At 71.6% G+C, this 922,746-nt stretch carries 770 protein-coding genes, 12 tRNA genes, 1 other RNA gene, 7 pseudogenes and 3 riboswitches (2 of these 793 running past the window's edge); of the genes and pseudogenes, 350 read left to right on the forward strand and 440 right to left on the reverse strand.

The window, feature by feature from the left end; all coding sequences use genetic code 11:
- The 6 genes from PS467_RS17725 to PS467_RS17750 all read left to right on the forward strand — a co-directional run.
- Nucleotides 1–58, forward strand: partial view of a roadblock/LC7 domain-containing protein gene (locus PS467_RS17725; protein WP_268972538.1) — the end only. It extends 344 nt beyond the left edge of the window; the window shows 58 of its 402 coding nt (coding positions 345–402); its start codon lies off the left edge, out of view; its stop codon occupies nucleotides 56–58.
- The gene (locus PS467_RS17730; RefSeq protein ID WP_268972539.1) at nucleotides 55–426 is read left to right on the forward strand and encodes a DUF742 domain-containing protein; all 372 of its coding nucleotides are present in this window, start codon (nucleotides 55–57) and stop codon (nucleotides 424–426) included. The genes PS467_RS17725 and PS467_RS17730 overlap by 4 nt, the downstream gene beginning before the upstream one ends.
- Nucleotides 401–991 (forward strand): GTP-binding protein, encoded by a 591-nt coding sequence (locus tag PS467_RS17735; protein WP_268972540.1) that lies wholly within the window; start codon nucleotides 401–403, stop codon nucleotides 989–991. The genes PS467_RS17730 and PS467_RS17735 overlap by 26 nt, the downstream gene beginning before the upstream one ends.
- A 9-nt stretch (nucleotides 992–1,000) precedes the next feature.
- Nucleotides 1,001–2,356 (forward strand): cytochrome P450, encoded by a 1,356-nt coding sequence (locus tag PS467_RS17740; RefSeq protein ID WP_311036110.1) that lies wholly within the window; start codon nucleotides 1,001–1,003, stop codon nucleotides 2,354–2,356.
- Nucleotides 2,357–2,631: 275 nt separating this feature from the next.
- Nucleotides 2,632–3,768 carry a cytochrome P450 gene (locus PS467_RS17745; RefSeq protein WP_432280598.1) on the forward strand — a complete coding sequence of 379 codons (1,137 nt, stop codon included), beginning with the start codon at nucleotides 2,632–2,634 and terminating at the stop codon, nucleotides 3,766–3,768.
- A 24-nt stretch (nucleotides 3,769–3,792) separates the two neighbouring features.
- Nucleotides 3,793–4,548: an enoyl-CoA hydratase/isomerase family protein gene (locus PS467_RS17750; RefSeq protein WP_268972542.1), complete on the forward strand. Its 756-nt coding sequence runs from the start codon at nucleotides 3,793–3,795 to the stop codon at nucleotides 4,546–4,548.
- 28 nt (nucleotides 4,549–4,576) lie between these two features.
- Here the strand turns inward: PS467_RS17750 and PS467_RS17755 are convergent, their stop codons facing one another.
- The 6 genes from PS467_RS17755 to PS467_RS17780 form a co-directional block, all read right to left on the reverse strand.
- Complete coding sequence (locus PS467_RS17755) at nucleotides 4,577–4,996, reverse strand: DUF6479 family protein (protein ID WP_268972543.1); 420 nt, start codon at nucleotides 4,994–4,996, stop codon at nucleotides 4,577–4,579.
- Nucleotides 4,997–5,065: 69 nt separating this feature from the next.
- Complete coding sequence (locus tag PS467_RS17760; RefSeq protein ID WP_311036112.1) at nucleotides 5,066–6,070, reverse strand: nucleoside triphosphate pyrophosphohydrolase; 1,005 nt, start codon at nucleotides 6,068–6,070, stop codon at nucleotides 5,066–5,068.
- A gap of 14 nt (nucleotides 6,071–6,084) precedes the next feature.
- Nucleotides 6,085–6,702, reverse strand: a complete 618-nt coding sequence (locus tag PS467_RS17765; RefSeq protein ID WP_311036113.1) for a SurA N-terminal domain-containing protein — start codon at nucleotides 6,700–6,702, stop codon at nucleotides 6,085–6,087.
- A gap of 159 nt (nucleotides 6,703–6,861) precedes the next feature.
- Nucleotides 6,862–8,430: a protein kinase domain-containing protein gene (locus tag PS467_RS17770; RefSeq protein ID WP_311036114.1), complete on the reverse strand. Its 1,569-nt coding sequence runs from the start codon at nucleotides 8,428–8,430 to the stop codon at nucleotides 6,862–6,864.
- Nucleotides 8,427–9,008 (reverse strand): hypothetical protein, encoded by a 582-nt coding sequence (locus PS467_RS17775; protein WP_311036115.1) that lies wholly within the window; start codon nucleotides 9,006–9,008, stop codon nucleotides 8,427–8,429. The genes PS467_RS17770 and PS467_RS17775 overlap by 4 nt, the downstream gene beginning before the upstream one ends.
- A gap of 156 nt (nucleotides 9,009–9,164) precedes the next feature.
- On the reverse strand, nucleotides 9,165–11,375 hold the full coding sequence (locus tag PS467_RS17780; protein ID WP_311036116.1) for an N-6 DNA methylase: 2,211 nt from the start codon (nucleotides 11,373–11,375) through the stop codon (nucleotides 9,165–9,167).
- 193 nt (nucleotides 11,376–11,568) lie between these two features.
- On the opposite strand from PS467_RS17780, the gene PS467_RS17785 reads away from it, so the two are divergent.
- Nucleotides 11,569–12,285, forward strand: coding sequence for an Rv1352/Rv1906c domain-containing protein (locus PS467_RS17785; protein WP_268972550.1), 717 nt, complete (start codon nucleotides 11,569–11,571; stop codon nucleotides 12,283–12,285).
- The gene (locus tag PS467_RS17790) at nucleotides 12,285–13,034 is read left to right on the forward strand and encodes a hypothetical protein (RefSeq protein WP_311036117.1); all 750 of its coding nucleotides are present in this window, start codon (nucleotides 12,285–12,287) and stop codon (nucleotides 13,032–13,034) included. The genes PS467_RS17785 and PS467_RS17790 overlap by 1 nt, the downstream gene beginning before the upstream one ends.
- A gap of 40 nt (nucleotides 13,035–13,074) precedes the next feature.
- On the opposite strand, the gene PS467_RS17795 is transcribed toward PS467_RS17790, so the two are convergent.
- On the reverse strand, nucleotides 13,075–13,764 hold the full coding sequence (locus PS467_RS17795) for an HNH endonuclease family protein (protein ID WP_311039889.1): 690 nt from the start codon (nucleotides 13,762–13,764) through the stop codon (nucleotides 13,075–13,077).
- Nucleotides 13,765–13,841: 77 nt separating this feature from the next.
- Between PS467_RS17795 and PS467_RS17800 the strand changes: the two genes are divergently transcribed.
- On the forward strand, nucleotides 13,842–15,305 hold the full coding sequence (locus PS467_RS17800; RefSeq protein WP_268972553.1) for a DUF2079 domain-containing protein: 1,464 nt from the start codon (nucleotides 13,842–13,844) through the stop codon (nucleotides 15,303–15,305).
- Between the two features lie 54 nt (nucleotides 15,306–15,359).
- Here PS467_RS17800 and PS467_RS17805 read toward each other — a convergent pair whose 3' ends face one another.
- The 3 genes from PS467_RS17805 to PS467_RS17815 form a co-directional block, all read right to left on the reverse strand.
- Nucleotides 15,360–16,142 carry a VOC family protein gene (locus tag PS467_RS17805; protein WP_311036118.1) on the reverse strand — a complete coding sequence of 261 codons (783 nt, stop codon included), beginning with the start codon at nucleotides 16,140–16,142 and terminating at the stop codon, nucleotides 15,360–15,362.
- A 249-nt stretch (nucleotides 16,143–16,391) separates the two neighbouring features.
- The gene (locus PS467_RS17810) at nucleotides 16,392–17,654 is read right to left on the reverse strand and encodes a L,D-transpeptidase (protein WP_268972558.1); all 1,263 of its coding nucleotides are present in this window, start codon (nucleotides 17,652–17,654) and stop codon (nucleotides 16,392–16,394) included.
- A gap of 197 nt (nucleotides 17,655–17,851) precedes the next feature.
- Nucleotides 17,852–18,187 (reverse strand): hypothetical protein, encoded by a 336-nt coding sequence (locus PS467_RS17815; protein ID WP_268972559.1) that lies wholly within the window; start codon nucleotides 18,185–18,187, stop codon nucleotides 17,852–17,854.
- A 100-nt stretch (nucleotides 18,188–18,287) separates the two neighbouring features.
- Here PS467_RS17815 and PS467_RS17820 point away from each other — a divergent pair, with 100 nt between their 5' ends.
- The gene (locus PS467_RS17820; RefSeq protein WP_311036119.1) at nucleotides 18,288–18,590 is read left to right on the forward strand and encodes a hypothetical protein; all 303 of its coding nucleotides are present in this window, start codon (nucleotides 18,288–18,290) and stop codon (nucleotides 18,588–18,590) included.
- A gap of 220 nt (nucleotides 18,591–18,810) precedes the next feature.
- Here PS467_RS17820 and hutH read toward each other — a convergent pair whose 3' ends face one another.
- The 6 genes from hutH to PS467_RS17850 form a co-directional block, all read right to left on the reverse strand.
- Entirely contained in the window at nucleotides 18,811–20,355 is a 1,545-nt protein-coding gene (gene hutH, locus PS467_RS17825; protein ID WP_311036120.1) for a histidine ammonia-lyase, read from the reverse strand.
- A 753-nt stretch (nucleotides 20,356–21,108) separates the two neighbouring features.
- Nucleotides 21,109–22,233: a GGDEF domain-containing protein gene (locus PS467_RS17830; RefSeq protein ID WP_311039890.1), complete on the reverse strand. Its 1,125-nt coding sequence runs from the start codon at nucleotides 22,231–22,233 to the stop codon at nucleotides 21,109–21,111.
- Between the two features lie 225 nt (nucleotides 22,234–22,458).
- Nucleotides 22,459–23,253, reverse strand: coding sequence for an enoyl-CoA hydratase/isomerase family protein (locus PS467_RS17835; RefSeq protein WP_311036121.1), 795 nt, complete (start codon nucleotides 23,251–23,253; stop codon nucleotides 22,459–22,461).
- Between the two features lie 147 nt (nucleotides 23,254–23,400).
- Entirely contained in the window at nucleotides 23,401–24,702 is a 1,302-nt protein-coding gene (locus PS467_RS17840; protein WP_311036122.1) for a cytochrome P450, read from the reverse strand.
- A gap of 393 nt (nucleotides 24,703–25,095) precedes the next feature.
- Entirely contained in the window at nucleotides 25,096–26,268 is a 1,173-nt protein-coding gene (locus PS467_RS17845; protein ID WP_311036123.1) for an adenylate/guanylate cyclase domain-containing protein, read from the reverse strand.
- A 146-nt stretch (nucleotides 26,269–26,414) separates the two neighbouring features.
- Nucleotides 26,415–27,302 (reverse strand): biotin--[acetyl-CoA-carboxylase] ligase, encoded by an 888-nt coding sequence (locus PS467_RS17850; RefSeq protein WP_311036124.1) that lies wholly within the window; start codon nucleotides 27,300–27,302, stop codon nucleotides 26,415–26,417.
- Between the two features lie 215 nt (nucleotides 27,303–27,517).
- On the opposite strand from PS467_RS17850, the gene PS467_RS17855 reads away from it, so the two are divergent.
- From PS467_RS17855 to PS467_RS17870, 4 genes are all read left to right on the forward strand, one after another.
- Nucleotides 27,518–29,113 carry an acyl-CoA carboxylase subunit beta gene (locus PS467_RS17855; protein ID WP_268972566.1) on the forward strand — a complete coding sequence of 532 codons (1,596 nt, stop codon included), beginning with the start codon at nucleotides 27,518–27,520 and terminating at the stop codon, nucleotides 29,111–29,113.
- Nucleotides 29,114–29,128: 15 nt separating this feature from the next.
- Nucleotides 29,129–29,335 (forward strand): acyl-CoA carboxylase epsilon subunit, encoded by a 207-nt coding sequence (locus PS467_RS17860; RefSeq protein ID WP_268972567.1) that lies wholly within the window; start codon nucleotides 29,129–29,131, stop codon nucleotides 29,333–29,335.
- Nucleotides 29,336–29,432: 97 nt separating this feature from the next.
- Nucleotides 29,433–29,564, forward strand: coding sequence for a morphogenic membrane protein MmpB (gene mmpB, locus PS467_RS17865; RefSeq protein WP_311036125.1), 132 nt, complete (start codon nucleotides 29,433–29,435; stop codon nucleotides 29,562–29,564).
- Between the two features lie 198 nt (nucleotides 29,565–29,762).
- Nucleotides 29,763–30,377, forward strand: coding sequence for a Maf family protein (locus PS467_RS17870; RefSeq protein ID WP_311036126.1), 615 nt, complete (start codon nucleotides 29,763–29,765; stop codon nucleotides 30,375–30,377).
- A gap of 13 nt (nucleotides 30,378–30,390) precedes the next feature.
- On the opposite strand, the gene PS467_RS17875 is transcribed toward PS467_RS17870, so the two are convergent.
- The gene (locus PS467_RS17875; protein WP_311036127.1) at nucleotides 30,391–30,843 is read right to left on the reverse strand and encodes a hypothetical protein; all 453 of its coding nucleotides are present in this window, start codon (nucleotides 30,841–30,843) and stop codon (nucleotides 30,391–30,393) included.
- Nucleotides 30,844–31,186: 343 nt separating this feature from the next.
- Here PS467_RS17875 and PS467_RS17880 point away from each other — a divergent pair, with 343 nt between their 5' ends.
- A complete protein-coding gene (locus PS467_RS17880; protein ID WP_311036128.1) occupies nucleotides 31,187–32,935 on the forward strand; it encodes an acetyl/propionyl/methylcrotonyl-CoA carboxylase subunit alpha in 1,749 nt (582 codons plus the stop codon).
- Between the two features lie 132 nt (nucleotides 32,936–33,067).
- Here the strand turns inward: PS467_RS17880 and PS467_RS17885 are convergent, their stop codons facing one another.
- The gene (locus tag PS467_RS17885) at nucleotides 33,068–34,246 is read right to left on the reverse strand and encodes an alpha/beta hydrolase (protein ID WP_311036129.1); all 1,179 of its coding nucleotides are present in this window, start codon (nucleotides 34,244–34,246) and stop codon (nucleotides 33,068–33,070) included.
- Nucleotides 34,247–34,393: 147 nt separating this feature from the next.
- Between PS467_RS17885 and PS467_RS17890 the strand changes: the two genes are divergently transcribed.
- Nucleotides 34,394–34,987, forward strand: a complete 594-nt coding sequence (locus PS467_RS17890) for a TetR/AcrR family transcriptional regulator (RefSeq protein ID WP_311036130.1) — start codon at nucleotides 34,394–34,396, stop codon at nucleotides 34,985–34,987.
- 21 nt (nucleotides 34,988–35,008) lie between these two features.
- On the opposite strand, the gene PS467_RS17895 is transcribed toward PS467_RS17890, so the two are convergent.
- Nucleotides 35,009–35,992: a DeoR/GlpR family DNA-binding transcription regulator gene (locus PS467_RS17895; protein WP_432280747.1), complete on the reverse strand. Its 984-nt coding sequence runs from the start codon at nucleotides 35,990–35,992 to the stop codon at nucleotides 35,009–35,011.
- A gap of 137 nt (nucleotides 35,993–36,129) precedes the next feature.
- The gene (locus tag PS467_RS17900; protein ID WP_268972574.1) at nucleotides 36,130–37,578 is read right to left on the reverse strand and encodes an NAD(P)H-quinone dehydrogenase; all 1,449 of its coding nucleotides are present in this window, start codon (nucleotides 37,576–37,578) and stop codon (nucleotides 36,130–36,132) included.
- Nucleotides 37,579–37,732: 154 nt separating this feature from the next.
- On the opposite strand from PS467_RS17900, the gene PS467_RS17905 reads away from it, so the two are divergent.
- The 3 genes from PS467_RS17905 to PS467_RS17915 all read left to right on the forward strand — a co-directional run bounded on the left by PS467_RS17905 (nucleotide 37,733) and on the right by PS467_RS17915 (nucleotide 42,588).
- A complete protein-coding gene (locus tag PS467_RS17905) occupies nucleotides 37,733–38,170 on the forward strand; it encodes a gamma-glutamylcyclotransferase family protein (RefSeq protein ID WP_030843724.1) in 438 nt (145 codons plus the stop codon).
- Between the two features lie 253 nt (nucleotides 38,171–38,423).
- On the forward strand, nucleotides 38,424–39,245 hold the full coding sequence (locus PS467_RS17910) for a purine-nucleoside phosphorylase (protein ID WP_268972575.1): 822 nt from the start codon (nucleotides 38,424–38,426) through the stop codon (nucleotides 39,243–39,245).
- A 1,636-nt stretch (nucleotides 39,246–40,881) separates the two neighbouring features.
- Nucleotides 40,882–42,588, forward strand: a complete 1,707-nt coding sequence (locus PS467_RS17915) for a phospho-sugar mutase (RefSeq protein ID WP_311036132.1) — start codon at nucleotides 40,882–40,884, stop codon at nucleotides 42,586–42,588.
- Between the two features lie 120 nt (nucleotides 42,589–42,708).
- On the opposite strand, the gene PS467_RS17920 is transcribed toward PS467_RS17915, so the two are convergent.
- A complete protein-coding gene (locus PS467_RS17920) occupies nucleotides 42,709–43,365 on the reverse strand; it encodes a PH domain-containing protein (RefSeq protein ID WP_268972577.1) in 657 nt (218 codons plus the stop codon).
- Nucleotides 43,366–43,457: 92 nt separating this feature from the next.
- Between PS467_RS17920 and deoC the strand changes: the two genes are divergently transcribed.
- The 7 genes from deoC to PS467_RS17955 all read left to right on the forward strand — a co-directional run bounded on the left by deoC (nucleotide 43,458) and on the right by PS467_RS17955 (nucleotide 51,092).
- Nucleotides 43,458–44,453: a deoxyribose-phosphate aldolase gene (gene deoC, locus PS467_RS17925; protein ID WP_311039891.1), complete on the forward strand. Its 996-nt coding sequence runs from the start codon at nucleotides 43,458–43,460 to the stop codon at nucleotides 44,451–44,453.
- Nucleotides 44,454–44,459: 6 nt separating this feature from the next.
- The gene (locus PS467_RS17930; protein ID WP_268972578.1) at nucleotides 44,460–45,944 is read left to right on the forward strand and encodes an aldehyde dehydrogenase family protein; all 1,485 of its coding nucleotides are present in this window, start codon (nucleotides 44,460–44,462) and stop codon (nucleotides 45,942–45,944) included.
- Nucleotides 45,941–46,816 (forward strand): aldehyde dehydrogenase family protein, encoded by an 876-nt coding sequence (locus PS467_RS17935; RefSeq protein WP_311036133.1) that lies wholly within the window; start codon nucleotides 45,941–45,943, stop codon nucleotides 46,814–46,816. Before PS467_RS17930 ends, PS467_RS17935 begins: the two co-directional genes overlap by 4 nt.
- Before the next feature lie 135 nt (nucleotides 46,817–46,951).
- A complete protein-coding gene (locus tag PS467_RS17940; RefSeq protein ID WP_311036134.1) occupies nucleotides 46,952–47,977 on the forward strand; it encodes an amidohydrolase family protein in 1,026 nt (341 codons plus the stop codon).
- Nucleotides 47,978–48,017: 40 nt separating this feature from the next.
- The gene (locus PS467_RS17945) at nucleotides 48,018–48,938 is read left to right on the forward strand and encodes an amidohydrolase family protein (RefSeq protein WP_311036135.1); all 921 of its coding nucleotides are present in this window, start codon (nucleotides 48,018–48,020) and stop codon (nucleotides 48,936–48,938) included.
- A gap of 95 nt (nucleotides 48,939–49,033) precedes the next feature.
- Nucleotides 49,034–50,386, forward strand: coding sequence for an MFS transporter (locus PS467_RS17950; RefSeq protein ID WP_311036136.1), 1,353 nt, complete (start codon nucleotides 49,034–49,036; stop codon nucleotides 50,384–50,386).
- A 55-nt stretch (nucleotides 50,387–50,441) separates the two neighbouring features.
- A complete protein-coding gene (locus PS467_RS17955; RefSeq protein WP_311036137.1) occupies nucleotides 50,442–51,092 on the forward strand; it encodes an ATP-binding protein in 651 nt (216 codons plus the stop codon).
- A gap of 137 nt (nucleotides 51,093–51,229) precedes the next feature.
- Here PS467_RS17955 and PS467_RS17960 read toward each other — a convergent pair whose 3' ends face one another.
- Nucleotides 51,230–52,012: a SigE family RNA polymerase sigma factor gene (locus tag PS467_RS17960; protein ID WP_268972585.1), complete on the reverse strand. Its 783-nt coding sequence runs from the start codon at nucleotides 52,010–52,012 to the stop codon at nucleotides 51,230–51,232.
- 202 nt (nucleotides 52,013–52,214) lie between these two features.
- On the opposite strand from PS467_RS17960, the gene afsQ1 reads away from it, so the two are divergent.
- The 5 genes from afsQ1 to PS467_RS17985 all read left to right on the forward strand — a co-directional run bounded on the left by afsQ1 (nucleotide 52,215) and on the right by PS467_RS17985 (nucleotide 56,146).
- Entirely contained in the window at nucleotides 52,215–52,892 is a 678-nt protein-coding gene (afsQ1, locus tag PS467_RS17965) for a two-component system response regulator AfsQ1 (RefSeq protein WP_268972586.1), read from the forward strand.
- A 178-nt stretch (nucleotides 52,893–53,070) separates the two neighbouring features.
- Nucleotides 53,071–54,579 (forward strand): ATP-binding protein, encoded by a 1,509-nt coding sequence (locus PS467_RS17970; RefSeq protein WP_311039892.1) that lies wholly within the window; start codon nucleotides 53,071–53,073, stop codon nucleotides 54,577–54,579.
- The gene (locus PS467_RS17975; RefSeq protein WP_311036138.1) at nucleotides 54,576–55,190 is read left to right on the forward strand and encodes a hypothetical protein; all 615 of its coding nucleotides are present in this window, start codon (nucleotides 54,576–54,578) and stop codon (nucleotides 55,188–55,190) included. The genes PS467_RS17970 and PS467_RS17975 overlap by 4 nt, the downstream gene beginning before the upstream one ends.
- A gap of 107 nt (nucleotides 55,191–55,297) precedes the next feature.
- Nucleotides 55,298–55,879 (forward strand): VanZ family protein, encoded by a 582-nt coding sequence (locus PS467_RS17980; RefSeq protein WP_311036139.1) that lies wholly within the window; start codon nucleotides 55,298–55,300, stop codon nucleotides 55,877–55,879.
- Between the two features lie 63 nt (nucleotides 55,880–55,942).
- On the forward strand, nucleotides 55,943–56,146 hold the full coding sequence (locus tag PS467_RS17985) for a PspC domain-containing protein (RefSeq protein WP_268972591.1): 204 nt from the start codon (nucleotides 55,943–55,945) through the stop codon (nucleotides 56,144–56,146).
- A 119-nt stretch (nucleotides 56,147–56,265) separates the two neighbouring features.
- Here the strand turns inward: PS467_RS17985 and PS467_RS17990 are convergent, their stop codons facing one another.
- Both PS467_RS17990 and PS467_RS17995 read right to left on the reverse strand, forming a co-directional pair.
- Complete coding sequence (locus PS467_RS17990) at nucleotides 56,266–56,520, reverse strand: hypothetical protein (protein WP_311036140.1); 255 nt, start codon at nucleotides 56,518–56,520, stop codon at nucleotides 56,266–56,268.
- A gap of 124 nt (nucleotides 56,521–56,644) precedes the next feature.
- A complete protein-coding gene (locus PS467_RS17995) occupies nucleotides 56,645–57,811 on the reverse strand; it encodes an adenosine deaminase (RefSeq protein ID WP_311036141.1) in 1,167 nt (388 codons plus the stop codon).
- A 115-nt stretch (nucleotides 57,812–57,926) separates the two neighbouring features.
- Here PS467_RS17995 and PS467_RS18000 point away from each other — a divergent pair, with 115 nt between their 5' ends.
- A complete protein-coding gene (locus tag PS467_RS18000) occupies nucleotides 57,927–58,691 on the forward strand; it encodes an alpha/beta hydrolase (protein ID WP_311036142.1) in 765 nt (254 codons plus the stop codon).
- Nucleotides 58,692–59,466: 775 nt separating this feature from the next.
- On the opposite strand, the gene PS467_RS18005 is transcribed toward PS467_RS18000, so the two are convergent.
- On the reverse strand, nucleotides 59,467–60,834 hold the full coding sequence (locus PS467_RS18005; protein WP_311036143.1) for an MFS transporter: 1,368 nt from the start codon (nucleotides 60,832–60,834) through the stop codon (nucleotides 59,467–59,469).
- Nucleotides 60,835–60,959: 125 nt separating this feature from the next.
- Here PS467_RS18005 and PS467_RS18010 point away from each other — a divergent pair, with 125 nt between their 5' ends.
- Nucleotides 60,960–61,880: a LysR family transcriptional regulator gene (locus PS467_RS18010; RefSeq protein ID WP_432280599.1), complete on the forward strand. Its 921-nt coding sequence runs from the start codon at nucleotides 60,960–60,962 to the stop codon at nucleotides 61,878–61,880.
- Between the two features lie 12 nt (nucleotides 61,881–61,892).
- Here PS467_RS18010 and PS467_RS18015 read toward each other — a convergent pair whose 3' ends face one another.
- From PS467_RS18015 to PS467_RS18040, 6 genes are all read right to left on the reverse strand, one after another.
- Nucleotides 61,893–63,167: a thymidine phosphorylase gene (locus PS467_RS18015; RefSeq protein ID WP_311036144.1), complete on the reverse strand. Its 1,275-nt coding sequence runs from the start codon at nucleotides 63,165–63,167 to the stop codon at nucleotides 61,893–61,895.
- 105 nt (nucleotides 63,168–63,272) lie between these two features.
- The gene (locus PS467_RS18020; RefSeq protein ID WP_311036145.1) at nucleotides 63,273–63,695 is read right to left on the reverse strand and encodes a cytidine deaminase; all 423 of its coding nucleotides are present in this window, start codon (nucleotides 63,693–63,695) and stop codon (nucleotides 63,273–63,275) included.
- Complete coding sequence (locus PS467_RS18025; protein WP_311036146.1) at nucleotides 63,692–64,987, reverse strand: ABC transporter permease; 1,296 nt, start codon at nucleotides 64,985–64,987, stop codon at nucleotides 63,692–63,694. Before PS467_RS18025 ends, PS467_RS18020 begins: the two co-directional genes overlap by 4 nt.
- Nucleotides 64,988–65,075: 88 nt before the next feature.
- A complete protein-coding gene (locus PS467_RS18030; RefSeq protein WP_311036147.1) occupies nucleotides 65,076–66,218 on the reverse strand; it encodes an ABC transporter permease in 1,143 nt (380 codons plus the stop codon).
- On the reverse strand, nucleotides 66,215–67,855 hold the full coding sequence (locus tag PS467_RS18035; protein WP_311039893.1) for an ABC transporter ATP-binding protein: 1,641 nt from the start codon (nucleotides 67,853–67,855) through the stop codon (nucleotides 66,215–66,217). The genes PS467_RS18030 and PS467_RS18035 overlap by 4 nt, the downstream gene beginning before the upstream one ends.
- Before the next feature lie 115 nt (nucleotides 67,856–67,970).
- Nucleotides 67,971–69,005, reverse strand: a complete 1,035-nt coding sequence (locus tag PS467_RS18040; protein WP_268972602.1) for a BMP family lipoprotein — start codon at nucleotides 69,003–69,005, stop codon at nucleotides 67,971–67,973.
- 180 nt (nucleotides 69,006–69,185) lie between these two features.
- Between PS467_RS18040 and PS467_RS18045 the strand changes: the two are divergent.
- Nucleotides 69,186–69,369: pseudogene (locus tag PS467_RS18045) on the forward strand (arginase family protein); the annotation flags it as partial.
- Here PS467_RS18045 and PS467_RS18050 read toward each other — a convergent pair.
- The 5 genes from PS467_RS18050 to PS467_RS18070 form a co-directional block, all read right to left on the reverse strand.
- Nucleotides 69,362–70,573 carry an amidohydrolase gene (locus PS467_RS18050; protein ID WP_311039894.1) on the reverse strand — a complete coding sequence of 404 codons (1,212 nt, stop codon included), beginning with the start codon at nucleotides 70,571–70,573 and terminating at the stop codon, nucleotides 69,362–69,364. The pseudogene PS467_RS18045 and the gene PS467_RS18050 sit on opposite strands and share 8 nt — an antisense overlap.
- Nucleotides 70,574–70,815: 242 nt before the next feature.
- Complete coding sequence (locus PS467_RS18055; RefSeq protein ID WP_311036148.1) at nucleotides 70,816–71,985, reverse strand: hypothetical protein; 1,170 nt, start codon at nucleotides 71,983–71,985, stop codon at nucleotides 70,816–70,818.
- Between the two features lie 116 nt (nucleotides 71,986–72,101).
- Nucleotides 72,102–73,034, reverse strand: a complete 933-nt coding sequence (locus tag PS467_RS18060; RefSeq protein ID WP_311036149.1) for an N-acetylneuraminate synthase family protein — start codon at nucleotides 73,032–73,034, stop codon at nucleotides 72,102–72,104.
- Nucleotides 73,035–74,234 carry a cytidylyltransferase domain-containing protein gene (locus PS467_RS18065; RefSeq protein WP_311036150.1) on the reverse strand — a complete coding sequence of 400 codons (1,200 nt, stop codon included), beginning with the start codon at nucleotides 74,232–74,234 and terminating at the stop codon, nucleotides 73,035–73,037.
- 89 nt (nucleotides 74,235–74,323) lie between these two features.
- The gene (locus PS467_RS18070; protein WP_311039895.1) at nucleotides 74,324–75,649 is read right to left on the reverse strand and encodes a DUF6716 putative glycosyltransferase; all 1,326 of its coding nucleotides are present in this window, start codon (nucleotides 75,647–75,649) and stop codon (nucleotides 74,324–74,326) included.
- Nucleotides 75,650–75,872: 223 nt separating this feature from the next.
- On the opposite strand from PS467_RS18070, the gene PS467_RS18075 reads away from it, so the two are divergent.
- The 6 genes from PS467_RS18075 to PS467_RS18100 all read left to right on the forward strand — a co-directional run bounded on the left by PS467_RS18075 (nucleotide 75,873) and on the right by PS467_RS18100 (nucleotide 81,219).
- Entirely contained in the window at nucleotides 75,873–76,850 is a 978-nt protein-coding gene (locus PS467_RS18075; RefSeq protein ID WP_268972606.1) for a glycosyltransferase family 2 protein, read from the forward strand.
- Nucleotides 76,850–78,259 carry a polysialyltransferase family glycosyltransferase gene (locus PS467_RS18080; RefSeq protein ID WP_311036151.1) on the forward strand — a complete coding sequence of 470 codons (1,410 nt, stop codon included), beginning with the start codon at nucleotides 76,850–76,852 and terminating at the stop codon, nucleotides 78,257–78,259. Before PS467_RS18075 ends, PS467_RS18080 begins: the two co-directional genes overlap by 1 nt.
- On the forward strand, nucleotides 78,256–79,458 hold the full coding sequence (locus PS467_RS18085; RefSeq protein ID WP_311036152.1) for an acyltransferase family protein: 1,203 nt from the start codon (nucleotides 78,256–78,258) through the stop codon (nucleotides 79,456–79,458). Before PS467_RS18080 ends, PS467_RS18085 begins: the two co-directional genes overlap by 4 nt.
- Before the next feature lie 223 nt (nucleotides 79,459–79,681).
- Nucleotides 79,682–79,891: a hypothetical protein gene (locus tag PS467_RS18090; RefSeq protein WP_311036153.1), complete on the forward strand. Its 210-nt coding sequence runs from the start codon at nucleotides 79,682–79,684 to the stop codon at nucleotides 79,889–79,891.
- On the forward strand, nucleotides 79,875–80,396 hold the full coding sequence (locus PS467_RS18095) for a DUF6879 family protein (RefSeq protein ID WP_311036154.1): 522 nt from the start codon (nucleotides 79,875–79,877) through the stop codon (nucleotides 80,394–80,396). The genes PS467_RS18090 and PS467_RS18095 overlap by 17 nt, the downstream gene beginning before the upstream one ends.
- Nucleotides 80,386–81,219, forward strand: a complete 834-nt coding sequence (locus PS467_RS18100; protein ID WP_311036155.1) for a helix-turn-helix domain-containing protein — start codon at nucleotides 80,386–80,388, stop codon at nucleotides 81,217–81,219. The genes PS467_RS18095 and PS467_RS18100 overlap by 11 nt, the downstream gene beginning before the upstream one ends.
- A 506-nt stretch (nucleotides 81,220–81,725) precedes the next feature.
- Here PS467_RS18100 and PS467_RS18105 read toward each other — a convergent pair.
- Nucleotides 81,726–82,328 (reverse strand): XRE family transcriptional regulator, encoded by a 603-nt coding sequence (locus tag PS467_RS18105; protein ID WP_311039896.1) that lies wholly within the window; start codon nucleotides 82,326–82,328, stop codon nucleotides 81,726–81,728.
- A 375-nt stretch (nucleotides 82,329–82,703) separates the two neighbouring features.
- On the opposite strand from PS467_RS18105, the gene PS467_RS18110 reads away from it, so the two are divergent.
- Together PS467_RS18110 and PS467_RS18115 are read left to right on the forward strand one after the other, a co-directional pair.
- On the forward strand, nucleotides 82,704–83,093 hold the full coding sequence (locus PS467_RS18110) for a hypothetical protein (RefSeq protein ID WP_432280600.1): 390 nt from the start codon (nucleotides 82,704–82,706) through the stop codon (nucleotides 83,091–83,093).
- On the forward strand, nucleotides 83,090–83,341 hold the full coding sequence (locus PS467_RS18115; RefSeq protein ID WP_311036157.1) for a hypothetical protein: 252 nt from the start codon (nucleotides 83,090–83,092) through the stop codon (nucleotides 83,339–83,341). Before PS467_RS18110 ends, PS467_RS18115 begins: the two co-directional genes overlap by 4 nt.
- Nucleotides 83,342–83,424: 83 nt before the next feature.
- Here PS467_RS18115 and PS467_RS18120 read toward each other — a convergent pair whose 3' ends face one another.
- The 3 genes from PS467_RS18120 to PS467_RS18130 form a co-directional block, all read right to left on the reverse strand.
- Entirely contained in the window at nucleotides 83,425–84,882 is a 1,458-nt protein-coding gene (locus tag PS467_RS18120; RefSeq protein ID WP_311036158.1) for a CoA transferase, read from the reverse strand.
- Nucleotides 84,883–85,130: 248 nt separating this feature from the next.
- Nucleotides 85,131–85,993 (reverse strand): IS5 family transposase gene (locus PS467_RS18125; RefSeq protein ID WP_311036159.1). Its coding sequence is split into 2 segments (ribosomal slippage): nucleotides 85,131–85,634 and nucleotides 85,637–85,993, totalling 861 coding nucleotides; the frame shifts between segments, so codons are not numbered across the junction.
- 215 nt (nucleotides 85,994–86,208) lie between these two features.
- On the reverse strand, nucleotides 86,209–86,670 hold the full coding sequence (locus PS467_RS18130; RefSeq protein WP_311036160.1) for a MarR family winged helix-turn-helix transcriptional regulator: 462 nt from the start codon (nucleotides 86,668–86,670) through the stop codon (nucleotides 86,209–86,211).
- 133 nt (nucleotides 86,671–86,803) lie between these two features.
- Here PS467_RS18130 and PS467_RS18135 point away from each other — a divergent pair, with 133 nt between their 5' ends.
- Together PS467_RS18135 and PS467_RS18140 are read left to right on the forward strand one after the other, a co-directional pair.
- The gene (locus PS467_RS18135) at nucleotides 86,804–87,343 is read left to right on the forward strand and encodes a hypothetical protein (protein ID WP_311036161.1); all 540 of its coding nucleotides are present in this window, start codon (nucleotides 86,804–86,806) and stop codon (nucleotides 87,341–87,343) included.
- Nucleotides 87,344–87,729: 386 nt separating this feature from the next.
- Nucleotides 87,730–88,299 (forward strand): MFS transporter, encoded by a 570-nt coding sequence (locus PS467_RS18140; RefSeq protein ID WP_311036162.1) that lies wholly within the window; start codon nucleotides 87,730–87,732, stop codon nucleotides 88,297–88,299.
- A gap of 205 nt (nucleotides 88,300–88,504) precedes the next feature.
- On the opposite strand, the gene PS467_RS18145 is transcribed toward PS467_RS18140, so the two are convergent.
- Complete coding sequence (locus PS467_RS18145) at nucleotides 88,505–89,533, reverse strand: alpha/beta hydrolase fold domain-containing protein (protein WP_311036163.1); 1,029 nt, start codon at nucleotides 89,531–89,533, stop codon at nucleotides 88,505–88,507.
- Nucleotides 89,534–89,858: 325 nt separating this feature from the next.
- On the opposite strand from PS467_RS18145, the gene PS467_RS18150 reads away from it, so the two are divergent.
- Complete coding sequence (locus PS467_RS18150) at nucleotides 89,859–89,987, forward strand: hypothetical protein (RefSeq protein WP_311039897.1); 129 nt, start codon at nucleotides 89,859–89,861, stop codon at nucleotides 89,985–89,987.
- Nucleotides 89,984–90,202, forward strand: a complete 219-nt coding sequence (locus PS467_RS18155) for a transposase family protein (protein WP_311036164.1) — start codon at nucleotides 89,984–89,986, stop codon at nucleotides 90,200–90,202. Before PS467_RS18150 ends, PS467_RS18155 begins: the two co-directional genes overlap by 4 nt.
- Nucleotides 90,203–90,316: 114 nt before the next feature.
- On the opposite strand, the gene PS467_RS18160 is transcribed toward PS467_RS18155, so the two are convergent.
- Nucleotides 90,317–91,198 (reverse strand): SDR family oxidoreductase, encoded by an 882-nt coding sequence (locus tag PS467_RS18160; RefSeq protein ID WP_311036165.1) that lies wholly within the window; start codon nucleotides 91,196–91,198, stop codon nucleotides 90,317–90,319.
- An 88-nt stretch (nucleotides 91,199–91,286) separates the two neighbouring features.
- Here PS467_RS18160 and PS467_RS18165 point away from each other — a divergent pair, with 88 nt between their 5' ends.
- Together PS467_RS18165 and PS467_RS18170 are read left to right on the forward strand one after the other, a co-directional pair.
- Complete coding sequence (locus tag PS467_RS18165; RefSeq protein ID WP_311036166.1) at nucleotides 91,287–91,865, forward strand: TetR/AcrR family transcriptional regulator; 579 nt, start codon at nucleotides 91,287–91,289, stop codon at nucleotides 91,863–91,865.
- A gap of 21 nt (nucleotides 91,866–91,886) precedes the next feature.
- Entirely contained in the window at nucleotides 91,887–92,150 is a 264-nt protein-coding gene (locus tag PS467_RS18170) for a hypothetical protein (RefSeq protein WP_311040114.1), read from the forward strand.
- Between the two features lie 184 nt (nucleotides 92,151–92,334).
- On the opposite strand, the gene PS467_RS18175 is transcribed toward PS467_RS18170, so the two are convergent.
- The gene (locus tag PS467_RS18175) at nucleotides 92,335–92,991 is read right to left on the reverse strand and encodes a TetR/AcrR family transcriptional regulator C-terminal domain-containing protein (RefSeq protein ID WP_311036167.1); all 657 of its coding nucleotides are present in this window, start codon (nucleotides 92,989–92,991) and stop codon (nucleotides 92,335–92,337) included.
- Between the two features lie 67 nt (nucleotides 92,992–93,058).
- Between PS467_RS18175 and PS467_RS18180 the strand changes: the two genes are divergently transcribed.
- Entirely contained in the window at nucleotides 93,059–94,615 is a 1,557-nt protein-coding gene (locus tag PS467_RS18180) for an FAD-dependent oxidoreductase (protein WP_311036168.1), read from the forward strand.
- A 652-nt stretch (nucleotides 94,616–95,267) separates the two neighbouring features.
- On the opposite strand, the gene PS467_RS18185 is transcribed toward PS467_RS18180, so the two are convergent.
- From PS467_RS18185 to PS467_RS18200, 4 genes are all read right to left on the reverse strand, one after another.
- Nucleotides 95,268–96,296 carry an L-idonate 5-dehydrogenase gene (locus tag PS467_RS18185; protein WP_311036169.1) on the reverse strand — a complete coding sequence of 343 codons (1,029 nt, stop codon included), beginning with the start codon at nucleotides 96,294–96,296 and terminating at the stop codon, nucleotides 95,268–95,270.
- Between the two features lie 49 nt (nucleotides 96,297–96,345).
- Entirely contained in the window at nucleotides 96,346–97,125 is a 780-nt protein-coding gene (locus PS467_RS18190; RefSeq protein WP_311036170.1) for an SDR family oxidoreductase, read from the reverse strand.
- A 78-nt stretch (nucleotides 97,126–97,203) separates the two neighbouring features.
- A complete protein-coding gene (locus PS467_RS18195; protein ID WP_311036171.1) occupies nucleotides 97,204–98,601 on the reverse strand; it encodes a GntT/GntP/DsdX family permease in 1,398 nt (465 codons plus the stop codon).
- 20 nt (nucleotides 98,602–98,621) lie between these two features.
- On the reverse strand, nucleotides 98,622–99,134 hold the full coding sequence (locus tag PS467_RS18200) for a gluconokinase (RefSeq protein ID WP_311036172.1): 513 nt from the start codon (nucleotides 99,132–99,134) through the stop codon (nucleotides 98,622–98,624).
- 131 nt (nucleotides 99,135–99,265) lie between these two features.
- Here PS467_RS18200 and PS467_RS18205 point away from each other — a divergent pair, with 131 nt between their 5' ends.
- On the forward strand, nucleotides 99,266–99,997 hold the full coding sequence (locus PS467_RS18205; RefSeq protein ID WP_268972623.1) for a FadR/GntR family transcriptional regulator: 732 nt from the start codon (nucleotides 99,266–99,268) through the stop codon (nucleotides 99,995–99,997).
- Nucleotides 99,998–100,088: 91 nt separating this feature from the next.
- On the opposite strand, the gene PS467_RS18210 is transcribed toward PS467_RS18205, so the two are convergent.
- On the reverse strand, nucleotides 100,089–101,129 hold the full coding sequence (locus tag PS467_RS18210) for an aldo/keto reductase (protein WP_311036173.1): 1,041 nt from the start codon (nucleotides 101,127–101,129) through the stop codon (nucleotides 100,089–100,091).
- 76 nt (nucleotides 101,130–101,205) lie between these two features.
- On the opposite strand from PS467_RS18210, the gene PS467_RS18215 reads away from it, so the two are divergent.
- The gene (locus tag PS467_RS18215; RefSeq protein WP_311036174.1) at nucleotides 101,206–101,850 is read left to right on the forward strand and encodes a TetR/AcrR family transcriptional regulator; all 645 of its coding nucleotides are present in this window, start codon (nucleotides 101,206–101,208) and stop codon (nucleotides 101,848–101,850) included.
- Between the two features lie 104 nt (nucleotides 101,851–101,954).
- On the opposite strand, the gene PS467_RS18220 is transcribed toward PS467_RS18215, so the two are convergent.
- From PS467_RS18220 to PS467_RS18235, 4 genes are all read right to left on the reverse strand, one after another.
- A complete protein-coding gene (locus PS467_RS18220; protein WP_432280601.1) occupies nucleotides 101,955–103,049 on the reverse strand; it encodes an LCP family protein in 1,095 nt (364 codons plus the stop codon).
- The gene (locus PS467_RS18225; RefSeq protein ID WP_311036176.1) at nucleotides 103,046–105,133 is read right to left on the reverse strand and encodes a bifunctional polysaccharide deacetylase/glycosyltransferase family 2 protein; all 2,088 of its coding nucleotides are present in this window, start codon (nucleotides 105,131–105,133) and stop codon (nucleotides 103,046–103,048) included. The genes PS467_RS18220 and PS467_RS18225 overlap by 4 nt, the downstream gene beginning before the upstream one ends.
- Nucleotides 105,130–105,447 (reverse strand): hypothetical protein, encoded by a 318-nt coding sequence (locus tag PS467_RS18230; RefSeq protein WP_311036177.1) that lies wholly within the window; start codon nucleotides 105,445–105,447, stop codon nucleotides 105,130–105,132. Before PS467_RS18230 ends, PS467_RS18225 begins: the two co-directional genes overlap by 4 nt.
- A 324-nt stretch (nucleotides 105,448–105,771) precedes the next feature.
- Nucleotides 105,772–107,175, reverse strand: a complete 1,404-nt coding sequence (locus PS467_RS18235) for an amidase (protein WP_311036178.1) — start codon at nucleotides 107,173–107,175, stop codon at nucleotides 105,772–105,774.
- Nucleotides 107,176–107,325: 150 nt separating this feature from the next.
- Between PS467_RS18235 and PS467_RS18240 the strand changes: the two genes are divergently transcribed.
- Together PS467_RS18240 and PS467_RS18245 are read left to right on the forward strand one after the other, a co-directional pair.
- Complete coding sequence (locus PS467_RS18240) at nucleotides 107,326–107,472, forward strand: SCO1431 family membrane protein (protein ID WP_268972627.1); 147 nt, start codon at nucleotides 107,326–107,328, stop codon at nucleotides 107,470–107,472.
- 127 nt (nucleotides 107,473–107,599) lie between these two features.
- A complete protein-coding gene (locus PS467_RS18245) occupies nucleotides 107,600–108,313 on the forward strand; it encodes a B3/B4 domain-containing protein (RefSeq protein WP_311036179.1) in 714 nt (237 codons plus the stop codon).
- Here PS467_RS18245 and PS467_RS18250 read toward each other — a convergent pair.
- Nucleotides 108,310–108,525, reverse strand: coding sequence for a hypothetical protein (locus tag PS467_RS18250; RefSeq protein WP_268972629.1), 216 nt, complete (start codon nucleotides 108,523–108,525; stop codon nucleotides 108,310–108,312). The two genes, PS467_RS18245 and PS467_RS18250, sit on opposite strands and share 4 nt — an antisense overlap.
- Before the next feature lie 714 nt (nucleotides 108,526–109,239).
- A complete protein-coding gene (locus PS467_RS18255) occupies nucleotides 109,240–110,829 on the reverse strand; it encodes an acyl-CoA mutase large subunit family protein (RefSeq protein WP_311036180.1) in 1,590 nt (529 codons plus the stop codon).
- A gap of 134 nt (nucleotides 110,830–110,963) precedes the next feature.
- On the opposite strand from PS467_RS18255, the gene PS467_RS18260 reads away from it, so the two are divergent.
- Nucleotides 110,964–111,866, forward strand: a complete 903-nt coding sequence (locus PS467_RS18260; RefSeq protein ID WP_311036181.1) for a L,D-transpeptidase family protein — start codon at nucleotides 110,964–110,966, stop codon at nucleotides 111,864–111,866.
- Between the two features lie 235 nt (nucleotides 111,867–112,101).
- Here PS467_RS18260 and PS467_RS18265 read toward each other — a convergent pair whose 3' ends face one another.
- The 4 genes from PS467_RS18265 to PS467_RS18280 form a co-directional block, all read right to left on the reverse strand.
- A complete protein-coding gene (locus PS467_RS18265) occupies nucleotides 112,102–113,283 on the reverse strand; it encodes a hypothetical protein (RefSeq protein ID WP_311036182.1) in 1,182 nt (393 codons plus the stop codon).
- Nucleotides 113,283–113,966, reverse strand: a complete 684-nt coding sequence (locus PS467_RS18270; protein ID WP_311039898.1) for an RNA polymerase sigma factor — start codon at nucleotides 113,964–113,966, stop codon at nucleotides 113,283–113,285. Before PS467_RS18270 ends, PS467_RS18265 begins: the two co-directional genes overlap by 1 nt.
- 60 nt (nucleotides 113,967–114,026) lie before the next feature.
- Nucleotides 114,027–115,040: a DUF4328 domain-containing protein gene (locus PS467_RS18275; protein ID WP_311036183.1), complete on the reverse strand. Its 1,014-nt coding sequence runs from the start codon at nucleotides 115,038–115,040 to the stop codon at nucleotides 114,027–114,029.
- Nucleotides 115,041–115,458: 418 nt separating this feature from the next.
- Entirely contained in the window at nucleotides 115,459–117,120 is a 1,662-nt protein-coding gene (locus tag PS467_RS18280; protein ID WP_311036184.1) for a beta-N-acetylhexosaminidase, read from the reverse strand.
- Between the two features lie 803 nt (nucleotides 117,121–117,923).
- Here PS467_RS18280 and PS467_RS18285 point away from each other — a divergent pair.
- The 6 genes from PS467_RS18285 to PS467_RS18310 all read left to right on the forward strand — a co-directional run bounded on the left by PS467_RS18285 (nucleotide 117,924) and on the right by PS467_RS18310 (nucleotide 123,565).
- Nucleotides 117,924–118,487, forward strand: a complete 564-nt coding sequence (locus tag PS467_RS18285) for a 2-oxo-4-hydroxy-4-carboxy-5-ureidoimidazoline decarboxylase (protein WP_311036185.1) — start codon at nucleotides 117,924–117,926, stop codon at nucleotides 118,485–118,487.
- A 156-nt stretch (nucleotides 118,488–118,643) separates the two neighbouring features.
- Complete coding sequence (sdhC, locus tag PS467_RS18290; protein ID WP_268972636.1) at nucleotides 118,644–119,024, forward strand: succinate dehydrogenase, cytochrome b556 subunit; 381 nt, start codon at nucleotides 118,644–118,646, stop codon at nucleotides 119,022–119,024.
- A 5-nt stretch (nucleotides 119,025–119,029) separates the two neighbouring features.
- Nucleotides 119,030–119,500, forward strand: coding sequence for a succinate dehydrogenase hydrophobic membrane anchor subunit (locus tag PS467_RS18295; protein WP_311036186.1), 471 nt, complete (start codon nucleotides 119,030–119,032; stop codon nucleotides 119,498–119,500).
- A 24-nt stretch (nucleotides 119,501–119,524) separates the two neighbouring features.
- The gene (sdhA, locus tag PS467_RS18300; RefSeq protein WP_268972638.1) at nucleotides 119,525–121,279 is read left to right on the forward strand and encodes a succinate dehydrogenase flavoprotein subunit; all 1,755 of its coding nucleotides are present in this window, start codon (nucleotides 119,525–119,527) and stop codon (nucleotides 121,277–121,279) included.
- Nucleotides 121,279–122,052 carry a succinate dehydrogenase iron-sulfur subunit gene (locus tag PS467_RS18305; RefSeq protein ID WP_311036187.1) on the forward strand — a complete coding sequence of 258 codons (774 nt, stop codon included), beginning with the start codon at nucleotides 121,279–121,281 and terminating at the stop codon, nucleotides 122,050–122,052. The genes sdhA and PS467_RS18305 overlap by 1 nt, the downstream gene beginning before the upstream one ends.
- A gap of 190 nt (nucleotides 122,053–122,242) precedes the next feature.
- Nucleotides 122,243–123,565: a VanZ family protein gene (locus PS467_RS18310; protein WP_311036188.1), complete on the forward strand. Its 1,323-nt coding sequence runs from the start codon at nucleotides 122,243–122,245 to the stop codon at nucleotides 123,563–123,565.
- 63 nt (nucleotides 123,566–123,628) lie between these two features.
- Here PS467_RS18310 and PS467_RS18315 read toward each other — a convergent pair whose 3' ends face one another.
- Complete coding sequence (locus PS467_RS18315) at nucleotides 123,629–124,966, reverse strand: metallophosphoesterase (protein ID WP_311039899.1); 1,338 nt, start codon at nucleotides 124,964–124,966, stop codon at nucleotides 123,629–123,631.
- A 579-nt stretch (nucleotides 124,967–125,545) separates the two neighbouring features.
- Nucleotides 125,546–125,797 carry an SCO4848 family membrane protein gene (locus PS467_RS18320; protein ID WP_268972643.1) on the reverse strand — a complete coding sequence of 84 codons (252 nt, stop codon included), beginning with the start codon at nucleotides 125,795–125,797 and terminating at the stop codon, nucleotides 125,546–125,548.
- Between the two features lie 106 nt (nucleotides 125,798–125,903).
- On the opposite strand from PS467_RS18320, the gene PS467_RS18325 reads away from it, so the two are divergent.
- On the forward strand, nucleotides 125,904–127,211 hold the full coding sequence (locus tag PS467_RS18325) for a D-alanyl-D-alanine carboxypeptidase family protein (RefSeq protein WP_311036189.1): 1,308 nt from the start codon (nucleotides 125,904–125,906) through the stop codon (nucleotides 127,209–127,211).
- A 153-nt stretch (nucleotides 127,212–127,364) separates the two neighbouring features.
- Here the strand turns inward: PS467_RS18325 and PS467_RS18330 are convergent, their stop codons facing one another.
- The 3 genes from PS467_RS18330 to trpS form a co-directional block, all read right to left on the reverse strand.
- Nucleotides 127,365–128,423: a YihY/virulence factor BrkB family protein gene (locus PS467_RS18330; protein WP_311036190.1), complete on the reverse strand. Its 1,059-nt coding sequence runs from the start codon at nucleotides 128,421–128,423 to the stop codon at nucleotides 127,365–127,367.
- A 224-nt stretch (nucleotides 128,424–128,647) separates the two neighbouring features.
- Nucleotides 128,648–129,247: a 2'-5' RNA ligase family protein gene (locus PS467_RS18335; protein WP_311036191.1), complete on the reverse strand. Its 600-nt coding sequence runs from the start codon at nucleotides 129,245–129,247 to the stop codon at nucleotides 128,648–128,650.
- 177 nt (nucleotides 129,248–129,424) lie between these two features.
- Nucleotides 129,425–130,438 (reverse strand): tryptophan--tRNA ligase, encoded by a 1,014-nt coding sequence (gene trpS / locus PS467_RS18340; RefSeq protein ID WP_268972648.1) that lies wholly within the window; start codon nucleotides 130,436–130,438, stop codon nucleotides 129,425–129,427.
- Between the two features lie 76 nt (nucleotides 130,439–130,514).
- Here trpS and PS467_RS18345 point away from each other — a divergent pair.
- Nucleotides 130,515–131,036, forward strand: a pseudogene (locus PS467_RS18345) (RNA polymerase sigma factor); the annotation flags it as partial.
- Nucleotides 131,037–131,437: 401 nt separating this feature from the next.
- Here the strand turns inward: PS467_RS18345 and glyA are convergent.
- The gene (gene glyA / locus PS467_RS18350; RefSeq protein WP_311036192.1) at nucleotides 131,438–132,709 is read right to left on the reverse strand and encodes a serine hydroxymethyltransferase; all 1,272 of its coding nucleotides are present in this window, start codon (nucleotides 132,707–132,709) and stop codon (nucleotides 131,438–131,440) included.
- Nucleotides 132,710–132,748: 39 nt separating this feature from the next.
- Nucleotides 132,749–132,846: riboswitch (ZMP/ZTP riboswitch) on the reverse strand.
- Between the two features lie 36 nt (nucleotides 132,847–132,882).
- Between glyA and rocD the strand changes: the two genes are divergently transcribed.
- A complete protein-coding gene (rocD, locus tag PS467_RS18355; RefSeq protein ID WP_311036193.1) occupies nucleotides 132,883–134,103 on the forward strand; it encodes an ornithine--oxo-acid transaminase in 1,221 nt (406 codons plus the stop codon).
- A gap of 83 nt (nucleotides 134,104–134,186) precedes the next feature.
- On the opposite strand, the gene PS467_RS18360 is transcribed toward rocD, so the two are convergent.
- From PS467_RS18360 to pdxR (PS467_RS18370), 3 genes are all read right to left on the reverse strand, one after another.
- The gene (locus PS467_RS18360) at nucleotides 134,187–135,374 is read right to left on the reverse strand and encodes a glutathionylspermidine synthase family protein (protein ID WP_311036194.1); all 1,188 of its coding nucleotides are present in this window, start codon (nucleotides 135,372–135,374) and stop codon (nucleotides 134,187–134,189) included.
- A gap of 15 nt (nucleotides 135,375–135,389) precedes the next feature.
- Nucleotides 135,390–135,752 (reverse strand): hypothetical protein, encoded by a 363-nt coding sequence (locus PS467_RS18365; protein ID WP_311036195.1) that lies wholly within the window; start codon nucleotides 135,750–135,752, stop codon nucleotides 135,390–135,392.
- Nucleotides 135,753–135,880: 128 nt separating this feature from the next.
- Entirely contained in the window at nucleotides 135,881–137,434 is a 1,554-nt protein-coding gene (gene pdxR, locus PS467_RS18370) for a MocR-like pyridoxine biosynthesis transcription factor PdxR (RefSeq protein ID WP_311036196.1), read from the reverse strand.
- 46 nt (nucleotides 137,435–137,480) lie between these two features.
- Between pdxR (PS467_RS18370) and PS467_RS18375 the strand changes: the two genes are divergently transcribed.
- The gene (locus PS467_RS18375) at nucleotides 137,481–137,963 is read left to right on the forward strand and encodes a carboxymuconolactone decarboxylase family protein (protein WP_268972655.1); all 483 of its coding nucleotides are present in this window, start codon (nucleotides 137,481–137,483) and stop codon (nucleotides 137,961–137,963) included.
- Nucleotides 137,964–138,008: 45 nt separating this feature from the next.
- Here PS467_RS18375 and PS467_RS18380 read toward each other — a convergent pair whose 3' ends face one another.
- The 10 genes from PS467_RS18380 to purN all read right to left on the reverse strand — a co-directional run bounded on the left by PS467_RS18380 (nucleotide 138,009) and on the right by purN (nucleotide 151,097).
- Nucleotides 138,009–138,995: an ABC transporter substrate-binding protein gene (locus PS467_RS18380; protein ID WP_311036197.1), complete on the reverse strand. Its 987-nt coding sequence runs from the start codon at nucleotides 138,993–138,995 to the stop codon at nucleotides 138,009–138,011.
- 1 nt (nucleotide 138,996) lies between these two features.
- Nucleotides 138,997–141,024, reverse strand: coding sequence for an ABC transporter permease (locus PS467_RS18385; protein WP_311036198.1), 2,028 nt, complete (start codon nucleotides 141,022–141,024; stop codon nucleotides 138,997–138,999).
- Nucleotides 141,025–141,070: 46 nt separating this feature from the next.
- Complete coding sequence (locus PS467_RS18390; RefSeq protein ID WP_311036199.1) at nucleotides 141,071–142,171, reverse strand: quaternary amine ABC transporter ATP-binding protein; 1,101 nt, start codon at nucleotides 142,169–142,171, stop codon at nucleotides 141,071–141,073.
- Nucleotides 142,171–143,757: a GMC family oxidoreductase gene (locus PS467_RS18395; RefSeq protein ID WP_311036200.1), complete on the reverse strand. Its 1,587-nt coding sequence runs from the start codon at nucleotides 143,755–143,757 to the stop codon at nucleotides 142,171–142,173. The genes PS467_RS18390 and PS467_RS18395 overlap by 1 nt, the downstream gene beginning before the upstream one ends.
- 206 nt (nucleotides 143,758–143,963) lie before the next feature.
- Entirely contained in the window at nucleotides 143,964–145,466 is a 1,503-nt protein-coding gene (locus PS467_RS18400) for an aldehyde dehydrogenase family protein (protein WP_311036201.1), read from the reverse strand.
- Between the two features lie 243 nt (nucleotides 145,467–145,709).
- Nucleotides 145,710–146,699: a malate dehydrogenase gene (locus PS467_RS18405; protein WP_311036202.1), complete on the reverse strand. Its 990-nt coding sequence runs from the start codon at nucleotides 146,697–146,699 to the stop codon at nucleotides 145,710–145,712.
- A gap of 583 nt (nucleotides 146,700–147,282) precedes the next feature.
- On the reverse strand, nucleotides 147,283–147,702 hold the full coding sequence (locus PS467_RS18410; protein ID WP_432280602.1) for a DUF3017 domain-containing protein: 420 nt from the start codon (nucleotides 147,700–147,702) through the stop codon (nucleotides 147,283–147,285).
- 106 nt (nucleotides 147,703–147,808) lie between these two features.
- Nucleotides 147,809–148,696, reverse strand: coding sequence for a bifunctional methylenetetrahydrofolate dehydrogenase/methenyltetrahydrofolate cyclohydrolase (locus PS467_RS18415; protein WP_268972663.1), 888 nt, complete (start codon nucleotides 148,694–148,696; stop codon nucleotides 147,809–147,811).
- A 185-nt stretch (nucleotides 148,697–148,881) separates the two neighbouring features.
- Complete coding sequence (gene purH, locus PS467_RS18420) at nucleotides 148,882–150,444, reverse strand: bifunctional phosphoribosylaminoimidazolecarboxamide formyltransferase/IMP cyclohydrolase (RefSeq protein ID WP_311036204.1); 1,563 nt, start codon at nucleotides 150,442–150,444, stop codon at nucleotides 148,882–148,884.
- A complete protein-coding gene (gene purN, locus PS467_RS18425) occupies nucleotides 150,441–151,097 on the reverse strand; it encodes a phosphoribosylglycinamide formyltransferase (protein WP_311036205.1) in 657 nt (218 codons plus the stop codon). The genes purH and purN overlap by 4 nt, the downstream gene beginning before the upstream one ends.
- A gap of 368 nt (nucleotides 151,098–151,465) precedes the next feature.
- On the opposite strand from purN, the gene PS467_RS18430 reads away from it, so the two are divergent.
- Entirely contained in the window at nucleotides 151,466–152,278 is an 813-nt protein-coding gene (locus tag PS467_RS18430; RefSeq protein WP_311036206.1) for a hypothetical protein, read from the forward strand.
- A gap of 67 nt (nucleotides 152,279–152,345) precedes the next feature.
- Here PS467_RS18430 and PS467_RS18435 read toward each other — a convergent pair whose 3' ends face one another.
- The 8 genes from PS467_RS18435 to PS467_RS18470 form a co-directional block, all read right to left on the reverse strand.
- On the reverse strand, nucleotides 152,346–154,130 hold the full coding sequence (locus PS467_RS18435; protein WP_311036207.1) for a cell division protein PerM: 1,785 nt from the start codon (nucleotides 154,128–154,130) through the stop codon (nucleotides 152,346–152,348).
- A 194-nt stretch (nucleotides 154,131–154,324) separates the two neighbouring features.
- Nucleotides 154,325–155,209 (reverse strand): succinate--CoA ligase subunit alpha, encoded by an 885-nt coding sequence (gene sucD, locus PS467_RS18440; RefSeq protein WP_268972668.1) that lies wholly within the window; start codon nucleotides 155,207–155,209, stop codon nucleotides 154,325–154,327.
- A 21-nt stretch (nucleotides 155,210–155,230) separates the two neighbouring features.
- Entirely contained in the window at nucleotides 155,231–156,403 is a 1,173-nt protein-coding gene (sucC, locus tag PS467_RS18445; protein ID WP_268972669.1) for an ADP-forming succinate--CoA ligase subunit beta, read from the reverse strand.
- 337 nt (nucleotides 156,404–156,740) lie between these two features.
- Complete coding sequence (locus tag PS467_RS18450) at nucleotides 156,741–158,084, reverse strand: hypothetical protein (RefSeq protein WP_311036208.1); 1,344 nt, start codon at nucleotides 158,082–158,084, stop codon at nucleotides 156,741–156,743.
- A gap of 98 nt (nucleotides 158,085–158,182) precedes the next feature.
- Nucleotides 158,183–159,058, reverse strand: coding sequence for a hypothetical protein (locus tag PS467_RS18455; RefSeq protein WP_311036209.1), 876 nt, complete (start codon nucleotides 159,056–159,058; stop codon nucleotides 158,183–158,185).
- A 185-nt stretch (nucleotides 159,059–159,243) separates the two neighbouring features.
- Complete coding sequence (locus PS467_RS18460; RefSeq protein ID WP_311036210.1) at nucleotides 159,244–160,563, reverse strand: VWA domain-containing protein; 1,320 nt, start codon at nucleotides 160,561–160,563, stop codon at nucleotides 159,244–159,246.
- On the reverse strand, nucleotides 160,560–163,142 hold the full coding sequence (locus tag PS467_RS18465) for a DUF5682 family protein (protein ID WP_311036211.1): 2,583 nt from the start codon (nucleotides 163,140–163,142) through the stop codon (nucleotides 160,560–160,562). The genes PS467_RS18460 and PS467_RS18465 overlap by 4 nt, the downstream gene beginning before the upstream one ends.
- The gene (locus PS467_RS18470) at nucleotides 163,139–164,284 is read right to left on the reverse strand and encodes an ATP-binding protein (protein ID WP_432280603.1); all 1,146 of its coding nucleotides are present in this window, start codon (nucleotides 164,282–164,284) and stop codon (nucleotides 163,139–163,141) included. Before PS467_RS18470 ends, PS467_RS18465 begins: the two co-directional genes overlap by 4 nt.
- 137 nt (nucleotides 164,285–164,421) lie before the next feature.
- Between PS467_RS18470 and PS467_RS18475 the strand changes: the two genes are divergently transcribed.
- Together PS467_RS18475 and PS467_RS18480 are read left to right on the forward strand one after the other, a co-directional pair.
- Nucleotides 164,422–165,885, forward strand: coding sequence for an SWIM zinc finger family protein (locus PS467_RS18475; RefSeq protein WP_311036212.1), 1,464 nt, complete (start codon nucleotides 164,422–164,424; stop codon nucleotides 165,883–165,885).
- Complete coding sequence (locus PS467_RS18480; RefSeq protein WP_311036213.1) at nucleotides 165,882–167,510, forward strand: DUF5691 domain-containing protein; 1,629 nt, start codon at nucleotides 165,882–165,884, stop codon at nucleotides 167,508–167,510. The genes PS467_RS18475 and PS467_RS18480 overlap by 4 nt, the downstream gene beginning before the upstream one ends.
- Before the next feature lie 601 nt (nucleotides 167,511–168,111).
- Here the strand turns inward: PS467_RS18480 and icmB are convergent.
- Nucleotides 168,112–168,522, reverse strand: a complete 411-nt coding sequence (gene icmB / locus PS467_RS18485) for a coenzyme B12-dependent isobutyryl CoA mutase small subunit (RefSeq protein ID WP_268972677.1) — start codon at nucleotides 168,520–168,522, stop codon at nucleotides 168,112–168,114.
- A 685-nt stretch (nucleotides 168,523–169,207) separates the two neighbouring features.
- Between icmB and PS467_RS18490 the strand changes: the two genes are divergently transcribed.
- Nucleotides 169,208–170,821 (forward strand): M23 family metallopeptidase, encoded by a 1,614-nt coding sequence (locus tag PS467_RS18490; RefSeq protein WP_432280604.1) that lies wholly within the window; start codon nucleotides 169,208–169,210, stop codon nucleotides 170,819–170,821.
- 133 nt (nucleotides 170,822–170,954) lie between these two features.
- On the opposite strand, the gene pcrA is transcribed toward PS467_RS18490, so the two are convergent.
- Nucleotides 170,955–173,429, reverse strand: a complete 2,475-nt coding sequence (gene pcrA / locus PS467_RS18495) for a DNA helicase PcrA (RefSeq protein WP_268972680.1) — start codon at nucleotides 173,427–173,429, stop codon at nucleotides 170,955–170,957.
- A gap of 173 nt (nucleotides 173,430–173,602) precedes the next feature.
- A riboswitch (cyclic di-AMP (ydaO/yuaA leader) is annotated at nucleotides 173,603–173,769 on the forward strand.
- 8 nt (nucleotides 173,770–173,777) lie between these two features.
- Between pcrA and PS467_RS18500 the strand changes: the two genes are divergently transcribed.
- Nucleotides 173,778–174,941 carry a C40 family peptidase gene (locus tag PS467_RS18500; RefSeq protein WP_311036215.1) on the forward strand — a complete coding sequence of 388 codons (1,164 nt, stop codon included), beginning with the start codon at nucleotides 173,778–173,780 and terminating at the stop codon, nucleotides 174,939–174,941.
- Between the two features lie 138 nt (nucleotides 174,942–175,079).
- On the opposite strand, the gene PS467_RS18505 is transcribed toward PS467_RS18500, so the two are convergent.
- Both PS467_RS18505 and PS467_RS18510 read right to left on the reverse strand, forming a co-directional pair.
- Nucleotides 175,080–175,730, reverse strand: a complete 651-nt coding sequence (locus tag PS467_RS18505) for a L,D-transpeptidase (RefSeq protein ID WP_268977012.1) — start codon at nucleotides 175,728–175,730, stop codon at nucleotides 175,080–175,082.
- Between the two features lie 194 nt (nucleotides 175,731–175,924).
- The gene (locus PS467_RS18510) at nucleotides 175,925–176,278 is read right to left on the reverse strand and encodes a hypothetical protein (RefSeq protein ID WP_268972682.1); all 354 of its coding nucleotides are present in this window, start codon (nucleotides 176,276–176,278) and stop codon (nucleotides 175,925–175,927) included.
- A 332-nt stretch (nucleotides 176,279–176,610) separates the two neighbouring features.
- Here PS467_RS18510 and PS467_RS18515 point away from each other — a divergent pair, with 332 nt between their 5' ends.
- Together PS467_RS18515 and PS467_RS18520 are read left to right on the forward strand one after the other, a co-directional pair.
- Nucleotides 176,611–177,645, forward strand: a complete 1,035-nt coding sequence (locus PS467_RS18515; protein WP_311036216.1) for a C40 family peptidase — start codon at nucleotides 176,611–176,613, stop codon at nucleotides 177,643–177,645.
- Between the two features lie 259 nt (nucleotides 177,646–177,904).
- Nucleotides 177,905–178,876 (forward strand): SDR family NAD(P)-dependent oxidoreductase, encoded by a 972-nt coding sequence (locus PS467_RS18520; RefSeq protein ID WP_311036217.1) that lies wholly within the window; start codon nucleotides 177,905–177,907, stop codon nucleotides 178,874–178,876.
- A 67-nt stretch (nucleotides 178,877–178,943) separates the two neighbouring features.
- On the opposite strand, the gene PS467_RS18525 is transcribed toward PS467_RS18520, so the two are convergent.
- The 3 genes from PS467_RS18525 to PS467_RS18535 form a co-directional block, all read right to left on the reverse strand.
- The gene (locus PS467_RS18525; RefSeq protein WP_311036218.1) at nucleotides 178,944–179,639 is read right to left on the reverse strand and encodes a nitroreductase; all 696 of its coding nucleotides are present in this window, start codon (nucleotides 179,637–179,639) and stop codon (nucleotides 178,944–178,946) included.
- 55 nt (nucleotides 179,640–179,694) lie between these two features.
- Nucleotides 179,695–180,312, reverse strand: a complete 618-nt coding sequence (locus PS467_RS18530) for a TetR/AcrR family transcriptional regulator (RefSeq protein WP_311036219.1) — start codon at nucleotides 180,310–180,312, stop codon at nucleotides 179,695–179,697.
- Nucleotides 180,313–180,434: 122 nt separating this feature from the next.
- Nucleotides 180,435–181,253 (reverse strand): SDR family NAD(P)-dependent oxidoreductase, encoded by an 819-nt coding sequence (locus tag PS467_RS18535; RefSeq protein ID WP_311036220.1) that lies wholly within the window; start codon nucleotides 181,251–181,253, stop codon nucleotides 180,435–180,437.
- Nucleotides 181,254–181,339: 86 nt separating this feature from the next.
- On the opposite strand from PS467_RS18535, the gene PS467_RS18540 reads away from it, so the two are divergent.
- Nucleotides 181,340–182,191 carry a helix-turn-helix transcriptional regulator gene (locus tag PS467_RS18540; RefSeq protein WP_311036221.1) on the forward strand — a complete coding sequence of 284 codons (852 nt, stop codon included), beginning with the start codon at nucleotides 181,340–181,342 and terminating at the stop codon, nucleotides 182,189–182,191.
- 76 nt (nucleotides 182,192–182,267) lie between these two features.
- Here PS467_RS18540 and PS467_RS18545 read toward each other — a convergent pair whose 3' ends face one another.
- Nucleotides 182,268–182,906, reverse strand: a complete 639-nt coding sequence (locus PS467_RS18545) for a TetR family transcriptional regulator (RefSeq protein WP_311036222.1) — start codon at nucleotides 182,904–182,906, stop codon at nucleotides 182,268–182,270.
- Between the two features lie 87 nt (nucleotides 182,907–182,993).
- On the opposite strand from PS467_RS18545, the gene PS467_RS18550 reads away from it, so the two are divergent.
- Nucleotides 182,994–184,499: an FAD-dependent monooxygenase gene (locus PS467_RS18550; RefSeq protein WP_311036223.1), complete on the forward strand. Its 1,506-nt coding sequence runs from the start codon at nucleotides 182,994–182,996 to the stop codon at nucleotides 184,497–184,499.
- A 150-nt stretch (nucleotides 184,500–184,649) separates the two neighbouring features.
- Here the strand turns inward: PS467_RS18550 and PS467_RS18555 are convergent, their stop codons facing one another.
- The 4 genes from PS467_RS18555 to PS467_RS18570 all read right to left on the reverse strand — a co-directional run bounded on the left by PS467_RS18555 (nucleotide 184,650) and on the right by PS467_RS18570 (nucleotide 188,818).
- Nucleotides 184,650–185,369: a LuxR C-terminal-related transcriptional regulator gene (locus PS467_RS18555; protein WP_432280748.1), complete on the reverse strand. Its 720-nt coding sequence runs from the start codon at nucleotides 185,367–185,369 to the stop codon at nucleotides 184,650–184,652.
- 359 nt (nucleotides 185,370–185,728) lie between these two features.
- The gene (locus tag PS467_RS18560; protein ID WP_311036224.1) at nucleotides 185,729–187,006 is read right to left on the reverse strand and encodes a PspC domain-containing protein; all 1,278 of its coding nucleotides are present in this window, start codon (nucleotides 187,004–187,006) and stop codon (nucleotides 185,729–185,731) included.
- A gap of 163 nt (nucleotides 187,007–187,169) precedes the next feature.
- On the reverse strand, nucleotides 187,170–187,409 hold the full coding sequence (locus tag PS467_RS18565) for a hypothetical protein (protein WP_311036225.1): 240 nt from the start codon (nucleotides 187,407–187,409) through the stop codon (nucleotides 187,170–187,172).
- A 113-nt stretch (nucleotides 187,410–187,522) separates the two neighbouring features.
- The gene (locus PS467_RS18570; protein WP_311036226.1) at nucleotides 187,523–188,818 is read right to left on the reverse strand and encodes a PspC domain-containing protein; all 1,296 of its coding nucleotides are present in this window, start codon (nucleotides 188,816–188,818) and stop codon (nucleotides 187,523–187,525) included.
- A 125-nt stretch (nucleotides 188,819–188,943) separates the two neighbouring features.
- On the opposite strand from PS467_RS18570, the gene PS467_RS18575 reads away from it, so the two are divergent.
- Nucleotides 188,944–190,683 (forward strand): serine/threonine-protein kinase, encoded by a 1,740-nt coding sequence (locus PS467_RS18575; RefSeq protein WP_311036227.1) that lies wholly within the window; start codon nucleotides 188,944–188,946, stop codon nucleotides 190,681–190,683.
- A gap of 82 nt (nucleotides 190,684–190,765) precedes the next feature.
- On the opposite strand, the gene PS467_RS18580 is transcribed toward PS467_RS18575, so the two are convergent.
- The 5 genes from PS467_RS18580 to guaA all read right to left on the reverse strand — a co-directional run bounded on the left by PS467_RS18580 (nucleotide 190,766) and on the right by guaA (nucleotide 196,034).
- Nucleotides 190,766–191,338, reverse strand: a complete 573-nt coding sequence (locus tag PS467_RS18580; RefSeq protein WP_311036228.1) for a DoxX family protein — start codon at nucleotides 191,336–191,338, stop codon at nucleotides 190,766–190,768.
- A gap of 103 nt (nucleotides 191,339–191,441) precedes the next feature.
- On the reverse strand, nucleotides 191,442–192,737 hold the full coding sequence (locus PS467_RS18585; protein ID WP_311036229.1) for a hypothetical protein: 1,296 nt from the start codon (nucleotides 192,735–192,737) through the stop codon (nucleotides 191,442–191,444).
- Between the two features lie 105 nt (nucleotides 192,738–192,842).
- The gene (locus PS467_RS18590) at nucleotides 192,843–193,640 is read right to left on the reverse strand and encodes a class II aldolase/adducin family protein (protein ID WP_311036230.1); all 798 of its coding nucleotides are present in this window, start codon (nucleotides 193,638–193,640) and stop codon (nucleotides 192,843–192,845) included.
- A gap of 65 nt (nucleotides 193,641–193,705) precedes the next feature.
- Nucleotides 193,706–194,308 (reverse strand): Uma2 family endonuclease, encoded by a 603-nt coding sequence (locus PS467_RS18595; RefSeq protein WP_311036231.1) that lies wholly within the window; start codon nucleotides 194,306–194,308, stop codon nucleotides 193,706–193,708.
- A 139-nt stretch (nucleotides 194,309–194,447) separates the two neighbouring features.
- Nucleotides 194,448–196,034, reverse strand: coding sequence for a glutamine-hydrolyzing GMP synthase (gene guaA / locus PS467_RS18600; protein WP_268972699.1), 1,587 nt, complete (start codon nucleotides 196,032–196,034; stop codon nucleotides 194,448–194,450).
- A 286-nt stretch (nucleotides 196,035–196,320) separates the two neighbouring features.
- Between guaA and PS467_RS18605 the strand changes: the two genes are divergently transcribed.
- Both PS467_RS18605 and PS467_RS18610 read left to right on the forward strand, forming a co-directional pair.
- Nucleotides 196,321–196,587, forward strand: a complete 267-nt coding sequence (locus tag PS467_RS18605; RefSeq protein ID WP_268972700.1) for a chorismate mutase — start codon at nucleotides 196,321–196,323, stop codon at nucleotides 196,585–196,587.
- An 801-nt stretch (nucleotides 196,588–197,388) separates the two neighbouring features.
- Complete coding sequence (locus tag PS467_RS18610) at nucleotides 197,389–198,399, forward strand: LAETG motif-containing sortase-dependent surface protein (protein WP_311036232.1); 1,011 nt, start codon at nucleotides 197,389–197,391, stop codon at nucleotides 198,397–198,399.
- A gap of 88 nt (nucleotides 198,400–198,487) precedes the next feature.
- On the opposite strand, the gene PS467_RS18615 is transcribed toward PS467_RS18610, so the two are convergent.
- The 6 genes from PS467_RS18615 to PS467_RS18640 all read right to left on the reverse strand — a co-directional run bounded on the left by PS467_RS18615 (nucleotide 198,488) and on the right by PS467_RS18640 (nucleotide 208,986).
- Nucleotides 198,488–200,350, reverse strand: coding sequence for a GMC oxidoreductase (locus tag PS467_RS18615; protein WP_432280605.1), 1,863 nt, complete (start codon nucleotides 200,348–200,350; stop codon nucleotides 198,488–198,490).
- Between the two features lie 13 nt (nucleotides 200,351–200,363).
- On the reverse strand, nucleotides 200,364–201,974 hold the full coding sequence (locus PS467_RS18620) for a succinic semialdehyde dehydrogenase (protein WP_311036234.1): 1,611 nt from the start codon (nucleotides 201,972–201,974) through the stop codon (nucleotides 200,364–200,366).
- An 89-nt stretch (nucleotides 201,975–202,063) separates the two neighbouring features.
- Complete coding sequence (locus tag PS467_RS18625; protein WP_311036235.1) at nucleotides 202,064–203,815, reverse strand: serine/threonine-protein kinase; 1,752 nt, start codon at nucleotides 203,813–203,815, stop codon at nucleotides 202,064–202,066.
- Between the two features lie 88 nt (nucleotides 203,816–203,903).
- Nucleotides 203,904–205,631, reverse strand: a complete 1,728-nt coding sequence (locus PS467_RS18630; RefSeq protein ID WP_311036236.1) for a serine/threonine-protein kinase — start codon at nucleotides 205,629–205,631, stop codon at nucleotides 203,904–203,906.
- A 482-nt stretch (nucleotides 205,632–206,113) separates the two neighbouring features.
- On the reverse strand, nucleotides 206,114–207,469 hold the full coding sequence (locus PS467_RS18635; protein WP_311036237.1) for a M64 family metallopeptidase: 1,356 nt from the start codon (nucleotides 207,467–207,469) through the stop codon (nucleotides 206,114–206,116).
- Nucleotides 207,470–207,630: 161 nt separating this feature from the next.
- The gene (locus PS467_RS18640; protein ID WP_311036238.1) at nucleotides 207,631–208,986 is read right to left on the reverse strand and encodes an alpha/beta fold hydrolase; all 1,356 of its coding nucleotides are present in this window, start codon (nucleotides 208,984–208,986) and stop codon (nucleotides 207,631–207,633) included.
- Between the two features lie 144 nt (nucleotides 208,987–209,130).
- Between PS467_RS18640 and PS467_RS18645 the strand changes: the two genes are divergently transcribed.
- The 3 genes from PS467_RS18645 (at nucleotide 209,131) to PS467_RS18655 (ending at nucleotide 213,171) form a co-directional block, all read left to right on the forward strand.
- A complete protein-coding gene (locus PS467_RS18645) occupies nucleotides 209,131–210,585 on the forward strand; it encodes a tetratricopeptide repeat protein (protein WP_311039902.1) in 1,455 nt (484 codons plus the stop codon).
- Nucleotides 210,586–211,090: 505 nt separating this feature from the next.
- Nucleotides 211,091–211,759 (forward strand): response regulator, encoded by a 669-nt coding sequence (locus PS467_RS18650; protein ID WP_268977016.1) that lies wholly within the window; start codon nucleotides 211,091–211,093, stop codon nucleotides 211,757–211,759.
- 167 nt (nucleotides 211,760–211,926) lie between these two features.
- Nucleotides 211,927–213,171 carry a sensor histidine kinase gene (locus tag PS467_RS18655; protein ID WP_311039903.1) on the forward strand — a complete coding sequence of 415 codons (1,245 nt, stop codon included), beginning with the start codon at nucleotides 211,927–211,929 and terminating at the stop codon, nucleotides 213,169–213,171.
- A 341-nt stretch (nucleotides 213,172–213,512) separates the two neighbouring features.
- Here the strand turns inward: PS467_RS18655 and PS467_RS18660 are convergent, their stop codons facing one another.
- Nucleotides 213,513–213,890, reverse strand: a complete 378-nt coding sequence (locus PS467_RS18660; protein ID WP_311039904.1) for an STAS domain-containing protein — start codon at nucleotides 213,888–213,890, stop codon at nucleotides 213,513–213,515.
- Between the two features lie 311 nt (nucleotides 213,891–214,201).
- Here PS467_RS18660 and PS467_RS18665 point away from each other — a divergent pair, with 311 nt between their 5' ends.
- Complete coding sequence (locus PS467_RS18665; RefSeq protein ID WP_311036239.1) at nucleotides 214,202–214,780, forward strand: sigma-70 family RNA polymerase sigma factor; 579 nt, start codon at nucleotides 214,202–214,204, stop codon at nucleotides 214,778–214,780.
- Nucleotides 214,777–216,324 carry a zf-HC2 domain-containing protein gene (locus PS467_RS18670; protein WP_311036240.1) on the forward strand — a complete coding sequence of 516 codons (1,548 nt, stop codon included), beginning with the start codon at nucleotides 214,777–214,779 and terminating at the stop codon, nucleotides 216,322–216,324. Before PS467_RS18665 ends, PS467_RS18670 begins: the two co-directional genes overlap by 4 nt.
- Before the next feature lie 119 nt (nucleotides 216,325–216,443).
- Here PS467_RS18670 and purU read toward each other — a convergent pair whose 3' ends face one another.
- Both purU and PS467_RS18680 read right to left on the reverse strand, forming a co-directional pair.
- Nucleotides 216,444–217,313: a formyltetrahydrofolate deformylase gene (purU, locus tag PS467_RS18675; protein WP_311036241.1), complete on the reverse strand. Its 870-nt coding sequence runs from the start codon at nucleotides 217,311–217,313 to the stop codon at nucleotides 216,444–216,446.
- Nucleotides 217,314–217,343: 30 nt separating this feature from the next.
- On the reverse strand, nucleotides 217,344–217,790 hold the full coding sequence (locus tag PS467_RS18680; RefSeq protein WP_268972711.1) for an SCO4402 family protein: 447 nt from the start codon (nucleotides 217,788–217,790) through the stop codon (nucleotides 217,344–217,346).
- A gap of 172 nt (nucleotides 217,791–217,962) precedes the next feature.
- Here PS467_RS18680 and PS467_RS18685 point away from each other — a divergent pair, with 172 nt between their 5' ends.
- Nucleotides 217,963–219,273 (forward strand): ABC transporter substrate-binding protein, encoded by a 1,311-nt coding sequence (locus tag PS467_RS18685; protein ID WP_311036242.1) that lies wholly within the window; start codon nucleotides 217,963–217,965, stop codon nucleotides 219,271–219,273.
- A 50-nt stretch (nucleotides 219,274–219,323) separates the two neighbouring features.
- Here PS467_RS18685 and PS467_RS18690 read toward each other — a convergent pair whose 3' ends face one another.
- Both PS467_RS18690 and PS467_RS18695 read right to left on the reverse strand, forming a co-directional pair.
- Nucleotides 219,324–220,739: a hypothetical protein gene (locus PS467_RS18690; RefSeq protein WP_311036243.1), complete on the reverse strand. Its 1,416-nt coding sequence runs from the start codon at nucleotides 220,737–220,739 to the stop codon at nucleotides 219,324–219,326.
- Between the two features lie 227 nt (nucleotides 220,740–220,966).
- Nucleotides 220,967–222,364: an NsdA family TPR-like regulatory protein gene (locus tag PS467_RS18695; RefSeq protein WP_311036244.1), complete on the reverse strand. Its 1,398-nt coding sequence runs from the start codon at nucleotides 222,362–222,364 to the stop codon at nucleotides 220,967–220,969.
- 398 nt (nucleotides 222,365–222,762) lie between these two features.
- Between PS467_RS18695 and PS467_RS18700 the strand changes: the two genes are divergently transcribed.
- From PS467_RS18700 to PS467_RS18710, 3 genes are all read left to right on the forward strand, one after another.
- Nucleotides 222,763–223,476, forward strand: coding sequence for a bifunctional DNA primase/polymerase (locus tag PS467_RS18700; protein ID WP_311036245.1), 714 nt, complete (start codon nucleotides 222,763–222,765; stop codon nucleotides 223,474–223,476).
- Between the two features lie 137 nt (nucleotides 223,477–223,613).
- Nucleotides 223,614–224,429, forward strand: a complete 816-nt coding sequence (locus PS467_RS18705; protein WP_268972717.1) for an ABC transporter ATP-binding protein — start codon at nucleotides 223,614–223,616, stop codon at nucleotides 224,427–224,429.
- Entirely contained in the window at nucleotides 224,426–226,147 is a 1,722-nt protein-coding gene (locus PS467_RS18710; RefSeq protein ID WP_311036246.1) for a transporter, read from the forward strand. The genes PS467_RS18705 and PS467_RS18710 overlap by 4 nt, the downstream gene beginning before the upstream one ends.
- A gap of 122 nt (nucleotides 226,148–226,269) precedes the next feature.
- On the opposite strand, the gene PS467_RS18715 is transcribed toward PS467_RS18710, so the two are convergent.
- The 4 genes from PS467_RS18715 to PS467_RS18730 all read right to left on the reverse strand — a co-directional run bounded on the left by PS467_RS18715 (nucleotide 226,270) and on the right by PS467_RS18730 (nucleotide 230,333).
- Complete coding sequence (locus tag PS467_RS18715) at nucleotides 226,270–226,614, reverse strand: SH3 domain-containing protein (RefSeq protein ID WP_311036247.1); 345 nt, start codon at nucleotides 226,612–226,614, stop codon at nucleotides 226,270–226,272.
- A gap of 137 nt (nucleotides 226,615–226,751) precedes the next feature.
- Nucleotides 226,752–227,939: a lactate 2-monooxygenase gene (locus tag PS467_RS18720; protein WP_311036248.1), complete on the reverse strand. Its 1,188-nt coding sequence runs from the start codon at nucleotides 227,937–227,939 to the stop codon at nucleotides 226,752–226,754.
- A 150-nt stretch (nucleotides 227,940–228,089) separates the two neighbouring features.
- Nucleotides 228,090–228,959 (reverse strand): alpha/beta fold hydrolase, encoded by an 870-nt coding sequence (locus tag PS467_RS18725; RefSeq protein WP_268972721.1) that lies wholly within the window; start codon nucleotides 228,957–228,959, stop codon nucleotides 228,090–228,092.
- 681 nt (nucleotides 228,960–229,640) lie between these two features.
- Complete coding sequence (locus PS467_RS18730; protein WP_268972722.1) at nucleotides 229,641–230,333, reverse strand: iron-dependent transcriptional repressor DtxR; 693 nt, start codon at nucleotides 230,331–230,333, stop codon at nucleotides 229,641–229,643.
- Between the two features lie 151 nt (nucleotides 230,334–230,484).
- On the opposite strand from PS467_RS18730, the gene PS467_RS18735 reads away from it, so the two are divergent.
- Entirely contained in the window at nucleotides 230,485–231,240 is a 756-nt protein-coding gene (locus PS467_RS18735; protein ID WP_311036249.1) for an SIS domain-containing protein, read from the forward strand.
- 89 nt (nucleotides 231,241–231,329) lie between these two features.
- Here PS467_RS18735 and PS467_RS18740 read toward each other — a convergent pair whose 3' ends face one another.
- Both PS467_RS18740 and pdxH read right to left on the reverse strand, forming a co-directional pair.
- Nucleotides 231,330–232,910: a PAS domain-containing protein gene (locus tag PS467_RS18740; protein WP_432280606.1), complete on the reverse strand. Its 1,581-nt coding sequence runs from the start codon at nucleotides 232,908–232,910 to the stop codon at nucleotides 231,330–231,332.
- 429 nt (nucleotides 232,911–233,339) lie between these two features.
- Entirely contained in the window at nucleotides 233,340–234,035 is a 696-nt protein-coding gene (gene pdxH / locus PS467_RS18745; RefSeq protein WP_268972724.1) for a pyridoxamine 5'-phosphate oxidase, read from the reverse strand.
- 374 nt (nucleotides 234,036–234,409) lie between these two features.
- Here pdxH and PS467_RS18750 point away from each other — a divergent pair, with 374 nt between their 5' ends.
- Nucleotides 234,410–235,510, forward strand: a complete 1,101-nt coding sequence (locus PS467_RS18750; RefSeq protein ID WP_311036250.1) for a citrate synthase 2 — start codon at nucleotides 234,410–234,412, stop codon at nucleotides 235,508–235,510.
- Nucleotides 235,511–235,541: 31 nt separating this feature from the next.
- Here the strand turns inward: PS467_RS18750 and PS467_RS18755 are convergent, their stop codons facing one another.
- The 9 genes from PS467_RS18755 to PS467_RS18795 all read right to left on the reverse strand — a co-directional run bounded on the left by PS467_RS18755 (nucleotide 235,542) and on the right by PS467_RS18795 (nucleotide 250,657).
- The gene (locus PS467_RS18755; protein ID WP_311036251.1) at nucleotides 235,542–236,150 is read right to left on the reverse strand and encodes a TetR/AcrR family transcriptional regulator; all 609 of its coding nucleotides are present in this window, start codon (nucleotides 236,148–236,150) and stop codon (nucleotides 235,542–235,544) included.
- Nucleotides 236,147–236,959 carry an enoyl-CoA hydratase family protein gene (locus tag PS467_RS18760; protein WP_432280749.1) on the reverse strand — a complete coding sequence of 271 codons (813 nt, stop codon included), beginning with the start codon at nucleotides 236,957–236,959 and terminating at the stop codon, nucleotides 236,147–236,149. Before PS467_RS18760 ends, PS467_RS18755 begins: the two co-directional genes overlap by 4 nt.
- A gap of 71 nt (nucleotides 236,960–237,030) precedes the next feature.
- A complete protein-coding gene (locus PS467_RS18765) occupies nucleotides 237,031–238,620 on the reverse strand; it encodes a 4-coumarate--CoA ligase family protein (RefSeq protein ID WP_311036252.1) in 1,590 nt (529 codons plus the stop codon).
- 113 nt (nucleotides 238,621–238,733) lie between these two features.
- On the reverse strand, nucleotides 238,734–239,894 hold the full coding sequence (locus PS467_RS18770; protein ID WP_311036253.1) for an acyl-CoA dehydrogenase family protein: 1,161 nt from the start codon (nucleotides 239,892–239,894) through the stop codon (nucleotides 238,734–238,736).
- 87 nt (nucleotides 239,895–239,981) lie between these two features.
- The gene (locus PS467_RS18775) at nucleotides 239,982–241,946 is read right to left on the reverse strand and encodes an acetyl/propionyl/methylcrotonyl-CoA carboxylase subunit alpha (protein ID WP_311036254.1); all 1,965 of its coding nucleotides are present in this window, start codon (nucleotides 241,944–241,946) and stop codon (nucleotides 239,982–239,984) included.
- 11 nt (nucleotides 241,947–241,957) lie between these two features.
- Nucleotides 241,958–243,556: an acyl-CoA carboxylase subunit beta gene (locus PS467_RS18780; protein WP_311036255.1), complete on the reverse strand. Its 1,599-nt coding sequence runs from the start codon at nucleotides 243,554–243,556 to the stop codon at nucleotides 241,958–241,960.
- Nucleotides 243,553–245,295: an acyclic terpene utilization AtuA family protein gene (locus PS467_RS18785; protein WP_311036256.1), complete on the reverse strand. Its 1,743-nt coding sequence runs from the start codon at nucleotides 245,293–245,295 to the stop codon at nucleotides 243,553–243,555. The genes PS467_RS18780 and PS467_RS18785 overlap by 4 nt, the downstream gene beginning before the upstream one ends.
- Complete coding sequence (locus PS467_RS18790) at nucleotides 245,292–246,221, reverse strand: TIGR03084 family metal-binding protein (protein WP_311036257.1); 930 nt, start codon at nucleotides 246,219–246,221, stop codon at nucleotides 245,292–245,294. The genes PS467_RS18785 and PS467_RS18790 overlap by 4 nt, the downstream gene beginning before the upstream one ends.
- 1,010 nt (nucleotides 246,222–247,231) lie before the next feature.
- On the reverse strand, nucleotides 247,232–250,657 hold the full coding sequence (locus tag PS467_RS18795) for an FAD-binding and (Fe-S)-binding domain-containing protein (RefSeq protein ID WP_311036258.1): 3,426 nt from the start codon (nucleotides 250,655–250,657) through the stop codon (nucleotides 247,232–247,234).
- Between the two features lie 179 nt (nucleotides 250,658–250,836).
- On the opposite strand from PS467_RS18795, the gene serC reads away from it, so the two are divergent.
- Complete coding sequence (gene serC, locus PS467_RS18800) at nucleotides 250,837–251,955, forward strand: phosphoserine transaminase (protein WP_311036259.1); 1,119 nt, start codon at nucleotides 250,837–250,839, stop codon at nucleotides 251,953–251,955.
- A gap of 128 nt (nucleotides 251,956–252,083) precedes the next feature.
- On the opposite strand, the gene PS467_RS18805 is transcribed toward serC, so the two are convergent.
- On the reverse strand, nucleotides 252,084–253,139 hold the full coding sequence (locus PS467_RS18805) for a hypothetical protein (RefSeq protein WP_311036260.1): 1,056 nt from the start codon (nucleotides 253,137–253,139) through the stop codon (nucleotides 252,084–252,086).
- Between the two features lie 256 nt (nucleotides 253,140–253,395).
- On the opposite strand from PS467_RS18805, the gene PS467_RS18810 reads away from it, so the two are divergent.
- Complete coding sequence (locus PS467_RS18810; protein ID WP_311036261.1) at nucleotides 253,396–253,947, forward strand: hypothetical protein; 552 nt, start codon at nucleotides 253,396–253,398, stop codon at nucleotides 253,945–253,947.
- Nucleotides 253,948–254,208: 261 nt separating this feature from the next.
- Nucleotides 254,209–255,204, forward strand: a complete 996-nt coding sequence (locus tag PS467_RS18815; RefSeq protein WP_311036262.1) for an aldo/keto reductase — start codon at nucleotides 254,209–254,211, stop codon at nucleotides 255,202–255,204.
- Between the two features lie 198 nt (nucleotides 255,205–255,402).
- Here the strand turns inward: PS467_RS18815 and thpR are convergent, their stop codons facing one another.
- The 4 genes from thpR to PS467_RS18835 all read right to left on the reverse strand — a co-directional run bounded on the left by thpR (nucleotide 255,403) and on the right by PS467_RS18835 (nucleotide 260,621).
- Nucleotides 255,403–255,999 (reverse strand): RNA 2',3'-cyclic phosphodiesterase, encoded by a 597-nt coding sequence (thpR, locus tag PS467_RS18820; protein ID WP_311036263.1) that lies wholly within the window; start codon nucleotides 255,997–255,999, stop codon nucleotides 255,403–255,405.
- Nucleotides 256,000–257,057: 1,058 nt separating this feature from the next.
- Nucleotides 257,058–258,464 (reverse strand): MFS transporter, encoded by a 1,407-nt coding sequence (locus tag PS467_RS18825; RefSeq protein ID WP_311036264.1) that lies wholly within the window; start codon nucleotides 258,462–258,464, stop codon nucleotides 257,058–257,060.
- A 32-nt stretch (nucleotides 258,465–258,496) separates the two neighbouring features.
- Nucleotides 258,497–258,958, reverse strand: coding sequence for a MarR family winged helix-turn-helix transcriptional regulator (locus tag PS467_RS18830; protein WP_311036265.1), 462 nt, complete (start codon nucleotides 258,956–258,958; stop codon nucleotides 258,497–258,499).
- Between the two features lie 196 nt (nucleotides 258,959–259,154).
- Nucleotides 259,155–260,621: an NCS2 family permease gene (locus tag PS467_RS18835; RefSeq protein ID WP_311036266.1), complete on the reverse strand. Its 1,467-nt coding sequence runs from the start codon at nucleotides 260,619–260,621 to the stop codon at nucleotides 259,155–259,157.
- Nucleotides 260,622–260,789: 168 nt separating this feature from the next.
- On the opposite strand from PS467_RS18835, the gene PS467_RS18840 reads away from it, so the two are divergent.
- Nucleotides 260,790–261,050 carry a DUF2530 domain-containing protein gene (locus PS467_RS18840; RefSeq protein WP_268972742.1) on the forward strand — a complete coding sequence of 87 codons (261 nt, stop codon included), beginning with the start codon at nucleotides 260,790–260,792 and terminating at the stop codon, nucleotides 261,048–261,050.
- 317 nt (nucleotides 261,051–261,367) lie between these two features.
- Nucleotides 261,368–262,186: an SAM-dependent methyltransferase gene (locus PS467_RS18845; RefSeq protein WP_311036267.1), complete on the forward strand. Its 819-nt coding sequence runs from the start codon at nucleotides 261,368–261,370 to the stop codon at nucleotides 262,184–262,186.
- Nucleotides 262,187–262,208: 22 nt separating this feature from the next.
- Here the strand turns inward: PS467_RS18845 and PS467_RS18850 are convergent, their stop codons facing one another.
- Both PS467_RS18850 and PS467_RS18855 read right to left on the reverse strand, forming a co-directional pair.
- The gene (locus PS467_RS18850; protein ID WP_311039907.1) at nucleotides 262,209–265,664 is read right to left on the reverse strand and encodes a sacsin N-terminal ATP-binding-like domain-containing protein; all 3,456 of its coding nucleotides are present in this window, start codon (nucleotides 265,662–265,664) and stop codon (nucleotides 262,209–262,211) included.
- Between the two features lie 328 nt (nucleotides 265,665–265,992).
- Nucleotides 265,993–266,898, reverse strand: coding sequence for a DUF3027 domain-containing protein (locus PS467_RS18855; RefSeq protein ID WP_311039908.1), 906 nt, complete (start codon nucleotides 266,896–266,898; stop codon nucleotides 265,993–265,995).
- 422 nt (nucleotides 266,899–267,320) lie between these two features.
- On the opposite strand from PS467_RS18855, the gene PS467_RS18860 reads away from it, so the two are divergent.
- From PS467_RS18860 to PS467_RS18875, 4 genes are all read left to right on the forward strand, one after another.
- Nucleotides 267,321–268,898: an MFS transporter gene (locus PS467_RS18860; protein WP_311036268.1), complete on the forward strand. Its 1,578-nt coding sequence runs from the start codon at nucleotides 267,321–267,323 to the stop codon at nucleotides 268,896–268,898.
- A gap of 61 nt (nucleotides 268,899–268,959) precedes the next feature.
- On the forward strand, nucleotides 268,960–269,466 hold the full coding sequence (locus tag PS467_RS18865) for a hypothetical protein (RefSeq protein WP_311036269.1): 507 nt from the start codon (nucleotides 268,960–268,962) through the stop codon (nucleotides 269,464–269,466).
- A 79-nt stretch (nucleotides 269,467–269,545) separates the two neighbouring features.
- Nucleotides 269,546–270,319 carry a futalosine hydrolase gene (locus PS467_RS18870; RefSeq protein WP_311036270.1) on the forward strand — a complete coding sequence of 258 codons (774 nt, stop codon included), beginning with the start codon at nucleotides 269,546–269,548 and terminating at the stop codon, nucleotides 270,317–270,319.
- A complete protein-coding gene (locus PS467_RS18875; RefSeq protein ID WP_311036271.1) occupies nucleotides 270,312–271,178 on the forward strand; it encodes a 1,4-dihydroxy-6-naphtoate synthase in 867 nt (288 codons plus the stop codon). The genes PS467_RS18870 and PS467_RS18875 overlap by 8 nt, the downstream gene beginning before the upstream one ends.
- 31 nt (nucleotides 271,179–271,209) lie before the next feature.
- On the opposite strand, the gene PS467_RS18880 is transcribed toward PS467_RS18875, so the two are convergent.
- Nucleotides 271,210–271,593, reverse strand: a complete 384-nt coding sequence (locus PS467_RS18880) for a cold-shock protein (RefSeq protein WP_311036272.1) — start codon at nucleotides 271,591–271,593, stop codon at nucleotides 271,210–271,212.
- A gap of 168 nt (nucleotides 271,594–271,761) precedes the next feature.
- On the opposite strand from PS467_RS18880, the gene PS467_RS18885 reads away from it, so the two are divergent.
- Nucleotides 271,762–272,079, forward strand: coding sequence for a hypothetical protein (locus PS467_RS18885; protein WP_311036273.1), 318 nt, complete (start codon nucleotides 271,762–271,764; stop codon nucleotides 272,077–272,079).
- A gap of 45 nt (nucleotides 272,080–272,124) precedes the next feature.
- Here the strand turns inward: PS467_RS18885 and PS467_RS18890 are convergent, their stop codons facing one another.
- Nucleotides 272,125–272,859 carry an HAD family hydrolase gene (locus PS467_RS18890; protein WP_311036274.1) on the reverse strand — a complete coding sequence of 245 codons (735 nt, stop codon included), beginning with the start codon at nucleotides 272,857–272,859 and terminating at the stop codon, nucleotides 272,125–272,127.
- An 87-nt stretch (nucleotides 272,860–272,946) separates the two neighbouring features.
- Nucleotides 272,947–274,197, reverse strand: a complete 1,251-nt coding sequence (locus tag PS467_RS18895; RefSeq protein WP_311036275.1) for a hypothetical protein — start codon at nucleotides 274,195–274,197, stop codon at nucleotides 272,947–272,949.
- 186 nt (nucleotides 274,198–274,383) lie between these two features.
- On the opposite strand from PS467_RS18895, the gene PS467_RS18900 reads away from it, so the two are divergent.
- Nucleotides 274,384–277,167, forward strand: a complete 2,784-nt coding sequence (locus tag PS467_RS18900; RefSeq protein WP_432280607.1) for a helicase C-terminal domain-containing protein — start codon at nucleotides 274,384–274,386, stop codon at nucleotides 277,165–277,167.
- Between the two features lie 60 nt (nucleotides 277,168–277,227).
- Here PS467_RS18900 and PS467_RS18905 read toward each other — a convergent pair whose 3' ends face one another.
- On the reverse strand, nucleotides 277,228–277,887 hold the full coding sequence (locus PS467_RS18905; protein ID WP_311036276.1) for a VanZ family protein: 660 nt from the start codon (nucleotides 277,885–277,887) through the stop codon (nucleotides 277,228–277,230).
- A 381-nt stretch (nucleotides 277,888–278,268) separates the two neighbouring features.
- Here PS467_RS18905 and PS467_RS18910 point away from each other — a divergent pair, with 381 nt between their 5' ends.
- From PS467_RS18910 to PS467_RS18920, 3 genes are all read left to right on the forward strand, one after another.
- Nucleotides 278,269–279,918 (forward strand): DNA repair helicase XPB, encoded by a 1,650-nt coding sequence (locus PS467_RS18910; RefSeq protein ID WP_311036277.1) that lies wholly within the window; start codon nucleotides 278,269–278,271, stop codon nucleotides 279,916–279,918.
- A 162-nt stretch (nucleotides 279,919–280,080) separates the two neighbouring features.
- A complete protein-coding gene (locus tag PS467_RS18915) occupies nucleotides 280,081–280,539 on the forward strand; it encodes a hypothetical protein (RefSeq protein WP_311036278.1) in 459 nt (152 codons plus the stop codon).
- A 248-nt stretch (nucleotides 280,540–280,787) separates the two neighbouring features.
- The gene (locus PS467_RS18920) at nucleotides 280,788–282,893 is read left to right on the forward strand and encodes a HelD family protein (RefSeq protein WP_432280750.1); all 2,106 of its coding nucleotides are present in this window, start codon (nucleotides 280,788–280,790) and stop codon (nucleotides 282,891–282,893) included.
- 570 nt (nucleotides 282,894–283,463) lie between these two features.
- Here the strand turns inward: PS467_RS18920 and PS467_RS18925 are convergent.
- On the reverse strand, nucleotides 283,464–284,192 hold the full coding sequence (locus PS467_RS18925; protein WP_311036280.1) for a copper homeostasis protein CutC: 729 nt from the start codon (nucleotides 284,190–284,192) through the stop codon (nucleotides 283,464–283,466).
- 56 nt (nucleotides 284,193–284,248) lie between these two features.
- Between PS467_RS18925 and PS467_RS18930 the strand changes: the two genes are divergently transcribed.
- From PS467_RS18930 to PS467_RS18945, 4 genes are all read left to right on the forward strand, one after another.
- Nucleotides 284,249–284,950, forward strand: coding sequence for an HD domain-containing protein (locus PS467_RS18930; protein WP_311036281.1), 702 nt, complete (start codon nucleotides 284,249–284,251; stop codon nucleotides 284,948–284,950).
- A gap of 114 nt (nucleotides 284,951–285,064) precedes the next feature.
- A complete protein-coding gene (locus tag PS467_RS18935; protein ID WP_311036282.1) occupies nucleotides 285,065–285,559 on the forward strand; it encodes a cupin domain-containing protein in 495 nt (164 codons plus the stop codon).
- Nucleotides 285,556–285,918 (forward strand): DoxX family protein, encoded by a 363-nt coding sequence (locus PS467_RS18940; protein WP_311036283.1) that lies wholly within the window; start codon nucleotides 285,556–285,558, stop codon nucleotides 285,916–285,918. Before PS467_RS18935 ends, PS467_RS18940 begins: the two co-directional genes overlap by 4 nt.
- A gap of 121 nt (nucleotides 285,919–286,039) precedes the next feature.
- Nucleotides 286,040–287,305 (forward strand): Cmx/CmrA family chloramphenicol efflux MFS transporter, encoded by a 1,266-nt coding sequence (locus tag PS467_RS18945; protein WP_311036284.1) that lies wholly within the window; start codon nucleotides 286,040–286,042, stop codon nucleotides 287,303–287,305.
- A 273-nt stretch (nucleotides 287,306–287,578) separates the two neighbouring features.
- On the opposite strand, the gene PS467_RS18950 is transcribed toward PS467_RS18945, so the two are convergent.
- Together PS467_RS18950 and PS467_RS18955 are read right to left on the reverse strand one after the other, a co-directional pair.
- Nucleotides 287,579–287,851 (reverse strand): DUF4031 domain-containing protein, encoded by a 273-nt coding sequence (locus PS467_RS18950; protein ID WP_268972763.1) that lies wholly within the window; start codon nucleotides 287,849–287,851, stop codon nucleotides 287,579–287,581.
- On the reverse strand, nucleotides 287,851–288,207 hold the full coding sequence (locus tag PS467_RS18955) for a DUF8819 family protein (protein ID WP_268972764.1): 357 nt from the start codon (nucleotides 288,205–288,207) through the stop codon (nucleotides 287,851–287,853). The genes PS467_RS18950 and PS467_RS18955 overlap by 1 nt, the downstream gene beginning before the upstream one ends.
- Nucleotides 288,208–288,335: 128 nt before the next feature.
- Here PS467_RS18955 and PS467_RS18960 point away from each other — a divergent pair, with 128 nt between their 5' ends.
- Together PS467_RS18960 and murQ are read left to right on the forward strand one after the other, a co-directional pair.
- Nucleotides 288,336–289,286, forward strand: a complete 951-nt coding sequence (locus PS467_RS18960; protein ID WP_311036285.1) for a MurR/RpiR family transcriptional regulator — start codon at nucleotides 288,336–288,338, stop codon at nucleotides 289,284–289,286.
- A 189-nt stretch (nucleotides 289,287–289,475) separates the two neighbouring features.
- Nucleotides 289,476–290,426 carry an N-acetylmuramic acid 6-phosphate etherase gene (murQ, locus tag PS467_RS18965; protein ID WP_311036286.1) on the forward strand — a complete coding sequence of 317 codons (951 nt, stop codon included), beginning with the start codon at nucleotides 289,476–289,478 and terminating at the stop codon, nucleotides 290,424–290,426.
- A gap of 106 nt (nucleotides 290,427–290,532) precedes the next feature.
- Here the strand turns inward: murQ and groL are convergent, their stop codons facing one another.
- The 4 genes from groL to thrC all read right to left on the reverse strand — a co-directional run bounded on the left by groL (nucleotide 290,533) and on the right by thrC (nucleotide 294,759).
- A complete protein-coding gene (gene groL, locus PS467_RS18970) occupies nucleotides 290,533–292,158 on the reverse strand; it encodes a chaperonin GroEL (protein WP_268972766.1) in 1,626 nt (541 codons plus the stop codon).
- Nucleotides 292,159–292,558: 400 nt separating this feature from the next.
- On the reverse strand, nucleotides 292,559–292,765 hold the full coding sequence (locus tag PS467_RS18975; protein ID WP_009716982.1) for a cold-shock protein: 207 nt from the start codon (nucleotides 292,763–292,765) through the stop codon (nucleotides 292,559–292,561).
- A gap of 408 nt (nucleotides 292,766–293,173) precedes the next feature.
- On the reverse strand, nucleotides 293,174–293,452 hold the full coding sequence (locus tag PS467_RS18980) for a MoaD/ThiS family protein (RefSeq protein ID WP_030828304.1): 279 nt from the start codon (nucleotides 293,450–293,452) through the stop codon (nucleotides 293,174–293,176).
- Nucleotides 293,449–294,759, reverse strand: a complete 1,311-nt coding sequence (gene thrC / locus PS467_RS18985) for a threonine synthase (protein ID WP_311036287.1) — start codon at nucleotides 294,757–294,759, stop codon at nucleotides 293,449–293,451. The genes PS467_RS18980 and thrC overlap by 4 nt, the downstream gene beginning before the upstream one ends.
- Before the next feature lie 18 nt (nucleotides 294,760–294,777).
- A riboswitch (SAM riboswitch) is annotated at nucleotides 294,778–294,940 on the reverse strand.
- 187 nt (nucleotides 294,941–295,127) lie between these two features.
- Here thrC and PS467_RS18990 point away from each other — a divergent pair.
- Both PS467_RS18990 and PS467_RS18995 read left to right on the forward strand, forming a co-directional pair.
- On the forward strand, nucleotides 295,128–296,075 hold the full coding sequence (locus PS467_RS18990; protein ID WP_268972773.1) for a glucosyl-3-phosphoglycerate synthase: 948 nt from the start codon (nucleotides 295,128–295,130) through the stop codon (nucleotides 296,073–296,075).
- Between the two features lie 148 nt (nucleotides 296,076–296,223).
- Nucleotides 296,224–297,678: an alpha,alpha-trehalose-phosphate synthase (UDP-forming) gene (locus PS467_RS18995; RefSeq protein WP_311036288.1), complete on the forward strand. Its 1,455-nt coding sequence runs from the start codon at nucleotides 296,224–296,226 to the stop codon at nucleotides 297,676–297,678.
- Between the two features lie 275 nt (nucleotides 297,679–297,953).
- Here PS467_RS18995 and otsB read toward each other — a convergent pair whose 3' ends face one another.
- The 3 genes from otsB to PS467_RS19010 form a co-directional block, all read right to left on the reverse strand.
- Complete coding sequence (gene otsB, locus PS467_RS19000; RefSeq protein ID WP_432280751.1) at nucleotides 297,954–298,805, reverse strand: trehalose-phosphatase; 852 nt, start codon at nucleotides 298,803–298,805, stop codon at nucleotides 297,954–297,956.
- 684 nt (nucleotides 298,806–299,489) lie between these two features.
- Entirely contained in the window at nucleotides 299,490–299,828 is a 339-nt protein-coding gene (locus PS467_RS42140; protein WP_432280608.1) for a DUF3263 domain-containing protein, read from the reverse strand.
- A gap of 25 nt (nucleotides 299,829–299,853) precedes the next feature.
- Nucleotides 299,854–301,131 carry an extracellular solute-binding protein gene (locus PS467_RS19010; protein ID WP_311036290.1) on the reverse strand — a complete coding sequence of 426 codons (1,278 nt, stop codon included), beginning with the start codon at nucleotides 301,129–301,131 and terminating at the stop codon, nucleotides 299,854–299,856.
- 345 nt (nucleotides 301,132–301,476) lie between these two features.
- On the opposite strand from PS467_RS19010, the gene PS467_RS19015 reads away from it, so the two are divergent.
- The 3 genes from PS467_RS19015 to PS467_RS19025 all read left to right on the forward strand — a co-directional run bounded on the left by PS467_RS19015 (nucleotide 301,477) and on the right by PS467_RS19025 (nucleotide 304,829).
- A complete protein-coding gene (locus tag PS467_RS19015) occupies nucleotides 301,477–302,409 on the forward strand; it encodes an ROK family protein (RefSeq protein ID WP_311036291.1) in 933 nt (310 codons plus the stop codon).
- Nucleotides 302,409–303,626 carry an N-acetylglucosamine-6-phosphate deacetylase gene (gene nagA, locus PS467_RS19020; protein WP_311036292.1) on the forward strand — a complete coding sequence of 406 codons (1,218 nt, stop codon included), beginning with the start codon at nucleotides 302,409–302,411 and terminating at the stop codon, nucleotides 303,624–303,626. Before PS467_RS19015 ends, nagA begins: the two co-directional genes overlap by 1 nt.
- Before the next feature lie 180 nt (nucleotides 303,627–303,806).
- On the forward strand, nucleotides 303,807–304,829 hold the full coding sequence (locus PS467_RS19025; protein WP_311036293.1) for a 1-phosphofructokinase family hexose kinase: 1,023 nt from the start codon (nucleotides 303,807–303,809) through the stop codon (nucleotides 304,827–304,829).
- Between the two features lie 48 nt (nucleotides 304,830–304,877).
- Here PS467_RS19025 and PS467_RS19030 read toward each other — a convergent pair whose 3' ends face one another.
- The 3 genes from PS467_RS19030 to cdgB all read right to left on the reverse strand — a co-directional run bounded on the left by PS467_RS19030 (nucleotide 304,878) and on the right by cdgB (nucleotide 309,840).
- Nucleotides 304,878–306,824 (reverse strand): ABC1 kinase family protein, encoded by a 1,947-nt coding sequence (locus PS467_RS19030; RefSeq protein WP_311036294.1) that lies wholly within the window; start codon nucleotides 306,822–306,824, stop codon nucleotides 304,878–304,880.
- 130 nt (nucleotides 306,825–306,954) lie between these two features.
- A complete protein-coding gene (locus PS467_RS19035) occupies nucleotides 306,955–307,938 on the reverse strand; it encodes a carbohydrate-binding protein (RefSeq protein ID WP_311036295.1) in 984 nt (327 codons plus the stop codon).
- A 210-nt stretch (nucleotides 307,939–308,148) separates the two neighbouring features.
- Complete coding sequence (cdgB, locus tag PS467_RS19040) at nucleotides 308,149–309,840, reverse strand: diguanylate cyclase CdgB (protein WP_311036296.1); 1,692 nt, start codon at nucleotides 309,838–309,840, stop codon at nucleotides 308,149–308,151.
- A 354-nt stretch (nucleotides 309,841–310,194) separates the two neighbouring features.
- Here cdgB and PS467_RS19045 point away from each other — a divergent pair, with 354 nt between their 5' ends.
- Nucleotides 310,195–310,752 (forward strand): flavin reductase family protein, encoded by a 558-nt coding sequence (locus tag PS467_RS19045; RefSeq protein WP_268972786.1) that lies wholly within the window; start codon nucleotides 310,195–310,197, stop codon nucleotides 310,750–310,752.
- Nucleotides 310,753–310,792: 40 nt separating this feature from the next.
- Here PS467_RS19045 and PS467_RS19050 read toward each other — a convergent pair whose 3' ends face one another.
- Nucleotides 310,793–311,266, reverse strand: coding sequence for a MarR family winged helix-turn-helix transcriptional regulator (locus PS467_RS19050; protein WP_311036297.1), 474 nt, complete (start codon nucleotides 311,264–311,266; stop codon nucleotides 310,793–310,795).
- 237 nt (nucleotides 311,267–311,503) lie between these two features.
- Here PS467_RS19050 and PS467_RS19055 point away from each other — a divergent pair, with 237 nt between their 5' ends.
- The 3 genes from PS467_RS19055 (at nucleotide 311,504) to PS467_RS19065 (ending at nucleotide 314,296) form a co-directional block, all read left to right on the forward strand.
- Nucleotides 311,504–312,439, forward strand: a complete 936-nt coding sequence (locus tag PS467_RS19055) for an NADP-dependent oxidoreductase (RefSeq protein WP_311036298.1) — start codon at nucleotides 311,504–311,506, stop codon at nucleotides 312,437–312,439.
- 97 nt (nucleotides 312,440–312,536) lie between these two features.
- The gene (locus PS467_RS19060) at nucleotides 312,537–313,031 is read left to right on the forward strand and encodes a flavin reductase family protein (protein ID WP_220047239.1); all 495 of its coding nucleotides are present in this window, start codon (nucleotides 312,537–312,539) and stop codon (nucleotides 313,029–313,031) included.
- 50 nt (nucleotides 313,032–313,081) lie between these two features.
- The gene (locus PS467_RS19065; RefSeq protein ID WP_311036299.1) at nucleotides 313,082–314,296 is read left to right on the forward strand and encodes an acyl-CoA dehydrogenase family protein; all 1,215 of its coding nucleotides are present in this window, start codon (nucleotides 313,082–313,084) and stop codon (nucleotides 314,294–314,296) included.
- A 26-nt stretch (nucleotides 314,297–314,322) separates the two neighbouring features.
- Here PS467_RS19065 and arfB read toward each other — a convergent pair whose 3' ends face one another.
- A complete protein-coding gene (arfB, locus tag PS467_RS19070; protein ID WP_268972794.1) occupies nucleotides 314,323–314,751 on the reverse strand; it encodes an alternative ribosome rescue aminoacyl-tRNA hydrolase ArfB in 429 nt (142 codons plus the stop codon).
- A 195-nt stretch (nucleotides 314,752–314,946) separates the two neighbouring features.
- Between arfB and PS467_RS19075 the strand changes: the two genes are divergently transcribed.
- Entirely contained in the window at nucleotides 314,947–315,522 is a 576-nt protein-coding gene (locus tag PS467_RS19075; protein WP_268972795.1) for a TerD family protein, read from the forward strand.
- An 85-nt stretch (nucleotides 315,523–315,607) separates the two neighbouring features.
- Here PS467_RS19075 and PS467_RS19080 read toward each other — a convergent pair whose 3' ends face one another.
- A complete protein-coding gene (locus PS467_RS19080; protein ID WP_311036300.1) occupies nucleotides 315,608–316,600 on the reverse strand; it encodes an aldo/keto reductase in 993 nt (330 codons plus the stop codon).
- A 352-nt stretch (nucleotides 316,601–316,952) separates the two neighbouring features.
- Nucleotides 316,953–317,549: a TetR/AcrR family transcriptional regulator gene (locus PS467_RS19085; protein ID WP_311036301.1), complete on the reverse strand. Its 597-nt coding sequence runs from the start codon at nucleotides 317,547–317,549 to the stop codon at nucleotides 316,953–316,955.
- 101 nt (nucleotides 317,550–317,650) lie between these two features.
- Between PS467_RS19085 and PS467_RS19090 the strand changes: the two genes are divergently transcribed.
- From PS467_RS19090 to PS467_RS19115, 6 genes are all read left to right on the forward strand, one after another.
- Complete coding sequence (locus PS467_RS19090; protein ID WP_311036302.1) at nucleotides 317,651–318,697, forward strand: NAD(P)-dependent alcohol dehydrogenase; 1,047 nt, start codon at nucleotides 317,651–317,653, stop codon at nucleotides 318,695–318,697.
- Between the two features lie 526 nt (nucleotides 318,698–319,223).
- Entirely contained in the window at nucleotides 319,224–320,843 is a 1,620-nt protein-coding gene (locus PS467_RS19095) for a M4 family metallopeptidase (protein WP_311036303.1), read from the forward strand.
- Nucleotides 320,844–320,960: 117 nt separating this feature from the next.
- Nucleotides 320,961–322,046, forward strand: coding sequence for an S-(hydroxymethyl)mycothiol dehydrogenase (locus PS467_RS19100; protein WP_311036304.1), 1,086 nt, complete (start codon nucleotides 320,961–320,963; stop codon nucleotides 322,044–322,046).
- Nucleotides 322,046–322,684 (forward strand): MBL fold metallo-hydrolase, encoded by a 639-nt coding sequence (locus tag PS467_RS19105; RefSeq protein WP_311036305.1) that lies wholly within the window; start codon nucleotides 322,046–322,048, stop codon nucleotides 322,682–322,684. Before PS467_RS19100 ends, PS467_RS19105 begins: the two co-directional genes overlap by 1 nt.
- 91 nt (nucleotides 322,685–322,775) lie before the next feature.
- Nucleotides 322,776–323,273 carry a hypothetical protein gene (locus PS467_RS19110; RefSeq protein WP_268972806.1) on the forward strand — a complete coding sequence of 166 codons (498 nt, stop codon included), beginning with the start codon at nucleotides 322,776–322,778 and terminating at the stop codon, nucleotides 323,271–323,273.
- A gap of 213 nt (nucleotides 323,274–323,486) precedes the next feature.
- Entirely contained in the window at nucleotides 323,487–323,798 is a 312-nt protein-coding gene (locus tag PS467_RS19115; RefSeq protein WP_268972807.1) for a hypothetical protein, read from the forward strand.
- Between the two features lie 158 nt (nucleotides 323,799–323,956).
- On the opposite strand, the gene PS467_RS19120 is transcribed toward PS467_RS19115, so the two are convergent.
- The 20 genes from PS467_RS19120 to PS467_RS19215 form a co-directional block, all read right to left on the reverse strand.
- Nucleotides 323,957–324,691, reverse strand: a complete 735-nt coding sequence (locus tag PS467_RS19120) for an IclR family transcriptional regulator (RefSeq protein WP_311036306.1) — start codon at nucleotides 324,689–324,691, stop codon at nucleotides 323,957–323,959.
- A 13-nt stretch (nucleotides 324,692–324,704) separates the two neighbouring features.
- Nucleotides 324,705–325,463, reverse strand: a complete 759-nt coding sequence (locus PS467_RS19125; protein ID WP_311036307.1) for a thioesterase II family protein — start codon at nucleotides 325,461–325,463, stop codon at nucleotides 324,705–324,707.
- A gap of 162 nt (nucleotides 325,464–325,625) precedes the next feature.
- Nucleotides 325,626–326,435 (reverse strand): helix-turn-helix transcriptional regulator, encoded by an 810-nt coding sequence (locus PS467_RS19130; RefSeq protein ID WP_311036308.1) that lies wholly within the window; start codon nucleotides 326,433–326,435, stop codon nucleotides 325,626–325,628.
- A 118-nt stretch (nucleotides 326,436–326,553) separates the two neighbouring features.
- A complete protein-coding gene (locus PS467_RS19135; protein WP_311036309.1) occupies nucleotides 326,554–327,345 on the reverse strand; it encodes a helix-turn-helix transcriptional regulator in 792 nt (263 codons plus the stop codon).
- A gap of 545 nt (nucleotides 327,346–327,890) precedes the next feature.
- Nucleotides 327,891–329,603 carry an NAD(P)-dependent oxidoreductase gene (locus PS467_RS19140; RefSeq protein ID WP_311036310.1) on the reverse strand — a complete coding sequence of 571 codons (1,713 nt, stop codon included), beginning with the start codon at nucleotides 329,601–329,603 and terminating at the stop codon, nucleotides 327,891–327,893.
- Complete coding sequence (gene sbnA / locus PS467_RS19145; protein ID WP_311036311.1) at nucleotides 329,600–330,607, reverse strand: 2,3-diaminopropionate biosynthesis protein SbnA; 1,008 nt, start codon at nucleotides 330,605–330,607, stop codon at nucleotides 329,600–329,602. Before sbnA ends, PS467_RS19140 begins: the two co-directional genes overlap by 4 nt.
- Before the next feature lie 41 nt (nucleotides 330,608–330,648).
- Entirely contained in the window at nucleotides 330,649–331,692 is a 1,044-nt protein-coding gene (sbnB, locus tag PS467_RS19150; protein ID WP_311036312.1) for a 2,3-diaminopropionate biosynthesis protein SbnB, read from the reverse strand.
- A gap of 73 nt (nucleotides 331,693–331,765) precedes the next feature.
- Nucleotides 331,766–332,794: a TauD/TfdA family dioxygenase gene (locus PS467_RS19155; protein WP_311036313.1), complete on the reverse strand. Its 1,029-nt coding sequence runs from the start codon at nucleotides 332,792–332,794 to the stop codon at nucleotides 331,766–331,768.
- 13 nt (nucleotides 332,795–332,807) lie between these two features.
- A complete protein-coding gene (locus tag PS467_RS19160) occupies nucleotides 332,808–335,210 on the reverse strand; it encodes a non-ribosomal peptide synthetase (protein WP_311036314.1) in 2,403 nt (800 codons plus the stop codon).
- Nucleotides 335,207–335,965 carry a 2-hydroxychromene-2-carboxylate isomerase gene (locus tag PS467_RS19165; RefSeq protein WP_311036315.1) on the reverse strand — a complete coding sequence of 253 codons (759 nt, stop codon included), beginning with the start codon at nucleotides 335,963–335,965 and terminating at the stop codon, nucleotides 335,207–335,209. Before PS467_RS19165 ends, PS467_RS19160 begins: the two co-directional genes overlap by 4 nt.
- Nucleotides 335,962–336,723, reverse strand: coding sequence for a 3-oxoacyl-ACP reductase FabG (gene fabG, locus PS467_RS19170; protein ID WP_311036316.1), 762 nt, complete (start codon nucleotides 336,721–336,723; stop codon nucleotides 335,962–335,964). The genes PS467_RS19165 and fabG overlap by 4 nt, the downstream gene beginning before the upstream one ends.
- Nucleotides 336,720–337,832 (reverse strand): 3-hydroxyacyl-ACP dehydratase FabZ family protein, encoded by a 1,113-nt coding sequence (locus PS467_RS19175; RefSeq protein WP_311036317.1) that lies wholly within the window; start codon nucleotides 337,830–337,832, stop codon nucleotides 336,720–336,722. Before PS467_RS19175 ends, fabG begins: the two co-directional genes overlap by 4 nt.
- A complete protein-coding gene (locus PS467_RS19180; RefSeq protein ID WP_311036318.1) occupies nucleotides 337,829–338,959 on the reverse strand; it encodes a beta-ketoacyl synthase N-terminal-like domain-containing protein in 1,131 nt (376 codons plus the stop codon). The genes PS467_RS19175 and PS467_RS19180 overlap by 4 nt, the downstream gene beginning before the upstream one ends.
- Nucleotides 338,956–339,969 carry a hypothetical protein gene (locus PS467_RS19185; protein WP_311036319.1) on the reverse strand — a complete coding sequence of 338 codons (1,014 nt, stop codon included), beginning with the start codon at nucleotides 339,967–339,969 and terminating at the stop codon, nucleotides 338,956–338,958. The genes PS467_RS19180 and PS467_RS19185 overlap by 4 nt, the downstream gene beginning before the upstream one ends.
- Before the next feature lie 40 nt (nucleotides 339,970–340,009).
- Nucleotides 340,010–340,762 carry an alpha/beta fold hydrolase gene (locus PS467_RS19190; protein WP_311036320.1) on the reverse strand — a complete coding sequence of 251 codons (753 nt, stop codon included), beginning with the start codon at nucleotides 340,760–340,762 and terminating at the stop codon, nucleotides 340,010–340,012.
- Nucleotides 340,759–341,733 carry a beta-ketoacyl synthase N-terminal-like domain-containing protein gene (locus tag PS467_RS19195; RefSeq protein ID WP_311036321.1) on the reverse strand — a complete coding sequence of 325 codons (975 nt, stop codon included), beginning with the start codon at nucleotides 341,731–341,733 and terminating at the stop codon, nucleotides 340,759–340,761. The genes PS467_RS19190 and PS467_RS19195 overlap by 4 nt, the downstream gene beginning before the upstream one ends.
- Complete coding sequence (locus PS467_RS19200; protein ID WP_311036322.1) at nucleotides 341,730–342,857, reverse strand: beta-ketoacyl synthase N-terminal-like domain-containing protein; 1,128 nt, start codon at nucleotides 342,855–342,857, stop codon at nucleotides 341,730–341,732. The genes PS467_RS19195 and PS467_RS19200 overlap by 4 nt, the downstream gene beginning before the upstream one ends.
- On the reverse strand, nucleotides 342,854–344,176 hold the full coding sequence (locus tag PS467_RS19205) for a beta-ketoacyl-[acyl-carrier-protein] synthase family protein (RefSeq protein WP_311036323.1): 1,323 nt from the start codon (nucleotides 344,174–344,176) through the stop codon (nucleotides 342,854–342,856). The genes PS467_RS19200 and PS467_RS19205 overlap by 4 nt, the downstream gene beginning before the upstream one ends.
- Nucleotides 344,177–344,212: 36 nt before the next feature.
- Complete coding sequence (locus PS467_RS19210; protein WP_268972829.1) at nucleotides 344,213–344,464, reverse strand: acyl carrier protein; 252 nt, start codon at nucleotides 344,462–344,464, stop codon at nucleotides 344,213–344,215.
- Nucleotides 344,465–344,568: 104 nt separating this feature from the next.
- On the reverse strand, nucleotides 344,569–344,787 hold the full coding sequence (locus PS467_RS19215) for an MbtH family protein (RefSeq protein ID WP_311036324.1): 219 nt from the start codon (nucleotides 344,785–344,787) through the stop codon (nucleotides 344,569–344,571).
- Nucleotides 344,788–345,147: 360 nt separating this feature from the next.
- On the opposite strand from PS467_RS19215, the gene PS467_RS19220 reads away from it, so the two are divergent.
- Nucleotides 345,148–345,897, forward strand: coding sequence for a thioesterase II family protein (locus PS467_RS19220; RefSeq protein ID WP_311036325.1), 750 nt, complete (start codon nucleotides 345,148–345,150; stop codon nucleotides 345,895–345,897).
- Between the two features lie 515 nt (nucleotides 345,898–346,412).
- Here PS467_RS19220 and PS467_RS19225 read toward each other — a convergent pair.
- Nucleotides 346,413–346,952: a hypothetical protein gene (locus PS467_RS19225; RefSeq protein WP_311036326.1), complete on the reverse strand. Its 540-nt coding sequence runs from the start codon at nucleotides 346,950–346,952 to the stop codon at nucleotides 346,413–346,415.
- Between the two features lie 245 nt (nucleotides 346,953–347,197).
- Here PS467_RS19225 and PS467_RS19230 point away from each other — a divergent pair, with 245 nt between their 5' ends.
- The gene (locus tag PS467_RS19230) at nucleotides 347,198–348,457 is read left to right on the forward strand and encodes a sensor histidine kinase (RefSeq protein WP_311036327.1); all 1,260 of its coding nucleotides are present in this window, start codon (nucleotides 347,198–347,200) and stop codon (nucleotides 348,455–348,457) included.
- Here PS467_RS19230 and PS467_RS19235 read toward each other — a convergent pair.
- Nucleotides 348,375–348,989, reverse strand: coding sequence for a hypothetical protein (locus PS467_RS19235; protein ID WP_311036328.1), 615 nt, complete (start codon nucleotides 348,987–348,989; stop codon nucleotides 348,375–348,377). The two genes, PS467_RS19230 and PS467_RS19235, sit on opposite strands and share 83 nt — an antisense overlap.
- Before the next feature lie 308 nt (nucleotides 348,990–349,297).
- Here PS467_RS19235 and PS467_RS19240 point away from each other — a divergent pair, with 308 nt between their 5' ends.
- Nucleotides 349,298–350,275 carry an ATP-binding cassette domain-containing protein gene (locus PS467_RS19240; protein ID WP_311036329.1) on the forward strand — a complete coding sequence of 326 codons (978 nt, stop codon included), beginning with the start codon at nucleotides 349,298–349,300 and terminating at the stop codon, nucleotides 350,273–350,275.
- Nucleotides 350,275–351,132, forward strand: coding sequence for an ABC transporter permease (locus PS467_RS19245; RefSeq protein WP_311036330.1), 858 nt, complete (start codon nucleotides 350,275–350,277; stop codon nucleotides 351,130–351,132). The genes PS467_RS19240 and PS467_RS19245 overlap by 1 nt, the downstream gene beginning before the upstream one ends.
- A 16-nt stretch (nucleotides 351,133–351,148) precedes the next feature.
- Here the strand turns inward: PS467_RS19245 and tgmC are convergent, their stop codons facing one another.
- The 12 genes from tgmC to PS467_RS19305 all read right to left on the reverse strand — a co-directional run bounded on the left by tgmC (nucleotide 351,149) and on the right by PS467_RS19305 (nucleotide 400,815).
- Nucleotides 351,149–352,270 (reverse strand): ATP-grasp peptide maturase system methyltransferase, encoded by a 1,122-nt coding sequence (gene tgmC, locus PS467_RS19250; RefSeq protein ID WP_311036331.1) that lies wholly within the window; start codon nucleotides 352,268–352,270, stop codon nucleotides 351,149–351,151.
- The gene (tgmB, locus tag PS467_RS19255) at nucleotides 352,263–353,222 is read right to left on the reverse strand and encodes an ATP-grasp ribosomal peptide maturase (RefSeq protein WP_311036332.1); all 960 of its coding nucleotides are present in this window, start codon (nucleotides 353,220–353,222) and stop codon (nucleotides 352,263–352,265) included. Before tgmB ends, tgmC begins: the two co-directional genes overlap by 8 nt.
- 11 nt (nucleotides 353,223–353,233) lie before the next feature.
- Entirely contained in the window at nucleotides 353,234–353,995 is a 762-nt protein-coding gene (tgmA, locus tag PS467_RS19260; protein WP_311036333.1) for a putative ATP-grasp-modified RiPP, read from the reverse strand.
- A gap of 211 nt (nucleotides 353,996–354,206) precedes the next feature.
- Nucleotides 354,207–355,412, reverse strand: a complete 1,206-nt coding sequence (locus PS467_RS19265; RefSeq protein ID WP_311036334.1) for a helix-turn-helix domain-containing protein — start codon at nucleotides 355,410–355,412, stop codon at nucleotides 354,207–354,209.
- 142 nt (nucleotides 355,413–355,554) lie between these two features.
- Nucleotides 355,555–356,619 (reverse strand): hypothetical protein, encoded by a 1,065-nt coding sequence (locus PS467_RS19270; protein WP_311036335.1) that lies wholly within the window; start codon nucleotides 356,617–356,619, stop codon nucleotides 355,555–355,557.
- A 167-nt stretch (nucleotides 356,620–356,786) separates the two neighbouring features.
- On the reverse strand, nucleotides 356,787–357,098 hold the full coding sequence (locus tag PS467_RS19275; RefSeq protein ID WP_311036336.1) for an alpha-amylase inhibitor: 312 nt from the start codon (nucleotides 357,096–357,098) through the stop codon (nucleotides 356,787–356,789).
- Nucleotides 357,099–357,207: 109 nt separating this feature from the next.
- Nucleotides 357,208–372,477, reverse strand: coding sequence for a non-ribosomal peptide synthetase (locus PS467_RS19280; protein ID WP_311036337.1), 15,270 nt, complete (start codon nucleotides 372,475–372,477; stop codon nucleotides 357,208–357,210).
- A 17-nt stretch (nucleotides 372,478–372,494) separates the two neighbouring features.
- Nucleotides 372,495–387,971, reverse strand: coding sequence for a non-ribosomal peptide synthetase (locus PS467_RS19285; protein ID WP_311036338.1), 15,477 nt, complete (start codon nucleotides 387,969–387,971; stop codon nucleotides 372,495–372,497).
- Complete coding sequence (locus PS467_RS19290; protein ID WP_311036339.1) at nucleotides 387,968–394,291, reverse strand: non-ribosomal peptide synthetase; 6,324 nt, start codon at nucleotides 394,289–394,291, stop codon at nucleotides 387,968–387,970. Before PS467_RS19290 ends, PS467_RS19285 begins: the two co-directional genes overlap by 4 nt.
- 221 nt (nucleotides 394,292–394,512) lie before the next feature.
- A complete protein-coding gene (locus PS467_RS19295; RefSeq protein ID WP_311036340.1) occupies nucleotides 394,513–395,775 on the reverse strand; it encodes a cytochrome P450 in 1,263 nt (420 codons plus the stop codon).
- A 7-nt stretch (nucleotides 395,776–395,782) separates the two neighbouring features.
- Entirely contained in the window at nucleotides 395,783–396,751 is a 969-nt protein-coding gene (locus PS467_RS19300; protein WP_311036341.1) for a TauD/TfdA family dioxygenase, read from the reverse strand.
- The gene (locus PS467_RS19305) at nucleotides 396,748–400,815 is read right to left on the reverse strand and encodes a PA14 domain-containing protein (RefSeq protein WP_311036342.1); all 4,068 of its coding nucleotides are present in this window, start codon (nucleotides 400,813–400,815) and stop codon (nucleotides 396,748–396,750) included. Before PS467_RS19305 ends, PS467_RS19300 begins: the two co-directional genes overlap by 4 nt.
- A gap of 176 nt (nucleotides 400,816–400,991) precedes the next feature.
- Between PS467_RS19305 and PS467_RS19310 the strand changes: the two genes are divergently transcribed.
- A complete protein-coding gene (locus tag PS467_RS19310) occupies nucleotides 400,992–401,642 on the forward strand; it encodes a response regulator (protein WP_311036343.1) in 651 nt (216 codons plus the stop codon).
- Between the two features lie 170 nt (nucleotides 401,643–401,812).
- On the opposite strand, the gene PS467_RS19315 is transcribed toward PS467_RS19310, so the two are convergent.
- From PS467_RS19315 to PS467_RS19325, 3 genes are all read right to left on the reverse strand, one after another.
- Nucleotides 401,813–402,070, reverse strand: coding sequence for a LysR family transcriptional regulator (locus tag PS467_RS19315; protein WP_014061570.1), 258 nt, complete (start codon nucleotides 402,068–402,070; stop codon nucleotides 401,813–401,815).
- A 269-nt stretch (nucleotides 402,071–402,339) separates the two neighbouring features.
- Nucleotides 402,340–404,889 carry an ABC transporter permease gene (locus PS467_RS19320; RefSeq protein WP_311036344.1) on the reverse strand — a complete coding sequence of 850 codons (2,550 nt, stop codon included), beginning with the start codon at nucleotides 404,887–404,889 and terminating at the stop codon, nucleotides 402,340–402,342.
- On the reverse strand, nucleotides 404,889–405,653 hold the full coding sequence (locus PS467_RS19325; RefSeq protein WP_268972853.1) for an ABC transporter ATP-binding protein: 765 nt from the start codon (nucleotides 405,651–405,653) through the stop codon (nucleotides 404,889–404,891). The genes PS467_RS19320 and PS467_RS19325 overlap by 1 nt, the downstream gene beginning before the upstream one ends.
- Before the next feature lie 221 nt (nucleotides 405,654–405,874).
- Between PS467_RS19325 and PS467_RS19330 the strand changes: the two genes are divergently transcribed.
- Entirely contained in the window at nucleotides 405,875–407,092 is a 1,218-nt protein-coding gene (locus PS467_RS19330) for a cytochrome P450 family protein (protein ID WP_311036345.1), read from the forward strand.
- Nucleotides 407,093–407,142: 50 nt separating this feature from the next.
- Nucleotides 407,143–407,487, forward strand: a complete 345-nt coding sequence (locus PS467_RS19335) for an alpha-amylase inhibitor (RefSeq protein WP_311036346.1) — start codon at nucleotides 407,143–407,145, stop codon at nucleotides 407,485–407,487.
- Between the two features lie 90 nt (nucleotides 407,488–407,577).
- On the opposite strand, the gene PS467_RS19340 is transcribed toward PS467_RS19335, so the two are convergent.
- The 7 genes from PS467_RS19340 to PS467_RS19370 form a co-directional block, all read right to left on the reverse strand.
- The gene (locus tag PS467_RS19340; RefSeq protein ID WP_268972856.1) at nucleotides 407,578–407,943 is read right to left on the reverse strand and encodes an MmcQ/YjbR family DNA-binding protein; all 366 of its coding nucleotides are present in this window, start codon (nucleotides 407,941–407,943) and stop codon (nucleotides 407,578–407,580) included.
- Nucleotides 407,944–408,032: 89 nt separating this feature from the next.
- Complete coding sequence (locus PS467_RS19345; protein WP_311036347.1) at nucleotides 408,033–409,244, reverse strand: PP2C family protein-serine/threonine phosphatase; 1,212 nt, start codon at nucleotides 409,242–409,244, stop codon at nucleotides 408,033–408,035.
- Nucleotides 409,245–409,392: 148 nt separating this feature from the next.
- Nucleotides 409,393–409,758, reverse strand: coding sequence for a DUF6234 family protein (locus PS467_RS19350; RefSeq protein WP_311036348.1), 366 nt, complete (start codon nucleotides 409,756–409,758; stop codon nucleotides 409,393–409,395).
- A gap of 75 nt (nucleotides 409,759–409,833) precedes the next feature.
- Nucleotides 409,834–410,322: a DUF4396 domain-containing protein gene (locus tag PS467_RS19355; RefSeq protein WP_432280609.1), complete on the reverse strand. Its 489-nt coding sequence runs from the start codon at nucleotides 410,320–410,322 to the stop codon at nucleotides 409,834–409,836.
- A gap of 173 nt (nucleotides 410,323–410,495) precedes the next feature.
- Nucleotides 410,496–411,155, reverse strand: a complete 660-nt coding sequence (locus PS467_RS19360; RefSeq protein WP_311039912.1) for a DUF305 domain-containing protein — start codon at nucleotides 411,153–411,155, stop codon at nucleotides 410,496–410,498.
- Between the two features lie 104 nt (nucleotides 411,156–411,259).
- The gene (locus PS467_RS19365; protein WP_311036349.1) at nucleotides 411,260–411,694 is read right to left on the reverse strand and encodes a DUF6153 family protein; all 435 of its coding nucleotides are present in this window, start codon (nucleotides 411,692–411,694) and stop codon (nucleotides 411,260–411,262) included.
- 209 nt (nucleotides 411,695–411,903) lie between these two features.
- A tRNA-Thr gene (locus PS467_RS19370) sits at nucleotides 411,904–411,976 on the reverse strand.
- Between the two features lie 178 nt (nucleotides 411,977–412,154).
- On the opposite strand from PS467_RS19370, the gene PS467_RS19375 reads away from it, so the two are divergent.
- The 3 genes from PS467_RS19375 to PS467_RS19385 all read left to right on the forward strand — a co-directional run bounded on the left by PS467_RS19375 (nucleotide 412,155) and on the right by PS467_RS19385 (nucleotide 414,960).
- Complete coding sequence (locus PS467_RS19375; RefSeq protein WP_311036350.1) at nucleotides 412,155–413,291, forward strand: ABC transporter ATP-binding protein; 1,137 nt, start codon at nucleotides 412,155–412,157, stop codon at nucleotides 413,289–413,291.
- A 309-nt stretch (nucleotides 413,292–413,600) separates the two neighbouring features.
- Nucleotides 413,601–414,020, forward strand: coding sequence for a hypothetical protein (locus tag PS467_RS19380; protein WP_311036351.1), 420 nt, complete (start codon nucleotides 413,601–413,603; stop codon nucleotides 414,018–414,020).
- A 139-nt stretch (nucleotides 414,021–414,159) separates the two neighbouring features.
- A complete protein-coding gene (locus PS467_RS19385) occupies nucleotides 414,160–414,960 on the forward strand; it encodes a nucleotidyltransferase family protein (RefSeq protein WP_311036352.1) in 801 nt (266 codons plus the stop codon).
- A 796-nt stretch (nucleotides 414,961–415,756) separates the two neighbouring features.
- Here the strand turns inward: PS467_RS19385 and PS467_RS19390 are convergent.
- The 6 genes from PS467_RS19390 to PS467_RS19415 form a co-directional block, all read right to left on the reverse strand.
- Nucleotides 415,757–417,499 carry a DoxX family protein gene (locus tag PS467_RS19390; RefSeq protein WP_311036353.1) on the reverse strand — a complete coding sequence of 581 codons (1,743 nt, stop codon included), beginning with the start codon at nucleotides 417,497–417,499 and terminating at the stop codon, nucleotides 415,757–415,759.
- A 515-nt stretch (nucleotides 417,500–418,014) separates the two neighbouring features.
- Nucleotides 418,015–418,965: a 23S rRNA (guanosine(2251)-2'-O)-methyltransferase RlmB gene (rlmB, locus tag PS467_RS19395; protein WP_311036354.1), complete on the reverse strand. Its 951-nt coding sequence runs from the start codon at nucleotides 418,963–418,965 to the stop codon at nucleotides 418,015–418,017.
- Nucleotides 418,966–419,129: 164 nt separating this feature from the next.
- A complete protein-coding gene (gene cysS, locus PS467_RS19400; RefSeq protein ID WP_268972873.1) occupies nucleotides 419,130–420,527 on the reverse strand; it encodes a cysteine--tRNA ligase in 1,398 nt (465 codons plus the stop codon).
- Nucleotides 420,528–420,679: 152 nt separating this feature from the next.
- Nucleotides 420,680–421,171: a 2-C-methyl-D-erythritol 2,4-cyclodiphosphate synthase gene (ispF, locus tag PS467_RS19405; RefSeq protein WP_311036355.1), complete on the reverse strand. Its 492-nt coding sequence runs from the start codon at nucleotides 421,169–421,171 to the stop codon at nucleotides 420,680–420,682.
- A gap of 79 nt (nucleotides 421,172–421,250) precedes the next feature.
- Complete coding sequence (ispD, locus tag PS467_RS19410) at nucleotides 421,251–422,045, reverse strand: 2-C-methyl-D-erythritol 4-phosphate cytidylyltransferase (RefSeq protein ID WP_311036356.1); 795 nt, start codon at nucleotides 422,043–422,045, stop codon at nucleotides 421,251–421,253.
- 300 nt (nucleotides 422,046–422,345) lie between these two features.
- Nucleotides 422,346–422,828, reverse strand: a complete 483-nt coding sequence (locus tag PS467_RS19415; protein WP_009716930.1) for a CarD family transcriptional regulator — start codon at nucleotides 422,826–422,828, stop codon at nucleotides 422,346–422,348.
- 670 nt (nucleotides 422,829–423,498) lie between these two features.
- On the opposite strand from PS467_RS19415, the gene PS467_RS19420 reads away from it, so the two are divergent.
- Complete coding sequence (locus PS467_RS19420; protein ID WP_311036357.1) at nucleotides 423,499–424,200, forward strand: DUF461 domain-containing protein; 702 nt, start codon at nucleotides 423,499–423,501, stop codon at nucleotides 424,198–424,200.
- A 415-nt stretch (nucleotides 424,201–424,615) separates the two neighbouring features.
- Here the strand turns inward: PS467_RS19420 and phoP are convergent, their stop codons facing one another.
- Entirely contained in the window at nucleotides 424,616–425,296 is a 681-nt protein-coding gene (phoP, locus tag PS467_RS19425; RefSeq protein WP_037960596.1) for a two-component system response regulator PhoP, read from the reverse strand.
- The gene (gene phoR / locus PS467_RS19430; protein ID WP_268972877.1) at nucleotides 425,293–426,600 is read right to left on the reverse strand and encodes a two-component system sensor histidine kinase PhoR; all 1,308 of its coding nucleotides are present in this window, start codon (nucleotides 426,598–426,600) and stop codon (nucleotides 425,293–425,295) included. The genes phoP and phoR overlap by 4 nt, the downstream gene beginning before the upstream one ends.
- A gap of 410 nt (nucleotides 426,601–427,010) precedes the next feature.
- Between phoR and phoU the strand changes: the two genes are divergently transcribed.
- The 5 genes from phoU to PS467_RS19455 all read left to right on the forward strand — a co-directional run bounded on the left by phoU (nucleotide 427,011) and on the right by PS467_RS19455 (nucleotide 434,219).
- Nucleotides 427,011–427,697 carry a phosphate signaling complex protein PhoU gene (gene phoU, locus PS467_RS19435; protein WP_311036358.1) on the forward strand — a complete coding sequence of 229 codons (687 nt, stop codon included), beginning with the start codon at nucleotides 427,011–427,013 and terminating at the stop codon, nucleotides 427,695–427,697.
- 111 nt (nucleotides 427,698–427,808) lie between these two features.
- Nucleotides 427,809–427,946, forward strand: coding sequence for a hypothetical protein (locus tag PS467_RS19440; protein ID WP_311036359.1), 138 nt, complete (start codon nucleotides 427,809–427,811; stop codon nucleotides 427,944–427,946).
- 148 nt (nucleotides 427,947–428,094) lie between these two features.
- Nucleotides 428,095–428,325 (forward strand): hypothetical protein, encoded by a 231-nt coding sequence (locus PS467_RS19445; protein WP_311036360.1) that lies wholly within the window; start codon nucleotides 428,095–428,097, stop codon nucleotides 428,323–428,325.
- Between the two features lie 592 nt (nucleotides 428,326–428,917).
- Nucleotides 428,918–433,033, forward strand: a complete 4,116-nt coding sequence (locus tag PS467_RS19450) for an nSTAND1 domain-containing NTPase (protein ID WP_311036361.1) — start codon at nucleotides 428,918–428,920, stop codon at nucleotides 433,031–433,033.
- A gap of 286 nt (nucleotides 433,034–433,319) precedes the next feature.
- The gene (locus PS467_RS19455) at nucleotides 433,320–434,219 is read left to right on the forward strand and encodes an FkbM family methyltransferase (protein ID WP_311036362.1); all 900 of its coding nucleotides are present in this window, start codon (nucleotides 433,320–433,322) and stop codon (nucleotides 434,217–434,219) included.
- A gap of 12 nt (nucleotides 434,220–434,231) precedes the next feature.
- Here PS467_RS19455 and PS467_RS19460 read toward each other — a convergent pair whose 3' ends face one another.
- From PS467_RS19460 to PS467_RS19470, 3 genes are all read right to left on the reverse strand, one after another.
- Nucleotides 434,232–434,990 carry a glycosyltransferase family 2 protein gene (locus PS467_RS19460; protein ID WP_311036363.1) on the reverse strand — a complete coding sequence of 253 codons (759 nt, stop codon included), beginning with the start codon at nucleotides 434,988–434,990 and terminating at the stop codon, nucleotides 434,232–434,234.
- Between the two features lie 2 nt (nucleotides 434,991–434,992).
- Nucleotides 434,993–435,778 (reverse strand): GntR family transcriptional regulator, encoded by a 786-nt coding sequence (locus PS467_RS19465; protein ID WP_311036364.1) that lies wholly within the window; start codon nucleotides 435,776–435,778, stop codon nucleotides 434,993–434,995.
- A gap of 147 nt (nucleotides 435,779–435,925) precedes the next feature.
- The gene (locus PS467_RS19470) at nucleotides 435,926–436,669 is read right to left on the reverse strand and encodes a TetR/AcrR family transcriptional regulator (protein WP_311036365.1); all 744 of its coding nucleotides are present in this window, start codon (nucleotides 436,667–436,669) and stop codon (nucleotides 435,926–435,928) included.
- A gap of 115 nt (nucleotides 436,670–436,784) precedes the next feature.
- Between PS467_RS19470 and PS467_RS19475 the strand changes: the two genes are divergently transcribed.
- Nucleotides 436,785–437,660 (forward strand): NAD(P)H-binding protein, encoded by an 876-nt coding sequence (locus PS467_RS19475; RefSeq protein ID WP_311036366.1) that lies wholly within the window; start codon nucleotides 436,785–436,787, stop codon nucleotides 437,658–437,660.
- Between the two features lie 552 nt (nucleotides 437,661–438,212).
- Here PS467_RS19475 and PS467_RS19480 read toward each other — a convergent pair.
- Nucleotides 438,213–438,974: a phosphoglyceromutase gene (locus PS467_RS19480; protein ID WP_268972895.1), complete on the reverse strand. Its 762-nt coding sequence runs from the start codon at nucleotides 438,972–438,974 to the stop codon at nucleotides 438,213–438,215.
- Between the two features lie 127 nt (nucleotides 438,975–439,101).
- Between PS467_RS19480 and PS467_RS19485 the strand changes: the two genes are divergently transcribed.
- Nucleotides 439,102–440,469: an MDR family MFS transporter gene (locus tag PS467_RS19485; RefSeq protein ID WP_311036367.1), complete on the forward strand. Its 1,368-nt coding sequence runs from the start codon at nucleotides 439,102–439,104 to the stop codon at nucleotides 440,467–440,469.
- Nucleotides 440,470–440,478: 9 nt separating this feature from the next.
- Here PS467_RS19485 and PS467_RS19490 read toward each other — a convergent pair whose 3' ends face one another.
- From PS467_RS19490 to PS467_RS19500, 3 genes are read right to left on the reverse strand one after another with little or no spacing between them, the layout of a single operon-like run.
- Nucleotides 440,479–442,524 (reverse strand): M48 family metalloprotease, encoded by a 2,046-nt coding sequence (locus PS467_RS19490; RefSeq protein ID WP_311036368.1) that lies wholly within the window; start codon nucleotides 442,522–442,524, stop codon nucleotides 440,479–440,481.
- A complete protein-coding gene (locus tag PS467_RS19495; protein WP_311036369.1) occupies nucleotides 442,521–443,585 on the reverse strand; it encodes an RNA polymerase sigma factor in 1,065 nt (354 codons plus the stop codon). The genes PS467_RS19490 and PS467_RS19495 overlap by 4 nt, the downstream gene beginning before the upstream one ends.
- A complete protein-coding gene (locus PS467_RS19500; RefSeq protein ID WP_311036370.1) occupies nucleotides 443,582–443,863 on the reverse strand; it encodes a hypothetical protein in 282 nt (93 codons plus the stop codon). The genes PS467_RS19495 and PS467_RS19500 overlap by 4 nt, the downstream gene beginning before the upstream one ends.
- A gap of 302 nt (nucleotides 443,864–444,165) precedes the next feature.
- Between PS467_RS19500 and PS467_RS19505 the strand changes: the two genes are divergently transcribed.
- Entirely contained in the window at nucleotides 444,166–444,855 is a 690-nt protein-coding gene (locus tag PS467_RS19505) for a DUF4232 domain-containing protein (protein ID WP_311036371.1), read from the forward strand.
- 88 nt (nucleotides 444,856–444,943) lie between these two features.
- On the opposite strand, the gene PS467_RS19510 is transcribed toward PS467_RS19505, so the two are convergent.
- Nucleotides 444,944–445,435: a type III secretion system chaperone family protein gene (locus PS467_RS19510; protein WP_311039913.1), complete on the reverse strand. Its 492-nt coding sequence runs from the start codon at nucleotides 445,433–445,435 to the stop codon at nucleotides 444,944–444,946.
- 166 nt (nucleotides 445,436–445,601) lie between these two features.
- Nucleotides 445,602–446,963, reverse strand: coding sequence for a D-inositol-3-phosphate glycosyltransferase (gene mshA / locus PS467_RS19515; RefSeq protein ID WP_268972905.1), 1,362 nt, complete (start codon nucleotides 446,961–446,963; stop codon nucleotides 445,602–445,604).
- Between the two features lie 206 nt (nucleotides 446,964–447,169).
- Here mshA and PS467_RS19520 point away from each other — a divergent pair, with 206 nt between their 5' ends.
- Complete coding sequence (locus PS467_RS19520) at nucleotides 447,170–447,982, forward strand: class I SAM-dependent methyltransferase (protein WP_311036372.1); 813 nt, start codon at nucleotides 447,170–447,172, stop codon at nucleotides 447,980–447,982.
- Nucleotides 447,983–448,067: 85 nt separating this feature from the next.
- Here the strand turns inward: PS467_RS19520 and PS467_RS19525 are convergent, their stop codons facing one another.
- The 6 genes from PS467_RS19525 to PS467_RS19555 form a co-directional block, all read right to left on the reverse strand.
- Nucleotides 448,068–448,916, reverse strand: coding sequence for a helix-turn-helix transcriptional regulator (locus tag PS467_RS19525; RefSeq protein WP_311036373.1), 849 nt, complete (start codon nucleotides 448,914–448,916; stop codon nucleotides 448,068–448,070).
- 184 nt (nucleotides 448,917–449,100) lie between these two features.
- The gene (locus PS467_RS19535) at nucleotides 449,101–449,520 is read right to left on the reverse strand and encodes an NUDIX hydrolase (protein ID WP_311036374.1); all 420 of its coding nucleotides are present in this window, start codon (nucleotides 449,518–449,520) and stop codon (nucleotides 449,101–449,103) included.
- 549 nt (nucleotides 449,521–450,069) lie between these two features.
- The gene (locus PS467_RS19540; RefSeq protein WP_311039914.1) at nucleotides 450,070–451,788 is read right to left on the reverse strand and encodes a CHAD domain-containing protein; all 1,719 of its coding nucleotides are present in this window, start codon (nucleotides 451,786–451,788) and stop codon (nucleotides 450,070–450,072) included.
- Nucleotides 451,789–451,927: 139 nt separating this feature from the next.
- Nucleotides 451,928–454,177 (reverse strand): RNA degradosome polyphosphate kinase, encoded by a 2,250-nt coding sequence (locus PS467_RS19545; RefSeq protein ID WP_268972909.1) that lies wholly within the window; start codon nucleotides 454,175–454,177, stop codon nucleotides 451,928–451,930.
- Between the two features lie 282 nt (nucleotides 454,178–454,459).
- Nucleotides 454,460–455,392 (reverse strand): mycothiol synthase, encoded by a 933-nt coding sequence (mshD, locus tag PS467_RS19550; RefSeq protein WP_311036375.1) that lies wholly within the window; start codon nucleotides 455,390–455,392, stop codon nucleotides 454,460–454,462.
- A gap of 62 nt (nucleotides 455,393–455,454) precedes the next feature.
- Nucleotides 455,455–456,522, reverse strand: a complete 1,068-nt coding sequence (locus tag PS467_RS19555; RefSeq protein WP_311036376.1) for a PDDEXK nuclease domain-containing protein — start codon at nucleotides 456,520–456,522, stop codon at nucleotides 455,455–455,457.
- Between the two features lie 216 nt (nucleotides 456,523–456,738).
- Between PS467_RS19555 and PS467_RS19560 the strand changes: the two genes are divergently transcribed.
- Nucleotides 456,739–458,586 (forward strand): bifunctional metallophosphatase/5'-nucleotidase, encoded by a 1,848-nt coding sequence (locus PS467_RS19560; protein ID WP_311036377.1) that lies wholly within the window; start codon nucleotides 456,739–456,741, stop codon nucleotides 458,584–458,586.
- Between the two features lie 59 nt (nucleotides 458,587–458,645).
- On the opposite strand, the gene PS467_RS19565 is transcribed toward PS467_RS19560, so the two are convergent.
- The 3 genes from PS467_RS19565 to PS467_RS19575 form a co-directional block, all read right to left on the reverse strand.
- On the reverse strand, nucleotides 458,646–459,827 hold the full coding sequence (locus tag PS467_RS19565) for a macrolide family glycosyltransferase (RefSeq protein ID WP_311036378.1): 1,182 nt from the start codon (nucleotides 459,825–459,827) through the stop codon (nucleotides 458,646–458,648).
- Nucleotides 459,828–460,107: 280 nt separating this feature from the next.
- The gene (locus tag PS467_RS19570) at nucleotides 460,108–460,311 is read right to left on the reverse strand and encodes a DUF397 domain-containing protein (RefSeq protein WP_311036379.1); all 204 of its coding nucleotides are present in this window, start codon (nucleotides 460,309–460,311) and stop codon (nucleotides 460,108–460,110) included.
- 12 nt (nucleotides 460,312–460,323) lie between these two features.
- Nucleotides 460,324–461,178, reverse strand: a complete 855-nt coding sequence (locus PS467_RS19575; protein ID WP_311036380.1) for a helix-turn-helix domain-containing protein — start codon at nucleotides 461,176–461,178, stop codon at nucleotides 460,324–460,326.
- 126 nt (nucleotides 461,179–461,304) lie between these two features.
- On the opposite strand from PS467_RS19575, the gene PS467_RS19580 reads away from it, so the two are divergent.
- The 4 genes from PS467_RS19580 to PS467_RS19595 all read left to right on the forward strand — a co-directional run bounded on the left by PS467_RS19580 (nucleotide 461,305) and on the right by PS467_RS19595 (nucleotide 466,373).
- Nucleotides 461,305–461,796, forward strand: a complete 492-nt coding sequence (locus PS467_RS19580) for an ATP-binding protein (protein WP_311036381.1) — start codon at nucleotides 461,305–461,307, stop codon at nucleotides 461,794–461,796.
- Between the two features lie 134 nt (nucleotides 461,797–461,930).
- Nucleotides 461,931–463,145, forward strand: coding sequence for an RNA-guided endonuclease InsQ/TnpB family protein (locus tag PS467_RS19585; protein WP_311039915.1), 1,215 nt, complete (start codon nucleotides 461,931–461,933; stop codon nucleotides 463,143–463,145).
- 84 nt (nucleotides 463,146–463,229) lie between these two features.
- Nucleotides 463,230–463,502, forward strand: coding sequence for an RpnC/YadD family protein (locus PS467_RS19590; protein ID WP_311036382.1), 273 nt, complete (start codon nucleotides 463,230–463,232; stop codon nucleotides 463,500–463,502).
- Between the two features lie 351 nt (nucleotides 463,503–463,853).
- Complete coding sequence (locus tag PS467_RS19595) at nucleotides 463,854–466,373, forward strand: NACHT domain-containing protein (protein WP_311036383.1); 2,520 nt, start codon at nucleotides 463,854–463,856, stop codon at nucleotides 466,371–466,373.
- Between the two features lie 184 nt (nucleotides 466,374–466,557).
- Here the strand turns inward: PS467_RS19595 and PS467_RS19600 are convergent, their stop codons facing one another.
- Nucleotides 466,558–469,083: an ATP-dependent Clp protease ATP-binding subunit gene (locus PS467_RS19600; RefSeq protein WP_060948350.1), complete on the reverse strand. Its 2,526-nt coding sequence runs from the start codon at nucleotides 469,081–469,083 to the stop codon at nucleotides 466,558–466,560.
- Nucleotides 469,084–469,574: 491 nt separating this feature from the next.
- Here PS467_RS19600 and PS467_RS19605 point away from each other — a divergent pair, with 491 nt between their 5' ends.
- Nucleotides 469,575–470,168: an SCO3374 family protein gene (locus tag PS467_RS19605; RefSeq protein WP_311036384.1), complete on the forward strand. Its 594-nt coding sequence runs from the start codon at nucleotides 469,575–469,577 to the stop codon at nucleotides 470,166–470,168.
- 5 nt (nucleotides 470,169–470,173) lie between these two features.
- On the opposite strand, the gene PS467_RS19610 is transcribed toward PS467_RS19605, so the two are convergent.
- The 10 genes from PS467_RS19610 to PS467_RS19655 all read right to left on the reverse strand — a co-directional run bounded on the left by PS467_RS19610 (nucleotide 470,174) and on the right by PS467_RS19655 (nucleotide 479,257).
- Nucleotides 470,174–470,509 (reverse strand): histone-like nucleoid-structuring protein Lsr2, encoded by a 336-nt coding sequence (locus tag PS467_RS19610; RefSeq protein ID WP_268972917.1) that lies wholly within the window; start codon nucleotides 470,507–470,509, stop codon nucleotides 470,174–470,176.
- 221 nt (nucleotides 470,510–470,730) lie between these two features.
- Nucleotides 470,731–471,252 (reverse strand): amino-acid N-acetyltransferase, encoded by a 522-nt coding sequence (locus PS467_RS19615; RefSeq protein WP_268972918.1) that lies wholly within the window; start codon nucleotides 471,250–471,252, stop codon nucleotides 470,731–470,733.
- A gap of 22 nt (nucleotides 471,253–471,274) precedes the next feature.
- A complete protein-coding gene (locus PS467_RS19620) occupies nucleotides 471,275–471,670 on the reverse strand; it encodes a BlaI/MecI/CopY family transcriptional regulator (protein WP_078962213.1) in 396 nt (131 codons plus the stop codon).
- A 167-nt stretch (nucleotides 471,671–471,837) separates the two neighbouring features.
- Entirely contained in the window at nucleotides 471,838–472,020 is a 183-nt protein-coding gene (locus tag PS467_RS19625) for a hypothetical protein (protein WP_311036385.1), read from the reverse strand.
- 228 nt (nucleotides 472,021–472,248) lie between these two features.
- Complete coding sequence (locus PS467_RS19630) at nucleotides 472,249–473,181, reverse strand: hypothetical protein (RefSeq protein WP_311036386.1); 933 nt, start codon at nucleotides 473,179–473,181, stop codon at nucleotides 472,249–472,251.
- Nucleotides 473,182–473,576: 395 nt separating this feature from the next.
- Nucleotides 473,577–474,374 (reverse strand): type III pantothenate kinase, encoded by a 798-nt coding sequence (locus PS467_RS19635; protein WP_268972921.1) that lies wholly within the window; start codon nucleotides 474,372–474,374, stop codon nucleotides 473,577–473,579.
- 107 nt (nucleotides 474,375–474,481) lie between these two features.
- Nucleotides 474,482–475,522 (reverse strand): carboxylating nicotinate-nucleotide diphosphorylase, encoded by a 1,041-nt coding sequence (gene nadC / locus PS467_RS19640; protein ID WP_311036387.1) that lies wholly within the window; start codon nucleotides 475,520–475,522, stop codon nucleotides 474,482–474,484.
- Nucleotides 475,519–477,357 (reverse strand): L-aspartate oxidase, encoded by a 1,839-nt coding sequence (locus PS467_RS19645; protein WP_311036388.1) that lies wholly within the window; start codon nucleotides 477,355–477,357, stop codon nucleotides 475,519–475,521. The genes nadC and PS467_RS19645 overlap by 4 nt, the downstream gene beginning before the upstream one ends.
- Nucleotides 477,354–478,325, reverse strand: coding sequence for a pantoate--beta-alanine ligase (panC, locus tag PS467_RS19650; protein WP_268972924.1), 972 nt, complete (start codon nucleotides 478,323–478,325; stop codon nucleotides 477,354–477,356). Before panC ends, PS467_RS19645 begins: the two co-directional genes overlap by 4 nt.
- Complete coding sequence (locus tag PS467_RS19655) at nucleotides 478,322–479,257, reverse strand: Rossmann-like and DUF2520 domain-containing protein (protein WP_268972925.1); 936 nt, start codon at nucleotides 479,255–479,257, stop codon at nucleotides 478,322–478,324. Before PS467_RS19655 ends, panC begins: the two co-directional genes overlap by 4 nt.
- Nucleotides 479,258–479,404: 147 nt before the next feature.
- On the opposite strand from PS467_RS19655, the gene PS467_RS19660 reads away from it, so the two are divergent.
- The 3 genes from PS467_RS19660 (at nucleotide 479,405) to PS467_RS19670 (ending at nucleotide 482,621) form a co-directional block, all read left to right on the forward strand.
- Entirely contained in the window at nucleotides 479,405–480,652 is a 1,248-nt protein-coding gene (locus PS467_RS19660; protein WP_311036389.1) for a threonine aldolase family protein, read from the forward strand.
- 430 nt (nucleotides 480,653–481,082) lie between these two features.
- Nucleotides 481,083–482,165 (forward strand): DUF5937 family protein, encoded by a 1,083-nt coding sequence (locus PS467_RS19665; protein ID WP_311036390.1) that lies wholly within the window; start codon nucleotides 481,083–481,085, stop codon nucleotides 482,163–482,165.
- 99 nt (nucleotides 482,166–482,264) lie between these two features.
- A complete protein-coding gene (locus PS467_RS19670; protein ID WP_311036391.1) occupies nucleotides 482,265–482,621 on the forward strand; it encodes an ArsR/SmtB family transcription factor in 357 nt (118 codons plus the stop codon).
- Between the two features lie 102 nt (nucleotides 482,622–482,723).
- On the opposite strand, the gene PS467_RS19675 is transcribed toward PS467_RS19670, so the two are convergent.
- Nucleotides 482,724–483,422, reverse strand: coding sequence for a response regulator transcription factor (locus tag PS467_RS19675; RefSeq protein WP_311036392.1), 699 nt, complete (start codon nucleotides 483,420–483,422; stop codon nucleotides 482,724–482,726).
- Nucleotides 483,423–483,539: 117 nt separating this feature from the next.
- Nucleotides 483,540–484,736 carry a sensor histidine kinase gene (locus tag PS467_RS19680; protein WP_311036393.1) on the reverse strand — a complete coding sequence of 399 codons (1,197 nt, stop codon included), beginning with the start codon at nucleotides 484,734–484,736 and terminating at the stop codon, nucleotides 483,540–483,542.
- 109 nt (nucleotides 484,737–484,845) lie between these two features.
- On the opposite strand from PS467_RS19680, the gene PS467_RS19685 reads away from it, so the two are divergent.
- Nucleotides 484,846–485,871, forward strand: a complete 1,026-nt coding sequence (locus PS467_RS19685) for an SAM-dependent methyltransferase (RefSeq protein WP_311036394.1) — start codon at nucleotides 484,846–484,848, stop codon at nucleotides 485,869–485,871.
- A gap of 91 nt (nucleotides 485,872–485,962) precedes the next feature.
- On the forward strand, nucleotides 485,963–487,105 hold the full coding sequence (locus PS467_RS19690) for an NADH-quinone oxidoreductase subunit D (protein WP_311036395.1): 1,143 nt from the start codon (nucleotides 485,963–485,965) through the stop codon (nucleotides 487,103–487,105).
- A 45-nt stretch (nucleotides 487,106–487,150) separates the two neighbouring features.
- On the opposite strand, the gene PS467_RS19695 is transcribed toward PS467_RS19690, so the two are convergent.
- The 4 genes from PS467_RS19695 to PS467_RS19710 form a co-directional block, all read right to left on the reverse strand.
- Entirely contained in the window at nucleotides 487,151–488,323 is a 1,173-nt protein-coding gene (locus PS467_RS19695) for a hypothetical protein (RefSeq protein WP_432280610.1), read from the reverse strand.
- 131 nt (nucleotides 488,324–488,454) lie between these two features.
- The gene (locus tag PS467_RS19700) at nucleotides 488,455–489,414 is read right to left on the reverse strand and encodes an ABC transporter substrate-binding protein (protein ID WP_311036397.1); all 960 of its coding nucleotides are present in this window, start codon (nucleotides 489,412–489,414) and stop codon (nucleotides 488,455–488,457) included.
- Nucleotides 489,415–489,502: 88 nt separating this feature from the next.
- Nucleotides 489,503–490,240 (reverse strand): ABC transporter permease, encoded by a 738-nt coding sequence (locus PS467_RS19705; RefSeq protein WP_311036398.1) that lies wholly within the window; start codon nucleotides 490,238–490,240, stop codon nucleotides 489,503–489,505.
- Nucleotides 490,240–490,923 (reverse strand): ABC transporter permease, encoded by a 684-nt coding sequence (locus PS467_RS19710; protein ID WP_268972938.1) that lies wholly within the window; start codon nucleotides 490,921–490,923, stop codon nucleotides 490,240–490,242. The genes PS467_RS19705 and PS467_RS19710 overlap by 1 nt, the downstream gene beginning before the upstream one ends.
- A gap of 140 nt (nucleotides 490,924–491,063) precedes the next feature.
- Here PS467_RS19710 and PS467_RS19715 point away from each other — a divergent pair, with 140 nt between their 5' ends.
- Nucleotides 491,064–492,221: an ABC transporter ATP-binding protein gene (locus tag PS467_RS19715; RefSeq protein WP_311036399.1), complete on the forward strand. Its 1,158-nt coding sequence runs from the start codon at nucleotides 491,064–491,066 to the stop codon at nucleotides 492,219–492,221.
- A 520-nt stretch (nucleotides 492,222–492,741) separates the two neighbouring features.
- Here PS467_RS19715 and PS467_RS19720 read toward each other — a convergent pair.
- Entirely contained in the window at nucleotides 492,742–493,872 is a 1,131-nt protein-coding gene (locus PS467_RS19720) for an alpha/beta hydrolase (RefSeq protein ID WP_311036400.1), read from the reverse strand.
- Between the two features lie 166 nt (nucleotides 493,873–494,038).
- Here PS467_RS19720 and PS467_RS19725 point away from each other — a divergent pair, with 166 nt between their 5' ends.
- The 6 genes from PS467_RS19725 (at nucleotide 494,039) to PS467_RS19750 (ending at nucleotide 499,067) form a co-directional block, all read left to right on the forward strand.
- Complete coding sequence (locus PS467_RS19725) at nucleotides 494,039–495,871, forward strand: phosphatidylglycerol lysyltransferase domain-containing protein (protein ID WP_311036401.1); 1,833 nt, start codon at nucleotides 494,039–494,041, stop codon at nucleotides 495,869–495,871.
- Between the two features lie 101 nt (nucleotides 495,872–495,972).
- Nucleotides 495,973–496,851: a dihydropteroate synthase gene (gene folP, locus PS467_RS19730; RefSeq protein WP_268972945.1), complete on the forward strand. Its 879-nt coding sequence runs from the start codon at nucleotides 495,973–495,975 to the stop codon at nucleotides 496,849–496,851.
- Nucleotides 496,848–497,333 carry a nuclear transport factor 2 family protein gene (locus PS467_RS19735; RefSeq protein ID WP_268972947.1) on the forward strand — a complete coding sequence of 162 codons (486 nt, stop codon included), beginning with the start codon at nucleotides 496,848–496,850 and terminating at the stop codon, nucleotides 497,331–497,333. Before folP ends, PS467_RS19735 begins: the two co-directional genes overlap by 4 nt.
- A 207-nt stretch (nucleotides 497,334–497,540) precedes the next feature.
- Nucleotides 497,541–497,900 (forward strand): dihydroneopterin aldolase, encoded by a 360-nt coding sequence (gene folB, locus PS467_RS19740; protein WP_432280611.1) that lies wholly within the window; start codon nucleotides 497,541–497,543, stop codon nucleotides 497,898–497,900.
- The gene (folK, locus tag PS467_RS19745; protein WP_311036402.1) at nucleotides 497,897–498,490 is read left to right on the forward strand and encodes a 2-amino-4-hydroxy-6-hydroxymethyldihydropteridine diphosphokinase; all 594 of its coding nucleotides are present in this window, start codon (nucleotides 497,897–497,899) and stop codon (nucleotides 498,488–498,490) included. The genes folB and folK overlap by 4 nt, the downstream gene beginning before the upstream one ends.
- A 79-nt stretch (nucleotides 498,491–498,569) precedes the next feature.
- Nucleotides 498,570–499,067: a DUF3180 domain-containing protein gene (locus PS467_RS19750; protein WP_268972950.1), complete on the forward strand. Its 498-nt coding sequence runs from the start codon at nucleotides 498,570–498,572 to the stop codon at nucleotides 499,065–499,067.
- Nucleotides 499,068–499,139: 72 nt separating this feature from the next.
- Here the strand turns inward: PS467_RS19750 and folE are convergent, their stop codons facing one another.
- The 6 genes from folE to dacB all read right to left on the reverse strand — a co-directional run bounded on the left by folE (nucleotide 499,140) and on the right by dacB (nucleotide 506,978).
- Entirely contained in the window at nucleotides 499,140–499,745 is a 606-nt protein-coding gene (gene folE, locus PS467_RS19755; protein ID WP_311036403.1) for a GTP cyclohydrolase I FolE, read from the reverse strand.
- A 120-nt stretch (nucleotides 499,746–499,865) separates the two neighbouring features.
- A complete protein-coding gene (gene ftsH / locus PS467_RS19760) occupies nucleotides 499,866–501,908 on the reverse strand; it encodes an ATP-dependent zinc metalloprotease FtsH (protein ID WP_268972952.1) in 2,043 nt (680 codons plus the stop codon).
- Between the two features lie 255 nt (nucleotides 501,909–502,163).
- Nucleotides 502,164–502,703, reverse strand: coding sequence for a hypoxanthine phosphoribosyltransferase (gene hpt, locus PS467_RS19765; protein WP_268977039.1), 540 nt, complete (start codon nucleotides 502,701–502,703; stop codon nucleotides 502,164–502,166).
- 61 nt (nucleotides 502,704–502,764) lie between these two features.
- Nucleotides 502,765–503,928 (reverse strand): tRNA lysidine(34) synthetase TilS, encoded by a 1,164-nt coding sequence (tilS, locus tag PS467_RS19770; protein ID WP_311036404.1) that lies wholly within the window; start codon nucleotides 503,926–503,928, stop codon nucleotides 502,765–502,767.
- Between the two features lie 192 nt (nucleotides 503,929–504,120).
- On the reverse strand, nucleotides 504,121–505,260 hold the full coding sequence (locus PS467_RS19775) for a zinc-dependent metalloprotease (protein WP_311036405.1): 1,140 nt from the start codon (nucleotides 505,258–505,260) through the stop codon (nucleotides 504,121–504,123).
- A 122-nt stretch (nucleotides 505,261–505,382) separates the two neighbouring features.
- Nucleotides 505,383–506,978 carry a D-alanyl-D-alanine carboxypeptidase/D-alanyl-D-alanine endopeptidase gene (gene dacB / locus PS467_RS19780; RefSeq protein ID WP_311036406.1) on the reverse strand — a complete coding sequence of 532 codons (1,596 nt, stop codon included), beginning with the start codon at nucleotides 506,976–506,978 and terminating at the stop codon, nucleotides 505,383–505,385.
- An 86-nt stretch (nucleotides 506,979–507,064) separates the two neighbouring features.
- Between dacB and PS467_RS19785 the strand changes: the two genes are divergently transcribed.
- Nucleotides 507,065–507,556 (forward strand): inorganic diphosphatase, encoded by a 492-nt coding sequence (locus PS467_RS19785; protein ID WP_014061662.1) that lies wholly within the window; start codon nucleotides 507,065–507,067, stop codon nucleotides 507,554–507,556.
- Nucleotides 507,557–507,745: 189 nt separating this feature from the next.
- Here PS467_RS19785 and PS467_RS19790 read toward each other — a convergent pair whose 3' ends face one another.
- A complete protein-coding gene (locus PS467_RS19790; RefSeq protein ID WP_311036407.1) occupies nucleotides 507,746–509,452 on the reverse strand; it encodes a threonine/serine exporter family protein in 1,707 nt (568 codons plus the stop codon).
- Nucleotides 509,453–509,630: 178 nt separating this feature from the next.
- Nucleotides 509,631–510,341 (reverse strand): DedA family protein, encoded by a 711-nt coding sequence (locus PS467_RS19795; protein WP_268972958.1) that lies wholly within the window; start codon nucleotides 510,339–510,341, stop codon nucleotides 509,631–509,633.
- Between the two features lie 284 nt (nucleotides 510,342–510,625).
- Between PS467_RS19795 and leuE the strand changes: the two genes are divergently transcribed.
- Together leuE and gad are read left to right on the forward strand one after the other, a co-directional pair.
- On the forward strand, nucleotides 510,626–511,300 hold the full coding sequence (gene leuE, locus PS467_RS19800) for a leucine efflux protein LeuE (protein WP_311036408.1): 675 nt from the start codon (nucleotides 510,626–510,628) through the stop codon (nucleotides 511,298–511,300).
- Between the two features lie 74 nt (nucleotides 511,301–511,374).
- Entirely contained in the window at nucleotides 511,375–512,787 is a 1,413-nt protein-coding gene (gene gad / locus PS467_RS19805; protein ID WP_311036409.1) for a glutamate decarboxylase, read from the forward strand.
- A gap of 28 nt (nucleotides 512,788–512,815) precedes the next feature.
- On the opposite strand, the gene PS467_RS19810 is transcribed toward gad, so the two are convergent.
- The 5 genes from PS467_RS19810 to PS467_RS19830 form a co-directional block, all read right to left on the reverse strand.
- Entirely contained in the window at nucleotides 512,816–514,114 is a 1,299-nt protein-coding gene (locus tag PS467_RS19810) for a hypothetical protein (RefSeq protein ID WP_311036410.1), read from the reverse strand.
- A gap of 65 nt (nucleotides 514,115–514,179) precedes the next feature.
- A complete protein-coding gene (locus PS467_RS19815; protein WP_268972962.1) occupies nucleotides 514,180–514,809 on the reverse strand; it encodes a PadR family transcriptional regulator in 630 nt (209 codons plus the stop codon).
- Nucleotides 514,810–514,951: 142 nt separating this feature from the next.
- Nucleotides 514,952–515,518 (reverse strand): DinB family protein, encoded by a 567-nt coding sequence (locus PS467_RS19820; RefSeq protein WP_311036411.1) that lies wholly within the window; start codon nucleotides 515,516–515,518, stop codon nucleotides 514,952–514,954.
- A 122-nt stretch (nucleotides 515,519–515,640) separates the two neighbouring features.
- Entirely contained in the window at nucleotides 515,641–517,098 is a 1,458-nt protein-coding gene (locus PS467_RS19825; protein ID WP_311036412.1) for an aldehyde dehydrogenase family protein, read from the reverse strand.
- Between the two features lie 196 nt (nucleotides 517,099–517,294).
- Complete coding sequence (locus tag PS467_RS19830) at nucleotides 517,295–518,158, reverse strand: Sco1979 family transcriptional regulator (RefSeq protein WP_311036413.1); 864 nt, start codon at nucleotides 518,156–518,158, stop codon at nucleotides 517,295–517,297.
- Nucleotides 518,159–518,463: 305 nt separating this feature from the next.
- Between PS467_RS19830 and PS467_RS19835 the strand changes: the two genes are divergently transcribed.
- Nucleotides 518,464–518,952 (forward strand): ATP-binding protein, encoded by a 489-nt coding sequence (locus tag PS467_RS19835; RefSeq protein WP_311036414.1) that lies wholly within the window; start codon nucleotides 518,464–518,466, stop codon nucleotides 518,950–518,952.
- 95 nt (nucleotides 518,953–519,047) lie between these two features.
- On the opposite strand, the gene PS467_RS19840 is transcribed toward PS467_RS19835, so the two are convergent.
- Nucleotides 519,048–520,199 (reverse strand): site-2 protease family protein, encoded by a 1,152-nt coding sequence (locus PS467_RS19840; protein ID WP_268972970.1) that lies wholly within the window; start codon nucleotides 520,197–520,199, stop codon nucleotides 519,048–519,050.
- A gap of 79 nt (nucleotides 520,200–520,278) precedes the next feature.
- Entirely contained in the window at nucleotides 520,279–520,512 is a 234-nt protein-coding gene (locus PS467_RS19845) for a DUF397 domain-containing protein (RefSeq protein WP_268977041.1), read from the reverse strand.
- Between the two features lie 372 nt (nucleotides 520,513–520,884).
- Between PS467_RS19845 and PS467_RS19850 the strand changes: the two genes are divergently transcribed.
- From PS467_RS19850 to PS467_RS19875, 6 genes are all read left to right on the forward strand, one after another.
- Nucleotides 520,885–522,573, forward strand: coding sequence for a bifunctional 3'-5' exonuclease/DNA polymerase (locus PS467_RS19850; RefSeq protein WP_311036415.1), 1,689 nt, complete (start codon nucleotides 520,885–520,887; stop codon nucleotides 522,571–522,573).
- A 234-nt stretch (nucleotides 522,574–522,807) separates the two neighbouring features.
- Nucleotides 522,808–523,836, forward strand: coding sequence for a rod shape-determining protein (locus PS467_RS19855; RefSeq protein ID WP_311036416.1), 1,029 nt, complete (start codon nucleotides 522,808–522,810; stop codon nucleotides 523,834–523,836).
- Nucleotides 523,837–524,036: 200 nt separating this feature from the next.
- The gene (locus tag PS467_RS19860) at nucleotides 524,037–524,633 is read left to right on the forward strand and encodes a sigma-70 family RNA polymerase sigma factor (RefSeq protein ID WP_311036417.1); all 597 of its coding nucleotides are present in this window, start codon (nucleotides 524,037–524,039) and stop codon (nucleotides 524,631–524,633) included.
- A complete protein-coding gene (locus PS467_RS19865; protein WP_311036418.1) occupies nucleotides 524,630–525,451 on the forward strand; it encodes a zf-HC2 domain-containing protein in 822 nt (273 codons plus the stop codon). Before PS467_RS19860 ends, PS467_RS19865 begins: the two co-directional genes overlap by 4 nt.
- Nucleotides 525,452–525,587: 136 nt before the next feature.
- Entirely contained in the window at nucleotides 525,588–526,133 is a 546-nt protein-coding gene (locus PS467_RS19870) for an RNA polymerase sigma factor (protein ID WP_268972977.1), read from the forward strand.
- Nucleotides 526,130–526,711 carry a zf-HC2 domain-containing protein gene (locus PS467_RS19875; protein WP_311036419.1) on the forward strand — a complete coding sequence of 194 codons (582 nt, stop codon included), beginning with the start codon at nucleotides 526,130–526,132 and terminating at the stop codon, nucleotides 526,709–526,711. The genes PS467_RS19870 and PS467_RS19875 overlap by 4 nt, the downstream gene beginning before the upstream one ends.
- A 97-nt stretch (nucleotides 526,712–526,808) precedes the next feature.
- Here the strand turns inward: PS467_RS19875 and PS467_RS42145 are convergent.
- From PS467_RS42145 to PS467_RS19900, 5 genes and pseudogenes are all read right to left on the reverse strand, one after another.
- A pseudogene (locus PS467_RS42145) lies at nucleotides 526,809–527,219 on the reverse strand (signal peptidase II); the annotation flags it as partial.
- A gap of 568 nt (nucleotides 527,220–527,787) precedes the next feature.
- Nucleotides 527,788–529,062 carry a glycoside hydrolase family 5 protein gene (locus tag PS467_RS19885; RefSeq protein ID WP_311036421.1) on the reverse strand — a complete coding sequence of 425 codons (1,275 nt, stop codon included), beginning with the start codon at nucleotides 529,060–529,062 and terminating at the stop codon, nucleotides 527,788–527,790.
- Nucleotides 529,059–529,406 (reverse strand): response regulator, encoded by a 348-nt coding sequence (locus tag PS467_RS19890; protein WP_268972981.1) that lies wholly within the window; start codon nucleotides 529,404–529,406, stop codon nucleotides 529,059–529,061. The genes PS467_RS19885 and PS467_RS19890 overlap by 4 nt, the downstream gene beginning before the upstream one ends.
- A gap of 291 nt (nucleotides 529,407–529,697) precedes the next feature.
- On the reverse strand, nucleotides 529,698–530,771 hold the full coding sequence (locus PS467_RS19895) for a glycoside hydrolase family 6 protein (RefSeq protein WP_311036422.1): 1,074 nt from the start codon (nucleotides 530,769–530,771) through the stop codon (nucleotides 529,698–529,700).
- Between the two features lie 18 nt (nucleotides 530,772–530,789).
- Entirely contained in the window at nucleotides 530,790–531,953 is a 1,164-nt protein-coding gene (locus PS467_RS19900) for a S8 family serine peptidase (RefSeq protein ID WP_311036423.1), read from the reverse strand.
- A 294-nt stretch (nucleotides 531,954–532,247) separates the two neighbouring features.
- Here PS467_RS19900 and PS467_RS19905 point away from each other — a divergent pair, with 294 nt between their 5' ends.
- The 11 genes from PS467_RS19905 (at nucleotide 532,248) to PS467_RS19955 (ending at nucleotide 545,046) form a co-directional block, all read left to right on the forward strand.
- Complete coding sequence (locus tag PS467_RS19905; protein WP_311036424.1) at nucleotides 532,248–532,748, forward strand: GtrA family protein; 501 nt, start codon at nucleotides 532,248–532,250, stop codon at nucleotides 532,746–532,748.
- A complete protein-coding gene (locus PS467_RS19910; RefSeq protein ID WP_268972986.1) occupies nucleotides 532,745–534,040 on the forward strand; it encodes a glycosyltransferase in 1,296 nt (431 codons plus the stop codon). The genes PS467_RS19905 and PS467_RS19910 overlap by 4 nt, the downstream gene beginning before the upstream one ends.
- On the forward strand, nucleotides 534,030–535,847 hold the full coding sequence (locus tag PS467_RS19915; protein WP_311036425.1) for a glycosyltransferase family 39 protein: 1,818 nt from the start codon (nucleotides 534,030–534,032) through the stop codon (nucleotides 535,845–535,847). Before PS467_RS19910 ends, PS467_RS19915 begins: the two co-directional genes overlap by 11 nt.
- 24 nt (nucleotides 535,848–535,871) lie before the next feature.
- Nucleotides 535,872–537,308: a hypothetical protein gene (locus tag PS467_RS19920; protein ID WP_311036426.1), complete on the forward strand. Its 1,437-nt coding sequence runs from the start codon at nucleotides 535,872–535,874 to the stop codon at nucleotides 537,306–537,308.
- Between the two features lie 141 nt (nucleotides 537,309–537,449).
- On the forward strand, nucleotides 537,450–537,881 hold the full coding sequence (locus PS467_RS19925) for a hypothetical protein (protein ID WP_268972989.1): 432 nt from the start codon (nucleotides 537,450–537,452) through the stop codon (nucleotides 537,879–537,881).
- Between the two features lie 2 nt (nucleotides 537,882–537,883).
- Complete coding sequence (locus PS467_RS19930; protein WP_311036427.1) at nucleotides 537,884–539,821, forward strand: PAS domain S-box protein; 1,938 nt, start codon at nucleotides 537,884–537,886, stop codon at nucleotides 539,819–539,821.
- A complete protein-coding gene (locus tag PS467_RS19935) occupies nucleotides 539,818–540,507 on the forward strand; it encodes a response regulator (protein WP_311036428.1) in 690 nt (229 codons plus the stop codon). Before PS467_RS19930 ends, PS467_RS19935 begins: the two co-directional genes overlap by 4 nt.
- 261 nt (nucleotides 540,508–540,768) lie before the next feature.
- Entirely contained in the window at nucleotides 540,769–541,461 is a 693-nt protein-coding gene (locus tag PS467_RS19940) for a phosphatase PAP2 family protein (RefSeq protein WP_311036429.1), read from the forward strand.
- Nucleotides 541,462–541,466: 5 nt separating this feature from the next.
- Nucleotides 541,467–542,156 (forward strand): response regulator, encoded by a 690-nt coding sequence (locus tag PS467_RS19945; protein ID WP_037647511.1) that lies wholly within the window; start codon nucleotides 541,467–541,469, stop codon nucleotides 542,154–542,156.
- Nucleotides 542,153–544,015 (forward strand): sensor histidine kinase, encoded by a 1,863-nt coding sequence (locus PS467_RS19950; protein WP_311036430.1) that lies wholly within the window; start codon nucleotides 542,153–542,155, stop codon nucleotides 544,013–544,015. The genes PS467_RS19945 and PS467_RS19950 overlap by 4 nt, the downstream gene beginning before the upstream one ends.
- A gap of 98 nt (nucleotides 544,016–544,113) precedes the next feature.
- Nucleotides 544,114–545,046: a polyprenyl synthetase family protein gene (locus tag PS467_RS19955; protein WP_311036431.1), complete on the forward strand. Its 933-nt coding sequence runs from the start codon at nucleotides 544,114–544,116 to the stop codon at nucleotides 545,044–545,046.
- Here the strand turns inward: PS467_RS19955 and PS467_RS19960 are convergent.
- The 3 genes from PS467_RS19960 to PS467_RS19970 are packed head-to-tail and all read right to left on the reverse strand — an operon-like array spanning nucleotide 545,021 to nucleotide 546,785.
- A complete protein-coding gene (locus PS467_RS19960) occupies nucleotides 545,021–546,214 on the reverse strand; it encodes a family 8 glycosyl hydrolase (RefSeq protein ID WP_311036432.1) in 1,194 nt (397 codons plus the stop codon). The genes PS467_RS19955 and PS467_RS19960 overlap by 26 nt on opposite strands.
- Nucleotides 546,211–546,381 carry a hypothetical protein gene (locus tag PS467_RS19965; RefSeq protein ID WP_311036433.1) on the reverse strand — a complete coding sequence of 57 codons (171 nt, stop codon included), beginning with the start codon at nucleotides 546,379–546,381 and terminating at the stop codon, nucleotides 546,211–546,213. The genes PS467_RS19960 and PS467_RS19965 overlap by 4 nt, the downstream gene beginning before the upstream one ends.
- A 47-nt stretch (nucleotides 546,382–546,428) precedes the next feature.
- Complete coding sequence (locus tag PS467_RS19970) at nucleotides 546,429–546,785, reverse strand: PRC-barrel domain-containing protein (RefSeq protein ID WP_268972996.1); 357 nt, start codon at nucleotides 546,783–546,785, stop codon at nucleotides 546,429–546,431.
- Nucleotides 546,786–546,950: 165 nt separating this feature from the next.
- On the opposite strand from PS467_RS19970, the gene PS467_RS19975 reads away from it, so the two are divergent.
- Nucleotides 546,951–547,118 carry a hydrophobic protein gene (locus tag PS467_RS19975; protein WP_268972997.1) on the forward strand — a complete coding sequence of 56 codons (168 nt, stop codon included), beginning with the start codon at nucleotides 546,951–546,953 and terminating at the stop codon, nucleotides 547,116–547,118.
- Between the two features lie 171 nt (nucleotides 547,119–547,289).
- On the opposite strand, the gene PS467_RS19980 is transcribed toward PS467_RS19975, so the two are convergent.
- Entirely contained in the window at nucleotides 547,290–548,114 is an 825-nt protein-coding gene (locus PS467_RS19980; RefSeq protein WP_311039917.1) for an RNA polymerase sigma factor SigF, read from the reverse strand.
- A 367-nt stretch (nucleotides 548,115–548,481) separates the two neighbouring features.
- Here PS467_RS19980 and PS467_RS19985 point away from each other — a divergent pair, with 367 nt between their 5' ends.
- The gene (locus PS467_RS19985) at nucleotides 548,482–549,153 is read left to right on the forward strand and encodes a DUF4232 domain-containing protein (protein ID WP_311036434.1); all 672 of its coding nucleotides are present in this window, start codon (nucleotides 548,482–548,484) and stop codon (nucleotides 549,151–549,153) included.
- A gap of 138 nt (nucleotides 549,154–549,291) precedes the next feature.
- Nucleotides 549,292–550,224 (forward strand): LysR family transcriptional regulator, encoded by a 933-nt coding sequence (locus tag PS467_RS19990; protein ID WP_311036435.1) that lies wholly within the window; start codon nucleotides 549,292–549,294, stop codon nucleotides 550,222–550,224.
- A gap of 230 nt (nucleotides 550,225–550,454) precedes the next feature.
- On the opposite strand, the gene PS467_RS19995 is transcribed toward PS467_RS19990, so the two are convergent.
- The 11 genes from PS467_RS19995 to bldG form a co-directional block, all read right to left on the reverse strand.
- Nucleotides 550,455–550,531, reverse strand: a tRNA-Thr gene (locus PS467_RS19995).
- A 95-nt stretch (nucleotides 550,532–550,626) separates the two neighbouring features.
- Nucleotides 550,627–552,171: an alpha/beta hydrolase gene (locus tag PS467_RS20000; protein ID WP_311036436.1), complete on the reverse strand. Its 1,545-nt coding sequence runs from the start codon at nucleotides 552,169–552,171 to the stop codon at nucleotides 550,627–550,629.
- A gap of 247 nt (nucleotides 552,172–552,418) precedes the next feature.
- Nucleotides 552,419–553,672 (reverse strand): DNA polymerase III subunit delta', encoded by a 1,254-nt coding sequence (locus PS467_RS20005; RefSeq protein ID WP_311036437.1) that lies wholly within the window; start codon nucleotides 553,670–553,672, stop codon nucleotides 552,419–552,421.
- A gap of 539 nt (nucleotides 553,673–554,211) precedes the next feature.
- The gene (gene tmk / locus PS467_RS20010; RefSeq protein ID WP_311036438.1) at nucleotides 554,212–557,580 is read right to left on the reverse strand and encodes a dTMP kinase; all 3,369 of its coding nucleotides are present in this window, start codon (nucleotides 557,578–557,580) and stop codon (nucleotides 554,212–554,214) included.
- A 239-nt stretch (nucleotides 557,581–557,819) separates the two neighbouring features.
- Complete coding sequence (gene topA, locus PS467_RS20015) at nucleotides 557,820–560,672, reverse strand: type I DNA topoisomerase (RefSeq protein ID WP_311036439.1); 2,853 nt, start codon at nucleotides 560,670–560,672, stop codon at nucleotides 557,820–557,822.
- A gap of 211 nt (nucleotides 560,673–560,883) precedes the next feature.
- Nucleotides 560,884–561,081 (reverse strand): hypothetical protein, encoded by a 198-nt coding sequence (locus PS467_RS20020; protein WP_268973008.1) that lies wholly within the window; start codon nucleotides 561,079–561,081, stop codon nucleotides 560,884–560,886.
- Between the two features lie 295 nt (nucleotides 561,082–561,376).
- Nucleotides 561,377–563,008 carry a DUF7059 domain-containing protein gene (locus tag PS467_RS20025; protein ID WP_311036440.1) on the reverse strand — a complete coding sequence of 544 codons (1,632 nt, stop codon included), beginning with the start codon at nucleotides 563,006–563,008 and terminating at the stop codon, nucleotides 561,377–561,379.
- 246 nt (nucleotides 563,009–563,254) lie between these two features.
- Complete coding sequence (locus tag PS467_RS20030) at nucleotides 563,255–563,827, reverse strand: small secreted protein (protein ID WP_268973010.1); 573 nt, start codon at nucleotides 563,825–563,827, stop codon at nucleotides 563,255–563,257.
- Nucleotides 563,828–564,063: 236 nt separating this feature from the next.
- Nucleotides 564,064–566,511 (reverse strand): sodium-translocating pyrophosphatase, encoded by a 2,448-nt coding sequence (locus PS467_RS20035; RefSeq protein WP_311036441.1) that lies wholly within the window; start codon nucleotides 566,509–566,511, stop codon nucleotides 564,064–564,066.
- A 774-nt stretch (nucleotides 566,512–567,285) separates the two neighbouring features.
- Nucleotides 567,286–567,714, reverse strand: coding sequence for an ATP-binding protein (locus PS467_RS20040; protein WP_311036442.1), 429 nt, complete (start codon nucleotides 567,712–567,714; stop codon nucleotides 567,286–567,288).
- 93 nt (nucleotides 567,715–567,807) lie between these two features.
- Nucleotides 567,808–568,149 carry an anti-sigma factor antagonist BldG gene (gene bldG, locus PS467_RS20045; protein ID WP_014061729.1) on the reverse strand — a complete coding sequence of 114 codons (342 nt, stop codon included), beginning with the start codon at nucleotides 568,147–568,149 and terminating at the stop codon, nucleotides 567,808–567,810.
- 54 nt (nucleotides 568,150–568,203) lie between these two features.
- Here bldG and PS467_RS20050 point away from each other — a divergent pair, with 54 nt between their 5' ends.
- Nucleotides 568,204–570,660, forward strand: coding sequence for a DEAD/DEAH box helicase (locus PS467_RS20050; protein WP_311036443.1), 2,457 nt, complete (start codon nucleotides 568,204–568,206; stop codon nucleotides 570,658–570,660).
- Nucleotides 570,661–570,783: 123 nt separating this feature from the next.
- On the opposite strand, the pseudogene PS467_RS20055 reads toward PS467_RS20050, so the two are convergent.
- From PS467_RS20055 to ssd, 7 genes and pseudogenes are all read right to left on the reverse strand, one after another.
- Nucleotides 570,784–571,098, reverse strand: a pseudogene (locus PS467_RS20055) (Rv3654c family TadE-like protein); the annotation flags it as partial.
- Entirely contained in the window at nucleotides 571,095–571,553 is a 459-nt protein-coding gene (locus PS467_RS20060) for a TadE family type IV pilus minor pilin (RefSeq protein WP_311036444.1), read from the reverse strand. The pseudogene PS467_RS20055 and the gene PS467_RS20060, both read right to left, overlap by 4 nt.
- Nucleotides 571,540–571,737, reverse strand: a complete 198-nt coding sequence (locus PS467_RS20065; RefSeq protein ID WP_030838042.1) for a DUF4244 domain-containing protein — start codon at nucleotides 571,735–571,737, stop codon at nucleotides 571,540–571,542. Before PS467_RS20065 ends, PS467_RS20060 begins: the two co-directional genes overlap by 14 nt.
- A 223-nt stretch (nucleotides 571,738–571,960) precedes the next feature.
- Nucleotides 571,961–572,779: a type II secretion system F family protein gene (locus PS467_RS20070; RefSeq protein ID WP_311036445.1), complete on the reverse strand. Its 819-nt coding sequence runs from the start codon at nucleotides 572,777–572,779 to the stop codon at nucleotides 571,961–571,963.
- Nucleotides 572,769–573,695 (reverse strand): type II secretion system F family protein, encoded by a 927-nt coding sequence (locus tag PS467_RS20075; protein ID WP_311036446.1) that lies wholly within the window; start codon nucleotides 573,693–573,695, stop codon nucleotides 572,769–572,771. The genes PS467_RS20070 and PS467_RS20075 overlap by 11 nt, the downstream gene beginning before the upstream one ends.
- Nucleotides 573,692–574,858: a TadA family conjugal transfer-associated ATPase gene (locus PS467_RS20080; RefSeq protein WP_311036447.1), complete on the reverse strand. Its 1,167-nt coding sequence runs from the start codon at nucleotides 574,856–574,858 to the stop codon at nucleotides 573,692–573,694. The genes PS467_RS20075 and PS467_RS20080 overlap by 4 nt, the downstream gene beginning before the upstream one ends.
- On the reverse strand, nucleotides 574,855–575,964 hold the full coding sequence (gene ssd / locus PS467_RS20085; RefSeq protein WP_311036448.1) for a septum site-determining protein Ssd: 1,110 nt from the start codon (nucleotides 575,962–575,964) through the stop codon (nucleotides 574,855–574,857). The genes PS467_RS20080 and ssd overlap by 4 nt, the downstream gene beginning before the upstream one ends.
- A 453-nt stretch (nucleotides 575,965–576,417) precedes the next feature.
- On the opposite strand from ssd, the gene PS467_RS20090 reads away from it, so the two are divergent.
- Complete coding sequence (locus PS467_RS20090) at nucleotides 576,418–577,254, forward strand: HAD family hydrolase (RefSeq protein WP_311036449.1); 837 nt, start codon at nucleotides 576,418–576,420, stop codon at nucleotides 577,252–577,254.
- A gap of 298 nt (nucleotides 577,255–577,552) precedes the next feature.
- Here the strand turns inward: PS467_RS20090 and PS467_RS20095 are convergent, their stop codons facing one another.
- Nucleotides 577,553–578,380, reverse strand: coding sequence for a Fic family protein (locus PS467_RS20095; RefSeq protein ID WP_311036450.1), 828 nt, complete (start codon nucleotides 578,378–578,380; stop codon nucleotides 577,553–577,555).
- Nucleotides 578,381–578,482: 102 nt separating this feature from the next.
- On the opposite strand from PS467_RS20095, the gene PS467_RS20100 reads away from it, so the two are divergent.
- Complete coding sequence (locus tag PS467_RS20100; RefSeq protein ID WP_311036451.1) at nucleotides 578,483–579,487, forward strand: ATP-binding protein; 1,005 nt, start codon at nucleotides 578,483–578,485, stop codon at nucleotides 579,485–579,487.
- Here PS467_RS20100 and PS467_RS42150 read toward each other — a convergent pair.
- Nucleotides 579,468–579,653: a hypothetical protein gene (locus PS467_RS42150; RefSeq protein WP_432280797.1), complete on the reverse strand. Its 186-nt coding sequence runs from the start codon at nucleotides 579,651–579,653 to the stop codon at nucleotides 579,468–579,470. The genes PS467_RS20100 and PS467_RS42150 overlap by 20 nt on opposite strands.
- An 825-nt stretch (nucleotides 579,654–580,478) precedes the next feature.
- Between PS467_RS42150 and PS467_RS20110 the strand changes: the two are divergent.
- The 6 genes and pseudogenes from PS467_RS20110 to PS467_RS20135 form a co-directional block, all read left to right on the forward strand.
- Nucleotides 580,479–581,438: pseudogene (locus PS467_RS20110) on the forward strand (carbonic anhydrase); the annotation flags it as partial.
- 103 nt (nucleotides 581,439–581,541) lie between these two features.
- On the forward strand, nucleotides 581,542–583,503 hold the full coding sequence (gene acs, locus PS467_RS20115) for an acetate--CoA ligase (RefSeq protein WP_311036452.1): 1,962 nt from the start codon (nucleotides 581,542–581,544) through the stop codon (nucleotides 583,501–583,503).
- A 269-nt stretch (nucleotides 583,504–583,772) separates the two neighbouring features.
- Nucleotides 583,773–585,164 (forward strand): Na+/H+ antiporter NhaA, encoded by a 1,392-nt coding sequence (gene nhaA / locus PS467_RS20120; RefSeq protein ID WP_311036453.1) that lies wholly within the window; start codon nucleotides 583,773–583,775, stop codon nucleotides 585,162–585,164.
- A 96-nt stretch (nucleotides 585,165–585,260) separates the two neighbouring features.
- Complete coding sequence (locus PS467_RS20125) at nucleotides 585,261–585,722, forward strand: phage holin family protein (protein ID WP_268973025.1); 462 nt, start codon at nucleotides 585,261–585,263, stop codon at nucleotides 585,720–585,722.
- Nucleotides 585,719–586,645: an alpha/beta fold hydrolase gene (locus tag PS467_RS20130; protein ID WP_268973026.1), complete on the forward strand. Its 927-nt coding sequence runs from the start codon at nucleotides 585,719–585,721 to the stop codon at nucleotides 586,643–586,645. The genes PS467_RS20125 and PS467_RS20130 overlap by 4 nt, the downstream gene beginning before the upstream one ends.
- 187 nt (nucleotides 586,646–586,832) lie before the next feature.
- Nucleotides 586,833–587,036 (forward strand): hypothetical protein, encoded by a 204-nt coding sequence (locus PS467_RS20135; protein ID WP_268973027.1) that lies wholly within the window; start codon nucleotides 586,833–586,835, stop codon nucleotides 587,034–587,036.
- 51 nt (nucleotides 587,037–587,087) lie between these two features.
- Here PS467_RS20135 and PS467_RS20140 read toward each other — a convergent pair whose 3' ends face one another.
- From PS467_RS20140 to nth, 3 genes are read right to left on the reverse strand one after another with little or no spacing between them, the layout of a single operon-like run.
- Nucleotides 587,088–588,287, reverse strand: a complete 1,200-nt coding sequence (locus PS467_RS20140) for a MarP family serine protease (RefSeq protein ID WP_268973028.1) — start codon at nucleotides 588,285–588,287, stop codon at nucleotides 587,088–587,090.
- Between the two features lie 12 nt (nucleotides 588,288–588,299).
- Nucleotides 588,300–588,986, reverse strand: a complete 687-nt coding sequence (locus tag PS467_RS20145) for an NUDIX hydrolase (RefSeq protein ID WP_268973029.1) — start codon at nucleotides 588,984–588,986, stop codon at nucleotides 588,300–588,302.
- Nucleotides 588,983–589,795: an endonuclease III gene (nth, locus tag PS467_RS20150; RefSeq protein WP_311036454.1), complete on the reverse strand. Its 813-nt coding sequence runs from the start codon at nucleotides 589,793–589,795 to the stop codon at nucleotides 588,983–588,985. Before nth ends, PS467_RS20145 begins: the two co-directional genes overlap by 4 nt.
- Before the next feature lie 281 nt (nucleotides 589,796–590,076).
- On the opposite strand from nth, the gene PS467_RS20155 reads away from it, so the two are divergent.
- Nucleotides 590,077–590,751 carry a Crp/Fnr family transcriptional regulator gene (locus tag PS467_RS20155; RefSeq protein WP_014061749.1) on the forward strand — a complete coding sequence of 225 codons (675 nt, stop codon included), beginning with the start codon at nucleotides 590,077–590,079 and terminating at the stop codon, nucleotides 590,749–590,751.
- A gap of 171 nt (nucleotides 590,752–590,922) precedes the next feature.
- On the opposite strand, the gene PS467_RS20160 is transcribed toward PS467_RS20155, so the two are convergent.
- The 4 genes from PS467_RS20160 to sp36 all read right to left on the reverse strand — a co-directional run bounded on the left by PS467_RS20160 (nucleotide 590,923) and on the right by sp36 (nucleotide 593,655).
- A complete protein-coding gene (locus PS467_RS20160) occupies nucleotides 590,923–591,753 on the reverse strand; it encodes an MBL fold metallo-hydrolase (RefSeq protein WP_268973033.1) in 831 nt (276 codons plus the stop codon).
- The gene (locus tag PS467_RS20165) at nucleotides 591,750–592,796 is read right to left on the reverse strand and encodes an NUDIX hydrolase (RefSeq protein ID WP_311036455.1); all 1,047 of its coding nucleotides are present in this window, start codon (nucleotides 592,794–592,796) and stop codon (nucleotides 591,750–591,752) included. The genes PS467_RS20160 and PS467_RS20165 overlap by 4 nt, the downstream gene beginning before the upstream one ends.
- A 230-nt stretch (nucleotides 592,797–593,026) precedes the next feature.
- Nucleotides 593,027–593,497, reverse strand: a complete 471-nt coding sequence (locus tag PS467_RS20170) for a RidA family protein (protein WP_268973037.1) — start codon at nucleotides 593,495–593,497, stop codon at nucleotides 593,027–593,029.
- Complete coding sequence (gene sp36, locus PS467_RS20175) at nucleotides 593,497–593,655, reverse strand: Sp36 family protein (RefSeq protein WP_017947820.1); 159 nt, start codon at nucleotides 593,653–593,655, stop codon at nucleotides 593,497–593,499. Before sp36 ends, PS467_RS20170 begins: the two co-directional genes overlap by 1 nt.
- 71 nt (nucleotides 593,656–593,726) lie before the next feature.
- Here sp36 and bagA point away from each other — a divergent pair, with 71 nt between their 5' ends.
- Both bagA and bagB read left to right on the forward strand, forming a co-directional pair.
- Complete coding sequence (bagA, locus tag PS467_RS20180) at nucleotides 593,727–594,704, forward strand: ATPase BagA (protein WP_268973040.1); 978 nt, start codon at nucleotides 593,727–593,729, stop codon at nucleotides 594,702–594,704.
- 64 nt (nucleotides 594,705–594,768) lie between these two features.
- Nucleotides 594,769–596,133: an ATPase BagB gene (gene bagB, locus PS467_RS20185; protein WP_311036456.1), complete on the forward strand. Its 1,365-nt coding sequence runs from the start codon at nucleotides 594,769–594,771 to the stop codon at nucleotides 596,131–596,133.
- Between the two features lie 359 nt (nucleotides 596,134–596,492).
- On the opposite strand, the gene PS467_RS20190 is transcribed toward bagB, so the two are convergent.
- A complete protein-coding gene (locus PS467_RS20190) occupies nucleotides 596,493–596,828 on the reverse strand; it encodes a WhiB family transcriptional regulator (RefSeq protein WP_066027259.1) in 336 nt (111 codons plus the stop codon).
- Between the two features lie 385 nt (nucleotides 596,829–597,213).
- Between PS467_RS20190 and PS467_RS20195 the strand changes: the two genes are divergently transcribed.
- A complete protein-coding gene (locus PS467_RS20195) occupies nucleotides 597,214–599,475 on the forward strand; it encodes a transglycosylase domain-containing protein (RefSeq protein ID WP_311036457.1) in 2,262 nt (753 codons plus the stop codon).
- A gap of 240 nt (nucleotides 599,476–599,715) precedes the next feature.
- Here the strand turns inward: PS467_RS20195 and PS467_RS20200 are convergent, their stop codons facing one another.
- The gene (locus PS467_RS20200; protein WP_311036458.1) at nucleotides 599,716–600,186 is read right to left on the reverse strand and encodes a GatB/YqeY domain-containing protein; all 471 of its coding nucleotides are present in this window, start codon (nucleotides 600,184–600,186) and stop codon (nucleotides 599,716–599,718) included.
- Between the two features lie 77 nt (nucleotides 600,187–600,263).
- Here PS467_RS20200 and PS467_RS20205 point away from each other — a divergent pair, with 77 nt between their 5' ends.
- The 3 genes from PS467_RS20205 (at nucleotide 600,264) to PS467_RS20215 (ending at nucleotide 603,398) form a co-directional block, all read left to right on the forward strand.
- Entirely contained in the window at nucleotides 600,264–601,193 is a 930-nt protein-coding gene (locus PS467_RS20205) for a metallophosphoesterase (protein ID WP_311036459.1), read from the forward strand.
- A 106-nt stretch (nucleotides 601,194–601,299) separates the two neighbouring features.
- Nucleotides 601,300–601,373: transfer RNA gene (locus tag PS467_RS20210), tRNA-Pro, on the forward strand.
- A 645-nt stretch (nucleotides 601,374–602,018) separates the two neighbouring features.
- A complete protein-coding gene (locus PS467_RS20215) occupies nucleotides 602,019–603,398 on the forward strand; it encodes an NsdA family TPR-like regulatory protein (RefSeq protein ID WP_498076483.1) in 1,380 nt (459 codons plus the stop codon).
- A gap of 92 nt (nucleotides 603,399–603,490) precedes the next feature.
- On the opposite strand, the gene PS467_RS20220 is transcribed toward PS467_RS20215, so the two are convergent.
- Genes PS467_RS20220 through PS467_RS20235 form a run of 4 tightly spaced genes read right to left on the reverse strand, consistent with a single transcriptional unit; the run spans nucleotide 603,491 to nucleotide 606,607 of the window.
- Nucleotides 603,491–604,132 carry a hypothetical protein gene (locus PS467_RS20220; protein ID WP_311036461.1) on the reverse strand — a complete coding sequence of 214 codons (642 nt, stop codon included), beginning with the start codon at nucleotides 604,130–604,132 and terminating at the stop codon, nucleotides 603,491–603,493.
- Nucleotides 604,133–604,148: 16 nt separating this feature from the next.
- Complete coding sequence (locus tag PS467_RS20225) at nucleotides 604,149–604,601, reverse strand: hypothetical protein (RefSeq protein ID WP_311036462.1); 453 nt, start codon at nucleotides 604,599–604,601, stop codon at nucleotides 604,149–604,151.
- Between the two features lie 32 nt (nucleotides 604,602–604,633).
- A complete protein-coding gene (locus PS467_RS20230) occupies nucleotides 604,634–606,184 on the reverse strand; it encodes a membrane-associated oxidoreductase (RefSeq protein WP_311036463.1) in 1,551 nt (516 codons plus the stop codon).
- A 9-nt stretch (nucleotides 606,185–606,193) separates the two neighbouring features.
- Entirely contained in the window at nucleotides 606,194–606,607 is a 414-nt protein-coding gene (locus PS467_RS20235) for a pyrophosphohydrolase domain-containing protein (RefSeq protein WP_268973060.1), read from the reverse strand.
- 159 nt (nucleotides 606,608–606,766) lie between these two features.
- Between PS467_RS20235 and PS467_RS20240 the strand changes: the two genes are divergently transcribed.
- Nucleotides 606,767–607,342 (forward strand): TerD family protein, encoded by a 576-nt coding sequence (locus tag PS467_RS20240; protein WP_268973061.1) that lies wholly within the window; start codon nucleotides 606,767–606,769, stop codon nucleotides 607,340–607,342.
- Nucleotides 607,343–607,872: 530 nt separating this feature from the next.
- Nucleotides 607,873–608,289 (forward strand): DnaJ family domain-containing protein, encoded by a 417-nt coding sequence (locus PS467_RS20245; RefSeq protein WP_311036464.1) that lies wholly within the window; start codon nucleotides 607,873–607,875, stop codon nucleotides 608,287–608,289.
- Nucleotides 608,290–608,393: 104 nt separating this feature from the next.
- Here PS467_RS20245 and PS467_RS20250 read toward each other — a convergent pair whose 3' ends face one another.
- Nucleotides 608,394–608,780 carry a VOC family protein gene (locus PS467_RS20250; protein WP_268973063.1) on the reverse strand — a complete coding sequence of 129 codons (387 nt, stop codon included), beginning with the start codon at nucleotides 608,778–608,780 and terminating at the stop codon, nucleotides 608,394–608,396.
- Between the two features lie 125 nt (nucleotides 608,781–608,905).
- Complete coding sequence (locus tag PS467_RS20255; RefSeq protein WP_311036465.1) at nucleotides 608,906–609,682, reverse strand: VOC family protein; 777 nt, start codon at nucleotides 609,680–609,682, stop codon at nucleotides 608,906–608,908.
- Between the two features lie 285 nt (nucleotides 609,683–609,967).
- Between PS467_RS20255 and PS467_RS20260 the strand changes: the two genes are divergently transcribed.
- On the forward strand, nucleotides 609,968–611,245 hold the full coding sequence (locus PS467_RS20260; RefSeq protein WP_311036466.1) for a cytochrome P450: 1,278 nt from the start codon (nucleotides 609,968–609,970) through the stop codon (nucleotides 611,243–611,245).
- A gap of 107 nt (nucleotides 611,246–611,352) precedes the next feature.
- Here PS467_RS20260 and PS467_RS20265 read toward each other — a convergent pair whose 3' ends face one another.
- The gene (locus tag PS467_RS20265; protein WP_268973065.1) at nucleotides 611,353–611,727 is read right to left on the reverse strand and encodes a nuclear transport factor 2 family protein; all 375 of its coding nucleotides are present in this window, start codon (nucleotides 611,725–611,727) and stop codon (nucleotides 611,353–611,355) included.
- Nucleotides 611,728–611,833: 106 nt separating this feature from the next.
- Between PS467_RS20265 and PS467_RS20270 the strand changes: the two genes are divergently transcribed.
- A complete protein-coding gene (locus PS467_RS20270; protein WP_432280612.1) occupies nucleotides 611,834–613,681 on the forward strand; it encodes a S9 family peptidase in 1,848 nt (615 codons plus the stop codon).
- Here the strand turns inward: PS467_RS20270 and PS467_RS20275 are convergent.
- From PS467_RS20275 to ffs, 10 genes are all read right to left on the reverse strand, one after another.
- On the reverse strand, nucleotides 613,587–614,483 hold the full coding sequence (locus tag PS467_RS20275; protein WP_311036467.1) for an SURF1 family protein: 897 nt from the start codon (nucleotides 614,481–614,483) through the stop codon (nucleotides 613,587–613,589). The genes PS467_RS20270 and PS467_RS20275 overlap by 95 nt on opposite strands.
- Before the next feature lie 244 nt (nucleotides 614,484–614,727).
- On the reverse strand, nucleotides 614,728–616,035 hold the full coding sequence (locus PS467_RS20280) for a hypothetical protein (protein ID WP_311036468.1): 1,308 nt from the start codon (nucleotides 616,033–616,035) through the stop codon (nucleotides 614,728–614,730).
- The gene (locus PS467_RS20285; RefSeq protein ID WP_268977043.1) at nucleotides 616,032–616,607 is read right to left on the reverse strand and encodes a SigE family RNA polymerase sigma factor; all 576 of its coding nucleotides are present in this window, start codon (nucleotides 616,605–616,607) and stop codon (nucleotides 616,032–616,034) included. Before PS467_RS20285 ends, PS467_RS20280 begins: the two co-directional genes overlap by 4 nt.
- A gap of 456 nt (nucleotides 616,608–617,063) precedes the next feature.
- Nucleotides 617,064–618,155 carry an aspartate-semialdehyde dehydrogenase gene (locus PS467_RS20290; RefSeq protein ID WP_311036469.1) on the reverse strand — a complete coding sequence of 364 codons (1,092 nt, stop codon included), beginning with the start codon at nucleotides 618,153–618,155 and terminating at the stop codon, nucleotides 617,064–617,066.
- Entirely contained in the window at nucleotides 618,152–619,432 is a 1,281-nt protein-coding gene (locus PS467_RS20295; RefSeq protein WP_030829846.1) for an aspartate kinase, read from the reverse strand. Before PS467_RS20295 ends, PS467_RS20290 begins: the two co-directional genes overlap by 4 nt.
- 324 nt (nucleotides 619,433–619,756) lie before the next feature.
- Nucleotides 619,757–620,422, reverse strand: coding sequence for a DUF5063 domain-containing protein (locus tag PS467_RS20300; RefSeq protein WP_268973071.1), 666 nt, complete (start codon nucleotides 620,420–620,422; stop codon nucleotides 619,757–619,759).
- A complete protein-coding gene (gene recR / locus PS467_RS20305; protein WP_064456056.1) occupies nucleotides 620,415–621,014 on the reverse strand; it encodes a recombination mediator RecR in 600 nt (199 codons plus the stop codon). The genes PS467_RS20300 and recR overlap by 8 nt, the downstream gene beginning before the upstream one ends.
- Before the next feature lie 153 nt (nucleotides 621,015–621,167).
- Nucleotides 621,168–621,503: a YbaB/EbfC family nucleoid-associated protein gene (locus tag PS467_RS20310; RefSeq protein ID WP_311036470.1), complete on the reverse strand. Its 336-nt coding sequence runs from the start codon at nucleotides 621,501–621,503 to the stop codon at nucleotides 621,168–621,170.
- A 241-nt stretch (nucleotides 621,504–621,744) separates the two neighbouring features.
- Nucleotides 621,745–624,330, reverse strand: a complete 2,586-nt coding sequence (locus tag PS467_RS20315) for a DNA polymerase III subunit gamma and tau (RefSeq protein WP_311036471.1) — start codon at nucleotides 624,328–624,330, stop codon at nucleotides 621,745–621,747.
- Nucleotides 624,331–624,454: 124 nt separating this feature from the next.
- Nucleotides 624,455–624,549: signal recognition particle sRNA small type (ffs, locus tag PS467_RS20320), an RNA gene on the reverse strand.
- Between the two features lie 74 nt (nucleotides 624,550–624,623).
- Here ffs and PS467_RS20325 point away from each other — a divergent pair.
- Nucleotides 624,624–624,711: transfer RNA gene (locus PS467_RS20325), tRNA-Ser, on the forward strand.
- Nucleotides 624,712–624,791: 80 nt separating this feature from the next.
- On the opposite strand, the gene PS467_RS20330 is transcribed toward PS467_RS20325, so the two are convergent.
- From PS467_RS20330 to PS467_RS20380, 11 genes and pseudogenes are all read right to left on the reverse strand, one after another.
- Nucleotides 624,792–626,030: a tyrosine-type recombinase/integrase gene (locus PS467_RS20330; protein ID WP_311036472.1), complete on the reverse strand. Its 1,239-nt coding sequence runs from the start codon at nucleotides 626,028–626,030 to the stop codon at nucleotides 624,792–624,794.
- A gap of 10 nt (nucleotides 626,031–626,040) precedes the next feature.
- The gene (locus tag PS467_RS20335) at nucleotides 626,041–626,277 is read right to left on the reverse strand and encodes an excisionase family DNA-binding protein (RefSeq protein WP_086710467.1); all 237 of its coding nucleotides are present in this window, start codon (nucleotides 626,275–626,277) and stop codon (nucleotides 626,041–626,043) included.
- Nucleotides 626,270–627,565, reverse strand: a complete 1,296-nt coding sequence (locus PS467_RS20340) for a replication initiator (RefSeq protein ID WP_311036473.1) — start codon at nucleotides 627,563–627,565, stop codon at nucleotides 626,270–626,272. Before PS467_RS20340 ends, PS467_RS20335 begins: the two co-directional genes overlap by 8 nt.
- Before the next feature lie 165 nt (nucleotides 627,566–627,730).
- Nucleotides 627,731–627,964 (reverse strand): hypothetical protein, encoded by a 234-nt coding sequence (locus PS467_RS20345; RefSeq protein ID WP_311036474.1) that lies wholly within the window; start codon nucleotides 627,962–627,964, stop codon nucleotides 627,731–627,733.
- Between the two features lie 24 nt (nucleotides 627,965–627,988).
- A pseudogene (locus PS467_RS20350) lies at nucleotides 627,989–628,182 on the reverse strand (hypothetical protein).
- Nucleotides 628,183–628,197: 15 nt separating this feature from the next.
- A complete protein-coding gene (locus tag PS467_RS20355; RefSeq protein WP_086711039.1) occupies nucleotides 628,198–628,383 on the reverse strand; it encodes a mobile element transfer protein in 186 nt (61 codons plus the stop codon).
- A gap of 11 nt (nucleotides 628,384–628,394) precedes the next feature.
- Complete coding sequence (locus PS467_RS20360) at nucleotides 628,395–629,021, reverse strand: DUF2637 domain-containing protein (RefSeq protein WP_311036475.1); 627 nt, start codon at nucleotides 629,019–629,021, stop codon at nucleotides 628,395–628,397.
- A gap of 23 nt (nucleotides 629,022–629,044) precedes the next feature.
- Nucleotides 629,045–629,254, reverse strand: coding sequence for a hypothetical protein (locus tag PS467_RS20365; RefSeq protein ID WP_311036476.1), 210 nt, complete (start codon nucleotides 629,252–629,254; stop codon nucleotides 629,045–629,047).
- Between the two features lie 81 nt (nucleotides 629,255–629,335).
- The gene (locus PS467_RS20370) at nucleotides 629,336–630,712 is read right to left on the reverse strand and encodes an FtsK/SpoIIIE domain-containing protein (protein ID WP_311036477.1); all 1,377 of its coding nucleotides are present in this window, start codon (nucleotides 630,710–630,712) and stop codon (nucleotides 629,336–629,338) included.
- A gap of 5 nt (nucleotides 630,713–630,717) precedes the next feature.
- Nucleotides 630,718–631,068, reverse strand: coding sequence for an SCO3933 family regulatory protein (locus PS467_RS20375; protein WP_311036478.1), 351 nt, complete (start codon nucleotides 631,066–631,068; stop codon nucleotides 630,718–630,720).
- A 184-nt stretch (nucleotides 631,069–631,252) separates the two neighbouring features.
- Nucleotides 631,253–632,038 (reverse strand): GntR family transcriptional regulator, encoded by a 786-nt coding sequence (locus tag PS467_RS20380; RefSeq protein ID WP_311036479.1) that lies wholly within the window; start codon nucleotides 632,036–632,038, stop codon nucleotides 631,253–631,255.
- Between the two features lie 111 nt (nucleotides 632,039–632,149).
- Here PS467_RS20380 and PS467_RS20385 point away from each other — a divergent pair, with 111 nt between their 5' ends.
- Genes PS467_RS20385 through PS467_RS20395 form a run of 3 tightly spaced genes read left to right on the forward strand, consistent with a single transcriptional unit; the run spans nucleotide 632,150 to nucleotide 633,435 of the window.
- The gene (locus tag PS467_RS20385) at nucleotides 632,150–632,557 is read left to right on the forward strand and encodes an NUDIX hydrolase (protein WP_311039919.1); all 408 of its coding nucleotides are present in this window, start codon (nucleotides 632,150–632,152) and stop codon (nucleotides 632,555–632,557) included.
- Between the two features lie 45 nt (nucleotides 632,558–632,602).
- On the forward strand, nucleotides 632,603–633,028 hold the full coding sequence (locus tag PS467_RS20390) for an ATP-binding protein (protein WP_311036480.1): 426 nt from the start codon (nucleotides 632,603–632,605) through the stop codon (nucleotides 633,026–633,028).
- Nucleotides 633,022–633,435: a hypothetical protein gene (locus PS467_RS20395; protein ID WP_311036481.1), complete on the forward strand. Its 414-nt coding sequence runs from the start codon at nucleotides 633,022–633,024 to the stop codon at nucleotides 633,433–633,435. Before PS467_RS20390 ends, PS467_RS20395 begins: the two co-directional genes overlap by 7 nt.
- Before the next feature lie 197 nt (nucleotides 633,436–633,632).
- On the opposite strand, the gene PS467_RS20400 is transcribed toward PS467_RS20395, so the two are convergent.
- The 3 genes from PS467_RS20400 to PS467_RS20410 form a co-directional block, all read right to left on the reverse strand.
- The gene (locus PS467_RS20400) at nucleotides 633,633–635,021 is read right to left on the reverse strand and encodes an IS4 family transposase (RefSeq protein WP_311039920.1); all 1,389 of its coding nucleotides are present in this window, start codon (nucleotides 635,019–635,021) and stop codon (nucleotides 633,633–633,635) included.
- A gap of 377 nt (nucleotides 635,022–635,398) precedes the next feature.
- Nucleotides 635,399–636,880, reverse strand: coding sequence for a P-loop ATPase, Sll1717 family (locus tag PS467_RS20405; RefSeq protein WP_311036482.1), 1,482 nt, complete (start codon nucleotides 636,878–636,880; stop codon nucleotides 635,399–635,401).
- Nucleotides 636,881–637,415: 535 nt separating this feature from the next.
- The gene (locus PS467_RS20410; RefSeq protein WP_311036483.1) at nucleotides 637,416–637,745 is read right to left on the reverse strand and encodes a hypothetical protein; all 330 of its coding nucleotides are present in this window, start codon (nucleotides 637,743–637,745) and stop codon (nucleotides 637,416–637,418) included.
- A gap of 536 nt (nucleotides 637,746–638,281) precedes the next feature.
- Between PS467_RS20410 and PS467_RS20415 the strand changes: the two genes are divergently transcribed.
- Entirely contained in the window at nucleotides 638,282–638,896 is a 615-nt protein-coding gene (locus PS467_RS20415; protein WP_311036484.1) for a dihydrofolate reductase family protein, read from the forward strand.
- A gap of 37 nt (nucleotides 638,897–638,933) precedes the next feature.
- On the opposite strand, the gene PS467_RS20420 is transcribed toward PS467_RS20415, so the two are convergent.
- Together PS467_RS20420 and PS467_RS20425 are read right to left on the reverse strand one after the other, a co-directional pair.
- The gene (locus tag PS467_RS20420) at nucleotides 638,934–639,860 is read right to left on the reverse strand and encodes a CPBP family intramembrane glutamic endopeptidase (protein WP_311036485.1); all 927 of its coding nucleotides are present in this window, start codon (nucleotides 639,858–639,860) and stop codon (nucleotides 638,934–638,936) included.
- A gap of 85 nt (nucleotides 639,861–639,945) precedes the next feature.
- On the reverse strand, nucleotides 639,946–640,893 hold the full coding sequence (locus tag PS467_RS20425; RefSeq protein ID WP_311036486.1) for an alpha/beta hydrolase family protein: 948 nt from the start codon (nucleotides 640,891–640,893) through the stop codon (nucleotides 639,946–639,948).
- 60 nt (nucleotides 640,894–640,953) lie between these two features.
- Here PS467_RS20425 and PS467_RS20430 point away from each other — a divergent pair, with 60 nt between their 5' ends.
- The 3 genes from PS467_RS20430 (at nucleotide 640,954) to PS467_RS20440 (ending at nucleotide 643,536) form a co-directional block, all read left to right on the forward strand.
- Nucleotides 640,954–641,541 carry a helix-turn-helix domain-containing protein gene (locus tag PS467_RS20430; protein WP_311036487.1) on the forward strand — a complete coding sequence of 196 codons (588 nt, stop codon included), beginning with the start codon at nucleotides 640,954–640,956 and terminating at the stop codon, nucleotides 641,539–641,541.
- Between the two features lie 163 nt (nucleotides 641,542–641,704).
- Entirely contained in the window at nucleotides 641,705–642,871 is a 1,167-nt protein-coding gene (locus PS467_RS20435) for a sensor histidine kinase (protein WP_311036488.1), read from the forward strand.
- The gene (locus PS467_RS20440) at nucleotides 642,859–643,536 is read left to right on the forward strand and encodes a response regulator transcription factor (RefSeq protein WP_268973081.1); all 678 of its coding nucleotides are present in this window, start codon (nucleotides 642,859–642,861) and stop codon (nucleotides 643,534–643,536) included. Before PS467_RS20435 ends, PS467_RS20440 begins: the two co-directional genes overlap by 13 nt.
- A 267-nt stretch (nucleotides 643,537–643,803) precedes the next feature.
- On the opposite strand, the gene PS467_RS20445 is transcribed toward PS467_RS20440, so the two are convergent.
- The 9 genes from PS467_RS20445 to PS467_RS20485 all read right to left on the reverse strand — a co-directional run bounded on the left by PS467_RS20445 (nucleotide 643,804) and on the right by PS467_RS20485 (nucleotide 657,145).
- Complete coding sequence (locus PS467_RS20445) at nucleotides 643,804–646,401, reverse strand: FtsX-like permease family protein (RefSeq protein WP_311036489.1); 2,598 nt, start codon at nucleotides 646,399–646,401, stop codon at nucleotides 643,804–643,806.
- Nucleotides 646,398–647,174 (reverse strand): ABC transporter ATP-binding protein, encoded by a 777-nt coding sequence (locus PS467_RS20450; RefSeq protein WP_311036490.1) that lies wholly within the window; start codon nucleotides 647,172–647,174, stop codon nucleotides 646,398–646,400. The genes PS467_RS20445 and PS467_RS20450 overlap by 4 nt, the downstream gene beginning before the upstream one ends.
- A 261-nt stretch (nucleotides 647,175–647,435) precedes the next feature.
- Complete coding sequence (locus tag PS467_RS20455) at nucleotides 647,436–648,578, reverse strand: PP2C family protein-serine/threonine phosphatase (RefSeq protein ID WP_311036491.1); 1,143 nt, start codon at nucleotides 648,576–648,578, stop codon at nucleotides 647,436–647,438.
- Nucleotides 648,579–648,696: 118 nt separating this feature from the next.
- The gene (locus PS467_RS20460) at nucleotides 648,697–649,467 is read right to left on the reverse strand and encodes an IclR family transcriptional regulator (RefSeq protein WP_311036492.1); all 771 of its coding nucleotides are present in this window, start codon (nucleotides 649,465–649,467) and stop codon (nucleotides 648,697–648,699) included.
- Nucleotides 649,468–649,612: 145 nt separating this feature from the next.
- Nucleotides 649,613–650,071 carry an SRPBCC family protein gene (locus PS467_RS20465; protein ID WP_311036493.1) on the reverse strand — a complete coding sequence of 153 codons (459 nt, stop codon included), beginning with the start codon at nucleotides 650,069–650,071 and terminating at the stop codon, nucleotides 649,613–649,615.
- Between the two features lie 123 nt (nucleotides 650,072–650,194).
- Nucleotides 650,195–651,460 (reverse strand): NAD(P)/FAD-dependent oxidoreductase, encoded by a 1,266-nt coding sequence (locus PS467_RS20470; RefSeq protein ID WP_311036494.1) that lies wholly within the window; start codon nucleotides 651,458–651,460, stop codon nucleotides 650,195–650,197.
- A gap of 174 nt (nucleotides 651,461–651,634) precedes the next feature.
- Nucleotides 651,635–653,056, reverse strand: a complete 1,422-nt coding sequence (locus PS467_RS20475; protein WP_311036495.1) for an amidase — start codon at nucleotides 653,054–653,056, stop codon at nucleotides 651,635–651,637.
- Between the two features lie 283 nt (nucleotides 653,057–653,339).
- Nucleotides 653,340–655,721 (reverse strand): family 2 encapsulin nanocompartment cargo protein terpene cyclase, encoded by a 2,382-nt coding sequence (locus PS467_RS20480; protein WP_311036496.1) that lies wholly within the window; start codon nucleotides 655,719–655,721, stop codon nucleotides 653,340–653,342.
- A 203-nt stretch (nucleotides 655,722–655,924) separates the two neighbouring features.
- Complete coding sequence (locus PS467_RS20485; RefSeq protein WP_311036497.1) at nucleotides 655,925–657,145, reverse strand: acyltransferase family protein; 1,221 nt, start codon at nucleotides 657,143–657,145, stop codon at nucleotides 655,925–655,927.
- Nucleotides 657,146–657,461: 316 nt separating this feature from the next.
- Between PS467_RS20485 and PS467_RS20490 the strand changes: the two genes are divergently transcribed.
- Entirely contained in the window at nucleotides 657,462–657,917 is a 456-nt protein-coding gene (locus tag PS467_RS20490; protein ID WP_268973091.1) for a tellurite resistance TerB family protein, read from the forward strand.
- Nucleotides 657,918–658,008: 91 nt separating this feature from the next.
- On the opposite strand, the gene PS467_RS20495 is transcribed toward PS467_RS20490, so the two are convergent.
- The gene (locus PS467_RS20495; RefSeq protein WP_311036498.1) at nucleotides 658,009–658,956 is read right to left on the reverse strand and encodes a M56 family metallopeptidase; all 948 of its coding nucleotides are present in this window, start codon (nucleotides 658,954–658,956) and stop codon (nucleotides 658,009–658,011) included.
- A gap of 3 nt (nucleotides 658,957–658,959) precedes the next feature.
- Nucleotides 658,960–659,373, reverse strand: a complete 414-nt coding sequence (locus PS467_RS20500; protein ID WP_014061822.1) for a BlaI/MecI/CopY family transcriptional regulator — start codon at nucleotides 659,371–659,373, stop codon at nucleotides 658,960–658,962.
- Nucleotides 659,374–659,721: 348 nt separating this feature from the next.
- Here PS467_RS20500 and PS467_RS20505 point away from each other — a divergent pair, with 348 nt between their 5' ends.
- On the forward strand, nucleotides 659,722–660,972 hold the full coding sequence (locus PS467_RS20505) for a cytochrome P450 (protein WP_311036499.1): 1,251 nt from the start codon (nucleotides 659,722–659,724) through the stop codon (nucleotides 660,970–660,972).
- Between the two features lie 147 nt (nucleotides 660,973–661,119).
- Here PS467_RS20505 and PS467_RS20510 read toward each other — a convergent pair whose 3' ends face one another.
- Entirely contained in the window at nucleotides 661,120–662,724 is a 1,605-nt protein-coding gene (locus PS467_RS20510; protein WP_311036500.1) for an SDR family oxidoreductase, read from the reverse strand.
- 384 nt (nucleotides 662,725–663,108) lie between these two features.
- Between PS467_RS20510 and PS467_RS20515 the strand changes: the two genes are divergently transcribed.
- Together PS467_RS20515 and PS467_RS20520 are read left to right on the forward strand one after the other, a co-directional pair.
- Complete coding sequence (locus PS467_RS20515) at nucleotides 663,109–663,408, forward strand: type II toxin-antitoxin system VapB family antitoxin (RefSeq protein ID WP_014061825.1); 300 nt, start codon at nucleotides 663,109–663,111, stop codon at nucleotides 663,406–663,408.
- Nucleotides 663,409–663,542: 134 nt separating this feature from the next.
- The gene (locus tag PS467_RS20520; RefSeq protein ID WP_311036501.1) at nucleotides 663,543–664,235 is read left to right on the forward strand and encodes a LytR C-terminal domain-containing protein; all 693 of its coding nucleotides are present in this window, start codon (nucleotides 663,543–663,545) and stop codon (nucleotides 664,233–664,235) included.
- A gap of 30 nt (nucleotides 664,236–664,265) precedes the next feature.
- Here the strand turns inward: PS467_RS20520 and upp are convergent, their stop codons facing one another.
- Nucleotides 664,266–664,901 (reverse strand): uracil phosphoribosyltransferase, encoded by a 636-nt coding sequence (upp, locus tag PS467_RS20525; protein ID WP_311036502.1) that lies wholly within the window; start codon nucleotides 664,899–664,901, stop codon nucleotides 664,266–664,268.
- Between the two features lie 212 nt (nucleotides 664,902–665,113).
- Here upp and PS467_RS20530 point away from each other — a divergent pair, with 212 nt between their 5' ends.
- The 4 genes from PS467_RS20530 (at nucleotide 665,114) to PS467_RS20545 (ending at nucleotide 666,788) form a co-directional block, all read left to right on the forward strand.
- Nucleotides 665,114–665,287 (forward strand): hypothetical protein, encoded by a 174-nt coding sequence (locus PS467_RS20530; protein ID WP_311036503.1) that lies wholly within the window; start codon nucleotides 665,114–665,116, stop codon nucleotides 665,285–665,287.
- 180 nt (nucleotides 665,288–665,467) lie between these two features.
- The gene (locus PS467_RS20535) at nucleotides 665,468–666,004 is read left to right on the forward strand and encodes a tRNA adenosine deaminase-associated protein (RefSeq protein WP_165556255.1); all 537 of its coding nucleotides are present in this window, start codon (nucleotides 665,468–665,470) and stop codon (nucleotides 666,002–666,004) included.
- A gap of 128 nt (nucleotides 666,005–666,132) precedes the next feature.
- A complete protein-coding gene (tadA, locus tag PS467_RS20540) occupies nucleotides 666,133–666,633 on the forward strand; it encodes a tRNA adenosine(34) deaminase TadA (protein ID WP_268973099.1) in 501 nt (166 codons plus the stop codon).
- A gap of 68 nt (nucleotides 666,634–666,701) precedes the next feature.
- Nucleotides 666,702–666,788, forward strand: a tRNA-Ser gene (locus PS467_RS20545).
- 64 nt (nucleotides 666,789–666,852) lie between these two features.
- Here the strand turns inward: PS467_RS20545 and PS467_RS20550 are convergent.
- Nucleotides 666,853–668,334, reverse strand: coding sequence for a DUF6777 domain-containing protein (locus tag PS467_RS20550; RefSeq protein ID WP_311036504.1), 1,482 nt, complete (start codon nucleotides 668,332–668,334; stop codon nucleotides 666,853–666,855).
- A gap of 350 nt (nucleotides 668,335–668,684) precedes the next feature.
- On the opposite strand from PS467_RS20550, the gene PS467_RS20555 reads away from it, so the two are divergent.
- Complete coding sequence (locus PS467_RS20555; protein WP_311036505.1) at nucleotides 668,685–669,569, forward strand: universal stress protein; 885 nt, start codon at nucleotides 668,685–668,687, stop codon at nucleotides 669,567–669,569.
- Between the two features lie 106 nt (nucleotides 669,570–669,675).
- Here PS467_RS20555 and PS467_RS20560 read toward each other — a convergent pair whose 3' ends face one another.
- On the reverse strand, nucleotides 669,676–670,701 hold the full coding sequence (locus PS467_RS20560; RefSeq protein WP_311036506.1) for a 6-phosphofructokinase: 1,026 nt from the start codon (nucleotides 670,699–670,701) through the stop codon (nucleotides 669,676–669,678).
- Nucleotides 670,702–670,935: 234 nt separating this feature from the next.
- On the opposite strand from PS467_RS20560, the gene PS467_RS20565 reads away from it, so the two are divergent.
- The 4 genes from PS467_RS20565 (at nucleotide 670,936) to PS467_RS20580 (ending at nucleotide 674,021) form a co-directional block, all read left to right on the forward strand.
- On the forward strand, nucleotides 670,936–671,100 hold the full coding sequence (locus tag PS467_RS20565; RefSeq protein ID WP_268973104.1) for a hypothetical protein: 165 nt from the start codon (nucleotides 670,936–670,938) through the stop codon (nucleotides 671,098–671,100).
- Between the two features lie 161 nt (nucleotides 671,101–671,261).
- On the forward strand, nucleotides 671,262–672,095 hold the full coding sequence (locus tag PS467_RS20570; protein WP_268973105.1) for an RNA polymerase sigma factor SigF: 834 nt from the start codon (nucleotides 671,262–671,264) through the stop codon (nucleotides 672,093–672,095).
- A 188-nt stretch (nucleotides 672,096–672,283) separates the two neighbouring features.
- Nucleotides 672,284–673,114: an RNA polymerase sigma factor SigF gene (locus PS467_RS20575; protein ID WP_268973106.1), complete on the forward strand. Its 831-nt coding sequence runs from the start codon at nucleotides 672,284–672,286 to the stop codon at nucleotides 673,112–673,114.
- A gap of 79 nt (nucleotides 673,115–673,193) precedes the next feature.
- Nucleotides 673,194–674,021, forward strand: a complete 828-nt coding sequence (locus PS467_RS20580; protein WP_311036507.1) for a hypothetical protein — start codon at nucleotides 673,194–673,196, stop codon at nucleotides 674,019–674,021.
- A gap of 153 nt (nucleotides 674,022–674,174) precedes the next feature.
- Here the strand turns inward: PS467_RS20580 and PS467_RS20585 are convergent, their stop codons facing one another.
- Nucleotides 674,175–674,375: a hypothetical protein gene (locus tag PS467_RS20585; protein ID WP_268973108.1), complete on the reverse strand. Its 201-nt coding sequence runs from the start codon at nucleotides 674,373–674,375 to the stop codon at nucleotides 674,175–674,177.
- Between the two features lie 203 nt (nucleotides 674,376–674,578).
- On the opposite strand from PS467_RS20585, the gene PS467_RS20590 reads away from it, so the two are divergent.
- The 3 genes from PS467_RS20590 to PS467_RS20600 all read left to right on the forward strand — a co-directional run bounded on the left by PS467_RS20590 (nucleotide 674,579) and on the right by PS467_RS20600 (nucleotide 678,729).
- Nucleotides 674,579–675,067, forward strand: a complete 489-nt coding sequence (locus PS467_RS20590) for a MarR family winged helix-turn-helix transcriptional regulator (protein WP_311036508.1) — start codon at nucleotides 674,579–674,581, stop codon at nucleotides 675,065–675,067.
- A gap of 128 nt (nucleotides 675,068–675,195) precedes the next feature.
- On the forward strand, nucleotides 675,196–677,685 hold the full coding sequence (locus PS467_RS20595; RefSeq protein ID WP_498076490.1) for an MFS transporter: 2,490 nt from the start codon (nucleotides 675,196–675,198) through the stop codon (nucleotides 677,683–677,685).
- Between the two features lie 192 nt (nucleotides 677,686–677,877).
- Nucleotides 677,878–678,729, forward strand: a complete 852-nt coding sequence (locus PS467_RS20600; protein WP_311036510.1) for a YceI family protein — start codon at nucleotides 677,878–677,880, stop codon at nucleotides 678,727–678,729.
- 299 nt (nucleotides 678,730–679,028) lie between these two features.
- Here the strand turns inward: PS467_RS20600 and PS467_RS20605 are convergent, their stop codons facing one another.
- The 6 genes from PS467_RS20605 to PS467_RS20630 all read right to left on the reverse strand — a co-directional run bounded on the left by PS467_RS20605 (nucleotide 679,029) and on the right by PS467_RS20630 (nucleotide 688,121).
- Nucleotides 679,029–679,811, reverse strand: a complete 783-nt coding sequence (locus PS467_RS20605) for a TetR/AcrR family transcriptional regulator (protein ID WP_311036511.1) — start codon at nucleotides 679,809–679,811, stop codon at nucleotides 679,029–679,031.
- A gap of 94 nt (nucleotides 679,812–679,905) precedes the next feature.
- Nucleotides 679,906–681,432 (reverse strand): MFS transporter, encoded by a 1,527-nt coding sequence (locus PS467_RS20610; RefSeq protein ID WP_311036512.1) that lies wholly within the window; start codon nucleotides 681,430–681,432, stop codon nucleotides 679,906–679,908.
- A gap of 176 nt (nucleotides 681,433–681,608) precedes the next feature.
- Entirely contained in the window at nucleotides 681,609–683,930 is a 2,322-nt protein-coding gene (locus PS467_RS20615; protein WP_311036513.1) for an ArnT family glycosyltransferase, read from the reverse strand.
- The gene (locus PS467_RS20620; RefSeq protein ID WP_311036514.1) at nucleotides 683,927–685,228 is read right to left on the reverse strand and encodes a bifunctional glycosyltransferase family 2/GtrA family protein; all 1,302 of its coding nucleotides are present in this window, start codon (nucleotides 685,226–685,228) and stop codon (nucleotides 683,927–683,929) included. The genes PS467_RS20615 and PS467_RS20620 overlap by 4 nt, the downstream gene beginning before the upstream one ends.
- 26 nt (nucleotides 685,229–685,254) lie before the next feature.
- Entirely contained in the window at nucleotides 685,255–687,189 is a 1,935-nt protein-coding gene (locus PS467_RS20625; RefSeq protein WP_311036515.1) for a sensor histidine kinase, read from the reverse strand.
- A gap of 194 nt (nucleotides 687,190–687,383) precedes the next feature.
- Nucleotides 687,384–688,121: a response regulator transcription factor gene (locus PS467_RS20630; RefSeq protein WP_311036516.1), complete on the reverse strand. Its 738-nt coding sequence runs from the start codon at nucleotides 688,119–688,121 to the stop codon at nucleotides 687,384–687,386.
- Nucleotides 688,122–688,310: 189 nt separating this feature from the next.
- Here PS467_RS20630 and PS467_RS20635 point away from each other — a divergent pair, with 189 nt between their 5' ends.
- Nucleotides 688,311–689,189 (forward strand): LLM class F420-dependent oxidoreductase, encoded by an 879-nt coding sequence (locus PS467_RS20635; RefSeq protein ID WP_311036517.1) that lies wholly within the window; start codon nucleotides 688,311–688,313, stop codon nucleotides 689,187–689,189.
- A 133-nt stretch (nucleotides 689,190–689,322) separates the two neighbouring features.
- Here PS467_RS20635 and PS467_RS20640 read toward each other — a convergent pair whose 3' ends face one another.
- On the reverse strand, nucleotides 689,323–690,189 hold the full coding sequence (locus tag PS467_RS20640; RefSeq protein ID WP_311036518.1) for an amidohydrolase family protein: 867 nt from the start codon (nucleotides 690,187–690,189) through the stop codon (nucleotides 689,323–689,325).
- 229 nt (nucleotides 690,190–690,418) lie between these two features.
- Here PS467_RS20640 and PS467_RS20645 point away from each other — a divergent pair, with 229 nt between their 5' ends.
- Nucleotides 690,419–691,045 carry a hypothetical protein gene (locus PS467_RS20645; protein WP_311036519.1) on the forward strand — a complete coding sequence of 209 codons (627 nt, stop codon included), beginning with the start codon at nucleotides 690,419–690,421 and terminating at the stop codon, nucleotides 691,043–691,045.
- Nucleotides 691,046–691,152: 107 nt separating this feature from the next.
- Here the strand turns inward: PS467_RS20645 and PS467_RS20650 are convergent.
- Nucleotides 691,153–691,226, reverse strand: a tRNA-Met gene (locus tag PS467_RS20650).
- Nucleotides 691,227–691,420: 194 nt separating this feature from the next.
- Between PS467_RS20650 and PS467_RS20655 the strand changes: the two genes are divergently transcribed.
- On the forward strand, nucleotides 691,421–692,113 hold the full coding sequence (locus PS467_RS20655; RefSeq protein ID WP_311036520.1) for a hypothetical protein: 693 nt from the start codon (nucleotides 691,421–691,423) through the stop codon (nucleotides 692,111–692,113).
- Between the two features lie 83 nt (nucleotides 692,114–692,196).
- On the opposite strand, the gene PS467_RS20660 is transcribed toward PS467_RS20655, so the two are convergent.
- The gene (locus PS467_RS20660; RefSeq protein WP_311036521.1) at nucleotides 692,197–692,781 is read right to left on the reverse strand and encodes a class I SAM-dependent methyltransferase; all 585 of its coding nucleotides are present in this window, start codon (nucleotides 692,779–692,781) and stop codon (nucleotides 692,197–692,199) included.
- Nucleotides 692,782–693,467: 686 nt separating this feature from the next.
- Between PS467_RS20660 and PS467_RS20665 the strand changes: the two genes are divergently transcribed.
- The 3 genes from PS467_RS20665 (at nucleotide 693,468) to PS467_RS20675 (ending at nucleotide 695,487) form a co-directional block, all read left to right on the forward strand.
- Nucleotides 693,468–693,806, forward strand: coding sequence for a hypothetical protein (locus tag PS467_RS20665; RefSeq protein ID WP_311036522.1), 339 nt, complete (start codon nucleotides 693,468–693,470; stop codon nucleotides 693,804–693,806).
- Nucleotides 693,803–694,597 (forward strand): Crp/Fnr family transcriptional regulator, encoded by a 795-nt coding sequence (locus tag PS467_RS20670; protein ID WP_311036523.1) that lies wholly within the window; start codon nucleotides 693,803–693,805, stop codon nucleotides 694,595–694,597. The genes PS467_RS20665 and PS467_RS20670 overlap by 4 nt, the downstream gene beginning before the upstream one ends.
- A 293-nt stretch (nucleotides 694,598–694,890) precedes the next feature.
- Nucleotides 694,891–695,487, forward strand: a complete 597-nt coding sequence (locus PS467_RS20675; protein WP_311036524.1) for a hypothetical protein — start codon at nucleotides 694,891–694,893, stop codon at nucleotides 695,485–695,487.
- 161 nt (nucleotides 695,488–695,648) lie between these two features.
- On the opposite strand, the gene PS467_RS20680 is transcribed toward PS467_RS20675, so the two are convergent.
- Nucleotides 695,649–696,248, reverse strand: coding sequence for a TetR/AcrR family transcriptional regulator (locus PS467_RS20680; protein ID WP_311036525.1), 600 nt, complete (start codon nucleotides 696,246–696,248; stop codon nucleotides 695,649–695,651).
- Between the two features lie 119 nt (nucleotides 696,249–696,367).
- Here PS467_RS20680 and PS467_RS20685 point away from each other — a divergent pair, with 119 nt between their 5' ends.
- From PS467_RS20685 to PS467_RS20695, 3 genes are all read left to right on the forward strand, one after another.
- Entirely contained in the window at nucleotides 696,368–697,117 is a 750-nt protein-coding gene (locus tag PS467_RS20685) for an SDR family NAD(P)-dependent oxidoreductase (RefSeq protein WP_311036526.1), read from the forward strand.
- A 100-nt stretch (nucleotides 697,118–697,217) separates the two neighbouring features.
- Nucleotides 697,218–697,967 carry an SDR family oxidoreductase gene (locus PS467_RS20690; protein WP_311036527.1) on the forward strand — a complete coding sequence of 250 codons (750 nt, stop codon included), beginning with the start codon at nucleotides 697,218–697,220 and terminating at the stop codon, nucleotides 697,965–697,967.
- Nucleotides 697,968–698,894: 927 nt separating this feature from the next.
- Nucleotides 698,895–699,770 (forward strand): DUF6602 domain-containing protein, encoded by an 876-nt coding sequence (locus PS467_RS20695; protein WP_159398931.1) that lies wholly within the window; start codon nucleotides 698,895–698,897, stop codon nucleotides 699,768–699,770.
- Nucleotides 699,771–700,279: 509 nt separating this feature from the next.
- On the opposite strand, the gene PS467_RS20700 is transcribed toward PS467_RS20695, so the two are convergent.
- The 3 genes from PS467_RS20700 to PS467_RS20710 all read right to left on the reverse strand — a co-directional run bounded on the left by PS467_RS20700 (nucleotide 700,280) and on the right by PS467_RS20710 (nucleotide 704,119).
- Nucleotides 700,280–701,428, reverse strand: coding sequence for an ImmA/IrrE family metallo-endopeptidase (locus PS467_RS20700; RefSeq protein WP_311036528.1), 1,149 nt, complete (start codon nucleotides 701,426–701,428; stop codon nucleotides 700,280–700,282).
- 268 nt (nucleotides 701,429–701,696) lie between these two features.
- A complete protein-coding gene (ribD, locus tag PS467_RS20705; RefSeq protein WP_311036529.1) occupies nucleotides 701,697–702,572 on the reverse strand; it encodes a bifunctional diaminohydroxyphosphoribosylaminopyrimidine deaminase/5-amino-6-(5-phosphoribosylamino)uracil reductase RibD in 876 nt (291 codons plus the stop codon).
- Nucleotides 702,572–704,119, reverse strand: a complete 1,548-nt coding sequence (locus PS467_RS20710; protein ID WP_311036530.1) for an NsdA family TPR-like regulatory protein — start codon at nucleotides 704,117–704,119, stop codon at nucleotides 702,572–702,574. The genes ribD and PS467_RS20710 overlap by 1 nt, the downstream gene beginning before the upstream one ends.
- A gap of 135 nt (nucleotides 704,120–704,254) precedes the next feature.
- On the opposite strand from PS467_RS20710, the gene PS467_RS20715 reads away from it, so the two are divergent.
- Entirely contained in the window at nucleotides 704,255–704,737 is a 483-nt protein-coding gene (locus PS467_RS20715) for an ATP-binding protein (protein ID WP_311036531.1), read from the forward strand.
- Nucleotides 704,738–706,106: 1,369 nt separating this feature from the next.
- On the opposite strand, the gene PS467_RS20720 is transcribed toward PS467_RS20715, so the two are convergent.
- Together PS467_RS20720 and PS467_RS20725 are read right to left on the reverse strand one after the other, a co-directional pair.
- A tRNA-Arg gene (locus PS467_RS20720) sits at nucleotides 706,107–706,179 on the reverse strand.
- A gap of 315 nt (nucleotides 706,180–706,494) precedes the next feature.
- Nucleotides 706,495–706,585: transfer RNA gene (locus PS467_RS20725), tRNA-Ser, on the reverse strand.
- Nucleotides 706,586–706,844: 259 nt separating this feature from the next.
- Here PS467_RS20725 and PS467_RS20730 point away from each other — a divergent pair.
- Together PS467_RS20730 and PS467_RS20735 are read left to right on the forward strand one after the other, a co-directional pair.
- Nucleotides 706,845–707,294 (forward strand): SSI family serine proteinase inhibitor, encoded by a 450-nt coding sequence (locus PS467_RS20730; RefSeq protein WP_311036532.1) that lies wholly within the window; start codon nucleotides 706,845–706,847, stop codon nucleotides 707,292–707,294.
- 212 nt (nucleotides 707,295–707,506) lie between these two features.
- Nucleotides 707,507–712,093 (forward strand): response regulator, encoded by a 4,587-nt coding sequence (locus tag PS467_RS20735; RefSeq protein ID WP_311036533.1) that lies wholly within the window; start codon nucleotides 707,507–707,509, stop codon nucleotides 712,091–712,093.
- Nucleotides 712,094–712,288: 195 nt separating this feature from the next.
- On the opposite strand, the gene PS467_RS20740 is transcribed toward PS467_RS20735, so the two are convergent.
- The 6 genes from PS467_RS20740 to PS467_RS20765 all read right to left on the reverse strand — a co-directional run bounded on the left by PS467_RS20740 (nucleotide 712,289) and on the right by PS467_RS20765 (nucleotide 718,500).
- Nucleotides 712,289–713,944, reverse strand: coding sequence for a long-chain fatty acid--CoA ligase (locus PS467_RS20740; RefSeq protein ID WP_311036534.1), 1,656 nt, complete (start codon nucleotides 713,942–713,944; stop codon nucleotides 712,289–712,291).
- A gap of 160 nt (nucleotides 713,945–714,104) precedes the next feature.
- Nucleotides 714,105–714,635 (reverse strand): SigE family RNA polymerase sigma factor, encoded by a 531-nt coding sequence (locus PS467_RS20745; protein WP_268973139.1) that lies wholly within the window; start codon nucleotides 714,633–714,635, stop codon nucleotides 714,105–714,107.
- Between the two features lie 223 nt (nucleotides 714,636–714,858).
- Complete coding sequence (locus tag PS467_RS20750; protein WP_311036535.1) at nucleotides 714,859–715,731, reverse strand: DUF1906 domain-containing protein; 873 nt, start codon at nucleotides 715,729–715,731, stop codon at nucleotides 714,859–714,861.
- Between the two features lie 53 nt (nucleotides 715,732–715,784).
- Nucleotides 715,785–716,951 carry a lipid-transfer protein gene (locus PS467_RS20755; RefSeq protein ID WP_311036536.1) on the reverse strand — a complete coding sequence of 389 codons (1,167 nt, stop codon included), beginning with the start codon at nucleotides 716,949–716,951 and terminating at the stop codon, nucleotides 715,785–715,787.
- The gene (locus tag PS467_RS20760) at nucleotides 716,948–717,415 is read right to left on the reverse strand and encodes a MaoC family dehydratase (RefSeq protein ID WP_311036537.1); all 468 of its coding nucleotides are present in this window, start codon (nucleotides 717,413–717,415) and stop codon (nucleotides 716,948–716,950) included. The genes PS467_RS20755 and PS467_RS20760 overlap by 4 nt, the downstream gene beginning before the upstream one ends.
- 107 nt (nucleotides 717,416–717,522) lie before the next feature.
- Nucleotides 717,523–718,500: a bifunctional MaoC family dehydratase N-terminal/OB-fold nucleic acid binding domain-containing protein gene (locus PS467_RS20765; protein ID WP_311036538.1), complete on the reverse strand. Its 978-nt coding sequence runs from the start codon at nucleotides 718,498–718,500 to the stop codon at nucleotides 717,523–717,525.
- 647 nt (nucleotides 718,501–719,147) lie between these two features.
- Here PS467_RS20765 and PS467_RS20770 point away from each other — a divergent pair.
- Nucleotides 719,148–720,254: a bifunctional DNA primase/polymerase gene (locus PS467_RS20770; RefSeq protein ID WP_311036539.1), complete on the forward strand. Its 1,107-nt coding sequence runs from the start codon at nucleotides 719,148–719,150 to the stop codon at nucleotides 720,252–720,254.
- 369 nt (nucleotides 720,255–720,623) lie between these two features.
- Complete coding sequence (locus PS467_RS20775) at nucleotides 720,624–721,421, forward strand: hypothetical protein (RefSeq protein WP_311036540.1); 798 nt, start codon at nucleotides 720,624–720,626, stop codon at nucleotides 721,419–721,421.
- Nucleotides 721,422–721,486: 65 nt separating this feature from the next.
- Here PS467_RS20775 and PS467_RS20780 read toward each other — a convergent pair whose 3' ends face one another.
- The gene (locus PS467_RS20780; RefSeq protein WP_268973147.1) at nucleotides 721,487–721,819 is read right to left on the reverse strand and encodes a helix-turn-helix domain-containing protein; all 333 of its coding nucleotides are present in this window, start codon (nucleotides 721,817–721,819) and stop codon (nucleotides 721,487–721,489) included.
- A 207-nt stretch (nucleotides 721,820–722,026) separates the two neighbouring features.
- Between PS467_RS20780 and PS467_RS20785 the strand changes: the two genes are divergently transcribed.
- From PS467_RS20785 to PS467_RS20795, 3 genes are all read left to right on the forward strand, one after another.
- Nucleotides 722,027–722,524 (forward strand): hypothetical protein, encoded by a 498-nt coding sequence (locus PS467_RS20785; protein ID WP_311036541.1) that lies wholly within the window; start codon nucleotides 722,027–722,029, stop codon nucleotides 722,522–722,524.
- Nucleotides 722,525–722,815: 291 nt separating this feature from the next.
- The gene (locus PS467_RS20790; RefSeq protein ID WP_311036542.1) at nucleotides 722,816–722,998 is read left to right on the forward strand and encodes a hypothetical protein; all 183 of its coding nucleotides are present in this window, start codon (nucleotides 722,816–722,818) and stop codon (nucleotides 722,996–722,998) included.
- A 30-nt stretch (nucleotides 722,999–723,028) separates the two neighbouring features.
- Nucleotides 723,029–723,742, forward strand: coding sequence for a hypothetical protein (locus tag PS467_RS20795; RefSeq protein ID WP_311036543.1), 714 nt, complete (start codon nucleotides 723,029–723,031; stop codon nucleotides 723,740–723,742).
- 211 nt (nucleotides 723,743–723,953) lie between these two features.
- Here the strand turns inward: PS467_RS20795 and PS467_RS20800 are convergent.
- Both PS467_RS20800 and PS467_RS20805 read right to left on the reverse strand, forming a co-directional pair.
- Nucleotides 723,954–724,040 (reverse strand) — tRNA-Ser (locus PS467_RS20800).
- 42 nt (nucleotides 724,041–724,082) lie between these two features.
- Nucleotides 724,083–725,675, reverse strand: a complete 1,593-nt coding sequence (locus PS467_RS20805) for a S1C family serine protease (protein WP_311036544.1) — start codon at nucleotides 725,673–725,675, stop codon at nucleotides 724,083–724,085.
- A 217-nt stretch (nucleotides 725,676–725,892) separates the two neighbouring features.
- On the opposite strand from PS467_RS20805, the gene PS467_RS20810 reads away from it, so the two are divergent.
- From PS467_RS20810 to PS467_RS20820, 3 genes are all read left to right on the forward strand, one after another.
- On the forward strand, nucleotides 725,893–726,726 hold the full coding sequence (locus PS467_RS20810) for a glycerophosphodiester phosphodiesterase (RefSeq protein ID WP_311036545.1): 834 nt from the start codon (nucleotides 725,893–725,895) through the stop codon (nucleotides 726,724–726,726).
- 53 nt (nucleotides 726,727–726,779) lie between these two features.
- On the forward strand, nucleotides 726,780–727,517 hold the full coding sequence (locus PS467_RS20815; protein WP_432280613.1) for an ATP-binding protein: 738 nt from the start codon (nucleotides 726,780–726,782) through the stop codon (nucleotides 727,515–727,517).
- A 155-nt stretch (nucleotides 727,518–727,672) separates the two neighbouring features.
- Nucleotides 727,673–728,641 carry a DUF5926 family protein gene (locus tag PS467_RS20820; RefSeq protein ID WP_311036546.1) on the forward strand — a complete coding sequence of 323 codons (969 nt, stop codon included), beginning with the start codon at nucleotides 727,673–727,675 and terminating at the stop codon, nucleotides 728,639–728,641.
- A gap of 453 nt (nucleotides 728,642–729,094) precedes the next feature.
- Here the strand turns inward: PS467_RS20820 and PS467_RS20825 are convergent, their stop codons facing one another.
- Nucleotides 729,095–729,769 (reverse strand): bifunctional DNA primase/polymerase, encoded by a 675-nt coding sequence (locus PS467_RS20825; RefSeq protein ID WP_311036547.1) that lies wholly within the window; start codon nucleotides 729,767–729,769, stop codon nucleotides 729,095–729,097.
- Between the two features lie 580 nt (nucleotides 729,770–730,349).
- Here PS467_RS20825 and PS467_RS20830 point away from each other — a divergent pair.
- Nucleotides 730,350–732,053: a GAF domain-containing SpoIIE family protein phosphatase gene (locus PS467_RS20830; protein ID WP_311036548.1), complete on the forward strand. Its 1,704-nt coding sequence runs from the start codon at nucleotides 730,350–730,352 to the stop codon at nucleotides 732,051–732,053.
- A 93-nt stretch (nucleotides 732,054–732,146) separates the two neighbouring features.
- Entirely contained in the window at nucleotides 732,147–733,643 is a 1,497-nt protein-coding gene (locus PS467_RS20835) for an aminopeptidase P family protein (protein WP_311036549.1), read from the forward strand.
- 113 nt (nucleotides 733,644–733,756) lie between these two features.
- Here the strand turns inward: PS467_RS20835 and PS467_RS20840 are convergent, their stop codons facing one another.
- Nucleotides 733,757–733,903, reverse strand: coding sequence for a hypothetical protein (locus tag PS467_RS20840; RefSeq protein WP_311036550.1), 147 nt, complete (start codon nucleotides 733,901–733,903; stop codon nucleotides 733,757–733,759).
- A 47-nt stretch (nucleotides 733,904–733,950) separates the two neighbouring features.
- On the opposite strand from PS467_RS20840, the gene pdxR (PS467_RS20845) reads away from it, so the two are divergent.
- Nucleotides 733,951–735,438 (forward strand): MocR-like pyridoxine biosynthesis transcription factor PdxR, encoded by a 1,488-nt coding sequence (pdxR, locus tag PS467_RS20845; protein WP_311036551.1) that lies wholly within the window; start codon nucleotides 733,951–733,953, stop codon nucleotides 735,436–735,438.
- Between the two features lie 54 nt (nucleotides 735,439–735,492).
- On the opposite strand, the gene PS467_RS20850 is transcribed toward pdxR (PS467_RS20845), so the two are convergent.
- Nucleotides 735,493–735,996: an ATP-binding protein gene (locus tag PS467_RS20850; protein ID WP_268973155.1), complete on the reverse strand. Its 504-nt coding sequence runs from the start codon at nucleotides 735,994–735,996 to the stop codon at nucleotides 735,493–735,495.
- A gap of 201 nt (nucleotides 735,997–736,197) precedes the next feature.
- Here PS467_RS20850 and PS467_RS20855 point away from each other — a divergent pair, with 201 nt between their 5' ends.
- From PS467_RS20855 to PS467_RS20895, 9 genes are all read left to right on the forward strand, one after another.
- A complete protein-coding gene (locus PS467_RS20855) occupies nucleotides 736,198–737,028 on the forward strand; it encodes a hypothetical protein (RefSeq protein ID WP_311036552.1) in 831 nt (276 codons plus the stop codon).
- A gap of 105 nt (nucleotides 737,029–737,133) precedes the next feature.
- The gene (locus PS467_RS20860; RefSeq protein ID WP_311036553.1) at nucleotides 737,134–737,871 is read left to right on the forward strand and encodes a YcnI family copper-binding membrane protein; all 738 of its coding nucleotides are present in this window, start codon (nucleotides 737,134–737,136) and stop codon (nucleotides 737,869–737,871) included.
- A gap of 156 nt (nucleotides 737,872–738,027) precedes the next feature.
- Nucleotides 738,028–738,690 (forward strand): SCO family protein, encoded by a 663-nt coding sequence (locus PS467_RS20865; protein ID WP_311036554.1) that lies wholly within the window; start codon nucleotides 738,028–738,030, stop codon nucleotides 738,688–738,690.
- Nucleotides 738,687–739,175, forward strand: a complete 489-nt coding sequence (locus PS467_RS20870; RefSeq protein ID WP_311036555.1) for a copper chaperone PCu(A)C — start codon at nucleotides 738,687–738,689, stop codon at nucleotides 739,173–739,175. Before PS467_RS20865 ends, PS467_RS20870 begins: the two co-directional genes overlap by 4 nt.
- A 6-nt stretch (nucleotides 739,176–739,181) precedes the next feature.
- On the forward strand, nucleotides 739,182–741,335 hold the full coding sequence (locus PS467_RS20875; RefSeq protein WP_311036556.1) for a copper resistance CopC/CopD family protein: 2,154 nt from the start codon (nucleotides 739,182–739,184) through the stop codon (nucleotides 741,333–741,335).
- On the forward strand, nucleotides 741,332–742,573 hold the full coding sequence (gene efeB, locus PS467_RS20880; protein ID WP_268973160.1) for an iron uptake transporter deferrochelatase/peroxidase subunit: 1,242 nt from the start codon (nucleotides 741,332–741,334) through the stop codon (nucleotides 742,571–742,573). The genes PS467_RS20875 and efeB overlap by 4 nt, the downstream gene beginning before the upstream one ends.
- 117 nt (nucleotides 742,574–742,690) lie before the next feature.
- Entirely contained in the window at nucleotides 742,691–743,626 is a 936-nt protein-coding gene (pheA, locus tag PS467_RS20885) for a prephenate dehydratase (protein ID WP_311036557.1), read from the forward strand.
- 578 nt (nucleotides 743,627–744,204) lie between these two features.
- Nucleotides 744,205–745,482 (forward strand): serine--tRNA ligase, encoded by a 1,278-nt coding sequence (serS, locus tag PS467_RS20890; RefSeq protein WP_311036558.1) that lies wholly within the window; start codon nucleotides 744,205–744,207, stop codon nucleotides 745,480–745,482.
- A 180-nt stretch (nucleotides 745,483–745,662) separates the two neighbouring features.
- A complete protein-coding gene (locus tag PS467_RS20895; RefSeq protein ID WP_311036559.1) occupies nucleotides 745,663–746,496 on the forward strand; it encodes an HAD family hydrolase in 834 nt (277 codons plus the stop codon).
- A gap of 156 nt (nucleotides 746,497–746,652) precedes the next feature.
- Here PS467_RS20895 and PS467_RS20900 read toward each other — a convergent pair whose 3' ends face one another.
- On the reverse strand, nucleotides 746,653–747,102 hold the full coding sequence (locus PS467_RS20900) for a phospholipase (RefSeq protein WP_268973164.1): 450 nt from the start codon (nucleotides 747,100–747,102) through the stop codon (nucleotides 746,653–746,655).
- 202 nt (nucleotides 747,103–747,304) lie between these two features.
- A complete protein-coding gene (locus tag PS467_RS20905; RefSeq protein ID WP_311036560.1) occupies nucleotides 747,305–748,309 on the reverse strand; it encodes an Lrp/AsnC family transcriptional regulator in 1,005 nt (334 codons plus the stop codon).
- A 160-nt stretch (nucleotides 748,310–748,469) separates the two neighbouring features.
- On the opposite strand from PS467_RS20905, the gene PS467_RS20910 reads away from it, so the two are divergent.
- From PS467_RS20910 to PS467_RS20930, 5 genes are all read left to right on the forward strand, one after another.
- Nucleotides 748,470–750,014, forward strand: a complete 1,545-nt coding sequence (locus PS467_RS20910; RefSeq protein ID WP_311036561.1) for an MFS transporter — start codon at nucleotides 748,470–748,472, stop codon at nucleotides 750,012–750,014.
- A gap of 346 nt (nucleotides 750,015–750,360) precedes the next feature.
- Nucleotides 750,361–751,110, forward strand: a complete 750-nt coding sequence (locus PS467_RS20915) for a hypothetical protein (RefSeq protein ID WP_311036562.1) — start codon at nucleotides 750,361–750,363, stop codon at nucleotides 751,108–751,110.
- Nucleotides 751,111–751,234: 124 nt separating this feature from the next.
- Entirely contained in the window at nucleotides 751,235–751,981 is a 747-nt protein-coding gene (locus PS467_RS20920) for a FadR/GntR family transcriptional regulator (RefSeq protein WP_311036563.1), read from the forward strand.
- A gap of 94 nt (nucleotides 751,982–752,075) precedes the next feature.
- Complete coding sequence (locus PS467_RS20925) at nucleotides 752,076–753,371, forward strand: CynX/NimT family MFS transporter (protein WP_311036564.1); 1,296 nt, start codon at nucleotides 752,076–752,078, stop codon at nucleotides 753,369–753,371.
- A 157-nt stretch (nucleotides 753,372–753,528) separates the two neighbouring features.
- Complete coding sequence (locus PS467_RS20930; protein ID WP_432280614.1) at nucleotides 753,529–753,798, forward strand: hypothetical protein; 270 nt, start codon at nucleotides 753,529–753,531, stop codon at nucleotides 753,796–753,798.
- Between the two features lie 74 nt (nucleotides 753,799–753,872).
- On the opposite strand, the gene PS467_RS20935 is transcribed toward PS467_RS20930, so the two are convergent.
- From PS467_RS20935 to PS467_RS20965, 7 genes are all read right to left on the reverse strand, one after another.
- Nucleotides 753,873–754,601: an ABC transporter permease subunit gene (locus tag PS467_RS20935; RefSeq protein ID WP_311036565.1), complete on the reverse strand. Its 729-nt coding sequence runs from the start codon at nucleotides 754,599–754,601 to the stop codon at nucleotides 753,873–753,875.
- A gap of 15 nt (nucleotides 754,602–754,616) precedes the next feature.
- Nucleotides 754,617–755,543, reverse strand: a complete 927-nt coding sequence (locus PS467_RS20940; RefSeq protein WP_268973171.1) for an ABC transporter ATP-binding protein — start codon at nucleotides 755,541–755,543, stop codon at nucleotides 754,617–754,619.
- Nucleotides 755,540–756,439 (reverse strand): ABC transporter permease, encoded by a 900-nt coding sequence (locus PS467_RS20945; RefSeq protein WP_311036566.1) that lies wholly within the window; start codon nucleotides 756,437–756,439, stop codon nucleotides 755,540–755,542. Before PS467_RS20945 ends, PS467_RS20940 begins: the two co-directional genes overlap by 4 nt.
- Entirely contained in the window at nucleotides 756,429–757,496 is a 1,068-nt protein-coding gene (locus tag PS467_RS20950; protein ID WP_311036567.1) for an ABC transporter ATP-binding protein, read from the reverse strand. The genes PS467_RS20945 and PS467_RS20950 overlap by 11 nt, the downstream gene beginning before the upstream one ends.
- Nucleotides 757,497–757,711: 215 nt before the next feature.
- Complete coding sequence (gene pspAB, locus PS467_RS20955; protein WP_311036568.1) at nucleotides 757,712–758,296, reverse strand: PspA-associated protein PspAB; 585 nt, start codon at nucleotides 758,294–758,296, stop codon at nucleotides 757,712–757,714.
- 3 nt (nucleotides 758,297–758,299) lie between these two features.
- Nucleotides 758,300–759,208, reverse strand: a complete 909-nt coding sequence (gene htpX, locus PS467_RS20960; RefSeq protein ID WP_268973176.1) for a zinc metalloprotease HtpX — start codon at nucleotides 759,206–759,208, stop codon at nucleotides 758,300–758,302.
- 89 nt (nucleotides 759,209–759,297) lie between these two features.
- Complete coding sequence (locus PS467_RS20965) at nucleotides 759,298–760,203, reverse strand: LLM class flavin-dependent oxidoreductase (RefSeq protein ID WP_268973177.1); 906 nt, start codon at nucleotides 760,201–760,203, stop codon at nucleotides 759,298–759,300.
- A 153-nt stretch (nucleotides 760,204–760,356) separates the two neighbouring features.
- Between PS467_RS20965 and PS467_RS20970 the strand changes: the two genes are divergently transcribed.
- Nucleotides 760,357–761,238 (forward strand): Cof-type HAD-IIB family hydrolase, encoded by an 882-nt coding sequence (locus PS467_RS20970; RefSeq protein ID WP_311036569.1) that lies wholly within the window; start codon nucleotides 760,357–760,359, stop codon nucleotides 761,236–761,238.
- Between the two features lie 81 nt (nucleotides 761,239–761,319).
- Here PS467_RS20970 and PS467_RS20975 read toward each other — a convergent pair whose 3' ends face one another.
- From PS467_RS20975 to hisC, 6 genes are all read right to left on the reverse strand, one after another.
- Nucleotides 761,320–762,183, reverse strand: a complete 864-nt coding sequence (locus tag PS467_RS20975; protein ID WP_311036570.1) for a hypothetical protein — start codon at nucleotides 762,181–762,183, stop codon at nucleotides 761,320–761,322.
- Nucleotides 762,184–762,724: 541 nt separating this feature from the next.
- Entirely contained in the window at nucleotides 762,725–764,416 is a 1,692-nt protein-coding gene (locus tag PS467_RS20980; protein WP_311036571.1) for a sensor histidine kinase, read from the reverse strand.
- Between the two features lie 222 nt (nucleotides 764,417–764,638).
- Nucleotides 764,639–768,436: a thiol reductant ABC exporter subunit CydD gene (gene cydD, locus PS467_RS20985; protein ID WP_311036572.1), complete on the reverse strand. Its 3,798-nt coding sequence runs from the start codon at nucleotides 768,434–768,436 to the stop codon at nucleotides 764,639–764,641.
- 25 nt (nucleotides 768,437–768,461) lie between these two features.
- A complete protein-coding gene (cydB, locus tag PS467_RS20990; protein WP_268973183.1) occupies nucleotides 768,462–769,469 on the reverse strand; it encodes a cytochrome d ubiquinol oxidase subunit II in 1,008 nt (335 codons plus the stop codon).
- Nucleotides 769,470–769,485: 16 nt separating this feature from the next.
- Nucleotides 769,486–771,129 carry a cytochrome ubiquinol oxidase subunit I gene (locus PS467_RS20995; protein ID WP_311036573.1) on the reverse strand — a complete coding sequence of 548 codons (1,644 nt, stop codon included), beginning with the start codon at nucleotides 771,127–771,129 and terminating at the stop codon, nucleotides 769,486–769,488.
- 221 nt (nucleotides 771,130–771,350) lie between these two features.
- The gene (hisC, locus tag PS467_RS21000) at nucleotides 771,351–772,430 is read right to left on the reverse strand and encodes a histidinol-phosphate transaminase (protein WP_311036574.1); all 1,080 of its coding nucleotides are present in this window, start codon (nucleotides 772,428–772,430) and stop codon (nucleotides 771,351–771,353) included.
- Nucleotides 772,431–772,835: 405 nt separating this feature from the next.
- Between hisC and PS467_RS21005 the strand changes: the two genes are divergently transcribed.
- From PS467_RS21005 to PS467_RS21020, 4 genes are all read left to right on the forward strand, one after another.
- A complete protein-coding gene (locus PS467_RS21005; RefSeq protein ID WP_268973186.1) occupies nucleotides 772,836–773,936 on the forward strand; it encodes a LacI family DNA-binding transcriptional regulator in 1,101 nt (366 codons plus the stop codon).
- Nucleotides 773,937–774,178: 242 nt separating this feature from the next.
- Nucleotides 774,179–775,378 (forward strand): metallophosphoesterase, encoded by a 1,200-nt coding sequence (locus PS467_RS21010; RefSeq protein WP_432280615.1) that lies wholly within the window; start codon nucleotides 774,179–774,181, stop codon nucleotides 775,376–775,378.
- Between the two features lie 191 nt (nucleotides 775,379–775,569).
- A complete protein-coding gene (locus PS467_RS21015; protein ID WP_311036575.1) occupies nucleotides 775,570–776,418 on the forward strand; it encodes a hypothetical protein in 849 nt (282 codons plus the stop codon).
- A gap of 118 nt (nucleotides 776,419–776,536) precedes the next feature.
- On the forward strand, nucleotides 776,537–777,409 hold the full coding sequence (locus PS467_RS21020; protein ID WP_311036576.1) for a BRO-N domain-containing protein: 873 nt from the start codon (nucleotides 776,537–776,539) through the stop codon (nucleotides 777,407–777,409).
- 222 nt (nucleotides 777,410–777,631) lie between these two features.
- Here the strand turns inward: PS467_RS21020 and thiC are convergent, their stop codons facing one another.
- Complete coding sequence (gene thiC / locus PS467_RS21025; protein ID WP_311036577.1) at nucleotides 777,632–779,401, reverse strand: phosphomethylpyrimidine synthase ThiC; 1,770 nt, start codon at nucleotides 779,399–779,401, stop codon at nucleotides 777,632–777,634.
- A 180-nt stretch (nucleotides 779,402–779,581) separates the two neighbouring features.
- Here thiC and PS467_RS21030 point away from each other — a divergent pair, with 180 nt between their 5' ends.
- Nucleotides 779,582–781,030 carry a YibE/F family protein gene (locus PS467_RS21030; RefSeq protein WP_311036578.1) on the forward strand — a complete coding sequence of 483 codons (1,449 nt, stop codon included), beginning with the start codon at nucleotides 779,582–779,584 and terminating at the stop codon, nucleotides 781,028–781,030.
- A gap of 207 nt (nucleotides 781,031–781,237) precedes the next feature.
- Here PS467_RS21030 and PS467_RS21035 read toward each other — a convergent pair whose 3' ends face one another.
- The 3 genes from PS467_RS21035 to PS467_RS21045 form a co-directional block, all read right to left on the reverse strand.
- A complete protein-coding gene (locus PS467_RS21035; protein WP_268973191.1) occupies nucleotides 781,238–781,675 on the reverse strand; it encodes an SsgA family sporulation/cell division regulator in 438 nt (145 codons plus the stop codon).
- A 606-nt stretch (nucleotides 781,676–782,281) separates the two neighbouring features.
- A complete protein-coding gene (locus tag PS467_RS21040; protein WP_030827636.1) occupies nucleotides 782,282–782,476 on the reverse strand; it encodes a DUF5326 family protein in 195 nt (64 codons plus the stop codon).
- Between the two features lie 192 nt (nucleotides 782,477–782,668).
- Nucleotides 782,669–782,986: a cupin domain-containing protein gene (locus PS467_RS21045; RefSeq protein ID WP_268973194.1), complete on the reverse strand. Its 318-nt coding sequence runs from the start codon at nucleotides 782,984–782,986 to the stop codon at nucleotides 782,669–782,671.
- A 66-nt stretch (nucleotides 782,987–783,052) separates the two neighbouring features.
- Here PS467_RS21045 and PS467_RS21050 point away from each other — a divergent pair, with 66 nt between their 5' ends.
- The 5 genes from PS467_RS21050 to PS467_RS21070 all read left to right on the forward strand — a co-directional run bounded on the left by PS467_RS21050 (nucleotide 783,053) and on the right by PS467_RS21070 (nucleotide 786,896).
- Nucleotides 783,053–783,433 carry a phage holin family protein gene (locus PS467_RS21050; protein WP_268973196.1) on the forward strand — a complete coding sequence of 127 codons (381 nt, stop codon included), beginning with the start codon at nucleotides 783,053–783,055 and terminating at the stop codon, nucleotides 783,431–783,433.
- A gap of 24 nt (nucleotides 783,434–783,457) precedes the next feature.
- On the forward strand, nucleotides 783,458–784,090 hold the full coding sequence (locus PS467_RS21055) for a low molecular weight protein-tyrosine-phosphatase (RefSeq protein ID WP_311036579.1): 633 nt from the start codon (nucleotides 783,458–783,460) through the stop codon (nucleotides 784,088–784,090).
- Nucleotides 784,087–785,214 (forward strand): cystathionine gamma-lyase, encoded by a 1,128-nt coding sequence (locus PS467_RS21060; protein WP_311036580.1) that lies wholly within the window; start codon nucleotides 784,087–784,089, stop codon nucleotides 785,212–785,214. Before PS467_RS21055 ends, PS467_RS21060 begins: the two co-directional genes overlap by 4 nt.
- A 254-nt stretch (nucleotides 785,215–785,468) precedes the next feature.
- Nucleotides 785,469–786,365: a LysR family transcriptional regulator gene (locus PS467_RS21065; RefSeq protein WP_311036581.1), complete on the forward strand. Its 897-nt coding sequence runs from the start codon at nucleotides 785,469–785,471 to the stop codon at nucleotides 786,363–786,365.
- Between the two features lie 42 nt (nucleotides 786,366–786,407).
- Entirely contained in the window at nucleotides 786,408–786,896 is a 489-nt protein-coding gene (locus PS467_RS21070; protein ID WP_311036582.1) for an NUDIX domain-containing protein, read from the forward strand.
- A 71-nt stretch (nucleotides 786,897–786,967) separates the two neighbouring features.
- On the opposite strand, the gene PS467_RS21075 is transcribed toward PS467_RS21070, so the two are convergent.
- The 4 genes and pseudogenes from PS467_RS21075 to PS467_RS21090 all read right to left on the reverse strand — a co-directional run bounded on the left by PS467_RS21075 (nucleotide 786,968) and on the right by PS467_RS21090 (nucleotide 791,373).
- Nucleotides 786,968–787,147, reverse strand: coding sequence for a hypothetical protein (locus tag PS467_RS21075; protein WP_311040115.1), 180 nt, complete (start codon nucleotides 787,145–787,147; stop codon nucleotides 786,968–786,970).
- A 657-nt stretch (nucleotides 787,148–787,804) separates the two neighbouring features.
- A pseudogene (locus PS467_RS21080) lies at nucleotides 787,805–788,617 on the reverse strand (pyridoxamine 5'-phosphate oxidase family protein); the annotation flags it as partial.
- Between the two features lie 176 nt (nucleotides 788,618–788,793).
- Nucleotides 788,794–790,383: a globin domain-containing protein gene (locus tag PS467_RS21085; protein ID WP_311036583.1), complete on the reverse strand. Its 1,590-nt coding sequence runs from the start codon at nucleotides 790,381–790,383 to the stop codon at nucleotides 788,794–788,796.
- Between the two features lie 357 nt (nucleotides 790,384–790,740).
- Nucleotides 790,741–791,373, reverse strand: a complete 633-nt coding sequence (locus PS467_RS21090) for an HAD family hydrolase (protein WP_311036584.1) — start codon at nucleotides 791,371–791,373, stop codon at nucleotides 790,741–790,743.
- A gap of 223 nt (nucleotides 791,374–791,596) precedes the next feature.
- On the opposite strand from PS467_RS21090, the gene PS467_RS21095 reads away from it, so the two are divergent.
- Nucleotides 791,597–792,073 (forward strand): MarR family winged helix-turn-helix transcriptional regulator, encoded by a 477-nt coding sequence (locus PS467_RS21095; protein WP_268973203.1) that lies wholly within the window; start codon nucleotides 791,597–791,599, stop codon nucleotides 792,071–792,073.
- A 216-nt stretch (nucleotides 792,074–792,289) separates the two neighbouring features.
- Nucleotides 792,290–792,745, forward strand: a complete 456-nt coding sequence (locus PS467_RS21100; protein WP_311036585.1) for a GNAT family N-acetyltransferase — start codon at nucleotides 792,290–792,292, stop codon at nucleotides 792,743–792,745.
- A gap of 107 nt (nucleotides 792,746–792,852) precedes the next feature.
- Here the strand turns inward: PS467_RS21100 and PS467_RS21105 are convergent, their stop codons facing one another.
- Complete coding sequence (locus PS467_RS21105; protein ID WP_311036586.1) at nucleotides 792,853–794,238, reverse strand: serine hydrolase domain-containing protein; 1,386 nt, start codon at nucleotides 794,236–794,238, stop codon at nucleotides 792,853–792,855.
- A gap of 134 nt (nucleotides 794,239–794,372) precedes the next feature.
- Here PS467_RS21105 and PS467_RS21110 point away from each other — a divergent pair, with 134 nt between their 5' ends.
- The 4 genes from PS467_RS21110 (at nucleotide 794,373) to PS467_RS21125 (ending at nucleotide 797,306) form a co-directional block, all read left to right on the forward strand.
- Entirely contained in the window at nucleotides 794,373–794,804 is a 432-nt protein-coding gene (locus tag PS467_RS21110; RefSeq protein ID WP_311036587.1) for a MerR family transcriptional regulator, read from the forward strand.
- A gap of 72 nt (nucleotides 794,805–794,876) precedes the next feature.
- Nucleotides 794,877–795,215, forward strand: coding sequence for a thioredoxin (trxA, locus tag PS467_RS21115; RefSeq protein ID WP_311036588.1), 339 nt, complete (start codon nucleotides 794,877–794,879; stop codon nucleotides 795,213–795,215).
- An 85-nt stretch (nucleotides 795,216–795,300) separates the two neighbouring features.
- Nucleotides 795,301–795,939, forward strand: coding sequence for a peptide deformylase (gene def / locus PS467_RS21120; RefSeq protein ID WP_311036589.1), 639 nt, complete (start codon nucleotides 795,301–795,303; stop codon nucleotides 795,937–795,939).
- Nucleotides 795,940–796,376: 437 nt separating this feature from the next.
- On the forward strand, nucleotides 796,377–797,306 hold the full coding sequence (locus tag PS467_RS21125) for an NADP-dependent oxidoreductase (protein ID WP_311036590.1): 930 nt from the start codon (nucleotides 796,377–796,379) through the stop codon (nucleotides 797,304–797,306).
- A 398-nt stretch (nucleotides 797,307–797,704) separates the two neighbouring features.
- Here PS467_RS21125 and PS467_RS21130 read toward each other — a convergent pair whose 3' ends face one another.
- Nucleotides 797,705–798,658 (reverse strand): aldo/keto reductase, encoded by a 954-nt coding sequence (locus PS467_RS21130; protein WP_311036591.1) that lies wholly within the window; start codon nucleotides 798,656–798,658, stop codon nucleotides 797,705–797,707.
- Nucleotides 798,659–798,805: 147 nt separating this feature from the next.
- Between PS467_RS21130 and PS467_RS21135 the strand changes: the two genes are divergently transcribed.
- Nucleotides 798,806–799,726: a helix-turn-helix transcriptional regulator gene (locus tag PS467_RS21135; protein WP_311036592.1), complete on the forward strand. Its 921-nt coding sequence runs from the start codon at nucleotides 798,806–798,808 to the stop codon at nucleotides 799,724–799,726.
- Nucleotides 799,727–799,843: 117 nt separating this feature from the next.
- On the opposite strand, the gene PS467_RS21140 is transcribed toward PS467_RS21135, so the two are convergent.
- The gene (locus PS467_RS21140) at nucleotides 799,844–800,122 is read right to left on the reverse strand and encodes a hypothetical protein (protein ID WP_311036593.1); all 279 of its coding nucleotides are present in this window, start codon (nucleotides 800,120–800,122) and stop codon (nucleotides 799,844–799,846) included.
- Nucleotides 800,123–800,394: 272 nt separating this feature from the next.
- Nucleotides 800,395–801,858, reverse strand: a complete 1,464-nt coding sequence (gene dnaB, locus PS467_RS21145) for a replicative DNA helicase (RefSeq protein ID WP_268977049.1) — start codon at nucleotides 801,856–801,858, stop codon at nucleotides 800,395–800,397.
- 478 nt (nucleotides 801,859–802,336) lie between these two features.
- Between dnaB and PS467_RS21150 the strand changes: the two genes are divergently transcribed.
- Nucleotides 802,337–803,677: an MATE family efflux transporter gene (locus PS467_RS21150; RefSeq protein ID WP_311036594.1), complete on the forward strand. Its 1,341-nt coding sequence runs from the start codon at nucleotides 802,337–802,339 to the stop codon at nucleotides 803,675–803,677.
- Nucleotides 803,678–803,844: 167 nt separating this feature from the next.
- Here the strand turns inward: PS467_RS21150 and rplI are convergent, their stop codons facing one another.
- The 4 genes from rplI to rpsF form a co-directional block, all read right to left on the reverse strand.
- Nucleotides 803,845–804,291: a 50S ribosomal protein L9 gene (gene rplI / locus PS467_RS21155; protein ID WP_268973215.1), complete on the reverse strand. Its 447-nt coding sequence runs from the start codon at nucleotides 804,289–804,291 to the stop codon at nucleotides 803,845–803,847.
- 18 nt (nucleotides 804,292–804,309) lie between these two features.
- Nucleotides 804,310–804,546 (reverse strand): 30S ribosomal protein S18, encoded by a 237-nt coding sequence (gene rpsR / locus PS467_RS21160; RefSeq protein WP_003978893.1) that lies wholly within the window; start codon nucleotides 804,544–804,546, stop codon nucleotides 804,310–804,312.
- A gap of 105 nt (nucleotides 804,547–804,651) precedes the next feature.
- Nucleotides 804,652–805,227, reverse strand: a complete 576-nt coding sequence (locus PS467_RS21165; protein WP_311036595.1) for a single-stranded DNA-binding protein — start codon at nucleotides 805,225–805,227, stop codon at nucleotides 804,652–804,654.
- Nucleotides 805,228–805,309: 82 nt separating this feature from the next.
- Complete coding sequence (gene rpsF / locus PS467_RS21170; protein ID WP_123106135.1) at nucleotides 805,310–805,600, reverse strand: 30S ribosomal protein S6; 291 nt, start codon at nucleotides 805,598–805,600, stop codon at nucleotides 805,310–805,312.
- 228 nt (nucleotides 805,601–805,828) lie between these two features.
- On the opposite strand from rpsF, the gene PS467_RS21175 reads away from it, so the two are divergent.
- The 3 genes from PS467_RS21175 (at nucleotide 805,829) to PS467_RS21185 (ending at nucleotide 808,481) form a co-directional block, all read left to right on the forward strand.
- Nucleotides 805,829–806,146: a hypothetical protein gene (locus PS467_RS21175; RefSeq protein WP_268973219.1), complete on the forward strand. Its 318-nt coding sequence runs from the start codon at nucleotides 805,829–805,831 to the stop codon at nucleotides 806,144–806,146.
- Between the two features lie 118 nt (nucleotides 806,147–806,264).
- Nucleotides 806,265–807,383: a lipid II:glycine glycyltransferase FemX gene (locus PS467_RS21180; protein ID WP_268973220.1), complete on the forward strand. Its 1,119-nt coding sequence runs from the start codon at nucleotides 806,265–806,267 to the stop codon at nucleotides 807,381–807,383.
- Between the two features lie 66 nt (nucleotides 807,384–807,449).
- Complete coding sequence (locus PS467_RS21185; protein ID WP_268973221.1) at nucleotides 807,450–808,481, forward strand: alanine racemase; 1,032 nt, start codon at nucleotides 807,450–807,452, stop codon at nucleotides 808,479–808,481.
- A gap of 37 nt (nucleotides 808,482–808,518) precedes the next feature.
- Here PS467_RS21185 and PS467_RS21190 read toward each other — a convergent pair whose 3' ends face one another.
- Together PS467_RS21190 and PS467_RS21195 are read right to left on the reverse strand one after the other, a co-directional pair.
- Complete coding sequence (locus PS467_RS21190) at nucleotides 808,519–810,009, reverse strand: glycosyltransferase family 87 protein (protein WP_311036596.1); 1,491 nt, start codon at nucleotides 810,007–810,009, stop codon at nucleotides 808,519–808,521.
- Nucleotides 810,010–810,225: 216 nt separating this feature from the next.
- A complete protein-coding gene (locus tag PS467_RS21195) occupies nucleotides 810,226–812,892 on the reverse strand; it encodes a transglycosylase domain-containing protein (RefSeq protein ID WP_311036597.1) in 2,667 nt (888 codons plus the stop codon).
- Nucleotides 812,893–813,248: 356 nt separating this feature from the next.
- On the opposite strand from PS467_RS21195, the gene PS467_RS21200 reads away from it, so the two are divergent.
- The 3 genes from PS467_RS21200 (at nucleotide 813,249) to PS467_RS21210 (ending at nucleotide 816,514) form a co-directional block, all read left to right on the forward strand.
- Nucleotides 813,249–813,959, forward strand: coding sequence for a PadR family transcriptional regulator (locus tag PS467_RS21200; protein ID WP_311036598.1), 711 nt, complete (start codon nucleotides 813,249–813,251; stop codon nucleotides 813,957–813,959).
- 49 nt (nucleotides 813,960–814,008) lie between these two features.
- A complete protein-coding gene (locus tag PS467_RS21205) occupies nucleotides 814,009–815,091 on the forward strand; it encodes an inositol-3-phosphate synthase (RefSeq protein WP_268973225.1) in 1,083 nt (360 codons plus the stop codon).
- Between the two features lie 85 nt (nucleotides 815,092–815,176).
- Nucleotides 815,177–816,514 (forward strand): MFS transporter, encoded by a 1,338-nt coding sequence (locus PS467_RS21210; protein WP_311036599.1) that lies wholly within the window; start codon nucleotides 815,177–815,179, stop codon nucleotides 816,512–816,514.
- 6 nt (nucleotides 816,515–816,520) lie between these two features.
- On the opposite strand, the gene PS467_RS21215 is transcribed toward PS467_RS21210, so the two are convergent.
- A complete protein-coding gene (locus PS467_RS21215; protein ID WP_311036600.1) occupies nucleotides 816,521–818,011 on the reverse strand; it encodes a CCA tRNA nucleotidyltransferase in 1,491 nt (496 codons plus the stop codon).
- Nucleotides 818,012–818,189: 178 nt separating this feature from the next.
- Between PS467_RS21215 and PS467_RS21220 the strand changes: the two genes are divergently transcribed.
- From PS467_RS21220 to trxA (PS467_RS21250), 7 genes are all read left to right on the forward strand, one after another.
- Complete coding sequence (locus tag PS467_RS21220; protein WP_311036601.1) at nucleotides 818,190–820,535, forward strand: DUF6049 family protein; 2,346 nt, start codon at nucleotides 818,190–818,192, stop codon at nucleotides 820,533–820,535.
- Nucleotides 820,536–820,583: 48 nt separating this feature from the next.
- Complete coding sequence (gene murJ / locus PS467_RS21225) at nucleotides 820,584–822,968, forward strand: murein biosynthesis integral membrane protein MurJ (RefSeq protein ID WP_311036602.1); 2,385 nt, start codon at nucleotides 820,584–820,586, stop codon at nucleotides 822,966–822,968.
- A gap of 110 nt (nucleotides 822,969–823,078) precedes the next feature.
- Complete coding sequence (locus tag PS467_RS21230) at nucleotides 823,079–824,812, forward strand: protein kinase family protein (protein ID WP_311036603.1); 1,734 nt, start codon at nucleotides 823,079–823,081, stop codon at nucleotides 824,810–824,812.
- 28 nt (nucleotides 824,813–824,840) lie between these two features.
- On the forward strand, nucleotides 824,841–825,530 hold the full coding sequence (gene sigM, locus PS467_RS21235; protein ID WP_268973231.1) for an RNA polymerase sigma factor SigM: 690 nt from the start codon (nucleotides 824,841–824,843) through the stop codon (nucleotides 825,528–825,530).
- Nucleotides 825,527–826,504 (forward strand): RsmA family anti-sigma factor, encoded by a 978-nt coding sequence (locus tag PS467_RS21240; protein WP_311036604.1) that lies wholly within the window; start codon nucleotides 825,527–825,529, stop codon nucleotides 826,502–826,504. Before sigM ends, PS467_RS21240 begins: the two co-directional genes overlap by 4 nt.
- A 154-nt stretch (nucleotides 826,505–826,658) precedes the next feature.
- Nucleotides 826,659–827,609, forward strand: coding sequence for a thioredoxin-disulfide reductase (trxB, locus tag PS467_RS21245; protein WP_311036605.1), 951 nt, complete (start codon nucleotides 826,659–826,661; stop codon nucleotides 827,607–827,609).
- A gap of 42 nt (nucleotides 827,610–827,651) precedes the next feature.
- A complete protein-coding gene (gene trxA / locus PS467_RS21250; RefSeq protein ID WP_268973234.1) occupies nucleotides 827,652–827,981 on the forward strand; it encodes a thioredoxin in 330 nt (109 codons plus the stop codon).
- A 75-nt stretch (nucleotides 827,982–828,056) separates the two neighbouring features.
- Here trxA (PS467_RS21250) and PS467_RS21255 read toward each other — a convergent pair whose 3' ends face one another.
- The 9 genes from PS467_RS21255 to rpmH all read right to left on the reverse strand — a co-directional run bounded on the left by PS467_RS21255 (nucleotide 828,057) and on the right by rpmH (nucleotide 834,828).
- Nucleotides 828,057–828,674 (reverse strand): GNAT family N-acetyltransferase, encoded by a 618-nt coding sequence (locus tag PS467_RS21255; protein WP_009716491.1) that lies wholly within the window; start codon nucleotides 828,672–828,674, stop codon nucleotides 828,057–828,059.
- A 324-nt stretch (nucleotides 828,675–828,998) separates the two neighbouring features.
- Nucleotides 828,999–830,141, reverse strand: coding sequence for a ParB/RepB/Spo0J family partition protein (locus tag PS467_RS21260; RefSeq protein WP_311036606.1), 1,143 nt, complete (start codon nucleotides 830,139–830,141; stop codon nucleotides 828,999–829,001).
- Nucleotides 830,138–831,223 carry a ParA family protein gene (locus PS467_RS21265; RefSeq protein ID WP_311036607.1) on the reverse strand — a complete coding sequence of 362 codons (1,086 nt, stop codon included), beginning with the start codon at nucleotides 831,221–831,223 and terminating at the stop codon, nucleotides 830,138–830,140. Before PS467_RS21265 ends, PS467_RS21260 begins: the two co-directional genes overlap by 4 nt.
- A 225-nt stretch (nucleotides 831,224–831,448) precedes the next feature.
- Nucleotides 831,449–832,162 carry a 16S rRNA (guanine(527)-N(7))-methyltransferase RsmG gene (rsmG, locus tag PS467_RS21270; RefSeq protein WP_268973238.1) on the reverse strand — a complete coding sequence of 238 codons (714 nt, stop codon included), beginning with the start codon at nucleotides 832,160–832,162 and terminating at the stop codon, nucleotides 831,449–831,451.
- A gap of 111 nt (nucleotides 832,163–832,273) precedes the next feature.
- A complete protein-coding gene (locus PS467_RS21275) occupies nucleotides 832,274–832,783 on the reverse strand; it encodes a Jag family protein (RefSeq protein ID WP_030827774.1) in 510 nt (169 codons plus the stop codon).
- A gap of 15 nt (nucleotides 832,784–832,798) precedes the next feature.
- The gene (gene yidC / locus PS467_RS21280) at nucleotides 832,799–833,965 is read right to left on the reverse strand and encodes a membrane protein insertase YidC (RefSeq protein WP_311036608.1); all 1,167 of its coding nucleotides are present in this window, start codon (nucleotides 833,963–833,965) and stop codon (nucleotides 832,799–832,801) included.
- A 3-nt stretch (nucleotides 833,966–833,968) separates the two neighbouring features.
- Complete coding sequence (gene yidD, locus PS467_RS21285) at nucleotides 833,969–834,286, reverse strand: membrane protein insertion efficiency factor YidD (RefSeq protein ID WP_014061973.1); 318 nt, start codon at nucleotides 834,284–834,286, stop codon at nucleotides 833,969–833,971.
- Nucleotides 834,283–834,666, reverse strand: coding sequence for a ribonuclease P protein component (gene rnpA, locus PS467_RS21290; protein WP_268973240.1), 384 nt, complete (start codon nucleotides 834,664–834,666; stop codon nucleotides 834,283–834,285). The genes yidD and rnpA overlap by 4 nt, the downstream gene beginning before the upstream one ends.
- 24 nt (nucleotides 834,667–834,690) lie before the next feature.
- Nucleotides 834,691–834,828, reverse strand: a complete 138-nt coding sequence (gene rpmH, locus PS467_RS21295; protein ID WP_003956500.1) for a 50S ribosomal protein L34 — start codon at nucleotides 834,826–834,828, stop codon at nucleotides 834,691–834,693.
- Between the two features lie 434 nt (nucleotides 834,829–835,262).
- On the opposite strand from rpmH, the gene dnaA reads away from it, so the two are divergent.
- The 11 genes from dnaA to PS467_RS21350 all read left to right on the forward strand — a co-directional run bounded on the left by dnaA (nucleotide 835,263) and on the right by PS467_RS21350 (nucleotide 849,594).
- Nucleotides 835,263–837,092: a chromosomal replication initiator protein DnaA gene (dnaA, locus tag PS467_RS21300; protein WP_311036609.1), complete on the forward strand. Its 1,830-nt coding sequence runs from the start codon at nucleotides 835,263–835,265 to the stop codon at nucleotides 837,090–837,092.
- Nucleotides 837,093–837,920: 828 nt separating this feature from the next.
- Nucleotides 837,921–839,051 carry a DNA polymerase III subunit beta gene (gene dnaN / locus PS467_RS21305; RefSeq protein ID WP_268973242.1) on the forward strand — a complete coding sequence of 377 codons (1,131 nt, stop codon included), beginning with the start codon at nucleotides 837,921–837,923 and terminating at the stop codon, nucleotides 839,049–839,051.
- Nucleotides 839,052–839,156: 105 nt separating this feature from the next.
- Nucleotides 839,157–840,038 carry a phosphogluconate dehydrogenase (NAD(+)-dependent, decarboxylating) gene (gene gnd / locus PS467_RS21310; RefSeq protein WP_268973243.1) on the forward strand — a complete coding sequence of 294 codons (882 nt, stop codon included), beginning with the start codon at nucleotides 839,157–839,159 and terminating at the stop codon, nucleotides 840,036–840,038.
- Nucleotides 840,039–840,093: 55 nt separating this feature from the next.
- Nucleotides 840,094–841,236 carry a DNA replication/repair protein RecF gene (recF, locus tag PS467_RS21315; protein WP_311036610.1) on the forward strand — a complete coding sequence of 381 codons (1,143 nt, stop codon included), beginning with the start codon at nucleotides 840,094–840,096 and terminating at the stop codon, nucleotides 841,234–841,236.
- Nucleotides 841,233–841,775 carry a DciA family protein gene (locus PS467_RS21320; protein ID WP_268973245.1) on the forward strand — a complete coding sequence of 181 codons (543 nt, stop codon included), beginning with the start codon at nucleotides 841,233–841,235 and terminating at the stop codon, nucleotides 841,773–841,775. Before recF ends, PS467_RS21320 begins: the two co-directional genes overlap by 4 nt.
- Nucleotides 841,776–842,083: 308 nt before the next feature.
- Nucleotides 842,084–844,117 (forward strand): DNA topoisomerase (ATP-hydrolyzing) subunit B, encoded by a 2,034-nt coding sequence (gene gyrB / locus PS467_RS21325; protein ID WP_311036611.1) that lies wholly within the window; start codon nucleotides 842,084–842,086, stop codon nucleotides 844,115–844,117.
- A 43-nt stretch (nucleotides 844,118–844,160) separates the two neighbouring features.
- On the forward strand, nucleotides 844,161–846,785 hold the full coding sequence (gene gyrA / locus PS467_RS21330) for a DNA gyrase subunit A (RefSeq protein WP_311036612.1): 2,625 nt from the start codon (nucleotides 844,161–844,163) through the stop codon (nucleotides 846,783–846,785).
- A gap of 3 nt (nucleotides 846,786–846,788) precedes the next feature.
- On the forward strand, nucleotides 846,789–847,562 hold the full coding sequence (locus PS467_RS21335; protein ID WP_268973248.1) for a DUF3566 domain-containing protein: 774 nt from the start codon (nucleotides 846,789–846,791) through the stop codon (nucleotides 847,560–847,562).
- Nucleotides 847,563–847,623: 61 nt separating this feature from the next.
- Nucleotides 847,624–847,697: transfer RNA gene (locus PS467_RS21340), tRNA-Ile, on the forward strand.
- Between the two features lie 192 nt (nucleotides 847,698–847,889).
- The gene (locus tag PS467_RS21345; protein WP_219852833.1) at nucleotides 847,890–848,024 is read left to right on the forward strand and encodes a DLW-39 family protein; all 135 of its coding nucleotides are present in this window, start codon (nucleotides 847,890–847,892) and stop codon (nucleotides 848,022–848,024) included.
- Nucleotides 848,025–848,238: 214 nt separating this feature from the next.
- Entirely contained in the window at nucleotides 848,239–849,594 is a 1,356-nt protein-coding gene (locus PS467_RS21350; protein ID WP_311036613.1) for a hypothetical protein, read from the forward strand.
- A 105-nt stretch (nucleotides 849,595–849,699) separates the two neighbouring features.
- On the opposite strand, the gene PS467_RS21355 is transcribed toward PS467_RS21350, so the two are convergent.
- On the reverse strand, nucleotides 849,700–851,403 hold the full coding sequence (locus PS467_RS21355; RefSeq protein WP_311036614.1) for a serine/threonine-protein kinase: 1,704 nt from the start codon (nucleotides 851,401–851,403) through the stop codon (nucleotides 849,700–849,702).
- A gap of 45 nt (nucleotides 851,404–851,448) precedes the next feature.
- On the reverse strand, nucleotides 851,449–851,994 hold the full coding sequence (locus tag PS467_RS21360; protein WP_037954566.1) for a helix-turn-helix domain-containing protein: 546 nt from the start codon (nucleotides 851,992–851,994) through the stop codon (nucleotides 851,449–851,451).
- Nucleotides 851,995–852,112: 118 nt separating this feature from the next.
- Between PS467_RS21360 and PS467_RS21365 the strand changes: the two genes are divergently transcribed.
- Together PS467_RS21365 and PS467_RS21370 are read left to right on the forward strand one after the other, a co-directional pair.
- Nucleotides 852,113–852,185 (forward strand) — tRNA-Ala (locus PS467_RS21365).
- 187 nt (nucleotides 852,186–852,372) lie between these two features.
- Nucleotides 852,373–853,524: a response regulator gene (locus PS467_RS21370; protein WP_311036615.1), complete on the forward strand. Its 1,152-nt coding sequence runs from the start codon at nucleotides 852,373–852,375 to the stop codon at nucleotides 853,522–853,524.
- 166 nt (nucleotides 853,525–853,690) lie between these two features.
- Here PS467_RS21370 and PS467_RS21375 read toward each other — a convergent pair whose 3' ends face one another.
- Nucleotides 853,691–854,416 (reverse strand): DUF5324 family protein, encoded by a 726-nt coding sequence (locus PS467_RS21375; protein ID WP_311036616.1) that lies wholly within the window; start codon nucleotides 854,414–854,416, stop codon nucleotides 853,691–853,693.
- A gap of 297 nt (nucleotides 854,417–854,713) precedes the next feature.
- Here PS467_RS21375 and PS467_RS21380 point away from each other — a divergent pair, with 297 nt between their 5' ends.
- On the forward strand, nucleotides 854,714–855,247 hold the full coding sequence (locus tag PS467_RS21380) for a peptidylprolyl isomerase (protein WP_268973253.1): 534 nt from the start codon (nucleotides 854,714–854,716) through the stop codon (nucleotides 855,245–855,247).
- A 95-nt stretch (nucleotides 855,248–855,342) separates the two neighbouring features.
- The gene (locus PS467_RS21385) at nucleotides 855,343–856,227 is read left to right on the forward strand and encodes a rhomboid family intramembrane serine protease (RefSeq protein ID WP_268973254.1); all 885 of its coding nucleotides are present in this window, start codon (nucleotides 855,343–855,345) and stop codon (nucleotides 856,225–856,227) included.
- 361 nt (nucleotides 856,228–856,588) lie between these two features.
- Here the strand turns inward: PS467_RS21385 and crgA are convergent, their stop codons facing one another.
- A complete protein-coding gene (gene crgA / locus PS467_RS21390) occupies nucleotides 856,589–856,846 on the reverse strand; it encodes a cell division protein CrgA (RefSeq protein ID WP_268973255.1) in 258 nt (85 codons plus the stop codon).
- 144 nt (nucleotides 856,847–856,990) lie between these two features.
- Between crgA and PS467_RS21395 the strand changes: the two genes are divergently transcribed.
- From PS467_RS21395 to PS467_RS21420, 6 genes are all read left to right on the forward strand, one after another.
- Complete coding sequence (locus PS467_RS21395; protein ID WP_268973256.1) at nucleotides 856,991–857,761, forward strand: DUF881 domain-containing protein; 771 nt, start codon at nucleotides 856,991–856,993, stop codon at nucleotides 857,759–857,761.
- Nucleotides 857,762–857,844: 83 nt separating this feature from the next.
- Nucleotides 857,845–858,546 carry a class E sortase gene (locus tag PS467_RS21400; protein WP_311036617.1) on the forward strand — a complete coding sequence of 234 codons (702 nt, stop codon included), beginning with the start codon at nucleotides 857,845–857,847 and terminating at the stop codon, nucleotides 858,544–858,546.
- A gap of 84 nt (nucleotides 858,547–858,630) precedes the next feature.
- Nucleotides 858,631–858,807, forward strand: coding sequence for a hypothetical protein (locus PS467_RS21405; protein ID WP_044572551.1), 177 nt, complete (start codon nucleotides 858,631–858,633; stop codon nucleotides 858,805–858,807).
- Nucleotides 858,804–859,454 carry an aminodeoxychorismate/anthranilate synthase component II gene (locus tag PS467_RS21410; protein WP_311036618.1) on the forward strand — a complete coding sequence of 217 codons (651 nt, stop codon included), beginning with the start codon at nucleotides 858,804–858,806 and terminating at the stop codon, nucleotides 859,452–859,454. The genes PS467_RS21405 and PS467_RS21410 overlap by 4 nt, the downstream gene beginning before the upstream one ends.
- Nucleotides 859,451–861,052: a class E sortase gene (locus PS467_RS21415; protein ID WP_311036619.1), complete on the forward strand. Its 1,602-nt coding sequence runs from the start codon at nucleotides 859,451–859,453 to the stop codon at nucleotides 861,050–861,052. The genes PS467_RS21410 and PS467_RS21415 overlap by 4 nt, the downstream gene beginning before the upstream one ends.
- A 40-nt stretch (nucleotides 861,053–861,092) precedes the next feature.
- Complete coding sequence (locus PS467_RS21420) at nucleotides 861,093–861,833, forward strand: class E sortase (RefSeq protein ID WP_311036620.1); 741 nt, start codon at nucleotides 861,093–861,095, stop codon at nucleotides 861,831–861,833.
- Between the two features lie 117 nt (nucleotides 861,834–861,950).
- Here PS467_RS21420 and pknB read toward each other — a convergent pair whose 3' ends face one another.
- The 6 genes from pknB to PS467_RS21450 form a co-directional block, all read right to left on the reverse strand.
- Nucleotides 861,951–863,972 carry a Stk1 family PASTA domain-containing Ser/Thr kinase gene (pknB, locus tag PS467_RS21425; RefSeq protein ID WP_311036621.1) on the reverse strand — a complete coding sequence of 674 codons (2,022 nt, stop codon included), beginning with the start codon at nucleotides 863,970–863,972 and terminating at the stop codon, nucleotides 861,951–861,953.
- A gap of 167 nt (nucleotides 863,973–864,139) precedes the next feature.
- Nucleotides 864,140–865,612 (reverse strand): peptidoglycan D,D-transpeptidase FtsI family protein, encoded by a 1,473-nt coding sequence (locus tag PS467_RS21430; RefSeq protein ID WP_268973263.1) that lies wholly within the window; start codon nucleotides 865,610–865,612, stop codon nucleotides 864,140–864,142.
- Nucleotides 865,609–867,021: an FtsW/RodA/SpoVE family cell cycle protein gene (locus PS467_RS21435; protein ID WP_311036622.1), complete on the reverse strand. Its 1,413-nt coding sequence runs from the start codon at nucleotides 867,019–867,021 to the stop codon at nucleotides 865,609–865,611. Before PS467_RS21435 ends, PS467_RS21430 begins: the two co-directional genes overlap by 4 nt.
- Before the next feature lie 22 nt (nucleotides 867,022–867,043).
- On the reverse strand, nucleotides 867,044–868,627 hold the full coding sequence (locus tag PS467_RS21440; RefSeq protein ID WP_268973265.1) for a PP2C family protein-serine/threonine phosphatase: 1,584 nt from the start codon (nucleotides 868,625–868,627) through the stop codon (nucleotides 867,044–867,046).
- A 75-nt stretch (nucleotides 868,628–868,702) separates the two neighbouring features.
- Nucleotides 868,703–869,218, reverse strand: coding sequence for an FHA domain-containing protein FhaB/FipA (locus PS467_RS21445; protein WP_030827859.1), 516 nt, complete (start codon nucleotides 869,216–869,218; stop codon nucleotides 868,703–868,705).
- A 10-nt stretch (nucleotides 869,219–869,228) separates the two neighbouring features.
- The gene (locus PS467_RS21450) at nucleotides 869,229–870,059 is read right to left on the reverse strand and encodes an FHA domain-containing protein (RefSeq protein ID WP_311036623.1); all 831 of its coding nucleotides are present in this window, start codon (nucleotides 870,057–870,059) and stop codon (nucleotides 869,229–869,231) included.
- Nucleotides 870,060–870,385: 326 nt separating this feature from the next.
- Between PS467_RS21450 and PS467_RS21455 the strand changes: the two genes are divergently transcribed.
- A tRNA-Leu gene (locus tag PS467_RS21455) sits at nucleotides 870,386–870,472 on the forward strand.
- A 231-nt stretch (nucleotides 870,473–870,703) separates the two neighbouring features.
- Here the strand turns inward: PS467_RS21455 and PS467_RS21460 are convergent.
- The gene (locus tag PS467_RS21460) at nucleotides 870,704–871,357 is read right to left on the reverse strand and encodes an FMN-dependent NADH-azoreductase (RefSeq protein WP_311036624.1); all 654 of its coding nucleotides are present in this window, start codon (nucleotides 871,355–871,357) and stop codon (nucleotides 870,704–870,706) included.
- 114 nt (nucleotides 871,358–871,471) lie between these two features.
- Between PS467_RS21460 and PS467_RS21465 the strand changes: the two genes are divergently transcribed.
- The 4 genes from PS467_RS21465 to PS467_RS21480 all read left to right on the forward strand — a co-directional run bounded on the left by PS467_RS21465 (nucleotide 871,472) and on the right by PS467_RS21480 (nucleotide 874,949).
- On the forward strand, nucleotides 871,472–871,846 hold the full coding sequence (locus tag PS467_RS21465) for a winged helix-turn-helix transcriptional regulator (protein WP_311036625.1): 375 nt from the start codon (nucleotides 871,472–871,474) through the stop codon (nucleotides 871,844–871,846).
- 216 nt (nucleotides 871,847–872,062) lie between these two features.
- The gene (locus PS467_RS21470) at nucleotides 872,063–873,571 is read left to right on the forward strand and encodes a DUF2252 domain-containing protein (protein WP_311036626.1); all 1,509 of its coding nucleotides are present in this window, start codon (nucleotides 872,063–872,065) and stop codon (nucleotides 873,569–873,571) included.
- A 72-nt stretch (nucleotides 873,572–873,643) separates the two neighbouring features.
- Entirely contained in the window at nucleotides 873,644–874,552 is a 909-nt protein-coding gene (locus tag PS467_RS21475) for a hypothetical protein (protein ID WP_311036627.1), read from the forward strand.
- 43 nt (nucleotides 874,553–874,595) lie between these two features.
- Nucleotides 874,596–874,949 (forward strand): rhodanese-like domain-containing protein, encoded by a 354-nt coding sequence (locus PS467_RS21480; RefSeq protein WP_268973271.1) that lies wholly within the window; start codon nucleotides 874,596–874,598, stop codon nucleotides 874,947–874,949.
- A gap of 119 nt (nucleotides 874,950–875,068) precedes the next feature.
- Here PS467_RS21480 and PS467_RS21485 read toward each other — a convergent pair whose 3' ends face one another.
- Complete coding sequence (locus tag PS467_RS21485) at nucleotides 875,069–876,217, reverse strand: acyl-CoA dehydrogenase family protein (RefSeq protein WP_311036628.1); 1,149 nt, start codon at nucleotides 876,215–876,217, stop codon at nucleotides 875,069–875,071.
- A gap of 271 nt (nucleotides 876,218–876,488) precedes the next feature.
- Between PS467_RS21485 and PS467_RS21490 the strand changes: the two genes are divergently transcribed.
- Genes PS467_RS21490 through PS467_RS21500 form a run of 3 tightly spaced genes read left to right on the forward strand, consistent with a single transcriptional unit; the run spans nucleotide 876,489 to nucleotide 879,182 of the window.
- Entirely contained in the window at nucleotides 876,489–877,187 is a 699-nt protein-coding gene (locus PS467_RS21490; RefSeq protein WP_311036629.1) for a DUF5819 family protein, read from the forward strand.
- A complete protein-coding gene (locus tag PS467_RS21495) occupies nucleotides 877,184–878,416 on the forward strand; it encodes an HTTM domain-containing protein (RefSeq protein ID WP_311036630.1) in 1,233 nt (410 codons plus the stop codon). The genes PS467_RS21490 and PS467_RS21495 overlap by 4 nt, the downstream gene beginning before the upstream one ends.
- Nucleotides 878,417–878,420: 4 nt before the next feature.
- Nucleotides 878,421–879,182: a TrmH family RNA methyltransferase gene (locus PS467_RS21500; protein ID WP_311036631.1), complete on the forward strand. Its 762-nt coding sequence runs from the start codon at nucleotides 878,421–878,423 to the stop codon at nucleotides 879,180–879,182.
- 114 nt (nucleotides 879,183–879,296) lie between these two features.
- Here PS467_RS21500 and paaN read toward each other — a convergent pair whose 3' ends face one another.
- On the reverse strand, nucleotides 879,297–881,021 hold the full coding sequence (paaN, locus tag PS467_RS21505) for a phenylacetic acid degradation protein PaaN (protein ID WP_311036632.1): 1,725 nt from the start codon (nucleotides 881,019–881,021) through the stop codon (nucleotides 879,297–879,299).
- Nucleotides 881,022–881,272: 251 nt separating this feature from the next.
- Here paaN and PS467_RS21510 point away from each other — a divergent pair, with 251 nt between their 5' ends.
- Both PS467_RS21510 and PS467_RS21515 read left to right on the forward strand, forming a co-directional pair.
- Nucleotides 881,273–881,866 (forward strand): TetR/AcrR family transcriptional regulator, encoded by a 594-nt coding sequence (locus PS467_RS21510; protein WP_268973280.1) that lies wholly within the window; start codon nucleotides 881,273–881,275, stop codon nucleotides 881,864–881,866.
- Nucleotides 881,867–882,002: 136 nt separating this feature from the next.
- Entirely contained in the window at nucleotides 882,003–882,899 is an 897-nt protein-coding gene (locus PS467_RS21515) for an IS982 family transposase (RefSeq protein WP_311034129.1), read from the forward strand.
- 20 nt (nucleotides 882,900–882,919) lie between these two features.
- Here the strand turns inward: PS467_RS21515 and PS467_RS21520 are convergent, their stop codons facing one another.
- Nucleotides 882,920–883,408, reverse strand: a complete 489-nt coding sequence (locus PS467_RS21520; protein WP_268973281.1) for an Lrp/AsnC family transcriptional regulator — start codon at nucleotides 883,406–883,408, stop codon at nucleotides 882,920–882,922.
- A 182-nt stretch (nucleotides 883,409–883,590) separates the two neighbouring features.
- On the opposite strand from PS467_RS21520, the gene pdhA (PS467_RS21525) reads away from it, so the two are divergent.
- The 9 genes from pdhA (PS467_RS21525) (at nucleotide 883,591) to PS467_RS21565 (ending at nucleotide 893,308) form a co-directional block, all read left to right on the forward strand.
- A complete protein-coding gene (pdhA, locus tag PS467_RS21525; protein ID WP_311036633.1) occupies nucleotides 883,591–884,736 on the forward strand; it encodes a pyruvate dehydrogenase (acetyl-transferring) E1 component subunit alpha in 1,146 nt (381 codons plus the stop codon).
- A complete protein-coding gene (locus PS467_RS21530; RefSeq protein WP_311036634.1) occupies nucleotides 884,733–885,785 on the forward strand; it encodes an alpha-ketoacid dehydrogenase subunit beta in 1,053 nt (350 codons plus the stop codon). Before pdhA (PS467_RS21525) ends, PS467_RS21530 begins: the two co-directional genes overlap by 4 nt.
- The gene (locus PS467_RS21535; RefSeq protein WP_311036635.1) at nucleotides 885,782–887,074 is read left to right on the forward strand and encodes a dihydrolipoamide acetyltransferase family protein; all 1,293 of its coding nucleotides are present in this window, start codon (nucleotides 885,782–885,784) and stop codon (nucleotides 887,072–887,074) included. The genes PS467_RS21530 and PS467_RS21535 overlap by 4 nt, the downstream gene beginning before the upstream one ends.
- A 29-nt stretch (nucleotides 887,075–887,103) precedes the next feature.
- A complete protein-coding gene (locus PS467_RS21540; RefSeq protein ID WP_268973285.1) occupies nucleotides 887,104–887,931 on the forward strand; it encodes an NTP transferase domain-containing protein in 828 nt (275 codons plus the stop codon).
- A 335-nt stretch (nucleotides 887,932–888,266) separates the two neighbouring features.
- Nucleotides 888,267–889,886: a molybdopterin molybdotransferase MoeA gene (locus tag PS467_RS21545; RefSeq protein ID WP_432280752.1), complete on the forward strand. Its 1,620-nt coding sequence runs from the start codon at nucleotides 888,267–888,269 to the stop codon at nucleotides 889,884–889,886.
- On the forward strand, nucleotides 889,883–890,938 hold the full coding sequence (locus tag PS467_RS21550; RefSeq protein ID WP_268973286.1) for a potassium channel family protein: 1,056 nt from the start codon (nucleotides 889,883–889,885) through the stop codon (nucleotides 890,936–890,938). Before PS467_RS21545 ends, PS467_RS21550 begins: the two co-directional genes overlap by 4 nt.
- Before the next feature lie 10 nt (nucleotides 890,939–890,948).
- Entirely contained in the window at nucleotides 890,949–891,926 is a 978-nt protein-coding gene (locus PS467_RS21555) for an NAD(P)H-quinone oxidoreductase (protein WP_268973287.1), read from the forward strand.
- A gap of 241 nt (nucleotides 891,927–892,167) precedes the next feature.
- A complete protein-coding gene (locus PS467_RS21560; protein ID WP_311036636.1) occupies nucleotides 892,168–892,674 on the forward strand; it encodes a hypothetical protein in 507 nt (168 codons plus the stop codon).
- Nucleotides 892,675–892,738: 64 nt separating this feature from the next.
- The gene (locus PS467_RS21565) at nucleotides 892,739–893,308 is read left to right on the forward strand and encodes a bacterial proteasome activator family protein (protein ID WP_311036637.1); all 570 of its coding nucleotides are present in this window, start codon (nucleotides 892,739–892,741) and stop codon (nucleotides 893,306–893,308) included.
- A gap of 117 nt (nucleotides 893,309–893,425) precedes the next feature.
- Here PS467_RS21565 and PS467_RS21570 read toward each other — a convergent pair whose 3' ends face one another.
- Nucleotides 893,426–895,084, reverse strand: a complete 1,659-nt coding sequence (locus PS467_RS21570; protein ID WP_311036638.1) for a protein kinase domain-containing protein — start codon at nucleotides 895,082–895,084, stop codon at nucleotides 893,426–893,428.
- 311 nt (nucleotides 895,085–895,395) lie between these two features.
- On the opposite strand from PS467_RS21570, the gene PS467_RS21575 reads away from it, so the two are divergent.
- Nucleotides 895,396–896,982: a protein kinase domain-containing protein gene (locus PS467_RS21575; RefSeq protein WP_311036639.1), complete on the forward strand. Its 1,587-nt coding sequence runs from the start codon at nucleotides 895,396–895,398 to the stop codon at nucleotides 896,980–896,982.
- Between the two features lie 152 nt (nucleotides 896,983–897,134).
- Here the strand turns inward: PS467_RS21575 and PS467_RS21580 are convergent, their stop codons facing one another.
- Together PS467_RS21580 and PS467_RS21585 are read right to left on the reverse strand one after the other, a co-directional pair.
- Nucleotides 897,135–898,172, reverse strand: a complete 1,038-nt coding sequence (locus PS467_RS21580; protein WP_311036640.1) for a phosphotransferase — start codon at nucleotides 898,170–898,172, stop codon at nucleotides 897,135–897,137.
- Between the two features lie 737 nt (nucleotides 898,173–898,909).
- The gene (locus PS467_RS21585) at nucleotides 898,910–899,581 is read right to left on the reverse strand and encodes a response regulator (protein WP_268973293.1); all 672 of its coding nucleotides are present in this window, start codon (nucleotides 899,579–899,581) and stop codon (nucleotides 898,910–898,912) included.
- 322 nt (nucleotides 899,582–899,903) lie between these two features.
- Here PS467_RS21585 and pdhA (PS467_RS21590) point away from each other — a divergent pair, with 322 nt between their 5' ends.
- The 5 genes from pdhA (PS467_RS21590) (at nucleotide 899,904) to PS467_RS21610 (ending at nucleotide 905,573) form a co-directional block, all read left to right on the forward strand.
- Nucleotides 899,904–901,073 carry a pyruvate dehydrogenase (acetyl-transferring) E1 component subunit alpha gene (pdhA, locus tag PS467_RS21590; RefSeq protein WP_311036641.1) on the forward strand — a complete coding sequence of 390 codons (1,170 nt, stop codon included), beginning with the start codon at nucleotides 899,904–899,906 and terminating at the stop codon, nucleotides 901,071–901,073.
- 1 nt (nucleotide 901,074) lies between these two features.
- Entirely contained in the window at nucleotides 901,075–902,055 is a 981-nt protein-coding gene (locus PS467_RS21595) for an alpha-ketoacid dehydrogenase subunit beta (protein ID WP_311036642.1), read from the forward strand.
- A gap of 22 nt (nucleotides 902,056–902,077) precedes the next feature.
- A complete protein-coding gene (locus tag PS467_RS21600; protein ID WP_311036643.1) occupies nucleotides 902,078–903,499 on the forward strand; it encodes a dihydrolipoamide acetyltransferase family protein in 1,422 nt (473 codons plus the stop codon).
- 122 nt (nucleotides 903,500–903,621) lie between these two features.
- Nucleotides 903,622–904,281 (forward strand): GntR family transcriptional regulator, encoded by a 660-nt coding sequence (locus PS467_RS21605; RefSeq protein ID WP_311036644.1) that lies wholly within the window; start codon nucleotides 903,622–903,624, stop codon nucleotides 904,279–904,281.
- A complete protein-coding gene (locus PS467_RS21610) occupies nucleotides 904,278–905,573 on the forward strand; it encodes an MFS transporter (RefSeq protein WP_268973299.1) in 1,296 nt (431 codons plus the stop codon). Before PS467_RS21605 ends, PS467_RS21610 begins: the two co-directional genes overlap by 4 nt.
- Nucleotides 905,574–905,645: 72 nt before the next feature.
- On the opposite strand, the gene PS467_RS21615 is transcribed toward PS467_RS21610, so the two are convergent.
- Nucleotides 905,646–906,470: a maleylpyruvate isomerase family mycothiol-dependent enzyme gene (locus PS467_RS21615; RefSeq protein ID WP_311036645.1), complete on the reverse strand. Its 825-nt coding sequence runs from the start codon at nucleotides 906,468–906,470 to the stop codon at nucleotides 905,646–905,648.
- A gap of 246 nt (nucleotides 906,471–906,716) precedes the next feature.
- Here PS467_RS21615 and PS467_RS21620 point away from each other — a divergent pair, with 246 nt between their 5' ends.
- Nucleotides 906,717–908,540: an NHL domain-containing thioredoxin family protein gene (locus PS467_RS21620; RefSeq protein WP_311036646.1), complete on the forward strand. Its 1,824-nt coding sequence runs from the start codon at nucleotides 906,717–906,719 to the stop codon at nucleotides 908,538–908,540.
- A 205-nt stretch (nucleotides 908,541–908,745) separates the two neighbouring features.
- Here the strand turns inward: PS467_RS21620 and PS467_RS21625 are convergent, their stop codons facing one another.
- The 3 genes from PS467_RS21625 to PS467_RS21635 form a co-directional block, all read right to left on the reverse strand.
- Nucleotides 908,746–909,435 (reverse strand): DUF4232 domain-containing protein, encoded by a 690-nt coding sequence (locus PS467_RS21625; RefSeq protein ID WP_311036647.1) that lies wholly within the window; start codon nucleotides 909,433–909,435, stop codon nucleotides 908,746–908,748.
- Between the two features lie 122 nt (nucleotides 909,436–909,557).
- Nucleotides 909,558–911,555 (reverse strand): AfsR/SARP family transcriptional regulator, encoded by a 1,998-nt coding sequence (locus PS467_RS21630; protein WP_311036648.1) that lies wholly within the window; start codon nucleotides 911,553–911,555, stop codon nucleotides 909,558–909,560.
- A gap of 1 nt (nucleotide 911,556) precedes the next feature.
- Nucleotides 911,557–912,849 (reverse strand): M18 family aminopeptidase, encoded by a 1,293-nt coding sequence (locus PS467_RS21635; RefSeq protein ID WP_311036649.1) that lies wholly within the window; start codon nucleotides 912,847–912,849, stop codon nucleotides 911,557–911,559.
- Between the two features lie 183 nt (nucleotides 912,850–913,032).
- Between PS467_RS21635 and PS467_RS21640 the strand changes: the two genes are divergently transcribed.
- Both PS467_RS21640 and PS467_RS21645 read left to right on the forward strand, forming a co-directional pair.
- Complete coding sequence (locus PS467_RS21640; RefSeq protein WP_311036650.1) at nucleotides 913,033–913,788, forward strand: TNT domain-containing protein; 756 nt, start codon at nucleotides 913,033–913,035, stop codon at nucleotides 913,786–913,788.
- A gap of 17 nt (nucleotides 913,789–913,805) precedes the next feature.
- Nucleotides 913,806–914,174 (forward strand): hypothetical protein, encoded by a 369-nt coding sequence (locus PS467_RS21645; protein ID WP_311036651.1) that lies wholly within the window; start codon nucleotides 913,806–913,808, stop codon nucleotides 914,172–914,174.
- A gap of 127 nt (nucleotides 914,175–914,301) precedes the next feature.
- On the opposite strand, the gene PS467_RS21650 is transcribed toward PS467_RS21645, so the two are convergent.
- Nucleotides 914,302–916,128 carry an acyl-CoA dehydrogenase gene (locus tag PS467_RS21650; RefSeq protein WP_268973308.1) on the reverse strand — a complete coding sequence of 609 codons (1,827 nt, stop codon included), beginning with the start codon at nucleotides 916,126–916,128 and terminating at the stop codon, nucleotides 914,302–914,304.
- Between the two features lie 136 nt (nucleotides 916,129–916,264).
- Between PS467_RS21650 and PS467_RS21655 the strand changes: the two genes are divergently transcribed.
- Nucleotides 916,265–916,762 (forward strand): SseB family protein, encoded by a 498-nt coding sequence (locus PS467_RS21655; RefSeq protein WP_268973309.1) that lies wholly within the window; start codon nucleotides 916,265–916,267, stop codon nucleotides 916,760–916,762.
- Between the two features lie 130 nt (nucleotides 916,763–916,892).
- Entirely contained in the window at nucleotides 916,893–917,864 is a 972-nt protein-coding gene (locus PS467_RS21660) for a pirin family protein (RefSeq protein ID WP_311036652.1), read from the forward strand.
- Between the two features lie 120 nt (nucleotides 917,865–917,984).
- Here PS467_RS21660 and PS467_RS21665 read toward each other — a convergent pair whose 3' ends face one another.
- Nucleotides 917,985–920,414: an SdrD B-like domain-containing protein gene (locus tag PS467_RS21665; RefSeq protein ID WP_311039925.1), complete on the reverse strand. Its 2,430-nt coding sequence runs from the start codon at nucleotides 920,412–920,414 to the stop codon at nucleotides 917,985–917,987.
- 490 nt (nucleotides 920,415–920,904) lie between these two features.
- On the opposite strand from PS467_RS21665, the gene PS467_RS21670 reads away from it, so the two are divergent.
- Nucleotides 920,905–921,600: a hypothetical protein gene (locus PS467_RS21670; protein WP_311039926.1), complete on the forward strand. Its 696-nt coding sequence runs from the start codon at nucleotides 920,905–920,907 to the stop codon at nucleotides 921,598–921,600.
- 7 nt (nucleotides 921,601–921,607) lie between these two features.
- On the opposite strand, the gene PS467_RS21675 is transcribed toward PS467_RS21670, so the two are convergent.
- A protein-coding gene (locus PS467_RS21675; protein ID WP_311036653.1) for a right-handed parallel beta-helix repeat-containing protein crosses the window boundary here: on the reverse strand, nucleotides 921,608–922,746 show its 3' portion. 211 nt of this gene lie beyond the right edge of the window; only the last 1,139 of its 1,350 coding nucleotides appear in the window; the start codon falls outside the window, past its right edge; its stop codon occupies nucleotides 921,608–921,610.

A 922,746-nucleotide genomic window follows, 5' to 3' on the forward strand; every position in this document is an offset into this window, starting at 1 on the left:
GCAGCTCGGCAAGGCGCTGACCACACCGCCTCGCGAAAACACCGGTATTCAGGCATGACAGCACCAGGCGAGCAAGAGCCCGAGTCCGCTGGATTAGTGCGACCGTACGTCATCACCAACGGTCGAGGGCTTCCGGAGAATGACCAGTTCAACCTGATCACACTGGTCACCACGTCCGAACAGAGACAACCCAGTCATCTCGACCCGGAGAAGCGCAGGCTCCTTGAGCTGTGCTCGGGTGGTTATCTCTCGGTTGCCGAGATCGCGGGTCATATGGGGCTTCCGATCGGCATCGTGAAGGTTCTGCTGTCCGACCTCTCGGCGGACGGCTACCTCGTCACCCGCGCGCCCGCGCCGCCCGCACAGCTTGTCGATGTTTCGCTCCTTCAGGAGGTGCTGGATGGGCTCCAGGCCCGTTTCGGATGACGACGTCTATCTCAACGAAGCGGTGCAGATCGCGGCCAAGATCCTGGTCGTGGGGCATTTCGCGGTGGGAAAGACGACGTTCATCGGCACCATGTCGGAGATTCCGCCGCTGCGCACCGAGGAGCGGATGACGCAGGCCGGTGCCCATGTCGACGACCTCATGGGCACCCGGGGCAAGACCACCACCACGGTGGCCATGGACTTCGGCCGTCTCACGCTGAGCGACAGACTCGTCCTGTACCTCTTCGGCACGCCCGGACAGGAGCGCTTCGTCCAGGTGTGGGAGGACATGACCCGAGGCGCCCTCGGGGCACTGATCCTCGTCGATCCCGAACGGCTCAAGGAATCCTTCCCGGTGATCGACCTGGTGGAGCACTACGGGCTTCCCTACGCGATTTCCGTCAACCACTTCGACGGTACGCCGGTCCGCCCCGACGAGGAATTGCGCGAGGCGCTCGATCTGCTGCCCGATACTCCCATCGTCACCTGTGACGCACGTGACGAGAAGTCGTCGGCCAACGCCTTGATGACGCTTGTCCGTTACCTACAGGAACGTACCCGCTAGGAGCACGTCATGACCCAATCGGACTTCCCGGCCCCGCCACCGGGTTGCCCAGCCCACCGCGGGGGTGAGCGGGTGCCGCTGCACGGGCCCGAGTTCGCGGCCGACCCGTACGCGTTCTACGCGCATCTGCGATCGTACGGGCCGATCGCGCCGGTCGAGCTGTCCCCCGGCGTGAACGCCATGCTCGTCACGGACTACTCGGCGGCCCTCCAGGTGCTCCAGAACCCGGACTCCTTCGCGAAGGACGCCCGTCGTTGGCGGGATTACAACGAGGGCAAAGTGCCGCAGAGCAGTCCGGTTGTGCCCATGCTGGGATATCGCCCGAACTGTCTGTTCACCGACGGTGCGGAGCATATGCGACTGCGCCAGGCGGTGACGGAGAGTCTGGCCGGGGTGGACCCGCACTGGCTGAGCCGCCATGTGGAGCAGGTCGCCTCCTATCTCATCGCCCAATTCAGCGCCCGCGGCACCGTGGATCTGCTGAACGACTACGCCAAGATGCTGCCGCTGCTGGTCTTCAACGAGCTTCTGGGCTGTCCGCCGGAAATCGGTGACCGACTGGTCTTCGGCACCTCCGGGATTTTCGACGGCGGGGTCGACGCGGAAAAGGCCAACGAGGAGCTGACACAGGGCCTCATCGAACTCGTCGCGCTCAAGCGGCGCCAGCCGGGCGACGACGTCACCTCCCGGCTGATGCAGCACAGCGCCAAACTGAGCGACGAGGAGATGGTTCATCAGCTCGTCATGCTCATCTCGGCGGGTACGGAACCGCAGCGGAACCTCATCGCCAACGGGCTCTACCTACTGCTGTCCGACGAGCGGTATTCGGGCGGTGGGCTGCTGGTCGAGGACGCCATCGACGACGCCCTGTGGAACCAGGCGCCGATGGCCAACTATGCCCCGCACTATCCGGTGCAGGACATGGAATTCGGCAACGCGCACCTCGACGCCGGCGATCTGGTTCTCATCAGCTTCGCGGCGGCAAATACCGATCCGAAACTCTCCTCGTCCCGCCAGGTCCTGAGCAAGCGGGCCCATCTCGCGTGGAGCGCGGGACCGCACGCCTGCCCGGCCAAGGACTCCGGTCAGCTCATCGCGGTGACGGCCATCGAGAAGCTGCTCAACCAGCTCCCCGACATCGAGCTGGCGGTGCCGGTGGACAGCCTGACCTGGCGTCCGGGCCCGTTCCACCGAGCGCTTGCCGCGCTGCCCGCCCGTTTCGCCCCGGTGCAGCCCCGGCGGACCGCCGCGGCCCCGCCCGGACCGCGGCAGACTCCTCCTTCGGTCACCCCGCAGAGCCGGTCCCACGGAAAGCCGGAGAAGAGCGGCTGGTGGAGCTCCTTCCTGTCATGGTGGAGGGTGTGACGTTGTCCACAATTCGAACTTATTTCACTGTGAATGAACGTTCAATCGCAGGGGTAGAACCAACCGCGGATTCGCGTGATCCATACATCACTCTCGGTAATACACGCGAAATAAGATAAAGCGGTCCGGGGTGTTGTGGACTTGAAGGAGTCATTGTGGGATTTGTCGCTGCCGACACCACTGTCGACCGACGTTCCGTGGTTTCACTCATGTCCCGTCTGCGCTCATCGCGAGGACAGTCGAACCCCTACTCCATCTATACGAAACTCAGGGCGATGGGAGATGTCGTACCCGCGCCCTGGGGCGGTTATCTACTTCTCTCACATGAGCTCTGCGACCATGTGCTGCGCAGTAGGAAATGGGCCACCTTCGACGCCGAATGGCGGGCGCGACAAGGTGGCGGAACCCGCTGGGACGCGCCTGCCTCAATCATGCTCAGCCAATCTCTTCAGGGACTGAATCCGCCGGTGCACACCATGCAGCGGCGGACCCTGGGGAATGTATTCGACAATGCCACCCTTGGCGCTCTGCGGGGCCCGGTCACGCGCATCGCCGAGACACTGCTGGACCGACTGGCGGAGCAGCTGCGCACCGCCAAGGAAGCAGATTTCGCTACCACGGTCGGCGAGGAAATGCCAGCGGCGACAATCAGCCACTGGCTGCGTCTCCCGGAATCCGATCACGACCTCCTCAAGGCACTGACCCACGGTCAGGGCCTCGCCCAGGAACTCCTGCCCTCCAAAAGCCAGCTCGCCCAGGCGAACGAGGCCGCCGAGGGCCTGCGCACGTACTTCACCCCGCTCATCTCGGAGCGCCGACGGACCCCCGGGGACGATGTCCTGTCCCGCTGGATCCGCGTCTGGGACGAGATCGAGCCGGACCGCGCCGTCGCCGATGAGATCCTCTTCCACCTGGTGATGTTCATCGTCATCGCCTCGTTGGAGACCACCTCGACCCTGCTCTCCAACATGGTGTGGGTGCTCGATCAGCACCCCGCGGTCCTGTCCTGGCTGCGGTCCCACCCGGAGCAGGTGCCGCGGGCCGTCGAGGAAGTGCTCCGCTACGACCCGCCGATACATCTGACCACCCGCGTCGCCACCGAGGACACCGTTCTCGGCGGCTTTCACATATCGAGGGACGAGGTGGTGCACGTGATGCTCGCGGCCGCCAACCACGACCCGGCCCACCACCCCTCCCCCGAGACGTTCGACATCCAGCGCACCGAAAGTCATCTCGCTTTCGGCGGTGGAATCCATTACTGCATCGGAGCGGCCCTGGCCCGTTTGGAGGCCACGGTTCTGCTGACGTCCCTCATCAGGCGTTTTCCAACCCTTCGGGTCAGCGTTCCGCCGGTATGGGAGCCGCGGGTCGCCTTCCGGCGGCTCACCGCGCTGTACGTGACCGAGCGCTGAAAGGCGCCGAGGGAGAGAACGAACATGGCGAGGGACTTCAAAACTCTGCACGTTTCCGGCGACGGACCGGAACTGCACGTGGAACTCAACAGTCCGGAAACCGGCAACGCCATCAGCGAGGAAATCCTCGACGATCTCCTTGCGGTGCTGGAGGAAGTACACGATCGGCCGGACATCCGCGTGGTCGTGCTCTCCGGTGCCGGGCCCGATTTCTGCCTGGGCGGAGACCGCGGGGAATTCACCGGACAGCTCGCCGAGGACCCCACCGGATCGGGTCTGCGGACCATAGGCGGCAAGGCACACAGAGTACTCGACGCGCTCGCCACCACCACCGCCGTCACCATCGCCCGGCTGCACGGACAGGTCATGGGTGCGGGTCTGGCCCTCGCCCTCTTCTGCGATCTGCGCATCGGCGCGTCCGACAGCCGTTTCCGACTGCCCGAACTCGCCCTGGGCCTGCCTGCCGCCTGGGGCGGTTCGCTGCCGCGGCTGCTGCACGAGGCGGGCGCCGCCCGGATCCGGGAACTGATTCTGACCGGGAACAGCTTCGACGCCGTCCGTGCCGAGCAGCTGTCCATCCTCCACCGGGTCGTTCCCGAGGCCGGGCTGGACGACGCGATCGCAGAGTGGTCCCGACCCGTGATACGGCGCTCCGCCACCGCCCTGCGCGCCACCAAGGCGCTGCTGAACTCCTACTCGGCCGCCTCCCGGCTCGGCGACACGACCCTGCTGGACGCCGAGTTGCTGACGGCCGTGGTCGCGGCCGGTCGTCGGCAGTAAGGGTTCCCCCGCTGATCATGCCCCGCGCTCAGCCGTTGCCGAACGAGCCGCTGCTGCCCTCGGTCCAGGTCGGCCGGCCCTCGCTGCCGCCCTTGCCGGAGTCCCTGGTCCCGGAGCCGCCCAGCTGGTACGGGAGCCGACGGCCGGCGTCCCGGTCCAGCTCATCCGGCTCGCGGTTCTGGGTGACGTAGCCGACCCGGTCCTCCTCGTCCTGGTGCCCCGGGCCATGGCCCGCCGCCCGCGCCTCGTGATCGGCCTCCTGGGCCTTCTGCCAGGCACCGGCGCGGCGCTGCGGTCGCTGCGGCGGGACCGGTTCGCGGGCCCGTAGCCGTATCCCCCACCACACGGCCCCGAAGCACAGGATGACGACCACCAGGCCGACGACGAACGGACCCGTCCCGACCAGCAGGTCCCGGGTCACGGCGAGATCCTCGGTGTACGTATCCATGACGGCCGGGTACCCGGACCCGCCCGGATATCACTCCGGCCCCGCGCACGTCACATCACGCCCCGCGCCTCACTCCGTCGCGGAGCCCTCCGCCGCCCGTATCGCGTCCCGGTAGGTGCGGGCCGCCGCGCGCAGCGCCGCCTCCGGGTCCACGCCGTCCGCCTCGGCGCGCACCGCGAGCGCCAGCAGCTCGTAGCCGATGCCCGCGCCGCCCGGCAGGGCCACGTCGAGCCCGGCCGTCCGGGCGCGGGAGGCGAGCTTGGCGGTCAGCGCGAGCGCGGGCTGACCGAGCGGCACCCCTTCGGTGACCGAGGCGCGCTGCTTCTCGACCGCCTTGGTACGCAGCCAGTGCCGCTTGACGTCCTCGGGGGTCTCCGCGGACTCGTCGCCGAAAATGTGCGGATGGCGGTGGATCAGCTTGTCCACGATGCCGCCCGCCACATCGTCGATCGAGAACGGGTGCTCGGGGTCGTCCTGGGCGATCCGGGCGTGGAAGACGACCTGGAGCAGCACATCGCCGAGCTCTTCGAGCAGCGCCTCACGGTCGCCCTCCTCGATGGCCTCGACGAGTTCGTACGCCTCCTCGATGCCGTACTTGACCAGCTCCTCGTTGGTCCGGGTGCCGCTCCACGGGCACTCGGCCCGGATCCGGTCCATGACCTGCACCAGATCGAGCAGCCGCGCGCCCGGCAGATCGTAGGAACCGGGCAGCAGCTCCAGGTCCGGCATCGCCTCCCGGCCCGAGCCGGCCAGCCGCGCCAGTCCGTCGGTCAGCTCGGACTCGCCCTCGGCGGAGGTGATCACCACGGCCGTACGGCCGCCCTCGGCCAGGCAGTAGTCGACCAGTTCGCGGGCGGCCGGGGAGCCCGGCGCCACCTCGACGCCCGCCTCCCGCAGATACGGCAGCTGCGGGTGGTCCGGATCGCCGGACAGCACCCGGTCGGCGCCGCGCAGCGCCTGCCAGGCGGCCCAGGACAGCAGCCCCGGTGCCACCCGGTGGCTGGTGGTGAGGAGGATGATGCGCCCGGTGGTGGCGGCGTCGGCGGCGGGGACGGACGAGTCGGCTGCGGTCACCCTTGCAACGTAACTTACGCCTGCTCCGGGGTGTCGCCGGAGGTGCGCAGCCAGGCCTCCTTGGCGAGGACGGCGGTGCCCTGGGTGTTGTCCCACTTTCCGTAGCGGGGGTTCACGCGGATGTCGAGGGCCTTGGAGGTGCGGGTGAACACCTCGTTGACCTTGGCGGTGCCGAGCTTGCGCAGCAGGGCGTTGCGCGTGAGGTCCATCCGGACGGCCTCGTCGATCTGGCCGGGGGCGATGCCCTGCTGGAGGTACAGGGCGCGCAGGGCGGCGGCCCCGCCGCTCTGCGCCTCGGCGGCGGCGCGGGCGCGCTGCACCTCACGGCGGGTGGGGTTGATCCCGTTGTCCTCGCCGGCCCGCTCGATCACCCGGAACTGGATCATCCGGATCAGTGTGTCCTGGCTCAGCCGGCCGCTGCCCGCGATCGTCTGAGCCGCCCTCGGGTCGTTCCGCTGCGCCTCCCGGACGTCCTTGACCTGCGCCTGGAGCTCGGACACGGTGATCCGGCCGCCGTCCAGGACGGCCGCGGCGCCCGGCCGCGGGGCGTCGCCGCACGCGGTGAGCACGGGGGCGGAGAGGAGGAGGGCGGACGCGGCGGAGACGGTGAGCGCAGTACGGCGGCGGATCATTGAGCCTCCCGGCAGAGATCGTGCGGCGCGACAAACGATCTGGCGTTGATCGATGGTATGGAGTCGGCGCGGCCTAGGCCACTGCTTGGACAACGATTCACCGCGGTCTTGGTCAGCCGCCGCCCGCCGTCCGCCGCCCGGATCGGCCCCCGGCCCGCCTCAGCCGCGCACCTGGCCCAGCCACTCCAGCGTCCGCCGGACCTCCTCGGGGAAGGGGTGGTGCGGTCCGTGCAGCCGCTCCGCGTCATGCAGGAGGCGGACGAGGGTGTCATGGGCCGCCGGGCGGTCGCCCAAGGACAGCAGCAGATGGCCGATGCGGCGGCGGACGTCCAGGGGCTGGGCGGGGTCGGCGGCGGCGTACTGCTCGAAGTAGGGCAGCAGACCGCGGTATTCATGGAGCGCGGCGGCCGATTCGCCCAGCTGCTCCAGGCACTGGGCGGCCTCGTAGCGGAACTGCAGCGACTGGCGCGGGGCCTGCGGTCCCGCCTCGGCGGCGTACTCCTCGGCCAGCCGGCGCAGTTCGGGCAAGGCGCGGCGGTACTGCCCGTCGTCCATCAGCGTCGCGGCGTACTGCCTGCGCAACGACCGTACGACGGCGGAGCGCTCGCCGTGCTCGGCGGCGGCGGCCGGGAGGACGGCCCCGAGGATGTCCACGGCCTGGGTGATCCGGCCCTGGTCGAGCAGGCGCTTGACCTCCTCCACGGCCGCGGCGAGATCCGGCCGCCCGGCCGCGTCCGCGGGACGCGGCGGCGGTACGGGGACGGCGGAGGCGAACCCGGGGCGCTCCGGGCGGTCCGGCCAGGGCGCGTGCGGGCGCGCGAAGGGGCGCGTGGGGTCCATCGGCCCGGTGGCCGGGCCGGTGCCGTGGTCCGGCCGGGGCAGCAGCGGTGCCAGCGCCCGGTAGACCTCCTGGGCATCGGCGGGCCGGGCCTGCGGGTCCTTGGCGAGCAGCCGCAGCACCAGCGTCTCCAGCGCCTCTGGCACCTCGGGGCGGATCCGCCGCACCGGGACCGGGGGCTCGTAGAGATGGCGGTGGAGGACGCCGAGGGCGGTGGAACCGGAGAAGGGCACGCTGCCGACGAGGAGTTCATGCAGCAGCACGCCCAGCGCGTACAGATCGGTGTACGGACCGACGGTGCCGCCCATGGCCTGTTCGGGCGCCATATAGGCGGGGCTGCCGATGGGCGACCCGGTGTGGGTGAGACGGGTGGTGTCGGCGTCCAGGACGGCGGCGACGCCGAGGTCGAGGACGGTCACCGCGCCATCGGGGCGGACCATCACGTTCCGCGGTTTGAGGTCGCGGTGGACGATCGGCACCGCGTGCACGGCGGAGAGCACCGCGCACAGCTGGGCGGCGACGCAGACCGCCCAGGGCCACGGGTAGGGGTCGTGCTCGGCAAGGTGGTCGGCGAGATCGGCGCCCTCGACATGGCTCATGACGAGGTAGAGGTCCTCATCGTCACTGCCCGCGTCGTGCACGGTGACCAGACCGCGGTGGTCGACCTGCGCGGTGACGCGGCACTCCCGGACGAAGCGGCGGCGCAACTCGTCCACGGCGTCCGCCCCGCCGCCGTCGGAACCGGGGCCCGCCATCCGGTCGGCGCGCAGCAGCTTGACGGCGACCCGGCGGTCCAGTCTGCGGTCGTACGCGGTCCACACCTGGCCCATACCGCCCTGGCCGAGGAGGGTGGCCAGCTCATAGCGGTCGGCGATGACGCGTCCGTTCAACGGCCCTGCTCCTTGCGGAGGTAGTCGCTCAGCTCATCGAGTTCGGCCCGGACGCGGTCGATGCGCTGGGGCCGGAGTGGCTGTTGCGGCTGTTGCGGCTGTTGCGCTTGTTGCTGCTGTTGCGGCTGAGAGTACGCCGGGGGGTGGGGCTGCCGCGGGACGAAGCCGTACGGCGGCGGTGCGGGCGCGTAACCGGGCGCCGGGAAGGGGGGCGGAGGCGGCGCGGCGACGGGCCCCCGGGCCACGCGGTGGTGCCGGATGTCGGCGATCAGATAGTGCGCGCTGACCCCGGCGGCCAGGCAGAACAGCACTGCCAGGGAAATGTACCCGAGCGTGCCCGGCTCGTCGTCCGGCCCGGTGCCGAGCTGCACCAGGGCCGCCATGACCAGCGCGCAGCTGACCCAGAACAGCACCCAGTCGAGCGGCCGGCGGCGCAGAATGGCGATCCGCAGCATCGCGGTCCAGGACAGGATGCCCAGGCTCAGCACGGTCACGGTCACCAGGACCACCCGCAGGAGGACCACCAGCGCGGTGGTGGCGGGGCGGGGCTGCGGCGGCGCGGGGAGATGGCCGTGCATTACTGCTCCTGGAAGGGCCTGATGCCAAGGCATGCGAGGGAGTGCTGACGCCGAGAGGCGACACGGGGTGCTGACGCCTTTTGAGCGTATACATGGACACGGCGGACCGAGCCCGGGTTGTACCGATCTCTGACGTGATTGGTCGTGGAATCGTGATCAATGGGGCTCGACGGTGCCGTCCGCGAGCCCGTCGTACAGTCCCCGCACCAGCTGCTCGCCCAGCCGGGCCGCGTGCCGCAGGGACTCCTCGAAGGAGGCCAGGGTGCGGTAGCGCTCCCCGTAGCGCCGCTGCTCGGCGAGGGGCAGCCGGGGCAGCCGCAGCCGCCGGACGTCGAGCCGGGTGGCGGTGGAGGCGTAGCTGCTGGCCTGCCGCTGGTTGGCGCTGCCCCGCAGATATCCGGCCAGGAACCAGGGGTCGAGCGCATCGGGGTCGGGCCGCAGCAGGCTCAGATTGCGCCCCAGCGCGGCCCCGGCGGTGGACTCGTCCACGACCCGGGCGACGGTGCCGCCGCCGATCAGCGGGACGACCACATCGCCGGGCTCGGTCAGCACGGGCTCCTCCCCCTCGGCCCCCTCTCCGGCGGAGCCGCTGGGGCCGGTCGCGGCCAGTACGTCCTGTTCGGTGAGGACGGGGAGGGAGCCGCCCGCCGCCGTCGTACCGCTCTTGAGCACGAGGGCGCCCGCGCGGGCGAGTTCGCCGACCGTGGTCATCGGCCGGCGGTCGGCGGCGGTCTGCTCGGCGCGGGGCCGGACGGGCGCGGCGGGGGTGAGCTCGGCGGTGCGGGTCAGGGTGGCGGTGAGCCGGTCCCGTACGGCGGCGAGTTCGGCGATCCCGCCGCCCGCGGCGGGCGGCGGGAGATGGCGGGCCGGGGCCAGGTCCACGTCGTCGTCGAGGAGTTCGATGACCGGCAGGACGCGGCACACTCCGGGCCGTTCGGGGGCGGCGCCCTCGCGGTCGAAGGCGTGCCAGGCGTCCAGGACGGTGGTCCGCACGGTCTGCCAGGGCAGTTTGCCGCGGCCGGACGGGGGGACGGCGGCACCTTGCGCGGCGGGACCCAGCGTGGCGGCGCCGGGCGCGGTGGGGCCCTCGGCCGGGGCCGCGACCGCCGCCGCGGCGTCGACGAGCAGGACGTGCGGGGCCGGGGGCTGTCCGGCCCCGGGGCGCCGCAGCACCCACAGGTGCAGCGGGATACCGTACGGCGGCGCCGCCCCGGCAGGCAGCGCCACGACGGCCCGCAGCGCGCCGCGCCGCAGCAGATCGGCGCGGATACGGCGGCCGGAGCGGCGGGAGGCGGCGGCGGGGGGCATCAGCAGAACGGCGGTGCCGCCGTCCCGCACATGGGCCAGGGCGTGCTGGACCCAGGCCAGCTCGGACTCGGTCCGGGCGGGGAAGCCGTACTCCCAGCGCGGGTCGTAGGCGAGTTCGTCATGGCCCCAGTTGCGCTCGTTGAACGGCGGATGGCAGACGACGGCGTCGACGGCCGTCCCCGGGAAGGCGTCGGCCCGCAGACTGTCTCCCCCGGCCACCCGCGCACGGGCGTCGGTGCCCAGCGCGAGCCGCAGCGCGGTGAGCGCGGCGAGGCCGGGGTCCCGCTCCTGTGCGTACACGCTCGCCGCCGCCCCCGCGGCCCCCAGCAGCCCCCCCGTCCCCGAAGCGGGATCGAGCACGGAACCGGCGGTGCCCGCACCGGCAGCCGGCGCGTCCGGCGCGCCGCGTCCGCCGGACGCCCCCTTCCCGCCAGGGGCCGCGGCCGCCCCTTGCCCCGGAGTGAGGCCCGCCAGTGCGGCCATCAGGGCGGCGGGGCCCGGCGGGGTGAGGGTGTACTGCCGGGGGTTGGCGTCCAGATGGCGGCCCAGCAGGAATTCGTACGCCTCGCGCGGGCCGAGTTCCGCGGCGAGCTCCGCCGCGCCGCGCAGCAGCGGCACCGTGGGGCCGAGCCCGGCCGGGTCCGGGAGGCACACCGGGTGGGTCTCGCCGAGCCGTGCGGTCAGGGCCGGGGCGAGGGCGACGGGCAGCATTTCGGCCAGCTGCTCATCGGCACCCTCGCTCAGCCGCCGCCAGACCGCGGGCCGGTCCCTGACCAGCAGGAGGACGGCTCCGACCTGGCACAGCGCGGCCGCGCCGCCCGCTGGATGCCCGGTGAGCAGCTGCCAGACGCGTTCGCGCAGCGGGACCTCGGCGAGCTTGCCCTGGGCGCGCAGCCAGCGCTCGATGTCGCCGAGCGCGAAGGTCGGGCTGGTCTCGGTGCCGCCCACCGGCTTGGGGAAGTCGGCGTGGCGGCGGCGCCAGTTGCTGACGGCGGCGCGGCCCACCCCGGCGAGCCGGGCGATGCCCGCGGCGGTCACCTCTGCTGCGTTGTCCGGCACCTGGCTGACTCCGTCCCGTGGTGCTGCTGTGGTGGCCCAGCATACCGACGATCAGTACACGCGGACCGGTTCACACCGTGAATCCTGTCTCCAACATTTCTATTGTTGACTCGGTTCACAAGCTCTGATCTTATGGGCCCATCGCACGAGGCTCACCACCGACCGCCCAGCACCCGAAAGGTGTCGATCCGCCATGTCTCAGCAGCGGAAGCAGAAGAACTGGTTCGCCCGGCACAAGGTGCTCACCGGCGCCGGTGCGCTCATCACCGTCATCGCCCTGGGCAGTGCCGTCTCGGGCGCCGGAAGCGGCGACGACAAGGGCAACGGTCCGGACACGGCCGCCTCGTCCGCCGACGGCGGCTCCGGCAAGCACGGGAAGGAGGCCAAGGAGGCGGAGCCGAAGAAGACCAAGGCCGCCTTCAGCGGCGACGGCACGCTCCAAGTCGGCACCGACGTCAGACCGGGCACCTACAGAACCACCGGCAACAGCGGCGGCATGTGCTACTGGGAGCGGGCCAAGGACTCCTCCGGGGAGCCCGACGCCATCCTCGCCAACGACAACGTCACCGGCAGCAGCTATGTGACGATCAAGGCCAGCGACAAGATCTTCACGTCACAGGGGTGCGAGGACTGGGAGGCCGTCCCCGCGACCGCCTCCGGAACCCCGAAGACCGAGATGGCCGGCGACGGCATGTACCGGATCGGCGCGGACATCGCCCCCGGCACCTACAAGTCCACCGGCAACGGCTCCGACAGCGGCTGCTACTGGGAGCGGAACAAGGACGCCCTGCACGGCATCGAATCGATCATCGCCAACGACAACGTCTCGGGGAACGCCATCGTGACCATCGGCGCCCAGGACGGCTATTTCAAGACCAACGGCTGCGAGAACTGGAAGAAGACGGGCTGATGCGCTCCATCACGATCCTGGCGGCACTGTGCGCCGCCACCGCCCTCACCGCATGCGGGACCGACCAGCGCGAGGACACCTCGGACAAGGGATCCGCCACGGCCGCGGAGACCAAGGCCGCCGAGGGCATCACCGCCCTGACCGGCCCGCAGATCATCAACAGGGCCATCAAGACCACCAAGTCGGCGACCTCCCTGACCATCGACATGGACGGCATCGTCGACGGCGACCCCGTGAAGTACCACATGTCCTCGGACAGCAAGGGCGAGTGCACCGGCAGCATGACCATCGGCGACGGCACCGTCCGCCTGATCAAGACCGGTCACACGGCCTATATGAAGTACGACGCGGCCTTCTGGCGTGCGCAGGGCGGTGCGGACGGCGAGGCCGCGGCCAAGATGATCGGCGACCGCTGGACCAAGGCCGACGCCTCGGGCGCGGACGCCAAGGACCTCACCGCCATGTGTGACTCCGACCAGCTGCTCGCCGGGTTCTCGGCCGCCGACAACATCGCGCGCAAGGGCAGGGCCGCCACCGTGGACGGCCGGTCCGCGATCACGGTCACGGAGTCGGACGGCGACGAGACCTACACCGCCTATGTCGCCACGGAGGGCAAGCCGTACCTCCTCAAGCTGGTGACCAAGGGCGGCAAGGAGCCCGGCACGCTGCGGTTCGACGACTTCGACCGGCCCGTCGAGGCGAAGGCCCCCACCGGGGACATCGTCGACCTCGACACCCTCGGCGACTGACCGGAGTCTGGCCGGTCCTCCCGCGCGCTACGGCCGCCGGCTAACGCCCGCCCGAGCGCGCGGGCAGCTTCGTCGTGGGGCAGCCGCGCAGCACCCGCCGCATCGCGTCCTTCTCGGCCGAGGTCACCCACAGCCCGTACGCCTTCTTCACCGCCACCTGATGCGCCACATAGTCACAGCGGTACGCCGTGTTGGGCGGCAGCCAGGTCGCCGCGTCGCCGTCTCCCTTACGGCGGTTGGCGGAGGCGTCCACGGCGATCAGGTTGAGCGGATCGTTGGCGAACGCCACGCGCTTGTCCCGGTCCCACTTCTGGGCGCCCTTCTGCCAGGCGTCCGACAGCGCGACCACATGGTCGATGTCCACCTTGCTGCGGCCCCGCACGAACCGCACGGAGCGGCCGGTGTACGGGTCGTCGGTGAGCGTGCCCGAGGCGACCAGGCAGTGGCCGTCGCGGAACTTCACGTCCGTCAGATCCCGCTTGAGGATGTCCTCGCGGGTCCCGCAGCCGTTGTCGTCGGTGTCCACCCAGGAGCTGCCGAACTCGTCGCGCTCATAACCGGTCTTCGGCGCACGCCCCTTGACTGTGAGAGAGGACACAGCCGACAGGGCCGATCCGGACACCGTGGCCCCGCCACCGCCCCCGCCTTTGTCCCCCTCCTGGTCACCGGCCGCGCAGCCGCCGACCGCCAGCAGCGCGGCCAGCAACGCCGCGGAACCCCGCACCGGTATGCGAACCCGTCCCCGCAACCTTCCCGCCCCCTTCGCGTATCTTTTCGCACAGACCGCCCACACGATAAGGACCCTGGATGGACACGGCCGCAACCGCTCCGCCCGGCACCGGCGCCGAGGGGGCGACCGCCGTCACCACGGGACGTACCCGGCCGCTCACCCGGGCGGCCGCGCTGCGGCACCCGAGGGCCGACCCGTACTGGCTGGCCCTCGCCCTCTTCGCCGCCTTCACGGCGCTGTCGGTCTGCCGCTACCGCCGCATGGCCACCATGTCCTGGGACCTGGGCATCTTCGAACAGGCGATACGGGCGTACGCGCACTTCCAGGCCCCCATAGCCGACCTCAAGGGCCCCGGCGCCAATATCCTCGGCGACCACTTCAGCCCCATCACGGCGCTGCTCGGACCCGTCTACCGGCTCTTCCCCGGCCCCGTCACCCTGCTGGTCGCGCAGGCGGCGCTGTTCGCCGTCTCCGCCGTCCCCGTCACCCGCGTCGCCGCCCGGCTGCTGGGGCGCGGCCGGGGGCTCGCGATCGGCATCGCCTACGGGGTGTCCTGGGGCATCCAGCGCGCCGTGGACTTCGACTTCCACGAGATCTGCTTCGCCGTCCCGCTCATCGCCTTCTCCCTGGAGGCGGTGATCCGCCGGCGCTGGTACGCGGCGATGCTGTGGGCCGTCCCGCTGGCCTTCGTCAAGGAGGACATGGGCGCCACGGTGGCCGCGATCGGCGCCGTCATCTGGCTCCGCGCCCGGCGCGACGGCGAGCGCGGGCCCCGTGTCGCCCCGCTCGCCGTCGCGCTGATGGGCTTCGGCGTCCTGGTCTCGGCGCTCGCGCTCGGCGTGGTCATCCCCGGCTTCAACGGCGCCGGTTCGTACGACTACTGGGACAAGGTCGGCAGCGGCGGCCCGCAGACCGGCACGATCCCGTTCGGCACCGCGCTGCGCACCCTGCTGTGGATCCTGCTGCCGACCACCGGTCTGCTGGCGCTGCGCTCCCCGCTGCTGCTGGCCGCCGTGCCCACCCTCGGCTGGCGCTTCGTCTCCCACGACGACCACTACTGGGGCACGGACTGGCACTACAGCGCGGTGCTGATGCCGATCGTCCTGCTGGCCCTGGTGGACGCCCTGGACCGCAGCCGGGACTCCGCCCGGCCCTGGCTCGCCTCCTACGCCCGCCAGCTGCCCGCCGCGGTGTGCGGCGCGGCCCTGGCGCTGTCGTCCGCCATGCCCCTGTACGAGCTCACCAGGAGCGCCACCTACGAGAAACCGGCGCAGGTCGGTGCGGTGGAGCGGCTGCTGGACCGGATTCCGGACGGGGCGACGGTGGAGGCCAACGTCGGGCCGATAAGCCGGCTCACCAGCCGCTGCCGGGTGCTGTGGGTCGGCGCCACCCAGGGCATACAGCCGGACTACATAGCCCTTCAGGAGCCGCCCGAGCGCACCGCGCGGCAGGTGGTGGAGTACGCCGGACAGCTCCACCCGGGCACGCGGTACACGGCCATCGGCTCCACGTCCGGCTATTTCGTCCTCAAGCGGGGCTGAGCCGGGCTCCGGGCCGGCCGGACCGGCCGCGCGCCGGACTACCGCCTGCGGTCCTCAGCGCATCGGCTTGGGGGCGATGAGGGCGAAGGACGCGCCCTGCGGATCCCGCACCACGGACATCCGGCCCGCCACCATGTCGTACGGCGGGCGCAGCACCGTGCCGCCCGCCGCGGACAGCTTGGCCGAGGACCGGTCGACGTCCCCGACGGCGAAGTAGACCAGCCAGTGCGGGGGCACCTCCGGCGGCATCCCCGCGCGCAGCGGCTGGAGCCCGCCGACCGTGCGGCCGTTGACGGACAGCGCGAAGTAGTCCTCGGCGCCCTCCATCGGGACCGACTCCAGGCCCAGCGCCTCGGCGTAGAACGCCGAGGCGGCCTCCCGGTCGGTGGTGTTGAGCTCGTTCCAGACCAGCGTGGAGACCTCGTTGACCAGGCCCGCGCCAGGGAAGGCGAGCGGCTGCCAGACGCCGAAGACGGTCCCCAGCGGGTCGGTCGCCACCAGCATCCGCCCGAGGTCCGTCACGTCCATGACCGGCAGCAGCACGGTGCCGCCGGCCCGGCTGACGGCCTCGGAGGTGGCCTGGGCGTCGGCGGAGCAGAAGTAGGTGGTCCAGACGGTCGGCGGCGGGGCCTCCTCGCCCACCGACTCCGCGGACATGACCCCGGCGACCGGCTTGCCCTTCAGGGTGCACATCACATAGCCGCCGGTCACCGGCGGACCGGCCGCCTCCTCCCAGCCGAACAGCCCGGAGTAGAAGTCCAGGGCGGCCCGCTGGTCGGGGACCATCAGATCGATCCAGCAGGGTGTTCCGGGCTGATAGGACGTGACTTCGGGCATCGGGCCGCCTCCGTATCGCCACCTCCGGCCGCACGGCGGCCGGACGGGATGCCCCCACGGCCCATTCTCCTCCGGCCCGGCGCGCACGCCACTCGGCGGGGACGGTTCACCGGATGCGGCCCGCGGCCTTTCAGGGAGGCGTGCGCCCGCCTTCCCGCGCCAAAATGCCGCTCGGGCCGGCCGAACGCGCCGGGCGGCGGCCGGCCTTCGGGGCCGACCGCCGCCCGGCGGTGGTGAGAAGAGGGTGCGTCAGGCGCCGACGGCGCTTCCGGCCACCCACTGGTCCCAGTCCATGTTCCATCCGTTGAGGCCGTTGTCCGGCTGGATGGTCTTGTCCTTGGAGTTCTTCACGACGACGACGTCGCCGATCTGGGAGTTGTTGTAGAACCAGGCGCCGTCCGTGTTGGGGTCGTTGGCCCCCTTGGTGTCCGACAGGCCCACACAGCCGTGGCTGGTGTTGACGTTGCCGAAGATGGACTTGGCGCCCCAGTAGTTGCCGTGGATGAAGGTGCCCGAGGTGGACAGCCGCATCGCGTGGGGGACGTCCTTGATGTCGTACTCGCCCTTGCCGTCGTCGTCCGTGAAACCGACCGTCGCACCGTTCATCCGGGTCTCCTTGAACTTCTCGGAGATCACCATCTGACCGTTGTAGGTCGTGTTCTCAGGGCTGCCGGCCGAGATGTTGATGGTCTTGAGCAGCTTGCCGTCGCGGACCACCTTCATCGTCTTGGCCTCGGCGTCGACCGTGGAGACCTGCGAGTGACCGATCTTGAAGGTGACGGTCTTCTCCTGGACACCCTTGACGCCGGACGACGCCTCGACGCCGTCCAGATCCAGCTTCAGGGAGACGGTCGAGTTGGGCTTCCAGTACTCCTGCGGGCGCAGGTCGAGCCGGTTGGCGCCGAACCAGTGGCCGACCACCTGCTGGCCGCTGCTGGAGGTGACCTTGATGTGCGACTCGACGTCCTTCTTGTTGGTCACCGCCTTGTCGAACCGGATGGACACCGGCATGCCCACGCCGACCGTGGAGCCGTCCTCCGGCGTGAAGTTGCCGATGAAGCTGTTGGCGGGCGAGACGGTGGTGAAGGACGAGTTCTCGGTCGCCTTACGGCCCTGGGAGTCCTCGGCGGATGCCGTGATCTTGTACTGGGTGGCCCGCTCCAGCTGGCCGTCCGGCTTCCAGGACGTCTTGTCGGCCGATATGGTCCCGGCCACGGTGTTGCCGGTCGCCGCGGACGTCATCGTGACGGAGGTGAGCTTGCCGTCGCTGACCGTGACCTTGGTGTCACTGTTGATGCCCGCGTTCGTCGCACCGGCCTTCGGCGTGATCTTGATGTGGGCGTCCGACGCGTCCTTGGCAGCCGCCTCGTCGACCTGCGACTGCGACTTGTTCCCGTCGTTCTTGGCGTCGTCGCCGCCGTCGTCGTTCCCGCCGCACGCGGCGAGGGTGAGTACGCCGCTGAGCACGGCGGCCGCGGCCACCAGTGCCTTACGGCGTTTGCCGTCCGTCATCACACGCTTCTCCATTTGACCTGGATCTTGATCCGGACCCCAGAAACCCCGAACCTGCCTGACAAGAACGCCTGTACCTTTTGGCCGGTTCCACGCACGGCGAAACTGTGCGCAAGGCCACTCAGCAAAGACACCGGACAAGCCTAAGACCCGCCGACACCCGAATCCGCACGGCTCGGTTGCCCCGGTCGTCCGGATCACTCGTCCTCATCAAGGTCGTCCAGGTCCTCGAAGGCCCCGGACCACTCGGTGGCGCGAGGATCGTAGTCGACGTGCTCGGTACTCCAGGACGCCTGGGCGAGTTCGACCCCCGGCACGTCCTCCACCAGCTCAAACGGATCGACCAGATAGGCCAGCGCCTCCGCCTCGTCCGACTCCACCATCAGGCGTGCGTGACCCCGCTCCTCCTCGGCCATGGAGGCGTCACCGTCGATGCGCTCGTCCGCCGCGCGCCGCAGCCGGTCCTGTTCGGTGATTTCCACCACGAGGTCCACACGAAGCCGGACAAACCGTGATGTCTCGGTACTCGTCATGCGACGGAGGTTAGGGGGCCGAGCGGTCTCGCTTCCTCACGACCCGCAGTTGTCACTACGATCGGGCGCACGGGGCCAATTTGCCGCAGCCTCAAGGAGGATGCCGTTGTCCGCACGCCGACCGCTGCTGACCGCCGCCGCTGCCGGTTCGCTGCTGTGCGCCCTGTGGTTCGTCCCGTCCGCCAACGCCACGCCGGAGGACCCGGGATCGTCGTCGGCGGCCGCACAGACCGCGCCCTCGTCCGGCTCCGGGCCCAGCACCGAGGCCGTGCCCGACGGGAACCTGGCCGACACCGGAAGCGTGGACGTCACCCCGTACCTCTTCGGCGGCACCGCCTTCCTGGGCCTGGGCGTCGCGATGGTGACCGCCTCCCTGCGGCGCACCCGCCCCGAGGCGTACTAGGGCGTGTTTCGAAAGTCCCGCCTGCCCCGCGACGCCTGGCACGCGCGCTCGCCGCGTTGTCGGGACCGTCCGAGTAGGCCCACTACGAGGACGACCCTCCGCCTTGCGATCACACGCACCAGACGCCGCGGGGCCCGCCCTCCGGGCGGACGGCGCTACTTTCGGAACACGCCCTAGGACCTCACGGGGCGCCCGGGGAGGCGTAGTTGGCCCCGGCCGCTCAGACCAGGTGGCCCGTCACCGACTCCACGGCCTCGATCAGCTTTCCGGATCGTACGAACGCGTCCGCCGCCGCCAGGTCCGGCGCCAGATAGCGGTCCTCCCCCGGCCCGCCGACGCCCGCCCGGCGCGCCGCCGCCAGCACCGCCCGGCTCGCGGGTGCGGGCTCCAGCCCGGTGCGCAGCTCGATGGCCCGGGTGGCGGCGACCAGTTCGACGGCCAGCACGCGGGTCAGGTTGTCCACCGCGGTGCGCAGCTTGCGCGCCGCCGACCAGCCCATCGAGACATGGTCCTCCTGCATCGCGGAGGACGGGATGGAGTCGACCGAGGCGGGCACCGCCAGCCGCTTCATCTCGCTCACCAGGGCCGCCTGGGTGTACTGGGCGATCATCAGCCCCGAGTCCACGCCCGGGTCACCCGCCAGGAAGGGCGGCAGGCCGTGGGAGCGGTTCTTGTCCAGCAGCCGGTCGGTGCGGCGTTCGGCGATCGAGGCGAGGTCGGCCGCCGCGACGGCCAGGAAGTCCAGGACATACGCCACGGGCGCGCCGTGGAAGTTGCCGTTGGACTCCACCCGACCGTCCGGCAGCACCACCGGGTTGTCCACGGCGGCGGCCAGTTCCCGGTCCGCGACCAGCCGGGCGTGGGCGAGGGTGTCCCGGCCGGCGCCCGCGACCTGGGGGGCGCACCGGACCGAGTACGCGTCCTGGACGCGCGGCGCCTCGTCCTGGTGGTGCCCGGTGAGCCCCGAACCCTCCAGCACCCGCAGCATGTTCGCGGCGCTGGCGGCCTGCCCCGGATGGGGGCGGATGGCGTGCAACTCGGGCGCGAGCACCCGGTCGGTGCCCAGCAGCGCCTCCAGCGACAGGGCGGCGGTCACATCGGCGACGGTGAACAGCCGGGCGAGATCGGCACAGGCCATGATCAGCATGCCGAGCATCCCGTCGGTGCCGTTGAGCAGCGCCAGCCCCTCCTTCTCGCGCAGCTCCACCGGCTCGATCCCGTGCTCGGCCAGCAGCTCGGCGGCCGGCCGCACCACCCCGTCGGGCCCCTCGGCCTCGCCCTCGCCCATCAGGGCCAGCGCGCAGTGGGACAGCGGCGCCAGGTCCCCGGAGCAGCCCAGTGAGCCGTACTCGTGGACCACGGGGGTGATCTGCGCGTTGAGCAGCGCGGCCATCGTCTCGATCACCACGGGCCGGACGCCGGTGCGGCCGGACGCGAGCGTCTTCAGCCGCAGGAACATCAGCGCCCGCACCACCTCGCGCTCGACCCGAGCGCCCATGCCGGCGGCGTGCGAGCGGACGATGTTGCGCTGTAGCTGGGCGCGCAGCTCAGGACTGATGTGGCGCACGGCCAGCGCGCCGAAACCGGTGGAGACGCCGTAGACGGGCTCGGGCTTGGCCGCGAGGTCGTCGATCACCTGCCGCGCCGCCGCGACGGCCGCCAGCGCCGCCGAGGAGACCTCGACCCGCGCGGCGCCGCGCGCCACGGCGATGACATCGTCGGCGGTCGTCCCGGACGTTCCCACCACCACAGAGTGCATATCCATATTCAGGAACACTAGATTCTGAATCCGCACCTGTCACCCGGCCGCCGGGAAGCGCCACGGCGACCCGTCGCGGAGAAGCGGCCACCACGGCCGGTCACCGGCGGCGGCCACCACGGCTCGCCACCCGCAGGTGGCGACCCGTCACAGGGACGCGGTCGCGGCGGCCGGTCACCCGCAGGCGACGGCCGGTCACAGGGAAGCGGCCGCCGCAGCCCGTCACCGACGGCAGCCACCACAGCCCGCCACCCAGCAGACAGCGACCTGCCACGAGGAAACGACCACCACGGCCGGTCCCGCGGAAGCGGCCGACGGAAGCGGCCACCGCAGCCCGCCACCCACAGACGGCGACCCACCACACGGATGCGGCCACCACGGCCCATCACAGGGAAGCGGTCGCGGCGGCCGGCCGCCCGCAGGCGGCCACCGGTCGCCGGGAGGCGGCCACGACGACCGGTCACAAGGAGGCGGCCACAGCGACCGGCCACGGACGGCGACCACCGCAGCCCGCCACCCGCCGGCGGCCACCGGTCACGGGGTAGACGGCCACGACGGCCGGCCACGGACGGCGACCACCGCAGCCCGCCACCCGCCGGCGGCCACCGGTCACGGGGTAGACGGCCACAGCGACCGGCCACGGACGGCGACCACCGCGGCCCGCCACCCGCCGGCGGCCACCGGTCACCAACAGACGATCAAGGCGGCCGGCCGCCGGCAGGCGGTCGCGGCGAGCGGTCACCGACAGGCGGCGGTCCGTCACCGGCGGCCGCGGAAGCGGCGGCGCTCCGGGGGGTGGGCGGGGGAGGTGTCGGCCAGCCGGATCACCGGGTCCTCGGGGCCGCCGTCCCGGCCCGCCACGACCGGCTTGGGGGAGCGGGCGGCCTTGGCGCGGTACTGGGCCGCGTCCGCCAGCCGGAAGAGGCGGCGGGCCGACGACACGGGGCCGATCGGATCGCCGGTGGAGGCGATCCCGCAGGCGACGCCCTCGCCCAGCTCCAGCTCGGCGGCCCGGCGGCACAGTTCGTCGGCCACCCGGACCACCTCGTCCGCCGGGGGGCCGACCCCCAGCAGACAGAACTCGTCGCCGCCCAGCCGGGCCACCAGCGCCCCGGGCAGCATCGCGCCGCACAGCGAGAGCAAGGAGCCGAATCGTTCCAGCAGACGGTCGCCGACCGCGTGTCCGAGGGTGTCGTTGACCCGCTTGAGGCCATTGAGGTCGCAGACCACCAGGCTCACCACCGTGCCGTCCGCGTGGTACGCCTCCAGCGCCTCGTCCAGCCGTATGTCCACCGCGCGGCGGTTGCCGAGGCCGGTCAGCGGATCGGTGAAGGCGAGCCGGCGGGCCTCCTCCAGCCGTTCGGTCTGGGCCAGCCCGGCGGCGGTCACCGAGGCCAGCACGGTGGCGAAATCGGCTTCGTCGCGGTCGAAGACGGGGCTCCCGATCGCCCGCGCCACATACAGCTCGCCCCACGCCCGCCCGTGCAGCACGATCGGGGCCACCACGCAGCTGCCGCGGCCCCGCCGCCGGAGGGCGGCCACCCTCCCCCAGCCACCGGCGGGGGGCGCCCCCTGGCGGCCGCGGTGGGGGGCCGAGCCGGGGGGGCCGCCCTCGGCGGTCTCGACCCAGGCGTGCGGCTCCCCGCCCGCGGCCCAGCGCTCGTGCAGGAACTCGGCGATCTCCGGGAAGTCGTGCACCGGATACGACTCGTCCCGCGGCTGCGGCTCCTCGCCCGCCGTCAGCTCGCCCACGTTGACCAGGACCCGCAGCCGCCCCCGCTCGCGCTCCCACAGCGAGATCGCCGCGAAACTGCCGTCGAGGGCGCGGCGGGCGGCCTCGGCCGCCGCGCCCACCGCCTCCTGCGGGGTGTGCGCGGCCGCCATCTCCTGGGCGAGCCCCACGACGGCCCGCAATCGTCCGTCGACCCCGCCGGGCCGTCCGCCGATGTCCCCGTTGTCCGTCACGACGGCCTCGCATTCCTCACGGCACGCACACTCCCGCTCTGCTCTCCAGCGTAAGAACGTCGAGGACATTCCGCTGCGGGCCGTTCACCCCGGGTATCCGGGCGGGCGGTCACCCGTGGGCCTGGCCGGGGAACCGGCCGGGCTTCACTCCCCCGGCCAGTTCGGCGGACGCTTCTCGTTGAAGGCGGCGACACCCTCGGCGCGGTCGCCGGAGAAGGCCACCGTCCGCCACGCCGCGTCCTCGACCTCCAGGCCGGCCCGCAGATCCAGCCCCTGCCCCAGCCGCAGCGCCTTCTTGGCGGCCCGCACGCCGACCGGGGAGTTGCCGGCGATCCGCCGGGCCAGCTCCAGCGCCTCGGTCCGGGCCCCGCCCTCCGCCGCCAGCAGGTCCACCAGGCCCAGTTCATGGGCCTCCCCGGCGGCCACCCGGCGCGCGGAGAAGATCAGCTCGGCGGCGCGCGCGGCACCCACCCGGCGCGGCAGCAGCTGGGTGCCGCCGCCACCCGGGATCACCCCCACCGACACCTCGGGCAGCCCCAGCACGGCGGTGGGGTCGGCGACGATCACGTCACAGGACAGGGCCAGCTCGAAGCCGCCGCCCAGCGCATAGCCGTGCACGGCGGCGATCGCGGGCATCGGCAGCTCCAGCACCCCGGTGTAGGCGGCGCGGGAGACCGGCCGGTGCCGCAGCATCTCGGCGTCGGAGAGGGAGTTGCGCTCCTTGAGGTCCGCGCCGACGCAGAAGGCCCGCTCATGGGTCGAGGTCAGCACGACGGCCCGGACGTCACGGTCCGCCGCCAGCGCCGCGCAGGCCGCCGCGATACCGCGCGCCATCTCGGAGGAGACGGCGTTCATGGCCTTCGGCCGGTCCAGCACCAGCTCGGCCACGAAGCCGTCCCGCCGGACCGCGACCCACTCCCCGTACCGCTGCTCACTCATCCCGCACCCTCCCGGTTAACGACCGTGAACGCATCGTCGGCGATCATTCCAGCTTCCCGGGGTGTCCGGAACCTCATGCCCACCCGGACGGGTCCGGGGCCACCGCCGGGCGGTGGCCCCGGGCGCGGACGGCGCCGCTCGCACGCCCTAGTGGGACCGCCGCCGCCAGTTGAACCACCCCAGCAGGGCCGACTGCTGCTTGGGCCGGCCCTCCCCCTGCTGCCCCGGGTCCGCCCCGGGCCGGAGCTCACCCGCGGCCCCCGTCCAGGCGGGAGGCGGCAGCGGAAGCGACGGGGCGGGCGGCTGCGGGGACGCCCCCTGCTCGGTCCCCATCCCCTGCGGCCCGCCCCGGCCCCCCTGCCTGCCGACGGGGGCGAACCGCACCGGCAGGGCGATCACACCCCGTACGAAGACCGCGGACAGCTGCCCCAGCTCCTCCGGCTCCCCGGCCAGCGCGAGGTCCGGGATGCGGTCCAGCAGCCTCTCCAGCGCGACGGAGGCGATCAGCCGGGCCGTACCCCGGCCGGGGCACGCGTGGGGGCCCGCGCCGAACGCCAGATGGGCCCGGTTGCCCTGCTTGTGCGGGGACCTCAGCAGGGCGTCCCGGTTGGTCGCCGCCAGGCTGATCAGCACGGCGTCACCCGCGCGCAGCCGCTTCCCGGCGAGGTTGGTGTCGTGCACCGGGAAGTAGGGCGTGGTGTTGGCCAGCGGCGGATCGGTCCACAGCACCTCGTCCAGGGCGTCCTCGACGACCATGCTGCCGCCCATGAGGTCCCCGGAGAACCGCTCGTCGGTGAGCAGCACCCGCAAGGCGTTGCCGATCAGACCGGGCACCACCCCGGTCTGCATCCCGATCAGCAGCAGAAGCTGGTCGACCAGCTCCTCGTCGGTCAGCCGCGCCGGATGGGCGATCAGCCAGGACGTGATGTCGGCGCCCGGCTCGCGCCGCTTGAGGTCGACCAGATCGCGCAGCGCCTCAGCGGCGTCCCGGTCCCCGCCGGAGGGATCCGAACCGTCGATGAACACCGCCACGCCCCGCAACAGCCGGTCCATGATCTCCTGCGGGCAGCCGAAGAGCTGACCGGTCACGAGCACCGGGACCAGCGCGCAGTACGACCCGATCAGCTCGGCCTCGCCCGCCCCGCAGAACTGGTCGATCAGCGAGTCGGCGATGCGCTCCACATAGGTCCGCAGCGCGTCGGAGTCGATCCGGCCGGTGCTGTCCTCGATGGCGCCGCGCAGCCGCCGGTGCTCCTCGCCGTCCACGAAGTCGGCCTGCGGCCGGGGCCTGAAGACCTGCGTGGCGAAGCTGGTCCCGGACAGCACGCCCTCGTTCCTGGCGCGCCAGTGGCGGGGGTCCTTGGAGAAGGTCTCGGGGCGCCGCATGATCTCCAGCGCCGCCTCGTATCCCACGCACAACATGGCCGGGACGCCATGGTCCAGCTCCACCGGTGCCAGCGGACCGTGGGCCTCGCGCAGGCGCCGGTAGACCGCGAAGGGATCTCTTCCGAACTCGGGCGCGTGAAGCGGTTCGGCACCGGCCCCCGCGTGGGCGGGACAGCCCGGCGGAGGTAAGGCGCCCGGATGCTGAGCACTCGAATCGTAAAGCTGGGTCACACGGGCTCCTGGACACCGCCGGGTCCACCCCGCGGGCGGACGCGGACGGTGCTACTTCGACGACAGGACCTGGGATCCACCGAGTGGATCTTGCGGAGGTAGGCTAGCCCAACGGGTGCCGCCGACGCGCCCACTTCAGCCATCCGGACAGCGCCACCGAAACGATCCGGACGCCGGCCCCCAACGATCAGAATCGGGCCACCGGAACGAATCCGGCCCCCCGGGTCATGCGCGACGGCTCAGCAGCCACGGCTCCACGACCCCCAGCCCACGCACCGGCCGCTGCCACATCGGCTGGAGCGCGAACCGGTACGACGGCGGCTCCTCGCCCTCCTTCTCGGCCGCCGCGGCCGCCTCGGCGGCCTCCGCCTCCGACACCGGGGCGTCCCCGGTGCGGCCCAGCTCCTCCGCGAACGCGCCGTCCACCAGGACCGCGTTCTTGGGCGCTATGGACGTCAGCCGGCTGGCCAGGTTCACCGTCGTCCCGAAGACATCGCCCATCCGCGTCGTGACGGTGCCGAACGCGATCCCGACCCGCAGCTCGGGCATCGTCTCGTCATGCGTCAGCGTCTCGATCAGGCGCAGCCCGATCTCGGCGGCGATGCCCGCGTCATCGGCCGCGTAGAGCACCTCGTCGCCCAGTGTCTTGATCAGCCGGCCGCCGTGCGCGGCCACCAGGTCGGCGGCCGTGGTCTCGAACGCCTCGACCAGCTCGCCGAGCTCCTCCTCCTCCAGCCGCCGGGTCAGCCGGGTGAAGCTCACCAGGTCCGCGAAGCCGACCGCCAGCCGCCGGTTCACCATCTCCACGTCGTCCGCGGCCTGCACCACCCGGCCGGTCGCGGCCGCGAGCTGGCGCCGGTAGACATAGACCAGGAACTCCTCCAGCTCCGGCAGCAACAGCTCGACCAGCGGATACGCGATCTCGGTACGGCTCATCCCGGTCTCCTGCGGCTCGGTGAGCCCCTCCAGGAACGAGTCCATCTGCCAGTCGGCGAGCCGGGCGGTGGTCTGGCCGGTGGACCGCGCCACCTGGATGGCCATCGGCTCGCTCAGCAGCCCGGCCTCGACCAGACCGGACAGCCGGCGCAGCGCCAGGACGTCGGCCTCGGTGAGCGCCTTGGCCTGGCCGATGTCGGCGAAGCCCATGGCCCGCCAGAAGCGGGTGGCCAGCTCGACCGAGACACCCGCGCTGCGGGCGGCCTGGAACGGGGTGTAGCGCCGCTCGGCGCCGAGGATCAGCTGCTCCAGCCGGAGCGCGATGGGGTCCGGCTCGTCCTCGGGGGCCTCCGCGGCAGCGCGCTCCCGCGCCCCGGTGTCCCGTACGGCGGCGTCCGGCGCGGTGGCGTCCAGCGCCTCGCGCCCCTCGGCCGTGCCGGAACCCGCGTCGTCGGCGGTCACCGCCCGCCCCCTGTCCGATCCCTGCGCACTGCCCTTCCGTTCCCTCTTTCCGGCCCGGTTCCGAGCTCGCCCACGGCCGCCCCGAGCTGGACCGACCGCGACCACGATACGTCAGGTGTGCCGTAGCTCACTCTGTACCGCCGGGGTCAATCCCCCCTCGGTACGGAGCGTAGGTGCACGATGTCACCGGCGGAGACCGGCTCCTGGACCCCGCCCTCGGTGGCCAGGACCAGCCGTCCGTCGCCGTCGATCGCGACCGCCTCGCCGATCCGCTCCCGGCCGCCCGGAAGCTCGGCGCGCACCTGACGCCCGAGGGTCGCGCAGCCCGCCGCGTACGTCTCCTGGAGACCGCACGGCCCGGGGTCGCCCTCGAAGCGGCACCACTCCCCGTACCACTCCGCGATCGAGCGCAGCACGGCCCGCAGCAGCGGATCGCGGTCGGTGGAGACCGCGCCGGCCAGGGCCAGCGACCCGGCGGTGGGCACGGGCAGTTCCTCCGCGCGCAGCGAGATGTTCAGCCCCATACCGATGACCACCGCGTCCCCGGCCCGCTCGGCGAGGATGCCGCCGAACTTCCGCTCCTCGCCCCCGACCGTCAGCAGCAGGTCGTTCGGCCACTTCAGCGCGGTGTCCACGCCCGCCGTCCGGCTGAGCGCCCCGGCGCCGGCGACCCCGGCGAGCAGCGGCAGCCAGCCCCAGCGCTCCGTGGGCACACCGGCCGCGCCGGGCCGTAGCAGGATGGAGAAGAAGAGCCCGGACCGGGCCGGGGCCGTCCAGGCGCGGTCGAGCCGGCCGCGCCCGGCGGTCTGCTCCTCGGCGATGAGCACCGTGCCCTCGGGGGCCCCCGCCTTGGCCTGGGCGACCAGATCCGTATTGGTCGAGCCGGTCAGCCGCACCACCTCGAGCTCGGTCCACAGCCCGCCGGGACGCACCAGCCCCCGGCGCAGCGCGGCGGCGCTCAGCGGTGGCCGCTCCAGGTCGGACCAGCGGTTGTGCGCGTCACCGGGGCTGCCCGAGGTGTCAGAAGGCGTCATGGGGGCCAGCCTAGGGTCAGGAGGTGTGGCCAACGACGCAGTGCCACCAAGCGGTGCCGCAGATACGCTACGTGCCGGTAGCCCAGCCAGCGCAACAGCCGCCAAGCAGCCCGAAGCCCCCATAACTCCCATAGGTCCCGTCTGATTACCTTTCCACCCTCCACCTGAAGAAGTCCGCCGTATCCACCCCCAGGACGAGCAGGAGCCGCATCCCGATGGCCGAGCCGGAGATCGCCCCCGAGATTCCAGACCGTCACACCACCGCGGGGAAGCTCGCGGACCTGGAGCGCCGCATCCAAGAAGCGACCCACGCCGGGTCCGCGCGCGCGGTGGAGAAGCAGCACGCCAAGGGCAAGCTGACCGCACGCGAGCGCATCGACCTCCTCCTGGACGAGGGGTCCTTCACCGAGCTCGACGAGTTCGCCCGGCACCGCTCGACCAACTTCGGCATCGAGCGGAACCGCCCGTACGGAGACGGGGTCGTCACCGGCTACGGCACGGTCGACGGCCGCCCGGTGGCCGTCTTCTCCCAGGACTTCACGGTCTTCGGCGGGGCGCTCGGGGAGGTGTTCGGCGAGAAGATCATCAAGGTCATGGACTTCGCGCTGAAGACCGGCTGCCCGGTCATCGGCATCAACGACTCCGGTGGCGCCCGCATCCAGGAGGGCGTGGTCTCCCTCGGCATGTACGGCGAGATCTTCCGCCGCAACACCCATGCCTCCGGGGTGATTCCGCAGATCAGCCTGGTCGTGGGCCCGTGCGCGGGCGGTGCGGTCTACTCCCCGGCGATCACCGACTTCACGGTGATGGTCGACCAGACCTCGCACATGTTCATCACCGGACCCGACGTGATCAAGACCGTCACCGGTGAGGACGTCGGCTTCGAGGCACTGGGCGGCGCCCGGACGCACAACACCACCTCCGGTGTCGCGCACTACATGGCCGGCGACGAGAAGGACGGCATCGAGTACGTCAAGGCACTGCTGTCCTACCTCCCGTCCAACAACCTCTCCGAGCCCCCGGCCTTCCCCGACGAGGCCGAACTGGAGGTCTCGGACGAGGACCGGGAGATGGACACGCTCATCCCGGACTCGGCGAACCAGCCGTACGACATGCACAAGGCCATCGAGCACGTCCTGGACGACAACGAGTTCCTGGAGACGCAGGCGCTCTTCGCGCCCAACATCCTCACCGGCTTCGGCCGGGTCGAGGGCCGCCCGGTGGGCATCGTGGCCAACCAGCCACTCCAGTTCGCCGGCTGTCTGGACATCGACGCCTCCGAGAAGGCCGCCCGCTTCGTGCGCACCTGCGACGCGTTCAACGTGCCCGTCCTGACCTTCGTGGACGTGCCCGGCTTCCTGCCCGGCACCGACCAGGAGTACAACGGCATCATCCGGCGCGGCGCCAAGCTGATCTTCGCCTACGCGGAGGCCACCGTCCCGCTGATCACCGTCATCACCCGCAAGGCGTTCGGCGGCGCCTACGACGTGATGGGCTCCAAGCACCTGGGCGCCGACCTCAACCTGGCCTGGCCGACCGCGCAGATCGCGGTCATGGGCGCCCAGGGCGCGGTCAACATCCTCCACCGGCGCACCATCGCCGCCGCCGACGACCCGGAGGCCACCCGCGCCGAGCTGATCGCGGACTACGAGGACACCCTGCTGAATCCGTATATCGCGGCCGAGCGGGGGTATGTGGATGCTGTGATCATGCCCTCCGAGACCCGCCGCCACATCGTCCGCGGCCTGCGGACCCTGCGGAACAAGCGCGAGGCGCTGCCCCCGAAGAAGCACGGCAACATCCCCCTCTAGCGAAGGGCTGTTTCCATGATCCGGATTGTCCGGGGCAACCCGACCCCCGAGGAGTTGGCCGCCGCACTGGCGGTGGTGCAAGCACGCGCGGCGGCCGCCACGGCCGCCGCGCAGAACGAGGACGCTCCGGAGGAGTGGTCCGATCCGGCCCGAACCGTCCCCAGCCACCGGGTGCCGCACCCGGGTCCCATGGCGTGGCGCACCACCTACTGGCCCGCCTGAGCCGGCCACCCACCGCACGACCGCCAGTGCTTCGCGCCGGGGCGCCTGAGTACCCGTACTCAGGCGCCCCGGCGCCACTGGCCTCAGGATCGACAGCATGCTGTGGTCCGAGCCGCCCGATGAGCCGCCCGAGGAACTGCGGCGGGCCGAGGCCATGCTCCGCCGGGCCCGCACCGTCCTGACCGTCTCCGTGATGCTCGCGATGTGCCTGCTCAGCATGTGGCGATGAGGCCGGGCCGGAGCAGCCGGCCTTCATCCGGGCCGAACGCCGAGACGTAACCCGGCTGCGAAGCCGGCCCCGGTGCCGGGGCGGGCCCCACGGGACGAGGGACCAAGCCGCGCCGAACCCCTGCCCCCGCCTGGGGGGCGACCGGGTTCGGGGCAGAGCCCTGAGACGCCCGCGGGGGCCCGGCTTACCCTGGTGCGCATGACTGCGCAGCGCACTCTCATCCTCGCCTCCGCCTCACCCGCCCGGCTCGGGCTGCTGAAGCAGGCCGGACTGGCGCCGGAGGTGATCGTCAGCGGGGTGGACGAGGACGCGCTCAGCGCCGAGACGCCCGCCGAGCTGGCCCGGGTCCTGGCCGAGGCCAAGGCCACCGCCGTGGCCGCACTCCCCGAGGCGGCCGGAGCCCTCGTCATCGGCTGCGACTCGGTGCTGGAGCTCGACGGTCAGGCGCTCGGCAAACCGGCGGACGCCGAGGAGGCCACCGCCCGCTGGAAGTCGATGCGCGGCCGGGCCGGGGTGCTGCGCACCGGGCACTGCGTGATCGACACGGCGGACGGCCGCCGCACCTCGGCCACCGCGTCCACCACCGTCCGCTTCGGTGAGCCGACGGACGACGAGATCGCGGCGTACGTCGCCAGCGGCGAACCGCTGCACGTGGCGGGCGCCTTCACGCTCGACGGCCGTTCGGCGCCGTTCATCGACGGCATCGAGGGCGACGCCGGAAACGTGATCGGGCTGTCCCTGCCGCTGTTCCGCCGGCTGCTGGCCGAACTGGACGTGCGGATCACCGACCTCTGGAGCGACGAGGCCCACTGACCCGAAGCGTCGCTCACGCGGGGCTCGGGGCGTCGTGGCCGCCGCCCGCCGCCTCGGCGGTGGGCTCGGCGGGCCGCTCCGGCTCGTATCCCAGCAGGCTCAGCACGATCAGCCCCAGCACCACCATCAGCCACCCGAACGCCAACCAGCCCACCAGGCCGACCGCGAACGCCCCCAACAGCCCGTGCACCACCGCACAGGTGATGAGCAGAATGCGGGCGAGCCGGCCGGGGGCCCGGTCGCGCACGGCGGTGCGCAGCAGCACCACCCCGCACACCAGCAGATAGAGGCCGAAGAGGCCGCCCGCGACCCAGGCGCCGATGGACATCGCGTCGGTGTCGAGGCCGCCCATGGACATCTGCTGACGGTCCACGACCAGGCCGAGGATCCAGTTCAGCAGCGCTATGCCGACCGCTTCGAGCATCAGCGTCACAGCCGCCACCGCGGCCACTGGTCTGCGCGCCACCGCGTCCCCCTCACTCCGTCGGTGCCGAAGCACGCTACTAACGGGTAAGCGCCGCGACAAGAGGTGCGGACGAGCAGAACACCGCGGCAAAGTTTCCGTTCCTCGTTCGTAGGGTTTCCACAAAGAATCGTGAAGCGCCGCAGCACGGCGGGCCAGAGACCTTGCCCACATCGCGGACCGTGCCGCAGGCCCGAAAACCGGGCGTACCGTGGAGCGACGGGGGATTCGGCCGCTCGCCCAAGGCGAGGTTCACACTCCGTGTGGTCAAGCTCACGCCAGGAGTCTTCTCGGCGCGAGGTGTCGCCTGTACCTAAACTCGGCTTGTTTCAAGGAGGGAGCCATCGTGCGCAAGGTGCTCATCGCCAATCGCGGCGAGATCGCTGTCCGTGTTGCCCGTGCCTGCCGGGATGCCGGGATCGCGAGCGTTGCCGTCTACGCCGATCCGGACCGGGACGCTGTGCATGTGCGCGCGGCCGACGAAGCCTACGCGCTGGGCGGTGACACCCCGGCGGCCAGCTATCTCGACCAGGCCAAGGTCCTGGCCGCGGCCGCCGAGTCCGGCGCCGACGCCGTCCACCCCGGCTATGGATTCCTCTCCGAGAACGCCGACTTCGCCCAGGCCGTCCTCGACGCCGGCCTGACCTGGATCGGCCCCCCGCCCCAGGCCATCCGCGACCTGGGCGACAAGGTCGCCGCCCGCCACATCGCCCAGCGCGCCGGCGCCCCCCTGGTCGCCGGCACCCCCGACCCGGTCAGCGGCGCCGACGAGGTCGTGGCCTTCGCCGAGCAGCACGGCCTGCCCATCGCCATCAAGGCCGCCTTCGGCGGCGGCGGACGCGGCCTGAAGGTCGCCCGCACCATGGAAGAAGTCCCCGAACTCTACGACTCCGCCGTCCGCGAGGCCGTCGCCGCCTTCGGCCGCGGCGAGTGCTTCGTCGAGCGCTACCTGGACAAGCCCCGCCACGTGGAGACCCAGTGCCTGGCCGACACCCACGGCAACGTGGTCGTGGTCTCCACCCGTGACTGCTCCCTCCAGCGCCGCCACCAAAAGCTCGTCGAGGAAGCCCCGGCCCCCTTCCTGACCGAGGACCAGAACGCCCAGCTGCGCCAGGCGTCGAAGGCCATCCTCAAGGAAGCCGGCTACGTGGGCGCCGGGACGGTGGAGTTCCTGGTCGGCAATGACGGCACGATCTCCTTCCTGGAGGTCAACACCCGGCTTCAGGTGGAACATCCGGTCACCGAGGAGGTCACCGGGATCGACCTGGTCCGGGAGATGTTCCGCATCGCCGACGGCGAGGCCCTCGGCTACGACGACCCGCCGATGCGGGGCCACTCGTTCGAGTTCCGGATCAACGGTGAGGACCCGGGCCGCAACTTCCTGCCCGCCCCCGGCACCGTGACCTCGTTCGTGCCGCCGGCCGGGCCGGGTGTGCGGCTGGACGCGGGGGTCGAGTCGGGCAGTGTGATCGGTCCGGCGTGGGACTCGCTGCTGGCCAAGCTGATCGTCACCGGTGCCACCCGTGCGCAGGCGCTTCAGCGGGCGGCTCGGGCGCTGGCGGAGTTCCAGGTCGAGGGCATGGCCACCGCCATTCCGTTCCACCGGGCGGTGGTGAAGGACCCGGCGTTCACCAGCGAGCCGTTCACGGTCCACACCCGCTGGATCGAGACCGAGTTCCACAACACGATCGCCCCGTTCACCCCGACCGGGACCGACGAGGCCGAGGAGCCCACCGCCCGCGAGACCGTCGTGGTCGAGGTCGGCGGCAAACGCCTGGAGGTGTCGCTGCCCGCCTCCCTGGGCGTGGCCACCGCCCCGGCGGGCGGCTCGAAGAAGCCCAAGCGCAAGGCGGTCAAGAAGTCGGGCTCCGCCGCCTCCGGTGACGCCCTGGCCTCTCCGATGCAGGGCACCATCGTCAAGGTCGCCGTCGCCGAGGGCGACACCGTGGCCGAGGGCGACCTCATCGTGGTCCTGGAGGCCATGAAGATGGAGCAGCCCCTCAACGCCCACCGCGCGGGCACCGTCAAGGGCCTGACCGCCGAGGTCGGCGCGTCCATCACCTCGGGCGCGGTCATCTGCGAAATCAAGGACTGAGCCTGGGACGAGGGCTGGGCTTCGAGGACTGACCTCCAGAGGAGCGCCCCGCCCCACCGCACCAGCACGGCGGGCCCCGGCCGGACGCTTCCGGCCGGGGCCCGCCGTTTGCCGTCCGGCCGCCGGGCCGGGTCAGCGGCCGCGCACCACGTCCTGGGGGAAGGTCAGCTGACCGTTCATCCACCGCAGGGCCGTGGGAAGCTCACGGCGCCAGGTGCGGAAGTTGTGGCCGCCCCGGTCCAGAATGATCGACTGCGCGCTCATCGGCGGCCGGACGGCGGCCAGGAACTCCCGGGTGGGGCCGTACCCGGACTCGCCCCGGCGGCTGGCGGCCACCAGCACCGACACCTGCGGCTGGGGCAGATGGCGCAGCCGCCACAGCAGATCGTGCCCCCGCCGTCTGCGCTCGCCCTCCGGTCCGGGGCCGAACAGGTCGCCTGTGGTGGGGTCGTTGACCACCCGGTAGTCGGGCGAGAGGGCCGCGGCCGCGCTGTAGACGCGCGGGTGACGCAGGGTCAGCTGGAGCGCGCAGGTGCCGCCCGAGGAGTAGCCCAGGATGCCCCAGGCGCTGGGGTCATGGCCGATCCGGTAGTGCCCCCGCAGCGCCTCGGGCAGGTCCTGGGCGAAGTAGGTCTCGGCCTGTGGCCCGCCGGGGACGTCCACGCATTCGGTGTCGCGCGGCGGGGCGACCGTGGGCCGCACCATCACGATCACCGCCGGCTGCAACGCGCCGGCCCGGATCAGACCGCCGGCGGTCTGGGGCAGTCGCAGATGCTGGGCCAGCAGGAAGGATCCGCCGGGGTAGCCGCTGATCGCCACGATCACGGGGAAGCGCTGCCGGGCGTACTGGCGCTGGAAGTACTGCGGCGGCAGATAGACGTACGCCGGGTTGGCCACCTGGCTGCGGCGGCCCAGGATGCGCACCGACTCGACCTTGCCGGTCCGGCCGGAGGGTCCGCTCGGCAGTCCGTGCACCGCGTCCAGCCCCTGCGGCGGGGCGGGCCGCACCAGCCCGCCCGGCACCCCGGCCGCCCCGGCGGCGCCGCCCCGCACCGGGGCGAGGGCCGCCGGTGGCGCGTCGTCCTCGCCCAGCAGTTCGCCCCAGGACCCGTAGAACTGGAAGGTGGTGTTCACCGCGAGGGCCAGGGCGGCCACCCCGGCGCACTGGGTCACGGCGAGGGAGGCCAGCCGGCCCAGCCAGGCCCGTACGCCCCGGCCCGCGAAGCGCGGCCACAGCCAGAGCGTCAGCCCCGCACAGCCCACGGCGAGGGCGATCATCACATATTCGAGTGATCGACTGGTCAGTCCCATCGTTCTTCCACTCCGGCGGACCGCAACGCACGATGCCGACGCCCCGTTTGGGGGCGATCGCGGTGTCCGCATTGCCTGGCCAGGGCGTGCCCGCGGGCACGAAATGGCATGCTTGACTCACGGGCAGGCACGGCAGGGAGGACCGCGATGGCGATCGAGACAGCCACGGCGCAGACGCCACCGCGCCCCATGCGCGCCGACGCGCGCCGCAACTACGAACGGCTGCTGGCCGAGGCGCGCACGGCCTTCCTCCAGCACGGCACCGATGCCTCGCTGGAGGACATCGCACGCCGCGCGGGCGTCGGCATCGGCACGCTCTACCGCCACTTCCCCAACCGCACCGTGCTGATGGGCGCGGTCTTCCAGGGCGAGATATGCGCCCTGCTGGAGCGGTCCCGCGAGCTGGCCAAGGCGCCGCTGCCGTGCCAGGCGCTGATCGACTGGCTGCGCGCGATCGTCGACCACGCCAGCACCTACCGCGGGCTCTCCAGGGCCCTGATGGCGTGCTCGGCGGACGAGACCTCGGAGCTGTCCCGCGGCTGCGGTCTGCCGCTGCGCGAGGCGGGCAGCGAACTGCTCGCCCGCGCCCAGCAGAGCGGTGCCGTACGGTCCGATGTCGTCATCGCCGATCTGATGCAGCTCACCAACGCGATCGCGCTGGCCGTGGAGCAGTCGCCGGACGACCCGGAGTTGGCCGACCGGCTGCTGGCGATGGCCTTCACCGGTCTCAAGGCCCGCTGACACGCCCGGGTCCCGTCCGGCCTAGCGACGGCGCGGCGCCAGATCCGCCACCCGCCCCGGCTGCTGCTCCGCCAGCGGCACCGCGCTGCGCAGCTGGGCCGAGCCGGAGCCGCCCGGCGGATGGGGGTGGTTACGGCGCGGCCCCGGCAGCGGCAGGCCCTCCTCGCCGCCGCTCCGGCCCTGGGACGGGCCGAGCCGCCCCGACTGCCGCCCCGCCGCACCGCCGCCCTCGCCCCCGCCGGCCGGGCCGGACCCCGCGCCCGGCCCGGCCACGGCGATCTGAACCCCCTGGTCCGCGAGGGCCTGGAGCTCGGTCAGTGCACGGTCGTCATGAGCGGGCGGCTCGTCGGTCACCAGCCGCGTGATCACATCGGTGGGCACCGTCTGGAACATGGTGTCGGTGCCCAGCTTCGTATGGTCGGCGAGCACGACCACCTCCGCCGCCGCCTGGACCAGCGCCCGGTCGACGCTGGCCGAGAGCATGTTGGAGGTGGACAGGCCGCGCTCGGCGGTCAGCCCGCTGCCGGACAGGAAGGCGCGCGAGACCCGCAGCCCCTGGAGGGACTGCTCGGCGCCGCTGCCGACCAGGGCGTAGTTGGAGCCGCGCAGGGTGCCGCCGGTCATCACGACCTCGACCCGGTTGGCATGCGCCAACGCCTGTGCGACCAGCAGGGAATTGGTGACCACGGTCAGCCCCGGAACCCGCGCGAGCCGGCGGGCCAGCTCCTGCGTGGTGGTTCCGGCGCCGACGACGACGGCCTCGCCCTCGTCGACGAAACCGGCCGCGAGATCGGCGATGGCCGTCTTCTCCGCGGTCGCTAGATGGGATTTCTGCGGGAAGCCGGACTCCCTGGTGAATCCGCCCGGCAGCACCGCACCGCCGTGCCGGCGGTCGAGCAGTCCTTCTGCCTCCAGCGCCCGCACATCACGCCGTACGGTCACTTCGGAGGTCTGGACGACGCGGGCGAGCTCCCGGAGCGACACCGCTCCGTTCGCGCGCACCATTTCAAGGATCAATTGGCGACGTTCTGCAGCGAACACGAAACTGACAGTAACGCCAACGACCGTCTGTTTTCAGCAGCTTGCACCAATTAGCAGAAGTTGTTCATCTGTGAGGGCACGAAGTGCTATAAGGACCGGGTCTACGACTCTTCCTGCGTCTTCCGGGTGTGCAACTGCCGGGCCACCTCGGCGATCGAACCGGACAGCGAGGGGTAGACCGTGAAGGCGTTGGCGATCTGCTCCACCGTCAGGTTGTTGTCGACCGCGAGCGACATGGGGTGGATCAGCTCGCTCGCCCGCGGGGCCACCACCACCCCGCCGACCACGATGCCGGTGCCCGGCCGGCAGAAGATCTTCACGAAGCCGTCCCGGATGCCCTGCATCTTCGCCCGCGGATTGCGCAGCAGCGGCAGCTTCACCACCCGGGCGTCGATCTTCCCGCTGTCCACATCCGCCTGGGAGTACCCGACCGTGGCGATCTCGGGGTCGGTGAAGACATTCGCGGACACCGTCTTCAGGTTCAGCGGGGCCACCGCGTCCCCCAGGAAGTGGTACATCGCGATCCGGCCCTGCATCGCCGCCACCGACGCCAGCGCCAGCACCCCGGTGCAGTCACCGGCCGCGTAGACGCCCGGCGCGCTGGTCCGGGACACCTTGTCGGTCAGGATGTGCCCCGACTCCGCGAGCTTGACCCCGGCCTCCTCCAGGCCGATGCCCGCCGTGTTCGGGATCGAGCCGACCGCCATCAGACAGTGGGTACCGGATATGACCCGCCCGTCCGAGAGCGTGACCTCCACCCGGTCCCCCACCCGCTTGGCGGCCTGCGCCCGCGACCGGGACATCACGTTCATCCCCCGGCGCCGGAAGACGTCCTCCAGCACCGCCGCCGCGTCCGGGTCCTCGCCCGGCAGCACCCGGTCCCGGCTGGAGACCAGCGTGACCTTCGACCCCAGCGCCTGGTAGGCACCCGCGAACTCCGCGCCCGTGACACCGGAACCGACCACGATCAGCTCCTTGGGGAGCTCGTCGAGGTCGTACACCTGCGTCCAGTTCAGGATCCGCTCACCGTCCGGCTGCGCGTCCGGGATCTCCCTCGGATGGGCACCGGTCGACACCAGCACCGCGTCCGCCACCAGCGTCTGCTCGGTACCGTCCGCGGCCCGCACGATCACCCGCCGCGAACCGTCCAGCGACTGCTGCGGCTCCAGCCGCCCGCGGCCGCGCATCACCCGGCCGCCGGCCCGGGTGACCGAGGCCGTGATGTCGTGCGACTGGGCGAGCGCGAGCCGCTTCACCCGGCGGTTGACCTTCCCGAGGTCCACGCCGACCACCCGGGCCGCCTGCTCCAGCGGCGGGGTATCGTCGGCGACGATGATCCCCAGCTCCTCATAGGAGGAGTCGAAGGTCGTCATGACCTCAGCGGTGGCGATCAACGTCTTCGACGGCACACAGTCGGTGAGCACCGACGCCCCGCCCAGACCGTCGCAGTCGACGACGGTCACCTCCGCGCCGAGCTGCGCGGCGACCAGCGCCGCCTCATAGCCGCCGGGTCCGCCACCAATGATCACGATCCGAGTCACATGCTCCATTGTCCCGCACCGGTGCGGCCGACTTCAGTCCGGGGTGTTCCGGGCGGCGACTTCGGGAGGTTTCGGACCACGCCCGACGTACGAAGTCGCCCCAAGCTCCCCTGAAGCTCCCACCCCGAGGGGCCCTCCGCCCCTCTCCCGTACCCTCTCACCCATGTCGCTCTACGCCGCGTACGCCGGCAACCTCGACGCGCGGCTGATGTCCCGCCGCGCACCGCACTCACCGCTGCGCGGTACGGGCTGGATCAACGGCTGGCGCCTCACCTTCGGCGGTGAGCAGATGGGGTGGGAGGGCGCCCTGGCCACCATCGTGGAGGCGCCGCGCTCCCAGGTCTTCGTCGCCCTCTACGACATCGCGCCCATGGACGAGGACTCCATGGACCGCTGGGAGGGCGTCGGCCTCGACATCTACCGCCGGATGCGGATCCGCGTCCACACCCTGGACGGCGACGAACCCGCCTGGCTCTACGTCCTCAACGGCTACGAGGGCGGCCTCCCCTCGGCCCGCTACCTCGGCGAGATCGCCGACGCCGCGGAATCGGCGGGCGCGCCGCACGACTATGTGATGGAACTGCGCAAGCGGCCCTGCTGATGGGGGCGGCCCGGGAACGGCTGAGACGACGGGCAGGGAACGGCTGAGGCGGCTGGCCGGGAACGGCTGAGACCGCTGGCCGGGAACGGCTGAGACCGCTGGCCGGGAACGGCTGGGACCGCTGGCCGGGAACGGCTGGGACCGCTGGCCGGAACCCCTGAAGCAGCGAACCGGGAACACCGAATACAACGATCCGAACACCTCGTCGCCGTTCGTCTACGCGCGTAGGCCACAACCGGCTACCCTCGTGCGCGTGAACGCATCAGTTACTTGGGACAACCAGGACGACCCGCACGCCGCGGCCGACGCCGCCGCCACCCGCCTGCGCGAGCTGACCGGCGCGGATACCCATGACGTCGCCCTGGTCCTGGGCTCCGGCTGGGTACCCGCCACCGACGCTCTCGGGACACCTGAGCACGAGTTCCCCGTCACCGAGCTGCCCGCCTTCCCGCCGCCCGCCGTCGAGGGCCACGCGGGCCGGATCCGCTCGTACCGGATCAACGACAAGCGGGCGATGGTCTTCCTCGGCCGTACGCACTACTACGAGGGCCGCGGTGTCGCCGCCGTCGCGCACGGTGTCCGCACCGCCGTCGCCGCCGGCTGCAAGACCATCGTCCTCACCAATGGCTGCGGCGGCCTCCGCGTGGGCATGCACCCCGGCCAGCCGGTACTGATCAGCGACCACATAAACCTCACGGCCACCTCCCCGATCGTGGGCGCCAACTTCGTCGACCTCACCGACCTCTACTCACCGCGACTGCGCGCCCTGTGCCGGCAGGTCGACCCGACCCTGGAGGAGGGCGTCTACGCCCAGTTCCCCGGGCCGCACTACGAGACCCCCGCCGAGATCAACATGGCCCGCACGCTGGGGGCCGACCTGGTGGGGATGTCCACCGCCCTGGAGGCGATCGCGGCGCGGGAGGCGGGCGCGGAGGTCCTCGGCATCTCCCTGGTCACCAACCTGGCGGCCGGCATGACCGGCGAACCCCTCAACCACGAGGAGGTCCTCCAGGCCGGCCGCGACTCCGCCTCCCGCATGGGCAGCCTGCTCGCCCAGGTCCTCGACCGCCTATGACCTCGCCGGCCGGGCGACCCACTCCGGGGCTGGGACTCCTGCGCGGCGGCGTCACGGCGCACTGCGCGGGTACTCACCCCTCTGCCAACTGAACAGCGCAGCGCGGGCAGGCACGGGGCCCCGGAACCGGGGTTACCCCGGGCTCGCAGCCGCTTACGGGGTGGGTGCGGGTGCGGGGCCTCCGGGGCGGGGTCCTGGACCGTATATTTACGGCGCCGACGACAGTTGAGCGTGGGGTGGGCCGGAGATTGGCGCCACAAATACACGTAAGCGTCCAGGACCCCGCCCCTCCGACCCCGCCCCCTCCCGCCGTCTCGCGGCCACCCGCCGGTGACCCCACACACCTGCCCGGCCCCGGGTACGCCCGGTGGCGCGGGTGCCGGGCGGGGGTGGGCACGTCCCCGCCCCCTCCCCTCTCGTCGGCGACCGCGCCCCGGTGGTCCCGGGCACCTGCCCGGTGGGGGCTTCGCCCGGCGGCGCGGGGTGCGCCCCCGCACCCACCCGCCTCGTCGGCAACCGCACCCCGTGGTCCCGGGCACCTGTCCGGCCCGGGTACGCCCGGCGGCGCAGGCGCTGGGGGCGCCACCCCGCACCCACCCGCCTCGTCTCCGGCCCCCGGCGGCGCAGGCGCTGGACGGGACGGGTACGGCCCCGCCCCACCCGTCCGTCGGCGACTCCCCGCCGGTGGCATCGGGCACCTGCCGGGTGGCACGGGCACTGGGCGGGGGTGGGTCCGATTGACGAGAACTCCACTCCGATGGCCCTGCCACGGGCCAGAGCCTGCGAGAGGAGGACCAGCTACCGCGTCACCGGGGCACGGCCGCTGCCGGGTCCAGTGCCACTGGCGGAGAGCCGCAGGACGGCGAGAGGGGGGCCGGACCGCACCCACTCGCGAAGCTGACGCCACCGGGCAGGCGCTCGTTGCCAACGAGACGCGGACGCCAACGAGACGCGAGAGGACAGGGACGTACCTACCCCCGCCCGGCACCCACGCCACCGAGCGGACCCGGCACCGAACGGCACCGGAGACCGCCGAAGCGCGGACGCCAACGAGACGCGAAAGGACAGGGACCTGCCCACCCCCGGCCCGACACCCACGCCGCCTGGCAGACCCGGCACCGAACGGCACCGGAGACCACCGAAGCGCGGACGCCAACGAGACGCGAAAGGACAGGGACCTGCCCACCCCCGGCCCGACACCCACGCCACCTGGCAGACCCGGCACCGAACGGCACCAGGGACCACCGAGACGCGGACGCCAACGAGACGGGAGGGAAGCGGGGACCTGCCCACCCCCGCCCGGCACCCGCGCCACCGGGCGGACCCGGCACCGGACGGCGCCGGGGACCACCGGGGTGCGGACGCCGACGAGGCGGGAGGGGGCGGGGTCGGAGGGGCGGGGTCCTGGACGCTTACGTGTATTTGTGGCGCCAATCTCCGGCCCACCCCACGCTCAACTGTCGTCGGCGCCGTAAATATACGGTCCAGGACCCCGCCCCGGAGGCCCCGCACCCGCACCCACCCACACAACCGACCGCGCCCCCGGGCAACCCCGCCCCCGGGCAACCCCGCCCCCGGGCAACCACCAAACACCCGCACCCGCACCCGAAAACGACCACCCCCCAGGAGGCCCCCCATGGCCACGGAGTCCGACCTCATCGCCCAGGCCCGCACATGGCTCGCCGAGGACCCCGACCCCGAGACCCGCGACGAGCTCAGCAAGCTGCTCCGGGCCAACGCGCTCGACGAGCTCGCCGAACGGTTCTCCGGCACGCTCCAGTTCGGCACCGCCGGTCTGCGCGGTGAGCTCGGTGCCGGACCCATGCGCATGAACCGCGCCGTCGTCATCCGCGCCGCCGCCGGTCTCGCCGCCTACCTCCGCAAGCAGCGGCAAGCGCGGCAAGCGCGGCAAGCGCAGCAGGACGGCCTCGTCGTCATCGGGTACGACGCCCGCTACAAGAGCGCCGACTTCGCCCGCGACACCGCCGCCGTCATGGTCGGTGCCGGCTTCCGCGCCGCGCTCCTGCCCCGCCCCCTCCCCACCCCCGTCCTCGCCTTCGCCATCCGCCACCTCGGTGCCGTCGCCGGTATCGAGGTCACCGCGAGCCACAACCCGCCCCGCGACAACGGCTACAAGGTCTACCTCGGCGACGGCTGCCAGATCGTCCCGCCCGCCGATGCCGACATCGCCGCCGAGATCGCCGCCATCGGCAGCCTGAACGACGTCCCCCGCCCGGACACCGGCTGGGAGACGCTGGGCGACGACGTCCTCGAGGCGTATCTGGCCCGCACCGACGCCGTCCTCACCCCGGGTTCCCCGCGCAACGCCCGCGTCGTCTACACCCCGCTGCACGGCGTGGGCCGCGAGACGCTCACCGCCGCCTTCGCCCGCGCCGGCTTCCCCGCGCCCACGGTGGTCCCCGAGCAGGCCGAGCCCGACCCGGCGTTCCCGACCGTCGCGTTCCCCAACCCGGAGGAGCCGGGCGCGATGGACCTGGCCTTCGCGACGGCCCGCAAGGCCGCTCCGGACATCATCATCGCCAACGACCCGGACGCCGACCGCTGCGCCGTCGCCGTACCGACGACCACGAATCCCACGGCCCCCACGGACGTCGCCAACTGGCGCATGCTCCGGGGGGACGAGGTCGGCGCCCTGCTCGCCACCCACCTCGTCCACAAGCGCGCCCGCGGCGCCGTCGCGACCACGATCGTCTCCTCGTCGCTGCTCTCCCGGATCGCGGCGGACGCCGAGCTTCCGTACGCCGAGACGCTGACCGGCTTCAAGTGGCTGGCCCGCGTGGACGGGCTGCGCTACGCCTACGAGGAGGCGCTCGGCTACTGCGTGGACCCGGAGGGCGTACGCGACAAGGACGGCATCACGGCCGCGCTGCTCGTCGCCGAGCTGGTGTCCGAGCTCAAGGAGCAGGGCCGTACCCTCGGTGACCTGCTGGACGACATCGCGATCGCCCACGGTCTGCACGCCACCGACCAGCTGTCGGTCCGCGTCCAGGACCTCTCCCTGATCGGCACCGCGATGAAGCGGCTGCGCGAACAGCCGCCCACCGAACTCGCGGGGCTCGCCGTGACCTCGGCGGAGGACCTGTCGCAGGGGACGGAGACGCTGCCGCCGACGGACGGCCTGCGCTATCAGCTCGCCGGCAACGGAAACGTCCGCGGCGCGCGCGTGATCGTCCGCCCCAGCGGCACCGAGCCGAAGCTGAAGTGCTACCTGGAAGCGGTCGTCGACGTCCCCTCCGCCGACGCGCTCGCCCCGGCCCGTGCCACGGCGGAGTCGGTCCTGTCCAGCCTCAAGAAGGACCTCTCGGCCGCGACCGGCATCTGAGGTCCGGTCCGGGCGAGGGCCGGTCCGACCGGAGATCGGTTCGGCCGAGGGCCGGCCCAGCCGGAAGCCGGTCCGGCCGAAGGTCGGCGCAACCGCAAGCCGGTCCGGCCGAAGGCCGGTTCAGCCGATCGCCAGCATGACCCCCAGCAGCACCGCCCCCGCCACCGTCGGCGCGATGACCTCGAACGCCCACCGCACCTCGGGCGCCCCCTGGGCGCCCTCGCGCTGGGCGTTGGTCTCGGCCATCTCGCGCAGATCGCCGATCGCCGCGTCGGAGGGGGCCCGCCGGTCCTCCTCGGCCCTGCCCGCCGCGACATGGGCGGACGTACTGCCGAAGGGGTCCTCGGAGGCCGCCCTGGCCTGCTGCCGGGCGGCCCGCTTGCGCTGACGCAGGGAGACCGGGATGGCCCACAGCTGGTACGTGGCCCCGCCCGCCAGCACCTCGCTGGTGTAGCCGGCGCGCAGGCCCTCGACCGAGGCCCAGGGCAGCGTGATGGTGCGGAACGGGTTGCGGACGAGCAGCCGGTCCTGCCCCGCGTACACCGCCGGGCGCACCGTGAAGGCGATCACCACCGGCACCGCGCACAGCAGCCCGGCCAGCGCCAGCCACGGAATCCGCCCCTCGCCCCGGATCATCGCGTCGATGCCCAGCCAGCCGCCGACCGCGAGCAGCAGCACGCCGCCCGCGATCCCGCCGGTGGAGCGGTAGACCCGGTCCGGGTACGTCTCGGGGGCGGGGGAGGCGGCGGGGGCTGCGTCGTCGTCCGGGCTCGTCATGCGCCCGATTGTGCACCACCCGCCCGGTGCACGGGATTCCGGAGCCGGGGGTGACATCCGGCTACGCGCGTAGATATGCTCATCTGGTGACCATGCCCACCACAGTTCCCGCATACGGCGAAGAGGCCGCGGAGCGACTCGCGTCGATGGCGGACGTGACCGCGAGCGACAGCGCCCTGCGCCGCTTTCTGCACGGCCTGCCGGGCGTCGACGCGGTCGGCCTCCAGGCCCGTGCCGCGACCCTCGGCACCCGCTCGATCAAGACCACGGCGAAGGCGTACGCCATCGACCTGGCGATCTCGATGATCGACCTGACGACCCTGGAGGGCGCGGACACCCCGGGCAAGGTCCGGGCCCTGTGCGCCAAGGGCCTCAACCCCGACCCCACCGACCGCACCGTCCCCCGGGTCGCGGCGATCTGCGTCTACGGCGACATGGTGGCCACCGCCAAGGAGGCCCTGGGGGGCAGCGACATCCAGGTGGCCGCCGTCGCCACGGCCTTCCCCTCCGGCCGGGCCGCGCTGCCGGTCAAGCTGGCCGACACCCGGGACGCGGTGGCCGCCGGGGCGGACGAGATCGACATGGTGATCGACCGCGGCGCCTTCCTCTCCGGCCGCTACCTCGAGGTCTTCGAGGAGATCCGGCAGGTGAAAGACGCCTGTGCCCGCGAGGACGGCACCGCCGCCCACCTCAAGGTCATCTTCGAGACCGGTGAACTCCAGACGTACGACAACGTCCGCCGCGCCTCCTGGCTGGCGATGCTCGCGGGCGCGGACTTCATCAAGACCTCCACCGGCAAGGTGGCCGTCAACGCGACCCCGCCCGTCACCCTCGTCCTGCTGGAGGCGGTGCGCGACTTCCGCGCCGCCACCGGTGTGCAGGTGGGCGTGAAGCCCGCGGGCGGCATCCGCACCAGCAAGGACGCCATCAAGTACCTGGTGATGGTCAATGAGACGCTGGGCGAGGAGTGGCTCTCCCCGCAGTGGTTCCGCTTCGGCGCCTCCAGCCTGCTCAACGATCTGCTGATGCAGCGCCAGAAGCTGAGCACCGGCCGGTACTCCGGTCCCGACTACGTGACGGTGGACTGATACGCCATGCCAGTTTTCGAGTACGCACCCGCGCCGGAGTCCCGCGCGGTCGTCGACATCGCCCCGTCCTACGGGCTGTTCATCGACGGGGAGTTCGGCGAGGCGGGCGACGGCAAGGTCTTCAAGACCCTCTCCCCCTCCTCCGAGGAGGTCCTCTCGGAGGTCGCCCAGGCAGGCGCCGAGGACGTCGACCGCGCCGTCAAGGCCGCCCGTAAGGCGTTCGCGACCTGGTCCGCGCTCCCGGGCTCGGAGCGCGCCAAGTACCTCTTCCGCATCGCGCGGATCATCCAGGAGCGCTCCCGCGAGCTGGCCGTCCTGGAGTCGCTGGACAACGGCAAGCCGATCCGCGAGTCCCGTGACGCCGATCTGCCCCTGGTCGCGGCCCACTTCTTCTACTACGCGGGCTGGGCCGACAAGCTGGCCTACGCCGGCTACGGACCCGACCCCAGGCCCCTGGGCGTGGCCGGTCAGGTCATCCCCTGGAACTTCCCGCTCCTGATGCTGGCCTGGAAGGTCGCCCCGGCGCTCGCCACCGGCAATACGGTCGTCCTCAAGCCCGCCGAGACGACGCCTTTGAGCGCCTTGTTCTTCGCGGACATCTGCCGGCAGGCCGGGCTGCCCAAGGGCGTGGTGAACATCGTCACCGGCGACGGCTCGACCGGCGCCGAGCTGGTCGCCCACCCCGGGGTCGACAAGGTGGCCTTCACCGGCTCCACGGAGGTCGGCAAGGCCATCGCCCGTTCCGTCGCCGGTACGCGGAAGAAGGTCACCCTGGAGCTCGGCGGCAAGGCCGCGAACATCGTCTTCGACGACGCCCCCATCGACCAGGCGGTCGAGGGCATCATCGGCGGCATCTTCTTCAACCAGGGCCATGTCTGCTGCGCGGGCTCCCGCCTGCTGGTCCAGGAGTCCGTCCAGGAGGAGTTGCTGGACGCGCTCAAGCGCCGGATGCGCACCCTGCGGGTGGGCGATCCGCTGGACAAGAACACCGACATCGGCGCCATCAACTCCGCCGAGCAGCTGGCCCGTATCCGTGCGCTGGCCGACGCGGGCGAGGCCGAGGGGGCCGAGCGCTGGGCGCCGGAGTGCGAACTGCCCAGCCACGGCTACTGGTTCGCGCCCACCCTCTTCACCGGCGTCACCCAGGCCCACCGGATCGCCCGTGAGGAGATCTTCGGCCCGGTGCTGTCGGTGCTGACCTTCCGTACCCCCGACGAGGCCGTGGCCAAGGCCAACAACACCCCCTACGGCCTGTCGGCGGGCATCTGGACGGAGAAGGGCTCGCGCATCCTGGCCATGGCGAACAAGCTGCGGGCCGGTGTGATCTGGTCCAACACCTTCAACAAGTTCGACCCGGCCTCCCCGTTCGGCGGTTACAAGGAGTCGGGTTACGGCCGCGAGGGCGGTCGCCACGGCCTGGAGGCATACCTCGCCGGAGCAGCCGAACCGACGAGCGAGCGCAGCGAGCGAGAAGGAGAGCGCGACCGATGAAGCAGTCTGACCGCAACGACCGGCTCTCCGTGCTCAAGACCTACAAGCTGTTCGTCGGGGGCAAGTTCCCCCGGTCCGAGAGCGGGCGGGTGTACGAGGTGACCGACACGAAGGGCCAGTGGCTGGCCAACGCCCCGCTGGCCTCCCGTAAGGACGCCCGGGACGCGGTCGTCGCCGCGCGCAAGGCGTTCGGCGGCTGGTCCGGGGCCACCGCCTACAACCGGGGCCAGATCCTCTACCGCGTCGCCGAGATGCTGGAGGGCCGCCGGGACCAGTTCATCCGCGAGGTGGCCGAGGGCGAGGGGCTGAGCAGGGCCGGGGCCACCGCCGCCGTGGACGCCGCGATCGACCGCTGGGTCTGGTACGCGGGCTGGTCCGACAAGATCGCCCAGATCGCCGGGTCGGCCAACCCCGTGGCCGGGCCGTACTTCAACCTCTCCTCCCCCGAGCCGACCGGCGTGGTCGCGCTCCTGGCGCCCCAGGAATCCTCGTTTCTCGGCCTGGTGTCGGTGATCGCCCCGGCGATCGTCACCGGGAACACGGCCGTGGTCGTCGCCGCCGAGGGCGCCCCGCTGCCCGCGCTCTCCCTCGCCGAGGTCCTGGCCACCTCCGATCTGCCCGGCGGGGTGGTGAACCTGCTCTCCGGCAGGACCGCGGAGATCGCCGTCCCGCTCGCCGCGCACCAGGACGTCAACGCGATCGACCTGGCCGGCGCGGATGCGGAGCTCGCGGTGGAGCTGGAGAAGGCCGCCGCGGAGAACCTCAAGCGCGTCCTCCGTCCACAGCCTGTGGATTGGGCGGCCGACCCCGGCACCGGCCGTCTCCTCGCCTTCCTGGAGACCAAGACCGTCTGGCATCCGATGGGCGTCTGATCGAGCCCACTCCCCGACCCTCACGGCGTCCGTGACTTCCGGACATCGCGGGGGTCTTTTTCGTCGCACATATTGTCAACAATTTCATCAACAGTTAGGTTGCGAGAGACCCCACGCCACGAAGGAAAACAGCGAATGATCATCGACTGCCATGGCCACTTCACCACCGCGCCGCCGGCGCTGGAGGCATGGCGCACCCAGCAGATCAACGGACTCACCGACCCCGCTCTCTCCCCCGCCCGCGCCGACCTCCGCATCAGCGACGACGAGCTGCGCGAGAGCATCGAGCCGAACCAGCTCCGCCTGATGGACGAACGCGGCATCGACATGACCGTCTTCTCGCCGCGCGCGTCCTTCATGGCCCACCACATCGGTGATTTCGACACCTCCGCCGAGTGGGCGGCCATCTGCAACGAGCTGTGCTACCGCGTCAGCCGGCTCTACCCGGAGCGCTTCGTCCCGGCCGCGATGCTTCCGCAGTCGCCCGGCGTCGACCCGGCCACCTGCGTGCCCGAGCTCACCCGCTGCGTGGAGGAGTACGGGGCCGTGGCGGTCAACCTCAACCCCGATCCCTCGGGCGGCCACTGGACGGCCCCGCCGCTGACCGACCGCTCGTGGTACCCCGTCTACGAGAAGCTGGTGGAGTACGACGTCCCGGCGATGGTGCATGTGAGCACCAGCGTCAACCCGGCGTTCCACACCACCGGGGCGCACTACCTCAACGCCGACACGACGGCGTTCATGCAGCTGGTGCAGGGCGACCTGTTCGCCGACTTCCCCACCCTGCGCCTGATCATCCCGCATGGCGGCGGTGCCGTTCCGTATCACTGGGGCCGGTTCCGCGGCCTGGCGATGGCGCTCGGCAAGCCGGCCCTGGAGGAGCACGTCCTGGGCAATGTGTTCTTCGACACGTGCGTCTACCACCAGCCCGGCAGCAACCTCCTCTACGAGGTCATCCCGGCCCGGAACATCCTCTTCGCCTCGGAGATGATCGGCGCCGTCCGCTCCGTCGACCCCCGTACCGGCCGGCACTTCGACGACACCCGCCGCTACGCCGAGGCCGCCGGGCTCTCCACGGAGGATCTGGCCGACATATTCGAACGTAACGCCCGCACTGTCTACCCTCGCCTGGACGCGCTGCTGAAGAAGCAGGACCGCTGATGGCCACCGCAGGGCCGCGCATCCGCCCGGAGGAGCCCTCATGAGCACCCTTTCCCCCAAGACCCCGGGCTGGCTGGACTGGTACGCCAACCCGTCCGAGCCCGCCTTCACCCTCCCGCCGGGCACCGTCGACGCCCACTGCCACGTCTTCGGTCCACAGGCCGCGTTCCCCTTCGCCCCCGAGCGCAAGTACACCCCCTGCGACGGCGGCAAGGACGATCTCTTCGCCCTCCGCGACCACCTCGGGGTCAGCCGCAATGTGATCGTCCAGGCCACCTGCCACGGGGCGGACAACAGCGCCATGGTCGACGCCGTCCAGTCGTCCGGCGGCCGGGCGCGCGGTATCGCGACCGTGCGCCCGGACATCACCGACGCCGAGCTGCGCCGGCTGGACGCGGCGGGGGTGCGCGGGGTGCGCTTCACCTTTCTGAAGCGCCTGGCCGATGCCGCGCCCCAGGACGCCCTGATGACCGTCGCCAAGAAGATCGCCCCGCTCGGCTGGCATGTCGTCCTCTACTTCGAGAGCAATGACCTGCCCGAGCTGGAACGTTTCTTCGGCTCACTGCCCACCCCCCTGGTGGTGGACCACATGGGCCGGCCGGATGTGACCCAGCCGGCCGAAGGACCGGACTTCACCCGCTTCCTGCGGTTCGTCGAGCGCAACGAGGTGTGGGTCAAGGTGACCTGCCCCGAGCGCCTGAGCGTCACCGGTCCCGCCGCGCTGAACGCGGAGCGCCACCCCTACACCGATGTCGTGCCCTTCGCCCGCCACACGGTCGAGGAGTTCCCCGACCAGGTGCTGTGGGGCACGGACTGGCCGCACCCCAACCTCACCGACCACATGCCGGACGACGGGCTGCTGGTCGACTATGTGCCCCAGGTGGCGGTCACCGCCGAGCAGCAGCGGAAGCTGCTGGTCGACAACCCCATGAGGCTCTACTGGCCCGGCGAAACCGCCTGATCCCTGCCCCTCCCCCGCTCCGCCCCCTCCCCTCCCTCAGGTGTCTCCCCGGTCTCCCCCTCCCCGTTTCCCGCCTCTCCTCACAAGGGCCGCACATGCACCATTCCAATGCGGTGAACCGGCTGAACAGACTTCCCATAGCCCGGTTTCACAAGATCACCCTGCTGGCCGTCTCCTTCGCCTACTTCTTCGAGTTCGCGGACATCAACACCTTCGCGACCACCGCCCCCCAGCTCGTGGACCTGTGGGGCATCACGGTCGACCAGGTCGCCTATGTGACCTCGCTGTCGTTCGTCGGCATGTTCATCGGCTCGGTCGTCGCGAGCACCATCGCCGACCGGTGGGGCCGCAAGAACGCGCTGATCTACACCACGCTGTGTTTCGGCGTCTTCTCCCTGGCCTCGGCCTTCTCCTGGGACATCGTCTCGATGGGCGTCTTCCGGGTGCTCACCTCGGCGGGGCTGGCCGCGATGACCGTCGTGGCGGTCATCTACGTCAATGAGGTCTATCCGGCCGCCGTACGCGGCAAGTACCAGGCGTACGCGATCGTCATCGGCATCTGCGGCACCCCCGCCACCAACCTCATCGCCAGCGCCGTCGTACCGCTCACCGACTGGTCATGGCGGCTGGTCTACCTGTGGGGCTCCCTCGGCCTCCTCTTCGTCTTCTTCACCCGGCACCTCAAGGAGTCCCCCCGCTGGCACGAGAGCAGGGGCGAGTACGGCGCGGCGGACGCGATCCTCACCGAGATCGAGGCCCAGGTCGCCCTGGAGAAGGGCCCGCTCCCCGAGGCCCCGCCGCCGGTCGACGAGGCACGGCCCGCCAAGGCGTCGCCGCGCCTGCTGCTGAAGAAGAAGTACCTCGGGCCGACCGTTCTGCTCGCGGTGGTGTGGGTGACCCAGACCATCGGCTTCTTCGGCTACTCGAGCTGGGCGCCCACCCTGCTGGCCAAGGAGGGCTTCAGCGTCGAGAAGTCGGTCTTCTACGTGGCCCTCACCACCGTGGGCGCCCCGCTCGGCTCACTGCTGGCCGCCCTGGTCACCGACCGGTTCGAGCGCAAATGGTGTCTGGTGGCCTTCGGCACGGTGATCGCGCTCTGCGGTCTGCTGTACGGACTGACCTTCAACCCGATCCTGATCGTGGTCTTCGGCTTCCTGGTGAACTTCTTCGAGCGCGGCTACACGGCCCTGGGGTACGCCTACTCCCCCGAGCTGTTCGACACCCAGAGCCGCTCGCTGGGGACGGGCGTCTCCTACGGGCTCGGCCGCCTCTCGAACGCCGCAGGACCGCTGATCATCGCGGGCCTCTACCACCGCACCGGCTATCAGAGCGTCTTCCTGTTCATCGCGGCCACCTGGATCCTGGGCGCCGTCGCCCTGGCGATCTTCGGCCCCAGGACCCGTCCGGCCCGGACGGCGGCGGCGGAACGGCCCCGAGCGGTCGTCTGACGGCGTCGTCACGTGGGGGTCACGCGGGCGTAAGGATGCGTCACACTGGTGTTCCGTGACCAGCCAACCGCCTTCCGCCCGCGTCGTCCTGCTCTCCGGCCCCTCCGGCTCGGGAAAGTCGTCGCTCGCGGCCCGCACCGGGCTGCCCGTACTCACCCTCGACGACTTCTACAAGGAGGCCGACGACCCGACGCTCCCCCAACTCGCCGGCGGCGGGGGCGCCGACTGGGACTCACCACTGTCCTGGGACGCGGACGCGGCGGTCGCGGCGATCGAGGCACTGTGCCGTACGTCACGGGCCACCGTGCCGCTGTACGACATCGCCACCAGCTCCCGCGTCGGCGAGGAGTCGCTGGACATCGGGCAGACGCCACTGCTCATCGCCGAGGGCATCTTCGCCGCCGACATCATCGGGCGGTGTGCCGACCTCGGGGTGCTCGCGGACGCGCTCTGTCTGCGCGGCCGTCCGTCCACGACCTTCCGCCGCAGGCTGTTGCGCGACCTGCGGGAGGGCCGTAAGTCGGCGCCGTATCTGGTGCGGCGCGGCTGGCGGCTGATGCGCGCGGAGCGCGGCATCGTGGCCCGGCAGACGGCGCTGGGCGCGTATGCGTGCGGCAAGGACGTGGCGATGGGCCGGATAGCGGCCGCGGCGGCGGGACCACGTATCCCGGTCCCGGGCCCCGCCGCCCAGAAGACACCCGCCTGACAACAGGTGCGAGGCCGGACAGATCCCCCCTGGACTGTCCGGCCTCGCACCTGTTTCCCCCGTGTTCCCCCGATTTTTTCCTGTTTCCCCCGTTCCCCCCTTTTCCTTTCTCTCCGCCTTCGGTCGTTCCGCCGCCGTCAGGCGACCAGCTCGCCGAAGGACTCCTCCTGGTCACGGCCGAAGCTGAGGGTCTCGTCCTCGCGCAGCCGGCGCAGCGAGCGCCAGATGCTGCTTTTGACCGTTCCGACACTGATGTTGAGTATGTCGGCGATTTCCGGGTCTGTCCGGCCCTCGTAGTAGCGCAGCACCAGCATCGTGCGCTGGAGCTCGGGCAGCCGGGCCAGGGCCTGCCACAACACGGCGCGCAGCTCGGTGCCGCGCATCGCGTCCTGGTCGCCCACCGTCTCCGGCAGCTCCTCCGTCGGGTACTCGTTGAGCTTGCGCCGACGCCACGCGCTGATGTGCAGATTGGTCATGGTGCGGCGCAGATAGCCGCCGACCGCCGCCTTGTCGCTGATCCGGTCCCAGGCCCGGTAGGTCGAGAACAGCGCGCTCTGGAGCAGGTCCTCGGCCTCGAAGCGGTCCCCGGTCAGGTGGTAGGCGGTTGCGTACAGGGAGGCGCGGCGCTCCTGGACATAGGCGGTGAACTCCGCCTCCGACGCGGTACGCCGCTCCCCCTCTGCCTCCCCGTACGAGCTCCCCCCGGGTCCCCCCGGTCCCCCGTTGTCCCCCCCGAGGCCGTGACCGGCCTCCTTGTCCCCCGTGATCGCGTCAATGGCCACCATGTAAGGAGGCCGCTGACGCCCGGCGCCGCGAGCGCACCCCCGCCCGCTCACGGCACCGGACTTCTCGTTGCCCCGACCGGCGTCGTGGAGGCGCGTGCGAACTGCGCTGGTGTGAGTGAAGTGCAGTGTGCTCATGGTCGCGCCCCCGTCGGTGGAGCCTTGATCGGTTCGCTGCTTGCCGCCCCGGGCCGGTGGTGTTCCGCCCGGTGCACAGAAGACTTTGCCGGGCCAGTTTCATGGGGGTGTCTGCCGACTGTCACAGCCTCGTCACAGGGGATCGCGCCGATGAACCCCCGACGGTCGAACTACAGGCCCCTTGTAGGCCAGAATGACCAACGTGCCTTTCCTGTTGCTGATCGAGGACGACGACGCCATCCGCACGGCCCTCGAACTCTCGCTGTCCCGCCAGGGCCACCGTGTGGCGACCGCGGCGACGGGCGAGGACGGCCTGAAGCTGCTGCGTGAGCAGCGGCCGGACCTGATCGTGCTGGATGTGATGCTGCCCGGGATCGACGGCTTCGAGGTGTGCCGCCGGATCCGCCGTACCGACCAGCTGCCGATCATCCTGCTGACCGCGCGCAGCGATGACATCGACGTCGTGGTCGGCCTGGAATCGGGTGCCGACGACTATGTGGTCAAACCCGTGCAGGGCCGGGTGCTGGACGCCCGCATCCGCGCGGTGCTGCGGCGCGGCGAGCGGGAGGCCACCGACTCCGCGGTCTTCGGCAACCTGCTGATCGACCGTGCCGCCATGACGGTCACCAAGAACGGCGAGGATCTTCAGCTCACCCCCACCGAACTGCGGCTTCTGCTGGAGCTCAGCCGCCGGCCGGGGCAGGCGCTGTCGCGGCAGCAGCTGCTGCGGCTGGTGTGGGAGCACGACTACCTCGGGGACTCCCGGCTGGTCGACGCCTGCGTACAGCGGCTGCGCGCGAAGGTGGAGGACGTGCCGTCGTCGCCGACGTTGATCCGTACGGTGCGCGGGGTGGGGTACCGGCTGGACGCGCCACAATGAGCCACGCACGTGCGGCCACCCACCCGCACCCGACCACGATGCCCACACCCCCAGCGAGCGCGCTGGGCGCATACGGGGGCGGAGAAGTACGGAGTTGAGCGCAGTGAGCGACGAGCCCGGTCGGGCCCGGGGCTGGGCCGCGGGGCTCTTGCGGTGGTTCAGCCTCAGGCTGCGGCTGATGCTGGTCTTCGGTCTGGTGGCCCTGACCGCCGCCGTGTCCGCGTCGGCCATCGCGTACTGGCTGAACCGTGACGCGGTGCTGACCCGCACCCAGGACGCGACGCTGGACGAGTTCCGCAAAGCGCTGAAGGACGACACCGACCCGCTGCCCTCCCGCCCCACCTGTACCGAATTGCGGGACGCCGCGTTGCGTATGGCGGACAACACCCAGAAGTACGAGGTGCTGCTGATCAGCCGGACCGCGGACGGCAAGAGCTGTTCCGCGGCCTCGGACAAGGATCTGTTCACGCTCGACGTGGTGCCCGCGTCGCTGCGGCACGCGGTGGACCAGAAGCGTTCGGTGGACCAGGGGAACACCTCCCCGTACCACCTGTACTGGCAGCGGATCACGCTGGACGGCACCCCGTACCTGGTCGGCGGGGCCACGGTGAACGGCGGCGGGCCGACCGGCTACCTGCTCAAGTCCCTGGACACCGAGCGCCAGGATCTGAACTCCCTGGCCTGGTCGCTGGGGATCGCCACCGCGCTCGCGCTGATCGGCGCCGCGCTGCTGGCCCAGGCCGCGGCGGCCACGGTGCTGCGGCCGGTGCAGCGGCTCGGGGAGGCGGCGCACCGGCTGGGCGAGGGACATCTCGACACCCGGTTGCAGGTCTCGGGCTCCGATGAGCTGGCCAATCTCTCCCACACCTTCAACCGGGCCGCGGAGCGGCTGCAGAAGCGGGTGGCGGAGCTGTCCGCGCGGGAGGCGTCCAGCCGGCGCTTCGTCGCGGACATGTCCCATGAGCTGCGCACCCCGCTCACCGCGATCACGGCCGTCACGGAGGTACTGGAGGAGGAGGCCGATTCACTCGACCCGATGATCGCTCCGGCCGTGCAGCTGGTGGTCAGCGAGACCCGGCGGCTGAACGACCTGGTGGAGAACCTGATGGAGGTGACCCGCTTCGACGCGGGCACGGCCCGGCTGGTGCTCGACGATGTGGACGTCGCCGACCAGGTGACGGCGTGCATCGACGCCCGTGCCTGGCTGGACGCGGTGGAGCTGGACGCGGCGCGCGGGATCGTGGCCCGGCTGGATCCCCGACGGCTGGATGTGATCCTGGCGAATCTGATCGGGAACGCGCTCAAGCACGGCGGTTCGCCGGTGCGGGTCTCGGTGCGCACGGAGGACGACGAGCTGTTGATCAAGGTCCGGGACCACGGTCCGGGCATCCCCGAGGATGTGCTGCCGCACGTCTTCGACCGCTTCTACAAGGCGAGCGCGTCCCGGCCGCGCTCGGAGGGCAGCGGGCTCGGGCTGTCGATCGCGATGGAGAACGCGCATATCCACGGCGGCGACATCAGCGCCGCGAACTCCGCGGAGGGCGGGGCCGTCTTCACGCTGCGGCTGCCGATGGACGCCTCCCGGATCGTCGCCGACGGGGCCGGGGACGAGCCCGACGGCGACGGCGACAGCGGCGCCAAGGGCGACGGCACGGCCAAGGGCCGGGGCGAGGAGGGCGGGTCATGAGCGGGCGGTGGAGCCGGTCGGCCGCTCTGCTGCTGACCGGCGCGGTCGCGCTGCTGGCGGCCGGATGCGGGATACGCGGCACCTCGGTGCCGGTGGACGCCGGGCCCGCGCCCTCGCGGGCGTCCTGCCGGACGCCCGAGTCGGAGCGGACCGCCGAGGGGGCGGGCCACGTCTCCGTACGGATCTATCTGCTGTGCTCCTCACGGATCCTGTCGGTGAGCCGGACCGCCCGGCTGGGCGACGAGAAGGCTTCGCCGAAGCCGGTGCAGGTCGCCACCGCGCTGCTGGAGCAGCTGCGGCTGCCGCCGACGGCGGCGGAGTCCGCGGCCGGGTTCTCCACCGCGGTGGAGGACTGGGTGGAGATCTCCGGTGCGGCCGAGGACGACCCGGACCGCGCGCTGCGGCTGAACCGGCCGCCGGAGGAGATCCAGTCGCTCGCACTCGCCCAGATCGTCTGTACCTTCGCGGACACCACGGTGGCCGACGAGGACGGCAAGGTGGTGCTCGGCGGACCGGACAGCCAGCGGGACCCGCTCAAGGCGTACCAGTGCACCGAGGAGATGCGCCGCAATCCCGGCACCGCGGTCAACTCCGGGGTCCTGGTGTCCTGATCCGTCACCGGTCGGCACCGTCCCGTCCCGAGTCGGCGACCAGTCGGTAACAAGGTGCTGACCAGCGGGGCGCAGGCGGAACCACGACCCCCGCACCCGGCGTCCTGATGGTCGTGCAGGGTCCTTCCGGCCGCAGGGCCGCCTTCCGCTACCGCGTCGCGGGCTTCGTCCTCCTCGTCGCACACCTGGCGTTCGTCTGCTGGCTGACCCTGCGACCGGTGAACGTCCCCTGGGTGTCCGCCGTGACCCTCGAACCGCTGGCCACCATCCGCGCCGATCTGGCGCTCAGCCCGTGGGAGGCCGTCCGCTCCATCGGGGGCGGGCTGCTGCTGCTCGCGCCGCTGGGGGTGCTGCTGCCGCTGGCGGGGGGCCGGGTGGAGGCGTATCCACTGGCCTCGTTGATCCGTACGGCCTTCACCGGGGCGATGGTGTCCCTGGGGGTGGCGCTGCTGCGCAGCGAGGTGACCGGGCAGATCATGAACGTGGACGCGGTGCTGCTGAACACCGTCGGGGTCGCGCTCGCGCATCTGCTGGTGGTCCCCGCCGTCCGGGTGCGGCTCCGCCGCCGGGCCGACCGGTGCCGGGCCGGTGCCGTCCTGCGGGACGACGACGTCCAGGCCGCGACCCCGACGATTCCCAGGGTCGGGATCGCACCGTGGAGCGACGTCTCCTCCAGCACGCGGACATAGCGTTGAGGACATCGGGAACCTGCTCTTCCCGAGCACACCCCACGACGAGGAGGAGTTCCCATCATGGCCGCACCGCTGGTCCGCCCCCGCCACGACAAGAAGATCGCCGGTGTCTGCGCCGGTCTCGCCCGGCGCTTCGGGACCACCTCCACGACGATGCGGGTGCTCTTCGTGGTCTCGTGTCTGCTGCCGGGGCCGCAGTTCCTGCTCTACCTCGCCCTGTGGGTGCTGCTTCCGGCGGAGGAGGGCTACCGCGAGGCGTGGTGACCCGGCGCGGGCGGCTGCTCGTCGACGGTCGTCCGGGGCGGCGGAACGTCCCGGCGTACGGAACGGCCGGGCCCACATCCCTTGAGGGTGTGGGCCCGGCCGGGTGTCCGAGCGGAGGCTCAGCCCAGCTTGAGGAGGTTGCTGGTCGGCAGACCGCTGAGCCCGCTCAGCAGGCTCTGAGTAGGCCGGCTCTGGGCGGCGGGGGCCGCGGGCTTGGCGGCGGGCTTGGCGGCGGGCTGCCCCGGGGCGACACTGCCCGCGGAGCCGCCGGGGACCGGCGCGCTGCCGGCCGCGGACGCGGCGCTGCCTCCGGCGATGACGGCGGCGGCACCGAGGGCAATGACACCGAGAGTCTTGAGGGTTCCCTGCTTCATCAGAAATCTGTCCTTGAGACGGGGGCTTGACCGATACGGAAACGTAGCCACGCGTTTCGGCTGCCCGCAAACACGGAAAACGTCCCCCGAGGTCCCGCCCATGTCGTTTTCCGAACTCGCTCGTTCAGCTTCCCTTGCGGGCGGAATCCCTGGTCACGGAGGATGCGGGGGCCACCTGGCGGAACAGCCATTCGGACTTCAGCTCGGCATACCCGGGCTTGATCACGTCATTGATCATGGCGAGACGTTCGCCAAAAGGAATGAAGGCCGATTTCATGGCATTGACCGTGAACCATTGCATGTCGTCCAGCGAGTAATGGAACGTTGATACAAGATGCTGGAATTCACCGCTCATGCTCGTCCCGCTCATCAGACGATTATCCGTATTCACGGTGGCCCGGAAATGGAGTCGGCGGAGCAGTCCGATGGGGTGCTCGGCGTATGACGTGGCCGCGCCGGTCTGGAGGTTGGAGGTCGGGCACAGCTCCAGCGGAATGCGCTTGTCCCGGACGTACGAGGCCAGGCGGCCGAGGGTGAGGGAGCCGTCGTCCGCGACCTCGATGTCGTCGATGATGCGGACGCCGTGACCCAGCCGGTCGGCGCCGCACCACTGGAGCGCCTGCCAGATGGACGGCAGCCCGAACGCCTCGCCCGCGTGGATCGTGAAGTGGTTGTTCTCCCGCTTCAGGTACTCGAAGGCGTCCAGGTGGCGGGTGGGCGGGTAGCCGGCCTCGGCGCCCGCGATGTCGAAGCCGACCACGCCGAGGTCGCGGTAGCGGTTGGCGAGTTCGGCGATCTCCAGTGCGCGGGCCGCGTGGCGCATCGCGGTCAGCAGCGCGCCGACGCGGATGCGGTGGCCGTTCTCCCAGGCCCGCCGCTCACCCTCGCGGAAGCCCTCGTTGACCGCCTCGACGACCTCCTCCAGGGTCAGCCCGCCCTCGAGGTGCTGTTCGGGGGCGTAGCGGACCTCGGCGTAGACGACACCGTCCGCGGCGAGGTCCTCGGCGCATTCGGCGGCCACCCGGACGAGCGCGTCGCGGGTCTGCATCACGCCGACGGTGTGGGAGAACGTCTCCAGATAGCGCTCCAGCGACCCGGAGTCCGCCGCCTCGCGGAACCACCGGCCGAGCTTGTCGGGCTCCGTCTCCGGCAGCGCCTCGTACCCCGTCTCCCTCGCGAGGTCGACGACGGTGCCGGGGCGCAGCCCGCCGTCGAGGTGGTCGTGCAGCAGCACCTTGGGGGCGCGGCGGATCTGTTCGGGGGTGGGCTCATGCGTGTGCTCGCTCGTCATCTGCGCACCATAGCCCCTACGCGCGTAGAACGTGTGGGATGAGGTGGGGGATAGATACGCAACAGTGACCCGCACGGGTAGTGGAGTACACCGGTCCTTCTGCGATCGTTCTGCCATGGCTCAGCAAGCGTTGCCCGACCGGGGCGCACGGCTGGGGCGGCCGATGGGCGCGGCCGCCGCGCGAAGGACCGTACACGGTGTGGTGCTGCTGCTCCCCGAAGGCGAACCCCACGGGACGAGACGGCCCTCCAGACTCTCGGTGGCCGCCGTGCTGCCGCTGGCCCGGCGGCTGGTCCGGGCGGGCCGGGACGAGGGGCTGACCGCCCATGTCGTCCGCTACCGGTGCCGGGGCTGGAACGGGGCCGCCGCCGATGCCGCGTCGGATGCCGCCTGGGCCGTGGAAGAGGTGGTGCGGCGCTACGGCGATGTGCCGGTCTGCCTCGCGGGCCACGGCATGGGCGGGCGCGCCGCCCTCCGCGCCGCCGGCCATCCGGCCGTCAGCTCGGTGGTGGCGCTGGCGCCGTGGCTTCCGGGACCGGATGAGGCACTCGCACCCGAGCCGGTGAAACAGCTGGTGGGGCGCCAGGTGCTGATCGCGCACGGGACGAACGACGAACGGACCGACCCCGAGCTGTCCTACCGGCTGGCGGAGCGGGCGAAGAAGGCCAACCGCGATGTGTGCCGCTTCGAGGTGCACACCGACGGGCACGGGCTGCATCAGCACCGCTCCGAGGTGCAGGCGCTGGCCGTGGACTTCCTCCTCGGCTCCCTCTTCCACGCCGGCTACTCCCGCCCGGTCGCCGACGCGCTGGCGGCTCCGCCGCCGCTGGGCCTGCGGATGCCGCTGGCGGCGGGGTTCGGGGCGAATCTGCGGCACTGAGCGCGTTCGCGTCGCGGGCGCGCCCGGGTGGAGGCGCGCCCGGCGGGGGCGTGACCGGCGGGGCGTGACCGGCGGGCCTGCTCGCCGTTGCCGGGTGCGGCGCCGTCTCGCGCCTTCGGCGCCTTTGAGCATGGGTCGGGGGGTGCCGGGCCGGGGCCTCACCGCCGGGCGCCGGGCCGGTGGGGGCGGGCGCCGGTGGCGGCTTCCGTGACCGGGGGCCGAGGCCGATACCGGACAGCGGGGGGTGGGGTACCCCTCCGGAAGTCGATTGACCCATTAGTTGCGTCAGATCAAGCGTTTTGGGGAGGGGGTACCGGGAGGGGGCGTCCCGGCTGCCCGCAGTCCGGCGGGGCCCCGGCCGCCGAGCGCGCGAGCCGCTACCGGCGCCCACACCGACGGGCCGGCGGACGGCGGCGGCGCCGCACCCCCGCCCCCCTGCCCCGCTGCTCAACTGCGCCGAAGGCGCGAGGGGGTACCGGCTGCCCGCAGTCCGGCGGGGCCCCGGCCGCCGAGCGCGGGAGCCGCCACCGGTGCCCACACCGACGGGCCCGACGGACGGCGGCGGCGCCGCACCCCCGCCCCCCCTGCCCCGCTGCTCAACTGCGCCGAAGGCGCGAGACGAAAGCCGCGCCCGTAAGACGGCCCCGGCCTCGTACGCCGCCGGCCCCAGCCCCCCTCGGTCGGCCCGGCCCGTACGGGCGAAGGGGCCGGCCCGCCGGACAGTGGCGGGACGGCCCCTTCGGGCTTCAGGAGGTCGGCTTCAGGGGGGGGCGGGCTAGGCCGGCACACCGCACAGCTCGCGCCGCGCGGCCTCCGCACGCCGCTCGGCCTTCGCCTTCCGCGTGGCGTACAGCGTGATCGCCGCCACGCCGCCGACCGCGATCAGGCCGATGGCGACCGTGCCGCCCCATCCGGCCGCGTGGAAGGCGAGCGCGCCGAGCGCGCCGCCCACGCTGCTGCCGATGTAGTACGACGCCTGATAGAGCGCCGCGGCCTGGGCGCGGCCGGTCTTGGCCGTCCGGCTCACCGCCGAGGACGCCGCCGCGTGGCCCGCGAAGAAGCCCGCGGTGATCAGCACCAGACCGGCCAGCACCGCCGCGATCGAGTTCAGCAGGGAGAGCAGCAGTCCGGCCGCCGTCGTGGTCGCCGCCACGTACAGCGCACCGCGCCGGCCGAGGCGGCCGACCAGCTTGCCGGTCCCCGCCGAGGAGACCGTGCCGACCAGGTAGATCAGGAAGATCGAGCCGACCAGGCTCTGTGAGAGGCCGAAGGGCTGGGCCACCAGGCGGTAGCCGATGACCGTGTAGACCCCGCCGAAGACCGTCATGAACAGCGCGCCGATCGCGTACAGCCGGCACATCAGCGGATCGGAGAGGTGCCCGGCGAGGGTGCGGCCCAGCGCCCGCGGGCTCACCGCGGCCGGGGTGAAGTGACGGGCCTTGGGCAGCAGCAGCCGGAAGGCCACCGCGCACAGCAGCGCCATCGCGCCGACCGCGGCCAGCGCGGCCCGCCAGTCCCAGGCGTCCGCCACCCAGCCGGTGAGGATCCGGCCGCTCATACCGCCGACGCTGTTACCGGCCACGAACAGCCCGATCGCGCCGACCAGCGCTTTCGGGTGCACCTCTTCCGACAGGTACGCCATCGCGGAGGCCGGGATACCGGCCAGCGCCGCGCCCTGGACCGCGCGCAGCGCGATCAGCCAGCCCAGGTTGGGCGCGAACGGCACCAGCAGGGCCAGCGCGACCGCGACCGTGAGCGAGGCGGTCATCATGGCGCGCCGGCCGAACCGCTCGGACAGCGCGCTCAGCGGCACGACCGTGAGCGCCAGGCCGAAGGTGGCCGCCGAGACGCTCCAGCTGGCCTGGTCCGCCTGGACCCGCAGATCGTCGGAGATCGCGGGCAGCAGCGCCTGGGTCGAGTAGAGCAGGGCGAAGGTGGCGAGTCCCGCGGTGAAGAGGGCGAGCCGCATCCGGAGGTAACCGGGGTGACCCGGGCTCATCCGCCCGGCCGCGGTGTCGGTGGCCGCGTCGGACTGGGGCTCGGACCCGGGCTCGGGCTCGGAGGGGTTCGGGTTCGTGGAGATCGAAGCGGAGGCGTCCACCCGGTGGGTTCCGGTGGACGCCTTGGTATCGGCAGGAGGCATGGTTCGACCGTACGTACCCACGGTTGATGCGTCCAATGCACGGAATGGGGATAATCAATCCACCGCAGCATGAGTAAAGGTCAGGGCCGTTCGTGTCACGCATCAGTTACGAAAACGACATTCCGGTGACAGCAGATGTCGAGGCCGAGTCCTGGGCGGCCGCCCTGACACCGCGTCTCGCCCAGTTCGCCGCCGTCGCCCGCCATGAGCATGTGACGCGGGCCGCACACGAGTTGGGGGTGCCTCAGTCGACGCTCAGCCGGGCCATGGTCCGGCTGGAGGAGGACCTGGGCGTGGTGCTCTTCGCCCGCCGGGGCCGTACGGTGGCGCTCACCCCGGCGGGACGGACGTTTCTGCGCTCGGTCGAACGGGCCCTCGCAGAGGTCGACCGCGCCGCCGAGTCCGTACGGGCCGACGCCGATCCGGCGGCGGGCCGGGTCTCGTTCGGCTTCCTGCACACGCTGGGCACCGAGACCGTGCCCGGTCTGATCCGGGCCTTCCGGGTGGACCATCCCCGGGTGCGGTTCCAACTGGTCCAGAACTACGGCGAGGCGATGATCGAGCGGATGCGCGCGGGCGGCCTCGACCTGTGCCTGACCTCCCCCGTACCGGACGCCCCCGATCTGGTCGCCCGCCGCCTGGACGAACAGCGGCTGCGGCTGGTGGTCCCCGACGACCACCGGCTGGCCGGCCGCCGCCGGGTCCGGCTCGCCGAGGCCGCCTCCGAACTCTTCGTCACCCTGGAACCGGGCTACGGGCTGCGGCGCATCACCGACGCGCTGTGCGCCGAGGCGGGGTTCACCCCGAGGATCGCCTTCGAGGGCGAGGAGGCGGAGACCCTGCGCGGCCTGGTCGCGGCCGGTCTCGGCGTGGCCCTCCTGCCGCCCCCGGCGGTCCCCCGCCCCGGAGTGGCGGAGCTGACCGTCACCGCCCCGCGCGCCGTCCGCGAGATCGGCGTCGCGTGGCTGGACGGCCACCCCGATACGCCGCCGGTGGCCGCCTTCAAGAGGTTCCTGCTGAGCCGGCGGGGGCAGCTGCTGGCCTAGGGTCTGCGAGCGTCAGGCGATGCGTTCCAGCACGATCGGGGTGGTGGACTCCGTGGCCTGGGGGGCGTAGGCGACCGCGTCGTCCAGGGCCTCGATGGCGTAGTCGAAGGTCGACGGGGTGTCGGTGTGGAGGGTCAGCAGGGGCTGGCCGGCCGTCACCCGGTCGCCCGGTTTGGCGTGGAGTTCCACGCCCGCGCCCGCCTGCACCGGGTCCTCCTTGCGGGCGCGGCCCGCGCCCAGACGCCAGGCGGCGAGGCCGATCGCGTAGGCGTCGAGGCGGGTGAGGACGCCGTCGGCGGTGGCCGTGACGACGTGGTGTTCGCGGGCGGTCGGAAGCGGGGCGTCCGGGTCGCCGCCCTGGGCGGCGATCATGCGGCGCCAGTGGTCCATCGCCGTGCCGTCGGCCAGGGCCTTGGCGGGGTCGGCGTCCGGCAGCCCCGCGGCGTCCAGCATCTCGCGGGCCAGGGCGAGGGTGAGCTCGACGACGTCGGCCGGGCCGCCGCCCGCGAGCACCTCCACCGACTCGCGGACCTCGAGGGCGTTGCCCGCCGTCAGGCCGAGCGGGGTGGACATGTCGGTGAGCAGGGCGGTGGTGCGGACGCCGTGGTCGTTGCCGAGGCCGACCATGGTCGTGGCCAGCTCGCGGGCGGAGTCGATGTCCTTCATGAAGGCGCCGGAGCCCACCTTGACGTCCAGGACCAGGGAGCCGGTGCCCTCCGCGATCTTCTTCGACATGATCGAGGACGCGATGAGCGGGATCGACTCGACCGTCCCGGTGACATCGCGCAGCGCGTACAGCTTCTTGTCGGCCGGGGCCAGTCCTTCGCCCGCCGCGCAGATGACGGAGCCCACGTCGCGCAGGACGGCCAGCATGTCCTCGTTGGACAGCCGCGCCCGCCAGCCGGGGATGGACTCCAGCTTGTCGAGGGTGCCGCCGGTGTGGCCCAGGCCCCGGCCGGAGAGCTGCGGTACGGCGGCGCCGCAGGCGGCCACGAGGGGGGCCAGCGGCAGGGTGATCTTGTCGCCGACGCCGCCGGTGGAGTGCTTGTCGGCGGTCGGGCGCGGCAGGGAGGAGAAGTCCATCCGCTCACCGGACGCGATCATCGCGGCGGTCCAGCGGGCGATCTCGGCCCGGTCCATGCCGTTGAGGAAGATCGCCATCGCGAGCGCGGACATCTGCTCGTCCGCGACCTCGCCGCGCGTATAGGCGTCGATGATCCAGTCGATCTGGGCGTCGGTCAGACGGGTGCCGTCGCGCTTGGCGCGGATGACGGAAATGGCGTCCATGGCGGCTGTACGGGGCCTTTCGTGTGGTGGGGCACGGTGGCGATCCGGCCCCGGGGGTGGAGCGGGGCCGGTCCGGGGCCGGTGCGCCCCGGACCGGGCGCGCCGTCAGCCGTGGGCGGCGGCGCGCCGCAGGTCGGCGGGGCCGAAGGCGTCGGGGAGGAGTTCGGCCAGGGGGCGGATGCCGGTGGCGGTGTCCATCCGGAGCTCCGGGCCGCCGTGTTCCCACAGCAGCTGGCGGCAGCGGCCGCAGGGCATCAGTACGGCGCCCTCGCGGTCGCAGCAGGTGAAGGCGGTGAGGCGGCCGCCGCCCGAGGCGACGAGGGAGGAGACCAGGCCGCATTCGGCGCACAGCGCGACACCGTAGGCGGCGTTCTCCACGTTGCAGCCGCTGACCGTGCGGCCGTCGTCGACGAGCGCGGCGGCGCCCACCGGGAAGCCGGAGTAGGGGGCGTAGGCCCGGGACATGGCGTCCCGGGCCTGTGCGCGCAAGGCCTCCCAGTCGGGGGCCGCGGCGGTGGACGTGCTCATGTGCCCTGTCCCTTCCGGTAGGGCTTGCTGTTCGCCTTGGGCATCCGCAGCCGCTGTGAGGCGAGCCCCATGACCAGCAGGGTCACGATGTACGGCGTGGCGCTGACCAGGTCGTTGGGCACGGTGTCGGTCAGGGCGTACCACAGCAGCAGCGCGACGGCCGCGGCGCCGGACACCGCGCCCGCGACATAACTCTTGCGGACAATCCGCCAGCCCGCCAGCACGGCGAGGCCGAGTGCGACCAGCAGCAGCAGTGCGTGGACGGTCGCCCCGCCGTTGCGCAGCTGGAGGGCGTCGGAGTAGCCGAACAGCCCGGCGCCCATGGCGAGCCCGCCCGGCCGCCAGTTGCCGAAGAGCATGGCGGCGAGGCCGATGTAGCCGCGGCCGCCGGTCTGGCCCTCGTTGTAGATGTGCGAGCGGACGAGGGCGAGGAAGACCCCGCCGAGTCCGGCGAGGGCGCCGGAGACCACCACGGCCGTGTACTTGTAGAGGTAGACGTTGACGCCGAGGGACTCGGCCGCCGTCGGGTTCTCGCCACAGGACCGCAGCCGCAGGCCGAACGAGGTCCGCCACAGGGCGAAGAAGCTGCCCGCGACCAGGAGGACGGAGACGATGGTCAGCGCCGAGATGTCGGTGACCAGGCCGCCGAGGATGCCCGCGATGTCCGAGACCAGGAACCAGTGGTGGTTCTCCAGATCCGCGAGCCAGTCGGACAGCCCGGGGACGGTGAACGTCTGGATGGGGTCGACCTGCGGGGAGTTCTTCGGGGAGCCGCCGATGTCGCCCAGCGGTTCGAACCAGCGCTTGGCCAGATAGGTGGTGGCGCCCAGGGCGAGGATGTTGATCGCCACACCGGAGATGATGTGGTCCACACCGAAGGTGACGGTGGCGACCGCGTGGACCAGACCGCCGACCGCGCCGCCGAGGACACCGGCGAGCACGCCCACCCAGGGGTTGGTCTGATAGCCCGCCCAGGCGCCGAAGAAGGTGCCGAGGATCATCATGCCCTCGAGGCCGATGTTGACCACGCCGGCCCGTTCGGACCACAGTCCGCCCAGGCCCGCGAGCCCGATGGGCACGGCCATGGAGAGCGCGGCGCCGATCTGGCCGGAGGAGGTGACGCGGTCGAAGTCCGCCTGCTGGGCGGCGTCGACGAGGGCGCGCAGCACCGACAGCGCGATCAGCGCCCCGGCGACGATCAGCAGCACCTTGCCCAGGGACATCCGGGAGGCGGGCCCGTTCCCCTTGCCCGGCGCGCTCGTGCTCTTGGTGGTGGTCACCGTGGCACTCATCGTGTTTCTCCGTTCGCTTCTCCGCCCACTCGGCACGAAGGCGCGGCTATCGTCATCACCTGCGGCCCGGAGGCCTCGTGTGCGTCGCTCACGTCACCGGCACCTCCGTCTCCGTCTTGTCCGAACCCTGGCCCTTACCGGCCTTGGCCTGGGCGGCGAGCTCCGCGCCGACCCTCTGCTGCTGGCGCTTGAGCCCGTAGCGGCGCACCAGTTCGTACGCGATGACGACACACAGGACGATCACGCCCTGCATCACACCGACGATCTCCTTGTCGTAGCCCTGGAACTCCAGGCGGTTGGCGCCGCGCTCCAGGAAGCCCCACAGCACGGCGGCCAGCGCGATGCCGACCGGGTTGTTGCGGCCGAGCAGCGCGATGGCGATACCGGTGAAGCCGATGCCCGTGGGGAAGTCGGAGGTGAACTGGTGGGTGTCGTTGAGCAGGGTCGGCATGCCGACCAGACCGGCCATCGCGCCCGAGAGCACCATGCTGGTGAACACCATGCGCCTGACGTTGACGCCGCTGGCCTGGGCGGCGGACTCGGAGCGGCCCACCGCGCGCAGGTCGAAGCCGAACCGGGTGCGGCCGAGCAGGAACCAGAAGCCGACGCCCGCGAGCGCCGCGACCACGATGAAGCCCCAGATGGGGTCGAGGTCGCCGCCCGCCGGGATGGTGAAGAAGTGGCTGGAGGACGGCAGCGGGTCGGTGGCCACGATGTTGGTCTGCTTGTCGAGGTCGGCCAGCCGCCCGTCCACCAGCAGATAGCTGATGAGGATGCCCGAGAGGGAGTTCAGCATGATGGTGCTGATCACCTCGCTGACGCCCCGGTAGACCTTCAGCAGACCGGCGATGGACGCCCACATCGCGCCGACGAGCATGCCGACCAGGATGATCAGCGGGATCTGCACCAGGCCCGGCAGCTTCAGCGCCCCGCCGACGACGGCGGCGAAGAAGGCGGCGAGCCGGTACTGGCCGTCGACGCCGATGTTGAAGAGGTTCATCCGGAAGCCGACGGCCACCGCGAGCCCCGCCAGGTAGTACGTCGTCGCCTTGTTGAGGATGTAGACCTGGCTGTCGGCCTTCACGCCGTAGTCGAACATGATGCCGAAGGCGTTGAACGGCTCCTTGCCGGTCGCCAGCAGCACCAGGGCGGTCACCACGAACGCGGCGGCGAGCGCCAGCACCGGGGCCGCGACCGCGAGCAGCACCCGCTCCTTGTCCAGCTTCTTCATCGATCCTCTCCCCCGGTCGCGGCCTCGGTCGCGGCCTCGGTCCCGGTCCCGGTTCCGCCGTCCGCAGGGTGCTCCAGATGGCCGGAGGCCGCGCCGGTCATGGCCGAGCCGAGCTCCTCCGGGGTGATGGTGGCGGGGTCGGCGTCGGCGACCAGCCGGCCGCGGTACATCACCCGCAGGGTGTCGGACAGGCCGATCAGCTCGTCCAGGTCGGCCGAGATCAGCAGCACGGCCAGGCCCTCCCGGCGCGCGGTGCGGATCTGGTCCCAGATCTGCGCCTGCGCGCCCACGTCCACCCCACGGGTGGGGTGCGCGGCGATCAGCAGCTTGGGGTGGTGGCTCATCTCCCGGCCGACGATCAGCTTCTGCTGGTTGCCGCCGGACAGCGAGGCCGCGGTGACCTCGATCCCGGGGGTGCGCACGTCGTAGTCGGCGACGATCCGCTCGGTGTCCCGGCGGGCGGCGGCCGGGTTGAGCAGCCCGCCCCTGCTGTTGGGCTCCTCGGTGACATGGCCGAGGATGCGGTTCTCCCACAGCGGCGCCTCCAGCAGCAGTCCGTGCCGGTGGCGGTCCTCGGGGATGTAGCCGATGCCGTCCTCGCGCCGCTTGCGGGTGGGCGTGTGGGAGATGTCGGCGCCGTCGAGGGTGACGGTGCCGGCGTCGGGGTCGCGCATGCCCATGATGGCCTCGACCAGTTCGGCCTGGCCGTTGCCCTCCACCCCGGCGATGCCGAGGACTTCGCCCTTGCGGATGGTGAAGCCGATGTCGTCGAGCACCGCCCGCTCCACCCCGTCCACATCGGTGGCGGTCAGCCGCAGCGCGTCCACGACGAGCATCTCGGTGTCGGTGACGGTGGATTCGCGGGTCTCGGGCGAGGGCAGTTCGCTGCCGACCATCAGCTCGGCCAGCTGCCGGGGGTTGGTCTCGGACGGCACCACGGAGGCGACCGTGGTGCCGCGGCGGATGACGGTGATGTCATCGGCCACGGACAGCACCTCGCCCAGCTTGTGCGAGATGAACAGCACCGTCAGGCCCTCGGCCTTGAGTTCGCGGAGGTTGTCGAAGAGCGCGTCCACCTCCTGCGGGACGAGGACGGCGGTCGGCTCGTCGAGGATGAGCGTACGGGCGCCCCGGTAGAGGACCTTGAGGATCTCCACGCGCTGACGGTCCGCCACGCCCAAATCCTCGACGAGGACATCGGGGCGGACGCCCAGCCCGTAGGCGTCGGATATCTCCTTGATCCGGGCGCGCGCCCGGCCGCCGATGCCGTGCAGCTTCTCCGCGCCGAGCACGACGTTCTCCAGCACGGTGAAGTTGTCGGCGAGCATGAAGTGCTGGTGCACCATGCCCACGCCGCGGGATATGGCGTCCGCCGGGGAGTGCAGTTCCACCGACTCGCCGTCGAGCGCGATGGTGCCCTCGTCCGGGCGCTGCATCCCGTAGAGGATCTTCATCAGGGTCGACTTGCCCGCGCCGTTCTCGCCCACGAGGGCGTGCACGGTGCCGCGGCGCACGGTGATGTCGATGTCGTGGTTGGCGACGACTCCGGGGAACCGCTTGGTGATTCCGCGGAGTTCTACGGCGACGTCGGTGACGGCACCGGCGGGAGCGCCCTTGGGGGGGCTGGCGGCTTTGATGGCGCACTCCTGAGGGGCGACGGGGGGTGGGGCGGGCCGGGGCCGGACCGGCCGGGGTACGCCGCGGACCCGGGCGGGCGCCCGGGGGCGCCCTGCGGGTCCGTGGCGCGCGGGGTCAGTCCTTGTAGGTGTCGTTGACCTTGATCTGACCGTCGATGATCTTCTTCTTGGCCGCCTCGATCTTCGGCTTGATGTCGTCGATGAACCCGCCGGAGTACGACAGGGAGACACCGCCGCGCTTGAGGTCGTAGGACTGGACGCCGCTCTCGGGCTTCTTGTCCTTGATGACGCTCTTGATGAAGTCGTAGACCGAGCCGTCCACGTTCTTGACCATGGAGGTCAGGATCGAGTTCTTGTACTGGGACAGGCCCTTGTCGTAGTACTGGTCGCCGTCGACGCCGATCGACCAGGTGCCCTTCTTGCCGGCGGTCGCCTCGATGGCGCCCGCGCCGGAGCCGCCGGCCGCGGAGAAGATCACGTCGACCTTGTTGGAGAGCATGCCCTCGGCGATGTCCTTGCCGCGGTCGGGCATGCCGAAGCCCTTGGCCGAACCGACCTGCACCCACTGGACGTCGAGCGACGCCTTGGGGTTGGTGTCCTTCAGGCCCTGCTGGAAGCCGCCCGCGAACTTCTTGATCAGCGCGCTGTCGGTGCCGCCGATGAAGCCCACCTTGTCGGACTTGGTCTTCAGCCCCGCGGCCACACCGGCCAGGTAGGAGCCCTCGTGCTCGGCGGCGACCAGGCTGGCCACGTTCTTGGCGTCGACGACCGAGTCGACGATGGCGAAGTCGGTGTCCTTGTACTTCTTGGCGGCCTTGGTGAGCGAGGGGGTCCACGCGTAGCCGACGCCTATGACGGGGTTGTAGCCCGCCTCGGCCAGGCTGGCCAGCTTGTCGTAGCGGTCGGCGTCGGTGTCGCCGTCCTTCGCCGTCAACTCCTTGCCCTTGACGTCGAAGTCCTTCAGGGCCTTGTCATAGCCCTGGGCGGCGGAGTCGTTGAAGGAGTGGTCGCCACGGCCGCCGACGTCATAGGCCAGACCGACGCCGGCGTCCTTGCTTCCCTCTTCCGAACTGCTGCCACACGCGGTGACGGAGAATGCGAGAGCCGCGGTGGCAATGCCCGCGACAGCTATCGTGGATACCCGGCGCACGAGGGTCCCCTCTGAATGACTCGGAGCGCCCCTTTGCGGCGCTGGCTCCGCCGCATCGTAACGCGCGTAGATGTCAGATAAAGGCCCGCTCGGCAGCCGTTATCGGATCGTCGCGAACCTCTCGTGTCCACGAGCCGTACCGGCGGTGGCGGCGGGGTGACGAGACGGCGCGCCCCGAGGGGCGCGCGCACCTTCGCCGATGTCCACGGGCGCGGCGCCGACGCGGTGGCCGACCCCGCGCGGGCGCATCGGCGACCGGCCGCTGTACGTCTCCCTCGTCATCGGCTGCCTCGACCCGGCCCACGCCCCCGGCACTCCGGGGGCGTGCGGGAAGACCTCCGCCGGCCACATCCGTCTCAGCCGAGCAGGGCGGCGGCCGTGAACAGCTCCACGCCCACCGCGATCGCGCCCTCGTCCACGTCGAAGTCGCCCGCGTGCAGGTCGCGCCGGGTGGTGTCGCCGACCTTGCGGACGCCCAGCCGGGCCATCGCACCGGGCACCCGCTCCAGGTACCAGGAGAAGTCCTCGCCGCCCAGGGACTGCTCGGTGTCCTCGACGGCCTGTGCGCCACGGCGGGCGATCATCGCGTCCCGCAGCAGCTCGGCGGAGCTCGCCTCGTTGACCACCGGCGGAACCCCGCGGATGTAGTTGATCTCCGACTTGGCGCGGTGCAGGGTGGCGATCTCGTCGACCGCCGCGTGGACCAGGTCCGGGGCCTCCCGCCAGGCGGGCAGGTCCAGGCAGCGGACCGTGGCGGACAGCTCGGCGTGCTGCGGGATCACATTGCAGGCGTGGCCGGACTCCACCCGGCCCCAGGTGACGGCCAGGCCCGAGCGGGCGTCGACCCGGCGGGCCAGCAGCGCCGGCACCTCGGTGATCACCTTGGCGGTGGCGGTCACCAGGTCGGTGGTCAGATGGGGGCGCGCGGTGTGGCCGCCCGGACCGTCCAGGGAGATCTCCAGCCGGTCGCAGGCCGAGGTGATCGGGCCGGTGCGCAGCCCGATCCGGCCGACCTCGACCTTGGGGTCGCAGTGCAGCGCCAGGATCCGGCCGACGCCGTCCAGCACGCCCGCCTCGATCGCGTCGGCGGCGCCGCCGGGCAGCACCTCCTCGGCGGGCTGGAACAGCAGCCGCACCGGACGCGCCAGCCGCCCCTCGCGGGCCAGCTCGGCCAGGACCAGACCGGCGCCGAGCACCACGGTGGTGTGCACATCGTGGCCGCAGGCGTGGGCGCGGTCGGCGACGGTCGAGCGGTAGTCCACCGTCTTGGTGTCGGGGATGGGCAGTCCGTCGATGTCCGCGCGCAGCGCCAGCAGGGGCGCTACGCCATCGCGCGGGCCGATGTCACAGATGAGGCCGGTGCCGGTGGACAGCACCCGCGGCTCGAGGCCCGCCTGCTCCAACCGCGCCTTGATGGCGGCGGTGGTGCGGAACTCGCAGTTGCCGAGCTCGGGGTGCATGTGCAAGTCGCGGCGGAAGGCGATGAGTTCGGCACGGAGCTCGTCGGGGAGCGTGCCGGGCAGGGCCGGCGCGGCGGCGGGTGTGACATCGGTCGCATCGAGGGACATCAATTGCTTCACCTGAAGAAGCGTAGAACGCCAGGTGGGCCCGCCGAATGTCGATCAACAAAAATTCAATCGGTTCGGGTACGCAAAACCACCCCAGCCGGTGCATGATCCCCCTAGTCAGGGGGTATAACAGGGCGCTCCTCGGCCGACTGCGGGTGAGAAGCGCCACACGGCCGTACGGGCGACGGGCGGTGACGGGCGGCGACGGCCTCAGGACGCGGCCGCCCCAGGACGCGACGGCCTCAGGACGCGGCGACCGGTGCCGCGGGCGGACCCGGGCTCGTCGGCGGGGCCGCGTCCCTCAGGGCGTCCCTCGGGGCCTCCGCGTCCCTCGGGGCCGGGTCCAGCCGGCGCACATCGCGGGCCGTCCCGGTGACCCCGGACAGGAAGCCCTGGGCGCGCGGGGAGGCGTTGCTGGTCAGCCAGGCGGGGTCGACATCGCAGACCGCGACCTGGACACCGGTGCCGGCGAGCGCGAGCGGCAGGGTGTGCACCACGGTCGAGGGGAAGCTCACGATCGTGTGGCCGATGGGGCCGCGCCGGGCTATCAGCTCCAGCGGCAGATCGGGCCGTACGATCTCCAGTCCCACCTCGCCCGCGACCCGGCTGAGCTTCTCGGCGCTCTCGCGGCGGTGCGCGAAGTAGCGGGTCGCGCCATGGGCGCGGGCCAGCGAGCCGACCGCCTCCAGATAGCGCTCCAGGTCCACCACACCCGTCTCGACCAGGGACGTGCCCACCAGATCGGTGCCGCCGGTGAGCCGGGGCGGGCCGAACCGGGCCCGGGTCCAGGCGAAGTCGTTGGCGGTGATCGTGACCCCGGTGGGCGGCTCGACCGGCATCGAGCTGAAGACCTCGACCCGGCGCTTGTCGTCCGGGGTGAGCCGACGGCGCGCGGTGGCGGAGACGGGCGCGAACACCACGTCGCGCGCCCCTCGGCTGCCGCGCCGGTGCCAGCGCACCAGGGGCTCCCCCTTGGCCAGCTGGGAGATGAACTCCATGGTGGCCGTGCCGTCGTCCACCACGACCAGGTCCTGGGCGCGGGTGAGGGTCAGCAGCAGCTGGACATAGCGGGAGAACGGATCGCCTATCACGATGCGCGCGGCCCGGCGCAGCGGTCCGCGCAGTCCGCCGATGGTCTTGACCGGCGCACCGGCCCCGCCGCGCGCCTCCTCCCAGCGCACGGTGAAGCCCTCGTCCCGGGCCAGCTCGGCCATCCGGCGCAGCTGGCCGCGGGTCATCGGATCGTGCGGGGAGAGCACCACCACGGTGAGGTCCTGGGACGCCGTGGGCCCCGGGCCCCCGGCGCGCTGGGCGTCGGCGTACGCCCACTCCAGCACGTTCAGCAGCTGGACCGGGCTCTCGACGAAGGCGAGCGTCGCGGGAGAGGTCGCGGGAGTGGCAGCGGAGACCATCGCACCGTCCAAAGGCAGGGCCCGGACGCGGCGGGCAGCCCCCGAGGAGTCAGGGGTGCCCGCCGCTTCCGGGCGAGGGCCGGGCTCACCGGCCGGTGGATTCACGGCAGAGTGCCTCAGACCGCGACCGGCTCGCGGTCGGCGGCCTCGGACTCGGCGACCACGCCGGCGACCCGGCGCAGCTTCTTCATCGGGCCGAGCTCGCTCTCGTAGACCTTCTTCACGCCGTCACCGAGCGACTCCTCGATGGTGCGGATGTCCCGCACCAGCCGCGTCAGACCCTGCGGCTCGACGGAGGCGGCCTGGTCCGAGCCCCACATGGCGCGGTCCAGGGTGATGTGGCGCTCCACGAAGGTGGCGCCGAGCGCGACGGCGGCCAGGGTGGTCTGGAGACCGGTCTCGTGGCCGGAGTAGCCGATCGGCACGTTCGGGTACTCGGCCTGCAGCGTGTTGATCACGCGCAGGTTGAGCTCCTCGGCCTTGGCCGGGTACGTGGACGTGGCGTGGCACAGCAGGATGTTCTCGCTGCCCAGCACCTCCACCGCGTGGCGGATCTGCTTGGGGGTGGACATGCCCGTCGACAGGATGATCGTGCGGCCGGTGGCGCGCAGGGCGCGCAGCAGCTCGTCGTCGGTCAGCGAGGCGGAGGCCACCTTGTGGGCCGGGACGTCGAACTTCTCCAGGAAGGCGACGGCCTCGGTGTCCCACGGGGAGGCGAACCAGTCGATACCGCGCTTCCGGCAGTGCTCGGAGATGGCGCGGTACTCGTCCTCGCCGAACTCCACCCGGTGGCGGTAGTCGATGTAGGTCATCCGGCCCCAGGGGGTGTCCCGCTCGATGTCCCACTGGTCGCGGGGGGTGCAGATCTCCGGGGTTCGCTTCTGGAACTTGACCGCGTCACAGCCGGCCTCGGCGGCGACGTCGATCAGCTTGAACGCGTTCTCCAGGTCGCCGTTGTGGTTGATGCCGATCTCACCGGTGACGTAGACCGGGTGGCCGGGTCCGGCGATCTTGTCACCGAGGGTGCGGAGGCGAGAGTTGGAGCTCACTTAAGACAGTTCCTTTCCGAGAATCCACGAGGCGATCTCGCGGATCGCGCCGTCCCCTCCGGGGGTGGAGGTGACCGCACGTGCGGCGCCGCGCACGACGTCGTGCGCACCTGCGACCGCCACGGGCCAGCCGACGAGGCCGAAGCACGGGAGGTCGTTGACGTCGTTGCCGACGTAGAGCACGCGCTCCGGCGCGATGCCCTGCTCCTCGCACCACTGCTTCAGTGCGAGATCTTTTCGGTCGATGCCGTGGAGCACGGGGACCTGGAGTTTGCGGGCCCGTGCGGCGACGACCGGGTTCTTTTCCGTGGACAGGATCAGCAGCGCCAGCTCAGCGCGGCGCAGGGCGGCGATCCCGAGCCCGTCGCCGCGGTGCACGGCCACGAGTTCGCGTCCTTCGGAGTCGATCAGCACCCTGTCGTCGGTCTGGGTGCCGTCGAAGTCCAGTACCACCGCGTCGATGTCCTCGCGGGTGGGGAGGGCGCCCGGCCGCTCGGCGTCGAGCAGCGGGGCGAGCGCGCGGGCGCGGGCCAGATCGTGCGGATCGTCGATCTCCAGCACCCGGGCGGGGTCGGTGCGCACCAGCTCGGTGCGGCCGAAGAAGCGGTGCCCGGCCGCACGGAAGCCGCGGGCGTCCATCGCGTAGGCGGCGCCGGTCTCCAGGAAGTCCTGGGGGCGGTCCTGGCGGCGCGGGCGGTACGCCTTGTCGTGGTTGACCCCGTCGCCGCCGTCTTCCTGCGGGTTCTCGCCCTCGCGCCAGACGAAGCCGTGGAAGGGGGCCACGGTCAGGGCGGTGTCGGCGCCCTTCTCGGCGACCGCCGCGGCCACCCCGTCGATGTCCTCGCGGATGATGAACGGGCTGGTGCACTGCACCAGGAGCACCACGTCCACGGTGGTGCCGTGCGATGCCTCGTACGCGTCCATGGCGTGGATCACCGCGGCCTCGCTGGTGGCGGTGTCGCCCGCGATGGCGGTGGGCCGCTGCACGACCACGGCGCCCGCGGCGCGCGCCGCGGCGGCTATGCCGGCGTCGTCGGTGGAGACCACCACGTCCGTCACCAGTCTGCCGGCCCGGCACTCGGTGACGGCGCGGGCGACCAGCGGTACGCCTCCGACCGGGGCGAGGTTCTTGGCGGGGACGCCCTTCGACCCGCCACGGGCGGGGATCACGGCGAGCACGCATGGGCTCGAGGCGGGCATGGCGGCTCCTTCGGGGGTTGCAGAGGTGATCGAGGCGCGCACGGCCTCTCCTTCGTTCGCGCTCACGGCCGCCTGCGGGTTCGCGTCGCTCACAGCTCCCCCATCCGCCGGATGACCGGAGCCACGCGCTGCACGCCGTGGCGGTAGGCGCCGCGGGCCGCTTCCCGCATCGTGTTGCGCACCACCCGCCGCAACGCCCCGACCTGCGCCTGGTCCTCGGCGCCGGCCCCGGGGCGGGGCGAGCCGTCCGGTGCGAAGCCGTACCGGGCGAGCCGGCCGGGCAGATAGCCGGGCGCCGTGACCGGGGTGTAGAAGGGGGCGAGCGGCGGGAGGGTTTCCGCGGCGGCCAGTTCGGCGACCCGCTCCCGTGCGGCGTCGAACCAGGTCTCGTACGGCCCGTCGGCGGCGACGCCCTGGCGGCTGAGCCACTCGGCGTTCGGCTCGGGCAGATGTCCGGCGTCCAGCTGGTCCCAGGAGGCCAGGCAGCCGGAGCCGAGGAAGTGGTGGTTGCCGAGCGCCTCCCGGACCCCGAGGTCGGTGAGGATGGCGGTCGGTATGGAGCGGTGCAGCGACTCCAGGGCGGCCGTGGAGCTGACCGTGACCAGCAGGTCCGCGGTGTCCAGGACCTCGCCCATGTTCCCGTAGGCGAGCCGGAAGTTGGCGGGCAGGTCGTCGCCGAACTTGGCGATCAGCTTCTGGTAGGGAAGCTCTTCGATGTGCGTGGTGTGCTCGCCGGGCTTGCTGCGCAGCTTGACCACGACCTCGCGGTCCGGGTGGCGGCGGGCGTGGTCCACGGCCCGGCGCAGCAGATAGGTGCGGTCGGCGCGGTTGTCCGGGACGGACGGCTGGACGGCGAAGACGACCGTGCCGCCGGTGTACTTCCGCCCCTGCCGCGCCTTCTCGTCGTAGCGGGCGCCGCCGAGGAAGGGCAGCGCGCACTCGACGACGCTGTCCGCGTCGGCGCCGACGCCCGTGTAGACATCGCGGAAACGGTCGGCGTCGTGGCGGGAGTTGGCCAGCACCACATCGGCGCCGTGGCGCAGCAGCAGACCGTCGGCCAGCTTCTCGTAGACGACGCCGACGTAGCCGGTGACGACCACGGGGCGGCGGGCGGCGCCCTGCCAGGCGTGCCGCAGTCCGTGCAGCATCGCCTGGACGGCGCCGCCGACCAGGGAGAGCACGATCACGTCGTAGCGCTCACGGTCCATCGCCCGGACGAATTCGACGCCCGTGACCTCGCGCAGCGCGTCGGCGCGCACTCCGACCTCGGTGAGCTGCCGGGCGGTCGGCGTGGCGCGGCCGCGCAGCAGGAAGCCGTCCAGGCGACGGCCCGAGGCGGCACCCGACGCGTCCGGTACGAGGCGATGCGCGGTGAGCGCGCCCCATTTCCACCGGGTGTCGGAGTCGGCGAGCACGGCTACTCGCACGGGGGGATGGGTACGTGAGGACACGTCGCAGACGCTAGGAAGCGTTGTCGATTCACGGCCCAACTCAGGCGCAACAAAGGGTTAACAGAACATCGACGGTTGGCGAATCGGCTGACCGGCGTGGCGGGTTAACCGTTCCGACGTCCTTCGTTCACCTTTACGTACACCCGTGGTCAAGACGAATGCCGACCGGAGACCTAGCGTCACCCGCGTGGTTAAGCTCTCCGTCATCGTGCCGTTCTACAACGTGCAGACATACGCCCCCGACACGCTCAGAAGTCTGCGCGCGAACGCGCGTGCGGACTTCGAATTCATTCTCGTCGACGACTGCGCCACCGACGGGACGCCGGAGATCCTGGAGCGGGCCGAACGCGATCTTCCGGGGGCCGTCTACGTACGGCACGAGAAGAACGGCGGGCTGGCCACCGCCCGGAACACTGGCCTGGACAAGGCCACCGGGGAGTACATCACCTTCCTCGACGGCGACGACTGGCTGGCGGCCGGGTACTACGAACGGCTGCTCGCGGCCATCGAGGACCTGGGGTGCGACTTCGTCCGCGTCGACCACGTCCAGTGCACCGCCCGCGCCCGCCAGATCCACCGGGTGCCGCACGGCCGGCGCGATGTCGTCATGAACCCGCGGGACGCGATCCTGCCGGCCGACCGCTCCACCTCCGTGGACTACGCCTTCGCGTGGGCGGGCATGTACCACCGCCGGCTGCTGGACGACGGACTGCTGCACTTCACCGACGGGCTGCGGACCGCCGAGGACCGGCCCTGGATCTGGCGGCTGCACCGCGAGGCGCGCAGCTTCGCCGTACTCGGCCTGCACGGAGTGTTCTACCGGCGCGGGGTCGCCTCCTCGCTCACCCAGATCGGCGATGTCCGACAGCTTGACTTCATTCGCGCATTCGACCAGGTCATCGAGGAAACCGCACGGGACCGCGACGCCGACGCCCTGCTGCCGAAGGCCGTCCGCACATATTGCGCGATCATTTCCCACCACCTGGGCAACATCGAAAGATTCGAACCACAAGTGGCCCGCAAACTCCGTTCCATGTCGGCGGCGGCGATGAAACGCATGCCCCAGGACGTATTGAAGGACGCACTGGATTCCATGGACTACGAGCGCGCCGCACGGCTGCGGCGAGTCAAGCGCCGGCCCGCCGGGGCGGAGGTGGCGGCCTGATGTCCGCCTACACGCCCCTGGCGGAGCGCAAGCGCACCCAGATCTTCCTCGCCTCGACCCTCTACGGGGCGGCGACCCTCGCGGCCGCCATCGACGCGGGCAGCGTCGGCCCGGCCGACCGCCGGCTGCTGCTGATCAGCAACAACGCCGCGACGCCGGAGACCACTCCGGCCGTCGACGAGATGCCCGGCTTCGAGCGGCTGCGCACCCGCTTCGACCGGGTGCTGTCCTGGAACGAGACCATCTCGCCGTTCCACCCCGGCGGCTGGGCCCCGCGCATGGACGACACCCCGCTGTGGGAGCGCCATCTGCGGCTGCTGTGGAACCTCGGCGACGACGAGATCGAGCTGGTCCTGGAGTCCATCCAGGTCAACCCGGCGATGGCGGTGGCCAACGTCTTCCAGGGCGCGCCCATCGACGTCTACGCGGACGGGCTGATGAGCTACGGCCCGACCCGTAACAAGCTCGACCCGCTGATCGGCACCCGCATCCGCCGGCTGCTCCACCTGGACCTGGTGCCGGGGCTGCGGCCGCTGCTGCTGACCGAGTTCGGCGTGGCACCGGAGGTGCTGCCGACCGAGGTGTTCACCAAGGTGCTCGCCGAGGTCGCGGACGCCGCCCCGCGCGGTGTCGCCTCCGCCAGTGAGCGGATCGCCGGCGGCGGCGGCCCGGCGCTGATGCTCGGTCAGTACCTGTCCGCGCTGGACATCCTCACCCCGCAGGAGGAGGAAGAGCTGCATGTGCGGATGTTGCGCGGCGCCGTGGCACTGGGCCACCGCACCGTCGTCTTCAAACCGCACCCCACCGCCCCGGCCCGCTGGTCGCGGATGCTGGAGAAGAAGGCCGCGGAGCTGGGTGCGGAACTGACCGTCATGGACACCCCGGTCCTCGCCGAGGTGCTGTACCAGCGGATGCGCCCGGCCCTGGTCATCGGCTGCTTCTCCACCGCACTGCTCACCGCCGACGTCTTCTACGGACTGCCGGTGGCCCGGATCGGCACCGAGGTGCTGCTGGAGCGGCTCACCCCGTACCAGAACAGCAACCGCATGCCGGTGACGATCGTGGACGCGCTGCTGCCCGACCTCGAGGACCACAAGGCGGTGACCGCCGCCCAGCCGGTCGACGAGCGGGCGGGCAAGCGGCTCGGCGGACTGGTCACCGCGGTCGGCTTCTGCATGCAGGCGAAGATCTACCCCGGTCTGCGGCCCGCCGCCGAGCGCTATCTGGCCACCCATCTGGACGCCCACACCTGGCGCTACTTCAAGAAGCGCCGGCTGACCGCGCTCGCCCTGCCCGGCGCGGTCCCCTCCCAACTCGCCTTCATCCCGCGCAATGAGACGGTGCGCCGGGTGGCGCGCCGGGCCCGCGCCCTGAAGCGGGCCGCGCTGAAGCGGACGGTGACCGGATGAGCGCCCCGCCCGCCCCCGACGCGGGGCCGATATCGTCCGCGGCGGCGACGGCTCCCACGCCGACGCCGCCGCGCGCCCCCGACGACGCCCTGGAGAGATCCGCCGAGCAGACCGCCAAGGCGGCCGCACGCGGCGGCGGCCATCCGGTGCGGCTGCGCGCGCTGGACGGGCTGCGCCTGCTCGCCGCGCTCATGGTGGCCGCGTACCACTACGGCGGCCGCAGCGGCGAGATCAGCCAGGCCTGGGGCACCTCGCCCCGCGAGCAGTTCCCCACCCTCTCCGGCTACTTCGCCTACGGCTGCCTCGGCGTCCAGATCTTCTTCGTCATCAGCGGCTTCGTCATCTGCATGAGCGGATGGGGACGGCCGCTGCGCTCCTTCTTCGCCTCGCGCGTCTCCCGCCTCTACCCCGCCTACTGGGTCGCGATCATCCTGGTCACCGCCGTCTTCGCGCTCCCCTGGGTCGCCTACGAGGCGGTCTCGCCCAGCGACGCGCTGGTCAACCTGACCATGCTCCAGCAGCCGCTCGGCGCGCACCGGGTGCTGGGCGTGTGCTGGACCCTGTGGGCGGAGCTGCGCTTCTACGCCCTCTTCGCACTGTTCGTGGTGCTCCCGGGCGCCAGCCGGCACCGGGTGGTGCTGTTCTGCGCCGTCTGGACCCTGGGCGCGGCGTTCGCCGAGGCGGCGAACCTGCCGCTGCTGGACGTCGTCCTGATGCCCGAGTACGCCTCGTACTTCATCGGCGGCATGGGCATCTACCTGCTCCACCGCTTCGGCCACGACGCCCTGGCCTGGGGCATCGTCGGGATCAGCTTCCTGATCGGCCAGCACTACGCGATCGGCGAACTGTGGCACCCGGCGAACGTCAACGCCTTCTCCTACCGCTCGGCCACCGCCATCATCGCCATCGTCGCCTTCGGCTACCTGGCGGTCACCCTGATCGCGCTCGGCAAGCTCAACTGGGCGAACTGGCGCTGGCTGACCCTGGCGGGCGCGCTGACCTACCCGTTCTACCTGGTCCACGAGCATCTGGGCTGGGTGGTCGTGGGAGTGCTCCACCGCAAGCTGGGCATCCCGTCCTACGCGACGTTCGCCCTGACCGTGCTGCTGATGCTGGCCCTCGCCTGGGTGCTCTACCGCTTCGTCGAACAGCGGCTCACCCCAGTGATCAAACGCTCGCTGACCACGGTCCGGCTGTAGGGCCGCCACACGCTCTCGCGGCTCCCCTCGCTGTTTCGCGGCTCGCGGCGAGGGGAGCCCTACTCGTTTCGCTGGGACAGCGCCTGATCGATGACATGGCGGGCACAGCAAGATCTTTACCCGACAACGCGAATATTGGCGATCCCGCATGGACGGCCAATGACCGCCCTCGTACCGTATGGCCAGTCGGCCCGACCAGGGTCGCGAACGAGGGGGGTTCGGCATGACACGGCAGGAACTGACCCGGCTCACCGGCAGCGGTAATGGGGAGTGCAGCCAAAACGACTGTCCCAACATCTACCGGGACGAGACTGACGGCGGGATCGTCGTGCAAGGCGACATCTACGAAGCGTTCCAGCCCCCGCCCGGTGAGGCACTGGTGAAGATCCACGAGCATGTCATGCGGGAGGCCATCCGTGCTCTTGGAGGGTGAAGCGTGGCAGGCCAAATTCCGGGACTTCCGGAGCGAGGCATGGCGGCTTGAGACTCTGCCTGCCTACAAGGTCCCACAAGAAGAGGAAGAGATCCGGGCCTATCTGGCGGGTGAACGTATCGATCCCCACGCACACTCCAACGAGTACACCGAGGATCTGAAGCGGGTACGTCGCGAAGGAAAGAGCAAGGGGCGCGTACACATCGTTACCCGCCCGCTCTCCACGTATCTCCGCTACGAGTTCATGTACTACAGGCCGCACGTATGGGCCGGCGAAGACATCAGAATCATGGACGTGACCGACCGGGAAAATCCCCTGGCCGGCGTTCAGGACTTCTGGATTTTCGACAAAAGAGAAGTCGTCCTCATGCACTACCAGGCGGACGGCACACAGATCAGCCGTGAAGTGCACGAGGGCGACGTGACGCCATACCTCGAATATCAGCGTATCGCTTTGGCCGAGTCGGTGCCCTTTGAGGAGTACGTGAAGGGTCTTGACGTTTGAGCCGGAAGAGCTGAGGCAGTCCAGAACGGACTTGGCCGACACGCTCAAGACCCTCCGCAAGCGGGCCGGGATCACACAGACCCGGCTCGCTCAGCGTTGCAATATGTCCCAGACGAAGATCAGCAATATCGAAGGAGCGAAGCTAACGCCGAGCCTTGTCGATGTAGAGCTGATTCTCCGCGCTCTGAAGGCACCGTCCGACCTCGCCTCCCAGGTGGCGGCCCTTGCTCGTACCGCAAACACCGAATGGCAAGACGTCTGGTCCCAGCGCCGCACCGGTCTGGAGAAGAAACAAAATGAACTTGCCGGGTTCGAACGTTCTTCTACAGAGTTTCGGTACTTCCTCCTGTCCATGGTGACTGGCCTGCTGGCGACCCCAGACTATGTGAGGGCAAGCCTCGCTCACATCTCAGGAGATCACAGCAAGGCGATCGCCAGGAAGCTGGAGCGGCAGTCGGTCCTGTACGACACGTCGAAGCGTTTCACGTTCATCCTGACCGAACAGGCCGTACGCTGGCCGTTCCTTCCTGCCCCTGCCATGGCTATGCAGATCGACCGACTGGCGTCGATCAGCCTGCTGCCGAACATTCGCCTCGGAGTCATCCCCTTCGACGCCCATGTCCCGGTGGGCCCGTTGAACACCTTCACCATCTATGACGCGCGAATCGCCACAGTTGAGACGCAGACGGGCGCGATGATTTTCCGGGACCGTCGGGATGTGTCGGCGTACCTGGATGAGTTCGCAGCATATGAAGGATTCGCCTTGTTCGGGGAGAAGTGCAGAGAACGGCTGTCCGAATGGGCCAACCAGTGCCGCTCATGACCTTTACCCGACTACGGAAATATCAATTGGTTCGCTCGGCATTCTTCTCTACCGTGAGCTTATGAGCTCCCGCCCCGGCGGTTGGAAACCCTGGACAGGTCGAGCAACCGGGGCGGGTGACCAAACCGCAGAGGAATCCCCTGCGGTCGCGGGCCATGTCCCCGACGGTACGGCGACATGGCCCATCGCGAAAGAGGAGGCTGGTAGATGAACGCTGCGGCCGTCGACAGGTACGAGACGCGCACGCCCGACGCGGAAGGTTGGCGCGGAGTCCCGTTCAGGCACCCGCGTGACCTGATGACCGAGCAGGCCGACGGAGGAAAGCACGACGGAGGACCAATGCCTCCGGAGGCCCCCCGCGACCCAGCCCCGCAGGGAGGCGACGGCAAGTGAACCCCTGACATTCCCATGGCTTACTGAATCGGCCCCTGTCACCTGCTTCCCCCGTGGCAGATGGCAGGGGGCCGCCTACCGGCCACACCTGCACCGACACCGCAGGGGTACCGCTATCGCGGCGCGGACGATGGAGTCCCTGGAACGGGGACACCACCGGTCCACAACTCCTCCGCGTGTTCCGCGAAGCGAGAGAACATCCCCTCGTCACCATGGCGCCGCAGATGCATCAATGGCGAATCATGGCCCACGAGCCGCGCCAGATGTGGCGTGACGAGTGCCTCGTCGTCAAAGCGGAAGACCGACAGGGAGACGTGATTCATGGCATCCGCCGACGCGGAGAACCGCGCTTCCAGTCCCTGCACCTCACCTATCTTGGCGAGTTGCTCCAGGGTCATCCTGACGCGTGTGGAGACCGTCAGGGCAACGTCCTCGATGGCTTCCCGCTGTCGGGTCACCGCCCCCTCCGGATCGCCAAGCAGGAAGCGAACTCGGCAACCGCTCTCTGCCTTCCTCCGAAGGATTTCGGGAAGAGCAGGTACCTGTGTCCAGAGGAAGTAGGACGTGAAACCGGCGAAGAACAGGTCCTCGGTCGCCCCGGCGATCAGATCAGCCCAGACCGTTGAGGGACAGGCAGACCTGTATGCGTAAATGTGGACGAGTTCCCGGTCACCGCCGGTCTTCAGCCGGTCCCTCACAGCTTTCGGCCACAGCATCTCTGCGTCAACTCCCAACACCTCAGCGGCGTCTACCCGGTTCCTGGCGTGCGGGATGAGCTCTTCGTCCGCGATCCATCGTTCAACGGTCTTGCTGGAGACACCCACCCGGATAGCGAGCTGTCTTGGTGACAGCCCAGAGGACTCGACAGCTGATCGTAAGGCTGAGTTCAAAGCTCCCCCTGGGGACGTTTGGGCGTTTTCAACGGTAGCGCCGATACGCCCCAGACGTCCTTGCCTTGGGCGGTAATACGTCCGCTTTGGGCGGTCAGTCTTTGGCTGCAAAGACCCTGCGACCGTCCTCCTGGCCCAGTCCATGGCCACCAGTCTCTGAGGAGCTGATGACGTGATCTACCTGATCCGGTGCGTACTCGAATGGGTGAAAGTAGTTTCGAACGGCGACTTCACGGGGGCGGCACAGTGACCCAGTCGAACGGCCTGCGGCTGCTGCCATGGTCCAGCCCCGAAGGCAAGCCGTGTTTCCTGGTTTCGGACGGCGATCACAGCGCGCTGAGCCGGCGGGCTGACGAAATCGAGGCCCTACAGCTCGCCATGGGCGCCGGACTCCTCTACCACGCCCGTGCGCTGTTGGGCGACCGGAAGGCGGACGCGCGAGAACTGCGTTTCCTGGCGGAGCGACTGTGTGAGGCGCTCCGTGATGTGCTGCGGGTCGCCGAGAGCAGGGGCGGGCGCCTGGCCGCCCCTGAAAGCGATGGGGGTGAGAGCCTCGGCGGCGCGCCTGAGAGCAACGAGGGCTCGGCATGACCAAGTGGGAGATCGGGCCTGTGCCGGGGCGGGGGCTGTACCGCATGGCGGATGGGGAACTCGCACTGCCGCTACAGATCAGCAGCGATGGGCGGCATCGGGCCATCGCGCAACTAGCGCTGACCCCCGCCGAGGCGGAGCAGCTGCACGCGGCCCTGTGCTACGCGCTCGGTGAGCAGCCCCCACCCACCGCCGCCCCTGAGTGCCGACAGCCGATCCGCTACCCGGGTGGCCGACAGCGGTACTGATGCCGAAACAACCGCCTTGCTCCGGCGTTGTCGTCGGCAACAGCGAGGGCCCGCTCCCAAGGAGCCCGCTGACAGCGGCCGGGTCAGAGCCAGCGCGGCTCGTCGGCGCCCAGGCGGCCTGGCGGGCGGGCCCAGTCCGGCGGACCGTCCGGGAAAACGGTCGGGGAACCGGTCGGGAGGCCGATCGGGGAGCGGGCGTAGCGCAGCTTTCCGAGGTCGGAGGTGGTCTCCGCCAGCCAGGGCGCCGGGTCGTGGGCGGGGCCGTCCGCGCGGCGCCCCAGGGGGGCGGGGGCGATGCCCCGCATCAGCCAGGACGCGGTGCCCGCGAGGGAGAGCCGCAGATGGCGTCCGCCGCCGGTCTCCTGGCGTTCGGTCAGCGCTCGCAGCACCGCCGCCGCCAGCAGATAGCCGGTGCCGTGGTCGAGCGCCTGGGCGGGCAGCGCGCCGGGCCGGCCGTCGGTACCGGCACCGGCGTCCGCCTCGATCGCGGCGATCCCGGTCGCCGCCTGGACCAGGCTGTCGAAACCGCGCCGCCCGGCCCACGGCCCGGACCAGCCCCAGGCGCACAACTGGGCGACGATCAGCCCGGGGTGGCGCTCCAGCAGGGCGTCCGGGGCGAGGCCGAAGCGGTCCAGCGCACCGGGGCGGTAGCCGGTGACCACCACATCGGCGTCGGCGAGCAGCGCGTCGACGGTACGGCGGCCCTCGGGCGCGGCGAGGTCGAGGGCGGTGGAACGCTTGCCGAAACCGGTGTCGGCGTGGGCGTCGGGGTCCTCGGGCAGCCGTGGGGAGTCCACGCGCAGGACGTCCGCGCCCAGCAGGGCCAGGGTGCGGGTGGCCACTGGTCCGGCGATGACCCGGGTCAGGTCGAGGACCCGCACCCCGCTCGCGGGCAGCACGCCGCTCGTGGGCCCGCTCGTGGGCAGTGGCGCCTCCGGGAGCGGGCGCGCGGCGCCCTCGCCGATCCGCCGGGACTCGATCAACGGCAGCCCGGCCAGCGGGATCGCGCTCTCACCGGGCCGCGCCACGGCAACGGCCAGTCCGCCCGCCGCGTAGACGGTCTCCTGGACCGCGCGGGCCGGGCGGGCCGCGAGCGCCGCCGCGAGGTCGTCCGGCCCGCTGTCGGCGGACAGGCCGAGGGCGGTGAGCAGCCGGGCTCGGTGGTGCGGGTAGTTGGCGTGGGTGCGCACCCAGCCGTCGGCCGCGCGCCAGAAGCCGGACAGCGGGGCGAAGTTGGTGGGCCTGCGGCCGTCGATCCGCAGATGCCGTTCGCTGACGAACGCCGTCGCGACGGCACCCTCGTCGACCCGTACCGCCGGAACCGCTCCGCCGGAGCGCCGCGCGCCCAGTTCGGCGGCGGCCAGCGAGCACACGCCCACGGTGGCGCGGGCCAGTTCCGCCACGGGCAGCCGGGCGGACAGTGCCCCGCTCACCGGGCGGTACGCCACCCTCTCCAGCAGCGCCGGATCACCGCCGAGGGCGGTCCAGGCGTGGGTGGTGGCCGCGTCCGGTGGTGCGTCGCTCGTGTCGCTCCTCGTCATCCGCTCATTGTGCGCCGCGGCGCACTGACGCGGCGGCGAGGGCCCCGCCCCCTCCTCCTGGTCGGGGACGGAGGGGGCGGGGCCGGTGCGAGAGGGCGGCGGGCTTACGCGGCGCCTGCCCGGCGGTAGAGGCCGAGGGCCTCGTGCCCGAGAGCGTTGGACAACGTTGTCCGACGCTTGGTCGCCGGTAGGGTGCCACGGCTGCTCCGGCCTGCCAAGACACCCGGCGCCACAACTAGGGTCCGTCTTCAAACGGATCTTGCCCAGAGCAGGAACGATGCGAGGGTGACCGCCGCTTCGTAGGAAGTGGCGGTCTTCTCGTATCTGGTGGCGATCCCGCGGAAGCCCTTGAGCCGGTTGAAGCAGCGCTCGATCATGTTGCGCCGCCGGTAGGTCTCCCGGTCGAACCCTGGCGGTCGTCCGCCGTGGCCTCCGCGTCTCAGCCGGTGCCGTCGCTGGTCGGTCTTCTCGGGGATGGTGTGCGCGATGCCGCGTCTTCGCAGGTAGGCACGGAAGCCGCGGGAGCTGTAAGCCTTGTCTGCGATGACCTGGCCGGGCTTGCACCGAGGCCGGCCCAGGCCGGTGCGGGGAACACGGATCCGTTCCAGCAGAGGGCGTGCGCAGACACTGTCGTGGCGTTGGCCGGGCGTCACCAGGATCGCGAGCGGGCGGCCCTTGCCGTCGCAGGCGAGGTGAATCTTGGTCGTCAGCCCGCCTCGGGATCGGCCGAGGGCGTGATCGTCCGGTTCGTCCTGCCGATGCCGCCCCCTTTTCGGCCGGTGGCGGCGGCGTGCTGGTGGGCGCGGACGATGGTGGAGTCGATCTGGACGAGCCAGTCGATGTCGCCGGCCGCGTCGGCGTGGGCTTGGATCTGCTGCAGGGCCCGTGTGAAGACTCCGTCGAGGGCGTAGCGGCGGAAGCGGGTGTACACGGTCTTCCACGGCCCGTAGCGTTCCGGCAAGTCACGCCAGGAGATCCCGGTGCGGATCTTGTAGACCATCCCGTTGACGACCTGCCGGTCCTCCACGCGAGGACGCCCCGTCGCAGCCCGGGGTATCAGCGGAGCGAGTAACTCCCACTCCTGATCAGTGAGTTCATGACGACGTACCACGACACCATGATCTACCACCCGGATGATCTTTGAAGACGGACCCTAGTACTCCTGTCAGAAGGTGTGCCGAGCGTGGGGGGATGCCCTGTCGGTCAAGCTCGCGACCGCGATGTCAAACCGGCCGACGCCGACGGCCATCTCGATGACCGCGGACGTGGAGCCGGCGGCGCTCGCCCAGGGCTCAGCCGAGCGACGTCGCGTGGACTTCTCTGGGACTACCGGCCGGTTGGAGGTGTGGCCGTGTCAGGGAACCGGCGCGGTGGATGGTCTACGACGAGGAGTTGATGGAGGCGGGCGAGTGCGGAGAGGAGGGTGTCTCGTTCCTTGTCGTCCACCTCGGCCAGGGCGGTGGTCAGGGCATTGTCGGCCTGTGCGGCGCGGCGCTGTTCGCTGGCGGTGCGGATGGCCTCGGTGAGGTCGACCAGGGTTTTACGGCCGTCGGCGGGGTCGGCGGCGGTGGTCACCCAGTTTCGGCCGGCCAGGGACCGCACGCTGGTGGAGACGCGGCTTTGAGCGAGGCCGGTGCGCTTGGCGATGTCGCCTACGGCACTGCCAGGGTGCAGGAAGAGGTCCTGGAGGACCAGGAACTCGCCGGGGGCGAGGTTGAGTGCGTGGGCGCCCATGCCTTCGAGGGCGATCTCTGCCAGGCGGCGGCCGAGTTGGTACAGCTCACTCATCTCCATCTCCATCTCTTCAAAATACATCTCCCAGTATCCATCTGAGCAGATACATCTTGACAGATCCATCTTTCCGAAGCATCTTGAGAGATGTAGCTGGGCGGCAAGCCCGGACCCCACGAGAGAAGGCACCATGAGCCTCAGCGACTACCTGCTCTACACCGGCGTGTTCATCGCGATCCTCGCCACGCAGCTCGGCACCCAGCGCCCGGACGCCAGACGGCTGCTGCTGCCCGTCGCGATCGTCGCGGGTGTCGGCTTCAAGTACGTCAAGGACATACCGTCCGGAAACACGCCCCATCTGATCGAGACGTCCGGTCTCGTACTCGGCCTGCTCTTCGGTCTCGCCTCGATCGCCCTGATCGAGGTCCGCCGCGACCCGGCCGACTCCCGCCTGGTCACCGTCGCGGGCTGGCCCTACGCCGCGCTGTGGACGGCCGCGATGGCACTACGCATGGGCTTCGCCTACGGCTCCACCCACTGGTTCACCCACGCCCTGGCCTCGTTCTCCATGCAGCATCACGTCCCGGCCGCCACCTACGGCACCGCGTTCGTCCTCATGGTCCTGGCGATGATCACCGTCCGCACCGCCGGCGTCCTCATCCGCGCCCGCCTCGCGGGCGCCACCATCGACTTCGGCGCCCTGGGCATCGCCCGCCGGCTCGCACGCTGAGCGCCCATGGGGTGACCGCCTTCGCGGCACGAGCAGGAGCAGGAACAGCGGCAGATGGAATGCGGCCGAATGCCCCACACTGCGAGGCGAGGCCACCGCTCATGTGACCTTCAGGATTCCCGCGGTCCGTTGTCGCCATGGTGCGCGCTGTCATGATCTACAGAACTGGGACCGGCCGCAGCAGCACGCGCGTTACGTCCCACGTGCGTGCGGTATCCACCCCGAGCTCATACAGCCGGGTTTGCACGCCTTCGACGCTCCTCCCAGGCGCGGGTCGTGCACGACGGACGACAGTAGACGCGGCGCCGCCCGGTCGGAGGCTGACGCATCGGACCGCCGCACCATCCACACGGAGCGAACTGGCCTTCGAGGTCTTCCGGAGTGCGGTGGGACTTCAGAGGGGTAGATCGTCAGTCTGCCAGGGCGACGTTCACCACGTCGGTGAGATCAAGGTCGAGCGCCCGGTAGCGGGATCGCATGACGCGGGCGATGACACCGCCGGGCGTGCGCCCTCGGCGCTGTTCAAGGGCGTGCGCCGCCAAGGCCGGGCGCTGGCGATCGCCGTCACCACCTGGGCGGCGGCCATCGCCCTCGCGGGCACTGTCCACCACTTCCTCGCGGCCGCGGCCCTGCTGGCCGCTGCCGGAGCGGCGGACCTCGTCAGCGCGGTCTACCGCGAGACGATTCTGCAGACCTACGCACCAGACGCCATGCGTGGCCGGCTGCAAGGCGTCTTCACCGTCGTCGTCGCCGGCGGTCCGCGCCTCGGAGACCTACGTGCCGGCGCCATGGCCTCCGCCACCGGTCTCGGTGTCGCGTGGACAGGCAGTTCGCTGCTCTGCATGATCGTCGTCATCGCCGGCGCACTGCTTGTCCGACCGTTCTGGCGCTGCACCGTCACCCTGGCACAGCCGCCATCCCCGCCGACGCGTCCCGAAGCCGCACACCAGCCATAGAACTGGCGCATCACGGCCGTCTCTCGATCGGTCACCCGGAGATCCAAACGAACCGTCAGAGTGATCGGCCCCACGGGGCCAGTGGTCATAGGCGGTCAGTGAACGCAAGACAGGCTGTCCAGTGCGGTCGTTGTGCCAGATCGTCGGCGGAAGTCCTGGGGGAGGGCGTACCTGCGGCTCTGGGCCGTGTCTTCGAAGCAGGGACCTAACCGTGCAATCGGCGTCGCAGGAAGGTGTGCCAGGTCTGCTCGAAGGAGGCGGTCAGCGCTGCCTTGGGGGCGAAGCGGTCCCAGGCGTGGAAGGCGCCGGCGTAGACGTGCAGGTCGACTGGCACGCCTGCGGCGATCAGCTTCCGGGCGAAGTCGACGTTCTCGTCGCGGAAGACGTCGAACTGGGCGGCGGCGACGAAGGTGGGGGGCAGGTCGGCCAGGTCGGTGGCGCGGGCCGGGGCGCAGTACGGGTGCAGGTCGGGCGCGCCGGCCCGGTCGCCGAGGACGGCGGACCAGGCGTGCAGATTCTGGTCGCGGTCGACAATGCCGAGGTCGAGGATCTCGTGGCTCGACTGGGTCTCGTTGCGGTCGTCGAGCATGGGGTAGCTCAGGGCCAGCAGACACGGCGCCGGGTAGTGACGGTCGCGGGCCATCAGGGCGATCGCGGCCGCGGGGGCGCCGCCGCCGCTCGCGCCGGCGAGGCCGATGCGGTCGGGTGCGATGCCGAGATGCGTGGCGTGCTCGCGTAGGTAGGTGTACGCCAGATATCCGTCCTCGGCGGCGCCGGGAGCCTCGGTCTCGGGGGCGAGGCGGTAGTCGACGGCGGCGAGCACGCAGTCGAGTGCCAGGGCGAGCGAGGCGTGGTAGGGCGCGTCTTCGTGCGCGCTTCCGAGCACTTGGCCGCCGGCGTGGAACCAGAGCAGTGCGGGCTTCGGACGGTCCTCGGCTTGCCGACCGGACGGACCGGATGCATCGGACGAGTCGGGCTGATCGGACGGACGGAACAGCACGATGTCGAGAAGGGACCCGTCGTCGCGCGCGATCTGCACGGTTTCGACGTTCACGCGCGGGTCGGCCAGATTCTGCGCATTGGAGTGCGCATCAGCCGGCGTTTCGGCGGCGCGCAGTCGGGCGCGCAGTGCGGGCACGTCGGAGAAGTCGAGCAGTGGCCCGTTCGCCGCCTGGATCATCGCCTCGAGTATCGGGGCGAGCTCGGGGTCGAGTGCGTAGTCGGAGACCGCCATCGTCTTTCCTTTCGTCAGAACAGATCGGGCCGGCCGCTGCCGGCGTAGATCCCGCCGTCGACCGGTCGGAGGGAGTAGCCGGGCAGGGCCCGGCGCGGGGTGAACTTCTCGACCAGGCCCTGGGGCCCGGGGTGGTCCCGGCGCTCCGGGTCGCTGGTGAGGGAGGTGTGACCGTGTTGACGCGGATCCTGTGCGGGCCGAGGTCGAAGGCGAGACCGCGGGTGAAGTCCACTACCGCGCCCCGGCCGCGTTGGACGCGGGCCGCTAGCTGTTCACCGCGGGGCGCTCGACCGGGCAGGTGGCGCGGGAGCTTCGGGTGACGGCCGTGTCGGTGGGCCGGTGGCGGCGGGCCTGGGAGACGGGCGGTCCCGATGCGCTGGTCTCCATGATGAGGATGGTCGATTCGACCATCCTCATCAGCCTGGACAACGACGTACTCGACTCGACCCCGTGATCGTCACCGGCTTCCATGCCAGCCGCGCCCACAAGCTCACCTCCGGCCAGAAGACCGCCAACCGCGTCATCGCTGTCGGGCGGGCACCGGTCGAGCACGGCTTCGCCCACCTCAAGAACTGGCGGATCCTCACCAAGCTCCGTACCGCCCCTGCCCGCGCCACCTGCCTCCTGCGTGCCCTGCTCGTCCTGACGAACCTCGAAGTCACTCGCTGACGGATCTACTCAGCAGATAGGCACCCACGACAAACTTTGAGTGTCCCGGCATTCCAGCCCTTTGCCAGTAACGCATTGAGCCGAGCACAGACGGTCCCCTGGAACCGGTGTGCGTCAGGGCTGAATGTTCTCCAGGTCCTGGAGGAGGCTGGGGTGGGTCGGGTGCCACCCGAGGGCCTCGCGGGTGTGGGTGCTGGACGCCGGCTGGTCCATGGCGAAGATCGGGCCGAACGGGCCGAAGTTCTCCTGCGGGACCTCCTCGACCGGCAGGCCCAGTCGTCGGCCGATGACCGTGGCGATGTCCCGCACCGCGTCGCCCTCGTCGGCGACGGCGTGCCAGGCCGTCCCGGCCGGTGCGGACTCGAGGGCCAGACGGAACAGGACCGCTGCGTCGAGCGCGTGCACGGCCGGCCAGCGCTGGGTGCCGTCGCCCGGGTAGCCGGCCACCCCGGTGCGGCGCGCCTGATCGGTCAACAGGCCGGCGAATCCGCCCTGGCCCTCGTTGTGGACTGTGCGCGGCATGCGGACAGCCGTGCTGCGCACCCCGCGCGAGGCGAGGTCCAGCAGTGCGTTGACCGAACGGCCCCGGCCGCCCACCGGTCCGTCGGTCGGCAGCGGATCGGCCTCGGTGGAGGCGCGTCCCGGTACCCAGGGTGTGCCGGAGACCGTGACGATCGGGCGGTCGCTTCCGATGAGTTCCTGCCCCAGCGCGGTGAGAGCGGCGCTCTCCTCGGCGATGGCCTGGGCGAGCGCGTCCGGACTGCCGTAGTCGCGTCCGAACGCCAGACTGATCACGCCGTCGCACTGCGCCGCGCCGGACCGCAGGGCGTCGAGGTCGGCCAGGTCTCCTCGCAGCACCTTGGCGCCGGCGCTCTCAAGGGTGTGCGCGGAGCCGTCCGAGCGAGCCAGCGCGAGAACGGTGTGGCCGTTGCCGAGCAGTTCGGCGACGACGGCGGAGCCGATGGTGCCGGTACCGCCGGTGACGAAGACATGCATGAGCTCTCCCAGAAAGTGATGGGACCGTTGTCCCGTCACTGACTCTACACGGTGATGGGACAAGAGTCCCATCACCTATCCTGTTCTCATGGCTAGATGGCAACCAGGAGCGGCCCAGCGGCTCGTCGTCGCGGCCGTCGACCTGTTCACCGAGCAGGGGTACGACGCCACCACGGTGACGCAGATCGCCGAGCGCGCCGGCGTCACCAAGAGCACCTTCTTCCGGCACTTCTCCGACAAGCGCGAGCTGCTGGTCGCCGGCCAGGAGACGCTCAGCAGGCTGCTCGCCGACGGCATCACCGAGGCCCCTGCGAGCGCCAGCCCGCTCCAGGCGGTGGCGGCCGGTCTCGAGCGCGCGTCAAGCGCCATGGGGCCAGCGAACCGCGAACTCGGCCCGCGCCTCAAAGCAGCCGTGGCAGCCAGCACCGAACTCCAAGAGCGCGACGCCCTCAAGAGCGTCGGTCTCGCGGCCGCCATGACAGCCGCGCTCATCGCCCGCGGCGTCCCCGAGCCGACCGCGCACCTCGCGGGCGAGCTGGGAGTCCTCGCGTTCAAGCGAGGCTACGCCCAGTGGTCCGAAAGCGATCGTGATGACACAGAAGGGCTCGCGCCACATGCACTGGCAGCCCTGGAAGACCTGCGTGCGGCAAGCGCATCGCTGGGCTGATCGATGCCGTCGATGCCGTCGATGCCGCTCGACTGGCGCCGGCCGGGCCCTGTCGGCGCCATGGGCACTGCGCCCGTCGACCGCCTCCGAGACACCTTGCTCGTCCTGACAAACCTCGGAGCCGATCGCGCCCGGCTCACCGGTATCGACTGGGTCGACGACGCCGAATTCGCCGCCAACGGCCTGGACGCGGAGTCAACCGCCGAGTTGCGCAGGTGGGCGCAGTCGTGGGCCGACGACATCACGGAGCGACTTCACGAGCTGGAAGTTGCTGACGGCATCTGAACCGCCCACCACCCCGTGGCATTTCCGTAAGAGGTCGGCCTGCTGCGTCGCCCCGCCTCTGCCCCGCTCGTGCTCCAGTGGTTCTTCTTCGGTAGTGGCAGCGGCGGGCGGTTGCCTGGTGCCTGTCTGCGCCAGGCCGACCAGTTCAGTGCGTGGGTGCCAGGATCACGTACCAGGGATCCCCCTACCGCGCGGCCTCCGGGGCCAAGGTCGCCTCGATGCCCGCCACGATGGCGCGCAGGCCCTCCTCGAAGCGCTCCTCGTAGCCCTGGAACAGGTCCGCGCTCACCGTCGCCGCCAGCGAATACCCCTCGGCGGCCATGCGTGCCTCACGCTCGGCGACCTCGTAACCGGACATCCGTTCGCCCGGCCTGGGCTCGACCGACTGCTCCTCGATGACGAAGCCGAGCGTGAAGCTGAACGCGATGAACGTGGCGCGGGCGGCGGCGCCCGGGGTGAAGCCCGCCGCGACGAAGGCGCGCAGATGGTCCTCCTGTGACGCGGCGTGGTCGGTTCCGGTGAACCGGCTGCCGCTGTAGACCTTCGCGCCGTCGCGGTAGCCGAGCAGCGTCCGGCGCAGACCGCGCTGGACCTCGATGAGCCGCTCCTGCCAGGTCAGGGCTTCGAGATCGGCATGCGACGCGACCATGCGCCGGAACATGGCGGTGCTCATCTCGTCGAGCAGCGCCTGCTTGTTCTTGAAGTGCCAGTACAGGGCGGGGGCCTGGACGTTCAGCTCCTTGGCGATGCGGCGCAGGGTGAGCCCCTCGAGACCCACGTCGTTCAGCAGCCGCAGGGCGGTGTCCACCACGAGGGTCCGGTCGAGTCGCGTCGTCGCCATCCGGCCATTCTCCCTGCTCTCGCAAGCCTCCTTGACAATTTAACGCCGTTAAGTGCACGCTCTCCCCATGGAACTTAACAACGTTAAGGACGCGGACGTGCTGATCGTCGGAGCCGGTCCGGCCGGACTCACCCTCGCCGTCGACCTGGCCCGGCGCGGGGTGCGGGCCCGGGTCGTCGAGCGCGGCGAGGGCCTGTTCCCGGGCTCGCGCGGCAAGGGCATCCAGCCCCGTAGCCGGGAGGTCTTCGACGACCTCGGCGTCGGCGAGGCGATACGGGACGCGGGCGGTCCGTACCCGCCGATGATGAAGTGGGAGGACGAGCGGCGGCTCGGCGCCTTCGAGATGATGGAGCGGATCGAGCCCGCGCCGGACCGGCCGTACCACGAGGCGTGGATGCTGCCGCAGTGGCGGACCGCGGAGATCCTGCACGCGCGGCTGACGGAGCTGGGCGGCCGCGTCGAATTCGGCACCGCGCTCACCGGCCTGGAGCAGGACGGGGACGGTGTCACGGCACACCTCGGCTACGCCGACGGCTCGGCCGGGACCGCGCGCGCCGCCTACCTCGTGGCGGCCGACGGCGGCCGCAGCACCGTCCGGAAGGCGCTCGGCATCGGCATGACCGGCGAGACGGTCGACCCGGCGCCGTCGGTGGTCGCGGACGTGGTGATCGACGGCGCGGAGCGGGGCCTGGACCGCGACCACTGGCACGTGTGGTGGCACGCGAAGGGCGGCGGCATCGCGCTGTGCCCGCTCGCCGGGACCGACCACTTCCAGGTCGTCGCCCAGTACGACGACCCGGACGCCGTTCCCGACGCCTCCCCCGATGCGGTGCGGCAGCTGATCGCCGACCGCACCGTCCTCGCCGCCTCCGATGTGCGCGAGGTGCGGTGGGCCTCGGTGTTCACCCCGCGCGCGGCGATGGCGGACCACTTCCGCGCGGGCCGGGTGTTCCTGGTCGGCGACGCCGCGCACATCCATTCCCCGGCGGGCGGCCAGGGCCTGAACACCAGCGTGCAGGACGCGTACAACCTCGGCTGGAAGCTCGGGCAGGTGCTGCGGTACGGCGCGGACCCGGCGCTGCTCGACAGCTACGAGGCCGAGCGGCTGCCGGTCGCGGCGGGGGTGCTCGGCATCAGCACCCGCATCCACCGGGCGCACCGGGCGGGCGATGCCAAGGGGGGACGGCGCGCGGAGGAGGTCCACCAGCTGGAGCTCTCCTACCGGGACGGGCCGCTCGCCGTGGACGACCGCGGCCGGCCGGGCCCGGTGGGAGCCGGCGACCGGGCCCCGGACGCGCCGTGCGCCCTGCCCGACGGGACGCCCGTCCGGCTCTTCGACGTCCTGCGCGGGCCGCAGTTCACCCTGCTGGTCCTCGGTGACGCGGAACCGCCCACGCCGGACGCCGACTTCGGCGGCCTCGCCACGGCGCTGGGCGCGGCCGGATGCCTGCGCACCGTCAGGGTCGGCGGCCCGGACCCCGACCTCCTCGACCCGGACGGCCACGTGACCACCGGCTACGGCCCCGGCCCCGCGCTCTTCCTCATCCGCCCGGACGGCCACGTCTGCTGGGCGGCGGACACCGCACGGACGGGGACGCGGAGGCGCTCCGCGCCCACCCACTGAGCGCTGTCCGTCCCCGGCCGCCCGGCCACCACGGTCCGCCGTGGGCGGGCACATCGCGGGAGCGCCGGTCCCGCCCGTATCCGCCGAGGCGCACCCCGGATGCGGGCGGGGCGGGTTGGCGCGGCTGAGCGGCGACCGCCGTGGACAGGCCCCGCGCACCCTGCCCCGGACCCGGCGCGCCCTGGCCCGGACCCGGCGCGCCCTGGCCCGGCTCCCCTGCACCCCGTGCACGCGGCGACCCGCGCACGCCCCGCCCGCCGGTGCATTCAGCCTGAAGGGCAGTTGGCCGCGACGACCGGCGCCAGGACGTAGACCACCGCACCTCGCGCGCGGGCGAGGCGGGTTGACACGGCTGACCGACGTCCGCCGTGGACCAGGCCCGGTGCACCCTCCCCCCGACCCGGCGCACCCTGGCCCGGCTCCCCTGCACCCCGTACACACGGCGACGACGCGCACGCCCCCACCCGCCCGTACGTCCAGCCCCAAAGGCACCTCGCGCGCGGGCGGACCGGGACGACGCAGCTGAGTGATGTCCGGCAAGGCGTCAGGCGGAACCCGGCGGGATCGTGAGCGAAACCCGACGGGACGGCAGGCGCAGGCCGACGGGACGTGAGGCACGGCCCGACGGGGCGTCAGGCACTGTCCGGCGGGCCTACGCGAAGTCCAGCAGGACCTTGCACGACTGGCTGCGGTCGGCGGCCTGGCCGAACGCCTCGGCCGCCTCCCGCACCGGCCGTACCGCGCTGATCAGCGCGTCGAACGACGGCTCGGCCGCCAGCAGTCGCAGCGCGTCGTCGAACTCCGCGTGGAAGCGGAACGCGCCGCGCAGGTCGATCTCCCGGGCGACCAGCAGGTTTCCGGCGAACGGGGTCTGCCCCGGCGGCAGCATGCCGAGCTGGACGACCACCCCGCCGCGCCGCACCCGGCGCAGACAGGTGTCGAGCCCGGCGGCCACACCCGATGCCTCGATCGCGATGTCCGCCTCGTCCGAGGGCCAGTTGGGGTCGTCCGGGTCGTCGGCCCGTACGCACGCCGTCGCACCGGCCGCCGCCGCGAACTCCAGGGCGCGGGGCAGCAGATCGGTGGCCGTGATGGTCGCGGCGCCCGCCGCGCGGGCCGCCGCGACGGTCAGGCAGCCGATCGGGCCGGCGCCCGTGACCAGCACATGCCGGCCCGCGAGGTCGCCTGCGCGGCGCACCGCGTGCAGCGCCACGGACAGCGGTTCGGCGAGCGCCGCCCGGCGCGGCTCCAGTCCCTCGGGCAGGGCCCGCAGCTGTACCGCCGGGACGGCGATACGGGAGGCGAAACCGCCCTGCACATGCGGGAAGCGCGCGGCGCTGCCCAGGTAGCGGGTGTCCCGGCAGACGTTGGCGCGGCCGTCGAGGCATTCGGGGCAGGCCCCGCACGGGGTGGCCGGGTGGACGGCGACCGGGGTGCCGGGCGCGGGCCCGGTCCCGCCGTCGCCGTAGGCCACGACCGTGCCGACGACCTCGTGGCCCAGCAGCATGGGCTCCCGCAGCCGGAAGTCACCCACCCCGCCGTGGCGGTGGTAGTGGAGGTCCGAGCCGCAGATCCCGCCGTAGCGGACCGCGACCACGGCCTGACCCGGCCCCGGCTCGGGCTCGGGGAGCTCATCGACCCGCAGATCGCCCTGCCCGTGGATCACACAACCCAGCACCATCCGCGCCGCCTCCTCGTCGGTTGTCCCCGCTCGTCGATTGCCCCCGCGTTCACAGGACGCTCGTCATGCCGCCGTCGACGTACAGCACCTGTCCGCTGACGAAGTCCGAGGCGGGGGACGCCAGATAGAGCAGCGCGCCGACCAGGTCCTCGGTGCGGCCCCAGCGGCCGGCCGGGGTCCGCCCGCGCACCCAGGCGCTGAACTCCTCGTCCTCGACCAGCGGCCGGGTCAGCTCGGTCTCGATGTAGCCGGGGCCGAGCCCGTTGACCTGGATGCCGTACCGGCCCCAGTCCGCGCACATGCCCTTGGTGAGCATCTTCAGCGCGCCCTTGGTCGCCGCGTACGGGGCGATCCCGGGGCGGACCACCTCGCTCTGCAACGAGCAGATGTTGACGATCTTGCCGTGGCCGCGGGTGGTCATCCGCCGGGCGGCCTCCCGGCCCACCAGGAAGGCGCTGGTGAGGTTGGTGTCCACGATCTGCTGCCAGGCGGCGTCGGTGAACTCCAGCAGCGGCGCCCGGTTCTGCATCCCGGCGTTGTTGACCAGGATGTCGAGCGGGCCCACCCGCTCCTCGACCTCGGCGATCCCGGCGGCCACGGCCGGGCCGTCGGTGACGTCGAACGCGGCGGTGTGCACCCGCGTGTCGGCGTCGCCGACCTCGGCGGCTGCCTTCGCGGCCTCCTCGAGGGCGTGCGGGTCGCGCCCGTTGAGCACCACCGTGCAGCCGGCCTCCAGCAGACCGCGCGCCAGGGCGTGGCCGATGCCCCGGCTGGAGCCGGTGACCAGCGCGGTGCGGCCCGCGATGTCGAAGAGCGGATGTGTGGCCATGGCGTGCGTATCCCTGCCTCTCGCTGCCTGTGCTTCTGCTCGCGTTGCCTCTGCTTCTGCTCGCGTTCGGGAACGGTGCTAGATCACCAGTGACAGCAGCAGGACGAAGCCGAGCGAGACGACGGAGATGACCGTCTCCATCACGGACCAGGTCCGCACCGTCTGCCCCACGCTCATCCCGAAGTACTCCTTGACCAGCCAGAACCCCGCGTCGTTGACGTGGCTGAAGAAGAGCGATCCGGCGCCGATGGCCAGCACCAGCAGCGCCACATGCGTGCTGGACATATCGGCGGCGAGCGGTGTCATCAGCCCGGCGGCGGAGATCGTGGCCACGGTCGCCGAGCCGGTGGCGAGCCGGATGGCGACCGCGATCAGCCAGGCGAGCAGCAGTGCGGAGACGTTCCAGCTCTCCGAGATGTCCATGATCATCTTGCCGACGCCGATGTCGATCAGCGTCTGCTTGAAGCCGCCGCCCGCGGCGACGATCAGCAGGATTCCGGCGATCGGCGCGAGCGAGTGCTCGACGGTGGAGGAGAGGCGGTCCCGGGTGAAGCCGGCCGCCCGGCCCAGCGTGAACATGCCCACGATCACCGCCGCCAGCAGCGCGATCAGGGGCGCGCCGATGACGTCGGCGACCCGCTGGACATGGTTGTCCGGGTTGTCCACCACGATGTCGACGAGCGCCTTGATGAGCATCAGCACGACCGGCAGCAGCACGGTGATCACGGTGGCCCCGAACCCGGGACGCCGCTCCAGCTCCTCCGACGGGCGGGTGGGGATCAGCCGGTCCGGCGGGGTGACCCGCACCCAGCGGTCGGCGACGCGGGAGAAGACCGGGCCCGCGATGATGGCGGTGGGCACGGCGATGAGGACGCCGAGCGCCAGGGTGATCCCCAGGTCGGCGTGGACCGCGTCGATCGCGGCGAGCGGACCGGGGTGCGGCGGCACCAGGCCGTGCATGACGGACAGGCCCGCGAGCGCCGGGATGCCGATCCGCATCAGCGAATAGTTGCCGCGCTTGGCGACCAGCAGCACCACCGGGATCATCAGCACCATGCCGACCTCGAAGAAGATCGGCAGTCCGATGATCCCCGCGATCAGCACCATCGCCCAGGGCATCGTCCGGTCGCTCGCCTTGGCGAGGATCGTGTCGACGATCTGGTCGGCGCCTCCGGAGTCGGCGAGCAGCTTGCCGAGGATCGCGCCGAGGGCGATCAGCACGCCCACGCCCGCGACGGTCGAGCCGAGTCCGTTGGAAAAGCTGGTGATGACCTTGTCGAGCGGGGCCCCCGCGACGGCGCCGAGCGCCAGTGAGCCGATCGTCAGCGACAGAAACGCGTGCAGCTTGGTCTTGGTGATGAGGAGGACGAGGACGGCTATGCCGACGAGGACGGCTATGCCCAGCTGTGCGTGACCGGCCGACGTGATCGGGTCGACGGTGTCCGCTGCCAGCATCTCGACGCTGAGTCTGCTCACGGGCGGGTTCCTAACGTGCGTTACTGGTGTTCGAGCCGCCGCAGCGCGTCGGCGGCCCGCTCGGTGATGATCTTTGGCTCCGGAGTGACGTCGACGGCCACGCCGCGCTCGTCCGCCTGAAGCGGTTCGAGCGTGGCGATCTGCGAATCGAGCATCTTCTCGGCGAAGAAGTGGCCCTTGCGCTCCTTCATCCGCTCGGCGATCAACGAGCGATCACCGGTCAGATGGAGGAAGACGATGCCGGGCGCGGCGGACCGCAGCCGGTCGCGGTACGTCCGCTTGAGCGCGGAGCAGCTGACCACCCCGCCCCCCTCGGCGTGGTCGTGGGCCCAGGCACCGATGGCATCCAGCCAGGGACGCCGGTCGTCGTCGTCCAGCGGGATCCCGGCCGACATCTTCTCGATGTTGGCCGGCGGGTGGAAGTCGTCCGCCTCGGCGTACGGAACGCCGAGCTCCTCCGCCAGCAGGGGGCCGACCGTGGTCTTGCCCGTGCCGGACACTCCCATGACCACGACAACCTGGGGGGCGTGCATTGTGTGAAACCTCGCTGTCTTCTTCGACCTCGGCGCCGGGCACACTCAACCCCACAGATACGACGTATTCAAGAGTCTGTGACTTAAAAGTCATACTTATTTGCCGCTGAACGGCCACGTAGGCTGAGCGCATGGACGAACAGGGGCCCGCGGGCCGTGGTCAGAGGCCCAAGGCCAGGGGGCTGCACGACCGGCTCCTGGAGTCCCTCGGCCCCGCCATCACGGCGGGCGACTACCCACCGGGCACCGTGCTGCGCACCGATGAACTGGAGCGGCGCTTCGACGTCTCCCGCACGGTGGTCCGGGAGGCGGTGCGGGTCCTGGAGTCCATGCACCTGGTGGAGTCCCGCCGCCGGGTCGGGGTGACGGTGCGCCCCACCGAGGAGTGGGACGTCTTCGACCCCCAGGTCATCCGCTGGCGCCTGGCCGGCCCCGACCGGCCCCGCCAGCTGCGCTCCCTCACCGCCCTCCGCTCCGCCATCGAACCCGCCGCCGCCGCGCTGGCCGCCGAGCACGCCACGCCGGAGCAGTGCGCCGAACTCACCGAGCACGCGCTCAACATGGTCGCCACCTCACGCGGCCAGCAGCTGCCCGCGTACCTGATCCACGACATCGCCTTCCACCACGTGATCCTGCGCGCCTCGGGCAACGAGATGTTCGCGCGCCTGGGCGATGTCGTCGCGGAGGTCCTGACCGGCCGCACCCAGCACCAGGTCATGTTCAGCGACCCCGACCCGGAGGCGGTCACCCTCCACGTCCGCGTCGCCGAAGCCGTCCGCGCGGGCGACGCGGAGGCGGCGGAGCGCTATACGAGGGAGATCACCGTGGGGGCCCTGCGCGAGCTGGACATCCTGGCCCCGTAGTCGGGTGCGGGTTTGTCCGCGCCTTCGGCACGAGACGGAACCCGCACCCAGCCCGAGCCGAGCGGCCCCAGCGCGGAGCGCCCGCCTCCGCTCAGATCACCGGCACCGGATGCGGGGCGACACGGCCGGCGTCGCCTCCCAGGCTCGCCGCGCGGGCCGCGGCCGCCGTCTCGTGGGGATTGCCCAGGGAGACGGCGCTGACCTGGGCCAGGCGGGCGTACTGGGCCTCGGTCAGAGTGAGGTCCAACGCGTCCAGATACTCGGTCAGTTGCTCACTCGTGCGGGGGCCGATGACGGGGACGTAGGCCGTGGCGGCGCGAGCCGCGTGCGCCCGCAGCCAGGCCACGGAGACCTGGGCCGCCGAGACCCCGGTCTCGGCCGCGATCGCGAGGACGGTATCCAGGACGGCGGTCTTCTGGTCACCGTCCTCGACCCGTACCCCCGCACCCTGGCGGCTCAGCCGCCCCTCCGCACCGGTGCGGTATTTGCCGGTCAGCATTCCGCCCGCCAGCGGCGCGTACAGCGCGGCACCGAGGCCGAACGCCTCCGCCATGGGCAGGAGTTCGCGGTCGGCGGTGCGCTCGGCCAGGCTGTACTCGACCTGTATGCCGACGATCGGCGCCCGGCCGCGCAGTTCGGCCATGGTGGCCGCCGACGCCACCCGCCAGGCCGGGAAGTTGGACAGCCCGCCGTGCAGGATCTTCCCGGCGCGGACCAGGTCGTCGAAGGCCGCGACGATCTCCTCGACCGGCGTGATCGTGTCGGGGATGTGCGCCCAGTACACATCGATGTAGTCCGTGCCGAGCCGCCGCAGGCTCGCCTCCAGCGAACGGATCATGTTCTTGCGGCTGTTGCCGGTCGCACTGATCCCCGTGCGATCGCCTCTCCCCGCGCTGTACTTCGTGGCCAGCACGAAGTGGTCCCGATCGGCGGCGAGCAGCTCGCCGAGCAGCGTCTCGGACGCCCCGCCCTGGTAGCGGTCGGCGCTGTCGACGAACGTGCCACCCGCCTCGGCGAAGGCGTCGAAGATCGCCCGGTACCGCTCGCGATCCGTGGTGGTGAAGTTCGCGGTGCCGAGCGCGTACTCGGATACCCGCAGGCCAGTACGCCTGCCGAAGGTGGTGTACCGCATCAGTGTGTCGCCTTCCCTGAAACTGGAATCTGATTCCGGTAACCGTACCGGAATCGGATTCCGGTACGGTGGCACCGTGGACACCACCGGCAAGGACAAGCCCCTGCGCGCACACGCCGCCCGCAACCGCGACGCCCTCATCGCGGCGGCCTGCGACGCCTTCGAGGCCGGCGAGCTGGACATCCGCATCGAGGAGATCGCCCGCCGGGCCGGGGTCGGCGTCGGCACGCTCTACCGCCACTTCGCCACCCGCGAGGCCCTGATCGAGGCCGTCTACCGGCAGCGGGTGGAGGAGCTGTGCGGCGCGGTGCCCCGCCTCCTGGACGAGCTCGCCCCGTACGACGCGCTCCGCACGTTCCTGCGGCAGCTGGTCGCGCACTCGGCGGCCAGCCAGGGCATGGCCGTCGCACTGGAGGCGGTCATGAACACCGGATCACCGGTCTTCGCGCAGACCCGGACGGACATGACCGAGGCCATCGCCACGATCATGACCGCCGCCGTCACGGCCGGGGAGATCCGCGCGGATGTCACACCGGAGACCGTCTTCCGCGCGATGGGCGGTATCTGCACCAGCCATGACCAACCCGACTGGGAGGACAGCGCCCACGCGATCGTGCGCCTCCTGCTCGACGGCCTCCGCTCCGGCGCGGCAGGAATACCGCGCCAGGCAGGAATACCGCGCCAGGCAGGGCTACCGCGCGCGGAAGGGACACCGCGCTAGGCGCCGGCCTCGGCCCATCCCCGCAGCCACCCCCGGCTCGCCGCTCGGCCAGACGTCCGGCACGGCACGTCGGCAGCGCGGACCCGGTACCGGCCGCGCCCGCTTCAGGAGCCCACCGGCTGATCGTTCCGCAGCCGCGCGAACAGCCGCTTCGCCCGCTTCTCGTCCCACTTCACCGCGCTGCCCTTGGACGTCGCGAAGTCCGTCCTGGCCACGGGGACGTTCAGTCGGCTGCCGTCACCGCTCGAGACGCCCCTCATGGCCTCGAACATCGACATCAGCGTGCGCAGGTCCATGTCTTTGTCCACGATGAGCGTGTCCAGGCCCGCGCCCACGGTCGGGAAGACCTTCCACGGGACGAGGGCCTGGCCCGGCCGCGCGGCCTGCTTCGCGAGCGCGGACAGGAACTTCTGCTGGTTCTGGCTGCGCCCGAGGTCGCCGTTGGCCTCCTGGTGGCGCTGGCGGACGAAGGCCAGCGCCTGCCTGCCGTCGAGGGTCTGGCAGCCCCGCCTCAGGTTCGCGCCCGACTTCTCGTCCTCGATGGGCTTGTCCAGGCACATCCGGACGCCGCCCACCGAGTCGACCACGTTCACGAAGCCGGCGAAGCCGATCTCCGCGTAGTGGTCGATCCGCAGCCCGGTGTTGTACTCGATGGTCCGCACCAGCAGATCGGGGCCGCCCAGCGAGAACGCGGCGTTGAGCTTGTTCTTCGACGGACCGGGACGCTTGCCGGTCATGGGGTAGGTGAACGGCGGGAGGGTCACCCAGGAGTCGCGCGGCAGGCTCATCATCGTGGTGCCGTGGGCGCCGGTGTGCAGCAGCATCATCGAGTCCGTGCGGCGGCCCTCGGCCGATCCGGTGTGCAGGCTCTTCTTGTCCTGCTGGGAGAGGCCGTCACGGCTGTCGGAGGCCACGATGAGGTAGTTGGTGCCCTCGCCTTTCGGGGGGCGGTCCTCCACCTTGCTCAGGTCGACCTCGGTGTTGAGCTTGGACCAGGCCCAGCCGTACGTGGCGGCACCCCCGATCAGGACCACGGCGAGCAGGACGACCACCGTGCGCCGCAGCCGCCGGGGCCACCGGCGGCGGGGTACGGCCTCTCCGCCGCCGTGACCGCCCTCGTCGTCGTAGCCGTCGTAGCCGTATCCGCCGTCGACGGGCCAGTGGTTGTTCGACACGGTGGTGCTCCCTCCCCCGCTCATGTGGACGACAGACTCTCGCGGCGCTCTGCCGGATCGACGGTCAGCTGGTCGCCGGCCGAACCGGAACGCTGGATGCGGTGCCAGCGCAGCCGGGTGCCGAACAGCGCGCTGACCACGGACTGGATGATCACCAGGTACATCAGCTGCCGGTAGACGAAGAGCTGCAAGGGCATCGCCCACAGCGCCGTCAGCCGCTCCTTGTCCAGCCGCAGCGCGTATCCGGCGCCGAGCAGCTGCATCACGAGGAAGACGAGCCACACCCCGATCGACTCCACGGGGTCGGCGAAGAGCACGCCGTACAGGGCGAAGACGTCCACGATGGGCGCGATCAGCGGCAGCGCGACCTGGAAGAGGAAGAGGTAGGGCAGTCCGCGGCGGGCGAAGCGTCCGGCGGGTCCGACCTCCACGACGGCGTGGCGGTGCTTCCACATGGACTGGAGCGTGCCGTAGCACCAGCGGTACCGCTGACGCCACAGCTGGCGCAGGGAGGTGGGCACCTCGGTCCAGGCGACGGCGGTCTCCTGGTAGACCACCCGCCAGCCGGCCCGCCACAGCGCCATGGTGAGGTCCGTGTCCTCGGCGAGGGTGTCCTCGCTGACCCCGCCGACGCCCATCAGCGCGTCCCGCCGGAAGGCCCCGATGGCACCGGGGACCGTCGGCATGCACTCCAGCACCTCGAACATCCGGCGGTCGAGGTTGAACCCGAAGACGTACTCCAGGTGCTGCCACCTGCCCAGCAGCCGACGGCGGTTGCCGACCTTGGTGTTGCCGCTGACGGCGCCGATGGCCGGATGGGCCAGCGGCTGGATGAGCTGGTGGATGGCGTCCGGTTCGAAGACGGTGTCGGCGTCGACCATCACCACGATGTCGTGGTGGGCGTGGGCCAGGCCGGTGTTGAGGGCGGCCGCCTTGCCGGCGTTGGGCTGCCGGACCACCCTCACCCGGGGGTCGTCGATCCGGGCGGCGAGGTCCGCGGTCCGGTCCGTGGAGCCGTCGTCGACCACGATGATCTCGAGCTGCTGATGGGTCGAGGCCAGCAGCGAGTGGATCGTCGACTCGATGCCCGCCTCCTCGTTGTACGCGGGGATGAGCACCGTCACCGGGTCGTTCACCTCCCGCAGCCAGGGCGAACCGGGCCGGAAGCGGCGGAGGCGCCGCACATGGGCCCGTGCGAAGAAGACGAGCAGCAGCAGCCGCAGCAGGGCCAGCGCGCCCGCGACGCCGAGCACCCAGGCCATGGCCCGGACGAAGGTGTGCCCGATGCCCTGGACCTGGATCAGCGCCTCGCCCTGCCAGCGGCTGACGGTCGACACCGGGGTGTTGACCGGGGGTCCGCCGAGTCCTTCGGAGACCGTGGCGAACTTCTCGATCCTCCGGTTCCCGAGGAGCTTCTTCACCTCGCTGTAGCCGGTGTCGTCCTGGCTGTACTGCCGTACGACGCCCCGCTCCGGCTTCCGGAGCGGCCGGTCGGCCGCGACCAGGAGATAGCCCTGCGCCGCGGCGCGCCGGGCGGCCGTCCACTCGCCGCCGCACAGCGTGTCGGCCTGGGTGGTGAAGGGCAGCCGCAGGAGTTTGGTGTGCACACCGGCGGTGCCCGCGAGCGCGGTCTGGGTGAGGGACAGCTCCAGCCGGGTGCGCAGGGCCGAGGCCGAGCCCAGATCGGAGCCGGTGTAGGTGAGCGAGCCGATCTCATGCCCCTCGGCGCGGATCCGCCGCACCAGCTCCGGGTGGCGGACCGCCTGCGCGCCGGAGAGGAAGAAGGAGGCGTGCGCGTGGTGCGCACGCAGCAGATCCAGCAGGCGCGGGGTCCACTCGGGGTCGGGGCCTCCGTCGAAGGTGAGGGCGACGGTGCGGGCCGGCATACCGGCCGTCTGCACCGTGCCGTCTCCGATGCGCACCACCAGCTTCCCGGTGTCGGCTGCCTTCGGTACGGGCTTCGTACAGGGCCGGCGGGTTTGTTCGGAGGCGACCTCGTGGGTCGTCCAGCCTTCGAAGACCAGAGCGGCGGCGACCGCGGAGACCACGATGATCAGCAGCAGCCAGTGGCCGCGCGGTTCGGGGCGGAGTGCGTGCCGGGGACTCACCAGGAGGCGCCTCCGGACGGCGCGGCGACGACAAGGGGCGCGGAAACCGTGTCGCCGGAGTCCGCACCGGGCCAGGGGCGAGTGGTGGGGGCGCTGCCGGTGGTGGACCGCTCGGCGGTCCTCGGCGGCTCCGTGTCGTCCTGCCACAGCACCCCGGACAGCGCCGCGACCAGAAGCAGCAGATAACCGAGGCAGGCACAGCCGACCGCCAGGGCCGCGAGGGCCAGAAGTCCGCGCCGTCCGCCGGAGGCGTTGACGAAAATCTGCCCGGTTTGTTTTCTCCGCCGTCTCTTTTCGGCCACCGTCTTCACCATGTGGCGGAAGTGTAGCGATGAGTACGCGTGCCCCCGACTTACCGGAACACCGCGCTCCCCGTTACCAGAGGTAGCCCTGACCTGGTCTTTCTTGCTCAGAAGACCGCCGGGGCCGCCCACCCGGCGGACATCTCCGACACAGGGGGCCAGATACCTTCACCGGCGCCCGTCGGCGGCGAGTTGGGGAGGCGGCGTAAATGAGACAAGGCTCACGGCGGGCACGGCGACGGTACGCACCGGCCGGCGGAGCGTGCCAGCGGCCCCGGGAACCGTTCCAGCGACCCCGGCAGCACCAGCACCGACCCGGTCCCGACCCGGTCCCGGCTAAAGCGAAGGCCAGCGCTCGTACCACCGCTGATCGGCCTCCAGCTGAGCCGCCAGCGAGATGAGCATGGGCTCACTGCCCGCCGGACCGAGGAACTGCGCGCCGAGGGGCAGCGTGCCCTCGGGGTCGGCGAACCCGGCGGGGACGTTCATCGCGGGCCAGCCCAGCACGTTCCACGGCCAGGCGTACGGGCACGCCGCGATCATCGCGCGGTCGGTCTGCCAACTCGACAGCCGGGCCATGGCCCCGATCCGCAGCGGCGGTGTGGCCGTCGTCGGGGAGAGGACGACGTCGAAGCGCTGGAAGATCGCCCCGACCTGGCGCTGCAACGACTCCTCGTGCGCCCGCGCCCACCGCAGCGCGGCGCCGCCCAACAGGCGGCCGTTGCGGGCGGCGGAGCGGGTGCGGACGTCCAGCAGGAGCGGGTCGGGGACGCGGCCGGACCATTCCATGAGCCCGGCGGTGGCGCGCGGCAGGAAGGAGAGGCCCACCAGCCCGTAGCGCGGTTCGGCCGCCACGACCTCGTGACCGAGGGCCGTCAGCCGCTCGGCGAGCCGGACGACCGAGGTCCGTACGACGGGGTCCAGTTTCTTCGGCGTACCCGTGAAGGCCGTCTTGAACGACAAGGCGATGCGCAGCCGCCCCGGATCGCGTTCCACGGCGGACAGCACATCCACCGGCTCCGGGCAGTGCAGATCCCCCTCGCAGTTGCCGCTCGCGACATGCAGCAACAGTGCCGCGTCGGCGACCGTACGGGCCAGCGGGCCCATGCAGGTGATGCCGTTGAAGGACTCCACGTCCGGCCAGGTGGAGATCCGGCCGCGCTGGGGCTTGATGCCGATGAGGTGCGTCCAGGCGGCGGGGATGCGGATCGAGCCCGCGCCGTCGGAGCCGAGCGCGGCGGGGACGAGACCGGCGGCGACGGCGGCCGCCGCGCCACCGGAGGAGCCGCCGGGGGTGTACGCCGGGTTCCAGGGGTTACGGGTGTCGCCGAAGGCGGGGCCCTCGGTGAACGGCCACTGGCCCAGCTCGGGGGTGTTGGTCTTGCCGACGATCACCGCCCCGGCCGCCCTCAGCCGCCGTACCGCCTCGCCGTCCGCCGCCTTGGCCGGGAAGTCGCCGCAGCAGCCGAAGGCGGTCGGCTCGCCCGCCACGTCCGTGTCGTCCTTGACCGCGATCGGCACCCCGAGCAGCGGCAGCCGCTCCCCCGCCGCCAGCCGCCGGTCGGCCTCGGCCGCCTCGCGCAGGGCGGCCTCGGCCCGGACGCGGCGGAACGCGTTCAGCGTGGGCTGCGTCTCGGCGATGCGCTCGAGCGCCTGCTCGACCAGTGCGCGGGAGGTCACCTCGCCGCCGGCCAGGGCGCGGACCCTCTCGCCGAGACCCTTGGGAATGACGCTGGTCACCGGGGACCTCCTCGGGTGAGTTCGGCCACTTCCCCTTTACCGCAGGTGGCTTCTCCGCGCACCCTGGGCACCGGTGATGACCTGTTTACTCAACTTTCACCACGTTCACCACTTGCATCACGATCATCGCTGAGCACAGAGGACACCCGCATGACCGACATCGCGGCGCGCCGCACGGGCCCCCACTCCCGCACCGGAGGCCCCTCCGACGACCACGACCACCTGGTGGAGCACCTGTGCGGCTGGGCCCTCGTCGTCGTCCTCGCGATGCTCACCGTCCAGCTCGGGCTGTTCTAGCGGTACGCGGTCACACCACGAACGCCGGTACGTACGCACGCCGACTGCACACGGCCGTACATCACACTGCACTCTGCCGTATGGCATATTGGACCACCTGAACGGCAGTACCGGCCCGAGGAGAGACATGACGACCGACACCGCAGGCTGGCTGGACTCCGCCGCCATCGACCCCGCGGTGCACGCCCTGCGCCCGGACTACCGCGCGCTGCTCATCACCGCCGAGGGGCTGCGCCCCGGCCCGAGCGACGAACTGAGCGAGCGGCTGCTGGCCGATGCCGAGTCGGCGGCGCGGGAGCGGTTCGGGGACGGGCCGGTGGAGGAGCATCCGCATCTGGCCGCCTGGCGGGAGGCGTTCCGCGCCTTCGGGGCGAAGCCGCAGCGCACCCGGCCCAGCGCGGAGGCGCTGCTGCGCCGGGTGTCCGCCGGACTGCCCCGGGTGGACCGGCTGACCGACATCTACAACGCGATCTCGGTCGGGCATGTGATCCCGCTGGGCGGCGAGGACCTCTCCCATTACGTGGGCGCGGCCCGGCTCGTGCGCGCCGAGGGCGACGAGACCTTCGAGACGACGGCCGGGGGCGAGCCCGTGGTGGAGCACCCGGCGCCCGGCGAGGTGGTGTGGCGGGACGACGCGGGCGTCACCTGCCGCCGCTGGAACTGGCGCCAGTGCACCCGCACCCGGCTCACCCACGACACCACCCGGGCGATGTTCGTGCTGGACGCGCTGGGCCCGATGGACGACACCGCGCTGAAGGCCGCCGGTGATCAGCTCATGGAGGCGCTGACGGACTCCAGCCCGGGGGTGACGATCGCCGCCAGGCTGCTGGGCGCCGCCTAGAACAGCGCCTGCTGCCCCGGCGTGGGCGGCTCGTCCTCCCCGAACAGCTTCGGCGGGGTGGTGAGCAGCGGCGCCATCCGCCGCGAGCCGGGGCAGGAGATCAGCTCATAGCCGGCGCGCCGCCCCGGCGGGTCGTGGCGGGCGAAGCGCCCGCCGACGACCGCGATCTCACGGGTGCAGACCGGGCAGGTGCGGCGGGGTGACGACGACATGGCTCCAGTGTCACCCACACCCCTGACAACGAGCCCGGGACGACCAGCCCCGGCGACCCTGCCCAGCCCTGGCGGTGCGCCACACCCACGGCCGCCCTCTGGCGATGCGCCACACCGCACGGCCGCTCCCTAGCGGTGCGCCACACCCACGGCCCACCCCTGGCGGTACACCACACCGCGCGGCCCGCCCCTGGCGGTACACCACACCGCACGGCCCGCCCCTGGCGATGCGCCACACCGCACGGCCCGACCCACGCGACCCGACCCCACAGACCCGCCCCTGGCGATGCGCCACACCGCACGGCCCGACCCACGCGACCCGACCCCACAGACCCGCCCCTGGCGATGCGCCACACCGCACGGCCCGCTCCTTAGCGGTGCACCACACCGCACGGCCCACCCCCTAGCGGTGCACCACACCGCACGGCCCACCCCCTCGCGGTGCACCACACCGCGCGGCCCGCTCCCTAGCGGTGCACCACACCGCGCGGCCCACCCCCTGGCGATGCGCCACACCGCACGGCCCGCCCCCTCGCGGCCCGCCCCGTGCCCCGACCCCCCACAGACCCGGCCCCACGCGGATTCACCCCGCGACCCGACCCCACACGGTCCCGCCCCACACAGCCCCGGCCCCGCGAAGCGCGGGGCCGGGGCTGTGGGCGGACTGCCCCCTCGCACCGCCCCCCTCGCACCGTCCACGCCGTCACGGCTGCCTCAGAACGCGTCCACCGGCCGGTACGTCCCCCACACCTCCCGCAGCGCGTCGCAGACCTCGCCGAGCGTGGCCCGCGCCGCGAGCGCGTCCTTCATCGGGTACAGCACATTGGCCGTACCCGGCTCGCTCTCGGCGGCCTTTCGCAGGGACGACAGCGCCGCGCCCACTGCCGACCGATCGCGTTCGGCGCGCAGCCGGGCGAGCCGGTCGCGCTGCCGGGCCTCGATCTCCGGGTCGACCCGCAGCGGCTCGTACGGCGCCTCTTCGTCCAGCCGGAAGCGGTTCACGCCGACCACCACCCGCTCGCCCGCGTCCGTCTCCTGGGCGATCCGGTAGGCGTTGCGCTCGATCTCCTCCTTCTGGAAGTTCCGCTCGATGGCGGCCACGGCACCGCCCAGGTCCTCGACCCGCCGCAGCAGGCCGACGGCCGCCTCCTCCACGGCGTCGGTGAGCGACTCGACGGCGTAGGAGCCCGCGAAGGGGTCCACGGTCGCCGTCACATCGGTCTCGTGCGCCAGCACCTGCTGGGTGCGCAGCGCCAGCCGGGCGGAGGTGTCGGTGGGCAGGGCGATGGCCTCGTCGAAGGCGTTGGTGTGCAGGGACTGGGTGCCGCCGAACACGGCGGCCAGGCCCTGCACCGCGACGCGTACGAGGTTCACCTCGGGCTGCTGGGCGGTGAGTTGGACGCCGGCGGTCTGGGTGTGGAAGCGCAGCATCTGGGACTTCGGATCGCGGGCCCGGAACTCCTCCCGCATCACCCGCGCCCAGATCCGGCGCGCGGCCCGGAACTTGGCGACCTCCTCCAGCAGCGTGGTGCGGGAGACGAAGAAGAAGGAGAGCCGGGGCGCGAAGTCGTCGACGTCCATGCCCGCCGCGACGGCCGTACGGACGTACTCGATGCCGTCGGCGAGTGTGAAGGCGATCTCCTGCGCGGGCGAGGCCCCGGCCTCGGCCATGTGGTAGCCGGAGATCGAGATGGTGTTCCATTTCGGCAGCTCGGCCTTGCAGTACTTGAAGATGTCCGCGACCAGCCGCAGCGAGGGGCCGGGCGGGAAGATGTAGGTGCCGCGGGCGATGTACTCCTTGAGGATGTCGTTCTGGATGGTGCCGGTCAGCCGACCGCCGGCCACGCCCTGCTCCTCGGCGACGAGTTGGTACAGGAGCAGCAGCAGGGCCGCGGGCGCGTTGATGGTCATGGAGGTCGAGACCCGGTCCAGCGGAATGCCCGCCAGCAGCACCCGCATGTCCTCGATCGAGTCGATGGCCACCCCGACCTTGCCGACCTCGCCGTGGGCGAGGGGGGCGTCGGAGTCGTAGCCCATCTGGGTCGGCAGGTCGAAGGCCACCGACAGTCCGGTGGTGCCGTGCTCGATCAGCTGCCGGTAGCGGGCGTTGGACTCGGCGGCGGTGCCGAACCCCGCGTACTGCCGCATCGTCCAGGGACGGCCCGTGTACATCGTGGGATGGACCCCACGGGTGAAGGGATACCCGCCCGGCTCGCCCAGCCGCTCGGCCGGGTCCCAGCCGCTGAGCGCACCGGGTCCGTACACCGGCTCGACGGGGAATCCGGACTCCGACTCGCGCGCCATGGGTCCACGCCTCCTGATGGCTGATACCGGGTCCTCTTCCGCTAGGGGGCCTCCTACACAGCATGCGTCGAGGTTCGCCCCGTGGCAGCCCCGGGAAGCATTCAGGGCAAAAGATCAGTGGAGTGGGGGGTCGGATGCACCGGACAGCGGTGGTCGGCACGGCGCTGGCCACAGCCACGGCGGCGGCACTGATCGCGGGGTGCCGGGCGGGCGAGACGACCGTGGACGGCCGGGGGCAGGAGAGACCCCGGGCACGGGCCGACACCAGCGCGTCCGCGCGGGAGACGCCCCGGCCGCGTCGCACCTTCACCCACGAACCGACGGCCGAGCCCTCGGCCAAGGCCGTGGTGCGCTCACCGCGCACCACCGAGCCCGCCCCACCACGGCGCACCGCGCCGAGGGTGGCCCCACCGGTCATCGCCTTCGGCACCACCTCGGACCGCGTGCGCGAGCTCCAGGCCCGGCTGCGCGCGCTGGGCCTCTTCCACCGCAATCCGACCGGCTACTTCGGCACCGTCACGCAGGCGTCGGTCAGCGCCTACCAGCGCGGCCACGGCCTGACGGCCACCGGCTCGGTGGACCAGCGCACCTGGGCCTCACTGCGCTCGGCGACCAAGACGCCCAGCCACGACGCGCTGTATCCGCCGACCACGCTCCCCCTGGCCAAGCCGGATCCGCGGTGCAAGACCGGCCGGGTGCTGTGCATCAGCAAGAGCAGCCGCACTCTGGCCTGGATGATCAACGGCCGGGTGGTGTCGGCGATGGACGTGCGCTTCGGCTCGGAGTACACCCCGACCCGGGAGGGGCTGTTCCAGGTCAACTTCAAGAGCCGGGACCATGTGTCGACGATCTATGACACCCCGATGCCGTATGCGATGTTCTTCAGCGGCGGCCAGGCGGTGCACTATTCGGCGGACTTCGCCGCCCGCGGCTACAGCGGCGCCTCGCACGGCTGTGTGAACGTCCGGGACAAGAAGAAGATCGCCGCACTCTTCGACCAGGTGAAGGCGGGCGACAAGGTCGTGGTCTACAAGTGAGCTACCGGTGAGCTGCCGGTGAGCCGTGCGGCGCGGCCGGCTCGACCGGCACGGGCGGGAAAGGGGCGCGGGCAGAGCCGGGGGAACGTGCTCTGCCCGCGCCGGATGCGCGGAGCCGTCGGTACGGGGGGAACCTCGGCTCCCGCGCGGCCGATGACCAGTCGGCCCGTTTCTTTCAGCGTCACCACCCGCAAAAACGTCACACCTGGCTGCTGACGCCTCTGCCCTCACCCGTTCACCCGCTGGTCGTGGGGTCGGCCGAAGCAGACGAACCCGTCGATGTCACGGGGTCCGTCGACGTCACGGAGTCACCCGGCGTCGATGGCGTGGTGCCGGAGCCGGAGCCGGAGTCGGTGCCGGTGCCGGAACCCGAGCCGGTACCGGGGTCGCTCGGCGTATCGGTGGTGTCGGGCGGAGGGGGCGGCGCCGCGGAGTCGCCGCCCCCCTCGTCATTTCCCGCGTCGTCACCGCCGTCCGAACCGGTGTCGGTGCCGTCCGAACCGGTGTCGGTGCGCGGCCCGCCCCCACTGTCCCCGGCGAGGATCTCGGTGCAGTAGCCATGGATGGCGGACGCGCCCCCGGCCGCCTTCGTCAGCTTCTTCAGCGACTTCTCGTCGAGGTCCGCGCCCGTGCCGGACTCCGACGCCAGATACCGGGTGCAGACGTCGAGGGCCCATTGCGGAACGCCGGGGCTCCCGTTCGAGGAGGGGTTCTCCGTCTTGCCGCTGTCGCCCTTGCCCTCGTTCTCGCCGCTGTTCCCCTTGTTCTCGCCCTTGTGTTGTCCCTTGTTCGCGCCGTCGTCCCCGGGGTCGGAGGAGGCCGCTCCGCCCTGGGCGCCGTTCGCGCCCACGTCGCTGGCATCGTTGTCGGACGAGCCGCTGGGGTCGGGCGTCGTACCGCCGTCCTTCGAGATCTCCGGACGGGCGGACACCCCGCCGGGTCCGGTCCCCGACATGCTCACCGAGGGGCCCGGTGTGCCGTCGCTCTGGCCGAACGGGGTCGGCAGCACACCCGCCGCCGCCGCGACCGCGAACCCGCTCAGCGCGCACCCGGCCACCGCCGCGACCATGCCCGCGCGCAGCGGGCGGCGCAGCCGCGGCTGCCGCTCCTTGAGCCGCCGGATCCGGCACAGCCGCCGGACGGTACCCATCCCGGCCACGGCCTCCGCCTCGGCGCGGGCCGCCCGGAAGGCGGCCACGGCCGCGTCCTCGCCCGGAAGCGGGGACGCGTCGGCGCGGGCCGTGGGGCGGGCCGCGTCGGCGACGGCGCTGAGCACGGCCGCCAACCGTTCCGCTTCGGCATATGACTGGTCACCCCGGCCGTCGGGGGCCACGGGCTGCCCCTCGACCGGTTCGCCGCGAAGCAACCGCTCCGCGGCACTGTCATCCAGCCAGCTGTAGCGGTGGTCTTCGGCCATCACATGTCCTTCTGCGTTGGCGCGCGTGAATCCGTCACACCAGCAGACTTCGCCACACCCGGCTTGGTTGCGCCGCCGCCGTGTGACTCACGTTGCCCCGGGATGCCGTCGAGCACCCCCGGATCGCCCCCGGGCACCGGTCCGATCAGGTCGGCGAGCCGCCGCAGGCCCCGGTGGGCCGCGGTGCGCACCGCCCCCGGCCGCTTGCCGAGCACCGCGGCCGCGCTCTTGGCGTCGAGGCCGAGGACCACCCGGAGCACCACCGCCTCGGCCTGGTCCTGCGGCAGCTGGGCGATCAGCCCGAGCGCCCGGCCGGTGCCGACGGCCGCCATCGCCTCCCCGGCCGTGTCCGCGTCGGAGGCGCGGAACTCCAGCTCCGACTCGTCGCCGCCGATGACCGGGCGGCGTCCGCGCATCCGTATGTGATCCAGTGCGCGGTTGCGGGCGATCCGGGCCGCCCAGCCCCGGAAGCGGTCGGCGTCGCCGCTGAAGCGCTGCAGGTCGCGCGCGATCTGCAACCACGCTTCGGAGGTGATGTCCTCCGCGTCTCCGTCACCGACCAGCGTGCGCACATAGCCGAGGAGGCGAGGGTGCACGGACCGGTACACGGTCCGGAAGGCGGTCTCGTCCCCCTTCTGCGCCGCGCTCACCGCGGCGGTCAGTTCCGCGTCGTCCCCCTGCACGCTCTCTTCCTGCCCCACTTGGAGAATCCGTGGTCCAGTCGATTCCGGCGTACCCGCGGGCTAGCCCTGCCCGTAGGGCGGGTACTGCTGACCGGGCTGGCCGGGCGGCGGGGTCGGCGGCATCTGGGGAGCACCATACGGGGCGGGCCCGGGTGCCGGGGCGCCGTACGGGTTCGGCGCGGACATGCCGTACGGCGCCGGGCCGGCCGGCTGCGGCGGCAGCGAGGCCCGCTGCTCCTGCATCGCGGTGATCTGCCGGACCAGCAGCAGCGCGAGGACCGCGGCGGCGACGAAGATCATGATGGCGACCATGTCGAAGGCCAGGATGGAGTGCAGGCTCTCGATGTCGCTCTTGGCCTCGGAGGGAGTAGGGGAGTAGTCATCGCTCTCGACCTTGGCCCGCAGAATGTTGTACCGGAGGCCGCTGATGGCGTTGGCGACCAGCGCGACGATCCAGGTCACCCACCAGCCGTTGAGCAGACCGCGGCTGACCGCGTGCGGCCCCTGCGGGGAGCTGGCGCGCCAGATGTCGTTGGCGATCTGCTTGGGGAACCAGAGGTTGACCACCGGGGTGAACCACGAACCGGCCGCCCAGCCGCTGCCGAAGCGGTGCTGACCGGGTGCGAAGACCTCGGCGTTCAGCCGCAGCCGGCGGAACCAGATGGCCCAGACGACGGCGATCGCGAGGGTGATCAGCGAGTAGATGATCCGCGCCGTGGTGAACATGTCATCGGCGTCGTCGAGGTCGCTCTGGCTGAAGGAGACCGACTTGCCCTCGATGGCATCGAGCATGTCCCCGAGCACGCCGAACTGGTTGGAGCGCGCCACGAACAGGAAGATCAGCGCCGGCAGCACCACACCGAAGAGCACCACGAGCGTGGTGGAAAGGCCGCGCCGCAGATCGACCCCGCCGGCCGGCATGCCCATCGGCGGGGCCGCCGGGTAGCCGCCGGGCATCGGCGGCGTCTGCGGCGGGACCGACGGCTGCTGGAGCTGCTGCTGGTAGGTTCCGCATGCGGCACAGCGCCCGTCGGGGCCGACGGCGACAGCCCGGCAGTTCCCACACGGATACATGGTCTTCGAGTCCCCCTGGGAACGTGGCCCGCTCCAGACCACGCGAGAAAATAAGCCTCTGCCCGCGCCCGGAGCGCGGACCTGCACGTTACGGGCATCCGACCGGTCACGTCCAGAGCGGAACCGGCCCCTGGACGCGGGGTGAACTCCCCGGTTTTCGTGCAAGGGGAGGTGTGACGGAATCGAAGCGTGCGACGCTGTAAGGAGTACGAGCCCTTCGCGGGCTCTCCCTGGACGACGGTCGGGGCCTCTCCTGTGGGGGGTGGCGGCCCCGACCGTCCTTTCTTTTCCCAGCCCGCCCAGCAGCCTCCGCAGACCGCTCAGCACGTGCCTCAGCCCGCCCAGCACGCCTCTCGGCCCCGCCCAGCACGTGCCCCAGCCCGCGCGGCACGCCCTCTCAGCAGGCCCGGCACGCGTCTCAGACCCCGAGCCGCTCGGCCAGCCTGGTGAAGTCGGACCAGCTCAGCGGCGGCTTCCCGGGATCCCACACCCTCTGGGCCAGCGCCGCGAGCGGCAGCCGGATGCCCTGGGCCACCTGTGTGGTGGTCTGGGCCTCGGGGTGGTCACCCCAGACGGCGAAACGGGCACCGAGCACCCTGTCCGGCCCGGTCAGGCTCTTGTCGGCGATGGGCGTGGAGCCGCGCAGGATCGCCGGGGACCACTCGTCGTAAATGCGTTCACCGGTCGGATAGGTGAAGCCGCCGGGCTCGCCGAGCACGTAGTAGAGGTACGCGTCGTTGAGGTTGACCACCTTCCGGCCCTCCTTCAGATACTCCAGCGGCTGCCGGGCGGTCTCCTTCAGCCGTCCCGTCCAGTACTCGACCTCGATGTTCTTGTCGGGTTTGACGACGCCGCCGGCGAAGAAGCCGTCGTTCCACGCCTTGGGCCGCTTGCCCAGCTGCCGCGCGAGCCGCGCCCGGTCGTTCAGCCAGCCGGTGGCCAGGTCCTGCACCCGGGCGCTGGGGCCGTACCGCTCCTTCGCGGCGGCCGCGAGCTTCGGGAACGACGCCTGGGGGTCCTTGACGGTCAGCGCGAGGTACTCATCGGCGCCCAGATGCCACCAGCGGCCGGGGAAGAGCGGGGCGTATTCGCGCATCAGCTGATCGACGATGCGGGCGGAGGCCGGATTGGAGATGTCCACGGCCCCCTGGAACGTGGTGCCGCCGGCGTTGCGCAGCTGGAGCTGCGGATGCGCCTTGATGACCGCGCCGAGGTGGCCCGGCGAGTCGATCTCCGGGATGACGGTGATGTGCAGCCGCTGCCCGAGCGCCACGATCTGCCGGACCTGGGTCTTGGTGAGGTGCTGGGCCGAAACGATCTCGGGATGGGTGCTGCTCTGGATGCGGAAACCCTGATCGTCCGAGAAGTGCAGGGCCAGCTGGTTGAGCTTGAGATCGGCCATCTGGCGCATCCGTGCCTGAATCCACTCGGCCGTGAAGAACTTCCGCGCGATGTCCAGGTTGAGGCCGCGCTGGGCGCGGGCGGGCCGGTCGTGGATCACACCCTCGGGGAGGCGGCCGCCGGAGCGCAGGGCCTGCTTCACGGTGCGGGTGCCGTAGAAGACGCCCGCCTGGCCCGGACCGGTGATCCGGGCGCGGCCCTTGTCGACGGTGAGCGTGTACGCCTCTTTGCCGCCGCTCTGTTTCGGGGCGAGCGCGAGGGAGAGGTCACCGCTGTGGGCGGTCCCGGAGGCGGTACGCAGCCCCAGCTCGGCGGCGATCAGGCGGGCCTCGTCGGCGAGCGGGCCCTGGAGGTCGACCACCACCCGGCTGCCACTGCCGGGCCGCCAGCCGGGGCCCGAGGCCGGGGTGAAGTCGCGGACGGAGGGGATGGTACGGGGCGGGGCGCCCGAGGGGGACCGCGCCGGGGAGGTGGTCGCCTGGCCGGTGGTCGTGGTGTGTGCGGAGGTGTGCTGTGTGGCGTGCGCCGAGGCGTGCGTCGGCGAGGTGCCGGTGCCGGCCGGGTGCCGGCCGGCACCCGTCTGCTGACAGCCGAGGGCTATCAGGACGAAGGTGACGGCGGCGCCGGCGATGAGGCCACGGGCGCAGGACGCCTTGGTGGCTCTGAGCGGCAATCCCATGGCTGTGTCCCTCCTTCGCCCCTCCCCGTCACAGGCGCTGTAGGCGTTTTTCCGGGGCGGCCGCCGGGCGGGTGCCCGGTGAAGGCCGCCGGGTGGTGCCCGGCGAAGCCCACCAGGCCGTTCCCGGCGAAGCCCACCGGGCGGGTTCCCAGGAAGGCCGCCGGGCGGGTGCCCGGTGAAGCCCGCCGGGCGGGTGCCCGGCCGAGCCGCCGGGCGGTCCGGGCGGCTCCCCGTGAGCGCCGCCGGATGGTCCGGGCGGCTCCCGTTGAGCGCCGCCGGGCGCGTCCCGGTGAAGCCCGCCGGGCCGTTCCCGGTGAAGCCCACCAGGCCGTTCCCGGCGAGGCCCACCGGGCGGGTGCCCGGCGAAGCCCACCGGGCGGGTGCCCGGCGAAGCCCACCGGGCGGTGCCCGGCCGAGCCGCCGGGCGGTCCGGGTGGCTCCCCGTGAGCGCCACCGGATGGTCCGGGTGGCTCCCCGTGAGCGCCGCCGGATGGTCCGGGCGGCTCTCGTTGAGCGCCGCCGGGCGCGTCCCGGTGAAGCCGTAGGCGAGGGTGTTCCCCGGCGAAAAACGCTCTGCGCCCCGAATGCCGTCCACCGCGTGCAGTAAAACGTCCCCGTTCGGGTGATATCCCGTCCCCTGCGCCACACCCGCCCCCGTAGGTCGTTAACGTGTACCGCCCACACGCCCAGCCCACGTCTCCCACGCATCCCGGGCCATCCGGTCCCGGGCGTCCGATCCCGGATCCCCGGCCCCGGGCCCCCGATCCGATGCGTGCCCCACGCGTGTCCGAGGAGTCCACTGCGTGTCCGAGGAGTCCACGCTGTCCAGGTCCAGGTCCAGGTCCCGCGCCACGGCTTCCCGCCTCGGCCGGCTCAACAACGCCCCCGCCGGCGCGGCCGAGGCCGCGTTCCTCTCCTGCTGCGGCAGCCGCCGCTGGGCCCGGCTGATCGCGGCCCACCGCCCGTACCCCGATCTGGAGGCGCTGCTGGCCGCCGGGGACGAGGCCAGCTATGACCTCACCGCCGCCGATCTGGACGAGGCGCTCGCGGACGAGTCGGTCGTCGGCCATGAGCTGCCGCCCGCGCACGGCCTGGGGGCGCTCGCCGCCCACACCGCGCTCCGGGCCGCCCACGACGCGTACGAGCATCGTTTCGGTCACGTTTTCGTCATCTGCCTGGATGATCTGCGGCCCGAGGAGCGGCTCGACCGGCTGCTCACCGGAATCCGGGACCGGCTGGGCAACGACCGGGAGAAGGAGCGAGACAACACGGCCGAGGAGCTGCGCCGCATCGCCCGCGCCAGGCTCGTCCGACTGGCCGCCAACCTGCCGCATTCGCCTGACATGCCCGGGTTTCGCATCGCGTGATCGCCCGTACGTGCTTGATTGATCACACCTGTGCCCCCAGGAGCAACCCACCGACAGCACGTCGGTACCATGGCCAGGGCCGGTGGACCGTACCCGGCCGGGCCCGACCGACCGTGAAGCCGGCAGGCCCCAATCCCGCTTCCGGAGGGTTTTTCCGTGCCGGCTGGAACGCTGTATCGCGGCCGGGAAGGCATGTGGTCCTGGGTGGCTCACCGAGTCACCGGCGTCCTCATCTTCTTCTTCCTGTTCGTACATGTGCTGGACACCTCGCTGGTCCGCGTCTCGCCCGAGGCGTACGACGACGTGGTCGCCACCTACAAGAATCCCGTCGTGAACCTGATGGAGTACGGCCTCGTGGCCGCCATCCTGTTTCACGCCCTCAACGGCCTTCGCGTCATCGCCGTCGACTTCTGGTCCAAGGGGGCGAAGTACCAGCGCCAGATGCTCTGGGCCGTCGTCGGTGTCTGGGTCGTGCTGATGGCCGGTGCCTTCTACCCGGTCCTCCAGCACTCGCTGCGCGAACTGTTCGGGAGCTGACGCACATGTCCGCCGAGACCACCACCCCCGCGAGCGACTCGGTCACCGGGTACGACGTGGATCATCCGGCCCCGGTCATCGAACCGCCGCGGGCCCGCACCCGCAAGACGCCCAGGGCGACCCGTACGAACTTCGAGATGTACGGCTGGCTGTTCATGCGCCTGTCCGGCATCCTGCTGGTCGTCCTGGTCCTGGGCCATCTGCTGATCCAGCTGGTCCTGGACGGCGGTGTCACCAAGATCGGCTTCGCCTTCGTGGCCGGCCGCTGGGCCTCGCCGTTCTGGCAGGCATGGGATCTGATCATGCTCTGGCTCGCCACGCTGCACGGCGCGAACGGCCTGCGCACGATCATCAACGACTATGCGGAGCGGAACACCACCCGTCTGTGGCTGAAGGCGCTGCTCTACACGGCGGCGACGTTCACCATCGTGCTCGGCACTCTGGTGATCTTCACCTTCGACCCGAACATCCGCTAGGCCCCGGGGCTGAGGTATCCACTCATGAAGATCCATAAGTACGACACCGTCATCGTCGGCGCCGGCGGAGCCGGAATGCGCGCGGCCATCGAGTCGACCAAGCGCAGCCGCACCGCGGTGCTCACCAAGCTCTACCCGACCCGCTCCCACACCGGCGCGGCGCAGGGCGGCATGGCCGCCGCCCTCGCCAACGTCGAGGAGGACAACTGGGAGTGGCACACCTTCGACACCATCAAGGGCGGTGACTACCTGGTCGACCAGGACGCCGCCGAGATCCTGGCGAAGGAGGCCATCGACTCCGTCCTCGACCTGGAGAAGATGGGCCTGCCGTTCAACCGCACCCCGGACGGCACCATCGACCAGCGCCGCTTCGGCGGCCACAGCCGCAACCACGGCGAGGCCCCGGTCCGCCGGTCCTGCTACGCCTCGGACCGCACCGGCCACATGATCCTCCAGACGCTGTACCAGAACTGCGTCAAGGAGGGTGTGGAGTTCTTCAACGAGTTCTACGTCCTGGACCTGCTGCTCCCCGAGATCGACGGGGTCAAGCGCACCGCCGGTGTGGTGGCCTATGAGCTGGCCACCGGTGAGCTGCACATCTTCCAGGCGAAGTCCGTCATCTTCGCCTCGGGCGGCTGCGGCAAGTTCTTCAAGGTGACCTCCAACGCGCACACCCTCACCGGTGACGGCCAGGCGGTCGCCTACCGGCGCGGGCTGCCGCTGGAGGACATGGAGTTCTTCCAGTTCCACCCGACCGGCATCTGGCGCATGGGCATCCTGCTGACGGAGGGCGCCCGCGGTGAGGGCGGCATCCTCCGCAACAAGGACGGCGAGCGCTTCATGGAGAAGTACGCGCCGGTCATGAAGGACCTCGCCTCGCGTGACGTGGTCTCCCGCTCCATCTACACGGAGATCCGCGAGGGCCGCGGCTGCGGTCCCCAGGGCGACCACGTCTACCTGGACCTGACCCACCTGCCGCCGGAGCAGCTGGACGCCAAGCTGCCCGACATCACCGAGTTCGCGCGGACGTACCTGGGCATCGAGCCGTACACGGACCCGATCCCGATCCAGCCGACCGCGCACTACACGATGGGCGGCATCCCGACCAACGTCCAGGGCGAGGTGCTGGCGGACAACGACACCGTCGTCCCCGGCCTGTACGCGGCCGGTGAGGTCGCCTGCGTCTCGGTGCACGGCGCCAACCGCCTGGGCACCAACTCGCTGCTCGACATCAACGTCTTCGGCCGCCGGGCGGGCATCGCCGCCGCGGAGTACGCCGCCAAGGCCGACTTCGTCGAGCTCCCGGAGGACCCGGCCGGGTTCGTCCGCGACCAGGTGGAGAACCTGCGCGACGCCACCGGCACCGAGCGGGTCACCGAGGTCCGCAAGGCGCTCCAGGAGACCATGGACAAGAACGTCATGGTCTTCCGCACCGAACAGACGCTCAAGGAGGCCGTCGAGGAGATCGGCCACCTGCGCGAGCGCTACAAGAACGTCAGCGTCCAGGACAAGGGCAAGCGGTTCAACACCGATCTGCTGGAAGCCATCGAGCTGGGCAACCTGCTCGACCTGGCCGAGGTCATGGCCATCTCGGCGCTGGCCCGCAAGGAGTCGCGCGGCGGCCACTACCGCGAGGACTACCCGAACCGCGACGACGTCAACTTCATGCGGCACACCATGGCGTACCGAGAGGTGGGCGCGGACGGCTCCGAGTCCATCCGCCTCGACTACAAGCCGGTCGTGCAGACCCGCTACCAGCCGATGGAGCGTAAGTACTGATGAGCACCCCCACGCTTGAGAAGTCCGACCAGGCCCCCGAGGCGGCCGACGCCACCGCCTCGCACCTGATCACCGTCACCTTCCGGATCCGGCGCTTCAACCCGGAGGTCTCGGACCAGGCGGTCTGGGAGGACTTCCAGATCGACATCGATCCCAAGGAGCGCGTCCTCGACGGTCTCCACAAGATCAAGTGGGACCTGGACGGCACCCTGACCTTCCGCCGCTCCTGCGCCCACGGCATCTGCGGGTCCGACGCCATGCGGATCAACGGCCGCAACCGGCTGGCCTGCAAGACGCTGATCAAGGACATCAACCCGGAGAAGCCCATCACGGTCGAGCCCATCAAGGGACTCGCGGTCCTCAAGGACCTGGTCGTGGACATGGAGCCGTTCTTCCAGGCGTACCGCGATGTGATGCCCTTCCTGATCACGACGGGCAACGAGCCGACGCGCGAGCGGCTCCAGTCCGCCGAGGACCGTGAGCGGTTCGACGACACCACCAAGTGCATCCTGTGCGCCGCGTGCACCTCGTCGTGCCCGGTGTTCTGGAACGACGGCCAGTACTTCGGCCCGGCGGCGATCGTCAACGCGCACCGCTTCATCTTCGACTCCCGCGACGAGGGCGGTGAGCAGCGGCTGGAGATCCTGAACGACAAGGACGGCGTCTGGCGCTGCCGTACGACCTTCAACTGCACGGAGGCGTGCCCGCGCGGCATCGAGGTCACGAAGGCCATCCAGGAGGTGAAGCGCGCGCTGATCACGCGGCGCTTCTGAGGCTTTCTACGCCTGCTTCTGCGCCACGGAGCCGAGTGGGCGAGGGCCCCGCTTCCCGGACTGTCGGACGGTCCGGGGGCGGGGCCCTCGTCGTATCCCCCCTCACCGCATCAAGAGCCATACGCAGCCATACGCAGCTATGCAGCCCACGTATACACGCGATGTATACACATGACGTATAGTCCTCCGCATGGCCACCGCCTACCTTCTGCCGATCAAGACGGCCGCCGCCCTCTTCCCGCTGCTGGCAATCGTGTTGCTGCTGCCGACGGCCGTCCTCCTGTACCGCCGTTACGGCGTGATGTCCCCGGGGCGGACGCTGTCGCTCTACGGCTTCCTCTACTACCTGCTCACGGCCTACTGCATGACGATCGTGCCGCTGCCGAAGCAGACCACCGACATGTGCGAGCGGTTCGCACTCGTGGCCCATCCGCAGTGGACGCCCGGGAACACCTTCAGCGACATCTGGAAGGAGGCGCACCACAAGATCGACCTCAACGCGCTGATCCTCCAGAACCCCGCCGTCGCCGGAGCCGTCTTCAACCTGCTGCTGCTCCTGCCGCTCGGGGTCTTCCTGCGCTACCACTTCGGGCGCTCGCTGCGCAGCACCGCCGGCATCGGTTTCGCGGTCTCGCTGTCCTTCGAGCTGACGCAGTGGACCGGGGTGTGGGGCCTCTACAACTGCCCGTACCGCCTCTTCGACGTGGACGACCTGATCATCAACACCTCGGGAGCGGTGATCGGCTGGCTGCTGGCCGGGCCGGTCGCGCGGATGCTGCCCACGCTGGAGACGCTGGACGGACGGGCGCTGGCGGCCCGTCCGGTGCCGTTCGGACGGCGGTTGACCGCACTCGTCGTCGATATGGCCGGATATGGCGTGGCGGCGGTGTTCACCGCCGCCGTGCTGGCCGCGCGGGGCGGCGCGGTTCCGTCCTGGCTGCCCGTCGCGGTCTTCGTGGTCTGGTTCGTCCTGCTGCCGCTGGCCACCGGCGCGACACCCGGGAAACGGCTGTTGCTGCTGCGACTGGTCGCGGACGACGGCGGCCCGCTGGTGGCCTGGCGGCTGACCCTGAGGGCGCTGCTGCTGGGAGCGTTGGTGATGCCGTTCCTGTCGGGGCTGTTCCTGGCCGTGCTGACCCTGCTGAACGAGCCCTGGCCCTCCGACCTGTTCACCACCGTCCACGACTCGGGTGCCCAGGGCATGGCGGCGGTCCTCAGCGCGCTCAGCCCCGCCCAACTGCTCGCCGTGACGGCCGGGTTCACGCTGACCGCGATCTGCGTCCACAAGACGCTGCGTCACCCGGACCGGCTCGCCCCGCACGACCGCGTCTCGGGCATTCGCAACGCCACGCTCCCGCACAAGCGCGCCGTACGGGCCACCGACCGGTCCGCTCCCATCGCGGTGGAGCCGGTGGAGCGGGCGGCCGACGACGCACCGGCGAGCGATCGGGAGCGTACCCCGGGCACCACCGTTCCGGCGGAGGGTCAGCGGTCGGCCACCGGCTCCGGCTGATCCGGGGCGTACGAGGCGGGCCGCGGGGGCTCGGGCGCGTGGGTGAACCGGGGACGCAAGCGCTCAGGCGCGGGGCGAGGCCAGCTCCACCACGGTGACGTCCGGCGGCGCCCCGACCCGTACCGGCGGACCCCAGGCGCCCGCGCCACGGCTCACATAGAGCTGGGTGTCGCCATACCGGTCGAGACCGGCGGCGGTGGGGTTGGCGAGCTCGGCCAGGTAGGTGCCGGGCCACAGCTGACCGCCGTGCGTGTGGCCGGACAGCTGGAGGTCGACGCCCGCCTTCACCGCGTCGTGGATCACCACCGGCTGGTGGGCGAGCAGCACGGAGGCGCGCGCGGGGTCGCGGTCGCCGAGCGCCTTGTCGAAGTCGGGGCCGTGGCCCTCGCTCTCGCCCGCCACGTCGTTCACCCCGGCGAGATCGAAGCCGGGCAGCTCGGTGCGCTCGTTCTCCAGGGGCCGCAGACCCAGCTCGCGCACATGGTCCACCCACTCGGCGGCGCCCGAGTAGTACTCGTGGTTGCCGGTGACGAAGTAGCTGCCGTACCGGGCGCTCAGTCGGCGCAACGGCTCGACGGCCGGGCCGAGGTCCGCCACGCTGCCGTCCACGAGGTCGCCGACGACGGCGATGAGGTCGGGATGGGTGCGGTTGATCGTCTCGACGACGCGCTGGGTGTGGGAGCGGCCCAGGATCGGCCCGAGGTGCATGTCGCTGACGACGGCGATCCGGAAGCCGTGCGCCCGGCGCGGCAGCTTGGCGAGCGGCACGGTGATCCGCTTCAGCCTCGGCCCGCGCAAGACGGTGTACGCCCCGTACCCGACCGTTCCGGCCGCCACGGTGGTGGCCGCGGCGGCCACGGTCCGCGCGACAAAGAGCCGCCGAGAGACAGCAAGCGCGCCACCGCCCGCACCGCCCTTGCCCGCCCCGCCCCCGCGCACCCTGTCCGCCCCCTCGCCGTCAGCCGCTCCACCCGAGCCACCCAAGCCGCCCTCAGCCACCTGGCCCACGCTCGTCGCAGCCTCAGCCGTCCCGCCCACGCCGGCCTCGGCCACGCCGGCCTCGGCCACACCGCCCCCAGCCGCACCACCCACGCTGCCCAAACTGCCCTCGACCGCCTCGCCCGCGCTCACCGCAGCCTCAGTCACACCGTCGACCCCGGCCACACCGCCCCCAGCCGCACCACCCACGCTGCCCAAACTGACCTCAGCCGCCCCACCCGCGCTCGCCGCAGCCTCAGCCGCCCCGCCCTTTACCGCCCCGCCCACGCCGCTCTCGGCCACACCGCCCCCAGCCGCACCACCCACGCTGCCCAAGCCGCCCTCAGCCGCCCCACCCGCGCTCGCCGCAGGCGTACCACCCACGCCTTCCCCGGTCGCCGCCGCGTCGCGCGTCACAGCCACAGCCGCATGCCCAGCCGCGTCCGCACCGTCGGTCACCGTCGGCATCGCGGCCCCGGTGTCGCTCGGGAGCACCGTCGGCGAGCTGCCGCACGGCATACCGCCGGGTGCCGCCGGCCCGCCCTCGCCGTGGCTCGCGGCGGCGGCCGGGCCGCCCGCGGCCGCCGCCGGGCCCCCGGTCGACCGCACATCAGCGGACTGGGCGGACTCGGCCGGCATGCGACCCACCCAAGCGCGCAGCAAAGGGCGCACCGCCTCGCCGACCAGTAGGGCGAGGGTCAGATACAGGAGCAGCGCGAGCCAGAGGTAACCCGGCCAGGCCAGTGCGCGCTGGAGCGGGAAGGACGCGCCCGCGCGGCCCGCGACCAGCGCCCCGACGCTGGTCAGCGGCAGTACGAAGGCCGCCGCCGTACCCGTACGGCGAGCCCATCCCCCGCGCGCCGTCGTATCGCGGACGAGCCGGCGCCACACGTACCAGTGGACTCCGGCCAGCAGACCGATGACGGCCACAGCGATCAGGACATAGAGCACGACCATCCCCGGTCCCCTCCCCTAGCGACTACCTGGAACGGCTACGAACGGCTACTGGGAGGCGTCATCGCGACGCAGAGCGCGCACACCGCGCAACCCGATCACCCCGATCGCCGTCCCCAAGAGAAACGAGGTGATCGCGAGCAGCAGATGCACCCAAAAGTAGGCGGTGGGATCACCGGAGTCGTCGAAGGCGAGTCCGCTGGCGTCCTTCCACAGGTTTTTGACAAAGGTGAACCAGATGACCCAGCTCCACACCCCGAAGGCGAGCAGGAACCAGGACACGGGGCGGCTGAGCTTCATGGTTCCCAGTATGGGCGGGTCCGCCGATACCTCCACGCGGGGGTCCGCCGTCAACACGTCGGCGCTGCTTTCGCCCTCTTCAGCGACGCCGGGTACGTTCAGCTCCGTGCCCACACCTTCCTGCACCAGCACTCACGTCCGAGACCACACCCGTAAGAGCGTCCGCCGCACCCCTGCCCGTCGCGCCGCCGTCCCGCTGGCCACCGCCGCTGCCCTGCTGCTGTGCGGTCCGCTCACCGTCGCCCCGGCGTACGCCGCCGACCAGCCGGGCGGCTCCACCGACGAGGTCAAGCCGCCCGCCCATATGTCCACGGTGGGCGGGAAGCGGCTCGGCCGCCCCGGCATCCAGGTGGACCTCAAGCAGGGCGCGCCCGCGCTGCCCAAGGGGCTCAGCGGGAAGTCCTGGCTGGTGGCCGACGCCGAGTCGGGCGATGTGCTCGCCTCGTACAACGCCCACTGGCAGCTGCCGCCCGCGTCCACCTTGAAGATGCTGTTCGCGGACACGGTGCTGCCCAAGCTGCCGAAGACGAAGACCCACAAGGTGGAGCTGTCCGACCTGGAGGGGATGGGTGAGGGCAGCAGCCTGGTCGGGGTCAAGGAGAACTACACCTACACGGTCCACGACCTGTGGCTCGGCGTCTTCCTGCGCTCGGGCAACGACGCGGTGCACGTGCTGTCGGCCATGAACGGCGGTGTCCCGGCGACCGTAAGGGATATGCAGGCACACGCGAAGTACCTGAACGCCCGGGACACCCATGTGGTCACACCGGACGGCTACGACGAGAAGGGCCAGGTCAGCAGCGCATACGACCTGACCCTCTTCGCCCGCTCGGGGCTCCAGAAGGCGGATTTCCGGGAGTACTGCTCGACGGCGACCGCGCAGTTCCCCGGGACGTACACGAAGGACAAGAAGGGCGAGAAGAACCGCTCGAGCTTCGGCATTCAGAACACCAACCGGCTGCTGACCGGCTACGGCGTCGAGCACTACAAGGGCATCGCCGGGGTCAAGAACGGCTACACCTCGCATGCGGGCTCCACCTTCACCGGGGTCGCACAGCGCGGGGACCGGGTGCTGCTGGTCACCGTCATGAACCCGCAGAAGGCCGAGGCGAACGAGGTCTACAAGGAGAGCGCGAAGCTCCTCGACTGGGGGTTCGAGGCGTCGGGCTCGGTGAACCCGGTGGGCACCCTCGTCCGGCCGGGCACGGCGGGCGCGAGCCACCCGTCGGCCGACGGCAAGGACAGCCACAAGGACACCCAGGCGTCCGTCTCGGCGGACAACGGAAGCTCCAACGGCCTCTGGACCGCGGCGGGCATCGCGGGCGGCTCACTGGCGCTGCTGGGCGCGGCGGCCTTCGGGGTGCACCGCCGCTGGCCGCTGCCGGAGCTGGTGCGGCGCCGCTCCCGCGACTGAGCCAACCGCCTGGTCGCCTTACGGCCGCCGCCTTACGGTTGTCGCCTCACGGCTTACGGTGGTCGCCTTATGGCCGCCGTCTCCGGTCGGTATCGCCGCCGCCTTACGGCCGCCATGGCCCCGTGTGGCACGGCCGGCCGCCACCGTCCGGTCTCACGCCGCCGCCGACGGGCCCTCCCGCCCGCCGGCGCGGGGCCCTTCGACCTTGGTCGGCCCGGACGGCCGGGCCTCGTCCGGACCGGCCTCCTCCGGCCGGTCCTCCTCCGGCCGGGCCTTCTCCGGCCGGTCCTCCTCCGGCTGCGTCTTGCCGTCAGGCTGGGCCTTGTCCGCCTCGGCCGCCCATTCGGCCTCGTGCTCGGCCTGGGCGGCGGGCGGGATGGCGGTCCACGCGGCGCAGTACAGCGTGAGTTTCGCGGTGAAGTTCATCCACAGCAGCAGGGCGATGGGCACCCCGAAGGCCCCGTACATGCTCTTCGCCGCCACGCCCTTCAGATAACTGCTGAGCAGCAGCTTGAGCAGTTCGAAGCCGATCGCGCCGATGAGCGCGGCGACCGCGACCGTACGGCGGGGCGGTTCCACCCCGGGGAGCCAGGTCAGGACGTAGCACAGCAGCAGGAAGTCGGCGCCGACGGCGACGGCGAACGCGGCGATCCGCAGCAGCCAGCCGCCGATCCCGTTCTCGGGGATGCCGATGAGCCGGACGACCCGGCCCACGGCGGTGGCGGCCAGGGTGGACACGGCGAACGAGACCAGGGCCACCCCGCCGAGTCCGACCAGGACGAAGGCGTCCTTGACCTTGCGCATCAGCGGGTTGCCCGGGTCCTCCTCCAGCTCCCATACGGCGCGCAGGCATTCGCGCAGCGAGCCCACCCAGCTGATGCCGGTGAACAGCAGCAGCGCGCCCGCCACGACTCCGATGGTGGCCGCGTTCTGGACGAGCCCGCCCAGGTCGAGCTGGCCGGAGATACCGGGGATCTGCTGGGCGATCTTCTTCTGCACCTGGGCCATCTGCGCATCGGTGAGCGTCGCCGCGCCGATCGCCGCGCCGACGGCGATGAGCGGGAAGAAGGCGAGAAAGCTGGTGAAGGTGATCGCGGCGGCGAGCCGGGTCCAGTGGACGCGGTCGAGCCGTGCGTAGGTGCGCCAGGCGTGGGTGTGCATCAGCCAGGCGACAGCGGGGCCGACGACAGGCAGCCGGGTCAACGATTCCATGATCAGCCACTACCCTTCCGCGCGTTCTCACTCCTCGGCGCACCGACGAGCGGTACGGAGACGCATATCCGGGTTCCCCGGACCGATGCTCCGCTCATCACTCTTTTCGGTGAGGGCGTGAGTACGACCTTCCGACCGCTCCGGGGAGCGGCTGGTCTTCTTCGAGCGGCTGGCCCTCTTGGGTGGGGCTGGCCCTCTTGGGTAGGGCTGGTCCGGCCGGAGGGCTAGCGGTGGGGCGCCGCCGGGCGGGTGAGTGCGGCCTGACGGGGCACCATGGGCGAGGCGCCGTCCGGCTGTTCGTCCGTCCCGAAGGGGTACTCGCGGTCCAGGCGCCAGACCCCGTCCGCCCCCTGCTCGTACAGCGCGAAGCCGTTGATCATCCAGGCGGCCTCGTACTCCTTGAGCTCGACGAACGCCCGGTCCATCGCCTCTTCGTCGATGCCGTGCGCGACCGTGACATGCGGGTGGTACGGGAACTGGAGCTCACGCGCGCACGGCCCGGACTCCATCCGGATCCGCTCCTGGAGCACCGCGCACTCCTCCGCGCCCTCGACGATCCTGACGAAGACGACCGGCGAGAGCGGCCGGAAGGTGCCGGTGCCCTCCAGCCGCATCGGGAACGGCCGCCCCTCGGCCGCGACCCGCGCCAGATGGTCCTCCACGGCGGGCAGCACCGAGGCGTCGACCTCGGTCGGCGGCAAGAGGGTGACGTGGGTGGGGATGCCGTGGGCGGCCGGGTCGCCGAAGCCCGCGCGCCGCTCCTGGAGGAAGCTGCCGTACGGCTCCGGGACCGCGATCGAAACGCCGAGCGTTACGGTCCCCACTGCGTTCTCCCTCCTGGCCCTCCCGGGCTGCTGGTTTCTGGCCGCTGCACCCGTGTCAGTGTGGCGGCTGCGCCGCCTTCGCGGCTAGGTTCCTCGGTCCTTCGGCACACGGGTCCGCGGGCCCCCTGGTCAGGGGGGCCGGACCGGTGTGTTCTGCGGTGGGCGGGGCAGTGCCGCTCAGCGCGCCGCGGGCAGGAAGCCCACCTTGTCGTAGGCGGCGGCCAGCGTCTCGGCGGCGACGGCGCGGGCCTTCTCGGCGCCCTTGGCCAGGATCCCGTCCAACGTCGCGGGGTCACCGAGGTATTCCTGGGTCCGCTCGCGGAACGGCGTGACCCACTCGACCAGCACCTCGGAGAGGTCGGTCTTGAGCGCGCCGTAGCCCTTGCCCTCGTAACGGCGCTCCAACTCCGGGATGGCGGTGCCGGTCAGGGTGGAGTAGATGGTCAGCAGATTGCTGACGCCCGGCTTCTTCTCCTCGTCGAAGCGGATCTCGGTTTCCAGGTCGGTCACCGCGCTCTTGATCTTCTTCGCCGAGACCTTGGGCTCGTCGAGGAGGCTGATGATGCCCTTCGGCGTGGAGGCCGACTTGCTCATCTTGATCGTCGGGTCCTGGAGGTCGTAGATCTTCCCCGTCTCCTTGACGATGTACGGAGCGGGGACGGTGAAGATCTCGCCGAAGCGGCCGTTGAAGCGGTCGGCCAGGTCCCGGGTGAGCTCGATGTGCTGGCGCTGGTCCTCGCCCACCGGGACGTGGTGGGCCTGGTACAGCAGGATGTCCGCGACCTGGAGGATCGGGTAGGTGAAGAGGCCGACGGTGGCCCGCTCGGCGCCGTGCTTGGCCGACTTGTCCTTGAACTGCGTCATCCGGGACGCCTCGCCGAAGCCGGTGAGACAGTTCATCACCCAACCGAGCTGCGCGTGCTCGGGCACATGGCTCTGGATGAAGAGCGTGCAGCGGTCCGGGTCCAGACCGGAGGCGAGCAGCTGCGCGGCGGCGAGCCGGCTGTTGGCGCGCAGCTCGGCCGGATCCTGCGGCACGGTGATCGCGTGCAGGTCGACCACGGTGTAGAACGCGTCGTGGGTCTCCTGTAGCGCGACGTACTGCCGAATCGCACCGAGGTAGTTGCCGAGGTGGAACGAACCTGCGGTGGGCTGGATACCGGAGAGCGCACGGGGACGATCGAGGGCCATGACACCCATTCTCTCAGGTGTGGAACCAGACTCCGTCCGCCGGTGTATGAAAGGTGTGAGGACTGGTGAAGCACAGATCATCGCGCGGGTGCGGGCCGGCGACACCGAGGCGTACGCCGAGCTGGTGCGGGCCCATGCGCCGATCGCGCACCGCACCGCCCGGCTGCTCGGGGCGGGCGCGGACGCCGAGGATGTGGTACAGGACGCCTTTGTGAAGGCGTATCTCGCGCTGGGTCGGTTCCAGAGCGAGGCGGCGTTCCGGCCCTGGCTGCTGCGGATCGTCGCCCATGAGACGAGTAACGCGGTGCGCTCGGCGCGTCGGCGGCGGACGGCGGCGGACCGGGAGGGGGCTCTGCTGTCCGGTGCCGAGCCGGTGATACCGGAATCGGCCGATCCGGCGGCCGTGGCGCTGGCGGGCGAGCGGCGGGGGCGGCTGCTGACCGCGCTGGAGGAGCTGAGCGAGCCGCAGCGGCGGGTGGTGATCTACCGCTATCTGCTGGATCTGGACGAGGCGGAGACGGCGGAGGCGCTGGGCTGGCCGCGCGGCACGGTCAAGTCGCGGCTGAGCCGCGCCCTGAGACGGCTGGAGCAACTGCTGGGGCCGTCGGAGACGGCCGACAAGACGGTCGAGGAGACGACAACAGCCCATGAGACGGAGCGGGGAGGCGCAGGAGATGGCCGAGGAAGGGCTGCCCGGCGAGCTGCGGGCACTCGGGCGGGCGCTGGAGATACCGCCATCCGGCGGACCGTCGCCGCGCGGCGTGCCACGGATGGACGACGCGTCGCGGACGGACGGCGTGCCGCGGACGGACGGCGTGCCGCCGGTAGCACCGGAGGAAGGCGTGCCGCCGGCGTACGGGGAGACACTGGTCGAGCGGGTGCTCGCCCGGATCGTGGGCCTGCCGGTGCCGGTGGCCGACGACCGGATCCCGGAGGAGCAGTGGTGGCGGCCGCTGCCCGGCCTGGAGGCCGGGCAGGGCCCCGCGGGCGGCGTCAGCGTCAGCCGGTCGGCAGACCGGGAGCCGGGTAGGCGGCCATCAGCTCGGCCACCTCGGCCCTGATCTTGAGGAGGGCGCCCTCGTCACCGCTCTTCGCGGCGGTCACCCCGCGGTCGATCCAGTCGGCCACGGCGGGCATGTGCTCGGTGGACAGACCACGCGAGGTGAGGGAGGGAGTGCCGATCCGGATCCCGGAGGGGTCGAAGGGCTTGCGCGGGTCGAACGGGACGGTGTTGTAGTTCACCACGATCCCGGCCTGGTCCAGGGCCTTGGCAGCGACCTTGCCCGGCACCTCCTTGGGCGTCAGGTCCATCAGGATCAGATGGTTGTCGGTGCCGCCGGAGACCAGATCGAAGCCGCGGGCGAGCAGCGCCTCGGCGAGCGCCTTGGCGTTGGCGACCACGGCATGCGCGTAGTCACGGAAGGCGGGCTGGGCGGCCTCGTGCAGGGCCACCGCGATGGCGGCGGTGGTCTGGTTGTGCGGACCGCCCTGGAGCCCGGGGAAGACGGCCTTGTCAATGGCCTTGGCATGGGTCTCGCGCGCCATCAGCATCGCGCCGCGCGGACCCCGGAGCGTCTTATGGGTGGTGGTGGAGATGACATCGGCGTACGGCACCGGCGAGGGGTGGGCGCCGCCCGCGATCAGACCGGCGATATGCCCGATATCGGCGACGAGCACCGCGTCCACCTCGCGAGCGATCTCCGCGAAGGCGGCGAAGTCGATCGTGCGGGGCACCGCCGTGCCACCGCAGAAGATCAGCTTGGGCCGCTCCGCGAGGGCCAGCTCGCGCACCTGGTCGAAGTCGATCGCACCGGTGTCCTGGCGCACCCCGTACTGGACACCGCGGAACCACGCGCCGGTGGCGGAGACGCCCCAGCCGTGGGTGAGATGACCGCCCATGGGCAGCGACATGCCCATCACGGTGTCACCGGGCCGGGCGAAGGCCAGATAGACGGCGAGGTTGGCGGGCGAGCCGGAGTAGGGCTGGACATTGGCGTGCTCGGCCCCGAAGACGGCCTTGGCCCGGTTGATCGCCAGGGTTTCGACCTGGTCGATGACCTGCTGGCCCTCGTAGTAGCGGCGGCCGGCGTAGCCCTCGCTGTACTTGTTCTGGAGCACCGTTCCGGAGGCTTCCAGGACGGCGGCGGAGACATAGTTCTCGCTGGGGATCAGGCGCAGGGTCTCGGCCTGTAGCAGCTCCTCGGCGCCGACGAGGGAGGCGAGTTCGGGGTCGGCGGCGAGAAGGGCGGGATGGGACAGGGGCAGGCTCATCGAGTCCTCCGGGGCGATCGGTGACGGTCCGGTCGTGTCCCGGGGTGCCCAGGCGGGCGGCACCTCGTGGCGCTGGGGCCACGCATCGCTTCCTCGTGGTCGATTCCACGCTCGGCTCGCCAGTCACGATACGCACCTCCACTCTAGCTAGTGGGACAAGAAAGGAGGACGAGATGGGACCGGGACACTCCGCCGAGCGGGCCATCGCCACCGCCGAGGCCCATGGCGCGCACAACTACCATCCGCTGCCGGTCGTCATCGCGTCCGCCGAGGGCGCCTGGATGACCGATGTCGAGGGCCGCCGGTACCTCGATCTGCTCGCCGGATACTCGGCGCTGAACTTCGGGCATCGCAACCGCCGGCTGATCGAGGCCGCCAAGGCCCAGCTGGACCGGGTCACCCTCACCTCGCGCGCCTTCCACCACGACCGCTTCGGCGCCTTCTGCTCCGAGCTGGCCGAGCTGTGCGGTATGGAGATGGTGCTGCCCATGAACACGGGGGCGGAGGCGGTGGAGACGGCGGTCAAGACGGCCCGTAAATGGGGCTACCGGATCAAGGGCGTACCGGACGGCCGGGCCAGGATCATCGCCGCCGGGAACAACTTCCACGGCCGGACCACCACCCTCATCAGCTTCTCCACCGATCCGGAGGCCCGTGCCCACCACGGCCCCTTCACCCCGGGGTTCGCGACCGTGCCGTACGGGGACCTGGCGGCGATGGAGGCGACGCTCGACGCCGCGCCCGAGGAGACGGTCGCCGTGCTGCTGGAGCCGGTCCAGGGCGAGGCGGGGGTGGTGGTGCCGCCGCCCGGCTATCTGACCGGGGTCCGGGAGCTGACCCGGGAGCGGAACGTGCTGTTCATCGCCGATGAGATCCAGTCGGGTCTCGGGCGCACCGGCACCACCTTCGCCTGTGAATACGAGGGGGTGGTCCCCGATGTCTATGTGCTGGGCAAGGCGCTGGGCGGCGGGGTGGTGCCGGTGTCGGCGGTGGTGTCCTCCCGGGAGGTGCTCGGGGTGCACCGCCCCGGGGAGCACGGCTCGACCTTCGGCGGCTCCCCGCTGGCCTGCGCGGTCGCCCTGGAGGTCATCGCCATGGTGCGGACCGGCGAATTCCAGCGGCGCTCGGCCGAGCTGGGCGAGCTGCTCCACCGGGAGCTGGGGCTGCTGCTGGGAAAGGGAGTCCAGCAGGTGCGCGGCCGGGGGCTGTGGGCGGGGGTGGACATCCATCCGTCACGGGGCACCGGGCGGCAGATCTCCGAGCGGCTCATGGACCGCGGGGTGCTGGTGAAGGACACCCACGACGCCACCATCCGGATCGCCCCGCCCCTGGTGATCAGCGAGGAGGATCTGGAGTGGGCGCTGGACCAGCTCAGGGCGGTGCTGGCCGAGTGAACGTGCACGGTTCGGTGGCTCCGTACGGCTCAGCGGAACCGTACGGCTCAGCGACCCCGAACAGCTCAGTGGCCCCGTACGGTTCAGAGAATGACGTGCGGTATGAAGCGCGCGTACTCGTCCGTCACCAGCCCCGCCGACTCGCGGATGCCGAGCCCCGCCGACTCGCCCTGGACGACCCAGGTGCCGAGCACCACCCGGTTGCCGTCGAAGTCGGGCAGCGGCGCCAGCTCCTGGTAGCAGCACGGCTCGTCCCGGAGGACCGGGTCCTCGCCCGGCGGATGCACGGTGACCCCGGCGCCCTCGCGGCCGAGCAGCGGTTTGGCCACATAGCCGGTGGTACGGGCCAGTTCCCGGGGGCCGTCGAGGTAGGCGGGCAGCAGATGGGGGTGGCCCGGGAAGAGCTCCCACAACACGGCCAGCAGCGCCTTGTTGGACAGCAGCATCTTCCAGGCCGGTTCGATCCACAGCGTGGATCCGGTGCCGCCCCCGTTGTCGAGCGTGTCCAGCACATGCGGGCCGAACCGGTCGGTGACCAGCCACTCCCACGGATAGAGCTTGAAGCAGCTCCGGATGAAGCGGAACCGCTTGTCGACGAAGCGGCCCGACAGCCGTTCCCAGCCGATGTCCTCCACGGAGATGGCCTCGGTGCTCAGCCCGGCCTGTTCGGCCGTCTCGCGGAGGTAGGCCACCGTCATCAGGTCCTCGCCCAGCTCGTCCCCGGCCGAATGCGCGAAGTACAGGGGCGAGCCCGGCGGCAGCAGCGCCGCCTGGGTGCGCCAGGCGTCGACCAGCCGTTCATGGAGGGAGTTCCACTGGTCGGCGCCCGGGAAGCGATCCTCCATCCAGAACCACTGGGCGCTGGCCGCCTCCACCAGCGAGGTGGGCGTGTCGGCGTTGTACTCCAGCAGCTTCGCCGGGCCCGTGCCGCCGTCGTAGCGCAGGTCGAACCGGCCGTAGACGCTGGGCTGTTCGGCCCGGCGGTGCCAGGACTCGGCGATCAGCCCGGCCAGCCGCGGATCGTCGATGCCGAGGTCGGCGAAGCGGCCGGTGTCGACGATATGGGCGGCCGCGGCCAGCGACATCCGGTGCAGCTCCTCGACGACCTCCTCCAGCGCCTCCACCTCGGGCAGCGAGAAGGCGTAGTAGGCGCTCTCGTCCCAGTAGGGGCGCAGCGAGCCGTCCGGGTAGCGGGTCAGCGGATAGATGACCCCCTGCTCCTCCACCGTGGACTGCCAGTCGGGGCGGGGGTCGATGGTGTGGCGCTTCATCGTGGGGCGGCCCGTTCAGCCGCCGCTGGAGCCCGAGCAGCCGAAGCCGCCGCGGTCGGCCGCCTTGCTCTTGTCGAAGGTGCCGTAGTCCGCCCAGCGGCCGCTGACGTCGGAGTCGTAGTACCACTCGCCGTCGACGCTCTTCTGGCCCCGGCTCTTCTTGCCCTTGCCAACCGAGGTGGACGAAGAGTTCTTGCAGGCGCTGGAGTCGACGACCCGGTATCCGTTCACCACGTCATAGCTGTTCCGGTCCACACAGCGCTTGTCCGGTTCCGAACCACAGGAGGTGAGCGCCGCCGCCAGCGCGCCCATGCCGCCCAGGATCACCGTGCTCGACCGCAGTCGCCGTGGGGCTTTCCGTATCTTCGGTTCTTCCATTGGTGCCTCCCCCGTCGTGTGCTGCCGCCACTTTAGGGGAGTTGTCGTGCACCTGTACGGCAGGGTCCGGACGGGCAGGGTGCAGGCGGGCAGGGTGCAGCCGGGCTGGGGTTCAGCCGGGCTGGGGTTCAGGGCAGCACCCGGCACAGCGCATCCAGGGCGCCCGTGAAGGCGTGGTCGGGCGGGGCGCCGTAGGCGAACACCAGCGCGTCCGGCTGCCCGCCCAGTCCCGGTCCGGGCCCGTCCGGCTGCTCCCCCGGTCCGGGCTCGTCCCGCTGCTCCCCCGGTCCCTCCGGCTGCTCCGGCTCGCGGTAGCGGTAGCGGGCCAGCCCCTCCAGGGCCAGCCCCTGCCAGGCCGCGCCCTGCACCACGGACCGCTCGGTGCCCGGCGGCAGTTCGAGCACCGCGTGCAGCCCCGCCGCGATGCCCGTGATCCGCACCTCCGGGGCGCGTTCGGCGAGCGCCGCCACCAGCTGATCGCGGCGGCGCCGGTAGCGCATCCGCATACCGCGCACATGGCGGTCGTACGCCCCCGAGTCGATGAACTCCGCGAGCGTCAGCTGGTCCAGCCCGCCCGACTGCCACTCCCCCGTCGCCTTGACCGCCAGGAGGTCGTCCATCAGATGGTCCGGCACCACCATCCACGCCAGCCGCAGCGCGGGCGCCAGGCTCTTGCTCGCGGTGCCCAGATAGACCACATGCTCGGGGGCGAGCCCCTGGAGCGCCCCGACCGGCTGACGGTCGTAGCGGAACTCCCCGTCGTAGTCGTCCTCCAGCACCAGCCCGCCCACCCGCGAGGCCCAGTCGACCACGGCGGCGCGCCGGTCGGGCACCAGCCGCACTCCGGTGGGGAACTGATGCGCCGGGGTGAGCAGCACGGTCCGCGCGGTCAGCCGGTCCAGCTCCGCCGTCCGCGCCCCGTGCTGGTCGACCGGCAGCGGCACAGTGCGCAGCCCGGCCCCGCGCATCACGTTCCAGTGGACGTCGAGCCCGTACGACTCCACGGCCACCTCGCGGTGGCCGGCCCGCGCCCGCACCCGGCTGAGCAGGGCCAGCCCTTGGACGAACCCCGCGCAGACCACGATCCGTTCCGGCGCGGCCCGTACGCCGCGGGCGCGCGCCAGATAGTCGGCCAGGACCCGCCGCAGCTCGGGCCGGCCCGCGGGCCGGCCGTAGCCGAAGGCGTCGTTCGGTGCGGCGGTCAGGGCGCGGCGGGCCGCGGAGAGCCAGGCGGACCGGGGGAAGGCCGAGACATCGGGCGATCCGGGCCGCAGGTCGTAGGCGGGCCGGGGGTCATAGGCGGGCCGAAGGTCGGCCACGGCGGCGGCCGGAGGGGTGCGCGGCGGCGCGGGCTCGGGCGGTACGACGCGCCGGGCGACCCGGGTGCCGGAGCCCTGCCGGGCCGTCAGCCACCCCTCGGCGACCAGTTCCCCATAGGCGTCGGCGACGGTGTTCCGGGCGATGCCGAGGTCCGCGGCGAGGGAGCGGGAGGAGGGCAGCCGGGTGCCCGGGGCGAGCCGCCCGGTGCGGACGGCGTCGCGCAGTGCGCGGATGAGCGCGGCCCGCACCCCGGTCCCGCCGCCCCGGGGCAGATCCAGATGGAGGTCCGCCCCCGGACGGGCCCCGCCGTCCGCCCGCTTCGCGACCTCGTCCGCCGGCGAAGTGGCCCATGAATCCGCCATGAAAATGGACCATACTCCTGGGCCGCCGGGCCTCTAGCGTGGCCGTATGACAACGACCGAGACCCCTCACCCACACGCTCCCCGGATGCGGTTCTTCAAGGCCGCCCCCGAGGTCTACAAGGCCATGGTCAATCTGGACGCGGCCGCCCGGAAGGGCGTGGACCCGGTGCTCGCCGAGCTGGTCAAGATACGGGCCTCGCAGCTCAACCGCTGCGCGTTCTGCATCGACCTGCACGCTGGGGAGGCCCGTGCGGCGGGTGAGTCCGAGGAGCGTCTCTACCTCCTCAACGCCTGGGAGGAGGCCGGTCACCTCTTCACCGAGAAGGAGCAGGCCGCCCTGGCCCTGACCGAGGCCGTCACCGTCCTGACCGACGGTTTCGTCCCGGACGAGGTCTACGAGCGGGCCGCCAAGCACTTCGAGGAGCCGGAGCTGGCCCAGCTGATCGCCCTGATCCTCACCATCAACGCCTGGAACCGGATCGGTGTCACCACCCGCATGATCCCCGGCTCCCACAAGCCGAGCAGGTGACGGAAAGCGGCCCCCGCCGTCGCCGACGACGGGGGCCGCTTTCCGTCACCGGGCTCGGGGCAGCCACTTCTTCCAGACGTCCGGGTGCTTCTTGACCCACTTCTCCGCGGCGTCCTGGGCCGACATCCCCTGCGAGGCGATCATCTCGGACACCTCGTTCTGGTCCTGCTTGGTCCAGTGGAACCTCTTCAGGAACTCGGCCGCCTCGCCGCCGTGCTGCGCGAAGTCCGCGTTGAGGTACTTCTGGAGCGGTGTGGTCGGGTAGGCGCAGTCGATGGAGTCGGGGTTCTCGGTGCCCTCGGCCGCGCACGCGTCCGTGTACGTCGGCAGCTTGACCTCGACCATCGGCACCTGGTTGAACAGCCACTGCGGTTCGTACCAATAGGTCAGGAACGGCTTCTTGGCCTTGGCGAACTGCTTGATCTGGGTGATCTGCGCCGCTTCCGAACCCGCGAAGACGATCTGGTAGTTCAGCTTCAGGTTCTTCACCAGCGCCTTGTCATTGGTGACATAGGACGGGGAGCCGTCCAGCAGCTGGCCCTTGCCGCCGCTCTCCGCGGTCTTGAAGGTCTTCGCGTACTTGTTGAGGTTCTTCCAGTCCAGCACGTCCGGATGGGCGTCGGCGAAGTACTTCGGCACCCACCAGCCGATATGGCCGGTGACGCCGAGCCCGCCGCCCGGCACGATCGTCTTCTTGTCCTTGACGTAGCGCTGCTCCTGGTCCGGGTGGCCCCAGTCCTCCAGGATCGCGTCCACCCGGTCCTGGCTGAGCGCGTCCCACGCCGGCACCTCGTCCACCTGGACGGTGTCGACCCGGTAGCCCAGCTCGTGCTCCAGCAGGTACTGGGCGACCGCGACATTGGACTGGGCGCCGATCCACGACTGGACCGAGAGCGTGACGCTCTTCGCGCCGCCCACATTGGCGTACGGCGAGGTCTGCTTGGTCATGTCCGCGGCGCCGCAGCCGGTCGCGGTGAACACGGCCGTGACCCCGGCCGCGGCCATCAGCAGCTGAGTGCGGGTGCGAGCCATCTCAGGCCCCCTTCCTGTCGCGGCGCGCGGTCGGCTGGGTGACCCGGTCCAGCATCAGCCCCAGACAGACGATCGCCGCACCGGCGACCAGACCGGTGGCCAGATCGCCCTGCGCCAGGCCGAACACCACGTCGTAGCCGAGCGCGCCCGAGCCGACCAGACCGCCGATGATCACCACGGCCAGCACCAGCACCACGCCCTGGTTGACGGCGAGCAGCAGCGCCGGGCGGGCCAGCGGAAGCTGGACCTGGCGCAGCTGCTGTCCCTGGGTGGCGCCGAGCGAACGCGCCGACTCCAGCGCCGCCGGATCGACGCTCCTGAGGCCCTGGGTGGTGATGCGGATGACGGCGGGCAGCGCGTAGACGATGGCCGCGGCCGCCGCCGGGGCGCGGCCGACGCCGAACAGCGCGACCACCGGGATCAGGTACACGAACTGCGGCATGGTCTGGCACACGTCCAGCACCGGCCGCAGCAGCCGCTCCAGCCGGGTGGACCGCGCGGCCGCGATGCCGATCGCGAAGCCGAGCACCAGCGTGACGAAGACGGCCGCCAGCACCTGGGAGAGGGTGTCCATGGACGGCTCCCACACCCCGAGCACGCCGATCGCGGCCATGGCGGCGGTGGCGGTCAGGGCGGTGGCCCAGGTGCCGATCAGCCAGGCCAGCGTCGCGACGATCAGCAGCACCGCGTACCACGGCAGGCCCTGGAGCCCCTCGCGCAGCGGGTCCAGGATCCACCTGACGTAGTCCGAGGCCCAGTCGGCGGTGCCGCCGACGACCGGCACACCCGTGTAGAGGTGGTCGACCATCCAGTCCTTGAACTGGTTGACGGGCTCCTCGATGGCGACGGTCCAGCCGGTCGGCCAGGTCTGCGACCCGGTCAGCCGTCCGGCCACGGTCACCACCGCGGTGAGCACCGCGACGCCCGCCCAGGCGAGCCGGCCGCGCAGCAGCCGGGGCCCGTCCTCGGCCGGCGGCTCGCCGAGGCGCTCGCCCGCCGACGCCGTGGTGCGGTCCATCACGACGGCCAGCAGCACGATCGGCAGACCGGCGGCGAGCGCCTTGCCGACGTCCACGCTGGACAGCGCCTGGTAGACGCGGTCACCGAGACCGCCGCCGCCGATCACCGACGCGATCACGGCCATGGACAGCGCCATCATGATCGCCTGGTTGACGCCCAGCAGCAGCTCCTTGCGGGCCAGCGGCAGCCGGGCCGACAGCAGCCGCTGCCGCCAGGTGGCGCCGAGCGAGGTCACCGCCTCCAGCACCCCGGCGTCCGCGCCGCGCAGGCCGAGGGCGGTGAGCCGGGCCATCGGCGGGGCCGCGTAGATCACGGTGGCCAGCACCGCGCCCGGTACGCCGATGCCGAAGATCAGCACGACGGGCAGCAGATAGGCGAACGCGGGCAGCACCTGCATGGTGTCCAGCACCGGCCGCAGCGCCCGGAACGCCCGCTCCGAGAGCCCGCCGGCCAGCCCCAGCAGCCCGCCGACCACGACGGACGCGGTGACGGCGACGGCCATCAGCGCGAGCGTCTGCATCGTCGGCACCCACATGCCCAGCAGCCCGCACACGGCGAAGGACACCACCGTCGTCACCGCGACCCGCACCCCGGCGACCCGCCAGGCCACCAGGGTCGAGGCGGCGGTGACCCCGGCCCAGCCGAGGGTGAGCAGGACGACGTAGACGGCGCGCACGCAGATGATGACCGCGTTGCTGATGTGGCCGAAGAAGTAGAGGAAGATCCAGTGGCTGTCGCGGTTGTCGATGATCCAGTCGCTGGCGTTGCCGAGCGGTCCGGACACATCGACGGTCAGCGCGTGCGGCCAGCTGCCGCTGGCCCACGTGGCGTGCGCGAGCGGTACGAGCACGGCGGCGATCACCACGAGCACCGCGAGCTTGCGCACCGCGTGGCTGCGGACGGCCGCGCTCAGCGGGGACGGGCGCGCTGCCGCCGTCCCGGTGGCGGCCGGCTCGGTGGCGGGGTCGGTGGAGCGGTCGGTGGCGGAACGCGTGGCCGTGGCACTCATCCGCGCCCCCCGGCCCCGCCCGGCGGCGCGAGGATCGAGGTGGTGCTCATGCCGCGGCCACCTCCTTGCCGTCCAGGCCCGCGACCACGCTGAGCAGGCAGGCGTGGTCGACGACGCCCAGGCAGCGGCCGCCGTCGACGACGCGCGCGGGGCCGCCGGTGCGGGCCACGGCCTCGATCGCGTCGGCGACCGTGGTGCCCGGGGCCAGCGCGGGCCCGCCGTCCTTCTCCTCGGACGTCGCGGGGCGCATCGCGCGGCGCACGGTCAGCACCTGCTCACGCGGTACGTCGCGGACGAAGTCCCGTACGTAGTCGTCGGCCGGGGAGCCGACGATCTCCTCCGGGGTGCCGAGCTGCACGATCCCGCCGTCGCGCATCAGCGCGATCCGGTCCCCGAGCCGCAGCGCCTCGCTGAGGTCATGGGTGATGAAGACCATCGTGCGGCCCTCGTCGCGGTGCAGCCGGATGACCTCTTCCTGCATATCGCGGCGGATCAGCGGGTCGAGCGCGCTGAACGGCTCGTCGAAGAGCAGCACCTCGGGGTCGACGGCGAGCGCGCGGGCCAGGCCCACCCGCTGCTGCTGACCGCCGGAGAGCTGTCCGGGGCGGCGGCGCTCGAGACCGGTGAGGCCGACCTTCTCCACCATCTCGGCGGCCCTGGCGCGGCGCTCGGTCCTGCCGACGCCCTGGATCTCCAGGCCGTAGGCGACGTTGTCGAGGACGGAGCGGTGCGGCAGCAGGCCGAAGTGCTGGAAGACCATGGCGGCGCGGTGCCGGCGCAGATCGCGCAGCCGGGCCTTGTCCATGGCCAGGACGTCCTCGCCGTCGATCTTCAGGGTGCCGGAGGTGGGCTCTATCAGCCGGGTGAGACAGCGGACGAGGGTGGACTTGCCGGAGCCGGACAGCCCCATGACCACGAACACCTCGCCCGGCTGGACGTCGAAGGACACCTCGCGCACGGCGGCGGTGCAGCCGGTGCGGGCGCGCAGCTCCGCGGCGGGCAGTTCGGCCTCGGGGGAGCCCGGGATGCGGTCGGCCTTGGGGCCGAAGACCTTCCACAGGTCGCGGACCGAGAACACCGGGGTGCGCTCGCCGCCCTCGGGGGGCCTGGGGGTGCCGGGGGTCTCGGGGGCCAGGGTCGTCGCCATCACACCTCGCCTCCCGGCGCGAGGATGGCGGCGCGCTCATCCGGCCCGCGCCGTTCCCGATCGCGATCCTCGAACAGCAGCTCAGCGCACTTCTCGCCCACCATCAGCACTCCGATCATCGGGTTCACGGCCGGCATCGTCGGGAAGACGGACGCGTCGGCGATACGGACGCCGTCCAGGCCCCGGATCCGCAGATCGGGGCCGACCACGGCGAGTTCGTCCGACGTGGCGCCCATACGGCAGGTGCCCGCCGGGTGGTACACGGTGTGCGCGACCTTGCGGGCGTACTCGCTGATCTCCTCGTCCGAGGTGATCTCCGGCCCCGGGCACACCTCGCGCTTGAGCCAGCCCGCCAGCGGTTCGGTCTTGGCGATCTCCCGCGCGAGGCGGATGCCGTCGACCAGCGTGCGGCCGTCGTAGTCGGCCTCGTCCGTGAAGTACCGGAAGTCGAGGGCGGGCTTGACGGACGGGTCGGCGCTGGTGAGGTAGAGCCGGCCGCGGCTGCGCGGCTTGGGGATGTTGGGGGTCATCGACACGCCGTGCTCGGGCTTTTCGTACCCCAGCCGCTCCGGATTGTCGGTGAACGGGATCTGGTAGAAGTGGAACATCAGGTCCGGGCCCCGGGATTCGGGGTCCCGCCGGATGAACAGGCCCGCGTCGGAGTCCATCGCGGAGTTCTCCGGGATCGGGCCGTCCGTCTCCCACACGATCACCGACTCCGGGTGGTCGAGCAGGTTCTCGCCGACGCCCGGCAGATCGTGGACGACGGGGATGCCCAGCGCCTCCAGGTCCGCCCTGGGCCCGATACCGGAGTGCAGCAGCAGCCGCGGGGTGTCCACGGCGCCCGCGCAGACCAGGACCTCGGTTCCGGCCCGGACGAGGATCTCCTCGCCGTCCTTGGTGCGGACGTGGACTCCGGTGGCCCGGCCGCTGTCGTCGAGCTCCAGCCGGTACGCCCAGGTCTCCAGCATCAGACGCAGGTTGGGCCGGTCCAGGAACGGGTGCAGATAGGCGACCGACGCCGAGGAACGCTTGTTGTTCTCCGGGTGGTACGCGAGGTCGAAGAAGCCGACGCCCTCGTGGAACGGCTTCTTGTTGAACCCCTCGACGCGCGGCACCCCGGCGGCGGCCTGGGCGGCCTCGACGAAGTCCCGCGCGATCGGGTTCCGGTCCTTCTCGTCCACCGGGACGATGTTGTTGCGCAGCCGGTGGAAGTACGGGTCCATGGACGCCGCGTCCCAGCCCTCGGCACCGGCCTCGGCCCACTCGTCCCAGTCGCCCGGCAGCGGCTTGAAGGAGATCAGGGTGTTGTGCGAGGAGCACCCCCCGAGCACCCGGGCCCGGCTGTGCCGGATATGTGAATTCCCGCGTGGCTGCTCGGTGGTGGGGTAGTCGTAGTCCAAGTCACCGCCGAGCAGCCCGAGCCAGCGGCGCAGGGTGAGCACATCGGGCCGGTCGACATCGGACGGTCCGCCCTCGATGACGGCGACCCGGATGTCCGGGTCCTCGGTGAGCCGGGAAGCGATCACCGACCCTGCGGTGCCGCCGCCGATGACGACGTAGTCGTATGCGACAGGTTCGGACATGGTGGGGTTACTCCTCGGGGTCTTACCCAGGCGGCCCGCGCCGGTGCGGCGGGCCGGGGGCTGCCGCCCCCCTGGGTGTGGGGGGTGCTGGGTGCCTCGGTGGCTACGGGCGTCAGCCGCCGCCGGCCGTCATCGGGCGCGGCCGGGTCCGGGCCCCGGGGGAGGAGTCCGGGCCCGGCCGTGTCCCGGGCGGGGCGGCGGGGGCGTCAGCCGGCGAACCAGCGCACCGGGCTCGGCCGCAGGTTCTCGTAGACGTGCTTGGTCTCGCGGTATTCGTCAAGGCCCGCGGGACCGAGCTCGCGCCCGACCCCGGACTTGCCGAAACCGCCCCATTCGGCCTGCGGGAGGTAGGGGTGGTAGTCGTTGATCCACACGGTGCCGTGCCGCAGCCGGGCGGCGACGCGCCGCGCCCGCGCGGTGTCGGCGGACCAGACGGCGCCGGCCAGTCCGTACTCCGTGTCATTGGCGAGTGTGACGGCCTCTTCCTCGGTTTGGAAGGACTCGACCGTCAATATCGGCCCGAACGTCTCCTCGCGCACCACCCGCATCTCGCGGTGGCACTGGTCGAGAACGGTCGGGAGGTAGAAGTAACCGGTGGCCGGGCGGACCTCGCTGGGCTCCGGCTGCTTGCCGCCGCAGCGCAGCAACGCGCCCTCCGCCAGGGCGGACGCCACATACGCCTCGGTCTTGTCCAGCTGCTGGGCCGAGACCAGCGGACCGCATTCGACCCCGTCCTCGGTGCCCCGGCCCAGCTTGATCTTCTCCGCGCGGCGGGCGAGTTCGGCCACGAACCGCTCCCGCGCCGACTCCTCGATGATCAGCCGGGCGCCGGCCGAGCAGACCTGGCCGCTGTGGATGAAGGCGGCGTTCAGGGCCTGGTCGACGGCGGTGTCAAAGCCCTCGGCGGTGGCGCAGGCGTCGGCGAAGACCACATTGGGGTTCTTGCCGCCGAGCTCCAGCGCGACCTTCTTGACCGTCGGCGCGGCGGCCTGGGCGACCTTGGTGCCGCTGACCAGGCCACCGGTGAAGGAGACCAGATCCACATCGGGGTGCTCGGACAGCCGGGCGCCCACCGGGTCGCCCGCGCCGGTGACCAGGTTGGCCACCCCGGCCGGCAGCCCGGCCTCGACCAGCAGCTTGACCAGATGGACGGTGGACAGCGGGGTCACTTCGCTGGGCTTGATCACGAAGGTGTTCCCGGCCACGAGCGCCGGGGCGATCTTCCAGCTGGCCTGGAGCAGCGGATAGTTCCAGGGGGTGATCATCGCGCAGACGCCGACCGGTTCATGGACCACGACGCTGTGCACATCGGGGGTGCCCGCGTCGATGACGCGCCCGGCCGACTCGCCCGCGGCCAGGTCGGCGAAGTACCGGAAGGCGTTGGTCACGTCGTCGACGTCGACCCGGCCCTCCTCCAGGGTCTTGCCGGTGTCACGGCTCTCGGTGAGCGCGATCGTCTCGCGGTCGCGCTGGAGCAGCTCGGCGACGCGGCGCAGCAGCGCCGCCCGCTCGGCCACCGGCGTCCGGGGCCAGGGTCCCTGGTCGAAGGCACGGCGGGCGGCCGCTACCGCCGCGTCGGTGTCCTCCACGCCACCCTCGGAGACGACGGCGAGGGTCTTGGCGTCCGCGGGGTCGAGAACCTCCCGCTGCGCGCCGGATGCGGCCGCCTGCCACACCCCATCCACATGAATCGTCTCGGCTGCCGCCACGTGATCCTCTGCCTTCCGGTTCCACGAGTTCTGCCACTGGCCCAAGCCAGCAACGTGGACCCCTAACCGAATGGCCGGAACCTATGCGCAATTCGCAAGGGAAAGTGGGGCGGCTCACGTGATCCGAAGGCGAAACGGCAGAAGGGTCACATTCCGGAGCGAATACCGGAATGTGAACCTTCAGATACTTCGGGTACGGCCGTGGTGCGGCGCGGGTACGGCCGTGGTGCGGCGCGCGGCGCGTCAGATGAGGCCGAGACCGCGCACGGCCTCGCGCTCGTCCTCGAGCTCCTTCACCGACGCGTCGATGCGGGTCCGCGAGAACTCGTTGATGTCCAGGCCCTGGACGATCTCGAACTTCCCGTCCTTGGCGGTGACCGGGAAGGAGGAGATCAGGCCCTGCGGCACCCCGTACGAGCCGTCGGAGACCACACCGGCGGAGGTCCAGTCGCCGGCGGCGGTGCCGTTGACCCAGGTGTGGACGTGGTCGATGGCGGCGTTCGCGGCGGAGGCGGCCGAGGAGGCGCCGCGCGCCTCGATGATCGCGGCACCGCGCTTGGCGACGGTCGGGATGAAGGTGTCGGCCAGCCACTGCTCGTCGTTGACGACCTCGGCGGCGTTCTTGCCCGCGACCTCGGCGTGGAAGACGTCCGGGTACTGGGTGGCGGAGTGGTTGCCCCAGATCGTCAGCTTCTTGATCTCGCTGACCGGGGCACCGGTCTTCTTCGAGAGCTGCGACAGGGCGCGGTTGTGGTCCAGGCGGGTCATCGCGGTGAAGCGCTCGGCCGGTACGTCCGGCGCGGCTGCCTGCGCGATGAGCGCGTTGGTGTTGGCCGGGTTGCCCACGACCAGGACCTTGATGTCGTCAGCGGCGTGATCGTTGATGGCCTTGCCCTGCGGCTTGAAGATGCCGCCGTTGGCCTCCAGCAGATCGCCGCGCTCCATGCCCTTGGTACGCGGGCGGGCGCCGACCAGCAGCGCGACGTTCGCACCGTCGAAGGCCACGTTCGGGTCGTCGGAGATGTCGATGCCCTGGAGCAGCGGGAAGGCACAGTCGTCGAGCTCCATCGCGGTGCCCTCGGCGGCCTTCAGCCCCTGCGGGATCTCCAGGAGACGCAGTTTGACCGGCACGTCCGCGCCGAGCAGCTGGCCGGAGGCGATGCGGAAGAGCAGCGCGTAGCCGATCTGGCCGGCCGCGCCGGTGACGGTGACGGTGACGGGAGTGCGGGTCATGGCGGTCTCCTGCGCTGTGTTGTCAGTCCAAGATGTCTTGGTGTCGAGATACCGGCGTCAGGCTATCCGACGGCACCTGACCCAGGTCCTCTCGGGCCATTGTGTAACCGCTCACCGCGTGTTTCCCCGGCTCACCGCGTACTCCGGGGTCGCCGCGTACTCCGGGGTCGCCGCCAGGCACTTTGGCGGCCGCCTGCCAGGAGGGGGAGTGCAGGCGGCCGCCCAGTGTCTCGCCCGTGGGGGGCTCCGGGCAGCGTCTGCCCCGATTCCCCCGGCCCATTCCCCCTGTTTCCGAATTCCCCCGGACGGGCTTCCCGTTCCCGCTCGTGCGCCGGTACGCGCTTCTGGGCGCCCGGCGCGTCGTTGCACGGCCGAGAACTCGTACCGGAACGGTCACTTCCGCGCCACAGGGCGCCGACGATGATTGATCCCGCACAGCTCACACACAACCCTGTTCACCAGGCGGTCCGTCCTTCTTCGGGGGAGAGGGCGGACCGCCGCCGGACCACATGGATCCGGCCACAACGACGGCGGCCCGTCCTCCCACGGGGGAGAGGACGGGCCGCCGTTTGGACGCCATCGGCTAGCGCACCGTGAAATGCACCACGTCATCCAGGAACGGGACGGTGACCCACGGATCCGGCTGGGCCATCAGGGACAGCAGCACGATCGCCGCGCCCAGCAGCCCATAGGTCAGCATGTCGGTGAAGCGCGACCGCACCGCGAGCATCCCCACGTCGGGCAGCGCCCACCGCAGGAAGGCACCCGCCAGCAGGGCCAGCCCGATCAGCACCGTGCCCGCGCGGAACGCGTCCAGGGCCACGATCAGCAGCCCCAGGCCCACCCCGCCCATCACCGCGAGCAGCGGCCACTGCCGGGCGGGCGCCGGAGCGGCACCGGGCGCGGCCCGGCCGCCACCCTCCGGACGCGCGGTGTCCCGGGTGATCAGCGGAAAGCGGCGGGACTTCCGGGCCGGCCGGGCGGACTCACCCGAAGGCGCCACGGAAGGGGCCTCGGAGGACGCCACCGAAGGCGCCGCTGAGGACGCCACGGAGGACGCCGACGCCGCACTGTCCGAACGCGGTTCCCCGGCCGCCGGTTCGCTCGCCTCAGCCGTCATGGCCGGCACCGGCGTCGGCGGCCGCCTTCGCGTTCCGCTCCGCGGCCTCCACCACGTTGACCAGCAGCTGGGCGCGGGTCATCGGGCCGACCCCGCCCGGGTTCGGCGAGAGCCAGGCCGCGACCTCGGCCACGCCGGGGTGCACATCGCCGGCGATCTTGCCGTGCTCGTCCCGGCTGACGCCCACGTCGAGCACCGCCGCGCCCGGCTTGACGTCCTCCGGCTTGATCAGATGCCGCACTCCGGCGGCCGCCACGATGATGTCGGCCTGCCGCAGGATGCCCGGCAGATCACGGGTGCCGGTGTGGCAGAGGGTGACGGTCGCGTTCTCGGAACGGCGGGTCAGCAGCAGCCCGATGGACCGGCCGACGGTGATGCCCCGGCCGACGACCACCACATGCGCGCCGTTGATCTCCACACCGTGGTGGCGCAGCAGCTGGATGACGCCCTGGGGCGTGCACGGCAGCGGGCCGGTCTCGTTCAGCACCAGCCGGCCGAGGTTCATCGGGTGCAGCCCGTCGGCGTCCTTGGCCGGGTCGATCAGCTCCAGCACCCGGTTGGTGTCGACGCCCTTGGGGAGCGGCAGCTGGACGATGTAGCCCGTACAGGCCGGGTCCTCGTTGAGCTCCCGCACCGCCGCCTCGATCTCCTCCTGGGTGGCGGTCTCGGGCAGATCGCGCCGGATGGAGGAGATGCCGACCTCGGCGCAGTCGCGGTGCTTGCCCGCGACGTACCACTTGCTGCCGGGGTCCTCGCCCACCAGCACCGTCCCGAGGCCGGGATGGATGCCCTTGGCCTTCAGCGCCTCCACACGGCTGACGAGATCGGACTTGATCGCGGCTGCGGTTGCCTTGCCATCGAGAATCTGGGCGGTCATGACTTCATCCTCCCGGATGCGGGGACGTCGGATCCAATCAGGGGCCGGTCGGTACCGGACCGGCGAAGGCCGCACCCCGTGGCCCGTGGTCCGGTCGGGATGCGGCCTCTTGCGCGTACGGGCCGGCGGACGCTCAGTGCGTACGCGCCGGGGGAACGCTCAGTGCGTACGCGTCAGGCGGACGCTCAGTGGAAGAAGTGCCGCGTGCCCGTGAAGTACATGGTCACGCCCGCCTTCTGGGCCGCCTCCACGACCAGCTCGTCACGGACCGAACCGCCCGGCTGCACCACGGCCTTGACGCCCGCCTCGGCCAGCACCTCGAAGCCGTCCGGGAACGGGAAGAAGGCGTCGGAGGCGGCGTACGAACCGGCGGCCCGCTCGGCGCCGGCCCGCTCCACGGCCAGCTTCGCCGAGTCCACGCGGTTGACCTGGCCCATGCCGACGCCGACCGTGGCGCCGTCCTTGGCGAGCAGGATCGCGTTGGACTTCACCGCGCGGCAGGAGCGCCAGGCGAAGGCCAGCTGGGCGAGGCCGTCGGCGTCCAGCGCCGCGCCCGTGGCGAGGGTCCAGTTGGCCGGGTCGTCGCCCTCGGCCTGGAGCCGGTCCTTGGCCTGGACCAGATCGCCGCCCTCGATCGAACGGGACTCACCGCCGGGCGCGGGCGCGTCCGAGCAGCGCAGCACGCGGATGTTCTTCTTACGGGCCAGCACCTCGACCGCGCCGTCCTCGTACGCCGGGGCGACGATCACCTCGGTGAAGATCTCGGCGACCTGCTCGGCCATGGCGACCGACACCGGGCGGTTGACGGCGATCACGCCGCCGAACGCCGACAGCGGGTCGCAGGCGTGCGCCTTACGGTGCGCCTCGGCGACATCCGCGCCGACCGCGATCCCGCACGGGTTGGCGTGCTTGATGATGGCGACACACGGCTCGCTGTGGTCGTAGGCGGCCCGGCGGGCGGCCTCGGTGTCGGTGTAGTTGTTGAACGACATCTCCTTGCCGTGCAGCTGCTCGGCCTCGGCGAGCCCCTTACCGCTGCCGTCGGAGTAGAGCGCGGCGGGCTGGTGCGGGTTCTCGCCGTAGCGCAGCACCTGCTTACGGGCGTAGGTGACGCCGATGAAGTCCGGCCAGGGACCCTCGTCGGCCGCGTAGTCCGCGGCGAACCAGTTGGCCACCGCCACGTCGTAGGCGGCGGTGTGCTGGAACGCCTCGGCCGCCAGCCGCTTGCGCCGCGCCAGGTCGAAACCGCCGTCCGCGGCGGCCTTGAGGACGTCGTCGTACCGCTCGGGGTTGACGACCACGGCCACGGACGGGTGATTCTTGGCGGCGGCGCGGACCATGGAGGGGCCGCCGATGTCGATCTGCTCGACGCACTCGTCCGGCGCGGCGCCCGAGGCGACCGTCTCGCGGAACGGGTAGAGGTTGACCACGACCAGCTCGAAGGGCTCGACGCCCAGCTCCCGGAGCTGCTCACGGTGCGAGTCGAGCCGCTGGTCGGCCAGGATGCCCGCGTGGACGCGCGGGTGCAGCGTCTTGACGCGGCCGTCGAGACACTCGGGGAAGCCGGTCAGCTCCTCGACCTTGGTGACCGGGACCCCGGCGGCGGCGATCTTCGCGGCCGTCGAGCCGGTCGAGACGAGCTGGACACCCGCCGCGTGCAGCCCGCGGGCCAGCTCCTCGAGGCCCGTCTTGTCGTAGACGCTGACCAGCGCGCGGCGAATGGGTCGCTTGGTACCTTCGGCGGTCACGGGATCCTTACCTTTCGTCCCTCTATGCGGTAGCCGTGACGGGCCAGACGCCCCACGACCTCGACGAGCAGCGAGCGCTCGACTTCCTTGATCCGCTCATGGAGAGCGGACTCGTCGTCCTCGTCCCGGACCTCGACCACGCCCTGGGCGATGATCGGGCCGGTGTCGACCCCGTCGTCGACGAAGTGGACGGTGCAGCCGGTCACCTTCACGCCGTGCGCGAGCGCGTCGCGTACGCCATGGGCACCGGGAAAGCTGGGGAGCAGCGCGGGATGGGTGTTGACGCAGCGGCCGCCGAACCGGGCGAGGAACTCCCGGCCCAGGATCTTCATGAACCCGGCCGAGACGACCAGGTCCGGCTCATGGGCGGCGGTCGCATCGGCCAGCGCCGCGTCCCACTCGGCACGGCCGGAGTAGTCCTTGACCCGGCACACGAACGTGGGGATCCCGGCGCGCTCGGCGCGCGCCAGGCCCTCGATGCCGTCGCGGTCGGCGCCGACGGCCACCACCTCGGCGCCGTAGCGGGCCACGCCCTCGGCGGCGATGGCGTCGAGCAGCGCCTGCAGATTCGTACCGGAACCGGAGACGAGTACGACGAGGCGGAGGGGGCGCCCGGGGCGGGCAGGTCGGGCGGGGGGAGGCGGGGAGGCCACGGCGGGGCTCTTTCTCGCGGGCGGTACTGCCGTTTGTGCGGTCCTACAAGGTCGCGGACGCATCAATTCCGGGGAACTCTACGAAGCCGCCGACCGTCAGCAACGATACCGGCACACCAAGCGGCCCCCAGGGGACGGGGGCGGGCACGGGAGGTAGCGTCTGGACTGCGCATCCAACTGACGCCGTGGGAACCACCGTCCCACCCGCACCGCCGAGCCGTACGGCACCGGCCGTGCATGCCCCCGGCGTGCAGGACGACGACACAAGGGGAAGACACACTCCACATGCCGGACCGACGCCGCCGCGCGGCTCATCGCCTCACTCCGACTCCCGCCTCCACCGGGGGGCGGCGATGAGGCACGCCCGCATGTCACCTACGACGCCCCTGCTCCGGGAGCAGCAGTCGTCCTCCTCGTCCTCCTCCGGCTCCGCCTCCGGCGGGCAGCACGGGGACCAGCGGCACGAGGACAATCCGTTCGCCCCGCCGCCCGAGGGCAGGCCGGACCAGCCCTGGCAGCCCCGGCAGCGGCCGGAGGACACCGGTGGGGAGAACGGCGACGGCGGCCAGGGCGGCGACCAGGAGGGCCGGCAGCCACAGCAGCCTCCGGCCTGGGGCAGCCAGTGGAGCAGTCGCCAGCCCGGCCGCCAGAGCGGCGGCTTCGGCGTCGGCCCCGGCTCCAACCGCCCCGCCGGCCCCGGCGGGTCCGGCGGCCCGCGCTGGGACCCCAACGACCCGGCCCAGCGGCGCGCCCGGTACGCGCTGCTCGGGGGCATGTGGGCGTTCTTCTTCGCGCTCTTCAGCCTGCCGCAGATCGCACTGCTGCTCGGGGCGCTGGCCCTGTACTGGGGCATCAGCGCGCTGCGGGCCAAACCGCGCCGTACGCCGCCGTCCCCGCCCGCCGCCGCGCCCCTGAACGCCCCGCCGCCGCCCCCGGGCGCCACCCCGGCACAGCTGCCCGCGCCCGGCAGCGGTCCCGCGAAGCCACAGTCGACGGCGGCGATCAGCGGTCTGGTGACGGGCGGACTCGCGCTCGCCATCGTCGCGGCGACGTTCAGCGTCCAGGTCGTCTACGACGACTACTACACGTGCGTGGACGACGCCCTCACGCAGAGCTCACGCCACGCCTGCGAAACCCTGCTCCCGGAGCAGCTCCGTCCCCTGCTGAGCACACAGGACTGACGTCCCGACCGACGTCCGGCCTGACGTCTCCCGGTCGCCGCCCAGGACAGTGGGACCGGTGGCCGCCTTACGGTTCTCGGCGGGGAGCGGCCGGTGGGGGATCGGGCGGAGGCGGTTCGGGGTTCCCTGGGCGTTCGCGGCTGAGCGGTCGGCGGCGGGGGCGGGTCGCCGCCCGTGGCGTGCCGGGCGTGCCCGCGGGGGTCGCGAGCTCGGCCATCGGGCCCACCGTGGTGTCCCGTCCTTCCGTGCCGGGGTCCGGGGCCGGCCGACGGCTGGATCTGGCCGACCCCGACCGGGGACGCAGCCACTGCCACCACGGCTCGGCCATCGCCTCGCGCACCTCGGCGGACTCCATGGGCCGCACCGTCGCACGCGCCGCCGCCTTGGCCGCCGCCGGAGCCGCTCGGGCGTCCTTGGCCCGCGTACGGGCCTCCGCCCGGGCCCTGCGATCTGCCCGACGCGCCGCCCGCGCCGCCTTCCACTCCGGCCAGTAGGCCCTGGTGGGGACGCACAGCCGGTACCAGCGCAGCACCATCGCCCCGGGCACGCCGATCACGCCCGTCCAGGCCAGCGTGATCGTGCCCGTGTGCCACCAGTTCGGGCCCAGGTCGGCGAGGACGCCGATTCCCAGGGGGCCGCCCGAGACCCCGGCCAGCAGTGCCATGGCGGCCGCGCAGCCGACCGCCGCCAGGGTGGCGAGCACCAGTGTCTCGCCCCAGCCCCAGGGGGGCCTGGGCTCGTCCTTGCCGGGCCGCCGGGCCGCCGCGACCCCGGTGAACCAGGCCACCGACACCCCGGCCGCGATCCCCGTGACCCACACCAGCGGCCCGCCGAAGCCGTCCGTGGGCAGCGCGGCGACCAGCGGGAAGTGCGGCAGCTGGGGGTAGGAGGTGATGCCCAGCGGCGCGACCACGCTGCCGCCGCCGACCGTGAATCCCGCGCCGACCCCGTACGCGGCGCCCCAGACGATGGCGTTCGGCAGCAGCGCCAGGCTGACCAGCAGCACCGCGAACCGCCCCGACCACACATCGCTGAGGTTGAGGAAGGTCACCTGGACGGCCCCGGCGTGGCTCAGCATCGACGTCGCCGTAAGGAGCGCACCGCTGCCGAGCAGGACGACGAGACCGCTGGTCCCGGCGCGCAGGGCGGCGGTCAGGCGGCGGCGTCGGCACCAGCTCCGCGCGGTCAGCGACGCGGCCGTCCGGGCGGCCCAGCCGGCGCCGGGGAGCCGGCGGAGTCGGGCGGCCACCCGTTCGGGTGGCCGGAGCGGGCACCGTCCGTCGGCCGTCCACACCCCCAGGGCCGCGATGGCCCCGGTGACGACCGGGAGATACAGCAGCGCGCTGAGCGGGGCGACGTGCAGCGGCCCGGTCGAGGCGTACACCGCGGCCGCGGTGCCGACCAGCAGATAGCCACCGGTCACCCACGCGAAGGCGAGGCGCGGATCGATCATGGAATCCTCGGCCACCCACTGTCCCCCGCTCTCCTCGGGCTGCGCCTGGTAGACGGCGTGCTGGGCGGCCCGGTAGAGCAGCCAGCACGGCGCCACGCTGAGCAGCAGCGGGGTCAGTCCGACGGGCGCGGTGTGGCCGGAGAGCGTCTCGGTGCGCACGAGGTCGGCGCCATGGCCGAGCAGCCACAGGTCGGCGGCGACGTGCAGGGCCTTGTCGGGGCTGCTCTCGGGGGACGAGGAAGTGATCCACAGCAGCAGGACGACCACGGCGAGCGTGCCGAGGCCGAGCCCCGCGGCGACCACACCGCCGAGGAACGCCTCCCTGATGGCGGAGGAGCGCCGGGCCGCGAAGTGGTCACGTGAGGACACCGACGGGCTGCGATCGGTCGTTTGCGTCACGCGACCAATGCTGCCAATAACAGTCGCTTCATCCCCACATCAAGGGTTTGGTCGCCGTGTCGCCACTAGTCCGCTTATGCGTCTTTTATTGCGGTGTGGGATGGGCGAGTGGCTTGCCGTGTTCCGCCGTCAACGCCGCGGGCCCGCACCACCGTGTGGTGGTACGGGCCCGCGGCATACGAACCGTGGCGGCGTCAGCCGGCCAGCGCGGCGCGCGCCAGGCGCGCGGTCTCGGACGGGGTCTTGCCGACCTTCACGCCCGCGGCCTCGAGGGCCTCCTTCTTCGCCTGGGCGGTGCCGGAGGAACCGGACACGATGGCGCCCGCGTGGCCCATCGTCTTGCCCTCGGGAGCGGTGAAGCCCGCCACATAGCCGACGACCGGCTTGGTGACGTTGGCCTTGATGAAGTCCGCGGCCCGCTCCTCGGCGTCGCCGCCGATCTCGCCGATCATCACGATCAGGTCGGTGTCGGGGTCGGCCTCGAAGGCGGCCAGGGCGTCGATGTGGGTGGTGCCGATGATCGGGTCACCGCCGATGCCCACGCAGGACGAGAAGCCGATGTCCCGCAGCTCGTACATCATCTGGTAGGTCAGCGTGCCGGACTTCGACACCAGACCGATGCGGCCGGGCTTGGTGATGTCGGCCGGGATGATGCCCGCGTTCGACTGACCCGGCGTGATCAGACCCGGGCAGTTCGGGCCGATGATGCGCGTCTTGTTGCCCTTCTTGCCCGCGTAGGCCCAGAAGTTGGCGGTGTCGTGGACCGCGATGCCCTCGGTGATCACGACGGCGAGCGGAATCTCGGCGTCGATCGCCTCGATGACCGCGTCCTTGGTGAACTTCTCCGGGACGAAGATGACCGTGACATCGGCACCGGTGGCGTCGATGGCCTCCTTGACGGAGCCGAAGACCGGGATCTCGGTGCCGTCGAAGTCCACGCTGGTGCCGGCCTTGCGCGGGTTCACGCCACCGACGATGTTGGTGCCCGAGGCAAGCATCCGGCGGGTGTGCTTCTGCCCCTCGGACCCGGTCATCCCCTGGACGATGACCTTGCTCTCCTTGGTGAGGAAGATAGCCATGGTTTCTGGTTCCCTCGTCCCTTACTTCGCAGCCAGCTCGGCGGCACGCTCGGCCGCGCCGTCCATGGTGTCCACCTGCGATACGAGCGGGTGGTTGGCGTCGGTGAGGATCTTGCGACCCAGCTCCGCGTTGTTGCCGTCGAGGCGCACGACCAGCGGCTTGGAGACGTCTTCGCCCTTGGACTTCAGCAGCTCCAGAGCCTGGACGATGCCGTTGGCGACGGCGTCGCAGGCGGTGATGCCACCGAAGACGTTGACGAAGACCGACTTGACGTCCGGGTCGCCGAGGATGATCTCGAGACCGTTCGCCATCACCTCGGCGGAGGCGCCACCGCCGATGTCGAGGAAGTTGGCGGGCTTCACACCGCCGCGGCTCTCACCCGCGTAGGCGACGACGTCGAGGGTCGACATGACCAGACCCGCGCCGTTGCCGATGATGCCGACCTCGCCGTCGAGCTTGACGTAGTTGAGGCCCTTGGCCTTGGCGGCAGCCTCGAGCGGGTTGGCCGCGGCCTTGTCCTCGAGCGCCTCGTGCTCCGGCTGGCGGAAGGCGGCGTTCTCGTCCAGGGAGACCTTGCCGTCCAGGGCGATGATCTTGCCGTCTTCGGTCTTGACCAGCGGGTTGACCTCGACAAGCAGGGCGTCTTCCTTGATGAAGACGGTCCACAGCTGCTGGAGGACCTCGGTCACCTGATCCGCGATCTCGGCCGGGAACTTCGCGGCCGCGACGATCTCGGCGGCCTTCTCCTTGGTCACACCGTCGATGGCGTCCACCGGGATCTTGGCGAGCGCCTCGGGGTTCTGCTCCGCGACGACCTCGATCTCCACGCCGCCCTCGACGGAGGCCATGGCGAGGAAGGTGCGGTTGGTGCGGTCCAGCAGGAAGGAGACGTAGTACTCCTCCTTGATGTCCGCGGTCTCGGCGAGCATCACCTTGTGGACCGTGTGGCCCTTGATGTCCATGCCCAGGATCTGGGTCGCCTTCTCAACGGCGTCGTCCGGGTCGGAGGCCAGCTTGACGCCGCCCGCCTTACCGCGACCGCCCGTCTTGACCTGCGCCTTGACGACCGCGCGGCCGCCCAGTCGCTCGGCCACCTCGCGCGCCGCCCCAGGCGTGTCGATGACTTCACCGGCCAGCACCGGTACACCGTGCTTGGCGAAGAGGTCCTTCGCCTGGTATTCGAACAGGTCCACGCGCGTCCGTCCCTTTTCCATGGATTTCGCGGTCGTTATCTGCGCGGGCGTGCCGCGGGGGCAGCGTGAGGACGCGATCTATAACGAGGGCGGCACACGTTCACCGGGTACGCGGCATGTCCGTCTCGCAGGTTATCTCCGCGGGACGTGCGGCCCTAAATCGCAGATCACACTGGCGCGGTGATAACGGTCACAGATCGCGACCGTTTCCATCTATCCGCCTACGCCAACCGGGCAGCCCCCTCCCCAACGAGGACTGCCCGGTTGATGACGCTTGCCTTACGGTTTCATGCTGTCTCGGCCTTCAGCCGTGACTGTCTTACGCCCGCCGGAGCGATCAGACGGTCGGGAGCGTGCCCGGAAGGGTGGGCAGCTCGGCCGGCAGCTGCGGCAGCTCGACCTGGGGCAGCTCCGCCGGAACCTGCGGGAGCTCGGCCGGCACCTGCGGCAGCTCGGCCGGAACCTGCGGCAGGTCCGCCGGGAGCTGCGGCAGGTCGGCCGGAACCTGCGGGAGGTCCGCCGGCAGGGCCGGGAGGGCCGGGATGTTGGCGACGTCGGTCAGGTCGGTGGGCAGCGCCGGGAGCAGGCTCAGCGCACCGTCCTTGACGTTCCCCACGGTGGTCTGGGCGTCCGCGACCGTGCCCGTGGCCAGGTCCTGGGCGAACGGCACGGTGGTGCCGGCCAGGTCCTGCGCGAACGGAACGGCGGTGGTCGGCACGCTCACCACGACCGGGACCAGGCGGTCCACGGTGTCCTGGGCGGCCGGGACCACGTTGGAGGCGGTGCCCAGCGTGAAGCCCTGAACGCTGCCGGTCACGACGCCGGCGTACGGGGTGGTCCGGGCCACGGCACCGTCGGCCAGCGCACCGGCGTCACCGGCGGTCTGCTGCACGACCGGGACGACCTTGACCACGATGCGGTGCGCGGCGGGCGGCAGCACGTCCGAGGCCACACCGTCGACGACCGGCTTGGCGGTGCCGATGACGGCCTGGACCTTGCCGGTCAGGTCCTCGGGGCGGATGCCGGCGCCGGAGAGGGAGGCGAGCAGGTCATTGGCCGAACCCGGGGCGGAGGGCAGCTTCGGGGTGGCGGGCAGCTCGACGGGCAGCTTGCCCGGCAGGCCCTGGACGTCCGTCAGCGAGTCGGTGGGCAGCGCGGAGGTGTCGGGCAGGGTCGGCAGCGAGCCGAGGCCCGGGAGGCTGGGCACCACGCCGGGGACCTCGCCGGTGGGCAGGTCGAGGTCGGTGGTCTTCTTGACGGTCTTCTCGACGCCCTTGACGGCCTTGTGGGCCTTCTTGACGACCTTGCCCGGCTTGGCGACGTCACCGGTGAGGCCGTCGGTGGTGTCCTCGACGGTCTTGGTGACGTCCGAGACCCGCGGCAGGTTGGCGGCGCCCGGGACGCGCTCCTTCACGGGGTCGGTGACACCGTCCACGGTGGAGGCGACGCCGTCCACGGTCTTCTTCGCGGTGTCGGTCACCTTGGAGGTGCCGGCCACGCCGCCGGTCGCGCCGTCGACCGTCTTGGTCACCGTCTTGGTGAGGCCGTCCACGGTGCTGGTGACGCCGTCGGTGGAGGGGACGGCCGGGTTCTCGGCGGCGTTGGCGGCGGCGGAGCCGAGGGCCCAGATACCGGTGGCGGCAGCGGCGACGAGGATGGAGCGGCGAAGGTTGTTGCGCATGGTGGAGGAAGTCCTTCGAAGTCAAAAGGGGTTTCGGACGGGCAGACCTGACCCGCCCCCGCGCGGCAGGTCTTCAACAGACGGGGGTGAGGTCTGCCCTAGCCGGGGAATTCGAGGACTTCGTTGAACCGCTCGCGCGTCGGCGTCGAGCTCTCCGCGCGGACCGTGCCGGGCTTCAGCCCGAACGACGCCACGCCGGACGGCGGAAGAGCGGCATGGGTGTTCCCGCCACGGGGAGCGCCGCTGTCGCCGGTGCACTGTGAAGTGGCCCCCAGCGGGGACCGCGGAAGCGGCAGCGGCGCCGGGGCGCCGCCCTCCGGACCGGTGCCGGAGACCGCCTGCACGACGGGGTCGTGCCCGGTGTGCGAGGCGGCCGCACGGTGCGTGGTGCCGACCGGGGCGTGCGTCACGGGGCCCATCGGGGCCGCGGTGGCGGGCGCCGCCTTGTGCACGGTCGCCGACTCGTCCTTGGCCGCGTGGTGCTCGGCGGCCGGACCGTGGTCCGACACGGGGACCTGGGGGCCCAGGCCGATCGCGGCACCGAGGCCAACGTCGGGCAGGCCTACCGGCAGGCTGTCGCCCGTGGCGCCGCCGACCAGGTCGCCCACCGGCTCGGTGATCTTCTGCGCTCCCCGCTCGACCGGCTCCTGGATGGGCCGCACGGTCTCCCGTACGACGTCTTCCGCCGTGTGGACGGTACGCACCACCGCGGGCGGCGCGTGCTTCTCCACCTGCTGCCGAGCGTGATCGATACGCGAGGGGTCGAGCAGCCTGGAGACGCCGGAGCGGTCGGCCGGTACGCCGTCGGCGCCGTCAGCCGAAACGCCGGTCACCCCGGTCTGATCGCTCCGCTCGGCGGCGTGAGCACTGCCGCCGAAGAGGAACGCCAGGGCCAGGAAGCCCCCGAGGAAGAGCGCCGCCAGCAGCGCCCGCCGCGCGGCCACCGTGCGCGGCAGGCGCACGGTGACAGGCATGGCGGACACAACAGACACGAAAGGGCCTTCCCTGGTGAGGGGCGTACAACGGGCACACAGTTGTGGCCGTATGACGTAGTGGGCGCACTGAACAGGACGAACTCGCCAACCGGATGGCTGGATTCATGTCCTGGGCGACGTGGATGATCCTTGCACGACCCACAGGGGTCGGCGCAAGCCCCGGATCACCGATGCATCGCCTTGTCCGGTATCGGCAGTTGGCGACGTTCGATCGCCGCCGCCATCACCTCCGGGAAGAGGTCGGGGGTGCAGGCGAAGGCGGGCGCGCCCAGCGCGGCGAGCGCCGCCGCGTGCTCGCGGTCGTAACTCGGCGCCCCCTCGTCGGACAGCGCGAGCAGCGTCACGAACTGCACCCCGGACGCCTTCATCGCGGCGACCCGCCCCAGCATCTCCTCGCGTATGCCGCCCTCGTAGAGGTCGCTGATGAGGACGACGACGGTGTCGGCGGGCCGGGTGATCCGCGACTGGCAGTAGGCCAGCGCGCGGTTGATGTCGGTACCGCCGCCGAGCTGGGTCCCGAAGAGGACGTCCACCGGGTCGTCGAGCTCCTCGGTCAGGTCCACCACCGAGGTGTCGAAGACGACCAGCCGGGTGGCGAGCGAGCGCATCGAGGCCAGCACGGCGCCGAAGACCGAGGCGTAGACCACGGACGCGGCCATCGACCCCGACTGGTCGACGCACAGCGCCACGTCCTTCTTCACGCCGCGCGCCGCCCGCCCGTATCCGATGAGCCGCTCGGGGACGACCGTACGGTGCTCGGGCAGGTAGTTCTTGAGGTTGGCCCGGATGGTGCGGTTCCAGTCGATGTCCCGGTGGCGCGGGCGGCTGATCCGGGCCGAGCGGTCGAGCGCCCCGGTGAGAGTGGCGCGGGTGCGGGTCGCCAGCCGCTTCTCCAGATCCTCGACGACCTTACGGACGACGGCCCGTGCGGTGTTCTTGGTCGTCTCCGGCATGGCCTTGTTGAGGGACAGCAGGGTGCCCACGAGATGCACGTCCGCCTCCACGGCCGCCAGCATCTCCGGCTCCAGCAACAGGGCGGACAGGCCCAGCCGGTCGATGGCGTCGCGCTGCATGACCTGGACGACGGACGTGGGGAAGTACGTGCGGATGTCCCCGAGCCAGCGGGCCACTTGGGGCGCGGAGCCGCCGAGCCCGCCGGAGCGCGCGCCGCTCGCCGCGCCCTGGGAGCCGCCGGTGCGCCCGGCGACCGCGCCGCTGCCGCCGCTTCCGCTGCCGCTGCCTCCGCTGCCGCCGGAACCGTTATTGCCCCCGGAGCCGTAGAGGGCCTCGAGCGTGCGGTCCATGGCGGCGTCGGCCGCGCTGAGCGAGCAGCCGGTGCCGTCGGCGCCCTGGCCGCCGAGCACCAGCCGCCAGCGCCGCAGCCGCTCCTGATCAGCCCGGCCATGACCGTGGTCGCGGCCGGCGTCACCGTAACTGTGGTCGCTGTGGTCGCCGTGGGCGCCGTGCGGGTCGCCGTGCGTCATCGGGCTGCCTCCCTGGTGTCGTTGCCGTGCGGGGCGGGATCGAGCCCCAGCAGCAGCCGCACCGTCGGTACGACGGCCGCCGCCCGGTCCGGATCCAGCCCGGGGCCGAATCCGGGCGCGGCGGGGGCGCCTGGTCCGGTGCGCCCGTCGGCCGCGGGTCCCCGGCGGACCAGCTCGCCCAGGGTGCGGCGCACGCCCGTGTCGTACGCGGAGAAGGTGCGCCGCAGCAGGGGCAGGACGTCGGTGAACGCCTCGGCGGGAACGGACGTCAGCCAGCGGTCGACCAGGCCGAGCAGCCGCTCGTCGTGGACGAGCAGCATTCCGCCGCCCGCCCCGCCGCCGACGAACCCCTCGATCCAGGCGGCCGCTTCGGGGGGCTGGGTGCCGGGCGAGAGCGCGAGCCCCATCAGCCGGGCCGCCTCGTCCTCGGCGAGCCGGCCGTCGTCCAGCAGCAGCCGCGCGGCGCGGCCCCGGATCAGCCCGGGAGTGGCGGGGGTGCCGTCCCGTCCGGCGAGGGAGCGCAGCATGCCCGCCCAGCGGGCCCGCAGCCCGCCGGCGGCACCGGGCTCGGCCGTGGGCGTCTCCGCCGCCCGGCTCCCGGCCCGCGGCCCCGCTTCCGCCCCTGCCCCCACTTCCGCCCCTGCCCCCGCCTCCGCTCCTGCCGCCGCCTCCGCCCCTGCCGCCGCCTCCGCGCCTGTTCCCGTGCCCGTCTCCGTCCGGGTCTCCGACAGCAGCCCGATCGCCCGGTGCACGGCCTCCATATGGCCGCGCATCTCGGCGGCGCCGTCCGCATCGAGGCCGACGCAGGCGGGTGGCAGCCCGACCAGGATCCGCTCGGCCAGCCCGACCGCGACCTCTCCGAGCGCGGCGGTGTCGGTGCCGCGCACGTCCCCGTAGCGCACCGAGCGCACCAGGGCGGGCAGGGCCTGGGCGAGATGGCCGACGTCCGCGTCGAGCGCGGCCCGGTCGGCGAGCGACCGCATCACGACGGGGAGGGCCCCGGGGAGCCCGGCGAGCAGACAGCGCTCGGCCAGCTCGGTCACCTCGGCGAGCCCCTTGGCGCTCCGGGCCTCGGTCTCCGCCTTGGCGGTGGCCGCCGACAGCAGCGTGGTGCCCCACACCCCCGCCTCGGCGACCCGCACCGACAGCTCCGGCTCCCACCGCAGCCGCCAGGTCTCCCGGAAGGTGCCGGTGCTGCCCCGGGAGACGGCCGGGGTGCCCCAGTCGACCCCGAGCAGCCGCAGCCGGTGCAGCAGACGGCTGCGCCCGGCGTCGGTCTCCTTGCGCAGATCCAGCTCCAGCTCGCGCTCCAGCGCCTCGGGCTTGAGCCGCAGCGAGCGCTGAGTACGCGTCAGGTCGCGCTGGAGCGGCGCCGCCGGGGCCGACTCGGGGACTTCGCCCAGGACATCCCCGACCACCAGCCGGTCCCGCACCAGCGCGATCGGCACGTCGGAGCCCTCGCACATCACCGCCCTGACGGCGTCGAGGGTCTCGGCGAGCCCGGCGAGCGGACGTCCGCGCATGGCGGCCAGCGTTTCGGCGAGCCTTACGGTCTCGATGACATGGGCCGAGGAGACCGCGAAGTCCTCGTCCCGCAGCAGCCCGGCGACCTTGGTGAGCCAGCGCTCAACGGGCCGGTCGGGGGCGTGGAAGAGGTGGTCGTACCAGCCCGGGGAGGTGATGCCCGCCCCGTAACCGCTGTGCCGGGCCAGCCGCCGGTGGGTCCACGGCACCCAGCTGATCTCGGTCTTGACCTTGGGCAGCCCCTTGAGCAGCTTACGGTCGGCGGTGGCGGTGGTCCGCTCCCCCAGCGCCGGTACGTGCCAGGCCCCGCAGACGACGGCGACCTCGTCCCCGAACTCCCGCCGCGCCTCGCGCAGCCGCAGCCGCATATGGGCCTCGCGCACGGTGTCGTCCTCGTGCCCGCCGTGCCCGTACTCGGCGCGCAGCGCCCCCATCGCCTCCGCCACGGCCGCGAACGCCTCCGTGCCGCCGGCGCCGCGGTGCTCGATGACGTCCTCCCACCAGCGCTCCGGGTCGTCGTATCCGGCCGCCTCGGCGAGCACGGACAGCGGATCGACGCGCAGCCGCTCGGCGGAGCCGGGGGCCGCGGCGGCCCGGTCCCCCGGGCCCGCCGGATCGGGCGAGGCGGGCGGGGCGGGCGCATCCGCCGGGGCCGCCGGCTCCACCGGGGCCGCTGGCGCCACCGGGGCCGCCGGGGCCTCCTTCGCCGACATGGCCAGCGAGTTGGCCGCCGGGAGGTCGATGAACCGTACGGGGACCTCGCGGGCCAGCGCCCACTGGATGGCCGCCCACTCCGGGGAGAACCCGGCCAACGGCCAGAACCCGGCCCGCCCCGGGTCGTCCGCGGCATGGGCGAGCAGCGCGACGGGCGGACGCATGTCCTTCTCGGCGGCGAGCCGCACGATCGCGTCCGCCTCCGGCGGCCCCTCGATCAGCACCACGCGCGGTGCGCACGCCGTGAGCGCCGCCCGCACCGCCCGCGCCGACCCGGGCCCGTGATGGCGCACCCCCAGCAGCAGCGGACCGGCGGCCCGCGCTCGCGGGGCGCCCGTCACGCGGTCACCTCTCGGCACGCGCGGTAGAAGTCCTTCCAGCCGTCGCGCTCGCGGACGACCGTCTCCAGGTACTCCTGCCAGATGACGCGGTCGGCCGCCGGGTCGCGGACGACCGCGCCCAGGATGCCCGCGGCCACGTCACCCGCCCTCAGCACACCGTCGCCGAAGTGGGCGGCGAGGGCGAGGCCGCTGGTGACGACGGAGATGGCCTCGGCCGTCGAGAGCGTGCCCGAGGGCGACTTCAGCTTCGTACGGCCGTCGCCGGTCACTCCCTCGCGCAGCTCACGGAAGACCGTGACCACGCGGCGGATCTCCTCGACGCCCTCCGGGACCTCCGGGAGCTCCAGCGAGCGGCCGATCTGGGCGACGCGGCGGGAGACGATGTCGACCTCGTCGTCCGGGGTCGCGGGCAGCGGCAGCACGACCGTGTTGAAGCGGCGGCGCAGGGCGCTGGAGAGTTCGTTGACCCCGCGGTCGCGGTCATTGGCGGTCGCGATCAGGTTGAACCCGCGGACCGCCTGGACCTCCTCCCCCAGCTCCGGGATCGGCAGCGTCTTCTCGGACAGGACGGTGATCAGCGTGTCCTGCACATCGGCCGGGATGCGCGTCAGCTCCTCCACGCGCGCGGTCATGCCGTCCGCCATCGCGCGCATCACCGGGCTCGGCACGAGCGCGTCGCGGCTCGGGCCGTGGGCGAGCAGCTGGGCGTAGTTCCACCCGTACCGGATGGCCTCCTCGGCCGTCCCGGCGGTGCCCTGGACCAGCAGCGTGGAGTCGCCGCTGACCGCCGCCGCCAGATGCTCGGACACCCAGGTCTTGGCGGTGCCGGGCACGCCCAGCAGCAGCAGGGCGCGGTCGGTGGCGAGGGTGGTGACGGCGACCTCGACGATGCGGCGCGGGCCCACGTACTTGGGGGTGATCACGGTGCCGTCGGGCAGTGTGCCGCCGAGCAGATAGGTGGCGACCGCCCAGGGCGACAGCCGCCACCGCGCGGGACGCGGACGGTCGTCGGCCGCGGCCAGCGCGCGCAGCTCGTCGGCGAAGGCGTCCTCCGCGTGTGGACGCAGGGCTTCCGCGGCTCCGGCGGCCCCCGCCGTTCCGGTGGTATCGGTGGATTCGGTTCCGGGCACAGTGACGGTCACAGCTCCCCCACGACTCGTTTCCTCGTTCCGTTTCCGGACGCGTGAACCACCCTGCACCACCCCACTGACAACCGGGCCCCGGCCGATGAACGCCCAGGTCAGGGCGATTGTCAGTGGGTGCCCGTACCGTCGCAGACATGAATCCGCAGGGGGAACGCTGGACGGCGGAGCAGGTGCTGGCCCTGGCTTCTGACGCCGCGTCGCGCACGGCGGGCGGCAAGCTCGCCACGGCCGGCTCATGGTCGGGCGCGGGGGCGCGCGGCCAAGCGGTGTGGGGGCTGTGCTCGGGCAGCGGCAGCAAGCCGTACCAGACGGTCGTCGATCTGAACGGACCCGGCTATCGGTGCAGTTGCCCGAGCCGGAAGTTCCCGTGCAAGCACGCGCTGGGCCTGCTGCTGCTGTGGGCGTCCGGCGAGGGGGGCGTGCCCGGGGGCGGTGAGCCGCCGGAATGGGCCGAGCAGTGGCTCGGCGGGCGGCGCGAGCGGGCCGGAAGAGCCGCCGCCGCGGCCCGGGAGGCGGGTGCGGGGAGCGGCGGGACGGGCGACGGGGTGGGCCGCCGCGGGACGGGCGACGGCTCGGGGAGCGGGCGGAGCGGCGGAGCGGCCGATCCGGAGGCCGCGCGCCACCGCGCCGAGCGGCGGGCCCAGCGCATCGCGGCGGGTGCCACCGAGTTGGAGCGGCGGCTGGCCGATCTGCTCCGCGACGGTCTGGCCGCCGCCGACCGCGCCGGATACGGGGCGTGGGACGAGACGGCCGCGCGGATGGTCGACGCCCAGGCTCCGGGTCTCGAGACGCGGGTGCGGGAGCTGGCCGCGATCCCCTCGTCCGGTCCGGGGTGGCCCGCCCGGCTGCTGGAGGAGTGCGCGCTGGCCCACCTCCTCACCCAGGGCTTCCTCCATCTCGACCGCCTCCCGGAGCAGCTGGCCGCCACCACGCGCACCCGGGTGGGTCTCACCACGCCGGTGGCCGAGCTGCTGGCGACCGGGGAGGCGATCCGGGACCGCTGGCTGGTCCTGGGCCGCCAGGACGGCACGGACGGCAGGCTGACCACCCGCCGCAGCTGGCTGCGGGGCGAGCGTACGCACCGGATGGCGCTGCTGCTCTCGTTCAGCGCCCCCGGCCGGCCCCTCGAGCCCGCGCTGCCCACCGGCCTGGTCCTGGACGCCGACCTCACGTACTACCCGGCGGCCCGCCCGCTGCGTGCCGCGATCGGCGCCCGCCACGAGGAGGTGCCGGAGGACCCGGCTCCCGCCGTGTCCGCGGCCCCCGAGGGGTGCGATGTCGACACCGCGCTCGCGATCTACGGGGCGGCGCTCGGGGACGATCCCTGGCTGGAGGGCTGGCCGGTCGTGCTCACCGATGTGGTGCCGGTCCCTGGCGACGCCGGATGGCAGCTGGCGGACGAGCGCAGCGGCTCGGCACTGCCCATCGATCCGCGCTGCGCGGGGCGCACCGACCTGTGGCAGCTGATGGCGATATCCGGCGGCGGCCCGGTCACCGTCTTCGGCGAGTGCGGCCATCGCGGCTTCTCGCCCATTACCACCTGGGACCCGACCCCCGTCCCGCTCATCGCGGCGGCAGCGCAGGGAGGCACCCGTTGACCAGCACGACCCCCACCGCGCCCTGGGACGACCTCGTCGCGGCCGCGCTGCTCGGCACCGAGCGGCGCACCCCGCCGGTCGCCCCGCGCCCCGGGCAGGACGCACCGTCCGCCCTGCTGGACGCCGCCGCGCTCAGCACCGTGCGGCGGCGGGCCGGGCTGCGTCCCGCGCCCGCCCGGCCGGGGCCCGGCCGGGCACCCGAGGATCCGCGGCCGGCGCTGCCCATGGCCGCCCGCAGCAGGCTGGCGATGCTGCTCGCCGACCGTTCGGCTCCGGGGCGCGGCGGCCCGCGCACCGCACCCGACCTCGCCGAACTGCTGCCGCAGTGGCTCGCGCTGGCCAACCACCACGGCTATCGGGTGCCCGACGCCCTGCTCCCGGCTCTCCTCGACGCCGCCCGCGCCCGCACCGATCTGCGGCCCGAGGCGCTGACGCTCGGCGGGCCGCGTGCGCTGTGGCTGGCCCGGCTCAACCCGGACTGGAAGTTCGCGCTGCGGGGCGCGCCGACGGGCCGGGCGCACACCCCCGTCCCGGAGCCGTCCGAATCGGCCGGGACGGCCGCCGCCCCGCCCGATGAACAGCGGCTGTGGGAGGAGGGGCTTTTCGCCGAGCGGGTGTCGCTGCTGGCGGCGGCGCGCCACCGCGACCCGGCGGCGGGGCTGGCCCTGCTGGGCGGCACCTGGTCGACCGAGCGCGCCGAGGACCGGCTGATGTTCCTGGACTCGCTGCGCGACGACCTCTGCCCGTCCGACGAGCCGTTCCTCGAACGGGCCCTGTCCGACCGCAGCCGGAACGTCCGGGCGACCGCCGCCGAACTGCTCTCCGCGCTCCCCGGCTCCGCACTCGCCGCGCGCATGGCCGAGCGGTCGCGCGGCTGTGTGTCACTGACCGCCGACGCCCGGATAACCGTCCGGCCGCCGGACGAGTGCGACAGCGGCATGCAGCGTGACGGCGTCGTGCCCAAGCCGCCCTCCGGCCGGGGGGAACGGTCCTGGTGGCTGGGCCAGTTGGTGGAGGCGACCCCGCTGGACCGCTGGAGCGAGTGGTTCGGCGGACGCGGCCCCGCCGAGATCGTGGCGCTGCCCGTCGCGGACGGCTGGCGGGCGGATCTGCACGCCGCATGGTGCCGGGCGGCGGTGCGGCAGCGCGACGCGGAGTGGTGCCGTGCGCTGCTCGGCACCCCGGCCGTCGCGCCCGCCAACACCGGGGAGGCGGCATCAGCCGCCTGGCGGGACCCCGCGAAGCTGCTGTCCGCGCTCCCCGCTCGGGAACGGGCGGAGTGGGTGGCCGAGTTCATCGCGTCCCACGGGCTGTCCGACGCCTTCCGGCTGCTGGGGGTGTGCACGGTGCCCTGGGCCGAACCGCTGGGCCGGGCCGTCGTCGACGCGCTGGACATCGCCCGGGACGCGGGCAGCTACCCGTGGAGCTTCAGCGGGGTCATGGGTCTGGCCGAGCGCTGCCTGGACCCGGCGCAAGCGGACCGGCTCGAGGTGCTGACGGCGATACCGGACGAGGCGGAGGGGGCGGCGCCGGGAGCCGGGGGCTATTGGGCAGAGGCGTTCCAGCGGCTCGTGGGAACGCTACGGCTGAGGGCGACCATGCGAGCCGAGCTCGAACCGGCCTGATCCCCGATCCGCACCGGAGTCCGGCCGCCGGATGCCCTGGGCCGGACGTGATCCGGCGTCAGGGCATCCGGGGTCCGGCCGTGCCATCGGGCGTTGGCCACGATCCGGGATCCGGTCGTGCTCAGGACCCCGGCCCTGGCTCCGGGCTCCGGCCGTCACTCCGATCCAGCCCCGGCTCCGGACAGATCCCGGCCGTCACCCGGGATCGGGCCATACCCCGGGCCCCGGCCGCGTCCAGGACCCGGCCGTCGCTCCGAACCCCGGCCCTCACCCGGAATCGGGCCCCCTACCTCGGGCCCCGGCCATAACCGGGGACCGGGCCGTGACTCCGGACAGACCACGGCCGTCACCCGGGATCGGGCCATACCCCGGGCCGCGGCCGCGTCCAGGACCCGGCCGCCCTTCATGACCCGGCCATCGCTCCGAACCCCCGCCGTCACCCGGAATCAGGCCCTACCTCGGGCCCCGGCCATAACCGGGACCCGGCCCTGGCTCCGGGCCCCGGCCGTCACCGGGGACCGGGCCTTGGCTCCGGACCCCGGCCGTGAACCGGAACCGACCGTGGCTCCGGAGCCCGGCCGTGCTCCATGGCGGGTCCGGGTCAGGCGGCCACCGGGCGGACGTTCTCGCGGACCCATTCCACGATGGCCGCCGTCGTCGCCCCCGGGGTGAAGATCTCCGCGACGCCCTGCTCCTTGAGCGGGGGAATGTCCGCCTCGGGGATGATCCCGCCGCCGAACACCTTGATGTCCTCGGCCTCGCGCTCCCGCAGCAGCTCCAGCACCTTGGCGAACAAGGTCATATGGGCACCGGACAGAATGGACAGCCCGATCGCGTCGGCGTCCTCCTGGATCGCGGTGTCGACGATCTGCTCGGGCGTCTGGTGGAGCCCGGTGTAGATGACCTCCATGCCCGCGTCGCGCAACGCCCGCGCGATCACCTTCGCCCCGCGGTCATGGCCGTCCAGCCCCGGCTTGGCCACCACCACACGGATCGGACCGGTCACACCCATCGCAGCCTCCAAGCCCTTCGAGCCTTGCGAACCGTCGCCCGCACCGACGTGAACGAACGTTATCCCCAGCATCCCCTACCCGGCAGTTTCGCGGCACTCGGCGAGGGGGAAATCACACGTGGGACACGTTCACCGAAGGCGCCGTATGCGCTTCGGGCCGGCCACACCAGGGGAGCCGCAGCGGGGACCGTCGCACCGCGCAGCGCCGCCGGCAGTCGGATGGCGCCGCGGTGCGACGGAGCGGTCCCCGTACGCAACGCCCGCACCACCCCACCACCTCACCATCGCAGTCCGCGCCCCTGTTGTCCGTACATCCACTCGTGCGTCAGATGTGCCCGGACTTCCAGGCGATAACGGAGTTGCGGCAGCCTGCCCCTGAATGCCGTGCGCGTTTCGTCGCTTTGTGCTCTTCCGCAACATCCGCAACATCCGCGTCAACGGAATCGGACATCTCGTCCTGGCGGTGCACGGCAACGACGCCAGGGGCGCCCTCTCGGTGCCCCGGGAGGGCGGGAATTGCCGAACGTCAATCGAACATCCGGCCAAGGGAGTGCGTACAGTCAGCCGAAAGACGGCCAAATACCCTTTCCCGAGATGCTCGAAAGTCACGGAAGATTGTGGCTGCCGCGTACTGCCGGGTACAGTCGCCGCTAATTCTCCTGCAGCCGAGGCGAAAGAGAAGTTGGTGGTGAACGACCGTCACCCGTCGGGGGCCTCTCCGACCGTCCCCGCTCCCGACGCCTCGTATCCGTACGAAGAGGCTTACGGTCAGCGGCAGGACACAGCGCACGGCTACGTCGGGTACGACGGCTATTCCACCGGCAGCTTCGACCACCTGGCCACGGCCTACGGTGACGGTGACCCGCTCTTCGGCACGCTTCCGGGCGCGTACGACGACGGACAGGGCGCCCACAGCGGTCAGTACGACGCCTCCCAGTGGGCCGCGGTCGACCAGCACCAGACCGGCTCGTACCAGCAGCACGACACGGGCCACTACGACACGGCCTCTTACGGCTCCGGTTACGACACCGGCGCCTACGACACCACCGCGATGTGGGCCGCCTCCGGCTATCACCTGCCGACCGGCATCCCCACCCAGCAGGACGCCGAGACCGGCGCCCAGTGGGACATCGGCGCCTGGGACGCGGGCGCCACCGGCCAGACCGAGATGCCGGGCCAGTGGGACCACGGCACGGGGTACGAGTCCGGGGTACAGACCTCGGGCGTGGACACCGGGCAGACCCAGTTCTGGGACACCTCCCTCTACGGGACCGTGGACGAGGGGCAGTACGACCACTCGGAGCTGAACCACCCGGGGCTCGACCAGGCAGGCTTCGAGCAGCACGAGCACGAGCCCAACGCCTTCGAGCAGACGGCCGTGTTCGAACAGGCCGTCATCCCCGAGCAGCCCGACGGCTTCGAGCACACCGCCGTCTTCGACCCGATCCACGAGTCCGACCAACCGTACGACCCGGCCCCCGAGGCGGAACCTGAACCCGAGGCGGCGGCCGTGCGGGAATCCGCCCCCTCCCCCCGCCGGGAGGCGAGCCGCGGTCGCCGCCGTACCCCCTCCCGACCCAAGCGCTCCGCGCTCCTCACCGTCGCCGTCCCCTCCGTCTGCGCCCTGGGCGTCACCGCCGTGGCCGCGGCCTCGGTCAGCGGCATGGGAAGCGACAAGAAAGACGAATCCACCACCCAGGCCGCGCCCGACACCGCCGCGGCCCCCGTGAAGCCCTCCGCCGCCAACAGCAAGCTGGACTCCCAGCTCGCCGAGGTCCGGGAGGGCGCCAACGACTTCCGCGACCGCGCCAGCCGCACCCAGGAGCGCATCGACCTCCAGGCGCGCCAGGCCGCCGAGAAGAAGCGCAAGGCCGAGGAGGCGGCGCGGAAGGAAGCGCTGCGCCCGAAGTTCGCGCTGCCCGTCGCCCAGCACGGCCTCAGCGCCCAGTTCGGCCAGGCCGGTATCAACTGGATGTCGGTGCACACCGGCATCGACTTCCCGGTGAGTTACGGCACGCCCGTGATGGCCGCCACCGACGGCACCGTCACGACGCAGTGGAACGACGCCTACGGCAACATGGTCGTGCTGACCAGCCCGGACGGTACGGAGACCTGGTACTGCCACCTCAGCAGCGCCAAGATCCGCTCCGGGACCGTCAAGGCCGGGGACACCATCGCCTACTCCGGGAACTCCGGTAACTCCACCGGCCCGCATCTGCACTTCGAGGTGCACCCCGGCGGCGGCTCGGCCATCGACCCGCTGCCCTGGCTGCGGAGCCACGGCCTCGACCCGACCTGATCCGACCCGGCCGGGTCCGGATCCGGCCTGTGGCGGCGGCCCCGGCCCGTGGCTCCCTCGCTGCCCACAGGCCGCTCCCTACCGGCCGTCCCGCACAGGCCGCTCCTACCGGCCGTCCCCCACAGGCCGCTCCCTACAGCTTCTCCACCGGTGCGTACCGCAGCAGCAGCCGCTTCGGCTTCTCGTCGCCGAAGTCGATCGTCGCCTCCGCGTTGTCCCCGCTGCCCTTGACCGCCACCACCGTGCCGAGCCCGAACGAGTCATGGGTGACCCGGTCACCGATGGCCAGAGCGACCACCGGACGCTCCTTGGCCCGCCGGGTGGCGAACCCGCTGCCCCCGGTGCGCGCACGCGACGACGACAGACCGGACGACAGCCCCGACGGCGGGGTCGAGGCGACGCCGCCCATGGACGCCGACGGGGTGGCGGGCCCGGTGCGCCGCCACCGCACATACTGATCCGGGATCTCCTCCAGGAAGCGGGACGGCGGGTTGTACGCGGGCTGTCCCCAGGCGCTGCGCATCGTCGACCGGGTCAGATAGAGCCGCTCGCGGGCCCGGGTGATCCCCACATAGGCCAGCCGCCGCTCCTCCTCCAGCTCCTTGGTCTGGCCGAGCGCCCGCATATGCGGGAAGACGCCGTCCTCCATGCCGCTGAGGAAGACGACCGGGAACTCCAGACCCTTCGCCGTGTGCAGCGTCATCAGCGTGATCACGCCGGAGCCCTCGGTGTCCTCGTCCGGGATCTGGTCGGAGTCGGCGACGAGCGCGACCTGCTCCAGGAAGTCCGCGAGGCTGCCGGGGTTCTCCTCGCTCCGGTCCTGCTCGAACTCCAGGGCCACGGCCGCGAGCTCCTGGAGGTTCTCGATCCGGGTCTCGTCCTGCGGATCGGTGGACGCCTGGAGCTCGGCCAGATAGCCGGTGCGCTCCAGCACCGCCTCCAGGACGGTCGCCGGGCCCGCCCCGGACTCCGCGATGGTGTGCAGCTCCTCCATGAGGGTGTTGAACCGCTTGACGGCGTTGGCCGAGCGGGCCGCCATGCCGTACGCCTCGTCCACCCGGCGCAGCGCCTGCGGGAAGGTGATCTTCTCGCGCAGCGCCAGCGCGTCGATCATGGCCTCGGCGCGCTCCCCGATACCGCGCTTGGGCACGTTCAGAATCCGGCGCAGCGGGACGGAGTCCTCGGGGTTGGCCAGCACCCGCAGGTACGCGAGGACGTCCCGGACCTCCTTGCGCTCATAGAAGCGCACGCCGCCGACGACCTTGTACGGCAGCCCGACCCGGATGAAGATCTCCTCGAAGACACGGGACTGGGCGTTGGTCCGGTAGAAGACCGCCACGTCCCCGGCCTTGGCGTCGCCCGCGTCCGTCAGCCGGTCGATCTCGTCGGCGACGAACTGGGCCTCGTCGTGCTCGGTGTCGGCCACATAGCCGACGATCTCGGCTCCGGCGCCGGCCTGTGTCCACAGGTTCTTCGGGCGGCGGTTCTCATTGCGCTCGATGACCGCGTTGGCCGCACTCAGGATGGTCTGGGTCGAGCGGTAGTTCTGCTCGAGGAGGATCGTCCGCGCGGTGGGGTAGTCCTCCTCGAACTGGAGGATGTTACGGATCGTGGCGCCCCGGAAGGCGTAGATCGACTGATCGGCGTCGCCCACCACGCACAGCTCGGCGGCGGTCGTCTCCTCGGTGTCCGTGCCCACCAGCTCGCGCACGAGGGTGTACTGGGCGTGGTTGGTGTCCTGGTACTCGTCCACCAGGACGTGCCGGAAGCGGCGGCGGTAGTGCTCGGCGACGTCCGGGAACGCCTGGAGCAGATTGACCGTGGTCATGATGATGTCGTCGAAGTCCAGCGCATTGGCCTCGCGCAGCCTCGACTGGTACATCGCGTACGCCTCAGCGAGGGTCTTCTCAAAGCCGTCCGCAGCCTGCCCGGCGAAGGTCTCCTCGTCGATCAGCTCGTTCTTCAGGTTGGAGATCTTGGCGCTGAAGGACTTCGGCGGGAACCGCTTGGGGTCGAGGTCCAGATCCCGGCAGACCAGCGACATCAGCCGCTTGGAGTCGGCGGCGTCGTAGATCGAGAACGACGAGGTGAAGCCGAGCTTCTTGGACTCTCGGCGCAGGATGCGGACGCAGGCGCTGTGGAAAGTGGACACCCACATGGCGTTGGCCCGCGGGCCGACGAGCTCCTCGACGCGCTCCTTCATCTCGCCCGCCGCCTTGTTGGTGAAGGTGATGGCGAGGATCTGGCCGGGGTGCACCCCGCGGGCACCGAGCAGATACGCGATGCGGTGGGTGAGCACCCGGGTCTTGCCGGAGCCGGCGCCCGCGACGATCAGCAGCGGAGCGCCGGTGTGCTCCACGGCGGCCTTCTGCTGCTCGTTCATCCCCTCGAGCAGGGCGGACGGGTCCACGGCGGGCCGCGGCGCGCCGTCCCGGTAGTGGGCCTCCCTGGGCACGGGCGCGTCGAAGGCGCCGCTGAAGAGGTGATGCGGCACGTCCTCAGCACCACCGTGGGCAGGGTGCGCCGAATCCTCGGGCGGCGGTGGCTCCTCCTCATGAGAGGGGGGCCCGAGGTCCGCCAGGAAGCTGTCGTCAAAGAGGCTGCTCATCGCTCCCCGAGTCTAGGCCGCCCCACTGACACCCGACGTCCGAACATCACGAAACGGTTTCGGGCAAAACGAACACCAGTCTTCACAGAAGCCCCACGCATTGGCTACCGTCCTGCGTCAGGCGGCCCGGACGATCCGTCGGCGAACCGCGTCGGCACGGGCGGCCTCCGCCGAGTCCGGCACCGCCGCGAGGCGGCCCGGAGCCGGGGACCCAGAACGCACGACCGGGGTGAATCGGCCGAGCGGTGCGGCACGCACGTGCCGCGCGCGAGGCCGTAGGGCAACCTTCCGAACCGCCCGAACCCGACAGCTAACCCGGTAGGCGGTCCACGGAAGGAGTCGCCTCCTTTGGCGTCGCACCGCAAACCGCGGACCCGCATACCCGCCCCGCGCACCGGTCACGGCCGCCGTACGGCCGTCGGGTTCACCACGGCCGCCCTCGCCTCCGTCACCCTCCTGTCCCAGTCGGCCAACGCCGCGCCCGGTGATCCCCGGCCGGCCTCCCAGTCGATCGAGAAGGTCAAGGAGAAGGTCGACACCCTCTACCACCAGGCGGAGACCGCCACCCAGCGCTACAACGCCGCGAAGGAACGCACCGACCAGCAGCGGGCCAAGGTCGACAAGCTGCTGGACTCCGTCGCCCAGCGCACCGAGAAGCTCAACGAGGCGCGACGCACACTGGGCACCTACGCCGCCGCCCAGTACCGCGACGGCGGATTGGCCCGCTCCGCCGCGACCCTGCTGTTCTCCGACGATCCGCAGGACGTCTTCGACCAGTCGCATCTGCTGGACCGGCTGACCGGTCGACAGAAGCAGGCCGTCGACAACTTCCGGACACAGCGGACGAAGACCGCCGAGGAGCGCCGTAAGGCCGGCGCGAGCCTCGCCACGCTGACCGCGGCGCAGAAGCAGCTGAAGACCCAGAAGAAGACCGTCCAGGACAAACTGACCGAGGCCCGGCGGCTGCTGGCGAATCTGACCGCCAAGGAGAAGGCACGGCTGGCGGCGATCGAGAAGAAGCAGGCGGAAGAGGCCCGCCGTAAGGCCGCCGCGCTGGCCGAGAAGCAGCGGCAGGAGGCCGCCGCCCGGAAAAAGCAGCAGGAGCAGCAGGGACAGCAGGACGGGAGCGGCGGCTCGACGGCCCCCTCGGCCCCCGCCAACAGCTCCAAGGCGGCCCAGGCCATCGCCTTCGCGAAGGCGCAGCTCGGCAAGCCGTACGTGTGGGGCGCCACCGGCCCGAGCTCCTTCGACTGCTCAGGACTGACGCAGGCGGCCTGGAAGTCCGCCGGGATCTCGCTGCCGCGCACCACCTGGGACCAGGTGAAGATCGGTACGCGCGTCTCGACGTCCCAGCTCCAGCCGGGCGATCTCGTCTTCTTCTACGACGACATCAGCCATGTCGGCCTCTACATCGGCGACGGGATGATGATCCACGCGCCGAAGCCGGGCGATGTGGTGAAGAAGGCCCCGATCACGGAGATGCCGATTTACGGGAGCGTACGGCCCGCGTAGGCCAGGCTCTCGTCGGCCAGGCTTTCGCGGGCCAGGCTTTCGCGGGTCAGGCTGAGCCAGACTTTCGCGGGGCAGGCCCTCAGAGGCCGCGGTGCCGCTGCCCGGGGCCGGGTCTCGGGCAGCGGCACCGGCATCGCCTCAGGTGCCGGGCTTGCGCCCGTAGACGTACACATCGTCGCCGTTCTTCAGCAGGCTCCAGTACTTCTTGGCGTCGGCCGCGCGCATATTGACGCAGCCGTGGGAGCCGGGCGGGGACCATACGCTGCCGGCGATGGAGTGGAACGCCTGACCGCCGTCGAAGAACTGGCTGTAGGGCATGGCGACCTTGTAGAGCGTCGACCAGTGGTTCTTGTTCCGCCAGTAGACCCTGGTCAGCCCGGTGCGGGTCTCGAAGCCGTTCCGCCCGGTCCGCACCGGAACCGGTCCGTAGACCAGCCGGGAGCCGTCCTGGATCCAGCTCAGCTGCCGGGTGAGGTCGACACAGGCGATGCGGCCCTTGTTGGTCGGGCACTTCTTCGCCGCGTTCGGTTTGTGTCCGGCCGCCTTCTGGGCGTTGATCAGCTTCATCACACCCGAGGTGATCGGGCCGGCGTAGCCGATCGTCGGGCTGATGCCGTGGTTGATCTGGAACTTCTGGATCGCGCGGCAGTCCGCCCGCGACTGCCGCCCGTCGACGGGGCGGCCCAGGAACTTCTCGGCCTGCTTCTGATACGGACCCGCGGTGCTGGTGCAGTACGACGCGGCGGCCTGCGCCGGACCGGCCACGGCGACCGCGAGCGGCACCGTCATCCCCGCCAGCCCCAGCACGATGCCCGCACGCCGGCTACGACGACCTCCGAGACTCCCGAGACCTCCGCGACCTCCGACTGACCCCCATACCCCCATGGCCACTCCTCTCGACTGCCAAGCTCTTTACTACGACAGCTCGCGAGTGCAAATGGTTGCACCGAGGTTGCGCTCAGCTCCCCCCGTACATCAGTTCGTCAGGTCCACAGAACGGCGATGAAGATGTTTGCCGTTGTCAAGGCACCCACCGCGCCGAAGGCGGCCGACTCGACCTTCTCCTCGTCGCGCTTCACGTACACCAGACCGAGGATCACGATCAGCAGCGCCAGCTTCAGGCCGATCTTGACGGTATTGACGCTGTTGTCGTCGGCCTGATTGAGCCCGACCAGCGCCACGCCGGTCACCAGCATGGTCAGCGCGCCGTGCAGCATCCCCGGGGTCATCCGGGCCTCGCCCGCGCTCATCGCCTTCATCTGCGAGAGGAAGCCACCGAGCAGCGCGCCGATGCCGACGATGTGCAGACCGACGAACAGATGAATGAGTACGTCCATAGCTCGGGAGAGTAACCGCGCGCATAACACCGGCCGGCACCCGGGTGGGCCCCTATGGGCGCTTCGGTCAGGGCCGCTCGAGACTCTCGGCCACCCCGCTCACCCTGCGATCAGTCGCCGTCACAGGAGCGACGAAAACCGTCCACTCCCGTTCATTCACCCGCATGGCCCCCACTTTCCGGCCTAGCTTCCCCTCCAGGTGGCAGTCCGCTTCCCGTCAACCGAGGGTCCCCGCCTTCATGGCGGGCTGCCACCCGCCCGTCCGTTCCCCATGAAGGTCCAGGACCCGAAACGTCCTGGAATGCCCAAGAGAGACCAGGTGAACCGCCGCAGTGGCGTCGCACAGGAAGCCCAAGCAGCGCTCGCTCACCAGCAGCACCGCCCGCGCGGCCGCGCTCCTCGCCCTCACGGGCACCGCGTCCGCCACCCTCCTCGACGGCACCGGGCACGCCGAGCACCACCTCACCCCCGCTCAGGTGAGGGCGAAGGTCGATGAGTACCGACGGGAGGCCGAGGAGGCCACCGAGAAGTACAACGGCGCGAAGGACAAGGCCGACAAGGCCCGGCGGGCGCTGGACGCGCTGCGCGACCAGGCCGCCCGCCGCACCACCCGGCTCAACGCCGCGCGCAACGCCCTCGGCGCCTTCGCCGCCGCCCAGTACCGCTCCGGGACCATCGCCCCGGCCCTCCAGCTCGCCCTGTCCTCTTCCCCCGACCAGTACCTCCAGCGCGCCTCGCTCGTCGAGCGCGCGGGGAACCGCCAGACCGCCCTGATCACCGCCGTCGGCCGTCAGGAGCGGACATTACGCCAGGTCCGCGGCGAGGCGGCCGACCGCCTCGCCGCTCTGCGCCTCTCCCAGACGGCGGCCGCCCGCCACAAGCGGACCGTCCAGGAGAAGCTCGCCGCCGCCGACCGCCTCCTCGACCGGCTGACCGACGAGCAGCGGCGGCGTCTGTCGGCGGCCCAGGAGGCCCGGGACGGCGGCAAGGCCGGGGCCGGCTCGCCCGTTCCCGCCACGGGCCGCGCCGCCCTCGCCGTCTCCTACGCGTACGCGGCCCTCGGCAAGCCGTACATCTGGGGCGCCACCGGCCCCCATGGCTATGACTGCTCGGGGCTCACGCAGGCCGCCTGGCGCGCCGCCGGTGTCTCCCTGCCCCGCACCACCTACACCCAGATCAGCGCCGGGCAGCGGGTCCAGCGTGACCAACTGGCCCCTGGCGACCTGGTCTTCTTCTACTCCGGCATCAGCCATGTCGGCATCTACATCGGCGGCGGCCGCATGATCCACGCCCCACACCCCGGAGCCCCCGTGCGGGTGGCCTCCGTGTCCGACATGCCTTTCGCGGGAGCGGCCCGCCCGGCGTAACCCGCCCCGCTCGGGGAGGCGGTGCTCGCCATGACGAGGGACTCGGCGGACGTGAGTCGATGGCGGCGATCTGTCGGCGGGTTGCGGTGGGCTGCGGCGGGTGACGGCGATCTGTCGGCGGGGCGTCGGTCACGCCCGTAAGGGTGGAGCTCACGGCCGTAAGGGTGTCGTCGCGGCCGTAAGGCTGATACGTGGCCGCGCAGGCCACATCCCGTCACCGAGCAGATGTCGTCATGAACCCCGACGCGAGGAGCCCCGTATGCCTTCCGCATCCCCGACCGAGCCATGGGACGTCCACCGGCTGCCGTCCGCCCAGGGCAAGACCTTCCTGGTGACCGGCGGCAACGCGGGGATCGGGTACTTCGTCGCCGAACAGCTCGCCGGTACGGGGGCCACCGTCGTCCTCGGCAGCCGGGACCCGGCGAAGGCGGACGCCGCCGTGGCCTCGATCCGCTCCCGGCTCCCCGATGCCCGGGTGCGTCATATCCGGCTGGACCTCGCCGCTCTCTCCTCGCTCAAAGCCTCCGTGGAAGCGCTGGGGTTGGATCGTCTGGACGCGGTCGTCCACAACGCCGGGGTGAAGTTCGACCAGCCACCCCGCCGTGAGACCGACGACGGCCATGAGGCGATGTTCGGGATCAACCACCTCGGGCACTTCGCGCTGACCCACTGGCTGATGCCCCTGCTCACCGCCGCGCCCGAGGGCCGCGTCGTCACCACGGGCAGCTTCGCGGCCAAGTCCGAGCGGCTGGACCTCGACGACCTCCAGAGCATCCGTGACTACCGGCCGGAGCGCACCTATGGGCGGTCGAAACTGGCCCAGATGCTCTTCGGTTTCGAACTCGACCGCCGGCTGAGGGCGGTCGGCAGCACGGTGCGGAGCGTGGTCACCCACCCGGGCGGCGCGCTCGACTCCCTCACCCCCTCGCGCCCGCCGATCCACGTCCGTACGACCGGCGAACGGCTGCGGGGTCTGCCCGCCGGTGTCCTCATCCAGGGCAAGGAGGCCGCCGCCTGGCCCGCCGTACGAGCGGTCCTCGACCCGTCCGTCACCGGCGGCGAGCTATGGGTCCCCCGGACCTTCGGCCTCCGCGGCGTCCCCCGGCGCGAGCCCGTCCGAGGCCATCTGGCGGATGCGGAGGTCGCGGCACACCTGTGGTCGGCGAGCCGCGACCTGACGGGGGTCGAGCCGGAGTTCGGTCCGGCACAAGGACCAGATCAGGACGCGTAGTACGAACGCTGGAGCGCAGGAGCCAACCGTGATCTGTCGATCACATGAAGTCACCGGATCGGGTGGTTCAGTCGCTGAAGCGGGTCGTTTCGCTCAACTCCGCACGCGGGATGGAGATGCCGTTCACCGGGGCGGACGGGTCCGCGTAGCCGAAGGAGACGCCGAGCAGCAGCTTGCGGTCCGCCGCGACGCCCAGAGAGCGGCGCACCGTGTCGGCATAGAAGCTGAGGAGGCCCTGCGGGCAGCTCGCGATGCCATGGGCGGTCAGGGCGAGCAGCAGGGTCTGGCCGTACATGCCGACGTCGGCCGCCATCCGCACCTCCGCGGTGGACGGCAGGAACAGCAGGGCGACGTGCGGGGCGCCGTAGAAGTCCAGGCTTTCGACGTCGTACGCGGCGCGGGCCGCCTGATCGTCGCGGCCTATGCCCAGCGCGCCGTACATCGCGGCGCCCGCCGCGCGGCGCCGCTTCTGGTGGACGTCGCCGTACATGCCGTCGTCGTAGGGGAAGTCCGGGGTCATCCGCCCGGCGGCGTGGGCGGCTCGCAGATCCGCGCTGAGCCGGTCGCGGGACGCGCCGCTGACCACCTCGATATGCCAGGGCTGGGTGTTGGAGTTGGAGGGCGCCGCGCCCGCGAGGGAGAACACGGCGCGGAGGGTCTCCTGCGGTACGGGGTCGGGGCGGAAGGCGCGGACGGCCCGGCGGCCACGGATGAGCCGCTCGGCGTTGGCGCGCAGGGTCGGGCAGGGGAGGGTGGTGGTCATGCCGCTGTTGGTTCCTTGGTCGTTGGTCGAGTGCTGAGCCATTGGGCCGTGGGGACTACGGGGCCACCGCGCCGCAGGAGCTGCCGGGGGCCGCGGGAGCGTCCGCGTCCAGGAAGGACTGGATGATCCGCTCCGCCGCCTCCTTCAGCGCGGCCGCGGAGCGCTCGGCCGAGAAGATCTGCGTGGTGACGTTGGCGCCCTCCACCAGCATCTGGAGCATGTAGGCCAGACCCTGCGGATCGCGGACCGGCAGCGGGGCGATCAGATCGGCCAGCATCTCCAGGTACTCGGCCTTCAGCCCGCCGGCCGTCCGGTGCACCGGGTGGTCGCGGTCGGGGAATTCGACGCAGGCGTTGGCCAACGGGCAGCCGCGGAAGTCCGGCTCGCTGATCCGGTCCGCGATGGCGCCTATGACGTGGCGCAGTTGGGCCAGCGGATCGCCGGGACACGCCCCGCGCGCCGCCTCCAGCCAGTCGCGCGGGGGGTCTGCCTGCGCCTTCACATAGGCGACGGCCAGATGGTCCTTGGACTCGAAGCTCCGGTAGATGCTGGGCTTCCCGACCCCGGAACGCTCGGCGATCTCGGCGACGCCGACCGCGCGGATGCCCTCTTGGTAGAAGAGATCGCACGCGACGCCCCAGACCCGCTGCCCCGCCGGTGACCGTCCTGCCATCAGGCCCACCCTTCCTGTCCGACGTACCGTTCGGTACTCACGCGTGACGCCCACCGTACCGATCGGTACGGTGGGCGTCAACCGCTACGCCACCGGGGCGTCCCCCACGGTCGGCGGACCGCTCAGGCCCGGCTGCCGCCGTCCACCCGTAGCACCGTGCCGGTCACGTAGGAGGCGCGGTCGCTGAGGAGCCACGCGGCGGCCTGGGCGATCTCGTCCGGGTCGGCGGCACGGCGCAGCGGGGCCTGCGTCGTGATCCGCTCGATGACGCCGGGGGAGCTGTCCTCCCATTCGCGGATCATCTCGGTGATCGTGGCGCCGGGCGCGATGGCGTTGACGCGGATGCCCTCCGGGCCGTACGTGACGGCGGCCGACTCGGTGAGGCTGTTGACCGCGCGCTTCATGGCGCTGTACGCCGGGAGTTCGGGGTTGCCCATGAGGCTGCCGACGCTCGAGTTGTTGACGATGGCGCCCGTTCCGGCGGTGGCGCGGATGGCCGTCACCTCGGCGGTCATGGCCAGCCAGGGGCCCCTGAGGTTGACGGCGTAGACATGGTCGAAGTCGGCCTCCGGGAACTGGTCCATCGGGCCCGGCTGATGGCTCGTCGCGCCGTTGTTGAAGGCCACGTCGAGCCGGCCGTACAGCTCCACGGCCCGGTCGACGGCGGCCCGCACGCTCGCCGCGTCGGCCAGGTCGCACACGACGTGGTCCGCGGTACCGCCGGTCGCCCGGATCTCCTCGGCGACCGCCTTGATCTGGGCCTCCGTACGGGCCGCCAGCAGCACCCGGGCGCCCTCCCGGGCGAAGAGGCGCGCCGCGGCGGCGCCGATGCCGCGCCCGGCGCCAGTGACGAAGGCGACCTTGTCGGCCAGCAGGCCGAGGCCGACCCCGGTGGCGGCGCGGGTCAGGGTCTCGGGGGTGGTGTCCGGTGTGTTGTCCATGGTCACGAGCCTGCGACCGGCCGCACAGCTCATCCAGGCACCGGCGATACCTGGTTGAGCCCCCACCGTCCGCCCACACTGAGGGCGTGGACAGACGAGAACTTGCGGCCTTCCTGCGCAGCCGGCGCGAGCGGATCACCCCCGCCGACGTGGGACTGCCCGCCGGGACGCGGCGCCGCACCCCGGGGCTGCGGCGCGAGGAGGTGGCGCAGTTGGCGTTCATCTCGACCGAGTACTACACGCGGCTGGAGCAGGCCCGCGCGCCGCGCCCGTCCCGCGAGGTGCTGGCCGGGCTGGCCCGCGCCCTGCGGCTGGCCGACGCCGAGCGGGTCCACCTCCACCATCTCGCGGGCGCCCCGCCCGGTCCGGCGGCCGGACCGTCCCGTGAGGTGCGGCCGAGCATCGCGGAGCTGCTGCGGCGGCTGCCGCACGCGGCGGCGATCGTCGTGTCCGCAAGTTACGAGGTCATCGCCTGGAACGACTTGGCCGCCGCCTTCATGGAGGACTTCTCCGCCCTCTCGCGCCGCGACCGCAACCTGGCCCGCCGCGCCTTCCTCGGGCCACACCGGGACGGGCGGCGGCTGTACGGGGTGACGGACGCGGACGCGTTCGCCCGGACCGCGGCCGAGGAGCTGCGCGCCACGGCCGCCCGCTACCCCGACGACCCGGAGGTGACCGGGCTGGTGGCCGAGCTCCGTTCGGGCAGCGAGGAGTTCGCCCGGCTGTGGGACTCCCACGACGTGTCGACCGGGCCCACCCTGTGCAAGACGTTCCACCATCCGCTCGTCGGGTCCATCACCGTCAACTGCGACTCGCTGGACATCGCCGACCGGGACCAGCGGGTCGTCATCTACACCGCCGACCCCGGTTCACCGTCCGAGGAGGCGCTGAAGCTGCTGTCGGTCATCGGCACCCAGCGCATGGATGTGCCGAGCTAGTCAGGGCCGCCTCGGCGCGGACGTCCGTGGGACGCGCGGCCGCGCCCGTGGTGTCACCTGACCGTTTGAAGGTGGGTCAGCTGACCGTCGCGAGGCCGTTCGCCAGCAGGGCGAAGGCCGCCTCCGCGTCGCGGACCGCGTCCGGGTAGCGGACATCGGCGGTCTCGCCGGACGCCAGGCGCTCGAAGTTCTCCATGGACAGCGCCCATTGGACGGCGATGACCTGGACCGAGGCCATCCGGGCGATGAGGTCCGGCGCGTCGGCGGTGTCGCGCAGGGCCTCGGTGAGGGCGCGTTCGCCGCCCGCCTTGAAGCGCTGCATGCGGTCGATCAGGGCGGGGGTCCGGAAGATCAGTTGGGTGAGCTCCCGGATCTCAGGGGTGTCGTTGAGACCGGTGATCGGATCGCGCCGGCGCAGGCCGTCGAGGAAGTGGTCGCGCAGAGCGGTCAGCGGGGTGGTGCGCGCGGGGCGGGCGCGCACCACCCGGGCGGATTCGGTCTCGTGGTCGGCCATGCGGTGCACCACGAGGTCTTCCTTGGTCGGGAAGTACGCGAACAGCGTGCGCTTGGAGACCTCGGCGGCCTCGGCGATCTGGGCCACGGAGACCTCATGGAAGCCGCGCTCGATGAAGAGGGCGATCGCGGCGTCCGAGATCGCCTCGCGGGTCCGCTGCTTCTTGCGTTCCCGCAGGCCGGGCTGGTTCTCGGTCGTCACGCGCCCACACTACCCCACAAACTGCACTTGGAATAGTTCTGCACCTGGTGTACTTATTTACCGAGTGCAGAAGTGAGGGAGGGCGAAATGGAGTCGATCGAGACCGAGGTCGTCATCGTGGGTGCCGGGCCGACCGGGCTGACGCTGGCGTACGAGCTGGCCCTGGCCGGGGTGGAGACCCTGGTGCTGGAGAAGCTGCCGGAGCGCCTCCAGCAGGTGAAGGGCGGGGCGATCCAGCCCCGTACGGCGGAAATGCTGGAGCTGCGGGGGCTGCTGGAGCCGATGCTGCGGCGGGCCATGCCGCGCGGACCGGTCGGCGGGCACTTCGCGATGCTGCCGGTGCCGCTGGACTGCCGCCCCTGGGACACCCGGTATCCGTCCCCGATCTCGCTCCCCCAGTGGGAGATCGAAGAGGTGCTGGAAGAACGGGCGACCGCCCTGGGCGCGCGGATACGGCGCGGGGCCGCCGTGACGTCGGTCGAGGCGGACACCGACGGGGTGACCGTCGCGGCGGACGACGGTCCACGGGTGCGGGCGCGGTACGTGGTGGCGTGCGACGGGGGCCACAGTGCGGTCCGTAAGAAGCTCGGAATGCCGTTCCCCGGGCGGTCCGGGACATATCTGGCGGTGCTCGCCGACGTTCGGCTGTCGTCCGTATCGGAGCTGGTGCCCCGGGAGCAGGGGCACATCAGCACCCTGACGCGGCAGGCGAACGACTACTGGGCGATGCTCGTCCCGCTCGGCGACGACCGCTACCGGCTCACCTACGGGTACTACGGCTCCGAGGACCGCCCGGAGGTCACCCGGGACACGCCCGTCGGCGACGACGAGATCGCCGCCGCGCTGCGGGCCGTGTACGGCGAGGGGACGGTGCTCGGCGGGGTGGACAACTCCTCCCGGTTCAGCGACGCCACCCGGCAGGTCGAGCGCTACCGGGCCGGCCGGGTGCTGTTCGCGGGGGACGCCGCGCACATCCATCCGCCGCTGGGCGGGCAGGGGCTGAACCTCGGTGTGCAGGACGCGTTCAACCTGGGCTGGAAGCTGGCCGCCACCCTCCATGGGCGGGCCCCGGCCGGGTTGCTGGACAGCTACCACGCCGAACGGCACCCGGTCGCGGCCGGAGTGCTGCACCACACCTCGGCTCAGCGGGTGCTGGCGGATCCGCGCCCGGACAACGAGGACGTGATGGCCCTGCGGGAGATCGTCACCGATCTGCTGCGGCTGCCGGACGCCAACCGGCACCTGGCGGGGCTGATGTCGGGGCTGGCGCTGGGGTACGAGATCCCCGGTGCCCGCCATCCGCTGGCCGGGCAGCGGGTGCCGGACACCGAGCTGGTCACCGCGTCCGGGCCCGCCCGGCTGTCGTCGCTGTTCGGCCCGGGACACGCCGTGCTGCTGGACGTGGGCGGGCTCGTCCCGGACGGCGTACGGCTGCCGGAGCGGGTCGACCTCGTACCCGCCAAGTCCACGGCCGACCTGGGCGCGGGCGCACTGCTGTTCCGCCCCGACGGCTACGTCTGCTGGGCGGCGGACGACGCCGCCGCGTGCCGCGAGGGGGTGCTGCCCGCGATCGCCGCGCATCTGGTGGCCTGACGATCCGAGCCGCCAGGTTGGCAGGCCGTCAGACCGCCAGAGGCGTCGGGCCGCCAGGCCGTCAGACCGCCCAAGCCGTCAGACCGCCAGACCGTCAGGCCGTTAAGCCGTCACGCCGCCAGACCGCCAAGCCGCCAAGCCGCCAAGCCGTCAGACCAAGCGACGGGCCGTCGCCCAGCGGGTCAGCTCATGGCGGTTGGAGAGCTGGAGCTTGCGCAACACCGCCGAGACGTGGCTCTCGACCGTCTTCACCGAGATGAACAGCTGCTTGGCGATCTCCTTGTAGGCGTAGCCGCGGGCGATCAGGCGCAGCACCTCGCGTTCCCGCTGGGTGAGCCGGTCCAGGTCCTCGTCCACGGGCGGGGCGTCGGTGGAGGCGAAGGCGTCCAGGACGAAACCGGCGAGGCGCGGCGAGAAGACCGCGTCGCCCTCGGAGACCCGGAAGATCGCGTCGACCAGGTCGGTGCCGGTGATGGTCTTGGTCACATAGCCGCGGGCGCCGCCGCGGATGACCCCGATGACGTCCTCGGCGGCGTCCGAGACGGAGAGCGCGAGGAAGCGCACCGGACGGTTCTGGTCGGCCATCAGCGAGGCGCTGCGGCGCAGCACTTCGACCCCGCCCCCGCCCGGGAGGTGCACATCGAGCAGTACGACCTCGGGGCGGGTCGCGGTGATCACGGTGACGGCCTGGTCGACATCGGCCGCCTCGCCGACCACCTCGACGCCGGTCCGGGCCGTGTCCCCGATCTCGGCCTGCACCCCGGTGCGGAACATACGGTGATCGTCGACCAGCACGACACGCACCCGGCGCGGCTCCGCGGCGTCGTCGGGCCCCGCGTCACCCGCCCCCACCGGACCGGGCGCGGGCACGCCACCTGCCGGTCCGGGCGTGCCCAGGGCGTCCCTGCCGTGCCTGTTGCCGGGCACCGAAGCACGACCGAACCCACCCGGCACAGGACTGCCACCCGCCGCCGGGGCACCGCCCGTACCGCCCGGTGCCTCCGTACCGCCCGGTGCCTCCGTACCGCCCGGTGCCTCCGTACCGCCCGGTGTCCCCGTACCGCCCGGCGCGGCCGTGCCGCCGGGCACCGAACCGCGGCCGGCCCCGCCCGGCACCCGCGAACTCCCCAGCGCGGGGGCACGCGTGCCGCCGAAGGCGGGGGTGCCGCCGGGCGCGGCGGGCGCTCCCCCGCCGCCTGGGTTACCGGCCGGCAGGCCGTCCGCGTCGGTCATGTCGTCGCCACCCTCTCCATCTCCAGCTCCACTTCCGTACCCCCGTCCGGCGCGGACCTCAGCCGGGCCGTGCCGCCGTTCCGCTGCATCCGGCCGATGATCGACTCGCGTACGCCCATCCGGTCCTCCGGCACCGCGTCCACGTCGAAGCCGGGACCGCGGTCGCGCACGGAGATGAACACCGTGGCCCCCTCGACCTCGGCGAAGACCTGGACGGCTCCGCCGTCGCCACCGTACTTGGCCGCGTTGACCATCGCCTCGCGCGCCGCCTGTATCTGTGCGCCCAGTCTCTCGTCCAGGGGGCAGTCGCCGACCACCACCACCTCGATCGGGACGCCGTGGTGGTCCTCGACCTCCGCCGCCGTCTTCCTCACCGCCTCCGCGAGGGTGTCCGGCTCCTCGGCCTCGTCCTTACCGGTGCCCTCCGGCCGGTAGAGCCACGCGCGCAGCTCCCGCTCCTGGGCGCGGGCCAGCCGGGCCACCTCGCGAGGGTCCTCCGCGTTGCGCTGGATCAGGGTGAGGGTGTGCAGGACGGAGTCGTGGACGTGGGCCGCCACCTCCGCCCGTTCCTGCGCCCGGATACGCATCAGCCGCTCTTCGGAGAGGTCCTGCGTCATCCGCACCACATACGGGCCCGCCAGCAGTGCGATACCGACCAGGACGGCCAGGGCCGCCTGTAGTACGGCCCCCAGGTGTTTGGCCGAGCCTTGGAGGACGACGATCCCGGACACCCCTGCGGCCACCAGGACGACCCCCGCGGCGGCACGGGCCAGGGGCAGCACCCGCTTGCTGCGGCTGAGTTCGACCCACTGGGCGCGGCGGGCGTTGTCCGCCTGGCGCCAGAACAGGGCGACGCCCGCGCCGATGAGGAGGAGCGGCCAGATGTAGGTGTTGGCGCGGCCGAGGTGGAAGCCCTTGATGAAGATGCCCATGCCGACGCAGAGGGCGACGAGGGCGATGATCTGGCCCCGCTCCGGCCTGCGGGCCAGGATCCGGCGGCGGCCGTCGGGGCCCACGGTGGTGAGCGGTCGGGTGGTCGTCGTCTCCACGCCGCCGACGCCGAGCGGGACGATGAACCAGAAGAGCGCGTAGACGAGCGCGCCGAACCCCTCCGCCATGAACAACGCGACGAAGACGCCCCGTACCCAGGACACCGGAAGCCCGAGGTGCCCCGCCAGCCCTCGGGCCACACCGCCGAGGAGGCGGCCTTCGGCACTGCGGTAGAGCTTGCGCGGAGGTGGCTCCGGGGTCGTGGGGGGCACGGCGGCGGTCATGGCTCGATCGTCACACGCCCGGTCGGCCACGGGCATCAGGGTCGCCCCTGATCGTTCCCCGACCCCGGCCCGAACCCGACCCGGGCCTGGGGCCCGAACCCGGTCCGGGCCCGAACCCGACCCCGGTCCCGGGCTCCTGGAAACCCGCTCGCCGGGGCGGCGTTCAGTCGTCGGGGGTCGCCCGGCGCGACCGGCGGCGGAGGACGTAGCCGAGGGTCGAGGTCATGGCCGCCGCGCACAGGCCGCACAGCAGCGCCGGGAGGGCGATCTCGGGGCGGACGTCCCACTCGCCGGCCGCGTCCATCCCGTACGCGACGGCCACACCCAGGATCACCAGGCCGGCCACCAGCTTGCCCGGCTCGAACGGATGGCGGGACCGATCAGGGGCCGGGCGGCCGCGCACACGACCGGGCGAGCGCCCGAGCGAATGGCCGCGCGCACCAAGCCCATGACCAAGTCCACGCCCGAGCCCATGACCGCGCGCATCACCGGACGAGCGGCCGAACGAACGGCGCCTCATGATCGCCTCACCTCCACGGTGCCCAGCCCGACCTCCAGCTTCAGCGAGACCGTGCCCTTGGCCTCGCCGCCGCCCACCGGGTCCAGGGTGAGCTCGCGCTCCCGGCCCGGACCGACGTCGACGTTGTCCTTGTCCTTCTTCTCACCCGGAAGCCAGATGTCGCCGAGCCCGACCTCGATGTCGAGCCGCACCCGGGCGTCACGCGGAACCGTCACCTCCAGCTTGCCCACGCCCATCTCCACCCGGCTGGCAACACTGCTGCCCGGTTCCAGGGACAGGCGGTCCAGCTTGAGCTCGGCGGCGCCGCCGCCCAGCTCATAGAGGTCGTGCACGGCGGTTTCCGAGGTCGGGGCCCAGGTGCGGCGGGCCCATTCGGGGGTCACCGACCCGGGCAGGGCCGCCGCGCACGCCAGCAGCGCGCTCGTGAGCACCGCGAGGCACACCGTGCCGGAGCCGACCCGGCCCCAGCGGGAGCCGATGACCAGGGCGAGCCCGAAGACGCCCAGCGCGCAGGCCAACCCGATCTCCAGACTGGTGCCCAGCGGCTGGGAGGACCACGCCGCCCGCGCCCCCACCGCGGCGGCGGCGACCGCCAGCAGGAAGGCCCAGCCGCCGAGCGGCGCCCCGGCCCGCACCCGGCGGGCCCGCTCCGCCTTCGCCGCCGCCTTGTCGTACGGCCCGTCGTCCGGCCCCCACAGATACGAGGCGGAGCCGAGCGGCCCGGTCGTACCGTCCTTGATGATCGGGTCGCGCCACCAGGACGGGGCGGGGCCGCCCCGCGTGGGCGGGGCCTTGGTCTCGGGCGGCGCGTCGGCGACCGCCTGGGCCGTGGCCGGGTCCACCGCGCCCACGCTCTGCGCCTGGCGGCGGTGGTGCGACCAGTAGCCCGCACCGGCCGCCGCGAGGGCGAGCATGAACGAGAAGTACATGACGCTGCCGTTGTTGAGCATCGACAGGAACAGCCCACAGCCCACCAGCGCCACCAGAACCGCCGTCAGCGCCGGGCCCTCGACCCGCCCCGAGAGGAGCTTGCGCCCCTCGTTCTCGTCCTCGCCGTGCAGCGGGACGAGCAGCCAGCAGAAGCCGTACCCGATCAGACCGAGGCCGCCCGCCACGGCCAGCACCGACAGCACCACCCGGAAGATCACCGGGTCCAGATCGCAGTACCGGCCGAGCCCTCCGCACACCCCCGAGATCACCTTCTGGTCACGGCTGCGCCGCAGCGGCGTGTGCGACAGGCGGGAACCGGACGCGGTCTCGGCCTCGTCCGCCACGGTGGGTGCATCGGTCATACGGCCATCGTGACAACACCGGCCGCACCCGCGACATCCGGCATGCCCCTAGGTCTTCCCTGAGATCTCCCCAGGGGCCACGGCGGCTATCGTGTCGCATCGAACGTGTGCGGGAGGGGAAAGCGGTGTCGGACGAAGGCCACCTGATAGCCGGACGTTACCGCCTGGTCGAGAAGATCGGCCGCGGCGGCATGGGCACGGTGTGGCGGGCCGAGGACGAACTGCTGGGCCGCCAGGTCGCGGTCAAGCAGCTCCATGTCTCTCCGCACCTCGCCGAGGACGAGTTGACGACGCTGCACGAACGCACCCGCCGCGAGGCGCGCAGCGCGGCCCGTATCACCCACCCCAATGTGGTCGTGGTCCACGACGTGGTGGACCACGGAGGACTGCCGTGCATCGTCATGGAGTACGTGCCCTCCACAACCCTCGCGGACCTGCTCAAGGACGGCGGCTCGATCTCCCCCGACGAGGCCGCCCGCATCGGCCGCGGCATGATCGCCGCCCTGCGCGCCGCGCACGCGGCCGGGGTGCTGCACCGGGACGTCAAGCCCGGCAATGTGCTGCTCGGCCCCGACGGCCGGGTCGTGCTCACGGACTTCGGCATCGCGATGGCCACCGGCACCTCGACGCTGACCAAGACCGGCGAGGTCGTCGGCTCCATCGACTACATCGCGCCCGAACGGGTCCGGGGCCGCAAGCCCGGCCCCGCGTCGGACCTGTGGGCGCTGGGGGCGACGCTCTATCAAGCGGTCGAGGGGCGGGCGCCGTTCCGCAGAGCCACCGCGATCGAGACCGGTTACGCGATCGCCGTCGATCCGCTGGACCCGCCGAAACAGGCGGGGCCGCTGGCTGCGTTGATCGAGCGTCTGCTGGCGAAGGAGCCGGAGCTGCGGCCCTCGGCGGAGGAGACCGAACGGGCGTTGCGGCTGCCCGCCTCGGAGGCCGACACCACATCGCTGCCGGCGCCGTCGCTCGACTCCACCACGCAGACGTCGCGGCTCGACTCCACCATGAACCTGTCGACGCGGCGGGAGCCCGGCACGCCCCCGGACAGGACCACGGGCACGACCGCGAACACTCCGCCGCACACCCCACCGCACGCGCCCACGGCTTCGGTCTCGTACCCCGTCATGCCGGCCGCGCCGAACACCACCCAGAACACCCCTCCGAACACCGCGCTGCCCCCACCCCCCGGCCCGGCTCCCGCTCCCCCTCCTCCGGCGCGGAAGACGAACCGTAAGGCGGTGTGGACCGCCGTGGGCGCCTCCCTGGCGGTCGTGGCCGTGGCGGGCGGCGTCTATGTGTTCGGCATGGACCACGACAGCGGTAAGGACAGCGGCGGGCAGTCCTCCGCCTCGGGCAGTCCGTCGGCCTCCCCGACCCCGGCGTACACCCCGCCGTCGGGCTATCACATCGTCACCGAGAAGAAGTTCGGCTTCTCCCTCCCCATCCCCGACGGCTGGTCCCGCCAGGAGAAGACCGACCCCGACGGCAACACGGTCGACAGCACCCAGGAGGTCCGCTACCTCGACCCCACCCGGATGGTCGGTCTGAGGATCAACGTCCTGGACTTCGCCTCCGCCGACCAAGTCCAGCACTTCGAGGAGGTCGAGACCGAGCTCAAGAAGGCTTACCCGGTCTACCAGCGGATGCGGATGCAGGAGACGAAGTTCCTGAACATGCCGGCGGCGGTGTGGGAGTTCAAGTTCCGCGGCTCGGAGCGGATGTTCCGCGCGATCGACCTCGGCTTCGGCAAGGAGGGCGGCAAGGAGTACGCGATCTACCTGAGCGCCCCGGACGCGGACTGGGACACCTACCGGCCGGTCTTCGACGAGGTCCGGGACGGCTTCCGCATCCTCGGCTGACGGAACAGGGCCCAGGCCCAGGCCACGCCCCACGTGAACGCCCTGCGCGAAGAGCCGCGCCCCACCTGAAGCGTCGCGAGAGCTACGTGAACAGCTGCGAGCCCTGTCGGCGCCGGCGCCTGGAGAGGGCGAGGTCCAGGGAGAGATACGGCGCCCCCGCCAGCACCAGCGGCAGCCACGCCATCAGATAGGCCAGGTCGTTGCCGTAGTAGTACGGGTCCGACTGCCAGCTGACCGTGAGCCACAGGCTCAGCGAGATCAGCGCGCCGCCGAAGGCGGCCAGGCGGGAGAGGAGGCCCACCAGAGTGCCGAGACCGACCGCCAGTTCGCCGTAGGCCATGGCGTAGCCGAACGCGGTGGGATCCTTGAGGGCCTGGTCGACCAGCCACGGCACGGCCGAGCTGTCCCGCGCCTGACGCATCAGCTCGCCGATCGAGCCCGCGCCCGAGTCGGCCAGGAAGGCCGAGTCGGTGAGTTTGTCGAGCCCGGCGTAGACGAAGGTGACACCGAGAAAGATACGCAGCGGCAGCAGCGCGTAACGGGCGGCCGTGGCCCGCACGCCCAGGGACTGCTGCCCGCCTATGCCGCTCACACCGTTCACACTGCCGCCACTGCCCGCCGTGCCCGACCCGGCCATACGGTCCGCATGCCTCATGACGTCCGCCTTTCCCCTCGCACCGCCGCTTCGTCACCCCATCGGCAAGCCCATACGGCAAGCCCATTCGACGAAACCATACGGAGCGACGGACCGGAACAACTCAGTCCATGACGTCGATGGGATAGCGGTTGGTCTCCGCCCCCGAGGCCGTCACGACCTGCACCTCCACCCGGCCCGGCTCCACATCCACCGGGACCGGCACCGTGAGCGCGGTGTCCGTCGGGTTGCTGAAGCCCCCGGCGACCGGCACCAGGGGCACGTGGACGTGCACCGCGCCGATGCGGACGACCATCTTGGCCAGCCGGTCCGGGTCCTGGGCGCCCGGCGGGACGAAGCCGCTGCCGCGGATCTCGATGTCGTCGCCGGTGCGGATCGGGGCGTCGCGGTCGATGCCGCCCTCCTCGGGGCGCACCCTCACGACGGACAGCACGGTCGGCCGGCCGCCCTCCGCGTACTTCCCGGCCAGGTACATCACCACGGACACGGCCGCCAACAGCGCCAGGCCCCACGGCAGATCGGGCAGCCGCCACGGCTCGCGGGCGAGACGGACGGCGGTGAAGGCCAGGGCCACGGTGTGGACGACCACGTACTGCACATCGGCGAAGCTGCCGCGGCCCGCGTCGTCGGTCAGCAGATCGGCGGCGCGCGGCCGTACGGCCCGCACCTTCTGCAACCGCTGGGCCCGCACCCGGGCCGCCACGACGAGCCGTGCCAGCACGGCGGTCGCACACGTCAACGCGGCGACCGTAAGGAGCCCGGCGGCGTGGTCGAGGGCCAGCCCGTCGGTCAGCCGCTGCCGGTCGCCGGGGGCCACGGCCAGCTCGATGCCGAGCACCAGCACCGCGAAGACCGCGATCAGCAGCCAGGCGGCCGCGACGGTGCGGGAGGTGGACAGGCGGTTGTCCTCGCCGACGAGCGGGGCGAGCGGACCGCCGGCGGCGTGGTGCAGCCGCGCGGCGAGGGTCAGCAGCGCCGCGGTGACGACGGCGGCGGCGAGCCCGGCCGTCCGCGCGACCGACCAGCCCGCGCCGATCGCCGTGGCCAGCTGTCCGATCAACAGCGCCCCGACCGCGCCCCACACCACGGACACCGTGCGCCGCCACACCCGGTCGCGCCATGCCGAGGTCTCGGCGCGGCCGCTGTCGGCGACCGAACGGGCCGCCTGGGCCAGCTCGTCCGAGACCCACTGCCGGGACGCCCCGGCCGAGTGGGCGAGCGCCTTGGGAAGGCCCTCTCCGGCCGCGAAACGCTCCCTCAGGGCCACGAACGCGGCCACGGCCCGCCGATGGCCGTCACGGGCCCCCTGAGCGCATTCACAGCCCGTGTGGCCCTTGGGGTGCCCATGGGGGCCCTGTCCTCCTGCCGTCGTGGCGTTCTCCGCCGTCTCCACCGCCACGCGGGTCGCTCCGTCGTTCACTCGTTCCGTACGGCGCCGCGAGGTCGCGCGGCACCGCCCAACTGACATGTGTTGACAGGGGATTGTGCCGCACCGCGGAAGGGGTCAGCTCAGCAGGTCCGGCTCAGCGCGGGTGATCTGGAGATACAGAGGTTGATAGTTGATCCAGGCCACAAGATCGTTTCCGAGCTGCTCACGCGTCCGCAGCGCGTCGGCGCGGTCGATGGGCACCGGTTTCCCCGACGCCTTCGCGGTCAGCTGCACCTGGGCGGCCCGCTCCATCGTGATGAACCACCACGCGGCCGCGTCCACCGAGTCCCCCACCGTCAGCAGACCGCGATTGCGCAGGATGAGGCCCTTGTGCCCGCCGAGCGCGGTGGCGATCGCGCGCCCCTCCTCCTCGTCCACGACGACCCCCGTGCTGCCCGCGTAGACCCCGTGGTCCTCGAAGAAGGCGCAGACCTCCTGGGTGATCGGCTCCAGCGGCTCACCGAGCGCGGCCAGCGCGCGGCCGTGCACCGAGCGGCTGTGCGCGACGGCCACGACGTCCGGCCGCGCCTGATGCACGGAAGAGTGAACGACGAACGCGGCCTGATTGACGTGGCAGCGACCCTCCACCACCTGGCCCGCCTGATTGACCAGGAGCAGATCGCTCACGGTGATGTGGCCGAAGGGCATGCCGAAGGGGTTCACCCAGTAGCAGTCGGTGAACTCCGGGTCCCGCACGGTGATGTGTCCCGCGACCCCTTCCTCGTACCCGAACCGTCCGAACAGGCGCAGCGCCGCGGCCAGCCGCTCCTTGCGGTGGCGACGCTCGTCCTCGGGGGAGGCGTGCTGCGGGGGCATGGTGAACCGCAGCTGATCGGTCGGTATCGGGGTGGGGGCCTGCGGCTGGTTCGTCATGGGCAGCTCCGCTCCTCTGGGGTGCTGGAGCGGAAGCTACCTCTGGGTATCGCAGGAGGCCAGGGTCAGAGCCGGCGGCGATTGATCGCGGTGAGGTCGATCTCGATGGAGAACGGGACGGTCAGGGTGAGCTTGTCGTGGTAGATGCCGGTGGGCTGGTACGCCTTCACAGCGGGATCGAGTTCGTAGACGTAGACCACGGGCAGTCCGCGGTCCTCCTCCACCCGCCAGAAATGCGGCACACCCGCACCGGCGTACTTGCGCGGCTTGACTTCGCGGTCACGCGCCTTGGAGTCCGGCGACACTACTTCGATGGCCAGCACGAGGTCCTCTGACCTGTAACAGGTGTCGCGGGGCCCGGCATCCGCCCCAGCCCGAAGGACCAGGACATCGGGTTCCAGGCGATTGATGTCGTCCAGCTTGACCGTCATCTCCCGCATGACGTCCAAGGTGTCCGGTGCCTGGTCCAGCAGGGTGAACTCGAACAGTCTCATGGCACGTGCGTGGAAAGCGGCCTGCGGACTCACGAGGACGAGACTCCCGTCGATCAGCTCCGTGTGCGGAGGAAGATTCGGAAGCCGGTCGAGGTCGTCCGCCGTCCAGCCGCCCTCCGGCGGGCGGGGCCACTCGTACTGCTCGTCCAGCCCGTACTCGTGTGCGGCGCTCATGATTGCTCCCATGGGACGGAGTCTCGCCTCTGCGCACAGAGTACCCAGCCCAAACGGCGACGCCGCCGCCCAGACGAATGAGCGACGGCGTCGGCGTTTGACGATCAGATGACCATCCGACCTGGAGGGAGCGCGGCGGTCACTCCCACTCGATCGTGCCCGGGGGCTTGCTGGTGATGTCGAGCACCACCCGGTTGACCTGGTCCACCTCGTTCGTGATGCGGGTCGAGATCCGCGACAGCACGTCGTACGGCAGCCGCGACCAGTCCGCCGTCATCGCGTCCTCCGAGGAGACCGGGCGCAGCACGATCGGGTGGCCGTAGGTGCGGCCGTCGCCCTGGACGCCGACCGAGCGGACGTCGGCGAGCAGGACCACCGGGCACTGCCAGATGTCGCGGTCGAGACCGGCGGCGGTCAGCTCCTCGCGGGCGATGGCGTCGGCCTCGCGCAGCAGGTCCAGGCGCTCCTTGGTGACCTCGCCGACGATCCGGATGCCCAGGCCCGGCCCCGGGAAGGGCTGGCGGTGGACGATCTCCTCCGGCAGGCCGAGCTCCTGGCCGACCATCCGGACCTCGTCCTTGAACAGCCGGCGCAGCGGCTCGACGAGCTTGAACTCGATGTCGTCCGGCAGCCCGCCCACGTTGTGGTGGGACTTGATGTTGGCGGTGCCGGTGCCGCCGCCGGACTCCACGACGTCGGGGTAGAGGGTGCCCTGGACCAGGAACTCCACGTCCTCCCCGGCCGCGCCCGCCTCGGCCACCAGCTCGGCCTGGGCCTGCTCGAAGACCCGGATGAACTCCCGGCCGATGATCTTCCGCTTCTCCTCGGGGTCGGACACCCCGGCGAGCGCGGTCAGGAACCGCTCCTCGGCCTCGACGACCTTCAGCTGCACACCGGTGGCGGCCACGAAGTCCTTCTCGACCTGCTCGGACTCGCCCTTGCGCATCAGGCCGTGGTCCACGTACACGCAGGTCAGCTGGTCGCCGATGGCCCGCTGGACGAGGGCGGCGGCCACGGCGGAGTCCACTCCGCCGGACAGCCCGCAGATGGCGCGCTTGGTGCCGACCTGCTCGCGGATCGCGGCCACGGACTCCTCGACCACATTGGTGGTGGTCCAGGTGGGCTCCAGGCCCGCGCCCCGGTAGAGGAAGTGCTCCAGCACCTGCTGGCCGTGGGTGGAGTGCATCACCTCGGGGTGGTGCTGTACGCCGTACAGCTTGCGCTCGTCGCATTCGAAGGCCGCGACCGGCACCAGATCGGTGGACGCGGTGACGGTGAAGCCCTCGGGCGCCTGGGAGCAGGCATCGCCGTGCGACATCCACACCTGCTGCTCCTCGGGGGTGCCCGCGAAGAGCGTCGAGCCGGGCTTGCTGACGGTGAGCTCCGTACGGCCGTACTCACGCGCCCCGGTGTTGTCCACGGTGCCGCCGAGCGTCGTGGCCATCAGCTGGAAGCCGTAGCACATGCCGAAGACCGGGATGCCCGCCTCGAAGATCGCGCGGTCGAGGGTGGGCGCGCCCTCGGCGTAGACCGACGAGGGGCCGCCGGAGAGGATGATCGCCTTCGGCTTCTTGGCGAGCATCTCGGCCACCGGCATGGTGGACGGAACGATCTCGCTGTAGACCCGGGCCTCGCGGACCCTCCGGGCGATGAGCTGGGCGTACTGCGCGCCGAAGTCGACGACCAGGACGGTGTCGGGGGCGGCAGCAGGGGACGCTGATGGCACTTCGGCGGCCTTCCGGCGGTGGTGGCGTGCGGTGGAACTGTCTGCGGCGGGACCGCAGGTTTGGACTTTCGATTCTAACGGGCTCATAATCGACGCCATGTCCACGCGCATGACCTTCGTCTTTACCTATGGCACCGGCCCGTCCGGCTGCCATGGTCGTGCTGCGTAAACACTGACAGCGACTTCCCAGGCGCCCCGGGCCGGCAAAGGCCCGGGGCGCTGTTGTCTTTCCTCCGGGACCCGGCCGGATTCCAGGGCTCCGTGACACGGACCAGGAGATACGGACATGAGCAGCGGTACGGCCCCGGAGAGCACCGAGATGATCAGCACTGCCCGGGAGCGGATCGACGCCCTCGACGGACAGATCCTCGATCTCGTCCGGGAGCGGATGGCCGTCTCGGCCGCCATCCAGGAGGCCCGGATCGCGGCGGGCGGGCGGCGGGTGCAGCTCTCCCGCGAGATGGAGATCCTCGACCGCTACCGGCAGCGGCTCGGCAAGCCCGGTACGACGCTCGCCATGACGCTGCTGGAGCTGTGCCGGGGCCGCGTCTGAGGCGGGACCGGGCCGAGGCGGGGCCAGGCCGAGGCGGAGGCCGGGCCGAAGCGGGGCCTGACCGAAGCGGGGACCGGGGCCGAGGCGGGGCCGGACCCTGCCGGACAGGCGTAGGGCCCCGGGGGCGCCCTAACGGGGCGGGCGCCTCCGGGGCCCTAGGCGGTCAGCACCGGCGTCAGGGCAGCGCCGGTGCTGAGAAGCGGCGCCGGGGGGTTGCGCCGCCGGCTTCCGGGTCCCGTATGTCTGGGGTGTCTGGACGGCGTACGCCCGCGTGGTCCGACCAATGTCGGGGGGTGTCCGGGGGCGTTCTCGCTCTCAGCATCGTGGTGGATGCCCAGCGCCGGGCGCAACTGTTTCGACCGGATACGGTCGGCCCCAGGCGTCCCCGGGACCGACCGTCCTTGAGGTGGTGACCGGGCTGCTGTCCCCTGCCGACCGGTCACCTCGCCGAAGCGAGGTCCCACGACGCGCCGCCTGAATCACCACAGGGGCCGCGTCTCATCGCTACGGCGGATATGAGCCACGCGTGGATTCTCTCCGGACCGCTCCTGGCTGGCGCGGCACCGGGCACAACGAGCCCGCTCACGGGCCGGTCACCCGCCGTACGGGTGATGACGTGCGGACCCGAGCACCCCATGCGGATTCTGTGACCATTCTGTGAGCAACCAGGAACGCAACCTTTCAGCCATCGGCGTGGTCATGTACGTGCAAACGCACGGCCATCCCGCGTCCCCACCGCGACGGCCTTCCACACGCGTATCCGCCCACCACAGCGATACGTACGGACCCAGAGAGGTCTTCATGAAGCTTCGCCGCGCCCTGGCGGCCGCCGCAGCAACGGCCGCCATAGCCCCTGCCGCGCTCCTCGCGGCGCCCGCCGCCTTCGCGGATGAGCCGACGGAGAGCCCGTCGTCGACCGCCTCCGAGACCGTCACGCCGTCCCCTGACGACCCGGCGACGGCGCCGACGGAGACCGCTCCGACCGACGAGCCCACCACCTCGGCGCCGTCCGCGACCGACACCCAGGCTCCGACCCCCACCGACGAGCCCACTGACAAGCCCACTGACAAGCCCACCGAGACCACCACCCCGACCCCCGGGCCGACCGAGGAGCCGGGCGGGGAGTGCGCGGACGACGGGGACTACAACGAGGACCCCGACCTCAGCACGACCCTGGTCGGCCTGCCGTCGAAGGTCGTGGCGGGCAGCGGCTTCCACGGCTTCACGTACCAGGTGAAGAACGACTCGGACCGCACCTACCAGCGGGTCGACTTCGGGCTCTTCGCGGGCACGGCGCACGAGTCCGCCCCCGACGGCACGGGCAGGTACCTGACCCTCCAGTACAAGGACCCCGAGTCCGGCGCCTGGAAGGCGATCTCCACCGACGAGAACGACCCGGGCTCCGGCTACATCGGCTACACCGATGTGCGTCCGCACGAGACCCTTACGGTCGATCTCCGGCTGAGCGTCGCCAAGAGCGCGCCCGAGGGCTTCGGCTACGCCATCAGCGTCGGGGTGTACGCGGACGACGAGGGCAACTGCGCCTACTCGACCGGTGAGTACTACGAGTTCGACGTGCTCAAGGCGGGTTCGAAGCCGGGCGAGGTGCCGCCGGCCGACCCGAAGCCGCAGGGCGGGAAGAAGCCGCTGCCGCACAAGCCGGAAGGCGACAAGGAGATCAGCCCGAAGGGCAGCCTGGCCGAAACCGGTTCCTCCTCCGCGCTGCCGATGATCGCCGTGATCGGCGGTGTGGCGATGGCCGCCGGCGGAGGTGCGGTCTTCGTGGTCCGTCGCCGTCGCGCCACGGTCTGACGGTCCCGGACGCCAGGGGCGGGGCGGACGCCGGCCCGCCCCTGGCGCTCACGCCGGACCGCTCGCGCCGGGCCGCTCGTAGGACTCCTCACGCGGGGGCCGGCGGGACCTTCGGCACCGGCAGCAGGGGGAGCCTCAGCGCCCCGAAGGCGTCCGCCGGTACGGCCGGACTGCGGGGCGGCACGGGCTGAAGGCGCTCGTACGGCGCCTCCGGGGACGGACGCGGGTCGGGCTCGCCCTTGTTGGGCCACAGGGACATCGCACGTTCGGCCTGGGCCGTGATGGTCAGGGACGGGTTGACGCCGAGGTTGGCCGAGACGGCGGAGCCGTCGACCACATGGATGCCCGGATGCCCGTAGAGACGGTGGTACGGGTCGATGACGCCCTCCCGCGGGGACGCCCCGATCGGGCAGCCGCCGAGGAAGTGGGCGGTCAGCGGAGTGCCGATCAGCTCGCCGACGTTGCTGCCCGCGAAACCGTTGATCGAGGCGGCGATGTGGCGGGCGGCCTCGGCGCCTTCGGGGATGTGGTCGGGGTTGGGCTCACCGTGGCCCTGGCGGGCGGTGAGCAGCCCCTTCCCCGGCCCCTTCGGCTTGCGGTACGTGGTCAGCGAGTTGTCGTGCGTCTGCATGACCAGGCCGATGATGGTCCGCTCGGACCAGCGGCGGTTGGACAGCGAGCGCACCGCCAGGGTGGGGTGCCGGAGGTTGGCGCCCAGGAAGCGCAGCCAGCGCGGGAGACGGCCGCCGTCGGGGATCTGCAGGACGGAGAGCAGCCCCATCGCGTTGGAGCCCTTGCCGTAGCGGACGGGCTCGATATGGGTGTTCTCGTTCGGGTGGATGGACGAGGTGATCGCGACCCCCCGGGTGAAGTCCGCCCGCCGCTCGCCGCCCCGGGCGCGGCGGTAGCGGCGGTCGGTGGTCTGCGCGCCCACCAGGGCCTCGGAGTTGGTGCGGGTGAGGACGCCGAGCCGGTCCGAGACGCGCGGCAGCAGCCCCTTGTCCCGCATCGTGTGCAGCAGCGTCTGGGTGCCGTAGGTACCGGCGGCGAGGACGACGTACCGGGAGCGCAGGGTCTTGGGCTTGCCCTTACGGCGGTTGTCGGTCGGCACGGTGGTGACCGTGTAGCCGCCGAGCGGATCGTCCTCCAGGGCGACGACGGTCGTCATCGGGTGGACCACGGCACCGGCCCGCTCGGCGAGGTGGAGATAGTTCTCGTTGAGGGTGTTCTTGGCGCCGTGGCGGCAGCCGGTCATGCACTCACCGCACTCCGTGCACGCCGTACGGGCCGGGCCCGCGCCGCCGAAGTACGGATCGGGGACCGTCTGGCCCGGCTCGGCCCTCACAGGGCCGGCGCCCTCCCCGCCCTCCCCGCCGACGGCGTCGTGGCCGTCCCCGAAGAAGACGCCCACGGGCGCCATGTGGAAGGTGTCCCCCACGCCCATCTTCTCGGCGGCCGCCTTGAGGTGCACATCGGACGGGGTGACGGTGTGGTTGAGGCGCGCCCCGAGCATCCGCCGCGCCTGGTCGTAGTACGGCCGCAGTTCGTCCTGCCAGTCGGTGATGTGCCCCCACTGGCGGTCCCGGAAGAACGGCTCGGGCGGTACGTAGAGCGTGTTGGCGTAGTTGAGCGAGCCGCCGCCGACCCCGGCGCCCGCCAGCACCATGACCTTGCCGAGGAGGTGGATGCGCTGGATGCCGAAGCAGCCGAGGGCCGGGGCCCAGAGGTAGTTGCGGAGGTCCCAGGAGCTTTTGGGCAGGGTGTCCCGGGTGAAGCGGCGGCCCGCCTCCAGGACGCCGACCCGGTAGCCCTTCTCGGCCAGGCGCAGGGCCGATACGGACCCCCCGAAGCCCGAGCCGACCACGATCACGTCGTAGTCGACGTCCTCGTCGTGCTCGGGCCCTTGCTCCCGGTTGTGGGCAGACTTCTCCCCTGGCACTGGTACCTCCATTGGAATGTGCTGGTCAGCGCAGGCGCAGCGCCTTGAGCGCGCGCAGGCTGCGGGTCATGAAGGCCGCGTACTTCTCGTCCGTCATGCCGAAGGCCGGGCCGAGCGGCAGCAGCCGCTGCTGGGCGACGGTCTGTGCCTCGGTGAATCTGAGGATGCCCTCGGAGCCATGGCGGCGGCCGAGTCCGGAGTCGCCCATGCCGCCCATGGGAGAGGCGGTGCTGCCGAAGGCGGCGGCGTAGCTCTCGTTGACGTTGACCGTGCCCGCGCGCAGCCGGGCGGCGAGCGCGCGTCCGCGCCGGGCGTCCTTGGTCCAGACGCTGGCGTTCAGACCGTAAGGAGTGGCGTTGACGCGCTCGACCGCCTCGTCCTCGTCGCGGAAGCGGTAGACGGAGACGACCGGGCCGAAGGTCTCCTCGGTGCACACGGCCATCGGGGACTCCACGCCGTCCAGGATCGTCGGCTCGTAGAAGTACGGGCCGATGTCGGGGCGCGGGCGGCCGCCGGCGAGCACCGTGGCGCCCTTGGAGACGGCCTCGTCCACATGGCGGGTGACGGTGTCCAGTTGGCGCTGTGAGACCAGGGAGCCCATCTCCGCGCCGTACGCGAGGGCGGTGCCGAGCCGCATGGCCTTGGTGCGGGCCACGAAGCGCTCCAGGAAGGCGTCCGCGACCGACTCGTGGACGTACAGCCGCTCCATGGAGATGCACAGCTGTCCGGCGGAGGCGAAGCTGCCGCGCACCGCGCCGTCGACCGCGCGGGCGAGGTCGGCGTCGCGCAGCACCAGCATGGCGTTCTTACCGCCGAGTTCGAGGGAGCAGCCCACCAGGCGGGCGGCGGCGGCCTGGGCCACCTCGCGGCCGGTGCGGGTGGAGCCGGTGAACGAGACGTAGTCGGCGTGCTCGACCACGGCGGGGCCGACCACCGGGCCGTCCCCGAGCACGACCTGCCACACCCCGGCCGGCAGCCCGGCCTCCACCATCAGCTCACGCGCCCACAGGGCGGACAGCGCGGTCTCGGTGTCGGGCTTCATCACGACGGCGTTGCCCGCCACGAAGGCGGGCATCGCATCGCCCACGGAGAGCTGGAGGGGGTAGTTCCAGGGCGCTATGAGGCCGACGACCCCGCGCGGCTGGCGCAGTTCGGTGACCTTGGTGAGGGTGGGCACGGCACCCAGGTGCCCCTTGGGGTGCAGATAGGCGGGCGCCTTACGGCCGTAATGGCGGGCGACCGCGGAGACGCCCTGGATCTCCTCGTGGGCGTGCAGCCGGGTCTTCCCGGTCTCCAGCTGGATGAGGTCCAGGATCTCCGGCTGGCGGCGCAGCAGCAGATCGTGGAAGCGCAGGAGGACGGCGGCGCGCCGGCGGACGGGGGTCGCGGCCCAGGCCCGCTGGGCGGCGCGGGCGTTGTCGAAGGCGGTGACGACGTCCTCGGGGGTGGCCTCGGGCAGCCCGGAGGCGAGGACCTCCCCGGTGAACGGGGTGTGGCTGACGGTGGTGCCGCTGCCGACGACGCCCCGGGTGAGCCGGGTGATCAGCTCGGGCGTGACGACGTCGGCGGCGGTGCGGGTGCCTTGGGGGGCGACCGGGTTGCCGGTGGCGCCCCGCGTGGTGTGCGAGTCCGTCATGGGGGCGAGAGTAGGCCCGCCCGGCGGCTTTGGGTACCCGGCGGTAACAACTTTCCGCCGACGGCCCCGGCCGGACCCGCCCCACGCGCTCAGAGCTTTTCGATCTTCAGATTCCGCACGATCTCCTCGTACAGCTTCTCGCCGTCCTCCAGGGCGTCACCGGCGGCGGGCATGGTGACCGTCAGATCCCAGGCGACCTTGTTCTTGTTGACGTAGAGGTGGTCGCGCTTCAGGTACCGGACCGGGTTCTTGTCACTGCTGGTGCCGTACGGCAGGTAGGTGGTGGTCACGTCCCGCGCCTCCTGCCCCTGCTGCTCGGTCTCGGCCGTCTCGCTCTTGGCGTCCTCCACGGTCGACGCGCCGCCGTCCTTGTAGAAGGCGACGATCTGGTCCGCCGCGGCGTTCACGTCCGCCGGGTCGTTCTCGCCGTCCGGTGTGGAACGCCTCAGGGACACCGTGAAGACCCCGCTGGGGTCGTAGAAGGTGACCAGCGGGTTGTCCGAGTCGCTGTCGTCCTGCACCCGCCGGTACTCGCCGGGCACGGCCAGCGAGGCGCCCACCACATCGCGCTCCTCCCGGACCGTCCAGCCCGACGGCAGGTCCGCACCGCCGAACGGCTTGGCCACCACGAGCACCAGGGCGGCGGCCACCACCAGCACCAGACCGCCCAGCCCGAGCTGCGCCTTACGGTTCTTGTGCAGGATGGGCGGTACGAACCGGTTGCCGGCGGGCGGCCGGGCACCGCCCGGCGCGTATCCGGCCGTGCCGAGCACCGTGGGCACCGGCCGCGGCTCCCGCGCCGCCGCCTCCAGGGCCTGCCGCACCTCGGGGGCCGCCGGGCGCATCGCCGGGTCCTTGCGCAGCAGCTGCATGATCAGCGTGCCGAGCGGCCCGGTGGCGCGCGCGGGGACCTGCGGTTCGGAGCCGAGCACGGCCTGGAGGGTCGCGGGGCTGTGGGAGCGGCGGAACGGCGACATGCCCTCCACCGCCGCGTACAGCACGACGCCGAGCGACCACAGGTCGGACTCCGGCCCCGGCCGCTGCCCCAGCACCCGCTCGGGCGCGACGAATTCGGGCGAGCCGACGAACCCGCCCGTCTCGGTGAGCCCCTGCTCGCCCTCGATCTGCGCGATGCCGAAGTCGGTGAGCACCACCCGGTCGCTCCGGCCGAGCAGCACGTTGTCCGGCTTCACATCGCGGTGCAGCACGCCCGCCTCATGGGCCGCCGCCAGCGCGCCGAGCACGGCGAGGCCGATACGGGCCGCCTCGCGCGGATCCAGCGTGCCCTCCATCAGCCGGTCGCCCAGCGAGTGGCCGCGCACCAGCTCCATCACGATCCAGGGGCGGCCGTCCTCGACCACCACGTCGTGGACGGTGACGACCGAGGGGTGGTCGATCCGGGCCGCGGCACGCGCCTCGCGCTCCATCCGCTGGTAGACGGTCTGCCGCTCGCGCTCGGGGAGATGGTCGGGGACACGCGGCTCCTTGACCGCCACATCGCGGTCCACGACCTGGTCGTGCGCCCGCCAGACGGTGCCCATGCCGCCGTGGCCGAGCCGGGAGACCAGCCGATAGCGGCCGCCGATGAGCCGCCCGCTGTCCGGGTCCTGCGCCCCAGCGGCGGGCGGCTGGGCGGCGGGCGGCTGGGCTCCCTGGTGCGCACCGGCGAACTGCGTCGGCTCGTACGCGTGCTGCCCCGGCCGCGCCGTCCCGGGCGCCTGGCCCGGCTGCTGGAACGCCTCGGGTGGCGGCTGGGGCGCCGGCACCGGGGCGGCCGGCGCATGCGGCGGCCGCAGGCTGTAGCTGGTGGGCTCGTTCGCCCGTCCCCCGTCGTTCGTCATGGGCTCATCATTACCCACGAGGCGGGACCGCCCGCCACCCACCAGGAGGCCACCGCGGGCGCTCGTGACAAAGCCGTTGCGACGCCGCTCAGTTCGCCGCGCCGACACCCTTGAACGTGGCGACAGCGGTGTCGAAATGCCGCTTGCCCACGGACTTTTCGTTCACCGGCGCGGAAAGCCAGACGTCATACATTTTGCCGCCCTCGTTCCAGCTGAGGTCGTAGGTCTGGCGGGAGCCCCCGTCGTCGGCCGAACCGTTCCAGATGAACGCCCAGAGGGCGGCGGGACGGCCGTTGTGCTCCGTTTCGATGACCTGGCCACTGCGGTAGCCCGGATAGTTCTGCGGCCCCTTGGCGTCCGCCTCCTGGCTCAGCCCGAGCGGGCCCTCGGGGCTCTGCTCCTGGACGTGGACCCCGATCCGGAACTCCATACCGGGCGAGTTGTAGTAGACCCGGGGCGGCTTGTACTCGCGGTCGAACCCCTCGGGCACCGAGAGCGAGAACCCGAGCGGGTCCTTGACCTGCTCATAGCCCTCGGTGGAATAGCCCTCGGAGGCCCCGGCGGACGGGCTCGCCGGGGGATCGGCGGACTTCGAGGCGGTCTGCGACGGCCGCCCGGAGGCACTCGGGCCGCGCGAGCCGTCGGAGGAGTCCGAACGTCCCTTGTCGTCGGGCGCGTCCGCCTGGTCGCTCGTCCCCGCACCGCTGTCCCCGTCCCTCAGCAGCGCCACGCCACCCACGCCCGCCCCCGCCAGCGCGACCACCGCGACGGCCACCATCAGGACGGTGCTGCCCCGGCGGGCACGCCGGGAACGGGACGGCCGGGCGGCGGCGGAGGCGGCGGCCGGGGCGGCGGCCTGAACGGGAGCGGGCGCGGGGGCAGGAGCGGGAGGCGGCACGGGTACGGACCCGGAGGCCGGGCGGGCGTCGTTGGTGACCGGCACACCGGGCTGGGTCGGGGTGTACTCCAGCGGGATCTCCGGGGTGTCCCCCACCTCCTGGAACATCCTCAGCATCCGCTCGACCTCGTCGGCGCTCAGCCGCTGCTCCGGATCGCGCTGCAACAACCCCTCGATGAGCGGCTTCAGCGCCCCGGCGGCCTCGGGTACGGCGATCTCCTCGAAGACGACGGCGTGCAGCACCGCGGCCAGGGATTCGCGGTGGAACGGGGACTCGCCGCCCAGCAGTGTGCAGAGCAGCACCCCTAGCGACCACAGGTCCGACTCCGGACCCGTGCGGCGCCCCGACATCCGCTCCGGCGCGGTGTATTCGGGCGAGCCCACGAACGAGCCGGTCTCGGTGATCGTGGTGGACCCGGTGACCTGCGCGATGCCGAAGTCCGTCAGCACCACCCGCCCGGTGCCCGACTCCACCAGCACATTGGCGGGTTTGATGTCCCGGTGCAGCACCCCGCGTGCGTGCGCCGCGCGCAACGCGCCCAGCAGCGCGGTCGCGATCCGAGCCGCCTCCCGCGCCTCGACGGGCCCGTCGGTGCCCAGCCGGTCGGCGAGCGAGCACCCGTCGACCAACTCCATGACGATCCAGGCGCAGTCGTCCTCCTCGATCACATCGTGGAGGACGATCACGTTCGGATGTTTGATCTGTGCGACGGTCCGGGCCTCGCGCAGGGTGCGCTCGCCGCGCAATCGCGAGTCCAGGCCCGCGAGCCCCTCGTCCACATGGAGTTCCTTGACCGCGACAGCACGGCCCAGGAGTTCGTCGACGGCCCGCCAGACCGTGCCCATTCCGCCGCGTCCGAGCCGTGTGACCAGCCGGTAGCGGTTGGCGATCAGATGGCCCTCTCCCCCGGTACCCATGGCCTCATCTTGCCTCACCCCGCCGAAGCCCTCGAACACCGGACCGCCGGCCCGCCCCCACGGGCGATTGAGCGTGCGCGCGGCGTACGGAAATGTAAGGCATGCCGATGTCAAGGGGCGGACCGCGGCCGCCCCTATCGTCCAGCCACACGGTATGGGTACGCACGGAGCGCCTCCCGGCGGTAACCGAGGCAGGCCGAAGAGTGCGACAGAGTCTCCGGCGCTTGGTTCTACCGGCGAGTGAGCCGAAGGGGCGCGTCGCTGTCGAAAGGGAGAGCGCGCGCAGGCCCCTGAGGAACGAAGGGGCCGAGCACGGTCGACCGTCGACAGGGGGCACCTCCCAGCGGTAGCTGGGGGAGGCACAAGCGCCCCGGAGGCGAACCGAGCCCCAAAAAAAGGGGGGGTGGGCCGCCCCGCGGCGGGGGTCCACGGGGCGGCCAGTCAAAGGGGCGCGTCAGACGGTGCGCCCGTCGGTGGTCGGGTCAGCCGGTGACCTTCCACGTGCGGGAGCCGCTCAGCAGCTTGCGCAGTGCGGGGTCCCGCACCGCGTCCGTGTCGTCCGTCGCCTTGGCGGTGACGGTGTGGCTCGCGCCGTCGGCCGGGACGCCCAGGGTGGCCGGGGTGACGCTCGCCTTACCGTTCGCGGCGGTGACCCGCGTCCCGTCCACGTACCAGGTGAGCGAGGCGCTCTGCGGGACGTCCACCTCGATACCGGCCGACCGTTTGAGGGCCGTGGCGGTGGCGTTACGGCTGCTGAGCACACTCGCGTGGCGGTAGAAGCCCGCGATCATCGCCTCGCGGCCGGGGAGGCTGAACTCCCGGCCCAGGGTGCGCATGATCGAGTTGTCGGTGGGGCGGTTGATGCCCTTGGGGTAGTAGCGGCCGCCCTCGTAGACGCCGACCGTGCCGCCGTCGGGTGAGGTCTGGCCGATCCAGCGGTACCACTTCTTCTGCTGGGCGGTCAGCTGCGCCGCGGTCAGCGTGGTGGCGTTGGCCTCGCTCGGCTCGGCGCCGGTGTAGGTGCCGTAGTCCGCGTAGAAGTACTCGTCGGCGAGCTTGCCGAGCGAGTGGCCGGTCTCGTGGACCGCGATCTGGTCGGAGTCGGCGTGGTCGGAGGAGGCGGTGGCGATGCCGTCGTAGCCGACCTTCGAGGTGAGGGTGTAGCCCGCACCGCCGTATTTGGTGGAGTTGGACAGGACGACCACCAGATCGGCCTGCGGCGCCTTGGCCGCGTACGACTCGACCTTGGCGGTGTCGACGCACAGCAGCCGCTCGATGCCGTCGCACCAGAAGTACGAGCCCAGGGCGGTGTCCTTGACGACGTCCTTGGCCGGGTCGCCGGAGACGCCGGACTGGTTGGAGACGGCGTCCACGGTCCAGACGTTGAACAGGTCCTGGTACGAGGCGTACGGCTGCACGGCCGACATCTGCGCCCACTTGGAGCGCGCGTCGGTGTGGAAGTCCTCCTGCTGGCTCGCGGTGTAGCCGTCGCCGATGAAGACGACGTCGAGCTTGTCGGCCGTCGTCCCGTTGCTGATGAGCGAGGAGACGTCGCCGTCGGCGGCGGCCTCGGCGGCGGACAGCGGGCGGGCGGCGCTGGTCAGCCGCTCGGGGGCGGCCGCCGGGATCTCGGTGTGGCGGGGGTGGCCACCCGGTCCGGTGAAGTACTCCACGTCCAGGGTGCGCTGGTCGGCGGAGGGGCCGGCCGGTCCGCCGGGGTGTGATGATCCCGGCGAGGCCGCGGCCGGTGCGGTCATGGCGACGGCCGCCGCCAAGGCGATGCCTCCGGCGACGGCCGCGGTGCGCAGGGAGATGCGGTTGCGTATGCGTCTGCGCACAGTGACTCCCCAAGTCTGCGTCATAAGCGGCCAGTTAAACAGGGTTAATGCGCCGCTCAACCTAAGGGGTCCGGAGGGTTGGGGCAATGGGTATTAGGGAAGTCGCTAGGAATTCGAACACAGCACAACCGTCTGGGCTGTCACGGGCTCGGCCCCGTCCGTCACGCGCCGTCACGCGCCAGCTCCAGCAGCCGGTCCAGCACCCGGCGGCCTCCGGCCCGTATCCCGTCGTGTTCGAACTCGTCCGTCACCCAGGTGCGCAGGCCTCCGATCGCCCGTGCGGTGGCCAGGGAGTGCGCGGTGTCCACGTACAGGTCGTCGTGGTAGATCACGGCGGCCACCGGCACGGTGTTACGGGCCAGCCGCTCGGTGTCGTACAGCGGGCCCCAGCCGGTGCGCGCGGCGAGCAGCTCGGCGGTGTGGCGCAGCGGGCGCAGCGCCGCGTGGGTGTCCAGCATCCAGGGGTGCACGGTCTCGCCCGTGAGGAGCACCGGACGGCCCTCCGCGACCGCCTGCCCGGCGTCGAAGGCGGGGAACTCGGCGCGGACCCGCTCCGCGGCCCAGTCGGTGGCCCGGCCGTCCTGGGCGTAGATGGACTCCAGCAGCAGGGCGAACAGCGGGCTGGCGGCGCGCGAGAGCACCGCCGCCACCTGCTCGCGGAAGGCGTCGCCCAGCCGCGGCCCGTCGGCGGTGGGCACGAACGCGTCCTCCAGGAGGTGGTGCAGCCGGTGCGATCCGTCGCCGGTGCCGAGCAGGAAGCCGAGCTGCTGGAGGGCGGGGACGGTGAGCCGGGTCCCGTCCGTCAGCACCTCCTCGTGGTCGGTCAGATGACGTACGAGGGCACGGACCACGCCCGCGTCCTGCGGGTAGCGGGCGTAGTGGGCGTGGGTCTTGCGGGCCATCCGCGGATAGGCGGTCCGGTAGACGGCGGCCACGTCGATGCCGGGGTCGATCGCGGGAAGCCCACCGGCGATCAGCACCGAGTCGAGCCCCTCGGGCGCGTGGGACAGATAGCTCACGGCGCAGAAGCCGCCGAAACTCTGGCCCAGCACGGTCCACGGACGGTCCCCGATGAGCTGCCGCCGGATCAGCTCGCAGTCGCGGACGATCGCGTCGGCGCGGAAGTGGGAGAGGTACTCGGCCTGTTCGGCCGGTCCGCCGCGCAGCGGCAGGGTCTGGCGGTTGGCCGGGGTGGAGCGGCCGGTGCCGCGCTGGTCGAGCAGGAGCACACGGTATTCGTCGAGCGCGCGGTCCAGCCAGCCGGAGCGGCCCACCGGGCGGTCCGCGGCGCAACCGGGCCCGCCCTGGAGGTAGAGCAGCCAGGGGAGCCGGTCACGCTGGGCGGCGGTTTTCCCGGCGGCGACGACCTCTCGTGCGTAAAGCCGGATCAGCTCCCCCTCGGGAGCCTTATGGTCGAGCGGTACGTCGAAGTGATAGTCGGTGAGGAGCAGTTCCGGCTGACGGACGGTCGTCGCGGCGCCCGGTCCGGCCGGTGCCGCTGTGCTTGCCTGCTGCATCCTTCAATCCTCACGTTAAATGGATTTAGCTCGGCGATTAAGTTACCGCCGGGAGAAGAGGGCACGGTGGCCGACAAAAGCGCCGGTGACGGACGGACGGCGGAAGCGGTGACGGCGACGGGATCGGCGACGGGGACGAGATCGGTGTCGGGGACGGCGACGGGGACGGGGTCCACCGCCGAGATAGGGCGCCGGGTGCTCAAGCTGCGCACCGAACGCGGCTTCACCCAGCGCATGCTGGCCGAACCCGCGTACACCGCCGCCTACGTCTCCACCCTGGAAGCCGGTAAGGTGCGCCCCTCCGAGGCCGCACTGCGCCATCTCGCCGAACGGCTCGGCGTCAGCTACGACGAGCTCGCCACCGGCCGCTCACCGCAGGACGCCACCCGGCTGCGGGCCGCCCTCACCGACGCCCGGCGGGCGCTGGCGACCGGCGCCGCCGAGGACGCCGCCGGGCTCTTCGAGGACGTACGCGCCGAGGCGGAACGGCTCGGGTTCGCCGAGGAGCGGGCGTCGGCCCTGCTGGGACTCGGCGACTGCGCGCTGGAAACCGGCGAACTGACGCTCGCCCGCGGCCACTTCGAGGCCGTCGAGCGGCTGCTGGCCGACGAACCGCTGCCCCGCCGGGTCCCGGCGATCCGCGGCCGGGCCGTGGCCCATCTCCTCGCGGGCGAGCTGCGCTACTCCTGCTATCTGCTGGAGAGCGCCATCGACGAGCTCAACGCCTCGGGGCTGCACGACCCGTACGCGCTGCTGCTGCTCTATACGGCCGCCATCGCGCCCTATATGGACATGGGCGCGCACGCCCGTGCCGTACGCGCCGCCGAGTTGGCGCTCGCGCTGGCCCCGAGCGTGGACGACCCGGGCCTCATCGCCCGGATGCACCGCGGAGTGGCCCGCACCCTGATCGCCGAGGGCCGGACCGCCGAGGCCGACGCCTCCCTGGCCAAGGCGCAGGAGCTGTACGAGCAGCTGCGCATCCACACCGACCTGGCGCACTGCCACTGGATGCGCGGCTATGTGCACGCCCAGGACGGCAATCTGGAGCGCGCCGAACGCGAACTGCGCACCGCCCGGGACATGCTGGCCTCCAAGCGGGCCGCGCTGTTCACCGGACAGGTCGAGGTGGAACTGGCGGACGTACTGCGCCGACGCGGCCGTGCGGCGGAGGCGGAGGCCCTGCTGCTGCCCCTGCTGACGCGCTCGTCCGTCACCGGGCCCACCACGGACGCGGCGGACGAGGTGAACGAGTCGGACCAGGCGGACGAGCCGGACGAGCCGGATGAGCCGGACGAGGCCGGGCTGACCGCGGACCGGGGCGCGGTCCACGCGGGCGGCGCGCACCGGCTGCTGGGTCTGATCGCGGACGAACGGGGTGACGTCGAGGCCGCGGAGGAGCACTACTGCGCGGCGCTGTCGCTGCTGGAACGCACCGGCGCGGCCGGTGACCTGGCCGACCTGTGCCGGCTGCTGGGCGATCTGCTGCGCCGCGAGGGCCGTCTGGAGGCCGCGATGGACGCCTACCGCACCGGCCTCGGCCACCGCGCCGCCCCCGGCACCACCACGCTGGGCCCGGCGCCCGCCGAACCGCCCATGTGAGACGACGGCATGTGCGGTGAGCCCATGTGAGGCGACGGCATATGCGGTGAGCCCATGTGAGGCGACGGCGGCCAGTCGGACGGGGGCCGATCGGCGCGCCCGGGTCACGGCGCCTGGGTCACCGTGACGTGGTGCGCCTCCGGCGCGCCTGGTCGGGGCGCACCGCGACGGGCGGTCGAGGAAAGAGGTCAGGCCGTCGCGTGTGGGGGTCGCGGCGGCCTGACCGCTGCAACGCCCCGCTGCCGGATCCGCTGACCGCGCATCGGGAGCTCTCCGGCGCGACCACGGGGCTGGGGTCTCGGGACGACCCCACGGGGTGATGCGGCTTGAGATCCACTCTGCCTGGTGGGAGCCGCTGGGGAAATCCCCCGTTGGTCTTTCGTCACCCCCGCCGACCGGCGGGGGTGTTCCCTCCCACTGACGGAGCCAAGCACTCCATTTTCAGCGGCTGATGGGGCAGGCTGTCCGGGCAATGAGCATGACAGCTGAGAAGAGGGAGCGGTCGGTGATCCGTGTTGCTGTTGTGGATGACGAGGCCCTCGTACGGTCCGGTCTGCGGCTGATCCTGGGCACGGCCCCCGACATCGAGGTGGTCGCCGAATGCTCCGGGGGCACCGCCGTGGACACGGTGCTCGGCAGCCAGGCCGATGTCGTCCTCCTCGACATCCGGATGCCGGACGCCGACGGACTCAGCGTGCTCAGACAACTGCGGGCCGCGCCCCGCTCCCCCGCCGTGGCGATGCTGACCACCTTCGACGTCCAGGAGTACCTCGCGGCCGCGCTGCGCGCCGGGGCCGCGGGCTTCCTCCTCAAGGACACCGATCCGGAACAGCTCGTGCGGGCCGTACGCACGCTCGCGGAGGGCGGCAGCGTCCTCGACCCGGCCGTCACCCGCGCCGTGATCGGCGGTTATCTCGCCGCCGAGGCGGAGGCGACGGCCGCCGAGGCCGTCGAGGCGCTCACCCCGCGTGAACGCGAGGTGCTGGCGCTGCTGGGCGAAGGGCTGGCCAATCCGCAGATCGCCGAGCGGATGGGGCTGGCGCCCAGCACCGTCAAGGACCATGTGCGGGCGGTGCTCGGCAAACTGGGCGGCCTCAACCGCGTCCAGGCGGCGATCGTCGCCGACCGCGCCGGGCTCGTCACCAGCCGGCCCCCGATAGGCGGCCCCCGATGACCGTCTCCCCGCTGCCCCCGCCGCGACGTACGTCCCCGGACGCGCCGGGCACCGCCCCGGCCTCGTCGCTCGAACGCCCCTCGGCGCCCGAACCTCCCTCGGCACTGGAACAGCCCTCGGCGCCGCTGCCCGCCCGGAGCGCCCGGCGGCGGCTGCCGCGCTGGGCCATGCGCTGGGGGTCACTGATCGTCCCCCTGCTCCTCGCGGTGGCCGACGCGCTGCTCGTCAACGGCGTCACCTTCGGACTGGAGCTGAACGTCTCGCTGGTGGCGGCGGCCGCGCTGCTGGTGCGCCGGCGGCTGCCCGTCCTGGTCTTCCTGGTCACGCTGCCGGGCATCCTCATCGGCTATGTCTGGTTCGCGCCGATGATCGCCCTCTACACGGTCGCCCAACGCCGCCCCGACCGCAGGCTGCTGGCGATCTGCGCACTGCTGCTGGCCGCCGCGCACTTCGTCCCCTGGCCGGTCTCCGACTTCGAGCCGACCGCGTACCGGGAGAACACCCTCACCCTGATCGACGCGTGCGTCACCTCGGTGGGACCCATCGCGCTGGGCCTCCTGGTCCGTACGCGGAGTGAACTCGCCGCCCGCATCGAGGATCTGACCCGCAGCCGCCGCCACGCGGACGAGCTGATCGCCGAGCAGGTGCTGTCCACCGAACGCGCCCGGCTCGCTCGCGAGATGCACGACGTGGTCGCCCATCAGGTCAGCCTCATCAGCCTCCAGGCCGGGGCGGTGCAGATCAGCGCGGAGGACGCGAAGGCGCGGGAGGGCGCACGGACGATCCGCGAGCTGTCCGTGCGGACCCTGGACGAACTCCGCCATATGGTCGGCATCCTGCGCGCGGCGGGCGGCGACCACGAGGAGCTGACCCCCCAGCCCCGGCTGGCCGACCTGCCCCGCATGATCGAACTCAGCGCGCTGGACGTCGACTACGAGACGGACGACGCGGTGCGGCGGTCGGGCCATCCGGAGGCGGTGGAACGGGCCGCCTTCCGCATCGTCCAGGAGGCGCTGACCAACGTCCGCAAGCACGCGCCGGGGGCGCGCGTGACGGTCCGGGTGAGCGAACCGGAGACCGAGAATCCGGAAACGGCGGAAGCCCCGGGAGGGCGCCAGGAAACGGCTCACGAGGCGACGGACAAGACGACCGACGAGACGACGGACAAGCCCACTGACGAGACCACTGACGAGGCTGAGGAGCCACGGGGGCTGCGGGTCGAGGTGCGCAACGGCCCGCCCGACGCCTCCGCCGTGGCCCCGGGACTGCCGGGCGGCGGACACGGTCTGGTCGGGCTGCGGGAGCGCGCCCAGTTGCTGGGGGGCACGCTGGAGGCGGGGCCCACGGAGGAGGGCGGCTTCGTCGTACGAGCCGACTTCCCCGGGACCCCGCGCGTCACGGGGCCGGTGTGAGCGGGCCGGGACCCTTCCGGCGGCGCCGGGCAGCGCGGCGCCGCCCGGCCCCGCCCGCCCCAAGCCCGCCGGCAGACTCCTGGGCGGCACGCCCCCGGACAACACGCCCCTGGCCGACATGTCCCCGAACGGCACGCCCCCAGGCAGCACACCCCTGGACGGCAGACCCCAGAACGGCACGTCCCAGCACGGCACGCCCCCGGACAACACGTCCCCAGGGCGGCATGTCCCCGAACGGCACCTCCCCAGACAGCACGCCCCTGGACGACAGACCCCAGAGCGGCACATCCCTGAGCGGCACGCCCCTGGACGGCAGGCCCCCAGGCCGCCTGGGCAGCAGGTCAGGCCGACAGCGAGTCGACCGCGTCCTCGTCGTCCCCGCCCGGCTCCGTGGCCGCGCCCAGGTCGGGGTAGACGTCGAACAGCCGGCGCACCCCCAGGGCCGCCAGCACCCGGTGGACGTGCGAACCGTGCGCGGCGCCCTGGGGCGGCAGGATCAGCCGCAGCCGACCCGAGCACGACCGCATCAGCCGACGCGCCGCGATCAGCACGCCGACCCCGCTGGAGTCGCAGAAGCGGACCTCCGACAGGTCCAGTACCAGCCAGTGGCGGCCCTCGGCGACCGCGTCGTGGACGTGCTGCCGGACTGCGGGCGAGGTCACCAGGTCCATCTCCCCCGAGACCTGGAGAACGACCCACTCCCCCCGCCGGTCCTCCATCACCTTCAACGTCACGCGCCCGAAGCCCTTCGCTCGCCGCTAACCGGAATTTGCTGTTCCCGGGCGGCTGCCCGCCCGTCCGCGCATGAAACTCCCCCAGGCATACGCCTTGAGGGACGACCCTATGCCGCGCCGAAGCGTTTCGTCTTCCCGATCCTGCGCAAAGTGAGCGGCTCAATACCATGCGCAGCCTGGTCCGCGCGCACTTTGCCTGATGGACGCGTGTTATGACAGCCACCGGCACTACATTCGATATGAACGTGGGCATAGTGCCTGGAGAACCGGTCGAACGACTCCGGAATGGGGGCCGCATGACGAATGACGCACCGCCCCGCTGGGACCGCAGGATGCAGCAGCGCCTGGCACGCGGCGAAGCGGCCGCCCTGGCCGAGTTATACGACCGATTCGCGTCACTTGTTCATAATCTGGCGTATCGGGTGCTGGAGGACGAGACGGCGGCCGACCGCGTCACCCGTGAAGTCTTCGGCTACGTCTGGGAGAACCCGGACGCCTACGACCCCCAGCAGGGCTCGTTGCGCTCCTGGGTCGCCATGCTCACCCACAGCCAGGCGGTACACCGGCTGCGCACGTCGCACAGCGCCTCGGCCGACGGGGGCACGCTCACGGCCGAGGCCATGGAGGAGCGGATCCGCGAGGCGTCCGTGGCCGCCCGCGCCGACTACATCGTCACCTCGATGCCCGCCCCGCTGCGCGCCGCCCTGGAGCTCGCCTACTTCGACCGCCGCGACTACCGCCAGGCCGCGGCCGCCCTCGGGGTGACCGAGGACGAGGCCAGGCGCCGCCTCCGGCTGGGCCTCCAGCTGCTGTCCACGGCCCACGCCCAGCCGCCCCACGCGGTCTCGCCCCCCGGCTACGGACGGGCGCTGTGACCGGGCGCGGCGGGCCGGACCCGTACGACGACGCCTTCGGCGACAGCTCCGGCCCCGGAGACGGGAGAGACGGGAGAGACGGGCCCGGACGGGGCAGCGAGCCGGATCTGCCGGCCCACCCCGCCGGGCCACCACGCATACCGCAGCCGCGGCCGGCCGCCGAGGACAGCGGCCGCTGGCCGGGCGCGCTGGACGGCGGAATCCCGACCCCGCGCCCGCCCACGGCGGACCAGGCGCCGGCGGAACGGCCACCGGAGCCGGAACCCGCACCAGAACCGGAACCGGAACCAACGACGGAATCGCGACCCGGGCCAGAACCGGGATCAGCGACGGAACCGCAGCCACCCACTTCCGCGCCCCTGCCACCGTCCACCCCACCGTCCGCCGCACCGGCCGTCCCCCTGGCCGCGCCCACGCCCTCGGCGGCCCATCCGCTCCCGCACCATCTGCTCCGGTCGCTGCTCGGGGCCTGGGCGCTGACCGCGTGCTCGCAGGAGGAGACCGCCGCCGTCGAGGCGCACCTCAACCACTGCCCCTCCTGCGCCGAGGAGGCACTGCGGCTGCGCGACGCGGTCGGACTGCTGCACACCGAGCACAGCCTGGACCTCAACCCGATGCTCCGCTCCCGAGTGCTCGCGGGCTGTCTGGGCCGCCGCCCGGCCCGGATACCCGTGCCCGACTGGGCCGGTGCGTACGACGCGGAGGCCGCCCGGCTGGACGCGCTGCTGATCGACATGGGCGAGGCGGAGTGGCGCGCGCCGGTGCGGCTCAAGTGGTTCGACGGGCGGCGGCTCACCGGCCGGGACACCACCGTCGCCGGGGTGATCGGCCATCTGATGGCCGTGGACGGCATCATCGCCGCCTCCCTCGGCCTGCCCGACCCGCTGGGCGCCGACGCCCCCGGCTCGCCCGTGGCGCGTACGGAGGCGTACTGGCACCACGAGCCGGGCGCCGCGTACGGCTCCGGCCCGCCGGGTGCGGTCCGGGAGGTGTGGCGCGAGCAGGGCCACGCCCTGGTCCGTACGGTGTCCTTCGCCGGGCGCGGGGTCGCGGATCTCGATGTGCCGTACGGGGAGTTCGCACTGCCGGTCCGCGATGCGTTCCTGGACCGGGCCTTCGCGTGCTGGGTGCACGCCGGGGACATCGCCGAGGCCATCGACTACCCCTATGAACCGCCGGCCTCCGGCCACCTCAAAGCCATGATCGACCTGTGTGCGCGGCGGCTTCCGGGCACGCTGGCCGAGCGGCGCCGGGCCGGGCTCGCGGCCCCGCCGCGGCGGCTGGTCGAGGCCGGCACCCCGGGCCGTACGCTCCATCTCCAGGTCGAGGGCACGGGCGGCGGCGACTGGTACATCGCGCTGGACTCCCCGGCGGCGACGGCCGCACCGGAGGAGGCGGTGGCCACGATCGCGCTGGACCAGGAGGCGTTCTACCTGCTGGCGTCCGGGCATGTGCCGCCGCAGGACGCGGCGGCGGGCCTGTCCGGGGACACCGAGGCGATCCGGGACGTCCTGTTCGCCACGGCATCCCTGTCCCGGCTCTGAGGGCTCCGGACTCTAACGGCTCTGGACTCGAAGGGCTCCCGGCTCCGAGGGCTCCGGGCTCCGGGCTCCGGGCTCCGGGCTCCGAGAACCAGAACGAGCACCGGATCCCGCAGACCGGGTCAGCCGAAGACGACCGTCCGGTGGCCGTTGAGCAGCACCCGGCGCTCGCTGTGCCACTTCACGGCGCGGGCCAGCGCCTGGCATTCCACATCGCGGCCGACCGCCACCAGCTGCTCCGGGGTCAGCTCATGGCCGACACGCTCGACCTCCTGCTCGATGATCGGGCCCTCGTCCAGGTCGGCGGTCACGTAGTGGGCCGTCGCGCCGATCAGCTTGACCCCGCGCGCATGCGCCTGGTGGTACGGCTTGGCGCCCTTGAAGCTCGGGAGGAAGCTGTGGTGGATGTTGATGATCCGGCCGGACAGCGCCTTGCACAGGTCGTCGGAGAGCACCTGCATGTAGCGGGCCAGCACCACCAGCTCGACGTGCTCCGCCCGCACCAGGTCCAGCAGCCGGGCCTCGGCCTCCCGCTTGGTGTCCTTCGTCACGGGGATGTGGTGGAACGGAATCCCGTAGGAGCCCACCAGCTCCTCGAAGTCCGTGTGGTTGGAGACCACCGCGGCGATCTCGACCGGCAGCGCCCCGATCCGCGACCGGAAGAGAAGGTCGTTCAGACAGTGCCCGAACTTGCTGACCATGAGCACAACGCGCATCTTCTGATCGGCGCGGTGGATCGCCCAGTCCATCTGGAAGGACTCGCCGACCGCCGCGAAGCTGGCCCGCAGATCCTCCACCTCCACCGGTGAGACGGCGCGGAAGGCCACCCGCATGAAGAAGAGTCCGGTGTCACGGTCCCCGAACTGCTGACTGTCCTCGATATTGCAGCCGGTCATGAAGAGATAGCTGGACACGGCGTGCACGATGCCCTGCTTGTCCGGGCACGACAGCGTCAGGATGTACTGATCGGGGAGGGCAGGCGACTCGCTCATGGCTCCATAGCGTCCCACACCGGACGGCGCTCAGACCGCCCGCGTCATGATCGCCAGTACTTCCAGGGTGCGTGGCGGCACATCCGGGTCCTCGCCGTCGTTGGTGGCGAGCCGCACATGGGCCTCGCGGGCCGCCCGGACGGCCTCCGGCCAGCCGTGGTGCTCGAGGTAGGCCGAGACGGGGGCGTCCGCGCCCACCTGGTGCATGATCCTCAGCACCCGCAGCACGGCCACATCGACCAGCGCCGCCTCCTGCGAGTCACGGAAGATCGTCCCGACGTATTTCTCGGCGGACCAGTTGTCCAGCCAGGTGTCCTCGACCAGCCGGTAGACGGCGTCCGTCACGTCCCCGTACCCGGGCTGGCCGGCCAGCCAGCACTCCTGCTGGAAGACGGGGTCCGAGAGCATGTGCAGCGCGGAACGCACGTTGGTGCGCCAGCGCCACCACGGCATGTCATTGACAGGCATACCCCCCATGGTGGTCGAGCGACGGCCGCGACGGGAAGACTTCTCCGAACCTTGCACAGTTACCGATCGTACGTTCTTCACACACGAGGACGTATCAGCCCCCCTCTGTTCACCTCACCGACACCCTTCCTTGTCTTGTCATAGCCGTGCCGTTACTCCCGGAGCGCAAGGCTCGCTTGTCATGACCGGACGGCGACGCCCCTCCTCCCGCCCCATCCGAGCCGCCGTCGCGGCCCTGTCCACGGCAGTCGGCGCGTCGCTGTTGACCGGCTGCGGCACGGTGCTGCCGAACGAGGCCGACGACGCGCCCATCACCGTCATGACCTGGGCTCCCCAGGGCACCAAGGCGACTAATATGCCGGGGATGCCCGCGATGGCGCAGGCATTCGCCCGCTGGGTCAACGACACAGGCGGCATCCACGGCCGCGAGCTGCACGTCGTCACCTGCAACGAGCACAACGACGCCGTCCAGGCGGCCCGCTGCGCCCAGCGGGCCCAGGAGGAGAAGGCCGTCGCGGTCGTCGGCTCGTACAGCCAGTTCGGCCGCGCCTTCATCTCCCCGCTGGAGGTGGCCGGCATCCCCTACATAGGCGGCTACGGGCTGACGCAGGAGGAGTTCGACAGCCCGTACTCGTATCCGGTCAACGGCGGCCAGGCGGCCCTGCTGGCGGGCAACGGCCGCCAGCTGGCCTCCCGCTGCGAGCACGTCGCGCTGGTGCGGCCCGACACCATCGCGGGCGACGAGCTCCCCCAGCTCCTCAGCACCGGGCTCAAGGCGGGCGGCCGCGCCGCCGCCCAGGACGTCCGCGCCCCCGAGGACGCGGGCGACTACAGCAAGCAGGCCACCAGCGCCCTGGAGCGCGTCGGCGCGGACAGCGCCCTCGGCACCGCCGCCCAGGGCGCGACGCTGGACAGTTCCTGCGTCACCGCCGCGCTCGGCAACCGCACCGGCACCTTCTTCGACTCCTTCCGCCGGGTGCAGGACGACCATCCCAAGGTGCGGATCGCCTCCATCCTCGGCAGCGTCCGCCAGTCCCTCGTCGACTCCACCGGCGGCAGCTCGAGCCCCCTGGAGGGCACCTACGCCACCGGCTGGTACCCGGCCGCGGACGACGCGCGCTGGGACCCCATGAAGAAGGTCATCAACAAGTACGCCTTCGACGACAACCGCATCGACCCGAACGACCCCGGTACCCAGACCACCTGGATCGGCTACACCGTGCTCCGCTCGGTCCTGATGTCGCTGAACGCCAACGACATCAGCGCCCGCACCGTGCGCAACGCCCTGGACGACGGCCACGCGGTCGACACCGGCGGGCTGACGCCGACCCTGCGCTGGGGCTACGACGACACGCTGCACGTACCCAACTACTCGCGGATCGTCAACGCGCACGTCACCTACCAGGTGGTACGGAACGGCCGGCTGGTGGCGGTGCGCAAGGGGTTCGTCGACATGGCCAGGACCCTGGAGAACTACCACCCGGCGGACTGAACCGGGGACGGCCTGAGCCGGGGGCGGCAGTACCGCCCCCGGCCGTCCGGTCACAGGTCGGTGGCCTCGTGGTTGGTGAGGCCGTACTGGGTGGCGATCGGGTTCCACAGCCCCGAGGCCGTCTTCTTGGCCTCGGTCGCCTCGCCGCTCGCCCGCTCGGCCGCCCCGACCCGGGGCGTACGGCGGGCCTTGCCCTTGTGGCAGCCCTTCTTGCCGCCGACCTGATCGGCCCAGGCCGCGTATTCGTTGTCGGCCCTCGCCGAGGACTTCCACGCCTTGGTCAGGGCGGCGGTCAGCTCGGTGTGGTTGGGCAGCTTGTCCACCGACAGCTTGCCCAGCCGGGTCACCAGGTCATTGCGCTGGCCCGCGGCCGTCCGCAGATCCGAGGCGGCCGTGGACAGGTCCTTACAGGACTTGATGTTGTCCACGGCCTTGATCACCGAGGCCCGGCTGTTGTTGCTGTCGGCGAGCAGCGCGTCCAGCGCCTTCGCCTGCGGCTCGGCGGGGTCGGTGGTCTTGGACGGCTCCGCGGCGCTCGGCGAGGAGCTGCTCAGCGTCGTGGCCTTCTTCTCGTCGTCGCCGCCCGTGCTGAGCGCCGCCCCCGCGGCGAGCCCGGCGATGCCGCAGCCGGCCACGACGATGCCGATGACCATGCCGCGCGACATCCGGCGCCGCCCACCGCCGCCGCCGGTGCCACCGCCGCCCCCGCCACCGGTCGGCGGCGGAACGTCACTGAACTGCGGCAGCTGCTGCGTCTCCGCGGCACCGCCGTCACGGAACAGCCCGTCGAACTCCGACGGCGGCGGCCGGTCCCCGGGGCGGCCGGGACGGATCGCGAACGGGGGGCTGCCGGGCCGCTCCGGAACCGACGGCGTGGGCGGGAGCACCGCGGTCTCCTCGGCCGCGGACTGCTGACGGTGGGCTCCCCGGTGGCCGGGACGGACGGCGCGCAACTGGGTGGTGGACTCGGCGGCCGACTCGGGCCGGTTCTCGGGCGGCAGCGGCACGCTCTTGACCGGGGCGAGCGTAGTGGTGGGGGTGTCCAGGGGCGGCGGGGCCTCACCCGGGACCGGGGGGATGACCTGAGTCGCCTCGGCGTCGGGCTGCGGCGGCAGCACCTGGGTCTCCTCGGCGGGGTTGAACGGCGGCTGGGCCGGTCTCTCCGGCGGCAGCGGCCCGCCCTGCTGCCCCGGCAGCGGCCCGCCCTGCGGCGCCTGCGGCGACCAGCCCTGCTGCTCCGGTGGCAGCGGCCCGCCGAACTCTCCCTGCGGCGCCTGCGGCGGCAGTTCCGCGGCGCCCTGCGGCCCCCAAGGCTGCCCCCATGCCTGTCCCCCGGCCGGGGCCCCCTGATGGGGCTGCGAGGGCCGGTAGTCCCCCTGAGCGGGCAGCACGACCCCCTCACGCACGGGCTGCGCGGGCGGGACCGCAGGAAACTGCGGCTCGTTCCCCTGACCGCTCTGCGTCACCGGGACTCCTTGGCTATACGGAACTACGGAATCGTCGGCTCACGCTACCGGTTCCCCGGACGGCTCGGTGCCCGGGAGAGAGCCCGAAAAGGGAGACACTGGTCACCGCGCCACAGGGCGAACCACCATGAACAAGACGTCGCGCGGCGCCGGCACGGAGGCTATGAGACGGCGGCACCACCCCACCCCCACACCACCACCCAGCGGCCCACCACCCAGCGGCCCGCTCAGCCGACCTGCACCTGCAACCGCGCCCCGAACTCCCGCACCACCGGCTCGTCCCGATACGGCTCCAACCGCTGCTGGAAGTCGTCCAGATACTCCGCGCCCCGGTTGGACCGCAGCGTGCCCAGCAGATCCACCGCCTGGGTGCCGACATGGCACGCCTGCTCCACCTCGCGCTGCTGCACATGCGCCGTGGCCAGCAGCAGCAGCCCGATCGCCCGCCGCCGGACGCGCCCCTCCGGATGCCCCTCCAGCGCCTCCTCGGCGCGCCGCCGGGCCTGTTCGGCCTGGCCGAGGTCGCGGTGGCAGTGGGCCAGCTCATCAGCCAGATACGCATGGTCGAAGTGGCGGATCCAGGTGGGGTCGTCCCCCGTGACGGAGCCCGGACCGCTCCCCACCGCCCGCTCCATCGCGTCCAGCGCGCGCCCGGCCGCGGACTGGCAGGCCCGCGCGTCCCCCATCAGGGCGTGGCCGCGCGCCTCGGCCGCGAGGAACATCGACTCGGCGCGGGGCGGCACCTGCCCGCGCGCGCCCTCCTGCGCGGCCTTCGCCAACTGGGCGATCTCCCGGGGATTTCCCAGCTGGGCGGCGAGATGGCTCATACCGGCGGCGAGCACATAGCCGCCGTAGCCCCGGTCCCCGGCGGCCTGGGCGAGCCGCAGCGCCTGGATGTAGTACCGCTGGGCGAGCCCCGACTGGCCGGTGTCGACCGCCATATAGCCGGCCAGCTCCGTCAACCGGGAGACGGCGGCGAAGAGTTCGCGCCCCACGGCCTCGGTGTACGAGCCGGCCAGCAGCCCGGAGACCACGCTGTTCAGATAGTGGACGACGACGGGGCGCACATGGCCGCTGCCGTACCGGTGGTCGAGGTCGACCAGCGCGTCCGTGGTGGCCCGCACCGCCGCGACGTCGGACCGCCCCACCCGGGCGCCCGCGCTGCGCCCGACCTGCGGGTCCGCACCGGTGATCAGCCAGTCACGGCTGGGCTCGACCAGCGCGGAGGCGGCGACCGTCGAACCGCTCAGGAAGTCGCGGCGCCCGACATCGCTCCGCCACAGCTCGCAGACCTGCTCTATCGCGCCGAGCACGGTGGGCGAGAACTGGAGACCGACCCCGGAGGCCAGGTTCTTGCCGTTGGCCATGCCGATCTCGTCGATCGTGACCGTACGGCCCAGCTTGCGGCCGAGCGCCTCGGCGATGATGCCCGGCGCCCGGCCCCGGGGCTGCTGGCCACGCAGCCAACGGGCGACCGACGTCTTGTCGTAGCGCAGGTCGAGACCGTGCTCGGCGCCGCACATGTTGACCCTGCGCGCCAACCCGGCGTTGGAGCAGCCGGCTTCCTGGATGAGCGCTTGCAGCCGTTCGTTCGGCTGCCGCGCCACAAGCGGCCTAGCGGCCATGGCGTTACCCCCAGTGACTGCTTGCGTTCTCGGCGTATCCGTCCCTGTGCTGAGTGATGCCCAGCGCATATCGCAGCTATACGGTGAATGCGGAACTTGCCCGTATTGACCGCATCGTTCGCATAACCCGCATAACTTCGTTCGCGCACGGCGCCGAGACGAGTCCGGGACCGCCCTCCCCCTGGCGTCGCGGCATGGCCGCCGGACACTCGCACGCCCGTCACGCATGGTGGCTACCCGCTTACCCAGCCGCAACCCCGCACGCGCCCCCGCCCGTGCTCCCATGCGCCCCGCCGTGCCGTCACCGCGCGTCCCGGCCCCCTGACGGCACCGCCCGTGCGGGGCCCGGCCCGTAACCCCCGTTGACGGCGGAAGTTGTCCTGAGCGTGGAAGAGACCATGGACGTGACAGGACCATCGCGGTTCCCCGCGGAACCATCGCGGTTCCCCGCCGAACCACCGCACATCCCCGCGGAACCATCGCAGATCCCCCAGCAGCGCGGGGAGCGGCTGCGCGACGCCGCGGTGCGATACGCCGAGGAGCGGCACTGGGACGTGCTCTCCGGCGCCTGGCTGGAGGCCGTGGACGGGGACGGGGTGGCGCGCTGCTCCTGCGGGACCGCCGACTGCCCGGCCCCCGGCGCGCATCCGACCGGCCGGGACTGGGTGAACCAGGCCACGGGCAGCACGGTGGTGATCCGCCGCATGTGGGCCAGGACGCCGCGCGCCGCCATCCTGCTGCCCACCGGCCGCACCTTCGACGCGCTCGACGTACCGGAGTCGGCGGGCTGCCTGGCGCTCGCGCGGATGGAGCGCCGCCGGGTCGAGCTGGGCCCGGTCACCTGCACCCCCGGGCGCCGGATGCTCTTCTTCGTCCTCCCGGGCGCCGCCGCCAAGGTCCCCGACCTGCTGCGCGATCTGGGCTGGCCGCCGAACGCGATCGACCTGACCGCGCGCGGCGAGGGCGACTACGTGGTGGCACCCCCGACCCGGGTGGGCCACCGCGGCCCCATCCAGTGGGCCCGCCGGCCCACCGCCGCCAACCGCTGGCTCCCCGACGCCCAGGAACTCGTGAGCGCCCTCGCCTACGCCTGCGGCCGCGAGCGCCGCTGAAGCGCCGGGGCCGCTGAAACGCCCGCACCGCTGAGGCGTCGGACCCCTCCCCGGCTCGGCCCCTATCGTGGAGCGACGGGCGGAGGTCGCCAAGTCCGGGCCCCCGCCGGCACATCAGAACGGAACGGGGTAAGCCGGTGCCGCAGGAGCAGCCAGCACACAACACACAGCCGTCCAGGGCCGCCGCCGTGCGGGTGAGCGGCCTGTCGAAGCGTTACGGGGAGCAGATCGCGGTCGCGGGGATCGATCTGGAGCTGCCCGCCGGGCAGTTCATCGGACTCGTCGGGCCCAACGGCGCCGGTAAGACCACCACGCTGTCGATGATCACCGGCCTGCTGCGCCCCGACTCGGGGACCGTGGAGATCGGCGGTTACGACGTCTGGCGGGACCCGGTCGAGGTCAAGGCGCGGATCGGGGTGCTGCCGGAGGGGCTCCGGATGTTCGAGCGGCTCTCCGGCCGGGAGCTGCTCACCTACATGGGGCGGCTGCGCGGGCTGCCCGGCGAGGAGGTCGACAAGCGCGCCACCCAGCTGCTGGACGTCCTGGATCTCGCGGGCTCCCAGAGCAAGCTGGTCATCGACTACTCCACCGGGATGCGGAAGAAGATCGGCCTGGCCACCGCGCTGCTCCACAACCCCGAAGTCCTCTTCCTCGACGAGCCGTTCGAGGGCGTGGACCCGGTCTCCGCCCAGACCATCCGCGGCGTCCTGGAGCGCTACACCCGCTCGGGCGCGACCGTCGTGTTCTCCAGCCATGTCATGGAGCTGGTGGAGTCGCTGTGCGACTGGGTCGCGGTGATCGCGAAAGGCCGGATCCGGGCCCACGGCCCGCTGGCCGAGGTGCGGGGCGACGCGCCCTCCCTCCAGAACGCCTTCCTGGAACTGGTGGGCGCGAACCGGCGCCTGGCGGGCCAGAGCCAGAGCCTCGACTGGCTGGGCGGCGGCGCCCGATGACGCTCACCGACCCGCTCGACGCCGGCGGTCCGCCCGGCACCAAGGGCCCGTTCGACGCCAAGGGGCCGCTCGGCGCCGCGGCGCCCGCGCCGCCCGCCGCCCCCACCGGCTCCCCCACCCCCGTCTTCGTCGCGCTGAAGCTGGCGCTGCTGCGCAACGGACTGCGCCAGTCGGCCGGCCGGCGGGCCGCGTATGTCTCCTCGATCGTGGTGACGCTGCTGTTCGCCGCGTTGCAGCTGCTCGGTCTGGTGCTGCTGCGCGGCCACGACCACGTCGACGCGCTGGTCACGGTGTTGACGGCGGTGCTCGCCCTCGGCTGGGCGGTGATGCCGCTGTTCTTCCCCGGCGGCGACGAGACCCTCGACCCGACCCGGCTGGTGATGCTGCCGCTGCGCCCGCGCTCGCTGATCACCGCGCTGCTGGTGTCCTCGCTGATCGGCATCGGCCCGCTGTTCACCGTGACCCTGGCGGCCGGTTCGGCCGTCGCCGTCGCGCACGGGGCGGCGGCCGCGGTGGCGGCGGCGGTCGCCGTGGTGCTCACCGTGTTGGTGTGCGTGGCGCTGGCCCGCGCCGTCGCAACGGCCAACACCCGCCTGCTGACCAGCCGCAAGGGCCGCGATCTGGCGCTGCTCAGCGGTCTGTTCGTGGCGATCGGCGCGCAGTTCGTGAACCTCGGGGCCCAGCAGCTCGGCGGCGAGAACGGCCTGGCCGTGCTGGAGCCGGCCGCGAAGGTGCTGCGCTGGGTGCCGCCCGCGGCGGCGGTCGACGCCGTCCAGGGCGTGAGCGACGGCGCCTACGGGGTCGCCGCCGCCCAGTTCGCCCTGACGGCGGGGGCGTTGGCGGTGCTGCTGTGCTGGTGGACGGGGAGCCTCACCCATCTGATGACCACCCCGGACGCCTCCACCCTCCAGGCGGTGGCCCCGCGCGCGCGGCGGGGCTCCGGGACGGCCGGCACCCCGGACGCCTCGGGCCCGTTCGCCCGGCTGCTGCCCGCCGGCCGCACCGGCACGGTGCTGCTGCGGACGCTGCGCTACGCCCTGCGGGACCCGAAGACCAAGTCGGCGTGGGTCACCTCGGTGGGCATCGGCCTGCTGCTGCCGGTCATCACCGCGGTCCAGGGCAATGGCTCGGTCTATACGGCGTGCTGGGCGTCGGGGCTGTTCGGCATGCAGATGTACAACCAGTTCGGACAGGACACCTCCGCCTTCTGGATGGTCGCGCAGACGATCTCCTCGCGGCGTGACGCCTATCTGGAGCTGCGGGGGCGTGCGCTGGCACTCCTGTTGGTCGCGGTGCCGTACGTGGCGTTGGCGGTCGTCGGCTCCGGCTTCTTCCTGAAGGACTGGCCGGTCGTCCCCGAGGCGCTCGGGCTGGCGCTGGCGCTGCTCGGTTCGATGCTGGCGACCGGCGCCATGACCTCCGCGCTGGCCCCGTACTCCGTCCCACAGGACAGCGGTTACAAGAACGTCGTCCCGGCACAGGTGGGGATCGCCTGGATCAGCATCTTCGGCGGCATGGCCGCGGGTGCCGTGCTGTGCGCGCCGGTGCTGGGCCTGACGGTCTGGCTGCATCTGACCGGGGCGCACGGCTGGCTGTGGGTGGTGCTGCCGCTGGGCGCGGTGTACGGCGCGGCCATCGCGGAGACCGGTCTGCGGATGGCGGCGCCACGTCTGGCGGCGCGGCTGCCGGAGATCCTGGCGGCGGTCAGCAAGGGCTGAGCCACGGGAACGGACGACGGCGGGGCCGGGGCCTGGACAGGGACTCCGGCCCCGCCGCACGGCGGTGCCACGCCGCACCGCCCGCGCCCCACTGCCCGCCCCTCACTGCCGTAACGTTCCGGCTAGTCGAGGTACTGGCTGTAGACCCAGCCTTTGGTCCCGGCCCGGATTCCCGAGGTGGTCCGCTTGAGGATCTTTCCGTAGGACCAGCTCTTCTCAAAGCCCCGGGTGCGGCAGAAGTACCGGAAGGCATCACCCCGGTAAAGCGTCCCGATAACGCGGTACCGCTTTCCCGGCCCGGTACGGAATTGCGCTCCACTGGTCGAGACCTTGAAATCGACATCCGGGGAATTGAACTGACACGCCGATGAGCCCACCGCCGACGCCGCCGGCGCCAGGGCCACCGAACCGCCCAGCATCAGCGCCGCCGAGACCACGACCATCGAGGCTTTACGTTTGATCCGCACGCAATCACCCCCGCGATCGGTTGATTCACTTGATTCACTTGATTCATTGATCCGCTTGCTTCGTTGCGCGGCGAAGAGCGTAGCACCCGGCAATCCGGAGTCTCCGGCCCCGGCACGGGGAAAATCGGAGGCAATTGTCAGCCGAGTGCCTCCGGGGTGAGCCCCGCCGCATCCGTATGGCCCGACAGCGCCAGCGTCAGCTCGAACTCGGCCAGCAGGGCGCGGATCACATGCTCCACCCCCGGCTGCCCGTCCAGCCCCAGCCCATAGGCGTACGGCCGGCCCAGCAGCACCGCGCGGGCGCCGAGGGCGAGCGCCTTGAACACGTCGTCACCGGTGCGCACCCCGCTGTCGAAAAGCACCGCCAACCGGTCGCCGACCGCCGCCACCACCCCGGGCAGCGCGTCGGCCGCCCCGATCGAACCGCCCACCTGGCGGCCGCCGTGGTTGGAGACGACGACGCCGTCCATCCCCGCCTCCTGGGCGCGGCGGGCGTCGTCGGGGTGCAGCACCCCCTTCAGCACGATCGGACCGTCCCAGTGCTCCCGCAGGAACGCCAGGTCCTGCCAGGTCTTCCCGGGGTCGCCGAACATCCGCACGAAGTGCAGCACCGCGGCGTCCCGGTCCTCGTGGACCGGCTTGGCCAGCCCGGCCTGGAACGCCGGATCGGTGAAGTAGTTGGCGGTGCCCACACCGCGCAGGAACGGCAGATACGCCTGGTCGAGATCGCGCGGCCGCCAGGCCAGCAGCGGGGTGTCGAGGGTCACCACGAGGACCGTGAAACCACATGCCCTCGCCCGGTCCAGAAAGCTCCTGGTGACCTCGCGGTCCTTGCCCCAGTACAGCTGGAACCACCGCTCACCGTCCCCCATCGCCTCCGCGACCCGCTCCATCGGCGTACTGGACGCCGAGGACAGGATGAACGGCACGCCCTGCGCCGCGGCGGCGCGGGCCGCCGCGCACTCCGCCTCTGGGTGCATGATCGACAGCACCCCGATCGGCGCGAGCGCGAGCGGCGCGGGCAGCCGGGCGCCGAACAGCTCGACCGACAGATCCCGCCGCCGTACGTCACGGAGCATCCGCGGCACGATCCGATGCCGGTCCAGCGCCGCCCGGTTGGCCCGCTCGGTGCTGCCGTTGCCCGCGCTGCCCGCGACATAGCCCACCGGTCCGGGCCCCAGCCGCGCCTCGGCCAGCTCCTCGAGCCGGGTCGGATCGGCGGGCAGCCGGGGGACGGCGCCGGTCATTCCGTTCAGATAGATCTCGTACTGAAAGGCCGCCCAGTCCCTGCCGGGTTCCGGATCCGTGACGTCGCCGCCGATCATGCGCTTCCCTTCGTCTGCCCATGCCCATGCCCGTGCCCATGACGGGTCGATTTCTCATTGCCGGAGGGGAGGAGAGGACTCGTAGGATCGACGAACCGTCGATCGTGTTCAAGAGGCGTTGCGTTCAAGGGGGCGAAGCGGGACCAGCCGCTAGACGGGCAGGACGGAGGCCAGGAAGGGCTCCACGGCGCGGCGCCAGCCGTCCGGCTGGTCGTAGTGGACGAGATGGCCGGCGTCGGCCACCTCCGCATACTGACCGCGGGGCAGCACGCGGACCATCTCCTGCGCCTCCGCACGGCCCAACTCACCGTCCGGCCCGCGCACGACCAGGGTGGGGCACTCGACCAGCGCCAGCTCCTCCCAATGGGCGTCATGGACCCAGGCCTCACGGGCCTTCAGCATCTGACGGCAGGAGAAGACGGGGCGCCAGCCGTCCGAGCGCTCGGCCATGACCTCGGCGAAGAAGTCGCCCCGGGACGGATTCGGCCGCTCCAGCGTCGGATCGTCCTCGCCGAACCACTTGCGCACATCGGCGAGGGTCGCGAACGGCACCGGCCAGGAGCGGAACCAGTCGGCCCACTCGCGCTGGGAGGCGGCGCCCAGGGCCGAGGCCCGCATATCGCTGATGACCAGCGCCCGGACCAGATCGGGCCGCCGGGCGGCGAGCTGCCAGGCGGTGAGGGCGCCCATGGCATGGCCGATCAGGGTCACCGGGGCGAGGCCGAGCTGCTCCACGGCCGCCTCGGCGTCGTCCACATAGGTGGAGCGGTCGAACGGCCCCTCGGCCGGCCGCTCGCTGCGGCCGTGGCCGCGCTGGTCCAGGGCGACCGCCCGATGGCGGGTGGCGAGCCAGCGGGCCGTCTCCGCCCAGTGGGCGGCGCGGCCCAACAGCCCATGGAGCAACAGCACTCCGGGACCCGGCGCTTCCTCGCGGCCGCTGCCCGCCTTGGGCGGATCGGTGAACTCCCAGGCGGCGAGCCGCACACCGCCGGCCCCGCTCACATCGATGCGTCGCACCATGAGGTCTGGCACCTCCAACCCTCTCTCGAACGCCCTCACAGTATCGAACTCGTATTCGAACACGCCGCTGTTGCGGCTCAACACCCCTCATTCGAGTGACCACGCCCAGGGATTGATCGTCCGCGCCACGGGGAGACAGCTAGCGGGAGGCGGACTGCTCGGGGAAGGGAGTCCGCGGGGGAGGACCCTGAGAGCTCGGGGCTCCGGGTCACCAGGGTCCCGGGTCGCACCGGCCGCGTTCGCACGGCCGGTGCGACCCGGAGCCCGGCGGGGGACATGGGGAAGCGGGGCCCCGGCACCTGACGGCACCGGGGCCCTCGCTGAAGCACACCCCCTCGACGGCACACTCCCTCGGCGCCACAGCCCCTCGGGCCCACCCGAGCCCCCTCCCCTGACGACCTGAGCGTCAGCGACAGCGTCGCACGCGTCGGCCGCGCCCGCTCGGTTTCTCTCGACTCCGGTTTCGGAAAAATCCGTCGTCGCAGGTCGTGACGGCCGAATCGACTGAACGGGGTGTATCGGTCAGCGTGTCGGCACGCGGAGCGGTGCGGAGTGTGGTCGCGAGGGGGCCCGCCGCGGGGCCCGCCGATCAGGGGGCGGGGAAGAGGGCGAGCGGGCGCTGGGGGCCAGCGGGAGGCAGGAAGGGGCGAAGAGGCAGAAAAGGCTCGTGCCCCGCTCGGGTCAGCGCTTGGCCACGAAGACGTGCGAGGCGATGTCCGCCTCCAGCTCCGCCGCCTCACCGCTGCTGCCCACCAGCACCCCGCCCGGCGACTCGGTGACGCTCACCACGGAGCCCGGCTGCACCCCGGCCCGCCGTAGCGTGTACATCACCTGGGCGTCCGCCTGGATGGGCTCGCCGATGCGGCGCACCACCACCGTCTTGCCCTCGGAGCCGGGCTCCAACTCCCGCAGGCTCACCATGGACTCGTCCAGGAACGGATCGACCTCGGCCTTCTCGCCCAGCTCCTCCAGGCCCGGAATCGGGTTTCCGTACGGCGACTCGGTCGGATGGCGGAGCAGCTCCAGGACACGCCGCTCCACCGCCTCGCTCATCACATGCTCCCAGCGGCACGCCTCGGCGTGGACCTGCTCCCACTCCAGCCCGATCACGTCGACGAGCAGGCACTCCGCGAGCCGGTGCTTGCGCATCACCCGCGTGGCCAGCCGACGGCCCTCCTCGGTCAGCTCCAGGTGCCGGTCGCCCGCGACGGTGACCAGCCCGTCGCGCTCCATCCGCGCCACCGTCTGGCTGACCGTCGGACCGCTCTGCTCGAGCCGCTCGGCGATCCGGGCGCGCATGGGGACCACGCCCTCCTCCTCGAGCTCGAGGATGGTGCGGAGATACATCTCCGTGGTGTCGATCAGTCCGGACATGCGTGCCCCTCGATGTGTCGTGCGGTGGCCCTCAACCAATTCTGACGCATCCCACCGACAACGGGGCCGAGTCGGCCCCTTCCGCCGCAAGGGGCCGGACTGCTATTGACAGCGTCATGATCGGAACACCTACATGGAAGGTCACGCGTTGATGAGCGAGTCCAAGCAGGCCGGGCAATTCTTCGACGCGGCCATCGGCCTGCTGCGGCAGGTGCGGGACGAAGAAGGCGAGCATATCGCCGCGGCGGGCACCCTGATCGCCGATACCGTCGTCTCGGGCGGCCGCCTCTTCACGTTCGGCGCCGGGCACTCCTCCCTGCCCGCCCAGGACGTCGTCTACCGCGCGGGCGGGCTCGCGCTGATGAATCTGCTGCCGGTGCCGGGGATGGTGGGCGTGGACGTCATGCCCGCCACCCTGGGCAGCGCGCTCGAACGCGTCGACGGACTCGCCACGACCGTCCTCGACAGCAGCCCGCTCGGGGCCGGGGACCTGCTGTTCGTGATCTCGCTGTCCGGGCGCAACGTCCTGCCCGTGGAGATGGCGACGAGCGCGCGGCAGCGCGGTGTCACGGTGATCGGGGTGACATCGGTCGGCTACGCGACCGGCACGACCCCGCGCAACTCCTCCGGTGGCTTCCTGAAGGACCACTGCGACCTGGTCATCGACAACAAGATCCCGGTCGGGGACGCGGAGCTCACGGCGGACGGCGTCGGCGCGCCCTTCGCGCCCGCGTCCACGGTGGTGACGAGCGCGATCATGCAGTCCGTAGTGGCGGCGGCGGTCGGGGAACTGGCCGAGCGGGGCATCGAGCCGCCCATGCTGAGGTCGGGGAACGTGGACGGCGGGCACGAGTGGAACCGCAAGGTGATGACCGAGTACCGGGACCGGATCTTCTACCAGCGGTGATACCGGCGGTGATCTCGGCAGTGATGCCGGCGGTGGTCTCGGCGGTCATCTCAGCGGTGATCGCTTGCCGGCGCACCGTTCGGTGATCTTCAGTACCGGCGTACGGCCAGGTCCACCGAGGCCGCGACCCGCGCCGCGACGTCCTCCGCGTACACCGCGTCCGTACGGTCGAAGGCCCGGCGGCCGGAGGTGCGCAGGAAGGTGACCACGCCGAGGGTGCGGCCGCGGCTGCGCAGCACCGCGCACAGCCCGTGCACCGCGCCCTCCGGCCATTTGCGGGCGGCCGCCCACTGGGCCCTCGCCGGCTCGTCCGAGCGTCTCGCGCTCGTCCGTACCGAACCGCAGCGTTCGACCGCCTGGAGTGCCGGATGGCCCTCCGCGTAGCCCAGCGGGATGCCGCCCGGGGCGACGGGCGGGCAGGGGCCGGGGGTGCCGGTGGGGGTGGCCGCCGCCCGGACCAGCCGGATCCGGTCCGCCGGGGCGCCCGGCGGCGGGTCCAGGGCCAGGTCGATCAGGGCGTGATCGGCGAACCCCGCCAGGGCGAAGTCCAGGTGGACCGAGGCCGCCTCCATCGGGTCCTCGCATTCGGCCGCCGCCCGCGTCGCCCGGTGCAGCTGGTTGCCCCTGAAGCGCAGCCGGGCGCTCTCCTGCTCCTGGCCCTTGGCCTCCGTCACGTCCTGGAAGATCCAGGCCACCCCGAGCGGCGTCGGCTCCTCGGTGAGCGGTGAGGCCAGCCGGAGGAAGCCGCTGCGCCAGCAGCGGCGCAGCGCCCCCGCGCCGTCCGTGCCCGCCGTGCCCGCCGTGTCGCGGCCTGGGACCTCGCCGCGCACCGCCTCCTCGTCGTCGAGCAGCTCGTAGCGCACCCCGGCCGGGCCCTCGGTGCCGTGCCCCGCGCCGGCGTCCCGCAGGGTCACCCACAGCTCGGTCGGCGCCAGGGGCGCGCCCTCCGCCAGGACGTGCTGGAGCGCGGCCTCCGCCTCCTCGACGCCCTGGTCCAGGAAGTCGCCCAGCGGCCGGCCGGGCGCGGCCTTACGGGCGGTGCGCAGCGCGCCCGCCGCGTTGGCGTTGACGACGGCGACCCGCAGATCCGCGTCGACCAGGACCACGTTCCACGACGCGCCCTCCAGCAGCGCCTCGCTCAGCGCGATCGACCGCTCCAGGTCGATCTGCTCGTGCGCCTCGCCGAAGGCGCAGTACACCCCGGCCGGGCGGCCGTCCGCGCCCGGCATGCGCGAGGACTGCGTGCGCACCAGGACCCGGCCGCCGTCCTTGGTCAGCAGCGCGAACTCGTGCACCCGGCGTCCCGTGGCGCTCATGGCCTCCTTAAGGCGCGCCTCGACCTCCCGCGCGTCCCCCGGGCGGGCCGCCCAGCCGCCCAGCCCCTTGCGGCCGACCGCCTCCGCCGCCGTCCAGCCGAGGATGCGCTCGGCCTCGCGGTTCCAGTGGGTCACCCTGCCGTCGGTGTCGAACGCGCACAAAGCCGCGTCCATCCCGTCGAGCAGCGCGGCGAGCAGCTCGGAGTCGAGCCGCTCCGGCCCGTCCGGGCGGTCGGACCGGCCGGACGCCGACGCCGCCGGCTCCGCCTCCGCCTCCGCCTGCCCCGGGACGCCCCGCGCGGAGCCGGCGGAACGCGCCGGACGTGCGGGTTCGGAACGTTGTGAAGCGCTCACCGGACACCCCCTGCTGGACGTGGCTGTCTGTGGTGGGGCACGTCGGACATTGAACTCGAACGTGACACGCGCCACACCGTATTCGGGGAAATCGTTGCCTCCCGGAAATTCGCTTGTGTGTGGCACGAGGGCGTTCTTAGGCTGTGCGGTACACGAGAAGGGAGGTGGTTCGGCAGATGTATGAAATCCGGACGCGTGAGGTGACTGCGGGCTAGCGGTCCGTCGTCGCGCTCAGCGCATTCGCCGGACTGGCGCACGAACGGGTGCGCAGCCGGCCAATCCCACGCAGTCACCCGACCCGCGGGTCGCCGGTACGTCCGACCGGCCCCCTTCCGCCTCAGGGCGTCAGGGGACAGACCCGCGGGTTGTCCGCGTTCTGAGGGACCTCACGGGCGCGGGACGCCTCACGGGTCGAGGACGCCGCGGCTCCTACGGGTACAGGCGCTCCACCCGCCAGCCCTCCGCACCAGGCAGCCGGACGTACCGCAGCCGGTCGTGCAGCCGGTTCTCCCGGCCCTGCCAGAACTCCACGGCCTCCGGAACCACCCGGAACCCGCCCCACTCCGGCGGCACCGGCACCTGCTCGCCCGGCGGATAGCGGTTCGCCAGCTCCTCGTACGAGCGGTCCAGCTCCGCCCGCGAGCCCACCACCGCGGACTGCGTGCTCGCCCACGCCCCCAGCTGCGAACCGTGCGGCCGGGTGCGGAAGTACGCCGCCGTCTCGTCCCGCCCGGTCCGCTGCGCGGTGCCGGTCACGATCACCTGCCGGGCGATGGGATGCCACGGGAAGAGCAGTGCCACCTGCGGGTTCTCACCCAGCTCACGACCCTTGCGGGAGCCGTAGTTGGTGTAGAAGACGAAGCCGCGCTCGTCGAAGCTCTTCATCAGCACCGTACGGGAGCTGGGGCGGCCCGCCGCGTCGGCCGTCGAGACCACCATGGCGTTCGGTTCGAAGAGCCCGCTGCCGACCGCGTCCTCGAACCACCGGGTGAACTGCCGGAACGGGTCGTCCGCGAGGTCCGCCTCGTCGAAGCCCGCCGCGCGGTAGTGCTCGCGCATGGCGGCCGGGTCGTACGTACGCGCGGAGGAAGCCGAGGGCTCCGAGTCAACGTGAGGCACGGGCATATCTTGCAACATCATCGGTCCGCCGCACCGGCGGCCCCGGAAGAGCGGTCCCCGCCGCCGGCCGGGCGCCCACACCCGTTCCGCGAAACCCTCCCGCGCACCACACGCGGTGTGCCGCTTCTCACGCTTCCCCACGGGGAGCGCACCCACCAGACTGAGTCGGACCACGCGCCTGTCCGCGCTGGGCAGGCCCCACCCTCCCGTGTCCTGGGGGTCACTCCCCGCCATGGTTGGGTGACCACCACCCGCACGGGGCACATCACCGGTGTGGCCGGTACGGACCGCGAGCCGTGTCAGGCGGCCGCGTAACCGTCCCGGCACCGCCCGCCGCCGCCCGTCGTCCGCATCATGACCGCATCATGAGGAGCCGCCTGATGTCCGACTTCGTACCCGGACTCGAAGGAGTCGTCGCGTTCGAGACGGAGATCGCCGAACCCGACAAGGAGGGCGGCGCGCTCCGCTACCGAGGCGTGGACATCGAGGACCTCGTGGGCCATGTCTCCTTCGGGAACGTCTGGGGTCTGCTGGTCGACGGCGCCTTCAACCCGGGGCTGCCGGCCGCCGAGCCGTTCCCCATCCCGGTCCACTCCGGGGACGTCCGGGTCGATGTGCAGTCCGCGCTGGCCATGCTCGCGCCCGTCTGGGGGCTCAAACCGCTGCTGGACATCGACGAGGAGCAGGCCCGTGAGGACCTGGCGCGGGCGGCCGTGATGGCCCTGTCGTACGTCGCCCAGTCGGCCCGCGGCCAGGGGAAGCCGATGGTGCCGCAACGGGAGATCGACAAGGCCGGGACCATCGTGGAGCGCTTCATGCGGCGCTGGCGCGGCGAGCCCGACCCCAAGCACGTCGCCGCCGTCGACGCGTACTGGACCTCGGCGGCCGAGCACGGGATGAACGCCTCCACCTTCACCGCCCGTGTCATCGCCTCCACCGGCGCCGATGTCGCCGCCGCGCTCTCCGGCGCGGTGGGCGCCATGTCCGGGCCGCTGCACGGCGGCGCGCCCTCCCGGGTGCTCGGCATGATCGAGGAGATCGAGCGCACCGGGGACGCCACCGCGTACGTCAAACAGGCCCTCGACCGGGGCGAGCGGCTGATGGGCTTCGGCCACCGCGTCTACCGCGCCGAGGACCCGCGGGCGCGGGTGCTGCGGCGCACCGCGCGGGAGCTGGGCGCACCGCGCTTCGAGGTCGCCGAGGCGCTGGAGCGGGCCGCCCTGGAGGAGCTGCACAACCGCCGGCCCGACCGGGTACTGGCCACGAACGTGGAGTTCTGGGCGGCCATCGTGCTGGACTTCGCCGAGGTCCCGGCGCACATGTTCACGTCGATGTTCACCTGTGCCCGCACGGCGGGCTGGAGCGCGCACATCCTGGAGCAGAAGCGGACCGGCCGGCTGGTCCGGCCGTCGGCCCGGTACGTCGGGCCCGGCGCGCGCAGCCCGCACGACATCGAGGGCTACGGGGACGCCCAGCGGTAGCTCGGGCCACCGCTCGAACGCCGGCCGCGGTTCAGGAGGGGGTTGCCAGGATGCCCTCCAGGATCTTCGACCACTGGGCCACCACCCGCTCCCGGCGGTGGCCGTCGTCCGTCAGGAGGTTGGCCAGGCCGAGGCCGCGTCCCATGTCGAGCAGGCCCTGGACGGTCTCCCGGACGCCCGGCACCGATTCGTCGGCGCCCAGCAGCTCCACCGCCATCCGATGCGTCTCACGGCCGATCTTCGCCTCCAGGGCGGTCACCCGGGCGCCCAGCTGCTCCTCGTACGAGGCCGCCACCCACAGCTGGAGGGCGGCCCGGAAGAGCGGGCCGGTGTAGAGGCTCACCAGCGCCTCGACCACCGTGCGGACGCGGCCCTCCCCGCGCGGGGCGACGAGGGCGCGCAGCTCGGCCGAGCGCTCCTCGGCGACATGCTCGACGGCGGCCGTGAAGAGGTCCTCACGGGTCGGGAAGTGGTGCTGGGCCGCGCCCCGCGACACCCCGGCCCGCTCGGCGACCACCGCGACCGTGGAACCGGCCCAGCCGTGCTCGGCGAGGCAGGACACGGCGGCCTCCAGCAGCCGTCTGCGGGTCGCGCGGCTGCGGTCCTGCTTGGGGTCGCGCAGGGCCGTACGGGGGGTCATCGGGACGCCCCCGCGTCCGGCGTCCCCGCGTCCGGCGCCGTGTCCCGTGGCGCCCAGGCCGGGTCGCGCCGTTCCAGGAACGCCGTCATGCCCTCACGGGCCTCCTCGGAGGCGAAGAGGCGGGCCGACAGCTCGGCCAGCGGTTCCGCGTCCCGATCGAAGGCGCGCAGCACATCGGCGGTCACCAGGCGCTTGGACTCGGCGAGGCCCTGCGGGGAGCCCCGGCGCAGCCCGTCCAGGACGGGCGCCAGCGCCCCGTCCGCGTCCCCCTCCGGGTCCGCGATCGTCACCAGCCCGATCCGGGCCGCCTCGGCGGCGTCGAACCGCTCGCCCGTGAGGTAGTAGCGGGCCGCCGCGCGCCGGTCCAGCCGGGGCAGCAGCGGCATCGAGATGACGGCCGGGGCGAGGCCGAGCCGCGCCTCGGTGAAGGCGAAGCTCGCGCCGCGCCCCGCCGCCGATATGTCGCACGCTCCGAGCAGTCCGAGCCCACCGGCCCGCACATGTCCGGTGACGCGTGCGACGACCGGCTTGGGCAGCTCCACGATCGTCCGCAGCAGCGCCACGAGTCCGGCCGCCCCGGACGCCGAGGGCGGTTCGCTCAGGTCCGCGCCCGCGCAGAAGGTGGTGCCGGTGTGGGTGAGCAGCACCGCCCGGACGCGGTCGTCCCGCCCGGCCGCCGCCAGTGCCTCGCGCAACTCGCCGACCAGGCGCGTCGAGAGGGCGTTGCGGTTGTGCGGCGAGTCCAGGGTGAGCGTGGTGATCCCGCGCTCGAAGGCGGCCCGTACGAGCGGAGCGGGCGCGGCGGACACCGGCGCGGCGGACACCGGCGCGCCCGCCGTGGGGCCGTCGGCCGTGGAGCCATCGGTCAGGGAGCCGTTGGTCATCGTGCGGTCGCACTCCTTTCCCTGGCGCGCAGTTCACGCCTCAGGATCTTGCCGGTGGCCGAGCGCGGCACGGAGTCCGTGAACTCCACGCGGCGCACCTTCTTGTACGGGGCCACCTGCCCGGCAACGTACGCGATCAGGTCCTCCTCCGAGATCCGGGCCCCGGGCCCGCGCACCACATACGCCTTGGGGATCTCGTTGCCGTCCCCGTCCGTCACCCCGATCACGGCGGCGTCGGCGACGGCCTCATGGGCGAGCAGCACGGCCTCCAGGTCGGCCGGGGCGACCTGATAGCCCTTGTACTTGATCAGCTCCTTCACCCGGTCCACCACATACAGCCAGCCGTCCGCGTCCACGTGCCCGACATCGCCGGTGTGCAGCCAGCCCTCCGCGTCGATCATCGCGTCGGTGTCCTCGGGGCGGCCCAGATAGCCCTTCATCACCTGGGGGCCACGGATGACGATCTCGCCGTCCTCGCCCGCGGGGAGGTCCTCCCCGGTGTCCGGGTCCACGATGCGCATCTCGGTGCTCGGAAGCAGCTTTCCGACGGTGCCCTGTGGTGGGTTCTCCGCGTCGCGCGGCACCAGGTGGCAGGCCGGTGACAGTTCCGTCATCCCGAACCCCTGGAGCAGCGGCGGTACGCCGAGCCGCCGAGCGCACGCGTCCGCGAGCCGGGCGTCCAGCGGGGCCGCCGCGCTCAGCACGTACCGCACCGACGACAGGTCATGCCGGTCCACCGCCGGATGCTTGGCGAGCGCGAGCACGATCGGCGGGGCCACATAGAGCGCCTCGGCCCGGTGCTTCTCGGCCGCCGCGAGAAACTGGTCGAGTTCGAAGCGCGGCAGCACGATCACCGTGCCGCCGTTGCGCAGCGGCGCGTTCATGAGCGCCGTAAGGCCGTAGCTGTGGAAGAACGGCAGAACGGCCAGGACCCGCTCCCCCGGTTGGTTGGGGACCAGCGTCTCCACCTGGGCGATGTTGGTGGCGACGTTGCGGTGGGTGAGCATCACGCCCTTGGGGACGCCGGTGGTCCCGGAGGAGTACGGCAGCACCGCGACGTCCTCGGCCGGGTCGATCTCCACCACCGGTTCGGGCGCGGTGCTCGTCAGCATGGAGCGCAGTGAGCGGTGGCCGCTCGCCTCGTCGCAGACGAAGATCTCCCGTATTCCGCCCGCCCGTTCGGCGGCCTGCCGGGCCACGCCCAGCAGCGCCGAGACGGTGATGACCCAGGACGCGGCCGCGTCCCTGAGCTGCTTGGCGAACTCATCCGGCGTCGCCAGCGGATGCACCGTGGTCACCGCGGCACCGGTGCGGGTCGTGCCGTAGAACGCCGGTGGGTACATGACCGAGTTGGGGCTGTGCAGCGCCACCACATCGCCCTTGCGCACCCCCGCCTCGGCGAGCGCGGCCCCGATGCGGCGGGAGGCGCGGTCCAGCGCGGCATAGCTCAGGGACACCCCGGTCACGCCGTCTATCAGGGCGGTCAGCTCGCCGAACTCCCCGGCCGCGCGGGCCAGTACGGCGTCGTGGATGGGCAGATCGACGAGCGGGACATCGGGATACTCGCTGCGCAGCACCGTGGCCATGGGCGTTCCCCTCAGCTGTGATGTACCTACCTGTCCGTTCTGCCCTACCCGCGAGATCGGTACGGCGCCTGTCTGCCCACCCGTGGAAGTCGGCCTCCTGGGGAAGTTGGCCGTCAGTACGACTTCGGCAGGCCCAGGGTCTGGTGGGAGACGAAGTTGAGGATCATCTCCCGGCTGACGGGGGCGATCCGGGCCACCCGGGCGGCCGTGATCAGCCGGGCCAACCCGTATTCGGCGGTCAGGCCGTTGCCGCCGAGGGTGTGCACGGCCTGGTCCACCGCCTTCACCGCGGCCTCCCCGGCCGCGTACTTGGCCATGTTGGCCGCCTCGCCGGCGCCCGCGTCATCGCCCGCGTCGTAGAGGTATGCCGCCTTCGCCATCATCAGCCGGGCCAGCTCCAGCTCGATATGGGCCTGGGCGAGGGGGTGGGCGATCGCCTGGTGGGCGCCGATGGGCTCCTTCCAGACCTGGCGGGTGCGGGCGTAGTCGACGGCCTTGTCGAGCGCGTAACGGCCCATGCCCAGCGCGAACGCCGCCGTCATGATGCGCTCGGGGTTGAGCCCCGCGAACAGCTGGAGCAGCCCGGCGTCCTCGTCGCCGACCAGCGCGTCGGCGGGCAGCCGTACGTCGTCCAGCACCACCTCGAACTGCTTCTCCGGGGCGGACAGTTCCATGGGGATGTGGTGGTGGGAGAAGCCGGGTGTCTCGCGCGGGACGATGAACAGGCAGGGCTTGAGCTTCCCGGTCCTGGAGTCCTCGGTGCGGCCGACGATCAGGGTCGCGTCGGCGATGTCCACACCGGAGATGAAGACCTTACGGCCGTTGAGTACCCAGCCGCCGCCCTCGTCCCGGCGGGCGACGGTGGTGATGCGGTGCGAGTTGGACCCGGCGTCGGGCTCGGTGATGCCGAACGCCATGGTGATGCTGCCGTCGGCCAGACCGGGCAGCCAGCGCTCCTTCTGCTCGGCGGTGCCGAACCGGGCGATGACGGTGCCGCAGATGGCGGGCGAGACGACCAGCATGAGCAGCGGGCAGCCCGCGGCGCCCAACTCCTCCAGGACGATGGACAGCTCGGTGATCCCGCCGCCCCCGCCGCCGTACTCCTCGGGCAGGTTGACGCCGAGATAGCCGAGCTTGCCGGCCTCGGCCCACAGGTCGAGGGGGCTGTCGCCCTCCTGGGGGCCGCCCGGGGCGTGCCCCTTGGCGAAGGACGAGACCGCGGCGCGGAGCGCCACGTGCTCCGGGGTGTCCACGGGCGTATGGGTGCTGGTCATGGACGGCTCCTCCTGGTCATGGACGGCTCCTGCCGCCGTGCGACGCGTGGTGCGGGCCGGGCGGGCTGTCGCGGTGCGCGCACGGGGTCACTCCTCCGGCGCCACGACGGCGAGCAGGGCTCCGACCTCGACCTGACGGCCGGTGGCGGCGTGCAGCGCGGTGAGCACTCCGGCAGCGGGCGCGGTGACGCGGTGCTCCATCTTCATGGCCTCCAGCCACAGCAGGGGCTGTCCGGCCGCGACCCGGTCCCCGACCGCCACCTCGGCGACCCGCACCACCGTGCCCGGCATGGGCGCCAGCAGCGAGCCCGGTTCGGTGCGGGCGGTGGGGTCGGGGAAGCGGGGCAGCGCGGTGAACGCGTGGCCGCCCTGGGGCGTGTCGACATAGCGGCGGTCCCCATAGGCCGCCACCTCGAACGTCCGCCGGACGCCGGCCACGTCGAGGACGACCCGCCCCGGGTCGGCGCTCAGCAGCCGGACGCCGGGGAAACCTTCCGCGAGCAGCCCGTCACGGGTGAGGCGGTAGCGCACCTCGTGCTCGGTGCCGTCCGGTTCGGCCCGGTAGCTCCGCAGCTGCGGCTGGGAGGGGACGTTGCGCCAGCCGCCCAGCCGCCCGGCCACGGTCGCCGGCCGCCGCGCCGCGTCGGCCAGGGCGGCGGCGAGGGCGGCGAGCGGGACCGCCCGATCGTCGTCACCGCCTCGGGGGGAATCGGCGGCGGAGGCGGAGTCCGAGGCGGTGGCCGACGCGGTGAGTTCGGGCAGATGGCGTTCGAGGAAGCCGGTGTCCATCCGGGCCGCCTCGAACTCCGGGTGGCGCAGGGCCCGCACCAGCAGCTCCCGGTTGGTCACCGGACCGTGCAGCCGGGCCCGCTCCAGCCCGTGGGCCAGCCGCCGCACGGCCTCGGCGCGGGTCGGGGCGACGGCGATGACCTTGGCCAGCATCGGGTCGTAGTGGACGCCGATCGCGTCCCCGTCGGCCGGCCCGGAGTCGACCCGCAGCCCGGCGATCTCCAGCCGGTGCATGATCCCGGTCTGCGGCTGCCAGTCGCGCGCCGGGTCCTCGGCGTACAGCCGCGCCTCGACGGCGTGCCCCCGTGGCGCCGGGGGCTCGGCGTCGAGGGCCGCCCCCTCCGCGATCCGCAGTTGCAGCGCCACCAGGTCAAGTCCGTAGATCTCCTCGGTGACCGGATGCTCCACCTGGAGGCGGGTGTTCATCTCCAGGAAGTACGCCCGTCCCGCCGCCGAGACCAGGAACTCCACCGTGCCCGCGCCCTCGTAGCCGATGGCGCGCGCCGCGTTCGCCGCCGACTCGGTCAGGGTGCGCCGCAGTTCCTCGTCCAGCCCGGGGGCCGGGGCCTCCTCGATGACCTTCTGGTGGCGGCGCTGGAGGGAGCAGTCCCGGGTGCCCAGGGTCCAGACGGTGCCGTGGGTGTCGGCGAGCACCTGGACCTCGACATGGCGGGCGCCCTCCATATAGGGCTCCACGAAGATCTCGCCGTCGCCGAAGGCGGAGGCCGCCTCGGCGCGGGCGGAGTCGAGTGCGGCGGGGAGCGCGTCCAGGTCGCGGACCACCCGCATGCCACGGCCGCCGCCGCCCGCCGCCGCCTTGACGAGCACGGGCAGATCACCGGCGGTGACCCCGGCCGGGTCGAGCGGATCGAGCAGCGGGACGCCCGCCTTGCGCATGAGCTCCTTGGCGCGGGTCTTGGAGGCCATGGCCTCCATCGCCTCGGGCGGCGGCCCCACCCACACCAGCCCCGCGTCCCTGACGGCGCGCGCGAAGTCGGCGTGCTCGGAGAGGAAGCCGTAGCCGGGGTGAACGGCGTCGGCCCCGGCGGCCAGGGCGGCCTTGACGAGGAGATCACCGCGCAGATACGTGTCCGCCGGGGCGTCGCCCGGCAGCCTTACGGCGGTGTCGGCCTCCCGCGCGTGGGGCGCGGCGGCGTCCGCGTCGGAGTGGACCGCGACGGTGGCGATGCCGAGGTCGCGGCAGGTGCGGACGATACGCCGCGCTATCTCGGCGCGGTTGGCGACCAGGAGGGAACGGATCACGGGTTCCTCACTCACATCCGGAAGACACCGAAGCCACCACGCGCCCCCTCGACCGGCGCGGTGTGCAGGGCGGACAGACACAGGCCGAGGACGGTGCGGGTGTCGCGCGGGTCGATGACGCCGTCGTCGTAGAGCCGCCCGGAGAGGAAGAGCGGCAGCGACTCGGACTCGATCTGCTGCTCCACCATGGCGCGCAGTGCGGCATCGGCCTCCTCGTCGTACGGCTGCCCCTTCGCGGCGGCGGACTGCCGGGCGACGATCGACATCACCCCGGCGAGCTGCTGCGGGCCCATGACGGCGGACTTGGCGCTGGGCCAGGCGAAGAGGAAGCGGGGGTCGTACGCGCGGCCGCACATCCCGTAGTGGCCGGCGCCGTACGAGGCGCCGATGAGCACGGACAGATGCGGTACCCGGGAGTTGGAGACGGCGTTGATCATCATGGCGCCGTGTTTGATGATCCCGCCCTGCTCGTAGTCGCGGCCGACCATGTAGCCGGTGGTGTTGTGCAGGAAGAGCAGCGGGATGTCACGCTGGTTGGCGAGCTGGATGAACTGCGCGGCCTTCTGGGACTCCTCGCTGAACAGCACCCCCTGGGCGTTGGCCAGGATCCCGACCGGATAGCCGTGCAGCGCGGCCCAGCCGGTGGCCAGGCTGCGCCCGTACAGCGGCTTGAACTCGTCGAAGTCCGAGCCGTCGACGATCCGGGCGATCACCTCGCGCGGATCGAAGGGGATCTTGAGGTCGCCGGGGACGATGCCGAGCAGTTCCTCGGCGTCGTACTTGGGCGGTTCGGCGGGTCCCGGATCGGGGTGAGCCTTGCGCCAGTTGAGCCGGGCGACGACCCTGCGGGCCTGGCGCAGCGCGTCGGGTTCGTCGGTGGCGAAGTAGTCGGCGAGGCCCGAGGTGCGGGCGTGCATCTCGGCGCCGCCCAGCGATTCGTCGTCGCTCTCCTCACCGGTGGCCATCTTCACCAGCGGCGGACCGCCCAGGAAGACCTTGGAGCGCTCCTTGACCATGATCACGTGGTCGGACATCCCGGGGATGTACGCGCCACCGGCGGTGGAGTTGCCGAAGACCACGGCGATGGTGGGGATGCCTGCAGCGGACAGCCGGGTGAGATCGCGGAAGAGCGCCCCGCCGGGGATGAAGATCTCCTTCTGGGAGGGGAGATCGGCGCCGCCGGACTCGACGAGGCTGACGACCGGGAGCCGGTTGGCGCGGGCGATCTCATGGGCGCGCAGCGACTTCTTGAGCGTCCAGGGGTTGCTGGACCCGCCCCGTACGGTCGGGTCGTTGGCGCTGATCAGACACTCCACGCCGGAGATCACCCCGATGCCGGTGACGATCGAGGCGCCGACCGGATACTCGCTGCCCCAGCCGGCCAGCGGGGACAGCTCCAGGAACGGGGTGTCCGGGTCCAGCAGCAGCTCGATCCGCTCGCGGACGAGCAGCTTGCCGCGCTTGCGGTGGCGCTGGACGTACTTCTCCCCGCCCCCGGCGAGCGCCTTGGCGTGCTCGCCCTCCAGTTCGGCGAGCTTGCCGAGCATCGCCTCCCGATGGGCCGTGTAGTCGGCGCCTGCGGGGTCGAGCGCGGACGCGAGCACGGTCACAGCAATACCTCCGGTATGTCCAGGTGGCGTGAGCGCAGCCATTCGCCGACGGCCTTGGCCTGCGGGTCGAAACGGGCCTGCTCGGCGACGCCCTCGCCGAGCAGCCCGTCCACGACGAAGTTCAGGGCGCGCAGATGGGGCAGCAAATGGCGGGTGACGGTCAGCGGGGCCGTCTCCGGGAGCAGCTCCCGCAGCCGGTCGACGGTGAGGGTGTGGGCCAGCCAGCGCCAGGCGTCCTCGCCGCGCGCCCAGACGCCGATGTTGGCGCTGCCGCCCTTGTCACCACTGCGGGCCCCGGCGACCGCGCCGAGCGGGGCGCGGCGGGTCGGCAGGCCGGGCGGGAGGGGCGGGGGCAGCGGGGGCCGGCCCACCGGGTCTTCGGGGACGGGGGCGGGGGCGTCCGGGGCCGGGGCGACGGGGACGGCTGGGGCGACGGCCGGGGGGATGGTCCGCCGGGAGCCGTCCGGCAGCACGGCGGTGTGCGGCACGGTGTCGGCCGGGAGGTACACGGCCTCGAAGACGCCGTAGGGCGAGCCCTTCCCCGGTGGGGCGGTCACATGGAAGCCGGGAACGCTCGCGAGGGCCAGTTCGACGGCCGCGCCGCTGATCGCCCGCCCCACCGCCGCCGGGTCCCGGTCACGGACCACCAGCCGCAGCAGCGCGCTCGCCTCCTCCTGCACGGCCGCGTCGGGGTGGTCGGTACGGGACAGGGTCCAGCGGACGTCGGCGGGGCGGCGCTTGCTCATCGCCCCCTCCATCTGGTCCCGTACGAGCGCCGCCTTGGCCTCGATGTCGAGGCCGGTGAGCACGAACACCACCTCGTTGCGGTGGCCGCCGAGCCGGGTCAGCCCGGCCTTGAGGGTGCCGGGCGGCGCCTCGCCCCGTACGCCGTGGACGCGCACCCGGTCCGGCCCGTCCGGGGTGAGCCGCACCGAGTCCAGCCGGGCGGTGACGTCCGGGCCGACGTAGCGGGCCCCCGCCGTCTCGTAGAGGAGCTGGGCGGTGACCGTCCCGACCGTGACGGCGCCGCCCGTCCCCGGATGCTTGGTGATCACGCTGGAGCCGTCGGGGTGGATCTCGGCGAGCGGGAAGCCGGGGCGGCGTACGTCGTGAAGCTCGGTGAAGAAGGAGTAGTTGCCGCCGGTCGCCTGGGTACCGCACTCCAGGATGTGCCCGGCGACCACGGCTCCGGCGAGCGCGTCCCAGTCGTCGGCGGCCCATCCGAAGTGCGCGGCGGCCGGGCCCGTCACCAGCGCGGCGTCCGTCACCCGCCCGGTGACCACCACCTCCGCGCCGCCGCGCAGACACTCCGCGATCCCGGCCCCGCCCAGGTAGGCGTTGGCGGTGACCACGCCCGGCCCCCAGTCACGGGCGCCGAGGAGGTCGTCCCCCTCGACATGGGCCACCCGGCAGCCGACGCCGAGCCGGTCGGCGAGGTCGCGTATCGCGTCGGCCAGCCCGGCCGGGTTGAGTCCGCCCGCGTTGGTGACGAGCCGTACGCCGCGCTCCATGGCGAGCCCCAGGGTGTCCTCGAGCTGGCGCAGAAAGGTGGTGGCATAGCCGCGCGCCGGGTCCTTGGCGCGGTCCCGGCCCAGGATGAGCATGGTCAGCTCGGCGAGATAGTCCCCGGTCAGCACGTCCAGGGGGCCGCCGGTGAGCATCTCGCGCAACGCGTCGAAGCGGTCGCCGTAGAAGCCGGAGGCGTTGCCGATGCGGAGGGGGGCGGGCGACGGGGTCACGGGGCGCCTCCGGCGCGGTGTTCGGCGGCGTCGCGTTCCGCTCCTCCCGCGACGCGGCCTGCGGAGGCGTCACCCGGGGCACTGCCGCCCGGCTCACCACCGCCCCCCTGATGGCCCGTGCCGCCCACCGCGTGCTCCGTCCGCTGCCCCGGGGCGCGGCCCTTGCCGGGCGGGCCCGCGAACGCCTGCGCGATGTCCAGCCAGCGGTCCGCGTCCGGCCCCTCGGCCCGTACGGCCAGATCGTCGCGGTGCGCCCGCTGGGTCACCAGCAGGCAGAAGTCCAGCGCGGGCCCGGTCACCCGCTGGGCCGCGTCCTCGGGGCCGTACGTCCACACCTCACCGTGCGGGCCGGTGAGTTCGACCCGGAACTCCTCGGCCGGCGGCTCCAGCCCCCGCGCCGCGTACGCGTAACCCCGCGCCCGGACCCCGATCCGGGCCACATGGCGCAGCCGGGCGGTGGGGGCCCGGCGCACGCCCAGCGCGTCGGCGACGTCCTGGCCGTGCGCCCAGGTCTCCATCAGCCGGGCCGTCGCCATCGACATCACGCTCATCGGCGGCCCGTACCACGGCAGCCGGGCGCGCGGCGGCTGCGCCGCCAGGCTGCGGAGCAGCCGCTCCCGGCCCTCCCGCCACCGGCTGAGCAGCGCCTCGGGCCCCAGGGCCACGCCGCGCTCCGCGCCCTCGTCCACGAACGCGTCCGGAGCGGCCCACGCCTTGCGCACCTCGTCGGCGAACCCCTGGGGGTCCTCGGCGGCCTGCACGGCCCGCTCGTCGGTCCAGGCGAGATGGGCGATCTGATGCGCGACGGTCCACCCGGGCGCAGGCGTCGCCGTCCGCCACGCCACGTTTCCGAGCCCGGCCACCAGGCCGTCCAACTCATCCCCCTCCGCCCGCAGATCGGCGAGCAGAGCCTCCGTCTCGGACACGCGTCGCTCCCGTCTCGTCGGGTCTGCCGTGTGTCGGCTTCTTCATTTCTTGTCGAGCGAGGGTGGCAGCGCGGCGAGAAACAATCAAGCACGCTTGCATGATTCAGCCGGTTGTAGCCGTTGTGAGGGGCGCGCGGCGCGTTGGGGTGCGGGTGGGCCGGCGCGGAGCTGAGGTGGGTCGGGCTACTGGGCTCGGTTGGGTGCGGCTTTCGTCTCGCGCCTTCGGCGCAGTTGAGCAGCGGGGCAGGGGGTGCCGGGCCGGGCCCTCACCGCCGGGCGCCGGGCCGGTGGGGGCAGCGGCCGGTGGCGGCTTCCGTGGTCGGAGGCCGAGGCCGACGCCGGACAGCGGGGGGGTGGGGGTACCTCCCGAAAACGCTTGATGAATTAGTTGCGCCAGATCAAGTGCTTTGGAGAGGGGTACCGGGAGGGGGCCGGGGGAGGCACGTACCCATCGAGCGCGGCGCCGGACCGCCGAGGCCGGGACGTACTGGGGCCGGGGCGAGCGCACGGCCGGGGCACCCGGCCAACCCATCGGCGGCTGACGGACGGCGCCTGTGGTCCAACGCCGCGTTGGCCGAAATCTTGCCCCGCCGCCCGCCGCCCGCAGTCCGGCTGGGGCCCGGCCGCCCAGCGCGGAAGCCGCCACCGGCGCCCACCTCCACGAGCCCGGCACCCGGCAGCGGCGCCACGCCCCCCACCCCCGCCGCCGCTGCTCAATGGCGCCGAAGGCGCGAGACGGCGCCGCACCCAACCGAGCCAACGACCCCGCGACAGCGTCACCCAACCACTACGCCGAACCCCCCGCCACATCCTTCGCCAAGCCGCCCGCAGTCCGGCTGGGCCCGGCCGCCCAGCGCGGAAGCCGCCACCGGCGCCCACCTCCACGAGCCCGGCACCCGGCAGCGGCGCCACGCCCCCCACCCCCGCCGCCGCTGCTCAATGGCGCCGAAGGCGCGAGACGGCGCCGCACCCAACCGAGCCAACGACCCCGCGACAGCGTCACCCAACCACTACGCCGAACCCCCCGCCACATCCTTCGCCGAGTTCTTCGCCAAGCCGTCCGCCAAAACCTCCGCCAGATGGCGCCCCTTCCGCCCCGCCAGCTGGTTCAGCTGGGTACGGCAGGAGTAGCCGTCCGCCAGCACCTCCGTGCCCATCTCCGCAGCGCGTACCGACGGCAGCAGCTGCTCCTCGGCACAGGCCACCGAGACCTCGTAGTGCCCGTCCTCGAAGCCGAAGTTGCCCGCCAGACCGCAGCAGCCGCCGCTCAACGCGCCCGTAAGGCCGGCGCGTTCCCGCAGACGGCGCTCGGCGGCGTCGCCGAGGACGGCGTGCTGGTGGCAGTGGGTCTGGCCGACGACGGGGCGGTCGATCCTCGGCGGCTGCCAGTCCGGGGCGTACCGCTCCAGCGCCTGGGCGAACGTCGACACCGACTCGGCCAGGCGTGCGGCGCGCGGGTCGGTGCCGAGGAGTTCGGGGAGGTCGGTGCGGAGGGCGGCCGTGCAGCTGGGTTCGAGGCCGACCACCGGAAGTCCGGCGTCCAGGGCCGGGGCCATGACGTCCAGCGTGCGCCGCATGACCGTGCGGGCGCGGTCGAGCTGACCGGTGGAGACCCAGGTCAGCCCGCAGCACACGGGCCTGGGCGGGACCACCACCCGCAGCCCGGCCGCCTCCAGCACGGCGACCGCCGACCGGCCGACCGACGGGGAGAGGTGGTTGGTGAAGGTGTCCGGCCACAGCACGACGGTGCGCCCCCTCCCGGCCCCCTGGCCCGGCCCCTCCTGCTCCCCCGGTCGCCCCGGTGCCGTTGGTGCCGCCGTGACGCGCCCGGCCCCGCCGGGCAGCCGCCCGGCCCGTCCCGGCCCGGACCCAGCTCCGGCCCCCGCGCCACCCACCGCCGCGCGCACCCGACCAGCCAGCCCCCGACCGGCTCCGGCTCGGGGACCGCCACCGGAGCGGGCAGGACCACCACCGGGGTTGGCGAGGCCGGCATCAGGTCCAGCGGGGCCGCCACCGAGACCGGCAGGACCACCACCAGGGTTGGCGGGACCGGCACCAGGACCAGCGGGGCCGCCACCGAGACCGGCAGGAGCGCCACCAGGGCTGGCAGGGCCGGCGTCAGGTCCGGCAGGACCACCACCGGGACCGGCGGCGCCAGCACCGGGACCAGCGGGACCGACATCAGGACCGCCGGGACCGGCACCAGGACCGCCGGGACCAGGGCCGGGGCCGGGACCAGCGGCACCGGGGCCGGGACCGCCGGCACCGGGGCCGGGACCGCCGGGGCCGGGGCCCGGTCGGGCCTCGGTCCCCGCGCCACGCGCACCCGCGCCCCGCGCCGCCGCGCGCGCCCGCTCCCGCCACCACCTCGTGAAGGGCTCACGGGCCAGCTCCGGGATGTCCCGTTCGGGGGCGAGGCCGCCCATGCGCTTGGCCAGGGCGGCGAGCGGGCTCACCCCGGACAGCGCGTTGAGCACCGGCGCCGCCCGCAGGGCGGCACCGGCCCGCAGCCACACCGGGAGCCAGCCCATCGAGTAGTGCGCGGCGGGCCGCAGCCGTCCCTCGTAGTGGTGGTGCAGGAACTCGGCCTTGTACGTGGCCATGTCGACCTCCACCGGGCAGTCGCTGCGGCAGCCCTTGCAGGACAGGCAGAGGTCGAGCGCGTCCCGTACCTCCTCCGAGCGCCAGCCGTCCTGGACGACCTCGCCCGCGAGCATCTCGTGCAGCAGCCGGGCGCGGCCGCGCGTGGAGTGCCGCTCCTCGCCGGTCACCCGGTACGACGGGCACATCACGCCCGCGCCGGACACCGACTCGTTACGGCACTTGGCGACGCCCACACAGCGCCGGACCGCCGCCGAGAAGTCGCCCTTGTCGTGCGGGTAGCCGAACGCGACGTCCACCGGGCGCCTGGGCAGGACATCGAAGCGCAGGTTCTGGTCCACGCGCTGGGGGCGGGCCAGGACGCCGGGGTTGAGGCCGCCTTCCGGGTCCCACAGGTCCTTGAACCGGGAGAAGAGGCCGACCATCTCCTCCCCGTACATGCGCGGCAGCAGCTCGGCGCGGGCCAGCCCGTCGCCGTGTTCACCGGAGAGCGAGCCGCCGTGGGCGACGACGAGATCGGCGAGGTCGGAGGAGAAGTCCCGGAAGACCCGGATCCCGGCCTCACGCATCAGGTCGAAGTCGATGCGGACGTGGATGCAGCCGTCCCCGAAGTGCCCGTACGGCGTGCCGCGCAGCCCGTGCTGGGCCATCAGGGCGCGGAAGTCACGCAGGTACGCGCCGAGCCGGGGCGGCGGCACCGCGCAGTCCTCCCAGCCGGGCCACGCCTCGCTGCCGTCCTGGTTGCGCGTGGCCGTGCCGGAGGCGTCCTCGCGCACCCGCCACAGGGCGCGCTGCCCGGCCGGGTCGGCGACGACGGAGTGGCCGGTGGTGGCCTCGGCGGCGGCGCGGGCCACCTCCTGGGCGCGGGAGAGCGCCTCCTCGCGGTTGGCGCCGCCGACCTCCACGAACAGCCACGCGCCGCCCTTGGGCAGCCCGGATGCCCCGGCGACCAGATCGGCGGCCATGCCCTCGACGGTCAGCGGACCGTAGGGCAACAGGGTGTGCGCGGCCTCGGCCGCCGCGCTCTCGTCGGGGTAGCCGAGCACGGCGAGGGCGCGGGCGCCGGGCGCCTTCACCAGCCTTACGGTCGCCTCGGTCACCACGCCGAGGGTGCCCTCGCTGCCGGTGAGGGCGCGGGCGACATCGGCGTTCTTCTCGGGCAGCAGCTCGTCCAGGGCGTAGCCGGAGATCCGCCGGGGCAGCTCGGGGAAGCCGGTGCGCAGCAGGGCCAGGTGCCGGCCGACCAGGGACCGTATGCCGTCGCGGAGCCGGGCGGGCAGGTCGTGGAGGCCCTGGGCGGCCCGCACCCGCTCCCCGCCGTAGGTGAGGACGTCCAGCTCGCGGACGTTGTCGGCGGTGGTGCCCCAGGCCACCGAGTGGGAGCCGCAGGAGTTGTTGCCGATCATGCCGCCGAGGGTGCAGCGGCTGTGGGTGGACGGGTCGGGGCCGAAGGTCAGCCCATGGGCGCCGGCCGCCGCACGGAGGTCGTCCAGGATGACGCCGGGCTGGACGACGGCGGTCCGCCGCTCGGGGTCGAGCGAGACGATGCTCCGCATGTGGCGGGTGAAGTCGAGGACGACACCGAGCCCGGTGGCCTGCCCCGCGATCGAGGTCCCGGCGCCGCGCGCCACCACCGGCACCCCGCGCTCCCGGCAGACGGCCAGCGCCGCCGCCACGTCGTCCGCGTCGCGCGGTGCGACCACTCCGGTGGGCACTCTGCGGTAGTTGGACGCGTCCATGGTCATCAGCGCCCGGCTCGCCGTATCGAAGGAGACGTCCCCGCGGACGGCCCTGCGCAGCGCCTGCTCCAGCTCGTCTGCCTCGTGGTCAGCCATGCCTCCATGGTCCACGGCGAGCGGACGGTTGAAAATGTCCAATTCCGATTCATGGCCGCCGTGTTCCGAGATCGCGGCTACACCGGGGCGATCGCCCACGTCAACACGGTGTGGACGGGTTGTCTCAGCCGCTGGACGCACGGTCGGACGGCGAGGGCCGACGGATTAGGCTTCGGTTCGTGGCTGAGATCCCGATTCCCGATGACATCAAGCCCGCCGACGGACGCTTCGGCTCGGGCCCCTCCAAGGTGCGCACCGAGGCGCTCAGTGCCCTGGCCGCCACCGGAAGCTCCCTGCTGGGCACCTCCCACCGGCAGGCCCCGGTCAAGAACCTGGTCGGCGCGGTGCGCGAAGGGGTGCGCGAACTCTTCCAGCTCCCGGAGGGGTACGAGGTCATCCTGGGCAACGGCGGCTCCACCGCCTTCTGGGACATCGCGACCCACGGTCTGATCGAGTCCAAGTCCCAGCACCTGTCCTTCGGCGAGTTCTCCTCGAAGTTCGCCAAGGCGGCGAAGCTCGCGCCGTGGCTGGCGGAGCCCACGGTGATCTCCTCCGACCCGGGCACCCACCCGGAGCCGCGGGCCGAGAGCGGCACGGACGTGTACGCCTTCACCCACAACGAGACCTCCACCGGTGTCGCCATGCCCATCCAGCGGGTGGCCGGCGCCGACGAGGGCGCGCTGGTGCTGGTGGACGCGACCTCCGGTGCGGGCGGTCTGCCGGTCGACATCGCCGAGACGGACGTCTACTACTTCGCGCCGCAGAAGTCCTTCGCGGCGGACGGCGGTCTGTGGATCGGCGTGTTCTCCCCCGCCGCGCTCGAACGCGCCGCCCGCGTCCACGCGTCCGGCCGGCACGTCCCGGAGTTCTTCTCGCTGCCGACCGCGATCGACAACTCGCTGAAGAACCAGACGTACAACACCCCGGCGCTGGCGACGCTCTTCCTGCTCAACGACCAGCTGGAGTGGATCAACGGACAGGGCGGCCTGGACTGGGCCGTGCGGCGCACCGCGACCTCCTCGCGCACGCTGTACGGGTGGGCCGAGGAGGCCAAGTTCGCCACCCCGTTCGTGGCCGACCCGGCCAAGCGGTCGCAGGTCGTCGGCACGATCGACTTCAACGAGGAGATCGACGCCGCCGCGGTCGCCAAGGCGCTGCGGGCCAACGGGATCGTGGACACCGAGCCGTACCGCAAGCTGGGCCGCAACCAGCTGCGGGTGGCGATGTTCCCGGCCGTCGACCCGGCGGACGTCCAGGCGCTGACGGCGTGCGTGGACTACGTCATCGAGCACCTCTGAGGGTGCCCGCTCACGGGTCGCCCGCTCACGGGTCGCCTGTTCATGGGTGAGCGCGAGGGGCCCGCGGCCGACCGGCCGCGGGCCCCTTCGCATGGGTGATGCGCACGGGGGATGCGCACGGGTGACGATCAGGTACGGCTCCGGCGGAAGAGCCTGCGCAGGCCGTAGAACACGACCAGCGCACCGGCGAAGGTGAGCCCGGCCTTGACCAGGTTGCCGTTCTTCTCGTCATCGGAGAGCTTGCCGTCGGGGCGGTCGGAGTACTCCCCCTTCTTCTTCTGCTCCTTCGCGGTGGCGTCCGGCAGCAGTTCCCCGCCGAGGTCCACCGGCGTCACCTTGGAGCCCGCGCCCTCGGTGCCGTACATGAGCGTGCCGCCGTCGGGGGTGAAGGTGACCGACTCACCCTGCCGCTGGAGCGGCAGTCCCGGCTCCTCCCCGAGCTTCGTCGGCTTGTCGTTCCGCCAGCGGTACTCGGCGGCCGAGAAGTAGCCGCGGAGCACCAGCCGGGTGCCGTCCGGGGAGAACGCCCCGTCCGTGACCTCCAGATCGAGGTCGGAGACCCGCCGGAAGACATTCACCCCCGAGGAGCTCAGCGTGGCCGGTCCGATGTACAGCCCGCCGTCCTCGTCGCTCTTGCTGGCGATGTAGACGCGGCCCGTCCTGGGGTGGACCATCAGCGCCTCGGCATTGCGCGGCCCGCCCTGGTACTGGACGGTGAACTGGGTCGCGGTGACGGTGGTGTCCTTCAGCTGCTTCGGCTCGGGGAACCGGTAGATCCACACGTGGGACCACTGGCCGCCCAGGTTGTCGCCGATATCGCCGACGTAGACATTGCCGTCCGGCCCTATCGAGATCGCTTCCACATCGCGGGGACTTCCTATGCCGCGCAGGGTGACCCGCGCGACCGTCTTCCCGGTCCGGCCGTCGACGGCGTAGACGTACGGCCCGTCCGAACTGTCGTTGTGCGTCCAGTAGACGCCAGGGTGGAGACGGCTCGCGGCGAGGCCACTGGACTCGGTGATCCGTGGATCCTCGATCGTGAAGGGAGACGGCGACGACGACGAGCCGGCGGCGGCCGGGGCGGCAGCGGCGGCCGGGGCGGCAGCGGCGGCCGGGGCAGCCGGGGCGGCAGCGGACACGGCCAGCAGCGCGGCGGCGCCGAGTACGAACGGAAGCGGACGCATGGGCCCAAGCCTGCCATCCCGCCGGGGGCGTCAGGTGCCGGAACCACGCCGCGGGACGCCCTCCGGCCACGCATGACCTCCGGGATAACGGGCAGATAACGTCTGCCAATTATTCGCGGGAGCGGAGAAGCCGAAATAACCCGGAGATTATTTGATCTCATCCGGGGATTATTTCGGCGAGAAATTTATCGGTCATTGACGGCATAGCGGGCGGCGGCATTGCGATACAGAAAGGCCCCCCTTACGGTCTCTGCTCATGAGCGAATACAGCCAGTCCTCCTATGCGCAGACCGCACCTCCCACGCATTCCGCAGGAGCCCCGAACGGCGGTGCCGCACCGGCCGCGCCGTCCAAGAAGATCGCGATCTTCGGGATCGTCGGCTCGGTGATCGCGCTGGTCGGCTCCCTGGTGAACTGGGTGGTCTCCGACGCCGAGGGCGCCACCGGGGGCATCAAGGGCATCGACGGCGACGGCATCATCACGCTGATCGTCGCCTTGGTCGCGGCCGTCCTGTTCATCGCCGCCATGGCCACCAAGAAGGCGGTGATCTACCTGGTCAGCGCGGTTGCGGGGCTCGCCATGGCGATCGTCGCGGGCCTCAACATCTCGGACCCCGAGCGGCTGGTCGTCCAGAAGATGACGGACGAGGAGGGGGTGTCGCAGAGCGTCGCGGAGAAGGCGGCGGAGCAGGCCGCGAAGCTGTACGACATGACCGCGGGGCCGGGGCTCTACATGGTCCTGATCGGCGCGCTGCTGGCTCTGGCCCTCGGCGTCTTCGGCTTCATGAAGGCCCGCGCCGCCCGGTAATCGCCTTCGGCGATTCAGCCGGACCCATCATGCCCGCTTTTTGACCGCACGGGGGGCCAAAAAGCGGGCCTTCGGGTTTTCTGCGGGGCGTGGGGAATTCACGGAGGGGGCGGTGAGGGATTTCCGCGGAATCCCTCGGGGAATTTTCGTCCTGATGGCCGCCGATATCCCGGGCTCGCTCCACCCGATTCCGGCCCTCGATTTCGGCCTTCGATTCCGGCCCCCTTGATTAGAGCGCACTCCAACGGCTTGGCTGACCCCATGGAGTACACACAGCTCGGACGCACAGGTCTCAAGGTCAGCCGGATCGTTCTCGGCACCATGAACTTCGGTCCGCAGACCGAGGAGGCCGACAGCCACTCGATCATGGATGCGGCGCTCGACGCCGGCATCAACTTCTTCGACACCGCCAATGTGTACGGCTGGGGCGAGAACAAGGGCCGCACCGAGGAGATCATCGGGAGCTGGTTCGCCCAGGGTGGCGGGCGGCGCGAGAAGACGGTCCTCGCGACCAAGGTGTACGCGAACATGGCCGCGGACGATGTGGCCTGGCCGAATACCGACAAGCTCTCGGCCGTCAACATCCGCCGGTCCGTGGACGCCAGCCTCAAGCGGCTCGGCACGGACTACATCGACCTCTACCAGTTCCACCACGTGGACCGCTCCACCCCGTGGGACGAGGTCTGGCAGGCCATCGACGTCCTCGTCCAGCAGGGCAAGATCATCTACGCCGGTTCCTCCAACCACGCGGGCTGGCACATCGCCCAGGCCAATGAGACCGCGTCCCGCCGCGGCTCGTACGGGCTGGTCAGCGAGCAGTGCCTGTACAACCTGGCCGAACGCCGCGCCGAGATGGAGGTCATCCCGGCCGCGCAAGAGTACGGCCTGGGCGTCATCCCCTGGTCGCCACTGCACGGCGGGCTGCTCGGCGGCGCGATCCGCAAGGAGCGTGAGGGCGGCGGCTCGCGCACCACATCCGGCCGCAGCGGCGACGCGCTGAAGAACACCAAGGTGCGCGAACAGATCCAGCGGTACGAGGACCTGCTGGACAAGCACGGTATCGAGCCCGGCGAGGCGGCCCTGGCCTGGCTGCTCACCCGGCCCGGGGTAACCGGTCCGATCGTGGGCCCGCGCACGGCCGAGCAGCTGGCGTCGGCGCTGCGCGCCGCCGAGCTGAAGCTCAGCGAGGAACTGCTGGCCGAGCTGGACGAGATCTTCCCGGGGCCGGGGCCGTCGCCCGAGGCGTTCGCCTGGTAGCGGGGAGGCTCCGCCTGGTCAGCGTGGTCGACGGGCGTGGAGGAGGCGTGGGCCGTGCGCGGCCCACGCCTCGCTTCGCTCCCGTCTCAGCCTCCTAGGGCGGCCGCCGCGGCGACGACGACGAGAATCAGCACCAGCGCGCCGCTCATGATCATGTTCCGGGTCTTGGGGTCCACACCCCGAGACTAGCCGGACCGCTCAGTGCCCCAGCGGCCAGGCCGCCACCACCTCGTAGCGCGGCTGCCGCCCGGGGACACCCGGGGCCGGTGGATGGCTGCGCACCAGGCTGAGCTCCCGCACGGTCCACTCCCGGCCGGCGAAGTCCGCGAGCCGCTCGGCGTACGGCGCGAGGCTGAGGCCGGCGGTGCCGTGGCGTGCGGAGCCGTGGCGTGCGGAGCGGGCGCGCGCGATGGTCAGATGCGGATGGTACGGGCGGGGCCGGTCCATCGGGATGCCGGCCCGCCGGCCCCCCGCGGCGGCGGAGTCGGCCAGCCCCCGCAGGGTCTCGCTGTCGCCGTCGACGCCCACCCACACCACGCGGTCGTCGAACCGGCCCCCGCGGGCGAGCCGCAGCTCGTGGGGGCGGTGCCGGTGGGCGGCGCGGGCCAGCCGGGTGTGCAGCTCGGGCAGCACCTCCTCGGCCACCTCCCCGTAGAAGGCGAGCGTGAAGTGCCAGCCCTCCCGCTCGGTCCAGCGCAACCCGTCCGCCCCCGGCAGCGCCCGGAGTGCCTCGACTCGCGCGGCCAGCTCGGCGACGACGGGGTCCGGCGGCAACACGGCGGCGAAGAGTCTCACCCGCCCAGTCTCCCTCACGGGGTGCCGCCTTCGCGGCACGGACAGCGGGGCCGGGGTTGCCGCGGGGGCGGCGTTGCCCGGGTACGGGGTTGCCGCGGGGGGCGGGGTTGCCCGGGGACGGGGGTGCCCCGGGGGGACGGGGTTGCCCCGGGGGGACGGGGTTGCCCGGGGGCGGGTGCCGGGGGCGGGGCCTCCGGTGCGGCGCCCTGGACCGCATATTTACGGCGCCGGTGCCCGGGGGCGTGGGGTGGGCCGGAGATTGGCGCCACAAATATGCGACAGCGTCCAGGACACCACCCCTCCGACCCCGCCCCCTCCCGTCTCGTCGGCGGCTACCCCTCCGGTGGCCCCGCAACGCCAGCCCGGCGGCAGGTCCGCCCGGCGGCGCCGGGGACGGGGTGGTGTGGGACCGACCCCGCCCCTTCCCGCCTCGTCGACACCTCCCCGCCGGTGGCCCCATACGCCTGCCCGGCGGCAGGTCACCGTCTCATCGGCGCCTGCCCGCCGGTGGCCCCGCACGCCAGCCCGACGGCAAGTCCGCCCGGCGGCGCGGGCACCGGGTGAGGTGGGACCGACCCCGCCCCCTCCCGTCTCGTCGGCGCCTGCCCGCCCGGTGGCCCCGCACGCCAGCCCGACGGCGCGGGGGCCGCCGCCTCACGGCTCATCGGCGCCTGCCCGCCGGTGGCCCCGGACGCCAGCCCGGCGGCAGGTCTGCCCGGCGGCGCGGGCACCGGGTGGGCCCGACCCCGCCCCCTCACGGCTCATCGGCGGCTACCCCTCCGGTGGCCCCGCACGCCAGCCCGGCGGCAAGTCCCCCCGGCGGCGCGGGGCCGCCACCTCACGGCTCATCGACGCCTGCCCGCCGGTGGCCCCGCACGCCAGCCCGGCGGCAGGCCCGTCCGGCGGCGCGGGCACCAGGTGGGGTGGGCCCGACCCCGCCCCTCACGGCTCGTCGGCGCCTGCACGCCGGTGGCCCCGGACGCCTGCCCGGCGGCAGGTCCGCCCGGCGGCGCGGGCACCGGGTGGAATAGGACCGTGGTCCCGGGTGCCTGCCGGGGTCAGGCTGTGGTGGCTAGTTGCTTGTGGTCCTCGGGGGTGCGGGGGACGAAGGCCACGCGGGGATGGCCGCGGCGGAGGTCCAGCTTCAGCCGCAGTCCGCCGGCCCGGACCAGGACCAGGCCCACCGCGACCGCGGCGGCGGCCGAGACCAGACCGCCCGCGGCGAAGCCGATGCGCGCGCCGCAGGTGTCGGTCAGCCAGCCCACCAGCGGGCCGCCGATCGGCGTACCGCCGACGAAGACCATCATGAACAGGCTCATCACCCGGCCCCGCATCGCGGGATCGGTCGCGAGCTGGACGCTGGAGTTCGCGGTCACGTTGAACGTCAGGCTGAAGATCCCGATCGGCACCATGAGCGCCGCGAAGAGCCAGAAGTACGGGGTCGCCGCCGCGACCATCTCCAGCACGCCGAACATCAGCGCGGCCCCGACCAGCAGCCGCCGCCGTGCCACCACGCGCCGGGCGGCGAGCAGTGCACCGGTCACCGAGCCGATCGCTATCAGGGTGTTGAGCAGGCCATACGTACCCGGGCCCGCGTCGAAGACATCGTCGGCGAAGGCGCTCAGCCAGATCGGGAAGTTGAAGCCGAAGGTGCCGATGAAGCCCACTAGCACGATCGGCCAGATGAGATCGGGGTTGCCGGCGACATAGCGCAGCCCCTCCCGCAGCTGCCCCTTGCCGCGCGGCGCCCGCTGGACCTTGTGCAGCTCGCTGGTGCGCATCATCAGCAGCCCGATGAGCGGGGCGCCGAAGGAGAGTCCGTTGATCAGGAAGGCCCAGCCACTGCCCACGGCGGTGATCAGCACACCGGCGACCGCCGGGCCGATCAGCCGGGCGGACTGGAAGTTCGCGGAGTTGAGGCTGACCGCGTTCCGCAGATCCTTGGGGCCGACCATTTCGTTGACGAAGACCTGGCGGGTCGGGTTGTCGACGACGGTGACCATGCCGAGCAGGAACGCGATCAGATAGACGTGCCAGACCTGCACATGGCCGCTGAGGGTGAGGGCGGCGAGGGCGAGCCCGCACAGCCCCAGCGCGGTCTGGGTGATCAGCAGCAGCCGGCGCCTGGGACAGCGGTCGGCGATGACCCCGCCGTAGAGGCCGAAGAGCAGCATGGGCAGGAACTGCAGCGCGGTGGTGATACCGACCGCGGTGGAGGAGCCGGTGAGGCTGAGGACCAGCCAGTCCTGGGCGATCCGCGACATCCAGGTGCCGGTGTTGGAGATCATGGCACCGGTCGCGAACAGCCGGTAGTTGCGGACCCTCAGGGAACGGAAGGTGCCGCCCTTGGTACGCCCCCCGGGGTCGTCACCGGTGGCGACGGCGCGGTCGGGGCCGGGTACGGATGCGGAATCTGCGGGGTTCTTCGGTGCGGGTGCGGAGTCTGCTCCGGGTCCCGTACTCAAGTGCGTTCGCCTCCTGGCTGCCTCAGTCATTGCTACATGTGCGCGAGCTTCTCCAGCACGGGCGCGGCGGCGCGCAGCGCGTCCCACTCGTCCTCGGTCAGCTGCCCGACCAGTTCGGTCAGCCAGGCGTTGCGCTTGCGTCGGCTCTCTTCGAGCATGGCCTCTACACGCTCGGTCGGCGAGACGACCTTCTGCCGCCGGTCCTCCGGGTGCGGCTCGAGTCCGACCAGTCCCTTGGCTTCCAGCAGGGCCACGATGCGGGTCATCGAGGGCGGCTGGACGTGCTCCTTACGGGCCAGCTCACCGGGGGTGGCGGAGCCGCACTGGGCCAGGGTGCCCAGGACCGCCATCTCGGTGGGACTGAGCGATTCGTCCACTCGCTGGTGCTTGAGCCGCCGCGACAGACGCATCACTCCGGACCGCAGGGCGTTCACGGCCTCCGCGTCGTCGGGGGGCGCCTCCGCCTTGTGCTGGGGGCGGGACAGATCCGGCATGGTCTTTAGCATAACTCATTACCTCGCCTAATGAAACCCTGGTGACATCCCTATTTCTATTTCACCCGAACGAGTGAGTTGACTTCGGGGAGTAACGTTCGGGTGCGCCACGTCACAGGGCCGCGCAACGCGCGTGAGCGCCCCGGACCTGAGGTGTCCGGGGCGCTCACGGGGGGGTGGGGGACGGCCGGGCGGCTCAGGAGACGCCGAGCGCCTGCTCGATCGGGTTGAGCAGGAAGTACACCAGGAAGCACAGCCCCACCACGCCCAGCAGCCACGGGATCTCCCGGGCCCGCCGGGTGGCGATGCGCAGCAGCAGGAACGCGAGCACGCCCACGCCGATCCCGTTGGTGATGCTGTACGTGAACGGCATCGAGATCATGGTCAGGAAGGCCGGGATCGCGATCGTGGAGTCGCTCCAGTCGATCTCCTTGACGTTCGCCGCCATGATCAGGAAGCCGACGACGACCAGCGCGGGGGTCGCGGCCTGCGAGGGCACCACCTTGGCGAGCGGGGTGCAGACCAGCGAGAGCAGGAAGAGGCCGCCGGTCACCACGTTCGCCAGTCCGGTGCGCGCCCCCTCCCCGACACCCGCCGTGGATTCGACGAAGCAGGTGTTGGCCGAGGCCGAGCCGAAGCCGCCGCCCGCGACCGCGACACCGTCCATCATCAGGATCCGGCCCATGCCCGGCAGCTGCCCGCGTTCGTTGGTCAGCCCGGCCTCCTCGCCGACGCCGATGATCGTGCCCATCGCGTCGAAGAAGCCGGACAGCAGCACGGTGAAGACGAAGAGACAGCCGGTGAGCAGGCCGACCTCACGGAAGCCGCCCCAGAGGTCGACTTGGCCGATGAGGCCGAAGTCCGGGGTGTCGACCACCTTCTCCGGCACCTTGGGGACGGTCAGCCCCCACTGGGCGTCCGGGATGTGCGCCAGGGAGTTGATCACGATCGCGACCACGGTCATGACCACGATGCCGATCAGGATCGCACCGCGCGTCTTGCGGACGATCAGGATGAACGTGAGCGCGAGGCCGAGCACGAACACCAGCACCGGCCAGCCCTGCAGCCGCCCGGCCACCCCCAGGCCCAGGGGGACGGTGGTGTGCGCGGAGTCGGGGTTACGGCTGATGAAGCCGGAGTCGACCAGGCCGATCAGGGCGATGAAGAGCCCGATACCGATCGCGATCGCCCGCCGCAGCCCGCCCGGGATCGCGTCCATCACCCGCTGCCGCAGGCCCGAGGCGACGAGGATCATCAGCACCAGACCCGCGAGCACCACCATGCCCATCGCGTCCGGCCAGCTCATCTTGGGCGCGAGTTGCAGCGAGACCACGGCGTTGATGCCCAGGCCCGCGGCGAGCGCGATGGGGACATTGCCGATGATCCCCATGAGCAGCGTGGTCAGGCCCGCCATCAGGGCGGTCGCGGTGACCAGCTGGCCGTTGTTGAGCTGATCCCCGAACTTGTCCGTACCGGCCCCGAGGATGATCGGGTTCAGCACGATGATGTAGGCCATCGCGAAGAACGTGGCCAGCCCGCCACGGATCTCCCGGGAGACCGAGGAGCCGCGCTGGCTGATCTTGAAGAACTTGTCGATGCCGTTGGCAGGGGGAGCCGGAGTCTGCTTGCTCGCGTCGACCGGCGCGCTGGCCGAGGGGGACATGAAGAACCTCAGTGGTGGTGAACGTCAGCGGCGGGCCTCTTGGAGGATCGAACGAGACATTCCACCCAGACCCGGAAGTATTCAGTATGAAACTATAAACGGCCGACCGCCAAACCCATCCGGTACGGTCCCGGACGGACCCGCCACCGGCCCCCTTAAGCTGTGGCCATGACGAAGTGGACCCCCAGGCACGAGGCGCCGGAGCCCCTTGAGGGCAATGTCGTGGCCACGATCACCGGCGGCACGATCGTGTGGTTCGTCCTCTTCCTCGTCCAGCTCCCCTTCTACCGCTGGTACGACGAGCACGGACACCTGTGGTGGCTGTGGACCTGCCTGGCCGGCGGCGGCCTCGGTCTGATCGGCGTCTGGTACGTGCGCGCCCGGGACGCGGCGATCCGCGGCTCGCGGAACGGGAACGAGAGCGGCTGACGCGACCGCCGTACGCGCGCACCGGATTGCCCATCGACGGCGCGGCGCCGGACCGTCGCCGTTCCCGGTGACGATCCGGCGCCCCGGCCTGGTGTGCGGGCGCGCTCCCCTCCCGGCGCGCCCGCTCACCCGTCTGCGGTGCGCGCGGAGGACGCACAGAAGATGAGGGCCCCGCCGCGGGGACGCGCGGGCGGAGCCGGATGGGACAACTGTACGATCTTCACGGCTCGTTCACAATGTTGCGGAACCCTCACGGCGCGCACTTTGTTCGGGAACTACCGCCTTATAGGCGTCAACTCACCAGTAATGTGAGGGATATGACCGGTAACCGCTTTCGTGCCGATGAAATCGACACCAGCAAGCCGCACTCGGCCCGCATGTACGACTACTTCCTGGGCGGCAAGACCCACTACGCGGTCGACACCCAGGCGGCCGAACAGGTCGAGGCCGTCTGGCCCGACGTCAAGCCGTGGACCCGCGCCAACCGGTCATTCATGCACCGCGCGACCCGCTGGCTCGCGGCCGAGGCGGGCATACGGCAGTTCCTGGACATCGGCACCGGCATCCCCACCGAGCCCAATCTCCACCAGGTGGCCCAGAAGGTCGCCCCGTCGTCCCGGGTCGTCTACGCGGACAACGACCCCATCGTGCTGGCCTACGCCCAGGCCCTGTTGCTCTCCACGCCCGAGGGCCGCACCGCGTACATCCACGCGGACGTCACCGAGCCCCAGACGATCCTGACCGCCGAAGAGCTGACCGACACCCTCGACCTGTCCCGGCCGATCGCCCTGTCGCTCAATGCGATCATGCACTTCATCGCGGATGAGCGGAAGCCGTACGACATCGTCGGACAACTGGTCGAGGCCCTGGCACCGGGCAGTTATCTGGTGCTCTCGCACGGAGCGCTCGACCCCCGCCCCGGAGTCTCGGACGCGGTGACCAACCTCTACCGCGGCAGCGGCATCCATGTGCAGGGGCGCGACCAGGAGGAGATCCTCGCGTTCTTCGACGGGCTGGAGCTGGTCGATCCGGGCGTGGTGATGCCGCACCGCTGGAAGCCCGAGACCGAGCAGGCCAGGGCCGACGCGGAGGCCCTGGACCTGTGGATCTTCGCGGGTGTGGCCCGCAAGCCCTGACCCGGCAGCGCCCGTGCGTCCGTCAGTCGAACCAGCGGGCCCGCGCCAGCTCCTCCGTACGGGTCAGATCCTCCAGCAGCGCCGCCACCTCGAACCGGCGCGACCAGTGACCGGACGCCCAGGCCAGACCGGCCGCGACACCCTCGACCGTCGAGGCGTGCAGAGTGCCGTCCACATACCGCCAGTCCAGCTCGACCTCGCCGCCCCCCTCGGCCTCGATCAGCAGCTCCTCGTGCTCGACGTACGACAGCGGGGCGCCCGGGAGGAGTTCGCGGACCGCTTCCGGCACCTCGTGCGGATCGCCCGGTGAGGTGACCCGCGCCGGATACGTCTCGCTCAGCCGCCGCACCTGGAACAGCTCCGCCAACTCCGCCGCCCGCGTGGGGCGTACGGGCAGCAGCGCACGGCCGTCCGCCTCGGCCAGCGGCATCAGGTCGGGGGCGTCCGCGACCAGCGCCTCGCCCGCGTCGACCACCACCGGCTCGCCGCTCACCACGGCCCGCACCTCGTCGGGCAGGGTGACCTGCTCGGGGTCCAGCTCGGCCAACTGGCTGTAGAGGGCGTGCAGCTGGGCGGGGGTCACCTCGCGGTCCGGGTCGGCGAGGCGGGCCAGCAGCTCGGCGGCACCGCCCGGTTCGTCCAGCAGCGCCGCGACGGAGGTCCGCACCCCCAGCGCGCGCAGCACCTGCTCGTCCTCGAACCCGGCCGCGTCCACCGACTCGTACAGCCCGGTCAGCAGCGGATCGCCGCCGGCCGCGCGCAGCCCGGCGGGGCGGCGGCCGTCCAGCACCGGATGGCCACGCAGCCACCACGCGGTGTACGAGCGCACCGTCTCGGTCGTGCCGTCCGGCAGCAGCACCCGCACCGGCGCGGTCAGCGCGTCGCGCAGCGGCGGCTGGGCGAGCATGGCGAGCGCCGTCGGCCAGGCGTCGTCGTCGACGAGGTCCAGGTCCCGTACGGCGACGATCTCGGTGGCCACCGGCGGCACCGGCGTCTCCGGCAGCCGGTCCAGCGCGTCCTCGCACCACACGTCGACGGCGTCCAGCACACCGACGTCGTCCGGTTCGGCGAAGTCGCCCTCGCGCGGTTCCAGTTCATCCGGGTCCAGCACCACATCGGTGGCCCTGACCAGGGTGAAGCCCGCCAGCACACCGACGGCGGCCAGCGGCTGCTCGCCCCAGCGCTCGGCCAGCTCGGCGTCGCACGCGGCCAGTTCGCCCTCCCGCATCACCTGCTCGAAGGCGCTGCCGGGGAAGACCAGTTCACCGGCCGGGGCCAGTTCCCCGTCCTCGTCCGGCAGTGCGAGCGCGGCCAGCCACGGCTCGTCACCGGGGGTCAGCCGGGCCTGCTGGACCAGGCCGAGAACGGTGTCGGCCAGCGTGTCGGCGTCCAGCGCCGCGCCCAGCGCCGCGCCGTCCTCCGCGAACGGGTCGTACTCGTCCTCCGCCTCCAGCGAATGCGCGACGGCGGCCCGCACCTGCGGGGTGGTCAGCACGGCGCGGGGGGTGGCCGGGGTCGCGCCGAGCTTCTCCAGGAGCGGATGGGCGGCGTCCGGATGTGCGACTTTCAGGCCGAGACGGGCGAGGGTGCGATGCGTATCGCCGACCGTGCCGGCCCCCGCCGCCCCGGTCCCGGTCTCCCCGGTCTCGATCCCCGCGGTCACGGCGGTTTCGGTGACACCGGTAGTGCCCAGGTCCCCGTCGGCCTCGCCGGGCAGCGGCAGCAGCACCTGCCGCGGCCCGATCGTCGTCCGGCCGTCCGCCAGCGGCACCGGCAGCCCGCTGAGCCGGTCCGGGTCGATCCCGCCCAGCGAGTCGTACAGCCGCCGCCACCAGGCCGGGGTGCGCTCCACGCCCGCGAGCCGGTCGATCAGCTCCCCCAGCGGCACCCGGGCCACGCCCAGCACCCGCAGCTCCGCCCGGCGCTCAAGACCCGCGGGCAGCAGCGTCGGGAACAGCTCGGCCAGCACCTCCACCGTCTCCGCGCCCGCGCCCTCGACGATCTCGGCGTCCCGGGGGCGCAGCGCGTACGGCTCGCCCTCGAAGCCGCCGCGGGCCAGCACGTCGTCGTCCCAGTCGACGGCGGCGGGAGCCGACGGGGCGGCGGCCGCGGGCGGCTCCCCCGCCGCCGGGCCGCCCTGGGCGGCGTCCGGGCCCAGCGCGTCCGGCGACCCGAGCCAGCCCACGACGCCCTCGGGGCCCGCGCCCGCCGCCGGCGCGGCGGCGCTGGGCAGGAAGGGCACCCTCGGCAGCCGCTCCAGCACCCGCCCGCGCAGCTCCCCGTCCAGCTCGCCCCGGCCCAGCTGGCCCGGGACCAGGCCGATCGTGCCGACCGACACCGGATGCCAGTCGCGCAGCAGCGTCGCGTACGCCTCGGCCGCGCGCTCCACCAGGAAGTCCGTGAGCGGCCCGGGGGCGGTGTGCCGGCGGGTGGGCTCCAGCGGGAAGGACCCGATCAGCAGCGCGGGCATGCCCAGCGGCTCATCGGTCGGCGTCGGGGCGTGGACCACCGGGGCGGTCGTGGGCCGCACCGGCGCGCCCTCCTCGTCCACCGGAACCGCCCAGGTCACCGACCACACCGGGCGCAGCCGCTCCTCCACCGGGCGGTCGGCGAGCAGCTCGGGGTCCAGCCGCCCACCGGCGCTCTCGGTGCGCCAGCGCATCGCACCGCCCGTACCCGCCGTACCGCCCGTACCGCTCCGGCCGCTGTCCTCGACGACGGTGTACGGGCCCTCCTGGCGGCGGCGCAGCGTCCGGGTGCCCTCGGCGGTCTCGACCACGACCTCGGCCAGGCCGGGCAGGGTGAGCAGCAGCGCGTCGTCGATCCCGGCCAGCAGCCGCTCCGCCACGTCCAGGGCGGCGCCGTCGCGCAGCGGCAGCACCACGACCGTGTCATAGCCGTCCGGCGCGGTCCCCTCGGCGGGCAGCGGCAGCCGCAGCAGCGGTACGTGGCCGTCGCGGCGGCGCAGCTCGTCGGCGAGGCCGGGGCTGGTCTCGGCGGTCCGCCGGGTCAGCTCCCGCGCCTCGGCCAGCGACCAGCGCACCCCGCCGGTGCGGCCCACGACCGCGGGCTCGTCGCTCACCGCGAGCACCGCCGCGAAGCCGACGCCGAACCGCCCCACGGCGCTCTCCGGCTCGTCCCGCTTGGCCGACGCCCGCAGGGTGGACAGCGACTCGACCCCGGCCGCGTCCAGCGGCATCCCGGTGTTGGCGGCGGCCAGCACGGCGGGCTCGCCGTCGGTGGCCGGCCGCAGGGTCAGCCGGAGCCGTCCGGGCACCCCGGCGCGGGCGGCGGCGTCCGCCGCGTTCTGGGCCAGCTCGACGACCAGCCGGTCGCGGTGACCGCCCAGCGCGAGGTCCTCCTCGGCGTTGGCGTCCTCCCGGAACCTGGCGGGCGACGCGGCCCAGGCGTCCAGCACGCCGCGCCGCAGCCCCGCGGTCCCGAACGGGTCCGCGTCCTCGGTCGCGCCTCGCACCATCGCCGTGCTGCTCACGTCTCGCCTCCGGAGTTCCTGGTCGGGGTCCGTCCCGCGCTAGGGCTCCACACCGCCGAGTCCCCCACGGTGCGGCTCGGCCCACCGCGCTCGCCGTTCCCTCGCGTGTCGCCCTTGCTAGCCGCGAACGTACCGCGATCCGCCGCCGAACGACGCCTCGGGCCCCACCCGACCGTCCCCACCCGACCGGATGGCCGCTACCGACGGCGGCCGAACGCGGCCCAGCAGCACGACGGCGGGACTGGCGGGGCGAAACGGACGGCGTGCGGACGGAACGACGGAACGGGCGGCACGAAGCGGGAGGCGAACCGCCTCAGCTGTGGCCCAGTTCCTCCGGCGGGGTGTCCGGTTCGACGGAGCCGCTCAGCCGGTCCGGGTGGAGGGGGAGCGGTTCCACGACGGTTTCGTCGACCACGGGCGGCGCCGGACGCGGGGGCTTGGGCATGACGGCCGCCTCGGAGTGGGCGCCGCAGCCGTACGCGAGGGAGACGACGCGGCCGTCCGCCGGGCTGAACTCATTCGCGCACACCCCGAACGCCTGCCCCAGCGAGCCACCGAGGGGCACCAGGAAGCCGCAGGTCGCGCACGTGCCGGGGGCCGCCTGGGCCATGGGCGCCTTGGCGCCGAACGACTCCTCCCACCGGTCGGCCGCCACATGGAGGCCGTAACGGGACAGCACCCGGGCGCGGCGCATGCCCAGTTCCTCGGCGACGGCCGCGATCGAGCCGGTCGTGGGCGGGATCGCCTGGGTGGCGGGGGCACCGGCCGTCACATCGGCCTCCTCCACCGCCGCGAGCTGCTGCATCTCCTCCGAGACGACCGAGTTGGGCGGCGGGGCGTCCTCGCCCGAGTAGCCCGGCTCCAGGCGCAGGTCGTCGGCCTCGGTGGGGAGCAGATCGCCCGGCCCCATGTCGCCGGGGCGCAGCCGCTCGCTCCAGGGCACCCACTCCGGCGCGAGCAGCGCGTCGGGGCCGGGGAGCAGCACCGTCTCGTCCAGCGTGACGGTCTTCGCCCGGGAGGCGCGGGTCACGGTGACCGCCCAGCGCCAGCCGCGATAGCCCGGCTCGTCGTTCTCGAAGAGGTGCGTGACCACGCGGTCGCCTTCGGCGACGGCGCCCAGATACTCGCCGACCTTCCCCGGGTGGGCGGCTTCCATGGCCGCCTCTCGGGCGAGTTCGACCGCCTCGGCGCACAGGCGGTCGGGGGTACGGCTTCGCATCGCACTCACAGGATCGATTCTCTCTTCCACGCCGTCGCAGCCGTCTGACCTGGTGCGCCAGCCGTACAGCCAGAACGCGGGACCGCGGACGGAGCGGACCACGGGACCGCGTCGACGTCCGCGCCCTTCCGTCCTTCGGGCGCACCTTGTACGTCCCATTCTGCGGGATGGCTACTCGGCGCACGGCCAGGAACGACCGTCGGTGGCGCGGTTACGCACGCTACCTTGTCCGGCCGCGCCGCCCCTACCCCCGTCTCACGCCCGGCTCCCGCTCCGGCGCCGTGCGGCCCCTGCCCGCCCGGCCCGGCGGCGCCGCATTTCCGCTGGACAGAGGGGTGTTGTCGGTCCTCGCCGACGGCGCTGCCAGCCGGAAAGCCGTCGAAGGTCTGACGCCGGAGCCGCGTTGGCTGCACCATGGTCGAGTGGCAGGAAAGCGATGGCACGGCGGCGGCCCGATCCAACGGTCGGGCCGTTGGATCGGCCATGCGCTCCGTTTTCCGTTCACCGCCACCGGCCGGGGCATCCGCCGGGCCACCCATGCCCATGGGGCCGGGGAGTCGGGGCTGGGCAAGCTGATCGAGCTGCACGCGGTGAACTCCGCGGGCGACATGCTGGTCACCGTCGCGCTCGCCTCCACGATCTTCTTCTCGGTCCCGACCGACCAGGCCCGCGGCCGGGTCGCGCTCTACCTGGTCATCACCATGGCGCCGTTCGCGCTGCTCGCCCCCGTCGTCGGCCCGCTCCTGGACCGCCTCCCGCACGGCCGCCGGGCGGCGATGGCGGGCTCGATGCTGACCCGTACGGTGCTCGCGCTGACGATGGCGGGCGCGGTGGCGGGCGGCGGCCTCGAACTGTATCCGGCGGCGCTGGGCGTGCTGGTGGCGTCCAAGGCGTACGGAGTCATCCGCTCCGCGGTCGTGCCACGGCTGCTGCCACCCCACTTCTCGCTGGTCAAGGCCAACTCGCGGGTCACGCTGGGCGGGCTGCTGGCCACCGGCGCGGCGGCCCCGCTGGGGGCCGGGCTGCATCAGATCGGGCCGAGCTGGCCGCTGTACGGGGCGTGTGCGATCTTCTCGCTGGGCGGGTTCCTGTCGTTCACCCTGCCGCACAAGGTGGACTCCTCGACGGGTGAGGCCAGGGCGCAGCTGACCTCCGGCCAGCGCCATCCGCATCTGCCGGTGACGGTGCGCAATCCCAAGGCCAGGGTCGGCGGGGCCCGGAACGCCTTCCACGTCTTCTCCCTGAACGTCTTCCGGAGCGTCTTCCCCCGGAACGTCTTCCGCCGGAACGTCTTCCGCCGGAACGCCCACGTCCGGCACGCCCACGTCCGGCACGCCTGGCGGAGCGTCCTGTGGCGGAACGCGTTCTTCCGGCGCGCCTTCTGGCGGAACCGGTCCGGGCGGCCCGGCCTCCGCACGGTCGGCCCCTCCGTCCTGCACGCCCTCCAGGCATGTGCCGCGCTGAAGACCCTGTCCGGCTTCCTCACCCTCTTCCTCGCCTTCCTCCTCCGCGACCAGCCGGTGGGCGGGCTCGGCCCCGAGGTCTCGCTCGGCCTGGCCGCGGTCTGCGCGGGCGGCGGCAACGCGCTGGGCACCGCGATCGGCGCCTGGCTGCGGGCGCGCGGCCCGGAGCGGATCATCGCGGTGGTGCTGAGCTCCGCCCTCGCCGTGATCATCGTGTCGGCGGCCTTCTACGGAGCGGTGGCGGTCGCCGCCGTGGCCGCCACCGCGGGCATCTCCCAGGCGCTGGGCAAGCTGTCGCTGGACGCGCTGATCCAGCGCGACGTCCCGGAGGAGGTCCGCACCTCCGCGTTCTCCCGCTCCGAGACGACGCTCCAGATGGCGTGGGTCGTGGGCGGCGCCATCGGCATCGTGCTGCCGCTGCACGGGGTGCTGGGGATGGCGGCCGCCTCGGCGGTGGTGGCGCTGGGCGCGGCGTTGAGCGTCCGGGGACTGCTGAGCGCCTCCCGGCAGGGGGCGCCGTACCCACGGGTGGCGTGAGGCGGCCCGCCGTGCCGCACCCCCGCGCGAGGCGACCGGGGCGGCCAGATAGCCTGCCAGCATGACCGCTGCGTTGTTTTCCAGGGGCAAGGGCCGCCGCGCCGTCACCGCCGCCTGTGCCGTGTCCCTCGGGCTCGTCGCCCTCTCCGCCTGCGACAAGCCGACCCCGCTGGCGACGGTGACGGTCGGTTCGGACACCGTGACGGCCGAGGCGAGCGACGGCTGCTACGGCGACGGCAAGGACCTGAGCTCGGCGAAGTTCAAGTCGTGCCTGTCCGCCACCCCCGAAAAGACGATCAAGGTCGCCGCCGGGGAGAAGGTGCGGATCGGAGTGGACCCCGAGATCGCCGACTCCAGCTGGGGCCTGATCGCCAACAACCCGGTCATGGCCGAGGCGAGCAAGGAGACGTACCGCAGCTTCGACAGCGACACGCTCTTCGCCAAGCAGAACCCGCAGACCGGTCAGACCACGCTCGAGAAGAAGGTCACGATCACCATCGCCGAGCTGGGCAAGAGCAGCCAGGGCGTCAAGGGCATCTGGCGCTTCACCCTCGAACGGGACTCCTGACGAGCGGGACTCCTGACGGGACTCCTGAGCCCACAGTGGTCGGGACAGCCGTGGCAGCTGTGACAAGGGAAAGCCACCCATGCGCGTACTGATCGTCACGGCCGTATCCGCCGAACGGGATGCCGTGGTGCGGGGCGTCGGCGCCACGGCCCCCGAGGTGGCCGAACTCCCCGTCCCCGGCGGAGTGCTCCACCGGCTGAGCCCGGCGCCGCCCGCCGGGCCGCCGCTCACCGTGGACGTGCTGGCCGCTGGGGTCGGCCCGGCCGCCGCGGCGGCCGGAACCGCCGCCGCCCTCACCGCGGCCGCGATCGCCCACACCCCCTACGACCTCGCTGTATCGGCCGGTATCGGCGGCGGCTTCGGCACCGCCCGGCCCGGTGCCGTGCGGCTCGGCTCCGTCGTGGTCGCCGACGCGATCGTCGCCGCCGACCTGGGCGCCGAGACCCCCGACGGCTTCACCGCCGTCACCGACCTGGGCTTCGGAACCGTCGAACACCTCCCGCCCGCCCCGCTCGTCGCCGCCGTCGCCGAGGCGACGGACGCCGTGCGCGGCACCGTGCTCACCGTGTCGACCGTGACCGGAAGCGCCGAACGGGCCACCGAGCTGCTGCGCCGCCATCCGCGCGCCGCCGCCGAAGCCATGGAGGGCTTCGGCGTGGCGGAGGCCGCGGCGGCCCAGTCCGTGCCCGTCCTGGAGGTACGGGCGGTCTCCAACGCCGTCGGCCCGCGCGACCGCGCGGCCTGGCGGATCCGGGAGGCGCTCGACGCCCTCACGGGCGCCTTCGGGACCCTCGCCCCCCGCCTCGGCACCTGGACCTGGACCTCGGACCCGGAAGGAACCGGCAGTGACTGAGCCCCTGAAGATCGCGTACTCCCCGTGCCCGAACGACACCTTCGTCTTCCACGCCTGGGCCCACGGCCGCGTCCCCGGCGCGCCCGCGCTCGACGTCACCTTCGCCGACATCGACATCACCAACGGGATGGCGGAGCGCGGTGAGTTCGATGTGCTGAAGGTGTCGTACGCCGTACTGCCGTGGGTGCTGGACGACTACGCGCTGCTGCCCTGCGGCGGGGCGCTCGGTCGCGGCTGCGGACCGCTGGTGCTCACCCGGGACCCCGGTGACGGGACGGAGCTCACCGCGAAGGACCTGGCGGGGAAGACGGTCGCGGTGCCGAGCGAGCGTTCGACCGCGTATCTGCTCTTCCGGCTGTGGGCCGCCGCCGAGGTGCCGGGCGGGGTCGGCGAGATCAAGGTGCTGCCGTTCCACGCGATCATGCCGGCGGTACGGGACGGCGAGGTCGACGCCGGACTCGTCATCCACGAAGCCCGGTTCACCTATCAGAATTACGGGCTGCACTGCCTGGCTGACATGGGTGAGCACTGGGAGCGGACCACCGGACTGCCGATCCCGCTCGGCGCGATCATCGCCAAGCGCTCACTGGGCGCCGAGCGGCTGCGGGAGCTCGCCGACGCCACCCGGACGTCGGTACGGATGGCCTGGGACGACCCGGAGGCATCGCGCGCCTATGTCCTGGAGCACGCCCAGGAGATGGACCCGGCCGTCGCCGATCAGCACATCGGGCTGTACGTGAACGAGTTCACCGCCGACCTGGGCGAGAACGGCTACGCCGCGGTGCGCGGGCTGCTCACCCGCGCGGCGGCCGAGGGGCTGGTACCGCCCCTCGGCCCCGGAGCACTGGATGCGGCCTGATCACGTCACGGCATACGCGTAGCCGGTCAGGTCATACGTCGAGCTGGTCGGCCACGGCCCGCAGCATGCCCGCGATCTTGTGGCCGTGCGCCTTGTCCGGATAGCGGCCGCGCTCGAGCTGCTGCGTCACGTTCTCCAGCAGGGTGGTCAGGTCCTGGACGATCGACGCCAACTCGTCCGGCTTGCGCCGCTGGGCGGCCGCTACGGAGGGGGTCGGCTCGAGGACGGTGACGGACAGTGCCTGATCTCCGCGGTTTCCGGCCACCACGCCGAATTCCACGCGCTGCCCCGGCTTCAGTGCGTCGACGCCTTCCGGGAGCACCGACGAGTGCACGAAGACGTCGCCGCCGTCGTCGCGGGAGAGAAAGCCGAAGCCCTTCTCACTGTTGAACCACTTGACCTTGCCGGTAGGCACGTCTGTCTCGTCCTCGTCGCTCGTCGGAAAACACGGAAAAAAAGCTCTGGATAGCACTAGAGCGGGTCGTAAGACCCGCCACCACCAAGGCTAATGGTCCGGAGCCTGGTGACAAGACGTACCCGGGTGGTTCCTATGCGCGCTCTGGCACGGATCTACCCTGGTGCGGTGAGCAATGAAACCCCGCACAGTGGAACCTCCTCGCCCCGCTCCCGCGGGGAGGGAGCCGCCCCCGGCGACCGGCTCATCCGGTCCGGCGTCATCGTCTTCGCCGTCGGAGCGGTGGCCACGCTCGTCACCATCGCGCCGCTCTTCCTGGGCGCCGATCCGCTGCCCTCGGTGGCGTACTTCGTGTGCATGCTGATGGGCGTCGGCTTCCTCCTCGCCGCCGCCGGGCTGCTGCGGTCCATCGCGGCACAGCGGCGGGAGGCCGCGGCCGCTCGGGCCGCCGCCCATACCGCCCCGTCCATACCTCCGTCCGGGTGAATACCGCCGTCCGGGTGCATCAGCCCCGGTGATCCTCCGGATCGATCAGCTTCCCGTGTGACCGTCCATGCCGCCCGCTGTGTGTCCCGCTATGTGACCCTCCAGCCACGTGGGGAACGCCGTCAGATCGTCCAGGACGACATCGGCGCCGGCCGCGCGCAGCTCGTCCGCCGCGCAGGGCCCGGTGGCGACCGCCACGGACAGCGCACCGGCCGTACGGGCGCCCCGTACGTCACCCGTGTGATCCCCGACGTACACCGTCGCCCCGTACTCCCGCAGCGCCTCCGCCTTGGCCTCGGCCCACAGCCAGCCGATGACCGCGTCCGCCTCGATGCCCAGGTGGCTCAGGTGCAGCTTGGCGTTGGGCTCGTGCTTCGCGGTGACCACGATGGCGCGGCCCCCCGCCCGCCGCACGGCCTCGATCGCCTCGCGGGCCCCCGCCATGGCGGGGGTGGGCGCGATCGCGTAGTCCGGGTACAGCTCCCGGTAGAGCTCGCTCATCTCCTCGATGCGCTCATCGGGGAACCAGTGCACCAGCTCCTGCTCCAGCGGCGGGCCGAGCCGGGTGACGGCGAGGTCGGCGTCCACGTAGGTGCCGGTCCGGGCCGACAGGGCCTCGTACGTCGCCTTGATGCCCGGACGGGAGTCGATCAGGGTCATGTCGAGGTCGAACCCGACGGTCACGGTGTGTGACGCTGCGTCCGAGGCGAGATGCGGATCGGTGTTCGGGTCGGTGGTAGTGGCGGTGGGCACGGCGGAGTACGAAGACATGACCGTCATTGTGCCTTGGCCGGCCCGTGCACTCAGCGTCACCTCGGCCTCTCTGCGGTGGCCATGCTTCGTGGCCCAACGCCCCCGCCCCTCGTATCAGCCCTTGCGCCGCGAACGCCACAGCAGGAACAGCACCGAAGCGGCGGCCGCGCCCCGGACGATGAACGGCCAGGTCTCGATCACCGCGTCCTTCATTCCGTGCTCGGGGATCGGCTCGCCCCACTTGCCGACGGACCGTCCCCACAGCCAGAGCACGCCCCCGGCCACGACCAGACCGGGCAGGCCCAGCGCGGCCCACTTCGCCGCGGCCGGGGAGCGCCGGTAGGTGCCGTAGTACGCGATCACCCAGCCGAAGCCGATCAGGACGATGTTGCCCAGGGCGGCGCCTGCCACGAGGAGCCCGACCGCCACCAGCAGCACCGGGCCGAGCCCGGTCAGCCAGGTGACGCCGCCCCCGCCCTCGGGCCGGCCGGCCGCCTTACCGGGCCCGAGCAGCACACGGCGCAGCGGGCCGCGCGGCTTGCCCCCGGCCTTGCCCTTGGCCTGGGCCTCGGCCTGCGCCCCCGCCGCGGCCTGGGCCTCGGCGGCCGCCTCCGCCGCCTTCTCCTCGGCCTCCCGCCGCTCCTCGCGCTGCCGCTCGGCCGTCTTGCCGCCTCCGAGCAGTTCGGGAATCTCGATCCCGCCGGTGAACCCCTCGACCGAGCCGTACTGCGCGTCCCGCCGCTCGGGCTGCGCGAACGGCCCCGGCTCCACATGCCACCAGTCCATGTTGGACTCGCGCGGGCTCAGTTCGTCCTCACCCGCGAGGTGGGGCGGCGAGGCGGCGTTGGGCGACGGCCCGGCGGGGGTGGCGGGCCTCGGCTTGATCAGGGAGGGGGCGCCGTCGCCGTTCTGGCTGCCGCTGGGGCCGCCGTTCTGGCCCACGCCGGTCGCCCCCGGGGCGTTCTCCTCGCGCGGCGCGGGCACCTTACCGGTGAGTCCGCTGCTCTTGGCGAGCCCGGCCAGCTTGTCGCGGGCCGCCCGAGCCGCCCCGGCGGCTCCGCGCGGCGGCGCACCACCGGCCGTGCCGCCGGTTTCCGCGCCAGGGTCAGCGCCCGACCCCGCTCCCGGGTCGGGGGGCCGGCCGCCCGCGGCTGCCACCACATCGGCCGGCGAGCCCAGCTTGGACAGAATCCGCTTCACCCCGGCCGGGCTGTCCGATCCCCCGGTCGCCCGGCGATGGTCGATGTCGGCGCGCAGTCCGGAGACCAGCCGCATGCGTTCACCGGACGACAGACCCTGCTGCTGAGCCAGGTCACCGACACGGCTCAGATAGTCGTAGACGAGCTTCTCGCTCTCGATCCCCACCAAGACCCCTGAGAATGCGCACGGTCGGCGTATCAGTCGGCTCCGACGGTACCGCGCGGAACCGGAATCCCGCCGCACCCCCTGTGTTCCGCACCCCGCGGGTACTGTGGATCGAATGAGCAGTTCATGGAATCGGGAGGCATGAGGTGCCCGAAGAGACCAGCTCGCGCAACCGGGAGGCATGAGGTGCCCGCAGAGACCGGCCGAGGGGGCGGCGGCCCACGGGACATCGGCACACGGGACGACGGCCTCCAAGACCTCGGCCGCCAGGACCGGAACCGCGACGACCACAGCCGCGCCGATCGCGGCCGTGGGGCGCCGCGCACCCTCGCCGAGGAGCTGCGCACCCGGCCCGACGACGCCCTCGCCGCCCTGCTGCGCGCCCGCCCCGATCTGCTCTCCCCGGTGCCGAACGACCTCACCCAGCTCGCCACCCGGGCCGGCACCCGCGCCTCGGTCGTACGGGCCGTGGAGCGGCTCGACCGGTTCGCCCTCCAGACCGCCGAGGCCCTGGCGATCGCGCCCGACCCGTGCCCGTACGAAACGCTGCGGGATCTGCTGACGGGCGATGCGGACGCGACCGGAGCCGACGGCCCCGGCGCCGGGCCGGACGCCGGAGAGCGCGCGGCCATCGTGGCCGAGCTGCCGCGTGCCGTGGCCACTCTGCGCGACCAGGCCCTCGTCTGGGGCGGGGACGACCGGCTGCGCCTCGTCCGCACCGCCCGCGAGCTGCTCGCCCCGTCCCCCACCTCACCCTCTCCCACCGGTCTCGGCCCGACCGTCCAGGAGGCCACGTCCGGGATGTCGCCGGGCCGGCTTCAGGAGCTGCTGGCGGGTGCCGGGCTGCCGCCCACGCACGATCCGGTGACGGCGGTGGCGGCCCTGACCGGGCTGTTCCAGGACCGCGCCCGGATGGCGGCGCTGCTCGACGGGGCGCCGGCGGCCGCGACGACCGTGCTGGCCAAGCTGACCTGGGGACCGCCGTACGGGGAGGCGTCCGTCTCCTCGCCGACCCCGCCCGTCGGCTGGCTGCTGGACCGCGGACTGCTGCTGCCGTCCGGGCCGCGCAATGTGGTGCTGCCCCGCGAGGTCGCCCTGCATCTGCGCGGCGGCCGGGCGCACCGCGCCCCCGAGCCGCTGGCCCCGCCGCTCTCGCCCGTCACCGAGCGCGATCCACAGGCTGTGGACAACGCCGCGGCGGGCCAGGCCTTCACCGCGCCGGCCACCGTCGAGGAGTTGCTGGGCCACTGGGAGAGCGCCGGACCGCCGGTGCTGCGCGCGGGCGGGCTCAGCGTCCGCGACCTCAAGCGGACCGCCGTGGCACTCGACGTGTCCGAACCGGTGGCCGCCTTCTGGATCGAGCTGGCGTACGCGGCCGGACTGGTGGCCTCCGACGGCGAGACCGACGAGCGCTACGCCCCCACCCCCGCCTACGACGACTGGCTGCGGCTGCCCGCCGAGGAGCGCTGGGCCCGGCTCGCCGCCGCCTGGCTGCCCGCGACCCGTACGGCGGGGCTGGTCGGCGGCCGGGACGGCAGGGGCCGCACCCTCGCCGCGCTCGGCCCGGACCTGGACCGCTCACCGGCTCCCGAGGTCCGCCGCCGGGTCCTCGAACTCCTCGCCACCCTCCCGCCCGGTGCCGCGCCCACCCCCGAGGTGCTGCTCACCCGGCTGCGGTGGGAGCGACCGGTCGGCCACCGCGGTGCCCCCGCCCCGGGCACCGCCTCGCCCACCGGGGCCGCCGTTGGAGCCTCGCCCACCGGAGCAGGCACCAGCACCGCGGAGGACCTGCGCTCGCGGCTGGCCCGCTGGACCGTGGCCGAGGCCGAGATGCTCGGGATCACTGGCCGGGGCGCGCTGTCCTCCCACGGCCGCGCGCTGCTGGAACGCCACCCGGACGAGCCGTCCGCCGGGGGCGACGCGGCAGCCGCGCACGCCGCGTCGCTGCTCGCGCCGCTGCTCCCCGAACCCCTCGACCACGTCCTGCTCCAGGCCGACCTGACCGCCGTCGCGCCCGGCCCCCTGGAACGGCCGCTCGCCGAGACGCTGGGCGTGCTCGCCGACGTCGAGTCCAAGGGCGGCGCGACCGTCTACCGCTTCACGCCCGAGTCCGTACGCCGTGCGCTGGACGCCGGGCGGACCGCCGACGACGTGCACACCTTCCTCGCCGCGCACTCCCGCACCCCGGTACCGCAGCCGCTCGCGTACCTCGTCGACGACGTGGCCCGTAAGCACGGCCGGCTGCGCATCGGCGCCGCCTCCGCGTATCTGCGCTGCGACGACGACGCGCTGCTCGCCGAGATCCTCGCCGACCGCCGCTCGGCCGGGCTGCGGCTGCGCCGTCTCGCCCCCACCGTGCTGGCCGCCGAGGCACCGCCGGACATGCTGCTGGAGGGGTTGCGGGCGATGGGGTACGCCCCCGCGGCCGAGTCCGCCGAGGGCGATGTGCTGGTCACCCGCCCGGAGGCCCAGCGCACCCCGCCCCGTACGCCGCCCGTCCCGGTCCCGGAGGGCCCGCCGGTGCCCAACGCCGCCCTGCTGGGCGCCGCGGTGCGCGCCATCCGCGCCGGGGACCTCGCCGCGACCGCACCGCACAAACCGGTGGCCGGGTCCGGAGCCGGACCGGGTTCCGAGGCCGGGGCCGGTACTGGGGCCGGGGCCGAGGCTGGGTCGGGTTCCGGGGCAGGGGCGGGGTCGGGTTCCGGGGCCGGTTCCGCCGCCGCCGGCGACCGGCTGCCCCGCACCACCTCCGCCGACACCCTCGCCACCATGCAGGCCGCGGCCCTGACCGGCTCCAACGTGTGGATCGGCTACGTCAACGCCGACGGCGCCGCCTCCCAGCGCGTGATCGCCCCGGTCCGGGTCGAGGGCGGCTTCGTCACGGCGTACGACCACACGGCCGACGAGGTCCGTACGTACCCCCTGCACCGCATCACCGGCGCCGCCGAACTGGCCGAGGACGCGACCTAGGCACAGGGCATGGCATAGGCACAGGGCATGGCGTGGCCGTGGGCCGGCCCGCCGCGCGGGTCAGGCGGCAGGCGGCCGCTGGGTCCACCGGTGCCACCAGTGGTGGCGGCGGGGGTGCAGGGCGCGGCCCAGCCGGCGGCCGACCACCACATAGCCGAGCAGAGCGCCCGTGGTGTTGAGGATGACGTCGTCGATGTCGAAGGCCCGGCCCTCGACGATGAGCCCCTGAGCGGTCTCGACGGCCACCATCACCAGGGCCGTCACCACCACCACCCGCACCGCGCCCCGCGCCTTGGGCACCAACATGGGCAACAGCACCCCGAAGGGCACGCCGAGCAGCACATTGCCGCCGATCTGCTTCACGGTGTCCCGGAAGGCGGGCTGATCCAGGTAGGTGCGCAGCGACTGCCCCGGACGCAGATTGGTGTGGACGAGGTCGACGGAACCGGGCGAGGGCACGAGCGTAGCCTTGGCGAGCCCCACCGCGAAGCCGACCATGCAGACGAACGCCAGCAGCAACACCAGCGCCCGCGCCACGCGCGAGCCGAACGAGTCACGCTGAAGGGGCGCCTTCGCCGGGGCGTCCTGCGGTTCCGGGACGCTCGTCGCCCGGTCCTCCCCGGTCCTGGGCATGGCGGCGGGCCGAGTCTTGGCGGCCTGGGCCTTAGCCGTCTGGGCTTTCGCCGTCTGGGGTTTCGCGGTCCGGGACCGCTTCGTCATGGCCCCGGTCGTCCGCGGCCCCTTCCTCGTCGCGCCGGTCGTCTTCTGATCGCCGCTCTTCTGCCGCTCGCCGGTCTTCGTCTGCGCTCCGGTCTCCTTCTGGGACCCGGTCTTCCGCCGAGCGCTCGTCGTCCGTGAGCCTTCTCGCGGCTGCTTCTCCGCCGTCCGTTTCGTCCGCCGGATCTCCCATCCAGCGATGTTGATCACAGGGACTCCCTCCCGCCCGCGGCTCTGTCGTCGCCGCTCCGTCGGTCCGTGTCCGTCTTCGCCGCTTGCCCGTAGCCGCGGGGAGTATCCCTGTGGCTCTCCGTCACGCCTCACCGATGGAGGACGATGGGGGACACTGGTTCTTTGGCCGGCAGTACGAAAGGACCCAGGCGCGTGAATGGACCCCTCATCGTCCAAAGCGACAAGACGCTCCTGCTCGAGGTGGACCACGAGCAGGCGGACGCCTGCCGCCGCGCCATCGCGCCCTTCGCCGAGCTGGAGCGGGCGCCCGAGCACATCCACACCTACCGGGTGACCCCGCTGGGGCTGTGGAACGCCCGCGCCGCCGGGCACGACGCCGAGCAGGTGGTCGACGCCCTCGTCGCGTACTCCCGCTACCCCGTCCCGCACGCCCTCCTCGTCGACGTCGCCGAGACCATGGCCCGCTACGGGCGGCTGCGGCTGCTCAAGCACCCCACCCACGGTCTGGTCCTGGAGACCAGCGACCGCCCGGTCCTCGAGGAGATCCTGCGGTCCAAGAAGATCCAGCCGCTGGTCGGCGCCCGGGTCGACCCGGAGACCGTCGTCGTCCACCCCTCCGAGCGCGGGCAGATCAAGCAGACGCTGCTGAAGCTGGGCTGGCCCGCCGAGGACCTGGCCGGCTATGTGGACGGCGAGGCGCACCCCATCGAGCTGTGCGAGGACGGCTGGGCGCTGCGGCCGTACCAGAAACAGGCCGTGGAGGGCTTCTGGCACGGCGGCTCGGGTGTTGTCGTCCTGCCCTGTGGCGCCGGAAAGACGCTGGTGGGGGCGGGTGCGATGGCCACCGCCAAGTCGACCACGCTGATCCTGGTCACCAACACCGTCTCCGCCCGGCAGTGGAAGCACGAGCTGGTGCGCCGCACCTCGCTCACCGAGGACGAGATCGGTGAGTACAGCGGTACGCGGAAGGAGATCCGCCCGATCACCATCGCCACGTACCAGGTGCTCACCACCAAGCGGAAGGGCGTCTACCCGCATCTGGAGCTGTTCGACTCCCGCGACTGGGGCCTGATCGTCTACGACGAGGTGCATCTGCTGCCCGCGCCCGTCTTCAAGTTCACCGCCGATCTCCAGGCGCGGCGCCGGCTCGGGCTCACGGCGACCCTCGTCCGGGAGGACGGCCGGGAGTCCGATGTCTTCTCGCTCATCGGGCCGAAACGCTTCGACGCGCCCTGGAAGGAGATCGAGGCGCAGGGCTACATCGCCCCCGCCGACTGTGTCGAGGTCCGGGTCAATCTGACCGAGACCGAGCGGCTGGCGTACGCGACCGCCGAGGCCGACGAGAAGTACCGCTACTGCGCCACGACCGACTCCAAGCGGCGGATCACCGAGGCGCTGGTCGCCCGGCACAAGGGGCAGCAGACGCTGGTCATCGGCCAGTACATCGACCAGCTCGACGAGTTGGGCGAGCATCTGGACGCCCCCGTCATCAAGGGCGAGACCACCAACGCGCAGCGGGAGAAGCTCTTCGACGCCTTCCGGGAGGGCGAGCTGTCGGTGCTCGTCGTCTCGAAGGTCGCCAACTTCTCCATCGACCTCCCCGAGGCCACGGTCGCCATCCAGGTCTCCGGCACCTTCGGCTCCCGCCAGGAGGAGGCCCAGCGGCTGGGCCGGGTGCTGCGTCCGAAGGCCGACGGCCACCCGGCGGTCTTCTACTCGGTGGTCGCACGCGACACCATCGACCAGGACTTCGCGGCACACCGCCAGCGGTTCCTGGCCGAGCAGGGGTACGCGTACCGGATCGTGGACGCGAGCGAACTGCTCGCGGACGAGGACGTCTGACCTTCGCCGACCCGTCGCCGTCCCCCCGTCCCCCTCCCTCCACCCATGACTTCTGTCATGGGCGACCGGTGATCGCCGACTCTGCCCGGGGCGTTCCCCGCCCGGAAGGATCGTGGGTGTCAGCAGGACACCGCACCACACGACGCCGAAAGGGCGGGGGACATGGGCATCAGCATCCGCGCACGCAAGGCCGGTGAACGCAGGCCCGGTGAACGCGACACCGGCACCGCCGACGTCGACCTGAGCGAGGTCAAGCCACTGCCGGTGTGGTTCTTCGGCTTCGAGGGCGTCATGGGCGCCGCGTACGACCTGACCAAGGCGTGGAGCGACGCCTGGATGGTGCTCGTCGGGATCGGCCTGGTGAACGTCGTGGTCGGGGTGACCGTGCTGCGCCGCCGGATGAAGCTGATGCGCGCCATGCTCAAGAACTCCCGTACGCGCGGTATCGCCCTCGGGCTGATCGCGCTCCGCGTCGGCCTCCATCTCCTCCTCGCCGTCCTCGGCGCCCCGGTCACCTCGGTCGCCGGACACCTGGCCGTCGCCGTCCTGATGGGCGTGACGACGGTGACGCTGCTCTGGTTCAACCAGCGCGTGACCTTCCGCGCGCTGCGGCTCGCGTGAGGTCGGCCCGGGACCGCCTGCCCGGGACGGCACTCCCGGGGCCGCAATAATTCATTCGCCTCCGCGACACGCCGTGGCTACAATCGCCGGTCTTGCCGCCTCCCGCGTTCCGGACGAACGACGAACGGGAGAGCCGCCGTCCGGACGGAAACCGGCCGGCATCCGGACCGCGCGCATCCGTACCGCGCATCCGCTTTGTGTGCTCGTTTGTGTACTCGCTCGTGTACTCGCTCGCCGGAGGCTACGCCGTGCCCTCGCACGCCCCTGACCACCCAGAATCCCTCGCGGACCCCGCCTTGGACCCCGTGGCGGACCCCCTCGCGCGGGAGCGCGCCCATCTGACCGCGTCCCGCGCCGCGCTGCGCGCCATGCGCGCCGACGTCGAGGCCCTCGACCTCCGGGACGTCGCCGCGAACTGGGTCAACGCCGAAGCCCTGCACCATCAGGTGAGCGAACGCATCAAGGCCCTGGCCGACCTCGCCGACACCCCGCTCTTCTTCGGCCGCCTGGACTATCTGCACGCACCGGGCGCGGAGGCGGCGGAGGGCGCGGAGGGGGAACGTTTCTACATCGGCCGCCGCCATGTGCACGACGCGGACGGCGACCCCATGGTCATCGACTGGCGCGCCCCCGTCTCCGAGCCCTTCTACCAGGCGTCCAAAAAAGCGCCCATGGACATCGCGCTGCGCCGCCGCTTCGGCTACACCGGCGGCGAGTTGACGGCGTACGAGGACGAACGGCTCAGCGACCCCACCGAGTCGGAGCAGACCAGCAAGCTGCTCCAGTCCGAGATCGAGCGCCCGCGCGTGGGGCCGATGCGGGACATCGTCGCGACGATCCAGCCGGAGCAGGACGAGATCGTCCGCCAGGGAATCGGCGGCACCATCTGCGTCCAGGGGGCGCCGGGCACCGGGAAGACGGCCGTGGGGCTGCACCGGGTGGCGTATCTGCTGTACGCGCACCGCGAGCGGCTGGCCCGCTCCGGCACCCTGGTCATCGGCCCGAACCGGTCCTTCCTCCACTACATCGAGCAGGTCCTGCCCGCCCTCGGTGAGTTGCAGGTGGCCCAGGCGACCGTCGAGGACCTGGTGACCCGCCCGGCCCTGGGCGCGCAGGCGCGTGGCACCGACACGCCCGACGCGGCCCGCGTCAAGGGCGACGCACGGCTGGCCGAGGTGCTGCGCCGCGCCCTGCGCTCCTACGTCACCACTCCCACCGAACCGTGTGTGGTGGTGCGCGGCTCCCGCCGCTGGCGGGTACCCGCGTACGAACTGGAGGAGATCGTCGAGGAGTTGCTCACCCGCGACATCCGCTACGGCGCCGCCCGCGACGCGCTGCCGCAGCGCATCGCGCACGCCGTGCTCGTCCGGATGGAACAGGCGGGCGAGGCGCCCGACGACCGGGTCCAGGACGCGGTCGCGCGCAACGCGGCCGTCAAGGCGGCGGTCAAGGCGATCTGGCCGCCGGTCGACCCGGCCAAGCTGGTGCTGCGGCTGCTCTCCGACGCCGACTTCCTGGCCGAGCACGCGGACGGCGTCCTCGACGCCGAGGAGCAGAAGACCATCCTGTGGACGAAGCCGGCGCGCGGCGTGAAGTCCGCGAAGTGGTCCCCGGCGGACCTGGTGCTGATCGACGAGGCCGCCGATCTCATCGAGCGCACCCCGTCCCTCGGCCATGTGGTCCTGGACGAGGCACAGGACCTGTCCCCCATGCAGTACCGCGCGGTGGGCCGCCGCTGCAGCACCGGTTCGGCGACCGTACTCGGCGACATCGCCCAGGGCACCACCCCGTGGGCGACGGCCAGTTGGGAGGAGGCACTGACCCACCTGGGCAAGGAGGGGGCGGCGGTCGAGGAGCTGACGCAGGGGTTCCGGGTGCCGCGCGAGGTGATCGCGTACGCCTCGCGGCTGCTGCCCGCCATCGCCCCCGGCCTGTCGGAGGCCACCTCGATCCGTGAGGCGGCGGGCGACTTCTCCGTACGCGCCGTGGACCCGGCGGAACTGGACGCCGCCGTGATCGCCGCGTGCCGGGAGGCGCTGACACATGAGGGCTCGATCGGCCTGATCGCGGCGGAGGCCCGGATTCCGATGCTGGTCCGGGCCCTCGACGCGGCGGGCCTGGCACATCTCTCCCCCGGCGAGGAGACCAGCGCGGAGGCCCGCCTCACCCTCGTCCCGGCGACGCTGGCGAAGGGTCTGGAGTACGACTACGTGGTACTGGACGAACCGGCCGCCGTGATCGACGGCGAGCCCGACGAACGCACCGGACTGCGCCGCCTGTACGTCGCCCTGACCCGTGCCGTCTCCGGCCTGACGGTGATCCACGCGGCACCGCTACCGGAGCGATTGGCCTGACACCTCCGGAAGGGGGACGGCGGCCAGGTATGCGGCGGCCCCGCCCCCGGAAGGGGCGCAGGGGCGGCCGGTCCTGCGGCGGCCCCACTTCCGGAAGGGTGACGGCCGAGTCTGCGGCGGCCCCGCTCCCGAAAGGGAGACGGCCAGATCCGCGGCAGCACCGCCCCCGGAAGAGAGACGGCCGGGTCTGGCAGCCCCGCTCCCGAAAGGGAGACGGCCAGATCCGCGGCAGCACCGCCCCCGGAAGAGAGACGGCCGGGTCTGGCAGCCCCGCTCCCGAAAGGGAGACGGCCAGATCCGCGGCAGCACCGCCCCCGGAAGGGAGACGGGCCGGGCCTACGGCAGCACCGCTACCGGGAGGGGGCGGCCAGGTATGCGGCAGCCCAGCGCCTGGAAGCAGAGCAGCCAGGCCAACGGCAGCCCCGCCCCCGAAAGCAGAGCAGCCAGGCCAACGACAGCCCCGCCCCCGGAAGAGGGACGGCCGAGTCTGGCGGCCCCGCTTCCGGAAGGGGGCGGCCCGGCCTGCGGCGGCCGGTACCCGGCTCCCCCTTCCCCCTCCCGCCAGGCCCGTCAGGCCACCGGCACGGACGCGTCCAGGGTCGTGCGCCACTGGCCGACCACGGCCGCGTCCACGGGGCCGGACCAGCCCGCCGGGCGGGCCGCGCCGCCGATGTGGAAGGCGTCGATCCCGCCGGCGCGCAGCATGGGCAGATGGTCGAGGCGCAGCCCGCCGCCCACCATGAGGCGCGGCTCGTAGCCTGGCGTGCCGGCCCGCTCGGCCTCGGCGAGCAGCGTCGGCAGGCCGTCGTCGACGCCGTGCGCCGAACCGGCGGTGAGGTACGTGTCCAGGCCGGGAAGGTCGGCGAGCCGCTTGCGCAGTCCGTCGCGGTCCCCGGTGCGGTCGATGGCCCGGTGGAAGGTCCAGCGGCTCTCGTCCACGCCCGCGCCCGCGCGCACGGCCTCGGTCAGCGCGGTCACGGCGGCCAGGTCGACCTCGCCGTCGTCGGTGAGGAAGCCCAGGACGAACTCGTCCGCCCCCTCCGAGTACAGCGCGGCGGCGGCCTCGCACAGCGCGTCGAGCGCGGCGGCGTCCCCCGCCGCGAAGCCGTCGGACGCGCGGAGCATCACCCGCACCGGAAGGTCCACGGCCGAACGGACCGCGGCGAAGGTCTCACGGGATGGTGTGAGTCCGTCGGCGGCGATGTCGGTGACCAGTTCGAGGCGGTCAGCCCCTCCGGCCTGTGCGGCGATCGCGTCCGCCGGGTCCAGGGCGATCACCTCGAGAATTGGTCTAGACATGCCTCACAGCTTGCCACACCGCGCAAGAGGACAAACCCTTACCCCACAATTGGCCCATGCCCGCGCCCGCACCCGCACGTCATCCGGCCCACGACGCCCTGCTCGCCCGCTGGACGGACCTCCTCATCAGCGCCCGCGAATCCAGCGCCCCGGAAACCGCCGCCCGCGAAACCAGCGCCCCCGCCCCCGGCCCCTACGGTGAGGACCTCCTGTCCCGCTGGGCCGAACCCCAGCGCCGCTACCACACCACCGACCACCTGATCGCGGTCCTGGACCGGGTGGACGAACTGCTCCCGCACGTCCAGGCCCCCGACCCGGCCGCCATCCGCCTCGCCGCCTGGTTCCACGACGCCGTCTACCTCCCCGACCGCTCGACCAACGAGGAACGCAGCGCCCGCCTCGCCGAACGCGCCCTCACCGAGGCGGGCGTCCCGGCCGCCCGCACGGCCGAGACCGTGCGCCTCGTCCTCGTCACCCTCGACCACGACCCCGCCGAGGGCGACACCAACGGCGAGGTCCTCTGCGACGCCGACCTGGCCGTGCTGGCCGGCTCCCCCGAGGAGTACGGCGCCTACGCGGCGGCGGTCCGGGAGGAGTACGGCTTCGTCCCCGACGACGCCTTCCGCGAGGGCCGCGCGAACGTCCTCCGCCACCTGCTGGGACTCCCCCATCTGTTCCATACGCCCGTCGCCCACACCCGCTGGGAGGCCGCCGCACGCCACAACATGGCCACGGAGCTGGAGCTGCTGACCGCGTGACCTGTGCGACGTAGCGCAGGCTGCGCAACTCCACGCTGCGGCGATACCCATAGGGCATCGGCCTTGCGGAACGGATCTTGGACAGCCGCGGGGCCCTGGCGGTGCACTCGGACCATGACCGACGCAGCCAAGACCAGCGCACCGCAGACCGAGCCCGCCGTATCGGTGGTCGGCCCCGACGACGGCGAGATGATCGTCCTGGGCACCACGCGCATGCGCGTCCTCGAAGACGGCAGCCACACCGAGCACCGCCTCGCGATCGCCGAGTCCGTCCTCGCCCCGCACACCTCCGGACCGCCGCAGCACCGCCACGCCCAGCACGACGAGGGCTTCTACATCGTCTCCGGCACGCTCCGGTTCACCGTCGGGGACAAGGACTACGAGGCCACCGCGGGCACGCTCGTGATGGTTCCGCCCGGCGTCCCCCACACCTTCGCCAACCCGACCGGCCAACCCGCCGTCTTCCTGAGCACGTTCACCCCGGACCTGTACGTGCAGTACTTCCGAGACCTCCAGAACGTGATCGCCGACGGCCGGCCGCTGACGCCACAGGACAACCTCCGCGTGATGCGCCGCTACGCGACCGAGCCCGCGGGACGGGAATCGTGAACATCGCCTATTGGATCGTCGCCGGGCTGCTCGCCCTGTTCTATCTCTATTCGGGCGCGGTGAAAGCGATCCGCGACCGCGACCGACTCCGCCCGATGATGGCCTGGGTCGACCGCATGCCCATGCCCGCCGTCAGGGCGCTGGGGGCGGTCGAGATACTCGGCGCGGCCGGGCTGATCCTGCCGCCGCTGACCGGCATCGCGCCCTGGCTGGCACTGGCCGCGGCCATCGGGTTCGTGCTCCTGCAGATCGGCGCGGTCGCCGTCCACCTGACCGGTGAAGACCGCCAGATCACACTCAACGTCGGGCTCATCGCCATGACGGCTCTGGTCATCTGGCCGGCCACCACCTGGCTGTGATCGGGCACCGTACCTGGACGGCTCCTTGTCGCCGCCGCTCCGGGCAGGAATGCCACGCTCGTCCGGTGGCGTTGAGCCTGGCATGCCCTCGTCCTCACCAGCGGATTCCGCTCGCTCCCGCATGCCCCTGGCCGTCTACGTCCTCGGGCTGTCCGTCTTCGCTCTCGGTACCTCCGAGTTCATGCTGTCCGGGCTGCTGCAACCCGTCGCCCGGGACATGGGGGTGTCGATCCCCACGGCCGGGCTGCTGATCTCGGCCTTCGCCATCGGCATGGTGGTCGGGGCGCCGGTGCTGGCGGCGGCCACCTTGCGGCTGCCGAGGCGCACCACGTTGATGGCCCTGCTCGCCGTCTTCGGGCTGGGGCAGATCGCGGGGGCGCTGGCTCCGTCGTACGGGGTGCTGTTCGCCTCCCGGGTGGTGAGCGCGCTCGCGTGCGCCGGGTTCTGGGCCGTCGGCGCCGCGGTGGCCGTATCGCTGGTGCCGGTCGGCGCGCGGGCGAAGGCGATGGCGGTGATGGTGGGCGGCCTGAGCATCGCGAACATCGCCGGGGTGCCGGCCGGGGCGTTCCTCGGGCAGCACGCCGGGTGGCGGGCCGCCTTCTGGGCGGTGGCCGGGCTGTCGGCGCTCGGACTGGTCGGGGTCGCCGCGCTCGTACCGCGTACCGAGGTGCCGACCGGGGACGACCAGCCGCGGCTCCGCGCCGAGCTGCGCATCTACCGCGATCCGCAGGTCTGGCTGGCGCTGGCCGCCACCGCGCTGAGCGGTGGCGCGGTCTTCTGCCTCTTCTCCTACCTCGGACCGCTGCTGACGGATGTGTCGGGACTGGACGAGGGCTGGGTACCGACCGTCCTCGCGCTGTTCGGGGTCGGTGCGCTGCTGGGTACGGTGATCGGCGGACGGATCGCGGACGCGCATCTGTTCGGCACGATGTTCGGCGGCATCGTCGCCTCGACGGTCGTGCTGAGCGCGCTGGCGCTGACCGCGCACAGCCCGTTCGCGGCCGTCGCCCTGGCGCTGATGCTCGGCTTCACCGCCTTCTTCACCGCGCCCGCGCTCAACGCCCGGATGTTCAACCTCGCGAACGCCGCGCCCACGCTCGCGGGTGCGACGAACACCTCCGCCTTCAACATCGGCAACACGGTCGGCCCGTGGCTCGGCGGACTGGTCATCGACGCTGGCTGGGGCTACCCGGCGGTCGCCTGGACGGGCGCGGCGCTCGCCGGTACGGGCGTGGTGGCGACGGCGGTCGCCGTACGGGTGCACCGGGCAACCGGCTCCTCGCGCATCATCGCCACCTCGGCCGACTCGCTGGAGGAGGCTGCGCACGGCTCCGCCCACCACGCCGCCCACCACGCCACCCACGACTCCGCCCGCGTCTCGCGCTGAGGCCGGGAAGCGCCCCGCCCCGGTCCCTCCGCGCCGATCCCGGCGGCGGATTCCGCCCGCGCGGCCGGGCGACGAGCGCCCCGAGAGTCATGCGTGCCCGACGGCGCGGCACCCCCGCACCCCCGCGCCGCCGCGCTCCCGCGCTCCACGGCCCGACGGCCGCGCGCGGGGCGCGTCGGCGCGATCCGGCGGTGCGGGCGCCTCCGGCCTGTCCCTGGACTCCGCCGTGGCTCGGCGCGCGGTGCCCGCCGACAGCAGGGAACCCCCACCCGGTCAGTCCGCGTTCGCGGCGCGCTTGGGGCGGCGGAGGCCCGCGGCCTTCAGACGGCGGAGGAGTTCCTTGCTGCCGACCTCCTCCGCCCCCGCCCGTACCGCCTCCTCGTACAGCTCGCCCGGTACGTCGTAGTGGTCGCGGTCGAAACCCCGGCGCGGGGCGCCGATGCGGGCGGCGAAGGCGTGGAGTTCGGCGTAGGAGACATCGCTGACGAGGTGGGACCACATGCGGCCGTGGCCCGGCCACGAGGGCGGGTCGATCAGTACGGCCATCAGAGGGTGGTGCCCAACGACCCCACGGGCGCCACCGCGACCGCCGTCTTGCCGCAGACCCAGTGCGGGTCGGGACCCAACTCGGGCTCCACGTCCAGGGCGTGGAGGTCGCCGCCCCGGGTGCAGACGGGGCACAGCGGCCATCGGCCGTACCGCTCCAGCAGGGCGTCCTGGACGTCCTGGGCGACCAGACCGGCCACGTACGCCGCGCCCTCCGGCCACTGCTCGACCCACCACCGCCGGTGCGCGATCGCGTCCTCGACCAGCGAGACGATATCGGCCCGTGCGACCTCTCCCGCCGCGAGGTCGGCCAGGACGAGGGCGCGGGCCGCGTGCAGTGCGTGTTCGAGCTTCATGGGTCCCATTGTCACCTTTGCTGCGTTCCGGCGCCTGTTCGCTCACCCAGGGCCTGTGCGCCTACGGGCCGGGCCGCGCGGCCTCGCCGAGGGTTGACGGGCCCCACCCCCGGAAATAGTTTTCACAGATGAGTACCGAACTGAAGGAAACTTTCAAGGAAGCTTTCATGTCACCACCGAACCCCGACGCCCCGCCCCCCGCCCCGGCGGCCCTCGCCGCGAAGGTCCGCACGTTAGCTCCCTCCATGACCCGCTCCATGCAGCGCGTCGCGGAGGCGGTGGCGGGTGATCCGGCCGGATGCGCGGCGCTCACCGTCACCGGGCTCGCCGAGCGGACCGGCACCAGCGAGGCCACCGTCGTCCGCACCTCCCGGCTGCTCGGCTACCCCGGATACCGCGATCTGCGCCTCGCGCTCGCCGCGCTCGCCGCGCAGCAGGCGGCCGGCCGGGCCCCGGCCGTCACGGCGGACATCGCGGTCGACGATCCGATCGCCGACGTGGTCACCAAGCTGGCGCAGGAGGAGCAGCAGTGCCTTGCCGACACCGCCGCCGGTCTGGACACCAGCCAGGTCGAGGCGGCCGTTTCGGCGCTGGCCACGGCCCGCCGGATCGATGTGTACGGGGTGGGGGCGTCCAGTCTCGTCGGACAGGACCTGGTCCAGAAGCTGCTGCGCATCGGGCTGATAGCCCACGCGCACGCCGATCCGCACCTCGCGGTCACCAACGCGGTGCAGCTGCACTCCGGTGACGTCGCCATCGCGATCACCCACTCCGGGCGCACGACGGACGTCATCGAGCCGCTGCGGGTGGCGTTCGAGCACGGGGCGACCACCGTCGCGATCACCGGACGGCCGGACGGCGAGGTCGCGCAGTACGCCGACCTGGTGCTCACCACCTCGACCGCGCGCGAGAGCGAGCTGCGACCGGCGGCCATGTCCAGCCGCACCAGCCAGCTGCTGGTGGTGGACTGCCTGTTCATAGGGGTCGCCCAGCGGACGTACGAAGCGGCGGCGCCCGCCCTCTCCGCGTCGTACGAGGCCCTCGCGCACCGGCACGACCCGCGTCCCCGGCATCGCTGAGCCCGACGCGCCACCAGACCGTTCGCTGCCAGACCGTTCGGTCTCACCCCCGATCCCCCGATCCCCCGACCCCCAGACCCCCGATCCACGACCCCCGAACCTCCCGGTCACCGCATCGCCCGGTGGCTGCCCTTCCAGTCACCGTCACCCCCACCTTTACGCTGACGTACCGGAAAGAGCCGCTTCACCATGACTTCCGCCGACTCCGCAGCCGATCAGGACTCCGCACGGCTCCGCGACCAGCTCGACACCCTGACCACCGAGGCGTTCCGCCCCGAACTCGCCGAGATCGACCGGCTCGGAACCCTTGAGATCGCCCGGATCATGAACGCGGAGGACGCCGCCGTCCCCGCCGCCGTCGCCGGCCGGCTGCCTCAGATCGCCGCCGCCATCGACGCCATCGCCGCGCGGATGTCCCGTGGCGGCCGTCTGGTCTATACGGGCGCGGGCACCGCGGGACGGCTCGGGGTGCTCGACGCGAGTGAATGCCCACCCACCTTCAACACCCGGGCCGAGCAGGTCGTCGGCCTGATCGCGGGCGGCCCGGAGGCCGTGGTGACCTCGGTCGAGGGGGCGGAGGACAGCGCGGAGCTGGCCGCCCGGGACCTCGAACGGCTCGGGATCGGACCCGACGACACGGTGATCGGCGTCTCGGCCTCCGGGCGCACCCCGTACGCCGTGGGCGCGGTCGAGTACGCTCGGCGCCGCGGCGCGCTGACCGTCGGCCTGTCCTGCAACGCCGGCTCGGCGCTCGCCGCCGCGGCCGACCACGGCATCGAGGTCGTGGTGGGACCGGAGCTGCTCACCGGCTCGACCCGGCTGAAGGCGGGCACGGCCCAGAAGCTCGTGCTCAACATGATCTCGACCATCACCATGATCCGGCTGGGCAAGACCTTCGGGAATCTGATGGTCGATGTGCGGGCCTCCAACGACAAGCTGCGCGCCCGCTCGCGGAGGATCGTCTTCCTGGCGACCGGCGCCTCCGACCAGCGGATCGAAAGCGCGCTGGCGGCCACGGACGGCGAGGTGAAGAACGCGATCCTCACCATCCTGGGCGGGGTGGACGCCCCGACCGCGGAGAAGCTGCTCGGCGCGGCAGGCGGCCATCTGCGCGCCGCCCTCGAGGCCGCCACGGGGTGACCTCCGCACCGCCCCGGAACGCCGTCGGGGCGGCACCCCTGGGAGAGGGTGCCGCCCCGACGTATCGGACGGTTCGACCGATCGGCGTGTGAACGCGCCGAGTCGATCAGAAGTCCATGTCACCGCCCGGCATGCCGCCCGGAGCGCCCGCCGGGGCGGCCTTCTCCGGCTTGTCGGCGATGACGGCCTCGGTGGTCAGGAACAGCGCGGCGATCGACGCGGCGTTCTGGAGCGCCGAGCGGGTGACCTTGGCCGGGTCGATGATGCCCTCGGCGATCAGGTCGACGTACTCGCCGGACGCGGCGTTGAGGCCGTGACCCGGGGTCAGGTTGCGCACCTTCTCGACCACGACGCCGCCCTCGAGACCGGCGTTGACCGCGATCTGCTTGAGCGGGGCCTCCAGGGCCAGGCGCACGGCCTGGGCACCGGTGGCCTCGTCGCCCTCGAGCTCCAGCTTCTCGAAGACCGAGACGGTCTGGAGCAGGGCCACGCCACCACCGGCGACGATGCCCTCCTCGACGGCGGCCTTGGCGTTGCGCACCGCGTCCTCGATGCGGTGCTTGCGCTCCTTGAGCTCGACCTCGGTGGCGGCACCGGCCTTGATGACGGCCACGCCGCCGGCCAGCTTCGCCAGGCGCTCCTGGAGCTTCTCGCGGTCGTAGTCCGAGTCCGAGGACTCGATCTCGGCGCGGATCTGGTTGACGCGGCCCTGCACCTGGTCGGTGTCGCCGGCGCCGTCCACGATGGTGGTCTCGTCCTTGGTGACGGTGACCTTGCGGGCGCGGCCGAGCAGGTCCAGCCCGGCGTTCTCCAGCTTGAGGCCGACCTCCTCGGAGATGACGGTGCCACCGGTGAGGATGGCGATGTCGCCGAGCATGGCCTTCCGGCGGTCACCGAAGCCCGGGGCCTTGACGGCGACGGACTTGAAGGTGCCACGGATCTTGTTGACGACCAGGGTCGCCAGGGCCTCGCCCTCGATGTCCTCCGCGATGATCAGCAGCGGCTTGCCCGACTGCATGACCTTCTCGAGCAGCGGGAGGAGGTCCTTCACGCTGCTGATCTTGGAGTTGACGATCAGGATGTACGGGTCGTCGAGCGACGCCTCCATACGCTCCATGTCCGTCGCGAAGTACGGGGAGATGTAGCCCTTGTCGAAGCGCATGCCCTCGGTGAGCTCGAGCTCGAGCCCGAAGGTCTGCGACTCCTCGACGGTGATGACGCCTTCCTTGCCGACCTTGTCCATCGCCTCGGCGATGAGCTCACCGATCTGGGTGTCGGCGGCGGAGATGGAGGCGGTGGAGGCGATCTGCTCCTTGGTCTCCACGTCCTTGGCCTGCTCGAGGAGCTGGGCGGAGACGGCCTCGACGGCCTTCTCGATACCGCGCTTGAGCGCCATCGGGTTGGCACCCGCGGCGACGTTGCGCAGGCCCTCCTTGACCAGCGCCTGGGCGAGGACGGTCGCGGTCGTCGTGCCGTCACCGGCGACGTCGTCCGTCTTCTTCGCGACCTCCTTGACCAGCTCGGCGCCGATCTTCTCGTACGCGTCCTCGAGCTCGATCTCCTTGGCGATGGACACACCATCGTTGGTGATCGTGGGGGCGCCCCACTTCTTCTCGAGGACGACGTTGCGACCCTTGGGGCCGAGGGTGACCTTGACGGCGTCGGCGAGCTGGTTCATCCCGCGCTCGAGGCCGCGCCGTGCCTCCTCGTCGAACGCGATGATCTTGGCCATGTGAAGTGGTCCTCCCAAGACTTAGGGGGTACCTCCCAGGCCGTTAGGCCGTGGGGGCGGATTGCTCCGGACCGCGCTGGCGCCCGCGACGGACGGCCTGTCTGCCGTGCGGTTCCTTGCCCCGCATGGCCCGACGGGCCTCACCGACCCGGTCCTTCTGTCACTCTCAACGTCAGAGTGCTAACGCCAATGATTAGCACTCGGACCTATCGAGTGCAAGCGCCCGAAGGGCTCCTTGGGGGGTGGCGGCCGGGTGACGGGTAGGCACAGGCGCCCGAAGGGCGTGGGCGAGGCGCGCGGGCCGGGGGGAGGGAGCCCCCGGGCATGCCGAAGGGTCCGTACCCTGGTCGAGGTACGGACCCTTCGGACTTGTTCTGTTCAGCTGCGTCGCGTCGGCGCGTCAGCCTACGGCCACGCGGACCATGTCGGCCTGCGGGCCCTTCTGGCCCTGCGAGATCTCGAACTCGACCCGCTGGCCTTCCTCGAGGGTGCGGTACCCGTCCATCTGGATCGCGCTGTAGTGGACGAACACGTCCGCACCACCGTCGACCGCGATGAAGCCGTACCCCTTCTCCGCGTTGAACCACTTGACGGTGCCCTGAGCCATTCCTAACTCCCCTATTGCTGGCCCTTGCGCAGGACCGCACTCCGCGGACCCGGGTCAGACCTCACCCCCCGGATGTGGGGGGTGTGCGCCGGAACGCGTCGACCGCCGCTGAATGTATCCGTCCCAACGCCCTCTGCAACAGGTCAATCGGACGAGAATTCTGGGCACGGCCGAACGGTTAAAAGCGAGAATTCATATGAAGTTCGGGCAAGCCGGGCGGGACATAAGGGACCAACCCGACAATTCATGCACACACTTTACGCACAAGTTGACGAGTTCTCATATGTGGCTCCGACCCCGGGTGCACTGGGGAATCCGGGCAACTGTATCGCGTTTCCACACACGGAATCGCCCCGTCCGGTTGTCCCCGGACGGGGCGATGTCAAAGGTGAGGAGGGTGACGCGGGGTCAGCAGCCGCCCGCGACCGCCGGGATGATCGAGACGCCGGCGCCGTCCGGGGTCGCCGTGGCCAGGCCGTCGGCGAAGCGGACGTCGTCGTCGTTGACGTAGACGTTGACGAAGCGGCGGAGCTTGCCGGTGTCGTCCAGAACGCGCGCCGCGATCCCCTGGTGGTTCTTCTCCAGGTCCGCCAGGACCTCGGCGAGGGTCGCGCCCTCGGCGGTGACCTCGGCCTGACCGCCGGTGTAGGTGCGCAGGATGGTCGGGATGCGAACGTTGACGCTCATACGAGGCCAGCCTCTCGGAACGAGTCAAGGGTGGGGCGGATGATGGCGGAGGGGCCCGTGGTGGGAGCCACCGCGTCGAGGGTCTTGAGGCCGTCGCCGGTGTTCAGCACGACGGTCGTCAGGGACGGGTCGAGCAGGCCGTCCTCGATCAGCTTCTTGGTCACGCCGACGGTCACGCCGCCCGCGGTCTCCGCGAAGATCCCCTCGGTGCGGGCCAGCAGCTTGATCGCGTCGACGATCTGCTCGTCGTTCACGTCCTCCACCGCGCCGCCCGTACGGCGGGCGATGTCCAGGACGTACGGGCCGTCCGCGGGGTTCCCGATGGCCAGCGACTTGGCGATGGTCCGCGGCTTCTGCGGCCGTACGACGTCATGGCCGGCCTTGAAGGCGGCAGAGACCGGGGAGCAGCCCTCGGCCTGGGCGCCGAAGATCTTGTAGGGCTTGTCCTCGACCAGCCCGAGCGCGATCAGCTCCTTCAGCCCCTTGTCGATCTTGGTGAGCTGGGAGCCGGAGGCGATCGGGATGACGATCTGGTCCGGCAGCCGCCAGCCGAGCTGCTCGCAGATCTCGTACGCCAGGGTCTTGGAGCCCTCGCCGTAGTACGGCCGCAGATTGACGTTGACGAAGCCCCAGCCCTCGCCCGCGGGGTCGCCGATCAGCTCGCTGCAGAAGCGGTTGACGTCGTCGTAGGTGCCCTCGATGCCGACCAGGTCACCGCCGTAGACCGCGGCCATGACGACCTTGCCCGCCTCCAGGTCGTGCGGGATGAAGACGCAGGAGCGGAAGCCCGCGCGGGCGGCCGCGGCGCCGACCGCGCCGGCCAGGTTGCCGGTGGAGGAGCAGGAGAGGGTGGTGAAGCCGAAGGTGCGGGCGGCCTGGACGGCGATGGCGACGACCCGGTCCTTGAAGGAGTGGGTGGGGTTGCCGGAGTCGTCCTTGATGTGCAGCTCACCGGTGACGCCGAGCTCACGGGCGAGGTGGTCGGCCTTGACCAGCTTGGTGAAACCGGGGTTCAGACTGGGCAGGTCCGCCACGTCCGCCGGGACGGGCAGCAGCGGGGCGTAGCGCCAGATGCTGTTCGGGCCGGCCTCGATCCGGCGGCGCAGCCCTTCCGGGTCGCCGGTCGGCAGCTCGTACGCGACCTCGAGCGGCCCGAAACAGACCTCACACGCGAAAATCGGGCCCAGATCGAACCGCTCACCGCACTCCCGGCAGGACAATGCGACGGCGGGGCCGAAAGCCTTGGAGGCGGCGGAGGTGGAGGTGGGGGAGGAAGTGGTTGAGCTTTCTACTGACTGCACAGCCATGGATGGCGAGGCCCTTTCTCCTCATCTTCCTCGGGACGCGTTTCGCCACGAGCCGGAATTGGCACCTTCCCTAGCTGGGAGCCTCACTGCGGAAGCTCGGAGCCTCGCTGCGGAGCGCGAGACCAGCTGGAGGGTTGCCGGGGCTTCAACGGGCCGTTCCCTCTGCCCCTCTGGATGAGCGGTATGGCACCGGGCGGGCCCGGAGCGTTTGTCAGCACGGCCGTCGCCGGTCGGCCATCTTCGGTAAACACCGAGGTTGACCCCGACATACGACGGTCATGTGCGTTGTTCAAGACTGTAACCGAAGGCCCGGATGGTTGAGGTAGCCGTCCGAAGCGCGAGATGGATCACAGCAGGGAGAGACACAGGTGCTGGATGAGGTGGAGCGCTGGCTGAAGCACCGCTCCTGGTCTGCCGACGACCGTCCGCTGGATCGCCTGCTGGCCGCGAAGCGGGCCACGACCACGACGGTGAGCGTGGTCCTGCCCGCCCTGAACGAGGAGGCCACGGTCGGCGAGATCGCCGGGGCGATCCGCCGTGAGCTGATGGGCGAGGCGGTGCCGCTGGTGGACGAGCTGGTGGTGCTGGACTCCGGTTCGACGGACCGCACCGCCGAGGTCGCCGCGGCGGCGGGCGCGACCGTCGTCGCCCGCGACTCGCTGCTGCCCCGGCTGCCCGCGCTGCCCGGCAAGGGCGAGGTGCTGTGGCGGTCGCTGCTGGCCACCAGCGGCGACATCGTCTGCTTCATCGACGCCGACCTGCGGGAATTCGACCCGCGCTTCGTCTCGGGGATCGTCGGCCCGCTGCTGACCGACCCCGCGCTCCAGCTGGTGAAGGGCATGTACGACCGCCCGCTCGGCGAGGCGGCGGGCCAGGGCGGCCGGGTCACCGAACTGGTCGCGCGGCCCCTGCTCAACCTGCACTGGCCCCAGCTGGCCGGATTCGTCCAGCCGCTGGGCGGTGAGTACGCGGCCCGCCGCTCGCTGCTGGAGCGGCTGCCCTTCCCGGTGGGCTACGGGGTCGAGCTGGGGCTGCTGGTCGACGCGCTGCACACGGTGGGCCTCGACGCGCTCGGCCAGGTGGACGTCGGGGTCCGCAAACACCGCCACCAGGACGGGCTGGCGCTCGGCCGGATGGCGGCCGCGATCTACCGCACCGCGCAGCTGCGGCTGGCCCGCGGCCACCTGGTGCGGCCGCGGCTGACCCAGTTCGACCGGGGCGAGAACGGCTTCGAGCCGCGTACCACCTCCGTGGACACCGAGGAGCGGCCGCCGATGATCGAGATCCCGGAGTACGCGGCGCGCCGCGCGGCGTGAGCCCGTGGCGTGAACCCGCGGCGTGAGCCCGCGCACGGCGCCTGCGCGCCGGGGTGACGCGTGGCGCGCGTGGCGGCCGGCGACACACCTACGGGGCAAGAAACCGTACGTACGTTTGCGCGGGGCCGCGCGTGGCTAGGCTCGCGACATGGCAGCCCCGCGTTCCGCCCCGATCCTGGTCGCCTCCAACCGCGGTCCGGTCTCGTACACCCTGGGCGAGGACGGCTCGCTGACCGCCCGGCGCGGCGGCGGCGGGCTGGTCTCCGGCCTCAGCGCGATCGGTCCCGAGGCGGGCGCGGTGTGGGTGTGCGCGGCGCTCGGTGAGGCCGACCGCGAGGCGGCCCGGCGCGCCGGGACCAACCATCTGAACCCCGGTGACACCGGCGGTCAGCAGGTGCGGATGCTCGACATCGCGCCGGATGTCTTCGCCGCCGCCTACAACGGCATCGCCAACTCGGTGCTGTGGTTCGTCCACCACCTGCTCTACCAGACCCCGGTCGAGCCGGTCTTCGACGCCGAGTTCGCCGCCCAGTGGGCGGCCTATGAGAGCTACAACGCGGCCTTCGCGGACGCGCTCGCCCGGGAGGCGGTGGACGAGGCCGTCGTCCTGGTGCAGGACTACCACCTGGCGCTGGTGCCCGGGATGCTCCGCGAGCTCCGCCCCGACCTGCGGATCGGCCACTTCTCCCATACGCCCTGGGCGCCGCCGGACTACTACCGGCTGCTGCCGGACGAGGTGGCGGCGGGGGTGCTGCGCGGCATCCTCGGCGGCGACCGCGCCGGGTTCCTCACCGAGCGCTGGGCCGGTGCCTTCGCCGACTGCTGCGCGGCCGTGCTGGGCGCGGAGGTCGTGCGGGACGGCGACGGCGCGGCGACGGCCGTGCGCTTCGAGGGGCGCGAGACCCGGCTGGGCGTGCACGGACTGGGCGCGGACGCGGACTTCCTGCGGGAGCGGTCGCGGCAGGCGGATGTCGACGAGCGGCTGACCAGCCTGCGGGCACAGATCGGAGCGGGCCGGAAGTCGATCGTCCGGGTGGACCGCACCGAGCTGTCCAAGAACATCGTGCGCGGACTGCTGGCGTACCGGCGGCTGCTGGAGACCCGTCCCGAGTGGCGGGAGCGCGTGGTGCACGTGGCCTTCGCCTACCCCTCACGCCAGGACCTCGCCGTCTACCGCGACTACACCGAGCGGGTGCGGCGGCTCGCGGACGAGATCAACGCCGAGTACGGCACGGAGGGCTGGACCCCGGTCGCGCTGCACGTGAAGGACGACTTCGCCCGCTCCCTCGCGGCCTACCGGCTGGCGGACGTGGCACTGGTCAACCCGATCCGGGACGGGATGAACCTGGTGGCCAAGGAAGTGCCGGTGGTCTCCGAGCGAGGGTGTGCGCTGGTGCTGTCGCGGGAGGCGGGGGCCTACGCCGAGCTGGGCGAGGACGCGCTGGTGGTGAACCCGTACGACGTGGAGGCCACGGCTCAGGCGCTGCACGAGGGCTTGCGCATGGGCGACGGCGAGCGCGCGGACCGCACGAAGCGGCTCGCCGCCGCCGCGACCGCGCTGCCGCCGCAGGCGTGGTTCCTGGCGCAGTTGCGGGCGCTGTAGAGGCGCTGTATCGGTGACCGCCCGCGATGCGCCGCTCGGGGAGTGTTGACGGGTAACCGGCGTAACCGGCCCCGGACCGGGCGCTGTCCGAGCGGGCCCTAGGGCGTGTTTCGAAAGTCCCGCCTGCCCCGCGACGCCTGGCACGCGCGCTCGCTGCGTTGTCGGGATCGTCCGAGTAGGCCCACTACGAGGACGACCCTCCGCCTTGCGATCACACGCACCAGACGCCGCGGGGCCCGCCCTCCGGGCGGACGGCGCTACTTTCGAAACACGCCCTAGGCGGCGTCGCCGCCGACCGCGTCGGCCAGGGCCGAGAGCAGCCCCACCACGCCCGCCGGGCCGTCGACCACCAGATCCGCCCGTTCGGCCAGCTCGGTCACCTCCGCGCTGCCACTGCACACCAGCACCCCCGGCACGCCCTCCTCGCGCAGCCGCTCCACCGCCGCGAACGCGGCCAGGTCGCCGAGGTCGTCGCCCGCGTAGAGCACGGCCGCCGCACCCGTCCGCCGCACGTACTCGGTGAGCGCCACGCCCTTGTCCATGCCCGGCGGCCGCAGCTCCAGCACCAGCCGGCCGGGCTCGACGATGAGCCCATGGCGCTCGGCCAGTGCGTGGAGGGGTGCGCGCAGCCGCTCGAAGGTGGCCTGGGGGTCCTCGGCGCGACGGGTGTGGACGGCGACGGCGCGGCCCTTGTCCTCGATCCAGGTGCCCTGCGAGGCACCGTGCGCGGTGAGGGTGGCGGGGAGTTCGGCCTTGACGTCGGCGACGCCGGGGTGCGGTTCGGGCGCCTGGACGGCGCCGCTCGCCGCGTCCCAGCGCTCGGCCCCGTAGAGGCCGAGGACGACGAGCCCGTCCAGCCCCTCGGCCCCGGCGAAGCCGCCGTACCGGACGGCGACCTCGGCCGGACGGCCCGTGATCACCGCGACGGAGCGCATCCGCGGGGCCAGCCGGGAGAGCGCGGGAACGGCGCCGGAGTGGGCGCGGGCCCGATCGGGGTCGGGGACGATCTCGGCGAGGGTGCCGTCGAAGTCGAGTCCGACGACGGCGTGGCCGGGCCGTTCGAGGAGAGCGGCGAGGCCCTCACGGCCGACGGAGGTGGTGGGTACGGGAAGGGGATGACTGCCCATAGCGCTGCCCATGGCGGTGACCCTACCGGCCCCGCCGGCACAGCGGGCTTCCGGTGGCCACCCCATGGGCGTCCCCCCGGTGAATGGCGCGATGGCGTCCGCCAGTGACCGCACGCCGGACGTGGCGCCGGCTGATGGCCTACGGGCGCCACGCCGGTGAACCGCACGTGGGCCTCCGCGCCGGTGCACCACATCGTGGGCGCCTCGCCGATGAGCGGCGCGATGGCCCCCGCCAGTGACCACACCACGAGCGCCACGCCGGCTGATGGCTCACGGGCACCGCACCGGAGAACGGCTCAACGGGCACCGCGCCGGTGCACCGCATCGTGGGCGTCCCGCCGGTGAGCGGCGCGATGGCTCCCGCCGGTGACCGCACCACGAGCGCCGCGCCGGCTGATGGCCCACGGGCGCCGCGCCGGTACACCGCATCGTGGGCGTCCCGCCGATGAGCGGCGCGATGGCTCCCGCCAGTGACCGCACCACGGGCGCCACGCCGGTACACCGTGGGCCTCGCGCCGGTGAACCACATCGTGGGCGCCTCGCCGATGAGCGGCGCGATGGCCCCCGCCAGTGACCACACCACGGGCGCCGCACCGGAGAACGGCTCAACGGGCGTCGGGCCGGTTGCCCCGCCCACGGCGTCGCGTCGGTTGCCCCCGTAGACGTCGCGCCGGTGGGGAGGCTTCAGCGTCGTTCGCGGCGCTCGTCCCTGATCCTGCGCAGCCGGTTGATGGTCACCGGGTCGTGTGCCAGGGCTCTGGGGTCGTCCAGCAGCGCGTTCAGCAGCTGGTAGTAGCGGGTCGGGGAGATGCCGAGCCGCTCCCGTATCGCGCGCTCCTTGGCGCCGGGGCCCGGCCAGCCACGCCGCTCCACGGCCAGCACGGACCGGTCACGGTCGGACAGCCCGGCTCCTGAGCCCCGCTCCTGACCCTGGTCCTGCCCCTGGTCCTGGTCCTGCTCGGCGGGGTCTTCCGAAGGGTCCGGGCCGGGCGGGCCGGGCGTGGTGGGCCTGTCCACTGTCATGCCCCTGCATTCTGCACGGTGTCCGTCATGCCCCCGCGTTCTCCAGGGCGTCGGCCTCGCGCTGGATCTGGCCCAGCACGCTCGCCGGGTCGCCGCCCTTGGCCACGGTCGAGCCGATCTTCTCCTTGATCAGCTTGCTGACCTCCGCCCAGGAGGTCTTGTCGGCCGGGTAGAACTCGGCGCTCTCCAGCTCGTCGAGGAACTGCCACAGCCGCTTGTGCTCACGGTCGTCGCGCATCGTCTGCTCGACGGAGGTAGTCACCGGCAGCAGGTCGTACTCGTCGGCGAAGGCGAGCACGTTCTTGTCGCTGTAGACGAAGTCGAGGAAGGTCCCGATCTCCTCGCGGTGGCCGTTCTGCTTGAAGGCCATCGCCCAGTCGGCGACGCCCATCGTCGACTCGGCCTTGCCCTTGCGGCCGGGCAGGGGGGCGGTGCCGTAGCTGATGCCGTGGCCGGCTGCCTGCTGCATCAGGGTCGGGTGGCCGTTGAGCATGCCGACCTCGCCGCGGGTGAAGGCGTCGAAGGTGTCCTGCCGGTTGGTGCGGGCCGGGGAGCCGGGGCCGGTGAGGCCGGCGCCGACCAGCTCGTCCCGCAGCCATTCGAAGGTCTTGATGTTCTGGGTGGAGTCGATGGTGTAGCTGCCGTTGGTGTCGGTGTAGCCGCCACCGCCGCTGAGCATCCACATCATGGTCTCGGCCTGGCACTCCTCGGGGCCGAGCGGCAGCCCGTACGGGATCTTCACCCCGCTGGACTTGAGCAGCTCCGCGGCCTCCTTGAGCTCGTCCCAGCTGGTGGGGGCGGAGGATATGCCGGCCTGGTCGAAGAGCTTCTTGTTGTAGAAGAGCAGCCGGGCGCTGGCCACGAACGGCAGCCCGTACTGCACCCGTCTCACCTCACCCGCATGGGCGATGGAGGCGATGAAACCGGCCTGGGTGGGGATGGAGAGCATCTCGTCGGCGCGGTAGAGCATGCCCTGCGCGGCGTAGTCGGCGTACGCGCCGATCTGCGCGATGTCCGGGGCCTGCCCCTTCTTGACCATGTCGGCGACGCGCCGGTCGACATCGGTCCAGCTGTAGACCTTGACGTCGACCTTGATCCCGCGGTGCTTCGCCTCGAACGCCCGGACCAGCTTGTCCCAGTACTTCTGGGAGCTGTTGGCGGTGCTGTCGCCGTAGTCGGCCGCGACCACCGTCAAGGTGACGTCGCCGTCCGAACCGGAGCCGCCGCAGGCCGTGAGCCCCGGGGTGGCCGCCACCGCGGCGACACCCGCCGTCGTCAGACCCAAGAACCGTCGCCGCTGCACCGCTGTTTCCCACCCTCTGGCTTGATTCATCCTCCAGGGGCCTCCCCCGAGGTCGAGCGAGTCTGCCTCACAAACCTCCACAGGGTCTACACCATGGGCATCCCGCTTCTCTGTCGACGTGGCGCCTTCCCAGGTCAGCGGGGTTCTACACACCCAAGTGCGATGCGTCACGCAGTCACAAGCGGAATGGTTGGTTCATACCAATCCCCTGGTGTGCAAGGGTGCGATCTCCGCACGAGAGGCGGTACGAGACGGCGAGAAGTCACCGCGATGAGGCGCTGAGAAGCGGCGAGAAGCGGCGAGTGGACTAGACCTCTCATGGTGGATCGCGGGAGACTGTTCCATGTGAAACACGTCATCGCCCTGGATGTGGGCGGCACCGGCATGAAGGCCGCCCTGATCGGGGCGGACACCACACTCCTCCACGAGGCCCGGAGGCCCACCGGGCGGGAGCGCGGACCCGACGCGGTCGTGGCCGCGATCCTCGACTTCGCCGCCGAGCTGCGCGAGATCGGCGAGCGGCGGTTCGGCGGGCCCCCGGTGGCGGCCGGGGTCGGCGTGCCCGGGGTCCTGGACGAGGACCGCGGAGTGGCCGTCTTCGCCGCCAACCTCGGCTGGAGCAACGTCCCGCTGCGGGCGCTGCTGACCGAGCGGCTGGACGGCATCCCGGTCGCGCTCGCGCACGACGTCCGGATGGGCGGGCTGGCCGAGGGGCGGATAGGAGCGGGTGAGGGCGCCCCGCGCTTCCTGTTCGTAGCCGTCGGCACCGGGATCGCGGGCGCCATCGGCATCGACGGGCGCGTCGACCCCGGAGCGCACGGTTCCTCCGGCGAGATCGGCCATATCGTCGTCCGGCCGGGCGGCCCCGCCTGCGGCTGCGGCCAGTCCGGCTGTCTGGAGACGCTCGCCTCGGCGTCGGCGGTGGGCCGTGCCTGGGCCGACGCGAGCGGCGATCCGGCGGCGACCGCCGCCGACTGCGCCAAGGCCGTCCGGGCCGGGGACCCGAAGGCCGTGGCGGTGTGGCGGGAGATGGTGGACGCGCTCGCCGACGGTCTGGTGACCGCCCTCACCCTGCTGGACCCCGGTGTGCTGATCGTCGGCGGCGGGCTGGCCGAGGCCGGCGAGACGCTGTTCGCACCGCTGCGTACCGCGGTCGAGGAGCGGCTCACCTTCCAGCAGCTTCCCCGTATCGTCCCGGCGGCCCTCGGGGACACCGCCGGTTGCCTGGGCGCGGGTCTGCTCGCCTGGGATCGTCTCTCTACGGAGGTAACCACCTGATGGTCCAGCGAACGGTTCTCACGGGCGCCCGGGTGGTCCGGCCGGAAGGCGTGGTCGACGACGGGCGGGTCACGGTCGAGGGCACGCGCATCGCCGCGACCGGCACGCGCATCGCCGCGACGGACGCGCACACCGCCGCGACGGGACCGGCGGCGGACCCGGTGTCCGCCCCCGGCGGGGAGGTGCTCGACCTGCCGGGCTGCTGGATCGTCCCCGGCTTCGTGGACCTGCATGTGCACGGCGGCGGCGGGGCCTCGTTCTCGGCGGGCACCCCCGAGGAGGCCCTGACCGCCATCGGTACGCACCGGCGGCACGGCACCACCACCATGCTCGCCTCCACCGTCACCGGCGATCTGGACGACCTCGCCCAGCAGGCCGCCGCCCTCTCGGATCTGGTGGAGCAGGGCGAGTTGGCGGGCATCCACTTCGAGGGGCCGTTCATCTCCCCCCACCGCTGCGGTGCCCACCAGCCGTCGCTGCTGCGCGCACCCGATCCGGCGGATGTGCGCAAGCTCGTGGACGCGGCGCGCGGCACCGCGCGGATGATGACCCTCGCGCCCGAGCTGCCGGGCGGGCTGGAGTCCGTACGGCTGCTGGCCGACAGCGGAGTCCGCGCGGCCGTCGGCCACACCGACTCGACGTACGAGGCGACGCTGGAGGCCGTCGAGGCGGGCGCGACCGTGGCGACCCACCTGTTCAACGCGATGCCGTCACTGCTGCACCGCGCCCCCGGACCGATCGCGGCGCTGCTGGAGGACGAGCGGGTCACCGTCGAGCTGATCAACGACGGCACGCATCTGCACCCCGCCGCGCTCCAGCTGGCGTTCCACCGGGCGGGCGCGGACCGGGTCGCCTTCATCACCGACGCGATGGGCGCGGCGGGCATGAGCGACGGGCGCTATCCGCTCGGCCCGATGGAGGTCGAGGTGAAGGACGGCGTCGCGCGGATCAGCGACGGGCCGACGGCCGGCTCCATCGCGGGCTCCACCCTCACCCTGGACCGGGCCTTCCGGCGGGCCGTCACGGTCGACGGGCTCAGCGTCGAGGAGGCCGTCAGGGCGCTGTCCGCCACCCCCGCCCGGGTGCTGGGCATCGCCGACCGGGTGGGCTCGCTGGAGCCGGGCAAGGACGCCGATCTCGTCGTGCTCGACGACGGCTTCCGGCTGCGGGGCGTGATGCGCCGGGGCGACTGGGTGGTCCGTCCCGAACTGGACTGAAGTGCCCTGATTCCAGGCGGCGATGACGTGTCCGGACGGTGTCCGGAACGACACGGAGGTCTGGGCCGACGCCACTCGTTTTGGCATGATCGCTCGGGCACGGGCACCGCCCGGCGCACAGTCGCACGCTTCAGCACAGGAATCTCCGTCCGGCGGGGGGACGGGAGAGGGGATGCCAGGGTGATCCTTACGGTCACGCTCAACACCGCCCTCGACATCACCTACCGGGTGCCAGAACTGCGCCCACACGCCACCCATCGCGTCACCGAGGCCCTCGAACGGCCCGGCGGCAAGGGCCTCAACGTGGCCCGGGTGCTGGCCGCGCTCGGCCATGACACCGTCGTCACCGGCTTCGCCGGCGGGGTCACCGGAACGGTGCTGCGGCAACTGCTCGCCCAGCTCCCCACGGCTGGTGACGGCCTCGGGGACGGGGCACGTCCGGGGACAGTTCCCGGCGGGGCACGTCCGGGGACAGTTCCCGACGGCACACGTCCGGGGAGGATCACCGACGCGCTGGTCCCGATCGCCGGCACCACCCGGCGCACCATCGGCGTCGTGGACGCCACCACGGGCGACACCACCCAGCTCAACGAGCCCGGCCCGGTCGTCACCACCGCCGAGTGGTCCGCCTTCATGGAGAGTTACGGCCGGCTGCTGCGCGAGGCGTCGGCGGTCGCCCTGTGCGGCAGTCTGCCGCCCGGGGTCCCCGTCGGGACGTACGCCCTGCTGATCCGGGAGGCGCATGCGGCGGGCGTACCCACCCTGCTGGACACCAGCGGCGAACCGCTGCGCCGGGGCATCGCCGCCCGCCCGCATGTCGTCAAGCCCAACGCCGAGGAGCTCGCCGGACTCACCGGCGCCACCGACCCGCTGCGCGCCGCGCGTGACGCCCGGCGGCGCGGGGCGCACGCGGTGGCCGCCTCACTGGGCTCCGAGGGCATGCTCGCGGCCACCGCCCACGGCACCTGGCGCGCCGCCCCGCCCCGCCGGCTGACGGGCAATCCGACGGGGGCCGGGGACGCGGCGGTCGCGGGGCTGCTGTCCGGGCTGGTGGAGGAGTTGCCGTGGCCGGACCGGCTGGCCCGCGCGGTGGCCCTGTCGGCGGCGGCCGTACGGGCCCCGGTGGCGGGCGAGTTCGACCGACCGGTCTACGACGAGGTGCTGAGCCAGGTCGAGGTGACGGAGCACCCCACGGCGGCGTGAGGCAGCGCGCTCAGCGCCCTTCAAGCACACCCAACACCCCCAGCGCAGCTATCTCTCTTCCCGGGAGATGACGAACAGCACGCGCAGCACCAGCAGCGCCGTGATCACCAGCAGGTGGTAGCCGAGCAGTTGGAAGAGCCCCGTGCCGGGGACGACCTCCGGGCCGCGCTGGATGGTCAGCAGGATCGCCGACATCAGGCCGCTGGTCGCCGCGATGAAGGTGAGCAGCACCTGATGGACCAGGGTGCGGACGTAACGCCGGTCGCGGGCGTCGGCGAACAGCCGCACCCCGACCCCCAGCCGCCCCTGCTCCAACGCGCTGGTGACGCGGTCCAGACGGCGCGGCAGCCGGCGCAGCAGCTCCCATGCGGCCAGCAGCTCCCCCGGCAGGACCTGTTCCGGGGATACGGGCCCGCCCTGGCCGGGGGATGTGCCGCGGCGCGCCGTCCCCAGGGTGGCGCCGCGTGCCTCGTCCACCATGTTGAACCCCGGGGAGATCTTGGTGAGCGTCCCTTCCAGCGTGGCCAGCGCCCGGAAGACCGCGGCCGCCTCCGGCGGCACCGTCAGCCCGTACCTGGCGACGAGCTGGAGGAGGTCGGCGAACACCTGCACCGAGGGGGTCGAGCCGGGCACGAAGTGGCGGGACAGGAAGCGGCCCAGCGCCCGTTCGAGTCCGCGTTCGTCGATCTCGTCGGGGCGGGGCACGATCTGGAGCAGGGCGTCGTACAGGGCGGCCGGATCACCGGTGTTGACGGCCAGCAGGAACAGCTTGAGCCCGGACCGCAGCTGGGCGTCGACCCGGCCGACGGAGCCGAAGTCGATGAGTCCGATCCGCCCGTCGTCCAGCAGCAGGATGTTTCCCGGGTGCGGGTCGGCGTGGAACACGCCGTCGACCAGTATCTGATCGAACATGCTGGTCAGCAGGGCCCGCGCCCAGTCCAGCCGCTCCGCGTCGGTCGCGGTGGCAAGCCGTTTGGCCGCACCGATGGACTCCCCCGGCAGCCACTCCAGGACCAGCACGCGCTCACCGGACAGCTCTTCGCGGACCGACGGCAGCCGTATGGGCCCGTCCTGCGGCCGCCGCGCCCACGCGGCCGCCACCGTGGCGATGTTCGCCGCCTCGACCCGGAAGTCCAGCTCCTCGTGGACGGAGGCGGCGAACCCCTCCGCCAGTCCCACCATGCCGAGGGTGCGCGCCCAGCGGGTGCGCCGCTCCAGCATGGCGGCCAGCCGGCAGATGATGTCCAGGTCGCGCTCGACGACCGTACGGACGCCCGGACGCAACACCTTGATGACGGCCTTCTCGCCACCTCGCAACCACACCGCGTGCACCTGGGCGACGGAGGCGGAGGCCAGCGGGACCGGGTCGACGTCCTTGAAGATCTCCTCCCAGGGCACCCCGTACGCCTCGGCCAAGGACTTCTCCACCGCGGGCCAGGGCTCGGGAGGCACCTGGGACTGGAGTCTGCTGAGCTCGCTGATGAACTCCGGCGGCAGCATGTCATGCCGGGTCGACAGCATCTGGCCGAGCTTGACGAAGGTGGGGCCGCCCTCCTCCAGCGCCAGCCGCAGCGGCCGGGCCAGCCGGACGGACCCGGTGGAGCGACCGCGCAGATACGGGCGCAGCCCGTGCCGTACCGCGATCGAGACGATGTGGGAGTAGCGGCGGCCCCGGGCGATCCGCGACCGCAGTGCCCTCGGCCAGCTGGCCGGCGAACCCATCGATCCGCTGGGGAACACCACCTCCCAGGCGGCCAGGAATCCCATCGTGACCAGGAGCGTGGAGCCGAACTGGACCCCGGTGAGGGCGCCCTGCTGCTCGGGGCGCTGCATCACCAGGTTGAAGACCCCGAGCCCCGCCAGGCTGACCAGCCCGGCGAAGAGCGCCCGGATGAAGCCGATGTGCAGCCCGAGCAGCCGCCGCGCGCTCACCACGAAGGCGGTCATGAACCCGCTCATCACCAGCAGGACCAGGGAGAACTGAGCCACCTTCACCCGCTGCCCCCATGCCCCCGCCGTCGGACGACCCGTCCGCCCACTCTGCGCCGTCCGCCCATTCTGCGCGGGGCGGGGGACAGAGGGAGCGGGGAGGATCATTCGTGGCCGGAACCTGCCACGGGGGTGGTCAGCCCTTGTCCAGCCACATCTGGTCGATGTTGGCGTCGCACTTGTCGCCGTTCTCGCACGACACGGTGATCGTGTTGGTGCCCTTGTTGAGCTGGACGATGGACCAGGTCTCGGTCCAGCCCTTCTCGTAGTCGCCCTTCGGCGCGCCCGCGAAGTTCTTCATGTTGAGCGGCCGCGACTCCTTCTTGCCGTTGATCGTCAGCGACATGCTCTGGTCCTCGCCGGGCACACCGTAGGTGACGTACAGCCGGTACGACTTCGCCTTGGCCACGTCCACGGTCCAGGTCGCCGACGCGCCCGGGGTGTTGAGCCCGCCGACGTAGGTGCCGCCCTCGGCCTTGGCGCCCTGGATGTCGCTCGCGGTGGCCGCGCCGCCGGCCAGCCGCATCTTCGCGGCGTCCTCAGCGGGCAGGTCCTCGTCCGGGTCCTTGGAGGCCCCGGCGGACCCGCTGGGCTGGGCGCTGGCGCTCGCCGTGGGCTGGTTGGTCGGGTCGGCCTGGTCGTCCTTCTTGTCGTCACCGTTGGTGATCATGGCGACGCCGATGCCCACGATGACCACCGCGACCACGGCGATCGCGCCGATGAGCAGCCCCTTGTTGTTGGGGCCGCGGCCGCCGCCCCCGTGGCCGCCGCGCGGGGCGGCCGCACCGGGCTGGCGGGGAGCGCCGCCGGGCAGGGTCTCGGGGGCGGCGTAGTAGGCGTTCTGCCGGCCGGGGCCGCCCTGCTGGCCGTACCCCTGCGGCTGCTGGTTCGGGATCTGCTGGCCGTAGGTGCGCTCACCCACCGCGCGCACATGGTTGTAGGAGGTGCGGGGGACCCCCGGCTGGGCCGGACCGGGGTAGCCGTAACCACCGGTGCGGGGGGCGGCACCCGGCTGACCCGACTGACCGCCCTGCTGTCCCTGGTCGCCCTCCGAGCGATACAGGTAGGCGAACGGGTCGTCGTTCTCCGGCGTGTCCGAGCCGTTGTTGCCGGCCGTCATCCCTGGTCACTCCCCTATGCATATGGCCATCGGCGCAACTGTGAGAACGCGCCACGACAGCTCATATCAGGGTCGAGAGGGCCTCAACAGAGCGTGTGCCGTCCGGATGGCCAATATTCATGATCGGTTCACTGTCGGCGGCAAGGCCGCATCGGCGCAGCCTACCGCGCACGGACACCCCAACGCCTCTTCCGGCCCGGCGGCAGCGCATCATCCGGCCCGCCGGCGCTCCTTGGAGCGGGACCGCTTCTCGATGTACATCCGCTGGTCAGCGGATTGCAGCACCTCTTCGGCGGACATTCCGCAGCCCGCCCAGCCGATGCCGAAGCTGGCCCCCACCCGGACGGCCCGGCCGTCCACCCGGATGGGCGGGGTGATCGCATTGCGCAGCCGCACCGCCAGGTCCTGGGCGTCGGCCCGGCCGAGGCCGTCGGCGAGGACGACGAACTCGTCGCCGCCGAGGCGGGCGACCGTGTCCCCGTCCCGTACGCCGTTGCTCAGCCGGCGGGCGACCTCGATGAGCACGGCGTCGCCCGCGTGGTGGCCGAACCGGTCGTTGATGGACTTGAAGCCGTCGAGGTCGCAGAAGAGCACCGCGAGTCCCTTGTGACCGTCGTCGGCGGCGGAGTCCTCGTTGGGCGGGATGGTGTGCACATGACCGTCGAACGGGACGCTGTCGGCGGGGGGCGGGGTGCCGAAGCACTCGAAATCGTCGAAGCCGTGGAGATGCCCCGCCGCGTCCACGTAGACCCCGCCGCCCATGGCACCCCCGTCGGGCGAGGCGGCCTCGTCCTCGTACCCCCCGCCCGGCTGCGGCGGGGTGGCGCACAGCCGGGCGGCGAGGCGGGCCCGCAGCTCGGCGCTGTTGGGCAGTCCGGTCAGGGAGTCATGGCTGGCGCGGTGGGCGAGCTGGAGCTCATGGCGCTTGCGCTCCTCGATGTCCTCGACATGGGTGAGCAGGAAGCGCGGGCCGTCGGCGGCGTCGGCCACCACCGAGTTGCGCAGCGAGACCCAGACGTACGAACCGTCGCGGCGGGCCAGCCGCAGCTCGGCGCGGCCGCCCTCGGCGGAGGTGCGCAGCAGGGTGCCGATGTCCTCGGGGTGGACGAGGTCGGAGAACGAGCAGCGGCGCATCGCGGAGGCGGGGCGGCCCAGCAGCCGGCACAGGGCGTCGTTGGTGCGCAGCAGCCGGCCGTCCTGATCGCCGCCCATCTCGGCGATGGCCATACCGCTGGGCGCGTACTCGAACGCCTGCCGGAAGGACTCCTCGCTGGCGCGCAGCGCCTGCTGCTCGCGCTCCAGGCGCAGCAGGGCGCGCTGCATGTTGCCGCGCAGCCGGGCGTTGCCGATCGCGACGGCGGCGTGGAAGGCGTACACCTGGAGGGCTTCGCGGCCCCAGGCGCCGGGGCGGCGGCCGTTGCGGGGCTTGTCGACGGACAGCACGCCTATCAGCTCCCCGCCGGAGGCGCCCGCCGCGTAGAGCGGGGCGAACAGGCGGTCCATGGGGTGCCATTCGTCGGGGAAGCGGGGCGCGGGGCCGGGCGTGTGCCACTGCGGGACGTCGTCGTCGTCCAGGACCCAGCCCTCGCTGTACGGAATGAAGCGCAGATCGCCCCAGCGGTCGCCCATGGCCAGCCGGCGCTCCCAGGAGGAACGGGAGCCGACCCGCCCGGCCATCAGCGCCTCGGCGCCCGGACTGCCGCCGACGGCGGCGACGACGAGGTCTCCGTCGGGGCGGACGAGGTTGACGGCCGACAGCTCGAAGCCGAGTCCGGCGATGACGCCGTCGGCGACGGCCTGAAGCGTGTCGGCGAAGTTGCGGGCGGTGTTCAGATCGGCGACCACCTGGTGCAGCTGCCGCAGTGTCGCAAGGCGGATGTACGGCTCCGACTCGGTCTCCATCGCTCGCACTCCCCCGAGACCTCGACAGCAAACTCCTGGCTTCTTGTCGTCCGATTGCCACGGCCACTGAATCACAGCGAGCTGCTCACTCGGTACACAGGGTCAACAATTACTGCCTGCTGTGACTTATGTCACAGACCGTATTCGCCCCTTCGACAGAGCGTATGGGAGCGCTCCTAGTTTTTGTGATCGCAAATCCCGGAACGATCACGCCTGGTCATACAAGGTGGTCGCGCGAAGGACCGAACCCCGCCGGGGGCCGCCCGGCCGCACCCGGCCTACGGCCGACGGCTGAGCCGGGCGTGGTTCCGGCGCCCGATGCGGGGAGCGGGCGGGGGCGTCTAGCGTCGAGGTGTGTGCTCTACGACGCCTTCCACCCCAGCCGAGTCCGCCGTCCCCCATGCTGGTGGGGTGAGTGAGGACGAGTTCCGCGCCGCGCTGTCACGGTTCACCGCCGGTGTGGTGCTGGTCACCGCGCACGACCCGGAGGAGGGGCCGCGCGGTGAGGACGTCGGCATGACGGCCACCGCGTTCATGTCGGTGTCACTTGACCCGCCGCTGGTGATGGTGAGCGTTCGCAACGGTTCCCGGATGGACGAGCTGCTGGAGCGACAGCCGCACTGGGCGGTATCGGTCCTGTCGGACGCTCAACGGCACATCGCGGGACGATTCGCCATGAAGGGGCGCATCAGCGACAGGCTGCTGTTCCAGGACATGACCGTGGCGCGCGGAGCGCATACGGACGCCCCGCTCGCGGTGGGCGCGCTGGCGACACTGGAGTGCCGCACCGAGCAGCGGGTGACCGCCGGGGACCACACGCTGGTGGTGGGACGGGTGCTCGAGGCGTCGGCACCGGCCGGGGAGGGCGGGCCGCTGACGTACTACCGGGGGCGCTACCGCACATTGGGCTGAGGGCCTCGCGCCGACGGAAGACCCCGCCCGGAGGTGGCGCTCAGCGTTCTTCGAGTTCCCGGCGCACGGTAGTGGCTATGCGGGCGAGCGCGGCCCCGAGGTGGCGGCGCTGGGCGGCGGTGAGCGGATCGAAGACCAGCCGCTTGACCTGTGCGACGTGTTCCGGTGCGCTCTCGACGAGCTTCTGCCGACCTGTGTCGGTCAGAGCGGCGAGGGTGTACCGACCGTCTCCGGGATCGGGCCGGCGGGCGACCCAGTCGCGGGCCTCGAAGCGGTCCATCAGCTTCGACAGGCGGGGCTGGGTGCTGTCGCAGTCCCGGGCCAGATCGCTGAGCCGCATCGTGGCCTCGTCGGCCATGGACAGCCGGGCCAGCACCCCGTACTCGAAGTTGGAGATTCCCGACGTTCGCTGGAGCTGACGGTCGAGGGCCGCCGGCAGGGCGATCACGACGGTGAGGAGCGCCTGCCACAGGTCCTGCTGGTCGTCGTCGAGCCAGGGTGACTGGGTGTTCATAAGCCTCATCATACTTGCCCAGGCAAGTGGCATCACTTGCCTGGGCAAGTATGAACGGGTTACGGTTTCACTTGCCTGGGCAAGTCACGAACACGTGCCTGGGCAAGCGAACGAGCACGTCGTCCCACTGCCGGCCGCCGTCGGGGCCGCCGACGACCCCGTTCGCGTGCTTCTCGTTCCCGCCTGATCGCCTCACTCCCTTGGCGACGGCATCAGGAGATCCTGGAGGAAAGTGCCATGAAGGCAATGCGTTTCCACGAGTTCGGCGGCAGTGCGGTCCTGCGCTACGAGGACGTCGACCGTCCGGTTCCCGGGGCCGGGCAGGTGCTGGTGCGGGTGGCGGCCACCTCGTTCAACCCGGTCGACGACCACATCCGCGCCGGTGTCCTGGCCGAGATGATCCCGATCGCTCTCCCGTACGTGCCGGGGATCGACCTGGCGGGCACCGTCGATGAACTCGGCGCGGGCGTGACGGGCGTCCAGGTGGGTGACCGGGTGGTGGCGATGCTGCCCCTCGACTCCGCCGGCGGCGCCGCCGAGTACGTCGCCGTCCCGGCCGAGTCCCTGGCCCCGGCGCCCCGGACGATCGAACTGGTCGACGCCGCCGCCCTGCCGCTGGCCGGCCTGTCGGCCTGGCAGACGGCATTCGAGCTGGCCGAGCTGAAAGCCGGTCAGTCCGTCCTGGTCAACGGGGCAGGGGGCGCGGTGGGCAGCCTCGTGGTGCAGCTCGCCGTCGACGCGGGAGCCCAGGTGACCGCGGTGAGCACGCCGCGGCACGCGGACCGCCTTCGCGGCTACGGCGCGCACCGGGTCGTCGGACCTCTCGACCTCGCCGCGGGCCCGGCCGCCGTGGGCGGCCCGTTCCAGGCCGTGGTGAACCACGTGCGCGTCTCCCCGGAGGAGCTCGCACGGCTGACGGCCTACGTCGCCGACGGCGGAGCCGCCGCGAGCACGGCCGGCCCGATTCCCGAGGACCCCGCCCGGGGAGTGCGCAGCGCGAACCTGTGGGTGCGCAGCGACGGAGCGCAGCTGGCCGAGCTGGTCGGCAAGGTGGACGCCGGCAAGCTCAGGCTCCACGTCGCCGCCCACCGCGCGGTGGCCGAGCTGGCCGCCGTGCATGAGGACGCCGGCGCCGGGCGGCTGCCCGGCAAGACGGTCGTACTCGCTCCCTGACCGAGCCCGGCCCGGCCGCCGGCCGTACGACTCGGCACCCGGCCGGTGGCGGCCACGCGTTACGGCACACCGATTCCAGCACACCGGGAGGCACGCGATGATCGACCAGGAAACCTTCGTCGAGCTGATGAGCGGGGTGTGTGCCCCGGTCACCGTGGTGACGGCGACATCCGCGGACGGACGGCCGCACGGCAGCACCGTGTCGAGCTTCGCCTCGCTCTCGCTCCACCCCCCGCTGGTGAGCTTCGCGCTGGACCGCTCCTCGGGGCTGCTGCCCCACCTGCGGCCGGGGGCCCGGGTGGGGGTGCACATCCTCGGCGCCCACCAGCAGGAACTGGCGTCGGCATTCGCCCGCCGGCACCGGGGGCCGGGCTCGAAGTTCGACGGCCTCACCTGGACCGTCCGCGCCGGACTGCCCTACCTGCCCGAGTCCGCCGGCTGGACCGCGGGGCGCGTCGAACGCCACGTGGACGGCGGCGACCACGTCCTGCTCATCATGAGCCTCGAGGAAGCCGAGTCGACCGCCGCGGCCCCGCTGGTCTACGCCCGCCGGACCTTCGGCACCCACTCCGGCCTCGCCGTCGCCGGCTGACCCGCTGTGCCATCCCTCTCCGACCCTCTCCGACACCGGAAGTGACGACGATGAGCACCATCACGGACGTACCCCGCACCACCGACGCCGCGCGCACCCTGCGGGCCGACCTCGTCGAACGCGCCGCCGCCCTGCGACCACTGATCGCCGCCAACGCCGATGCGACCGACCGCGAACGGGCGGTGCCCGCCGGGAACATCGACGCCCTGGCCCAGGCCGGCCTGCTCTCCCTGATGCGGCCCGCCCGCTACGGCGGTCTTCAGACCGACTTCCGCACCCTGCTGGAGGTCAGCCGCGAGATCGGATACGCCTGCGGCTCCACCGCCTGGCTGACCTCCCTGCTCAACGCCAACGCCTGGTTCGTCGGGCTCTTTCCCGCGCAGGCCCAGGACGACGTCTGGGCCCACCACCCCGGCGCCCGGGTCGCCGGCGTCGTGACCCCCTCGGGCACCGCGCACGTGGTCGAGGGCGGATACCGGGTGAGCGGGCGCTGGGCGCCGGCCTCCGGGTGCACCCACGCCGACTGGGCCGTCCTGGGGGTCACCCGGCCCGACGCCGAGGGCACGGCGGACGCCGTCGGCATCGTGCTCGCGCCGATGTCGGAGCTGACCGTCGAGGACACCTGGTTCGTGGCGGGGATGCGCGGGACCGCGTCGAACACGCTCATCGGCGAGGACCTGTTCGTGCCCGCTCACCGCTTCCACTCCGTACCCGACGCCATCGAGGGCCGCTACGCCACACCCTTCACCGACGAGGCCCTCTACCGCTCACCCTTCGTGCCCACCACCGCGCTCGTGCTGACCGGGCCCCAGCTCGGGCTGGCCGCCGCCGCGGTCGATCTCCTGATCACCAAGGCCCCGCAGAGGAGGCTGACCCTGACGCACTACACCGTCCAGGCCGAGGCGCCCACGATCCAGCTCGCCGCCGCGCACGCGGCCTCGCACGCCGACTCCGCCCAGCTGCACGCCTACCGCGCCGCCGACGACATCGACAAGGCGGCGCGGACCGGGGAGTACCCCGCCTACGACACCCGGGCGCGGATGCGCATGGACGCGGGCAGGGCCGCGGTCCACGCACGCGAGGCGGTCCGCACGGTGTGCTCTGCCCAAGGCGCCTCGAGCTTCGGCGATGCCAACCCGCTCCAGCGCATCTGGCGCGACATCGAGACCGGAAGCCGGCACGCCGTCCTCAGCCCCGAGGTCGCCGCCGAGGTCTACGGCGCCTCGCTGTTCGGCATCCGGGGCACGGTGTCCGCGCTGGTGTGAGCGCGGTTGGCCGCCGCACCGCCGTACTAGACCCACCCTCGGCCCGAACGCCCCCGCTTGGTCTCACCGCGCTGCTTCTTCTCACGCAGCCGCCGCTCGTTGATGCCCCGGGGAATCCGGGTCGGGCGGCGCGGCTTGGGCGGTGGCGCGGTCGCCTCCGCGAGCAGTGAGGCGAGCCTTACGGCGGCCGTCTCGCGGTTGCGCCACTGCGAACGGTGCTCGGCGGCCCGTACGGTCACCACCCCGTCCACCAGGCGGCCCGCCAGCCGCTCCAGCGCGCGCTCCTTCCACACGGGCGGCAGCGCCTCGGTGCGGGCGAGGTCGAAGCGCAGCTCGACCTGGCTGTCGCTGGTGTTGACGTGCTGTCCACCGGGCCCGGAGGAGCGCGAGAAACGCCACATCAGCTCGGCCTCGGGCAAGCAGACCGAACCTCGGATGACATAGGGCGCGGACATGCCTCCATGGTCGCGCGCCGACCCCGATGGCGTCATCTTCTTATCCGGTCCGGTCATCTCGTCGCACCAGGCCATCAGGGTTTGGCAAAGAAAGTAAAGCGAGCTGGAACCTGTCGGTGTGTTCGTGGCGTTGTGGAGGGTGACGACGGCTTCGCCCGTCGCCTCGGACCATCGAGACCACGAAAGGGACTCCCCATGGCTGTAAGCCTGTCCAAGGGCGGCAACGTCTCGCTCACCAAGGAGGCACCGGGCCTGACCGCCGTCACGGTCGGCCTCGGCTGGGACGTCCGCACCACCACGGGCACCGACTTCGACCTCGACGCGAGCGCCATCGCCGTGAACGCCAACGGCAAGGTCTACTCCGACCAGCACTTCGTGTTCTTCAACAACAAGTCCACGCCGGACCAGACCATCGTCCACACCGGTGACAACCTCACCGGCCAGGGCGAGGGCGACGACGAGCAGATCAACGTCAACCTGGCCGGTCTGCCGGCCGACGTGGAGAAGATCGTCTTCCCGGTCTCGATCTACGACGCCGAGTCCCGCAGCCAGAACTTCGGCCAGGTGCGGAACGCGTTCATCCGCATCGTCAACCAGGCCGGCGGCACCGAGATCGCCCGCTACGACCTGAGCGAGGACGCCGCCACCGAGACCGCCATGGTCTTCGGCGAGCTGTACCGCAACGGCGCCGAGTGGAAGTTCCGCGCCGTCGGCCAGGGCTACGCCTCCGGCCTGGTCGGCATCGCCCAGGACTTCGGCGTCAACGTCTAGCGTCGCGCTCCGGCTGACCTGGCCGGCACGAAGAGACCCCCCCAATTCACCGTTGGGGGGTCTTTTCGTGTGCAGGAAGAGGCTTTCAGCGGCCGAACCGTGACTGCAACTGCTCAGGGACACGTTCGCCCTGGATCCGGATGTCGGCCGCGGCCTCTTCGATCCGATGCAGGTCGCCGGTTGTCAGCTCGACGTCGAGTGCGCCCAGGTTCTCTTCCAGGCGGTGCAGCTTGGTGGTGCCGGGGATCGGCACGAACCACGGCTTCTGCGCCAGCACCCAGGCGAGAGCGATCTGGGCCGGCGTGGCTCCTTTGTCGTCGGCAATCTGCTGCAGCAGGTCGACCAGCACCTGGTTGGCTTGCCGTGCTTCAGGGCTGAAGCGCGGAAGCAGGCGACGGAGGTCGTTGTCGGCCAGCGACGTGCTGGAATCGATCTTGCCGGTCAGAAATCCTTTGCCGAGCGGGCTGTAGGGCACCAGACCGATGCCCAGTTCCTCCAAGGTCGGAATGATGTCGGTTTCGTGCTCGCGCATCCAGAGCGAGTACTCGCTTTGCAGTGCCGTTACTGGCTGCACGGCGTGGGCGCGACGAATCGTCGCGGCACCGGCCTCGGACAAGCCGAAGTGCTTTACCTTGCCTTCGGCGATCAGCTCCTTGACCGTGCCGGCCACGTCTTCAATGGGCACGTTGGGGTCGACGCGGTGTTGGTAGAGCAGGTCGATGCATTCGGTTCGAAGACGCTTGAGCGAGGCCTCGGTCACTTGGCGGATCTGCTCGGGCCTGCTGTCGACCCCGGACATCGGGGTCGGCCCGTGCTCGCCGTGCTTGATTCCGAACTTGGTGGCGATCACCACCTGGTCGCGGACCGGTGCCAGCGCCTGACCGACCAGGTCCTCATTGGTGAACGGGCCGTAGACTTCGGCAGTGTCGAAGAAAGTCACGCCATGGTCAACGGCCGCCCGCAGCAGCTTCGTCATCTCGGCTGTGTCTTGTGGCTGACCGTAGAAGAAACTCATACCCATACAGCCGAGCCCGAGAGCCGAGACTTCGAGGCCTTGCCCTAGTTTGCGTTGTTGCATTGGAGATGCTCCAGGGATATCGATCGTCCGGCTCCCGCTTATTTCGTGTTCGGCCGGGAGCCGGTATAGAACTCAGGCAGCCTTCCGGGACGCCGGCGAGACCCCAGTGATACAGGCATGCCCCAAACGCTATGGCCTTGGAGCGCACTCCAAGCAAGCGGAACAGGGAGGGCCTTTTCTCCCGTTGTCTCATCCCGAATTAGCTTGTCATTCAACGGCCGCCGTAGAGAGCGCCGCGCCCGCGGCGGCCGAGCACGCCTGGAAGCTCGGAGAGGCAGATGACGAGATCGGGCAGGCCCCCGCTTTCCGGTGAAGCGCCGGGGTGAGCGGTCTCGGGTGGTTGGGCCCGTTGTCACTCCTGCGGGGGGTGGGTGGCGGCCGGGTGGAAGGCGGCGGACACCGCTGTGGCGAGGGCCTGCTTGCGGCGGTCGTGGTCCGCGGTGGGGTCGTCCGGGCGGGCGGTGGCGTGGAGGCCGGACGGGGACCAGGTCAGGGCCATGGCGGTGACCAGGGCGAGGACGTCCGGCGGTGCGATCGCGGCGATGACGCGGCCGGTGCGCTGGGCTTCGGCGATCGCGCTCAGTTTGGCCGCGCCCACCGATGACTCGGTCACCGCGTCATCGGTGGCGACGCCCTCCATCTTGGCCCAGGTGGCCAGGCGGACCAGTTCCGGTCGTGCGACGGCGGCGTCGTACAGCCGCACGGCGTACCGGGGGAGGTCGTCGGCCGTGAACGGCACGGCGTCGACCACGGCGTCGGCGTGCAGGCGGAAGACGGCGCGGAAGAGGCCGAGTTTGTCTCCGAAGTAGGCGTACAGCTGCGCCTTGTTGACACCCGCGGCGGCCGCGATGCGGTCGACCCGGGCACCCGCGATGCCATGGGCGGCGAAGTCGGTGGTGGCCGCGTCGAGGAGGCGGCGGCGGGTGGCATCGCTTTTCCGGGGGGACACGGGAGTCAGGTTACCAACTGGTTAGTTGCTATCGCCGGACGGTGGTGCGTAGGCTCGGCGTCCCGAAACCAACTAGTTAGTTAGAAACGAGGTGGCGGCGCATGACTGTGCGCGCTTACGCGGTGGAGCGGCCCGGCGGCCCCGTTCGGCGGTACGAGTACGAGCCGGAACCCCTGGGCCCCCTGGAGGTCGACGTCGCCGTGACGCACTGCGGCGTCTGCCAGACCGACGTCGGCGCGGTCGACGACACGTATGGCATCTCCCGGTTCCCGGTGGTCGCGGGGCACGAGGCGGTCGGCGTCATCGAGGCCGTGGGCAGCGCCGTGGACGGCACCCGGCTGGCGGTCGGTCAGCGGGTGGGGGTGGGGGCGACGGCCGGGGCGTGCTTCGCCTGCGCGTGGTGCCTCAGCGGCCGGCAGCACCTGTGCACGGAGAAGGACGACCTGGTCCTGCGTGGCGTCGGGGGCGCGTTCGCCACCCGCGTGCGCGCGGGCGACTGGCGGTATGTCCACCCCCTGCCCGACGCCCTCGCCTCCGAGCACGCGGCGCCGCTCCTGTGCGCCGGGATCACGGTGTTCTCGGCGGTCGTACGGTACGGGGTCCGGCCCACGGACCGGGTCGCGGTGGTGGGGGTGGGCGGACTGGGCCATCTGGCGCTCCAGTTCCTCGCCAAGTGGGGCTGCCATGTGACGGCCATCTCCACGACGGCCGCGAAGGAGGACGACGCCCGCCGGTTCGGCGCCCATGAGTTCGTCGTCGCGGATGACCTCCTCCAGGGGGACAGCGGCCCCCACGCGGACGGCGGACTCCAGCGGGGCTCGGGCTCGTTCGACTTCATCCTCTCCACCGTCTCGGCCGATCTGCCGTGGGACGCGTATCTCGCGGCGCTGCGCCCCCACGGAACGCTGTGCGTGGTCGGCGTCCCCCACGGGGCGCTCACCGTCAACCCGTTGAGCCTTCTGCTGGGCGAGAAGCGGCTCGTCGGCGGTCTCGTGGGAACACCGGAGGAGACCCGGCAGATGCTGGACTTCGCGGCCCGGCACGACATCCGCCCCACCGTCGAGCCCTTCCCCGCCGCGCGCCTGGACGACGCGCTCGACCACGTCCGCCACGGCCGCGCCCGCTACCGCGCGGTGGTGGAATTCTGACCGGGCGGGACCATCGGAACGGCCCCGTCCGGCACGCCGGAGGGACGCGGCGGCGCACAGGCACCGCATAGATCGACTTCTCGTCGCGTACACGGCAAGACCGCGCCCGCCTCGCCCTGCGCGGCCGCCGCGCGGTCCGCCACGCTCCCCACCTGCGCGATCAGCGCGGTTCGACCCCGGGTGGCCGGAGGGCCGCCGCGGTGGCGCGGGCATGACCTAGAGGGATAAGTCGGCATCAACTACCCGTTATTGCCTCATGCCTCGCTGACCGAATTCGCCCCTACTTGAACAACGGCGAGTCAAATTCTTGTTACGCACCTATCCGAATCGATCGGTGGGATGCCAATCTCTGCTCGGCTCGCTGCGCGTCAGCTGACTCCGCGGTAAGGGCTCAGGCACCACGACGTGCACCACCGCACCACGCGCACCACTCGCACCACTCCTGCTCGACCGGACGGCCCACCCATGGCCGTCCGCACCCCCTACACAGGGCCGCGACCCGGCGGCCCCAAGGCAAGGAGACCGAGTGAGACCCATCGCTTCCTCCCCCCGCCAGAAGACCGTCCGCGCGGCCGCGTTCATCGCCTCCGCCGCCATGGTCGTCATCGGTGTGCAGACCGGCCAGGCCAGCGCCCAGCCGGAGCGCTCCCGCGAGGCGGGCGCCACGGCGCTTTCGCTGACCCCCGCCGAGCGCACCACCGCGATCAAGGCGGCCCAGGCCGACGCCTCCGCGCAGGCCGAGTCCCTCGGGCTCGGGTCCAAGGAGAAGCTCCTCGTCCGCGACGTCATCAAGGACGCGGACGGAACCGTGCACACCCGCTACGAGCGCACCTACGCGGGGCTGCCCGTCCTCGGCGGCGACCTGGTCGTCCACCAGAAGACCAACGGCACCCAGTCCGTCAACAAGGCCACCAGCGCGCGCATAGCGGTCAAGAGCACCGACGCCGCCGTGACTCCCTCGGCCGCCTCCGGCACCGCGCTGAAGGCCGCGCCGAAGGCGACCACCGGCGAGAAGGCCACGTCGCCGCGGAAGGTGGTCTGGGCGGCCACCGGCACGCCCGTCCTGGCCTGGGAGACCGTCGTCACCGGGACGCAGGCCGACGGCACCCCGAGCGAGCTGCACGTCGTCACCGACGCGAGCACGGGCGAGAAGCTCTCCCAGTGGGAAGCCGTCAAGAACGGCACGGGCACCAGCAAGTACAGCGGCACGGTGACCCTGGGCACCACCAAGAGCGGCTCCACCTACAGCCTCACCGACGGTGCGCGCGGCAACCACAAGACCTATGACCTGAACCAGGGCAGCTCGGGCACCGGCACCCTGTTCACCGACGCGGACGACGTATGGGGCGGCGGCCGGCAGACCGCCGGCGTCGACGCGCACTACGGCGCGGCCGAGACCTGGGACTTCTACAAGGAGTTCCTGGGCCGCAACGGCATCAAGAACAACGGCGTGGGCTCGTACTCCCGCGTCCACTACGGCAACAACTACGTCAACGCGTTCTGGCAGGACTCCTGCTTCTGCATGACCTACGGCGACGGCTCGGGCAACGCCAACCCGCTGACCTCGCTCGACGTGGCCGCCCACGAGATGAGCCACGGCGTGACCGCCGCCACCGCCAACCTCAACTACAGCGGTGAGTCCGGCGGTCTCAACGAGGCCACCTCCGACATCTTCGCCTCCGCGGTGGAGTTCTACGCGGGCAACTCCTCGGACGTCGGTGACTACCTCATCGGCGAGAAGATCAACATCAATGGCGACGGCACCCCGCTGCGCTACCAGGACAAGCCCAGCAAGGACGGGGCGTCCCGGGACTACTGGTCCTCGTCGCTCGGCAGCATCGACGTCCACTACTCCTCCGGGCCCGCCAACCACTTCTTCTACCTGCTGTCCGAGGGCAGCGGCGCGAAGACCATCAACGGCGTGAGCTACAACAGCCCGACCTACGACGGCTCGACCGTCACCGGGATCGGCCGGGACAAGGCCATCAAGATCTGGTACCGGGCCCTGACCACGTACTGGACCTCGACCACCAAGTACGCGGGCGCCCGCACCGGCACCCTCAGCGCCGCGGCCGACCTCTACGGCTCCGGCTCCACCGAGTACAAGGCGGTCGCCGCCGCCTGGACCGCGATCAACGTGAAGTAGGACCGTAAGCCTTCGGTCAGAAGCGGTCATGGGCCGCACCGGGGAACCGGTGCGGCCCGTTCCCGCCATGCCCGGTCATCCCTGTCGTAGCCGCTGATCAGCGCTTACGCTGCTGCCATGACTCAACAGGTACGCGGCGTGGTGGCCCCCGGCAAGGGCGAGAAGGTCAGGATCGAGACGATCGTGGTGCCGGACCCCGGCCCCGGCGAGGCGGTGGTGAAGGTCCAGGCGTGTGGCGTCTGCCACACCGATCTGCACTACCGGGAGGGCGGGATCAACGACGAGTTCCCCTTCCTCCTCGGCCACGAGGCGGCGGGTGTCGTGGAGTCCGTGGGCGACGGCGTCACGGAGGTGGCCCCGGGCGACTTCGTGATCCTCAACTGGCGGGCGGTGTGCCATGAGTGCCGGGCCTGCCGCCGCGGCCGCCCCTGGTACTGCTTCAACACCCACAACGCCGGCCAGCCCATGACGCTGACCGACGGCACCGCGCTGACCCCCGCGCTGGGCATCGGCGCGTTCGCCGAGAAGACGCTGGTGGCCGCCGGTCAGTGCACCAAGGTCGACCCCTCGGCCTCGCCCGCCGCGGCCGGGCTGCTCGGCTGCGGGGTGATGGCCGGGATCGGCGCGGCGATCAACACCGGCAACGTCCAGCGCGGCGACTCGGTCGCCGTCATCGGCTGCGGCGGGGTCGGCGCCGCCGCGGTCGCCGGGGCGCGGCTGGCCGGCGCCGCGAAGATCATCGCGGTGGATCTGGACGAGCGGAAGCTGGACTGGGCCCGTTCGCTGGGCGCCACCCACACCGTCAACGCCAAGAGCGCCGACGTCGTCGAGGCCGTCCAGGGGCTGACCGACGGCAACGGCGCCGATGTCGTCATCGAGGCGGTGGGCCGCCCCGAGACCTACCGGCAGGCGTTCTACGCCCGTGACCTGGCCGGCACGGTCGTCCTGGTCGGCGTCCCCACCCCCGAGATGAAGCTGGAGCTGCCGCTGCTGGACGTCTTCGGGCGCGGCGGGGCGCTCAAGTCCTCCTGGTACGGGGACTGTCTGCCGTCCCGCGACTTCCCCATGCTGATCGACCTCTACCAGCAGGGCCGCCTGGACCTGGACGCGTTCGTCAGCGAGACGATCGGGCTCGAGGACATCGAGGAGGCGTTCGCCAAGATGCACCGCGGTGAGGTGCTCCGTTCGGTGGTGAACCTCTGATGACCCCTCCGCCCGTACGCGTCGACCACCTCGTCACCTCCGGCACCTTCTCGCTGGACGGCGGCACCTGGGAGGTCGACAACAACGTCTGGCTGATCGGCGACGACCACGAGGTGTACGTGATCGACGCCGCCCATGACGCCGACGCCATCGCGGACGCGGTCGGCGGCCGCCGGCTGCTCGGTATCATCTGCACCCACGGCCATGACGACCACATCGACGCGGCCCCGGCGCTCGCCGACCGCACCGGCGCGCCGATCCTGCTGCACCCGGAAGACGAGGTGCTGTGGCGGATGCGCCACCCCGACCGCGCCCCGGACAAGCCGCTGGCCGACGGCGACGTGCTCACCGTCGCCGGCGCCCAGCTGCGCGTGGTGCACACCCCCGGCCACTCCCCCGGCGCGGTCTGCCTGCACGCCCCGGCGCTGACCACGGTCTTCTCCGGGGACACCCTCTTCCAGGGCGGACCGGGCGCGACCGGGCGCTCGTACTCGTCCTTCCCGACGATCATCGAGTCCATCCGGGAACGGCTGCTGACGCTGCCCCCGGAGACGGTGGTCCGCACCGGCCACGGCGACTCCACGACGATCGGGGACGAGGCCCCGCACCTGGACGAGTGGATCGCCCGGGGACACTGAACGGCACGCGTCGTGTGCGCGGGGCCGGCGGGCGCGAGGGCGGGGCCGCCCTCCGGCCGGCGGCCCCGCGCCGCATGACACCATCGGCCCTGTGATCGACCTGGGCTACTCCCTCTCGCGCCGCTTCCCGGATCCCCCGCAGACGGACTACCGGACCGCCGATGTGCGCGCCCTGCGGCACGACCTGTTCTGCGGGGACGTCTACATCGCCGATACGGACACGGACCGCGAGCTGTCCACGGCCTGGGGATGGGTGCCGGTGCTCGACTTCGCCTGGGCGCTGTGCGACATCGTGGAGCGGCTCGACCGGGACCCGCGCGGCAGCCGTTCCGCCACCGCGATCCACGCGGATCTGGACTTCACCGAGTCGACGGACCGGATGCTCTTCGAGCGCCGCTTCGGCTGGGTGGACATCACCGCCGACTGGGTGCCGCTGGAGGAGGCTCCGCTGACGTTCCAGCACGCGGCGCTGCGCCGGGAGGCGCGCGACTTCCTGCACGATCTGATCGCCGATCTCGTCGATATGCACGAGGGGCTCGGCGACAACCCCGTGGTGTGGGGCCTGCAGTCCCGCTTCCCCCGGGTCTGACCCGGCGCACTGTCAAGAATTCTATTTCGATGCCACGTGGCCCGCTCCCGACCGCACAATACGACCAGCATTACCGTCTGCGGCGTCCCCCACCCCTTAGACAAGGGCGATGACGGGCGGTATTCCATGCTGGTTCCGCGGCCGCAGGTGTGCGTCCGCATGAAAACCGGGGAGGAAGCATTGGAAACGAATACGACGGAGATTCTGGCCAGAATGGAACGTGACTACACGACCTGGCTGGAGCAGGGGGGGCTGAGCCGGATGGTCAGTCTGGAGGGCCGTGATCTGACCGATCCGGCCGTGTTCGCCGAGGTGATCAGCGAACTGGCCCTGGAGCCGCACCGCGCGGAATACGCCGGGTCCCTGGCGGGCCACTCGCTGATGAGCGACGCCAGCGCCCGCTGGGCGAGTCTGGTGGGCACCTTCATCAACGCCGTGCACAGCGACACCTTGGACGCCCTGCGCGCCGAGACCTCGGTGATGGCGGCGAGCCTGGACGGCGGCCACGCGGGTGGCTGCGGCTGAGCGGTCGCACGCAGCGGCATCCGTTCGGCGGCCGTCACGCGGTGGCCGCCGAACGGTCCCAGCTCACCTCATCCCGCGGACCGCGGACCGTCATCCCACACGCCCCGCCGGGCGATCCCTGCCCGGCGGGGCGCTTGGCGGTGGTGCGGGGCGGGCCGTCAGCCGCCCGAGAGTTCGGCGAGCCGGACGGCCGCGTCGATCGTCTTGGCCCCGTACTGCCGCCCGGGGTGCCGGGTCACCCGGCTGACCGGCCCGGACAGCGACACGGCGGCGATCACCTGCCCACCGGGGCCACGGACCGGGGCCGCGACGGTGGCCATGGCGGGCTCCCAGCCGCCGAAGCTCTGGGCCCAGCCGCGGCGGCGGACCCCGGAGAGCACCGACGCGCTGAACCGGGCCCCGCGCAGGCCCTCGCAGAGCAGCTCGGGCTCGTCCCAGGCGAGCAGCGCCTGCGCGACCGCCCCGGACTTCATGGGGAAGGCGCTGCCCACGGGCACGCTCTCGCCCCCGGCGGGCGTCTCGGCGGAGGCCACGCAGACCCGCAGCTGCCCCCGTCGCCGGTAGAGCCGGGCGCTGGCGCCGGTGCGGTCGCGCAGCTCGGGGAGCACCGTCTCGGCGGCGAGCAGCAGCCGGTCGTGGCGGGCCTCGACGGCCATGTCGCCGAGGCGCGGGCCGAGCGCGAACCGCCCGTCGGGGTCCCGGGCCACCAGCCGCAGCCGCTCCAGGGCGAGGGCGAGCCGGTGCACGGTGGGGCGCTTGAGACCGGTGACGGAGACGAGGGTGGCCAAGGTGGCCGGGCCCGCCTCCAACACCCCCAGCAGCATCGATGCCTTGTCGAGTACGCCGACTCCGCTTTCCGGCCGGAGGGGCGTGGTTACCGTCGCGGTGGCCATGGCAGTCAGTTCCTCAGCCGAGGTGTGCGGCCAGCGTGCGGACCAGGACGTCCTGCTGCTGGACCAGGTAGAAGTGGTCGCCGGGCAGCACCGTGAGGTCGAAGCCGGCCGGGGCCACGGCGGCCCAGGCCCGCATGTCGGCCACGGTGATCCCGGGGTCGCGGTCGCCCACATGGGCGCGGACGGGGCAGCTCACCGGAGTGGCGGCGCGGGGGCCGTAGGTGCCCACGGCCTTGAAGTCGGCGCGGATCGCGGGCAGGACGAGTTCGCGCAGGTCCCCATCGTCCAGCAGCGCGGTGTCGGTGCCGCCCAGCCCCCGGACCTCGTCCAGCAGGGCCTGGTCACCGCGGAGATAGGTGTCCTTGGGGGTGAGCGCGTGGGGTGCCTTGCGGCTCGACACGAAGAGCGCGTCGGGCCGGATGCCGTGCCGGGTCTCCAGCCGCAGCGCCACCTCGTAGCCGACCGAGGCCCCCATGCTGTGGCCGAAAAGGGTGAGGGGCGTGTCGGCGAACGGCAGCAGGGCCGCGGTGATCTCGTCGGCCAGGGCCTCGACGCTGTCCAGGGCCGGTTCCTCCAGCCGCTCCTGGCGGCCGGGGTAGCGGGTGGCCAGCACCTCCACCCCGTCGGCGGTCCCCGGTCCGGCCAGGGCGGTCCCCCAGCCGTGGAAGAAGCTCGCGGAACCCCCCGCGTGGGGCAGGCAGACCAGCCGCCTGTGTGGTGTCCCCCCGGTTCCGTACCTGCGGAACCATCTGCTGTCGATGCCGACGGTCATGATTGTTGTGCCTCCCCGTTGAGAGGAATCCGTGATTCACCATACGGACCGGACAGCCCCCGAATTCCCCTGTTCCTGTCTAGCGGCGGCCCTCGGTATCCCGCAACGCCTCTTCATGAAGCTGCCAACGACCTGGATAGCCCGGTGCCGCGCGCAATTCCCTCATCGTCGCGAGCCGGGTGACCGGGCCAGCAGAAGGCCCAGTTCAGCGGCGCGCACACCGGCCTGAAATCGCGAGGTGGCGCCCAGCAGGGACATTATCTCGGCCACATATCTTCGATAGGTCCGCACGGAGATGGCGAGTTCCCGTGCGGCGACCTCGTCGGTGACCCCGGCGCGCAGCCGCTCCAGAATCTGCTGGGCGATTTCCGTACGGGTCCGGTCCCCGAAATCGATACGGTCGGCCACCACCACCGCGTTCCGCCACACGCCGTCGAAGAGCGCGCGCAGCGGCCGGATCACCCCGACCGAGCCGGTGGCCGAGGCGCGGCGGCCGGCCGCCGAGTCGGCGCAGACCAGGGCCTGTTCGTCGTCGGCGATGACGGCGGCGAGCGCCGGAATCCGGGCCACCCGGGTCTCGACCCGGGGCTCGGCGGCGTACGCCGTGACGAACCGCCAGTCCAGGGTGCTCGGGGTGCACAGCAGCCGCACCGCGAGGCGGTCGCCGCCGTCGGCCGACAACCGCTCGGTCAGGGCCTGGTACACGGCCCGGGAGTAGCCGTGCTCGGCCGCGAGCACCACATCAACGCGCGTCACCGCGTCCGTCACCAGCCGTGCCGCCGCTTCCACGGCGATATGCGGAACGTCGATGACACAGACCCGCGCGTCCCGGTGCAGCCGGTCCCGTCGGCGCACCATGGTGGACGCCAGAAGGGCGCTCACTTCCAGGAGTTCCTGCTCGAATTCGTCGCCGACGCGGACCGGTGCCAGGCTGACGTCGCACTGGCCGGTGCCGGACGTCCGTTCGGACATGACGGATGACACACCACTCACCCCCGTGTGAGTTCGTCCGGCGGAGTCGCCACCGGACGTGTTGTTCAGTCGGACTGTCCCGTTGTTCGGTCAGACCGTCCTGCGGACCGGCGGCGGATCAGTCGCCCGCCGGCAGTAAGCCCAGCTCGACCGCGCGCACCCCGGCTTGGAACCGGGAACTGGCCCCCAGGCCGCGCATGATTTCGGCGACATGGCGCCGGTAGGTGCGCAGTGACACCTCGACCTCCCGGGCCGCCACGTCGTCGGTGTACCCCTGACAGAGCCTCTCGAGGATGCGCCGGACCGACTCGCTCCGCAACCACTTGTCGATCCACTCGTGCTCGGCCAGCGGTACGGCGCTCCCCCACGCGCCCGCGAACAGCAGGTCCAGCGTCCGGACCAGGGCCGGGTCCTCGATGACGGAGACGACCTCCTCGCCACGGCTCTCCACCCGGGAGCGGACCATGGCGATCCTGCCGTCCACGATCAGGGTGTCCGCGAGCGCCTCCGCCACCCGCACCTGCACCTGCGCCTCACCGCGCTCGACGGCGGCGCGCACGGCGGACTCGCGTAAGGACTCGGGCGTGCACAGGAGACGGGCCGGTATGCGCTTACGGCCGCCCACGGCAAGCCGCTCCATGGCCGCGCCGACCACCTTCGCGCGCTCTCCCCCGTCCGGCAGGGCCACGCTGACGCTGTGTTTCGCCTGACCGATCAGGACGTCCACGGCGTTGGCGACGGCGGCCTCGTCGCGGTCCAGTGTGATGACGGAGTTCCGGGCGGTGCGGCGGTGCAGATTCACCGTGGACACGATCAGCTCGCGGGCCTTGAGCAGTGCCGCTTCCACGCTGTCGGCCGATCTGACGTCGGCCGGTCTCTCGGAATCGGAAGCCTTCGATGGACCTGTCATGCCTACCCCCCGAACGGAACGCACAGCGTGATCCACGGGATGCCGAGAGACTGCCCCAGCATTGGTTGACCCTTAAATTTATTACCGACGTACAGGGCCGTACCAGGAGGGAATCGCCTGAACATCCGAGCAGAACTCCGTGAAGCGGAAAAGCTGCGGAGCGCTAAACACATTAACAAGCGGCTCGCGGCCGAGGTTAGTTTGGGCGGCGCATCACCGTCAACGCGCCCAAGAGCGTAAAGAGTTGGCAAAGATACCCGCTTATCCGGAATGCCGCCTCCCGCCGCCCCGCCCGGCGTCCGCCTTGTCAGGAACTTCCCCGGCCGACCGGAAACTGTTCCCCGACTCCCCGCCCATCGACCACCCTGCGCACCGGCCACACTACGCTCAGCCATCATCGGCACTCTCTCTGTCCTCTTGCTGCCACCTCCGCGCGATATCGGAGCCGCCCCGGACGAAAGGCCGTCGGCGGCCCGAATTCCACAGCGTCCGCCGGATGCGGAATACGCGATACGGAATCTGTACAACCGTTCTTCCACGGCCTTTTATCCGCGGCCACTCAGCGTCCACCAGTGCGTCGCCTCGACCGCGCCGGCGGCCTCGGTCAGCAGGCCGGGGCGCACCGGCCGGTCCACGCCCAGCACGACGACCGCGTCGCCGCCCGGCGCGGTGCGGGCCACCCGCATCGCGGTGATGTGCACCCCGCCCCGGCCGAGCGCCGCACCGAGCCCGCCGAGCACGCCCGCCGCGTCCCGGCAGCGGAGGAAGAGCGTCTCCCCGGCGAGCGGGAAGTCCAGCGGCCGGCCGCAGATCTCCACCAGCCTGACGGTGCCCTCGGGCGCCGACAGGGCACCGGTCACCGAGACGCCGTCGCCGCCGGGGAGGGTCGCGCGGACCGTCACCGAGCGGTCGCCCCCGGCCTCGGGGGCGGCGGTGGTGGCGGTGGCCGTCATGCCGCGCTCCTCGGCCAGCGCGGGCGCGTTCACGTACGAGACGCGGGTGAGGCCCGCACCGGTCAGCGCGCCCTTCAGGGCCGCGAGTTCCAGCGCGGCCGGTTCCAGCGCCGCGGGCTCCCGCCTCGTGGGCTCCGGCGTCGTGGGCTCCGGTGCGGCCGCCTCGGGTTCGGTGGGTCCGCCCGTCGCCACGATCTCCAGCCGGGGCGGCGGCCCTCCGGTGGCGGCGGTGACCAGGGCGGCCAGCCGCTCCGTCAGCGCCAGCCAGGGCGCCGGCGCGCGAGGGACCGTCCCGGCCCGTACGTTGACCGCCTCCGGCACCACCTCGCCGCCGAGCACACGCCGTACGGACCGTGCCGCCGACACCCCGGCCCGCTCCTCGGCCTCCGGGGTGTGCGCCGCCGGCTCCGGGGTGATCACCACGGTGTCCAGTTCGGCCAGCGGGGACTCGGCGCGGGCGACGATCCCCGCCGCCGCGACCCGGCCCTCCTTCAGCGCCGCGTACAGCTCCAGCTGGTCCACGGCGCCGCCGCCGGTGACGTCGACCAGGCGCGCCCCCGGTCCGATCCGGTGCAGCGCATCGAACCCCAGCAGCCCGCGGTGCTCGGGCGTTTCGGGCAGGTGCACGGAGACCAGATCGGCACGGGCCAGGAGTTCGTCCAGCGTGACCAGCCGGACGCCCTCCGCCGCGAGGTGACCGGCGAGGTGACCGGCGGAGTGGCCGGTGCCCGCCGACGGGTCGTAGGCGATCACCTCCATGGCGAACGCGCGCATCCGCCGGGCCACCTCCCACCCGACCGGTCCCAGGCCGACCAGCCCCAGCACCTTGTCCGCCAGCTCCATCCCCGGCGGCCGGGAGCGCGGCCGGCGCCCGCCCGTGGGCGACGCGTCGGCCCGTGGGATGCCGCGTGCCACGGCCAGCAGCAGCCCGACGGCGAGCTCGGCGGCGCTGACGGCGTGCGCGGTGGGCGCGTTGACCACCATGACCCCGGCGGCGGTGGCGGCGGGCACGTCCACCGCGCCCACCCCCGCCCCCGCCGTGGCGATCACCTTCAGCCGGGGCGCGGCGGCCAGGGCCTCGGCGTCGATCCGCGTGGTGTCGCGGACGAGCACCGCGTCGGCCTCGGCCAGCTCCCTCAGCAGGGCGTCCCGCCCGGCGCCGGAGCGCTCGCGGATCTCCACCTCCGGTCCGAGGGCGGCCACGGCGGTGGGCGACAGCTCCTCGGCGATCAGTACGACCGGCCGGCGGTCCGCGGTGGCCTCGCCCCCGGCCTCCGTTCCGCCGCCGCGCACGGGGCCGGTCAACCGGCACCGACCAGTTGGGAGGAGGGGTCGGTGCGGGGGGCCGGGAGCTGCGCACCGGCGGGCTCCTCGTAGTGCTCGGCCACCCACTCCGGGTCGTACACCGAGTCGAGATAGCGGTCACCCTGGTCGGGTGCGATGGCCACCGAGACGAGCGGACCGCCGCCCGGCCGCTCGGCCAGCCAGCGCCGGGCGCCGCTGACCACGGTGCCCGTCGAACCGCCGAAGAGGAAACCGCGCCGCGCCATGGCCCGGCAGGTCTCGATGGTCTCCGGCTCCTCCACCATCACCACCTCGTCGACCAGTCCGGGGTCCAGCAGCGCCGGCCGGACCCCGGCCCCGAGGCCCGGGATCAGCCGGCGCGCCGGCGGTCCGCCGAAGGTGACCGACCCGACCGAGTCCACGGCCACCACGGTCACCGAGGGCCGGTGCTCCCGGAACCAGCGGGCGCAGCCCATCAGGGTGCCGGTCGTGCCGGCGCCGATGAACACCACGTCCAGTCCGGGGAACTGCTCGGCGATGGCCGGGGCGGTGGTGCGGTAGTGGGCCAGCCAGTTGTGGCGGTTGTCGTACTGGTTGAGCCAGACATACCGCGGGTCGTAGGCGCACAGCCGCTGTACGTAGTCCAGGCGGGCGCCGAGCAGGCCCCGGGTCTTGTCCGGGCGGCTGATGGTGAGCACCTGGGCGCCGAGGGCCTGCATCTGGCGGCGGCTGGCCGGGTTGCAGCGCGAGTCCGTGACGCACAGGAAGCCGTAACCGCGGCTGGCGGCGATCATGCTCAGCGCGATTCCGAGGTTGCCGGAGGAGGACTCCACCAGGACCGACCCCGGGGCCAGCAGCCCGTCGCGTTCGGCGGCGAGCACCATCTCACGAGCCGCCTTCAGCTTCACGGATCCCGCGAAGTTGAAGCTCTCGCATTTGAGATACAGAGGAACGTCGACCACCGCGCCGAGATCCACATAGAGGTCTTCCATGTTGATCTCGTGCGGGGCTGAGATTACGGGCACGTCATCACCGTTATTCGTCTGGGGCGCAGCCGCCCGGCCGGTTACGAGCCCGATCGTCCGTAGCGGCTGAGCTCGTGGAAGAAACCGTCCACCACCGACAACGCCCCTTCGGCGCGCAGCTGATCGTGGATGTAGCGGCCGAGCGCGATGTCGAGTACGCCCAGGCCGAACGGGGAGAACACCAGCGGGCGGTCGGCGGGCAGCTCGACCCGGCCCTCCAGCACGTCGTAGAGCGTCCCGGCGATGAAGTCCCGATTGCCGGTGAGCTGTTCGGCCAGGTGCGGGGAGGTGTCCGCCTTCAGGCAGTGCTCCACGTCGTCCACCACGTTGGTGGCGGCCAGCAGGATCTCGGGGGCCAGATCGCGCAGCGAGACGTTGAGCACCAGCGGGTTGTGGGCGAACCAGGCCGGGTCGTGGATATGCGGGGTGCCCGCGACGGTGGCGAGGATCACCAGGTCGCTGGCCTCGATCAGCTCGCGGGCGCCTGCGTGCACCACGGCCGGGGCGGCGTCCGCGCGCGAACCGAGGTAGCCGGCGAAGCCCTGGGCGTGCTGCGCGGACAGGTCGAAGATGCCGACCTCGTCGAAGTCCCAGCCGCTCGCCACCAGATAGGTGTGGATATAGCGGGCGATCAGTCCGGTGCCGATGAAGCCGACCCGGCGCGGCCGCTCCCCCCGGCTGAGCTTGTCGGCGGCGAGCGCCGCCGAGGCCGCGGTGCGCGAGGCGGAGATGATGGACGACTCCAGGCAGGCGAACGGATAGCCGGTGTCGTGGTCGTTGAGGATCAGCACGGCCGAGGCGCGCGGGATGCCCGCGGCCACGTTCTCCGGGAAGCTGGAGATCCACTTCAGGCCGTCGGTGGCCCGCTCACCGCCGACCGACGCGGGCAGTGCGATGATCCGCGAGCTGGGCCGGTCGGGGAAGCGCAGGAAGTACGACGGCGGGTTGACGGTCTGCTGGGCGCCGTGCAGCCGGTAGACCTCCTCCACCAGTGTCAGGACCTGCTTCTCGTTGCCCGAGAGCACGTGGTCCACCTGCGCGCCGGAGATGACGGCGAAGGGCGGCACGCCGGATTGCCGGGACATGTAGGGCACTCCATTCATCCGTGGGATCGGGGGTGACGTCGCGGGCGACGTCGGGGGCGTCGTCGGGGGTCGGTCAGGCCGTGTCCGGCACCCGCACCGGGTCGCCGAGGACGACGACGACCTCGCGCTCCCCCTCGTAGGGCTCGCGGCTGTGCGCCATCCGCAGGTTGTCCACGACCATCAGGTCCCCGGCCTGCCAGGGCTCCCGGAGCGTGTGCTTCTCGTACACCGCGTTGATGGCGAGCACCGTGGCCTCGTCGATGGTGCCGCCGTCTCCGTAGCCGCTGTTGAACGGCAGTCCGTCCGGGCCGAATTCGAAGGTCAGGTACTCGCGGATCACCGGGTCGAGGGTCCACTCGTTGAGGAAGGCGATCTGGTTGAACCAGCCGAGGCGGCCGTTCACCGGATGGCGCAGCACCGCGGCCGAGCGCTGCCGGGTGCGCAGATCACCGCCCGGCCGCCACTCGGTCTCGATGCCCCACCGGCGGCAGTAGGCGTCGACGGCCTCGCGGTCCTCGGCACCGAAGGACTCCGCACGCCCGATCCCCACGGTGTCGGTGTAGTTCCGGTCCAGCCGCCAGCCGACCTGCTGGAACCGGGCCACCAGCGCCGGGTCCAGCGCCTCCAGCACCGTCTGGGAGTCGGCCACGCCGGTCACCCCGCCGGAGGCCGGCGGCGTCAGGCACGCGAAGAGCAGGGTCGCGGGCACTTCGCGGCGGTAGCTCAGCTCATGGTGCATGCACATCGGCTGGTCGGGCGGCCACTCCGAGGAGGAGTAGACGCCGTCGGCGCGGAGGTGGCGGGTGGCGAAGCCCTCCCGTTCGGCCATCACCTCGTCCAGGAGTTCCCGGCCCACCCGGCCCACCGTCCGGGCGTCGGCGAGGCCGAGGCCGCGCACCAGCACCGCGCCGTGTTCGGCGACGGCGGCGCGCAGTTCGGCGCGGTGGGCGGCGGCCCACGCGGCCGGGTCGGCGGGCGGGGGCCCGTCGAGGCGGAGCACCGCGGGTCGGTCGGCGAGGACCTCCACCGGCATCGCGCTCGACGTCGTGCTCGATGTCATGTCCGATGCCGCGCTCGTTGTCATGTCGGGCGTCACAGCCATGGTCGGGGTGTCCTCACGTGTCGTTGCGGGCGTCGATCAGTTCGGCCAGCTCGGCGAGCACGGGGCGCTGGTGGATGTCGCGCAGGGTGAAGCCGCGCTCCATCCGGACCACCAGCCGCACCGCCGAGAGCGAGGTGCCGCCCCGGTCGAAGAAGTTCTCGTTCCGCCCGATCTCGTCGTCGGGCAGCCGCAGCACCTCGGCCCACGCCCGCGCCAGCCGGCGCTCGGTGGCGGTGCGCGGGGCCTCCCGGACGGCGTCCCCGGCGGGGGCGTCGAGGTCGGCGGCCACGGCGCGCAGCGCCTTCTTGTCGATCTTCCCGTTGCCGGTCAGGGGCAGCGCCGCCAGGCGCTCGATCCGGTGCGGCACCATATAGGCGGGCAGCACCGCGCGGAGCTGTTCGCGCAGGCCGTCGGAGGACTCGCCGGAGCCGGCCTGGAAGCCGACCAGATGCTTTCCGGCGTCCGGGGTCTCCACGACCACCACCGCCGCGTCCCGGACCGCGTCCAGCTTCAGCAGCTGGTTCTCGATCTCGCCGATCTCGATCCGGAAGCCCCGGATCTTGACCTGCGCGTCCCGGCGGCCGAGGAACTCCAGCTTGCCCTCCGGGAGCCAGCGGCCGAAGTCGCCGGAGCGGTAGAGCCGGTTGCCGGGGCGGTGCGGATCGGTGCCGAACGCCTGGGCGGTGCGCTCGGGGTCGTTGACATAGCCGCGCCCCACGCAGACCCCGGAGAAGACGATCTCGCCGGGGGCGCCCAGCGGCACCGGCTGGAGGTTCTCGTCCACCACGTAGACGGTGACGTTGCCGACCGGTGGGCCCAGCGGGACCGAGTCCCGCTCGGGCACGCCCGTCATCACCTCGTGGTTGGTGTCGTCGCTGGTCTCGGTGAGCCCATAGGCGTTCATCAGCGCGATGCCCGGGAAGCGGGCGAACCAGCGGACGGTCAGCTCCTTCTTGAGCGCCTCGCCGGTGACCGACACACAGCGCAGCGCGGGCAGGTCACGCGGCCGGTTCTCCAGCCGGGACAGCACCACCTCGAGATAGGAGGGCACGGCCTGGAGCACCGCGACCTCGCCGCGCTCGATGGTGTCGAGATAGCGGTCGACGTCGAGCACCGCCTCCTGCTCCACGATGAGCGTGCGGCCACCCACCACCAGCGCCGCCACCAGCTGCCACAGCGAGATGTCGAAGGACTGCGGGGCGGTCTGCGCCACCACCTGCCCCGCGCCGATCGACTGGTCGTCGATCTTGGCGTAGAGGTGGTTGACAAACCCGGCGTGCTCGCACATCGCGCCCTTGGGCTCCCCCGTGGAACCCGAGGTGAAGTAGAGGTACGCCAGCCGCTCGGGGCCGATGACGAGCCCCGGGTCGGTGTCCGGCCGTCCCTCCGCCCAGGCGTCCTCGACCGTCAGCAGCTCCAGGCCCTCGGGCGCGGCCTGCTGGAGGTGGCCGGGGCCACCGGGCTCGGTGAGCACCAGCCGGCAGTCGGCCCGGACCAGGGTGCGGGCCATCCGGTCGGCGGGGGCCTGCGGTTCGATGGGCAGATACGCGGCGCCCGCCTTGAACACGCCGATGACCGCGGCCATCCAGTGCAGATTGCGCTCGGTGACGACGGCGACGACGGCCTCGGGGGCCAGGTCGCGGGCGAGCAGCGCGTGGGCGATCCGGTTGGCGCGGGCGTTGAGTTCCGCGTAGGTCCAGCTCGTACCGGCGTGGACGGCGGCGATCTCCTCGGGGCGGGCGGCCACCTGCTCCTCGAACAGCTCATGGAACCGCCGGTCCGGCAGGGCGCGTTCGGGCCCCGACAGGCCGGTGATCTGGTGGCGCAGCTCCTCGTCGGAGAGCAGGGTGCGGGCCCGGCAGGGCGCGTCCGGCTCGGCCACCAGCCGGGCCAGCGCCGTCAGGTGGTAACCGGCGATCCGGTCGGCCGCCTCGGCGTTCAGCACATCGACGCGGTGGCGCAGCCGGAGGGTGCGGGTGGCGGGGTCGAAGGACACGGTCAGCACGACGGGGGACCCCTCGGGCGGGGTGTGGCCGCCGCCGAGGTCCAGGACCGTCTCGTAGGCCGTGTCGTACGCGGGGTCGTGGGCGGACGGGGACGCGTCGACCGCGCGCAGCAGCTCGCGCCACGTCAGGGCGCCGACCTCGACCCGGCGGCCGGCCGGGGCGGTGGCGGTGTCCGCCACGTACCCGGCGATCAGTTCGGGTTCGCCGCTGAGCGCCGAGAGCACCACGGCGTGCGCGGCGAGCGCGACGGCCTGCCAGCCGGTACCGGTACGGCGCGACACCAGCCGGGCGGCGGCCACCAGCCGGGCGGGCAGGGGGCGGGACAGCTCGGCGGTGCGCGGCTCGGTCTCCAAGGACCAGCGGGGCACGGTGCGCTGGGGTTCGGCGGTCACCCGGGGCTCGTCGGTCATCGGGACGCCCCTTCCGGCCGGGCCCCGGCGACGGCCGGTGCCGAGGAGGGGTCTTCCGACGGACGGCCTGCCGAGGAGAGGTCTGGGGCGAGGTCTCCCGATGAGCGGTCGAACGGGGCGTCCGAACGGCCGTCCCAGGCGGTGCCGCGCACCGACGCGACGAAGGCGGAGACCCGTTCGGCGCCCCAGAAGCCCTCCCGGCCGTTGACGAAGTACGGCACCCCGAAGGCGTCGTCGTGGTACGCGGCGGCCAGGCACTCCACGCCCTTGGCGCGCAGCCGGTCGTCGTCCACCGAGTCCGCGATCCCCGGGTCGAGGCCCAGCTCGTCGGCGATCAGGGTGATGGTGCCGCGCTCGGCGAGGTCCAGGCCCCGGTGCCAGCGGGCCCGGTAGGCGGCGGCGACGAACTCCCGGCCCCGGCCCGCCTCCTCGGCGGCGAGGTACGCCAGGTGGGAGACCTCCCAGTGCGGCGCCCGGTCCACCGGCCAGGTGACCTGCCAGCCGCGGGCGTGCGCCCAGCGGCGGGCGTCGCGCAGGATGTAGAAGTTCTTGGCCCGCGACATCGGCACCACGGGCAGGGTGACGCCCTGGTCGGCCAGCAGCTTCTCGGACACGGCGTCCGGCTCCCAGTACGGGATCCACTCGATCGCGTCGAGGACGTCGGGATAGCGCTCGCTCAGGTCACGGTACGCGAACCACGAATACGGGCTGCGCAACGAGAAATACCAGCGAGGATGTTTCTTCTTACGGCTCACAGCACGATTCCCCCGTCGATCTGGAAAACGGATCCGGTGATGTAGCCGGCGCGGTTCCCGGCCAGGAAGCCGACCAGTTCGGCGACTTCCTCCGGGGTGCCCATGCGGCCCAGGGCCACGGTGGCGAGCGCCGCGCCGCGCGCCTTCTCGCTCACGGCCGCGACCATGTCGGTGTCGATGAACCCGGGCGCGACGACGTTGACCCGCACGCCATAGCGGCCGATCTCCTTGGCCAGGGACCGGGAGAACCCGATGATCCCGGCCTTGGAGGCGGCGTAGTTGGTCTGGGTGGCGTTGCCGTGCACCCCGGCCACCGAGGAGATGTTGACGATGCTGCCGGAGCGGCGCTTCATCATGGAGAAGCCGACCGAGCGGCAGACGTGGAAGACCCCGTCGAGATTGGTGGCGACCACCGAGCCCCAGTCCTCGTCGCTCATCATCACCATCGCCTTGTCGCGGGTGATGCCGGCCGAGGTGACGGCGACCTCCACGGGGCCCAGCTCCTGCTCGGTGCGGGCCACCCAGGCGCGTACGGGCGCGGCCTGCGAGACGTCCACGCGCTCGGCGAGCACCCTGGCGCCCAGTGCCTCCGCCTCCTTGGCGAGGAGTTCGGCGGCCTCGGGGCGGGAGTGGTAGCAGAAGCTCACGTCGTAGCCGTCCTCGGCGAGCCGCAGCACCGTGGCCCGGCCGATGCCGCGTGAGCCGCCGCTGATCAGCGCGACGGGACGGCCTTCGGGCCGATGCGGATCCTGTGTCATGAAGTCGCCTCCTTGAGCGCGCCGGCCGGGCGGAAGGCCATCACCATGCGCGCCACGGACATCACCGGACGGGAGCCGCAGCGGCTCTCGCCCTCGAAGATCACCGAGTCGCCGAGCGAACGCGCGATGCGGACCCGGTGCTCGATCAGCTCCCCGGGCCGGACCGGGCTGTGGAACGCGGCGTCGGCCACGGAGCCGAAGAGCATCACCTGACCGCGGCTCTCCGGGGAGTCCGCCGAGGCCAGCAGCCCCGCCGTCTGCCCCCAGGACTCGATCACCAGGGACGGGGGGTAGGCGAGCCCGGCCCCCGGTGTGAGCCCGGCGTACCAGGGCTCGTTGAGCGTGACGGCCTTGACCGCGGTGACCCGCTCCCCGGGCACCAGCTCCACCACCCGGTCCACCAGCAGCATCGGATAGCGGTGCGGCAGCAGATCGGCGACGGCGGGTGCGGACGCGGCGGTCGCCGCGGACGCTACGGACGCCGCTTCGGGTGCGGCCGCCGCGGACGCCGGCTCGGGCGCGGCCGCCGCTTCGGGGCCGGCCGCCGGCTCGGGCGGCTGCCCGGCGGGCCGGTAGCGCAGCCGTACGGAGGCGGCCTCACCGCGTGCGGTCGAGGCCGACGCCGAGCAGCGCCAGCCGTCGCCCCGGCGCCGCCAGGTGAGGCGGAGGTCGATGACGTCGCCCGGGTAGACCGCACCGCTGAACCGTGCCGAGTCCACGGCCGCGAGCGCGACCGGCTCCGGCGCGGTGGACAGCGCGGCGCGGTGGGCGCACTCCACGACGCAGACCCCGGGGAAGATCGGGAAGTCGGGGTAGTGCCCCGCGAAGACCGGCTCCGAGGCGTCGACCGCGACCCGGGCGGCGGCCCGTCCGTCGGCGAGCGCGCTGGTGACCGTCACCCCCGCCGCCACGGGGCTCACTCCGGCGGCCCCGTCGGCGACCGCCGCCACCGCCGGGCTCACTTCGCGGGGAGCGGCGCCGCCGCCCAGGGCGACTCCGCCGCCCGAAGCAGCATCCCCGCCCTCAGGCACGGCCGCGTTCGCCACGTTCGCCACGTCCACCGCGTTGGCCACGTCCACCGCGCCCACCGCACCCACCGGCCCGTTCACGGTGCCACCAGCCTCAGGACCGCGCAGGCCAGGGAGCCGTCGCGGTCGGCCGAGGTGATGACGGCGAGACGGCCCGCCGCCTCGTCGGACAGTGCGGCCGTCGCCAGCAGGAAGGCGATCTGGAAGGTGGCCGAGGCCGCCGAGACATCGCCGAGCCGGCCCACTCCGGGCACCCGCTCCACCGCCTCCGCGCCGAACAGCGCGGTCAGCGCCTGTCGTTCGCACGCGCCCAGGCGGCCGGGCGCGTCGCTGGGGCTGGCCGCCCACACGTCGTGCGGCCGGGCGCCCGCGGCCTCCAGGGCGGAGGCGACACACGCCTCCAGCACCGGCCGCACCCGGTCTCCGGTGGCGACGCGCGTGCGGACCGCGAGGATCTCGGCGAGCGCCGGGCGGGCGGGGCTGAGCGTGTCCGGCCGCTGGACCAGCAGCGCCGCCGCGCCCTCGCCCAGCGCCACCTCCGCGTCGTACCCGGCGTCGCCGGCTTCGGCGGCCCGGCTGTGGCGCTCGAGCCAGTAGCGGGCCCGGGAGAACTCCTCGGCGGCGGTGCACAGCACCGACCCCGCCCGTCCCGAGGTCAGCAGCCGGGTGGAGTAGTGGAGCGCCGCGAGTCCGGCGGTGCGGCCCTGGGCGAGCGTGGTGTTGGGGCCCCGGATGCCGTACCAGATGGAGCACTGTCCGGCCGCGCAGTTCATCACCGCGTTGGGCATCACGGCCGGGTCGACGTCGAACGGCGCCTCACCCAGGAGTGAGGTGCGGGTGAAGTCCATCATGGACTCGGCGCTGCCGGTCGTGGTGCCGAGCACCAGCGCGGCCCGCTCCCCGGTCTCCCGTTCCCGGTCGGCCTCCGGCTGGTCCAGCAGGCCGCCGACCACGCTGACCGCGAGACCGGTCACCCGGTCCATCGAGCGGGTGCCCTTCTTGCCCAGCACCTGCCGGGTCTCGAAGCCGGGCACCAGATGGGCCGGGCCCTCGGGCACGCCCCAGCGGGCGGTGTCCACCGGGGCGGCGGTGGACCGGCCCGAGCGGAGCCCGTCCACGAGCGCCTGGGCGCCCAGGCCGTACGGGGAGACCGCCGACCACGCCGAGATCACCGGCCGGGTGGCGGCGGGGGCCGCCGCGGCGGTCATGACCGGACCCCCTTCGGGCTGCTGAGGGCCTCGATGGTCGCCTCGTCGAGGGTGGCCATGGACCACTGGTTGGGGGCGTGCTCGGTGAGGTAGCCGTGGGTGATGGTGCCGGTGGCGGTGTGCACCAGCGCGCCGTCGCGGATCACGTAGCAGTCCATCCGCGCCGTGTAGAGCAGGCTCTTGAAGATGTCCTCGATGGTGTAGACGGTGTAGAGCTCCTCCTCCATCACCGTCTCGTCGAGCAGCCGGATACGGGACTGGGTGACGACGGGGATCCAGCCGCGGCCGTCCAGCACCTCCTTGATGGCCAGGCCCCGGTCGGCGAGGAAGAGGTCCTCGGCCTCCTCCATCACGCGCAGGAAGCCGGACATCTGCACCCGCTCGTTGAAGTGGCAGTAGAAGTACGGCATCCGCCAGCGCCAGCCGAACGCGTTGTCCTCGCCGATCAGCTGGGCCAGGACCGGGTCCGCGGTGCCGGTGACGCCGCGGCCCTCGGCGAAGCCGCCGTACGGGCGCGGGGTCACGGCCAGTTCGCGGCGTTCGCCGGTGCCCAGCCGCTCGACGGCGAACCGGGCGAGCCCGGCCGGGTACTCCTCGGACGCCGTGATGTGACCGTCGATCCGCAGCACCACGCCCACCGTGGACCCGGCGCATTTGACCCGCTGGCCGTCGCGCTGGACGAAAAGCGCCACCTGGAAGGTGAGTTCACCGGCGTCGGCCTTGGTGGCGGGGGTCACCTCCGCCTCGACCTCGTCGTCCACCGCGAGCAGCGCGCCGAGCCGCGAGCGCAGGTCGACGACCTCGAAGCCGAGGCCGTAGCGCTGGTAGAGCTCGCCGACCGGGAGCCCGGCCACCCGGAAGTGGTTCAGCACGGCCGCCTCGGCGACGTAGTTGATGTGCTTGAAGCCGATCGCGTAGCTGATGTTGTTGCCTTCGAACACCGGGCGCAGCCGCACGGTGGTCGCAGCGTCCAGCAGGGCCGACACGGCCGGGTCTGGCACCGGTCCCATCGCAGTCTCCTTCGTTCAGGGGTCGTTTCCGTCGCCGGGTTCAGGTGCCGGCCACCGGGCTGAGGTCGCAGCGGTCGAGGAAGTCGTGCAGGACGCCGGTGAACCATGCGGGCCGCTCCAGCATCGGGAAGTGGCCGCCGCCGGGCAGGACGCGCACCCGGCCGCGGGGCAGTTCGGCGGCGAGCGTGCGGGCCTGGGCGACATCGGCGGTGGCGTCCTGGTCTCCGCCGATCACCAGGCACGGGGTGTCGATCGCGGCCACGCGGATCAGCGGGGTGCCGAGGTAGGCGTCCAGGAAGCGCAGCCAGCCGTACGGGCCGACCCATTCGCACAGCCGCCGGGCGATGTCGGCCCGCAGCTCCGGCTGGATCGGGCGGTCGCCGGACTGCAGCCGGATGCCCTCCGACATGGTCTGCGGAAAGCTGTCCAGCAGGGGCGCCATCATGCCCCACTCGAAGTCGTCCGCGGCCCGCCGGTAGAAGGGGTTCACCAGCACCACACCGGGCACGTCGAGGGGGTTCCCGGCCAGCGCCCGGCGGGCGAGCAGCTCCAGCAGCAGCACCGAGCTGAAGGAGTGCGCGACCACCAGGTCCGCGCCGCCGCCCGGAGTGGCCGCCAGGACCTCCTCGACCAGCCGGGCCGAGTCCCGCTCATGGCGCCATTCCGCGATCCCCATGCCGGTCCACGGCAGGTCGGGAGCGTGGATCCGCACATCGGGACGCCAATGGGCGGCCAGCCCGGTCCAGATGCCGCTGCTGTTGCCGAGCCCGTGCAGCAGGACGATCCGCTTCACGCCGCACGCTCCACCGGGATCCAGACCGTGCCGCTCGCTTCCCCGCCGGCGCCGCCGAGCAGCGCGTAGACCGGTTCAGTACGGCCGGAGTCGGCCCAGGCGACGGCGGTCGCGCAGTGCAGCAGCCCCAGCGCGCCCGAGCAGTCGCCCCAGCCGGAGAGGTCGGCCGTCTCGCCCCCGGGCGGGACGGCGGACGGGTCCGGGCCGAGCCACAGCCCGGCGGCCGCCTCCCGGGCCGGGCCCGGGACGGCGTCGGCCAGGGCGGCGACGCAGTCGGGCAGCTTCTCGGTACGGAACGAGGGGCCGAGCAGCACCCGGGGCGCGGCGGCGCCCGCCGCGTCCGTCCGGCTGACCACCACGGCCGCCCCGCCGTCGACCATCCGCGCGCCGGTGAGCCGCCGGGTGACGTCGTTGTCCGGCTCCACGCCGGCCACCACCATGTGGTCGGCCCGGCCCGAACGCAGCGTCAGGCGGGCCCAGCGCAGCGCGTCGAGGCCCGAGGTGACGCCGTTGCACACGGTGAGGTTCGGTCCGCGCAGCCCGAAGCGGATCGCGATCTCGGAGGCGATGATGTTGCTGGACGCGTTGGGCGTGTCCATCGGGCTCAGGGCGCCGGTGTTCTCCTCGGCGATGGTCGCCACCGCCCGGCAGACCGTATCGGCGTTGCCCAGGTTGGAGCTGACCACCACCCCCACCCGGTCACCGGGGACGAGCAGCCCCCGCGGGCCGAGGAGTCCGGCGTCGGTCAGCGCGGCCGCGGCCATGCACAGCCCCAGCTGAGTGGCGCGGTCCTTGAACCGCAGCCCCTTCTTGCCGATGAGGGCGGCCGGATCCACCGGGTCCGCACCGGCCACCGGGCCGTGCCGCAGCCCGCCGGGCTCGTTCAGTCCGGGCAGGACGACCCCGACGCCCGTGACCGCCGCGGCCGCTGATGTCGTCGCTGTCGTCGTCACTGTCGTGGTCGCTGTCATGCCGCACCCGCCACGATCGCGACGGCGTTGACGCCGCCGAAGCCGAAGCCGTTGACCTGGGCCACCCGGACCGGTGCGGTGAGCGGACGGTCACTGACCAGCCGCAGCCCCTCGCCCTCGGGCAGCGGCTCGGTGAGGTTGGCGATCGGCGGTATCCGGCCGCTCTCGACCGACCGGAGCGCCACGATCAGGCTCATCAGCCCGGCGGAGCCGGAGGTGTGCCCGGTCAGTGCCTTGATCCCGGTGAAGGCGGGGGAGGCGCCCTTGAACACCTCGGCCACCACCTCCGCCTCGGTGCGGTCGTTGAGCGGCGTGCCGGTGGCGTGCAGCACCACCAGGTCGATGTCCTCGGGGCGGCTGCCCGCCGCCCGCTGGGCCATCTCGATGGAGGCCCGCACCCCGTCCGCGTCGGGCGCGGTCTGGTGGTAGGCGTCGCAGTTGACCGCGACCGAGCGCAGCCAGCCGCGGACCGGACGCCCGGCCGCCGGCTCGCGGCGCAGCACGATCGCGGCGGCGCCCTCGCCGAGGATGGTCCCCTGCCGGTCCCGGTCGAAGGGGCGCACCTGCGGCGGCGGGTCGAACTGCACCCGGTCGGCGAGGCCGAACATGGACTCGGTCACCGTGTCGCAGCCGGCCACGATCACCGTGTCGGTCTCACCCTGTTCCAGCAGGTCCCAGCCGAGCGCCAGCGCGTAGAGCGAGGCGGAGCAGGCGCCGGCGAAGGTGTGGGTGTCGTACGCGCCGAAGCGGCGGCGCAGCGCGGGCCCGAAGTCGAGGCCGTCCGCGGTGAAGGGGACGCCGTCGCGCCACCACAGCTCCAGCGAGCGCAGCTCCCGCAGCCCGGTGCCGACCAGCACCGGGACCCCGCCGAGGTCGTCGGGGAGCCCGGCGTCCGCGGCGGCCTGGCGCACCGCCTCCATCAGGAAGCGGGTGGCGCGGCCGGGTTCGTCACCGTCGCCGGTGCGGTCGTCGATCTCGAAGAGCTGCCGTGCGGTGAACCGCCGCTCGTCGAAGCCGCGCAGCGGCCCGATGCCGCTGCGGCCCTCGCACAGGGACGCGAAGATCTCGTCGGGGTCGTCGCCGATGCTGGCGACCGCGCCGATACCGGTGATCGGGAAGCTCATGAGGCGCTCCGCGATCCCGCCGGGGCCCCGCTGCCGGCCTCGGCTCCCTCGGCTCCCTTGGCCTGCTCGGCCTCCTCGTCGCCCTCGTACTTGCCGAGGATGACGATGGCGTTGTTGCCGCCGAAGGCCAGGCCGTTGTTCTGGACGACCCTCAGATCGGCGTCGACGGCCTGGTTGGGCACGCAGTCGATCTCGCACTCGGGGTCGGTCACCGTGTGGTTGATGGTCGGTGGGATGAAGCCGTGGGTGATGGCGAGTCCGCAGGCGATAGCGCCCAGGGCGCTGGCGGCGCCCATGGTGTGTCCCAGCATGGACTTCAGGGAGATGGTGCGCGGTGTCGCGGCCGCGAAGACCTGGCGGATCGCCCGGGACTCGGTGATGTCGTTGGCCTTGGTGCCGGTGCCGTGGGCCGAGATCAGGTCGACCTCTTCCGGTTTGACCCCGGCGTTGTTCAGGGCGAGCTCCATGCACGCGGCGACGCTGTCCCCGTTGGGCGCCACCTGGTGGTAGGCGTCGCAGTTGAGGCCGTAGCCGAGCACCTCGGCGTAGATACGGGCGCCGCGCGCCAGCGCCGACTCCAGGCTCTCCAGCACCAGCACCCCGGCGCCCTCGCCGGTGAGGATGCCCTTGCGGTTCACATCGAAGGGCTGGCAGCACTCGGGCGCGATGGTGCCCAGCCGGTAGAAGCCGGTGAAGGTCTTGCGGCACATCGCGTCCGCGCCGCCGCACAGGGCGTACTCGACCTCTCCGGAGCTCACCGCGTCGAAGCCGTAGCCGATCGAGTAGTTGCCCGCGGAACAGGCGGTCGCGATCGTCAGCGCCTCGACGTCGGTGAGCTGGAGCTCCTGTGCGATGGCGGTGGACAGCCGGGCGGCCGGCACCCGGCGCACCGTCTGCCGGTCCATCCGCTCGGGGCCCTCGGCGACTTCGGTCGCCACCAGCTGGTCGAGTTCGAAGGACTCACCGTCCGTGGTGCCCACGGAGACCAGTCCCCGCCGGTCGCCCAGCCACGCGGGGTCGAGTCCCGCGTCCTGGACGGCCATCCGGGCCGCCGCCACGGCGAACCGGCTGGCCCGTCCGAGCTCCTGAACGGGGGTACTGGTGATCCACTGCTCGGGGGCGAACCCCCTGACCTCACACCCGTTGACGTGTGCGAAGCCCTCGACGTCGAACACCGAGATGGGGCTGACTCCGCTGCGCCCCTCCCGCAGGCTCCGGGTGAAATCGGCGGCGCCGATCCCGATACTGGAAATGACGCCGAAACCGGTGAGCACCACACGGCGTTTCACCGCGTCGGCACCGGGACGTGATTCGGACATGGTGACTTCCCTTTTGACTCGGCGGCCACGGGCCGGTTACCGGCTGGGGGCCTCCGCCACCACCTGGTAGACCTTTTCCAGATTCACCATTTCGCTCAGCTCGGACTGGTCAATGGTGATCTTGAACTCCTTCTCCAGGGAGGCGAGGATCTCGATGGCCCGGAGTGAGTCGGCGCCGTGGTCATCGATGAAGAGGCTGGTGTCGGTGACCTCGTCCTCTTCCAGCTCGAGAATGTCGCAGACGATCTCCTTGATGGTCGCCTGGAGCTCCGCAGTGATCGTGGCCATGCCGGTTTTCTCCTCATCCACGGTTTCGTTGACGCGTTGCTGTGCGGTGCGGTGTGGTGCTCTGTGATGCGGTGCCGTGTGGTGCGGTGCGGCCGGTCCGTGCCTCAGGACCCGTCCGCCGCCATGGCCTCGGCGAGGCTGCGCGGGCGCATGTCGGTCCAGTTCTCGTTGATGTAGTCGAGGCATTGCTGCCGCGGGGCAAGGCCGTGAACGGACTTCCAGCCGGCCGGTATCTCGGCGAAGGCGGGCCACAGGGAATGCTGTCCCTCGTCGTTCACCAGGACGTAGTAGTCGGCCCCGTCGTCCTCGAATGGATTAGCCATCAGCTTCCCTTCCAGGGGTGCTCGCCCATTTCGGACCGACCATAGGCAGCCGTGATTCTGACCCACAAGCTTCTTTGGCGACGAGCGACGGGAGGGGCGTGAGAGATTGCAATGAGAAGAATCTGATAAAGCGTTGCCAAGGTCCGGCCCGCGCGTTCCGCCCTCAGCCGGGAACGCGAGAAAAGGGATGTTCGGCGCAGCACGACCCCCGCGGCGGACGTCGCGGCGTCACCCAGCCCGACCGCGCTACCACGCACTGTGACTTCGGGCCATCAAGAAATTCTCGGCTCCAGGCACCGGCCGGGAACCGGGGCGGTACCGTGACCGGGCCAACCGCTGTCCACCGCCGAGGAGTCGCCGGTGTCCCGGGCACTGTTCCATCCGCTTCCCCGCCCAGCCGCCGGCCGGACCCTGCTGTGCCTGAGCTTCTGCGGCGGCGGTACGGCCTCCTTCCGGCCCTGGGCCGAGGCCCTGCCGCCGGACGTGGAACTGGCCTTGTACTGCTACCCCGGCCGCGAGGGCCGATACACCGTGCCGTTCGCGGCCGACTGGAACGCGCTGGTCGAGGACGCGCTGACCGCCGTCCGGTCCGTCGCCGCGACGCGTCCGTACGTCCTGCTGGGGCACAGCATGGGCGCCTGGGTCGGCTTCGAGCTCACGTGCCGGCTCGAGGCGGGCGCCGGCACCCCGCCACAGGCTCTGGTGGTCTCCGCCTCCGACTCCCCCACCCGCTGGGCCGAGAAGAGCCGCCGGAGCCCGCGCGCGAGCGACACCGACGAGCAGCTCCTGACCTGGATGAGCACGGTGGGCCAGCTCGCCCCCGAGGTGCTGGAGGAGCCCGATCTGTGCGCGATGGCGCTGGAGGTCTTCCGCGCCGATCTGCGGCTCTCCGACGGCTACCGCTACCGCGAGGGCCTCGCGGTGCGCACACCGCTCCAGGTGCTGTACGGCGTGGACGACGACCTCGACGCCCCGGCCGACCGCTGGCGCCCCCTGGCCGCCGGGGAGTTCCGGGCCGACGAGCTGCCGGGCGGGCACTTCTACACCCCCAAGGTATGGGCCCGCCTACCCGAGTCGGTAGCCGCGCTGGCGCCGTCGGCGGCGCGGTAGCCCCGGCCCCCATGCGCTGCTGTCCCGTCGGCGCGCCGCAACCCCGGCCTCCGCGCGCTGTTGTCCCATCGGCGCGCCAGTAACCCCGGCGCCCGGGGCGTAGCGCGAGGCGTTGCAGCCCCGGTCCCGTGCTTGAAGCGCGGTCCCCGCGCCGAGCCCCGGCCCCGCGCCGTAGCGGCTGCCGCGCGGCGTCTACCGCGTCCGCTCGGCGGCCGCCCCCCCCGGAGGGCCCGGCGGCGGATGGCGCGCCCCCCACACCCCAGCCGCTCCGTCCACGCGCGGGTCGGCCCGCACCCCGGAGGGCCCGGCGGCGGGCCACCCACCCCGTCCCGCGTCCACGCGCGGGCCAACCCGTCATCTGCAAGATCCGGCCGACCGGCCACGCCACCCCGACGCGGATCAGCCCACCGCCCGAAGGGCCCAGCAGCGGACCACCCACCCCACCCAGCGTCCACGCGCGGACCGGCCCGTCACCCGCAAGACCCGGCCGACCGGCCACACCACCCCGACGCGGGTCAGCCCGCCGTCCGGAGGGCCCGGCGGCGGATGGCGCGGAGCATTGAGGTCCGGGTCAGGCCGCTCCCGGCCCGGACGGCCAGCCAGTACGGGCGGAAGCGGCGCCGGGTGCGGTCGTCGGTGGCGTACACCCGGGTCTCCGTGCTGAGCATCCCGTCGCGGAAGCGCACGTTCATCACCATCTTCAGCAGCCCCGGTTCCGCGCATTCCCGGACCAGCTCCACCGCGCTGCCCTCGGGCCGTGGCCGGTCCTCCAGCGTGTCCACGCCCACGAACACGACCTCGCCGCCTCCGGCGTTCAGCGTCTCCCCCATCCCGCCGAGGAAGTCCCTGACGATCCGCCGGTCCTTGCGCACATCGGCCCGGGTCAGCGCCACCAGCGCCCGGGCGATCGGCGCCTCCCCCCAGGTGGTCTCCCACACCGCCCGCAGCACCGCCTCGGCCGGCGCCGCGACACACACCTGGTGGACCTCCCGGAAATGCCAGCGCGGCAGTATCCGGTCCAACTCGGCCTGGCCCTCGTGGCTCCGCGCGCCCATTGGCATGCATCTCCCTGGCGTCCCGTAGGGGGGTGGCTTCCCGGCAGTCCTCCCACGGGTGGCGGGCGGCTGTCCACGCCATATCGAATGTCGCGAACCGGGGTGCCGCTCGGCCCGGAAGGGGTCGTGGCCGGCGGTGTCCGGCCGCTTCCGGCGGCCTTCGGCGGCTACCCTGCGGGCACGTCCCCTGGGCACAACCCGGCCACGGGGCACGACGGGGTGGGACAAGCGCGGGGGGAGAGGCCATGGGCGGGGAGAGCGGGCGCGGGTCGTGGCGGGGAGTGCGGAAGGTGGTGTGCGGGGTCGCCGCCGGGGGTGCGGTGGTGGGCGGGGTGGCGGCCGGGCCCCGGGCCGGATGGGCGGCGGCCGTGTCCCTGGTGGTGGCGGTCGGGGCCACGCTGGTGACGGTCGGCTGGTGGCCGCGGACGCGACCGCGGCTCAGCGTGACGGCCGGGGCGGTGGCCCTGGTCTCCGTGCTGGGGACGCTGCTGACCGGGGACGCGGATGAGGAGTCGCCGATCGGTCTGCTGATGCTGGTGGAGTTCGCCGCGGTGATGGCGCTGGTGTTCGTCGTGGCGCGGTTCGCGCCCGCGCGCCAAGGGGCTCCGCTGGTGGTGCTGCTGTCGGTGTCGGGTTCGACGGTGATCCTGCGGGTGGGGGCGTACGACACGTTTCTGGAGGCGTGCGGCCAGTGCGCGTTCATGGGTTTCGGGGTCATCGTGGCGGCCGTGGTCGGGGGGTACCTCCGCGCGCTGGACGTACGGCGGCTGAGCTCGGTGCGGGAGGCGCGCCGCAGTCAGCGCCTCGAACTCGCACGGGACCTGCATGACTTCGTCGCCCATGACATCTCGGGCATCGTGGTGCTCGCCCAGGCCGCGCAGCTGGTGGGGGCCGACCAGCCGGAGCGGGTCATGCCGCTGCTCCAGCAGATCGAGGCGGCCGGTCAGCAGGCGCTCGGCTCGATGGACCGTACGGTGCGGATGCTGAGCGACAGCGCCGGTGCCGAGGGCGACGAGTCGGAGGACCGGCCGCGGGCGTACGGGCTGGAGGACATCACCGATGTGGTGGAGCGGTTCCGCTCCTCGGGGCGGGCCGATGTGGGGCTCGAACTGGAGCTGACCGCCGAGGCGATCGCCCGCATCCCACGCGAAGTGGCCAGTACCGCGCACCGGATGGTGGTGGAGGCGCTCACCAACGTCCGCCGGCACGCCCGTACGGCGGCCACCGTACGGGTCAGGGTGGCACTGGAGCCGTCCGACGGCCGGGGGAACGGGGCGGAGGGGCACGCGCTGGCCGTCAGCGTCGTCAACGGCGCCGAGGCGATCAGCTCGGGCTCCGGCGGCCTCCTCGGCGAGGACGGCCGCCGGGGCGGGCAGGGGCTGCTGGGCCTGACCGAGCGGATCGAGGCGCTCGGCGGCACGTTCAGCGCGGGTCCGGACGCGCGGGGAGGCTGGCGGACGGCCGCCGTTCTGCCGCTCGGCGACGCCGGTAGTACGCGACGGTGACCACGCCCAGCAGCGGCCCCCAGGCCAGCAGCGGTGCGTAACAGGCGGTCTGGAGCCAGTAGAACGGGCCGTACGGATCGCTGATCTCGGCCAGGTTCTCCGGGGCGTTCCAGGTGAAGGCGCCGACGATGGTGATGAAGGTGACGGCGAGCGCGCCGAGGGAAGCCGGGATCACCGCGCACAGCACCGGAATCCGCTTGCCGCCCAGGAACGGGATCCAGCGCGGCACGACCTCGCCCCAGGGCCGCACCAGGCCGAGCGTGAGCAGCCCGAGCCCCTCGGCGAACAGGCTGAGCGCGATGACGTACAGCGTCATCCAGCTCGGGAACTGGCTCTCGTGCAGGTCCGAGGTCGGGGCGAAGCCGAGCGGCACGCCGAACCCCATCGCGCATCTCCACAGCCCGGTGGGCAGCAGGGTGAACGGCACGGCGTGCGCCGCCCAGCGGACCAGCCGCGAGGGGCGTGGGCCCGGCCCGACCACGCCGTCGGCGGGCTGCGGGGAAGCCAGGTCCTGGTCGGTGGTCATCGTCATGATGGTCTCCTCCGTCGGTCCGCTCTCAGCGTGACGGAACGGGACGGGCCGGCACATCCACCGATCGGCAGGTCCCGGGGGAGCCCGGCCGGTGCGGAATGTGCCGTTCGGCAGACCACGGCAGCCATAGGCAGACTCGGCGGACTCGGCAGACTCGGCAGACTCGGCGGACTCGGCGGACGGGAACGGCGCGTCGGCGGAAACAGCACATCGACCGGAATAGCACCGCTATCCGCACCCGGCAATTCCAATTCGACGTTATCGATAGCCGGGTCCTTCGGCGCGGCATTCCACCTACCGTATATCCGGTGGACACGATGATGATCGACGTCTCGCATATTTCGAAGCGATTCGGGTCGATGACCGCGCTGGACGATATCAGCCTCGCCGTACCGCGCGGCTCCGTCCTGGGGCTGCTCGGGCACAACGGTGCCGGGAAGACCACCCTGGTCTCCATCCTGAGCACCCTGACCCGCCCATCCTCCGGACGGGCCAGGGTCGCCGGGCTCGATGTGACCACCCAGGGCGAGGAGGTGCGCCGGCTCATCGGCCTCACCGGCCAGTACGCGGCGGTGGACGAGACGCTTCCGGGGCGCCACAACCTGATCCTCATCGCCCGGCTGCTGGGGGCGACCCGGGCGGAGGCGGCGGCGCGCGCCGATGAGCTGCTCGAGCTGTTCGACCTGACCGACGCCGGGCGCCGGAACGCCAAGAACTACTCCGGGGGCATGCGCCGCCGTCTGGACCTGGCGGCCAGCCTGGTCGGACGGCCCGAGGTGGTCTTCCTGGACGAGCCCACCACCGGACTGGACCCGGTGGCCAGGCGCGGGCTGTGGGAGATCGTGGAGCGCCTGGTGAAGGACGGCACCACGGTCCTGCTGACCACGCAGTACCTGGAGGAGGCCGACCAGCTGGCCGACTCGATCACCGTCCTGGCGGCGGGCCGGATCATCGCCTCGGGCACGGCGGCCGAGCTCAAGGAGCGGGTCGGACGGCGCAGCGTCTCCGTCACCCTGCGCCGGGCCGAGGACCGGGGCCGCACCGTCGAGGCGCTGCGCCGGGCGGCCCTGACCCCGTCCCACGAGGAGGACGGGCTGGTCCTCACCATCCCCGTGGCCGACTCCACGGATATCGCGGTGGTGGTCCGGGCCGTCGACGAGGCCGGTACCGACATCGCGGGGCTCGCCTTCTCCGAACCGACCCTCGACGACGTCTACATGGCCCTGAACCACCCCACGGCCCTGAATCACTCCACGACCACCGACTCCGAGGCAGGGACGTCCTGATGAGCATCGCCACCGAGCGCCCGAACCCACCGGAAGCCGGTGCCACCGCGGCGCCGGGCCCGCCGCGCGACCGGCAGCGCTTCCACGGCTCCGGCCCGCTCCGGCAGATCCAGGTGCTCTCCGGGCGGTCGCTGCGGGCGCTGCGCGAACCGGCCCTGGTGCTGCCGGGCGTCCTGGAACCGATCCTGATGCTGACCGTCTTCAGCCAGGTGTTCCGCAGCGTGTCGCAGGCGCAGTCGTTCCCGGCGGGCGTCAGCTACATCGACTATCTGCTGCCCGCCTTCCTCATCACCAGCGCGATCAGCGCGGGGCTGAAGTCCGGTGTGGCGCTGACCACCGAGCTGAACAACGGGATCATCTCCCGCTTCAAGTCCATGCCGATCCACACCGGCACCATCCTCATCGGCCGGAGCATCGCCGACACCGTGCTGAACGCGGTGAACATGGTGGTGATGCTGGTCGCCGGCGCTCTGATCTTCGGGTTCGACCCCGCCGGCGGGGTCCTGGGCTCCATCGGCGCGCTGCTGGTGGCCGTGGTGCTGGGCTGGTCGCTGGGCTGGGTGTTCATGGCGCTCTCGGCGTGGCTGCGCAAGCCGGAGGCGATGCAGCCGGTGGGCGGCATGGTCAACATGGTGCTGCTGTTCGCCTCGAACGCGTTCGTACCGCCCGACGGGCTGCCGTCCTGGCTGCGGGCCTTCGCCGAGGTGAACCCGATGTCCCACGCCATCACCGCCGCCCGGGGCCTGGCCCTGGGCGAGCCGCGTGCCGGTACGGTGCTGGCGACCCTGGGCATCTGCACGGTGGTCGTCGCCGTCATCGCCCCACTGGCCATCCGCAACTTCCGCAAGGCCAGCTGAACGAGCGCCGAGAAGCTCACGCCCAGGTGAGGCGTTGCCCGTCGGGGCCGACGTGCAGCCGCATGCGGTCGGCCGACGGCCGCCCGTCCGCCTGCCATCGTGTGACGCGCTCGGTGATCTCGTCCCACAGACGCGTCGTGCCGCCCTGCCGGACCATCCACCGGCCGCCGTCTTGGAAGACGACCGCCCATGACTCCGCGTCCACGTCGATCACGACGAGTTCGGTCCGGCCCTCCCGTTCCAGCGTGAGCCGCTGCGCGCGCGGCGCGGCGAACTGCGCGACGAACCGGGTCGTCCAGTCGTCGAGCGCGTCGGCACCCAGCTCGGCGGGCACCGCGTCGCCCGCGCCGAGGTTCGGCAGAACGCCGAGCGGGGGCGGGAGGTGGGGACGGGCCAGCATGAACGAGACCTGTCCGACGAGAACCGGGCCGCTCGCCGTGCCGTCATCGGCGACCGTGAGCCGTACGAGTTCGGATGCTTGCATCCACCCGCCGACCGTGACCAGGACCTCACCGCCGGGCCGGGTCTGCGCGAGCCAGTCGGCCGGCACCGTGTGCACGCCGCACGTGGCGATCACGCGGTCATACGGGCCGCCCCCCTTGTGGCCGGCCAGGCCGTCACCGACCACGCGGTCAGGCCAGTACCCGGCGCCCGCGAGTGCCATTCCGGCACGGGCGGACACCTCCGCGTCGACCTCGACCGTGGTCACGTTGTCCTCGCCGACGGCGGCGCACAGCAACGCGGTTGAGTAGCCCGTGCCGGTGCCGATCTCAAGGACGCGCGTCCCCTCGGTCGCCCGCAGGTCTTCGAGCATTCGCACGACCAGACTCGGCAGGGTGGACGACGACGACGGGGCAGCGGCGATACGCCCCTCGACCTGGTCGGGGAAGACACCCCCGGCCACCTGTGTCACGAGGGTGTCGTCTTCGTAGATCCGCGCCAGCCCTTCCTCGGACTCCCCGGATACGGGCCGGTACCAGCCGCCCTCTTCGTACTCGAACCAGCCGTGCGAAAGGAACGCCTCGCGGGGTACAGACAACACGGCCGATTCCCATTCCGGGCTGCGCAGGGCACCGGCCTTGGACAGGCGTCGCGCGAGGTCGGCCCGTAGGTCTCCCGACGTCAGAGGGTCACTCATGCTGACTCGCTCCGTTCTCCAACAGGTCTGCGATTGCGGTTGTGATCGGCAGGCCGGCCGCGTCTTCGAGCCACGCCCATTGGCCGTTGGGGTTGCACTCCAGAAACCACCATGCGCCGTCCGCGGTCATGGCAAAGTCGAAGGCGCCGAAGTGCAGGCCGAAAGCGGCGAGGAACCGCAGCAGCGCCCCGTGTGTCCCGTCCGGGCAGGTGATCGGCTCATAGGTGAGGTTCTGGTACTCGGCTCTCCAGTCCACGACCCCGGGCGGCGCGGTGATGCGGGCGCTGAACACCTGCTCGCCGACGACGACCGCGCGCACGTCCGCCACCTTGGGCACCTGAGCTTGGAACAGGTGCGCGCTGTGGGTCACCGCGGCGTCGATCTCGCCCGCCTCGACCGGGGCGGCCCAGATTCCGGCGGGTTCGCCCGCAACGTCATACGCCCCCGCGTGCAAGGGTTTGTAGATCGTGGGGTGTTCGGCGCAGAACGCCTTGGCCTCCCCCGGGTCGTTCGTGATGAGGGTGGCCGGGACCATGAGCCCCACGCGGGTCGCCGCGGCCAGCTGCGCGGGCTTGTACTCGGCCCGTGCGATGGCCTGCGGGTGGCTCAGGTACAGGCACCCCGGTAGCGCGCCCAGCACGCCGCCCAGGCCGCGCCGGTTCTCCTGCGCGGCGAACCGCGCCGCCTGCTCGCCGCTCCCCGTTGGGTAGGGACTCGGCCGACGGTGGTAAAGGGCGCGCACGGCGGACAGGTCGGCCGTACGCTCCCCGACCGTCAGCCGCCCGCCCCAGCCGCCCGCGCCGGTTCGCGCGGCGAGCACCATGGGCGTCGGGAAGTCCCGCCCCGGGTCGAACCGGAGGACGGGCACCCGGCGCCGGTTCAACTCCGCGATGACCAGATCAGCGGTTGCGTCCTCGTACTCCGTACAGACCAGTACCGGGCGTCCGTCCATGGCGTCACCCCCTAGTCCTGCGTCGCGTCGTGGCCAGAGTCGGGGTCCTGCTTCCCGTCCTTGCTGACCTGCGTGGGCGGGTAGGTGTTCACGGACGTGCCGTGCTTGCCGAGTTCGGCCGGTGTCATGGCTCCGTCCTCCCCGACCCATCGGCCGGTCTGCGTGGCAGGGTCAACGCCCGCGTACCGCCACGGGGAGGGAGCACCGTTGCGCAGCGGCGCCATACGGCGCAGCCCCCACGGGGCCGGTGCGGCCGTCTCCGTACCTGCGAGGCTCGTTTGCACGTCTCCTCCTTGGTCGCTTCGTACGGTGATGTCGTGCAGGACGGGGGCGGCCAACCGAGTTACGGGAGCACGGTCAGTCGCTTTCAGAGCGCACTCCGCCCAAACCCGTTTCCCCCATGGCAGGGGGTCGACGCCCCAAACGGCCGACAGGGCGTGGACGATGGTCAGGCCACGGCCGTGCTCATCATCCGGGCCGGCGGCTCGCGGCCGCGGCTCGGTGCGGTCCTTGTCGATGACCGCGACGCGGACGCGACAGCCCCCTGTGCGGGTCACGGTGACGCGGATACAGGAGCCGTGGGCATGGTCGGCGGCGTTGGCGACGAGTTCGGTCACAAGGAGGGTCGCGCAGTCGACGAGCTGTGGCAGGTGCCAGGTGTCCAGGGCGGCCTCCACCAGCCGCCGGGCCAGAGGCGCGGACTGCCGCTCGCGGGGGAAGGACCGGGTGTACGTCGGCGCTCCTGTCGCGGAGGGCCGGGTTGCGATGCTCACGAGGCGCCGCCCCGTCCGAGGTTTCGACGCACATGCCCTTGACGACACACCGGTAACGCCTCGGCGCGTTCCGTGTTCAGCGGTGTCCACAGCAGAGTTCTGGTTGTCATGGTCGGCTCCGTGCACGGTCTGTGTGCTGACCATCACATCGTGCCGACCCGCGAGGCTGACAGTGTTCCCAAACGGGGAACAATGGGGCGCCCGGGTGCTGCTACATGCCGACCCACGCGGCCAGCGAAGACAGGGTTTCCGGCGCCCTCCGTTGACGGCGCACCAGGACGCCGATGGTCTCCCGCACAAGGGGGTGATACCGGGCCTGCTGCGGAGCGACCTTACGCGCCCGTACCAAGAAGCGCTCAGCAGGCTCCGTCTTCCCCATCTGCGCATAGGCGCGGGCCATCTCGATGTAGTACCGGCCCACCCGCATGCGGGGGTGCGTGTCCGGGAAATGCAGCTTCTTGGACAGCTTCACCGCCTCGCCGAGCTCACCGAGCTCCACGTTCGTCGCAACGTCGAAGTGCTGCACGTTCGTCAGACCGAACGACGTCCAATAGACGTCCGGCACATCTCGGCCGATCTTCTCGGCCATCTCGCGAGCCAGACCCATGTACCCGGTGACCGAGTCAGCATCGCGCGCCTGAGCGGCCGCGATGGCCGACGCGAGATGCAGACTGCCGGTCACCGCCAGGGCCTCCACTGACTCGGGCTGCTCGACCTGGCCGACGAGCCGATGGCCGCGCGTGATGACCTGTAGCGACATCTGGTTGTTCCCGCGACGGAGGAGCATGCTCGACCGCTTGTTCAGGCGGATGGCGAGCAGCAGCGGATCCTGAGCCTGCTCAGCCATCCACCCCATGCGCTCCAGTGCGATGGATGCCAGGTGGTGGAAGCCGACTCGATAGGCGAACTCGTATGCCACCCAGTAGCACCAGCTCAGCGATGAGGCCGTACGCCGGTAGTCCTCGCCCGGAGACAGCAGGCTGACCATGGTGGTGAGTTCGCCGAGCAGACCAGGCAGCTTTGAGCCGATGTCTTTGTACTCGGTGGCGGAGGCCCCGCTGCACAGCGCCCGTACGTCCCTCTCCACCTGGTCGATGAGCCGGGGCGTGATGTGGGGGTCCGGCCCGAGGTCGTACATGTCGAGCGCCTCGGACAACGGGGAAATCAGGCGGTCGAGATGGTCCTGCTGCAACTCGGAGGTATACGGCTGGCCGTTGAGCACAGCGACATCCACCTGCAGGACTCGGGCGATGGCGGCTACGACAGAGGGGGTGGCCGGCGCCAGGCCACGTTCGACCTTGGCGATGGTGCTGCGGGCGAGGAACGATCGTTGTGCGAGTGCGGTCTGGGTTAGCTGGCGCAGTTTCCGGTAGTCCGCGATGCGTGCGCCGGTGTGTTCCTCATTGCTCTGCGGCATGGTGAACTCCGTTCTGACCTAGACACGCAGAACGGTACCCGCGGTCGGCTCCGCCGGTACGGCTGATCGGCCCCCACGGCGGGGGCCGACGTGCGCCCAAGCGGTTCCACAGCGCCATGGGCCCAAGCGCCGCCGGCCGCCGTCAGAGCCGGCCGCAGCGCTTGCAGCGGCCGCGGCGGCGGAGGTGGTAGGCGAGGGTGGCGGTGGCCAGCGCGGCCCCCCACAGCGGCCAGAACATCTCCGGGACCGTCGTGCCCCAGTCCTCGCTCTGGTTGTCGAACTTGCCCTGGATCTCCAGCCGGATGTACATCACCCCGGCGATCGTGATCAGCAGCGACACCAGCGAGGCCGGGATGATGGCCAGCAGCGGCGGCACCCGCTTCCCGCGCAGCCCGAGCATCCAGCGCGGGAAGATCTCGCCCCAGCGCTGGACCAGGCCGAGGGTGAGCAGGGCGCCGAGGGCGCCGAGCGTGGCGAGGCCGGCGCCCCAGTACCACAGGTGGTCCTCCTTGCCCTCCTCCCAGAGCTTGTCGGAGATGCCCAGCGGAATGCCCAGCGCCCAGGCCCAGCGGGTGCTGGCGTACACGAACGGGATGATGACGGCGATCCGCACGGCCTTGCGGCCCCACCGCGCGGCCTCGGCCGGGCTGGTCCAGTCCGGACCGCCGTCGGTGCGGCCGCAGTTGCCGCAGGCGTTCCGCAGCCGGCGCTGGTAGGCGAGGGCCGTGGCCGCCATCAGCCCGGCGCTCACCACGAGGAAGAACTGGTTGACGACCGTCCAGTTGATGGCGCCGATCTGGAGCATCACCGCGTAGGCGAGGTTCCCCAGCAGCCGGAAGTCGGCGAACGCCGCGAGCGTGACGGCGACGAAGCACCAGGTGCAGCCCAGCAGTACGTTCCGCGGCACCCGGCGCCGGCCCGGGAGCGCCATCAGCAGCGCGACGGCCGAAGCGGGCAGCAGCAGGGCGGCGAGTACGGGCGCGAGGGTGTTCGCCGGGGTGTCCTCGAACGCCGAGTACTCGGGGTTGGCGTCCTCCGCGCCGAACGGGAAGCCGTCGCCCCCCAGCGCCCAGTAGACGTTGGCCAGGCCGTAGAGGAACAGCGCGGCGGCCGCCACATAGCCGATCCGGTCCGGCCAGCGGGAGCGGAAGCGGGCGGCGCGAGTGACCTTCGGCCGCTCCCGGTCCCTGTTCGCCACCTGGGTCATGACTCATCCTTTCCACACCCGGATCACCCGGATCACCCGGATCCCCCGGTCAGGATCACCTTTCGGGGAACCGCCCCACATCTGCCGATCGGGAGATTTGAGGGAGCGGAAACGGCGGTGCTCCCGAGCAGGGGGGCTCGGGAGCACCGGACGGGGTGACGCGGGTCTCAGCAGGTGGCGAGGCCCTCGTAGCGGCTGGCGTAGATGATGGACGCGCTGTGGCTGGCGGTCGCACCCGGCGCCAGGGTGAAACACGGGCTGAAGTAGTCGCGGTCGTAGTCGACCTTGACCTTCTGCGTGGTGGAGCAGTTGTTGGTGATGTCGACGAAGATGCCGACCAGGTAGGTGACGTCGGCCTTGACGCAGCTCGGGGCGGCGGCCTCGGCGGTGGCCGGGGCGGCCTGGGCCGCGCCCTGGGTGGCGGCGACGAGGGCGAGCCCGCCCAGAGCGGCGCCCGCGGCGGCGGCGAATTTCCTCACGGTTCCTCCGTCAATCGATAAGTGTTACGGGCTTTTCGTTGGTGCTTCGTTGGTGCTTCGTTCGTGCAGCGAAGACATATCCATGTGCACGCCTCCGGCAATTCCTGGTTCAGTTCTTTCGATCCAGGGTTTCGCGGACCACCCGGCCGATTTCGGCCAGCGGTACCGGCTGGAGCATCTGCCGGTGCTCGCAGTCCACCTCATGGACCGTCATCCGCCCGCCGACGTAGGGCGCGATCCGGTCGGTCCAGCTCGCCACCTTGCCCGCCGGGTCGTCGGGGAAGTCCTCGGACTCGGTGGCCACGAACAGCAGCACATCGCCGTCGTAGACCTCGGGTTCATGGCCCAGCGTCAACTCCCAGTTGTGGTTGTTGACCTGGCCGATCCGCAGGATGTCCGGCTCCTCGAAGGTGGCCAGCGCACTGCCCTCGGCCCGGAGGACCTCCATCACCGCGCCGTACTCCAGCGGACCGTCCCCGAAGGCGCCCGGGTCGTGCCCGGCGAAGTCCAGCAGCACCGCCAGCACCTTCTGCTCGTCCGCGGCGGCGAACGCCTCGCCGAACTCCTCGGCGGGCATCGGCGGCTGGTCGAGGTTGACCAGCACGCCGACCTCCTCGCCGGCCCGGCGCAGCTGGACCGCCATCTCATGGGCGACCAGGGCGCCCATGGACCAGCCCAGCAGGTGGTAGGGGCCGTGCGGACGGACCGCGCGGATCTGCTCGACGTAGTCCGCGGCCATCTCGGAGATCGAGGCGGGCAGCGCCTCGGCACGGGCGATACCGCGGGCCTGGACGCCGTAGACGGGCCGGTCGGCGGGGAGGTGGCGGAGCAGCCCCGCGTACATCCAGCTGACGCCGCCGACCGGGTGCACACAGAACAGCGGCGGCTGGTCCCCGCCGGTGCGCAGCGGCAGCAGCACCTCGAAACCGCCGTCGCCGGTGTTACCGGCGTCGGTGGCGTCGGTGGTGTCCCGTCCCATCAGCTCGATCAGCTCGGCGACGGTGGGCGCCTGGAAGACCGCCCGGTTGGACACCTCCGCGCCGAAGACCGACCGGATGCGGCTGACCAGCTGGATGGAGACGATGCTGTCCCCGCCCAGTTCGAAGAAGTTGTCGTCGATGCCGACCCTCGGCACCCGCAGCAGCTCGGCGAAGAGCCCGCACAGCAGCTCCTCGCGCGGGTTGCGCGGTCCGCGGCCGCCCCCGGCGGACGTGCCGAAGTCGGGGGCGGGCAGCGCCTTGCGGTCCACCTTCCCGTTGGGGGTCAGCGGCAGCGCCGCCAGGGGGACGAACGCGGCGGGCACCATGTACTCCGGCAGCACGGCGGCCACCCGGTCGCGCAGCGCCCCGGTGTCCGGCCGGCCCGCACCGCTCCCGGCGGCCGGGACGACGTACGCCACCAGCTTCTTGCTGCCCGGCCGGTCCTCGTGGACCACCACCGTCACCTGGGCGACCTCTTCGGCGGCGGCCACCGCGGTCTCGATCTCGCCGAGTTCGATCCGCAGGCCGCGGATCTTCACCTGGTGGTCGGCCCGGCCGACGAACTCCACCCGCCCCTCGGCGTCCCACCGCACCAGGTCACCGGTCCGGTACATCCGCGCCCCGGGCGGGCCGTACGGATCGGCGGTGAACCGCTCCGCCGTGAGTCCCGGCAGGTTCACATAGCCGCGGGCCACCCCGGCGCCCGCCAGGTACAGCTCGCCGACCACGCCCGGCAGGGCCGGCTCCAGCCGCTCGTCCAGGACGTAGGCCCGCATCCGGTCCATGGCCCGGCCGATGGGCACGGTCGTCCCCACCCGGTGCGGGGCGCGCATCGGGTGGCAGGTGGCGAAGGTGGTGGTCTCGGTGGGCCCGTAGACGTGCACCACCTCGGTGTCCGGGCAGGCGTCCAGCACCCGCTGGAAGGCGCCCGGGGACACCTGCTCACCGCCGGTCCACACCTGCGCCAGACCGGCGAAGCAGCCCGGGTCCTCCTCGGCCATGAGGTTGAACAGCGCCGTGGTGAGGAAGACCGCGGTCAGCCCGTCGCGTTCGGCGTGTCCGCGCAGCCGGCCCGCGTCGAGCTGACCGGGCGCGGCCAGGACGCAGGTGCCGCCGCCGAGCAGCGGGGCCCACATCTCGTACGTCGAGGCGTCGAAGGCGTGCGGGGAGTGCACCAGCACCCGGTCGTGGGCGCCGCCGCGCCAGCGGCCGTCGGCGGCCAGCGCCACCACGTCCTGGTGGGTGATGGCGATGCCCTTGGGCTTACCGGTCGAACCGGAGGTGTACATGATGTACGCCAACTGGCCGGCCGACAGCGGTACGGCGGGGTCGGCGGGGCCGGCGGGCTCGTTCTCCTCCCCCTGCGGCCGCTCCTCGTCGACCACCAGCACATGGGCCGAGTGCGCGAACTCCACCCCGGCCATGGCCCGGTCGGTGAGCAGCGTGCCCGCCCGCGTCTCGGCCACGATCGACTCCAGCCGCGCGACCGGGGCCCGGGAGTCCAGCGGTACGTACGCCGCCCCGGCCTTGAGCACCGCGAGCGTCGAGACCACCAGCTCCACCGAACGGTCCTGGAGGATCGCCACCCGGTCGTCGGGCCGGACGCCCAGCCCGATGAGGCGGTGCGCCAGCCGGTTGGCGCGGGCGTTGAGCTCGGCGTAGGTCAGGGTGACGCCGTCCGCGACCACGGCCGTGGCCCCGGGCGCGGCCGCCACGCGCGCCTCGAACCGCGAGACCACCGTGCCCGCGGGGACCTCCTCCGCCGTCTCCCCCGCACGCGGCAGCAGCCGCGCCCGCTCCTTAGGGGCCAGCAGCTCCAGCCGCCCCAGCGGCTGTTCGGGGTCGGCGACCGCCGCCGTCAGCAGCCGCACCAGCCGCTCGGCCATGGTCTCCACCGTCGAGCGGTCGAACAGCGCGCTGTTGAACTCGATGCCCGCGCCGAGCACCGGTACGGACCCGGCCTCGGCGGACTCCTCGGCGAGCGCCTCGGCGGACGCCTCAGCGGGCTCCTCCGCGAAGGCGAACGTCAGGTCGAACTTGGCGATGTCGGCACCGGCCGGCTGCGGCTCCAGGGTCAGGCCGGGCAGCTCCAGATCGGCCGGTTCGTTGTTCTGGTAGCTGATCGCGACCTGGAACAGCGGGTTGCGGGCCAGCGACCGGACCGGGCTCAGCTCCTCGACCAGCCGCTCGAAGGGCACGTCCTGGTGGGCGTACGCCGCCAGGTCCGCGCTGCGCACCCGCTCCACCAGCGCCCGGAAGCCCGGGTCGCCGGAGGTGTCGGTGCGCAGCACGAGGGTGTTGACGAAGAAGCCGACCAGCTCCTCCAGCGCCTGGTCGGTCCGGCCCGCGACGACCGTGCCCAGCGGGATGTCCGTACCGGCGCCGAGCCGGGTGAGCAGCGCGGCAACGGCGGCCTGGAGCACCATGAAGGGGCTGGCCCCGGTGGTGCGGGCGAGGTCGAAGACGCCCCGCGCCAGGTCGGCGCCGATCGGCACCGGCACCGTCTCCCCGGCGTGTCCGGCCTCGGCCGGGCGGGGGCGGTCGGTGGGCAGGCTCAGCTCCTCCGGCAGCCCGGCGAGCGCATCGCGCCAGTGGTCCAGCTGCCGGGATATGGCGCTGTCCGGGTCGTCCTCGGCGCCCAGCGTCCGCCGCTGCCACAGGGCGTAGTCGGCGTACTGCACGGGCAGCGGGGCGTACGCGGGCGGCCGCCCCTCGAGCCGGGCGCGGTACGCGGTGCCCAGGTCGCGGGCGAACGGGGCGAGCGAGGCGCCGTCGCCCGCGATGTGGTGCACCACCACGAGCAGCACGTGCTCGTGCGGGGTGAGCCGCAGCAGCCGGGCGCGCAGCGGGATGTCCGCCGTCAGGTCGAAGTCCTCGGCGGCCGCGGCGGCCAGGGCCGGCTCCAGCCCCTCCGGGGTGGCCTCGGCCACCTCCAGCGCCACGGGGGCCTCCCCGGGCGGCAGGACCCGCTGGGCGGGCACCCCGTCCCGGACCGGGAAGACCGTCCGCAGGCTCTCGTGCCGGGCCACGACATCGGACAGCGCGGCACGCAGCGCACCGGTGTCCAGCTCGCCCCGCAGCCGCACGGCCAGCGGGATGTTGTACGTGCCGGTGCCGCCCTCGACCTGGTTGATGAACCACAGCCGGCGCTGGGCGTACGACAGCGGGACCGTCTCCGGCCGCTCGGCCGGGCGCAGCTCCTCCCGCGCCCCGGCCGCCCCGGCCAGCCGCCCGACCAGCGTGGCGACGGTCGGCGCCTCGAAGACGACCCGCACCGGGAGTTCCGCGCCCAGTACGGTGCGGATGCGGTTGACCAGCCGGGTCGCCAGCAGGGAGTGGCCGCCCAGGTCGAAGAAGCCGTCGTCGATGCCGACCTCGTCGATCCCCAGCACCTCGGCGAACAGCCCGCACAGGGTCTCCTCGCGCGGGTCGCGGGGGGCGCGCCGCTCACCGGCGGCCCCGTACTCCGGCACCGGCAGCGCCTTGCGGTCCACCTTGCCGTTCGAGGTCAGCGGCAGGGCGTCCAGGACGACGACGGCCGCGGGCACCATGTAGCCCGGCAGCTCGCCCGCGAGGAACCCGCGCAGCTCGGCGGGGGTGACCGGCGCCTCGGTGACGGCGTAGCCGACGAGCCTGCGGTCGCCGGGCCGGTCCTCCCGCACCACGACCGTGGCCTGGGCGACGTCCGGGTGTGCGGCGAGCCGGTTCTCGACCTCGCCGAGCTCGATGCGGAAGCCGCGGATCTTCACCTGGTCGTCGGCCCGGCCGACGAACTCCAGCTGCCCGTCGGCCCGCCAGCGGACCACGTCCCCGGTGCGGTACATCCGGTCCCCGGGCGCGCCGAAGGGGTCGGCGACGAACCGCTCGGCGGTCAGCGCCGGGCGCCGCAGATAGCCGCGCGCCAGCCCCGCCCCGGAGACGTACAGCTCCCCGGCCACCCCGGGCGGCGCCGGCCGCAGCGAGCCGTCCAGCACATACGCCCGGGTGCCGGGCACGGGCGCGCCGATCGGCGGGAGGCCGGTGTCGGCGGCCAGTGGCCCGCTGGTCGTCACCATGACGGTGGACTCGGTCGGCCCATAGGCGTTCACCATCCGGCGGCCGGGCGCCCAGCGCGCCACCAGCTCCGCCGGGCACGCCTCGCCGCCCACCACCAGGCCCCGGAAGTCCGGCAGTTCCTGGGCGGGGACGGTCGCGAGCGCGGCCGGGGGGATCAGGGCGTGCGTCACCCGGCGCTCGGCGAGCACCTCGGCGAGCGGCTCCCCGGCCAGCGGTCCGGGAGCGGGCACCACCAGCGTGGCGCCCGAGGTCAGCGCGGCGCACAGCTCCAGCACCGAGGCGTCGAAGCTGGGCGAGGAGAACTGGAGCACCCGGCTGTCCCCGGCGACCGCGAACCGCTCCCGCTCCGCCGCGGCGAAGGCGGCAAGGCCGCGGTGGGTGACCACCACGCCCTTGGGCATCCCGGTCGAACCCGAGGTGTAGATCACGTAGGCCGGCCCGTCCACCCGGACTCGCGCCGGGTCCGGCCCGCCGACCGCCGCATCGCCTGCGGCGGCAGCGTCGTCGGCGGCGGCGTGACCGGCCTGACCGCCGATACCGGCCTGACCGCCGGGATCGCCAGAGCCAGCAGGACCCGCCTGACCACCGCGACCGCCGGAGGCAGCAGGACCGCCGAGACCCGCAGGACCAGCCTGGCCACCAGGACCGCCGGAGGCAGCAGGGCCCGCAGGACCCGCCTGACCGCCGCGACCCGCAGGACCAACCTGACCACCGCGACCGTCGGAGTCCGCAGGACCGGCGGGACCCGCAGGACCGGCGGGACCGCCGAGGTCGCCGAGGTCCCCGAGTTCGTCGAGCACGATCAGCGGCCGGTCCGGGGCGGTGGGTACCACCTCGACGTACGCCCGGGTGGTGAGCACCGCGACCGGACGGGCGTCGTCCAGCATGAAGGCGATCCGCTCGGCCGGGTAGTCGGGGTCCACCGGCAGATACGCGGCGCCCGTCCGCATCACGGCGAGCGAGGCGACGACCGACTCCACGGACCGGCCCAGGACCTGCGCCACCACGTCCTCCGGGCGCACGCCCGCGGCCGTCAGCACCCGGGCCAGCCGGTCCGCCCGCGCGGCCAGTTCCGCGTAGGTCAGGGTCTCCTGGGCGGACTCGACCGCGATGGCGTCCGGTGTCTCGGCCACCTGGGCCGCGAACAGCTCGCCGAAGGTGGCCGGTTCGGGCGCCGTGCCCGTGTCGTTCCAGCGGGCCAGCCGGGCCCGCTCCTCGGCCGACAGCAGGTCCACCGCCGCCACCGGGCGCGCCGGGTCGTCGGCGAACGCCTCCAGCAGCCGCACCAGCCGCTCCCCGAGGGCGTGCGCGGCGGCCTCCTCGAAGAGGTCGGGGCGGTAGTCCAGCTTGAGGCTGAAGGAGCGGGTGCCGTCGGTGACGGCGAGCTGGAGCGGATAGTGCGTACCGTCCTGGATCTCGGCGTCCACGACGCCGAGCCCCTGGGCGGCCTCCTCCAGCCCGCCGGAGTCCACGGGGAAGTTCTCGAAGGCGGTGGAGGTGTCGAACAGCGCACCGCCCGCGTCGGCGAGCCGCTGGATGTCGGTGAGCCCCAGGTATTTGTGCGGCAGCAGGTCCAGCTGCCGCTCCTGGAGCCGGGTGGCCACGTCCAGCAGGGTGTCGCCGCGTTCGACGGTGACCCGCACCGGCAGGGTGTTGATGAACAGGCCCACCATCGTCTCGACGCCGGGGAGTTCGGCCGGGCGCCCGTTCACGGTCTCGCCGAACAGCACGTCGTCGCGGCCGGTGACCGCGCCCAGCAGCAGCCCCCACGCGGCCTGCACCACGGTGTTCTTGGTCAGCCCGTGCCGGCGGGCCCGCGCGGTGAGCGCGGCCGCGGCCTCCGGCGACAGTTCGGCCTGCCAGGCGTCCGGCCGCACCGGCCGGCGGGCCGGGTCGGCCGGGGCGACCAGTGTCGGCTCGTCCACCCCGGCCAGCGCGGTGCGCCAGGCGGCCTCGGCGGCCTGCCGGTCCTGCTCGGCCAGCCAGGCCAGGTAGTCGCGGTACGGGGTCACCGCGGGCAGCCCGGAGGCGTCCCCGCGCCGCCCGTACAGCTCGAACAGCTCGGCCATGACCAGCGGTCCCGACCAGCCGTCCAGCAGGATGTGGTGGTTGGTGAAGAGCAGCCGGTGCTCGTCCTCGCCGAGCCGGATCAGGGTGAACCGCAGCAGCGGCGGCCGGCGCAGGTCGAAGCGGGTGGCGAGGTCGTCGGCCAGCAGCCGCTCCACAGCGGCCGTGCGGCCCGCCGCGTCGAGCCCGCTCACGTCCACCTCGGACCAGGGCACGTCCACCTCGCGCGGGATGACCTGGAGGGACTGGCCCCGCCCGCCCGGCTGGAAGGCGGCGCGCAGGTTCTCGTGGCGCGCGAGCACCGTGCGGGCCGCGTCGCGCAGCGCCGCCGGGTCCAGTTCGCCGCGCAGGTCGAGCGCCATCTGGACGTTGTAGACGTCCGAGCCGCGCTCGTCGTAGCGGGCGTGGAAGAGCAGTCCCTCCTGGAGCGGGGAGAGCGGGAGGACACCGGCGAGTCCCTGGTAGGCGGCCGCCAGCCGGTCGATCTCCGGCTGGTCGAGGTCCACCAGCGGCAGGTCGGACGGGCTGAGCCCGCCGGCCTCGGGGCGTTCGGCGCAGGCGACCAGGGCGCGCAGCGCCCGGAACCAGGCGCGGCCCAGTTCCCGTACGTCCGCCTCGGTCAGCAGCCGGGTCGGGTAGATCCAGTTCGCCACCAGTCGCGGACCGTCGGGGTGGGTGACGGCGCTGGCCGTCAGGTCCAGGGTGTGCGGCAGCGGCATCGCGGCGTCGGCGACCGCCGACAGATCACCGGTCGCGGCCGGCTCCTCGGGGACGTCGGTGTGCGGTGACTCGCCCAGCCGGCCCAGGTAGTTGAAGCCGATCTGGGGTTCGGGGAAGCGGGCCAGCGCGCGGGCGGTCTGCGGGTTGAGGTGGCGCAGCAGACCGTAGCCGACGCCGTTGTCGGGGATGGTCCGCAGCCGCTCCTTGACCTGCTTGAGCGCCGCGCCGACGGCCGGTCCCGCGGCCGCGACGTCCGCCGCGCCGAGCTCTCCCGCGTCCAGCCGTACCGGGTACAGGCTGGTGAACCAGCCGACCGTGCGGGACAGATCGGCGCCGGGCACGATCTCCTCCCGGCCGTGGCCCTCGAGGTCGATCAGGACCTCGGAGCCCTCGCCCCGCCCGGTGGCTCGGCGCCACTGGGCGACGGCGATGGCGAGCGCGGTCAGCAGGACGTCGTTGACTCCGGCGCGGAAGGCGGCGGGCACCCGGCCCAGCAGCGGTCCTGTCACCTCGGCCGGCAGGGTGAAGCGCAGGTGGGCGGCGGTGCCCATGGTGTCCTGGGCCGGGTCCAGCGGCTCTTCGGTGAGCAGCGGGTCGGGGCCGGTCAGCATGGTGCGCCACAGCGTCAGCTCCCGCATCCGCTCCGGTTCCCCGGCCGCCTCGGTGAGCGCTTGCGACCAGCGGCGGAACGAGGTGCCCACGGGTTCCAGCGCCACCCGGCGGCCCGCGCCCAGCGCCTCGATCGCCGCCTGGAGGTCGGGCAGCAGAATCCGCCAGGACACCCCGTCGACCACCAGGTGGTGGGCGACCAGGGCCAGCTGGCCGGGGGTGTCGGGGCCGGCGTCGAACCATACGGCCCGCACCATCCGGCCCTCGTCGGGGGCGAGTTCGGACTGGGCGGCGGCGATCTCCTCGGTGGCCCGCCGGTCCAGCTCCGCCTCGTCGTACCCGGCGCGCACCAGCTCGGTGACGTCGACCCGGCGCAGCACCTCCTCGGCCGGTACGGCGCCGGGCGGGGCGATCTCCAGCGACCAGCCGACGTCCTCGGCGATCCGGGTCAGGGTCATCCGCAGCGCGTCGTGGTGGTCCAGGACCGCCCGCAGCGCGCTGTGCAGCGTCCCCAGGCCGACACCAGGCGGGACGGGCATCGACATGGTCTGGTTGAACTGGTCGATGGTGCCGCCGCGTTCGCGCAGCCAGTGGATGATCGGGGTCAGGGGCACGTCCCCGACGGCGTCCGGGGCGGCCGGTTCGGGGGCGGCCCGGTCGGGCTCCTCGGCCGCCCCGACGGCCGCGGCCAGGGCCGCGACGGTCTTGTGCGCGAACACGTCGCGGGGGGTGAACCGCAGCCCCTCCTTGCGGGCGCGGCCGACCAGCTGGATGGAGATGATGCTGTCGCCGCCCAGTTCGAAGAAGCTGTCGTCCACGCCGACCCGCTCGACCCCGAGCACCTCGGCGAAGAGGGCGCACAGCGTCTCCTCGGCGGCGCCGCGCGGCGCCCGCGCGTCCTGCGACGCGCCGCCGAACGACGGGGCGGGCAGGGCCCGGTGGTCGAGCTTGCCGTTGACGGTGAGCGGCAGGGCGTCGAGGGTGACGAACGCGGCCGGGACCATGTGGTCCGGCAGCGCGGCCGCGGCGTACTCGCGCAGCTCCCGGCCGTCCGGCTCGCGGCCGCCGGCCTCCCGGCCGGCCGGCACCACGTAGGCGGCCAGCAGCTTGCGGCCCGGCTGGTCCTCGCGGACCCGCACCGCCACCTGGCCGACCGCCGGATGCGCGGCGAGCACGGCCTCGATCTCGCCGAGTTCGATCCGGAAGCCGCGGATCTTCACCTGGTCGTCGGCGCGTCCCAGGTACTCCAGCCGCCCGTCCGCCATCCGGCGGGCGAGGTCGCCCGAGCGGTACATCCGGTCGCCCGGTGCGCCGAACGGGTCGGCGACGAACCGTTCGGCGGTGAGCCCGGGGCGGCCCAGATAGCCGCGTGCCAGGCCCGCGCCGGAGATGTACATCTCGCCGGGCGCGCCCGGCAGGACGGGTCGCAGCGCGGAGTCCAGCACCCGCACCCGCAGGTCGGGGATGGCCTCGCCGATCACGCTGCCGGTCGCGGCGGCGGCGCCCGCCCGGTCCAGTGCCACATGGCTGACGTGCACGGTGGTCTCGGTGATGCCGTACATGTTGACCAGCACCGGCGCCCGGTCGTCATGCCGCTCGTACCAGTCCTTCAGCCGCCACAGGTCCAGCGCCTCGCCGCCGAAGACGACGGTGCGCAGGGCGAGTTGCCGGCCGAGGGCCGGGTTGTCCCGGTCGGCGCCCATCAGCTGGTAGAAGGCGGAGGGGGTCTGGTTCAGCACGGTGACCCGCTCGCGCACCAGCAGCTCCAGGAACCTTTCGGGGGAGCGGCTGACGGCGTGGTCCACCACCACGAGCCGGCCGCCGTGCAGCAGCGGGCCCCAGATCTCCCACACCGAGAAGTCGAAGGCGTAGGAGTGGAACATCGTCCACACGTCGTCGGGTCCGAAGCCGAACCAGTGGTCGGTGGCGGTGAACAGCCGCACCACGTTGCGGTGCGGGATCTGCACGCCCTTGGGGCGCCCGGTCGAGCCGGAGGTGTAGATGACGTACGCCGGGGAGTCCGGGGTGAGGGCGGCGGTCCGGTCGGCGTCGGTGGGGTCGGTGTCCGGGCGCCCGGCGAGCCCGGCCCGCACCGCCGGGTCGTCCAGGGCCACCACGGGCAGCCCGTCCGGGAGCGCCCCGGCCACGGCGGGGCCGGCGCCGGCGCCGGTCAGCACCAGCGCGGGCGCCGCGTCACCGGCCATGTAGGCGATCCGCTCGGCCGGGTAGTCCGGGTCCAGCGGCACATACGCGGCTCCCGCCTTGACCACGGCCAGCAGCGCCACGATCGTCTCGGCCGAGCGCGGCAGCGCCAGCGCGACCCGCCGCTCGGGGCCGGCGCCCCGGGCGATCAGCTCATGGGCCAGCCGGTTGGCGCGCGCGTTCAGCTCGCGGTAGGTCAGCGCGGTGTCGCCGGAGACGACGGCGGTGGCGTCCGGGCGGGCGGCCACCGCCGCCTCGAAGACCTCGGTGAGGGTGCGGGGCGCGCTCTCGGGCTGCTCCGCCCCCTCGGCGTGCGCACCGCGTTCGGCGGCGGTCCGCAGGTCCACCCGGCCCACCGGGAGCGCCGGGTCGGCGACGAACGCCTCCAGCAGCCGCACATAGCGGTCCGCCAGGGTGCGCACGGCGTCGGGGCCGAGCAGGTCCGGGCGGTAGGACCAGGTCAGGGTCAGCTCGTCGCCGCGCTGCGCGGCCAGCAGGCCGAGCGGATAGTGCACCGCGTCCTTGACGTCGGCGTCGACCACGCCGAGGTCGCGGGCGGTGGACTCCAGGGTCTCCGCGTCGACCGGGTAGTTCTCGAACACCACCAGGGTGTCGAACAGCTCCCCGGTGCCGGTGAGCCGCTGGATGTCGGCCAGCCCCAGGTACTGGTGGGCCATCAGCCCCGACTGCCGGGTCTGGAGCCGGTGCGCCATCTCCAGCAGGGTCTCCCCCGGCCGGGCGTCCACCCGCACCGGCAGGGTGTTGATGAACAGCCCGATCATGGACTCCACGCCGGGCAGCTCCGGCGGCCGTCCGGAGACGGTGGTGCCGAAGACCACGTCGTCCCGTCCGGTCAGCTGCCCCAGGACCACGCCCCAGGCGCCCTGCACCAGGGTGTTGACCGTCAGCCCGTGCTCACGGGCGGCGGCGAGCAGCCCGGCGCTCAGGCTTCCGGGCAGCTCCTGCGTCCACCGCTCCGGGGTGGCGGGGGCGCGTTCGGCGGCGGGGCCGCCGAGCAGCAGGGTCGGCTCGGTGACCCCGTCGAGGGCGGCCCGCCAGGCGTCCTCGGACGCCTGCCGGTCCTGCTCGGCGAGCCAGGCCAGATAGTCCCGGTACGGGGTCACCGGGGGCAGCCCGGTGTCGTCGCCGCCGCGCCCGTACAGCTCGAACAGCTCCCCGATCAGCAGCGGCATCGACCAGCCGTCCACCGCGATGTGGTGCACGGTCACCACGAAGCGGTGCCGGTCCTCCGCGAGCCGGATCAGGGTGCAGCGCAGCAGCGGCGGGGTGGCCAGGTCGAACCGGGCGGCGCGGTCCTCGGCCAGCAGCCGCGCCGGCTCCGCCGCCCGCCCGGCCTCCTCGGCCCCGCTCAGGTCCACCTCGGCCCAGGGGAGTTCCGCCTCGCGCGGGACCACCTGGAGGGAGCGGCCCGCGGCGGAGGTGCGGAACGAAGCGCGCAGGTTGTCGTGGCGGCGCAGCAGGGTACCGGCGGCCCGGCGCAGGGCCGCCGCGTCCAGCGGGCCGTGCAGCTCCAGGGCCGACTGGATGGTGTAGACGTCCGGTGCCGACTCGTCGTACACCGAGTGGAACAGCAGGCCCTGCTGGAGCGGCGAGAGCGGCAGGACGTCCACGAGCCCGCCGGGCGCGGCCTGGAGCCGGTCGATCTCGTCCTGGCCGATCTCCACCAGCGGCAGGTCGGACGGGGTGAGGCCGCCCGCGCCGGGGGCCTGGGCGTGTGCCGCGAGGGCGCGCAGCGCCTCGAACCACAGCCGGGCCGCCTCGGTGACCTCCTCGTCGGTGAGCAGTTCGGCGGAGTAGGTCCAGGAGGCCACCAGCCGCTGCCCGTCGGGGTGGGCGACGGTCGCGGCGTTGACCTCGAGGGTGTACGCCAGTGGCATGGCGGCGTCGCCCGCGCCGGTGAGGTCGCGGACCCGCACGGTGTCGGCGGCCTCGGCGTCGGCCGCGTCCGCCTCGCCCATCCGGCCCAGGTAGTTGAAGCCGATCTGCGGTTCGGCGAAACCGGCCAGCTCCGGCCCGGTCTCGGGGTTGAGGTGGCGCAGCAGCCCGTAGCCGATGCCCTTGTCCGGGATGGCCCGCAGCTGCTCCTTGACCGCCTTCAGCGCGGTGCCCAGCGCCGCGCCGCCGGCCCACAGCTCCTCCTCCGGCAGTGCGCCCGGGTCCAGCGCCACGGGGAAGAGGCTGGTGAACCAGCCGACCGTGCGGGACAGGTCGATCCCCTCGGCGATCTCCTCACGGCCGTGGCCCTCCAGCCCGACCAGCACCGCACCGCCCTCGCCCCGGCCGCGCTCCCGGCGCCAGCGGGCCACCGCCAGCGCGAGCCCGGTCAGCAGCACGTCGTTGATCTGGGCGTGGTAGGCGGCGGGGACCTGGTTCAGCAGCGCTTCGGTCACCTCGGCGGGCAGGGTCAGCGTCACCTGGCGGGCGACGCCCACCACGTCCCGCGCCGGGTCGGTCCGCCGCCCCGCCAGCAGCGGGTCGTCGGTGGCGGCGATGGTGCGCCACAGCTCCAGCTCGGCGACCCGCGCGGGGGTGGCCGCGTTCTCCGCCAGCACCTGGGTCCAGCGGCGGAACGAGGTGCCCACGGGCTCCAGTTCGGGGGTCTTGCCGTTGCCGAGCGCCTCCAGCGCCGCCTGGAGGTCGGGCAGCAGCACCCGCCACGACACCCCGTCGACCACCAGGTGGTGGGCGACGACGGTGAGCCGCCCCGGGGCGGTGGGGCCGGCGTCCACCCACACGGCCTGGAGCATCCGGCCGTCCTCGGGCGCCAGCCGCCCCATCGCGGCCCGCACCTCCGCCTCGTCGCCCGGCGCCGCGACGCGCCGCACACAGTCCTCGGCCCGCACGGCGCCCACCGGGGCCACCGCGAGCGCCCAGTCGGCGCCGGGCGCGCGGGTCAGCCGCAGCCGCAGCGCGTCGTGCCGGTCCAGCAGCGCCTGGACGGCGGTGTGCAGCCGGGCGAGGTCCAGGCCGGCCGGGACCGGCATGGTCATGGTCTGGTTGAACGCGTCGACGGGGCCGCCCTGCGCCTGCTGCCAGCGCATGATGGGCGTCGGCACGATCGGGCCTACCCCGTCCTCCGCGGTCACGGCCGGCTGCCGCGGGCCGTGGTCGAGCGCGGCGAGCCGGGCCACCGTGCGGTGCTCGAAGACCTGCCGCAGGGTCAGGTCCAGGCCCTCCTTACGGGCCCGGTGGGCGAGCTGGATGGAGGAGATGCTGTCCCCGCCCAGCTCGAAGAAGCTGTCGTGGACGCCGACCGTCTCCACGCCCAGCACCTCGGCGAACAGCGCGCACAGCGCCGCCTCGCGCTCGGTGCGCGGCGCCCCGCCCGACGCCTCCGACGCCTCCGGTGCGGCCGGTGCGGCGGGCGCCTCGGCGGCGGCCTCGGCGGTCACCAGCCGGGCCCGGTCCTCGGGCGTGAAGGCGGGCACCGAGCCGGCGGGCCGCTGCGGGTCGGCGGCGAACGCGGCCAGGACGGTAAGGAACCGGTCCAGGATCTCCCGCCCGGCGCCCGCCACGAAGAGGTCGGGGCGGTAGTCCAGCCGCACCGTCATCCGCTCCCCGCGGACCGTGCCCTCCAGGTTGAGGGTGTAGTGGGTGGCGTCCACCGTGGTGGCGGCGACCGCGCCGATGCCCTCGGCGGAGTCCTTCAGGGTGTCGGTGTCGATCGGGTAGTTGGCGAAGATGGTGATCGCGTCGAACAGCTTCTCCTCGCCCGCCAGCTGCTGGATCTCGGCGAGCCCCAGATGCTTGTGGGCGAGCAGCTCGCTCTGCCGGTCCTGGAGCCCGCGCACCAGCTCCGCCAGCGGGCGCTCGGGGTCGATGCGCAGCCGTACCGGCAGGGTGTTGATGAACAGCCCGACCATCGACTCCACCCCGGGCAGCTCCGGCGGCCGCCCGGAGACGGTCTCGCCGAACACCACGTCGTCCCGCCCGGTCAGACCGCCCAGCACCAGCCCCCACGCGGTCTGCACCACGCTGTTGAGGGTCAGGCCCAGGGAGCGGGCCCGGCGGCCGAGCGCGGCCGCCAGCTCGGCGTCCACCTGCTCGATCAGCGTCTCGGGCAGGGCGGGACCGCGCCGGGGGTCGGGCGGCGCCACCAGCGTCGGGCCGTCCACCCCGGCCAGCGCCCGCCGCCACGCCTCCTCCGCCTCGCCCTGGTCCTGCTGGGCGAGCCAGGCCAGGTACTCGCGGTAGGAGACGACGGGCGGCAGCTTCGAGGCGTCGCCACCGTTGGTGTAGAGGGCCATCAGCTCGCCCAGCACCAGCGGCATGGACCAGCCGTCCAGCAGGATGTGGTGGGCGGTGAACACGAAGCGGTACTCACGGTCGGCGAGCCGCACCAGGGAGAACCGCAGCGGCGGCCGCGCCAGGTCGAACCGCCGGGTCCGGTCCGCCGCCAGCAGCCGCGCCAGCTCCGCCTCCCGGTCCGCCTCGGCGACCTCGCGCAGATCGTGCTCCGCCCAGTCCGGTTCGGCCTCGCGCAGGATCACCTGCACCGGCTCACCGGACTTGCGGTTGCGGAAGGACGCCCGCAGGTTGTCATGGCGGCTCAGCACCGTCTCCACCGCGCCGCGCAGCCGTCCGGCGTCGATGTCCCGGCGCAGGTCCAGGGCCATCTGGATGACGTAGACGTCCGCGCCGGCCTCCTCGTACAGGGCGTGGAAGAGCATGCCCTTCTGGAGCGGCGACAGCGGCCACACGTCCACGAAGCCCGGCTTCGTCACTTCGCTGGGTCCTTTCATCAGAGGCCACTCTCGAATTCGTCGATCTCGTCCTGGGACAGCGCCAGCAAGGAGATGTCGGACGGGGTGAAGCCGCCCGCCTCGGGGCGTTCGGCATGGGTGACCAGCGCGGTCAGCGCCTCGAACCAGTAGTCGGCCACCCGGCGCACCTCGTCCTCCTCGAGCAGCGCGCCCGGCCAGGACCAGATCGCCACCAGGGACACCCCGTCGGGGCGGTCCTGGGCGACGGCGCTGACGCCGAGGGCGTGGGCGAGCGGGCGTGCCGGGTCGCCGCCGCTGCCGAGCGTCTCGGTCGCCTCCGGCGGGGCCGCCCAGTCCTCGGCGCGGACCGCGTCGGGGTCCACGGCGGCGAACCGGCCCAGGTAGTTGAAGCCGATCTGCGGTTCGGCGAAGCCCGCCAGCTCCGGTCCGGTCTCGGGGTTGAGGTGGCGCAGCAGCCCGTAGCCGATGCCCTTGTCCGGGATGGCCCGCAGCTGCTCCTTGACCGCCTTCAGCGCGGTGCCCAGCGCCGCGCCGCCGGTGCGCAGCTCCTCCTCCGGCAGCTGACCGGGGTCCACGGCCACCGGGTAGAGGGTGGTGAACCAGCCGGCCGTACGGGACAGGTCGACACCGTCGGCGATCTCCTCACGGCCGTGGCCCTCCAGGCCGATCAGCACCGCCGACCCGTCGCCCCGGCCGCGTTCCCGGCGCCAGCGGGCCACCGCCAGGGCGAGCCCGGTCAGCAGGGCGTCGTCCACCCCGGCGTTGAACGCGGCGGGCACCCGGCCCAGCAGCGGCTCGGCCACCTCGGGCGGCAGCGTCACGGTCAGCTGGCGGGCGGTGCCCACCACATCGCGCGCCGGGTCCAGACCGCGGTCCGCCAGCAGCGGATCGGGCGTGGCCAGCACCGAGCGCCACAGCGGGAGTTCGCCGGCCCGCGCGGCGGACCCGGCCTGCTGGGTCAGCAGCCGCGCCCAGCGGCGGAAGGAGGTGCCCACGGGCGCGAGCCGCGCGTCCTCCCCCGCCGTCACCGCCTGCCAGGCGGCCTTCAGGTCCTCCTGGAGGACCCGCCAGGACACCCCGTCCACGGCGAGGTGGTGGACGACCAGCATCAGCCGGCCGGGCCGGTCGCGTCCGGCGTCGAACCACACGGCCCGCACCAGCTCCCCCGCCTCGGGCGACAGTTCGCCCTGGACCAGGGCCTGGGCGGCGGCGACCTCGTCGATCAGCCGGTCCCGCGGCACGGCGGAGATGTCCACCCGGCGGATCAGCCGGGCGGCCTCCACCGCGCCCTTGGGCGCGACCTCCAGCCGGGCCCCGGTCTCGCCGGTGGCGGGCAGCAGCCTGGCGCGCAGCATGTCGTGGTGGTCCAGCAGTACCTGGAGCGCGGCGGCGAGCAGGCTCTCGGTGCAGTCCGCGGGCACCTGGACGAGGTTGGCCTGGTGCACGCTCGCGGTGGGCCCGCCGCGCTCGTACAGGTCGAGCATGACGGGCGTGAGCGGCAGTTCGCCGATCGCGTCCTCGGGGGACTCACCGACGGCCCGGTCCTCCTCCGCGCGGGCGACCCGGGCGAGCGCCCGCACCGTCTTGTGCTTGAAGATCTCCCGCAGGCTGATGGTCAGCCCGGCCTTGCGGGCGCGGCTGGCGAGCTGGATGGAGACGATGCTGTCGCCGCCCAGCTCGAAGAAGTCCTCGTCCAGACCGACCTCGGGGACGCCCAGCACCTCCCGGAAGATCCCGGCGAGCAGTTCCTCGCGCGCACCGTCCTCGCCCCGCTCCGCCGCCACCGGTGCGGTGCGGGCGGTGCGGGCCTCCAGCGCGGGCCGCACCGAGGCCCACCAGCGAGCCGGGGCGTCGTCGCCGAGCTGCCCGACGGGGGTGCCGGGGCCGTCCGCCATGGCGCGCAGCACGCCGCGCAGCGCGGCCATCAGCTCGGCGATCTCGGTGGCGGTGAACAGGTCGGGGCGGTAGCCGAGCCGGCAGTGCAGCGCGGTGCCGTCCATACCGGCGTCCAGGGTCAGCGGGTAGTGGGTGGCGTCGTTCATCTCCACGTCCACCGCCCGGACCCGGCCGTCGTCCTCGCCGCCGAACCCGGCCCCGTCGGTGGGCACGTTCTGGAACACCAGCAGGGTGTCGAACAGCTCGCCGTGGCCGGTGAGCGGCCGCAGGTCCACCAGCCGGACGTCCTGGTGGTCCAGCAGCTCGGTCTGGTGCCGCCACAGCCGGCGCAGCAGCTCCTCCAGCGGTTCCTCCGGGTCGATGGTGACCCGCACCGGCACGGTGTTGATGAACAGGCCCACCATCCGCTCGATGCCCGGCACCTGCGGCGGACGCCCGGCCACGGTGGTGCCGAAGACCACGTCGTGGCGTCCGGTGATCCGGCTGAGCAGCAGCCCCCAGGCGGCCTGCACGACGGTGTTCATCGTCAGCCCGTGGCGGTGGGCGGTCGCGGTGAGCGCCGCGACCAGCTCGCGGTCCATATGCGCGGAGACCTTCTCCGTCATCACCGGCAGCCGGTCCGGATCGGCGGGCGCCAGCAGCGTCGGCCCGGCGAGCCCATCCAGCTCCCGCCGCCAGGCCGCCCGCGAGACCTCGGGGTCCCGGTCGGTCAGCCAGCGCAGGTAGTCCCGGTACGGGCGGGCCGGGGGCAGTGCGGACTCATTGCCCGCGGCCGCGTACAGCCGCATCAGCTCGTCGAGCAGGATCGGCGTGGACCAGCCGTCCAGCAGCAGGTGGTGCCAGGTGAGCACCAGCCGGTGGCGGCCCGCGCCGAGCCGCACCAGGGTGCAGCGCAGCAGCGGCGGCCGGGCCGGGTCGAACCGGTGGGCGCGGTCCTCGGCCATCACGCGGGCCAGTTCGGCGGCGCGCTCCGGCTCGTCGTGGCCGCTCAGGTCGATCTCGGCCCAGGGCAGTTCGCCCTCGGCGAGGATGATCTGCACCGGCCGGGTGAGCCCGTCGTGGGCGAATCCGGCCCGCAGGTTCTCATGGCGGCGCAGCAGCGCGGCCACGGCGGCGCGCAGCTCGGCGGGGTGCGGCTCACCCTCCAGGTGGAGGCCGAACTGCACGGTGTAGACGTCGAGTTCGCGCTCGCTGTAGAGCGAGTGGAAGAGCAGGCCCTCCTGGAGCGGCGCCAGCGGCAGCACGTCCACCAGGCCGGGGTGGCGCTCCTCCAGCAGCTCGACCTCGCGCTGGTCCAGGGAGACCAGCGGGAAGTCCGACGGGGACCGGCCGCCGGACCCGGCGCCGCCCGCGTGCGCGGCCAGCCCCTCCAGGGCCCGCGACCAGGTGTCGGCCAGGTCCCGCACCTCCGCCTCGTCCAGCAGCTCACCGGCCCAGGTCCACCGGGCGGCCAGCCGGCCGCCGGCGGTCGTCCACGCGATGTCCAGCGCGTACGGCAGGGGCGTGTCCGGGGCGGCGGGGGGCGTGGTGACGGCCGCGCCGCCGAGCGGGGTGACCCGGATCTGCGGGGCGGGGAAGCCGGCGAACAGGGCCGCGGTCTGCGGGTTCAGATGGCGCAGCAGTCCGTAGCCGGTGCCCTGGTCGGGCAGGGCGGCGAGCTGTTCCTTGACCCGCTTGAGCGCGGCCCCGGCCTCGGGGCCACCGGCCAGCGCGGCCGCCGGGTCCTGGCTGCTGTCCTGGTCCCCCAGCGGGTCGAGCCGCACCGGCCGGGAGACGGTGAACGGTCCCACGGTGCGGGCCAGCTCCTCCGGGGCGCGCATCCGGCCGTCGGCCGCGACCTCCAGCAGCGCACCGGCCGGGGCCGGGCGGCCACGGCGGGCCCGCCAGTCGGCGAGGGCCAGCGCGAGCGCGGTCAGCAGCACCTCGTCCGGGCCGGTGGCGAACGCCTCGGGCACTTCGGTGAGCACCGCAGCCGCCCGCTCGGCGGGCAGCGCCACCTCCAGGGTGCGGGCGGTGGCGGTCAGGTCGCGGGAGGGGTCCAGCGGCCGTGCGGCCAGCGGGGTGTCGCCCGAGCCGAGGAGACCGGTCCACACCGGCACCTCGTCCAGCCGGGCCGGGTCGGCCGCCTCCTGGGCCAGTTGTTCGGCCCAGGCGCGGAAGCTGGTGGCCACCGGCGCGAACCGGGGCCGCCCGCCCTCGGCCGCCGCCCGCAGGGCCTCGCCGAGGTCGTCCAGGAGGACGGTCCAGGAAGCGGGGTCGGCGGCGAGCTGGTGCACCACCAGCAGCAGCCGGTGCGTCCCGCCGGGCCCGGCGTCGAACCACACGGCCTGGAGCACCACACCGCTCTCCGGGGCGAGCCGTTCGCGGGCGGCGGCCGACTGCTCCCGTACGGCGGCGTCCAGCCGGTCGCCGGTCAGCTCGCGGGCGTCCACCCGCAGCAGCGCGGCCTCGGCCGGTACGGCCCCGCGCGGCAGCGTCTCCAGGCTCCAGACGTGGTCGCCGGCCCGGCGGGTGAGCCGCAGCCGCAGCATGTCGTGGTGGTCCAGCAGCGCCTGGAGCGCCTCGGTCAGCTCGGCCTCGCCGCCGACGCCGGCCGGCTCCACCAGCGCCTCGCGGCCGAGGTGGTCGGCCGGGCCGCCGGTGCGCAGCGTGTGCAGCGCCGGGGTCAGCGGGATCTCGCCGATCCCGGCGTCCGAGCCGGACCGCCCCTCCTCGCCGGTCGCGACCGCCGCCGCGGCCAGCTCCTCGACCGTGCGGTGCCGCAGGACGTCGGCGGCGGTGAACTCCAGCCCCGCCTCCAGGGCGCGGCTGACCAGCTGTACGGAGACGATGCTGTCGCCGCCGAGTTCGAAGAAGCCGTCGTCGATGGTGACCCGCTCGATGCCGAGCAGGTCACCGATCAGCTCGCACAGCAGGGTCTCCTTGGCGTCCCTGGGCGCCCGGCCCGCCGAGCCGCCGAACACCGGCTCCGGCAGGGCCGCGCGGTCCACCTTGCCGTTGGCGGTCAGCGGCAGCTCGTCCAGCGTCATCAGGGCCGCGGGCACCATGTAGTCGGGCAGCCGGGCCGCCAGGAAGGCGCGCAGCGTCTCCGGGCCCGGCGGCCTGCTGCCCTTGGCCACGGCGTAGCCGATGAGCTGGGCGCGGCCCTGGTCGTCCCGGCGGACGGTGACCGCGGCCCGGTCGACCTTGGGGTGGGCCGCCAGCGCCGCCTCGATCTCGCCGAGTTCGATGCGGTAGCCGCGGATCTTCACCTGGTCGTCGGCGCGGCCGACGAACTCCAGCTGCCCCGCGGTGGTCCAGCGCACGATGTCGCCGGTGCGGTAGAGCCGCTCGCCGGGGCCGCCGAAGGGGTCGGCGACGAAGCGTTCCGCGGTGAGCCGGGGCCGGTTCAGATAGCCGCGGGCCAGGCCCGCGCCGGCGATGTACAGCTCGCCCGCGACCCCGGCCGGGACCGGTGCCAGCCGCTCGTCCAGGACGTAGACCCGGGTGTTCCACACCGGGCGGCCGATGGGCGGGTGCACGGCGCCGGACAGCGGGTCGCTCATGGTGGCGGCCACCGTGGTCTCGCTCGGGCCGTAGGCGTTGACCATGCGCCGCCCGGCCGACCAGCGCGCGACCTGGTCCGGTGCGCAGGGCTCACCGCCCACGCCGATGGTGCGCAGGTCCGGCAGCTCGCCCTCGGGCAGGGTGGCCAGGGCGCCCGCGGTGAGCTGGAAGTGGGTGACGCCGAAGTCCCGCACCAGGGCGGCCAGCTCCGCTCCGACGGGTGCGGTGTGCCCGCCGGGCAGGACCAGCGCCGCCCCGCTGAGCAGCGTCATCGTCAGGTCGGCCATCGATACGTCGAAGCTGGGCGAGACCGCCTGGAGGACCCGGCTGTCCTCGTCGATGGCGAAGTTCTCCCGGTGGGTCCCGGCCATGCTCGCCACCCCGGTGTGGGTGACCAGCACGCCCTTGGGGCGGCCGGTGGACCCGGAGGTGTAGATCACGTACGCGGCGTGCGCGAGCGTCAGCGGGCGGACCCGGTCCCGGTCGGCCGGGTCGGTGGTCCGCGCGGCGGCGAGCGCCGCACGGGCCTGAGCGCCGTCGATCAGCAGCGGCGCCGGGCCGCCCGCCTCGGTGAGGGCGGGGCCGTGCTCGGCGGTGGTGAGCGCCAGGACGGGCCGGGCGTCGCGGGTGATGAACGCGATCCGCTCGGCCGGGTAGCCGGGGTCGACGGGCAGGTAGGCGGCACCGGCCTTCAGCACGCCGAGGGTGACGGCGAGCCAGTCCACCGACCGGGGGACGGCGACGGCGACCAGGTCCTCGGGGCCCGCGCCCCGTTCGATCAGCAGATGCGCCCACCGGTTGGCGCGCTCGTTCAGCTCGGCGTAGGTCAGGCTCTCCGGTCCGGCGACCACGGCCGTGTGCTGCGGGGTGCGCGCCACCTGGGCCTCGAACAGGGCCGGCAGGGTGGCCGGTTCGACCTCGCGGGCGGTGTCGTTCCAGTCGGTCAGGACCCGCCGCCGCTCGGCGCCGGTGAGCAGCTCGACCCGGCTGACGGGCCGTGCGGGGTCGGCGGCCACGGCGGCGAGCACGGCGCCGAACTGCGCCGCGAGCGACTCCACGGTGGCGTGGTCGAACAGGTCGGTGCGGTAGGTGATCTGGCCGCGCAGCCCGCCCGGGGCGCCGTCCGCGTCGTACACCTCGCCCAGTTCCACGCCGAGGTCCACCTTGGCCGCCGTCAGCTCCAGCTCGGCGGGGGAGGCGGTCAGACCGGGCAGGTCCAGGCGCGGGGCGGCGTTGTTCTGGAAGGCGAGGAACACCTGGAACAGCGGGCTGTGCGCGGTGGACCGGTCCGGACCGAGCTCGTCCACCAACCGCTCGAACGGCACGTCCTGGTGGGCGTAGGCCGCCAGGTCCGCGGCCCGCACCCGGCCCAGCAGCTCGCCGAAGGCCGGGTCGCCGCCGAGGTCGGTGCGCAGCACCAGGGTGTTGACGAAGAACCCGACCAGCTCGTCCAGGGCCGCGTCGGCGCGGCCGGCGACGGCCGTTCCGATGGGGATGTCGGTGCCCGCGCCCAGCCGGTGCAGCAGGGTGGCCAGGCCCGCCTGGACCACCATGAACAGGCTCACCTGGTGCTCCCTGGCCAGCTCGGTCAGGCGCCGGTGCAGCGCGGCGTCATAGCCGAACTCCACCACGCCGCCCTGGTGGCCGGGTTCGGCCGGGCGCGGCCGGTCGGTGGGCAGGGGGATCTCGGCGGGCGCGCCGTCGAGCGCGTCGGCCCAGAAGTCGAGCTGCCGGGAGAGCAGGCTCTCCGGGTCGTCCGCGCTGCCCAGCAGCTCGCGCTGCCACAGGGTGTAGTCGGCGTACTGGACCGGAAGCGGGGCGAGGGCGGGTCCGTGGCCCTCCCGGCGCGCCGCGTAGGCGGTGGACAGGTCGCGGGCCAGCGGCGCGTTGGACCAGCCGTCGCTCGCGATGTGGTGGACGGTGAGCAGCAGGACGTGCTCGGTGGGCGAGAGGGCGAACAGGGTCGCCCGCAGCGGGATCTCGGCCGCCAGGTCGAAGCCCCGCGCGGCGGCGTCGCGCAGCGCGCCGGGCAGCTGTGCGGCGGTGACGTCGGCCACCTCCAGCGGGACGGTGATCTCCGCCGGGGCGAGGACGTGCTGCCGGGGCCGGCCGCGGTGCTCGGGGAAGACGGTCCGCAGGCTCTCGTGGCGGGCCAGCACATCGCCGAGGGCCGCGCGCAGCGCCTCCCGGTCCAGCTCGCCCGTCAGCCGGATGCCGATCGGCACGTTGTACAGCCCGCTGGGTCCGTGCAGCCGGCCCAGGAACCACAGCCGCGCCTGGGCGGAGGACAGCGGGATCTCCTCGGGGCGGTCCGCCGGGACCAGGGCCGGGCGGGTGCCGGCGCCGGCGGACGACAGCCGCCGGGCGAGCGTCCCGGCGGTCGGGGCCTCGAACACGGCCCGTACGTCCACCTCGGCGCCGAAGGCCGACCGGACCCGGCTGAGCAGCCGCACCGCGCTGAGGGAGTTGCCGCCGAGGGCGAAGAAGTCGTCGTCCACGCCGACCCGCTCCACCTCGAGCACCTGGGCGAACAGCCCGCACAGGATCTCCTCCTGCGGGGTGCGCGGGGCCCGCGCGCCCGCCTCGGAGCGGAACTCCGGCTCGGGCAGCGCCGCGCGGTCCAGCTTGCCGTGCGCGGTCAGCGGCAGGGCGTCCAGCACCACGACCGCGTCCGGGACCATGTAGTCCGGCAGGGCGCGGGCGATCCGCTCGCGCACCGCCGCGCCGTCCAGCTCCCGGCCCGGCCGGGCGGTGGCGTAGGCGACCAGCCGCCGGGTGCCGGGCTGGTCCTCGCGGACCACGACGGCCTGCGCGGCCACGTCCGGGTGGGCCGCGACGGCCGCCCCCACCTCGCCCAGCTCGATCCGGTGGCCGTGCAGCTTCACCTGGTCGTCGGCGCGGCCGGCGAACACCAGGTCGCCACCGGCCAGCCGGCGGGCCAGGTCACCGGTGCGGTACATCCGGGTGCCGGGCGCGCCGTACGGGTCGGCGACGAACCGCTCGGCGGTGAGCGCGGGCCGGTTCAGATAGCCGCGGGCCAGTGCGGGCCCGGCGATGTACAGCTCGCCCGCGACCCCGGCGGGCACCGGCGCCAGGCCGGCGTCCAGGACGTAGGCCCGCACATTGCCCTGCGGGCGGCCCATCGGCACCGGGCCGCCGGGCAGTTCGTCGCCCGGGGCGATGCGGTACTCGGTGCAGTTGACGGTGGCCTCGGTGGGCCCGTACACGTTCCACACCGTGGCCGCCGGGTGGCGCTCCCGCCACCCGGCGAGCGCCTCGCCGACCAGCGCCTCGCCGCCCAGCAGCAGTTCGGTGGCGGGCGAGAAGCCGTCCGGCAGGGCGCCGAGCAGCGGCAGGTGGCTGGGGGTGGCCTTCATGAAGGTCACCGGGGTGGCCGCCAGCCGCGCGGCGATCGCGTCGTTCTCCTCCAGGGCGCCGATGAGCACCGTGCCGCCGACCACCAGCGGGGTGAACAGCGCGGTCACGGTCAGGTCGAAGGCGACCGGCGAGTGCAGCAGCGCCACGCCCGCCGCGCCCGGGTAGGTGCGGGCGGTCCAGCCGAGGTAGTCGGCCACCGAACGGTGCGCGACCACCACCCCCTTGGGGCGGCCGGTGGAGCCGGAGGTGTAGATGACGTACGCCGGGTGGTCCAGGGCGAGCGGCGCGGCCCGGTCGGCGTCGGTCAGCCGCGCGGGCTCCCGCTCGGCGAGGTCGGCAATGGTCGCGGGGTCGTCCACGACCACCCGCGGCGTGCCGGACCCGGGCAGCCCGGCGGCGACCGCCGCGCTGGTCACCAGGAGCGCGGGGGCGCTGTCGGTGAGCATGTAGGCGATCCGCTCCGCGGGGTAGGCCGGGTCCACCGGTACGTACGCGGCACCGGCCTTGACCACCGCGAGCAGCGCGATGACCAGGTCGGCGGAGCGCTCCATGGCCACCGCGACGCACCGCTCGGGGCCCGCGCCGCGTTCGGCCAGCAGCCGGGCGAGCCGGTTGGCGCGCTGATCGACCTCGGCGTAGGACAGTTCGGTGCCGTCGAAGAAGAGCGCGGGCGCGTCCGGTGTGCGGTCGGCCTGCGCCTCGAACAGCTCCGGGAGGGTCGCGGTCGGCTCGGGGGCGGTGGGGCCCGCCCACTGGGACTCAAGCAGCCGCCGCTCGTCCTCGCCGAGCAGGTCGAGCCGGCCGACGGGGAGTTCCGGGGTGGCGGCGACGGTCTCCAGCAGCCGCCGCAGCCGTGCGGTGAGGGCCGTGGCGGTGGCGGTATCGATCACATCGGGGCGGTGGTACCAGTTGAGCACCATGCGCCGCTCGTCCCGCATCACCACGATGCCCAGCGGATAGTGGTTGTCGCCCTTGGTGTCGACCTCGGACAGGGTGAGGCCGGCCACCGGCTCGTCCGATCCGCCGGAGGGGAAGTTCTCGAAGACCACGGCGGTGTCGAACAGCGTGCCCAGCCCGGTGAGCCGCTGGAGATCGGCCAGGCCGAGGTAGTGGTGGCCCATCAGCTCCACCCGGCGCTCCTGCACCGCGGCCAGGGTGTCCAGCAGGGAGGCGGCCGGGTCGACCCGCACCCGCACCGGCACGGTGTTGCTGAACAGCCCCACCATGGACTCCACGCCGGGCAGCTCCGGCGGGCGGCCCGAGACCGTCTCGCCGAACAGCACGTCGTCCCGCCCGGTCAGCCGGGCCAGCAGGATGCCCCAGGCGCCCTGCACCACGGCGTTCATGGTCAGGCCGTGCCGGCCGGCCAGCGCGCCCAGCGCGGCGGTCAGCTCCTCGGGCAGCTCGTCCACGATCCGCCCCGGCAGCACCGCCTCGCGGCCCGCGGCGCCGGGCGCCACCAGCGTCGGCTCGTCCACCCCGGCCAGCGCGGTGCGCCAGGCGTCCTCGGCCGCGCCCCGGTCCTGCCGGGACAGCCAGGCCAGGTAGTCCCGGTACGGGCTGACCGGCGGCAGCGCCGCGTCATCGCCGCCGCTGCCGTACAGGGCGAACAGCTCACCCGCGAGCACCGGCGCCGACCAGCCGTCCAGCAGCAGGTGGTGGGCGGCGAACAGCAGCCGGTGGGTGTCCGCGCCGAGCCGGATCAGGGTGAAGCGCAGCATCGGGGGGCGCTTGGGGTCGAAGCGGTGGGCCCGCTCGGCCCGCAGCAGCCGGTCCAGTTCGGCCTCCCGCTCGTCCGCGCCGAGTCCGGTCAGGTCGATCTCGTACCAGGGCAGCTCGGCCTCGCGCGGGATCAGCTGGAGGGGCCGGCCGTCGGCGGTGTGGTGGAACCCGGCCCGCAGGTTGTCGTGGCGGCGCAGCAGCCCGGCGACGGCGGCGCGCAGCGCGGCCACGTCCAGGCGGCCGGTCACGTCCACGGCGAGCCGGGTGATGTAGACGTCCTCGGCGTCCTGGTCGTACTCGGTGTGGAAGAGCAGCCCCTCCTGGAGCGGGGAGAGCGGCAGGATGTCGGCCAGCCCCGGCTGGGCGGCCGCCAGCCGGTCGATCTCCTCCTGTGCCACGGAGACCAGGGGCAGGTCGGACGGGGTGAGCCCGCCGCCCTCCGGCCGGTCGGCGTGGGCGACCAGCGCCCGCAGCGCGTCGAACCAGCCGTGCGCCAGCTCCGCGACCCGGTCCTCGTCCAGCAGCTCGCCCGGCCAGGTCCAGGTGACGGACAGCCGGGGCCCGTCGGCGTGGGTCTCGGTCACCGCGTTGACGGTGAGGGTGTACGGCAGCGGGGTCGCCCGGTCGGCGCCGCCGCCCAGGCCGCCCGCCGCCGGGTCGTCCCCGGCGTCCCCCGCGTCGCCGATGCGGCCCAGGTAGTTGAAGCCGATCTGCGGTTCGGCGTACTTGGCGAGCGTCACGGCGGTGCGCGGGTTGAGGTAGCGCAGCAGGCCGTAGCCGATGCCGTGGTCGGGGATGGCCCGCAGCTGCTCCTTGACCCGCTTCAGCGCCCCGGCCAGCTCCGGCCCCGCGGCCGCCACCTGCTCCGCGGTCAGCTCACCGGGGTCGATCCGGACCGGGTAGAGGCTGGTGAACCAGCCGACCGTACGGGACAGATCGGCTCCGGGCACGATCTCCTCCCGGCCGTGCCCCTCGAGGCCGATGAGCACCGAGGAGGTGTCGCCGCGTCCGTGGCGGCGCCGCCAGCCGGCGACCGCGAGCGCCAGCGCGGTCAGCAGGACGTCGTCCACCTGGGCGCGGAAGGCGGCCGGCACCCGGCCCAGCAGCGGCTCGGTCACCTCCGCCGGAAGCCGCAGGGTCAGGTGCCCGGCCGTGGCGAGGGTGTCCCGGGCCGGGTCGAGCGGGCGGTCGGTCAGCGCCGGGTCGGCGCCGCCGAGCATCTCGCGCCACAGCGGCAGCTCCCGCATCCGGTCCGGTTCGGAGGCCGCGGCGGTGAGCTTCTGGGCCCATGTGCGGAACGAGGTGCCGACCGGCTCGGGCTCGAAGCGGCGGCCCTCCGCCGCGGCCTGGAGTGCCTCGGTCAGCTCGGGCAGCAGAATGCGCCAGGAGACGCCGTCGATGGACAGGTGGTGGATCACCAGCAGCAGCCGGCCCGGCCGGTCCGCGCCCGCGTCGAACCACACGGCCCGCACCATCCGCCCCTCGTCGGGCGCCAGCTCCGCCTGGGCGGCCTGGAACTCCTCGGCGGTGAGCGCCGCGAGGGCGTCGGGGGCGAGCCCGGCGGTGTCCACCCGGCGCAGGCAGTCCTCGGCCCGGACCGCGCCGCGCGGGGCGACCTCCAGGGTCCACTCGCCGATGTCCTCGAGCCGGCCCAGCCGCAGCCGCAGCGCGTCGTGGTGGTCGAGGAAGGTCTGGAGCACCTGCCGCACGCGCTCGGTGTCGAGCCCGGCGGGCACCGGTGCGGGCATGGCCTGGTTGAACTGTTCGACGGGGCCGCCGTGTTCGCTGAACCAGTGGATGATCGGGGTCAGCGGCACCCCACCGATCCCGTCGGTGGGGGCGGCGGCCCGGCGGGCGGGCGCCTTGGCCTCCTTGGCGACCTTCGCCAGCGCCTCCACGGTCTTGTGGCTGAAGACGTCCCGGGGGCTGAACCGCAGCCCGGCCTTGCGGGCCCGGCTGATCAGCTGGATCGAGCCGATGCTGTCGCCGCCCAGCTCGAAGAAGGACTCGTCCACCCCGACCTTCTCCACGCCCAGCACCTCGGCGAAGAGCGTGCACAGCAGCTTCTCGCGCTCGGTGGACGGCTCCCGGCCCGAGCCGGTGGGGCCGAAGTCCGGCACCGGCAGCGCCTTGCGGTCCACCTTGCCGTTGACCATCAGCGGCAGCGCCACCAGGGGCACGAAGAGCGCCGGGACCATGTACTCGGGCAGCGCCGCCGCCACGTGTGCGCGCAGCGCGTCGGGGCCCGGCACCCCGCCCGGGGCGGGGACGACATACGCCACCAGCTGCTTGACGCCCGGCTGGGACTCGTGGACGACCACGGCCGCGCCGTCCAGCTCCGGATGGCGGGCCAGCACGGCCTCGATCTCGCCCAGTTCGATGCGGAAGCCGCGGATCTTCACCTGGTCGTCGGCCCGGCCGACGAACTCCAGCTGCCCGTCGGCCCGCCAGCGGACCACGTCCCCGGTGCGGTACATCCGCGCCCCGGGCGCGCCGAAGGGGTCGGCGACGAACCGCTCGGCGGTCAGCGCCGGGCGCCGCAGATAGCCGCGCGCCAGGCCCGCCCCGGAGACGTACAGCTCCCCGGCCACCCCGGGCGGCGCCAGCCGCAGCGAGCCGTCCAGCACATACGCCCGGGTGTCCTGCACGGGGGCGCCGATCGGCGGGGTACCGGCGTCGGCCGCCAGCGGTGCGCTCATCGAGACGGCCACGGTGGATTCGGTCGGCCCGTAGGCGTTGACCATCCGGCGGCCCGGCGCCCAGCGCGCCACCAGCTCCGCCGGGCAGGCGTCCCCGCCCACGATCAGGCACCGGAAGTCCGGCAGCTCCTGGGCGGGCACGCTGGCGAGCGCGGCGGGCGGGATCAGGGCGTGCGTCACCCGGCGCTCGGCGAGCACCTCGGCGAGCGGTTCCCCGGCCAGCGGTCCGGGAGCGGGCACCACCAGCGTGGCGCCCGAGGTCAGCGCGGCGCACAGCTCCAGCACCGAGGCGTCGAAGCTGGGCGAGGAGAACTGGAGCACCCGGCTGTCCTCGGCGACCGCGAACCGCTCCCGCTCGGTGGCCGCGAAGGCGGCGAGCCCGACGTGGGTGACCTGCACGCCCTTGGGCACCCCGGTCGAACCGGAGGTGTAGATGACGTACGCCGGGCTGTCCAGGCGGACCGGCACGTCCGGCGCCGCCTCCTCCGGCCGCTCCGCCGTGGCCGCGTCGTCCACCCGCAGCACGGTCGCGCCCTCGACCGCGGGCACCACCGGCTCGTACGCGGCCGTGGTCAGCACCGCCACCGGCCGTGCGTCGCGCAGCATGAAGGCGATCCGCTCGGCCGGGTAGTCGGGGTCCACCGGCAGATACGCGGCACCGGCCTTCATCACCGCGAGCGAGGCGACGACCGACTCCACGGACCGGCCCAGCACCTGGGCCACCACCGTCTCGGGGCCCACCCCGGCCTCGGTCAGCAGCCGGGCCAGCCGGTTGGCGTGCGCGTCGAGTTCGGCGTAGGACAGCGTGCGGCCGGGGGCCTCCACCGCCACCGCGTGCGGCGCCTCGGCGACCCGCGCCGCGAACAGCTCGGGGAAGGTGGCGGGCGCCACCGCACGGTCCGTGGCGGGCCCACCCGCCAGGGTGCGCCGCTCCTGGTCGGACAGCAGCGCCAGCCGCCCCACCGGACGCTCCGGCTCGTCGATGAGCGTGCGCAGGATGCGCACCAGGCGCTCGCCCGCGACCTGGACGTCCGGCCTTGCGAAGATGTCGGGCCGGTAGTTGAGCACCAGCCGCAGCCGGCCCTCGAAGACGTGCGCCACCAGGCACAGCGGATAGTGGTTGGCGTCCAGTACGTCGAAGCCCTCGATGCGCAGCTCGCCCGCCAGCGCGCGCAGCGACTCCAGGTCGAAGGGGAAGTTCTCGAAGGCCACGTACGTGTCGAACAGCTCGCTGTGCCCGGCCAGCCGGTGGATCTCGCTCATCCCCAGGTGCTGGAACGGCATCAGTTCCATGTGCTCGCGCTGGAGCCCGGCGAGCGCCTCCACCAGCGGCCGGCCCGGTTCGGTGCGCATCCGCACCGGAAGCGTGTTGATCAGCATGCCGACCATCCGCTCCACCCCGGCGACCTCCGGCGGGCGGCCGGAGACGACCGTGCCGAAGGTGACGTCGTCCCGGCCGGTCAGCGCGGACAGCAGCAGCGCCCAGGAGCCGTGCACGGCGGTGGAGAAGGTCAGGTCCCGGCCGCGCAGCCGGGCCGACAGGGCCTCGGTCTCCGCCTCCGACAGCTCCATGACCAGCTGTTCGGGGTGGACCACCGCCCGCCCCGGGTCGACCGGGGCCAGCCGGGTCGGTGCGTCGATGCCCTCCAGGGCCTGCTTCCACACCTTCTCGGCGCGGGCGTTGTCCTGGCCGGCGAGCCACGCCAGATGCTCCCGGAAGGGGGTGACGGCGGGCAGCGCCGAGGTGTCGCCCCGGTGCGCGTACAGCTCGAAGAGCTCGCCGAGCAGCACCGAGGTGGACCAGCCGTCGAGCAGGATGTGGTGGAAGGTGCACAGGAAGCGGTACGCGCCCTCCTCCAGCCGCACCAGCAGGAACCGCATCAGCGGCGGCCGGGACAGGTCGAAGCGGTGCGCCTTCTCCTGGTCCTGGAGCCGTGCCAGCTCCGCGGCGCGGGCGTCCGCGTCGAGCCCGCCGAGGTCGGCCTCCGCCCACGGCAGCGCCACCTCGCGCGAGACCACCTGCACCGGACGGCTCTGCTTGGGGTGGAGGAAGCCGACGCGCAGGTTGGCGTGGCGGCGCAGCAGCGCCGCGGCGCTCTCCTTCAGGGCCGCCACGTCCAGCGTCCCGCCGAGGTCGAGGACGACCTGCACGGTGTAGACGTCATGGCCCTTCTCGTCGTACAGCGCGTGGAAGAGCAGACCCTCCTGAAGAGGCGACAGGGGAAGGATGTCCTCGGGGCCCGACTTCGTCATTGCAGCGTCCTCCACTCGGCTTCGAGGCCGTCGATCTCGTCTTGGGAAAGCTCCACCAGCGCCAGGTCCGACGGCGTCCAGCCGCCGGCGTCCGGCCGCTCCGCGTGGTCGGCCAGGGCGCGCAGCGCGCGGAACCAGCCGTCGGCCAGCTCCCGCACGTCCGCGTCGGACAGCAGCCGTCCGGGCCAGGTCCACATGGCCGTCAGCCGGTGGCCGGACCCGTCGCCCAGGGCGACCGCGTTGAGTTCCACCGCGTGCGACAGGGGCTGGCGGGGATCGCCGTCGCCGAGCACGGCGTCGGTCTCCGGGGCGGGACTCCAGTCGCCCGCCGAACCGTCCCCGGGCGCGTCGGCACGGCCCAGGTAGTTGAAGAGCAGTTGGGGGCGGGCCAGGCCGGTGAACCGGCCGCCCGTCTCCGGGTGCAGATGGCGCAGCAGGCCGTAGCCGATGCCCTCGTCGGGCAGGGCGCGCAGCTGCTCCTTGACGGTGCGCAGCGCCTCACCGGCCGGGGCCCCGCCCGCCCACAGGTCGGCCCAGTCCCCGTCCGCCACGCCCGGGTCCAGCCGGGCCGGGTGGATGCTGGTGAACCAGCCGACGGTGCGGGACAGGTCCAGGCCGTCCGCGAGTTCCTGGCGGCCGTGGCCCTCCAGGTCGACCAGGGCGCCGGGCCCGCCCGCGTGTCCGCGCCGCCGCCGCCAGTCGGCGACGGCCAGGGCGAACGCGGTGACCAGCACCTCGTGGACGGTGGCGCGGAAGGCCGCGGGCACGGTCGTCAGCAGCGGCTCGGTGCGCTCCGCCGGCAGGGTCATCGTCAGCCGCCTGGCCACCCCGGCGGTGTCCGCCGCCGGGTCCAGCTCGGTGTCCACCAGACCGGGGGCGGGCAGCCGCAGCGCCTCGGCCCACCGCGCCGCCTCGGCGGTCCGCTTCGGGTCCGCGGCCTGTTCGCGCAGCACGGTGGTGAAGTGGCGCAGCGGGGTGCCCACGGGCGGCAGGGCGGGGGCGCGGCCCTCGGCCGCCGCCTCCCACGCGGTGCGCAGGTCCGCCAGCAGGATCTGCCAGGAGACCCCGTCCACGACCAGGTGGTGGGCGGCGAACAGCAGCCGGCCCGGGGCCCCCGGCCCGGCGTCGAACCAGACGAGCTGGACCATCACCCCCGCCTCGGGGTCCAGCCGGCGCCAGGCCGCCTGGGCGGCGCCGCGCACCGTCTCGCGCAGCGCGGCCGGGTCCTGGCCGGTCACCTCCACCCGCCGGATCAGCTCCTCGGCGCGCACCGCGCCGCGTTCGGCGATCCGGTACGTCCACCGGCCGTCCGCCTCCCGGCGGGCGCGCGTCCGCAGCGCGTCGTGGTGGTCCAGCACGGTCCGCAGGGCGGCGGTCAGCCGGTCCCCCTCGCCCGCGCCGGGCGGCACCTGGCTCAGGGTGGATTGGTGGAACGAGCGGAACGGCCCGCCGGGTCCGCCGCGCTCCTCCAGCCAGCGCATCACGGGCGTGGGCGGGAGTTCGCCGATGCCGCCCGGCCCGCCGGAGGGGGCGGCCGGGGCGGGTGCGGAGTCCGGGAGCACGGCGGCGATACGGGCCACCGTCTTGTGCTCGAACACGTCCTTCGGCGCGAGGTCCAGGCCCATCCGGCGGGCGCGGGCGACCAGCTGGATGGAGACGATGCTGTCGCCGCCCAGTTCGAAGAAGGACTCGTCCAAACCGACCTTCGGCACGCCCAGCACCTCGGCGAACAGCCCGGCCAGCGCCTCCTCCTGCCAGGTGCGCGGCGCCTGCTGGTCCGCGCCGCCGCCGGCCGCGCCGAACCCGGGCGCGGGCAGCGCCTTGGTGTCGAGCTTGCCGTTCGGGGTGAGCGGCAGCGTGGGCAGGGTGACGAACGCGGCGGGCACCATATAGTCCGGCAGCAGCCCGGCCACATGCGCGCGCAAGGAGGCGTCATCCGCCGCCGTACCCTCGGCGGGCACCACATAGCCCACGAGCTGCCGCAGCCCCGGCTGGTCCTCGCGGACCACCACGGCGGCCCCGGCGACCCGCGGATGGCGCCGCAGGGCGGCCTCGATCTCACCCGGTTCGATCCGGAAGCCGCGCAGCTTGACCTGGGTATCGACGCGGCCGAGGTAGTCCAGCACCCCGTCCGCCCGCCGGCGGGCCAGGTCCCCGGTGCGGTACATCCGGGTGCCGGGCGCGCCGTACGGGTCGGCGACGAACCGCTCGGCGGTCAGGCCCGGCCGGTTCAGATAGCCGCGGGCCAGCTGGCCGCCCGCGATGTACAGCTCGCCGGGGACCCCGGGCGGCAGTGGCCGCAGCCCCTCGTCCAGCACGTAGACGGCCGAGTTCCACATGGGGCGGCCGATCGGCACCGGGCCGTCGGGCACCGGCTCGTCGGGCCCGATGCGGTGTTCGACACAGCCGACGGTGGCCTCGGTGGGGCCGTACTCGTTGACGACCGTGGCGCCGGGCCGCTGTTCGCGCCACCGCGCGACCACCTCGCCCAGCAGCATCTCGCCGCCGACGACCAGTTCACCGGTGGGCGAGAACTCCTCGGGGAGGACGCCGAGGAGCGCCAGATGGGACGGGGTGGCCTTGAGGAAGGTGGGCCGGGGCGCGCCGCTGCCCGGTCCCTCCAGCGCGGTGACCCGCACCCGGCCGCCGGTGATCAGGGGCGCGTAGAGCGCGGTGACGGTCAGGTCGAAGGAGACCGGCGAGTGCAGCAGCGCGCCGCCCGCCACCGACGGATAGCGCTCCGCCGCGTACGCCAGGTACACGGCCACCGACCGGTGGCTCACCACCACGCCCTTGGGGCGGCCGGTGGAGCCCGAGGTGTAGATGACGTAGACGGGGTGGTCGGGGGTCAGCGGGGCGATGCGGTCGGCGTCCGAGGGGTCGCGCTCGACGGTGCCCGCGCAGGCCCGGACGTCCAGCACCGGCACGCCGTCCGGGACCGCGGCGGCGGCCGGCGGGGCGGTCAGCACCAGCGCGGGGGCGGCGTCGGTAAGCAGGTACGCGATGCGCTCGGCCGGGTAGGCGGGGTCCACCGGCACATAGGCGGCGCCCGACTTGACCACCGCGAGCAGGGCGACGACCAGGTCGGCGGAGCGCGGCAGCACCACGCCCACCACCCGCTCGGGCCCGGCGCCCCGGGCGATCAGCTCGTGCGCGAGCCGGTTGGCGCGGGTGTTGAGCTCGGCGTAGGTGAGCGTCACGGCGCCCTCGACCAGGGCGGGCGCGTCGGGAGTGCGGGCGGCCTGGGCCTGGAACAGCTCCGGCAGCAGCGCGGCCGGCTCCACTGTGCGGGCCTGGTTGAAGCCGTACAGCACCTGTTCGTGCTCGGCCGGGGTGAGCAGGGAGATCGCGCCGAGCCGGCGGTCCGGTTCGGCGGCGACGGCCTCCAGCAGCCGGACGAACCGGGCCGCCATCAGCTCGATGGTCTCCCGGTCGAACAGATCGGTGGCGAACTCCAGCCGTCCGTCGACGCCGGTGACCGCGTCCGGTCCGGCGGGCCGCTCGTCCAGGCCGAAGAGCAGATCGATCTTGGTGACGCCGGGGTCGACCTGCTGCGGGGTGGCGACCAGGCCGGGCAGCTCCAGGGTGGACTCGGACGGCGTCTGGACGTCCATCATCACCTGGAACAGCGGGTTGCGGGCCAGCGAGCGCTCCGGGTTGAGCGCCTCGACCAGCCGCTCGAACGGCACGTCCTGGTGGGCGTGGGCGGCCAGCGCCATCTCCCGTGACCGGCCCAGGAGTTCGCTGAACGCCGGGTCGCCGGTCAGGTCGTTGCGGAACACCACCGTGTTGACGAAGCAGCCGATGAGGTCGTCCAGCGCCGCGTCGGTGCGTCCGGCGACCGCGCTGCCCAGCGGGATGTCGGTGCCCGCGCCGAGCTTGTTCAGCAGGACGGCCACGGCGCTCTGGAAGACCATGAACAGGCTCGCCCCGTGGGCGCGGGCCAGCTCCACCAGCCGGCCGTGCAGCGCGGCGCCGATCTCGAACCGCACGATGTCGCCGCGCTGGCTCATCGTGGGCGGCCGGCTCCGGTCGACCGGCAGCGACAGCTCCTCCGGCAGCCCGGCCAGCGCCCGCTTCCAGTAGGCGAGCTGGCGGGCCAGCGGGCTCTTCTCGTCGTCCTCGGTGCCGAGCACGGAGTGCTGCCACAGGGTGTAGTCGGCGTACTGGACGGGGAGCGGCGCGAACTCCGGCGCCGACCCGGCCGCCCGTGCGGTGTAGGCCCGGCCGAGGTCGCGGGCGAGCGGGGCGAGCGAGAGCCCGTCGCCGACGATGTGGTGCAACACCACCAGCAGGACGTGTTCCTCCGGGCCGAGCGCCAGCAGCCGGGGCCGCACCGCGAGCTCCGCCGACAGGTCGAAGCCCTCGGCCACCACGGCGGCCACGGTCGCGTCCAGCGCGTCCTCGGTCACCTCGGTCACCGTCAGCGCGATCCGGGCCGCCGCCTCGGCGGGGGTGAGGATGTGCTGCCGGGGGCGGCCGTCGGTGTCCGGGAAGTAGGTGCGCAGGCTCTCGTGCCGGGCCATGACATCGGCCAGCGCCCGGCCCAGCGCGTCCCGGTCCAGCCGCCCGGACAGCCGCAGCGCGAGGCCCATGTTGTAGGCGCCGCTGGGCCCTTGGAGGCGGTTGATGAACCACAGCCGCTGCTGGGTGAGCGACAGCGGCAGCTCGGCGGGGCGCGCCACGGGCGCCAGCGCCCTGCGCGCACCGCCGGCCTCCTCGGCGCGTGCCACCAGCCCGGCGACGGTGGGCGCCTCGAAGACCGTGCGCACCGACAGCTCGACGCCGAGGGTCTCCCGGATGCGGCCCAGCAGCCGGATCGCGGACAGCGAATGGCCGCCGAGTTCGAAGAAGTCGTCGTCCAGGCCGACCCGTTCCACCTTGAGGACCTCGGCGACCAGGGCGCACAGGGCCTCCTCGCGCGGGGTGCGCGGGGCACGGTAGGCCGCCTTCCGGCGGGCCTGCGGCGCGGCCGGCTCGGGCGCCGGGGGGACCCAGCCCTCGGGCAACGGGAGGTCGAGCGCCCCGACGGTGTCCTGGGGCGCGGCGTCGGCCAGACAGGTGAGGAAGTCCACCAGCCGCTGCCGGTGGTCGGCGACGGTCTCGCGCGGGTACAGGTCGGCGTTGGCGTGGAAGTCGATCAGGAAGCCGTCGCCGGGCTCCCGGTTGTCGACCACCAGCGACAGGTCCTCCTCCGGGCCGATGGAGAAGCCCCGCACGGTGCAGGGGCGGCCGGCGAAGGTCAGCGGCGTCCCGTACATGATCAGGTTGATCTCCGGGCCCCACAGCCGCTGCCGCTCGCCCACCCTGCGCAGATCGCGGTGCAGGTCCTCGTAGCGGTAGCGCTGGTGGCGCAGCACCTGGTGGAGTTCCCGGCTGACGGAGGTGAGCAGCGCGGCCACGGTGGTGTCCGGGCCGACCGCCACCCGCAGCGGCAGCGCGTTGGACACCATGCCGGGGGTGCGGCGGGCGGCCTGGTCGGGGCGGGCGGCCACGGCGAGCCCGAGCACCACGTCGGTGGCCCCGGTCAGCCGGTGCAGATACGCCGCGATGGCCGCCACGGTGACCGCGGGCCAGCTCACCGACGTCTCCCGGGCGAGCGCGCGCAGCGCCTCCGCGGTCTTGGCGGGCACCTCGCCGGCCAGTCGCACATGGTCGGTGGGGACGCGGGTGGGGCGGGCGGCCAGGCTCACCGGCGCGGTGAGGCCCGTGAGCCGTCCGGTCCAGAACTCCCGGTCCTCGGCGAACCGTTCGGACTCCCGGTAGGCCAGGTCCTGGGCCACCAGATCGCGCACCGAGCCGAAGGGGTTCGGCGCCGGCTCCGCACCGGCCACCAGCGCCGTGTACACCTCGGCCACCCGGGCCACGATCAGCGACCAGCTGTAGCCGTCCACGATGGCGTGGTGCACCCGGCTGAACCAGGTGTACCGGTCCGGGGCCAGGGTGATCAGCCCGAATGTGAACAGCGGCCCCGCGGACAGGTCCACCGGGGCCGCCACCCGTGCCAGCATCCACGCCTCGGCCTCGGCCGAGGGGTCCTGCGCACCGCTGACATCGAGCGTGTGCAGCGGCCAGTCCACGGCGTCCTGGACGATCTGGCGGGGGCCCTGGGGGCCGGGGACGAACCGCAGCCGCAGGGTGTCGGCCTCGTCCACGGTCCGGCGCAGCGCGGCCTCGAACAGCGCGGTGTCGACCGGACCGGATATCTCGACGCATTCGGCGATGCTGTACATCGGGTTGTCCGGGTTCACCTGCTGGGCAAGCCACATTCCGGACTGGGCGGCCGTCAGCGGCAAGTGGGGACCATTCTGATCGGCCATTGCCGTTCACCTCGTTTGAATAGGCTCAACGATCGAGCCCAACCCTACGAAGCTTCCCCGAACACCCCTATGGGCGAATGAAAAACTTGAAATCGCCGAGAAACGCATATCGAAGAATGCGCATCGCGCTGTACCGGCGCCGGCCGCGGCCCGTAAAGTCGACTGCCCCGACCTGTGCCGGTCGGGGCAGTCGCGTCTGGTGCCGTGCTCGTAACGCCTGGTCAGGCCGTACGAGACCGGGCCAGTCCGGCCTGGTCCGGGGTCAGCGACACCGGCAGGCTGCTGTAGCCGTGCAGAAAGTTGGAGTGGATCGGCCGGCCGGGACCGGTCAGCTCCGCCTCCGTCACCATGGTCCGCAGCGCGGTGAGCATCGCATGGATTTCCGCCCGGCCCAGATAGGCGCCGAGGCAGAAGTGCGGCCCGTATCCGAACGACACATGCTTGTTCGGTGTGCGGCCCAGGTCGAATACGTCGGGCTCGGCGAACACCGCGTCGTCGTAATTGGCGGCGGTGTTCCACATCGTGACGATGTCACCGGCCTTGATGCGCGTGCCGCCGATCTCGGTGTCCACCACGGCCCGCCGCCCGAAGTGCATGGCGGGGGTGACCCAGCGCAGCACCTCCTCGACGGCGCTCTCCACCGTGACGTCCCCGGCGCGCAGCCGCTTCCACTGCACCGGATGCTCGATCAGCTCCCGCATCCCGCAGATCATCGACAGCCGGCTGGTCTCGTCGCCGCCGAGGATCAGGCTGTAGCAGTTGAAGACGATCTCCTCCTCGGTGAGCGGCTCACCGTCGATCGTCGCCGTGGCCAGCGCGCTGACCACGTCCTCGGTCGGCTCCGCGCGCCGGTCCTCGGCCAGGTCGGCGAAGTACAGCAGCAGTTCGTTGCGCGCGATCAGGGACTCCTCGACGCTCTGCCCGGCCTCCTCGGCGCTGAGCGCCTGCTTGGTCAGGGTGAGCAGATAGCCCCGGTCGGACTCCGGCACACCGAGCAGATCGGCGATGGTGGCCATCGGGATGTGCTCCGCCACGTCCTGTGCGAAGTCGCACGCCCCGCGCTCGACGGCGGTGCGCACCAGCCGTTCGGTGCGCCGCCGCACCCCCTCCACCACCGGCTCCAGCACCCGTGGCGCGAACGCCTTGAGCAGCAGGTTGCGGATCTCCCGGTGGCGTACGCCGTCGGTGACCGCCAGCATCTTGCCGCTCGCGGAGTCGCCGCCCTGCAACAGCGTGGTGAGGACGTTGCCCTTCTCGGAGGTGAAGGTGCGGTTGTCCCGGTACACCGCCATCACGTCCCGGTAGCGGGAGAGCACCCAGAAGCCGGGCATCAGCCCCTCGGTCGGGTGCCAGTGCACCGGGCTCTGCTCCCGGAACCGCCGCCACATCGGCGGCAGTTCCTGCTCCAGGAACGTCTGCGGATCGGTGAGGTCCAGCTGGTCGAGGTCGATCGCACCGGGATCGGCCGTCGGCTGACTCGCCATGCCGCGCCTACCCCTCACGCTGGGTCATCGACACCAGCACCTTGCGGTCCCCGGTGAACGGGCGCCGGCCGTGCGTGGTGAGCAGGTTGTCGATCATCAGCAGATCGCCGTCGTCCCACCGCTCCGCCAGGGTCGTGGCCTCGTACGCGGCCTGGATCGTGGCCAGTTCCTCGGGGGTGATCGGGGTGCCGTCGCCGAAGTAGGCGTTGCGCGGCAGCCCGTCCTCGCCGCAGATCTCCAGCAGCCCCTCGCGCACCGCCTCCGGCAGCGCGTGCACATGGAACAGATGGGCCTGGTTGAACCACACCCTGCGGCCGGTGATCGGGTGCTCCACCACCGCCGGGCGGCGCTGCCGGGTGCGCAGCACATCGCCGTCCCACGCCGCCTCGATGTCGTGCTCCGCGCAGTACCGGTCGACGTAATTCTTGTCGTCGGTCTGGAACCCCTCCTGCCAGGACAGTCCCATCCCGGTGCGGTAGGTGCGGGTGTAGAGCACCCCGTGCTCCTCGAACCGCGCCACCAGGTCCTCGGGCAGCCGGTCCAGGACCGCCCCGCTGTCGGCCACCGGGGTCTCGCCGCCGGTGGCCGCCGCCTTGGCGCAGTACAGGTAGAGGTTGTGCGGCCAGTTGCTGGCGTACGCGCTCTCGTTGTGCTGCGGGATCGACTGGTCGGCCGGGTACTCGGTCGAGGTGTAGACGTTGCCCTTGACCCGGCTGCGCGGTGTGGAGCGCTCGTTGTACTCCAGCGTCTTGCCGCCGATCAGCGCCGCGAGGCCGGCGAGTTCGTCCTGCTCCCCCAGGCCCAGGTTCTTCACCATGACCGCCGCGTGGTCGAGCATCGCCGAGCGCAGCCCGTCCAGGTTGGCCGCGACCCAGCCCGGACCGTCACCGCCGTGGTCGGGGGTCACCCGCACCAGGTGGGTGCCGTTGTGCTCGAGCAGGTCGACATCGGCGTCCGCGAAATACTTCTCCATCATTCCTTCTCCCCATCCAGGCTGAACCCGTCGATGCTGACGTGGTTGACCGGGTCGCCGGCCGCGTACTCGTAGGCGTTCAGGAAGGGCCCGTCGGAGACCGGCTGGGTGAAGCGGCCGAGCGGGTTGTTCAGCAGCCGGGTGTCCAGCACCGTGGAGAACAGCGCCCCGGCGTGCTCGGAGCCGCGCTGGTACTGGCCCAGCCAGCCGTAGTCGAAGTCACCGGGCAGGTTGTCCGGGACGTGGTCGGGGTCCACGGTGCCGTCCGCGGTGAGCGGCTCACCGTACGGGCCGTACTGGTACAGATCGCCGACCTGCTTCCCGTCGTCGCCCGCGACGGCGAAGACATCGCCGCGGACGGTCGGGTAGCTCCAGGTGGAGCGGCCCTCGGAGGAGGCCGCCTTGGCGTAGACCACACCGCCCGGCAGCGACACCACCCGGCTCAGCACCCGCTTGTCCTCATCCAGCACGAAGTCGATGTCCGGGTCGGTGTGCGAGGTGTGGCCGTAGCGCTGGGTCGAGCCGTCCGCGCCGGTGGCCGCGCGCTCGATCAGGTGGTCGGCGATGTCGGAGGTGTACCGGACGTCGGCCGCGTCCTTGCCGGTGATGCCCGACCCCAGGTAGCGCTCGCCCGCGTCGTGGCGCTGCTCCACCGTGGCGCCGTCCTGCCGGTAGCCGGTCATATGGCCGTTCGCGGCGTAGGTCACGTCCGTCACCGGGTGGGCGCCGGTGGTGGCCAGCAGCCGGTCGGCGGCGTCGTAGCAGTAGCCGGTCTCGGTCGTGCCGTCGGCCGTGCGGTCCGTCAGCCGCAGCCGGTCGCCGTTCCGCCCCGCGCCGTCCTGGGTGCCCTCGGGGCAGTCCTTCGGCGCGTCGGCGAAGTCATAGCTGTAGTGGTGCCCGGTCACCCAGGCGTCGACCAGCCGGCCCGACGCGTCATAGCGGTAGTTCGGCTCGCCCTCGCGGGCGTCCTTGCCCGCGGTGGACTCGTCCGTCACCACGCCCGACCGGGCCCGGGTCACCGTGGACGACAGCGAACGGCCGTCGGCCGGCTTCCAGTCCTTGCCCGTGATCCGGCCCGCGGCGTCCCGGGCCACCTTCAGCGACGAGCCGTTGGCATAGGTCACCCGCTCGACCTCGCCGCCCGCGTCCAGCGAGACGGTGGCGAGCGTCTTCCCGTCCAGCGCGACGGCGGTCTTACGGCCCGCGTCGTCGTAGCGCACCGTCTTCACCTGCGCCGCGTCCGCGTCGTCGGCGGGGGTCGAGGTCTCCCGCACCGCCCGCCCGGCCCGGTCGTAGACCGTCTCGGTGCGGATGCCCTGGGCGTCGGTGAACCGGACGGTACGGCCGAGCAGGTCGACGGTGTAGAGCAGCTCGTCGCCGGGCTCCGACGCCTTGGTGGTCAGCGGATCACCGCCGTAGGCGGTGTCGTAGGTGATGGTGCGCGCCGGGGCCCAGTCGTTCCCGGGCACGTGCATGGCGCGGATCTGGCCGCGGTCGCCGTAGTCCACGCAGGTCCACTCGGTCCCGCCGAAGGTCACCGCGACCGGCAGCCCCCGCTCGTCGTAGACGAACTTCTCCACCCGGGAGGAGCCGGTCGCCGACGCCGCCGAGGTGATGAACTTCGGCAGGCCGGCCTGCGGCAGCGGATCGTCCTCGTCGGTGCAGGGGTTGTCGGCCTTCTCCGTCGCGCCGTAGTACGCGTAACTCTGCTTGGCCCCGCTCGGCATGACCTTGGCGGTGGGCCGGAACATCTCGTCGTACTCGTAGCCGGTCGTGAGCTTCAGGCCGGTCGGGTCGGTGACCGAAGCCACCGGCACCCCCAGCTCGTTGAGCCGCGTCTCGACCGTGACGTCCGGCACCCCGTCGGAGCCCGCCGTGACGGTCGTGACGCTGGTGTCGCCGTACGACGTCGTCGTGGCCGGGACCTTCGCGCACCCCGAGGGGGCCGGGCTCACCAGGCGGCCGTCGTCGGCAAAACACGTCCGGGGGCCGGGGCCGAAGGTGCCGACCGGGCGGCCCGCCTCGTCGTAGACCGTGGTGGTCAGCCGGCCGGCGGCGTCGAGGGTGGACGCGGGCTGCTCCACCGCCGTCCACTCGGTGCGCACGGTGCGCCCGGTCGCGTCGGTGTCGGAGCTGACGCGGCCGGCCGAGTCGTAGGCGACGGTGCGGGTGCCCTTCAGGCCCGCCACGTCGATCGTGGTGGAGCCCGAGGCATAGCCGTAGCGCCGCTCGGGGCGGGCGGTCCGGCCCTCGGTGAAGCCGCTGGGCTCGGGGCCGGCCAGCCGGGTGGCCCGGGTGTCGGAGTTTCCGTAGCCGACCTGGTAGTTGGCGGTGGCGTGGTCGCGCCGGTCCGGGTCGACCGCGATCCAGTCCATCACCAGCGGGGTGCGGACGGCGGTGAGCCGGTGGTCGGCGGAGTAGCCGAAGTCGGTGGTCTCCTCACCCGGATTGACGATCCGGGCGAGCTTCCCGGCGGAGTAGTACAGCTGGGTCGTCCCCGCGCCGGGCACCTTGACCGCGCATACGAACCCCTCGGGGGCGTCGTCGTCCTCGCAGGTGGAGTCGCCCGCGTAGGAGAACGTCAGGCCCTCGTCCGCGGCCTCCTCGGCCGCCTTGAGCTTCGCGGCGTCGGAGTCGGCGTCGGTGTCCTTGGCGCCCTTGGCCCCGGCGGCGGCCTTGGCCAGGGCGGCGGGGCTCTGGGCGGCGCCCGCCGCCGAGCCGGTGCCCGTGCCCGTGCCCGTGCTCGATCCGGTGGTGTCAGCGCCCTGCGGGCTCAGCGGGTCGGCCGCGTGCGTACCGGCCGCGCCGTCCGCCGCCGCGACGCCCTCCCCGGTGCCCTCCTTGACCGCGCTCACGCCGTCCGGGCCGGTCGCGGCGGGGGTCACGCTCCAGCCGGGCGGCAGCACGGACCCGGCGGGCGCGAGCCAGGACGAGGGCACCGGAAGGCTGCCCTTGCCCGTGCGCTGCGCCCACAGCGCCACCTGCCCGCCGTCGGCGGGACGCTGGTACTCGATCCGCACCGCGTAGGCGTGGCCGGCCTTGAGCTGCCGCGTCGTGCCGAAGCGGGGCGTGGTGCCGCCCTTCTCGCCCGTCCAGTCGTCCACGACCAGCGTGCCGTCCAGCCAGATCCGCACCCCGCCCTGGTAGACGCCGCCCAGGCGGTAGCCGCCCGAGTCCGGCACGCGCAGCTGACCGGTCCAGCGCACCCGGAACCGGTCGCCGGCCTCGGCGACCTCCCACGGGGCCTGCCCGTCCCAGCGGAAGGACGGCTGGGTGTCGGTCCGTACGGCCGCCGGCTTCTCGGTGCCGCCGATGCCCTTCTCGGACGTCCCGGTGAAGTACGAGCCGGTGAGGCCCACTTCGGCGGTGGCCAGCGAGTTGTAGGTGAAGGTCGCGCCCTGGGTGCCCGTCGCCGTGCTCGTCTGCGGGGTGGCCACGGACGTGGTCGCGTTGCCGTTGGCGAGGTTCACCGACACCGGGCCGAGCGTGTCCGTGGGCACCGGGCCGTCGGCGGACTGCGCGCCCAGCCGCAGATTCACGGTGAGGGACCTGGCCGTGGCGTCCGCGGTCACCTTTCCGGAGGCCCGGTTGCGCGCCCGTACGGTCCACTGGTACTGGCCGCCGTCCTTGAGCAGCCCGTCCGGCACCGTCCAGCGCGGGGTGCGCAGCCAGCCGGAGGAGACGACCTGCCCGCCCCGCGGACTGTCACCGGTGCCGATGACGAACTCGTACTCGGCGTTGCCCGCGATCCGCGCGGCGGTCAGCACCGGGCTCCGGTCGGCCAGCGTCGAACCGTCGGCCGGGGAGGCCGGTTTCGGCGCCGCGGCCGTCCCGCGCTTCCCGGCGGACTCCGCGATGCCGTCGAAGGTCCCCGCGGGCCAGGCGGGCCGGACCGCGTTCCCGGCCTTGGCGGACAGCAGGGCCACGTCGGACGGGTTGCCGTGCGCCGCGCGGCTGAGCCGGTCCGGTGCCGCCGAGGCCGTGCTCCCGCTCGCGAGCAAGGCCATGGAGACGGTCACGGACGTCGCACACGCCGCCGCCACTGTGAGTGTTCTGGTGCGAGCCATGCTCAGTCACCACTCCAACCTGAAAACGCACCGCGCTACGCCGCACGGCGTCGAGAGGGGGTCTGGCCGAATGCTGTCAACCGCCCCACTCGCCCCAAAGCCCTTAGTGAATCTTTCGATACGGGCCCCGGGAGGATCTCCTGCGGCCGGGTGCCGTTACGGCTACGGTGTGTGCCGTGACCACGCGCATCCTGCTGGCCGACGACCAGGACACCGTCCGCATCGGCTTCCGGCTGATTCTCGACTCCCAACCGGACATGGAGGTCGTGGGCGAGGCCGCCGACGGCCTGGAGGCCGTCGAACTGGCCCGAAAGTTACGCCCCGATGTGGTGCTGGCCGACATCCGGATGCCCCGGATGAACGGACTCGAGGTCACCCGCTTGCTCGCCGGGCCGGGCGCCGAGGACCCCATCAAGGTCATCGTGGTGACCACCTTCGACCTCGACGAGTATGTGCACAGCGCCCTGCGCAACGGGGCCTGCGGCTTTCTCCTCAAGCGCTCCGGGCCGACCCTGCTGGTGGAGGCGATCCGGGCGGCCATGGCCGGAGACGCCATGATCAGCCCCTCGGTGACGGTCCGGCTGCTGCGCCACATCCAGGAGCCCGAGCGGCCCCGGGTCAAGCAGCCCATCGAGGCGCTGACCGAACGCGAGGTGGAGATCGCCAAGTTGGTCGCCCAGGGCATGACCAACGCGGAAATCGCCGGCGAGCTGTTCATCTCGGCCGGGACGGTCAAGACCCACATCGCCAACGTCCAGCGGAAGTTGGACGTCCGCAACCGGGTCGGCATAGCGGCCTGGGTGTGGGACAGCGAACGCGTCGACTGACCCGCACAGCGTCCACCGCGGGCCACTCCCGCATCAGTTGTACCGTCTGCACCTTCCTGCCATCCGCCGCCCGGCCGCCGCGCCGGGAGGCGGGCACGGCAGCACAAGGGCCCGCCTCCCGGTGCGGTGACAGGGGAGACGGGCCCGTGGAAGTGGAGGGACGGTGGGTGTCAGGCGGCCGCGCAGACGCCCTTCATACTGTCGATGAGAGCCAGTACCGCACGGGCCGAGGGCAGGATCATCCGCCCTTCGCGAGTGAGCTGGGCACCCGTGGAGTCACGGGTGAAAAGCTTGGTGCCCAGCATTTGTTCCAGGCATTTGATCTGATAGCTGATGGCCGGCTGCGAATAACCGAGTGCCTTCGCCGCCTGATCCATACGTCCTATCTCCGCTATAGAGACGAAGGCGCGGAACTCCCGCTCGTGCATTTTTCCCCCTGTCCGATTCGGCTGCCTTCTGGGCTGCCGAGAACCGGTTACACAACACCGGTCATCCGATCCGTCGAGACCATATCAACGTACCTAATCTCGGAAGGCAACAGCCGGTGCAGGAAGCTGCAATGCGACCCGCGTCTCGTTCGGCGGGGGAGCCCCACGGTGCCTCGCCGGGGGAATATCCGAGACACCGTGGGAGCCTTTTCGGGGTTCCCGCGGCACTTTCCGGGCGCGGTCCACCCCCATCCGTCATGTCCTGGGCCTCACTCCTGTGTGACGGCCCGGAGGACATTCAGCCGGGCACCGCGCCGGGCCGGGCCGAGCGAGGCCAGCGCCCCCACGATCGCCGCACCCACCAGATAGACCGCCATCAGCGACCAGGGCAGGGACAGGGTGTTGACGCCCTGGGACCGCATCGAGTGGGCCACCGCGAGCCCGAGCCCGGCCCCGACCACCACCCCGAGCACCGCGCCGAAGAGCGAGATCACCACCGACTCGGTCATGATCATGCGGATCGTCTGGCCGCGTCCCAGCCCGATGGCCCGCAGCGCGCCCAGCTCCTTGGTCCGCTCCATCACCGACAGGGCCAGGGTGTTGACGATGCCCAGGACCGCGATGATCATCGCGACCGCGAGCAGCGCCTGCACCACGTTGAGCATCATGTCGAAGCCGTCATTGAACTTCTGGGCGATCGCGTCCTTGGACTGCACCGTCACCTCGGGGCTGTCCCGCAGCGCCTTTTCGATCCCCGGCTGGACCGAGGCCACCGAGGCGTCCGGGGCCAGCTGGAAGTACGCCTGCGACGGCTGCGCGTAGCGGAAGCCCTCGGTCGCGTCGGCCCATGGGATCACCACGCTGTTGGCGAGCGCCATGTCCTCGAAGGTGCCGGCCAGCCGGTAGGTGTGCGGCTCCCCGCGCTGGAGCTGGACGGTGACCTTGTCGCCCACCGCCAGATCGCGGTCCTTCGCGGTGGCCTTGTTCATCAGCACCGTACCGGGGGCCAGTTCATCGACCGACCCGGCCTCGGCCCGCAGGCTGAGCATGCCGCGCGCCGCCCCCCAGTCCTCCCAGGAGGACACCGACTGGGTGGCCTTGCCGACCTTCGCGGTGTCGAACGAGGCCGCGGCGACCGCCGCCACCCCGTCCAGGCCACGCGCCTGGCGCAGCGCCGCCGGGTCGATGGAGGCCGACATGCTGTCGCCGGAGTCGCCCATCGCCACCAGCTGGGCCTTCAGCTTGTCCGAGATCTCGTTGTTGACGCTGTCCTTCGCCGAGGCGGCCACCGTGCTGAGCGTGGTGACCAGCGCCACGCCGATCATCAGCGCCGAGGCCGTGATCGCGGTACGGCGCGGATTGCGCGCCGAGTTGCGGCGCCCCAGCTGGCCGGGGAGCGAGCGGGAGAACAGCCCGCCCAGCAGCCATACGGCGGGCCGGCTGAACAGCGGGGTGAGCAGCGTGACCCCGATGAAGGCGAGCAGCACCCCGGGCAGCACGGCCGACATCGCCGCGTCGCCCGATCCGACGAGCCCCGTCATCAGCAGCCCGGCACCCAGCACCAGCAGCACCGAACCGGTCCAGGTCTGCTTGCGGTGCTTGCGGTCCGGCGCGACCGCCGAACGGATGACGGCGATGGGCGCGACCTTCGCGGCCCGCAGCGCCGGGAACAGCGCGGCCAGCATCGTCACCCCCACGCCGACCACCAGCGACACGATGACCGCGCTGGCGGGTACGCCGAGATCGGCGACCTCCAGCCCCTCCATGGTGCCCGCCAGCAAGGAGGCGCCCAGCGCTCCCAGGCCGACCCCGAGGCCCAGCCCGATGACCGCCGCGACCAGCCCGATCACCAGCGACTCCAGCAGCACCGAGCCGATCATCTGACGACGGCTGGCGCCCAGCGCCCGCAGCAGTGCCAGCTCACGCATCCGCTGGGCGATGATGATGGAGAAGGTGTTGATGATCAGGAAGACCCCCACCAGCACCGCCACCGCCGCGAAGCCCAGCAGCACCTGGGTGACCAGGTCGAGCACCTCCCGCGAGCGGTCGGCCGACGCCTTCGACAGCTCCTCACCGGTACGCACCTCGAAACCGGACCCGAGCTCCTTCTTCAGCGCCGCCTGGACGGTGGCGCTCTTCGCGCCCGAAGCCAGGTCCACGGTGACGGCCGAGTACTGGCCGTTGTCGCCCAGCATCAGCTCCCGCGCCACCGGTTCGGTGAACGCGACCGTCTGCTCGCCGCCGATGGAGTCCCGGTCACCGGAGTAGCCGAAGATCCCGGCCACGGTGAAGGTCCGCTTCGGCTGTCCGGTCAGCACGGCGATCGAGTCGCCGACCGAGAAGTGCCCCTTCTCGGCGAGCCCGGCGTTGATCGCCACCTCGTCCGGCTTGGCCGGCGCGTGGCCGTCGCGCAGGGCGAGCAGCGAGGTCTCGCCGGTCCACCCCTTGCCGTACCGGGGGCCGCCGGTGCTCGGCACCACCTTGCCGTCCTTGCCGAGCGCGCGGGCGCCCTCGACGCGGATGTCCCCGCGGGCCTTCCCGACGCCGGGGACGTCCGCCACCCGGCGCACGGTCGCCGCGTCCAGCCCGACCGGCGCGCTCGCCGCGTCCCCCACGCCCCCGCTGACCCGCGCCTTGGCGGCCACCTGGAGGTCGATGTCGTCGTACGCGCCCGCGAACTGGGCGTCGAACGAACGGTTCAGGGTGTCCTGGAGGACGAAGGCGCCCGCGACGAAGGTGACACCCAGCACCACCGCGAGGCCCGACAGCAGCAGCCGTACCTTCCGCGACAGCACGCTTTTGAGAGTCGCCTTGAACATCAGGCCACCTTCTCCACGGTGTCGATCTTCTTCATCATGTCGAGCACGGCGTCCGCGGTCGGCTCGGTGATCTCGCCGACCACATGGCCGTCGGCGAAGAACACCACCCGGTCCGCGTACGAAGCGGCGTTGGGGTCGTGCGTGACCATGACGATGGTCTGGCCCAGCGACCTGACCGAGTCGCGCAGGAACTTCAGCACCTCGGTGCCAGCCCGCGAGTCCAGATTGCCGGTCGGCTCATCAGCGAAGATCACCTCGGGCTGGGACACCAGCGCCCGTGCGCAGGCCACCCGCTGCTGCTGACCGCCCGACAGCTCCGAGGGACGGTGCCCGAGCCGCTCGCTCAGCCCCACCGTCTCGATCACCTTCGCCAGCCACTCCGGCGAGGGCTTGCGGCCCGCGATCGCCAGCGGCAGCAGGATGTTCTCCTCGGCGGTCAGCATCGGCAGCAGATTGAATTGCTGGAAGATAAATCCGATGCGGTCTCTGCGCAGGCTGGTCAGCTCCTTGTCGCTCATTCCATTGACCTTCATATCGGCCACATACACATCGCCCTCGCTGACCGTGTCGAGACCGGCCAGGCAATGCATGAGGGTCGACTTACCGGAACCCGAAGGCCCCATGATCGCCGTGAACTCACCACGACGCAGCTCCACGTCGACCCCACGCAGCGCGGCGACTTGCGCATCGCCGGTGCCATACACCTTGTGGACGTTCACCGCACGGGCGGCCAACTCCGTATCCGTCGAAATCGTCGCGCTCACGCGGCTCACTCTCCCTTTGCGGGGTCGGGCTTACGCTGACGAGCCGAGATTAAGACGCGACCCCGGGGCGCCACCTCTGCCGAATGGCAGAGATCCGGGCCGGGATTCGGGGACCGGCATCCCGGCCCGCTTCGAAGTCTTTGCATCGCACCTGTGGCATCGCAAGGGCCGACCTAGGGTCGTCCGGGACGTAAGGGCCCCGGATGGCTGAGGGAGACGGCATGGCCGCCACACGGACACTCTCCAAGTACTGGCTGCTCACCAACGAGTTCACCCAGAACCCGTATCCCGTTCTGGAGCATGTCCGCCAGGAGCGTCCGGTGTGCGAGGTCTCCCTGCCCGGCGGCAGCCGCGCCTGGGTGGTGACCCGGTACGACGACGCCAAGGCGGCCCTCGCCGACCCGCGGTTCAGCCGCGACATCCACGTCCACTACCGGCTGATGTCCGCCAAGTCGGGCCGCACCATGACCCCGCCCGTCGAAGAGGCCAACCACCTGGCCAACCTCGAACCGCCCCGCCACACCCCGCTGCGCAAGGCCATCAGCTTCGCCTTCACCCCGCGCCGCGCCGAAGCGCTGCGGCCGAAGGTGGTGGACATCGTCGACGACCTGCTCGACCAGCTGGCCGACCGGCCCACCCCGGACCTGATCGCCGGATACGCCGACCCGCTGCCCGTGATGACCATCGCCGAGCTGATGGGCGTGCCCGCCGAGGCGTGGCCGGACTTCCTGCGCTGGTCCCAGGCGCTGCGCGAGTACTCCCCGACCGACACCTCGGGCGTCCTGGACCGCAACATCCGGGATCTGTCGGCCTACATGTCCGCGCTGATCGCCCAGAAGGAGCGGGAGCCGGACGACGGCCTGCTCTCCTCCCTCATCCACGCCGGCCCCGAGCGCCGGCTCACCTCCACCGAGATCCTCTCCACCGGCTTCGCCCTGATGACGGGCGGCAACGAGACCACCGCCAGTCTCGTCGGCGGCGTCCTGGCCGCCCTCCTCACCCATCCGGCGGAACGCGCCCAGCTCCTCGCCGAACCGGGCCGCTGGGGCGCCGCGATGGACGAGCTGATCCGCTACGTCAACCCGATCAGCAACGCGCTCCAGCGCGTCACCACCGAGCCGGTGGAGATCGGCGGAGTCACCATTCCGGCGGATGAGGTCGTCATCATCTCGGTGCTGTCCGCCAACCGGGACCCCGACCAGTTCCCCGGCCACCCGGACGAACTCGACCTCACCCGCCCCAAGCCCGCCCACCTCAGCTTCGGCTTCGGCATCCACTACTGCTCCGGCGCCCATCTCGCCAAGATCATCACCGAGACCGCCGCCCGCCGCCTCTTCGAGCGCTTCCCCGAGGCCCGCCTCGCGGTCCCCCCTTCCGGCCTCCGCTACCAGCAGACCGGCCTGGTCCGCCCCCTGGCGGCCCTCCCGGTCCAGTGGTGACCCGTCCAGTGGTCACCCGTCCGCCCCTCGAAGGAGAAAGGCAAGCAGACATGAAAAACACCGGAACGGCCTTACGCACCGCCGCCCTGTCCGTGGCCGCGGCCACGAGCGCCCTGGGCCTCGCCCTGGCCGCCCAGTCCCCGGCGGCTGCGGCGGACGACACCGTGCCGAGCTGCGTCAAGACAGCGACCACGCACGATCTGTTCGGTTACTTCGGTGCCTTCATCACCAACGACTGCACCACCGAACAGCGGGTGCTCCCCGTCTTCAAGATCGTGTGGAGCACGGGCCCCCAGCCGCAGTGCCACGTCCTGCAACCGGGCGAGAAGGCCACCCAGTGGGTGAAGCCCACCGGCATCATCGGTCAGGACCTCGTCGGCCTGGTCCGCTGCTGAACCGCCTGCCCCATGCCCTCCCCGCGCGCCGCCCGGCCACCCCGGGCGGCGCGCCCTCGTTCAGCGGCGCTCCCGGTGCGCGGGCCCCGCTCAGGGACGGTCGAGCCGGAGCCGCTCGGCCCGCGGCAGACCCGCGACCACCAGGTCGTAGGAGTCCTCGATCAGCTCCCGGACCAGCCGGTCCGGGAGCCCACCGGCCACCGCCACCGTGTTCCAGTGGCGCTTGTTCATATGCCACCCCGGGACGATCAGCCCCGGATGCTCATCACGCAGCCGCACCGCGGCCTCCGGATCGCACTTCAGATTCACCGTGAGCGGACGCGCGTCCAGCGTGGTCAGGGCGAAGATCTTGCCGTTCACCTTGAAGGCCGAGACCTCCGGGGAACGGGAGAAGGGCCACTCCTCCACCGCCGAGTTGAACGAGAGGCAGAAGGACCTCAGCCGCTCGGGGGTCACTCCGCACGCTCCTCACACTCGACCGACATGGACGGCCCCACCGTAGCCCAGGGCTCCGACAGCCCGATCGTGCTCCAAGGATCGGCATCTCACGTCTGGGGGATGGATCGCACCCGAGGGAGCGGATGCCACTCCGAGAGGAGAATCGTCGCGTCGTCGTCGAGCCGGCCGCCATGGTGATCGAGGACCGTGTGGATCAGACGGCGCAGCGCCTCGGGAGCGGGATCGCCGGCGGCTATGGCACGGATGATGAGATCCGTGAAACGTCCCTCGCCGAAGCGCTCCCCACTCGGCGAACGGGCCTCGGTGACCCCGTCGGAGTACAGCAGCACCCGGTCACCGGGCTCCATCTGAAAGCGGTGCACCTGGCGGGTCATGTCCGTGTCGATGCCGTCGAGGCCCAGCGGAGGCTCGGCATCCCGCGTCAGCGCGTCGTGGAGCACCTCCTGACCGCGCAGGAGCATCGGTGGCGGATGGCCGCAGTTGACCCACTCCAGACCGCCGGTGCTGGTGTGCATGTTCGCCAGCACGGCGGTGACGTAGCGGTCGGGGAAGACCTCACGGACCGCTCGGTCGATGGTGACCGCGTTCTCGACGATGTCCGCGTCCCGGCGGCGGGCGGTGCGGCAGGCCGCGAGGGCCACCGACGTGGTGAGCCCGGCGGCCAGGTCGTGGCCCATGGAATCGAAGATGCCCAGGTGCAGCGTGTGGTCGGAGGTGGAGTGGTCGAAGGCGTCACCGCCCAGATCGTAGGCGGGCTCCACCACGGCGCTGGAGGTGAACCGATCGGTCCCGATGGTCCGCGGTGCGAGAAACGCCCAGACCATCTCGGAGGGCAGTGCCATGGACTCCTGGCGCTGCCGCTTGGTGTAGGCGTCGCTGTGGGCGGTCTTGTCGACCACTATCAGCGCGATCAAGGCCACCAGCGCACGGCAGGCCTCCATGGTGATGGCATCGAAGGCCGGGGCCTGGATGGCGACGACGCCCAACCGCTCCACCCCATCGACCAGCGGCAGCCACAGGACCATCCCGCTCCCCGTGGCCTCCTCGGTGATACGGGGCGAGACCGATCGGTACGCCCACCCGGCCAGCGTCCCGTCGATCGGCACCGTACGCGGCGCCTCGACCCGGGCATCCGGCACCGACACCAGCACCTTCTGCTGGAGGTCGGCGAGGTAGATGGTCAGATGGCTGATCTGCAACGACTCGTACTCGCGCCGCAGCACCTCGGGCAGGTCGGCGGGTGCGACGGACGGATACCTCCGCAACAGGCGAAGCACTGCCTGAGCCCGCTCGGGCATGGCCCTCACCAGCTTCCCGCAAGAGCTCTCCCCTCCCGTCCACGCTACTCCCGCTCGCCACGCACGCCCCGACGAGCCAAGACCCACCGCGCCGACCCGCGTCAACGAGATTCGTGACGGTCAACGCTTGCGTCAACCTCGGAGGGATTCACGGTGTGTCCACGCACCAGGACGCCTCCAAGCCCGCGTGACACGCCTGGCGCCGGTCCTCTTCCTCGGTCCTCTTACCCACCACGTTCGCCCCCAGCATGACCACGAGCGTGAGGCCCACGACCGCGCCCTGGCCCCAGGCGATCCCCGACGCACCGCGCACGGCGGCCGCCACCGCCGCACCGGCCGCGATCACGGCCACCGCAGCCGCCATCATGAGATAGGCACCGATCGGGTCCCCGACGTGCTGCGGATCCCAGGAAAAGTGGGAAGCGCACCACCCAAGGAAGATCAGCACAAGGGCGGCCAGCTCGGCGCCGACCAGAAGACACCCGCCACACCCGCCAGGGGTTCGCTCAGCCACCCGCCCAGGGCACCATGACGTCACCGTCCCCGCATGAGTACCCGTACTCATGCGGGGACGGTGACGTGACGGGGGCTAGTGATAGGCGTGCACGACGGCGTGCCCCTTGCCTCTGCCGATCATCCACCGGTTGACCGGAGTGGTCAGAACGAAGGCGAGAACGAGAGAGAAGGCAAGCGAGAGCCAGAAGAGGGCCTGGGACAGGCCGGCGTCCATGGCCCCGGGCACACCCACCATGACCACATTGTCGATCAGTTCCATCACCGCGATGGACACGGTGTCCGCGGCCAGCGCGACCTTGAGCGCCTGCCGGACGGGCAGGCCCGCGCGCAGCACACCGCGCATCGTCAACGCGTAGCCGAAGACGAAGGCCAGCGCGATCGCGAGAGGCACGGTGGCCGCGTTGTGCAGGCCGGCGGCGGTGCCGATGACCATGCCGAGGACTTCACCGATGGCACATCCGGTCAGACAGTGGAGCGTGGCCCGCGCGGCCATACGCCAGGAAGTGGCTGGTGCGTGATGGTCGTGATGCTCGCGCCGGTGCGTGCGTGCGATGTGGCCCATCGTCCGCTCCCCTCGTCGGATCAGGTGTCCATCAGCTCAACCACATACCCCGAGGGGGTATTCCCAAGCCTGAAGGCGACAGCGGTCAGCGGCTCCCCACGGCAGGAAAACCCGCCAGGAGGGTCAGGGCAGCCCTACAGCCGCTGCCCTGACCCTCCCCGGGGGATGGCCCCCTACGTGTCGAGCTTGCCGAGCATCTTGTTCATCTCGGTGATCTCGGCCGACTGCGAGGTGATGATCGACTTCGCCAGCGTCTTGGCGGGACCGCTGGCACCCTTGGCCTGTTCGGTCTTCGCCATCTCGATGGCGCCCCGATGGTGGCTGATCATCATCTGGAGAAACGCCGTGTCGAAGGCGTCACCGGAGAGCTTCCTCAGCTTGCTCATGTCCGCCTCCGACATCATGCCGGGCATCGACGCGCCGGAGTGGTGGTCCATGCCTGGCATACCGGCGTCCGGAACCTTCTCGCCCCAGGCCGTCAACCAGCCCGACATGGTCTCGATCTCCGGGCTCTGCGCCTTCTTGATCTTCGAGGCGAGGTTCTTCACCTCCTGGGACTTCGCCCGTGACGGAGCCAACCCGGCCATCGTCACGGCCTGCCGGTGGTGCGAGATCATTTCCTGCGCGAAGGTCACGTCCTGCGCGTTGTGGCTGCCCTGCGTGGCGGAAGCGGTGGCCGAGGCGCCGGCGGACAGCTTTGCGCCCGTGTCGTGGCCGGAGTGCCCCGACGAGGAAGCGTCACTGTCACTGCCGCAAGCGGCCAGCACCACCGCGGCGGTCGTGGCCGCGGCCAGCGCGGCAGTCCGACGGATGAGAGAACGGCGAGATGCCATGAGAAGGAGAGCTCCTTGCGTGCCCGCGCTCGCGCGCGGCAAGAACGGATGGTGAGGCAGGCCGGAACGCGGCTCCCCGCCGGCAGGGAGTCGCGCGGGTGCCTCTATATCCGCAGAAGCTGGAGCTCAGAGAGGCTAGGCGGAGCCCGGCCGTCGACCGTCCGCGCGACATGGTTGCCGAGGGCCGTCACGGAGGGTTCGGCGGGCACAGCCAGTGCCGGCAGCAGGGTCGGAGGCACGTAGGACGCGGCCGTGCCCTTGGCCGCACAGGTTCCGCCGACGTGGTCCATGGCCATTCCGCCATCATCCGCACCCGACACATGCGGACAGGCACTGTCGCCCGCATCAGCGGACACGGCGTGCTGCCCGGCCTCACCCAGCGGCGCCGTCATGACGTGCTGCCCCGCTGACGGCATCCCGGACGGTGAGAGCCCATGCATGGCCAGCACCCCGGCCACCACCGCCATCACCAGCAGCATCCAGCGAGCACGGCTCACCGCGGAGCGGGTGCGGGTGCGGGTACGGAGGCCGGATGTCACGGCACCCATGGTACGAACACCGGCCGCCGCGCTCCCGCCGTAGGGTCGCCATCAGGCTCGGCGTCCGCGCATCGCGGGTGTGTTGGGCGGTTGCGTCAGGGCAGCCGCCGCCAGGGTCCGGACCTCCGCGTTCACGGTGCGGAGCCGGTCCTGCCGTCAACGCCCCCACGATCCACGATCGCGGGGGCGTTCGGCCTGGTGAGGCACAGAGCCGACTGTCGGGTTCGAACCGACGACCTTCGCTTTACAAGAGCGGCGCTCTACCAGCTGAGCTAAGTCGGCATCCCCTGCAGTGTACCCATCTCCGGGGCATGGTCCGTTCGAAAAATACCCAGGTCCTGCCTAGAGACATGGCGGCCCTCACCGGTATAGCGTCACGCCAATCCACCTCGCGTGGACCAGACCACTGCCTTTACTCGGATCGTCCGGCACGTTCCTGCCGGTGAAGGGACAGATCACCATGGCCACTGTCACGTACGACAAGGCGACCCGGGTGTACCCGGGCACCGAGAAGCCCGCTGTCGACCAGCTCGACATCGCCATCGAGGACGGCGAGTTCCTCGTGCTCGTCGGCCCCTCCGGCTGCGGGAAGTCGACCTCCCTGCGGATGCTCGCGGGGCTGGAGGACGTCAATGGCGGGGCCATCCGGATCGGCGACCGGGACGTCACCCATCTGCCGCCGAAGGACCGGGACATCGCCATGGTGTTCCAGAACTACGCGCTGTACCCGCACATGACCGTCGCCCAGAACATGGGCTTCGCGCTCAAGATCGCCGGCGTGAACAAGACCGAGATCCGGCAGAAGGTCGAGGACGCGGCGAAGATCCTGGACCTCACCGAGTACCTGGAGCGCAAGCCGAAGGCGCTCTCCGGTGGTCAGCGGCAGCGTGTGGCGATGGGGCGCGCGATCGTCCGGGAGCCGCAGGTGTTCCTCATGGACGAGCCGCTGTCCAACCTGGACGCCAAGCTGCGTGTGCAGACCCGTACGCAGATCGCCAGCCTCCAGCGCCGGCTCGGCATCACCACGGTGTACGTCACCCACGACCAGGTCGAGGCCATGACCATGGGCGACCGGGTGGCGGTGCTCAAGGACGGGCTGCTCCAGCAGGTCGACTCGCCGCGCAACATGTACGACCGCCCCGCCAACCTCTTCGTCGCGGGCTTCATCGGCTCGCCGGCGATGAACCTCGTCGAGGTGCCGATCACCGACGGCGGTGTGAAGTTCGGCAACAGCGTCGTCCCGGTCTCGCGTGAGGCGCTGAGCGCCGCGGCCGACAAGGGCGACCGCACGGTCACCGTGGGCGTCCGGCCCGAGCACTTCGACGTGGTCGAGCAGAACGGCGAGGCCACCAAGGCCCTCTCCAAGGCGTCCGACGACGCCCCGGCCGGTCTCGCCGTCACCGTCAACGTCGTCGAGGAGCTCGGCGCCGACGGCTATGTCTACGGCACCGCCGAGGTCGGCGGCGAGGTCAAGGACCTGGTCGTCCGCGTGAACGGGCGCCAGGTGCCGGAGAAGGGCGCGCAGTTGCACGTCGTGCCGCGGCCGGGTGAGACGCACGTCTTCTCGACCTCCACCGGGGAGCGGCTCAGCGACTGATCCGGCTGTCCCGCCGGCCGTACGTACCGACGGCGCCGTCCGTCCGCTCCCCGCGGACGGACGGCGCCGTCGCGTTGTGGAGTTGTGGCGGCGTTGGGCTGTTGCCGCGTTGGGCTGTTGCGGCGTTGAGTTGATTGTCGATAAATTCCCCGACATTTCGAGCATTTCACCTCCGAACGTCAACTCACCGATCGCCAAGAGCGGCTTTCCGTCACCCGGCTTGGTGACTGAATGTCGCCAAATCGTCGCTCCTCGCTACGATCACCGCGTACCGCAGTCCCGAACCACCCACCCGCGAGGAACTACCCCGTGAACACCGCAGCCCGCCGCATCGGCAGAACGCTCGCCTTCGTCCTCCCCGTCGTGCTCGTCCTTTCCGGCACCCTCGCGGTCACCCGCGTCCCCTGGGCCTCGCCGAGCGCCGAGTCGCAGATCCTCACCGCCTCCTCCGACCGGGCGTCCACCCATGCCACCCACCGGGCCCCGCATGAGCTGCTGCGCGACCGGCTGCTCGCCGAGCTCCAGGAGAAGGACCCCGCCGTGGCGCTCACCCACCTCCAGGTCGCGACGTCCAGGCGGCCCTCGCTCGCCGAGCACTGCGCCTCCATCGCCCGCGCGCTCGGCCGCGCCGCGGTCGCCAAGTACGGCGGCGTGAGCCGCGCCCAGGCGTACGCCCGGCCCGTCTGCGACACCTCGTTCGCGTCCGGGGTCACCCAGGCGTACCGCTGACCCGTCCCCCGGCTCCCCCGGCGCCCGCCCCCGTGCCGCCGATGTCGCGCGGCTCCCGCCGTCCCCTTTTCCACCCGCGCCCGTTCTTCTCGCTCCGGCTCCGCCTACGGCGGTCCCCTGACCGCATATGGTGCGGTTCATGAGCGATGACGACGAGCGCAGACCCGGGCACCCCCACCAGACCGCGCGCCCCACACAAGCCGTCGTCCTGGCCGGAGGCCAGGGCTCACGGCTGCGTCCGTACACCGACGACCGCCCCAAGCCGATGGTCGAGATCCCCGGCACCGGGACCCCGATCATCGGCCATCAGCTGGCCTGGCTGGCCGCCGAGGGCGTCACCCACGCGGTGGTCTCCTGCGGCCACCTCGCCGCCGTCCTCCAGGACTGGCTCGAGACGGCGGAGTTGCCGCTGCGGGTGACGACGGTCGTCGAGAAGGAGCCGCTGGGGCGCGGCGGCGGCCTCAAGTTCGCCGCCGCCCGGCTCCCCGAGCCCGACCGGCCCTGGTACGCCACCAACGGCGACATCTGGACCCGCTTCTCGCTCCGCGACATGGCGGACTTCCACGACGAGCGCGGCGCCACCGCCACGCTCGCCCTCGCCCGGCCGCGCATTCCGTGGGGGGCGGTGGAGACCAATGAGTTCGGGCACGTCCTGGACTTCATCGAGTCGCCGCCCTCGCCATATCTCATCAACGCGGGCGTCTACGTCTTCTCCGCCGCCTTCACCTCGCTCCTGCCCGACCGGGGCGACCACGAACGCACCACCTTCCCGCGCCTGGCACGCGAACGGCGGCTGGCGGGGTTCCCGCTGCCCCAGGGCGCGTACTGGCGGGCCATCGACACCGCGAAGGATCTGACCGAGGCCGCGAAGGAACTCGCCTCGGGCCCACCACCCCACGGCCACGGCCCCTTCGACACAGCACCGGTGCCACACGCCTGAGCCGACGGTCTGATCTATCGCTACGCGGTCCGGGCGACGGTACGGGGGCACGGCGGCACGGCGCTGCCGTACGCGGGAGACCGGGCCCGCGGCACCGAGCCGGTACGGGACCACAGATGGCGCGGGACGCAGGCCCGTGGCACGGGGCACACGGGCCGGTACGGGACCACAAGGCGCGCGGGACGCAGGCCAGTACGGGACACCGGGCGCGTGGCACAGGACACCGGCCCGGTACTGCACGCAGGCCAGTACGGGACACGGGGCGCGTGCCGCGGGGCACCGAGCCGGTACGGGACCACAGGGCGCGGAACGCAGAGCACCGGGGGTGGCGCGGGACGCAGCCGGTACGGGACCACAAGGCGCGCGGGACGCAGGCCAGTACGGGACACAAGGCCCGTAGCGCAGGACACCGGCCCGGTACTGCACGCAGGCCAGTACGGGACACGGGGCGCGTGCCGCGGGGCACCGAGCCGGTACGGGACCACAGGGCGCGGAACGCAGAGCACCGGGGGTGGCGCGGGACGCAGCCGGTACGGGACCACAAGGCGCGCGGCGCGCGCCGCGAGGCGCTGCGGGGCCGCAAGAGGCGACGTGCGACACGAGCTTCTTCTCGGACAGGGCCTGCCCTAAGACGCGGGCTCAGCCGCAAGCGCAAGCTGAGCCGGAAGGGCGCGGGCTCAGCCGAAGGGCGCGGGGCGCAAGTCCAGCCGAACGCTCGGGCCCGACCCAAAACGCAAAACCAGCCCAAGAAGGCAGGCCCAACCCAGAACGCGGACTCGGCCGAAAGAACGCAGGCTCAGCCGAGGAGGCCGCTCAAGGCGGCCTCTTCGGCGGCCGGGTCGGTGTAGCCGTACGTGTTCTCCTCCGGCGGGCCGCCCTCCGGGCCGCCCGCGGACATCCCCCCGCCGGTGCCGCCCAGCGACGGCGGGCCCGCCGTCGCCGTCGGGGCGAGGGGGTGGCGCGGGGAGCGGGAAGTGCTGCCCAGGCCGCTGCGCGGCCGCGAACCGCCGCTCGGGCGGCCGGAGATGCCGGACGCCGACCCCGTCGCGCTCGGCTCCCCGGACGAGGAGGCCGACGCCGAGGCGGACGGCTCGGGGCGGTGCGGCAACCGCTCACGCGGCGACCGCGCACCGGCCGATTCGCCCCCCGTTCCCATCGGCCCGCGCTGCCCGCCGCGCGGGCTCTCCACGGACTGGCTGGGCAGCGGCGAACCGGGCAGGTTGTTCGTCGGCAGATCGCTCGGCTGGGGCGCCTTGACGACCTCCGACGACCGTACGGCGGCGCCCAGCATCGAGCCCATCAGCAGCGTCAGCCCGGCGACCACCATCACCAGCACACTGCCCCGGCGCAGCACCCGGCGCCGCAGCTGCCACAGTTCGGACCGGGGGCCGAGCCGCCGCCACGCCTCGCCGGCGAGCCGGGCGTCCGCCGAGTAGACCGGCGCGCCCGCGATGATCAGCGGGCTCCAGGCGGCGAGGTAGATGATGTCGGGCGCGTCGTAGACCGGCACCGTACGCCAGCTCACGGTGACGATCAGCGCGGCGGACAGCAGCGCGCCGAACGCGGCGGCCAGCCGCTGCCACAGCCCCAGCACGGTGAGCACCCCGACCACGATCTGCAGGAAGGCCACGGTCAGCCCGGCGCCCACCGGATGCTCCAGCGCCAGGTCGCGCAGCGGCTCGGCGATCGGCCAGGGGTGCAGCGTGCGCAGCCAGGTGACCATCGAACCGCGCTCGCCGCCGTCGAAGTAGACGGGGTCGGAGAGCTTGCCCATCCCCCCGTAGACGGAGATGAAGCCGAGGAAGATGCGCAGCGGCAGCAGGACGACGCCGAGGTTCATCCGGCGCCCGGGGTAATAGGCGGCGTGGCGTACGGACTCGGAGTGGCGGCGCGGACGCGGAAGCGTGGCGCGCCGCGACTCGTGCCCGTCGCCGTCGCCCGCGCTCCGGCCCGACGCGGAGGCCGCGCCGCGCCGCTCCATCCCGGCCGCCCTGGCCACCGCCCTCGCCCCGCCCGGTTCGGCCGTCCCGCCCGCGCCCGTGCCCACGCCCGGACGGCGCCGGCCACCGGACCCGGGCACGGTCTCCGTACGGGGGTTGCGGGGGCCGATGACCGTGGGTGCGCCGTCGTCGAAGGCGATCCGCGGCAGCACCTGGGTGGCGCCCACGTCCTCGGCGGCCTCCCCGGACCGGGCGCGGCCCAGCCCCTCGGACAGGCCGTCAGCCAGCCCGTCGGACGGACTGTCGGTCAGACCCTCGTGGGAGTACCGCACGGCCTGGAGAAGCCGGGTCGCCGCGGTGTCACCGCCGGGGCGGGTACGGCCGCTCCACACCACGGGCGGCCGGCGCCGGGCCGCGACCGGAACGCGGGCGAGCCGGGCCGTGTCCGCCAGCGCGCTGCTGACGACCGGGGCGCTGAGCTGCACCCGGAAGCTCGGGGCGTTGACGGCGACCTGCGCCGGATCGCACGGCACCTTGGCCATGGTCAGCTGTGGCTCGTCGTCGAACCCCCGCGCGCGTCCCGCCAGGGGCGAAGGCATGCGGGCTTTTCTGGTCTCCACGCCCAACTAACCGAGTGACGGACGGGAAAGACACTGCCGGGGACGCCCCGATCTGTCCGAGGCCCGTCAAGATCATCACCCGGAGGACAAACCCGGCCCGGAGCCCCCGGAACCGGCGCACACCCGCACCGAGACACCAGGGCACCCCACGGCCGACCACGCCAAGCCGCCAGGCTCAAGCCGCACGCCGCACACACGCCGCCACGCCGCCAGCATTCCGGCCAGGGGCCCGCCCGGCCCGCGCCGGGCCCGCCAGCCCGCACGGGCACCGCACCGCACCACACCGGGACACCCGACACCCCCGGCCGCATTGCCACCGCCCCCCGGCCGACCACTGCCCGGCCCGCGCCGGGGCCACCACTCAGCCCGCACGCGCACCGCACCGGGACACCAGGGCGCCCCACGGCCGTACCGCCACCGCACCGGCCGCCCCACGGCCGACCACCCCAGCCGACAGCGGCACCGGACCCGGACCCACTACACCCGCGCCCCACCTACGCCCGGCGGCGCGCCGCCTCGTAGAGGACGACGCCCGCCGCCACGCCCGCGTTCAGCGACTCCGCGCCGCCCGGCATCGGAATCCGCACCCGCAGGTCGCAGGTCTCGCCCACCAGCCGCGACAGCCCCTTCCCCTCACTGCCGACGACGATCACGACCGGGCCGTCCAGCACCTCGAGGTCCTGGAGCTCGACATCGCCGTCCGCCGCCAGCCCGATCACCGTCAGGCCCGCCTTCTGGTAGGTCTCCAGCGTCCGGGTGAGGTTGGTCGCGCGGGCGACCGGGGTGCGGGCGGCGGTGCCCGCGGAGGTCTTCCAGGCGCCCGCGGTCATCCCGGCCGCGCGCCGCTCCGGCACGACCACGCCGTGGCCGCCGAAGGCGGACACCGAGCGGACCACGGCGCCCAGGTTGCGCGGGTCGGTGACGCCGTCGAGGGCGACGATCAGCGGGTCCTCGCCGTCGTCGAAGGCGGCCGCGCTCAGGTCCTCGGGGTGGGCGTACTCGTACGGCGGGACCTGGAGCACCAGGCCCTGGTGGTTCAGGCCGTTCGTCATCCGGTCCAGCTCGGGCTTGGGCGCCTCCATGAGGTGGATGCCGCCGCGGTCGGCGGCGAGCTTCAGCGCCTCGCGCACCCGGTCGTCGCTGTCGATGAACTGCTGGACATACAGGGTGTTGGCCGGAACGCCCTCGCGCAGCGCCTCGACCACCGGGTTACGGCCCACCACCAGCTCGTTCGAGCCCTTGCCGCCGCGGCGCGGGGCCGGGCGCTTGGCGGCCTGGCGGGCGCGGGCGTTGGCGGCCCGCTGCTTCACGTGGCCCTTGCGCATCTCGGCGGGCGGGGTGGGCCCCTTGCCCTCGAGGGCGCGGCGCCGCTTCCCTCCGCTGCCGACCGTCGCGCCCTTCTTGTTGGCGGTACGGCGGTTCCTGCGCTGGCTGTTGCCGGCCATGAATGGTCACCTGTCTCTTCACTGCTCAGCGCTGCTCAGCAAGCGGCTCGAACGTCGAACGTCGCACACCCGATCGAACACGGTCGTGTGTGTGCGGTTGTACGGTCACAAGTGTGCCGTCCGGGGCGCCGGGCGGCGCAACAGGGCAGGTCGAGGCCAGGGCCTCAGCGCTGCCCCAGCTCCCAGCGCGGTCCGGACGGGGTGTCCTCGATCACCAGACCCGACTGCTGGAGCTGATCGCGGATCGCGTCCGCCGTCGCGTAGTCCTTACGGGTCCGCGCGGCCTGCCGCTGCTCCAGGACCAGCCGGACGAGGGAGTCGACCACGCCGTGCAGGTCCTCACCCCGGTCCGCACCGCCCGCCCAGTGCTCGTCGAGCGGATCGAGGCCCAGCACGCCCAGCATGGCCCGCACCTCGGCCAGCCGGGCGACCGCCGCCTCCTTGTCGTCGGCGGTCAGGGCGGAGTTCCCCTGGCGGACGGTGGTGTGGACGACCGCGAGCGCCTGCGGCACCCCGAGGTCGTCGTCCATCGCCTCCGCGAAGGCGGGCGGCACCTCGGCCGCGGGCTCGACGGTCCCCGCCTTTTCCACCACCCGCTGGACGAAGCCCTCGATCCGCGCGAACGCCGACTCGGCCTCGCGCAGCGCCTCCTCGCTGTACTCGATCATCGACCGGTAGTGCGGGGTGCCCAGGTAGTAGCGGAGCACGATCGGGCGCCAGCGCTTGACCATCTCGGAGACCAGCACCGAGTTGCCGAGCGACTTGCTCATCTTCTCGCCGCTCATGGTCACCCAGGCGTTGTGCGCCCAGTAGGCGGCGAAGTCGTCGCCGAACGCCTTGGCCTGCGCGATCTCGTTCTCGTGGTGCGGGAAGATCAGGTCGACGCCGCCGCCGTGGATGTCGAAGGCGCGGCCGAGGTACTTGTGCGCCATCGCCGAGCACTCCAGGTGCCAGCCGGGACGGCCGCGGCCCCATGGGGTCTCCCAGCTGGGCTCCCCCGGCTTCGCCGCCTTCCACATGGCGAAGTCGCGCGGATCGCGCTTGCCGGTCTCGCCCTCGCCGGAGGGCTGGCGCAACCCGTCCAGGTCCTGGTTGGAGAGCTTCAGATACTCGGGGAACGAGCGCACGTCGAAGTAGACATTGCCCTCGGCGGCATAGGCATGACCCCGATCGATCAGCTCCCGCATCATCTCGATCATCTCGGGGACGTGACCGGTCGCCCGCGGCTCATAGGTCACCGGCAGGCAGCCGAGGATGTCGTAGGCGTGGTTGAAGGCACGCTCGTTCTCGTAGCCGATCGCCCACCACGGCCGCTTCTGCTCCGCCGACTTCGCGATGATCTTGTCGTCGATGTCCGTGACATTGCGGATGAACGTCACGTCGTAGCCGCGATGGGCGAACCAGCGACGCATGATGTCGAAGTTCAGCCCCGACCTGATGTGACCGATATGCGGGGCGGCCTGCACGGTCGCGCCACACAGGTAGATCGAGACGCAGCCCGGCCTGAGCGGGGTGAAGTCACGGATCTGCCGGGCGCTGGTGTCGTACAGGCGAATAGTCACGCATCAAGGGTAGTGGGAAGTGAACGGTGCCCTGTGCAGCTTCCGCCGCGTGGACACAGAAGCGTGACACTCGGGACGCTACGGTCGCCTCTCCCCGATTTCCGCCGATCCCCTGGAGGCCGATCCTCCCGTGGGGCGGACCGTTCGGACCGTCACCGCCGGAACACCAGCGCCGTCGCGATCGCCGCGAGGCCCTCGGCGCGCCCCGTCAGCCCCAGGCCGTCCGTGGTCGTACCGGACACCGAGACAGGGGCTCCCACCGCCGCCGTCAGCGCCTTCGTCGCCTCCTCGCGCCGCTTGCCGATCTTGGGGCGTACGCCGATCACCTGGATCGCCACATTGCCGATCCCGAAGCCCGCGTCCCGGACGATCCGGGCCGCCTCGCCCAGCAGAGTGGTGCCGGCGGCACCGGACCACTCGGGGCGGTCGGTGCCGAAGTGGGCGCCGAGATCGCCGAGCCCGGCGGCGGAGAACAGCGCGTCACAGGCAGCATGGGCGGCCACGTCGCCGTCCGAGTGGCCGGCCAGTCCGTACTCCTCGCCCTCCCACAGCAGCCCGGCGCACCACAGCTCACGGCCCTTCTCGAAGGCGTGCACATCGGTGCCGATGCCCACCAGGGGGAGCACCACCGCGCCGGAAGCCACCGCCTCGGAAACCACTGCCTCCGAAGCCTTCGCGCCAGAAGCCTTCGCATCAGAGGCCTTCGCGCCAGAAGCCTTCGCGTCAGAAGCCATCGTTCGCCCTCCTGCGGGCCAGAACCGCCTCGGCCAGCACCAGATCCAGCGGCCGGGTCACCTTGAACGCCTCCTCGTGGCCGGGGACGACCACGACCTCGACGCCGAGCCGCTCCACCATGCCCGCGTCGTCCGTCGCGCCCTCGCCCTCCAGGGCGACCTTCTCGTGCGCGGCCACGAGCGTGGCGCGGTCGAAGCCCTGCGGGGTCTGGACGGCGCGCAGCAGGGCGCGCTCGGGGGTGCCGACGACCGGCTCGGGCTCACCGGCCCGCTCCCCGATGCGCGGCTCGACCTGCTTCACGGTGTCGGACAGCGGCAGCGCCGGGACGACGGCGGGCGCCCCGTCCCGTACGGCGGCGACGACCGCGTCCACCGTGTCCACGGGGACCAGCGGACGCGCCGCGTCGTGCACCAGCACGGTGGTCACGGTCTCGGGGACGGCGGCCAGCCCCTTGCGCACCGACTCCTGGCGGGTCTCGCCGCCGGGCACGACGACCACCTCGGTGGTGTCGGTGAGGCTGCCGCTCAGCGGATAGGCGTCCAGCAGCCGCCGCACCTCGTCGGCGCCGTCCGGCGGGGCGACCACGACGACGAGGGAGACGGAGCGGGATCCGGCCATCGCCCGTACCGCGTGGACCAGCATCGGGGTGCCGTTCAGCGGGCGCAGCGCCTTGGGGGCGCCCGGCCCCAGCCGCACTCCGCGGCCCGCGGCGGGGATCACGGCGGCGGTGCGGGCGGGGCGCCCGGACGCGGCGGAATCGCCGCGATCCGGACGTGCGGACATTGAGTTGGCGTTCAGGTTTGCTTCCTCAGCCGAAGTGGGTATGGCCACAGCGTGCCGGGCGCGATGCCCCGACCGGCCCCTTCCGTGACGACTGGTCGAGCCAGCTGCCCGGGCCCGGCACACTTCGCACCGCGCGGGGTGGCGCGGCGGCGGGCACCGGCACCGGGTGCCGGAGAAGCACCCGGAGCACAGGGTTTCGGAGGAGCACAGCGTTCGGCACGCAGACATGCCGCAGCGCCCGGCGACAGACGACTAACGGGAATCAGGTCTGAGTCACTCGGGCACCGCGGCATGGAGATGTCAGGACGCGAGAACCTCGTCGAGCAGGGCCTCGGCCTTGTCCTCGTTGGTGCTCTCGGCGAGAGCGAGTTCGCTCACCAGGATCTGGCGGGCCTTGGCGAGCATCCGCTTCTCCCCGGCGGAGAGTCCGCGCTCACGCTCTCGGCGCCACAGGTCACGCACGACCTCGGCGACCTTGATCACATCGCCGGAGGCGAGCTTCTCGAGATTTGCCTTGTAGCGACGGGACCAGTTCGTCGGCTCTTCCGCATACGGCGCACGCAGCACCTCGAAGACCCGATCCAGCCCGTCCTGGCCGACCACATCACGCACACCGACGAACTCCGCATTGTCCGCCGGCACACGAACCGTCAGGTCACCCTGAGCGACCTTCAGCACCAAGTAGGTCTTGTCCACGCCTTTGATCTGGCGAGTTTCGATGGCCTCGATCAGCGCGGCCCCGTGATGGGGATAGACCACGGTGTCGCCAACCTTGAACGTCATGTGACAGGTACCCCTTCCGTGGCTATCCAGGGTAACACGGGAACGCCTTCTTCTGAATGGCGTTTTCGCAGGTCAGGGCATATCTCGGGGCTTGACAAGTGCGGCAGGAACGTGCTGCGCGGGGCCTGCGGAACCGGGTATTCGCAGGTGGGAGCGGCTGTCCGGGCGCCCGGAAACCCGCCCGATACCCGCCCGGAGAAGCCCGGCCGAGTGGCCGTACGTCCCGTTTTGCCGGAGTCCGGTCGATGGACTTCCGCTACTCCGTTCGGATCAGGAGCGAGCGATCCGGCCCCGATTCACGAATTGATCACAACGTTCATCCAGCGTTGATGGCGACGTTGATCGCGGGGCTGATCGCGAGTTGATCGCGGCGTTGATCGCGCGGTTGATCACGCGGCGCGGATCAAGTCTGTGATCAATTCTCGGACATGCATGGATTCCTTACCGATAATCTCCCGCGCCGCCGGTCGAGTCGATATTCGGGATGGTGCCCGGATGGTGTCGGGACGGCGCCGACGGGCCCCGTAACGCACGCCGGAACCGGCATCGGACGGGCATGCCCCCGGGGGCGGATCGGCTTGAGGCGGGTCGGGTGCGGGCCGAAGAGGGCGGATCGGTAATCTAAGCGCGCTGATCCAACCTTTACCTCGTCCTAGGAGATGCCGCCGCCGTGAGCAGCAGCCTTCGACGCGGCGCCCTCGCCGCAGCCGCCATCGTGGTCTCGGTCGCCCCGCTCTCCGCCTGCGGAGCCGGTAACGACGCGCAGACGCTGGAGGTCAAGCCCGACAACGCGGCCACCGCTGTCGGCGATATCAAGATCCAGAATGCCACTGTGGTGACCCAGCCGGATCGCACGGCGAAGGGCCCGGCCGTCGTCACCGGCCGGCTCTTCAACAACGGCAAGGAGGACCAGACCGTCAAGGCCATCACCCTCGCCGGCAGCAGTGCGCGGGTGAAGATCTCCCCGCCCAAGGGCAAGACCGGCCCGGTCGTCGTCCCGAAGGGCGGCTCGGTGGCCTTCGGCGGCGAGGGCAACGCCTCCGCTGTCATCAGCGACGGGCGCGAGGCCGCCAGGGACGGCGACGCACAGCGGGTCGTGTTCGACCTCAGCTCCACCGGCAAGGTCCAGATCACCGCGTTCGTCGTCCCGGCGACGAGCTACTTCGAGGGCTGGGGCCCGACCGAGCTGCCGACCGCGAAGCCGTCGGCCCCGACGCCCGGCGGATCGAAGAGCGGTACGCCCAGCGGCACCCCGACCGGCTCGGCGAGCGACAACCCGGGCGGTAAGCCGAGCAACACGCCGAGCGGCGGAGCCACCACCGGCACGTCGAACGGCGTCGCGACGGGCGAGCCGGACCCGAACAACGGCTGAGGGACCCCGCGGACACGCGTAAGGGCGGCCCCGGAGCTTTCCGGGCCGCCCTCACCCATGCCGAGACGCCGGGAGGCAGACCGACCGCGGTACATGCGGCCAACGGCCGCCGACTCGCACCGCTCGGCCCAGGCGGGCCTCACGGGCTTCGGAACGCCGCGCCGGACTCCGTCCGGCCGGCCTGAACGCCAGGTCCGGAACGAAACCCCACCCCGGCGCACCGGGACACCAAGACCGGTTTACGGCTCGAACTTGTAGCCCAGCCCCCGCACCGTCACCAGGTAGCGCGGCGCGCCCGGGTCGGGCTCGAACCCCCTCCCCGTGCATCCCTCGCACCGCTCGGCCCCGGCGGGCCTCACGGGCTTCGAGACGCTGCGCCGGACTCCGTCCGGCCGACCCGGACACCAAGACCGGTTTACGGCTCGAACTTGTAGCCCAGACCCCGCACCGTCACCAGGTAGCGCGGCGCGCCTGGGTCAGGTTCGATCTTGGCCCGGAGCCGCTTGACGTGGACGTCGAGGGTTTTCGTGTCGCCCACGTAGTCCGCGCCCCAGACCCGGTCGATCAGCTGCATACGGGTCAGCACCCGGCCCGCGTTGCGCAGCAGCATCTCCAGCAGGTCGAACTCCTTCAGCGGGAGGTCCACCTTGCCGCCGCCGACCGTGACCACGTGCCGGTCCACGTCCATCCGGACCGGCCCGGCCTCCAGGGCGGCGGGGGTGACCTCCTCCGGCTCACCGCGGCGGCGCAGGACGGCTCTGATCCGGGCGACCAGTTCGCGCGAGGAGAAGGGCTTGGTCACGTAGTCGTCGGCGCCTATCTCCAGACCGACCACCTTGTCGATCTCGCTGTCCTTGGCGGTCACCATGATCACCGGGACATTGGACCGGCCGCGCAGCTGACGGCAGACCTCCGTACCGGGCAGGCCGGGCAGCATCAGGTCGAGGAGCACCAGGTCGGCGCCGTTCCGCTCGAACTCGTCGAGACCCTCGGGGCCGGTCGTCGCGATGGCGACCTCGAATCCCTCCTTGCGAAGCATGTACGACAGTGCGTCGCTGAACGATTCCTCGTCCTCGACGACCAGAACTCGGGTCACGGAAGGACCTCCGGGGCAGAGAGTGGTTCATTGGTGAAGGTCTCGTACGGCCGGTCGTGGTCCTCGCCATCGAGGTCTGCTCCGGTGTCGTACGACTCGCTCGACTCGCTCGACTCGCGCGCCTGGCTCCGCGAGCGGTCCCGGTCCCGTGCCGCACCGGCTTCCGGGAGTCTCAGGGTGAAGGTGGAGCCCTGTCCCTCGGCGCTCCACACGGTGACCTCCCCGCCGTGCGAGGCGGCCACATGCTTGACGATGGCGAGCCCGAGCCCGGTCCCGCCGGTCTGCCGGGAGCGGGCCGGGTCGACCCGGTAGAAGCGCTCGAAGATCCGCTCGCGGTCCTTCTCGGAGATGCCGATGCCCTGGTCGGTCACGGCGATCTCGATCAGGTCCCCGCCGGTCGCGGGGATGCGGCGGGCGGCGATGCCGACGCGGGTACGGGCCGGGCTGTAGTTGACCGCGTTCTCGACGAGGTTGCCGAGCGCGGCGGCCAGCTGACCCCGGTTGCCCCACACATGGAGATCGGCGGTGCCGCCGGTGGCCATCGTGATCTGCTTGGTGCCCGCCTGGTGGCGGCACCGGTCGATGGCCTCGGCGACGAGCTCGTCCACCCGGACCGGCTCGGCGTCCTCCAGCGGGTCGTCGTTCTGCACCCGGGAGAGGTCGATGAGCTCCTGGACCAGACTGGTCAGCCGGGTGGCCTCGACCTGCATCCGCCCGGCGAAGCGGGTGACCGCCTCGGGGTCGTCGGACGCGTCCATCACGGCCTCGGACAGCAGGGACAGCGCGCCGACCGGGGTCTTCAGCTCATGGCTGACGTTGGCGACGAAGTCGCGTCGTACGGCCTCGATGCGGCGGGCCTCGGTGAGGTCCTCCACCAGCAGCAGGACCAGCCGGGAGCCCAGCGGGGCCACTCTGGCGGACACGGCGAGCGCGTCACCGCCCCGGCCGGTGCCGCGCCGTGGCAGGTCCAGCTCGATCTGCCGGATCTCGCCGTCCCGCCGGGTGTCGCGGGCCATCGCCAGCATCGGCTCGACGGCGAGCTTGCCGCCGCGCACCAGGCCCAGGGCGTACGCGGCTGAGCTGGCCTTGACGACGGAGTCCGCTTCGTCGAGGACGACGGCCGAGGAACGGAGCACCGAGAGAACGGTGTCCACGCCGGGCGGCAGCACGGCGTCGGTGTGCAGCGAGGAGCGCGTAGGCTTCGCCTGTTCGCGCTCGCTCCAGCGGAACGCCAGCATGGCGATGACGCCGGTGCACAACCCGGCGAGCGCCGCCACTGCGGCGATCGCCGCGTTCACGTTCATGCGTCCAGGTTATGCGGGCGGCAAGACACCTCCACAGCCCCGAGGCGATCCCCTCAGGCAGACGTTGCCGAGAGTTCACCGGGGCGTCGGTATCGGTTCACTACGGACGTTTCGGCAGGCGGATGGCGTGCGATGGCGCCCGGACCGCGCTACCGAGAGTTCACCTGGGGGTCAGGTGTGGTTCACGCCCGGTGCCGGAACCGGACGCGTTACGACCGGAGCGTGGGAGTCTGGGGACCTCGGGTCAACGAGCCCACGGTCGGGTCAGTGAGCCCGCGACGATCCTTCGGAACGAAAGAAAACGAAAGATCCAATCGAGGTCCACGAGGTCCACGGGATCCCTCGCGATCCACCGGGATCATCGGAATCCGTCAAGGCCCATCAGTGAGAGTCGGCGAAAGAGGTCAGTGATGCGGGACGCGTACCACGAGGAGCTGGACACGATCGGGGACGGCCTGGTCGACATGGCCCGGCTTGTCGGTTCGGCCATCGGCCGTGCCACCACCGCCATTCTGGACGCGGACCTCAAGCTCGCCGAGAGCGTCATCGCGGCCGATGAGAAGGTCGACGATCTCCAGCGGGACCTGGAGGGACGGGCCATAGCCCTGCTCGCCCGACAGCAGCCGGTCGCCACGGATCTGCGCATAGTGGTGACCAGCCTGCGGATGAGCGCCGACCTGGAGCGCTCCGGCGACCTCGCGCAGCATGTCGCCAAGCTCGCCCGGCTCCGCTTCCCGGACACGGCCGTGCCGCACGACCTGCACGCCACCATCCTGGAGATGGGCCAGCTCGCCCAGCGGCTGATGGCGAAGGCCGCCGAGGTCATCATCACCAAGGACGTCGACCTCGCGCTCCAGCTGGAGCACGACGACGACGCGATGGACCTGCTGCACCGCGCCCTCTTCCAGCACCTGATGGACGACCGCTGGAAGCACGGCATCGAGACGGCGGTGGATGTGACACTGCTGGGCCGTTACTACGAGCGGTTCGCGGACCACGCGGTCTCGGTCGCCAAGCGCGTCGTCTACCTGGTCACCGGCGAGCACGCCGACGAGATCGCCTCGCAGGACACGGTCAACACCGTCGAAGGGGCGTGAGCGTCCGCGACGGCGTGCCTCCGCGCGCCGTCGACGCGCCCCTGCGCGGGGCCGCCGGGTCGTCGGCACCATGAGCGGCAGTGACGTGACCCCCTCCCGAGGAGGCGACTCATGGCGGACCTCTCCAAGCCCGAACCCCGTCCGGCCCAGCCCGGCGGCTCCACGGTCGGCGCCTGCGGCTGCGGCTCGGGCTGCGGCTGCGGCTGCCAGTCCGGCGGCCCCTGCCAATGCGGCGGCTGCTGCGGCTGACCGACCCCTACGACAGAGGGCCTGGGACCGTGACCGGTCCCAGGCCCTCTCTCCTGTGGCACTCCTGTGGCGGCGGTTTCCCGGCCGAGGTGCGGGGTCCCCGTCCGCCCGAGGTGCGGACGGCGCCGGGAGCGGCGAGCCTGGTCCTATGGAGGACAAGACCCCGGCCCCGCCTCGCGTGGTAGTGGACGAACCGCTCGACGGCCGGCGCCGTGTGCTGATCGACGGCCAGGACGTCGGAGTGGTGGTGAGCCCGGACGAGCTCCGGCGGCTCCTGCACCGCGCGGGTCTGATGGAAGAGGAAGCCCCCCTCGACAACCCCGAGCTGATCGAATGGCACGGCGGCAGCTCCGACGACTGGCCGGCCGCGCCGAGATGACCTGATCGGCTCACCTGATTTGGGGTTCGCTGTCCGGCTTGCCTGGTTGGGCCGCGCTGATCGGGCCCCGTTGATCGGGCTGCGCTGATCCGGCTCCGTTGATCCGGCTCCGTTGATCGGCTTGCCTGGTCCGCTTCCTGATCCGCCTCAACCGCATGCCACAACCGTCCGGCGCCGGTCCCTCCCCTCGTGGGGACCGGTGCCGAACGGTGCAGCGGTGTCGATCCGCGCCGTGCGGGCGCGGATCGGGGAGAGGCCGGGCCCGTGGTCGATGCGGCAGCCGTCCGGAAGGGACCGGGACCGGCTCCACAGACCTCCCGAGCCCCGCGACGTGCCCGGCGCCGCCGTCTCGTCACTTCGGCAAAAGCTGTCCGAGAACGAGCGGTGCCATGGGCTGTCTCCGCGGGCCCCGAGCTGGTGGCCTGGCCAAGTGGCTAGTAGTGGATGCGCGACTGGGGCATGATCCTGCCAGTTGTGCCTCCCGCCGAGGAGGTTCCGGTATCGGATCAACGACTTCGCCGCAGGTCAGCCGTATAAAGTGACTTTTCCGGTCCGGAAGTCGACAGGTGCGGGGGAAGAAGGAGAGGGGACCTTGAGCTCCGACTCAGGGGCACGCACGGCCTTCGCGGAACGTCTCGCGCTGCTGTACAAGGAGGCCGGTAACCCTCCCCTCAAGAGCGTGGCCGATGCGGTCGTCCGGCTTCAGCGGACCGACGAGCGAGGGCGGCCCGTACGGGTCTCCGCTCAGCGGATCAGCGACTGGCGACGAGCCAAGAACGTACCCGCCCAGTTCGCCGCCCTCGCGGCGGTGTTGCACGTCCTGATTCCCGAGGCACGGCGCCTGCGGCCGGTGCCGGTGTCCGCGGGCCTGTACGACCTGGTCCAGTGGCAGCGCCTGTGGGGGCGCGCGGTGGCCGACCCGGTCGGTGAGCGCCCCGCGGCCTTGGCCACGGAGGAGGAACGGCCCTCCCCCGAATCCCCGGCCGTGCCCGGTGGGGTGTGCCCGTACCGGGGGCTGGCGTCGTACCGGCAGCAGGACGCCCGGTGGTTCTTCGGCCGGGAGCGGAGCACGGAGGCCCTGGTCGCCCAGCTGCGCGCGGCCGAGCGGACGGGTGGCCTGGTGATGCTGGTGGGCGCTTCGGGGGCGGGGAAGTCCTCCCTGCTGAACGCCGGTTTGGTGCCCGCGCTGCACAGCGGCGCACCGGGCGAGGGGAGCGGCCCGGCGAGGGAGGTGCTGCACCTCGTGCCGGGGGCCGATCCGCTCGCGGAGCTGGCCCGCCGGATACCCGAACTCGCCCCCGTCATCTCCTCCGCCAAGGAACCGACAGCCAAGGAACCGACAGCCAAGGAACCGGCGGCCAAGGAACCGGAGGCGGAGCCCGGCTCCGCTCGGTTCGCGCACGCGGTGCGGGAGGCCGTCACGGCATGGGCGGAACGCGGCACGGAACCCAAGGCCGACGCCGGGACGGAACCCAGGGCCGACGCCGGGACGGAACCCGGGGCGGCCTGCGGGACGTCCCCGACCGGCCGTCCGGTCGTCATCGTGGACCAGTTCGAGGAAGCGTTCACCCTCGGCTCCGACGAGAGGGACCGGAGCACGCTCATCCAGCTCCTCCACGCCGCCTGCACGCCCGCCGGACCGGGCGAGCCGCCCCCCGTCCTCGTCGTCCTCGGCATACGCGCCGACTTCTACGAGCAGTGCCTGGTCTACCCCGAACTGGCCGACGCCCTGCAACACCGTCATATGGTGCTCGGCCCGCTGACCACCGCGGAGCTGCGCGAGGCGGTGACCGGCCCGGCCAAGGCCGTGGGGCTGGAGCTCGAACCGGGACTGGCGGAGCTGATCGTCCGGGAGGTGAGCGCCGACGGTCCGCGCGGGACGCATGACGCGGGGGTGCTGCCGCTCCTCTCCCACGCCCTGCTCGCCACCTGGCAGCGGCGGAAGGCGGGCCGGCTGACGCTGGCCGGCTACCGCGCGGCGGGCGGCATCCAGGGCGCGGTGGCGGCGACCGCCGAACGGGCCTGGACCGGCCTCGACCCGGGGGCCCGTACGGCCGCGCGACTGCTCCTGCTCCGGCTGGTCCGGCTGGGCGAGGACACCGCGGCCACCCGCAGGCGGGGGACGCGGCGGCAGCTGGCGGCGGAGTCGACGGACCCGGGCAAGACGGAGGAATCGCTCGAAGCCCTGGTCCGCGCCCGATTGGTGACGCTCGACGCGGAGACCGTGGAGATCACCCATGAGGCGCTGCTGCACGCCTGGCCACGGCTGCGCGACTGGATCGACGAGGACCGGAACGACCACCTTCAGCGCCAGCGGCTGGAGGAGGACGGCAGGGCCTGGGAGGGCTCGAACCGCGACAGCTCACTGCTCTACCGGGGTTCCCGGCTGGAGCAGGCCCACACCTGGGCGAAGTCGGCCGGTGACACCTTTCTGACCAGGAGCGCGGTGGAGTTCCTCGCCGCCTCGGTCAGGCTGCGCCGGCGCACCGTCTGGCTCAGCCGGGGCGCCGTGTCGGCCCTGGTCGTCCTGGCGGTGCTGGCCGCCGGTGCGGCGGTGGTCGCGTGGCAGCAGCGGGACGACGCGATGTTCGAGCAGGTGGTGACCGAAGCCGACCGCTTCCAGTCCACCGATCCGTCGCTGTCCGCCCAGCTCGCCATGGTGGCCCACCGCATGCGGCCGGACGACGAGGGCACCAACAGCCGGTTGATCTCGATGGTGAACGCGCCGCTGGCCACTCCGCTGCTCGGCCACACCGGCGCCGTCTACCTCACCTCGTTCAGCCCGAACGGGCGGACCCTGGCCACCGCCAGCTACGACCGGACCGTCCGGCTGTGGAACGTGAGCGACCCGACCCGCCCCGAACGGCTGGGCAAACCGCTCACCGGCCATACGAGCTGGGTGAGCAGCGCGGTCTTCAGCCCGGACGGCCGCACCCTCGCCAGCGCGGGCGACGACGGCACGATCCGCCGGTGGGACGTACGGGACCCCGGCCACCCGCGTCCGCTCGGTGAGCCCCTGTCCGGTCATGACGGCACCATCTACCTGGTCGCGTTCAGCCCGGACGGACGGACGCTGGCCGCCGCCACCGAAGATCACGTCGTACGCCTGTGGAACATGAGCGACCCGGACCGGCCGACGGCGCTCGGTGCGCTGACCGGCCACACCGCCGCCGTGCGCTCCGTGGCGTTCAGCCCCGACGGCCGGACGCTGGCGGCCGGCGGCGACGATGGCGCGATCAGGCTGTGGAACATGGCCGACCCGCGTCACCCGAAGCGGATCGACACCGTACTGACCGGCCACTCGGACCTGGTCCACTCCGTGGCGTTCAGCCCGGACGGCCGCACGCTCGCCAGCGGCAGCGCGGACAACACCGTCCGGCTGTGGAACCTGACCGACCCGCGTCACGCGGAACCGCTGGGCTCGCCGCTCACCGGCCACACCGGCCCCATCTGGTCCGTGGCCTTCAGCCCGGACGGCACCATGCTCGCCGCCGCCAGCCAGGACAGTACGGCGAGCCTGTGGAACGTCAGCGATCCGGCGTACCCGTCGCAGGTCGGCGAGCCGCTCGCGGGGAGCAGCGGCGAGATGTACGCCCTCGGCTTCAGCCCCGACGGCCGGACCCTCGCCACCGGCACCGGCGACAACATGGTCCGCCTGTGGTCGCTGCCGACGTCGGACATGGTCGGGCGGATCGGGGTGTTCCGTCCGGACGGGCGCGTGCTCGCCACGGCCGGGCGCGACGAGAAGCTCCGGCTGTGGAACGTGGAGAATCCCAACCGGCCGGTGTCGCTGGGCAAGCCGTTCCGGCCCGGGAAGGGCTCGGTGCGTGAGCTGACGTTCTCCCCGGACGGCCGCACCCTCGCGATGATGACCGGAGACCGCGAGGCGCGGCTGTGGAACGTCACCGACCCGGCCCACCCCGTCGCCTACCCATCGCCCATCGCGCTGCGGACCCGGTTCGCGGGCGCGCTGGCCTTCAGCCCGGACGGGCGCACCCTGGCGAGCGCGTATGACGACCGCACCATTCAGCTGTACGACGTCAGCGACCCGTCCCATGTGCGTCGGCTCGGCGCACGTCTCACCGGCCACCGGGGCTACGTCAACACCCTCCTCTTCAGTCCGGACGGCCGCACGCTCGCCAGCGGCAGCGCGGACAACACCATCCGGCTGTGGAACGTGACCGACCCCCGTCACACCACCCGGCGGGGCGCGCCGCTCACGGGGCACCTCGGGCCCATCAACGCGCTTGCCTACAGCCCGGACGGGCGCACGCTGACCAGCGGCGGCGACGACAACACGGTCCGGCTCTGGAACGTCACCGACCCGTCCGAGGCCACCCGGCTGGGCAAGCCGCTCACCGGCCACACCGATGCGATCGTGTCGCTGACGTTCAGCCGGGACGGCCGCACCCTGGCGAGCGGCGGCAACGACAACGCGGTCCGGCTGTGGAACATCACCGACCCGTCCGAGGCCGCGCCTATCGGTCAGTCGATGAGCCCCAACGCGAAGACGGGCAACTTCCTGTCCTTCGGCCCCTACAGCCGCATGCTCGGGGTGTCGAGCGGCGCCGGCACCGTCCGGCTGTGGAACCTGGACGTCGACCGGGCCGCCCACCGCATCTGCTCGATGACCCGGGGCGTTCTGACCCGGGAGAAATGGCACGAATACCTGCCCAGTCTGTCGTACGCGCCGCCGTGCGGCCGATGATCATGTCGCCCGGACATGGCGTGATCGCGATCACAACTCCGCGTCGCGACCGAGGAGTCGGCTGCCATATGCGAGAAGCCGCGTTACTCTTAAGTACAGCCCGACCGCTGGTGCATCCCCCGTCGCCAGCGGTCGGGCGCTTCCATGTCAGGGGGAGGCCCGGCACGAGCGCCGGGAACCGGACCGAGAACGCACCTTCATGACTTGGAGATCCCCCGTGACACGCAGGCCCGACAGGCCCCACAGGCCCGAGAGGCCCGCCAGGCCCCACAGGCTCGACCAGGCCGTGCTGGACCTGGGCCGCGAGTACGTCCGCCATGCCCCATGGAGCGCGGGGAAGCGGGCCCTGGTCGAGCGCCACCTGAACGCCGCGCTGCGGGACCGCCCCCTGCACCGCATGGCCCGTACGCGCTTCGGCGCCACCTTCGCCGTCGACACCCAGGACCTCATCCAGCGGTACCTCTACCTCTTCGGCGTCTGGGAGCCGCACATGACGCGCTGGCTCCAGCGCCGGCTGCGGCCCGGGGACGTCTTCGTGGACGTCGGGGCCAACATCGGCTACTACAGCGTCCTCGCCTCCCGCCTCGTCGGGCGCGGCGGGAAGGTGGTGGCGGTCGAAGCCTCGCCGCGGTTCCACCAGATCCTCCTGGGGCACGCGCGGCGGAACGGATGCGCCAACATCCGCGCGCTCAATGCCGCGGTGTCCGACCGCGACGAGCTGTTGACCTTCGTTCTCGCCAGCTCGCGCAACATGGGAGCGAACAGCATCGTCCCCTACGACGGCCCGGCCGAGTCCACCTTCCAGATCGCGGCCCGCCCGCTGCCCGACCTCCTCACCGAAGCGGAGATCTCCCGGGCCAGGGTCATCAAGGTCGATGTGGAGGGCGCGGAAGGCGGCGTGGTCCGGGGCCTCGCGCCCCTCCTGGACAACCTGCGCCCGGACGCGGAGCTGACCGTCGAGGTCACTCCACAGCGGATGGCCGAGCTGGGGGAATCCGTCGAAGAGCTGCTGGACGTCCTGCGCGGACACGGCTTCCACGTCTACCGCCTGGCCAACGACTACGCGGCCGGCAGCTACCCGGCCGCGCTGCGGCACGCACCCGAGGTGCCGGTGCGGTGGCGGGGACCGGTCGCCGAGGAGAGCGACCTGATCTTCTCCCGGGTCGACGCCGAGACCCTGCCCTGAGAAACGCCTCGTTCAGGACGTTCCGTACCGCCAGCCGTCCATGCCCGCCAGGACGCGGGCCCTGGCCTCGACCACCGCGAACCGCGCCCGGCGCTCGGCCTCGTCGGTGTGGGCGGCGTGGCTGGTGACCTGGCCGGGCCACTTGCGGTAGAGCAGGCCGGTCTCGGCGGTGAACCAGCCGCGGCTGACCGCGCTGAGGGCCATCAGCAGACCGGTGTCCTCGGAGGCGGGCAGGGCCATCCAGCCGCCGAGGGCCAGGAGGAGGTCGCGGCGCAGGAAGAGGGTGGCGGGGTGGACCTGGGCGCGGTAGCCGTTCGCCTTCCAGAAGTCGAGGACGGCGCCGCGGGCGATGGGGCCCTGCGGCGGGTCGCCCGCGAAGCCCACCGTGGAGCCGTCGGGCAGGAGGTCCAGGGCGCGGGAGGTGGCCCAGCCGAGATCGGGGTTCTCGGTGAGCGCGCGCAGATCGCGGGCGAGGGCGCCGGGGGTGAGCATGTCGTCGGCGTCCAGCACCTTGACGTACTCGCCCTCGGCGCGGGAGAGCCCCATCGTGCGGGCCATCGCGGCCCGGCCGGACCGGCCCTGGCCGAAGCTGACGCGGGCGTCGTCGGGGACGTAGGGACGTACGGCGTCGGTCTCGCCGTCTTCCTGGATCACCCACTGCCAGTCCCAGCCGTCGGGCAGCTCCTGCTCGCGCAACGACTTGTAGGCGTCCGGCAGATACTCGGCGCCCGGGGCGTGGACCGCGGTGATGACGGTGATGGTGTTCGGCATGGTCACCACCTCTTCAGGGGAGTCGTGTAGACGAGTTCCGTACGGTCCGCGGCCAGCGTCACGTCGGAGACCTCGACGACCCGGCCGCCGGTGTCCGTACAGATCTTGCGCAGAAGGATCACCGATACGCCTTTCTTGAGACCGAGTCGGTCGGCCTCTTCCACCGTCGGGGGCCGGGCCGTGATCCGTTCCGTTACGCGGTCCAGCTCGATGCCGATGGTGTAGAGCTGGTTCTGGGTGCCGCCGGGCCAGGGCTCATTGGCGGCATCGAGCAGATCCGGGTTGGCGGCCACCACGTCATGCACCAGATACGAGTGCACCAAGGCGAACGGCGCGTCCTCCGCGCGGCAGTTGGTGCGGTAGATCCGCTCCAGCAGCCGCGTGCCCACGGGAATCCCGAAGACGGACGCCAAGTCCTCGTCGGCCGTCGCGTCCCGGTACTCGGCGTGGAAGGCGAGATCGGTCACCTCGAGCCCGGTGTCGTGCTCGGTGGACCCGGTCCTCAGCCGTTCGGCCTTCGGCCGGCGCACCCGGTCCTTCTCCCACTGGTGCCGGTCGTTGTTCCGCTCGATCCGCCGACGCGGGGTGCGGACGAAGGTCCCCACCCCGTGCCGCTTGTCGATCAGCCCCTCGGCCACCAGCTCCGACAGCGCCCGCTGAAGCGTCGGCACGCTGGTCCGGTACCGCACGGCGAGCTTGTCCTCGGCCGGCAGCCGCTCCCCCGGGAGCAGCCGGCCCGCACGGATACCGGCCCGCAGGGCATCCGCGATCTGCTCGTACTTGGCCATGCGTGCTCACCGTCCTCGGTGGTGGGGACGGTTTCAGGGTAAGTCCTCAAGAGGTCTTGAGGACTGGCGAAGGGACTCGCGAAGAGACTCGAGAAGGAACTCGCGAAGGCTTTGCCGTCGCGCCGCCTCACCCGTCGGATGCCGACCTCACCCGTCGGCGGCCAGTCGGTCCAGCCACTCCCGCAGCAGCCGCTGCTCCGCGCCGCTGAGGGAGGTCTGTTCGGGCAGTGTGGCGCGCAAGGTGCGGGCGGCGCCGGCCGGGCCCGCGTCCCGCACGGCCGGCTCCTGGTTGGTGACGGCGGCGACCATGGCTTCCCGGAGCGTGGTCAGCAGCGCCGGATCGCGCCGGTCCTCGGGCTGGGACAGCCAGGTGAGCACGGCGCCGCGCGCCGTGGCGTGGATAATCTGGGCCGCCAGCTCCTCGTCGACGCGCAGCCAGCCGCCGACGGCGAGGCGCCGGACGCGGCCCATCAGGATCTCCATACCGAGCTCGAAGGCGGCCGACGCGGGCCGTGCGGGCTCGCTGTACATCAGTGCGTACAGGGCGGGGTTGGCCAGACCGAACTCGACCGCCAGATCCCATCCGGCCTTCAGGTCCTCAATGGGGTCCTGCGGGTCGGGGTCGACGTGTTTGGCCGCGAGGAATGTGGCGAAGCCGTGCTCGGCCACCGCTTCGAGCAGCCCGTCCTTGTCGCCGAACAGCCGGTAGATGGCCGGCGGCTGAAGCCCCGCCGCCTCGGCCACCGCGCGCGTGGTGACCGCGTCACGCCCTCCGCGCTCCAGAAGACCGACGGCGGCCTCGATGATCCGCCGACGGGTCTGCTCGCGACCCGTGGCCGAGGTGTCGGATGCGTCGGCGGCGCCGTCTCCGCCGAACGTACGTGGCGTCATATATCAACGATACCTTTCTGAGGGTTCCGCCGATAGTTCCACTGGTACCCTCATCATGTTTCCATCGGAAGCAACTGCGGCGCCGCGCCGCCTTGCGGACCAACAGGAGCAGCACATGATCGTCATTACGGCCCCGACCGGCCGGATCGGCCACCAGGTCCTCGAGAGCCTGACCGGCGGTACGGAAGCGATCCGCGTGATCGCCCGCGCCCCGGACCGGCTGTCCGCCCAGATCCGCGATCGCGTCGAGGTCGTGCAGGGCTCGCACAACGATCCCGCGGTGCTGACCAAGGCGTTCACCGGAGCCGACGCCGTGCTGTGGCTGGTCCCGCCGAACCCCTCCGCCGACGACCCCATGGAGCACTACCTCGGCTTCACCCGCCCCGCCTGCGAGGCCGCCACGGCGCAGGGCGTCCAGCGGATCGTCGGCGTTTCCAGCCTGGGGGCCGACTACGGCGAGGACGCCGGGCTGCTCACGCCCGCCTTCGCCATGGACGACCTGATCGAACGGACCGGGGTGGCCTACCGGTCCCTGCGCATGCCGTTCTTCATGGAGAACCTCCTCGCCCAGGCCGAGACCATCAAGAACCAGGGCACGTTCTTCCTGGCCAACGCCGCAGACCGCCCCCTCCGCCTGGTCGCCACCCAGGACATCGCCACCACCGCGACCCGGCTGCTGCTCGACGACACCTGGACCGGGCAGGACAGCGTTCCGGTACTCAGCCCCGACGCACTGACGCCCACCCAGATGGCGCGGACCATCTCGGAGGCCCTCGGCAAACCGGTCACCTTCCAGCAGGTCGGCATGGCCGACTACAAGGCCGACATGCTGCGGTACGGGATGAGCGACGCCTGGGCACAGGGGTTGGCCGACATGGCCCGCGCCCAGAACAACGGAATCTACGAAGCCGAGGCAGCCTCCGCCACGCCGTCCCCCACCACCTTCCTCCACTGGTGCCAGGACGTCCTCGCACCCGCCGTCCAGAACTGACACCGTTCTGTGCCGCAACGAGTCCCGTACGGTCACAGGGTCGGCGGAGCACGAAGGAGTGGCAGTGGGCGGGAATCCTCAGACAGCGGCGCTCGCGCAGGTTGTGCCGGCACCGCACGGCGTGGGTGAGCAGATCGACTGGCATGCGGTCGAGGAGATCTGGGGGACGCGGTTTCCGGCCGACTGTGTCGCCTTTATGGAAATGTACGGAGCAGGGCGGATCAGCGGACACGTCGGGATCCTGCTGCCGGTCCGCGGTCCGATACCTACTCGGACGGGCCGGGCTTGCGCAAGGAGACAGCGAACGCCCGCGGCACTTGGGAAATGCTCGGTGGCAGAGCGGCCCTGGATGTGGACCCCGATTCCATCCTGGCCTGGGGAGTCACCAGCGGCGCAGACATCTACTGCTGGCTGACCAGGGGCGACGATCCCGACCGATGGCCCGTGCTCGCGTGCGGGCGGCACACGGCCCCTCCGCTCCAAGTCCACCCCGGCCGTGAAAATGCCCCCGCACCGCGCCGTATGCGCAGGTCGGGGGCATGATCACAAAACTTACTTCTTCTTGCCCTGGTTCTTGACCGCCTCGATGGCGGCCTTCGCGGCCTCCGGGTCGAGGTAGGTGCCGCCCGGGTTGACGGGGCGGAAGTCGGCGTCCAGGTCGTAGGAGAGCGGGATGCCGGTGGGGATGTTCAGGCCCGCGATGTCGGCGTCGGAGATGCCGTCGAGGTGCTTGACCAGGGCGCGGAGCGAGTTGCCGTGGGCGGCGACCAGGACCGTGCGGCCGGTGAGCAGGTCCGGGACGATGCCGTCGTACCAGTACGGCAGCATGCGCTCGACGACGTCCTTGAGGCACTCGGTGCGCGGGCGCAGCTCCGGCGGGATGGTCGCGTAGCGCGGGTCGTCGCTCTGGGACCACTCGGCGCCGTCCTCGAGCGGGGGCGGCGGGGTGTCGTAGGAGCGGCGCCACAGCATGAACTGCTCTTCGCCGAACTCGGCGAGGGTCTGCGCCTTGTCCTTGCCCTGCAGCGCGCCGTAGTGGCGCTCGTTCAGCCGCCAGGAGCGGCGGACCGGGATCCAGTGGCGGTCGGCGGCCTCCAGGGCGGACTGCGCGGTGCGGATCGCGCGCTTCAGGAGGGACGTGTGGACCACGTCGGGGAGCAGGCCGGCGTCCTTCAGCAGCTCACCGCCGCGGACGGCCTCCTTCTCGCCCTTCTCGTTCAGATTGACGTCCACCCAGCCGGTGAACAGGTTCTTCGCGTTCCACTCGCTCTCGCCGTGGCGGAGGAGGATCAGCTTGTACGGTGCGTCGGCCATGTCGTCGAGCCTACTGGACCGGCCTGAGGGGCTCGGTTGACGGACCCCGTCAATTCGGTGGCGGGGTGGGGGCGGGGTCGGTAATTTGCGGTTGCTGGTTGTGCCACTTACAGGGGGGAGTCGCCCGGTGTCCGTCGTCCGACTGAGGCAGGCCACGAAGGAGAGCGTTTCGGGACTGCCCCGGGCGTTCTGGTGGCTGTGGACCTCCACCCTGGTCAATCGGCTGGGCGGGTTCGTGGCCACCTTTCTTGCCATGTACCTGACCGTGGGCCGTGGTTATTCGGCGATGTTCGCCGGACTGGTCGGGGCGCTGCACGGGCTGGGCGGGGCGGTGTCGGCGGTGGTCTCCGGGGTGCTGACCGACCGGCTGGGGCGGCGGCCCACGCTGCTGGTCTCGCAGCTGTCGACGGCGGTCACGGTCGCCGTCCTGGGCTTCGTCCAGGACCCGGTCGCCATCGCCGTCGTGGCCTGCCTGGTGGGGATGACCAGCAACGCGTCACGGCCCGCCGTGCAGGCGATGATCGCCGACATCGTCGCCCCCGAGGACCGGGTGCGGGCCTTCTCGCTCAACTACTGGGCCATCAACCTCGGCTTCGCCGTCTCGGCGGCGGCGGCCGGGCTGATCGCGCGCCACGGCTATCTCACCCTCTTCCTGGCCGACGCCGGGATGACGCTGCTGTGCGCGGTCATCGTCTTCGCCAGGCTCCCGGAGTCCCGGCCGGAGCGGGGTGCGGCAGTCGCGGGTGAGAATGCGGCGGGGGCGGCGACTGACCCGCCGGAGCCGGAGGTCGGGCTGGGCACGGTGCTGCGGGACCGGCGGTTCATGGCCGTGGTCGCGCTGTCGTTCCTGATCGCGACCCTCATCCAGCAGGCGTTCGTGGCGCTGCCGGTGGCGATGGGAACGGACGGGCTGTCCAGTACGGACTTCGGCGTCGCGATCGCGACGAACGGCGTGCTGATCGTGGCCGTGCAGATCCCGGTGACGCGGTTCATCGAACACCGCGATCCGGCTCCCCTGCTGATCGCCTCCGCGCTGCTGACCGGAGCGGGCTTCGGGCTGACCGCCTTCGCCGGGTCGGTGGGGATGTACGCGCTGGCCGTGGCCGTCTGGACGCTCGGCGAGGTCATCAACTCGCCCACGCAGATGGGGCTGGTGGCCCGGCTCTCCCCGACCCATGGGCGCGGACGCTACCAGGGGATGTACAGCCTGTCGTGGTCCCTCGCCTCGCTCATCGCACCGCTCGCCGGCGGCGCGGTCATCGACCGCTTCGGCGCGGACACGCTGTGGGCGGCCAGCGCGGTCGTGGGGGGCGTGGCCGCCGCCGGGTACGCGGCGCTGGGGCGCGCGATGCGGAGCGGTTCTGGGGTTGAGGATTCTGGGGGTTCTGGTGTTGAGGGTTCCGGGGTGAGGAGTTCTGGGGGCGAGGGTTCGGGGGGTGGGGGATCTGAAGGCAAGGGTTCCGGGGTTGGTGCGGGTGCCGCTGAGGTGGGGTAGCTGCCGCGATCACCGCGTGGGCCTGGGGAGCAGCGGTTTGATGTCGATGCTCGGCAGCGAGGGCGGCGGCAGCCGGTAGGCCGGGGGCGTCGGCCACACGGGGGTGGTGGGGAAGCCGTAGGTCGGGAACGGGGCAGGCGCGGGCGCGGTGCCGGTGCCGCCGCCCGGCTGGTAGGGGTCGTTCCACCGGGTCACCGGCGTTCCGGGGTAGCTCGGCTCGTCCCTGTTCGCCCACAGCGCGAGCATCAGCCCCGTCATCCCCACCAGCACGGTGAACGCCAGCGCCCGTACGGCGGTGATCCGCCGGCGCGCGGGGCCGGTGACTCCCGGCGCGATGCTGATCCGCCGCGCCTTCTCCCCCGGCGCCGGGCCGGTGGGCAGGGGTGCGCGTTCGTCCACGCCCAGGGCGGCCAGGTGCAGCCCGAGCCGCTGGGTCTGGCCGGGCAGCCGGACGGCGGTGTCGGCCCAGGTGTGGATGGTCTCGGGGGCGATGCCGTCGGGCGGTACGAGGATGCTGGGGCCGGTCCAGTCCATCGCCCAGTACGCGGTCCCCCGCGCGACCAACTGCGCCCCGATCAGCACGGCCAGGGCGTCGGCCAGGGGGCGAAGTGGATCGCGCTCGGTCTGCTCGGTGTGGGGCAGTCGGGAGTTGAGGGCGCGGGCGAGCGGCATCCGGCGGCCGCCGTCCAGCAGTCGCAGCACCCGCTGGATCGTCAGCGCGTCCGGCTCCGTTTCCGGCTCCGTTTGCGGTTTCGCACCCTGTTCCGCGTCCCGCTTCGCGCCCGGTTTCGCCGTCTCTCGTTCCGCGTCCGGCTCCGCCCTCCGTCGTCCCGTCCCCTCGGCCTCCTCGACCGTGCGCACGGCCTCGGCCAGTGGGGTGAGGGTCCGCGTCGCGCGGTGTTCGGCCAGTTCGGTGAGCCAGTCCCGCCAGGGCACTCTGGTCCCCGCGTCCGGGCCGGACAGCAGGACGCGGCCCAGCTCGACCGCGTACCGCGGCGGGACGGGGACGGGGTCCGGGAGCCGGGGTTCGGTGCCGGGCTCCCGGGCTTCCCGGGCGGGCAGGCGCGCCAGCCGTTCCAGCCGGGTGGCCAGGGCCGGATGCGCGTCGTCGGGGCCGGCGGGCCGCTCGGCGGCGCGGGCGCGCAGCGCGGCCATCGGCTCTCGTACTTCGGGCGCCTCGACCATATGGGCGAAGGCGCGGAACGGATCGTCGGGGATCCGGCCGGTCGCCCGGCGCATCGGGGCGAGGAAGTCGGCGAGGAACTCCTGCCACGCCACCGCCAGCGCCTCCGTGGAGCACAGCGCGTCGGCGACGGCACCCGGACCCGCCACCCGGGCGGCCTCCAGCTCCTGCCGCCGCCGGACCGGACGGGTGAGCCAGCGGAAGACACGGGAGTAGAGGCCGAGCAGCAGCAGCGGCCCGCCCGCGTACAGCCGCACCAGGTCATTGGCGGCCGACGCGTCCTGGATCGCCTGCCGGGCGGCGACCAGGCCCGCCGCGCCCCGGTGGGCCACCGCGCCGAAGCGGCTGTGGCGGCGGGAGAAGTGGCCCAGCTCATGCGCGAGGACGGCGCGCAGCTCGGCGGGCGGCAGGCCGACCAGCAGGGGCACGCCGAGGTAGAGGACGCGCCGGCCGGGGGCCAGCCCGAGGAGTGGGGCGTCCTCGGTGACCGAGGCGTTGACCTCCGCGGTCAGCCGGATCTGGACGGGCGGCCGGGTGCCGACGCCGAGCGCCAGCTCCTCGACCGTGCGCCATAACTCGGGCGCCCCGCGCCGGGTCACCGTCACCGCGTCCTCGCGCGGGGCGGCGGGCCGCGCGGTGCGGACCACCGCCCACACCATGCCGAAGACGATCGGCGCGAACGCCGCGCAGGCGGTGACGACGCTGGTGGGCGGCGACTGGACCCCCGGCTCACCGGCGGTCCACAAGGCCGCCGCCAGAAACGCCCCCCAGAGCAGCACCATGGCCGCGACCAGCGCGTAGAAGACGGCGAGCAGGGCGAGGGCGAGGACAGCACGGGCGACGGCGAGGACCGAACGGGCGGCACCGATCATCGGCGCTCCCGGGTGGTGTCGGGGACGCCGTTGCGGGCGGTGTCGCGTGTCTCGTTCCGGGCACCCTGCCGGGCGGCATCACGTGCCCCGTCCTGCATGCCTTGCCGGGCGGGATCGCGTGCCCCGTCCTGCGCGGCATCACGCGCCCCGGCCCGAGTGGCGTCAGGGACACCTTGCCGGGCGGCATCACGCGCCCCGGCCCGAGTCGCGTCACGGACCCCGTCCCGGACGGCATCACGAACCCCCGCCCGAGTCGTGTCACGGACCCCGTCCCGGGCGGCGTCGCGGCCGTCGGCGCAGACGTCGCCCCAGGCGGCGTCGCGGGCGTCGCCCCAGGCGGCATCGCGGCCGTCGCCCCAGGCACCGTCGCGGGCGTCGTCCAGGTCGCCGTCCCGGGCAAGGCCCCCGGCATCGTTCCCCGGTTCCGCCCGGCGGGGTTCGCTCCGGAAGCCGTCCGACAGCCACTCCACGGCCCCGTACAGCGCCACGGCCAGCGGGTCCCGCGCCGTGCGGGTCAGCAGGCGCTCGCCCGAGCGGTCCAGCTCGGGGGAGACGTCGAGCAGCAGGCTCAGCCGGGCGCGGGCCTTGTGCAGGTTGCTGCCGACGCTGCCGACGGAGATCCCCAGCTCTGCGGAGATCGCCTGATAGCTCATGCCCTCCAGCGAATGCATGACGACCACCTGGCGCTGGCGCGGTGGCAGCGTGCCGAGTGCGCGCAGCGCGGCCAGCGCCTCGGCGGTCTCCTCCACGGTGGCGGTCGTGGCGGCCGGGACGGTCAGCTCGACCGGCTTCCAGCGGAACCACCAGCGGCGCCCGTCCCGCGAGAGCTTGCGCCGCATGGTGGTGGTCACCCATGCCTCGGGCGAGGCGCACGCCCTGACCTCGGGCCAGCGGCGCATCGCCTCGATGTACGCCTCCTGCACGGCGTCCTCGGCGTTCTGCCGGTTGCCGCTGAGCATCACCGCGCGGGCGGCCAGCCAGGGGTAGGTGCGGGCGTAGAAGGCGTCGAACTCCTCCTCGGACCTCTCTTCGCGCGTGATCTCCTCTGCGGTCCCGCTCATGCCGCCCGCCCCCCGTCCCGCTTATCCCGCTCATCCCGTTCGTCCCACTCATCCCGCTCGGACCGCTCCTGCGGCCGCCGCCGTATGGTCAGCGCCGCGCCGTCGGGACGGCGGTCGGTGAGCACCGTGCCCGGAGCCGTTCTGCTCACCAACTCGGCCAGCGTGCGCGCCCGGAGCCGTTCGCCCGAGCGCGCCGCCAGCCAGCGGATGACGTCCCCCATCAGCCGTAGCACCCCCACCGTCACGATCGTTGCCACCGTGAGCCACGGATTGTCCATGAGCACCCTTATGTCTCCTCTTCATGGTTCCCGGCCGGAGCCGGTTCACCATGAAGAGCCGTCATGGATCGGTTTTCTTCACCGTGATTCTTGAAGACCGCTCGTGTACGCCGGCGCCGCGTACGTCGCGTCAGCGGCCTGTTAGTCATGGGTTAGCCGATCGACAGCAGCGGCGGACAAGGTTGTTTCCAGGACGCGGAACGCAGCGCGCGAACCGCACCGACAAACCGCACCGCGAAAACTCGCACCGCGAAAACTCGCACCGCGTCCCGGACACACTTCGACCGCCCTTGGGGGATGCCATGCCGCGCAAGACCGCTCTCCGCCGCACCCGCACCCGCACCGTCGCCGCCGCCTCGCTGATCGCCGCTGCCGCGCTCTCGCTCACCGCCTGCGGAAGCGACGGTTCCGACACCGACGCCAAGGGAAACCCGTCCACGGTCGCCTCGCCCATCCACCCGGACCCGAACACTTCGGCCATCCACCCGAACGATGCCTCCAACGGCTCGCCCAAGGCCGACACCCTGACGAGCGACGCCTCCGACAGCTCCTCGTCGGCGAACCGCTGCGCCAGCGACCAGTTGGAGGCCGCGTGGTCGAACTTCGAGGGCGGCCCGGACATGGAGTACGACGGACAGCAGACCGCCCGGGTGGTGCTGAAGAACACCGGCACGAAGGACTGCACCATGGTCGGCTTCCCGGGTGTGCAGCTCCAGACCGGGCACGGCGAGACCTGGGACCTGCGGCGCACCAATGACAAGCCGGCGCCGGTGACGCTCGACGCCGGCGGACGGGCCGCCTTCGACATCACGTTCCTGGCGTCGACCCGCGACGACGACCGGAAGTTCGCGCCGAGCCAGGTCGTCATCACTCCGCCGAACGAGCGCCGCAACATCGTGCTGGACTGGCCCTACGGCGGCGCGCTGCTGGACCAGTCGGGCGCCACCCGCCCGGGGACCTACGTCGGCCCGGTCAGCGAGCCGCAGACCTGAGGGCGGACATCAGCCCGGCGTGACCGCGCACCTCATCGCGGTGACGGGGCCTCGGCGCCGCCACGCCGGGCCGTCGGCTCGGCTACCTTCACTTCGCCGTGTCGCGCGTCAGATTGCTGAACGCCTCGAGGTTGCGGGTGGATTCGCCGCGCGAGGTGCGCCACGCGTACTCCTTGCGGATGGCGGTGGCGAACCCCATCTCCAGCAGGGTGTTGAAGCTGCCGTCCGCGTTCTCCAGCACGGTGCCGAGCAGCCGGTCGACTTCCTCCGGGGTGACGGCGGCGAGCGGCAGCTTGCCCACCAGGTAGATGTCGCCGAGCTGGTCGATGGCGTAACTCACCCCGTAGAGCCGGGTGTTGCGCTCCAGCAGCCAGCGGTGGACGGCCTCGTGGTTCTCGTCGGGGTGGCGGACGACGAAGGCGTTGACGGAGAGGGAGTGCCGGCCGACCCGCAGCGAGCAGGTGGTCGACAGCTTGCGGGTGCCCGGGAGCGTGACGACGAAGGTGCCGTCGGACGGGCTCTCCCATTCGAGCTCGGCGTCGCGCAGGGTCCGCTCGATCACGGCCTTGGCATCGGACACGGCCCGGGGCCCGGAGGAAGCGGCCCGGGGCCCGGAGGAAGCGGCCAGTGGCCCGGACGCGGCCCGGCTGCCGGACGACGCCTGGTCCTCGGCCACGGCCCGGGTCCCGGACGCGCCCCGGTCCCCGCTTACGCCCCGGTCTCCGCTCGCGGACGTGCTGTCGGTGTCACCCATGGGCCGATCGTAGGCGACGCCGCTCACGCAGCGCCTCCGTATAGACCTCCGCCGTGGCCGCGGCGGAGGTGTCCCAGCCGAAGGACTCGGCGTGTCGGGCCGCGGCCGCGCCCATACGCTCCGACCGTCCCGGGTCCTGCGCGAAGGGGCGCAGGGCACGGGCGTAGTCGGCGGGGTCGTGGCCGTCGATCAGCGTGCCGCTGACCCCATCGCGTACGGCCACCGGCAGACCGCCCACCGAGGCCGCCACGACCGGGGTGCCGCATGCCTGGGCCTCGATCGCCACCAGCCCGAACGACTCGCTGTACGACGGCATGACCAGCACGGACGCCGCCCGGTACCAGTCCGCGAGCTCGTCCTGGACGCAGGGCGGCCGGAACCGGACCACATCGCAGATGCCGAGCCGCGCCGCCAGCTTGTGCAGCCCCTCGGGCTTGGCCAGGCCGCTGCCGCTGGGGCCGCCCACCACGGGGACGACCATGCGCCCGCGCAGCGAGGGGTCCTCCTCCAGGAGGTGGGCGACCGCGTGCAGCAGGATGTCGGGGGCCTTGAGCGGCTGTATGCGCCCGGCGAAGAGGGGTATGAGCGCGTCGGCCGGCAGCCCCAGCCGGGCACGGGCGGCGGCCCGGCCGTCGGCGGGCCGGAAGCGGTCGAGGTTCACCCCGGGGTGGACGACCGCGACCAGCTCGCGCGCCGCCTCGTAGTGGCGCACCAGCTCCTCGGCCTCCTCGCCGGTGTTGGCGATCAGCCGGTCGGCGGCGCGGACGATCTGCTGTTCCCCGATGACGCGGGCCGCGGGTTCGGGGGTGTCGCCCTCCGCCAGCGCGGCGTTCTTGACCTTGGCCATGGTGTGCATGGCGTGCACCAGGGGCACTCCCCAGCGCTCGGCGGCCAGCCAGCCGACGTGGCCGGAGAGCCAGTAGTGGGAGTGGACGAGATCGTAATAGCCGGGCCGGTGCCCGGCCCACGCCTGCATGACCCCGTGCGTGAAGGCGCACAGCTGCGCCGGCAGGTCCTCCTTCGCCAGCCCCTCGTAGGGCCCCGCGTCCACATGCCGTACGAGCACCCCGGGGGCGAGCTCGACGACCGGGGGGAGCGCGGCGGTGGTGGACCGGGTGAAGATCTCCACCTCGATGTCGATGGCGGCCAGGCGCTTGGCCAGCTCGACGATGTAGACGTTCATCCCCCCGGCGTCGCCGGTGCCGGGCTGATGCAGCGGCGAGGTGTGCACGCTGAGCATCGCGATCCGCCGCGGCCGCCGCGGAACGCGGCGAAACCGCTGGTGGGACGGGACGCCGAACGGTGCATGGGGCCGGCCTCGCAGGCCGCCGAGCCGGGGCGCGTACTGGCTCACCGCGCGATACCTCCTTGCCGGGGCGGGCTCCCTCCTGGGTCCTCAACACCGGAACGCGTTGTTCCCATTTCCGCTTTGCCAAAGCGTGACGTTCCGTGTTCGTCGGCCCCTCGTGTCCGCTCCCCTGCCCGCCCCGAAGTCCTTCCCTGTCCCCCGGGTCCGCCCCGCCCCGTCCACCCCGTCCGCCCCCGCATAGGCTCTGCGCCATGCCCGCCCGCGTACCCCCGCCGTCCCGTCCGATCGGTTCGGCGACCCGTGGGACGACCAACCCCAATCGGCTGCGCCGGATGGACCGGTGGATAGCGGCGGCGCACGGGGCCGCGTTGCGGCGGGCCGGCGAGGCACCGGTGGCGGTGGACCTGGGGTACGGGGCGGCCCCCTGGACCGCCGTCGAGCTGCTGGACCGGCTGCGGACCGTACGGGCCGGGACCCGCGTGGTGGGCGTCGAGATCGACCCCGGACGCGTGGCCGCCGCGCGGCCGTACGAGCGCGACGGGCTCACCTTCGCGCACGGCGGCTTCGAGGTGCCGCTGCCGGACGGGGCCCGCCCCGCGCTCATCCGGGCGGCCAATGTGCTGCGGCAGTACGAGGAGGACGAGGTCGCCGCCGTGTGGCGGCGGCTGTGCGCCCGGCTGGCGCCCGGCGGGCTGCTGGTGGAGGGCACCTGCGACGAGATCGGGCGGCGGCACGTATGGGTCGCGCTCGACCCGGCCGGCCCGCGCACCGTGACCTTCGCGGCCCGCCTCGGCTCCCTGGAACGCCCCTCCGACCTGGCCGAACGGCTCCCCAAGGCGCTGATCCACCGCAATGTGCCGGGCGAACCGGTGCACGCCTTCCTGCGCGACTTCGACCGCGCCTGGGCGGCCGCCGCCCCGTACGCGCCGCTCAGCGCGCGTCAGCGCTGGATACGCAGCGCCCAGACGCTGCGCGCCGAGGGCTGGCCGCTCACCGACGGGCCGCGACGCTGGCGCCAGGGGGAGGTCACGGTGCGGTGGGAGGCGCTGGCGCCCCAGGGCTGACGGCCCCGTCGGGCCCGTCGGCCCAGGTGTCCGGCCCGTCGGCCGTCATGCCTGACCCGGACGCGGGAACGCCTGAACGCGTCCCTCAAGCCACCGCCGCCGCACCCGCCAGCACGCTCAGTGCCTCCGCCGTCGCCGACCCCTTGTCGGCCGTGTACGTGCACAGCATCTGCCCCGGGTCCGCGGGCAGGACGAACGCCTCGAACCGCAGCACCAGCTCTCCCAGCTCCGGGTGGCGGAACCGCTTGACGCCCCGCGTCCGCTCCTGCACCGCCTGCGCCTCCCACCGCCGCTTGAACTCCTCGCTCCGCTCCAGCAGCTCGTGGATGACCCGGCACACCCGCGAACTGCCCGGGTGGCGTCCGATCTCCGCGCGCAGCCCGGCCACCGTGTCATCGGCGACCTCGTCCCAGTTCGGATGAATCTCCTTGAGCCGGGGGTCGAGGAAGACCAGCAGCGGACCGTTCCGCCGCTCCTCGGGGATCGTGGCGTAGTCGATGCCGAGCCGGGTGCCGAGCCGGTTCCAGGCCAGGACGTCCATCGCGGGCCCGTAGACGTAGGCGGGGACGGTGCCGTCCATCGCGTCCAGCAGCTGCTGGATCTCCGGCCGCACCCGCGGCCGCGGTTCGGGATCGCAGGCTCCGCCGGACCGCCGCGGCAGCGTGATGTTGCGCAGATAGGTGTGCTCGGAAGGGGTCAGCCGCAGCGCCCGCGCCAGCCCGCCGACCACCGAATCCGAGATGGCCGGGGCCCGGCCCTGCTCGATCCGGGTGTAGTAGTCGACGCTGATCCCGGCCCGCTGGGCCACCTCCTCACGGCGCAGCCCCCGCACCCGGCGCCGGACGACTCCCTCCGGCAACCCCAGTTCGGCCGGGTCGAGCGCGGCGCGGCGCGCCTTGAGGAACGCTTTGATCTCCGGTTCGGAATGGCCCATCGGTCCATTATCCGCGGTCCATCGTGCGCGATCCGTTGTCCGCGGTCCGTCTGTCCGCGCCCGGTGATCGTCCTGGACCGGATCGACGAGATCGTCCCGCCGGGTACGGACCTCAACCGGGCGGACAGCTACTACGTGCCCCCGGCGCTCGCGGACAAGACCCAACGCCGCCGCCGACGGCTGGTCATGAGGGCAGGGCGTGCAGCAACGCGTCGATGAGCGTGCGGTCGTGGTCGTAGGTGAGACGGCGACGGGCCGCGTCCGGGGGCAGCCAGACCAGGCGGTCGACCTCCCGATTGGGTACGAAGGTCTCGTCGTCGACGTCGACCGCCTCCGCCGCCCAGTAGCGGACCTCCTTGGGGCGGCCCTTGGCCAGGTAGTGGAGGGTGGGCAAGGCCGGCCCCGGGGCGCAGCCCATACCGGTCTCCTCGGCGACCTCACGCACCGCGCCGCGCAGCGCGTCCTCGCCGTGCTTCAGCTTGCCCTTGGGATGGGACCAGTCGTCGTAGCGCGGCCGGTGGACGAGGGCGACCTCCAGCCGACCGTCCCGCAGGGACCGTCGCCACAGCACACAGCCCGCCGCGAGGACGGTCCCGGCGCCCATTTCCCGGTCACCTTCACCGTCACCGTCACCACGGGAATTCCGCCGGCTCATCCACCGTCTCCCTCCAGGGTCTCCCGTTGTCCGTCCTCAGCCGCGCGACGAGCACTGTCGCAGATCCCCGGCACCCAACGCCCGCGGCCCGCCGCCCGACACCCGCCGCCCGACGTCCGGCGCCCAACGTCCGGCACACGTGGCCCGCTGTCCGACACCTGGCGCCTGGCGCCCGGCCACCCGTGGCCCGTGGCCCGTGGCCCAGCGTCCGGCGCCTGTGGCCCGATGTCCGGCACCCGGCACCCGTGCCCCGCCGTCCGACGCCCGTGACCCGACACCCGACACCTGGCGCCCGGCCCGTGGCCCGACGTCCGGCGCCCGTGTCCGGCGACCGTCGCCCAACGCCCGACGTCCGGCCTCCGATACCCAACGCCCGACACACCCGGCGACCGGGGACCGACAACCGCCGTCGAGACCGGCGCCCGACGTCCGCAGCCCGCCCGCACCCGCCGCCCGACGACCGATATCCGGCCTCCTCCCCTGGCCCGGCGCCCCGTGTCAGGAGGCTCTGACGGCCACGCGCCGCCAGATCCGGCCGAACGCGAAGCGGGCCGCCTCGACCTCATGCCGCTGATCGGCGTGGAGCACTCCGAGCGCGTACGCCGTCGCCGGGGCGATGCGGGGCGTACGGGCGGCCGCCGCAGCGGCGGCGGCCGCTTCGGCCGCGTCGCGGTGGCGCTCCAGCGCCTGTCCGGCGGCCAGCAGCCGTACGGACAGCGGCGGTTCGGCGTCCACGGCACCGGACCCGACCGGCCCTGCTCCATTGGGTCCGCTCGGCCCGTCCGGCTGCTGCCACGCCTGGTCGTATGTCTGGCCGTACCCGTGACCGTATGCCTGGTCAGACACCTGGTCGAGCACCTCCAGGGCGTACCGCCACAGCCGCAGCAGATGGCGCACCTGGTGCCAGGGGGCGTCCTGGCGCTCGCTGGCGGGCGGGGCGTCCGCCGCCGGGGTCGCCGCCAGGCCGTGGACCAGTGCCTCCGCGTTGTACGGATGTCCGGCGCGGACCAGCGGCAGCGCCTCCACCGCCTCGGTCAGCCGCCGGTTCGCCAGGTCGGCGAGCGGCGGCAGCACCTGTCCGGCGGGGCGGGCGGCGTTGGCCTCGTCGAGCGGGGCATCGGAGGCGAGCAGGGCGACGGTGTCTGCGACCGCGTGGAAGCGGGAGGAGCCGAGCGCCTCCAGGGCGGCGGTGTGGGCCCGGGTCCGGGCCAGGGTGAGCTGGCGCTCCAGTAGCGCCCCGGCGCGGGCGGCGCCCACGGTCAGCGCCCCGCCCCGGGCCTCCTCCTCGGCACCGGCCCGCTGGTGGGCCGCGCCCTGGCCGGACCGGTCGCCCTTCTCGCCCCTGCCGCCCCGGCCGCTCTTGTCACCGCGCTCACCGCGCTCACCGCGCCGCCGTCCGGCCGCGCGGCCCTCGTCCCTGGACGTCCCGGCCGCGCCCTCGGCGCCGCCGCCCGTACCGCCCGTACCGCCCGTACCGTCCGTATCGGCCGGCCCGGGACCCTGCCCCCCGACAGAGCCCCCGGCCCCGCCTCCCGGCGCACCGGCGGCCAGGGAGACGCTGCGGCGGGCGGTCCGGGTGGACCGGGGTGGGACAGAGTTGGGCGGGACGGAGTTGGGCGGGACGGAGTTGGGCGGGCCGCCCGCGCCGTCGACCGCGACCGTGACCCCGCCGCGTGCGGTGCGCGCGGCACTCGTGGCACTCGCCGCACCCGTGGCGCTCGCCGCACCCGTGGCACCCGTGGCACTCGCGGCGTTCGAACCATGCGCGGCGTCCTCGGAGAAGCGCTCACCGGCGTTCGCGCGCTCGGCGGCGGCCCCCTCGACCTGCGCCGATCGGTCCGCCAACCGGTCCGCGGGGCCGCCCGCGCCGGAGAGCCGGTGCAAGGCACCGCGCAGCCGGGCCAGCCGCTCCGCGTAGGCGTGCTCCCGCGCCAGCGTCCCCGACAGCCAGGCCAGCTCGGTCCGCAGCTGATCGGACCAGGCCGTGTCGGTGAGCGGGCGGTAGACGTACAGCACGCCGCTGATCCGCCGCGCGGCGCGGCACAGCAGCCGGGCGGCCTCGGCCGCCTCCACGACATCGGATCCGCTCTCGCGGTGCAGCCGCAGGCTGCGGAGGAAGTCCCCGGCCTGGGCGTGCAGATACGCCGAGAGCACCTCCCCCGCCGTCGCCGACTCCCCCCACGGCGGTCCCGCCGCCACGGCCGTGGCCTCCGCCATCCGGTCCGCCGCCCGGTCCGCCGCCCGGTCCGCCGTCCGGTCGTCCGCCGTCCGGTCCGCCACGCCCTCGGCCCCGGGGCTGGCCGGGCCGCCGGCGGCCGCGTCCACGGCGGCGCCCGTCAGGCCGGCCGACGGCAGGTCATGTCGTTGCACCACGCCGTCGCCTCCGGCCGTCGATGAGCATTTCCTGTACGTTCCGCAGCGGCTGGCCGTCCGCGTCCGTCGCATGCCGTGTCCACTCGCCGTCCGGGCCCAGGTGCCAGGACGAGGTGGAGTCGGACATCCCGGTCTCCAGCAGGCGGTTGAGGGCGGCGCGGTGGCCGGGGTCGGTGACCCGCACCAGCGCCTCGATCCGGCGGTCGAGATTGCGGTGCATCATGTCGGCGCTGCCGATCCACACCTCCGGCTCGCCGCCGTTCCCGAACGCGAACACCCGCGAATGCTCCAGGAAGCGTCCGAGGACCGAGCGGACCCGGACGTTCTCCGAGAGCCCGGGGACACCCGGCCGCAGCGCGCAGATGCCGCGCACCCACACATCGACCGGCACCCCCGCCTGCGAGGCCCGGTAGAGGGCGTCGATGACGGCCTCGTCGACCATCGAGTTGACCTTGATCTTGATGTAGGCCGGGCGCCCCGTCCGATGGTGGGTGATCTCCTTGTTGATCCGGTTGACCAGCCCGCCGCGCAGCGACTTGGGGGCGACCAGCAGCCGCCGGTAGTTCTCCCGCCGGGAGTAGCCGCTGAGCCGGTTGAAGAGGTCGGAGAGGTCGGCGCCGACCTGCGGATTGGCGGTCAGCAGCCCCAGGTCCTCGTAGAGCCGGGCGGTCTTGGGGTGGTAGTTGCCGGTGCCCACGTGCGAGTAGCGGGTCAGGGTGTCGCCCTCCTGGCGCACCACCAGCGACAGCTTGCAGTGGGTCTTCAGCCCGAGGAGGCCGTAGACCACATGGCAGCCGGCCTCCTCCAGCTTGCGCGCCCACTTGATGTTGGCCTGCTCGTCGAAGCGGGCCTTGATCTCGACGAGCACCAGCACCTGCTTGCCGGACTCGGCGGCGTCGATGAGCGCGTCGACGATCGGCGACTTGCCGGAGGTGCGGTACAGCGTCTGCTTGATCGCGAGGACGTCCGGATCGGCGGCCGCCTGCTCCAGGAACGCCTGGACGGAGGTGGAGAAGGAGTCGTACGGGTGGTGCAGGAGGACGTCCCGCTCGCGCAGCGCGGCGAAGATGTCCGGCGGGGACGCGGACTCCACCTCGGCGAGGTCCCGGTGGGTGCCCGCGACGAACTTGGGGTACTTCAGCTCCGGCCGGTCCAGCGCGGATATCCCGAACAGCCCGGTGAGGTCGAGCGGCCCCGGCAGCGGATAGACCTCCGCGTCCGAGATCTTCAGCTCGCGCACCAGCAGGTCCAGGACATACGGGTCGATGGACTCCTCGACCTCCAGCCGCACCGGGGGTCCGAACCGGCGGCGCAGCAACTCCTTCTCCAGGGCCTGGAGGAGGTTCTCCGCGTCGTCCTCCTCGACCTCGAGGTCCTCGTTGCGGGTCACCCGGAACATGTGGTGCGCGAGCACCTCCATACCGGGGAACAGCTCCTCCAGATGCGCCGCGATCACGTCCTCCAGCGGCACAAAGCGCCGGGGCGACGCCTCCAGGAACCGGGAGAGCAGCGGCGGAACCTTCACACGTGCGAAGTGATCATGCCCGCTCACGGGGTTGCGCACCACGACCGCGAGGTTGAGCGAGAGCCCCGAGATATAGGGGAAGGGGTGTGCCGGGTCCACGGCGAGCGGGGTCAGCACGGGGAAGATCTGCTGCCGGAAGAGGGTGAAGAGGCGGGACTGCTCCTTCTCGGTCAGATCCGGCCAGCGGATCAGATGGATGCCCTCCTCGGCGAGCGCCGGGGCGACGTCCTGCTGATAGCAGGCGGCGTGCCGGGCCATGAGCTCACGGGACCGGTTCCAGATCAGCTCCAGCACCTCGCGCGGCTGGAGCCCGGAGGCCGAGCGGGTGGCGACCCCGGTCGCGATGCGCCGCTTGAGGCCGGCGACCCGCACCATGAAGAACTCGTCCAGATTGCTGGCGAAGATCGCCAGGAAGTTGGCCCGCTCCAGCAGCGGGGTGGACGGGTCCTCGGCGAGCTCCAGCACCCGCTCGTTGAACGCCAGCCAGCTGCGCTCCCGGTCCAGGAACCGCCCCTGCGGCAGTTCCCCGCCCTTCGCGTCGGGCCCGGTCCCGTCCTCGTAGGAGTCCAGGTCGGAGTCGAGGTCCGGGTCGAGCGACCGCACCGGTGGCACGGCCACGGCATGCGGCCGGTGCGCCGCGATGGACCCGACCGAGGGCTGGGGCTGGGGCTGCGGGGGAACCGGTGCCTGACCGCTGGTGTGGCTCATGAACTCATTGTTCCGCGCCAGGAATGAATACGGCGTGGCGGAAGCGGGTGCGGAAACGGCACAGAGCCTCCGGTTCGACGAATTCGGCACAGCGGGCTGCATTCCGTGATGCTCGCAACCGAGATTGAATCGCCGGTAACGGACACATGGCGCGTAGGAAATCGGGACCCATCCCGCAGGGGTCCGGGCCGGGTCCCGTCCAGACCCGGATCGGCCCCTCCCCGGTCAGCCCCGGTCAGCCCCAGCCAGTCCCGGTCAGGACACAGCCAGACCCCGCTCAGGTCACGTCTCGGTCCGGTACATCAGATCCGTCTCATGCGTGCCGAAGCCGAGCCGCTCGTAGACGGCGACCGCGGGGAAGTTGTCGGCGTCCACGTACAGCATCGCGGTCGGCAGCCCCTGGGCCGCCAGATGCCGCAGCCCGATCGAGGTCAGCGCCTTACCGAGGCCACCACCTTGGGCGTCCGGCCGCACGCCCACCACGTACACCTCCCCCAGTCCCTCCTCGGCATGCACCTTCGTCCAGTGGAAGCCGACGATCTCGCCGCCGCGCTCGGCGAGGAAGAACCCCTCGGGATCGAACCACGCCTCGCCCTTACGGTCGTCCAGGTCGCGCTGGGTGAGCGAGCCCTGCTCGGGGTGGTGGGCGAAGGCCGCCGCGTTCGCCGCCAGCCAGGCGGCGTCGTCCGCACCGGGCCGGAAGGTCCGCACGGTCACGCCCTCCGGCAGCACGGGCTCCGGCAGGCCCAGCTCCGTGAGCGACCCCAGGGGCCGCCGCATCTGCCGCAGCTCCCGGAACAGCGTCAGCCCCAGCACCTGCGCCAGATGACGCGCCGAGGCATGCCCCCCGTGCGCCCACACCCGCAGCCGCTTCCCCGACTCCTTCAGCAGGGTGACCCCCAGCGCCCGGCCGTGCCCCTGTCCCCGGTGTGCCGGATGCACGACCAGCTCGGCGGCCGGGGCCTCCACCGGATCGGTGTCCTCCAGCTGCGCGTATCCCACCAACTCCCCGCTCGGCTCACGCAGCACCAGATGCCGCACCCCCTCCCGGCGCCCCCGCAGCTGCAACCGCCCCTGCTCGGACACGGCCTGCTGACCATCGATACGCGCGGACTCCGCGATCAGCCGCAGCACATCCTGCGCCTCGGCGGGCGTCAGCTCCTCCAGCACATCGAGCCGACGGGCACCGGATGTCTCGTTCACCACGTCATTCATGAGGCCGAGCCTACGGCGGTCCAATTGGCCAACAAGCTGCTGGCCAATTTGTTACCAGCGAGTCACCCGGCTGTCCCACCCCCGTCGAGGATGTCATCGGCGATACGGGAGAGGTCCTCGGCGCTGGGCATCAGCTCCCGCACATGGGGCGGCAGCGCGGCGTAGGTGCTCACGGCGAGCGGTGCGTTGTTGCTCCGCAGGGCGTACTCGATCGTCCCCTTGTCGCGGCTCTTCGCGATGAGGATGCCGAGGGTCGGATCATCGCGCTCCTTGTCCCGGACCAGGTCGTCGACGACGGTGACGTAGAAGCCGAGCTGGCCGAGATGGGCGGGGCGAGCCTTGTCGGTCTTCAGCTCGAAGACGACGTAGCGGTGCAGCTTGCAGTGGTAAAAGAGCAGGTCGATACGGAACTCCTCGTCCCCGACCTTGATGGGGTACTGCCGCCCGACGAAGGCGAAGCCGACCCCGAGCTCGGTCAGGAACCGGACGAGATGGGTGACCAGCGCGTCTTCCAGATCGCGTTCGGCGGGCTCCCCGGTGAGCCGGGTGAAGTCGAGGCGGTACGGATCCTTGGTGATCTCCTGGGCCGCTTCCGACTCATCAGGGACGGTGAAGGTGAAGTTGGACAGCGCCGCGCCATGGGTGAGGTGCGCCTTGCCGAGGATCACGGATTCGAGCTCGCTCCGCGACATGCCTCGATAGACGGCCACTTGGGAGTAGAAGTCCAGCTCAGCGCGGTCGTTGCACTTGTCCATGAGCAGCTGGATGTGGGCCCAGGGCAATTGTCCAGCAGGCTGCTGGACAATTGGCTCAGGCCAGAGCCGAGCCATCTTCAGCATGTAGTGAAGACTGCTGCGCGAGAAACCCCGCTGGTTCGGGAAGGCCGTGCGCAGCTCCACCGCCACCCGGTTGATGATCTTCGTTCCCCACCCCTCCCGCTCCCTGCGCTCCAAGATCGTCCGCCCGATCTCCCAGTACATCGCGATCATCTCGGTGTTGACCTTGAGCTGCGCCCGGACATGCGCCCCTCTGACGATCGCCTTGAGATCATCGACCAGCTCGAAGAAGCCCGGCGGGAGCTCGGACCCCTGTGCGGGGATGGGCGTCTGCTTCGCGAGTTCGTTCTGCATGATCCGCACGCTCACATACCAAACCAGCACTCAAACCCCTGATAAGAACCTTTCCGTCGAACGGGCGAATCCACCCCACACCGTTGACCACCCGCAACCAGCTCTTAACCCCACCCCCCTGCCCCACTACGCGCGTTGACCGTAAGCTGCGTCCACCGCCCATCAGGGGCACGCACGGCCACATACGGGCACACAACGGGCATACAAGGGGACGACATGTCAGCAGGACCTCAACGGCGCGGGGCCGCCCGCCGGTTGGCCACGGGAGTCGCGGTACTGGCCGCCGCGGCCGGGGTGCTGACCGCCGCGAACCCGGCGGGCGCGGACACCGCAGCGAACCCGGCGGGCGCGGACACCGCCGCCGCCTCGGCGAAGCACCGGCCCGGCCGCACCGTCGACGTACAGCTGCTGTCCTTCAACGATCTGCACGGCAACCTGGAGCCCCCGCAGGGCTCTTCGGGCACCGTCACCGAGACCCAGCCGGACGGCACCACCAAGACGGTCCCGGCGGGCGGCGTCGAATACCTCGCCACCGCCCTCCGTGACGCCCGTAAGGGCCACGAGTACTCCGTCACCGCCGCCGGCGGCGACATGATCGGCGCCAGTCCCCTGATGTCCGGTCTCTTCCACGACGAGCCGACCATCGAGGCGCTCAACAAGCTCGACCTCGACGTCACGTCCGTCGGCAATCACGAATTCGACGAGGGCCGCACCGAGCTGAGCCGCATGCAGAACGGCGGCTGCCACCCGAAGGACGGCTGTTACGAGGAGGGCAAGACCTTCCAGGGCGCCGACTTCCCCTACCTCGCCGCGAACGTCACCGACGAGAAGACCGGCAAGCCCATCCTCAAGCCGTACACCGTGTGGAAGCACAAGGGCGTGAAGATCGGCTTCATCGGGGTCACCCTCGAGGGCACCCCGGACATCGTCACCGCCGAGGGCGTCAAGGGCCTGAAGTTCCACGACGAGGTCGAGACGATCAACAAGTACGCCAAGGAGCTCAACCGTAAGGGCGTCAAGTCGATCGTCGCGCTCATCCACGAGGGCGGGCTGCCCGCGTCCTCCTCGTACAACTACAACTGCGACAGCCCCGGCGCGGGCGACGGCATCTCCGGTCCCATCGTCGACATCGCCAAGAACATCACCCCCGCGGTCGACGCCCTGGTCACCGGCCACACCCACCAGGCGTACACCTGCACTATCCCGGACCCGTCCGGCACCCCGCGCACCGTGACCTCGGCGGCCTCCTTCGGCCGCCTCTACACCGACACCACGCTCACCTACGACCGCCGTACCGGCGACATCGTGCGGACGAGCGTGAAGGGCGCCAACGCGGCGAACCACGTCGTGAACCGCGACCAGCCCAAGGCCCCCGACATGACCTCGCTCATCGGGCGCTGGAACGAGCTGGCCGCCCCGATCGCCAACAAGCCCGTCGGCTATGTCTCCGCCGACATCAACGGCCGCGGCTCCACCGCGTACGAAACGCCCCTGGGCGACGTCATCACCGACGCCCAGCTCGAAGCGCTCGCCCCGGCCGACAAGGGCGGCGCCCAGCTCGCGCTGATGAACCCCGGCGGTATCCGCTCCGACCTCGCCTACGCCGCGTCGGGCAGCGAGGGGGACGGGGTGGTCACCTACGGCGAGGCGTTCACGGTCCAGCCGTTCACCAACATGATGAACGTCCTCGACCTGACCGGCACCCAGCTCATCACCGCGCTCCAGCAGCAGGTCAGCGGCTCGAACGAGGCGTCCCCGAAGATTCTCCAGGTCTCCGAGGGCCTCACCTACACCCTGGACCTCACCAAGTCCGGCAAGGACCGGATCGTCACGGACTCGGTGAAGCTGAACGGTGAGCCGATCGATCCCGCCAAGACCTACCGCGTCGCGATGAACGAGTTCCTCGCGGGCGGCGGCGACGGCTTCACCGCCTTCAAGGAGGGCACGAACAAGCTCGTCGGCGCCTCCGACCTGGACACGTTCACGGCCTACCTGGGCGCGCACTCCTCGCAGTCCTCGCCCCTGGACCCGCCGAAGGCGGACCGCATCACGATCGTGAAGTAAGCACCGCAAGCGGACGGCCCGGCCGGCATGGCCGGGCCGTCCACGTCTTCCGGGCAGGTTCAGCCCAGCATCCCCTCGATCAGATCGGCGGCCCGCCGGGTGCCGCCCTCGGCCCGCACTTCCTCCCGCAACCGCGCCGCCCGCCGCGCGACCTCCGGGTCGGCGGTGAGTTCGAGCAGTGCGGCGCGCAGCGCCTCAGCCGTGGCGTCCCCCGTGTCCAGACGACGGGCCACGCCCAGTTCGACGAGCCGATCGGCGTTCATGGCCTGTTCGGCCCCCTGCGGAACGGCGATCATCGGAGAGCCGGTGTACAGCCCCTCGTTGCTGCCGCCCATCCCCGCGTGGGTGATGAACGCGTCGGCCTGCTCCAGGATCGCCAGCTGCGGCACCCACGAGTGCACCTCGACGTTGGCCGGGATCTCCCCCAGCTCGCCGACCTCGACGTACTTGCCGATCTGCAGCACCACATGCCACCCGGGCAGGTCCCCGAAGGCCGCGAGGCACGCGCGGTAGAAGGCGGCCTGCCGGGTGTACGCCGAGCCCAGAGAGATCAGCAGCACCTTCTCCGCACCGGCCGGACGCTGCCACCCGCCCTGGTCGGCACGGTCCCCGAGGCAGGGCCCGACGAACGTCACGACCTCCGTGTTCACCCGGTCGGCGTTCGGCTGCATGGCGCGGGGGATGAGCGCGATGGCCCGTTCGGGCCGTCCACTGAAGACGTCGGGGTCGAGCGTGGTCGCCCCGCAACGGGCCAGCCACGACGCGAACTTCTCCTGATACGCGTCCGCACCGGGCAGGCCCATGATCTGGGCCCCGACCTCCTCGTGGTAGCCCTCCCAGGCCACGATCGTCGGCGACAGCTGAACCAGCGGCCGCCCCTGCACCTCGGCGAGCGCGCGGGCGGCATACCCGCCGATGTCGTACAGGTACAGATCGGCCGGATCCCGGTCGTACACCGCGCGCAGCTGCGGCAGCACGCGCACGGCGTCGTCCAGGAACAGGGTCATCGCGGCGATCGGGTCCTCCGGCCAGTCGTTGTCGGCGACCGGCAGCGTGGACTCGAACGGCACGAACTCGGCACCGGTCGACTTGACGACATCCGCCACGAAGGGATCGTTGGCGTACGTCACCCGGTGACCGCGCGCCACGAGCTCGCGGATGATGTCCAGGCTGGGGAGAGTGTGGCTGATGGCGGGGATGCCGACCATCGCGATATGGGCACGGCGACGGGACTCGGACATACGAGATCACTCATTTCAGATCAACGGCGAAATGGACACGACGGCCCAGCGCACGGACGCGATCGCCGGTGCGCCGGAGTGAGCGGCGCGTCAGCCGTAGATCTGCAGAAACGAGTCCATGCGGCGAACACTACCCGGACCAACCCCTCCGCCGCCTCCCCTTTACGCCGCCCCCGACCGGCCTCAGCCCGATGTAAGCGCCCGCTCAGCGCCGGCCCCTAGGGTCACGTACGCGACGGGCCGTCCGTTCTCCCACCCCTCTCCCGACGGACCGTCGCCCTTACGCCCCGCCTTGCTGGATGCGGTCGAAGTCACCAGCCTTGGCACCACGTATGAAGGCACGCAGTGCGGCACGCGTGGTGCTGAGGACGACGTCGGGGTCGTCGCTCTCCCGGAGCACTATGCCGTTGCCGGCAACGCCGACGTTCACGCAGTTCGACGCGTCGCCGCTGTAGGAAGACTTACGCCACTGGTACGTGGACACGTTTCTCACCTTTCACATGCTGCGCGTGACGTTGTGGATGAAGTTTCGCGACTCGGCGACCGTCAGGGCAGTCCGCTCCATCCGTTCCAGGACGGCTCGGTACTTGATCAGCTCCGCCTCGGCATCCATGAACTGGCAACCATGAGCGGCGTCCAGCTGCACAGTATCGAGCTGAGGGACGCAGCCATGCACATAATCGAATGCCTGCCCCGTTCCGGGGAAGGTCCCGCCGCCACGAAACGGGATGACACGGATGGTGACGTTGTCCATCTCGCTCATCGCGACGAGGTGTTCGAGCTGAGCGCGAACCGTGTCCACCCCGCCAAACTCCATCCGGAGAGCGGCTTCATGGATGGTCGCGGTGTACGGCACCGGATTGTCACCGTAGAGGATCGCCTGTCGCTTCATTCGGTGGGACAGCCGGTGCTCCACCTCGTACGCCCGCAGCGGCGGCGCCACCTCGCGCATCAGCGCCCGTGCGTGATCAACGGTCTGTAGCAGGGCCGGGATGTGGATGACCAGCGCGACACGAATTTCACGGGCCTGCTGCTCCAGTTCCGCCAGATCCGCGAAGCTCGCAGGAAGATACTCCCGGTACTCGTCCCACCATCCCCGCGTGCGTCCGCCCGTCATATCCGCCAGCGCATCCACGAGGTCGTCATCCGCACAGGAGTAGGTGCGAGCCATCACGCGCACCCGATCGGCGCCCACGGCGTACCGGCCCGCCTCGATCATGCTCACACGGGCCTGCTGGACACCCAGCTCGGCGGCGGCCGCAGTGGAGGTCAGGCCCGCGCGCTCCCGAAGCTTCCGTAACTCGGCTCCGAGCCGTCGCTGCTTGAGCGTAGGACTACTGGCGTTCGCCATTGGTCTCCCTTGTCACCCACACGAGGGCAATCGTGAGCCATATCTCCGTATCGACGTTAGAACTAACACGACTGGCCCTACTGTGTGGCCCAAGCCACCCAACTTCGCCCGACCGAGGGAGACTCCATGGCCAACGTACCCCCGCCCTCCGACCCCTGGACGTACTCCCTCCGCCTCCCCAACGACCCACGGGCCGCGCGGATCTCGCGGGTCACCCTGCGGGCCGTGCTCTCCTCCCACGGCATGGCCGCGCTGATCGACACGGCCGAACTCCTGACCTGCGAGCTGGTCACCAACGCCCTCCGCCACTCCGACGGCCCCGCCCAACTCCGCATCCGCCACCTCTGCGCGAACCGTCTCCGCGTCAGCATCTGGGACACCAACCCGGCCATCCCCGCACCCTTCGATGCCCCGCCCAGCCCCCTCGACCGCTTCACCGCCCTCACCGAGGCCGCCGCCAACCTTGACGCCACCTCCGGCCGTGGCCTCCTCATCGTCCGGCTGTGCGCCGACAACTGGGGCGGCTACCCCCTCGCCGACGACCTCTTCGGCATCAACGGCAAGCTTCTCTGGTTCGAACTCACCCCGCAGCAGGACGCCTACGAGATCGCGGCCTAACCGGGCCTTCCCCCAATCGGGTGATCACGGGCCATTTGACCGGTACACATGTTCCGATGTCCCTACGTTCACACACATTGTCAGTTCGCGGCACGAGGCCGCGCATCGCATCTTTCAAGACCGGCTGGAGTTACATGCCGTTGAGGTACAGCTTCCGTCTGTACCCGAACGGTCCCCAACGTGCCGCACTGGCCAGGGCGTTCGGGTGCGCCAGGGTGGTCTACAACGACGCGCTTCGCGCTCGTGAGACCGCCCGCGCAGCGGGTGAGGCTTTCCCGAAGACCGGGGACTTGTCCAAGCTGCTGATCACCGAGGCGAAGAAGACCGAAAAGCGGGCCTGGCTCGGCGAGGTCTCCGCCGTCGTCCTTCAACAGTCCCTCCGGGACCTAGACACGGCCTACCGGAACTTCTTCGACGGCCTCAAGGGCAAGCGCCCCCGCATGGGCGCGCCCCGCTTCAAGTCCCGCAAGGACCGGCGCCAGACCGTCAGATTCACCGCCAACGCCCGATGGAAGATCACGACCGGCGGGGACCTTTCCCTGCCGAAGATCGGGGACATTCGGGTCAAGTGGTCCCGTAACCTGCCCTCCGTGCCGTCCACGGTGACCGTGATCAAGGACGCGGCAGGTAGGTACTTCGCTTCCTTCGTCGTGGAGACCGAGCCCGAGGCGCTGCCCGAAACCGAATCCGTGGTCGGCATCGACCTCGGGTTGGGACACTTCGCCGTCCTCTCGGACGGCACAAAGATCGACGCCCCGCGCTTCCTGCGCGGGGCAGAGAAGCGCCTCAAGCGCCTCCAGCGGGAGCTTTCCCGCAAGGCCAAAGGCAGCAACAACCGGAACAAGGCCCGCACCAAGGTCGCCCGTGCTCACGCCCGCGTGGCGGACGCACGCCGGGAGTTCCACCACCAGCTCTCCACCCACGTGATGCGCGACAACCAAGCGGTCGCGGTGGAAGACCTGGCGGTGTTCGGACTCGGGCGTACCAAGCTGGCCAAGTCCGTGCACGACGCCGGATGGTCCGCTTTCGTCGCAATGCTGGAGTACAAGGCCGCCAAGTTCGGCCGGACCTTCATCAAGATCGGACGCTTCGAGCCGACCTCTCAGGTCTGCTCGGCCTGCGGCGTCAAGGACGGCCCCAAACCCCTCCACGTCCGCGTGTGGACGTGCGGGGCGTGCGGGGCCGTCCTCGATCGGGACATCAACGCGGCGGTCAACGTCGCCAAGGCCGCCGGACTGGCGGTGTCAGCCTGTGGAGCGCAGGTAAGACCGGAACCTCTGGTCCCGGCACAGCGCGTTGAAGCAGGAACCCACCGAGACGGTCAGTCGACCGTGGTAGGAATCCCTTAGGTCGGGGAGCGGAAGTCAATACTCGGAATTGCTGGAGATCGGTCTGGGGGTACTACCCCAGCGGGAATCGCCTGGAGGAACGAGATGAGCGTGGGTACCTACTTCCCCGGCCGTGGCACCCTCATCGAGGAGACCTTCCTCAAAGGCAAGGCCGAGGGCAAGGCAGAGGGCGAAGCCCATGGGCGAGCCCAGGGCGTGCTGCGCGTCCTGGAAAAGCGGGGCATCCCAACCCAGCCCGAGACCCGCGACCGCATCACCAACTGCACCGACCTCGACACCCTGGACCGCTGGTTCGACCGCGCCTTCACCGTCTCCACTGCCGATGAGCTCTTCGAGGAGGAGGAGCCGGGCCAGTAGGTCACCGGGCAGGGGCCGGGACCGAGCCAGGGGCCGGGGCCACCGGCGGGTGGCAGTAGGACGGCGGGAGGGGGCGGGGTCGGAGGGGTGGTGTCCTGGACGCTGTCGCATATTTGTGGCGCCAATCTCCGGCCCACCCTCACGCCTCCGGGCACCGGCGCCGTAAATATGCGGTCCAGGACCCCGCCCCGGAGGCCCCGCACCCGCACCCACCCACCCAACCGACCGCGCACCCAGGGCAACCCCGCCCCCGGCCGACCACCCACGGCAAACCTCCACCCGCCCTACGCCCACCCCGCCTACCCTGGTGGCTCTGAACGGCCGACAACGTCACCGGGGGGACGGGGCCTCATGGATCCCGCAGCCGCAGCCGCAGCCTCAACCGCAGCCACAGCCACAGACGCACTGGTCCAGGAACTCTTCGTCGCGGACGGACCGGTGGACCGGCCCGTCCGGCTCGCCTCTCTCGTCGCCTTCCAGGGCGACCACCGCACGCTCACCGAACGGGACCTGACCCGGATCGCCGCCGCACTCGTCGAAGCGGAGCTGCGACGTACGGCCCACCCAGGAGTCATCGGCGCGCTCGCCCGCACCCTCCACTCCCTCGGCACCATCGACCTGGACGACGTACGGGCGGTACGCCTCGGCCCCGAAGCCTTCGCCCGGCACCTGGCCGTCGCCGCGCCCGACGCCGGCGAAGGGCTGGCCCCGGACGAGGCCCGGCTGCACGCCACCCTCCGGGAGGCCGTCGCCGCGCACATCCTGCGCTTCCTCACCCTCCGCTCCCGTTTCCTCGCGGCCGCCGAGGACGCCGCGTTCGAGGAGCGCTACGCCCAGGACATCGTGGCCGCCCACGACCACCTCACGATCTACGGCATCGACCTGGCCCACTCCCCCGACAGCTGGCCCCTGGACGCCGCCTACCTCAGCCTGGAGACCGAGACCGACGGGGGCAGCCCCAGCGCCCCCGCCGAGCAGGCCCTCGCCGGACGCGAAAGGGTGCTGCTGTGGGGCGTGGCCGGGGCGGGCAAGACCACGCTGGTGCAGCGGCTCGCGGTATCCGTGGCACGCGGCGACCTCCCGGCCCCGCTGGAGGGGCTGCGCGGACGGGTGCCGTTCGTGCTCCCGGTGCGCCGCTTCCGCCACGACAGCAACAGCAACCACGACAACAACGGCAACAGCCACCACGACAGCCACCGCAACGGCTTCCCGGAGCCCGACGCCTTCCTCTCCGCCGTCCGCTATCCGCACGCCGCCGCCCAGCCCCCAGGATGGGCCGAACGCGTGCTGTCCGACGGGCGCGGCCTCCTGCTCGTGGACGGCGTGGACGAAGCCCCGGAACAGGAGCGCGAGCGCCTCCGCGAGGCACTGCGCGAGCTTCCGGCGCGCTATCCGGGAAATGTCTGGCTGGTCACCTCGCGCCCCTCCGCCGTACGGGAGAACTGGCTGGCCTCGGAGCGCTTCACCGAGCTGAAACTCTCCCCGCTCAGCCGCGACGGGGTCACCGCGTTCATCCGGTGCTGGCATGAAGCAGCCCGCCAGGACATCACCGACCGGGCCGATCTGGACCGGCTGAGCGGTTACGAGGAAACGCTGCTGGACGCCGTAAGGATTACCCGGGAGCTCGGCCGGCTGGCCACCAATCCGCTGATGTGCGGTCTGCTGTGCGCACTGCACCGGGACCGCCGCGGCTATCTGCCGCGCGGCCGTAAAGCCCTCTATGACGCGGCCCTTTCCATGCTGCTGGAACGGCGCGACCGTGAGCGCGCCATGCTGCCGCCGGATGGAATCGACCTCCCCCAGGAACCGAAGATCCAGCTGTTGCAGAAGCTCGCGCACTGGATGCTCGTCAACGGCCGGTCCGAAATGGACCGGGCCACCGCGGTCGAGACGCTGGGCCGGCACCTGCCCGCCATTCCGCACGCGGCGCGGCAGGGCGGGCCGGAGGAGATCTACCGCCATCTGCTCAACCGGACCGGTCTATTGCGCGAGCCCACACCCGGGTCGGTCGATTTCGTGCACCGAACGTTCCAGGACTATCTCAGCGCGCGAGCGGTCGTGGAACGGCACGATTTCGACTTCCTGATCGACCACGCACACCTGGACGACTGGGAAGAAGTGATCAGAATGTCGGTGGCTCTCGCCCGCCCCGATGAATGCGGCTACCTCCTGGAGGGGCTGCTGGCGGCCCGTAAAGACGCCCGGCCGGTCCATGCCCGCCATCGCAAACTCCTGGCGGCCGCCTGTCTGGAACACGCGACGGAGCTGGACCCCGAGGTGCGTTCCCGGGTGCATCGCTATACCCGGGATCTGGTACGCCCGACCTCGCTCGAAGCGGCCCGTGCGCTGGGCTGGATCGGGCCTATCGTGCTGGAAATGCTGCCCGATCCCAGCGGCGTATCCGATGAGGAAGCCCACCGGCTGGCGGTCACCGCCACCTCGATAGCCGACGACCGTGCCATCGACTATCTGGTGCGGCTGCGGGACCGCGCCTCCTGGGCGGTACGGGCGCAGCTCGCGGGCGCCTGGCGGCGATATGACACCGACCGTTACGCCGACGAAATCATCGCCCATCTCGATGCGCGGGAACTCGACTTTCCGGTGTCGGACCTGGAGGAACTGCGGGCGCTGCGCCGGCTCGGCGGCCGCCCTTGCGTCCAGATAGCCGGGGCGTTCACCCCGGAGCAGCTGACCGAGGGCCTGGTGGCCGAGCGGCTGGCCGAGCTGTGGCTCGCCTACGACCTCGGCGAGGACCTGGACCTGAGCTGGCTGGCCGCCTTCCCCCGGCTGCACACCCTGCGGCTGAGCCACCGCAACGCGGAAGTGACCGGGGTCCCGGAGGGCGTCCAGGTCATCGTGACGGGGGCGTGAGAGGAGCCCCGGAGGCCCCCCGGAGGGGTTCGGCCTCCCGGGGCGTCAGGGGCCCCTCAGGGCGCGCCCGCGCGGCACCCGCACGCACAAAGCGGCACCCGCACAAGCGGCACCCGCACAAAAGCGGGCCGCCCCGGACCGGGGAACGGTCCGGGGCGGCCCCGAGGCGAGAGACGGCTCCGCGTCACGCCTCCTTGCTGAGGTTCGGGCCCGCGCCACCGGCGGCGGACTCGATCGGCGGGGTGTCCGGCAGCGCCGACTTCTCCTCGCCGCGGAAGGTGAACTTCTTCTCCTCACCCTCGCCCTCGGTGTCCACGACCACGATGTGGCCCGGACGCAGCTCACCGAAGAGGATCTTCTCCGAGAGCACGTCCTCGACCTCGCGCTGGATCGTCCGGCGCAGCGGCCGGGCGCCCAGGACCGGGTCGTAGCCCCGCTTGGCCAGCAGCTTCTTGGCCTCGCCACTGAGCTCGATGCCCATGTCGCGGTCCTTGAGCCGCTCGTCCACCTTGGCGATCATGAGGTCGACGATCTGGATGATGTCGCTCTCGGTGAGCTGGTGGAAGACGACGGTGTCGTCGACACGGTTCAGGAACTCGGGGCGGAAGTGCTGCTTCAGCTCCTCGTTGACCTTGGCCTTCATCCGCTCGTAGCCGGTCTTCACATCGCCCTGGGCGGCGAAGCCCAGGTTGAAGCCCTTGGAGATGTCCCGGGTGCCGAGGTTGGTGGTCATGATGATCACCGTGTTCTTGAAGTCCACGACCCGGCCCTGGGAGTCGGTCAGCCGACCGTCCTCCAGGATCTGGAGCAGCGAGTTGAAGATGTCCGGGTGGGCCTTCTCGACCTCGTCGAAGAGGACCACGGAGAACGGCTTGCGGCGCACCTTCTCGGTGAGCTGGCCGCCCTCCTCGTAGCCCACGTATCCGGGCGGGGAGCCGAAGAGCCGCGAGACGGTGTGCTTCTCGCTGAACTCCGACATGTCGAGCGAGATCATCGCGTCCTCGTCGCCGAAGAGGAACTCGGCGAGGGTCTTGCTGAGCTCGGTCTTACCGACACCGGACGGGCCCGCGAAGATGAACGAGCCGCCGGGGCGCTTGGGGTCCTTGAGGCCCGCACGGGTGCGCCGGATGGCCTGGGAGAGCGCCTTGATGGCGTCCTTCTGGCCGATGACGCGCTTGTGCAGCTCGTCCTCCATGCGCAGCAGCCGGGAGGACTCCTCCTCGGTCAGCTTGAAGACCGGGATACCGGTGGCCGTGGCCAGGACCTCGGCGATCAGCTCCTCGTCGACCTCGGCGACGACGTCCATGTCGCCGGCCTTCCACTCCTTCTCCCGCTTCGCCTTGGCGGCCAGGAGCTGCTTCTCCTTGTCCCGCAGGCCCGCGGCCATCTCGAAGTCCTGCGAGTCGATCGCGGACTCCTTCTCCCGGCGCACATCGGCGATCTTCTCGTCGAATTCGCGCAGGTCCGGCGGTGCGGTCATCCGGCGGATCCGCATCCGGGAACCGGCCTCGTCGATCAGGTCGATCGCCTTGTCCGGCAGGAAGCGGTCCGAGATGTAGCGGTCGGCCAGGGTGGCGGCCGCGACCAGGGCGGAGTCCGTGATCGAGACGCGGTGGTGCGCCTCGTAGCGGTCCCGCAGACCCTTGAGGATCTCGATGGTGTGGGGCAGCGACGGCTCGGCGACCTGGATGGGCTGGAAGCGGCGCTCCAGGGCCGCGTCCTTCTCCAGGTACTTGCGGTACTCGTCGAGCGTGGTCGCGCCAATGGTCTGCAGCTCGCCCCGCGCCAGCATCGGCTTGAGGATGCTCGCGGCATCGATCGCGCCCTCGGCGGCGCCCGCACCCACCAGGGTGTGGAGCTCGTCGATGAACAGGATGATGTCGCCGCGGGTGCGGATCTCCTTGAGCACCTTCTTCAGGCGCTCCTCGAAGTCACCGCGGTAGCGGGAGCCGGCGACCAGGGCGCCCAGGTCGAGGGTGTAGAGGTGCTTGTCCTTGAGGGTCTCGGGCACCTCGCCCTTGACGATGGCCTGGGCCAGTCCCTCGACGACCGCCGTCTTACCGACGCCGGGCTCGCCGATGAGGACCGGGTTGTTCTTGGTACGGCGCGAGAGCACCTGCATGACCCGCTCGATCTCCTTCTCGCGCCCGATGACCGGGTCGAGCTTGGATTCGCGGGCCGCCTGGGTGAGGTTGCGGCCGAACTGGTCCAGGACGAGCGAGGTGGAGGGAGTGCCCTCCGCCGGGCCGCCGGCGGTGGCGGCCTCCTTGCCCTGGTAGCCGGAGAGCAGCTGGATGACCTGCTGCCGCACCCGGTTCAGATCGGCGCCCAGCTTCACGAGGACCTGGGCGGCGACGCCCTCGCCCTCGCGGATCAGGCCGAGCAGGATGTGCTCCGTACCGATGTAGTTGTGGCCGAGCTGAAGGGCCTCGCGGAGCGACAGCTCCAGGACCTTCTTGGCACGGGGGGTGAAGGGGATGTGCCCGGACGGGGCCTGCTGGCCCTGGCCGATGATCTCCTCCACCTGCTGGCGGACCGCCTCGAGCGAAATCCCGAGGCTCTCCAGGGCCTTAGCGGCGACACCCTCACCCTCGTGGATCAGGCCCAGGAGAATGTGTTCGGTGCCGATGTAGTTGTGGTTGAGCATCCGGGCTTCTTCCTGAGCCAGGACGACAACCCGCCGCGCGCGGTCGGTGAACCTCTCGAACATCGTTAATCGCTCCTCAGAGCGGTCAGAAAGATCGGGGACGATCCCCTCCCTGTCCTTCCGCATGCTAGTCCCGCAACCCGGGACAGCTCATTCCAACTGCCGACAACCGTCCGGATCACCCCCGCTCGCACGGGGCAAACAGCCACTGGCCGATGCCCGAACAGCCGACAACTGCTTCAACCCGATGGTGCGAGACGATGTTCCCGCAGGCCAGGCATCTACGCCGACCGCCAGTACGCCGATGGCGAACGCCGCTTTCTCCTGACCCGCGGACCGCCCCTCCCCACTAGGGATGTCTTACCCGCAAGCACAGATACTCCATGCCGCACGGGCCGGTTCCATCCGCTACGGGCGAACAACCTTGCGCCCGTTCACCACCCCTGTAGGGGTCCTTTCGTGCACGGTGTGCACAGAGGCCCGTACGGACCGTGATGACCCGCGTGACCCATCGCGCACGTAACCAAGCGGGTGGGCGGGACGTTCTGCCGGGCATGATCCCCAGGGCTCACGGCGTGCGGCGGTCCGCACCGGCCGCCTTGTCACGCTGGTACGAGCGGGAGCTGGGCTGGCCGACGGCCGACAGCGATCCCGTCGAGCTGCTCACGGGGGTGGCCTTCGACGTCATCGAGCTGCCGGCCGTGGCCGGTTTCGCGATGCTGAGGCGCGTGCCGCGGACCGGTCCGGTCGCGGTGGAGGGCGCCTGGATGCGGCTTCTGGTGGCCGCCGGCTGCGCCGACGAGCTGCCGGGGCTGCTCGACTGGCTGGAGTGGGGCGGTGTGCCCCTGGACCTGAGCGCGATCGGCGCCGGAGGCCGGATCACCGCTCCCTGCCCCGCCTCCTCCTGGCCCCTGCCCCTGGCCGCCGGGACGCCCGGTGAACGGTGCCCGCAGGAGGCCGCCGTATGGCTGCGACCTCCCGACCCGAAGGGCGAGGTGGAGCCGACGCTGCCGAGGACAGGCTTCGGGGGCGATGGGGGCGCCCCCGATCTTGTGCGGCTCGTGGGTGCGGCGGCCACCGAGTGCCACCGAGCCCGATTGCTGCGCGCCCGGCCGCTGCCCAGGCAGCGGCGAGCCGGGGAAGGCTGACGCGCTCAGCCGTTGGCCTTCTCGTACGCCTCACGAACGGTCGCCGGGACACGGCCGCGGTCGTTGACCTCGTAGCCGTTCTCCTTCGCCCAGGCGCGGATCTTCGCGGTGTCCTGGCTGCCGCCCGACGCCACGCGCGTCTTGCCGCGGCCGCCGGAGGCCCGGCCACCGGTGCGCCGGCCGCCCTTGGTGTAGGGCTCCAGGGCGTCACGGAGCTTGTCCGCGTTGGCGGTGGTGAGGTCGATCTCGTAGCTCTTGCCGTCCAGCGCGAACGTCACGGTCTCGTCCGCCTCGCCGCCGTCGAGGTCGTCGACAAGAAGGACCTGAACCTTCTGTGCCATGGGGTTCCTTTCAGGGAAAACCGGGGGGCTCGGGGCGCGGCCTTAGCCGCTGATGACTCACCCCCCAGGTAATTACACTACGGGAGAATAGGAAACCGCTTTTCCCGGAAAAACACAAACCCCCCGGGAAGGTTCGACCGATCGACCAAGCGGGAAGGCTCATGGAAGGCGATGTTCCGGAGCTATGTGATAGGGGAGCGATTCGGACATAGGGCCCGCGATCACAGTTGCAGAAGCATCCGGCTGTTGCCAAGGGTGTTCGGCTTCACCCGTTCGAGACCAAGGAACTCGGCGACGCCCTCGTCATAGGAACGCAGGAGCTCGCTGTAGACATCGCCGTCGACCGGCGTCTCGCCGATCTCCACGAAGCCGTGCTTGGTGAAGAAGTCGACTTCGAAGGTGAGGCAGAAAATGCGCCGCACGCCCAGCCAGCGGGCCGTCTGCAACAGCTTGTCGAGCACCACGTGGCCTACGCCGCTGCCCTTGAGAGACCGATCGACGGCGAGAGTGCGCACCTCCGCGAGGTCTTCCCACATGACGTGCAGCGCGCCGCAGCCAATGACCTCACCGTCCTCGTCGCGCTCGGCGACCCAGAACTCCTGGATGTCCTCGTAAAGCGTCACGGTGGCTTTGTCGAGCAGGATGCCATCGGCCACGTAGGAGTCGATGAGCCGGCGCACCGCCCGTACATCGCTGGTCCGGGCACGGCGGACGGTGACTACTTTTGATAGTGCTGAGGACATGACCGGACGCTATCGCCCCGGGTCATCGCCCCGACTCACCGGGGCTCTCCCCCGGCTCCCCCAGTTGTGCGACGCGCATGGCATCCCGTAGTGCGTCGCGCTGCTCTTCGGACATCATCCCGAAGAACGCGACGAGGGCGGCCGCGGGGTTGTCACTGGCCGACCACGCTTCGTTCATCAGTGCGGCCGAGTAGGCGGCGCGGGTGGAGACCGCCGCATATCGATAGGCGCGGCCTTCCACCTCCCGGCGCAGCCAGCCCTTGTGATGGAGGTTGTCCATTACGGTCATGACCGTGGTGTAGGCGATCGAGCGTTCCCGCTGAAGGTCTTCCAGGACTTCCCGGACCGTGACCGGGCGGTTCCACTTCCACACCCGCGTCATGACCGCGTCTTCGAGATCTCCCAATGGCCTAGGCACACCGAGAATAATAGTGGGAGATGCCCTGAATGTCGGGATGTCCGGGATGTTTGCTCGGAAAAGACACACGCCCCGGACGCGGTGCGTCCGGGGCGTGGTGCGGTGTGGTCCCGTGTGCCGCGGCGTACCGCGGCGGTGCTGTGCGGGGTGGCGTCAGATCGGCTTGATCAGGACGTTTCACGCGCCGAGGCCGGGCCCTCCGCCTCGGCGCGGGCCGCCAGCGCGGCGTCCACCGCGGCGTCCTCCTTGGCCTTGTTGGCGCCGCCCTGGCTCTTCACCATCGTCACGATGAGCGCGGTGAAGGCCACAGCCATCACGACGGGCGGGACCAGCGCGGAGACGTAATCCATGGCTCTCGGCCTCCTTTTGCTCGAGACCACCAGGTTACGCGGCACACCGCGACCGGCCGGAGCCGGGCACCCGCCCCGGACGCGGCGGCCCGGGGGCCCGGGGGCCGGGGCGGGCGCCGGTGCGGGGATCGGCCCCGGGACCAGGCGGAACGGGCCCCGGCGACCGGCCCATGGCCCGTTCATCGGTCATCTGCCACCTGCCACCTGCCACCTGCCACCGATCACCGGTCAGGCGGAACGGGCCCCGGCGTCCGGGCCGAGCCTCGATTCGTGCTCCGGGGGCGGCGAGGGGCGGCGCTTGGGCGGGAAGACCTCCGCCGGCGTGGGCACCGGACGCCCTGGGCGCGGCGCCCGGCGGGCCGGCTCCCCTCGCCTCGGCTCCTCGCGGTCGCCGTGTTCCGGCGCCACGGGCTTTTTGCGCGGCGCCCGCTTCGGCTCGTCGGCCTTCTGCCCGGCCTCCAGCGCAGCGCCGCCCCACACGGCCTTCTGCCCGGCCTCCAGCGCGGCGTCCCGCCCGGCCTCCCGCACGTTCGCAGCCGCCTCCTGCGCGGCCTCTCGCGCGCTCCGAACCGCCGCTCCCCGCACAGCCTCCTCCGCGTTCCGGGACGCCCCCTGCACGGCCTTCCCGGCCGCCGCCGAGACCCCGCCGGGCAGGGCGCGCAGCCGGGGCGCCAGAGGGCGCGTGGGCGGCTCTGCGGCGGCGCCGGCGCGCTCCGCGAGCCGGGTGCGCACGCCTCGCTCGGCGAGCCGCTCACAGTGGCTCAGCAGCGCGCGCCGGCGCGTCGCCTCACCGCCCCCGGCGGCCGACCCGCACAGCGTGCGGAGCGCGGCCAGGTCCTCGGCGAGCGGCTCGTAACCGGCCGCGAGCGCGCCCTGGAGCTGCTCGAGGTAGCCGACGGCGGCTCCGGGCAGCGCGGCGCGGTAGCGGGCTAGCTCGTCGAGCAGGAACGCTCGCAGCCGCCCGCCCTCGCGGACCGCTTCGTCCACGGCCTCGGCGAGCCGGAGACAGTCCTGGACCTCCTCCGCCCGGTCCGGGCCGAGGGGGCCGGCAGAGGGGGTGACGGGGTGGGATTGGAGGGCGATGGCAAGGGCGCGTCGGAGCACACGCAGCTCATCCGCACTGAACGCCATTCCGCCGCGGGATCCATATGGCGTGGGCATGGAGCGACTTTAAGTGCTAAGCGGACAAATTTCGCTGAGCGTCGGACGGTGCGGCGCGTTGCGGGTGCCGCCGGCTCGCGGCCGCCCATTGCGCGCGCCACCTGGCCGCCATTACGGCCGCCATACGGGGGAGGCGTCGGCCGGGGCCGCGTCGACGCGGCCCCGGCCGAACCCGGCACCCGGGGGCGGACCGTCGCATCCGGGTGCCGGTGCATGTGGTCGACGGCCTCTTCCGCTTGTCAATACGGAATTCGAAGTGCCGTCTTTCCCTCGATCGCTCCTTGACCCAATGGCGAAGAGCGATCGGTGCGCCTGACGAATCCAGAGCGCGGGAATTCGTTTCGGAATGCCGTCAATGCGGTCGAGCACGCAGGTGAAGAGCTGATCGCCGGTGCTCAGCCGCGCGAGACGTTCCGCTCGTAGACCAGTCTGAGGCCGATGAGAGTCAGCCAGGGCTCATGCTCATCGATCACTGAGGATTCTCCTAGCACCATGGGCGCCAGCCCGCCAGTGGCGATCACGGTGACGTCCTCCGGGTCCTGGGCCAGCTCCCGCGCCATACGGCGGACGATCCCGTCGACCTGGCCCGCGAAACCGTAGAGGATGCCGGACTGCATGGCCTCCACCGTGTTCTTGCCGATCACGCTGCGTGGGCGGGCCAGCTCGATCTTGCGCAATTGCGCCCCGCGTACGCCCAGCGCCTCGACCGAGATCTCGATGCCCGGCGCGATCACCCCGCCCAGGTACTCACCGCGGGCGCTGACCGCGTCGAAGGTCGTCGCGGTGCCGAAGTCGACGACCACGCACGGTCCCTCGTACAGCTCGACGGCGGCCAGCGCGTTGATGATCCGGTCGGCGCCGACCTCCTTGGGGTTGTCCACCAGGATCGGCACCCCGGTCTTCACCCCCGGCTCCACCAGGACGGACGGCACATCGCCGTAATAGCGGCGGGTCACCTCGCGCAGCTCGTGGAGCACCGAGGGGACGGTGGAGCAGATGGAGATGCCCGCGATGCCGTCGCCCAGCTCCTCGCCGAGCAGCGGGTGCATGCCCATCAGGCCCTGGAGCAGGACGGCGAGTTCATCGGCGGTGCGGCGGGCGTCGGTGGAGATCCGCCAGTGCTCGATGATCTCGTCGCCGTCGAAGAGGCCCAGCACGGTATGGGTGTTACCGACGTCGATGGTCAGCAGCATGGGCGGCACCGCTTCCGGGCGGACTCACGGCCGAGGTCCGGCCCTGGGGTGGTGGGTGGGGCGACGGGCGGGCGGGTGTTACCGACGTCGATGGACAGCAGCATGGGTCAGCTCACCTCGGCCTCGCGCAGGTCCAGGCCGATGTCCAGGATCGGGGAGGAGTGGGTGAGCGCCCCGACCGCCAGATAGTCGACGCCCGTCTCGGCGTACGTACGGGCGCCCGCGAGCGTCAGCCGGCCCGAGGACTCCAGGGCGGCGCGCCCGGCGACCAGCTCGACGGCCTCGCGGGTGCGCTCCGGGGTGAAGTTGTCCAGCAGGATCAGATCCGCGCCCGCCTCCAGGACCGGCGGGATCTGGTCGAGGGTGTCGACCTCCACCTCGATCGGCACATCCGGGAACTCGGCCCGCACCGCGCCGAACGCCTCCGCGACGCCGCCCGCCGCGATCACGTGGTTGTCCTTGACCAGCGCGGCGTCCGAGAGCGACATCCGGTGGTTGACGCCGCCGCCGCAGCGCACCGCGTACTTCTCCAGGGCACGCAGCCCCGGGGTGGTCTTACGGGTGTCCCGGACCCTGGTCTTCGTCCCCTCCAGGGCGTCGGCCCACGCGCGGGTCGCGGTGGCGATACCGGAGAGGCGGCACAGGAGGTTGAGCGCGCTGCGCTCGCCGGTGAGCAGATCGCGGGTGCGGGTGCGGACGCTGAGCAGCTTCTGGCCGGCCACCACCCGGTCGCCGTCCTCGACATGCCGCTCGACCTCGAAGGCGTCCGTGCAGACGACGGACAGGATCGCCTCGGCGATCCGCAGCCCCGCGACGGTGCCCGCCTCACGGGCCGTGAAGTCGCCGGTGGCGAAGGCGTCCTCGGGGACGGTGGCCACGGTGGTGACGTCCACGCCCTGGTCGAGGTCCTCCTCGATGGCCATGTGCGCGATGTCCTCGACCTGGACGGGGTCGAGTCCGGCGGCGACCAGCAGCGCGGCGAGATCGGGGTCCAGACCGCACTCCATCGGGTCGAGCCCATAGCCGTCGGCGTCGTCCCCGCCGCAGCCGCAGGCGTCACCGCAGCCCGACCCCTCACCGGGGCGGCCGATCTGCAACAGCGGCAGGGCCACTGGTGGCTGACGGTCTTCGGAGGTGCTGCTGCTCACGGGCGGGACTCCGTCTCGGTTCGAGGGGTGATCGGTGGGGGGAACGCTTCGGAGTCCGTGGCACGGACATCCAGGGCGCCGTCCGGGCGGAGGGTGACCAGGAGGTGGCGGCGCCAGGCGGCGTCGTCCCGCTCGGGGCGGTCCTCGCGCCAGTGGCAGCCGCGGGTCTCCTCGCGGCGGAGCGCGGCGGCGACCAGGACGCGGGCGACGAGATGGAGGTTGGTGGCCTCCCAGGTCTCGACCCCGGGCTCGGCCGTCTTGCCGTCGCGCCGCAGCTCCTCCGCGGCGTCGTCGTGCACCCGGTCCAGCCGGTCGGCGGCACGGGCCAGGCTCTCGGCGGAGCGGAGGACTCCGGCGCCGTGGGTCATGATGTGCTGGATCTCGTAGCGGGACTCGGAGGCGAGCAGGGGCGGGCCACCGGCGTCCGGGGCGGGACGCGCGGGCGCTGCGGTCCCGGCGGACCGGGGCCCGGCGGCGGCGTGCTCCGGGCCGCGTCCCGCGAGGTCCTCCGCGCCGCCTGCTGCGATGTCGTCCGCGGGGTCCTCCGCGCTGCGTCCCGCGATGTCGTCCGCGATGCGCTCCGCGAAGACCAGGCCCTCCAGCAGGGAGTTGGAGGCCAGGCGGTTGGCGCCGTGGACGCCGGTGCAGGCGACCTCCCCGCAGGCGTAGAGGCCGGGGACGGTGGTACGGCCGCGCAGATCGGTGCGGACCCCGCCGCTCGCGTAGTGCGCGGCGGGGGCGACCGGGATGGGCTCGGTCACCGGGTCGATGCCGTGCGCGCGGCAGGCGGCGAGGATGGTCGGGAAGCGCCGCTCCCACATCCGGGCGCCGAAGTGGCGGGCGTCCAGGTACATGTGCTCGGCGCCTCGCTCCCGCATCCGGCGCATGATGCCCTTGGCGACGATGTCCCGGGGCGCCAGCTCGGCCAGCTCGTGCTGCCCCCGCATGAAGCGCACCCCGTCGGCGTCGACGAGATACGCGCCCTCGCCCCGCACCGCCTCCGAGACCAGCGGCTGCTGGCCCTCCGCCTCCGGGCCCAGCCACAGCACCGTGGGGTGGAACTGCACGAACTCCAGATCGCTGACCTCGGCCCCCGCGCGCAGCGCGAGCGCGACCCCGTCACCGGTGGAGACGGCGGGGTTGGTGGTCGCGGAGAAGATCTGGCCCATACCGCCCGTGGCGAGGACGACCGCGTCCGCGCGCACCGCGCCCACGCCGTCCCGCCGGCCCTCGCCCATGACGTGCAGGGTGACCCCGGCCGCCCGGCCGGAGCCGTCCTTGAGCAGGTCGAGCACCAGGGCGTTCTCCACGGTGTCGATACCGGCCGCGCGCACCGCCTCGACCAGGGCCCGGGAGATCTCCGCGCCGGTCGCGTCGCCGCCCGCGTGGGCGATCCGGCGGCGGTGGTGGCCGCCTTCGCGGGTCAGCAGGATCTCGCCGGTGTGGTCGTCGGCGTCGAAGCGGGCGCCGGTGGTGATCAGCCGGCGCACCGCGTCGGGCCCCTCGGTGACCAGCGTCCGTACGGCCCGCTCGTCGCAGAGCCCGGCGCCGGCGACCAGGGTGTCGTCCAGATGCTGCTCGGGGGTGTCGCCCTCGCCGAGGGCGGCGGCTATGCCGCCCTGGGCCCAGCGCGTGGAGCCGTCGTCCAGCCGGGCCTTGGTGACCACGGTGACCTTGGCCCCGGCCGCGGCGCAGCGCAGGGCGACGGTCAGCCCGGCGACACCGGAGCCGACCACCACGACATCGGCCTCGATGGCCCAGCCGGGGGCGGGGGCGCGCAGCGCGAGGGCGGGCGCCGCGGCGTCGGCCGCCGGCCGCCCGGTCGGGCGGCTCATCGGGCGGCTCCGATCCACAGGCGGATGTTGTCGATCAGGCGGGTGGCGCCGACCTTGGCCGCGACGGCCAGCACGGCCTCGCCGGTGTGCCCGTCGGAGACCTCGGTGAAGTCGGCGGGGTCGACCAGGGCCAGATAGTCGAGGACGAGCGGCGGTTCGAGCGTGGCCGCCTCGTCGAGCACCGCGCGCGCCGCGGACCGCACCGCGTCGGGGGACGCGACCCGTATCAGCTCGTGCTCCTCGGCGTCGGCCGGGGCCTCCCCGGCCGCCAGCAGCCCCGCGTCCCGCCCCGCGAACAGCGCCCGGGACAGGGCCAGCGCGGTGTCCCGCTCCTGGGCGGACAGATAGCGGTTCCGGCTGGAGAGGGCCAGGCCGTCGCCCTCCCGGACGGTGGGGACGCCGACGATCTCGACCGGGAAGTTCAGGTCGCGCGCCATCCGGCGGACCAGCGCCAGCTGCTGGGCGTCCTTCTCGCCGAAGAAGGCGACATCGGGGCGGGTGATGTGGAGCAGCTTGGCGACGACGGTGAGCATCCCGTCGAAGTGACCGGGCCGCGACGCGCCCTCATAGCCCTCGCCCATGGGGCCGGCGGCCATCCGGATGCGCGGCTCCCCGTCCGGGTACACCTCCTCGCCGGCCGGGGCGAAGACGATGTCCGCGCCCGCCGCGGCCGCGACCTTGAGGTCGGCGTCCAGGGTGCGCGGATAGCGGTCGAGGTCCTCGCCCGCGCCGAACTGGAGCGGGTTGACGAAGACGGTGACGGTCACCAGGCCCTTGGCGCCCACCCGGGCGCGGGCGGCGCGGATGAGCGAGGCGTGCCCGTCGTGCAGCGCGCCCATGGTCATCACGACGGCCGTGCGCCCCGGCACGGCGAAGTGGGCGAGCGCCGCGTCCAGCTCCGAGCGATGACGGAACAGCTCCACATCCGGCTCCCCGGGAAGCGCCTTGGTCCACAGCTTCGGGCTCATGCCTCGGTACCTCCCCGGCCCCGCACATCGGTCACATCGGAGAGCACGCCCAGCAGGTCCTCCGCGAGCTCGGGCTTGAGCAGGCCGTGCGCGAGCGCCCGGTCCGCGGTCGTACGGGCCATGGCCAGATAGCCGGCGACGGCCTGGGGGGCGTGCCGCCGCAGCTCCGCGACATGTGCGGCGACCGTGCCCGCGTCGCCGCGCGCGACCGGACCGGTCAGCGCGGCGTCGCCGCTGCGCAGCGCGTTGTCCAGCGCGGCGCCGAGGAGGGGGCCGAGCATCCGGTCGGGGGCCTCGACCCCGGACGCGCGCAGCAGCTCCATGGACTGGGCGACCAGCGTGGTGAGGTGGTTGGCGCCGATGGCGAGGGCGGCGTGATAGAGCGGACGGGCCTCCTCCGCGACCCACTCGGGCTCCCCGCCCATCTCGATGACCAGCGCCTCGGCCGCCAGCCGCAGCTCCTCGGGGGCGGTGACGCCGAAGGAGCAGCCGGCCAGCCGCTGGACGTCCACCGAGGTGCCGGTGAAGGTCATGACGGGGTGCAGCGCGAGCGGCAGCGCACCGGCCCGCAGCGCCGGCTCCAGCACACCGACCCCATAGCGGCCGGAGGTGTGCACCAGCAGCTGGCCGGGGCGCACCGCACCGGTTTCGGCCAGACCGCTGACCAACTCGGGCAGGGCGTCGTCGGGGACGGTGAGCAGCACCAGCTCGGCCCGCGCCAGCACCTCGGAGGGCGGGACGACCGGGACTTCGGGAAGCAGGGCGGCGGCCCGGCGCACGGAGGCGTCGGAAACACCGGACGCGGCGACCGGGCGGTGCCCGGCCAGCCGGAGCGAGGCGGCGAGGGCGGGGCCGACGCGGCCCGCGCCGACGACCCCGACGGTGAGCCGGGCAGGTCGGTCCCGCGGCTCGGGAAGTGGTTGTGCGTTCACGCGACAGCGGCCTTCCGTTCCAGTCCTCAGGGGGTACCGGACGATTCCCCGCCATGCTACGCGAGTGTTTCCGGGGGGTTTGGCCGCACACCCGGGCCTGTGGACAACTCTGTGGTCCGACGGACGTCCGTACGACATCATCGGCCCATGGCGGACGACACGGACGGCACGGACAGCGGCAAGGGCGGCGGCACGGACAGCGGCACGGACGAGGTGGCCGACGGCACGGGGGGCGACCCGGAGCGGGCCGCGCGAGCGCGCCGCCTCGCGGCCTGGCACGCCTCCGAGCGGACGCTCGCACGGCCGTCGGCGAATGGGCGGATCGCCGAGCGGCTGGCCGACCTCACGGCCGCCCTTACGGCCGACGGCCCGTCGTACGGCGGGGACGGATACGTGGACGTCTACGGCGACGGGATCGTGGCGGAGCTGGAGCGGCGGGTCGCCGCACTGCTCGGCATGGAGGCCGCGGCGTTCTTCCCCACCGGCACCATGGCGCAGCAGATCGCGCTGCGCTGCTGGGCGGGGCGCACCGGCACCCCGGTGGTGGCGGTGCATCCGCTGGCGCATCTGGAGGTGCACGAGCGGGACGCGTATCTGACGGTGAGCGGGCTGCGCGCGGTGGCGACGACGCGCGAGCCGCGGCCGCCCACCGCCGAGGAGATCCGCGACCTCGACGAGCCGTTCGGCACGCTCGCCCTCGAACTGCCGCTGCGCGACGCCGGATTCCTGCTGCCCGAGTGGGACGAGCTGGTCGCGGTCGTGGAGGCGGCCCGGGAGCGGGACGCGGTGGTGCACTTCGACGGGGCGCGGCTGTGGGAGTGCACGGCACACTTCGGCCGGGGGCTGGAGGAGATCGCCGCCCTGGCGGACTCCGTCTACGTGTCCTTCTACAAGTCGCTCGACGGCATCTCGGGGGCCGCGCTGGCCGGGCCCGAGACCCTGGTGGCGGAGGCCAAGGCATGGCGCCACCGGTACGGCGGCCAGGTCTTCCAGCAGTGGCCGGCCGCACTGGCCGCGCTGGCCGGCCTGGACCGCGAACTGCCGAGGCTTCCGTCGTACGTGGCACACGCCCGGGTCGTGGCGGAGGCGCTGCGGAAGGCGTTCACGGCGGCGGGGGTGGCGTGGTCGCGGGTGCATCCCGAGGTGCCGCACACCCACCAGTTCCAGGTGTGGCTGCCGTATCCGGCGGCGGTGCTGGACGAGGCGGGGGTGCGGCTGGCGGAGGAGACCCGGACGACGCTGTTCCGGCGCTGGACGGAGCCGGGGCCGCCCGGACTGGCCACGACGGAGGTGACGGTCGCCTCACCCGCACTGGAGTGGACCGCCGACGACGTCACGGCCGCGGCCGACGCCTTCCTGGCGCGGGTCCGGGAGCTCATGAAGGAGGACGGCTGACCGGCGCCGCAGGGCGTCGAGCCCCTCTTACGGCGTGCACGGATCGCACGGCGTGCACGGATCGCACGGCTCTTACGGCTGTCGCGGCTCTTGCGCTCGCTTTCCCGGTCCACAGGACGCCGAGGGCCCTTACGGCGCGCAGCGCGTCCGTAAGGCGGCCATGACGGCCGCGGCGGCGGACCGGGCGCTCCGCCATCACCCGCCGGAAGTCGCGGTACTCCCGCAGCTCCCGGAGGGTGCGCCAGTGGTGCCGGCCCGGTGCGGGCGGGGCGGGTTCGCCGCGCTGGGCGGCCCGGTACAGGTCGAGTGCGTACTGCTCGGTGAGGGACATGGCTCGACCGTCCGCCCGGCCCCGGGCGCGGGTCACGCCGATTGACGAGGGCCGTCAAACGAGGGCGGCGCCGACCGGGGACTCCCGCACCATGGGCACATGGCCAACGTCATCGACATCGCCGGGCTACCGCCCGAGCGCATCGTCTTCAGCCCGTCCCCGCTCGCCGAGCTGGGCGCCGCGCTCCATGTGCTGTCCGAGCCCGGCCACCACCCCGGGCTGCACGGCTGGGCCACCGCCACCGCCTCCGGCCTCAAACCGGATCTCGCGGACCGGCTCCACGAAGCCGACTTCCTGTGGCGCTCGGCCCGCTCCGATCTGCTCCTCCCGGCCGTCCCCGGGGCGACGCTCGCGGAGGAGCTGGACGCGCTGGACCGGATCGACGACGAGACGTTCGTGGCGGCCGCCTTCGAGATCGCCTGCTCCACCTCGTACACCCAGCACACCCCCTCGCCGCTGGTCGACGCGGACGAACGGGCCCGGGTCCGCGAGATGGCGGCGGCCCGGGGGCCTCGGCAGGCGGCCTTCACCGATCGCATGCTGGCCGACCCGGACGGGCTGCGGGTGTGGTTGCGGCGGCTGCTGGAGGACTGCGACCAGGCGTTCTTCGCCGACACCTGGCGGCGGGTGCGCGTCCAGCTGGCCGCCGACGCCCGCCACAAGGCCGAGCTGCTACGGCGCAAGGGGCTCGCGGAGGCGCTGGCGGCGGCCTCGGCCGCGCTGTCGCTGTCGGAGGACGGGGACCGCGTCCTGGTCGACAAGCTGGCGGGCGGCCGTACGACGGCGTCCGGCGACGGCATCACCTTCATCCCGACCGCCTTCGGCTGGCCGCATCTCTTCGTCGTCCACGCCCCCGGCTGGCGCCCGGTGGTCCAGTACCCGGTCACCACCCCCGAGCTGCCCCCGCCCGCCGCCCTGGAGCTCGTCCAGCGCCGCCTCGATGCCCTGGCCCACCCGATGCGCATGCGCCTGTGCCGCACGCTCGCCCGCGGCCCGCACACCACCGGTGAACTCTCCGAGTCGCACGGCATCACGCCCCCGGAGGTCTCCCGCCACATCGCCGTCCTGAAGAAGGCCGGTCTCCTCACCACCCGCCGCCGTGGCCGCTATGTGCTGCACCAGCTCGAGCTGACCTCGGTGGCCCGGCTGGGCAGCGACTTCCTGGAGAGCGTCCTGCGGTAGGGCCGCATGCCCGGCCGCGCCCGCCTAGGATGTTCACCCCACAGCGAACATCAGCCGGGGCCGTGCGTGGGCCGTGAGCGGCGGAGGAGCAGAGCAGCGATGAGCAACCGGAGCCACCGGCCCGCGCCCGAGCACACCCACCCCGACGACGTCCCCGTGCAGACCGCGCTCGCGGCGCTCGCCGATCCCGTGCGGCTTCAGCTGGTCCGCGAGCTGGCCACGGCGGCCGACTGGGAGCGCACCTGCGGCACCTTCGACGTGCCCGTGGGCAAGGCGGCCCTCAGCCACCACTTCTCGGTGCTGCGCGCGGCCGGGCTGATCGAACAGCGCGACCAGGGCCCCAAGCGGGTCAACCGGCTGCGCCGCCCCGAGTTCGACCAGCGCTTCCCCGGACTGCTCGACCTGGTGTTGCGCGAGCGGCAGGAGGACGGTGCGCGCGGCGAGGACGAACGGTAAGGCGCCCGCCCAGGCAGTAAGGCGGCCGTCACGGCGGTAAGACGCCCGCCACGGCAGTAAGGCGGCCGTCACGGCCGTGAACACGACCGTAAGGACGCCGTCTCAGCGGGCCGGTCCGGCCGAGCCCCCGGCCCGTACCAGCCCCGTCTCATAGGCCATCACCACCACCTGCACCCGGTCGCGCAGCTCCAGCTTGGTGAGGATGCGGCCCACATGGGTCTTCACGGTCGCCTCGGACAGCACCAGCCGCGCCGCGATCTCGCCGTTCGACAGCCCCTGCGCGACCAGCAGCATCACCTCGCGCTCCCGGTCGGTGAGCCGCGCCAGCTCCGGACGGTCCCGGCCCACCGCCCCGCCGGCTCCCCCGCTGCCCGGCAGCATCGGCGCGAACCGGTCCAGCAGCCGGCGCGTCGTACTGGGCGCGACTACCGCGTCACCGCTGTGCACCGCGCGGATCGCCGTGAGCAGTTCCTCCGGCGGCACGTCCTTGAGCATGAAGCCGCCCGCCCCGGCCTTGAGCGCGGAGAAGGCGTACTCGTCCAGATCGAACGTGGTCAGGATGATGACCTTCGGCGCCCCCTCCCGCTCGCATATCCGCCGGGTCGTCTCCACCCCGTCCAGCTTCGGCATCCGGACGTCCATGAGGACGACGTCCACCTCCGTGGAGCGCAGCGCCTCCAGTGCCTCCACCCCGTCTCCCGCCTCGGCGACGACCTCCATGTCGGGCTGGGCCGCGAGCACCATCCGGAAGCCGGTGCGCAGCAGCATTTGGTCATCGACGAGCATGACGCGGATCGACATCCGGACGGGTCCCTTCCCTCTGGCCGACAGCCGGCCGACAACCGGCCGACAACCTGGTCTGATCACGAGCACATACGGGCATATACGTGCACGTACGGCTCATGGCGCGCCCACCGCTCAGCGGACCGGTTTCAGCGGCAGCAGTGCGCTGATCCGGAAGCCGCCGCCCGGCCGCGGGCCCGCGTCGAGCGTGCCGCCCACCATGCCGACGCGCTCCCGCATCCCGATCAGCCCGTGGCCGCTGCCGTCGGCGCCGCCGTCCTCGTACATCTCGCGCTGCGCACCCCGCCCGTCGTCCTCGACCAGCAGCCCGAGCCCGTCGTCGAAGTAGGTGAGGCGGACGCTCGCGCCCACGTCCGGGCCGCCGTGCTTACGCGTGTTGGTGAGCGCCTCCTGCACGATGCGGTACGCGGTCAGCTCGACCCCGCTGGGCAGCTGGCGCGGGCTGCCCACCACCTTGAAGTCCACCGGGAGCCCGGCACCGCGCGCCTGCTTCACGAGCTCGTCGATCTGCTCGACGTCCGGCTGGGGGACGTACTCGTTCTCCTCGCCCGGCTCCCCGGTGCGCAGCACGCCCAGCAGCCGCCGCATCTCGGCGAGCGCCTGGCGGCCGGTGCCGGAGATCGTCTCCAGCGCCTGCCGGGCCTGTTCGGGCGAGGCGTCCATGACGTACGCGGCGCCGTCCGCCTGGACCACCATCACCGATACGTTGTGCGCCACGACGTCGTGCAGCTCCCGCGCGATCCGGGCGCGCTCGGCGGCCACCGCGACCTTCGACTGTGCCTCGCGCTCCTTCTCCAGCCGGGCGGCGCGCTCCTCGAGCTGGGCGTAGTAGGCGCGGCGGGTGCGGATCGAGTCGCCGAGCACCCAGGCCAGGACGAAGGGGATGGCGACGAAGACCGTCGAGACGACGTTCGCCCACCAGGTCTGCTCGGCGTGCGGCCAGCGGAGGGCCGAGAGGGGGGTCGCGCTGAGCGCCGCGCCCAGCGCGAACCGGGAGGCCGGGCGCGAGCAGGTGACCGCCACCGTGTAGACGATCACCAGCATGGCGAAGTCGGTGGGGTTGGGCCGGATGCCCGTGGCCATCTGGGCGACCCCGCACAGGATGGCCAGCGCCAGCATCTTCTCGGGGGCGCGGCGACGCAGCGCGATCGTCGTGCCCAGCGCCAGGATGATCGGCACGGCCGCGCTCCGGGGCTCCGCGCCCACGGACGCCTCCACGAGCCACAGGAACCCGAAACCGACGAGGAGGACGGCCCAGAAGGTGTCCACCCCCGTCGGATGCCTGCGGAGGAATTCGTAGAGGCGCTGCACGTCACCCAGCGTAGGTAGCGCGGAGACCCTCTCGGGTCAGCCCGAGGGGCGATCCGTACCACCCGGTCCTACTCCCCAAGGTGGATACGACTCCGTTTAGCGTGGCGGAGTGGCGACTGAGCAGCATGAGTGGAGCGGATGGCGTACGGCGGCCGAACAGGCGCTGTACGGGACGGGCGGCTTCTTCCGGAGCGCGGAGGGCCCGGCGGGGCATTTCCGCACCTCGGTGCATGCCTCACCGCTCTACGCCCAAGCGGTGGCACGGCTGCTGGAGCGCGTGGACGAGGCGCTGGGGCGACCCGCGGAGCTGGCGCTGGTGGACCTGGGCGCCGGCCGCGGCGAACTGCTCACGGGGGTGCTCGCCCTGGCCCCCGGCCTGCCGCACGGACTGGAGTGGCGGCTGCGTGCGTACGCGGTGGAGCGGGCGGAGCGGCCGGCCGGCCTGGACGGGCGGATCGCCTGGCTCGACGCCCCGCCGGAGGGGTGCGTGGGGCTGCTGTTCGCCAATGAGTGGCTGGACAACGTCCCGGTGGACGTCGCCGAGACCGACGCGGACGGTGTGCCGCGCCGGGTCGAGGTGGATCTGACGGCCGGGGACGGCACCGAGCGGCTCGGCGCCCCGGTGGCCGGCGAGGACGCCGCATGGCTGGCCCGCTGGTGGCCCCTGGCGGGCGCCGAACCGGGGCTGCGGGCGGAGATCGGCCACCCGCGCGACGCCGCCTGGGCACGGGCCGTGCGCTCCCTGCGGGCGGGCCTGGCGGTCGCCGTCGACTACGCCCACGAACGCGCCGCCCGTCCCCCCTTCGGCACGCTGACCGGCTTCCGGGAGGGGCGCGAGGTCCGGCCCGTCCCGGACGGCTCGTGCGATCTGACGGCGCACGTCGCGATGGACGCGTGCGCCGCCGCGGCCGGGCCCGGCTCCGGGCTGATGACCCAGGCCGAGGCGCTGCGCGCCCTGGGCCTCGACGCCCGCCGCCCCCCGCTCACCCTGGCCACCACCGACCCGGCCGGCTACGTCCGCGCCCTCAGCGCGGCGGGCGAGGCCGCGGAGCTGACCGACCCGGCCGGTCTGGGCGCCTTCACCTGGCTCCTCCACCCGGTGGGTCCCGCCTGCGCCGCCCTCCGCCACCTGTGACCGGCGGCGGACATCCCAAGGAGCGCAGGAGCCCGGTCCGGGGCCGGGGAGCACCCGCGAGGGGCGTTCGGAGAGCTGAGAGACTGGGGGCATGACGGAGACGACAGTCGGCATCGGCGGCGCCGCGGAGAGCACGGACATGGTGCTCAACATCGGCCCACAGCACCCCTCCACCCATGGTGTGCTGCGGCTTCGGCTGGTCCTCGACGGGGAGCGGATCCACAGCGCCGAGCCGGTGATCGGCTATATGCACCGGGGCGCGGAGAAGCTCTTCGAGGCGCGCGACTACCGGCAGATCATCATGCTCGCCAACCGCCACGACTGGCTCTCCGCCTTCTCCAACGAGCTCGGCGTGGTCCTGGCCGTCGAGCGGATGCTGGGCATGGAGGTCCCGGAGCGGGCGGTGTGGACCCGTACGCTGCTCGCCGAGCTCAACCGGGTCCTGAACCACCTGATGTTCCTCGGCTCCTACCCCCTGGAGCTGGGCGGCATCACGCCGATCTTCTACGCGTTCCGGGAGCGCGAGGACCTCCAGCACGTCATGGAGGAGATCTCCGGCGGCCGGATGCACTACATGTTCAACCGGGTCGGCGGCCTCAAGGACGACCTCCCGGCGGGCTGGCTGGGCCGGGCCCGGCAGGCCGTGGCCGAGGTGCGCTCGCGGATGGACGTGTACGACGACCTGGTGCTCGGCAACGAGATCTTCCGCGGCCGCACCCGCGACGTCGGCGTGCTGGCGCGCGAGACGGTGCACGCCTACGGGGTCAGCGGCCCCATCGCGCGGGCCTCGGGCGTCGACTTCGACCTGCGGCGCGACGAGCCGTACCTGGCGTACGGGGACCTCCAGGACGTCCTCAAGGTCGTCGTCCGCGAGGAGGGCGACTGCCTCGCCCGTTTCGAATGCCTGCTGGAGCAGACCCACAACTCCCTGGCGCTGGCCGACGCCTGCCTGGACCGGATCGAAGGGCTCCCGCCGGGCCCGATCAACCAGCGGCTGCCGAAGGTGCTCAAGGCGCCCGAGGGCCACACCTACGCCTGGACCGAGAACCCGCTCGGTCTCAACGGCTACTACCTCGTCTCCAAGGGCGAGAAGACGCCGTACCGGCTGAAGCTCCGCTCGGCCTCGTACAACAACATCCAGGCGCTCACCGAGCTGCTGCCGGGCACCCTCGTCGCCGACATGGTGGCGATCCTGGGGTCGCTCTTCTTCGTCGTCGGCGACATCGACAAGTAGTCCGCGAGCAGCCGGTGCCGGCCGCGGGCCGCGCGGGCGATCCCCTTACGAGATCGCGCTGCGCAGCTCCCCGAGGTCGATGTGCTCGGTGTCGTCGTGCGCGGTCAGGTCGATGACCTCGCCGACCGCACCCTTCCTGGTCTCCGCGAGGGTCTCGTCGCCGATCACGTCGGCGAGGTCCTCCTCGGCCGGTGCGGGCGCCCGCTTCTGCTTCTTCGGGTGCTTCTTCTGGGTGCCGAAGTAGTCGAAGCCGCCCTCCGAACGGGAGGCGGCCCGGCGCGCCGCGGCATACGGCACCACCGCCGAGGCGGCCGTACGGGCGTGGGTACGCGGCTCGCGGGGGCCGTCGTCGTCCTGCCCGCCGGCCGCCGGGGACTTCCCCAGCGGGGCGGCACCGTCCCCTCGGTCCTCGTCCCGGTTCTCGGACCGGTTCTCGGGCGGGTTCGCGGGCCGGTTCTCGTCGCGGTTCGCGGGCCGGGTCTTCCGGTCGCCCTGCTCCGCGTCTCCCTCCGGGGCCGCGGGCCGGGCGTCGGTCGTCCGGGCGTCCGCCGCGGCGGCCTGCTCCCGCCGCTCCTTCTGCCGTCGCGCGCTCTCCTTGAGCCGGTTCAGCGCCTCGTCGGCCTTGGCGTACGCGGAGGCCGACAGCACGGCGGTCCCGGAGGCGGAGTCACCAGCCCCAAAGGCGGGCTCACCAACGCCAGAGGCCGGCTCATCGGCCCCGGTGGCCCCGGGCGCCGCCTCCAGTTCCCTCGCCGGGGTGGTCGCGGCCTCCAGTGCGAGCCGGCGGCGGCCCTCCAGGGCGCTGGCCCGCTCGGTCTCGGCCGTGGCGTAGCGGCGCAGCAGCTCGGCGTGCTCATTGCGCAGCCGGGCGAGCTCGGCGCGTTTGGCCCGCAGCCGGGTGTTGAGCGCGACGCGGAGCTCGACCGCCTTCTCGGCGTCCGCCTCGAGCTCCGCGATCCGCTCCTCGTACTTCATCTCCTGGCGCGCGGCCTCACTCGCGGCCTCCGCGACCCGGCGGCCGGCCGAGCGGTCCCAACGGCGCATCAGAACGGCACCGACGACCGCGGCGGCGGCCGCGGTCGCGGCGCATCCGCGGATCACGGCCGTGTCGCCGACCAGCCAGGCACCGGCGGCACAGGTTATTGACGCGGCTGCGACCGAAACCGGGAGAAGGAGCCTGTGCAGCGGTGGGGATTGGCGGTGGCGTCCACGTGGCATGGCCCGAAACTTACCGTGCAAAGGGGTCGCTTGGGTGCCCGCCGGGCCAGATCCGTTGTCAATCCGTTGGCAAATACGGCGGTGGCGCGGCGATGATCACTTGCCAAACCCTCCCGGGCGGGGTTTTGATCCTACTTCACCAGTCCCTTGTCCCGCAGGTAGTCATCGGCGACCTCGGCCGGCTTGAGCCGCTCGGCGTCGACCTTCTTGTTGAGTTCGGCCAGATCCGTGGTCGTCAACACGGTGTTGAGCTTGTTCAGCGTGTCCGCGATCTTCTGCGAACCAGCGGACTTCGCATTCACCACGGGAAGTACGTTGTCGGCATTCTGGAGATTTTTGTCGTCGTCGAGCAGCACCAGTCCGAACTGATCAAGCGTGCTGTCCGTGGTCGTGGTCAGGACCATCTGGTCCTTACCGTCCTTGACCGCCTGCTTGGCCTGGACGCTGCCGATGTCCAGCGGGTCGATCCCGGCGACGTCGATGCCGTACGTCTTCTCCAGACCCGGCTGGCAGAAGGGCCGCTTCGGGCATTCGTCGCCCGCCGCCAGGGTGACCTTCTGCTTCGACTTCCCGAGGTCGGAGAGCGTCTTGAGGCCGTGCTTCCGCGCGAAGTCACGGCTGACCGCGAAGGCGTTCTGATCCACGGCCTTACCCGGGTCCAGCACCTTCAGTCCGCGCGGTTCGGCGAGCTTCTTCAGCGCCGTGACCGTCTCGTCGATGTCCGAGGAGGCCACCGGGGCGGCATTCGACCCGTTCTTCTTCTGGTTGAGGAATTCGGCCAGCGTCGCCGCGTACTCCGGTACGACATCCATCTGGCCCTTCTCCAGGGCCGGTTCATACAGCTCGCGGGCGTCCACCGTCTTGATCGAAGTGGAATAGCCGGCGTCCTTCAGAAGCCCCGCGTACAGCTCCGCGAGGATCTTCGACTCGGAGAAGGAGGCGGACCCGATCACCAGCGAGCCCTTGCCCGGTTCACCGGAGCTGTCGCCGCCGCCCGACTTCTCCAGGCTGTCGCCGCCACAGGCGGTCAGACCGGCCGTCAGCACGGCGGCTCCCGCCACGGCGGCCGCCGCCCGATAGATCTTGCTCATGGGTTCCCCATCCATAGTTGTCAGCGTTGTGCGCGCCGTCCGCGCCGTCCGCGCTCGGCATCCGGTCACGGGGCCCCCGCGCCGTGTGCTACGTCGTCAGCGCGGGTGACGTGGGCGCCTGGTCGGCGGGCGGGCGCTGGGCGGCGGCCGGCCGCCGCCCCGTCCTGCGCCGCATCGGGTCCAGCACCAGGCCCAGCACCACGAAGACGCCCTCGACCACCAGCGCGAGGGCGGCGACCAGCACCGCCCCGGCCACCACCTGCGGGGTGTCGGTGAGCCGGAAGCCCGCCGTGATGATCCGGCCGAGCCCGCCGCCGCCGGGCAGCGCGGCCAGCGTCGCGGTGGCCACGACCTGTACCGCGGCGGTCCGCACCCCCGTCATGACGAGCGGGAACGCCAGCGGCAGCTCGACCCGGCGGATCAGCTGGCCGCCGGTCATCCCCATGCCGCGGGCCGCCTCCACGACCTCCCGGTCCGCCTCGCGCACCCCGACATAGGCGTTGGTGAGCAGCGGCGGGATGGCGAACAGCACCAGCGCGATGATCGTGGGCCACTGACCGTGCGACCCCAGCGGGCTGAGCAGCAGCAGCACCAGCACGGCGAAGGTGGGCACGGCGCGCCCCGCGTTGGAGATGTTGACCGCGAGCGCGCCGCCCTTGCCGATGTGGCCGAGCGCCACGGCGATCGGCAGCGCCACCGCGCAGGCGATCGCCAGGCAGACGAAGGTGAGGAACAGATGCTGGCCGAGCCGGTGCCACACTCCGTCGGGCCCGGTCCAGTGCGAACCGGTGGCCAGCCAGGTCCACGCCTTGGCGACGACGTCCATCAGGCGGTGCCCTTCCGACTCTTGCGCGTCCACGGCGTCAGCAGCCGCTGGAGGGCGAGCAGCAGCAGATCCGCCACGACCGCCAGCGCCACGCACAGCACCGAGGCGGTGAGCACCTCGGCCTTGAAGAAGCTGCGCATGCCCTCGTAGATGAGGTTGCCGAGGCCGCCGTAGCCGATGATCGCGCCCACCGTGGTGAGCGAGACCGTGGAGACGGTCGTGATCCGCAGACCGGCCATCAGCGCGGGCAGCGCGAGGGGCAGTTCCACGCCGAAGAGCAGCCGCAGCGGGCCGTATCCCATGCCCCGGGCCGCCTCCCGCGCCTCCTCGGGCACCGAGGCGAGACCGGCCATGATGTTGCGCACCAGGATCGTCAGCGAATAGAGCACCAGGCCGGTGATCACCACGGCGGCCGAGATCCCGAACACGGGCAGCAGCAGCGAGAACATCGCCAGCGACGGCACCGTGTAGAGGATCGTGGTCAGCCCCAGCACCGGTCCGGCCACGGCCCGCCAGCGGCGGGCCAGCAGCGCCAGCGGAAAGGCGACCACCAGACCGATCGCGACCGAGGCGAGTGTGATCCACACATGTTCGAGCGTCGCGTCCGTCAGCTCCTGACCACGTGTGCGTACATACTCACCGCATATCCACTCGTTACTGATCAGACAGTTTCCGTCGGCCATACGCTCACCTCCCCCGTCGGTCGCGGACCGGTTGCCCTTCACCAATTCCTGGTGACCCTAACCCCGGGAGATGACAATCTCGTCCGATCGCCACACAACAGCAACAATGTCTGCCACGAATGCGGCAACAATGGGGAGCCATGATCCGTTTCGAGCACGTCACCAAGCGCTACGCCGATGGCACAACGGCCGTGGACGACCTCTCCTTCGAGGTGGCGGAGGGTGAGCTGATCACGCTCGTCGGCCCCTCGGGCTGCGGCAAGACCACGACGATGAAGATGGTGAACCGGCTCATCGAGCCCACGTCGGGGCGGATCCTGGTGGACGGCGAGGACATCGCCGAGGCGGATCCGGTCGCCCTGCGCCGCCGCATCGGCTACGTCATCCAGCAGGTCGGGCTCTTCCCGCACAAGACCGTGCTGGAGAACACCTCCACCGTGCCGCATCTGCTGGGCTGGCAGCGGAAGAAGGGGCGGGAGCGCGCCGCCGAGCTGCTCGACCTGGTCGGCCTCGACCCGTCCGTCTACGGCGACCGCTACCCCGACCAGCTCTCGGGCGGACAGCGGCAACGCGTCGGCGTGGCCCGTGCGCTGGCCGCGGATCCGCCGGTGCTGCTGATGGACGAGCCGTTCGGTGCGGTCGACCCGGTCGTCCGGGAACATCTGCAGAACGAATTCCTGCGCCTTCAGTCGCAGGTGCGCAAAACGGTGCTCTTCGTGACTCATGACATCGAGGAGGCGGTCCGGCTCGGGGACCGGATCGCGGTCTACGGGTCGGGGCGGATCGAGCAGTTCGACACCCCCGCCACGGTGCTGGGCGCGCCCGCCACCCCGTATGTGGCCGACTTCGTCGGCGCCGACCGCGGGCTGAAGCGGCTGTCGGTCACCCCCATCGAACCCGGCGACCTGGAACAGCCGCCCGTCGTCCACCTCGACGACCCGCTCCCCAAGGCGGCCGCCCGGCTGGCCTCGGACGGGGCGCGCTGGGCCGTCGTCCTGGACGACGCGGAGCGGCTGCACGGCTGGATCCCGGCGGACGCGGCCGACGGCGAGAAGGGGACCGTACGGGACCACGCGCGCCGGATGGAGGCGTGGCTGCCGGTCGGGGCGCCGCTCAAGCAGGCGTTCAGCACGATGCTCCAGCACGACGCGGGCTGGATCGCGGTCCTCGACGAGGACCGCTTCCTCGGCGTCCTCACCCCGGCCCGCCTGCACGAGGCCCTGCGCCGCTCGATCGACGCCGACGCGGGCGGCGTCGCCCGCGGGGACGTCCAGCTCCAGACCGTCGCCGACGCGTAGGGGGCTTCGCCCCCGTCGACCACGACCCGCGCCCCCGGCCCGCGCCGCGCGCCCGCGGCGAGGGGGCCCCGCGCATCCCGTGCCGAAGCCCCGCGCCCGCCCCGGCGAGGGCCCGCACACCCCGCTCCGGTACCGGTCCCGCGCACATCGCACGGGCCTGCGCGCATCGCACCGGGACCGGGCCTGCGCACATCGAACGGGCAGTGCCCTGCCACGCGGCGGAGGCGCACGGGCAGCACCACCGCCCGGCAGGGCGCCATACGGCAGAGCCGGCACGCGCCCCCGGCCATGCCCGGCACGCGCCGCGCACCCGCGGCGAGGGGGCCCGCACAACCTTGTGCCGAAGCCCCGCGCCCGCCCCGGCGCGTGCCCGCACACCCCGCTCCGGGGCCAGGCCCGCGCGCATCGCACGGGCAGCACCCTGCCACGCGGCGGAGCCGCTGGGCAGCACTACCGTGCGGCAGGGCGCCATGCGGCGGAGGCGCGCGGAGGGCGGGTGCGGGGCGGGGAAACGGCCGCCTCAGCGGTCGCCGAGGCGGCCGGCGAGCCACTCCAGCGCGGCGGGCAGCTCCCGCTTCCAGGTGTTGAAGTTGTGACCGCCGGTGTCCAGGATGATCGACGAGATGCGGGTGGGCTCCCCGCGCCGGTTCAGCCGCTTCACCTTGTTCACGAAGCGCACGGTGTCCTGGTAGTTCTGCTCGCCGTGCGCGCTGCTGGAGACCAGCAGCGACACCGGCGGCGCCGGCTTGTGGTCCAGCCGCCACATCAGGTCGTTCTCCCGCTCCAGCCGCTCGCTGCCGCCGAACAGATCGCCGGTGGTCGCGTCGATCGGCGCCCGGTACGACGGGGAGAGCCCGGCGGCCGCGGAGAACGCGTCGGGGTGGCGCATCGCCATCTTCAGGGCGCAGTAGCCGCCGGTGGAATTCCCGATGACGCCCCAGTTACGGGCCCGCTTGCCCACCCGGTAGTGCTGGGCCACGGCCTTGGGCAGGTCCTCGGTGAAGAACGTCTCGGTCTGCGGGCCCCCGGGGACGTCCACGCATTCGGTGTCGCGCGGCGGTGCGACCGTCGGCCGCATCATCACCAGCACGAGGGGCTGCATTTTCCCCGACGCGACCAGCTTGTGCGCCTTCTGGGGGTATTTCAGGCCATTGATGAGGGATTCGGTGGTGCCCGGATAGCCGGTCAGCACCAGCGCGGCGGGGAAGGTCCGCCGGGCGTACTCGGGCCGGAAGTACTCCGGCGGCAGATAGACGTAGGCGGGGCTCACGATCCGCGAGACCGGCCCCTGGATGTCCACCTTCTCGATCCGCCCGGCGACCTCGGGCGACGAGTCGCCCGCCACGGCCAGGTGGCGGGTGTCGGTGACCCGCACCCGGGTGCCCGGGGTGTCGTGGTCCACCACGACACCCGGCTCGTCCTGCGTGCCGAACAGGTCCGACCAGGAGCCGTAGAAACCGAAGGACTGGTTGGCGAACAGCCCGACCGCCACGAACACGGTCAGCTGCGTGCCCAGCAGCAGACCGGCCCGGCCGAGCACGGGGGCCACCCCACGCCCGGCCAGCCGGGGCCACAGCCATATCGTGACCGCGAACAGCAGCAACGCCGCGACGGCCGCCGCGATCACGATGTTGTTGCTCGTGAGACCCATCACTATCTTTCTGCCGGGCGGTCGGCTCCGGGCCACCGGGGGCACCTCCCAGCGGTGGCCGGGGAAGCAACCCCGCTCCCTCGAACGCCGTCTTACTGGACGCAAATCGTGCGGATGCCGCGCAACAGAACCAAAGATCCCCTTGACCGATGCGACGGGAATGGACATGCCTGACAGTCAAGATGCCGAAACGTCCGGAGAGGTTCCCACCCGGTTTCGGCGCCTGCTGCGCGGTCCTAGGCCGGAGGCGGTGCCGACGGCCGTCGGCACCGCCTGCACGCTGATCGGGCTGATGGACATCGTCTTCCCCCGGCTGCGGCACAGCAGGGTGCACGCCCTCGCCGAGCTGCTGCCGGGCGCCGTGAGCTCCCTGGCGGCGGCCGCGTCGATCGTGGTCGGCCTGCTGCTGCTGATGCTGGCCCACGGCCTCAAGCGGCGTAAGCGGCGGGCCTGGGTCGCGGCCGTGGGACTGCTGCCGGTCGGCGCGGCCGCACAGCTGCTCTACCGGCACTCGATCATCGGCATGGCCCTCTCCCTGGTCCTGCTGGCGGTGCTGATCCGCTACCGCGCCGAGTTCGCGGCGCTGCCCGATCCGCGCAGCCGCTGGATGGCGCTGGCCAATTTCGTGGGTCTGGGCGCGGTCAGTGTCGGCGTCGGGCTGCTCATCGTGCGCTCGCACCCCTACTCCATCGAAGGCCGTCCCTCGCTCGGCGATCAGCTGGAACACGTCCTGTGGGGTCTGTTCGGCTTCGAGGGGCCGATCGACTACCGCCACGGCGCGGACTACACGGTCGGCTACTCGCTCGGCGCGCTCGGCCTGCTGACCGTCGCCACCACCGCCTATCTCGCCTTCCGCCCCGAACACCCCGCCGCCCGGCTCACCCCGCGGGACGAGGAGCGGCTGCGGGACCTGCTCGCCGCCCACGGGGGCCGCGACTCGCTCGGCCACTTCGCGCTCCGCCGCGACAAGGGCGTGGTCTTCTCCCCCAGCGGCAAGGCGGCGGTCTGCTACCGCGTGGTCTCCGGGGTGATGCTCGCCAGCGGCGACCCGGTCGGCGACGTGGAGGCGTGGCCCGGCGCCATCGCCCGCTTCATGGACGAGGCGCGGGCCCACTCCTGGACCCCGGCGGTGATGGGGTGCAGCGAGACCGGCGGCGAGGTGTGGACCCGGGAGACCGGCCTGGACGCGCTGGAACTCGGCGACGAGGCCATCGTCGATGTGGCGGACTTCACCCTGTCCGGCCGCGCCATGCGCAACGTACGCCAGATGGTCAAGCGGATCGAGCGGGCCGGCTACCGGACCCGGGTACGGCGCGCCGCCGACCTGAGCCCCGAGGAGCTGGAGACCATCCGGCGCGCCGCCGCCGACTGGCGGGGCACCGACACCGAGCGCGGCTTCTCCATGGCGCTGGGCCGGATCGGCGACCCGGCGGACGGGGACGCGGTCATCGCCACCGCCCACAAGACCGCCGCCGAGGGCGCCGAGGAGGGCCCGTACGGGGACTTGAAGGCCGTCCTGCACTTCGTGCCGTGGGGCCCGGACGGGATGTCGCTGGACCTGATGCGGCGCGACCGGAGCGCCGACCCGGGCATGAACGAGCTGCTGATCGTGGCCGCGCTGCGGGCCGCCCCCGAGCTGGGCGTGCGGCGGGTGTCGCTGAACTTCGCGATGTTCCGCTCGGCGCTGGCGCGCGGCGAGAAGCTGGGCGCCGGCCCGGTGCTGCGGGGCTGGCGGGCGCTGCTGGTGTTCCTCTCCCGCTGGTTCCAGATCGAGTCGCTGTACAAGTTCAACGCCAAGTTCCAGCCGCGCTGGGAGCCGCGCTTCGTGGTCTTCCGCAACACCCGCGACCTGCCCCGGATCGGCCTGGCCGCGATGCAGGCCGAGGGATTCGTCTCACTGGCCCTGCCCCGGCTGCTGCGCCGCGGACCGCGCCCGGAGCGCCGGCCCTGCGCCCATCGGCACCTGACCGAGGGCCGGGAGCTGCGGCAGGCGGCCTGACCAGCCAGCCGACGGCCGGCAGGTGCGGCAGCTGCGGCAGGCGCGGCCTGCCGCACCTCGCCACCGCCCGGCCGGGCCGCCGCTACGCCTAGTCTGGGGACATGAGCACGTTGCATGGGCGGGGCCGGGTGGCCGGACTGCCGGAGTGGGACCGGTGCGCGGTGATGGGCGTGGTGAACGTCACACCCGACTCCTTCTCCGACGGCGGCCAGTGGTTCGACACCGAACTGGCCGTCAAGCACGGTCTCGATCTGGTCGCCGCCGGGGCCGACCTGGTGGACGTCGGCGGTGAGTCGACCCGCCCCGGCGCGGCGCGCGTCGACGAGGCCGAGGAGCTGCGCCGGGTGATCCCCGTCGTCCGGGAGCTGGCCGCGGCCGGGGTCGTGATCAGCGTGGACACCATGCGGGCCGCGGTGGCCGAGCAGGCCGTGGCGGCCGGCGCCCGGCTGGTCAACGACGTCAGCGGCGGCGCCGCCGACCCCGCGATGGTGCCCATGGTGGCCGCGGCGGGGGTGCCGTTCGTGGTGATGCACTGGCGCGGCCAGTCGGTCGACATGAACGACCGGGCGGTCTACGCGGACGTGGTCGGCGAGGTCGTCGCCGAGCTGCGCACCAGCCTGGAGCAGGCGGTCGCGGGCGGTATCGACCCGGAGCGGATCGTGGTCGACCCGGGCCTGGGCTTCGCCAAGGACGCCGGGCAGGACCTGGCGCTGGTGGCGCATCTGTCCGCGCTGCGGGAGCTGGGCCGGCCGCTGCTGGTGGCGGCCTCCCGCAAGCGGTTCCTGGGGCGCGTCCTGGCCGGCGACGGAGGCACCCCGCCGCCCGCCCGGGAGCGGGACGCCGCCACCGCGGCGGTCTCCGCGCTCGCGGCGCGCGAGGGCGCCTGGGCCGTCCGGGTGCACGAGGTACGGGCCAGCGCGGACGCGGTGCGCGTGGCGCGGGCCATCGAAGCGGCCGAGAACACGGCGGGAGCGCTGTGACTTCCCTTACCGACAACGAGCGTGTGGCGCTGGTGAACACCGCGCTGTACGAGGCCATGGAGCAGGGCGACCACGCCACGCTGCAACGGCTGTGGCTGGACTCACCCGACACCGAGGTGTCCTGTGTCCACCCGGGCTGGCCGGTGCTGCGCGGCCGCGGCGAGGTGCTCCGCTCCTACGCGCTGATCATGGCCAATACGGACTACATCCAGTTCTTCCTGACCGATGTCGAGGTGTCGGTGATGTCCGACACCGCCCTGGTGACCTGCACCGAGAACATCCTCAGCGGCGCCCCCGCGGAGGAGGAGGGACAGCTGGGCCCGCTGGTGGGCCAGCTGGTCGTCGCCACGAACGTGTTCCGCCGTACGGAGGACGGCTGGAAGGTCTGGGCGCACCACGGCTCCCCGGTGCTCGCGGAGAGCGACGACGAGGAGCCGGGCGGCCCCGAGGGGCCCGCCGGCGGCGGGTTGATGCCGGGCTGACCGCACCCCGTTCGAGCCCCGCGCGGTGGGGGTAGAAGGCTGGGACGCGGAGCGTCGGAGGGGCGCCGCCCACCCCATGGGCGAATGCGGACGGGGCCCGCAGGTAGATTCGAGGCAGGTACCCCCGCATACGGCAGGGGACGGGTGGTGCGTTCCGGAAAGGGCCGGGACGTGCCCGCGTACCGACGACCAGCAGGAGTGATTCAGGTGGATCGTGTCGCACTGCGCGGCCTGAAGGCTCGCGGGCACCACGGTGTGCTACCCCATGAGCGCGAGGAGGGCCAGGACTTCGTGGTGGACCTCGTGCTCGGCCTGGACACTCGGCCCGCCGCGGCCGATGACGACCTCGGCAAGACCGTGCACTACGGCGTGGTGGCGGAGGAGGTCGTGGACGTGGTACGGGGTGAGCCGGTCGATCTGATCGAGACGCTGGCCGCGCGGATCGCCGACCGGTGCCTCGAGCACGACGTGGTGCGGGAGGTCGAGGTCGTGGTGCACAAGCCGCAGGCCCCGATCACCGTGCCCTTCGACGACGTGACCATCACCATCACCCGGAGCCGAGTATGAGCAGCAGCGACCCGACCGTGCAGCCCGTTCCCACCTCCGTCGTGGAACAGGTGGACGCCGCCGATGTGACGTTGAGCAACCCCAAACGAGCGGTGATCTCGCTCGGCAGCAACCTGGGCAACCGCCTGGAGACCCTCCAGGGCGCCATCGACGCGCTGGAGGACACCCCGGGGCTGCGGGTCAAGGCCGTGTCGCCGGTGTACGAGACGGACCCGTGGGGTGTGGAGCCGGGCACCCAGGCCACGTACTTCAACGCGGTGGTGCTGATCAAGACCACGCTGCCGCCGTCCTCGCTGCTGGAGCGCGGCCACGCGATCGAGGAGGCGTTCGAGCGGGTGCGGGACGAGCGCTGGGGCCCGCGCACCATCGACGTGGACATCGTGGCCTACCAGGACGTGGTGTCCGACGACCCCCAGCTCACCCTGCCGCATCCGCGCGCCCATGAGCGCGCCTTCGTCCTGGTGCCGTGGCACGACGTGGACCCGCAGGCCGAGGTCCCCGGGCGCGGGGCGGTCGCGGCGCTGCTGGCGGCGCTGGGCCAGGACGGGGTCCGGGTCCGCACCGATCTGGAACTGCGACTGCCCGAGTAGACGTTGCTCCGGAGAGGTTCCGGGCTCCGGAGGGGTTCCGGGGACGTTGGCACGTACTGAATTGAGGGGCGACCGGTCGGTGAGGCAACTTCGGATCGGGGTGCTGGTCGGGCTGTTCGCCGTGGCCGGCGTGGTGTCATGGGCGGGGTCCCGGCTGTGGGACACGTACGGATCGCTGCCGAGCGTGCCGGTGGCCGCGCCGATCGTGCTGGCCCTGATCGCGGTCGTGCTGGCCGCCACCGCGCTGTCGCTGCGGTCCCGGCTGCGCGCCCAGCGGGAGCGTCAGCCCGGCGCCAAGGGCGTGGACCCGATGGTGGCCGCCCGTGCGGTGGTCTTCGGGCAGGCCAGTGCGCTGGTGGCGGCGCTGGTCGCGGGGATGTACGGCGGTGCGGGCGTCTTCTTGGCCATGGAGCAGCTCGATGTGCCCGCCCGCCGGGACCAGGCGCTCTACGCCGGGGCCTCGGTCCTGGCGGCCGTGGGGGTGGTGGCGGCCGCGTTCTTCCTGGAGCGGGTCTGCAAGCTCCCGGAGGACGACGACCGCGACGGCAACGGCCCTGCCGCGGCGGCCCGCCCCTGAGGCGAGCCCCTCGGGGATCGCGGGTCGCGTCTAAGGCTCGGGGGGGCGCGGGTCGCGTCCGAGGCGGGGTCCTCAGCGGGCCATGATGAGGCTCATCGCCTCGGCCCGGGTGGCCGGGTCGCGCAGCTGGCCGCGGACGGCCGAGGTGAGCGTCTTGGCGCCGGGCTTGCGCACCCCGCGCATGGTCATGCACATGTGCTCGCACTCGACCACCACGATCACCCCGCGCGGCTCCAGTATCCGCATCAGGGAGTCGGCGATCTGCGTGGTCAGCCGCTCCTGGACCTGGGGGCGGCGGGCGAAGACGTCCACCAGCCGGGCCAGCTTGGACAGCCCGGTGATCTTGCCGTCGTTGGACGGGATGTAGCCCACATGGGCGACGCCTACGAAGGGCACCAGGTGGTGCTCGCAGGAGGACATCACCTCGATGTCCTTGACCAGCACCATCTCATCGTGGCCCAGGTCGAAGGTGGTGGTCAGAACGTCCTCGGGCTCCTGGCGCAGCCCCGCGAAGATCTCCTTGTAGGCGCGGGCGACCCGTCCCGGCGTCTCGCGCAGCCCCTCCCGGTCCGGGTCCTCGCCGACGGCGATCAGCAACTCGCGGATCGCGTTCTCGGCGCGCTTCTCGTCGAACACGCCGATGGGGCTCTCGCCGTCCAGCGTCACCGGGTCGGTCATGGAGCTGCCTCGTTCCTCACACACAACACATACGAACGCGAAATGCCGCGTCCACCAGGCTAGAACCTGGTGGACGCGGCGTTCATTCCGGGGTTACCGGGGCGGGCCCCGGTGCCGGGATCAGCTCTCCGAACCGGAGCCCGACCCCTCGGGGCGCTCGGCGCCGTCCTCCGGGGCGGTGCTCTTGGTCAGCGAAGCCGCCGAGGTGGGCTGGGCGCCGTTGGCCGGGGCCAGCTCCTTGGGGGAGAGCACCGGCGGGCGGGTCGAGGGCGTACGCCGCGAGGAGCCGGTCCATGCCGGGCGGGCCGGGCGCTTGACGACCGGGGCGAAGATCTCGGCGATCTCCTCCTTGTTCAGCGTCTCCTTCTCCAGCAGCGCCAGCACCAGGTTGTCCAGGACGTCCCGGTTCTCTACGAGGATCTCCCACGCCTCGTTGTGCGCGGCCTCGATGAGCTTCTTGACCTCCTCGTCCACCAGCGCGGCGACCTCTTCGGAGTAGTCGCGCTGGTGAGCCATCTCACGGCCCAGGAACGGCTCGGAGTTGTCGGAGCCGAACTTGATCGCGCCGAGCCGCTCGGTCATGCCGTACTGCGTGACCATCGCGCGGGCCGTGGCGGTCGCCTTCTCGATGTCGTTGGACGCGCCCGTGGTCGGGTCGTGGAAGACGAGCTCCTCGGCCGCCCGGCCGCCCATCATGTAGGCGAGCTGGTCGAGCATCTCGTTGCGCGTGGTCGAGTACTTGTCCTCGTCGGGCAGGACCATGGTGTAGCCCAGGGCCCGGCCACGGGAGAGGATCGTGACCTTGTGCACCGGGTCGCTGTTCGGAGACGCCGCCGCGACCAGGGCATGACCACCCTCGTGGTACGCGGTGATCTTCTTCTCCTTGTCGCTCATGATCCGGGTCCGCTTCTGCGGACCGGCCACGACTCGGTCGATCGCCTCGTCCAGGAAGTGGTTGTCGATCAGCTTCTTGTCGCTGCGGGCCGTCAGCAGGGCGGCCTCGTTCAGCACGTTCGACAGATCGGCACCGGTGAAGCCGGGGGTGCGGCGGGCGACGGCCGACAGGTCGACGTCCGGGGCGACCGGCTTGCCCTTCTGGTGGACCTTGAGGATCTCCAGCCGGCCCTGCATGTCCGGGCGGTCGACGGCGATCTGCCGGTCGAAGCGGCCCGGACGCAGCAGCGCGGGGTCGAGGATGTCGGGCCGGTTGGTGGCGGCGATCAGGATGACCCCGCCCTTCACATCGAAGCCGTCCATCTCGACGAGCAGCTGGTTCAGCGTCTGCTCACGCTCGTCGTGGCCGCCGCCCATGCCCGCGCCACGGTGCCGGCCGACGGCGTCGATCTCGTCGACGAAGACGATGGCCGGGGCATTGGCCTTGGCCTGCTCGAACAGGTCGCGGACGCGGGAGGCACCCACACCGACGAACATCTCGACGAAGTCGGAGCCGGAGATCGAGTAGAACGGGACACCCGCCTCGCCCGCGACGGCGCGCGCGAGCAGCGTCTTACCCGTACCGGGCGGGCCGTAGAGCAGCACACCCTTGGGGATCTTGGCGCCCACGGCCTGGAACTTCGCCGGCTCCTGGAGGAACTCCTTGATCTCCTGGAGCTCCTCCACCGCCTCGTCGGCCCCCGCCACATCGGTGAAGGTCGTCTTGGGGGTGTCCTTGGTGATCAGCTTGGCCTTCGACTTGCCGAAGTTCATCACCCGGGAGCCGCCGCCCTGCATCTGGTTCATCAGGAACAGGAAGACGACGACGATCAGCACGAACGGGAGCAGCGAGAGCAGGATCCCGACGAACGGGTTCTGCTTCGACGTCGAGACGTTGTACCCGTCCGGGATCCCGTTCGGCTTCTGGGCATTGGCCTGCAGCGTCTTGGCGAGATCGACGCCCTGGTCACCGATGTAGGTGGCCTGGAGCTTATTGCTGCCCGAGATCTTGGCGACGTTGTCCTTGAGCTTGATCTTTACCTTGTGCTCGTCGCCGGTCGTCAGTTCGGCGGACTGGACCTGGTTCTGGTTGATCGCCTTGACGACCTGACTGGTGTCCACCGACTTGTAGCCGCCGGACGAGCCGACGACCTGCATCAACACGACCACGGCGAGGACGGCCAGCACGATCCACATGACCGGCCCACGGAAGTAGCGCTTCACGTCCATCCATACGGGGCGAAGCCGCCCCGTCCCTCCTGCCACAGTGAGGCACGGCAGCCCTGGAGGGGCGCCTGTGCGTGCGGTGTATTTGCGGTGTATTTGCGGTGTATGAGCTGTGTAACCCTCAGTCTCGAAAAAGACTGACCTTCGGACGGTACCCCAGCATTGTCACCCGACGCCGCCGTGGACTGTTAACAAAACCGCCTTCCCCTGCTCCAACGGCGGAAAACCCCGCCAGGTTCCCAGGGGGCCGCGGCGCCGTCAGCCGCCGTAGACGTGAGGGGCCAGGGTGCCGACGAACCGAAGGTTCCGGTACTTCTCGGCGTAGTCCAGGCCATAGCCGACGACGAACTCATTGGGAATGTCGAAGCCGACCCACTTCACATCGATGGCGACCTTGGCCGCCTCCGGCTTGCGCAGCAGGGTGCAGACGTTCAGCGAGGCCGGCTCACGCGAGCCCAGGTTCGACAGCAGCCACGACAGCGTCAGTCCGGAGTCGATGATGTCCTCGACGATCAGGACGTGTTTGCCCTTGATGTCGGTGTCCAAGTCCTTCAGGATACGCACCACACCGGAGGACTGGGTGCCCGCGCCGTACGACGACACGGCCATCCAGTCCATGGTGACGGGCGTGGACAGGGCCCGCGCCAGGTCCGCCATCACCATGACCGCGCCCTTGAGCACGCCGATGATCAGCAGATCCTTGCCCGCGTACTCCTCGTCGATGGCGGCGGCCAGCTCGGCCAGCTTCGCGTTGATCTCTTCCTCGGTGATGAGGACCGACTTGAGGTCGGTGCCCATGTCCTTGTCGTCCACCCGCGCCACTCTCGTTCGACGTACCGGCTCATCTGGCTCGGGCGGATCAGCCCTGCCGGATGACCAGTCTGCCACCCTCACGGCGGACCTCGACGCGGCCGGGGAGGTTGATGGCCCGCTGGCCCCGCCAGCCGGTGATCAGCCGGTCCACCTCTTCGATGTGCCGGGCGAAGAGCGATCCGGCGGGCGCGCCCGCGGCGATGGCGGCGCGGCGCAGCACCCGGCGGCGGACGGCGGCGGGCAGTCCGTGCAGGCCGACGGTGTCGAGATGCACGGCCTGCGCGCCACCGGCCGCCGCCGGTGCGGTGGTCATCACATCGGCCTCGGCGCGGGCGGCCCAGGCATCGAGGGCGTCGGCGTCGTCGCGGGAGAGCTGGGCGGTACGGGCCAGCGCCTCGACCACGCCCTTGCCCAGCGCCTTCTCCAGGATGGGCAGGGCCTCGTGGCGGACCCGGGAGCGGGTGTAGGCCGGGTCCGCGTTGTGCGGGTCCTCCCAGACGGGCAGCGACTGGGCCAGGCACGCCTGGCGGACGGTGTGCCGGTCCAGCTGGAGGAAGGGGCGGCGGTAGCGGCCGCCGGCCCCGGAGACCCAGGCCATACCGGACAGCGAGCGGGTGCCGGAGCCGCGGGCGAGGCCCAGCAGAACCGTCTCGGCCTGGTCGTCCCGGGTGTGGCCGAGCAGCACGGCGGCGGCGCCGTGGCGGTCGGCGGCGGCGTCCAGGGCGGCGTAGCGGGCGTCCCGGGCGGCGGCCTCGGGGCCGCCGTCCCGGCCGACGGACACGGCGACGGCCTCGACCGGCGCCAGGCCCAGGGCCCGCATCCGGTCGGCGACCTCGGCGGCGCGGGCGTCGGACCCCTGCTGGAGGCCGTGGTCTACGGTGACCCCGCCGGCGCGCAGGCCGAGCCGGGGGGCCTCGAAGGCGAGGGCGGAGGCGAGCGCCATGGAGTCGGCGCCGCCCGAGCAGGCGGCGAGCACGAGCGGCGCGTCGTCGCGCGGGGCGGAGCCGCGGGACGCGGAGCCTCGGGGGGTGGCGGCGGCCGGACGGACCGGTGCGGGCGCGGCGGGGGCGGCGGGCTCGGCGGGCGAGGAAACCGGGGAGGGCGAAGAGGGCGAGGTGGGTGAGGATGAGGCCGACTGGGCGACGAGGACGTCGTGGAGGACGCGGCGGACCGCGAGGCGTATCGCGGCGACCGCTGGATGGGGACCCATGTCCGTTTTCCCATCTGTCAGTTCGAGGGGGTGCCTCGGGGGCGAGGGCTTTCGTCACGCTGCGTATGTCGATGGTGACAGAAGCGAGCTGTTCCCCGAGCATCGCACGCCTACCCGTCGCCAACGGTCCCTCGGACGAGTGATTGAGGGGAGCATTCGTCCGTTTCCGGGTGTGCCGGGGGTGTGCTTGTTCTACGACTCCGCCGTGCGGTGCACCCGCGCGACCCACTCGGCGGGTTTGCTGATCTCCGCCTTGGTCGGAAGGGTGTTGGGCGAGGTCCAGACCCGGTTGAAACCGTCCATGCCGACCTGGTTCACCACGGCCCGTACGAACCGCTCACCGTCACGGTACTGCCGCAGCTTGGCGTCGAGCCCCAGCAGCTTGCGCAGCGCCTGGTCCAGCCGGCCCGCGCCGCTCGCCCGGCGCTTCTGGAACTTCTCCCGGATCTCCGCCACGGACGGCACGACCTCCGGCCCCACCCCGTCCATGACGTAGTCGGCGTGCCCCTCCAGCAGCGACATCACCGCGGTCAGCCGGGCCAGGATCTCGCGCTGGGCCGGGGTCTGGACGAGTTCGATGATGGTGGGCGCGCCACCCTCCGCCGCGTCCCCCTCGTCTCCGGAACGGCCGCCGCTCAGGGACTGGACGGCCTCGCGGATCCGCTCCAGCAGGGTGGCCGGGTCCACATCGGTCTCGCCGAGGAACGCCTGGATCTCGGACTCGATGTGGTCGCGCAGCCAGGGCACGGCGGTGAACTGGGTGCGGTGGGTCTCCTCGTGCAGCGAGACCCACAGCCGGAAGTCGTGCGGGGCCACGTCGAGCTCCCGCTCCACATGGACGATGTTGGGCGCCACCAGCAGCAGCCGGCCGCCGCCCGGGGAGCCGGCGGGCAGCTCACGGGTCGCGGGCGCGAAGGTCTCGTACTGGCCGAGCACCCGGGAGGCGAGGAAGGACAGCAGCATCCCCAGCTCCACCCCGGTCACCTTGCCGCCGACCGTGCCCAGCACGGCCCCGCCGGGCAGTCCGCCGCGCCGGTCCTGCATCTTGCCCAGCAGCGGTTTGAGGAGCTGCCGGAAGCCCGCCACATTGGCCTTGATCCAGCCCGTGCGGTCCACCACGAGGACGGGGGTGTCGGAAGCCGGACCGCCCGAGACGGCCATCCGGGTGAACCCGCGGACGTGCTCCTCCGAGGACTTGGCGTGCCGGCGCAGCTCCGCGACGACGGCGCGCGCCTCCTCGCGGCTGACCTCGGGCCCCGGGCGCACCAGCCGGGTCGCGGTCGCGACCGCGAGGTTCCAGTCGACCATCTCCACACCACCGATGCTCGTCATGGCTTCACGGTACGTGGCCCGCGCCCCATCCGGGAGGACACCAGGGCCCGCGCAGGCGGCCGCCCCGCCTCCGGTCCGCCGCCCGCTCCGCCGCTCCGGTTCAGCGACAGGTCAGCGGCAGGTCAGCGGCAGCCGCAGTTGGCGAGGGCCGAGGCCATCCGGTCCAGGGCGTGCTGGGCGCCGTTCGGGTCGGTGGTGCCGTTCGTCATGAACGCGAAGACCAGCAGCCGGCCGTCCGCGTCCACGACCGAGCCCGCGAGGCTGTTGACCCCGGTGAGCGTGCCGGTCTTGGCGCGGACCACGCCCCGGCCCACCCCGTCGGCGTAGCGGGTGCGCAGGGTGCCAGTGAAACCGGCCACCGGCAGCCCGGTGAGCAGCGACCGCAGCTCCGGGTGGTCCTGGGCGGCGGCGCGCACCAGCACCTGGGCGAGCAGCCCGGCGGACACATGGTCGGCACGGTCGAGCCCGCTGCCGTCCGCGATCCGCGCACCGTCCAGCGGCAGTCCGAGCTTCCGCAGCCGCTCGGTCACGGCCTTGGCCCCGCCCGCGAAGCTCGCGGGCTCGCCCGCCGCGAGGGCGGTCTGCCGGGAGAGGGCCTCGGCGATGTCGTTGTCGCTGGTGGTCAGCATCCGCTCGACGAGCGAGGACAGCGGCTGGGAGCGGACGGAGGCCAGCGTCCGGGCGCCCTTGGCGGCCTTCCCCGACCGGGGCTCGCCCGTCACCTCGACACCCCGGTCGCGCAGCATCGACGCGAACGTACCGGCCGCGTCGGCGGCCGGGTCCGTGGCGCGCGGGGCCGGGCCGTGGTCGCTGTCGTCCTTACGGCCTTCGTCGGCCATCAGGGGGACGACGGGCGAGATGTTCTCGTTGGGGCCGATCGGGTGGAGCTTCGCCCCGGAGTAGAGCGAGGTGTCGTAACGGAGCCGGTAGGGTCCGGCGCCGCGCTTCTTGAGGGCGCGGGCGGTGGCGTCGGCCAATTGGCCGAGCGCGGCCGGGTGGTCGTCCCCTTTGACCTCGCGGGCGGTGAGGGTGGGGTCACCGCCGCCGACCAGCACGATGTCGTTCTCGCCCGCGCCCGCCACGACGCTGGTCCTGATGCGGTGGTCCGGGCCGAGGGCGGAGAGGGCCGCGGCGCCGGTCGCGAGCTTGATCGTCGAGGCGGGGACCGTGGCCGTCCCCGCCTTGCTGCCGAACACCTGCTGACCGGTGGTCACGTCCACCACCGACACCGAGCGCTCATCGCCCAGCGCGGAGTCCTCCAGCAGCGGTTCGAGCGTGTCGGCGAGCCCCGCCCCGGTGGGGGGCGGTACGGCGTCCTCGCCGCTGTCCGGCGACCGGGGCGCGGCCGGCCCGCCGAGCGCGGCCAGGACCGGCGCGGCGCTGGGCGCGGGCCGCGCCGGACCGTCGTCGCGCCCGCCGCCCGGAACCCCGTCCTCGGTGGCGCGGGCGCGTTCGGCCGTACGCTGACCGGCGTCCCACGGCCCGGCCACGAGCACCGCCACCACGGCGACCGCCAGGCCGGTCCCGGCGGAGACCGCCACCAGCTGCCAGGTCCGCCGCTGCTCCGGCGGCGTGCGCCGCCACTGGCGCCGGATACGGCCGCGCGCGCGATCCAGCGCGCGCAGCCCACGACCCCGCGCGCGGTCCAACTCGCGCAACCCTCGGCCGAGCCGGTGGCTCAGCCACTCCCTGACCTGCCACGATCTGGCTTCAGGCACGACCGACCAGCCCCTTTCGCCACCACACAGCTGCGTGGGGGACACTTAATCACCAGACGTATGTGTTGATCATGGAGGAGCCACCCGTGGAGTTCGACGTCACCATCGAGATCCCGAAGGGTTCGCGGAACAAGTACGAGGTGGACCACGAGACGGGTCGCATCCGTCTTGACCGGCGACTCTTCACGTCGACCAGCTACCCCGCGGACTACGGCTTCGTCGAGAACACCCTCGGCGAGGACGGCGACCCGCTGGACGCACTGGTCATTCTCGACGAGCCGACGTTCCCCGGCTGCCTGATCAAGTGCCGTGCCATCGGCATGTTCAGGATGACGGACGAGGCGGGTGGCGATGACAAGCTGCTTTGCGTACCGGCCTCGGACCCGCGGGTGGAGCACCTGCGTGATATTCATCACGTTTCGGAGTTCGACCGCCTGGAGATCCAGCACTTCTTCGAGGTCTACAAGGACCTCGAGCCGGGCAAGTCGGTCGAGGGGGCCAACTGGGTGGGCCGCGCCGAGGCCGAGGCCGAGGTGGAGGCGTCCATCAAGCGCCTCGAGGCCGCCGGCGGCCACTGAGTCCTGACCACGCCGGGCGGGCGGGGCACCCAGCGGGTGCCCCGCCCGCCCGCGTTTTCGGGCTGACGGCGCGTCCGGGCTGCCCGCGGTTCCGGGCCGGCGGCGCCGCGCCCCACCGGACCGAGCAGCCCCGGTCCCGCGCGGGCCAGCCCCGGCCCGGCGCGGGCAGCCCCTGGGCAGCCCCTGGGGTCAGAAGCCCCTGGTGCGTTTGGCGGCGCGCCGGTCGGACGGGTCCATGGGCGCACCCGGGGTCTTCAGGAAGAGCCGCGCGGCCTCGCCACCGAGGTTCACCCCTATGGCGATCGCCAGGGCCAGCGCCGCCGCCTGGGTGAGGTGGGGGATGCCGCGGTCCAGGTTTCCCTGGGCCAGGGCGAGCAGCCCGAAGTAGGTCGCGCTACCGGGGAGCAGGGGCCCGATCGCCGCCGTGACGTACGGCAACGCCGAGGCGTACCGATAGCGCGAGAGCAACTGGCCGAAGAGGCCGACCAGCCCGGCCGCCACGGTCGTGGCGGCGACGGGCGGCACGTCGGCGGTGTCGGCCAGCGCGCCGTAGACCACCCAGGCGACCCCGCCGTTGAGCGTGGCGAACAGCACGGTGTGCCGTTCCTGCTGGAGCAGGATGCAGAAGGTCAGCGCGAGCAGCATCGCGGCCAGGATCTGGATGTACGGCCGCTCCACATGGCGCAGCGCCGCCTCCGGGTTGAGCTTGGCGTCGAGCTGGACGCCCCCGTAGAGCACCGTGAGGACACCGCAGACGATGCCGACGATCAGATAGCCGACCTCGAGGAGGCGCGCCGCCGCGGTGATGTAATAGCCGGTCAGCCCGTCTTGGACGCCCGCGACCAGGGCCCGCCCCGGGATCAGCGCGAACAGCCCACCGGTGATCACGGCGGACGCCTGGAGCCCGGAGTTCGCGAGGCTGAGCGCCACCCCCATCGCGGCGGGCGGCATCGCCGCGGCCACGAACTGGTAGAACTCCGGAAGCCCGCGCCCCGAGGCCAGCCACGCCAGCCGGTCGCCGAGCATCGCGCCGATGGCCGCCGCGAAGAAGACCGGCCAGTCACCGCCGACCAGCATGCTCGCCGCGCCGGCCAGCCCGCCGCCCGCCACGGTGAGCGCCCAGCCGGGGTAGGGGTGGCGATTACGGCGTATCTCGGCCAGGCGCCGGTACGCCTCCTCCAGCGTGAAGTCGTCCTGTGAGGTGATGTCGTCGACCAGCCGGAAGACCGCGGACAGCCGGGTGTAGTCGGTGCCCCGGCGCCGTACGGTCCGGCTGGCGGTGACCGGGTCGTCGACCAGCGAGGGCTGGTAGCTGACCGACAGCAGGGTGAAGGTGACGGTCGGCTCGCAGCGGTCGAGCCCGTACGCGTGCGCCACGCCGAGCATCGCCGCCTCGACGTCCTCGGCCCCCTCGCCGCCCGCGAGCAGCAGCTCGGCGATACGGAGGGTGAGGTCGAGCACACGCGGCACGGCCGGCCCCGTCTCGTCCTGCCGCTCCACCCGCTCGGGCGTCGGGCGCTCGCTGATCGGCATGCGCAGCATCGTGCGCATCCGGTCCTGCCAGGGGGCGTCCTTGGTCAGCCGGAGGACGGGGATGCCGTTCGGCGGGGTGATGGCGGGGAAGCCGCCGGTGGTCTGGTTGCTCGACGGGGTCTTCACCCCGGCCGGGGGCACGAAGGCCGAGCCCTCGGGCTCACTGGGGGCTTCCGCGCTCAGCCCCTCGGGGACGGCGAACTCCGACGTCGGGTGCTCGTCCTCGGGCAGGGACGGCCGGGGGATGCCCAGAGGCGGCGTGAAGGCGCTGTGTGCCTCGTCGGACTGCGGCTTCTGGTTCTCTGCCGTGTCCACGTCCGGCGCGCTTACACCACGCGACACGTGCTGACGGTCCGGGGTCACGTTTCCTCGCTCCTCACCAGCCTCCCCGTACGGTTCTCAGCAGCCAAGGATGCAGCATCGGCGGCCACCGGAGCCCATTGTGCGGGGCGGCGACCGCCGAACGGGAGTGGGGGCGGTGTGAAGCGGATGTGAAGCCAGGGGAAAGGGCGAGGGAGCGAGGGAGGACGACGCGTGTCGCTCAGCGCTTCGCGTGGCGTCCGCGCGGCCCCTGAGAGGGGGCACCCGGGGTCGGACCCTGCGGCTCCGCCGGTCCCGCCGCGCCCTCCTTCTTGGCCTTGCCGCGGGCCCGGAGGTACTCGATCACGATCGGGATGACCGACAGCAGCACGATCGCGATCAGCATCATCTCGATGTGCTGATGGACGAAGTCGATCTTCCCGAGCGCCGAGCCGAGCAGGGTGACGCCGGTCCCCCACAGCACGCCGCCGATGACGTTGAAGATGATGAACGAGCGGTAGTTCATCCGGCTCACGCCCGCGATGATCGGCGTGAACGTGCGCACGATGGGCACGAAGCGGGCCAGGATCAGCGACTTCGGCCCGTGCTTCTCGAAGAACTCATGCGCCTTCTCCACGTTCTCCTGTTTGAAGAGCTTGGAGTCGGGGCGCCGGAACAGCGTCGGCCCCACCTTCCGGCCGAACAGATATCCGGCCTGGTCACCGAGGATCGCGGCCACGGCCACGGCCACGCACACCAGCCACAGCTCCTGCTTGATCACATCGGTGGTCACCAGCAGGCCGGTGGTGAAGAGCAGCGAGTCGCCCGGCAGGAAGAAGCCGATGAGCAGGCCGGACTCCGCGAAAACGATGGCCAGGACACCGAGCAGACCGAAGGTTTCGATCAGATAGTCCGGGTCCAGCCACTGAGGGCCGAGCGCGAGGGTGTTCACGGGTGTGAGGCTCCTGGGTCGAGGGGTGCAGGCTCGTGCGAGGCCCGGCCGCAGGTTCGGGGCGGACTGAGTGTTTATCGCAGTGTGCCGCCCAAAGCTATCAACGCCATGTGCCTGCCCTGGGTTCCCACCAGCGGACCGGAGGTATAGGGCGAGCCCCGGCCGGGCCCTGTCGATGCCGGTTCGGTACGGGTTCCACGGTGCGGCCTCACGTCGCGTGAGGTGCGAGTCCGGATGGCGAAACCATCCGACCGGCGTGGTGGGCCGCTGTCATCCTGCCGGTTGTGCTGGGGATAACCGATCTTTCGACCTATCTGGCCGGTCTGGCGCTGATCATCCTGCTGCCGGGCCCCAACTCGCTGTACGTGGTGTCGGTCGCGGCCCGCCGCGGCCCCCGTACCGGCTACCGGGCGGCGGCCGGGGTGCTGTGCGGGGATACGGTCCTGATGGCGCTGTCGGCGGGCGGGGTGGCCTCGCTGCTGCACGCCAGCCCGGTGCTCTTCGCGGTGGTCAAGTTCGTGGGCGCGGGCTATCTGACCTGGCTGGCGGTGGGCATGCTGCGCGGGGCGCGGGCGCTGTGGCGCCGCCGGGCGCAGGGCGCGGGGGCGGCCCGCGGCGCCGAGGGCGCGGCCGGGGCCATGGGGTCCGCGGAGGGCGAGCGCCCGTACCGCCGGGCTCTGGTCATCAGCCTGCTGAACCCGAAGGCGATCCTGTTCTTCATCTCCTTCTTCGTGCAGTTCGTGGATCCGCACTACGCCCATCCCGCGCTGTCCTTCGTGGCGCTGGGCGCCTGGGCGCAGCTGTTCAGCATCACCTACCTGTCGGTGCTGATCTTCAGCGGTACGTATCTCGCGGCCACCTTCCGGCGGCGTCAGCGGCTGCGGGCGGGGCTGTCGGCGGCCGCGGGCGCGGCGTTCCTCGGCTTCGCGGCGAAACTGTCGCTCAGCAGCGCGGGGTAGCCGGTACGGCGCGGGGGTGGCCGGTACGGCGCGGGACCGGGATGCGCGCCCGATATGCCCGTAATTTAATGAAGATGGCACTTCATCACGGCATGCGTGGCCGACGCGACAAGGAAGAGCGCCCCGAGTTCTCCGTCAACCCGCTCTACGGGGAGGCCAATCCGGTCAGCGGGATGAGCGGCGAACCCCCGTGCCACCGTTTCCCGGACGGGCCGATGGCGCCCACGACCGCGTATCAGTTCGTCCATGACGAGCTGATGCTGGACGGCAACGCCCGCCAGAATCTCGCCACCTTCGTCACGACGTGGATGGAGCCGCAGGCGGGCCGGCTGATGGCCGACTGCCTCGACAAGAACATGATCGACAAGGATGAGTACCCGCGCACCGCCGAGCTGGAGCGGCGGTGCGTGGCGATGCTCGCCCATCTGTGGCACGCCCCCGACCCGGACACGGTCATGGGCTGCTCCACCACGGGGTCGAGCGAGGCGTGCATGCTGGCCGGAATGGCGCTCAAGCGGCGCTGGGCCAAACGGAACCCGGTGAGCTATCCGGCGACCGCCCGGCCCAACCTGATCATGGGGACCAATGTCCAGGTGTGCTGGGAGAAGTTCTGCGACTTCTGGGAGGTGGAGGCGCGACAGGTGCCCATGGAGGGCAACCGGTTCCATCTCGATCCCCAGGCCGCGGCCGATCTGTGCGATGAGAACACCATCGGGGTCGTCGCGGTCCTCGGCTCGACCTTCGACGGCTCCTACGAACCCGTCGCCGAGGTGTGCCGGGCGCTGGACGACCTCCAGGAGCGCACCGGACTGAACGTCCCGGTGCATGTGGACGGCGCCTCGGGCGCGATGGTCGCCCCGTTCCTCGACCCGGAGCTGATGTGGGACTTCCGGCTGCCGCGGGTCGCCTCCATCAACACCTCGGGGCACAAGTACGGCCTGGTCTACCCGGGGGTGGGGTGGGCGCTGTGGCGCACGGCGGAGGATCTGCCCGAGGACCTGGTCTTCCGCGTCGACTACCTGGGCGGCGACATGCCGACCTTCGCGCTCAACTTCTCCCGCCCCGGCGCCCAGGTGGCCGCCCAGTACTACACCTTCGTGCGGCTGGGCCGGGAGGGCTTCCGCGCCGTCCAGCAGAACACCCGCGACGTGGCGCGCTCACTGGCCGAGCGGATCGAGGCGCTCGGCGACTTCACCCTGCTGAGCCGCGGCGATCAGCTGCCGGTGTTCGCCTTCACCACGGCGGAGGAGATCGACACCTTCGACGTCTACGACGTCTCCCGGCGGCTGCGCGAACGCGGCTGGCTGGTGCCCGCGTACTCCTTCCCGCCCAACCGGGAGGACCTGTCCGTGCTGCGGGTGGTGTGCCGCAACGGCTTCTCGGTGGACCTCGCCGATCTCTTCCTGGACGACCTGGCGTCCCTGCTGCCGGAGTTGCGGGCCCAGACCGCGCCGCTGGGGAAGGCCGTCACCGCGTTCCACCACTGAGGAGCCGGCGGCGGACCGGCGGGCGGCCTCAGCCCGTCTGGGCCGGGGACCGGAGCAGCTCGGCCCGGCGCCGGACCGCCTCCAGGGCGCCGGGTCTGCGGCCGGGCACCCGGCCCCGCAGGTCGAGCAGCAGCGGGGCGAGGGCGGCGGCCCTGGCCCGGTCCTGGACGAACTGCCACTGGTGGTGCGCCCGGTCCACGGCCCCCTCGACCTCCGGGTGACCGGCCGGCTCCCCGTTGCCCAGCCGCGCGTCGGCCACCGCGAGCCACAGCTCGCAGGCGCGGGCCGGGTCCCCGGCGATCCGGGAGAGGTCGGCGCGGACCTCCAGCCAGTGGATCGCCTCGGCGGAGCGGGGACCGGCCGTCCGGAAGGCCTCCTGCTCCCAGGCGGCCGCCATCGAGGCCGCCTCGCTGTGCCGCCCCGCGTTGGCCGCCTCGAATATCGCGGCGTGTATCGCGGCGTGCGGATCGGGCACGGGCGCCCGTCCGGGCGCGGGAGCGTGGGCCGGTGGCGCCGGGACCCGCACGGAATCGGCCGGCCGGAACGGTTCGGCAGTGCCCGGCGGCAGCGGGGCCGGACCGGCCGCCACCGGACCGGCCGGCCGGACCTCCGGCGCGAAGGCGGCCGGGACCGCGTACGTCTCGTCCGGTCCGGCGCCGTCCAGCAGCAGTTCGGGACCGCCGCCCAACCCCGCCTCCGCCGCGGCCCGCTGATGCAGCAGCGCGAACGGCGGGCGTTCGGCGGCGGCCCGCAGCAGCCCGGCGAACGCCCGGCTGTAGCCCGGCGTCGCCATCCCCCGCTTGGGCCGGGCGGGCGCCACCGTGCCGTACAGCGTCAGCCCGGCCGCGAGCCCGTACGGCCCGGCGGCCCTCAGCAGCGGCCAGGCCGTCTCGTCGGCCACCAGATCGGCGACCACGACGGTACTGCCCGGCGGCCGCCCGCCGAGCTCGGCCGCCAGCCAGTGCCAGGGCAGCGCGGTGTAGCGGACCGTCCTCGGCGCCGTACGGGCCAACGCCACATGCGGCAGCCGCTGTTTGGCGTCGAGCGTGAGCTGGCCCGTGAGATGGACCAGCACCGGACCCGGGTGCGCGGCGGCCGTCCGCAGATGCGTCAGCACGGTCTGCGGATCGACCGGGTCCACGAGTTGGACGACGCTGGCGCCGCCGGGCGTGCCCAGCAGCGCCGCCGGTGGTACGGCGGCGAGCTGGGGCAGCGCGGCGGTCGCGTCCATCAGTCGCTGTTTTCCGACCGGGCCGGCGGCGAGCAGCAGGGCATAACCAGGCCCGCTCACCGTCTCCGCCCCCGTGCCCGACCTGTCGTTCCCCATACCTGAACCGTAGCCGCAACCGGCGACGACCGGTGCGGGCAGCCGTCCCCGGTCGCGTGGCTTTCTCAGTCGGTGCCGGGTTCGGCGTACGGGTTGGGGGCGCCGTCCGGCAGGACGTCCACCGAGCGCTCCCCCTCGCCCGCCATCACATACGCCCCGCCCTCGAGCCGCTCGATCAGCCCACGGGTCCACTCGGCCCCGCTGTCCGCGGAGTGCACCCAGAACTTCATGATCTCGCCGATATGGCCCCACTCCTCGGGCGTGCCGTCCGGCGGCGTCCAGTGCCGGGTCACCTCGGCCCGCCACTCCTCCAGCGCCGCCACCCGCCGCTTCAGCAGGGTGATCGCCTCGGCACGGGGCAGGTCGACGATGAACCCCACCCCGGCCGTCAGCTCGTCGATCTTCTGGTCATGGCGCAGCAACGCCTCCCGCAGCAGCCGGACGTACTCCTCCTCGCCCGCCTCGGTCAGCTCGTACTCGGTCCGCGGCGGCCCGCCCGCCGTGCTCGGCGCGACGTCGTGGGCGTGCATCAGCCCCTGCTTCGCCATCTGCTTGAGGGCGTGGTAGATCGACCCGGGTTTGGCGTTGGACCACTGGTGCGCGCCCCAGAACTCCAGGTCGTTACGGACCTGGTAGCCGTGCGCCCGCCCGTGCTGGCGCACGGCCCCCAGCACCAGCAGCCGGATCGCTGACATCGCCCGCTCTTCTCCATCCTGGTCCCGTCCCCGCCGTGACCAGGCTAGTGCCGCGTCGGAGGGCGCCACCGGGCCGGGCGGATCACCGCTCGCGTCGCCGCTCGCGTCACCGGTCGCGTCACCGGTCGCGTCACCGGTCGCGTCACCGGTCGAGGACCGACCAGTCCGGCTCCGGCATCGCCCCGGTCTCGAAGACCAGGTCGAAGGCGCCCTTGCCGTCGATCGTCTCGCGGATGATGTCGGCGTGGCCGGCGTGCCGGGCGGTCTCCTCGATCATGTGGAGGATCAGCCAGCGCCAGGTGCGGGTGCCGCCCTCGTCCCACGGATAGCGGGGCGCCTCGAAGGTCGCGTCCAGCGAGGGCAGGGCCCGGATGGCGGCATCGGTCTTCCGTGCCGCCTCCTCGTAGCGGGCGAGCAGCACCTCGACCGTCTCGTCCTCGGCGGGCCGGAAGCTGTCCTCCCACTGGGCCATCTGCTCCTTGGGGTCCCCCACCTCCCCCCGGGCGGTTCCGAGCCAGCCCCGCTCGCCCGTGAGCGCGTGCTTGAGCAGCGCGGACAGGGAGAGCGCGCTCGCGCTGGGGGCGCTGCGGGCCTGCTCCTCGGTCAGTCCGTGCACCGCGCGCCGGATGCCACCGCGCTGTGCGTCCAGATACGCCAGCAGCGCACCGCGCTCGTCCTGACACGCTTCGGGGTTCACGATCACGGGCATGGGCCGTCGCCTTCCATCAGGAGGGCGTCCGGGTCCGGCGCCCTTCGATGCACCTCACGCTAGGAGGGCAAGCGGTCAGTTTCTGTCCGCGACCGGCGCGCTTCCGCGGCGTTCCCGCGGGGTCAGAACGGGAACTGGCTCCGGCCGTGCTGGATGGAGATCCACTTGGTGGTGGTGAAGTCCTCGATCATCGACTCCCCGTTGAGCCGCCCCAGCCCGGAGTGCTTCTCCCCGCCGAACGGCACGATCGGCTCATCGTGGACCGTGCTGTCGTTCACGTGGAACATGCCGGTGTGGACCCGCTGGGCGAACCGCACCCCGCGCTCCACGTCGCCGGTGTGCACGGCGCCGCTGAGCCCGTAGTCCGTGTCATTGGCGATCCGGACGGCCTCGTCGTCGCCGTCGAACGGAATCAGCGTCACCACCGGCCCGAACACCTCCTGGCCGAGGATCGCCGAGCCCTCCGGGACCCCGCTGAGCACGGTCGGCCCCATCAGGGTGCCCTCGGTGCGGCCCCGCACCAGCGCGGTGGCGCCGTCGGCGATCGTCTGGTCGACGAGCGAGGTGATCGCCTCGGCCTGGCTCTCGTTGATCAGCGGGCCGATGTGGGTGGTGGGATCGCCCGGGTCGCCCACCTTCAGCGTCTCCACCTTGGCCACGAACTTCTCGGTGAACTCCCGCTCCACCGCCCGGTCCACCAGCACCCGGTTGGCCGCCATACAGACCTGCCCCTGGTGGACGAAGCGGCTGAAGACCGCCGCGTCCACCGCGTAGTCCAGGTCGGCGTCGTCGAGCACGACCAGCGCGCTGTTGCCGCCCAGCTCCAGGACCGTGCGCTTGAAGTGGGCGGCGGCCACGGTGGCGACATGCCGGCCGACCTTGTCCGAGCCGGTGAACGAGATCACCTTCGGGACGGGGTGCTCGATCAGGGCGTCGCCGATCTCCGCGATGTCGGTGACCACGACATTGAGCAGCCCGGCGGGCAGCCCGGCCTCCTCGAAGATCCTGGCGACCAGACCGCCGCCGCAGACCGGGGTGTTCTGGTGCGGCTTGAGGACGACGGCGTTGCCGAGGGCCAGCGCGGGGGCGACCGACTTCAGCGACAGCAGGAAGGGGAAGTTGAACGGGCTGATGACACCGACCACGCCCACCGGCAGCCGGTAGAGCCGGTTCTCCTTGCCGTCGACGGGCGACGGCAGGATACGGCCCTCGGGCCGCAGCGCCAGCTGGACCGCCTCCCGCAGGAACTCCTTGGCCAGGTGCAGCTCGAAGCCCGCCTTCACATGGGTGCCACCGCACTCCGCGATGATCGTCTCGGTGAGCTCCTTCTCCCGCTCCTCGATGATCCGCAGCGCCCGCTCGAAGACCGCCCGGCGGGCATAGGGATTGGTGGCACCCCACGCGGACTGCGCCCGCTCGGCCGCCCGGTAGGCCAGGTCCACCTCCTCGACGGTCGCCACGGTGATGGAGGCGAGCTTCTCCCCGTTGTAGGGGTTGAAGTCCACGATGTCCCAGGAACCGCTTCCGCCGCGCCACTCGCCGTCGATGAACTGAAGGGCCAACTCGGAGAAGTAGGACATGCCATCCCTCTCTGGATGACGCGGTGCCGTTCACCGACAACCGCGCACAGGTGGGGGGTATTCGGTATTCCTGACAGAACGTCATCCTACTGGCGGGTTATCGGCGCGTCATTGACGAGTCGCTGATGAGGCACTGACGCGCCGCTGATGAGACGCCGATGCGGCACCGATGAGGCACCGATGCGCCACTGACGCGTCAGGCATCCCGGAGGAGCCCGCGGAGCAGATCCCGGCTCTTCTCCGGCGAGAGGCTGTCCGCGCTCAGCCGCTCCAGCACCCGCTCGTAGTGGGCCACTTCATCGGGTTTGTCCAGGTAGAGCGCACTGGTCAGCTGTTCCAGATAGACGACGTCGGGCAGATCGGACTCCGGGAACCGCAGCCGGGTGAACGCCCCGCTCTCCCCCGCGTGCCCGCCGAAGGCGAACGGCATCACCTGGAGCGTCACATGCCGGTGCTCGGAGACCGTGAGCAGATGGCGCAGCTGGGCGGACATCACGCTCCGCCCGCCGTAGGGGCGGTGCAGCGCGGCCTCGTCCAGCACCACGTGGAACGCCGGGGCGCGCTCGGAGACCAGCAGCTTCTGCCGCTCCAGCCGCAGCGCCACCCGCCGGTCCACCTCCGAGGCGCACGCCTGCGGCTGGCCGCAGGCGACCACGGCGTGGGCGTAGCCCTCGGTCTGGAGCAGCCCGTGGATGAACTGGACCTCGTAGCAGGCGATATGGGAGGCGGCGCCCTCCAGGCCGACGTAGGTCTGGAACCAGCCGGGCAGCACATCGCCGTAACTGTGCCACCACCCGGCGACATTGGCCTCGCGGGCGAGCGCGAGCAGCGCCGCGCGCTCCGCCTCGTCACTGACTCCGTACAGGGTCAGCAGGTCCTCGATGTCCCGCGCCTTGAAGCTCACCCGGCCCAGTTCCATCCGGCTGATCTTGGACTCGGAGGCCCGGATCGAATAGCCCGCCGCCTCACGGGTGATGCCACGGGCCTCGCGCAACCGCCTGAGCTGAGAGCCCAGGAGGATCCGGCGCACCACCGATCCACTCGACTCGCCTGCGGCCATGTCGGCGATCCTCCCTGTACGGAAAGCATCCTTGCGAACGGCGCCCCCGCGGCCCCTGGAGGCGAAGTCTGCCACTGATCGGGCTGCGCGCCGTATGCGCGTCGTTACTCAGCCACGGGTTGAACGTCAGTGTACGGAGTCAGAAATCCCGGTAAAACCGAGCGGACCGGACCAACTGAGGGCCGTGCACGTGCATCTGCCCTTGCATCTGCCGTGCGCATTCGGAACCATAGGGTGTGCGCACGGGCAAGCTGGTACGAAATCTGGCCAGGATTCGTCACGGCCACGGAAGCGGGAGTGCTCGCATGGGGAGCGAAGCTTCAACCCTGCTGGGACCCTTGTGGCAAGGGCTTGCCCCGATCGATCCCTCCGGCGTCTCCGGAGCCGTCTCCTGCGCACTCCCCGCCCGCTACGAGGCGGTCAAGGGCGCCCGTCAGTTCACCGGCTCGACCCTGCGGCAGTGGGACATCCCCGAGCTCCTCGACGAAGTGGCGCTGGTCGTCTCCGAACTGGTCACCAACGCGCTCCGGCACGCCCTGCCCGGCGGCCCGGCGGCCGGTGAGCCGGACCGCCCGGTGCGGCTGCACCTGATGCGCGGCCCCTCACGGCTGGTGTGCGCGGTACGCGACCCCAGCGAGGTGGGGCCGGTGGCGGGCGAGGCGGGCTGCGGCGAGGAGTCGGGGCGCGGCCTGCACCTGGTGGAGTCCTTCACGGACGGCTGGGGCTGGCGGCCGCTCGCGGGCACCCGGCGCGGCAAGATCGTCTGGGCCGTCTTCCACCTGCCCCGGACGTAACACATAACCGGCCGCACGCTCCGCCCGCACGGCCGCGCGTCCGTTCGCACGGGCGGATGGTCACGGGCGGGCGCTCCGTTCACACGGGCGGGCGGTCACGGGCGGGTGGACTCCGGCGGGGCCGTGGTGATGCCCAGGCTGTGCAGCTGGAAGAGCCGGGTCACATCGTGCATCGTGACGATGCCCTCCAGCCGCCCGTGGTCCACCACCAGCACCGGCATTCCGCCACCGCCCGGACGCGCCCGCTCCAGCACCTCGCTCAGCAGCTCACCGGGCTCGGCCACCGTGCACCGCGCCAGCGGTATCGCCACATCGCGCGCCCGCTGGGTCTCCCGGGCCCCGGCCGGCACCGCCGCGAGGGCGCGCAGCTGGACGACCCCGCTGGGCCGCCCCTCGAAGTCCAGCAGCGGCAGCACCGAGTGCCGGGAGTGGGCCGCCACCTCGTCGATGAACCGCTCCACGGTCAGCCAGTCCGCCCCGGTGGCGACCGGCGCCGACATCGCGTCGCCCACCCGCACCCCGCGCAGCGCCGTGTCGACTCCGGCCCGCTGCCGCTCCGCATTGGCGATGATCACCATGAACAGGCCGATGAGCGAGAGCCACAGCCCGCCGGTGTTCCCGCGCAGGAAGGAGATCCAGCCGAGCGCGATGAGCGCCACGCCGAGGATCTGGCCACTGCGCCCCGCCGCCCGCTCGGCGCGTTGGCGGTCCCCGGTGCGCCACCAGATCACCGCCTGGACCACCCGTCCGCCGTCCAGCGGCGCGGCGGGCAGCAGATTGAAGACACCCAGCAGCAGATTGGCCCAGCCCAGCCAGATCAGGACGGCGGTGGAGACCCCCCATCCGGTGAGCGCGTGCACCCCGATCCCCGCGCCGACCGCGATACCGCCGATGACCAGGCTGGTGAGCGGTCCGCTGACGGCCACCCAGAACGCGACCCCGGCGGTGCGGGGCCGTCCCATCTTGGTCATGCCGCCAAGTGCCCACAGCGTCACGTCCTCCACCGAGACGCCCCGCTTGCGGGCGGTGACCGCGTGCGCGGCCTCGTGCAGCAGCAGGCTGCCCATCAGCAGTACGGCGCCGACGGCGCTGGCGAAGGCGTAGACGGCGGTCGTCCGGCCGGGGGTCCACGCGGGCAGCGTCTCGTGGCCGAGCCCGTAAGCGAGCAGCACGATGAGCACTGGGACGCTCCAGTGCATCCGCAGTGGAACCCCGAGTACGCGTCCGACGCGGACCGAGCCGTTCATCGCCGTCTCACATCAGTCGGGTGCCCCCGCCTGCCACTACCAGTGTCGCGCGTCTACCAGTGTCGCGCGTCCGCGGCGATCAGCCCAGAGCGGCCGGATCGTGTGCCAGATGGTCGAATTCGCCGTCCTTGGCCCCGCGCAGCATCGCCTCGACCTCGGCCGGGGTGTAGATCAGCGCCGGGCCGTCGGGGAACCGGGAGTTGCGGACAGCCACGTCCCCGCCGGGCAGTTTGGCGAACTCGACACAGGACCCCTGGGAGTTGCTGTGTCTGCTCTTCTGCCAGACGACCCCCTGAAGGTCCGCGGCCGCCATGCCGTTGTACGGGTGGTCGCGCACAGGGCTTCTCCACTGTTCGTGCAGTTGTCAACTGCCCCGGATCATAGCCGCGTTCCTTTGCGAATGCATGAGCGAATGCACTTGCTTCTGCACGGGTAGATGCACCAGCAGATGCACGTGCACCTTGCGTATCGGCGTGATCACCCGACACCCGGCGTCTCCTGCCCCGCGTGATGGAGAGCAGTCGTCATGAAGGACGCCGGGGTCCTCCCCCGGGTTGAGCCGACCTCGTCGCCCGGCGTTGTGCGGGCGTCGCCCGGCGTTGAGCCGACCTCGTCGCCCCGCGTCGTGCGGGCGTCGCCCGGCGTTGTCGGACCGTTGTCAGACCCCCCTGCCAGACTCACGGGCATGAGATGGGCGGCGGCGGAGACGGATCACGGGGGTGTTCGTCTCTGCCCGCTCGGCCCCGAGGGAAAGGCCGCCGGACCGGTTGTCGAGGTGACGGCGGAGCAGGGCGGGATCGCCGAGGCCGTGCGGTCCCGCCCCGAGGCCGACCGGTGGGTGTGGCGGTCCACCGCCGAGGTCTATCCGCGGCTGCTGGCCGCCGGGGTCCGGGTCGAGCGGGCCTATGACGTCGAGGCGGCCGAGGCGCTGCTCCTCGGCCATGAGGGGCGCTCGGGCGCGCCGCGTTCGCTCGCCGCCGCCTGGGCGCGGCTGCGCGGACTGCCCGTCCCCGAGGATCCGCCGCCCCGGGCGGCCGGGGCCCAGCCGTCGCTGTTCGAACCCGGTCCGCCGCCGCTGCCGCCGGGCACCGACCCGCTCGACGCGCTGCTCGCGGTGTACGCGGGGCAGCTGGTCCGTACGGAGGCGGCCGAGCACCCGGACCGGATGCGGCTGCTGACCACCGCCGAGTCGGCGGGGACGCTGATCGCCGCCGAGATGCGGCGCGCCGGGGTGCCCTGGCGGGCCGACCGCCACCGGGAGCTGCTGGACGAGCTGCTCGGCGAGCGCTATCCGGGCGGTCTGGAGCCGCGGCGCCTGGCCGAGCTGGCCGACGAGGTGTCACGCGCCTTCGGCACCCGGGTGCGGCCCGATCTGCCCGCCGAGGTCATCAGGGCGTTCGCCCGCGCGGGCATCGCGGTCGGCTCGACCCGCGCCTGGGAGCTGCGGCGGATCGACCACCCCGCCGTGGAGCCGCTGCTGCGCTACAAGAAGCTCTACCGGCTGCACACCGCCCACGGCTGGGCCTGGCTCCAGTCCTGGGTGCGCGACGGCCGCTTCCGCCCCGAGTACCTGCCCGGCGGCACCGTCTCCGGCCGCTGGACCACCCACGGCGGCGGCGCGCTCCAGATCCCCAAGGTGGTGCGGCGCGCGGTGGTGGCCGATCCGGGGTGGCGGCTGGTCGTGGCCGACGCCGACCAGATGGAGCCCCGGGTGCTCGCCGCGATCTCCCGGGACCCCGGGCTGATGGAGGTCGCGGGCAGCGCCCGGGACCTGTACGCGACGCTGTCCGAGACGCGCGTGGTCGGCAACCGCGACCAGGCCAAGCTCGCGCTGCTGGGCGCGGTGTACGGCCAGACCTCCGGCGACGGCCTCAAGCATCTGGCGGCCCTGCGGCGGCGCTTCCCGGCGGCGGTGGCGTATGTGGACGAGGCGGCCCGCGCGGGCGAGGAGGGCCGGCTGGTGCGCACCTGGCTGGGCCGCACCTGCCCGCCCGCCGGGGGCGCCACCGAGGAGCCGGCCGACGAGGCGGGGCTGCCCCGGGACCAGGCGGAGCCGTCGTACGGCAGCACGGCCGGCGCCCGCGCGCGGGGCCGGTTCACCCGGAACTTCGTGGTGCAGGGCAGCGCCGCCGACTGGGCCCTGCTGATGCTCGCGGCGCTGCGGCGGTCGCTGGCCAGGGCGGGGCTGCGTGCGGAGATCGTCTTCTTCCAGCACGACGAGGTGATCGTGCACTGCCCCACGGAGGAGGCCGACACGGTCCGGGAGGCGATCGCCGAGGCGGGCCGGACGGCCGGCCGGATCGCCTTCGGACCGACACCGGTGCGGTTCCCCTTCACCATGGCGGCGGTGGAGTGCTACGCCGACGCGAAGTAGGCGGCCACGGGGTACGGCCTCCCCCGACAGTGGGCGGCCACGGGATACGCCCCCTCCCCCGACAGCAGGCGGCCACGGGATACGCCCCCTCCCCCGACAGCAGGCGGCCACCGGGTACGGCCCCTCCCCCGACCGGCTCAGCCCCACAGGCAGGGGTCCCGGCTCTCCCCACACGATGAGAGCGGAGGGCCGCCGGGCGGTGGCCCGCCACGCCGCCCACCGGGGAGACCTGCCATGACCATCAGTCTCGAGGCACTGCGCCGCTGCTCCATCGCCGTCGACCTCGGCGCGGCCAGAACGCGTGTCTACCTCAGACGGACCGGGCTCATCGTGGACGAGCCGACCGTCGCCGCCGTGAACACCCTCACCGGCGGGCTGATCGCGGTCGGCACGCCGGCGGAGCGGATGAGCGGGCGGACGCCCGCGCACATCCAGGTGGTACGGCCGGTCTCCAACGGCACCGTCGTCGACATCGCCATGGCCCAGCGGATGCTGCGGCTGCTGCTGGGCAACAAGCTGCGCCGGGCCTGGCGGCGCCGGCCGCTGGTGAGCGCCGCCGTCTGCGTCCAGCACGACGCCAACCCGCTCGCCCAGCGCGCCGCCGTGGAGACACTCACCGGTATCGGCGCCAAGCGAGTCGAGCTGGTGGACAGCCTGATCGCCGCCGCCGTGGGCTGCGGTCTGCCCGTCGAACGGCCCGAGGCGACGATGATCGTGGTGTGCGGCGCGGCCACCACCCAGGTCGCGGTGTTGTCGCTGGGCTCGATCGTGGCCGCCGAGCGGGTGCCGGTGGGCGGGGAGACCGTGGACCACGCCGTCGTCCAGCACCTGCGCAACGAGCACGCGCTGATGCTGCCCAGCCAGGCCGTCCGCCCCCTGCATCTGGTCCTCAAGGAGGGCGCACCGGCCTCGGGCAGCACCGAGGTGCACGGCCGGGACGTGGCCACGGGGCTCGCCCGGTCCGTACGGATCGACGTCGAGAGCGTGCGGACCGCCATCCGCACCCCGCTCACCGGGGTGCTGGACGCCATCGGCACGGTGCTGCGCCGCTGCCCGCCCGATCTGGTGGCCGACCTCGTCGACCGCGGCATCATGCTGGCCGGCGGCAGCGCGGTGCTGCCCGGGTTCGACGAGATGCTGCGGGAGGCCACCGGTATGCCGCTGAGCATCGCCGACCACCCCGACGTCTGCGCGGTCGAGGGGCTCGGCGCGATGCTCGACGGCAAGGTGCAGCCGCTGGCGCTGGACGCGATGGTCTCCTGACCCCGCCGCCTGACCCCGTCTCCGGGTCCCGCCGCCCGATCCCGCCGCCTGATCCCGCCCCTTGACCCCGTCTCCTGACGCCTGATCGGAAATTCTTCGCGACGCGTTGAGCGGCCGTCTCCTCCCCTGCGTAGTGAAGGGGGAAGAGGCCGGCATGGCCGCCGATCCCCCCGGGGGCACAGACCGGGAGTCGTCCGTTGATGTTGTCCAACTCAGGTCAGGTCCTGGAGGTTCAGGTGCACGACGACGCCGCCGTGGCCGATGAGCGTCCGTCGAGATCCCGCCGTGGCACGCCGGACGAGCAGCTCATCCGCGCGCTCTACCAGGAGCACGCCGGGCCGTTGTTCGCGTTCGTGCTGCGGCTGGTCGCGGGCGACCGGCACCGTGCGGAGGACATCGTCCAGGAGACCCTGGTGCGCGCCTGGCGGAACGCCGACCGGCTGTCCCGGGCCACCGGCTCCATCCGGCCCTGGCTGGTCACGGTCGCCCGGCGGATCGTCATCGACGGACACCGCAGCCGGCAGGCCCGGCCGCAGGAGGTCGACCCCTCCCCGCTGGAACTCCTGCCCGCGGAGGACGAGATCGACCGCGCGCTGCGGCTGATGACCCTGGCCGACGCGATGCAGGACCTCAGCGACGCCCACCGCGAGGTGCTGGTCGAGACGTACTTCAAGGGGCGGACCGTCAGCGAGGCGGCCCAGACCCTCGGCATACCCAGCGGGACGGTACGGTCCCGGGTCTTCTACGCGCTGCGCTCCATGAAGCTCGCGCTGGAGGAGAGAGGAGTGACGGCATGACAGCGCGGACGCATCACCACCACCCGGGACACGACGCCGTCGGCGCGTATGCGCTCGGCGTGCTCGACGAGGCGGACGCCGCCCGGTTCGAGGAGCATCTGGCCGGCTGCGCCCCGTGCGGACGGCGGCTGGACGAGCTGACCGGCCTGGAACCCCTGCTGGCCGCGCTGGCCGCCGACGTCCCCGGAATCCACGGCAGCCCCGGGCGGACCCAGCTCACCGGCCACACCCCGCATGCCTTCAGCGCCACCCCGGGCGCCATCGAGACCCTCACCGCGCGCCCCGGCCCCGCCGTGTTCCACCGCATGGCGGGCGAGGTCGCCGCGTCCCGCGCCAAGCGGCGGCGGCGCGGTCTGTACCTGGTCGCGGCGGCGGCCGCCCTGATCGTCGGCGGTCCGCTCGGCACCGTCGCGGTCACCTCCGGCGGCGGCTCGGACAGCTCCGTCTCGGCCGCGGCCGGCGAGCGCGGCCTCTTCGAGCGGATGCCGGACAAGGTGCGGGGCACCGACCCGGACACCGAGGTGGACGCGGCGGTCGCGCTGGAGGACAGGATGTGGGGCACCGACGCCGTGCTCAGGCTGAAGAACGTCAAAGGCCCCCTGGACTGCAGCCTGATCGCGATCTCCAGGGACGGCCGTGAGCAGACGATGACGACCTGGTCCGTGCCCACGTGGGGATACGGCATCGAGGACAGCCCCAAGGCGGCCGCGAGAGAGCCGCTGTGGGCCCACGGCGGCGCGGCGATGAAGCGCGCCGACATCGAACGTCTCGAGGTCCGTACGAACGAGGGAAAGCGCCTGATCTCCCTGGACGCCTGACGTCCGCCGACGGGCTTTCCGGCCGGTGCCACCCGGATCGCCGATCACTCCGTGCGGCGTGGTGAACGAGATGTTACACAGAGTGTGATATGTCGTGCTTCGCGTCCCCGGGGGGTCCGGATCCGAGGAGGCACCCGTGGCTGACCCGGACGCCCATCAGCAGCGCATGTTCGCTCAGTATGTGTTGCCGGAGGTCGAGGTGCTGCTGCGCGTGGCCATGTCACTGACCGCCCAGCGGGCCGACGCCGAGGATCTCGTACAGGACACGCTCCTACGGGCCTACCGGGCGGTCGGCCGTTTCGACGGGAGACATCCGCGGGCCTGGCTGCTGACGATCATGCGGCATGCGGAGGTCAGCCGGCGCCGCCAGCGCCGGCCCCGGCTGCTCGACGATCCGGACACCGACCTGGAGCGGCTGGTGCCCGCCCGGGGCGCGACACCGGAGGAACTGGTGGTCGACACGACGTTCGACGAGGCCGTGGACGCCGCGTTCACGGCACTTCCGCTGAGGGACCAGCAGGTGGTGCGGCTGGTGCATGTGGACGGGCTGTCGTACGCGGAGGCCGCACAGGTGCTGGACGTCCCCAAGGGGACGGTGATGAGCAGGCTGCACCGGGCGCGCAAGCGGATCCGGAGCCGACTGCTGGCCGCGGGAGTGGAATCGGAGCGAGGTGGCGCATGAGCAGATGGACATGGTGGCGGACCACGCGGACCGCGCCGATCACCCGAACCGCACAGGCGACCACCGAGCGGCGCCGGACCACCCGGTGTCCCGTGGGCGCGCCGATGCTCCAGTCGTATCTGGACGGGGAGCTGGATGCGCCGGCCGCCGCCCGGGTGCGGGCCCATGTGGCCGAGTGCCACCGCTGCGCCCGGGAGCTCGCCGTCTACCAGCGCATCGGCGAGGCGCTGGCCGCCCGCGGGGCGACGGACGAGGCGGTGCTGGACCGGCTCAGGGACTTCGCGGAGTCCCTCGCGGAGCGGGAGAGCCGGGAGCGGGGAGCGGACCCGATGCCGGGGGCGGAGCCGGTGCCGGCGGCGGACCCGGTGCCGAGGACGGAGACGGTGCCGGGGGCGGAGGCGGTGCCGAGGACGGAGCCGGCGCCGAGGACGGACTCGATGCCGAGGACGGAGGCGGTGCCGGCGGCAGACCCGGTGCCGAGGACGGAGCCGGTGCCGGGGACGGAGACGGTCCCCGGGACGGCGCCGGGGGCGGAGCGGGATGCGGATCAGGGCGCGGTGCACAAGGCCGGAGGCTGACGGCCGGACCGGGCAGCGCGCGCGGGGTCCTGCGCAGCAGCAGGACCGCGGTGAGCAGAATTCCGGTGATCAGGGCCACATCGGCGAGGTTGAACACCGGGCCCCGGGCGTCCACCGTGATCCAGTCGATGACGGCGCCGCGCAACGGGCCCGGCGACCGGATCATCCGGTCGGCGCCGTTGCCCGTCGCTCCCCCGGCGATCAGCCCCAGGCCCAGCGCCGCGCCCCGGCCGCGCGCCCGCAGCCCCGCGCCGGCCGCGGCCAGTGTGGCGACCGCGCCCGCGAGTGTGATCACGACGATGAGGGCGGGCCTGCTGTGTCCCAAGCCGAAGGCCACCCCGGTATTGCGCACCAGCAGCGCGCTGAACGGCCCGAACCGGGCCTGCGGACCGAAGGTGCCGCTCCAGGCGGCCAGCGCCATGGCCTTGGTCAGCTGATCGGCCACGATCACGCCGAGCGCGATCAGGGGGAAGAGCAGCCGACCGGCCGCCGGATGGGGCTTCATCATCGGCCTCCCTCGGGGCCGGCCCGCGGGCGCGGTCCGCGACCCGGAAGGGAAACCCACCGAGCGCCCGCCCCGCTTCCCTTCCGGCAGAACGAGTCCGGCCGGAGGGGCGGCAGGGCGGCGGGGCGGCGGGGCGGTACGGAGGGGCCCGGGGTCGTCCCGGACGCCCCCGGGCGCCCCGGGCGGTCCCGGCCAGCCCCAGGACGACCCGGGCACCCCGGGCAGGCCCCCGGGCTCGGGACGACACCGAGCGCACCGGACGACCCCGAGCAGCCCCGAGCGGTCCCGGACGACACCGGACGACCCCCGAGCAGCCCCGGACGACACCGGACAGGCCCCGATCCCTGAAGGGCCCCCGGCGCACCGGGCGGCCCCGAGCGCACCGGGCGGCCCCGAGCGACCCGCCGAATGGCCCCGGGCAGTCCGGGCGGTCCGGGCGCCCCTGAGCGAGGCCCCGGGCGGCGGCCCCGGGCGAAAAAAGGGCAAGGGCCCGCAGGCGGATGCCTGCGGGCCCTTGCCGCTGTCCGTCGCCGGGGTTACCGGCGCGGTACCGAAGGGGTCACTCCGACGATTACTTCCCCTTCTTCGCCTCCAGCAGAGGCGTCTGGTACTTGGACAGCATCTTCATCTTGTTCTTGTCGATGGTCTTCCAGTCGTTCTTCAGCACACCGCCGGTGTCACCCGAGTCCGGGTTCCAGGTCCAGTAGGTGTAGCTGATCCCGTTCTTCTTCAGGTAGTCCATCAGGGCGTTCTGCCAGACGGCCTCGGAGCTCTTGCCGGCGGTCTTCTTACCACCGAACTCACCGAGCAGCAGCGGGGCGATGTTCTGCTTCTTGATGTACGCCCAGTGCTTCTCCCAGATGGCCGGCATGTTCTTCGGGAAGTCCTTCGCCATGAACCAGTTCTGGTTGTAGACGCCCGGACCGTAGTCGTGGGCCGAGTAGACGACCTTGTTCGGCTCCTTGAGCTTCACCGGGTGCTTCTTCACACCCTGGAGGTCGCCGCCCCACCAGAACTGCTCGTCCTTGAAGCGGTCGGTGCCCTCGACGAAGATCAGCCAGTTCTTGTTGACCTTGTGGATGGCGTCACCGGCCTTGGTGGCCGCCAGCTGCCAGTCGGTCTTCGGGTTGCCGTCGCCCCACGTGGCCTGGCCACGCGGCTCATTGTGCAGGTCGGCGCCGATCACCCGGTCGTTGTTCTTGTAGCGCTTGGCCAGCTTGACCCAGTCGTCCAGCCACTGCTTCTCGGACAGGCTCTGGGAGTACCACAGCTCACTCTGGCCGTACTGGTCCGGACGGTGCTGGTCCAGGATCACCCGGATGCCGCGGTCGGTGGCACCCTTGACGATCTTGTCCATGATCTGCTGGGGGGTGAGACCCTTCAGATCGGGGTTCTTCTTGAAGTCGATGCCGTTGGGCTTGGCCGACGACTTGAACATCTCGTTCGAGTACGGCAGGCGCATGGTGTTGAAGCCCTGCTTGGCCATCTGGTCCAGCATCGACTCCCAGTTACGGGTCCACAGGCCGTGCGGCGCGTAGGTCCCGGTCTCGAAGCCGAACCAGTTCACACCGGTCAGGACGACCTTCTTGCCGTTCTCGTCAACGATGTCGCCCTTCTTGGTCGACAGCGGACCGTCAGCACCCGCACCGGTGGCCTTGGCCTCGGAGGCGGTGGTGGTGGCCGCACCGGCCGGGCCATCGTTGTTCACCGCGAAAGCGGTGACGGTGCCACCCACGGCAGCAGCAGCGACGACGGCCGCCGCGATACCGAAGCGGAGACGCTGCGGGCGCGGCGCGCGCTTGGTCTCGGTGGTCGGGGCGTTGTTCTGGTCCATGGGGGAATTCATTCGGTGATGCTCCTGAGGAATTCGGGTACTGCGGTCTTGAGGATGCTGGGGATTTTCGTCGGAGATTCCAGACATTCCATCTGCGGGTCGGAGACTGCGGTCAGCCGGACAATCCGCGCGGACGGTAGGAGTTCACCGATCAGGCGGTCCAGCCGCTGCGCTCGCCAACTGGGCTCATCCACGTCGATCAGCACCACATCCGGTCGCATGTGATGGGCCAGAGAAATTGCTTCTCGGGCCGATCCAGCGATGCCGGACAGCTCCAGTCCGGGCTCCTCGACTACGAGATCGGCGAGAGCACTCAACACCAGTGGGTGGTGCTCCACGACGAGAACTCTGTGCATCGATTTGGAGCTCCTTCGGGCTTGTCCTTTCGCTGCACGACATTAGGGAGTGACCGCAGTCCGATTCGCCGTACGCCTGGTTGAAATCTGCGTACCTCAATCGCAGGAATTCCGGGCACACCAAACGGCCGAATTCCGCCTACCTCAATTGAGGTAGGAGAATTCGGCCGTTTTGTATGGGTTATGTCCGCTTTGGGGGGAGGCAAGAAGGCATGCGAAGGCGCCGGTCAGCGGGTGACCGGCGCCGGTGAGAGGGGGGTCAGCGCATCAGCGGGGCAGCCGAGCGGCGCATCAGCGGGTCAGGCGGTACGCGTAGCCGGGGACGAACGTGCCCGCACCGGCGGCACAGCCGTCCGCCTGGCCCGGCTCCTTGATCCACAGGAAGGCGTCCACCCCGGGGATGCCCGTGGCGGCGGTGGGGGGCTTGCCCAGCTTGCGGCCCGGCGGGTCGCAGAAGCGGTGGCTCCGCGTGGGCCCCGCCCCATTGCGGCTGGTGTCGACCACGACCCCCAGCCGGGGCCGGCGCACCTCCCTGACCACGGACAGGCCGTAGCGCACCTCGTCGGCGGTGGCGTTGAAGTTGGAGACGTTGACCGCTATCCCGTCCCCGTACCGCTCTATCCCGGCGTGCCGCAGCCGGGCGGCCATGGTGCGCGCGGGCTGCCATCCGGAGTTCCCGGCGTCGTAGTAGACCCGGGCCCGGGGCGCCCCCCGCTGGAGCGCCCGCGCGGCGTACGACAGCGCCGCGAACCGCTCCGCCCGCTGCCGCGGCTTGAGACAGCTCATATGCGCGAGTGCGTCCGGTTCCAGGATGACGATGGCGCGCCCGTCCCCTATCCCCCGGGTGAGGGCCTCGCTCCACCGCCGGTACGCGGCCGTGTCCCCGGCGCCGCCGGAGCTCAGCTGCTGGCAGTCGCGCTGCGGGATGGTGTACGTGACCAGCACCGGAATCCGCCGCTGGGCGGCGGCGGTGCGCACGAGGTAGCGGGCCCGCTCCTCGATCAGGGACTCATTGGTCTCGGTGAGCCAGGCGCCCTGGGGCTCGGCGGCGATCCGCCGGGAGATGGCCGCCGCCCGCCGGTCGCGCGGATGGTCGCGCACCCAGCTCGCCGCCGGGTTGTGGGGATCGACGTAGAAACGGGTCGTCGCCGGGAAGGCCGGCTTGACCACGGGGAGTGTCGGCTTGGGCGCGGACCGCGGCGTCGGGCCCGCGAACAGGGCCTGCACGGTGGTCGCCGCCATCACCACCTCGGCCACCAGCACCATGACGATCAGCTGGGCGACACCCCGGCCCGCCCACCGGGAGGTCCGTCCGCGCGTCGGCGGGCGGGTCCGGCCGACGCGTTCGCGCAGTTTGGCGATCATGGCGAGTCCCGTCCGGTCTCAGCCGTTGCGGGAGTTGTCGGGCGGGGGCCTGCGCCGGCTGATGAGCACCACCGCCAGAACCGCGAGCACCACCAGGACCCCGGCCACTATCCCTATCGCGACCAGGGCCGATTCATCGTCCTTCGGTTCGGCGGCGGAGGCGGCCGGGGTGGCGTGCGGATGGCGGCGGGGGGCGGCGGGCTCGGCGGCGGCGGCCGGCGCGGCCCGGTCCGCCAGCGCCTTGGCCGGGGCGATCACCCCGTAGCCGTAGCGGGGATCATGGCCGGCGGAGCCCTTGCGATGGGCGGTGTCGATCAGCTTCTGGACGATCTGGTTGGCGTTCCAGCGGGGGTGCTCCGCGCGCAGCAGCGCGGCCCCGGCCGCGACCCAGGGGGCGGCGAAGCCGGTGCCGTCACCGGTCCAGTAGTCGTTGTCGCCGGAGGTGGTGAGGATGGCGACGCCGGGGGCGGCCAGGAGGGTCTTCCCGCCGTGGTGGGAGGAGCTCCACACGGCGCCCTTACGGTCGGTGGCCACCACGGCGACCACACCGGGGAGGGCGGCCGGGTAGGTGGGCCGGTTGCCGTCCTTGCCGGTGTCGCCCGCACCGGCCACCACCACGGCGTTCTTGGCGACGGCGTACTTGACCGCGGATCGCAGCGCGGGGGTGGGACGCTTGAAGGAGACGGTCAGATCGATGATGCGCACGCCATGGCCGACCGCGTGCCGGATGGCCTGCGCGGTGGCGTCGGCCACGGGCTTTCCGTCGCGGTAGACGCCGAGCGGCATCACCTTGGCCTCGGGCGCCAGCCCGTACACCCCGTCGCCGCGGTAGTTGCGGCCGGTGCCGGCGATGATTCCGGCGGCGTGGGTGGACTGCTCGGCCGCATGGCCGGTGTCCCGGGTGCCGAAACCGCCGGTGCCGCCCGCGAAATCCTTTCCGCGGACCACGCGGCCGCGCAGATCCGGATGGGTCGCGTCGACCCCGGTGCCGATGACCGCGACGGTCACCCCGGCGCCTTTGTTGAATTTCCAGGCACGTTCCGCATTGAGCGTGGTCAGCGCCCATTCGGAATCGTGCAGCGAACCGGAACCGGAATCACTTGCCGCGGCCGGCGTGGCCAGTGCGAGCGTCATCACCGCGATGACTGCTCCGGCCCGGCCGGCGAATGGATGGCGTGACATCGCGTGACCTGACATTACGTCACCTACTCTCCTCGCATGGGACGCAAGGCCGTCGGGCCCATCTCATCTTTGGGCATCCCCCGCAAGTAATGACACCCGCGAGCGGGTGAGCACACCGTCCCTTCTTTGGGGGACCGGTGGGAACGCCCCGGGTCCGGCTCTCCCCAATACGGGGGACCGGACAGGTCCGCCGAAGGTGTACCAGCCGCTCCCCCGAGCGCGGGTACTACCTCCTTTTCGGGTGACGCACTCTTGGTGCAACGGCGATAAAAGCCTCCTGCCGAGGGAGTCGCGATGCAGCGTTTCCGAACGTTCAGCGAGCGCACCGGCAAGCCGGATGACGAGGTGGATACCACCGCCCGGAGGCGTACCGGGATGTTCTCGCGCGCCCTCCCGAGGCGGAACCCGATGGCGGGCCTGCCCGGTCTGGCCGTGCGTTTCGCGGTGGTCGGCGGGGGCGGAGTGCTGGTGAACACGGTGGTCCTCTTCGTCCTCTACCACTGGGCCGGACTGCCGCTGCTGGCGGCGTCGTCGATAGCGGTGGAAATCGCCGTGGTCCACAACTATCTGCTGAACGACCGGTGGACCTTCGCGGTGCGCACCCCGTCCCTCAGACGATTCATCAAGTTCAACGTCACCGTCCTGGGCGGGCTCGCGGTGAATGTGTTCATCGTCTGGTCACTGGTGCGGGCCGGAATGCATTTGCTGATGGCCAATTGTCTCGGCATCGCGGCGGCGTTCGCGGTCAACTTCGCATCGAGTACCGGCTGGGTCTGGGGGAGGCGAAGCCGATGATTGTCGCCATCGTCTACCTGGTGCTGATCGTGGTCTCGATCCTGCTCACCGTGCAGTCGGCCCATGTCCTCTATCTCATGCTCTACACCTGGGACCGGGCGGACGCCGAACGGAAGGCCAGGGCGCCGGAGGAGTTTCTGCCGCCCCAGCTCTCCTTCAGTGTCCTGCTGCCCGCCCGGCATGAGGAAGACGTCATCCAGAGCACCATCGAACGCGTGGTGCGGGCCGACTATCCGGCCGAACTGCTGGAGGTCTTCGTGATCTGCTCCCAGGACGACACCGGCACGGTGAAGAAGGCGGAGGAGAAGATCGACGAATTGCACCGCGAAGGTCTGCACAATGTGCGGGTCGTGGTGTTCGACGACAAGCCGATCAACAAGCCGCACGGCCTCAACACGGCCCTCCCGCACACCGCCAACGAGGTGGTGACCATCTTCGACGCGGAAGACGACATCCACCCGAAGATCTTCAGTCTGGTGAACACCGTGATGGTCCAGGAGGACGTCAGGGTGGTCCAGGCCGGTGTGCAGCTGATGAACTACCAGTCCAACTGGTACTCCACGCTCAACGTCCTCGAGTACTTCTTCTGGTTCAAGAGCCGGCTGCACTACCACGCCCACTTCGGCTCGATCCCGCTCGGCGGCAACACCGTCTTCTTCGCCCGCCAACTGCTGCTGCGGCTCGGCGGCTGGGACGACCGCAACCTCACCGAGGACGCCGACATGGGCCTGCGGATATCCGCCATGGGCGAGCGGGTGCGCGTCGTCTACGACGACCGGTACGTGACCAAGGAGGAGACCCCGCCGACCCTCGGCCACTTCATCCGGCAGCGCACCCGCTGGAGCCAGGGCTTCATGCAGACCCTGAAGAAGGGCACCTGGAAGAAGATGCCGACGCGCAAACAGCGCTGGCTCGCCTTCTACGTCCTGGCGTTCCCGCGCGGACAGGCGCTGCTCGGCCTCTATCTGCCGCTCTCACTGGGCATGATCCTGATCCTCAAAGTGCCGGTGATGATCGCGCTCTGCTCCTATCTGCCCGTACTGCTGCTGGCCGCGCACTTTCTGGTCCAGGCAGTGGGCCTGTACGAGTTCACCGGCGCCCACGGTCTCGAAGCCTCGCCGAAGGCCGTCCTCCGGATGGCCATCGCCTGGTTCCCCTTCCAGATGGTCCTCGCGTACGCCGCGCTGCGCGCCATGCGGCGCGAGATGCTCGGCCGCCACGACTGGGAGAAGACACAGCACGTAGGCGCCCACCGGGCCACCACGGAGGAGGCGGAGTCGCGTGTCGGATAACACCACGCCCTCGCGGCCGACGCCCGTCGCCGCGACGGACAAGCGCGCCGCCAAGCGCGCCACGGAGGAGAAGCGGCCCGCGGGGGACAAGCGGCCCCCGGAGGGCAAGCGCCCCGCGGGGGACAAGCGGCCCGCAGGACCCAACAGGGCCGCAGAGGACAAGAAGCCCGCGCGGCCGCCGCGGCGGCGCCGCCCGAGGTTCTCGGTGGAGCGCGGCTGGTTCCCCCCGCTGGGGTCCAAGGGGAAGGTCGCCCTGGTCGTCTCCCTGCTGACCGGGCTGCTCACCCACGGCTACCACCTGTTCCGCTATCCGCTCTACCTCACCGACGAGGGCATCTACATGCAGCGGGCGTGGTCGGTGGTGCGGGAGACCAGCCTGTCGCCGTACACCTACGACTACGACCACGCCCCGCTGGGCTGGATCACGCTGGCCGGGTGGGCCTTCCCGCTGCCGAAGCAGTTCGAGACCTTCGGAAACGCGATCAACACCGGACGGTTTCTGATGCTGCTGGTGCATGTCGCGAGCGTCTATCTGCTGTTCGAGATCACCCGGCGGCTGTCCGGCAGTGTGCTGGCCGCCACCGTGGCCTCGTTCCTCTTCAACGTCTCGCCGATCGCGGTCTACTTCCAGCGCCAGGTTCTGCTGGACAACCTGATGATCTTCTGGCTGCTGCTGAGCCTGTTCGCGCTGCTGCGCCGGGAAGTCACCATCAGATCGGTGTTCGGCGGCGGGTTCGCGCTGGGCATCGCGCTGATCACCAAGGAGAACGCGATCTTCTTCGTGCCGACCTTCATGTATCTGCTCTACCGGAGGGTCAAAGGGTCGGCCAGCCACCGGTTCACCAGCTCCCTGTGGCCGTTCGCCGCGCTCGCCCCGATCGGCGGCTATGTGACCTACGCACTGCTCAAGAACGAGCTGCTGCCGAGTGGGTTCGACTTCGACCTGAACAATCCGCCCGCGGACCACGTCTCGCTGCTCTACACCCTGTGGTGGCAGCTCAACCGCAACCAGGGCACGCTCTTCAGCGAAACCGGGCTGTTGCAGACCAGCTGGCTGGTCCGGGACAAGTACCTGCTGATCGTCGGGGTGTGCGCGATGCTGATCAGCCTGTGGCTCGGCGTCCGGGACCGTAAGCGCAACCTGGGCTTTCTCATCGCCGGGACGCTGGCCTTCGGATACGCCTTCTACCTGGTGCGCGGCAGCGTGGTGCTGGACTTCTACGTCACCCCGCTGATCCCGATGCTGGCGATCAACGTCGGCATGGTCACGGACCGGCTGCTCACGGGTTCGTCCGGAAATCGGTTCCTCCGCGGCGCTCATTCCATGACGCGGGTCGCCCTGCCGTCGTTCGTCGCGATTCTGCTCCTCGCGTCACCGGCCTCCGGATATCTCGTCCACACCAATACCGAGGGCCGTACGCAGATCGCCGACCAGTACCAGTCCAGGATCAATCTCACCGGAATGCAGCATGCCCAGATCGCCTGGGTGCGCAAGCATGTCCCGCCCAATTCGCGCATCATCATGGACGACGACCTGTGGGGGGAACTCCACGATGTGCGGCCGTTCTATCCGTACGCGCATTCCCACTGGAACGCCTCGTCCGACCCGGATGTCCGCGACAAACTGTTCAAGAAGAAATGGCAGAACGTCGACTACATCATCATGTCGAACAAGATGCGCAAGTCGATGGCCACAAACAATGCGGACGGCCGGGAGAACTGGATACTCCAGGCGCTGCGTAATTCCGACCGGGTCTGGTCGGAAACCCAGGGCAATATCAAGCTGGAAATCTACCGTGTGCAGTAGCCATGGGAAGAGGAGGTGAAGGCCATGCCTGAGTACGACGAGGACTGGGATGTCTCCGAGGACAGGGATGATCCCGAGTACGAGGAGAACACCCCCGACGGTGGCAAGAAGAAGAAAAAGCTCACCTGGAAGACCGTCCTGCTGGCTCTCGTGGTCTTCGCGATCGTCGGATCGCTCGTCCAGGTGGTCGCGCGCGGCGGCTTCGGAGGCGCCCTGAACACCACCGGCAACGGAGGCGGGGGCGCGCCGAAGAAGGAGCACTCCCAGCAGGAGCGGGAAATACGCCCGCCCAAGCAGCCCAAGACCATCAAACTGGGCAACCAGCGGGTCCCCCAGGCGTCCGGCCCGATCATCGTGATCAACCCGGGGCTGGTCAGTCCGGGCGGCAGCGCCGCGGTCGAGGGCGGTGGCTTCGACAAGAAGGCCACCGTGGACATCCTGCTCAAGGCCCGGAAGTCGGACACCAAGGGCCGCGCCATCGGCAGCGTGCGCTCGGACAAGCACGGGTCGATCTACGCCCGGTTCACCATGCCCGAGACCGCGGGCAACCGCCCCGCGGTCCTGGTGGCGCAGCAGCGCGGCTCGTCCAAGGCGGCCGAGGCCCAGGTGGTCACCGGCGGCGCGGTCGGCACCGCGAAGATCAACAAGCTGGTCGGCCGGCCCGGTGACGTGGTGACGGTCAGCGCCCGCGGCTTCCGCCCCGGCGAGGCGATCGACGTCTTCTGGGGACGGACCACCGGCACCCCCGTGACCACGCTGCACACCGACGGCAGCGGCGGCGTCGCCCATGCGGCGATCAAGGTGGGCGTGGCCCCGACCGGCTCCAGCACCCTGGTCCTGGTGGGCAAGCGCAGCAAGACCACGGCCACCGCGCCGTTCCAGATGCTGGCCATGTACCCCTCGATGAAGTCCCGGCCGTACGCGCTCAAGGCCGGTCAGCGGATCACGCTGTCCGCCAACAAGTTCGCGCCGGGTGAGCGGGTGCTGGTCTACATCAACTCCACCGGGGGCCTGCCGGCCTTCACCGCGCAGGCGAACGGCATGGGGCAGATCCGCGATGTGGCGTTCAACGTACCGTTCGGCCTCAAGGGGCGGCAGACGCTGATGGCGATCGGCGACCAGAGCCGGGCCGTGGTCCGCTCGGGCTTCACCGTGCTGCCGTACACCCCGTCCGCCGAGCCCAGCGCCTTCGGCGGCAGGGCGGGCACCACGCTCAGCTTCTACGTCGCGGGGTTCGCTCCGGGCGAGACGGTGAACGCCTACGCCGGTTCGGGCTCCAAGGCCCAGCGCAAGATCGGCACCTTCCAGGTGGACAGCCGGGGCAAGGCGTCGGCCGTGGGCTCGTACAAGATCACCCCGGCCGATGAGAGCGGGGTGGCCTTCCAGCTCATCGGCCAGAAGAGCGGTGGCGTCGCCAAGGCGAGCATCAACATGTCCTCCGGCCACGGCCAGGGCGACTAGGGACCGGAACCACACCGGGGACGAACGTGGGCCGGTCCGTGCCGGAGGACCGGCGGGGGCCCACGTTCCGGAAGGCGGCCGCCGACGGCCATAGGGCGGCTCACCAGTTCCATAGATGTACCATGCGTCCTGGAGTGTCCTATGAGTGTAGTTTTCGGCCCTAACTCGCGAAGAGTCCTGCAATTCCTGACCCATATCGAGGACCTCTCCCCCGAGGAAATCGACCGGGTGGCCGATCTGTGGAAGCAGACCTCCAGCCAGACCCGCGCCGAGGGCTGGGCGGTACTCCACCGCACCACCACCGAGGAGGAGCGGTACCGCATCCTGCTCGCCGCCTCGGTGGCGCGCCGGGCCGCGCTGGACGCCGCACGGAACCACCACAGACACGACTGGGCCTTCTGGGCCGCGGTATGGGACGCCGCGGCGGCGGTCGCCGTATGCGACCGCCTCGGAAGCCACTACAACGTGCTGGTCGCGCCGCTGGCCGCGGTCATGCCGTCGCTGGCGCACTGCCGGCGCGATGAATTCACCACCCGCGAGTTGCGGGGGGCCGTCCTCAAGGGAGGTGGGTAGCGATGGGAGACAACCGGATCGATGTTGTGGTGGCCGATGACGACCCGGCCGTCCGGGAGGCGCTCGCCGACCTCATCGACTCCCACCCGAACCTGGAGCTGGTCGGCCTGGCCATCAACCACGAGCAGGCCGTGCGCGCGGCGGTCGAGCACCGCCCACAGGTCGTGATCATGGATGTGCACATGCCCCGGGGCGACGCCCCGAGCAGCGTCCGGGCCATTCGCGACCAGGTCCCCGGCGCCCGGGTGGTGGCGCTGTCCGCCCACGGCGACCGTGAGACCGTGCTCACCATGCTCGCCGTCGGGGCCAGCGGCTACCTGGTCAAGGGCACTCCCGCGGAGGAGATCCTGGAGGCCGTCGTCCGGGCCTCCCGCGATCAGTTCAGCATGTCCGCGGAGCTCCTCGCCGACTGCGCCGAGCCGCTGCGCCGCGCCGAACGCGCCTCCTGGCGGTTCGAGGACCTGGTCGGCAACCGCCTCGAGGAGTCGTATCTGGAGCTGCTCGGCCACGCGCCGTGCGGCGTCCTGATCGTCGGCTCCCGCGGCCGGATCGAGTACGCCAACGCCCACGCCCGGCACATGTTCGGCTACGGCTCGGCGGAGCTGCGCGACAAGCGGCTGCGGGACCTGGTCCCCGAGCGCTACCACACCGCCTCCGAGCAGCTGATCGGCCGGGTCTTCACCGCGCCGTCGGCGATGAGCGGCCGCCGCCGGGACGGCACCGAGTTCCCCGCCCAGTTCAGCGGCGGCCATCTCCAGGGCCGGCAGCCCCGCGGGGTGGTCTTCGTCGCCGACCTCGGCCCGCTGCGGGCGGCGGAGAGCCGGTTCCGCCAGCTCATCGAGTCCTCCCCGGACGCGATGGTGATCGTGGACGCCGACGGCCGGATCCAGGCCGCCAACAACCGCACCGAGGCGCTCTTCGGCTATGACCGCGACCATCTGACCGGCCGGGCCGTGGAGGCGCTCCTGCCCGACCAGCCGCTCACCGTCTCGCTGCGCGAATGGGACGACAGCCTGGAGGAGCCGCTCGGCCACAGCATGGAGCTGGTCGGCCGGCGCAGCGACGCCAAGCAGTTCCCCGCCGACGTCAGCATCAGCCCGCTGCGTACGGAGGAGGGCCTGCTCACCGTCCTGACCATCCGCGACATCACCGAGGTCCAGCGCGCCCAGTTCGTCCTGGAGCGCAGCCTGGAACTGCTGGAGGTCACCGACCGCGACCGCCAGGCGCTGCTCAGCCATCTGGTGCACGCCCAGGAGGCCGAGCGGGGGCGGATCGCGGCCGACATCCACGACGACACCATCCAGGTGATCACCGCGGCCAGCCTCCGCCTCCAGCAGCTGCGCCGGCGGCTGCGGGACCCGGAGGAGCAGCGGGTGATGGACAAGCTGGACGAGACCCTGAAGCTCTCGCTGAGCCGGCTGCGGCAGCTGATCTTCGACCTGCGGCCGTCCAGCCTGGAGCACGGCTGCCTGGCCGGGGCGCTGCGCGGGCTGCTGGAACAGATGCGCACCGAGACCGGTGTCACCTACCGGCTGGAGGACCGGCTCACGGCCCACCCACCGGCCGAGACGATGGCACTGATCTACCGGACCGCCCAGGAAGCGCTGGTGAACGTGCGCAAGCACGCCCACGCCAAGACGGTCCACGTACAGCTGCTCGGGCTCGACGACGGCTGCCTGGTGCGGATCGTCGACGACGGCGAGGGCTACAACCCGCTCGAGGTGGAGTCCCGCCCCGGCCATCTGGGGCTCTCCCTGATCCAGGAGCGGGCCCAGATCGCGGGCGGCTGGTGCCGGATCGAGAGCGAACCCGGCTCGGGCACCACCGTGGAGTTCTGGGTGCCGCTCGGCGACTCCCCGGACGCGTCGCTCGGCCCCGGCCCCACGGGCTCCGCCGGGCTCGGGCCCGTCGACTCCCCCGAAGGGGACGCGCAGCCGTGACCGCACCTCCCGATCTGACGAAGGTGCTGATCGTCGAGGACCACCGGGTGGTGGCCGAGGGGCTGTGGGCCCTGCTGGCCGAGTACGCGGACCTGACGGTGGTCGGCTGGGCCGACTCGGTCGCCGAGACCGTGCCCATGGCCAAGGAACTGCAGCCCGATGTGGCGCTGGTCGACTTCCGGCTGCCGGACGGCACCGGGGCCGACGCGGCGGCCGGCATCCGGGCCCATGACCCCTCCGTCGCCATCGTGATCCTCAGCGCCGACGCCAGCGACTCGGCACTGCTGGCCGCGGTGGAGTCGGGCGCCTGCGGCTATCTGCTGAAGTCGGCGGGCGGCGACGAGATCGCGGCCGCCATCCGCTCGGCCGCCGAGGGCGAGACCCTCATCCCGGCCAGCACCCTGATGGAGGTGCTGGCCCGGCACCGCGAGAACGCGCGGTCGACCGCCGAGCAGACCGAGCGCCTGGGCAGCCTGACCCCGCGCGAGCAGGAGATCCTCACGCTGATGAGCCACGGCCTGGACAACCGGGCGGTCGCGGAGCGGCTGAGCATCAGCTACGCCACCGTGCGCACGCATGTGCGCAGGATCCTGGAGAAGCTGGACGCGCGCTCGCAGCTGGAGGCGGTCGCGAAGGCCACCGACTTCGGCTTCAAGGCCGCGCAGCCGGAGGGGCCGGAGGAGTGACGGGCTGACCGGGTGTCGGCCCGTCGTCGGCTGTCGGACGTTGCTTTCGGCCGTCGGCTAATGGCTGTCGGCTGTTGTCGGCAATGGCCTTCCCTCCTGTGGTAGGGGGCCGTTCGCCGTGCGGGCCCGGTACCGGCTCTCCCCTCCATGGGTCCGGTACGGATGGGGCGGGACCACCGGGACGGGCCCCTGGGGGCCGAACGGTCCGATAAGTCCCTCCTTGGATGGAATCGTGGACGCACCGGGACGGGTTCCCCTCCCATGCGAGTCCCTGGACGTATCCGATGCCCGCTCAGCCGCGGGTACACGATCGCCTTCCTGGCGGCCGCCGCGTGTTACGCGGCGGTCCTCGCGGCCGTCGTCACCGGCTCGGGGCTGGTCCGGCTCGACTGGCAGGTGGCCCTCTTCAAGCCGTACAAGCAGTGGCCGCAGGCCCGGCCGGTGCTGGACGCCTTCGTCATCGCGGGCCAGCGCGGCCCCACCGCCCTGGCCGCCCTGGTCTGGGCCGGATGGCGCGGCCGGCGGACCGGAAGCCTCCGTCCGCCGCTGGTCCTGGGCACCGCGCTGGTTCTGCTCAACGCGAGCGTCGGCGCCGTCAAGATCCTCACCGGGCGGCTGAACCCGCAGTACGCCCAGACCCCCGGGTCCGCCGAGCTCCTCCACGGCGGAATGGCCTTCCCCTCCGGTCACACCGCGAACGCCGTCGTCGTCTGGGGCGCCGTCGCCTATCTCGCCGGGCACCACCGGCGGACGGGCGCGCTGGTCGCCTGCCTGATGGCCCTCGGCGTCGGTCTGACCACCGTCTATCTGGGCACCCACTGGGTCAGTGACGTCCTGGGCGGCTGGGCCGCCGGCGCACTCGTCCTGCTGACCCTTCCGCTTCTCGAACCGCTGATCGCGACCGTATCCGCGTCCGTCTCCGCCCGTGCGGCGGTCTACTCCATGGGCAGGTGAACCAAGTGGCGCTTCGCGTGCTGATCGCAGACGACCATGTGGTGGTCCGGCAGGGCCTGCGCATGATCCTCGGCCTCGACAACGACATCAAGGTGGTCGGCGAGACGACCAACGGCCGGGAGGCCGTGCGGCTGGCCCGGGAGCTGTGCCCCGACGTCGTCCTGATGGATCTGCTGATGCCGGTGATGGACGGCGTATCGGCCACGGCGGAGATCCGCCAGGACCTCCCCGAGGTCGAGGTGGTGGCACTGACCAGCTCCCTCGACGACGCCATGGTCATGGGCGCGGTCCGGGCCGGGGCCATCGGCTTCCTGCTGAAGAACGCCGAGGCCGACGACCTCAGGAACGCGGTGAAGGCCGCGGCCGCGGGCCAGATCCATGTCTCCCCCGCCGCGATCTCCCGGCTGATGGGCCAGGTCAGGGAGCCGAGCGGCCCGGAACAGCTCACCGAACGGGAGACCGAGGTGCTGACCATGCTCGCGCGTGGCAAGGCCAACAAGGAGATCGCCCACGATCTGCGGATCGGCCAGCAGACCGTGAAGACGTACGTGAGCCACATCCTGACCAAGCTCGGAGTGCACAGCCGGACCCAAGCGGCGGTCTACGCGGTGCAGTCGGGCCTGGTACCGGCGGGTGAGCTCACCCCTCCGCAAGCACTCGAGACGACGACGAGGGAGCAGTGGTGGTCGGCGTGATCGGTATCGGTACACGGTGGTTCCCGACGACCCGGCGGAAGCGGAGCGCCACGGCGCTCGCCGAGGTCACCGAACACATCCTGGCGGGTGAGACCGCCGATGCGACCCTCCGGCTGATCGCCCGCCGGGTGCGTGAGCTCCTGGGCGCCGACATGGCGCGGGTGATGGTGCTGGAGCCGGGCGACGTCCTGACGATACGGGCCACCGACGGCGCCCCGTGGACCGCGCCGAGCGGACCGCTGACGCCCGGCGGCTCCTCCCCCGCCCGCCAGGCGATCCGCGCCGGACGGCCCACGGTGACCGGCCCGGAACAGCGGCCGCACCGGCACCGGGACCCCCGGCGCGCGGTCCCGGCCTCGGTCCTGGACGCGCCGCTGCTGGTGCGCGGCCACCCCGTGGGGGTGATCGAGGTGGCGAACCGCGGCGGCGGGCGCCGGCTCACCCATGCCGATGTGCGCACCGTGGGACGCTTCGGGGCGCCCGCCGGCCATGCCGTCGCCCAGATCCGGCACCGGGAACATCTGCGCCGACTGGCCTCCGCCGCCGCCGGACCGGGCTCCTCGGGTTCGGCGGATGCCGTGGGCGGCGCGGGCTCTGTGAGTTCTATGAGCTTCATGGGCTCTATGGGCTCCATGGCATCTACGGGATCTGCGGGCTCAGCGGGTTCAGCGGGCTCTATGAGCTTCATAGGTTCCATGGGCCCCGCGGGCGCGGCGAGGGTTTTCGGTTGCCCCCGTTCCTCCGGCTCCTCCGTACGGCGGACCCTGGACTCCCTGGCCGCGGGCGCGGTGGCCCGTACCGGCGCCGCGAGCTGCACGGTCTATCTGCTGGAGCCCGGCCCGTCGGCGCCCCTGCGCCTGGTGGGCGGCGGACACGGCCACACCCCGCCGTCGCGGAAACCCGCGCTGGAGGCGATCGCCGGGGCCGCGCCCGTCATCCACGGCGGCGGCCGTACGGGCGCGGACGGCGAGGGCCCGGCGCGGGGCGCGGTGGCCGCCTGGCCACTGCTGCGCGAGTCCACCGCGATCGGCGCGATGTGCTGCCACTTCCCGCCCGGCCGCGACCCCGGCGAGGCGGACCTCACCCTCCTGGAGGTGATCGCGGGGCATGCGTCCTGCGCGGTGGAGAGCGACCGGCAGCGGACGGCCGCCCTGGAGCGGGCGGTCCGGGAGGAGCGGCAGCGCATCGCGCGCGAGCTGCACGACTCGGTCTCGCAGGCGCTCTACGGCATCGCGCTGGGCGCCCGTACCGCCCGTGAGCTGCTGGAACGCGATACCCGGCGGCCCGAGTCGGCGCACCGGGCGGAGCCGATCACCGGGGAGGAGCTGGGGGAACTCGCCGACCTGGCCGAACTCGCCGAGCCCATCGAGTACATCCGGCGGCTCGCGGACGCCGCGATCGCCGAGACCCGGACGCTGCTGTGCCGGCTGCGGCCCGAATCGCTGGAGACCGAGGGCCTGGTGGCCGCGCTCGCCCATCATGTCGAGGCACTCCGGGCCCGGTACGGGATCGCCACCGAGGCGAAGCTCGACGCCGAACCGGAGACCACACCGGAGGCCAAGCACGCCCTGTACCGGATCGCCCAGGAATCGCTGCACAACATCGCCAAGCATTCACAGGCCCGGAACGTACGGCTCCATCTGCTCAACGAACCCGGCGCCGTCACCTTGACCGTCGCCGACGACGGCGTGGGCTTCGACTGCAAGGGCTCGTTCCCCGGCCACCTCGGGCTGCTCTCCATGCGGGAACGGGCCAGGGAGGTGGGCGGCACGCTGAACGTGGACAGCCGCCCCGGGCAGGGCAGCCGTATCCGGGCCAGGGTCCCGGCCGTACCGGGTACGACCGGGGCCGGCCGCTGACGACGACATGGCTGACGACACGGCAGACGGCACGACAGACGACGCGACAGACGACGCGACAGACGACACAGCAAACGACATATGAGACATTTCTGTCCATGCAGCCGACCGTGCGGGACCGTGCGCTGGCGGACGGCCTCTGGGCCGCCCAAGCGGCGGTGGAAAAGGGCCTGTCGCGGGCCACCGAGAGCGATGTGCCGTTCATCACCGAGGCCGCGCGGGAGCTGACGCGCACGGCCGGGCTGCGGTTCCGGCCGCTGCTGGTACTGCTGGCGGCGCGGTTCGGCGACCCCGGCGCACCGGGCGTGGTGCCCGCCGCCGTCGTCGTCGAACTGACCCATCTGGCCACGCACTACCACGACGGCGTCCGGGACGAGACGGCCGTACGGCGCGGCGCCCCGCGCCCGGACACCAACTGGGACAGCACGGTGGCGGTGCTCACCGGTGACTTCCTCTTCGCCCGCGCCTCGCACCTCCTGGCCGACCTGGGGCCACGGGCCGTACGCATCCAGGCCGAGGCGTTCCGGCGGCAGGTCACCGGCCAGATCCTGGCGACGACCGGACCGCGCGACGGCCGCGACCCGATCGAGCACCATCTGGAGGTGCTGGCGAGCCGGACCGGCTCGCTGACCGCCGTCTCCGGGCAGCTGGGCGCGCTGGCCTCGGGGGCGGACGCGAGCGTCGCGGACGCCCTCGTGCGGTACGGCGAACGGCTGGGCGTGGCGAGCCACCTCGCCGATGAGCTGGCGGCCCCCACCGGCCGCCGCCCCACCCTGCCCGTCCTCCTGCTGGCCCGTGCGGACCCGGAGCTGTACGCGCTGCTCACCGGGCCGGCCGAGAGGGCGGGGTACGCGGAGGCGGTGGCGCGGCTGCGCACCCACCCGGTCCTGGAACGGGCCCGCGAGGAGGCCGTCCGCCAGGCCGACGCGGCCCGCGCGGCGCTGTCCACGCTGCCCGACTGCCCGGCGAGGGCCGCCCTGGAAGCGCTGTGCGAGACGGTCGCCCCTACGGCACCCAGTAGTTGTGGCTGACCACCAGCATCGACTGGAGTCGCACCCCCGCCGCGTAGGCGCGGGCCGGGTCGGGCGGCGCGCCGCACATCCGCGCCCACAACGCGTCCAGCCAGCCCTGCGCCCCCTCGCCACCCTCCCCCTCGTCCCGCTCGACGATTTCATCCCGCTCGCCCTCCGCCATCGCAGCGACCGCGAAGGGCGCGGTGAAGGCCGGTGAGCCGGGACCCCCGTAGGCCGTGCCGTCGAGCCGGTATCCGCTCCGGATCCGTGCCGGATCACCGCCCGTCGCCGCCCGCGCCCAGCGGCTGAGCCCGCGTGCGGCCGCCCTGGTCCGTACGTCGCCGCTGGTCACCGCGTCGGCGCCGAGCCGCCAGGGATCGCGGCAGGCGTTCCAGTGGTAGTCGCCGTCGTGCGGGCTCTCCAGGACCTTCCCCGGCGCGGGCCTCGGATCGCCGGAGGTGGTGTCGACGACGAAGTCGGGGAGCAGCCCGGTGGCCGGGGCGTGACGGGTGCGCACCGCGCCGACCAGCGTCAGATGCGCGTCCAGCACCTCGTCCCAGCGCGGATCGCCCGTCGCCGCCCGGAACGCCCTGAAGTGGTCCGGCATCCAGTCCGACGTACGGGAGACCTCGTCGAAGCGACCCGAGGACCAGTCGCCGAGCTTGGTCAGCCGGGTGCCGCCGTGCACCTCGCACTCCAGGACGGCGTCGATCCGCCGTACCGCGAGCGCCTTGTAGTCGCTGTGGCCGCCGCCCCACTGCCGGTCCGCGAGCAGCAGCCCGTAGGCGATGTCGAGGTCGCCGTCGGTCGCGGAGTCGTGTCCCCCGACGTCCCGGCCGCCGGCGTCCTGCTGGGCGGCGTGCAGATCGGGGTGGTTGACGGAGGGGTGGGCCAGGACGTGCCGGAGGATGCCGTCGAAGAGGCCGTGGGCGTCCGGGTCGGCGCCCGCCATCAGCGCGGTGATCACCAGCCCGTAGCCCTGCGCCTCGGCCACGAAGGGGTGCGCCGCGTCGGGGGTGAACACCGCACACCGGCCCCGGCCGCCGACCTCGTCGCCGGACCGGAGGAAGGACGCCTTCCACCACCGGTAGTGCTCCAGGACCTGCCGGTCGGCCGCCGCCGGGTCGCCGGAGGGACGGAGCGTGCCGGGGGCGTAGGGGAGGGAGTGCGCCCCGAAGGGGATCATCGGATCCGGCGCCGCCGGGATCTCCGCACCAGGCGCACCACCCCCAGGACGATGTCGACCACGAGCACCACCACACCGATGATCAGCAGATAGTCCAGCCCGTGCACCACCCATCCGATGAGGCCGAGCACGATGGCCACGATCACCAGGAACAGGAAGAGCGCCACGGCCGACACCTCTCCTCGAGCGTCAAGCGTTCTCGCGGTCAGCGCGGTCAGCGGCGTGCGAGCTGCCGCCCGCCGCCCGCCCCGGCCTGGTAGGTCTTGCCGTAGTGCTGGAAGATCGCCCCCTCCTGCTCGGCCGGCAGCACATCGTCCATGCCGAGCGAGGGCGCCTTCTTCACCTGCGATCGCGCGTACGAGACCTTCACATAGCCCGGCCCGACAATCGCGTCGTCCACCGGGACGAACACCAGACGGTGGCGGGTGGGCAGTCCGGTGCGGACGGTGGCCATGGCGGGTTCGTCGGTGGCCGTGGCCACGTAGATCGCCTCGAGTACCCCGATCTTGCGGCCCTGCTCATCGACGACATCCTGGTCGCGCCACTCACGGATATCCGCTGACTGGATCATGACGTATCACCCTCTGACCTCTGCCCCTCCAGCCTGCCTCCGCTCGCCGTGGGACGCCACGCCACCCATCCAGCAGGGGTAACCCAGGTGTTCGAACCGAAACGAATTGATCAGGTGTGCCGCTTTCGGGAAGGGGTACCCGCGGCGTCGAGGAGGTTGGTATTCATGGTTCCCCTGCTGGTCGTTCTTCTTCTCGCACTGCTTCTCTTCGGTGCCGGATTCGCCCTCAAGGCCCTGTGGTGGATCGCGGTCATCGTGCTGGCCGTCTGGCTGCTCGGTTTCCTCGTCCGGCCGACGGTCAGCGGGCGCCGTGGTCGGTGGTACCGCTGGTAGCCGCCAGGCAGGACAGACAAGAGGGGCCCGGCCGGAGAAATCCCCGGCCGGGCCCCACGTCTGCCCGGGTCAGCGGAAGCCGTCCGTCCGCCTTCGCGGCAGCCACTCATCGCTTCTTCGCGGCAGCCACTGCTCGCTTCGCGACAGCCACTACTCGCCTCGCGACAGCCACTACTCGGCGAGCATGCCGCGCCGCAACCGGCCGAGCGCACGGCTGAGCAGCCGGGAGACATGCATCTGTGAGACGCCGAGTTCGGTGCCGATCTCCGACTGCGTCATCTCCTCGCCGAACCGCAGCTGCAGAATGCGGCGGTCCCGCTCCCCGAGCTGTTCCACCAGCGGCTTGAGCGCGTGCAGGTTCTCCACGGCCTCCATGGCCGGGTCGACGTCGCCGAACCGGTCCGCGTACGTGGTCACGCGGGCGGCCCCGCTCTCCTGGTCGGCGGGCGCGTCCAGCGAGGTGGTGAGGTAGCCGTTGCTGGCCACCAGCCCGTCGATGACCTCGTCCTCGCTCAGCTTCAGGTGCTCCGCGAGCTCGGCCGTCGTGGGCGACCGGTCCAGCCGCTGGAACAGCTCCTCGTTCGCCTTGGCCAGGTCGATGCGCAACTCCTGGAGACGGCGAGGGACGTGCACCGCCCAACTGGTGTCACGGAAGAACCGCTTGATCTCGCCGACGATGTACGGCACGGCGAAGGTCGTGAACTCCACCTCACGGCTCAGGTCGAACCGGTCGATCGCCTTGATCAGCCCTATGGTGCCGACCTGGACGATGTCCTCCATCTCCACCGTGCGGTTGTGGAACCGCCGGGCGGCGTACCGGACCAGCGAGAGGTTGAGCTCGATGAGGGTGTTCCGCACGTACTGGTACTCGTGCGTCCCCTCCTCCAGCTCCGTCAGCCGGTCCAGGAACGTCTTGGTCAGCGCCCGCGCGTCCTTGGGCGCCACCTTCGCCGGTTCGTCCACCGAGGGCAGACCGATCGCTCCGGCACTCTCGATTCCTACTGTGTCGTTGTCACTTACCCGAACCCCAAGTGCGTCCTCAGCTTCCGCCCCTGTCAGCTTCGACGTCACCACGGGTGCCGTGTAGTTCACTGTCGCACTCCCTGTATCGGCTGCATGCTTAGGCTGATTGGGGTCCCGTCTACCCACCTTCCAAACCTCCATGCCTCCTTGTTTCCGGCCAGCGGCGGACCGGCGGCGACGAGCGGCCGCATAGGGGAGGGATCGGCAACCGCCATGACGGGGCGTTAGCCAAGCGTTAGCGGTTCGGCAGCGAGCGTTAAAGGAACGCCAGCGGCGGCCGACACCATGGATGGTGCGCGAGCAGGAACCATCCGTACCGAACGCCCTGGGGGTCGTCGCCATGTCGCACCGCATTCTCAACCGCCGCATCCGGAACGCCGGCGTGGCCGCGGTGATCGCCGCAGCATCCGCCGTCGCCCTCACCGCCTGCGGAAGCAACGACTCCTCGTCCGACGCCAAGGGGAACTCCTCCTCCACCGTGTCGTCCGCCACGAAGGCGTCGGGGTCGGACGCCTCGATCCACAGCCAGGCGGGCAAGCAGGCGACGACCCTGAGCGGCTCGGAGGCCGACACCTTGCGGGCGACCGCCGAATGCCAGCCGGGCACGCTGAAGGCGACCCTGGACTCGGCCGGCACCTCCCAGGCGGAGATGAACCACCGGGGTACGTTCCTGCGGGTGACCAACACCGGCGACGAGACCTGCGTGATCAGCGGCTACGCCGGGGTGGCGCTGGAGGGCGCCGGACACACCGCCATCAAGACCACCGCCCGGCACGGCAACACCTACTTCGCCACCGACCCGGGCGCGCACCCGATCACCCTCGGGCCGGGCAAGAGCGCCTGGGCCGACCTGGTGTGGACCACCACCGGCGTCGAGACCGCCCACGCGAAGTACCTCCAGATATCCCCGACGGGCAGCAACTCCCACAGCACCGTCCCCTTCGCCGAGGACCTCGACAACGGCACCCTGTCGCTGACCGCCTGGTCCTCCAAGCCCCCCATCAACGCCTGACCAACAGCCGAGCACACGACGAAGCCCCGGTGCGGACAGCGGTCCGCACCGGGGCTTCGCCGTACGTCCGCCACAACAGTGCGAAGATCGAGCCCTGATCATTGACCGAGACGTCAACAACGCAGCTCAGGAGCGCCGATGGACCTCAACCTGCTGCGCGCCCTGGACGCCCTGCTCCAAGAGAACAGCGTGACCCGCGCCGCGGAACGACTCGGCACCTCCCCCGCGGCCGCCAGCCGCACCCTGGCCCGGCTCCGCCGTGCCGTCGGCGACCCGCTGCTGGTCCGCGCGGGCCAGCAGATGGTCCCGACCCCGCGCGCCCTGGAACTCCGGGAGGAGGTCAGCGCGTTGCTGCGCGGCTGCGACAACGTGCTGCGGCCCGGAGCCGGTTTCGAGGCCGTGCACCTCCAGCGCACCTTCACCGTGCAGGCCGCCGACCTGCTCCTGGTGGGACTGGCCGGAGCCCTGACCGACCGCATCCACACGGAGGCCCCACAGGTGGACGTGGTCTTCCTGCCGGAGGCGGTGGAGGGCGGCCCCGCGCTGCGCCAGGGCCTGGTCGACGTCGAACTGGGCGTCCTCGGGCATCTGGACCCGGAGATCCGCACCCAACAGCTCACCCGGACCAGGATGGTCGGCATCGCCCGCAGCGGTCACCCCCTCTTCGACGGGCGCATCGACGCCCGCCGCTTCGCCGCCGCCGCCCACATCGGCATCTCCCGGCACGGCAAACGCCTCGGCCCCATCGACGAGGCACTCGCGGAACGCGGGCTGCGGCGCCGCGTCGCGGTCGTCGTACCCAGCCACACGAGCGCGATGATGCTCGCCCGCAGCACCGATCTGGTCGCCCTCACCCTGGCCGACTGGCTCCCCGACACCACCTCCGCACTGGGCCTGCGTACCTTCCCGATCCCCCTCGACACGGCACACATCGACATCGGAATGGCCTGGCACCCCCGCAACTCGGCCGACCCGGCCCACCGCTGGTTCCGCGACCACCTGGCAGCCGCGGTCCTGAACCCACCCGGCAGTACGAAGCCCTCCCCCTCGCCCCCTCCTCGCGGCGCATGAGAGACACCGACTCACGTCGACGACGCCTCGGCCAGGAGCAGGGCGCGTTCGCCGGAGCCTTTGCAGCCCCCGTCCGGCTCAACATGGGGATCGTGGACGTCTTCGCGCACCGGCAGCCGAGCCCCGGCTCCCGGCGATCCGGTGCAGTCGCCGCAGTCAGGAGCGGCGACTTTCCAGCCTGACCAACGTGAAAGAACCCCAGCTCGGACACTGTCCGGGCTGGGGTTCCGTGGAGCCGCCTAAGGGAATCGAACCCTTGACCTACGCATTACGAGTGCGTCGCTCTGGCCGACTGAGCTAAGGCGGCATGCTGCGGAGCCAGATTGGCAGCAGCAGCGTCGCCAAGTCTACACAGTTTCGAGGGGTGCTCCGTACGGGGCCCGGTGGGGCCCGGTGGGCTGGTCAGCGGCAGCGGGTGTGGGGGGCGGGTGGGCGGCCGGTGAGGAGGTAGGTGTTGATCGCTCGGTCGACGCAGCCGCTGCCGCGGCCGTAGGCCGTATGGCCGTCGCCGTCGTAGGTGAGGAGGGTGGCGGAGGAGAGCTGGGCGGCCAGGGAGCGGGCCCAGCGGTAGGGGGTGGCGGGGTCGCGGGTGGTGCCGACGACGACGATGGGGGCGGCGCCCTTCGCGTGCAGGGGGTGCGGGGTGCCGGTCGGGCGGACGGGCCAGTAGGCGCAGTTCAGGGCGGCATAGGCGAGGGCCTCACCGAAGACGGGGGACGCCTTCTCGAAGGCGGGGAGGGACTTCCTGACCTCGGCGGGGGTGCGGAAGGCGGGTGGGAGGTCGAGGCAGTTGACGGCGGGGTTGGCGTACATGAGGTTGGCGTACGAGCCGTCGGTGTCGCGCTCGTAGTAGAGGTCGGCGAGGCCGAGCAGACCGCCGCCGTGGCCGCGCATCGCGGAGCGGAGGGCGGTGCGCAGCTGCGGCCAGGCGGTCTCGTCGTACATGGCGGAGATCACGCCCATGGTGGCGAGGGACTCGCCCAGGGCGCGGGACTCGCCGGTGCGGACCGGATGGGAGTCGAGGCGGGCGAAGAAGGCGCCGAGCCGGTCGCGGGCGGCGGCCACGGAGCGGGTGCCGAGGGGACAGCCGGTGCGGCGTACGCAGTCCTTGGCGAAGGCGGTGAAGGCGGTCTCGAAACCGGCGGTCTGGTCGCGGTTCATGCGCCGGGAGGACAGCGCCGGGTCGAGCGCGCCGTCGAGGACGAGACGGCCGACGCGGTGGGGGTAGAGGTCGGCGTAGGTCGCGCCGAGGAAGGTGCCGTAGGAGGCGCCGACGTAGTGGAGCTTCCGGTCGCCCAGCGCGGCGCGCAGCACGTCCATGTCGCGGGCCGCCTCGACCGTCGAGACATGGCCGAGGACCCGGCCGGAGCGGTCCGCGCAGCCTCGGGCGAACTTCTTGTAGGCGGCGACGAGGCGATCGGTCTCGCCGGGGGCGTCGGGCGTCTGGTCGGTCTGGGTGAAGGCGTCCATCTGCTTGTCGCTCAGACAGGTGACGGGCTCGCTGCCGGCCACGCCGCGCGGGTCCATCGCCACCATGTCGTAGCGGGCGCGCACCCGGGCCGGGTAGCCCACGGCCGCGAAGCTCTGTAGATAGCCGATCGCGGAGCCGCCGGGGCCGCCGGGGTTCACCAGGAGCGAACCGATGCGGCGGCCGGGGCCGGTCGCCTTCTCGCGGGAGACCGCGAGCTTCAGGTCCCGGCCGGTGCCGGGTCTGGCGTAGTCGAGCGGAGCCTTGAGCGTGGCGCATTCGAACTCCGCGCCGCCGCAGGGGCGCCAGCTCAGCGTCTGCTCGTAGTACGGCCTGAGGGCCGCGGGGACGGCCCGCTTCGACATGGACGCGGCGCGCGGCGAGGAGGCGCCGGCCGAGCAACCGGAGGACAGCAGGGCGGCGGCCGCGAGGGCGGCGCCGAGCGTCCGGAGCGGGCGGCTGCTGTGTCGGGTGTCCATGGGCTGATCCCTCGGTTCGCGGTCGAGTCGCGGGACCACCCCGGCCGGATCACTCGCCTTGATCACCGAATCACTTGGATCACTGCTGGATCACTCGGACCGATGGATCGTTCGGATCGCTCGGATCACTCGGATCGCCGGAGATACGACCGGTTCGCCCCCTTACGGAGGGTATCCACCCGGACACACTCCATGCGTCCGGAAACGAACCCGTATGGGTGAGATTCGGTCCGCCCACACGGGTGACTCAGCCGGCCCGCAGCGCCATGGTCATCGCCTCGACCGCCAGCAGCGGCGCCACATTGCTGTCCAGCGCCTGACGACAGGCCGTGATCGCCTCTATCCGGCGCAGCGTCCGCTCGGCCTTCGAGCCCGACGCGATCCGCTCCAGCGCGTCCCGTACGTCGGTGTTGGCGAGCGCGACCTGGGAACCGAGCTGGAGGGCCAGCACATCCCGGTAGAAGCCGGTCAGCTCGGTGAGCGCGAGGTCGAGGCTGTCGCGCTGGGTGCGGGTGGCACGGCGCTTCTGCCGGTCCTGGAGCTCCTTCATGGCCCCGGCCGTGCCGCGCGGCAGCCGCCCGCCCGTGCCGGCGGCGGCGCCCAGGGCGGCGCGCAGCTCCTCGGTCTCCTTGGCGTCGACCTCCTCCGCCAGCTGCTTGGCGTCCTCGGCCGCCGCGTCGATCAGCTCCTGCGCCGCCTTGAGGCAGCCGCCCACGTCGTCGACGCGCAGCGGGAGCTTCAGGACGGCGGCGCGCCGGGCACGGGCCCGCTCATCGGTGGCCAGCCGGCGGGCGCGGCCGATATGGCCCTGTGTGGCGCGGGCGGCGGAGGCGGCGAGCTCGGGGTCGATGCCGTCGCGCCGGACGAGGACGTCGGCGACGGCGTCCACCGAAGGCGTGCTGAGGGTGAGGAGGCGGCAACGGGAGCGGATCGTGGGCAGCACATCCTCCAGCGAGGGCGCACACAGCAGCCATACGGTGCGCGGCGCCGGCTCCTCGACGGCCTTGAGGAGGACATTGCCCGCGCCCTCGGTAAGGCGGTCGGCGTCCTCCATGACGATCACCTGCCACCGGCCGCCGGCGGGCGACAGCTGGGCGCGGCGGACCAGGTCACGGGTCTCCTTGACGCCGATGGAGAGCATGTCCGTCCGGACCACCTCGACATCGGCGTGGGTGCCGACGAGGGCGGTGTGGCAGCCGTCGCAGAAGCCGCAGCCGGGGGCGCCACCGAGCGCCCGGTCCGGGCTGACGCACTGGAGCGCGGCGGCGAAGGCGCGGGCGGCGGTGGCCCGGCCGGAGCCGGGCGGGCCGGTGAACAGCCAGGCGTGGGTCATCCTGGACGACGACGCCGAAGACGCCGACGCCGACGCCGCCATGGGCTCCCCGGCGGAGGCGTCGGCCGCCTCACTGGCCGCCGTGACCAGGGCATCCGCATCCCGCGCGGCAGCCGTCAGCTGGGCCGCTACTCGGTCCTGCCCGACCAGGTCGTCCCACACCGCCATGGCTGCCTCCGCCGTCCGTGCTTACGGCATCCCATTGTGGTCCACCCCACCGACAGCCCGGCGCACCCCTCGGCAACGACGCCCAGCCGGCCGTCAGCGCACCACCGTCACCACGCGCCCTCAGCGGTACCGGCCGTCGGCGGTACGGCCGTGTCAGCGACCTGCCGTCGGCAGTACGGGCCGTCAGCCCCCTACCGCAGCGCGCTGACGCCAGCGGTACAGGCTCGGCGGCACCCGCCGTCAGCGGCCCATAACCAACGGCATAAACCCGCAGGACGGGCCGTCGGCCACCTGCCGCCAGCACGCCACCGCCAGCGGTACAGGCGACGCCAGCGACCTACCGCCGACGCCACCGCCAGCAGCACAGGCCGTCGGCGGCACCCGCCGTCAGCGACCTAGCGACACAAACCGCAGCACAGACCGTCAGCCACCTACTGCCAGCACGCCGCCACCAGCGGTACCAGCCGTCGGCAGTACAGGCCGTCAGACAGCTACCGTCAGCACCGCCGCCAGCGGTACAGGCTCGGCGGCAGAGCCAATCAGCGGTACCGGCCGTCCTCGTCGTCGCGCGGGCCGAGCAGCTCGTCGGCCAGCGACGGGAGGTCGTCCAGCGGGGTCTCCTCCGCCCACTCGGGGCGGCGGCGCCGACGACGCGGCGGTTCCGCCCCGCCCTGCGCCTGGCCCTGGCCGTACCCCTGGTCCTGGCCGTACCCCTGGTCCTGGCCCTGGCCGTAGTGCGGCATCTCGCGCGTGCGCTCGTTGTCCCCGCCGTATGCCTGTCCCTGGCCCTGGTCCGGCCGGAACAGCCACGGCGGGACCCGGTCCGCCGGGTCGGCGGACCGCTCGTCCCGTACGGGCGGCAGCACGGCCGTCTCGTCGGCCGCGTTCGTGGGCGGCTCGACGGGCGGCTTGGGGAGCACGGCCGTCTCCTCGGCGTCCGAGCCGTCCGAGCCGCCCCGGTGCTCCTCCGGGCGGTCCTGGGGCCGTACGGACGGCAGTACGGCCGTCTCGTCCGCCTCCGGGCCGTTCTGGGGAGGCACGGGCGGCATGGGCGGCAGCACCGCGGTCTCGTCCGCGTCCGGCCCGACGGCGGGACGGCCCGCCTCGCGACCGCCGGAGGCGTTCTCGCCGCCGCGCCCCACCCGCGGGTCGAACCGCGGCGACTGGACCGTCTCCGTCGTGTCCGGGTCCTCGGCGGCGGGCCCCGCCGCGCCCCGGGTGCCGCCGGTGTCCTGGGGGCCGTCCGCGTCCCGGGAGCCGCCGGTGTCCTGGGGCGGCGGGGCCGGGAGCTCGGTCTCCACGGTCGGCGCGTCGGCTCCGGAGGCCCCGGAGGACGCCGCTTCCGCCGCCAGCCGCGCCTGCTCGGCCCGCAGGAGCGCCTCCTCGGCCTTGCGCTGCTCTTCCTGGCGCCGCGCCTCGGCCTCGGCCCGCCGCAGCGCCTCCGCCTCCGCCTGGAGGCGGCGCCGCTCCTCCTCGGCGGCGCGGGCGCGGTCCTCGGCCTCGATGCGCTTGCGCTCCTCCTCGGCCCTGCGGCGCGCGTCCTCGGCCCGCTGACGGGCCGCCTCCGCCTGCCGCTCGGCCTCGCGCCGGCGGGCCTCCTCCTCTTCGCGGCGCTTGCGCTCCTCCTCCTCGGCGCGCGCCTTGGCGAGCGCCGCCTGGCGCTCAGCCTCCAGCCGCTCCTCCTCCGCCTTACGGGCGGCCTCTTCCTCGGCCCGGCGGCGGGCCTCCTCCTCGGCGGCCTTACGGGCCTCCTCCTGGGCCTTCACCTCTGCCTCGGACAGCGGCAGCATCCGGTCCAGACGGTGGCGCACCGCGGAGGTGACCGCCTCCGGCAGCTGTCCGGCGTCGACGACGAGGTAGCGGGCCGGGTCGGCGGCGGCCAGGGCCAGGAATCCGGCCCGTACCCGCTGGTGGAACTCGGCGGGCTCGGACTCGAGCCGGTCCGGGGCCTCGGTGAAGCGCTCGCGCGCGGTCTCCGGCGAGATGTCCAGCAGCACCGTCAGGTGCGGCACCAGGCCGTTCGTCGCCCAGCGCGAGATACGGGCGATCTCGGTCGCGGCGAGGTCGCGCCCCGCGCCCTGGTAGGCGACGGACGAGTCGATGTAGCGGTCGGAGATGACGACCGCGCCGCGCTCCAGCGCCGGGCGGACCACGGAGTCGACGTGCTCGGCGCGGTCCGCCGCGTACAGCAGCGCCTCGGCACGGTGCGAGATCCCGGCGGAGGAGACGTCGAGCAGGATCGAGCGGAGCCGCTTGCCGATCGCGGTCGCGCCGGGTTCACGGGTCACCACCACCTCGTGCCCCTTGGCCCTGATCCACTCGGCCAGCGCCTCCACCTGCGTGGACTTGCCCGCGCCATCGCCGCCCTCGACGGCGATGAAGAAGCCGGTGGCGGCCGGGGCCTCCGCCGCGCCCCCGCCGAGCAGCGCCTCGCGCAGATCGCGGCGCAGCGGCACTCCCTGCCGGTCGTCGGTCCGGCCGAGGACCAGTGCGGCGACCGGCAGCAGCAACGCGCCCACCAGCATCAGGGTGAAGGCCGCGCCGCCGTGGGCGAACACGAAATCGCCGCTGCCGAGCCGGTGCGGTCCGATGACGGCGGCGAGCAGCGGCGCGACGACCGCGCCGAGCCCGACGCCGACGCGCACGACGGCCTGAAGATGCTCGGTCATCCGGGGCCGGCGGGCCTCCTCGGACTCCTGGTCCAGGAGGGCGTGGCCGGTGTTGGCGGCGATACCCGCCGACACACCCGCGACCAGGGCGATCAGCACGACGGTCGTGGTGTCGTGCACCAGGCCCACCGTGAGCAGCGCGAGCCCGGTCAGCGCGACCGACAGCGCCAGCAGCCTGCGCCGGGAGAGCCCCGGGAGGACCTTCGGGGCCCAGCGGATGCCGAGGGCCGGACCGCCGGTGAGGACGAGGACGAGCAGGGCGAAGCCGACCGGCCCGCCGCCGAGGTCCATGGCCTGAAGCGGGGCGACGCCCACGGCCGCGGCGATCGCGCCCGCCACCCCGGCGCAGGCGAGCACCAGCAGCCCGACGGCGCCGGTGCGGCCCTTGTCGGCACCGGTGCCGGAGGCGGTGCGGGGCCGGCGCAGTCCCTCCAGGGGGGAGCGCGTGCGGCTGGTCTGCGCGCCGGGCAGTTCCAGGAAGACGAGGATCGAGATCGACGCGGCGAAGAGCCCGGCGCCGACGTACGAGCCGAGGGCGACCTGGTGGTCGTGGAACCACTCCACGCCGGTGCCCAGCAGCCTGCCGACCAGGGTGACGACGAGCAGCCCGGCGGCGGCGATCGGCAGCGTCAGGAAGTTCGTACGGAGCGAGAGCCGGCGCAGCGCGTCGAGGTGATCGGGCAGCGGGCGCACCGCGGCGCCCTCGGCGGGCGGCGCCGGGAGCAGCGAGGGGGCCGCGCCGTCCTTGGCGACGGTCCAGAAGCGCTCGGTGACGCCGACGACGAAGGTGGTGATGAGCAGCCAGGCGACGGCGTCGGCGGGGGTCCAGTCGATCCACAGCGGCGCGACGAGGAGCAGCGCCAACCGCAGACCGTCCGCGCCGACCATGGTCCAGCGGCGGTCCAGCGGACCGGTGGGGCCGATGAGCGCGGCGAGCGGCCCGAGGAGGACCGCGCCGAAGAGCACGGTCGCGAAGAGCCGTACGCCCAGCACGACCGCGACGGCGAAGGCCGCGCCGCGATAGCCGCCGCCGAAGGAGCCGGCGGCCACGGACGCCTGAAGCGTCAGCACCACCAGCACCAGCACGGCGAGCGCGTCCCCGGCGCCGCCGACGAGCTGGGCGCTCCACAGCCGTCGCAGGGGCGGATAGCGCAGCAGGGCTCGTACGGCCCGCTCGCGGGAGTCCGCGGCAAGGGCGCCGGAAGTGGGTGTCACGTCCGTTGGCTGCTCTCGCGTCATCCCGCCAGCCTATCCGGATGACATGAATCCACGGCCCCCCGGCCGAACAAACGGGCGGTGAGCCGTGGATGGCGCGGGCCTCACCCCGCCCCGGCCGCGCCGTCCTCTTCGGCGTCTCCGCCGCCTTCCGGCTCGACGTCGGCCGCCTTCCCGCTCGGCGTCCGCCGCCTTCCCGCTCGGCGTCCGCCCGCCTTCCGGCTCGACGTCGGCCGCCTCCCGCTCGGCGCCCGCCCGCCTTCCTACTCGGCGTTCGCCGACGACTTCTTGGCCGCCGTCGTCTTCTTGGCGGCGGTCTTCGCGGTCGTCTTCTTGGCGGCCGTCTTCGTGGCGGTCGTCTTCTTCGCCGCGGTCTTCTTGGCGGCGGTCTTCTTCGCCGCCGTCTTCTTGGCCGCGGTCTTCTTCGCCGCCGCCTTCTTGGCGGTCTTCTTCGCCGGGCCCTTGGCGCGCTTCTCGGCGAGCAGCTCATAGCCGCGCTCGGGCGTGATGGTCTCCACATCGTCGTCGCGGCGCAGTGTGGCGTTGGTCTCGCCGTCCGTGACGTACGGGCCGAAGCGGCCGTCCTTCACCACCACGGGCCGCTCGCTGACCGGGTCGGTGCCCAGCTCCTTCAGCGGCGGCTTGGCCGCGGCCCGGCCACGCTGCTTGGGCTGGGCGTAGATCGCCAGCGCCTGCTCGAGCGTGATGGTGAAGATCTGCTCCTCGCTCTCGAGCGACCGCGAGTCCGTGCCCTTCTTCAGGTACGGGCCGTAGCGGCCGTTCTGCGCGGTGATCTCGACGCCCTCGGGGTCGGTGCCGACCACGCGCGGCAGCGACATCAGCTTGAGCGCGTCCGCCAGGGTCACCGTGTCCAGGGACATCGACTTGAGCAGGGACGCGGTGCGCGGCTTGATGGCGTTCTTACCGCTCTTCGGGGTGTCCTCGGGGAGCACCTCGGTGACGTACGGACCGTAACGGCCGTCCTTGGCGACGATCATGCGGCCGGTCTCGGGGTCGGCGCCCAGCTCGAACTCGCCGCTCGGCTTGGCGAGCAGCTCCTCCGCGTACTCCACGGTCAGCTCGTCCGGCGGCAGGTCGTCGGGGACGTCGGCACGGCGGCCGGTGCCGCCCTCGACCTCCGCGGGGCGCTCGACGTACGGGCCGTAGCGGCCGACGCGCAGCACGATGCCGTCGCCCACGGGGAAGGACGAGATCTCCCGGGCGTCGATCGCGCCCAGGTCGGTGACCAGCTCCTTGAGGCCGCCGAGGTGGTCGCCGTCGCCGTTCCCGGCCTCGGCGGCACCGCCCGGCGTGCCTTCGCCGAAGTAGAAGCGCTTGAGCCACGGCACGGCCTCGGCCTCGCCGCGCGCGATGCGGTCGAGGTCGTCCTCCATCTTGGCGGTGAAGTCGTAGTCGACCAGCCGGCCGAAGTGCTTCTCCAGCAGGTTGACCACGGCGAAGCTCAGGAAGGAGGGCACGAGCGCGGTGCCCTTCTTGAAGACGTAACCGCGGTCGAGGATGGTGCCCAGGATCGTGGCGTAGGTCGAGGGGCGGCCGATCTCGCGCTCTTCGAGCTCCTTGACCAGCGACGCCTCGGTGTAGCGGGCCGGGGGCTTGGTCGCGTGGCCGTCGGCGGTGATCTCCTCGGCGGTGAGCCGGTCGCCCTCGGCGACCTGCGGCAGCCGGCGCTCACGGTCGTCCAGCTCGGCGTTCGGGTCGTCGGCGCCCTCCACATATGCCTTCAGGAAGCCGTGGAAGGTGATCGTCTTACCGGAGGCGGAGAACTCGGCGTCCCGGCCGTCGCTCGCCTGTCCGCCGATCTTGACGGTGACCGAGTTGCCGATCGCGTCCTTCATCTGGGAGGCGACGGTCCGCTTCCAGATCAGCTCATAGAGCCGGAACTGGTCGCCCGTGAGGCCGGTCTCGGCCGGGGTGCGGAAACGGTCTCCCGACGGGCGGATGGCCTCGTGCGCCTCCTGGGCGTTCTTGACCTTGCCCGCGTAGGTGCGCGGCTTGTCGGGCAGGTAGTCGGCGCCGTACAGCTGGGTGACCTGCGCACGGGCCGCCGTCACCGCCGTGTCCGACAGGACGGTGGAGTCCGTACGCATATAGGTGATGTAGCCGTTCTCGTACAGCTTCTGCGCGACCTGCATGGTGGCCTTGGCACCGAAGCCCAGCTTCCGGCTGGCCTCCTGCTGAAGGGTCGTCGTGCGGAACGGCGCGTACGGCGAGCGGCGGTACGGCTTGGACTCGACCGAACGCACCGTGAAGGCGGTGTCGGCGAGGGCGGTGGCCAGGGAGCGGGCGCCCGCCTCGTCCAGGTGCAGGACGCTGACGCCGTCCTTGAGCTGCCCGAGCGAGGTGAAATCGCGCCCCTGGGCGACCCGGATTCCGTCGACGGCCGTAAGGCGGGCACCGAAGGTGCCGGGGTCGCTGACGTCACCGGCCCGGCCGGTGGCAAAGGTGCCGGTGAGGTCCCAGTACTCGGCGGACCGGAAGGCCCTGCGCTCACGCTCGCGCTCGACGACAAGACGGGTGGCGACCGACTGCACCCGGCCCGCGGACAGGCCGCGCATGACCTTCTTCCACAGGACCGGCGACACCTCGTAGCCGTAGAGGCGGTCGAGGATGCGGCGGGTCTCCTGGGCGTCGACCAGGCGCTGGTTCAGCTCGCGCGGATTGGCCACGGCGGCCCGGATGGCGTCCTTGGTGATCTCGTGGAAGACCATGCGGCGGACCGGGACCTTGGGCTTGAGGACCTCCTGGAGGTGCCAGGCGATGGCCTCGCCCTCGCGGTCCTCATCGGTGGCCAGGAAGAGTTCGTCGGAGTCGGCGAGCAGCTCCTTGAGCTTCCTGACCTGGCTCTTCTTATCTGCGTTGACCACATAGACGGGCTGGAAGTCGTGCTCGACGTCCACACCGAGGCGCCGGACCTCACCGGTGTACTTGTCGGGAACCTCGGCCGCACCGTTCGGCAGGTCCCGGATGTGCCCGACGCTGGCCTCGACCACGTATCCCGGGCCGAGGTAGCCCTTGATCGTCTTCGCCTTGGCAGGCGACTCGACGATGACGAGTCGGCGGCCGCCCTGTGCGGTCTCGCTGGTGGTCGGGGACAACTTGGCTCTTCTCTCCGGTCGACTCTCGGTGAACGGGCAGTGCCGCGCGGGTAACGCTTACACGGCCTCCCTCTACGGTGACGCTGCGGAGTGTGACGGTACATCCCGCCCCCGTGTCAAACGGAAAAAGCCCGCAACGCCACTCGAACGGTAACCCGACAACCGACCTGTCTGCCGCCCGGACCGGCACAAGGCAGTGCGGAAGGCCCTGTCAGGCGTAACCCAGGCACCAGATCCCGCCGCCGAGCGCGGCGGCGCCGAAGAGCAGGGAGAGCGTCGCGGAAGCGACGGGATTCACACCGTGTACGACCGGCGCACGCAGCCTCAGGCGCGCCGCCGCCCACAGCAGCAGCGCGGCGCCGAACAGCACGAATGCCGTTCCGGCGAAGATCGCAGGTCCGCTCTCCATGACGGGAGCGTGGCACGCGTGGGAGGCGTGGGCGCGAACCCGGAGTGAACAGCGTGCGACGGCCCGTCCGGCCCCGCTGGCACGCCGCCCCTACGCCCGTCCGGGACGGCCCCCGCGTATCCGCCGGGCCCGGCCCGTCCGCACCGTTCCGCCCCGTCCCGGGCGGCTCTTCGCACACCTCCGGCGGCAGCTTCCTGCCATATGGGGGCGCGGGGCGCGAGGATGTACCACCCGGCGCACGCCCTCACGCGCGCCCCCGGCGTGCTTCATGCCCTGGCACGCACGTTCTGGCGCGTTATATGCCGTCCTCGCCGAATATGCCGTCGTCGCCGACCGGCCGCAGAAAGCCCTGCTCGACCAGGAGCCGGATGGACTGCGGTGTGCGGTCGCGCAGCACCACCGGGTCCTCCCCGAGCAGCTGGGCGATGGCGTCCAGGATCCGGCCCGCGCTCAGTGTGCCGTCGCACACACCCGCGAAACCCGCCCCGACCGTGTCCACCTTCGTGGCGCGCCGCATCCCCCGGTGCTGCCTGAGCACCACATGCTCCGGATCCTCGGCTCCGGGCGGGCCCACCTGCTCCTGGACGACCTCGTCCGCCAGCTGGAAGCGGGCGGTCAGCAGCGCCGCGTCGTCATGCGTCCGCAGGAAGTCCTGCCGGCCAAAGTGGGCCATGACCTCGCTCCCCAGCGGCTGCTCGACCGGATGGGGCCACTCCTCCACGGTCACCGAGGGCCGGTCGGCGCCGGACTTGCGCAGGGTGATCCAGCCGAAACCGACGGCCTTGGTCCTCCGCGCCTCGAACTCGTCCAGCCAGGCGTCGTAGCGCGCCGCGTACGTCTCGCGGCCGGCCAGGTGCTCACCCGCGTCGCGCAGCCACAGCTCGGTGTACTGGGTGATGTCCTGCACCTCGCGCTGCACGATCCAGGCGTCACAGCCGGCCGGGACCCAGGAGGCCAGCCGCTCGCGCCAGTCCTCCCCCTCGATGTGCTGCCAGTTGGCGAGCAGCTGGCACCAGCCGCCGTCGGCCAGATGCCCGGCGGACCGCTGGACGAGGGTGCGGCACAGATCGTCCCCGGACATCCCGCCCTCCCGGTAGACCAGCTCGCTGCCCTCCGGGGCGCGCGGGGAGATCACAAAGGGCGGGTTGGAGACGATCAGGTCGTACGTCTCGTCCCGGACCGGCTCGAACAGCGACCCCTCGCGCAGATCGGGCTCCGGCGCCCCGGACAGGGCGAGGGTCAGCCGGGCGATGGCCAGGGCGCGGGGATTGCGGTCCGTGGCGGTGACGCGGTTGGCGTGACGGCCCGCGTGCAGCGCCTGGATACCGGAGCCGGTGCCCAGGTCGAGGACCCGGTCCACGCGCGCGGGGACGGTGAGACCGGCGAGCGTGGTGGACGCCCCGCCCACCCCGAGGACGAGCCGGGAGCGGTCCGCACGCCCCCGCGCGCCGCCGATCCCTCCCGCACCGCCGACCGCGCAACCCAGGTCGGAGACGATCCACCAGTCCTGGCCCTCGGGACCGCCGTACGGCCGCACATCGACGGTCGCGCGCACCTCGTCGCCGTCGCGCACCAGCCAGCCGTCCGCGAGACAGTCCTCGACCGGCAGGGCCGCGGCCGCCCGCCCGTGGGCCACGGGGTGCTGCAGCAGAAACAGCCGCACCAAGGTCTCCAGCGGGCTCTCGCCCCGGGTGGCGCGCCGCGCCGGGACGGTCTCCCCGCGCGCCAGGGCCGCATAGGCGGACGGACCGAGCTGATCGAGCAGACCATCGGCGGTGAAGGCGGCGGCAGACAGCGCCTCGCGAAGGCGGGCGGTGCGCTCGGGGTCGGCGGTGGGGAGGCGGAACGGGAGCTGGTGCGTACTCACGCCCCCATTGTCGGGGCAACCACCGACAGCGGGCGACGGCAGTCGGCATCGGGACGACATCGCCAGCGCCGCCCGGGGTGACGGGACGACAAGGGGGGCGTGCGACGGGGGCGTTGGCCCCTGGGAGCGGGCCCTGTACGTGGCCCTTGTGAGTGGCCCGTGGGAAGCGGGATCCCGGGCGGGTCCGCGAGGACCGCGCGGAGCCGCCCAGGACAGCGCGGAGCCGTCCAGGACCGCGCGGAGCCGCCCAGGACCGCGCAGTGCCCCTTAGGGCTCCGCCGTGCCCCTTAGGACTCCGCGGGACCCTTAGGACTGCGTAGTGGCGCCGGCGCTCGTCTTCGGCTTCTGGCAGCCGGGCTGCTTGGCCATGGCCGAGCCGACCTTTCCTTCCTGTAGCTTCCGCAGGGCCTGGTCACCCGACTTGCTGAGCTTGTCGAGATCATCGGCGATGTCCTTGAGCCCCTGGGCGAACTTGGACTTGTCCGAGGTGTCCAGCTTGTCGACGGCCGTCCTCAGCTTCGTGTACGCCACGGAGGTGGCGTTGAGCTCCTTGACCGCCTGCTTGTGGGTCTCCTCGCCCTTGTCCACGGGCGGAGCGCCCGCGCTGTTCACGGCCTTGGCGAGCGCGCCGTAGGACTCGGAGATCTCCTGGAACGCCGCGGAGTCGGTCTGCTGAAGCTTCTTGGAGTCCTGCTCGTCGGCGGCACCCTGGATGGCGGTATTGGCGCCCTGAATCTTCTTCAGCTGCGGCTGCACCTCGTCACAGACCGACTTGGCCCAGTCGTTGACCTTCTTGTCCTCATCGCCGCCCCCGCAGCCGGTCAGCGCCAGTACGAGTGCCGCACCGCCGGACAGTGCAGCCACAAGCTTCTTGTTCACCGGATTGGTCCCTTCCATGGCTCTCGGCCCCGGAACATACACGTCCATCCGGCAAGGCCCGCCGAGCAAGCATCCCGTACGCCCTCTTTTGGCAGCATTTGCACCGCACTCATTGTGGACATGGCCTCATCGAGCGGACCGGACGCGGGAACAGGGACGCGGGCGGGCGATGTGCCGTGGCACACCGCCCGCCCGCATGTCGCGGGGGCTTTCCCGGCCCCGTGCCCCTCCCGGGGCTAGGACACCACCGCCGCGTCGGCTGACTTCGCCACGCGCTCGGAGTTGTCTTCGTCACCTACGGCGATGCCACGCCGCTTGGAGAGGTAGACCGAGGCCACGATGATCACGGCTGCGATCGCCGCGATGACCGCGCGCAGCCCCGGGCTCGCGTGGTCCCCGTAGGAGAACTTCACCACCGCGGGGGCGATCAGCAGCGCCACCAGGTTCATCACCTTCAGCAGCGGATTGATCGCGGGGCCGGCGGTGTCCTTGAACGGATCGCCGACCGTATCGCCGATCACCGTCGCGGCATGCGCCTCGCTCCCCTTGCCGCCGTGGTGACCGTCCTCGACCAGCTTCTTGGCGTTGTCCCAGGCGCCGCCGGAGTTGGCGAGGAAGACAGCCATCAGGGTGCCGGTGCCGATCGCACCCGCCAGGAACGCGCCGAGCGCGCCGACCCCGAAGGTGAAGCCGACGGCGATCGGCGCCATCACGGCGAGCAGCCCCGGCGTGGCCAGCTCGCGCAGCGCGTCCTTGGTGCAGATGTCGACGACCCGGCCGTACTCGGGCTTCTCGCTGTAGTTCATGATCCCGGGCTTCTCGCGGAACTGCCGCCGCACCTCGAAGACCACCGCGCCGGCCGACCGCGACACCGCGTTGATCGCCAACCCGGAGAAGAGGAAGACGACAGCGGCGCCGAGGACGAGTCCCACCAGGTTGTTGGGCTGCGAGATGTCCAGGCTCAGGTTCATCTCCCCGGCCACGGAGGTGTGCACCTTGTCCACGGCCTCGGCGATGGCGTCGCGGTACGAGCCGAAGAGCGCTGCCGCGGCGAGCACCGCCGTCGCGATGGCGATGCCCTTGGTGATCGCCTTGGTGGTGTTGCCGACCGCGTCGAGGTCGGTGAGCACCTGCGCGCCCGCGCCCTCGACATCGCCGGACATCTCGGCGATGCCCTGGGCGTTGTCGGAGACCGGACCGAAGGTGTCCATGGCGACGATCACGCCGACCGTGGTGAGCAGACCAGTGCCGGCGAGCGCGACGGCGAACAGCGCCAACATGATCGAACTACCGCCGAGCAGGAAGGCGCCGTAGACGCTGAGCCCGATCAGCGCCGCCGAGTAGACGGCGGACTCCAGACCGATCGAGATACCGGAAAGCACCACCGTGGCCGGGCCGGTCAGCGAGGTCTTGCCGATGTCCCGCACCGGGCGCCGGGTGGTCTCGGTGAAGTAGCCCGTGAGCTGCTGGATCAGCGCGGCCAGCACGATGCCGACAGCCACGGCCACGAGCGCGAGCACACGCGGGTCACCGCTGTGGCCGAGGATCTCGCGGTTGGTGACGCCGTCGAGATCGGCGTAGCTGGACGGCAGATAGACGAAGACCGCGACCGCCACCAGCGCCATCGAGATCAGGGCGGAGATGAAGAAGCCGCGGTTGATGGCGGTCATTCCGCTGCGGTCGGAACGGCGCGGGGCCACGGCGAAGATCCCGATCATGGCGGTGACCACGCCGATGGCCGGGACGAGCAGCGGAAAGGCGAGCCCCGAGTCGCCGAAGGCCGCCTTGCCGAGGATCAGCGCGGCCACCAGGGTGACGGCGTACGACTCGAAGAGGTCCGCGGCCATGCCCGCGCAGTCGCCGACGTTGTCGCCGACGTTGTCCGCGATGGTGGCGGCATTGCGCGGATCGTCCTCGGGGATGCCCTTCTCGACCTTGCCGACGAGGTCGGCGCCGACGTCCGCGGCCTTGGTGAAGATGCCACCGCCGACCCTCATGAACATCGCGATCAGCGCGGCGCCGAGCCCGAAGCCCTCCAGCACCTTGGGCGCGTCGGCGGCGTAGACCAGCACCACACAGGAGGCACCCAGCAGGCCGAGGCCCACCGTGAACATGCCCACCACACCACCGGTACGAAAAGCGATCTTCATCGCCTTGTGCGAGACGGCCGTGAGATCCGCACCCGGCGCGCCCGGCTTACCGGGCGTGGAAGATGCCGAATCGCCATTGACGGGTGTGGTGGGGGTTTCGGGGGTGGCCTCCCGGGCGGCGGCGGCGACCCGCACATTGCTGCGCACGGCGAGCCACATCCCGATATAGCCGGTGGCCGCCGAGAATCCCGCACCGATCAGAAAGAACGCCGAACGCCCGATGCGCTGCGGCCAGTCGTCCGCGGGCAACAGCATGAGCAGGAAGAACACCACCACGGCGAATCCGCCGAGGGTACGCAGCTGCCGGGCCAGATAGGCATTGGCGCCTTCCTGAACGGCCTCGGCGATCTTCTTCATACTGTCCGTGCCCTCGCCGGCCGCGAGGACTTGTCGTACCAGCACCACCGCGACCGCCAGTGCCGCGATCGCGACGGCGGCGATCACCAGCACGATCACACGGTTGTCGTCGGTCAGCTCTGCGGCGGCCAGGGTTGGGGTGAGGTCCAGCTGATGAGGGGTGAGAGGCCCCGCCATTCGTCCTCCTTGACGTTTGGCACATGGGCGCGCAGCAGTTCTGCGACCGCAGAAGAGCCGCCACGCTCAGGCGTCCTGAGCTCGAGATGTGGACGGATTGTAGGGAGCGTCACACGATCAAAACAGGGCACCGGAATGGGAATTCGCCCGCACCAGCGAAGATCAATAGGTTTGGCGGTATGAATTCCTTCGGAAGAAGGAAGGTCGACAATTAACTGACGGATGTAAAATGATCTACATAAATGATCTCACGCCGCTCTAAGAAAGCGCTGCTCAAAGGATACGCGCGAGATCGAAAATGCGCGCGCCGAGAGGCCCGCTGTGGCCATAGGGCCGAGCGGAGCACGGGCACGCCGACGCCCCGGACCGGCGATCATGAAACGGCCGATCCGGTGGTACAGCGGATCAGTAAGGCACGGCCCGGAGCGGGGCCCAAGGCCCTCCGGCGGGGCAAGGCCCCGAAAGGCCCCGATCGGAGAGGGCAAGCACATCAGGGCCCCGGCCAGGACACGAGATCTGGCCGGAAGAGACGCTGAAGAAACCAGGAGAAGAAACCAGGACAGGACAGGGCCCTGCCCCAACGAGGTCAGGTCAGCACACCCGGAACCGGCCAGGACACCGGAACCCGGCCGGAAGGGCCAGTACAGAGATCTGCCCAATGGGCCAGGAAACCGGGACCCGGCGTGAAGGGCCAGGACAGGCATCTGCCCAATGGGCCAGGACACGGGCTCGGCCACGACAGCCGGACCCGGCAGATCGGCCTAGCAGATCGGCCTAGGACACCAGGGGCTGGGAAGCGGTCGGCCAGCTCATCCGGATCAACCCACCGGTCGCGCTGGTCGTCACCTCGACATCGTCGACGAGCCCGCTGATGACGGCGAGTCCCATCTCGTCCTCGCCCTCGGCCTCGTCCTCCACCTCCGGGTGGGAGCCGGGCGCCAGGGCCGCCGAGGTCGGGGATTCGTCACCCACCTCGATGGAGAACTTCTTCTCCTCCTCGGTCAGCATCACCCGCACCGGTGCCTCCACCCCATTGCTCAGGTGGAGCCCGACCGCACGCGTGCATGCCTCGCCGACCGCGAGCCGCACCTCGTCGAGCACGGCCTCATCCACCCCCGCCCGGCGCGCCACGGCCGCCGCGACAAGACGGGCGGTCCTGACGTGCTCGGGCAGCGCGCTGAAGCGGAGTTCGACGGTGGCCATGCCATCCCCCTCGGGCGTATGGGCGTGCGTATGGGGAGGGCCGGGCGTGCACCGCCCGGAACCCCCTATCTGTGTCTTCCTTCGGCGATCTTGTCAGTCGGTCGCCGCGACAGCGTCCTCGACCGAGGTGTGAATCGGGAACACCTTGGTCAGGCCGGTGATGCGGAAGATCTTCAGAATGCGCTCCTGGTTGCAGACCAGGCGCAGCGAGCCCTCGTGGGCCCGCACTCGCTTGAGCCCGCCGACGAGCACGCCGAGTCCGGTGGAGTCGAGAAAGTCGACGCCCTCCATGTCGACGACCAGGTGGTAGTTGCCGTCGTTGACAAGCTCGACCAGCTGCTCACGCAGCTTGGGCGCGGTGTATACATCAATCTCGCCACCGACCTCGACGACCGTGCGGTCGTCGACGGTCCGGGTCGACAGGGACAGGTCCACGGATCCTCCAGCACCTTGCATCGAGCGGTCGCCCCCCATGGATCGGCAGCCGCGATGGCATTCAATCACTTACCAGCAGGCGTGCACGACGCCTTGAGCCCATTGTCCGTCAGACCAGTGACACACTCGGTGTCGATGGCCCACAACCAAATCCCGCGGCAGACGGGCATACACCCCTCACCCCGGGCCGTCCTCGGGCGGCTGAGCACCGGGGCGGGCCGGGGCACACGCATCACTCATACGGAGCACTTGCCCCCGCGTCCCGGAACCCATGCCCACTGGCCCTCGGCGATCCGTCCGGAGGTGATCGACGCCATTCGCGCGTCCGGTATCGAGCGCCCTTGGACCCACCAGGCGCGCACGGCCGAACACGCGCTGCGCGGGGAATCCGTGGTCGTGGCCACCGGAACCGCCTCCGGCAAGTCCCTCGCCTATCTGGCCCCCGTCCTCAGCACCCTGCTGGACGGCTCGGAGGCGCCCAGCGGACGGGGAACGACCGCCCTGTACCTCTCCCCCACCAAGGCGCTGGCCGCCGACCAGCGCCGCGCGGTGGCCGGCCTCGCCGCCCCGCTGGGCACCGGTGTCCGGGCGGCGGTCTACGACGGCGACACGCCCGTCGAGGAGCGCGAGTGGGTCCGCCAGTACGCGAACTATGTGCTCACCAACCCCGACATGCTGCACCGGGGCATCCTGCCCGGCCACCCCAGGTGGTCCTCCTTCCTGCGCGCGCTGCGCTATGTCGTGATCGACGAATGCCACACCTACCGGGGTGTCTTCGGCTCCCATGTGGCCCAGGTGCTGCGCAGACTGCGCCGCGTCTGCGCCCGTTACGGCTCCTCGCCGGTGTTCCTGCTCGCCTCGGCCACCGCCTCCGATCCGGCGGTCGCCGCGAGCCGACTGACCGGCGTGCCCGTCGTGGAGATCACCGAGGACAGCTCGCCCCGCGGCGAGGTCGTGTTCGCCCTCTGGGAACCGCCCCTGACCGAGCTCCACGGCGAGCAGGGCGCCCCCGTGCGCCGCACGGCCACGGCCGAATCCGCGGACCTGCTCACCGACCTGGCCGTCCAGGGGATCCGTACGGTCACCTTCGTACGCTCCCGGCGGGGCGCGGAGCTCATCGCGCTCATCGCCCAGGAGCGGCTCGCGGAGGTGGACCGCTCGCTGCCGGGCCGGATCGCCGCCTATCGCGGCGGTTACCTGCCCGAGGAGCGCCGCGCCCTGGAGCGGGCCCTGCACTCCGGTGAGCTGCTGGGGCTCGCCGCGACCACCGCCCTGGAGCTGGGGATGGACATCGCCGGGCTGGACGCCGTGGTGGTGGCGGGTTACCCCGGCACCCGCGCCTCCCTGTGGCAGCAGGCGGGGCGAGCCGGGCGCACCGGCGAAGGGGCCCTCGCGATCCTGGTGGCCCGGGACGACCCGCTGGACACCTATCTCGTCCACCACCCGGACGCCCTCTTCCGGCAGCCGGTGGAGTCCACCGTCCTGGACCCGGACAACCCCTATGTCCTCGCGCCGCATCTGTGCGCGGCCGCGGCCGAGCTTCCGCTCACCGAACCGGACCTGGAACTCTTCGGCCCCGCCACCGAGGAGCTGATGCCGCAGCTGGAGCAGCGTAAGCTGCTGCGGCGCCGGGCGACCGCCTGGCACTGGACCCGCCGTGAGCGCGCCGCCGACCTCACCGACATCCGCGGGGCGGGCGGCAGCCCGGTCCAGGTCGTGGAGGCGGCGACCGGGCGGCTGCTGGGCACCGTGGACGCCGCGGCGGCCCACACCACCGTGCACGAGGGCGCCGTCCATCTCCACCAGGGCCGGAGCTATCTCGTCAAACAGCTCGACCTCGACGACTCGGTCGCCCTGGTGGAGGAGGCCAGTCCGCCCTACTCGACCACGGCCCGCGACACCACGGCGATCTCCATCCTGGAGACCGCCACCGAGATCCCCTGGGGGGATGCGCGACTGTGCTTCGGTTCGGTCGAGGTCACCAACCAGGTCGTCTCCTTCCTGCGCCGCAAGCTGATCACCGGTGAGGTCCTCGGCGAGTCCAAACTCGACCTTCCGCCGCGCACCCTGCGCACCAGGGCCGTGTGGTGGACGGTGACCGATGACCAGCTGGAGGAGGCCCGGGTGCACCCCCAGGCCCTCGGTGGCGCCCTGCACGCCGCCGAGCACGCCTCGATCGGCATCCTGCCGCTGTTCGCCACCTGTGACCGCTGGGACATCGGCGGGGTGTCCGTCCCGCTGCACCCCGACACGCTGCTGCCGACGGTCTTCGTGTACGACGGGCATCCGGGCGGCGCGGGCTTCGCCGAGCGCGCCTTCCACACGGCCGCCCGCTGGCTGGCGGCCACCCGCGAGGCGATCGCCGCCTGCGAGTGCGAGGCGGGCTGTCCGTCCTGCATCCAGTCGCCCAAATGCGGCAACGGCAACGACCCGCTGGACAAGAAGGCCGCCGTCCGCCTGCTGACGACCCTTCTCGCCGGGGCCTCGGAGCAGCCGCCGGCCGCCGAGTGACCGCTCCCCGCCGTCCGGCCCCGACGCCACCAGCCGCCGCGCCCCGGGCGGGTCCTCCGACCGCTCCCCGCCGTCCGGCCCCGACGGCCGTGCGGTGACGGGAGTGCCCACGGGGCCCGCCCGCGCCCGGACCCGGAGGGCGAACGGGCCGGTGCGCACCTCCGCCGTGAGATCCGCGATCTCACCGCTCAGAGTGCACCGCACCACGCGCGCCCCCTGGGCGGAGGCCACCCGCCGGGCGAGACCGCAAGCCGTACGAGCCCCCTCCAGGCCGTGGTCCGCCGCCGCGAGCGCCGCCAGATCGGCGGCTCCGCCCGCCCGATGGCGGGCCACCATGGCCTGCCCGGCCGCCAGCACGGCCGCGAAAACCGCGCACAGGGCCGTCGCGGCCAGTGCGGTCCATACGGTCGCCGACCCCCGGTCGCCCGCCCTTCTCACGGGGCCGCATCCCGTGCCGCGCCGCCCGCCCCCACCGCGTCCTCGGCGAGCGCGGCCGCCTCGCCGCGCAGACTCACCGCCAGCGGACCGGGACCCGCCGCATGGGTCCGGACCCGCACCCGCACCAGGTCTCCCTCGCGCCACAGTTCGACCCGCGCTCCCTGAGGCGCGGCCGAGCGGGCGGCCGCCATCGCGTCCGCCCTCGGCTCCGAACGCGCCGCCGCCCTCGCCCCGGCCCGAGCCGCGTCCACGCACTGAAGCTGCGCGGACGCGGCCATCAGCCCCCAGATCAACATCAGGGCGAACAGCGCCAGCACCGGTAGCGCGACAGCCGCCTCCGCCGTGACGAAACCGCCGTCCCGTCCCGCGCCCCGAGCCCTCGGGAGGCCCCGCGCACCGCCCCTGGCTCGCGGGTGCGCCCGCGCCGCCGTCACCGGCACCTCAGAACTGCGCATCGAGCGCCCGTCCGATGACCGACTGCAGCGCACCGCTGACCGTCCCGCTGGTCACCACCTTGTAGAGCACCGCGGCGAAACCACACGCCGCGATCGTTCCCATCGCGTACTCGGCGGTGGCCATGCCCGCCTCGGCCCTCGCACGCGCCGCCGCGTACCGCCGTACCCACCACTGCTTCACCATGACGGCCCCCCTTGGCCTGTTCGCTGTCCTGCCCGCGGCGTCACTGACCACGGTGCTGTCGTTCTGTGGTGCTGTCGTTCTGTGGTGCTGTCGTTCTGTGGTGCTGTCGCCGTGCCGGTGTCGTTTCGTCGTGCTGTTGCCGTGCCGCTGTCGTTCGTGCCGCCACCGGCTGTCGTTGCCGGTGACGTTTCGTGTCGCTGTCATCGCGTTGTCTCACCGGTGCTCAGGGGCCGTCGCCCGCCAGGCCGCGGGCCAGCCCGATCAACACCGGGGCCAGGCCGACCAGCAGGAACGCGGGGAGGAAGCAGCCCCCGAGCGGGGCGTTGACCAACACGCCGGTCCTGTCGGCCCGTCTCATCGCCTCCCGCCCCTGCTCGGCCCGGCATTCGGCCGCCAGCCGGGACACCTGCTCCACTGCCGGAGCGCCCGTTGTCCCGGCGCGCTCCAGGGCTCGCGCCAACCCATGCGCTCCGGGCAGAGCGCCGATGCGCCCCCAAGCGTGGGCCGGTTCGCCTCCCAACCGCAGCTCCGCAGCGGTCTGGGCAAGCCGCTCGCCGACCGGGCCGCCGAGCGAGCCGCCCACCGCCTCCGCCGCCTTCCGCGGACCGGCTCCGGCCGCCAGGCAAGCGGTCAGCAGATCCGCTGCCAGCGGGATCTGGCGCGCGGCGAGATGCTCGAGGCGCCGGTCCCGGCCGGACCGCCCGGCCGTTGCCCGACGGTGCCGCTGCCACCGCCACAGGCCCCAGGCCGCGGCGAAGCCCAGCACCCACCCCGGCGGCCCTCCGACGAGGACGACCGCGACCGGCAGAGCGCCACCCGCCGCGGCCCAGGCCGGCAGGGCGCCCGCACCGGCGTCCGCCCGCCACCGCCTCCACGGCCGGGCCCGCCTCGGCCGACCGTGCTCCGCACCCGGAAGCAGCGCCGCCAGCCGCCGTCGGGCGGTACGCGCCCGACGGGCCTCGACCATCGCCGACGCCGTGCACAGGGCCGCCGTCAGGAAGGCCAGCGCGATCCCCAGGCTGTGGACAACCTCACCGCTCATCGGCCACCGGCCGCCCCGGCTCGCGCGCCGCCCGCACCATCCGACCGGTCCAGACCAGACCCGCCCACTCCAGCAGGCCGCCCACCAGCAGACAGCTCAGCCCGGCAGGGGTGTGCAGCAGCTCGTGCAGCGGATCGGCCCCCAATAGACCGCCCAGCACCAGCCCGACGACGGGCAGCACGGCCAGCGCGACGGCGGTGGCCCTGGCCCCCGCGAGCTTGGCGTCCAGGCTCTCCCGTTGGTCCCGCTCCGCGCGCAGGGCCGCCGCCACCCGGTCGAGGCCCGCCGCCAGCCCCGCCCCCTCGTCGACCGCCACCTGCCAGCAGGCAGCGACCCCGGTCAACCCCTCGGCACCCGGCAGCCGGGCCGCTCTCCGCAGCGCGTCCGGTACGTCCCCGCCGAACCGCGCGGCGGCCGTCACCAGCCCCCAGCGGTCCCGCAAGTGCCCCGGGTCCACGGCCAGCAGCGCCTCGCCGGGATGCCGCCCGGCCCGCAGCTCGCCCGCCACGGTGGCACAGAGCTCGATCACCCCGGCGGCGCGCCGCACACGGTCCCGCTCTCGCCGCCGGGCCCGCAGCCACCGGCCGACGGCCGGAGTGGCCAGCACCGCGCCGAGCAGCGGCAGAACCGAACCGCCCAGCAGCGCGATCACGCATCCGGCCGGCAGACACAGCAGCTCACGCCCCATCCGGCCGCCGTACCCGACCCGCCAGCGCTCGCGCAGCCACGCGGCCGTCTCGGAGAGCCTCCGCACCGGGTCGGGGCCGGCGGGCTCGACGGGTCCGCCGCCCGCGAGCAGCAGCCTGGCCCGGCGCAGCTGCCGGTCCCGCCCGGCGAGGAGCCATACGGCCGCTCCCACGCACAGCACCGCGGCACCCAGCGTCAGCGCCCCCGGGTCCGATCCCGTGCCCGTCATGCCGCGCCTCCGCCCCGCGTGCACAGCCGCTGGAGCCGCTGCCAGCCCGCCGCCCGCTCGAAGCGCTCCGGGCCCCATACGGCCGCGGGAACGGTCGTGACATAGCCCGCCCGGTCCCGGTCCAGCACATGCAGCTCGGCGATCCTGCGCCGCCCGCCACGGTCCCGCACCAGATGGACCACGACTGACAGCGCCGCCGCCAACTGGCTGTGCAGCGCGGCCCGGTCCAGCCCCGCGGTCGAACCGAGCGCCTCCAAGCGCGCGGGTACATCCGCCGCCGTATTGGCGTGGACCGTGCCGCAGCCGCCCTCATGGCCAGTGTTCAAGGCCCCCAGGAGGTCCGTGACCTCGGCGCCTCTCACCTCCCCGACCACCAGCCGGTCGGGGCGCATCCGCAGCGCCTGCCGCACCAGATCCCGCAGGGTGACCTGGCCTGTGCCCTCCTGGTTGGCGGGGCGCGTCTCCAGCCGGACCACATGGGGATGGTCGGGCCGCAGCTCGGCCGAGTCCTCGGCGAGGACGATCCGCTCCTCCGGACCGACCAGCCCCAGGAGAGTGCTGAGCAACGTCGTCTTACCCGATCCCGTACCGCCGCTGACCAGGTAGGAAAGCCGGGCGTCCAGCATGGCCCGCAGCAGCTGCGCGCCGCCCGGCGGCACGGTCCCGGCCGCTTCCAGCTCCGCGAGGGAGAACGCCCGGGGGCGCACCACCCGCAGCGACAGACAGGTCGAGCCGACCGCGACCGGAGGGAGCACCGCATGCAGCCGTGTCCCATCCGGCAGGCGGGCGTCCACCCACGGCCGGGCGTCATCCAGCCTCCGCCCGGCCACCGCGGCGAGCCGCTGCGCGAGCCTGCGCAGGGCGGCCGCGTCGGCGAAGGTGACGGCCGTGCGCTCCAGCCCCGAACCGCGGTCCACCCACACCTCATCGGGGGCGGTGACCAGGACGTCCGTGACATCGGGCGCGGCCAGCAGCGGCTCCAGCGGCCCGGTGCCGACCAGCTCCGAGCGCAGCGCCTCGACAACCCCGAGCACCTCGGTGTCGCCGAGCAGCCGCCCCTCCTCGCGCAGGGCCGCCGCCACCCGTGCGGGCGTGGGCTCGGCACCGCTCCCGGCCAGCCGCAGCCGCACCGCGTCCAGCAGCTCCGGCGATACGGCGCTCATGCGGTGACACCCCCCTCGTCGGCGAGAGCACGCACCCAGAACTCGGCACAGAACCGGCCGAGCGGTCCGCGGGGGCTGCCGCCCGGGGGCTCCCCGCCCTCGAACGCCTCCGGCAGTCCGGGCTCCGGTGGCAGCTGCCCGGCCAGCGGCAGCCCGAGCAGCCCCGCGATCTCCTCGTCGCCGAGCTCCGGTCCACACGGGCCTCGCACCACCGCGCGCAGATCCCGCAGCACCATGCCCACCGTGGACGCCACCCGGTGGGCGGCCGCGACCGCTCGCAGCTCCGCCGGGACGACCAGCAGCCCGAGGTCGATCTGGGCCAGGGCCTCGGCCGCCGCGTCGTCGACGCGGCGCGGCAGATCCACCACCACGACCCCGCCGCGCCGTCTGGCCGCGGCCAGCACCGCCCGCATCGCGGACGGCGGGATGACGACCGAATCGCCGCGGTCCCAGCTGAGCACCCGCAGCGAGTGCAGCTCGGGCAGCGATTCCTCCAGGGCGCTGCCGGCGACCCGCCCCCGCGACTCGGCGAAGGCGGGCCATCTCAGCCCTTGCGCGCCCTCGCCACCGAGCAGCACATCGAGCCCGCCGCCCAGCGGGTCGCCGTCGATCAGCATGGTGCGGCGGCCCGATCGGGCCGCGGTGACCGCCAGGGCGCAGGCGAGAGTGGAGGCGCCCGCGCCACCGCGGCCGCCGATGACCCCGATGGTCAGGGCCTGCCGGCCCACGCCCTCGGCGACATCGGCGATCCGGTCCACCAGCCACATCTCGGCATCGGGCAGGAACGCCACATTGTCCGCACCGAGCGCCACCGCCCGCTGCCAGATGCCGTGGTCGTCCAGATCGCGTCCGATGAGCAGCACCCCTTGTCTGCGGGCTCGGTCGCACAGATGGGCGGCCGCGTCGTCGCCGACCAGAATCAGCGGTGCGGCCTCCCAGCTGCCCCGGCGGGTGAGTGCGCCATGTGCCACTTCCGGTTCCGCTCCGGCCGCCGCGCACAGCCGCAGCAGATCGTCGAGAAGTTCCTCGTCCTCGGTGACGATGAGCGGTCTGCCCCGCTGTCCTTCGGCCGCCGAAGGGCGTTCCGGTGTGATGGATGCAGTCACGGTCCCCTCCCATATCCGTTACGCGCTCTCACTCCCGCGAACGGCGAGTGCGAGCATCGCGGAGAATCACCATGCTGCGATCCAGAAAATCTTGGGGATCTTGGTCCAAAACTGTGGACAACTCATCAGTTGTGAATATCCCAGTCACCTAAACCGGTGACTTCCGGAGAGCAGCCTAGCGATTACGTACGGTTACCGCTCAAGCTATGGAGAGACAGGGCCGCACGGGCCCGAGGGAGGGGAGCAAGATCTCATGAGAACGCCGAAAAAGCGTCCGGACATGCGACGACCCCCGCCGGGGGGGAGAGCGGGGGTCGTCCCCACGGCCGACTCGGGGGGGGAGGAGTCGGGCCGGGTTAGCACGGTCGCGAACGATCCGTGACTTCCATGGTGTACCCGAGAGCCTTCTCAGGCAAACCCACGCGCCTGAGCTTACGCCGAATGGTGGGTCCTATGCTCGGCGTCGTGGAAAACCACTCCTTGCCTCGGACAGCCGCCTTCTTTGACCTGGACAAGACGGTCATTGCGAAGTCGAGCACTCTCACCTTCAGCAAGTCCTTCTACCAGGGTGGGCTGATCAACCGTCGAGCCGTACTGCGTACTGCCTATGCGCAGTTTGTCTTCCTGGCCGGCGGCGCCGATCACGAGCAGATGGAGCGGATGCGCGAGTACCTCTCCGCGCTTTGCCGAGGATGGAATGTTCAGCAGGTCAAGGAGATCGTCGCGGAGACCCTGCACGACCTCATCGACCCCATCATCTACGACGAGGCCGCCTCGCTCATCGAGGAACATCACACCGCAGGCCGCGATGTGGTGATCGTCAGCACCTCGGGGGCGGAGGTGGTCGAGCCGGTCGGCGAGCTTCTGGGCGCGGACCGCGTGGTGGCCACCCGTATGGTCGTCGAGGACGGAGTGTTCACCGGAGAGGTGGAGTACTACGCCTATGGCCCGACCAAGGCGGAGGCGATCGCCGAACTGGCCGAGTCGGAGGGCTACGACTTGTCGCGCTGTTACGCCTACAGCGATTCGGTGACCGACCTTCCCATGCTGGAGGCGGTCGGCCACCCTCACGCGGTCAACCCGGACCGTGCGCTGCGGCGTGAGGCGGCGGCGCGCGGCTGGCCGGTGCTCTCCTTCAACCGCCCGGTCCGGCTCAAGCAGCGCAGACCCTCGCTCTCCATGCCGCCGCGCCCAGTGCTCGCCATGGCGGCGGCCGTCGGCGCGGCCGCCGCCACCGCCGGTCTGGTGTGGTACACCACTCGGCGCCGCACCCCTTATGCCCGCATTTAGGGGCAATACCAAAGATCTGCGGCGAGGGGTTCCGCTTGGCCCGTCGCAGGAGTACAAAGGAATCGACGGCCCGCGAGACCAGGGGTATCCGGGAGGAAACCCCCAGACGCCAAGGCCCCACGGACCGAAGCACGGATGCTGAGCACCCACGCGACGTCGACCCGTCGATTACGGGCCAGCCGCACCAGGTGACGGGCGGAGTTCCCGACCTGATGGGCGAATGAGAATGCACGCATGGTAACCCGGCGGATGTGCCAGCGGCGGTACCCACGTGGTACCGCCGCAACTCTGTCCGGCGTCAGGCCGCCCCACGCTGCAGGGCCTCGCAGACCGCCGTGGACTCACGCACCCCGAGCTCAACCGCCCGTCCGCAGTGCCCGATCCACGCCGCCATCCCCTCCGGCGTCCCGGACGCATAACCCTCCAGCGCCGCCATGTACGGCGCGACGCCCAGCTCTGCGTACCCCACCTCGGCCGGGCAGATCGACTTCGGGTCAAGACCGCTGTCGACCAGCACGATGCGCTCGGCCGCACGCGCCACCAGGCCGTTACGGGAGACAAAGGGCCGCAGGGCGAGCAGTTCACCGTGCACCACCGCCGCCGTCACCAGCGCCGGTGCCTGGCTGCCCGCGAGCAGCAGCCGGGCCAGTCCATCGAGCCGCCCCGCCACCTCATCCGCGTCCGGCAGCGGCAGAGTCGACCCGATCAGCGGTTCGTCCACCGGTTCACCCGACTGCCGGGGGCGCCCGATCCGCTCGTTCTCCTCCGCCCCACCCGCCGCGACCAGATGCAGCCGGGCCAGCACCCGCAGCGGCGACTGACGCCAGATGCTCAGCAGCTGCCCCGCCTCGGCGGTCAGCCGCAACGCCGCACCCACCGTGCGCGGCTCGCCCTCGGCTCCGAAGTCGGTGCGACGGCGCACCTCTTCCAGCGCCCAGTCCGCACCGGCCAGCGCGGCGGAGCCACGCGCCCCGCGCAACGCCGCCTCGGAGGTGACCTCATTGCTGCGGCGGCGCATCACCCGGTGTCCATAGACCCGGTCCACCGCGGTCCGTACGGCGTCCACGGACTCGGTCACACCGGGCAGGGCGGCCAGGGCGGCGAGCGGATCAGCTGACGTACTCATGGGTACGACACTACGCACACCGCTCCGGACGCCCCTCGTTGGAGTGGTGTTCTTCACGTAAATCCCTCATCGTCCGGAATCACTCACCTACGCTAGGTGAACATGAAGATCGCTTTCGTAGGCAAGGGTGGAAGCGGAAAGACCACGCTGTCGTCGCTGTTCATCCGCCATCTCGCCGCCACCCACGCCCCCGTCGTCGCTGTCGACGCCGATATCAATCAGCACCTGGGTGCGGCGCTCGGCCTCGACGAGGCGGAGGCCGCCGCCCTGCCGGCCATGGGCGCCCATCTCCCCCTGATCAAGGACTACTTGCGCGGTACGAACCCCCGGATCACCTCCGCCGAGACCATGATCAAGACAACCCCGCCGGGTGAGGGGTCGCGGCTGCTGCGGATCGACGAGGACAACCCCGTCTACCAGGCGTGCGCCCGGACCCTGTCGCTCGACGACGGTGCGGTGCGGCTGATGGCGACCGGCCCCTTCACCGAATCCGACCTCGGCGTCGCCTGCTACCACTCCAAGGTCGGTGCGATCGAGCTGTGCCTGAACCATCTCGTCGACGGACGCGGCGAGTTCATCGTCGTCGACATGACGGCGGGCAGCGACTCCTTCGCCTCCGGCCTCTTCACCCGCTTCGACATGACGTTCCTGGTGGCCGAGCCCACGCGCAAGGGCGTCTCCGTCTACCGCCAGTACAAGGAGTACGCCCGCGACTTCGATGTGGCGCTCCGGGTGGTGGGCAACAAGGTGCAGGGCCCGGACGACCTGGACTTCCTCCGGGCGGAGGTGGGCGATGACCTCCTGGTCGCCTTCGGCCACTCCGACTGGGTCCGGGCGATGGAGAAGGGCCGTGCGCCCCGGTTCGAGGAGCTGGAGGAGGCGAACCGCGACGCGCTGCGCGTGCTACAGGACGCGGTGGACGCCTCGTACCAGCGGCGTGACTGGCAGCGGTACACCCGCCAGATGGTGCACTTCCATCTCAAGAACGCGCAGAGCTGGGGAAACGCGAAGACGGGTGCCGATCTGGCCGCCCAGGTCGACCCCGCCTTCGCATTGGGGGAGTTCGCGCCGGAGCAGGGCTCGGCGGCTACTCCCGCTCCCGCTTAGTCGTATGCGTGTGCTCGGGCGTCCGCCCGTGCGCCGGTTCACGGTCGGACGTCCGGCACTCGGCGGCCAGATAGTGCCGCCAGCCGCCCGGCGGCCGCATCCCGACATCCAGCGCACGCAGCTTCTCCAGCACGAGGGGGTTCTGCGCGTCCAGCCAGTCGGCCACCTGCTTGAAGGAGACGACGCGGCTTGCCCTTCTTGTTGCGCGCCCTGTTGGCCAGGAAGTTGTAGTCCATGGAGAGCGTCTCGAACGGGCGGCGTTGTACCGGAATCCGCTGCAACGGGGAGTCCCAGATGCCGTGGGTCTTGCGGGGCCGGACCTGAAGCTCGCCGGGCGAACTCGCGCGCGGAAGTGGGAGAACAGCTTGTGTTCGTCCTGGCCGGCGCCGTCCCAGGAGATGACGACGAACTGCGGTGGCCTCTCCCCCGGTTCCAGCGGTTCGGTCCCCGACCCGCGGTGCCACCTGGCCCATGGGCCTGGGTGGAGTCTCCCGAGCAACCGACCGCTGCGGACAGCGCCATGGAGAAGACAGAGGATGACAAGGCGTTTTAAATGACTATTCCCCCCATAGGGGGAATACCGGTCTGCTCTCCCCCAAAAGACTTCCCATCGACTTTACTCAACATTACGATTCATTTACCAATGTTTGGGGTTCAGTACCGCAGTACGCCGTGACCACGGACACGCCCTTGTCCGCGACCGTGAAGCCCGGAGGGGACGGGAATGTTGAAGCTCTTGGACCGAATTCAGAGGGTCTCCCGCCGCACAGCTCTCTCCGTCTCGATCGCCCTCTTCCTCCTCGCCGCTCCTCTCTCGCTGGGCATCGCACTGGCCTCCGGCGCCCCGCTCCTGGCCGGGCTCCTGGCCGGACTCACGGCCGGACTCATGACCGCCGCCGCGCCCGCCGTGGCCGCCCGCCTCACGGCGCTCCGCCACCCCTCGGGCTCCGGGCGGGCGGCGGCCGATGGACGGTCGGGGCGGCCGACTGGTGGACGGTCGGGGCGGTCGGCGGCGGAGGCGGGCGGCGCCCTGGCCTGCCGGCCATGGACACCGTGGCGTGACCACCACTGCACCCGTCCCCTCCCGGCGGCCACGGGAGCCGGCGGACACGTAGGCGGTCAGCTGCTCGGCGGGGTGCGCGCGTTCCAGCGCCATACGGCACCGCTGGTCCGCGATGAGCTGGCCCGGCTGGCACGAGAGGGGCAGCGGCCCAGTCAGCTGTTCCTCACCTGCGCCGACTCCCGCCTGGTGACCAGCATGATCACCTCCAGCGGCCCCGGTGATCTGTTCACCGTGCGCAATGTCGGCAATCTGGTGCCGCCGGGTGCCGACGGCTCCTGCGACTCGGTGGGTGCGGCGATCGAGTACGCGGTGGAGGTGCTGCGGGTCAGCAGCATCACGGTGTGCGGGCACTCCGGATGCGGCGCGATGCAGGCGCTGCTCGACTCATCGGCCCCGGCCAGGACGCCACCCCAGCCGATGGCGTCCGGTGTCGGGGGCCGGACGCCGCTGACGCGCTGGCTGCGCCACGGCAGACCGGCGCTGGCGCGGATGGAGGGGATCGGCCGGCTGGGGCGAGGGGAGGTCGCCCTGTCGAGCCGGCCGGTGGCCGACGAGCTGGAGCGACTGGCCCTGGTCAATGTGCGGCAGCAGCTCGACCACCTGATGGAGCACGCCTGTGTGGCACGGCGGGCGGCGGAGGGCGGGCTGGCGCTACAGGGGATGTATTTCCATGTGGCGGAGGCCCAGGCGTATGTCCTGGATACGGGTTCGGGGAGATTTCTGCCCGTCCGCCCGGACCATGGCACGCCGACGACCGCCTGCTGTGCCGCAACGGTCCCCGCCCGGCCTGGGAGCGGCCGTTCCAGCGCCGGCCGTTCCAGCGTCGCGGAGCGAGGAAGCGGGCCCAGCCACGGGGCCCTGGAGCTGGGGCGGTCATGCAGACGATGACAGGTCTAAACCAATTTTCGGCTGACAACCCTTGTCAGGGTGTGCCGTGGGCTGATGAGCTATGGCCTGGGACACAACGGACACCCTGGGAATGGGAGATGTCGTGAGCAACGAAAGCCTGGCCAACCTTCTTCGGGAGGAGCGTCGCTTCGCGCCGCCCGCCGAGCTTGCCGCGGACGCCAATGTCACAGCCGAGGCGTATGAGCGGGCGAAGGCGGACCGCCTGGGCTTCTGGGCCGAGCAGGCCCGTCGGCTGTCCTGGGCGACCGCGCCGACCGAGACGCTGGACTGGTCGAACCCGCCGTTCGCGAAGTGGTTCGCCGACGGCAAGCTCAATGTGGCGTACAACTGCGTCGACCGTCATGTCGAGAACGGCCTGGGCGACCGGGTGGCCCTCCACTTCGAGGGCGAGCCCGGCGACACCCGCTCCCTCACCTATGCCGATCTTCAGCGGGAGGTCTCCCAAGCGGCCCACGCGCTGACCGAGCTGGGGGTCCGGACCGGCGACCGGGTCGCCATCTACCTGCCGATGATCCCGGAAACCGTGATCGCGATGCTGGCCTGCGCCCGTATCGGCGCCCCGCATTCGGTGGTCTTCGGCGGCTTCTCGGCCGATGCTCTCGCCACCCGCATCCAGGACGCCGACGCCCGCGTCATCATCACCGCCGACGGCGGCTATCGGCGTGGCAAGGCATCCGCGCTCAAGCCCGCCGTCGACGAGGCGCTCACCCGGCCCGGCACCGAGAACGTGCGCAGTGTGCTGGTCGTCCGCCGCACCGGCCAGGAAGTGGACTGGAACGAGGGCCGCGACGTCTGGTGGCACGAGATCGTGCAGCGCCAGCCGGAGCAGCACACCCCCGAGGCGTTCGACGCCGAGCACCCGCTGTTCATCCTCTACACCTCGGGTACGACCGGAAAGCCCAAGGGCATTCTGCACACCTCCGGCGGCTACCTCACCCAGATCTCCTACACCCACCACGCCGTCTTCGACCTCAAGCCGGAGACCGACGTCTTCTGGTGCACGGCGGACGTCGGCTGGGTCACCGGCCACTCGTACATCGTCTACGGCCCGCTCTCCAACGGCGCCACCGAGGTGCTCTACGAGGGCACCCCGGACACCCCGCACCAGGGCCGCTGGTGGGAGATCGTCCAGAAGTACGGGGTCACCATCCTCTACACCGCCCCGACCGCGATCCGCGCCTGCATGAAGTGGGGCGACGACATCCCGGCCAAGTTCGATCTCTCCTCGCTGCGCGTCCTCGGCTCCGTCGGCGAGCCCATCAACCCCGAGGCATGGGTCTGGTACCGCAAGCACATCGGCGCGGACACCACGCCCGTCGTCGACACCTGGTGGCAGACCGAGACCGGCGGCATCATGATCAGCCCGCTGCCGGGCGTCACCGCGACCAAGCCCGGTTCGGCCCAGGTCCCGCTGCCGGGGATCGCCGCCACCGTCGTGGACGACGAGGCCAATGAGGTGCCGAACGGCCATGGCGGCTATCTGGTGCTCACCGAGCCGTGGCCGTCCATGCTCCGCACCATCTGGGGCGATGACCAGCGCTACCTGGACACCTACTGGTCCCGCTTCGACAAGCGCTACTTCGCGGGTGACGGCGCCAAGAAGGACGACGACGGCGACATCTGGCTGCTCGGCCGGGTCGACGATGTGATGCTGGTGTCCGGCCACAACATCTCCACGACCGAGGTCGAATCGGCGCTGGTCTCGCACCCCAAGGTCGCCGAGGCGGCGGTCGTCGGCGCCACCGACCCGCAGACCACCCAGGCCATCTGTGCCTTCGTGATCCTGCGCGGCGGCGCGGCCGAGGACGACGGCCTGGTCGAGGAGTTGCGGGCGCATGTCGCCAAGCAGCTCGGCCCGATCGCCAAGCCCAAGCGGATCCTGCCGGTGGCCGAGCTGCCCAAGACCCGCTCCGGCAAGATCATGCGCCGTCTGCTGCGCGATGTCGCCGAGAACCGTGCGCTGGGCGATGTCACCACGCTCACCGACTCCTCCGTGATGGAGCTGATCCAGAGCAAGCTGCCGTCCGCCCCCAGCGAGGACTGATCACCCCGCCGTAGGCCCGCCCGCCACGGGGCGACACCGGTGGGCAACGGCCGACACCGGTCGACACCGGTCGAGACGGTCGGCACAGGGCACGCCACATGATCGAGGGGCGCTCCGCCTGGCGGGGCGCCCCTCGTTCTCGTTCATCACGGCTGGTGCGGGTGGCTGTCGCGGAAAAGTTACGACAAGATGAGGGGTGGAGCGCCGGGAAGTCTGGTCGGCATACGTCACCCGTATGTCCGCACCACCGACCCCCAGGAGGCCCGCCCGTGGCCGCGCCCACCAGCCGCAAGTTCCTCGGACGCCAGTCGCTGCCCGAGCGGACGTTCGTCACCGACGCACTGCGCACCGAGACGGTCGGCGGTGTGATCCTGCTGGTGGCCGCCGTCGTGGCGCTGATCCTCGCCAACACCCCGCTGAGCGGCGTCTACGGCGACATCAGGGACTTCTCGTTCGGCCCCCAGGCGCTGCATCTGCGTCTCTCGGTCGCCTCCTGGGCCACCGACGGTCTGCTCACGATCTTCTTCTTCGTCGCCGGTATCGAGCTCAAGCGCGAGTTGGTCTCGGGCGAGCTGCGGGACCCCAAGGCGGCGGCGCTGCCCGTGATCGCCGCCGTCTGCGGCATGGCCGCGCCCGCGCTCGTCTATGTCATCGTCAACGCGAGCGGTGGCGGCAGCCTCAAGGGCTGGGCCGTGCCGACCGCCACCGATATCGCCTTCGCGCTCGCCGTCCTCGCCGTGATCGGCACCGCGCTGCCCGCCGCCCTGCGCGCCTTCCTGCTCACTCTCGCGGTCGTCGACGACCTCGGCGCCATCCTGATCATCGCGATCTTCTTCACCCAGCACATCAACTTCGTCGCCCTGGGCCTCTCCTTCGCCGGCCTCCTCCTGTTCTGGCTGCTACACCACAAGGGCGTCCGGACGGCCTGGGTCCATCTGCCACTCGCGGTCGTGATCTGGGCGCTGATGCACGCCAGCGGTGTGCATGCCACGATTTCCGGCGTCGCGATGGGCCTGATACTGCGCTGCACCGTCCGGGAGGGCGAGGAGCGCTCCCCCGCCGAGCGCATCGAGCACCGGATGCGCCCTGTGTCGGCGGGCCTGGCGGTGCCGCTGTTCGCCCTGTTCGCGGCCGGTGTGCCGCTCTCCGGCGACGCCGTCGCGGATGTCTTCACCCGCCCCGAGACGCTCGGCGTCGCCCTCGGCCTCGTCGTGGGCAAGGCCGTCGGCGTCTTCGGCGGCTCCTGGTGCGCCGCCCGCTTCACCCGTGCCGAGCTGAACGAGGAGCTGGCCTGGGCCGATGTCTTCGCCGTGGCCACCCTCGCCGGAATCGGCTTCACCGTCTCCCTCCTCATCGGCGAACTCGCCTTCCCCGGCGACCCCACGCTCGCCGAGGAAGTCAAGGCGGCGGTGCTCATCGGCTCGTTGTGCGCCGCCCTGTTCGCCGGAGTCCTCCTCAAGCTGCGCAACACCACGTACCAGCGGCTGTGTCAGGAGGAGGAACGGGACGAGGACATGGACGGTATCCCGGACGTCTACGAGCAGGACAGCCCCGAATACCACCTGCGGATGGCCGCCATTCACGAGGCAAAGGCCGCCGAGCACCGGCGGCTTGCCGAAGTGGCCGCCGCGGCCGACTCCGGCGACGATGGTCCGGCATGATCTGAGAGGCTTGACGCCCGGAGAAATGTGCAGAAGACGTAGCAAGCACAGACGGCGTACCAAGCACAGACCGCACAAGAGCAGAGGGAGATGGCGATGAGCGCAGCCGACGACGGCGGCAACCGCAGCCTCGGCCAGCTGGTGGCGACGGCGACCACCGAGCTGTCGGCGCTGGTGCACGACGAGATCGCGCTGGCCAAGGCCGAGCTCCGGGTGGGAGCCAAGAAGGCCGCGGTCGGCAGCGGCGCCGGTATGGCGGCCGGGGTGCTGCTGCTCTTCTCGCTGCCGGTGCTGAGCTTCGCCCTCGCCTACGGCATGCGCTCCTGGACCGGACTCGGCCTCGCCTGGTGCTTTCTGATCGTGGGCGGTATCTACTGGCTGTTCGCCGGGATTCTGGGCATGGTGGCGCTGCTGAAGTTCAAGAGGGTCAAGGCGCCCAAGCGGTCGATCGCCTCGTCCAAGGAGACGGCCGCCGTACTGGGCAGCGTCAAGCCGCATCCGCGTGCCGCGAGCAATGGCGGACGCCCCGCGCGGGATGTGACACGCTCGTCGGCATGACCGTCCCTGATACCGCCGCGTCGGTCGTACGGCTCGACGGCCCCTGGACCCACCGGGATGTCGCGGCCAACGGCGCGCGCTTCCACATCGCCGAGCTGGGTGACGGCCCGCTGGTACTGCTGCTGCACGGCTTTCCGCAGTTCTGGTGGACCTGGCGGCACCAGCTGCCCGCGCTCGCCGACGCCGGTTACCGGGCGGTCGCGATGGATCTGCGCGGAGTGGGCGGCAGCGACCGTACGCCCCGCGGTTACGACCCGGCCAACCTCGCCCTCGACATCACCGGCGTGATCCGTTCGCTGGGTGAGCCGGACGCCGCGCTTGTCGGCCATGACCTGGGCGGATATCTGGCGTGGACGGCCGCCGTGATGCGGCCGAAGCTGGTACGGCGGCTGGCGGTGGCCTCGATGCCGCACCCCCGCCGCTGGCGCTCGGCGATGCTGGCGGACGTCAAGCAGAGCGCGGCCAGCTCGCATGTGTGGGGCTTCCAGCGGCCCTGGCTGCCCGAGCGCCAGCTGGTCGCGGACGACGCGGCGGCCGTGGGGCGGCTGATCCGGGACTGGTCCGGGCCGCGGCTGCCCGAGGACGAGGCGGTGGAGATCTACCGGCGGGCGATGCGCATCCCCTCGACCGCGCACTGTTCGATCGAGCCGTACCGCTGGATGGTGCGGTCACTGGCACGGCCGGATGGTTTCCAGTTCAACCGGCGGATGAAGCGGCCGGTGCGGGTGCCGACCCTGCATCTGCACGGGTCACTCGACCCGGTGATGCGCACCCGCAGCGCGGCGGGTTCCGGGGAGTATGTCGAGGCTCCCTACCGCTGGCGGCTCTTCGACGGGCTCGGTCACTTCCCGCACGAGGAGGACCCGATGGCCTTCACCGCCGAGCTGATCAACTGGCTGAAGGACCCCGAGCCCGACCGCTGAGCGTCATCAGCCGTAGGCATGCCGTACACGTGCTGTCCGCATACCGTCCGCATGCAGTCCGCATTCCGACGACCCCGCCACGGGTGGCCGAACATCAGTTTTTCGAACAGCCAAATGCCTGGAGCATAGGCCAATTGCCGCAGCCAGCGGCGATTACGGACCTTGGGTCACGGGCAGACACGGGGGTATGGGCTGGACGCACGACTACCGTGACGCACCTGACGGCCGCGGCCCCGAGGCCGCCGCTACCGCCAATGCCGCGCTGAGCGTTTCCGAGCGGGGCGGCTCCGGGCCTACCCAAGGCCATGACCCGAACATCGGGATTCCCCGCATCATCCGCCGCCGGGCCCGGTGGGTCTCGGCGCGACTGCGCCATCCACGCAGCCGCTAGCAGTACCTCGGGCGCGGCCCGGGGCGCCGGCGGCACACCGGAACCCCTGGGTCACAGGGCACACCCCTGGCTGTCCACCGGCTGGTCCGCCGTACGCCCCTTCTCGACGTCCTGGCGCACTTCGTCCGCCGTCAGCGCGTACCCGGTGTCCTCGTCGTCGAGGGACTTGGCGAAGACCACGCCGTACACCCGCCCCTGCGGGGTGAGCAGCGGACCGCCGGAGTTGCCCTGCCGCACCGTCGCGTACAGCGAGTACACATCGCGGTGCACGGTGGAGCGGCGGTAGATGTCGGGGCCATTGGCCTGGATACGGCCGCGGATCCGGGCGGCGCGCACATCGAAGGCGCCGTTCTCCGGGAAGCCGGCGACGATCGCGTCGTCACCGGTGTGTGCGTCGTCCTGGGCGAACCGGAGCGCCGGGGCGTGCAACGAGGGCACATCGAGGACCGCGATATCGCGCTTCCAGTCGTAGAGCACGACCTTGGCGTCGTAGAGCCGGCCCTCGCCACCTATCTGTACGGTCGGCTCGCTGACGCCGCCGACGACATGGGCGTTGGTCATGACCCGGTTCGGCGCGAACACGAAGCCGCTGCCCTCGAGGACCTTGCCGCAGCTGGGGGCGGTGCCGACGACCTTCACGATGCTCTGCTGGGCGCGTGTGGCCACCGGGGACCGGGCGAGCGCGGGGTCGGGCTGTGGCACCGAGGTGATCGGCTCATTGGCGAAGGGCGAGAAGACCTGCGGGAAGCCGTTCTGCGCGAGCACCGACGAGAAGTCGGTGAACCAGGTGTTCGCCTCGTCCGGAATGACGCGGGAGACCCCGGTCAGCACCTTGGAGGTACGGACCTCCCGGCCCAGGGTGGGCAGCGAGGTCTGGGCCACGAGGGAGCCGATCAGCCAGGCGACCAGCAGCATCGCCAGGACGTTCACCAGCGCGCCGCCGGTCGCGTCCAGGGCGCGCGCCGGTGACCAGGTGATGTGCCGCCGCAGCTTGTTCCCCAGGTGGGTGGTGGCGGCCTGGCCGACCGAGGCGCACACGATCACCAGGACGATCGCCACCACGGCACCGAAGGTGCCGGGGGATGTCTTGTCGGTGGTGCCGTCCCAGATGAGCGGCAGCAGATAGACCGCGATCAGACCACCCCCGATGAACCCCGTCACCGACAGCACGCCGACGACGAAGCCCTGGCGGTAGCCGACGACCGCGAACCATACGGCGGCGAGCAGCAGCAGGATGTCCAGCACATTCACCGCAACACCGTCTCACGCGCGCCAGTCGAGTGGGACGTGCCTGGCGCGGTCCCAGGGCCGCTCCCAGCCCGCGAAATGCAGCAGGCGATCGATCACTCCGGCGGTAAAACCCCAGACCAGAGCGCCTCCGACCAGGAAGGCGGGACCCCGGTGACCACTGGGGTGGACGGTCGTGGCCCGGTTCGCCGGATCCGTGAGATCCGCCACGGGAACGGTGAAGACCCGGGCCGTCTCGGCCGGGTCCACCGGCCCGACCGGACTGGGCCGGCGCCACCAGCCCAGCACCGGGGTGACGACGAAACCGCTCACCGGGATGTAGAGCCGCGGCAGCACCGCGAAGACCTGGACCCCCGAGGGGTCGAGCCCCGTCTCCTCCTCGGCCTCGCGCAGCGCCGCACGCAGCGGGCCCTCCCCGTCCGGATCCCCGTCCTCCGGGTCGAGGGCCCCGCCGGGGAAGGAGGGCTGGCCGGCGTGCGAGCGCAGCGAGCCGGAGCGCTCCATGAGCAGCAGCTCGGGGCCGGCCGGGCCCTCTCCGAAGAGCACCAGCACGGCGGAGGGGCGGCCGCCGCCCTGCGGGGGCGGCAGGAACCGGCTCAGCTGGCGCGGTTCGATCGTCTCGGCCACCCGCACCACCGGCCGCAGCCACTCGGGCAGCCCATGGGCGCTGATCTCCACGCCCCCGCCGTACGTGCTCGTCACTCGGCGGCTCCCAGGGGGGCGGCGGGACGGCCGGGGTAGTCGGACGGCGGACGCAGGCGCTGGCCCGGCTGGCCGCCCATCTCGTACTTCAGCAGCTTCTTCGCCTTGTCCGGGTCGGTCTCTCCCTCCCCGTACGCCGGGCAGAGCGGGGCGATCGGGCAGGCGCCGCACGCGGGCTTGCGGGCGTGGCAGACGCGACGGCCGTGGAAGATGATGCGGTGCGAGAGCATCGTCCACTCGCTCTTGGGGAAGAGCGCGGCGATCTCCGCCTCGACCTTCTCGGGGTCCTCCTGGGCGGTCCACTTCCAGCGCCGCACCAGCCGCCCGAAGTGGGTGTCCACGGTCAGGCCCGGCACCCCGAAGGCGTTGCCGAGCACCACATTGGCCGTCTTACGGCCGACACCGGGGAGGGTGACCAGGTCCTCCAGACGGCCCGGGACCTCGCCGCCGAAGCGGTCACGGAGGGCGGCGGACAGGCCCAGCAGCGATTTGGCCTTGGCGCGGAAGAAGCCCGTGGGCCGGATCAGCTGCTCCAGTGCCTCCGGGTCGGCGGCCGCCATGTCCTCGGGCGTCGGATAGGCGGCGAAGAGCGCGGGAGTGGTCTGGTTGACCCGCAGATCGGTGGTCTGGGCGGACAGGACCGTGGCCACCAGCAGCTGGAAGGAGTTCTCGAAGTCCAGCTCGGGATGGGCGTACGGATACACCTCGGCGAGCTCGCGGTTGATGCGCCGGGCGCGGCGGACGAGGGCGAGCCGGGACTCCGGTCGGGCGCCTTGCGAACTCTTGACCGATTTATGCGGTTTCGCCACTTCTGTCGATTCGGCGGATCCTTGTTCGCCCACAGCGGAATCACGCGATGCGGTCACCCGTCCGGCCCCCTTGCCCTGTGCTCTCACCGGCGTATTGGACACCCGGCCAGCCTAAGCCCAGCCACTGACATCCGCCCCGGCCGCCGCGAAGAGGCCCCCAATCGGACCCCTGCCGCACAGCCCGGCAGGCCAGTGCGTCAAACTTGTGATTGATCGCACTGTTTTACCGTCCGGCATCATGGGGACGTCGGTCCCCTGTGCATGTCGACAAGGAGAGACTCGTGGACGACGTTCTGCGGCGCGCCCCGCTCTTCGCGGCGCTCGATGACGAGCAGGCCGCTGAGCTGCGCGCCTCCATGGGAGAGGTCACCCTCGCGCGAGGTGACGCGCTCTTCCACGAAGGGGACCCCGGCGATCGCCTGTACGTGGTCACCGAGGGCAAGGTGAAGCTCCACCGCACCTCTCCCGACGGCCGCGAGAACATGCTGGCCGTGCTCGGTCCCGGCGAGCTGATCGGCGAGCTGTCGCTGTTCGACCCCGGCCCGCGCACCGCCACCGCCACCGCCCTCACCGAGGTCAAGCTCCTCGGCCTCGGCCACGGCGACCTCCAGCCGTGGCTGAACGCCCGGCCCGAGGTCGCCTCCGCGCTGCTGCGCGCGGTCGCCCGGCGCCTGCGCAAGACCAACGACCAGATGTCCGACCTGGTCTTCTCCGACGTCCCCGGCCGGGTCGCCAGGGCCCTGCTGGACCTGTCGCGCCGCTTCGGCGTGCAGTCGGAGGAGGGCATCCACGTCGTCCACGACCTGACCCAGGAGGAGCTGGCCCAGCTGGTCGGCGCCTCCCGCGAGACCGTCAACAAGGCGCTCGCCGACTTCGCGGGCCGCGGCTGGCTGCGGCTGGAGGCGCGCGCGGTGATCCTGCTGGATGTCGAGCGGCTGGCCAAGCGCTCCCGCTGACGCCGGACGGAGACGCCCGCGGAAACGGATCGTGAGGGCCCTGCCGGAATCCCGGCGGGGCCCTTACGGCGCTCCGGAACGGCGCTCCCGAACGATGTCCCGGCACGGCGCTCCGGGAACGGCGCTCCGGAACAATGCCCCGGCACGGCGCTCCGGAACGGCGTAGCGGCCTCAGATCAGCCCGTGCTCGCGCAGATACTCCAGCTGGGCCCGGACCGACAGCTCCGCCGCCGGCCACAGCGACCGGTCCACGTCCGCGTACACATGCGCCACGACCTCCGAGGGCGTCCGGTAGCCGTTCTCGACCGCCGTCTCCACCTGGGCGAGCCGGTTGGCGCGGTGCGCGAGGTAGTACTCCACCACGCCCTGGGCGTCGTTCAGCACCGGTCCGTGGCCCGGCAGGACCGTGTTCACCCCGTCGTCCACGGTCAGCGACCGCAGCCGCCGCAGCGAGTCCAGATAGTCGCCGAGCCGCCCGTCGGGATGCGCGACGACGGTGGTGCCCCGCCCGAGCACCGTGTCGCCCGTAAGGACCGCGCCATCGGCCGGAAGGTGGAAGGACAGCGAGTCGGCGGTGTGGCCGGGCGTGGGCACCACCCGCAGCTCCAGGCCGCCGGTGGATATGACGTCCCCCAGCTCCAGCCCCTCGTCCCCCAGCCGCAGCGCCGGGTCCAGCGCCCTTACGGACGTCCGCGTCAGCTCGGCGAAGCGCGCCGCGCCCTCCGCGTGGTCCGGATGGCCATGGGTGAGCAGCGTCAGCGCGACCCGCTTGCCCGCCCGCTCGGCCGTCGCGATGACCTCCTTGAGGTGCGCGTCGTCGAGCGGCCCGGGGTCGATGACGACGGCGAGGTCGGAGTCGGGCTCGGCGACGATCCAGGTGTTGGTACCGTCCAGCGTCATGGGGGAGGCGTTCGGCGCCAGGACGCAGACGGCCCGGTCGGTGGCCGGGCCGCCGATGGCGCCCCCGCGCGGCTGACCGGGCAGAGCGGATGCGTACGTCATGCGGAAGATCCCCCCGTGGCGCGCGGAATGTGCCTGGTGAACTCATCATGACCCGGCCAGCTCAGCACCAGCTCCCCGTTCTCCACCCGCGCCTGGGCCAGGATCGGCTTCAGGTCCCGGTCCGCGGCCGCGGCCAGCGCCTCGGCGACCGAGCCGTGGGCCGCGAGCTGGCGCAGCGTCGCGATCGTGGGCGGCATCATCAGCAGCTCGCCCCGGTCGTAGCCGTCGGCCGCGTCGATCGGACGGATCCAGACGGTCCGGTCCGCCTCCGTGGAGGCGTTACGGGTGCGCTGCCCCCGCGGCAGCGCAGCCACGAAGAACCAGGTGTCGTAGCGGCGCGGTTCGAACTCCGGGGTGATCCAGCGCGCCCAGCAGCCCAGCAGATCCGAGCGGAGCACGAGCCCCCGGCGGTCCAGGAACTCCGCGAAGGACAGATCCCGGGCGACCAGCGCCGCGCGGTCCGCCTCCCAGTCGTCCCCCGTCGTGTCCGCGACCACGGTGTGCGGTGTCGGGCCCGCCAGCAGGATCCCCGCCTCCTCGAAGGTCTCGCGGACCGCCGCGCACACGATGGCCTGCGCCTGCGTCGGCTCGTCGGGGTCCAGGCCCAGCCGCCGCGCCCACTGCGCCCGCGAGGGTCCGGCCCAGGTGACCATGCGCTCGTCGCGCGGGTCCACGGAGCCGCCCGGATAGGCGTACGCGCCTCCGGCGAAGGCCATGGAGGCGCGTCTGCGCAGCATGTAGACGGCGAGCCCGCCGGGCCCGCCCGCCGCGTCCCGTACGCCCTCCGCGGGCGCCTCAGGGCCGTGCGCGGCCCTTGCGGGCCCCGGCGCCGCCGCGAGCTTCTCCGCCGCGTGCTCCCCGTCGCCGTCCTGCCGGCCCTGCGGGTCCTGCGAGTCCTGCCGGTCCTGTTCAGGTTGTCCGTCCCGCAGCAGCAGCACGGTGGCGGCCCGGCGCGGTGTCACCGGTGTGAGCTCACCGGCCGACAGGAGGCGGATCCGCTCGGGCCATTCGGGCGGGTACCACTGGCCGTTCGTAGTGGACATGGCCGGATGCTATGCGCTCACGGGCTGATGTTCGAGTGGCTCCGACGGCGCCACGCCGGGGGCGGTCCGGGCACGGCGGTCCGGGCACGGCCGTCGCACCGGCCCGCCCCTCCCCGCGCCGACCTACGCATCCCCGCGCCGGCCCACGCACCCGCGCGCCGACCCGCGCATCCCCGCGCCGGCCGGCCCGCCCCCGGCTCCGCTCGCTGGTCCGCGACCTCGACCTGGATCTAGTCCGCGACCTCGACCTGGATCTCGACCTCGACCGGGGCGTCCAGCGGCAGCACCGCCACGCCCACCGCGCTGCGCGCGTGCACGCCCGCGTCGCCCAGGACCTCGCCGAGCAGCTCGCTCGCGCCATTGACGACGCCCGGCTGGCCGGTGAAGTCCGGCGCCGAGGCGACGAAGCCGACGACCTTCACCACCCGCACGATGCGGTCGAGGTCACCGACGACCGACTGCACGGCGGCCAGCGCGTTCAGCGCACAGGTGCGCGCCAGCTCCTTGGCCTCCTCCGGGGTCACCTCCGCGCCGACCTTGCCGGTCACGCCCAGCTTCCCCTCGACCAGCGGCAGCTGGCCCGAGGTGTAGACGTACGGGCCGGTGCGGACCGCGGGCACGTACGCGGCGAGGGGCGCCGCGACCTCGGGCAGCGTCAGACCGAGCCCGGCGAGCCTGCCCTCGACCGCGCCGCTGCCCATCAGCTCTTCTCCCGCTTCAGGTAGGCCACCAGCTGCTCCGGGTTGTTCGGCCCGGGAACGACCTGGACCAGCTCCCAGCCGTCCTCGCCCCAGGTGTCCAGAATCTGCTTCGTGGCGTGTACGAGCAGCGGTACGGTCGCGTATTCCCACTTGGTCATGGGCCGACTGTAATGCCTCTCCGCCGGGCCCTGGTGCGTAGCCCGAGGGGCGACTGGTTAGGCTCCCCACTGTGAGCAGGCTCCATGTCGTCAGTGGCAAGGGCGGAACCGGCAAGACCACGGTCGCCGCCGCACTCGCGCTGGCCCTCGCGACCGGTGGCAGGCGAACCCTGCTGGTCGAAGTCGAGGGCCGTCAGGGCATCGCGCAGCTCTTCGAGACCGAGCCGCTGCCCTACGAGGAGCGGAAGATCGCCACCGCGCCGGGCGGCGGGGAGGTGCACGCCCTGGCGATCGACCCGGAGTTCGCACTCCTGGACTACCTCCATATGTTCTACAAGCTGGGCTCAGCCGGACGCGCACTCAAGAAGCTCGGCGCGATCGATTTCGCGACCACCATCGCCCCGGGGCTGCGGGACGTCCTGCTGACCGGCAAGGCGTGCGAGGCGGTGCGCCGTAAGGGCAAGGACGGCCGCTTCGTCTACGACTCGGTGGTCATGGACGCGCCGCCCACCGGCCGCATCACCCGCTTCCTGAACGTCAACCACGAGGTGGCGGGGCTGGCCCGGACCGGCCCGATACACAATCAGGCACAAGCCGTGATGCGCGTCCTGAAGTCGCCCCAGACGGCGGTCCACATGGTGACCCTGCTGGAGGAGATGCCGGTCCAGGAGACCGCGGACGGCATCGCGGAGCTGCGCGCCGACGGCCTTCCGACGGGCGGGGTCATCATCAACATGGTGCGGCCCGCGATCCTCGACCAGGAGGCCGTCGAGGCCGTCGCCAACGGGCAGCGTACGGCCGTCGCCAAGGCGCTCTCCCAGGCCGGCCTGGGCGGCGCCCGCCGCGGCGGCCTGGCCGAACAGCTGGTCGACCCGCTGCTGGAGCAGGCGCGCGAGCACGCCGAACGGGTGGAGCTGGAGCGGGCGCAGCGCGCCGAGCTGACCGGTCTGGGACTGCCGCTGCACGAGTTGGAACTGCTCACGGACGGCGTCGACCTGGCCGGGCTGTACCGGCTCGCGGCGGATCTGCGCAAGCAGTGGCCGACGTGAGCGGCGTCCGCCGTAAGGGCGCCACGGGCAACGAGTCGTACGCGAGTCGTACGCGGGAGGCGGCATGAGCATGGACGTGGCACCCCGGCTGGACACCGACGCCCTGCTGGACGATCCGCAGACCCGCATCGTGGTGTGCTGCGGCTCCGGCGGCGTCGGCAAGACCACCACCGCCGCGGCCCTGGGCGTACGGGCCGCCGAGCGCGGCCGTAAGGTCGTCGTCCTCACCATCGACCCGGCCCGCCGGCTCGCCCAGTCCATGGGCATCGACGCGCTCGACAACATCCCGCGCCGGGTGGACGGCGTCGGCGACGGCAAGGGCGGCGAACTGCACGCCATGATGCTCGACATGAAGCGGACGTTCGACGAGTTCGTCGAGGCGCACGCCGACCCCGAGCGCGCTCGGGCGATCCTCGCGAACCCCTTCTACCAGTCGCTCTCGGCCGGTTTCGCGGGCACGCAGGAGTACATGGCCATGGAGAAGCTCGGCCAGCTGCGGGCCCGCGACGAATGGGACCTGATCATCGTCGACACCCCGCCCAGCCGGTCGGCGCTGGACTTCCTGGACGCGCCGAAACGCCTCGGCTCCTTCCTGGACGGGAAGTTCATCAAGGTCCTGATGGCCCCGGCGAAGGTCGGCGGCAAAGCCGGAATGAAGTTCCTGAACGTGGGCGTGTCGATGATGACGGGCACGGTCAGCAAGGTGCTCGGCGGGCAGTTGTTGCGCGACGTACAGACTTTCGCTGCCGCGATGGACACCATGTTCGGCGGGTTCCGCACCCGCGCGGAGGCCACCTACCGGCTGCTTCAGGCCCCCGGTACCGCCTTCCTGGTGGTGGCCGCGCCCGAGCGGGACGCCCTGCGGGAGGCCGCGTACTTCGTCGAACGGCTGGCCGCGGACCAGATGCCACTGGCCGGGCTGGTGCTGAACCGGGTGCACGGCAGCGGGGCCGAACAGCTGTCGGCGGAACGCGCGTTGGCCGCCGCGGAGACCTTGTCGCTGGCCGACTGCCCCGAGGATCCGGACGACACATCCGTGGACGGTGCGCCCGCGAACACCGCAGAGGGAAGCGTTCCGGCCAAGAACGGCACCGGGTCAGAAAATCTTGCCGACGGCGGATTCGTCGATCCCCACTCAGGGAATGCTCAAGCGCGGAACCCCTCAGCAGCGGACCCCGACGTCTCCCCCACGTCGGCGGACTCGTCGGCGGAGCGGCTCGCCGCGGGACTGCTTCGCTTGCACGCGGAGCGTATGCAGGTGCTCGGACGCGAGCAGCGCACACACGACCGCTTCACGGCGCTCCACCCCGAGGTTCCGGTGGCCCAAGTGGCCGCACTCCCTGGCGACGTACACGACTTGGCAGGACTCCGGGCGATCGGCGAACGCCTCGCGGTCCCGCTGGAACGGACCAAGCGCGCGGCGGGCTGAGCCGGTGCCCGCCCAGCGGTCGGAACGGTCATACGGTCACCGGTAGCGGACCCATCCCCGGCCCGCGCCGACCCGTTGGGCCGCGCGACCGGCAGGCCATGTGTCCCACAGGCCATGTGGCCCAGGCCCCATCGCCGACCGCAGCCTTGGCCGCGACCCGCGCCCGTGCTCGGAGGCGTGCGCGTACCCGTACTCGCCCCGACGAGGCGTGCCGCACTCGCACCCCCGGCTCGTGCCGTTGCCGAGAGGCGGGTGAGGTGATGGTGAGGCATGCCGTCTCGTCGGCAGGCCATCTCGTGGTCAGGCCGTCAGTCGATCGCCACTCGATCCCCAGTCGATCGCCGAGACCGCCGTCCGGCCTATCCGACCGCGGCGAAGCGCTCGTAGTCCTCGTCGTCGAAGGGCAGAATGCCCGCGCTGCGCTCGTACTCGGTGCGCGCGGTCTCCAGGAGCCTGCGCCAGGAGGTCACCGTCGGCCGGCGGCGCAGCAGTGCTCGCCGCTCGCGCTCGGTCATCCCTCCCCACACACCGAACTCCACGCGGTTGTCCAAGGCATCCGCAAGGCACTCGGTGCGCACCGGACATCCAGTGCAGACCGCTTTGGCCCTGTTCTGTGCCGCGCCCTGGACGAACAGTTCATCTGGATCAGTAGTGCGGCAGGCGGCCTGCGCACTCCAGTCGGTTACCCAGCCCATGCTGGCGCCGTCCTCTCCCGAATCGGAGCTCCCCCACGGCGACAAACGGCATATTCACCGTCGCCAGTTGAGGACGTTACGGAAGCGAGACAAGGCGCAACACCCCCTGCAGGCCCAATCTTGGATGGTCCGAACGGACTATGGGTACGCGGCAGATCACCCAACGGAGTGAGCTGGCGACATTTGAGATTACTAGTGCAAATCCGGGCAGTTCACCCGACGGACAACGGGCAGCTCATGACAGGGGCGGCAATCCGGACAGCTCTCATCACTCACTCGAGTGATGATGGGGGTGTGGCTCAGCCACACAGCTGTGGCTGGCGTGAAACAGCTTATGCGAACACCCGGTCCCCTGTCCGGCGATTCGAGACGTAGGCTGCCTCCTATGGGAAACACGCGCTCGAGCGGCGGTCTGTCCACCGCTCAACAGGCCGCCAAGTTCCTCGGCGTCAGCGCGCTGGCCGGTGCCGTGATGGCCGGGCTCGCGCTTCCCGCCGTCGGGGCGCTCGGCCTCGCGGCCAAGGGAACGGTGGAGGAGTTCGACGGAATTCCGGCCAATCTCAAGACACCGCCGCTCAGCCAGCGGACGACGATCCTGGACGCCAAGGGCGGAGAGATCGCGAAGGTCTACTCCCGCGACCGGACGATCGTGAAGCTGAAGGACGTCTCCCCCTATATGCGGCAGGCGATCGTCGCGATCGAGGACGCCCGCTTCTACCAGCACGGGGCGGTCGACCTCAAGGGCGTGCTGCGCGCGGTGAACACCAACGCGCAGGAGGGCGGGGTCTCCCAGGGTGCCTCCACGTTGACCCAGCAGTATGTGAAGAACGTGTTCGTCGAGGAGGCGGGCAACGACAAGGAGAAGGTCGCCCAGGCCACCCGGCAGTCCATCGGCCGCAAGATCAAGGAACTGAAGTACGCGATCAAGGTCGAGAAGGAACTGGGCAAGAAGCGGATCCTCGAGAACTACCTGAACATCACCTTCTTCGGTCAGCAGGCATACGGCATCGAGGCGGCCTCGCAGCGCTACTTCAGCAAGTCCGCCAAGGACCTGAACCTGGAGCAGTCGGCGATGCTGGCCGGTCTCGTCCAGTCGCCCAGCCGCTACGACCCGATCAACGCCCCGGAGACCGCCAAGGAACGCCGCAACACTGTGCTGCGGCGCATGGCCGAGGTGAAGGACATCACTCCGGCACAGGCCGCCGCGGCCCAGAAGAAGCCGCTCGGCCTCAAGGTCAGCATGCCCAGGAGCGGCTGCATCACGGCCGTCCAGGGCGCCGGGTTCTTCTGTGACTACGTCCGCGAGATCCTGCTCAACGACCCGACCTTCGGCAAGACGGCGGAGGCGCGCGCCAAGCGCTGGAACCAGGGCGGCCTGACGATCCGTACGACGCTGGACCCGCAGGCCCAGGAGTCGGTCCAGAAGTCGATCAAGTCGCATGTCTACCAGTCCGACTCGGTGGCCACCGCGGTGACGCTCGTCGAGCCGGGCACCGGCAAGGTGCTGGGGATGGGCCAGTCCCGGCCGTACGGCTTCGGCGAGAACGAGACCCAGATCAACCTCTCCGCGGACAAGGCCATGGGCGGCTCGAACTACGGCTTCCAGGTCGGTTCCACGTTCAAGCCGATCACCGCCGCGGCCGCCATCGAGCAGGGCAAGAAGCCGTACCAGCGCTACTCCTCGCCGTACAAGATGAAGTATCCGAGCCCGGTCACCACCTGCAAGGGCACCTGGCGCAACGACGAGGGCGCGACCGTCGAGAACGAGAACGAGAGCGAGGTCGGCCCGTACGCGATGAAGGAGGCGACCGCCAAGTCGGTCAACACCTACTTCGTCCAGCTGATCAGCGACATCGGGGTCTGCCCGGTGACGCAGATGGCCGACAGGATGGGCGTGGAGCGCGCCGACGGCGAAGAGCACAACCAGGTGCCCTCCCTCACTCTCGGCTCCGAGGGCTTCTCGCCGCTGACGATGGCCAACGCCTACGCGACCTTCGCCAACCGCGGCGTCTACTGCTCCCCGGTCTTCATCGAGTCGATCACCGGCCCGAACGGCAAGGCGCTGAAGGTCCCGCAGTCGAAGTGTTCCCGCGCGATGTCGGAGAAGACCGCGGACACCATCAACACGCTGCTGCGCGGGGTGGTCGAGGACGGCACCGGCAAGCAGGCCGGCCTCAAGAACCGCCCGAGCGCCGGTAAGACCGGTACCACGGACGAGCGGCGGGCCGCGTGGTTCGTCGGCTACACCCCGAACCTGGCCGGTGCGGTGTGGGTCGGCGGTCCGGGCGCCAAGGGCGTCACGATGGAGAACATCAGCATCGGCGGCGTCTTCCACGACAAGGTCTACGGCGCGGACACCCCCGGCCCGATCTGGAAGGACGCGATGAGCGGCGCGCTGGAGGGCAAGCCGGCGCCGAACTTCGAGTCCGTCTCGATCAAGGACCCGAACCAGCACAAGTCCGATGACGACAAGAAGCGGAACGACCGCAAGCCGAGCAACGACGGCGGCGACAAGGGCGACAACGGCGACAAGGGCGGCCAGGAGAACCCGTGGCCGGACATCTCCCTGCCCTCGGACCTGATCGGCGGCGGCAACGGGAATGGCGGGAACGGCAACGGAAACGGCGGCCGGCACTGGCCGCGGTAGCGGTGACCGTGACTGAGCGCTGAAGGGGGCCGGACAGAGATGTCCGGCCCCCTTCTTGGCTATGTGCGCCCTACGGTTACGCCATGCGATCTTACGGTTACGCCGAGCGTCTTACGGCTTGGCCGTGCGGCCTTACGGCTTAGCCATGCGGCGCCTTACGGCCGCGCGGCGAACACGAACATACGGATACGGACAGCGCGCGAACGGTAACGTCACGCGACGGCTGTCCGGTCGCGCGAGCTACCCGCCTGCGAGCTGCCGCTTCACCGCGGCGGCGACCCGGCCGCCCTCCGCCCGCCCGGCGATCTTCGGGTTCACGATCTTCATCACGGCGCCCATGGCCCGCGGACCCTCGGCACCGCCCGCCGCGGCTTCCTGCACCGCCTCGGCCACCAGGGCGTTCAGCTCGTCGTCCGTCAGCGGCTTCGGCAGATACTCGGCGAGCACCTCGCCCTCCGCCCGCTCCCGCTCGGCCTGCTCCGCGCGGCCACCCTTCTCGAACGCCTCGGCCGCCTCACGGCGCTTCTTGGCCTCCCGCGCGACGATCTTCTCCACCTCGGCGTCGGACAGCTCACGGGCGCTCTCGCCCGAGACCTCTTCCTTCGTGATCGCGGTGATGGTGAGCCGGAGAGTCGAGGAGCGCAGCTCGTCGCGCGCCTTGATCGCCGCGGTGAGGTCGTCCTGGAGCCTGGACTTGAGCTTGGTGGTCATGGCGTCGAGTCTGCCAGCACTGGCCGGGAATCACCCGAAGATTTCTCCCCCTGCCGCGTTCTGCGACCATGGATGGCATGCGCGCGCGATACGGAGTACCCCTGGGAATCACGGCGGTCGGCGCAGCCGGCCTCGCCTACGCCGTCGGCTTCGAAGTCCGGTCCTTCAGGCTCCGGCGGATCACCGTCCCGGTGCTCCCGCACGGGATGCGCCCCCTGCGCGTCCTCCAGGTCTCCGACATCCACATGGTGAGCGGGCAGCGCAAGAAGCAGCGCTGGCTCCAGTCCCTCGCCGGGCTGCGCCCCGACTTCGTGGTGAACACCGGGGACAACCTGTCGGACCCCGAGGGCGTGCCGGAGGTCCTGGACGCGCTGGGCCCGCTGATGGAGTTCCCCGGCGCGTACGTCTTCGGCTCGAACGACTACTACGGACCGAAGCTGCGTAATCCCGCCCGCTATTTGCTGGAGAAGGCCAGCGGCCGGCATGGGCTGAACGGCAACCCCCCGGCCGTCGGCGCCATCCACAACCCGTGGACGGAACTCCGCGACGCCTTCGACGCGGCCGGCTGGGTCGGACTGTCGAACACCCGCGGCCGGCTGAAGCTGGACGACATCGAGATCGCCCTCACCGGCCTCGACGACCCCCATATCAAGCGGGACCGCTACGCCGAGGTGGCCGGCGGCCCCGAGTCGGACGCCGACCTCTCCCTCGCCGTGGTCCACGCCCCGTATCTGCGGGTTCTCGACGCCTTCACCGCCGACCGCTACCCCTTGATCCTCGCCGGCCACACCCACGGCGGTCAGCTGTGCATCCCCTTCTACGGCGCCCTGGTCACCAACTGCGACCTCGACACCCGCCGGGTCAAGGGCCTCTCCCAGCACCACGCCGGCGGCCACACCTCCTACCTCCACGTCTCCGCGGGCTGCGGCACCAACCGCTACACCCCGGTCCGCTTCGCCTGCCCCCCGGAAGCCACCCTGCTCACCCTGACCCCCCAGACCCTCTGACCCCACCCCCACCCAGCCGGACCGCCCGAAACGCCCCGACCTGCGAGCCCTCGGAAACCGGATTTCGTCTCTGGCCGCAGGTCCGCTAAAGTAGAGCTCGTTGCTTCGGGGTGTAGCGCAGCTTGGCAGCGCGCTTCGTTCGGGACGAAGAGGTCGTGGGTTCAAATCCCGCCACCCCGACTGAAGGAACAGGCCGGAGGCCCCTCTCGTACGAGAGGGGCCTCCGGTGCGTTGGGGTGACGTGTGACACATCCCCGCCGCCGATCCGGCGGTGTGACCCCGTCGTCATTGTGGCCACCGGTGCCGCCGCACCGTCTCGTCCTCGGTTTCGCCTCGCTGATCTTTCTCCGGGGGCGTGCTTCCGGTCGGCTGTCCGTGGTGCATGACGGGCTCCCCTGCGGATTTCCCCATGATCGTGCCGGGGCGCGCCCGTGCGGCGTTAGGCATCGCTCCGCCCCGGGCGGGTCGCGGCCCTTGCGGTGAGCTCCAGCAGCAGTGCCTGAAGCATCGACGAGCGGTCGAAAGACGATGGGCCGGCGCATATGAGCTGAAGGGCGATCCGGAAGAGCCATCGGCGTATCAACTGACTGGTGCGCGCTTCCCCGTTCACTGCGTCCCCACCCCCGGTTGCGTGCCTGGCGCGCCATCACGTCCAAGTGGCGCGCCTACCATTGGAGGGCGTGGTGCCGGGATGGGCACAGGTGCGCCGCGGCGGACCGTGGGTACTCCGGGGGCCCGAAGCGGGCGCACTTCGGGTAAAGGCTTAGTAAAGCAGCCATCGACTCCTAGCATGAGTTCCACCGGAGGAACTCGATCGGGGGCGTCATGAGCAATCGCCGAGAGCCCAATCACCAGCTCGAGGCCTTACTCGCCGAAGCGCGGTTCTCGCGCAAGGGGCTGGCCCGGCGGGTGAGTGAACTCGCGGCCACGCAGGGGCTCAGCGTGCTCTGTGACCACACGTCCGTCGCTCGCTGGCTGTCCGGTTCGGTTCCCAGAGATCCGACCCCGACGCTTCTCGCCCAGGTGTTCTCGCACCACATCGGACGCACGGTGACACCTCGCGACCTCGGCATGGAAATGGCATCCGAGGACCAGACGATCGGCCTCCGCTATCCCAGAACCCTGGGATGCGCCGTAGAAACGGTCACCCGCTTGTGGAGGTATGACGTGGAACGCCGCGGGTTTCTCACGGACTCGGTCTTCGCTGCCGGAGCCGTATCGGTCGCCAGCCGCGACTGGCTCATCGGCAGCCCGCGCGAAGACCTCAGTCAGCACAGCAGGTCCACTCGGGTGACGATGGCGGACGTGCGCGAAGTACGCGCGCTGGGCGATGAATTCGAGCGGCTCAGCCATGAGTTCGGGTCACAGCGGATCCGCCGGCACATGGTGAACTACCTGCGCTACGACGTCGGGCCGCTGCTGAAGAAATCCCGTACGGACACGGTGGGCCGGGCGCTGTTGCAGACCGCCGCGGAGTTCACCGCCTCGGCGGGCTATATGGCCATCGACTGCAATCAGCTGAATCTCGCCGAGCGCTACTACATCCAGGCTCTCGCCCTGGCCAGCGCCGCCGATTCACGGCATTACGGAGCGCAGGTGATGGCCACGCACATGGGCCATCTCGCGCTCTACGCCGAGCATCCGGCCGAGGCGGTGCAGCTGGCCGAGGCGGCTCGGGCCGGGGGCCGGCAGAACGGCGAGCCCCTCGGCATCGCGGTGTCCTGGGTGGTCGAAGCGCGCGGCCACGCCCGGATGGGCGACGCCCGAGCCTGCGGCCGGGCGCTGTCGGAGGCGGAACGGCACTTCGGCCGGTCGGGCCCGGCCCATGATTCACCGCCGTATCTGCGGTATTTCAAGGAGGCATATCTGGCGGATGCCTTCGCGCACTGCTTCAGGGATCTCAACCAGCCGAAGAAGGCCAGTGAGTACGCGATGGCCGCATTGCGCGATCTGCCCGCGACACATATGCGCCGACGGGCCATCAACACCGGGATTCTCGCGCATGCCAATCTGTCGAAGGACGAACCGGAGGAGGCCGCGCGGCACGGTCTCGAGGCGGTGCGGCTGACACGTCAGCTGCATTCCCCGCGGGCCTTTCGCCGGATCGCCCGGCTGCGCAAGCGTTTCGATCCGTACCGGCAGGCACCGGGCGTCGCCGCGTTCCTGGAGCAGGCCGACGGTCTTGTCGCGGACGCTGCTGTATGAGCGGGGCGCTGCTGTCTGAGCGGCGCTGCTGTCTGACCGGCGCTGCCGTATGAGCGGCGCTGCTGCCTGAAAGGTGCTGCTGCCCGCATCTCTCAGAGCTGGTCGGTGAGGTCGGGGCCGAGGCCGTCGATCTCGTCGGGTTCGGCGATGCCATAGCCCTCGGCGCATCCGAAGTATGTGGGCTCGCCGGGCCGGGCCGGGGTGCCGAGCAGGGAGTCGAGGGCCCGCAGGGCCGCGGCCAGGCGGGGCGCGTTGCGGCGCTGGACGTCCGGGTGGGGGACGCCCCGGAAGTCGTAGCGGCCCCAGATGTCGTGGAACACCTCGACGTCCGCCGTCAGAGCGTGGTCGTCCGGGTCGACCGTCAGCACGACGAGATCGCGCTCACGCCGCTCCCCGCCCTCGGCGTCGAACCATGTGCCCTTACCGGTGACGGCGATGGGTCCGACCTGGGCGTCCGGGTACCCCACGGGGCGGCTCCGCCGGATGCGCCGGGCCAGTTCCGCCGCGTCGAACCGGCCCATGACCGGCAGCCGCGTGAGTACGCCGATGCCGCCGACGCCATGGACGAACCACATCCACTCCAGGACGTCCGCCTCCAACAGCCCGTGCTCCCTCAGCACGGCCGACATCCGCGCCGCCGTCATCAGCGCCGGCTCCAGACCGGGGGCGGCGAAGGCGTCCAATTCCCATTCCCACGAGGCGCATTCCCGCGGCGCGCGCATCAAGAAGGACATGCTTGTCTCGGTCTCTTCACCTCGCGGCCAGCCCCAGCACGGCTTCCGCGTTGGCCAGCATCCGTGCGATGTCGATGGGGAGGTGCTGGAACTCCTCCATCACGACGTCGTACGGCTCCACCCGGCGGGTCTGTCCATCGCGGCCCTCGGTCTCGATGAGATAGCGGTAACCGGCCGGGGAGCTCCGGTCGTCGACTTTCCTCCAGGCCGCTCCATGGCGTCGTACCAGCACATCGCCCAGGTAGGAGGTCAGGTCCGTGTGCAGCGTGATCCAGTCCGACTGCTCGAATTCACCGAGCGGCAGCCGGTCCACATAGTGCTGAAGGCCGGGCATGAGCGCCAAGGCGTCCTCCGCGTACCGCGCGGGCGCCACCCCGAGCATCATCGCGAGTCCGACGACGTTGCGGTGCGCCCCTTCCGCCCACTCCACGGCCTCCGCGGCCGTCCCCTCCGGTGTTGTGTTCCGCATCCGCACAGCATTTCAGCCACGCCGGCCGACCGCTATGGGCGGCTCAGTGAGCGGGTGATGCCCGCCGCGATGGTGGTGGCCAGGATCCAGCCGGTGACGATGAGGGTGTAGGAGAGCCACTGGCACCAGCCCTGTGGCGCGAAGGCCGACTGCTGACCGAAATCGGTGATCGGCAGCAGCAGGTCCACGGTGTAGAAGACGGGGTTGAAATCGGGGGCCTCGTCCGCCTTCAGGGGACGGGGCCGGTCCAGGGTGAAGGCGATGGCGCCGGTGAGGAGGAGGGCCAACAGCCATCCGGCGGCGCGCATGGGACGGAAGCCGTAGCCGACGGTGATGTCCTGGAGGTGGCCCCAGGCCCTGGCGTACGGGGGGAGGGTGCGGCGGTGCCTGCGGAGCTTGGCGAGTTGGACGGTGCGGGCGGCGGCGTCGTCGCCCGCGGTGCGGTAGGCGGCGGTCAGCTGCTCGTAGGCGTACGGCAGATAGCCCGACTCCTCGCGCTCCAGCAGCGGCAGACGCTGTTCGGCGGGGAGGTCGGGAGTGAGTCTGCGATAGCTGAGGCCGTCGATCCTGACCCGGTCGGGCCAGGTCTCCGGGGCGATGTGCAGCAGATCGGCCTGGCAGCCACGGAGGTTCACCGTGCCCTCGATCGGGGCGGCCGCGCGCAGCCACAGCTCACCTATCACACAGCTGCTGGCGCGCAGGGCCTGGCCGCCGGGGTTGGAGAGCCGGGCGTAGGCGAGGTTCAGGTGACGGGGGATTCTGGCGCCGCTGATGTTGACGCGGCCATGGGCGCGCAGCCGCATCGCGCGCAGGTCGGTGCCGACCGACAGGGTCTCGGCGTGCAGGGCGTTGTGGCCGGGGTGGTGCAGTACGGCGTCGTTGAGATTGACCTCACCGGTGACGGTGGCCCCGTTCAGCCGGACCTGGCCGTGGGACACGAGCCCGGCGGCGGCTATGTCGTTGCCCACGACCACATGGTTGAGCTCCAGCGCCGGCTCCTGGAGTGTGTCGGGGTCCGGGGTGCCAGGGGTGTGCTGCCCACTGGGTACGGTGTGCGATCCATCGGGGTTGTCGGGTCCGTCAGGGGCTTCCGGGGAGACGCCCAGACGCGCTCCGTCGAGGAAGATCGCCCCGGCGATCTGGGATCCCGCGAGCCTTACGGGGCCCGCGATACGGCAGCGGCTCATCCGCAGCACGCCCTCGACGCGGAGCGCTCCCGCGGTGAGGGCGGGCAGCACGGAATCGCTGAGCACCAGGGCGCGCAGCTGCGCCCCGTAGAGCATCGGGCCTTCGGTGAAGTGGCAGGAGCGCAGCCGTATGGAGTGCTGGACCACCCCGTATCGGAGGTCGAGGCGCCCGGTGATGCGCGCACCCGCCAGCTTCAGCCCCGCTATCTCCCCGCTCCGGCTCTCCCCGCCGACCAGCAATGCCCGCAGTACCTCGGCCCGTACGGTCCGCTCGGGACCCCATGCCGCACCGGCCGCCGGGTCGTCATCGGCGCTTTCGCGCAGATCGACGCCCTCGCCCAGCGGGAACGCCGCCCAGACGCGGCGCTCGGCTGGGGTCAGGTCGGCGATCTCCATCGGCGGGGCCTATTCGGCCGTGCCCGGCCGGCCCGGCCAGCCCTGGCGGCGCAGGACGGCCGGGATGTCGGGGGCCTGGTAGTGGTCGCCCTTGAGGACCTTGCCGTCGGCGCGCAGGGTGGGACGGCCGTCGGGGCCGAGTTTGGTCATGTTGGCCCGGTGGATCTCGGCGATCACCGCGTCGAGGTCGATGCCGTGGACCAGGGCGGTGCCGTAGGCGACGTAGACGACGTCGGCCAGCTCATGGGCGAGGTGATCGAGGGTGCCGTGGGCGCTCGCCTCGGCTACTTCGGCGCACTCCTCGGCCAGCAGGTTCTGGCGGTGGGCGGCGAGTTGCGGTGGGACCTCGGTGGGGGTCGTACGGGCGTCGAGGCCGAAGGCCAGGTGGAATTCGCGGACGAGGTCGGCGGGAGAGGGACGCATTCGTCCGATCGTACGTGTGCGCTGTGCGCTCCCGCCGGATCACGCCAATCCCCCGCCCCCCCCCGCTAATCCCGCACCGGCTCCCGCGCCTCCGGCTCCGCCAACTTCTACAGTGTTGTAGATTTTGGAGTCCGGTCCATCGAGTACCAGGAGGAGATCGTGGGAGTTTCCCTGTCCAAAGGCGGCAATGTCTCGCTGAGCAAGGAGGCGCCGGGCCTGAGCGCGGTCGTCGTCGGCCTGGGCTGGGACGTGCGGACGACGACGGGCACCGACTACGACCTCGACGCCAGCGCCCTGCTGTGCGACGAGGCCGGGAAGGTCGCCTCCAACCAGCACTTCGTCTTCTACAACAACCTCACCAGCCCCGACGGTTCGGTCGAGCACACCGGCGACAACCTGACCGGTGAGGGCGAGGGCGATGACGAGGCCATCAAGGTCAACCTGGCCGCGGTGCCCGCCGAGATCGCCAGGATCGTCTTCCCGGTCTCCATCCACGACGCCGACAGCCGCGGCCAGAGCTTCGGCCAGGTCCGCAACGCCTTCATCCGGGTGGTCAACCAGGCCGACAACGCCGAACTCGCCCGCTACGACCTGAGCGAGGACGCGGCGACCGAGACGGCGATGGTCTTCGGCGAGCTCTACCGCCATGGCGCGGAGTGGAAGTTCCGCGCGGTCGGCCAGGGGTACGCCTCGGGTCTGGCGGGCATCGCCTCCGACTTCGGCGTCAATCTCTGATCCCGGTCTCCGGCCGCCGGGACGGCCTTACCCCTGGTCGTCGAGCGCGTCGATGACCGTGCGGGCCTCCTGAAGGGTGGCCGTCAGATCCCTGGGCGTGGTGGCGTCGCCGACGGTGTGGCGGCCCGGAGCGGGGTGTGCGGCCAGTGTCCCAGCAGTACCACCTGATGGCCTCGTCCCGCCGCCTCGGCGGCTCCCTGGAGGCCGGCGGCACCGGAGCCCAGGACGGTGACGCGCGAGGGAGGTACGGGGGACGCGCCGACCGACGAGGCTCGGCCGCCGCGTCCCCAGCCCGGGTCGGCCGGGCAACCCGTGGCGCGGCCCGCGTGCGCCTCACCCCAGCAGGCACCGCAGTAGACGCAGGGCCGGATCTCCGCCTCCCGTCCCGCCCGTGTCCTCGCCGGGAGGGCGGCGTCCGCGCTCATGCCCATGCCGGGGACCGGCACCCCCGCCCCCGGCCGGGCGTGCCGGGACCGCTGCCCGTCCGCGCCCCGTAGCACCTTTCGCGCCGCCCGAGAGACAATTCGAGGGTGACCGAGCGCAAGCCTCCGGGCATCAGCTTCGAGACATGGGCCGACCGGCAGATCCGCGAGGCGGAGGAACGCGGCGCGTTCGCCGACCTTCCCGGCAAGGGAAAGCCTCTCCCCGGCCTCAACAGGCCCTATGACGATCTGTGGTGGGTCAAGGAGAAGATGGCCCGCGAGAACCTGTCGTTCCTGCCCCCGACACTCGTGCTGCGCAAAGAGGCGGAGGACGCGCTCGCCGCCGTCGAGAAGGCGCCGTCGGAGCGGGTGGTGCGGGAGATCCTCGCGGACGTCAACGACAAGATCCGTGAGGCGATCCGGCGGCCCCCGCCCGGCCCGCCGCTCAATCTCGCCCCCTTCGACATCGACGAGATCGTCCGGGAGTGGCGAGAGCGCCGGGACCCGCCGGCACACGCGGACTGACCGCTGCGCAAGCGGCCAGGAAGACGGCCGGGACGCCATGTGCCCCGGCCCGTCACCGGGTCACCGGCCCGTCACCGTGGTTCAGGGTCGCCCGTCGCCCGGGACTACTCCTCGTTGCCGTACGGGCGGGTGATGATCTCCATGCCATGACCGGCCGGGTCCAGGAAATACAGCCCGCGCCCGCCGTAATGATGGTTGATCTCGCCCGGCTGCTTCAGATGGGGATCGGCGTAGTACGTGACCCCCTGCTCCCGGATCCGCGCGAAGGCCGCGTCGAACTCCTCGTCCGAGATGAGGAACGCGTAGTGCTGCATGACGATCGACTCGCCGGGGATGGTGGCGAAGTCCAGGGTGACGCCGTTACTGGTCTCCACCGGAACGAACGGCCCCCACGCTTCTCCCACTTCGAGGCCGAGGATGTTCGCCAGGAACTCCGCGGATGCGTGGTTGTCCAGAGAGTGGACGATCGTGTGATTCAACTCGACTGACACTGTGGAATGCCTCCGTAAGGCAATCTCACGGACACCTCCATGCCTCACCCGGCCGGTGACCGACACGCGATGCCGTACCTCCGATGCTAGGCGGCACCGCATACCGCCGTCGAGGCCGTGGACGCTCAGCTCCGGTCCGCGGAATCCCCGGCGTCGGGCAACTTCTTGACAGCCGCCACATAGAAGATCCCGCCCTCCGGGTCGCGCAGCGCCGCGATGCGCCCATAGGGGGTGTCGATGGGCTGGGAGAGCACGCCGCCGCCGAGCTCCGCGCCGCGTCCGGCCACCTCGTCGACGTCCTTCACACAGAAGTAGACCCGCCAGCGGGGCCGGACGTTCGGGTCCGGGGCGGCCTCGATGGCGCCGCCGCGCAGCCCGGCGACCGCCTTACCGTCGATATGGAGAACCACCCGGTCGTGTTCGAAGCGGACGTCGCAGCGCTCCCGCTCATGGCTGTCCCAGCCGAAGACCTGCCCGTAGAAGAGCGCCGCCTCGAAGGCGTCGCGGGTGCGCAGCTCCAGCCATACGGGCGCGCCGGGTCTGCGCTCGCCCCACCAGGCGGAGGTCAGATCGCCCTCCCAGATGCCGAAGTTGGCCCCGTCCGGGTCGGCCGCCCAGGCCACCCGGCCGCTGCCGAACTCCAGCGGCCCGACCGCGACCGTGCCCCCGCGCTCCTGGATGCGCGAGGCCACCTCGTCCGCGCTGTCCGCCGCGAAGTACGTGGTCCAGGTGACCGGGAGGGCCACACCCGCCGACGGGGACGAGGCGCCGATGCCGACGGTCGGTACGCCTCCCTCGGTGTACGCGACGGTGTAACGGCCGTGACCCTGCCGGGTGGGACGGAAACCCCATCCGAAGAGCTCTCCGTAGAAGGCGTGCGCGCGGTTCAGGTCCGCCGCCATGAGACTCACCCAGCACGGCGCGCCCTGGACGGCACGGAACCTCTCCCGCAAGGCCGCTCACCTCACTCGTTTCCCCGGGGACGCCGCGGGGCGTCCCGCGGGCAGCCGTCATCGCTCGCGCCTCAGGCCCGATATCTCCACTTTCCTCCGATTTCGCGTTCGGCGCCACCTTGATGACCCTCGGCGCGCCCCGGGGAGGGAGCGGGCGCGTTGTGGCGCATCACACCGGGGCACGTCCGACACCGGGGCGTGGCCGATCGGCCGCGGCAGGGCAGTATTGCGCCCATGTCGAATCTCCGCTCAAACATCGTCTCCTGGCTGGGCCGCAAGTATTTTTCGAGAATCCAGAAGAACGGCTTCGATCTGTCCAAGATGTCGTTCCTCCCGGACGCCACGCTGGCGCCGCTGCGCCGCGACGGTCTCGACCCCGTGGCCGACCTGTCCCGAACCAGGGCAAAGGAACCCATCAGCAAGATATGGCTGCCTTTCGGGATCAATGCCTGGCTTGTCACCGGATATGACGAGACCAAGGCGGTGCTCGGGAAAGCGAAGGGGTTCAGCTCCGATTTCACCAACCTCGCGGAACGGAACATCGGCGTCGCCCCGCAGCAGAATCCAGGCGGTCTCGGCTTCAGCGATCCACCGACGCATACGAGACTGCGACGCCTGCTGACGCCGGAATTCACCATGCGGCGGCTCAGCAGGCTCACCCCGCGCATCCACTCCATCGTGGAGGAGCGCCTCGACGAGATGGCCACGGCCGAGGGCCCGGTGGACCTCGTACAGGCGTTCGCCCTCCCCATCCCCGCGCTGGTCATCTGCGAGCTGCTCGGCGTCCCGTACGAGGACCGCGATGACTTCCAGCGCCACAGCACGGCGCGGTTCGACCTGTTCAGCGGGGCGAACGCCTCCTTCGGCGCGATGTCGGACTCCCTCACCTATCTGCACGGAATCGTCCGGAAGCAGCGGGAGGAGCCCGGCGACGGGCTGCTCGGCATGCTGGTGAAGGAGCACGGTGACGAACTCGACGACCAGGAGCTGGCCGGGCTCGCCGACGGGGTACTGACCGGCGGCCTGGAGACGACCGCGAGCATGCTGGCGCTCGGCACGCTGGTGCTGCTCCAGGCCCCCGAGCACTTCGCGGCCATACGCGACCAGGACGATGTGGTGGACCAGTTCGTGGAGGAGCTGCTGCGCTACCTCACGGTGGTGCAGGTGGCCTTCCCGCGGTTCGCCCGCGAGGACATGGAGATCGCGGGCACCCGGATATCCACCGGTGACCTCGTGCTGTGCTCGCTGAGCGGGGCCAACCGGGACGAGAAGCTGGGTCCGGACATGGAGCGGGTCGACCCGTACCGGCAGGCCCCTTCGCATCTGGCCTTCGGACACGGCATCCACCGCTGCATAGGCGCCGAGCTGGCCAAGATGGAACTGCGGGCCGCCTATCCCGCGCTGGTCCGGCGGTTCCCGGAGATGCGGCTCGCGGTACCGGCGGAGAAGCTCTCGTTCCGCAAGCTCTCCATCGTCTACGGCGTGGAGGAGCTGCCGGTGCTGCTGAGGTAGCGCCCCCGGAGGGAATGGCGAGGGGAGGGAACGGGGCGAACGGGAGGGGACGGGGACGAACGGGAGGGTGGCGCGGGCCAGAGGGGGCCAGAGCGGGCCAGGCCCGGTCAGAAGCGTTCGACGAGGTGATCGCGCTCGCGCGGGGGCTCGTACGGCGCCGGCCAGAAGTCGGTGATCGTCTGGATCCGGCCGTCCGGCGCGGCGGTGAAGAAGCTGATCGCCTGCGTCTCCTCCTCGTCCACGCTGAAGCGCACCCAGGAGACCGCCTGCGCGCCGTCGGCGACGACGCGCTCGATCTCCAGGCTCCACTCGCCGACGTGCTCGGCGTTGAAGCGGACCACTCCGTCCCGGCCGAGTACCCGCTCGCGGGTCTGCGGCAGCTCGTAGCGGACGTCGTCGGCGAGGGTGGCGCCGAACGCCCGCCAGTCCCTGGCCTGGGCCGTCGCCCAGTACGTCTCCACCGTCACGCCTATGTCGGCCATCGGCTCCCCCTCGGTGTGCGGCCGCGGTCCATCCCGCCGGGAACGTTATCCACAGGCGCGGGGCGACGCCAGCGCGCATGTCGGGGTGCGGCGCAGAATGGTGGGCATGACTGAGAGCACGGAGTCCATGCCGGACTGGGAGAAGCGCTTCCGAGCGCCGCGAGTGGGGCTGCCCGACTGGGCGGAGGAGGCCCCGGACCGCTCGCTGTTCGTCTCGAACGCCACGGGCACGTACGAGCTGTACGCATGGGACCGGGCGACCGGTGCGCAGCGGCAGGTCACGGACCGGCCGAACGGCACGACGGACGGGGTCCTGTCCCCGGACGGCCAGTGGATCTGGTGGTTCTCGGACACCGACGGCGATGAGTTCGGGGTATGGCTGCGCCAGCCGTTCAGCGGCGGCGAAGGGGGCGAGCGCCCGGCCGACGAGCCCGCGGCCCCCGGCCTCGAGCCCTCCTACCCGGCGGGGCTCGCGCTGGGCCGCGACGGCACGGCGGTGATCGGCCGGTCCACCGACGAGGACGGCTCGACCATCCATGTGGTGCGGCCGGGCCGCGAGCCCGAGGAGATCTACCGGCACCGCGAGTCCGCCGGAGTGGGCGATCTCTCCCATGACGGGACGCTGATCGCGGTCGAGCACACCGAGCACGGCGACGCGATGCACTCGGCGATCCGGGTGGTGCGGCTGGACGGGACGGCCGTCGCGGAGCTGGACGACACCAAGGGCGGCACCGAGGAGCTGGGCCTGTCCGTGATGGGCTTCGCACCCGTCGAGGGGGACACCCGGCTGCTGGTCGGGCACCAGCGGCGCGGCCGGTGGGAGCCCATGGTGTGGGATCCGCTGACCGGCGCGGAGACCCCGCTGGCCATCGATCTGCCCGGTGACGTCGGGGCCGACTGGTTCCCGGACGGATCGGCGCTGCTGGTCGAGCACAGCCATCAGGCGCGCAGCGAGCTGTGGCGGTACGACCTCGCCTCCGGCGAGCTGACCCGCCTGGAGACCCCGGCGGGCACGATCTCGGGCGCCACGGCGCGGCCGGACGGCACGGTGGAGTTCCTGTGGTCGTCGGCCGAGAAGCCGCCCCAGGTGCGCTCGACGAGCGGGCGGACCGTGCTGGACCCGCCCGGTTTCACGGCCCCGGAGTCGGTGCCTGTCACCGACGCCTGGGTGGACGGCCCCGGTGGGCGGGTGCACGCGCTGGTGCAGAAGCCCGCGGGCGAGGGCCCCTTCCCGACCGTCTTCGACATCCACGGCGGCCCGACGTGGCATGACAGCGACGCCTTCGCGGCGGGCCCCGCCGCCTGGGTGGACCACGGCTTCGCCGTGGTCCGGGTCAACTACCGCGGCTCCACCGGATACGGGCGGGCGTGGACGGACGCGCTCAAGCACCGGGTCGGGCTGATCGAGCTGGAAGACATCGCGGCCGTGCGGGAGTGGGCGGTGGCCTCCGGGCTCGCCGACCCCGAGCGCCTGGTGCTGGCCGGCGGTTCATGGGGCGGCTATCTGACCCTGCTGGGGCTCGGGACCCAGCCGGATGCCTGGGCGCTGGGGCTGGCCGCGGTCCCGGTCGCGGATTATGTGACGGCCTACCACGACGAGATGGAGGCCCTGAAGGCGATGGACCGCACCCTGCTGGGCGGCACCCCGGAGGAGGTGCCGGAGCGGTTCGCGGCCTCTTCCCCGCTGACCTATGTGGATCAGGTGCGGGCGCCGGTCTACATCTCGGCGGGGGTGAACGATCCGCGCTGCCCCATACGGCAGATCGACAACTACGTGGAGCGCCTCGAGCGGCGCGGCGCCCCGCATGAGGTCTACCGCTATGACGCGGGCCATGGCTCGCTGGTCGTCGAGGAGCGGATCAAGCAGGTGCGCTTGGAGATCGAGTTCGCCCGGCGTCATCTGGGGTCCGGTTCGCGTCCGGCGCCGCCGGAGCCGTCGGCTCGGCAGGCGTGATGCCGAGGGCCAGATCGCGGGCCGTCTCGGCCTCGCGGCGGAACAGCCGGAACCACATGAAGACCACGAAGCCCGCGAAGACGAACCACTCACCGGTGTAACCCAGGTTCTGGAACGCCTTCATGTCGAGCCCGGTGCCCTCCGCCACCTTGGGGGGCACCGGCTTCAGGGCCCCGGGAGCCTCGGCGGAGGTCACCCACGCGTCGTACACCTGGTACGGCACCAGGTTGACCAGGGAGGCGGCGCTGATCATGCCCAGCTGGCCCCGGGGGAGGCCGCCGCGCGCGCTCACCCCGTCGCTGCCCTGGTGCTCGGACGCCTGGAGCACACCGGTGACGGTCACCTCGCCGGAAGGGGGTGCCGGCACCTTGGCGGTGGCCGCCGGATCGCCGGCGTCGCCGGGGAGCCAACCGCGGACGACGGGCAGCGCCTTGGACCCGGCCTCGCCCCCGTCCTTGCCGTCGTCCTTGCCGTCGTCGACGCGCAGCAGGGTCAGCACGTAGAAGCCGTCGCGGCCGTCCAGCCGCCGGTCGGGCACGAGGAGTTGATGTGCGGTGTCGTATCGGCCGGTGGCGGTCGCCCGCTGCCCGGAGGTCTCGGCGGTGACCGGCAGCAGCTCGCCCAGCGGCCGGGCCGCGGCCTTCTGCTCGCGGGACGTCTCGTCGTGCTGCTCGTTGTGGGTGTTGACGCGCGTCTCGAAGCGGCTGAGCTGCCAGCTGCCCATGAAGAGGCAGACCGGGATCGCCAGCAGGGTGAACACGTTGATCACCCACCAGCGGGGTGTCAGCAGAAACCGATACACACCACCACGGTACGGGCTTGGCGTCGGGGCCCCGGCGCCGGGTCCGCCCCTTACGCCCCCGCACACCGGCCTCCCCGACCCCGCCGGGGTACGTCCGGACCGCCGTGGGGGCCGCCGGGCGGGTCGCCATGGAGGCTGCCTGGTGGGGCCGCCGTGGAGGCTGCCGGGCGGCGGGCGCCCGGAAGGCCGCTGCCGTGCTCCAGCCGCTGCTCCCAGGGCTCAGCCGCTGCTCTGCTCCGGGACTCTAGGGGGACGCCAGCAGACCGGTGCGGTAGACCGTGCCGGCGCAGGCGCCGCCGATCGTCACACTCGCCGCGGCCGGATCGCCCGCCTCCGGGGTGTGGCTGACCAGGACGCTCGCGTCCTGCGGCGCACCGCCGCCACCCGGGGTGCTGCCCGGATCGCCCGTGCTGGGGTCGTCCTGCGGCGCGCCCTGGGCCGCGTCCGTGGACGGATCGGGGGTCGGCGTACCGGTGGTGGAGCAGCCGCTGGTGCCGCCGCCCGACGCCGGGATCCAGGCGAACTTGACCTCGTACGCCTGCCCCGGCTTGAGGATGAGCGTGCCCGGCTGGGTGGCGGGGTCGGGCAGCCCGGCCGCCGCGTCCCCCGCCGTATGGTCGACGACGAAGATCCGCGAGGAGTCCGCGCCACCCTGGGCGTCGGCGCCCACCGAGCCGCTGCCCTCGACCGTGCAGGTCTGGTCCGAGGTGTTCACGACGCGGAAGGCCCCATAGACCCGCCCCTCGGCGTCCGCCGTTCCGACCGACCCGGCGCCGCTGCTGGTGAGCTGGGTGCGGCTACAGGTGGGGGAAGTGGCGTTCAGCGTGTTGGAGGGGTCGGGGGCCCCACCGCCGGAGCCGCCCTCCTCCTCCTTCGACGGCTTGTCCTTCCCCTTGTCCTTGCCCTTGTCGCCCTTGTCCTGCTCGACCGTGTCCGAGGGCCCGTCGGAGCCCTTGCCGCCGCCGGCCTCACCGTGCCGACCGCCGTCGGCCCCGGGGGTGCGGTGGCTGCTGGCGGCATTGGCCGGGTGGTCGTTGGCGCCGTCGCTGGTGGTCGCGACATGCACCAGCGCCGGGACGGCCGCGCAGCCGAGCACCACCGTCGCCACGGCCCCCACCAGGGCCTGGCGCCGGCGCGCACGGCGGGCGGGCACGGCGCGCCGCAGCCGGTCGAGGGTCTCGGGGGACGGTTCGAGATCCTCGACGGCGTGGTGCAGCAGCCGCCGCAGCGCCTCCTCGTCGTCCCCGCCGGACCCGTCCCCACCGGACCCGTCGCCGAGCCGGGCGTGGAGAGGCGTCACCCGCCCCGTCTCGGACGGGGCCGAATCGCCGGACTCGCCAGGATTGCCGGACTGGCCAGGATTATCGAACTCACGGGACTGGCCGGACTCAGAGGACTCCTCGGAGCCCGCGGACCCGGTGGCCTCCCCGGCCTCCCCGGCCTCCCCGCCCTCCCCGGCCTCCGTGGGCTCCACCGGCTCCCTGGATTCGGGCTCATGGCCGTCCCGCCGGCCGGGATCCCCCGGGTCCGGCGTATGTGTGGTGTGGTTCATGCCGGAGCCTCCATGGCGACGCGGAGCGCCGCGATGCCGCGCGAACCGTACGCCTTGACCGAGCCGAGCGATATGCCCAGCGTCTCGGCCACTTGGGCCTCGGTCATATCGGCGAAGTAGCGCAGCACGAGAACCTCGCGCTGACGGCGCTGAAGTCCCCTCATCGCCTTGATCAGTTGATCACGTTCAAGCTGTTCGTACGCCCCCTCCTCGGCGCTGGCCATATCGGGCATCGGCTTGGAGAGCAGCTTCAGCCCGAGAATGCGCCGACGCAGCGCGGAGCGGGAGAGATTGACGACCGTCTGCCGCAGATAGGCGAGGGTCTTCTCGGGATCCCGGACTCGCTTGCGCGCCGAGTGCACACGGATGAACGCTTCCTGCACGACGTCCTCGCAGGACGCGGTGTCGTCGAGGAGGAGCGCGGCGAGACCGAGCAGCGACCGGTAATGGGCGCGGTAGGTCTCGGTGAGGTGATCGACTGTGGTGCCCGCTGCCATCGCGTTGTCAGTGTCCTCGCGCCCTGTGGTGATGTGCGCGGGGCGGGCCGTCGGCCATGGCGCGATCACCGGCATGCCGCCTGGCGTGAGCGGGCGCGGGGGGCGTACCGCCGCGCTGCCGTGCCCTGAAACCGTTGCGATGCCGAATACCTCTGCCACGCTTGTTGGACACGCCGCCCCCTGTCAGGGTTGTACGCGCGAGGCACCGCTTTTGACGATGCGTTCAATGCCCCCATGCGCACCAACTCTTCCCCAATGCCCCAGTTGTCCCAGCGCCCACTGCGGGGCGGCTGGAAAGACGCTCCCCGCCCGTTGTCGGTTGCAGCGGGCGGGGAGCGCATACATCGATCAGATCAACGGCCCAGCTCAGCCCGTCCAGGCCAGGCATCGCACACAGGATATTCACATCTGTCGTGCGACGCACCGCTGAAACGTCACTTTGAGATGGTCCCTCACTTTACGGCGGCCCGTCCCTCTCACTTGAGGGTGGGTCCTCCCCGGCAACAGGCCCTCACCCGGCGGCGGACCCACTCACCTGACGGCGGCCGCGGCGGTCAGCTCGGCCGCGACGACCTCCGCGATCTGCGCGGTGTTCAGCGCCGCGCCCTTGCGCAGGTTGTCGCCGCAGACGAACAGCTCCAGCGCCTTCGGGTCGTCCAGCGACCGCCGCACCCGGCCCACCCAGGTGGGATCGGTGCCCACGGCGTCGGCGGGGGTCGGGAACTCGCCCTCGGCCGGGTTGTCGCACAGCACCACCCCGGGGGCGCCCGCCAGGATCTCGTGCGCCGCCTCGACCGTCACCTCGTTCTCGAACCGCGCGTGCACGGCCAGCGAATGGGTGGTGATCACGGGCACCCGCACACAGGTCGCGGTGACCCTCAGCTCCGGCAACCCCAGGATTTTGCGGGACTCGTTCCGCACCTTGAGCTCCTCGGAGGACCAGCCGTCCTCCTTGAGCGAACCGGCGAACGGCACCACGTTGAGCGCCATCGGCGCCGGGAACGGCCCGGTGTCGCCCACCGCCCGCCGTACGTCCCCGGGGTGGGTGCCCAGCTCCGTACCGGCGACCTGCGCGAGCTGCTCGCGCAGGGTGTCGATGCCTTCCTTCCCCGCACCGGAGACCGCCTGGTACGAGGAGACGATCAGCTCGCTCAGCCCGAACTCGGCGTGCAGCGCGCCGATCGCGACGATCATCGACAGCGTGGTGCAGTTGGGGTTGGAGATGATGCCGCGCGGGCGGACACGGGCCGCGTGCGCGTTCACCTCCGGCACCACCAGCGGGACGTCGGGGTCCATCCGGAAGGCGCCGGAGTTGTCGACGACCACCGCGCCCTTGCTCGCCGCGATGGGCGCCCACTGCGCGGAGACCTCGTCCGGTACGTCGAACATCGCGACGTCGACGCCCTCGAACGCCTCCTCGCTCAGCGCGACAACCTCGACCTGCTCGCCCCGGACGGTCAGCTTCCGGCCGGCCGAGCGGGGCGAGGCGATCAGCCGGATCTCGCCCCAGACATCGGCGCGCTCCGAGAGGATCGAGAGCATGACGGTGCCGACGGCGCCGGTGGCGCCGACGACCGCGAGGGTCGGCTTGACGCCACCGACGGCACCGCCGGAGCGGGTCATCGGCCGGTCCCTCCGTAGACCACCGCTTCGTCGCTCTCGCTGTCCAGGCCGAACGCGCTGTGCACCGCCACCACCGCGTCCTTGACGTCGTCGGCGCGGGTGACGACCGAGATGCGGATCTCGGAGGTCGAGATCAGCTCGATGTTGACCCCGGCGTTCGACAGCGCCTCGAAGAAGGTCGCGGTGACCCCCGGATTGGTGCGCATACCGGCACCGATCAGGGAAATCTTGGCGATCTGGTCGTCGTAGCGCAGCGAGTCGAAGCCGATCACCGGCTTGGCCTTGGTCAGCGCCTCCATCGCCCGGTGGCCGTCCGTCTTGGGCAGCGTGAAGGAGATGTCGGTCAGCCCGGTCGACGCGGCGGAGACGTTCTGCACCACCATGTCGATGTTGATCTCGGCGTCGGAGATGGTGCGGAAGATGGCCGCGGCCTCACCCGGCTTGTCCGGCACCCCGACGACCGTGACCTTGGCCTCGGACGTGTCGTGCGCGACCCCCGAGATGATCGCCTGCTCCATGCCTTCTTCTCCTTCTCCCGCTTCCGGCCGGTTGCGCACCCAGGTGCCCTGGTGGCCGGAGAAAGACGACCGTACGTGGATGGGGATGTTGTACCGGCGCGCGTACTCCACGCAGCGCAGGTGCAGCACCTTGGAGCCGCTCGCGGCGAGCTCCAGCATGTCCTCGTACGGGATCTCGTTGATCTTGCGAGCCTTCTTCACCACCCGCGGATCGGCGGTGAACACGCCGTCCACGTCGGTGTAGATCTCGCACACCTCGGCGTCCAGGGCCGCGGCCAGCGCCACGGCGGTGGTGTCCGAACCGCCCCGGCCGAGGGTGGTGATGTCCTTGCTCTCCTGGGACACGCCCTGGAAGCCGGCGACGATCGCGACCGCCCCGAGCTCGAGCGCGTCACGGATGCGGCCCGGTGTGACGTCGATGATCCGCGCTTTGTTGTGAACCGCGTCGGTGATGACTCCCGCCTGGCTGCCGGTGAACGACAGCGCCTCGTGACCGAGGTTTTTGATCGCCATTGCCAGCAAGGCCATGGAGATCCGCTCTCCCGCGGTCAGCAGCATGTCGAACTCACGGCCGGCAGGAATCGGGGATACCTGCTCGGCGAGATCGATCAGCTCGTCCGTCGTGTCGCCCATCGCGGAGACCACGACCACCACCTGGTGGCCGTTCTTCTTGGCTTCCACGATTCGCTTGGCAACCCGCTTGATGCCTTCGGCATCGGCAACGGAGGAGCCTCCGTACTTCTGCACGACAAGGCCCACGTGCGCTCCTCGCAGCTCTCAATAATGCGGTCGGCTCAGTCTAGCGAGTGGCCGGAATTAACCCTTCCAATATCACATAGCGAGACGAAAGCCTCACAACGTGATCAGGAAAGACCCAAAGGCATCAAGCGGCGCAACGTCCACGCACCAGCGAGATTCCCCGCATCCCTCCCACCCGCTCCAGCGACGAACCCTGCCCGCTGACGGACGAAGCACACGGGAACGTAACTCAGCTCACAGAAACCGGCCCGCGCCGCGGGCCGTCCGGGATGCCTCTCAGCCCTGCCCCGAGCGCAGGACTCAGCCGTGTCCCGAGCGCAGGACTCAGCCCTGCCCCGAGCGCAGGCCGAGCGGCGCCGCGATCTCCGCCGCCATGACCCGGCCGGCCTCCTCCGCGAGCTCCTCGTCACCGCCCGCGTTGCTGTCCGTGTCCAGGCCGTCCAGCTCGTCCAGCGGGCTGTCCAGCCGTACGTGCGCGACCAGCGACTGCAGCGCGCGCAGGGCCGCCGAGGCGGTCGTCCCCCAGTTGGAGAGGTACGAGAACTGCCACCACCACAGCGCCTCGCTGATCCGGCCCTCGCGGTAGTGCGCCATCCCGTGCCGCAGATCGGTGATGATTCCGGCCAGATCGTCGGAGATCCGGCAGGCCACGGGCTGGCTGCGCGGCACGTACGGGTCGAAGACCTCCGAGTAGACGTCCACCGGCTCCAGCAGCCGGGCGAAGCGCTCGCGCAGCTCGTCGACGTCCGGCTCCGGACCGGCGTCCGGTTCGTACCGCTCGTCCGGGACGAAGTCCTCGTGCGCGCCGAGCCGGCCGCCCGCGAGGAGCAGCTGGGACAGCTCGAGCAGCAGGAACGGCACAGCGCTGTCCGGCTCGTCACCCTTCGCGACTTCGGTGACCGCGACGATGAAGCTCTCGATCTGGTCGGAGATCTGGACCGCGAAGTCGTCCGGGTCCGGGTGGGCGTCGTGCAGCGTTGCGTCAGACATCGAGAAGTCTTCTCCCTTCGAAGGCACGGCCCAGCGTGACCTCGTCGGCGTACTCCAGGTCGCCACCGACAGGGAGGCCGCTGGCCAGCCGGGTGACTTTCAGGCCCATGGGCTTGATCATGCGCGCGAGGTACGTGGCGGTGGCTTCGCCCTCCAGATTCGGATCGGTGGCCAGGATGAGCTCGGTGACCGTCCCGTCCGCGAGCCGCGCCAGCAGCTCCCTGATCCGCAGATCGTCCGGGCCGACGCCTTCGATGGGGCTGATCGCCCCGCCGAGCACGTGATAGCGCCCCCGGAACTCACGCGTCCGCTCGATCGCGACGACGTCCTTCGGCTCCTCGACCACGCAGATGACCGCGGGATCGCGACGAGGGTCCTGGCAGACGCGGCACTGCTCGGCCTCCGCGACGTTCCCGCAGACCGCGCAGAACCGCACCTTCTCCTTGACCTCGGTCAACGCGTGCGCGAGGCGGCGGACGTCGGTGGGCTCGGCCTGGAGGATGTGGAAGGCGATCCGCTGCGCGCTCTTGGGACCGACGCCGGGCAGCCTGCCCAACTCGTCGATGAGGTCCTGGACCACGCCCTCGTACACGCCTTCATCCAATCTCGCGCCGCCACGCGGTGGCTGTACTTCACATGAATATTCGGTTTCGCCGCATCCTCCCGGCCGACCGGGAAGCCGGGCCGGGAAGTACGGAGAACCCGGTGGGCTCGGAGAACCCGGTGGGCTCGGGGAGCCCGAGGATCAGAACGGGAGTCCCGGCATCCCGCCCAGCCCCTGGGCGAGCGGGCCGAGCTTCCGCTGCTGGAGCTCCTGCGCGGCGTTGTTGGCGTCACGGACGGCCGCGACGACCAGATCCGCGAGGGTCTCCGTGTCCTCAGGATCCACGGCCTTGGGATCGATGACCAGGCCCTGCAACTCACCGGCACCGGTCACGGTCGCCTTCACCAGACCACCGCCCGCGGAACCCTCGACATGGGTCCGGGCCAGCTCCTCCTGGGCCGTGGCGAGGTCCTGCTGCATCTTCTGAGCCTGCTGCAGCAACTGCTGCATATTCGGCTGACCACCACCGGGGATCACGGCTTCGCTCCTGGCTCTCGACAGTCGTTCTCTTCGATAGCCCGAGCCTACGTGCTCCCCGGGCGCCTTGCCCTACGCCGTACGGAGGAGACGCGGGCACGCCGCGGAGACGTGGGACGAGGGGTGGAGTGGGTACGTGCGGACGATGCGATCATGCGGGGCCCCGGGGCATGGCCCGCGCCTCGTACGCGGTTCTCACAGGTCTCCCACTGGTTCCTCTACTCGTCCTACCCGTCCCGGCCTACTCGTTGACGATCTCCTCGACCACCGTGGCACCGAGCTCGCGGACGATCAGGTCGTGCCCGCTCAGCACGGTGTCGTCCAGATCCGGGTCGTCCTCGGCCGGCATGTCGTCCTCCAGCGACACCCGCGGAGGCTCGGGCTCCCGGTACGCCGCCGGCTCGGGGGGCGGGCCCGCGTCCGCCGGGCCGGACGGGGAAGCGGGTGCGGCCGGGGGCGGGGAGGCGGGCGCGGACCGGGGCGCGGCCTGCCGTGGCGCCATGGGCTGGCCACCGCCGCCGAAGCCACCGCCACCAGCGCCACTGCCGCCACCGAAGCCACCGCCACCAGCGCCACTGCCGCCACCGAAGCCGCCTGCGCCGCTTCCGCCACCGCCGCCGAGGCCACCGCCACCGGCACCGACGGCGCCGCCTCCGCCGTAGCCGCCGCCTCCGCTGTAGCCCCCGCCCGGACCAGCGGGACCAGCGGGACCGCCTGGGCCGCCGCCCTGCTGGCCGGCGCCGCCCGAGGGGTCGACGATCGCCTCGATCCGCCACTGCACACCGATGGCGTCCTGGAGCGCCTGCCGCAGCACGTCCTCACTGCCGCCGCCCACGAAGCTGTCGCGTGCGCCCGCGTTGGAGAAGCCGAGCTGGAGGGTGGTGCCGTCGAAACCGGACACCGTCGCGTTCTGACTCAGCAGGATCCAGGTGAAGCGGCGGCGGTTCTTGACCGCCTCCAGGATGTCCGGCCACATCTGCCGCACCTGCACGGCGCCCTGCGCCATGCTCGGTGCACCCGGTGCGGACGCGGAGGGTGCGGCGGGCGCGGTCGGCGCGGAGGGCGTCGCGGGCGTCGGTGCGGGCGCGCCGCCGCCCTGTCCCGGCGCGGCGGCCGTGGGCCAGCCGCCCGGCTGCCGGGCGGGCGCCCCGGCGCCCCGTCCACCGCCACTGCCACCGCCGACGCCGCCGCTAGGAGCAGCGCCCGCGCCGCCGGCCCCAGGCTCCCCGGAGCCGGGAGCCGAGGCGGTGGGCCAGGCTCCGGGCCGCGCTCCGCCGCCCTCCGCGGCCGGTGGCTGGGCGCCCGACGGCCAGGCACCGGGCCGCTGCCCGCCGCCGCCCGCCGGGGGCGCGGCCGGGGCACCGGCCTGCTGTCCACTGTCTCCCGCACCGCCCGGACCCCTGTCCGCCGCGGGCCGCGCACCCGCGGGCCACCCGCCGGGCGCCTCGGCGCCGGCCAGGTCTCCCGGGCCCTGCCCCTGGCCGGGCCCTCCCCCGGCCATGGCCGCACGCGCGGCGGCCGGGCCGGACGGCCCCGCGGCGGGCGGAGCCGCCGGGGCGGCCGGGGCATGGGCGTCGGGCCCTGGTACGTACCCCATGGCGGGGCCGGGCCCGGCGGCTCCCGCGAAACCACCACCGCCACCGGCGCTGCCGCCCAGGCCGCCCGCGAGGGCCCCGCGCTCCAGCCGCTCCAGCCGTGCCTGCACCGAGCGCTCGTCGTCGAAGGCGGCGGGCAGCAGCACCCGGGCGCAGATCAGCTCCAGCTGCAACCGCGGCGAGGTGGCGCCGCGCATCTCGGTCAATCCCTCATTGACGAGATCGGCCGCCCGGCTCAGCTCGGCGCCACCGAAGACCGACGCCTGCGCCTGCATCCGCTCCACGACATCGGCCGGGGCGTCGATGAGCCCCTTCTCCGCCGCGTCCGGCACGGCGGCGAGGATCACCAGGTCACGCAGCCGCTCCAGCAGATCGGCGACGAAGCGCCGGGGGTCGTTGCCCCCCTCGATCACGCGGTTGACGACCTCGAACGCCGCCGCGCCATCGGCCGCCGCGAAGGCGTCCACGATCGAGTCGAGCAGCGAGCCGTCCGTATAACCGAGCAGCGCGGTCGCCATGGCGTAGGTGACGCCGTCGTCAGCGGCGCCCGCGAGCAGCTGGTCCATCACCGACATCGAATCCCGCACGGATCCGGCACCGGCCCGCACCACCAGCGGCAGCACCCCGTCCTCGACCGGGATCGCCTCGCGCCCGCAGACCTCCCTCAGGTAGTCGCGGAGCGTCCCGGGCGGCACCAGCCGGAACGGATAGTGATGCGTACGCGACCGGATCGTCCCGATGACCTTCTCCGGCTCGGTGGTCGCGAAGATGAACTTGAGGTGCTCCGGGGGCTCCTCGACCACCTTCAGCAGGGCGTTGAACCCCGCCGAGGTGACCATATGGGCCTCGTCGATGATGTAGATCTTGTAGCGGCTCGACGCGGGCCCGAAGAACGCCTTCTCCCTCAGCTCACGGGCGTCGTCCACACCACCGTGGGAGGCGGCGTCGATCTCGATCACATCGATCGACCCCGGTCCGTTCCGCGCGAGGTCCCGGCACGACTGGCACTCGCCGCACGGCGCCGGTGTCGGGCCCTGCTCGCAGTTCAGACAGCGGGCCAGGATGCGCGCACTGGTCGTCTTGCCACAGCCGCGCGGACCGCTGAACAGATACGCGTGATTGACCCGGTTGTTACGCAGCGCCTGCTGCAGCGGGCCGGTGACATGCTCCTGCCCGATGACCTCCGCGAAGGTCTCGGGTCGGTAGCGGCGGTACAGCGCGAGGGACGACACGCTTACGACGATATCGGGGCCCACGGACAACGGGACGCCGCCCGCACCCCACGGGACGCCCAGCACCCCGGCCCCGCAGAGACAGCTCCCCGCAGAGCCTGCCGGGACACAGCCCCCACAGACGCGAAGGGCCCCCCACGTACCCGCCAGAGCCCACTTACCCTTGCTGCCTTCCGGCCCTGGGGGAGTTCGGTGAGATAGCGCCACGTGAGGGGCTGGCCCCCACCTTAGCGGATCGACCCCGGTGGGAACGAGTTCGCGAGCACGGCATTCGGTCTTGTATTGTTTGCGGCGGAGGATTCGCCTAGAGGCCTAGGGCGCACGCTTGGAAAGCGTGTTGGGGGCAACCCCTCACGAGTTCGAATCTCGTATCCTCCGCCAGTGCCTTCACCGGGCACGATGTCGAAGGGCCCCACCGCTCGCGGTGGGGCCCTTCGACGTTATCCGTCTCAGTTTCCGTCTCAGTCGGCTTCGGGGAGTTCCCAGAGCGCGCCTCCGACTTGCTGCGCGACCTTCCGCAGCATCGGCCCCGTCACGTGCATGTACCGGGCCCGCATCCGCGCCGCTCCCCCGGGCTCCCATCCCATGATCGCGTCGACCACGACATCCGGGACGCCGAGCAGCAGGAGGACGGTCGCGGCGGTGTGACGAGCGTCATGGAGACGGCCGTCCCGTACCCCCGCGTCCCGAAGCAGCCGCTTCCAGACGTGATAGTCGGTGTTCGGGCTGAGGGGCCCGCCGGTCGGCGAAGCGAAGACATACCCCTTTCCCTCCCAGTCAGCACCGGCCTCGGCCCGTTCCCTCACTTGCTCCTCCTGGCGCTGGCGAAGGAGTTTGATCAGCGGGTCTGGCAGGCCGACCGTACGCCGTCCGGCGCGTGATTTGGTGCTCTTGTGCTCCCGGCGGGTCTGCTGGCGTTGAGGGCAGTAGCCCGCCTTTCGCCCGCACGGATCATCACCGCAGCCGTGCGCGTACCTGGGCCGCAACCGGTTCTTACGGATGCGGACGTATCCCGCGTCCAGGTCCACGTCTTCCCAGTGCAGCCCCAGCGCTTCCCCTTGCCGGAGGCCGAGCGCCAGGGCGACGACCCAGCGAGCGCTGTTGCGGAGCTTGGCCGCCTCCACCAGCAGACTCTGGACCTCTTCGATCGAGTACGGCTCGATGTCCTCTTCTTCGAGGCGCGGCGCCTTGGCGATCTCGGCCACGTTGGTGGGGATGTGCCCGCGCCGCACCGCCTCACCGAGGGCGACCCGGATCGTCCGATGGACGTGGTGAGCAGTGCCGGCCGCGCTCCCGGATTCCTGCATCTTCCGGTAGAAGCGCTCCAGGTGCTCGGGCTCCAGTCGATCGAGCTTGTGGGCGCCGAGGCCCGGCACCAGGTGCACCCGCACATCGACCTCATACCCGTCGTAAGAATTCTCGGAGACGTACGGCTTGGCGATGTTCTCGACCCAGTGCTCCAGCCAGGCTTGGACGGTCCAGCTCTGGCCCGGCTTCCTGAGCTTCTTCTCATCGCGCGCCCGCTCCATCTCGCGAACGGCCTTGGTCACCTCGGCCTTGGTCTTGCGCTCGATATGACGGCGGTCGGGCCTACCGTCATCACGAACGCCGACCGTCACCCGGCCGTGCCATTTCCCATCCTTGCCGAAGTAGATGGACGAGGCGCCATTGGGCTGCCGGGTGCGCTTCCCCTCTGCCATACCCTCCCCCTTATGCCGCTTCGGCGGATCGGTTACGCAGCTTGGCCACGTAGGCCGGTACGGCGTCGGCAGGCACCCGGCGCAGCCGCCCGACCGTCACCGATTCGATCTCTCCGGCGAGGACGAGCCGGAAGCACGTCGTACGCCCGATACGAAGCCGCCGAGCCGCCTCCTCGACGGTCAAGAGCGCCAAGGACGGGTCAGCATCTGTCTCCAACACGACGACATTGGACCGGGACTCAGCCACGGGTCGGTTCTCCTTCCGTTCCAGGAGCGGGGGTGATAGTGGCGGTCAGCCATTCCTCGGCGGGGGTGAGGCCGGTACCGGCGTAGACCCAGTGGGCGAGGACGAGCGTGGTTTCTTCCTGCTCTGGCTGAGCCGCTGCGGCTTGGGCGCGTCGCCAGGCGGCGCGGGCATCACGGAGCGCGCCGAGGGTGGTGGAGTAGCGGCGTGATTTGGTGGAGAAGTGGCCCCGAAAGCCGAGCATGTGAGCCCAGGCGCGGAGCCGGAGGTGTTCGAGGTCTTTGCGGGCGCCGAGGGCCCAGGCAGTGCGGATGAGGCGGCGGGTGTGTTCGGGGACGTCGATTTGGGCGAGCTCGGCGATGAGCCGTATCGGCCGGTCGAGGGCCCCGGTCGCGGTCTCGGCGCCCTTGGTGGCGTACTTGGCGATGTACGCGGCGACCGCCCGGTCGGTCAGTTCCTGGCCGCCGTCCAACTCGGGCCCGCGAATGGGCCGTACATCGAGCTGATGACCGAAGGCGAAGCGGTGGGCCCGGCCGTCGATCACCGGCCCTTTCACCTCCGATTTGGCTGCGGCAGCGCGGATCGCGTCGGTCAGCAGCTCGGTGGTGGCCCAGGCTGGCGGCGGGGTGTCGCCCCCTTCCGGGCCGTCGAGCCGGATGACGGCGTGGAAGTGGACGGCGCCGCGTTTCTGGTACTCGGCGACCTTGGCGAAGGACAGCCGGGCGTGCTCGCGGAAGGCCCGTTGTGTGAGCCCGGCCCGCTTGGCGACCTCCCGCCGCAAGTAGATCGAGAAGCGCCGCCACAGTAGGCCCGCATGAGCGTTCCAGAGCACCGCGGATTCGTAGTCGTACCGGTCCGGATCGAGCGGAGTACCAAGCGCGTCGTCCTCCTGGTCGTGGCGAACGCCGCACCGGCATCGACGGACCGTGCCAGCCGGGCCGGTGGGCCGGTTGTGGACCGGGCCGAAGCTGGGGGCGGTGAAGGTGGCGAAGACGCGCGGGTGCGTGGCGACCTCCTCGGGGGTGCCTTTGCCACCGCGCAGTCCGGCGGTGATCAGGTGGAAGGTGTCGCGCCGGTAGGTCTCGGCACAGGCCGCACAGCGGGTGGTGCGGCGGTTGTTGCAGCGGACCAGGAGATGCCCGGCGGGCAGTTCGGTGGAGTCCAGGTGATGAAGGATGCGGCCGATCTCTCCGGTGTCGCGGCCGAGGTGGTGTTCGGTGCGGTGGCCGTCGAGGCGGATGGGGTTGGTGCAGCCGCCGAGGCCGGAGAGCTGGCGGAGCAGTGCGGGCATGGTGCCGAGTGCCGCCAGGCTGCGGAGTTCGGGCAGCGGTGGCGGGGTGGTGCGGGTGATGATGGAGTCTCCTCTTTCGGCTCTTGGGTCGGGAGGGGTTGGGCTGCCGGGGCGGCGGATGCTTGGCGGTATCGAGGCCGCCCCGGCAGTCGTCTTCGCGTGGGGTCAGCGGCGCCGCTGGCTGGCCAGGAGCGCGGTCAGGACGATGCCGACCGTGACCACGGCGCCGACCGTTCCGGCGTTGAGCCCGCTCAAGACCCCGGCCGGTCGAGCTGGAGCAGGCGCGGGGGCGTGCTGGCAGGAGCAGGCCGGGGCGTGATGGTGCTGGGCCGCCGGGACGGCGGTGGGGACGTGGACGATCGGCGGTGTGGGGGCTTCGGGGTATTTCGGACGGAACACGGTGATCTCCTCTCAGCTACTCGTCTAGTCGTGTTGCTCGTTGACGGAGTCGACGCCGGAGCGCGTACCGGACTCAACGGAGGGCGCAAGCCCGGTGTGGGCGAGCCAGAAGCCGAACAGCGCGATCACGACGGCGACCCACAGCGGACGCCCATGAACTTGATCGCGATCCAGGCAACGGCGCCGAGGACGAGGACCAGGGGCAGGCTGACGGTCACGGGCGATCTCTCCTCTCAGTAGGCAGGGCAGCGGTGCGTACGGGCGGCCAGCTCGGCGGCGGCGCGGGTGTCGTAGTCGGCGGAGAAGTCGCAGCGGGGAGCGGTGCACACGGCGGTGTGCTTCACCCGGCCCCGTTGGTCGTTGGCGGTGCCGACGCGCACCGGGCCGATGCGGATGACGTTGCGGAAGCGGCGGAGCATGAAGGACTCCTTCACAGATGGGAAGCGATGGCGTCGGCCAGCGGTGCCGGGACGCCGAGGCGGGCGCGCAGGGTCTCGGGGTCGATGGGCGTTCCGGTACGGGCGTGGTGGTCGTCGGCGAGCTTGCGCGCGTGGTTCACGAGCGCGGCCGGAACGTGCGGCGCGGGCGTTTCCGGCTCGGGCTCCGGGGCGACGGGTGCCCCCGCCGTTTCCGGGGAGGCCGAGGCCAATACGGCTTCAGCAGGCTCGACCGATGTCGAGGCGGTTTCGGGTGCTGGTGCGGTGTGGGCGAGGAGCGTGCCGCCGAGGAAGGCCACGGCAGGCCATCCGGCGACGAGGATGCGCAGCCAGGCCGGTACGTCGGCGAGGTCGAGCAGTCCGGCGGTGGCGACGTTCGCCCCAAGCGACGCGGCCAGGGCGACGACGAACCAGCACCAGCCCGCCGCCTTGGACGCCCCCGACCGCAGCCGACGCCAGGCCGCCACAAGCAGCAGGTCAACAGAGACCGGATAGGCCCACGCCTTCCACCCGTCCTGCCCGGCCGCCAAGGCCAGGTCATGCAGGTGGGCGAAGGACAGCGCGGCAGCGATGACCGCTTGCACCAACACCGCGTCAACCCGCGCCAGGTAAGCGCGCATGGTGGGAACTCCTTCCGGTCCAGTCAGCCGTCTGCGGTGAGTTCGTCGGCACGGGCGCGAGCAGCGGCGGCGACCTCAGCGGCCTCAACGTCATCGGGCTGGGCAGCGGCGATGCGCTCCAACAGGTCCGCTTTGCGGTTCATCAACTCGGCGCGGCTCCCGGCCCCGCGTGTGCGGAAGTCGGCCAGGTCGGCCAAGAGCGCGGAGACCTCGGAAATGGTGGGACGGGGCACAGGGAATCCCCTTCGGTTTCAGGCATGGCGGGGGTAGGGACACGGCGCGGGTACGGTCGCGCCAACCGTCAGGCGGGTGGATTACTCGGCCGCCGGGAGCGGCTTGAGCAGCGAGGTCGGAGCGCTCACCGGGACGGCCGGCACGTCGGGCCGGAACGGTTCCAACGCGGGCAGGTCCGGGACGAGATGGGCATGGTCGCGGCAGATTGCCGCAGCGTCGGCGAGCGAGAGATGGGGTGGGCGGATACGGAACCAACCACCGGACGTATCACCAGCGACCGCGAGACCGGGCCGCTCCGGAGCAATGGCACAGGCCGCGCCGACCGCCTCGGGGGCGATGTCGCCGAGCGCCATCTTGGCGGAGGCTTCATCGTTCACGCGGTGGCAGACCCGCCCGGTCAGCTGAGCCCGCAGCATCGTCGCCCCCTTGCCCAACTCGGCGCCGAACCGCTGCCCGCACACCTCCAAATAGATGCCCGCTGCGCGGCCGAGTTGAGCGAGCCGGATGAGCTGGGTGACCATCTCGTCCCGCCTCTCCTCGTCCTTGCGCGTGGCGACGAGGAAGAGTTCGGCCACCTCGTTTACGAGCAGCACCACCGGCACCGGCCGCTCATCCTCCGGCAGACCCCAGATGTCAGAGGTGATCTCCTCGTCCGGGGTGCTGGGAGCGATGCCCTGCCGGGCCTTGATCAGGTCGTACCGGTCCTCCATCAGCCCAACCAGCACAGGCAGCAACTCCGCCGCCTGCACAGGATCAGTAGCCAACGCCGACAGCCGTGAAGCGAACGGCGCCAGCTCCACACCCCGCTTGCAGTCGATCCCGACCAGCGCGACCGGTTGCCGAGCAAGCCCGGCGATGAGGTGGCGCAGGAACATCGACTTGCCCGACAGCGTGGCGCCCAGGGTGAGCTGGTGCGGGATGGCCCGGTAGTCCCGGACGAACGGCGTCGCGTCCTCCCGCAGCGCCACCGGCACCTTCAGGAAGCCACCCGCAGCCTTCCGGGGCATCCGAACCCTCCGCAGCACGTCGAAGCCGATCAGCCGCAGCTCAACCACGCCAGGCTTGACCTCCTCCACGTACGCGCCGTGGACGCCCCAGGCATGCCGCAGCCGCTCAGCCGAAGCCGCTACGTCCGCAGGTTCCTGCCCCGGCGCCAGCCGCAGCCGAACCCGCAGCCCTGTCGACGTCGGACGGATCAGCCCCCGACGCGGAGGCACCGGCCGCACCTCCCGATGCGTGAGCGCCTGCACCGCCCAGGCCCGCAGCCGCGACGGCGGAACGGTCAGCCCGCACGCGTCCATGACGGACCCGTACGACCCCAGCAACCGGGCAGTCGAGATGGGCATCCCGACCGTGGACCAGTAGGCGGCCGGGTGCCGGGCCCGGAGGTAGGCGGCCCCGCCGACCGTAGCGGCGACCGGGCCACCCACCTCCATCAGCGTCATCACGTCAGCCATCAGGCTCAGGCCCCCGCACCGACGGATATGGCGGCCGGGGCGATGGCATCGGCCCGGAAGGCGATGCCGTGCCGCTGCTGGCCGTTGAAGACGGTTTCCCAGGGCCGGGCGATGAGGCCGATCAGCGTGACCGGCGCACCGAAGGCCAGCCCCTCCGTGACTCCGCTTTCGGGCACGGTGACCTGAAGCAGCGAGGATTCCCCGCCGTCGATGTAGACGACGCCGAGCCGCATCAGCGTCTCGCCGCTCTGGGCGTCCTTGGCGATCTCGCCGGTCTGCCGGTCCTTCACCTTCGGCTCCGGCGCCTCAGTCAGCAGGACCGTGGCACCGGAGGTCTCAACTCGGATGGAACGCAACTACTTCTCCTCATCTCGCATCCGACCCACCTACTTGTGTAGATGAGTTGCGGTCTTCGAACCCGAACGAGCGGGAACGGGGACCACCATGCCACACAGCTTGCCCACTCGTCTATACGAGTATGCGTCTTCGTGTGTACGAGTCAGAAAAAGCAGCCCGGGGCCACCACGCCCCGGCCATGCGTCAGTTGGCAGGAAGCTGGTAGGCGAGGACGTACGCGTCGGCGGCCATCACGGTGTCACACACCTCCACCGCCCGCCCCTCAGCGTCGTAGGCAGTCCGGATCAGATGGATCACCGGCACACCGGAGGCGAGCTGGAGCGTGCGCACCTCGGCAGGCGAGGGCATCCGGGCCCGGATCTCCTCATCGAAGTGATCCAGCCGGTGCCCCATCTCCTCCAGCCGGGCATAGATCCCTCCAGGACCAGGGTTCGGCTGCGCGATCGGAGTGTTCCGCGCCAGGTCCAGCGGCAGATACGACGTAGCGAACTCCACCGGTCGCCCATCCAGCAGATACCGCCGCCGCCGGGCCAGCACCTTACGAGGCGAACCCAGCCGAGCCGAGATGTCCTGCGACGGCCGCTCCTCCTTCACCTCCAGACTGTCCACCTCCGGGCGACTGCCCGCCGCTTCCGCCTCCACCGTGAAGGCAGCCTTCCCCTGATCCCGATGCCGCCGCGCGAAACGGTCCGAAGCCAGCCGCCGCACAGGCGGCCGGGGCCGCACGAAAACCCCCTTGCCGTGCTCGGACACGGCCAGGCCCTCTTGCTGGAGCAGCGACAGAGCGTTGCGGACAGTCATCCGCGAGACACCGAAGTGGTCGACCAGCTCCGTTTCGGAGGGCAGCTTGTCGCCCTCCGAGAAGCGCCCCTTGTCGATCGCTTCCCGCAGTGCGTCAGCGATCTGCCGGAACACCGCCCGGTCACTCGTCGGGTCCAATACACCCAGAACGGAAGTCAGGGAAGGCATGTACGCATACTCCTTTAGGTATCTAGACGAGCGGCTGACCCGGATTGCTACGGTGGAGAGCCTAGCCAGCCGAGAGGGCCGAGGAACGTGAGCACTGAGCGCCCGCACTCCGTGAGCGTCGCCGGAGTCATCGTCGACGACGCGGGCCGTGCGCTGCTGATCAAGCGACGCGACAACGGTAAGTGGGAACCACCCGGCGGCGTGCTCGAACGCGAGGAAACCATCCCCGACGCCCTGCAACGGGAAGTCCTCGAAGAGACCGGCATCAAGATCGCGCTCCCCGCGACCCTCACTGGCATCTACAAGAACATGACCGGCCTGATCGTCTCCCTGGTCTTCCGCTGCGAAGCACTCGACGGCACCCCAACCACCGGAGCGGAAACCCGCGCACTGCGCTGGGCCACCCGCGACGAGATCACCGAGCTCGCCGACGAGGCATACGCCATCCGCGTCCTGGACGCGCTCGACAACACATCCCCGCCGGCCGTCCGCGCCCACGACGGCGTACGACTCATCTAGCACGAACCCACGACCCATAGCCCCTACCAGCACGAAGGAACTTGTATGGACGAGTATATGAGTGCTCCGCGAGTTTGGGGCCTGATGTGCCCAGGATCCCGAGAAGAAGTAACCCGCGCCCGCCGCTGGACCCGCGACATCCTCAACGGACACCCCTGCGCCCACGACGCCGAGCTCATCGTCAGCGAACTCGGCAGCAACGCCCTCACCCACACCACAAGCGGCAGCCCCTACGGCACCTTCCAGCTCACGCTGTCCCTCTCACCCCGCACCGTCGCGATCTCCGTCACCGACGAGGGAGGCCACCCCGAAGAACCCCGCCGCACGGAGGCCGACCCGGACGACACCCACGGCCGCGGATTAACCATCGTCATGGCACTCGCCCGCCGCCTGGACATCACCGGCAGCCAGCACGGCCGCACCGTCACCGCCCAACTCGTCGCACCCGAGGCAGGAGCAACCACATGCTGAGGCCCCTGCTCCGCCCCGGCTACTGGTGCGAGTGCTGGACGCGTTCACCGGCCACAGGCCCCCGCTCGGTCTTGCTCGCCTCCATCGAAACCGACAGCCCCAGCGATGCCACCCGATGGATCCGCGTCACCGTGCGAACCATCGCCTCAGCACTCGACCGGCAAACAGCCCACGACGCATGGGACTGGATCACCTACGGCCACAAGGAAGCCGAAGACACCCTCACCAACGGACAAGCAGCCACCTTCGCCCTCACCCAGCACGACACCCACATCGAATGGATCCTCCGGCCGGTCACCTTCCTACCCCTCGCCCACCGCGAGTCTCGACGCCTTCCGGCATGCGCCGAACAGTTCACCTGCCCCACCACACACAAGATCGCCCGACACCAGACCAACGGCCACTGAGTTACAACCTTCTCTACGGGTTCAAGTCGCCGCGCAAGCGCGGCGCGCGCGGCCCGGCGGCGCGGGCCGCCGCTCCTGTCTCCGCCCCGCTCCGGCCCGACCGCCAGGCCGCGCGCCAGCAGCAAGCACCTTGGCTGAGGAGAAGAGGTACGTCGTGGCTGGGGTCGGCTCCACGGCTTTAGGCCAAGACCGGGAAGTTAGGGGCTGCCCGTGCTTGTTGGGGCGGGTTGTGGTGTGAGGGTGATGGTGATCGTGGCGGGTGCCTTGCGACCGACGCTGCCTGCTGTCTTGTTGTAGGCGTAAGGCGAGAGGGTGCGTTTCACGCAGCGGGGGCTGACCCGGGAGCGTCTGCGCCGGTCGGTGAGGTTGCGGGGATGCAGCAGGACTGCCAGGACCGTGGTGACTGAAGTGGCGGGGGCGGGGACAGCGGCGGTGATCACCGTGTGGCGTGCGGTGCGCACGGCGATGGCGAAGGAGAGGCGGTCGGGGTCCAGACCGGCGATGTGGGCGGTGTCGTGGATCGCGGTGCGGGTGAGCTGGAAGACGGTCAGCAGGGCATAGATCTCCTGCTCAACGCCTTGGACGGTGTGTGAGCGCAGGACGCGGTCGGGTCCGCGGAGGGTGACTTTCAGTCCGTAGTAGGCGGTCTCGATCTCCCACCGCTGGTGGTAGAGCTCGGCCAGTTCGGCCGCGGGGTGACGGGCGGGGTCAAGCAAGGTGGTGATGAGCCGGACCATGCTCGAGTGCTGTCGGCCGTCGGCGGTGGTGACGGTGACCTGGTAGCGGATGACACGCACGGTCATGGCGGTGAGTGCGGGCGGCGGTGTCGAGCGCTTGCGGCGCTGCCAGGCGGCCAGGCGGTCGCCGGAACGACGGTCGAGGATCTGGGAGAGGTGGCTGCCGTCCGGTAAGGGCTGGATGACCGGCAGCAGGCGTCCGGACTGGACCCGCCACAGCAGGTCGGCTCCCGTGGAGGCCGCGTCCCGGATTGCTTCGTAGCCGTCGTATCCACGATCGGCCAGGAGCAGTATCCCCGGACGGAGAACGGGCAGCAGACGGCGGGCCTGCGGCAGTTCCTTGTCGTGCATGGGCCCGAAAACGGCCCCCATCAGCGCGCGCGTGCCGCATTCGACCAGGCCTGTCAGCCGCACCTGCGGATAGCCGGCCGGACGGCTGGTCGCCTTCCCGTGGCGTCCGTAGTGCGCCACGTTCGCCGCACTGTCGGCCACCTCCACACTCGTGCCGTCCCAAGCCACCACCCGCAGGCCATGCCAGAAGACTCCCGGCGTCTCTTTGGTGCCTACCGGTCCGCACACTCGGTCGAACAGCAATGCCAACGGTGCGGTTCCCAGACGACGGCGGGCCTGCCGCAGTGCCGCCGCCGACGGGTCAGGCACCAAATGGCCGGGCATCCCGGCGGTCAGCGCCACCCACACCCCCCGATAGCCACAATCACCGAACAAGGTCATGGCCAGTACGAAGTACACGACCACCCGGGCCGGCAGCATCCGCACCCGCTTCTCGAACCGTCCAGTGGCGGCCAGCACCTCATCGACCAGAACCGGCGGCACCCACCGGGTCAGCACCCCCAACTGACCGGGCTTCCATACCCCGGACCGGCCACGCGACCGCGGCGCGGTGGCACACTGAACAGACAACGGAGCCCCCTCCGACTGCGACTTCGACACTCACAGTCCGACAGGGGCTCCGTTGCCACGTCAACCAAACCCAACGCGCCCTTGACACACCACGCCACCAGCTAACTTCCCGGTCTTGGGCTTTAGGCAGCCACTTTGGGGCGAGCCTCTAAGATCATGGCCCCAACGTCGTGCTTTACCGGGCAGGTCCACTACCTGCCCGACGCGCCGCAAGCTTACGGGGCCATGATCACTCGCCCCAAAGCAGCTCCAGCCCAAACCCGCTCCGCCGACCTGGTGCGGCACCGATGGCGCCGCTGGTCATACTAAGCGATATTGAACGCCTTCCAAAGGCCTGGATGAACTACAAGCTTATCTTCGACCACAAGGGCTGAATGAGGATTGCGATACTTAAAGCGATAGTATTGTTCATAACCGCCGGCAGGACCCTCTTCAGTAACATTCCCGATAAAGCTGTTATCGAAAAGCGCGGCTATTGCACTGTGCAGGTCAAATCGACCCTTGAAGCGGGGATCGGAATCCACTTTAACAGCAAGATCGCCATAGGAAACCTGTCTACGCCGCAGAGTCCCGAGAAGTTCTACAATGGATGCAATTTGATTTTGATCGAAATACGCACTTAGCGCATCACGCATTTCCCCAACAAAATATGTTTGCGAATATTCGGTAGCCCCCGCCTTTACCGAATTGCCAGGGATTATGCCTGAAGTTGCGGCATGCTTTTGAACGATCTTCAACAGCTGCAAAAGATCACGTGGTGTATGCCTCGTCTGCTTCAGGAGGAATGCCGTTGCACTATCGGCATCAATCCTAGGTTCGAAATACTCCTCAAAAACGTTGGATGAGTTCCTATCCACCAGTCGCGCTCGCATATTTGCCAGCTTCACCAGATGGCTCACTCGAAAGTCTCGCGGGTTTTGATACCAATTAAGTTCCAAGCCGTAATCGCTCTGGATCTTTCCTCCTTTGGTAAGCTCCAGCCTGGCGTAAAGATCCGTTCGGCAGCAGATCACAACCTTGATCGGTGCACTAGATTCACGGTAAAGCTTATTGAGGTCAGAGACCGCCTGAACGAGACCGCCCAGCATCTCCTTGCGCCCCTCCTGGATGAGGGATAGGTCATCGAGCCCATCTACGAAGAAGTAGTGACGCCGCTGGCTCTTAAATTCGGAGGTAGCTCGCTGTAGGTAAGCGAGCCAATCGCCGATACGACTCGCGTCGGTACTGCGCTGGAATTCCGCGCTCACGTTGGCTGGTAACCCAATTGCCCCCTGAGGAAGACCAGCCGTCGCGGTTACCTTTTCGGCACGGAATCTCTTCATAGTGGCAGGACTCTGAGCCGTTACGCCATGCTTCTCCAACTGTTTACATACAGCAGCGATCCGCTTCTTCGACTTGGAATCGGCCTGCCCGTCACCGTTGATCCCGCATGCGATCTGAACCATCAATTGGAGAGCCCACCCGAATCGATGCCTTAGATGGGCGTCGATAGAGTCAGGCACGACCCCTTTGAACTCTTTGAGCGGAAGGCTGTCGACAAGGATTGGATCGTGTGCTGCATATTGGCTCGGTGCACCGCCTGCCAGGACCTGAAGCCTTGCGCCAATGGCCGACTTACCGGAACCCTTGTAACCCAGCAGAAGGAATTCGTGAGAATCTACGACCTTACCTTCGATTCCATCCAGATCGTAATACCCATCACGCAGCAGCTTTGGAGAAATACTAAACTCGCTCGCCGAGTCGGCATATCCGAAGTCGAACTGCTTGAAACTCGAAGTCGCCACCATATCGAGATGGTAGCAGCAGGGCCACGCACGGTGACCAACCTTGGAGAAAATGTCGACTTACCTGGCTCTGTGGTGGGCTCCCCGAACCACGAAGCCCCAATACCCGAGCGCCCTCGGGCCGTCCTGAGGCCGTAGAAGGGCGCTCAACGATGACCGATGTCAATAGCTACCGGCAGCTCAGCGGCAGGTGGGGACGTTGATCGACTACAACGGGCGTCGACGATCAGTTGTCGCTGCACAGACCTGGACTCGCGCACAATTGAAATCAGGAACACGCTCTTCTACCAAGTGCGTTCAGCGGTGGGATGACGCACTCAACGTCGCCCCGGAACCACGGGCTACCAGAGTTGTACGTGCGCGAGAGGGAGGAGACAGGCCGCACCAGATGCGCACCAGAACGGGCGGTCAACCACGGTCAACAGCGGCGATCCCGGGACTGTGCTCGACGAGCGCAAAGTGGCGTTCTTGCAGGTCAGCGGTCACATATTCGCTTTAGCGCCGGTGATTCCCAAGCTCAGGTCCTGCGCCTTGCCGCTCAGGACGAGGAGTCGAAGCCAGTACGACGATCGAGGTGGAACGGACGGCCCGGAGCTGCTGGGGTCCAGCCTGCGCGAAGAGCGAGCTCGATCGCCTCGGCAACGTCGGCGGGCAGGGCAGGCTTGGCCTCGCGCCCGACCCAGTTGCTCGGGTGCGGCTGGTTGGTCGTGACTACGAGCGTGGTCCCGGGAACGTCTGCGTGCTCGACCGCGAACGTGCACGGTGACCAGGCCAGGCCCTGGAGGTAGGTCGGCCTGCGTCGCAGACGCCAGCGGTAGGCCGTGCCGTCGACCACGATCCGTCGTGATCCCTTGCGGACCAGTGCCATGACTCCCCCTTCAGTAGCGAAGATGCTAGCGAGCCCGGCACCGCCGTCCGTCTCAGTTTCCGTCTCATTCAGTGCCGTTCGATGCCGTTCAGGCGAGACCGGAGGCGGTCTCCGCGCTGATGACCGGGCCGCGCATGAACGCAGGTGAACGGCCATGTACTTAGCTCAGCGAGCCTCCAACAGACTTGGAAAGCGTGTTGGGGGCAACCCCTCACGAGTTCGAATCTCGTATCCTCCGCCTCCGCCCAGCAGGGCAGATGAAGGGTCCGGACCGATCGCGGTCCGGGCCCTTCGTCGTTTGTCGTCTCATCCGCGGTCTCGACGAGACGTGCCGGCGCCCTTCGGTCCCAGCGGCCATGGCGGGGGGACGACCGCCCCATGATCTGCGTCACCACTCGTTCCGGGACGCCGAGGATGAGCGGCACCGTGGCGGCGGTGTGGCTCGTTCGAGGGCGGGGGACGCCACCGATGAGTTTGGGGGGCTGCGGCGGTCTGAAGGGGGAAGCGTGCACCGACCGCCTGCTCCGGAGGGCCTCATGAGGAAGATCGTTGCCAGTCTGTTCATCTCGCTCGACGGTGTCGTGGAGGCACCCGATCAGTGGCACTTCCCCTACTTCAACGACGAGATGGGCGCCGCCGTCGACGCGACCCTCGGCGTGGCGGACACCATCCTGCTGGGCCGTAGGACCTACGACAGCTTCGCCGGGGCGTGGCCGGACCGGGAGAGGGCCGGCGGTGAGGACGCCGGGTTCGCCAAGAAGCTCGGCGACACTCGGAAGATCGTCGTATCGCGCCAGGATCTCGAATTCGGCTGGCGGAACTCCGAACAGCTCAAGGGGGAGTTGGTGGACGCCGCCACCGCGGTGAAGGGCGAATCGGGTGGGACTGTCGCCGTGAGCGGTTCGGTCTCGGTCGTGCGGCAGTTGCTGGCTCATGGGCTGCTGGATGAGTTGCACCTGCTGGTGCACCCGATCGCGGTGCGCAGGGGCATGCGGCTGTTCGACGAGGGGGAGCCCACGATCGCGTTGCGGCTGGTCTCGTCCGCCGCCTTCCGTACCGGTGTGCTGCACCTGGTCTACGCCCCGGCCGAGCCGGCGGACGACGCCACCTACGACGATGCGAAAGTCCACCTGCCCCGGCACGATGCGTAGCACCGGTCCGGGGCGGGTGGCTGCCGCCGCTGGGCGGTCAGGCCCGGACGGCGCCGTCCGCCGGGGTCGCGGGGGCGGTCGGGGCGGTCGGGGCGGTCGGGGCGGGTCCGCTCGCCGGGCGGCTGGTGGCCAGGAGGAGCACTGCGACGATGGCCTGGATACCGATGATCATGGCCTGCGTCACGGGGACCTTGACGTCCAGCAGGACCATCGTCGTGTTGACCGCGAAGTGCACCGCGATCGACGCCACGACGCCGGCGCGTTCGTAGGCGGAGGCGGTCAGCATGGCCATCGGGATGGTGCTGACGGCGAAGAGCACGCCGCCCGGGGTGTTCAGGCCCAGTTCCTTCTGCGGGGTTCCGTCGATGAAGAACAGCGGCAGGTGCCATACGGCCCAGATGACACCCAGCACCAGGCCGACCTGCAAGCGGCCCATCGACGCGCGCATCCTCGGGTAGGCGGTGCCGCGCCAGCCCGGCTCCTCGGACAGCGGACCGGAGATCACCATGCTGACGAGGAACGCCGCGGGCCCGCCCATGTCGTTCATCACGTCCTTCGCGCCCTCCCAGCTCAGCGCGGGGCCACCCGCTTCGTGTGCCAGCAGCGCGGCGGACAGCACGCTTGCCGAGGCCAGCACCAGCAGCAGCGGCGCCCAGAACAGGGTGCTCCGCCGGAACCGGACCGCGTGTTCGGGGACGGGCTCGCCGCGCCGCCTGCGGCGGACCCGGATCACCAAAGCGCCTATCAACGGGCCGAAGGCACCGACGAGATAGGGCAGGGCCGCGGGGGACTTCATCGCCTCTCCGCCGATCCCGATGGCCGCGGACCACGACACCCAGCTCACGCCGAAGGCGATGACCATGAAGAGGATGAGGTCGCTTCGGCGGCGGTCGGGGGCGGAGGGGGTCGCGGGGTGTGCGGGGCGGGCGGGGTGGACGGAGGTCGCGTAGTTTGAAGTAGGCATGCCAAATTCCTGTGTCCGGTGTCCGTTGGGTTGTCTTACGCGCGGTGGAGGGGGCGGGCGCTCGTGCGCGGGCGCCGGGCCCGGCTCAGAAGGAGGTCGTTCGCCCCTCGGTGGGCATCTGCCCCGGGGTCGCGTCGAGTTGGCGGGCGAGCCAGCTGGTGACGAGGGTCAGGAGGTCGGGGTCGACCGGGTCGCGCAGAAGGCGGCGGTAGGAGCGGAGGGTGTGGTGCGCCGGGTCGCGGCGCAGGACGTGAGTGAGGTCGGGCACTCGGTGGATCTCCGTCTTGCCCGGCACCAGCCGGTCGATCTCGACCAAGTCGGCCGGGTCGACCTGGACGTCCTTGTCGCCGGTGACGGCCAGGACGGGCGCGTGGATGGCCACGAGGTCGTCACGGGTGTCGTGGACGAGGTTTTCCCGCATCCAGCGGGCGTTGAGCGGAATTCCGGCGATACGCGTCACGTCCGTACGGGTCTTCTTGATCCGGGCGAGGGCCCGGTTGCCCAAGGCCCCCAAGGGTCGCCGCAGGAGGCGGACGGGAGCGGGCATGTCCTGGGCGATCGAGCTGGCCTGCCAGCGCAGGGCGTCCTCGCCCAGGCGTGCGTAGCCGGCCAGCAGCACCGCCGCCCGCACCTCGTGCCGCGCGGCGAGGGTCATGGCGTGCAGGGCCCCCTCGCTGTGGCCGATGACACCGACGGCGTCGGACCGGACGGCGGGGTGGGCGGCCAGGGCGCGCAGGGCGACGGCGGCGTCCTTGTAGTTGTCGGTGAAGCCGGCGGCCCGCCAGGCGCCGGGGGTGGCGCCGACGCCGCGACGGTCGTACCGGAGCGTGGCGATCCCCTCCGCTGCGAGGGCGGCGGCCAGCGGCCGGCCGAGGTTCATCCGGATCTTGCGGGTGTTGCCCTCGCGGTCCAGGGGGCCGGAGCCGTGCAGCAGGAGAACGGCGGGGTGCGGGCCGGGTCCGGCGGGCAGGGTCAGAGTGCCGGCCAGGGGGGTTCCGTCATCCACGGTGACCGTCATATCGGTGTCGGACAAGGCTCCGCCTCTCATTGCTCTCAACTACGAGAACGTTATCAGATGTGAGACCATGGAGTCATGCCCACCCCGAATCTCCTCCTTCATCCCGTCCGGATGCGCATCCTGCAGACCCTGGTCGGCGCCGATGAGCTGACCACCGCCCAGTTGCGCGATCGGCTGCCCGAGGTCCCACCGGCCACCATGTACCGGCACATCGCCACCCTCACCCAGGCCGGCATCCTGGAAGTGGTCCACGAAAGGCGTATCCGCGGCACCGTCGAACGCAGCTACCGGGTCCGCCAGGACAAGGCCCTCGTGGACACCGACGCCCGCACCGCCATGACCAAGGACGATCACCGACAGGCCTTCACCGTCTTCACGGGGGCCCTGATGGCGGACTTCGACCGCTACCTCTCCCGCGACGACACCGAGCCCGCCCGCGAAGGCGTCGTCTACCGGCAGGGCGCGGTCTGGCTGACCGAGGACGAATTCGCCGAACTCGTCGAAGAGATCGAAGCCGCCGTCGCCCGCCGCGCCCACGCCACCCCCGGCGACGGCCGTACCCGCCACATCATCAGCTTCGTCCTCGTACCCGACAAAGCCACGACCGCCGACGCGGAGGCCGACACCGGGGCCGACTCCGAGGCCGGCGATTCGCCGAGTTGAGGGAGCACTCGTTCGTCAATGGGTGCGAGCGGAGGCGTCGCTGGGAGGCGGGCCTGAAGCGCTCCACCGGTACCGGATGTTTCACGTGAAACCTGCCCGCTGCCGCATATCGGGCCACCCGCTCCGCCCCCGTGGGCGCGCCGGGTCGCTTAGCCTGACGGCCATGCGGGAGACGGTGCGGCGCGCGCAGCGGGCCTCGGTCGAGTTACTGAGGGGGGCCGGGCTGTCCCTGGTCTCGTATTTCTTCGTCGCGCTGGCGGTCTTCACCGCCGTCGCGATGGTCACCGTCGTGGGGGCGGGGGTGCTGCCCGAGTCGGTGCTGCTGCTGCGCAGGACGGCCGGGTACAAGCGGCGGTGGGTGGGCTCCTGGACGGAGGAGCCGGTGCCCGAGGCGTACCGGCCGCTGACCGGGGAGGTGTTCACGCGGGTGCGGACGGCGGTCGGGGATCCGGCCACGTACCGCGATCTGCGCTGGCTCGCGGCCCACGCGGTCTACGGCTGGCTGCTGGCCTGCTGTGCGCTGCCGGTGTGGGTCGTCGGGCTGCTCGTCGACGGGGTGTGGTGCGGGCTGCTGCGGAAGCGGGCCGTGGTGCTGCCGCTGATCGAGCGGCTCGTCGACGTCGACGCGGGGTGGTCGCGGGCGCTGCTGCTGCCGTCGCCGGAGGCGCTGCGCACCGTCCGGCTCGCCGAGCGGGTGGCGGAGCTGTCCGAGACCCGGGCGGGCGCCGTCGCCGCACATGGGGCGGAACTGCGCCGTATCGAGCGGGACCTGCACGACGGTACGCAGGCGCGCCTGGTGGCGCTCTCGATGCGGGTGGGGCTGGCGCGGCGCGCGTACGACAAGGACCCCGACGCGGCGCGCAAGCTGCTGGAGGACGCACAGGACCAGGCCGAGGAGGCGCTCACCGAGCTGCGCCATGTCGTGCGCGGCATCCACCCGCCGATCCTCACCGACCGCGGACTCGTCGGCGCCGTACGGGCGCTGGCGGCCGGCAGCGGGCTCGAGGTGTCCGTGCACGACGACGGGGTGGCGGACGGACCCCGGGCACCGGCAGCGGTCGAGGCGGCCGCGTACTTCGTGATCGCGGAGGCTCTGACCAACGCGGCCAAGCACAGCGGGGCGCGGCAGGCGTCGGTGGGCCTGGTCCGGATGAGAGACCGGTTGCGGGTCGCGGTACGGGACGAGGGGCGGGGCGGGGCCGACCCCTCGGGCGGCAGCGGGCTGCTCGGCATGCGGCGCCGGGTCGCGGCGCTCGACGGGACCGTGGAGATGACCAGCCCCGTCGGGGGGCCGACGCTGATCGAAGTGGAGTTGCCGTGCGTGTGGTGATCGCCGAGGACAACGCCCTGCTGAGGGAGGGCATGGTCCTGCTGCTGACCTCCGCCGGGCACGAAGTGGTGGCGGTCGCGTCCAGCGGCCCCGAGGTGCTGCCCGCCCTCCTCGAACACCGCCCGGACGCGGCCGTGCTCGACGTCCGTATGCCGCCGGGCTTCCGCGACGAGGGGCTGCGCGCGGCGCTCGCGGCGCGGCGGGAGATGCCCGGCCTGCCGGTGCTGGTGCTCTCGCAGTACGTCGAGGAGACCTACGCGGCCGAGCTGCTGGCCGATGGCGCGGGCGGGCTCGGCTATCTGCTGAAGGACCGGGTGGGGCGGGTGGAGGAGTTCCTGGACGCGCTGGAGCGGGTGGTCGCGGGCGGTACGGCGCTGGACCCGGAGGTGGTGAAGGAGCTGCTGACCCGGCGCCGTGACGACCCGGTGGACTCCTTGACGCCGCGCGAGCGCGAGGTGCTGCATCTGATGGCGGAGGGCCGGGACAACACCACGATCGCCCGGACGCTGGTGGTCTCGGAGCGCGCGGTCAGCAAGCACATCGGCAATGTCTTCGCCAAGCTGGGGCTGCCGCCGAGCGACAGCGGGCACCGACGGGTGCTGGCGGTTCTGGCGTACCTCGACAAGGGGGCGAACAAGGGGGCTGGGCACGGCGCGGCGTCATAACGGATGGCGTCATAACGCGCGGCGTCGTAACGCGCGGCGGTCGGCGGGGCGGGGCGGGTGCGGGCCCCGCCCCGTACCGCCCGCCCTGTCGGCCACCGTTCACCGGTCGCCATCGGCCGCCTGCCGCCGTCGGTCAGCCATCGGCCGCCTGTCGCCATCGGTCAGCCACCGGCCACCTGTCGTCGTTCGCCGTCGGTCGGCCCGGTGTGGGCCGGCCGCCTGTCGTCGGCCGGCGGCCACCGTTCGCCCTCTGCGCCTCGGTCGTCCCTACCGCGCCGCCGCCTCCCGTGGGTACCGTCCCCGCAGCGTGGTCCACACCGGTGGCAGGGCGCCCGCCGCCGTCGTCGCCACGACCACCGCGACGATCATCGCGGCCTGCGTCGGTGGCAGATACGGCACCGTGCCCGCCATGGCCACGCTGAAGGCCAGCAGCGGTACGGCGGCCACGGCCGCGCCCACCAGCAGCCCGGTCAGCACCGTGGCCGCCGCCTCCAGCCGCAGCATCCGGCGCAGTTGGCCGCGGTCCGCACCCGCCAGCCGGAGCAGCCGCAGCTCGGGCCGGCGGCCGATCGCGATGAGCGCGAGGGTGCTCAGGACGGCGATCACCGTAAAGGCCCCGATCGCCCCGACCACGGCGACCGAGACCACCTCGGCCAGCGCCCGGTCCGCCGGCTCGCCTTTGACCGGTGCCGGGTCCCGCTCCACCCGGGCCCCGGGCACCGCCCGCGCCAGCGCCTTCGTGACCGCCTTACGGTCGGCATCGGGCGCGGTCGCGACCAGGACCCGCCCCGTACCGGGATCCGTACCGGGCGCCGAGGTGTGGCGCAGCAGCTCGTCGCGCGAGAGGAGGAAGTCCCCGAGGGCGAGCGAGCGGGTGTAGGTCGCCACGACCCGCAGCCGGGCCTCCTGACCGTCCCCGAAGCGCAGGGTCACCGTGGAGCCGGGCCGTACGCCGAGGGAGTCCGCCCGGTCGGCGCCGACCGCGACCGTACCGGGCCGCAGCCGGGCGAGGTCCCCGTCCCGCGGCCCCGGATCCAGGGTGCGCGTCAGCCGCTCAGGGGTGACGCCGAAGACCGGCAGCCGTTCCAGTTCGGGCGAGCCGAGCCGGCGCGCCGCCAGCAGCACCGTGCCGGGGACCACCTCCGTGGCCGCCCGTACGCCGGGGACCTGCCGGATCCGCTCCACCGCGCCGGCCGGGAGCCCGCCGTCCGCGTGCACCGCGAGATCGGCGCGCAGCACCTGGCGGGCCTGGGCGTCCCCCGCGTGCGTCAGCGTCGCGCCGCCACCGAGCTGGACCCCGGCGAACGCGGTGACCAGCACGATCGGGGTGATCGCCGCGCCCAGCCGCTGGGCGGACGCGGCGCAGTTGGCGGCGGCGAGGCGGCCGCCGGGGCCGAACCGCCGCAGGGGAGCCCCGAGCAGCCGCATCGCGCCCTCGGCGATCCACGGTCCGAGCACCGCGCAGGCGATCACCATCGTCACCGCCGCCGCACCGGCCGCGGCCGCCGCGGTCGCCCCCTGCTGGAGGGCGGCCGTCCCCGCCGAACCCGCGCCCACGGCCAGCAGCGCCAGCCCGGTGATACGGCGCGCCCTGCCGGGCGTCCGTTCGCGCAGCGCCTCCGCCGGACGCGCCGTGGCGGTCCCGGAGCAGCCGATGAGCGCCGCGATCCGGGCCACCAGGACGGTGACGGCGGCGGTGGCCAGGGGCGCGGTCCACAGCGGCGCGGGCAGCGTCAGATCGAGTCCGGTGGGCAGCGCGCCCCGCGCGTCCAGCAGCGCGCGCAGCCCCAGGTAGGCGGGGGCCGCCCCGGCCGCGCCCATCAGCGCCGCCCAGGCCGCGACCCGCCCCACCTCCCGGCCCACCGCACCGCGCAGCTGCCCCGGCGTGGCCCCGACCGCCCGCAGCAGGCCCAGCTCGTGGGAGCGTTGCCGCAGCGCCTGGACGATGGTCGACGACACCACGAGCAGCGCCACGAGGACGACGGTGCCGGCCACGGAGCCGAGCGCCGCCAGCAGCTCGCCGCGGGCGGGCGTGGCGTCCAGGTGCTCGGCCTCACCCCGGCCGTGCCCGGTCAGGACGCGCACGGTGGCCGGATCGCCGTCCGTGCGCCCCCCGACGTCGGTGACACCGGCCGTATCGAGGGCCGTCCGCACCCGCCCGGCCAGCGCCTCCGGGTCCGTGCCGGGTCCCGCGACGACGCCGATGGCGTCCAGCTCGTCCGGGTGGCCGGCCAGCCGGTGGGCCTCGGCGCCGGTGAACCAGACGGCGGTGCGGGGGCCATGGGCCACGCCGACCACGGTGTACGCCGTGTCGCGGCCGCCCACGCGCAGCGTCAGCCGCGCCCCGACGCGGCCCGCGCCGCCGCCCGTCACGACCTCGTCGGCGCGCTGCGGGGCGCGGCCCGTCCGTAGCGCGTAGGGCGCCAGCCGGGCGGCCTCCCAGGGCCGTCCGGTGGCGGACCGTCCCGCGAGCCCCACCGGGAACTCCACGTCGGCGACGGCCGTGCGCACCCCTGGCACCCCGCGCACCACGGTCAGCGCCGTGCGGGGGATCCGGACCCGCTCGGTGAGCCCGGCGCTCACGGTCTCGCGCTCGCCCAGCGACGTCGCGCTGAAGCGAGTGGTCTGGTCGCCGGCCACGACGAGATCGGCCCCGGCGTACCGCTCCACCCGTGGATGGGCGCTCCAGGCCGAGGCGAGGGTCAGCCCGAAGGCGCCGAGCAGCAGGGAGGTGAGGGTGAGCGCGGCGAAGACGGCGGTCCACGCCTTACGGTGGGCACGGGTGGCGCGGGCGGCCAGCAGGGCGGTGACCTTCCTGCCCTCCCAGGCGTCCGCCTTCACGCCGTCCCGGATGGTCGCCTTCACGCCGTCCCCACTCCCAGGTCCTTGAGGAAGCGACGGATGTCGGCCGCGTCGGGCCGCTCCTGCCGTCCGACGAGCCTCCCCCGCATCAGGAACAGCGCCTCGTCGGCCCAGGCGGCGGCGAACGGGTCATGGGTGACCATGACGACCGTATGGCCCTCACGGTCGACGGCCTCCCGCAGCAGTGCCAGCACCTCCTCCGCGGCGGCGGGGTCGAGCGCGCCCGTCGGCTCGTCGGCGAAGACGATGTCGGGCGCGGTGACCAGCGCGCGGGCGATCGCCACCCGCTGGCACTGCCCGCCGGACAGCTCGGACGGCGAGGCGTCGCCCCGGTCCTCCAGTCCGACCGCCGCGAGCCCCCGCAGGGCGCGGTCGCCGACGGTCCGGCGGCCGAGCAGCAGCGGCAGGGCGACGTTCTCCGCGACGCTCAGCGACGGCACCAGGTGGTGCGCCTGGAAGACGAAACCGATCCGCTCCCGCCGCAGCCGGGTCAGCGCCGCCTCCTTCAGCGAGGACAGCTCCGTACCGCCGATGCGCACCGTTCCGGCCGTCGGCCGGTCGAGCCCGGCGGCGCACTGAAGCAGCGTCGACTTCCCGCAGCCGGAAGGGCCCATCACCGCGAGGAACCGCCCGCGCGGCACCGTCAGATGGATGGGGTGCAGCGCCACGACCCCCCGCCCGTACTCCCGGCTGACGCCTTCCAGGCTCAGCGCGTGGTGCCAGGTCCCCGCCCGTTCCGCGGTGGCCGTCGTACGGCTCCGCCCCTGCCCGTCCATCTGTCCCGCCCCTCTTCCGTGTCCCGCGCACCGGGCGGATCAGACGGTCCGCCGGCCACGAAGAACGCTAGAAACAGGCGCGGCCGCGCGGGAGAGAGCGCGGTCCCGTACTGGGGGTGGAGCGGGCTACACCCCCCGTGGCGGGGCGGTCCCCAGCCGGGGCGGTCCCCAGCCGGGGCGGGGACGGACTCCGGGTGGCCTCCGCCCGGCCGCCTGGCCGCCGTCATGACCAGGCATCGTCTGACGGACCGGCATCCGGGATCACACCGACGGCACATCGGCCGACGGCACATCGACCGCCGTGCGCACCGCGCCGAGCACCGGCTTGCGGAGCAGCAGCAGCGCCGCGTCGTCGTGGAGCCGGCCGCCCACATGGGTCAGCAGTTCGTCGTGGAGCGCGGCGAGCGTGCGGGACGGCTCGTCGCAGATGTGCCGCGGCACCCGTTCCAGCAGCGGGAAGTACTCCCGGCCCCGGTCCCGCGCCTCGATGACCCCGTCGGTGTAGAGCAGCAGCTGGTCCCCGTCGGCGAACGGCACCACCTGGAGGCTCGGCTGATCGCCGCCCAGGGAGGCCAGACCGAGCGGCGGGGCCGGGCGGGTGGGCTCGACGGCGATCACCCCGGACGCGCCGAACAGCAGCGGCGGGGCGTGTCCGCAGTTGACGAGCTCCATCCGGCCCTCCCGGGGATATCCGGCGACCACGGCGGTGACGAAGTCGTCGGGCGCCAGGTTGCGGGACAGGCTGCGCTCGATCCTGGCGACGACGTCGAGCAGGTCCGGTTCGTCGTAGGCGGCCTCGCGGAAGACGCCGAGCACCAGCGCGGCGGTGCTCACCGCGGGCAGTCCCTTGCCGCGCACATCACCGACGATCAGCCGGACTCCGTGCGGGGTGGGCAGCAGGGCGTAAAGATCGCCGCCCACCCGCGCCTCGGCGGCGGCGGCGCTGTAGCGGACGGCCACCTGGAACTGACCGACCCGGGCGGGCACCGGTTTGAGCAGGGCGTTCTGGGCGGCCTCGGCGACCGAGCGGACCGCGGCGAGAACCTGCTCACGGCGCCTGAGCAGACCACTGGCCAGACTGCTCGCCAGGGTCACGGCGGCGGGCGTGGCCACCATGATGGCCAGGGTGCGCGGCTGTTCTCCACCCCAGGCCCCCAGCAGCCCGCTCATCGTGATGGCGAGCAGCCCGATCCTCAGCACCCCCCACGGTCGGCAGGTGGCGGCGGCGAGCGCCGGGCCGACGGCGAGCATCGGCAGCCAGCCCAGGCCCCCCGAGGTGACGAGGGCGAGCGAGACCACGCCACAAATGATCAGTACGGGCACCGCGGGGGCGAAGTACCCGGGAAGGTACGGCTGAAGGTTCGGCTGGTCGGGGTCGTAGGGGCGAAGTCGGGGCGGGAACATGTCCTGCTTCGCTGCTCTCTTCCGCTCGGGGCGGTGATAGACGGTGATGCCGGAACACCGGAATGTCTGCTTCGTCCAGGTAAGCAGTAATTGCACTCATCCGACAAGGCCGAGATTTTCAGATAGTGAGCGAGAGGTTCCTGGTCACCCGGGTCGCCGCCGGGACCAGCCGGGTCCGGAACAGCTCACGGTGCGGATCCATGCCGGCCAGCCGGTCCGTCCTCAGCGAGACCCCGAGCGAGCCGAGCCGCTCCCCGCTGTAGATCGGCACCGCGAAGCAGACCGTGCCCATGGCGTACTCCTCCAGGTCCGCGACCAGCGGACTGCCGGTCGGGGAGTCCAGCCGGCGCAGCAGATCGACGGGGTGGGTGACGGTGCGGGGCGTGAGACCGGGGAGCGTATGGCGGGACAGATACTCGCGCCGGGCGTCGTCGTCCAGCTCCCGCAGGACGCATTTGCCGAGCGCGGTGGCGTGCCCGGCGTCCTCGTACCCCACCCACAGATCGACCCGGGGCGCCCGGGGGCCGTCGACGATCTCCGCGACCCGGATCTCGCCCTCGTCGTAGAAGGTCAGGTAGGCGGCGGCGGACAGCTCGTCGCGCAGCGCGGCGAGGATGGGGCGGACCCGGACGAGCAGCGCCTGATCGCGGGCACCGGCCTCCAGGGTGCGCAGCCTGTCGCCGATCACGAAGCCGCCGTCGTCCAGCCGCCGCACATAGCCGTCATGGGCCAGCGTCCGCAGCAGGTGATACGTGGTGGCGAGCGCCAGTCCCGTCTCCCGTGCGAGCTGTTTGGCCGGCGCACCGCCCTCGTGTGCGCCTACCGCTTCCATCAGCCGGAAGGCCCGCTGCACGGATGAGATCAGGGTGGGGGCCGCTCGATCTCCCATGTATCCAGATTGCTCCGATATGGGCATGCGGACAAGATCTGGAAAATCCCGCAGACATGCGTGAGGGCGCCGACCGGTGGGGTCGGCGCCCTCACGCACTCGTTCAGTGCGGTCAGGGGACGGTCAGAGTGCGGCCAGGGTGCGGTCAGCCGGGGGAGATCCGGCCGCGCCAGCCGCCTTCCGCCTCGCCGCGCTGCTCGATGAAGTCCTTGAACCTCCGCAGGTCCCCCTTCACCCGCCGGTCGAGCGTCCCGGTCATGTCCGCGGCCTTCTCGGCCATACCGGTCGGCTCGAAGACCATGGCCAGGTTGACCCGGGTGTGGTCCTCGTCAACGGACTCGAAGGTCACCAGACCCTGCTGCTGTACGTCACCGGAGGTGGTCCGCCATGCGATGCGCTCGTCGGGGAGCTGATCCACGATCTCGGTGTCGAACTCCCGGCGCACACCCGCGATGGAGGTCGCCCAGTGGTTGTGGCGGTCGTCCACCTGGGTGACCTGGTCCACGCCTTCCATGAACCTCGGGAACTCGGTGAACTGCGTCCACTGGTCGTAGGCGGTGTGGAGCGGAACCCTAACCTCGACGGACTCCCGCACGGTGCTCATCGGTGACTCCTTTCGACGTTGCCGCGTCGCTCAGCACGGCGGGTATCCGAGACCACCGGCCCCAAACGTGCGGCGCCCGGACGATCGGCGCGGCGGACCGCGGATCAGCGCGGCGGGTGCGGATCAGCGCAGCGGATGCAGCGCGGCCAGTTCGGCCGGGGAGGTGCCGGTCGCGATGGCGTCGGCCAGCAGCCGTCCGCTGAGCGGGCCGAGGGCCACGCCCCACATGCCGTGGCCGCCGTTGACGTAGACGCGCGGCGAGCCGGTCGGGCCGACCAGCGGCAGCCCGTCGGGGGTGCAGGGGCGGGCGCCGACCCAGGTGTCCGTACGGGCGTCCCAGTCGATGCCCCGCAGCAGCGGACGGGCCGCCGCGATGATCGCCTGGATCCGGCGCGGGTCCACCGGCCGTTCCGCGGGGGCCAGTTCCATCATCCCCGCGACCCGCACCCGGCCCTCGCCCAGCGGAGTGCAGACGACCTTCTGGGCGGCCAGGTACGTGGGACGGGTGGGGGCGCCCTCGGCCGGGACGCTGAAGCTGTAGCCGCGTCCGGCCTGGACCGGCACCCGGACCCCGAACGGGCGGACCAGCGCGTCCAGCCAGGCCCCGGTGGCCACGACGGCGACATCCGCGCGGAGTTGGCCCCCGGCGGTGGTGACGGCCACCTCCCGCCCGAGGTCCCGGATTCCGGACACCTCCGTCCGCTCCAGGATCTCGCCGCCGCGCTCGCGCACCGCGCCGGCGAGGGCGCGGACGAAGTTCCCGGGGTTGAGATAGCGCTGGCCGTGGAGTTCGACGGCCGCGCCGATGCCGTCGCCGAGCGCCGGTTCCAGCGCACGGGCCCGGTCCCCGTCCATCGGCTCGTACGCGATCTCGAAACCGGCCGCGCGGGCCTGCTCCAGCTCCTCGACCATCCGGGCGCGCTCGGCCGCGGTGCGGAAAGCGAGCAGACAGGGTTCGGCGGGCCGGGTCGGTTCGGCGACACCGGCCGCCGCGAGGGCGTCGTACGCGTCCAGCGCACGGCGGTTCAGCGTGGCGAAGGTGACGGCCAGGACCCGCCAGCGGCGCGGGGTGCAGTTCCGGGTGAAGGCGAGCAGGAAGCGGGCGAGCCGGGGGTCGGGCCGGGGCGGGATGTAGACGGGCGACTCGGGCGAGACCAGGCTGCGCACCCCGTAACGGAGCGCGGCGGGTTCGGGCAGCGGCAGCGTCAGGGCCGGGGACAGCCAGCCGGCGTTCCCCCAGGAGGCCCCGGCCGCGGGGTGACGCCGCTCCACGACGGTGACCTCGACGCCGTGCTCCTGGAGCGACCAGGCGGTGGCGAGGCCGACCATGCCCGCGCCGACGACGATGGCGCTGCGCGGAGGGCGGGACGGACCGGTGGCGGTGGGCACGAATGCGCTCCTTCCCATGGGTGGAACGCCATCATCGGGGTACGGGGGCGGGCAGCGCACGGGTGCGGGCACCACGCCGTCCCGGGCACCGCGCTGTCCCGGGCACCGCGCTGTCCCGGGCACCGAGAGCACGCCGCCCCGAGCACCCGCACCGCCGCCGCCGCACCGCCCCGGCTACCCGATCCCCGTCGGGCGCCGCCGCCAGTGCCCGGTGGCCTGTTCGAAGGCGTGGCCGACCTGGAGGACCGCGAAGTCCGCCCGGTGCGGTCCGACGATCTGCAGCCCGACCGGAAGCCCGCCGGGGGTGAACCCGGCCGGCACGGACAGCGCCGGGCTGCCGGTCACGCTGATCAGATACGCCGAGCGCATCCAGTCCAGATAGTCGTCCATGGCCACCCCGGCGACCTCCGTCGGGTACTCGATGCCGACGTCGAACGGCACCACCTGGCTGACCGGGAGCAGCAGCACGTCATAGCGGCCGAAGAACTCCCGGACCCGGTGGTATAGCTGGGTGTGCAGCACCTCGGCGCGGGCGACGTCCGGGCCGGTGAGCTTGCGCCCCGCCTCGGCGTTCTCCCGGATGGTCCGCTTCAGCCCCTCGGGGTGGCGGTCCATGAGCGGGCCGAAGGCGACCTCGAACATCGAGGCGCGCAGCGTCCGGAAGACCTCGTCGGCCTCGGTCAGATCCGGGCAGGCCCGCTCCACGACGCAGCCGAGGCCGGTGAAGACCTCCACCGCCGATTCGACCGCCGCGGCCACCTCGGGCTGCACCGGCACCAGCCCCCCGAGATCCGGCGACCAGGCCACCCGCAGCCCCGTCAGATCGCGGTCGAGGGGGCGGGCGAAGCGGGCGCCGGGCTCCTCCAGGGCGATCGGCGACCGTGCGTCGGGTCCGGCGATGGCGGACAGCAGCAGGGCGGTGTCGGCCACGGTGCGGGCCATCGGCCCCTTGACGCCGAGGGTGCTCCAGGCGTCCGCGGCGGGCCAGTTGGGGACCCGTCCGGGCGACGGGCGCAGACCCACGACATTGCAGAACGAGGCCGGGTTGCGCAGCGAGCCGCCGGTGTCGCTGCCGTCCGCTATCGGGATCATGCCGGAGGCCAGCGCGGCCGCCGCGCCCCCGCTGCTGCCACCCGCGCTGAGCCCCAGGGCGTACGGGTTGTGGGTGGCGCCGAAGATGGGGTTGAAGGTGTGCGAACCGGCCCCGAACTCCGGCACGTTGGTCTTGCCGATGGTGATCGCACCGGCGGCCCGGATCCGTTCGACCACCAGATCGTCCCGGTCGGGTACGCCGTCGGCGAGCGGCGAGCCATGGCTGGTGCGGATGCCCGCGGTCTCGTGGAGGTCCTTGTGGGCGATGGGCAGCCCGTGCAGCGGCCCGAGCTCCTCCCCGGCCGCGATCCGCTCATCGGCCTCCGCGGCGGCCTCCCGGGCCCGCTCCGCGACCAGGGTGACGATCGCGTTGACGGCGGGGTTGACCCGTTCGATACGGGCCAGATGGGCCTCGAGCAACTCGCGGGCGGACAGCTCGCGGGTGCGCAGCAGGTCGCTAAGTTCCAGCGCGGTCCTGAAGCAGAGATCGTCATCCGTCGTCACGGTCGCTCGCCTTCCTACTTCCTCGGTGGTCATCACTGCACGCGGATCTCCCGCCGCCGGATTCCGGCATCCGCACCGGGCAGCTGGTGTCGCGGGCGGAACCCATGGTTCGGGAAGCGGCCGGGCAGGGGAAGGGCATCGCGGCCGGGGCCCACAAGCGGCCGCCCCGCCTCGTCCCGGTGGACAAGGCGGGGCGGCGGCCTGCGGCGAGGTCCTGACGGCCTGAGGCCCTTACGGACCGAGCGAGCCCCTTACGGACTTGCGGACTTACGGACTGACGGACTTACGGACGTGCTCCGGCGGGCGCCGGAATCCGCGCGGCCGAGGTGCCGAGCCCGGTGGGCCCGTACCAGGGGGCCAACGGCCGCGCCCCGGACGCGGCCCCGGACGCGGCCCCGGCCCCAGTCCCCGCCCCGGCCCCGATCCCAGCTCCGACCCCGCCCCCGATCCCGGCCGGACGCCGGGCCGCGCGGCGCAGTTCGTTCTCCCGGTAGCGCGGCACCTCCCGGTGCCAGTTCATGATCCCGGTCATCCAGTCGCGCAGCTCCCCCACATAGCCGTCCATGGCCTCCCGGGCCTCCGGCCCCAGGTCGAAGTCGTCGTACAGCACGGGGAACTCATGCTCCGCGACATGCTGGAACTGCCGCATCCGGGAGGTCATCAGATCGTTCACGATGGCGACCCCGGTCGGATAGTCGCAGTCGAAGAAGTTCTGGACGACGAGGACGCCGTTGTGGACCTCGCCCTCGAACTCGATCTCCTTCTGGTACGAGAAGACGTCGTTCAGCAGGGTCGCGTAGTCCATGGCGGCGTTCTCCAGCGAACGGACCGGACCGCTGCGGTAGATCTCGGGCGGCACCCGCCGTCCGCGCGTCAGCCGGCACAGGCTCATGGTGAGGTCGGAGCCGAAGGTGTGCCTGCGCATCTCGATGTAGTCGACCGGATCGGGGATCCGGTGCTGCGTCTGGTTGGCCAGCTCCCACAGCCAGCTGGCGGTCATGTCCTCTATGGACTGACGGAACTCGCGGCGCGCCGACTCCTCCATCGGCCCCGCCGTACGGCCCCACAGATCGGCCAGCGACCGCTCCAGCGCGTTCGCCGGGGCCGGGGTGGGGCCCGCGTCGAGCGGCATGAACGCCCCGAGCCGGGCGTTGCACGCCCGCGCCCCGGCCAGATCACGGGTGCGGCCGAAGACCGCCGGATAGTAGTCGTCGGCGTAGGTGCCCCAGGCCAGCCAGCCGGATGTCAGATCGAGCTCGTCCGGGGAGCCGTCCGGGTGGATGCCCGCCGCGCACAGCGGAAGGTCGGCGGCGAGCAGCCGGTGCTCGTCCCAGACCTGCGCACCGGACAGGTCGGGCTGCGGTTCGAGGATGCCCATCCGGTGTGCCCAGTCGGTCAGATTGCGGCGCGCGGCGGGCAGATGTGGACTGAGCCGGAGGGTGAACGGCATGAAGAAGTCCGGCAGCAGGGACGGCCCGGTCCGCTGGAACGGGACGTGGCTGAACCCGCGTGCCCTCGCCGCCTCCGCCCGGCCGGTGGTCAGCGGCAGGTTCGCCGCCGAGACGCCGAGGCCGCTGAGCGCGAACGGGGACCACGCGGCGGCCGTGGCCTCCTGCCCGGTGCGGCCGCCCGCCGCGTTCGCACCGTCCGAGCCGTTCACGCCATCAGCGCCGTTCGCACCGTTCATATAGCGGCTGGAGCGCATATGCCACTCGTGGCCGCCGGACTGCCAGTCCTGGAGCCCCTTGACGTAGGCGAGGACGCCCGCGCAGGCCGCCGGGTCCAGGCCGTGTTCGGCGAAGAGCGGGCCGAGCTCGGTGAGCGTGGTGTTCTCGAACTGCCGCAGCCGTGAGGTGAGCAGCTCATTGACGGAGTCGGCCGCCTCCTGGGTGGTACAGCCCAGGAACGTCTCGAGGACCAGGACGCCATTGCTGAGCTCGCCCTCCTCCTCGATCTCCCGCTGGTAGGAGAACAGGTCGTTGCGCAGATGCACCGCGTCCGAGAAGGCGTCGCGCAACACGCGCATCGGCCGCGACCCGGCGATCACCGCCGGCACCTCCGCCCCCACCGCGTGCTCGACCAACCCGGCCGACCAGGGCGCGCCGCCGACCTTACGGCGCATCTCGATGTACTCGACCGGATTGGGGATCCGGTCGATGTTGATGTTCGAGAGCTCCCAGAGCGATTCGTTGAGCAGATTCTCGGTGCTCTCCCGGAACCGCGCCCGCCAGTCCGCCGACATCGAAGGCACCGTCCGCACCCACAGATCCGCGAGCCCCGCCTCGACCGGGTTGGTGGGCTCGGGCGTCCCGGCACCCGGATCCATCGGCATGAAGGCGGGCAGCCGGTCGAGATACGCCTTACCGGCGGCACGGTCCTGGGAGCGCTTGAACGTCTCCAGGAAGTGGTCGTCGAAGAAGAACACCCACACATACCAGTCCGTGATCAGCGAGAGTTCCGCGCCGGAACAGTCGGGGTGGGTGTACGCGCAGAGCAGGGCGTAGTCGTGGGCGTCGAGATCCTCCTGCTCCCAGATCCCCGAGCCCTCGAGCATTCCCATCTCGCGGGCCCACTGGGTGGAGTGCTCCCGTGCCTCCTGGACATGGGGGTTCAGCCGCGCCGGATACGGCATGTAGAAGTCGGGGAGTTGAAAGGGCTGTGTCACTGGTGGGCCGGCACCTCTCCGTTCGACGGTGGCCCGTAGCCGTCCGGCTACGGAACGGGTCGGCTACGGGCTACCCAGGCCACTCCTGGCCTATCCGACAGCCTCATTAATCACACAAATGCCGAGCCGACCGCCGCGGCCACGAGGCCGGAGCGGTCGGCAGGGCGTTGGGCCGGGGACGTACGGGGAGCCACCCAACCCGGTCAGGTACGGCCCCGTCGGCCCACGGCCCCGTCGGCACCGGCACCAGAACCGGCACCAGAACCGAGACGGCCGCCGACACGGCCGCCGACACCGGCACCGACACCGGCACCGCCGTCGGGCCGCCCGGTCGGCCGGAAGGCCCATTCCATGCGCGGCTCCATCGCGAAGCGGAACATCCGCTGGACGGGCGGGCTGCACAAGGCGGTCACCACGGCCGCCCCCACGGCCGTCACCGCGATCTCCCCCAACGGCCGGTGCAGCCACGGGTGGTCGTACCAGTCCCAGAAGCGGGAGCCCTTGGCGAGGAAGCCGTGCAGCAGATAGCCGTACAGCGTCCCGGCGCCGAGCACCGTGAACCACATCCGGCGCCGGGGCACCCAGGCGAGGAAGCACACGGCGAGCACCATGGAGCAGCCGAAGAGGGCGAACGTCATCACCGCCCCGACCCACCACGGCGCACCCAGCTCCTCCGCGCTGTCCATGCGGTAGAACCACGCCGGGTTCATCCGCGGCACGGCCCAGTAGGCGAAGACCACCGCGGCGGCGGCCACCGGCACCGACAGCCATCTGACCTCGCGCCGCCGCACCATCTCGAAGTGCTCCGGCCGCATCTGCGACCCCAGAACGAAGAACGGCAGGAACTGGAGCACCCGCTGGAGATCCAGATCGTCACCGATCTCCGGCGAACAGGTGGCGAGCGCGGCGACGGAGAGCGCCACCGGCACCGGCCACCGCACGATCCGCCACAGCGGCGTGGTCAGCCGCCAGACGAAGAGCGCGATCAGAAACCAGGTCAGGTACCAGGGGTCGAGCAGGCTGATCGGATAGGACGGATCGTCGCCCGCCCACCGCTTGAAGAAGGTGTACGCGACCTCGAAGAGGACGTAGGGGACGGCGACACCGGTGATCAGGCGCTTGAGACGGTCCGGCCGGAGGTCGAAACTCCGCGAGAAGTACCCGGAGATGAGGATGAACACCGGCATATGGAGCGTGTAGACGGTCATGTAGAGCGCGGACGCCGCTCTGCTGCCGCCCCTCAGGGGCTCCCACGCGTGCCCCATCGCGACCAGCACGATCGCCAGGTACTTGGCGTTGTCGAAGAACGCGTCACGCTGTTTCGGCACACGGGACGCGGCCGAAGCCTCCACAGGGGCCGCAGCCGCCTCGGAGGGCGGGGCCGCCGGTGCTCGTCGCGCGGGCAATAAGGACGAGATGTTCATCACATACAGCCTCCGGGGGAACCTGCGGGGACGATCCCGACTCTTCCTAGGTTTGGGCGGAGGATTGCGGAGTGGAACATTCCACGCACCATAGTGGTCGCCGCCGAACCGCGCCGAAGAAGGCTCAGCCCTCGCGTACGAGGGTTTACGGCCGGCCCAGCGCATCCGTCACCTCCTCGACCGGGGAACTTCTCCGACCCTGCGGGCAGTTCAGAGAGTGACAAAGAGGGCCGATCCATCCAGCTTCGACCGGCCCCGCCTGCTAACTTCTACACAGCTGTAGATGCTAACCAACGAACCTGTGAATGGAGTGGCCATGGCCCTGTGGGACCGCATCAAGGAATCCGCCCAGACGATGCAGAGTCAGCTCGAGGCGAAGAAGAACGACTTGAAGAGCGGCGCGTTCCGCGATGCGAGCATGGCGATGTGTGCGCTGGTGGCGGCGGCGGACGGCTCGATCGACCCGGCCGAGCGGCAGCGCGTCGCCCAGCTGATCGCCACCAATGAGGTGTTGCAGAACTTCCCGGCCGACGACCTCCAGCGGCGCTTCAACGACTACCTCAACAAGCTCATCACCGACTTCGACTTCGGCAAGGTGAGCGTGTTGCAGGAGATCGCCAAGGCCAAGAAGAAGCCGGCCGAGGCGCGCGCCGTGATCCAGATCGGCATCGTCATCGGCGGCGCCGACGGCGACTTCGACAAGACCGAGCAGGCCGTGGTCCGCGAGGCGTGCTACACGCTGGAGCTTCCCCCGGCCGAGTTCGACCTGTAAGCCGCTCCGCGCACGCGCCCCCTTCCGCGCGCCGACCGGCGTCCACAGCCGCCGGTCGGCCGGGACGCCGCGTCGACCGTCGCGGCCGGCCCTACAGCGGGGTCGCGGCATGCAGGACGAGTACCAGGGCGACCGCCGCGTTCGCCGAGGAGACGGCGGACGCGGCCGTGCCCACCGCGGCGACCCACAGGGCCAGCCCCGCGGCCGTCCAGGTCGGCGGCCAGGGCCGGGACGGCGGCACCGGGCCCAGCAGCGCCGCGACCCTGCGCGGCACCGGCCCCGGCGCGGCGATCCCGGCGAGCGTCGGGCCCGGCGTGCCCTGGGAGACCAGGGCGGCCTTGCCGACCGCCAGGGCCATCACCCGGCGGTCGCCGACCTCCCGGGCCGCCTCCTCGTCCGCCCAGCGCTCGGCGCAGTAGTCCACCGCGGCCCGTAGGGGCCGCAGCAGCGGATTGGCCCGCGCCGCGAGCTGCGCGGTCAGCAGATGGCGGTGGTGGTGCGCGGTCAGGTGGGCGCGCTCATGCGCGATCAGGGCCCGGCGCTCGCGGGGGCTGAGGCTGTCCAGCATCCCGGTGGAGACGACGATCCGGCCCGGTTTCCCCGTCCGTCCGGAAGTCCCGGGCAGCGCGTAGGCGTACGCCTTGTCGTCGGGCAGCACCGCGACCGGCGACTCCGGCAGTCCGGCGAGCGCGAGCTGAGCGCTGCGCCGTACCCGTCCATGGCGCAGCCAGGTGGCCGTACAGGCGACGGCCACCGCCGCCAGCGCGCCGATCGCCGCCTTCCCGGCCACCACGTCGTAGGGCACCGCCGCCCGTACCTCGGGGTCCGACCAGCTGTCCGGCAGCGGGTTGCCCGGCAGCTGTGCCGTACCGACGACCATCAGCAGCCCCAGGCACAGCGTGGAGCACACCGCGAGGACGGCGCCCACGAGGGTCAGCAGCCGGGTGGCGGTGCGCGGGTGGAGATGCTGCTCGGCGAGCCGGGCGATCGGCAGCGCCGTTAAGGGCAGAACCAGCGGGAGGAAGACGAAGACGCCCATCGGTCAGTCCTCCGGCTCCTCCGCCACGTCGCTCAGCAGGTCGCGCAGCAGCCGCTCGTCATCCTGGGTCAGTCCGGTCACAAAGCTGGCCAGAACCGCCTCGCGGTCGTCCTGGCCGTCCAGCACCCGGCGCATCCGCAGCGCCGCGAGCCCCGCCTCGTCCGACGCCGCCCGCCAGACGAAGGAGCGGCCCGCGCGTTCGCGGGTCACGGCCTGCTTGGCGTGCAGCCGGGACAGGATGGTCATGACCGTGGTGTAGGCGAGCTCTCCCTCGATCCGCTCCTGCACCCATGCGGCGGTCACCGGCCCCGGCGCCCGGCGCAGCGCCGCGAGCACCTGCGCCTCCAGTTCGCCCTGGCCACGCCGACGGGGGCGGCGGGGCCAGCCGGGCCCGCCGGTCCGGTCGTGGTCCGTCACACCGTCTCCTTCCACGCCGCACGCGCCCGGCGCGCGGCGCTCCATCGTAACGAGCGGCCTGGGTGCGGGCGCGCGGTCGGGCGGTCGGGCGGTCGCCCCTTTGGCCCGGCTGTACGCGCGGGCACAGGCCGCCTCGCCCATGCTGAGCGGGGGGACCGATCCGAGCTGTGGAAAGCAGGGCCCCGCATGAGGCTTGTCCGGTGACGGCGTGGTGCTGGCGCCCCGGTTCCAGGGGCGGATCGTGATCGTGGGCGCCTCGCCGGCCGGTCCGCGGGCCGCCGCGGTCCCGGCCGACGTCCCGGGCCCCTCGCTGTCCGGACAACGGACCCGGAAGGAACTCACTCAGCCATGACGCAGACGCAAGGCTCGCTCGTGCGGCAGATCACCGACTACGCCCATCGTGCCGACCCGTACCCGATCTACGCCGAGCTGCGCAAGACGCCCGTGGCGCACGACGAGGGGGGTCCGTACATCGTCTCCACCTACTGGGAGATCCACGGTCTGCTGCACGACCCCCGGCTCAGCTCCGACGCGCGCAATCTGGACCCGCGGACCGCGCCGGAGCTGATCGAGGCGGACGAGACGGGGCTGCCGCCCAGCTTCCTGAAGCTCGACCCACCCGAGCACGACCGGCTGCGCCGACTCGCGATGGCACCCTTCGGCCCGCCGCACACCCCGCGCCGGCTCCACACCATGCGCGGTGAACTCACCCGGATCGTCGGCGAGCTCATCGACGGCTTCGAGGGCCGGGACCGGATCGATCTCGTCGACCACTTCTCGTACCCGTTCCCGGTCACCGTGATCTGCCGGCTGCTCGGGGTGGACCGCGAGGACGAGGCGCGCTTCCACAGCTGGGCCGGCGCCCTCGCCACCGGCCTCGACCCCGATCCGGACGCGGACGCCGCCGAGCGGCAGCGGACCACCCGGCAGGCCCGTACGGAGCTGGCGGGGTATCTGTCCGAGCTGATCGAGAAGCGCCGCCGCTCCCCCGGTGACGACATGCTCTCCGCCCTGGTCGGCGGGCAGGGTCCGGAGGAGGGGATGAGCCGTACGGAGCTGCTGAGCACCGCGGCGCTGCTGCTGGTGGCGGGGCACGAGACCACCGTCAACCTGATCACCAACGGCATGCTGACCCTGCTGCGCAACCCCGATGTGCTCAGCCGGCTGCGCGCGGACCCCCATCTGGTCGTCCCGCTGGTGGAGGAGCTGCTGCGGTTCGATCCGCCGGTGCAGATGCTTCCCCAGCGCACCCCGCTCTCGGAGATCGACATCGCGGGCGTGACCATCCCCGAGGGGGCGCCCGTCTGGCTGCTGCTGGCCTCGGGCAATCGCGATCCGCAGCGCTTCCCCGACCCCGACCGGTTCGATCCGCAGCGCAGGGACAACCAGCACCTGGGCTTCGGCAGCGGTGTCCACAGCTGCTTCGGCGCACCGCTGGCCCGGCTGGAGGCGCAGATCGCGCTGACCGAACTGGCCCGCCGGCTGGACCGGCCCCGGCTGCTGGAGGACCCGCCGACCTACCGGCGCAACGCGGTGCTGCGCGGCCCGCGGCACCTGCCACTCGCCTTCGAGGGACTGCGGCCGAACGGGTCCCGGTGACGCGGTTCGCCGTGCGCGGGGTGACGGGGTTCGCCGTGCGCGGGGTGACGGGGTTCGCCGTGCGCGGGGTGACGGGGTTCACCACGCGCGGGGCGTTCACCCTGGCCGGAACGCGGACCCGCTCGTCCCAGCCCGCGACCGGGGCGTTCACCGTGGGCGGAACGCGGGCCCGGTCGTCCCGGCCGCGTCCTTCCGATCCGTATCCCTCCCGGCCGCGTCCCTCTCGGCCCGGACGGCGATGTTCCGGGCCATTCCGCCGAAGACGAGGGCGTGGAAGGGCGCGACCGACCACCAGTAGAGGTGCCCGCCGAGGCCGCGCGGATGGAACAGCGCCCGCTGCCGGTACACCGCCCCGCCCCGCGCGTCCCGGTCGACCGCCATCTCCAGCCAGGCCGGCCCCGGCAGTCGCATCTCGGCCCGGAGCCGCAGCAGCCGGGGCGGCAGGACCTCCTCCACCCGCCAGAAGTCGAGGCTGTCGCCCACCCTGAGCCGCGCCGCGTCCCGGCGGCCCCGGCGCAGCCCGACGCCGCCCACCAGGGTGTCGATCCAGCCGCGCAACGCCCAGGCGAGCGGCAGCGAGTACCAGCCGTTCTCACCGCCGATCCCCTCCACCACCCGCCAGACGTCCTCCGGCGAGGCGTCCACCGCGCGCTCGCGACGGTCCTGGTAGAGGCTGCCGCCCGCCCAGTCGGGGTCGGTGGGCAGCGGATCGCTGGGCGCGCCGGGGGTGGCGGCGGAGGACCAGCGGGTGGCCACGTCCGCGTCGCGGATCCGCCGCAGGGCCAGCTCCAGCGCCTGATCCACCCCGAGCGGCCCGCCCGGCGGATCCGGCACATGGTGCGCGAGGTCCCGTTCGGCGCACACCACTTCATGGCGCAGCGACTCCACCAGCGGGCGGGCGATGGCGCCCGGCACGGGCGTGACCAGGCCGACCCACAGACTGGACAGCCCGGGGGTGAGCACCGGAACCGGTGCGATGAGGCGCCGCCGCAGCCCGGTCACGGCCGCGTACCGCCGCATCATGTCGCGGTAGGTGAGGACGTCGGGGCCGCCGATGTCGAAGGCCCGGTGCACCTCGTCCGGCAGCGTGGCGCAGCCCACCAGCAGGCGCAGCACATCACGGACGGCGATCGGCTGGGTACGGGTGCGCACCCAGCGGGGCGTCACCATGACCGGCAGCCGCTCGGTGAGGTAGCGCAGCATCTCGAACGAGGCCGAGCCCGAGCCGATGATCACACCGGCCCGCAGCACGGCCGTCGGCACCCCGGAGTCCAGCAGCACCCGGCCCACCTCGGCCCGGGACCGCAGATGGGGCGACAGCTCGCGTTCGGGGACGCCGTACGGGGTGAGCCCGCCGAGGTAGACGATCCGGCGCACCCCGGCGGCCCGCGCCCGCCTCCCGAAGATCCGGGCGGCACGGCGGTCGGTCTCCTCGAAGCCGGGTCCGGTGCCCAGCGCGTGCACCAGGTAGTACGCGACGTCCACGCCCTCCATGGCGGCGCGCAGCGACTCCTCGTCGGTCACATCTCCGCGTACGGTCTCCACCCGCCCCGCCCAGGGGTGGTCGCGCAGCTTCTCGGGCGAACGGGCCACACACCGCACCTGGTGCCCCGCCGCCAGCAGCTCGGGCACCAGCCTGCCGCCGATATAGCCGGTGGCCCCGGTGACCAGGCAGCGGCGCGGCTCCGGCGCACGGCCCGGCTCCGGCGCGCGGTCCGGCTCCGCATCCGGTGGACGCTGGGGAACGGCCATGAGCCCATGGTGCGCGGGCAGGACAAAACCTGCGAGGTGGGCTCCCTTCGGCGGCATTGTCCGTATCAGGTGTTTGGAGGTCGCTCTCCGGTCTCCCCGACCTTCGAGCCTCTCAGCCCGGCCATCTAGAAGACATTCCGGGGGACTGACGTCCTCTGTCCTGAATGTCTCTCCGGTCGAGCTCCCTCGCTCGCCCCGCAGGCTGTTATTTACGTTACTCCGACCCCCCTTGAGCGCCTAGACCCTTTCGCGTATTTTTTCCATTTTTCTGAGCGCTGTAGGTGCAGTGCCGGAGCAGTGTGGGAGCACTGTGGGAGCGGGCCCCCGCCCGGCACTCCCGCGCCTTGGCTGCGCCGGAAGGCGCTTGCCCGGTAGGCTTTCCGTGTGATCTTCAAGCGCATCGGAAACGGTCGGCCCTATCCCGACCACGGCCGGGAAAGCACCCGCCAGTGGGCGGATGTCGCCCCACGCCCGGTACGTCTTGACCAGTTGGTCACGACGAAGCAGCAGCTCGATCTGGAGACGCTGCTCGCGGAGGACTCGACGTTCTACGGGGACCTCTTCGCCCATGTCGTGAAGTGGCAGGGCGACCTCTATCTGGAGGACGGGCTGCACCGCGCGGTGCGCGCCGCACTCCAGCAGCGCCAGGTGCTGCACGCGCGCGTCCTGGAGCTCGAGGGCTGACCGCGCCCGCGCCGCCCCTGGCGACCGATCGCCGCCGACCGGCTTCGATCTTTCTTGACCCTTTCGGGTTGCTCTGAGCACCAACCATTGATCATTTAGTAGGCATCGCCACCAGCCCGCACTACGCTGCGCACATGAGCATGCTGACCCCTCCAGGCATGGGCGGAAAGTACCGCATTACGGGCGATCGCTATCCGCGGATGAGCCGACCCCGGAACCGCAGGCGGCTGGTCTTCGCCGCGTTCGGCTCGGTCCTGGCGCTCGGCCTGGTGGGCTGGGGAACGCTTCAGCTCATCGACGTCTTCTCCGGCGACGGCGACGGCCAGACGGTCCGCGCGGGACACGGCACCGGGGACTGCGAGCGCGGCGACAAGCGCCCCGACGAGAACGCGAAGCCCGGTCGGGGCGACAGCGGCCAGAGCGGCAACAGCGGCCGTACGGGCGGGAAGCTGCCGAAGCCCGCCCAGATCACGGTCAACGTCTACAACGCGACCACGCGCTCCGGCCTCGCCAAGAACACCGCGGACGAGCTGAAGAAGCGCGGCTTCAAGATCGGCAAGGTGGGCAACGCCCCGGCCGAGTACGACAAGAAGGTCAAGGCTTCCGGGATACTGCTCGGCGCCCCGGGCGCCGACGACGGGGCGTTCAACGTGCTCGGCACCCAGCTCGACGGGGCCCAGACCAAGAACGACGCGCGGGACGGCAAGGACATCGACCTGATCATCGGCAGCGGTTTCAAGAACCTGGTCAAGCAGAAGGACGCCGAGAAGGCTCTGGCCGCCCTGGCCAAGCCCTCACCCACGCCCTCCGGCACGCCCTGCCGCTGAACCGTCGTAGAGCGCCTGGCAGGAGGGTGGTCAGCCGGCGGTCCCGTACATCCGGTCGCCCGCGTCGCCCAGACCGGGCACGATGTACCCCTGCTCGTTGAGCCGCTCGTCGATGGACGAGGTGACCACCGTCACCGGCGCGCCCGCCAGCTCGCGCTCCATGAGCTCGACGCCCTCGGGCGCCGCCAGCAGACACAGCGCGGTCACATCGTCGGCGCCCCGCGATATCAGCTCATTGATCGCCGCGACCAGCGTCCCGCCGGTGGCGAGCATCGGGTCCAGGACGTACACCTGACGGCCGGAGAGGTCCTCGGGCATCCGGGTGGCGTAGGTGGACGCCTGGAGCGTCTCCTCGTCGCGGATCATGCCCAGGAAGCCGACCTCGGCGGTGGGCAGCAGCCGCACCATGCCGTCGAGCATCCCGAGACCGGCCCGCAGGATCGGCACCACCATGGGACGCGGATGGGACAGCCGCACCCCGGTCGTGCTCGTCACCGGGGTCTCGATGTCGACCTGTTCGGTGCGCACATCGCGCGTGGCCTCGTACGCGAGCAGGGTCACCAGCTCGTCGGCGAGCCGCCGGAAGGTGGGGGAGTCGGTGCGCTTGTCGCGCAGCGTCGTGAGTTTGTGCGCCACCAGCGGGTGGTCGACGACGTGGATCCGCATGGCAACGACACTAACCGAGCCCCCGGGGCCCAGCTGCCCCCGGAGCCCGGCTGTCCTCGGAGCCCGGCTGCCGCCGTGACCTCCCGCGCGCCTCCCGTGCGCTCCACCGTCTGCCGCCGTACTGGCATCAAACCGCCGTTTCGGGGGAAAGTGGGCAAGAGCGCCCCGGCGGCCCCCGGGGCGATACCTCGGCCCCGAGGAGTGATGTGACCATGGCCGACGCGACCGCGCAGGAGACGGAGTCCGCCGCGGACCGCCGCCGCCGTCGCGACCGCTTCCTGCGCGCACTGAACGAGGCCAGGGCGGTACGGAACCGGGTGCGTCCCCAGCAGGCCCGCGCCGCCCGGATGCGCCGGGCGATACACATGCGGACGTTCTCCTGGTGAGCCCTGGAGGGCTCCCACCGAACCGCCGGAGAGGGTTTCCGCGCGTTTCGTTTCCGTCCGCGTGAGCCACATCTCTTTGGACTGGTGCACGACGCAGCGCGGAAGACCTCTCGCGAAGCGATGGTTTCTGCCACGATTCCGATTGGGCCGGGACGCTGTCCCGCCCACCCCGGCACGCCTATGACCAGTGGGAGAGTCACGGTGTACTTCGCCGCATTGCTCGCGCGCACCGCAGAAGGGTGGGAAGCGAGCGACACAGAGCTCGATGACGTGGAAACCCTGACGGATCTGATCGAACTGGCCCGTCTGGCTTCCAAGGACGACGACACGGTATTGGCCTTCATCGAGCACGAAGACGCGTGGTTCGGCGTCGTCCGTGTGGACGGCGAGGACGACCCGCACATCTACGTATCGGACGCGGCAGCGGCCGCCCGCACCTCGTACGGCTCGATGCTCACCGACGAGCTGCTCGGCCGGGACCCCGACGACGATCTGGACAGCCTGGTCGACCTGGACGGCACCGAGGACGGCGAACCGGACCGGGACGACGAGGACGCCGACGACGCCCCGGTCCCGATCGGCCCGCTCGGGGACGCCGACATCCTGGCCGACCTGGGCATGGACGAGAAGGAGCTGAAGGCCCTCGACGGGGACGCCCTCGAATCGATCGCCGAGATGCTGGGTTGCAGCATGGAGGGCCTGGAGGCGGTGCGCTGACCGCCGCCATCCCACCCTGTCACCACACCGAACCGGACCGAACCGAACCGATCAGCATCCATTCACCATCTGATCCACACCAATCCACATGTGATCCGCAGTGATCCGCACTGATCCAGACTGACGTCATGACCGATCCGCTGACCGGCCTCCTGCCCGGCCCCGAACCCGACCCCCTGCGCGACCCCTGGCGCGCCCCGATGCGCCTGGCGCTGGAAGAAGCGGTACGGGCACCCGAGACGGGAGATGTGCCGGTCGGCGCCGTCGTGCTGGGCCCGGACGGCTCGGTACTCGGCCGCGGCCGCAACGAGCGCGAGGCCCACGGCGACCCCACGGCCCACGCCGAGGTCCTCGCCCTCCGCGCCGCCGCCCGCCACCTCGGCGGCTGGCGGCTGACCGGCTGCACTCTCGTGGTCACCCTGGAGCCGTGCACGATGTGCGCCGGGGCGATCGTCCTGTCCCGTCTCGACCGGCTGGTCTACGGCGCCGTGGACGAGAAGGCGGGCGCGGTCGGCTCCCTCTGGGACGTCGTACGCGACCGCCGCCTCAACCACCGCCCCGAGGTCATCGCGGGCGTCCTGGCGGACGCGTGCGCGGCCCCCCTGACCACCTTCTTCCGCAAGTCCTGACCCTCCGCCCCGGCCCCGGCCGGGAACCGATTTCGGTTCCCGGCCGCCTGTCCGCTAGGCTCTCCCTCGGTAGCGTGTCCGAGCGGCCGAAGGAGCGCGCCTCGAAAGCGCGTGAGGGGGCAACTCCTCCGTGGGTTCAAATCCCACCGCTACCGCTGTGAAGAACGTAGGGCCCGGCTCATCGAGCCGGGCCCTACGTGTGTCCGGGCACCGTTCCCGTCAGGGGCCGGACGGGGGCGGTTGCTGCGGGGGCTGCTGCTGATTCGGGTCACCCTGCGGGGGCTGGTCCTGCGGCTGCTGCTGGTTCTGGTCGGGGGGCTGCTGCTGGTTCTGGTCCGGCGGCTGCTGGGGCGGGGGCTGGTTCGGGGGCGGCTGGTTCGGCGGAGGCTGGTTCGGGGGCGGCTGGTTCGGCGGGGGCTGGTTCGGCGGAGGCTGATTCGGCGGGGGCTGATTCGGCGGGGGCTGGTTCGGCGGAGGCTGCGGCTGCTGTTGGCCCGGGTCGGAGGGCTGGTCCTGGGGCTGCTGCTGACCCGGATCCGACGGCTGATCCTGCGGCTGCTGCTGACCCGGATCCGACGGCTGATCCTGCGGCTGCTGCTGGCCCGGGTCGGAGGGCTGGTCCTGGGGCTGCTGCTGACCCGGATCCGACGGCTGATCCTGCGGCTGCTGCTGACCCGGATCCGACGGCTGATCCTGCGGCTGCTGCTGACCCGGATCCGACGGCTCGTCGGAGGGCTGCGACTGCTCCGAAGGGGACCCGGACGGGCGGTCGGTCTCCAGCGGGGTGAACCTGTCCGACGGCTTCAGGGTGACCTTCGGCGCCTCCCGCAGACGCGGAGCCTGCTGCTCGCCCGGCATCGCCAGGGAGGAGGGGTAGTCCGCCCGTGCCAGCAGCGTGTCCCGCGGGTTCTCACTGCCGTTGCCGTCACCGAGCGGGCGCTTGAAGAGCTCGGCTTTGCCGATCCCCACCAGGACGAGCTGTTTCACGTCCTTCGCGGCCGGCCGGATGACGGTCACCGTGGTCCGGGAGAAACCGTTCCACTGCGGTCCGGTGAAGGTCGGCTTGGCGTTGCGCGGTGGGGCCGAGACCTTCACCGGGTTTCCGGAGTCGCACTTCACGACGGGCACACCGTGCTGATCCACGAAAACCGCCGTCCCGGCCTGGAGAACGGCGGACACCGGCTTCAGCCCACCGCGGTAGCCGTAGGTCTTCGCATAGGTGTCGGAGCGCAGGATGACGCTCGTGAGGCCATGGACATAGCCAGGGATGTCATCGGCCGAGCCGATGCGCTGGACCCGGCTCCAGGCGGCACCCTTCTGCTTGTCGGCCTCGAGGTCGTGGATCAGCCCCTGACGGTCGCAGGGCTGCCGGTTCCGGACGCCGGTGTAGAGACCGGGGGTGTTGCCCCGGAAGGCCCGGCCTCCGTTGGAGGGCGACACCACGTGTTTGCGGTCATGGCCGACGGAGGAGGTGAACGCGGGGACCGAGGTCTTTCCGACGGGTTCCCTCCGGTATTCGGCCGCCGCGGCGGATCCGGGAATTTCCCCGGAAGCGCCCCTGGAGGCTTGTCGGGAGGCGTCACCGGATGCCTTTTCGGAGGAGGAGATCACCCCAAGGACCACCACGGCGGCCACCACGACGACGAACCCGACGGCGAATGCTGAACGACGCGAGGTGAGGTGCCATGAGATCGAGCGCATTTCCCTCTCCTTCCCTTACCTCGCCCCCCATCCTGCGCTCGCGCGGCATGCCCCCGCTTCCCCCGAAACCCAGACATCTCCCCCCACCTTCGGGGGACTTGGGCCCGGTTTGGCCGTCGCCGCTCGCAGAACCGCCCCCGACCCGGGTGACCCCGGATCGGGGGCGGTCGCTGCCCTCGCGGTCTGTGCGCGGCCTCGCGGTCTGTACGCGGTGAACCCTCCGATCGCGGCTCCGATCGTGTCGGATGTCCGCCGCGTATCTAGACTGAGCCGCGTATCCAGACTAAACGGATATGCCCCAGTTGGCAGGAGAACGATCGGACAACCGGACAGCAGCCGAGGAGGACCGGATGAGCGGCCCTGTCGTAGCGGGGGTCGACGGCTCGCGGCGCAGCCTTACGGCCGCCGAATGGGCCGCGCGGGAGGCGGCGCGGCGCGGGGCCGCGCTGCGGCTGGTGCACGCCTGTCCGCCGTTGCCGCGCAGGGTCTCGCCGGTGCCCGGGGTGGACGCCTGGCAGCACGTGGGCGAGCAGATGCTGGGGCAGACGGTCGCCGACTTCCGGGTCCGCCATCCGGCCCTCGAGCTCGGCGGGGAGCACACCGCCGCCGAACCGGCCGAGGCGCTGCTCACGGCCGCCGCGAGCGCCGGGCTGCTGGTCGTCGGGGCCCGGGGCTGGGGAGGCTTCGACGGGCTGGCGGTGGGCTCGGTGGCTCTGCGGGTGGCGGCGATGGCGGACTGTCCCGTCGTCACGGTCCCGGAGGCGCGGCGCAGGGGCGCCGGATGGGACGGCGCGGACCGGGACGAGGTGCAGCTCGGCTTCGACGCGCACGCCCCGGCGGAGGCCACGGCCGACTTCGCGTTCCGCGCCGCCTGGGAGCGGGGCGTCCCGCTGCGGGTCGTGCACGCGTGGGCGCTGCCCCCGGCCTCCCCGTCGGCCTGGATGCTCACGGTGCTGGAGGAGGACCGGGCGAGGTGGGAGGACCAGGAGAGCCAGGTGGTCTCCGACGCCCTGCGGCCATGGCGGGAGAGATATCCCGAGGTCACCGCGGTGCCGGATGTCATCCTGCTCAATCCGGCGGAGGCGCTGGTGAGGGCCTCGGAGCGGGCCGGGCTGCTGGTGCTCGGGCGCCGCACGGCCACCCGGCCGACCGAACTGCGGCTGGGGCCGGTCGCCCATGCCGTACTGCACCATGCCCACTGTCCGGTGGCGGTCGTACCGCACCCCGCGCACTGAGCCGCCGCCCCGCGCTCACGGCGAGGCGATTTCATGCCGAGGCGGCGGTACGTGACGACGCTGCGGTTCGTGACGACGCGGCACCTCGCGAGGCGGACACCCCGGATCAGCCGAAGAACACCCCGAATTCGGAGTAGAGCGCGGGGTCGACGGTCTTGGTGCCCACCGTGGCCTCCGCGAGCGGTATGCGGACGATGTCCGTGCCGCGCAGCGCCACCATGGTGCCGAAGTCCCGGTCCTGGACGGTGTCGATCGCACGCAGCCCGAAGCGGGTGGCCAGCCAGCGGTCGAAGGCGCTGGGCGTCCCTCCGCGCTGGATATGGCCGAGGACCGTGGTGCGGGCCTCCTTGCCGGTGTGATCGGCGATCTCATGGGCGAGCCACTCGCCGATCCCGGAGAGCCGCACATGGCCGAACTCGTCCCGGCTGGAGTCCTTGACCACCATCTGGCCCTGCTTCGGCACGGCTCCTTCCGCCACCACCACGATCGGCGCGTACCTGATCTTGAAACGGTTCTCCACCCAGGCGCAGACCTGGTCGATGTCGAACGGCTGCTCGGGGAGGAGGATGACGTTGGCGCCGCCCGCGATGCCCGAGTGCAGGGCGATCCAGCCGGCGTGCCGCCCCATCACCTCGACCACCAGGGTGCGGGTGTGGGATTCGGCGGTGGTGTGCAGCCGGTCGATCGCCTCGGTGGCGATGTTGACGGCGGTGTCGAAGCCGAAGGTGTAGTCGGTGCCGGCCACGTCGTTGTCGATCGTCTTGGGCACCCCGACCACCTGGATGCCCTCGCCCGCCAGTGCCGCGGCGACGCCGAGCGTGTCCTCGCCGCCGATCGCGATGAGCGCGTCCACCTCGTACTCGGCGAGGGTCTCCCGCACCCTGCCGACCCCGTCCTCGCTGGCCAGGGGGTTGGTCCGGGAGGAGCCGAGGATGGTGCCGCCGCGCGGCAGGATGCCGCGTACGGCCGGGACGTCCAGCGGCATGACGACCCCTTCGAGTGCGCCGCGCCAGCCGTCCCGCACTCCGACGAACTCGAAGCCGTGCACCTCCACGCCCTTACGGACGATGCCGCGGATCGCGGCGTTGAGCCCGGGGCAGTCGCCGCCGCCGGTCAGCACACCGACACGCATCTCCGCTCCCTCCGCCGACGGCGCGAGCCGCTGCCGCTGCCGCCGCTCCTTTCGGCACCACTCTTGCCACCCTCCCTTTCTCCAGAATCCACCCATATGTAGCGCGGCGCCCACACCAGCGCAGCCCCGTCCCCACAGCCCCGATGGGTTCATCCGACTGATACGACTGATGCGCCAGCGGTGTGGATAGACTCTCGCAACTGTGTAACGGGGACGGCGGGAGAGGCAGCACAGATGGCCCAGGCCAAGAAAATCGCGCTCTATATGCTGATCGTCTTCGTGCTGTACACGATCATCAAGACGCCGGCCCGAGCTGCCGACCTCGTCCAGGTCGGTTTCGAGGGCATATCGGACGCCGCCAAGAGCGTCGGCGAGTTCATGACGGAACTGGTCAACTAGCCTCAGTCCCCCCTGACCCCACTCCCCGGACCCCGCCTCCCGTCGATCCCTTTACGGGCGATTCCTCCACCAACACGTGGTAAAGAGGTGCTTGCACACAGTGCACATGTCTTGTGATGCTATGACCGCTTTGCCGGGTGAGTACATCGTGAAGGGGTGGCGTGACCGTGTCGGCCCGAACCGCGCCCAGAACCCCGCCCCAGGGCGATGGCGGCAGCGAGAGCGGCAGAAGCCGAGGGGCTGACGCCAGAGCGCTCACCCAGGTGCTCTTCGCCGAGCTGTCGGACCTCACCCCCGGAACCCCCGAGCACGCCCGGGTGCGCGCCGCACTGATCGAGGCCAATCTGCCGCTGGTCCGCTACGCCGCGGCCCGCTTCCGCAGCCGTAACGAGCCCATGGAGGACGTGATCCAGGTCGGCACCATCGGCCTGATCAACGCGATCGACCGATTCGACCCGGACCGCGGGGTGCAGTTCCCGACCTTCGCCATGCCGACCGTCGTCGGCGAGATCAAGCGCTACTTCCGCGACAACGTCCGCACCGTCCATGTGCCGCGCCGGCTGCATGAGCTGTGGGTGCAGGTCAACGGCGCGACCGAGGACCTGACCGTGCTGCACGGCCGCTCCCCGACGACGGCCGAGATCGCCGAGCGGCTCAAGCTCAGCGAGGAGGAGGTGCTCGCCTGCATCGAGGCGGGCCGCTCATATCACGCCACCTCGCTGGAAGCCGCCCAGGAGGGGGACGGCCTGCCCGGACTGGTCGACCGGCTCGGCTACGAGGACCCGGCGCTCGCCGGAGTCGAGCACCGCGATCTGGTGCGCCATCTGCTCGTACAGCTGCCCGAGCGCGAGCAGCGTATCCTTTTGCTCCGTTACTACAGCAATCTGACGCAATCTCAGATCAGCGCCGAGCTCGGAGTCTCCCAGATGCATGTGTCCCGGCTGCTGTCCCGGAGCTTCGCCAGGCTGAGATCCGCGAACCGGATCGAGTCCTGATCCTTGCGAGGGACCCTCGACCTGATGCCTCAAGGCTGTAATGTCGACTTGGCGCTACAGCGTGTTGCCGACATGTGACATTCTGCAGGAACCGCGTTTGCCGCGGCCCGACCTCCGGTATTCAGGGGAAGGCTGCGTCGGACGCGAACCGCGCAGCTGCGATCCGTCCGCGACCTCTAGGGGGTGGCATGTCCGTAGAACTGGGCAGCTCGAAGGTGCTCACCAACGACGCACCGCACATGCCTGACGACTGCGACGCCATCGACACCCGCACCCTCTCCCGCTCCCTCTTCCTGCGGCTCGCCACACTCGACAAGGACAGTGCGGAGGCCGGCTACGTCCGTGACACCCTCATCGAGCTGAACCTCCCGCTCGTCCGCTACGCGGCGGCCCGGTTCCGCAGCCGTAACGAGCCGATGGAGGACATCGTCCAGGTCGGCACCATCGGCCTGATCAAGGCGATCGACCGCTTCGACTGCGAACGGGGCGTGGAGTTCCCGACGTTCGCCATGCCGACCGTCGTGGGCGAGATCAAGCGGTTCTTCCGGGACACCAGCTGGTCGGTGCGGGTGCCGCGGCGGCTGCAGGAGCTGCGGCTGGCGCTGACCAAGGCCAGTGACGAGCTGTCGCAGAAGCTCGACCGCTCCCCGACCGTCACCGAGCTCGCCACGGCGCTGGGCGTCTCCGAGGAGGACGTGGTCGACGGCCTCGCGGTGGGCAATGCCTACACGGCCAGCTCGCTGGACTCCCCATCCCCCGAGGACGACGGCGGCGAGGGGTCGCTCGCCGACCGGCTGGGGTATGAGGACAGCGCGCTGGAGGGCGTGGAGTACCGCGAGTCGCTCAAGCCCCTGCTGGCCAAGCTGCCGCCGCGCGAGCGCCAGATCATCATGCTGCGCTTCTTCGCCAACATGACGCAGTCGCAAATCGGCGAAGAGGTCGGGATCTCCCAGATGCATGTCTCACGGCTGCTCACCCGGACCCTGGCCCAGCTGCGCGAGGGTCTGATCTCGGACTGAGCCGGGCCGGGCCGCGCTCACCGGCCCGTCCCCTGCCGGATCCCTGTACACCTGACGAGCCGTCAGACACACTGGCCCGATGCGATACGCAGGGAGCCGGACAACGGGCCGCCGAGGCACGGCGATCGCCTCCTCGGCGGCCGCGCTGTGCCTGGGGGCACTGCTCAGCGGCTGCGGAGGGGGCGGCGACGGCTATGTCGCCGCCGGGGCGGCGGGGCCCGATGGCCGGCGGGCCACGACGGCCGTACCGCCCAAGGGCGGCGTCGATCTGGTGCCCCTGGACGAGGAGGGCACGGGGAACGATCGCGACGGTAAGGGCGGCGCGAACGGACAGCCCGGTAAGGGCGCCGCGGCCCCCGACGCCACCGGGGACGGCAGGACGGACGGACCGGCCTCACAGGCACCCTCGGCGTCCACGGAGGCCCGGGGCCGCACAGACGGCGGCTCAGACGGGTCAGGCGGCGCAGACGGCGGCACAAGCGGCTCCGGGGCCCCGGGGCGCCCGGACGACGGTCCCGAGGGCGAGGCCGGCCCTGGCGAGCCCTCGCCCTCCGGGGCCGGCGCTTCGGGCTCCTCCGGCTCTCCCGCCCCCACCGGCCCGGCCGTCCTGGAGGTCGGCGAGCCGGAGCGCACGGCGACCGATGAGCGCTGGTGCGAGAAGGTGAAGGTCGAGTTCCGCAACACCGGAGGGACTCCGGTCACCTCGGGCACCGTCACCTTCGGCACGCATGTGATCGACATCCTCGGCATCGACTGGGCGACGCTCGAGTCCGAGGAAGAGTTGCCCGCGCCGATCGGCGCGGGCCAGAAGAAGGAGAAGACCTGGACGGTGTGCGTGGACGACTGGCGAGTGCCGCTGGGCATGCACATCGAGACGCAGGACGTCTCGGTCACCTGGAAGCCGTAAGGCCGCCTCGGCAGCCGTAAGGGGATCGCGGGAACCACAAGGCGTCGCCGGAACCGTAAAGGGTCACGGCGGCCGCAAGGGGGTCACGGCGGCCGTAAGGAGGTCTCGCGGGGGCTCACGCCCCCGCGGGAGGCGTCACGACCTCGACGCGGCTCAGGCCAGCGCGAGCCAGGCCACCGCGGCGACGATCACGACCGCCGCGATCACACCGACGATCACGCCGACGCGCGAACCGCCGCTCGATCCGGTGGTCGCCTGGGGCTGCCGCGTGCCCTCGTCGACGAAGGCGCGGAACATCTGGGTGGAGCCGGCCGGGTCGTAATTGCCGTTGGGGCTCTGGGGGTTGTTCGCCATGAGCCCCGACCCTAGCGAACGAGCGGATTCCGGGACACCCCCGGGTCCCAGCGGCCCCTCGCTCCCCGCCTACCCCACTTGACCGACACCAGGACGACTCTTTAACGGCAATTTACCGCCCAGACCCCCCTTTCATTTGCCTGTAGCAACTAACTTCTTCTATGGTTGCCTTAAGCAACTGATCTACCCCTCTGGGAGGTGCCGTGGCCACACAGCGCCACTACGAGGAGCTGGCCCGGCAGCTCAGCGCCATCGGCACCGTCAAGCGCGGACTCGCCCGGGTCCTGCCGGCCGACTGCCCATCGGGCGCCGCCGTCGTCCTGATGCTCCTCGACCGCTACGGCGAGATGCGCATGGGAAAGCTCGCCGAGCTGCTCGACATCGACATGTCGGTGACCAGTCGGCACGTGGCACATGTCGCGGACCGCGGCTGGGTGGACCGCAAGCCCGACCCGCTCGACCGGCGGTCGCGGCTGCTGAGCATCAACACCAGTGGACGCACGCTGCTCGGTGAGGTGTCCGAGCGCTATACGAACGCACTCGCCAGCTGCCTGAGCGACTGGTCGGACGAGGACGTCGACCGGCTCAACGAACTTCTCGCCCGGTTGCGGACGAACTTCGGGGACACCCGGACCCGGGCTCTGCCGCAGCAGGTGGCGAGCAGCACCACCCGTACACCTTCGCAACGTTAAGGAACTTCATGGCAACGACCACACCGGACGGCGGTGTGCGGGGACCCGCGGGGCACCCCGCCCACGCCAAGCACGGCGGAGGAGGCCACCGGGCCCCACACGGCCACGCTCCGGACTCCTCGGCACCGATGACCCACCGGCAGATCATGGAGGCGCTCTCCGGTCTGCTGCTGGGGATGTTCGTCGCGATCCTGTCGTCGACCATCGTCTCCAACGCGCTGCCCGAGATCATCTCCGATCTCCACGGCGGCCAGTCCGCGTACACCTGGGTCGTCACCGCCACCCTGCTGGCCATGACCGCCGCCACCCCGCTGTGGGGCAAGCTCTCCGATCTGTTCAGCAAGAAGCTGCTGGTCCAGATCGCTCTTGTGATCTATGTGGCGGGCTCGGTGGTGGCCGGTCTGTCGCAGAACCCCGGCATGCTGATCGCCTGCCGTGTGGTGCAGGGCATCGGCGTCGGCGGGCTCTCCGCCCTCGCCCAGGTCGTCATGGCGGCGATGATCTCCCCGCGTGAGCGCGGCCGTTACAGCGGCTACCTCGGCGCGACCTTCGCCGTCGCGACCGTCGGCGGTCCGCTGCTGGGCGGCGTGATCACCGACACCTCCTGGCTGGGCTGGCGCTGGTGCTTCTACGTCGGCGTCCCGTTCGCCGTCATCGCGCTGATCGTCCTCCAGAAGACCCTGAAGCTCCCGGTGGTGAAGCGGGACGTCAAGGTCGACTGGAGCGGCGCCTTCTTCATCAGCGCCGCGGTCTCGCTGCTGCTGCTCTGGGTCACCTTCGCGGGTGACAAGTACGACTGGGTCTCCTGGCAGAGCTACGCGATGGTCGGCGGATCGATCGTTCTCGGTCTGATCTTCGTCCTGATCGAGTCCAAGGCGAGCGAGCCGATCATCCCGCTGCGGCTGTTCCGCAACAAGACGATCACCCTCGCCTCGCTGGCGTCGCTCTTCGTCGGTATCGCGATGTTCTCCGGAACCGTCTTCTTCAGCCAGTACTTCCAGCTGGCGCGCGGTAAGTCGCCCACCATGTCGGGCGTCATGACCATCCCGATGATCGGCGGTCTGTTCATCTCCTCGACCGTTTCCGGTCAGGTCATCACCAAGACCGGTCGCTGGAAGGCGTGGCTGGTCAGCGGTGGTGTGCTGGTGACGGCGGGCCTCGGGCTGCTGGGCACCATCCGGTACGACACCCCGTACTGGCACATGGGGATCTACATGGCCCTCATGGGCCTCGGCATCGGCATGATGATGCAGAACCTGGTGCTGGCCACCCAGAACCAGGTGGCCCCGCAGGACCTCGGCGCGGCCAGCGCCGTCGTCACCTTCTTCCGCTCCCTGGGCGGTGCGGTGGGCGTCTCGGCACTCGGTGCGGTGCTCGCCAACCGCGTCACCCACTACGTCAAGGACGGCCTGGCCGAGCTGGGCCCCAAGGGCGCCGCACTCGGCCACGCGGGCACCGGCGGCGGTGCCATCCCCGATGTGAAGACGCTGCCCGAGCCGCTGCGCACGATCATGGAGAGCGCCTACGGCCACGGTGTCGCGGACGTCTTCCTGTACGCCGCCCCGGCCGCGCTGCTCGCCCTGCTGCTGACCCTGTTCATCAAGGAGGTCGCCCTGAAGACCAGCGCCGGATCCCAGCAGGCCGCCTCGGACGCCCCGGCTCCCCAGGCCGCGTCGGCCGACGCGGTGCCGGCCACGGCCGTCACCGACCAGGTCGCCGACCTCGAGCCCGCGCTCGTGGGCGCCCCGGCCCCCGAGGTGCACGCGCCGGACTCGAGCGGTGTCCTCGCGGCCACCGCCCCGCAGCGCCTGGCGGCCTTCGCCTCCGCCGGGGGCGGCGGCGACCACCAGCCCCGGCAGGGCGTGCACGGCTTCGTGCGGAACGCGGACGGCGGCCCCGTCGCCCGCGCCGCGGTGACGCTGATCTCGCTCGCCGGGCGGCAGCTGGGCCGTTCGGTGGCGCACCCCGACGGCTCCTACGCCCTGGACGCGCCGGGCTCCGGTTCGTACGTCCTGATCGCGGCGGCCGACGGCCACCAGCCGCAGGCGTCCACGATCGTGGTCGGGGAGGAGCCGCTCGGCTTCGACATCGTCCTGTCGGCCACCAGCGGTCTGGTGGGCACCGTGCGCGGTGCCGCCGACGGCCGGCCGGTCGACTCGGCGATGGTCGTGGTCACCGATGTCCGCGGAGAGGTGCTGGCCACCGGGAAGACCGGTGAGCAGGGCGACTTCAGCTTCGAGGAGCTGGTCTCCGGGACCTTCACGGTCGCGGTGAACGCGCCCGGCTACCGGCCGGCGGCGCTGCCCGTCGAGGTGGGCGCCCAGGGGCTGACCCGGGTGGAGATAGCCCTTCAGGCCGGCGCCCGGGTGCAGGGCACCGTCCGGGCCGGGGCCGACCGGCGGCCCCTGCCGGACGCGCGGGTCACCCTCGTGGACGCGGCCGGGAACGTGGTCGCCACCGCCACCACCGGTGAGGACGGCGCCTACGCCTTCACCGACCTGGACGCGGGCGACTACACGGTCATCGCGAGCGGCTACCCGCCGGTCGCGGGGGCGCTGACGGTCTCCGGACCCGGCGTCGACGGCCACGACGTCGAGCTCGCTCACCCGGGCGAGTGACGAACCTCCGGGCGAGGGACGCGCATGAGCGGAGACGCGCCCCTCGCCCGGACCGGGCGGCGGATTTTCTCCGCCGGGCCCGGAACCCGGATCCCGGCGGCGGTGTAGTGAAGGCAGGGGACGGCCTGACACCGCCGCCCGGATCCGGCGCACAGCATGACGAGCAACACGGGAGCGGGAGCGAAACGCGGCATGACGACCACAGGAGCAGGAGCAAGCGGGGGAGCGGGGCTGCGGGCCCGGATCCGCACCCGTGACGGCTGGGCGGTCCAGCACGCGGTGCTGACCGTCACCGATATGACGGGCGCGCAGGTGCTGCGCGCGCAGGCCGACGGAGAAGGCACCGTGCGGACCGACGAGCCGCTGCCGGCCGGGCCGTACACGGTCATCGCCACCGCGGTCGGCTACGCCCCCGTCGCGTCCACGGCGATCGTCACCGCCTCGGGGCGGGTCGACCTGGGCACGGTGGTGCTGGCGCGGCAGGGCGGGGTGGAGCTTCCCCCGCCCGGCGTGTGGACGCTCGACCCGGCGCATTCGACGGTGGCCGCGGTCGCCCAGCATCTGGGGATCTCCAGCGTGCACGGGCGGTTCACGGAGTTCAGCGGGCGGATCGAGGTCGCCGAGGACGTCGAGAAGTCGCGCGTCGAGGCGGTCATCCAGGCAGCCAGCATCGACACCGGCAACACCATGCGGGACGGCCATCTGAAGTCGCCCGACTTCCTCAATGTGGAGGAGTTCCCGCAGCTGACGTACCGGAGCTCGCATCTGAGCGCCGCCGGGCCGGACCGCTGGACGGTCCACGGCGAGTTGGCGATGCACGGCGTCGTCCGCGACGTGGACCTGGACCTGACGTATCTGGGCACCGGCCCGGACCCGTGGGGCGGAGTGCGGGCGGCCTTCCGGGCCACCGCGGAGCTGCGCCGCGAGGACTTCGCGATGAACTACAACCAGGTGGTCGCGGCGGGCATCGCGGCGATCGGCACCACCCTGCGGGTCGAGCTCGACATACAGGCGGTGCAGGGCGAGGGGCTCCCCACGGCCTGACGCCCCCGGGCCGGCGCGCCGACCCGCCGGCGCGCACCACCGGCCCCCGCGGAGCCGCGGGCGCGTACGCCCCGGGCCCGACGCCCGCGGGCCCCTACCACCGGCCCCGCAGGCCTCGCCCGCGCCACCCGGGCCGCGGGACCACCCGGGCCGCGGGATCACCCGGACCGCAGGACCACCCGGACCGCGGGATCACCCGGGCCACAGGACCGCCGGGCAGCGGGACCACCCGCCCGCAGGACCACCCGGGCCACAGGACCACCCGGCCACGGGACCACCCGCCCGAAGCGGCGTCCGCGTTACGGGGTCCGTAGGGCCTCGATACCGGCGATCGCCAGGTCCAGGGCGAAGGTGAACTCCCGGTCGCGCATTTCCTCGACCGTGTCGCCGCCACGGGCTTCCATGATCTGCCGGGGCTCGTCGAACTCCGGGCGGTCCTCGACCAAGTTCATCACGTCGTGGAAGAGCTCGTCCTGGCTGAGCCCCGCCGCCCGGCAGCGGGCGGCGAAGCGGGCCTCGTTGGTGCCGAATCCGTAGACGAACTGGTAGACGAGGGCCAGCGCGCTGGTGATCTTGTCATCCGGCAGTCCGCTGTTGCGCATCACGGCCTGTGCGGCGTTGGAGAACGTCATCGAGTTGGGCCCGATGTTGAGGTACTCCCCCAGCAGCGCCGACAGCCATGGGTGGCGGACCAGCACCTGGCGGTACTCGGAGGCGAGTTGGCGCAGCTGCTCGCGCCAGTCCCGCGGCTCGGCCAGGGGGTCCGCACAGCCCTCGGCGGGACGGACGGCCTCGATGGGCAGGGCTATCTCGCCCATGGCGGCGTCGAGGGCGAGTTCGAGCAGATGGTCCTTGGTCTCCACGTACCAGTAGACCGACATGGCGGTCACGCCGAGCTCCGCCGCGAGCCGCCGCATCGAGAAGCCGGACAGCCCCTCGGCGTCCAGCAGCCGCATCGTCGCCGCGACGATCTTCACACGGTCGAGTCCGACCGGCTGCTGATCGCCCTTGCGCCTGGGGGTCTTGCGCTCTGAGAGCCAGACGCTGGACCGCTGGCGGGTGACGCGGCTGCCGGTAGCCATGGCGCCTCTCTTTCTCCCGTGCGCTGGCGCCTTCTCCAGTGCGCCGGCGCCGCACGCCCGGACCCGGCCTACGGCGCCTCACTACCTTAAGATGCTATGCCGCCGGGGATTCCTGTGAAGATCGTTCGGCCCTGCTGAGCAGGAGCGCGGCCAGCACCCCGCCCGCCAGCACGGCCGCCGCGCCGACCAGCTGGCTGGTCTCGACCCCGGAGGCGAAGGCGTCCGCGACGGCCTCCCGGTCTTCTGGGGTGCGAGCCGCGGCGACGGCGGCCGGAAGCGAACCCGCTCCGGCGGCGACCGCGGGCAGCAGCGAGGCGAAGCGGGAGTTCAGCACCGCGCCCAGGACGGCGACGCCGAGCCCGTTGCCGAATTCGGTGAGCGTGCCGTTGACCCCGGCGCCCACCCCCGCCTTCTCCCGCGGGATGGCCGACATGATGGCGTTCGCCATCGCGGGCATGGCCAGCGCGATGCCGGCCCCCATCACCACCAGCCCGAAGAGCATCCCGCCGTAGCCGTCCGCGCCGAGCGTCGCGATGGCGGCCAGACCGGCCGCGAGCAGCCCCATCCCGCCGACGACCGTCAGCGCGGTGCCCAGCTTGGGCAGCAGCCGCGCTCCTATACCGGTGAGATTGAGCGCGACGATCACCACCGCGAGCGGCGCGGTGCGCAGCCCCGCGTCCAACGCGTCATAGCCGAGCACGAATTGCAGATGCTGGGTGAGCAGGAAGAACGAGCCGCCCATGCCGAAGGCGACGAGAATGCCGCCCGCCACCGCGCCCACGAACCGGCGGTTGCGGAAGAAGTGCATGTCCAGCATCGGATGGGGGATACGCCGCTCCCAGAGCGCGAAGGCGGTCAGCACGGTGATGCCGATGACGGCCGAGACCAGCACCCGGTGGGAGGTCCAGCCGTGCTCAGGGCCGGAGATGATCGCGAAAACGATCGAAGTCATGCCGATCGTGGAGAGCAGCGCGCCCAGCAGATCGGGGCGGTCGCCGGTCGGAACCTTCGACTCCGGCACCATCCAGACCACGGCGACCAGCCCGAGCAGTGCGACGGGCAGGTTGATCAGGAAGATCGACCCCCACCAGAAGTGCTCCAGCAGCGATCCGCCGATCAGCGGCCCCGCGGCGATCCCGAGGGAGCTGACCGCGCCCCACAGCCCGATGGCCTTGGTCCGTTCTTCCTCGTCGAAGACCTGCACCACGACGGCCAGCGTCGTGGTCATCAGCAGCGCTCCGCCGATCCCCATGCCCGCGCGGGCGGCGATCAGCTGACCGGGGCTCTGCGCCAGCGACGCGGCGAGCGATCCGATGCCGAACAGGGCGAGCCCGGCGATCAGCATCTTCTTCCGCCCGTAGCGGTCGGCGGCGCTGCCCGCGGTGAGCAGCAGTCCGGACTGGACCAGCGAATAGGCGTTGATCATCCACTGGATGTCGGCGGTGCGGGCGTCCATCTCCCTGGCCAGGGAGGGGATCGCCACATTGAGGATCGTGTTGTCCAGCAACACGGTGAGCTGCGCCAGGCAGATGACGGCGAGGATCAGCCACCGTCGGGGATGGCCACCGGACGGTCGGCCGGGCGGGGCATCGGGGGCGGTATCGGCGATCGGTGCCGTCATGAGAGTCTCCAGGGGCACGCTTGTACGGTGTATGGCAACACGTTTGTCATACACCGTACAAGGATTGCCGGAGGACGTGCGGGGAATTTCGCCCCGCGCGCGTCGGCCGGACCGCCGGCGGCCTGTCGACCGGCCGGCACAGGGCAGGCCGGCAGGCCGCTCATCCGGTCATCCGGTCATTCAGCTGACTTCTTCTGTGTCAGGTCATAGAGCGTGGTGCTGCCCACGGTGACCTTCTTGTAGGTGGCCTCGATCCAGGAGGTGATCTGGGACGAGGTCCCCTGACCGCCACCCGGTCCGCCGCCCATACCGGTGCCCGAGGAGATGAAGTAGTGGATCTTGCCCTGCTTCACATACTCCTTGAACTGGGCGAGGGTCGGGGACGGGTCGCTGCCGTTGAAGCCGCCGATGGCCATCACCGGCTTCTCGGTGGCGAGCTGATAGCTCGCGGCGTTCTGGGACCCGATCGCCGCGGCCATCCAGGTGTAGTCGTCGGCGTTCTTTTCCAGCTTCGCCTTGACCTCGGCGTCGACCCGCTGGCCGTTGAGCAGTCCGCCCATGCCGCCGCCGGGACCGCCGCCTTCGCCCGTGCCGCCGCCGGGCATCATGCCCTGCCGGCCGTTCTGCCCCTGCCCCTGGCCATTGCCCTGGCCGTTCTGCTGGGACTGGCCGCCGCCCGGGAAACCACCGCCGGGGAAGCCGTTCTGGCCGCCCGGGAAACCGTTCTGACCACCCGGCATGCCCTGCTGATTGCCCTGGCCCTGGCCACCCTGCTGGCCCGTGCCCGTGCCCTGGCCCGCACCCGTGCCCGTGCCCTGACCCTGCTGGCCCGCCCCCTGGCGACCGTCCTGCATCCCCGGCGGACCACCCATCCGGCCGCCGCCGGGACCGCCACCGGGACCGCCCATGCCACCCGACACCGCCGGACCGGCGGTAATGATCGAGCCGCTCTTCGGGGTGTCGACCGTGTTGAGGGTGTACGCGACCGGTCCGGCCAGCCCCGCCGCGAGCCCGAGGCCCGCCGCGACCAGCGCCGCCTTACGGCCGAGGCGCACCGTCAGCAGCAGCCCGACCGCCGCCACCAGCCCGGCGATCAGCACCGCCCAGCGCAGCCAGGGGTACCAGTCCGGCGACCGCTCCAGCAGCACGTACGACATGGCGGCGGTGGCCGCGACCGTGACGGCCAGCACCGCGGAGGCCGCCGCCCCCGCCCGGCCGCCCTCGCTCCGCCGCTCCCACAGCAGCGCCGAGCCCATGCCCACGACCGCCGCGATGTAGGGCGCCAGGGCGATGTTGTAGTACTGGTGGAAGATCCCGGACATGAAGCTGAAGGTGGCGAACGTCATCAGCAGCGCCCCGCCCCACACCAGGAAGGCCGCGCGCCGGGTGTCGGTGCGCTTGGCCCGCCAGGTCAGCCAGATCCCGGCCGCCAGCAGGATGAACGCCGCGGGCAGCAGCCAGGCGATCTGACCGCCCATGTCGGAGTTGAAGAGCCGGCCGATCCCGGTCTCGCCCCACATGCCGCCACCGCCGCCACCGGGGCCGCCGCCGCGGCCGCCGCCCCCGACGCTGCCGGTCTCATTGCCGTTGATCCGGCCCAGACCGTTGTAGCCGAAGGTCAGCTCCAGGAAGCTGTTGTGCTGCGAACCGCCGATGTACGGGCGCGAGGACTCCGGCCACAGCTCGACGATCGCGACCCACCAGCCGCCGGAGACCACCATCGCGAGCCCCGCGAGCAGCAGCTGCCCGATCCGCCGGCCGAGCTTCGCCGGGGCGCACACCGCGTACACCACGGCGAGCGGCGGCAGGATCAGCCACGCCTGGAGCGTCTTGGTGAGGAAGCCGAAGCCGAAGCAGACCCCCGCGATCACCAGCCACTTGGTGCGGGCGTCCTCCAGCGCGCGCAGCACGCAGTAGATGGCCGAGACCATCAGCAGGCACAGCAGCGCGTCGGGGTTGTTGAAGCGGAACATCAGCGCCGCGACCGGGGTGACCGCGAGCGCCGCGCCCGCGATAAGCCCGGCGGCCGCGCTGAACCTGCGGCGGACGGCCGCGTACAGCACTCCGACGGTCGCGACGCCCATCAGCGCCTCGGGGACGAGGATCGCCCAGGAGGAGAGGCCGAAGATCCGCACCGACAGGGCCATCGGCCACAGCGCGGCCGGGGGCTTGTCGACGGTGATGGCGTTCGCGGCGTCGGAGGAGCCGAAGAAGAACGCCTTCCAGCTCTGGCTGCCCGCCTGCACGGCCGCCGAGTAGAACTGGTTGGCGTAGCCGGAGGCGCCCAGGCTCCACAGGTAGAGCACGGTGGTCACGGCCAGCAGGGCCCACAGGGCGGGCCGCGCCCAGCGCGGGTCCTCCGGCCGTCCCCGCCAGGCCCGCGCCAGACGCGAGCCGCCGGGGGCCTGCGGCCGCGCCGCCTGGCCCGCGTCCGGACCCGCGGGGGGCGTCGGGGACGGGGGTCCGGCGTCCCGGGTGCCGTAGTCGTAGGTCGTCATCGGTTGTCGTTCCTCGGGTCGTCGTCGATGGTGGCCCCGCTGTCCGACGGGAAGACCCAGGCCCGGAAGAGCAGGAAGCGCAGGATGGTCGCGGCGAGGTTCGCCGCGATCAGCACGGCCAGTTCGGTGCCGTGCGAGGCGGTGCCGGGGGCGGCGTCCAGGGCGGCCAGGGAGCCGCTGGTCAGCACGAGGCCGATGCCGAAGACGACCAGCCCCTGTGCCTGGTGGCGCATCGCACGCTCCCGGCCGCGTACGCCGAAGGTGAGCCTCCGGTTGGCCGCGGTGTTGCCGAGCGCCGACAGCAGCAGCGCCAGCGCGTTGGCCACCTGCGGGCCGGTGCCCAGCCGGAAGAGGGAGTACAGCAGCAGATAGATCAGCGTGCTCAGCGCGCCGACCACGCAGAACCCGACCAGCTGGCGGGCCAGGCCCTTCGGCACCCCGCTCAGCTCGCGGTCGCGCGGATCGTCGCCGAACGGACGGCGCACCCGGTCCAGCGGCAGCGCGCCGGTGGCCAGTGCGCGCCCCACCCGCCACACCCCCTTGAGGTCCTCGGTGGCCGTCTTCACGATGTGGACCGTGCTGTTCGGGTCGTCGACCCAGTCCACCGGCACCTCGTGGATGCGCAGCCCGGCCCGCTCGGCCAGCACCAGCATCTCGGTGTCGAAGAACCACCCGGTGTCCTCGACCATGGGCAGCAGCCGTTCGGCGACGTCCTTACGGATCGCCTTGAAACCGCACTGGGCGTCGGAGAAGCGGGCGGCCAGGCTGCCGCGCAGGATCAGGTTGTACGCCCGCGAGATGAACTCGCGCTTGGGCCCGCGCACCACGCGTGAGCTGCGCGCCAGCCGTGATCCGATCGCCAGGTCGGAGTGCCCGGAGATCAGCGGGGCGACCAGCGGCAGCAGCGCCTTGAGGTCCGTGGACAGATCGACGTCCATATAGGCGAGCACGGGCGCCTCGGACAGCGACCACACCGTGCGCAGCGCCCGCCCGCGCCCCTTCTGCTCCAGCCGGACCGCCGCCACCTCCTCGATGGTGTCGTCCAGGCGGGCCGCCAGCTCGGGGGTGCGGTCGGTGCTGGCGTTGTCGGCGATGGTGATCCGGAAGCCGTACGGAAAGGTGCGGGTCAGGTGGTCGTGCAGCCGCCGTACGCACTGTTCGAGGTCCGCTTCCTCGTTGTAGACGGGGATGACGACGTCCAGCACCGGGCGGCCGGGTACGACCGACACCGGCCCACGGGCGGGCAAGGTCTGCAGGGGGATCTCGGGCGGCGCCTCGAGAGGGGTGTGGGTTCGCATGACGTCGACGGTCGCGAGCGGCGCTGTCACGGCTGTGTGGTCAGCCTGTGACCTGCCTGTGAGTGCGTTACACCCCGGTGAACAGGCAGATGTACGCCGAAGACGGTGCGCCCGGGAACGCTGTTCACCGTCACCTGCCCGTCGTGTGCCGCCACGACCGCGTGCACGATGGCCAGGCCGAGCCCCGTGCTGCCCGCGGCGCGGGAGCGCGAGGCGTCGCCGCGCGCGAACCGTTCGAAGACGTGCGGCAGCAGCTCGGGCGGGATGCCCGGCCCGTCGTCCTCGATCTCCAGCGAGACGTACGAGGGCGGCTGCGGCGGACCGAAGACACCGGCGGCACGGGCGGCCGCGTACGGCGATCCGTACGGCGCGGCGTAGGGCGAACCGCCCTTCTTACGGTGCCCGTCGGGGCTGCCGGGATTGCCGGGCCTTCCGGGGTTGTCGGTGTTGTCGGGGTTGTCGGGGTTGTCGGGGTTGCCAGCCTCACCGGCCCCACCGGCCCCACCAGCCCCGTAGGACAGTCCGTACGGCGCCGGATACGGCGAGGCGTACGGTGCCGCCCGCGACCCGCACAGCACCCGCGCCGTGACCGTGGTGCCGGGCGGAGTGTGCGTACGGGCGTTGGCGAGAAGGTTGACCAGCACCTGGCGCAGCCGGGCGTCGTCGCCGTGCACGACCGCGGGTTCATCGGGCAGCTCCAGCCGCCAGTTGTGGTCGGAACCGACCGCCCGCGCGTCGCTGACGGCGTCGACGACCAGCGGGGACAGATCGACCTCCGCCGACTCCAGGGGCCGGCCCGCGTCGAGCCGGGCCAGCAGCAGCAGATCCTCGACCAGCCCGGTCATCCGCCCGGCCTCGGACTCGACCCGGCCGAGCGCATGCCGGGTCTCGGGCCCGATCTCCTCCCGGCCGCGCCGGGTCAGCTCGGCGTAGCCGCGGATCGAGGCCAGTGGCGTACGGAGCTCATGGCTGGCATCGGCGACGAACTGCCGTACCCGTGTCTCGCTCTCCTGACGGGCCGCGAGCGCCGACTCCACATGGCCGAGCATGCGGTTGAGCGCCGCGCCCACCTGGCCGACCTCGGTACGCGGATCGGCCTCCGAGGACGGGACGCGCTCGCGCAGCGCCACCTCACCGCTGTGCAGGGGGAGTTCGGAGACCCGGGTGGCGGTCGCGGCCACCCGCCGCAGCGGGCGCAGCGAGATGCCGACCATCGCGGCCCCGGCGATCCCGGCCGCGACCAGCCCGGCCGCGGTCACACAGACCTCGACGAGGATGAGGGTGTTGACCGTGTCCTGGGTCTGGGCGAGCGGGAAGGCGAGGATGATGCCGCCTTCCGCGTGGTCCCACTGGGCCACGGCCCGGTAGCCGCCGAGACCGGGCAGATCGACGGTGTGCACCCGGCCGTCCTGCGGGACGGTGCCGAGCGCCTTCAGCTGACCGCTGCTCAGGGAGTCCACCCGGCCCGCCACGTCGGTGTCGTCCGTCATGGGCGAGTCATTGCTCTTGCCGGACGTGGAGATATCACCGTCCTGGTCGAAACGCGCCCCGACCGTGCCGATGGGCTGACCGGGCGAGGCGACGAAGAGCACGTCGTCATGGGGCAGCTGGCGCTCCGGACCCGGCCTGCTCTGAAACCGCCCGACGGCCCCCCGCAGATCCTCGTCCACCTGGCCCTGTAGGTACGACTGCAGGGCGATGGTCGTGACGGTGGCGATCACCGCGCAGACCACCGCGATCAGCGCGACGGCCGAGACGACGAGGCGAGTGCGCAGCGACCAGGGACGGCGCCCGGCCCGCTGAGCGCGCCGGGCGTGCGCACGCCCCCGAGGCGCCGCCGGAGCGGCGGCGGGACCGGTCCCTCGAGCCGCACCGGACGCCTGCGACGCTCCGGCGGCCTCGGATGCTCCGGCTGCCTCGGGCGTCCCGACGACCTCGGGCGTACGGCGGGCCTCAGGCATCCCGACAGCCTCAGACGTACGACGGGCGACAGCCTCAGACGTACGACGGGCCTCAGGCATCCCGACAGCCTCAGACGCACGGGCAGCCTCAGCTGCCGGGGCGGCCTCTGAGCTACGGCCGGCCCCGGACGTACCGTCGTGCGGGGGCGTCGCGGAGGCCCGGGACGGCCGGGTCGGGGGGTGCACCACGGTGCCTACTCCCCGGGCTTGATCAGATACCCGGCGCCACGCCGGGTGTGGATCATCGGACTGCGCCCCGCGTCGATCTTGCGCCGCAGATACGAGATGTAGAGCTCGACGACGTTCGCCTGGCCGCCGAAGTCATAGCTCCAGACCCGGTCGAGGATCTGCGCCTTGCTGAGCACCCGGCGCGGATTGCGCATGAGGTAGCGCAGCAGCTCGAACTCGGTCGCGGTGAGGTGGATCTCCTGGCCGCCGCGCGACACCTCATGGCTGTCCTCGTCCAGGACCAGGTCGCCGACCGCCAGCACCGACTCACTGCGCGCGGCCGCCGCCCCCGACCTGCGCAGCAGGCCGCGCAGCCGGGCGACGACCTCTTCCAGGCTGAACGGCTTGGTGACGTAGTCGTCGCCGCCCGCCGTCAGCCCCGCGATCCGGTCCTCCACCGCGTCCCGCGCGGTCAGGAACAGCACCGGGACGTCGGGCAGTTCGCAACGCACCCGCCCCAGCACCGTGAGCCCGTCCATATCGGGCAGCATGACGTCCAGGACCACCGCGTCCGGGCGCATCTCCCGGGTGATCCGGATCGCCTCGGCGCCGTCGCCCGCGGTGCGCACCTCCCAGCCCTCGTAGCGCAGTGCCATCGACAGCAGGTCGGCGAGCGCCGACTCATCGTCCACAACCAGCACCCGGACGGGACTCCCGTCGGGACGCAGCAGCTCGGTACGCCCATGAGGCGAGGTCGACATCATGGACTCCACCCTCCGGGCGCGATCTGAGAGGTCTCTTTCGGCTGCCTGTGAATTACCTGAGAATCCTGTGCGGACGCCGGGCCCCGGCCGCGACGCGGAACACAGGCAGAAGGCGCGAACGACAGGCCGCAACGCGAGGACGGAATAAGAGGACGGAATAAGCAGAAGGACTCTCCGGCTTCCCCCTGTATGACTTCTCGTCCCGCACTTGGCAAGGTCGGCGTCTGGACCGCGGCCCTGAAGGCGAACTCGGTTCCATCAGAGCAGGTCAGCGAGGCAGCAGCCGAACTGGACGAGCTGGGGTACGGCGCCATCTGGCTCGGCGGCAACCCCAGCCCGGATCAGGCCGGCCTCCTCCTGGAGGCCACCTCTCGGATCACCATCGCCACCGGCATCCTCAGCATCTGGGACCACGAGGCGGCCTACGTCGCCGAGCGGCACACCGCGCTCAACGCGGCCCACGACGGCCGCTTCCTCCTCGGCCTCGGCGTGAGCCACAGCGCCATCGCCGGCGAGCGCTACCGGCGTCCGTACACGGCGATGAAGGAGTACCTGACCGCGCTGGACTCCGCCCCGGGCCCGGTCCCCGCCTCCCAGCGGGTCCTGGCCGCCCTGGGCCCCAAGATGCTGGAGCTGTCCCGGGACCGGGCGGCCGGCGCGCATCCGTACCTCGTCACCCCGGAGCACACCGGCAAGGCCCGCGACATCCTGGGCAAGGATGCCGTGCTCGCGCCGGAGCTGAAGGTCGTCCTCGACACGGACCCGGACCGCGCCCGCGCCACCGCCCGCCGCTATCTCAGCCACTACCTGGCGCTGCCCAACTACACCAAGAACTTCCAGCGGCTGGGCTTCGAGGACCAGGACTTCCTGGACGGCGGCAGCGACCGTCTCATCTCGGCCATGTTCGCCCTCGGCGACGCGGAGGTGGTCCGCGGGCGCGTCGAGGAGTTCCTGACCGCGGGCGCGGACCATGTCGCGCTCCAGGTGGTGACCGAATCGCCGATGACCGATCTGCCGCGCGCGCAGTGGCGCACCCTGGCCGAGGCGCTGCCGCTGGACAAGAGCTGACCGCTGGACGGCAGCTGACCGCCGGACAAGCCCCGAGCCCCGCCCCCTCGTCCGGCGCCGGAATGGCGCCGGACGAGCCTCACACCTCAAAGAACCCTCACACCCCGAACAGCCCTCACACCGCAAACAGCCCTCATATCCCGAACAGCCGCGCCGCGTTCCCGTAGCACACCGCGCGCAGCCACTCCTCGTCCTGGCCGATCCGCGTCAGGGCGTCCAGCGCGTGCCGGTACCCGTACGGGATGTTGGGGAAGTCGCTCCCGAACAGCACCCGGTCCCCCAGGGCGGCCAGCCTGCCCCGTTCCGCCCGCGGAAACGGCCACTGGCTCTCGGTGAAGTCGGTGAAGACCATCGTGGTGTCCAGGTGCACGCCTTCGTACCGCTCCGCCAGTCCCAGGAAGTCCGCGTACTCCGGCAGCCCCATGTGCGCGATGATCAGGCGCAGTCGAGGATGGCGGGCCAGCACCCGCGCCACCGGCTCCGGGCCGGTGTACTTGCCCGGCTCGGGCCCCGAGCCACAGTGGATGACCACAGGCGTTCCGCTCTCGGCGAGCGTGCCCCACACCGGCTCGAGCAGCGCGTCGCCCGGGTCGTACGCCCCCACCTGCACATGCGCCTTGAACACCCGCGCCCCGGCGTCGATCGCCGCCCGCACATACCCCTCCACACCGGGCTCGGGGAAGAAGGTCGCGGTGTGCAGACAGTCGGGCGTACGGGCGGCAAAGTCGGCGGACCAGTCGTTCAGCCACCGCGCCATGTCCGGCTTGTGGGGATACAGCATCGAGGTGAAGGCCCGCACCCCGAACGCCCGCAGCAGCGCGAGCCGTTCGGCCTCCTCCTCGCGGTAGGTGATGGGCCAGCGGGGCTCGACGGCGTCGAAGTAGGCCCAGACCTTGTCCAGGACGCGCTGGGGCATGAAGTGGGTGTGCACATCGATGAGTCCGGGCAGCCCGAGCTCCTGCCAGAACCGCTGCACCGACACCACGGCGGGATCGCTCATGCGGTCACGGTAGTTGCCCCGGGCGTATTGCTACAGCCTCGTCTCAGGCGCGCTGCGGCTTGATCACGGCCGCGACCAGCGATTTTGTCACGGCCATGATGATCTACGGCAGCAAGATCATCGCTACCGGAACCGACAAGGTGAACCGACACTCCGTGACCGACGTACCCATCTGAGGCGACCGCCGCCCTTCCGACGTCGTCACCGACCACCACCACGGGGGACGCCCATGCCCAACCACCCGCCACGCACCGCCCGGTCCGGGACCGCTCTGCTCTGCGCTCTCGGTGTCACCCTCCTCGGCCTCGCCACCGCCGGCTGCGAGGACGACACCGCCGCCGCGTCCGGCCGACAGCAGTCCGACGCGACCCGCGCCGATGTGGCGGCCGACAGCGACGGCGGCAGGACGCTGCCGCTCGGCGAACCCACGTCGATCACCTACAAGAGCGGCTCGGACCATATGCGCGGCGCCCTGCGGGTCACGGCGGTGAGCGTGCGCAAGGGAGACCATGCCGAACTGAGGACGGCGGGTGCGGAACCGTCCGACGTGCGGACGACCCAGCCGTACTACGTCACCATGGCCTTCGAGAACATCGGCGAGAACTCCCTCCACTACCCCTTCCTCAACACCCCCACTGGTCTGGAGGACACCAGCGGCGTGGACGACCAGCCGCTGATCGCCGCCGACACCGAGGTGGCGGCGTGCCCGGGGAAGGACCCGGACGACTTCGCGGCGGGGGCGAAGGTCTCCCTGTGCAAGGTGTTCCTGGTGCCGAACGGCGCGCGGCCGTCGCGTGTGACATACAGCACGGGCGATGCCACCAAGCGGCCGGTGAGCTGGAAGGTCACGCGCTGACGAGGCACGGACGGCGTAGCCACGGAACGGCGCAACGACGAAACGGCGTAACGACGGAACGACCGAGGGCCCGGCACTCAAGAAGTGCCGGGCCCTCGATATCCAAGTAGCGGGGACAGGATTTGAACCTGCGACCTCTGGGTTATGAGCCCAGCGAGCTACCGAGCTGCTCCACCCCGCGTCGGTAGGTGTAACCGTACGTCATTCTCCCCGCTAAGGGAAATCCACCGTCTCCACACCGGTTACTTTGCAACGGCTCGGTCCCGTCCCCGCTGCGAACGGATCTTTCTCGCCGCTGCCACCGTCTGTCCTGCTCATGATGAACGGCAGCACCACTCACCAGCACAAACGACAACCACTCAACGGGGACCGACCATGCGCGACCACACGACCCACACGACGACCGGCACCGCCCGCACCGCCCGTGCCCGGCGTACGCGCGCCGCCGCGGCACTCGCCTGCGCGACCGCCGTCGCCCTCCTGGCCACGGCGTGCAACGACGACGCCGCCCAGGACGCGGGCGGCAGCGAGTCGCCCGCCGCGACCCAGAAGCCGTCGGCCTCGGCGAGCAAAGGTGCGGACAAGGCAGACAAGACGGACAAGGCGGTCGACAGCGACACCGGCAAGACGCTCGCGCTCGGCGAGACCACCGCCCTCACCTACAAGCGCTCCAACAAGGCGGCCACCCTGGAGATCGCGACGAAGAGCGTCCAGAAGGGCTCACCGGCCGATCTGGCCGATCTGAACATGGACGCCGACGCGAAGGCGATGCAGCCGTACTACGTCACGATGTCCTTCAAGAACATCGGCGACCAGGCGCTCCACTACCCCTTCCTCAGCACCCCCATGGCCCTGCGCGACAGCCAGGGCAACCCGGGGAAGGTCCTCATCACCTCGGGCGACGCGGTGCCGCAGTGCGAGGACGAGGACCCGGACGACTTCGCGGTGGGTGCGAGCACCACCCTGTGCAAGATCGTCCTGCTGCCGAAGGGCCAGACCCCGTCCGTGGCGCTCTACAACGGCGACTTCGACAAGGAGCCGGTGTACTGGAAGGCCACGCAGAGCTGACCCCGACCGGGGTGGCCGGCCGCCCACCGGCCGGCCACCCCGGCACGAAGATCAGCGCATGCGACGAACACCGCATACCGCCGTCAGGCCCGGTAGACCAGCAGATACCGCCAGAACAGCAGCCGGCGCAGCGTCGAGCCGGGCAGCAGGCGGGCGGATTCGGCGCGGGTTTCGGCGTACGTCAGCGGCGGCGGCCAGACGAGCGGCACGTGGACGGACCCAGCGACGTGCCGACGCCTGCTCAGCAGCCGCTCCCCCTTCAGAAGGGTCCGCGCCGGTAAAGCACACAGGAAGTCGGTCGCCGTCCTGACCGGATAGAGCCCCAGCACCGCGAGCACCCCGCCCGGCGCGAGCGCCTTTCGCAACATCAGCACCGTGTCGAACGGCATGTGGTGAAGGCTGGCGTTGCACGAGATGAAGTCGTAGCGCCCCTCCGGCAACGCCGCCTCGCGTACATCGACCTGCCGGTATCGAGGGCCACCCCCGGCCGCGCGGGCCGCCTCGATCACACCCGCATCGGCGTCCACCCCCTCGACCTCCAGCCCCCGCTCCGCCAGCAACCGCGCGAACCGCCCCGTCCCACACCCCACGTCCAGCGCCACCAGCGCCCCGTCCGGCACCTGTTTCAGCAGCAGCGGATGGTAGTGATCGTTGAAGTTCACACCCATGCGAACCACCTACCCACCACCACTACGCGACTGAACGGCCCACCTCGGCCACGTCAGCCGACTCGTGAACCACTCCACATCCCATCACTCTGCGGATATGCCTGCGGATATGCGCGTACCGGCGAGTAGCTCCATCAACATTCCACTATTCCAAGCGGGTTGGAGCTCGGAGGAAACCGCCGAAAAATCCCTCCCGAGAGGGAGAACGCGGGAGTCCACGAGCGGAATCCCTACCGTGAGGGATTTTTCTATCTGCGCAGACTGTTACCTAGTCACTGCTGAAAGCGGCTTTGGAAAGGTCTCACTCAGCATTGCCGGGCGCTCCCCAAGGGTGGCTCCCTCGGGGTCCCGGCACCTCATATGGCCTCGCCCTGTCCGGGCGGGGCCATCCTCTTGCCTGATCAGAGCCATCTTGCCTGATCAGAGGCATCCGTAAGGCGATCAGCGAGCCGTAGTCCCCGCTGCCCAATCCATGCCTTACCCCTGTGGAATATGCGGCGTGACGTTCTTCCCAAACCGGAGGGATTCCCTCTGGCTGGGCTTTAGTTGGACCTCTGCCCCACGTCCGATACGCTCTGTCGTCAACTGGTCATCGAGGACCCTTAGCCGGGGTTTTCCCGCGCGGCCGGCCGACAAGTTGAGAGACCTTTCCATTTCACCACGTCGTCGCGGTCGAGTGCTTCCTGGTGCTCGACCGCACGTTCGTCGACGCTTCCTCTGGAGAACCGTTGTTCAGCGTCACGCCGCTCGATGCGGTCTTACTCATCTTCATGATCGCGCTGATAGCCGCTTGCTACGCGATTCGCCGACTGGAGAACAAGCCCGCCCGCGTCGCCACCGTCATCCTCGCGCTCGCCGCCCTGGTGGGTGCGCTGGTACCCGTCGTCAGGCTCCTCACCGAGGGAGCCGAACCCCTTTCCACACCAGTCGTCGCCCCGTCCGTCCCCGACGAAGCCACACCCCCCGCGGCGCTCGCGCCGCCTTCCCTCCGGACTCCGGCGCGTACGGCCAGGGAGGGGATGTGACGAGCCCGCACTGGGGAGAAGCGGAGACCACCGTACGGTCGCCCGGCGCCGACACGATCCGGACCTACTTCGACCGGTACGCCTTGCCCAAGGAGACGATCGCCGCCCTCGAGGACGCCTGCCACAGGCGGACCTACCCCCGCGGCAGCAGCTTCTTCTCCAGCGGCGGCCGTTACGTTCGCTTCATGGTCCGCGGGTGTGTCTCCGAGCACACTCCATCCGGCGAGACCCGGCTGTGGGGCAGCCACGCCGTCATCGGGGACCTGTACGTCGGCCGCCGGTTCATGAAGGGCGGCCGGCTGAAGCCGGCTCGTGGGCGCGGCAGGTTCCTGTCCGACACGGAGGCGATCGTCATCGGTACCGGAGCTCTGCACTCCATGGCGCTCCACGACCCCGCCGTGATGCGCGTGATCAACGCCGTCAACATGGAACGGAACGCGGTGCTGGAGGAGGTGTACGCGGTGAGCCGGAAGTCCCCGAGGGCCCGCGTGGCCATGCTCCTCGACTACCTCCTCGACGGCCGAGGGACGAAACGGTACAAAGTGGTCAGAAAGACGGAGGGCGACGGGAAGGTCATCGTCACCGGCTTTGACAGATCCCTGGCTATTGAGGGGCCTTCCCAGTCCCAGATCGCCGAGGCCCTGGCCCTCGGACGGGCCACCGTCGAGAAGGTCATCGCATCCCTGCGCAAGGAAGGCGTTCTCGCGACCCCGACGCCGGGCCTGCGCACCAACCGCTATTACGAGGTCGGGGACCGCGACAGGCTGAAGGAGATCGCCCTGGGGGCGTGACTCCGGCACCAGCCGCCCCGACATCGACACAGCGGGGCGCTCCCGGGCATCCGCCGGGGAGCGCCCCCGCGCTCCGCAAGCACTCCACAAGCACTCTACAGCGCTCTGCAGGCCAAGCCGTGCGCAGGCACCCAAAGCCTCGTAGACGGTCAGCGACCAACGGACCGATATCCGGTCCAACCGGGTGATACCGCTCGCGAACGGGTGATTCAGGTGGTTTCCGTATGACCAGGTGGAAGGAAGAAAGAGGCATTCATGCGCGAACAAGACGCATGAGCCCCCAGGGAGGAAACATGCCGATACCCGCGAGCGCGCTCATGCGCGGCGGCACGGTACTGGTCACCGCCGCGGCGACCGTCGCCATGCTGGCCGCCCCTGCCCACACCACCGAAGCCGAAGCCCGGGACGGGGGGACACGCGGCGGCGGGGAGGCCGAGACCAGGCAGATCGCGTCCTCGGTCCTGGACGCGGACCAGAACGTCAAGTTCACCCTGACCGCCATCCGGTCCACCGCCGACCCGCTGAGGGCCTCCGTCCGCCTGAAGGCATTCGCCCGTCAACACGGCCGGCTCGTAGAGACGGACGAGGTGCGGGTCGGCCCGGTGGACCGCTTCTTCTGGTTCCCGGTCACCGGAAAGGGGGCGATCTGCGAGTTCTCGACGGCGAGCACCAACCCCGCGCCCATCACCGTAAGCCTGCTGATCACCCCGGCGATCGGCTGCTCGCCGCCTGAGCACTTCGAGCTACAGGACGGGAAGTTCGAGGCCGACGGCCGCAGCGCACGGACCCCGCACGGCGGAGTGAGCACCGGCGGTGGCGGCATGGCCGGACGGACCGCCGACACGACGGCAACAGACCGGACGACGATCACGGCGGGACCGGCGACCTGACCGACGCCTGACCGCCCCCTGCCCGACCCCTGACCGGAGCGCGCGGCGGTGGCCGTCGAGCCCTCCGCCACCGGGTCACACCAGAGGCCCCTCCCACCCATGGCAGGGGCCTCCCCTCCGCTTCGTCTCCGCCACCGCCGCATCGCCGGCGCTGGTTTCGGTCACGCCCGCAATGCGTCGATCGCGGTGTCGATCGCGGCCAGGGCCGCGGTCCTGTCGAGACCCGCCCTCGATACGAGCGAGAGGCCCTGGACGATGTACAGCAGCAGCTGGGCTTGGGCCTCGGGGTGGGCGTTGTCGGTGACTTCTCCGGCGGCCTGTCCGCGGCGGAGTGCGTCGGTGACGATGTCGGTGAACCGACGATATGAGCGGGTGACGACTTCTGTGGCTTCGCTGTCGCGGGGTACGAGTTCGGCGGTGGTGTTGCCGACCAGGCAGCCGTGCGGTTCGCCCACGTCGGAGATCAGTTCGTCCAGGCGTGCCGGGTGGGTCAGGATCTCGCGAAGCGCCGGCAGCAGTGGAGAGGTGTCGAGTGCGGTGATCAGGTGCCGCTCGTACACATCCCAGTAGAGCCTGACGGCGTCGAGGTAGAAGCGGCGCTTGTCCCCGAACGTTCCGTAGAGGCTGCCGCGTTCGACGGCCAGCGCGTCGACCAGGTCTTGGATCGATGTCGCCCCGTATCCCCGGGACCAGAACAGCTCAAGTGCGCGGGCCAGCGTCTGGTCCTTGTCGAACTCGCGGGGGCGTCCGGTTCGTGCCACGTGTCCGACGCTACAACTTCTTGACACAGCGTTCAAGAAGTCATAGCTTCCCTCACGTTACTTTTTGAACGGTCGCACAGAAGTCGACTGGACACTTGCCTGGCGCGAAGGGCGAAGCAATGGAGTTTGCGGGAAAGACGGCACTCATCACCGGATCCGGCGCGATCGGCGGACTCGGGCACGCGACGGCCAAGGTTCTGGCCGCGGGGGGAGCCGACCTGATCATCACCGGCACCGATCCGGAGCGCGGTGCCCAGGTCGTGGATGACCTTCACGCGGTCGGTGGCGAGTCCACCGGGACGGTGCGTTTCGTCGCAGCGGATCTGGCCGACCCCGCGGCCGTGCAACAGCTGGCCGATGACGCCGGAGCCGTGGACATATTGATCAACAATGCGAGTGTCGTCACATTCGGCCCGACCACCGAGCAGGACATCGCGAGCTACGACGCCGCCTTTGCGGTCAATGTGCGTGCGCCGTTCCTGCTCACCGCGCTGCTCGCGACCAAAATGGCCGCCAACGGCGGCGGCAGCATCGTCAACGTCAGCTCTACCGCGGCCGGCCTCGGCATGCCGGGAATGGCTGTTTACGGCGCCACCAAGGCGGCGATCGAATCGTTGACTCGCACCTGGGCGGCAGAGTTCGCCCCGTCGAATGTGCGGGTCAACGCCGTCGCTCCGGGCCCGATGCGCACCTCGAAGGTGGTCGCGGCGATGGGCCCGGACATGGGTGGTATGGGCCTGACCACCGCGCTCAAGCGCACCTCTGACCCGGCCGAAGTGGCACACGTGGTCGCCTTCCTCGCCAGCGACCGAGCCAGTTACATGACCGGGGCGATCGTGGCCGCTGACGGTGGCCGAACCGCAATCTGAGGCAGGTCGGCTACCGGCCGAATAGTGCCCCGTGCTGACGGGCACCGCCCGTCAGCGTTGTCGAACCACGCGCCTTGGCGCCAAGTGAGGAGCAAGAGTTATGGGTCGCCTTGAGGGAAAGCACGCACTGATCACAGGGGGGACGAGCGGCATTGGGCTTGAGACGGCCCGTGAGTTCCTCGCCGAGGGAGCGTCTGTCGCGATCACCGGCCGCTCACAGGAAAGATTGGACGAGGCCGCCCGGCAATTGGAGGGCCCGCTGCTGACCATCGTCAGCGACGCCGGCGACGTACCCGGCCAAGCGGCGCTCGCATCACGGCTACAGGCGGAATGGCCAAAGCTCGACATCCTGATGAGCAACGCCGCCGACACCACCCACCTCCCGATCGAGGAATGGACCGAGGAGGCATTCGACAGACTCCTCGCGACCAATCTCAAAGCGCCATTCTTCCTGATCAGAGATCTGTTGCCGCTCTTCTCGCAGCAATCCTCGATCATTCTCGTCGGTTCGGTTTCCGCTTATATCGGACACGACAATGCGACGGTCTACGGTGCGGCCAAGGCGGGCCTGCTGTCCTACACTCGCGGACTGACCCACGAGTTGAAGGATCGGGGCATCCGGGTCAACGGACTGAGCCCGGGACCGACTGTCACCAACGCGTTCAAGGCGCTTGGTTCCGAGCGCGAAGCCGCCATCCACGAGGAACTTCGGCGGACCGTGCCCCTCCATCGCCTAGGGACCACCACCGAGATGGCGAAGGCAGCTGTCTATCTCGCCTCGGACGAGTCCGCCTACACCGTCGGCACCGTGCTGCGCGTTGATGGCGGCATCGGGGAGCTTGCGTACTAGGCCGCTGTGAGACGTAGGCGGCCACCTTCTGATTCGATCAGTTCACCGTCGCCCAGAACCGCGATCTCGCGGACGCCGAACTGATCACCCAGCCGAGTTCTCGTTCACCACCGGCCTCGGACGCCACGATGAGCACAGCCCCTCGACGCGCGCCCTTGACCGCGCGGTGAGGGCGCCGGCGGTGCCCCACCGGGGCACAGGCTCGTTGCTGCCCTCGGGCCCGTCGAGACGGATCACGGCGTGGGCGCAACGATCTTGTCTTCACCTGAATCTCCGGCATACCCGCGCCTCCCTGCTCCACGGGCAGGGAGGCGACGCCCGCATGATCAGGGACGGAGCCCGGGGAGCGGTCTGACCGAGCCGCGCGGCGGTTGCCGTCACCGTTGCTGTCGTCCCATACGCCAGAGGCCCCTTCCGATGATCGGAAGGGGCCTCTGAGCTGCTGCGCGCTCGGCAGGATTCGAACCTGCAACCTCTTGATCCGTAGGTTCGGGCAGGGGCCTGGTACGGGTCTCGGTGGCGGTCCGGCCTGGTGTCCCGGGGAGGCCACTGACGGGCGCCATGTGCCGTCGTTGCCGTCACAGTTGCCGTCAGCGACTCAAGCATCAACAAGCAAGCTGGTCCTCAGCAACCCGGTAAGGCACGGCGCCTCGCCACCGTTCCAATCTCCGCCCCGTTCTGGCCCGAACAGTCGCCCCCCGACCACACTCCCGACCAACAGGGGGGCCTTCAGAGGCTCTAAGACTCTCACTCTGGCACCGCCCCCGAAGAACAGACCTCAACATCGTTGCTTGCCGAGCACAATAAGAGTGACTGCCCCTCGTGTGCCCACGATGTTGGCAGGAGACCATGTGGGCTGCAGTCTCGGGACACCTGGACGACCCACCGACTTGGTGACAATGACCCGTCACCAGCAGACCGAGCGAGGTGAGAGGCATCTCCGTAGTTGAAGAGTACTGGTCCGGCGTGCTGCGTCGGCTCCAGGCAGAAGTGGACATCTTCAACAAACTGATCAAGCACTGGGGAGAGCGAGGAAGGGAAAATGAACTCTCCCTTGCGCGACTTTTAGAGAATCTAATTCCTCGACACTACGGCGTCGGATCCGGCATGGTCATCGATTGTCACGACAAATACTCTCAGCAGACTGACATTGTTGTCTTTGATCAAGCAGATGAACCAGCTTTTCTCGCCCAAAGCAATCAGGTATTGTTCCCCGTCGAAAACGTGCGTGCATGCATCGAGGTAAAGACTACGGTAAACAAGGAAGAGTTAAAAGAATCCGGCAGTAAAAGAGCATCGCTACACAAACTAACACCGATGCAAGGGAAGCATCCGTTGTTTCACTTCGTCGGCTATAAGCCAGGGCAGTACCCCGATACCATATCAAGACATCTTCGAGCCTTGGAGGACACCCAGAAGCCCGATCTGTTCTGCGTGGTCGATATTGGGATGATTGGCGGTCGGAAGGATTTACTTCAGCCCGTATTCGGCGACACCCTCGTAGGTACCGATGATTATGTTATCGCCATGACCTGTCTTCACGCGCGAGATGCAAGCGGACAACGTCAGCTAGGCGTCTATAAGGAGCCACCGGAAGATTTCACCGAACCAAGGATTCTACACGACGGCGGAAGCTATCCGATTGTTGCGCTCGGGCGAGATTGGAAAGTCGCCGAGCCTTCTCGCTCTCTGCTCATATTTTGCGCGTGTTTGGTCCATACGCTTGCTGTCCACGACGGAAAACCACCGCCAGCATCAAGTCACTATCTCTCAGGCGCAACGCTCGACATCGTAGAGATCTAGAGCAAAAGGTGCGCAAGACCAGCATGCTGTTCCAGATAATTAGCCATTGGTATTCGCTCCCAGCTAAAATGGATGCATAACTGGGCGACGCTTGGCCGCAATGGACTATCCGAAACATCATCACTGACTACGTAGAATGGTGCGCTCTCCTGCTCACATCTCCTCCCTAACGCCATCACGTCTACGATGCTCGGCTCGCTGCCATCTACGTTCGACACCCCCTCTTCATATCCTAATTCCAGCTGCAGCTTACGCATAAGCCAAATCTTGTGCCCTATCTCAGGCACAAAGGACCGCAGCAAGGGGTTAACCCCCTGGGACCAATAGGCAACTGGCTCATCTCTGGCCCAGGTCGTCAGATCTTTTACAACTGCGCGCGGGAATATCAGCGATCCGCTCTCGACAAGCGGGGTTAGCGCGTAGAAGAGGTCTGACATATTGTCCTTATCGACACACTCATTCACTGCCATGAGCGCAGTCGAGTCACAAATATATCTGGCCTCCACCGCCTACCCTTCGACGCCTGACTGCGAGAGAACACGCAAGTCCGCTAATTCAGACCGCGATACATTCAGGATGTCGAGCACTTGTGTTTCGGGAAGAATTCTTGATTCTGCGGCTTCAAGAAGCGATCCCACATAATGCTGGCCGTAGGTCTGCAAACGCACCCGGGCACGATTCTGAGGGCGATCCGGATCTGGCCGACCGCCATTACCCCGCTTCTCCAGACTTCGACTGACTGAGGAGTACAGTCCCGGGCTAGCCAGTCCAAGTTTTTCTAGCCGTAGAGCAACGGCCAGAAGGCTGACCTTGTAGCGTCCGCGGAGCGCCGAAACTTGGCCTAAGGACGAGATCTTTTCTGCTCCGAATTTTTCGCCAACGTAACGACGGAAATCCGCCTCCGGAATCAGGAAAGATGCCGCAACTTCGTTACACCACCTCTCCACTCCCTCATCATTTCGCACCAGACACAAAGAATCATCATGGATAGCAAGGTGGGCGAGTTCATGAATGTAGGAGAAGAGACGCGCTCGGTAGTGCTCCTTGGTGTTTATCGCCATCACGGGAGCGATCGGATGCGGCAGAGAGAATCCGCGCACCGAAGTTTCCGCATCAAATGACAGATGAAGGACGGTCAAGCCACAATCCTGCAAACGCTGACGGAGAATCTGGCTCGTGCGCGCGTCCGTGTTCTGAGTCTGGATCTGCAGCGTCCAAGAAAGCCATTCGGAAAGTGATTTAGCTACCTTCTCTGCTGATTGACGAGTGTCAGCTTGAGGGATCACCGGGGATGCCTCGGGTAACTTTTCACTAATCCACGAAACTACAGCTTGCACCCTCTGAGCTAAGCGTAGCTGTTGAGAGATCTTCGGATCCGGGGAAAGCCACTCACCCTGTCCGTAGTTCGTTCGAAAGGCCGCGGCGGCTGGAGAAGTCTTGGGGGGGCGAGCCAGAAAGAAGAAGCTCTCAGGACGGCCTAAAATTTTGGCCAGTTGCCTGAACTGACCCGTTGATGGATATGTCTTCTCAGCTTCCCACTCCGCCACAGCGGCAGTTGAGGCACCGAGAGCCTCAGCTAGAGCGCCAAGAGACAAGCCTGCGTCGGCTCGCGCCCAGGCTAAGACGGAGCCAGTCAGGGGAACCGGTTTGACTGCCACACAGCTAGTGTTCCATCGATGAGCTCTGTGTACACGCCTTCGGCACGCATCGTGAGGGATTCGCTACCTTGCTGAGCTTCGCGTCTTGATCATGACCGTCCCTCCAGGAGGGCGCAACCAAGCCGCCAGCGCACCTTGCTGATCCAATCGATCATGTACTGCAAGAACTCTAGCGTGCCAGTTCACGTCCCATTTGCGCAGGTCAGCAGACAGGATTACCGGAGTCAGCCAGTGAACGTGTGTCCATCAGTCAAGACATTGGCCGACGCTAATGATCTCGGCTGACTACTCGATGCGCTGTCAGACGCACGCACAGACCGAGGACTGTTGCATCCACCAGACGGAATCCGCGCGGGACCAACTCGTCTGCTGGCGTCGACGCTGAGGATGGCGGAGTGCTGGGCACTTCTACGATTACGCGGTCCACTAGGTCGGCAAGCAAGCGGGCAGCTTCGTTCCGGCTCCCCTCGACAAGAACCGAGCGTGCGCCAGACTCGGCCAAGTCAGCCACAGCCTTAGCTGGCTCGTCACCAAGCAGACGGTCTGGCACTCGGAAGGCACCTGCACCGTGACCACCAGGGACGCCTTCCTCAATCGCCCCGTTACGCCGAATCACCAGATCGTGCATGCGGCGAAGGTCCTTCACGTCCTGGTCGTCTTCGTCGGCCCCGGCGGTGTACGCCCAGGTGATGTGCGGCCTTCCCATGCGCAGTGAGTGCAGCCACGGACCGAGGACAAGCAACGCTTCCTGCTCCAGGATGCCGCGCTCCACCTCGATGCCGGCCTGTTCCAGGACCGCCGCACCGCCCTCTCCGCGTGAGGTCGGGTCCATGACGGCTATCAGGACGCGGGACACCTTGGCGTCGATGAGGGCCTGTCGGCACGGCGGGGTCCGGCCCTGGTGGTTGCACGGCTCCAGTGTCACGACGGCCGTGCCGCCCTCGGCGCGCTCCCCCGCTGCGGTGAGCGCGTTCACCTCGGCGTGGTGGTCTCCCTTGCGGAGGTGGTAGCCCTCGCCGACCGGTACACCGTCACGGTCGAGGATCACGCACCCGACGGGCGGGTTGGGGCTCGTCGTTCCGAGTCCCTGGGCAGAGATGGCGATTGCTCGCCGCATGGCCGTCAGTTCGTTCGGCGTGGCCATCAGAACCCCGCATTCTCCTTGACTGCGTCGAGTAGGTCCCGCACGGCGGGAACATTACTCGCCGCCGCGAGAGCGTTGACCGCCGTGACGGCCTCTTGCAGAGTGCGGCCGGAACCAGAGCCGCGGGCCATGTCGAGAACGGCTGCGGCCTCGGCGGCGGCCTGCTCGTACTCCTGGATTCCGACGTAGGCCATGGCGAGCCGCGCCTGTGCGAATCCCCGGTCACGCTGGTAGACATCCGGGAGCTCGGCCAGCGCGGTCTGGAAAGTGGAGACTGCCCGGTCCGGCCGGGAGAGGTTGAGCCAGCAATTCGCGCGCTGGATTTCGATGTAGCTGGACGTGCAGAAATCCCCGTGGCCGGATCGGGCGTCACCGGAGGATTCAGCGATGGCGGCGAACTCGTGGGCCTCGTCGAGCTTCCGGTGACAGGCGACCTCGTCCCCATCAAGGGCAAGCCCTTGCGCTTCCTGCTGGATAGCGGCGGCCTTCATCGGGTGGGTGAGTGCTCGTTCGTGGCGCTGCACGGCCTGGGCGAGTCCGATTGCCTGGCCTGCGTTCTTCTTCCCTGCCGCGAGCTGGCTGCGACGGAACAGGGTCCACGAAAGCATGGCTTCGTCTCCGGCCTCCATGGCCCACTCCATGGCCCGGCTCGTCCATGTCTCCGCGCTGGTCACGTCCATGGAGTCTTCGTGGAGCCATGCGGCGGACTCGGCGTACTGAGCCGAGAGTTTCAGCAGCTCCTGCCGGTGCTCGCCCCGGCTGTCCTCCAGGAGACCTTGCAGCATGTCGAGCTGCTGATGGACTCCTGCGAGGGCATGACGCGGGCCGAAGAGGTTATCGGCCCTGACCAGGGTGTGCCACATGTCGCGGAAGTGCTCGATGGCCGCTTCACCTCGTCCGGCGGGGAGTCGGTGCGGTCTGGCGGGCTTCGGGCTCACGACCTCGGCGGAAGCGTTGACGGCACGGAGGGGCCCGCTTCCTTGCACGGCGACACCAACGGCGTGCCCGAGAAGGGCTCGGCGATTTATCGGCACGATCTGCTCTCTCCCATCGACGTACACCGAAACCAAAACGATTTCGGGTAGCGCATCCGCGTCCGCCGAATTCGAGGGGTCCACGTGCACAATCGGCAGACCAGAAATCGCCCCCGCTGCGGGTAACGGCGGGGGTTCGTTCAAGCTGTCTGGGCTACTGGGAGCGTAAGCCTGGTTCTGGACAGCGGCGGCCGGCGACGGGGTACCCTCCCATGGCCGCTCGGGCAGGTCGAGCATGTGGCCGGGAATGCCCAGTCCATCAGCGATGCGTTCCATGACGGCGACGCTGCGAATACCCCGATCACCTCGGATCACGTCGCCGACACGCGCGCTGGTCATCTTCGTGACGGCGGCTGCGATCGCCGCGTAGCTCGCTGGGACACGTCTGTTGACGAGACGAAAAATCTCGCCGAAGTCCCTGCGCCTGCATGCCCGCTTCATGTCCTCGCTGTGCAGCAAGCGGTCCGGGATGGTGAGGGGGTATCCGCTGCGCCTGGCTTCACGTTCACTCATGGGCCGCTCACGAGGTGTAGGGACGTGCGTCCAGTCCAGCGTAGATCGCGCCATGGATTGGGGTACCCCGTTTCGCCGACCGGGGTACCCCATTGGCTGTCCCGATGACGGCGTCTCACCTGCACTCTTGTGGCCATGAAGCCAGAGCTGACAGGCCCCGATGGACGCGTGGTGGTGAGGCGTTGGACCCGCCATCCCCGTTGCGTCGCCCTGGCCCGAGCCGACTTGCGTAAGGCTCTGGCTGGCTGGGGGCTGGTCGCGGTCGAGGAGGTCGCGCTGTTGGTGCTCTCTGAACTGATAACGAACGCCGTGCGGCATGCGCGGGTGCCGGGACACGAGATCGAGACGCGTTATCTGTACCAGGGCGACAAGGTGCAGATCGAGGTTCACGACGCGTCCGACCTGCGACCGGAACTGAGGAATCCGAGCTGCGAAGTAGCGCACGGGAGAGGTCTGCTCCTGGTCGAAGCGCTCGCGGACCGGTGGGGCGTCACCCCGTGCCCGGTGGTCGGCAAGTCGGTGTGGGCCGTGTTGACGGCTCCTGGCTCGGATGTGGGTCAAGCGATGAAGGGCGGGACGCGGCATGGCAAGGCGGACGCCGAAATGGACGGAACATGAGTCAGAGATCATCGCCGCGTATCGGGACGGCATGCGGGTCACAGAGATTCAGCAGCGGTTCGGCATAGCGAACACGATGCTCTACGACCTGCTTCACCGCAGAGACGTACCACTGCGCTCGGGCCGACAAAAGGCCCCCTGGTGGCGAGGCGGATTGCTGCCCTAGAGACGGGGCGGGGGCTGCCGTCCCCGGGAAGGACCCGGTAGCCCTCGCCCTCCAGCTCCCCTCGGCTCAGTGTCCGTGAGGCAAGCACCTCCCCCGCCTCACTCACGTCACACACTGCGCCTCGGGAAAAGACGGCGGACACCGCACCGTCCGCCGTCAGCGGTCCGGCTCCCACACTCGCGCCCAACCAATCGACCCGCGAAAGGGAGCCGGACCGCCCAGAAGAACAACCGCATACGCGAAACCGGACCACCCGGCGAGGCGGCGGGCACGGTGGTGACGGTCGCCAGAGCGTTTACGACACGCTGGTCAGCCACCGCGATACGGAAACCGACGCGGAGCGACCACGACGGCCTGAGCCACCGCGCGGCAGCAGCTGCTCCCCACCGGCCACGACCGAGCCGTTCGGTCTGCTCACGCACCCGCATCCGTGACGGCGACAGTACGGCGGCCGGCCGCATCGGGCCGGGGCCGACGACCGACATGCCCCGGGCCGGGCACCCCTCCCTTCCCCGCTGGCCGTTGCTACGCGCACAACGGCGATGGCCGCAGTCGGCGGACGGCTGGCCATGTAAACCGCTGCGCGTAGCCGCCCCTCGACGGCGGGCAGGCCGGGCGCCTGGTCCTGGCCGTGCTGCTGCGTCGGCGCGTCCGCTGCGATCAGCAGGCGCTCCGTGGGAGCTGTTCCGGGTCTGGCTGTGACTGGTGGGCTGCTGGTGTGGGGTGGCGCGCTGAGTGGTCCGGGGGCGCCGCTGAGCGGGGCGGCAGACAGGAGCGGGCGGCGGCCACGGGCCGCCAGCGCGCGCGGCCCGCGCAAGCGGGCCGCCTTGATCCGCGTGACGATGGACATCTACACCTTCGTCCGGCTCGACTCTCAGCGCTGTGCCTTCGACCGCGTCGGCGACGCGCTACGCGAGACGGGAAGCTCCAAGCATGGTGGCCAACCCCAGACACCGCGCCGTGTGTGTGCACCACACAACTGATTGCAGGGTGAGAGGCTCGCGAGGCCGCTGACCAGCGGACACTAACTTTCCCTACACCTTCGATTATAAGGCAGAATTAGGGTGCTGCCTTATGCACACCGAGTCGTGCTCCTGACTAAAGAATCAAAGGCACAATGCCCAGGCGGTTGATGTCAGAACTGATGTCACCGCATACGCCAGAGGCCCCTTCCGATGATCGGAAGGGGCCTCTGAGCTGCTGCGCGCTCGGCAGGATTCGAACCTGCAACCTCTTGATCCGTAGTCAAGTGCTCTATCCGTTAAGCTACGAGCGCTTGGCTTCCCGGCGGTTTTTCTTGCCGGTCGGCGTTGCGGGGACAACATTACATGACCTGCGCCGTGAGGCGAAATCCGTTTCCCAGACCCTGTCTGACCTGCGAAAACTCCGCTTTCAGGGGGCGGGGAGGCCGGCGGCGCGGGGTGTCAGGGAGTGAGCCTTCGGGGTGCGAGGTGCCCGAGGAGCGGAGGGAGGCGACACGGAGGGCGATCGCCTGAGTGCCCTGGGTCACGTCGGTCGGCGTTCACCGCGCCGACCTCCGGAAACAGCTCAGGGAGTCCGTGCCGTGGGCACGAACTCCCTGAGCGGAGAGCGGAGGCTGAGGGATTTGAACCCTCGATGGGCTTTAGGGCCCAAACCGCATTAGCAGTGCGGCGCCATAGACCAGACTAGGCGAAGCCTCCAACACACCGGTTGCTCGCGCGAGCGCGATGTGGTGTGTGCAGATGATGTCACAGCCCAGTGGGATGTCACCAATCGCGGACTACGGTACTCGGCGGGCGGGGCCCACCGCAAAGTTCTTACGGCGGCGGCAGCCCTTACGGCGGAGTGCGGCCTTTATGGCGGAGCGCGACCCTTACGGCGGCGCAACGCGCTCGGCGGTGGCGCGTTAGACGGGGCGGGGCAGCGCCGCCCCCGACTGATCACACCAGGAGTACCCCCATGCCCCTGCTGCACCGCATCGCCGTCACCGCCGCCCTGACGACCGCCGCCGGCGCGTCCACGCTGGCCCCCGCCGGGGCCACGCCGCTGCCGCTGCCCCTGCCGTTCGACGGGGAGAGCTCCGACCGGCTGGTGATCACCGTGAGTGAGACCGGTGAGCCCGACGACGCCGCGACCTATGTGCTGGCCTGCCACCCGACCGGCGGTACGCATCCCCGGGCCCGAGCCGCGTGTGCGCAGCTGGACTCGGAGACCGAGTGGGGGCGCGATCCGTTCGCGCCGGTGCCGCCCGGGGCGATGTGCACCGGGCAGTACGGCGGGTCGGCCACGGCGCGGGTGACGGGTCACTGGGCGGGGCGTCACGTCAACGCCTGGTTCAACCGCACCAACGGGTGTGAAATCGCCCGATGGAATCGGTTCTCCATCGTTTTGCGCATGCCTGGGAGCTGACCTGGGGATTGGGCCGGGAGTGAGAAGAGAGGGCCCGGGGAAGTTTGTCCGGGCGTGCGCCGAGACGCGTACGTCGTGCTGCGACCTCCCTCTCATCCACCGCCGCGCCTGGCCCAGGTGCCCGTAGACTCCCCTAGAGACACTCCGCGGACGGGGAAGCAGAATGACCGCGAGTGTCGGCAAGGTGCGGTAGTCAGGGAGGAAGCGTCGTCGTGAGCAGCAGGCCATCCCGAGGCGCTGCTCGCCTCGCAGCGATACTCGACGCCCTCCCGGACGCGCTGTTGCTGGTCAACTGCAACGGCACGATCGTCAACGCCAACCACATCGCGCTGGAGTCCTTCGAGGCCCCGGGTACCGCCCTGGTCGGCCGTGGTCTGCTCGATCTGCTCCCCTCCTTCGATCCCAATCGCATTCCCGGGTCGATGCGCCGCCCCGACGCGGCACAGCGCAACGGCAGCAAGCCGACCCGGATGATGGCCCGGCGCACCGACGGGGCGCAGTTCCCCGTCGAGGTGACCAGCGCGAACCTGGAGGACGGGCGGACCCCCTACGCCGATCAGTACAGCTACACCGGCGATGAGCTGCTGATGCTCATCGTGCGCGACCTGACCGGGACGCTCGACACCGAGGCCGAACTCGCCCGTCAGCAGCGCCAGACCGAGATGATCCTGCGCGCGGCGGCGGAGGGCGTGGTCGGCGTGGACACCGAGGGCAAGGTGGTCCTCGTCAACCCGTCCGCCGCGCAGATCCTCGGCTACCGGGCCAGCGACATGGGCGGTCAGGAGCTTCACTCTCTTGTACACCACTCGCGCCCGGACGGTTCCCCTTTCCCGTACGAGGAATCGCCCCTCGCCGACACCCTGCGCTCCGGCCGCAAGCACCGGGTGCGCGGCCAGACGCTGTGGGCCAAGGACGGAAGCGAGGTCCCGGTCGATCTGACGACCGCGCCCGTCCGCGACGGCGACCAACTCGTGGGCGCCGTGCTGACATTCACCGACCGGCGTCCCGAGCGGGCCATGGTGGCCCACCACACCGAGGAGCTCGAGAGCCTCACCGCCCAGCACGCCGAGGAGCTGGAGAAGCTCACCGCCCAGCACACGAAGGAGCTGGAGGAGCTGCGGACGCGGCTCGCCGAGGAACGCGAGCGGTACACGGCACGGCTGGAGTCCGTCACGGCGCGGAACAGCCAGCTGCTCGCCGTGCTGGACCAGTCGCTGCGCGGACCGCTGCTGGAGCTGCGCAGCGAGCTCGGTGTGCTCGCCGACGACCCGGCCGGGCAGCTGTGGCCCGAGGCCAATCAGATCCTGCACCACCTCGCCGCCGGGTACACCCGGATGACCACGCTCGTCGACAACGTCCTGAGCTATCAGCGGCTCGACGCGAGCGGCGAGGAGCTGGCCCGCCGTACGGTCTCGATGGACGAGGTCGTATCGACCGCCGTCGAGGGCGCGGTCGAGCTGATCGGCCCGGGGCGCGCGCAGTTCGCCGTGCACGCGCCGCCGATCGACGCCGAGGTGGACCCGGAGCGGCTCGCCCAGGCGCTCGCCCATCTGATCGCGGACGTGGCCGGGGTCGACTCCACCGGCAACGCCGCCTCGGGCACGGGCGGCACGGCGAGCGACTCGACGATCGTGGTCGCGGCGGCGCAGCGCGGCGACGTCGTACGGATCGAGGTCCGTGGGCCGTACGCGGGCGGCGACCCGGTGCACGAGCCGATCGTGCGCGGGATCGTGCGCCGGCACGGGGGCGTGCTGCAGACCCATGAGATGCCGGGTATGGGCGGGCACGCCTATGTCCTGGAGGTGCCGATCTCGGCGGCGGCCGCCGCCGAACAGGAACGCGCGGACGGCGACACCGCCGGGCAGGGCGACGGTACGCAAGGACAGGGCACCTCCGGCACGGGCGCCGGCGCGGGCACGGCCACCGCGGGCGGCAACGCGACCGGCCAGACCCCGACAGGGCAGACCCCGACCGGCCAGACCCCGACCGGCCAGGTCCCGACCGGACGCCGCGCCCGGCACGGGGCGGCGACCCCCGGCGGCGCGCCAGGCGACACCAGCGGCGGCGGTACGCACGGAGGTGCCACCGGGCAGGACGCCACGCACGGCAACGCGACGCACGGCAACGGCGTGCCCGGCGACGCCACACAGGCCAACGGCACGCAGGGCGCCGGCACGCAAGGCGCCGGCACGCAAGGCGGTACGCCTCCGCCCAGCCTCCGTAAGGCCGACCCCCGTACGGCCCACCCCCGTGCCGCCCAGCAGGGTGTCCCGGGCGTGGGCGTGCCCACCGCGCTGCCCGCGGTCGTCGGCGAGGACACCCCGGCCCAGCGGCAGAGCGCGGCCGAACCCGCGCACCCCCCGCGGCCCACCGGGCGGCGCAGGGCGCGCCCCCACCCCGACGAGGACCCGTCGGCCGCCGCGGCCGCGAACCCCGCCCAGAACGCCGGGGGAGCCGCGACCGGCAGCCATCGCCATGCCCGCGGCGACGCACCGGAGGCGGCCGGGCCGCAGCCGATGGGCCCCGCCGCCATGGGCGTCGTGCCGCCTCAAGGCATTCCCGCCCAGCAGCAGCCCCAGGGCCGTCGCGCCCGGCGTGGCGCCCCGGCGCAAGAGCAGGGCGGCCCCCAGGCGGCCGGTGCGCCCGCGCAGGGTGCGGGCGGTCGGCCCGCCCTCGCTCTGCCCGCGGCCTCCTCCGACACGCCCCAGCAGCCCGTCCAGCCGGCCGGATCGGGCATGCCCGCGCTGCCCGCCGCCCGCACCCCGGAGGAGCAGCAGCCCAACTGGGGTCAGGACACGGGCGCCGGCCAGCCGCAGGAGGTCCCGCCCACCGGACGCCGCCGGGCCCGCCGTGCGCTGGCCGAGGCACCGGAGCGGCCGATGCCCGAACAGGCCCAGGGCCAGGCGCAGCCGCAATCCCAGCCCCAGCCTCAGGCGCAGCCCCAGCCCCAGCCCCAGCCACAGCCCGCGGGGGAGCCCGGTCTCGTCCGCTCCCCCTTCGCACTGCCCCCGGCCGCCGCCGACCGGGCGCAGCCCGGTGCGCTGCCGCCGGAGCTCGGCCCGGCCGGGCTCGTCCCCGCGCAGCACGGCGCCCGCGACGCGCGGGGCGGCGCGCCCCAGCCGCCGCAGGGCGGGGGCCTGGCCGTACGAGGCGAGCCGGTACCCCCCAACGGCGCCGCACGGCCCGAGGGGTGGCCGTCCGACCCCGCTCAGGGCCAGGACCCGCATCGGCCCCGACCCGAGCCGCAGGCCCAGGGCTCCGGCGCCGCCGCCGGACCGGGTGAGTCCGCCATGCCCGCGCTGCCCGCCGCCCGCGCCCCCGAGCAGCAGCCCACCGGACGGCGCCGCGCCCGGCGGCCGCTGACCGAGGAGCCGCCGGAGGCGACGCAGGGCGGTCCGCAGCCCGTGGAGCCGGGTCCGCGCCCACCTGTCCAGCAGTCGGCCCAGCAGCCTGTCCAGCAGCCGACGCAGTGGCCGGAGGCGCCCGCGCAGCCCCGTCCGCAGCCGCTGCCCGCGGAGGCCCCGCCGAGCGCCGACACCACCCAGGGGCGCGCGATCAGCGTGCGCACCCTGGGCCAAGGGGTGCCGTTCGCCCACCAGGTGGGAGAGCACCCCCAGGGCCAGGCCCCGCAGGGACAGGCCCCGCACGGCCAGCCGCAGGGGCGTCCGCCGCACGGCGGCCAGCCGCAGACCCCCTCCGGCGGCACCAGCACCGCGGGGTCCGGCAGGCGGCGCAAGCTGGCCGCCCGGCCCGAGATGACGGACCAGGACACCGCTGCCGAACCGCAGTCCCCCGGCGGCCGGGCGCATCCGCACGCCGGACCGCGTCCGCACCCCGGGCCACCTGCCGGACCGCACACCGGACCGCAGCCGCATCCCGGCCCGCAGACGGGCGCCCAGCCGCGGCCCCAGGGGGGACCGGGGCCGCAGCGTGCGGCGGGTCCGTCGCACAGCTCGGGCCGTGCGTTCGCCATCGGCGCGCCGGACGAGGGAGCCGAGGGGCCGGAGCCGCTGGACGGGCCCAACGGCGCCGTCGAGGTCGTCGACGACCGCACCCCGCCGCCCGACGACGAACTGCCGCCGGAGCCGCTGGACAACCCGCGCCGCCTCCTCGTGTGGCCGGCCCCGGACATGTCCACCCAGCAGGCGCTGAGCGACCGCGGCTACCGCCCGGTGATCGTCAACTCCCGTGAGGAGGTGGACGCGCAGATCGCCGCGTACCCGGCGGCGCTGTTCGTCGACCCGCTGACCGGCCCGATCACCCGGACCGCGCTCCAGTCGCTGCGTACGGCCGCGGTCGCCGCCGAGGTGCCGGTGCTGGTGACCGCGGGGCTCGGCCAGGCGACGCGGGAGGCGGCGTACGGCGCCGACCCGGCCGTCCTGCTCAAGGCACTCGCCCCGCGCGACAGCGAGCAGCACCCGCCGCGCGTTCTGCTGATCGAGGAGCACGAACCGATCGCGGCCGCGCTGACGGCGACGCTCGAACGGCGCGGGATGCAGGTCGCCCGCGCGGCGACGGACGCGGACGCGGTCTCCCTCGCGGCGCAGATGCGGCCGAATCTGGTGGTGATGGACCTGATGCAGGTGCGCCGCCGCCGGGCCGGGATCGTCGACTGGCTGCGCGGCAACGGACTGCTGAACCGCACCCCGCTGGTCGTCTACACCTCCGCGGACATCGATCCGGCGCATCTGTCGCGGCTGGCCTCGGGCGAGACGGTGCTGTTCCTGGCGGAGCGCTCGACGAGCGCGGAGGTGCAGTCGCGGATCGTGGATCTGCTGGCGAAGATCGGCACCAACTGACGCTCACCACGGCCCATGGCACCCGGCACCCGGCACCGCCTGACGCCACGGCCCTCACGGTGACATGCGGCCCGTAAGGAGACGCTCGCCTCCTTACGGTGCCGCTCTCCCTACGGGGACCGCCGCCGTGACCGCCGCCGCGACCGTCTTCGGGGGGCGTGAGCGCACCGAACACGCCCCCCGTCCGGCCGCTCCTCAGCCCAGCGTGGTCACGTCCAGCTCTCCGTCCGCGTACTGCTTGCGGAGCACCTTCTTGTCGAACTTCCCCACGCTCGTCTTCGGCACCGCCGGAATCAGCGCCCAGTGGTCCGGAAGCTGCCAGCGGGCGATCCGTTCGGCGAGGAAGGCCCGCAGCCCCTCGTAGTCGACCGTGGCGCCGTCCGTGAGCACCACCGTGGCCAGCGGCCGCTCGCCCCACTTCGCGTCCGGCACCGCCACCACCGCCGCCTCCGCGACCTCCGGATGGCCCATCAGGTGGTTCTCCAGCTCGACCGAGGAGATCCACTCGCCGCCCGACTTGATGACGTCCTTGGCCCGGTCGGTCAGCGTCAGATAGCAGTCGGGGGTGATGGTGCCGACGTCGCCGGTCTTGAGCCAGCCGTCCTCGGTGAACTTGTCGTCGGGGCGGAACGGCTCGCCGTCCGCCCCTCCGTAGTACGCGCCCGCGATCCACGGCCCGCGCACCTCCAGCTCACCCGGCGTCTTCCCGTCCCAGGGCACGAGTTCGCCGTCTGCCGAGACCAGCCGGAACTCGACGGACGACGGGAAGCGGCCCTGCGAGATCCGGTACGGCCAGGCGTCCTCCGCCGAGAGCCCGCCGGGCGGATGGGCCACGGAGCCCAGCGGCGAGGTCTCCGTCATGCCCCACGCGTGGACGACGCGGATGCCGTGGCGTTCCTCGAACGCCTTCATCAAGGAGGGCGGGCAGGCCGCTCCGCCGATGTAGACGTTCCGCAGACTGCTCACCTCCCGCGGCGTCTCGTCGAGTTCGGCGAGCAGCCCCTGCCAGACGGTGGGCACGGCGGCGGCGAGGGTGGGACGCTCGCGCTCGATCATCTCGGCGAGCGGCTTGGGCTGGAGGAACCGGTCGGGCATCAGGATCGAGGCGCCCGCCATGAAGGCCGCGTGCACGGTTCCCCACGCGTTGGCATGGAACATGGGCACCACGGGCAGCAAAGTGTCGCTCTCCGACTGCCCGAACGACTCCGCGGCGTTGACCTGCATCGAGTGCAGATAGATGGAACGGTGGCTGTAGGCCACGCCCTTGGGGTCGCCGGTCGTCCCCGAGGTGTAGCAGAGCGCGGCGGCCTGGCGCTCGTCGATCTCCGGCCAGGCGTAGCGCTGCGGCCGGCCCTCGATCAGCTCCTCGTACTCATGGACCCGGGCGGCGCAGCCGTCCAGCACGGAACGGTCGCCGGGGCCGGTGACCACGATGTGCTTCACGGTGGTGAGGCCGGGGAGGAGCGGGGTGAGCAGCGGCAGCACGGAGCCATCGACGATGATCACGCGATCGGCGGCGTGGTTCACGATCCAGCCGAGCTGCTCGGCGGGCAGCCGGAGGTTGAGGGTGTGCAGCACGGCGCCCATGGAGGGGACCGCGAGGTACGCCTCCAAGTGCTCGGCGTTGTTCCACATCAAGCTGGCCACGGCCTGCCCCGGCTCGACCCCGAGCTCATCGCGCAGCGCGTTCGCCAGCTGGATCGACCGTACGCCCACGTCGTGGAAGCTACGGCGCCGGGGCTCGCCCTCGCCGGTCCAGGTGGTCACATGGGACGTGCGGCCGTGCACGATCGCCCCGTGCACAAGGATGCGGGTCACGGTCAGCGGTACGTCCTGCATCGTGCTGAGCACCGGGGCCTCCAGGCTTACGGTTACGCGCGGGTAGAGGTTCCGCCGATTGTGCAGCCGACCACCTGGTATGTCACTACCCCGGTCACTGCCCCGGCCCGCTCGCCCGCGCACCCGCTCGCCCGCGCACCCGCCGCCCGGCCGCTCACGCCGCTCAAGCCGCTCACGCCGCGTGGCTGAGATCCGGGTCCTCACGGAGCTTGCCGAGGGCGCGCGAGACCGCGCTCTTGACCGTGCCGACGGAGACCCCGAGCACCTCCGCCGTCTGGGCCTCGCTCAGGTCCTCGTAGTACCTGAGGACGACCATCGCCCGCTGACGGTCCGGCAGGCGCAGTACGGCGCGCCACATCGCGTCGCGGAGGGCCTGCCGTTCGGCGGGGTCCGGGACGGGCACCGACTCCGGCTCGGGCAGCTCCTCGCAGACGAATTCGTCGACCTTGCGCTTGCGCCACTGCGAGGTCCGGGTGTTGACCAGCGCGCGCCGCACATAGCCGTCCAGCGCTTTGTGGTCCTCGATGCGCTCCCAGGCCAGGTACGTCTTGGTCAGCGCGGTCTGGAGCAGATCCTCCGCGTCACAGGCGTTGGAGGTCAGCGAGCGGGCAGTGCGCAGCAGCACCGGCCCCCGCGCCCGTACGTACGAGGTGAACGACGGGAACGCGGCGGTGGATGCGCCTGTGCACACGGTCGTGGTCATACCTCAACGCTAGGAGCGGGCAGGGTTCGCGCGGATCGGCCATAAGTGCCGAAGGAGAATCAGTCTCAAGTTGGAGGGGTGGGGCTGGCATCACCTCCTGCGGGGGGAGGGTGCGGACGGAGGATCAGGGTTCGCCCCGGAGGGTGTCCGGGGGGTGTCCGGGGGGTGTCCGGGGAGGGCCTGGGGGTGTCCGGGGAGGGATCGACGGTGGGTCACCCCGCGATCACTTGATGATCGCGACCGGTGCGTCCACCTTGTTGCGGTCGATACGCAGCTTCCGGCCGCCGTGCGTCACATCGACGTTGCCCTTGTACTGGTGGATGCGGCGGTGCGGATTCCACGCGCTCTTGGCCAACACCGGCTCCCCGTACAGCGACGGCTTCTTCTTCCAGCGCGCGAACCACATCGCGGAGGGCAGGTCATGGACCCCGGCCCGGCGGGCCTGCTCCACATGGCGCACCCCGGACTCGGCGCTGCTGTAGAAGCCGGGGAAGAAGCCGCGCGAGCGGACCTCGCGGTTCCAGCCGCGGATGAAGGAGAGCGTCTTGGCGGCACAGCTCTTCCGCGTCAGGTCGTACGCCTCCATGTCGAGGTAGAGCGCGCTGCGCTTCTTCATGGACAGCGCCTTGGCGCGCGCCACCGCGTCCTTGCCCTCCTTGCGCCCCTGGGAGAAGGGCTTGCTGCCGATGGGCACATGCTTCTTGTTGGCGCTGCGGACGCAGGGGGCCTGGGATCCGACGAAGATGGGCAGGACCCGCCACTTCATGCTCTTGACGCCGCGCATCCAGGAGACGGTGAGGTGGGGCTGGCTCGCGCAGGCCCGGCCGCGGCCGGCGTAATAGACGCCGACGGCGCGGTAGCGCGAGCTGTTCCACGCACGCAGGGTGGCGAGGGACGGCGCGTGGCAGGTGTCGAAGGCCCAGCCCTTGAAGACCTTGGCGCCCAGGGGGCGGGGGTCGGGGAGGACCTCCGCCGAGGCGGCGGGGGTGGCACCGGCGACCGAGGTGGCCAGCGCCGCGACCAGACCGGCGATCCAGCCCGTGGCCTTCCATCTGCCCTTCGTGGCCTTCCATCTGCTCTGGTTACGTCGGGTCATATGACGAGTGAAGGTGGACATCGGCGGACCGCTACCGCCGACACGCGCACGGTTCAGCCGTCTGCGCCGAGGAGAAGCCCGGATGTCGGTACCCCGGTGCCCGCGGTGACCAGGACCCGGGCGGCCTCCGCCACCTGGTTGACGGAGGTGCCGCGGATCTGGCGGACGGCCTCGGCGATCCCGTTCATCCCGTGCAGATACGCCTCCCCCAGCTGACCGCCGTGCGTGTTGAGCGGCAGCGCGTCCTCGGCGACGAACCCGGCCGCCTCACCGCGTCCGCAGAAGCCGAACTCCTCCAGCTGCATCAGCACGAATGGCGTGAAGTGGTCGTACAGGACGGCCACGTCGATGTCGGCCGGGGTCAGCCCGCTGCTGCGCCACAGCTGACCCGCCACCACCCCCATCTCGGGCAGGCCGGTCAGATCGTCGCGGTAGAAGCTCGTCATCTGCTCCTGGCCGCGCCCTGCCCCCTGCGCCGCGGCCGTGATCACGGCGGGCGGACGCCGGAGGTCCCGCGCCCGCTCCACGCTGGTGACCACGAGCGCCTGGCCGCCGTCCGTCTCCTGGCAGCAGTCGAGCAGCCGCAGCGGCTCGACGATCCAGCGGGAGGCGGCGTGGTCGGCGAGGGTGATCGGCTTGCCGTGGAAGTACGCGGCCGGGTTGGTGGCGGCGTACCGGCGATCGGTGACGGCCACATGGCCGAAAACCTCGGGCGTCAGCCCATAGGCGTACAGATAGCGCTGGGCGGCCATGGCGACCCACGAGGCCGGGGTCAGCAGCCCGAAGGGCAGCGACCAGCCGAGCGCGGCGCCCTCGGCGGACGCCTCGCGGTGCTGTACGCCGGAGCCGAAGCGGCGCCCGGAACGCTCGTTGAACGCGCGGTAGCAGACGACGACCTCGGCGACACCGGTCGCGACGGCGAGCGCGGCCTGCTGCACGGTGGCGCAGGCGGCGCCCCCGCCGTAGTGGACCCGCGAGAAGAAGGTGAGATCGCCGATGCCGCACGCCTGGGCCACGGTGATCTCGGGGCTGGTGTCCATGGTGAAGGTGACCAGCCCGTCCACATCGGCCGGGGTGAGCCCCGCGTCGTCCAGGGCCGCCTGGACGGCCTCGACCGCCAGCTTCAGCTCACTGCGGCCGGAGTCCTTGGAGAACTCGGTGGCCCCGAGCCCGACGAGGGCTGCCCGGCCGCCCAGGGTGTCCGCCTTGCGGGCGCTCATCGGGACGCGTCCGGGGTGGGTGTGGGGGCGTCGGCGGTGGTCGTGGGGGCATCGGCACGCGGGGCACGCGGGACGTCGTCGGGGAGCCGCACCGTGACCTTGCCGGTCACATGGTGGCCGATGCCGTTCCTGCCGGTGACCGCGACCTCCGCCATTCCATCGACGACCGAGGTGATCTCGCCGGTCAGCACCATCTCATCACCGGGATAGTTGGGCGCGCCGAGCCGGATGGCGACCTTACGGAGCTGGGCCCGCGGCCCGAAGTGATCGGTGATGTACCGGCCGACCAGCCCGTTGGTGGTGAGGATGTTCATGAAGATGTCCGGGGAGCCCTTCTCCTTGGCCGCCTCGTGGTCGTGGTGCACATCCTGGTAGTCCCGGGAGGCGAGGGCGCCGGCGACGATCAGGGTCCGGGTGATCGGGATGCGCAGCGGGGGCAGCTCATCGCCCGTACGCACCGTCATACGACCGCCTCCTCGTCCGTACCGTGTCCGTGCCCTGTCTGCCCTGTCTGCCCTGTCCGTGCCGTCCGTCGGGTCTGTCCTTCCGGTTCTCGCCCCCGGCCCGTCGCTCAGACCTCCGCGCACCGGAACACGGGCAGCTCCAGCTCGTCGTCCACACGCAGGAACTCCAGCTGGACGGGCATGCCGATGCGCACCTTGTCGTACGGCACGCCGGTGATGTCGCTGACCATCCGCACCCCCTCCGCGAGCTCGATCAGGCCGACCGCGTAGGGCGGGTCGAAGGCGGGGAAGGGCGGATGGTGCATGACCACATAGCTGAACACCGTGCCGTCGCCGGACGCCTCGACCGCCTCCCACCGCTGGGAACCGCACGTCCCGCACCCCGGCAGCCAGGGGAAGCGCGGGGCGGCGCAGTCCAGGCAGCGCTGGATGAGCAGCTGATGCCGGGCGACGCCCTCCCAGAAGCCCGCGTTGTCGCGGTTGACGACGGGCCGGGGGCGGCGGGGACGGTCGGCCCTCGGCTCCCGCTTCGGCTCCGTCTCCCGCTTCGGCTGCGTTCGCGGTGGCGTGTACGTCGCGGGTGCGTACTTGAGGATGCGGAAGCGGTGGGTGCCGACCAGCCCCCCGTCACCGGTCCGGACGTTCATCCGGGTGGTGACGAAGTGCCCGCTGCCCAGCTTGGTGGTCTTGCGCGGCGACACCGACTCGATGACCGCGTCGAAGGTGATCTGATCGCCGGGACGCAGCGGCCGCAGATACTCCTGCTCGCAGTCGGTGGCGACCACCGAGGTGCAGCCCGCGCGGTCGAGCAGCGCCAGCAGCTCGAGGTACGCGTTGGAGCGGGCCGAACCGGCGGGGCGCCCGGCCAGCCCGGCCATCGTCCACGCCTGAAGCATCGTCGGCGGGGCGATGCCGGGGTAGGCGGGGTTGGTGTCGCCCATCGCCTCGCACCAGTGCCTGATCATGGGCTCGTTGACGGGGTCCCTGCCCCTGCCGCCGCTCGAGGCCGTCCGTCCCTCGTACGCCTTCAGCCGTCCGTACAGCTCGTCCTGGTCGTGCGGGTCATCCAGCTCGTCACGCGTCATCGCTTCCCCTGCCGCATGTCTGCCGTAGAAAGCTTTTCTGACTATCCGTCAGATAAATCGACGCTGTCAAGAACACCGGGACGCCGAAGCGCACCGCCACGCACGATCGCGCGATGGCGTTGATTCGCCATCGCGCGATCGTTACGACCTCACCCGTCCCGTTCGCTCAATGAATCACCACGGCTCACTCAGATCGATCGGACAATGCCCCACCCCCCGGCTCCCCCGCTTTCCCCTCGCGGGCGCCCGCGAGGGCGGCGACCTCCCCCCGTGCGAGCGGGGCAGGCCCCAGGAGCCGAGGACCGGCCGGCCGAGACTCACCCGGATGTCCGCCATGTCGATTCCTCCGATCCCCCGACGCTCGGGAAGTGTCGCGGAAGCAGAGTTGCCCACCGATTCCCGGACGATGCGCGCGGGCCGCTGGAATTACCACGCAAGCATGATGAACCTGTTTTAAACGCCCGATGCACCCCCGCTCCCCGCCCCGCGCCGATGCGCCGCCCGCCCGGCCGCAGGACGAGAAAAGTCAGGGAATCGAGTCCCGGAACGGGACGGGGAGGGGAACCGGTTCCGCATACTTTCGGCCATCCTCGACGGCTTACCGAGCCCTCTTCCCATTACCGAACACTTGTCCGAAAATGGAGGACATGGCGAACCCTGCACTCGCCCATGCTCTCGCCCACGCCCTGACCGCCGCGGCCCACGGCTTCCGCGTGATCCCACTGACCCGCGCGAAACTGCCCGCCGTGCGCTCCCCCCACCACCACGACCCCGCGCCCCTGCCGTGTCACGGCGAATGCGGCCGACTGGGCCACGGTGTCCATGACGCGTCGGCGGACCCGGAGGCGATCCGCGCCCTGTTCGCCGCGGCCCCCTGGGCCACCGGCTACGGCATCGCCTGCGGATGCGCCCCGCACCACCTCATCGGCGTCGACCTCGACCTCAGGGACGGACGAGCCGGAGCGCCTCAAGGGGCCGGGGAAGCGGGCGGCACGACCAGTCGAGCCGGGCAGACCGGGGAGCCCGGTGGAGCCAGGCAGACGCGGCAAGACGGGCAGGCCGGGGAGCCCGGGAAGCCGGGTGCAAGCGGTAAGGCCGGTGCAATCGCGGAGGCCGGCACAAGCGCGGGAACCGGCACAAGCGCCAAGACCGGTGCAAGCGGTAAGGCCGGCACGGACGGTCCGGCCGCCCTCGCCCGGCTGGCCCGCGAGCACGCCTTCGCCATCCCCCGTACGGTCACCGTGCTCACCCCGAGCGGCGGCCGCCATCTGTGGCTGTGCGGCCCGCCCGGCCTCACCGTCCCCAACTCCGCCGGCCGGCTGGCCCCCGGCATCGACATCCGCGGGCTGGGCGGCTATCTGGTCGGCCCCGGTTCGTACAGCTCACATGGCAGTTACCGGCTCGCGCCCGGCTCTCCCGACTGGGCCCCGGCACCCGCCCCGCCCGCGCTGCTGCGCCTGCTCACGCCCCCACGCCCCTCCCCCCGCCCGTACCCGCCGTCCCCCAGGCCCCGTACCGCGGCCCTGGCGGGGCTCGTACGGTTCGTCCGCGCCTCGCGGGAGGGCCAGCGCAACGTCCGGCTGTTCTGGGCCGCCTGCCGCGCCTACGAGACGGGCGCCGGGCCGGAATTGGCCCCCGCCCTGATCGAGGCCGCGCTGGACACCGGTCTGCCCCCGCACGAGGCCCGCGCCACCGTCGCCTCCGCGGCCCGCAGCGCCGCCCGCCACCTCCAGCCCCCGGAGGCATGGGCCTGACACCTGCTGGACCGCATGAACGGAGCTGGGGCGGCAGGCGTACGACAGGACGCCAGAGGCGGCGCGATCCAGCGGTACACAGACAGTGATCCGTGCGCTACGGGAACGAGGAGCACTATCGTGACCACGCGACGAGGCGCTCCGTACAGGAACCAAGCGGCGCAGGGACCAGGCGACGTAGCAACCCGAACGTCGTAGGAACCAAGCGGCACAGGAACCGAACGGCGTAGGGACCGAACGGCGTAGCAACCACACGCCCACTCGCCGGCGCTTCCGCCCTCGAGGCGGACAGTGAAGGGATCCCCGCTCTCCCCGTGACCGGCCGGCCGCCTCCGGCGCACCGGCACCAAGGCGCGAGAGGGGGGAGCATTGCACGAGCTCTACGCACAGGGGTGGTTCGCGGACGCCGTGTTACCCATGGGCGTCTGTGCGCTGGTCACCTGGATTTCGCTGGTCCATCGCTTCGCCGACAAGGGCCGTCTGCTGGGGACCGTACGGTCCGCGGCGCTGTGCTGCGGGATCATCGCCTGCACCTGCGCGGCGGCGCTGCTCACCATCGTCCTGCTGCTGCCGCACGCCGCCGATGTGCCTCCCGCCGTGGCCGCTGCCGCCGCGGGCGGCGCCCTGGCGCCGCGCGTCCGTCAGCAGCAGAACCAGCAGTCCACACCTCCCTTCGTGGCCGTGATCACGCTGGGTATCGCGGTGCTGCTGAGCGAACTGGAGCGGCGGCTGGTGCATGACATGTACATCCACTGCCACCGGCTGGTCAGGGACTTCGAGAACGTGGCCCAGCTGCGCATGTTCGCCTTCGAGGCCCGCCGCCACCTGCGCGGCTGCGCCTCCGCGACCAAGGACAAGACGACGATCAACACCTTGTACGAAGAGGTGGACCAACTCCTGGACGACGCCGCCAAGGTGGAGGCCGACGTCGAGGCGAGGTGCCGGCAGCGCGAGGTCCAGGAGTTCGCGCCGGAGCTGCACGCCCCGACCCGGGAGGAGGCGGAGGACCGCCGTCAGGCCCTGGCGATGGCCATGGACGCCTGCGTGCGCATGCTGGAGTTCGGCTACCGCACCGGCAAGCGGAGCGGCGACCGGGAGCTGATGCGGCTCCGGGACGAGGCGCTGGCCGTACGGCCACTCGCCACGACGGGCGCCCCACACCCCTGACCAGGCGCCACGCGCCGCCACGAGGGGTGAGGGCCGTCAGGGCCGTCCGAGGCACACCGAAGCGCTCAGGGAGCGTAGACAAAGGCATCGGACCCATCGCCGAGCCCGTGCGCCCGACGAGCCCCGTCCTCCTTGGGCTCCACAAAGCTGATCTTGATGTCCAGCTCCAGGGCCTCGGCCACGGCCGCCAGGGACCGCAGGGTCAGATTCTCGTCCCCGGAAAGTATTTGGCTCACCCGTCCCGGGCTGACGTCCATGAGCCGGGCGAGGTCCGCGCGGCTCATGTCGCGCTTCCCCAGCAACCCCGCGACCTCCACCGTGGCCTGCCGCGCCAACCGGGCCCCGGCACGGTCCGCAGCCTCCCCCTTCGTGCCTTTGCTCTTCCACGGCACACTCATCACTCTCCCAGCGCATGGTGCCGGCCATGGGGCATCGCCCCCTCAGTGACAGGTTCCCACCTTTAGCTACAACTAAAAGCCCTCTTCCGCCATCCCCGCCCGCCAACCCACCCCCACTCGGCCGAACCCCCCGCCCTGACCTGCACCAAGCCCCCACCCACCACTTTTCGGCCAGATTCGCGGCGATGGGCCCGTAACCTCGTCACCGTGCAGAGCAGCGAAGCCAGTGAATCTGCGGGCGCAGCCCCCTATGTACGCTTCCAGAGCACCGTCCGGAACGCGCGCGGCTACTACACCGGAGTCTTCGGACTGGTCAACGGCCTGGCCCGAGCCGGGAAGCTGACCGCCGAGCAAGAGCGCTTCCGCCGGACCAACAACGACTGGTACAACGCGGTCTATCCCGACCCCTCCACCGTCGACCCCACGGTTTACGACCACGAGCTCCACCCCGGAGCCGCCGCCTGGTTCAAGTCCGCGTCCCGGGAACTCATCCAGCGAGTCGACGGCTACCTGCGTATCCTCACCGCCCATGGGATCGAGTGCCGGATGCTCAGCTCATCGAACCCAGGAAGGATCGTCTACGAGGACGCCCACCAAATCGTCGTCGTCCCCCACACCGGGGTCAGCGGCCGAAGCCACATCCGCAGCGCCGCCGTCCCGACCACGCGTCCATCACCCCCGGCGCACCACTCCCCCGATCCATGAGTCCCCGTCAAGCGCCGGCCCGTCTTCGAGTCCGACACCAGCGTCTCGACCCCCTGACGCCTTTTTCGGGTGCCTTTACCACGCGGCCATGCGCCCTGCGAGGCCACTGACCTACAAGAGTCGGCCCGCAAGCTCCCTGAGGAAGGCTGGGGCGAACTGGTGCTGTCCAGCAGCACTCCCCGAGTGGGCTCGTCCTGGACGGACAGCCGAGAGTCCTTCGACACCAGGGGCCTCAAACGACGGACCCGGAAGGTCACCCGCACGGTGCCCATCCCTCCTGTGCTGGTGCGCATGCTGCGGGAGCACATAGAGACGACGGACGGCCGAGGACGGCCGCCTATTCCGGGCTCACCGGGGCGGTCACGCATCGCCGTGCTGTTCCGGTTCTACGCCAAAGTGATCGACCGCAATCAGCAACGCTCGAACGAGCAGATCGAACAGGCGTTGAAAGACGACGACGATGAGCAAAGTTAGGGTCTACAGGGGCCGAGGGGGGCGAATGGCATGGACAGCATCACGGGTGCCGTGGGCTCGCAGATTCTCAGCGCCATGGTTGCCGCCGTGCTCACCGGCATCGGTGGGCTGGTGCGTTGGTTCGTCGTCAGGCGGCTCCCCGCGCGCCGCACATGGCGATTCTCAGATGTGCGCCAACTCTCCATCGCTCTGGACACCGGTTACGTAGACACAGGTCGCTACCAACGCCCCGTCGCCGGTCTAGGACAGGTCCGAGCCCTGTCCCTGCTGATCCCCTCCCTTACCCACGCCTATCGGGACCTGGATCTGGAGAAGGTCCGGCTGTCAGCCCACATGCCGGGCCATGAGATGGAGCACGACCTGCTTGTCCTCGGCGGGCCGAAGAACAACGAGGTAGCCCGCCGCCTCCTCACCGCCATGGGGGAGTCGCTGCCTTTCCGGCTGGGTGGAGGAGAGATCACCTGGGAGGGCACCGCTTACCAGGGAGAAGTCGCTGATGGCGTGGTCACGCGGGACTGCGGTTATGTCGTCCGGGCGCCGCACCCGCTCAACCCGAGCAGGCGTGTCGTACTCCTCGGTGGCTGGTCCACCTACGGCACGGTGGCCGCTGCCCGTTGGCTAACGGACAAAGGCGCCGACCGCTCGCTAAGCGCCGATGTCGCCGTACTCGTGGAGGCTTCCGTCCTACGCGACGGCCACGTGTCCGCGCCGCACGTTCTACGGCAAGCAAGCCTGAGCATGTGACCTGCGGCGAATCGCAGACGGCGAATCGCAGAGGCATTCCTGAGAGAGCTCCGCAAGGCGCCGGGAACCACGCCAGATCTGGTCCACGCCTGGTCCACACACGCTGGTCAACGGTGGGATTCCGGCGGCACGGCGTGAGACGGCGGACACGCGGAAGGGGTGCCCCTGAACCAGGGGCACCCCTTCCGACCAGCTACGTCGCTGACCTCGGCGGAGGCTGAGGGATTTGAACCCTCGGTGACATCGCTGCCACGACGGTTTTCAAGACCGTTCCCTTAGGCCGCTCGGGCAAGCCTCCCCGCGCCACTCTCGGTGGTGGCGCGAGGATCAGCCTAGCGTGTCAGCTGTCGCCCTTGCGCTTGCCCAAGGTGACATCCACCGTCGACAGCTTGCCGCCGCGCTTGTAGGTGAGGGTGACCTTGTCGCCCGGCTGGTGGGTCCAGATCTCGCTGATGAGGGTCGGGCCGCTGTCGATGACCGTGTCGTCCAGCTTGGTGATCACGTCGCCGGACTTGAGGCCGGCCTTGTCGGCCGGGCCGCCGGGGACGACGGCGGCGGTGCCGCCGGCGCCGTTGGAGGCGATGGTGGCGCCGTCGCTGGAGTCCTTCATGTTGACCGTGGCCTCGATCACCGGGTAGACCGGCTGGCCGGTCTTGATCAGCTGCTCGGCGACGTTCTTCGCCTGGTTGATCGGGATCGCGAAGCCGAGGCCGATGCTGCCGGACTGCTGGGACTCGCCGAGGCCGCTGCCGTTGCCGGCGGACTGGATGGCGGAGTTGATGCCGATGACGCCGCCGTCCGCGTTGAGCAGCGGGCCGCCGGAGTTGCCCGGGTTGATGGAGGCGTCGGTTTGCAGGGCGCTCATGTACGAGGCGTTGCCGCCGCCTCCGTCGCTGGAGGCGACCGGGCGGTTCTTGGCGCTCACGATGCCGGTGGTGACGGTGCCCGAGAGGCCGAAGGGGGCGCCGATGGCGACGGTGGCGTCGCCCACGGCGACCTTGTCGGAGTTGCCGAGCGGCAGCGGGTCGAGCTTGGCGCCCGAGGCGTTCTTGAGCTTGATCACGGCGACGTCGTAGCCCTCGGCGCGGCCGACGACCTCGGCGGTGTACCGCTTGCCGTTGGAGAAGGTGGCGGTCAGCTTGCCGTTGTCGGCGGCCGAGGCGACGACGTGGTTGTTGGTGAGGATGTGGCCCTGCTTGTCGTAGACGAAGCCGGTGCCGGTGCCGCCCTCGCCGTTGTTGCCCTGGGCCTCGATGGTGACGACGCTGGGCAGCGTCTTGTTGGCGATGCTGGACACCGAGCCGGGCGCGCGGCTCTCCGTCTTGGGGTTGCCGTAGGCGGAGACGGTGGTGGTGTCGCCGTCGCTCTCCCGGTCGGCGGCCCAGAAGCCGATGCCGCCGCCGATGCCGCCCGCGACCAGTACGGCGGCCAGCACGGCGGCGACCAGCCCGCGGGACTTGCGCTCGGACGGGCCGGAGGGCGGCACGGGTGCGGTCCCCCACGGTCCGCCCGAGCCGCCCTGTCCGCCCGGCCCGTCACCCGGGCCGCCCTGCGGATGTCCGCCCCCGGCCGACCACCAGGCGCTGGACTGTCCCGCGTCCGGGCCGGGGCCCGAGGCGCCGGGCACGCCGCCGCCGGACCCGTCGCCCGCGTCGGCCGACGCCGGGACGACCGCGGGAGCGGCCGGTGACGCGGGCGGGGGCGTCGACGGGGGCTGGGCGGGGGGCGCGGCCGACGGCGCGGGGTCGGCGGCGCCCGACGGCCCTGCCGCATGCGGCGTGCCTATTGGCGCCTCCGGTGCGGCAGGCCGCCCGCCCGCGGTGGGTTCGTAGTCCGGCGCGGGCGGCACCGCCGGGTTCGGGTGCGACGCCGGAGGGGCCGGATGCGGCCCGGGCGCGGGCGGAACGGCAGAGCCCTCGTTCTCGGTGCTCACAGCTCTCTCCTCAGGTGCACGACAGATTTCCTCGACGGCCCACGTGTACGTCTTACCGTCGTCAGCTTTTCCCACGGCGCGTCAGACCGCCGTAAGGAGCGGCGGCCCTGCGGACTACCACCCTTTATCCCGGACAATTCGCCCTACCGCCATTCCGTGCGAACGAACGGAGGGGCCGCGTCCACCGGCTCACACCGGGCGGTGGCACCATAACGCGGTGACCTATGCGCGCCCTGCCCGGGACAGCCGCCCCGGGCCGCACACCGTCTCCGTCGTGGCCCACCGCGGGGCCTCCGAGGACGCCCCGGAGCACACCCTGGCCGCCTACCGTAAGGCGATCGAGGATGGCGCCGACGCCCTGGAATGCGATGTCCGGCTGACGGCCGACGGCCATCTCGTCTGCGTCCACGACCGCCGCGTCAACCGCACCTCCAACGGCCGGGGCGCGGTCTCGGCACTGGAGCTGTCCGACCTGGCGGCCCTGGATTTCGGCTCATGGAAGGGCCGGACCACCGACAAGGAGGAGCCGGACCGCGACAGCCGCGACAGCACCTCCGTCCTCACCCTGGAACGACTCCTGGAGCTCGTCGCCGACGCCGGACGCCGCATCGAACTGGCGATCGAGACCAAGCATCCCACACGGTGGGCGGGCCAAGTGGAGGACCGGCTGCTCGCGCTGCTGCGCCGCTTCGGCCTGGACACGCCGCCACCCGGCGCACCTTCACCCGTCCGTGTGATGAGCTTCTCAGCACGCTCGCTGAACCGGATCCGGAGCGGGGCCCCCGCCCTCCCCACCGTCTACCTGATGCAGTTCATGCTGCCGCGCCACCGGGACGGCCAGCTGCCGGCCGGGGTGCGGATCGCGGGGCCGAGCATCCGGATCGTACGGAACCACCCCGACTATGTGCTGCGGCTACAGCGCGCGGGGCACCGAGTGCACGTATGGACCGTCGACGAACCGGAGGACGTCGAGCTGTGCGTCCGCCTCGGGGTCGACGCGCTGATCACCAATCGCCCCAAACGGGTGCTGTCCCAACTCGGACGCTCATAGTGGGCATTACAAGGCGTGCACCGGCGCGTTCGGTACGTATTCGATCGTGACGAGTGCGTCACACAATGCCACTTGGCCGGTTTCCGCTCCAGTGCCGCGGGGCATCCAACCCGTGGCGTGGGGCTAAGGAGGTCTCGGGGGTGGCATTGGTGGTGGCACGGCAGGTGCCGACGTCGTCGACCATGGCCGTGCCCCATGGTCCTGCGGGCGTCCGCGCGGCAAGACAGTGGTTGCGTGGCGATTTGGGCAGGACTGGGGTATCGGATTCGGTCATAGACGACGCTGTATTGATCCTTTCAGAACTACTCAGCAATGCGTGGCGACACGGCAGCCCTTGGCGTTCCGGCCATGGTGGCGGCACGGTCCGGGCGGCATGGAGTGTCGACGAAGACGATCGAGTGATGGTCGAAGTCACGGATGGCGGAGGACCCACAAGACCTCTTCCAGCCAATCCTTCGATCACCGCCCGCGGCGGCCGCGGGCTGAACATCATCATGTCGCTGGCCGAGGACTGGGGCGTGCGGGACGGCATCGGCGAAGTCACCGTATGGGCCCTTCTTCCGGCTGACGACAGTTTCTCCCGCCATGTCACGATTTCAACAGATCTCTCCCCCGCGCTGGGCGCGGAGCTGGCCTCCGGTCCGCGTCCGAGCCTCGACGCGAACGGCTCACGCCTCGACGCGAACATCAACACGACCATCGACACGAACATCAACACGGATATCGACACGAACATCGATCCCGATTTCGATCGCGAGCTGGACTTCGCCGATCTGGACGAGCTCGCGTAGCCGACGCGGCTCATGGAGCCGACGAGGTTCGGCCAAAGGGCTAGGCTCGCGCCCGTACCAGTCGTACGCGCCGTAAGGCACCGTCACGGCCGTACGCAGTCCGTCACGGGTGTACGAGCAAGCCCAGAGCCGCACGATCGGGAGACAGCCTCACCATGGCCAAGAAGCGCCGCCCCCAGACGAAGGCCACAGGCCCACAGGTCGCCAACGGCGAGATCCCTGTGGTGGGTGCGCGGGAGCCCTGCCCGTGCGGCTCGGGCCGTCGCTACAAAGCCTGTCACGGCCGGGAAGCCGCACACGCCGTCACCGAACTGGTGCAGCGCCCCTTCGAGGGGCTTCCCGGCGAATGCGACTGGGTGGCCCTGCGCGAGCTGGTGCCCGCCGCCACCGTCGAGCTGACCCTCGCCGAGGGACTGCCCGAGGGGGTTCCGTCGGTCACGCTCGCGACCGTGCTGCCCATGGCATGGCCCGCGCTGCGCCGCGACAACGGCGCCGTGCTGCTCGGCCTGCAGAACGACACGCCCTCCGGCGACATCAGCCGGGACCTGGCCGACACCCTGCGCCGGGCGCTGACCGCCGAGCCGGGCAGCCCGGTGGCCGCCGAGCGGGCTCCGGGCGACGGTCCGCGACTCCAGGATCTGCTCGACCCGAAGGGCACTTTCTCGCCGACCCTGCACGAGGGGTTCGAGTTCTGGCTCGAGGACGCCGCGAACGCGACCGGAGAGGTCGCCGCGTCGCTGGAGCGGGCCAACGCGGCCGCGATCCCCACCGTCCGGCTCACCGGCGTGGAGGCCGCCTACTGGTGCGAGACGCCCGAGAAGAACCACCTGCGCTGGGTGATGTCCCACCCCGAGGAGAAGCTGCTCGACGCGCTCGCCCGGCTGCACGCCGCGGGCGCCTCCTCGCTCGGTGAGAACACCCGGCTGGTGGGCTCCTTCCGGGCCCACGGGCTCACGGTGCCGGTATGGGACCTGCCACGCGGGATGAGCGCCGAGGACACCGAGAAGCCGGCCGTGGACCTCGCCGAGCGGCTCGCGGAGGCGCTCGCCTCCGACGCCCCGCTGACGCCCGAGCAGCGGCGCGCCCGGGGCGGACTCACCAACCGTCAGGTGACGCTGAGCTGACCGTCACCTGAGGGCCGGAGGGGGCCGACGGGACATGTGACACTGCTCACAACTTACCGTTACGCCCTGCAAATAGGCGTCCGGAAATCCGCGATCGAATTTGCTAACGGCCGATCTCTTGTTACGGTTCTAAAAGCCCGGTCGCTGGTGCATCCCCCGTCGCCAGCGACCGGGCGCTTCCATGTCCGCGTCCGGACGGTGTCACGAAGCGCTGGTGGCGGACCAACGGACGTCAGCACCGCGGGAGTTGCTCCCGGAAGCGGCAGTTGCTCAGGAAGCGGTAGTTGCTCCCGGAACGCGAAACGCCGAAACGCGAATCCCGGAACGCGGAGTCAGGAGCCCGGAGCCCAAAGCGCGGGCAGTCGCCTCCCCGCCCTCCGAGCCCCACACGAGCCCCACACACCCGAGCGTCGCGATCAGCGGGCCCCGAACCCCCGCGCCCGGGGCCCGCCCTCAGTAGGCGAGCCGGCTGCCCCCGTCGGGCGCGCTGGTGCTCGCCTCGACCAAGGCGTCCACCACCGTGGCCACCTGAGGCAGCCAGGGCCGCCCGGAGCGGCGCAGCGGCGGCCGCTCCCAGCGCACCCGCCCGAGGCCCGTCTGCGACGGCGGCAGCACCACATAGCCGCCCTCGCCGTGGAACCGCAGCGAGCTGGGCACCCAGTCCTTCTGGTGCAGAAGCTCGCCGAGCTCTTCCAGGGAGTACGGCTCCACCAGCAGCGACCAGCGGGTGGGCGTGGCGACCACCGGGCCGAGCCGTATGCCCGCCCGGTCGAAGACCGCCAGCGCCCGCGCTCCGGCGACCGCGGGCAGGCTCACCGCGCACGGCGCGTGGCCGCCAGTGGCCAGCAGGAGGGGCGCGGTGGGCCGGTTGGTCCACCACCAGCGCACCATGCGCGCGTCGGTGGTGGCGGCCAGGAGGACGGGATCGAACGGATGACCGCCTGGGACCGCGCACTCCGGATCGGGGCAGCCGCACACCCGGAGTCGTCCGCCGCCGGCCCTGAGGCCGACACCCGGGACCACGGGCCACTGCCACTCGGTGGCGCAGGTGAGCGCCGCGCGCAGCAACGGCGACCGCGCGCCGCGCCGCAGCGAGAACTTGCGTCGCCTTCCGAGGATCTCGCGCATGAGCGCTCGTTCCTTTCCGTTAACGCCGAGGGCTGTCCGTCGCACTACATGGCACTTCAGATGGCACTTCACTTGGCACTACGTGGCGCTGTCCGGCATCGTTCGGCCCGTCACAGCAGGTGGATCACAAGTCACTGCGCGTACAAGGCAGCGCATCACGCCGCAGGCCGGGCGTGGAACCTGGCGAGGGGTGGCGGGCGCATGGCGCTTGCCGTCCTGGTTGGTGCCTTCCTCGCCACTCGGGGATGGGCACGGCCGTCGTCGTGTATGACGCCTGGACCGGCCGCAGGGTTCCGGGACGATCCGAACTGCCCCTGTCCCTCTCCGATGTGTACCCGTCGCGGTGAAGACGACGCGCTGTGGAACGACGTCAGTCGACCGCGACGGACGGGCGTAATGACTTTTTTTCGGCCAAGTTCAATTCCCCACAGACACCAACAAGACCACCGGGACGATGCTGGACATCGCATCTGCGGTCCGTTACATCTGGAGACAGTAGCGGCACAGTAGCGGCGCAGCACGACAGGGGGTTTGCGATGCTATTGAGCGAGCCGGACCCGGCGGGTGAAAGCAGCGGGCCATGAACTCGCCCCACGCGCCGAAAGTGGCTGGAATCGATCCTTCCCTCCCTGCGCCCACGCAAACTGCCGATCCGATCACTCCGCCCCTGGCCGCGCCCAACTCCGGTGTCCAGGACCGGCTCGCGGGCTGGGTCTCGGATCTCACCACCCTTCATGAGCTCACCGAGCGGCTGGTCCGGACCGTCACGCTCGAGGACGCGCTCCATGAACTGCTGCGCGCGGGCGCGGCCCTGGTCGGCGCCCGGCGCGGACTCGTCGCGCTGGAACCGGCCGACGGGCTCGGCCCGGTGACCACCGTGGGGCTGGGACTCGGCCACGCCGACCTCGGCCAGATCGAGACCATCCCGCGCGGCTCCGCCTCCGCCGGTCATCTCCTCGACGGACTGCCCGAACCGGGACCGGGCGGTGAGCGGCGCGCCGAGGTCACGCACCCCGACATCGCGAGCGAGGCCGACCTCGACCCGCGCCACCGCGAGGTGGCCGCACGGCTCGGCTTCTCCGCGAGCTACGCCGTACCCCTGGACCCATTCCGGACCGACCCCTGGACCGCGCCCGGCCTCACCGCCATCCCCGCGCCCGCCCCCGACGCGGACCGCGCCGGCGTCGACGCCCCTGCGAGCCTCGGCTCCCCCACGGGCGCGGGCGACCACCTGGCCCCCGGCACCTGCGACACCGCGAGTGCGCCCGGCACCGGCCACGGGCGCGGCGCCACGCCCTCCGCCGCGCACCCGTCCGGGCTCGCCGCCGCCATGGGCACCGGCGGCCCCTCCGGGCGGCTCGGCGGGGCCGCCTGGCTGTACGACGAGCCCGCCGAGCCCGGGGAGCGCCAGCGCCACCTCGTGGGGCTGTACTGCCGCTACGCCACCGCGCACATCGCCCGGCTGATCGAGCTCTCCCGCGCTCGCGCCGCCGTCGCCACCGTCCAGGAGGAGCTGTTGCCCACCCGGCTGCCCCGGGTCCCCGGGGTGCGCCTCGCCGTCCGCCACCACCCCGGTCCGCGCGGCGGCGGGGACTGGTACGACGCGCTGCCGCTGCCGGACGGGGCGCTCGGGCTCTCGGTCGGCGGAGTCACCGGCTCCGGCCCGAGCGCCGTCGTCGCGATGGGGCGGCTGCGGTCCTCGCTGCGGGCGTACGCCGTGATGGAGGGCGAGGACCCGGTCGCCGTCCTGTCCGACCTGGAGCTGCTGCTGCGGCTCACCGAGCCCGCCCGTTCCGCGACCGCCCTGTTCGCCTACTGCGAGCCCGGGACGCGCAGAGTGGTGCTGGCCGGGGCCGGGCACTGCCCGCCGCTGCTCACCGGGGAGCGGCGCACCGAGTTCGTGGAGACCACCCTGTCCGCGCCGCTGGGGATGCTCTCGTGCTGGGAGGCGCCCAGCGTCGAGATCGAGCCGTCCTCGGGAGAAACGCTCCTCTTCTACAGCGACGGACTGCTGCACCGCACCGGGGAGCCGATGGACCGGGCCTTCGCCCGGCTGCACACGGCGGCGGCGAGCGCCCCCAAGGGCGTCCGGGGCGATCCGGACGCCCTCGCCGACCATGTGCTCCGTACGGTCCTCCCCGACGGAACCGACGGAACCGACGGAACCGGTGGAACCGGCGGAACCGATGGTCCCGACGGTCCCGGCGGCCGGGCGGCACCCGTGGGGCGGCCCTCGGAGGACGGCACCGAGGACCTCGTCCTGCTCGTGGCCCACTTCGACTGAGGCTCCGGGGCTCCGCAGGGCTCCCCGGGGCCTCCTCGATGCTGCGGACCCGGAGCTTGGGACCCTCCCGGCCGCCGTGCCCCCGCACATACGATGGGAGGGGTCCAGTGCGAGGAGGATGACGTGACCGAGGAGCCCACTCCCGAAGCCCCGGCGACCCCGGAAGGCGAGGAGCCCATCAAGCAGCGGAAGAACGGCCTCTACCCCGGCCTTTCCGACGAGCTCACCGCGAACATGAGGTCCGGCTGGGCGGACACCGAGCTGCACGACCTGGAGCCCGTCGAACAGGCCCCGCACACCGCCCGCCGCCGCGCCGCGCTCTCCACGCGCTTCCCCGGCGAGCGCCTGGTCATCCCCGCGGGCAACCTCCGCACCCGCTCCAACGACACGGACTACAGCTTCCGCGCCTCGACCGAGTACGCGTACCTCACCGGCGACCAGTCCGAGGACGGTGTGCTGGTGCTGGAGCCCGAGGCGGGCGGCGGCCACACCGCGACGCTGTATGTGCTGCCGCGCTCCAACCGGGAGAACGGCGAGTTCTGGCTGGACGGCCACGGCGAGCTGTGGGTCGGCCGCCGGTACAGCCTTACGGAGGCCGAGAAGCGGCTTGGCCTGCCCGCCAAGGACGTGCGCAAGCTGGCCGACGAGCTCAGGGCCGCGACCGGCCCGGTCCGTATCGTGCGCGGCCACGACGCCGCGCTGGAGGCCGCCCTGACCGACAAGGTCACCGGTGAGCGCGACGAGGAGCTGCGGGTCTTCCTCAGCGAGCAGCGCCTGATCAAGGACGAGTTCGAGATCGGGCAGCTACAGGCGGCCGTCGACTCGACGGTCCGCGGCTTCGAGGACGTCGTCAGGGTGCTGGACAAGGCGCAGGCGACCTCCGAGCGCTATATCGAAGGAACGTTCTTCCTCCGGGCCCGGGTCGAGGGCAACGACGTCGGCTACGGCTCGATCTGCGCCTCGGGCCCGCATGCCACCACCCTGCACTGGGTGCGCAACGACGGCCCGGTCCGCGCCGGCGATCTCCTCCTCCTGGACGCGGGCGTGGAGACCACCACCCTCTACACCGCCGACGTCACCCGCACCCTGCCGGTGAACGGCACCTACAGCCCGTTGCAGCGCAAGATCTACGAGGCGGTGTACGAGGCGCAGGAGGCGGGCATCGCCGCCGTCCGGCCGGGGGCGAAGTACCGCGACTTCCACGACGCCGCCCAGCGCGTCCTCGCCACCAGGCTCGTCGAGTGGGGCCTGGTCGAGGGCCCGGTCGAGCGGGTGCTGGAGCTGGGGCTACAGCGCCGCTGGACGCTGCACGGCACCGGCCACATGCTCGGCATGGACGTCCACGACTGCGCCGTGGCCCGTACCGAGACCTATGTGGACGGCACCCTGGAGCCCGGTATGTGCCTGACGGTCGAGCCAGGTCTGTACTTCCAGCCCGACGACCTGACCGTGCCCGAGGAGTACCGGGGCATCGGCGTCCGGATCGAGGACGACGTCCTGGTGACGGAGGACGGCAACCGCGTGCTGTCGGCCGCGCTGCCGCGGACCGCCGACGACGTCGAGGCGTGGATGGCCCGCCTGACCGCCTGAGGCGGCACCTCACCGCTTGCGCGGCGGTCCCGGGGGAGCGCTTGACCACGCGGTTTCGGGGGGAGCGGCGGCGCCGCTCCCCCGTCCGTCCGCATCACGTCTGCCCCGGCACCTCACGGGTGGTCACCGCGAATCCGCTGGGCCGCGTCCCGCGTGACCGCCTCGGTGAGCGCTCCGGGCTGCCGCGCCGTCGTGGCGGTCCCCTCCGCCGTCGTCGCCACTGCCGTCGCCGTCGCTACTGTCGCCGTTGTCGTCGTCATGGGAATGGAATCAGGCCGCGAAGCGACCGCCTGTAGGGTGCGATTCCATGGCGGATTCGTGGGTCAATTCGGCGGCGATCCTCGGCACCGACCTCCATCTGGAGCTGACCCGCGCGGGCAGCCGCAGGGCCGCCCTGATGGGCGCGCTGCGGGAGGCCGTCCGCGACGGGCGGCTCGCCCCGGGCACCCGGCTGCCGCCTTACCGTTCCCTCGCCGCCGACCTGGGCATCGCCCGGAACACCGTCGCCGACGCCTACGCCGAGCTGGTCGCGGAGGGCTGGCTCACCGCCCGCCAGGGCTCCGGAACCCGGGTGGCACCCCGCCCCGCACCGCCCCCGCCCGTGCCCGCGCACCGGCGGCGCACGGCCGACCGGGGGTCGGGCGGGCACCCGGCCGGGGCAACCCGCGGCCGCCGCGCGCCCCGGACCGCCCCGCGCCCGGTGCACGACCTGCGCCAGGGCCGGCCGGACGCCACCGCCTTCCCCCGGACGGCCTGGCTCGCCTCGGCCCGCCGGGCCCTGATCGCGGCACCTCACGAGGCGTTCGGGCCCGGCGATCCGCGCGGCCGCCCGGAGCTGCGCCGCGCCTTGGCCGACTACCTCGCCCACGCCCGCGGCGTACGCACCGACCCCGGCCGGATCGTCGTCTGCTCGGGCTTCGCACACGCGCTGCGGCTGCTGAGCGGCACCCGGCTGCTGCGGCCCCGGATGGCCGTCGAGTCCTACGGCCTGGCCTTCCACCGCTCGCTCCTGGGCTCCGCCGGGGTCCGTACGGTCCCGCTGCCGCTGGACGCCGATGGCGCCCTTACGGATCGGCTGACCGCTCTCGACGGCGTACGGGCGGCCCTGCTCACCCCCGCTCACCAGTTCCCCACCGGCGGTCCGCTGCACCCCGAGCGGCGGGCCGCGGCCGTCGCCTGGGCCCGGGGGAACGACGCTCTGGTCCTGGAGGACGACTACGACGGGGAGTTCCGCTACGACCGCCGTCCGGTGGGGGCCGTCCAGGGCCTCGACCCCGAGCGGGTGCTCTATCTCGGCTCGGTCGGCAAAAGCCTCTCCCCGGCCCTGCGGCTGGGCTGGATGGTCCTGCCGGACCATCTGGTCGACCGCCTGCTGGACGCCAAGGGGGAACGCGAGGAATGGACCAGCGCCCTGGACCAGCTGACCCTCGCGGACTTCATCGAATCGGGCGGATACGACCGCCATGTGCGCCGTATGCGCCGGCGCTACCGCCGTCGGCGCGACGAGCTCGTCGCCACCCTCGCCGAACGCGCGCCCCATATCCGCGTCTCGGGGATCTCCGCGGGTCTGCACGCGGTCCTGGAGCTACCGCCCGGCACCGAGCGGTCCGCGCTGCGCGCCGCCGCCTGCCAGGGGCTGGCGCTCGACGGTCTCGGCGACTACCGCCACCCGGACGCCACCACACGGCCCCTCGACGGGCTCGTGGTGGGCTACGCGACCCCGCCCGAGCACTCCTTCCCGGGAGCGCTGGCGGCGCTGTGCCGCGCCCTGCCACCCGGACGAACGTCTTCTTGACCGGACAGACGCCTTCTTGAAGGGCCTGAAGGGCCAGCCTTCTAAGGTCAGCGGCTATGACGCTCTGAGCAGCGCTCCTTCGCGCCACTTGAGGATCTTGTCGAAGCTCACCACCACCCCGCCGCGGCCCGGACGGTCGCGATAGCGGACATGGTCGGTCAGGGCCTCGATGAGAAAGAGCCCCCGCCCGTGCTCCGCCTGCGGCGGAGCCGGACTGCGCGGCTGCTGTGGTCTCGGCGCACCGGCCGGACGCCGCTCGTCCCGGGTGCGGGCCGCGCGGCGGACGGTGCCGTGACCGGCGAAGCCGGGACCGGAGTCGGTGACCTCGATACGACAGGTGTCGCCGTCGATATAGGCCGTGACCCGATAATCCCCGCCCGTGCCGTCGCGACCCCCGTGCTCCACCGCGTTCGCACACGCCTCGGAGAGGGCGACCGACAGATCGTAGGAGATGTCCGGATCGACTCCGGCCGTCTCCATGGTGCCGAGGAGCAGTCGTCGTGCGAGCGGAACGCTCGCCGCCTCGCGGGGCAAATGGAGTGACCACCAGATGCTCATGCTCCAGCCTCCCGGCCGCGGCTCGACATACCGTTACGTATTGCCTGGGTCCATGGTCCGTAAGCGTGTTATTGACGTGACGCCGCTCATTCAGCGGACGCGCGCGATGCACAAACCGGTGTATGGACCTGTCCCGGTGTGCGCCGGTACGCCCCACCCGCCGTAGGGAACGCGACCGCCCAGTGGGATGATGGCGCGGCCATGGCTTCCTCTGTCGCCCGTGCCGGCGCCGATCTGCGCATGCTGCGGGCCGCGGTGTTCACCGCGGTCTGTGTCGTGCTGTCCGCGGCGGGGCATGTGCTGGCCTCCTGCGCGGTCGTGCCGCTGTGGACGGTGGGCGTGGGCTGCGCGGCGACGTTCACGGTGGCGCTGTCGCTGGCCGGGCGGGAGCGGTCGCTGCCCGGGATCGTGGCGCTGCTGGCCACCGGACAGCTCGCCCTGCACACGCTCTTCTCGCTCGGGCAGGCGCGGGCCGACGCCGCGGCGGCCGCCCAGCGGGCCGACGCCGCCGAGGGTCACGTCATCGGCCTGGCCGCCAGGCTGCTGTGCGCGTCGGGTCCCGGCCGGCTCGACGCCGCGACGGCCCATCGGATCGTCGCACAGGCGGGCATCGACCCGACCGGCCCGGCTGCCTCGTCCGCCGCACACCTTCCGCACACCGTGCCGTCGGCCGCCGCCCCGTCGGGGCACGCGGCCGGGCTGCCGGGCCTGCTGCCGTCCCTGCCGATGACCCTGGGCCATCTGCTCGCCGCGCTCGCCATCGGCTGGCTGCTGCGCCGTGGCGAGATGGCCGTATGGCGGGCGGTCCGGCTGTCGGTGGACGGAGCCCGAGGGGTCGCGGAGGCCGCGCTCGTACGGGCGCTGCGCGCCGCCCTGGGACTCGTACGGATGCTCCTGGCCGGTCCGTGGGCGCCTTACGACGGGCCGTGCCGTCCGCGCACGGCCGAGCGGGACGAGGGCGGGACGACGGCCCTCGCCCTCCAGCACAGCGTGATCAGGCGGGGACCGCCGGTCTGCGACCTCGCGGCCTGACCGACGCGACGTTCCTCCAGCGGGACCGGAGGGCGGCCGCGACGTCTCCGCACGCGCGCCAACCCACCTGATCATTCCTGTCCCTGGAGTGTTGACATGAACGCCATGCGTCTTCGCCGTCTGCCGGTCCTCGGCTGCCTCACCGCGGGCGGCCTGGTGCTGCTCGCCGCGGGCCCTGCCTTCGCGCACGTCAGCGTGCAGCCCGGCCAGGCCGAGAAGGGCGGCTACAGCACCATCGACTTCAAGGTGCCCAACGAGCGCGACGACTCCTCCACCGTCAAGCTCGAGGTGACCCTGCCCAGCGACCACCCGCTCACCTCGGTGATGCCCCAGCCGGTGCCCGGCTGGGACATCAAGGTCACCAAGTCCAAGCTCGCCAAGCCCGTGGAGGTGCACGGCGAGAAGGTCAGCGAGGCGGTCACCAAGGTCACCTGGTCCGGCGGGAAGATCGAGCCGGGGATGTTCCAGCAGTTCCCGCTCTCGGTCGGCCAGCTGCCCGAGGACGCCGACCAGCTCGTGTTCAAGGCCCTCCAGACGTACGACAACAAGGAGGTCGTGCGCTGGATCGAGGAGCCCAAGGAGGGCGCCGCGGAGCCCGAGAACCCCGCGCCGGTGCTCAAGCTCGTCGCCCCGGCCGAGGGCTCGGACGGCCAGGACGCCGGCGCGGCCTCCGACAAGGACGACGACTCGGGGACGGCCGGGCCCGAGGAGTCCGCGTCGGGCGACTCGGACGGCAAGGACAGCAGCGACACCACCGCCCGGGTGCTGGGCATCGCGGGCATCGTCGTCGGCGCCGCCGGTGTCGTCTTCGGCGTGGTCGCCGGCCGCCGCCGCTCCGCCTGACCGCCGGCCACCCGGCCCAGCGTGTGTGCCGCCGGTGACCGCGAACGCTGAACCGTTCGCGTGATCCGGCGGGGCGGCGGGCCCTCGTGCGCGCCGCCCCCGCACACCACCGATCCACCTCTCCACTTTCTCTCTGTCTCTTTGGAGAACAGCTCCATGCGCACCAAGATCCTGGCCACCGCCCTCGTCGCCACCGCCGCGCTCACCCTCAGCGCCTGCGGCGGCTCGGACGGCGGGGGCACGGGCGACAGCAACGCCGCCGCCGAGGTCAAGGGAGGCCAGAAGTCCGGGCAGGCCATCGTCCTGGACGACGCCAAGGCCAAGCCGGACCTGGTCCTCACCGACACCGACGGCAAGAAGTACGACCTGCTCAAGGAGACCAAGGGCCGGCCCACCCTGCTCTTCTTCGGCTACACCCACTGCCCGGACGTCTGCCCGCTGACCATGAGCAACCTCGGCATCGCCGAGAAGAAGCTGTCCAAGGCCGAGCGGGAGAAGCTGCGGGTCGTCTTCGTCACCACCGACCCCGCCCGGGACACCGCCAAGCGGATCCGCTCCTGGCTGGACGCCCAGGGCGGCACCGACTTCGTCGGGCTGACCGGCGACTTCGACACCATCGAGGCCGCCGCGCGGCCGCTGGGCATCTACATCGAGAAGCCGAAGAAGGAGAAGGACGGCAGCGTCACCGTCAGCCACGGTGCCGAGGTGATCGGCTTCTCGCCCAAGGACGACAAGGGCCACTGGATCTACACCACCCAGGCCACGGCCGATCAGTACGCCAAGGACCTGCCGAAGATCATCGAGGGGCGGAACCCGTGACCGGGGAACGTCCCGGCATCCGTAAGGCGGCCGCCGCGGTCCTCGCCCTCGCCCTGTCCGCCACGCTCGCCGCCTGCTCGGGCGACGGCGGCGGGGACGGTAAGGGCCACGGGGGCGGTCCGGAGCTGTCCGTGAGCGGCGCGTACCTGCCGCGGCCGCCCATGACCGACATGGCGGCGGGCTTCCTGACCGTACGGAACACCGGTGGCGGCGCCGACGAGCTGACGTCCGTCACCACCCCGCTCGCCTCCGAGGTCACCCTGCACAGCACCAAGGGCACCCGGATGAAGGAGGTCAGCTCGCTCGACGTGCCGGCGAACGGCCGGCTCGAACTGAGCAGCGGCGGAGATCATCTGATGCTGACAAAACTCACCCACCGGCCGAAGGTCGGTGAGAAGGTCACCTTCACCCTGCACTTCGCCACATCCGACCCCATCGAGATCAAAGTCCCGGTCGAGCCGACGACGTACCGCCCCAAGGACTGACGCCCGATGCCCTCGCTGACCTCCCCGGCCCCCGCCGGGCCCACCGCGACCCCGGCCCGGACCACCACGGCCACGTCCCGGACCACCACGGCCGCCCGGCGGCTGGTGGCACGGCGGCTGACGGCGGTCTGCGGCACCCTGCTGGCCGCGCTGCTGTGCGCGCTGAGCGTGGGCGCGGGCTCCGCGTCCGCGCACGCCGCGCTCACCTCGACCGACCCCGCGGACGGCTCGGTGGTGCAGACCGCCCCCAGGGAGGTCACGCTGCACTTCTCGGAGGGCGTGCTGCTCTCCGACGACTCGGTGCGCGTGCTCGACCCCAGCGGCAGGCGCGTGGACACCGGGAAGGCCACCCATGTCGGCGGCACGTCGTCGACCGCCGCCGCCGAGCTGCACTCCGGACTTCCGGACGGCACCTACACGGTGGCGTGGAAGGCGGTCTCCGAGGACAGCCACCCGGTGAGCGGGGCGTTCACCTTCTCCATCGGCGCACCGTCGAAGACCACGGCGAAGGTGCCGACCGGCGGGGCGTCCGACACCACGGTCGGCACGCTCTACGGGATCGGCCGGTACGCCGCCTACGGCGGTTTCGCGGCGCTGGTGGGCGGCTGCGTGTTCGCCGGGTTCTGCCGGTCCTCCCGCCCGGTGCGGAAGATCGCCGTGGGCGGCTGGGTGACGGTCTTCGCGGCCAGCCTGCTGCTGTTGCTGCTGCGCGGGCCGTACACCGAGGGCGAGGGCATCGGCGGCGTCCTCGACCTCGGCGGGCTCGGCGATGTGCTGTCCACGAAGCCGGGCGCGGCGCTGCTGTCCCGGCTGCTGCTGCTCGGCGCGGCGGCGGTCTTCCTGGCCGTCCTCTTCGGCTCGTACACCCGTCGTACGGAGGCGGAGGGGGAGACGGCTCAGGCGGCTGAGGCGGCGGACGTGCGGCGCCGCCAGGACCTCGCCTTCGGGCTCGGCTTCGGCGGCACGGTGATGGCCGTCGGCCTCGCCGCGACCTGGGCGATGGCCGAGCACGCCTCGGTCGGCCTCCAGCGGCAGCTGGCCATGCCGGTGGACGTGATCCATCTGATCGCGGTCGGGGTGTGGCTGGGCGGTCTGGCCTCGCTCGCGGCGACGCTCCGGGCGGGCGAGCCGATCGAGCGGGCGGCGGTGCGCCGCTTCTCGCGGCTGGCCTTCGGTTCGGTCGTCGCCCTGGTCGTCACCGGGCTGTACCAGTCGTGGCGGCAGGTGGGCTCCTGGGGCGCGCTGACCGACACCGAGTACGGGCGATGGCTGCTGGTCAAGGTGGGTCTGGTGGCGGTGCTCGTGGGCATCGCGGCCATCTCGCGCCGCTGGACCGGGCGCCTTACGGATGCCACAGCGGAGGCGGGGAACCAGGCGGAGGCCGAGGGCCCGGTGAAGGCCGCGCGGCCGGTCCGTACCGGCGCGGCCGACGCAGCCGACGCGGCTGGCGATACCCGTGAGGCCCCTGACACCCCTGCCGACGCCGAAGCCGAGTCCGGGGAAGGGGAAGGAGAAGGAGGAGGGGAAGGGACCGGTGAGGCGTCCGGTGACGGCGCCGGGAGCGCCGCCGACGACGACCCCGTACGCGCCGCCCAGCTCGCCCGTCAGCGAGCCGCCAGGGACAAGACCGCCACGCTGCGGGAGCGCGACGCCGACGCCGAGCGCAGCGGTCTGCGCCGGTCGGTGATCGCCGAGACCGTCGTGGCCGTCGTGCTGCTCGCGGTGGCCACCGTGCTGAGCGGCACCCAGCCCGGCCGGGCCGAGACCGGGCAGGCCGCCGCCGCGGCCGCGGACCCCGGCGGCCGGCCGAAGGTGGACCCGGTGAGCGTGCTGATCCCCTACGACACCGGCCCCAAGAGCGGCCGCGGCAAGGCCGTCGTCATGATCGAACCCGCGCTGCCGGGTGACAACGCGCTGCATGTCTTCCTCACCGACCCGGCCGACCGTCCCGTGGACGTGCCCGAGGTCAAGGTGGCGCTGACGCTGAAGCCGAAGGGGATCGGGCCGCTGCGCATCCCGCTCGAGCACCTCTCGACCGGGCATTGGAGTGCCGCGAACGTCCAGCTGCCCATGGCCGGCACCTGGCAGCTCTCCCTGACCGTACGCACCTCCGACATCGACCAGGTGACGGAGACCAGGAACGTGAAAGTCGCTCAATGACCACAGAGCAAGCACCCTCCCCCGGCATCTCCCGGCGGCGTCTGCTGGGCTCGGCGGGCGCCGCCGGCGCGGCCGGACTGGTCGCCGGCGGGGCCGCCGGAGCCTACGCGGCCGAGGCGACACGGGAGGCCCCCGAACCGCTCAGCTCCCTCGGCGCGACCGCCGTGCCCTTCCACGGCAAGCGCCAGGCGGGCATCACCACCCCCCTCCAGGCCCACGGCCATCTCCTCGCCTTCGACCTGACGGCCGGTGCGAACCGTAAGGCGGCCGCCGCACTGCTGCGCCGCTGGTCGAGCACGGCCCGAGAGCTGATGGCGGGCGAGGCCCCGCCGGACGACACGGGGATCGCGCTGGACGCCGGTCCCTCGTCCCTTACGGTCACCTTCGGCTTCGGCCGGACCTTCTTCGGCAAGGTGGGACTCGACGACCAGTTGCCGGAGGCACTCGCCCCGCTCCCCGACTTCGTCTCGGACGCGCTCGATTCCCAGCGCAGCAACGGCGACCTGTGGATCCAGATCGGCGCCAATGACGCGCTGGTCGCCTTCCACGCGCTGCGCGCCCTGCAACGCGAGGCCGCCGGGACGGCCCGGCCGCGCTGGCAGATGAACGGCTTCAACCGCAGCCCCGGCGCCACCGACCGCCCCATGACCACCCGCAACCTCATGGGCCAGATCGACGGCACCAACAACCCCAAGCCGACGGACGACGACTTCGAGCGCCGGATCTTCGTACCGGAGAAGGGGGAGCCCGGATGGATGGCGGGCGGGTCCTACGCGGTCGTCCGGCGCATCCGGATGCTGCTGGACTCCTGGGACCACCTCTCCCTGGAGCGGCAGGAGAAGGTGATCGGCCGCCGTAAGTCGGACGGCGCCCCGCTGTCCGGCGGCACGGAGACCACCCCGGTCCGGCTCGACAAGGTCAACAAGGACGGTTCGCTGGCCATCGCGGGCGCCGCCCATGTGCGGGTCGCGGCGCCCGAGTCCAACCAGGGCGCCGCGATGCTGCGCAGGCCCTTCTCGTACCACGACGGCTTCCGCGACGACGGGGCGCCGGACGCCGGTCTGCTGTTCATCGCCTGGCAGGCGGATCCGTTGAAGGGGTTCGTCCCGGTGCAGCGGAAGCTGGACCTGGGCGACGACCTCTCGCGGTTCCTGCGGCACGAGGCGAGCGCGCTGTTCGCGGTGCCCCCGGGCTGCGCCCCGGGGGAGTACGTGGGTCAGGCACTCTTGGAGGGATAGGGAAGGGACGAGCCACCTGTGCGCCACCGCGTCCCCGGACGGGGAGGCGAGCGGGTCGGCGGTCCGGGCCGGCGCGGGTATCGTGGCGGTCTCGTCTGATCACAGGGAGCGACCGTGATGTCGGCCAGCCGCTATGCCTACCTCGGCCCCGAGGGCACCTTCACCGAGGCCGCCCTGCGCTCCATGCCGGAGGCCGCCACCCGGGAACTGGCGCCGATGGTCTCCGTGCCGGCCGCGCTCGACGCCGTGCGCTCCGGCGCCGCGGCGGCCGCCCTGGTGCCCATCGAGAACTCGGTCGAGGGCGGCGTCACCGCGACCCTCGACGAGCTCGCCACCGGCGAACCGCTGATGATCTATCGCGAGGTGCTGCTGTCCATCAGCTTCGCGCTGCTGGTACGGCCGGGCACCACGCTCGCCGACATCAAGACGGTGACCGGGCATCCGGTCTCCCAGCCCCAGGTCCGCAACTGGCTGGCGGCGAACCTCCCGGACGCCCTGTGGGAGTCGGCCGCCTCGAACGCGGACGGCGCGCGGCTGGTGCAGGAGGGGCGGTACGACGCGGCGTTCGCGGGCGAGTTCGCCGCGTCCAGGTACGGTCTGGAGCCGCTGGTCGCCAACATCCACGACGCGCAGAACGCGATGACCCGCTTCGTGCTGGCCGGCCGCCCCGCCCGGCCCGCCGCCCGGACCGGCGCGGACAAGACGTCCTTGGTGATCTGGCTCGGCGACGACCACCCGGGCGCGCTGCTGGAACTGCTCCAGGAGTTCTCCGCGCGCGGGGTCAACCTGGTGCGGATCGAATCGCGCCCGACCGGTGAGGGCATCGGCCGCTACTGCTTCTCGGTGGACTGTGAGGGGCACATCTCCGACCGGCGGGTGGGTTCGGCCCTGATGGGGCTGAAGCGGACCTGCCCGAAGGTGCGGTTCCTGGGCTCGTATCCCCGGGCGGGTGCGACGGCGGAGGACATGTCGCCGCTGCGGCACGGGACCTCGGACGAGGCGTTCGCGGATGCGGCGGAGTGGCTGGCCCGCTGCCAGGACGGCCGGGCCTGACCTGAACGTCCACCCGTATCCCTCGGCTCGGCTGGCTCATCGCTGGAAAAAGTTATCCACAGGCTGATGCGCCTGCTGGGGATAAGTCGACATCGCCACATCCGGCAAAGCGGGCCGATCGCGACACGTGCCGCATCCAGCTCCATTGCCGGACATCACCACCCTGTCACCCCAATTCCCCTGCCCAACCCCTTGGAGTGAGGGATTCCTGTCTTGTGGAAGGTGTGAACGCGGCTTGATAGGGGAATCCATCGCCGAGCATGTCGGCGGCCTAAACGATCACCGTGACATCCACAGATCTCACACACAGCCTGTGGATAACCGCAGGACTTCCCCCCGCACCTGTGGACAACCAATCCCCAACTCACCCCGCAGACAAGGGAAGAGGGTCGCCTCGACGCCGCCCCTTTGTCCCGTTTCGTGGAGTTCGTCAGTATTCCTTGACGGCGACCGGGTGGCGGCCGGGCGGTGGTCGTCACAGGAATTCCCCGGTTTACCCACAGCCACAAGAAGGGGCAAACCGGGACGCAAAGGAGTATCGCGTCGAGCCCCCGAGGTCTCACCGGTAACCTGGTGGGGTGATTGACCTTCGCCTGCTCCGTGAGGACCCCGATCGTGTGCGCGCCTCCCAGCGCGCTCGTGGAGAGGACGTCGGCATCGTCGACGCACTCCTGACCGCCGACGAGCGGCGCAGGTCCTCCAGTGTCCGCTTCGACGAGCTGCGCGCCGAGCAGAAGGCGCTCGGCAAGCTCATCCCCAAGGCCGCCGGTGACGAGAAGGCCGAGCTGCTGAGGAAGGCGGGCGAGCTGTCCGCCGCCGTCAAGGCGGCCGACGCCGAGCAGGACGCGGCCGCCGAGGAGACCCAGCGGCTGCTGCTCCAGCTGGGCAATCTGGTCCACCCGGAGGTGCCGGTCGGCGGCGAGGACGACTTCGCCGTCCTGGAGACGGTCGGCACCCCGCGCGACTTCGAGGCCGAGGGCTTCGCCCCCAAGGACCACCTGGAGCTCGGCGAACTGCTCGGCGCGATCGACACCGAGCGCGGCGCCAAGGTCTCCGGTTCGCGCTTCTACTACCTGACGGGGATCGGCGCCCTGCTCGAGTTCGCCCTGGTGAACGCGGCGATGGCACAGGCCACCGCGGCGGGCTTCACCCCGGTGCTCACCCCGGCGCTGGTCAAGCCGAAGGCCATGGAGGGCACCGGCTTCCTCGGCCAGGCCGCGGACGACGTCTACCACCTCGACAAGGACGACCTCTACCTGGTCGGCACCTCCGAGGTGCCGCTGGCCGCGTACCACATGGACGAGATCCTGGACGCGGGCGAACTGCCGCGGCGCTACGCCGGGTTCTCCTCCTGCTTCCGCCGCGAGGCCGGGTCGTACGGCAAGGACACCCGGGGGATCTTCCGGGTGCACCAGTTCGACAAGGTCGAGATGTTCGTCTACACGACCCCGGAGGAGGCCGAGGCCGAGCACCAGCGGCTGCTGGAGTGGGAGAAGCAGTGGCTGACCTCGCTTGAGCTGCCGTTCCGGGTGGTCGACCTGGCCTCGGGCGACCTGGGCTCCTCGGCGACGCGGAAGTTCGACTGCGAGGCGTGGATCCCGACGCAGGGCAAGTACCGCGAGCTGACCTCGACCTCCAACACCACCGAGTTCCAGTCCCGGCGGCTGTCGGTCCGGATGCGCGAGGGCAAGCGGGTCCGCCCGCTGGCCACGCTCAACGGCACGCTGTGCGCGGTGACCCGGACCATCGTCGCGATCCTGGAGAACCACCAGCAGGCCGACGGCTCGGTGCGGGTGCCCGAGGCGCTGCGGCCGTTCCTGGGCGGACGCGAGGTCCTGGAACCGGTCGCACAGTGAGCGACGCACGCGCGGCCACCCGGCCGCACCCGACCGCGATGCCCACACCTCCGCGCCGCGCGAGCGGAGAAGCGAACGGAACGACACAGTGAGCGACGCACGCGCGGCCACCCGGCCGCACCCAACCGCGATGCCCACACCTCCGCGCCGCGCGAGCGGAGAAGCGAACGGAACGACACAGTGAGCGACGCACAGCGGGGGGACGGGCTGCCCTATCGCCTGGTGGCTACCGATCTTGACGGGACCCTGCTGCGCCCCGACCACACCGTCTCGGCGCGGACCCGCGCCGCGCTCGCCGCGGCCACCGGGGCGGGCGCCGCGCATATCGTCGTCACCGGGCGGACCGTCCCGGTGGCCCGGCACATATTCGACGACCTCGGCTACCGGGGTCTCGCGGTGTGCAGTCAGGGCTCGCAGCTCTACCACGCGGGCGAGCAGCGGCTGCTGACCTCCGTCACGCTGGACCGCAAGGTGGCCCAGCTGGCGCTGGAGAAGATCGAGGCGGAGATCGGTCCGCTGCGGCTGGCCGCGGCCCGTGACGGGCTGGACGGCGAGGTGCTGTTCGGCGAGGGGTACCGGGCGGATCACGAGGGGATGCCCCTGGTGCGCTTCACCGACCCGGCCGAGCTGTGGTCCCAGCCCCTCAGCAAGCTCTACATCCAGCACGCGGAGCTGGACGACGACGCACTCGCGGACGCCGCCCGGACGGCCGTCGGCGGCCTGGTCGGGGTGACGATGGCCGGTGCCGGACTGGTGGAGCTGCTGCCGCTGGGGCTGACGAAGGCCACGGGCCTTTCGATGGCCGCGCGCCGGCTGGGGATGACCGCCGCCGACGCGATCGCCTTCGGCGACATGCCCAATGACATCCCGATGTTCGGCTGGGCGAAGCACAGTGTCGCGATGGCGAACGCGCACCACGACCTCAAGGCCGTCGCCGATGAGATCACCGCGTCCAACACGGAGGACGGCATCGCGGTGGTGCTGGAGCGGCTGTTCCCGGCGGCGAGCGGGTGAACCGGCCGGATGCCGGTGCGGCCGCCTCGGCGGGCCGCCCGGCATCCGGGCGGCCCGGCAGCGGCGTACCTCTCAGCCCTTCCGACCGCGGCCGAGGGGCCGGGCCGAGGGGACGCGGTCGAGGGGCCGGGACCGAGGGGCCGGGGTCACGAAAGGTCAGCCGAAGACCTTGACCGCCTGGTAGTACGTCCACGCCGTACCGTCGCACGACGTCTTGGTGGCACCGCTGTAGGCGTTGCAGACCCGCTTGAGGTCCTCGTAGAAGGCGCTGTCGATACGCGCCTTGTTGGCGTCGAAGATGCCGAGCGCCTTGTGGTTGCGGTAGCCGAAGTCATGCCGGGCGCAGGCGGTCTGGAACGGGAAGCCGAAGGGGTTGTCGGGGGAGCTGCTGCAGTAGTCGGTGGACCAGTCGAACTGGTAGGCCGCCCAGGCACTCTGGTTGTTCCGCGCCGCGAGCCAGGTGTTGTAGCTGCTGGCGCTGGTCTGGGTCCAGCTGGCGAGGACCTGCTGCTTGTCCGCGGGGACCGCCTGGGCGGGTGCGGCCAGGGCGACGGTGGCGGCCGCGGTGACCGCGGTGGCGGCGAGACTCGTGACAAGGCGACGCATTCGGGTTCCCTCCGTTTTTCACTTCTGACGCCCCCTCACACGCTTGTGGCGAAGGGAGGGGGCGACGTGGTGTGATCCAGCGCACGCCAAGAGTTCGCCAGGTCCCTGACAAGCGTCAAGATCTCCACCGACGTGGAGATGAACAGACTTCGACCACGGGGGTTTCGGAGCTTTCTCCAACTACCGCCGGTACAAGGGCCGTTCAGGAAGCACGCCAGGGCACCCGGGAGGGAGGGGTGAGCAGCGGCCCCGGACCCTTGATCCGGCGCAGGACCGGGGAGGTCTCCATATCCAGCACGGCGGGCAGTTCGGCGATACGGGTGGTCAGATAGGTGTAGAGGGCCGGGACATCGGGGCAGACCACGGTGGCCATCAGATTCTTCGACCCGGTGGTCGCACAAGCGAACGCCACCTCGGGGTGGTCCGCGAGCTTCTGCCCGGTGGCGTCGAGTTCGGACGGCCGCACCGACAGCCACATCGTGGTCGTGACGCCTTGGCGGAACAGCCGGGGGGAGTAGTCCACGTCGAAGTACAGGGTGCCGTCGGCGCGCAGATCGGCCAGCCGGCGGCGCACCGTGGACTGCGACCAACCGGTGGCGTCGACCAGTTCGGCCAGCGGTGTCCGCCCGTCGCGCGCCAGGGCGTCCAGCAGTTTGCGGTCCTCGGCGCCCAACGGTCCGCGCGGGCCCTTCGACCGGTCCGCGGCGGGCGGGCGCAGCCGCTCGATCTGCTCGGCCGTCAGCGCACCGGACTTGTTGACCGGGCTCTGCTGCCCGCCGAAGTACTCGTGCAGCACGCAGTACGCGCTCACCCCCACCACCCGTGGTGTTTGCGGGAGTTTGCGCAGCAGCAGGGCGTCACTCTCCTGGCCGTGCGCCGCCCGGGTCGACGCGGCGACCTCGGTGCCGTCGGACAGTACGTTCACCCAGGAGGTGTCGGTCCGCCGGGCCAGCGCCTCGGCCACCGCGAGGGCGGTGTCCGGCAGGCATCGCACCCGCACCAGCCAGACCACGTCGCCGACCGCCATCGGGTCGGTGAGCCCCAGCACCCGGATCGTCCCCGTCGTCCGCAGCCGGGTGTAGCGGCGGGCCACGGTCTGGTCGGAGACGCCCAGCACCTCGGCGATCCGGGTGAAGGGGGCCCGGCCGTCGAGTTGGAGGGCGTGCGCCAGCGCCCGGTCCAGGTCGTCGTACCCATCGGATTCCACCGCTCAAAGCTAGCGGGCGTCGGATATCACCACCGGGGCGGTGCCGGCTGGAGGAGCGGCCGGGGGACGGCGACCGTAAGAGCCGCGGGGACCGCCGCCTGGGCCGGTCCCCGCTCCCCTTGCCGGAATGTCCGGCCCGCTCGAATTCCTGGAGTCAGTCATGCGCAGATCATGGTGGCCGCTGGCCGCCATCACGCTCGGCAATTTCATGCTGTTGATAGACGTGACGATTGTGAACACCGCGCTGCCGCAGGTGGCCCGGGGGCTGGACGCGTCGTTCACCTCCCTCCAGTGGGTGATGGACATCTACGCGCTGGCGCTCGCCGCGCTGCTGATGGTGGCCGGTTCGGCGGCGGACCTCTTCGGACGGCGGCGGCTGTATCTGGCCGGTCTCGCGGTGTTCGCGCTCTCCTCCCTGGTCTGCGGTCTGGCACCGGACGCCGGGGTGCTGATCGCGGCCCGCGCCGTTCAGGGGGTGGGGGCGGCGGCCATGTTCGCCACCAACACCCCGCTGCTGATGGCGACGTACTCCGGACGCGACCGCGGTATCGCCTTCGGGGTGTGGGGCGGGACGAGCGGGGCGGCCGCGGCGATCGGCCCGGTGCTGGGCGGACTGCTGACCGAGTACGTCGACTGGCGGGCGATCTTCCTGGTCAATCTGCCGCTGACGGCGATCGCGGTGTGGATCACGGTCCGTTCGATCGACGAGTCGCGCGGTGCGCCGGGGGTGCGGATCGACTGGCCCGGCGCCGCCTCGTTCACGGTGTGCGCCGGGGCGTTGACGTACGGGCTGATGCGGGGCGGCGAGGAGGGCTGGGCCGAAACCGGCACGGTCACCGCGCTGGTGGCGGCCGCGATCGCGCTGCTCGTCTTCGTCGCGGTGGAGCGCGGGAAGCGACAGCCACTGCTGGACCTGGGGCTGTTGCGCCGTCCGACGTTCGCGGTGCTGATGGCGGCGGCCCTGCTGCTGCAAGCGGCGGCCTTCCCGTACCTCACCTACGCCGGGCTGTGGCTCCAGTCGGTGCTGGACATGAGCCCGGTGCAGGCGGGGCTCGCGGTGACGCCGATGGCGGGCGTCTCGCTGGTCGTCGGCGCGGCGGGCGGACGGCTGCTGGAACGGGTCGCCCCCGGGCGCGCGCTCGGCGGCGGACTGCTGCTGGTGGGCGCGGGCGCGCTGGTCAACGCCGCGATGGTGACACCGGACGCGGACTGGACGGCCTTCGTCCCGGGCCTCGCGCTGGCCGGTCTGGGGATCGGCCTGGCCATGCCGGTGCTGGTCTCGGCGGCCCTCGGCTCGGCCCCACCGGAGCGTGCGGGCATGGCCAGCGGCGCGGTGAACACCTTCCGGCAGCTGGGCTACGCACTGGGGATCGCCGTCCTGGGCACGGTGTTCGCGACACGGGTGCGGGACATGGTCGACGGCAGCGGCGCCGTCCCGGCACGGGCCGCCGGACAGGCCGCCGAGGCCATCAGCGGCGGCCACGCCGACGCCGTGATCGCCGCCGCCCCACCGGCGCGGGCGGACGCGGCCCGAGCGCTGGTCCACGAGTCGTTCGCGGCCGGGCTCGATCGCATCTGCGTGATCGCCGGTATCGCGGCCCTGGCGGCGGGCCTGCTGGTGCTCGCCGTCGTCCGGGGCGGCCCCGCCGCACCGGACGCGAAGCCGAGCGCCGAGGAGTCCCCGGCGGAGCCGGTCCACGCCTGAGCGTGCACGACGCGAGACGCGCGACACGGGACACGCGAGACACGCGAGATACGAGGGGCGGGCGCCCGACGGTGCCTGCCCCTCGCGGCGTGAGGCCGGCGTCCGTCAACGCACGCGGTGCAAGTAACCCTCCCGCGGTCGGATCGTTGTTCCTTATACGCGTTATGCGCGGAGGCAACGCGAGCTGGAGCCTCGGCCGGGCGACGGATCGACGGGCAGCGATGTCACGGCGGTTGGGCCCGAAAGAGGTGGGCAGCCTCCGCTCCTGGTCCCTGGATACGGGCGGCCTGGCCCCTGGCTGGTGGGGCGTGACCATCACCTGAAATCCACACCGGAAGGCACATCCATGCCACCTGAGACCGCACTACTGGAGTCGCGCTCGCTGCGCGACAGTGTCATCGCACGCACGGACGTCCTCGACAAGGTCAAGGTCCTGACCCTGCTACCCGATGGACTGCATATCACCACGCGCATGGTCGCGGAGTACTTCGAGGTTGGGGAAGAAGCCGTCAAGAGTCTGACCAAGCGACACCGGAAGGAGTTCCACAGCAACGGGATGCACACCCTTCGAGGCGCTGACCTGCGGTCCTTCCATAGGTCCACAATGGACCTATGGGAGTCGAGTTATCCACAGGCCATCACCCAGCTCACCCTCTACCCCCGCCGGGCCATCCTCAACGTCGCCATGCTGCTGCGCGACAGCGATATCGCTAGGCGGGTACGCACCTATCTCCTCGATATCGAGGAGTCGACCCGGAACGGACCGGGAACCGGGACGGAGCAGCTTCCGCTCGAACAGGAGCTCACCGAGCGGATGCTGGCCGGGCCGATCGGCAACCGCCTCGAGGCCGTCGAGGTGTGTCTGGCGGATGTCGGCTCCACGCTGCGGGAGCTGGCGCCGTGGATGGCCAGGGTCTCCGCCCGGCTGGACGGCATGGACCGGCGGCTCGATGCGCACGGACGGGTCATCTGCGCCATGAGCGAGCGGCTCTGCGATCTCGGTGATGACATGACCGAGGTCCGCAAGGACGTCGCCACGCTCAAGGCCGAGGCGGCCCAGCGGCGGGCGCGGCGCGCCCAGCGACGGCGCGCGTAGCGGACCGGCGGAGCCCGGTGGGCGGGGTGACGTCCCGCCCACCGGGTTCGCCCGACGCGGCACTTGTAGGATGACTGGGCAATCGGGCGAATTGAAGCGGAACCGAGCGAGGGGAACGGGCGAGATGGCGTTGCGGGCGGCCGGACGACAGTCGCTGGTCGACACCGTGGTGGAGCAGCTGCGGGCACAACTCGCCGAGGGCGAGTGGAAGGTCGGCGACCGCGTGCCCACCGAGCACGCCCTCGCCGAACAGCTCCAGGTCGGCCGGAACACGGTCCGCGAGGCGGTCCGCGTCCTCGTGCACGCGGGAATGTTGCAGTCCCGGCAGGGCGAGGGCACCTTCGTGGTCTCCACCACCGACCCCGCCGAAGTCATGCGGGATGTGCGGCGCGCCGGAATCCGGGATGTGCTGGAGTTGCGGATCGCCCTGGAGGCGGAGGGCGCGCGGCTGGCCGCGCTCCGCCACACCCCCGCCGATCTGCGGCGGATGCGGGCGGCGCTGAAGTTGCTGGAGTCGTTGGAGGCACTGGAGTCTCCGGAGCCGTTCGAGCACGCCGGGGAGCAGCCCGCGTCCGGCAGCCATGAGCTGTACGCGTCCCATGACGTCGGATTCCACATCGCCGTCGTCGACGCCGCGCACAACGCCGCGCTGAGCGCGACCTACGGCTGGTTCAGCACCTCGGTACGCGAGTCGCTGGTGGCCTCGCTCGGCGACCGGGAGTTGCCGAGCATTTCCCATGCCGACCACCGCGCCCTCGTCGACGCCATCGCCTCCGGCGACCCGGCGGCCGCCGAGGCGGCGGCGCGGGCGCTGCTGGAGACACCGAAGCGCGCGATCGAGGCGCTGCTCGCCGCCGACGCCACCGGCTGAGCCCCCTTCGGCGCGCCTGATCGCGGCCCGGCGCTCCCACCACCCACTACCCCGCCACCTCACCCCACCTCACCACGTCGGAACGGAGCTCTTCTTGCCACGCCCGCACGCCCCCGGCCCCGAGGCCGAACCCCTGCCGGTGGACGCCGAGACGGATCTGCGGCCGACCCGCGAGGTGGCCGCCGCGCGGCGCACCCTGCGGGCCCACCCCGCGCTCCTGCTGATCGGCATCGTGCTGGCGTCGCTCAACATGCGGGCCGCGCTCGCCGGGGTCTCCCCGCTCCTCGGTGAGATCAGCGGCCACTTCGGGCTGTCCGCGACCGCGGGCAGTCTGGTCACCACCATTCCGCTGATCTTCATGGGCCTCGCCTCGCCCTTCGCACCCCGGCTCGCCCGGCGCTGGGGCACCGAGGCCGTGCTGCTGGGCGCGCTGGTGCTGCTGTTCGGCGGCGTACTGCTGCGCGTGGCGTCGCCCGTGACGGCGCTCTTCGCCGGCGGCGCCCTCGTCGGCAGCGGGATCGCGTTCCTCAATGTGCTGATGCCGGGCCTGGTCAAGCGTGACTTCCCGCACCGGGCCGCCGGGATGACCGCGCTCTACACCACCTCGATGATCGCCGGTGCGACGGTCTCCGCCGCCTCCGCCGTGCCCCTGGAGGACGCGCTCGGCGGCTGGCGGGGTTCGCTCGCCTTCTGGGCGCTGCCGGCCGCGGTCGCGACGCTGGTCTGGATACCGCAGACGGTGCTCGCCCGGCGCGGAACGCACCACGGTGAGCCCGCGGCGACTCCGGCGAGGACGACGCCGGCCGCGGCGGGGCCGAGGCTGAGCCGCTCCCCGCTGGCCTGGCAGGTCACGCTGTTCATGGGGTTGCAGTCGTTGATCGCCTACGTCTGCGTCGCGTGGATGCCGACGATCTTCACCGACCACGGTATGAGCAAGAGCACGGCCGGGCTGGTGTTCGCGTTCAGCAACATGCTCCAGATGGTCGGTTCGTTCGTGGTGCCCACCCTCGCCGGGCGGATGCGCTCCCAGCGGTCGCTGGCCGTCGCCGTAGCGGCGCTGATGGCGTCCGGTATCGCGGGCATGCTGGTGGCCCCCGTCGCCGGTGCCTGGGTGTGGGCGGCGCTGATCGGCGTCGGACAGGGCGGGGCCGTGGGGCTGGCGCTGACCATGATGGTGCTGCGGACCGGGGACGCCCACACCTCCGCGCGCCTGTCCGGAATGGCGCAGACTTGGGGCTATCTGCTCGCCGCCGCGGGCCCGCTGGTGCTCGGCGCGGTGCACCAGGCCACCGGGGGCTGGACCGTGCCGCTCACGCTGATGCTGACGGTGTGCGGGGCGCTCGCGGTGCTGGGCCTGGGCGCGGGACGCGACCGTAAGATCCGGTCCTGAGCTCCTTGACCGCTCCGGGAGTCCGAGCGGCTCAACTGGCCGCACTCCGTGCGCGGTCCGACGCTTTCACAGCCGGTCCTCAGCCCGCAGAGGGCCGCTCGACAACTCCCGCCGCCACTCTCGGTGTCATCGGCACCGACGAGGACCGGAGGACGGGATGAGCGGCATGGACGAGGCGGAGACCACCCAGGGCACGCGGGCCACGGCGGGCACCCGGCGGCCGTGGCGGAAGCTGCTGCGGGCTCCCTGGACCGTGGTGTGTGTGGCGGCGACCGTGCTGCTCGGTTCGTCCGCGACCGTGGCCTCGGCCCTGGACAAGGCCAACGCGGCCCCCACGCGCTTCGCTGCGGCGGCCGTCACGACGACCGCCGCCACCGCGGAGACGACCGGCGGCCGCTCCGCCGTCCCGGCGCGGTGGCGGCCGTAAGGCGCGCATGAGCCCTCTGGGCACGGGGTGTCCGCATAAGCCCCTGCGCGCCGGGCGTCACCCCGCGCGGGTGGTCACTCCTCCCCGGCGAGGGTCAGCGAGCGCAGCTTGCGGCCCGCGTACCAGGTCGCGGCCCCGGTCACGGCCAGCAGCAGGATGACACCGGTCGTCAGGCCGACGTCCGACGAGATCACATCGCCGTCCTCGACCTTCTGCGCGAGCGCCAGCGCCCACTGCTGCACGCTGAGCTTGCGGGCCCCGTCCACCAGGCTGCCGAAGAAGGTCTCCCAGACCAGGGCGTAGACCAGACCGGCGATCACCGCGTGCCGGGTCACGGTGCCCAGCAGCAGGAAGATCGCGCTGTAGGCGACCGAGGCCACGGCGGCGGCGACGGCGTAGCCGACGGCCAGCTGATGGGCGTTGCCGTTGAGCAGGAAGCCCGCGAGCAGGGTGGGGATCGCGGAGAAGGCGACCGTGACGCCGATCGCCACGACCAGCTTGGTGATGATGATCGTCGGTCGCTTCACCGGCTTGGCCAGCAGATAGATGACCGAGCCGTCGTCGATCTCCGGGCCGATCGCGCCCGTACCGGCGATCACGCCGATCAGCGGGACCATGGTGGCCATCGCGAAGCCGCCGAGGATCGCGTCGGCCGTGTTGTCGTCCGCTCCGGTCAGCAGCCGTACGGCGAGCGAGATCAGCAGCAGCAGACCGGGCAGGGTGAAGAGGATCAGCGCCCGGCGGCGGCCGAGCAGGGCCCGGTAGGTGAGCCGCGCGACGGTGGGGTGGTAGAGCGAGGACATCGCTGTGGGCTCCTTTCAGGCCGCGACGAGGTAGGAGAAGACGCTCTCCAGGGACTCGTCGGAGGGCGAGACCGTGAGGAGCCGGATGCCCTGGTCACGGGCGACCCGGGGGAGCAGTTCGGTGAACCGGGCGAAGTCGACGGCCTGGATGTGCAGTCCGCCGTCGGCGCCGGTGCTCGCGTCGACCTCGATTCCGGTGGTCGACGGGTCGGCGATCAGGGCGGCCGCGAGCGCGCGGTCGTCGCTGGACCGGACGAGATAGCGGTGCGGACGGTCCGTCATCAGCCGGCGGATCTTGCGGAAGTCGCCGGAGGCGGCGTGCCGGCCCGCGACGATCACCTCTATGTGCGCCGCCAGCTGTTCGACCTCCTCGAGGATGTGTGAGGAGAACAGCACGGTGCGGCCCTCCGCGCCCATCCGCCGGAGCAGATCCATGAGCTGCATCCGCTGCCGCGGGTCCATGCCGTTGAACGGTTCGTCCAGCAGGAGCACCGACGGCTCGTGCACCAGCGCGGAGGCCATCTTCACCCGCTGGCGCATGCCCTTGCTGTACGTGGCGATCTTGCGGGAGCCCGCGTAGTCCATCTCGACGGTGTCGAGCGCCTTACGGGCGGCGGCGCGCGGATCGGGCAGCCCGTGCAGCTCGGCGTTGGCGATCACGAACTCACGGCCGGTGAGGAAGTCGTACATCGCCTCGCGCTCGGGGACGATGCCGATGTGGCGGTAGGCCTGCTCATTGCGCCAGATCTGGGCGCCGTCGAGGGTCACCGATCCGGTGGAGGGGGCCAGGAAGCCGCCCATCATGTTGATGAGGGTGGACTTCCCGGCGCCGTTGGGGCCGAGCAGCCCGGTGACCCCGGGGCCGATGGTCATGGTCACGTCGTTGACGGCCACGACGTTCCCGAACCAGCGGGAGACGTTGTCGATGGCGATCGTGGTCACAGGCCGACCTTTCGGTAGCGGCGCATCAGCAGCCCGTACGAGCCGGCGATCAGGCCGAGGAGGACGAGGAGGTAGACGAACCCGGTCCCGGTGCCGGGGCCGTACTCGCCGGGGAAGGAGGAGCCGGCGCCGAGGAACGCCGTCTGCACCCCGTCGATGATGGTGATCGGCGAGAACAGCCCGATCCAGCTCACCGCGCCGGTGCTGCCCTGGTCCCAGGCGATGGCCTGGACGGCGGACACCGCGCCGTAGGAGATGGTCAGCAGGGCGATGACGGCGGCGACGCCGAAGCCGCGGCGCGGGGTGAGCGCGGCGATGACCAGGCTGAGACCGGCGAAGAGGAGGGAGAGCAGAGCCACGGAGACCAGTCCTTGTGCGAAGCCCTTCGTCTGATCGGCGAAGTCGAGCTTGGCGAGCAGTGCCCCGACGTAGAGGATCAGCAGGGGCGCGCCGGTGAGGATGAACAGGGCGGAGGCCATGGCGGCGAACTTGGCCACCACGTAGTCCATCGTGTCGATGGGGCGGGAGAAGTAGAGCGGGATCGTCCGGAAGCGGAGGTCCCGGGAGACGGACTGCGGCGCCTGGGAGGCGGTGTAGAGGCCGATGACGGCCTGGAGCATGATCGCGTAGCGGGTGTACTGGACGGGCAGCTTCTCCGCGCTGGTGGCGACGGCGACCGCGACGATGATCGCGGCGGGCATGCACATCACGGCCAACAGCAGCATCGGCGCGACCTTGGACTTCGCGGAGCGGCCGAGGCCGTAGGCGCCGCGCAGACTCTGGGAGAAGAGCGAGCGGCGGGCGTAGGCGCGGCCCAGGCGCGGGCCCTCGTAGTGGCGGTAGCCGATGTTGTGAATGACGTCGGCGCGCTGCTGGGTCACGGTCTCAGGCGGCATCGACGGCACCTCCGTTCGCGTTCGCTTTCGCGCCCTCGTCGGCGTCGGTGTCGGCGTAGGCGTCCGTGTCGGCGCCCTCGTCGTCGGCGTCGGGCCGGAAGATCTCCGCGATGCGGTGGCGGCGCTGTTCCATGCGGACCAGGCCGAGGCCGAGGCCGGCGATGGTGTCCCGGACCGTGTCGTACGTCGCCTCCCCCGCGACGTCGACCAGCAGCACGTGGTCGGAGCCGGGCGCCCCGTCGGCACCCCGGCCGGCGGGCTGGACGGTGAGCCCGGCCCGGTCCAGGGCGGTGCGCAGCGCCGCGGTGCCGTCCGGGTGGTCGGCGGTGTCGGTCACCTCGACCGCGAGCGAGGCCGTCATCTGGGTGAAGTCGCTGGTGGAGCTGGAGCGGAGCAGCTTGCCGCCGTCGATGACCACCACGTGGTCGCAGGTGCGCTCCAGCTCGCCGAGCAGATGCGAGGTGACCAGGACCGAGATGCCGAAGTCGGTGTGGACGCGGCGGATCAGGCCCAGCATCTCATCGCGGCCGACCGGGTCCAGTCCGTTGGTCGGCTCGTCCAGCAGCACCAGACGCGGATCGTGCACCAGGGCCTGGGCGAGCTTGACCCGCTGCTTCATGCCCGTGGAGTAGCCGCCCATGGGGCGATATCGCTCCTCGTACAGCCCGACATGGCGCAGGGTGTCGGCCGTGCGCTCACGGGCGGCGGACGGCGGCAGCCCGGACATGCGCGCCATGTGGACGACGAACTCGGTCGCCGAGACATCGGGCGGCAGGCAGTCGTGCTCGGGCATGTAGCCGACGCTTTCGCGGATGGCGCTGCCGTCCTTGGCCACGTCGAGACCGAGCACGGTGGCGCGACCCTCGCTGGCGGGCGACAGCCCGAGCAGGATCTTGATCAGCGTGGACTTACCGGCGCCGTTGGCACCCACCAGGCCGGTAACGCCTGGCGCGATGTCGACGGAGAGCCGGTCGAGCGCGGTGACCCGGGGGAACCGCTTGCTCAGACTTTCGGTGGCGATCACAGTCACGTCTTCGACCGTAGTGGTGTGAGGCACGGACGACGTCCCTCCAGACGGTGGGATTCGTCTAGTCCTCGGGTCTGACGCGCCCGTAAGGGACGGGCCCCTGACCGGAGGGGGTTACCGAGGGTATCCACAACCTTGGCGGGACTTGAGCCCGGTGTGGGCGACGATCGGCGACAGGCCCTGACGACGAACCCTGACGGCAGGTCCTGACGGCAGATCCTGACGACGAACCCTGACGGCAGGTCCTAGAGACCCGGCGCGCCCCAGACCGGGAACCAGCGGCTCAGATCCTGCTCGATCCGCAGATCGTCCCCGAGCAGCGCCCGCACCTGAAGCTCCAGCGCGTTGTCCCGCCGCTCCGTGCCGCCCGGCAGCGGCGCGAAGGGGTAGAAGGTGCCGCGCTTGTAGAGATACACCAGCGCGAGGGAACGCCCCGCCGCGTCCCGGAAGCCGATCAGCGAGCACAGCAGCTGCGGGCCGAACCCCCCGTCCTGGAGCAGCGAATTGACCGCGTGCAGGTCGTTCACCAGGGCCGCCACATCGTCCGGCGGCTGCCGGGCCAGCAGCCAGGTGAAGCCGTACGCGTCCTGGCTGAACTCCACCGGCACCCCGCCCCGGTCCGTGTCCGCGTCCAGCAGCTCCCGCACATCCCGCTGGAGCTGGGAGAAGGCGCCGCCCTCCACACTCGCGAAACAGACCGAACCCTGTCCGGTCGGGGTGAACCCCGACCCCGCCTCCAGGCTGACCGCGGCCCCGGGGAGCCCGAAGAGCCGGTCGAGGTCGGGGCGCACCGGCTTGCTGCGGCCCAGGAGGGCGTCCCAGAACCCCACGCCTCAGCCCCTTCCCGCCTGGCCCAGCTGGGCGGAGACGCGGGCGAGCCCCTCGAGCCGCCGCTCCAGCGTCGGATGCGAGGAGAACAGCCGGCTGACGCTCTCCCCGGAGAGCGCGGGGGCGAAGAAGAAGGCGTTGAACGGCTCGACCTTGCGCAGATCGCGGGTCGGAATCCGGGCCATCTGCCCGGTCACCTTGGTCAGCGCGGCGGCGAGCGCGGAGGGACGCCCGGTCAGCAGCGCACCGGCGCGGTCGGCGGACAGCTCGCGATAGCGGGACAGCAGCCGGGTCAGCAGAAAGCTGATCGCGTAGACCACGGCGCTGACCAGCGGAATGAGCAGCACCGCGATGCCCGCGTTGCTGTTGCGGCTGCCCCGGCTGAGCCCGCCCCACAGCGCCGCGCGGGTCATGATGCCCGCCAGGACGCCGAGGAAGGAGGCGATGGTCATGACCGCCACATCGCGGTGTGCCACATGCGACAGCTCATGGGCGAGAACGCCCTCCAACTCCTCCGGCTCCAGCCGGCGCAGCAGCCCCGTGGTGGCGCACACCAGGGCGTTCTGCTGGTTGCGGCCGGTGGCGAAGGCGTTGGGCACATCGGTGTCGGCGATGGCCACCCGTGGCTTGGGCATGTCCGCGAGCGCGCACAGCCGGTCCACGGCACCGTGCAGCTCGGGCGCCTGCCGCGGGCTGACCTCCCGGGCGCCCATGCTGAAGGCCGCGATCCGGTCGCTGAACCAGAACTGCGCCACGAACAGCCCGCCCGCGATGATCACGATCAGCGGCCAGGCGCCCTTGAACAGCGCGAGCAGCACACCGATGAAGACCACATAGAGCAGCCCGATGAAGAACATCGTCGTGACCATGCGGGCGGTCAGCCCCCGGTCAGGGGCATAGCGGGTATGCGGCATGGGACACCTCCCCTGGCGACGCCAAAGCCCTATACCCGATTCTGCCGCTTATCGCGGCATAAGCGATATAAGAGGCGTAAGGTGCCTCATCAGGCGATCTGCGCCGCACCCTCCGTGGCGATCTTCTCGAAGACGTCGAGGTCGGCCGCGAAGACCGAATCGGGGATCGGCCAGTGCAGCACGATCTCGTCGATGCCCAGCTCGGCATGGCGCCCGGCGAAGTCCACGAAGGCGTCCACCGAGCTCAGCGGCCGCCCGGGGTCCGGGGTGAAACCGGTGAGCAACACCGCGTCGAGATCGTCGGGGTCCCGTCCGGCCTGCTCGCACGCCTCGCCCAGCCGCGCGAGCTGCCCGCCGATGGCCGCCAGCGAATCGGCCGGGGTGCCCGTCTCGGAGATCTTCGGATCGCCCGTGGTCACCCACGCCTGGCCGTACCGCGCCGCCAGCCGCATCCCACGCGGACCGGTGGCGGCCACCGCGAACGGAATGCGCGACGGCTGCACACAGCCGGGGATGTTGCGCACCTCGTGCGCGCTGTAGTGGGTGCCCTCGTACGTCACCACATCGTGGGTCAGCAGCCGGTCGAGCAGCTCGACGAACTCGGCGAACCGGTCCGCCCGCTCCCTCGGCGACCACGGCTCCTCACCGCCGCGCAGCAGCGCCGTCGCGTCGAAGCCGGAGCCGCCCGCGCCGATGCCCAGCCCGATCCGCCCGCCGGACACGTCGTCCAGCGTGATCAGCTCCTTGGCCAGCGTCACGGGATGGCGGAAGTTGGGGGAGGTGACCAGGGTGCCCAGCCGCATCCGCGAGGTCGCCGCCGCGGCCGCCGTCAGGGTGGGTATGGCCCCGAACCAGGGCCCGTCGCGGAAACTGCGCCAGGACAGATGGTCATAGGTGTACGCGGCGTGGAAACCCAGCTCCTCGGCGCGCTGCCATACCTCCCGGCCGCCCTCGGTCCAGCGGCGGACGGGCAGGATCACGGTGCTCAGTCGCATACCGGGAGCCTAAGCGGCGGGTGTGACAACGCCGCACCGCCGGGGCCCCGGGTACAGCGCCGGAACCCCGGGAACGGCGCCGGGGTCCCGGGAACGGCGCCGGAGGCCGCAGCCGAGCACCGTCGCCTCACCGATGAGCGCATATGCGGGAGGATGGTTGCCGTGACTCCTGCGACCGAGCGGCCGAACACCCCGGCCACAGAGCCCTCCCGTCCCGCCCCGGCCCGGCCCCGGCTGATCGCCACCGACCTCGACGGCACCCTGCTGCGGGACGACAAGACGGTCTCCGACCGCACCGTCGCGGCGCTCGCGGCGGCCGAGCGGGCGGGCATCGAGGTGTTCTTCGTGACCGGCCGGCCGGCCCGCTGGATGGACGTCGTCAGCGCCCATGTGCACGGCCACGGCCTGGCGATCTGCGCCAACGGCGCCGCCGTGGTCGATCTGCACCGGGGCGGGCTGCCGATCGAGGTCCGCCCGCTGGCCGCCGACCGAGCCCTCGCCGTGGTGGAGGTGCTGCGCGAAGCGGCTCCCGGCACGTCCTTCGCGATCGAGCGCAGCGGCGGAATCTTCTACGAACCGCAGTACCCGCCCTTCCACCTCGACCCGGGCGCGATCGTCGCCCCCGCCGAGAAGCTGCTCCACGACGGTTTCGCCCACGCCGACACGCCGGTCCTCAAGCTGCTCGCCCACCACCCGGAGCTTGCGCCCGACGCCTTCCTCCAGCTGGCCCGCTCGGTGGCCGGGACGCACGGCGACTTCACCCGCTCCAGCCCGTCCGCCCTGCTGGAGGTCAGCGGTCGCGGGGTCAGCAAGGCCAGCACCCTGGCCCGGTGCTGTGCCGAGCGCGGGATATCCGCCGAGGAGGTCGTGGCGTTCGGGGACATGCCCAACGACCTGGAGATGCTGATATGGGCGGGCACCTCGTACGCGATGGCCAACGCCCACCCGGATGTGCTCGCCGCGACCACCCACCGCACGGCGAGCAACACCGAGGACGGCGTCGCCGCGGTCATCGAGCGGTTCCTGGCGGGCTGACCGACCGGGCGGAACAGCCGGAACCGCCCCCGGCCACACGGCCCGGGGCGGTCGGACGGCTGGGACTGCCAGAAGCTGGGACTACCAGAAGACGACCAGGTAGCCGTTGCCACCGTTGGTGCCGTTGGCGCCCGAGGCCCCGGGGGTGCTGCCGGTGGGGCCACCCTGGCCACCGTCACCACCCGTGCTGCTGTTCAGCGGGGGCAGCTCCACGATGCCGTCGACCGCGTCGCCGCCCTCACCGCCGGCGGCGCCGTTCTCTCCGTTCTCACCGTTGCGGGTCACCACGGAGAAGCTGTTGCAAGTGGAACCGGTACCGCCTGAGCCGCCGGCGCCCGGGATACCCGCGGTGCTCCCGGTGGCACCCTGGCCGGCCTGGCCGGGGTGGCCGCCGGTGGCGGTGAGCTGGACGCCGCCGCCAGAGGCCAGGGTCGTCGAGGTCCCGGCCTGGCCGGCCTGCCCGGTCTGGCCGGGCCCACCAGTGGCCGGACCGCCGGCACCACCAGGACCACCCGGACCGCCGGCACCCAGGTCGACCGTGTAGGTGGTGAACGGCGTGACCGGGATGACACACCAGACGAAGCCGCCGGAGCCACCGCCACCGCCGGTGCCGCCGGGGGCGGCGCCGGTGCTCGCCGTCGGAACGCTGGCGCCACCGCCACCGCCGCCACCGCCACCCGCTCCCCATGCCTGGATGTGCACCGAGGTGACGCCCGCGGGAGGCGTGAAGGTGCCGTCCGCGGTGAACTCCTGGATCCCGTGGATGATGGACGGCGGCCTGGGGGGCTTCGGCCGGCCGCCAAGGCTCGTCGTGGCACTGTCATCCGCCGCGGCCACGGGGGACATGGTCAGGACCTGGCCGGTGAGGGCCGCCGCGGCGACGGTGGCGAAGAGGACCCGGCGGCGCGTCCGGGATCGCTTGGGAGTGGGACTGTGGCTGTTCACTTCATGACTTCCTTCCCCGCGGTCGGGCCAACAGCTGTCGCGGAGTGCGATGGGATACGGAGGACCGAACGGCCCGCGAGGCTCATCCCACCGTCGGTCACCACGGCCCGCATCCTGACGAGGTGATAGTTGGTACGCGCAGGTGAGGCGTTGGCCCGAGCGGGCGAGCAACAGCCGCCCCACCGAGGCATGTCGGCCATCCCACCGCGCCGCGCCTGCCGCCCTACGGCGGCCTGTCAGGCGGGGCGCGGAACCCCCCTCACAGCACCACGTCAGCCGCCCACGCGGCCTTGTCAGTGCCGCCACGGCGCGGGGCGACTCCCCCACAGGCGACGTCTCACCGTCCCCCCAGCGCCGGGTCAGCCACCCATGGCGCGCGTCAGCCCCCTCCGCCTCCGCAGCGACGTGTCAGCCTCTTCACAGGATCGCGTCAGCCCCCGCAACGCCACGTCACCCTGCTCCACAGCGCCGCGTCGGCCCCGTCTCCACCCACGGCACCGCGTCAGCCCGCCCCCTCATGGCACCGCGCCAGCCCGCCCCCTCACGGCACCGCGTCTGGCGCCCCCTCACCGCCCGGCAAGGGGGCCTCCCACACCACCGTCGTACCGCGCCCGCCTTCCCCGAGTCCGGGGCCGACGGTGCTCGCCCCGCCCAGCGCCTCCGCCCGCCGCACCAGGTTCGCCAGGCCGCTGCGCCGCCCGTCCTCGGGCACGCCCACCCCGTCGTCCGCGACCGTCAGCCGCACCCCCGGCCGCCCGTCCGCGAGCCGCGCGGTCGCGTCCACGACCACCTCGATCCGGTCCGCCCGTGCGTGCCGGAAGGCGTTGGACAGCGCCTCGCGCAGCGCCGCGACGAGATGGGCGCCGATCACCGTGCCGACCCGGGAGTCCACCGGGCCCACGAAGGTCAGGGACGGCTGGAAGCCCAGTGGTACGGCGGCCGTGCCGACCTCCCGCAGCACCCGGCCGCGCAGCCCGGCCGGTGCCTCCGGCGGGGCCTGTTGCAGCGCGAAGATCGCCGTGCGCACCTCCTGGACGGTGGCGCCCAGTTCCTCGACGGCCCGCTCGATCAGCTCCCGCACCTCCGGCGCGTCCACCCGGCGCTCCGCGCTCTCCAGCATCATCCCGGTCGCGAAGAGCCGCTGGACGACGAGGTCGTGCAGATCGCGGGCGATCCGGTCGCGCTCCTCACGGACCGCGAGTCGCTCCCGGTCGCGCTGCGCCTCGGCGAGCACCAGCGCGACCGCGGTCTGGGCCGCGAACTGGGCGGCCAGGGCGCGCTCGGTGGCGGTGAACGGGCGGGCGCCGTGCTCACGCGGGACGGCCAGCACACCGAGCACCCGGTCCCCGCTGCTCAGCGGCAGCATCATGCTCGGCCCGTAGCGCCCCGGGAGGGTACTGAGCAGCGGATCGGCGGCCGGATCGTCGATCCGGACCGGCCGCCCGGCCAGCAGCCTCGGTACGGCCGGGGCGCGGGCCGGGAGCACCGCGCCGAGCAGCGCGGACGGCTCCCCGGCGGCCACCGCCGCGACCTTCAGCCCGCCGCCGTCCTCCGGCAGCAGCACGATCCCCGCCGCCGCGTCCGCGAGTTCCCGGGCCTTCTCGGCGATCACGGTCGGCCCGTCCTCGGCGGCGCCGGACAGCAGTGCGTGGGTGACCGCCACCGATCCCTCGATCCAGCGCTCGCGCTGCCGGGTGGCCCCCTGGACGCGGGTGTGGCCGATGGCGATCCCCGCCTCGGTCGCCAGCACCTCGACCAGATGGCGATCGGACGCGGTGAACGGACCGCCGCCGCGTTTCCCGGCCAGACAGAGGATGCCGAAGGTCTCCTCCCCGACCCGGAGGGGGACGGAGAGATACCCGCCCGGCGGCCGGGGAGCCCGGGGGGCCGCCGGCGCTCCGGCCCGCCGCTCGTCGGCGAGCAGCGCCGCACACCGCTCCCGGTCGGCCTCGGTCGCGCCGTATGTGACCACATCGGCCAGACCCCGCTCCCCGGCGGCGTCCCCACCGGGGTCGTGCACCCCGATCGCGGCACGTCGGGCACCCACCAGCTCGGCCGCGGTACGGACGATCCGGTCGAGGACGGTGTGCGGGTCCGGCCCGGTACCGAGGGAGCGCATCGCCTCCAGCAGCCGCGGCAGCCGCGCCGTGAGCTCGGTGGACAGCCCCCGCAGACCGCGGGTCGCCTCCGCGGCCATATCCAGGGGGTCGGGGGAGGGAGCAGCGGCCGCCATGCCGTCGAGCCTAGTGAGTACCGCGGGCGAACGCTCTGCCCGCACCGGGACCCCGCTCAGGGCCGTCGCACGCCAGGACCGCCTAGCGCCCTACTCGCGTGAACCCGCCGCAGGGCACGCCCCCAGCCAGGACACGTGTCACGGAGCGCCGCACGCCAAGGACCCGTCTCACGGAGCGCCGCACGCTGAGAACCTCAGGGGCGCCGCAGCCCGGCCCCCGCCTCACGCGGCGCCCAGGTGCCCCGCGACCGCCAGGGTGCCGACGCCGTCCTCCGCCGCCTCGCGTTCCAGCATCCGGCGGAACGGACCGTCGGCCGAGGCCAGGTCCTGGTAGGTGCCGCGCTGTACGGCCCGGCCCCCGTCGAGCACGATCACCTCGTCGACCGCGTCGAGGCCCGCCAGCCGGTGCGTGATCAGGACGGTGGTGCGCCCCCGGGTCGCCGACAGCAGGTCGGCCGTGAGCGCGTCGGCCGTGGGCAGGTCCAGATGCTCGGCGGGTTCGTCCAGCACCAGCACCGGGAAGTCCGCCAGCAGCGCGCGGGCCAGCGCCAGCCGCTGTCGCTGGCCGCCGGAGAGCCGCGCCCCCTGCTCGCCCACGAGCGTGTCCAGACCGTCCGGCAGCCCGTCCACCCAGTCCAGCAGCCGGGCCGCGGCCAGCGCCGCGCGAAGCTCGTCCTCGGTCGCGGCGGGGCGCGCCAGCCGCAGGTTCTCGCGCAGCGAGCTGTCGAAGACATGGGCGTCCTGGGCGCACAGGCCGACGAGGCGGCGCACCTCGTCCCCGTCCAGGGCGGCGGCGTTCCGGCCGGCCAGGGTGTAGGTGCCGCCGTCGGCGTCCAGGAACCGGAGCAGCACCTGGGCGAGGGTGGTCTTACCGGCCCCCGACGGGCCCACGACCGCGACCCTGCGCCCCGGGCGCAGCTCCAGGCCGAATCCGTCCAGGGCGGGGGCGGACTGCCCGGAGTAGCGCGCGGTGATCCCGCGCAGCACCAGCGGATACGGGGCGTCGGGTGCCTTCTCGCGCCGCGCCTCGTCGGGCTCGCGCACCGGAAGCGGCTCGTCCATCACCTCGTACACCCGCTCCGCGGCCCGCCGCACCCGCTGCCGGTGCTGCACCGCGAGTGGCAGCCCCGCGACGGCCTCGAAGGCGGCGAGCGGGGTCAGCACCACGACCGCCAGCCACACCCCGTGGATCCGGCCGTCCGCCACGGCCGGCACCCCCAGCCACGCCGCGGCCGCCACGGTCAGCCCGCAGACCAGCGCGGACAGCCCGGCGCCCGCGCCGGTGGCGGCCGCCGCCCGCCGGGCGATCCGGGTGAGCACCCCGTCGGCCCGGCGCACCGCGTCCAGCCGGCGCGGCAGCGCGCCCGCGACGGTCAACTCAGCGGTTCCCGCGAGCAGGTCGACGACCTGCGCCGACAGGGCACCGCGCGCCGGTGCCAGCCGGCGCTCCGCCCGCCGCGCGACCGCCCCGGACACGGCGGGCACCACGACCCCCGCCACCAGCAGCCCCGCCGCCAGTACGGCCCCGGCCTCGGGCAGCACCCAGGTGAGGAACCCCACCGAGGCCACGCCGACGGTCAGCGCGCTGCCCACGGGCAGCAGCCAGCGCAGGAAGTAGTCCTGGACGGTGTCCACATCGGCCACCAGCCGGGACAGCAGATCGCCGCGGCGCGTCCGGCCGAGCCCCGCGGGCGCGAGCCGCTCCAGCCTCCGGTAGACGGCGACCCGCAGTTCGGCCAGCACCCGTAGCACGGCGTCGTGCGAGACGAGGCGCTCGGCGTAGCGGAAGGCGGCCCGGCCGATCCCGAACGCCCGGGTCGCGGTGACCGCCACCATCAGATAGAGCACGGGCGGCTGCTGCGCGGCCCGCGAGATCAGCCATCCGGAGACGGCCATCAGCCCGACCGCGCTCAGCAGGGCGAGGCTCCCGAGCAGCAGCGCCAGCCCGAACCGTCCGCGCCACCCCCGCGCCGTACCGCGCACCCGCGCGAGCGCGCCTCGCGACGCACCCCGCCGTGCCCGCGCGGCGGGGCCGTGCGGCACGGTCCGGCCCGTGGCGTCAGGCCCGGTCCGCGCCTCACCCGGCCGTCCACCGGGGCCGGTGTCCGCCGTCGCCTCGTGCGCGGCACCCGACACGGCCACCGGCACCCGCCCCGGGCCCGACCGCTCCGGCCCTGACCGCTCCGAGCCCGACCGCTCCAGCTCCGGACCCGCCGCCTCCGGCCCGGATACCCGCGCCTGGGCCCGCGGGTGCCCACCCGCACACGCGACGGGCACGCAAACGGCATCCCCACCAGAGGCAGCAGCCCCAGAGACAGCGGACCCACAGGCAGCGGACCCAGAGGCAACAGCCCCAAGGCCAGCAGCCCCAGAGACGCCACCCGTCCCCGGAAGGCGCAGCACCCGGTCGGCCAACGGCAGCAGCGCCGGGCGGTGGACCACCAGCAGCACCGTGCGGCCCTCGGCCAGCCGCCGCACCGCCTCGACGACCGACGCCTCCGTCTCGCCGTCGAGGTTCGCCGTGGGCTCGTCCAGCAGCAGCACCGGCCGGTCGGCCAGGAAGGCGCGCGCCAGGGCGATCCGCTGCCGCTGGCCCGCGGACAGCCCCGCGCCCATCTCGCCGAGCCGGGTCTCGATCCCGTCCGGCAGCGCGGAGACGAAGCGATACGCGTCCGCGTCCCGCAGGGCGGTCCGTACCGCCTCGTCATCGGCGTCCGGCCGGGCCAGCCGGACGTTCTCCGCGATCGTCCCGGCGAAGAGATACGGGCGCTGGGGCACCCAGGCGATCTGGCGTCGCCAGCTCTCCGGGTCCAGCGCGGCCAGGTCCAGTCCCCCGATCAGCACCCGGCCCTCGTCCGGCGCCGCGAAGCCCAGCACGGCGTCCAGCAGCGTCGACTTCCCGGCGCCGCTGGGCCCCACGACGGCCACCGTCTCCCCGGGGCGGATCTCGAACGAGGTCCGGGCGAGGGACGGTTCCGTACGCCCGGGGTGGCGGACCACCAGCCCGTCCAGCGTGAGCGCGGCGGACCGGGCGTCGGGGGCGGACACACCTCCCCTGTGCGCGGGTTCGCGCTCCAGCACCGCGAACACCTCGTCCGCCGCCGCCAGCCCCTCCGCCGCCGCGTGGTACTGCGCGCCCACCTGCCGTAGCGGCAGATACGCCTCGGGCGCCAGTACCAGCACCACCAGCCCGGTGAAGAGGTCCATCTCACCGCGTACCAGCCGCATCCCGATGTCGACCGCGACCAGCGCGACCGACACCGTGGAGAGCAGCTCCAGGGCGAAGGAGGACAGAAAGGCCAGCCGCAGCGTCTTGAGCGTGGCCCGCCGGTAGTCGCCCGTGATGGCACGGATCGAAGCGGCCTGGGCCTTGGCCCGGCCGAAGACCTTGAGGGTCGGCAGTCCGGCGACGACGTCGAGGAAGTGCCCGGACAGCCGGGCCAGCAGCCGCCACTGACGGTCCATCCGGGACTGGGTGGCCCAGCCGATGAGCGCCATGAACAGCGGGATCAGCGGCAGCGTGACGACGATGATCAGCGCCGAGACCCAGTCCGCGGTGACGATGCGGGCGAGCACCGCCACCGGCACCACCACGGCCAGCCCCAGCTGCGGCAGATAGCGCGCGAAGTAGTCGTCCAGCGCGTCGATGCCCCGGGTGGCGAGGGTGGTGAGCGCACCGGTCCGCTGGGAGTCCAGCCAGCTCGGCCCCAGCCGCACCGCCCGCTCCAGCAGTCGCAGCCGCAGCTCCGACTTGACCGCCGCACTCGCCCGATGGGCGGCCAGCTCGGTCAGCCAGGAGACGACCGCCCGGCCGACGGCGACCAGCGCCAGCAGCCCCAGCGGAAGCATCAGCGCCCGTACGCCGTCGCCCCGCTGGAAGGCACCCACCACGATCTCGGCGATCAGCATCGCCTGCGCGATGACCAGTCCCGCTCCGGCCAGGCCCAGCGCCACGGAGGCGGCCAGGAAGAAACGGGTGGCTCGTGCGTGGCGCAGCAGCCGGGGGTCGATTGGTTTCACGTGAAACACACCATCCAGCGAGCGCTCAGTGCCCGGCCGGCTCGGGGATGTGGTGGGTGCCGATCCGCTTGCGGAAGACCCAGTACGTCCACGCCTGGTACGCCATGATCAGCGGCGTCATGATGCCCGCGACCCAGGTCATGATCTTGAGCGTATAGGGGCTGGAGGCCGCGTTCGCCGCCGTCAGGCTCCACGCCGGGTCCAGCGAGGAGGGCATCACCTCGGGGAAGAGGGCGAGGAAGAGCATCGCGACGGCCGCCGCGATGGCCACCCCGGACAGCGCGAACGCCCAGCCCTCACGCCCCCGCTGGTTCATGATCAGCGCCACCGCCAGCGCCAGGACGGCGAGGACGACCGCCACCAGACTGCGGGCGTTCCCGCTGTCGCTCTGCGTCCAGACCAGGAACGGCACCGAGACCACGACGGTGGCCAGCCCGAGCCCGGTCGCGCACCGCCGGGCCCGCACCCGGATGTCCCCGACCGTCTTGAGTGCGGCGAAGACGGCGCCGTGGAAGGTGAACAGCACCAGCGTGACCGCCCCGCCCAGCAGGGCGTACGGCGTGAACAGGTCCGTCGGACCGCCCGCGTAGTTCCCGTCCCGGCCGATCGGCACCCCGTGCACCAGAGCGGCGAAGATCGCTCCCCAGAGGAACGCGGGCAGCAGCGAGCACCAGAAGATCACATGTTCCCAGTTGCGCTGCCAGCGGTCCTCGGGGCGCTTGTGCCGGTACTCGAAGGCCACACCGCGCAGGATCAGGCAGACCAGGATGGCCAGCAGCGGCAGGTAGAAGCCGCTGAAGAGCGTCGCGTACCAGTCGGGGAAGGCCGCGAAGGTCGCCCCGCCCGCCGTGATCAGCCAGACCTCGTTGCCGTCCCACACCGGCCCGATCGTGTTGATCAGGACCCGGCGCTCGGTGCGGTCGCGGGCGAGCAGCTTGGTCAGTACGCCGATGCCGAAGTCGAAGCCCTCCAGGAAGAAGTAGCCCGTCCACAGGAAGGCGATCAGCAGGAACCAGAAGTCGTGAAGGTGCATGATCCTCTCCGGGCCGTCAGTACGCGAAGGTCAGCGGCTTGTCGGCGTCCTCGTCCTCGGCGGCGGCCCCGCCGGCCGGACCACCCGGACCGCCCGGACCACCCGGACCGCCCGGACCGCCCGGACCGCCGGGACCACCCGAGGGCAGCCGCAGCTTCGGGTCCTTTGCGGGCGGCTTCTCGTCGGTGTCCGGTCCGGCCTTGGCGTACTTGGTCAGCAGCCGCACCTCGATCACCGCGAGCACCCCGTACAGCAGCGTGAAGACGCCGAGCGAGATCAGTACCTCGGTCCGGCCGACCCCGGGGGAGACCGCGTCGGCGGTCTTCATCAGCCCGTAGACCGCCCAGGGCTGCCGGCCCATCTCGGTGAAGATCCAGCCGAAGGAGTTGGCGATCAGCGGGAAGCCCATGGTGAGGATGCCGATGCGCCAGGACCAGGTGGACAGCAGCGGGCTCAGCTCGCGCTTCTTGGTGAGCATGAGCCGGGGGACTTCCTCCTCGCCGGTGCGGAAGGCGGGGTCGAGCCACCGCTTGCGCCGGGTCGTCCACAGCCCGATGAGTCCGGCGACGAACGAGGTCATGCCGAAGCCGATCATCAGCCGGAAGCCCCAGAAGGTCATGAAGATGCTGGGGATGTAGTCATCGGGCTGACCGCCGTAGGCGGCGGCCTCCCGCTGGGCGATGTCCGTGATACCGGGGACGGAGTCGGTGAAGTTGCTGTGCGCCAGGAAGGAGAGCACCCCGGGCACCTCCAGCTCGACGCTGTTGTGGCCCTCGCTGACATCGCCGACGGCGAAGACCGAGAAGGGTGCGGGTGCCTGGGTGTCCCAGAGCGCTTCGGCGGCCGCCATCTTCATCGGCTGCTGCTCGAACATCACCTTGCCGAGCTGGTCACCGCTGATCGCGGTGCCGAGACCGGCGATGACCGCGACGACCAGACCCACCCGCAGCGAGGCCCGCATCGCGCCGATCCGCTTCGTCCCCTTCTCACCCAGCTCCTCGCCGCGCTCGCGGCGGCGCTTGGCCCGCAGCAGATGGAAGGAGGAGACGCCGATCACGAAGGCGGCGCCGGTGAGGAAGGCCGCGGTCAGCGTGTGGAAGACCACGACCAGGGTGGTGTTCTGGGTCAGCACCGCCCAGATGTCGGTGAGCTGGGCCTTTCCGGTGGCCTTGTCGATCGTGTAGCCGGTCGGGTGCTGCATCCAGGAGTTGGCGGCCAGGATGAAGTACGACGAGAGGATCGTGCCGATCGAGACGATCCAGATACAGGCGCAGTGGATCTTCTTGGGCAGCTTGTCCCAGCCGAAGATCCACAGACCTATGAAGGTGGACTCGAAGAAGAAGGCCAGCAGGGCCTCCATCGCGAGCGGGGCGCCGAAGACATCACCGACGAAGCGGGAGTAGTCCGACCAGTTCATGCCGAACTGGAACTCCTGCACGATGCCGGTGACCACACCCATCGCGATGTTGATCAGGAAGAGCTTGCCCCAGAACTTGGTGGCGTGGAAGTACTTCTCCTTGCCCGTGCGGACCCAGGCGGTCTCCAGACCTGCGGTGATCGCGGCGAGAGAGATCGTCAGGGGCACGAAGAGGAAGTGGTAGACGGTCGTGATACCGAACTGCCATCGCGCCAGCGTCTCCGGCGCCAGAGCCAGATTCACCCGAATCTCTCCTTACGGTCGTGCCTGCCCGCGAGCGAGCTTGTGAACGTATTCACATTCACAAGCCATGATACGCATATGGCTTCGCCCCCTCCCACGGGGGTGGGTAGGGGGCGAATGGGACACGTATGGGTATGCTGCCCGGCGCACGGAAGGCCCGATGGGCCCCTTGACGGCTCCGGAGGCGGCCGTCCCGCGGAGCCCGGCACTCCGCGCCGGGTTCAGAGCTCCTTGCGGAACTCCTCCGCGGCCCGCAGGAAGATCTCGTTCGCCTCGCGCTCGCCGATCGTCACCCGCACCCCCTCACCCGGGAACGGCCGGACCACCACGCCCGCCGCCTGGCACGCCGCGGCGAAGTCGGCCGTGCGCTCCCCCAGCCGCAGCCAGACGAAGTTCGCCTGGGAGTCCGGGACCGTCCAGCCCTGGGCGGCCAGCGCCTCCCACACCCGGCCCCGCTCGGTGACCAGCGCGTCCACCCGCTCCCGCAGCGCGTCCTCACTGCGCAGCGAGGCCACCGCCGCGTCCTGGGCGAGCTGGCTGACGCCGAACGGCACCGCCGTCTTGCGCAGCGCCGCCGCCACCGGCTCATGAGCGATCGCGAAGCCGACCCGCAGCCCGGCCAGGCCGTACGCCTTGGAGAAGGTGCGCAGCACGCACACGTTCGGCCGGTCACGGTAGAGGTCGACGCCGTTGGGGACCCGCTCGTCCCGGATGAACTCGACGTACGCCTCGTCCAGCACCACCAGCACATCGGACGGCACCCGGTCCAGGAAGCGCTCCAGCTCGGCGCGGCGCACCACGGTGCCGGTCGGGTTGTTGGGGTTACAGACGAAAATCAGCCGAGTACGGTCGGTGATCGCGTCCGCCATCGCCTCCAGATCGTGCTCCTTGGCGTCGGTCAACGGGACCTGCACCGACGTCGCGCCCGCGATCTGAGTGATGATCGGATATGCCTCGAAGGACCGCCAGGCGTAGATCACCTCATCGCCCGGCCCCGCCGTGGACTGGACCAGCTGCTGGGCGACGCCGACCGAGCCGGTCCCGGTGGCCAGATGCTCCAGCGGCACGTCGAAGCGGTCCGCGAGCTCGGCGATCAGCTCGGTGCAGGCGAGGTCCGGGTAGCGGTTGAGAGCGGCGGCGGCGTTCGCCGCGGTCTCCAGCACCCCGGCCAGCGGCGGATAGGGGTTCTCGTTGGAGGACAGCTTGAAGGCCCGGGGGCCGCCCGCGGCGGCCGGCTTGCCGGGCTTGTACGTCGGAATGCCGTCCAGCACGGCGCGCAGCTTGGGGCTCTTCTCGGTCACCGACAGTCCTCCTCGACCCATCCTGTCCCGGGCCGTGTGCAGCGTTCGCACACGGCAATACTGCACACCTTATGAGGATTCCCCCGTTCCGCGTACCCGCCGGGCGCCACCGCGTACCCGCCCCCGGCGCCCGCGTACCGACCGGGGGGAGCGCCCCGCTTTTCCGCGCGCGCCCGTGGCGAGCGCCGTGGCGCGCATCCCCCGTGCAGGTGAGTTGAGACCTCTTCGAGACATGTATCAAACAGCAGGCATAGATATGCCAAAGGCGAGCAGAGGCCCGACGGATGGTCCAACTGGCTTCCATTCCAAGGGAATTGAGGAAGGCGCTCATGCAGAAACGTGCCTTCCGAATACCGATGGCGGAATCGCGCAGACCGCCCGCCCGAGCCCTACTATCGGCTGGCCATGACAGCAGCAGGGAAGCACCAGGTGAGCCGGTCGGCCGGCCGCCGGTTAGGGCGGGCGGGCATCCGGGACGTGGCCGCCGCCGCCGGGGTCTCGATCACGACCGTCTCCGACGCGCTCAACGGCAAGGGCCGGCTCCCGGAGGCCACCCGCCGCCATGTCCGCGAGGTCGCCGAGCGGCTGGGTTACCGCCCGTCCGCAGCGGCCCGCACCCTCCGTACCGGCAAGTCCGGCCTCATCGGCCTGACCGTGACCACGTACGGGGATGAACCTTTCACCTTCACCGAGTTCGCCTACTTCGCCGAGATGGCGCGGGCCGCCACCTCCGCCGCGCTGGCCCGCGGCTACGCCCTCGTCATCCTCCCCGCCACCTCCCGCCACGACGTGTGGTCCAACGTCGCCCTCGACGGCACCGTGGTGATCGACCCCTCCGACCACGACCCGGTCGTCACCGAGCTGCTGCGTCAGGGCATCCCCGTCGTGAGCGACGGCCGCCCGGCCGGCGCCCTGCCCGTCACCGCCTGGGTCGACAACGACCACGAGGCGGCGGTGCTCGGACTGCTCGACCATCTCGCCGAGGCCGGCGCCCGCCGGATCGGACTGCTCACCGGCACCTCCACCGACACCTACACCCGGCTGTCCACCACGGCGTACCTGCGCTGGTGCGAACGTGTGGGACAGGACCCGGTCTATGAGGCGTACCCGGCCCACGACCCCTGTGCCGGGGCCGTCGCCGCCGACCGGCTGCTCGCCCGCCCCGACCGCCCCGACGCGGTCTACGGCCTCTTCGACCCCAACGGCACCGATCTGCTCGCCGCCGCCCGCCGCTACGGACTGCGCGTCCCGGACGATCTGCTGCTGGTCTGCTGTAGCGAATCGACCGTTTACCGCACCACCGAGCCACCCATCACGACCCTCTCACTCAAACCCCGCCGGATCGGCACGGCGGTCGTCCAGCTGCTCATCGACGCCATCGAGGGCCTTGACCCCGACCAGCCGGTCGAGCAGGTCATACCCACCGAATTGATGGTGCGGACGTCGTCACAGCGCCGTCCGCCGCGTACGACGGTCAGCGCCCCGCGCAGCCGCGCCGGAGGCTGAACTGAGGCTGACTCAAGGACGTCCCGAGAATGACCCGGGGAGGACCTGAGGCCAATGGGCTTCCCCTACCGGGCCAATCCGGGATAAAAGTCCGTCCAAGCAGGAGTGAGCACCGATTGACGGCACCCTGGTGCGTCACAAGCCCTCACGGTCATTCCTATGATGGGCGGACGACACCGCGGACCGCCGTCGACCAGGCAAGGTCCACAAGGTGGCACGGCGGCGTGATGGTGGAGGGGTCGATGACTCAGGGGGCCGGTCTGGAAGCCACGGCAGGGACCACGGGCGCGATCCCACCCGTGCCCGCGTACGGCGCGTCCACCCCGCCCAGCGGGGTCGCGCCCGCGGCCGTACCGCCCGGCTCCGCCCCCGCCGCACCGGGCCCCGCCGCGCCCGTACCGCCGCCCGCGCCCGCGCCCGGAGAGCCCGTGCCCGCCCCCGGGGCGCCCGCGCCCGCCACGCTTCCGCCCGCCGAGTACACCCCGACCGAGCGGCTCCCCGTCCTCGGCCCGGGACACACCATCCCGGACACCCCGCTCGTCCCGCCGCAGGACCGCCCCACCGTCGCCCTCACCCCGGTGCCCGAGCCCGAGCACGGTCCGCTCGCCAAGGACGAGGGCCCCGGCCCGCTGTACGTCGTGGGCGATGTCCACGGCTACCACGACGAACTGCGCGAGGCACTCGCCGCCGAGGGCCTCATCGACGCCAAGGGCAACTGGGCCGCGGGCAACGCCCGGCTGTGGTTCCTCGGCGACTTCACCGACCGCGGCCCGGACGGCATCGGCGTCATCGACCTGGTCATGCAGCTTTCCGCCGAGGCCGCCGCCGCGGGCGGCTACTGCAAGGCGCTGATGGGCAATCACGAACTGCTGCTGATCGGCGCCAAGCGATTCGGCGACACGCCCGTCAACTCCGGTGCCGGAACGGCCTCCTTCCAGGCCGCCTGGCTGCTGAACGGCGGTCAGCGCACCGACATGGAGCGGCTCGAGGACCACCACGTCCAGTGGATGTCCCGGCTGGACGCGATGGCGGAGGAGGACGGGCATCTGCTGGTCCACTCCGACACCACCGCCTATCTGGAGTACGGCGACTCGATCGAGGCCGTCAACGACGCCGTCACCGAGACACTTCAGCGCAGCGACGCCGACGAGTGCTGGGACCTGTTCCGCAAATTCACCAAGCGGTTCGCCTTCCGCGACGAGGAGGCCGGGCCGACAGCCGCCCGCGAACTGCTCGACACCTACGGCGGGCAGCGCATCGTCCACGGCCACAGCCCCATCCCGTATCTGCTCGGCGAGGTCGGCTCGGAGGACGGCGAGGACGGCGGCACGCCCGCCGTCGAGGGTCCGCACGTCTACGCGGACAACCTCGCGGTGGCCATGGACGGCGGCATCACCATGGCCGGAAAACTGCTGGTCGTCCAACTTCCGCTGGCCAACTGAGGATTCAGCGGGCATTCCCCGGGGCAGATAGACAGTTTCCGCGGCGCGGAAGCAATTCGCGAAACCTGCTGTCACCCCGCGCCGGATCGGCTCTACCATCGGCTTATCCGTCGCAGGCTCTCCTCCGTTTCCGCCGGACTGCCCGGTGAAAGCCGGCGTCACGGCCCTACGGAGCATCGGGGGATGCACCCATGAAAAGCGCTCCGCACCTGCTGCCCGAGGACCGCCCGGAGTTCGAGCGGGTTCTCGACGAGGCACTGCGCACCGCGGACCGCCGCCCGGACCTCACCGGCATCGGGCAGCGGCTCACCGCCGAACAGCTGCGCACCGTGGCGCTCGGCGCCTCGGCCGCGATCTCGGCATGCGCGGCCGCCGAGTACCAGGAGTACCGCGCCACTCGCGCCAAACTGCGCGAGCCCATGCCGCGCTTCCCGCTCGGCGGGGACGCCGGTGAGCGTGAGCACCCGGACGGCACGGCGGGGCTCGCCGGCGCGATGCAGGACGCCGCGGGGGCGGGGCTCGTCGCCATGCTGGCGGTGCTGGCCCCAGTACTCGCCGGAACCGCCGCGATCATCTTCCTCATCGTCGGCTACGTCCTCAAGGTCCTGGACCCCGCCCCGTCCATCGCGCAGCCGATGGTCACCGCGGGCTGGCTCTTCGCCGCCCTGACCGCCGCGGGCATCCTGGTCGCCGCCGTCGGCCTGCTCCTGACCGCGCTGCGGAACGGCTCCAGCGCGATCCGGGGCGAGGCGCGCAGCGAGCTGCTCGAGGAGGTGGACCGCGCCAGAGAGGTCTGGCGCCAGGCCCTGCTGGAGCGCGGCATCCTGCCGTTCCTCCGCGAGGCCCTGGCCAACCCCTCGGCCCCGTCCCCCTCCGCCTACGTCCCGAGAAACCCCGAAACCGTCAGCCGCACCCCGCACCTCGGCTACAGCCGTCCCGGCTTCAGCACCGAACGCGAAACCCCCAGGTCCCGCCCCCACTACAGCAGCCCGGACTACACCAGCCCCGACTACGGCGGGCCGGAACACCAGCCGGATTAGCACTGGTGGGCGGTTTGTCCACGGAATGATCCATTACCAGCCTATCGAGCGAACTTCCGCCCGTTCGGGGGAATTGCCCGCCGGTTGTGTTTAGCGTCCGTCGCGGAGGTGATGCGCGATGCGCAAACACAACACACCGCAGGGATCATCGGCCCGGCGCGACGCCATGGACGTCAACGATTTCGTCTACGCGGCCACGGGGGCCCGGCTGCGACGGCTGACCATGCCGGACGGCGAGCATTGGTTCCCGACAGTCGACGTCTGTGCGGAACTCGGCCACACGAACCCCCGAAAGGCGTTGGCAGATCATGTGCAGCCTGGCGGAAAGTCTACTCTCGAGAGTGTAACCTCACGTTACGGTCTCAGCGTTCCCGCAGGCAGAGAGTGGCGTCGAGACTTGCATCTGGTGAATCTGCAAGGCTTGATCCAGCTGGTGAACGGCTGCACCAAGCCCACGTGCCTGCCCTTCAAACAGTGGGTGTCGAGGGTGATCGCCACCATCCAGCGCGAGGGCTCGTACACGCTGGACGTCTCGGAGGTCTCCCGCCCCGTACCACCGACCGAGCTCATGGACGCGATCGTCCGACTGGAGATGCGGACCGAACGCTTCCATACGGAAGTACTGGATTCCCTCCACCGCTCCGAGCAGGCATGGTCACAGATCCTCGATGCTCTGGGCTGCCGATCGGGCGCGGAGCCCGAACCCGACAAGCGAGAGCTGAGGCTCAGGACGGAAGACCTGTTCGCGCAGTGGAAGGACCGGCTGAGCATCACCGAGGACGTGTGGGCGGTGGCCGTCTACATCATCCCCACACTGGCGGAAGCCGGCCGGGTCGGTCACTCGCTGGAGACGCTCGCGAGCAAAACGGGGCTCACCCGCCAGCGGGTCCACGCCTGTCTGCGGTTCCTTCAGAAGCACCGCTGCATCCGCCAGCAAGGGGTGACGGACGGCGGGCATCCGGTCTACGTGGCCGAGCTGCCGCCCGCGTAGCCGCACAGAAAGGGTCCGAAGTCGCAAAACGACGTTGCGGCTTCGGACCCGACCCGCAGCGTAGCGCCTGACCGTCCTGCCATGTGACCCGTTCGGCAACCTGACGGCTCTCCACCTTCCGCGGAGCGTCGCGCACCGGGCGCGACGGGCGCCACGACGCGGAGACGCCGGCCCCCGGGAACCGCGTTCCCGGGGGCCGGCGGCCGGAATCCGTGGTGCGCCTCAGTCCGCGATCGGCAGGTAGACGCGGTTGCCCGCGGCGGCGAACTCCTTGGACTTCTGGGCCATACCGGCCTCCGCCTCCGCCTCCACCGTGTCCATCGCACCGCCGTGCTCGCGGCGGATGTCCTGGGAGATCTTCATCGAACAGAATTTCGGTCCGCACATCGAGCAGAAGTGCGCCGTCTTGGCCGGCTCCGCCGGAAGCGTCTCGTCGTGGAAGGAGCGGGCCGTGTCCGGGTCGAGGGCCAGGTTGAACTGGTCCTCCCAACGGAATTCGAAGCGTGCGTCGGACAGCGCGTCGTCCCATGCCTGGGCGTCCGGGTGCCCCTTGGCCAGATCGGCCGCATGGGCGGCGATCTTGTAGGTGATCACGCCGGTCTTGACGTCATCGCGGTCCGGCAGGCCCAAGTGCTCCTTGGGGGTGACGTAGCAGAGCATCGCTGTGCCCCACCAGGCGATCATCGCCGCGCCGATGCCCGAGGTGATGTGGTCGTAGGCGGGGGCGATATCGGTGGTGAGGGGGCCCAGGGTGTAGAACGGGGCCTCCTCACAGATCTCCTGCTGGAGGTCGATGTTCTCCTTGATCTTGTGCATCGGGACATGGCCCGGCCCCTCGATCATCGTCTGGACGCCGTGCTCCTTGGCGATCCGGTTGAGCTCACCGAGCGTCCGCAACTCCGCGAACTGCGCCTCGTCATTGGCGTCGGCGATCGACCCCGGGCGCAGTCCGTCACCCAGCGAGTAGGTGACGTCGTACGCCGCCAGGATCTCGCACAGCTCCTCGAAGTGCGTGTAGAGGAAGGACTCCTTGTGGTGGGCGAGGCACCACGCCGCCATGATGGAGCCGCCGCGGGAGACGATGCCGGTCTTGCGGCGGGCGGTCAGGGGTACGTACGGCAGCCGGACGCCGGCGTGGACGGTCATGTAGTCGACGCCCTGCTCGGCCTGTTCGATGACCGTGTCCTTGTAGATCTCCCAGGTCAGTTCCTCGGCCTTGCCGTCGACCTTCTCCAGCGCCTGATAGAGCGGCACGGTGCCGATGGGCGCCGGGGAGTTGCGCAGCACCCATTCGCGGGTGGTGTGGATGTTGCGCCCGGTCGAGAGGTCCATGACCGTGTCGGCGCCCCAGCGGGTCGCCCAGGTCATCTTCTCGACCTCCTCCTCGATGGAGGAGGTGACGGCGGAGTTGCCGATGTTGGCGTTGACCTTCACCAGGAACCGCTTGCCGATGATCATCGGCTCGATCTCCGGGTGGTTGACGTTGGCCGGCAGGACGGCGCGGCCCGCCGCGATCTCCTCCCGGACCACCTCGGGGGAGACGTTCTCGCGAAGCGCCACGTACTCCATCTCCGCCGTGATATCCCCCCGCCGCGCATAGGCGAGTTGGGTCACGGGAACGCCTTCCCGACCGCGCCGCGGCTGGCGCGGCCGGCCGGGGAAGACCGCGTCGAGGTTGCGCAGCCCCCCGCGGGGCGTGGTGTGTTTGATCCCGTCGTCCTCGGGACGAACAGGACGGCCCGCGTACTCCTCGGTGTCGCCGCGGGCGACGATCCAGTTGTGCCGCAGCGGCTCCAGGCCGCGGCGGACATCGGTTTCGATGGTGGGGTCGGTGTACGGGCCGGACGTGTCGTACAACGTCACGTCCTGGCCATTGGTGAGGTGCACCCGGCGGACCGGGACCCGAAGGTCCGGACGTGAACCCTCGACATATCCCTTATGCCAGCCGAATTCGGCCTTCTCGGCACGTGTGTGTGCATCCTGCTGAGTCATGAGACCCACTCCCTACGCCGGCATTACCCGGTAACAGGTTCAGCGGTCGGCGCAGCTGTCAGCGTCAGCGCCCTCTCAGCCCGGTGCTCCGAGCTCCCGCGATTGCAAAGGTTGTCCCCACGCTAACGGTTTATCCACAGTGCTGACCAGGGGGCCCACTTCTCTTGCGATGATGCGACCGTGACCGCCATCCAGCAGGACCACCCGCCCGAGCAGCCCCGCCCCTCCGACCAGGCCCATGGCCACGGCCACGGACACGCCGACGGCCATGCGCACGGCCACTCCCACGGCCATTCCCATGGCCACGGTCCGGCCACCCCTGTCTCGGCCCGCCTCCGCAAGGTCATCGCGGCGGTGCTCATCCCCTTCACCGTCGCCGTCGTCGCCGGTCTGATCGTGCTCTGGCCGGGCGGCACACCCGACCACAAGGCGAACGGCCGCAGCGGCCTCGGCTTTGACCAGCAGACCGTCGCGGGGCGAGTGGTGAAGGTCGAGGAGGTGAACTGCGCCGATGTCAACGCCCAGCCGCAGGCGCCCACCGAGCCCGGCCAGGACAGCGCCGCCCAGAACGGCGCCTCCGGGCAGGGCGGGAAGAACAGCGTCTGCGAGAAGGCCACCATCGAGGTCACCTCGGGCAAGGACAAAGGCCGCACCTTCCCCGAAATCGTCCAGCCCAATGCCTCACGCCACTTCAGCGCCGGGCAGGAGCTGAAGCTGGCATACGCTCCCAAGGCGCCCAAGGACCTCCAGTACTCCGTGTCCGACGTCGACCGGTCGATGCCGATGGCGCTGCTCGCGGGGCTGTTCGCGCTCGCCGTCGTGGTGGTGGGGCGGCTGCGCGGGGTGTTCGCGCTGGTGGCGCTGGCCATCAGTTTCGGCGTGCTGACACTGTTCATCCTCCCGGCGATACTCCAGGGTTCCAATCCGCTGGTGGTCGCGGTCGTCGGGGGCAGCGCGATCATGCTGCTGGCGCTCTATATGTGCCACGGCCTGACGGCGCGTACATCGGTCGCCGTGCTCGGCACGCTGGTGTCACTGCTGCTGATCGGGGTGCTCGGCTCGCTGTTCATCGGCTGGGCGAGCCTGACCGGCAACACCGACGACCAGACCGGGCTGGTACACGGCCTCTATCCGAACATCGAAATACGCGGGTTGCTGCTCGCAGGCGTGATCATCGGCTCGCTGGGGGTGCTGGACGATGTGACGGTCACCCAGACCTCGGCGGTCTGGGAGCTGCGGGACGCGGACCCGACCGCGTCCCGGCGCACGCTCTACGGGGCGGCGATGCGGATCGGGCGGGACCACATCGCCTCCGTCGTGAACACCCTGGTGCTGGCCTACGCGGGGGCGTCGCTTCCGCTGCTGCTGCTGTTCTCCATCGCGGACAGCAGCGTGGGCACGGTCGCCACGAGCGAGATCGTGGCGGAGGAGATCGTACGGACGCTCGTGGGCAGCATCGGGCTCGTCGCCTCGGTGCCGGTGACCACGGCGCTGGCCGTGCTCGTGGTCTCGGCGGACCGTGCGCCGGCGGCGGCCGGCGGCGGGGAGCGAACCGGCACGGGCGCCCAGGGAGCCTCCCGGACCGGCCGGGGCGGACGCGGGCGGCGGCGCCGGGCGAAGACCCGCTGAGCCGGCCGGGGCACGCCACCCCGGCGGTTCGCGGGTCCCGACCCGGCGGTTCGCGGGTCCCGGCCCGGCGGTTCCCGGGTCCCGACCGCGCCGCCGGGCACCAGCCGCGCCGTCACGCACCGACCTCGCCGTCACGCCGCGCCGTCACGCACCGACCGCGCTGTCACGCACCGACCGCGCGCCGGCCTCGGCCCGCGCATCCGGCGCTCAGCCCGCGTACCGGTCCTCGGCCAGGATGCGGTCGAGCTCGGCGTCGAGGTCGCCGACCGGATCGCAGGCCATCGGCTCCTGGCCGAAAGGCACCACCCGGTCCGTCCGGTCCAGGAAGGCCACCAGGGGAGCGGCCCCGGCCCGGAACAGGGCCCGCTCACAGCCCACCTGGAGTCTGATGAAGACGTCGGAAAGCCCCTCGGGCGAAGCGGGGGCGATGCGCACATCCCCCTCGCCGGTGGGTCTGCTCAACCCGTCCAGCAGCAGCTCCCGGGCGAAGGACCAGCTCACCGGCGCATCACCGGGCAGATGGAAGGTGATCTCGACCGCATAGGGGTCACTGCTGTCGTAGGACAGCTCGACCGGGATCCGGAAGGAGAGATCCTGCGACACCAGGAAGGTCATCGTCACTTCCGCCTGGACTGTGTCACGCATGTCACGCATCGTTCGCCGCCCCGGGTTGTTTTCGCTTGGCCGCCGACTCTGGAGAGTAGCGACTCGATTGCGCTGCGGAGTCGGTTTGCCTCATGTGAGGGAACGAAAATGGCCAGTGTTGCCGTGGGGAGACCCACGCGTCCGGACGGTGCCGTCCCGGTGGGCGGGGGATCGGGGCCGGCGCACCGGCCATATCGAAGATCGCTGTCGTCAACAGGCACCCCCGGGGTGTGTTGCGAGGCAGACGCCGAAAGGAAGAGCGAGGAAGAACGCCGAGGACTCGCACTCTAACGGCAGGGGTGTCGCCGGGCCGTGCTCCCGCCCCGGCGGTATCCCTCGCGCGGCGTATCCGCGCGAGGCGGGGTCCGACAGGGCCCGCCCGCGCAATGCGACAGGTCCTGGGGGAACGCGACGGGAAACGCGACAGGCCCTGGGGGCGCGTCAGGCCGACGGAGACGCGTCAGCCCCTGAGGGACCCGTCAGACCCGACCGGAATCCGTCAGACCGGCGGGAACGAGCAAGGGCCCCCGGGGACGTGCCGAGCGCGCCGTGCGTGGAGACATGCCGAGCGCGCCATGGGGACGCGTCGAGCGCCGTGGGGGCACGTCAGGAGGTGAACTTCCGTACGACGTAGATCAGCCCGGCGATCAGCGCCACCAGCAGCAGCGCCTTGAAGACGAGGCTCACCACGAACCCGATCACGCTCATGATCAGGCCGCCGAACACGGCGAGGACGAGGACCGGTATCGCGATCCAGGTCACCCACCACGGCAACCCCTGGAATATCCCCTTCGTGGTCACGTGACTCCCTGCTTTCTCTGCACGCCGTGGGCCCGGCACCGACGGCCGGTCCGCCCTGCCGTCGATGCTAGGACGGGACGGAAGCGCGCGGGCGGCCCGCGCCCCCCGTCCTCCCCTGACCGAACCCCTACGGGACCGGCCCGCGGAACATCAGCTCCACGATGGACCAGACGGCGACAGCCCTCCGGGGGCTCAGCCCTCCGGCGGCGAGAACACCACCAGCACCCGCAGGTCCTCGGTGATGTGGTGGAACTTGTGCGCCGTGCCCGCCGGTACGTACACCACGCTGCCCCGCGCCACCTGCGTCGTCTCCATCCCCACCGTGATCGACGCCCGGCCGCTCACCACCATGTACACCTCGTCCTGGCCGTGCGGCGACTGCGGGTCGGCCTGGCCCGCGTCCAGCGCGTACAGCCCCACGGACATGTTCCGCTCCCGCAGGAACTGTAGATACGCGCCGTTGTTCGCGGCGCGCTCCGCCTCCAGCTCATCCAGCCGGAACGCCTTCATTCGCCTCTCCACCCCTGTGTACGGTGCCCCTGCCTGTGGCGGGGCCGGTCTGCGACGATCTCAGCCATGAAGAATTTTCTCGTCAAGACGATCGCGAACGCCGGTGCCCTCGGCGTCGCCATCTGGCTGCTCAAGGACATCACGCTCACCGGTGAGAACACCGGCCGCAAGGCACTCACCCTCATTCTGGTCGCGCTGGTCTTCGGCGTGGTGAACGTGGTGGTCAAGCCGATCGTCAAGCTCCTGGCCTTCCCGTTGTTCATCCTGACCCTGGGGCTGATCACGCTGGTGATCAACGCCCTGATGCTGCTGCTGACCTCATGGCTGGCCGGAAAGCTGGATCTCAGCTTCCATGTGGACGGTTTCGGCACCGCCGTGCTCGGCGGTCTGATCGTCGCCATAGTCGCGTGGGCCCTTCACGTCGTGCTGCCCGAGGACGATGACTGATCACGGCCGGAGATGATGGACGGCATGAGAGACCCGTCGCCCTACCGTGTCTGCTTCGTCTGCACCGGCAACATATGCCGCTCGCCGATGGCCGAATCCGTCTTCCGCTTCCATGCCGAGGAAGCCGGGCTGGACGGTCGCGTCGAGGTGGACAGCGCGGGCACCGGGCCCTGGCACGAGGGCGACGGGGCCGACCGCCGTGCCGTCGACGTGCTCACCGCCCACGGCTATGAGCAGGATCACATCGCGCGCCAGTTCCGGGCCGAGTGGTTCGAACGCCTCGATCTGGTCATCGCCTTGGACAGCGGCCATCTGCATGAGCTGCGCGCGCTCGCGCCGACCCCGCACGACGCCGCGAAGGTGCGGCTGCTGCGGAGTTACGATCCGGACGCGGACCAGGACGCGCTGGGCGGCCTCGATGTGCCGGACCCCTACTTCGGCGGGACGGACGACTTCGAGGAGTGCCTGGAGATGATCGAGGCCGCCAGCGGCGGGCTGCTGGACGCGGTCGCCGAGGCCCTCGACGCCGCGGAGCGGACCGGAAGCACGGCGCGCGCCGAGAGTGCCGAGAACAGCACCCAGGGCGCCCAGAGCGCCGAGAACACGGAGAACGCGCCGGCCGCCGATGGCCCGGACGCGGGAAAGGAGCCCGTATGACCGGTGACGGTACCCGCGCCGTACGGGCCGGACTGCCCGAGGCCGAGGCGTACGCGCCGACGCTGCCCGGCCCGGTATTCGCCGCCCACTTCCACCTTCCCGGCGACGCCGTCGGCCCCTACACCTACGGCCGGGACGCCAACCCCACCTGGTCCCTGCTGGAGCGGGCGATCAGCGAGCTGGAGTCACCGGGCACCGACGCCGAGACGGTCGTCTTCTCCTCCGGCATGGGTGCGATCTCGGCCGTACTGCTGTCCCAGCTGCGCCAGGGCGAGGCGGCCGTCCTGCCGTCCGACGGCTATCAGCTGCTCCCGGCGCTGATCGAGCGGCTGGAGGGTTACGGCGTCACGGTGCGCACCGCCCCGACCGGCGAGGACGCCCAGCTGGCCGTGCTGGACGAGCGGACGAAACTGCTGTGGCTGGAAACCCCGTCCAATCCCGGACTGGACGTCTGCGACATCCGCCGGCTGGCCGCGGCCGCGCACGCCCGCGGTGCGCTGGTCGCCGTCGACAACACCCTCGCCACCCCGCTCGGCCAGCGCCCGCTGGAGCTCGGCGCGGACTTCGCCGTGGCCAGCGGCACCAAGGCGCTCACCGGCCATGGCGATGTGCTGCTCGGCTATGTGACCTGCCGCGATCCCCGGCTGGCCGCCGAGGTGCGGGCCTGGCGCAAGACGGTCGGCGCTATCCCCGGCCCCATGGAGGCATGGCTCGCCCACCGTTCCCTGGCCACCCTCCAGCTGCGCGTCGACCGCCAGGCGGCGACCGCCCTGGCCCTCGCCGAGGCGCTGCGCGACCGCCCCGAGATCGCCGGGTTGCGCCACCCCGGTCTGCCGACCGATCCGGCGCACCGGCTCGCGGTGGAGCAGATGCGCGGTGGGCGCTTCGGCTGCGTGGTCTCCTTCACCCTCCCGGACAAGGCGCATGCGGAGCGCTTCCTGGCCGAGCTGCGGCTGGTGGACGACGCGACCAGCTTCGGCGGGGTGCGCTCCACGGCGGAGCGGCGCGGACGGTGGGGCGGCGACGCCGTACCCGAGGGTTTCATCCGGTTCTCGGTGGGCGCCGAGGATCCGGACGACCTGATCGCCGATGTGCTGCGGGCGCTCGACACGGCACGCGCGTAAACGGGTAACCGAACCGGGGCGAGTGACTGAAGCCGGGAAAAGAGAGCCGGTGGCTGAAACCGACCGGGTAGACCTGTGCGGGCGTCTCAAGCCTCCCCCCTCGTGGCTTGAGACGCCCCGGCTCTCCCCGTGGAGAACCGCTCGAACAAGGCTAGTTGACTCAGCGTCAGTGTCCAATCACAGTAGCGACATGGACCTATCGGCATATTTATAGTTGGCATGCGGTCGGGGCGGGACGAGGCGAGGGGAACCGCATGGATCTAGCCCTCTTACGCACCTTTGTCACGGTTCACCGCGCCGGGTCCTTCACCCGCGCCGCCGGGCTGCTCGGGCTCTCCCAGCCCGCCGTCACCGGCCAGATACGCACCCTGGAGCGGCAGCTGGGCCGCCCCCTGTTCCTCCGTACGGCGCGCGGCGTCGTCCCCACCACCGTCGGGGACGAACTCGCCCACAAGGCAGCGCCACATCTCGACGCCCTGGTGGAGATCACCGAGACAGGTCTGGACGACCGCTCCCCGCTGCGCACCCTGCATCTCGCGGGCCCTCCGGAGTTCACCGCGCTGCGCGCCCTGCCCGCGCTGACCACCCTCGTCACCCAGGGCCTGGCGGTGCGCTGCGCCTTCGGCAGCGCCGAGGAGCTGTTCGAGGGACTCGGCGCCGGCCACCACGACCTGGCCATCGCCACCGCCCGGCCACGCGGCCGGCTGCTGGCCGCCACCCCGCTGTGCGACGAGGAGCACGTGCTGGTCGCCGCCCCCCGCTGGGCCGCCCGGCTCGGCGGGCCCGCGGTGCTCCAGATGAAGGGGGTGAGCGCGCTGGAGGCGCTGCCCGTCGTCGAGGTGCACGAGAGCCTGCCGCTGGTCACCCGCTACTGGTCGGCCGTCTTCGACGCCCGTCCGGTCACCGCCGGCACGATCATCGCGCCCGATCTGCGCGCGGTGCTGGCGTGCGTCGCGGAGGGCGCCGGGCTCGGCGTCCTGCCGCGCTATCTGTGCATGGACGCGCTGGACGCGGGGGAGGTGGTGGCGCTGCTCAATCCGCCGGTGCCGCCGCTGCGTACCTATTTCCTGGTGGTCCGGACGGGGGCGCTCGCCCTGCCGCATATCGCGCGGGCGCACGAGTGGCTGTTACGCGCGGCTGTCGACTGGTGAGTAAGTGGTTTCGCGGGACGAAAGGCGCGGCAGATGTCCTGCATGACCGAACGACCCGTGGTCAAACGCACCGCCCGCGCCATTCTGCTCGAGGGCGACACCGCCCCCCGGATGATTTTGATCAAGCGCACCAAGCCCGGCCAGCCGCCCTATTGGATCACTCCGGGCGGCGGGATGGAGCCCGAGGACCCGACCGTCGTCGAGGCCCTGCACCGCGAGGTGGACGAGGAGCTGGGCGCGAAGGTGACGGATGTGGTGCCCGCCTTCGTCGACACCGTCCCGCACCCCGACGACGGGAGCGCGGACGGCGTCAAGGTGCAGCACTTCTTCGTCTGCCGACTCGCCTCGATGGATCTCACCCGGCGGCACGGCCCGGAGGTGGACGAACCGTGCGGGGAGTACGAGGTGGTCAGCGTGCCGTTCACCCGCGAGGGGATCGCCTCGGTCGAGGTGGTGCCGCCGTCGCTGCGGGCCTACCTCGAGGCGAACGTCGAGGGTGTGCGGGCCCTGCTCGCGGACGACCTCGGCTAGGAGGCGGGGCCGGGGCGGGCCCCCGCCCCGGCCGATCCTCGCCTGATCCGCGCCGCACCACGTCCGCGTGGCTAGCGGAACCAGCCGCTGAACGGCTGCTGGGTCTTCCGGGCCGCCCGCTGCCGCGCCTCGGCCAGCACCCGCTCCGCCTCCGCCCGCCAGCTCTCGGGCCCCGCATCGGCCCGAACCCCGGGCTGGTCCCCGAATCCGTCCTCAGGACGGAGATGGGCCCCGAAATCGGACCGCGCCACCCCCGACTCCGACTGCCCAGAAGCCGACTGCACGGCCTCCGGCACCCACTGAGCCGCATCGTCTGCGGGTGCGGCCGGAGCCACTGGGACGGGCGGGGCCACCGGGACACGTGGGGCCACCGGGGCCTGTGGGACCGCTGGGGCTGCTGGGACAGGTGGGGCCGCCGGAGCCGCTGGGGCCTGTGGGGCCGCCGGAGCTGCTGGGACTGCCGGATCAGCAGAGGCAGCCGGGCCAGCCGAAGCCACTGGAACCGCCAGGTCGACCGGAGGCCCCGGCACCCACTGAGCCGGGTCGGTCGAGGCCACTGGGGCGGGCTGGACCACTGGGACGGGCGGAACTGCCGGGCCAGCCGCCCCGGCCGAGGCTACTGGGACGTCCAGGTCAGCCGGGACAGGTGGGGCAGCCGGAGCCGCTGGGACGTGTGGGGCCGCCGGAGCTGCTGGGACTGCCGGGTCAGCAGAGGCAGCCGGGCCAGCCGAAGCCACTGGAACCGCCAGGTCGACCGGAGGCCCCGGCACCCACTGAGCCGGGTCGGTCGAGGCCACTGGGGCGGGCTGGACCACTGGCACGGGCGGAACTGCCGGGCCAGCCGCCCCGGCCGAGGCTACCGGGACGTCCAGGTCAGTCGGGACAGGTGGGGCAGCCTGGTCCGCCGGAGCCACCTGGTCCGCTGGGGCCACCTGGTCCGCCGGAGCTGCCGGGGCCGCCTGGTAAGCCGGGGCCGCCTGGTCCGCCGGGGTGCCCGGGGCCGTCCGGTCGGCCAAGGCGGGCTGGTGGGGCTGGTGGGGCTGGTTCATCGGGGGTGTCGGTCGCGGGGCCGGCTCGGCGCGCGGTGCGCGGCGGGCTTCGCGGGCGTCGGCGGCGGCGCCGAAGAAGTCGCCGCCCTTCCGCTTGACGTCGTCCGTCCCCCAGTCCCGTTCCCGGCCGTGCTCGAGGGCCCGGTCACCGGAGGGGCTGCGGTGCCGGCCCTCGGCTCCGCGGGTGCGGCGTTGCGCGGGGACCCTCTGGAGGTGGGGGATGTGCTTGGCGCAGTGGATGTACGCCTCCTCGACGGTCACCTCGACCCACACCACCGCGCGCCGCCCCGGCACCGGGTCCACCGGCAGGTCGGGGTGGGCCGCGCGCATCTCGGCGTCCTCCACAACCCGGGCCCGGCCGTTCACATGCAGCCCGATCCGGTCCCGGAAGAAGTCGACCATGAGAATGCCGAGGTGGGGGTTCTCCTGGATGTTGCCGAGACTGGCCAGGACGCCGTTGCCCCGGTATTCGGGATAGGTCAGCGTGCGCGCGTCGAGCACCCGCAGAAAGCCGGGCGGCCCGGCCCGGAAGGTGCTGTCGCACTCCCCGTGCCGGTCGGAGGTGGCCAGGAAGAACATCTCCTGGCGGCCGATGTACTCCCGCATCCGGACGTTGAGGTGGTCCAGCACCTGTTCGTCGTAGAAACGGTCGGCGCGGTCGACCGTACCCAGCCGCCGCTGTAGAAGGTGTTCGCCGTCGCTCCCCGGACGCCACGCGCGGTCGTCCAGGTGCTCCGTACTGTCCACGGTTCTCGTCCCCGTTCCTGCATCGCCGTCGTGCCTGTCGCCGTCCGGAATCGCCGGAGTCACTGCCTCGTGTCGCCGTTCCGTCATGTGCCGTCCGCGCCCTACTCCGCGGCGGCGGCGAGCTCCTCGATGGAGTCGTGCCGTATCCGGTGGGACGGAATGCCGATGCCCATCAGGGTGTCGACACCGCTGCGGATCAACCCGGGCGGCCCGGAGAGATACGCGTCGAACGCGTTCCACGGGCCGTACTGCCGCACGGCGTCGGGCAGCCGGCCGCTGAGGCCGTTGGTCGGGCCGTTGGAGACGACGGGGCGGACCGCGAGCCACGGATGCTTGTGCGCCAGCCGCAGCATGGTGTCGATGTCGTACAGATCGTGATCGCTGCGCGCACCGTAGAAGACCTCGACCGCCCGCTGGCGGCCGTGCTCGGCGACATCCTCGACCAGCGCCTTGATCGGCGCGATACCGGTGCCGCCGCCCAGGCAGAGCAGCCCGTTGTCGCTGGAGTGGTCGACGGTCATCGAACCGGCGGGCGGCCCGAGGCGGATCACATCGCCGGGGCGGGCCCGGTGCACCAGCGCGGAGGACACCCATCCGGCCGGTACGGCCTTCACGTGGAAGGAGAGCAGCCCGTCGGAGCGCGGCGCCGAGGCGAACGAGTAGTGCCGCCACACCCGCGGCCACCACGGGGTTTCCAGCGAGGCGTACTGGCCGGCCAGAAACGGGTACGGCTGATCCGGACGGACGGTGATCACGGCGATGTCGGGGGTGCGCAGCTCATGCCCGACCACCTCGGCCTGCCACCACGCGGGGGCGACCAGCTCGTCCTCGGCGGCCGCGTCGATCATGATCTGGGAGAACTTGGTGTAGGCGCGCACCCAGGCGGCCTCGGCCTCGTCGCTCCAGGTGGTGACCGCGTAGCGGGTGAGCGCGTCGATCAGGGATTCGCCGACGGCGGGGTAGTGCTCGGGCTGGGTGCCGTACTTGCGGTGGCCGCGGCCGAGCCGGGAGAGGAACTCGGTGAGGATGTCGTCGTCGTCGACGAGCCGGGCGGCGGTCAGCATCGCCTTGAACAGCCGGTCGCGCTGGGCGTCCATGGCGGCGGGGAAGAGCGGCCGCAGCTCGGGGTGGTGGACGAAGAGCATCGCGTAGAAGTACGAGGTCACCTTGTCGCTGATGGGCTCGATCTCGGCCATCGTGCGGCGCAGCAGGATCGCGTCGGGCGAGGCGGTCTCGGGGACGGCGAACCGGGGGTCGGGGCCGGGCCGGACGTCCTGCGGGACAGGGGCCGTCTCGTCGGGGCGCTGATGCTCCTCGCGCCCGGTGGCCGCGGGGCCGCTCGCCGGTCGGCCGGCCGCCGACCGGTTGGCCGCCGGACGGTCGGCAGCCGGACGGTCGGCCGCCGGACGGTCGGCAGCCGGATGGTCAGCAGCCGGGCCGGACGCGGGGCGGGCGCCCGCCCCCGGGCCGGACGCCGGGCCCGGCTCGGCGGACGTACGGCGGTCGGCTCCGGTGCCGACCGGCCGTATCGGGTTCACCGGACGGCTGGGCGTCCGCTCATCGCTCTGCCGGTCCGGGGCCCGTGTCTGTTCCTCGGCCGGATTCCTGCTCGGGCTGAACCAGCCCCAGTCGCCACTGTTTCCGCCGGAGCCGTCACTGCCGGCCGACGATGTGGTGGTCGGAGCGTCCATGGTTGCCTCGCCTCGAACATCTTTCTGTCGGTCTTCGCACTTCCGCTGGCGGAGTGTGCCCGCAATTCCCCGTTCTGGTGCACTGGTTCAAGCGAGAATGGTCGTGCCGACCTTCTCCGTAACTCTCATCCGGGCAGGATGCCACGGCCGTTGCCCGCCCCGGGTGCGCATTCCCGAAGTCCAGGGAAACCGGAGCCGCAATCCCGTCACGCTGGTTGGCCTGGGTTGCCCGGTTCTGCCCCCACCCGTACAGCCTGCTGGACGGAGCCGGACCCGACCCTACCGGCCGCGCATGAATTCACAAGCCCCGCGGACGCGGCATCCATTACACCCGCCAACTCAGGTAATTACCGATAGTTACGAGCAGTTACCCGTCAATTCGTAAGCCTCTCGGAGATCGCGTCCGGTATAGGCGTGGGATGCGATTTCGCTCACATGGTGGTCGGCGTTCACGGCGACCGAGACCGGCACCACGGCGAACAGCTCGGCGTCCGACCGGGAATCCCCGTAAGCCACGCAATGGTCCCTGGTCAACCCGAACTTCGCACAAAGTTCATCGGCGATCCCGACCTTCGCGGCCGGGGTCAGGATCCCCGCCGGATCCACCGGGTCCCGGAACGGCACCGAGGGCCAGGCCGAGCCGTAGGTGGCGTCCGCTCCCCACTCCAGCAGCCGCGACACGAAGAAGCCCGGCGAGAGGGAGATCACCGCACAGCGCTCGCCCCGCGTCCGGATGTCCGCCCACACCTCGCGGATCCCCGCCAGCCACGGCGCCCCTTCGAACGCCGCGGCCACATGGTCCTCCGTCAGCTCCGCCCACAACGCACAGGCTCGCTCGGCGAACTGGGCCGTCGTCAGCGCACCACCCGCGAACGCCCGCTCCAGCTCGGCGATCTCCCGCTCCAGGCCGAGCTGCCGGGATATCTCGATCGCGGCGGCGGAGCCATGGATGAGCGTCCCGTCCAGGTCGAACAGATGCAGTCTGGTCATGACAACCGAGCGTAGGGGCACCTGGACACTCGGACCGTTGTCCGTCAGACGTCACGACGCTGCGGCGCCGCGACGCCGCAATGGCCGATGTGCCGGCGAGGCGGGCGGGGGCTGACCGCCCGGGGGCGACGGCTGTGGACGTCGAAACACCGATAATTGCATACGCGGTCTATTTCATCGCTGCACTATCCTGGGATTCGCTCACCCACCAAGGAGGGGTTCCATGACGGATGAGCCGCACGGCACCGCCACCCCGCCCACCGGGCGGGCCCTCGCCCAGGGCTGGTGCGCCCTGTCCTCCCTGCACGGCCGGATAGAGACGCATATCGAGCGTGCGCTTCAGGCCAGGCACGGGCTGAGCGTCCGCGAGTTCTCCGTGCTCGTCGTGCTCAGCGAACAGCACGACGGCGAGGGCGGACATCTACAGATGAAGCAGCTCGCCGACTCCGTCGTGCTCAGCCAGAGCGCCACGACCCGGCTGGTCACCCGGCTGGAGGACCGCGGTCTGCTCTCCCGCTACATCTGCCCCGACGACCGCCGCGGCATCTACACCAATGTCAGCCCCGAGGGGCTGAAGCTGCTGGAGGCGGCACGGCCGACGAACGACGCCGCGCTGCGCGAGGCACTCGCCGACGCCGCCCGGCGGCCGGAGCTGGCACCCCTCGTCGCCGCCGTCGAAGGGCTGTCCACCCCGCGCTGATCATCACGGGTACGCCCCCGGCCGATCGCCGCGGGTGCGCCCCGGCCCAGTCACCGCGGGTACGTCCCGGACCGGTCACCACGCATGCACCCCAGCCCAGTCACAGCACGCGCGCCCCGGACCGGTCACCACGCGTGCACCCCAGCCCAGTCACAGCGCGTACGCCGGCCCAGTCGCCGCCGACCGGGCCCGATGGGCCCCGCGTAGGCTTCCCGCGTGACCGACTTCGCAATACGGCGCGCGACCGCCGATGACCTCCCGGCGATCGTGGCCATGCTCGCCGACGACCCGCTCGGCGCCCGCCAGGAGTCCCCGGACGACCCGGCCCCGTACCGCGCCGCCTTCGAGCGGCTGGACCGGGACCCCAACCAGCGGCTGGTCGTCGCGGTCCAGGACGGCCGGACCGTCGGCACCCTTCAGCTGACCATGATCCCCGGGCTGTCGCGGCGCGGCGCCACCCGCTCGATCATCGAGGGCGTCCGGATCCACGCCGACGTGCGCGGCGGCGGACTCGGCACCCAGCTGATCGAATGGGCCATCGAGGAGTCACGCCGCGCGGGATGTGCGCTGGTACAGCTCACCTCGGACGCGACCCGTACCGACGCCCACCGCTTCTATGAGCGGCTCGGCTTCGAGGCCAGCCACCTCGGCTTCAAGCTTCCGCTGGACTGACATCCGTCCCCCACCGGACCGGCAATCCGCCTCCCACCGGCCGACAATCCGTCGTCCTCCGGACCGACGTCCACAGGAGTCTCCGCAGAAGCATCCGCGAGGCCCCGTCAGAGCGCGCGCCAGCCCTCCGGGTCGACCCCGCCGGGCACCACGCCGTCCGGCGCGTAGGGCTCCCGGGTGAACACGAAGGTGCCCAGGTCCAGATGGGCCGGGGCGCCGCCCTCCCCCTCGACCACCCGCAGCGTCTCCCCCGCGTAATAGCCGTCGAGCCCGGTCCACGTGCCGTCCGGCTCGGCCCGGAAGCGCGAGGCGCGGCCTCCCCCGGCGGCCGGGGACAGCTCCAGACCGCGGTCCGCGCGCAGCCGCAGATGGTACGGGCGGGGTCCCCAGTACCAGGGGCCGGTCAGCGCCAGCAGCTCCGGATCGACTTCGGGCAGCGGCCGCCAGGGCTCGGGTATACGGGGTTCGTGCTCCGCCACGACCCCTATGAGGTCGGCGGCGATGGCTCCGATCGCGGGTCCCGAGGTGGTGTTGGCCAGCGCGATCCCGGCCAGCCGGTCCTCCGCGCTCACCCACAGCGCGGCCAGGAAGCCGGGCATGGAGCCGGTGTGGCCGTAAAGGAACCGTCCGCCGTGGCGGATGAGCTGGGTGCCCAGGCCATAGCCGGCGTCCCGGTCCCCGTCCTCGGGGGCGGCGGATGCCCGCATCTCGGCGAGCGTCCCGGCGCCGAGCACCCGCTCGTCCCCGTCCAGCAGGAACGCGGCGAAGCGGGCCAGATCCCCGGCGGTCGACCAGAGCTGTCCGGCCGGACCCATCCACCCGGTGTCCTCGGCCGGCTCGGGCAGCAGCACATCCGCCCAGGGGTGCACGGCCCAGCCCCCGGCGTGCGGGGCCCGCGGCTCGAGCGACGTACGCCCCATCCCCAGCGGCTCCAGCACCTCACGGGCGAGCACCTCGCCCCAGGGGGCGCCGCGCAGCCGCTCGACCAGCGCGCCGAGCAGCGCGAAACCGGGGTTGGAGTAGTGGTACCGGCGGCCCGCGGGGTGGACCAGCGGGCGCTCGCCGAAGATATCGGCCGTCCCGGGCCGCAACGCCCCGGGCGTACGCTCCCACCACGGGCCACGCGCCTCGGCGGCGAGACCCCCGGTGTGGGAGAGGAGCTGGGCCACGGTCGCGCCCTCGGCCTGCGGTACGTCCAGATGCCTGGCCAGCGGATCGCCGAGGTCCAGCAGCCCCTCATCGCGCAGCCGCAGCACCAGCACCGCCACAAAGGTCTTGGTCAAGGAGCCGATGCGGTACTGGGTGTCGGCGTCCGGCGCGTGCCCGTCCACACAGCCGCGCGCCCCCGTCCACACCAGCCGCCCATCCCGCACCACGGCCCCCAGCAGGGACGGGGCACGGCCCTCGGCCTGGCCGAGGGCGACGCGCCGCAGCAGGGCACGGCGGGTGGCGGGCAGCGGCTCGGCGAACTCATCGATGTCGGGCGTGGTCATGTCGGCACTGTACGGCGAGGGTCCGACAATCCCAGCGGATCGCACACAGCCTGGCAGGTGGTCTGGCACCTGGTCTGGCCTGGCACCTGGTCCGGTCTGGCCTTGACGTCAGGGTCAAGGTCTACCGTCGGGCCATGCGGATCGGAGAGCTGGCCGAACGGGCGGGTACCACCACCCGCACCCTGCGCTACTACGAGTCGCTCGGGCTGCTGCCCGCGCGCCGTACCGGCAATGGTTACCGGTCGTACGACGAGGACGACCTGCGGCTGCTCCAGCAGATCCGCACGCTGCGGGACTTCGGCTTCGAGCTGGAGGAGACGCGTCCGTTCGTCGAATGCCTGCGCTCCGGCCACCCGGCCGGTGACTCCTGCCCCGCCTCACTGGACGTCTACCGGCGCAAGCTGACCGAGCTGGACGAGTGCATCGCCCGGCTGAGCGCCATCCGGGAGCGGGTCGGGACGCAGCTCGCCGAGGCGGAGCGGGCCCGCGCGGAGCTGGAGGCCGCGGCGACGTCGCCCGAAGGGGCCCCGGAACCGCACTGCGAACTGACGCCGCCCGGACCGTGAACCCGCCCTCCCCACAGACGGCTTCGGACGGCTTCGGACGGCTTCCTTACGACGACTCCAAGGAGAGATGAGATGACGCCGACGCACACCGAGGAAGTGGCCACGGTCACGGACACCACCTTCGCCGAGGAAGTGCTGGCGGCCGACCTGCCGGTGCTGGTGAAGTTCACCGCCTCGTGGTGCCCGCCGTGCCGGATGATCGCCCCAGTGCTGGCGGAGATCGCGCAGGAGGAGGCCCACCGGCTGAAGGTGGTGCGGCTGGACGTGGACCAGAACCCGTCCACCACCACCGCCTACGGGGTCCTGTCGATGCCGACGCTGATGCTGTTCCGGGCGGGCGAGCCGGTGCGGTCGCTGGTCGGGGCCCGCACCAAGCGGCGGCTGCTGGAGGAACTCGGCGACGCGATCTGACACATGCCTGAGCCGCGGCCGAACCACCCCTGCTACGTTGGCCGGACGTGACCATCAGCGGGGGCGGAAAAGGGTGAGGTCAGCGGTGCGCGTCCTGGTGCAGGGGAAACCTGTCGGCTCCTATCCGGCCCTGCCTCCCGAGGCCGAGCGGGGTTCACCGCGCCGGATCACCGAGGTCGGTGAGGAGGTGCTCCGCCGCTCCTGCCGGGAGGTGACCGAGTTCGGCACATCCGAGCTGAGCACCCTCATCGACGACATGTTCCTCACCATGTACATCGCCGACGGCGCCGGGCTGGCCGCCAACCAGGTCGGCGTCGACCTGCGGCTGTTCGTCTACGACTGCCCGGACGACGACGGCGTACGGCATATCGGCCACATCATCAACCCCGTCCTGGACCAGCCCGACCCGGCCAACCGGCTGCTCATCGAGGAGGCCGAGGGCTGTCTGTCCGTACCGGGTGCGCGGATGGACGTACCGCGCACCGACCGCACCGTGGTCCGCGGCGTCGACAAGGACGGGAACCCGCTGGTGATCGAGGGCACCGGCTACTTCGCCCGGTGTCTCCAGCACGAGGCCGACCACCTCTCGGGGCATCTCTACATCGACCGGCTCTCCAAGCGCGACCGCAAGGAGGCCCTGCGGCAGATGGCGGACCGCCATGAGCAGGTCCTCGCCCGGCGCGTGGAGAAGGCGGCAGCCCTGGGCCACCGCCTGGAGCCCTGATCCCCCAGCCGGGTCCCGCCCCGCCCCCGGCTCACTCCACCGTGTTGACGGGGCCCACCCGGGGCCCACGAAGGTCCCCGGGTGGGCGGCGCCAGTCGTTGGTGCGCTGTAGCTCCCAGGTCCCGCCGTGGACGGTCCGACGCGGACGACATCGCGGTCCGTGAACTGCGCGCCCGCATGGCTGATCCTGATTGCTGGGGGACAAGCAACGCGACAGGCGGCTGCACCGAAGGCCCGCCGTTCTGACGCAGGGACTCTCGTCGGCCGTCACTCAGTGTGGTGGCACCACAGTAGTTGAGCCAGAACCCGAGTTTCGACACAGCACTGGGGTACTTGCCAGGGGAGCATCGGGGTGCTTCTGGTGAAAGGCCCTGGTTGCCGCAGATGTCGAAGTGGGAACCGGAATACGTATCCAGTTCCGTCCGTTGTTGTTGATCATGAAGGCAATCACGCTGCAGCAGTACGGGGGCCCTGAAGACCTGGAGCTCACTGAGTTGGCGACCCCGAAGGTCGCCCCCGGCGAGGTCCTCGTCCGGGTCAAGGCGGCGGGCGTCAACCCAGCGGACTGGAAGGTCGCTGCCGGTTACCTCGACGAGGTCATGGAGGCGCACTTCCCCTTCATCCCGGGCTGGGAGGTCTCCGGCGTCGTCGAAGCCAGAGGCTTCGACGCCACCGAGTTCGAGGTCGGCGACGAGGTCGTGGGCTACATCTGCAAGGACTGGGCGCAGAACGGCGGCTATGCCGAACTCGTGTCCGCCCCGGTGCGCACTCTCGCCCGCAAACCCGAGTCCCTCAACTGGCTGCAGGCCGCCGGGCTGCCGCTGGCCGGGCTGACGGCCTACCAGGCCATCCAGCGGCTCGGCATCGGCAGGGGTGACACCGTACTGATCCACGCGGCGTCCGGCGGTGTCGGCTCGTTCGGCGTGCAGATCGCTGTCGCCCGTGGAGCGCGCGTCATCGGCACCGCCGGCGAGCACAATCACGACTACCTTCGCGGGCTCGGCGCCGAGCCCGTCACCTACGGCGACAGCCTGTCAGACCGGGTGCGCGAGCTGGCGCCCGACGGCGTCGACGCGGCACTCGACTTCTTCGGCGGTGACGCGGTGGCTGTCTCCCAGGAACTGCTCAAGAACCCGAAGCGAGTCGCCTCCATCGTCGACACCACCGTTACCGAGAAGGGCGGTCACCACGTGTGGGCCCGCCCCAGCTCGGACGACCTCGGCGTACTGTGCGCCCTCGCGGACTCCGGCAAGCTGTCCGTCACCGTGGACCGCACCTTCCCTCTGGCCGAGGCGGCCGACGCCTGGCGGGCCATTCAGGAAGGCCACACCCGAGGCAAGATCGTGCTGGACGTCGACGCGAGCTGAGCCTGGCCGTCATCGACCGCCTCACTTTCAGCGGTGCCGTCATCGAGACGGCACGACTCCTGCCGCCTCGCCGGCGCTCCTTACCTCAACGGCCCGTCGCCCGCGAAGGGCGGGCCGTCTCCCAGAACGCATGTCATTTCCTCGGGTGCCCAACTGCTTCTGGTGCGGGTGCGAAAGTCTGCGGTGAGAGGTGACGCCCGGCATGCGCGCGGGCAAGTCGCGGTGGCAAGCCACTCGCGCGTGGACGGGCGGGTACTCCCCGGCGGGTTCCGTCCGGCGGTTCCGTCCGGCGGTTCCGTCGCAAACTCAACTGGACCGCGTGACCGGCCGGCAACCATAGCCGACATCGCGGGCCGGGCCCAGAAGAGACGCGGTCCCTTCTTCGGTTCCGACGACTGCTACATCTCGTGCTCCCACCAGCCGCGCGTGTCGACGCCTGCGTCATCCGCCAGCGCCTCCAGTTCCGCGATCTCCTCGTCGGCGAGCTCGATGCCGCGAGCTCGGACCAACCCGTCGATGTAACCCGCCTTCGTGACCCCGATGATCGGGGTGGTCCCCTTGGCGATGGCCCAGGCGGTGGCGACATCGGCGGCGAACGCGCCTCGGTCCTTGCCGATCACTCCCATCCGGTCCGTCAGCGCCTGCAGCTGGGGCAGGATGCCGTTGTACACGGCCGCCCGGCTGCTCCCCTCCGGCAACGGATTCGCCGGGCTGTACCTGCCGGTCAGCGCTCCTTGCTCGAGGACCATGTAGGAGAAGAACCGCACGTCGTGCTCGCGGCAGTAGTCGAGGATGCCCGCGCGCTGAGAGCTCCGGTACAGGAGGCTGTAGTGGTTCTGGACCGCCTCCACGCGGAAGCCGGCCTCGCCGAGGATCTGATCGGCAAGAGCGATCTCCTCCATGTTGTGGTTCGAGACGCCGACATGCTTGATTTTGCCGCTCTTGAGCAGCGGGATCAGAGACGGCGTCCATCGTGCCACGTCGGCAGGATTATGGATCCAGAAGAGATCCACGTAGTCCGTACGCATTCGGTCGAGGCTCTGCTCCAGCATGTCCGCGACCGGATCGTCGCCGTCGCCCGCCATCTGCGGGGTGAACTTCGTCGACAGCTGGTACTCGCTGCGGTGATAGCCCTTCAGTGCCTGGGCGAGGACAGTCTCCGAGCGGCCCATGCCGTACGCCACGGCGGTGTCCCACAAGGTGAACCCGTTCGACTGCGCCTTCTCGACGACCTCTCGCAGGCCGGACTCGCTCAGCTGACTGCCGAAGTAGCCGTCGCCTGCCTCGCCGCTGTCTCCCCAGGCCCATGTGCCCAACGCCACCGCCGGCACCGTTAGCGCCTTGCTCGTCATGTCTTACCTCCGTTGTTTGTTCTTGCGATCGTGTCGGAACGTTCGAACCACAGCAGACCGCGATCGCCACCACCGGAGAAGGTCGCGTCTATGGGGGGTATAACCTCAACCCCCTTCGCGCCGTGACCAGTGGCTACCATGAATGGCATGGACCAACGGCCCGGAAACCGCGGCGAGATCCGGGACTTCCTTGCCAGCCGACGCGCCAGAATCACCCCGGCGCAGGCCGGACTGCCGACCAGCGCCCGTCGCCGGGTCGCCGGGCTGCGGCGCGAGGAGGTCGCCGTCCTTGCCGGCGTGAGCACGGAGTGGTACACGCGGCTGGAGAAGGGGCACATCGGCGGCGTGTCCGAAGACGTCCTTGACGCGGTCGCTCGTGCCCTGCGACTGGATGACGACGAACGCACCTACCTGTTCGACCTGGCCCGGTCATCGCGGCACGAGAGTCGCACGCCGTCGCGTCGCAGGGACGTCGAGGTCCCGCCCCGGGTCCAGTGGCTGCTCGACTCCATGACGATGTCCTCAGCGTTCGTCCGCAACGGCCGCACGGACATCGTCGCCAGCAACCCCCTGGCCCGAGTCCTGCTCGCGCCGATGTTCGACAGCGCCACCGTCGACAAGCGTGGCCGCCCCAACATCGCCCGCTATATCTTCCTCGACCCTGGTGCACATGACTTCTTCGTCGACTGGGAGGCCGCCGGCGTCGCCACCGCCGCCCTGCTGCGCGCCGAGGTCGGGCGCGAGCCCCGCGACCGGGCACTGCGCGAACTCGTCGGCGAGCTGTCCACCCTCAGCCCAGAGTTTCGCAGCCAATGGGCCGCGCACGACGTCCTGATGCGCCACGACGGCGTCAAACGGCTCCAGCACCCCGACGTCGGCCACCTGGAACTGACCTTCCAGTCCCTCGACCTGCCCTTGTCGCGCCGAGCCGTGCACGACCTGATCATCTACACTGCCGAACCCGGCACCGCATCCGAGGACCGGCTCAAACTCCTCGCCATCTGGGCAGCTACGCAATCTCGGGCGGCACAGCCCACCCGCCATTCTCCTCAGTCCGGGCCGCTCTGATCCGTCGCGGTTCGCCTGGCCGGGAGGCCGGAGTGCGAACTCGACCGGCCGCGCGAAGCTCCCGCACCCGTTGATCATTGACTACCGTCTCGCGCGGGACACGCGGGGCAGAGTGAGTCAATACCCGGTGTTTCTGGGGCAGTTCAGCCGCAGCTTGCCGTACTGACCCTCCGGCCGACCGGCGATATCCCGGTTGCGCTGCGTGCTCAGCCGGAACAGCGGATGCCGTCGCTCCAGCTCCTCCAGCAGCCGAAACGCCGTCGTCCGACTCGGCTGCGGCACCACCGCCGCACCGAACCACGCGATCACCCGAGCCCGGGTCCGCTCGATCACCATCGTCCGCGACGGCCGCGACTCGTCCGCGTGCTCGACCATCACCTCCACCGCGGTCTCCACCCACCCGTCATCGACCGCGATCCGCGACGTCCGCGTCGGCCCCTTCCGGGGAGCGAGTCCAGCCTCCCCACGTCGAACTGCCCGAGAACCACTGAGGCGATCTCACCCTCATCGCCCGCCGACGGTCCCGGGCCGTCAGGACTGATCGCAGCACGGTCGGAGAACAGCAGTTCCTTGACCGACAACCGCAGAAGCCGCCCATGACCGTCCTTCAAGACCACCTCGTTGCCCGCCGTGGTCGCGGCCAAATCTGAGACCCTACAACACGCGCGTCAGGTCGTGGCCATGTCCACGAAACGCGAGTAGTGGCCCTGGAAGGCGACCGTGATCGTGGCCGTGGGGCCGTTGCGGTGCTTGGCCACGATCAGGTCCGCCTCGCCCGCGCGCGGTGACTCCTTCTCGTAGGCGTCCTCGCGGTGGAGCAGGATGACCATGTCCGCGTCCTGCTCGATGGATCCACTCTCGCGGAGGTCCGAGACCATCGGCTTCTTGTCGGTGCGCTGCTCGGGACCTCGGTTGAGCTGGGAGAGCGCGATGACCGGCACTTCCAGCTCCTTGGCCAGCAGCTTCAGGTTTCGCGACATGTCCGAGACCTCCTGCTGACGGCTCTCGGGGCGCCGGGCGCCGCCGGACTGCATCAGCTGGAGGTAGTCGATGACGACCAGCTGTAGATCGTTGCGCTGCTTGAGCCGGCGGCACTTGGCGCGGATCTCCATCATCGACAGGTTCGGGGAGTCGTCGATGTAGAGCGGGGCCTGGGAGACATCCGGCATCCGCCGGGCCAGCCGCGTCCAGTCCTCATCCGTCATGCTGCCGGAGCGCATATGGTGCAGCGCCACCCGGGCCTCGGCGGAGAGCAGACGCATCGCGATCTCGTTACGGCCCATCTCCAGCGAGAAGATCACGCTCGGCATGTTGTGCTTGATCGAGCAGGCGCGCGCGAAGTCGAGGGCCAGGGTGGACTTACCCATCGCGGGACGCGCGGCGATGACGATCATCTGGCCCGGGTGCAGACCGTTGGTCAGGGAATCCAGGTCGGTGAAGCCGGTGGGCACCCCGGACATCTGTCCGCTGCGCGAGCCGATCGCCTCGATCTCGTCGAGCGCGCCCTCCATGATGTCGCCGAGCGGCAGATAGTCCTCGCTGGTGCGCTGCTCGGTGACGGCGTAGATCTCCGCCTGGGCGTTGTTGACGATCTCGTCGACGTCTCCGTCCGCCGCGTATCCCATCTGGGTGATGCGGGTGCCGGCCTCGACGAGGCGGCGCAGTACGGCGCGCTCGTGGACGATCTCCGCGTAGTACTCGGCGTTGGCGGCGGTGGGGACCGACTGGACGAGGGTGTGGAGATACGAGGCGCCGCCGACCCGGGCGATCTCACCGCGCTTGGTCAGCTCCGCGGCGACCGTGATCGGGTCGGCCGGCTCGCCCTTGGCGTAGAGGTCCAGGATGGCCTGGTAGACGGTCTCATGGGCGGGCCGGTAGAAGTCGTTGCCCTTGAGGACCTCCACCACATCGGCGATGGCGTCCTTGGAGAGCAGCATGCCGCCGAGCACGGACTGCTCGGCGTCGAGGTCCTGCGGCGGTACGCGCTCGAAGCCGGAGCCCTCCCAGGGGGAGCCGCCGCCTCCGTCGCGGTCCTGCTGACCGTCGCGGCCCCGGCCGCCGCCCTCACCGCGGCGGAAGCGGGGGGCCGGGAACCGGTCGGACGGGCCGGAGTCCGCCCACGGGTCGTCCATGGGCTCGGGCACGCTCACCCCGCCACCTCCTCCCGTCCGCGAAGCGAACCTCGCCGCGCCCGTCCTTCTTAGGGCACGGCTATGACACAACAGAGCGGCCGGCTTTCCGGACACGGCACATCGGAAGCTGGGGATTCCAGGGCCGGATCGGGTGGCGGGCGCCGGACCACGTTAGGCCCGTCCGCACCACGAGCCAACTTGGTTATCCACAGGGCATGTGGATGATGGGATCCATCCTGTGGGTAAGTCGCGCGAACCTGTGCACGGGCCGGGGGACAGCGCTGTGGACAAACACACAATCACCCCGAGAAGACCCATCTGACCTGCGGTTTCTCTATCCAGGGGCTGTGCAGAAGAAAAACTTTCGCCCCCAGCGCAAGATCGCGACAAAGGGCGCAGAGGAGATCGTCTCGCGCGCCGCCTTGTAAGGACCAGTCCTCGCTTGTGTCTCTTACCTGTGGACGATTACATTGCCCTCATGACACAGGCCCCCACAAGCGCCCGGAGCACCCCGCGCCATCACGACCGCGAGATCATCGCACTCGCGCTTCCCGCCTTCGGCGCGCTCGTGGCGGAGCCCCTCTTCGTCATGGTCGACAGCGCCGTCGTGGGTCATCTGGGCACCGCCCAGCTGGCCGGTCTGGGCGTCGCCGCCGCCCTGCTCACCACAGCCGTCAACATCTTCGTCTTCCTGGCTTATGCCACCACAGCGGCGGTGGCCCGCCGCGTCGGCGCGGGCGACCTTCCCGGAGCGATCCGGCAGGGCATGGACGGCATCTGGCTGGCCCTGCTGCTCGGTGCCGCCGTCATCGCCGTCGCCCTGCCCACCGCCCCCGCTCTCGTCGAGCTGTTCGGCGCCTCGGACACCGCTTCCCCCTACGCCATCACCTATCTGCGGATCAGCACCCTCGGGATCCCCGCGATGCTGGTGGTGCTCGCCGCCACAGGTGTCCTCCGCGGTCTCCAGGACACCCGCACCCCGCTGTACGTGGCCATCGGCGGCTTCGGGGCCAATGCCGCACTGAACGCCACTCTGGTCTACGCGGCCGGGCTGGGCATCGCGGGCTCGGCCTGGGGCACGGTGATCGCCCAGAACGCCATGGCCGCCGCCTACCTCGCCGTCGTCATCCGGGGCGCCCGGCGCCATGGCACCTCGCTACGGCCGGACGCCGCCGGGATCAGGGCCTGTGCCCACGCCGGGGCACCCCTGTTGATCCGTACGCTCTCGCTGCGCGCCGTGATGCTGATCGCGACGGCGGTGGCGGCCCGCCTCGGCGACACCGATATCGCCGCCCACCAGATCGTGCTCACCCTGTGGAGTCTGCTGGCGTTCGCCCTGGACGCCATCGCCATCGCGGGCCAGGCGATCATCGGACGCTATCTGGGAGCGGGCGACGAGGAGGGGGCACGGGCCGCCTGCCGCCGCATGGTGCACTGGGGCATCGCCTCGGGCGTGGTGCTGGGCCTGCTGGTGGTCGCCTCCCGGCCGCTGTTCATCCCCCTGTTCACCACCGATTCCGCGGTACGGGACGCCCTGCTGCCCGCCCTTCTGGTGACGGCCCTCATCCAGCCGGTCTCGGGTGTGGTCTTCGTCCTCGACGGAGTGCTGATGGGCGCGGGCGACGGGCCCTATCTGGCCTGGGCGATGATCGTCACCCTTGCCGTCTTCGCCCCGGTGGCGCTGCTGGTGCCATCGCTCGGCGGCGGACTGACCGCGCTGTGGTGCAGCATGGCGCTGATGATGTCGGTCCGGATGGCCACCTTGTGGCTGCGCACCCGCTCCGGCCGCTGGATCGTCACCGGCGCGGTACGACGCTGAGCCACGCCCCGCGCACCCCCGACCACAGCATCCGGACCACAGCGCTCGGACCCCAGCATCCGGGCCCGGCGGTCCGGAAGTCCCCCGGCACGGCGGAGGGCCGCACCCACACAGGGTGCGGCCCTCCGGTGCATGGTGCACGGTGCCGAAGGCGACCGTCACGGTCGTCAGGCGGCGACGACCTCGACGCCGACCTTGGCGGCAACCTCGGCGTGCAGACGGACCGAGACCTGGTGCGCGCCCAGGGTCTTGATCGGCGCCTGCACCTCGATACGGCGCTTGTCCACATCCGGGCCACCCGCGTCCTTGATCGCCGAAGCGATGTCGGCCGGGGTGACGGAGCCGAACAGCCGGCCGGCGTCGCCGGCACGGGTCTTCAGCCGCACCTTGACGCCCTCGAGCTGAGCCTTGACCTCGTTGGCCTGCTCGATCGTGGCGATCTCGCGGATGCGACGACCGCGGCGGATCTGCTCGACGTCCTTCTCGCCGCCCTTGGTCCAGCGGATCGCCAGACCACGCGGAACCAGGTAGTTACGGGCGTAACCGTCCTTGACGTCCACGACGTCACCGGCGGCACCGAGGCCGGAGACCTCGTGGGTGAGGATGATCTTCATGACTCGGTCACCCTTCCCTTATCGCGCGGTGGAGGTGTAGGGCAGCAGCGCCATCTCACGGCTGTTCTTCACGGCCGTGGCGACGTCACGCTGGTGCTGGGTGCAGTTGCCGGTGACCCGGCGGGCACGGATCTTGCCGCGGTCGGAAATGAACTTCCGCAGCAGGTTCGTGTCCTTGTAGTCGACGTAGGAGATCTTCTCCTTGCAGAACACGCAAACCTTCTTCTTAGGCTTGCGAGCAGGCGGCTTCGCCATTGTCTCTCTCCAGTGTGATCAAGAAGTTTGTGCTGGTCGCCCAGACCAGGCCGCGCGGTGGTTTCACGTGAAACAGCCCGTTTCACGTGAAACACCGCCCCGGACCTAGAAGGGCGGCTCGTCCGAGTAGCCGCCGGAGTTGCCGGAGCCGCCGCCCCAGCCACCACCGCCGCCCTGGCCGCCGGCCGGTGCGCCGGTCGCCCACGGGTCGTCGGCCGGAGCGCCGCCGCCCTGCTGACCGCCGCCGGGGCCACCGCCCCAGCCACCGCCGCCGCCCTGGCCGCCACCGCTGCCGTAGCCACCCTGGCCACCGCGACCGGTGGTCTTGGTGACCTTGGCCGTGGCGTTGCGCAGGCTGGCGCCGACCTCGTCGACATCCAGCTCATAGACCGTGCGCTTGATCCCCTCGCGGTCCTCGTAGGACCGCTGCTTCAGACGGCCCTGCACGATGACGCGCATGCCACGCTGAAGCGACTCGGCCACGTTCTCCGCGGCCTGCCGCCACACCGAGCACGTGAGGAAGAGGCTCTCGCCGTCCTTCCACTCGTTGGTCTGCCGGTCGAAGGTACGGGGAGTGGACGCGACGCGGAACTTCGCGACCGCCGCACCGGACGGGGTGAAGCGCAGCTCGGGGTCATCGACGAGATTGCCGACGACCGTGATGACGGTCTCGCCTGCCATTGGGGGAACCTCTCGGCGGGTACTGCTGGGCTGCTTGCTACTCGTTGCGATACGGCCCGATGACCGCTGAACGCTTACGCGGTCAGTGGGTCTCGGGACGGAGGACCTTGGTCCGGAGGACCGACTCGTTCAGGTTCAGCTGGCGGTCGAGCTCCTTGACGACCGCGGGCTCGGCCTGCAGGTCGATGACCGAGTAGATGCCCTCAGGCTTCTTCTTGATCTCGTACGAGAGACGACGACGGCCCCAGGTGTCGACCTTCTCGACCTTGCCGTTGCCCTCGCGGATGACGGAAAGGAAGTTCTCGATCAGCGGGGAGACAGCGCGCTCCTCGAGATCGGGGTCGAGGATGACCATCACCTCGTAGTGACGCATGTGGAACCCACCTCCTTTGGACTCAGCGGCCACGGTCGTTCCGTGGCAGGAGGGTCGTGATGCGTTCCGCGTCGGCGTCTGCACAGACACCACCGCAGACGGTACACAGTACCCGCCTCCGGCCTCCCGCTTGAAATCCGGGCGTCTTGGCCCGCAATCTGTACACATCGGGTGTGAGCGGCATTACAGTTCGCCGCCCTGCTCTATGTGCCTATCTGGAGGTGCCCCATGGCACAGGCAGCACGAACCCACCACGGCTTGTTCACCTTCCTGGACACCGATGGCAAGTCGCATCCCGTGGAGAACACCATTGCCGTGGTGACCGTGGTGATCGGCGTGATCGCCTTTGTCACGGCTCATTTCCCCCATCTCCACCTGGTCAGCTCATGGGTCGGGCTGGTCGGCATGTGCACGGGTGCGTGGGGCCAGCTGCGGTCCGCGACCACCGGTGAGCGGTTCCTGCTGATCATCGGGCTCGGTGCCTCTGCGGTCGGCTTCTACCTCGGCATGGCCCACGGGGGGCTCTTCGGCGGCGTGCTGGGCTGAGCCCGGCCGGGGCTCGGTTGTCCCCAGGCCCGAACAGGGCGCGTCCCTGTCGCAGTAGGCTTCGGCGCGAGAGCCGGAGCCCCGACCCTGGGGACAAACCTGCCGAGGAGCGCCCCGCATGAGCCTGACCCTGAGGACGATCAGCCGAGAGCAGCATCTGGCGTACATCCAGAGCCTGCCGGCGGCCAGCCACATGCAGGTCCCGGCGTGGGCCGACGTCAAGTCGGAGTGGCGCTCGGAGAGCCTCGGCTGGTTCGACGCCACGGGCCAGCTCGTCGGCGTCGGCCTCGTCCTCTACCGCCAGCTGCCCAAGATCAAGCGCTACCTCGCCTATCTGCCCGAGGGTCCGGTCATCAACTGGTACGCGCCCAACCTCGAGGAGTGGCTGCGCCCGATGCTCGCGCATCTCAAGCAGCAGGGCGCGTTCTCCGTGAAGATGGGCCCGCCGGTCATCATCCGCCGCTGGGACGCCTCCGCGATCAAGTCCGGCATCCAGAACCCGGACGTGAAGCGGCTGCGCGATGTCGAGGCGACCTTCATCGAGCCGCGTGCCTTCGAAGTGGCCGAGCGGCTGCGGCGGATGGGCTGGCAGCAGGGCGAGGACGGCGGGGCCGGCTTCGGGGACGTCCAGCCGCGGTACGTCTTCCAGGTGCCGCTGGCCAACCGCTCCCTGGAGGATGTCCACAAGGGCTTCAACCAGCTGTGGCGCCGCAACATCAAGAAGGCCGAGAAGGCTGGTGTCGAGGTCGTCCAGGGCGGCTACGAGCATCTGCCCGAGTGGCAGCGGCTCTACGAGATCACCGCGGAGCGCGACCACTTCCGGCCCCGCCCGCTCAGCTACTTCCAGCGCATGTGGACGGCCCTCAACACCGAGGACCCCAACCGGATGCGCCTGTACTTCGCGATGCACGAGAACGAGGCCGTGGCCGCCGCCACGATGCTGATCGTCGGAGGCCATGTCTGGTACTCCTACGGTGCCTCCGCCAACCACAAGCGCGAGGTCCGGCCCTCTAACGCGATGCAGTGGCGGATGCTCCGCGACGCGTACGCACTGGGCGCGACCGTCTACGACCTGCGCGGCATCAGCGACTCCCTCGATGAGACGGACCATCTCTTCGGTCTGATCCAGTTCAAGGTGGGCACCGGTGGGCAGGCTGCCGAGTACCTCGGCGAGTGGGACTTCCCGCTCAACAAGCTCCTGCACAAGGCGCTCGACATCTACATGTCGCGCCGTTGACCACGATTCGCTGTTTCCCATACCTCCAATACACCGCGGCAACGAGAAAGGTTCCGGGACCGGCCAATGGCTCTCACCCTCTACGTCGACACCGCGCGCTGGCGGGCGCACCAGCAGATGGTGATCCAGCAGTTCCCAGGGATAGTCCCGGTCTGCAAAGGCAACGGCTACGGCTTCGGCCATGAGCGGCTGGCCGAGGAGGCCGCCCGCATCGGCACCGACATCCTCGCGGTCGGGACCACGTACGAGGCCGCCCGGATGAAGGACTTCTTCAGCGGTGACCTGCTCGTGCTCACCCCCTTCCGCCGCGGTGAGGAGCCGGTGCCGCTGCCGGACCGGGTGATCCGCTCGGTCTCGTCGGTCGACGGCGTCTACGGCCTGGTGAACGCGCGTGTGGTCATCGAGGTCATGAGCAGCATGAAGCGGCACGGCGTCACCGAGGAGGACCTGCCCAAGCTGCACGCCGCGATAGAGAACGTCCGGCTGGAGGGGTTCGCCATCCACCTCCCGCTCGACCGCACCGACGGACTGGACGCGGTCGAGGAGGTCATCGCCTGGATGGACCGCCTGCGGGCGGCGCGGCTACCGCTGCACACCATGTTCGTCAGCCACCTCAACGCCGAGGAACTGGCCCGGCTCCAGCAGCAGTTCCCGCAGACCCGCTTCCGGGCGCGCATCGGCACCCGGCTGTGGCTGGGCGACCACGATTCGACGGAGTACCGGGGCTCGGTGCTCGACGTCACCCGCGTGGCGAAGGGCGACCGCTTCGGTTACCGCCAGCAGAAGGCCGCCTCCGACGGCCATCTGGTCGTCGTCGCCGGCGGCACCTCCCACGGCGTCGGCCTGGAGGCCCCCAAGGCACTGCACGGTGTGATGCCCCGCGCCAAGGGCGTCGCCCGCGCCGGTCTCGCGACCGTCAACCGCAACCTCTCGCCGTTCGTGTGGGCGGGCAAGCAGCGGTGGTTCGCCGAGCCGCCGCATATGCAGGTGTCCATCCTGTTCGTGCCCAGCGATGTCCAGGCGCCCCAGGTGGGGGATGAGCTGGTGGCGCATCTGCGGCACACCACGACGCAGTTCGACCGGCTGCTCGACCGCTGAACCCGCGCCGCCGGGAGTGAGCTCCCGTCCCCGAGGCTCACTCCCGGTGGACGCCCCAGTCCACCAGCACCACGCCGTCGTCGTACCGGGACGCGCGCCGCGCCTCTCCCAGGACGAACGCGTCCGGGGCCCGGTCCAGCACGCCTCCCCCGGGGTCGTCCGAACCGTCCTGCCGCACCGGGTCCCGCTCCGGCACCAGCGCGTCCCGGACGACCAGGGCGCACAGGTAGAGCGTCCCCAGCAGATGCACGACGATCGCCAGCTGATAGCCCTCCGCGGGCAGTCCCCGGTGCTGATCACCACTGCCCATGTACGCGAGGTACATCCAGATCCCGAGGAAATAGATCACCTCGCACGCCTGCCAGACCAGGAAGTCCCGCCAGCGCGGTCGTGCCAGCGCCGCCAGTGGGATCAGCCACAGCACGTACTGCGGTGAGTAGACCTTGTTGGTGAGCACGAAGCCCGCGACGACCAGGAAGGCCAGCTGGGCCAGGCGCGGACGGCGCGGGGCGCACAGGGCAAGCGCCGCCACACCGACGCAGGCCAGGATCATCAGCAGGGTTCCGTAGGTGTTGACGTCCTCCAGAGGGTCCCCGGTGCGCTGCGAGATGATCAGCCACAGGGAGCCGAAGTCGACCGGGCGCTCCTGGCTGAAGGTGTAGAAGGTCTTCCAGCCGTCGCGGATGTGCAGGCCCCCGCCCTGCGTCGTGATCATCACGGGGACGTTCACCACGAGCCAGGCGGCCACGGCCCCGCCGGCCGCCGACCAGAAGGCCCGCAGCCGCCCCGCGCGCAGGCAGAGCACCAGCAGCGGACCGAGCAGCAGCACGGGGTAGAGCTTCGCGGCCGTCGCGAGCCCCAGCAGCACACCGGCGGCCATCGGGCGGCTGCGGGACCACACCAGCAGGGCGGCGGCCGTGAGCGCGACGGCGAACAGATCCCAGTTGATGGTGGAGGTGAGCGCGAAGGCGGGGGCCAGGGCGACCAGCAGCGCGTCCCAGGGCCGCCGGCGGTGCGTACGGGCCACACAGACCGCGATGACCGCGGTGCAGACCATCAGCATGCCCGCGTTGACCAGCCAGTAGATCTGCTCACGGTGCTGGATGGAGCCGCCGGACGGGGTCATCCAGGAGGCGACCTCCATGAAGAGCCCGGTCAGGACGGGGTACTCCAGGTATTGCATCCCGCCCGAGACGCTGTCCGGTATGCGGTCGAAATACGGGACGAGGTCGTCGGCGAAGCCGCGGCCGTTGTAGAGGTGCGGTATGTCGGAGTAGCAGGCATGGGTGTACTGGGCGGTGGCGCCGTGGAACCAGCCGCCGTCGTAGCACGGCAGCTTCTGCACCATGCCCAGGGCAAACATGCCGATGGCGACGATCGCCACGATCCGCACCGGAGTCCACCAGCTCGTGCCGAGCAGGGCCCGGCGCCCGGCCGGCCCACCGATCAGCTCGCTGCCGGCCGCGGCCACCGGGTCCTCGGCGGTCGGCCTGACGGGCTGGGCCTGTGGGTCCTCGCGCACGCTCATGGCCCCATCCTGCCGTACGGGTCCCACGGGAGGAGTCAGGACCGCCCCAGCGGCCACTGAGCGCGCCGCGGACGTCGGGACGAGCTTGGGCTCGGGGGACGGGGTGCCAGAGGCGCAGAGGGCCGTCCAGGGCCCTGAACGGCGCCGGCCGCGCCGGAGCGGGGTTCGCTCCGGCGCGGCCGGCGAGTGTGAACGGGCCGTACGGGGTGGTGCGGGCTAGTTCTCCCTTCTGGCCCCGGACGGGCCGCCGAATATGCCACCAGGGCCGCCCGGCCCTTCCGTGGTCGGCGTCGTGGACGGATCGTCCGGCTGGTCGTTCCCGCCGCCGTTCTCGCCGCCGCCGTTGTCGTGGCAGTTGAAGTCCAGCGGGTCGCAGCTCGGGGATTCCGTGGGCGACTCCGTCGGAGTCTCCGTGGGCGTCTCCGTCGGGGTTTCCGTGGGCGTCTCCGTCGGAGTCTCCGTGGGCGACTTCGACGGCGGAGGCGCGGTGGGGCTCGCGTCCTCGCCGTAGATCTTCTCGCCGATCGGGGTGGCCGCGGGGAAGTCCTTGACCGGCTCGCCCTTCAGGGCGCCGCGCATGTAGTCGGCCCAGATCTCCGCCGGGAACGACGCACCGTGGATCGTCAGCTTGCCGCCCACGCCACGCATGGACAGGAACTTCTGGTTCTTGGCCTGGTCGTCGACCCGCCACATGCCGATCGCGGTGGACAGCTGCGGGGTGTAGCCGGAGAACCAGGCCGACTTGTTCTCGTCGGTGGTTCCGGTCTTGCCCGCGACCGGACGGCCGATCTGCGCCGAGGATCCGGTGCCGTGCTCGACCACGTTCTTCAGAACGTCGGTGACGTTGTTCGCCACGTTCGAGTCGAATGCCCGGGTGAGCTTGGCGTCCTGCTCGTGGTCGTAGACGGTGCCGTCCTTGTCCTCGACCCGCTCGACCGAGTACGGCTCGGCCTGCTGGCCGCTGGCCGCGAAGGTCGCGTACGCCCCGGCGAGCCGGATGGCGCTGGGTGCGGAGGTGCCGAGCGAGAACGTCGGGGTGATCGAGGCCAGCTGCTCCTTGCTGAGGCCCGCGGCCAGGGCCGCGTCCCGCACCTTGTCGGTGCCGACGTCCATGCCCAGCTGGATGTACGGGGTGTTCACCGAGAACTGCATCGCGGTGCGCAGGCTGATCCGGCCCTTGTCCTCGTCACCGTCGTTCCGCTGGTGCCACTCACGGCCGTCCTTGTCGTGCCAGACGGTGCCGTCGTAGTCCCGCAGGGTCACCTTGTTGTCGCCGTTGTAGACACTGCTCGGCGAGACCAGGGTGCGCTCGGAGTCGGGTTGGTCCCGTGGGCCCTCCGGATCCCGGACGCCGTCGGTCATCGCGGCGGCCAGCACGAAGGGCTTGAAGGTCGAGCCCACCTGGACACCGGTGTAGTCCGCGTTGTTGCGATAGTGCTCCAGCGCGTCCTTGCCGCCGTAGATGGCCACGATCTTGCCCGTCTTGGGCTCCACGGAGGCGCCGCCGAACTGCACGTATTTGTCGACCTCGCGCTCCTTCGGCTTGATGTTCTCCTTGGTGACCTTCTCGACCGCCCGGGTCAACTCATTGATCTTGTTCCGGTCGAAGGTGGTGTGAATCTGATAGCCACCCTTGTCCAGCTGGTTCTTGCTGATGCCGGTATTGGCGACGATGTAGTTGTCGGCGAGGTCGGTGAGATAGCCGATCTGCCCCTGCTTGTTCGTGGCCACCTTCGGGTCCCGCGGCATCGGGAAACCCTTGCCGACCCACTTCTGGGCCTCGGTCTCGGACATCCGGTGCACGTCGACCTCACGCTTGAGGATCCACGACCAGCGGGCCTTGGCGCGCTTGGTGTTGGCCTCCTTGGTGGCCGCGGCGCCGTAGCCGCCGTTGGGGTCGTAGAGGTTCGGGCCGTTGAGCGTCGAGGCCAGGAAGGCGCTCTGGCTCGGCGTCAGGTCCTCGCAGTCCCGGTCGTAGTAGGCGCGCGCCGCCGCCTGGCAGCCGTAGGCCCCGCGTCCGTAGTACGCGGTGTTGAGATACCCCGCGAGGATCTCGTCCTTGTCCATGTCCAGTCCGACCTTGACGGAAATGAACAGTTCCTTGACCTTGCGGGTGATGGTCTGCGACTGGTCCAGGTAGGTGTTCTTCACATACTGCTGGGTGATGGTCGAGCCACTCTGGGTCGCACCGCCCTTGGCCATGTTGAAGACCGCGCGGGCGATACCCATCGGGTCGACGCCGCTGTCGTCGTAGAAGCTGGCGTTCTCCGCGGAGATCACCGCGTTCTGCATGGACTTGGGGATCTTGCTGAGGGGGACGATCTGGCGGTTGAGGTCACCACCGCCGGAGACCACCATCTGCTTGCCGTCCGCCCAGTAGTAGACGTTCTTCTGGGTCTGGGACGCGGCCTGGGCGGTCGGTACCTGCACCAGCCACAGCCCTATGCCGACGGCGCCGAGAAGCACCGCGAAGAAGAAGAGGAAGGTGCCCGTCACCAGCTTCCAGGACGGGACCCAGCGCCGGAAACCCGACTTGCCCGCACGCGGGTAGTCGATGAAGCGCTTCTTGGCGGGACGCCCGTCGCCCCCCGCGCCGCGGCCGCGGCCACCGGCCGCCCGCCGACCGCCACCGCGGCCACCGCGGCCCGCGCCGCCCGCGCCCGGATCCGCTGCGCGTCTGCGGCCGCCGCCACGTTGGGCGGCCCGCCGGGCCGCCGCCCGGCCGCCGTAGGGACGCTCCTCATCATGCGGGGTGGCGGCTGATCCGGCCGCGGCGTTGTGCGTCGGTGCTGCGCGACGGCCGGACGACTGCTGTCCGGCTCGCCGGGCCGCGGCTCGTCCGCCACCCTGGGGCTGCGGCGGCTTGCGACGGTGCTCGCTCATGGAACGACTTCTCCTCGGGCAGGCGCTATCGCCTGAAAGCGGCAGGTGGCTTCCGGTCCCCCCCATGTGCGATCCGGTCGCACCAGGCAACCGGACGCACTGCATCCCAGACGAGGACGCTTCGTGGCGTCACTTGGTTCCCATAGGTCTGCATGGCGAACAGAGTACGCACGGTCAAAACCAGCCCACCCGCCACCTTCGCTGCATAACCGTCAGATCGATTGCCACGAATTGGTGATGTGACGGCGTTCACCGTGGTCCCCCTTGTCCCGCCAAGAGTGCGGTTCTATCGTCTGGATGTATCGAGTCGATACATCAGCTCGGCATAGCGGATCCACAGGAGAGGGGGGCAGGGGATGAGCAGACGCTCCGGCGTCCTGGAGTTCGCCATCCTCGGCCTGCTGCGTGAGTCTCCGATGCACGGATACGAGCTGCGGAAGCGGCTCAACACCTCACTCGGGGTGTTCCGTGCCTTCAGCTACGGCAGCCTCTATCCCTGCCTCAAGACGCTGGTCGCCAACGGCTGGTTGATCGAGGAGTCCGGCACCGCCGCACAGGACGCGCCCGCGGCGCCCCTCTCCGGCCGCCGGGCGAAGATCGTCTACAGGCTGACGGCGGCGGGGAAGGAGCGGTTCGAAGAGCTGCTCTCCCACACCGGGCCGGACGCCTGGGAGGACGAGCACTTCGGCGTCCGTTTCGCCTTCTTCGGCCAGACGTCACGGGACGTGCGGATGCGGGTGCTCGAAGGACGGCGCAGCCGCCTGGAGGAACGCCTGGACAAGATGCGCGCCGCCATGGCCCGCACCCGCGAGCGGCTGGACGACTACACCCTCGAGCTACAGCGACACGGTATGGAGTCGGTGGAGCGCGAGGTGCGCTGGCTGAACGAGCTGATCGAGAGCGAGCGGGCCGGGCGCGACCAGCGTGACGGCACCGCCGGGCAGGACGGGACGACCGATCGGGACGCGGACCGGTCTCCACAGCAGGACCAGTCAGGAGATGCGGGCGGCCCGCCCCGGCACCGGGGTGGTTCCCGGCCGGATCCGTCCGATGACACCGCCAAGTGAGGCCCGGCGTCCGCGGGGCCTCGTCCAGTACACACAGGGAGCAACCGGAATGGGTTCGGTTCGTGTAGCCATCGTCGGCGTGGGCAACTGCGCCGCCTCGCTGGTACAGGGCGTCGAGTACTACAAGGACGCCGACCCGGACACCCGCGTGCCGGGTCTGATGCACGTGCAGTTCGGCGACTACCACGTGAACGACGTGGAGTTCGTGGCCGCCTTCGACGTGGACGCGAAGAAGGTCGGCCTGGACCTCGCGGACGCCATCGGCGCCAGCGAGAACAACACCATCAAGATCTGCGACGTGCCGACGACCGGTGTCACGGTCCAGCGCGGCCACACGCTCGACGGACTCGGCAAGTACTACCGCCAGACCATCGACGAGTCCGAAGAGGCCCCGGTCGACGTCGTCCAGGTGCTCAAGGACAAGCAGGTCGACGTTTTGGTCTGCTACCTCCCGGTCGGCTCCGAGGACGCCGCCAAGTACTACGCCCAGTGCGCCATCGACGCGAAGGTCGCCTTCGTCAACGCGCTCCCGGTCTTCATCGCCGGCACCAAGGAGTGGGCGGACAAGTTCACCGAGGCCGGGGTGCCGATCGTCGGCGACGACATCAAGTCGCAGGTCGGCGCGACCATCACGCACCGCGTGCTGGCCAAGCTGTTCGAGGACCGGGGCGTCATCCTGGACCGCACCATGCAGCTGAACGTCGGCGGCAACATGGACTTCAAGAACATGCTCGAGCGGGAGCGTCTGGAGTCCAAGAAGATCTCCAAGACCCAGGCCGTCACCTCCCAGATCCCCGACCGTGAGCTGGGCGCCGACAACGTCCACATCGGCCCGTCGGACTTCGTGGCCTGGCTGGACGACCGCAAGTGGGCGTACGTCCGCCTCGAGGGCCGCGCCTTCGGCGACGTCCCGCTGAACCTGGAGTACAAGCTCGAGGTGTGGGACTCCCCGAACTCCGCGGGTGTCATCATCGACGCGCTGCGCGCCGCGAAGATTGCCAAGGACCGCGGCATCGGGGGCCCGATCCTCTCCGCCTCCTCGTACTTCATGAAGTCGCCGCCGGTGCAGTACTTCGACAACGAGGCGCGGGAGAACGTGGAGAAGTTCATCAAGGGCGAGGTCGAGCGCTGACGCGCCATGCACTGATTCCCGCCGCATGATCACGGGCCTCCGGGTAATCCCCCCGGAGGCCCGTGTGGTGTGTGAGGCTGACGTCATGCCTGTTGTGCGTGATCTCCGCGTACTGCTGCAACTCCGTGACTTCCGCCGCCTTCTGGCCGTTCGCCTGCTGTCCCAGTCGGCCGACGGCGTCTATCAGGTCGCGCTCGCCACGTATGTGGTCTTCTCCCCGGAGAAGGAGACCTCCGCCACGGCCATCGCCTCCGCCATGGCCGTCCTGCTGCTTCCCTACTCCCTTCTCGGCCCCTTCGCCGGTGTACTGCTGGACCGCTGGCGCCGACGACAGGTGCTGCTCTACGGCAATCTGCTCCGCTCGGGGCTGGCCGCCGGAACCGCGGTGCTGATCCTCGGCCAGGTGCCGGAGTGGCTCTTCTACGCCTCGGCCCTGTCGGTGACGGCCGTCAACCGCTTTGTGCTGGCCGGCCTCTCGGCGGCCCTGCCGCGGGTCGTGGACAGCCAGGAGCGTCTGGTCATGGCCAACTCCCTCTCGCCCACCGCGGGAACGCTCGCCGCCACGGCCGGGGGCAGCCTCGCCTTCATCGTCCGGCTGTCGGGCCCAGGAGGCACCTCCTCGGACGCGCTGGTCGTCCTGCTGGGCGCCGCGCTCTATCTCATCGCCGGGCTCACGGCCCTGCTCATGACACCGGGCCTGCTGGGGCCCGATCCCGCGGCCCTCCAGCCCCGTCTCTCCGCGGCCCTGATGAGCACCGCACGGGGCCTGGTCGCGGGCGTGCGCCATCTGCTGGAACGCCGGGATCCCACCGTGGCGCTGACCGCGATGACGCTGATGCGCTTCTGCTACGGCGCGCTCACGGTGACCGTGCTGATGCTCTGCCGATACGCATGGGCCGATACCGAGTCCGAAGGACTCGCACTTCTGGGACTGGCCCTTGGCGTCTCGGGCGCGGGCTTCTTCGCGGCGGCGGTTGTCACGCCCTGGGCGGTCAGCCGGCTCAGGGACCGTACGTCATCCCGGCCGGACGGCCGGCTCTCCTGGGTGATGGTGTGCGCGGGGAGCGCGGCCCTGCTGGAACCGGGTCTCGGACTGCCCTTCGAGCCCGCTCCCATGCTGATCGCCGCGTTCATCCTCGGACTGGTCACCCAGGGCGCCAAGATCGCCACCGACACCGTGGTGCAGTCCGCCATCACCGATGACTTCCGCGGCCGGGTCTTCTCCCTCTACGACGTGCTGTTCAACATCGCCTTTGTGGGGGCCGCGGCGGTCGCCGCCGTGATACTGCCGCCGGACGGCGCCTCGGCCACGCTGCTGATCTGTGTGGCGCTGCTTTATGCGGCCACCGCGCTCCTCGTCAGGTTTCACGTGAAACATGACCGGGAGAGCGCCCAGCGGGTCAATGTTTCACGTGAAACCTGAGGGATCTCAGCCCTCCGGCTGAGCCGCCCACCACTCCTGGAGAGCGGCGATCGCGGCGTCCCGCTCCATCGGGCCGTGCTCCAGCCGCAGCTCCAGCAGATGCTTGTACGCCTTGCCGACCTGCGGGCCCGGGGGGACGCCGAGGATCTTCATGATCTCGTTCCCGTCCAGATCCGGGCGGATGGCGTCCAGCTCCTCCTGCTCCTGTAGACGGGCGATGCGCTCCTCGAGGCCGTCGTACGCACGCGAGAGCGCCATCGCCTTCCGCTTGTTGCGGGTGGTGCAGTCCGAGCGGGTCAGCTTGTGCAGCCGGTCCAGCAGCGGCCCCGCGTCACGGACATAGCGGCGGACGGCGGAGTCGGTCCATTCCCCCGTGCCATAGCCGTGAAAGCGCAGATGCAGCTCGACAAGGCGCGAAACGTCCTTGATCAGCTCATTGGAGTACTTGAGCTTCGTCATCCGGTACTTGGTCATCTTGGCCCCCACCACCTCGTGGTGGTGGAAGGAGACCCGGCCGTCCTTCTCGAAACGGCGCGTCTTGGGCTTACCGATGTCATGCAGCAGCGCGGCCAGCCGCAGCACCAGATCGGGCCCCTCGGCCTCCAGATCGATGGCCTGGTCCAGCACGGTCAGCGAATGTTCGTACACATCCTTGTGGCGGTGGTGCTCATCACGCTCCAGGCGCAGCGCCGGAAGCTCCGGCAGTACGCGGTCGGCGAGCCCGGTCTCGACGAGCAGCCGCAGCCCCTTGCGGGGGTGGTCGGCCAGGATGAGCTTGTTGAGCTCATCACGCACCCGCTCGGCCGAGACGATGTCGATGCGGTCGGCCATCGACGTCATCGCGGCGACCACCTCGGGGGCCACCTCGAAGTCCAGCTGCGCGGCGAAGCGCGCGGCGCGCATCATCCGCAGCGGATCATCGGAGAAGGACTCCTCGGGCGTCCCCGGGGTGCGCAGCACCCGTGCTGCGAGATCCTCCAGACCGTTGTGCGGGTCGATGAACTCCTTCTGCGGCAGCGCCACCGCCATGGCGTTGACCGTGAAGTCCCGACGGACCAGGTCGTCCTCGATCGAGTCGCCGTACGACACCTCCGGCTTCCGGGATGTCCGGTCATAGGCCTCTGACCGATAAGTCGTGATTTCAATCTGGAAACTCTGGTCCGGCCCGCTTCCAGGGGACATGCCCTTACGGCAGCCGACCGTGCCGAAGGCGATGCCGACCTCCCAGACCGCGTCCGCCCAGGGCCGGACGATCTTCAGTACCTCGTCCGGCCGGGCATCCGTCGTGAAATCCAGATCGTTACCGAGCCGGCCGAGCAGCGCGTCCCGCACCGAGCCGCCGACCAGGGCCAGGCGGAAACCCGCCTGCTGGAAACGGCGAGCGAGATCGTCGGCAACGGGAGAGACCCGCAGGAGTTCGCCCACGGCGCGGCGCTGCACCTGGCTGAGCTCATGGGGCGACTGCGGGGTTCGGCTGTCTTTGTTGGCGTTCGGCACAACAAAACAGAGTACGTGGCCGCGCGCACCAGAGACTCCACACCAAGGGGACCACCACTGCGTAACGATCTTGTGGAGCCGTCCACAGCACTTCGCCACAGCGGGCATCGTTACCATTTCGTGGACGCACATTGCGACGACCACTGACGATCTACTGACGACGAGGACGGGCGAGCGCGTGGCCGATGCGGCAGACCTCCGGGGGACAACTTCCGCTCGTGCCCGACGATGGTTGCGGCACACGGCGGCGCTGCTCGCCGCGGCGCCGATGCTCGCGGGCCTGGCGCAGATTCCGGCGGCCCCCGCGGCCCACGCCGAGAGCAAGGCCAGCGGCTCCCGGTCGGTGGACGTCTCCATCACCTCGCTGACCCCCACCGCGCCGAAGAAGAGCGACACCCTCACGGTCAGCGGCACCGTCACCAACGACACCAAGTCCACGGTCTCCGACGCCCGCGTCGGTCTCCGCGTCGGCCCGACCATGAACGGCCGCAATGCGATCGACACCGCCGCCCGGCGTACCGGCTACTCGGAGGGCCTCGACGGCACCGAGATCGGCGGCAAATACGCCAAGAAGATCGGAAAGCTACCGGCCGGCGCCAGCCGTGACTTCTCTCTCTCCATACCGGTCGGGCATCTGCACCTGGGGGAGAACGGCGTCTATCAGCTCGGCGTCTCGCTCACCGGTGACACCTCCAGCCAGCCCTGGCCGCAGGTGCTGGGCATCGAGCGGACCTTCCTGCCCTGGCAGTCGGGTGCGCCCGCGAAGAAGTCCCAGCTCACCTATCTGTGGCCGCTGATCTCCGCCACCCATGTGACCGCCCGCACGGACAACGACGAAGACCGCACCCCGATCTTCCGGGACGACCGCCTGGCCTCGGAGCTGGCTCCCGGCGGCCGGCTCCAGCAGATGGTCGCCCTGGGGGAGAACCTCCCCATCACCTGGGTGATCGACCCCGACCTGCTCGCCACGGTCGACGCGATGACGAAGAAGTACGAGGTCCAGGACGCCTCGGGCAACGGGACCAAGGCGGGTCACGGGCAGGCGGTCGCCAAGCAGTGGCTCGGCGCCCTGCAGAAGGCCGTGGAGGGCAAGCAGGTGGTCGCGCTGCCGTTCGCCGACCCGGACCTCGCCGCGCTCGCGCACCGCGGTAAGAACGTCACCGGCTCCCTCGGGCACCTTCAGGACGCCACCGAGCTCGCCTCGACGACCGTGGAGACCGTCCTCGGGGTGAAGCCGCGCACCGACTTCGCCTGGCCGGTGGACGGCGCGATCGACTCCTCGGTCGTGGACGTCGCCACCTCTGCGGGCGCGCACAACGTGATCGCCCGCAGCGACAGCCTGAGCGAGACCGGCGGGCTCTCCTACACCCCCACCGCGGCCCGCCAGATCGGCGGCGGCAACACGGCGGTGGTCGCCGACGCCCGGCTGTCGACCGCTTTCACCGGCGACATGTCCAAGGCGGAGAACTCCACTCTCGCCATCCAGAGGTTCCTGGCCCAGAGCCAGATGATCAACCTGCAGGCGCCGGACAAGCAGCGCAGCATCGTGGTCGCCCCCCAGCGGATGCCCACCACCAGCCAGGCGCAGGCGATGGCGGCGGCCCTGGAGGGCCTCACCGGGCAGTGGACGCAGCCGCTGAGCCTGGGACAGGCCGCGAAGGCGAAGCCCGACCCGAACGCCACCCAGCGGGTGCCCAGCTCCCGGTCGTACCCCCGGTCGCTGCGCGCGCGGGAGCTACCGGCCGAGGCGTTCCAGCAGATCCAGGAGACCCAGAGGACCCTGGACAATTTCGAGCCGATCCTCACCGCCAAGTACCGGGTGGTCACTCCCTTCGGGAACGCGATCAGGCGCGAGATGTCGACCTCGTGGCGCAGCGAGGCGCAGAACGCGGCCGGCTTCCGCCATGACGTGCAGACGTATCTGTCCGGGCTCACCAAGAAGGTGCGCCTGGTCCCGAAGACGGACATGACCCTGTCCGGGCGGAGCGCGACCGTCCCGGTGACCGTCCAGAACAACCTGGTGCAGGGTGTCGAGCTGCGGCTCGTCCTCAAGTCCCACCAGGGCAACCGGCTGGCGGTCAGCGACCCTCAGCTGGTCAATGTCGAGGGCGGGCACAGCCAGTCCGTGAAGTTCGGGACCACGGCGAACGCGAACGGCCCGGTGTGGGTCTCGGCCCAGCTCTACACTCCGGACGGACAGCCGTACGGCGACGAGATGCCGTTCGAGGTGAATGTCACCGAAATCACGTCGACCGTGATCCTCGTGATCGCGGGCGGTGTGCTGCTGCTGGTCCTCGCCGGTGTCCGGATCTACGTCCAGCGCAAGCGCGCGGCCGCCAAGAGTGGTGAGGACAGCGGAAACGGGGAAGACGCCGAAAATATGCACGGGCAGGATGAGGGCGACAGTGAGGCCCCGGAGACGGACCGGCACGCCCTCGTGCCCGAGCAGCCGAGTGACCCGGCGTCGGACACCGGATCGCAAAGCGCTGGCCCATCCGGCTCGGGTGAGAAAGTGGACCATTGAGCAATGCCGGGGCCGGTCGGCCGCAGCGGACAATGAGGTGGGGTAGCGATGAACGCGCCGTATGACGGTGATGGCCGAGTGCCACCGCCGCCGCAGCCTTCGCCTCACGGCCCTCACGACCCTTACGGACAGGAACCGCACCAGCGTGATCCGTATCTGGGCGACGCACATCAGGTGCCCTCGGCGGATCCGCGCCAGTCGTACGGCCAGCAGTACTACCCGCAGGACCCGTACCTGGACGATTCGTACGCGACGGGCAGCTTCACGGCCTACCCGTATCCGACGCAGGATGCCTACGCCCATGATCCGCTGACGGACCCGCTGTACGACCGGCGCTCCCCTCACGCACCGCAGAATGGCGGCTACCAGCAGGAGTACTACCAGCAGCCCCCCACGCCGCAGGGCCCCGATCCCCGCGTATGGCCCTCCGGGGCCGGTCCCGGCCACCAGGGCGCGGCACAGCAGCCGTACACCGACGGACAGGCATACACCGACGGTCAGCCGGACCACGGCTATCCGGGGGCCGCCGGCGGCTACGGCGCGGCAGAGCAGCCGCAGCGGGACGCGTTCGCGCATCTCTACCGCGATCAGCAGCCCTATGAGCCCCGGTCCGCCCAGGGCTATCCGCAGGGCTCACAGGACTACCCGCACGGGCAGACGCCCGCCCAGGGGCAGGCACCGGTCCCCGGACCGTCGAGGTCCGAGTCCGCCCAGGCCACGGCCGCCGCTCCCACGGTGGCCGCTCCGGTGGTGACCGCCCCCGCGGCCGAGCCCCGGCAGAAGAAGCCGTCGGGGGGCCGGGCGGGCGGTCTGCTCCAGTCCAGCGCGCTGATGGCCGCGGGCACTCTGGTCTCCCGTCTGACCGGTTTCGTCCGGCAGATGGTGATCGTCGCGGGTCTGGGCGCCGCCAGCCTCGGCCAGGCGTACCAGGTCGCCTATCAGCTGCCTGCGATGATCTACTTCCTCACCGTCGGCGGCGGTCTGAACTCGGTCTTCGTCCCGCAGCTCGTGCGCGCGATGAAGGAGGACGACGACGGCGGAGTCGCCTACGCCAACCGTCTGCTCACGCTGACGATGGTCGCGCTGGGCAGCCTCGTCGCGGTGTCGCTGTTCGCGGCCCCGGCACTGATCCGGATGCTCTCCGCGGACATCGCCAGCGATCCCCCGGCCAACGAGGTGGCGGTCACCTTCGCCCGCTACTGCCTGCCCACCATCTTCTTCATGGGCGTGCACGTCGTGGTCGGCCAGATCCTCAACGCCCGGGGCAAGTTCGGCGCGATGATGTGGACCCCGGTCCTCAACAACATCGTCGTCATCGCCACCTTCGGCCTCTTCATCTGGGTGTTCGGCACCTCCAGCAACTCCAACATGGGCGTAACGACCATCACGCCGGAAGGCATCCGGCTGCTGGGCATCGGCACGCTCCTCGGCCTCACCGTCCAGGCCCTGGCGATGTTCCCCTACCTCCGGGCAGCCGGTTTCCGCTTCCGGCCGCGCTTCGACTGGCGTGGCCACGGCCTCGGCAAGGCCGCCAAGCTGGCCAAGTGGACGGTGCTGTTCGTGCTCGCCAACCAGGCCGGCAACATCGTGGTGACCCAGCTCGCCACCGCGGCCGGTACGGAGGCCGACAACGGGGGCCACCCGGGAGCGAGCTACGTCGGCTACACGAGCGCCCAGCTCATCTGGAACATGCCCCAGGCCATCATCACCGTCTCGGTGATGGCCGCTCTGCTGCCCAGGCTCTCCCGGGCGGCCCACGACGGCGACCCCGGAGCGGTCCGCGACGACATCTCGCAGGGCCTGCGCACCTCCGCCGTCGCCATCGTCCCCCTCGCCTTCGGGTTCATCGCGCTCGGCATCCCCCTGTGCACCCTGCTCTTCGGGACCTCGGGCACCGCGACGGCCCAAGCCATGGGCTACATCCTCATGGCGTTCGGCCTCGGCCTCATTCCGTTCTCCGTGCAGTACGTCGTCCTGCGTGGTTTCTACGCCTACGAGGACACCCGCACCCCCTTCTACAACACGGTGATCGTCGCCGCCGTCAACGCCGCGGGCTCCGCCCTCGCCTATGCCGTGCTCCCCGCCCGCTGGGCCGTCGCCGGTATGGCCGCCGCCTACGGCCTGGCCTACGCCACCGGCGTGGGCGTGGCCTGGAAGCGGCTGCGCAAGCGGCTGGGCGGCGATCTGGACGGCCCCCGCGTCGTCCGCACCTACACCCGCCTCGCGGGCGCCAGCATCCCGGCCGCCCTGCTGAGCGGTGGCGCGGCCTACGCCATCATGCAGACCATCGGAATGGGCGTCGCCGGCTCGCTGGCGGCTCTGCTGGGCGGCGGCCTCGTTCTTGTCGCGGTCTTCTACATTGCTGCGAAACGGATGCGCGTTGAGGAGCTGACAGCCATGGTCGGTATGGTGCGCGGACGACTCGGACGCTGATCATTGAGCACAACCATCGTCCGCCACCGTGTGTCGTGCATAGCGGCGGACTGTGGGCACAATTGTCTTGGCTCGGAGCAGGTGCAACGGATGGGGAGGCAGGAACGACGGTGGCGGAACGGAGCACAGCTGCCGTCGACGTGGCCGACAGCGGTGGAGAGGAGCCGCTGACCGCCGAGGCGGGCAAGGCCACGGCCGACGGGGCGGGGACGAAGAAGAAGGCCGGCAAGGGGACAGAGGCCGCGGTCACCGACGATGCGGGTGCCGCGGCCGAAGCGAGCCCTCTGGAGCTGCACAGCGGTCACAAGCTGGCCAGACGCTACCGTCTGGAGGAGTGCGTCACCCGTCTGGACGGATTCAGCAGTTGGCGTGCCGTGGACGAGAAACTGCGGCGCGCCGTCGGAGTGCATGTGCTGCCCGCCGACCATCCGCGCACCAGGCCGGTGCTCGCCGCCGCCCGTTCGGCGGCCCTGCTGGGCGACCCCCGCTTCGTCCAGGTCCTCGACGCCGTCGAGGAGAACGATCTTGTCTACGTCGTCCATGAGTGGCTTCCCGACGCCACCGAACTCACCGCCGTGCTCGCCGCCGGGCCACTCGAGCCGCACGACGCGTACCAACTGGTCAGCCAGGTCTCCCAGGCCATGGCCGCCGCCCACCGTGAGGGCCTGGCCCATCTGCGGCTCAACCCCGGCTCCGTACTGCGCACCGAATCCGGCCAGTACCGCATCCGCGGACTCGCCGTCATGGCCGCCCTGCGCGGGATCACCGCCGACCACCCCCAACGCACCGACACCGAGGCGATCGGCGCGCTGCTGTACGCGGCGCTCACCCAGCGCTGGCCCTACGAGACGGACGCCTACGGCCTCTCCGGGCTGCCCAAGGGTGTGGGCCTGATCGCCCCCGACCAGGTCCGCGCGGGAGTGCACCGCGGGCTGTCCGAGCTCGCGATGCGCGCGCTGGTCAACGACGGGGCCACCGCCTCCCGTCAGGACCAGCCTTGCACCACCCCCGAGGAGCTGGCCAAGGCCGTCGCGGCCATGCCGCGCATCCGGCCCCCCGAGCCCGCCTTCACCCCCTCACCGGCGTATCAGCGCACGACGTACCAACAAGGCGTGTACGGTCAGACCCCGGCCCGGGGCGGCACCTCGCCCGCGGCCGCTCCCGTGCCGCCTCCGCCGCCGCTGCAGAGCCGCACGGGCAAGGCCCTCAAGTGGACCGTCTCGGCCCTTCTGATCGCCGCCCTGGGTCTCGGCAGCTGGCAGCTCGCGGACACCCTGCTGAAGGACGAGAACAACACCAGCCCGAGCAAGTCCACCGGTGAGAAGGACGACGGCAACGCCGGAAAGGTTGTCAGCAAACCGCTGAAAATCGAGGACGCCGTGGAGTTCTACCCGGACGGCACGGACCAGCACCAGGACGAAGCGCCGCGCACCTACGACGGTGACTCCTCGACGTTCTGGCACACCAACAGCTTCAACGACGGTCCCCAGCTGGCTCCCAGCGTCAAGAAGGGAGTCGGTCTCATCTACGATCTCGGCTCCGAGCAGAAGATCGGCGGTGCCTCGATCGGCCTGCGGTTCAAGGGCTCCTACACGGCGGCGTCGCTGTACAGGACGGATTCCCTGACGCCATCGGTATCAGCTTCCGACCCCGTCGCCGGGTTCAAGAAGCTCGGCTCGGTCAAGAGCACGGGCGCATCCGCGGACATCAAGGTCAACGGCGAGGCCAAGGCGCGCTACGTCCTGGTCTGGATCACCGCCATGCCATACTCCCCTCACGACGCCGCGAGCTACAGCAACGAGGGCTACAAGCAAGCCATCACCGAAGTGAAGTTCACCGGCTGAGCCGGCTGATCGGGGAGGGGCTCGAACGGTGGACGACGCCACCATCGGCGAGGCGAGCGACAGCGAGCTCCTTGCCCGGCACGTCGACGGCGATCCGGACGCCTTCAGCGAAATAGTGCGGCGCCACCGCGACCGACTCTGGGCGGTGGCGCTGCGCACCCTCGGCGACCGGGAGGAAGCCGCCGACGCGGTCCAGGACGCACTCGTCTCCGCCTACCGCGCCGCGCACACCTTCCGGGGCCAGTCCGCGGTGACGACCTGGCTGCATCGCATCACGGTCAACGCCTGTCTGGACCGGGCCCGCAAGGCCGCCTCCCGTCGCACCTCTCCTGTCGACGACACCGAGCGGCTCGAGCACCTGCTGGAGCCCCATGAATCCGCCGCCGCTCCCGCCGAGCGCGGCGATCTCCACCGCGAGCTGCTGCGGGCGCTGCGCACCCTCCCGCCCGAGCAGCGGGCCGCCCTGGTCCTGGTCGACATGCAGGGCTATCCCGTCGCGGAGGCGGCGAAGGTCCTGGACGTACCCACCGGCACCGTGAAGAGCCGCTGTGCCCGGGGCCGCGCACGGCTGCTGCCGTTGCTCTCACATCTCCATCCCAGCGGGAGGGGTAGCTCACCTCCGGGCGGGGGAAGGAACCGGACGCAGGGGACGTCCGTCCCACCGGCGGCAGGACCGAACGACACAGATGCCGTGAAGGGCGGAGGTGGGCGAGCGTGACATCCTCGACGGACACGGACGAGCACCCTGAAGTCGCGGAGATCTCCGCACTCACCGAGGGTCTGCTCTCTCCGTCCCGCGCCGTCGATGTGCGCACTCACCTCGCCGGCTGTGTGCTGTGCGCGGATGTGTGGACATCCCTGGACGAGATCCGCTCCATGCTCGGGACCCTGCCCGGCCCGGTGCGGATGCCCGCCGATATCGCGGGCCGTATCGACGCGGCGCTGGCCGCCGAAGCACTTCTCGACGCGACCGCCCCCGAGGGCGTCTCCGATGTTTCACGTGAAACTCCGGACCCGACCTCGGCGCCCACCCCTGTTTCACGTGAAACGGCCGACGGCGCCTCGGGCACTCCCGGCTCCGACTCCGCGGAACTCGCAGCCAAGCCGTCCACCGTGGCGGACCGGCCCGCTGGGCGCCCGCGTGGCGCCACCGGACCGGGACGAGGATCCACCGGGCCCAGCACTCGTCCCGGCCGCGCCCGCCGCTGGCGCAAGGCCGTCCTCGGTGGTGCCTGCGCCGCGGCGGTGATCGGCCTCGGATCCCTCTTCCTCCAGGACGGCTCCTCCGGCGATCACGACGACACCGGTCCCCAGGCTCACGCCAGCCAGAGCTCCGGGAAGTCCACCCTCTCCTCGGGCACGCTCAAGGACCGTGTGCACGAACTGCTCGCCGAGCGGAAGTCCACCACATCGGACGGTGTCACCGGGCAGGAGAACACGCCCGATGTGCCGCTGCGCGCCGACCACGACCCGCATGTGCCGTCCTGTGTACAGAGCGGCACCGGCCGCAAGGATCCGGCTCTCGCGGCACAGCAGGACACCTACGACGGCCAGACCGCCTATATCGTCGTCCTGCCCCATCCGTCCGACAGCTCGCTCGTCGACGCCTTCGTGATCGACGCATCCTGTGTCTCGGTATCCCCGTCTTCCCCCGGGAAGCTTCTGGTGAGCCGGACCTACCCGCGAGGCTGAGGCACACCGCACACCAGGCCCTGCCTGACAGCGCTCGGGAATGCCGGACCCGTAGGATCCGTTGGGTGGGGTGGCAGCGGAATTCCGGGGAAACCCGAACCCGCGCGTCCAGTCATCAGCAGTCCGGCAGTCGGCAAAGACAAGGAAGACATCCGTGAGCGACGTCCGCAACGTGATCATCATCGGTTCCGGGCCCGCGGGCTATACGGCCGCGCTCTACACCGCCCGCGCTTCCTTGAAGCCGCTGGTCTTCGAAGGCTCCGTAACCGCTGGTGGTGCCCTGATGAACACCACCGAGGTGGAGAACTTCCCCGGCTTCCGGGACGGGATCATGGGTCCCGATCTGATGGACGGCATGCGGGCCCAGGCCGAGCGCTTCGGCGCCGAGCTGGTCCCGGACGATGTGGTCGCGGTCGACCTCAGCGAGCAGATCAAGACCGTCACCGACTCCGCCGGCACCGTCCACCGCGCCAAGACCGTCATCGTGGCCACCGGCTCTCAGCACCGCAAGCTGGGGCTGGCGCGCGAGGACGAGCTCTCCGGCCGCGGTGTCTCCTGGTGCGCCACCTGTGACGGGTTCTTCTTCAAGGACCAGGACATCGCCGTCATCGGTGGCGGCGACACGGCCCTGGAAGAGGCGACCTTCCTGTCGCGGTTCGCCAAGTCGGTCGTGGTGGTCCACCGCCGGGACACCCTGCGCGCCAGCAAGGCGATGCAGGATCGGGCCTTCGCCGACCCGAAGATCTCCTTCGTCTGGGACAGCGTGGTCGAGGAGATCCACGGCGACGGCAAGCTCTCCGGTCTCACCATCCGCGATGTGAAGAAGGACGAGACCTCCGAGCTGCCGGTGACCGGACTGTTCATCGCGATCGGCCACGACCCGCGCACCGAGCTGTTCAAGGGCCAGCTGAACCTGGACGACGAGGGCTACCTCAAGGTCGATGCGCCCTCCACGCGGACGAACCTCCCCGGTGTCTTCGCCGCGGGCGATGTCGTGGACCACACCTACCGTCAGGCGATCACCGCGGCCGGCACCGGTTGCTCGGCGGCGCTGGACGCCGAGCGCTACCTCGCCTCGCTGGGCCAGGGCGACGCCACCGTCTGACTCCGCTATCCACCCCTGCACCAACCCACTAAGGAGATTGCCATGGCCGGTGCCACGGTCACCGTGACGGACGCCGACTTCGAGGAGAAGGTCCTCAAGAGCGACAAGCCGGTACTCGTCGACTTCTGGGCCGCGTGGTGCGGTCCGTGCCGCCAGATCGCCCCCTCGCTGGAGGCCATCGCGGCCGAGCACGCCGACAAGATCGTCATCGCCAAGCTCAACATCGACGAGAACCCGGCGACCGCCGCCAAGTACGGCGTGATGTCCATCCCGACGCTCAATGTGTACCAGGGCGGCGAGGTCGCCAAGACCATCGTCGGTGCCAAGCCCAAGGCCGCCATCGAGCGCGACCTGGCCGACTTCATCGGCTGAGCGCACCACGCCTCACCCTCGTACACGAAGGGGCTGCCCTCACGGGCAGCCCCTTCGTGTTTCACGTGGAACGCGCTACAGCGGCCGCAGCGCCGGCTCCTTCTGGACCGCGCCGAGTAGCCGGTCCAGCGCCAGCTCGACATCCTCCTTCCAGGAGATCGTCGTCCTCAGCTCAAGCCTCAGCCGGGGGTAGCGCGGATGCGGCCGTACGGTCTTGAAGCCCACGGCCAGCAGATGGTCGGCGGGCAGCACACACGCCGGTTCCTTCCAGGTGGCGTCCCCGAACGCCTCGATGGCCTTGAAGCCCCGGCGGATCAGATCCTTGGCGACGGTCTGCACCATCACCCGGCCCAGTCCCTGCCCCTGATATCCGGGCATCAGCCAGGCCGTCATCAGCTGCACGGCATCCGCCGCGACCGGACTGGTCGGGAAGGCCGTGGAGCGCGGCACATACGCCGGAGGCGCGTACAGCACAAAGCCCACCGGGACCTCATCGACATAGACCACCCGGCCACACGATCCCCACTCCAGCAGGACGGCCGAGATCCAGGCTTCCTTCTCCAGCTCGGGCCGACCCGCCCTTACCGCTGCCTCACCGCTGACCGGATCGAGCTCCCAGAAGACGCAGGCGCGACAGCGCTTGGGGATGTCCGGGAGGTTGTCCAACGTGAGCGGTACGAGCCGACGCCCCATGAAGCCAGTCCTTCACTTTCGTGGCCAGCCGCGGCACGGGCGGCTGACAGCGCACTACGCTCCCTGAGCAGACTCCCGACGAAACCGCCGACAGCTCCCAGGCCCAATCCTGTGGCCAACAGTCCGGTGCGGCTCACCGATCGCATGGCCCTGCCCTCCACATGCGGCGCCTCCACATGGATCCGCCCTACCTGATCGCATCGTATCCGTGCCGAGATTGCACCGATACCGCCCTTGGGCAAACAGCGGGTCGTGTTCCGACCATGTCGGAACACGACCCGCCCCGCGCTGCTTCCGTACGGCCTTGGCCGTACGGACAGCGCCTCACTCGTCCTCGTCCGCCGCTTCGCCCTCAGGGGAGAGAGGCTGTTCCAGCACCGCCCCCTCACCGGGAGCCAGTGTGCCGAGGATCCGCTCGAGATCCTCTATCGAGGCGAACTCGACGACGATCTTTCCTTTCTTCTGACCGAGGTCGACCTTCACTCGCGTCTCGAACCGATCGGACAGACGCGACGCGAGATCCGTGAGCGCGGGGGACACCCTCGCCCCCGCCCTCGGCCCCTTGGTCTTCGTCGTCCCGCCCGACCGCGACCCCATCAGGGTGACGATCTCCTCCACCGCACGCACCGAGAGCCCCTCGGCGACGATGCGATGGGCCAGCCGGTCCTGCTCCTCCGCGTCCTCCACGGAGAGCAGCGCCCGAGCGTGGCCCGCGGAGAGAACCCCCGCCGCGACCCTGCGCTGAACGGAAGGGGAGAGCTTCAGCAACCGCAGCGTATTGGAGACCTGCGGACGTGAACGCCCGATGCGGTCGGCCAGTTCGTCATGCGTGCAGTTGAAGTCCTTCAGCAACTGGTCGTACGCCGCCGCCTCTTCCAGTGGATTCAGCTGAGCGCGGTGGAGGTTCTCCAGCAGGGCGTCGAGCAGAAGCTTCTCGTCATCGGTGGCCCGGACGATCGCGGGGATCTTCTCCAATCCCGCCTCACGGCAGGCCCGCCAGCGGCGCTCGCCCATGATGAGCTCATAGCGCTCCGATGCCAACTGCCGTACGACGATGGGCTGGAGGAGACCGACCTCCTGGATCGAGGTGACCAGTTCGGCGAGCGCGTCCTCGTCGAAGACCTCACGGGGCTGACGAGGATTGGGGGTGATGAAGTCCAGCGGCAGCTCGGCGAAGTGCGCCCCGGCCACCTCCTCCGGAATCACCGCCGATGCGGCCTCGGACTCCTTGTCCCTCGCCGCGGGCTCGGTTTCCTGTGGAACGGTGTGCGTGGACAGTGCGGCCACCTTGGCCGCCGCCACACCGCGCTCCTGGGTGAGCACCGGGACCGCGGTCGGTGAGGTGGTGGCCCCGGTCGCCGTGACCGTTCCCGCCCCCGCCGCGGGGCCGGCATTGTCCGTCCCCTTCGGCGCGGGAGGAATCAGGGCACCGAGCCCACGGCCCAGTCCTCTGCGTCGCTCACTCACTGAATCCCCTCCTGCATGCTGTGCTGATCGTGCTGGCTGAGCTCGGGCAAGGCATGAGCGTGCTGGGCGTTGTAGTGCACGCTGAAGCCTCTGAGGGCGATCTCACGGGCCGCCTCGAGATAGGACAGCGCCCCGCTCGACCCCGGGTCATAGGTGAGGACGGTCTGCCCATAGCTGGGGGCCTCGGAGATGCGCACCGATCTGGGAATGCTCGTCCGGAGCACCTCACTGCCGAAGTGGCTGCGCACCTCGTCCGCCACCTGGGAGGCCAGCCGGGTGCGGCCGTCGTACATGGTGAGGAGGATCGTCGAGACATGGAGCTTGGGGTTGAGATGCCCCCGCACCAGATCCACGTTCCGCAGCAGCTGCCCCAGTCCCTCCAGCGCGTAGTACTCACACTGGATCGGGATCAGCACTTCCGCACCGGCCACCAACGCATTGACCGTGAGCAACCCGAGCGAGGGCGGACAGTCGATCAGGATGTAGTCCAGCGGCTGCTCATATGCCTGGATGGCCCGCTGTAGCCGGCTTTCCCTCGCCACCAGGGAGACCAGCTCGATCTCGGCACCGGCGAGATCGATCGTGGCAGGAGCGCAGAAGAGTCCCTCCACGTCCGGGACCGGCTGCACCACATCGGACAGCGGCTTGCTGTCGACCAGCACGTCGTAGATCGATGGAACCTCGGCGTGGTGGTCGATCCCCAGCGCCGTCGAGGCATTGCCCTGTGGGTCGAGGTCGATCACCAGCACTCGACCACCGTGCAGGGCGAGCGAGGCGGCCAGATTGACCGTGGTCGTGGTCTTCCCCACCCCGCCCTTCTGGTTGGCGACCACGATCACCCGGGTGTGCTCCGGCCTGGGCAACCCCTCCCCGGCACGGTCCAGGGCATCCACCGCCAGTTGAGCGGCACGACCCATAGGGGCGTCGTCCATCGGGGGCGGCGTTTCACGTGAAACATCCTCCCCCGCCGATTCGGTACGGGGGCCGGGGACCGGATCGGTCATCGGCCCCGCGATGTTGGCGTCGGACCGCAAGGATTCACTCTCCTCGACATCAGGCTCGCAATGAACAGAGCCTGCCATGCTTTGGGGGTTGTGAACCAGCGAGGCCCGTTCTCCTGTGGATGAATCCACGTTCATACGGGGTCGGCGGCCGCGGGGCAGAGCCGCCGCACGACCACGACTGATGATTCCATGCAGCAGGGAGCGACGTTTCACGTGAAACACGATGCACGGGAGGCCTCGTTGATTCGTCGCGACACTCCGGTATGCGTAGTTTTGCCAGCTTGTATGGAGCAACGCCCTTACTCAGGGCCGACGACGCGGTCCCCGACGGGCCGCCTTGGCCCGCTTCGCGGCGAAGCGCACACCTCCGGGGCTCTCCCCGACCTCGACCCGCACCACCGTGGACGGCGGGTCCACCACGTCCTCGCCGACATGCAGCACCGAGGTCCCCACCACACCGAGCTTGCTCAGCGCGGCGCGGGCCTGCTTCAGCTCCTCCTCGGCGGTGTCACCCTTCAGCAGCAGCATCTCGCCGTACGGGCGGAGCAGCGGCACCCCCCAGCCGGCCAGCCGGTCCAGCGGGGCCACTGCCCGAGCCGTCACCACATGCATCGGAGGCAGCTTGCCGAGGACCTCCTCGGCACGGCCACGCACCACCGTCACATGGTCGAGCCCCAGCAGCTCCACCACTTCCCGCAGAAAGTTCGTCCGGCGCAGCAGCGGCTCCAGGAGCGTGATCTGGAGATCCGGGCGGGTCAGGGCCAGCGGGATACCGGGGAGCCCGGCCCCCGACCCCACATCGCAGACGGTGACCTTCTCGGGCACCACTTCGGAGAGCACGGCGCAGTTCAGCAGATGCCGCTCCCACAGCCGTGGCACCTCACGCGGGCCGATCAGCCCGCGTGTCACTCCCACATCGGCCAGCAGCTCGCCGTAGCGGACAGCCTCCGGGAAGCGGTCACCGAACACATCCCTTGCCTCCGGGGGCGCCGGGGGGAGCTCCGCTGCTTCCGTCACGGGGACCGTCCTTCCGTACCGAACACTGTGCTGAACGATGATGTAAGGCTGACAAGATTCGGCCCCGTCTGCGCGCAGACGGGGCCGTGTGGATCACGATGCGGAACCGCTTCAGACCGGAAGCACGACCACGCAGCGCTGAGGCTCCTCGCCCTCGGACTCGCTGCGCAGCCCGGCGGCGGCCACAGCGTCGTGCACCACCTTCCGCTCGAAAGGCGTCATCGCCTTGAGCTTCACCGGCTCACCGGTGCCCTTCGCCTCCTCGGCGGCCTTGGTGCCCAGCTCGGTCAGCTCGGCACGCTTGCGGGCCCGGTACCCGGCGATGTCGAGCATCAGCCGGCTGCGGTCGCCGGTCTCCCGGTGGACCGCGAGCCGGGTCAGCTCCTGAAGAGCCTCCAGCACCTCGCCATCGCGGCCGACCAGCTTCTGCAAATCGCGGCTGGTCGAATCGCTGATGATCGACACCGCTGCGCGATCGGCCTCGACGTCCATGTCGATGTCGCCGTCGAGGTCCGCGATGTCCAGCAGCCCCTCGAGGTAGTCGGCCGCGATCTCCCCCTCCTGCTCAAGGCGGGTCAGGGTGTCGACACCCTCGGCGGCCGGGGTGGTGCCTTCCGTCACGGATGGACTCCTTCGTTACTTCTTGGACGGGTGCTTGGGGCGCTGCTGGCCCTTGCGCTGGCCGGACTTGGAGCCGCGGGAGGAGCCGGAGGCCGAGCCGCCGGCCGGCTTGCCGCCCTGCGCGCCCTTCTTCTGCCCCGCGCCCTGCCGCGGCTGCTCCCCGGCGGGCTTGTCCCCAGCGGACTTCGCGGGGGAAGCGGACTTCGTCGTGGAGACCGAGGCGCCCGACTGCGAGTTGGCCCTGCTGTGACCGGTCGTGGCGCGCTGCGCCTTGGTCTGGCGCTTGGGCTGCTGACGGTTGGCACGCGCCACCTCGGCCGCCTGCTTCGCGGCGACCTCGGCCGGCTCCTCCTTCAGCTTGCCCTTGGCACGCAGCCGCTCCTGGCGGGCCTGGAAGGCGACGCTGCCCGGGGTCGGGTTACGGCGAATGACGAACATCTGCTGGCCCATGGTCCAGACGTTGGTGGTCAGCCAGTAGACGAGGACACCGACGGGGAAGTTGATACCGAAGACGGCGAACATGATCGGGAAGACGTACATCAGCATCTTCTGCTGCTGCATGAACGGCGTCTTCACCGTGAGGTCGACGTTCTTGGTCATCAGCTGGCGCTGGGTGAAGAACTGCGACGCCGACATCAGGACGATCATGGTGATCGTCACGATCCGCACGTCGGTCAGCGAGGCGCCGAGCGACTGGACCTTGTCGGCCGACGACATGAACTTCACCGACAGCGGAGCACCGAAGATGTGCGCGTTACGGGCGCTGTCCAGCAGCGACTGGTCGATGACACCGACCGTCTTGTTGTTCGCGATGTGGTTGAGGACCTGGTACAGCGAGATGAAGAACGGAGACTGCGCCAGGATCGGGAGACAGCTCGAGAGCGGGTTGGTCCCCGTCTCCTTGTAGAGCTTCATCATCTCTTCGGACTGGCGCTGCTTGTCGCTCTTGTAGCGCTCCTGGATCGCCTTCATCTTCGGCTGGAGCGCCTGCATGTTCCGCGTCGACTTGATCTGCTTCACAAAGAGCGGGATCAGGCAGATACGGATCAGCACCACCAGGGAAACGATGGACAGACCCCACGCCCAGCCACTGTCCCGATCGAAGATGAGGCTGTAGAACGAGTGGAACTGGACGATGATCCAGGAAACTACGTCATAAAGAGGACCGAGGATCGTGTCCACGAATCAGGCTCCTTGGGCGTTGGGCTGGGTCTCGGGCTGTGCGGCAGGCTCCACAGTCGGATGCCCGCCGAGGCGGTTCCGCAGCCGCTGGTGCCACACCGGACGCTTCCGGGGCGGAACGTGGTCGACGCCGCCGAGCGACCATGGGTTGCAGCGCAGGATGCGCCAGGCCGTCAGCGCCGTTCCTTTCACCGCGCCGTGCCGGTCGATGGCCGTGTAGCCATAGTGTGAGCACGACGGGTAGTACTTGCAGACCGGCCCCAGCATCGGGCTGATGGTCCACTGGTACAGCTTGATCAACCACAGCAGCGGGTACTTCATCGCGGCACCCCTCCCAGTAGCCGCTGCACTGCCGCATCGAGATCGCGGGCCAGCTGGTCGTGACCCGCCTCACCCGCACCGGGCAGCGCCCGTACGACCACAAGGCTACCTGCGGAAAAACGGTCGATGCGGTCCCGCATCAGATGCCGCAGTCTCCGCTTCACCAGATTGCGGACGACGGCGCCGCCGACCGCCTTGCTCACGACGAAACCCGCACGCGCCGGGGGAGCACTCTCCCCTGGTGCGTGCGGGTCCGTATCACCGCTGGTGAGGCCGGTGCGAAGGTGCACGACAAGGAGCGGGCGACCGGCCCTGCGTCCTCGGCGTACCGCGGCCGCGAAGTCCTCGCGCCGCCTCAGCCGATGCTCGGTAGGCAGCACGTCATGGACCTTGGGTCAGGCTGCTCAGGCCGACAGGCGGGCGCGACCCTTGCTGCGGCGGGACGCGAGGATCGCGCGGCCGGCACGGGTGCGCATACGCAGCCGGAAGCCGTGGGTCTTCGCGCGGCGACGGTTGTTCGGCTGGAAGGTGCGCTTGCTCACTCGGGGGCTCCAGAAATGAATCGGATGGTGGCGGTCTATCGCTTGGCTGTCACCGTGCGCCCACGAGTAGCTCGCAATACGCCCGAGTGCACCGCTTCACGACCACGGATCATCGGTCCGCGATCCTTGCCCATCGGAGGCAGGCGGCAGCAGCCATCGACAACTCGACCTGTTTACGGTACGCGCGGTTACGCCATCCGGTCAAACCGGTGGCAGACACGCTGACGGTGCGCTTCCCCCTTAATCCTAGGGGCAGGGGAACGCCCGGCGACATCACATGGCACAGTTGTACACACCCTGTGGACAACGACTTGAACCGTGTACCCCGGCCTGACTACCGTGGCTGGGCTCCGATTCCTTCACGCCCGTCCCGAGAACCACGCATTCGTGGGCCCTGTCGGCGTCCCCACCCAGCGAGTGAGAGAGCGTGCCCCGTGGCTGACGTACCCGCCGATCTTGCCGCAGTGTGGCCACGTGTGCTCGATCGGCTTCTGGGAGAGGGCTCGGGGCAGGGCGGACAAGGCGTCGAGGCCAAGGACGAGCACTGGATCAAGCGGTGCCAGCCCCTCGCGCTGGTCGCCGACACCGCGCTGCTCGCCGTCCCCAATGAATTCGCCAAGGGTGTGCTGGAGGGCCGGCTGGCCCCCGTCGTCAGCGAGACGCTGAGCCGGGAGTGCGGCCGCCCGATCCGCATCGCGATCACCGTCGACGAATCCGCCGGCGAACCGGTCGTCCCCCAGCAGCCCCAGCGCGAGCAGCGCGAGTCCTACGAGAGCTACGAGAGCCGGGACGGCTACGGCCGCCAGGCGCCGGACGATCTGCCGTCGGCCCGCCCCGCGTACCCCGGCTATCAGCAGCCGCGCCCCGAACCCGGCGCCTGGCCTCGGTCCCGCGACGACTACGGCTGGCAGCAGCCCCGGCTCGGCGGCTTCCCCGAGAGCGATCCTTACGCCTCCCAGCACGCCTCGCCCGGCTATGACCAGCAGTCGTACGACCAGCAGTCGCCGTACGACCAGCAGCCGCGCGGCGACTACCGCGGTCCGGGCGCCGAGCGCCCCGGGCCGGGCGGCCCCGGACCGGTCCCGGAGCGTCTGCCGTACGAGCAGCAGCGCCACGACCTGCCCGATCCGCTCGAGCGCGCCCGCGGCGGACCGCCCGTCCTGCCCTCGCAGACCGGCGCCCCCGGCCCGCTCGCCGCTCAGCCCGCGCCCGCGTCCGGCCCCGGTGAGCCGACCGCGCGGCTGAACCCCAAGTACCTCTTCGACACCTTCGTCATCGGCGCGTCCAACCGCTTCGCGCACGCCGCGGCGGTCGCGGTCGCCGAGGCTCCGGCCAAGGCGTACAACCCGCTGTTCATCTACGGCGAGTCCGGGCTCGGCAAGACCCACTTGCTGCACGCCATCGGGCACTATGCGCGCAGCCTCTATCCCGGCACCCGGGTGCGCTATGTGAGCTCCGAGGAGTTCACCAACGAGTTCATCAACTCCATCCGCGACGGCAAGGCGGACGCGTTCCGCAAGCGCTACCGCGACATGGACATCCTGCTGGTCGACGACATCCAGTTCCTGGCGAGCAAGGAGTCGACGCAGGAGGAGTTCTTCCACACCTTCAATACGCTCCACAACGCCAACAAGCAGATCGTGCTCTCCTCCGACCGGCCGCCCAAGCAGCTGGTCACCCTGGAGGACCGGCTCCGCAACCGCTTCGAGTGGGGCCTGATCACCGATGTGCAGCCGCCGGAGCTGGAGACGCGTATCGCGATCCTCCGTAAGAAGGCGGTGCAGGAGCAGCTGAACGCGCCGCCGGAGGTGCTGGAGTTCATCGCCTCGCGGATCTCCCGCAACATCCGCGAGCTGGAGGGCGCGCTCATCCGCGTCACCGCCTTCGCGAGCCTGAACCGGCAGCCGGTGGACCTCGGCCTCACCGAGATCGTGCTGAAGGATCTGATCCCCGGCGGCGAGGACGCGGCCCCGGAGATCACCGCCACCGCGATCATGGCCGCGACCGCCGACTACTTCGGGCATACGGTCGACGATCTGTGCGGTGCCTCCCGCAGCAGGGTCCTGGTCACCGCGCGGCAGATCGCGATGTACCTCTGCCGGGAGCTGACCGATCTGTCACTGCCCAAGATCGGCGCACAGTTCGGCGGCCGCGACCATACGACGGTCATGCACGCCGACCGCAAGATCAGGGCGCTGATGGCCGAGCGGCGCTCCATCTACAACCAGGTGACCGAGCTGACCAACCGCATCAAGAACGGCTGAGAAGGGCCGCTGCGGCCACCGCGGACCGCTGAAGGGCGCTCCGGGACGGACAACTCCCGGGGCGCCCTTCGTCGTTCACCGTTCCGAGCTGTTCGATTCTCTGCCCGACCGGCCCGGTTCTCCACAGGTACACAGCCCATCCACCGTCCACACCCTGGGGATGTGCGGGTTGTCCCGATCCCATCCACAGCCTGTGTGGAAAGAGAGGCAACACCCGAGGTCAGGCGGGTGTGGAATTGTGGCTACCGGGAGTCCACAGACTGTGGACGACCGCGATGCCCACATCCCGCGCGTCAGCTTGTCCACCGGCAACCCACAGCCGGGAGCCGGTTGCCCACAGCTTCTCCACACCGCTGTCCACTGTTCGGCAACGAAACGGCAACGGCCACCGGGACGAGTGAAAGGCATCACACCAAGGAGGCCGGTTGGGCTGTGGGGAAGGTGGGTAAAACTGGGGACGACGCTGGGGAGAACCGGGCGATGTCTGTGCATCGCGTGTGCAGAACTCTTCGGCGTCCACAGAACGCCCTGGTTGTCCACCGCCTCCACCCACAGGCCCGGTGGACAAAAAACCGCCGCTGACCAGGGACGAGTCAGTTTTCCACGGTTTCCACAAGCCCTACTACTACGACCACAGAGAGATAGCGGGGAATTCGCTTCGAAGTGGGGCCTGTGCACAACCTCGGGCCGAGCCGCCCGACACCTCGCGCACCGACTTGACCCCGAGCCGCACCGACTGTCGGCGGCGTACGTCAGACTGGTCTCCGGCTACTCAGCCGACGACGAAGGCCAGCAGGGCGAGCCAGCAACAGCAGGAGGCGGCTTACGGTGAAGATCCGGGTGGAGCGCGATGTACTCGCGGAGGCGGTGGCCTGGACGGCCCGCAGCCTCCCGGCCCGACCGCCGGTGCCCGTCCTCGCGGGCATCCTGATGAAGGCGGAGGAGGGCGCGCTCAGCCTCTCCGGCTTCGACTACGAGGTCTCGGCCCGGGTGTCCGTGGAGGCCGACATCGAGGACGACGGCACGGTCCTCGTTTCCGGCCGGCTCCTCGCCGACATCTGCCGCGCCCTTCCCAACCGTCCTGTGGAGATCTCCAGCGACGGGGTGCGGGTGACCGTGGTCTGCGGCTCCTCGCGATTCACACTCCACACCCTGCCTGTGGAGGAGTACCCGGCGCTGCCGCAGATGCCGACCGCGACCGGCACCGTCCCCGGTGAGGTCTTCGCCGCCGCGGCCGCGCAGGTCGCCATCGCCGCCGGTCGTGACGACACCCTGCCGGTGCTCACGGGTGTGCGGATCGAGATCGAGGGCGACACCGTCACGCTGGCCTCCACGGACCGCTACCGCTTCGCGGTCCGCGAGTTCCTGTGGAAGCCCGAGGCCCCCGACGTCTCCGCCGTCGCGCTGGTGCCCGCCAAGACGCTTCTCGACACGGCCAAGTCGCTGACCAGCGGTGACACCGTCGCCCTGGCGCTCTCCGGCTCGGGTGCGGGCGAGGGCCTGATCGGCTTCGAGGGCGCCGGGCGCCGTACGACCACCCGGCTGCTCGAGGGTGACCTGCCCAAGTACCGCACGCTCTTCCCCACCGAGTTCAACTCGGTCGCGGTGATCGAGACCGCCCCGTTCGTCGAGGCCGTCAAGCGTGTGGCGCTGGTCGCCGAGCGCAACACCCCGGTGCGGCTCACCTTCGAGCAGGGTGTGCTGATCCTGGAGGCCGGGTCCAGTGACGACGCACAGGCTGTGGAGCGGCTGGACGCCCAGCTCGAGGGCGACGACATCTCCATCGCCTTCAACCCGACGTTCCTGCTGGACGGGCTCAGCGCGATCGACTCACCGGTCGCCCAGCTGTCCTTCACCACCTCGACCAAGCCCGCGCTGCTCAGCGGCAAGCCGGCCGTGGACGCCGAGGCGGACGAGGCGTACAAGTACCTGATCATGCCGGTCCGGCTGAGCGGCTGAGAGACGAGCGAATGAGCAGGTGTAGCCCACATCTGTGCGGCTACCCGCGGGCGTAGGCTCGGACTCACCGCGAAACGCAACGGACTACGGCACAAAGGATCACTGATGGAGCTCGGTCTCATCGGCCTCGGCAAGATGGGCGGCAACATGCGCGAGCGCATTCGCCGCGCAGGCCACACCGTCATCGGATACGACCGCAACCCGGACGTCGCCGATGTCCACAGCATCGATGAGCTCGTCAGCAAGCTGAAGGGCCCACGGGTGGTGTGGGTCATGGTCCCGGCGGGCGTGCCCACCCAGATCACCATCGACGAGCTGGCCGAGCTGCTGTCGCCCGGCGACATCGTCGTGGACGGCGGAAACTCCCGCTGGACCGACGACGAGAAGCACGCCGAGCAGCTCAACGCCAAGGGCATCGGCTTCATCGACTGCGGTGTCTCCGGCGGCGTCTGGGGTCTGGAGAACGGCTACGCCCTGATGTACGGCGGTGCCGCCGAGCATGTGGCCAAGGTCCAGCCGATCTTCGACGCGCTCAAGCCCGAGGGCGAGGGCGGCGCCGTCCACGCCGGCAAGGTCGGTGCGGGCCACTTCGCCAAGATGGTCCACAACGGCATCGAGTACGCGATGATGCAGGCGTACGCCGAGGGCTGGGAGCTGCTGGAGAAGGTGGACTCGGTCACCGACGTCCGCGAGATCTTCCGCTCCTGGCAGGAAGGCACGGTCATCCGCTCCTGGCTGCTGGACCTGGCCGTCCGCGCGCTGGACGACGACGAGCACCTGACGAAGCTGCGTGGCTACGCGGAGGACTCCGGTGAGGGCCGGTGGACCGTGGAGGCGGCGATCGACCACGCCGTGCCGCTGCCCGCGATCACCGCGTCGCTCTTCGCCCGGTTCGCCTCCCGTCAGGAGGACTCGCCGCAGATGAAGATGATCGCCGCGTTGCGCAATCAGTTCGGCGGTCACGCGGTCGAGAGCAGCGAGAAGTAACCACCCCACGGGTGGAGCAAGCAGGTACTGCCGGGGGAGGTCGGCGCAGCCCACTATGCACGTCACGCATCTGTCGCTCGCCGACTTCCGCTCGTACACCCGGGCCGAGGTCGGACTGGGTCCGGGCGTCACGGCCTTCGTCGGGCCCAATGGCCAGGGGAAGACCAATCTCGTCGAGGCGGTCGGCTATCTCGCCACGCTCGGCAGCCACCGGGTCTCCTCCGACGCCCCGCTGGTGCGCATGGGGGCGGAGCGGGCCGTGGTCCGGGCCGCGGTCGTCCAGGGGGACCGGCAGCAGCTGGTCGAGCTCGAGCTCAACCCGGGCAAGGCGAATCGTGCCCGTATCAATCGGTCCTCGCAGGTCAGACCGCGTGATGTGCTGGGGATCGTGCGTACGGTGCTGTTCGCGCCCGAGGATCTGGCCCTGGTCAAGGGCGATCCGGGCGAGCGCCGTCGTTTCCTCGACGAGCTGATCACCGCGCGGGCGCCCCGGATGGCGGGGGTCCGCTCCGATTACGACCGGGTGCTGAAGCAGCGCAACACCCTGCTGAAGACCGCCGCCCTGGCCCGGCGCCACGGTGGGCGCAGCGGGAGCGGCGACGCGGCCCTGTCCACGCTCGATGTCTGGGACCAGCATCTGGCTCGCGCCGGTGCCGAGCTGCTGGCCCAGCGGCTCGATCTGATCTCCGTGCTCCAGCCGCTCGCCGACAAGGCGTACGAGCAGCTGGCCCCGGGCGGTGGTCCCGTGCTGCTGGAGTACCGGGGGTCGGCCGGTGAGGGGCTGGCCGACGCGGGCAGCCGCGAGGAGCTGTACGAACTGCTGCTGGCCGCCCTGGCCCAGGCCCGTAAGCAGGAGATCGAGCGCGGGGTCACGCTGGTGGGCCCGCACCGCGACGATCTGGTCCTCAAGCTCGGCCGGCTCCCGGCGAAGGGTTACGCCAGCCATGGCGAGTCCTGGTCGTACGCCCTCGCCCTGCGGCTGGCCTCCTACGATCTGCTGCGCACCGAGGCGGGCGAGCCGGTGCTGGTGCTCGACGACGTCTTCGCGGAGCTGGACGAGCGGCGCCGGGAGCGGCTGGCCGGGCTGGTGGCCCCCGGGGAGCAGGTGCTGGTGACCGCGGCGGTGGAGGACGACGTCCCGCATGTGCTGACGGGCACGCGCTACGCGGTGTCCGAGGGCGAGGTGCGGCGGGTATGACGGACCGGATGGACCAGCCCGCGCGGCCCTCGCCGGTGCCCGAGCCCTCGGGGGTCGATCTGGCGCGGGTCGCGCTGCGTGCCGCCAAGGAGCAGGCGCGGGCCCGGGGAGCCGCGGCCCAGCAGAAGAAGCAGGCGCGCAGAGGGGGCTTGCGCTCCGGCGCGCGCGCCGATGGCCGTGATCCGCTTCCGCTCGGTGCGGCGATCAACCGGCTGATCACCGAGCGTGGCTGGGAGACCCCGGCCGCGGTCGGCGGGGTGATGGGCCGCTGGCCCCAGATGGTGGGGCCCGAGGTGGCGCAGCACTGCGAGCCCCAGCGGTACGACGAGGACGCCCGGGTGCTGACGGTGCGCTGTGACTCCACGGCATGGGCGACCCAGCTGCGGCTGCTCGCCCCGCAGCTCGTCGCCCGGCTGAACGCGGATCTGGGCCAGGGCACCGTCAGGTTGATCAAGGTCTTGGGCCCCGGCGGGCCGGCCCGCCGCTACGGCCCGCTGCGCTCCCCGGGCTCCACAGGGCCGGGGGACACCTACGGCTGACCGGGTCCTGTGTGCCGTCCGTGGACCATGGGTCACGGGGTGGTCGCTGAGACGCCGGTCACGGTAGCCGGTGGTTGACAGCTCGAAGCGCTGAGTGGCGGTGTGAGCCTCTTGGAGCCCGTCCCCGCATATGGGGAGTCGGTGGCAGCCGGTTCAGGGCGGCACATGCGGACTCAGGCGCCAGCAAGCCCCCATTCTTGTCGGCGCTACCGGTAGACTGGGGCCGTACACCGTCGCCGCTGGCGCACCGAGCGCTTGCGGACACATGTTGAACGACGCAGCCGCTCCCGCCTGCCCGGAGATGGCTTGTGCTGTGCCAGAAAGGGCGCTTCGTGGCCGATTCCGGCAACCCCATCGAAAACATTCCGTCCACCACCTCCGACGGCGAGGCTCTGGCTCCGCCGTCATACGACGCCAGTGCGATCACCGTCCTGGAGGGGCTGGACGCGGTCCGCAAGCGACCCGGTATGTACATCGGTTCCACCGGTGAGCGCGGCCTGCACCACCTCGTCTACGAGGTCGTCGACAACTCCGTCGACGAGGCCCTGGCCGGTCACGCGGACACCATCGAGGTGACGATCCTGCCCGACGGCGGCGTCCGCGTCGTCGACAACGGCCGTGGCATCCCGGTGGACCTGCACCCCGTGGAGAAGAAGCCCGCCGTCGAGGTCGTGCTGACCGTGCTGCACGCGGGCGGCAAGTTCGGCGGCGGCGGCTACGCCGTCTCCGGTGGTCTGCACGGCGTCGGTGTCTCGGTCGTCAACGCGCTCTCGTCGAAGGTGGCGGTCGAGGTCAAGCGGGACGGCTTCCGCTGGACCCAGGACTACAAGCTGGGCACCCCCACCGCGCCGCTGGCCAAGAACGAGGCGATCACCGAGACCGGCACCACGGTCACCTTCTGGGCCGACCCGGACATCTTCGAGACCACCGAGTACTCCTTCGAGACGCTGGCCCGGCGGTTCCAGGAGATGGCGTTCCTCAACAAGGGGCTGACCATCTCGCTGACCGACGAGCGCGAGGCCCACGTGGACGAGGAGGGCAAGCCGCTCTCCGTGAAGTACCACTACGAGGGCGGCATCGTCGACTTCGTCACCTACCTCAACTCCCGCAAGGGCGAGCTGGTCCACCCCACGGTGATCGGCTTCGAGGCCGAGGACAAGGAGCGGATGCTCTCCCTCGAGGTCGCGATGCAGTGGAACGCCCAGTACACCGAGGGTGTCTACAGCTTCGCGAACACCATCCACACCCATGAGGGCGGTACCCACGAGGAGGGCTTCCGCGCCGCGCTGACGTACCTGATCAACAAGTACGCGCGCGACAAGAAGCTGCTCCGGGAGCGCGACGACAACCTCACCGGTGAGGACATCCGCGAGGGCCTGACCGCGATCATCTCGGTGAAGCTCGGCGAGCCGCAGTTCGAGGGCCAGACCAAGACCAAGCTGGGCAACACGGAGGCCAAGACCTTCGTCCAGAAGATCGTCAACGAGCATCTCGCCGACTGGCTGGACCGCAACCCCAATGAGGCCGCGGACATCGTCCGCAAGGGGATTCAGGCGGCGACGGCCCGGGTCGCGGCCCGTAAGGCGCGCGATCTGACTCGCCGCAAGGGGCTGCTGGAGACGGCGTCGCTGCCGGGCAAGCTGAGCGACTGCCAGTCCAATGACCCGTCGAAGTGCGAGATCTTCATCGTCGAGGGTGACTCCGCCGGCGGCTCGGCCAAGTCCGGCCGTAACCCGCAGTACCAGGCGATCCTCCCGATCCGCGGCAAGATCCTCAATGTCGAGAAGGCCCGCGTCGACAAGATCCTCCAGAACAACGAGGTCCAGGCGCTGATCTCCGCCTTCGGCACCGGCGTGCACGAGGACTTCGACATCGCCAAACTCCGCTATCACAAGATCATTCTGATGGCGGACGCCGATGTCGACGGCCAGCACATCAACACCCTGCTGCTGACCTTCCTCTTCCGCTTCATGCGCCCGCTGGTCGAGGCGGGGCATGTCTTCCTGTCCCGTCCGCCGCTCTACAAGATCAAGTGGGGCCGGGACGACTTCGAGTACGCGTACTCGGACCGGGAGCGGGACGCGCTGATCCAGGCCGGCCGGGAACAGGGCAAGCGCATCAAGGACGACTCGGTCCAGCGCTTCAAGGGTCTGGGCGAGATGAACGCCGAAGAGCTCCGGGTGACCACCATGGACCCCGACCACCGCGTCCTGGGCCAGGTCACCCTGGACGACGCGGCGCAGGCCGACGACCTGTTCTCGGTCCTGATGGGTGAGGACGTCGAGGCACGGCGCTCGTTCATCCAGCGCAACGCCAAGGATGTCCGCTTCCTCGACATCTGAGTCGGCCCCCAGCCGCAGACCACGACAAGGACTTTGACCAGCAATGGCCGACGAGAACACCCCGAACACACCCGATGAACTGACCCCCGACGAGCTCGCCGAAGGCGCCGCCCTGCGCGTGGAGGCGGTCGGCCTCGAGACGGAGATGCAGCGCTCGTACCTCGATTACGCGATGAGCGTGATCGTGAGCCGTGCGCTGCCCGACGTCCGGGACGGCCTCAAGCCGGTGCACCGGCGGGTGCTGTACGCGATGTACGACGGCGGGTACCGCCCCGAGAAGGGCTTCTACAAGTGCGCCCGCGTCGTCGGCGACGTCATGGGCACCTACCACCCGCACGGCGACTCGTCGATCTACGACGCGCTGGTGCGGCTGGCCCAGCCGTGGTCCATGCGGATGCCGCTGGTCGACTCCAACGGCAACTTCGGCTCCCCGGGCAACGACCCCGCGGCGGCCATGCGGTACACCGAGTGCAAGATGGCCCCGCTGGCCATGGAGATGCTCCGGGACATCGACGAGGAGACCGTCGATTTCCAGGACAACTACGACGGCCGTAACCAGGAGCCGACGGTTCTGCCGTCGCGCATCCCGAACCTGCTGGTCAACGGCTCGGCGGGGATCGCGGTCGGTATGGCCACCAACATCCCGCCGCACAACCTGCGCGAGGTCGCCGAGGGCGCCCAGTGGTTCCTGGCCAACCCGCAGGCGACCCAGGAGGAGCTGCTCGACGCCCTGATCGACCGGATCAAGGGCCCCGACTTCCCGACCGGTGCGCTGGTCGTCGGCCGTAAGGGCATCGAGGAGGCGTACCGCACCGGGCGCGGCTCGATCACGATGCGCGCGGTGGTGGAGGTCGAGGAGATCCAGGGCCGGCAGTGCCTGGTGGTCACCGAGCTGCCGTACCAGGTGAACCCGGACAACCTCGCGCAGAAGATCGCCGACCTGGTGAAGGACGGCAAGATCGGCGGCATCGCGGACGTCCGCGACGAGACCTCCTCGCGCACCGGCCAGCGCCTGGTCATCGTGCTCAAGCGGGACGCGGTCGCCAAGGTCGTCCTCAACAACCTCTACAAGCACACCGATCTGCAGACCAACTTCGGCGCCAACATGCTGGCGCTGGTCGACGGTGTGCCGCGCACCCTCTCGCTGGACGCGTTCATCCGCAACTGGGTCACGCACCAGATCGAGGTCATCGTCCGCCGGACCCGCTTCCGGCTGCGCAAGGCCGAGGAGCGGGCGCACATCCTGCGCGGTCTGCTCAAGGCCCTGGACGCGATCGACGAGGTCATCGCGCTGATCCGGCGCAGCGACACGGTGGAGACCGCGCGCGAGGGCCTGATGGGCCTGCTGGAGATCGACGAGATCCAGGCGAACGCGATCCTCGAGATGCAGCTGCGGCGGCTGGCCGCCCTGGAGCGTCAGAAGATCGTCCAGGAGCACGACGAGCTGCAGGCCAAGATCGACGAGTACAACGCGATCCTGGCCTCGCCCGAGCGGCAGCGGCAGATCATCAGCGAGGAGCTGACCGCGATCGTCGAGAAGTACGGCGACGACCGGCGCACCAAGCTGGTCCCCTTCGACGGCGACATGTCCATCGAGGACCTGATCGCCGAGGAGGACATCGTCGTCACGATCACGCGTGGCGGCTATCTGAAGCGCACCAAGACCGAGGACTACCGCTCGCAGAAGCGCGGCGGCAAGGGCGTGCGCGGGACGAAGCTGAAGCAGGACGACATCGTCGAGCACTTCTTCGTCTCCACCACCCACCACTGGCTGCTGTTCTTCACCAACAAGGGCCGGGTCTACCGGGCGAAGGCGTACGAGCTGCCGGACGCGGGCCGGGAGGCGCGCGGCCAGCATGTCGCGAACCTGCTGGCGTTCCAGCCGGATGAGCGGATCGCGCGGATCCTGGCGATCCGGGACTACGAGGCGGTGCCGTATCTGGTGCTGGCCACCAAGTCCGGCCTGGTGAAGAAGACTCCGCTGAAGGACTACGACTCGCCCCGCTCGGGTGGTGTGATCGCGATCAACCTCCGGGAGATGGAGGACGGGCGCGAGGACGAACTCATCGGTGCCGAGCTGGTGTCCGCCGCCGACGATCTGCTGCTGATCAGCAAGAAGGCGCAGTCGATCCGGTTCACGGCGACGGACGAGTCGCTGCGGCCGATGGGGCGCGCGACCTCCGGTGTGAAGGGCATGAGCTTCCGCGAGGACGACGAGCTCCTGTCGATGAACGTGGTCCGGCCCGGTACGTTCGTCTTCACCGCCACCGACGGCGGGTACGCGAAGCGGACCAATGTCGACGAGTACCGCGTCCAGGGACGCGGCGGCCTCGGAATCAAGGCCGCGAAGATCGTCGAAGACCGTGGTTCCCTGGTCGGGGCGCTGGTGGTCGAGGAGACCGATGAGATCCTCGCCATCACGCTCAGCGGTGGCGTGATTCGTACACGGGTCAATGAGGTCAGGGAGACGGGCCGTGACACCATGGGCGTCCAACTGATCAACCTGGGCAAGCGCGATGCCGTCGTCGGCATCGCCCGGAACGCCGAGGCCGGTCGTGAGGCTGAGGAGGTCGAGGAGGAATCCGAGACCGGAAGCGCGCCAGCCGAGGGGGCCGCGTCCGAGGCGGCCGAGGGCACACCGCCCCCGGCCGACGAGACCGAGGAGTAAGTCGTGAGTGGAGCCACGGGTGCCGCGGGCGGCGGTGCGGACGCCGGAGGGCGGCCCGGATCGGGAGCCCCGACTTCGGCGGGCGGTACCACCGCCGGGGAAGGCGCCCGTGGCCCGGCCGGGGAGTCCGCCGCGGTGACGGAGACCCGGAAGCTCCGGCCGCAGCGCGATCCGCAGCCGAAGCCCCAGTACTCCAGCCCGCTTCCCAGCGAGCGTCCCGCTCCCTCCCAGCCGGCGCAGCCGTACCACCCGCCGCAGGCCTACGCCCCGCCGCCGGGCGGCGGGGCCGGGCGCGGCGGCTCCTCGGTGCCGGGGCAGTCGGCCCAGGGCGCCCAGACGGGGCAGCAGCAGGCCGCCACGGCCGTCCGCCGCCCCCGTACGCCCGCGGGGGCCCGTCCGGCGCCGCGCACCCGTAAGGCGCGGCTGCGGGTCGCCAAGGTCGATCCGTGGTCGGTCATGAAGGTCAGCTTCCTGCTCGCGATCGCGCTGGGGATCTGCACCCTGATCGCGGTGGCGGTGCTGTGGATGGTCATGGACGCCATGGGCGTCTTCAGCGCGGTGGGCGACACCATCAGCGATGCGACGGAGTCGCAGAACGGCTCCGGATTCGACCTCCAGTCCTTCCTGTCGCTGCCGCGTGTCCTGGGATTCACCGGGATCATCGCCGTGATCAATGTGGTGCTGGCGACCGCGTTGGCCACGCTCGGGGCCTTCATCTACAACCTGTCGGCGGGCTTCGTGGGCGGGGTCGAGCTGACCCTGGCCGAGGACGAGTAGCGGCCCGCCGTTACCGATTTTGGGACAGGGCAGGTGGTGCGCTAATCTTTCGGTGCAGCGCGGGGCTATAGCTCAGACGGTTAGAGCGCTTCCCTGATAAGGAAGAGGCCACAGGTTCAAGTCCTGTTAGCCCCACCGACGCGATCAGCCTGGACGGAGATCCTCTCCGGCCAGGCTGATGTCGTATGGGGGCCGGGAGTTGGCCCCCGGTTCCTGCCCGGTTTCTCGTCCGGTCAATGCCGGTCATAGGTCACCGATCGGTATCGGTCGGTGTGTATCATCGGGCGCCAGAGGTCCCCTACGTCAAGAAAGAGACGAGGTAGCGCGGTGAAGAAGCTTCTCCTGGTCGCACTGGCCGCCATCGGCGGGCTCCTCGTGTACCGCCAGATCCAGGCGGATCGCGCCGAGCAGGATCTGTGGACGGAGGCGACCGACTCCGTGCCCGCAGGTACGGGTGTGTGAGCCCCCACGACAGTCCCGGCACGGGGCCCCGACCGCTGGAGCGGTCGGGGCCCCGTCGGCTTTACTGGCGCCGTGGCGGGGGAAGAGACGGGGGCGTCGGGGGCGTCGGGGGCGGGCTGACCGGGGGCCTACGTGTTTCACTCTCGCAAACGAATGGCTTGCACAGGCAAAGTTGAACGGGCCGACCGGCCGGTACGACGAGGAGTGACGCGCGATGAAGGACCGCCGCACGGTCAGGGCCGGCCTCGCCGCGGTGGCGGCGCTGTGCGTGGTGGCCGCGGCACAGGGGACGTCCCTCGCTGAGGGCGCCGCCGGGGCCCAGGCGTACGAGACCCGCGGCACCCGGATACGCGGCGCCGACGGGGGCACGGACGCCCCGTCCCTGGCGGCCGGCCGCACCTACGTCGACAGCCTCGGGCCGGGCGAGAAGCGGTACTACGGTGTGACGCTCGACACGAAGTCCGCCGCCTATGTCTCGGCGGTCGCGGCACCCCGGCCGGGGGCGGGCGTGACCTCGTACCGGGACGGCGTGAAGGTGACGCTGGAGAGCCCCGACGGAGCCGTCTGCGGCACCGCCGCCCCGAAGATCGAGACAAGTGGCGTCGCCTATCCCCTGGCCGACTACGCCTCCCGTCAGATCGACTCCGGCCCGGCCTCCTGCCACCAGGCAGGGCGCTTTGTGGCGACGGTGGAGCGCCAGGCCGGCTCACAGGACCATGAGCGCTGGCCCGTGGAACTGCGGCTGATGGTGGAGCCACCGGTGAAGGACGGGGCCACCGGGGCCACTCCGGAGGCTCCGGAGGGGAGTTCGGGCACGTCCTCGCCCGAGCCGCCGGACGGCACCGCCTGGCCGAAACGCGGCGGTCGCGGCTTCACCGACGCGCCGACCCTGGGGACGGGGGTGTGGAGGGACGAGATCGCGCCAGGGGAGACGCACTACTACCGGGTGCCCGTCGACTGGGGGCAGCGCCTCTCCGCCGTCGCCGAACTGTCCGCCGACGGCCAGGATCAGAGCACCCGTCTCCTCGACCGCGCGCTGGCGATGCACGCCTACAACCCGGCGCGCGGGCTGGCCAAGCGGGGCACTCCGGCCGCGCAGGACGGCGAACCGCCCCGCACCGAGGTGGCCACCGAGCCGGTGGCCTACGAAAACCGGTATGCGAACACCGGCTCCGCGGTGCGCGCGATGAGCTTCAGCGGTGGGTACTTCCTGGCGGTCACCCTCAATCCGCCGCAGGTGGCCCCGCATCTGAACAGCTCGGTGCAGGTCGTCCTGCGGGTGCGGATCGCGGGCGCCGCGCACGGCGGTCCCACCTATGACAAGGACCCCGTCGAGGCCGGGTTCGGCCTCACGGCGGCCGACCGGCGCGTGGCGAAACAGCATCAGGTCGTCGCGGAGGACGATCAGATGGGGGTGCCTGCCGACGATTCCGACAAGGCCCTGCTGCGGATGGTGGGATACGCGGGGATCGGTACCGGGACGGCCCTGGTGCTCGGGCTCGGCGCGTGGAAGCTGACCGCCCGGCGCCGGGCCTCGGCGCGGGGGTACGGGCCGCCGCCCGCCTGGTAGTCGGGTCTGGGGACGGAGCTGCTGGGGGCTTCCGGGGTCTTCCCACGGCTCCGGGGGCATTCCGGCGGCTTCCGGGGACGGCGGTTAGCCGACGTCAGCCGGCGGTCAGCCCGCGGCCACCAGCGCCCAGGCGCCGACGGCGAAGCACAGCGCCGCGACGATCAGGATCGCCACCGCTGTCTTCCGGGACGGTCCGGGGCGCCGCCGGGTCGCGGGGGGAACCTGCGACCGCTGGGCGGTGTATGGACGAGTAGAAGGAAAGTCACGCGGGGGCGGCGTCGGAGTCGGTGTCGGCGTGGGTGTCGGTGTCGGCGTGGGCGCCGCGGTCGGAGCGGAAGCGGGGGTGGGCGTATGCGGGTGCGCGGGCTGTACGGAGTGTGGGGGCTGTGGTGCGTGGTGCGGGTGGTGCACGGGCGGCTGTGGAGCCGATGGGAGCGGGGCCGCGGTCGAGGGGGTCGGCGGGTGCGGCAGCGAGTGCTGCTGGACCGGCGGGGGCGGCGTCGCGGGCCGGGCGGCCGGTGGCGGGGGTGTCGGTGTCGGCGGGCCCGCGGGCTGGGGCGGTGGGGTCCGGGGCGGTGTCTGGGCCGACCGCGTTTGGCCTGGTGGTGTCTGGCTCGGCGGTATCTGGCTCGGCGTCTGCGCTTGTGGGGGTTGGGCGTGTGGGGGTTGGGCGTGCGGGGTTTCAGCGGACGGAGTCCAGGCGTGTGGAGCCCAGGTGTGCGGAGCCGGACCGGAGGGGGCCTCGGCGGGCGGTGTCCGCGGCTGGTCGTTCTGAGGGAGCGGCGGTGGGAGGGTGAAGCTCCCGGTGTCGGCCATGGAGGGCTGCGGGGTGGCCGGCTGGGGAGGCGCCGCCTCGGCGGTGGGCTGGGACCGGTGCGGCGCCGCACCGCTCTCCTGGGGCGGGTCCGCCTTCGCATGGCGGCGGCCGGGCCGGGTCGGGCCGTTGGGGCCGAAACCGGCGGGCAGCGGCCCGAGCTGGTCGAAGACCTCGATGGCCTCGTCGTCCAGATCTCCCTCGGGCAGCAGCTCGACCGCCGTCGCCAGCGCCTTCCGCGCCCCGGTGGCAGTGCGGAACCGGTCCTCGGGGTCCGGTTGCAGCAGACCCGCGACCACCTGCCACAGCGGTTCGGGCACCCCGGTCGGCGCGTTCGGCACCCCCTGCTCGAAGAGCTTGACCAGTGCCTCCGCGTCCGGCTTGTGTCCGTTGAGCAGATAGAGCGCCACCAGCCCGACGGCGAACAGGTCCGCCGGGAAGTCCGGATCGTCGCCCATCATCTGCTCGGGCGCGAAGTAACCAGGCGTGCCCATCACGTAGTTGGCCTCGGTGAGGCGCGGCTCGCCCTTGGTCAGCGCGATACCGAAGTCGGACAGCCGGACATGGGGTCGCCCGGTTCCGGTGGCTTCCAGCAGGATGTTCGCGGGCTTGATGTCACGGTGCACCACACCCTCGGCGTGCACCGCCGCCAGTCCGGAGAGCAGCTGATCGAGCAGTGTGCACACATAACGGGGCGGCAGCGGGCCGTAGTCGCCGATGAGATGGGCGAACGAACCGCCGCCCACCAGATCCATGGTGAACAGCACCTTGTCGTCGTCGGCCGCCCAGCTGGCCGGTGCCACCACATGGGGGTGATCGATCCGCAGGGCCTGTTCCCGGACGAAGCGCAGCAGCGTATGGGCGTCGCGTTGCTGGAGCACCTTCGCTGCCACGTATCGGCGGCGGCGGTGGTCCCAGACGCGCCATACGGCGCCCACGCCCCCGCGCCCGATCGGGTCCACCAGCTCGTACCGGCCCGCGAAGATCTCACCCATCGCGCCGTGCCCGCCCCGTCATCGACTCGTCAGCAGTTCAGCCCGTCAGCTCTGGTGCGCCTCGTAGTGGGCGACCGCCTCGGCGGTCCGCCCGGCGCCGTACACACGGAGAAACTCTGCCAGCTCGGGGTGGGTGGGGGCGAGGGAGTCGGCGGCATCGATGATGTCCCCGGCGGCCGCCACGGACCGCAGCAGCGACTGGATCTCGCGCACCACTCGCCGCACGGTCGGGGCGCCCGTGCTCGCCGTGGTCTGGGTGGAGTTGAGGACCGAGCCGCCCGCGGACTTCTTGATCTCCTCCATGCGCTCGGCGGCCTCGGCGGCGCTGACCCTGCCGTCCGCCGCCTGACTGGACAGCTCCTGCAACGCCTGCACCCGCTGGACGACGGCGGGGTTGCCGATCTTGGCGCGCTGGCCGCTCATGAGCTGCGAGAGCATCGGTGCGGACAGACCGAGGACGGCGGCGAGACGGGCCTGGTTCAGGCCGAGATCATCGATGAGACGGCGAAAGAGCGCCCCCAGCGGTTCCCCGTACCAGCTGCGCTGAAGCTCCCGTGCACGCGCGGTGGCATCCTGCTGCGTTGCGTCCATCTCGCTCTCCCCTTCGCTTCGCTGCCGCGAATCTTGCGTGGCATCCTACGGAGAGCACTACGTGCGAGCGATACCCGGTCGGGAAAGGCGGTCGGTACCGGGTATCCTGATCGGCGACGGGGCCTTAGCTCAGTTGGTAGAGCGCCGTCTTTGCATGGCGGATGTCAGGAGTTCGACTCTCCTAGGCTCCACCTTCGTCACCAGCCAGGACATCATGATCGATGTCCTGGCTGGTTTGTTTCGCCCCTGACAGCGGTGTTGCCACTCCGGCCATTGCCCCGCGCAACACCCGCGGGATGCTCCAGGGTGTTCCCCACAACTCGGGCGGACCGCCCGGGAGTCGTCTGATCGGCGCGGGACGCCGTACAGGGGGACACGATGGGTGATCTGCATCCGCTGGGCGAGAACCTGCCCGAGGAGTGCCGGGCGTTCGCTGTGGAGCTGAGGAAGCTGTTCCTCGGGCTGAAGATCTCGGTGCGCAGATACGCGGTGCGCAGACACCGGGACCCGAGCACCATCTCGCGGTTTTTGAACGGCACCCGCATTCCGCCGTGGGAGTTCGTCTTCGATCTGTTCACCGATCTCGCGGCGCAGCGGGGCGTCGCCGCCACCCCCGCCGCCATCGAGCTGGTGCGGGAACTGCACCGGGCCGCGGTGCGCACCAGCCGCTCCCCCGGTCACGCCATGGAGATCCTTCAGATCCAGCTGGCCGACGCCGACCGGGACGCGCGGGTGTCCATGGCGCACCAGGACGCGCTGGGCGAGGCGCTGCTGGACCGCAAGCACCGCATCGCCGATCTCGAGGTCCGGCTGAACCAGGCCGAGGCGGCCTGGGCGACGGAGCGTGCCCGTGCGGACGCGTTGGAGCGGGATCTCCCGGACCGGGAAGAGCTGATCAAGGAGCGGGATCTGCTCCGGCAGGAGGTGCGGCGGCTCACCGATGAGCTGGAGGAGGTGCGGCTGCGGGGGCGGCTGGCCGAGGAGCGCTGCCTGGTCCTGGAGCGGCAGCTGGCCATGGTGGAGTCCCAGCGACCGGTCGAGGTGCCACAGCCCGAGGAGGGGCTCGGGGATCCGGAGGGGCCCGCGGCGGCCAAGCGGTGCACCGGGCTGCGGCCGAAGATCCTCGTGGTGGACGACCAGCAGAACAATCTGCTGGCCATGGAGGCCGTGCTGGCCACCCTCGACCAGGAGCTGGTGACCGCGACCTCCGGACAGGAAGCCCTCAAGGCGCTGCTCGACCACGACGACTTCGCGGTGATCCTGCTGGATGTGCAGATGCCCGAGATGGACGGCTACGAGACGGCGGCCCATATCAAGCGGCGCCCCCGTAACCGCGACATCCCGATCATCTTCCTCACCGCGATGGGCGCCGATCCGGAGCACTCCTCGCGGGGGTACGCGGCCGGTGCGGTGGACTACATGGCCAAGCCCTTCGACCCCTGGGCGCTGCGGGCCAAGGTCTCGGTCTTCACCGAGATCTTCCTGGAGCGACGGCAGCGGCGTTACCGGGGGGAGGACCTCACGGAATGAACGGGCCGGTGCCGGGGACGGGCGAGGGGCGGGAGATCACCGGATCTCCCGCCCCACGCGGAGGGCAAGGGCCCGCGTCGCCGACCGGACGGTGCCGGGGACGCCGGGCGCCGGCGCGGCGCCGTGTGCTCCGACGCGGCGCCGTCTGCTCCGGCGGCGCCGCCGTTCAGCGCTGCTCGTCGTCCCTGCGGGCCTCGGCCTCCGCCTGCTTGGCCTGCACCTCGGGGTCGAGGGCACCCTGCTCGCTGCCGTCCACCGCCGAGAGCCGCTCGCGGTCGCCCACCTCGGTCGCCGCCGGGGGCTCGACCAGCCAGTCGGGGTTGGCCTGCTTGTCCCACCACTTCCACGCGGCGAAGACGCCCGCGCCGACCAGCCCGATGAAGGCCGTCCGTTTGGCGACACGCGCGGTGCGGGACCGGCGGCGGTGCTTCCTGGCCAGCTTCTCGATCTCCGCGGCCGTCACATGGGTGCGCAGCGCCGCGATGGCCGCGGACGTGCGGACGGCCGCCTCCTCGCGCGCCGGTCCGGCGGCGGCGCGCACCCCGGCCACCGCCTGCTCCACTCGCGGCCCGGTGTAGCGGGCGGCCTGGCGTGCCGCCTTACGGGTGCGCTTGGCGGCCCGGGTGGCGGCCGCGTCCACCTTCGGTGGCAGGGTGCCGCGGGCCTGGCTGAGCCGTGGTGCGATATGCGCGTGGTATTGCGCACCGGCCGTGCACCGGGCCTGGTGCGCCGCGTTCGAAACCTTCGGCGCCAGCAGTTCGCGGGCTTCGTGCGCATAGTGCGCTGCGGTGTCCTTGGCCGTGCCGGCGTAGGGCGCCACCGCCTCCGCGGCGTGCAGGACGCCGCCCTTGGCGGTGCCGGTCGCGGCTCGCACGCTGTCAATGCGGGTCACGGGATCCTCCTCCTCGGTGGCGTGGTCAAGCTCCGGGGTTCAGAGTCGTGCGCTCTCGTTGTGCGGTCTATTTGCGCAGTTTCGTGTTTCCATCCCAAGAAAGATCATGCCTGTTCATGGAGATCATGCCCGATTTGCCCCACACCCAGCATGTGTGGTCGGGCATCCGGGTCATACGGAGGATTCTCGTTGAAACCGTGCGGATCGGCGCGCCCGGCGCCGCCTCCGCGGCTACTCGTCGCCCTTGGGTCCGTGCGAGGATCAGGAGACGGAAGTGAAAACGATGGAAGGTTGATCGTGGCCGAGCAGCTTTACGCCACCCTGAAGACGAACAATGGCGACATCGTGGTCCGGCTGCTGCCGAACCACGCCCCCAAGACGGTCAAGAACTTTGTGGAGCTGGCCGAAGGCAGCCGCGAGTGGACCCACCCGGCCACCGGCCAGAAGGCCAAGGAGAAGCTCTACGACGGCACCGTCTTCCACCGGGTGATCAGCGGTTTCATGATCCAGGGCGGCGACCCGCTGGGTAACGGAACCGGCGGCCCCGGCTATGAGTTCGGTGACGAGTTCCACCCGGACCTGGCCTTCAACAAGCCGTACCTGCTGGCGATGGCCAACGCCGGGCCGGGCACCAACGGCTCGCAGTTCTTCATCACGGTCGCCCCGACCGCGTGGCTGACCGGTAAGCACACCATCTTCGGCGAGGTCGCCGACGAGGCCAGCAAGAAGGTCGTCGACGCGATCGCGGGCACCGCGACCAACCCGCGCACCGACCGTCCGCTCCAGGACGTCGTCATCGAGTCGGTCGTCGTGGAGACCCGCGAGGGCTGAGCCCGCGCGGGGAACTTTCACGCCCCGCTTGTCCGTGTGAACAAGCGGGGCGGGGAACGCGCGATCGGAAGTGGACGAGGGGGCGAGGGGACACCATGGAGGACCAGGCGGTCTGCTGCTATCGGCATCCACAGCGGGAGACCGGCATCAGCTGTACTCGCTGTGAGCGCCCGATCTGCCCCGAGTGCATGATCAGTGCCTCTGTGGGGTTCCACTGCCCCGAGTGCGTGAGCGGACGGGTGTCCACCGGCTCCGGGGCCTCCGCCGCAGGGCCGCCGCCGCGCGCCGCCCGGCCGCGTACCGTGGCCGGCGGCACGATCACCTCGGACCCCCGGCTGATCACCAAGATCCTGCTCGCCGTCAACATCGCGATCTGGCTCGCGGCGCTGTCCGCGGGTGACCGGCTGGTGAACGATCTCGACCTGGTCGGCCGGGCCTACGACCCGGGCGCGGGGCAGATCGTCGGTGTCGCCGAGGGCCAGTGGTGGCGGTTGGTGACCTCGGTCTTCCTCCACCAGCAGCTGATGCACATCGCCTTCAACATGCTCTCGCTGTGGTGGATCGGCGGACCGCTGGAGGCCGCGCTCGGCCGTGCCCGCTTCATCGTGCTCTATCTGCTGTCGGGCCTGGGCGGCAGCGCGCTGTCGTATCTCCTCGCCGCGCAGAACCAGCCGTCGCTGGGCGCCTCCGGCGCGATCTTCGGCCTTCTCGGCGCCACCGCCGTGCTGATGCGCCGGCTGAACTACGACATGCGGCCGGTCATCGCGCTGCTGGCGCTGAACCTGCTCTTCACCTTCACCTGGTCCGGAATCGCCTGGCAGGCCCATGTCGGCGGCCTGGTCGCGGGCACGGTGGTGGCGTACGGGATGGTGCACGCGCCCCGTGAGAAGCGGGCGCTGGTGCAGCGGGGGACCTGTGCCCTGGTGCTGATCGCCATCGTGGCGATGGTGTGGATCCGGACGCTTCAGCTCACCGGCTGAGCGAGGCGGTCGGCCGAGGCAGCCGGCCGAGGCGGCCGCCCGATGGCCGGCAGACCACCCCTGGCGGTACCCCGAGGTCCACGACAGTCTCCGGCGGTCCTGATCGAGTCGCGCTCGGTCAGTTGTCCACAGCGTGTGGTGGATCTTGCGCAACCTGTGGAGAACCTGCGCAGGTGCCCCCGCTGACCTGCATTTTCGCAGGAAAACGGGGGTGTGAGCGATCGAACGGATAGCCGTCACCGGTCACACCGGCGTCAACGTGGCAGAGGTTATCCACAGATCTTCTGAGTTTTCCCCGGCTGTGGATAACCCTGTGGAAAGCCTGGGGACAGGGCCGGAGCGGGGCTGGGGGAAAGCCGGGTCACTTCCACTGGGTGGAGACGACGAACCCCGCGGCGATGAAGCCGAAGCCGACCACGATGTTCCAGTTGCCCAGGGACTCGACCGGCATGTCCCCCGTGGTCACGTAGAAGATGACGATCCACGCGAGGCCGATCAGGAACATGGCCAGCATCAGCGGTGCCACCCACCGGCGGCCGCTGCTCAGGCTGATGCTGGCTGCCTGCTTCGCCGGCGGCGGCGTGAAGTCGTCCTTCTTGCGGATCCGTGACTTCGGCACGAGGAACTCTCCTGTCGATGCGCTGCGTGACCGCGCGGGATGTATACGGACGGCGCCGGGGCGGGACAGCGACGGGGACCACGTCCCTCCCCCACATGTCGGTTAGCGTAGTCCTTCCGCGGCGTCGTAAGGAGTAAGGGTACGTTGAGCAATTCCGCTGACTCCCCCACCCCGGCCTCCCGCCGCCTCCGGTTCCGCCCCATCCGGCTGCTGACCGCCGCCGTCTTCGCGCTGGCCGGAGTGATCTTCTGGACCAGTTTCAACACGGCCCAGGGCACCAACCTCCGCAGCGATGAATCGATGCTGCGGCTCTCCGATCTCATCCAGGAGCGCAGCCGTAAGAACGGCGCCCTGGACGACAGCACCGCGACAATACGGTCCGAGGTCGACGCCCTCGCCCGGCGGGACAACGGCAGCTCGCAGGCCGAGCGCCGCAAGCTCGCCGAGCTGGAGGAGACCGCCGGCACCAGGAAGCTCACCGGCCCCGGGCTCACCGTCACCCTCACCGACGCCCCGCCGAACGCCACTCCGCTGATTCCCGGCGTCCCGGACCCCCAGCCCAACGACCTCGTCATCCACCAGCAGGATCTCCAGGCCGTGGTGAACGCGCTGTGGCAGGGCGGCGCCAAGGGGATCAAGGTCATGGACCAGCGGCTGATCTCCACCAGCGCGGTGCGCTGCGTCGGCAACACCCTGATCCTCCAGGGCCAGGTCTACTCCCCGCCGTACAAGGTGACCGCCGTCGGCGACCGGGGCAAGCTGCGCGCCGCCCTGGCCGCCTCGCCCGCGATCCAGAACTACCGCAGCTATGTCGACGCGTACGGCCTCGGCTGGAAAGTCGACCAGCACGACACGGTGACTCTTCCGGGTTACTCCGGCACAGTGGACCTGCACCAGGCAGAGCCCGTCGGATAGCACCGGCGGACACCGGTACGCGTCACCCGGGAGGCGTCACCCGGCACGCGGCACCGGGACGGCGGGGCGGACAGTGGGGGCCGATGAGTACGCGGCCGAGCACACGGCTGAGCACACGGCTGATCATCAGAACGCTCAGTGAGATCTGCGTCACCGTCGGCACCTTGATCATTCTTCTGGTGGTCTACGTCCTGTACTGGACCTCGGTGCGGGCCGACCGCGCCATGGACGGCGAGATCGACCACCTCCAGGACCGATGGGCCACCGGCACGGTCACCGCCGGTGCCCAGCCCTCGGCACGGCCCCGCCGCTACGAGCCCGGCGCCTCCTTCGCGATCATGTACATCCCGCGCTTCGGCGCCGACTGGGCCAAACCGGTCCTGGAGGGCACCGCCACCGGCACCCTGAAGAAGGGACTGGGCCACTACTCCCGCACCGCCCGCCTCGGCGACCTCGGCAACTTCGCCGTCGCCGGACACCGCCGCACCTACGGCGACCCCTTCAAGGACTTCCCCGAACTGCGCCCCGGTGACGCGGTGGTGCTGACCGACGGCACCACCTGGTTCACCTACCGCATCGACCGGCGGCCCTACCGCACCCTGCCGACCGACACCGAGGTGATCGATCCGGTGCCACGGGCGTCCGGTTTCCGCCGCTCCGGCCGCTATCTCACCCTGACCACCTGCGAGCCGGAGTGGGGTCACAGCCACCGTCTGATCGCCTGGGCGCACCTCGACGCGACCCAATCGGTTACCCAAGGCAAGCCCAAGGCTTTGTACAGCTGACCCTCCGGCCTCACCCCTCGCCCCTTACTCTGGTGCTGCACTCCGGTGCTGCAATCGGTTTCGTCATCGGTGAGTAGGGATGGCATGTACGGCTGGATCTGGCGGCATCTGCCGGGTAACGCATGGGTACGGGCGCTGATTTCGCTCGTGTTGGTGCTGGCGATCGTCTTCGTGCTCTTCCAGTACGTCTTCCCCTGGGCGGAGCCCCTGCTGCCGTTCAACGACGTGACGGTCGACGAGGGAATGGCGGGTCCCCGATGAGCGCGCGCGTCCTGGTCGTCGACAACTACGACAGCTTCGTCTTCAACCTCGTCCAGTACCTCTATCAGCTCGGCGCCGAGTGCGAGGTGGTGCGGAACGACGAGGTCTCCCTCGGCCACGCCCAGGACGGCTTCGACGGAGTCCTGCTGTCCCCCGGGCCCGGCACCCCGGAGGAGGCGGGGGTCTGCGTCGACATGGTGCGGCACTGCGCGAGCACCGGCGTACCGGTGTTCGGCGTCTGCCTGGGGATGCAGTCCATGGCCGTCGCGTACGGCGGAGTCGTCGGGCGGGCCCCGGAGCTGCTGCACGGCAAGACCTCGCTGGTGACCCATGAGGGGGCCGGCGTCTTCAGCGGTCTGCCCTCGCCCTTCACCGCCACCCGCTATCACTCCCTGGCCGTGGAACGGGACACGGTGCCCCCGGAGTTGGAGATCACCGCCTGGACGGAGACCGGCATCGCCATGGGGCTGCGCCACCGGGAACTGCGGGTCGAGGGTGTCCAGTTCCACCCCGAGTCGGTCCTCACCGAATGGGGCCATCGCATGCTCGCCAACTGGCTGGTGGAGTGCGGGGACACGGATGCCGTGGGGCGGTCCGCGGGGCTCGCCCCGGTGGTCGGGGCGGTCGGCGGTAAGGCCGGCGAGTGACCGGACCGCGCCCTGAGCGCGAGGGCGCTGCCCATGGCGCCCGGGAGCCCGGCCCGTACGCGCCGTACGGTCCTCACCAGCCGCCTGGCGCCCATGGCGGCCAGGGGAGACCGGACGCGTTCGGGGCGGCTGTGGAGGGCCTTCGCGCCCCGCTGGCCGACCCTCTGGCCGATCCCCTGCCGGACCCCGCCCCGGCCGGGCCCACGGGGCGGGGCGTCGGCACCGCGTCGCTCGCCGTGCCGCCGCCCACCGGGCGCAGACGGCGCGCCCGCCCGGCCTCCGCCGGGCCGGAGGAGGCCGTTGAAGCGGCCAGACCGCCCACAGGGCGCCGACGCGCCCGCGCGGCCCCCTCGGGGCCCCCGCGCGCCGCCGAGCCGCCCGTACGCGCCCCGGAGACGCCACCGGGAGTACGCGACGGCCAGGAGACGCCGGTACGTGCCCAGGGGGCGTCCGTACGCGCCCCGGAGACGCCCGCACGCTCCGCTGCTCGGACGCCCGCACCCTTCGCCGGGCCGTCCGCACGGGTCCCGGAGGTCGCCGAGACGGCCGTCCTGCCCCCGGTGACGGTCCCGGCCCATGAGACCCGTAAGGCCGGTGAGACTGGTAGGACCGGTGAGGCCGGTGAGACGGTCACCCTGCGCGCCGTGGAGGCGCGGCCCGCGCCCGCCGACCAGACCATGCCGCTCCGCAAGGTCGAGCCGGACCGGGACGGCGGCCCCGAGCCACCGCCCGGCGGCCGGGCCGCCCGCCGTAAGGCCGCCAGGGGGGCCGGGAAGCGCGTCGGCAGACACGGCTCCCGGGCCAGGGGCGGTACGGCGGAGCCGGGTGCCGCGGGGACCGCCGGGGGCCCGCGGAGCGCCGGGGCCGGCCGGCCCCGCACCCGTATGGAGGCCAAGCGCGCCGCGCGGGCGCGCAAGGACAGCCCCGGGGTGGTGGCGAGCCGGCTGATCGGCGAGCTGTTCATCACGTTCGGCGTGCTGATGCTGCTGTTCGTCACCTATCAGCTGTGGTGGACGAACATCCGTGCGCATCAGCAGGCGAACGGCGCCGCGAACAACCTCCAGAAGAAGTGGGACGAGAACGGCGGTGACGACCGCGACCCGGGTGTCTTCTCCCCCGGGCAGGGGTTCGCGATCATCTACATCCCCAAGCTGGACGTGAAGGCGCCGATCGCCGAGGGCATCGACAAGCACAAGGTCCTCGACCGCGGCATGGTCGGCCACTACGGCAAGAGCCCCCTGAAGACCGCGATGCCGTGGGACAAGAAGGGCAACTTCGCGCTCGCCGGGCACCGCAACACCCATGGCGAGCCGTTCCGCTACATCAACCGGCTCAAGCCCGGCGACAAGATCGTCGTCGAGACGCAGAACCGGTACTACACCTATGAGATGAGCAGCATCCTGCCGCAGACGCCGCCGTCCAACACGGGCGTCATCAAGCCGGTGCCGCCCGGCTCCGGCTTCACCGGACCGGGCCGCTACATCACGCTGACCACCTGCACCCCGGAGTTCACCAGCACCTACCGGATGATCGTCTGGGGCAAGATGGTCGAGGAGCGGCCGCGTAGCGAGGGAAAGCCGGACGCGCTGGTCGAGTGAGCGGGAACAGCCGGAACACCAGAAAAAGGGGTACGACGCGGTGGCACGGACCGACCACGACGAGCGACAGGACCGGCACCCCGGCCCGCCCGCAACGCCCAGCTCCCGTCCCCGCCGCGGGCGGGTGGCCGCGGCCATAGGCCTCTTCGGCGAGTTGCTGATCACCGCGGGGATCATCCTCGGCCTGTTCGTCGTCTACTCGCTGTGGTGGACCAACGTCCTGGCCGACCGTGAGGCGAAGAAGCAGGGCGACCGGGTGCGCAAGCACTGGTCGCAGCAGGGGCCGGGTTCGCTCGACACCAAGGACGGCATCGGGTTCCTGCACGTACCGGCCATGCACAACGGTGAGGTGCTGGTCAAGAAGGGCACCAGCACCGAGACCCTCAACGACGGCGTCGCCGGCTACTACACCAAGCCGGTCAAGTCCGCGATGCCGTGGGACGAGAAGGGCAACTTCAGCCTGGCCGCGCACCGGGACGGGCACGGCGCGAAGTTCCACAACATCGACAAGGTCCACGACGGCGACGCGGTGGTCTTCGAGACCCGCGACACCTGGTACGTCTACAAGGTCTACGCGACGCTGCCGGAGACCTCCAAGTACAACGTGGACGTGCTGAAGGCGGTCCCGAAGGAGTCCGGGAAGAAGAAGCCGGGCCGCTACATCACGCTCTCGACGTGCACACCCGTCTACACCTCCCGTCACCGCTACATCGTCTGGGGCGAACTGGAGCGCACCGAGAAGGTCGACGCGGACCGCACGCCCCCCAAGGAGCTGCGTTAGCGGCGGCTCCCCTCCGGAGCGCTCAGCGGGCACGGATACGGGGAAGCCCCCGGCACCCATCTCCAGGTGCCGGGGGCTTCCCCGTGCTACAGGGCCCCTCCGGGGGCCGGTGGCGGATCAGCCGAGGGAGCCGAGGCCGCTTTGGCCGCCGAAGATGTTTCCGCCGTTCCCACCACCGCCGTTGCCGTTCCCGCCCTGCCCGGCGACCGTGATGAGGTTCACGGACTGGCCCTTGGGCACCTGGGTGCCCGCACCGGGCTGGCTGGCCACCACGGTGGCGTTGTCGTCCTGCGGACCGGCGATGTTGCCCACGTTGAGGCCCGCCTCCTGGAGCGCCTTCTTGGCGTCCTTGAGGGACTGGCCGCCCAGGTTGGGCACCTGTGCGTTCTCCTGCTGCTCGGGGGCCTTGGCGACGGTCAGCGTGACCGTCGAACCGGGCAGGACCTCCTGGCCGCCCTTGGGCGTCTGGTCGGTGACCGTGCCGGCCTCGACGTCGCCGTTCTCGACCTCCTGCGTCTGGACCTTGAGGCCCTTGCCCTGGAGGGACGAGGTGGCGTCCTCGACCTTCTGCGTGGTCACGTCCGGGACGACGACCTTCTCCTGCGCCTCGGCGACGGTCAGAGTGATCGTGGAGCCCTTCGCGACCTTCTTACCGCCCTTCGGGTCCTGGTCGATCACCTTGCCGGCGGTCTGGTCGGACTGCTGGGTCTTCTGCTCGACCTGGAAGCCCTTGGCCTCCAGCTGCGACTTGGCCGTCTCGTACTGCACGTTCAGGACGTCGGGCACCTCGACCTTGGCCGCGGGCTTGGGGCCCTTGGACATGGTCAGCTCGACCGTGCCGTACCGCTCGATCTCGCCGCCGCCCTCGGGGTTCTGCTCGCAGACGGTGTTCTTCTCCGCGTCGGCGCAGAACTTGGAGCCGACGTTCTTGACCTTGAAGTCGCCGTTCTCCCCCTGGTTCTTGGCCTCGGCCAACGACTTGCCGACCAGGTTGGGCACCTGGACCGTGCCGTCGTTGTTCCCGCCCCCGAACAGCGACTTCCCGATGAAGATCGCACCGACCAGCACCAGTATCCCGGCGAGGATCAGCAGGATCGTCGAGAGATTGCCCTTCTTCCCGGAGCGTCCCCGTCCGCGGTCCGGCCGCTCGTCGTAGCCGAAGCCGCCGTCGTCCTCGCGCATCGGGGGGAGCATCGAGGTCTGTGCCCCGGCGCCGCCGTCCTGCGGGCGCAGCATCGTGGTGGGCTGGTCGTCGGCGCCGTAGCCGACCGCGCCCAGCGCGGCGGTGGCGGCGACCGGCTGGCCCTCCAGGGCCGCCTCGATGTCGGCGCGCATCTCATCGGCCGACTGATAGCGGTAGTCGGGGTCCTTGACCAGGGCCCGCAGGACGATGGCGTCCATCTCCGGGGTGATCTCGGGGTCGTACGTGCTCGGCGGCTGCGGTTCCTCCCGCACGTGCTGATAGGCGACGGCCACCGGGGAGTCGCCCACGAACGGCGGCCTTACGGTCAGCAGCTCGTAGAGCAGACAGCCGGTGGAGTACAGGTCGCTGCGCGCGTCGACGGTCTCGCCCTTGGCCTGCTCGGGGGAGAGGTACTGCGCGGTGCCGATGACGGCGGCCGTCTGCGTCATGGTCATACCGGCATCGCCCATGGCCCGCGCGATGCCGAAGTCCATCACCTTGACCTGGCCGCTGCGCGTGAGCATGACGTTGGCCGGTTTGATGTCCCGGTGGACGATGTTGTTGCGGTGTGAGTACTCGAGGGCCTGGAGGATGCCGGTGGTCATCTCCAGCGAGCGCTCCGGGAGCAGCTTTCTGCCCGAGTGAAGAAGCTCACGCAGGGTGGAGCCGTCGACGTACTCCATCACGATGTACGGAATCGAGACACCGTCGACGTAGTCCTCGCCGGTGTCGTAGACCGCGACGATCGCGGGATGGTTGAGCGAGGCGGCCGACTGGGCCTCTCGGCGGAACCGGGCCTGGAAGGACGGGTCACGGGCGAGGTCTGCCCGCAGCGTCTTCACAGCGACAGTACGGCCGAGGCGGGTGTCGTGCGCGAGGTAGACCTCCGCCATCCCGCCGCGGCCGAGCACCGAGCCCAGCTCATACCGCCCGCCGAGGCGACGCGGCTCTTCCATAGCTACTCCAGCCCTCTTCCGTGGTTCCCGGCCGCACCTGTGGGGGCCGGTGAAGTGCTGCTCGGGCATACCGTACCCGGCACGTCTTACGGGACCTGGCCTCAGCCGCTACTTGATACCGGACCGGTACGGCGACGTGCGGGATTGATATCCGGACGTGACGGGCCTCACTTGTCGCGCTCGGTGTCCAGGACGGCCTGCATCACGCTCTTGGCGATCGGCGCGGCCAGCTTGCCACCGGCGATGTCGCCGCGGAGGGTGTCGGACCCCTCGATGACGACCGCGACCGCGACCGGGGAGCCGTCGTCCCCCTTGGCGTAGGAGATGAACCACGCGTAGGGGTTCTTGCTGTTGGCGACGCCGTGCTGTGCGGTACCGGTCTTGCCGCCGACCGTGACGCCCGGGATCTGGGCGCTGGTGCCGGTGCCCTCCTTGACCACGGTCTCCATCATGTCCTGGAGCTTGTGGGCGTTCTCCGCGCTGACCGGCTGGCTCATCTCCTCCGGGCTGGTCTGCTCGATGGTGTTGAGGTTGGGGGCGCGCAGCGAGTCGACCATGTACGGCTTCATCAGCTTGCCGTCGTTGGCGACCGCGGCGGCGACCATCGCCATCTGGAGCGGGGTGGCCCGGGTGTCGAACTGGCCGATGGCCGACATCGCGTTGCCCGGCCGGTCCATGTCCTTGGGGTAGACGCTGGCGTAGGCGCGGACGGGGGTGTCGACCGTCTCGTTGAAGCCGAACTTCTCGGCCTGCTCCCGCATCTTGTCCTCGCCGAGGTCGTCACCGAGCTTGCCGAAGACCGTGTTGCAGGAGTAGCGGAGCGCCTGCCGCAGCGAGGCGTTCTCGCAGGGGATGTTCCCCTCGTTGGGCAGGGGCTTGACGGACAGCGGGAGCTTCCAGGGGTCCGGGGAGTCCGTCGGGGCGTCGATGTCGGTGTACTTGCCGTTCTCCAGCGCGGCCGCGGCGGTGACGACCTTGAAGGTCGAGCCGGGCGGGTAGGTCTGACGGAGCGCCCGGTTGAGCATCGGGTCGTCCTTGTCGTTCTTCGGCAGGAGCGCGTTCCACGCCTTCTCGTCCTTGGTGGACCCGCCCGCGAACGTGGAGGGGTCGTAGCTCGGGGTCGAGGCGAGGGCGAGGATCTTGCCGGTGCGCGGGTCGAGCGCGGCGACGGCGCCCTTCTTGTCGCCGAGGCCCTTGAACGCGGCCTCCTGGGCCTTGCCGTTCAGGGTGGTGATGACGTCGCCGCCCTTCTGCTTCTTGCCGGTGATCATGTCGATCGTCCGGTTGAAGAAGAGGCGGTCGTCGTTGCCCGTGAGGATGCCGTCTTCGATCTTCTCGATCTGGTTGGCGTCGAAGGCCTGCGAGGCGTACCCGGTGACCGGCGCCCACATGGGGCCGTTCTTGTAGGTGCGCTTGTACTTGAAGTCGGTGCCGTTGGTCTCGACGGATCCGGTGATCGGCTGGCCGTCGACGATGATGTTGCCGCGCGGCTGGCTGTAACGGGCGATCAGGACGCGGCGGTTCTTGTCGTGGTTCTTCAGCTCGTCGGCCTGGACGTACTGGATCCAGTTGTCCCGCAGCAGCAGGGCGAAGACGAGGAGCCCGCAGAAGATCGCGATTCGGCGCAGGGGCTTGTTCACGGTCGGACCACCTGGGTCATCTCGGCGTCTGTAGTGGGAGCGGGCGTCGGCGCCGGACGGCGCGCGGTGTCGCTGATCTTGATCAGGATGGCGACGAGTGCCCAGTTGGCGATGACGGACGAACCACCCTGCGCGATGAACGGCATGGTCATACCGGTCAGCGGGATGAGGCCCATCACACCGCCCGCGACGACGAAGACCTGGATGGCGAAGGCCGCGGACAGGCCGATGGCCAGCAGCTTGCCGAACGGGTCGCGGGCGGCGAGGGCGGTGCGCACACCGCGCTCCACGATCAGGCCGTAGAGCAGCAGGATGCCCATGGTTCCGGCGAGCCCGAGCTCCTCGCCGACCGTGGCCAGGATGAAGTCGGAGTTGGCGGCGAAGCCGATGAGGTCGGAGTTGCCCTGGCCGAGGCCGGTGCCGAAGACACCGCCGGAGCCGAAGGCCATCAGCGCCTGGGCGATCTGGTCACTGCCGCCGGTCTTGAAGGCCGCGAAGGGGTCGAGCCAGGCGTCCACACGCTGCTGGACGTGCGGTTCGAAGGTGGCGACGCCGACCGCGCCGGCCGCGGACATCAGCAGACCGAAGACGATCCAGCTGGTGCGCTCGGTGGCGACGTACAGCATGACGACGAAGAGGCCGAAGAACAGCAGCGAGGTGCCCAGGTCGGTCTCGAAGACCAGGATGAGGATGCTCATTCCCCAGACCACCAGGATCGGGCCGAGGTCGCGGCCGCGCGGCAGGTACAGCCCCATGAAGCGGCGGCTGGCCAGCGCGAGGGCGTCCCGCTTGACCATCAGATAGCCGGAGAAGAACACGGCGATGATGATCTTGGCGAACTCGCCGGGCTGGATGGAGAAGCTGCCGATGCTGATCCAGATGCGTGCGCCGAAACGGGGCGGGAAGAACACCGGAAGGATCAGCAGGATCAGCGCCACCGCCATGGAGATGTAGGTGTAGCGCTGGAGCAGGCGGTGGTCCTTGAGCAGGATCAGGACGCCGACGAAGAGGGCGACACCCAGCGCCGAGTAGATCAGCTGGTTGGGGGCCGAGGGCGAGAAGACCTGGCCGATGTTCTCCGCCCGCTGGGCCAGCCGCTTGGACTGGTCCAGCCGCCAGATGAGCACCAGGCCCAGCCCGTTGAGGAGCGTGGCGATCGGCAGCAGCAGCGGATCCGCGTACGGCGCGAACTTCCGGACCACCAGATGGCCGACGCCGGCCAGCAGGCCGAGGCCGAGGCCGTAGCTGAGCATGCCGGAGGGCATCTCGTCGCTGAGCGCCAGGCCCGCGTTGGCGTAGGCGAAGACCGGAATGATCACCGCGAAGGCCAGCATGGCCAGCTCGGTGTTCCGCCTGCTCGGTGGCCCGGCCGTACTGATCGTCGTCGTGTTGGTCGTACTACTGCTCATGGGTGGACGGCCCCTTACGGCTTCACTGCTGGGTGCTGCTGCACTGCGGGACCAACTTCTTCTCCTCCTCCGAGAGGGTGGGGCCGGGATGCGGAGTGGGAGTGGTCGTCGGCGTGGGCTTGGTCGTGGCCTTGGCGGCGAGCGGCCCGGTCTGCGTCTGCATGCTCTGGTCCCCCGGCTGGGTGCCGCCGCTCTGGGACGGGGAGGCGCTGCTGGAGGCCTTGCCCCCGGCGCTGCCGCCCTTGTCCTTGTCGCCGGTGAGGTCCTTCTGATCGTCCTCGGCCTTCTCCTGGGCCTCGGCCTTCTTGCAGGCGCTGGCGAGGGTGGCGAGGTCCTTGGTCTTGTCCTGGGCCTGGCCGAGACCGCTGACCGCGATGGTGTCCTCCACGCGGCCGCGCTGGTCGGCCGGGAGGTACTTGAGTTCGATCTCGCGGTGGTCCTCATGGACCTTGTTCAGCTTGATCCAGGCGAGGTCCTGGCTGATGCCCTGGTAGATCGCGACATGGTCGCCGTTGGAGCCCACGTAGTACTGCGTCTGGGTCCAGCGATAGCCGCCGTAGAGCCCGCCGCCGATCACGGCGAGGCCCAGCACGATGAAGAGTGACCGCTTGGCCCACGTCTTGCGGCCGCTCTTCTTGCTGAAGTCCCCGTCGGCGTACGCCCCGAAGCTGCCCTGCGGACCCCCGATGGCCGGATCGCCGCTGCCGGGCGGTCCGAAGCCGCCCTGCGCGTCGCCCTGCTGCGGGACGGACCGGCCGAGCTCGGCGGCGCGGCCCGCGGGGGTGTGCGCGGCGCCGCCGTCCCCGAGGGGGACCTGGTTCTCGGCGACCGCGCCCACGATCACGGGGGTGTCGTTGAGCTGGGCGGCGAGGGTGTCGCCGCCGTCGACGTCGAGGACGTCGGCGACGATGCAGGTGATGTTGTCGGGACCGCCGCCGCGCAGGGCGAGCTGGATCAGCTCCTGCACGGTCTCATGGGGGCCCTGGTAGCTGGCGAGGGTCTCCTCGAGGGTCTGGTGGCTCACGACGCCGGACAGGCCGTCGGAGCAGATCAGATAGCGGTCGCCGGCCCGGACCTCGCGGATGGACAGATCGGGCTCGACATGGTCGCCGCTGCCCAGCGCGCGCATCAGCAGGGAGCGCTGCGGGTGGGTGCCCGCCTCCTCCTCGGTGATCCGGCCCTCGTCGACCAGGCGCTGCACCCAGGTGTGGTCCTGGGTGATCTGGGTGAGCACACCGTCACGCAGCAGATACGCTCGCGAGTCGCCGACGTGCACCAGACCGAGCCGCTGGCCGGTCCACAGCAGGGCGGTGAGCGTGGTGCCCATGCCCTCCAGCTGCGGGTCCTCTTCGACCATGACGCGCAGCTGCTCATTGGCCCGCTGCACGGCGCTGCCCAGGGAGGTCAGGATGTCCGAGCCCGGCACATCGTCGTCGAGCTGGACGAGGGTGGAGATCACCTCGGAGCTGGCGACCTCGCCGGCGGCCTGTCCACCCATGCCGTCGGCGATGGCGAGCAGCCGGGGACCGGCGTAACCGGAGTCCTCGTTGCCCTCCCGGATCATGCCCTTGTGCGATCCGGCCGCGAAACGCAGTGACAGACTCATGCGCACCTCGCCCGTCGGCTCCGGGTACAGCCCCTTGCCAACCACGCTGCCCACCCTCCGGTCGTCATGGTCCTACTACTTCCGCAGCTCGATGACGGTCTTGCCGATGCGGATCGGCGCACCCAGCGGAATCGGTGTCGGTGTGGTGAGTCGGGTCCGGTCGAGATAGGTGCCGTTGGTGGACCCGAGGTCCTCGACGATCCACTGGCCGTCACGGTCCGGGTAGATCCTGGCATGCCGACTGGAGGCGTAGTCGTCGTCCAGAACGATTGTGGAATCGTGCGCACGGCCGAGGGTGATGGTCTGCCCCTGGAGGGCGACCGTGGTGCCGGTCAGAGTGCCCTCGGAGACCACCAGCTTGGTGGGGGCGCCCCGGCGGCCGCGGCCACCGGACTGCTGCCGCTGCTGCGGCGGCGCGCTCTGCCGCTGTTGCTGCTGCGGCCGGTCGGGGGCGCCGCGGCGCGCCGTACCGCGCTGGGTCACGCGGGTGCCGAACAGATCACTGCGGATGACCTGTACGGCCACGATGACGAACAGCCACAGTACGGCGAGGAAACCCAACCGCATGACCGTGAGGGTCAGCTCTGACATTGCCCCCGCTTCACCCTTCGGCTTGCCGGTAAACGATGGTGGTGCTGCCCACGACGATCCGCGAGCCGTCGCGGAGCGTAGCGCGCGTGGTGTGCTGTCCGTCCACCACGATGCCGTTGGTCGACCCGAGATCCTGGATGGTCGGTGGGGTTCCGACCCGGATCTCGCAGTGCCTGCGGGAGACACCGGGATCGTCGATCCGCACGTCAGCGTCGGTGGAGCGGCCCAGGACGAGTGTGGGCCGGGAGATCTGGTGGCGGGTGCCGTTGATCTCGATCCAGCGGCGGGTCTGGCCCTGCGGCTGAGGGCCGGCGCCGCCGGTGCGGGGCGCCGGACGGGCGCCGGGGGGCGTGGACGGCATCGGCGGGGCACCGGCGGGCTGAGCGGGGTAGCCGTAACCGCCGGGGCCCTGCTGCGGGGCGCCGGAGGCCGGGCGGTCCGGGGCCTGCTGCGGGTTCTGGGACTCGCTGGAGGCCAGCGTCCGGCTGCGCACCCGGTAGAGGCCGGTGTCGAGGTCGTCGGCCTTCTGCAGATGCACCTTGATGGCGCCCATGAAGGTGTAGCGCTGCTGCTTGGCGTAGTCGCGGACCATACCGGCCAGCTCGTCGCCGAGCTGCCCGGAATACGGGCTGAGCCGCTCGTAGTCGGGCGCGCTCAGCTCGACGATGAAGTCGTTGGGGACGACCGTCCGGTCGCGGTTCCAGATCGTGGCGTTGTTGTCGCACTCACGCTGGAGGGCGCCGGCGATCTCGACCGGCTGGACCTCGGACTTGAACACCTTGGCGAAGGTGCCGTTCACGAGGCCCTCGAGACGCTGCTCGAAGCGTTTCAGTACTCCCACGGGGCACCTCCTTCCTCAGTCGTGCTCTATGCCGTCCTGGTACTGCTTACTGATCGTATCCACGCGTCGGGAAATCGGGTGGTTCCCCTTCCTGGCCCTGTGGAGCAGTGTCACCCCTCACAGGGATCGTAGAGGTGTGCTGACGACAGTGTCCCGCAACCGTGACGCTCCGAGGACGGGTGGGGGCGGGGCAGCGGGAACGGGTGTGATTGCACCCCGCAGGCCGTGCTAATGTTCTGCATGTCGGAAGGCGCGCCACACGAACCGGGCGGATCGAAAAGATCGAACCGGGGAGCGGAGCCGAGTGACCGGACGACAGCACCCATGCGCGGGTGGCGGAATAGGCAGACGCGCTGGATTCAGGTTCCAGTGCCCGAAAGGGCGTGGGGGTTCAACTCCCCCCTCGCGCACCAGCCGGAGCGGGTCTCTCCGGAGTGACGAAAGTCGCTCGGAGGGGCCCGCTTCGCGTATGCCCCGGCTGTTTCGGCCCAGTTGCTCTCCGTCTCTTCGTTGTTCTCCGTCTCTTCTCTCCCGCTTGTTCCTCTGTTCCGCTTCGGTCGCTTCAGCCGCTTTGTGGCGCGACGGCAGGGGCCTCCCGGGAAGAGGAGGCCCCTGGCCGGGCCCGGTGTCCGGGCGCGGGCGGATCAGGCGGCGAAGCGGGCGGCGAGCGCCTTGGCCTTGGCCGCGGCCTCCTCGTGGGCCTTCGCCATGGAGGCGTCCGCGGCGTCGACGAGGTCGGCCATGGCCGGATTGCTGCGGGCCATCGTGAGCTCCGGCACAACGAACTCGACATCGAGGCCGAGGCCGTCGCCCAGCGCCTTCCCCAGGAAGTTCGTGACGAATTCGAAGCTCTCCCGCGGGGTGCCGGGGCCGTAACCGCCACCACGGCTGGCGACGACGACGGTGGGGGTGCCCGAGACGGTGGTCTGCTCGGCGCCCGCGGTGCGGCCCATGATGATCACGTGGTCCAGCCACGCCTTGAGGGTGGAGGGGATCGTGAAGTTGTACATCGGGGCCGCGATCAGGACCGCGTCGGCCTGCTCGAGCTCACTGGCCAGGGTGTCCCGCAGGGCGAAGGCGGCCCGCAGCTCAGGGGTGTGCTGATCGGGAGCGGTGAAACCGGCGGCGACGGCGAGGCCCTCCAGGTGCGGCACCGGATCGGCGGCCAGGTCGCGGTAGATCACCGTGCCGTTGGGGTGCTGGGCTTCCCATTCCTTGCGGAAGGTGGCGGTGACCGCACGGGAAGCGGAGGTCTCGAGGGGGGAGACGGACGTGTCGATGTGCAGAAGGGTTGGCATGGAACGCCTCCGGTAACTGGGCTCCCACGGAGCCGGTAATAACTACGTACCTACAGATGGCACAGTAGCTTACTTTTTCGCAGTCCCGAACCGGAACGCAGTAGTCTGTATTCCATGGCGAAGGGTCGTGGGGAGCACAACGAGCAGGCCTGCAAGCAGGTCGACAGCGAGATGACGCGGTTCTTCGAGCTGTTCGGAAAGCGCTGGACGGGATTGATCGTGGCCGTGCTGACGGAGCAGGGGGCGTACTTCGCCGAGCTGCGGCGGGCGATCCCGGGGATCAGCGAGCGGATGCTGTCGGACCGGCTCACCGAGCTCGCGACGGCGGGTCTGGTGGTGCGGGAGGTCGACGCCGGGCCGCCGCTGCGGGTGGCCTACCGGCTGACGGACGCGGGGAAGGCGCTGGGGCCCGCGCTGAAGGAGCTGTCGCGGTGGGCGGAGAACCATCTGCCCTCGGGTGGTGGCTGCCCGGAGCAGTTCCGGGGGTGAGTGCGAGTTGGGCCGGGCCGAGCCGGGGGTGAGTGTGGGCTTGGCCCGAGCCGAGTCCGGCTGAGGCGGGCGGGGCTTGGGCCGAATCGGGTTGAGGCCCGCCTGAGCTGGGGTTTCGCCGTGATCGCCGGAGTTATCCACAGGCTCTGACGGGCTGGGGTGACAGGGGGTACGGTCTGCTCAGTCGATGTCGTGTGCGAGGAAGGCGGGGGCGCGATGACGGACGGCCGGGGCGGTCAGGGCGACGGAAGCGGCGAGAGCGGCCGGAGCGGAGACAGGGGCGCGAGCGGCGGGGATGCGGTGGGCGGGGCGGCCCGTCGGCTGCCTCCGGTTCCGGGCTTCGCCGTCTGGCACGGGGACGGGCCGACTCCCCGGCAGCGGGGCAAGGCGCTGCGCAAGCGGGTGCCGCGCTCGGCGCACGCCGAGCCGCCGAGGGCCGCCGGGCGGCCGGATCCGGTGGCGGAGGTCGAGCGGTCGAACGCCGGGCGGCTGCCGGAGCTGACCCCGATTCGGGTGGGGCGGATGGCCGCGACCCCCTTCTCCTTTCTGCGCGGGGCCGCCGGGCTGATGGCGTACGACCTCACGGCCACACCGGTCACCGGCATCGGGGCACAGCTGTGTGGCGATGCCCACGCCGCCAACTTCGGGATCTACGGCGATGCGCGCGGTGGCCTGATCATCGATCTCAACGACTTCGACGAGACCATCCACGGGCCGTGGGAGTGGGATGTGAAGCGGCTCGCGGTCTCGCTGGTGCTGGCCGGCCGGGAAGCGGGCGCCGACGAGGACGTCTGCCGGGCGGCGGCCCGGGACGCCGTGGGCGCCTACCGGCGCACGGTGCGGCTGCTGGCCAAGCTGCCCGCGGCGGACGCGTGGAACGCGATCGCGGACGAGGAGCTGGTCTCCCACACGGACGCCAGGGATCTGGCCGGGACCTTGGAGCGGGTGTCCGAGAAGGCCCGGCGGAACACCAGCGCGCGGTTCGCCGCGCGGGCCACCGAGCCCGTGCCGGGCGCGGAGGGCTCCTCCGGCCGGCCGGAGGCCCGGCGCTTCGTGGACGCGCCGCCGGTGCTGCGGAGGGTGCCGGACACGGAGGCGGCGGCGGTGGCCTCGGCGCTCGCCGAGTATCTGGGCACGCTGCCGGAGGACCGGCTGCCGCTGCTCTCGCGGTACGAGGTGCACGATGTGGCGTTCCGGGTGGTCGGCACGGGAAGCGTGGGCACCCGCTCCTATGTGGTGCTCCTGCTCGACCACCGGGGCGAGCCGCTGGTGCTCCAGGTGAAGGAGGCGCGCCCCTCCGCCCTGCTGCCGCATGTGGTGACGGCCGGTTTCGAGGTGCCGGACGTCACACACGAGGGGCGGCGGGTGGTGCTCGGCCAGAAGCGGATGCAGGTGGTCAGCGACATCCTGCTGGGGTGGACCACGGTGCGGGGGCGGCACTACCAGGTGCGGCAGTTCCGTAACCGCAAGGGAAGCGTGGACCCGGCGGCGCTGGCCGCGGACCAGATGGACGACTACGGGCGAATGACCGGGGCACTGCTGGCGCGGGCGCACACCCACAGCGCCGACCCTCGGCTGCTGGCGGGCTACTGCGGTAAGGGGGACGAGCTGGACGAGGCGGTGGCCGCCTTCGCGGTGGCGTACGCGGATCGCACGGAAGCCGACCACTCCGTGCTGGTCACGGCGGTGCGCAACGGGCGGATAGCGGCCGAGATGGGGGTGTGAGGCGTGGGTGGTGAGACGCGGGCAGCGGTGTGAGCTCCATCGCCGATCAGCGGCCGGACGTAGTCTGAGCGGGTGACGAATCCGGAAGCGCAGCAGCAGGCACGGCAGTCGGTGTCGGACGCACAGCCCCAGGCGGAATCGCACGAGCGGTTCGAGGAGGCCCGGTCGGAGGAGGCCCGGTCCGAGGAGGCCTGGTCCCAGGAGGAAGCCCAGGCCGCCGAGCGTCTGGAGCGGGCGGTGCGCGCGGCCGAGCAGGCGCTGATCGAGTTCGAGATAGCGGTGGAGACCTTCCGGGTGGAGGTGGATAACTTCTCCCGGTTGCACCACCAGCGGCTCGGGCCGATGTATTCGCGCCTCGACGAGCTGGACGCGCTGATCGCCGAGGCGGTCGCGGCGCGCACCGGCGATCCGGAGGACATCCGCAAGGCGAGCGAGGCGCGGGGGCTGGTGCAGCCGATGCCGGGTGTGGAGGAGCTGTTCCACGGCTGGATCGACTCGGAGGGGCTCTCGCCGGAGGCGGCCGCGATGCTCACCGAGCAGCCCGTGCAGCCGCCGCCACGGGTGCGGCCGAGCGAGGGGGCCCGCCGGATCTACCGGGAGCTGGCCCGTAAGGCCCATCCGGACCTGGCTGAGGAGGAGGCCGAGCGGGAGCGGCGCGGTGCCTTCATCGTGCGGGTCAACGCGGCGTACGCGGCCGGGGACGAGGAGACGCTGCGGGCGCTGGCCGAGGAGTGGGAGGCCGGGCCGCCGCCGCCGGAGCGGCGGGCAAGCCGCAGCGAGGAGCTGTACGCCCGGCTGGAGTGGCTGGCCGAGCGTAAGGAGATGCTGGCCGCGGTCGCCGCGGAGCTGGAGTCGAGTGCGATCGGCGCGATGATCAAGATGGCGCCGGAGGATCCCGACCGGCTGCTGGACGAGATCGCCGAGCAGTTGCTGGCCCAGGCCGCGGAGAAGGAGGCCCGGCTCGCGGAGCTGGTGCGGTAGTAGGTTTGCCGCAGCTGCCGATGTCGTGTGAGAGGTGTGTCCGATGCATTTTGCCCAGCTTCCTCAGGTGGAGGCGACGGCGGTACCGGCCGATGGTTTTCTGTTGGACGTCCGGGAGGACGACGAGTGGGCGGCCGGGCATGTCGAGGGCGCGCTGCACATCCCGATGGGCCAGGTCGTCGCGCGGTTCGACGAGCTGACCGCGGCGGTCGGCGAGGGCCGACGGGTGCATGTGATGTGCCGGGTCGGCGGCCGCTCCGCCCAGGTGACGCAGTATCTGGTCGCGCAGGGCCTGGACGCGGTGAATGTGGACGGCGGGATGCTCGCCTGGGACGCGGCGGGCCGGCCGATGGTGAGCGGCCCCGACGGCACCGCCGAAGGGGCCTTCGTGCTCTAGGGGTTTCCTGCTCCAGGGGCCTCCTTCTCTAGAGGTTTCCTTCTCTAGAGGTTTCCTTACTGATCGGCGCTGATCGGCCCTGATCGGCGGTGATCGGCGGTGATCGGCAGGTCTGCCGGTCAGCCGAGGGGGTGGGCGGCGAGGAGTTCGCCCAGTGCCTCCTCGTGGGCGGCGGCGGACCCCAGGGAGAGCTCCAGCTGCTTGCCCCAGGCGTGGTAGCGGTGCAGGGGATAGTCGGTGACCGCGCCGAAGCCGCCGTGCAGATGCTGTGCGGTCTGCACGACGCGGCGCACGCCCTCGGCGGCCCAGATCTTGGCGACGGCGACATCCCCCGCGACGGGCAGCGGCCCGCCCGCCGTCGGCCGCGCCTCGTCCAGGGACAGCCGCCAGGCCGCCTGCCACAGCGTGGCCTCCATGGCCCGCAGATCGATATAGCGGTCGGCGGTCTGCACGGCGACCGCCTGGAAGGTGGCGAGCGGGAAGCCGAACTGCTTACGCTCGCTCACATAGGAGCTGGTGAGGTCGAGCACCGCCGAGCCCAGTCCCAGTGCGAGCGCGCAGATGCCGGTGGTGAGGAGATCGCGCAGCCACTCCCAGGCGCCGTCGGCGGCCAGCACCTCGTGATCGGCCGACCGCGCCGCGTCCAGCCGGATCTCGGCCTGCCGCTCACCGCTGGTGGAGATCTGCTCGTCGAGCGTGACGCCCTCATGGTCACGGGGCACCAGGGCCAGGACCGTACGGCCGTCACCGGTGTGGGCGGGGATCAGCAGCAGCTCGGCGCCGTGGGCCCAGGGGACCGCGGTCTGCACGCCGTCCAGCACCCAGCCGTCGCCGTTCCGCCGGGCCTGGACGGCGAGTTCGGCCGGGCCGTGGCCGGTGCGGCCGCCCGCGGCCACGGTGAGGACCAGTTCACCGCGGGCGGCCCGGGGCAGTACGGCCGCGCGCAGCTCGGCCCCGCCGTACCGCTGCACGGCCAGCGCGGCGGCGCTGGACTCCAGCAGCGGCACCCGGGCCAGCACCCGGCCGCATTCCCGCAGCACCAGGCAGAGGGCGAGCGGGTCGAGGCCCGAACCGCCGTACCGGGGATCGAGGGTCAGGCCGAGCAGATCGCTCTCGGCGAGCTTCCGCCACAGCGGGCGGTCGAAGTCCTCGGCGACGGCGCCGGCGGTCAGCGCGGGGCTGGGCACGCTGTCCGGCGTGACGGAGGAGAAGACGGCCTTCGCCGCCTCGACGGCCGCCTGCTGCTCCTCGGTGAAGGTGAAGTCCACTGTCCGTACCTCCCGCGCCGCGGCTTCATCTGACGGGCCGTCAAGATAGAACAGGTTCTACAAGAAGGGAACGCCGTCGGGAGGGCTGCCGGGAACGCCGTCGCTGCGCTCGGCGCCGTCGGGCGAACGTAGGGTGTCAACTCTGTGGATGACGCTGAGGACGCTGTGCCGAGTGGTTCCGCATGGGTACGGTGCCGGGGCGTGGGGGCCACGGGGGCGCGCGGCCGACCGGTGTGCGCGAAGACCAGGACCACGGGGAGCGGGGCGGGGTATGGCGGAGACGGAGCCGGGGCCGGACGACGACGCGGCGGTGCGGCTCGACGACGCGGCGGGACGGCTCACCGCGCTCTCGCTGCCCGCACAGCTGATCGTCGCGGTGGGCGTCGCGGTCGCCGCGGTCGCCGCCACGATCCACCTCGCGACGGCCTTTCTGAACGTCTCACCGCCCAACACCATCACCAAGCGGCATGGCGCGGCGATAGACGACTACGTCTATCCGGAGTTCGAACGGGTCTGGAAGCTCTTCGCCCCCAACCCGCTCCAGCAGAACATCGCCGTCCAGGCCCGTGCCGAGATCAGCACTCCCGACGGCGCCACCGCGACCACGGGCTGGCGCGACCTCTCGGCCCAGGACGGGGCGGCCATCCGCCACAATCCGCTGCCCAGCCACACCCAGCAGAACGAGCTGCGCCGCGCCTGGGAGTTCTATGTCGGTTCGCATGACGCGCAGGAGCGGCCGCAGGGGGTGCGCGGCGACCTCTCCCAGCAGTACATCCGCCGGATCGTGATGCTCCGCTTCGGCCGTGAGCAGGACGGCGGCACCGTGCGGCGCATACAGGTGCGCTCCGCGACCACTCCGGTGGCCCCGCCGCCCTGGAGCGACGAGAAGATCGACACCAAGACGGTGTACCGGGTGCTGCCGTGGTGGACGGTGACCACCGACGACCTCCCGGAGGGGAAGCGCCGGTGAACCTCTCCGCCCGCCTCCAGACCGCCGTGGCGCAGGGCCACGCCCGCGTCACCGCATCGGCGCTCGGCCCCTGGCAGAGCGCCGTGGTACGGATCGGCTTCGCCTTCACCTGGCTGCTCTTCCTGGTGCGCGAATGGCCCCACCGCCGGGAGCTGTACGGGCCGGACGGCCCGTGGAACTGGGACATGGCCGCGCGGCTGATCGACGGCAACCGCGCCTTCAGCGTGCTCATGTGGTCCGACAGCGTGGTGTGGTTCGAGGTCGTCTACGCCCTCGCCATCGCCTCCAGCGCGCTGCTGCTGCTGGGCTGGCGCACCCGCACCATGTCCGTGCTGTTCATGCTCGGGGTGCTGTCACTGCAGAACCGCAGCGTCTTCGTGGGGGACGGCGGCGACAATCTCGTCCATCTGATGGCGATGTACCTGGCGCTGACCCGATGCGGGCAGGTGTGGTCCCTGGACGCGCGCCGGGCGGCCCGGCAGGCGGACCGCGAGCGGCCGCCGCGCGACGTCACCGGCGTCGTGCTGTGGGCCGTCACCGGAGCCGCCCTGCTCTGGGCGCAGCTGTGCACCGACGCCCGGCTCTTCCTGACCGCCGACGGCCCCCTGCCCGGAGTGGGCTGGGCCACCGTCCTGTGGGGGCTGTGGATCGTCCAGGCCGGCTGGTGGTTCGTCAAGCGTTACGCACCGGGGGAGCCGCGCACCGTCCTGGACGCGCTCGCCAACGTGGCGCACAACGGCGCCCTGCTGGTGATCATGGCCGAGGTGTGTCTGCTGTACGCCTCGGCCGGCTGGTACAAGGTCCAGGGCTCGCGCTGGCAGGACGGCACCGCCCTCTACTACCCGCTGCACCTGGACTACTTCTCGCCCTGGCCGGCGCTGGCCGACATGTTCGCCGCCAGCGGCACCCTGGTGATGGTGCTGACCTACGGCACGGTCATCGCGCAGGTGGCCTTCCCCTTCACCCTGCTCAACCGGCGGGTCAAGAACGTGATGCTCGTCCTGCTGATGCTGGAGCACCTCGGCATCGCGGTGCTGCTGGGGCTGCCCTTCTTCTCGCTGGCCGCGATCGCGGCGGACGCGGTCTTCCTGCCGACGGGCTTCCTGCGCTGGGCCGGGGCGCGGCTCGGCCGGGCCCGGGACCGGGTGGCGGCGCGCGCCGTGTGGCTGCCGGGGCAGCGGACGCGGGGGAGCGCCGAGGAATCCCCGGCCGGCACCCTCGTACGCTGAGGGAATGATCGATGACCAGGCCGCGCAGGCCGTACGGCACTGGCGCGCGACGGCCCCCGACACCGTGCTGCTCGACGGCTTCCACGCGCTGAAGCACGCGCTGCGGTTCGGCGCGGAGGTGCGTGCCGCGGTCACCAGTGACAAGGCGGCCGCCGTGGAACTCGCCGCGGACCTGGCCGACGATCTCACCGAGGTGATCGCGGACCTCCTGGTGGAGGTGGAGGCCGGTACCCTGCGCGATCTGGTGCCCAGGGTGCACCCCACCCGGGTCGCCGCCCTGGCGGTCCGGCGCGGCCGTCGGGAGAATCTGGACGAGCTGTGCGAACGGCCCCGTTCGGCCCCGGTGGTCGTGCTGGACAACCCCCGCAACCTCGGCAACGTCGGGGCCGTGGTCCGGCTCGCCGCCGGGTTCGGGGCCACGGGGGTGGTCACCACCGGCGATATCGACCCCTGGCATCCGAACGCCGTGCGCGCGGGCGCGGGGCTCCACTTCGCCACCGCGGTCGAGCGGCTGCCGGGCGACGCCCTTCCGGAGGGGCCGCTGTACGTGCTGGACCCGGAGGGGGCGGACATCCGGTCGGTGACCATTCCCGATGACGCGCTGCTCGCCTTCGGCTCCGAGCGGCACGGGATCTCACCGGAGCTGCGGGAGCAGGCCACCAGGCTGGTGGCCCTCCCCATGCGGCCGCAGGTGTCCAGCTACAACCTGGCCACCAGCGTGGCCATGGCCCTCTTCCACTGGGGCGGCCCCGCCCGCCCCGCCTAGGGTCTGGTGGACGGGACAACGCGGCGAGCGGACCCGCCCGGGGCGGGCCGGGGCGGACGGGGCGTGCGCGGTGGCACGCCCCGCGGACCGGACCCGGTTACTCCCCGGACCCGGTTACTCCGCCGGGCGGCGGACCTCGACCATGCGGAACCGGCCGGCCACGAACGCGCCGTCGCACAGCGTGGCGTTGGCCGACGGGTTGCCGCCGGTGCCGTGGAAGTCGGAGAAGGCCGCGGTCTGGTTCACATACACCCCGCCGGTCAGATTGAGCGACAGCTGGGCGCACTCCTCCAGACACGCCTCCTCGATCAGCCGCTCCGCCTCCGGCGAGGTGGTGTACGCGCCGACCGTCATCGCGCCCTTGTCCCGGGTGGTCCGGCGCAGCAGCGCCACCGCTTCCTCCGTGGAGTCGACGGCGACGGCGAAGGAGACCGGGCCGAAGCACTCGGACAGATAGGGCGCGTCCGGTTCCGCTCCCTCCCAGAACTTCCGCGCGCCGTCGGCCTTGACCATCAGCGGCGTACGGACCGTGGCGTCCGGGAAGTCGGGGTGGGTGACCGCGCGGGAGGCCAGGGCGACGCCACCCAGACCGGGGGCGGCCTCCAGCCGCTCCTGGACCCGCGGCCCCACGATCGCGCCCAGCAGGGCGCTCGCCCGTGCGTCGTCGGCCAGCAGCCCGTCCACCGCCGCCGCCAGGTCGGCCACCACCTCGTCGTATGTCTTGGGCCCGGCGTCGGTGGTGATGCCGGCGCGGGGGATCAGCAGATTCTGCGGAGTGGTGCACATCTGGCCGCTGTAGAGGGACAGGGAGAACGCCAGATTGGCCAGCATGCCCTGGTAGTCGTCGGTGGAGTCGATGACGACCGTGTTGACCCCCGCCTTCTCCGTGAAGACCTGGGCCTGGCGGGCGTGGGTCTCCAGCCAGTCGCCGAAGGCGGTCGAGCCCGTGTAGTCGATGATGCGGATCTCGGGGCGGACGGCGAGGACCTTGGCGATCCCCTCGTCCGGCCGCTCGGCGGCCAGCGCCACCAGATCGGGGCTGAACCCCGCCTCCCGCAGCACCTCGCGCGCCGTCCGGACGGTGAGCGCCAGCGGCAGCACGGCCTGGGGGTGCGGCTTGACCAGCACCGGATTGCCGGTGGCGAGCGAGGCGAAGAGCCCCGGATAGCCGTTCCACGTGGGGAAGGTGTTGCAGCCGATCAGCAGCGCGATGCCGCGCGGGACGGCCGTGAACGTCTTGCGCAGGCGCAGCGGGTCACGCTTGCCCTGCGGCTTGGACCAGTCCGCCGCGCCCGGAGTGCGGGTCTGCTCGGTGAACGCGTACGCCACCGCCTCCAGACCGCGGTCCTGGGCGTGCGGGCCGCCGGCCTGGAAGGCCATCATGTACGCCTGGCCGCTGGTGTGCATGACCGCCTGGGCGAACTCATGCGACCGGGCGCTGATGCGGGCCAGGATCTCCAGACACACCAGGGCCCGCGTCTCGGGGCCGGCCTCCCGCCAGGCGGACATCCCCGCCCGCATCGCCGGGAGGAGCACATCGAGGTCCGGATGCGGATACTCCATGCCCATCTCCGCCCCGAACGGCGAGACCTCGGAGCCCGTCCAGCCGTCGGTGCCCGGCTGGTCCAGCTCGAGACGCTTGCCGCGCAGCGCCTCGAACGCCGCCTGGCCCTCGGCGACGCTCAGGCTCGGGCGCCCGCCTCGGCCCTCGCCGCCGTAAGCCTTCGGGTGCTCGGGGTGCGGGGACCAGTAGGCACGGGTACGGATCGCCTCCAGGGCCTGGTCGAGGGTGGGGCGGTGCTCTTGCGTCAACTGCGCGGTGGTGAGTGCGGCGGTCACGACTGACCAACTCCTCGTCGAGCTGGGGCTGGGCTGGGAAGGGCGACAGAGCTAGAGTAACCGAACGATCGGTCGGGACAAGGGGGCCTGGCGAACCTGTGGACAACTTCGTCGAAAAGGATCTGCGGTATGCCGCGGTATGACGGTGATCGAACGCTGCGCGATCCCCGCGAAGCCTGCCCGGCCGGCCGCCGCGCCCCTTCCCCGGCGCTGATCCGGCGTGCGGCCGCCGAAGGGGAACTGCTGTAATCATGACCATGGCCAAGCGCGACACCTACACGCCCGAATCGCTGCTCGCGGTTGCCGTGGAGGTGTTCAACGAGCGCGGCTACGACGGCACCTCCATGGAGCACCTCTCCAAGGCCGCCGGCATCTCCAAGTCCTCCATCTACCACCATGTGAAGGGCAAGGAGGAGCTGCTGCGGCTCGCCATAAGCCGTGCCCTGGACGGACTGTTCGGCATCCTCCAGGAGCCCGCCGCGCGTGAGGGGCGGGCGATCGAACGGCTGGAGCACGTGGCCCGGCGGACCGCCGAGGTGCTGATGGCGGAGCTGCCCTACGTCACCCTGCTGCTGCGGGTCCGGGGCAACACGGACACCGAGCGGTGGGCCATGGAACGGCGCCGGGAGTTCGACCACCAGGTCGCCGAGCTGCTCAAGCAGGCGGCGGCCGACGGCGATCTGCGGTCCGATGTGGACGTCCGGCTGGCGACCCGGCTGCTCTTCGGCATGATCAACTCCATTGTGGAGTGGTACCGGCCGGGCCGCGGCGGGGCCGCGACCTCCCACGAGGTGGCCGAGGCCGTGGTCCGTACGGCCTTCGCGGGCCTGCGCACCCAGCCCTAGTAGGCGGGACCTGCGCACCCGGCCCTACGCCGCACCTAGCCCTGGACGGTCTGCGCATCCAGCCCTAAGCCCGGCCTAGACGAGTAGTTCCGAATGCGGGGTTCACGAACGCGGGGAGGGTGTCCAACATCGGGTTGTGACGACCGAGTTAGACACCCTCTTGACCGCACTGTATGTGCACATCGACGACCGCTTGAAGACCTCGCGGTGGCGTGGTCGGCCGCCCCGGCTGACCGACGCAGAACTGATCACCCTGGCCGTGGCCCAGGCCATGCTGGGCTTTCACTGCGAGGCTCGCTGGCTGCGCTTCGCCCACGCCCACCTGCACGGGCTGTTCCCCTACCTGCCACAGCGGCCCGCCTACAACAAGCGTCTGCGGGCCGCCCTGGGTCTGGTCAAGCAGGCCATCCGGTCCCTGGCCAGCGACTGCGACCTGTGGCTGGACCCGGTGTGGATCGTGGACTCCACGCCCGTTGAGTGCGCTCGCTCGCGTGAGACCGTGAAACGCTCCGACCTGGCTGGATGGGCCAACTACGGCTACTGCCGATCCCACTCACGCTTCTACTGGGGCCTGAAGCTGCACCTGGTGTGCACCCCGGCCGGTCTGCCCGTCGCGTGGGCTCTGGCTGACCCCAAGATCGACGAGCGGCAGGTGCTGGCCGCGCTGATCGACAATGAACCGCACCTGGCCGCTGACCGTCCGGGCCTGCTGATCCTGGCTGACAAGGGCTACATCGCCGCCGAACTGGACCGCTTCCTGGCCGCCCGCGGCATCCAGCTGCTACGGCCCTCCTACCGCAACCGCGGCACCCCGCGGCCGGGAGAGGGCCTGCTCAAGACGGTGCGCCAGCTGATCGAGTCGGTCAACGACACCCTCAAGGGCCAGCTCGACCTGGAACAGCATGGCGGCCGGACCATCGAAGGCGTCGGCGTCCGCGTGGCTCAGCGGATCCTAGCGATGACCTGCGCGATATGGCAGAACCGCAGCATCGGCGCACCCATCACCCGCTCACTGATCGCCTACGACCACTGAGCCATATCGGAACTACTCGTCTAGGGCTCCGAGTCCAGATCCGTCTCCTCGAACACCAGCAGTGTCCGGGTGCTCAGCACCTCCGGCATGGCCTGGAGCCGGGTGAGGACCAGCTCGCGCAGCGAGCGGTTGTCCTCGGTGTGCACCAGCAGCAGGACATCGAAGTCCCCGCTGACCAGTGCGATGTGGGCCGCCCCGGGGAGCTCCCGGAGCTGTTCGCGCACGGTGCGCCAGGAGTTCTGGACGATCTTCAGGGTGATGTACGCGGACGCGCCCTGCCCGGCCCGCTCCTGGTCCACCCGGGCGCTGAAACCGCGGATCACCCCGTCGTCGATCAGGCGGTTGATCCGCGCGTAGGCGTTGGCGCGCGAGACGTGCACCTGCTCGGCCACGGAGCGTATGGAGGCGCGGCCGTCCGTCCGGAGCAGCCGCAGGATCTCGCGGTCGATGGAGTCCAGGGGGCGCGCCGGGGGTTTGCCGTCCGGATTGGCCATCTGTTCGCCCCGCATATCGCCCCGCCTCCCCTTCATGGACGTCCTGTCTTCATCTCAGGCGTTGCAGAACCGTTTGTCCACAGGCTTGGGTCGCCTGTAGCCAAAATGCGTCGACGACCGAACAATCGGTAGGGGAGGGCGTTGCCGCACGGCACGCCCCGCCCTCCCGCCGTACGCCACGCCCAGGAGGTCGCGACATGACGGTCCTTGAGCAGCCCGGTGCCTACCGGCCCACTCCCCCGCCCGGCTGGCAGCCCCGCGTCGACGCAGCGCCGCTGCTGCCCGACACCGAGCCGTACCGCGTGCTGGGCACCGCCGCTGCCGCCGACGTCTCTCCCGATCTGCTGACCCGGCTCCACCGGGAGCTGGTGCGCGGCCGCCGCTACAACGCCCAGGCCACCGCCCTCACCCGGCAGGGCCGGCTGGCCGTCTACCCCTCCTCCACCGGCCAGGAAGCCTGCCAGGTGGCGGCCGGGCTGGTGCTGGAGGACCGCGACTGGCTCTTCCCCAGCTACCGCGACACCCTGGCCGCCGTGGTCCGCGGTCTCGACCCCGTCGACGCCCTGACCCTGCTGCGCGGCGACTGGCACTCCGGCTACGACCCGCACGCACACCGCGTCGCCCCGCTGTGCACCCCGCTGGCCACCCAGCTGCCGCACGCCGTGGGCCTGGCCCACGCCGCCCGCCTCAAGGGCGACGACGTCGTGGCGCTCGCCCTGGTCGGCGACGGCGGCACCAGCGAGGGCGACTTCCACGAGGCCCTCAACTTCGCGGCCGTCTGGCACGCCCCGGTCGTCTTCCTCGTCCAGAACAACGGCTTCGCCATCTCCGTCCCGCTCGCCAAGCAGACCGCCGCGCCCTCCCTCGCCCACAAGGCGGTCGGATACGGCATGCCCGGCCGCCTCGTCGACGGCAATGACGCGGCCGCCGTCCACCAGGTCCTGGCCGAGGCGGTGCACCGGGCCCGCGGCGGAGGCGGGCCCACCCTGGTCGAGGCGGTCACCTACCGCATCGACGCCCACACCAACGCCGACGACGCCACCCGCTACCGCCCCGACTCCGAGGTCGAGGCATGGCGCGCCCACGACCCGATAACGCTCCTGGAGGACGCCCTGCGGGACCGCTCGCTGCTCGACGACGAGGGCGTCCGGGCCGCGCGGGAGTCCGCGGAGCGGTTCGCGGCCGATCTGCGGACGCGGATGCACCAGGACCCGGTCCTGGACCCCATGGAGCTCTTCGAGCACGTCTACGCCGTCCGGACCGGCCAGCTGCGCGAGCAGGCGGCCCAGCTGCGCGCGGAGCTGGACGCCGAGGCCGGCGAAGCAGGGAAGGGAGAGCGATGACCACCGCCGTCGGGGCCGACACCGCCCGTAAGCCCGCCACCATGGCCCAGGCCCTCGGCCGCGCGCTGCGCGACGCCATGGCCGCCGATCCGTCCGTCCACGTCCTCGGCGAGGACGTCGGCACCCTCGGCGGCGTCTTCCGGGTCACCGACGGGCTGGCCGAGGAGTTCGGCGAGGACCGCTGCACGGATACGCCGCTCGCCGAGGCCGGCATCCTCGGCACCGCCGTCGGCATGGCCATGTACGGGCTGCGGCCGGTGGTCGAGATGCAGTTCGACGCCTTCGCGTACCCGTCCTTCGAGCAGCTCGTCAGCCATGTCGCGCGGATGCGCAACCGCACCCGGGGCGCGATGCCGATGCCGATCACCGTGCGGGTGCCCTACGGGGGCGGCATCGGCGGCGTCGAGCACCACAGCGACTCCTCCGAGATCTACTACATGGCCACCCCCGGCCTCCATGTCGTCGCCCCCGCGACCGTCGCCGACGCCTACGGGCTGCTGCGCGCCGCCATCGCCTCCGACGACCCCGTGATCTTCCTCGAGCCCAAGCGGCTGTACTGGTCCAAGGCCGACTGGTCGGCCGACGCCCCCGAGCGGGTACCGCCGATCGGGCGCGCGGTGGTGCGCGGGCCCGGCACCGGCGGCCGCCGGGCCGCCACCTTGATCTCCTACGGCCCCTCCGTGCCGGTGTGCCTCGAAGCCGCCGAGGCGGCCCGGGGCGAGGGCTGGGACCTCGAAGTCGTCGATCTGCGCTCGCTCGTCCCCTTCGACGACGAGACGGTCTGCGCCTCCGTACGGCGGACCGGGCGCGCCGTGGTGGTCCATGAGGCGGCCGGATTCGGCGGGCCCGGCGGGGAGATCGCCGCCCGGGTCACCGAGCGCTGCTTCCACCACCTGGAGGCGCCCGTGCTGCGCGTCGCCGGATTCGACATTCCCTACCCGCCGCCCATGCTGGAGCGGCACCATCTACCTGGTGTGGACCGGGTGTTGGACGCCGTCGCCCGGCTGCAGTGGGAGTCGGAGTGGACAGAGGGGAGCGCGGCCCGATGACTGTCGTACGGGAGTTCACCCTGCCCGATCTGGGCGAGGGGCTGACCGGCGCCGAGATCGTGCGCTGGCTGGTCCAGGTCGGTGATGTGGTCGCGGTCGACCAGCCGGTGGTGGAGGTCGAGACGGCCAAGGCGATGGTCGACGTGCCCTGCCCCTACGGCGGTGTGGTGACGGCCCGGTACGGCGATGAGGGCGCGGAGGTGCCGGTGGGGGCGCCACTGATCACGGTCGCCGTCCCGGAGGGCTCGGACGAGGCCGCGGGCCCGCCCGCCTCCGGTGGACCGGTCGCCGAGAGCGCGGCCGGATCGGGCAATGTGCTGGTCGGCTACGGCACCACCGCTCCCGCCGCGCGGCGCCGTCGCGTCCAGCGCTCCCCCGCCCCGCCGCGCGAGACGACGGCGGTGCGGAACGACGCGGAGCCCATTCCGGTGATCTCGCCCCTGGTGCGCCGGCTGGCCCGCGAGCACGGCGTCGATCTGCGGCGGCTCAAGGGCTCCGGGCCCGAGGGGCTGATCCTCCGGGCCGATGTCGAGCGGGCTCTCCGGGCCGACGTCGAGCCGGCGGTCGCGACGACGGCCCCCGCCCCCGTGACCGGCCCGGCGGAGGAGCGGATTCCGCTGCGCGGGGTGCGCGGCGCCGTGGCCGACAAACTCGCCCGCAGCCGGCGCGAGATCCCCGACGCCACCTGCTGGGTGGACGCCGACGCCACCGAACTCCTCGCCGCCCGCGCGGCGATGAACGCCGCGGGCGGCCCCAAGGTCTCCCTGCTCGCCCTCCTGGCCCGTATCTGCACGGCCGCCCTGGCACGCTTCCCCGAGCTCAACGCCACGGTGGACATGGACAGCCGGGACATCATCCGGCTCCCCGACATCTATCTCGGCTTCGCGGCGCAGACGGACCGGGGCCTGGTGGTCCCCGTGGTGCGCGACGCCCAGGCCCGCACCGTCGAAGGACTGTCCGAGGAGATCGCCCGGCTCACCGAGGCCGCACGGACCGGCACGCTCGCCCCCGCGCAGCTGACCGGCGGCACCTTCACCCTCAACAACTACGGCGTCTTCGGGGTCGACGGCTCGACACCGATCATCAACCACCCCGAGGCGGCGATGCTCGGGGTCGGGCGGATCGCCGCGAAGCCGTGGGTCCACCAGGGCGAGCTGGCGGTGCGGCATGTGGTGCAGCTGTCGTTCACCTTCGACCACCGGGTGTGCGACGGGGGCACCGCCGGCGGGTTCCTGCGCTACGTGGCCGATTGCGTGGAGCAGCCCATGGTGTTGCTGCGGCGGCTGTAGCGCAGGCGCGGCGGCGCCATACTCATGGGGTGACTCCAGGTGCGTATGACGCAGTGATCCTGGCCGGGGGCGCCGCACGGCGGCTCGGTGGGGTGGACAAACCCGCGCTGCGGGTGGGCGGTCGGGCCCTGCTCGACCGGGTGCTGGACGCCTGCCGCGGCGCCGGGCGGACCGTCGTCGTCGGGCCGCGCAGGCCCACGGTACGGCCCGTGCGGTGGGCCCGGGAGCAGCCGCCCGGCGGCGGCCCGGTCGCGGCCGTCGACGCGGGCATCCGGCAGACCACCGCTCCGGTGGTCCTCGTGCTCTCCGCCGATCTGCCCTTCCTCACCCCCGAGACCGTGGAGGCCCTCCTCACCGGCATCGAGGACGCCGAGGGGGCCGTGCTCATCGACTCCGACGGCCGCGAACAGCCCCTCGTCGCCGCCTACCGCGCCGAGCCGCTGCGCCGCGAGATCGCCCTTCTCGCCACCGAACACGGCGGCCTCGGCGGGCTGCCCCTCCGCCTCCTCGTCTCCGAGCTGGCCCTGGCCCGCCTCCAGCACCCCACAGCGTCGTTCGACTGCGACACCTGGGAGGACATCACCACAGCTCGAGCGCGCATCAGGGAGCATGGAAACGTGTTGGACGAATGGATTGCCGCAGTCAAGGCCGAGCTCGGGATCGACCTGGATGTCGACACCGCCGCCCTGCTCGACCTGGCCCGCGACGCCGCACACGGCGTCGCCCGGCCCGCCGCCCCCCTGACCACCTTCCTCGTCGGCTACGCCGCGGCCCAGAAGGGCGGCGGCCCCGAAGCACTGGCCGCCGCGACCGAGAAGGCCGCGGCGCTCGCCGTGCGTTGGGCCGAGGAGCGGTGACACCTCGCCGCCCCCGGGACGGGGACCCGCTCGACCGCGAGCTCGACGAGGCGCTGGCACTGGCCAATGAATCGGTGCCCGCACCGGAGCGACCGGCGTCACCCGGCGAGGAGGACTGGGCCGACGCCGCCCTGGACCTGGCCAACGGCCACGGCCACGGCCACGGCCGCACGCGCGGACCCGCCCGGGAGAGCGGCCGCGACGACGACTCCACCGGACCGGACTGGGTCGATACCGCGCTGGACCTGGCCCATGGCCGGACCGGGAAACAGCCGGAGAGCCGCGTTCCGGCAGAAGGGGACGGGGGCGCAGGGGCGGCGGCCCCGGACGCCGACATGTGTGTATGGCGCCAACTCCTGGGCAACTCGACGTCAGAGGGCACCGGCGCCAGACATACGCGGTCCAGGGCCCCCGCCCCGCAGGCCCCGGCCCCGCGCCCGAAGCGCACCCCCGGCGCACCCACCTCCCACCCGCGTCCGCTCTCGCACCAGCCCATGAACGAACCGCACCGCCGCTCCACCGCCTGGCCCGACGCCCGCGCCATCGCCGCCCGCGCGGCCGTCAAGGAGGCCGCCCACACGGCCCCGGTGATGCGGCCGCTGCCCGAGGCGCTCGGGCAGGTCCTGGCCGCGCCGCTGGCCGCGCTCACCGACCTGCCGCCCTTCGACACCTCCGCGATGGACGGCTGGGCGCTCGCGGGCCCCGGCCCCTGGCGGCTGCCGACCGGCGGAACCGGTGACACCGAGGCGGACGACCGGGCTCACGGCATCCTCGCCGGACACGACGAGGCGGCCCCCCTGCCCGACGGCCATGCCGTCCGCATCGCCACCGGCGCCCGCGTCCCGCCCGGCGTCACCGCCGTGCTGCGCAGCGAGTACGGCACCGACGCGGGCGACGGCTGGCTCCACGCGTCCCCCGCCCACCCCGTCGTCCTCGGCCAGGACATCCGCACCCGCGGCCAGGAGTGCCGCAGCGGCGATCAGCTGCTCCCGGCCGGGACCCTGATCACCCCCGCCGTACTGGGCCTGGCGGCCGCGGCCGGGTACGACGAGCTGCCGACGGTGCGCAGACCGCGCGTCGAGGTGCTGGTCCTCGGCGACGAGCTGCTCACCGAGGGGCTGCCGCACGACGGCCGGATCCGGGACGCGCTGGGGCCGATGGTCGGGCCGTGGCTGCGGGCGCTCGGCGCCGAGGTGTCCGGCACCCGGCGACTGACCGACGAGGCGGACGCGGTGTACGCGGCGGTGGCCGGGTCGTCCGCCGACGTCGTCGTGACGACCGGAGGCACGGCCGCGGGCCCCCTGGACCATGTCCACCCCACCCTGCGCCGCCTGGGCGCCGAGCTGCTGGTGGACGGGGTGGCGGTGCGCCCCGGCCATCCGATGCTGCTGGCGCGCCTCCCCGCGAAAAACCCTGAGAGTCCCGGCACCCCCGAAAGCGCCGAAGACCCAGGAAGCCCAGGAAGCCCGGGAAGTTCAGGAAGCCCAGGAAGTCCTGAGCGCCGCCCGGCCCGGCATCTCGTGGGGCTCCCCGGCAACCCGCTCGCCGCGGTGTCCGGTCTGCTGACCCTCGCCGAGCCGCTGCTGCGGACGCTAACGGGCCGCCCGGCCCCCGCCCCCGGACCGGCCCCGCTGGCCGAGACCGTGCAGGGGCATCCGCGGGACACCCGGCTGGTGCCCGTGGCCTTCCGGCAGGACATGGCGGTGCCGCTGCGCTTCAACGGCCCGGCGATGCTGCGCGGAATCGCGGTGGCCGACGGCCTCGCCGTGATCCCGCCCGGCGGGGCGAAGCGGGGCACCGAGGTCGAGGTGCTGGACCTCCCGTGGTCGGCGAACGCGATCGACCAAGCGGCAGACCGGGCAGCACACAGAGCGACGGACCGAATGACAGGCCATCAAGCCAAGGACGCCGGAGACGGCGACGAGGAGATATCCCCCGAGGAGGGTCCGGCGTGAAGCTGCCCAGCCATGACGCGGCCGCCCGCACCCCCGGGGACGGCGGCCACCGGGTCCATCTGCCGCACTTCCCCGCGGGCCCGCTGCGCCAGGTCGTCCGCCGGCTGCTGCTGGCGCTGCTGGTGATGGTGGTGACGGTGGCCATCGTGTACGTCGACCGCGCCGGCTACCACGACAACTCCGACGACGAGGTCGACTTCCTCGACGCCGTCTACTACTCGACCGTCACGCTGTCGACGACCGGCTACGGCGACATCGTGCCGTACAGCGACAGCGCGCGGCTTTGTAACATCCTGCTGGTCACACCGTTGCGCGTGCTGTTTCTGATCATCCTGGTCGGCACCACCCTGGAAGTCCTGGCCGAACGCACCCGCGAGCAGTACCGCTTGAACCGCTGGAGGTCAGCGTTGCGTGATCACACCGTCGTCGTCGGCTTCGGCACAAAGGGGCGGTCCGCGGTGCAGACCCTCTGTGCGACGGGACTGCCCAAGAACCGCGTGGTCGTGGTCGACCCCAACCACAAGGTGATCGAGGCGGCGAACGCGGAGGGGTTCGCCGGGGTGGTGGGCGACGCGACCCGCAGCGATGTGCTGTTGCGGGCGGAGGCGCAGCGCGCCCGCCAGTTCGTGATCGCCACCCAGCGCGATGACACCGCCGTGCTGGTCACGCTGACGGCCCGACAGCTCAACCGGGGCGCCAACATCGTGGCGGCGGTGCGCGAGGAGGAGAACGCGCCGCTGCTGCGCCAGTCCGGGGCCGACGCGGTGATCACCAGCGCCAGCGCGGCGGGGCGGCTGCTGGGCATGAGCGTGCAGAGCCCGACGGCCGGGGCGGTGATCGAGGATCTGATCCAGCAGGGCACGGGGCTGGACCTGGTGGAGCGCACGGTGGTGAAGGCGGAGGTGGGCAAATCGGTGCGGGATACGGACGACCTCGTGGTGTCCGTGCTGCGCGGCCATCGCCTGCTCGCGTACGACGACCCCGACGCCAGTCCGCTGCGGGCGGCCGATCGGCTGATCACGATCGTTCGCGCACCGATGGTCCAGGAGTAGCCTCGCGGCCATGCATGCGATCACGATTCCCGAACCCGGTGGCCCCGAAGCCCTGGTATGGGCCGAGGTCCCCGATCCCGTGCCCGGCGAGGGGGAGGTCCTGGTCGACGTCGCCGCCGGTGGCGTCAACCGCGCGGATGTGCTGCAACGTCAGGGCTTCTACCCGCCGCCGGCCGGCGCCCCGCCCTACCCCGGTCTGGAGTGCTCGGGCCGGATCTCGGCGCTGGGCCCCGGCGTCACCGGCTGGGCGGTGGGCGACGAGGTGTGCGCCCTGCTCGCGGGCGGTGGGTACGCCGAGAAGGTGGCGGTCCCGGCGGGGCAACTGCTGCCCGTCCCCGAGGGCGTGGACCTGGTCACGGCCGCCGCGCTGCCCGAAGTGACCGCGACCGTATGGTCCAACGTCTTCATGATCTCCCACCTCCGGCCGGGCGAGACGCTGTTGGTGCACGGCGGGTCGAGCGGTATCGGCACCATGGCGATCCAGCTCGCGAAGGCGGTCGGGGCGCGGGTCGCGGTGACCGCGGGCGGTCCGAAGAAGCTGGCGTCCTGCCGGGAGCTGGGGGCCGACATCCTCATCGACTACCGCGAGCAGGACTTCGTCGAGGAGATCCGCCAGGCCACCGATGGCGCGGGAGCGGACGTCATCCTGGACATCGTGGGCGCGAAGTACCTCGCCAAGAACGTGGAGACGCTCGCCGTCAACGGCCGGCTGGCGATCATCGGGATGCAGGGCGGCGCGAAGGCCGAGCTGAACCTGGGCACCCTGCTCTCCAAGAGCGCCGCCGTGACGGCCACCGGGCTGCGGGCCCGCTCGCTGGCACAGAAGGCGGCGATCATCGCGGCGGTCCGGGAACACGTCTGGCCGCTGATCGGCAGCGGCCGGGTCCGCCCGATCGTCTACCGCACCACCCCGATGCGGGAGGCCCCGGAGGCCCACCGGCTGATGGAGTCCAGCGAGCATGTGGGGAAGATCCTGCTGACGACGTGAGCGAGTCCGGTGGATCCGGTGGGGCCGGATATCGATCGGGCGTCGCCCCGGCGCAACCCCGTGCGGCTCCCATAAGCCCCCGCCGGCCCGGCGCCCGCCCGGCGCGGTCCCCATAACCCCAGCGGGTCCGGTGCGTACGGAACCGTACGATTCCGTACGGATGCGTTCAAGATGCCCGAGTCGTAACCTCATGTGACGCTGATCCCGTTACGCAATGGTTCGGCACGGGAGGGTGACCACCGTGAACCCTGCGACGCTTCGCACGCTCCCCGCGGCGGCCCTGCTGGCGGGTACCGCGCTGACCGCCGCCCCCGCTGCCCTCGCCGCCTCCGCCGCCCGCGGCGACGACACCGGCAGCGGGCTGGCGGGCACTCGTGCGGGTGAGGGCCGTGCGCACCCCGGCCGCACCGGGACGCCCGCCCCCTCGCCGTCGGACGACGGCCCCTCGACCGGGACGCCGGACGGGGGCCAGGGGGACGAGGGGAGAGACGAGGAGGGGGAGGACGAGAGCGCCGGGCGGTTTTCGCTGGTGCCCGAGTGGACGCCGTCCTCCGTGCCCGTCCCGGGGCGGCCGGACCGGCGCGAGGCGCGCGAGTCGCTCCCGTCCGGGCAGCCTTACGGTGGCCGGCGGACCGCCTCCGAGCCCAGTGGGCGGGCGATGCGGGTGCTGCCGCTGGGCACCGGTCTGGCGCTCACCGGTCTCGGCCTCGGCCTGGCGTTCTTCGGTCTGCGGCTGCGCCGCCGCTGACATCGGTGCCGGATTCCCCGACCCTCGCCCTCCGCGCCGGGTGCCGGTGCGGAACAATAGGGGTATGAACCAGCCGATGAACGAACGAGCGCAGGAGAGCCCGCACGTCCTGGTCGTCGGTCCGGACGGCATGGCACTCGGCGGCGTCGCTCCTGCTTCTGGCGAGGGCAGTGGTGACGACGAGTCGCGCGAGGTTCCCGTGACGGACATGGTCGAACAGCCGGCGAAGGTCATGCGGATCGGCAGCATGATCAAGCAGCTGCTGGAGGAGGTCCGCGCCGCGCCTCTCGACGAGGCCAGCCGGGTCCGGCTCAAGGAGATCCACTCCAGCTCGGTGAAGGAGCTGGAGGACGGGCTGGCACCCGAGCTGATCGGGGAGCTGGAGCGGCTGTCGCTGCCCTTCACGGACGACGCGGTGCCCACCGAGGCGGAACTGCGCATCGCCCAGGCCCAGTTGGTCGGCTGGCTGGAGGGGCTGTTCCACGGCATCCAGACCACCCTGTTCGCCCAGCAGATGGCGGCGCGCGCTCAGCTGGAGCAGATGCGCCGGGCGCTGCCGCCGGGGCTCGGCGGGGGCGAGGAGGACGAGGTCGCGCCCCAGCAGGGCGGCGCCCGCTCGGGCCCGTATCTCTGAGCCGCTCACCAGGCCCTTGACGCGCGGGCCGCACGACGAAACGACGCCGCGGGCCTCATCCGGAGATGAGGCCCGCGGCGTCGGTGTGCCGGGTGCGGCCGGGCCGGGGAGCCGTGCCTACCCGGGGTTGCCGGTGGAGACGGTCAGCTCGATGGTGTCCGTCTTGGGGTTGTACGGCTCGTAGTTCCGGTACGTGTAATTGAGGACCGTGCCCTTGCCCCACAGATTCTCGTCCTGGGGCACCACGCGGTACTTCCAGCCGGCCGCGCGGATGCACTTCTTCACCGAGTCGATGTAGAGGTTCTGGAAGTCGGGCACCGTGTACGTGCCCTTCTCGTCGTCGTCCTCGTACGCGTCGGTGCACTTCTCCGGGTCGATCGTCTTCGTCTTGTCGCCCATGCGGAAGCCCGCGGAGGTCGCGGAGGCCGACGGGGACGCCGATGTGTCGCCGCCCTTGCTCTCGTCCTCGGAACCGCCGCCGCCGTTCAGCGCGACCACCAGGATCACGGCGATGACCGCGACCGCCGCGACGACGGCCGAACCTATGATCACGCGCTTGTTGCCGTTGCCGCCGCCGTTGCCGCCACCGCTGCCGGACGGCGTCGAGGCGGGCGAGATGTTGTACGGCGGCGGGGTGCTGGGGCCGCCCGGGTACGCCGGCGTCGGGGCCTGGTAGCCCTGCTGCCCCATCGGCTGGCCGGTGGACGGGGGCGGGGTGGACGGGCCGAAGGCGCCGTACTGCCCGGCGGAGGGCTGCGGCTGGTACGGCGTCTGGACGCTGCCGGGGCCCGGGGCGGGCGTCTGCTGGTCGATCGGCGGGAAGACCGCCGAGCCGACACCGGCGCCGCTGCGGGCCGGCGGACCGCCGCTGATGATGATCGGCGAGGCACCGGTCTGACCGGTACGGGTGACCCGGACGCATTCGTCGCGCATGGCCTCGGCGTTCGGGAAGCGCTCGTTCGGGTTCTTCTTCAGGGCGCGGGCGACCAGCGCGTCCACCGCCGGGGGTATGGACTGGTTGATCGTGGAGGGCGCGACCGGCTCCTCCTGTACGTGTGCGTACGCGATGGCCAGCGGCGAGTCCGCGTCGAAGGGCAGCCGGCCGGTCAGCAGCTCGAAGAGCATGATGCCGACCGAGTACAGATCGCTGCGGGCGTCGACGCCGCGGCCCAGCGCCTGCTCGGGGGAGAGGTACTGCGGGGTGCCGACCACCATGCCGGTCTGGGTCATGGAGGTGACCCCGGACTGCATGGCGCGGGCGATGCCGAAGTCCATGACTTTGACCACATCGCGCTTGGTCATCATCACGTTGCCCGGCTTGATGTCGCGGTGGACCAGCCCCATCTCATGGCTGATCTCCAGCGCCGCCAGCACATCGCCGGTGATCTTCAGGGCCTTTTCGGTCGGCATCGCACCGTATTGCCGGACATCGGTGTCCAGAACCGACCGCAGCGGATGCCCCTCGATGTACTCCATGACGATGTACGGCATCAGCGAACCGCCGATGTCGTCCTCGCCGGTGTCGAAGACCGAAACGATGTTGGGGTGCGTGAGTTTCGCAACAGCCTGGGCCTCGCGGCGGAAACGCTCGCGGAAGGACTGCTCCCGCCCCAGCTCGGTGTGCAGCGTCTTGATCGCGACCTGGCGGGCCAGCACGGTGTCGTAGGCCAGGTGCACGGAGGCCATGCCGCCCTCGCCCAGCAGGTCACGCAGCTGATAGCGGCCGTTCGCCAGAGAGTGGCCTTGGTACCGCCCTGATGCGCCGTGCTGGCTCATGTCGTACTTCCCCCTCGGCGCACCCACTACTCCGACGCGCACGTTTCGACGCATTGATCTTGACGTTCTGGATATCGTGGCCAAGTCTGCCCCAGGCCACGGACACGTCAAGCCACGTGCCCGTTCCGTGACCGGATGCGTAAGAACCCGTCACGCGATTTGCATCGCTTCAGCGTCAACAGGTTTGATGACCGGTCCATCACCAACCGACGCACGGCGCGAAGGCTGTAGCGTGCCTAGCGGGAACCGTACCGCCCGTGGGCGGGGCGATCTCTACCAGACCCCCACCGAGAACGAGACGGCGAGGACCGATGGCACAGACCCAGAGCGCCCAGGGGCCCTCCGAACCTGACGCCAGCGGGTCCGGAATGCCGGACACACCCGAGGCGTGGGGCAACGCGGGACTTGTCGGCGATGGCCGATACCGACTGACCAGCCGCCTCGGCCGCGGCGGTATGGCGGAGGTGTTCGCCGCCGAGGACCTGCGGCTCGGCCGGACGGTCGCGGTGAAGCTGCTCCGCGCCGACCTGGCCGAGGACCCCGTGTCCAAGGCCCGCTTCACCCGCGAGGCACAGTCCGTGGCCGGGCTGAACCACCACGCGGTGGTGGCGGTCTACGACTCCGGCGAGGACACCGTCGGCAAGAACACCGTGCCGTACATCGTCATGGAGCTGGTCGAGGGCCGGACCATCCGCGATCTGCTGCTCAACGCCGAGGCCCCGCCGCCGGACCAGGCGCTGATCATCGTCTCCGGGGTGCTGGAGGCGCTCGCCTACAGCCACCAGCACGGCATCGTGCACCGGGACATCAAGCCCGCCAACGTGATCATCACCAACAGCGGCGCGGTCAAGGTGATGGACTTCGGCATCGCCCGCGCCCTGCACGGCGCGCAGTCCACCATGACCCAGACCGGCATGGTCATGGGCACACCGCAGTACCTCTCGCCGGAGCAGGCCCTCGGCAAGGCCGTGGACCACCGCTCCGACCTGTATGCCACCGGATGTCTGCTCTACGAGCTGCTGGCGCTTCGCCCGCCGTTCACCGGGGAGACCCCGCTGTCGGTGGTCTACCAGCACGTCCAGGACACCCCGGTGCCGCCGTCGGAGATCTCCGGCACCGTGCCGCCGGAGCTGGACGGCCTGGTCATGCGCTCCCTCGCCAAGGACCCGGACGACCGGTTCCAGAGCGCCGAGGAGATGCGCGGACTGGTCCAGTACGCGCTCCAGATGCTCCACGAGGCGGGCGGCCACACCGGCGTCTGGAACACCGGCCCGGTCACCCAGCACCTGGGCGCCGCGACCCCCGCCATGGGCATGCACGGTGTCGGGGCCACCACCGCGCTCCCGCATCCGGGCCACGGCGACACCACCCAGCAGCCGGTCCTCACCGGCCCCGGCGGCGGTGACGGCGGCTACCACGGCGGTTCCGGGCGCCGTAAGGGCCGCAGCAGGGTGTGGCTGATCGCGGTGCTCGCGGTGATCGCCGTCGCGGCCGGGGTCGCCTTCGCGCTGAACGCCGGCAAGAAGGACGACGGGAACCAGCCGAGCAAGCACCAGACCTCGGTCACCCAGGACAAGAACACCGACGAGCCGAGCGATACGCCGAGCGACGACACGGGCGACGACACGGTCCCGACCGACGAGGCCACCTCCGGTGGCACGGGCAGCGACTACCTCCCGAGCCAGGGCCCGACGCCGACGTACTCCGACGGCGACCCCACCGACGAGCCCACGGACCAGCCGACGGATCCGGGCAACGACGACCAGCCGAGCGACGAGCAGACCACCCCCGGCGGCGGCGAGCAGACCACCGAGCCCACGAACGACCCGCCCTCGACGGGCGACGGCCAGCCCACCGATCCGACGGGCGACACGGGCAACGTCGACGGCACGCCCTGAGGGCGGGGCGGGGGCGCCGGGAACCTCGCGCAGAGGCCCTCGGCGCCCCCGTCGGCTCCTCGGTGCCCCCGTCAGTCCCCTTGGTGCCCTGTCAGCCCCTCGGCGCCCCCGCCAGCTCCCTCGGCGCCGCCGTCAGCCCCCTTGGCGCCCGCTCAGCCGCAGAAGGCGTCGCGGACCGCGTCGTACTCCCGGGTCCACCACACCACCAGCGCGGCGGCCGCCGGGAACTGCGGATCGGCGCGCCCGTCCCCGCGCTGGTAGCGCCAGCGCAGCATCCAGAAGTCGTTGAGCCGTTCCCACCACACCCGGTGCACGGCCGCGGCCATCTCGGCGGCCCCGGCCCCCGCCGTGCAGCGGTACGCCCGTGCGTAGGACCGCACCTTGGTGAGCTCCAGGGTGCCGCCGGGCCGTACGAAGAAGATCGCGGCGGCCCGGACCGCCTCCTCGGCGCGCGGCTGCACCCCGAGCCGGTCCCAGTCGACGATGGCGGCCGGTTCCGTATCGCGGTAGAGCAGGTTCAGGGGGTGGAAGTCGCCGTGCACCCAGCCGGTGACCGGGACGGCGTGTGCCTCCGGGCGGCGGTGCGCGTGCCGCTCCAGCAGCGCCCGCCGCTCGACCAGGCGGTGCTCGGCGAGCTCGTCGAAGGAGTCGCGTGCCCGGCGCCTCCGGACCAGCGTGAGCAGCTCGTCGATGACGGCGAAGGTGTCCACTGGGTCGGCCGCCTCCCCGGGCGGCTGCCGGTCGCCCGTACGGGCCCGCATGACCCGCTCCAGACAGGTGTGGACCAGCCCGAGCAGCCCGCCCAGCCGCCAGCACTGCGGGGCGGTCAGCTCACCGCCGTCGCGGTGCCGCCCGTCGACCCAGGGGTGTAAGGCGTAGCAGCGGCCGCCGATGACCACGACCGTACGGCCGTCGGCGTCGGGGACCGGCGGGGCGACGGGCACCCCGAGCGCGCCCAGCCGCTGGGTGACCCGGTGCTGGCGGGCGATGGCGGTGCGGTCGCCGTCGAGGTGGTGTTTGAGGAAGAACCGGCCGCGGGTGGTGGCGAGGCGGTAGCCGCGGTTGAGCAGCCCCTGGGTGAGCGGTTCGCAGGAGACCGCCTCACCGGCGCTGTCGTAGCGGCGGAGCAGGGTGCTCAGGGTTTCCCCGTCGGGAGCGTCCTCGGCGGAGCGTACATGTGAGCGCGGCACCTGCCAGATGTTAGATCACCGGACATCACCGCCACGGCGCACACAAAGGGGACGATGCGCCTGCCGAACGCGCCCGGTTGACCGAGACGTCACCACCCCACCCCGGCCCGCACCGCCCCCGCCGGGCGCAGCGCGTCTGCCTCCGTGCCGCCCCCGCCGGCCGGGGCCCGCCCCTCCGGGATCGGTGCCGTCCCGCGTCGGGCTCAACGTCTCGGGGGCCTGCGCCGCCTCCGCCGGAACAACAGCGCTTCGGGACCCGGGTCGCCCGCCGCCGGGGGCCTGTGCCTCCGCAGCCGTGTCGCCCGCCGCTGCGGGCAGCGCCCGCGCCGCCCGTGTCGGGCTCACCGGTTCGTGGTCTGCGCCGTCTCCGCCGGGGGGGTGCTTCGGGGTCCGCCCTCCCCGCTCAGGGGCCAGCGTGTCTGGCCTCGTGCCGCCCGCCGCCGCAGGGCAGTGCCTCTCCGGGGGCCGTGTTGCCCGCCGCCGCGCGGTAGTGCTCGTGCCGTCCGCGTCGGGTTCAGCGGTTCGGGGCCCTGTGTCGCCCGCGTCGGGCTCCGCGTGTCTGGCCCCGTGCCGTCCCCGCCGGGGGGTGCTTCGGGGCCCTCCGGGGTCCCGGTCCGCCGCCGGGGGCCTGTGCCTCCGCAGCCGTGTCGCCCGTCGTCGCGGGGCGCAGTGCCTCCGGAGCCGTGCCGCCCCCGGGGGGGCCCGCGCCGCCGCCCCGTTCGCCCGCCCCGTCAGGGTCATCGCCTCTGGGTCTGTTTGGCCTGCATTCGGGCGACGTACGCCGCCGCCTGGGAGCGGCGTTCCATGCCGAGCTTGGAGAGCAGGCTGGAGACGTAGTTCTTGATCGTCTTCTCGGCCAGGTGCAGCCGTTCGCCGATCGCCCGGTTGGTGAGCCCCTCGCCGATCAGCAGCAGGATTCGGCGTTCCTGCTCGGTGAGGGAGGCGAGCCGGTCGTCCGCCGGTTTGACGGCTGCCTGGCCGCGCAGCCGCTCCAGTACGCGGGCGGTGGCCACCGGGTCGAGCAGGGACCGGCCCGCGGCCACGTCCCGGACGGCGGCGAGCAGTTCGCCGCCGCGGATGTCCTTCAGGACGTAGCCCGACGCGCCCGCGATGATGGCGTCGAAGAGCGCCTCGTCGTCGGCGAAGGAGGTGAGCATCATGCAGCGGATGGACTCGTCGCGGGCGCGGATCTCGCGGCAGACCTCGACCCCGCTGCGGTCGGGCAGCCGGATGTCCAGGACGGCGACGTCGGGGCGGACGGCCGGAATCCGGGCCAGCGCGTCGGCCGCGGTGCCCGCCTCGCCGACCACCTCCATGTCCGGCTCGCTCGCGAGCAGGTCGCGTACGCCGCGTCGTACGACTTCATGGTCGTCGACCAGGAAAATCCTTATTTTTCCTTCTTCGCGCACGGCTCCAGTCTCACACACGAAGTCTTCCCGTGCCGTTGTCCAGCGGGATACCGTGCGCTTGTCCGGCGGCCTGCGGGGCTGTGACCAGTGGATGTTTCCCCGGCCACGCGATTTACTTGGAAATCCAAGCAAAATTGCAGGTCAGGTGGGGTTTCGCAGACACGCGACGCACTGGGTAACGTGCCTTGTGCAGGGCCAGCCGCCGGGTACCTGTCACGCCCGGTCTTGCCTCGGCGCACCCACCCCGTGCGCCGTCGCCGAGCGGGCGAGCCGCAACTGGCCGCCGGCGGATCCCGGGGGCCGGACAGACGGAGGAGCACACGTGACCGTGGAGAGCACTGCCGCGCGCAAGCCGCGCCGCAGCGGAGCCAAGCGCAGCACCACCGCGCGGAACGCCAAGAAGCAGCAGCCTGCGGGCCAGACCGAACTCGTACAGCTGCTGACCCCCGAGGGCGAACGGGTCGAGCACCCGGAGTACTCCATCGACCCGACCCCCGAGGAGCTGCGCGGTCTGTACCGGGACATGGTGCTGACGCGGCGGTTCGACGCCGAGGCGACCACCCTCCAGCGCCAGGGCGAACTGGGCCTGTGGGCGTCGCTGCTCGGCCAGGAGGCGGCGCAGATCGGCTCCGGCCGGGCGCTGAACGACGCCGACTACGTCTTCCCCACCTACCGCGAGCACGGTGTGGCCTGGTGCCGGGGCGTGGACCCGACCAATCTGCTGGGGATGTTCCGCGGGGTGAACCACGGCGGCTGGGACCCCAACAGCAACAACTTCCACCTGTACACCATCGTCATCGGCTCCCAGGCGCTGCACGCGACCGGTTACGCGATGGGCGTGGCCAAGGACGGCGGGGACTCCGCGGTGCTGGCCTACTTCGGTGACGGCGCCTCCAGCCAGGGCGATGTCGCCGAATCGTTCACCTTCTCCGCGGTCTACAACGCCCCGGTCGTCTTCTTCTGCCAGAACAACCAGTGGGCCATCTCCGAGCCCACCGAGAAGCAGACCCGGGTCCCGCTCTACCAGCGCGCCCAGGGCTTCGGCTTCCCCGGGGTGCGGGTGGACGGCAACGACGTGCTCGCCTGTCTGGCCGTCACCAAGGCCGCGCTGGAGCGGGCGCGCACCGGGCAGGGCCCGATGCTCATCGAGGCGTTCACCTACCGCATGGGCGCGCACACCACCTCCGACGACCCGACGCGCTACCGCTCCCCGGAGGAGCGGGAGCTGTGGGAGACCAAGGACCCGATCCTGCGGCTGCGCACCCTGCTGACCCGCGAGGGCCTGGTCGACGACGCGTACTTCGCCGACCTCGAGCGGGAGAGCGACGCGCTGGCCAAGCGGGTACGGGACGCCGTACGGGCCATGCCCGACCCCGAAGACATGGCGCTGTTCGAGCACGTCTACGCCGACGGCCACGCGCTCGTCGACGAGGAGCGGGCGCAGTTCGCCGAGTACCAGGCTTCGTTCGTCACCGCTGAGGAAGGCATCTGACATGGCCGCCGAGAAGATGTCGCTCTCCAAGGCGATCAACGCGTCGCTGCGCACGGCGCTCGAGGCCGACCCCAAGGTCCTGATCATGGGCGAGGACGTCGGCAAGCTCGGGGGCGTCTTCCGGGTCACCGACGGGCTGCAGAAGGACTTCGGCGAGGACCGGGTCATCGACACCCCGCTCGCCGAGTCCGGCATCGTGGGCACCGCGATCGGGCTCGCGCTGCGCGGCTACCGCCCGGTGGTGGAGATCCAGTTCGACGGTTTCGTCTTCCCCGCCTACGACCAGATCGTCACCCAGCTCGCCAAGATGCACGCGCGGTCGCTCGGCAAGGTCAAGCTGCCGGTCGTGGTCCGCATTCCGTACGGCGGCGGCATCGGCGCGGTGGAGCACCACAGCGAGTCGCCGGAGGCGCTGTTCGCGCATGTGGCGGGGTTGAAGGTGGTCTCGCCCGCCAATGCCTCCGACGCCTACTGGATGCTCCAGCAGGCCATCGGCAGCGACGACCCGGTCATCTACTTCGAGCCCAAGCGCCGCTACCACGACAAGTCCGAGGTCGACACCTCCGCGATCCCCGGTCCGCTGCACTCCGCCCGGGTGGTGCGGCCGGGAACGGACCTGACCCTGGCGGCCTACGGCCCGATGGTCAAGGTCTGTATGGACGCCGCCGCGGCGGCCGCCGAGGAGGGCACGTCGCTGGAGGTCGTGGACCTGCGCTCGATCTCGCCGCTGGACTTCGACACGATCCAGGGGTCCGTGGAGCGGACGGGCCGGCTGGTCGTCGTCCACGAGGCACCGGTGTTCCTGGGCACCGGGGCGGAGATCGCCGCACGCATCACCGAGAGGTGCTTCTATCACCTCCAGGCCCCGGTGCTGCGGGTCGGCGGCTACCACTCGCCGTACCCGCCGTCACGGCTCGAGGACGAGTACCTTCCGGGGCTGGACCGGGTGCTCGACGCCGTAGACCGTGCGTTGGCGTACTGAAGGGCTTGAGGAGATCGTGACGATGACCGCAGTCGAACAGCGCTTCCGTGAGTTCAAGATGCCCGACGTGGGCGAGGGGCTGACCGAGGCCGAGATCCTCAAGTGGTTCGTGGCGCCGGGCGACACGGTGACCGACGGCCAGGTGGTGTGCGAGGTCGAGACCGCCAAGGCCGCCGTCGAGCTGCCCATCCCGTTCGACGGAGTGGTGCACGAGCTGCGCTTCGACGAGGGCACCACCGTGGACGTGGGCACGCCGATCATCTCGGTGGACACCGACCCCGGTGCGGGGGACGCGGCGCCCCAGGCGGCTCCCGCCGCCGAGGAGTCCGCCGCCGAGAAGCCCGCCGCCGAGAAGCCGGCGGAGAAGGAGGGCCGCCAGGCCAATCTGGTCGGCTACGGGGCGGCGCCCGCCTCCACCAAGCGCCGTCCGCGCAAGCCGCTGCCGGGCCGGCAGCGGCCCGACGCGGCGAAGCCCGCCCCGGCCCCGGCCGAGGCGGCACCGGCCGCCCCCGCGCCCGCCCGCCCCGCGGCCGCGCCCGAGCTGAACGGCAGCGCCCGGACCACCCGGCCGCTGGCCAAGCCCCCGGTCCGCAAGCTCGCCAAGGACCTGGGCATCGACCTGGAGACGGTCACCCCGAGCGGGCCGGACGGGATCATCACCCGCGAGGACGTCCACGCGGCCGCCGAGGCCCTCAGGGCGGTCCAGGAGGCGCCCGTGGCGGCCCCGTCCGCGGCCGCCGAGGGCCGGGAGCGGCGGGTGCCCGTGAAGGGCGTACGGAAGGCCACCGCGCAGGCGATGGTCAACAGCGCCTTCACCGCCCCGCACGTGACCGAGTTCGTGACGGTCGACGTCACCCGCACCATGAAGCTCGTCGCCGACCTCAAACAGGACCCGGAGATGGCCGGGCTGCGGGTCAACCCGCTGCTGCTGGTCGCCAAGGCCCTGCTGGTGGCCATCCGGCGCAACCCGGACATCAACGCCACCTGGGACGAGGACAACCAGGAGATCGTCTACAAGGACTACGTCAATCTGGGCATCGCGGCGGCCACGCCGCGCGGGCTGATCGTCCCCAACATCAAGGACGCGCACGCCAAGACCCTGCCCGAACTGGCGTCCGCCCTGGGCGAGCTGGTCACCACCGCCCGTGAGGGCAAGACCAGCCCGGCCGCGATGTCCGGCGGCACGGTCACCATCACCAACGTGGGCGTCTTCGGTGTCGACACCGGCACCCCGATCCTCAACCCCGGCGAGTCCGCGATCCTCGCCTTCGGCGCCATCAAGCTCCAGCCGTGGGTCCACAAGGGCGAGGTCAAGCCGCGCCAGGTGACCACCCTCGCGCTCTCCTTCGACCACCGGCTGGTCGACGGTGAGCTGGGCTCCAAGGTGCTCGCGGACGTCGCGGCGATCCTGGAACGCCCCAAGCGCCTGCTCACCTGGGCCTAGTCGCGCCAGCCCCGATCACCTGGCCCTGATCACCTCCGGGCCGTCCTCCGTCCCTCGTCCCCCGTCCGTATCGCGGACGGGGGACGAGTGCGCATGCATCTTGTATCTATGATGTGCTCATCATGAGTCCCGCTGATACGGCCACCAAGCCGCCGCCCGCCGCCGAACGCGTCTACCACCACGTCAAACAAGCCGTCCTCGACCGCCGCTACGAGGGCGGCACACTTCTGAGCGAAGGCGAACTCGCGGATGCCGTCGGGGTCTCCCGTACGCCCGTCCGGGAGGCCCTGCTGCGCCTGGAGGCCGAGGGGCTGCTCAAGCTCTATCCGAAGAAGGGCGCCCTGGTCCTGCCCGTCTCCGCGCAGGAGATCGCGGACGTGGTCGAGACCCGGCTGCTGGTGGAGCAGCACGCGGTCGCCAAGGTGGTACCGGCCGGGGAGAAGCTGCTGGGGCGGCTCGAGGAGCTGCTGGAGGAGCAGAAGGTGCACGCCGCGGCCGGGGATCTGGCCGCGTTCGCGGTCGCCGACCGCTGCTTCCACGCGGCGATCGTCCGGGCGGCCGGAAACGGCATCCTGGCGCAGCTCTACGACCAGTTGCGGGACCGTCAGCTGCGGATGGGCGTGGCCACGATGAACGCCGAGCCCGACCGCATCGCCAAGAACATCACCGAGCACACCGAGATCCTCCAGGCCCTGCGCGCCGGGGACGCCGCTTTCGTGTCCGGTCTGGTGCAGCGTCACATCAGCTGGGTGAACAATCTCGCCCGGGGTGAGGTGCGATGACCTCGGCTCACCTGCCCGGGGACCCGCCCGGCGGCCGTCGTGCCGTCGCCGTATGGGGCCTGGGCGTCGCCGTCTACTTCGTCGCCATCACCTATCGCACCAGCCTCGGTGTCGCCGGTATCGACGCCGCCGAGCGCTTCCACATCAACGCCTCGGCGCTGTCGACCTTCTCCATCCTCCAGGTGCTGGTCTACGCCGGGATGCAGATACCGGTCGGGCTCATGGTCGACCGTCTCGGCACCCGTAAGGTGCTCATGCTCGGCGTGCTGCTCTTCACCGTGGGGCAGTCCGGCTTCGCTTTCTCCCACTCCTACGCCATGGCGCTGGCCTCCCGGGCGCTGCTCGGCTGCGGTGACGCCATGACCTTCATCAGCGTGCTGCGGCTCGGCTCGCGCTGGTTCCCGGCCCGCCGGGGCCCGCTCATCGCGCAGGTCGCCGCGCTCTTCGGCATGGCGGGCAACCTGGTCTCCACGCTGGTGATCGCCCGGACGCTGCACAGCGCCGGCTGGACCACGACCTTCGCGGGCAGCGCGGTCGGCGGTGTGGCCGTCTTCGTCCTGGTGCTGTTCTTCCTCAAGGACCACCCGGAGGGCTTCGAGCCCGGCCCCGGCCCCCGTATGGCGGGCGGCTTCGTCCGCCGGCAGATCGTGGCCACCTGGCGCGAGCCCGGCACCCGGCTGGGCATGTGGGTGCACTTCACCACCCAGTTCCCGGCGATGGTCTTCCTGCTGCTGTGGGGGATGCCGTTCCTGGTCGAGGCGGAGGGGCTGTCCCGCGCGACCGCGGGCCGGCTGCTGACCCTCGTGGTGCTGTCCAACATGGCGGTCGGCCTGATCTACGGGCAGGTCATCGCCCGGCACCACGCCGCCCGCGCCCCGCTGGCCCTCGGCACGGTCGGCGCCACCGCGCTGCTGTGGGGGGCCGTGCTGGCCTGGCCGTCCGACCACGCGCCGCTGTGGCTGCTGGTGGTCCTGTGCGTCGTGCTCGGTGCCTGCGGCCCCGCGTCGATGATCGGCTTCGACTTCGCCCGGCCGGCCAATCCGCCCGAGCGGAGCGGCACCGCCTCCGGGATCGTCAACATGGGCGGCTTCACGGCCACGATGACCACGCTGCTGGCCGTCGGCGTCCTGCTGGACCTGACCGGCGACGACTTCCGGATCGCGTTCGCCTCGGTGTTCGTGCTCCAGGCGCTCGGCGTCACCCAGATCCTGCGGCTGCGCGGACGTGCGCACCGCCGCGAGCGCGAGCGCGTGGTCGCGAGCCGCGTCGAGGCGGTGCACGTACCGGCGTGACCCGCCAGGGGCTACGGCACGCCCCAGGGCGCTGCGGTGTGACCCGCCAGGGGCCACGGCGCCCCCAGGGCGCTACGGCGTGACCGCGAAGTGCCCGAGGATGGTCTCGGCCAGCGGCAGATCGCCCTCGATCTTCAGCCGCTCCGAGACCGCCTCGGGCCGCACCCGCCCGCAGGCCAGCCGGACGTAGGTCTCCCAGTCCAGGGTGAGGGTGACCGTCGGCCCGAGCGAGACGCTGCCGTCGATGGTGCCCCTGCCGTGCGCGTCGACCCGGACCGTCCGCATGAACTCCAGCGGGCCGCTCACATCGAAGACGACGGCGGAGTGGGGCGGTGCGCCCGCGTCCTTGGCGACCACCTTCGGCAGCGCCGCCAGCAGCAGGTCACGGGTGATCGAGGCACCCGGGGAGTCCAGGTTGCCGGGCTTGTTCAGGGCCCGGCGCAGATCCTGTTCGTGCACCCAGATGTCGAAGGCCCGCCGGGTCAGGGCCTCCTCCAGGGTCACCTCGGTGCCGCCGGGCCAGCGCACCATGGCGTCCGGGGCGCGCTTCTCGTTCCGCAGCTGACGGTTCCGCCGGATGACGGTGTACTCCAGTTCGGAGGTCATCTCGGGCGCGGTGTGGCAGCGCCGGACGTCGACCTGGACCTCCATGTACCGCGACAGCTCGCTGGTGACGTGGAACAGATCGCGCGGCAGGGAGTGGATGGGGCGGGGGTCGCCGAGCATCTCGCATTCGAGTCCGATCACATGCGAGACGACGTCCCGCACCGACCATCCCGGGCACTCGGTGGCGCGGTTCCACTCACTCTCCGGGAGTGGATTGACCAACTCCGATATCGCGTCGATGGAGTGGGTCCAGGCGTCGATGGAGTTCTGAAGGCTGGGATGGACGGTCACGGGACCCCTCGGGCGGTTGGTACGCGGGCTGGGTGCTGGTGTGTGCGTTCAAGTTACGCTGCCCACGAGCGCACGGGCAGTGCTTTCGGGTCTGATCGTAGGCCCGGAACGGCGGCCGACGGCCTCCCGCGATGGTAGTGTGCCGCCCGCTCCGCCCTTATGTCCGGACAGAATCGGGCGCATCGGGCGAAAGCTGTTCAGGGGGCGGGGGGAATGACATGACCGGAACTGATGTTTGATGGGGGTATGGCTCCACGTGCACGCGTCCGCGCCCCCGAGCTGATCGGGCAGGGCGGCTGGCTCAATACCGGCGGTAACGACCTCTCCCTCGCCGATCTGCGAGGGCGCATCGTCATTCTCGACTTCTGGACGTTCTGCTGCGTGAACTGTCTGCACGTCCTGGACGAGCTGCGCGAGCTGGAGGAGAAGCACCGCGACACCGTGGTGATCGTCGGGGTGCACTCGCCGAAGTTCGTCCACGAGGCCGAGCACCAGGCGGTCGTGGACGCCGTCGAGCGCTACGAGGTGCACCACCCGGTCCTCGACGACCCCGAGCTGGCCACCTGGAAGCAGTACGCGGTACGGGCCTGGCCCACCCTGGTCGTCATCGACCCCGAGGGCTATGTGGTCGCCCAGCACGCGGGCGAGGGCCACGCACACGCCCTGGAGACCCTCGTGGGGCAGCTGGAGGCCGAGCACGGCGCCAAGGGCACCCTGCGGCGCGGTGACGGCCCGTACGTGCCCCCGGAGCCGGTCCCCACCGAGCTGCGCTTCCCCGGTAAGGCGCTGCTGCTGCCCGGCGGCACCTTCCTGGTCTCGGACACCACCCGTCACCAGCTGGTGGAGCTCGCGGCGGACGGCGAGCGCGTGGTGCGCCGGATCGGCACGGGTGAGCGCGGCCTTACCGACGGCACGAGCGAGTCGGCCCGCTTCAGCGAGCCCCAGGGGCTCGCCCCGCTTCCCGACGGCACCGTGGCCGTCGCCGACACCGTGAACCACGCGCTGCGCCATTTCGACCCGGCCACCGGCGAGGTCACCACGCTCGCCGGGACCGGCCGCCAGTGGCGGCAGGGGTCCCCCACCGAGGGGCCCGCCCAGGACACCGACCTGTCCTCCCCCTGGGACGTGGCCTGGTTCGCCGGCCGGCTGTGGATCGCCATGGCCGGCGTCCACCAGCTGTGGACCTACGACCCCGAGGCCGGGACCGTACGGGCCGCCGCCGGGACCACCAACGAGGGCCTGGTCGACGGCCCCGCCGAGACGGCCTGGTTCGCCCAGCCCTCCGGGCTCGCCGCGGCCGAGGACCGGCTGTGGATCGCGGACTCCGAGACGTCCGCGCTGCGCTATGTCGAACGCGCGGCGGACGGTGCCGACGGCTTCGCCGTCCGTACCGCCGTCGGCACCGGGCTCTTCGACTTCGGCCACCGCGACGGCGCCGCCGGTCAGGCGCTGCTCCAGCATCCGCTGGGGGTCACCGCGCTGCCCGACGGCTCGGTGGCGATCTCGGACACCTACAACCACGCGCTGCGCCGCTTCGACCCGGCCACCGGCGAGGTCACCACGCTCGCCACCGATCTGCGCGAGCCCTCCGACGCGGTCCTGGCCGACGAGGACATCGTCGTGGTGGAGTCCGCCCGGCACCGGCTGACCCGGCTGCGGCTGCCGGAGGAGGCCGTAAGGGTCGAGGGGACGACGCACCGCACCCAGCGCGCCGCGACCGACATCGCCCCGGGGACGCTCCGGCTGGACGTGGTCTTCCAGGCGCCCGCCGGGCAGAAGCTGGACACCCGCTACGGCCCCTCCACCCGGCTGCTGGTGAGTTCCACCCCGCCCGAGCTGCTGGCCGGCGGGGACGGCGCGGGGACGGACCTGAGCCGTGAGCTCGTCCTTACGGAGGGCGTGACCGAGGGCGTGCTGCACGTCTCGGCGATGGCCGCCTCCTGCGACGACGACCCGGACAACGAGTACCCGGCCTGCCATGTGCACCAGCAGGACTGGGGCGTCCCGGTGCGGGTCACCGAGGGGGGCGCGGACCGGCTGCCGCTGGTGCTCGCCGGGATGGACGCGTAGGTCCCGGCGGTCCCCTCCGCCTGCCGTCCCGCCCGACGCGGCACCGCGTCCGGCCGGGCGACATGACGAGACGGCCCCCGCCGAAGCGGGGGCCGTCCGGGGCAGGTAGCCGGGGGGAGACGGCTACCTGTCCGGCTGGGTGGCCCGGTGACGAGCGGTCAGCGGAGCGGAAGGGCGGGCGGTCGGCGTGTCCCGGGGCGAGCCGTCACCAGAGCAGCGCGTCCGACGCGTCGCTCTGCCAGTAGCCGATCTCCGCCCCGCCGTCGACCTCCACCGCGTCGCCGGGCAGGTCGACGGTGCGGCGGCTCTCGTCGCCGGGGAGGGACACGGTCAGCCCGGTGACCAGCCGGGTGCCGCCGGCCGGGGCGTCCGCCGCGGAGGTGGTGGTGAGACCGGCGTAACCGCTCTCGCCGGGGGCCAGGGTGACGACCGTCCGCGGCCGGGTGTCCCCGGCCGCCGGTACGGCCGAGTCCGCGCCGTCGAACCGCACCACGGGGAAGCCGGTGAGCCGGCAGGGCGTCCCGGACTGGTTGGTGATCTCCATCAGCAGGTGGTTGGCCGGCCGGGGCACGGAGATGACGCCCACCGACATGGCGCCCGGGTCGCAGGCGCCGGCCTCCTCCTCGACACCGCCGTCGGCCCGCAGACCGCCCTGGGCCCCGGCGTCGGCGCCGCCGTCCGCCACCGCGCCCGGCCCGGCCTCCTGGGCGCCGTCCTCATGGGCGGTGGGGACGGCCGCGGCCATGCTGTCCGCCCGGCCGGCCGTCTTCACGCCCGACGCGTCGGCGGTGCCGCACGCCGCGAGGGTGATGCCCGCGGCGACGACCGTCAGCCCGGCCGCGACCGAGCGCAGGGTGCCGGCGCGGTGGGCGAGGCGAGCGGTGGTGAGCGGCATGGCGGTTCTCCTCCCAGCGGGCGTTCGGTCGTCTTCCGGTACGGCTCAAGCCTGTCCGGATCCGCTGCCGTTCGGCTGGTGTACGGCTGCCGCCCGCTAACGCACCGCTAACGCACCGCTGTTCACCCCTGGTCGGGCCCCTGCGGCGGGTCGCCGGACGGCAGGCGGGACGCCTCGCCGGGGCCGTCGCCGCGTCCGCTCCCGTCGCCCTGGGCGAAGAGTTTCACCAGGTCGCTCATGACGTAGCGGTTGGTGGCCTCCTCGTCCAGCAGATGCATCTCCGCCAGCCGGTCCAGGGAGTCCTGGATCAGCTCGGGGTCCGCCCCCGACAGGGCGGCCGCCTCGGCGGTGTTGACCTCCCGCGCGAAACCGGCGCCCAGGGCCCGCAGCAGCTCCGCGTCGTCCGCCGAGAGCCGGGCCACCGAGTTGCGCAGCGCGGCGGCCACCCCGGTGTCCTCCGCCGACAGCAGGGACAGCCGGCGGCGCTCGTCGCGCAGCGCGGTGGCCAGCCGGGCCAGCCGCCAGCGGGGCCGGGCCACCAGCTGGGCGGAGGCGGCGCGCAGCGCCAGCGGCAGCCCGTCGCACAGGGCCACCAGCTCCCGTGCGGCCTCCGGGTCCTCGGCGACCCGGGCGGGCCCCAGCAGCGTGCCCAGCAGGCCCACCCCGTCCTCGGGGCCGAGGGCGTGCAGCCGTACCGGGCGGGCGGCGTCGGTGGCGATCAGCCCGTCCAGCCGGCTGCGGCTGGTGACCAGCGTGGCGCAGTGGGGTCCGCCGGGCAGCAGCGGGCGCACCTGGGCGGAGCTGCCCGCGTTGTCCAGCACCACCAGCAGCCGACGGGGCGCGGTCAGCGAGCGGTACAGCGCGGACGCGGCCTCGGGTGAGGTGGGGATCTGCTCGGCCGGGGTGCCCAGGGCGAGCAGGAACTCGCGCAGCACGGCGGCGGGCAGCGCCGCCTCACCGCCGCTGAAGCCGCGCAGGTCGGCGAAGAGCCGTCCGTCGGGGAAGGCGGCGGCGTGGGCATGGCCCCAGTGGACCGCAAGGCCGGTCTTGCCGACCCCGGCGGGCCCGGTGAGCAGCGCGATCCCGCCTTCCTGGGGGTAGCCGCCGGAGCCGCCCGCCGCGCCGCCCCGGTCCGCTTCGGCGGCGCCCAGGGTCAGCCGGGACAGCTCGGCCAGCTCCGCGCTCCGGCCGTGGAAGCCCGCCGGGGGCCGGGGGAGCAGCTCGGGTACGGGCGCGGGGGCCGAGGCGGCCGCGGGCACGGACAGCGGCTGCGACGGCGTGGCGGGCACCTGCTGCCCGCCCGGCCGGCCCGCGGGGCCCGGCTGCCCGGCGGGCTCCGCGCCGCCGTGCTGCGGCCCGTCCGCCGTGGGTGCCGCCCGCAGGATCTCCTGGTAGGCGGCGCTGAGCCGCTGGCCCGGATCGACCCCCAGGTCGTCGTCGAGCAGCTGCCGGGTGCGGTGGAACCAGGCGATGGCGTCGGACTGCCGCCCGGAGCGGTAGAGCGCCAGCATCAGGGCGGCGATCAGCCCCTCGCGCAGCGGGTTGGCGACGGCGGCGGGGTGCAGGGCGCGCACCGCCTCCTCGTGCCGGCCCAGCGCCCCGTAGGCCCGTGCCAGGGCCTCCACGGCGCTCAGCCGCCGCTCCTCCAGGGCGTGCGCGGCCGCCGCGAACGGCGGGCTGGCCACGGTCCCGGTGAGCGCCGGGCCGCGCCACAGGCCGAGCGCCTGGTTCAGCAGCTGGACGGCCTCGCCGGGGGCGGACTCCGGGCTGGCCTGGGCGGTCAGCTGGTCGAAGCGCTGGGTGTCGATCAGCGCCTCGGGTACCCGCAGCAGATAGGCGGAGCTGTGGGTGGCCAGCTCGACGCCGTGGTCCTCGGCGCCGCCCTCGGCCAGGACGGCGCGCAGCCGCGAGACATGGCCCTGGATGACGGTCCGGGCGTGGGCGGGCGGCTCGTCCTCCCACAGGCTGGAGATCAACTGCTCCACGGACACCGTCGCGTTGGGCCGCAGCAGCAGCATCGCGAGCACGCTGCGCCGTTTGGCGGGCCCCAGCGCGAGCTCGACGGGGGCCGTCGGCGGCCCCGCCATGACGGTCACCGGGCCCAGCAGGGAGAAGTCCAACTCAGCCCTCCAGAAACGCGTGCAGTGCCTTGGCCAGCAGCCGGGGGTCCTGTGCGCCGCACAGTTCCCGGGCCGAGTGCATGGACAGGATCGCGATGCCGATGTCGACGGTGGCGATGCCGTGCCGGGCGGCGGTGATCGGTCCGATCGTGGTGCCGCACGGCATGGAGTTGTGGGAGACGAAGCTCTGCCAGGGCACCCCGGCGCGCTCGCAGGCGGCGGCGAAGACGGCCCGCCCGGCGCCGTCCGTGGCGTACCGCTGGTTGACGTTGACCTTGAGGATCGGCCCGCCGTTGGGCCGGGGGTGGTGGCCCGGCTCATGGCGCTCGGCGTAGTTGGGGTGGACCGCGTGGCCGGTGTCGGAGGACAGGCAGACGGTGCCCGCGAAGGCGCGCGCCCGGTCCTCGTACGCACCGCCGCGGGCGAAGACCGAGCGCTCCAGCACCGTGCCGAGCAGCGGGCCGTCGGCGCCGGTGTCGGACTGGCTGCCGTTCTCCTCGTGGTCGAAGGCGGCCAGCACGGGGATGTACGGCAGCTCGCCGCGGGCGGCGGCGGCGATCAGCGCGGCCGTACCGGCGTGCACGGACACCAGGTTGTCCATCCGGGGCCCGGCGACCAGCTCACGGTCCCGGCCGAGGTAGGCGGGCGGTTCGACGCTGTGCGTCATCAGGTCCCAGCCGGTGATCTCCTCGGCCGCGACGCCGGTCTCCTCGGCGACGAAGCGGATCAGGTCGCCCTCCTCGGCGCTGCCGAGCCCCCAGATGGGCGTCATATGGCGCTGCTTGTCGAGCTTGAGCCCCTCGGTGTTGACCGATCTGTCCAGATGGACCGCTAGTTGGGGGACTCTCAGCAAGGGACGGTCGACGGTGACGAGGTGGTGTGAGCCGTCCCGGAGGCTGATCCGGCCGGAGAGCCCGAGGTCGCGGTCGAGCCAGGTGTTGAGCAGCGCCCCGCCGTAGATCTCGACGGCGATCTGCCGCCAGCCGTGCGCACCGGTGTCGGGGATCGGCTTGACCCGCAGATTGGGAGAGTCGGTGTGGGCGCCGACGATCCGGTACGGAGTGGCCGGGCTCGTCCCCTCCGGTACGTACCAGGCGATGATCGCGCCACCCCGCAGCACGAACTTCCCGCCGGCCTCGCCGTCCCAGGGCGCGGTCTCCTCGACCCGCCGGAACCCGGCCTTCTCCAGTCGCTCCGCGGCGCTTGCCACCGCGTGGTACGGCGAGGGGCTGGCGCGGAGGAAGGACATCAGGTCGTCGGTGTGGCCGCGGTCGATGCCGGGGTGTGCGCTCATGTACTCAGCATAGATTCGTACCGGGCCGGCTCGCCCTCGTGTGGGGGGTGGCATCCATCCGTGGGGCCACGTTGATCCAATCTGATGAAAGGTCGTCAGCTAAGGCGAGAAATCGGGAGAAACGGTCGATATTCCCCGTGACCGAGCAACGCGGCACTGAGCCGCAACTCGAGGGGATACCGGATGCGCGTTCTTCGACACCTGCTTGTCGTCCTGGGGTCGCTGCTGCTGCTGTGCGGCGGCGGGCCGGCCGTGGCGCAGCCCGTCACGGAGCTCGCCGCGGGGCTCGCCCCCGTGGCCGCCCCGGAGCCGGCGGCCCCGCCCGCGCCCGCTCCGCGTCCGGAGAGCGGCGCGGACGGTGAGGGCAAGGGTCATCCTCCCTGTCCCATGACGGACCGCGTCGGGGGGACCAGCACCGCACCCAATCCTCCGCTCGAGCGCTACTACCAGGGCGACTGGCGGCTCGGCCCCGCACAGCTCCCCCGCCGTGGCGCGATCGGCCGGATGCTCGAAGGCTACGAACGGCTCGACCACTTCTCCTCCGCCTCCGCGTTCCTCGACTGTTACTGGAACGAGCAGACGAACGGCTGGTGGTTCCCGTACCCGGACGGCTGGGTGCTGCTCAACGGAGCGCCCCTGCACACCACGATCAGTCTGAAGGTCGGTCAGAAGGTCGATCTCTTCGGAAGCGGCTTCGGCCATTTCCTCGCCCCGGCGGGCACGCCCTACGAGGAGCGCGCGCTGCCACCCAGCAACCTCAACACCCTCGATCCGGCGTATCCCAACGGCTACCACCTCTACGAGGTCACCCGGCCCTTCCTGGTCGAGGCCGGTCCGATCCGGCCGTGGTTCGGCCAACCCGGCGGCGGGCTCCAGTATCTGACCGGTCCTTCGATCCCCCAGCTGGTCGCGGCCGGTAATCTGCGCCCGCTCAACTGAGGGCGGATGCTGGACCGGTGGACAGAGCGGAACTCGCCCGGACCCTCCGCGCCGAGCAGGTGCCGGACGCGCTGTACGACCTCCCGGGGGTGCGGGACATCCCGGTCCAGCCGGACGCGTACTACTTCCTGCGGCCCGCCCCGGGCGGCGGCTGGGAGACCGGGCTGCGGGAGCGCTCCCGGGACCGGGACATCAGCCGGTTCGCCACGGAGGACGAGGCGTGCCGGGACCTGCTGGCCAAGCTGAGGGCCCGCCCGCGCCCGCCGGAGGGCGGGGGCGAGACGGTCGAGGAGATCCTGGCCCGGGGCGAGGAGCTGCGGCGGTGGGCCCGGGAGGAGGTCGAACGGGCCCTGCGGGAGCGGCCGCCCGGTGCGGAGGAGCGGTGACGGCGGGCCGGACGGACCAGGGGGCCGGCCGCCCCGCTGGAGGATGGGACGGCCGGCCCCCTGGCCGGATGAGGGAGGAGCCTCGGAGCCCGCGGAACCCTCGGGGCCCGCGGAGCCCTCGGAACCCTTAGAACGCAGACTCGTCGAGGTCCATCAGCCCCTTGTCGACCGACTCGGCCAGCGAGCGCTGCACCGAGACGCCCGGCAGCACCTCCTGAGCGAAGAACTTCGCGGCGGCGATCTTGCCCGCGTAGAAGGACCGGTCCTTCGCGGAGGCGGTGCCCAGCTTCTCGGCGGCGACGGCCGCGCCCTTGAGGAGCAGATAGCCGATGATCACATCGCCGGAGGCCAGCAGCAGCCGGGTGGAGTTGAGACCGACCTTGTAGATCGAGCTGATGTCCTGCTCGGTGGCGGCCAGATCGGTGAGCATCGCGCCGACGATCGCCTCCAGGTCCACCGCGGCACGGGCCAGCTGGTCGCGGGCGGCCGCCAGCTCCTCGCCCCCGGCGGCCTCGGCCAGGAACTTCTTGATCTCCTCGGAGACCACGGTGAGCGCCTGGCCCTGATCCCGGACGATCTTGCGGAAGAAGAAGTCCTGACCCTGGATGGCGGTGGTGCCCTCGTAGAGCGTGTCGATCTTGGCGTCCCGGATGTACTGCTCCAGCGGGTACTCCTGGAGGTAGCCGGAGCCGCCGATGGTCTGGAGGGACTGCGCCAGCTGCTCGTACGCCTTCTCCGAGCCGTAGCCCTTGACGATCGGCAGCAGCAGGTCGTTGAGGCGGCTCGCGGCGGAGGCGTCCTCGCCCGCGGCCTCCTTGACCATGACCTCGTCCTGGACGGAGGCGGTGTAGAGGACCAGCGCGCGCAGGCCCTCCGCGTACGCCTTCTGCGTCATCAGCGAGCGGCGCACGTCCGGGTGGTGGGTGATGGTGACGCGCGGGGCGGTCTTGTCGGTGAAGGTCGCCAGGTCAGGGCCCTGCACCCGCTCCTTGGCGTACTCCAGCGCGTTGAGGTAGCCGGTGGAGAGGGTGGCCATGGCCTTGGTGCCGACCATCATCCGGGCGAACTCGATGATCTTGAACATCTGGCGGATGCCGTCGTGCTTCTCGCCCAGCAGCCAGCCCTTGGCCGGACGGTCGGCGCCGAAGGTCAGCTCGCAGGTGTTGGAGACCCGCAGACCCATCTTGTGCTCGACGTTGGTGGCGTACACGCCGTTGCGCGCCCCGAGCTCACCGGTCTCCCAGTCGAAGTCGTACTTGGGGACGATGAAGAGCGACAGCCCCTTGGTGCCGGGCCCCGCGCCCTCGGGCCGGGCCAGCACGAAGTGGATGATGTTGTCGGAGAGGTCGTGCTCACCGGAGGTGATGAACCGCTTCACACCCTCGATGTGCCAGCTGCCGTCCTCCTGCCGGACCGCCTTGGTGCGGCCCGCGCCGACGTCGGAACCCGCGTCCGGCTCGGTCAGCACCATGGTGGAGCCCCACTGCTTGTCCACCATCAGCTGGGCGATCTTCAGCTGCTCCTCGGTGCCCTCGTCGTGCAGCACGCCCGCGAAGGACGGACCGGAGGCGTACATCCAGATCGGGGTGTTGGCGCCGAGGATCGTCTCGGCCGCGCCCCACAGCAGCGAGCGGGGGCAGACCGTGCCGCCGAGCTCCTCCGGGACGCCGAGCCGCCACCACTCGGCCTCCATGTAGGCCCGGTAGCTCTTCTTGAAGGACTCCGGGAGCGGCGCGGTGTGGGTGCTGGGGTCGAAGACGGGCGGGTTGCGGTCGGAGTCGGCGTAGCTCTCGGCCAGCTCGTGCTCGGAGAGCCGGGATATCTCGGCGAGCACGCTCTTGGCGGTGTCGACGTCCATCTCCGCGAACGGGCCGGTGCCGTACACCGTGTCGCGCCCGAGCACCTCGAAGAGGTTGAACTCGATGTCGCGGAGATTCGACTTGTAGTGCCCCATGGCGACGGCTCCGTAAGGATCGGGAGGCGGGACCTCTGCGTTGACGCGTATCGGATCAGCTGTCGCCATGATGCTACCCGTGGGTAATAAAGGGCAACCCTCAACCGGGCAACTGTGACTCAGTACGCTTCTGTGCATGTACGGCTACGACCAGAACGCGAGCGCAGGGCAGGGTTACGCCGCCCCGCCGCCTCCGCCGCAACAGCCGCCGCATGCGTCACATCACACGCAGGCGGGTGCGGCCTACGGCCAGCAGCCGCTCTACCCGGAACCCTCGCCGCCGTCGCTCGCCGACGCGGTGCGGGCCTTCACCACCGGCTCGATGTCGGCCGAGGACTTCCAGCAGATCTTCGCCGGCTCGAAGGTCTACTGCCCGCGCGGTGACAATCCCGGTTTCCTGGCGCTGCACAACACCCAGCAGCCGGTGATCCCCATGTTCACCTCGCTCAAGGAGCTGCGGCGGTACGCGGGCAAGGAGTCCAAGTACTTCGTGATCACCGGTGCCGAGGTGATCGACCTGCTGCCCAGCGGCTACGGCTTCGTCCTCGACATGGAGGGTGAGCACCGCATCGTCTTCGACGCGAAGGCGGTGGAGCAGATGGTGGACTTCGCCATGCGCCGCATGTACGGGTAGATCAGCATAGGTCGGCATACGTCCGGATATCGCCGTTCGCCTCGTAAGGTGCTCGCGCGGAAATAAAGGCCCTCTTGCAGGTCGTTCACCGTTCAATTAAGTTGAACAGTGAACGACCTAGGAGGCCGTCATGCCCGCAGTGACCGTAGAGAACCCGCTGACCCTGCCGCGCGTCGCGGCACCCGCCGAGGCACGACAGCGCCCCGTGCTCTCCGTCACCACCGCTCCCGGCGGCCTCGAGGGCGAGGGCTTCCCGGTGCGCCGGGCCTTCGCCGGAATCGACTACCGGCACCTGGACCCGTTCATCATGATGGACCAGATGGGCGAGGTGGAGTACGCACCGGGCGAGCCCAAGGGCACCCCCTGGCACCCCCACCGCGGCTTCGAGACCGTGACCTACCTGATCGACGGCACCTTCGTGCACCAGGACTCGCACGGCGGCGGCGGCACGATCAACGACGGCGACACCCAGTGGATGACCGCCGGCTCCGGGCTGCTGCACATAGAGGCCCCGCCGGAGTCCCTCGTCATGTCCGGCGGCCTCTTCCACGGGCTCCAGCTGTGGGTGAACCTGCCGCGTGAGCACAAGATGATGCCGCCGCGCTACCAGGACATCGGCGGTGCCAAGGTCAAGCTGCTCACCTCCGCCGACGGCGGGGCGCTGCTGCGCGTCATCGCCGGTGAGCTGGACGGTCACCAGGGTCCCGGCATCACGCACACGCCGATCACGATGATCCACGCGACGCTGGCGCCGGGCGCGGAGATCACGCTGCCGTGGCGGGAGGACTTCAACGGCCTGGCGTACGTGCTCGCGGGGCGCGGTGCGGTCGGTGCCGAGCGCCGGCCGATCCACCTCGGCCAGACCGCCGTCTTCGGCGCCGGCTCCTCGCTCACCGTCCGTGCGGACGAGAAGCAGGACGCGCACACGCCGGACCTGGAGGTCGTCCTCCTCGGCGGACAGCCCATCCGTGAGCCCATGGCCCACTACGGCCCGTTCGTCATGAACACCAAGGCAGAGCTCCAGCAGGCGTTCGAGGACTTCCAGAAGGGGCTGCTGGGCACGATCCCCTCGGTGCACGGGATGTCCGAGGGCGGAATGTAGGGCTCGCCGGGACCATATCTCGCCGGCCCCATATACGGATGAGCCCCGTCCGGATACGGACGGGGCTCATCCACGCCTGCGGGCGGGCAGGATCACCCGTCTTTCAGCGTTGTCCCGGCGTTACCCGGCGCGACGCTTCCGGGTCACGAACGCGAATGCCGCGCCCGCACCGACCAGCAGGGCACTGAGGGCCGTGATCTTCAGCAGGCCGGCACCCGTGTTGGCCAGCGCACCGCCGCCTCCGCCGTCACCGCCGCCACCGCCGGTCTGGGGGCCCGGCTTGTTGGGCTGCTCGGAGGCGGGCGGCTCCTGGGCCGGCGGCGTGGACGACGACGGCGGCGGAGTGGTCGGAGGGGTGGTCGGCGGTGTCTCCTGGGGGATGTAGACGCCGGCGTCGATCGTGTGGTCGACCTCTCCCGGCTTGTCCGGCGCCGTGACGGGCGTCTGCCCGTCGCACAGCCGCCCGGTCTCGGGCGGGGTCACATTGGAGTCATGGGCCCGGTTGTCACCGGCCCTCGGGAGCGTGAACCGCAGCTCGGTGGCCTCCGGCTGTTCCGGCACGTTGCTGGTGTCCGCCGTGCACACGTCGAACTCCACCGTGTACTTCGCACCCGGCTCGAGCTCGTAGGCGGCGCCTACCCCACCGAAGTAGTACTCGCCGGCGGCGTCGGTCGTGGTCGTGGCGACCTGCTTGCCGTCCGCGTCCAGCAGGTTGACCGTCGCGTCCGGCAGCGGCACCTCGTTGGGTCCCTCGGGATCCTGGATCCCGTTGTGGTCGCCGTCGAACCACACCCGGTTGCCGATCTGGATCGGCGCGTTCGCCGCCTCATAGGCGACATCGCCCAGCCCACCGGCCTTGCCGAACGCGCTCTGTGCCTGACTGACGAACTGGTACCCGTTGGCGGTCGGAGCGTTGCCCGGACCCTGACCGGTCGTGACGTCGTAGTAACCGGTCCCGGAGGTGGCGACGTTGACGACCGGGTCGAACTCCGTGCTGATGACCCACTGCTGCTGCGGAATGTAGGCCACCGACCCCAGCGCGGTCTCCGCGTGCACTCCGTTGCCGAAGAAGTCGCCCGGGAAGTACTCGACGACATCGGCGTCCTGGGTGCCACCGGTGGTGGGGCTGGCGTGGTTCGGGCAGTCCCCGGTGCCTTCCCACGAGTACCCACCGGTGGGATTGGCGCAGGCCATGGTGATGTCGCCGCCGGCCATGCCGCTTTCCGGGGTGTCGTTCCCCGGCCTCGGGTCCAGTCCGCCCCAGGCCACGACGTCCATGAACCGGTCGCGGAAACCGAGGATCATCGAACCGTCGCGGGTGAAGGCGAGGGAGGCGAGCTCCGGCTGCGGATCGATGAAGACGTTGCCCACCTTCCGCGCGTCCCACGTGTCCAGGCTGGTGTTCCACGGGTTCCAGTGGGTGGCCTGGTCGACGTCGTTGGAACCGAAGACGGAGCCGCGCTTGGCGGTGAGCGGCTGGGTCAGCACCGTGTCGAACCGCGACCCGTCGTAGGTGTAGACGACGGCCTTCAGGTCTTCCCGCTTCTGTGTGCTCTCCGCGCTGCACACACCGCCGACGTACAGCTTGTTGTCGTGGGTCTGAAGACCGAACGGCCGCCAGTCGCCGGAGCTCGCGCAGCCAGGGTCGGGAATGCGCACCGTCGCCTTGGGCGCGGACGCGGTGGCCCCGGTCGCGTCGAAGCTGACCAGGCGCCGGGTCAGCAGGTTCACCGCGTAGAGCGTCGAGCCGTCCTCGGACAGGGCCAGGCCGCCGATGCTCTCCTTGCCCGGCGCGTCGGTGAACCCGGCGTCCTTGATCATGTTGCTGCCGTCGTGCTGCGTCTCCACGGCGCCCGGCACCTTCGCGAACAGGGTCGGCGCGCCGCCGCCGTTGGTCGGCGTGGTGTAGATCGCGTCACCGCCGCCCGGCCCGTACGGGGTGTACCGCCGGGCGAACGCGCCCTGGAACATTCGCTGCTTGTACTTGTCGTAGGCCAGCGCGAACGTCGTGCCCACCTGGTCCTGCGTGTTGAGGACGGTCGGGCACGCCGTGTCCGGACACGTACCTCGTTTGTCCGTCCCGAACGCCACGAGTGCCCGGGTGTCATTCCCGCCGGCGCCGTTCTGGATCGGTACGAAATACCGTGTCTCCGGCAGCGCGTAGTCGGCCGGGTCCCAGACCCCGGTGATCACCGAGTCGTCCTTGCCGTCCGACACGTCCACGAACGTCGTGAAGCTGTCGAAGTGGTTTTCCACCGTCGAGGCCGGCGCCGCCTGAAGATACTTGTTGTACGGCGCCGGAATGGTGACATCGACGCGGTACTGGCCGCCGGTCAGCTCGGTCGACTGCGAGACCACGACCTTTCCGGTGGCGTCCGTGGTGCCGGTGACCCGGTGGCCGTCAGGGTCGGTTACCGCGACCTTCATGCCCCGCTGGGGAACATCCATGGTCGTGTTGATCACACCGGTGCCGAAGAAATCCCGCAGCACCTGAACGGTCAGGGTTCCGTCGCCCGTCGATGCGGTGGCCGTCCCGGCCGTCGCGCCCATGGCGCTGCCCACCACCAGAAAACCGCATAAGCCCGCTCGGGCCAGCGGGCCCGTATGCTTCCCGGCTGTCCGGCGTAATCTTCTGCACACTCTTCTCACAGCCATAACGCTCCCCTCGTCATGTGAACCGAACACCCGCTCGACAGTCGCGCATCCGCTTCCCGGCCGCGGGTGACACTCCGGCCATGAAAAAGCGCCCACCGCTGTTTCGGTGGGCCTGCTCGTTCTTGGTCGTTTTGGTCTTCTTGGTGGATGTGGCGAATTCAGGGAGAACAAGGGTCCGAATATTCATCCTGAAACCGTTCCACCAGGGACGATACTGTACTGGGTGGGCGCCAAGATCGGGGGGCAGGTCATGAATGGGCGAAAAGTATTAGCAATGCTCCGCGTGCGGAGCACCGAGCGAGGTCTCCCACGGCGCGCGGCCGGCCGGCGCCGATGGCCGCGGCCTCGCTGGGTGGCGGCCGCCATCGGTGGTGTGGCCATCGCGGTGGCCACGTTCCTGGTCGTCGGCAGCGGCTCCGCCCCCACCGGTCCCAAGACCTTGACCTCGGATCAGGCCAACCGTCTGGCGGTCACGCGGTTCCGTAACTACCAGGCGGGCGGGCGCGCCGTGACGATCGACGTGCCGGGCACCGCCGGCGGGCTGACCATCACCGGGTCCATCGACTATCGCGGCGGGATGGGCTACGGCGCGGTGCGCGGCACCGGGCGCGACACCTCCAGCGATGGACTGATCGCGTGGACGGCCACCACCGTGTCGGTCCACCCGATGGCGAACCCTCCGGCGAAGGCACCGGCACGGCCGCCGGAGTCGGGCTGGTACAACCGTCCGCTGCAGAGGTACGGCAGTTCGCTGGACAGCACACTGTCCATCGCGCTGAAGCTGGGCAGCGACCGGCCGGACAACGCCGAACTGCTGCCGCAGAACGGTGCCGCCTGGGTGGGCCGGGACCGGTTGGACGGCCATCGGGTGGACATCATGACCGGGCCGAGCGCCCGTGCCACGTCCAGTACCGCCCCGAGTACCGCCCCGAGCGACGTGCGCTACTGGATCGGCTCGGACGGCACCATGTACCGGGTCCGCGTCGGCGTGGCGTCCGCGCCGCAGCCGGTGGTCATCGATTTCGACACCCAGAAGTACGTCCCGGTCCGGCCGGTACCCGGACTCACCCCGACGCGGTAGCCGCCGCTCAGGACGTCCGCACCCGCGCGCCCGTGGCGAGCAGTGACGCCGGCGGCAGCGGGACGTCCGCCGTGTCCGGCAGCGCCGGAACGGCCGGAACGGCGGTCGCGCCCGTGGTAGTGGCGTGCGGGAACTGCGGCTGTCGCGGAGGCGCTGCCACATCGGTGAACGGGATACCGCCGGGTGCCGTCGGCTTCGACCAGGCGCCGGACGGCGAGGAGGACCGGGCGGGGCGCGGGCAGGACGCGGTGGTCGCCAGCCGGGCGGGCACCGTCGTCCGCAGATCGTTGCCGCGCAGGCAGTTGCCCCGGCCCCGGGTGGCGGTGGGGAACGTCCAGCCCACGTCAACGCCGTTGGCGGTGAAGGTGTTGTCCAGGATGCGGTTGCCGTCCGGCGCTATGTCGGCGGTTGCGGTGATCATCAGCCCGGCGTTGCTGTTGTCGGCGACGCGGTTGCGGACGAACTGGTTGTCGGTGCCGCCGTCGACGCCGATGCCGATGCCCCATCCGCCGTCGGCCTGTTCGGGGGTGGCCGTCTGCTGGTTGGCCGCGATCAGGTTGCCCGCGATGACGGCATCCTGCTGCGGGAGCAGTTTCTCCTGGTGGTCGGAGTTGGTGGTGAGTCCGACCCGGTTACCGACAAGGCGGTTGCCGACGACGTACATGTCGCCACTGGCGTTGGTGCCTTCGTAACCGACCGCGTTGAGTTCGGCGATGTTGTCCCGCACCACGATGTGGCAGGGCTTGCACTGTCCGACGTAGAACCCCGAGTCGGCCGCGCCCGACGCGTACGAGTGCTCGATGACACCGTTCTGCGCGGAGAACGCGTAGATGCCGTACAGCCCGTTGCGGGTCGCGGTCACGTGGGAGACCAGGAACGATTTCAGGAAGGTGACGGGCTCGTCGCCGGTGTCGTAGCCGCCGGACTGTCCCGGCAATCCGGCGGCCGCCTTCGCCGAACCGGTGACCAGGACCCCGTTCTGCGTGTTGTTCCGCACGGTCAGGTTCTCCACGGCCACCCCGGGAGCGGAGACCACGATGCCGTTCGGCTGCTGTAAGCGCCCGTCGATGACGACCTTGTCCCGGGACGCGCCGCGAAGCGTGATGCGAGCCGTGGATATCTTCACCGACTCGTGGTAGACGCCCG

It is taken from the genome of Streptomyces luomodiensis, from assembly GCF_031679605.1.
Lineage (GTDB): Bacteria > Actinomycetota > Actinomycetes > Streptomycetales > Streptomycetaceae > Streptomyces > Streptomyces luomodiensis.

Bases quoted from the DNA above. Each gene is read 5' to 3' on its own strand.
- PS467_RS20615 (WP_311036513.1), bottom strand. From the start codon at position 683,930: ATGACGACCTACGACTACGGCACCCGGGACGCCGGACCCCCGTCCCCG.
- PS467_RS17765 (WP_311036113.1), bottom strand. From the start codon at position 6,702: ATGATCCGCCGCCGTACTGCGCTCACCGTCTCCGCCGCGTCCGCCCTC.
- PS467_RS20360 (WP_311036475.1), bottom strand. From the start codon at position 629,021: ATGCGCGCTTACCTGGCGCGGGTTGACGCGGTGTTGGTGCAAGCGGTC.
- PS467_RS20355 (WP_086711039.1), bottom strand. From the start codon at position 628,383: ATGCTCCGCCGCTTCCGCAACGTCATCCGCATCGGCCCGGTGCGCGTC.
- PS467_RS19930 (WP_311036427.1), top strand. From the start codon at position 537,884: ATGGGAGACAACCGGATCGATGTTGTGGTGGCCGATGACGACCCGGCC.
- mmpB (WP_311036125.1), top strand. From the start codon at position 29,433: ATGCTGTGGTCCGAGCCGCCCGATGAGCCGCCCGAGGAACTGCGGCGG.
- PS467_RS20050 (WP_311036443.1), top strand. From the start codon at position 568,204: ATGGCATTCAATCACTTACCAGCAGGCGTGCACGACGCCTTGAGCCCA.
- PS467_RS20565 (WP_268973104.1), top strand. From the start codon at position 670,936: ATGGCCCAGGCCAAGAAAATCGCGCTCTATATGCTGATCGTCTTCGTG.
- PS467_RS18975 (WP_009716982.1), bottom strand. From the start codon at position 292,765: ATGGCTCAGGGCACCGTCAAGTGGTTCAACGCGGAGAAGGGGTACGGC.
- PS467_RS18295 (WP_311036186.1), top strand. From the start codon at position 119,030: ATGTCCGCCGAGACCACCACCCCCGCGAGCGACTCGGTCACCGGGTAC.
- PS467_RS18220 (WP_432280601.1), bottom strand. From the start codon at position 103,049: ATGAGCGGGGGAGGGAGCACCACCGTGTCGAACAACCACTGGCCCGTC.
- panC (WP_268972924.1), bottom strand. From the start codon at position 478,325: ATGAGCCCGAAGCTGTGGACCAAGGCGCTTCCCGGGGAGCCGGATGTG.
- tgmC (WP_311036331.1), bottom strand. From the start codon at position 352,270: ATGAGTGACCCTCTGACGTCGGGAGACCTACGGGCCGACCTCGCGCGA.
- PS467_RS19500 (WP_311036370.1), bottom strand. From the start codon at position 443,863: ATGGACAATCCGTGGCTCACGGTGGCAACGATCGTGACGGTGGGGGTG.
- rpsF (WP_123106135.1), bottom strand. From the start codon at position 805,600: ATGCGTCACTACGAGGTGATGGTCATCCTCGACCCCGATCTCGAGGAG.
- PS467_RS19120 (WP_311036306.1), bottom strand. From the start codon at position 324,691: ATGGCCACCGCGACGGTAACCACGCCCCTCCGGCCGGAAAGCGGAGTC.
- PS467_RS19535 (WP_311036374.1), bottom strand. From the start codon at position 449,520: ATGGGCGCCGGGACCGTCCTCGCGGCGGGCTGTGTGCTGTGGCGACGG.
- PS467_RS21265 (WP_311036607.1), bottom strand. From the start codon at position 831,223: ATGGCAGGCTCTGTTCATTGCGAGCCTGATGTCGAGGAGAGTGAATCC.
- PS467_RS18815 (WP_311036262.1), top strand. From the start codon at position 254,209: ATGGAGTACACACAGCTCGGACGCACAGGTCTCAAGGTCAGCCGGATC.
- PS467_RS18580 (WP_311036228.1), bottom strand. From the start codon at position 191,338: ATGAGGCATGCGGACCGTATGGCCGGGTCGGGCACGGCGGGCAGTGGC.
- PS467_RS18945 (WP_311036284.1), top strand. From the start codon at position 286,040: ATGCCCCTGGCCGTCTACGTCCTCGGGCTGTCCGTCTTCGCTCTCGGT.
- PS467_RS20190 (WP_066027259.1), bottom strand. From the start codon at position 596,828: ATGGGCTGGGTAACCGACTGGAGTGCGCAGGCCGCCTGCCGCACTACT.
- PS467_RS19465 (WP_311036364.1), bottom strand. From the start codon at position 435,778: ATGGCCAAGTACGAGCAGATCGCGGATGCCCTGCGGGCCGGTATCCGT.
- PS467_RS19480 (WP_268972895.1), bottom strand. From the start codon at position 438,974: ATGGCCGACGCACCGTACAAGCTGATCCTCCTCCGCCACGGCGAGAGC.
- PS467_RS17855 (WP_268972566.1), top strand. From the start codon at position 27,518: ATGGCCGAGCCGGAGATCGCCCCCGAGATTCCAGACCGTCACACCACC.
- PS467_RS18175 (WP_311036167.1), bottom strand. From the start codon at position 92,991: ATGGCGACGACGCGACTCGACCGGACCCTCGTGGTGGACACCGCCCTG.
- PS467_RS20630 (WP_311036516.1), bottom strand. From the start codon at position 688,121: ATGATGTCGACCTCGCCTCATGGGCGTACCGAGCTGCTGCGTCCCGAC.
- PS467_RS20655 (WP_311036520.1), top strand. From the start codon at position 691,421: ATGCGCGACCACACGACCCACACGACGACCGGCACCGCCCGCACCGCC.
- PS467_RS20450 (WP_311036490.1), bottom strand. From the start codon at position 647,174: ATGGACGGGCAGGGGCGGAGCCGTACGACGGCCACCGCGGAACGGGCG.
- PS467_RS18115 (WP_311036157.1), top strand. From the start codon at position 83,090: ATGACCAAGTGGGAGATCGGGCCTGTGCCGGGGCGGGGGCTGTACCGC.
- PS467_RS21635 (WP_311036649.1), bottom strand. From the start codon at position 912,849: ATGAGCGCACACCCCGGCATCGACCGCGGCCACACCGACGACCTGATG.
- PS467_RS21575 (WP_311036639.1), top strand. From the start codon at position 895,396: ATGGCACAGACCCAGAGCGCCCAGGGGCCCTCCGAACCTGACGCCAGC.
- trxA (WP_311036588.1), top strand. From the start codon at position 794,877: ATGACGCCGACGCACACCGAGGAAGTGGCCACGGTCACGGACACCACC.
- rplI (WP_268973215.1), bottom strand. From the start codon at position 804,291: ATGAAGATCATCCTCACCCACGAGGTCTCCGGCCTCGGTGCCGCCGGT.
- PS467_RS18845 (WP_311036267.1), top strand. From the start codon at position 261,368: ATGACCGGTAACCGCTTTCGTGCCGATGAAATCGACACCAGCAAGCCG.
- PS467_RS19720 (WP_311036400.1), bottom strand. From the start codon at position 493,872: ATGGGTCTCACGAGCAACAACATCGTGATCGCGGCGGCCGTCGCGGCG.
- PS467_RS19695 (WP_432280610.1), bottom strand. From the start codon at position 488,323: ATGCCACGTGGACGCCACCGCCAATCCCCACCGCTGCACAGGCTCCTT.
- PS467_RS19075 (WP_268972795.1), top strand. From the start codon at position 314,947: ATGGCTGTAAGCCTGTCCAAGGGCGGCAACGTCTCGCTCACCAAGGAG.
- PS467_RS18630 (WP_311036236.1), bottom strand. From the start codon at position 205,631: ATGGGTACCGGGGGAGAGGGCCATCTGATCGCCAACCGCTACCGGCTG.
- PS467_RS19830 (WP_311036413.1), bottom strand. From the start codon at position 518,158: ATGGCCGCAGGCGAGTCGAGTGGATCGGTGGTGCGCCGGATCCTCCTG.
- PS467_RS19865 (WP_311036418.1), top strand. From the start codon at position 524,630: ATGACAGCGCGGACGCATCACCACCACCCGGGACACGACGCCGTCGGC.
- PS467_RS42140 (WP_432280608.1), bottom strand. From the start codon at position 299,828: ATGACAGTGGACAGGCCCACCACGCCCGGCCCGCCCGGCCCGGACCCT.
- PS467_RS20915 (WP_311036562.1), top strand. From the start codon at position 750,361: ATGCCACCTGAGACCGCACTACTGGAGTCGCGCTCGCTGCGCGACAGT.
- tmk (WP_311036438.1), bottom strand. From the start codon at position 557,580: ATGACGCGAGAGCAGCCAACGGACGTGACACCCACTTCCGGCGCCCTT.
- PS467_RS19920 (WP_311036426.1), top strand. From the start codon at position 535,872: ATGCCTGAGTACGACGAGGACTGGGATGTCTCCGAGGACAGGGATGAT.
- PS467_RS18930 (WP_311036281.1), top strand. From the start codon at position 284,249: ATGCCCGCGCCCGCACCCGCACGTCATCCGGCCCACGACGCCCTGCTC.
- bagB (WP_311036456.1), top strand. From the start codon at position 594,769: ATGAGCATGGACGTGGCACCCCGGCTGGACACCGACGCCCTGCTGGAC.
- PS467_RS19460 (WP_311036363.1), bottom strand. From the start codon at position 434,990: ATGCCGAACACCATCACCGTCATCACCGCGGTCCACGCCCCGGGCGCC.
- PS467_RS21190 (WP_311036596.1), bottom strand. From the start codon at position 810,009: ATGAGCGTGCGCGAGGACCCACAGGCCCAGCCCGTCAGGCCGACCGCC.
- PS467_RS21350 (WP_311036613.1), top strand. From the start codon at position 848,239: ATGAAGGACCGCCGCACGGTCAGGGCCGGCCTCGCCGCGGTGGCGGCG.
- PS467_RS19610 (WP_268972917.1), bottom strand. From the start codon at position 470,509: ATGGCACAGAAGGTTCAGGTCCTTCTTGTCGACGACCTCGACGGCGGC.
- PS467_RS18610 (WP_311036232.1), top strand. From the start codon at position 197,389: ATGAAGCTTCGCCGCGCCCTGGCGGCCGCCGCAGCAACGGCCGCCATA.
- PS467_RS20605 (WP_311036511.1), bottom strand. From the start codon at position 679,811: ATGGCTACCGGCAGCCGCGTCACCCGCCAGCGGTCCAGCGTCTGGCTC.
- PS467_RS20280 (WP_311036468.1), bottom strand. From the start codon at position 616,035: ATGAACCACACCACACATACGCCGGACCCGGGGGATCCCGGCCGGCGG.
- PS467_RS20160 (WP_268973033.1), bottom strand. From the start codon at position 591,753: ATGACGTACGCATCCGCTCTGCCCGGTCAGCCGCGCGGGGGCGCCATC.
- PS467_RS18855 (WP_311039908.1), bottom strand. From the start codon at position 266,898: ATGCGAAGCCGTACCCCCGACCGCCTGTGCGCCGAGGCGGTCGAACTC.
- PS467_RS21125 (WP_311036590.1), top strand. From the start codon at position 796,377: ATGAAGGCAATCACGCTGCAGCAGTACGGGGGCCCTGAAGACCTGGAG.
- PS467_RS18450 (WP_311036208.1), bottom strand. From the start codon at position 158,084: ATGCGCAACAACCTTCGCCGCTCCATCCTCGTCGCCGCTGCCGCCACC.
- PS467_RS20370 (WP_311036477.1), bottom strand. From the start codon at position 630,712: ATGGCTGACGTGATGACGCTGATGGAGGTGGGTGGCCCGGTCGCCGCT.
- PS467_RS21060 (WP_311036580.1), top strand. From the start codon at position 784,087: ATGACCGGTGACGGTACCCGCGCCGTACGGGCCGGACTGCCCGAGGCC.
- PS467_RS21005 (WP_268973186.1), top strand. From the start codon at position 772,836: ATGACAGCAGCAGGGAAGCACCAGGTGAGCCGGTCGGCCGGCCGCCGG.
- PS467_RS17895 (WP_432280747.1), bottom strand. From the start codon at position 35,992: ATGGTGCGCGCGAACGGAGCGGTGTCGCTCCGGGAGCTCGCCCGCGTC.
- PS467_RS21570 (WP_311036638.1), bottom strand. From the start codon at position 895,084: ATGAGCCAGCACGGCGCATCAGGGCGGTACCAAGGCCACTCTCTGGCG.
- PS467_RS18360 (WP_311036194.1), bottom strand. From the start codon at position 135,374: ATGAAGCGCCACACCATCGACCCCCGCCCCGACTGGCAGTCCACGGTG.
- PS467_RS18120 (WP_311036158.1), bottom strand. From the start codon at position 84,882: ATGACGAGGAGCGACACGAGCGACGCACCACCGGACGCGGCCACCACC.
- PS467_RS20170 (WP_268973037.1), bottom strand. From the start codon at position 593,497: ATGGGCAGCGGCGCGGTCGAGGGCAGGCTCGCCGGGCTCGGTCTGACG.
- PS467_RS21535 (WP_311036635.1), top strand. From the start codon at position 885,782: ATGACTGTCGTACGGGAGTTCACCCTGCCCGATCTGGGCGAGGGGCTG.
- PS467_RS18830 (WP_311036265.1), bottom strand. From the start codon at position 258,958: ATGCCGGATCTGTCCCGCCCCCAGCACAAGGCGGAGGCGCCCCCCGAC.
- sbnB (WP_311036312.1), bottom strand. From the start codon at position 331,692: ATGTCCCGGCAATCCGGCGTGCCGCCCTTCGCCGTCATCTCCGGCGCG.
- PS467_RS19595 (WP_311036383.1), top strand. From the start codon at position 463,854: ATGGATCCCGCAGCCGCAGCCGCAGCCTCAACCGCAGCCACAGCCACA.
- PS467_RS18110 (WP_432280600.1), top strand. From the start codon at position 82,704: ATGGGTGAAAGTAGTTTCGAACGGCGACTTCACGGGGGCGGCACAGTG.
- PS467_RS19105 (WP_311036305.1), top strand. From the start codon at position 322,046: ATGACCCCTCCGCCCGTACGCGTCGACCACCTCGTCACCTCCGGCACC.
- PS467_RS21105 (WP_311036586.1), bottom strand. From the start codon at position 794,238: ATGACCACGCCCGACATCGATGAGTTCGCCGAGCCGCTGCCCGCCACC.
- PS467_RS17935 (WP_311036133.1), top strand. From the start codon at position 45,941: ATGAAGCAGTCTGACCGCAACGACCGGCTCTCCGTGCTCAAGACCTAC.
- PS467_RS21370 (WP_311036615.1), top strand. From the start codon at position 852,373: ATGGGTGATCTGCATCCGCTGGGCGAGAACCTGCCCGAGGAGTGCCGG.
- PS467_RS17985 (WP_268972591.1), top strand. From the start codon at position 55,943: ATGGCCGCACCGCTGGTCCGCCCCCGCCACGACAAGAAGATCGCCGGT.
- PS467_RS19985 (WP_311036434.1), top strand. From the start codon at position 548,482: ATGTCGCACCGCATTCTCAACCGCCGCATCCGGAACGCCGGCGTGGCC.
- PS467_RS17745 (WP_432280598.1), top strand. From the start codon at position 2,632: ATGGGAGATGTCGTACCCGCGCCCTGGGGCGGTTATCTACTTCTCTCA.
- PS467_RS19875 (WP_311036419.1), top strand. From the start codon at position 526,130: ATGAGCAGATGGACATGGTGGCGGACCACGCGGACCGCGCCGATCACC.
- PS467_RS18320 (WP_268972643.1), bottom strand. From the start codon at position 125,797: ATGAAGCTCAGCCGCCCCGTGTCCTGGTTCCTGCTCGCCTTCGGGGTG.
- PS467_RS21510 (WP_268973280.1), top strand. From the start codon at position 881,273: ATGACCATGGCCAAGCGCGACACCTACACGCCCGAATCGCTGCTCGCG.
- icmB (WP_268972677.1), bottom strand. From the start codon at position 168,522: ATGGGTGTGACCGGTCCGATCCGTGTGGTGGTGGCCAAGCCGGGGCTG.
- PS467_RS20260 (WP_311036466.1), top strand. From the start codon at position 609,968: ATGTCGAATCTCCGCTCAAACATCGTCTCCTGGCTGGGCCGCAAGTAT.
- PS467_RS20780 (WP_268973147.1), bottom strand. From the start codon at position 721,819: ATGAGTGTGCCGTGGAAGAGCAAAGGCACGAAGGGGGAGGCTGCGGAC.
- PS467_RS20135 (WP_268973027.1), top strand. From the start codon at position 586,833: ATGGGCTGGACGCACGACTACCGTGACGCACCTGACGGCCGCGGCCCC.
- trpS (WP_268972648.1), bottom strand. From the start codon at position 130,438: ATGGCCCTCGATCGTCCCCGTGCGCTCTCCGGTATCCAGCCCACCGCA.
- PS467_RS18135 (WP_311036161.1), top strand. From the start codon at position 86,804: ATGAGCCTCAGCGACTACCTGCTCTACACCGGCGTGTTCATCGCGATC.
- pdhA (WP_311036633.1), top strand. From the start codon at position 883,591: ATGACGGTCCTTGAGCAGCCCGGTGCCTACCGGCCCACTCCCCCGCCC.
- PS467_RS20935 (WP_311036565.1), bottom strand. From the start codon at position 754,601: ATGTCCTCGCTCTACCACCCCACCGTCGCGCGGCTCACCTACCGGGCC.
- PS467_RS18380 (WP_311036197.1), bottom strand. From the start codon at position 138,995: ATGGCTCGCACCCGCACTCAGCTGCTGATGGCCGCGGCCGGGGTCACG.
- PS467_RS18395 (WP_311036200.1), bottom strand. From the start codon at position 143,757: ATGTCCGAACCTGTCGCATACGACTACGTCGTCATCGGCGGCGGCACC.
- PS467_RS17805 (WP_311036118.1), bottom strand. From the start codon at position 16,142: ATGCCCGAAGTCACGTCCTATCAGCCCGGAACACCCTGCTGGATCGAT.
- PS467_RS18595 (WP_311036231.1), bottom strand. From the start codon at position 194,308: ATGAGCGCCGCACACGAGTACGGGCTGGACGAGCAGTACGAGTGGCCC.
- PS467_RS19290 (WP_311036339.1), bottom strand. From the start codon at position 394,291: ATGGCCGATCAGAATGGTCCCCACTTGCCGCTGACGGCCGCCCAGTCC.
- PS467_RS18185 (WP_311036169.1), bottom strand. From the start codon at position 96,296: ATGGTGCTGGGTTGTGTGATCCACGGGCAGGGCGATCTGCGGGTCGAT.
- PS467_RS21185 (WP_268973221.1), top strand. From the start codon at position 807,450: ATGGCTCTCACCCTCTACGTCGACACCGCGCGCTGGCGGGCGCACCAG.
- PS467_RS17815 (WP_268972559.1), bottom strand. From the start codon at position 18,187: ATGACGAGTACCGAGACATCACGGTTTGTCCGGCTTCGTGTGGACCTC.
- sucD (WP_268972668.1), bottom strand. From the start codon at position 155,209: ATGGCTATCTTCCTCACCAAGGAGAGCAAGGTCATCGTCCAGGGGATG.
- PS467_RS18330 (WP_311036190.1), bottom strand. From the start codon at position 128,423: ATGGAATCGTTGACCCGGCTGCCTGTCGTCGGCCCCGCTGTCGCCTGG.
- PS467_RS21600 (WP_311036643.1), top strand. From the start codon at position 902,078: ATGACCGCAGTCGAACAGCGCTTCCGTGAGTTCAAGATGCCCGACGTG.
- PS467_RS20595 (WP_498076490.1), top strand. From the start codon at position 675,196: ATGACCCACCGGCAGATCATGGAGGCGCTCTCCGGTCTGCTGCTGGGG.
- ispD (WP_311036356.1), bottom strand. From the start codon at position 422,045: ATGTCCGCACGTCCGGATCGCGGCGATTCCGCCGCGTCCGGGCGCCCC.
- PS467_RS19440 (WP_311036359.1), top strand. From the start codon at position 427,809: ATGGCGGACCTCTCCAAGCCCGAACCCCGTCCGGCCCAGCCCGGCGGC.
- PS467_RS19890 (WP_268972981.1), bottom strand. From the start codon at position 529,406: ATGCACAGAGTTCTCGTCGTGGAGCACCACCCACTGGTGTTGAGTGCT.
- PS467_RS18805 (WP_311036260.1), bottom strand. From the start codon at position 253,139: ATGCGTCCGCTTCCGTTCGTACTCGGCGCCGCCGCGCTGCTGGCCGTG.
- PS467_RS18260 (WP_311036181.1), top strand. From the start codon at position 110,964: ATGCACCGGACAGCGGTGGTCGGCACGGCGCTGGCCACAGCCACGGCG.
- PS467_RS19270 (WP_311036335.1), bottom strand. From the start codon at position 356,619: ATGACCCAGGTGGCGAACAGGGACCGGGAGCGGCCGAAGGTCACTCGC.
- PS467_RS20435 (WP_311036488.1), top strand. From the start codon at position 641,705: ATGCGGGAGACGGTGCGGCGCGCGCAGCGGGCCTCGGTCGAGTTACTG.
- PS467_RS20625 (WP_311036515.1), bottom strand. From the start codon at position 687,189: ATGCCTGAGGCCCGCCGTACGCCCGAGGTCGTCGGGACGCCCGAGGCA.
- PS467_RS17870 (WP_311036126.1), top strand. From the start codon at position 29,763: ATGACTGCGCAGCGCACTCTCATCCTCGCCTCCGCCTCACCCGCCCGG.
- PS467_RS17740 (WP_311036110.1), top strand. From the start codon at position 1,001: ATGACCCAATCGGACTTCCCGGCCCCGCCACCGGGTTGCCCAGCCCAC.
- PS467_RS18730 (WP_268972722.1), bottom strand. From the start codon at position 230,333: ATGTCCGGACTGATCGACACCACGGAGATGTATCTCCGCACCATCCTC.
- PS467_RS19715 (WP_311036399.1), top strand. From the start codon at position 491,064: ATGATCCGTTTCGAGCACGTCACCAAGCGCTACGCCGATGGCACAACG.
- PS467_RS18765 (WP_311036252.1), bottom strand. From the start codon at position 238,620: ATGGCCACGGTGCTGCGCAGCGAGTATCCCGATGTCCCGCTCGTCGAT.
- PS467_RS18640 (WP_311036238.1), bottom strand. From the start codon at position 208,986: ATGCAGCAGGCAAGCACAGCGGCACCGGCCGGACCGGGCGCCGCGACG.
- PS467_RS18840 (WP_268972742.1), top strand. From the start codon at position 260,790: ATGACGAAGTGGACCCCCAGGCACGAGGCGCCGGAGCCCCTTGAGGGC.
- PS467_RS21085 (WP_311036583.1), bottom strand. From the start codon at position 790,383: ATGGACGCTCCGACCACCACATCGTCGGCCGGCAGTGACGGCTCCGGC.
- PS467_RS19845 (WP_268977041.1), bottom strand. From the start codon at position 520,512: ATGGCGGCCGCGGACCTTCAGGGGGTCGTCTGGCAGAAGAGCAGACAC.
- PS467_RS18240 (WP_268972627.1), top strand. From the start codon at position 107,326: ATGACCGACATCGCGGCGCGCCGCACGGGCCCCCACTCCCGCACCGGA.
- PS467_RS21135 (WP_311036592.1), top strand. From the start codon at position 798,806: ATGGACCAACGGCCCGGAAACCGCGGCGAGATCCGGGACTTCCTTGCC.
- PS467_RS19895 (WP_311036422.1), bottom strand. From the start codon at position 530,771: ATGATCGCCAAACTGCGCGAACGCGTCGGCCGGACCCGCCCGCCGACG.
- PS467_RS19335 (WP_311036346.1), top strand. From the start codon at position 407,143: ATGAAAAACACCGGAACGGCCTTACGCACCGCCGCCCTGTCCGTGGCC.
- PS467_RS19235 (WP_311036328.1), bottom strand. From the start codon at position 348,989: ATGACGATGACCACCGACCAGGACCTGGCTTCCCCGCAGCCCGCCGAC.
- PS467_RS19705 (WP_311036398.1), bottom strand. From the start codon at position 490,240: ATGGACGTCGTCGCCAAGGCGTGGACCTGGCTGGCCACCGGTTCGCAC.
- PS467_RS18865 (WP_311036269.1), top strand. From the start codon at position 268,960: ATGACCGCTGCGTTGTTTTCCAGGGGCAAGGGCCGCCGCGCCGTCACC.
- PS467_RS18995 (WP_311036288.1), top strand. From the start codon at position 296,224: ATGGCAGCCCCGCGTTCCGCCCCGATCCTGGTCGCCTCCAACCGCGGT.
- PS467_RS18430 (WP_311036206.1), top strand. From the start codon at position 151,466: ATGTCACCTACGACGCCCCTGCTCCGGGAGCAGCAGTCGTCCTCCTCG.
- PS467_RS19050 (WP_311036297.1), bottom strand. From the start codon at position 311,266: ATGAACACCCAGTCACCCTGGCTCGACGACGACCAGCAGGACCTGTGG.
- PS467_RS18720 (WP_311036248.1), bottom strand. From the start codon at position 227,939: ATGATCGGCGGCGACGTCACGGATCCGGAACCCGGCAGGGACTGGGCG.
- PS467_RS20875 (WP_311036556.1), top strand. From the start codon at position 739,182: ATGCCCTCGCTGACCTCCCCGGCCCCCGCCGGGCCCACCGCGACCCCG.
- PS467_RS19390 (WP_311036353.1), bottom strand. From the start codon at position 417,499: ATGCCTTCGCCCCTGGCGGGACGCGCGCGGGGGTTCGACGACGAGCCA.
- PS467_RS19675 (WP_311036392.1), bottom strand. From the start codon at position 483,422: ATGTCGATCCGCGTCATGCTCGTCGATGACCAAATGCTGCTGCGCACC.
- PS467_RS20285 (WP_268977043.1), bottom strand. From the start codon at position 616,607: ATGCCGGTGATCGCGCCATGGCCGACGGCCCGCCCCGCGCACATCACC.
- PS467_RS21665 (WP_311039925.1), bottom strand. From the start codon at position 920,414: ATGGGCGCGACGGCCGGGACGGCCACCGCATCGACGGGCGACGGAACC.
- cdgB (WP_311036296.1), bottom strand. From the start codon at position 309,840: ATGGAGACCGAGTCGGAGCCGTACATCCGCCTTGCGACACTGCGGCAG.
- PS467_RS20065 (WP_030838042.1), bottom strand. From the start codon at position 571,737: ATGGTGAAGCAGTGGTGGGTACGGCGGTACGCGGCGGCGCGTGCGAGG.
- PS467_RS19565 (WP_311036378.1), bottom strand. From the start codon at position 459,827: ATGTCCGAGTCCCGTCGCCGTGCCCATATCGCGATGGTCGGCATCCCC.
- PS467_RS19625 (WP_311036385.1), bottom strand. From the start codon at position 472,020: ATGGATTACGTCTCCGCGCTGGTCCCGCCCGTCGTGATGGCTGTGGCC.
- PS467_RS19885 (WP_311036421.1), bottom strand. From the start codon at position 529,062: ATGAATTCCCCCATGGACCAGAACAACGCCCCGACCACCGAGACCAAG.
- PS467_RS21200 (WP_311036598.1), top strand. From the start codon at position 813,249: ATGAGCAGACGCTCCGGCGTCCTGGAGTTCGCCATCCTCGGCCTGCTG.
- PS467_RS18680 (WP_268972711.1), bottom strand. From the start codon at position 217,790: ATGGGGGGTATGCCTGTCAATGACATGCCGTGGTGGCGCTGGCGCACC.
- PS467_RS20130 (WP_268973026.1), top strand. From the start codon at position 585,719: ATGACCGTCCCTGATACCGCCGCGTCGGTCGTACGGCTCGACGGCCCC.
- PS467_RS19125 (WP_311036307.1), bottom strand. From the start codon at position 325,463: ATGACCGTCGGCATCGACAGCAGATGGTTCCGCAGGTACGGAACCGGG.
- PS467_RS20410 (WP_311036483.1), bottom strand. From the start codon at position 637,745: ATGGCACTGGTCCGCAAGGGATCACGACGGATCGTGGTCGACGGCACG.
- PS467_RS20505 (WP_311036499.1), top strand. From the start codon at position 659,722: ATGACGCAGACGCAAGGCTCGCTCGTGCGGCAGATCACCGACTACGCC.
- PS467_RS18200 (WP_311036172.1), bottom strand. From the start codon at position 99,134: ATGCACGCCCCCCAGGTTGTCGTGGTCATGGGAGTGTCCGGCACGGGC.
- dnaB (WP_268977049.1), bottom strand. From the start codon at position 801,858: ATGGACGACCCGTGGGCGGACTCCGGCCCGTCCGACCGGTTCCCGGCC.
- PS467_RS18795 (WP_311036258.1), bottom strand. From the start codon at position 250,657: ATGGCTGACCACGAGGCAGACGAGCTGGAGCAGGCGCTGCGCAGGGCC.
- PS467_RS21555 (WP_268973287.1), top strand. From the start codon at position 890,949: ATGCATGCGATCACGATTCCCGAACCCGGTGGCCCCGAAGCCCTGGTA.
- PS467_RS20715 (WP_311036531.1), top strand. From the start codon at position 704,255: ATGAAGCCAGAGCTGACAGGCCCCGATGGACGCGTGGTGGTGAGGCGT.
- PS467_RS20760 (WP_311036537.1), bottom strand. From the start codon at position 717,415: ATGACGGTGCGTACGGGCGATGAGCTGCCCCCGCTGCGCATCCCGATC.
- PS467_RS18915 (WP_311036278.1), top strand. From the start codon at position 280,081: ATGGGCATCAGCATCCGCGCACGCAAGGCCGGTGAACGCAGGCCCGGT.
- PS467_RS21480 (WP_268973271.1), top strand. From the start codon at position 874,596: ATGCATTTTGCCCAGCTTCCTCAGGTGGAGGCGACGGCGGTACCGGCC.
- pknB (WP_311036621.1), bottom strand. From the start codon at position 863,972: ATGGAAGAGCCGCGTCGCCTCGGCGGGCGGTATGAGCTGGGCTCGGTG.
- PS467_RS19825 (WP_311036412.1), bottom strand. From the start codon at position 517,098: ATGTCCTACTTCTCCGAGTTGGCCCTTCAGTTCATCGACGGCGAGTGG.
- PS467_RS21360 (WP_037954566.1), bottom strand. From the start codon at position 851,994: ATGGACGCAACGCAGCAGGATGCCACCGCGCGTGCACGGGAGCTTCAG.
- PS467_RS19540 (WP_311039914.1), bottom strand. From the start codon at position 451,788: ATGGCGGAGGCCACGGCCGTGGCGGCGGGACCGCCGTGGGGGGAGTCG.
- PS467_RS20910 (WP_311036561.1), top strand. From the start codon at position 748,470: ATGCGCAGATCATGGTGGCCGCTGGCCGCCATCACGCTCGGCAATTTC.
- PS467_RS18835 (WP_311036266.1), bottom strand. From the start codon at position 260,621: ATGTCCCCCTCGGCCAGCGCGCCGGTCGACGCGAGCAAGCAGACTCCG.
- PS467_RS19305 (WP_311036342.1), bottom strand. From the start codon at position 400,815: ATGGCTCGCACCAGAACACTCACAGTGGCGGCGGCGTGTGCGACGTCC.
- PS467_RS20600 (WP_311036510.1), top strand. From the start codon at position 677,878: ATGACGACCACAGGAGCAGGAGCAAGCGGGGGAGCGGGGCTGCGGGCC.
- PS467_RS18365 (WP_311036195.1), bottom strand. From the start codon at position 135,752: ATGGAAGAACCGAAGATACGGAAAGCCCCACGGCGACTGCGGTCGAGC.
- PS467_RS18105 (WP_311039896.1), bottom strand. From the start codon at position 82,328: ATGCTGTGGCCGAAAGCTGTGAGGGACCGGCTGAAGACCGGCGGTGAC.
- PS467_RS20945 (WP_311036566.1), bottom strand. From the start codon at position 756,439: ATGCCGCCTGAGACCGTGACCCAGCAGCGCGCCGACGTCATTCACAAC.
- pdxR (WP_311036551.1), top strand. From the start codon at position 733,951: ATGGCGGATTCGTGGGTCAATTCGGCGGCGATCCTCGGCACCGACCTC.
- PS467_RS18145 (WP_311036163.1), bottom strand. From the start codon at position 89,533: ATGGCGGTCTCCGACTACGCACTCGACCCCGAGCTCGCCCCGATACTC.
- PS467_RS20620 (WP_311036514.1), bottom strand. From the start codon at position 685,228: ATGCGAACCCACACCCCTCTCGAGGCGCCGCCCGAGATCCCCCTGCAG.
- PS467_RS21530 (WP_311036634.1), top strand. From the start codon at position 884,733: ATGACCACCGCCGTCGGGGCCGACACCGCCCGTAAGCCCGCCACCATG.
- PS467_RS21460 (WP_311036624.1), bottom strand. From the start codon at position 871,357: ATGCCAACCCTTCTGCACATCGACACGTCCGTCTCCCCCCTCGAGACC.
- PS467_RS19725 (WP_311036401.1), top strand. From the start codon at position 494,039: ATGCCTGACAGTCAAGATGCCGAAACGTCCGGAGAGGTTCCCACCCGG.
- PS467_RS20820 (WP_311036546.1), top strand. From the start codon at position 727,673: ATGGCCAAGAAGCGCCGCCCCCAGACGAAGGCCACAGGCCCACAGGTC.
- PS467_RS19345 (WP_311036347.1), bottom strand. From the start codon at position 409,244: ATGCCCGAGCGGGCTCAGGCAGTGCTTCGCCTGTTGCGGAGGTATCCG.
- PS467_RS18925 (WP_311036280.1), bottom strand. From the start codon at position 284,192: ATGTCTAGACCAATTCTCGAGGTGATCGCCCTGGACCCGGCGGACGCG.
- mshD (WP_311036375.1), bottom strand. From the start codon at position 455,392: ATGAATGACGTGGTGAACGAGACATCCGGTGCCCGTCGGCTCGATGTG.
- PS467_RS20535 (WP_165556255.1), top strand. From the start codon at position 665,468: ATGACCAGTGGGAGAGTCACGGTGTACTTCGCCGCATTGCTCGCGCGC.
- PS467_RS19385 (WP_311036352.1), top strand. From the start codon at position 414,160: ATGAGCGATGACGACGAGCGCAGACCCGGGCACCCCCACCAGACCGCG.
- PS467_RS19575 (WP_311036380.1), bottom strand. From the start codon at position 461,178: ATGGCGAACGCCAGTAGTCCTACGCTCAAGCAGCGACGGCTCGGAGCC.
- PS467_RS19245 (WP_311036330.1), top strand. From the start codon at position 350,275: ATGAGCATCGCCACCGAGCGCCCGAACCCACCGGAAGCCGGTGCCACC.
- PS467_RS18725 (WP_268972721.1), bottom strand. From the start codon at position 228,959: ATGGTGCGACGCATCGATGTGAGCGGGGCCGGCGGTGTGCGGCTCGCC.
- PS467_RS20405 (WP_311036482.1), bottom strand. From the start codon at position 636,880: ATGGTGGCGACTTCGAGTTTCAAGCAGTTCGACTTCGGATATGCCGAC.
- PS467_RS19115 (WP_268972807.1), top strand. From the start codon at position 323,487: ATGGAACGTGACTACACGACCTGGCTGGAGCAGGGGGGGCTGAGCCGG.
- PS467_RS20075 (WP_311036446.1), bottom strand. From the start codon at position 573,695: ATGACGGGCACGGGATCGGACCCGGGGGCGCTGACGCTGGGTGCCGCG.
- PS467_RS20795 (WP_311036543.1), top strand. From the start codon at position 723,029: ATGGACAGCATCACGGGTGCCGTGGGCTCGCAGATTCTCAGCGCCATG.
- PS467_RS20025 (WP_311036440.1), bottom strand. From the start codon at position 563,008: ATGTCGTCCCGATGCCGACTGCCGTCGCCCGCTGTCGGTGGTTGCCCC.
- PS467_RS21050 (WP_268973196.1), top strand. From the start codon at position 783,053: ATGAAGAATTTTCTCGTCAAGACGATCGCGAACGCCGGTGCCCTCGGC.
- PS467_RS20080 (WP_311036447.1), bottom strand. From the start codon at position 574,858: ATGAGCGCCGTATCGCCGGAGCTGCTGGACGCGGTGCGGCTGCGGCTG.
- PS467_RS17830 (WP_311039890.1), bottom strand. From the start codon at position 22,233: ATGGCGGCCGCGCACACCCCGCAGGAGGCGGTGGGCGCGGCGGCCGAG.
- PS467_RS19665 (WP_311036390.1), top strand. From the start codon at position 481,083: ATGGCCAACGTCATCGACATCGCCGGGCTACCGCCCGAGCGCATCGTC.
- PS467_RS21655 (WP_268973309.1), top strand. From the start codon at position 916,265: ATGTACGGCTACGACCAGAACGCGAGCGCAGGGCAGGGTTACGCCGCC.
- tilS (WP_311036404.1), bottom strand. From the start codon at position 503,928: ATGGGTCCCCATCCAGCGGTCGCCGCGATACGCCTCGCGGTCCGCCGC.
- PS467_RS18310 (WP_311036188.1), top strand. From the start codon at position 122,243: ATGGCCACCGCCTACCTTCTGCCGATCAAGACGGCCGCCGCCCTCTTC.
- PS467_RS21110 (WP_311036587.1), top strand. From the start codon at position 794,373: ATGCGGATCGGAGAGCTGGCCGAACGGGCGGGTACCACCACCCGCACC.
- PS467_RS19670 (WP_311036391.1), top strand. From the start codon at position 482,265: ATGAGCAACCGGAGCCACCGGCCCGCGCCCGAGCACACCCACCCCGAC.
- PS467_RS19615 (WP_268972918.1), bottom strand. From the start codon at position 471,252: ATGTCCTCAGCACTATCAAAAGTAGTCACCGTCCGCCGTGCCCGGACC.
- otsB (WP_432280751.1), bottom strand. From the start codon at position 298,805: ATGGGCAGTCATCCCCTTCCCGTACCCACCACCTCCGTCGGCCGTGAG.
- PS467_RS19860 (WP_311036417.1), top strand. From the start codon at position 524,037: ATGTTGTCCAACTCAGGTCAGGTCCTGGAGGTTCAGGTGCACGACGAC.
- PS467_RS20035 (WP_311036441.1), bottom strand. From the start codon at position 566,511: ATGGCGGGGCCTCTCACCCCTCATCAGCTGGACCTCACCCCAACCCTG.
- gnd (WP_268973243.1), top strand. From the start codon at position 839,157: ATGGAGCTCGGTCTCATCGGCCTCGGCAAGATGGGCGGCAACATGCGC.
- PS467_RS20645 (WP_311036519.1), top strand. From the start codon at position 690,419: ATGCCCAACCACCCGCCACGCACCGCCCGGTCCGGGACCGCTCTGCTC.
- PS467_RS20485 (WP_311036497.1), bottom strand. From the start codon at position 657,145: ATGAACATCTCGTCCTTATTGCCCGCGCGACGAGCACCGGCGGCCCCG.
- PS467_RS19815 (WP_268972962.1), bottom strand. From the start codon at position 514,809: ATGTCAGCGATCCGGCTGCTGGTGCTGGGGGCCGTGCGCCAGCACGGG.
- PS467_RS19970 (WP_268972996.1), bottom strand. From the start codon at position 546,785: ATGATCCAGTCAGCGGATATCCGTGAGTGGCGCGACCAGGATGTCGTC.
- PS467_RS20840 (WP_311036550.1), bottom strand. From the start codon at position 733,903: ATGACGACGACAACGGCGACAGTAGCGACGGCGACGGCAGTGGCGACG.
- PS467_RS20100 (WP_311036451.1), top strand. From the start codon at position 578,483: ATGAAGATCGCTTTCGTAGGCAAGGGTGGAAGCGGAAAGACCACGCTG.
- PS467_RS17980 (WP_311036139.1), top strand. From the start codon at position 55,298: ATGGTCGTGCAGGGTCCTTCCGGCCGCAGGGCCGCCTTCCGCTACCGC.
- PS467_RS18625 (WP_311036235.1), bottom strand. From the start codon at position 203,815: ATGACGAACGACGGGGGACGGGCGAACGAGCCCACCAGCTACAGCCTG.
- PS467_RS20070 (WP_311036445.1), bottom strand. From the start codon at position 572,779: ATGAGCGGTGAGGTTGTCCACAGCCTGGGGATCGCGCTGGCCTTCCTG.
- PS467_RS19355 (WP_432280609.1), bottom strand. From the start codon at position 410,322: ATGGGCCACATCGCACGCACGCACCGGCGCGAGCATCACGACCATCAC.
- PS467_RS18870 (WP_311036270.1), top strand. From the start codon at position 269,546: ATGCGCGTACTGATCGTCACGGCCGTATCCGCCGAACGGGATGCCGTG.
- PS467_RS18755 (WP_311036251.1), bottom strand. From the start codon at position 236,150: ATGACCCCCCGTACGGCCCTGCGCGACCCCAAGCAGGACCGCAGCCGC.
- PS467_RS19660 (WP_311036389.1), top strand. From the start codon at position 479,405: ATGGCGGACGACACGGACGGCACGGACAGCGGCAAGGGCGGCGGCACG.
- PS467_RS18190 (WP_311036170.1), bottom strand. From the start codon at position 97,125: ATGGCCACACATCCGCTCTTCGACATCGCGGGCCGCACCGCGCTGGTC.
- PS467_RS18280 (WP_311036184.1), bottom strand. From the start codon at position 117,120: ATGGGATTGCCGCTCAGAGCCACCAAGGCGTCCTGCGCCCGTGGCCTC.
- PS467_RS17790 (WP_311036117.1), top strand. From the start codon at position 12,285: ATGCGCTCCATCACGATCCTGGCGGCACTGTGCGCCGCCACCGCCCTC.
- PS467_RS18245 (WP_311036179.1), top strand. From the start codon at position 107,600: ATGACGACCGACACCGCAGGCTGGCTGGACTCCGCCGCCATCGACCCC.
- PS467_RS19090 (WP_311036302.1), top strand. From the start codon at position 317,651: ATGACTGTGCGCGCTTACGCGGTGGAGCGGCCCGGCGGCCCCGTTCGG.
- PS467_RS18960 (WP_311036285.1), top strand. From the start codon at position 288,336: ATGAGTACCGAACTGAAGGAAACTTTCAAGGAAGCTTTCATGTCACCA.
- PS467_RS20580 (WP_311036507.1), top strand. From the start codon at position 673,194: ATGCGATACGCAGGGAGCCGGACAACGGGCCGCCGAGGCACGGCGATC.
- phoR (WP_268972877.1), bottom strand. From the start codon at position 426,600: ATGAACGTGAACGCGGCGATCGCCGCAGTGGCGGCGCTCGCCGGGTTG.
- trxA (WP_268973234.1), top strand. From the start codon at position 827,652: ATGGCCGGTGCCACGGTCACCGTGACGGACGCCGACTTCGAGGAGAAG.
- PS467_RS18735 (WP_311036249.1), top strand. From the start codon at position 230,485: ATGAGCGAGTCCAAGCAGGCCGGGCAATTCTTCGACGCGGCCATCGGC.
- PS467_RS20290 (WP_311036469.1), bottom strand. From the start codon at position 618,155: ATGACCCGCTCCGGCGGTGCCGTCGGTGGCGTCAAGCCGACCCTCGCG.
- rpsR (WP_003978893.1), bottom strand. From the start codon at position 804,546: ATGGCGAAGCCGCCTGCTCGCAAGCCTAAGAAGAAGGTTTGCGTGTTC.
- PS467_RS17750 (WP_268972542.1), top strand. From the start codon at position 3,793: ATGGCGAGGGACTTCAAAACTCTGCACGTTTCCGGCGACGGACCGGAA.
- PS467_RS18750 (WP_311036250.1), top strand. From the start codon at position 234,410: ATGTCCGACTTCGTACCCGGACTCGAAGGAGTCGTCGCGTTCGAGACG.
- PS467_RS19710 (WP_268972938.1), bottom strand. From the start codon at position 490,923: ATGGCCGACGGAAACTGTCTGATCAGTAACGAGTGGATATGCGGTGAG.
- PS467_RS19775 (WP_311036405.1), bottom strand. From the start codon at position 505,260: ATGACGAGCATCGGTGGTGTGGAGATGGTCGACTGGAACCTCGCGGTC.
- PS467_RS17990 (WP_311036140.1), bottom strand. From the start codon at position 56,520: ATGAAGCAGGGAACCCTCAAGACTCTCGGTGTCATTGCCCTCGGTGCC.
- PS467_RS19955 (WP_311036431.1), top strand. From the start codon at position 544,114: ATGCAGCCGACCGTGCGGGACCGTGCGCTGGCGGACGGCCTCTGGGCC.
- PS467_RS20530 (WP_311036503.1), top strand. From the start codon at position 665,114: ATGGCCGACGCGACCGCGCAGGAGACGGAGTCCGCCGCGGACCGCCGC.
- PS467_RS21035 (WP_268973191.1), bottom strand. From the start codon at position 781,675: ATGCGTGACACAGTCCAGGCGGAAGTGACGATGACCTTCCTGGTGTCG.
- thrC (WP_311036287.1), bottom strand. From the start codon at position 294,759: ATGGCTGTGCAGTCAGTAGAAAGCTCAACCACTTCCTCCCCCACCTCC.
- PS467_RS21470 (WP_311036626.1), top strand. From the start codon at position 872,063: ATGACGGACGGCCGGGGCGGTCAGGGCGACGGAAGCGGCGAGAGCGGC.
- PS467_RS21010 (WP_432280615.1), top strand. From the start codon at position 774,179: ATGACTCAGGGGGCCGGTCTGGAAGCCACGGCAGGGACCACGGGCGCG.
- PS467_RS19185 (WP_311036319.1), bottom strand. From the start codon at position 339,969: ATGGGACCGGTGCCAGACCCGGCCGTGTCGGCCCTGCTGGACGCTGCG.
- PS467_RS19135 (WP_311036309.1), bottom strand. From the start codon at position 327,345: ATGACAGGTCCATCGAAGGCTTCCGATTCCGAGAGACCGGCCGACGTC.
- PS467_RS19470 (WP_311036365.1), bottom strand. From the start codon at position 436,669: ATGACGCCACGTACGTTCGGCGGAGACGGCGCCGCCGACGCATCCGAC.
- PS467_RS19495 (WP_311036369.1), bottom strand. From the start codon at position 443,585: ATGAGCGGGACCGCAGAGGAGATCACGCGCGAAGAGAGGTCCGAGGAG.
- PS467_RS18890 (WP_311036274.1), bottom strand. From the start codon at position 272,859: ATGACGGTCATGTCTTCGTACTCCGCCGTGCCCACCGCCACTACCACC.
- PS467_RS20020 (WP_268973008.1), bottom strand. From the start codon at position 561,081: ATGGAGAGCGGACCTGCGATCTTCGCCGGAACGGCATTCGTGCTGTTC.
- PS467_RS20930 (WP_432280614.1), top strand. From the start codon at position 753,529: ATGAGCGGCATGGACGAGGCGGAGACCACCCAGGGCACGCGGGCCACG.
- fabG (WP_311036316.1), bottom strand. From the start codon at position 336,723: ATGACACAGGATCCGCATCGGCCCGAAGGCCGTCCCGTCGCGCTGATC.
- PS467_RS20465 (WP_311036493.1), bottom strand. From the start codon at position 650,071: ATGAGCACCGTGCGGGAGTCCGTCGAGGTTAGGGTTCCGCTCCACACC.
- PS467_RS20455 (WP_311036491.1), bottom strand. From the start codon at position 648,578: ATGTTCCCGCCCCGACTTCGCCCCTACGACCCCGACCAGCCGAACCTT.
- PS467_RS17960 (WP_268972585.1), bottom strand. From the start codon at position 52,012: ATGAGCACACTGCACTTCACTCACACCAGCGCAGTTCGCACGCGCCTC.
- PS467_RS21490 (WP_311036629.1), top strand. From the start codon at position 876,489: ATGGCGGAGACGGAGCCGGGGCCGGACGACGACGCGGCGGTGCGGCTC.
- PS467_RS19265 (WP_311036334.1), bottom strand. From the start codon at position 355,412: ATGCCGCAGAGCAATGAGGAACACACCGGCGCACGCATCGCGGACTAC.
- PS467_RS20230 (WP_311036463.1), bottom strand. From the start codon at position 606,184: ATGGAGATCGCCGACCTGACCCCAGCCGAGCGCCGCGTCTGGGCGGCG.
- PS467_RS17730 (WP_268972539.1), top strand. From the start codon at position 55: ATGACAGCACCAGGCGAGCAAGAGCCCGAGTCCGCTGGATTAGTGCGA.
- PS467_RS19940 (WP_311036429.1), top strand. From the start codon at position 540,769: ATGCGAGTCCCTGGACGTATCCGATGCCCGCTCAGCCGCGGGTACACG.
- PS467_RS21545 (WP_432280752.1), top strand. From the start codon at position 888,267: ATGTGTGTATGGCGCCAACTCCTGGGCAACTCGACGTCAGAGGGCACC.
- PS467_RS20970 (WP_311036569.1), top strand. From the start codon at position 760,357: ATGGTTGCCGTGACTCCTGCGACCGAGCGGCCGAACACCCCGGCCACA.
- PS467_RS21355 (WP_311036614.1), bottom strand. From the start codon at position 851,403: ATGGGTGAGATCTTCGCGGGCCGGTACGAGCTGGTGGACCCGATCGGG.
- PS467_RS19230 (WP_311036327.1), top strand. From the start codon at position 347,198: ATGGGCGGGGAGAGCGGGCGCGGGTCGTGGCGGGGAGTGCGGAAGGTG.
- PS467_RS21015 (WP_311036575.1), top strand. From the start codon at position 775,570: ATGAAAAGCGCTCCGCACCTGCTGCCCGAGGACCGCCCGGAGTTCGAG.
- PS467_RS18015 (WP_311036144.1), bottom strand. From the start codon at position 63,167: ATGGACGCCATTTCCGTCATCCGCGCCAAGCGCGACGGCACCCGTCTG.
- PS467_RS18950 (WP_268972763.1), bottom strand. From the start codon at position 287,851: ATGGCCGTACTGATCGACCCGCCCTCGTGGCCGGGCCACGGCCGCATG.
- efeB (WP_268973160.1), top strand. From the start codon at position 741,332: ATGACCACAGAGCAAGCACCCTCCCCCGGCATCTCCCGGCGGCGTCTG.
- PS467_RS18570 (WP_311036226.1), bottom strand. From the start codon at position 188,818: ATGACCGATGCACCCACCGTGGCGGACGAGGCCGAGACCGCGTCCGGT.
- PS467_RS21405 (WP_044572551.1), top strand. From the start codon at position 858,631: ATGTACGGCTGGATCTGGCGGCATCTGCCGGGTAACGCATGGGTACGG.
- PS467_RS18090 (WP_311036153.1), top strand. From the start codon at position 79,682: ATGACACGGCAGGAACTGACCCGGCTCACCGGCAGCGGTAATGGGGAG.
- PS467_RS18050 (WP_311039894.1), bottom strand. From the start codon at position 70,573: ATGTCCCTCGATGCGACCGATGTCACACCCGCCGCCGCGCCGGCCCTG.
- PS467_RS20220 (WP_311036461.1), bottom strand. From the start codon at position 604,132: ATGTCCTTCTTGATGCGCGCGCCGCGGGAATGCGCCTCGTGGGAATGG.
- sdhA (WP_268972638.1), top strand. From the start codon at position 119,525: ATGAAGATCCATAAGTACGACACCGTCATCGTCGGCGCCGGCGGAGCC.
- PS467_RS20550 (WP_311036504.1), bottom strand. From the start codon at position 668,334: ATGCGCTCGATCTCATGGCACCTCACCTCGCGTCGTTCAGCATTCGCC.
- PS467_RS21130 (WP_311036591.1), bottom strand. From the start codon at position 798,658: ATGACGAGCAAGGCGCTAACGGTGCCGGCGGTGGCGTTGGGCACATGG.
- PS467_RS18525 (WP_311036218.1), bottom strand. From the start codon at position 179,639: ATGACCACCACCCTCCCCTGCCCGACCCTGCGCGCCAACGCCGAGCGG.
- PS467_RS19035 (WP_311036295.1), bottom strand. From the start codon at position 307,938: ATGACGGCCGGCAACAACGGCTCGGACACGCCGGAGAACGACGACCCG.
- PS467_RS19320 (WP_311036344.1), bottom strand. From the start codon at position 404,889: ATGTTCAAGGCGACTCTCAAAAGCGTGCTGTCGCGGAAGGTACGGCTG.
- PS467_RS20710 (WP_311036530.1), bottom strand. From the start codon at position 704,119: ATGAGTGAACGTGAAGCCAGGCGCAGCGGATACCCCCTCACCATCCCG.
- PS467_RS20255 (WP_311036465.1), bottom strand. From the start codon at position 609,682: ATGGCGGCGGACCTGAACCGCGCGCACGCCTTCTACGGAGAGCTCTTC.
- PS467_RS20980 (WP_311036571.1), bottom strand. From the start codon at position 764,416: ATGGCGGCCGCTGCTCCCTCCCCCGACCCCCTGGATATGGCCGCGGAG.
- PS467_RS18590 (WP_311036230.1), bottom strand. From the start codon at position 193,640: ATGACGAACCAGCCGCAGGCCCCCACCCCGATACCGACCGATCAGCTG.
- PS467_RS19215 (WP_311036324.1), bottom strand. From the start codon at position 344,787: ATGGCTAATCCATTCGAGGACGACGGGGCCGACTACTACGTCCTGGTG.
- PS467_RS18510 (WP_268972682.1), bottom strand. From the start codon at position 176,278: ATGGACGTACTCATTCATCTGTTCGTCGGTCTGCACATCGTCGGCATC.
- PS467_RS18710 (WP_311036246.1), top strand. From the start codon at position 224,426: ATGACGCTCACCGACCCGCTCGACGCCGGCGGTCCGCCCGGCACCAAG.
- nagA (WP_311036292.1), top strand. From the start codon at position 302,409: ATGGTCCAGCGAACGGTTCTCACGGGCGCCCGGGTGGTCCGGCCGGAA.
- ribD (WP_311036529.1), bottom strand. From the start codon at position 702,572: ATGGCCACGCCGAACGAACTGACGGCCATGCGGCGAGCAATCGCCATC.
- PS467_RS19590 (WP_311036382.1), top strand. From the start codon at position 463,230: ATGAGCGTGGGTACCTACTTCCCCGGCCGTGGCACCCTCATCGAGGAG.
- PS467_RS18520 (WP_311036217.1), top strand. From the start codon at position 177,905: ATGCCTTCCGCATCCCCGACCGAGCCATGGGACGTCCACCGGCTGCCG.
- PS467_RS18655 (WP_311039903.1), top strand. From the start codon at position 211,927: ATGCGCTGGGGGTCACTGATCGTCCCCCTGCTCCTCGCGGTGGCCGAC.
- murQ (WP_311036286.1), top strand. From the start codon at position 289,476: ATGACTTCCGCCGACTCCGCAGCCGATCAGGACTCCGCACGGCTCCGC.
- glyA (WP_311036192.1), bottom strand. From the start codon at position 132,709: ATGAGCCTGCCCCTGTCCCATCCCGCCCTTCTCGCCGCCGACCCCGAA.
- PS467_RS20730 (WP_311036532.1), top strand. From the start codon at position 706,845: ATGCCCCTGCTGCACCGCATCGCCGTCACCGCCGCCCTGACGACCGCC.
- PS467_RS20090 (WP_311036449.1), top strand. From the start codon at position 576,418: ATGCTCGGCGTCGTGGAAAACCACTCCTTGCCTCGGACAGCCGCCTTC.
- cydB (WP_268973183.1), bottom strand. From the start codon at position 769,469: ATGCACCTTCACGACTTCTGGTTCCTGCTGATCGCCTTCCTGTGGACG.
- PS467_RS19560 (WP_311036377.1), top strand. From the start codon at position 456,739: ATGTCAGCAGGACCTCAACGGCGCGGGGCCGCCCGCCGGTTGGCCACG.
- PS467_RS20830 (WP_311036548.1), top strand. From the start codon at position 730,350: ATGAACTCGCCCCACGCGCCGAAAGTGGCTGGAATCGATCCTTCCCTC.
- PS467_RS19645 (WP_311036388.1), bottom strand. From the start codon at position 477,357: ATGAGCCGCCCGACCGGGCGGCCGGCGGCCGACGCCGCGGCGCCCGCC.
- PS467_RS20850 (WP_268973155.1), bottom strand. From the start codon at position 735,996: ATGAGCATCTGGTGGTCACTCCATTTGCCCCGCGAGGCGGCGAGCGTT.
- PS467_RS18005 (WP_311036143.1), bottom strand. From the start codon at position 60,834: ATGCCTCCTGCCGATACCAAGGCGTCCACCGGAACCCACCGGGTGGAC.
- PS467_RS21565 (WP_311036637.1), top strand. From the start codon at position 892,739: ATGAACCAGCCGATGAACGAACGAGCGCAGGAGAGCCCGCACGTCCTG.
- PS467_RS19505 (WP_311036371.1), top strand. From the start codon at position 444,166: ATGCCGCGCAAGACCGCTCTCCGCCGCACCCGCACCCGCACCGTCGCC.
- PS467_RS19415 (WP_009716930.1), bottom strand. From the start codon at position 422,828: ATGACGTTCAAGGTTGGCGACACCGTGGTCTATCCCCATCACGGGGCC.
- PS467_RS20765 (WP_311036538.1), bottom strand. From the start codon at position 718,500: ATGACGCGTGACGAGCTGGATGACCCGCACGACCAGGACGAGCTGTAC.
- PS467_RS18265 (WP_311036182.1), bottom strand. From the start codon at position 113,283: ATGGCCGAAGACCACCGCTACAGCTGGCTGGATGACAGTGCCGCGGAG.
- PS467_RS18770 (WP_311036253.1), bottom strand. From the start codon at position 239,894: ATGACCAGCACCCATACGCCCGTGGACACCCCGGAGCACGTGGCGCTC.
- PS467_RS20195 (WP_311036457.1), top strand. From the start codon at position 597,214: ATGGGAAACACGCGCTCGAGCGGCGGTCTGTCCACCGCTCAACAGGCC.
- PS467_RS20270 (WP_432280612.1), top strand. From the start codon at position 611,834: ATGACTGAGAGCACGGAGTCCATGCCGGACTGGGAGAAGCGCTTCCGA.
- PS467_RS20585 (WP_268973108.1), bottom strand. From the start codon at position 674,375: ATGGCGAACAACCCCCAGAGCCCCAACGGCAATTACGACCCGGCCGGC.
- PS467_RS20825 (WP_311036547.1), bottom strand. From the start codon at position 729,769: ATGCGCGAGATCCTCGGAAGGCGACGCAAGTTCTCGCTGCGGCGCGGC.
- PS467_RS19840 (WP_268972970.1), bottom strand. From the start codon at position 520,199: ATGAACGGCTCGGTCCGCGTCGGACGCGTACTCGGGGTTCCACTGCGG.
- PS467_RS19055 (WP_311036298.1), top strand. From the start codon at position 311,504: ATGAAGGCAATGCGTTTCCACGAGTTCGGCGGCAGTGCGGTCCTGCGC.
- PS467_RS18180 (WP_311036168.1), top strand. From the start codon at position 93,059: ATGGAACTTAACAACGTTAAGGACGCGGACGTGCTGATCGTCGGAGCC.
- PS467_RS21255 (WP_009716491.1), bottom strand. From the start codon at position 828,674: ATGGGGCGTCGGCTCGTACCGCTCACGTTGGACAACCTCCCGGACATC.
- PS467_RS20900 (WP_268973164.1), bottom strand. From the start codon at position 747,102: ATGCGTCGCCTTGTCACGAGTCTCGCCGCCACCGCGGTCACCGCGGCC.
- PS467_RS20420 (WP_311036485.1), bottom strand. From the start codon at position 639,860: ATGCCTACTTCAAACTACGCGACCTCCGTCCACCCCGCCCGCCCCGCA.
- PS467_RS19990 (WP_311036435.1), top strand. From the start codon at position 549,292: ATGGACCTCAACCTGCTGCGCGCCCTGGACGCCCTGCTCCAAGAGAAC.
- PS467_RS20860 (WP_311036553.1), top strand. From the start codon at position 737,134: ATGCGTCTTCGCCGTCTGCCGGTCCTCGGCTGCCTCACCGCGGGCGGC.
- PS467_RS21610 (WP_268973299.1), top strand. From the start codon at position 904,278: ATGACCTCGGCTCACCTGCCCGGGGACCCGCCCGGCGGCCGTCGTGCC.
- PS467_RS19630 (WP_311036386.1), bottom strand. From the start codon at position 473,181: ATGCCCACGCCATATGGATCCCGCGGCGGAATGGCGTTCAGTGCGGAT.
- PS467_RS20685 (WP_311036526.1), top strand. From the start codon at position 696,368: ATGGAGTTTGCGGGAAAGACGGCACTCATCACCGGATCCGGCGCGATC.
- PS467_RS18000 (WP_311036142.1), top strand. From the start codon at position 57,927: ATGGCTCAGCAAGCGTTGCCCGACCGGGGCGCACGGCTGGGGCGGCCG.
- PS467_RS18535 (WP_311036220.1), bottom strand. From the start codon at position 181,253: ATGGACAACACACCGGACACCACCCCCGAGACCCTGACCCGCGCCGCC.
- PS467_RS21440 (WP_268973265.1), bottom strand. From the start codon at position 868,627: ATGAGTCTGTCACTGCGTTTCGCGGCCGGATCGCACAAGGGCATGATC.
- PS467_RS17970 (WP_311039892.1), top strand. From the start codon at position 53,071: ATGCTGGTCTTCGGTCTGGTGGCCCTGACCGCCGCCGTGTCCGCGTCG.
- PS467_RS20750 (WP_311036535.1), bottom strand. From the start codon at position 715,731: ATGACCCGACGTAACCAGAGCAGATGGAAGGCCACGAAGGGCAGATGG.
- PS467_RS20340 (WP_311036473.1), bottom strand. From the start codon at position 627,565: ATGCCCGCACTGCTCCGCCAGCTCTCCGGCCTCGGCGGCTGCACCAAC.
- PS467_RS21320 (WP_268973245.1), top strand. From the start codon at position 841,233: ATGACGGACCGGATGGACCAGCCCGCGCGGCCCTCGCCGGTGCCCGAG.
- deoC (WP_311039891.1), top strand. From the start codon at position 43,458: ATGCCCACCACAGTTCCCGCATACGGCGAAGAGGCCGCGGAGCGACTC.
- folP (WP_268972945.1), top strand. From the start codon at position 495,973: ATGAGCACGTTGCATGGGCGGGGCCGGGTGGCCGGACTGCCGGAGTGG.
- PS467_RS18955 (WP_268972764.1), bottom strand. From the start codon at position 288,207: ATGAAGCTCGAACACGCACTGCACGCGGCCCGCGCCCTCGTCCTGGCC.
- PS467_RS19225 (WP_311036326.1), bottom strand. From the start codon at position 346,952: ATGGGCGCGCGGAGCCACGAGGGCCAGGCCGAGTTGGACCGGATACTG.
- PS467_RS19060 (WP_220047239.1), top strand. From the start codon at position 312,537: ATGATCGACCAGGAAACCTTCGTCGAGCTGATGAGCGGGGTGTGTGCC.
- hutH (WP_311036120.1), bottom strand. From the start codon at position 20,355: ATGGATATGCACTCTGTGGTGGTGGGAACGTCCGGGACGACCGCCGAC.
- PS467_RS18685 (WP_311036242.1), top strand. From the start codon at position 217,963: ATGACCGGACGGCGACGCCCCTCCTCCCGCCCCATCCGAGCCGCCGTC.
- PS467_RS21385 (WP_268973254.1), top strand. From the start codon at position 855,343: ATGGAGGACCAGGCGGTCTGCTGCTATCGGCATCCACAGCGGGAGACC.
- PS467_RS21605 (WP_311036644.1), top strand. From the start codon at position 903,622: ATGAGTCCCGCTGATACGGCCACCAAGCCGCCGCCCGCCGCCGAACGC.
- PS467_RS19065 (WP_311036299.1), top strand. From the start codon at position 313,082: ATGAGCACCATCACGGACGTACCCCGCACCACCGACGCCGCGCGCACC.
- PS467_RS20165 (WP_311036455.1), bottom strand. From the start codon at position 592,796: ATGTCCACTACGAACGGCCAGTGGTACCCGCCCGAATGGCCCGAGCGG.
- pheA (WP_311036557.1), top strand. From the start codon at position 742,691: ATGTCGGCCAGCCGCTATGCCTACCTCGGCCCCGAGGGCACCTTCACC.
- PS467_RS20430 (WP_311036487.1), top strand. From the start codon at position 640,954: ATGCCCACCCCGAATCTCCTCCTTCATCCCGTCCGGATGCGCATCCTG.
- PS467_RS17890 (WP_311036130.1), top strand. From the start codon at position 34,394: ATGGCGATCGAGACAGCCACGGCGCAGACGCCACCGCGCCCCATGCGC.
- PS467_RS20060 (WP_311036444.1), bottom strand. From the start codon at position 571,553: ATGCGCAGTTCTGAGGTGCCGGTGACGGCGGCGCGGGCGCACCCGCGA.
- PS467_RS19300 (WP_311036341.1), bottom strand. From the start codon at position 396,751: ATGATGGAGAAGTATTTCGCGGACGCCGATGTCGACCTGCTCGAGCAC.
- PS467_RS18275 (WP_311036183.1), bottom strand. From the start codon at position 115,040: ATGTATCCGTGTGGGAACTGCCGGGCTGTCGCCGTCGGCCCCGACGGG.
- PS467_RS20520 (WP_311036501.1), top strand. From the start codon at position 663,543: ATGAGCATGCTGACCCCTCCAGGCATGGGCGGAAAGTACCGCATTACG.
- PS467_RS21465 (WP_311036625.1), top strand. From the start codon at position 871,472: ATGGCGAAGGGTCGTGGGGAGCACAACGAGCAGGCCTGCAAGCAGGTC.
- PS467_RS17945 (WP_311036135.1), top strand. From the start codon at position 48,018: ATGAGCACCCTTTCCCCCAAGACCCCGGGCTGGCTGGACTGGTACGCC.
- PS467_RS17775 (WP_311036115.1), bottom strand. From the start codon at position 9,008: ATGCACGGCCATCTCCCCGCGCCGCCGCAGCCCCGCCCCGCCACCACC.
- PS467_RS21620 (WP_311036646.1), top strand. From the start codon at position 906,717: ATGGCTCCACGTGCACGCGTCCGCGCCCCCGAGCTGATCGGGCAGGGC.
- PS467_RS20215 (WP_498076483.1), top strand. From the start codon at position 602,019: ATGAGCAATCGCCGAGAGCCCAATCACCAGCTCGAGGCCTTACTCGCC.
- PS467_RS20490 (WP_268973091.1), top strand. From the start codon at position 657,462: ATGGCCCTGTGGGACCGCATCAAGGAATCCGCCCAGACGATGCAGAGT.
- folE (WP_311036403.1), bottom strand. From the start codon at position 499,745: ATGACCGACCCGGTGACGCTGGACGGCGAGAGCCCCATCGGCGTGTTC.
- PS467_RS18025 (WP_311036146.1), bottom strand. From the start codon at position 64,987: ATGAGTGCCACGGTGACCACCACCAAGAGCACGAGCGCGCCGGGCAAG.
- PS467_RS19490 (WP_311036368.1), bottom strand. From the start codon at position 442,524: ATGATCGGTGCCGCCCGTTCGGTCCTCGCCGTCGCCCGTGCTGTCCTC.
- PS467_RS17810 (WP_268972558.1), bottom strand. From the start codon at position 17,654: ATGACGGACGGCAAACGCCGTAAGGCACTGGTGGCCGCGGCCGCCGTG.
- PS467_RS19080 (WP_311036300.1), bottom strand. From the start codon at position 316,600: ATGCAACAACGCAAACTAGGGCAAGGCCTCGAAGTCTCGGCTCTCGGG.
- PS467_RS21150 (WP_311036594.1), top strand. From the start codon at position 802,337: ATGACACAGGCCCCCACAAGCGCCCGGAGCACCCCGCGCCATCACGAC.
- phoU (WP_311036358.1), top strand. From the start codon at position 427,011: ATGCGGGACGCGTACCACGAGGAGCTGGACACGATCGGGGACGGCCTG.
- PS467_RS19810 (WP_311036410.1), bottom strand. From the start codon at position 514,114: ATGGGGAACGACAGGTCGGGCACGGGGGCGGAGACGGTGAGCGGGCCT.
- PS467_RS20330 (WP_311036472.1), bottom strand. From the start codon at position 626,030: ATGGCAGAGGGGAAGCGCACCCGGCAGCCCAATGGCGCCTCGTCCATC.
- PS467_RS17940 (WP_311036134.1), top strand. From the start codon at position 46,952: ATGATCATCGACTGCCATGGCCACTTCACCACCGCGCCGCCGGCGCTG.
- PS467_RS18620 (WP_311036234.1), bottom strand. From the start codon at position 201,974: ATGACGGACTCGCACACCACGCGGGGCGCCACCGGCAACCCGGTCGCC.
- sp36 (WP_017947820.1), bottom strand. From the start codon at position 593,655: ATGACCAAGTGGGAATACGCGACCGTACCGCTGCTCGTACACGCCACG.
- PS467_RS17850 (WP_311036124.1), bottom strand. From the start codon at position 27,302: ATGACGCCTTCTGACACCTCGGGCAGCCCCGGTGACGCGCACAACCGC.
- PS467_RS18230 (WP_311036177.1), bottom strand. From the start codon at position 105,447: ATGGTGAAGACGGTGGCCGAAAAGAGACGGCGGAGAAAACAAACCGGG.
- PS467_RS20380 (WP_311036479.1), bottom strand. From the start codon at position 632,038: ATGCCTTCCCTGACTTCCGTTCTGGGTGTATTGGACCCGACGAGTGAC.
- PS467_RS20920 (WP_311036563.1), top strand. From the start codon at position 751,235: ATGGCGTTGCGGGCGGCCGGACGACAGTCGCTGGTCGACACCGTGGTG.
- PS467_RS20635 (WP_311036517.1), top strand. From the start codon at position 688,311: ATGACTTCTCGTCCCGCACTTGGCAAGGTCGGCGTCTGGACCGCGGCC.
- PS467_RS21070 (WP_311036582.1), top strand. From the start codon at position 786,408: ATGACCGAACGACCCGTGGTCAAACGCACCGCCCGCGCCATTCTGCTC.
- PS467_RS21400 (WP_311036617.1), top strand. From the start codon at position 857,845: ATGAGTACGCGGCCGAGCACACGGCTGAGCACACGGCTGATCATCAGA.
- PS467_RS20040 (WP_311036442.1), bottom strand. From the start codon at position 567,714: ATGGCCACCGTCGAACTCCGCTTCAGCGCGCTGCCCGAGCACGTCAGG.
- PS467_RS19900 (WP_311036423.1), bottom strand. From the start codon at position 531,953: ATGTCACGCCATCCATTCGCCGGCCGGGCCGGAGCAGTCATCGCGGTG.
- PS467_RS21445 (WP_030827859.1), bottom strand. From the start codon at position 869,218: ATGTCAGAGCTGACCCTCACGGTCATGCGGTTGGGTTTCCTCGCCGTA.
- PS467_RS19905 (WP_311036424.1), top strand. From the start codon at position 532,248: ATGCAGCGTTTCCGAACGTTCAGCGAGCGCACCGGCAAGCCGGATGAC.
- PS467_RS20095 (WP_311036450.1), bottom strand. From the start codon at position 578,380: ATGAGTACGTCAGCTGATCCGCTCGCCGCCCTGGCCGCCCTGCCCGGT.
- PS467_RS20610 (WP_311036512.1), bottom strand. From the start codon at position 681,432: ATGACGGCACCGATCGCCGATACCGCCCCCGATGCCCCGCCCGGCCGA.
- PS467_RS18375 (WP_268972655.1), top strand. From the start codon at position 137,481: ATGACAACGACCGAGACCCCTCACCCACACGCTCCCCGGATGCGGTTC.
- PS467_RS18080 (WP_311036151.1), top strand. From the start codon at position 76,850: ATGTCCGCCTACACGCCCCTGGCGGAGCGCAAGCGCACCCAGATCTTC.
- PS467_RS20855 (WP_311036552.1), top strand. From the start codon at position 736,198: ATGGCTTCCTCTGTCGCCCGTGCCGGCGCCGATCTGCGCATGCTGCGG.
- PS467_RS17755 (WP_268972543.1), bottom strand. From the start codon at position 4,996: ATGGATACGTACACCGAGGATCTCGCCGTGACCCGGGACCTGCTGGTC.
- PS467_RS19360 (WP_311039912.1), bottom strand. From the start codon at position 411,155: ATGGCATCTCGCCGTTCTCTCATCCGTCGGACTGCCGCGCTGGCCGCG.
- PS467_RS21045 (WP_268973194.1), bottom strand. From the start codon at position 782,986: ATGAAGGCGTTCCGGCTGGATGAGCTGGAGGCGGAGCGCGCCGCGAAC.
- gyrA (WP_311036612.1), top strand. From the start codon at position 844,161: ATGGCCGACGAGAACACCCCGAACACACCCGATGAACTGACCCCCGAC.
- PS467_RS21165 (WP_311036595.1), bottom strand. From the start codon at position 805,227: ATGGCAGGCGAGACCGTCATCACGGTCGTCGGCAATCTCGTCGATGAC.
- PS467_RS19210 (WP_268972829.1), bottom strand. From the start codon at position 344,464: ATGGCCACGATCACTGCGGAGCTCCAGGCGACCATCAAGGAGATCGTC.
- PS467_RS17885 (WP_311036129.1), bottom strand. From the start codon at position 34,246: ATGGGACTGACCAGTCGATCACTCGAATATGTGATGATCGCCCTCGCC.
- pdxH (WP_268972724.1), bottom strand. From the start codon at position 234,035: ATGCCCGTGCCTCACGTTGACTCGGAGCCCTCGGCTTCCTCCGCGCGT.
- PS467_RS17905 (WP_030843724.1), top strand. From the start codon at position 37,733: ATGTCGCTCTACGCCGCGTACGCCGGCAACCTCGACGCGCGGCTGATG.
- PS467_RS17820 (WP_311036119.1), top strand. From the start codon at position 18,288: ATGCCGTTGTCCGCACGCCGACCGCTGCTGACCGCCGCCGCTGCCGGT.
- PS467_RS17995 (WP_311036141.1), bottom strand. From the start codon at position 57,811: ATGACGAGCGAGCACACGCATGAGCCCACCCCCGAACAGATCCGCCGC.
- PS467_RS18455 (WP_311036209.1), bottom strand. From the start codon at position 159,058: ATGCCTGTCACCGTGCGCCTGCCGCGCACGGTGGCCGCGCGGCGGGCG.
- PS467_RS20555 (WP_311036505.1), top strand. From the start codon at position 668,685: ATGAGCGGCCCTGTCGTAGCGGGGGTCGACGGCTCGCGGCGCAGCCTT.
- PS467_RS19585 (WP_311039915.1), top strand. From the start codon at position 461,931: ATGCCGTTGAGGTACAGCTTCCGTCTGTACCCGAACGGTCCCCAACGT.
- PS467_RS20560 (WP_311036506.1), bottom strand. From the start codon at position 670,701: ATGCGTGTCGGTGTGCTGACCGGCGGCGGCGACTGCCCCGGGCTCAAC.
- PS467_RS20415 (WP_311036484.1), top strand. From the start codon at position 638,282: ATGAGGAAGATCGTTGCCAGTCTGTTCATCTCGCTCGACGGTGTCGTG.
- PS467_RS19910 (WP_268972986.1), top strand. From the start codon at position 532,745: ATGATTGTCGCCATCGTCTACCTGGTGCTGATCGTGGTCTCGATCCTG.
- PS467_RS18085 (WP_311036152.1), top strand. From the start codon at position 78,256: ATGAGCGCCCCGCCCGCCCCCGACGCGGGGCCGATATCGTCCGCGGCG.
- PS467_RS19850 (WP_311036415.1), top strand. From the start codon at position 520,885: ATGAGATGGGCGGCGGCGGAGACGGATCACGGGGGTGTTCGTCTCTGC.
- PS467_RS18030 (WP_311036147.1), bottom strand. From the start codon at position 66,218: ATGAAGAAGCTGGACAAGGAGCGGGTGCTGCTCGCGGTCGCGGCCCCG.
- PS467_RS19835 (WP_311036414.1), top strand. From the start codon at position 518,464: ATGGGGAGCGAAGCTTCAACCCTGCTGGGACCCTTGTGGCAAGGGCTT.
- PS467_RS20395 (WP_311036481.1), top strand. From the start codon at position 633,022: ATGCTGAGGCCCCTGCTCCGCCCCGGCTACTGGTGCGAGTGCTGGACG.
- thiC (WP_311036577.1), bottom strand. From the start codon at position 779,401: ATGACTCAGCAGGATGCACACACACGTGCCGAGAAGGCCGAATTCGGC.
- PS467_RS18810 (WP_311036261.1), top strand. From the start codon at position 253,396: ATGAGCGAATACAGCCAGTCCTCCTATGCGCAGACCGCACCTCCCACG.
- PS467_RS20205 (WP_311036459.1), top strand. From the start codon at position 600,264: ATGCGCGCGCGATACGGAGTACCCCTGGGAATCACGGCGGTCGGCGCA.
- recF (WP_311036610.1), top strand. From the start codon at position 840,094: ATGCACGTCACGCATCTGTCGCTCGCCGACTTCCGCTCGTACACCCGG.
- PS467_RS20790 (WP_311036542.1), top strand. From the start codon at position 722,816: ATGCTGCGGGAGCACATAGAGACGACGGACGGCCGAGGACGGCCGCCT.
- yidD (WP_014061973.1), bottom strand. From the start codon at position 834,286: ATGAAGTACCCGCTGCTGTGGTTGATCAAGCTGTACCAGTGGACCATC.
- PS467_RS19520 (WP_311036372.1), top strand. From the start codon at position 447,170: ATGCCCGCCCGCGTACCCCCGCCGTCCCGTCCGATCGGTTCGGCGACC.
- PS467_RS19160 (WP_311036314.1), bottom strand. From the start codon at position 335,210: ATGACCGACGAGCCCCGGGTGACCGCCGAACCCCAGCGCACCGTGCCC.
- PS467_RS19960 (WP_311036432.1), bottom strand. From the start codon at position 546,214: ATGATCCCCTTCGGGGCGCACTCCCTCCCCTACGCCCCCGGCACGCTC.
- PS467_RS20000 (WP_311036436.1), bottom strand. From the start codon at position 552,171: ATGGACACCCGACACAGCAGCCGCCCGCTCCGGACGCTCGGCGCCGCC.
- hpt (WP_268977039.1), bottom strand. From the start codon at position 502,703: ATGGGCACCGACCTCAAGTCGGTCCTCATCACCGAGGAAGAGATCAAC.
- PS467_RS20965 (WP_268973177.1), bottom strand. From the start codon at position 760,203: ATGCGACTGAGCACCGTGATCCTGCCCGTCCGCCGCTGGACCGAGGGC.
- PS467_RS18160 (WP_311036165.1), bottom strand. From the start codon at position 91,198: ATGCATGTCTTCGTCACCGGCGGTACCGGCACCATCGGCTCCGCCGTC.
- PS467_RS21660 (WP_311036652.1), top strand. From the start codon at position 916,893: ATGCCCGCAGTGACCGTAGAGAACCCGCTGACCCTGCCGCGCGTCGCG.
- PS467_RS19330 (WP_311036345.1), top strand. From the start codon at position 405,875: ATGGCCGCCACACGGACACTCTCCAAGTACTGGCTGCTCACCAACGAG.
- PS467_RS17860 (WP_268972567.1), top strand. From the start codon at position 29,129: ATGATCCGGATTGTCCGGGGCAACCCGACCCCCGAGGAGTTGGCCGCC.
- PS467_RS20640 (WP_311036518.1), bottom strand. From the start codon at position 690,189: ATGAGCGATCCCGCCGTGGTGTCGGTGCAGCGGTTCTGGCAGGAGCTC.
- PS467_RS19200 (WP_311036322.1), bottom strand. From the start codon at position 342,857: ATGAGCTTCCCGATCACCGGTATCGGCGCGGTCGCCAGCATCGGCGAC.
- purU (WP_311036241.1), bottom strand. From the start codon at position 217,313: ATGAGCGAGTCGCCTGCCCTCCCCGATCAGTACATCCTGACGCTGTCG.
- PS467_RS20200 (WP_311036458.1), bottom strand. From the start codon at position 600,186: ATGACCACCAAGCTCAAGTCCAGGCTCCAGGACGACCTCACCGCGGCG.
- PS467_RS19855 (WP_311036416.1), top strand. From the start codon at position 522,808: ATGACCATCAGTCTCGAGGCACTGCGCCGCTGCTCCATCGCCGTCGAC.
- PS467_RS19155 (WP_311036313.1), bottom strand. From the start codon at position 332,794: ATGGCTGTGACGCCCGACATGACAACGAGCGCGGCATCGGACATGACA.
- PS467_RS19700 (WP_311036397.1), bottom strand. From the start codon at position 489,414: ATGAGCAAGATCTATCGGGCGGCGGCCGCCGTGGCGGGAGCCGCCGTG.
- PS467_RS17915 (WP_311036132.1), top strand. From the start codon at position 40,882: ATGGCCACGGAGTCCGACCTCATCGCCCAGGCCCGCACATGGCTCGCC.
- PS467_RS18130 (WP_311036160.1), bottom strand. From the start codon at position 86,670: ATGAGTGAGCTGTACCAACTCGGCCGCCGCCTGGCAGAGATCGCCCTC.
- PS467_RS18205 (WP_268972623.1), top strand. From the start codon at position 99,266: ATGGACGAACAGGGGCCCGCGGGCCGTGGTCAGAGGCCCAAGGCCAGG.
- PS467_RS17930 (WP_268972578.1), top strand. From the start codon at position 44,460: ATGCCAGTTTTCGAGTACGCACCCGCGCCGGAGTCCCGCGCGGTCGTC.
- PS467_RS18305 (WP_311036187.1), top strand. From the start codon at position 121,279: ATGAGCACCCCCACGCTTGAGAAGTCCGACCAGGCCCCCGAGGCGGCC.
- htpX (WP_268973176.1), bottom strand. From the start codon at position 759,208: ATGCCGCATACCCGCTATGCCCCTGACCGGGGGCTGACCGCCCGCATG.
- PS467_RS19195 (WP_311036321.1), bottom strand. From the start codon at position 341,733: ATGACAGCGACCACGACAGTGACGACGACAGCGACGACATCAGCGGCC.
- PS467_RS18390 (WP_311036199.1), bottom strand. From the start codon at position 142,171: ATGGCGACGACCCTGGCCCCCGAGACCCCCGGCACCCCCAGGCCCCCC.
- PS467_RS21065 (WP_311036581.1), top strand. From the start codon at position 785,469: ATGGATCTAGCCCTCTTACGCACCTTTGTCACGGTTCACCGCGCCGGG.
- ftsH (WP_268972952.1), bottom strand. From the start codon at position 501,908: ATGGACGTGAAGCGCTACTTCCGTGGGCCGGTCATGTGGATCGTGCTG.
- PS467_RS18935 (WP_311036282.1), top strand. From the start codon at position 285,065: ATGACCGACGCAGCCAAGACCAGCGCACCGCAGACCGAGCCCGCCGTA.
- PS467_RS21210 (WP_311036599.1), top strand. From the start codon at position 815,177: ATGCCTGTTGTGCGTGATCTCCGCGTACTGCTGCAACTCCGTGACTTC.
- PS467_RS20225 (WP_311036462.1), bottom strand. From the start codon at position 604,601: ATGCGGAACACAACACCGGAGGGGACGGCCGCGGAGGCCGTGGAGTGG.
- PS467_RS19130 (WP_311036308.1), bottom strand. From the start codon at position 326,435: ATGTCCGAACGGACGTCCGGCACCGGCCAGTGCGACGTCAGCCTGGCA.
- upp (WP_311036502.1), bottom strand. From the start codon at position 664,901: ATGCGGATCCACGTCGTCGACCACCCGCTGGTGGCGCACAAACTCACG.
- PS467_RS21175 (WP_268973219.1), top strand. From the start codon at position 805,829: ATGGCACAGGCAGCACGAACCCACCACGGCTTGTTCACCTTCCTGGAC.
- PS467_RS18170 (WP_311040114.1), top strand. From the start codon at position 91,887: ATGCCGCTCGACTGGCGCCGGCCGGGCCCTGTCGGCGCCATGGGCACT.
- PS467_RS18385 (WP_311036198.1), bottom strand. From the start codon at position 141,024: ATGAGTGCCACGGCCACGCGTTCCGCCACCGACCGCTCCACCGACCCC.
- PS467_RS19180 (WP_311036318.1), bottom strand. From the start codon at position 338,959: ATGACCGCCGCGGCGGCCCCCGCCGCCACCCGGCCGGTGATCTCGGCG.
- murJ (WP_311036602.1), top strand. From the start codon at position 820,584: ATGAACGCGCCGTATGACGGTGATGGCCGAGTGCCACCGCCGCCGCAG.
- PS467_RS18615 (WP_432280605.1), bottom strand. From the start codon at position 200,350: ATGGAGGTACCAGTGCCAGGGGAGAAGTCTGCCCACAACCGGGAGCAA.
- PS467_RS18250 (WP_268972629.1), bottom strand. From the start codon at position 108,525: ATGTCGTCGTCACCCCGCCGCACCTGCCCGGTCTGCACCCGTGAGATC.
- PS467_RS20510 (WP_311036500.1), bottom strand. From the start codon at position 662,724: ATGGCCGTTCCCCAGCGTCCACCGGATGCGGAGCCGGACCGCGCGCCG.
- PS467_RS18560 (WP_311036224.1), bottom strand. From the start codon at position 187,006: ATGACCGCCGCCGTGCCCCCCACGACCCCGGAGCCACCTCCGCGCAAG.
- PS467_RS20575 (WP_268973106.1), top strand. From the start codon at position 672,284: ATGTCCGTAGAACTGGGCAGCTCGAAGGTGCTCACCAACGACGCACCG.
- PS467_RS20495 (WP_311036498.1), bottom strand. From the start codon at position 658,956: ATGGGCGTCTTCGTCTTCCTCCCGCTGGTTCTGCCCTTAACGGCGCTG.
- PS467_RS19975 (WP_268972997.1), top strand. From the start codon at position 546,951: ATGGTTCCCCTGCTGGTCGTTCTTCTTCTCGCACTGCTTCTCTTCGGT.
- PS467_RS20755 (WP_311036536.1), bottom strand. From the start codon at position 716,951: ATGAGCGCCCGCAAGGCGGACACCCTGGGCGGCCGGGCAGCCCTCGTC.
- PS467_RS17800 (WP_268972553.1), top strand. From the start codon at position 13,842: ATGGACACGGCCGCAACCGCTCCGCCCGGCACCGGCGCCGAGGGGGCG.
- pcrA (WP_268972680.1), bottom strand. From the start codon at position 173,429: ATGAGCAGCCTCTTTGACGACAGCTTCCTGGCGGACCTCGGGCCCCCC.
- PS467_RS19315 (WP_014061570.1), bottom strand. From the start codon at position 402,070: ATGCACGAGCGGGAGTTCCGCGCCTTCGTCTCTATAGCGGAGATAGGA.
- rocD (WP_311036193.1), top strand. From the start codon at position 132,883: ATGGGACCGGGACACTCCGCCGAGCGGGCCATCGCCACCGCCGAGGCC.
- PS467_RS19100 (WP_311036304.1), top strand. From the start codon at position 320,961: ATGACTCAACAGGTACGCGGCGTGGTGGCCCCCGGCAAGGGCGAGAAG.
- PS467_RS19295 (WP_311036340.1), bottom strand. From the start codon at position 395,775: ATGGCGAGTCAGCCGACGGCCGATCCCGGTGCGATCGACCTCGACCAG.
- PS467_RS19285 (WP_311036338.1), bottom strand. From the start codon at position 387,971: ATGACGAAGTCGGGCCCCGAGGACATCCTTCCCCTGTCGCCTCTTCAG.
- PS467_RS19555 (WP_311036376.1), bottom strand. From the start codon at position 456,522: ATGCAGAACGAACTCGCGAAGCAGACGCCCATCCCCGCACAGGGGTCC.
- PS467_RS20460 (WP_311036492.1), bottom strand. From the start codon at position 649,467: ATGGGAGATCGAGCGGCCCCCACCCTGATCTCATCCGTGCAGCGGGCC.
- PS467_RS17785 (WP_268972550.1), top strand. From the start codon at position 11,569: ATGTCTCAGCAGCGGAAGCAGAAGAACTGGTTCGCCCGGCACAAGGTG.
- PS467_RS19820 (WP_311036411.1), bottom strand. From the start codon at position 515,518: ATGCCCGTGATCGTGAACCCCGAAGCGTGTCAGGACGAGCGCGGTGCG.
- PS467_RS21410 (WP_311036618.1), top strand. From the start codon at position 858,804: ATGAGCGCGCGCGTCCTGGTCGTCGACAACTACGACAGCTTCGTCTTC.
- PS467_RS18055 (WP_311036148.1), bottom strand. From the start codon at position 71,985: ATGGTCTCCGCTGCCACTCCCGCGACCTCTCCCGCGACGCTCGCCTTC.
- PS467_RS19605 (WP_311036384.1), top strand. From the start codon at position 469,575: ATGATCCCCAGGGCTCACGGCGTGCGGCGGTCCGCACCGGCCGCCTTG.
- PS467_RS17735 (WP_268972540.1), top strand. From the start codon at position 401: ATGGGCTCCAGGCCCGTTTCGGATGACGACGTCTATCTCAACGAAGCG.
- PS467_RS20235 (WP_268973060.1), bottom strand. From the start codon at position 606,607: ATGCGTCCCTCTCCCGCCGACCTCGTCCGCGAATTCCACCTGGCCTTC.
- PS467_RS18020 (WP_311036145.1), bottom strand. From the start codon at position 63,695: ATGAGCACGTCCACCGCCGCGGCCCCCGACTGGGAGGCCTTGCGCGCA.
- PS467_RS19545 (WP_268972909.1), bottom strand. From the start codon at position 454,177: ATGAGCCACACCAGCGGTCAGGCACCGGTTCCCCCGCAGCCCCAGCCC.
- groL (WP_268972766.1), bottom strand. From the start codon at position 292,158: ATGGCCAAGATCATCGCGTTCGACGAGGAGGCACGGCGCGGCCTCGAG.
- PS467_RS18700 (WP_311036245.1), top strand. From the start codon at position 222,763: ATGGACGTGACAGGACCATCGCGGTTCCCCGCGGAACCATCGCGGTTC.
- PS467_RS18850 (WP_311039907.1), bottom strand. From the start codon at position 265,664: ATGGTGCGAGGCGCGACCGAGGACGCGGACCCGTTCGGGACCGCGGGG.
- PS467_RS18065 (WP_311036150.1), bottom strand. From the start codon at position 74,234: ATGCCCGCCTCGAGCCCATGCGTGCTCGCCGTGATCCCCGCCCGTGGC.
- PS467_RS19525 (WP_311036373.1), bottom strand. From the start codon at position 448,916: ATGGGCCATTCCGAACCGGAGATCAAAGCGTTCCTCAAGGCGCGCCGC.
- PS467_RS20675 (WP_311036524.1), top strand. From the start codon at position 694,891: ATGCCGATACCCGCGAGCGCGCTCATGCGCGGCGGCACGGTACTGGTC.
- PS467_RS17835 (WP_311036121.1), bottom strand. From the start codon at position 23,253: ATGAGTGAGCAGCGGTACGGGGAGTGGGTCGCGGTCCGGCGGGACGGC.
- PS467_RS20770 (WP_311036539.1), top strand. From the start codon at position 719,148: ATGGCGAACCCTGCACTCGCCCATGCTCTCGCCCACGCCCTGACCGCC.
- PS467_RS20865 (WP_311036554.1), top strand. From the start codon at position 738,028: ATGCGCACCAAGATCCTGGCCACCGCCCTCGTCGCCACCGCCGCGCTC.
- PS467_RS20265 (WP_268973065.1), bottom strand. From the start codon at position 611,727: ATGGCCGACATAGGCGTGACGGTGGAGACGTACTGGGCGACGGCCCAG.
- PS467_RS21640 (WP_311036650.1), top strand. From the start codon at position 913,033: ATGCGCGTTCTTCGACACCTGCTTGTCGTCCTGGGGTCGCTGCTGCTG.
- PS467_RS21095 (WP_268973203.1), top strand. From the start codon at position 791,597: ATGACGGATGAGCCGCACGGCACCGCCACCCCGCCCACCGGGCGGGCC.
- PS467_RS18165 (WP_311036166.1), top strand. From the start codon at position 91,287: ATGGCTAGATGGCAACCAGGAGCGGCCCAGCGGCTCGTCGTCGCGGCC.
- PS467_RS20745 (WP_268973139.1), bottom strand. From the start codon at position 714,635: ATGACCACGACCGTGTGCACAGGCGCATCCACCGCCGCGTTCCCGTCG.
- PS467_RS18505 (WP_268977012.1), bottom strand. From the start codon at position 175,730: ATGACGGTGCCGCTCGCGGTCGCCGTGGCCGGTCCGGCGCAGGCCGCC.
- rlmB (WP_311036354.1), bottom strand. From the start codon at position 418,965: ATGGCCGGCAACAGCCAGCGCAGGAACCGCCGTACCGCCAACAAGAAG.
- PS467_RS21205 (WP_268973225.1), top strand. From the start codon at position 814,009: ATGGGTTCGGTTCGTGTAGCCATCGTCGGCGTGGGCAACTGCGCCGCC.
- PS467_RS21500 (WP_311036631.1), top strand. From the start codon at position 878,421: ATGATCGATGACCAGGCCGCGCAGGCCGTACGGCACTGGCGCGCGACG.
- PS467_RS20005 (WP_311036437.1), bottom strand. From the start codon at position 553,672: ATGGCGGTGTGGGACGACCTGGTCGGGCAGGACCGAGTAGCGGCCCAG.
- PS467_RS17975 (WP_311036138.1), top strand. From the start codon at position 54,576: ATGAGCGGGCGGTGGAGCCGGTCGGCCGCTCTGCTGCTGACCGGCGCG.
- PS467_RS21055 (WP_311036579.1), top strand. From the start codon at position 783,458: ATGAGAGACCCGTCGCCCTACCGTGTCTGCTTCGTCTGCACCGGCAAC.
- PS467_RS19580 (WP_311036381.1), top strand. From the start codon at position 461,305: ATGGCCAACGTACCCCCGCCCTCCGACCCCTGGACGTACTCCCTCCGC.
- PS467_RS21625 (WP_311036647.1), bottom strand. From the start codon at position 909,435: ATGCCGCTCACCACCGCTCGCCTCGCCCACCGCGCCGGCACCCTGCGC.
- PS467_RS20390 (WP_311036480.1), top strand. From the start codon at position 632,603: ATGGACGAGTATATGAGTGCTCCGCGAGTTTGGGGCCTGATGTGCCCA.
- PS467_RS21435 (WP_311036622.1), bottom strand. From the start codon at position 867,021: ATGAGCAGTAGTACGACCAACACGACGACGATCAGTACGGCCGGGCCA.
- PS467_RS17950 (WP_311036136.1), top strand. From the start codon at position 49,034: ATGCACCATTCCAATGCGGTGAACCGGCTGAACAGACTTCCCATAGCC.
- PS467_RS21020 (WP_311036576.1), top strand. From the start codon at position 776,537: ATGCGCAAACACAACACACCGCAGGGATCATCGGCCCGGCGCGACGCC.
- PS467_RS18255 (WP_311036180.1), bottom strand. From the start codon at position 110,829: ATGGCGCGCGAGTCGGAGTCCGGATTCCCCGTCGAGCCGGTGTACGGA.
- PS467_RS21195 (WP_311036597.1), bottom strand. From the start codon at position 812,892: ATGAGCGAGCACCGTCGCAAGCCGCCGCAGCCCCAGGGTGGCGGACGA.
- PS467_RS18475 (WP_311036212.1), top strand. From the start codon at position 164,422: ATGAATCCGCAGGGGGAACGCTGGACGGCGGAGCAGGTGCTGGCCCTG.
- PS467_RS18550 (WP_311036223.1), top strand. From the start codon at position 182,994: ATGGAGTCGATCGAGACCGAGGTCGTCATCGTGGGTGCCGGGCCGACC.
- tgmB (WP_311036332.1), bottom strand. From the start codon at position 353,222: ATGGACGGACGCCCGGTACTGGTCTGTACGGAGTACGAGGACGCAACC.
- tadA (WP_268973099.1), top strand. From the start codon at position 666,133: ATGACCGATCCGCTGACCGGCCTCCTGCCCGGCCCCGAACCCGACCCC.
- PS467_RS20835 (WP_311036549.1), top strand. From the start codon at position 732,147: ATGGGAGGGGTCCAGTGCGAGGAGGATGACGTGACCGAGGAGCCCACT.
- PS467_RS18665 (WP_311036239.1), top strand. From the start codon at position 214,202: ATGACGAATGACGCACCGCCCCGCTGGGACCGCAGGATGCAGCAGCGC.
- arfB (WP_268972794.1), bottom strand. From the start codon at position 314,751: ATGTCCGCGCCCTATGTCATCCGAGGTTCGGTCTGCTTGCCCGAGGCC.
- PS467_RS21520 (WP_268973281.1), bottom strand. From the start codon at position 883,408: ATGCGGGGCGAACAGATGGCCAATCCGGACGGCAAACCCCCGGCGCGC.
- PS467_RS17900 (WP_268972574.1), bottom strand. From the start codon at position 37,578: ATGGAGCATGTGACTCGGATCGTGATCATTGGTGGCGGACCCGGCGGC.
- PS467_RS18660 (WP_311039904.1), bottom strand. From the start codon at position 213,890: ATGGAGGACCGGCGGGGGGAGTGGGTCGTTCTCCAGGTCTCGGGGGAG.
- PS467_RS18210 (WP_311036173.1), bottom strand. From the start codon at position 101,129: ATGCGGTACACCACCTTCGGCAGGCGTACTGGCCTGCGGGTATCCGAG.
- PS467_RS18980 (WP_030828304.1), bottom strand. From the start codon at position 293,452: ATGAGCGTCAACGTTCGCATCCCGACCATCCTGCGCACCTACACCGGC.
- PS467_RS20660 (WP_311036521.1), bottom strand. From the start codon at position 692,781: ATGGGTGTGAACTTCAACGATCACTACCATCCGCTGCTGCTGAAACAG.
- pdxR (WP_311036196.1), bottom strand. From the start codon at position 137,434: ATGGCGGATTCATGGGCCACTTCGCCGGCGGACGAGGTCGCGAAGCGG.
- PS467_RS19475 (WP_311036366.1), top strand. From the start codon at position 436,785: ATGATCGTCATTACGGCCCCGACCGGCCGGATCGGCCACCAGGTCCTC.
- folK (WP_311036402.1), top strand. From the start codon at position 497,897: ATGAGCAGCAGCGACCCGACCGTGCAGCCCGTTCCCACCTCCGTCGTG.
- PS467_RS18695 (WP_311036244.1), bottom strand. From the start codon at position 222,364: ATGGCCGCTAGGCCGCTTGTGGCGCGGCAGCCGAACGAACGGCTGCAA.
- PS467_RS19205 (WP_311036323.1), bottom strand. From the start codon at position 344,176: ATGTCCGAATCACGTCCCGGTGCCGACGCGGTGAAACGCCGTGTGGTG.
- PS467_RS18460 (WP_311036210.1), bottom strand. From the start codon at position 160,563: ATGACGCACGGCGACCCGCACGGCGCCCACGGCGACCACAGCGACCAC.
- PS467_RS18605 (WP_268972700.1), top strand. From the start codon at position 196,321: ATGAGCAGCGGTACGGCCCCGGAGAGCACCGAGATGATCAGCACTGCC.
- PS467_RS20125 (WP_268973025.1), top strand. From the start codon at position 585,261: ATGAGCGCAGCCGACGACGGCGGCAACCGCAGCCTCGGCCAGCTGGTG.
- PS467_RS21180 (WP_268973220.1), top strand. From the start codon at position 806,265: ATGAGCCTGACCCTGAGGACGATCAGCCGAGAGCAGCATCTGGCGTAC.
- PS467_RS21090 (WP_311036584.1), bottom strand. From the start codon at position 791,373: ATGACCAGACTGCATCTGTTCGACCTGGACGGGACGCTCATCCATGGC.
- PS467_RS19635 (WP_268972921.1), bottom strand. From the start codon at position 474,374: ATGCTGCTGACCATCGACGTCGGTAACACCCATACCGTGCTGGGCCTC.
- PS467_RS19600 (WP_060948350.1), bottom strand. From the start codon at position 469,083: ATGTTCGAGAGGTTCACCGACCGCGCGCGGCGGGTTGTCGTCCTGGCT.
- gad (WP_311036409.1), top strand. From the start codon at position 511,375: ATGGCACTTCATCACGGCATGCGTGGCCGACGCGACAAGGAAGAGCGC.
- PS467_RS19375 (WP_311036350.1), top strand. From the start codon at position 412,155: ATGGCCACTGTCACGTACGACAAGGCGACCCGGGTGTACCCGGGCACC.
- PS467_RS18405 (WP_311036202.1), bottom strand. From the start codon at position 146,699: ATGACCCGCACTCCCGTCACCGTCACCGTCACCGGCGCGGCCGGCCAG.
- PS467_RS19445 (WP_311036360.1), top strand. From the start codon at position 428,095: ATGGAGGACAAGACCCCGGCCCCGCCTCGCGTGGTAGTGGACGAACCG.
- PS467_RS19925 (WP_268972989.1), top strand. From the start codon at position 537,450: ATGAGTGTAGTTTTCGGCCCTAACTCGCGAAGAGTCCTGCAATTCCTG.
- PS467_RS19690 (WP_311036395.1), top strand. From the start codon at position 485,963: ATGACGGAGACGACAGTCGGCATCGGCGGCGCCGCGGAGAGCACGGAC.
- PS467_RS20300 (WP_268973071.1), bottom strand. From the start codon at position 620,422: ATGTCTGACGCAACGCTGCACGACGCCCACCCGGACCCGGACGACTTC.
- PS467_RS17920 (WP_268972577.1), bottom strand. From the start codon at position 43,365: ATGACGAGCCCGGACGACGACGCAGCCCCCGCCGCCTCCCCCGCCCCC.
- PS467_RS21595 (WP_311036642.1), top strand. From the start codon at position 901,075: ATGGCCGCCGAGAAGATGTCGCTCTCCAAGGCGATCAACGCGTCGCTG.
- PS467_RS18905 (WP_311036276.1), bottom strand. From the start codon at position 277,887: ATGACGAAGCGGTCCCGGACCGCGAAACCCCAGACGGCGAAAGCCCAG.
- PS467_RS18530 (WP_311036219.1), bottom strand. From the start codon at position 180,312: ATGGCAGGACGGTCACCGGCGGGGCAGCGGGTCTGGGGCGTCGCGTGC.
- PS467_RS21650 (WP_268973308.1), bottom strand. From the start codon at position 916,128: ATGGGGCACTACAAGTCGAATCTCCGCGACATCGAGTTCAACCTCTTC.
- PS467_RS20690 (WP_311036527.1), top strand. From the start codon at position 697,218: ATGGGTCGCCTTGAGGGAAAGCACGCACTGATCACAGGGGGGACGAGC.
- PS467_RS18415 (WP_268972663.1), bottom strand. From the start codon at position 148,696: ATGACCGCCCAGATTCTCGATGGCAAGGCAACCGCAGCCGCGATCAAG.